General features: G+C 71.2%; 800 protein-coding genes, 9 tRNA genes, 6 rRNA genes, 1 other RNA gene, 19 pseudogenes, 1 CRISPR repeat array and 4 riboswitches (2 of these 840 only partly in view). Of the genes and pseudogenes, 367 read left to right on the forward strand and 468 right to left on the reverse strand.

Going from position 1 to position 913091, the window contains the following annotated elements; translation table 11 throughout:
• Positions 1-1426 carry the 3' portion of a glycosyltransferase family 2 protein gene (locus QOL88_RS14605; RefSeq protein ID WP_097216855.1) on the forward strand. It extends 575 nt beyond the left edge of the window, so only the last 1426 of its 2001 coding nucleotides appear in the window; its start codon lies beyond the left edge, outside the window; its stop codon occupies positions 1424-1426.
• Entirely contained in the window at positions 1423-3363 is a 1941-nt protein-coding gene (gene glxA / locus QOL88_RS14610; RefSeq protein WP_097216856.1) for a radical copper oxidase GlxA, read from the forward strand. The genes QOL88_RS14605 and glxA overlap by 4 nt, the downstream gene beginning before the upstream one ends.
• Before the next feature lie 92 nt (positions 3364-3455).
• On the opposite strand, the gene QOL88_RS14615 is transcribed toward glxA, so the two are convergent.
• The 6 genes from QOL88_RS14615 to QOL88_RS14640 all read right to left on the reverse strand — a co-directional run bounded on the left by QOL88_RS14615 (position 3456) and on the right by QOL88_RS14640 (position 10032).
• Positions 3456-4493 carry a glycoside hydrolase family 6 protein gene (locus tag QOL88_RS14615; RefSeq protein WP_097216857.1) on the reverse strand — a complete coding sequence of 346 codons (1038 nt, stop codon included), beginning with the start codon at positions 4491-4493 and terminating at the stop codon, positions 3456-3458.
• A 252-nt stretch (positions 4494-4745) separates the two neighbouring features.
• Positions 4746-5423: a class F sortase gene (locus tag QOL88_RS14620; RefSeq protein ID WP_097216858.1), complete on the reverse strand. Its 678-nt coding sequence runs from the start codon at positions 5421-5423 to the stop codon at positions 4746-4748.
• Positions 5424-5425: 2 nt separating this feature from the next.
• Positions 5426-6289 (reverse strand): hypothetical protein, encoded by an 864-nt coding sequence (locus QOL88_RS14625; RefSeq protein ID WP_097216859.1) that lies wholly within the window; start codon positions 6287-6289, stop codon positions 5426-5428.
• Positions 6290-6491: 202 nt separating this feature from the next.
• Complete coding sequence (locus QOL88_RS14630) at positions 6492-7271, reverse strand: HAD-IIA family hydrolase (protein ID WP_097216860.1); 780 nt, start codon at positions 7269-7271, stop codon at positions 6492-6494.
• A 108-nt stretch (positions 7272-7379) separates the two neighbouring features.
• A complete protein-coding gene (locus QOL88_RS14635; protein WP_097216861.1) occupies positions 7380-8243 on the reverse strand; it encodes an LPXTG cell wall anchor domain-containing protein in 864 nt (287 codons plus the stop codon).
• 328 nt (positions 8244-8571) lie between these two features.
• Complete coding sequence (locus QOL88_RS14640) at positions 8572-10032, reverse strand: ROK family transcriptional regulator (protein WP_257027773.1); 1461 nt, start codon at positions 10030-10032, stop codon at positions 8572-8574.
• A gap of 57 nt (positions 10033-10089) precedes the next feature.
• On the opposite strand from QOL88_RS14640, the gene QOL88_RS14645 reads away from it, so the two are divergent.
• The 3 genes from QOL88_RS14645 to QOL88_RS14655 all read left to right on the forward strand — a co-directional run bounded on the left by QOL88_RS14645 (position 10090) and on the right by QOL88_RS14655 (position 12658).
• Entirely contained in the window at positions 10090-11181 is a 1092-nt protein-coding gene (locus tag QOL88_RS14645; RefSeq protein WP_097216862.1) for a Gfo/Idh/MocA family oxidoreductase, read from the forward strand.
• Entirely contained in the window at positions 11178-11717 is a 540-nt protein-coding gene (locus tag QOL88_RS14650) for a heme-degrading domain-containing protein (RefSeq protein WP_097216863.1), read from the forward strand. The genes QOL88_RS14645 and QOL88_RS14650 overlap by 4 nt, the downstream gene beginning before the upstream one ends.
• A gap of 74 nt (positions 11718-11791) precedes the next feature.
• Entirely contained in the window at positions 11792-12658 is an 867-nt protein-coding gene (locus QOL88_RS14655; RefSeq protein ID WP_097216864.1) for an LLM class F420-dependent oxidoreductase, read from the forward strand.
• Between the two features lie 98 nt (positions 12659-12756).
• On the opposite strand, the gene QOL88_RS14660 is transcribed toward QOL88_RS14655, so the two are convergent.
• The 3 genes from QOL88_RS14660 to QOL88_RS14670 all read right to left on the reverse strand — a co-directional run bounded on the left by QOL88_RS14660 (position 12757) and on the right by QOL88_RS14670 (position 14892).
• Positions 12757-13614, reverse strand: coding sequence for a fumarylacetoacetate hydrolase family protein (locus QOL88_RS14660; RefSeq protein WP_097216865.1), 858 nt, complete (start codon positions 13612-13614; stop codon positions 12757-12759).
• A gap of 143 nt (positions 13615-13757) precedes the next feature.
• Positions 13758-14468 carry a YidC/Oxa1 family membrane protein insertase gene (locus QOL88_RS14665; RefSeq protein ID WP_097216866.1) on the reverse strand — a complete coding sequence of 237 codons (711 nt, stop codon included), beginning with the start codon at positions 14466-14468 and terminating at the stop codon, positions 13758-13760.
• 112 nt (positions 14469-14580) lie between these two features.
• Entirely contained in the window at positions 14581-14892 is a 312-nt protein-coding gene (locus tag QOL88_RS14670) for a DUF6412 domain-containing protein (RefSeq protein ID WP_097216867.1), read from the reverse strand.
• Between the two features lie 222 nt (positions 14893-15114).
• Between QOL88_RS14670 and QOL88_RS14675 the strand changes: the two genes are divergently transcribed.
• The 10 genes from QOL88_RS14675 to QOL88_RS14725 all read left to right on the forward strand — a co-directional run bounded on the left by QOL88_RS14675 (position 15115) and on the right by QOL88_RS14725 (position 29377).
• Complete coding sequence (locus QOL88_RS14675; RefSeq protein ID WP_097216868.1) at positions 15115-16590, forward strand: glycoside hydrolase; 1476 nt, start codon at positions 15115-15117, stop codon at positions 16588-16590.
• A gap of 108 nt (positions 16591-16698) precedes the next feature.
• The gene (locus tag QOL88_RS14680) at positions 16699-17715 is read left to right on the forward strand and encodes an SEC-C domain-containing protein (RefSeq protein ID WP_097216869.1); all 1017 of its coding nucleotides are present in this window, start codon (positions 16699-16701) and stop codon (positions 17713-17715) included.
• Between the two features lie 593 nt (positions 17716-18308).
• On the forward strand, positions 18309-18713 hold the full coding sequence (locus QOL88_RS14685; protein WP_097216870.1) for a very short patch repair endonuclease: 405 nt from the start codon (positions 18309-18311) through the stop codon (positions 18711-18713).
• A gap of 272 nt (positions 18714-18985) precedes the next feature.
• Positions 18986-21538, forward strand: a complete 2553-nt coding sequence (locus QOL88_RS14690; protein ID WP_097222995.1) for a Z1 domain-containing protein — start codon at positions 18986-18988, stop codon at positions 21536-21538.
• Positions 21535-22560: a PD-(D/E)XK motif protein gene (locus tag QOL88_RS14695; RefSeq protein ID WP_257027774.1), complete on the forward strand. Its 1026-nt coding sequence runs from the start codon at positions 21535-21537 to the stop codon at positions 22558-22560. Before QOL88_RS14690 ends, QOL88_RS14695 begins: the two co-directional genes overlap by 4 nt.
• Positions 22557-24530: a hypothetical protein gene (locus tag QOL88_RS14700; RefSeq protein ID WP_143668862.1), complete on the forward strand. Its 1974-nt coding sequence runs from the start codon at positions 22557-22559 to the stop codon at positions 24528-24530. The genes QOL88_RS14695 and QOL88_RS14700 overlap by 4 nt, the downstream gene beginning before the upstream one ends.
• A 269-nt stretch (positions 24531-24799) precedes the next feature.
• A complete protein-coding gene (locus QOL88_RS14705; protein ID WP_218892916.1) occupies positions 24800-25423 on the forward strand; it encodes a hypothetical protein in 624 nt (207 codons plus the stop codon).
• Positions 25423-27267 (forward strand): DNA cytosine methyltransferase, encoded by a 1845-nt coding sequence (locus QOL88_RS38605; protein WP_306456176.1) that lies wholly within the window; start codon positions 25423-25425, stop codon positions 27265-27267. Before QOL88_RS14705 ends, QOL88_RS38605 begins: the two co-directional genes overlap by 1 nt.
• Positions 27268-27276: 9 nt before the next feature.
• Positions 27277-28632, forward strand: a complete 1356-nt coding sequence (locus tag QOL88_RS14720; RefSeq protein WP_097216872.1) for a DNA cytosine methyltransferase — start codon at positions 27277-27279, stop codon at positions 28630-28632.
• An 82-nt stretch (positions 28633-28714) separates the two neighbouring features.
• Complete coding sequence (locus QOL88_RS14725; RefSeq protein WP_097216873.1) at positions 28715-29377, forward strand: HAD family hydrolase; 663 nt, start codon at positions 28715-28717, stop codon at positions 29375-29377.
• Here QOL88_RS14725 and QOL88_RS14730 read toward each other — a convergent pair.
• Positions 29358-30632 (reverse strand): NsdA family TPR-like regulatory protein, encoded by a 1275-nt coding sequence (locus tag QOL88_RS14730; protein ID WP_097216874.1) that lies wholly within the window; start codon positions 30630-30632, stop codon positions 29358-29360. The two genes, QOL88_RS14725 and QOL88_RS14730, sit on opposite strands and share 20 nt — an antisense overlap.
• A gap of 196 nt (positions 30633-30828) precedes the next feature.
• On the opposite strand from QOL88_RS14730, the gene QOL88_RS14735 reads away from it, so the two are divergent.
• From QOL88_RS14735 to tgmC, 3 genes are read left to right on the forward strand one after another with little or no spacing between them, the layout of a single operon-like run.
• Positions 30829-31608, forward strand: coding sequence for a putative ATP-grasp-modified RiPP (locus tag QOL88_RS14735; RefSeq protein ID WP_257027775.1), 780 nt, complete (start codon positions 30829-30831; stop codon positions 31606-31608).
• Between the two features lie 3 nt (positions 31609-31611).
• A complete protein-coding gene (gene tgmB, locus QOL88_RS14740) occupies positions 31612-32613 on the forward strand; it encodes an ATP-grasp ribosomal peptide maturase (protein WP_097216875.1) in 1002 nt (333 codons plus the stop codon).
• The gene (gene tgmC, locus QOL88_RS14745) at positions 32597-33805 is read left to right on the forward strand and encodes an ATP-grasp peptide maturase system methyltransferase (protein ID WP_097216876.1); all 1209 of its coding nucleotides are present in this window, start codon (positions 32597-32599) and stop codon (positions 33803-33805) included. Before tgmB ends, tgmC begins: the two co-directional genes overlap by 17 nt.
• On the opposite strand, the gene QOL88_RS14750 is transcribed toward tgmC, so the two are convergent.
• The 8 genes from QOL88_RS14750 to QOL88_RS14785 all read right to left on the reverse strand — a co-directional run bounded on the left by QOL88_RS14750 (position 33779) and on the right by QOL88_RS14785 (position 42211).
• Positions 33779-34147 (reverse strand): hypothetical protein, encoded by a 369-nt coding sequence (locus QOL88_RS14750; RefSeq protein WP_097216877.1) that lies wholly within the window; start codon positions 34145-34147, stop codon positions 33779-33781. The genes tgmC and QOL88_RS14750 overlap by 27 nt on opposite strands.
• A 41-nt stretch (positions 34148-34188) precedes the next feature.
• A complete protein-coding gene (locus tag QOL88_RS14755) occupies positions 34189-34590 on the reverse strand; it encodes a VOC family protein (protein ID WP_097216878.1) in 402 nt (133 codons plus the stop codon).
• Between the two features lie 48 nt (positions 34591-34638).
• On the reverse strand, positions 34639-35124 hold the full coding sequence (locus tag QOL88_RS14760) for a winged helix DNA-binding protein (RefSeq protein ID WP_097216879.1): 486 nt from the start codon (positions 35122-35124) through the stop codon (positions 34639-34641).
• A gap of 145 nt (positions 35125-35269) precedes the next feature.
• Positions 35270-37882, reverse strand: coding sequence for a beta-galactosidase (locus QOL88_RS14765; RefSeq protein WP_257027777.1), 2613 nt, complete (start codon positions 37880-37882; stop codon positions 35270-35272).
• Entirely contained in the window at positions 37879-38796 is a 918-nt protein-coding gene (locus QOL88_RS14770) for a carbohydrate ABC transporter permease (RefSeq protein ID WP_097216880.1), read from the reverse strand. Before QOL88_RS14770 ends, QOL88_RS14765 begins: the two co-directional genes overlap by 4 nt.
• Entirely contained in the window at positions 38796-39803 is a 1008-nt protein-coding gene (locus tag QOL88_RS14775) for a carbohydrate ABC transporter permease (RefSeq protein WP_097216881.1), read from the reverse strand. The genes QOL88_RS14770 and QOL88_RS14775 overlap by 1 nt, the downstream gene beginning before the upstream one ends.
• 6 nt (positions 39804-39809) lie before the next feature.
• Positions 39810-40976: an ABC transporter substrate-binding protein gene (locus QOL88_RS14780; protein ID WP_257028061.1), complete on the reverse strand. Its 1167-nt coding sequence runs from the start codon at positions 40974-40976 to the stop codon at positions 39810-39812.
• Between the two features lie 434 nt (positions 40977-41410).
• Complete coding sequence (locus QOL88_RS14785; RefSeq protein ID WP_097216883.1) at positions 41411-42211, reverse strand: alpha/beta fold hydrolase; 801 nt, start codon at positions 42209-42211, stop codon at positions 41411-41413.
• Positions 42212-42551: 340 nt separating this feature from the next.
• On the opposite strand from QOL88_RS14785, the gene QOL88_RS14790 reads away from it, so the two are divergent.
• Complete coding sequence (locus tag QOL88_RS14790) at positions 42552-43421, forward strand: helix-turn-helix domain-containing protein (protein ID WP_097216884.1); 870 nt, start codon at positions 42552-42554, stop codon at positions 43419-43421.
• A 42-nt stretch (positions 43422-43463) separates the two neighbouring features.
• Here the strand turns inward: QOL88_RS14790 and QOL88_RS14795 are convergent, their stop codons facing one another.
• Both QOL88_RS14795 and QOL88_RS14800 read right to left on the reverse strand, forming a co-directional pair.
• Positions 43464-43931: a DUF2267 domain-containing protein gene (locus QOL88_RS14795; RefSeq protein WP_097216885.1), complete on the reverse strand. Its 468-nt coding sequence runs from the start codon at positions 43929-43931 to the stop codon at positions 43464-43466.
• Between the two features lie 97 nt (positions 43932-44028).
• Positions 44029-44454, reverse strand: a complete 426-nt coding sequence (locus QOL88_RS14800; RefSeq protein ID WP_179878866.1) for an Hsp20/alpha crystallin family protein — start codon at positions 44452-44454, stop codon at positions 44029-44031.
• Between the two features lie 169 nt (positions 44455-44623).
• On the opposite strand from QOL88_RS14800, the gene QOL88_RS14805 reads away from it, so the two are divergent.
• Positions 44624-44926, forward strand: coding sequence for a hypothetical protein (locus QOL88_RS14805; RefSeq protein WP_097216887.1), 303 nt, complete (start codon positions 44624-44626; stop codon positions 44924-44926).
• Positions 44927-45140: 214 nt separating this feature from the next.
• Here the strand turns inward: QOL88_RS14805 and QOL88_RS14810 are convergent.
• The 3 genes from QOL88_RS14810 to QOL88_RS14820 form a co-directional block, all read right to left on the reverse strand.
• Positions 45141-45210 (reverse strand) — tRNA-Gly (locus tag QOL88_RS14810).
• 229 nt (positions 45211-45439) lie between these two features.
• Positions 45440-46921 carry an MFS transporter gene (locus tag QOL88_RS14815; RefSeq protein ID WP_097216888.1) on the reverse strand — a complete coding sequence of 494 codons (1482 nt, stop codon included), beginning with the start codon at positions 46919-46921 and terminating at the stop codon, positions 45440-45442.
• 114 nt (positions 46922-47035) lie between these two features.
• Complete coding sequence (locus QOL88_RS14820; protein WP_097216889.1) at positions 47036-48409, reverse strand: DUF445 domain-containing protein; 1374 nt, start codon at positions 48407-48409, stop codon at positions 47036-47038.
• A 164-nt stretch (positions 48410-48573) separates the two neighbouring features.
• Here QOL88_RS14820 and QOL88_RS14825 point away from each other — a divergent pair, with 164 nt between their 5' ends.
• A complete protein-coding gene (locus QOL88_RS14825) occupies positions 48574-49908 on the forward strand; it encodes an SGNH/GDSL hydrolase family protein (protein ID WP_097216890.1) in 1335 nt (444 codons plus the stop codon).
• A 251-nt stretch (positions 49909-50159) separates the two neighbouring features.
• On the opposite strand, the pseudogene QOL88_RS14830 reads toward QOL88_RS14825, so the two are convergent.
• The 4 genes and pseudogenes from QOL88_RS14830 to QOL88_RS14845 form a co-directional block, all read right to left on the reverse strand.
• A pseudogene (locus QOL88_RS14830) lies at positions 50160-50852 on the reverse strand (DUF1707 SHOCT-like domain-containing protein); the annotation flags it as partial.
• A 33-nt stretch (positions 50853-50885) separates the two neighbouring features.
• Positions 50886-51869: an ABC transporter ATP-binding protein gene (locus QOL88_RS14835; RefSeq protein ID WP_097223000.1), complete on the reverse strand. Its 984-nt coding sequence runs from the start codon at positions 51867-51869 to the stop codon at positions 50886-50888.
• Positions 51870-51924: 55 nt separating this feature from the next.
• Positions 51925-52689 carry an ABC transporter permease gene (locus QOL88_RS14840; RefSeq protein ID WP_373559342.1) on the reverse strand — a complete coding sequence of 255 codons (765 nt, stop codon included), beginning with the start codon at positions 52687-52689 and terminating at the stop codon, positions 51925-51927.
• Between the two features lie 49 nt (positions 52690-52738).
• Positions 52739-53539 (reverse strand): ABC transporter permease, encoded by an 801-nt coding sequence (locus QOL88_RS14845; protein ID WP_097216893.1) that lies wholly within the window; start codon positions 53537-53539, stop codon positions 52739-52741.
• A gap of 480 nt (positions 53540-54019) precedes the next feature.
• Between QOL88_RS14845 and QOL88_RS14850 the strand changes: the two genes are divergently transcribed.
• The gene (locus QOL88_RS14850) at positions 54020-56434 is read left to right on the forward strand and encodes a transglycosylase domain-containing protein (protein WP_097216894.1); all 2415 of its coding nucleotides are present in this window, start codon (positions 54020-54022) and stop codon (positions 56432-56434) included.
• 79 nt (positions 56435-56513) lie between these two features.
• Here the strand turns inward: QOL88_RS14850 and QOL88_RS14855 are convergent, their stop codons facing one another.
• The 3 genes from QOL88_RS14855 to QOL88_RS14865 form a co-directional block, all read right to left on the reverse strand.
• Entirely contained in the window at positions 56514-56834 is a 321-nt protein-coding gene (locus tag QOL88_RS14855; RefSeq protein WP_097216895.1) for a DMT family transporter, read from the reverse strand.
• A gap of 34 nt (positions 56835-56868) precedes the next feature.
• Positions 56869-56936: riboswitch (guanidine-III (ykkC-III) riboswitch) on the reverse strand.
• Positions 56937-57004: 68 nt separating this feature from the next.
• Entirely contained in the window at positions 57005-57361 is a 357-nt protein-coding gene (locus QOL88_RS14860) for a GroES family chaperonin (protein WP_097216896.1), read from the reverse strand.
• 44 nt (positions 57362-57405) lie between these two features.
• Positions 57406-57735, reverse strand: a complete 330-nt coding sequence (locus tag QOL88_RS14865) for a DUF3618 domain-containing protein (RefSeq protein ID WP_097216897.1) — start codon at positions 57733-57735, stop codon at positions 57406-57408.
• Between the two features lie 96 nt (positions 57736-57831).
• Between QOL88_RS14865 and bcp the strand changes: the two genes are divergently transcribed.
• The 4 genes from bcp to QOL88_RS14885 all read left to right on the forward strand — a co-directional run bounded on the left by bcp (position 57832) and on the right by QOL88_RS14885 (position 59684).
• Complete coding sequence (gene bcp, locus QOL88_RS14870) at positions 57832-58299, forward strand: thioredoxin-dependent thiol peroxidase (RefSeq protein ID WP_033308146.1); 468 nt, start codon at positions 57832-57834, stop codon at positions 58297-58299.
• Positions 58300-58442: 143 nt separating this feature from the next.
• Positions 58443-59084: an HNH endonuclease signature motif containing protein gene (locus QOL88_RS14875; RefSeq protein ID WP_097216898.1), complete on the forward strand. Its 642-nt coding sequence runs from the start codon at positions 58443-58445 to the stop codon at positions 59082-59084.
• Positions 59081-59581, forward strand: a complete 501-nt coding sequence (locus tag QOL88_RS14880; protein WP_179878867.1) for an HNH endonuclease signature motif containing protein — start codon at positions 59081-59083, stop codon at positions 59579-59581. The genes QOL88_RS14875 and QOL88_RS14880 overlap by 4 nt, the downstream gene beginning before the upstream one ends.
• A gap of 19 nt (positions 59582-59600) precedes the next feature.
• Positions 59601-59684 (forward strand) — tRNA-Leu (locus QOL88_RS14885).
• Positions 59685-59731: 47 nt separating this feature from the next.
• Here the strand turns inward: QOL88_RS14885 and rdgB are convergent.
• From rdgB to QOL88_RS14905, 4 genes are all read right to left on the reverse strand, one after another.
• Entirely contained in the window at positions 59732-60334 is a 603-nt protein-coding gene (gene rdgB, locus QOL88_RS14890; RefSeq protein ID WP_097216899.1) for an RdgB/HAM1 family non-canonical purine NTP pyrophosphatase, read from the reverse strand.
• Between the two features lie 70 nt (positions 60335-60404).
• Positions 60405-60803, reverse strand: coding sequence for a hypothetical protein (locus QOL88_RS14895; protein ID WP_097216900.1), 399 nt, complete (start codon positions 60801-60803; stop codon positions 60405-60407).
• 144 nt (positions 60804-60947) lie between these two features.
• Positions 60948-61709 (reverse strand): ribonuclease PH, encoded by a 762-nt coding sequence (gene rph / locus QOL88_RS14900; RefSeq protein WP_097216901.1) that lies wholly within the window; start codon positions 61707-61709, stop codon positions 60948-60950.
• Between the two features lie 114 nt (positions 61710-61823).
• Positions 61824-62057, reverse strand: coding sequence for a PTS sugar transporter subunit IIB (locus tag QOL88_RS14905; RefSeq protein ID WP_010039992.1), 234 nt, complete (start codon positions 62055-62057; stop codon positions 61824-61826).
• Positions 62058-62218: 161 nt separating this feature from the next.
• On the opposite strand from QOL88_RS14905, the gene QOL88_RS14910 reads away from it, so the two are divergent.
• Positions 62219-63532 carry a PTS transporter subunit EIIC gene (locus QOL88_RS14910; RefSeq protein ID WP_097216902.1) on the forward strand — a complete coding sequence of 438 codons (1314 nt, stop codon included), beginning with the start codon at positions 62219-62221 and terminating at the stop codon, positions 63530-63532.
• Positions 63533-63709: 177 nt separating this feature from the next.
• Positions 63710-64972: a PTS transporter subunit EIIC gene (locus QOL88_RS14915; protein WP_097216903.1), complete on the forward strand. Its 1263-nt coding sequence runs from the start codon at positions 63710-63712 to the stop codon at positions 64970-64972.
• 61 nt (positions 64973-65033) lie between these two features.
• Here QOL88_RS14915 and QOL88_RS14920 read toward each other — a convergent pair whose 3' ends face one another.
• A complete protein-coding gene (locus QOL88_RS14920) occupies positions 65034-65786 on the reverse strand; it encodes an MBL fold metallo-hydrolase (RefSeq protein ID WP_097216904.1) in 753 nt (250 codons plus the stop codon).
• Positions 65787-65997: 211 nt separating this feature from the next.
• Between QOL88_RS14920 and QOL88_RS14925 the strand changes: the two genes are divergently transcribed.
• Positions 65998-66447: a type II toxin-antitoxin system PemK/MazF family toxin gene (locus QOL88_RS14925; protein WP_097216905.1), complete on the forward strand. Its 450-nt coding sequence runs from the start codon at positions 65998-66000 to the stop codon at positions 66445-66447.
• A gap of 357 nt (positions 66448-66804) precedes the next feature.
• Here the strand turns inward: QOL88_RS14925 and QOL88_RS14930 are convergent, their stop codons facing one another.
• From QOL88_RS14930 to clpS, 7 genes are all read right to left on the reverse strand, one after another.
• Positions 66805-67755, reverse strand: coding sequence for a PLP-dependent cysteine synthase family protein (locus QOL88_RS14930; RefSeq protein WP_097216906.1), 951 nt, complete (start codon positions 67753-67755; stop codon positions 66805-66807).
• Positions 67756-67761: 6 nt separating this feature from the next.
• Positions 67762-68040, reverse strand: coding sequence for a MoaD/ThiS family protein (locus tag QOL88_RS14935; RefSeq protein ID WP_097216907.1), 279 nt, complete (start codon positions 68038-68040; stop codon positions 67762-67764).
• Positions 68041-68155: 115 nt separating this feature from the next.
• Positions 68156-68251, reverse strand: a complete 96-nt coding sequence (locus QOL88_RS38610; RefSeq protein WP_349362267.1) for a putative leader peptide — start codon at positions 68249-68251, stop codon at positions 68156-68158.
• A gap of 98 nt (positions 68252-68349) precedes the next feature.
• The gene (locus tag QOL88_RS14940) at positions 68350-68772 is read right to left on the reverse strand and encodes a M67 family metallopeptidase (protein ID WP_003990554.1); all 423 of its coding nucleotides are present in this window, start codon (positions 68770-68772) and stop codon (positions 68350-68352) included.
• A 179-nt stretch (positions 68773-68951) separates the two neighbouring features.
• The gene (locus tag QOL88_RS14945) at positions 68952-70379 is read right to left on the reverse strand and encodes an amino acid permease (protein ID WP_097216909.1); all 1428 of its coding nucleotides are present in this window, start codon (positions 70377-70379) and stop codon (positions 68952-68954) included.
• Positions 70380-70743: 364 nt separating this feature from the next.
• On the reverse strand, positions 70744-71352 hold the full coding sequence (locus QOL88_RS14950; protein ID WP_097216910.1) for a DUF2017 domain-containing protein: 609 nt from the start codon (positions 71350-71352) through the stop codon (positions 70744-70746).
• A 32-nt stretch (positions 71353-71384) separates the two neighbouring features.
• Positions 71385-71702 (reverse strand): ATP-dependent Clp protease adapter ClpS, encoded by a 318-nt coding sequence (gene clpS, locus QOL88_RS14955; RefSeq protein ID WP_031102986.1) that lies wholly within the window; start codon positions 71700-71702, stop codon positions 71385-71387.
• A gap of 185 nt (positions 71703-71887) precedes the next feature.
• On the opposite strand from clpS, the gene QOL88_RS14960 reads away from it, so the two are divergent.
• The gene (locus QOL88_RS14960; RefSeq protein WP_097216911.1) at positions 71888-73234 is read left to right on the forward strand and encodes a nicotinate phosphoribosyltransferase; all 1347 of its coding nucleotides are present in this window, start codon (positions 71888-71890) and stop codon (positions 73232-73234) included.
• Positions 73235-73514: 280 nt separating this feature from the next.
• On the forward strand, positions 73515-74105 hold the full coding sequence (locus tag QOL88_RS14965; RefSeq protein WP_097216912.1) for a nicotinamidase: 591 nt from the start codon (positions 73515-73517) through the stop codon (positions 74103-74105).
• A gap of 58 nt (positions 74106-74163) precedes the next feature.
• On the opposite strand, the gene QOL88_RS14970 is transcribed toward QOL88_RS14965, so the two are convergent.
• Positions 74164-74508 (reverse strand): hypothetical protein, encoded by a 345-nt coding sequence (locus QOL88_RS14970; protein ID WP_097216913.1) that lies wholly within the window; start codon positions 74506-74508, stop codon positions 74164-74166.
• Positions 74509-74630: 122 nt separating this feature from the next.
• Positions 74631-76979: an immune inhibitor A domain-containing protein gene (locus QOL88_RS14975; RefSeq protein ID WP_097216914.1), complete on the reverse strand. Its 2349-nt coding sequence runs from the start codon at positions 76977-76979 to the stop codon at positions 74631-74633.
• Between the two features lie 421 nt (positions 76980-77400).
• On the opposite strand from QOL88_RS14975, the gene QOL88_RS14980 reads away from it, so the two are divergent.
• Positions 77401-77685 (forward strand): hypothetical protein, encoded by a 285-nt coding sequence (locus QOL88_RS14980; RefSeq protein WP_143668863.1) that lies wholly within the window; start codon positions 77401-77403, stop codon positions 77683-77685.
• Positions 77686-77719: 34 nt separating this feature from the next.
• Here the strand turns inward: QOL88_RS14980 and QOL88_RS14985 are convergent, their stop codons facing one another.
• Both QOL88_RS14985 and QOL88_RS14990 read right to left on the reverse strand, forming a co-directional pair.
• Positions 77720-78418: an RDD family protein gene (locus tag QOL88_RS14985; protein WP_097216915.1), complete on the reverse strand. Its 699-nt coding sequence runs from the start codon at positions 78416-78418 to the stop codon at positions 77720-77722.
• A 114-nt stretch (positions 78419-78532) separates the two neighbouring features.
• Positions 78533-80314: an RDD family protein gene (locus tag QOL88_RS14990; RefSeq protein WP_097216916.1), complete on the reverse strand. Its 1782-nt coding sequence runs from the start codon at positions 80312-80314 to the stop codon at positions 78533-78535.
• Positions 80315-80559: 245 nt separating this feature from the next.
• On the opposite strand from QOL88_RS14990, the gene QOL88_RS14995 reads away from it, so the two are divergent.
• Positions 80560-80970, forward strand: coding sequence for an SsgA family sporulation/cell division regulator (locus QOL88_RS14995; protein WP_097216917.1), 411 nt, complete (start codon positions 80560-80562; stop codon positions 80968-80970).
• Between the two features lie 29 nt (positions 80971-80999).
• On the opposite strand, the gene QOL88_RS15000 is transcribed toward QOL88_RS14995, so the two are convergent.
• Positions 81000-82415 (reverse strand): FAD-binding oxidoreductase, encoded by a 1416-nt coding sequence (locus QOL88_RS15000; RefSeq protein WP_097216918.1) that lies wholly within the window; start codon positions 82413-82415, stop codon positions 81000-81002.
• 92 nt (positions 82416-82507) lie between these two features.
• Here QOL88_RS15000 and QOL88_RS15005 point away from each other — a divergent pair, with 92 nt between their 5' ends.
• The gene (locus tag QOL88_RS15005; RefSeq protein WP_097216919.1) at positions 82508-83944 is read left to right on the forward strand and encodes a tetratricopeptide repeat protein; all 1437 of its coding nucleotides are present in this window, start codon (positions 82508-82510) and stop codon (positions 83942-83944) included.
• Positions 83945-84260: 316 nt separating this feature from the next.
• On the opposite strand, the gene hppD is transcribed toward QOL88_RS15005, so the two are convergent.
• Positions 84261-85406 carry a 4-hydroxyphenylpyruvate dioxygenase gene (hppD, locus tag QOL88_RS15010; protein ID WP_097216920.1) on the reverse strand — a complete coding sequence of 382 codons (1146 nt, stop codon included), beginning with the start codon at positions 85404-85406 and terminating at the stop codon, positions 84261-84263.
• 123 nt (positions 85407-85529) lie between these two features.
• On the opposite strand from hppD, the gene QOL88_RS15015 reads away from it, so the two are divergent.
• From QOL88_RS15015 to QOL88_RS15045, 7 genes are read left to right on the forward strand one after another with little or no spacing between them, the layout of a single operon-like run.
• A complete protein-coding gene (locus QOL88_RS15015; protein ID WP_030837783.1) occupies positions 85530-86000 on the forward strand; it encodes an Lrp/AsnC family transcriptional regulator in 471 nt (156 codons plus the stop codon).
• 19 nt (positions 86001-86019) lie between these two features.
• The gene (locus QOL88_RS15020) at positions 86020-86667 is read left to right on the forward strand and encodes an ABC transporter permease (RefSeq protein ID WP_097216921.1); all 648 of its coding nucleotides are present in this window, start codon (positions 86020-86022) and stop codon (positions 86665-86667) included.
• The gene (locus QOL88_RS15025) at positions 86660-87919 is read left to right on the forward strand and encodes a betaine/proline/choline family ABC transporter ATP-binding protein (RefSeq protein ID WP_097216922.1); all 1260 of its coding nucleotides are present in this window, start codon (positions 86660-86662) and stop codon (positions 87917-87919) included. Before QOL88_RS15020 ends, QOL88_RS15025 begins: the two co-directional genes overlap by 8 nt.
• The gene (locus QOL88_RS15030) at positions 87916-88722 is read left to right on the forward strand and encodes an ABC transporter permease (protein WP_097216923.1); all 807 of its coding nucleotides are present in this window, start codon (positions 87916-87918) and stop codon (positions 88720-88722) included. The genes QOL88_RS15025 and QOL88_RS15030 overlap by 4 nt, the downstream gene beginning before the upstream one ends.
• A complete protein-coding gene (locus QOL88_RS15035; protein ID WP_097216924.1) occupies positions 88719-89678 on the forward strand; it encodes a glycine betaine ABC transporter substrate-binding protein in 960 nt (319 codons plus the stop codon). Before QOL88_RS15030 ends, QOL88_RS15035 begins: the two co-directional genes overlap by 4 nt.
• Before the next feature lie 47 nt (positions 89679-89725).
• Positions 89726-90313, forward strand: coding sequence for an ArsR/SmtB family transcription factor (locus tag QOL88_RS15040; protein WP_179878868.1), 588 nt, complete (start codon positions 89726-89728; stop codon positions 90311-90313).
• Positions 90314-90323: 10 nt separating this feature from the next.
• Complete coding sequence (locus QOL88_RS15045; protein ID WP_179878869.1) at positions 90324-90494, forward strand: hypothetical protein; 171 nt, start codon at positions 90324-90326, stop codon at positions 90492-90494.
• Between the two features lie 2 nt (positions 90495-90496).
• Here QOL88_RS15045 and QOL88_RS15050 read toward each other — a convergent pair whose 3' ends face one another.
• From QOL88_RS15050 to QOL88_RS15065, 4 genes are all read right to left on the reverse strand, one after another.
• On the reverse strand, positions 90497-91288 hold the full coding sequence (locus tag QOL88_RS15050) for a S16 family serine protease (protein ID WP_097216925.1): 792 nt from the start codon (positions 91286-91288) through the stop codon (positions 90497-90499).
• A 76-nt stretch (positions 91289-91364) separates the two neighbouring features.
• Positions 91365-92006: an IclR family transcriptional regulator gene (locus QOL88_RS15055; protein WP_097216926.1), complete on the reverse strand. Its 642-nt coding sequence runs from the start codon at positions 92004-92006 to the stop codon at positions 91365-91367.
• Positions 92007-92412: 406 nt separating this feature from the next.
• A complete protein-coding gene (locus tag QOL88_RS15060) occupies positions 92413-94212 on the reverse strand; it encodes a DEAD/DEAH box helicase (protein ID WP_097216927.1) in 1800 nt (599 codons plus the stop codon).
• Between the two features lie 310 nt (positions 94213-94522).
• Positions 94523-96157, reverse strand: coding sequence for an MFS transporter (locus tag QOL88_RS15065; RefSeq protein ID WP_097223004.1), 1635 nt, complete (start codon positions 96155-96157; stop codon positions 94523-94525).
• Between the two features lie 225 nt (positions 96158-96382).
• Between QOL88_RS15065 and QOL88_RS15070 the strand changes: the two genes are divergently transcribed.
• Together QOL88_RS15070 and QOL88_RS15075 are read left to right on the forward strand one after the other, a co-directional pair.
• Positions 96383-96457, forward strand: a tRNA-Cys gene (locus QOL88_RS15070).
• Positions 96458-96729: 272 nt separating this feature from the next.
• The gene (locus QOL88_RS15075) at positions 96730-97950 is read left to right on the forward strand and encodes an LPXTG cell wall anchor domain-containing protein (RefSeq protein ID WP_097216928.1); all 1221 of its coding nucleotides are present in this window, start codon (positions 96730-96732) and stop codon (positions 97948-97950) included.
• 11 nt (positions 97951-97961) lie between these two features.
• Here QOL88_RS15075 and QOL88_RS15080 read toward each other — a convergent pair whose 3' ends face one another.
• From QOL88_RS15080 to QOL88_RS15125, 10 genes are all read right to left on the reverse strand, one after another.
• Entirely contained in the window at positions 97962-99128 is a 1167-nt protein-coding gene (locus QOL88_RS15080; protein WP_097216929.1) for an SUKH-4 family immunity protein, read from the reverse strand.
• Positions 99129-99396: 268 nt separating this feature from the next.
• Positions 99397-101706, reverse strand: coding sequence for a xanthine dehydrogenase family protein molybdopterin-binding subunit (locus tag QOL88_RS15085; RefSeq protein ID WP_097216930.1), 2310 nt, complete (start codon positions 101704-101706; stop codon positions 99397-99399).
• Positions 101703-104018, reverse strand: coding sequence for a 2Fe-2S iron-sulfur cluster-binding protein (locus tag QOL88_RS15090; protein WP_097216931.1), 2316 nt, complete (start codon positions 104016-104018; stop codon positions 101703-101705). Before QOL88_RS15090 ends, QOL88_RS15085 begins: the two co-directional genes overlap by 4 nt.
• Positions 104015-104908: an FAD binding domain-containing protein gene (locus QOL88_RS15095; protein ID WP_097216932.1), complete on the reverse strand. Its 894-nt coding sequence runs from the start codon at positions 104906-104908 to the stop codon at positions 104015-104017. Before QOL88_RS15095 ends, QOL88_RS15090 begins: the two co-directional genes overlap by 4 nt.
• Positions 104909-105167: 259 nt before the next feature.
• A complete protein-coding gene (locus QOL88_RS15100; protein WP_097216933.1) occupies positions 105168-106790 on the reverse strand; it encodes a beta-N-acetylhexosaminidase in 1623 nt (540 codons plus the stop codon).
• Position 106791: 1 nt separating this feature from the next.
• Positions 106792-107637: a carbohydrate ABC transporter permease gene (locus QOL88_RS15105; protein ID WP_097216934.1), complete on the reverse strand. Its 846-nt coding sequence runs from the start codon at positions 107635-107637 to the stop codon at positions 106792-106794.
• Positions 107634-108632 (reverse strand): carbohydrate ABC transporter permease, encoded by a 999-nt coding sequence (locus QOL88_RS15110; protein WP_097223005.1) that lies wholly within the window; start codon positions 108630-108632, stop codon positions 107634-107636. Before QOL88_RS15110 ends, QOL88_RS15105 begins: the two co-directional genes overlap by 4 nt.
• 5 nt (positions 108633-108637) lie before the next feature.
• Positions 108638-109936: an extracellular solute-binding protein gene (locus tag QOL88_RS15115; protein WP_097216935.1), complete on the reverse strand. Its 1299-nt coding sequence runs from the start codon at positions 109934-109936 to the stop codon at positions 108638-108640.
• A gap of 211 nt (positions 109937-110147) precedes the next feature.
• On the reverse strand, positions 110148-110423 hold the full coding sequence (locus QOL88_RS15120) for a DUF3039 domain-containing protein (protein WP_033308193.1): 276 nt from the start codon (positions 110421-110423) through the stop codon (positions 110148-110150).
• A gap of 29 nt (positions 110424-110452) precedes the next feature.
• Positions 110453-111025, reverse strand: coding sequence for a YqgE/AlgH family protein (locus QOL88_RS15125; RefSeq protein ID WP_179879112.1), 573 nt, complete (start codon positions 111023-111025; stop codon positions 110453-110455).
• A gap of 252 nt (positions 111026-111277) precedes the next feature.
• Between QOL88_RS15125 and murA the strand changes: the two genes are divergently transcribed.
• On the forward strand, positions 111278-112618 hold the full coding sequence (gene murA, locus QOL88_RS15130) for a UDP-N-acetylglucosamine 1-carboxyvinyltransferase (protein WP_097216937.1): 1341 nt from the start codon (positions 111278-111280) through the stop codon (positions 112616-112618).
• A 146-nt stretch (positions 112619-112764) separates the two neighbouring features.
• Here the strand turns inward: murA and QOL88_RS15135 are convergent, their stop codons facing one another.
• From QOL88_RS15135 to QOL88_RS15205, 15 genes are all read right to left on the reverse strand, one after another.
• On the reverse strand, positions 112765-113046 hold the full coding sequence (locus tag QOL88_RS15135) for an HU family DNA-binding protein (RefSeq protein ID WP_003990598.1): 282 nt from the start codon (positions 113044-113046) through the stop codon (positions 112765-112767).
• Positions 113047-113387: 341 nt separating this feature from the next.
• Positions 113388-114821 (reverse strand): NAD-dependent malic enzyme, encoded by a 1434-nt coding sequence (locus tag QOL88_RS15140; protein ID WP_097216938.1) that lies wholly within the window; start codon positions 114819-114821, stop codon positions 113388-113390.
• 332 nt (positions 114822-115153) lie between these two features.
• Positions 115154-117451, reverse strand: coding sequence for a HelD family protein (locus tag QOL88_RS15145; protein ID WP_097216939.1), 2298 nt, complete (start codon positions 117449-117451; stop codon positions 115154-115156).
• A 126-nt stretch (positions 117452-117577) separates the two neighbouring features.
• Positions 117578-118408, reverse strand: coding sequence for an anti-sigma factor family protein (locus QOL88_RS15150; protein WP_097216940.1), 831 nt, complete (start codon positions 118406-118408; stop codon positions 117578-117580).
• Complete coding sequence (locus tag QOL88_RS15155) at positions 118408-118929, reverse strand: sigma-70 family RNA polymerase sigma factor (protein ID WP_010039908.1); 522 nt, start codon at positions 118927-118929, stop codon at positions 118408-118410. Before QOL88_RS15155 ends, QOL88_RS15150 begins: the two co-directional genes overlap by 1 nt.
• Before the next feature lie 351 nt (positions 118930-119280).
• A complete protein-coding gene (locus QOL88_RS15160) occupies positions 119281-119874 on the reverse strand; it encodes a CGNR zinc finger domain-containing protein (RefSeq protein WP_097216941.1) in 594 nt (197 codons plus the stop codon).
• 911 nt (positions 119875-120785) lie between these two features.
• A complete protein-coding gene (locus QOL88_RS15165) occupies positions 120786-121937 on the reverse strand; it encodes a uroporphyrinogen-III synthase (protein ID WP_097216942.1) in 1152 nt (383 codons plus the stop codon).
• Positions 121938-122054: 117 nt separating this feature from the next.
• The gene (locus QOL88_RS15170) at positions 122055-123440 is read right to left on the reverse strand and encodes a nitrate/nitrite transporter (protein WP_097216943.1); all 1386 of its coding nucleotides are present in this window, start codon (positions 123438-123440) and stop codon (positions 122055-122057) included.
• Positions 123441-123597: 157 nt separating this feature from the next.
• Positions 123598-124605 (reverse strand): hypothetical protein, encoded by a 1008-nt coding sequence (locus QOL88_RS15175; protein ID WP_097216944.1) that lies wholly within the window; start codon positions 124603-124605, stop codon positions 123598-123600.
• Positions 124606-124755: 150 nt separating this feature from the next.
• Positions 124756-125955, reverse strand: coding sequence for an acyltransferase family protein (locus QOL88_RS15180; RefSeq protein WP_097216945.1), 1200 nt, complete (start codon positions 125953-125955; stop codon positions 124756-124758).
• Complete coding sequence (locus tag QOL88_RS15185) at positions 125952-128144, reverse strand: bifunctional polysaccharide deacetylase/glycosyltransferase family 2 protein (RefSeq protein WP_097216946.1); 2193 nt, start codon at positions 128142-128144, stop codon at positions 125952-125954. Before QOL88_RS15185 ends, QOL88_RS15180 begins: the two co-directional genes overlap by 4 nt.
• Positions 128145-128817: 673 nt before the next feature.
• Positions 128818-129849, reverse strand: coding sequence for a hypothetical protein (locus QOL88_RS15190; protein ID WP_257027778.1), 1032 nt, complete (start codon positions 129847-129849; stop codon positions 128818-128820).
• 160 nt (positions 129850-130009) lie between these two features.
• The gene (locus QOL88_RS15195) at positions 130010-130975 is read right to left on the reverse strand and encodes a LysR family transcriptional regulator (protein WP_097216947.1); all 966 of its coding nucleotides are present in this window, start codon (positions 130973-130975) and stop codon (positions 130010-130012) included.
• A gap of 42 nt (positions 130976-131017) precedes the next feature.
• Entirely contained in the window at positions 131018-131848 is an 831-nt protein-coding gene (locus QOL88_RS15200) for a hypothetical protein (RefSeq protein ID WP_257027779.1), read from the reverse strand.
• Positions 131849-131860: 12 nt separating this feature from the next.
• Entirely contained in the window at positions 131861-132106 is a 246-nt protein-coding gene (locus tag QOL88_RS15205; protein WP_031111160.1) for a hypothetical protein, read from the reverse strand.
• 249 nt (positions 132107-132355) lie between these two features.
• Here QOL88_RS15205 and QOL88_RS15210 point away from each other — a divergent pair, with 249 nt between their 5' ends.
• The 3 genes from QOL88_RS15210 to QOL88_RS15220 all read left to right on the forward strand — a co-directional run bounded on the left by QOL88_RS15210 (position 132356) and on the right by QOL88_RS15220 (position 136915).
• Entirely contained in the window at positions 132356-133564 is a 1209-nt protein-coding gene (locus QOL88_RS15210; RefSeq protein WP_097216948.1) for an MFS transporter, read from the forward strand.
• Between the two features lie 94 nt (positions 133565-133658).
• The gene (yicI, locus tag QOL88_RS15215) at positions 133659-135908 is read left to right on the forward strand and encodes an alpha-xylosidase (RefSeq protein WP_097216949.1); all 2250 of its coding nucleotides are present in this window, start codon (positions 133659-133661) and stop codon (positions 135906-135908) included.
• Positions 135908-136915, forward strand: a complete 1008-nt coding sequence (locus tag QOL88_RS15220; RefSeq protein ID WP_179878870.1) for a LacI family DNA-binding transcriptional regulator — start codon at positions 135908-135910, stop codon at positions 136913-136915. Before yicI ends, QOL88_RS15220 begins: the two co-directional genes overlap by 1 nt.
• Before the next feature lie 48 nt (positions 136916-136963).
• On the opposite strand, the gene ssrA is transcribed toward QOL88_RS15220, so the two are convergent.
• The 5 genes from ssrA to ftsE form a co-directional block, all read right to left on the reverse strand.
• Positions 136964-137352: a transfer-messenger RNA gene (gene ssrA, locus QOL88_RS15225) on the reverse strand.
• A 98-nt stretch (positions 137353-137450) separates the two neighbouring features.
• Positions 137451-137933 (reverse strand): SsrA-binding protein SmpB, encoded by a 483-nt coding sequence (gene smpB / locus QOL88_RS15230; protein ID WP_097216950.1) that lies wholly within the window; start codon positions 137931-137933, stop codon positions 137451-137453.
• Positions 137934-137978: 45 nt separating this feature from the next.
• Positions 137979-139148, reverse strand: a complete 1170-nt coding sequence (locus QOL88_RS15235) for a S41 family peptidase (protein WP_179878871.1) — start codon at positions 139146-139148, stop codon at positions 137979-137981.
• Positions 139149-139216: 68 nt separating this feature from the next.
• Entirely contained in the window at positions 139217-140134 is a 918-nt protein-coding gene (gene ftsX / locus QOL88_RS15240) for a permease-like cell division protein FtsX (RefSeq protein ID WP_097216952.1), read from the reverse strand.
• Between the two features lie 40 nt (positions 140135-140174).
• On the reverse strand, positions 140175-140864 hold the full coding sequence (gene ftsE, locus QOL88_RS15245) for a cell division ATP-binding protein FtsE (RefSeq protein ID WP_003990615.1): 690 nt from the start codon (positions 140862-140864) through the stop codon (positions 140175-140177).
• Between the two features lie 257 nt (positions 140865-141121).
• On the opposite strand from ftsE, the gene QOL88_RS15250 reads away from it, so the two are divergent.
• On the forward strand, positions 141122-141313 hold the full coding sequence (locus QOL88_RS15250; RefSeq protein ID WP_097216953.1) for a hypothetical protein: 192 nt from the start codon (positions 141122-141124) through the stop codon (positions 141311-141313).
• Between the two features lie 118 nt (positions 141314-141431).
• Here the strand turns inward: QOL88_RS15250 and QOL88_RS15255 are convergent, their stop codons facing one another.
• The 4 genes from QOL88_RS15255 to QOL88_RS15270 form a co-directional block, all read right to left on the reverse strand.
• Entirely contained in the window at positions 141432-142052 is a 621-nt protein-coding gene (locus QOL88_RS15255; protein WP_097216954.1) for an LPXTG cell wall anchor domain-containing protein, read from the reverse strand.
• Positions 142053-142341: 289 nt separating this feature from the next.
• Entirely contained in the window at positions 142342-143445 is a 1104-nt protein-coding gene (gene prfB / locus QOL88_RS15260; RefSeq protein ID WP_097216955.1) for a peptide chain release factor 2, read from the reverse strand.
• A 58-nt stretch (positions 143446-143503) separates the two neighbouring features.
• Positions 143504-144748, reverse strand: a complete 1245-nt coding sequence (locus QOL88_RS15265) for a serine/threonine-protein kinase (RefSeq protein ID WP_097216956.1) — start codon at positions 144746-144748, stop codon at positions 143504-143506.
• Positions 144749-144870: 122 nt separating this feature from the next.
• Positions 144871-146565, reverse strand: coding sequence for a serine/threonine-protein kinase (locus QOL88_RS15270; RefSeq protein WP_097216957.1), 1695 nt, complete (start codon positions 146563-146565; stop codon positions 144871-144873).
• Between the two features lie 389 nt (positions 146566-146954).
• Between QOL88_RS15270 and QOL88_RS15275 the strand changes: the two genes are divergently transcribed.
• The 9 genes from QOL88_RS15275 to QOL88_RS15315 all read left to right on the forward strand — a co-directional run bounded on the left by QOL88_RS15275 (position 146955) and on the right by QOL88_RS15315 (position 165641).
• Positions 146955-151208, forward strand: a complete 4254-nt coding sequence (locus QOL88_RS15275; RefSeq protein ID WP_097223008.1) for an FHA domain-containing protein — start codon at positions 146955-146957, stop codon at positions 151206-151208.
• Between the two features lie 176 nt (positions 151209-151384).
• Positions 151385-152797, forward strand: coding sequence for an ABC transporter substrate-binding protein (locus QOL88_RS15280; RefSeq protein ID WP_097216958.1), 1413 nt, complete (start codon positions 151385-151387; stop codon positions 152795-152797).
• Between the two features lie 4 nt (positions 152798-152801).
• A complete protein-coding gene (locus tag QOL88_RS15285) occupies positions 152802-154148 on the forward strand; it encodes a carbohydrate ABC transporter permease (protein ID WP_257027780.1) in 1347 nt (448 codons plus the stop codon).
• Positions 154149-154263: 115 nt separating this feature from the next.
• Positions 154264-155124, forward strand: a complete 861-nt coding sequence (locus QOL88_RS15290) for a carbohydrate ABC transporter permease (protein WP_097216960.1) — start codon at positions 154264-154266, stop codon at positions 155122-155124.
• Between the two features lie 142 nt (positions 155125-155266).
• The gene (locus tag QOL88_RS15295; protein ID WP_097216961.1) at positions 155267-157528 is read left to right on the forward strand and encodes a bifunctional glycosyltransferase/CDP-glycerol:glycerophosphate glycerophosphotransferase; all 2262 of its coding nucleotides are present in this window, start codon (positions 155267-155269) and stop codon (positions 157526-157528) included.
• 199 nt (positions 157529-157727) lie between these two features.
• Positions 157728-159926, forward strand: a complete 2199-nt coding sequence (locus QOL88_RS15300) for a bifunctional glycosyltransferase/CDP-glycerol:glycerophosphate glycerophosphotransferase (protein WP_097216962.1) — start codon at positions 157728-157730, stop codon at positions 159924-159926.
• Positions 159927-159933: 7 nt separating this feature from the next.
• The gene (locus QOL88_RS15305) at positions 159934-162174 is read left to right on the forward strand and encodes a bifunctional glycosyltransferase/CDP-glycerol:glycerophosphate glycerophosphotransferase (protein ID WP_097216963.1); all 2241 of its coding nucleotides are present in this window, start codon (positions 159934-159936) and stop codon (positions 162172-162174) included.
• Positions 162171-164009, forward strand: a complete 1839-nt coding sequence (locus QOL88_RS15310; RefSeq protein ID WP_097216964.1) for an arabinofuranosyltransferase AftB family protein — start codon at positions 162171-162173, stop codon at positions 164007-164009. Before QOL88_RS15305 ends, QOL88_RS15310 begins: the two co-directional genes overlap by 4 nt.
• Positions 164010-164081: 72 nt before the next feature.
• Positions 164082-165641: a hypothetical protein gene (locus QOL88_RS15315; RefSeq protein ID WP_097216965.1), complete on the forward strand. Its 1560-nt coding sequence runs from the start codon at positions 164082-164084 to the stop codon at positions 165639-165641.
• A gap of 19 nt (positions 165642-165660) precedes the next feature.
• Here the strand turns inward: QOL88_RS15315 and QOL88_RS15320 are convergent, their stop codons facing one another.
• Entirely contained in the window at positions 165661-166074 is a 414-nt protein-coding gene (locus QOL88_RS15320; protein WP_033308229.1) for an organic hydroperoxide resistance protein, read from the reverse strand.
• A 94-nt stretch (positions 166075-166168) separates the two neighbouring features.
• Here QOL88_RS15320 and QOL88_RS15325 point away from each other — a divergent pair, with 94 nt between their 5' ends.
• A complete protein-coding gene (locus QOL88_RS15325) occupies positions 166169-166693 on the forward strand; it encodes a MarR family winged helix-turn-helix transcriptional regulator (RefSeq protein WP_097216966.1) in 525 nt (174 codons plus the stop codon).
• 12 nt (positions 166694-166705) lie between these two features.
• Here the strand turns inward: QOL88_RS15325 and QOL88_RS15330 are convergent, their stop codons facing one another.
• Positions 166706-168277: a glycosyltransferase family 39 protein gene (locus QOL88_RS15330; protein WP_179879113.1), complete on the reverse strand. Its 1572-nt coding sequence runs from the start codon at positions 168275-168277 to the stop codon at positions 166706-166708.
• A gap of 157 nt (positions 168278-168434) precedes the next feature.
• Here QOL88_RS15330 and QOL88_RS15335 point away from each other — a divergent pair, with 157 nt between their 5' ends.
• Together QOL88_RS15335 and galE (QOL88_RS15340) are read left to right on the forward strand one after the other, a co-directional pair.
• Positions 168435-170189 (forward strand): glycosyltransferase family 2 protein, encoded by a 1755-nt coding sequence (locus tag QOL88_RS15335; RefSeq protein ID WP_097216968.1) that lies wholly within the window; start codon positions 168435-168437, stop codon positions 170187-170189.
• 80 nt (positions 170190-170269) lie between these two features.
• On the forward strand, positions 170270-171250 hold the full coding sequence (gene galE, locus QOL88_RS15340; RefSeq protein ID WP_097216969.1) for a UDP-glucose 4-epimerase GalE: 981 nt from the start codon (positions 170270-170272) through the stop codon (positions 171248-171250).
• A 42-nt stretch (positions 171251-171292) separates the two neighbouring features.
• Here the strand turns inward: galE (QOL88_RS15340) and QOL88_RS15345 are convergent, their stop codons facing one another.
• A complete protein-coding gene (locus QOL88_RS15345) occupies positions 171293-171919 on the reverse strand; it encodes a TetR/AcrR family transcriptional regulator (protein WP_097216970.1) in 627 nt (208 codons plus the stop codon).
• 184 nt (positions 171920-172103) lie between these two features.
• Between QOL88_RS15345 and QOL88_RS15350 the strand changes: the two genes are divergently transcribed.
• The 4 genes from QOL88_RS15350 (at position 172104) to QOL88_RS15365 (ending at position 177830) form a co-directional block, all read left to right on the forward strand.
• On the forward strand, positions 172104-173024 hold the full coding sequence (locus QOL88_RS15350; RefSeq protein ID WP_097216971.1) for an ABC transporter permease: 921 nt from the start codon (positions 172104-172106) through the stop codon (positions 173022-173024).
• Positions 173017-173853 (forward strand): ABC transporter ATP-binding protein, encoded by an 837-nt coding sequence (locus QOL88_RS15355; RefSeq protein ID WP_097216972.1) that lies wholly within the window; start codon positions 173017-173019, stop codon positions 173851-173853. The genes QOL88_RS15350 and QOL88_RS15355 overlap by 8 nt, the downstream gene beginning before the upstream one ends.
• 138 nt (positions 173854-173991) lie before the next feature.
• A complete protein-coding gene (locus QOL88_RS15360; protein WP_097216973.1) occupies positions 173992-176187 on the forward strand; it encodes a CDP-glycerol glycerophosphotransferase family protein in 2196 nt (731 codons plus the stop codon).
• Positions 176184-177830 (forward strand): glycosyltransferase family 2 protein, encoded by a 1647-nt coding sequence (locus tag QOL88_RS15365; RefSeq protein WP_283445894.1) that lies wholly within the window; start codon positions 176184-176186, stop codon positions 177828-177830. The genes QOL88_RS15360 and QOL88_RS15365 overlap by 4 nt, the downstream gene beginning before the upstream one ends.
• 112 nt (positions 177831-177942) lie before the next feature.
• Here the strand turns inward: QOL88_RS15365 and QOL88_RS15370 are convergent, their stop codons facing one another.
• The 3 genes from QOL88_RS15370 to QOL88_RS15380 all read right to left on the reverse strand — a co-directional run bounded on the left by QOL88_RS15370 (position 177943) and on the right by QOL88_RS15380 (position 184592).
• A complete protein-coding gene (locus QOL88_RS15370; RefSeq protein WP_097216974.1) occupies positions 177943-182895 on the reverse strand; it encodes an NAD-glutamate dehydrogenase in 4953 nt (1650 codons plus the stop codon).
• 458 nt (positions 182896-183353) lie between these two features.
• Entirely contained in the window at positions 183354-184019 is a 666-nt protein-coding gene (locus QOL88_RS15375; protein ID WP_031107197.1) for an HAD family hydrolase, read from the reverse strand.
• Positions 184020-184088: 69 nt separating this feature from the next.
• Positions 184089-184592, reverse strand: coding sequence for a DUF6912 family protein (locus tag QOL88_RS15380; RefSeq protein ID WP_097216975.1), 504 nt, complete (start codon positions 184590-184592; stop codon positions 184089-184091).
• A gap of 1096 nt (positions 184593-185688) precedes the next feature.
• Here QOL88_RS15380 and QOL88_RS15385 point away from each other — a divergent pair.
• On the forward strand, positions 185689-186009 hold the full coding sequence (locus QOL88_RS15385; protein ID WP_355807340.1) for an Rv3235 family protein: 321 nt from the start codon (positions 185689-185691) through the stop codon (positions 186007-186009).
• 74 nt (positions 186010-186083) lie between these two features.
• Here QOL88_RS15385 and secA read toward each other — a convergent pair whose 3' ends face one another.
• Positions 186084-188930, reverse strand: coding sequence for a preprotein translocase subunit SecA (gene secA, locus QOL88_RS15390; protein WP_097216976.1), 2847 nt, complete (start codon positions 188928-188930; stop codon positions 186084-186086).
• A 280-nt stretch (positions 188931-189210) separates the two neighbouring features.
• Between secA and QOL88_RS15395 the strand changes: the two genes are divergently transcribed.
• Together QOL88_RS15395 and QOL88_RS15400 are read left to right on the forward strand one after the other, a co-directional pair.
• Positions 189211-189777 (forward strand): GNAT family N-acetyltransferase, encoded by a 567-nt coding sequence (locus QOL88_RS15395; protein WP_097216977.1) that lies wholly within the window; start codon positions 189211-189213, stop codon positions 189775-189777.
• A 65-nt stretch (positions 189778-189842) separates the two neighbouring features.
• Positions 189843-191015, forward strand: coding sequence for a winged helix-turn-helix domain-containing protein (locus QOL88_RS15400; protein ID WP_097216978.1), 1173 nt, complete (start codon positions 189843-189845; stop codon positions 191013-191015).
• Positions 191016-191078: 63 nt separating this feature from the next.
• Here QOL88_RS15400 and QOL88_RS15405 read toward each other — a convergent pair whose 3' ends face one another.
• The 7 genes from QOL88_RS15405 to mtnA form a co-directional block, all read right to left on the reverse strand.
• Complete coding sequence (locus QOL88_RS15405; RefSeq protein ID WP_097216979.1) at positions 191079-191825, reverse strand: response regulator; 747 nt, start codon at positions 191823-191825, stop codon at positions 191079-191081.
• A 205-nt stretch (positions 191826-192030) separates the two neighbouring features.
• Positions 192031-192726 (reverse strand): ribosome hibernation-promoting factor, HPF/YfiA family, encoded by a 696-nt coding sequence (gene hpf, locus QOL88_RS15410; RefSeq protein WP_030837593.1) that lies wholly within the window; start codon positions 192724-192726, stop codon positions 192031-192033.
• 312 nt (positions 192727-193038) lie between these two features.
• Positions 193039-193962, reverse strand: a complete 924-nt coding sequence (locus tag QOL88_RS15415) for a ComF family protein (protein ID WP_097223009.1) — start codon at positions 193960-193962, stop codon at positions 193039-193041.
• Positions 193963-194213: 251 nt separating this feature from the next.
• Complete coding sequence (locus QOL88_RS15420; RefSeq protein WP_097216980.1) at positions 194214-196043, reverse strand: LpqB family beta-propeller domain-containing protein; 1830 nt, start codon at positions 196041-196043, stop codon at positions 194214-194216.
• Positions 196033-198207, reverse strand: coding sequence for an MtrAB system histidine kinase MtrB (gene mtrB / locus QOL88_RS15425; RefSeq protein WP_097216981.1), 2175 nt, complete (start codon positions 198205-198207; stop codon positions 196033-196035). Before mtrB ends, QOL88_RS15420 begins: the two co-directional genes overlap by 11 nt.
• 1 nt (position 198208) lies before the next feature.
• Positions 198209-198898: a two-component system response regulator MtrA gene (gene mtrA, locus QOL88_RS15430; RefSeq protein WP_009188938.1), complete on the reverse strand. Its 690-nt coding sequence runs from the start codon at positions 198896-198898 to the stop codon at positions 198209-198211.
• A 310-nt stretch (positions 198899-199208) separates the two neighbouring features.
• Complete coding sequence (mtnA, locus tag QOL88_RS15435) at positions 199209-200357, reverse strand: S-methyl-5-thioribose-1-phosphate isomerase (protein ID WP_097216982.1); 1149 nt, start codon at positions 200355-200357, stop codon at positions 199209-199211.
• Positions 200358-200497: 140 nt separating this feature from the next.
• On the opposite strand from mtnA, the gene QOL88_RS15440 reads away from it, so the two are divergent.
• From QOL88_RS15440 to QOL88_RS15460, 5 genes are read left to right on the forward strand one after another with little or no spacing between them, the layout of a single operon-like run.
• A complete protein-coding gene (locus tag QOL88_RS15440) occupies positions 200498-201844 on the forward strand; it encodes a glycerophosphoryl diester phosphodiesterase membrane domain-containing protein (protein WP_283445895.1) in 1347 nt (448 codons plus the stop codon).
• Between the two features lie 4 nt (positions 201845-201848).
• The gene (locus QOL88_RS15445; protein ID WP_097216983.1) at positions 201849-202616 is read left to right on the forward strand and encodes a DUF4129 domain-containing protein; all 768 of its coding nucleotides are present in this window, start codon (positions 201849-201851) and stop codon (positions 202614-202616) included.
• Positions 202613-203809 carry a DUF4350 domain-containing protein gene (locus QOL88_RS15450; RefSeq protein WP_097216984.1) on the forward strand — a complete coding sequence of 399 codons (1197 nt, stop codon included), beginning with the start codon at positions 202613-202615 and terminating at the stop codon, positions 203807-203809. The genes QOL88_RS15445 and QOL88_RS15450 overlap by 4 nt, the downstream gene beginning before the upstream one ends.
• Positions 203809-204798, forward strand: coding sequence for an AAA family ATPase (locus QOL88_RS15455; protein ID WP_097216985.1), 990 nt, complete (start codon positions 203809-203811; stop codon positions 204796-204798). Before QOL88_RS15450 ends, QOL88_RS15455 begins: the two co-directional genes overlap by 1 nt.
• Positions 204798-206108: a DUF58 domain-containing protein gene (locus QOL88_RS15460; RefSeq protein WP_097216986.1), complete on the forward strand. Its 1311-nt coding sequence runs from the start codon at positions 204798-204800 to the stop codon at positions 206106-206108. Before QOL88_RS15455 ends, QOL88_RS15460 begins: the two co-directional genes overlap by 1 nt.
• 75 nt (positions 206109-206183) lie before the next feature.
• Here QOL88_RS15460 and rrf (QOL88_RS15465) read toward each other — a convergent pair.
• The 4 genes from rrf (QOL88_RS15465) to QOL88_RS15480 all read right to left on the reverse strand — a co-directional run bounded on the left by rrf (QOL88_RS15465) (position 206184) and on the right by QOL88_RS15480 (position 212937).
• Positions 206184-206300, reverse strand: a 5S ribosomal RNA gene (gene rrf, locus QOL88_RS15465).
• 96 nt (positions 206301-206396) lie between these two features.
• A 23S ribosomal RNA gene (locus QOL88_RS15470) occupies positions 206397-209517 on the reverse strand.
• A gap of 310 nt (positions 209518-209827) precedes the next feature.
• Positions 209828-211353, reverse strand: a 16S ribosomal RNA gene (locus QOL88_RS15475).
• The 16S, 23S and 5S rRNA genes sit together here, the layout of an rRNA operon.
• A gap of 576 nt (positions 211354-211929) precedes the next feature.
• Positions 211930-212937 (reverse strand): stage II sporulation protein M, encoded by a 1008-nt coding sequence (locus QOL88_RS15480; RefSeq protein ID WP_097216987.1) that lies wholly within the window; start codon positions 212935-212937, stop codon positions 211930-211932.
• A gap of 129 nt (positions 212938-213066) precedes the next feature.
• Between QOL88_RS15480 and QOL88_RS15485 the strand changes: the two genes are divergently transcribed.
• On the forward strand, positions 213067-214053 hold the full coding sequence (locus tag QOL88_RS15485) for an RDD family protein (RefSeq protein WP_097216988.1): 987 nt from the start codon (positions 213067-213069) through the stop codon (positions 214051-214053).
• Between the two features lie 38 nt (positions 214054-214091).
• Here QOL88_RS15485 and QOL88_RS15490 read toward each other — a convergent pair whose 3' ends face one another.
• The 9 genes from QOL88_RS15490 to QOL88_RS15530 all read right to left on the reverse strand — a co-directional run bounded on the left by QOL88_RS15490 (position 214092) and on the right by QOL88_RS15530 (position 224059).
• Positions 214092-214706: a hypothetical protein gene (locus QOL88_RS15490; protein WP_097216989.1), complete on the reverse strand. Its 615-nt coding sequence runs from the start codon at positions 214704-214706 to the stop codon at positions 214092-214094.
• A 133-nt stretch (positions 214707-214839) separates the two neighbouring features.
• Positions 214840-216297: an adenosylhomocysteinase gene (gene ahcY / locus QOL88_RS15495; RefSeq protein ID WP_097216990.1), complete on the reverse strand. Its 1458-nt coding sequence runs from the start codon at positions 216295-216297 to the stop codon at positions 214840-214842.
• A gap of 323 nt (positions 216298-216620) precedes the next feature.
• A complete protein-coding gene (locus QOL88_RS15500; protein ID WP_097216991.1) occupies positions 216621-217595 on the reverse strand; it encodes a cation diffusion facilitator family transporter in 975 nt (324 codons plus the stop codon).
• Between the two features lie 152 nt (positions 217596-217747).
• Positions 217748-218899: a mannose-6-phosphate isomerase, class I gene (gene manA, locus QOL88_RS15505; RefSeq protein WP_097216992.1), complete on the reverse strand. Its 1152-nt coding sequence runs from the start codon at positions 218897-218899 to the stop codon at positions 217748-217750.
• Positions 218900-218954: 55 nt separating this feature from the next.
• On the reverse strand, positions 218955-220082 hold the full coding sequence (locus QOL88_RS15510) for an SIS domain-containing protein (protein WP_097216993.1): 1128 nt from the start codon (positions 220080-220082) through the stop codon (positions 218955-218957).
• A 110-nt stretch (positions 220083-220192) separates the two neighbouring features.
• Positions 220193-220363 (reverse strand): Trm112 family protein, encoded by a 171-nt coding sequence (locus QOL88_RS15515; RefSeq protein WP_097216994.1) that lies wholly within the window; start codon positions 220361-220363, stop codon positions 220193-220195.
• A 69-nt stretch (positions 220364-220432) separates the two neighbouring features.
• Entirely contained in the window at positions 220433-221797 is a 1365-nt protein-coding gene (locus QOL88_RS15520; protein WP_097216995.1) for a phosphomannomutase/phosphoglucomutase, read from the reverse strand.
• 103 nt (positions 221798-221900) lie between these two features.
• On the reverse strand, positions 221901-223517 hold the full coding sequence (locus QOL88_RS15525; protein WP_097216996.1) for an L-lactate permease: 1617 nt from the start codon (positions 223515-223517) through the stop codon (positions 221901-221903).
• Positions 223518-223636: 119 nt separating this feature from the next.
• A complete protein-coding gene (locus QOL88_RS15530; RefSeq protein ID WP_097216997.1) occupies positions 223637-224059 on the reverse strand; it encodes a DUF3499 domain-containing protein in 423 nt (140 codons plus the stop codon).
• A gap of 294 nt (positions 224060-224353) precedes the next feature.
• Here QOL88_RS15530 and QOL88_RS15535 point away from each other — a divergent pair, with 294 nt between their 5' ends.
• Positions 224354-224809: a metallopeptidase family protein gene (locus QOL88_RS15535; protein WP_097216998.1), complete on the forward strand. Its 456-nt coding sequence runs from the start codon at positions 224354-224356 to the stop codon at positions 224807-224809.
• Between the two features lie 99 nt (positions 224810-224908).
• Here the strand turns inward: QOL88_RS15535 and QOL88_RS15540 are convergent, their stop codons facing one another.
• From QOL88_RS15540 to QOL88_RS15550, 3 genes are all read right to left on the reverse strand, one after another.
• Complete coding sequence (locus QOL88_RS15540; protein ID WP_097216999.1) at positions 224909-226471, reverse strand: DUF5719 family protein; 1563 nt, start codon at positions 226469-226471, stop codon at positions 224909-224911.
• A complete protein-coding gene (locus QOL88_RS15545; RefSeq protein WP_097217000.1) occupies positions 226468-230145 on the reverse strand; it encodes a glycosyltransferase family 2 protein in 3678 nt (1225 codons plus the stop codon). Before QOL88_RS15545 ends, QOL88_RS15540 begins: the two co-directional genes overlap by 4 nt.
• 163 nt (positions 230146-230308) lie before the next feature.
• The gene (locus tag QOL88_RS15550; RefSeq protein WP_010034659.1) at positions 230309-230572 is read right to left on the reverse strand and encodes a WhiB family transcriptional regulator; all 264 of its coding nucleotides are present in this window, start codon (positions 230570-230572) and stop codon (positions 230309-230311) included.
• A 656-nt stretch (positions 230573-231228) separates the two neighbouring features.
• On the opposite strand from QOL88_RS15550, the gene QOL88_RS15555 reads away from it, so the two are divergent.
• The 4 genes from QOL88_RS15555 to QOL88_RS15570 all read left to right on the forward strand — a co-directional run bounded on the left by QOL88_RS15555 (position 231229) and on the right by QOL88_RS15570 (position 235303).
• Complete coding sequence (locus QOL88_RS15555) at positions 231229-231735, forward strand: cysteine dioxygenase (protein WP_097217002.1); 507 nt, start codon at positions 231229-231231, stop codon at positions 231733-231735.
• Between the two features lie 192 nt (positions 231736-231927).
• On the forward strand, positions 231928-232887 hold the full coding sequence (cofD, locus tag QOL88_RS15560; protein WP_097217003.1) for a 2-phospho-L-lactate transferase: 960 nt from the start codon (positions 231928-231930) through the stop codon (positions 232885-232887).
• Between the two features lie 20 nt (positions 232888-232907).
• Complete coding sequence (locus QOL88_RS15565; RefSeq protein ID WP_097223010.1) at positions 232908-234239, forward strand: coenzyme F420-0:L-glutamate ligase; 1332 nt, start codon at positions 232908-232910, stop codon at positions 234237-234239.
• Positions 234240-234301: 62 nt separating this feature from the next.
• Positions 234302-235303 carry a DNA-3-methyladenine glycosylase family protein gene (locus tag QOL88_RS15570; protein ID WP_097217004.1) on the forward strand — a complete coding sequence of 334 codons (1002 nt, stop codon included), beginning with the start codon at positions 234302-234304 and terminating at the stop codon, positions 235301-235303.
• A gap of 249 nt (positions 235304-235552) precedes the next feature.
• On the opposite strand, the gene manB is transcribed toward QOL88_RS15570, so the two are convergent.
• Together manB and QOL88_RS15580 are read right to left on the reverse strand one after the other, a co-directional pair.
• Complete coding sequence (gene manB / locus QOL88_RS15575; RefSeq protein ID WP_097217005.1) at positions 235553-236635, reverse strand: mannose-1-phosphate guanylyltransferase; 1083 nt, start codon at positions 236633-236635, stop codon at positions 235553-235555.
• Positions 236636-236768: 133 nt separating this feature from the next.
• Positions 236769-238250: a peptidoglycan recognition protein family protein gene (locus tag QOL88_RS15580; RefSeq protein ID WP_097223011.1), complete on the reverse strand. Its 1482-nt coding sequence runs from the start codon at positions 238248-238250 to the stop codon at positions 236769-236771.
• 149 nt (positions 238251-238399) lie between these two features.
• Between QOL88_RS15580 and QOL88_RS15585 the strand changes: the two genes are divergently transcribed.
• The 5 genes from QOL88_RS15585 (at position 238400) to QOL88_RS15605 (ending at position 246614) form a co-directional block, all read left to right on the forward strand.
• Positions 238400-239170, forward strand: coding sequence for a TIGR03089 family protein (locus QOL88_RS15585; RefSeq protein WP_097217006.1), 771 nt, complete (start codon positions 238400-238402; stop codon positions 239168-239170).
• A 372-nt stretch (positions 239171-239542) separates the two neighbouring features.
• Positions 239543-240757: an LCP family protein gene (locus QOL88_RS15590; protein ID WP_257027782.1), complete on the forward strand. Its 1215-nt coding sequence runs from the start codon at positions 239543-239545 to the stop codon at positions 240755-240757.
• 241 nt (positions 240758-240998) lie between these two features.
• Complete coding sequence (locus QOL88_RS15595; RefSeq protein ID WP_097217008.1) at positions 240999-242741, forward strand: LCP family protein; 1743 nt, start codon at positions 240999-241001, stop codon at positions 242739-242741.
• Positions 242742-242974: 233 nt separating this feature from the next.
• On the forward strand, positions 242975-244729 hold the full coding sequence (locus QOL88_RS15600) for an LCP family protein (protein ID WP_097217009.1): 1755 nt from the start codon (positions 242975-242977) through the stop codon (positions 244727-244729).
• 226 nt (positions 244730-244955) lie between these two features.
• Entirely contained in the window at positions 244956-246614 is a 1659-nt protein-coding gene (locus QOL88_RS15605) for an LCP family protein (protein ID WP_097217010.1), read from the forward strand.
• Positions 246615-246687: 73 nt separating this feature from the next.
• Here the strand turns inward: QOL88_RS15605 and QOL88_RS15610 are convergent, their stop codons facing one another.
• From QOL88_RS15610 to QOL88_RS15620, 3 genes are read right to left on the reverse strand one after another with little or no spacing between them, the layout of a single operon-like run.
• Positions 246688-247974, reverse strand: a complete 1287-nt coding sequence (locus QOL88_RS15610) for an ABC transporter permease (protein WP_097217011.1) — start codon at positions 247972-247974, stop codon at positions 246688-246690.
• Complete coding sequence (locus QOL88_RS15615; protein WP_097217012.1) at positions 247974-248669, reverse strand: ABC transporter ATP-binding protein; 696 nt, start codon at positions 248667-248669, stop codon at positions 247974-247976. Before QOL88_RS15615 ends, QOL88_RS15610 begins: the two co-directional genes overlap by 1 nt.
• The gene (locus QOL88_RS15620) at positions 248666-250036 is read right to left on the reverse strand and encodes a peptidoglycan-binding protein (RefSeq protein ID WP_257027783.1); all 1371 of its coding nucleotides are present in this window, start codon (positions 250034-250036) and stop codon (positions 248666-248668) included. The genes QOL88_RS15615 and QOL88_RS15620 overlap by 4 nt, the downstream gene beginning before the upstream one ends.
• A gap of 277 nt (positions 250037-250313) precedes the next feature.
• Between QOL88_RS15620 and QOL88_RS15625 the strand changes: the two genes are divergently transcribed.
• Genes QOL88_RS15625 through QOL88_RS15640 form a run of 4 tightly spaced genes read left to right on the forward strand, consistent with a single transcriptional unit; the run spans position 250314 to position 253049 of the window.
• Positions 250314-250715 carry a hypothetical protein gene (locus tag QOL88_RS15625; RefSeq protein ID WP_031107102.1) on the forward strand — a complete coding sequence of 134 codons (402 nt, stop codon included), beginning with the start codon at positions 250314-250316 and terminating at the stop codon, positions 250713-250715.
• A 15-nt stretch (positions 250716-250730) separates the two neighbouring features.
• Positions 250731-251681: a hypothetical protein gene (locus tag QOL88_RS15630; RefSeq protein ID WP_097217013.1), complete on the forward strand. Its 951-nt coding sequence runs from the start codon at positions 250731-250733 to the stop codon at positions 251679-251681.
• Positions 251682-251698: 17 nt separating this feature from the next.
• On the forward strand, positions 251699-252577 hold the full coding sequence (locus QOL88_RS15635) for a hypothetical protein (protein WP_097217014.1): 879 nt from the start codon (positions 251699-251701) through the stop codon (positions 252575-252577).
• Positions 252578-252629: 52 nt separating this feature from the next.
• Entirely contained in the window at positions 252630-253049 is a 420-nt protein-coding gene (locus QOL88_RS15640; protein ID WP_031107106.1) for a hypothetical protein, read from the forward strand.
• 79 nt (positions 253050-253128) lie between these two features.
• Here the strand turns inward: QOL88_RS15640 and QOL88_RS15645 are convergent, their stop codons facing one another.
• Positions 253129-254166, reverse strand: a complete 1038-nt coding sequence (locus tag QOL88_RS15645; RefSeq protein WP_097217015.1) for a glycosyltransferase family 2 protein — start codon at positions 254164-254166, stop codon at positions 253129-253131.
• Between the two features lie 126 nt (positions 254167-254292).
• On the opposite strand from QOL88_RS15645, the gene QOL88_RS15650 reads away from it, so the two are divergent.
• Positions 254293-255774, forward strand: coding sequence for an LCP family protein (locus QOL88_RS15650; RefSeq protein WP_097217016.1), 1482 nt, complete (start codon positions 254293-254295; stop codon positions 255772-255774).
• Between the two features lie 193 nt (positions 255775-255967).
• Here QOL88_RS15650 and QOL88_RS15655 read toward each other — a convergent pair whose 3' ends face one another.
• Positions 255968-256552 carry an acyl-CoA thioesterase gene (locus tag QOL88_RS15655; protein WP_097217017.1) on the reverse strand — a complete coding sequence of 195 codons (585 nt, stop codon included), beginning with the start codon at positions 256550-256552 and terminating at the stop codon, positions 255968-255970.
• Positions 256553-256644: 92 nt separating this feature from the next.
• Between QOL88_RS15655 and QOL88_RS15660 the strand changes: the two genes are divergently transcribed.
• Positions 256645-257928: an LCP family protein gene (locus tag QOL88_RS15660; RefSeq protein ID WP_097217018.1), complete on the forward strand. Its 1284-nt coding sequence runs from the start codon at positions 256645-256647 to the stop codon at positions 257926-257928.
• 89 nt (positions 257929-258017) lie between these two features.
• On the opposite strand, the gene QOL88_RS15665 is transcribed toward QOL88_RS15660, so the two are convergent.
• Positions 258018-258383 (reverse strand): four-helix bundle copper-binding protein, encoded by a 366-nt coding sequence (locus QOL88_RS15665; protein ID WP_097223013.1) that lies wholly within the window; start codon positions 258381-258383, stop codon positions 258018-258020.
• Between the two features lie 243 nt (positions 258384-258626).
• Between QOL88_RS15665 and QOL88_RS15670 the strand changes: the two genes are divergently transcribed.
• Positions 258627-259832 carry a phospholipase D-like domain-containing protein gene (locus QOL88_RS15670; RefSeq protein ID WP_097217019.1) on the forward strand — a complete coding sequence of 402 codons (1206 nt, stop codon included), beginning with the start codon at positions 258627-258629 and terminating at the stop codon, positions 259830-259832.
• 54 nt (positions 259833-259886) lie between these two features.
• Here QOL88_RS15670 and QOL88_RS15675 read toward each other — a convergent pair whose 3' ends face one another.
• On the reverse strand, positions 259887-261044 hold the full coding sequence (locus QOL88_RS15675) for an acyl-CoA dehydrogenase (RefSeq protein WP_097217020.1): 1158 nt from the start codon (positions 261042-261044) through the stop codon (positions 259887-259889).
• Positions 261045-261232: 188 nt separating this feature from the next.
• On the opposite strand from QOL88_RS15675, the gene QOL88_RS15680 reads away from it, so the two are divergent.
• Positions 261233-262576, forward strand: coding sequence for a UDP-glucose dehydrogenase family protein (locus QOL88_RS15680; RefSeq protein WP_097217021.1), 1344 nt, complete (start codon positions 261233-261235; stop codon positions 262574-262576).
• A 159-nt stretch (positions 262577-262735) separates the two neighbouring features.
• On the opposite strand, the gene QOL88_RS15685 is transcribed toward QOL88_RS15680, so the two are convergent.
• Positions 262736-263242: a CGNR zinc finger domain-containing protein gene (locus QOL88_RS15685; protein ID WP_097217022.1), complete on the reverse strand. Its 507-nt coding sequence runs from the start codon at positions 263240-263242 to the stop codon at positions 262736-262738.
• 116 nt (positions 263243-263358) lie between these two features.
• On the opposite strand from QOL88_RS15685, the gene QOL88_RS15690 reads away from it, so the two are divergent.
• Together QOL88_RS15690 and QOL88_RS15695 are read left to right on the forward strand one after the other, a co-directional pair.
• A complete protein-coding gene (locus tag QOL88_RS15690) occupies positions 263359-263730 on the forward strand; it encodes a VOC family protein (protein WP_097217023.1) in 372 nt (123 codons plus the stop codon).
• 14 nt (positions 263731-263744) lie between these two features.
• Positions 263745-264137, forward strand: a complete 393-nt coding sequence (locus tag QOL88_RS15695) for a VOC family protein (RefSeq protein ID WP_097217024.1) — start codon at positions 263745-263747, stop codon at positions 264135-264137.
• A 213-nt stretch (positions 264138-264350) separates the two neighbouring features.
• On the opposite strand, the gene QOL88_RS15700 is transcribed toward QOL88_RS15695, so the two are convergent.
• Both QOL88_RS15700 and QOL88_RS15705 read right to left on the reverse strand, forming a co-directional pair.
• Entirely contained in the window at positions 264351-265487 is a 1137-nt protein-coding gene (locus tag QOL88_RS15700; protein ID WP_097217025.1) for a dipeptidase, read from the reverse strand.
• Between the two features lie 112 nt (positions 265488-265599).
• The gene (locus tag QOL88_RS15705; RefSeq protein WP_097217026.1) at positions 265600-265959 is read right to left on the reverse strand and encodes a MerR family transcriptional regulator; all 360 of its coding nucleotides are present in this window, start codon (positions 265957-265959) and stop codon (positions 265600-265602) included.
• A gap of 53 nt (positions 265960-266012) precedes the next feature.
• Here QOL88_RS15705 and QOL88_RS15710 point away from each other — a divergent pair, with 53 nt between their 5' ends.
• Entirely contained in the window at positions 266013-267155 is a 1143-nt protein-coding gene (locus QOL88_RS15710) for an alkene reductase (RefSeq protein ID WP_097217027.1), read from the forward strand.
• On the opposite strand, the gene QOL88_RS15715 is transcribed toward QOL88_RS15710, so the two are convergent.
• The 3 genes from QOL88_RS15715 to QOL88_RS15725 are packed head-to-tail and all read right to left on the reverse strand — an operon-like array spanning position 267095 to position 269951.
• Complete coding sequence (locus QOL88_RS15715) at positions 267095-268282, reverse strand: dipeptidase (protein WP_097217028.1); 1188 nt, start codon at positions 268280-268282, stop codon at positions 267095-267097. The two genes, QOL88_RS15710 and QOL88_RS15715, sit on opposite strands and share 61 nt — an antisense overlap.
• A 5-nt stretch (positions 268283-268287) precedes the next feature.
• Positions 268288-268815 carry a 5-(carboxyamino)imidazole ribonucleotide mutase gene (purE, locus tag QOL88_RS15720; RefSeq protein WP_078885255.1) on the reverse strand — a complete coding sequence of 176 codons (528 nt, stop codon included), beginning with the start codon at positions 268813-268815 and terminating at the stop codon, positions 268288-268290.
• On the reverse strand, positions 268812-269951 hold the full coding sequence (locus QOL88_RS15725; RefSeq protein WP_097217029.1) for a 5-(carboxyamino)imidazole ribonucleotide synthase: 1140 nt from the start codon (positions 269949-269951) through the stop codon (positions 268812-268814). Before QOL88_RS15725 ends, purE begins: the two co-directional genes overlap by 4 nt.
• Before the next feature lie 163 nt (positions 269952-270114).
• Between QOL88_RS15725 and QOL88_RS15730 the strand changes: the two genes are divergently transcribed.
• On the forward strand, positions 270115-270621 hold the full coding sequence (locus tag QOL88_RS15730) for a GtrA family protein (RefSeq protein WP_097217030.1): 507 nt from the start codon (positions 270115-270117) through the stop codon (positions 270619-270621).
• 34 nt (positions 270622-270655) lie between these two features.
• On the opposite strand, the gene QOL88_RS15735 is transcribed toward QOL88_RS15730, so the two are convergent.
• Positions 270656-271930, reverse strand: coding sequence for a sensor histidine kinase (locus QOL88_RS15735; RefSeq protein ID WP_097217031.1), 1275 nt, complete (start codon positions 271928-271930; stop codon positions 270656-270658).
• A 28-nt stretch (positions 271931-271958) separates the two neighbouring features.
• Entirely contained in the window at positions 271959-272636 is a 678-nt protein-coding gene (locus QOL88_RS15740; RefSeq protein WP_097217032.1) for a response regulator transcription factor, read from the reverse strand.
• Between the two features lie 515 nt (positions 272637-273151).
• Here QOL88_RS15740 and QOL88_RS15745 point away from each other — a divergent pair.
• A complete protein-coding gene (locus tag QOL88_RS15745) occupies positions 273152-274657 on the forward strand; it encodes a peptide MFS transporter (RefSeq protein ID WP_097217033.1) in 1506 nt (501 codons plus the stop codon).
• A gap of 58 nt (positions 274658-274715) precedes the next feature.
• Here QOL88_RS15745 and QOL88_RS15750 read toward each other — a convergent pair whose 3' ends face one another.
• The 4 genes from QOL88_RS15750 to QOL88_RS15765 all read right to left on the reverse strand — a co-directional run bounded on the left by QOL88_RS15750 (position 274716) and on the right by QOL88_RS15765 (position 278411).
• A complete protein-coding gene (locus QOL88_RS15750) occupies positions 274716-275705 on the reverse strand; it encodes a hypothetical protein (RefSeq protein WP_097217034.1) in 990 nt (329 codons plus the stop codon).
• A 501-nt stretch (positions 275706-276206) separates the two neighbouring features.
• The gene (locus QOL88_RS15755; RefSeq protein ID WP_097217035.1) at positions 276207-276908 is read right to left on the reverse strand and encodes an LPXTG cell wall anchor domain-containing protein; all 702 of its coding nucleotides are present in this window, start codon (positions 276906-276908) and stop codon (positions 276207-276209) included.
• Positions 276909-277235: 327 nt separating this feature from the next.
• Positions 277236-277790 carry an ATP-binding protein gene (locus tag QOL88_RS15760; RefSeq protein WP_097217036.1) on the reverse strand — a complete coding sequence of 185 codons (555 nt, stop codon included), beginning with the start codon at positions 277788-277790 and terminating at the stop codon, positions 277236-277238.
• 243 nt (positions 277791-278033) lie between these two features.
• Positions 278034-278411, reverse strand: coding sequence for an STAS domain-containing protein (locus tag QOL88_RS15765; protein WP_097217037.1), 378 nt, complete (start codon positions 278409-278411; stop codon positions 278034-278036).
• Positions 278412-278661: 250 nt separating this feature from the next.
• Here QOL88_RS15765 and QOL88_RS15770 point away from each other — a divergent pair, with 250 nt between their 5' ends.
• Positions 278662-279576, forward strand: a complete 915-nt coding sequence (locus QOL88_RS15770; RefSeq protein ID WP_097223014.1) for an RNA polymerase sigma factor SigF — start codon at positions 278662-278664, stop codon at positions 279574-279576.
• An 86-nt stretch (positions 279577-279662) separates the two neighbouring features.
• On the opposite strand, the gene QOL88_RS15775 is transcribed toward QOL88_RS15770, so the two are convergent.
• The 5 genes from QOL88_RS15775 to hutU all read right to left on the reverse strand — a co-directional run bounded on the left by QOL88_RS15775 (position 279663) and on the right by hutU (position 285596).
• Entirely contained in the window at positions 279663-279998 is a 336-nt protein-coding gene (locus tag QOL88_RS15775; protein WP_097217038.1) for a hypothetical protein, read from the reverse strand.
• Positions 279999-280064: 66 nt separating this feature from the next.
• A complete protein-coding gene (gene hutI, locus QOL88_RS15780) occupies positions 280065-281360 on the reverse strand; it encodes an imidazolonepropionase (RefSeq protein ID WP_097217039.1) in 1296 nt (431 codons plus the stop codon).
• A complete protein-coding gene (locus QOL88_RS15785) occupies positions 281357-282709 on the reverse strand; it encodes a formimidoylglutamate deiminase (RefSeq protein WP_097217040.1) in 1353 nt (450 codons plus the stop codon). Before QOL88_RS15785 ends, hutI begins: the two co-directional genes overlap by 4 nt.
• Positions 282700-283902, reverse strand: a complete 1203-nt coding sequence (locus QOL88_RS15790) for an allantoate amidohydrolase (protein WP_097223015.1) — start codon at positions 283900-283902, stop codon at positions 282700-282702. Before QOL88_RS15790 ends, QOL88_RS15785 begins: the two co-directional genes overlap by 10 nt.
• Positions 283903-283931: 29 nt before the next feature.
• Positions 283932-285596: a urocanate hydratase gene (hutU, locus tag QOL88_RS15795; RefSeq protein WP_097217041.1), complete on the reverse strand. Its 1665-nt coding sequence runs from the start codon at positions 285594-285596 to the stop codon at positions 283932-283934.
• Between the two features lie 135 nt (positions 285597-285731).
• Between hutU and QOL88_RS15800 the strand changes: the two genes are divergently transcribed.
• On the forward strand, positions 285732-287105 hold the full coding sequence (locus QOL88_RS15800) for a type III PLP-dependent enzyme domain-containing protein (RefSeq protein WP_097217042.1): 1374 nt from the start codon (positions 285732-285734) through the stop codon (positions 287103-287105).
• A gap of 319 nt (positions 287106-287424) precedes the next feature.
• Here the strand turns inward: QOL88_RS15800 and QOL88_RS15805 are convergent, their stop codons facing one another.
• Together QOL88_RS15805 and QOL88_RS15810 are read right to left on the reverse strand one after the other, a co-directional pair.
• A complete protein-coding gene (locus QOL88_RS15805; RefSeq protein ID WP_097217043.1) occupies positions 287425-288009 on the reverse strand; it encodes a hypothetical protein in 585 nt (194 codons plus the stop codon).
• Between the two features lie 89 nt (positions 288010-288098).
• Entirely contained in the window at positions 288099-288941 is an 843-nt protein-coding gene (locus QOL88_RS15810) for a MurR/RpiR family transcriptional regulator (RefSeq protein ID WP_097217044.1), read from the reverse strand.
• 172 nt (positions 288942-289113) lie between these two features.
• On the opposite strand from QOL88_RS15810, the gene QOL88_RS15815 reads away from it, so the two are divergent.
• Positions 289114-289539 carry a hypothetical protein gene (locus QOL88_RS15815; protein ID WP_179879114.1) on the forward strand — a complete coding sequence of 142 codons (426 nt, stop codon included), beginning with the start codon at positions 289114-289116 and terminating at the stop codon, positions 289537-289539.
• Positions 289540-289554: 15 nt separating this feature from the next.
• Here QOL88_RS15815 and QOL88_RS15820 read toward each other — a convergent pair whose 3' ends face one another.
• Entirely contained in the window at positions 289555-290316 is a 762-nt protein-coding gene (locus tag QOL88_RS15820) for an SDR family oxidoreductase (protein WP_097217046.1), read from the reverse strand.
• Positions 290317-290461: 145 nt separating this feature from the next.
• On the opposite strand from QOL88_RS15820, the gene QOL88_RS15825 reads away from it, so the two are divergent.
• Positions 290462-291313, forward strand: coding sequence for a helix-turn-helix transcriptional regulator (locus QOL88_RS15825; protein ID WP_097217047.1), 852 nt, complete (start codon positions 290462-290464; stop codon positions 291311-291313).
• A 340-nt stretch (positions 291314-291653) separates the two neighbouring features.
• Here the strand turns inward: QOL88_RS15825 and QOL88_RS15830 are convergent, their stop codons facing one another.
• Positions 291654-293042: a cystathionine beta-synthase gene (locus QOL88_RS15830; RefSeq protein ID WP_097217048.1), complete on the reverse strand. Its 1389-nt coding sequence runs from the start codon at positions 293040-293042 to the stop codon at positions 291654-291656.
• A gap of 156 nt (positions 293043-293198) precedes the next feature.
• Between QOL88_RS15830 and QOL88_RS15835 the strand changes: the two genes are divergently transcribed.
• The 3 genes from QOL88_RS15835 (at position 293199) to QOL88_RS15845 (ending at position 296687) form a co-directional block, all read left to right on the forward strand.
• Positions 293199-294224, forward strand: a complete 1026-nt coding sequence (locus tag QOL88_RS15835) for an SGNH/GDSL hydrolase family protein (protein WP_097217049.1) — start codon at positions 293199-293201, stop codon at positions 294222-294224.
• 186 nt (positions 294225-294410) lie between these two features.
• Positions 294411-295631: an acetyl-CoA C-acetyltransferase gene (locus QOL88_RS15840; protein ID WP_097217050.1), complete on the forward strand. Its 1221-nt coding sequence runs from the start codon at positions 294411-294413 to the stop codon at positions 295629-295631.
• Positions 295632-295904: 273 nt separating this feature from the next.
• Complete coding sequence (locus QOL88_RS15845) at positions 295905-296687, forward strand: hypothetical protein (RefSeq protein ID WP_097217051.1); 783 nt, start codon at positions 295905-295907, stop codon at positions 296685-296687.
• An 87-nt stretch (positions 296688-296774) separates the two neighbouring features.
• On the opposite strand, the gene QOL88_RS15850 is transcribed toward QOL88_RS15845, so the two are convergent.
• Entirely contained in the window at positions 296775-297080 is a 306-nt protein-coding gene (locus QOL88_RS15850) for a hypothetical protein (RefSeq protein ID WP_179878872.1), read from the reverse strand.
• Between the two features lie 101 nt (positions 297081-297181).
• Here QOL88_RS15850 and QOL88_RS15855 point away from each other — a divergent pair, with 101 nt between their 5' ends.
• Positions 297182-297412: a DUF4287 domain-containing protein gene (locus QOL88_RS15855; protein ID WP_031102797.1), complete on the forward strand. Its 231-nt coding sequence runs from the start codon at positions 297182-297184 to the stop codon at positions 297410-297412.
• 78 nt (positions 297413-297490) lie between these two features.
• Here the strand turns inward: QOL88_RS15855 and QOL88_RS15860 are convergent, their stop codons facing one another.
• From QOL88_RS15860 to QOL88_RS15870, 3 genes are all read right to left on the reverse strand, one after another.
• Entirely contained in the window at positions 297491-298399 is a 909-nt protein-coding gene (locus QOL88_RS15860) for a Bax inhibitor-1/YccA family protein (RefSeq protein ID WP_031102798.1), read from the reverse strand.
• 157 nt (positions 298400-298556) lie between these two features.
• The gene (locus QOL88_RS15865) at positions 298557-299780 is read right to left on the reverse strand and encodes a 4-hydroxybenzoate 3-monooxygenase (protein WP_097217052.1); all 1224 of its coding nucleotides are present in this window, start codon (positions 299778-299780) and stop codon (positions 298557-298559) included.
• A 132-nt stretch (positions 299781-299912) separates the two neighbouring features.
• Positions 299913-299996, reverse strand: a tRNA-Leu gene (locus tag QOL88_RS15870).
• 416 nt (positions 299997-300412) lie between these two features.
• Between QOL88_RS15870 and QOL88_RS15875 the strand changes: the two genes are divergently transcribed.
• Together QOL88_RS15875 and QOL88_RS15880 are read left to right on the forward strand one after the other, a co-directional pair.
• Positions 300413-301183, forward strand: a complete 771-nt coding sequence (locus tag QOL88_RS15875) for an ABC transporter ATP-binding protein (RefSeq protein WP_097217053.1) — start codon at positions 300413-300415, stop codon at positions 301181-301183.
• Between the two features lie 49 nt (positions 301184-301232).
• On the forward strand, positions 301233-303761 hold the full coding sequence (locus QOL88_RS15880) for an ABC transporter permease (protein ID WP_097217054.1): 2529 nt from the start codon (positions 301233-301235) through the stop codon (positions 303759-303761).
• A gap of 54 nt (positions 303762-303815) precedes the next feature.
• Here the strand turns inward: QOL88_RS15880 and QOL88_RS15885 are convergent, their stop codons facing one another.
• The 3 genes from QOL88_RS15885 to QOL88_RS15895 form a co-directional block, all read right to left on the reverse strand.
• On the reverse strand, positions 303816-305108 hold the full coding sequence (locus QOL88_RS15885) for a class I SAM-dependent methyltransferase (RefSeq protein ID WP_097217055.1): 1293 nt from the start codon (positions 305106-305108) through the stop codon (positions 303816-303818).
• A 260-nt stretch (positions 305109-305368) separates the two neighbouring features.
• On the reverse strand, positions 305369-306757 hold the full coding sequence (locus QOL88_RS15890; RefSeq protein ID WP_097217056.1) for an NAD(P)/FAD-dependent oxidoreductase: 1389 nt from the start codon (positions 306755-306757) through the stop codon (positions 305369-305371).
• Positions 306758-307270: 513 nt separating this feature from the next.
• A complete protein-coding gene (locus QOL88_RS15895; protein WP_097217057.1) occupies positions 307271-308206 on the reverse strand; it encodes a PRC and DUF2382 domain-containing protein in 936 nt (311 codons plus the stop codon).
• A 234-nt stretch (positions 308207-308440) separates the two neighbouring features.
• Between QOL88_RS15895 and QOL88_RS15900 the strand changes: the two genes are divergently transcribed.
• Positions 308441-308713, forward strand: a complete 273-nt coding sequence (locus QOL88_RS15900) for a type II toxin-antitoxin system Phd/YefM family antitoxin (protein WP_048457331.1) — start codon at positions 308441-308443, stop codon at positions 308711-308713.
• Positions 308710-308979, forward strand: a complete 270-nt coding sequence (locus QOL88_RS15905; RefSeq protein ID WP_097217058.1) for a type II toxin-antitoxin system RelE family toxin — start codon at positions 308710-308712, stop codon at positions 308977-308979. Before QOL88_RS15900 ends, QOL88_RS15905 begins: the two co-directional genes overlap by 4 nt.
• Before the next feature lie 19 nt (positions 308980-308998).
• Here QOL88_RS15905 and QOL88_RS15910 read toward each other — a convergent pair whose 3' ends face one another.
• The 14 genes from QOL88_RS15910 to QOL88_RS15975 form a co-directional block, all read right to left on the reverse strand.
• Positions 308999-309967, reverse strand: coding sequence for a Ppx/GppA phosphatase family protein (locus QOL88_RS15910; RefSeq protein ID WP_097217059.1), 969 nt, complete (start codon positions 309965-309967; stop codon positions 308999-309001).
• Positions 309964-310494, reverse strand: a complete 531-nt coding sequence (locus QOL88_RS15915) for a DUF501 domain-containing protein (protein WP_030899602.1) — start codon at positions 310492-310494, stop codon at positions 309964-309966. The genes QOL88_RS15910 and QOL88_RS15915 overlap by 4 nt, the downstream gene beginning before the upstream one ends.
• Before the next feature lie 53 nt (positions 310495-310547).
• Positions 310548-311024 (reverse strand): FtsB family cell division protein, encoded by a 477-nt coding sequence (locus QOL88_RS15920; RefSeq protein WP_185007760.1) that lies wholly within the window; start codon positions 311022-311024, stop codon positions 310548-310550.
• Between the two features lie 102 nt (positions 311025-311126).
• On the reverse strand, positions 311127-312407 hold the full coding sequence (gene eno / locus QOL88_RS15925) for a phosphopyruvate hydratase (protein WP_097223017.1): 1281 nt from the start codon (positions 312405-312407) through the stop codon (positions 311127-311129).
• A 285-nt stretch (positions 312408-312692) separates the two neighbouring features.
• Positions 312693-313385, reverse strand: a complete 693-nt coding sequence (locus tag QOL88_RS15930; protein ID WP_097217061.1) for a LysM peptidoglycan-binding domain-containing protein — start codon at positions 313383-313385, stop codon at positions 312693-312695.
• 3 nt (positions 313386-313388) lie between these two features.
• A riboswitch (cyclic di-AMP (ydaO/yuaA leader) is annotated at positions 313389-313555 on the reverse strand.
• Between the two features lie 228 nt (positions 313556-313783).
• Positions 313784-314773: a LysM peptidoglycan-binding domain-containing protein gene (locus tag QOL88_RS15935; protein ID WP_097217062.1), complete on the reverse strand. Its 990-nt coding sequence runs from the start codon at positions 314771-314773 to the stop codon at positions 313784-313786.
• 121 nt (positions 314774-314894) lie between these two features.
• On the reverse strand, positions 314895-316202 hold the full coding sequence (locus tag QOL88_RS15940; RefSeq protein WP_097223018.1) for a cytochrome P450 family protein: 1308 nt from the start codon (positions 316200-316202) through the stop codon (positions 314895-314897).
• Positions 316203-316457: 255 nt separating this feature from the next.
• Complete coding sequence (locus QOL88_RS15945) at positions 316458-317477, reverse strand: nucleoside triphosphate pyrophosphohydrolase (RefSeq protein ID WP_097217063.1); 1020 nt, start codon at positions 317475-317477, stop codon at positions 316458-316460.
• A 161-nt stretch (positions 317478-317638) separates the two neighbouring features.
• Positions 317639-318286, reverse strand: a complete 648-nt coding sequence (locus QOL88_RS15950; protein WP_097217064.1) for a SurA N-terminal domain-containing protein — start codon at positions 318284-318286, stop codon at positions 317639-317641.
• A 142-nt stretch (positions 318287-318428) separates the two neighbouring features.
• The gene (locus QOL88_RS15955; RefSeq protein ID WP_257028064.1) at positions 318429-319925 is read right to left on the reverse strand and encodes a serine/threonine-protein kinase; all 1497 of its coding nucleotides are present in this window, start codon (positions 319923-319925) and stop codon (positions 318429-318431) included.
• Between the two features lie 38 nt (positions 319926-319963).
• Entirely contained in the window at positions 319964-320593 is a 630-nt protein-coding gene (locus tag QOL88_RS15960; protein WP_097217066.1) for a hypothetical protein, read from the reverse strand.
• Positions 320594-320778: 185 nt separating this feature from the next.
• The gene (locus tag QOL88_RS15965; protein WP_097217067.1) at positions 320779-321522 is read right to left on the reverse strand and encodes a GNAT family N-acetyltransferase; all 744 of its coding nucleotides are present in this window, start codon (positions 321520-321522) and stop codon (positions 320779-320781) included.
• A gap of 40 nt (positions 321523-321562) precedes the next feature.
• The gene (locus QOL88_RS15970) at positions 321563-322786 is read right to left on the reverse strand and encodes an MFS transporter (protein WP_097217068.1); all 1224 of its coding nucleotides are present in this window, start codon (positions 322784-322786) and stop codon (positions 321563-321565) included.
• A 45-nt stretch (positions 322787-322831) separates the two neighbouring features.
• Complete coding sequence (locus QOL88_RS15975) at positions 322832-323608, reverse strand: HNH endonuclease family protein (protein WP_373559285.1); 777 nt, start codon at positions 323606-323608, stop codon at positions 322832-322834.
• A gap of 163 nt (positions 323609-323771) precedes the next feature.
• Between QOL88_RS15975 and QOL88_RS15980 the strand changes: the two genes are divergently transcribed.
• The gene (locus QOL88_RS15980) at positions 323772-323957 is read left to right on the forward strand and encodes an antitoxin (RefSeq protein ID WP_097217069.1); all 186 of its coding nucleotides are present in this window, start codon (positions 323772-323774) and stop codon (positions 323955-323957) included.
• Positions 323958-324144: 187 nt separating this feature from the next.
• Here QOL88_RS15980 and QOL88_RS15985 read toward each other — a convergent pair whose 3' ends face one another.
• Complete coding sequence (locus QOL88_RS15985; RefSeq protein WP_373559286.1) at positions 324145-325059, reverse strand: SCO6745 family protein; 915 nt, start codon at positions 325057-325059, stop codon at positions 324145-324147.
• 133 nt (positions 325060-325192) lie between these two features.
• Between QOL88_RS15985 and QOL88_RS15990 the strand changes: the two genes are divergently transcribed.
• Genes QOL88_RS15990 through QOL88_RS16000 form a run of 3 tightly spaced genes read left to right on the forward strand, consistent with a single transcriptional unit; the run spans position 325193 to position 327092 of the window.
• Complete coding sequence (locus QOL88_RS15990) at positions 325193-325795, forward strand: TetR/AcrR family transcriptional regulator (RefSeq protein ID WP_097217070.1); 603 nt, start codon at positions 325193-325195, stop codon at positions 325793-325795.
• A 60-nt stretch (positions 325796-325855) separates the two neighbouring features.
• The gene (locus QOL88_RS15995) at positions 325856-326650 is read left to right on the forward strand and encodes an SDR family NAD(P)-dependent oxidoreductase (RefSeq protein WP_097217071.1); all 795 of its coding nucleotides are present in this window, start codon (positions 325856-325858) and stop codon (positions 326648-326650) included.
• 25 nt (positions 326651-326675) lie between these two features.
• Positions 326676-327092, forward strand: coding sequence for a MerR family transcriptional regulator (locus QOL88_RS16000; RefSeq protein ID WP_097217072.1), 417 nt, complete (start codon positions 326676-326678; stop codon positions 327090-327092).
• Between the two features lie 50 nt (positions 327093-327142).
• Here QOL88_RS16000 and mfd read toward each other — a convergent pair whose 3' ends face one another.
• Positions 327143-330676: a transcription-repair coupling factor gene (gene mfd / locus QOL88_RS16005; protein WP_097217073.1), complete on the reverse strand. Its 3534-nt coding sequence runs from the start codon at positions 330674-330676 to the stop codon at positions 327143-327145.
• Positions 330677-331040: 364 nt separating this feature from the next.
• Between mfd and QOL88_RS16010 the strand changes: the two genes are divergently transcribed.
• Positions 331041-332480 (forward strand): DUF2079 domain-containing protein, encoded by a 1440-nt coding sequence (locus QOL88_RS16010; protein WP_097217074.1) that lies wholly within the window; start codon positions 331041-331043, stop codon positions 332478-332480.
• A gap of 195 nt (positions 332481-332675) precedes the next feature.
• On the opposite strand, the gene QOL88_RS16015 is transcribed toward QOL88_RS16010, so the two are convergent.
• Complete coding sequence (locus QOL88_RS16015) at positions 332676-335255, reverse strand: ABC transporter permease (protein WP_097217075.1); 2580 nt, start codon at positions 335253-335255, stop codon at positions 332676-332678.
• The gene (locus QOL88_RS16020) at positions 335252-336040 is read right to left on the reverse strand and encodes an ABC transporter ATP-binding protein (RefSeq protein WP_030844842.1); all 789 of its coding nucleotides are present in this window, start codon (positions 336038-336040) and stop codon (positions 335252-335254) included. The genes QOL88_RS16015 and QOL88_RS16020 overlap by 4 nt, the downstream gene beginning before the upstream one ends.
• A 470-nt stretch (positions 336041-336510) precedes the next feature.
• Here QOL88_RS16020 and QOL88_RS16025 point away from each other — a divergent pair, with 470 nt between their 5' ends.
• The 4 genes from QOL88_RS16025 (at position 336511) to QOL88_RS16040 (ending at position 341255) form a co-directional block, all read left to right on the forward strand.
• Complete coding sequence (locus QOL88_RS16025; RefSeq protein ID WP_097217076.1) at positions 336511-338004, forward strand: MFS transporter; 1494 nt, start codon at positions 336511-336513, stop codon at positions 338002-338004.
• 20 nt (positions 338005-338024) lie between these two features.
• Complete coding sequence (locus QOL88_RS16030; RefSeq protein WP_097217077.1) at positions 338025-338534, forward strand: GNAT family N-acetyltransferase; 510 nt, start codon at positions 338025-338027, stop codon at positions 338532-338534.
• Positions 338535-339195: 661 nt separating this feature from the next.
• Positions 339196-339645, forward strand: a complete 450-nt coding sequence (locus QOL88_RS16035) for a DUF485 domain-containing protein (protein WP_097217078.1) — start codon at positions 339196-339198, stop codon at positions 339643-339645.
• 29 nt (positions 339646-339674) lie between these two features.
• Entirely contained in the window at positions 339675-341255 is a 1581-nt protein-coding gene (locus QOL88_RS16040; protein WP_373559343.1) for a sodium/solute symporter, read from the forward strand.
• 267 nt (positions 341256-341522) lie between these two features.
• Here the strand turns inward: QOL88_RS16040 and QOL88_RS16045 are convergent, their stop codons facing one another.
• The 4 genes from QOL88_RS16045 to QOL88_RS16060 form a co-directional block, all read right to left on the reverse strand.
• Complete coding sequence (locus QOL88_RS16045) at positions 341523-342410, reverse strand: cellulose-binding protein (RefSeq protein ID WP_097217080.1); 888 nt, start codon at positions 342408-342410, stop codon at positions 341523-341525.
• 159 nt (positions 342411-342569) lie between these two features.
• A complete protein-coding gene (locus QOL88_RS16050) occupies positions 342570-343031 on the reverse strand; it encodes a carboxymuconolactone decarboxylase family protein (protein WP_097217081.1) in 462 nt (153 codons plus the stop codon).
• Positions 343032-343208: 177 nt separating this feature from the next.
• Positions 343209-346199: an SUKH-4 family immunity protein gene (locus tag QOL88_RS16055; RefSeq protein WP_097217082.1), complete on the reverse strand. Its 2991-nt coding sequence runs from the start codon at positions 346197-346199 to the stop codon at positions 343209-343211.
• A gap of 8 nt (positions 346200-346207) precedes the next feature.
• On the reverse strand, positions 346208-347212 hold the full coding sequence (locus QOL88_RS16060; RefSeq protein WP_097217083.1) for an SMI1/KNR4 family protein: 1005 nt from the start codon (positions 347210-347212) through the stop codon (positions 346208-346210).
• A 346-nt stretch (positions 347213-347558) separates the two neighbouring features.
• On the opposite strand from QOL88_RS16060, the gene QOL88_RS16065 reads away from it, so the two are divergent.
• Positions 347559-348161: a YwqJ-related putative deaminase gene (locus QOL88_RS16065; protein ID WP_097217084.1), complete on the forward strand. Its 603-nt coding sequence runs from the start codon at positions 347559-347561 to the stop codon at positions 348159-348161.
• A gap of 79 nt (positions 348162-348240) precedes the next feature.
• Entirely contained in the window at positions 348241-348735 is a 495-nt protein-coding gene (locus tag QOL88_RS16070; RefSeq protein WP_097217085.1) for an SUKH-3 domain-containing protein, read from the forward strand.
• Positions 348736-348753: 18 nt separating this feature from the next.
• Here QOL88_RS16070 and QOL88_RS16075 read toward each other — a convergent pair whose 3' ends face one another.
• On the reverse strand, positions 348754-350058 hold the full coding sequence (locus QOL88_RS16075) for a sensor histidine kinase (protein WP_097223021.1): 1305 nt from the start codon (positions 350056-350058) through the stop codon (positions 348754-348756).
• Positions 350059-350226: 168 nt separating this feature from the next.
• On the opposite strand from QOL88_RS16075, the gene QOL88_RS16080 reads away from it, so the two are divergent.
• The 7 genes from QOL88_RS16080 to QOL88_RS16110 all read left to right on the forward strand — a co-directional run bounded on the left by QOL88_RS16080 (position 350227) and on the right by QOL88_RS16110 (position 355874).
• Positions 350227-351087: a hypothetical protein gene (locus tag QOL88_RS16080; RefSeq protein WP_097217086.1), complete on the forward strand. Its 861-nt coding sequence runs from the start codon at positions 350227-350229 to the stop codon at positions 351085-351087.
• Positions 351088-351101: 14 nt separating this feature from the next.
• A tRNA-Gln gene (locus QOL88_RS16085) sits at positions 351102-351174 on the forward strand.
• 134 nt (positions 351175-351308) lie between these two features.
• The gene (gene glmU, locus QOL88_RS16090) at positions 351309-352757 is read left to right on the forward strand and encodes a bifunctional UDP-N-acetylglucosamine diphosphorylase/glucosamine-1-phosphate N-acetyltransferase GlmU (protein ID WP_097217087.1); all 1449 of its coding nucleotides are present in this window, start codon (positions 351309-351311) and stop codon (positions 352755-352757) included.
• A 135-nt stretch (positions 352758-352892) separates the two neighbouring features.
• On the forward strand, positions 352893-353873 hold the full coding sequence (locus QOL88_RS16095) for a ribose-phosphate diphosphokinase (protein WP_097217088.1): 981 nt from the start codon (positions 352893-352895) through the stop codon (positions 353871-353873).
• A 186-nt stretch (positions 353874-354059) separates the two neighbouring features.
• Positions 354060-354656, forward strand: coding sequence for a 50S ribosomal protein L25/general stress protein Ctc (locus tag QOL88_RS16100; protein WP_097217089.1), 597 nt, complete (start codon positions 354060-354062; stop codon positions 354654-354656).
• Positions 354657-354725: 69 nt separating this feature from the next.
• Positions 354726-355328 (forward strand): aminoacyl-tRNA hydrolase, encoded by a 603-nt coding sequence (gene pth / locus QOL88_RS16105; protein ID WP_097217090.1) that lies wholly within the window; start codon positions 354726-354728, stop codon positions 355326-355328.
• A 42-nt stretch (positions 355329-355370) separates the two neighbouring features.
• The gene (locus QOL88_RS16110; protein ID WP_097217091.1) at positions 355371-355874 is read left to right on the forward strand and encodes a hypothetical protein; all 504 of its coding nucleotides are present in this window, start codon (positions 355371-355373) and stop codon (positions 355872-355874) included.
• Between the two features lie 97 nt (positions 355875-355971).
• On the opposite strand, the gene ppc is transcribed toward QOL88_RS16110, so the two are convergent.
• Positions 355972-358692, reverse strand: coding sequence for a phosphoenolpyruvate carboxylase (gene ppc, locus QOL88_RS16115; RefSeq protein ID WP_097217092.1), 2721 nt, complete (start codon positions 358690-358692; stop codon positions 355972-355974).
• A 294-nt stretch (positions 358693-358986) separates the two neighbouring features.
• Between ppc and QOL88_RS16120 the strand changes: the two genes are divergently transcribed.
• Positions 358987-360000 carry an acyl-CoA desaturase gene (locus tag QOL88_RS16120; protein ID WP_097217093.1) on the forward strand — a complete coding sequence of 338 codons (1014 nt, stop codon included), beginning with the start codon at positions 358987-358989 and terminating at the stop codon, positions 359998-360000.
• Positions 359997-360674, forward strand: coding sequence for a TetR/AcrR family transcriptional regulator (locus QOL88_RS16125; RefSeq protein ID WP_097217094.1), 678 nt, complete (start codon positions 359997-359999; stop codon positions 360672-360674). Before QOL88_RS16120 ends, QOL88_RS16125 begins: the two co-directional genes overlap by 4 nt.
• An 11-nt stretch (positions 360675-360685) precedes the next feature.
• Here the strand turns inward: QOL88_RS16125 and QOL88_RS16130 are convergent, their stop codons facing one another.
• Positions 360686-361045 (reverse strand): VOC family protein, encoded by a 360-nt coding sequence (locus QOL88_RS16130; RefSeq protein WP_097217095.1) that lies wholly within the window; start codon positions 361043-361045, stop codon positions 360686-360688.
• Positions 361042-361875 (reverse strand): trans-aconitate 2-methyltransferase, encoded by an 834-nt coding sequence (locus QOL88_RS16135; RefSeq protein WP_097217096.1) that lies wholly within the window; start codon positions 361873-361875, stop codon positions 361042-361044. Before QOL88_RS16135 ends, QOL88_RS16130 begins: the two co-directional genes overlap by 4 nt.
• A 136-nt stretch (positions 361876-362011) precedes the next feature.
• Between QOL88_RS16135 and tamR the strand changes: the two genes are divergently transcribed.
• The gene (tamR, locus tag QOL88_RS16140; protein WP_097223022.1) at positions 362012-362509 is read left to right on the forward strand and encodes a MarR family transcriptional regulator TamR; all 498 of its coding nucleotides are present in this window, start codon (positions 362012-362014) and stop codon (positions 362507-362509) included.
• On the opposite strand, the gene QOL88_RS16145 is transcribed toward tamR, so the two are convergent.
• The gene (locus QOL88_RS16145; protein WP_097217097.1) at positions 362468-363235 is read right to left on the reverse strand and encodes a LuxR C-terminal-related transcriptional regulator; all 768 of its coding nucleotides are present in this window, start codon (positions 363233-363235) and stop codon (positions 362468-362470) included. The two genes, tamR and QOL88_RS16145, sit on opposite strands and share 42 nt — an antisense overlap.
• A 308-nt stretch (positions 363236-363543) precedes the next feature.
• On the opposite strand from QOL88_RS16145, the gene QOL88_RS16150 reads away from it, so the two are divergent.
• The 3 genes from QOL88_RS16150 to QOL88_RS16160 all read left to right on the forward strand — a co-directional run bounded on the left by QOL88_RS16150 (position 363544) and on the right by QOL88_RS16160 (position 365770).
• Complete coding sequence (locus tag QOL88_RS16150) at positions 363544-364002, forward strand: GNAT family N-acetyltransferase (protein WP_179878873.1); 459 nt, start codon at positions 363544-363546, stop codon at positions 364000-364002.
• A 305-nt stretch (positions 364003-364307) separates the two neighbouring features.
• Positions 364308-364760: a hypothetical protein gene (locus QOL88_RS16155; RefSeq protein ID WP_257027784.1), complete on the forward strand. Its 453-nt coding sequence runs from the start codon at positions 364308-364310 to the stop codon at positions 364758-364760.
• Positions 364748-365770 (forward strand): hypothetical protein, encoded by a 1023-nt coding sequence (locus tag QOL88_RS16160; RefSeq protein WP_097217100.1) that lies wholly within the window; start codon positions 364748-364750, stop codon positions 365768-365770. Before QOL88_RS16155 ends, QOL88_RS16160 begins: the two co-directional genes overlap by 13 nt.
• Before the next feature lie 55 nt (positions 365771-365825).
• On the opposite strand, the gene galK is transcribed toward QOL88_RS16160, so the two are convergent.
• From galK to galT, 3 genes are read right to left on the reverse strand one after another with little or no spacing between them, the layout of a single operon-like run.
• Positions 365826-366980, reverse strand: coding sequence for a galactokinase (gene galK, locus QOL88_RS16165; RefSeq protein ID WP_097217101.1), 1155 nt, complete (start codon positions 366978-366980; stop codon positions 365826-365828).
• Complete coding sequence (galE, locus tag QOL88_RS16170) at positions 366980-367948, reverse strand: UDP-glucose 4-epimerase GalE (protein ID WP_030844904.1); 969 nt, start codon at positions 367946-367948, stop codon at positions 366980-366982. The genes galK and galE (QOL88_RS16170) overlap by 1 nt, the downstream gene beginning before the upstream one ends.
• Positions 367945-369006, reverse strand: coding sequence for a galactose-1-phosphate uridylyltransferase (gene galT, locus QOL88_RS16175; protein WP_097223023.1), 1062 nt, complete (start codon positions 369004-369006; stop codon positions 367945-367947). The genes galE (QOL88_RS16170) and galT overlap by 4 nt, the downstream gene beginning before the upstream one ends.
• A gap of 164 nt (positions 369007-369170) precedes the next feature.
• Here galT and QOL88_RS16180 point away from each other — a divergent pair, with 164 nt between their 5' ends.
• Both QOL88_RS16180 and QOL88_RS16185 read left to right on the forward strand, forming a co-directional pair.
• Positions 369171-370850 (forward strand): sodium:solute symporter family protein, encoded by a 1680-nt coding sequence (locus QOL88_RS16180; RefSeq protein WP_097217102.1) that lies wholly within the window; start codon positions 369171-369173, stop codon positions 370848-370850.
• Between the two features lie 21 nt (positions 370851-370871).
• Positions 370872-371189 carry a hypothetical protein gene (locus QOL88_RS16185; protein WP_097217103.1) on the forward strand — a complete coding sequence of 106 codons (318 nt, stop codon included), beginning with the start codon at positions 370872-370874 and terminating at the stop codon, positions 371187-371189.
• 351 nt (positions 371190-371540) lie between these two features.
• Here the strand turns inward: QOL88_RS16185 and QOL88_RS16190 are convergent, their stop codons facing one another.
• The 11 genes from QOL88_RS16190 to rsmI all read right to left on the reverse strand — a co-directional run bounded on the left by QOL88_RS16190 (position 371541) and on the right by rsmI (position 385745).
• The gene (locus QOL88_RS16190; RefSeq protein WP_097217104.1) at positions 371541-372221 is read right to left on the reverse strand and encodes a helix-turn-helix transcriptional regulator; all 681 of its coding nucleotides are present in this window, start codon (positions 372219-372221) and stop codon (positions 371541-371543) included.
• Positions 372222-372510: 289 nt separating this feature from the next.
• Positions 372511-374427 carry an outer membrane protein assembly factor BamB family protein gene (locus QOL88_RS16195; RefSeq protein ID WP_097217105.1) on the reverse strand — a complete coding sequence of 639 codons (1917 nt, stop codon included), beginning with the start codon at positions 374425-374427 and terminating at the stop codon, positions 372511-372513.
• A gap of 61 nt (positions 374428-374488) precedes the next feature.
• Positions 374489-376291: an outer membrane protein assembly factor BamB family protein gene (locus QOL88_RS16200; RefSeq protein ID WP_097217106.1), complete on the reverse strand. Its 1803-nt coding sequence runs from the start codon at positions 376289-376291 to the stop codon at positions 374489-374491.
• Positions 376292-376482: 191 nt separating this feature from the next.
• A complete protein-coding gene (locus QOL88_RS16205; protein ID WP_097217107.1) occupies positions 376483-378291 on the reverse strand; it encodes an ABC-F family ATP-binding cassette domain-containing protein in 1809 nt (602 codons plus the stop codon).
• 70 nt (positions 378292-378361) lie between these two features.
• Positions 378362-379603 (reverse strand): HEAT repeat domain-containing protein, encoded by a 1242-nt coding sequence (locus tag QOL88_RS16210; protein WP_097217108.1) that lies wholly within the window; start codon positions 379601-379603, stop codon positions 378362-378364.
• A 66-nt stretch (positions 379604-379669) separates the two neighbouring features.
• Positions 379670-380572, reverse strand: a complete 903-nt coding sequence (locus tag QOL88_RS16215) for a 4-(cytidine 5'-diphospho)-2-C-methyl-D-erythritol kinase (protein ID WP_097217109.1) — start codon at positions 380570-380572, stop codon at positions 379670-379672.
• The gene (gene rsmA / locus QOL88_RS16220) at positions 380569-381459 is read right to left on the reverse strand and encodes a 16S rRNA (adenine(1518)-N(6)/adenine(1519)-N(6))-dimethyltransferase RsmA (protein WP_097217110.1); all 891 of its coding nucleotides are present in this window, start codon (positions 381457-381459) and stop codon (positions 380569-380571) included. Before rsmA ends, QOL88_RS16215 begins: the two co-directional genes overlap by 4 nt.
• Before the next feature lie 32 nt (positions 381460-381491).
• Positions 381492-383075: a resuscitation-promoting factor gene (locus QOL88_RS16225; RefSeq protein ID WP_257027785.1), complete on the reverse strand. Its 1584-nt coding sequence runs from the start codon at positions 383073-383075 to the stop codon at positions 381492-381494.
• Between the two features lie 124 nt (positions 383076-383199).
• Positions 383200-384090, reverse strand: coding sequence for a TatD family hydrolase (locus QOL88_RS16230; RefSeq protein ID WP_097217111.1), 891 nt, complete (start codon positions 384088-384090; stop codon positions 383200-383202).
• 92 nt (positions 384091-384182) lie between these two features.
• Positions 384183-384611 carry a hypothetical protein gene (locus QOL88_RS16235; protein WP_097217112.1) on the reverse strand — a complete coding sequence of 143 codons (429 nt, stop codon included), beginning with the start codon at positions 384609-384611 and terminating at the stop codon, positions 384183-384185.
• A 285-nt stretch (positions 384612-384896) separates the two neighbouring features.
• Positions 384897-385745 (reverse strand): 16S rRNA (cytidine(1402)-2'-O)-methyltransferase, encoded by an 849-nt coding sequence (rsmI, locus tag QOL88_RS16240; protein WP_097217113.1) that lies wholly within the window; start codon positions 385743-385745, stop codon positions 384897-384899.
• Between the two features lie 111 nt (positions 385746-385856).
• Here rsmI and QOL88_RS16245 point away from each other — a divergent pair, with 111 nt between their 5' ends.
• The 3 genes from QOL88_RS16245 to QOL88_RS16255 all read left to right on the forward strand — a co-directional run bounded on the left by QOL88_RS16245 (position 385857) and on the right by QOL88_RS16255 (position 391159).
• Positions 385857-387605 (forward strand): dolichyl-phosphate-mannose--protein mannosyltransferase, encoded by a 1749-nt coding sequence (locus tag QOL88_RS16245; protein WP_179878874.1) that lies wholly within the window; start codon positions 385857-385859, stop codon positions 387603-387605.
• Between the two features lie 151 nt (positions 387606-387756).
• Positions 387757-389388 (forward strand): penicillin-binding transpeptidase domain-containing protein, encoded by a 1632-nt coding sequence (locus tag QOL88_RS16250; RefSeq protein ID WP_097217115.1) that lies wholly within the window; start codon positions 387757-387759, stop codon positions 389386-389388.
• A gap of 103 nt (positions 389389-389491) precedes the next feature.
• Positions 389492-391159, forward strand: a complete 1668-nt coding sequence (locus QOL88_RS16255; RefSeq protein WP_097217116.1) for a penicillin-binding transpeptidase domain-containing protein — start codon at positions 389492-389494, stop codon at positions 391157-391159.
• A 33-nt stretch (positions 391160-391192) separates the two neighbouring features.
• Here the strand turns inward: QOL88_RS16255 and QOL88_RS16260 are convergent, their stop codons facing one another.
• Positions 391193-391558, reverse strand: a complete 366-nt coding sequence (locus tag QOL88_RS16260) for an SsgA family sporulation/cell division regulator (protein ID WP_097217117.1) — start codon at positions 391556-391558, stop codon at positions 391193-391195.
• Between the two features lie 169 nt (positions 391559-391727).
• Here QOL88_RS16260 and QOL88_RS16265 point away from each other — a divergent pair, with 169 nt between their 5' ends.
• The 6 genes from QOL88_RS16265 (at position 391728) to QOL88_RS16290 (ending at position 396534) form a co-directional block, all read left to right on the forward strand.
• Positions 391728-392786 (forward strand): energy-coupling factor ABC transporter permease, encoded by a 1059-nt coding sequence (locus QOL88_RS16265; protein WP_097217118.1) that lies wholly within the window; start codon positions 391728-391730, stop codon positions 392784-392786.
• A gap of 1 nt (position 392787) precedes the next feature.
• Positions 392788-393549, forward strand: a complete 762-nt coding sequence (cbiQ, locus tag QOL88_RS16270) for a cobalt ECF transporter T component CbiQ (RefSeq protein ID WP_097217119.1) — start codon at positions 392788-392790, stop codon at positions 393547-393549.
• Positions 393537-394304, forward strand: coding sequence for an energy-coupling factor ABC transporter ATP-binding protein (locus tag QOL88_RS16275; RefSeq protein WP_097217120.1), 768 nt, complete (start codon positions 393537-393539; stop codon positions 394302-394304). The genes cbiQ and QOL88_RS16275 overlap by 13 nt, the downstream gene beginning before the upstream one ends.
• 10 nt (positions 394305-394314) lie before the next feature.
• Complete coding sequence (locus QOL88_RS16280; RefSeq protein ID WP_097217121.1) at positions 394315-394776, forward strand: MarR family winged helix-turn-helix transcriptional regulator; 462 nt, start codon at positions 394315-394317, stop codon at positions 394774-394776.
• 104 nt (positions 394777-394880) lie between these two features.
• Positions 394881-395327, forward strand: a complete 447-nt coding sequence (locus tag QOL88_RS16285) for an organic hydroperoxide resistance protein (RefSeq protein WP_097223025.1) — start codon at positions 394881-394883, stop codon at positions 395325-395327.
• 43 nt (positions 395328-395370) lie between these two features.
• Positions 395371-396534 carry a serine hydrolase domain-containing protein gene (locus tag QOL88_RS16290; RefSeq protein ID WP_097217122.1) on the forward strand — a complete coding sequence of 388 codons (1164 nt, stop codon included), beginning with the start codon at positions 395371-395373 and terminating at the stop codon, positions 396532-396534.
• Positions 396535-396565: 31 nt separating this feature from the next.
• On the opposite strand, the gene QOL88_RS16295 is transcribed toward QOL88_RS16290, so the two are convergent.
• The 5 genes from QOL88_RS16295 to QOL88_RS16315 all read right to left on the reverse strand — a co-directional run bounded on the left by QOL88_RS16295 (position 396566) and on the right by QOL88_RS16315 (position 401321).
• Positions 396566-396841, reverse strand: coding sequence for a DUF1876 domain-containing protein (locus QOL88_RS16295; RefSeq protein ID WP_097223026.1), 276 nt, complete (start codon positions 396839-396841; stop codon positions 396566-396568).
• A gap of 72 nt (positions 396842-396913) precedes the next feature.
• A complete protein-coding gene (locus tag QOL88_RS16300; RefSeq protein WP_097217123.1) occupies positions 396914-397759 on the reverse strand; it encodes an EamA family transporter in 846 nt (281 codons plus the stop codon).
• Entirely contained in the window at positions 397756-398271 is a 516-nt protein-coding gene (locus QOL88_RS16305; RefSeq protein ID WP_097223027.1) for a YbaK/EbsC family protein, read from the reverse strand. Before QOL88_RS16305 ends, QOL88_RS16300 begins: the two co-directional genes overlap by 4 nt.
• Before the next feature lie 124 nt (positions 398272-398395).
• Positions 398396-400621, reverse strand: a complete 2226-nt coding sequence (locus QOL88_RS16310) for an MMPL family transporter (RefSeq protein WP_097217124.1) — start codon at positions 400619-400621, stop codon at positions 398396-398398.
• Between the two features lie 94 nt (positions 400622-400715).
• Positions 400716-401321, reverse strand: coding sequence for a TetR/AcrR family transcriptional regulator (locus QOL88_RS16315; RefSeq protein ID WP_097217125.1), 606 nt, complete (start codon positions 401319-401321; stop codon positions 400716-400718).
• 155 nt (positions 401322-401476) lie between these two features.
• Between QOL88_RS16315 and QOL88_RS16320 the strand changes: the two genes are divergently transcribed.
• A complete protein-coding gene (locus tag QOL88_RS16320) occupies positions 401477-404767 on the forward strand; it encodes a S41 family peptidase (RefSeq protein WP_097217126.1) in 3291 nt (1096 codons plus the stop codon).
• 68 nt (positions 404768-404835) lie between these two features.
• Here QOL88_RS16320 and QOL88_RS16325 read toward each other — a convergent pair whose 3' ends face one another.
• From QOL88_RS16325 to QOL88_RS16340, 4 genes are all read right to left on the reverse strand, one after another.
• Entirely contained in the window at positions 404836-405060 is a 225-nt protein-coding gene (locus tag QOL88_RS16325) for a hypothetical protein (protein ID WP_097217127.1), read from the reverse strand.
• Positions 405061-405136: 76 nt separating this feature from the next.
• The gene (locus tag QOL88_RS16330) at positions 405137-406021 is read right to left on the reverse strand and encodes an SDR family oxidoreductase (protein ID WP_097217128.1); all 885 of its coding nucleotides are present in this window, start codon (positions 406019-406021) and stop codon (positions 405137-405139) included.
• Positions 406018-406941, reverse strand: a complete 924-nt coding sequence (locus tag QOL88_RS16335; RefSeq protein ID WP_097217129.1) for an alpha/beta fold hydrolase — start codon at positions 406939-406941, stop codon at positions 406018-406020. The genes QOL88_RS16330 and QOL88_RS16335 overlap by 4 nt, the downstream gene beginning before the upstream one ends.
• Positions 406938-408461, reverse strand: coding sequence for a flavin-containing monooxygenase (locus QOL88_RS16340; RefSeq protein WP_097217130.1), 1524 nt, complete (start codon positions 408459-408461; stop codon positions 406938-406940). The genes QOL88_RS16335 and QOL88_RS16340 overlap by 4 nt, the downstream gene beginning before the upstream one ends.
• Before the next feature lie 155 nt (positions 408462-408616).
• Between QOL88_RS16340 and QOL88_RS16345 the strand changes: the two genes are divergently transcribed.
• The gene (locus tag QOL88_RS16345; protein ID WP_097223028.1) at positions 408617-409234 is read left to right on the forward strand and encodes a MerR family transcriptional regulator; all 618 of its coding nucleotides are present in this window, start codon (positions 408617-408619) and stop codon (positions 409232-409234) included.
• 12 nt (positions 409235-409246) lie between these two features.
• On the opposite strand, the gene xth is transcribed toward QOL88_RS16345, so the two are convergent.
• A complete protein-coding gene (gene xth / locus QOL88_RS16350) occupies positions 409247-410050 on the reverse strand; it encodes an exodeoxyribonuclease III (RefSeq protein ID WP_097217131.1) in 804 nt (267 codons plus the stop codon).
• A 60-nt stretch (positions 410051-410110) separates the two neighbouring features.
• Here xth and QOL88_RS16355 point away from each other — a divergent pair, with 60 nt between their 5' ends.
• Positions 410111-410587 (forward strand): GNAT family N-acetyltransferase, encoded by a 477-nt coding sequence (locus QOL88_RS16355; protein ID WP_097217132.1) that lies wholly within the window; start codon positions 410111-410113, stop codon positions 410585-410587.
• A gap of 65 nt (positions 410588-410652) precedes the next feature.
• Here QOL88_RS16355 and QOL88_RS16360 read toward each other — a convergent pair.
• The 7 genes from QOL88_RS16360 to galU all read right to left on the reverse strand — a co-directional run bounded on the left by QOL88_RS16360 (position 410653) and on the right by galU (position 416170).
• A tRNA-Ala gene (locus QOL88_RS16360) sits at positions 410653-410726 on the reverse strand.
• A gap of 83 nt (positions 410727-410809) precedes the next feature.
• Positions 410810-412024 (reverse strand): divisome protein SepX/GlpR, encoded by a 1215-nt coding sequence (sepX, locus tag QOL88_RS16365; protein WP_097217133.1) that lies wholly within the window; start codon positions 412022-412024, stop codon positions 410810-410812.
• A 171-nt stretch (positions 412025-412195) separates the two neighbouring features.
• The gene (locus QOL88_RS16370) at positions 412196-412816 is read right to left on the reverse strand and encodes a GNAT family N-acetyltransferase (protein WP_097223029.1); all 621 of its coding nucleotides are present in this window, start codon (positions 412814-412816) and stop codon (positions 412196-412198) included.
• 23 nt (positions 412817-412839) lie between these two features.
• On the reverse strand, positions 412840-413340 hold the full coding sequence (locus QOL88_RS16375) for a MogA/MoaB family molybdenum cofactor biosynthesis protein (protein ID WP_097217134.1): 501 nt from the start codon (positions 413338-413340) through the stop codon (positions 412840-412842).
• On the reverse strand, positions 413337-413846 hold the full coding sequence (moaC, locus tag QOL88_RS16380; RefSeq protein WP_097217135.1) for a cyclic pyranopterin monophosphate synthase MoaC: 510 nt from the start codon (positions 413844-413846) through the stop codon (positions 413337-413339). The genes QOL88_RS16375 and moaC overlap by 4 nt, the downstream gene beginning before the upstream one ends.
• Before the next feature lie 82 nt (positions 413847-413928).
• Positions 413929-415266 carry a molybdotransferase-like divisome protein Glp gene (gene glp / locus QOL88_RS16385; protein WP_097217136.1) on the reverse strand — a complete coding sequence of 446 codons (1338 nt, stop codon included), beginning with the start codon at positions 415264-415266 and terminating at the stop codon, positions 413929-413931.
• Between the two features lie 4 nt (positions 415267-415270).
• Entirely contained in the window at positions 415271-416170 is a 900-nt protein-coding gene (gene galU / locus QOL88_RS16390) for a UTP--glucose-1-phosphate uridylyltransferase GalU (protein ID WP_097223030.1), read from the reverse strand.
• A 168-nt stretch (positions 416171-416338) separates the two neighbouring features.
• Here galU and QOL88_RS16395 point away from each other — a divergent pair, with 168 nt between their 5' ends.
• Positions 416339-416887, forward strand: a complete 549-nt coding sequence (locus QOL88_RS16395) for a 5-formyltetrahydrofolate cyclo-ligase (protein WP_373559287.1) — start codon at positions 416339-416341, stop codon at positions 416885-416887.
• A gap of 58 nt (positions 416888-416945) precedes the next feature.
• Here the strand turns inward: QOL88_RS16395 and QOL88_RS16400 are convergent, their stop codons facing one another.
• Positions 416946-419789: a penicillin acylase family protein gene (locus tag QOL88_RS16400; RefSeq protein ID WP_097217138.1), complete on the reverse strand. Its 2844-nt coding sequence runs from the start codon at positions 419787-419789 to the stop codon at positions 416946-416948.
• Between the two features lie 238 nt (positions 419790-420027).
• On the opposite strand from QOL88_RS16400, the gene QOL88_RS16405 reads away from it, so the two are divergent.
• The 6 genes from QOL88_RS16405 (at position 420028) to mscL (ending at position 425817) form a co-directional block, all read left to right on the forward strand.
• A complete protein-coding gene (locus QOL88_RS16405) occupies positions 420028-421557 on the forward strand; it encodes a potassium/proton antiporter (protein ID WP_097217139.1) in 1530 nt (509 codons plus the stop codon).
• A gap of 266 nt (positions 421558-421823) precedes the next feature.
• Positions 421824-423116: an MFS transporter gene (locus tag QOL88_RS16410; RefSeq protein WP_097217140.1), complete on the forward strand. Its 1293-nt coding sequence runs from the start codon at positions 421824-421826 to the stop codon at positions 423114-423116.
• Positions 423117-423183: 67 nt separating this feature from the next.
• Positions 423184-423507: an FmdB family zinc ribbon protein gene (locus QOL88_RS16415; protein ID WP_097217141.1), complete on the forward strand. Its 324-nt coding sequence runs from the start codon at positions 423184-423186 to the stop codon at positions 423505-423507.
• Positions 423508-423584: 77 nt separating this feature from the next.
• Positions 423585-424445 (forward strand): S-methyl-5'-thioadenosine phosphorylase, encoded by an 861-nt coding sequence (locus QOL88_RS16420; protein WP_097217142.1) that lies wholly within the window; start codon positions 423585-423587, stop codon positions 424443-424445.
• Positions 424446-424719: 274 nt separating this feature from the next.
• Positions 424720-425235 (forward strand): RcpC/CpaB family pilus assembly protein, encoded by a 516-nt coding sequence (locus QOL88_RS16425; protein ID WP_097223031.1) that lies wholly within the window; start codon positions 424720-424722, stop codon positions 425233-425235.
• 123 nt (positions 425236-425358) lie between these two features.
• The gene (mscL, locus tag QOL88_RS16430; RefSeq protein WP_097217143.1) at positions 425359-425817 is read left to right on the forward strand and encodes a large conductance mechanosensitive channel protein MscL; all 459 of its coding nucleotides are present in this window, start codon (positions 425359-425361) and stop codon (positions 425815-425817) included.
• A 79-nt stretch (positions 425818-425896) separates the two neighbouring features.
• Here the strand turns inward: mscL and QOL88_RS16435 are convergent, their stop codons facing one another.
• A complete protein-coding gene (locus QOL88_RS16435) occupies positions 425897-426076 on the reverse strand; it encodes a hypothetical protein (protein WP_030845027.1) in 180 nt (59 codons plus the stop codon).
• Positions 426077-426132: 56 nt separating this feature from the next.
• Here QOL88_RS16435 and QOL88_RS16440 point away from each other — a divergent pair, with 56 nt between their 5' ends.
• From QOL88_RS16440 to QOL88_RS16455, 4 genes are all read left to right on the forward strand, one after another.
• A complete protein-coding gene (locus QOL88_RS16440; protein ID WP_179878875.1) occupies positions 426133-427368 on the forward strand; it encodes a low temperature requirement protein A in 1236 nt (411 codons plus the stop codon).
• A gap of 192 nt (positions 427369-427560) precedes the next feature.
• Complete coding sequence (locus QOL88_RS16445) at positions 427561-428589, forward strand: P1 family peptidase (RefSeq protein WP_097217145.1); 1029 nt, start codon at positions 427561-427563, stop codon at positions 428587-428589.
• A 165-nt stretch (positions 428590-428754) separates the two neighbouring features.
• Entirely contained in the window at positions 428755-429972 is a 1218-nt protein-coding gene (locus QOL88_RS16450) for a L,D-transpeptidase (RefSeq protein WP_097217146.1), read from the forward strand.
• Positions 429973-430152: 180 nt separating this feature from the next.
• Positions 430153-430899 (forward strand): DUF6227 family protein, encoded by a 747-nt coding sequence (locus QOL88_RS16455; RefSeq protein ID WP_097217147.1) that lies wholly within the window; start codon positions 430153-430155, stop codon positions 430897-430899.
• 33 nt (positions 430900-430932) lie between these two features.
• Here QOL88_RS16455 and QOL88_RS16460 read toward each other — a convergent pair whose 3' ends face one another.
• From QOL88_RS16460 to QOL88_RS16480, 5 genes are all read right to left on the reverse strand, one after another.
• Positions 430933-431091, reverse strand: coding sequence for a hypothetical protein (locus tag QOL88_RS16460; protein WP_283445931.1), 159 nt, complete (start codon positions 431089-431091; stop codon positions 430933-430935).
• A gap of 117 nt (positions 431092-431208) precedes the next feature.
• Entirely contained in the window at positions 431209-433266 is a 2058-nt protein-coding gene (locus tag QOL88_RS16465) for a PTS fructose transporter subunit IIABC (protein ID WP_097217148.1), read from the reverse strand.
• 156 nt (positions 433267-433422) lie between these two features.
• Positions 433423-434370: a 1-phosphofructokinase gene (pfkB, locus tag QOL88_RS16470; protein WP_097217149.1), complete on the reverse strand. Its 948-nt coding sequence runs from the start codon at positions 434368-434370 to the stop codon at positions 433423-433425.
• The gene (locus QOL88_RS16475) at positions 434367-435128 is read right to left on the reverse strand and encodes a DeoR/GlpR family DNA-binding transcription regulator (RefSeq protein WP_097217150.1); all 762 of its coding nucleotides are present in this window, start codon (positions 435126-435128) and stop codon (positions 434367-434369) included. The genes pfkB and QOL88_RS16475 overlap by 4 nt, the downstream gene beginning before the upstream one ends.
• Before the next feature lie 179 nt (positions 435129-435307).
• Positions 435308-436816 carry an MFS transporter gene (locus QOL88_RS16480; RefSeq protein WP_097217151.1) on the reverse strand — a complete coding sequence of 503 codons (1509 nt, stop codon included), beginning with the start codon at positions 436814-436816 and terminating at the stop codon, positions 435308-435310.
• Between the two features lie 62 nt (positions 436817-436878).
• Here QOL88_RS16480 and QOL88_RS16485 point away from each other — a divergent pair, with 62 nt between their 5' ends.
• Positions 436879-437877, forward strand: a complete 999-nt coding sequence (locus tag QOL88_RS16485; RefSeq protein ID WP_097223032.1) for a helix-turn-helix transcriptional regulator — start codon at positions 436879-436881, stop codon at positions 437875-437877.
• A 51-nt stretch (positions 437878-437928) separates the two neighbouring features.
• Here QOL88_RS16485 and QOL88_RS16490 read toward each other — a convergent pair whose 3' ends face one another.
• Positions 437929-438738, reverse strand: coding sequence for a TetR/AcrR family transcriptional regulator (locus QOL88_RS16490; RefSeq protein ID WP_441349301.1), 810 nt, complete (start codon positions 438736-438738; stop codon positions 437929-437931).
• Between the two features lie 564 nt (positions 438739-439302).
• Positions 439303-440301, reverse strand: a complete 999-nt coding sequence (locus tag QOL88_RS16495; protein ID WP_097217153.1) for a sigma-70 family RNA polymerase sigma factor — start codon at positions 440299-440301, stop codon at positions 439303-439305.
• A gap of 194 nt (positions 440302-440495) precedes the next feature.
• On the opposite strand from QOL88_RS16495, the gene QOL88_RS16500 reads away from it, so the two are divergent.
• Positions 440496-441014 (forward strand): GNAT family N-acetyltransferase, encoded by a 519-nt coding sequence (locus QOL88_RS16500; RefSeq protein WP_097217154.1) that lies wholly within the window; start codon positions 440496-440498, stop codon positions 441012-441014.
• 22 nt (positions 441015-441036) lie between these two features.
• Here QOL88_RS16500 and QOL88_RS16505 read toward each other — a convergent pair whose 3' ends face one another.
• Positions 441037-441822: a dioxygenase family protein gene (locus QOL88_RS16505; RefSeq protein WP_179878876.1), complete on the reverse strand. Its 786-nt coding sequence runs from the start codon at positions 441820-441822 to the stop codon at positions 441037-441039.
• An 89-nt stretch (positions 441823-441911) separates the two neighbouring features.
• On the opposite strand from QOL88_RS16505, the gene QOL88_RS16510 reads away from it, so the two are divergent.
• Entirely contained in the window at positions 441912-442445 is a 534-nt protein-coding gene (locus tag QOL88_RS16510; protein WP_097217155.1) for a MarR family winged helix-turn-helix transcriptional regulator, read from the forward strand.
• A gap of 322 nt (positions 442446-442767) precedes the next feature.
• Here the strand turns inward: QOL88_RS16510 and QOL88_RS16515 are convergent, their stop codons facing one another.
• Both QOL88_RS16515 and QOL88_RS16520 read right to left on the reverse strand, forming a co-directional pair.
• Positions 442768-444309: an MFS transporter gene (locus tag QOL88_RS16515; protein ID WP_097217156.1), complete on the reverse strand. Its 1542-nt coding sequence runs from the start codon at positions 444307-444309 to the stop codon at positions 442768-442770.
• Between the two features lie 199 nt (positions 444310-444508).
• Positions 444509-445153 (reverse strand): TetR/AcrR family transcriptional regulator, encoded by a 645-nt coding sequence (locus tag QOL88_RS16520; RefSeq protein WP_097217157.1) that lies wholly within the window; start codon positions 445151-445153, stop codon positions 444509-444511.
• A 308-nt stretch (positions 445154-445461) separates the two neighbouring features.
• On the opposite strand from QOL88_RS16520, the gene QOL88_RS16525 reads away from it, so the two are divergent.
• From QOL88_RS16525 to QOL88_RS16535, 3 genes and pseudogenes are all read left to right on the forward strand, one after another.
• Positions 445462-446799 (forward strand): M6 family metalloprotease domain-containing protein, encoded by a 1338-nt coding sequence (locus tag QOL88_RS16525; RefSeq protein WP_373559344.1) that lies wholly within the window; start codon positions 445462-445464, stop codon positions 446797-446799.
• Between the two features lie 431 nt (positions 446800-447230).
• A pseudogene (locus QOL88_RS16530) lies at positions 447231-448900 on the forward strand (IclR family transcriptional regulator domain-containing protein).
• A 90-nt stretch (positions 448901-448990) separates the two neighbouring features.
• Positions 448991-449066 (forward strand) — tRNA-Arg (locus tag QOL88_RS16535).
• A 76-nt stretch (positions 449067-449142) separates the two neighbouring features.
• Here QOL88_RS16535 and QOL88_RS16540 read toward each other — a convergent pair.
• The 11 genes and pseudogenes from QOL88_RS16540 to QOL88_RS16590 form a co-directional block, all read right to left on the reverse strand.
• The gene (locus QOL88_RS16540; protein WP_097217159.1) at positions 449143-450294 is read right to left on the reverse strand and encodes a tyrosine-type recombinase/integrase; all 1152 of its coding nucleotides are present in this window, start codon (positions 450292-450294) and stop codon (positions 449143-449145) included.
• Positions 450294-450474 (reverse strand): annotated as a pseudogene (locus tag QOL88_RS16545) (helix-turn-helix domain-containing protein). Before QOL88_RS16545 ends, QOL88_RS16540 begins: the two are co-directional and overlap by 1 nt.
• A complete protein-coding gene (locus tag QOL88_RS16550) occupies positions 450467-451768 on the reverse strand; it encodes a replication initiator (protein WP_097223035.1) in 1302 nt (433 codons plus the stop codon). The pseudogene QOL88_RS16545 and the gene QOL88_RS16550 overlap by 8 nt, the downstream one beginning before the upstream one ends.
• Before the next feature lie 137 nt (positions 451769-451905).
• Positions 451906-452154: a SpdD protein gene (locus QOL88_RS16555; RefSeq protein ID WP_097217160.1), complete on the reverse strand. Its 249-nt coding sequence runs from the start codon at positions 452152-452154 to the stop codon at positions 451906-451908.
• A 24-nt stretch (positions 452155-452178) separates the two neighbouring features.
• Positions 452179-452373 (reverse strand): hypothetical protein, encoded by a 195-nt coding sequence (locus QOL88_RS16560; RefSeq protein ID WP_097217161.1) that lies wholly within the window; start codon positions 452371-452373, stop codon positions 452179-452181.
• A gap of 15 nt (positions 452374-452388) precedes the next feature.
• Positions 452389-452580 (reverse strand): mobile element transfer protein, encoded by a 192-nt coding sequence (locus QOL88_RS16565; protein WP_097217162.1) that lies wholly within the window; start codon positions 452578-452580, stop codon positions 452389-452391.
• A gap of 2 nt (positions 452581-452582) precedes the next feature.
• On the reverse strand, positions 452583-452768 hold the full coding sequence (locus QOL88_RS16570; protein WP_097217163.1) for a hypothetical protein: 186 nt from the start codon (positions 452766-452768) through the stop codon (positions 452583-452585).
• Positions 452769-452784: 16 nt separating this feature from the next.
• Entirely contained in the window at positions 452785-453447 is a 663-nt protein-coding gene (locus QOL88_RS16575; RefSeq protein WP_097217164.1) for a DUF2637 domain-containing protein, read from the reverse strand.
• 88 nt (positions 453448-453535) lie between these two features.
• On the reverse strand, positions 453536-454912 hold the full coding sequence (locus tag QOL88_RS16580) for an FtsK/SpoIIIE domain-containing protein (protein WP_097217165.1): 1377 nt from the start codon (positions 454910-454912) through the stop codon (positions 453536-453538).
• Positions 454912-455268 (reverse strand): SCO3933 family regulatory protein, encoded by a 357-nt coding sequence (locus QOL88_RS16585; protein WP_097217166.1) that lies wholly within the window; start codon positions 455266-455268, stop codon positions 454912-454914. The genes QOL88_RS16580 and QOL88_RS16585 overlap by 1 nt, the downstream gene beginning before the upstream one ends.
• 166 nt (positions 455269-455434) lie before the next feature.
• Positions 455435-456223: a GntR family transcriptional regulator gene (locus QOL88_RS16590; RefSeq protein ID WP_030851883.1), complete on the reverse strand. Its 789-nt coding sequence runs from the start codon at positions 456221-456223 to the stop codon at positions 455435-455437.
• Between the two features lie 107 nt (positions 456224-456330).
• Here QOL88_RS16590 and QOL88_RS16595 point away from each other — a divergent pair, with 107 nt between their 5' ends.
• From QOL88_RS16595 to QOL88_RS16630, 8 genes are all read left to right on the forward strand, one after another.
• Complete coding sequence (locus QOL88_RS16595) at positions 456331-456738, forward strand: NUDIX hydrolase (protein ID WP_030250141.1); 408 nt, start codon at positions 456331-456333, stop codon at positions 456736-456738.
• A gap of 46 nt (positions 456739-456784) precedes the next feature.
• On the forward strand, positions 456785-457210 hold the full coding sequence (locus tag QOL88_RS16600) for an ATP-binding protein (RefSeq protein ID WP_030851878.1): 426 nt from the start codon (positions 456785-456787) through the stop codon (positions 457208-457210).
• The gene (locus QOL88_RS16605; RefSeq protein WP_257027787.1) at positions 457210-457602 is read left to right on the forward strand and encodes a hypothetical protein; all 393 of its coding nucleotides are present in this window, start codon (positions 457210-457212) and stop codon (positions 457600-457602) included. The genes QOL88_RS16600 and QOL88_RS16605 overlap by 1 nt, the downstream gene beginning before the upstream one ends.
• 300 nt (positions 457603-457902) lie before the next feature.
• Positions 457903-458316, forward strand: coding sequence for a hypothetical protein (locus tag QOL88_RS16610; protein ID WP_143668864.1), 414 nt, complete (start codon positions 457903-457905; stop codon positions 458314-458316).
• A gap of 12 nt (positions 458317-458328) precedes the next feature.
• A complete protein-coding gene (locus tag QOL88_RS16615; protein WP_097217169.1) occupies positions 458329-460122 on the forward strand; it encodes a caspase family protein in 1794 nt (597 codons plus the stop codon).
• A gap of 613 nt (positions 460123-460735) precedes the next feature.
• Positions 460736-461326, forward strand: coding sequence for a DUF4145 domain-containing protein (locus QOL88_RS16620; RefSeq protein ID WP_179878878.1), 591 nt, complete (start codon positions 460736-460738; stop codon positions 461324-461326).
• An 826-nt stretch (positions 461327-462152) separates the two neighbouring features.
• Positions 462153-462851, forward strand: coding sequence for a hypothetical protein (locus QOL88_RS16625; protein ID WP_143668865.1), 699 nt, complete (start codon positions 462153-462155; stop codon positions 462849-462851).
• Positions 462852-463056: 205 nt separating this feature from the next.
• Complete coding sequence (locus QOL88_RS16630; protein ID WP_097217173.1) at positions 463057-463515, forward strand: hypothetical protein; 459 nt, start codon at positions 463057-463059, stop codon at positions 463513-463515.
• Between the two features lie 587 nt (positions 463516-464102).
• On the opposite strand, the gene QOL88_RS16635 is transcribed toward QOL88_RS16630, so the two are convergent.
• On the reverse strand, positions 464103-465110 hold the full coding sequence (locus tag QOL88_RS16635) for an SNIPE associated domain-containing protein (protein WP_257027788.1): 1008 nt from the start codon (positions 465108-465110) through the stop codon (positions 464103-464105).
• Between QOL88_RS16635 and QOL88_RS16640 the strand changes: the two genes are divergently transcribed.
• On the forward strand, positions 465102-465404 hold the full coding sequence (locus QOL88_RS16640; RefSeq protein ID WP_257027789.1) for a hypothetical protein: 303 nt from the start codon (positions 465102-465104) through the stop codon (positions 465402-465404). The two genes, QOL88_RS16635 and QOL88_RS16640, sit on opposite strands and share 9 nt — an antisense overlap.
• A gap of 984 nt (positions 465405-466388) precedes the next feature.
• Here the strand turns inward: QOL88_RS16640 and QOL88_RS16645 are convergent.
• The 3 genes and pseudogenes from QOL88_RS16645 to QOL88_RS16655 form a co-directional block, all read right to left on the reverse strand.
• Positions 466389-466703 carry a hypothetical protein gene (locus QOL88_RS16645; protein ID WP_097217175.1) on the reverse strand — a complete coding sequence of 105 codons (315 nt, stop codon included), beginning with the start codon at positions 466701-466703 and terminating at the stop codon, positions 466389-466391.
• A 254-nt stretch (positions 466704-466957) separates the two neighbouring features.
• A pseudogene (locus QOL88_RS16650) lies at positions 466958-467327 on the reverse strand (helix-turn-helix domain-containing protein).
• A pseudogene (locus QOL88_RS16655) lies at positions 467327-467663 on the reverse strand (type II toxin-antitoxin system RelE/ParE family toxin). Before QOL88_RS16655 ends, QOL88_RS16650 begins: the two co-directional pseudogenes overlap by 1 nt.
• Before the next feature lie 118 nt (positions 467664-467781).
• On the opposite strand from QOL88_RS16655, the gene QOL88_RS16660 reads away from it, so the two are divergent.
• Positions 467782-468123 (forward strand): hypothetical protein, encoded by a 342-nt coding sequence (locus tag QOL88_RS16660; RefSeq protein WP_097217176.1) that lies wholly within the window; start codon positions 467782-467784, stop codon positions 468121-468123.
• A 246-nt stretch (positions 468124-468369) separates the two neighbouring features.
• Here QOL88_RS16660 and QOL88_RS16665 read toward each other — a convergent pair whose 3' ends face one another.
• Positions 468370-468774 (reverse strand): putative type II toxin-antitoxin system PemK/MazF family toxin, encoded by a 405-nt coding sequence (locus QOL88_RS16665; protein ID WP_097217177.1) that lies wholly within the window; start codon positions 468772-468774, stop codon positions 468370-468372.
• Between the two features lie 168 nt (positions 468775-468942).
• Between QOL88_RS16665 and QOL88_RS16670 the strand changes: the two are divergent.
• Positions 468943-469200: pseudogene (locus QOL88_RS16670) on the forward strand (transposase); the annotation flags it as partial.
• A 7-nt stretch (positions 469201-469207) separates the two neighbouring features.
• Here the strand turns inward: QOL88_RS16670 and galE (QOL88_RS16675) are convergent.
• The 11 genes from galE (QOL88_RS16675) to QOL88_RS16725 form a co-directional block, all read right to left on the reverse strand.
• Complete coding sequence (gene galE / locus QOL88_RS16675; protein WP_097217178.1) at positions 469208-470179, reverse strand: UDP-glucose 4-epimerase GalE; 972 nt, start codon at positions 470177-470179, stop codon at positions 469208-469210.
• Between the two features lie 18 nt (positions 470180-470197).
• The gene (locus QOL88_RS16680) at positions 470198-471523 is read right to left on the reverse strand and encodes an MFS transporter (RefSeq protein ID WP_179878879.1); all 1326 of its coding nucleotides are present in this window, start codon (positions 471521-471523) and stop codon (positions 470198-470200) included.
• A complete protein-coding gene (locus QOL88_RS16685; protein ID WP_097217180.1) occupies positions 471516-472700 on the reverse strand; it encodes an ATP-grasp domain-containing protein in 1185 nt (394 codons plus the stop codon). Before QOL88_RS16685 ends, QOL88_RS16680 begins: the two co-directional genes overlap by 8 nt.
• Positions 472700-473920: an ATP-grasp domain-containing protein gene (locus QOL88_RS16690; protein WP_097217181.1), complete on the reverse strand. Its 1221-nt coding sequence runs from the start codon at positions 473918-473920 to the stop codon at positions 472700-472702. The genes QOL88_RS16685 and QOL88_RS16690 overlap by 1 nt, the downstream gene beginning before the upstream one ends.
• A 51-nt stretch (positions 473921-473971) precedes the next feature.
• Positions 473972-475198 (reverse strand): ATP-grasp domain-containing protein, encoded by a 1227-nt coding sequence (locus QOL88_RS16695; RefSeq protein WP_097217182.1) that lies wholly within the window; start codon positions 475196-475198, stop codon positions 473972-473974.
• Positions 475199-475245: 47 nt separating this feature from the next.
• Positions 475246-476037, reverse strand: a complete 792-nt coding sequence (locus tag QOL88_RS16700; protein ID WP_097217183.1) for an SDR family NAD(P)-dependent oxidoreductase — start codon at positions 476035-476037, stop codon at positions 475246-475248.
• A gap of 65 nt (positions 476038-476102) precedes the next feature.
• Positions 476103-477095, reverse strand: a complete 993-nt coding sequence (locus QOL88_RS16705) for an aldo/keto reductase (protein ID WP_097217184.1) — start codon at positions 477093-477095, stop codon at positions 476103-476105.
• The gene (locus tag QOL88_RS16710; RefSeq protein WP_097217185.1) at positions 477077-478369 is read right to left on the reverse strand and encodes an FAD-binding protein; all 1293 of its coding nucleotides are present in this window, start codon (positions 478367-478369) and stop codon (positions 477077-477079) included. Before QOL88_RS16710 ends, QOL88_RS16705 begins: the two co-directional genes overlap by 19 nt.
• Positions 478366-479415: a polysaccharide deacetylase family protein gene (locus tag QOL88_RS16715; RefSeq protein ID WP_097217186.1), complete on the reverse strand. Its 1050-nt coding sequence runs from the start codon at positions 479413-479415 to the stop codon at positions 478366-478368. Before QOL88_RS16715 ends, QOL88_RS16710 begins: the two co-directional genes overlap by 4 nt.
• An 11-nt stretch (positions 479416-479426) precedes the next feature.
• Positions 479427-480236 (reverse strand): phytanoyl-CoA dioxygenase family protein, encoded by an 810-nt coding sequence (locus tag QOL88_RS16720; RefSeq protein WP_257027790.1) that lies wholly within the window; start codon positions 480234-480236, stop codon positions 479427-479429.
• Between the two features lie 264 nt (positions 480237-480500).
• Positions 480501-480656: a hypothetical protein gene (locus tag QOL88_RS16725; RefSeq protein WP_179878880.1), complete on the reverse strand. Its 156-nt coding sequence runs from the start codon at positions 480654-480656 to the stop codon at positions 480501-480503.
• A gap of 305 nt (positions 480657-480961) precedes the next feature.
• Between QOL88_RS16725 and QOL88_RS16730 the strand changes: the two genes are divergently transcribed.
• Positions 480962-482194, forward strand: coding sequence for a helix-turn-helix domain-containing protein (locus tag QOL88_RS16730; protein WP_097217187.1), 1233 nt, complete (start codon positions 480962-480964; stop codon positions 482192-482194).
• A gap of 180 nt (positions 482195-482374) precedes the next feature.
• Here the strand turns inward: QOL88_RS16730 and QOL88_RS16735 are convergent, their stop codons facing one another.
• Together QOL88_RS16735 and QOL88_RS16740 are read right to left on the reverse strand one after the other, a co-directional pair.
• Positions 482375-483568, reverse strand: coding sequence for a cytochrome P450 (locus tag QOL88_RS16735; RefSeq protein ID WP_097217188.1), 1194 nt, complete (start codon positions 483566-483568; stop codon positions 482375-482377).
• Positions 483543-486701, reverse strand: a complete 3159-nt coding sequence (locus tag QOL88_RS16740) for a non-ribosomal peptide synthetase (protein ID WP_283445896.1) — start codon at positions 486699-486701, stop codon at positions 483543-483545. Before QOL88_RS16740 ends, QOL88_RS16735 begins: the two co-directional genes overlap by 26 nt.
• Positions 486702-486963: 262 nt before the next feature.
• On the opposite strand from QOL88_RS16740, the gene QOL88_RS16745 reads away from it, so the two are divergent.
• A complete protein-coding gene (locus tag QOL88_RS16745) occupies positions 486964-488157 on the forward strand; it encodes an MFS transporter (RefSeq protein WP_257027791.1) in 1194 nt (397 codons plus the stop codon).
• 85 nt (positions 488158-488242) lie between these two features.
• On the opposite strand, the gene QOL88_RS16750 is transcribed toward QOL88_RS16745, so the two are convergent.
• Positions 488243-489481 carry a helix-turn-helix domain-containing protein gene (locus QOL88_RS16750; RefSeq protein WP_257027792.1) on the reverse strand — a complete coding sequence of 413 codons (1239 nt, stop codon included), beginning with the start codon at positions 489479-489481 and terminating at the stop codon, positions 488243-488245.
• A gap of 438 nt (positions 489482-489919) precedes the next feature.
• Here QOL88_RS16750 and QOL88_RS16755 point away from each other — a divergent pair, with 438 nt between their 5' ends.
• From QOL88_RS16755 to QOL88_RS16785, 7 genes are all read left to right on the forward strand, one after another.
• The gene (locus QOL88_RS16755) at positions 489920-492703 is read left to right on the forward strand and encodes a non-ribosomal peptide synthetase (protein ID WP_179878881.1); all 2784 of its coding nucleotides are present in this window, start codon (positions 489920-489922) and stop codon (positions 492701-492703) included.
• On the forward strand, positions 492700-495672 hold the full coding sequence (locus tag QOL88_RS16760) for a type I polyketide synthase (RefSeq protein ID WP_257027793.1): 2973 nt from the start codon (positions 492700-492702) through the stop codon (positions 495670-495672). The genes QOL88_RS16755 and QOL88_RS16760 overlap by 4 nt, the downstream gene beginning before the upstream one ends.
• The gene (locus tag QOL88_RS16765) at positions 495669-496406 is read left to right on the forward strand and encodes a thioesterase II family protein (RefSeq protein ID WP_097217193.1); all 738 of its coding nucleotides are present in this window, start codon (positions 495669-495671) and stop codon (positions 496404-496406) included. The genes QOL88_RS16760 and QOL88_RS16765 overlap by 4 nt, the downstream gene beginning before the upstream one ends.
• Positions 496403-497164 (forward strand): class I SAM-dependent methyltransferase, encoded by a 762-nt coding sequence (locus QOL88_RS16770; protein WP_097217194.1) that lies wholly within the window; start codon positions 496403-496405, stop codon positions 497162-497164. Before QOL88_RS16765 ends, QOL88_RS16770 begins: the two co-directional genes overlap by 4 nt.
• A gap of 86 nt (positions 497165-497250) precedes the next feature.
• Positions 497251-497655, forward strand: coding sequence for an outer membrane protein assembly factor BamB family protein (locus QOL88_RS16775; protein ID WP_257027794.1), 405 nt, complete (start codon positions 497251-497253; stop codon positions 497653-497655).
• 53 nt (positions 497656-497708) lie between these two features.
• Positions 497709-497969 (forward strand): DUF7683 domain-containing protein, encoded by a 261-nt coding sequence (locus QOL88_RS16780; RefSeq protein WP_097217196.1) that lies wholly within the window; start codon positions 497709-497711, stop codon positions 497967-497969.
• A gap of 290 nt (positions 497970-498259) precedes the next feature.
• Complete coding sequence (locus QOL88_RS16785) at positions 498260-498598, forward strand: hypothetical protein (RefSeq protein WP_097217197.1); 339 nt, start codon at positions 498260-498262, stop codon at positions 498596-498598.
• Positions 498599-498683: 85 nt separating this feature from the next.
• On the opposite strand, the gene QOL88_RS16790 is transcribed toward QOL88_RS16785, so the two are convergent.
• Positions 498684-499670, reverse strand: a complete 987-nt coding sequence (locus QOL88_RS16790; RefSeq protein WP_097217198.1) for a helix-turn-helix domain-containing protein — start codon at positions 499668-499670, stop codon at positions 498684-498686.
• A gap of 161 nt (positions 499671-499831) precedes the next feature.
• On the opposite strand from QOL88_RS16790, the gene QOL88_RS16795 reads away from it, so the two are divergent.
• Both QOL88_RS16795 and QOL88_RS16800 read left to right on the forward strand, forming a co-directional pair.
• Positions 499832-500350, forward strand: coding sequence for a hypothetical protein (locus tag QOL88_RS16795; RefSeq protein WP_257027795.1), 519 nt, complete (start codon positions 499832-499834; stop codon positions 500348-500350).
• Between the two features lie 62 nt (positions 500351-500412).
• Entirely contained in the window at positions 500413-501018 is a 606-nt protein-coding gene (locus QOL88_RS16800) for a response regulator transcription factor (RefSeq protein ID WP_097217200.1), read from the forward strand.
• A 401-nt stretch (positions 501019-501419) separates the two neighbouring features.
• Here QOL88_RS16800 and QOL88_RS16805 read toward each other — a convergent pair whose 3' ends face one another.
• The 4 genes from QOL88_RS16805 to QOL88_RS16820 all read right to left on the reverse strand — a co-directional run bounded on the left by QOL88_RS16805 (position 501420) and on the right by QOL88_RS16820 (position 506762).
• Positions 501420-502535 (reverse strand): 3-dehydroquinate synthase II, encoded by a 1116-nt coding sequence (locus QOL88_RS16805; RefSeq protein WP_031104993.1) that lies wholly within the window; start codon positions 502533-502535, stop codon positions 501420-501422.
• Positions 502507-503487, reverse strand: a complete 981-nt coding sequence (locus tag QOL88_RS16810; protein ID WP_097217201.1) for a 2-amino-3,7-dideoxy-D-threo-hept-6-ulosonate synthase — start codon at positions 503485-503487, stop codon at positions 502507-502509. The genes QOL88_RS16805 and QOL88_RS16810 overlap by 29 nt, the downstream gene beginning before the upstream one ends.
• Complete coding sequence (locus tag QOL88_RS16815; protein ID WP_097217202.1) at positions 503484-505169, reverse strand: class I adenylate-forming enzyme family protein; 1686 nt, start codon at positions 505167-505169, stop codon at positions 503484-503486. Before QOL88_RS16815 ends, QOL88_RS16810 begins: the two co-directional genes overlap by 4 nt.
• 75 nt (positions 505170-505244) lie before the next feature.
• Positions 505245-506762, reverse strand: a complete 1518-nt coding sequence (locus tag QOL88_RS16820) for a multicopper oxidase family protein (protein WP_097223037.1) — start codon at positions 506760-506762, stop codon at positions 505245-505247.
• 242 nt (positions 506763-507004) lie between these two features.
• Between QOL88_RS16820 and QOL88_RS16825 the strand changes: the two genes are divergently transcribed.
• The 3 genes from QOL88_RS16825 (at position 507005) to QOL88_RS16835 (ending at position 509158) form a co-directional block, all read left to right on the forward strand.
• Positions 507005-508582 carry a SagB/ThcOx family dehydrogenase gene (locus QOL88_RS16825; RefSeq protein WP_097217203.1) on the forward strand — a complete coding sequence of 526 codons (1578 nt, stop codon included), beginning with the start codon at positions 507005-507007 and terminating at the stop codon, positions 508580-508582.
• Between the two features lie 163 nt (positions 508583-508745).
• A complete protein-coding gene (locus QOL88_RS16830) occupies positions 508746-508919 on the forward strand; it encodes a thiazolylpeptide-type bacteriocin (protein WP_078615318.1) in 174 nt (57 codons plus the stop codon).
• Positions 508920-508984: 65 nt separating this feature from the next.
• A complete protein-coding gene (locus QOL88_RS16835; RefSeq protein ID WP_078615318.1) occupies positions 508985-509158 on the forward strand; it encodes a thiazolylpeptide-type bacteriocin in 174 nt (57 codons plus the stop codon).
• Between the two features lie 102 nt (positions 509159-509260).
• On the opposite strand, the gene QOL88_RS16840 is transcribed toward QOL88_RS16835, so the two are convergent.
• The gene (locus QOL88_RS16840) at positions 509261-509857 is read right to left on the reverse strand and encodes a hypothetical protein (protein WP_257027796.1); all 597 of its coding nucleotides are present in this window, start codon (positions 509855-509857) and stop codon (positions 509261-509263) included.
• 330 nt (positions 509858-510187) lie between these two features.
• On the opposite strand from QOL88_RS16840, the gene QOL88_RS16845 reads away from it, so the two are divergent.
• The 6 genes from QOL88_RS16845 (at position 510188) to QOL88_RS16870 (ending at position 520465) form a co-directional block, all read left to right on the forward strand.
• Positions 510188-511264 (forward strand): hypothetical protein, encoded by a 1077-nt coding sequence (locus QOL88_RS16845; protein WP_179878882.1) that lies wholly within the window; start codon positions 510188-510190, stop codon positions 511262-511264.
• Complete coding sequence (locus QOL88_RS16850; protein ID WP_097217204.1) at positions 511261-513873, forward strand: lantibiotic dehydratase; 2613 nt, start codon at positions 511261-511263, stop codon at positions 513871-513873. The genes QOL88_RS16845 and QOL88_RS16850 overlap by 4 nt, the downstream gene beginning before the upstream one ends.
• A 620-nt stretch (positions 513874-514493) precedes the next feature.
• Positions 514494-514790: direct repeats of the CRISPR family, unit length 24 nt; unit sequence ACTCCCGTCGGCGACCCGGCGGTG.
• A 9-nt stretch (positions 514791-514799) separates the two neighbouring features.
• Entirely contained in the window at positions 514800-515960 is a 1161-nt protein-coding gene (locus tag QOL88_RS38850) for a hypothetical protein (protein ID WP_441349294.1), read from the forward strand.
• Positions 515947-517890, forward strand: a complete 1944-nt coding sequence (locus QOL88_RS16860) for a TOMM precursor leader peptide-binding protein (RefSeq protein ID WP_097217206.1) — start codon at positions 515947-515949, stop codon at positions 517888-517890. Before QOL88_RS38850 ends, QOL88_RS16860 begins: the two co-directional genes overlap by 14 nt.
• The gene (locus tag QOL88_RS16865; RefSeq protein ID WP_097217207.1) at positions 517887-519422 is read left to right on the forward strand and encodes a nitroreductase family protein; all 1536 of its coding nucleotides are present in this window, start codon (positions 517887-517889) and stop codon (positions 519420-519422) included. Before QOL88_RS16860 ends, QOL88_RS16865 begins: the two co-directional genes overlap by 4 nt.
• A gap of 38 nt (positions 519423-519460) precedes the next feature.
• Positions 519461-520465, forward strand: a complete 1005-nt coding sequence (locus tag QOL88_RS16870; RefSeq protein ID WP_283445897.1) for a thiopeptide-type bacteriocin biosynthesis protein — start codon at positions 519461-519463, stop codon at positions 520463-520465.
• A gap of 85 nt (positions 520466-520550) precedes the next feature.
• On the opposite strand, the gene QOL88_RS16875 is transcribed toward QOL88_RS16870, so the two are convergent.
• From QOL88_RS16875 to QOL88_RS16885, 3 genes are all read right to left on the reverse strand, one after another.
• Complete coding sequence (locus QOL88_RS16875; protein ID WP_097217209.1) at positions 520551-521069, reverse strand: YceI family protein; 519 nt, start codon at positions 521067-521069, stop codon at positions 520551-520553.
• 91 nt (positions 521070-521160) lie between these two features.
• Complete coding sequence (locus tag QOL88_RS16880) at positions 521161-521994, reverse strand: ABC transporter permease (protein ID WP_097217210.1); 834 nt, start codon at positions 521992-521994, stop codon at positions 521161-521163.
• Positions 521991-522989, reverse strand: a complete 999-nt coding sequence (locus QOL88_RS16885) for an ABC transporter ATP-binding protein (protein WP_097217211.1) — start codon at positions 522987-522989, stop codon at positions 521991-521993. Before QOL88_RS16885 ends, QOL88_RS16880 begins: the two co-directional genes overlap by 4 nt.
• A gap of 290 nt (positions 522990-523279) precedes the next feature.
• On the opposite strand from QOL88_RS16885, the gene QOL88_RS16890 reads away from it, so the two are divergent.
• The 7 genes from QOL88_RS16890 (at position 523280) to QOL88_RS16920 (ending at position 529154) form a co-directional block, all read left to right on the forward strand.
• Complete coding sequence (locus QOL88_RS16890) at positions 523280-524533, forward strand: FAD-dependent monooxygenase (protein ID WP_097217212.1); 1254 nt, start codon at positions 523280-523282, stop codon at positions 524531-524533.
• 266 nt (positions 524534-524799) lie between these two features.
• The gene (xynA, locus tag QOL88_RS16895) at positions 524800-525477 is read left to right on the forward strand and encodes an endo-1,4-beta-xylanase XynA (RefSeq protein WP_097217213.1); all 678 of its coding nucleotides are present in this window, start codon (positions 524800-524802) and stop codon (positions 525475-525477) included.
• On the forward strand, positions 525474-526154 hold the full coding sequence (locus tag QOL88_RS16900; RefSeq protein ID WP_097217214.1) for a polysaccharide deacetylase family protein: 681 nt from the start codon (positions 525474-525476) through the stop codon (positions 526152-526154). The genes xynA and QOL88_RS16900 overlap by 4 nt, the downstream gene beginning before the upstream one ends.
• Positions 526155-526307: 153 nt before the next feature.
• A complete protein-coding gene (locus QOL88_RS16905) occupies positions 526308-526793 on the forward strand; it encodes a hypothetical protein (RefSeq protein WP_143668866.1) in 486 nt (161 codons plus the stop codon).
• Between the two features lie 128 nt (positions 526794-526921).
• On the forward strand, positions 526922-527725 hold the full coding sequence (locus tag QOL88_RS16910) for an SAM-dependent methyltransferase (protein WP_097217216.1): 804 nt from the start codon (positions 526922-526924) through the stop codon (positions 527723-527725).
• 213 nt (positions 527726-527938) lie between these two features.
• Positions 527939-528622, forward strand: a complete 684-nt coding sequence (locus tag QOL88_RS16915) for a nucleotidyl transferase AbiEii/AbiGii toxin family protein (protein ID WP_097217217.1) — start codon at positions 527939-527941, stop codon at positions 528620-528622.
• A gap of 46 nt (positions 528623-528668) precedes the next feature.
• Positions 528669-529154 (forward strand): MarR family winged helix-turn-helix transcriptional regulator, encoded by a 486-nt coding sequence (locus QOL88_RS16920; protein WP_097217218.1) that lies wholly within the window; start codon positions 528669-528671, stop codon positions 529152-529154.
• On the opposite strand, the gene QOL88_RS16925 is transcribed toward QOL88_RS16920, so the two are convergent.
• The gene (locus tag QOL88_RS16925; protein WP_097217219.1) at positions 529143-530339 is read right to left on the reverse strand and encodes an MFS transporter; all 1197 of its coding nucleotides are present in this window, start codon (positions 530337-530339) and stop codon (positions 529143-529145) included. The two genes, QOL88_RS16920 and QOL88_RS16925, sit on opposite strands and share 12 nt — an antisense overlap.
• A gap of 76 nt (positions 530340-530415) precedes the next feature.
• On the opposite strand from QOL88_RS16925, the gene QOL88_RS16930 reads away from it, so the two are divergent.
• The 3 genes and pseudogenes from QOL88_RS16930 to QOL88_RS16940 form a co-directional block, all read left to right on the forward strand.
• Positions 530416-531408, forward strand: coding sequence for an ArsR/SmtB family transcription factor (locus QOL88_RS16930; RefSeq protein WP_097217220.1), 993 nt, complete (start codon positions 530416-530418; stop codon positions 531406-531408).
• A 9-nt stretch (positions 531409-531417) separates the two neighbouring features.
• A complete protein-coding gene (locus QOL88_RS16935; RefSeq protein WP_097217221.1) occupies positions 531418-531921 on the forward strand; it encodes a glutathione peroxidase in 504 nt (167 codons plus the stop codon).
• 70 nt (positions 531922-531991) lie between these two features.
• Positions 531992-532249: pseudogene (locus tag QOL88_RS16940) on the forward strand (MerR family transcriptional regulator); the annotation flags it as partial.
• A gap of 184 nt (positions 532250-532433) precedes the next feature.
• On the opposite strand, the gene QOL88_RS16945 reads toward QOL88_RS16940, so the two are convergent.
• The 3 genes from QOL88_RS16945 to QOL88_RS16955 all read right to left on the reverse strand — a co-directional run bounded on the left by QOL88_RS16945 (position 532434) and on the right by QOL88_RS16955 (position 534687).
• On the reverse strand, positions 532434-532625 hold the full coding sequence (locus tag QOL88_RS16945; RefSeq protein WP_097217222.1) for a DUF397 domain-containing protein: 192 nt from the start codon (positions 532623-532625) through the stop codon (positions 532434-532436).
• A 197-nt stretch (positions 532626-532822) separates the two neighbouring features.
• On the reverse strand, positions 532823-533680 hold the full coding sequence (locus QOL88_RS16950) for a helix-turn-helix domain-containing protein (protein ID WP_097217223.1): 858 nt from the start codon (positions 533678-533680) through the stop codon (positions 532823-532825).
• A gap of 251 nt (positions 533681-533931) precedes the next feature.
• A complete protein-coding gene (locus QOL88_RS16955) occupies positions 533932-534687 on the reverse strand; it encodes a GOLPH3/VPS74 family protein (RefSeq protein WP_097217224.1) in 756 nt (251 codons plus the stop codon).
• 236 nt (positions 534688-534923) lie between these two features.
• Here QOL88_RS16955 and QOL88_RS16960 point away from each other — a divergent pair.
• The 3 genes and pseudogenes from QOL88_RS16960 to QOL88_RS16970 all read left to right on the forward strand — a co-directional run bounded on the left by QOL88_RS16960 (position 534924) and on the right by QOL88_RS16970 (position 540978).
• A pseudogene (locus QOL88_RS16960) lies at positions 534924-537730 on the forward strand (D-alanyl-D-alanine carboxypeptidase).
• A 159-nt stretch (positions 537731-537889) separates the two neighbouring features.
• Complete coding sequence (locus tag QOL88_RS16965) at positions 537890-539770, forward strand: DUF8823 domain-containing protein (protein WP_097217226.1); 1881 nt, start codon at positions 537890-537892, stop codon at positions 539768-539770.
• 92 nt (positions 539771-539862) lie between these two features.
• Complete coding sequence (locus QOL88_RS16970; protein WP_097217227.1) at positions 539863-540978, forward strand: ADP-ribosylglycohydrolase family protein; 1116 nt, start codon at positions 539863-539865, stop codon at positions 540976-540978.
• Between the two features lie 437 nt (positions 540979-541415).
• Here the strand turns inward: QOL88_RS16970 and QOL88_RS16975 are convergent, their stop codons facing one another.
• On the reverse strand, positions 541416-542984 hold the full coding sequence (locus tag QOL88_RS16975; protein ID WP_097217228.1) for a sodium:solute symporter family protein: 1569 nt from the start codon (positions 542982-542984) through the stop codon (positions 541416-541418).
• 139 nt (positions 542985-543123) lie between these two features.
• Positions 543124-543909, reverse strand: a complete 786-nt coding sequence (locus tag QOL88_RS16980; RefSeq protein WP_097217229.1) for an SDR family oxidoreductase — start codon at positions 543907-543909, stop codon at positions 543124-543126.
• Positions 543910-543993: 84 nt separating this feature from the next.
• On the opposite strand from QOL88_RS16980, the gene QOL88_RS16985 reads away from it, so the two are divergent.
• Together QOL88_RS16985 and QOL88_RS16990 are read left to right on the forward strand one after the other, a co-directional pair.
• Positions 543994-544833: a hypothetical protein gene (locus QOL88_RS16985; protein WP_097217230.1), complete on the forward strand. Its 840-nt coding sequence runs from the start codon at positions 543994-543996 to the stop codon at positions 544831-544833.
• A 36-nt stretch (positions 544834-544869) separates the two neighbouring features.
• Positions 544870-545301 carry a glutaredoxin domain-containing protein gene (locus QOL88_RS16990; RefSeq protein WP_097217231.1) on the forward strand — a complete coding sequence of 144 codons (432 nt, stop codon included), beginning with the start codon at positions 544870-544872 and terminating at the stop codon, positions 545299-545301.
• Here QOL88_RS16990 and QOL88_RS16995 read toward each other — a convergent pair.
• The 3 genes from QOL88_RS16995 to QOL88_RS17005 are packed head-to-tail and all read right to left on the reverse strand — an operon-like array spanning position 545291 to position 547269.
• Complete coding sequence (locus QOL88_RS16995) at positions 545291-546187, reverse strand: amidohydrolase family protein (RefSeq protein WP_097223040.1); 897 nt, start codon at positions 546185-546187, stop codon at positions 545291-545293. The genes QOL88_RS16990 and QOL88_RS16995 overlap by 11 nt on opposite strands.
• 11 nt (positions 546188-546198) lie before the next feature.
• The gene (locus QOL88_RS17000) at positions 546199-546810 is read right to left on the reverse strand and encodes a hypothetical protein (RefSeq protein ID WP_257027799.1); all 612 of its coding nucleotides are present in this window, start codon (positions 546808-546810) and stop codon (positions 546199-546201) included.
• Between the two features lie 9 nt (positions 546811-546819).
• Positions 546820-547269: an ATP-binding protein gene (locus QOL88_RS17005; protein WP_097217232.1), complete on the reverse strand. Its 450-nt coding sequence runs from the start codon at positions 547267-547269 to the stop codon at positions 546820-546822.
• Between the two features lie 112 nt (positions 547270-547381).
• Between QOL88_RS17005 and QOL88_RS17010 the strand changes: the two genes are divergently transcribed.
• Both QOL88_RS17010 and QOL88_RS17015 read left to right on the forward strand, forming a co-directional pair.
• A complete protein-coding gene (locus QOL88_RS17010) occupies positions 547382-548194 on the forward strand; it encodes a helix-turn-helix domain-containing protein (protein ID WP_097217233.1) in 813 nt (270 codons plus the stop codon).
• Positions 548191-548382 carry a DUF397 domain-containing protein gene (locus QOL88_RS17015; protein WP_097217234.1) on the forward strand — a complete coding sequence of 64 codons (192 nt, stop codon included), beginning with the start codon at positions 548191-548193 and terminating at the stop codon, positions 548380-548382. Before QOL88_RS17010 ends, QOL88_RS17015 begins: the two co-directional genes overlap by 4 nt.
• Here the strand turns inward: QOL88_RS17015 and QOL88_RS17020 are convergent.
• Entirely contained in the window at positions 548366-550840 is a 2475-nt protein-coding gene (locus QOL88_RS17020) for a tetratricopeptide repeat protein (RefSeq protein WP_097217235.1), read from the reverse strand. The two genes, QOL88_RS17015 and QOL88_RS17020, sit on opposite strands and share 17 nt — an antisense overlap.
• A gap of 100 nt (positions 550841-550940) precedes the next feature.
• Here QOL88_RS17020 and QOL88_RS17025 point away from each other — a divergent pair, with 100 nt between their 5' ends.
• The gene (locus QOL88_RS17025; RefSeq protein ID WP_097223041.1) at positions 550941-551453 is read left to right on the forward strand and encodes a DUF2165 domain-containing protein; all 513 of its coding nucleotides are present in this window, start codon (positions 550941-550943) and stop codon (positions 551451-551453) included.
• 3 nt (positions 551454-551456) lie between these two features.
• On the opposite strand, the gene QOL88_RS17030 is transcribed toward QOL88_RS17025, so the two are convergent.
• Positions 551457-552017: a hypothetical protein gene (locus QOL88_RS17030; RefSeq protein ID WP_097217236.1), complete on the reverse strand. Its 561-nt coding sequence runs from the start codon at positions 552015-552017 to the stop codon at positions 551457-551459.
• A 100-nt stretch (positions 552018-552117) separates the two neighbouring features.
• A complete protein-coding gene (locus tag QOL88_RS17035) occupies positions 552118-553116 on the reverse strand; it encodes a glycosyltransferase family 2 protein (RefSeq protein ID WP_097217237.1) in 999 nt (332 codons plus the stop codon).
• Between the two features lie 123 nt (positions 553117-553239).
• Between QOL88_RS17035 and QOL88_RS17040 the strand changes: the two genes are divergently transcribed.
• Both QOL88_RS17040 and QOL88_RS17045 read left to right on the forward strand, forming a co-directional pair.
• Positions 553240-553710: a GtrA family protein gene (locus tag QOL88_RS17040; protein WP_097217238.1), complete on the forward strand. Its 471-nt coding sequence runs from the start codon at positions 553240-553242 to the stop codon at positions 553708-553710.
• A gap of 18 nt (positions 553711-553728) precedes the next feature.
• Positions 553729-555138: a hypothetical protein gene (locus QOL88_RS17045; RefSeq protein ID WP_097217239.1), complete on the forward strand. Its 1410-nt coding sequence runs from the start codon at positions 553729-553731 to the stop codon at positions 555136-555138.
• A 79-nt stretch (positions 555139-555217) separates the two neighbouring features.
• On the opposite strand, the gene QOL88_RS17050 is transcribed toward QOL88_RS17045, so the two are convergent.
• The gene (locus QOL88_RS17050; RefSeq protein WP_097217240.1) at positions 555218-557803 is read right to left on the reverse strand and encodes a bifunctional FO biosynthesis protein CofGH; all 2586 of its coding nucleotides are present in this window, start codon (positions 557801-557803) and stop codon (positions 555218-555220) included.
• Between the two features lie 230 nt (positions 557804-558033).
• Entirely contained in the window at positions 558034-558882 is an 849-nt protein-coding gene (locus QOL88_RS17055) for an LLM class F420-dependent oxidoreductase (RefSeq protein WP_097217241.1), read from the reverse strand.
• 235 nt (positions 558883-559117) lie between these two features.
• Between QOL88_RS17055 and QOL88_RS17060 the strand changes: the two genes are divergently transcribed.
• Positions 559118-560692 (forward strand): CehA/McbA family metallohydrolase, encoded by a 1575-nt coding sequence (locus QOL88_RS17060; protein WP_257027801.1) that lies wholly within the window; start codon positions 559118-559120, stop codon positions 560690-560692.
• Here the strand turns inward: QOL88_RS17060 and QOL88_RS17065 are convergent.
• Positions 560620-562242 carry a helix-turn-helix domain-containing protein gene (locus tag QOL88_RS17065; protein ID WP_143668867.1) on the reverse strand — a complete coding sequence of 541 codons (1623 nt, stop codon included), beginning with the start codon at positions 562240-562242 and terminating at the stop codon, positions 560620-560622. The two genes, QOL88_RS17060 and QOL88_RS17065, sit on opposite strands and share 73 nt — an antisense overlap.
• 181 nt (positions 562243-562423) lie before the next feature.
• Here QOL88_RS17065 and QOL88_RS17070 point away from each other — a divergent pair, with 181 nt between their 5' ends.
• The 4 genes from QOL88_RS17070 to QOL88_RS17085 all read left to right on the forward strand — a co-directional run bounded on the left by QOL88_RS17070 (position 562424) and on the right by QOL88_RS17085 (position 565882).
• On the forward strand, positions 562424-562639 hold the full coding sequence (locus QOL88_RS17070) for a hypothetical protein (protein WP_097217243.1): 216 nt from the start codon (positions 562424-562426) through the stop codon (positions 562637-562639).
• 55 nt (positions 562640-562694) lie between these two features.
• On the forward strand, positions 562695-563099 hold the full coding sequence (locus QOL88_RS17075; protein WP_097217244.1) for a nitroreductase/quinone reductase family protein: 405 nt from the start codon (positions 562695-562697) through the stop codon (positions 563097-563099).
• An 88-nt stretch (positions 563100-563187) separates the two neighbouring features.
• The gene (locus QOL88_RS17080) at positions 563188-563565 is read left to right on the forward strand and encodes an effector-associated constant component EACC1 (RefSeq protein WP_097217245.1); all 378 of its coding nucleotides are present in this window, start codon (positions 563188-563190) and stop codon (positions 563563-563565) included.
• Positions 563549-565882, forward strand: a complete 2334-nt coding sequence (locus QOL88_RS17085; RefSeq protein WP_097217246.1) for a caspase family protein — start codon at positions 563549-563551, stop codon at positions 565880-565882. The genes QOL88_RS17080 and QOL88_RS17085 overlap by 17 nt, the downstream gene beginning before the upstream one ends.
• 19 nt (positions 565883-565901) lie before the next feature.
• Here QOL88_RS17085 and QOL88_RS17090 read toward each other — a convergent pair whose 3' ends face one another.
• The 6 genes from QOL88_RS17090 to QOL88_RS17115 all read right to left on the reverse strand — a co-directional run bounded on the left by QOL88_RS17090 (position 565902) and on the right by QOL88_RS17115 (position 573352).
• The gene (locus QOL88_RS17090) at positions 565902-567353 is read right to left on the reverse strand and encodes an aldehyde dehydrogenase family protein (protein WP_097217247.1); all 1452 of its coding nucleotides are present in this window, start codon (positions 567351-567353) and stop codon (positions 565902-565904) included.
• Entirely contained in the window at positions 567350-569080 is a 1731-nt protein-coding gene (locus QOL88_RS17095) for an N-acyl-D-amino-acid deacylase family protein (protein ID WP_097217248.1), read from the reverse strand. The genes QOL88_RS17090 and QOL88_RS17095 overlap by 4 nt, the downstream gene beginning before the upstream one ends.
• Before the next feature lie 95 nt (positions 569081-569175).
• Positions 569176-570294 (reverse strand): LLM class flavin-dependent oxidoreductase, encoded by a 1119-nt coding sequence (locus QOL88_RS17100; protein ID WP_097217249.1) that lies wholly within the window; start codon positions 570292-570294, stop codon positions 569176-569178.
• A 113-nt stretch (positions 570295-570407) separates the two neighbouring features.
• Positions 570408-571178 carry an SDR family NAD(P)-dependent oxidoreductase gene (locus QOL88_RS17105; protein WP_097217250.1) on the reverse strand — a complete coding sequence of 257 codons (771 nt, stop codon included), beginning with the start codon at positions 571176-571178 and terminating at the stop codon, positions 570408-570410.
• 9 nt (positions 571179-571187) lie between these two features.
• Entirely contained in the window at positions 571188-572090 is a 903-nt protein-coding gene (locus tag QOL88_RS17110; RefSeq protein ID WP_097223042.1) for a TIGR03619 family F420-dependent LLM class oxidoreductase, read from the reverse strand.
• A gap of 14 nt (positions 572091-572104) precedes the next feature.
• A complete protein-coding gene (locus QOL88_RS17115; protein WP_097217251.1) occupies positions 572105-573352 on the reverse strand; it encodes an amidohydrolase family protein in 1248 nt (415 codons plus the stop codon).
• A 227-nt stretch (positions 573353-573579) separates the two neighbouring features.
• Between QOL88_RS17115 and afsR the strand changes: the two genes are divergently transcribed.
• Positions 573580-576636, forward strand: coding sequence for an SARP-family global regulator AfsR (gene afsR, locus QOL88_RS17120; RefSeq protein WP_283445898.1), 3057 nt, complete (start codon positions 573580-573582; stop codon positions 576634-576636).
• A gap of 218 nt (positions 576637-576854) precedes the next feature.
• On the forward strand, positions 576855-577031 hold the full coding sequence (locus tag QOL88_RS17125; RefSeq protein WP_179878883.1) for a hypothetical protein: 177 nt from the start codon (positions 576855-576857) through the stop codon (positions 577029-577031).
• Positions 577032-577116: 85 nt separating this feature from the next.
• On the opposite strand, the gene QOL88_RS17130 is transcribed toward QOL88_RS17125, so the two are convergent.
• Both QOL88_RS17130 and QOL88_RS17135 read right to left on the reverse strand, forming a co-directional pair.
• Positions 577117-577446 carry a hypothetical protein gene (locus QOL88_RS17130; protein ID WP_373559345.1) on the reverse strand — a complete coding sequence of 110 codons (330 nt, stop codon included), beginning with the start codon at positions 577444-577446 and terminating at the stop codon, positions 577117-577119.
• 65 nt (positions 577447-577511) lie between these two features.
• Positions 577512-577790 carry a hypothetical protein gene (locus QOL88_RS17135; protein ID WP_097217253.1) on the reverse strand — a complete coding sequence of 93 codons (279 nt, stop codon included), beginning with the start codon at positions 577788-577790 and terminating at the stop codon, positions 577512-577514.
• A gap of 116 nt (positions 577791-577906) precedes the next feature.
• Here QOL88_RS17135 and QOL88_RS17140 point away from each other — a divergent pair, with 116 nt between their 5' ends.
• Positions 577907-578833 (forward strand): SMP-30/gluconolactonase/LRE family protein, encoded by a 927-nt coding sequence (locus QOL88_RS17140; RefSeq protein ID WP_097217254.1) that lies wholly within the window; start codon positions 577907-577909, stop codon positions 578831-578833.
• On the opposite strand, the gene QOL88_RS17145 is transcribed toward QOL88_RS17140, so the two are convergent.
• Positions 578823-580430, reverse strand: coding sequence for a FadD3 family acyl-CoA ligase (locus QOL88_RS17145; protein ID WP_097217255.1), 1608 nt, complete (start codon positions 580428-580430; stop codon positions 578823-578825). The two genes, QOL88_RS17140 and QOL88_RS17145, sit on opposite strands and share 11 nt — an antisense overlap.
• A 97-nt stretch (positions 580431-580527) precedes the next feature.
• Between QOL88_RS17145 and QOL88_RS17150 the strand changes: the two genes are divergently transcribed.
• From QOL88_RS17150 to QOL88_RS17165, 4 genes are read left to right on the forward strand one after another with little or no spacing between them, the layout of a single operon-like run.
• Positions 580528-581688 carry a lipid-transfer protein gene (locus tag QOL88_RS17150; protein ID WP_097217256.1) on the forward strand — a complete coding sequence of 387 codons (1161 nt, stop codon included), beginning with the start codon at positions 580528-580530 and terminating at the stop codon, positions 581686-581688.
• A 10-nt stretch (positions 581689-581698) separates the two neighbouring features.
• Positions 581699-582112: a Zn-ribbon domain-containing OB-fold protein gene (locus QOL88_RS17155; protein WP_097217257.1), complete on the forward strand. Its 414-nt coding sequence runs from the start codon at positions 581699-581701 to the stop codon at positions 582110-582112.
• Positions 582109-582885 carry an enoyl-CoA hydratase/isomerase family protein gene (locus QOL88_RS17160; protein ID WP_097217258.1) on the forward strand — a complete coding sequence of 259 codons (777 nt, stop codon included), beginning with the start codon at positions 582109-582111 and terminating at the stop codon, positions 582883-582885. Before QOL88_RS17155 ends, QOL88_RS17160 begins: the two co-directional genes overlap by 4 nt.
• A 49-nt stretch (positions 582886-582934) precedes the next feature.
• Complete coding sequence (locus QOL88_RS17165; protein ID WP_097217259.1) at positions 582935-583885, forward strand: alpha/beta fold hydrolase; 951 nt, start codon at positions 582935-582937, stop codon at positions 583883-583885.
• A gap of 12 nt (positions 583886-583897) precedes the next feature.
• Here QOL88_RS17165 and QOL88_RS17170 read toward each other — a convergent pair whose 3' ends face one another.
• From QOL88_RS17170 to kbpA, 3 genes are all read right to left on the reverse strand, one after another.
• Positions 583898-584521 (reverse strand): hypothetical protein, encoded by a 624-nt coding sequence (locus tag QOL88_RS17170; protein ID WP_097217260.1) that lies wholly within the window; start codon positions 584519-584521, stop codon positions 583898-583900.
• Between the two features lie 168 nt (positions 584522-584689).
• Positions 584690-587074, reverse strand: a complete 2385-nt coding sequence (gene afsK / locus QOL88_RS17175) for a protein serine/threonine kinase AfsK (protein ID WP_097217261.1) — start codon at positions 587072-587074, stop codon at positions 584690-584692.
• Positions 587075-587267: 193 nt separating this feature from the next.
• Positions 587268-587993: an AfsK-binding protein KbpA gene (gene kbpA / locus QOL88_RS17180; protein ID WP_179878884.1), complete on the reverse strand. Its 726-nt coding sequence runs from the start codon at positions 587991-587993 to the stop codon at positions 587268-587270.
• Positions 587994-588115: 122 nt separating this feature from the next.
• Here kbpA and QOL88_RS17185 point away from each other — a divergent pair, with 122 nt between their 5' ends.
• Positions 588116-588763, forward strand: a complete 648-nt coding sequence (locus QOL88_RS17185) for a TetR family transcriptional regulator (RefSeq protein WP_167345935.1) — start codon at positions 588116-588118, stop codon at positions 588761-588763.
• Between the two features lie 94 nt (positions 588764-588857).
• Here QOL88_RS17185 and QOL88_RS17190 read toward each other — a convergent pair whose 3' ends face one another.
• The gene (locus QOL88_RS17190; protein ID WP_097217263.1) at positions 588858-589328 is read right to left on the reverse strand and encodes a nitroreductase family deazaflavin-dependent oxidoreductase; all 471 of its coding nucleotides are present in this window, start codon (positions 589326-589328) and stop codon (positions 588858-588860) included.
• A complete protein-coding gene (locus QOL88_RS17195; protein ID WP_097217264.1) occupies positions 589325-590626 on the reverse strand; it encodes an acyl-CoA dehydrogenase family protein in 1302 nt (433 codons plus the stop codon). The genes QOL88_RS17190 and QOL88_RS17195 overlap by 4 nt, the downstream gene beginning before the upstream one ends.
• A gap of 104 nt (positions 590627-590730) precedes the next feature.
• Between QOL88_RS17195 and QOL88_RS17200 the strand changes: the two genes are divergently transcribed.
• Both QOL88_RS17200 and QOL88_RS17205 read left to right on the forward strand, forming a co-directional pair.
• The gene (locus QOL88_RS17200; protein WP_097217265.1) at positions 590731-591900 is read left to right on the forward strand and encodes a thiolase C-terminal domain-containing protein; all 1170 of its coding nucleotides are present in this window, start codon (positions 590731-590733) and stop codon (positions 591898-591900) included.
• Positions 591901-592118: 218 nt separating this feature from the next.
• On the forward strand, positions 592119-592796 hold the full coding sequence (locus tag QOL88_RS17205) for a pyridoxine/pyridoxamine 5'-phosphate oxidase (RefSeq protein ID WP_097217266.1): 678 nt from the start codon (positions 592119-592121) through the stop codon (positions 592794-592796).
• A gap of 88 nt (positions 592797-592884) precedes the next feature.
• Here QOL88_RS17205 and QOL88_RS17210 read toward each other — a convergent pair whose 3' ends face one another.
• From QOL88_RS17210 to QOL88_RS17230, 5 genes are all read right to left on the reverse strand, one after another.
• Positions 592885-593838, reverse strand: coding sequence for a GNAT family N-acetyltransferase (locus tag QOL88_RS17210; RefSeq protein WP_097217267.1), 954 nt, complete (start codon positions 593836-593838; stop codon positions 592885-592887).
• 85 nt (positions 593839-593923) lie between these two features.
• On the reverse strand, positions 593924-594148 hold the full coding sequence (locus QOL88_RS17215; protein WP_097217268.1) for a DUF4287 domain-containing protein: 225 nt from the start codon (positions 594146-594148) through the stop codon (positions 593924-593926).
• A gap of 107 nt (positions 594149-594255) precedes the next feature.
• Positions 594256-594882 carry a GNAT family N-acetyltransferase gene (locus QOL88_RS17220; protein WP_097217269.1) on the reverse strand — a complete coding sequence of 209 codons (627 nt, stop codon included), beginning with the start codon at positions 594880-594882 and terminating at the stop codon, positions 594256-594258.
• A gap of 72 nt (positions 594883-594954) precedes the next feature.
• Positions 594955-595452: a Zn-ribbon domain-containing OB-fold protein gene (locus tag QOL88_RS17225; protein WP_097217270.1), complete on the reverse strand. Its 498-nt coding sequence runs from the start codon at positions 595450-595452 to the stop codon at positions 594955-594957.
• Positions 595416-595868 carry a DoxX family membrane protein gene (locus QOL88_RS17230; RefSeq protein WP_097217271.1) on the reverse strand — a complete coding sequence of 151 codons (453 nt, stop codon included), beginning with the start codon at positions 595866-595868 and terminating at the stop codon, positions 595416-595418. The genes QOL88_RS17225 and QOL88_RS17230 overlap by 37 nt, the downstream gene beginning before the upstream one ends.
• Positions 595869-596045: 177 nt before the next feature.
• On the opposite strand from QOL88_RS17230, the gene QOL88_RS17235 reads away from it, so the two are divergent.
• The 5 genes from QOL88_RS17235 to QOL88_RS17255 all read left to right on the forward strand — a co-directional run bounded on the left by QOL88_RS17235 (position 596046) and on the right by QOL88_RS17255 (position 603036).
• Positions 596046-597674: a subtype B tannase gene (locus tag QOL88_RS17235; RefSeq protein ID WP_097217272.1), complete on the forward strand. Its 1629-nt coding sequence runs from the start codon at positions 596046-596048 to the stop codon at positions 597672-597674.
• Between the two features lie 331 nt (positions 597675-598005).
• On the forward strand, positions 598006-599235 hold the full coding sequence (locus QOL88_RS17240; protein WP_097217273.1) for a flavin-containing monooxygenase: 1230 nt from the start codon (positions 598006-598008) through the stop codon (positions 599233-599235).
• Positions 599236-599363: 128 nt separating this feature from the next.
• A complete protein-coding gene (locus QOL88_RS17245; RefSeq protein WP_097217274.1) occupies positions 599364-601589 on the forward strand; it encodes an acetate--CoA ligase family protein in 2226 nt (741 codons plus the stop codon).
• Positions 601589-602380, forward strand: a complete 792-nt coding sequence (locus QOL88_RS17250; protein ID WP_097223043.1) for an enoyl-CoA hydratase/isomerase family protein — start codon at positions 601589-601591, stop codon at positions 602378-602380. Before QOL88_RS17245 ends, QOL88_RS17250 begins: the two co-directional genes overlap by 1 nt.
• A 41-nt stretch (positions 602381-602421) precedes the next feature.
• Positions 602422-603036: a flavin reductase family protein gene (locus QOL88_RS17255; protein ID WP_257027804.1), complete on the forward strand. Its 615-nt coding sequence runs from the start codon at positions 602422-602424 to the stop codon at positions 603034-603036.
• Between the two features lie 3 nt (positions 603037-603039).
• On the opposite strand, the gene QOL88_RS17260 is transcribed toward QOL88_RS17255, so the two are convergent.
• Positions 603040-604161, reverse strand: a complete 1122-nt coding sequence (locus QOL88_RS17260; RefSeq protein ID WP_097217276.1) for a methyltransferase — start codon at positions 604159-604161, stop codon at positions 603040-603042.
• 247 nt (positions 604162-604408) lie between these two features.
• Between QOL88_RS17260 and QOL88_RS17265 the strand changes: the two genes are divergently transcribed.
• Both QOL88_RS17265 and QOL88_RS17270 read left to right on the forward strand, forming a co-directional pair.
• Positions 604409-605053: a CatB-related O-acetyltransferase gene (locus tag QOL88_RS17265; protein ID WP_097217277.1), complete on the forward strand. Its 645-nt coding sequence runs from the start codon at positions 604409-604411 to the stop codon at positions 605051-605053.
• A 2-nt stretch (positions 605054-605055) separates the two neighbouring features.
• The gene (locus QOL88_RS17270) at positions 605056-605514 is read left to right on the forward strand and encodes a hypothetical protein (protein ID WP_097217278.1); all 459 of its coding nucleotides are present in this window, start codon (positions 605056-605058) and stop codon (positions 605512-605514) included.
• 67 nt (positions 605515-605581) lie between these two features.
• Here QOL88_RS17270 and QOL88_RS17275 read toward each other — a convergent pair whose 3' ends face one another.
• The gene (locus QOL88_RS17275; protein WP_097223044.1) at positions 605582-606883 is read right to left on the reverse strand and encodes an MFS transporter; all 1302 of its coding nucleotides are present in this window, start codon (positions 606881-606883) and stop codon (positions 605582-605584) included.
• 71 nt (positions 606884-606954) lie between these two features.
• Between QOL88_RS17275 and QOL88_RS17280 the strand changes: the two genes are divergently transcribed.
• On the forward strand, positions 606955-607968 hold the full coding sequence (locus QOL88_RS17280) for a GlxA family transcriptional regulator (RefSeq protein WP_097217279.1): 1014 nt from the start codon (positions 606955-606957) through the stop codon (positions 607966-607968).
• Here the strand turns inward: QOL88_RS17280 and QOL88_RS17285 are convergent.
• From QOL88_RS17285 to QOL88_RS17295, 3 genes are all read right to left on the reverse strand, one after another.
• Positions 607958-609007 (reverse strand): alcohol dehydrogenase catalytic domain-containing protein, encoded by a 1050-nt coding sequence (locus QOL88_RS17285; RefSeq protein ID WP_097217280.1) that lies wholly within the window; start codon positions 609005-609007, stop codon positions 607958-607960. The genes QOL88_RS17280 and QOL88_RS17285 overlap by 11 nt on opposite strands.
• Entirely contained in the window at positions 609007-610155 is a 1149-nt protein-coding gene (locus QOL88_RS17290) for an acyl-CoA dehydrogenase family protein (RefSeq protein WP_097223045.1), read from the reverse strand. The genes QOL88_RS17285 and QOL88_RS17290 overlap by 1 nt, the downstream gene beginning before the upstream one ends.
• Before the next feature lie 124 nt (positions 610156-610279).
• Complete coding sequence (locus QOL88_RS17295) at positions 610280-611194, reverse strand: SDR family oxidoreductase (protein ID WP_097217281.1); 915 nt, start codon at positions 611192-611194, stop codon at positions 610280-610282.
• Between the two features lie 104 nt (positions 611195-611298).
• Here QOL88_RS17295 and QOL88_RS17300 point away from each other — a divergent pair, with 104 nt between their 5' ends.
• On the forward strand, positions 611299-612225 hold the full coding sequence (locus QOL88_RS17300) for a cyclase family protein (RefSeq protein WP_097217282.1): 927 nt from the start codon (positions 611299-611301) through the stop codon (positions 612223-612225).
• Positions 612226-612673: 448 nt separating this feature from the next.
• Here the strand turns inward: QOL88_RS17300 and QOL88_RS17305 are convergent, their stop codons facing one another.
• The 4 genes from QOL88_RS17305 to QOL88_RS17320 all read right to left on the reverse strand — a co-directional run bounded on the left by QOL88_RS17305 (position 612674) and on the right by QOL88_RS17320 (position 617112).
• Positions 612674-613153: an ATP-binding protein gene (locus QOL88_RS17305; RefSeq protein WP_179879120.1), complete on the reverse strand. Its 480-nt coding sequence runs from the start codon at positions 613151-613153 to the stop codon at positions 612674-612676.
• A gap of 443 nt (positions 613154-613596) precedes the next feature.
• Positions 613597-614454 carry an acyl-CoA dehydrogenase family protein gene (locus tag QOL88_RS17310; protein WP_097223046.1) on the reverse strand — a complete coding sequence of 286 codons (858 nt, stop codon included), beginning with the start codon at positions 614452-614454 and terminating at the stop codon, positions 613597-613599.
• A 315-nt stretch (positions 614455-614769) separates the two neighbouring features.
• Positions 614770-615900 carry an acyl-CoA dehydrogenase family protein gene (locus QOL88_RS17315; RefSeq protein ID WP_097217284.1) on the reverse strand — a complete coding sequence of 377 codons (1131 nt, stop codon included), beginning with the start codon at positions 615898-615900 and terminating at the stop codon, positions 614770-614772.
• Between the two features lie 9 nt (positions 615901-615909).
• Positions 615910-617112, reverse strand: coding sequence for an amidohydrolase family protein (locus QOL88_RS17320; RefSeq protein ID WP_097217285.1), 1203 nt, complete (start codon positions 617110-617112; stop codon positions 615910-615912).
• A 101-nt stretch (positions 617113-617213) separates the two neighbouring features.
• On the opposite strand from QOL88_RS17320, the gene QOL88_RS17325 reads away from it, so the two are divergent.
• Positions 617214-618716, forward strand: coding sequence for a class I adenylate-forming enzyme family protein (locus tag QOL88_RS17325; protein WP_097217286.1), 1503 nt, complete (start codon positions 617214-617216; stop codon positions 618714-618716).
• A 129-nt stretch (positions 618717-618845) separates the two neighbouring features.
• Here QOL88_RS17325 and QOL88_RS17330 read toward each other — a convergent pair whose 3' ends face one another.
• Together QOL88_RS17330 and QOL88_RS17335 are read right to left on the reverse strand one after the other, a co-directional pair.
• Positions 618846-619358, reverse strand: a complete 513-nt coding sequence (locus QOL88_RS17330; protein WP_097217287.1) for an EF-hand domain-containing protein — start codon at positions 619356-619358, stop codon at positions 618846-618848.
• A 168-nt stretch (positions 619359-619526) separates the two neighbouring features.
• Positions 619527-619907, reverse strand: a complete 381-nt coding sequence (locus QOL88_RS17335; RefSeq protein WP_030849533.1) for an STAS domain-containing protein — start codon at positions 619905-619907, stop codon at positions 619527-619529.
• Positions 619908-620257: 350 nt separating this feature from the next.
• Between QOL88_RS17335 and QOL88_RS17340 the strand changes: the two genes are divergently transcribed.
• Both QOL88_RS17340 and QOL88_RS17345 read left to right on the forward strand, forming a co-directional pair.
• Positions 620258-620839: a sigma-70 family RNA polymerase sigma factor gene (locus tag QOL88_RS17340; RefSeq protein ID WP_097217288.1), complete on the forward strand. Its 582-nt coding sequence runs from the start codon at positions 620258-620260 to the stop codon at positions 620837-620839.
• Positions 620836-622266 (forward strand): zf-HC2 domain-containing protein, encoded by a 1431-nt coding sequence (locus QOL88_RS17345; protein ID WP_097217289.1) that lies wholly within the window; start codon positions 620836-620838, stop codon positions 622264-622266. Before QOL88_RS17340 ends, QOL88_RS17345 begins: the two co-directional genes overlap by 4 nt.
• 121 nt (positions 622267-622387) lie before the next feature.
• Here the strand turns inward: QOL88_RS17345 and purU are convergent, their stop codons facing one another.
• Positions 622388-623269, reverse strand: a complete 882-nt coding sequence (gene purU, locus QOL88_RS17350; RefSeq protein WP_097217290.1) for a formyltetrahydrofolate deformylase — start codon at positions 623267-623269, stop codon at positions 622388-622390.
• Between the two features lie 71 nt (positions 623270-623340).
• Positions 623341-623841 carry an SCO4402 family protein gene (locus QOL88_RS17355; RefSeq protein ID WP_097217291.1) on the reverse strand — a complete coding sequence of 167 codons (501 nt, stop codon included), beginning with the start codon at positions 623839-623841 and terminating at the stop codon, positions 623341-623343.
• Between the two features lie 117 nt (positions 623842-623958).
• Between QOL88_RS17355 and QOL88_RS17360 the strand changes: the two genes are divergently transcribed.
• Positions 623959-625269 carry an ABC transporter substrate-binding protein gene (locus tag QOL88_RS17360; RefSeq protein ID WP_097217292.1) on the forward strand — a complete coding sequence of 437 codons (1311 nt, stop codon included), beginning with the start codon at positions 623959-623961 and terminating at the stop codon, positions 625267-625269.
• A gap of 61 nt (positions 625270-625330) precedes the next feature.
• Here QOL88_RS17360 and QOL88_RS17365 read toward each other — a convergent pair whose 3' ends face one another.
• Positions 625331-627112, reverse strand: a complete 1782-nt coding sequence (locus QOL88_RS17365; RefSeq protein WP_257028066.1) for a hypothetical protein — start codon at positions 627110-627112, stop codon at positions 625331-625333.
• 648 nt (positions 627113-627760) lie between these two features.
• Positions 627761-629146, reverse strand: a complete 1386-nt coding sequence (locus QOL88_RS17370; RefSeq protein ID WP_097217293.1) for an NsdA family TPR-like regulatory protein — start codon at positions 629144-629146, stop codon at positions 627761-627763.
• Positions 629147-629452: 306 nt separating this feature from the next.
• Here QOL88_RS17370 and QOL88_RS17375 point away from each other — a divergent pair, with 306 nt between their 5' ends.
• From QOL88_RS17375 to QOL88_RS17385, 3 genes are all read left to right on the forward strand, one after another.
• On the forward strand, positions 629453-630115 hold the full coding sequence (locus tag QOL88_RS17375) for a bifunctional DNA primase/polymerase (protein ID WP_097217294.1): 663 nt from the start codon (positions 629453-629455) through the stop codon (positions 630113-630115).
• 109 nt (positions 630116-630224) lie between these two features.
• The gene (locus QOL88_RS17380; RefSeq protein WP_097217295.1) at positions 630225-631016 is read left to right on the forward strand and encodes an ABC transporter ATP-binding protein; all 792 of its coding nucleotides are present in this window, start codon (positions 630225-630227) and stop codon (positions 631014-631016) included.
• Complete coding sequence (locus QOL88_RS17385; RefSeq protein WP_097217296.1) at positions 631013-632605, forward strand: transporter; 1593 nt, start codon at positions 631013-631015, stop codon at positions 632603-632605. Before QOL88_RS17380 ends, QOL88_RS17385 begins: the two co-directional genes overlap by 4 nt.
• Before the next feature lie 132 nt (positions 632606-632737).
• On the opposite strand, the gene QOL88_RS17390 is transcribed toward QOL88_RS17385, so the two are convergent.
• Positions 632738-633637, reverse strand: coding sequence for an alpha/beta fold hydrolase (locus tag QOL88_RS17390; protein WP_097217297.1), 900 nt, complete (start codon positions 633635-633637; stop codon positions 632738-632740).
• Positions 633638-634237: 600 nt separating this feature from the next.
• Positions 634238-634930, reverse strand: a complete 693-nt coding sequence (locus QOL88_RS17395; RefSeq protein ID WP_010035781.1) for an iron-dependent transcriptional repressor DtxR — start codon at positions 634928-634930, stop codon at positions 634238-634240.
• Between the two features lie 271 nt (positions 634931-635201).
• On the opposite strand from QOL88_RS17395, the gene QOL88_RS17400 reads away from it, so the two are divergent.
• Positions 635202-635957 carry an SIS domain-containing protein gene (locus QOL88_RS17400; RefSeq protein ID WP_097217298.1) on the forward strand — a complete coding sequence of 252 codons (756 nt, stop codon included), beginning with the start codon at positions 635202-635204 and terminating at the stop codon, positions 635955-635957.
• 331 nt (positions 635958-636288) lie between these two features.
• On the opposite strand, the gene QOL88_RS17405 is transcribed toward QOL88_RS17400, so the two are convergent.
• Positions 636289-637743, reverse strand: coding sequence for a PAS domain-containing protein (locus QOL88_RS17405; RefSeq protein ID WP_097217299.1), 1455 nt, complete (start codon positions 637741-637743; stop codon positions 636289-636291).
• Between the two features lie 131 nt (positions 637744-637874).
• Positions 637875-638288, reverse strand: coding sequence for a RidA family protein (locus QOL88_RS17410; protein WP_097217300.1), 414 nt, complete (start codon positions 638286-638288; stop codon positions 637875-637877).
• Between the two features lie 299 nt (positions 638289-638587).
• Here QOL88_RS17410 and QOL88_RS17415 point away from each other — a divergent pair, with 299 nt between their 5' ends.
• The gene (locus QOL88_RS17415; RefSeq protein ID WP_097217301.1) at positions 638588-639064 is read left to right on the forward strand and encodes an HIT family protein; all 477 of its coding nucleotides are present in this window, start codon (positions 638588-638590) and stop codon (positions 639062-639064) included.
• A gap of 52 nt (positions 639065-639116) precedes the next feature.
• Here QOL88_RS17415 and QOL88_RS17420 read toward each other — a convergent pair whose 3' ends face one another.
• Positions 639117-640217, reverse strand: coding sequence for a citrate synthase 2 (locus QOL88_RS17420; protein ID WP_097217302.1), 1101 nt, complete (start codon positions 640215-640217; stop codon positions 639117-639119).
• 284 nt (positions 640218-640501) lie between these two features.
• On the opposite strand from QOL88_RS17420, the gene pdxH reads away from it, so the two are divergent.
• Positions 640502-641170 (forward strand): pyridoxamine 5'-phosphate oxidase, encoded by a 669-nt coding sequence (pdxH, locus tag QOL88_RS17425; RefSeq protein WP_097217303.1) that lies wholly within the window; start codon positions 640502-640504, stop codon positions 641168-641170.
• A gap of 3 nt (positions 641171-641173) precedes the next feature.
• On the opposite strand, the gene QOL88_RS17430 is transcribed toward pdxH, so the two are convergent.
• Genes QOL88_RS17430 through QOL88_RS17475 form a run of 10 tightly spaced genes read right to left on the reverse strand, consistent with a single transcriptional unit; the run spans position 641174 to position 651899 of the window.
• Positions 641174-641575 carry a DNA-binding protein gene (locus QOL88_RS17430; RefSeq protein ID WP_097217304.1) on the reverse strand — a complete coding sequence of 134 codons (402 nt, stop codon included), beginning with the start codon at positions 641573-641575 and terminating at the stop codon, positions 641174-641176.
• A complete protein-coding gene (locus QOL88_RS17435) occupies positions 641572-641820 on the reverse strand; it encodes a type II toxin-antitoxin system CcdA family antitoxin (protein ID WP_031106279.1) in 249 nt (82 codons plus the stop codon). Before QOL88_RS17435 ends, QOL88_RS17430 begins: the two co-directional genes overlap by 4 nt.
• A 53-nt stretch (positions 641821-641873) precedes the next feature.
• Positions 641874-642485, reverse strand: coding sequence for a TetR/AcrR family transcriptional regulator (locus QOL88_RS17440; RefSeq protein ID WP_097217305.1), 612 nt, complete (start codon positions 642483-642485; stop codon positions 641874-641876).
• Positions 642473-643207: an enoyl-CoA hydratase family protein gene (locus tag QOL88_RS17445; protein ID WP_097217306.1), complete on the reverse strand. Its 735-nt coding sequence runs from the start codon at positions 643205-643207 to the stop codon at positions 642473-642475. Before QOL88_RS17445 ends, QOL88_RS17440 begins: the two co-directional genes overlap by 13 nt.
• Complete coding sequence (locus QOL88_RS17450; protein ID WP_097217307.1) at positions 643204-644772, reverse strand: 4-coumarate--CoA ligase family protein; 1569 nt, start codon at positions 644770-644772, stop codon at positions 643204-643206. Before QOL88_RS17450 ends, QOL88_RS17445 begins: the two co-directional genes overlap by 4 nt.
• A gap of 30 nt (positions 644773-644802) precedes the next feature.
• Complete coding sequence (locus QOL88_RS17455; RefSeq protein WP_097217308.1) at positions 644803-645930, reverse strand: acyl-CoA dehydrogenase family protein; 1128 nt, start codon at positions 645928-645930, stop codon at positions 644803-644805.
• Between the two features lie 56 nt (positions 645931-645986).
• Positions 645987-647831, reverse strand: coding sequence for an acetyl/propionyl/methylcrotonyl-CoA carboxylase subunit alpha (locus tag QOL88_RS17460; protein WP_097217309.1), 1845 nt, complete (start codon positions 647829-647831; stop codon positions 645987-645989).
• A 5-nt stretch (positions 647832-647836) separates the two neighbouring features.
• Positions 647837-649435, reverse strand: coding sequence for an acyl-CoA carboxylase subunit beta (locus QOL88_RS17465; RefSeq protein WP_097217310.1), 1599 nt, complete (start codon positions 649433-649435; stop codon positions 647837-647839).
• Complete coding sequence (locus tag QOL88_RS17470) at positions 649432-651108, reverse strand: acyclic terpene utilization AtuA family protein (RefSeq protein ID WP_097217311.1); 1677 nt, start codon at positions 651106-651108, stop codon at positions 649432-649434. Before QOL88_RS17470 ends, QOL88_RS17465 begins: the two co-directional genes overlap by 4 nt.
• Entirely contained in the window at positions 651105-651899 is a 795-nt protein-coding gene (locus QOL88_RS17475; protein WP_179878886.1) for a TIGR03084 family metal-binding protein, read from the reverse strand. The genes QOL88_RS17470 and QOL88_RS17475 overlap by 4 nt, the downstream gene beginning before the upstream one ends.
• Positions 651900-652125: 226 nt before the next feature.
• On the opposite strand from QOL88_RS17475, the gene QOL88_RS17480 reads away from it, so the two are divergent.
• Positions 652126-653106, forward strand: a complete 981-nt coding sequence (locus QOL88_RS17480; protein ID WP_257027805.1) for a hypothetical protein — start codon at positions 652126-652128, stop codon at positions 653104-653106.
• 64 nt (positions 653107-653170) lie between these two features.
• Here QOL88_RS17480 and QOL88_RS17485 read toward each other — a convergent pair whose 3' ends face one another.
• From QOL88_RS17485 to QOL88_RS17510, 6 genes are all read right to left on the reverse strand, one after another.
• Complete coding sequence (locus tag QOL88_RS17485) at positions 653171-653773, reverse strand: DinB family protein (RefSeq protein ID WP_097217312.1); 603 nt, start codon at positions 653771-653773, stop codon at positions 653171-653173.
• A 127-nt stretch (positions 653774-653900) separates the two neighbouring features.
• Complete coding sequence (locus tag QOL88_RS17490) at positions 653901-654857, reverse strand: EamA family transporter (protein ID WP_179878887.1); 957 nt, start codon at positions 654855-654857, stop codon at positions 653901-653903.
• A gap of 161 nt (positions 654858-655018) precedes the next feature.
• A complete protein-coding gene (locus QOL88_RS17495; protein WP_097217313.1) occupies positions 655019-656869 on the reverse strand; it encodes an ABC transporter ATP-binding protein in 1851 nt (616 codons plus the stop codon).
• Positions 656870-656978: 109 nt separating this feature from the next.
• Positions 656979-657107, reverse strand: coding sequence for a hypothetical protein (locus QOL88_RS17500; RefSeq protein ID WP_257027806.1), 129 nt, complete (start codon positions 657105-657107; stop codon positions 656979-656981).
• Positions 657108-657256: 149 nt separating this feature from the next.
• Positions 657257-658393: a lipid II:glycine glycyltransferase FemX gene (locus QOL88_RS17505; RefSeq protein WP_097217314.1), complete on the reverse strand. Its 1137-nt coding sequence runs from the start codon at positions 658391-658393 to the stop codon at positions 657257-657259.
• Between the two features lie 121 nt (positions 658394-658514).
• Positions 658515-661478 (reverse strand): FAD-binding and (Fe-S)-binding domain-containing protein, encoded by a 2964-nt coding sequence (locus QOL88_RS17510; RefSeq protein WP_097223050.1) that lies wholly within the window; start codon positions 661476-661478, stop codon positions 658515-658517.
• Positions 661479-661670: 192 nt separating this feature from the next.
• Here QOL88_RS17510 and serC point away from each other — a divergent pair, with 192 nt between their 5' ends.
• On the forward strand, positions 661671-662789 hold the full coding sequence (serC, locus tag QOL88_RS17515; protein WP_097217315.1) for a phosphoserine transaminase: 1119 nt from the start codon (positions 661671-661673) through the stop codon (positions 662787-662789).
• Between the two features lie 63 nt (positions 662790-662852).
• Here the strand turns inward: serC and QOL88_RS17520 are convergent, their stop codons facing one another.
• The 3 genes from QOL88_RS17520 to QOL88_RS17530 form a co-directional block, all read right to left on the reverse strand.
• Positions 662853-663503 (reverse strand): formylglycine-generating enzyme family protein, encoded by a 651-nt coding sequence (locus QOL88_RS17520; protein ID WP_097223051.1) that lies wholly within the window; start codon positions 663501-663503, stop codon positions 662853-662855.
• A 107-nt stretch (positions 663504-663610) separates the two neighbouring features.
• The gene (locus QOL88_RS17525; RefSeq protein WP_097217316.1) at positions 663611-665218 is read right to left on the reverse strand and encodes an alpha/beta hydrolase; all 1608 of its coding nucleotides are present in this window, start codon (positions 665216-665218) and stop codon (positions 663611-663613) included.
• 307 nt (positions 665219-665525) lie between these two features.
• Complete coding sequence (locus QOL88_RS17530; RefSeq protein ID WP_097217317.1) at positions 665526-667040, reverse strand: cellulase family glycosylhydrolase; 1515 nt, start codon at positions 667038-667040, stop codon at positions 665526-665528.
• A gap of 209 nt (positions 667041-667249) precedes the next feature.
• On the opposite strand from QOL88_RS17530, the pseudogene QOL88_RS17535 reads away from it, so the two are divergent.
• A pseudogene (locus QOL88_RS17535) lies at positions 667250-667447 on the forward strand (TetR/AcrR family transcriptional regulator C-terminal domain-containing protein); the annotation flags it as partial.
• Between the two features lie 24 nt (positions 667448-667471).
• On the opposite strand, the gene QOL88_RS17540 reads toward QOL88_RS17535, so the two are convergent.
• Entirely contained in the window at positions 667472-668446 is a 975-nt protein-coding gene (locus tag QOL88_RS17540) for a hypothetical protein (RefSeq protein ID WP_097217318.1), read from the reverse strand.
• 122 nt (positions 668447-668568) lie between these two features.
• On the opposite strand from QOL88_RS17540, the gene QOL88_RS17545 reads away from it, so the two are divergent.
• Positions 668569-669243: a GDSL-type esterase/lipase family protein gene (locus tag QOL88_RS17545; protein ID WP_097217319.1), complete on the forward strand. Its 675-nt coding sequence runs from the start codon at positions 668569-668571 to the stop codon at positions 669241-669243.
• Between the two features lie 102 nt (positions 669244-669345).
• On the opposite strand, the gene QOL88_RS17550 is transcribed toward QOL88_RS17545, so the two are convergent.
• A complete protein-coding gene (locus QOL88_RS17550; RefSeq protein WP_097223052.1) occupies positions 669346-670968 on the reverse strand; it encodes an amidase in 1623 nt (540 codons plus the stop codon).
• A 176-nt stretch (positions 670969-671144) separates the two neighbouring features.
• On the opposite strand from QOL88_RS17550, the gene QOL88_RS17555 reads away from it, so the two are divergent.
• Complete coding sequence (locus tag QOL88_RS17555; protein WP_097217320.1) at positions 671145-672137, forward strand: aldo/keto reductase; 993 nt, start codon at positions 671145-671147, stop codon at positions 672135-672137.
• A 185-nt stretch (positions 672138-672322) separates the two neighbouring features.
• Here the strand turns inward: QOL88_RS17555 and thpR are convergent, their stop codons facing one another.
• Positions 672323-672895, reverse strand: coding sequence for an RNA 2',3'-cyclic phosphodiesterase (thpR, locus tag QOL88_RS17560; RefSeq protein WP_097217321.1), 573 nt, complete (start codon positions 672893-672895; stop codon positions 672323-672325).
• A gap of 26 nt (positions 672896-672921) precedes the next feature.
• Here thpR and QOL88_RS17565 point away from each other — a divergent pair, with 26 nt between their 5' ends.
• Together QOL88_RS17565 and QOL88_RS17570 are read left to right on the forward strand one after the other, a co-directional pair.
• A complete protein-coding gene (locus tag QOL88_RS17565; RefSeq protein WP_097217322.1) occupies positions 672922-673443 on the forward strand; it encodes a GNAT family N-acetyltransferase in 522 nt (173 codons plus the stop codon).
• Between the two features lie 96 nt (positions 673444-673539).
• Positions 673540-674127 (forward strand): Uma2 family endonuclease, encoded by a 588-nt coding sequence (locus tag QOL88_RS17570; RefSeq protein WP_097217323.1) that lies wholly within the window; start codon positions 673540-673542, stop codon positions 674125-674127.
• A 7-nt stretch (positions 674128-674134) separates the two neighbouring features.
• On the opposite strand, the gene QOL88_RS17575 is transcribed toward QOL88_RS17570, so the two are convergent.
• The gene (locus tag QOL88_RS17575; RefSeq protein ID WP_097217324.1) at positions 674135-675511 is read right to left on the reverse strand and encodes an MFS transporter; all 1377 of its coding nucleotides are present in this window, start codon (positions 675509-675511) and stop codon (positions 674135-674137) included.
• Between the two features lie 27 nt (positions 675512-675538).
• Entirely contained in the window at positions 675539-675976 is a 438-nt protein-coding gene (locus QOL88_RS17580; protein WP_030849396.1) for a MarR family winged helix-turn-helix transcriptional regulator, read from the reverse strand.
• A 155-nt stretch (positions 675977-676131) separates the two neighbouring features.
• Here QOL88_RS17580 and QOL88_RS17585 point away from each other — a divergent pair, with 155 nt between their 5' ends.
• Complete coding sequence (locus QOL88_RS17585) at positions 676132-676365, forward strand: CopG family antitoxin (protein WP_179878888.1); 234 nt, start codon at positions 676132-676134, stop codon at positions 676363-676365.
• On the opposite strand, the gene QOL88_RS17590 is transcribed toward QOL88_RS17585, so the two are convergent.
• A complete protein-coding gene (locus QOL88_RS17590) occupies positions 676335-677786 on the reverse strand; it encodes an NCS2 family permease (RefSeq protein WP_097217326.1) in 1452 nt (483 codons plus the stop codon). The genes QOL88_RS17585 and QOL88_RS17590 overlap by 31 nt on opposite strands.
• Positions 677787-677903: 117 nt before the next feature.
• Between QOL88_RS17590 and QOL88_RS17595 the strand changes: the two genes are divergently transcribed.
• The 3 genes from QOL88_RS17595 (at position 677904) to QOL88_RS17605 (ending at position 681858) form a co-directional block, all read left to right on the forward strand.
• Complete coding sequence (locus QOL88_RS17595) at positions 677904-678179, forward strand: DUF2530 domain-containing protein (RefSeq protein WP_097217327.1); 276 nt, start codon at positions 677904-677906, stop codon at positions 678177-678179.
• A 306-nt stretch (positions 678180-678485) separates the two neighbouring features.
• The gene (locus tag QOL88_RS17600) at positions 678486-679331 is read left to right on the forward strand and encodes a class I SAM-dependent methyltransferase (protein WP_097217328.1); all 846 of its coding nucleotides are present in this window, start codon (positions 678486-678488) and stop codon (positions 679329-679331) included.
• Between the two features lie 133 nt (positions 679332-679464).
• Positions 679465-681858 (forward strand): HAD-IC family P-type ATPase, encoded by a 2394-nt coding sequence (locus tag QOL88_RS17605; RefSeq protein ID WP_097217329.1) that lies wholly within the window; start codon positions 679465-679467, stop codon positions 681856-681858.
• 12 nt (positions 681859-681870) lie between these two features.
• Here the strand turns inward: QOL88_RS17605 and QOL88_RS17610 are convergent, their stop codons facing one another.
• The 3 genes from QOL88_RS17610 to QOL88_RS17620 form a co-directional block, all read right to left on the reverse strand.
• Positions 681871-682779 (reverse strand): hypothetical protein, encoded by a 909-nt coding sequence (locus QOL88_RS17610; RefSeq protein ID WP_097217330.1) that lies wholly within the window; start codon positions 682777-682779, stop codon positions 681871-681873.
• Between the two features lie 193 nt (positions 682780-682972).
• A complete protein-coding gene (locus tag QOL88_RS17615) occupies positions 682973-686125 on the reverse strand; it encodes a sacsin N-terminal ATP-binding-like domain-containing protein (protein WP_097217331.1) in 3153 nt (1050 codons plus the stop codon).
• A gap of 182 nt (positions 686126-686307) precedes the next feature.
• Positions 686308-687234: a DUF3027 domain-containing protein gene (locus QOL88_RS17620; protein WP_097217332.1), complete on the reverse strand. Its 927-nt coding sequence runs from the start codon at positions 687232-687234 to the stop codon at positions 686308-686310.
• Positions 687235-687505: 271 nt separating this feature from the next.
• Between QOL88_RS17620 and QOL88_RS17625 the strand changes: the two genes are divergently transcribed.
• The 4 genes from QOL88_RS17625 (at position 687506) to QOL88_RS17640 (ending at position 691094) form a co-directional block, all read left to right on the forward strand.
• Positions 687506-688939 (forward strand): MFS transporter, encoded by a 1434-nt coding sequence (locus QOL88_RS17625; protein WP_097217333.1) that lies wholly within the window; start codon positions 687506-687508, stop codon positions 688937-688939.
• 76 nt (positions 688940-689015) lie between these two features.
• Entirely contained in the window at positions 689016-689489 is a 474-nt protein-coding gene (locus tag QOL88_RS17630; protein ID WP_179878889.1) for a DUF2771 domain-containing protein, read from the forward strand.
• Positions 689459-690259 (forward strand): futalosine hydrolase, encoded by an 801-nt coding sequence (locus tag QOL88_RS17635; protein ID WP_283445925.1) that lies wholly within the window; start codon positions 689459-689461, stop codon positions 690257-690259. The genes QOL88_RS17630 and QOL88_RS17635 overlap by 31 nt, the downstream gene beginning before the upstream one ends.
• Positions 690249-691094 carry a 1,4-dihydroxy-6-naphtoate synthase gene (locus QOL88_RS17640; protein ID WP_097217336.1) on the forward strand — a complete coding sequence of 282 codons (846 nt, stop codon included), beginning with the start codon at positions 690249-690251 and terminating at the stop codon, positions 691092-691094. Before QOL88_RS17635 ends, QOL88_RS17640 begins: the two co-directional genes overlap by 11 nt.
• Before the next feature lie 17 nt (positions 691095-691111).
• Here QOL88_RS17640 and QOL88_RS17645 read toward each other — a convergent pair whose 3' ends face one another.
• Complete coding sequence (locus QOL88_RS17645) at positions 691112-691495, reverse strand: cold-shock protein (protein ID WP_003991106.1); 384 nt, start codon at positions 691493-691495, stop codon at positions 691112-691114.
• A gap of 163 nt (positions 691496-691658) precedes the next feature.
• Between QOL88_RS17645 and QOL88_RS17650 the strand changes: the two genes are divergently transcribed.
• Complete coding sequence (locus QOL88_RS17650; protein WP_039932946.1) at positions 691659-691907, forward strand: hypothetical protein; 249 nt, start codon at positions 691659-691661, stop codon at positions 691905-691907.
• Here QOL88_RS17650 and QOL88_RS17655 read toward each other — a convergent pair.
• Positions 691886-692518 carry an HAD family hydrolase gene (locus QOL88_RS17655; RefSeq protein ID WP_097223053.1) on the reverse strand — a complete coding sequence of 211 codons (633 nt, stop codon included), beginning with the start codon at positions 692516-692518 and terminating at the stop codon, positions 691886-691888. The two genes, QOL88_RS17650 and QOL88_RS17655, sit on opposite strands and share 22 nt — an antisense overlap.
• Before the next feature lie 81 nt (positions 692519-692599).
• Complete coding sequence (locus QOL88_RS17660) at positions 692600-693589, reverse strand: hypothetical protein (protein ID WP_097217337.1); 990 nt, start codon at positions 693587-693589, stop codon at positions 692600-692602.
• 164 nt (positions 693590-693753) lie between these two features.
• Here QOL88_RS17660 and QOL88_RS17665 point away from each other — a divergent pair, with 164 nt between their 5' ends.
• The 3 genes from QOL88_RS17665 to QOL88_RS17675 all read left to right on the forward strand — a co-directional run bounded on the left by QOL88_RS17665 (position 693754) and on the right by QOL88_RS17675 (position 696902).
• Complete coding sequence (locus QOL88_RS17665) at positions 693754-696294, forward strand: helicase C-terminal domain-containing protein (protein WP_097217338.1); 2541 nt, start codon at positions 693754-693756, stop codon at positions 696292-696294.
• A 178-nt stretch (positions 696295-696472) separates the two neighbouring features.
• Entirely contained in the window at positions 696473-696604 is a 132-nt protein-coding gene (locus QOL88_RS17670) for a hypothetical protein (RefSeq protein WP_257027809.1), read from the forward strand.
• Positions 696605-696713: 109 nt separating this feature from the next.
• Entirely contained in the window at positions 696714-696902 is a 189-nt protein-coding gene (locus QOL88_RS17675) for a hypothetical protein (protein WP_030849343.1), read from the forward strand.
• Here the strand turns inward: QOL88_RS17675 and istB are convergent.
• A complete protein-coding gene (gene istB / locus QOL88_RS17680) occupies positions 696880-698127 on the reverse strand; it encodes an IS21-like element helper ATPase IstB (RefSeq protein WP_097217339.1) in 1248 nt (415 codons plus the stop codon). The genes QOL88_RS17675 and istB overlap by 23 nt on opposite strands.
• Positions 698128-698308: 181 nt before the next feature.
• Here istB and QOL88_RS17685 point away from each other — a divergent pair, with 181 nt between their 5' ends.
• Complete coding sequence (locus tag QOL88_RS17685) at positions 698309-699952, forward strand: DNA repair helicase XPB (RefSeq protein WP_097217340.1); 1644 nt, start codon at positions 698309-698311, stop codon at positions 699950-699952.
• Between the two features lie 161 nt (positions 699953-700113).
• On the opposite strand, the gene QOL88_RS17690 is transcribed toward QOL88_RS17685, so the two are convergent.
• On the reverse strand, positions 700114-700302 hold the full coding sequence (locus tag QOL88_RS17690) for a hypothetical protein (protein WP_097217341.1): 189 nt from the start codon (positions 700300-700302) through the stop codon (positions 700114-700116).
• A 279-nt stretch (positions 700303-700581) separates the two neighbouring features.
• Here QOL88_RS17690 and QOL88_RS17695 point away from each other — a divergent pair, with 279 nt between their 5' ends.
• On the forward strand, positions 700582-702660 hold the full coding sequence (locus QOL88_RS17695; protein WP_097217342.1) for a HelD family protein: 2079 nt from the start codon (positions 700582-700584) through the stop codon (positions 702658-702660).
• Positions 702661-702747: 87 nt separating this feature from the next.
• Here the strand turns inward: QOL88_RS17695 and QOL88_RS17700 are convergent, their stop codons facing one another.
• From QOL88_RS17700 to QOL88_RS17715, 4 genes are all read right to left on the reverse strand, one after another.
• Positions 702748-703488, reverse strand: a complete 741-nt coding sequence (locus QOL88_RS17700) for an SDR family NAD(P)-dependent oxidoreductase (RefSeq protein WP_097217343.1) — start codon at positions 703486-703488, stop codon at positions 702748-702750.
• Positions 703489-703572: 84 nt separating this feature from the next.
• The gene (locus QOL88_RS17705; RefSeq protein WP_179878890.1) at positions 703573-705090 is read right to left on the reverse strand and encodes an AfsR/SARP family transcriptional regulator; all 1518 of its coding nucleotides are present in this window, start codon (positions 705088-705090) and stop codon (positions 703573-703575) included.
• A 137-nt stretch (positions 705091-705227) separates the two neighbouring features.
• Positions 705228-705920, reverse strand: a complete 693-nt coding sequence (locus tag QOL88_RS17710; RefSeq protein WP_097217345.1) for a copper homeostasis protein CutC — start codon at positions 705918-705920, stop codon at positions 705228-705230.
• A 100-nt stretch (positions 705921-706020) separates the two neighbouring features.
• On the reverse strand, positions 706021-706701 hold the full coding sequence (locus QOL88_RS17715; RefSeq protein ID WP_097217346.1) for a maleylpyruvate isomerase family mycothiol-dependent enzyme: 681 nt from the start codon (positions 706699-706701) through the stop codon (positions 706021-706023).
• 46 nt (positions 706702-706747) lie between these two features.
• Between QOL88_RS17715 and QOL88_RS17720 the strand changes: the two genes are divergently transcribed.
• Entirely contained in the window at positions 706748-707410 is a 663-nt protein-coding gene (locus QOL88_RS17720) for an HD domain-containing protein (protein ID WP_097217347.1), read from the forward strand.
• A gap of 10 nt (positions 707411-707420) precedes the next feature.
• Positions 707421-708500 (forward strand): GNAT family N-acetyltransferase, encoded by a 1080-nt coding sequence (locus tag QOL88_RS17725; RefSeq protein WP_373559288.1) that lies wholly within the window; start codon positions 707421-707423, stop codon positions 708498-708500.
• Here the strand turns inward: QOL88_RS17725 and QOL88_RS17730 are convergent.
• Together QOL88_RS17730 and QOL88_RS17735 are read right to left on the reverse strand one after the other, a co-directional pair.
• Positions 708470-708757 carry a DUF4031 domain-containing protein gene (locus QOL88_RS17730; RefSeq protein ID WP_097217349.1) on the reverse strand — a complete coding sequence of 96 codons (288 nt, stop codon included), beginning with the start codon at positions 708755-708757 and terminating at the stop codon, positions 708470-708472. The genes QOL88_RS17725 and QOL88_RS17730 overlap by 31 nt on opposite strands.
• A gap of 7 nt (positions 708758-708764) precedes the next feature.
• Positions 708765-709148: a DUF8819 family protein gene (locus QOL88_RS17735; protein WP_097217350.1), complete on the reverse strand. Its 384-nt coding sequence runs from the start codon at positions 709146-709148 to the stop codon at positions 708765-708767.
• Positions 709149-709203: 55 nt separating this feature from the next.
• Between QOL88_RS17735 and QOL88_RS17740 the strand changes: the two genes are divergently transcribed.
• Entirely contained in the window at positions 709204-710139 is a 936-nt protein-coding gene (locus tag QOL88_RS17740) for a MurR/RpiR family transcriptional regulator (protein WP_097217351.1), read from the forward strand.
• A 46-nt stretch (positions 710140-710185) separates the two neighbouring features.
• Positions 710186-711118 carry an N-acetylmuramic acid 6-phosphate etherase gene (gene murQ / locus QOL88_RS17745; RefSeq protein WP_097217352.1) on the forward strand — a complete coding sequence of 311 codons (933 nt, stop codon included), beginning with the start codon at positions 710186-710188 and terminating at the stop codon, positions 711116-711118.
• Between the two features lie 45 nt (positions 711119-711163).
• Here the strand turns inward: murQ and QOL88_RS17750 are convergent, their stop codons facing one another.
• From QOL88_RS17750 to QOL88_RS17765, 4 genes and pseudogenes are all read right to left on the reverse strand, one after another.
• The gene (locus QOL88_RS17750) at positions 711164-711808 is read right to left on the reverse strand and encodes a hypothetical protein (protein WP_257027810.1); all 645 of its coding nucleotides are present in this window, start codon (positions 711806-711808) and stop codon (positions 711164-711166) included.
• A gap of 71 nt (positions 711809-711879) precedes the next feature.
• Positions 711880-712389, reverse strand: a complete 510-nt coding sequence (locus QOL88_RS17755; protein ID WP_097217353.1) for a DUF6624 domain-containing protein — start codon at positions 712387-712389, stop codon at positions 711880-711882.
• A gap of 123 nt (positions 712390-712512) precedes the next feature.
• The gene (locus QOL88_RS17760; protein ID WP_097217354.1) at positions 712513-714543 is read right to left on the reverse strand and encodes a hypothetical protein; all 2031 of its coding nucleotides are present in this window, start codon (positions 714541-714543) and stop codon (positions 712513-712515) included.
• A 189-nt stretch (positions 714544-714732) separates the two neighbouring features.
• Positions 714733-714924 (reverse strand): annotated as a pseudogene (locus QOL88_RS17765) (hypothetical protein); the annotation flags it as partial.
• 113 nt (positions 714925-715037) lie between these two features.
• Between QOL88_RS17765 and QOL88_RS17770 the strand changes: the two are divergent.
• From QOL88_RS17770 to QOL88_RS17785, 4 genes are all read left to right on the forward strand, one after another.
• Positions 715038-715877: a helix-turn-helix domain-containing protein gene (locus tag QOL88_RS17770; protein ID WP_097217356.1), complete on the forward strand. Its 840-nt coding sequence runs from the start codon at positions 715038-715040 to the stop codon at positions 715875-715877.
• The gene (locus QOL88_RS17775; protein ID WP_097217357.1) at positions 715861-716052 is read left to right on the forward strand and encodes a DUF397 domain-containing protein; all 192 of its coding nucleotides are present in this window, start codon (positions 715861-715863) and stop codon (positions 716050-716052) included. The genes QOL88_RS17770 and QOL88_RS17775 overlap by 17 nt, the downstream gene beginning before the upstream one ends.
• Positions 716053-716305: 253 nt before the next feature.
• Entirely contained in the window at positions 716306-717115 is an 810-nt protein-coding gene (locus QOL88_RS17780) for a hypothetical protein (RefSeq protein WP_097217358.1), read from the forward strand.
• A 13-nt stretch (positions 717116-717128) separates the two neighbouring features.
• Positions 717129-717698: a hypothetical protein gene (locus QOL88_RS17785; protein WP_097217359.1), complete on the forward strand. Its 570-nt coding sequence runs from the start codon at positions 717129-717131 to the stop codon at positions 717696-717698.
• Between the two features lie 2 nt (positions 717699-717700).
• On the opposite strand, the pseudogene QOL88_RS38855 reads toward QOL88_RS17785, so the two are convergent.
• From QOL88_RS38855 to thrC, 10 genes and pseudogenes are all read right to left on the reverse strand, one after another.
• A pseudogene (locus QOL88_RS38855) lies at positions 717701-717795 on the reverse strand (IS5/IS1182 family transposase); the annotation flags it as partial.
• A 35-nt stretch (positions 717796-717830) separates the two neighbouring features.
• Positions 717831-718472 carry a response regulator gene (locus QOL88_RS17795; RefSeq protein WP_097217360.1) on the reverse strand — a complete coding sequence of 214 codons (642 nt, stop codon included), beginning with the start codon at positions 718470-718472 and terminating at the stop codon, positions 717831-717833.
• On the reverse strand, positions 718469-719596 hold the full coding sequence (locus tag QOL88_RS17800; RefSeq protein ID WP_218892917.1) for a sensor histidine kinase: 1128 nt from the start codon (positions 719594-719596) through the stop codon (positions 718469-718471). The genes QOL88_RS17795 and QOL88_RS17800 overlap by 4 nt, the downstream gene beginning before the upstream one ends.
• 30 nt (positions 719597-719626) lie before the next feature.
• The gene (locus QOL88_RS17805; protein WP_097223056.1) at positions 719627-720439 is read right to left on the reverse strand and encodes a hypothetical protein; all 813 of its coding nucleotides are present in this window, start codon (positions 720437-720439) and stop codon (positions 719627-719629) included.
• 261 nt (positions 720440-720700) lie between these two features.
• Positions 720701-722251 (reverse strand): carboxylesterase/lipase family protein, encoded by a 1551-nt coding sequence (locus tag QOL88_RS17815; RefSeq protein ID WP_097217361.1) that lies wholly within the window; start codon positions 722249-722251, stop codon positions 720701-720703.
• A gap of 87 nt (positions 722252-722338) precedes the next feature.
• A complete protein-coding gene (locus QOL88_RS17820; protein WP_097217362.1) occupies positions 722339-723463 on the reverse strand; it encodes an NADH:flavin oxidoreductase in 1125 nt (374 codons plus the stop codon).
• A 281-nt stretch (positions 723464-723744) separates the two neighbouring features.
• Entirely contained in the window at positions 723745-725367 is a 1623-nt protein-coding gene (gene groL, locus QOL88_RS17825; protein WP_031103577.1) for a chaperonin GroEL, read from the reverse strand.
• Positions 725368-725759: 392 nt separating this feature from the next.
• Positions 725760-725963 carry a cold-shock protein gene (locus QOL88_RS17830; protein WP_003949956.1) on the reverse strand — a complete coding sequence of 68 codons (204 nt, stop codon included), beginning with the start codon at positions 725961-725963 and terminating at the stop codon, positions 725760-725762.
• A gap of 446 nt (positions 725964-726409) precedes the next feature.
• Complete coding sequence (locus QOL88_RS17835) at positions 726410-726685, reverse strand: MoaD/ThiS family protein (RefSeq protein ID WP_031135858.1); 276 nt, start codon at positions 726683-726685, stop codon at positions 726410-726412.
• Between the two features lie 126 nt (positions 726686-726811).
• Positions 726812-728098 (reverse strand): threonine synthase, encoded by a 1287-nt coding sequence (thrC, locus tag QOL88_RS17840; RefSeq protein WP_097217363.1) that lies wholly within the window; start codon positions 728096-728098, stop codon positions 726812-726814.
• Positions 728099-728116: 18 nt separating this feature from the next.
• Positions 728117-728273, reverse strand: a riboswitch (SAM riboswitch).
• Between the two features lie 180 nt (positions 728274-728453).
• Here thrC and QOL88_RS17845 point away from each other — a divergent pair.
• The 3 genes from QOL88_RS17845 (at position 728454) to otsB (ending at position 731689) form a co-directional block, all read left to right on the forward strand.
• Positions 728454-729398, forward strand: a complete 945-nt coding sequence (locus QOL88_RS17845; protein WP_097217364.1) for a glucosyl-3-phosphoglycerate synthase — start codon at positions 728454-728456, stop codon at positions 729396-729398.
• A 73-nt stretch (positions 729399-729471) separates the two neighbouring features.
• A complete protein-coding gene (locus QOL88_RS17850; RefSeq protein WP_097217365.1) occupies positions 729472-730860 on the forward strand; it encodes an alpha,alpha-trehalose-phosphate synthase (UDP-forming) in 1389 nt (462 codons plus the stop codon).
• A 7-nt stretch (positions 730861-730867) separates the two neighbouring features.
• Positions 730868-731689: a trehalose-phosphatase gene (gene otsB / locus QOL88_RS17855; RefSeq protein WP_097217366.1), complete on the forward strand. Its 822-nt coding sequence runs from the start codon at positions 730868-730870 to the stop codon at positions 731687-731689.
• A gap of 109 nt (positions 731690-731798) precedes the next feature.
• Here otsB and QOL88_RS17860 read toward each other — a convergent pair whose 3' ends face one another.
• Positions 731799-732044 carry a DUF3263 domain-containing protein gene (locus QOL88_RS17860; protein WP_097217367.1) on the reverse strand — a complete coding sequence of 82 codons (246 nt, stop codon included), beginning with the start codon at positions 732042-732044 and terminating at the stop codon, positions 731799-731801.
• Positions 732045-732079: 35 nt separating this feature from the next.
• Entirely contained in the window at positions 732080-733333 is a 1254-nt protein-coding gene (locus QOL88_RS17865) for an extracellular solute-binding protein (RefSeq protein ID WP_097217368.1), read from the reverse strand.
• A gap of 133 nt (positions 733334-733466) precedes the next feature.
• Here QOL88_RS17865 and QOL88_RS17870 point away from each other — a divergent pair, with 133 nt between their 5' ends.
• The 5 genes from QOL88_RS17870 to QOL88_RS17890 all read left to right on the forward strand — a co-directional run bounded on the left by QOL88_RS17870 (position 733467) and on the right by QOL88_RS17890 (position 737679).
• Positions 733467-734408, forward strand: coding sequence for an ROK family protein (locus QOL88_RS17870; protein ID WP_097217369.1), 942 nt, complete (start codon positions 733467-733469; stop codon positions 734406-734408).
• The gene (gene nagA, locus QOL88_RS17875) at positions 734408-735643 is read left to right on the forward strand and encodes an N-acetylglucosamine-6-phosphate deacetylase (RefSeq protein ID WP_257027811.1); all 1236 of its coding nucleotides are present in this window, start codon (positions 734408-734410) and stop codon (positions 735641-735643) included. Before QOL88_RS17870 ends, nagA begins: the two co-directional genes overlap by 1 nt.
• Before the next feature lie 79 nt (positions 735644-735722).
• A complete protein-coding gene (locus QOL88_RS17880) occupies positions 735723-736154 on the forward strand; it encodes a hypothetical protein (protein ID WP_143668868.1) in 432 nt (143 codons plus the stop codon).
• A gap of 102 nt (positions 736155-736256) precedes the next feature.
• A complete protein-coding gene (locus QOL88_RS17885) occupies positions 736257-737186 on the forward strand; it encodes a 1-phosphofructokinase family hexose kinase (protein ID WP_097217370.1) in 930 nt (309 codons plus the stop codon).
• Between the two features lie 136 nt (positions 737187-737322).
• Positions 737323-737679, forward strand: coding sequence for a peptidase inhibitor family I36 protein (locus tag QOL88_RS17890; RefSeq protein WP_179878891.1), 357 nt, complete (start codon positions 737323-737325; stop codon positions 737677-737679).
• A gap of 71 nt (positions 737680-737750) precedes the next feature.
• Here the strand turns inward: QOL88_RS17890 and QOL88_RS17895 are convergent, their stop codons facing one another.
• Both QOL88_RS17895 and cdgB read right to left on the reverse strand, forming a co-directional pair.
• The gene (locus QOL88_RS17895; RefSeq protein ID WP_097217372.1) at positions 737751-738683 is read right to left on the reverse strand and encodes a carbohydrate-binding protein; all 933 of its coding nucleotides are present in this window, start codon (positions 738681-738683) and stop codon (positions 737751-737753) included.
• 117 nt (positions 738684-738800) lie between these two features.
• Positions 738801-740459, reverse strand: a complete 1659-nt coding sequence (gene cdgB / locus QOL88_RS17900) for a diguanylate cyclase CdgB (protein WP_097217373.1) — start codon at positions 740457-740459, stop codon at positions 738801-738803.
• A 421-nt stretch (positions 740460-740880) separates the two neighbouring features.
• Between cdgB and QOL88_RS17905 the strand changes: the two genes are divergently transcribed.
• Both QOL88_RS17905 and QOL88_RS17910 read left to right on the forward strand, forming a co-directional pair.
• Positions 740881-741465 carry a flavin reductase family protein gene (locus QOL88_RS17905; protein ID WP_097217374.1) on the forward strand — a complete coding sequence of 195 codons (585 nt, stop codon included), beginning with the start codon at positions 740881-740883 and terminating at the stop codon, positions 741463-741465.
• Positions 741466-741556: 91 nt separating this feature from the next.
• A complete protein-coding gene (locus QOL88_RS17910) occupies positions 741557-742033 on the forward strand; it encodes a GNAT family N-acetyltransferase (RefSeq protein WP_097217375.1) in 477 nt (158 codons plus the stop codon).
• Positions 742034-742048: 15 nt separating this feature from the next.
• Here QOL88_RS17910 and arfB read toward each other — a convergent pair whose 3' ends face one another.
• Positions 742049-742486, reverse strand: coding sequence for an alternative ribosome rescue aminoacyl-tRNA hydrolase ArfB (gene arfB, locus QOL88_RS17915; RefSeq protein WP_097217376.1), 438 nt, complete (start codon positions 742484-742486; stop codon positions 742049-742051).
• 160 nt (positions 742487-742646) lie between these two features.
• Between arfB and QOL88_RS17920 the strand changes: the two genes are divergently transcribed.
• The gene (locus tag QOL88_RS17920; RefSeq protein WP_033312269.1) at positions 742647-743222 is read left to right on the forward strand and encodes a TerD family protein; all 576 of its coding nucleotides are present in this window, start codon (positions 742647-742649) and stop codon (positions 743220-743222) included.
• Between the two features lie 294 nt (positions 743223-743516).
• On the forward strand, positions 743517-744029 hold the full coding sequence (locus QOL88_RS17925) for a GNAT family N-acetyltransferase (protein WP_257027812.1): 513 nt from the start codon (positions 743517-743519) through the stop codon (positions 744027-744029).
• A gap of 4 nt (positions 744030-744033) precedes the next feature.
• On the opposite strand, the gene QOL88_RS17930 is transcribed toward QOL88_RS17925, so the two are convergent.
• Positions 744034-745449, reverse strand: coding sequence for a M1 family metallopeptidase (locus QOL88_RS17930; RefSeq protein ID WP_373559289.1), 1416 nt, complete (start codon positions 745447-745449; stop codon positions 744034-744036).
• A gap of 37 nt (positions 745450-745486) precedes the next feature.
• Between QOL88_RS17930 and QOL88_RS17935 the strand changes: the two genes are divergently transcribed.
• A complete protein-coding gene (locus QOL88_RS17935) occupies positions 745487-745987 on the forward strand; it encodes a hypothetical protein (protein WP_097223059.1) in 501 nt (166 codons plus the stop codon).
• Positions 745988-746264: 277 nt separating this feature from the next.
• On the opposite strand, the gene QOL88_RS17940 is transcribed toward QOL88_RS17935, so the two are convergent.
• On the reverse strand, positions 746265-746942 hold the full coding sequence (locus tag QOL88_RS17940) for a pentapeptide repeat-containing protein (RefSeq protein WP_097217378.1): 678 nt from the start codon (positions 746940-746942) through the stop codon (positions 746265-746267).
• A 130-nt stretch (positions 746943-747072) separates the two neighbouring features.
• Here QOL88_RS17940 and QOL88_RS17945 point away from each other — a divergent pair, with 130 nt between their 5' ends.
• The 4 genes from QOL88_RS17945 (at position 747073) to QOL88_RS17960 (ending at position 751886) form a co-directional block, all read left to right on the forward strand.
• Complete coding sequence (locus tag QOL88_RS17945) at positions 747073-748233, forward strand: FAD-dependent oxidoreductase (RefSeq protein ID WP_097217379.1); 1161 nt, start codon at positions 747073-747075, stop codon at positions 748231-748233.
• A 60-nt stretch (positions 748234-748293) separates the two neighbouring features.
• Positions 748294-749277 (forward strand): zinc-binding dehydrogenase, encoded by a 984-nt coding sequence (locus QOL88_RS17950; RefSeq protein WP_097217380.1) that lies wholly within the window; start codon positions 748294-748296, stop codon positions 749275-749277.
• Positions 749278-749345: 68 nt separating this feature from the next.
• Complete coding sequence (locus QOL88_RS17955; protein ID WP_097217381.1) at positions 749346-750848, forward strand: MFS transporter; 1503 nt, start codon at positions 749346-749348, stop codon at positions 750846-750848.
• 147 nt (positions 750849-750995) lie between these two features.
• Positions 750996-751886 (forward strand): aminoglycoside phosphotransferase family protein, encoded by an 891-nt coding sequence (locus tag QOL88_RS17960; RefSeq protein WP_097217382.1) that lies wholly within the window; start codon positions 750996-750998, stop codon positions 751884-751886.
• A 97-nt stretch (positions 751887-751983) separates the two neighbouring features.
• On the opposite strand, the gene QOL88_RS17965 is transcribed toward QOL88_RS17960, so the two are convergent.
• A tRNA-Thr gene (locus QOL88_RS17965) sits at positions 751984-752057 on the reverse strand.
• Positions 752058-752366: 309 nt separating this feature from the next.
• On the opposite strand from QOL88_RS17965, the gene QOL88_RS17970 reads away from it, so the two are divergent.
• From QOL88_RS17970 to QOL88_RS17980, 3 genes are all read left to right on the forward strand, one after another.
• Positions 752367-753449, forward strand: a complete 1083-nt coding sequence (locus QOL88_RS17970; RefSeq protein ID WP_097217383.1) for an ABC transporter ATP-binding protein — start codon at positions 752367-752369, stop codon at positions 753447-753449.
• Positions 753450-753667: 218 nt separating this feature from the next.
• Positions 753668-754117, forward strand: coding sequence for a hypothetical protein (locus tag QOL88_RS17975; protein ID WP_030849191.1), 450 nt, complete (start codon positions 753668-753670; stop codon positions 754115-754117).
• Between the two features lie 99 nt (positions 754118-754216).
• Positions 754217-754948 carry a nucleotidyltransferase family protein gene (locus tag QOL88_RS17980; RefSeq protein WP_097217384.1) on the forward strand — a complete coding sequence of 244 codons (732 nt, stop codon included), beginning with the start codon at positions 754217-754219 and terminating at the stop codon, positions 754946-754948.
• 258 nt (positions 754949-755206) lie between these two features.
• On the opposite strand, the gene QOL88_RS17985 is transcribed toward QOL88_RS17980, so the two are convergent.
• The 6 genes from QOL88_RS17985 to QOL88_RS18010 form a co-directional block, all read right to left on the reverse strand.
• Positions 755207-756910, reverse strand: coding sequence for a DoxX family protein (locus QOL88_RS17985; RefSeq protein WP_097217385.1), 1704 nt, complete (start codon positions 756908-756910; stop codon positions 755207-755209).
• A 128-nt stretch (positions 756911-757038) separates the two neighbouring features.
• Positions 757039-757980: a 23S rRNA (guanosine(2251)-2'-O)-methyltransferase RlmB gene (gene rlmB / locus QOL88_RS17990; RefSeq protein ID WP_031105474.1), complete on the reverse strand. Its 942-nt coding sequence runs from the start codon at positions 757978-757980 to the stop codon at positions 757039-757041.
• Positions 757981-758111: 131 nt separating this feature from the next.
• The gene (cysS, locus tag QOL88_RS17995) at positions 758112-759509 is read right to left on the reverse strand and encodes a cysteine--tRNA ligase (protein WP_097217386.1); all 1398 of its coding nucleotides are present in this window, start codon (positions 759507-759509) and stop codon (positions 758112-758114) included.
• A 99-nt stretch (positions 759510-759608) separates the two neighbouring features.
• A complete protein-coding gene (ispF, locus tag QOL88_RS18000) occupies positions 759609-760103 on the reverse strand; it encodes a 2-C-methyl-D-erythritol 2,4-cyclodiphosphate synthase (RefSeq protein ID WP_097217387.1) in 495 nt (164 codons plus the stop codon).
• Positions 760093-760857: a 2-C-methyl-D-erythritol 4-phosphate cytidylyltransferase gene (gene ispD, locus QOL88_RS18005; protein ID WP_097217388.1), complete on the reverse strand. Its 765-nt coding sequence runs from the start codon at positions 760855-760857 to the stop codon at positions 760093-760095. The genes ispF and ispD overlap by 11 nt, the downstream gene beginning before the upstream one ends.
• Before the next feature lie 325 nt (positions 760858-761182).
• Positions 761183-761665, reverse strand: a complete 483-nt coding sequence (locus QOL88_RS18010; RefSeq protein ID WP_003953493.1) for a CarD family transcriptional regulator — start codon at positions 761663-761665, stop codon at positions 761183-761185.
• 582 nt (positions 761666-762247) lie between these two features.
• Between QOL88_RS18010 and QOL88_RS18015 the strand changes: the two genes are divergently transcribed.
• Entirely contained in the window at positions 762248-762931 is a 684-nt protein-coding gene (locus QOL88_RS18015) for a copper chaperone PCu(A)C domain-containing protein (protein ID WP_097217390.1), read from the forward strand.
• Positions 762932-763018: 87 nt separating this feature from the next.
• Here the strand turns inward: QOL88_RS18015 and phoP are convergent, their stop codons facing one another.
• Both phoP and phoR read right to left on the reverse strand, forming a co-directional pair.
• Positions 763019-763690, reverse strand: a complete 672-nt coding sequence (gene phoP / locus QOL88_RS18020) for a two-component system response regulator PhoP (RefSeq protein WP_020271862.1) — start codon at positions 763688-763690, stop codon at positions 763019-763021.
• 5 nt (positions 763691-763695) lie between these two features.
• Positions 763696-764988: a two-component system sensor histidine kinase PhoR gene (phoR, locus tag QOL88_RS18025; protein WP_097217391.1), complete on the reverse strand. Its 1293-nt coding sequence runs from the start codon at positions 764986-764988 to the stop codon at positions 763696-763698.
• Between the two features lie 265 nt (positions 764989-765253).
• Here phoR and phoU point away from each other — a divergent pair, with 265 nt between their 5' ends.
• From phoU to QOL88_RS18040, 3 genes are all read left to right on the forward strand, one after another.
• Positions 765254-765955, forward strand: a complete 702-nt coding sequence (gene phoU, locus QOL88_RS18030) for a phosphate signaling complex protein PhoU (RefSeq protein ID WP_097217392.1) — start codon at positions 765254-765256, stop codon at positions 765953-765955.
• 309 nt (positions 765956-766264) lie between these two features.
• A complete protein-coding gene (locus QOL88_RS18035) occupies positions 766265-766420 on the forward strand; it encodes a hypothetical protein (protein ID WP_167345925.1) in 156 nt (51 codons plus the stop codon).
• 150 nt (positions 766421-766570) lie between these two features.
• Entirely contained in the window at positions 766571-766822 is a 252-nt protein-coding gene (locus tag QOL88_RS18040) for an SCO4226 family nickel-binding protein (protein ID WP_097217393.1), read from the forward strand.
• Positions 766823-766840: 18 nt separating this feature from the next.
• On the opposite strand, the gene QOL88_RS18045 is transcribed toward QOL88_RS18040, so the two are convergent.
• The 3 genes from QOL88_RS18045 to QOL88_RS18055 form a co-directional block, all read right to left on the reverse strand.
• Positions 766841-767986, reverse strand: coding sequence for an RNA polymerase sigma factor (locus tag QOL88_RS18045; protein WP_097217394.1), 1146 nt, complete (start codon positions 767984-767986; stop codon positions 766841-766843).
• Positions 767979-768401 carry a YciI family protein gene (locus QOL88_RS18050; RefSeq protein ID WP_097223060.1) on the reverse strand — a complete coding sequence of 141 codons (423 nt, stop codon included), beginning with the start codon at positions 768399-768401 and terminating at the stop codon, positions 767979-767981. The genes QOL88_RS18045 and QOL88_RS18050 overlap by 8 nt, the downstream gene beginning before the upstream one ends.
• A gap of 126 nt (positions 768402-768527) precedes the next feature.
• Positions 768528-769124, reverse strand: a complete 597-nt coding sequence (locus QOL88_RS18055; RefSeq protein WP_257027813.1) for a DinB family protein — start codon at positions 769122-769124, stop codon at positions 768528-768530.
• A gap of 592 nt (positions 769125-769716) precedes the next feature.
• Between QOL88_RS18055 and QOL88_RS18060 the strand changes: the two genes are divergently transcribed.
• Both QOL88_RS18060 and QOL88_RS18065 read left to right on the forward strand, forming a co-directional pair.
• Positions 769717-770307, forward strand: coding sequence for an alpha/beta fold hydrolase (locus QOL88_RS18060; protein ID WP_097217395.1), 591 nt, complete (start codon positions 769717-769719; stop codon positions 770305-770307).
• 435 nt (positions 770308-770742) lie between these two features.
• Positions 770743-771030, forward strand: coding sequence for a hypothetical protein (locus QOL88_RS18065; protein ID WP_179878892.1), 288 nt, complete (start codon positions 770743-770745; stop codon positions 771028-771030).
• A 192-nt stretch (positions 771031-771222) separates the two neighbouring features.
• Here QOL88_RS18065 and QOL88_RS18070 read toward each other — a convergent pair.
• A pseudogene (locus QOL88_RS18070) lies at positions 771223-771407 on the reverse strand (transposase); the annotation flags it as partial.
• 9 nt (positions 771408-771416) lie between these two features.
• Here QOL88_RS18070 and QOL88_RS18075 point away from each other — a divergent pair.
• Positions 771417-771896 carry a hypothetical protein gene (locus tag QOL88_RS18075; protein ID WP_179878714.1) on the forward strand — a complete coding sequence of 160 codons (480 nt, stop codon included), beginning with the start codon at positions 771417-771419 and terminating at the stop codon, positions 771894-771896.
• 737 nt (positions 771897-772633) lie between these two features.
• Here the strand turns inward: QOL88_RS18075 and QOL88_RS18080 are convergent.
• Positions 772634-773395 carry a phosphoglyceromutase gene (locus tag QOL88_RS18080; RefSeq protein ID WP_097217398.1) on the reverse strand — a complete coding sequence of 254 codons (762 nt, stop codon included), beginning with the start codon at positions 773393-773395 and terminating at the stop codon, positions 772634-772636.
• 194 nt (positions 773396-773589) lie between these two features.
• On the opposite strand from QOL88_RS18080, the gene QOL88_RS18085 reads away from it, so the two are divergent.
• The gene (locus tag QOL88_RS18085; RefSeq protein ID WP_097217399.1) at positions 773590-774900 is read left to right on the forward strand and encodes an MDR family MFS transporter; all 1311 of its coding nucleotides are present in this window, start codon (positions 773590-773592) and stop codon (positions 774898-774900) included.
• 10 nt (positions 774901-774910) lie between these two features.
• Here the strand turns inward: QOL88_RS18085 and QOL88_RS18090 are convergent, their stop codons facing one another.
• Positions 774911-775447, reverse strand: coding sequence for a GNAT family N-acetyltransferase (locus tag QOL88_RS18090; RefSeq protein WP_097217400.1), 537 nt, complete (start codon positions 775445-775447; stop codon positions 774911-774913).
• A 282-nt stretch (positions 775448-775729) separates the two neighbouring features.
• Positions 775730-776065 carry a DUF6233 domain-containing protein gene (locus QOL88_RS18095; protein WP_097217401.1) on the reverse strand — a complete coding sequence of 112 codons (336 nt, stop codon included), beginning with the start codon at positions 776063-776065 and terminating at the stop codon, positions 775730-775732.
• Between the two features lie 207 nt (positions 776066-776272).
• Between QOL88_RS18095 and QOL88_RS18100 the strand changes: the two genes are divergently transcribed.
• Positions 776273-776692 (forward strand): nuclear transport factor 2 family protein, encoded by a 420-nt coding sequence (locus QOL88_RS18100; protein WP_097217402.1) that lies wholly within the window; start codon positions 776273-776275, stop codon positions 776690-776692.
• A gap of 119 nt (positions 776693-776811) precedes the next feature.
• On the opposite strand, the gene QOL88_RS18105 is transcribed toward QOL88_RS18100, so the two are convergent.
• Together QOL88_RS18105 and QOL88_RS18110 are read right to left on the reverse strand one after the other, a co-directional pair.
• The gene (locus QOL88_RS18105; RefSeq protein ID WP_257027814.1) at positions 776812-777519 is read right to left on the reverse strand and encodes a YqeB family protein; all 708 of its coding nucleotides are present in this window, start codon (positions 777517-777519) and stop codon (positions 776812-776814) included.
• A gap of 120 nt (positions 777520-777639) precedes the next feature.
• Positions 777640-778077: a DUF2000 domain-containing protein gene (locus tag QOL88_RS18110; RefSeq protein WP_097217404.1), complete on the reverse strand. Its 438-nt coding sequence runs from the start codon at positions 778075-778077 to the stop codon at positions 777640-777642.
• A 49-nt stretch (positions 778078-778126) separates the two neighbouring features.
• Between QOL88_RS18110 and QOL88_RS18115 the strand changes: the two genes are divergently transcribed.
• Entirely contained in the window at positions 778127-778945 is an 819-nt protein-coding gene (locus QOL88_RS18115; RefSeq protein WP_097217405.1) for a helix-turn-helix transcriptional regulator, read from the forward strand.
• Here the strand turns inward: QOL88_RS18115 and QOL88_RS18120 are convergent.
• Both QOL88_RS18120 and mshA read right to left on the reverse strand, forming a co-directional pair.
• Positions 778942-779451 carry a type III secretion system chaperone family protein gene (locus QOL88_RS18120; RefSeq protein ID WP_097217406.1) on the reverse strand — a complete coding sequence of 170 codons (510 nt, stop codon included), beginning with the start codon at positions 779449-779451 and terminating at the stop codon, positions 778942-778944. The genes QOL88_RS18115 and QOL88_RS18120 overlap by 4 nt on opposite strands.
• Entirely contained in the window at positions 779444-780781 is a 1338-nt protein-coding gene (gene mshA / locus QOL88_RS18125) for a D-inositol-3-phosphate glycosyltransferase (RefSeq protein ID WP_179878893.1), read from the reverse strand. The genes QOL88_RS18120 and mshA overlap by 8 nt, the downstream gene beginning before the upstream one ends.
• A 231-nt stretch (positions 780782-781012) precedes the next feature.
• Here mshA and QOL88_RS18130 point away from each other — a divergent pair, with 231 nt between their 5' ends.
• The 4 genes from QOL88_RS18130 (at position 781013) to QOL88_RS18145 (ending at position 785361) form a co-directional block, all read left to right on the forward strand.
• The gene (locus tag QOL88_RS18130) at positions 781013-781429 is read left to right on the forward strand and encodes a CPCC family cysteine-rich protein (protein ID WP_097217408.1); all 417 of its coding nucleotides are present in this window, start codon (positions 781013-781015) and stop codon (positions 781427-781429) included.
• A gap of 30 nt (positions 781430-781459) precedes the next feature.
• Entirely contained in the window at positions 781460-782278 is an 819-nt protein-coding gene (locus tag QOL88_RS18135; protein ID WP_097217409.1) for an SAM-dependent methyltransferase, read from the forward strand.
• Between the two features lie 196 nt (positions 782279-782474).
• Positions 782475-783575, forward strand: coding sequence for a C40 family peptidase (locus tag QOL88_RS18140; protein ID WP_097217410.1), 1101 nt, complete (start codon positions 782475-782477; stop codon positions 783573-783575).
• Positions 783576-784014: 439 nt separating this feature from the next.
• Entirely contained in the window at positions 784015-785361 is a 1347-nt protein-coding gene (locus QOL88_RS18145) for a PP2C family protein-serine/threonine phosphatase (protein WP_097217411.1), read from the forward strand.
• A 268-nt stretch (positions 785362-785629) separates the two neighbouring features.
• Here the strand turns inward: QOL88_RS18145 and QOL88_RS18150 are convergent, their stop codons facing one another.
• From QOL88_RS18150 to QOL88_RS18165, 4 genes and pseudogenes are all read right to left on the reverse strand, one after another.
• Positions 785630-785962 (reverse strand): DUF2516 family protein, encoded by a 333-nt coding sequence (locus tag QOL88_RS18150; protein WP_179879122.1) that lies wholly within the window; start codon positions 785960-785962, stop codon positions 785630-785632.
• A 107-nt stretch (positions 785963-786069) separates the two neighbouring features.
• Positions 786070-786738, reverse strand: coding sequence for a hypothetical protein (locus tag QOL88_RS18155; RefSeq protein ID WP_097217412.1), 669 nt, complete (start codon positions 786736-786738; stop codon positions 786070-786072).
• Positions 786739-786826: 88 nt separating this feature from the next.
• On the reverse strand, positions 786827-787495 hold the full coding sequence (locus QOL88_RS18160; protein ID WP_097217413.1) for a helix-turn-helix domain-containing protein: 669 nt from the start codon (positions 787493-787495) through the stop codon (positions 786827-786829).
• A gap of 259 nt (positions 787496-787754) precedes the next feature.
• Positions 787755-788125 (reverse strand): annotated as a pseudogene (locus QOL88_RS18165) (VOC family protein).
• A 334-nt stretch (positions 788126-788459) separates the two neighbouring features.
• Between QOL88_RS18165 and QOL88_RS18170 the strand changes: the two are divergent.
• Both QOL88_RS18170 and QOL88_RS38860 read left to right on the forward strand, forming a co-directional pair.
• Positions 788460-789185 (forward strand): class I SAM-dependent methyltransferase, encoded by a 726-nt coding sequence (locus QOL88_RS18170; protein ID WP_097217414.1) that lies wholly within the window; start codon positions 788460-788462, stop codon positions 789183-789185.
• A 20-nt stretch (positions 789186-789205) separates the two neighbouring features.
• A pseudogene (locus QOL88_RS38860) lies at positions 789206-789301 on the forward strand (IS982 family transposase); the annotation flags it as partial.
• Between the two features lie 355 nt (positions 789302-789656).
• Here the strand turns inward: QOL88_RS38860 and QOL88_RS18175 are convergent.
• On the reverse strand, positions 789657-790526 hold the full coding sequence (locus QOL88_RS18175) for an alpha/beta fold hydrolase (RefSeq protein ID WP_257027815.1): 870 nt from the start codon (positions 790524-790526) through the stop codon (positions 789657-789659).
• Positions 790527-790628: 102 nt separating this feature from the next.
• Between QOL88_RS18175 and QOL88_RS18180 the strand changes: the two genes are divergently transcribed.
• Positions 790629-791237: a TetR/AcrR family transcriptional regulator gene (locus tag QOL88_RS18180; RefSeq protein ID WP_097217415.1), complete on the forward strand. Its 609-nt coding sequence runs from the start codon at positions 790629-790631 to the stop codon at positions 791235-791237.
• Positions 791238-791628: 391 nt separating this feature from the next.
• Positions 791629-791832: pseudogene (locus QOL88_RS18185) on the forward strand (zinc-binding dehydrogenase); the annotation flags it as partial.
• An 81-nt stretch (positions 791833-791913) separates the two neighbouring features.
• On the opposite strand, the gene QOL88_RS18190 reads toward QOL88_RS18185, so the two are convergent.
• The 3 genes and pseudogenes from QOL88_RS18190 to QOL88_RS18200 form a co-directional block, all read right to left on the reverse strand.
• A complete protein-coding gene (locus QOL88_RS18190; RefSeq protein ID WP_097217416.1) occupies positions 791914-792480 on the reverse strand; it encodes a hypothetical protein in 567 nt (188 codons plus the stop codon).
• Positions 792481-792656: 176 nt separating this feature from the next.
• A pseudogene (locus tag QOL88_RS18195) lies at positions 792657-793631 on the reverse strand (transposase); the annotation flags it as partial.
• 5 nt (positions 793632-793636) lie between these two features.
• Complete coding sequence (locus QOL88_RS18200) at positions 793637-794260, reverse strand: TetR/AcrR family transcriptional regulator (RefSeq protein ID WP_097217417.1); 624 nt, start codon at positions 794258-794260, stop codon at positions 793637-793639.
• Positions 794261-794328: 68 nt separating this feature from the next.
• Between QOL88_RS18200 and QOL88_RS18205 the strand changes: the two are divergent.
• Positions 794329-794709, forward strand: a pseudogene (locus QOL88_RS18205) (hypothetical protein); the annotation flags it as partial.
• A gap of 94 nt (positions 794710-794803) precedes the next feature.
• Positions 794804-795512 (forward strand): annotated as a pseudogene (locus QOL88_RS18210) (alpha/beta fold hydrolase).
• A gap of 185 nt (positions 795513-795697) precedes the next feature.
• On the opposite strand, the gene QOL88_RS18215 reads toward QOL88_RS18210, so the two are convergent.
• Entirely contained in the window at positions 795698-796279 is a 582-nt protein-coding gene (locus QOL88_RS18215) for a TetR/AcrR family transcriptional regulator (protein WP_097217418.1), read from the reverse strand.
• 151 nt (positions 796280-796430) lie between these two features.
• Between QOL88_RS18215 and QOL88_RS18220 the strand changes: the two genes are divergently transcribed.
• Positions 796431-797900: an MFS transporter gene (locus QOL88_RS18220; RefSeq protein WP_097223064.1), complete on the forward strand. Its 1470-nt coding sequence runs from the start codon at positions 796431-796433 to the stop codon at positions 797898-797900.
• A gap of 122 nt (positions 797901-798022) precedes the next feature.
• Here the strand turns inward: QOL88_RS18220 and QOL88_RS18225 are convergent, their stop codons facing one another.
• The 3 genes from QOL88_RS18225 to QOL88_RS18235 form a co-directional block, all read right to left on the reverse strand.
• Positions 798023-799009 carry an alpha/beta fold hydrolase gene (locus QOL88_RS18225; RefSeq protein ID WP_097223065.1) on the reverse strand — a complete coding sequence of 329 codons (987 nt, stop codon included), beginning with the start codon at positions 799007-799009 and terminating at the stop codon, positions 798023-798025.
• 219 nt (positions 799010-799228) lie between these two features.
• The gene (locus QOL88_RS18230) at positions 799229-799618 is read right to left on the reverse strand and encodes a VOC family protein (RefSeq protein WP_097217419.1); all 390 of its coding nucleotides are present in this window, start codon (positions 799616-799618) and stop codon (positions 799229-799231) included.
• Complete coding sequence (locus tag QOL88_RS18235) at positions 799615-800163, reverse strand: DUF6817 domain-containing protein (protein ID WP_097217420.1); 549 nt, start codon at positions 800161-800163, stop codon at positions 799615-799617. Before QOL88_RS18235 ends, QOL88_RS18230 begins: the two co-directional genes overlap by 4 nt.
• Positions 800164-800249: 86 nt before the next feature.
• On the opposite strand from QOL88_RS18235, the gene QOL88_RS18240 reads away from it, so the two are divergent.
• Positions 800250-800972: a hypothetical protein gene (locus QOL88_RS18240; RefSeq protein WP_097217421.1), complete on the forward strand. Its 723-nt coding sequence runs from the start codon at positions 800250-800252 to the stop codon at positions 800970-800972.
• Between the two features lie 5 nt (positions 800973-800977).
• Here QOL88_RS18240 and QOL88_RS18245 read toward each other — a convergent pair whose 3' ends face one another.
• Together QOL88_RS18245 and QOL88_RS18250 are read right to left on the reverse strand one after the other, a co-directional pair.
• Positions 800978-801301: a hypothetical protein gene (locus QOL88_RS18245; protein ID WP_097217422.1), complete on the reverse strand. Its 324-nt coding sequence runs from the start codon at positions 801299-801301 to the stop codon at positions 800978-800980.
• Positions 801301-801651 (reverse strand): hypothetical protein, encoded by a 351-nt coding sequence (locus tag QOL88_RS18250; protein WP_097217423.1) that lies wholly within the window; start codon positions 801649-801651, stop codon positions 801301-801303. The genes QOL88_RS18245 and QOL88_RS18250 overlap by 1 nt, the downstream gene beginning before the upstream one ends.
• 159 nt (positions 801652-801810) lie before the next feature.
• Here QOL88_RS18250 and QOL88_RS18255 point away from each other — a divergent pair, with 159 nt between their 5' ends.
• A complete protein-coding gene (locus QOL88_RS18255) occupies positions 801811-802107 on the forward strand; it encodes a GntR family transcriptional regulator (RefSeq protein WP_257027816.1) in 297 nt (98 codons plus the stop codon).
• A 27-nt stretch (positions 802108-802134) separates the two neighbouring features.
• Here the strand turns inward: QOL88_RS18255 and QOL88_RS18260 are convergent, their stop codons facing one another.
• Positions 802135-802782, reverse strand: a complete 648-nt coding sequence (locus tag QOL88_RS18260) for a class I SAM-dependent methyltransferase (RefSeq protein WP_097217425.1) — start codon at positions 802780-802782, stop codon at positions 802135-802137.
• Between the two features lie 110 nt (positions 802783-802892).
• Here QOL88_RS18260 and QOL88_RS18265 point away from each other — a divergent pair, with 110 nt between their 5' ends.
• The 3 genes from QOL88_RS18265 to QOL88_RS18275 are packed head-to-tail and all read left to right on the forward strand — an operon-like array spanning position 802893 to position 805225.
• Positions 802893-803405, forward strand: a complete 513-nt coding sequence (locus QOL88_RS18265) for a DUF2269 family protein (RefSeq protein WP_097217426.1) — start codon at positions 802893-802895, stop codon at positions 803403-803405.
• 48 nt (positions 803406-803453) lie between these two features.
• Positions 803454-804041 carry a TetR/AcrR family transcriptional regulator gene (locus QOL88_RS18270; RefSeq protein WP_097217427.1) on the forward strand — a complete coding sequence of 196 codons (588 nt, stop codon included), beginning with the start codon at positions 803454-803456 and terminating at the stop codon, positions 804039-804041.
• 5 nt (positions 804042-804046) lie between these two features.
• The gene (locus QOL88_RS18275) at positions 804047-805225 is read left to right on the forward strand and encodes an SGNH/GDSL hydrolase family protein (protein WP_097217428.1); all 1179 of its coding nucleotides are present in this window, start codon (positions 804047-804049) and stop codon (positions 805223-805225) included.
• 35 nt (positions 805226-805260) lie between these two features.
• Here the strand turns inward: QOL88_RS18275 and QOL88_RS18280 are convergent, their stop codons facing one another.
• From QOL88_RS18280 to QOL88_RS18305, 6 genes are all read right to left on the reverse strand, one after another.
• A complete protein-coding gene (locus tag QOL88_RS18280; protein WP_097217429.1) occupies positions 805261-805899 on the reverse strand; it encodes an RraA family protein in 639 nt (212 codons plus the stop codon).
• A gap of 43 nt (positions 805900-805942) precedes the next feature.
• Positions 805943-807961 carry a HelD family protein gene (locus tag QOL88_RS18285; protein ID WP_097217430.1) on the reverse strand — a complete coding sequence of 673 codons (2019 nt, stop codon included), beginning with the start codon at positions 807959-807961 and terminating at the stop codon, positions 805943-805945.
• 40 nt (positions 807962-808001) lie between these two features.
• Positions 808002-808625 (reverse strand): TetR family transcriptional regulator, encoded by a 624-nt coding sequence (locus QOL88_RS18290; RefSeq protein ID WP_179878894.1) that lies wholly within the window; start codon positions 808623-808625, stop codon positions 808002-808004.
• 109 nt (positions 808626-808734) lie between these two features.
• Positions 808735-809844, reverse strand: a complete 1110-nt coding sequence (locus QOL88_RS18295) for a phosphotransferase (protein WP_179878895.1) — start codon at positions 809842-809844, stop codon at positions 808735-808737.
• Positions 809845-810060: 216 nt separating this feature from the next.
• Positions 810061-810804, reverse strand: a complete 744-nt coding sequence (locus QOL88_RS18300; RefSeq protein WP_373559290.1) for an HAD family hydrolase — start codon at positions 810802-810804, stop codon at positions 810061-810063.
• Positions 810804-811694: a FadR/GntR family transcriptional regulator gene (locus QOL88_RS18305; protein WP_097217433.1), complete on the reverse strand. Its 891-nt coding sequence runs from the start codon at positions 811692-811694 to the stop codon at positions 810804-810806. The genes QOL88_RS18300 and QOL88_RS18305 overlap by 1 nt, the downstream gene beginning before the upstream one ends.
• A gap of 148 nt (positions 811695-811842) precedes the next feature.
• Between QOL88_RS18305 and QOL88_RS18310 the strand changes: the two genes are divergently transcribed.
• On the forward strand, positions 811843-812031 hold the full coding sequence (locus tag QOL88_RS18310) for a hypothetical protein (protein ID WP_030849031.1): 189 nt from the start codon (positions 811843-811845) through the stop codon (positions 812029-812031).
• Positions 812032-812067: 36 nt separating this feature from the next.
• Here the strand turns inward: QOL88_RS18310 and QOL88_RS18315 are convergent, their stop codons facing one another.
• From QOL88_RS18315 to QOL88_RS18325, 3 genes are all read right to left on the reverse strand, one after another.
• Positions 812068-812985, reverse strand: a complete 918-nt coding sequence (locus QOL88_RS18315) for a FadR/GntR family transcriptional regulator (protein ID WP_179878896.1) — start codon at positions 812983-812985, stop codon at positions 812068-812070.
• A 247-nt stretch (positions 812986-813232) separates the two neighbouring features.
• Complete coding sequence (locus tag QOL88_RS18320) at positions 813233-814495, reverse strand: GNAT family N-acetyltransferase (protein ID WP_097217435.1); 1263 nt, start codon at positions 814493-814495, stop codon at positions 813233-813235.
• 88 nt (positions 814496-814583) lie between these two features.
• On the reverse strand, positions 814584-815213 hold the full coding sequence (locus QOL88_RS18325) for an RsiG family protein (protein WP_097217436.1): 630 nt from the start codon (positions 815211-815213) through the stop codon (positions 814584-814586).
• A gap of 211 nt (positions 815214-815424) precedes the next feature.
• Between QOL88_RS18325 and dtd the strand changes: the two genes are divergently transcribed.
• Complete coding sequence (gene dtd / locus QOL88_RS18330; protein WP_030242984.1) at positions 815425-815850, forward strand: D-aminoacyl-tRNA deacylase; 426 nt, start codon at positions 815425-815427, stop codon at positions 815848-815850.
• Positions 815851-815896: 46 nt separating this feature from the next.
• Here the strand turns inward: dtd and ygfZ are convergent, their stop codons facing one another.
• The 6 genes from ygfZ to QOL88_RS18360 all read right to left on the reverse strand — a co-directional run bounded on the left by ygfZ (position 815897) and on the right by QOL88_RS18360 (position 821305).
• Positions 815897-816862 (reverse strand): CAF17-like 4Fe-4S cluster assembly/insertion protein YgfZ, encoded by a 966-nt coding sequence (gene ygfZ, locus QOL88_RS18335; protein WP_097217437.1) that lies wholly within the window; start codon positions 816860-816862, stop codon positions 815897-815899.
• Between the two features lie 10 nt (positions 816863-816872).
• Positions 816873-817310: a Fur family transcriptional regulator gene (locus QOL88_RS18340; RefSeq protein WP_097217438.1), complete on the reverse strand. Its 438-nt coding sequence runs from the start codon at positions 817308-817310 to the stop codon at positions 816873-816875.
• Between the two features lie 28 nt (positions 817311-817338).
• A complete protein-coding gene (locus tag QOL88_RS18345) occupies positions 817339-817971 on the reverse strand; it encodes a restriction endonuclease subunit S (RefSeq protein ID WP_097217439.1) in 633 nt (210 codons plus the stop codon).
• Positions 817968-819665, reverse strand: a complete 1698-nt coding sequence (locus tag QOL88_RS18350; RefSeq protein WP_097217440.1) for an N-6 DNA methylase — start codon at positions 819663-819665, stop codon at positions 817968-817970. Before QOL88_RS18350 ends, QOL88_RS18345 begins: the two co-directional genes overlap by 4 nt.
• A gap of 17 nt (positions 819666-819682) precedes the next feature.
• On the reverse strand, positions 819683-820351 hold the full coding sequence (locus tag QOL88_RS18355; RefSeq protein WP_097217441.1) for a hypothetical protein: 669 nt from the start codon (positions 820349-820351) through the stop codon (positions 819683-819685).
• Between the two features lie 378 nt (positions 820352-820729).
• Positions 820730-821305, reverse strand: coding sequence for a heme-binding beta-barrel domain-containing protein (locus QOL88_RS18360; protein ID WP_097217442.1), 576 nt, complete (start codon positions 821303-821305; stop codon positions 820730-820732).
• A gap of 218 nt (positions 821306-821523) precedes the next feature.
• On the opposite strand from QOL88_RS18360, the gene QOL88_RS18365 reads away from it, so the two are divergent.
• Positions 821524-821886 carry a DsrE family protein gene (locus QOL88_RS18365; RefSeq protein WP_097217443.1) on the forward strand — a complete coding sequence of 121 codons (363 nt, stop codon included), beginning with the start codon at positions 821524-821526 and terminating at the stop codon, positions 821884-821886.
• On the opposite strand, the gene QOL88_RS18370 is transcribed toward QOL88_RS18365, so the two are convergent.
• The 9 genes from QOL88_RS18370 to QOL88_RS18405 all read right to left on the reverse strand — a co-directional run bounded on the left by QOL88_RS18370 (position 821880) and on the right by QOL88_RS18405 (position 827389).
• Positions 821880-822254 carry a VOC family protein gene (locus QOL88_RS18370; RefSeq protein ID WP_097217444.1) on the reverse strand — a complete coding sequence of 125 codons (375 nt, stop codon included), beginning with the start codon at positions 822252-822254 and terminating at the stop codon, positions 821880-821882. The genes QOL88_RS18365 and QOL88_RS18370 overlap by 7 nt on opposite strands.
• 68 nt (positions 822255-822322) lie before the next feature.
• Positions 822323-822583: a DUF3099 domain-containing protein gene (locus tag QOL88_RS18375; RefSeq protein ID WP_097217445.1), complete on the reverse strand. Its 261-nt coding sequence runs from the start codon at positions 822581-822583 to the stop codon at positions 822323-822325.
• 86 nt (positions 822584-822669) lie between these two features.
• Positions 822670-822957, reverse strand: a complete 288-nt coding sequence (locus QOL88_RS18380) for a DUF1416 domain-containing protein (protein WP_003991226.1) — start codon at positions 822955-822957, stop codon at positions 822670-822672.
• A gap of 39 nt (positions 822958-822996) precedes the next feature.
• A complete protein-coding gene (locus tag QOL88_RS18385) occupies positions 822997-823842 on the reverse strand; it encodes a sulfurtransferase (protein WP_097217446.1) in 846 nt (281 codons plus the stop codon).
• A gap of 137 nt (positions 823843-823979) precedes the next feature.
• Positions 823980-824060, reverse strand: coding sequence for a putative leader peptide (locus QOL88_RS38865; RefSeq protein ID WP_350310325.1), 81 nt, complete (start codon positions 824058-824060; stop codon positions 823980-823982).
• 203 nt (positions 824061-824263) lie between these two features.
• Positions 824264-825001: an LmeA family phospholipid-binding protein gene (locus QOL88_RS18390; RefSeq protein ID WP_097217447.1), complete on the reverse strand. Its 738-nt coding sequence runs from the start codon at positions 824999-825001 to the stop codon at positions 824264-824266.
• A 151-nt stretch (positions 825002-825152) separates the two neighbouring features.
• Positions 825153-826241 (reverse strand): hypothetical protein, encoded by a 1089-nt coding sequence (locus QOL88_RS18395; RefSeq protein WP_097217448.1) that lies wholly within the window; start codon positions 826239-826241, stop codon positions 825153-825155.
• A 3-nt stretch (positions 826242-826244) separates the two neighbouring features.
• Complete coding sequence (locus QOL88_RS18400) at positions 826245-826499, reverse strand: MoaD/ThiS family protein (protein WP_059418772.1); 255 nt, start codon at positions 826497-826499, stop codon at positions 826245-826247.
• Positions 826500-826537: 38 nt separating this feature from the next.
• On the reverse strand, positions 826538-827389 hold the full coding sequence (locus QOL88_RS18405) for an alpha/beta hydrolase (protein WP_179878897.1): 852 nt from the start codon (positions 827387-827389) through the stop codon (positions 826538-826540).
• A gap of 176 nt (positions 827390-827565) precedes the next feature.
• On the opposite strand from QOL88_RS18405, the gene QOL88_RS18410 reads away from it, so the two are divergent.
• From QOL88_RS18410 to QOL88_RS18435, 6 genes are all read left to right on the forward strand, one after another.
• Positions 827566-828354, forward strand: coding sequence for a winged helix-turn-helix transcriptional regulator (locus QOL88_RS18410; protein WP_097217454.1), 789 nt, complete (start codon positions 827566-827568; stop codon positions 828352-828354).
• A 127-nt stretch (positions 828355-828481) separates the two neighbouring features.
• Positions 828482-829504, forward strand: coding sequence for a LacI family DNA-binding transcriptional regulator (locus QOL88_RS18415; RefSeq protein ID WP_097217457.1), 1023 nt, complete (start codon positions 828482-828484; stop codon positions 829502-829504).
• A gap of 110 nt (positions 829505-829614) precedes the next feature.
• The gene (locus tag QOL88_RS18420) at positions 829615-830646 is read left to right on the forward strand and encodes a S1C family serine protease (RefSeq protein ID WP_097217459.1); all 1032 of its coding nucleotides are present in this window, start codon (positions 829615-829617) and stop codon (positions 830644-830646) included.
• A gap of 31 nt (positions 830647-830677) precedes the next feature.
• Positions 830678-830857 (forward strand): hypothetical protein, encoded by a 180-nt coding sequence (locus tag QOL88_RS18425; protein WP_097217461.1) that lies wholly within the window; start codon positions 830678-830680, stop codon positions 830855-830857.
• 86 nt (positions 830858-830943) lie between these two features.
• Entirely contained in the window at positions 830944-831681 is a 738-nt protein-coding gene (locus tag QOL88_RS18430) for a response regulator transcription factor (protein ID WP_097217463.1), read from the forward strand.
• An 8-nt stretch (positions 831682-831689) separates the two neighbouring features.
• Entirely contained in the window at positions 831690-833156 is a 1467-nt protein-coding gene (locus QOL88_RS18435; RefSeq protein WP_097223067.1) for a sensor histidine kinase, read from the forward strand.
• Between the two features lie 25 nt (positions 833157-833181).
• Here QOL88_RS18435 and QOL88_RS18440 read toward each other — a convergent pair whose 3' ends face one another.
• Genes QOL88_RS18440 through QOL88_RS18455 form a run of 4 tightly spaced genes read right to left on the reverse strand, consistent with a single transcriptional unit; the run spans position 833182 to position 835045 of the window.
• Positions 833182-833580, reverse strand: a complete 399-nt coding sequence (locus tag QOL88_RS18440; RefSeq protein ID WP_097217465.1) for a PIN domain-containing protein — start codon at positions 833578-833580, stop codon at positions 833182-833184.
• Entirely contained in the window at positions 833577-833864 is a 288-nt protein-coding gene (locus QOL88_RS18445; RefSeq protein WP_097217467.1) for a hypothetical protein, read from the reverse strand. Before QOL88_RS18445 ends, QOL88_RS18440 begins: the two co-directional genes overlap by 4 nt.
• A 51-nt stretch (positions 833865-833915) precedes the next feature.
• Positions 833916-834137, reverse strand: coding sequence for a DUF397 domain-containing protein (locus QOL88_RS18450; protein ID WP_097217470.1), 222 nt, complete (start codon positions 834135-834137; stop codon positions 833916-833918).
• On the reverse strand, positions 834134-835045 hold the full coding sequence (locus tag QOL88_RS18455; RefSeq protein WP_257027818.1) for a helix-turn-helix domain-containing protein: 912 nt from the start codon (positions 835043-835045) through the stop codon (positions 834134-834136). Before QOL88_RS18455 ends, QOL88_RS18450 begins: the two co-directional genes overlap by 4 nt.
• A gap of 38 nt (positions 835046-835083) precedes the next feature.
• Here QOL88_RS18455 and QOL88_RS18460 point away from each other — a divergent pair, with 38 nt between their 5' ends.
• The 4 genes from QOL88_RS18460 (at position 835084) to QOL88_RS18475 (ending at position 838666) form a co-directional block, all read left to right on the forward strand.
• Positions 835084-835290, forward strand: a complete 207-nt coding sequence (locus tag QOL88_RS18460) for a hypothetical protein (RefSeq protein WP_143668869.1) — start codon at positions 835084-835086, stop codon at positions 835288-835290.
• Entirely contained in the window at positions 835287-835550 is a 264-nt protein-coding gene (locus QOL88_RS18465; RefSeq protein WP_097217472.1) for a hypothetical protein, read from the forward strand. Before QOL88_RS18460 ends, QOL88_RS18465 begins: the two co-directional genes overlap by 4 nt.
• A 125-nt stretch (positions 835551-835675) precedes the next feature.
• Positions 835676-836524, forward strand: coding sequence for a hypothetical protein (locus QOL88_RS18470; RefSeq protein ID WP_097217474.1), 849 nt, complete (start codon positions 835676-835678; stop codon positions 836522-836524).
• 78 nt (positions 836525-836602) lie between these two features.
• Entirely contained in the window at positions 836603-838666 is a 2064-nt protein-coding gene (locus tag QOL88_RS18475; RefSeq protein ID WP_097217475.1) for a pectinesterase family protein, read from the forward strand.
• Positions 838667-838752: 86 nt separating this feature from the next.
• On the opposite strand, the gene QOL88_RS18480 is transcribed toward QOL88_RS18475, so the two are convergent.
• The 4 genes from QOL88_RS18480 to QOL88_RS18495 all read right to left on the reverse strand — a co-directional run bounded on the left by QOL88_RS18480 (position 838753) and on the right by QOL88_RS18495 (position 844047).
• A complete protein-coding gene (locus tag QOL88_RS18480) occupies positions 838753-839787 on the reverse strand; it encodes a glycoside hydrolase family 5 protein (RefSeq protein WP_097217478.1) in 1035 nt (344 codons plus the stop codon).
• A 140-nt stretch (positions 839788-839927) separates the two neighbouring features.
• Positions 839928-840743, reverse strand: a complete 816-nt coding sequence (locus QOL88_RS18485; protein WP_143668870.1) for a hypothetical protein — start codon at positions 840741-840743, stop codon at positions 839928-839930.
• Positions 840744-840953: 210 nt separating this feature from the next.
• Entirely contained in the window at positions 840954-842165 is a 1212-nt protein-coding gene (locus QOL88_RS18490; RefSeq protein WP_097217482.1) for an LmeA family phospholipid-binding protein, read from the reverse strand.
• Between the two features lie 58 nt (positions 842166-842223).
• Positions 842224-844047, reverse strand: a complete 1824-nt coding sequence (locus tag QOL88_RS18495; RefSeq protein ID WP_097217484.1) for a bifunctional metallophosphatase/5'-nucleotidase — start codon at positions 844045-844047, stop codon at positions 842224-842226.
• Positions 844048-844204: 157 nt separating this feature from the next.
• Here QOL88_RS18495 and mshD point away from each other — a divergent pair, with 157 nt between their 5' ends.
• Positions 844205-845131: a mycothiol synthase gene (gene mshD, locus QOL88_RS18500; RefSeq protein WP_097217486.1), complete on the forward strand. Its 927-nt coding sequence runs from the start codon at positions 844205-844207 to the stop codon at positions 845129-845131.
• Between the two features lie 37 nt (positions 845132-845168).
• Here the strand turns inward: mshD and QOL88_RS18505 are convergent, their stop codons facing one another.
• Together QOL88_RS18505 and QOL88_RS18510 are read right to left on the reverse strand one after the other, a co-directional pair.
• On the reverse strand, positions 845169-845924 hold the full coding sequence (locus QOL88_RS18505; protein WP_097223069.1) for an SDR family NAD(P)-dependent oxidoreductase: 756 nt from the start codon (positions 845922-845924) through the stop codon (positions 845169-845171).
• Positions 845925-846005: 81 nt separating this feature from the next.
• Complete coding sequence (locus QOL88_RS18510) at positions 846006-846776, reverse strand: SDR family NAD(P)-dependent oxidoreductase (protein ID WP_097217488.1); 771 nt, start codon at positions 846774-846776, stop codon at positions 846006-846008.
• A gap of 157 nt (positions 846777-846933) precedes the next feature.
• On the opposite strand from QOL88_RS18510, the gene QOL88_RS18515 reads away from it, so the two are divergent.
• A complete protein-coding gene (locus tag QOL88_RS18515; protein ID WP_097217490.1) occupies positions 846934-847788 on the forward strand; it encodes a helix-turn-helix transcriptional regulator in 855 nt (284 codons plus the stop codon).
• A 7-nt stretch (positions 847789-847795) separates the two neighbouring features.
• Here the strand turns inward: QOL88_RS18515 and QOL88_RS18520 are convergent, their stop codons facing one another.
• Positions 847796-848737, reverse strand: coding sequence for a LysR family transcriptional regulator (locus QOL88_RS18520; RefSeq protein WP_097217492.1), 942 nt, complete (start codon positions 848735-848737; stop codon positions 847796-847798).
• Between the two features lie 165 nt (positions 848738-848902).
• On the opposite strand from QOL88_RS18520, the gene dnaE reads away from it, so the two are divergent.
• The 9 genes from dnaE to pstB all read left to right on the forward strand — a co-directional run bounded on the left by dnaE (position 848903) and on the right by pstB (position 861776).
• Positions 848903-852505 (forward strand): DNA polymerase III subunit alpha, encoded by a 3603-nt coding sequence (dnaE, locus tag QOL88_RS18525; RefSeq protein WP_097217494.1) that lies wholly within the window; start codon positions 848903-848905, stop codon positions 852503-852505.
• Entirely contained in the window at positions 852505-852807 is a 303-nt protein-coding gene (locus QOL88_RS18530; RefSeq protein ID WP_097217496.1) for a DUF6300 family protein, read from the forward strand. Before dnaE ends, QOL88_RS18530 begins: the two co-directional genes overlap by 1 nt.
• A 578-nt stretch (positions 852808-853385) precedes the next feature.
• On the forward strand, positions 853386-855752 hold the full coding sequence (locus QOL88_RS18535) for an RNA degradosome polyphosphate kinase (RefSeq protein WP_097217498.1): 2367 nt from the start codon (positions 853386-853388) through the stop codon (positions 855750-855752).
• A complete protein-coding gene (locus QOL88_RS18540; protein ID WP_097217500.1) occupies positions 855733-856908 on the forward strand; it encodes a CHAD domain-containing protein in 1176 nt (391 codons plus the stop codon). Before QOL88_RS18535 ends, QOL88_RS18540 begins: the two co-directional genes overlap by 20 nt.
• A 50-nt stretch (positions 856909-856958) precedes the next feature.
• Complete coding sequence (locus QOL88_RS18545; protein ID WP_097217501.1) at positions 856959-857393, forward strand: NUDIX hydrolase; 435 nt, start codon at positions 856959-856961, stop codon at positions 857391-857393.
• Positions 857394-857639: 246 nt separating this feature from the next.
• Complete coding sequence (pstS, locus tag QOL88_RS18550; RefSeq protein WP_179878898.1) at positions 857640-858767, forward strand: phosphate ABC transporter substrate-binding protein PstS; 1128 nt, start codon at positions 857640-857642, stop codon at positions 858765-858767.
• 103 nt (positions 858768-858870) lie between these two features.
• On the forward strand, positions 858871-859872 hold the full coding sequence (gene pstC, locus QOL88_RS18555; protein WP_097217504.1) for a phosphate ABC transporter permease subunit PstC: 1002 nt from the start codon (positions 858871-858873) through the stop codon (positions 859870-859872).
• Positions 859869-860930, forward strand: coding sequence for a phosphate ABC transporter permease PstA (gene pstA, locus QOL88_RS18560; RefSeq protein WP_097217506.1), 1062 nt, complete (start codon positions 859869-859871; stop codon positions 860928-860930). Before pstC ends, pstA begins: the two co-directional genes overlap by 4 nt.
• 69 nt (positions 860931-860999) lie before the next feature.
• Entirely contained in the window at positions 861000-861776 is a 777-nt protein-coding gene (gene pstB, locus QOL88_RS18565) for a phosphate ABC transporter ATP-binding protein PstB (RefSeq protein ID WP_097217508.1), read from the forward strand.
• Positions 861777-861993: 217 nt separating this feature from the next.
• Here pstB and QOL88_RS18570 read toward each other — a convergent pair whose 3' ends face one another.
• Both QOL88_RS18570 and QOL88_RS18575 read right to left on the reverse strand, forming a co-directional pair.
• Complete coding sequence (locus tag QOL88_RS18570; RefSeq protein ID WP_097217510.1) at positions 861994-862992, reverse strand: inorganic phosphate transporter; 999 nt, start codon at positions 862990-862992, stop codon at positions 861994-861996.
• 7 nt (positions 862993-862999) lie between these two features.
• Entirely contained in the window at positions 863000-863620 is a 621-nt protein-coding gene (locus QOL88_RS18575) for a DUF47 domain-containing protein (RefSeq protein WP_097217512.1), read from the reverse strand.
• A gap of 204 nt (positions 863621-863824) precedes the next feature.
• On the opposite strand from QOL88_RS18575, the gene QOL88_RS18580 reads away from it, so the two are divergent.
• A complete protein-coding gene (locus QOL88_RS18580) occupies positions 863825-864202 on the forward strand; it encodes a metal-sensitive transcriptional regulator (RefSeq protein ID WP_097217514.1) in 378 nt (125 codons plus the stop codon).
• Positions 864203-864223: 21 nt separating this feature from the next.
• On the opposite strand, the gene QOL88_RS18585 is transcribed toward QOL88_RS18580, so the two are convergent.
• Both QOL88_RS18585 and QOL88_RS18590 read right to left on the reverse strand, forming a co-directional pair.
• Positions 864224-864391, reverse strand: coding sequence for a hypothetical protein (locus QOL88_RS18585; protein ID WP_179878715.1), 168 nt, complete (start codon positions 864389-864391; stop codon positions 864224-864226).
• 91 nt (positions 864392-864482) lie between these two features.
• Positions 864483-865334, reverse strand: a complete 852-nt coding sequence (locus QOL88_RS18590) for an SCO4651 family lipoprotein (RefSeq protein ID WP_097217516.1) — start codon at positions 865332-865334, stop codon at positions 864483-864485.
• Between the two features lie 138 nt (positions 865335-865472).
• Between QOL88_RS18590 and QOL88_RS18595 the strand changes: the two genes are divergently transcribed.
• Both QOL88_RS18595 and QOL88_RS18600 read left to right on the forward strand, forming a co-directional pair.
• Complete coding sequence (locus QOL88_RS18595; RefSeq protein WP_179878716.1) at positions 865473-865643, forward strand: hypothetical protein; 171 nt, start codon at positions 865473-865475, stop codon at positions 865641-865643.
• Between the two features lie 94 nt (positions 865644-865737).
• Entirely contained in the window at positions 865738-867288 is a 1551-nt protein-coding gene (locus tag QOL88_RS18600; RefSeq protein WP_097217518.1) for an FAD-binding oxidoreductase, read from the forward strand.
• Between the two features lie 67 nt (positions 867289-867355).
• Here QOL88_RS18600 and QOL88_RS18605 read toward each other — a convergent pair whose 3' ends face one another.
• From QOL88_RS18605 to QOL88_RS18620, 4 genes are all read right to left on the reverse strand, one after another.
• Entirely contained in the window at positions 867356-868054 is a 699-nt protein-coding gene (locus tag QOL88_RS18605; protein WP_097217519.1) for a phosphatase PAP2 family protein, read from the reverse strand.
• 246 nt (positions 868055-868300) lie between these two features.
• Positions 868301-869308 (reverse strand): C40 family peptidase, encoded by a 1008-nt coding sequence (locus tag QOL88_RS18610; RefSeq protein ID WP_257028068.1) that lies wholly within the window; start codon positions 869306-869308, stop codon positions 868301-868303.
• Positions 869309-869473: 165 nt separating this feature from the next.
• Complete coding sequence (locus tag QOL88_RS18615) at positions 869474-870184, reverse strand: trypsin-like serine peptidase (RefSeq protein ID WP_502961615.1); 711 nt, start codon at positions 870182-870184, stop codon at positions 869474-869476.
• A gap of 273 nt (positions 870185-870457) precedes the next feature.
• Positions 870458-871390 carry an oxidoreductase gene (locus QOL88_RS18620; protein ID WP_097217521.1) on the reverse strand — a complete coding sequence of 311 codons (933 nt, stop codon included), beginning with the start codon at positions 871388-871390 and terminating at the stop codon, positions 870458-870460.
• 71 nt (positions 871391-871461) lie between these two features.
• Between QOL88_RS18620 and QOL88_RS18625 the strand changes: the two genes are divergently transcribed.
• The 8 genes and pseudogenes from QOL88_RS18625 to QOL88_RS18660 all read left to right on the forward strand — a co-directional run bounded on the left by QOL88_RS18625 (position 871462) and on the right by QOL88_RS18660 (position 880396).
• Positions 871462-872082, forward strand: a complete 621-nt coding sequence (locus tag QOL88_RS18625) for a TetR/AcrR family transcriptional regulator (protein ID WP_097217523.1) — start codon at positions 871462-871464, stop codon at positions 872080-872082.
• Positions 872083-872133: 51 nt separating this feature from the next.
• Positions 872134-872621: pseudogene (locus QOL88_RS18630) on the forward strand (peptidase S8); the annotation flags it as partial.
• Positions 872622-873100: 479 nt separating this feature from the next.
• Positions 873101-873409 (forward strand): DUF8827 family protein, encoded by a 309-nt coding sequence (locus tag QOL88_RS18635; RefSeq protein ID WP_003991275.1) that lies wholly within the window; start codon positions 873101-873103, stop codon positions 873407-873409.
• A gap of 209 nt (positions 873410-873618) precedes the next feature.
• Positions 873619-874446, forward strand: a complete 828-nt coding sequence (locus QOL88_RS18640; RefSeq protein WP_097217525.1) for a DUF8175 domain-containg protein — start codon at positions 873619-873621, stop codon at positions 874444-874446.
• Positions 874436-875767 (forward strand): hypothetical protein, encoded by a 1332-nt coding sequence (locus QOL88_RS18645; protein WP_097217526.1) that lies wholly within the window; start codon positions 874436-874438, stop codon positions 875765-875767. The genes QOL88_RS18640 and QOL88_RS18645 overlap by 11 nt, the downstream gene beginning before the upstream one ends.
• On the forward strand, positions 875764-877320 hold the full coding sequence (locus tag QOL88_RS18650) for an SCO6880 family protein (RefSeq protein ID WP_097217528.1): 1557 nt from the start codon (positions 875764-875766) through the stop codon (positions 877318-877320). Before QOL88_RS18645 ends, QOL88_RS18650 begins: the two co-directional genes overlap by 4 nt.
• Before the next feature lie 6 nt (positions 877321-877326).
• Positions 877327-878733, forward strand: coding sequence for an ATP-binding protein (locus tag QOL88_RS18655; RefSeq protein ID WP_097217530.1), 1407 nt, complete (start codon positions 877327-877329; stop codon positions 878731-878733).
• 16 nt (positions 878734-878749) lie between these two features.
• Positions 878750-880396 (forward strand): type IV secretory system conjugative DNA transfer family protein, encoded by a 1647-nt coding sequence (locus QOL88_RS18660; protein ID WP_097217532.1) that lies wholly within the window; start codon positions 878750-878752, stop codon positions 880394-880396.
• 32 nt (positions 880397-880428) lie between these two features.
• Here the strand turns inward: QOL88_RS18660 and QOL88_RS18665 are convergent, their stop codons facing one another.
• A complete protein-coding gene (locus QOL88_RS18665) occupies positions 880429-880971 on the reverse strand; it encodes a GNAT family N-acetyltransferase (RefSeq protein ID WP_097217533.1) in 543 nt (180 codons plus the stop codon).
• A 190-nt stretch (positions 880972-881161) separates the two neighbouring features.
• Here QOL88_RS18665 and QOL88_RS18670 point away from each other — a divergent pair, with 190 nt between their 5' ends.
• Together QOL88_RS18670 and QOL88_RS18675 are read left to right on the forward strand one after the other, a co-directional pair.
• Entirely contained in the window at positions 881162-882406 is a 1245-nt protein-coding gene (locus QOL88_RS18670; RefSeq protein ID WP_097223072.1) for a sensor histidine kinase, read from the forward strand.
• Entirely contained in the window at positions 882403-883074 is a 672-nt protein-coding gene (locus tag QOL88_RS18675) for a response regulator (protein WP_097217535.1), read from the forward strand. Before QOL88_RS18670 ends, QOL88_RS18675 begins: the two co-directional genes overlap by 4 nt.
• A 57-nt stretch (positions 883075-883131) precedes the next feature.
• Here the strand turns inward: QOL88_RS18675 and rrf (QOL88_RS18680) are convergent.
• The 4 genes from rrf (QOL88_RS18680) to QOL88_RS18695 all read right to left on the reverse strand — a co-directional run bounded on the left by rrf (QOL88_RS18680) (position 883132) and on the right by QOL88_RS18695 (position 889508).
• Positions 883132-883248: ribosomal RNA gene (rrf, locus tag QOL88_RS18680) — 5S ribosomal RNA — on the reverse strand.
• Between the two features lie 96 nt (positions 883249-883344).
• Positions 883345-886464, reverse strand: a 23S ribosomal RNA gene (locus QOL88_RS18685).
• A 307-nt stretch (positions 886465-886771) separates the two neighbouring features.
• Positions 886772-888297: ribosomal RNA gene (locus QOL88_RS18690) — 16S ribosomal RNA — on the reverse strand.
• Between the two features lie 662 nt (positions 888298-888959).
• Positions 888960-889508, reverse strand: a complete 549-nt coding sequence (locus QOL88_RS18695) for a MarR family winged helix-turn-helix transcriptional regulator (RefSeq protein WP_031109794.1) — start codon at positions 889506-889508, stop codon at positions 888960-888962.
• A gap of 122 nt (positions 889509-889630) precedes the next feature.
• Here QOL88_RS18695 and QOL88_RS18700 point away from each other — a divergent pair, with 122 nt between their 5' ends.
• Positions 889631-890896, forward strand: coding sequence for an MFS transporter (locus QOL88_RS18700; protein WP_097217537.1), 1266 nt, complete (start codon positions 889631-889633; stop codon positions 890894-890896).
• A 38-nt stretch (positions 890897-890934) separates the two neighbouring features.
• Here QOL88_RS18700 and QOL88_RS18705 read toward each other — a convergent pair whose 3' ends face one another.
• Both QOL88_RS18705 and QOL88_RS18710 read right to left on the reverse strand, forming a co-directional pair.
• Positions 890935-892602, reverse strand: coding sequence for an ATP-binding SpoIIE family protein phosphatase (locus tag QOL88_RS18705; RefSeq protein WP_097217539.1), 1668 nt, complete (start codon positions 892600-892602; stop codon positions 890935-890937).
• Between the two features lie 174 nt (positions 892603-892776).
• Positions 892777-894156 (reverse strand): NAD(P)/FAD-dependent oxidoreductase, encoded by a 1380-nt coding sequence (locus QOL88_RS18710; RefSeq protein ID WP_097217541.1) that lies wholly within the window; start codon positions 894154-894156, stop codon positions 892777-892779.
• 375 nt (positions 894157-894531) lie between these two features.
• On the opposite strand from QOL88_RS18710, the gene QOL88_RS18715 reads away from it, so the two are divergent.
• The gene (locus QOL88_RS18715; RefSeq protein WP_097217543.1) at positions 894532-895296 is read left to right on the forward strand and encodes a TetR/AcrR family transcriptional regulator; all 765 of its coding nucleotides are present in this window, start codon (positions 894532-894534) and stop codon (positions 895294-895296) included.
• A 374-nt stretch (positions 895297-895670) separates the two neighbouring features.
• Positions 895671-897641: a sigma-70 family RNA polymerase sigma factor gene (locus QOL88_RS18720; protein ID WP_097217544.1), complete on the forward strand. Its 1971-nt coding sequence runs from the start codon at positions 895671-895673 to the stop codon at positions 897639-897641.
• A gap of 21 nt (positions 897642-897662) precedes the next feature.
• On the opposite strand, the gene QOL88_RS18725 is transcribed toward QOL88_RS18720, so the two are convergent.
• Positions 897663-900929 carry an AfsR/SARP family transcriptional regulator gene (locus QOL88_RS18725; protein WP_097217546.1) on the reverse strand — a complete coding sequence of 1089 codons (3267 nt, stop codon included), beginning with the start codon at positions 900927-900929 and terminating at the stop codon, positions 897663-897665.
• Between the two features lie 585 nt (positions 900930-901514).
• The gene (locus QOL88_RS18730) at positions 901515-903632 is read right to left on the reverse strand and encodes an asparagine synthase-related protein (protein WP_097217548.1); all 2118 of its coding nucleotides are present in this window, start codon (positions 903630-903632) and stop codon (positions 901515-901517) included.
• A 948-nt stretch (positions 903633-904580) separates the two neighbouring features.
• Here QOL88_RS18730 and QOL88_RS18735 point away from each other — a divergent pair.
• The 4 genes from QOL88_RS18735 (at position 904581) to QOL88_RS18750 (ending at position 910174) form a co-directional block, all read left to right on the forward strand.
• Positions 904581-906005 (forward strand): NsdA family TPR-like regulatory protein, encoded by a 1425-nt coding sequence (locus QOL88_RS18735; protein ID WP_097217550.1) that lies wholly within the window; start codon positions 904581-904583, stop codon positions 906003-906005.
• Between the two features lie 75 nt (positions 906006-906080).
• Complete coding sequence (gene lhgD / locus QOL88_RS18740) at positions 906081-907283, forward strand: L-2-hydroxyglutarate dehydrogenase (protein ID WP_179878900.1); 1203 nt, start codon at positions 906081-906083, stop codon at positions 907281-907283.
• 522 nt (positions 907284-907805) lie between these two features.
• Positions 907806-908723 carry a tRNA (guanosine(46)-N7)-methyltransferase TrmB gene (gene trmB / locus QOL88_RS18745; protein WP_097217554.1) on the forward strand — a complete coding sequence of 306 codons (918 nt, stop codon included), beginning with the start codon at positions 907806-907808 and terminating at the stop codon, positions 908721-908723.
• 59 nt (positions 908724-908782) lie between these two features.
• Positions 908783-910174: a PrsW family intramembrane metalloprotease gene (locus QOL88_RS18750; protein WP_097217556.1), complete on the forward strand. Its 1392-nt coding sequence runs from the start codon at positions 908783-908785 to the stop codon at positions 910172-910174.
• A gap of 63 nt (positions 910175-910237) precedes the next feature.
• On the opposite strand, the gene QOL88_RS18755 is transcribed toward QOL88_RS18750, so the two are convergent.
• From QOL88_RS18755 to QOL88_RS18770, 4 genes are all read right to left on the reverse strand, one after another.
• Positions 910238-911182 (reverse strand): aldo/keto reductase, encoded by a 945-nt coding sequence (locus QOL88_RS18755; protein WP_097217557.1) that lies wholly within the window; start codon positions 911180-911182, stop codon positions 910238-910240.
• 226 nt (positions 911183-911408) lie between these two features.
• Positions 911409-912449, reverse strand: coding sequence for a M23 family metallopeptidase (locus QOL88_RS18760; RefSeq protein ID WP_097217559.1), 1041 nt, complete (start codon positions 912447-912449; stop codon positions 911409-911411).
• Between the two features lie 11 nt (positions 912450-912460).
• Positions 912461-912617: riboswitch (cyclic di-AMP (ydaO/yuaA leader) on the reverse strand.
• Between the two features lie 288 nt (positions 912618-912905).
• A tRNA-Met gene (locus tag QOL88_RS18765) sits at positions 912906-912979 on the reverse strand.
• Positions 912980-913044: 65 nt separating this feature from the next.
• Positions 913045-913091 carry the 3' end of a dihydrofolate reductase family protein gene (locus tag QOL88_RS18770; RefSeq protein WP_097217561.1) on the reverse strand. 1084 nt of this gene lie beyond the right edge of the window, so the window shows 47 of its 1131 coding nt (coding positions 1085-1131); the start codon falls outside the window, past its right edge — the gene reads right to left on this strand; it ends in the stop codon at positions 913045-913047.

The following is a 913091-nucleotide window of genomic DNA, read 5'->3' on the forward strand; positions in this document are numbered from 1 at the left end:
CCTGATGCATGTGTGGCTGCTCGACGAGGGCGACGACCCCGACGTGAAGGCGGTCTGCGAGCGCCTCGGCGTGCACCACTTCTCCCGCAAGGGCGTCGCGAAGTGGAACCAGGCCAAGGGCCCGCACCGCGCCAAGACCAAGCACGGCAACTACAACGCCTGGCTCGAGGCGCACGGTGACACCTACGACTTCTTCGCCTCGGTCGACACCGACCACGTGCCGCTGCCCAACTACCTGGAGCGGATGCTCGGCTTCTTCCGCGACCCGGACGTCGGCTTCGTCATCGGCCCGCAGGTCTACGGCAACTACGACAACCCCATCACCAAGGCCGCCGAGTCGCAGCAGTTCCTCTTCCACGCGCTGATCCAGCGCGCCGGTAACCGCTACGGCTCCCCGATGTTCGTCGGCACCTCCAACGCCGTGCGCATCAAGGCACTGAAGCAGATCGGCGGTCTGTACGACTCGATCACCGAGGACATGGCGACCGGCTTCGAGATGCACCGCCACAAGAACCCGGCGACGGGCAGGAAGTGGCGCTCGGTGTACACGCCGGACGTGCTCGCGGTCGGTGAGGGCCCGAGCGCCTGGACGGACTTCTTCACCCAGCAGATGCGCTGGTCGCGAGGCACGTACGAGACGATCATCGGGCAGTACTGGAAGGGCTGGTACTCGCTGCCGCCGAGCAAGCTCTTCAACTACACGATGATGATCATCTTCTACCCGATGTCGGCCCTCAACTGGATCCTGGCCGCGCTGAGCTGCTGCCTGTTCCTGGGCCTGGGTGCCTCGGGTGTGAACATCGACCCGGCGGTCTGGCTGATGCTCTACGGCAACGCCTCCGCCCTGCAGATCGGCCTGTACGTCTGGAACCGCCGGCACAACGTCTCGCCGCACGAGCCGGAGGGCTCCGGCGGTGTGGCCGGCATGGTGATGTCCGCGCTGTCGGCGCCGCTGTACGCCAAGGCGCTGTTCGACGCCGTGCTGCGGCGCAAGAGCAAGTTCGTGGTGACGCCCAAGGGCGACTCGGCGAGCCCGGACCGCTGGTTCGGCACGTTCCGCTACCACTGGTACTTCGTCGCGATCTTCGGCGGGTCGATCGCGGCCGGCTTCGCCTTCGGCCACTCCCACCCCGCGATGATCATCTGGGCGACGTTCGCGCTGCTGATCACCGCCTCGCCGGTGTTCGCCTGGCGCTGGCAGCTGCGGCAGGACGCGAAGAAGCCCGCCGCCTCTGCCGAGGACCGGCCGCAGGACCCTGCGGGAGCTCCCCGGACCCAGCCGCTGCCCATCCCGCAGCAGCCGACCGGGCACACCCCGCAGCAGAAGCCCACTTGGGCCGCGACCCCGGGCGCACACGGGGAGGTCGGGGGATCCGACCAGACCATGCAGATCGCCCTTGGTGGACTTGGGGGACGTAAGGAATGAACGACCGTGCAGGCCGCCGCCGGGCCCGTCGACTCGCGATCGGCACGGCGGTGGTACTCGCGCTGGCCGGGATGAACGGGCCGTGGCTCTACCGCTTCAGCACCGAGAAATACCACCAGTACAAGATCAACAAGCCGGAGTACAAGGCCGCCAACGGCAAGTGGGAGATCGTCGATTTCCCCGAGGAGTACCGGCAGAACACCATCCACGCGGCGCTGCTGCGCACCGGCAAGGTGCTGCTCGTCGCGGGGTCGGGCAACAACCAGGACAACTTCGACGCGAAGAAGTTCGACACCCGGATCTGGGACCCGCTCAAGGGCACCATCAAGAAGGTCCCCACACCGGCCGACCTGTTCTGCACCGGCCACACCCAGCTCGCCAACGGCAATCTGCTGATCGCGGGCGGCACCAAGCGCTACGAGAAGCTCCAGGGTGACGTCAAGAAGGCCGGCGGCCTGATGATCGTCCACAACGAGAACCCGGACGCGCCGATCACCCTGCCCGCGGGCACCACGTTCACCGGCAAGAAGAACGGCAAGACCTTCGTCTCCAAGGACCCGGTGCTCGTGCCGCGCGCCAAGAAGGTCTTCGACAAGGCGACCGGCAGGTTCCTGCGCAACGACCCCGGTCTCGGCCGGATCTACGTCGAGGCGCAGAAGCGGGGCAAGAGGTACGAGACGGGCACGCAGGACAACTACCGCGTGCACGGCCTGAAGGGTGCCGCTGCCAAGAACACCTACGGCATCGCGCAGAAGCTCGCCCTCGACAAGAAGGACTTCCAGGGCATCCGGGACGCCTTCGAGTTCGACCCGATAGCCGAGAAGTACATCAAGGTCGACCCGATGAAGGAGGCCCGCTGGTACCCGACGCTCACCACCCTGAGCGACGGGAAGATCCTCAGCGTCTCCGGCCTCGACGACATCGGCCAGTTGGTCCCCGGCAAGAACGAGGTGTTCGACCCGAAGACCAAGAAGTGGGCCTACACCGGCAAGGTCCGGCAGTTCCCGACCTACCCGGCGCTGTTCCTCATGCAGAACGGCAAGATCTTCTACTCGGGGTCCAACGCGGGCTACGGGCCGGACAACGTGGGCCGTGAGCCGGGCGTGTGGGACGTCGACACCAACAAGTTCTCGAAGATACCGGGCCTGAGCGACCCCACACTGATGGAGACGTCCGGCACGGTGCTGCTGCCTCCGGCGCAGGACGAGAAGTACATGGTGGTCGGCGGCGGCGGTGTCGGCGAGTCCGAGAAGTCCAGCGAGAAGACCCGGATCGTCGACCTGAAGAAGGCGGACCCGCGCTTCGTGGACGGCCCGTCCCTGGACAAGGGGACGCGCTACCCGAGCGCCTCGGTCCTGCCCGACGACAACGTGCTGATCTCGGGCGGTTCGGAGGACTACCGCGGCCGCGGCGACTCCAACATCCTCGAGGCGCGGCTCTACGACACGGAGAAGAACGAGCTCAAGCGCGTCGCCGACCCGCTCGTGGGCCGCAACTACCACTCCGGTTCGATCCTGCTGCCCGACGGCCGCGTGATGTTCTTCGGCTCCGACTCGCTCTACGCCGACAAGGCCAACACCAAGCCGGGCGAGTTCGAGCAGCGCATCGAGATCTACACGCCGCCCTACCTCTACGGCGACGGGGACCGGCCCTCACTGTCGGGCGGGCCGCAGACCATCGAGCGCGGCGGCACGGGGACGTTCACCTCCTCGGACGCCTCCCGGGTCAAGAAGGTCCGGCTGATCAGGCCGAGCGCCGCCACGCATGTCACGGACGTGGACCAGCGGTCGATCGCCCTGGACTTCAAGGCCTCGGGCGACAAGCTGACGGTGACCGTGCCGGAGAACCGGAACCTGGTCCAGGCGGGCTGGTACATGATGTTCGTGACGGACGCCGACGGGACCCCGAGCAAGGCGCAGTGGGTCAAGGTGCCGTAGAAGCAGGCGTGCCGTAGAAGCAGGCACGTAAGAAGACGACCAGGGGCGCTCTCCGTGAGGTGAGCGCCCCTTTCGTATGTGCCGCCGGTCCGTCAGCCGGTGGCCTTCGCCAGCTTCAGGGCGTAGTCCCCCCACCACTGGCCCGCCTTCGGTCCGCCCTTGCACTCGCCGTCCGACTCGCCCGGGCGCTTCACCCACAGATAGGCGTCGACCAGCGGGTCCGCCGTCTTCGTCGTCGGGGTCTCGCCCAGGGAGCGGCCGGGCGGGTTGCACCAGCGCTCGTCGGGGTCACCGGCGCCGTAGGGGCCCTTGCCGTTGCGGCTGGTGTCGATGACGAAGTGCTTGCCGCCGACCTTGGCGGAGAGCTGCTTGCCGTAGGCGATGGAGTCCTTGGTGGAGTAGAAGTTGGAGACGTTCACCGAGAAGCCGTCGGCCTGTGCGATGCCCGCGCGGTTCAGGGACTCGAAGATCTGGTCGGGGTGCTGCCAGCCGGCGTTGCCCGCGTCCAGGTAGACCTTCGTGTTCTTCAGGGACGTCAGCTTGGCGACGGCGCCCTTGAGGAGGTCGTAGCGCTCCTCGTGGAACTGCTCCGGGGTGCAGCCGTCGACCAGGTGCAGCAGGGCGTCCGGCTCCAGGACGACCGTGGCGGCCCGGTCACCGATGCCCGCGGCGACGCCGTCGAGCCACTCGCGGTAGGCGTTGCCGTCGGCGGCTCCGCCCTGCGAGTACTGGCCGCAGTCGCGGTGCGGGATGTTGTAGAGGACGAACAGGGCCGTACGGCCGGCCTTGTCGGCGGCCTCGGTGAAGCCCTGTGTCTGCTCCTGCGGATTGTCCGGGCCGACCCATTCGGCGACCGGCTGCTCGGCGATCTTGCGGATCTGCTCGGCGTCCCGCTTCTTGCCGGACTTCTCCAGGGCTGCGACCTGTCGCGCCGCGGTCCCGTCCGGATTGACCCAGAACGGGGCCTTTTCCTTGGGCTGTTGGGTGATCCCGGCGCCCGCGTCGGCGCCCTTGTCCGATCCGTCTCCTCCGTCGGAGGAGGAACACCCCGTCACCAGCAGTGCCGCCCCCAGCACCACTGCGGACATCCGCCTCCCGGCGAACACCCCCGCCCCCCTGCTGCCGTACATCCAACTCCCCCTTGGGTGCAGCGTTCCAAGTCTCAATCCTGACATACGTCCCGCGACGCCATACGGCGAATCCCACCTGCGCGGATGACGCAGCGCCACCGTACCGGGACTTGGCGTCATCCAACCTCTGGGCGGGGGTGGCCTTTGGTTCTAGGTCTTCTCAGCACCTGCCCGGCCTTCGGCCGGAGAATCACCCACCGTGACTTTCGTGGGGGGTTGGGCGGCGGCGCCGGGCCGCACCACCCTCGGGTCTCAGAGGCCGGTTCCCGTCAGGTACGCCGAGACGACCACGTTCGCCGTGTAGCTGCGGGTCGTGCGGTCGAAGCTGCCGCCGCAGGTGACCAGCCGCAGTTCGGCCCGCCCCGACTCGCGGGGCCCGTACGCCTGCTGGGCGTCGAAGCGGTCGCGGGTGAGGACCTGCACGGACTCGACGGTGAACTCGGCGACCTTGGCGTCGTTCCGGATCACCCGGATCGTCTGGCCCGGCCGCATGGCGCTGACCTTGTAGAACACGGCGGGCCGGGTGTCGGTGTCGACATGACCGACCATCAGCGCGGTCCCGGGCGCGCCGGGCGCGACCCCGCCGGAGTACCAGCCGACCACGTCCGGCTGGTCGTACGGCGGCGGGTCGGGCGCCCCGCGTGCGTCGAGCCCGCGTGCCACCACCGGGGCCTGGACGCCGAGCCCGGGGATGTCGACGCGCTGCGGCAGCGCGTCGCCCAGCGGTCGGTGCTCGGGCGGCAGCTTGATGTCCGGGGGCCGTCCGGCCGCCGCCATGTCGCCCGTGGCGGGGGCCGCGATGCCGTGCCGCATCTCGGTGACCTCGCGGCCCCACAGCCACAGTCCGAGCAGCAGCACGACCCAGGCCATGCCGGTCAGCAGCCGGCCGGTGCCCGAGAAGCGTCTCTGTACGTGATCGTGATCGTGCATGGTCAGTCCGTTCCACGGCCCCGGCGCAGACCGCGCGACGCGACGACCACCGCGGCCACGCCGGCGAGCAGCAGCCCCGTCACCCCCTGCGCCGTACCGGGACCGGCGCCACGCTCCTCGGCGGCGACGAGCTCGGCGGCACCGCCACCGCCCGCCTGGACGGGGGCGACGGGTGAGGCCGGGGCGCCGGGCCGGTGCGAGAGGGAGGCGTCGTCGTCGGCGCCGGGAGCGGACGGTTCCCCGTCGACCCCGGGCGCGGACGGCTGACCGCCGCCGTCGGGTGCGGACAGCTGACCGCCGCCGTCGGGTGCGGGCAGTCGGCCGCTTTCGCCGGCGGCGCCGGGTGCTGGCAGTCGCCCGGACTGCGGCTGTGGGGCCGCACCGGGTGCGGGCAGGTGGCCGTCCGTCCCCTGGGCGGGTGGCTGACCACCGGCCCCGGGAACCGGCAGCGGTGCGGCCTCGTGCACGGGAAGCGGTACGGCCTCATGCGCGGACGGCTGCCCGGACTCGGGCCCTCGCGCCGTGCCGTCCCGGACGGTGAGCGTGCCGGTCTGTCGCGTGGCACCGCAGGTGACCCGCACGGCGTACGAACCCGCCTCGGCCGTGGAGCGGACGCGGCTCTCGCCGGTGAGTTCGCCTGCGCCGGTGACGGTGAGCCGGGCGTCCGCGACGAACGCCGTCGAGGCGGCGACGGCCGTCCGCTGCGCGCAGCCGGTGACGCGGAGTGTGATGTCACTGCCGGGGGCGGGGGCCGCCGGGGTCGCCGAGACGCTCCCCGCGTCCGCCGCGTCCGCCGCGTACGCCGCCGGGGCGAGGGCGACGGCAGCCAGGACGCCGGTACAGACAGTGACTCTCAGGGAACCCATCGTGAACCTCCAGATACCTGGAGCCTCTCCCGCGCGGTGGGCCGCCGCATCCTCAGGGAAACGGCGGCTGCTCCGGACGGGTGACGACGGGTTTGGCGGGCGGTTCGGCGGGGGGCGGCGGCGAGGGACGACGGGTTCGGCGGGGCGTCGGCGGCGGGGGGCGACGGCGGGCCCTGGCCCTCGCCTGCCGCCCGCCCGGGGTTCAGACCCGGTCGACGAGGTCCGCGATCGAGTCCACGATCTGTGACGGCCGGTACGGGAAGTCCTCGACCTGTTCGGGCCGGGTCAGGCCGGTGAGCACCAGGAACGTCTGCATCCCGGCCTCCATGCCGGCCAGCACGTCGGTGTCCATGCGGTCGCCGATCATCGCGCTGGTCTCGGAGTGCGCCCCGATGGCGTTCAGCCCGGTCCGCATCATCAGCGGGTTCGGCTTGCCCGCGAAGTACGGCTTCTTGCCGGTCGCCTGGGTGATCAGCGCGGCCACCGCGCCGGTCGCGGGCAGCGGGCCCTCGGTGGAGGGGCCCGTCTCGTCGGGGTTGGTGCAGATGAACCGGGCGCCGCCGAGGATGAGCCGCACCGCCTTCGTCATGGCCTCGAAGGAGTACGTGCGGGTCTCGCCGAGGACGACGTAGTCCGGCTCGTGGTCGGTCAGGATGTAGCCGATGTCGTGCAGCGCGGTGGTCAGCCCGGCCTCGCCGATGACGTACGCCGAGCCGCCCGGCCGCTGGTCGTCCAGGAACTGGGCGGTGGCCAGGGCCGAGGTCCAGATGGACTCGATCGGCACCTCCAGGCCCATGCGGCGCAGCCGGGCGTGCAGGTCGCGCGGGGTGTACATCGAGTTGTTGGTGAGGACCAGGAAGGGCTTCCCGGACTCGCGCAGCTTCTTCAGGAAGGCGTCGGCGCCGGGGATCGGCACGCCCTCGTGGATGAGCACACCGTCCATGTCGGTGAGCCACGACTCGATGGGCTTGCGGTCTGCCATGTGCGGGATCTCCTGCCGTACGCGGTCCTGCGTGCGACCCAGCCTAGACAGTGGCGGGATCTTGCGGAATGGCCCGTGTGCGGCGTCCCGACTGGCGGGACGTCCTGCTCAGCGGCGGCGGCGCGCGACGAGCAGCACCCCACCGCCGGTGAGCAGCAGGGCCGCGGCCGCCACGGCGACCTGGGTGCCGGTGCCGGTGCGGGCCAGTTCCTCCGCGAAGGGGAACCGGTCCTCGCGGGGCGGGACGGAGGCGCTGGAGTCGGGGCGGGGTTCCGTCCCCGTGTCGGTGCCGGTGTCCGTGCCGGTATCGGTGTCGGTGTCGGTGTCCGTACCGGTGTCAGGGTCCGTGTCGGTGTCCGTACCGGTGTCAGGGTCCGTGCCGGTGTCGGTGTCCGCCTCACCGGCGTGGATCCCGAACCGGTAGTCGTTCGACTGCCCGACCCAGTCGCCGTCGTCGTCGTGCCGCTGCACCACCGCGGCGTTGGCCGTGACGTCGTTGGGCACGGCGTCCGAGGTGAGCGCGAGCCGCACCTTCACGGTGACGGTCTTGCCCGGCTCGACGGTGAACCCGGCGAACCGGTCCTCCTCGTCGGCGAACGCCCCGACGAGTTCGTCCTCGCCGGTCTTCTCGAACCGCACGGGGTGGGCCCGCTCGCCCTCGAAGAACTCGAGGCGCGGCTGGGAGGGTTCCAGGGCCCGCTTGTCGTCGATGAGCACGACGACGGGGTGGATCTCGGTGCAGGTCCGGTCGGTGGTGTTGGTCAGGTCGACGTACCAGGTCCCGAACCCGCCCCCGGCCGTGTAGGTGTCCGGCCCGCCGTGGATGCGGGTGGTGAGCGGGAAGGTGTGGTCGTCGGGCGCGGCACAGGAGGGCGCGGGAGCGTCCGCGTGCGCCGGGACAGCACCGGGGAGCAGGGCGGCGGCCGCCGCTGCCGCCGCCAGGCAGAGATGAGCGGGCGTACAGAGTCGCATGATGATGTGACATTCCGGGTGGCAGGCGTCGCGAGACGCTTCCGACGCGAACGGGCCCCGAACGGCGGCGGGGATCCGCCCGGTCGGCGGACGGGGCCCGGCAGCGGCCCAGCCGTCAGCGGCACCCCAGGGCCTTCGCGCGTGTATGGGCCCAGCCCGCGAGGACGAGACCGGCCACGGTGAGGACGCGTGGGACACCGGCAGCGGAACGAGACCACCGGGCAGCCCGCCGCCCGAGCACGAGCAGAGCGGCTTCTACCGCCCCGCCCCGCCCCGATGCGGCCATCACCCCCCACACACCACCCGATCCGCCCCACCGCCCCGCACCTCACCCACCCCCACGCCCGAACACCGGCCCGAGCACCAGCTGCGCCGCACCCACCGCCACGGCCCCGTCCCCGCCGGGCGCTACGCGCACCGGCACCGCGTCCTGGCCCGTTCGCCGGGACCGGGCCTCCAGTACCGCGCCGACCCCGGCCGTGAAGGCCTCCGGTGCCGCGGCCACCGTGCGGCCGCCGAGCAGGACGACGTCGATGTCGAGCAGGTCCACGAGGTTCGCCGCCCCGGCTCCCAGCACCCGGGCCGCTTCGGCCAGGTCGCCGCGTGCCACCGCGGCGAGACACAGGGCCTCGACGCAGCCCCGGTTCCCGCAGGTGCAGGGCGGGCCGTCGAGCTGGATGACCTGGTGGCCGAACTCCCCGGCCCCGTTCCTGGCCCCGCGGTGCACGCTGCCGCCGATGACCAGCCCGGCCCCCAGTCCCGTACCGAGGTGCAGATACGCGAAGGAGCCGCTCTCGCCCCCGGCGGCGAGTCCCAGGGCCGCCGCGTTGGTGTCCTTGTCGACGACGACCGGCACGCCGAGCCGCTCCGCCAGTGCCTTGCGCAGCGGGAAGCCGTCCCACTCGGGGAACCCGGTCACCCGGTGCAGCACGCCCCGGGCGTGGTCGAGCGGTCCGGGCAGCGCGACGCCGACCCCGAGCAGGGATGGATCGAGCCCGGCCAGTCCCGGTCGCGAGCCCTCGGCAAGTCCGGCAACTCCCACCCGGGAGCCCCCGTCACACCCGGCCGATCCCAGCCGTGAGTCCCTGTCGAGCCCGGCCGACCCCGACCGCGCACTCCCATCGAGCTCGGCCTGCCCAGGCCGCAAGCCCCCCTCAAGCCCAGCGGACCCCGGCCGCCCGCCCCCATCGAGTCCGGCCGACCCCGACCGCAAGCCCTCACCAAGCCCACCCGGCAACACCCCCGCCACCGTCTCCCCCACCGCTCCCAGCACGGCCTCCGCCCCCGCCCCCAGATCCAGCGCGGCCCGGCGCTCCCCCACCAGGGTCCCCCGCAGATCGACGAGCACGACCCGTACCTCGTCCCGGTCCAGATGGACCCCGACCGCGTGCCCGGCCTCCGGCACCAGCCGCAGCACCGTGCGCGGCTTGCCCCCGGTGGACGCCCTGCGCCCGGCCTCCGCCACGAGCCCGTCCTCCCGCAAACGGGCCGTGATCTTGCTGACGGCCTGCGGCGTGAGCCCGGTCCGCTCGGCGAGTTCGAGGCGGCTGATGCCCTCGTCCCCGGCCGTCCGCAGCAGGTCGAGCACCAGCGCGGCGTTGTGGCTGCGCAGGGCGAGCAGATTGACCCCGCCGCCCCCGACCCCGAGCCCTGCCCCGGCCGCCCCGGCAGTCCCGGCCGTCCCGGCTGTCCCTGTGGTCCCAGTCGTCCCGGCCGTCCCGGTCGCCCCCGCGCTCCCCGTCCCGCGCATGTCGCCCACTCCGCCCGTACGGTCGTCCGCCCTCTTCACACCCCCCATTGTCCCCGGCGCTTGCACTTTGGCAACAGCGTTGCGAAAGTGGGTGGCATGACTGGCACACCCCTCGGCACAGCCTCCGGCTCGCCCCTCCGCGTCGGCCTCGTCGGCTACGGCCTCGCCGGCTCCGTCTTCCACGCCCCGCTGATCGCCGCCACGGAGGGCCTCGCCCTCGACACGGTGGTCACCTCGAACCCGGAACGGCAGCAGCAGGCCCGTGCCGAGTTCCCGGACGTCCGACTCGCCGCCACACCGGACGAGCTGTTCGAGCGGGCCGCCGAGCTGGACCTGATCGTCGTGGCGTCCCCGAACAAGACGCACGTGCCGCTCGCGAGGACCGCGCTGGAGGCCGGCCTGCCGGTCGTCGTCGACAAGCCCGTCGCGGGCACGGCGGCCGAGGCCCGCGAGCTCGCCGCCCTCGCCGAGGAGCGCGAACTGCTCCTCTCCGTCTTCCAGAACCGCCGCTGGGACAACGACTTCCTCACCCTGCGCAAGCTGCTGAACGAGGGCGAGTTGGGCGACGTGTGGCGGTTCGAGTCCCGCTTCGAGCGGTGGCGTCCGAAGCCGAAGGGCGGCTGGCGGGAGTCCGGCGACCCCGCAGAGATCGGAGGTCTGCTCTACGACCTCGGCAGCCATGTCGTCGACCAGGCCCTGGTCCTGTTCGGCCCGGCGGCCTCCGTGTACGCGGAGACGGACATCCGCCGCCCGGGCGCCGAGACGGACGACGACACGTTCATCGCGATCACGCACACCGGCGGCGTCCGCTCCCACCTCTACGTCTCCGCGACGACCGCCCAGCTCGGCCCCCGCTTCCGGGTCCTGGGCTCGACCGCCGGTTACGTCAAGTACGGCCTCGACCCGCAGGAGGCGGCGCTCCGGGACGGCCTGCGCCCCGGCCCCGACTGGGGTGCGGAGCCCGAGTCGCTGTGGGGCCGCGTGGGCTCCGGCGAGTCCCCGGTGACCGGCGGCGGACGAGCCGAACCCACCCTCCCCGGCGACTACCCCGCTTACTATGCGGCCGTGGCGAAGGCCCTGCTGGAGGGCGCCCCGAACCCGGTGACCGCACGGGAGGCGGCCGCCGCCCTGGACGTACTGGAGGCCGCCCGTCGTTCGGCCCGCGAGAAGGTGACGGTGACCCTGTGACCCACAAGAGCAACCCCTCGCACAGCCAGGGGCTCACCCCGAAGTTCCACCCGGAGCTCACCCCGAGCCTGGAGGAGCTGGAGAAGCAGGAACGCCTGCTGGTGTTCCGGCAGTTCACGTACGACGACGCCTGGGCCCTCGGCTCGCTCCTGGTCGAGCTGGCCCGGGAGCGGCAGGCCCCGGTCGCCATCGACATCCACCGCACCGGCCAGCAGCTCTTCCACGCGGCGCTGCCCGGCTCCACCCCGGACAACGACGCCTGGATCGCCCGCAAGCGCCGGGTGGTCGAGCGCTACGGCTCCGCCTCCTACCTGGTCGGCGCCCGTTTCCGCGCCAAGGGCAGCACCTTCGAGGAGTCCTCGCGCCTCGACCCCGACACCTACGCGGCCCACGGCGGCTCCTTCCCGATCACCGTCGAGGGCGTGGGCGTGATCGGCGCGGTGACGGTGTCGGGGCTGCCGCAGCTCCAGGACCACCGGCTCGTGGTCGAGGCGCTGGAGCGCTTCCAGGACCTCCAGGTCCCGCACCCGGAATGACCGGAGGCTCCCTCCGGTTGGCACCTGCGTACGCGTGATCAAGCACGGCGCCCCAACCGGAGGGATCCCCACCGATGACCACCCCCCTGAAGGAGACCGTCGGCCGGTACGGCATCTGGAGCGTAGGCCTGCGCTCGGAGGACCCGGACCGGCGCGGCGAACTCACCGAGGCCGCCGCCGAACTGGAGGAACTCGGCTACGGCGCCGTCTGGCTGGGCGGCAACAGCTCCGCCGCCAACGCCGCCCCGCTGATCGAGGCGACCTCGAAGCTCACGGTCGGCACCAGCATCCAGAGCATCTGGCAGCACGAACCGGACGCCGCCGCCACGGCCTTCGCGGAGCTGGAGTCGGCCCACCCCGGCCGGTTCCTGCTGGGCCTCGGGGTGAGCCACGCCAAGCGGGTGGAGCAGTACGCCCGCCCCTACTCGGCCCTGGTCGAGCACCTCGACGGACTGGACGCCGCCGGAGTGCCGGCCGACCGGCGCCTCCTGGCCGCCCTGGGCCCGAAGTCGCTCCGGCTGGCCAGCGACCGGGCGGCGGGCTCGATCCCCTACCTGGTCACCCCGGAGCACACGGCGCACGCCCGCGAGATCCTGGGCGAGGCCCCGCTGCTCGCCCCGGAGCTGGGCGTCGTCCCGGAGACGGACCCCGGCCGCGCCCGCGCCCTCGCCCGCGAGTTCCTGGGGATCTACCTCCCCTTGCCGAACTACACCAACAATTTCCTCCGGCACGGCTTCACCGAGGACGACCTGTCGGACGGCGGCAGCGACCGCCTGGTCGACGCCCTGTTCGCCTGGGGCGACGACGCGGCGATCCGCACGAAGATCGACGCGTTCTTCGAGGCGGGCGCGGACCACGTGGCCCTCCAGGTCCTGACCGGCGAGCCCCGCGACGCCCTCCCGAGGAAGGCGTGGCGCGACCTGGCTTCCGCACTGGCGTGAGGTGAGCGCCTTAAGGGGCGCGGGGAACTGCGCGACCGGCCACGGACTGCCCGCAGCCGGAAACTGACCGCAGTTCCCCGGCCCTCCCAGCGGAGCGCCTACGCGTCCTTGAACTCCTGCCGCTGCCGCCCGAGCCCCTCGATCTCCAGCTCCACGACATCCCCGCTCCGCAGGAACGGCTTCGGCTCGGGCGCTCCCAGTGCCACGCCCGCCGGCGTACCGGTGTTGATCACATCGCCCGGGTACAGCGTCATGAACTGGCTGAGGTACCGCACGACCTCACCCACCGAGAAGATCTGCTCGGCCGTCGTCCCGTCCTGTTTCAGCTCCCCGTTGACCCAGAGCTTCAGGGACAGGTCCTGCGGGTCGGGTATCTCGTCCGCCGTCACGAGCCACGGGCCCAGCGGGTTGAACGTCTCGCAGTTCTTGCCCTTGTCCCAGGTCCCGCCCCGCTCGATCTGGAACTCCCGCTCGGACACGTCGTGCGCCACCGCGTACCCGGCGACATGCGCGAGCCCCTCCTCCACGGACCCGAGGTACCGGGCCGTACGCCCGATGACGACGGCCAGCTCGACCTCCCAGTCGGTCTTGAGGGCCCGCCGCGGGACGAGGACCGTGTCGTTGGGCCCGACCACGGTGTCCGGGGCCTTCATGAAGACGACCGGCTCGGCCGGCGGCTCGGCGCCGGTCTCGCGCGCGTGGTCGTGGTAGTTCAGCCCGATGCAGACGATCTTGCCGATCCGCGCCAGCGGCGGCCCGACCCGCAGCCCGGTGGCGTCCAGGACGGGCAGGTCACCGGCGTCGGCGGCGGCCCGGACCCGGCCCAGCGCCTCCTCGTCGGCGAGCAGCGCGCCGTCGATGTCCGCGACGACACCCGACAGGTCCCGCAGGGTCCCTTCGGCGTCGAGCAGCGCGGGCCGCTCCGCCCCCGCCGTACCGACTCGCAGCAGCTTCATGATCAGTCTCCCTCGATCGCGGGCGCCCGGCCGATGCGCGCGACCCGGATGCGGCGGGGCAGCCATCGGAGGACTGGTCGATCCTCCAAGCTCGGAGTGCACTCCGCAATACCCCGTTCACGTACTGGACCCCGGCCGCCCGGTCACCTGTACAGCACGGCCCGCTCGACGACACTCCACGTCGTGCTGGTCACGACGTACAGCGCGGCGGCCAGCGGCACGACGGCCACGGTGACGAGCGTGAAGAACGACATGAACGGCATCATCTTCGTCACCGTCCCCAGCCCTGGCAGCTGCTCCCCGCCGCCGGCCTGGGCGGCCGGGTTCGCGGCCGCCATGCGCTTGCTGAGCCGGTAGCTGAACGCGGCGACGCATCCGACGACCACGAACAGCCCGGCGTAGACGAGTCCCGCACCACCGAGGACACCGCCCTGGAGCGCGTCCGTCCACCGCTCCCCGAGCGGCGCCGCCAACAGCTGATGGCCGAGCAGCCCGTTGGCCTCGCCGCCGATCGTGTCGCTGGAGAACAGGTGGTAGAGCAGGAAGAACGCGGGAATCTGGAGCATCCCGGGCAGGCAGCCGGCCAGCGGCGACACCTTCTCCTCGGCGTGCAGCTCCAGCACGGCCTTCTGGAGTTTCTCGGGGTTCTTGCCGTGCTTCTCGCGCAGCTCGGCGATCTTCGGCTGGAGCGCGGTGCGGGCCTTCTGGCCGCGCGCGGCGGCCCGGGACAGGGGGTGGACGAGGAGTCGTACGAGCGCGGTGAACAGGACGATCGCCGCGGCGGCGGCCGAGGCGCCGAACAGCGGCTGGAGCAGGCCGGCAAGGTGCTCGACCAGCGTGGCGAAGACGGACATGAGTGAGCCCTCCGGGGGTCTCGTCGTGCCGGAACAGGTCATGGCGGCATGACGACCCGCGCGGGGTCACTTCAGGTGTGGTTACGCCCGCACCCTGGGTGTGGTTACGCCCCTACGCGACGGTCGCCCGGAGGGCGTGACCGGGTGCCCGGGGCCGGGTGCGCCCCCGGGCGTCGGGATCGCGCTGCGGCAGGAAGGCCGTACGTCGGTCCCGGTCGCGGATGGCCGTACGCACGCGGGTGCGCGGCACGGTGGGCGCGCAGCGGGAGGCGATGACGGCGCAGAGCGCGAGGGCGGACGAGGCGGCGGCGGTCGCGGCGAGCGCGACGGTGGCGGTGAGGCTGCCGGTGTCGAGCAGCGCCACCTCGACGAGCAGGAAGAGCAGCGCGAGGGCGGGACGCAGAGTGGCCCAGCTCCGGTGCACGGCTGCCCCTCCCCTCGTACGCGCGTATGCCCTGTCGTCCGTTATACAGGACCGCCCTTCCACCCGGGCCCGCGACTTCGTACACGGGTTTGAGAAAGGTTCGTCACAACTCTCGACAACCCACCCGTCACACCCGATGCTTCTCGTCACCAATCACGGGGGCACCCCTGTGCGCCGGGCCAGGGACCGGGCGCCCGCCCCCATCTCCCTTACGGAGGAGCCGTGATCCGACGCAGAAGTCTGCTGGCCGCAGCAGGCGGAACGTTCCTCGGCAGCGCCCTTGCGACGGGCACCGCGCACGCGGACGCCACGATCGCCGTCAACCCGTCGACGACGTACGGCACCTGGGAGGGCTGGGGCACCTCCCTTGCCTGGTGGGCCAACGTCTTCGGCGCCCGGGACGACTTCGCCGACCTGTTCTTCACCACCAAGTCCGTCACGTACAACGGCCGCTCCCTGCCCGGCCTGGGCCTCAACATCGCCCGCTACAACCTCGGCGCGTGCAGTTCCAACAGCGTCGGCGGCGCGACGATGGTGAAGTCGCCCAACATCCCCGCCTTCAAGCAGATCGAGGGCTTCTGGCAGGACTGGAACAACGAGGACCCCACGTCCTCGGCGTGGAAGTGGACGGCGGACGCCAACCAGCGCGCGATGCTGGTGAAGGCCACGCAGCGCGGCGCGATCACCGAACTGTTCGCCAACTCCCCGATGTGGTGGATGTGCTCCAACCACAACCCCTCGGGCGCGTCGGGCGGCGGCAACAACCTCCAGACCTGGAACTACCGCCAGCACGCGAGCCACTTGGCGGCGACGGCCCTGTACGCCAAGAACAACTGGGGCGTGAACTTCGCGACGGTCGACCCCTTCAACGAGCCGGCCTCCACCTGGTGGACGGCGACCGGCACCCAGGAGGGCTGCCACATGGACCCGGCGGTCCAGGCGGCCGTACTCCCCTACATGCGCAGCGAGTTGGACAAGCGCGGCCTCACGGGCCTGCGCATCGCGGCCTCGGACGAGACGAACTACGACACGGCCCGCTCCACCTGGTCGTCCTTCAACTCCACCGCCAAGGGCCTGGTCTCCCAGGTCAACGTGCACGGCTACCAGGGCTCGGGCGGCCGCCGCGACCTCCTCTACACGGACGTGGTCACCACCTCCCGCAAGAAGCTGTGGAATTCCGAGACGGGCGACAGCGACGGCACGGGCCTGACGATGGCCTCGAACCTCTGCCTCGACTTCCGCTGGCTGCACCCGACGGCCTGGTGCTACTGGCAGGTCATGGACCCGTCGAGCGGCTGGGCGATGATCGCCTACGACGCCAACACCCTCCAGCCCACCACCGTCCAGACCAAGCACTACGTGATGGCCCAGTTCAGCCGCCACATCCGCCCCGGCATGACGATCCTGGACACAGGCGTCGGTTACGCGGTGGCGGCCTACGACGCCACGGCCCGTCGCCTGGTGATCGTCGCGGTCAACACGTCCACGTCCGCCCAGACCCTCACCTTCGACCTCTCCCGCTTCTCGACGGTGACGGGCGGCTCGGGCGGCCTGGTCCCCCGCTGGAACACGGTGACGACGGGCGGCGGCGACCTCTACACGGCCCGCTCGGACATCCGCCTGTCCGGCAAGTCGGTAGCCGTCCCATTCGCGGCAAAATCAGTCCAAACCCTCCAGATAGACGGCGTGACGCTTTAGATGTGCGCGGAGCGTGAGAGAAACCCGCGAGCCCCTGGGCGCCCTCGATATCGGGTCTGGCCTGCACATCTCTCACGCTCGTCACCTCCCGGCAGTACGGTGTCCCCCATGCGCCCCGACACGCCTGCCGAAAACGTCGACCACACCGCCGAGGCGGCACGCCTGGAGCGGACCGCCGGCCTGTATCCCGAGGACGCCGAGGCCCTGCTGCTGCGGGCAGCGGCCCACCTGGAACTCTCCGGCGACCGCCCCACCGCGACCACGCTCTACGACCGCCTGCTGTCCTCCCCGGACGGCCTGGAGAACCCCCACCTGGTACGGGCGCTCAAGGCCTCGAACCTCTGGGAGTACGGCCACGAGGCCGAGGCCCGCGCGATCATCGAGGGCGTCCGGGTGGCGTCCCCGAAGGACCCGGCCCCCTGGGTGATCGTCGCGGAGTCCCTGGAATCCCACGACGAACTGGAAGCGGCCCACGACACCTTCACCGAGGCCGTACGCCACCTCCTGACGGACGTCCCGGAGCCCCCCTACGCCACCCACCCCCTCCTCTTCGGCCGCCACCGCGTACGGCGCATGCTGGGCAAGTCCCACGACGAGTGGGACGCCTTGGCGGACTCGGTCCACTCCCTCCCGATCACCCTGGACGAACTCCACGACCCCAAGCGCGTCTGGTCCCTGGGCTCGGAGAACCCCGCGGAACTGGAGGCGGAGATCCTCCGCCTCCGAGCGGAACTGGGCGCATACCGGGAGGCCCTCTCCCGCCCCTTCCCGGTGGCGATCCTGCACTGGCCGGCGGACGAGCTCACGGAACTCCTGGAGGCGTACCCGGCCCTCGCATCGGAGTACCCGACCCACGAGGAACACCTCGCGACCATAGAGACGGCCCTCCGCGAACTCTCCGCCTCCGGCACCCCGAACCTGGGCATCGTCACCGGCACGGTCCCGTCCTACGAGGCCTTCGCGGCCTCGGAACTCTCGCCCCCGACCGACCCGACCCTCCTCCCCCAGTACGCGACGACACTGGCGGCGCGGGGACGGGCGGTGGCGTGGCCGCCGCAGCAGGGGGCGGCTTGTTGGTGTGGGTCGGGCCGGCCTTACGGCCAGTGCCACGGCAGCAGTGTCTGAGACCGGCACGGGCGCGATGCCGATCCGGTCTCAGGCCCGCGCCGCGTGCCGCAACGCAGCTGACAAGGGACACCAAGAACACCGGCGGATCGCCGCTGAGCCCATCCGGCGTGCGCGGAACCGCTGACGCGCCCGGCACGCCGGGCACAGCGCAGCGCACGGCGGCGCTCCCCACCCTGGCTCCCGCTTCCCCGGGCCGCCCGCTCGCTTCTCTCCCGTGCTGGAGCGGCCCGGGTCAAGGGTGGCCCGCAGGGCCATCGGCGCCAGCCGACGCGGAACGCAGCGCAGCGGAGTGGGAGCGCCCTTGATGCGGGGCGCGGAGGGCCATCGGCGCCAGCCGACGCGGAACGCAGCGCAGCGGAGTGGGAGCGCCCTTGATGCGGGGCGCGGAGGCACGACACTGACAAGGAAGCGGGTGGCCACCAGCTGACTGCGAGGCAGCATCACAACGCCCGGCCCATCGGCCCCTCCGGCCACCTCGCGCGCTCTTGTTCACCCGGAGCCTCCACCCACTCCTCTCACCGCGTCCGGAGCACTGGCAGAATGCTTTTGTGACCGGTGCTGTCCCATCCTCCCCCGGTGTCTCCGCCCGAATGAGCCGCCAAAGCTCTCGTGACACGGCTCCTGAGGTGGCGGTTCGACGGCTGCTGCACGCCTCCGGCTTTCGCTACCGCGTGAACGTGCCCGTGCCGGGGCTGCCTCGTCGCACGATCGACATCGTCTTTCCCAAGACAAAGATCGCAGTGTTCCTCGACGGTTGCTTCTGGCATGGATGCCCTCAGCACGCAACGCATCCGAAGGCGAACGCGGAGTGGTGGCGCGCGAAGCTCGAGAAGAACATGAGTCGCGACGTCGAAACGACGGAGCATCTCGCCGCTCAGGGCTGGACGGTCCTGCGCTTCTGGGAACACGAGCCAGTGAGTGGCGTCGCCCAACGCATCGCTATGACGGTGGAGTCAAAACGCCAGGGGCCCAACCGCCCCTCCACGGCCCTGTGACGGGAAGCTCAACACGAAGACGGTATGCCCAATTTTGCCACAGATCACACCAGAATCATCGATGCGATCATGGCAAAAATCCGCCTATCCCGGCGAACCTTGGCGTTGATTCACTGAGTGATGAGACCTTCAACCAATAGTGTGTAGGGGTTGTGAAGGCGGGGCGCTGATTGGCGTCTCAGAGTCCCCATTGGCAGGTCGGTTCACCATGCGACCGTGAGGGGATGCTGAGGGGCAGTCAGCTGATCGATGAGAGCGGGGGCGGTCAACTCATGACCGACGATTTCGATGCCATGTACGAGACCTTCCAGGCGCTCCTGGAGACGTTTCCCCCCTCGGAAGCGGTCAAGCGGCTGGAACTATTGGGTGTCGAACCAGATGTGGTCGAACGAATCCGTGACCGGCACGAGCAGCAGACGATCCGCATCAAGGAACTCGAAGAACCTCACGCGGTGGTCCTGGGTAACCGGGACACGTGGTACACGGGCCCGCAGGCAAAGGACAAGTGCTGGCCCGCGATCGTGAAGCTGCTGCGCAAGGACGGTTGGCCGGAGGAGCCTGCGATTCGAGATCTCGACGACTCCTCCACCCGCGTCGTCTCACTCCTGAACCACCCGAAGGAGAAGTCGTTCTCCACGCGAGGTCTTGTGGTGGGGTACGTACAGTCCGGCAAGACCACCAACTTCACATCAGTGATGGCGAAAGCCGCGGATCGCGGCTACAAGCTGTTCATCGTGCTTGCCGGCATCCACAACGGGCTCCGACGCCAGACCCAGGCCCGTCTGGTACAACAACTCGTTGAGCCGAACCCTTCGATGTGGTCACAACTCACCGGTCTGGACAAGGACTTCACCCCGCAAGAGAACCCGGCCGGTTACTTCGGCAAGAGCAACAAGACACATGTCTTGTGCGTCGTGAAGAAGAACGCAACCGTCCTCCGAAAGCTTGCTCGCTGGTTGGACAAGGCTTCGGACTACCTCAAGGACTGCCCCGCACTGATCATCGACGATGAGGCCGACCAAGCCACCGTGGCCACGAAGTCCATCAACCCGCTGATCCTCAGCATCATGAAGAGCCTGCCGCGGTCCGCGTACGTCGGGTACACGGCATCGCCGTTCGCCAATCTGCTGATCGATCCGAGCGCCGAGGACCTGTACCCGAGCGACTTCATCGTCAACCTGCCCAAGCCCAAAGGTCACTTTGGCACCGAAGTCCTCTTCGGGCGGTACGCGCTGGACGGCGAGGACGAAGACGATGTCGATGACGGCCACGACATGATCCGCTCGGTTCCCATCGATGACATACCTTGTGTTCGTCCCGAGTCCAAGGCGGACGTCGAGGGATTCGAGCCGGTCGTCACGGACACCTTGCGCAGTGCGATTGAGTACTTCTGGTTGGCCACGGCCGCGCGACGCGTTCGTGGGACAGGCAACCCTCACAGCACGATGCTGATTCACACCAGCGTTAACACCTCCGTTCACAACAGCTTTAAGCGGCCGCTGGAGCATCTGCGGGAGAGGACGGCCAAGACTCTCACCGACGAACCCGTCATCGACCGCTTGCGTACCCTCTGGGACAAGGAAACGGCTCGTGTTGCCGCAGAGGATTTCGGTGAGACGAAGGTGCCGTTCGACTCGTTGCTGGCTGAACTACCCGGAGTGCTGGGTAACTGTCGCATCATCATGGACAACTCGAGCAGCGAGGACCGCCTCGACTATGAAAACGGCCCAGTGGTCGCCATTGCTGTGGGCGGCAACACCCTTTCACGAGGTCTGACACTCGAGGGCTTGTCGGTCAGCTACTTCGTCCGCGCTGTGTCGGCGTACGACACACTGCTTCAGATGGGGCGCTGGTTCGGATTCCGGAATGGTTATGCGGATCTGCCCAGGATATGGATGACGGACGAGTTGGCGGAGTGGTTCCGGCATCTGGCAACGGTCGAGACTGAGATGCGTCGCGACATCGACATCTACATGACCGAGGACGAGACGCCTCTCACGTTCGCCGTTCGACTGCGCACTCATCCAGCCTTGCGTGTCACGGCTGCCGCCAAGATGCGCTCAGCCGTCACAGCTGCCTCCTCGTACGGTGGCAGGGGGGTACAGACGCACTACTTCCACACGAACGCCGATTGGCTTCGCGGGAACATCGCAGCGGCCCGAGATCTCGTCAGCGACGCGGTCACGCACGCCGTCCGTGTGGAGGACCGATCCGCTGAGGGCCGCTTCATATTCCGTGACGTGCCGTACGACGTCATCACCGAGTTCCTGGGTTCGTACAAGTTCCACGAGAAGTCGACGGAGAACGATCCCGATCTCATTAGCGCCTACATCCGGAAGCGCGTGTCATCCGCCGGCTCACTGCGTCGCTGGAACGTCGCCGTCATGGGCACTCCTCAAGGAGAGCCCTTCACTTTCGCACCCAACGTGACTGTGGGACGCGTTACGCGTACTCGTCTCGCACTTCCCAATCCCGATCCTGATTACGCCGACATCAAGTCGCTGCTGGGTCCGCGGGACGCAGCCGTGGACCTCGTCGGCGTCAAGACGAAGTTGACCGAGCAGGCTCTCAAGGACGCACGCAGTACTCAACTGCCGAACACCGGTCTTCTGCTGCTGTACCCGATCGACAAGACATCGGAGCCCGAACCCGGGAAAACGCTCCGTGCTCCCTTGCACGCCGAGGAACACGTGATCGGCGTCGGACTCGTCTTTCCCGATCCTCGCCACGGTGACAGCACCGTGGAGAAGTACATCTCTGCCGATCTGTCCGGTGTACGCATTGAGGACGAGGACTTCAGCCTGCTCGAAGGTGAAGACGCGTGAACAAGGAGGATCTTCGGAGACTCGCCGAAGAGCACTGGACTGCACTCATGTCACAGCCGACCACCGGCGAACGCCGTCTGCGCGTTTCTCAACTTCCGATCATGACGGACCAAGGCCCGGTCGCCGCGGCAGTGGACCACGAGGGTCACAGGCACCTGTTGGTACCCATAGACAGCCACAGAAAGATCCGCTCCGAACTCACAGGGCCGGTACTGCAACTGCGGAAGCGGCCGTTGGAGGACGAAGACACATATCAGACATTCGCCGACCTGGCCTGCCTACGCAAAGACCTCAACGACTTGTTTACCAGGCTCTGCGTGGACGTCCTGAGTACGGTCGAGACACTTCCCGATAACCCGGTAAAGGCCCTCTACCGTGTCCTCGATCGTTGGAAGTCGCTGTTTCAAACGCAAGCACCGACATTGGGCCCCGAGCAGTTGCTCGGACTCTTCGCCGAACTGTTGGTTCTCAGTGAACTCCTCCGTCGGGATCCCAGCGCTCATCGGCTTTGGCTCGGACCGAGTGGCCATCGTCACGACTTCTCGACCGGTGCCGTCGCCATTGAAGTGAAGGCAGGCGCCGACGGCAAGACACGAAAGCCTCGGATACACGGACTGACTCAGCTTGAGGTTCCCGCGGGTGGACGCCTCGATCTTGCATGGTTCAGCCTGAACCGCCTCACGACACCAGATGCGGGCACAGGTTTCGTCGATCTGGTCGAACAGGTACTTCACTTGTGCGACGACGAAGGTGCAGTAATCGGGCTGCTCGGCGAGGCCGGCTACAGCCCGCTCGAAGACGACCGCTACCGCGACGTTCGCTTTGCAGTCACAGAAGAGAAGTGGTACCAGGTCGGTCCTGGTTTCCCCGGGCTTACCAGCAGCGCACTGGCCGCAGCCGGTTTGCCCGTCTCGGTTGAGGATGTCGAATACACCGTGGACCTCTCGGGTGACTCACCCTTCGCCCTTGAACAGGACGATGTACCTAACGTGCTTGATCGCATCATTCGGGAGTCAGCGTGAGGGAACCTCGCTGGTACTCCCAGCCCTACCCCCCGGAGGGGGCCAGCGCCGCCGAGGGCATTCGTAACCAACTGGGGCGCCCTGAACTCGACCTCCTCACCATTCTGGTTCGAGAATCAGCCCAAAACAGTTGGGATGCCCGAATCCTGGGTTCCTCAGAGCCCGTCGACTTCCGCATAGACATGTGGACAGTCGGGCCGGCACACACCGGCCCATGGCGCACGCTCCTCCAAGCTGGGGCGCCCTCCAACGCCCAGCACTTCCCGCTCCACAACTCCCTCAGGCAAGGCTCCATTCGTCTTCTGGCCGTTTCCGACCGCGGAACCCGTGGGCTCGGCGGGCCGACTCGGGCCAACGACGCCGTCGGCCCGGATCGGGACTTCGTTTCGTTCATCCGCAACATCGGCGAACCCCGGGATACCGCTCTCGGTGGTGGAACCTACGGTTTCGGCAAGGGCATTTTCTACTTGTTGTCGAAGTCCGGGACAGTGCTCGTGCATTCTCGCTGCCGCACGCCTCAGGGCAGGTACGAGACCCGCCTCATCGGTTGCACACTGTGGAAGAGCTACGTGACAACCGAGGCCGAAGGGAAACGTCGCTACACGGGAAGGCACTGGTGGGGCGACCCATCCGGTGACGTCGTGGAACCATTGCTGGATCAAGAGGCCGAGGTGGTGGCCCAGCGATTGGGGCTGCGGTCATTCGCCCCCGAGGAGACAGGGACGACCGTAGTCGTCGTTGATCCACATCTCGACGAGATGGAGCCTGCGGGTGCGGCAGACTACTTGGCCGACACAATCGCCTGGCATCTCTGGCCCAAGGCGATTTCAACCGACGGCCGGCCTCCCGCGATGCGCTTTTCGGTCACCTGTGATGGCGTTCAACACCCCGTGCCGAACCCTCGCGTTACCCGTCCCCTGAACATGTTTGTTGCGGCTTACGAGACAATGGTGAGCCAGGATGGCCGAGACTTGGAGTGCCTGAAGCCCAAGAAGCATCTCGGTCGATTCGGCCTGGTGAAGCGCATCATGCCGCCGCTGGAACCGACCCGCGCGCAGCGCATGCTGAACATTGAGGACTTGATCCATCACGTGTGCTTGATGCGCCCAGCCGAACTCGTCGTCACCTACCGCCCGGGGCCCAAGCCGCCGAGTGCGAATCAGGGCTACGCAGGGGTCTTTCGAGCCGCCGAGGCCATGGATGACGTCTACGCCAAGGCGGAACCGCCCACACACGATGCTTGGAACCCTCACTCGCTCGACCGGCCGGAGAGCACCTACATCCACACAACGTTTCGCCGTATAGACGAAGCCCTCAACGGACTTCTGTCCCTCAATGGAGGTGTGCGACCCGGAACCAGCAACGTCGCCCTCGGTGCGGCCAGCTCGCTGTTCTCGGGACTGGTCGGAGGAACATGGGGGATCGGCGGAGCAACCGACTACTCGAAGCCCGGCAGCACAGCCACGCGCCGATCACAGGTCGAGGATGCGGAAGCACCCGTTCAACGAACGGCACAGGGCGGTCGTGCTTCAGCGCGGCCCTCCGTTGATGTGCCGGCTGCAGGAGGCGCCAGCGGTGACGGACGTCTGCCCAACGGCACAACGAGCGAGGACAGCAATGTCACCTCCCGCCGGCGACCGCGGGTGCAGTACGTCGGCGACCCGTACTACGACGACCGCGGCAACGACTCACTGTTGGTCCAAGAGTTCCGCTTGCCAGTCCCAGGCCCGCAGCAAGTACGCATCGATCTTGCCGTCACGCTCCCTGGCACTGGAGGGCGCGAGACTGACCCTCCGATCGGGGCCAGCATGCCGGTACTGGTCGGTTGGGAGGACCAGACGGGCCGGCTTCACAGCGATGACCCCTGTGTCATCGAGGGCGGTGACTCGATCTGGCGAGCCCTGGTCCGACCTGCCCCCGACACCATGACCGAGATCGGCATCAGGGTCGAGGCGGTGAGACCTACGTGAATAGGCGCGTTCTCCCATACCGCGCTCCGGCGGACGATGTCGTCTCGGCCGGGCCTTGGCAGCTGATCGTCGAGGACGGCGAGGTTGCTCTGCCCGTAGCCCTGCCGGACTGGGACTATCAAATGGATTTGCGTATACGCAGGGCCGTGCATGTCGATCTCGATCGGACACGTCGGGAATCGGGGCTGCCGGCCGACACGGCGCTCATGTTGTCTGCGGTCTGGACAGCGACGGGATCCAATCTGAGTGGTCCCGCTCAGCATGTCAGGATGACCGAAGCAGGAACCATCACGGTTCAGTTGGATTTCACTCTGCGCGGCGCGGACCTCGGGGGGCTGCTCCTCCTGGACACGGCTCTGCTGCTCGCCGATCAAAGGGACCGCTCTCGCCCCTCCTCGCCCCGGCGCGCGGGCTCTGTGCTGTGGAGCGATCGGACAGCCGTACGTCTGCAGGGTGACGCTCCACAGTTCCCCATGGCTGTGATCGACTTCGCCCGTACGTCGTTTCCCGACAGCGCAGCTTGGCACCTGCAGATCAGCGGAAGCCTCGAAAGCGCAACCATGGGCTCCCTGTTGCTTCTCGTCAACGAACAGAACGTGGTCACCGCGACTGCCTTTCAGAACGCGTCACGACCGCGCCCGGTGGATCGGGTTGTCCTCTCCGCTGTCTATGCGGACTCAGCCCGCGTCATGGTCGAACACGCCCTGGGACATGATGACTTCACCGAGGAGTCCGACTTTCCAGAGGGATCACTTGGCGCCACCCTGCAGAGCTTGTTCGACCAGCTCTTCCCCGGACAGTCCATCACTGATATCCGGCTGCGGCAGAGGAAGTCACCTGCCCTCTTCGCGTCAGACCTTCAAGCGGCAGTCAAGATCTTCGAGGTGTCGTGATGAGCTTCCTCTACCCTCGCTTGCTCTCCGAGCAGGCCAAGCCGCTCTACGACGAGTATCAGCACCTGACGGTGGGCGAGCTGACCCGACACGTGAACCTCACGCACGAATCTGCGGTTTACGTCGCCACAGGTGGAGATCGAGTTTCGCCCTCTCGTCTCCAGGAGCTGCGAGAGGGCGTACTCGATCTAGCTAAGCAGAGCGGCTTCCCCGAGGAATCGGACCGGGCGCGTAACGCCGAATTCGATCTGCGCTTGGCAGCCCTACTGCACACCGAGATGGGCATGGTGCCCGCTGAGGCAGCCTCTCGAGACGCGTGGGCGTTTCTTGCTCTGGTTCTGCTTCCGGATGTCGCCTTCTGGCGCTACCCCCAGCCACCCAAGGATCGCATCCTCGGCACAGACCTCACACGCCACGTCTTCGGGCGCCTGTGGTGGCGTGCGCAACTGGTTCGGTCCCCTGATACTCCGGATCCTTACCATGCACTGCGAATTCTCGGAGAGGCTGCCTTCGACCAGATCTACGCTCGACGCGCCGCGCTCGGTGGCAGCCCGCATCTGGTACGCGCCATCCTGCGCGTATGGAACGACCTTGATCTGACGGGAATCAACGAGCGCGACACTCTTCGCGATTTCCTCAAGCGGCTGCTGCGACTCGCTCCCTTCGTGCTCTTCGACGGGATTGAGGAACATGCTCTGGACGACGAGCTGCGCGCGGTCGCCACAGAGGCGGTCGATGCGCAGCGTGGCGAGTCCTCCTCAGCGGCCCGCCCTCCACAGGAGGCTGCGGCCGCAACAGCGAGAACGGACGAGCGTAAAGCCGACCTTCACCCTCGCCCGCATGTTGTCACCGAGGTGGCAACTGGCGTCGTTCCGCCGGACGCCACTACGCCGCACCGACTCACGTTCATCGAAGTGTGTGCGGGCGCGGGGGGCCAGGCCCTCGGCTTGGAGACTGCCGGATTCGATCCAGTCTTCTTGATCGACAGCAAAGCGGACGCCTGCTTCACTATCGATCGCAACAGGCCTGAATGGGACGTCATCTGTATGGACCTCGGGCACTTCGACCCGAGCATGCGCCCCGACGCCCTGGGAGTTGATCTACTCAGTGGCGGGTTGCCTCGCGTGAAGTCCTCAGCAACAGTCGGCGGAACGGAGGATGCAGATGAGCTCCGGGTACTACGGACAGCTATCAACTTGGTATGCAAGATCAAACCCAGGTCTGTCTTCTTCGAGAACGTTCCCGATCTCGTCGAGAGCCTTCAGTTCGAGGCCGATCGCGCTTGGATCGACGAAGAGTTGCGCGAAGCCGGCTACCGCACCAGCTGGAGGGTTCTGAACGCCGCGGACTTCGGCGTGCCGCAGAATCGGAACAGCGGCTTTCTGGTCGCTCTGCAGGCTCCATACTTCCCGGCCTTCGCATGGCCCCGGCCGAGCGAGTTGCCACCACCCACCGTGGGCCAGGTCCTCGGGCCTTCCATGGCATCCGGCGGCTGGCCCGGGGCAGAACGGTGGATCAGGAACGCCGACCGCATCGCACCGGCACTTGTTGGAGGTTCGGACCGTCGCGGGGGCGCCGATCTGGGCCCGACCGGCAGCAAAAGGGCCTGGGCCGCGCTCGGCGTGAACGGCAACAGTCTGGGGGACGAGCCGCCGGGCACCGACTTCGGGGTCGGTGATCACCCCAAGCTCACCGTTGAGCAAGCCGCCATGATCCAGGCCTTTCCCCACGACTGGGTGTTCGCCGGCGGCAAGACATCCAGGTACCGTCAGGTGGGCCACGCGATGCCACCGCCGCTCGCTACTGCGGTCGGTCAGTCGATCGCATCCGCGCTACGCGGATAGGATCGCTGCATGCGTACGCCCCGACAGCCTGCCTCCGATCCCATCACGGTCGTTGACCTTTTCAGCGGCTGCGGGGGCTTCACCCAGGGGTTTCATGAGTTCCGCCCTGCGAACGCAGCCGGCACCGGCCCCATCTTTCGCAGCATCGCCGCAGTGGAACACAACGCCGCTGCGGCGGCCACATATGCAGCCAACTTCGGGAGCCTACGCCTCGACGAGCGGGTGCCGGCAGCCCGAGTCCACGTCGGAGACATCGAGGAATGGCAGCCCACCACCGAGGCGCTCAATGCGGACGTCGTGGTCGGGGGACCACCCTGTCAAGGTTTCTCCGCCCTGAACCGCAAGAAGAAGGGCAGCGAACGTAATCGCCTCTGGGAAGAATACGTTCGGATTGTCGCCGCCGTTCGCCCCAAGGTCTTCGTCATTGAAAACGTCGACCGCTTCCTGAAGTCCGACGAGTTCAAGAATCTACTGAGCGAGGTTGAGGAGGGCGGGCTTCTTGCAGACTACCGCCTTGTTGATCCGCCCGGGTCGGACCCAAGCGACACCCAAGAAGAGCGGACCAGGCGCTATCTTCTGAATTCAGCGGACTTCGGCGCGAGTCAGGCCCGTCGTAGGGCCATCGTTATCGGCGTTCGCCGTGACATCAACAACGGTCGGACGATGTCGTACCCGGCGAGGACGCACACCCGACGGCCGAGGGTGAGCGCCACAGCTGCCTCCCTCCCACTGGACGGAGTGGATGGCACCGTTTCGTACTGGAAGGCAGTCAAGGGCATCTTCGACGAGTCGTCTCAGCGAGAGCTGCACGGCACCGAGCTCCCTGACAGCAAGGAGTTCATTCCGGAGATAAACGCTGTCCTGCCGGGGGTCTTCACCACCAGCGACCTACACTTCCGCCGTAGCCCTGAGCCTCTGTCAAGGGCTCGATACAGCGCGATTCCGCCAGGTGGAAACCGTAAGGACCTGCGCGACAAGTGGTTCACACTCGATGAGCTCGGGGAGGTGCACGTCTTCCGAGAGCCCAACCCTCCCGGAGTCAGGACTCCCGTTTACCCCCTGTCGACCGAGAGTTGGGACCGTCACAACACCGGCACGGGTGACGTCATGGGTCGGCTCCGCCTCAGTGAGCCGTCAGTAACCATTCGAACCGAGTTCTATAAGCCGGAGAAGGGTCGCTACCTCCACCCCACGGAGAATCGGCCGATCACTCACTTCGAGGCCGCTCGGATCCAAGGGTTCCCTCTTGATTTCCGCTGGTGCGGCACAAAGACGGAAATTGCGACCCAGATCGGGAACGCTGTACCCATCCCTCTTGGGACCGCGATTGCCTCCGCGATCCATTACTACCTGCGAGGCCGGTAAAGCATTTCAGGTGTCGCCTGCGTCGGGCACACTAAGGCGAATCGCCTCAAGCACGACTCGGGGCTTCGCTACGCTGGCCCCCATGATTCGCGCAGTGGTCTTCGACGTCGGTGAGTGCCTCGTGGACGAGACCCGGGAGTACGGGACCTGGGCCGACTGGCTGGGCGTGCCGAGGCACACCTTTCATGCGATGTTCGGGGCCGTCATCGCCCAGGGTCGTGACTACCGGGAGACGTTCCAGGAGTTCCGGCCCGGGTTCGATCTGTACGCGGAGCGGGAGAAGCGTGCTGCGGCCGGGAAGCCGGAGTGGTTCGGCGAGGACGACCTGTACGCAGACGTCCGGCCCGCCCTCCGGCAGCTCCGGGCCGACGGGCTGTGGCTCGGGATCGCCGGCAACCAGACCGTACGGGCCGGCGGAATCCTGCGGGAGCTGTTCTCCAACGACGTGGATCTGATCGGCACCTCCGACGACTGGGGCGCCAGCAAGCCCGACCCCGAGTTCTTCAAGCGCGTGGCCGCGGCCGTGCCCTTCGGGGCCGACGAGATTCTGTACGTCGGTGATCGGTGCGACAACGACATCAAGCCTGCCGGGCAGGCCGGCATGCACACCGCGCTGGTGCGTCGCGGTCCTTGGGCCAGCATTCAATGGGACAGCGCGGAAGCCAGGGAGCTGCCGACCTTCCGTGTCGAGAGCCTGGACGAACTCTCACCAAACGTCGCCGAGTTCAACGCCTCAACGCGCTGAGGGTCGTCGACCAGTCGTACAGCCGGTCGTCGAGGTCGCGAACGCAGCTCTCGTGCTGGTGCGGAGTAAGCGCACGTCGGACTTCGCGTACGCGGTCCATGCCGGTGGCGTACCAGGTGAGAGCCAGCTGATCGAGTGCCTTGCCCGCGTACTCGCAGGCCGCTTCCGGCTTGCCCGAGGCCGCTTCGACGGCTGCCAAGTCGCCGTACACAACGGTTCGTTGCTTCTCCTCGCCCGGGGTCATGGCTTCGAGGGCCTGGAGGAGCGCGGCCCGGGCTTGTGGGAGGTGGCCGGCGAGCAGTTGGGTGTTTCCCTTGAAGGCCGCCAGCCGCGCCGGGGAGAACCAGTCCATCCAGGGCGGCGACGGATGCTCGTTGCCGTCCTCCAGGACGTCCTCGGCGTGGGTGATCAGGTTCAGCGCGGTTCGCGAATCGCCGCACCTGGTCTCGCACTCCGCTTCGACGGCGTCCAGCCAGGCGAGGAACTCGGCGGAGGCAGGGGCACGGCGGGCGTAGGTCCGGGCCGCGATCATTCGCTCCTGTGCTCCCTCCTGATCGCCCGCCCAGCCGGGGATGAATGCCATGTGCGCGATGATCGCCGATCCGAGCAATGCGTCGTCGGCCTCGCCCGCTGCCTGTAGGGCGAGGAGAAGCGTGTCGTGCGCGGTGGTCGGCTCGGAGAGATCGAAGAATTCGATCCGGCCCGCCAAGAGGTATGTCTCGGCCAGCGCGGCGGCGATCGTGCGGCGGGTGGAGTCGGACGTCTCCGGAAGCAGGACGCAGCCCAGCGTCGCGTGTGACACCACGGCCGGGTGCAGTGTGGTCGGTGCGACGGACCAGTAGAGCCTGCGGTGGGAACGAGTGACGGCCTCGAAATCCGCCCCGGCGGTCGGCGGATGGGCGGCGGCTACGGCACGGCCCGATCCCATCGCCAGGCCCAGTGTTGCCACCCCGCCGGCGACCAGCCTGCGTCGGATCGGATCCGGTGCCACTCCCTCCGCGCCCCACGGCGGCGTGAAGCCGAGCGCGTCCAGGTTCTGGCCGAGCAAGTGCACCAGCACGCGCTGACAGTCCGGTTGCGGCCACGGTGGGTTGTCCGACTCCCAGCGTCGGACCTGACGCACCCCGATGGACAGGCCCCGCATGCCCATGCTCTTCGCGTGCTCGGTGAGCGCGTCCGCCAGATCCTGCTGCGAGTTGAAGCCGGCTGCCACCCGAGCGGCTTTGAGTCGAACGTTGCCTGTTGGCCTTGGCACGAGCCACCTCCTCCTGCTGACTGCCCGCTCCAAACTCTCCCATGTGAGTCCGCTACAGGACACCCGGTCCACCCCAGGGAGGTACTCAGGCCCTTTTAATGTCCGCTCAACGGCCTCTCAGAGTCCTCGAATGTGCAGACCGGTCAGTGGACTCTGTTCTCCCGTACGCACGGCCGGACAGCGAGGGAGCACGTTGTTGTACACACACGAGGGTTTGGGCGGAGGGGTCGCGGAGTGGCTGGCACGGACCCACCCGGTACCCGAGCGCGTATGGACGGAGTGGGCTGCGCAAGGCGTCGCGCTGCTGCCGCTCGGCGAGCGATTCGCCGCGGTGCGTATGGCGTCCGAGATCGTGCACGCCGCCGTCCGGTCCGAGGACCAGGAGGTCGTTGCGACTGAGCTCGGGGGCTTACTGGAAGGAGGGATCATCTTCGACCGCCGAGTGGCGGGTGGCACCTACTACGCATTGGTCGACGTGCATGCCGGCCTCACGTTGGCTGATGACGACGTCGTCACGTGCCTCGGTCGCGGCACGTACCTGGGAGTGCCGCGCATCGATAGACGGCAACCACCGGGGACGTACTGGGTGGTTCCGCCTCGGCACGAGGGTGACTTGTGTCCCTCACTTTCAGTTCTCGGTCTGCTCGAAGCGGGTCAAGCTCGACAAGCCGCCGAGCGGGAGATCCGTTCGCACGACGGGGGTGAACTCATGGATGCCGTGGTTGTTCAGGGCCCGTGGGCCATGCAGCTGGTAACGGACCGGCTGCCCGTACGCCCGCCGTCCTTCGCGAGCGTCGTGTTGGACGGGCCTACCCAGACGGCTCGGTATATGGATACCGACGGCCGGGTGGTTGAGATGGGCAAGCACGGCACGTCGAGGACGACGGGCACCGCATCGGTATCCGGAGGCGGCGACGGGCAGAATCCGCAGCCGCAGACTCAGGACGACCACACCACCGACTACGAGTCGGACTGACCCATGGCGTCCACGGTATTGGTCATCACCGCGCTGGAGGACTTCACCGCGGACCGCGTCATCCGTGCGCTCAATGAGCGCGAGGTACCGGTCGTACGCATCGATCCCGCCGATCTCGGGCCCGACCTGACCTTCGGATTCCGCCTCGGCGAGGACGAGCCCGCGTGGGCCGGACGGCTGAGCACCTCGAGCCGAGAAGTGGACGTGCGAGACGTGACGGCGGTCTACTACCGTCGCCCCACCCCGTACGCCGTCCGCTTCGAGCATCTTCTCCGACAACAGGCGCAGTTCGGCGCCGCAGAGGCGCGGCACGGGCTTGGTGGTGTGCTGAACGCCCTGCGCGCGGCGATGTACGTGAATCATCCGCACGCGGTCACCCGCGCGGACTACAAGCCGGCCCAGTTGCAGAGATTCGCCGAGCTGGGCCTGCGCGTCCCACCCACGCTGATCACCAATGAAGCGGAGCATGCCAGGAGGTTCGCGGCCGATCACGGGCGGATCGTCTGTAAGTCCTTCCGCGGTCTTCCACGTGGAGAAGACGGCCACGCCGGAGCGATCTGGACCCAACGGGTGCAGCCCGACAGTTTCGACGAGACACTCGCGATGACGGCGCACTTGTTCCAGGCAGAGGTCCCCAAGTGCTCGGACGTACGGGTCACGGTGGTCGGCCCTCAGGTCTTCGCCCAGCGGATCGTCGCTCCGGACGGAGCCTTGGACTGGCGTCGCGGTGACTGGGACGAACTGTCGCACTCTCCCGCCACCGTGCCTGCCACGGTCACGGCCGCCCTTCACAGCTACCTGAGGTCCTTCGACCTGGTCTTCGGCTGCTTCGACTTCGCGCTCACCGGGGGCGGAGACGAGCCCGAAGACTGGTGGGCCATCGAGTGCAATCCGAACGGGCAATGGGGCTGGCTTCCGGACGCGGCGGACATCGCCGAGGCATTCGCCGACATCCTGAACACGCAAGAGCGGAAGGAAACGGTAGGTCATGGCGATGCCCGCTGATCCCGAGAACGACGCGGTCCCCCTGCGCGCGGCCATGGTGAACGCCCTCGCTCGGAACGATGTCCCGCTGGACCCGGCCTGGCTGGCGGCGGTGGAAGCGGTCCCGCGGCATCGCTTCGTGCCCGGGTTCTACCTGCCCGTGGGTCGGCGCGACACGAAGGGTCTGACGGCCTGGGAACCGGTCACCGCCGAGCTCGACTACGGACGGTGGCTGGCGGCCGCGTACTCGGACACGACTCTGATCACCCAGTTCGACGGCGAAGAGCCCGACTGGCAGGCTCCAGTCGTACGGCCTGGTGGTGCTCCCACCTCGTCGTCCACGCTTCCGTCCCTGGTAGTGCGAATGTGGTCCGACGCCGAAGTGGCCGAAGGTCACACCGTGCTGGAAATCGGGACCGGCACGGGCTATTCGACGGCGCTGGCATGCGAGCGCCTCGACTCCGGAGACGTCACCAGCATCGAGGTCGACCCACGTCGGCTGGAGGCTGCCGCTGACGCGCTGTACGGCTGCGGCTACACCCCGGCCCTGGCCGTGGCGGACGGACTGTACGGGTACTGGCCCGAGGCCCGCTTCGATCGAGTCGTCGCCGCCTGCTCCTTCCGTGCGGTCCCGCCTGCCCTGCTCGCGCAGACCCGGCCTGGCGGAAAGGTTCTGCTCACTCTGTCGGGGTGGCTCTACGGCTATGCGCGCGTGTTGCTCACCGTCGCCGGAGACGGCACGGCGGAGGGTGCGTTGCTGCCCGGCACGGTCTCCTTCATGGCTGCGCGGACACATTCCGCGCCGGCTTTCGGAAATCCCGCGCACTGGGCCGCCGGGCTTCCGGACAAGCCCAGAACGGCCCGACACGGTCCGGAGCGCCTCGCGGCAACGACCGAGGAGGCGTTCCATCTGCGGTTCCTTGCCCAATGCGCCGTGCCGAACGCCCAGATGGTCACTGTCGACGAGGTCGTTCATCTGGTCGACGTCGTGAGCGGCTCCACGGCCACACTGACGCCTTTGGACGGTGACTGGCATGTGCGAGAAGGCGGGCCGGTGAAAATGTGGGAGCGCGTCGAGAGCGTTCTGGACGCCTTCGACGCCGCAGGCAGTCCAGGGCCGGAGGCTTTCGCGCTGCGGGTGTGCGATGAGGGACAGCGCCTGTGGCATCCGAACATGCCTGGTCTTCTACTGCCCTCGGCCGTACCGACCTGAGCCCAGCCCCCTCTCGAACCGATACTGCTCGACCAGTTCCTCCCACTCCCCCGCATCACCCTCACTCACAGCAACGGACCGCGCCTCTCCCACGAGCACCCGCACCCGGTCCGCCACCTGCGCGGCCCGACCCCTGGACGTATACACACCCAGGACAAGAGCGGTGGAGGCGCCGTCGTCCCCGCCGGCGAGGGTGAAGCTCCAGGGGACCTCGCACGGCGGGGCGTGGTCGGGGTCCGGGCACAGGAGGAGTTTGATCGGGGCCTGGAGGGCGAGAGCCTCCTTCGAGCTCGGGCAGCCAAGGACGCGGATCTCGTACACCCTTGGTTCGTCCTCGACCATGGGCGCTCGCCCTTCCTGGTTCGAACTCTGCCGCGCTTCCATCAGCCCCGTTCCCCCCGCTCGATGCAGAACTCGTTGCCCTCCGGGTCCGCCATCACGACCCAGCCCCGGCCGTTCGGGAGGGTGCGGTCCGTGAGGACGTGGGCGCCCAGGGATACCGCGCGTTCGACTTCCTCGGAGCGGGTGCGGCCGGTGGGGCCCAGGTCGAAGTGGATGCGGTTCTTGGTCGCCTTGGCCTCCTCGACCCTGACGAAGAGGAGACCGGGCGCGCCGTCCGGAAGTTCGACCAGGACCTCGTCATCCCCGGGCTTGTCGATGCCGGAGATGGGGTGACCGAGGAACGCCGCCCAGAAGCCCGCCAGTTCGTAGGGCTCGCCTGCGCAGTCGAAGGTGATGTGTCGGATGGTGGGGTTCAACGGGGTCAACGGCCCTTTTCCTGACATGAGTTGAGTTCCCTCGCAGGATGGGAGGGGAGGCCGCGCCGTGTCCAGCTATTTTGGGTCGTCGGGCAGGTTTCCGTTGCCGCCCAGGTTGGCGACCATGCGCCGCAGGACGTTGATCGTGGTGATGAAGTCGGCCTGGGAAATGCCCTCGTGGGTGCGGTGGTGGACGTGGAGGTTGCGTTCGCGGGCGCGGATGCGGGCCGCCTCACCGGCCTCCGTGAGGGACATGCCGCCTGTCGCGTCCTCCGTGAGCCAGCCCCGGGCGGTCAGGTCGTCGTAGACCTGGTCGAAGTCGGTGGCCTGGTCGTCGTAGGGGGTGAGGCGGGCGGTCAGGGTGGGGCGGGTCCACCTGCCGGGGGCGCCGGACGCGTGGTTGAGGGTCCACCAGTGAGGCTGGGTGAGCTTCTCGACCGCGAGTTGGGCTCTTATGGACCCCACGACCCTGCGGTAGGCCTGGCCGGTCCAGGCGCCGATCGGCTGGGTGGCCAGTTCTTCCTGGGAGTACTCCTTGAGGTTCTCGGTCTGCGTGTTCATACGGTCAACGTAGGACCTCAAGCAAAGTTGAGGTCAAGGGTCACCCCCACCTGGTGCGCGGGGGTGACCCATCAGTCGGAGGACTCCAGCCGCAGCACACGAAGCTCCGGGGCTGCCGGTCCGGCGGAGCCGCGCACCAGCAGGGTCAGCCCGGACCAACCCGGCGGATCCAGAGGACGTTCGCGTCACCACCCGAGAAGTCCGGCCGGTCTCCGGCCCAGACCCGGCCCACGCACTCCCCGCCGGCCCATCCGGTCACTCGGATCTGGGTGCCGTCCGGGCGCAGGAGGAGGCCGTCGTGGGATGGCGGCAGGTCGACGTCGAGCCATGCCTCCTCCCCCGGGGCCAAAGCCAGCGGCAGCTGGACCTCCTGCCCGGGGGCGGCATCGGTGGCGAAGCCGGTCAGCAGGTCGTCGTCCTGGGCGGAGCACATCCAGTCCGTCACCGGGTCCAGGGCGAGCAGTTCGGCACGGAGGCCGCCGCCGCTGGGGTGGTGCGGCAGCGTGACCGAGATGCGGTGGGTGCCCGCGGGCAACAGGACCCACGGGTCCTCGGCGTGCACGGTGTACGCCTCGTGGTCGGTGTGCTGCTCGGCGTCCGCCACCGTGACCCGTACCGGCTCGATCACCCCCTTGAAGTGCAGAGCCGCCGCGGTGTCCGACCGGACCTCGCGGGTGTAGGTGACGGGGAGGCCGACGCGGGTGCTGCTCCAGCCGCCGAGCTCGCGCAGGGGTGCCGGGCGGCCCGCCCAGTGGCCATGGACCTCCCACAGGGCCGACATGTCCGTCGTCTGCCTGACCGTCCAGAGCGTGCCGAGCCCGCGCAGCGCGCCGAGGCGGAGGGCCGGAAGGCGCGCGTCGTCGAAGTTCGCGTGGCCCCAGATCTCCACGACGGCCTCGACGTCGACGGAACCGGTCGCTTCCCGGACGTCGATCCGCCGGGTGGCGCCGAACCCGGCGATCGTCGGGCGCGCCCGGCCGGCCACCGACAGGTCGACGATGTCCGCAGCCCCGACGAGCAGCAGCTCGTCGACGTCCGTGAGGTCGGTCGTGGTCCGGTAGGTGCCGCGTCCCCGGTACACGCCGAGGGACTCCAGTGTCGGCGGCAGTTCGTGGCGGCCCGCCGCGCGACCGGGAGCGGTGTCCGCTCGTCGCCGCGCGCGGTGCACCGCGACGGGCGCCGATTCGGACCGCGCGGGCGCCGGCTCGTCGAGATGCACCGTGCCGTCGCGGTCCGTGGCGCGCAGGCGTACGGCATCCGCCGGGGTCAGCGCCACAAGGGTCAGCCCCTCGGCCGTCGCCCGCCCCGGCGCTCCGGCCGCCGGTGCCGGTATCTCGACACGGGTGTCCCCGACCACGACGGTGACCGGCACCTCGGAGGAGAACACCAGCAGGCCCTCCCCCGCCGCCACCAGATCCGCCGACGCCAGAGTGAGGGTCCCTTCGTGGCCCCACGGCCTCAGGGGCACGCCCATCAGCATCAACGGGCACGAGTCCGCCGCGACGGCGACCGGCATCCCGTTCACGACCGCTGTTCCCACCCCGGCCCCCGCTCCGGCCCCCGTCCCGAGATGCGGTACGGCGAGGAGCAGGCCGCCTCCGTCGAGTCGCAGGGCCGACGGTGACGAGCTGGTCGGGAAGTCGGTGGTGACCGGCGTGGGTGGGGCGGTGGGGGTGGCGAGCGCCAGGCGTGGTCCCAGGGTGTCGATGACGCGGGCGAGGATCTGGGCCTCGGCGTACTCGGGGCGTTCGGTGCCGGTGGAGGAGACGTAGCCGCCGAAGTCGTAGCCGTGGCTCATGAGGTTGCCGGGCCTGCCCCAGTTTCCCGCGGACGGGGTGTATCCGAAGTTCCAGCCGGAGGACTGGAGGTAGGGGGCGATCAGCGAGGCGCCGCTGGCCAGGAGGCGGCGCAGGGTGCGGTGGCGGCGGTTGGTCTCGGTGATCAGCAGGGGCAGGTCGCGCTGCGCCAGCAGCTCGGCGTAGCGCCGCACTTCGGGTTCGATGTGCGGGGAGTCGTCGTCCGGGTAGAAGTTGCACGCCGGTACGACACCGGGGACGTCTCCGGTGGCGCCTGCGAGGTCGCCCTGTCCGGAGCAGGCGATGAGCGGCACGGTGATGCCGTGCCGGACGGCCTGGTCGCGCAGGGCGGTGAGGTAGCCGGTCCGGTCCTGGCAGTCGAAGAAGTCCAGTTCGTTCTCCAACTGCACCATGATCACGGGGCCGTTCGCCGGGTACTGGCGCTCGGCGAGGAGCGGCAGCGCCTGGTCGAACCAGGCGGTGACCCGGTCGAGGAAGCGCGGCTCGTGCTGGCGGACCCGCAGCTGGGGGTCCAGGCCCAGCCAGGCGGGCAGTGCGCCGCCGTCCCACTCGGAGCAGATGTAGGGGCCGGGCCGCGCGATGACGTACAGCCCCTCCTCCTGGGCGAGGTCGAGGAAGGCGGCGACGTCCCGCCGGCCCTCGAAGGACCAGCGGCCGGGGGCCGTCTCGTGGAAGTTCCACGGGAGGTAGACGTCCACGCAGGTGTAGCCGGAGGCACGGACCTGGGCGAGCCGGGCGCGCCACTGTTCCCGGGGCAGGCGGAAGTAGAACAGGGACGCACACAGCAGGAGCTGCGGACCGCCCTCGAAGCGGATGCCACGGGCGTCGAGCGCGATGCCCTGGTCGAGCGCGATGCCCTGGTCGAGTGTGGTGGTGGGGCCGGGTGTGGTGGTGGGGCCGGGTGTGGTGTCCTGGCCGAAAGTGGTGGTGGGGTGGCTCACTTGACTCCCGCGCTTCCGCCGCTGATGTCCATTTCGTACAGGTACTTCTGGCCGAGGTAGTAGACGAGGATCATCGGCAGGGCGAGCAGGATCGAGCCGACCATCACCAGGTTCCAGGGCGGCGCCTGGCCCGCCTGCGAGGTGGCGGTGATGTACTGCACGCCCAGGGCGAGCGGCATCTTCGACTCGTCGTTGAGGTAGATCAGGGGGCCCATGAAGTCGCCCCAGGTGTGGGTGAGCGTGAAGATGCCGATGGCGATCAGGACGGGCCTGAGCATCGGGAACATGATCCGCCGGTAGACGCCGAAGAAGCCCAGGCCGTCCATCATGGCGGCCTCGTCGAGCTCGCTGGGCAGGCGGGAGACGAACTGCCGTACCAGGAAGACGTTGAAGGCGTTGGAGAAGAAGTTCGGCACGATCAGCGGCAGGAAGGTGTTCACCCAGCCCAGGTCCCGGAACAGGATGAACTGGGGGATCATCGTGATCTGGGTCGGGATCATCATCGTGGCGATGACGACGAGGAACATCGTGTTCTTGCCCGGCGCGCGCAGCCGGGCGAAGGCGTAGCCGACCAGGCCGCTGGAGAGGACCTGGCCCACCACCGAGAACAGCGAGATGAGCACCGAGTTGAGCAGGAAGGTGCCCACCGGCAGTTCGGTGCCGAACACCCGGGAGAAATTGTCCCAGTTGAACTCGCGCGGGATGATCGTGAACGCGCCGTTGTTCACGGTGGCGTCGCTGGACAGGGCGATCGAACCGACGAAGACCAGCGGGGTGGTCAGGATCGCCGCGACGATCAGCAGGGTGCCGTAGGTGAACGGGGTCGCGCGGAACGCCCTTACGGCGGGGGCCTGTTCCTTCGCGGGCCGGTCCTCGTGCCCCCGCTTGCGGACAGGGGTCGCCAGGGTCGCCATCACTTCACCTCGGTCTCGTAGAACACCCAGCGCCGGGTGGTGCGGAAGGCGATCACCGTGAACACCAGGATCACCAGAAACAGCAGCCAGGAGATCGCCGAGGCGTAGCCCATGCGGTAGTAGCTGAACGCCTGGTCGAACAGGAGCGGCACCATGGTCTGGGCCGCGTCGTAGCCCGCGGGGTTCTTGCCCTTGGGGATGAGGATGTAGACCTGCGAGAAGATCTGGAACGCGTTGATCAGGCCCATGATCAGGTTGAAGAAGATGATGGGCGTCAGGTGCGGCAGCGTGATGCTCCAGAACTGCCGCGTCGCGCTCGCGCCGTCGACCTCGGCCGCCTCGTACAGCTCACGCGGGATGCCCTTCATCGCGGCGAGCAGCAGCACGGTCGCGGCGCCCGCGCCCCACGCCGACATCAGGATCAGGGCGGGTTTGACCCACGGGCCGTCGAGCAGCCAGTTGGGGCCCGAGAGTCCGAACAGGCCGAGGAAGTCGTTGATCGGGCCGTTCGGCGCGAGCACCATCCGGAAGATCATCGCCGTGGCGACCAGCGGGATCAGCGTCGGCAGGTAGATCAGGGTGCGGAACAACTTGCGGGCCCTGACCTGCTTGTTGAGCAGGTTCGCCAGCCACAGCCCGAGCACCAGGCCCAGCGGGACCGAGATCGCCGCGTAGTAGAAGGTGTTCCACAGGGCCTTCCAGAAGACCGGGTCGTCGGTGAGGGCCGTGACGTAGTTCTGGAAGCCGACCCACTTCGGCGGGTTGAAGGAGTCCCAGTCGGTCAGGGAGTAGTAGACCGACGCGATCATCGGCCCGAGCAGGAAGACCAGGAAGCCGATCACCCATGGGGAGATGAACAGGTAGAAGGAGAGCGCCTCACGGCGCCGGCGCTTGGAGAGCTTGGGCTTCCCGAGTGAGGGGGGCTTCTCCGCGGCCGTGGGGGCGGCCTCCGGGGCGGCCTTCGAGGCGGCTTTCGAGGCGGCTTTCGAGGCGGTCGAGGGTGCCACAGCCGGTCATGCCCCGGACTTGATGAGGGACTCGAGGTCCTTCTGCACGGCCGTCAGCGCCTTCTTGGCGCTGCGCTCCTTGCCGAGCCAGAAGTCGGCGAGGCCGTTGGAGATCGTGTCGATCATCTGGTTCCACTCGGGGATGAACGGCGCCCGGAAGACGAACGCGCTGGACTCGGCGAACACACCCATGTCGACGTCCGTCTTCATCCACGACGGCTTGAGGAAGGCCTGGCTCTTCTGCACCTCCAGGTTGGCCGGCACGTCCTGGCCGGAGGCGATGATCACCTTCTGCGCCTCGGCGGAGGTGAGGAAGTCGATCGCCTTGAAGGCGTTGTCGCGCTGCTTGGAGGTGCGGGAGATCGCCAGTCCGCTGCCGAACGCCGAGACGGCCTGCTTCTTGCCGCGCCACATGGGCGCGATGTCCCAGCCGAACTTCACCTTCGTCAGGCCGGACATGACCCAGAAGCCGTTGGCGTGGGTGGCGACCTTCTGGTTGGGGAACGCCTGGTCGCCGCCGATGTCGGGGCCCATGTCGGCGTAGTCCGCCTTGCTCGGCACCACCTTGTGCTTGAACACCAGGTCGCCGGCCCACTGGAGCGCCTCGACGACCTCGTCGCTGTCGACCGCGGGCCGGCCCTGGGCGTCGATGATGGTGCCGCCGTTCTGGTAGGCGAGGCTCCACCACTGCGGGAACCACTCGGCGCCGCTGTATCCCCATACCTTCCCGGGGACCGTCAGCTCCTTGAAGGCGTCGAGGGCGTCGTCCCAGGTCCAGTCCGCGGTGGGAGCCTCGATGCCCTTCTTGTCGAACATGTCCTTGTTGTAGAACACGGTGACCGCGCCGGAGCGGTCCGGGATCGCATACAGCTTGTCCTGGTACGTGTAGAGCGAGCCGACCGGACCGAAGCGCTGCCCGGTGTCGAGGTTCGCCTTCTTGGCGAGGTCGTCCAGGGGCAGCAGCTGGTTCTTGCTGGAGTACGTGTTGACGCTCTCGGCGACCTGCATGATGTCCGGGCCGGTGCCGCCGGCGATCATCGTCTGCACCTTCTGCGGGTACGCGTCGCCCGGGATGAGCTGCAGCTTGACCTTCAGGTCCGGGTGCTTCTTGACCAGCAGGTCGATGCGGGCCTGATACGTCTTGCGGTCGGGGTCGCCGCCCCACACCGTCATCACCAGCGGAGCGTCAGTCGCACCGGCGCCGGAGCCGCACGCCGTCAGCGTGATGACCCCCGCCGCGACTCCGAGCCCCAGAAAACCCCGACGAGAAAACCGCGCGCTGTCAAGCGTCATGGCACTGCCCTTCCTTGAGACATGCACACGCCTTGAGGTCGCCCGGATGATCAGGCCGGACTTCGAATGGCGGTTAAAATAACCATCGTTTTAAGCCAGCGACAAGACCTTGTTTCGTGTGGGTTTCAGTTGTGACCCGGGGCTCACGGCGGCGCAAAAGCGGGCATCTACGGGGTTGTTGCAGGTCGGCTGGCGGGGAGTCGCGGCTGGTTCCTCCGCTGGCGGGATATCGACCGCGGCGGTGGGCGCGCCCTACAGCCGGCCAGGGGCGGTGGGCGCGCCCTTCAGCCGGCCAGGGGCGGTGGGCGCGCCCTTCAGCCGGACAGGAAGGCGGCGATCGCCTCGTGGAGGCGGGTCGGCCGGTCCAGGTGGACGTCGTGGGCCGCGCCGGGGATGCGCACCGTCACCGTGTCCGGGCGGTGGGCGAGCATCGCGGCCGGTTCCTCGGGGCGCATCGTGCCGTGTTCGCCCTGGATGAGGAGCGTGGGGCAGGTGATGCGGGACCACTCCTCCCAGTAGGCAGTGGTGGCCAGTTCGGCGACCGAGGCGATGATCGTGTCGCGGTCCCAGGTCGGGTGCCAGCCGTCTTCGCGCTGGACCAGGGTCCTCGTCCATGCCTCGTGGCCCAGGAAGGCTTCCGCTTCCTCCAGGGACCCGAACGGGGTCGGCCAGCCGTCCAGCCAGGCCGCGATCCGTGCCGGGAGGTCGGGGGCCGGGCCCGCCGGGCCCGCTTCGATCAGGATCAGGGACCTCACCAAGCGAGGGTGGGACGCGGCCAGCAGCATGGCGGTGTGGCCGCCCAGGGACTGGCCGAGCAGGGTCACGGGGGCCAGGCCCAGTTCCTCGATCAGGGTGAGGGCGTCCTGGACGTGGGTCGCGCGGGTCGTCGTCTGCGGAGTGCGGCTGCTGGCGCCGTGGCCTCGGGCGTCGTACGTCACCACGCGGTGGCCGTCGGCCGACAGCCGCGCGGCGAGGGTGTCCCACTCGCCCTGGTGGCCGGCCAGGCCGTGCAGGAGGAGGAACGTGGTCGTGGGCGTGGCTGCGGGGTGGTGGTCCCTGTGGGCGATGTGGGTGCCGTCGGGGGTGGTGAGGGTTCCGGACGTCGTGTGAGTCAAGGAGCCCCCTCGTGTCGTCCACGTGGCCGGCTGCCCGGTCCGGCGGCCCTCTCGTGCCCACCGCGCGCTTGGCTCCACCGAGACACCCGCCGTATGGCCACCCCCCGGCCGTCAACGAGTGGCCGTCGTAGGCGGTTCAGGAGCCTACTGTGCCGGATCGGTGCCTGACTTCGATCCCACCCGGCAGAACGCCTGACGGTTCCTGCCGTGGGGCACATTACAGCGGCAGATTCCGTTTCGGCTGCCTCACGACACGACGGCACGGCAGACGATCAACGGGTCATGTCCCATGGCAATCTGCGGGCCTGCACGATGACTTGGAGCCGGAGGTACACCGCTCGTGGCCGCGAACAGCAACCCCACCGTCAGGAGGCGTCGCCTCGGAGCCGAGCTCCGTCGGCTCCGCGAGGCCAGGGGACTGAAGAGCACAGAAGTGGCCGAGCAACTCATGGTCTCCCAGCCGAAGATCAGTCACCTGGAGAACGGCAACCGCGCCATCAGCCCCCGCGACGTGCGCGACCTGTGCGCGCTCTACGACGTGACGGACCAGCAGGTCATCGACGCTCTGATGCAGATGGCCCGGGAATCCGGACAGCAGGGCTGGTGGCACGCCTACGGCGACATCCCCCAGAGCGTCTACATCGCCCTGGAGACGGACGCCGCCTCCCTCCACACCTACGAGCCCATGGTGATCCCCGGGCTGCTCCAGACCCCCGCCTACGCCCACGCGGTCATCGAGGAAACGATTCCCCGGCTCACGGTCGAACAGGCCGCCGCGCGCCTCAGGGTACGGCTGCGCCGCCAGCACCGGATCTACGACCCGGCCTCCCCGCTGCGCCTGTGGGTCGTCCTGGACGAATCGGTACTGCGCCGTGTCGTCGGCAGTCCCGACATCATGCGCGAACAGCTGGAACACCTGATCGCGCTCAGCGCCGAGCCGCACATCACCGTGCAGATCCTCCCCTACACCGTGGGGGCCAACCCGGGCCTGCCAGGACAGTTCTCCATCCTGAGATCCGCCGACACCCTCGACGCGGTGGTGTACCTGGAGCGGTTCACCAGCGACCTCTACCTGGAGAAACACTCCGACGTACGGCACTACAGCGTGATGTACGACCACCTCCAGGCCCAGGCTCTCGACCCCGCCGACACCCTCGGCTTCATCACCGACGCCACCAAGGCCTACGTCGACGGGGCGGGCCGTCCCTGAGCGCGGTTCGCGAAACTCCGGGGAGCCGTTTCCCCGGGTTGCTCAAGACCGGGATCGAGAGCGGGCACTCAGATCCGCTCGGCCGAACAGCAGAGCGTAGCCCGGGGGGAGTTGGGCCAGGAGACGGTTGACCAGGTCGTCGCCGACCAGGGGTGGCAGCGCACCGAGGACCGAGCTGACGTCCCAGCGGGCTGTGGCGGATGTGGCTCCCGGGGTACGGGACGCGACCGAGTCGACGAACTCGGCTGCCGTCAGCCGGTGCGTGACCGGGATCTGGGAGGCGATCAGCCGGGCGGCCTCCCCGGGCAGGGCGCGGGCGACGTCGACCCGTTCGTCGCCGGTGACGTGGGTGCCGAGGGCGGCCAGGACGGTACGGGTGACCTGCTCGGCCTCCGGCCGGGTGGCGTATCGGCCCGACTGCCTGACGGCTTCGATCAGTTGGATCCAGGTGACGTCGTCGACCTGGGGGTGGGGCTTCGTGGTCACACGTGGCACTGTCGCCGTGCTCATGTGCGGGGTTTCCTCCTGACGCGTGCGATGCGGTGCCGGGCCGCGCCGCCGGGAGCTCGTACCGGCGGCGCGACACGGGGTGGGCGGTGTGGTGAGGTCAGCCGCTGAGCTGCCTGCGCCGGTCGCCGCCCGTGATCTGGATCCGCCGGGGCTTGGCCTGCTCGGCCACCGGGATGCGCAGGGTCAGGACGCCGGACTCGTAGGAGGCGTCGATGCGCTCCGTGTCCAGCGTGTCGCCGAGGAACAGCTGGCGGGTGAAGGTGCCGGTGGGGCGCTCGGCGACGAGGGGTTCCGCGCCCTCGGGGGCGGCGGACCTGCGCTCGGCTCGGACGTTCAGGACGTTGCGCTCCACGTCCAGCTCGATCGTCTCCGGGTCGATGCCGGGGAGGTCGAAGTGGACGAAGAAGTCGTCCCCGGAACGGTAGGCGTCCATCGCCATCGCCGACGGGCGGGTGGTGGTGGGGCCGAACACCTGCTGGGTCAGTCGGTCGAGCTCACGGAAGGGGTCCGTGCGCATGAGCATCACTGGTCACTCCTCTCTTCGGACGCAGTCGGTGCGATGCCCTACGGTCTGCGTCTTCTTATATAGCTCGGAGGAGGAAAGTTGACAAGCCAGGGCTCAGGTTCGGGTTCCGGAAGTCCGAGGGCTAGCCTCAAGATCCCGATCAGGGCGTAGGACGCAGGAGGCAGACATGGCGAAGGTTCCCAGCGCGGTGGTCGCCGCGAGCGGGCTCGTGGGCGGGTACGGCGTGGCCCGCTGGACCAGGCAGCGGCCGCTCGGCGGGGTCGTGCTCGCCGTGGCCGGGGTGGCGGCCGCGCGGCAGTGGCGGGAGCAGGCCGGCGGGGTGGCCGCGGGGGCGTTGTCGGCCGCGTACGTCGCAGCCTTCGCCGGGTCGCATCCGCTGGCGAAGAAGGTGGGTGCCTGGCCCGCCGTGTTCGGGGTGGCGGGCGCCGTGGGCCTTGCCTCGTGGGCGGTCGCGGACCGGTGCGGCTGATCGGCGGATCGACTGATCTCGGTGAGTCGGCGCAGCTGACCGGCTGGTCTCGGTGAGTCGGCGCGGCTGACCGGCTGGTCTCGGTGAGTCGGCGCAGCTGACCGGCTTGCCTCGGTGAGTCGGCGCGGCCGGTCGGCTCACCTCGGCCGGCACAGCGAAGAAGCCGATACAGCAAAGGACCCGGCCCTAAATTCCAGGGCCGGGTTCTTGTCGGAGCGCCGGGCAGGCCTTGCACCTGCATCTCCCCACAGGAAGTGGGGCGTCTTTCCTTGGACCACCAACGCACTGTCCACCGACCGGAGTTCCGGCGACTGGACGCAGATCAACTATAGCGCAGTTTCTGTTTCCCCTTCACCAGCAGGCCGTCTCCTCGCGGGTAGCGGCTGATCCGCGACCTCTCACCCGTCGGCGGACGGCAACAGCGGCGTGCGAGCGCGGAAACTGAACCCGCACTCGCACGTGCCTCAGGCGGATGGGTTTCGCCGCCCCCCTGTCACTCGGCCACCTCGGCCCTCAGGCCTTGACCTCTCCGCCGTCACCGCTGCCCGCCGCCGTCAGCGGCTTGGCGATGTCCTCCAGGGAGCGGCGTTCCGCCTTGACCGCCAGGAGTGCCGCGACCAGGCCCGCCAGGCACATCAGCGTCGCGCCGATCGAGAAGGCGAGGACCGTGTCGCCGACGACGCCGGTTTCCGTGAGCTTGGCGAACAGCAGCGGGCCGCTGATACCGCCGGCCGCCGTGCCGAGGGCGTAGAAGAACGCGATGGACATGGCCCTGGTCTCCATCGGGAAGACCTCGGAGACGGTCAGGTAGGCGCTGGACGCACCGGCCGAGGCGAAGAAGAGGACCGCGCACCAGCAGGCCGTCATCGTGGTCGCGCTCAGGGAGCCCTGGTCGAAGAGCCAGGCCGTGCCGAAGAGCAGCAGGCCGGACAGGATGTACGTGCCGGAGATCATGATGCGGCGGCCGACCGTGTCGAAGAGCTTGCCGAGGAGCAGCGGGCCGAAGAAGTTGCCGACGGCGATGACGGCGAAGTAGTAGCCGGTGTGGCCGCTCGGGACGTCGAAGAATTTGGTCAGGATCGCGCCGAAGCCGAAGGTGATCGCGTTGTACAGGAACGCCTGGCCGATGAAGAGGGAGAAGCCGAGGATGGCGCGCCTGCGGTAGTCGGAGAAGACGGTGCGGCCGATCTCCAGGAAGGAGACGCTGCGGCGCTGGTGGATGGTGATCTCGCCCTCGGCGCGCGGCAGCGGGTCGTCCCGCCCCTCCTCGATCTTGCGTTCGATGGAGGAGACGATGCGTTCCGCTTCGTCGTCGCGGCCGTGGATCAGCAGCCAGCGTGGGCTTTCGGGGACGTGCCGGCGGACGAGGAGGATCACCAGGGCGAGGACCGCGCCGAGCGCGAAGGTGAGGCGCCAGCCGACGTTCGCCGCGAAGATGTCCGTGTCCAGGGCGACGATCGACAGCAGTGAGCCGAAGACCGCGCCCAGCCAGAAGCTGCCGTTGATCATCAGGTCGGTGCGGCCGCGGTACTCCTTGGGGATCAGCTCGTCGATCGCGGAGTTGATGGCCGCGTACTCGCCGCCGATGCCGAAGCCGGTGAGGAAGCGGAAGAGGAAGAACCACCAGGTGTCGAAGGAGATCGCGGTGAGGGCGGTGGCCGCGAGGTACACGGCCAGCGTGATCATGAAGAGTTTTTTGCGCCCCCACTTGTCGGTCAGGCGGCCCCAGAAGAGGGCGCCCAGGCAGGCGCCCGCCACGTACAGGGCGGCCGCCATGCCGGTGACCTCACCGGACGTGATGGGCAGGCCGCTGTCGGGCTCCGACAGGCGGCTGGCGATGTTGCCGACGACGGTGACTTCGAGACCGTCGAGGATCCACACGGTGCCGAGGCCGATGACGATCGTCCAGTGCCAGCGCGACCACGGGAGGCGGTCGAGGCGGGCGGGGATGTCGGTGGTGATGGTTCGGCCGGTCCCGGCCTGCGCGGTTCTCATGGGCTCCCTCCACGTCGAGCGAACCCGGATCGGGTGCCCTGAGCGGTTTCTCTTACGCCCTGAGATACCCCTCTCGTGCCCCGAGCCGCCTCGCCTCGCCCCGAACGGCCTCTCTCACGCCCCGAGCGCGTGCGACACCGTGTAGATCAGCAGACCGGCCAGGGAGCCGACGACCGTGCCGTTGATGCGGATGAACTGCAGGTCGCGGCCGATGTTGGCCTCGATCTTCCGCGTGGTGTGCTCGGCGTCCCAGCTCGCGACCGTGTCGGTGATCAGGGAGGTGATCTCCTTGCGGTAGGTGGTGACGACGTAGACGGCCGCGTCCTCCACCCACTGGTCGACCTTGTCCTGCACCTTGCGCTCGGCCGCCATCCGCGAGCCCAGCGACAGCAGGGACGCCCGCACGCGCAGCCGCAGCTCGCTGCGCTCGTCCTCCGCCGCCGCGACGATCATGGATCGTACGGCCGTCCAGGCGCTGGCGATGAGGTCCTGGACCTCGTCGCGGCCCAGCACCTCGCCCTTGAGCCGCTCGATCCGGGCGCGGGTGTCGGTGTCGGACTGGAGGTCGGAGGCGAAGTCGGTGAGGAACCGGTCGAGGGCGCCGCGCGCGGGATGGCCGGGCATGTCGCGCATCTCGGTGACGAAGCGCAGCAGTTCCTTGTAGACGCGCTCGCCGACCTTCTTGTCGACGAACTTCGGGGTCCAGCCGGGGGCGCCGCCCTGCACGGCGTCCATCACGGAGTCGCCGTGCAGCACGAGCCAGTCGTGGGCGCGGGTGACGACGAGGTCGACGACGCGTTTGTGGCCGCCGTCGGCGACGACCTTCTCCAGCATCTTGCCGATGCCGGGCCCGATCTCCTGGGCGTTCGCGCGGCGGGTGATGGCCTCGCCGACCACGGCCTGGACATCGGAGTCGCGCAGGACCGTCAGGGCGCCGCGCAGGGCGGTGGACAGCTCGGCGGTGACCCGGTCGGCGTGTTCGGGGACCGCGAGCCAGGCGCCGAGGCGGCTGCCGATGCCGACGGCGCGCAGCCGCTGCCGTACGACGTCCTCGGAGAGGAAGTTCTCCCCGACGAACTCGCCCAGGGAGACGCCCAGCTGGTCCTTCTTGGTGGGGATGATCGCGGTGTGCGGGATGGGGATGCCGAGGGGGTGCCGGAAGAGGGCGGTGACAGCGAACCAGTCCGCGAGCGCGCCGACCATGCCCGCCTCGGAGGCGGCCGCGACGTAGGCCGCCCAGGACCCGGCACCGGAGTTGTGCGCCCAGGTGGACAGGACGTAGACCAGCGCCACGAACACCAGAAGTCCGGTGGCGGTGAGCTTCATCCGGCGTACGCCGCGCTGTTTCTCCTCGTCCGCCGGGCTGAACGTCGTCATCGCGCGGTTCACGGCGCCGCCGGGGCGGGCATGCTGCCCTCCGACATCGGCGCCCTTTTCTGCTGCTTTCGTCCGTTCCATCCGCTCCACCCGCTCGGTGATCCCGCACACATTGTCCCTTCCTGACCGACTCCTGGAACGGAACAGGAGTTCCCGGCGTCTGTCGGGAGGGGGGTAATGCCAGGGGTCCTGTGAACTTCCCCCGGCCCATGACGCATCATGGGCACATCAGATCGGAGCCTTGGGCTCCCATCGCCCGAGGAGAACAACACAGCATGACCCGAGGACGTGGTTACGCCCTCCTGGCCGTGGTCGTCGCAGCGATCGTGGCCCTTTCCACCGCCATATACGTCGGAGTGGGGTCCGACGACGGCCTGCGCAACCGGAACGCCCTCGGCGACGGTCGCGCCCCTCACAACTCCGCCGCACCCGCCTCCACCGGCACCTGGGTCGGCACCTGGTCCGCGTCTCCCTCCGCCGCCGAACCCGGCACCGAGGCCACGGGCATGGCGAACCGTTCGGTCCGCAACGTCGTCCACACCAGTGTCGGCGGTACGAGTGCCCGCGTGACGCTGTCCAATCTCTACGGCCAGTCGCCGCTGAGCATCACGCGGGCGACGATCGCCGTCTCCGCGGGCAGCGGCACCGCGGCGGCACTGGCGGACACCATGCGGCAGCTGACCTTCAGCGGCGGCCCCACGGTCGTCATCCCGCCCGGCCGGCAGGTGATGAGCGACGCCGTACGGGTCGTCGTCCCGCACGACTCCGACGTCCTGATCACCACCTACACGCCGAGCAGCTCCGGCCCGGTCACCTACCACCGCCACGCCCGGCAGACCTCCTACGTCGCCCAGGGCGACCAGGCGCAGGACAGCACGGGCACGCCGTACACCGAGCGGATCGGGTCCTGGCGGTACCTGACCGCGCTGGACCTGCTGAGCAACGAGTCCGATGGCACGGTCGTCGTCCTCGGCGACTCGCTGACGGACGGCATCACCTCCACGCCGGACACCAACAGCCGCTGGACCGACGTGCTCTCGGACCGGCTGCGCGCGGAGATCGCGGCCGGCCGGGACCTGCCCCGCTACAGCGTCGTCAACCAGGGCATCAGCGGCAACCAGGCCCTCGCCGACGGGCTCGGCCGCCCCGCGGACAACCCCAGCGGGCTGAACCGCTTCGGGCGGGACGTGCTGGAGCGGACGAACGTCAAGGTCGTCGTCATCGACCTCGGCGTCAACGACATCCTGCGCAACCCGCGGCTCGCCGACCCGAACGCGATCATCGCCGGTCTGCGCACGATGGTGGGCCAGGCCCACGCGCGCGGCGTGAAGGTGGTCGGAGCGACGCTGATGCCGTTCTACGGGCACCGGGGGTACACCGAGGCGCGTGAGGCGGTACGCCAGACGATCAACGCGCAGATCCGCGCCGGGCGGGTGTACGACGCCGTGGCCGACTTCGACCAGGCGCTGCGCGACCCGTACGACCCGCGACGGCTGCGGTCCGACTACGACTCGGGCGACCATCTGCACCCCAGCGACAAGGGGTACGCGCGGATGGCCGAGTCCTTCGACCTGGAGACGCTGAAGGGGTCGGCGCCGGCGGAGCTGTAGTCCCGTCTCGCGCCGTCCCGTCTCGTCCCGTGCCCGTCGCCTGTCCGCAGGCGGCGGGCACACGGCTGCCGGGCTGGGCGTCGCCCGTATTGCCGGGCTCGGTGCCACCCGCGCTGCCGGGACCCGACCGCCGCAGCGCCAAGGCTCGGTGCCACTCGCGCTGCCGGGGCCCGGCCGCCGCAGCGCCAAGGCTCGGTGCGCCACCCGCGCTGCCGGGGCCGTACCGCCCGCAGTGCAGGGGCTCAGCGCTCCCCGTCCAGCTCCCGCCGTCCCGCCCCGCGCTCCAGCTTCTCCTGGCGGCGCTCCTCGCGGATGCGCAGCTTCTCCGCCCGGGTCAGCTTCCGCTGGACCCCGACGCCGCCCCACAGCGCGAACCCCGTCACGATCACCCGCGGCGCGCCCGGCTCCCCGGGCACGCCCTCCTCGCGGTGGTCGAAGCCGCCCATGATGCCGATGCCGCGGACGACGACCTCGACCCCGGGCGGCACGATCACATCCACCCCGCCCATGATCGCGACGGCGTTGATCTCGACCTCGCGGTCCGCGAAGTTCGCCTCGCGCAGGTCGATCTCCCCACCGCCACAGAAGGCGAAGCAGGTGAACCGCCGGGGCATCGTCCAGTGCCCCTTGCGCTGGAAGCCGGACATCACGGCGACGGCCCACGAGGAGGACCCCTCGCCACCGGTGATCCGCCCGGACCAGTCCGGGCCGGCCGCCGGGTCCTTCGTCAGGGACACCGCCGGGACCGTCACGCCCGCGGCCGGCAGATCCCGGGTGATCGGCGCCAGCTCCCCGTACGTCCGGGCCTTGTACGTCGCGTCGAGCCGCTCCTCGAACTCCTCCATGTCGAGGCGCCCCTCGGCCAGGGCGTCCCGCAGGATGCCGGCGACCTGTTCACGGTCGGCGTCGGAGGCGCGGAGGTCCGGGACGGCGTCGTCGGTCATACACAGCAGCCTACGAGTTCACCCCGCCGGGGGCTACGAGATCGCCCGCTCGGCCTGTTCCCCGTACATCGTGGCGATGACCGCCTCGATGTCCGGCTCCCGCACCGACAGGTCCACCAGCGGGTACTCGGCCGCGATCCGCGCCACGAGCGGCGCCGCCGACTCCCCCGCCGGAAACGCCAGCCACTGACGCGGGCCCTCCACGCGGACGACCCGCGCGGGCGCCGGAGCGTCGATCGGCGGCAGTTCCCGCTCCAGGTCCACGACCAGGGTCCGCTCGCTCTCCCCGACCTCGTGCAGCCCGGCGAGCGGACCGTCGTACATCAGACGCCCGTGGTCGATGACCATCACCCGCTTGCACAACTGCTCGATGTCCTGGAGGTCGTGCGTGGTCAGCAGCACCGTGGTGCCGCGCTCGGTGTTCAACTCCCGCAGGAAATCCCGCACCTTGGACTTGGAGATCACGTCGAGACCGATGGTCGGCTCGTCCAGGTACAGGACCTCCGGGTCGTGCAGCAGCGCCGCCACGATGTCGCCGCGCATCCGCTGACCGAGGGAGAGTTGCCGTACCGGCACGTCCAGCAGGTCGCCCAGGTCGAGGAGTTCGACCAGACGGCCGAGGTTCTCCCGGTAACGGGCGTCCGGGATCCGGTACATGCGGTGCATCAGCCGGTAGGAGTCCAGCAGCGGCAGGTCCCACCAGAGCGTCGTGCGCTGCCCGAACACCACGCCGATGCGGTGCGCGAGCCGTGTCCGCTCCCGGGAGGGGTCGATGCCCGCCACCCGCAGCCGGCCCGCGCTGGGGGTGAGGATCCCGGTCAGCATCTTGATCGTGGTGGACTTCCCGGCGCCGTTGGGGCCGATGTAGCCCACCATCTCGCCGCGTTCCACCCGGAAGGAGATCGAGTCGACGGCCCGCACCTGCCGCCGCTCCCGCTTCATGAAACCGGTCTTCTTGCGCACCTCGAAGACCTTCTGAACACCGTCGAGTTCGATGAACCCGCCTTCCGATCCGATGAACCCGCCTTCCGATCCGCCTTCCTGGCTGGACCCGCTCTCCGACCCGGTCAACTCAACTCCCTGTACTCCGGTACGAACGAAGCCCCGTCCGCCACGCCAGCCCGGCCAGGACACAACACGCCACCGCGACCATCGGCGACGCGAAGGCCGCCCACCCCGGCAGCCCGACCGGGTACGGCCGCCCCAGCACGTAGGCGGCGGGCACCCAGTTGACGAAGGCCAGCGGCAGCATGAAGGTCACGCCCCGCACCAGGTCCTTGCCGAACACCGACGGCGGATACTGCAACAGCGTCGTCCCGCCGTAGGTGAAGGCGTTCTGCACCTCGGCCGCGTCCTGCGCGTAGATCTGGAAGGCCGCGCCCGCCACGAACACCGCCGAGAAGATCGCCGCGCCGCTGACCACCATCACCGGCACCAGCAGCACCTTCGCCGCGCTCCAGTCGACGTCCACCGACACCAGCGCCCAGCCCAGCACCACCGCGCCCTGGGTGATCCGCCCCAGCCGCCGCAGCGCGAACCGGTCCGCCCCGACCTGCGCGAGCACCGGCGCCGGACGCACCAGCAGCGTGTCGAAGGAGCCGTCGCGCATCCGGGCGCCCAGGACGTCCATCGAGCCCAGTGCCAGATCGGCGATCCCGAACGACGTCACCGACAGCCCGTACAGGAAGGCGACCTCGGGCAGCGACCAGCCGCCCAGCGAGTCCACCTGCGAGAACATCAGCAGGATTCCCACGAAGTCCAGGCCCGTCACCGTCAGGTTCCCGAACACCGTGACCACGAACGAGGCGCGGTAGGTCATGCTGGAGCGCACCCACATCCCGGCGATCAGCCGGTAGGCCCGCAGCCCCTCGGCCACAGCACCGCGCTCACCCACCCTGCACCACCACCCGCCGCGTCGCGGCCGACTGCATCAGCCGCCCCGCAGCCAGCAGGGCCACAGCCCACGCCGCCTGGAAGGCGAACGCCCGCAGCGGATCCGTCTCCCCCATCAGCACGTCCGCCGGCATCTGGATCTGCGCCGCCCACGGCAGCACCCGCACGATCTCCCCGAAGACCCCCGGGAAGGCGTTCAGCGGCAGCACCATGCCCGAGAAGAAGATCCCCGTGACCACCAGCACCTGGTTGACGCCCGTGCCGTCCATCAGCCAGAACACGCTCAGGGCCGCCAGGTAGCGGATCGCGAAACTCACGACCGTCGCCAGCAGCAGCGTGACCACGAAAGCCGCCCACGGGGCGGCCTGCGTCGGCAGCGCCATCGGGAAGAAGACCGCGCCGAACAGGAACGGGATCACGCCCCGCCCCAGCATCTGGAACAACGCCCGCCCCACATCCCCCGCCAGCCACCACAGTTGAAGATCGGCCGGCCGGTACAGGTCCACGGCGATCTCACCGGTGCGGATGCGCTCCATCAGATCCTTCTCGGCGCCGCCGCCCTGGATCGCCAGCGTGGCGTAGAGGCACTGCCCCAGCCACACATAGGTCACCGCCTGCGCCTGGTCGTACCCCCCGAGATGCGGCTTCTCGTCCCACAGCGCCAGATACGTGTAGACGAGGATGACGCCGAAGACCGTATTGGTGAACACCCCGGCCACCGTGGCCGACCGATACGTCGCGTACCGCCGGAAACCACCCGCCGCGACGGCCGCGTACAACCGCCCCGAGCCCACATCCACCACCCTCCTCGCCGCCAGGCACCGAAGCGCAGGAGCCTAGTGGCCCGGCGAACGGGCGTGCCACGCAATTTCGGAGAGCGGCAAGGGCGCCGCGGGGCGGGCGCGGACCGGCCCAGACGGTACGATCCGTTGCGTCCGCGCGGGCCGGAGGCGACCGTGGCCAGGGCGAGCAGCGTGGCGGCGGTGCCGGCCGGGCGGAGCGTACGAGCCGTCACGAACCACGGCCGTGTCCCCCTTCGGGCGAATGTCGCGCAGGCGAGATCACGATTCGGGCAGACGTACGCAACAGCGCGTTTGACCCCGTGCCCGCCCGCGCACCCACTCGCATGCGGCCCGCCTCACCACACGGCTCACGACCCGGCCCTCGATCAGGGAACTGATCAACGGATGGGACAGTCTTCATCACAGGGGCGCAAGAGCGAGCAGAGACGTACGGGAACGACGTACGACGCGAAACAGGAGTCCGTGCACGACATGAGTGACGAGCCTCAGCCGCAGCAGCCGAACCCGGGCTGGGCATCGAGAGAGCCGCAGGCGCACGCCGACGGCGCCCCGGGCACGCCCGGGACCAAGGCGGCCGGGAAACCGAAGCGGACCGGCTGGCGCCGGATCATCCCGACCTGGCGCATGACGCTCGGCGCCTTCGTCATCGTCGTCCTGCTGCTGGCCGGCGGCTTCTTCCTGGGCTACTCGCTGGTGCAGATCCCCCCGGCCAACGCGCTCGCCACCAAGCAGGCCAACGTCTACCTCTACGCGGACGGCTCCGTGATCGCCCGCGACGGCGAGGTCAACCGCGAGAACGTCACACTCCCGCAGATCTCCAAGGACGCCCAGCACGCCATCCTGGCCGCCGAGGACCGCGACTTCTACACCGAGTCCGCCGTCGACCCCAAGGCCATGGTCCGCGCCGCCTGGAACACCGCGCTCGGCAAGGGCAAGCAGTCCGGCTCCACGATCACCCAGCAGTACGTGAAGAACTACTACCTGCGCCAGGAACAGACCGTCACGCGCAAGGCCAAGGAGTTCTTCATCGCGATCAAGCTGGACCGCGAGGTCAGCAAGGACCACATCCTCGAGGGCTACCTCAACACCAGCTACTTCGGCCGCAACGCCTACGGCATCCAGGCCGCCGCCCAGGCCTACTACGGCAAGGACGCCAAGGACCTCGACCCGGGCCGCGCCGCCTACCTCGCCGCGCTCGTCAACGCGCCCAGCCAGTACGACGTCGTCGCCCACCCCGAGAACCGGGGGGCCGCCGAGTCCCGCTGGAACTACGTCCTGGACGGCATGGTCACGAAGGGCTGGCTCAGCAAGTCCGAGCGCACCGGCATGAAGTTCCCCATGCCGAAGGAGTCCACCCTCTCCACCGGCATGTCCGGGCAGCGCGGCTACATCGTCCGGATCGTCAAGGACTACCTCGTCCAGAACAAGATCGTCGACGAGAGGCAGCTCGACGCCGGCGGCTACCGCATCACGACGACCCTGCAGAAGGGCAAGCAGGACGCGTTCGTGAAGGCCGTCGACGACAAGCTGATGTCCAAGCTCGACAAGAAGAACAACAAGGTCGACACCTACGTCCGGGCCGGCGGCGCCTCCGTCGATCCCAAGACCGGCAAGGTCGTCGCGATGTACAACGGCGTCGACTACGTCAAGCAGTACACCCCGAACGCCACGCGCAGGGACTTCCAGGTCGGCTCCACCTTCAAGCCGTTCGTGTTCACCTCGGCCGTCGAGAACCACTCGGAGACCCAGGACGGCCGCGTCATCACCCCCAACACGATCTACGACGGCACCAACAAGCGTTCCGTGCAGGGCTGGACCGGCGACCCCTACGCCCCCGAGAACGAGGACCAGCGCTCCTACGGCGACATCACCGTCACCGAGGCCACCGACAGCTCCGTGAACTCGGTGTACGCGCAGATGGCCGCCGACGTCGGCCCCGCGGAGGTCAAGCAGACCGCGATCGACCTCGGCGTCCCCGAGACGACCCCCGACCTCGCCGACGGCCCCGCCATCGCGCTCGGCACCGCCACGGCCAGCGTCCTCGACATGGCGGAGGCCTACGCCACCCTCGCCAACCACGGCCGGCACGGCACGTACACGATCGTCGAGAAGGTCACCAAGGGGGGCATGCCGATCGACCTGCCCGAGCGGCGCACCCGGCAGGCCGTGAGCCGCGAGGCCGCCGACACCACCACATCGATGCTGCAGAGCGTCGTCCAGAACGGCACGGCCTCCGCCGCGCAGGCCGCGGGACGCCCCGTCGCGGGCAAGACCGGCACCGCCGAGGAGGACACGGCGGCCTGGTTCGCGGGCTACACCCCCGACCTCGCCACCGTCGTCTCCGTCATGGGCCAGGACCCGGTCACCGCCGCCCACAAGTCGCTGTACGGCGCCATGGGCCTGGACCGGATCAACGGCGGCGGCGCGCCCGCCGAGATCTGGACGCAGTTCACCGAGGACGCCCTCAAGAACAAGCCCGCCAAGGAGTTCGACCTCAGGCTCCAGCCCGGCGCCGACGTCTCTGAGGCCCCCAGCAGCGAGGCCCCGGCCGACCCGACCACCGGCGGCACCACCGACGGCGGCACGACCACCGGCGGCGAGGACACCGGCACCGAGACGCCCGGCCAGAGCCCCAGCGCCCCCGAGGGCCAGACCGAGGGCCAGACCGACGGCGGCACCACCGACGGCACCACCGGCGGCGAGTCCCCCACCGGCGGCGGCACCGCGGACGGCGGCACCACCGACGGCGGCACGACCGACGGCGGCACCACGGACGGCGGCACCACGGACGGCGGTGGCGGCGGCGACACGAGCGACGGCGGCCAGACGGGCGGCCCGACCGGCCCCGGCTGGGGCGTGGTCCCACAGGGCGCCCGCCGCGAGTAGCCCGTAGCCCGGGCCGGGCCGGGCCGGTCAGTGGCCGCTGGCCGCTGGTCGCTGGTCGCCTTCAGCGCGCCATGACGGCTCAATGGCCGCTGGTCGCCTTCAGCCCCACCACGGCGACCAGCAGCAGGCACACGAAGAAGATCCGGGCGGCGGTCACCGGCTCACCCAGCACCGCCATGCCGAACACCGCCGCCCCGGCCGCACCGATCCCCACCCACACGCCGTAGGCGGTACCGATGGGCAGGGTCTTGGCGGCCTGCGACAGCAGCAGCATGCTGGCGACGATGCCGACGCCCGTGAGCACACTGGGCAGGGGGCGGGTGAAACCGTCGGTGTACTTCATGCCGACGGACCACCCGACCTCGAGCAGACCGGCGACGACGAGCAGAACCCAGGCCATGACGGGCACCTCCGGGAAACGGGCTGACGGTGTCGGTGCGTCGTCTTTGCCTTGGTCCCGGTACGGCGCGTCTCGTCGGGGGTGTCTCCAACGTAGCAAAGCCCGCACGACACGGCGAAGGGGCCGGTGACCAGGGTCACCAGCCCCTTTCCGTACGACTGCCGCCGGCCCTACAGGTACAGGCCGGTCGAGTCCTCGGCACCCTCGAACCGGTCCGCGGCGACGGCGTGCAGATCACGCTCGCGCATCAGCACGTACGCGACCCCCCGCACCTCGACCTCGGCACGGTCCTCCGGGTCGTACAGCACCCGGTCGCCCGTCTCCACGGTCCGCACGTTCTGCCCCACCGCGACGACCTCGGCCCACGCCAGGCGCCGGCCGACCGCGGCCGTGGCGGGAATCAGGATGCCGCCGCCGGAACGCCGCTCGCCCTCGCTGGTGTCCTGCCGCACGAGTACGCGGTCGTGCAGCATCCGGATGGGCAGCTTGTCCGGATGGGTACTGTGCTCGTTTCTCTTGGCGCTCACGCCCTGAAACCTACCTGTCTTCCCCGCAAACGGACGCAGTCGGGTCAACCCTTGCGGCGCCGCGTGCTGACCGCGAGCAGCCCGACCACGCCCACGACGACGAGCGCGACGGGCACCACCCGCTCCAGCCGGGGTGCGCCGTTCTCGTCCACGAACCGGGCGCGCACGTCGGTGACGGCCCGGTTGACCCCCACATAGGCCCGTCCGAGGGTGTGGTCGATGTTGGAAGCGACCTTGGCCTTGGCATCCCCGACGATCGTCTTCGGGTGCACCCGCACCCCGATCTCGTCGAGGGTCTCGGCCAGGGTCGCGCGGCGGCGCCTGATGTCCGCCTCGATCTGCGCCGGGGTCCTGGTGTCCGCCGTGTCCGCCACCGTGTCGCCTTTCGAAGTCGGTGTGAAGCCTGTGCCGGACAGTCTGTCAGCTCCACGGCTCATCGCACTGCCTCGACCCCCGGTTACCCTGGCCTGATGAGCGAGCGACTCCAGCCGGGGGACGTGGCCCCCGCCTTCACCCTGCCCGACGCCGACGGCACGGAGGTGTCCCTGTCGGACCACAAGGGCCGCAAGGTCATCGTGTACTTCTACCCGGCCGCCCTCACACCCGGCTGCACGAAGCAGGCCTGCGACTTCACGGACAACCTGGAGCTGCTGGCGGGCGCGGGCTACGACGTCATCGGCATCTCCCCCGACAAGCCGGAGAAGCTGGCCAAGTTCCGCGACAAGGAGTCCCTGAAGGTCACGCTGCTCGCCGACCCGGACAAGCAGGTCCTGGAGTCCTACGGCGCCTTCGGCGAGAAGAAGCTCTACGGCAAGACGGTGGTCGGCGTCATCCGCTCCACGATCGTCGTGGACGAGGAGGGCAAGGTCGAACGCGCCCTGTACAACGTCAAGGCGACCGGGCATGTCGCCAAGATCATCAAGGACCTGGGGGTCTGAGACCCCGCTGTTTCCTCCGCGAGCGGCTCGTACCGGTGAGGTCCGGTACGAGCCGCTCCGTTTTTCGTGCGTGACCGTCCGATAAACGGTTCGTTACTCCGTGCGAGACCACGAACGGGTGGTCGGGGACGGAGGGGTGTTTCGTGGGGGCCAGTGCATACACCAGAGAGCGGCTGGAGGAGGCGGCTCGGGGGGCTCGGTCGTTGTCGGAGGCGTTGCTGTCGATGGGGGTGGATCCGCAGAGTTCGACGCGGCGGTACGTGTCCCAGCGGATGAGGAAGCTCGGCGTGGACGTGGCGCACTTCGAGCGAGAGGGGGTGCGGTGGACGAGGGACGTCCTTGAGCGAGCGGTGGCGGCGTCGACGAACATGTGTGAGGTGCTGCGGCATCTCGGACTCGAGGTGGTGGGCGGACATCACACACACATCAGCCGCCGGGTCAGGGCCTACGGCATCGACACATCGCACTTCAGGGTGCCGACTCGGCGTGGGAAACCCTGGCGCCCGCGAACCCCGGAGGCCTTCCTGGTCGAGCAACCGGCGGATCGCGCCCGGCGCATTCCGAGCGACCGCCTCAAGTGGGCGATGACGTCCTTGGGAATGGCGGAGCGGTGCGCCCTGTGCGGCACGGGGGCGGCTTGGCGGGGGCGCCCGCTCCCTCTGGAGGTCGATCACATCGACGGCAACTGGAGGGACAACCGCATCGAGAACCTTCGGCTCCTCTGCCCCAACTGCCATTCGACGACGGACAGTTACCGGGGGCGAGGCAAGAGGCGTGCCTCATGAGCAGCCGACAGGCACGGCCCTCGCCTGAGGAACTGCGCGGCGCGGTCGCCGAGTCCCGCTCCGTCGCGGAGGTGCTGCGCCGCCTGGGGCTCCCGGAGAGCGGTACTCGGCGCAAGCATCTGCGCCGGTGGATCGCCGAGGACAAGCTCACCACAGAGCACTTTCTGGGCCAGGCCCACCAGCGGGGGAAGCGCCGCCCGACCTCGGCCAGACGCCCTGAGGACATCTTGGTCAAGCAGGACGGCGGGCGCAGGACTCGGACCATTGTCCTACGTCGGGCGCTCCATGAGGTGGGCGTACCAGAGGAATGCGCCGACTGCGGGGTCGGCCCCGAGTGGCTCGGCAGACCCATGACGCTGGAGGTGGATCACATCAACGGGGACTGGAGCGACGACCGGTTGCAGAACCTGCGGTTGTTGTGCCCCAACTGCCATGCGGTGACGAGCACCTGGTGCAGAGGCGGCGGCAGGCGTTCCCCACAGACCCGCCCCGCATGACCGGTACCATGACCTGGATGCGGCCGTGGCGGAATTGGCCTACGCGCAACACTTAGGATGTTGTGGGAGAAATCCCTTGAGGGTTCGAGTCCCTCCGGCCGCACGCCTTTGAATCGATGGCCCACCCGGTGTACCGGGTGGGCCTCGTCGTCAGCCCAACAGCTCCCCCACCACCGGCACCAGTGCCCGAAACGCCTTCCCCCGGTGGCTGATCGCGTTCTTCTCCTGGGGGGTCAACTCCGCGCAGGTGCGGGACTCGCCCTCCGGCTGGAGGATTGGGTCGTAGCCGAAGCCGCCGGAGCCCGTGGGCTCGTGGCGCAGAGTTCCCCGCAGCTGTCCCTCCACCACCCGCTCCGTGCCGTCGGGCAGGGCGAGTGCCGCCGCGCAGGCGAAGTGGGCGCCCCGGTGTTCGTCGGCGATGTCGGAGAGCTGGGCGAGGAGGAGGTCCAGGTTGGCCTTGTCGTCGCCGTGGCGGCCGGACCAGCGGGCGGAGAAGATGCCGGGGGCGCCGCCCAGGACGTCGACGCAGAGGCCGGAGTCGTCGGCGACGGCCGGGAGGCCGGTGGCCTGGGCCAGGGCGTGGGCCTTGAGAAGCGCGTTCTCCGCGAACGTCACGCCCGTTTCCTTGACGTCGGGGATGTCCGGGTAGGCGTCGGCTCCGACGAGTTCGTGGGGCAGCCCGGCTTCGGCGAGGATCGCGCGAAGTTCGGTGATCTTCCCGGCGTTGCGGGTGGCGAGGATCAGGCGACTCATGGCCCCTAGGGTATGGGTCCCCGTCAGGGGCGCGGGGAACTGCGCGAGCGAGCACGACGGGCCCGCAGGGCTACGGGGTGCAGACCTTCGTCAGTTCGCCCGCCGCGTCCGTGACGGGGCTGATGTCGGGCGTCTCGTCGCCGTTCTTGATCGAGGTGCGGACGTTGTCGACGGCCTTGTTCAGGTCGTCGACGGCCTTGCTGACATCGGCGTTGTCGGTTTTGTCGCCGATCTCGCCGAGGTTGTGGTCGATGGAGTCGAGGGACTCGTCGAGCTGGGTCGGGTCGTTGGCCGCGCTGTCGACCGCCTGCTGAAGGTCGGTGACGCTGTCGGCGATGGCGTCGGCGGTCTGGACGCAGTCCAGCGCCTTGTCGACGGCGGCGCAGCCGGTGGTGAGTCCGGCGGTCAGCGCGACGGCCGCCAGGGTGGCGGCGACGGCTGCGGTGCGGCGTCGGCGGCTCGCGGCCATGGAGCGGTCCCTCTCGTTCGGTCGGGCCGGTCGGGCCCGCGCGGCTGGCCGGGCGCACAGGGATGAGCCGTGCGCCCGTACTCCTTCAGACGCGAGTGTGCTCGGCGCGGTTGCCCGGGCCGAGCACCTCTCTTGGTGTGCCTTTTACTTTTCGGGTTGCTTGTCGGGCTGCTTCCCGAGGACGGCGTCGAGCGCGGCGCGCTGGTGGGCGGCGAGTTCGTCGCAGCCGGCGACGGCGAGGTCGAGGAGGGCGCCCAGTTCGTCGCGGGCGAAGGGCTCGGCTTCGGCGGTGCCCTGGACCTCGACGAAGCGGCCGTCGCCGGTGCAGACGACGTTCATGTCGGTGTCGGCTTTGACGTCTTCCTCGTAGCAGAGGTCGAGGAGGGGGACGCCGGCGACGATGCCGACGGAGACGGCGGAGACGGTGCCGGTGAGGGGCTTGCGGCCGGCCTTGATGAGTTTCCTGCCCTGGGCCCAGGCGATGGCGTCGGCGAGTGCGACGTAGGCGCCGGTGATGGCCGCGGTGCGGGTGCCGCCGTCGGCCTGGAGGACGTCGCAGTCGAGGACGATGGTGTTCTCGCCGAGGGCTTTGTAGTCGATGACGGCGCGCAGGGAGCGGCCGATGAGGCGGCTGATCTCGTGGGTGCGGCCGCCGATGCGGCCCTTGACGGACTCGCGGTCGCCGCGGGTGTTGGTGGCGCGGGGCAGCATGGAGTATTCGGCGGTGACCCAGCCTTCGCCGCTGCCCTTGCGCCAGCGCGGGACGCCTTCGTTGACGGAGGCGGTGCAGAAGACCTTGGTGTCGCCGAAGGAGACGAGGACGGAGCCTTCGGCGTGCTTGCTCCAGCCGCGCTCGATGGTGATGGGGCGGAGCTGCTGGGGGGTGCGGCCGTCGATTCGAGACATGCGGCTGAGCCTATCCGTACGTGCGCGGGGGCCCCTTCCCGGTGGGGAGGGGCCCGTGCGCACGCCGGCGTCAGGGGTCTGTCAGGGGGTGAAGCCCGGGACGATCCCCGCTCTTCACATCATGTCTTCGATCTCCGCGGCGATGGGGTCGGCGTCGGTGCCGATGACGACCTGGATCGCGCTGCCCATCTTGACGACGCCGTGGGCGCCGGCGGCCTTCAGGGCGGTTTCGTCGACCTTGGCGGGGTCTACGACCTCGGTGCGCAGGCGGGTGATGCAGCCTTCGACCTCTTCGATGTTGTCGATGCCGCCGAGCCCGGCAACGATTTTCTCAGCCTTGGTGGCCATGTTCGTTCTCCCTGATCCGAACCGCTTTGTCGCAGTAACCCACAGTTGGCCCATGTTGGCGAGCGGTCCTGTGGCGTGTGACGAAGGATGGCGTCACACCAGCGCGACCGTCGAACGACTGGTCTACACCACGAGTAGGCCTCCCGACAAAGGGGACCGGGATGAGTGCCGACAGCCCCGCCGGCGCCGCGCCGGCCGTGAGCCCCGCGCGGGCTCGCTGGAACCTGCTGTTCCAGGGGTTGCAGAAGATGGGCCGGAGTCTTCAGTTGCCGATCGCGGTGCTGCCGGCGGCGGGGATCCTCAACCGGCTGGGGCAGCCGGACGTGTTCGGGGACGACGGGCTGGGCTGGACGAACGTCTCGAAGGTGATGGTGGGGGCGGGCGGCGCGCTGCTGGACGGTTCGCTGGGGCTGCCGCTGCTGTTCTGCGTGGGCGTTGCGATCGGAATGGCGAAGAAGGCGGACGGGTCGACGGCGTTGGCGGCGGTGGCCGGGTTCCTCGTCTACTTCACTGTGTTGCGGCAGTTTCCGGAGGGCTGTCCGGAGGGGTCGGTGGCGGTGCCGAACGTGGGGTGCCAGGTGACCGACGGGGACATGACGGTCACGGCGTTCACGTTCCAGAACCCGGGGGTGTTCGGTGGCATCGTGATCGGGCTGCTGACGGCGTTCTTCTGGGCCCGGTTCCATCGCACGCGGCTGGTGGACTGGCTGGGGTTCTTCAACGGGCGGCGGCTGGTGCCGATCATCATGGCCTTCGTGGCGATCCTGTTCGCCGCGCTGTGTCTGTGGGTGTGGCCGCCGGTGGGTGATGCGCTGGAGAGCTTCAGCGACTGGATGGACGGTCTGGAGGCGTGGGGTGCGGGTGTGTTCGGGGTGGCGAACCGGGCGTTGCTGGTGGTGGGGCTGCACCAGTTCCTGAACGTGCCCATCTGGTTCCAGTTCGGCTCGTTCACGAAGCCGGACGGGACGGTGGTGCATGGTGACATCAACATGTTCCTGGCGGGGGATCCGGATGCCGGCCAGTTCACCTCGGGGTTCTTCCCGATCATGATGTTCGCGCTGCCGGCGGCGGCGCTGGCGATCACGCACTGTGCGCGGCCGGAGAGGCGCAAGGAGGTCGGCGGTCTGATGTTGTCGGTGGCGCTGACGTCGTTCGTCACCGGCATCACGGAGCCGATCGAGTACTCGTTCCTGTTCGTCGCGCCGGTGCTGTACGGGGTGCACGCGGTGCTGACGGGGGTGTCGATGGCGGTGACGTGGGGGCTGGGGGTGCACGACGGGTTCAGCTTCTCGGCGGGGTTGATCGACTACGTCATCAACTGGAATCTGGCGACGAGGCCGTGGCTGATGATCCCGATCGGTCTGGGGTTCGCGCTCGTCTACTACGTGATCTTCCGGTTCGCGATCACGAAGTTCGATCTGGGCACTCCGGGGCGTGAGCCGGCCGAGGACGTCGAGGACAGCGCCAAGGCGTGATCGTCTCCGTGGGGCGGAATTGGCGGGTTCCACTCGTTCGGCCTACCGTGCTACAACTGGTCTACACCACTCACTGGTGGAGGTCGCGCGGTGACGTCCGCGTTCCCCTTTCTTTGAGACGCCGCCGTCCCCCGCTGCATTCTCCCTGGGCGGCGCCGTGCCCCCTGGAGGAAGTTCATGTCCACAGCCACAGCCGCGCCCGCGAGCCCTAAGAAGGGGTCGGCCGTGATGGCCGTCATGCAGCGCATCGGCCGCAGCCTGATGCTGCCCGTCGCCGTGCTGCCCGCCGCCGCCCTGTTGGTGCGTCTCGGCAACACCGACATGCTCGGTCGCGAGTCGTTCCCCGCGTTCGTCACCAAGATCGCGGGCTTCATGGCGGCCGGCGGCAACGCGATCCTCGACAACATGGCGCTGCTGTTCGCGGTGGGCATCGCGATCGGCTTCGCCAAGAAGTCGGACGGCTCCACGGCGCTGGCGGCCGTGGTCGGTTACCTGGTCTTCAAGAACGTGCTGGCCACGTTCACCGACAAGAACCTGCCGAAGGTGGCCACGGCCGTCGACGGCAAGGTCGTCATGGTCGACGCTCCCGTGGACGCCAAGGTCCTCGGCGGCGTGGTCATGGGCATAGTCGTGGCCCTGCTCTACCAGAAGTTCTACCGGACCAAGCTGCCGGACTGGGCGGGCTTCTTCGGCGGCCGCCGCATGGTTCCGATCCTGTCCGCCTTCGCGGGTCTGGTCATCGGCATCGTCTTCGGTTACATCTGGCCGGTCCTCGGCACGGCGCTGCACAACTTCGGCGAGTGGCTGGTCGGCTCCGGGGCGGTCGGCGCGGGCATCTTCGGTGTCGCCAACCGTGCGCTGATCCCGATCGGCATGCACCACCTGCTGAACTCCTTCCCCTGGTTCCAGGCCGGCACCTACGAGGGCAAGAGCGGCGACATCGCCCGGTTCCTGGCCGGTGACCCGAGCGCCGGGCAGTTCATGACCGGCTTCTTCCCGATCATGATGTTCGCCCTGCCGGCCGCCTGCCTCGCGATCGTGCACTGCGCCCGGCCCGAGCGCCGCAAGGTCGTCGGCGGCATGATGTTCTCCCTCGCGCTGACCTCGTTCGTCACGGGCGTCACCGAGCCCATCGAGTTCACCTTCATGTTCATCGCCCCGGTGCTGTACGCGATCCACGCGGTGCTGACCGGTGTCTCGATGGCGCTGACCTGGGCGCTGGGGATGAAGGACGGCTTCGGCTTCTCGGCCGGCGCGGTGGACTTCTTCCTGAACCTGGGCATCGCGACCAACCCGTGGGGTCTGGCCCTGACCGGTCTGTGCTTCGCGGCGGTCTACTACGTGGTGTTCCGCTTCGCGATCACCAAGTTCAACCTGCCGACGCCGGGGCGGGAGTCCGACGAGGAACTCGCCGAGTTGCAGAAGGCGGAGGCGAAGTAGGCCGCTGCCGCCGAAGGCCCCGGAACCGCTCGGTTCCGGGGCCTTCGCGTGTGCCGGGCGCTCAGATCTCGTACGTCTGCCGGGGTGCGGCGAGGTCCACCGGACCGCCGTACGCCTCGCGGGCGTCGACGAGGTTGACCTGCGGGTCCGTCCACGGCGGGACGTGGGTGAGGACCAGGCGGCGGGCACCGGCCCGGGCCGCCGTCTCACCCGCCTCGCGGCCGTTGAGGTGCAGGTCGGGGATGTTCTCCTTGCCGTGCGTGAACGCGGCCTCGCACAGGAACAGGTCGGCGTCCCGGGCGAGTTCGTCCAGCGCGGGGCTCACTCCGGTGTCGCCGGAGTACGTCAGGACCTTGCCGCCGTGCTCGATGCGGATGCCGTAGGCCTCCACGGGGTGGGCCACCCGCTCGGTGTGCACCGTGAACGGGCCGATCTCGAACGTGGACGGCTTGACCGTGTGGAAGTCGAAGACCTCGCTCATGGAGGAGGCGGAGGGGGTGTCCGCGTAGGCGGTGGTCAGCCGGTGTTCCGTGCCTTCGGGGCCGAAGACGGGGAGTGGATCGCAGCGGCCGCCGTCGTGGCGGTAGTAGCGCGCGACGAAGTACGCGCACATGTCGATGCAGTGGTCGGCGTGCAGATGGCTGAGGAAGATCGCGTCGAGGTCGTAGAGACCGCAGTGGCGCTGCAACTCGCCCAGGGCACCGTTGCCCATGTCGAGAAGCAGCCGGAAGCCGTCGGCCTCGACGAGGTAGCTCGAGCAGGCCGATTCCGCGGAAGGGAACGACCCCGAGCAGCCGACGACGGTGAGCTTCATGAAGCAGAAACCTCCGCTGGCGGGAATGTCTGAGAGGGGCGTCGGGGGTCGTGCGGTCCGTCGAGCGTAAGGCGCAAAACCTCCGGTAGCTCCTCCGCCAAGGCCTGTTGTGGGCGAACTCACCTGTGGTGTCACCGGTTCGGCTGGCAGGGCCGGGGGTGATCCTCGTGAGGGGGGCGCGTGGCGAGGGCCGCGCCGGTAACGTCTCAGTATGGACACGTCCTGGTGGCTGGCGCTCGCCGCGGTGGTGCTGCTCGCGCTCATCGCCACGCTCGTCGACGGCTGGGGCCGGGGACGCCGGCCGTCGGCCCGGCGGGTCCGGCCCGCGGCACCGGCCGCGACGCTGGAGGGCCGGCCGCAGCCGGCGGAGATCTGGTGGGCGGACGTGCCCTACGAGGACGAGGCCCGCACGAAGGACCGTCCCTGTCTGGTGCTGGCGGTACACGGGGAGCGGGCGACGGTCGCGAAGATCACCACGCGGTTCCGCGACGAGCGGTCCGGGGTGATCCCGCTGCCCCCGGGCTCGGTCGGTGACGCCCAGGGCCGCGCGAGTTTCCTGGAGACGGACGAACTGCGGGAGGTCCCGGTGTGGGGCTTCCGGCGGCGGGTCGGCGTGGTGGATCCGGCGCTGTGGGACCGGGTGCGGTACTTGGCGGGCTGAGCAGGCGCGGGGGACGGGAACGTCCCGACGGCGGAGCGGGCGCGAAGGGCGGAGTCGTCCGGCGAGCTGAGCACGCACGAAGAGCCGGGTCCGTCCGGCGGGCCGAGCACGCATGAAGAGCCGGGGTCGGCCGGCGAGCGGCCGAGCACGCATGAAGAGCCGGAGCCGTCCCCCGCGGGCCGAGCGCGGCGTAGGACCGAACTCGTGACTCCGCACGAGGGACCGAAGCCGTGACTCCGCACGAAGACCGACGTCGTGACTCCGCATGAGGGGCCGACGTCGTGACGTCGTGACTGCGTACGAAGGGCCGGAGTCGTCGTGACTCCGGCCCTTCGTGGTGTCGGTGTCCGGCGTCGGCTACGCCCAGAGCTGGCCCTGGAGCGTGTCGATGGCCTCCTCCGTGGTGGCCGCCGTGTAGACGCCCGTCGAGAGGTACTTCCATCCGCCGTCGGCGACGACGAAGACGATGTCGGCGGACTCCCCGGCCTTGACGGCCTTCTTGCCGACGCCGATCGCGGCGTGCAGCGCGGCGCCCGTGGAGACCCCGGCGAAGATGCCCTCCTGCTGGAGCAGCTCGCGGGTGCGGGTGACCGCGTCCGCCGAGCCGACCGAGAAGCGGGTGGTGAGGACGGACGCGTCGTACAGCTCGGGGACGAAGCCCTCGTCGAGGTTGCGCAGGCCGTAGACCAGGTCGTCGTAGCGGGGCTCGGCCGCGACGATCTGGACGTCCGGCTTGTGCTCGCGCAGGAAGCGGCCCACGCCCATGAGGGTGCCGGTGGTGCCGAGGCCGGCCACGAAGTGCGTGACCGACGGCAGGTCGGCGAGGATCTCGGGGCCGGTGGTGGCGTAGTGGGCGCCCGCGTTGTCCGGGTTGCCGTACTGGTAGAGCATCACCCAGTCGGGGTGCTCGGCCGAGAGCTCCTTGGCGACGCGCACGGCGGTGTTGGAGCCGCCCGCCGCCGGGGAGGAGACGATCTCCGCACCCCACATGCCCAGCAGGTCCCGGCGTTCCTGCGAGGTGTTCTCGGGCATCACGCAGACGATGCGGTAGCCCTTGAGCTTCGCCGCCATCGCCAGGGAGATGCCGGTGTTGCCCGACGTCGGCTCGAGGATGGTGCAGCCCGGGGTCAGCCGGCCGTCCTTCTCCGCCTGCTCGATCATGTGCAGGGCCGGACGGTCCTTGACCGATCCCGTCGGGTTGCGGTCCTCCAGCTTCGCCCAGATTCGGACGTCGGCGGACGGCGACAGCCGCGGCAGGCGCACCAGGGGGGTGTTGCCGACCGCGGCCAGGGGGGAGTCGTAGCGCATGGGTGATCAGACCATGCCGCCGGCCACGGCCGGCAGGATCGTGACGCTGTCGCCGTCCGAGAGCTTGGTGTTGATGCCGTCGAGGAAGCGGACGTCCTCGTCGTTCAGGTAGACGTTGACGAAGCGGCGCAGGCTGTCGCCGTCCACGATGCGGGCCTGGATGCCGGCGTGCCGGGTCTCGAGGTCGGTGAAGAGCTCGGCGAGGGTGTCTCCCTTGCCCTCCACTGCCTTCTGACCGTCGGTGTAGGTGCGGAGGATGGTCGGGATGCGGACCTCGATGGCCATGGCTTCAGGGCTCCTGTCGGGAGTAGTCAGTCGGGGCGCGCGGCAGCGCAGGAACAGCAGGTGGTGCGTGTGTGCAGCGCCGCGGCTCACGGCCGTACGGCGGCAGGGACCGGCGTCAACAGATGGCGCTGGCGAGCCTGCACAGGTCGACGTGCAGCCGCGCCACGAGCAGATCGCCCGGCGTCTTTTCGCTCACGTCATGCAAAACCATGGGCTCATCGTATCGATTCCCGGTCCGGGTCCTGGAATGTGATCCCACATGGCGGACGTTTTCGGGCCGGGGAGTGAGACCGCCCTGTTCAGACGTCCTCAGTAGGCCTCGACTACCTGGACTTCCTCCTCCGTGACCGCGCCCTCGACGATACGGAAGGAGCGGAACTGGAACTCGCCGGCGCCGTCGGTGTCGGCGGTGGAGACGAGGACGTAGTGCGCGCCCGGCTCGTTGGCATAGGAGATGTCGGTGCGCGAGGGGTAGGCCTCGGTCGCGGTGTGGGAGTGGTAGATGACCACCGGCTCCTCGTCGCGGTCGTCCATCTCGCGGTAGAGCTTGAGCAGGTCGCCGGAGTCGAACTCGTAGAACGTGGGCGACATGGCCGCGTTGAGCATGGGGATGAAGCGCTCGGGGCGGTCCGAGCCCGCCGGGCCGGCGACGACGCCGCATGCCTCGTCGGGGTGGTCCTTGCGTGCGTGGGCGACGATCTGGTCGACGAGGGCCTGGGTGATGGTCAGCATGCCGGCAAGGATAAGCAGAAGGGCCGTTCCGTACCGAGGGTTGGTACGGAACGGCCCATATGCCGGACGCCCTGAGCGGCAGCGGCGGGGAGTGCCACGAGTACTCCCCGCCGCTGGGCGTCCTGGGAGAGGCTGCTCGGCAGCGCCGCCAGGGGCGCGGGGCCCTTCCGGCGAAGCGCCTAGCCGACCTTCTCGAACTCCGCGTCGCCGCGGCGCTCGGCGATCTGCGGGTTGCGGCTCTTGAGGACCTGCCAGCCGATGCCGAGGGCGACCGCCCAGCCGGCCGCGACGTACAGGCAGACCCGCGCGTCCTTGTCGTACGCGATCATGCAGGTCACGCCGATGAGGAAGAGGAGCGCGACCCAGCTGAAGAGCGCGCCGCCGGGAGCGGGGAAGGACGAGGCGCGCAGCCGGCCCGCGTCGACCGCGGCGCGGTAGCGGATGTGGCTGACGAGGATCATCATCCAGGTCCAGATGCCGGCCGCGGTGGCGACGGAGGTGACGTAGAGGAACGCCTTCTCCGGGACGACGTAGTTCAGGACGACGCCGATGCCCATGAGCGCGACGGAGACCGTGATGCCGACGGCGGGCGTCTTGCGGGCGTTGAGCTTGCCGAACGCCTGCGGGGCCTCGCTGTTGGCGGCCAGGTCGCGCAGCATGCGGCCGGTGGAGTACATGCCCGAGTTACAGGACGACAGGGCCGCGGTGAGCACCACGAAGTTGACGATTCCCGCGGCGAGCGGGATGCCGATCTCGCCGAACGCGTGGACGAACGGGCTCTCGCCCTCGGAGAACTCGGTCCACTTCACGACGGAGAGGATCACCAGCAGCGCGCCGACGTAGAAGACGATGATGCGCCAGGGCAGGGTGTTGATGGCCTTGGGCAGGGTCTTCTCGGGGTTCTCGGACTCGCCAGCGGTGACGCCGACGAGCTCGACGGCGAGGTAGGCGAACATGACGCCCTGGAGCGTCATCAGGCTGGAGCCGATGCCGTTCGGGAAGAAGCCGTCGTGCGACCAGAGGTTGGAGACTGCGGCGGTGTCACCGGCGTCGGAGAAGCCGAGGGTGAGCACGCCGAGACCGATGACGATCATGCCGATGATGGCCGTGACCTTGATCATCGAGAACCAGAACTCGACCTCGCCGAAGATCTTGACGGAGATCAGGTTGACGCCGAAGAGCACCACCAGGAAGACCAGGGCGCTGACCCATTGCGGGATCTCCGGGAACCAGAAGTGGATGTAGATCGCGGCGGCGGTGAGCTCGGCCATGCCGGTCACCACCCACATGAGCCAATACGTCCAGCCCGTGACGAACCCGAAGAACGGGCCGAGGAACTCGCGGGCGTACTCGGCGAAGGAGCCGGAGACGGGCCGGTAGAGGAGCAGCTCGCCCAGGGCCCGCATGATGAAGAAGATCACGACGCCGGCGAGGGCGTACATGAGGATGATGCTGGGGCCGGCCTTGGCGATGTTCGCACCGGCGCCCATGAACAGGCCGACGCCGATGGCGCCGCCGATCGCGATCATCTGGACCTGGCGGCTGCCGAGTCCGCGCTCGTACCCCTCTTCGGAGACGTTTTCCGATTCGACCTGCGCAGAGGTCATGTGTGGTGCGCCTTTCTCCATGCCGATCCGGGCCCTCGTCAGCCTCGGATCGGGTTTCGATCCCCCCGGAATGATGGAGCTGAGCGGGCCCGCGAGCCCGCTCGTGCCTGGCCGGCGGTTGCCGACTCGGTGGCGCACCCGGCCGAACATTCGGGTGGTGTTCTGCCGGGCGGTCGTGAAGATTTATCACGGCCGCAACACTGATCACAGGGGTGGGGTGTGGCACACGGCACAGGGAAAAGCGGACGAAACGCTTTCGAGGGGGCCATAGAGGGCGGGTGCGGTGACGCGATCGTTATCCGGATTTGAGTGTCCTCTGAGCGAACACCGATCGATCACTCGCCGGTCACGAAACCTGCACCGATCAGGCCATAAGGGTTCCGACCAGCGTCTCCTGGAGTCCACCGAGCCAGAGGTAGGCCATCACCATCGGCTTGCGGGGGTCGTCGTCCGGGAGGCGGTAGAGGAGGTCGGTGTCCTCGTCCTCGGTGATCTCCAGCCGCGAGCCGATCGCGAGCCGCAGGTCGTTCAGCGCGCCGAGCCACTGCTGTGACTCCGCCTGCGACAGTTTCAGCACCGCGCCGCCCTCGCCGGCCGCGGCCGAGGAGAGCGCGTCGAGGGAGCGGATCACCGTGAGGGCGCTGTCCCGCTTGCCGGCCCGCAGGTCGTTCTCGGTGTAGCGGCGGAACTCCGCGGAGTGCGCCCGCTGCTCCTCGGCGTCCCGGGGCGAGGCGGGCTGCTCGGGGTCGCTGTAGGCGTCCGGGAAGAGGCGCCGCAGCACCGGGTCGCTGGGCGGCTCGCTCGGGCCCTCCGCGAACAGCTCGGCGAGCGGGTCGTCGGGGGTGTCCTCGGCGGGGCCGGGGCCGATGAGCTCCAGGAGCTGGACCGCCAGCGACCGGATGATGGAGATCTCGACGTCGTCGAGGGCGACGGCCGCGCCGCCGCCGGGGAGCGGTTCGAAGGTTCCGGGCATGAACGCCTTTTCGCTGCTGGGCGGGGAGCTGGCTACTTGCGGTCCTGCTGGAGGGTGGCCCACAGGCCGTAGCCGTGCATGGCCTGCACGTCGCGTTCCATCTCCTCGCGACTGCCGCTGGAGACGACCGCCCGGCCCTTGTGGTGGACGTCGAGCATGAGCTTGGTGGCCTTGTCCTTGGAGTAGCCGAAGTACGACTGGAAGACGTACGTCACGTAGCTCATGAGGTTGACCGGGTCGTTGTGGACGATGGTGACCCACGGGACGTCCGGCTCGGGTACGGCGAAGACCTCCTCCGCCGACTCGGTGCGTTCGATCTCCAGGGGCGCGGGTGACGTCACACTGCCCATGCTGCCACCCGAGGGGGGTAGTCGCACAAACGGGCCTGGCCGCAAGGCGATCGCGTCTCCCGGGACCGCAATCGTCAGATTGACGAAATGGGGGTACGCTCCTCACCATGCCGCGGACACCGGGGGACGGCCCCCGGGCCCCCGGCCGACACACCACACGGCGAGAAATGGCGAGGAGAGCTGACGTGGACGTAGCGGACCTTGGGCTGCCGGTGGACGTTCCCTCGACGGCGCTCTTCACGGACCAGTACGAGCTGACGATGCTGCGGGCCGCCCTCGCGGCGGGCACGGCCGAGCGGCGGAGCGTGTTCGAGGTCTTCACCCGGCGGCTGCCGAACGGGCGCCGCTACGGCGTCGTGGGCGGCACCGGACGGGTGCTGGACGCGGTGGAGAACTTCCGCTTCGACACGGCCGTGCTGACCTTCCTGCGCGAGCGGGAGATCGTCGACGAGGAGACCCTGGACTGGCTGGCGGGCTACCGGTTCCGCGGCGACATCTGGGGCTACCCCGAGGGCGAGGTGTACTTCCCGGGCTCGCCGATCATGCGGGTCGAGGGCACCTTCGCCGAGTGCGTGCTGCTGGAGACCGTGATCCTTTCGATCCTCAACCACGACTCGGCGATCGCCGCCGCCGCCTCGCGGATGTCGGCGGCCGCCGGTGCCCGGCCGCTGATCGAGATGGGCGCCCGGCGCACGCACGAGCTGGCGGCGGTGGCGGCCTCCCGGGCCGCCTACGTCGGCGGATTCGCGACCACCTCCGACCTCGCGGCGGGCTTCCGCTACGGCATCCCGACCGTCGGCACCTCCGCGCACGCCTTCACCCTGCTGCACGACAGCGAGCGGGACGCCTTCCAGGCCCAGGTGAACACGCTGGGCTCGGGCACCACGCTGCTGGTGGACACCTACGACGTCGCCGAGGCGGTCCGCACGGCCGTCGAGGTCGCCGGGACCGGGCTGGGCGCGGTGCGGATCGACTCCGGCGACCTGCTGCTGGTGGCGCACCGGGTGCGCCAGCAGCTCGACGAGCTGGGCGCGAGGGACACGAAGATCGTCGTGACCTCGGACCTGGACGAGTACGCGATCGCCTCGCTGGCCGCGGCGCCGGTGGACGCGTACGGCGTCGGCACGCAGCTGGTGACCGGCTCCGGCCACCCGACCTCCTCGATGGTCTACAAGCTGGTCGCGCGGGCCGAGTCCGCCGACCCGAAGGCGCCGCTGGTGCCGGTGGCGAAGAAGTCCACCGGCGGCAAGACGTCGGTCGGCGGACGCAAGTGGGCCGCGCGGCGGCTGGACTCCTACGGGGTCGCCGAGGCCGAGGTGCTCGGCACCGGGCCGGTGCCGGCCGCGCTCGCGGACCGGCAGCTGCTGGTGGAGCTGGTCAAGGGGGGCGAGGTGGTGGCGCGCGAGCCCCTGGACGCGGCGCGCGAGCGGCACACGAGGGCGCGCGCGGGTCTCCCGATGTCGGCCACGCAGCTCTCACGCGGGGAGCCCGTCCTTCCCACGGAGTACCTGCACGCGAGCTCGGGTAGCTAGGGGGTGTTCGGAACGGGCAGTGTGGTGCCCGCGGTGTTCGGTGCGTGCCCTCGGCGTGCCGGACGAAGGCCCTCGTAGCGGAGCTACTCGGGTTTTCGGCCGGTGCGGCGAGGGGGCGTGCCGGGCGCCGTGGGTGCTGTGCTGCACGTTCCGAACACCCCCTGGTTGCGGTGTGCCGAGATGCGCCGACCCGAGCCCCCTCCCGCCCGCTCCCCTCTGTCAATAGGCTCGGTGGTTCACCGGCCGGGCTTGCCGACCTCATAGCCGAAGGACACCGACCATGCGCCGCGCCTTGATCGTCGTCGATGTGCAGAACGACTTCTGTGAGGGGGGCAGCCTCGCGGTGTCCGGCGGTGCCGATGTGGCCGCCGCCGTCACCGAGCTGATCGGGCAGGCGGCCGGGTCCGGCTACCAGCACGTCGTGGCGACCCGCGACCACCACATCGCCCCCGGTGGCCACTTCTCCACGAACCCGGACTACGCCCGCTCCTGGCCCGCGCACTGCGTGGCCGGCACCGAGGGCGTCGGCTTCCACCCGAACTTCGCCCCCGCCGTCGCCTCCGGCTCGATCGACGCGGTGTTCGACAAGGGGGCGTACTCGGCGGCGTACAGCGGTTTCGAGGGCGCCGACGAGAACGGCACGCCGCTGGCCGACTGGCTGCGCTCCCGCGACGTCACCGAGGTCGACGTGGTCGGCATCGCCACGGACCACTGCGTACGCGCCACGGCGCTGGACGCCGCCCGGGAGGGCTTCCGTACGCAGGTCCTGCTGGATCTGACGGCCGGAGTGACCCAGGAGAGCACCGAGCGGGCCCTGGAGGAGCTGCGCGAGGCGGGCGTGGAGCTGTCGGGCAAGCCGGTCGTGCCGTAGCCGAGCGGCTCCCGGCGGGCACCGCCGTAGCCGAGCGGCTCCCGGCGGGCACCTCGGGTCAGGTCTGGGCCGTCGGGCGCCTGAGGAGGGCCCGGATCGGGCGCCACAGCTCCTGGACCAGCTCCGGGCTGGACGGGACACCGTTGTCGGGGGCCGTGCGCCATATCAGGCCGTCGGGGTGGTGCAGGACCGCGGTGATCTCGTCGGGGGTCGGCGGGGCCGCGTTGCCGCGCAGGTAGACCGACCGCAGACCCAGATTGCGGAGCCTGGTCAGGGCCCGGGCGCGGTTCACGGAGTGGACGAGGACGCGGACGGCGCCGGGGCCGTCGACGGCGGGGCTGGGCAGGTTCAGTGCCACCACCACCGTGCCGTTCGGCAGCTTGCAGAAGCCTCCTGCGGCCATGCGCTCAGTCCCCCGTGTCGGTCGGTGTCAATAAGAGAGCCACAGGACGCACCTAAACACGGATCGGCGGTGACCCGCTAGTGGGTCACCGCCGATCACGCTCTGACCTGCAAGGATGCGGATTACCTACCCGCGGCGCCGACCTCCAGCTCGATCGTCGAGCCGTCCTTGGCTTCCTTGAGGATCTTGATCTTCGTGTTGGTGTCAGTGATCTTGACACCCGCGGTCGGGTTCGACTCGTCGTAGTAGTCGTTCTTCCGGTCGTTGAAGACCGAGACGCCCTTCGAGCCCGGGATGTACTTCGCGACGTCCGCGTTGTGCAGCGTCATGCCGTCGGTGCGGTAGAGGCTGAACGGCGAGTCGTAGGCCTGGACGCGGTTGCGCATCAGGGTGCCGTCGGCCCACTTCAGCGCGTCCGGGTGCGAGTCGATCGGCAGGACCAGACCGGTGCCCTTGTGCTGGCTGGTGTTGTTGTCCACCTGGGAGGTGTCCCACTTCCAGATCAACAGGCCGTTCTGGTACGCGTAGTGCTCCACCCAGTCCGGGCGCGCCGTGAAGCCGAAGTTGTACGGGCCGGTCTTCAGCGTCTTGTCGTACGACACGTACTGCCGGTTCTCGGCGATGTAGTACTGCGCGTAGTCCTTGGTGAAGGACGCGCCGATGCGGGAGAAGCCGGTGGCCTTCCACGCGCCGTCCGCGGTCTCGGCGTTGTCGGAGAAGACGGGCGCACCGTCGGCCGTCACCGTGATCGCGTCGGCCGCGAAGCCCTTCTGGGCCACGCCGCCGTCGGTCTGGTAGCGGAAGCGGAGCTCGATCTTCTTGCCGGCGTAGGCGTCGAGCGGGAAGGCGAGCTTCTTGTAGCCGTCGACCGTGCCGGTCAGGACCGGCTTGTCGCTGGCGTCGCGCTGGATCGGCTGGCCGTCCACCGTGCCGTCGACAGCGGTCCAGTTGGCGCCGCCGTCGGTCGAGACCTCGGTGTAGAGGAAGTCGTAGTTGGCCTCGATGTCGTACCAGCCGTCGAGGGTCAGCTGCGCCTTCGACTTGCCGGTCAGGTCGACGGCACGCGTCAGGGTGTTCTTGAGGTCGTCACCGCTGCCGCTCCACCACTGGGTCTTGCCCTCGGCGGGGGTGACGACCTCGGTGGTGACCGCCTTCTTGGGGAGGTCGACGACCAGGGCCTGCTTGTGCTTGGTGTTGTACTCGGCGAGGCCCAGCTTGTGCCAGGAGCTGACGCCGGCCTTGGCCTTGTCGAAGTTCAGCCAGCCCAGCTGCATCTTGTCCCAGGCGGTCATGTCGCCGGGCAGGTCGCCGATCTCGTTCCTGCCGGTGCCGAGCCAGGAACCGGACGACATCAGCGTCCAGAAGCCGGTGGAGTTCTCGCCGCCCGAGGTGTCGTAGTGGTCCGGCAGACCGAGGTCGTGGCCGTACTCGTGGGCGTAGACGCCGAGTCCGCCGTTCTCGGGCTGGACGGTGTAGTCGCCGACCCAGATGCCGGTGGAGCCGATCTGCGCGCCGCCGAGCTTGTTCTGCTCGGGGCCGCTGGCGCCGGCGTCGGTACCGAAGGCGTACCAGCGGTGGGCCCAGATCGCGTCGGTGCCCTGGGCGCCGCCGCCGGCGGACTCGTCCTCGCCGGCGTGCACGATCTGGAAGTGGTCGATGTAGCCGTCGGGCTCGTTGAAGTCGCCGTCGCCGTCGAAGTCGTAGCGGTCCCACTCGTCGAACCGGGCGACGTCGGCCTTGATCTGCGCGTCGGTGCGGCCGGCCGCCTTCTGCCGGTCGACCCAGGCGTTCAGACCGTCGCTGACGACGTTCCACACGCTCGAGCAGTTGGTGTCACCGCAGGCGTTGTTGCCGTAACGGGCCTCGTTGTAGGGGACCTTGACCCAGTCGGAGACCTCGCCGTCGACCGAGTAGCGGCCCGAGGACTGCTTCTCGTAGTAGGTCTTGACCGAGTCGACGCCCTTGCCGTGACCGAAGTACAGGTCCTGGAAGTACTCCTGGTCGTAGTCGGCCCTCCACGCCGTGGAGTTGTCCTTCTTGCGGTCCGGCTTGGCTATGGTGTTGTGCAGCGGGCCGGGGGTGCCGCCGTAGCGGCTGTCGACCTTGTCGCCGAACTCGACCAGGATCGTGAAGATCTTGTCGGTCTTCTCGCGGCCGAGCTCGACGTACTTGGCGTCGCCCTTCTTGCTCTTGAGCTGGACGACCTTCGAGCCCTCGCGGTTCTTGGCCTTGCTCTTGCCCGATATGACCTGCTTGAGGGCTTCCTGGCGCTGAGCGTCCTGCGTCTTGCTCAGCGGGCCTTCGAGGTCGTGCTCGTCGTGGTGACGATCCGCCGGGTCATGCCGGTCCACGGTGGTGGACCGGGGGGCCGGGGCGTCGTCGGCCACCGCGTACGTCGAGGCGGTGGCGGTGGCCGCCGCGAGCGCCACGCTTATGGCGGCCGCTCGGAACGTCCAGGGTCTACTGGTCACTTGAGATCCTCCCCCGCGTTCGGGCGCGCGGCAGGCAGGGTCCCGGTCGTGGAATCCGCGCGCACGTGATCAACGCGTGTAGTCAAGTGACGACATTTGACTAGAGGTTTAGAAGAAAAGACAGACCTTGACTTGGACAGGTCAAGTGCACTATGCGGAGGCAACGTTCGTTTTACGGACAACCAAACGGTTGTCCCCTGGCCCTCCCCACCGGCCGTGCGGGCGCGTGCATATGTCCACTAGGTGGACGTCATGACTCCGTGCGCCCCCTGTGCACCGCCCTTGTTGATTAGGTCACGCTTACCGCCGGTTCCGGTCGGGCACCCTGCCGGTGAGAATGTCGGTTGGCGGAACGCCCGGAAGCCGGCGTAAAGCCAGGCCGACACCACCGTGGACCCCCACTTTCGAGGACATGATGGCCATGCCCCGTCCGACTGCCGCACAGCTCGCCTACGGTTCCTGCACCGTGATCTTCTCGACCCTCGCCATGCTGCTGCTGTCTCAGACGAGTTCGGGTGCGGGGATCGCGGTCATCTGCGTCGCGGCGCTCGCCCTCGGACTGCTGGTCGCCATGACGGTGCCGCTGCCCGGGAAGCGCCCGGCCGCGGTGGAACAGCCCGCGCCCCAGGAGCCGCTCCGGGCCTCGGTCCCGGCGCCGGCCCCGGAGCCGGCCCGGGAGCCGGTACGCGAACGGGCGGCCTCCTGACCGCCCGTCGCGCTCCAGTCGATTCTCCTGTGCCTCACTTCGTGCTGACCACGACCGTCTTGGCCGCCTTGTCGTGCAGGCCCTGCTTGTAGGGCCGGTCGAAGTAGCTCCAGCCGCCGCAGATCGCGGTCCAGACACAGGCGCAGCAGAAGGCGAACGGGATCCACAGCACCGCGGCGCGCGCCAGCGCGATCTGCGTGGAGGGCGTCGCCCCGTTGTCCAGGTTGGCCACCCGCATGTGCAGCAGCTTCTTGCCGAGGGTCTGGCCGGTCCGCGCGGTCAGGAGGGTGTCGTAGGCGATGTAGAGGACGGCGGCGACCGCCGACTGCCAGAACGACTTGCCGATCTCGATGCGGTCGCTGTCCACGTTGTACTCGTTGACACCGAAGCCCCAGGTGAGCAGCCAGACGACGACACCCACCAGGATCATGTCGATGATGCGCGCGAGCGTGCGCTTGCCGCTGTCGGCGAGCGGGGGCATGCCGGCGAGGGGGTCGGCGGGGTGGGGGCCGCCGCCGTACGGGTCACCGCCGTAGGGGCCGCCGCCGTAGGGGCCGCCGCCGGGACCGCCCGGGCCGTTCGGCCCGCCCGGGCCACCGCCCGCGTACGGCGGGGGCTCGCCGCCAGGGGGCGAGCCCGTGCCCCCACCGGGCGGCTCGTCCGGGGGGCGCTTCCGGAACGGGTCGTCGTCCGGGGGCTGCTGGCCGGAGCCGGGGGGCGGTTCACTGCTCATGGCCCGAGTCGACCGCGAACCCCCGTGCTCCGCATCCGGCGGACGGCCGTCCGAGGGAGCCCAGCACGCTCAGCCCGCTCAACCGGCTCAGCCCGCTCAGCCCGCTCAGCCCGCTCAGCCCGCCACGAAGGTGCGGGCCGCCTTGTCGTGCCAGCACTGGCGCCAGGGCCGGTCGAAGAGGCACCAGGCGACGCCGACGATCCCGACGACGAGGAGTCCGGGCACGCTGTAGACCAGCCAGCGGCGCAGGGCCGCGCCGAACTCCGGTGAGTCGTGGGCCTCGATGTCCCGCACTTCGAGGCCCATCAGCTTCTTGCCGAGAGTGCGGCCCCACTTGGCGGTGGGCAGCACCTCGCACAGGATCCCGGCGAGCAGCAGGACAGCCAGGATGATGCCGAGATAGATCGAGGTCGTGCCGTCGAGCAGCCAGACCGTGACGGTCTCGCCGGAGAGCTTGGCCGCGTCGATCTTCTCGTTGACGTGGTCGACCGCCTTGGTGCCGAGCGGCACGGCGGCCGCGGCGGTGAGGGCGGCGAGGACGACGGTGTCCAGCAGCCGGGCGGCCAGCCGCTTGCCCAGTCCCGCGGGGCGGGCCTCGGCCTGGCGCCGGGCGGCCGCCTGGAACACGTCCTCGACCGGCGGCTTCCAGGGTGCGACGGGCTGCTCGTCACCTCCACCGGCCCCGGCGAGCCGGTGCACCTGCTGCGCCCAGGAGGACTGACCGCCGCCCGGGCCCGCGCTGAGGGGAGTACCGGAGGAGGCGGCGGCACCGGGCTGGGCGCTGCCGGGTCCGGCGGACTGCGGAGGGACGGTGGGAGCCGCCTGGGGGCCGGACAGCGCGCTCGGGGCGGCGCCGGAGGCCTGTGCGGCCGCGCTCCCCGCTCCCGCCTGCGCGGCGGAGGCCCGGGCGGCGGCCGCCTTCCCGGCGCCGAAGCCGGGCCCCGCGGAGCCGCTCCCGGAACCGGTCGGCCCGGCCTGGGGGCCGAAGGCGGGTCCTGACGCGGCCGGGCCGAAGGCGGACGCCGCCGAGTCACCGCCCGAGCCGGCCGGCCCGAAGCCGGAACCGGCCGCGCCGCCTTGACCGCCTTGCACGCCCTGCATCCCCTGCGCGCCTTGCACCCCCTGCGCGCCTTGCGCGCCGAAACCGGGGGCCGCCGGGCCGCTGCCCGAGCCGCCCGAGCCCGCCGGCCCGAAGCCGGAACCACCGGAGTTGCCGCCGGCGTTTCCGCCGGAACCACCGGAGTTGCCGGCCGGCCCCGTGCGCGGGGGCACCGCGCGGAACGTCATCGTGCCGTCGTCGGGAGTGTCGGCGGCGGCCCCTCCCCCGGCCTGCCCCGTCGGACGGCGGAACACGAACGTGCCGCCCCCCGCCGCGGCGTTCGCCTCCTGGCCGGAGGGCGCGCTGTTCGTCGCGCCGTCCGTACGGGCGGACTCACCCTCGGACCGCTGGTCGGCGCGCGCCACCCTCGGGTCACCGCTCTGCGCGCCCTGCGGTGCCGCGCCCTGTGCCCCCTGCGGCGCGCCCCACGAGACCCGGCGGTCCTGGTCGCCGCCGAAGCCGGACTGTCGCGAGCGGTCGGCGCCCCAGGCGGAGGCCGGTGCGGGACGGCTGCCGTGCTGCACGTCGGAGGCGGACGGCGGCTCGGAGGGCTCCTCGACCGGGTCTTCGTCGAAGAAGTGCGGCCCGGTCTCCTCGACCGAGGCGGCGGCGCCGGACTGCCCCGCCCCCGCTCCGGGCGGCGGTGCGAGCGACTCGCCGTTCTTGGGCGCCGGACGGCTGGTGCCCGGCACCCAGGAGGCGCCGTTCCAGTACCGGACATATCCAGGAATGGACGGGTCCGGGTAATACCCTTCGCGGGGCCTGTCGTCACCGGGGGCCGGGGTTGGGGCGCTCATGTCCGTCGTCCCGTATCTGCTCGGGGGTCAAATGGGGGCCTCCACATCTATCAGACGAGCGCAAGCCCCACCGCCGCTCCCACCGGACCCACCCCTTTCGAGCACCGATGTGCTACGCGCCGCGCCGCTCCGGTGGATCCCCCTGCGAAAAAACTTCCGGCAAGCCGCGTAATGCCGCGGCCGCGGCCCGCTCTCTCCTTCCGACCGGCCCTCGCGGGCAGCCGTCTGGAGAAGGGAACACCGCCATGCACACCGTGGTGGAGCGGGAACTGGAGCTGAAACTCGTCCTGTCGCCGGAGCGCAGGATCCCGGTGCCGGCCCGGCTCGGGTACCTCACCGACGACCCCTACGCCGTCCACGTCACCTTCCACATCGACACCGAGCACCCCGTGTACTGGACGTTCGCCCGGGACCTGCTGGTGGAGGGCGTGTTCCGGCCGTGCGGGCAGGGGGACGTGCGGGTGTGGCCGACGAAGACCGAGGGGCGCAGCGTGGTGCTGATGGCGCTGAGTTCACCCGACGGGGACGCCCTGCTGGAGGCCCCGGCGGCGGCGGTGTCGGCCTGGCTGGAGCGGACGCTGAGGGTGGTGCCGCCGGGGACGGAGGGCGAACAGCTGGGCCTCGACGACGAACTGGCCCAGTTGCTCGCCCAGTGAGGGCAGTGAGGGCAGTAAGGGCCCGGGGCTCAGAAGAGCTTGCCCGGGTTCAGGATGTTCAGCGGGTCGAAGGCCTGCTTGACGGCCCGCTGCATCTCCATGCCCACGGGGCCGATCTCGCGCGCCAGCCACTCCTTCTTCAGGACGCCGACGCCGTGCTCGCCGGTGATGGTGCCGCCGAGTTCCAGACCGAGGGCCATGATCTCGTCGAAGGACTCGCGGGCGCGCCGGGACTCGTCGGGGTCCGCCGGGTCGAAACAGACCGTCGGGTGGGTGTTGCCGTCACCCGCGTGGGCGACGACACCGATGGTGAGCTGGTACTTCTCGGCGATCCGGTCGACCCCTTCGAGCATCTCGGCGAGCCGGGAGCGGGGCACGCACACGTCGTCGATCATCGTCACACCCTTGACCGCCTCCAGCGCGGTGAGCGACAACCGCCGCGCCTGGAGGAGCAGTTCGGATTCCGCCACGTCGTCGGCGGGGACGACCTGGGTGGCCCCGGACGCCTCGCACAGGGCGCCGACGGCGGCGAGGTCGGCGGCGGGGGCGGTGGTGTCGAACGCGGCCAGGAGCAGCGCCTCGGTGCTCTCGGGGAGGCCCATCTGCGCCATGTCGTTGACGGCCTTGACCGTCGTACGGTCCATGAGTTCGAGGAGTGACGGCACATGGCCGCCCTCCATGATCCGGCACACGGCGTCGCAGGCCGCGGCGGCGGAGGCGAACTCCGCGGCCAGCACCAGCTGCTCGGGCGGCTTGGGGCGCAGCCCGAGGACGGCCCGTACGACGATGCCGAGCGAGCCTTCGGAGCCGACGAACAGCCGGGTCAGGTCGTAGCCGGCGACGCCCTTGGCGGTGCGGCGGCCGGTGGACATGAGCCGCCCGTCGGCGAGCACCACGTCCAGTCCGAGAACGTACTCGGCGGTGACCCCGTACTTCACACAGCACAGGCCGCCGGAGGCCGTGCCGATGTTGCCGCCGATGGTGCACATCTCCCAGCTGGAGGGGTCCGGCGGGTAGTACAGGCCGTGCTCGCCGACGGCCCGGGACAGGGCGGCGTTGATCACGCCGGGTTCGCAGACGGCGATGCGGTCGACCGGGTTGATCTCCAGGATCCGGTCCATCTTCGTCAGGGACAGCACGACGCAGCCCTCGGAGGCGTTGGCGGCGCCGGACAGTCCGGTGCGGGCGCCCTGCGGGACGACGGGGACGCGCAGGGCCGTGGCGGTGCGCATCACGTGCTGGACCTGTTCGGTCGTGCGGGGCAGCACGACCACGGCGGGGGTGCCGGCCGGGCAGAAGCTCGCCATGTCGTTGGCGTAGGAGGCCGTGACGTCGGGGTCGGTGAGGACCGCTTCGGCCGGGAGGCCGCTGAGCAGCAGGTCCACGAGGTCGCCGGTCGCTGCGGTGTCCTCGGAGCTGGGCGCTTCGATACGGCTCATGATCACAGGTTCGCACCCGGGGCCATCGGTGTGAACCCCGTCGGCGGCACCCTTCGCCTGCCCGGGTGGGGTCGTCGTACTGACGCACAGTGAGCGCCATGGAGAACCAGCAGGAGGGTCCGGTGCGGCGGCAGAGCGGTTCGAAGCGCCGGGTGCGCGTCCGGCCGGTGCTGATCGCCTCCGTCGCGGGGTGTGCCGTGCTGGGCGGGGTGCTGGTGCTGCTGCCGCGGGAGCGGTCCGCCGAGCCCGCTCGGCCGTCGCCGGGAGCGCTGGCCATGGCGGCGGTCGGCAGTGGGGTGCCGGCCGCGCTGCCCGGCCTGGCGGAGCTGATCGAGGAGCGGCGGGAGGCCGTGCGGACGCGCCCGCAGGACGCGACGTCCTGGGCGGTGCTCGGGGCGGCCTACGTGGAGCGGGGGCGGCGCCTGGCGGACCCGGCGGACTACCCGCGGGCGGAGAAGGCGCTGCGGGCGTCGTTGTCGGTGCGGCCGCAGCGCAACACCCGGGCACTGGCGGGGCTTGCCGCGCTGTCGAACGCCCGCCGGGACTTCCCCGCGGCGCGCCGGTGGGGTGAGGCGGCGCTGAAGCTGGAGCCGCGGCGGTGGACGACGTATCCGCTGCTCATCGACGCCTACACCGGGCTCGGTGAGTACAAGGCGGCCAAGCGGACGCTGGACCGGCTGACCGGGCTGCGCTCCGGGCCCGCCGTGCTGGCGCGGGCCGCGGCCGTGTACCGGGACCGGGGCTGGCGGGAGGACGCGGCGGCCTCGCTGGCGGACGCGGCGGCGGGCGCGCGGGCCCCCGCCGAGCGGGCCGCCTATCTGGAGCGGGCCGGGCAGCTGGCCTTCGAACGCGGGGACTTGGACGTCGCGCTGCGGCATTTCCGGGAGGCGGTCCGTCTCGACCCCGACCAGTGGGCCGCGCGGGCCGGGCAGGGGCGGACCCTGGCGGCCCTCGGCCGGACGACGCAGGCCCTGAACGCCTACCGGGCGGCCCTCGCCGGGCAGCCGTGTCCGCGGTACGCCCTGGAGCTGGGCGAGTTGTACGAGTCGCTGGGCATGCCGGAAGCAGCCCGGGTGCGGTACGGCCTGCTGCGGGAGCGGGTACGGCGCGCTGCCGCGGGCGGGGCCGACGAGGAGCTGGTACTGGGCCGGTTCGAGGCCGACCACGGCGATCCGAAGGCTGCGGTGCGGCGGTTGCGGGCGGAGTGGAAACGCCAGCCGGGGACGGAGGTCGCCGACGCGCTGGGCTGGGCCCTGTACCGGGCCGGGGAGCCCGAGGAGGCCCTGCGGTTCGCGCTGACGGCGACGGGCACCGAGCCCGGGGGCGGGGTGCTCGACGCGGCGTCCATGTACCACCGGGGCATGATCGAGCAAGAGCTGAACCGCCACGGCGCGGCCCGCCGACACCTCACGGAGGCCCTGCGGATCAACCCCCGCTTCTCCCCACTGCACGCGCCTGCGGCACGGGCGGCGACCGAGGCGCTGGGCGAGCCGCCGGACGAAGGGGTGCCGGAGATGGACGGCGGGGCGGGGTAGTTGGGTACGGCCGGGGTGCACCGCCGCGACTCCGCCGCCGGCCCGGCGAGACACGGGCCCGCGCTACGCCGACGGGCCCCGCGTGGCGGCGGCCAGGGGGGCGGGCGCGTCCGTGGCCGCGCGGCGATGCGGCGAGCGTGACGGCTGCGGCCCGGCAGGGCACGAGTTCCCTCTACGGCAACGCCCCCCGCCGAACGGGGGGCGGCGCCCCCCCGGGGGACGTCTCCGTCACCGCGCGGCAGGGCGGCGGGCTCGCGCAGCGGTGGCTGGGCGTGCGGGTGCCCCGTGACACCCGCACGCCCGCTATCGCCGGCGGCTACAGGTTGCCGCGGCGCTCCTGCTCGCGTTCGATCGCCTCGAACAGGGCCTTGAAGTTGCCCTTGCCGAAGCCCATCGAGCCGTGGCGCTCGATGATCTCGAAGAAGACGGTCGGACGGTCCTGGACCGGCTTGGTGAAGATCTGCAGCAGGTAGCCGTCCTCGTCGCGGTCGGCGAGGATCTTCAGTTCGCGCAGGGTGTCGATCGGGACGCGGGTCTCGCCGACCCACTCCCCCAGCGTGTCGTAGTAGGAGTCGGGCGTGTTGAGGAACTCGACGCCGGCCGCGCGCATCGTGCGGACCGTCTCGACGATGTCGCCCGTGTTGAGGGCGATGTGCTGCACGCCCGCGCCGCCGTAGAACTCCAGGTACTCGTCGATCTGGGACTTCTTCTTGGCGATGGCCGGCTCGTTGATCGGGAACTTGACCTTGAGCGTGCCGTCGGCGACGACCTTGGACATCAGCGCGCTGTACTCGGTGGCGATGTCGTCGCCCACGAACTCCTTCATGTTCGTGAAGCCCATGACCTTGTTGTAGAAGCCGACCCACTCGTTCATCTTGCCGAGCTCGACGTTGCCGACGCAGTGGTCGATCGCCTGGAAGGTGCGCTGCGCGGGCGGCTCGACCATCGGCTTGGCCGCGACGAAGCCGGGCAGGTACGGGCCGTCGTAGCCGGAGCGCTCGACGAGGGTGTGGCGGGTCTCGCCGTACGTGGCGATGGCGGCCAGCACGACCGTGCCGTGCTCGTCCTTCTGCTCGTACGGCTCGGCCACCGAGCGGGCGCCGTGCTCCAGGGCGTAGGCGTAGGCGGCGCGGGCGTCCGGGACCTCGATGGCGAGGTCGACGACACCGTCGCCGTGCTCGGCCACGTGCTTCGCGAGGAAGTGGCCCCAGTCGGTGGTGGGCTTGATGACCGAGGTGAGGACGAAGCGGGCGGAGCCGTTCTCCAGGACGTACGCGGCGGTCTCGCGGCTGCCGTTCTCCGGTCCGGAGTACGCGACGAGCTTCATGCCGAAGGCGGTGGAGTAATAGTGCGCCGCCTGCTTGGCGTTGCCCACGGCGAAGACGACCGCGTCCATTCCCTTGACCGGGAAGGGGTCGGCCTGCCGGGCGGTGTCGGGAGTGTGGTGTGTGGTCTGCGTCATAGCCGCAGGGTCTCCCCGCTCGGCAAGGTGCGCAATAGTTTGCGTTTCAGCTGGGCAATCTGTTCAGCAATACGGCCGTATCGTCGGCCTTTCTGTACAGGATGACCATGCCGGGAGGCTGCTGTGGCGATCGATCATCTGGACGGCCGGATCATCCTGCTGCTCGCCCGGGAGCCGCGGATCGGGGTGCTGGAGATGTCCCGGCGGCTGGGGGTGGCCCGGGGCACCGCGCAGGCACGGCTGGACCGGCTTCAGTCGAACGGAGTCATCCGCGGATTTGGTCCCGAGGTCGATCCGGCCGCGCTCGGCTACCCCGTCACGGCGTTCGCCACGCTGCAGATCCGGCAGGGCCAAGGACCCGACGTACGGGCGCACTTGGCGACCGTGCCGGAGGTGCTGGAGCTGCACACCACCACCGGCACCGGAGACATGATGTGCCGGCTCGTGGCCCGCTCCAACGCCGATCTCCAGCGTGTGATCGACCGGGTCGTCGGTTTTGATGGCATCGTCCGGGCCTCGACGGCGATCGTCATGGAGAACCCCGTTCCGCTGCGGATCATCCCGCTCGTGGAGCAGGCCGCGGAGGAGACCTGACGGGTAGGGGTGAGCGCGTGTGAACTTCTGGGAGTACCTGGTCAACCGGCACCAGCAGCTGCTCACGGACGCCTACCAGCACGCGAGCGCCGTCTTCCAGTGCATGGTCGTGGCGACCGTGCTCGGGGTGCTGATCGCCGTCGTCAGCTATCGCAGCGAGTGGGCCGCGAACCTCGCGACCACCACCACCGCCACGATCCTGACCGTGCCGGCGCTCGCCCTGATCGGTCTGCTCATCCCCATCGTGGGCCTCGGTGTGCCGCCCACGGTGGTCGCGCTGACGCTGTACGGGCTGCTGCCGGTGGTGCGCAACGCGATCGTCGGGCTGCGCGGGGTCGATCCGACGCTGGTGGACGCGGCCACGGGCATCGGGATGTCCCGGCCGGCCCGGCTGCTGCGGGTCGAGCTGCCGCTGGCCTGGCCGCCGATCCTCACCGGGATCCGGGTCTCCACCCAGATGCTGATGGGCATCGCGGCCATCGCGGCGTACGCCTCCGGCCCCGGGCTCGGCAACGTCATCTTCCGCGGCCTCGCCTCGCTGGGCAGCGCCAACGCGCTCAACCAGGTCCTCGCGGGCACGCTCGGCATCATCGTCCTGGCCCTGCTGTTCGACGCCGCGTACGTCCTGATCGGACGGCTGACCATTCCCAGGGGGATCCGTGCCTGAGACCGGTGACCACGGCGCCTCCATCGAGCTGGAGAGCCTGACCAAGCACTACCCCGGCAGTCCGCAGCCGGCCGTGGACAACGTGAGCATGGAGATCAAGGCGGGCGAGGTCGTCGTACTCGTCGGCCCGTCGGGTTGCGGCAAGTCGACCACGCTCAAGATGATCAACCGGCTGATCGAGCCGACCGGCGGCCGCATCCGCATCGGCGGCGAGGACGTCACCGACATGGACCCGGTCAAGCTGCGCCGCAAGGTCGGCTACGCCATTCAGTCCGCCGGGCTCTTCCCGCACATGACGGTCGCGCAGAACATCGGGATCGTCCCGAAGATGATCGGCTGGTCGAAGCCGCGGATCCGGGAGCGCACCGAGGAGCTCCTCGACCTGGTCGGCCTGGACGCCGCGGAGTTCCGCGGCCGCTACCCGCGCCAGCTCTCCGGCGGGCAGCAGCAGCGCGTGGGCGTGGCCCGGGCCCTGGCCGCCGATCCGCCGGTCCTGCTGATGGACGAGCCGTTCGGGGCGGTGGACCCGATCACCCGGGACCACCTCCAGGACGAGCTGATCCGCCTCCAGCACGAGCTGCACAAGACGATCGTCTTCGTCACCCACGACTTCGACGAGGCGATCAAGATCGGCGACCGGATCGCCGTGCTGCGCGAGCGGTCGCACATCGCGCAGTTCGACACCCCCGAGGCGATCCTCACCAACCCGGCCGACGAATTCGTGTCCGGCTTCGTCGGCGCCGGCGCGGCACTGAAGCGGCTGAACCTGACCCGCGTGCGGGACGTCGAGATCACCGAGTATCCGACGGTCACGGTCGACGACCCGCTCCAGCAGATCTTCAACCTGCTGCGGACCAGCGGCAGCAACGAGATCCTGCTGCTCGACCGGCGCCGCCGCCCCTACAAGTGGCTGCGGCGCGGCGATCTGATGCGGGCCCGGGGCTCGCTGGCCCGCGCCGGGACCCTGGTGAGCGACACGGTCACCCGGGACGCGACCCTGCGGGACGCGCTGGAGGCGGTCCTCACCGACAACGCGGGGCGGGTGGTGGTGACCGGGCGGCGCGGGGAGTACACGGGCGTCGTCGACATGGAGACCCTCATGAACTCCGTGCACGAGATGCTGGAGGCCGACCGGCTCGACGCGATGGAGCACCAGCACGAACTGGAGTCGCTGCGGGCCTCGCAGACGCATGCGGAGCAGGAGGGGGCTCAGGGCCCGGCGGGTGTGGGCGGTCCGGGAGGGGAGCGGTGACGGCCACGGGGGTCGGCGAGACCTCCGAGCCTCTGGAGGAGGCTGAGGCGCCCCCACCCGAGCGCCGGCCGTCCCGCCTCACCTGGCAGAAGCTGACGTTCCTGCCGGTGGCGCTGATCGTCGTGCTGCTCGCCACCTGGCTCTGGTTCCAGCAGGCCGACCTGGACGCGCTCACCCGCAACGCCCTGTCGGGCGGCCAGGTCACCAAGGCGCTGTGGCAGCACATCCAATTGACCGTGATCTCCACGTTCTTCGTGCTGATCATCGCGATCCCGCTGGGCATCCTGCTGACCCGCGGGGCGATGCGCCGGGCCACCCCGGTGGCGATGGCGTTCGCCAACATGGGTCAGGCGACCCCGGCGATCGGCCTGCTCGCCCTCCTGGTGATCTGGCTGGGCATCGGCCGCAGGGCCGCCCTGATCGGCATCATCGTCTACGCCATCCTGCCGGTGCTCTCCAACACGATCACGGGCCTGAAGGCGAACGACCCGACCCTGCTGGAGGCGGCCCGCGGCATCGGCATGTCCCCGTCGGGGGTGCTGACCCGGGTCGAACTCCCCCTCGCGGTCCCGCTGATCCTGGCGGGCGTGCGCACGGCCCTCGTCCTGAACGTCGGTACGGCGACCCTGGCGGTCTTCGGCGGGGGCGGCGGCCTCGGCGTGCTGATCACGACCGGCATCACCAACCAGCGGATGCCGGTGCTGGTGCTGGGGTCGATCCTCACGGTGGTGCTGGCGCTGCTGGTGGACTGGCTGGCGTCGCTCGCCGAACTGCTGCTGCGGCCGCGGGGGTTGCAGCCATGAGGCGGCGTGCGTACCTGGCGGCGGGCCTGTTGCTGGCGGCGGCCGGCTGCGGCCTGACCAGCGGCTCCCCGCTGACCGACGACGTGGAGCCGGGGTCGATCGGCCGGGGTGAGCCGCTGAAGGGCGCGCATCTGACGGTGACGTCGAAGTCGTTCACCGAGCAGCTGATCCTCGGCTCGATCATGGGCATCGCGTTCGAGGCGGCCGGGGCGGACGTGATCGACCGCACCGGCATCCAGGGTTCCATCGGCAGCCGCGAGGCGGTCCGCAAGGGCGACGCGGACGCCGGGTACGAGTACACGGGCACGGCCTGGATCACGTACCTCGGGCACAGCAAGCCGATCACCGACCCCCAGGAGCAATGGGAGGCGGTGAAGAAGGAGGACGCGGGCAACGGGCTGGTCTGGCTGCCGCCGTCGAAGCTCGACAACACGTACGCGCTGGCCATGAACCAGGAGAACGCGAAGAAGTACGGCACGAAGACGATGTCGGACGTGGCGAAGCTGGCGAAGTCCGACCCGGGGGCCGTGAAGCTGTGCGTGGAGGTCGAGTTCGCGAACCGGGCGGACGGACTGCCGGGCATGCAGAAGGCCTACGGCATGAACGTGCCGTCGCGGAACGTCACGCAGATGGACACCGGGATCATCTACACGCAGACCGCGAAGGGCAACTGCACGTACGGGGAGGTGTTCACCACCGACGGGCGGATCAAGTCCATGAACCTGGTGGTGATGGACGACGACAAGAAGTTCTTCCCCAACTACAACGTCGCGCCGATGATCAACGCGAAGTCCATGAAGGAGTGGCCGGCGATCGCGGAGGTCCTGAACCCGGTGACGGCGAAGCTGAACAACTCCGTCGCGCAGACCCTGAACGCGAAGGTGGACGTCGACGGGGAGGATCCCCACCAGGTGGCGCTGGACTGGCTGGTGCAGGAGGGGTTCGTCAAGGAGTGAGTTACAAAGAAGGCGTTGCAAAGGAGGCTTTGCAACGCTACCTTTGCATGGTGAGTGAGCCCGAGAACACACCGGTACGGCAACTCGACGCCCGATCCCTGCGGGGACTGGCGCACCCCCTGCGCATTCAGCTGCTGGACGCACTGCGTTTCGGCGGCCCGGCGACGGCCTCGCAACTGGCCCAGAAGCTGGGCGAGTCCAGCGGTGCCACCAGCTACCACCTGCGTCAACTGGCGGAGTACGGCTTCGTCGAGGACGCTCCGGAGCACGGCAAGGGCCGCGAACGCTGGTGGAAGGCGACCCACCACGGCATTCGCTTCGACGACTCCCTGCTCACCGACTCGGACCCGGTCGTCCGCGGAGCGGCGGACCTGTATCTGCACGAGGTCGCCACCACGCAGACCCGGGCCCTGTCGACCTGGCTGGGCAACCGCGAATCGTGGCCGGAGGAGTGGACCCGCTCCTGGGACATGAGCAGCGCGACCCTGAGCCTCACTCCCGAACTGACGCGGGAGCTCGTCGAGAAGATGCACGCGCTTGTCGAGACCTACCGCGACCGTGCTGCTGCCGAGGACACACCTGGTGTGGAGCAGGTCCGTATCCAGACACATGCCTTCCCGATCCGAACCGACTGAAAGGTTCGCCATGCACCCGGACATCCACCTCGCCCTGCACCACGCCCGCGCCGCCGAACTCCGCGCCGAGACCGAACCCCGTCCCGCACCCCGGCAGGACCTCCGTGCGCGGCTGGGCTGGACCCTCATAGAAGTCGGGCTGAAGCTCGCCACCCGGCCCGGGCCGGTCCCCGCACACTAGGCCTAGCAGCTGGGGACGGAGCCCTTCCCCGTCTCCAGGGCCACCAGTGAACTCACCGTGCTCTTCAGCGTGGTCACCGGAATCAGCCGCAGGCCCTTCGGCAGCTCGGCGCGGGCGTCGCCGCACTCCGCCTTGGGGACCAGGAACACCGTCGCCCCGTCACGCTTGGCGGCCTGGGTCTTGAGGGCGACGCCCCCCACCGCGCCGACCCGGCCGGCCGCGTCGATCGTGCCCGTACCGGCGATGACCCGGCCGCCGGTGAGGTCCCCGCCGGTGCCGTCGCCGTCCAGCTTGTCGATGATCCCCAGGGAGAAGAGCAGCCCCGCACTGGGCCCGCCCACGTCCGCGAGCTTCAGACTGACCTCGATGTCCTTGTCGTCGAGGTCGAGGTACCCCAGCGCGGCCTGCGTCGCCGCGTCCTGGGACTCCTTCATCTGCTTCTCGTTGTGCCGCTCGATCTCCTTGACGTTGTCCCCGCTCGGGTAGACGGAGTCGCGCGGCATGACCGCCTGGTCGGTGCGGAACCAGCTGTCGATGACGTCGGGCAGCGAGACCCGGGTGTCCGGGGAGGTCGCCTCGATGGTGGTCATCCGCAGCTGACCCCGGGTGTCCCGGACCGGCGCACCCGAGATGGTGATCACCTGCGTGCCCTTGTTCTCGCCCAGCACGTTCGCCGTCAGCCCGGGCTGCGCCACCGAGAACGGCAACGGCGCCAGCACCGCCGTCGCGAGCAGGGCCACGACGGGCAGGGCGCAGACGGCGATGGCCTGGGGGCGCGTGAGGCGAGAGAACACGGGATCAATCTAACGCGGGAGGAGGGCACGGCCGGGACCAGGGCGTCCGGGGCCCGCGCGGGGAGCCCGCCGGCCCTCAGCGCAGCGCCTCCGCGACCTCCCGGGCCGCGTCGACGACCCGTGGCCCCACCCGTTCCGGTACCGCCTCCGCCAGCATCACCACACCCACGCTGCCCTCGACGCCCGTCACGCCCAGCAGCGGCGCCGCCGCTCCCCAGGCGCCCGCCTCCAGCTCCCCGTGCGTCAGCATGTAGCCGGGGTCGGCCATCGGGTGCTGCCGGGCCGCGAGGATCGCCTTGCCGGCGGCGCCCCGGTCCAGGGGATGCCGGAACCCGGCCCGGTAGGCGACGTGATAGTCCGTCCAGGTCGGCTCCACGACGGCCACGGCCAGCGCGTCCGCCCCGTCGACCAGGGTCAGGTGCGCCGTCGCGCCGATGTCCTCGGCCAGTGACCGCAGCGCAGGCATCGCGGCCTCCCGTACGAGCGGGTGGACCTGCCGTCCCAGCCGCAGCACACCGAGCCCGACCCGGGCACGTCCGCCGAGGTCACGGCGTATGAGGGCGTGCTGCTCCAGCGTGGCGAGCAACCGGTACACGACGGTCCGGTTCACGCCCAGCCGGTGGGAGAGTTCGGTCACGGTCAGCCCGTGGTCCGTCTCGGCGAGCAGCTTGAGGACACGCAGTCCCCGGTCGAGCGTCTGGGAGGTCTCCGCGGTCACGACGCCCACTCCTTAGTGGTGAGGTCGGCGGCCCCCCGGTCGGCGGATGCGTCACCGAGTCCCGTCGGCAACGCGCTTCAGAGGCCGCCGATCGGCCGGCGGCCCGGCCTGTCCGGGCCGCGTCGCTTCACGGCTGCGCTCCGCGGCGGCGCTGCCACGGGGCGTGTGCGTAGCCGGACAGTAGCGAAGCAGGTTCGCTGAGCGGAAGGCTCCGTCCAGAATCCGGGCACGGCAGGGGGCGTACTGCTCGAATTTGCGGCGATATGCGCGCCCCGGCCGGGGCGCCGCGGGGCTGGGTCGACGTGCGGCTCCGCCGCGTGGGCGTGCCGACGCGCAGCCGGGAGCCCGCGCGGGGGTCGAGAGCGCGATCGACGACCTGCACCTCACCGACGATTCACCACGGACGTCACTTCATCCGCGTAGCCCACTCCTGCACCTTGGTGATCCGCTGCCGCAACTGCCCCGCCGTCGCCTCCGCCGCCGGAGGCCCTCCGCACACCCGCCGCAGCTCCGTGTGGATCACCCCGTGCGGCTTGCCGCTCTGGTGGACGTACGCGCCGACCATCGTGTTGAGCTGCCGCCGCAGCTCCATCATCTCCTTGTGCGAGACCACCGGCCGCCGCTCGGCGGGCATTTCGAGCAGGTCGGCCTCCTCGTCCGGCTTCTTGCGGCTGTGCGCGATCTGCCGGGCCTGCCGCTTCTGCAACAGCAGCTGCACCTGGTCGGGCTCGAGCAGTCCCGGGATGCCGAGGTAGTCCTGCTCCTCCTCGCTGCCCGGGTGGGCCTGCATGCCGAACTCGGCGCCGTTGTACATGACCCGGTCGAAGACGGCCTCGGACTCCAGCGCCTCGAAGGCGAACTGCTCCTGCTCGCCGGTGTCCTCGTCCTGCTCCCGGTTCGCCTCGTCCATCTCCTTCTCGGACTCGGCGTACGGGTCCTCCTCGCCCTGCTTCTTGGGCTTGTCGAGGACGTGGTCGCGCTCGCGCTCCATCTCGTTGGCGAAGGAGAGCAGGTCGGGCACGGTCGGCAGGAACACGGAGGCGGTCTCGCCGCGCCGCCGGGACCGCACGAAACGCCCGACGGCCTGCGCGAAGAAGAGGGGCGTCGAGATGGTGGTGGCGTACACCCCGACGGCCAGCCGCGGCACGTCGACACCCTCGGACACCATCCGCACCGCGACCATCCAGCGGTCGTTGTTGCCGCTGAACTCGTCGATGTTCTTGGACGCGCCGGCGTCGTCGGACAGCACGAGGGTGGCTTTGCTGCCGGTGATCTCGCGGATCAGCTTGGCGTAGGCGCGGGCGGAGTCCTGGTCCGCGGCGATGACGAGCGCACCGGCGTCCGGGATGGCCTTGCGCACCTCGGTCAGCCGCTGGTCGGCGGCCCGCAGCACGGACGGCATCCACTCGCCGCGCGGGTCCAGCGCGGTCCGCCAGGCCTGGCTGATGGCGTCCTTGGTCATGGGCTCGCCGAGCCGGGCGGCGATCTCGTCACCGGCCTTGGTGCGCCAGCGCATGTTGCCGCTGTAGGAGAGGAAGATGACGGGCCGCACGACGTTGTCCGCGAGGGCGTTGCCGTAGCCGTAGGTGTAGTCGGCGGCGGACCGCCGGATCCCGTCGTTCCCCTCCTCGTACGTCACGAAGGGGATGGGGTTGGTGTCGGACCGGAAGGGCGTACCGGTCAGGGCGAGCCGCCGGGTCGCGGGCTCGAAGGCCTCGAGGCAGGCCTCGCCCCAGGACTTGCTGTCACCGGCGTGGTGGATCTCGTCGAGGATGACAAGCGTCTTGCGCTGCTCCACGCGGTTGCGGTGCAGCATCGGCCGGACGCCGACACCGGCGTACGTCACGGCGACGCCCTGGTACTCCCGGCTGAGCGGCCCGGCGCTGTACTCCGGGTCGAGCTTGATCCCTATCCGCGCCGCGGCCTCGGCCCACTGCTTCTTCAGGTGCTCGGTCGGGGCGACGACGGTCACCTGCTGCACGACGTGGTGGTGCAGCATCCAGGAGGCCAGCGTCAGCGCGAAGGTCGTCTTGCCGGCGCCGGGGGTGGCGACCGCGAGGAAGTCCCGCGGCTGCTCCTGGATGTACTTCTCCATCGCGCCCTGCTGCCAGGCTCGCAGCTTGCTGGCGGTACCCCAGGGGGCGCGGCCGGGGAACGCCGGGGACAGGTGGTGCGAGGCAGAACTGGTGCCGGCGGTGGTAGTCACGGTCTCCGTTGGGGGTCGGGCGGCTCGTGCGAGGGAGCCTGACGGCTCGGCTACGTATGACAACCGGGCCACCCTACCGGCGCCCCGAGCCGGTCCACGCGCGGACCGGGCCGGGTCACCGGCGGGTGGGACCGACGTCACAGCCTCCGGGGCGCGACGGCGGGCTGCTCCACGGGGCTGCGGCGGCGGCTCTACCGGTCTACGACGGCGGCTCCGCCGGTCTACGACGGCTGCTCCACCGGTCTGCGGCGGCTGCTCCACCGGTCTACGACGGGCTGCTCTGCCGGTCTGCGGCGGCTGCTCTGCCGCTCTACGGCCGGTGTTCCCGCAGCCGGGTCGACACCCAGGCACCGACGAGGGCCACCGCCGCCATCGGCAGGAACACCGCGGTGAAGGCGGCCGGGTGGGAGCCGGAGGTGTGGGTGGCCGTGTGGGACACCGCGCCGCCGCCCAGCGCGGCGAAGGCGGCGCCGCCGGCGGAGAGCAGGACGACGTTGGAGAGGCCGTCGGAGATCTGGAGGGCGGCGGAGTTGGTGCCGGCCTCCTCGGGGGCGGAGAGCTTGAGCAGGAGCAGGCTCGTGGAGGAGATCACGAGCCCCATGCCGAAGCAGCCGAAGGCCCAGGCGACGGCCAGGGTCCAGACGGGCACGGACTCGATCAGCACGCTCGGCGCGGCGGCGACGGCCGCCGCCACCAGCAGCATCCCGACCGTGGTCAGCCGCTCCCGGTACGGCTCCACCCGCGACCGCGACTGCACCCAGGAGCCCAGCGCCCACGTACCCCCGCCCGCGGCGAGCGAGAACCCGGCCAGCGTCGGACTGAGCCCGCGCTGCGTGACGAGCATCAGCGGCACGAACGACTCCGCGGCGATGAAGGACCCGGCGGCGACGCCGCGCAGCAGCACGACGGACGGCAGCCCGCGCGCGGCCCGGTACGTGCCGCGCGGGAGCAGCCCGAGCACGGCCGGCACCAGCAGAGCCACGCCGACGGCGCCGGGCAGCAGCGAGAGCGGGCGCAGGTCCTGGGCGGCGTACTGGAGCAGCCCGGCACCGAGGGAGATGCCCAGGGCGAGCCGGATGCGCCGACGGTCGAAGGTGGCGGGCGGGTCGGCCGGTGGGGCAGACGGGTCGGCCGGTGGGGCGGGCCGGTCGGTCGTCCCCGCAGGGTCCGGCGTGACGGGCCGGTCGGTCGTCCCCGCAGGGTCCGGCATGACGGGCCGGTCGGCGACGGCGGTCCGTTCCGCGGGGACGGGGAGGTCGGCACCCCGCGCCGCGGCGGACTCGGCAGCGGTGTGCTGCGCCGGCCCGGACGCCCGGCGCCGTATCTGCGGCAGCGCGAGCGCGAGCGGGAAGACGACGAGCACGGGTATCCCCACGAACACCCACCGCCACCCCAACTGTTCGGTCACCGTGCCGGCGGCGAGCGGACCGACGATCGACGGGAGCACCCAGCTCGCGGCGAACGCGGCCATGATGGCGGGCCGCAACCGCTCCGGATAGACCCGCCCGACGACGACGTACAGCGCGACGATCACCAGCCCCCCGCCGAACCCCTGAACGGCCCGGCCCAGGATGAACACCCACATCGTCTGGGCGGTCCCCGACAGCAGCAGCCCGGCCCCGAAGGAAACGATGCCCGTCGTCAACGGGCCGAGGGGGCCGCGCCGGTCCGACCACTGACCGGAGAGCACCATCCCGAACAGACTGGTCGTGAAGTACCCGGAGAACGCGAACGCGTACAGGGAGACCCCGTCCAGTTCGCGTGCGGCGACGGGCATCGCCGTCCCCACGGCGGTCGCCTCGAAGGCGATGAGCAGCACGACGGAGACGATCCCGACGCTCAACGCCCGGTACGCCGCCCCCAGCACGCCCGCGTCCCGCTCGGCGACGGAGGGCAGGTCAGCGGCCTCCACGACATGGGCATCACGCGGCTTCGGGACGGTCATGCCCGCCAGCGTAAGGTCCACGCCCCACTTTGACCCCTGTCCGAAGACGGTCCTCCTCTAGGACCTTGGTCGTACACCCCTCTTCCCGGCCACCCCCTTCATGAACGGCACATGGCAGTCACGTTGCAGCCCACGCGATCCCCTTGAGCCCCACCCCACCCCCGGCCTACGGTCACTACACCGAGTTCGAACACGGCCGTGCGCCGACTGCTTCGTACTCGACCCGGCCGTGTGCCCGAGTGGTTCAGGGGCTCGCCTGCAAAGCGAGTTACGTGGGTTCGAATCCCGCCACGGCCTCCAGCATCAGCCCGCCGAGCAGAGACCGTCGTTCGGGCAGGACATGACCCGTGTCGACCCCTGTGACCAGCCTATTGCCCCTCTCGGCGATCTGCTCTGGGAGCGCGGCGCGGCCGGGCGCCGTCACCTCACGTCGGCCGGGCCCTCGCGGCGTGTTCGGAAACTCGTGCACAACCCCGAGCCCCTCTCAGCTGTCCAGGACATGACCGGTAGCCCACGCTCCGGTCGTCGTGCCTTTCGGGAACGACGAGGAAACCCCGACGAGGAGAAACACCGTGCGCCTCCGCCCCTCGGCAGCCGTCCTGGCCGCTGCCGTGATCGCCGTTGCCGGTCCCGCTGTCGCCGCGCCCGTCGCGCAGGCCGAGGAGGGTGGGCCCGAGTTGGTCGTGTCGGCGCTGCCGTCCGCGGCTCCCAAGCCGGGCGAGGTGTACGACAAGTCCGTCACCCTCACCAACAAGGGCACGGCCGCCGTGGACGGGATCACCTTCCGGGTGCGTCTGACGCGGGGGCTGGACTTCCCCGAGCAGGTGAAGGGCTGCACCTACTCGACCGTCAAGGACCAGGTCAGGCAGGCGGTGTGTGAGCTCGACACGGTCGTCGAGCCCGGTGCCTCGGTCACCACGCCCGTGCGGTTCAAGGCGCTGGACAAGGCCCTGATGGAAGCCGTCGAGTACGGCACGAGCGCGACCGGGGACGCCCCGGGCGAGGGCTTCGACGACAGTTACCGGCGGCTCACCCTGACCGCGGACAACACCGCCGATCTCGTCGCCGTCGGTCAGGAGATGGAGGCACTGGCCGGCGGAGAGCAGTCGGTCACGGCGACTCTGCGCAACGACGGCCCCGGCTGGGTGCAGAACCAGGAGAGCGACGACCTCCCCGCCCTGCTGGTGCAGATCCCGCCGGGCACCGTGGCGATCGGCGTGCCGAAGGACTGCGCGCCGTTCGGGATCGACGGGCCGAGCGGGCCGCAGGGGACGACGGGCAAGCCCAAGTACGTGTGCTGGCCGCAGGACGGGATCCTCGACGCCGGGCAGTCGGTGGAGTACACCATCACGCTGAAGATCAAGAAGTCCACGCAGGACACCGAGGGTGAGATCAAGGCGTCGTCCGTCTACGACATCGCGCCCAAGTACGACACGAACCGCGCCAACAACACGGCCACGATCGGCATCGACGTGCCGAGCGACTACGAGCCCGAGCCGAGCCCCTCGGACGGCGCCGACGGTGGCTCCGGCAACGGCGGGAACGGCAACGACCCCGAGGGCCAGGCCGCGGGCGGCACGGGCGCCACGGCTTCCCCGTCGGCCTCGGTTTCTACCGACACGACGACCGGCGGCTCCACCGGCACCACGACCGGCAGCACCACCGGCGGCAACCTCGCCACCACCGGCTCCGACGGCACCCCGCTCCTCGCCGGTGCCGCGGCCGCCGCCGCGGTGCTCGGTGGCGGTCTGGTCTTCGCCGTACGCCGCCGCAACGCCTCCAAGTCCGCCTGACGGCAGCCCTGTCAGAGCACCCCGCCGGCCTCGTCCTGGAACGCGTCCGTCCAGTAGTGGCGGACCGTTCTCCCGGCGCTCACGCCCGTCGGGTCCACCGTCGACAGGACCTGAAGCATCGTCATGGCCAACTGGTCGTAGGTGTCGGTCGTCAGTTCGTGGGACGACTGGGCGTCTATCGCGCGCTCGCGGTGCAGGAGCCAGAGGGTGAAGGCGAGGGTCGACACGTCCGTGTTGAGCGGGTACAGCGTCGCCTCGGGTTCGCTCCAGTTCAGGACCGCGCCCGTCGCGCCGTCGATGACCAGGCTGTTGTCCTCGACCAGGTGGCCGAGGCGGATCAGTCGATGGGCCCCCGCGGGGAGCACGGCCGGGGTGTCGGTGTCGGCGTGGTACTCGGCGAGCGTCGCCAGGGGCACGTCCGTGTCCAGGCAGAAGACATGGGCGTCCTCCGGCAGGCCCACCTCCCGCAGGAAGCGGCGGGTCGGTTCGTGCGTGAGGGTCGCGGGGAAGTCGACGTCCTCGAAGCGGACCGTCCTGCCGGGGCCGAACTCCTGGTCCAGGAGGCGGTGCGGGAGGTCCAGGGAGAGGCCGGACGCGCCGCCGCGGCCCGCCACCAGGGACAGGGGGCGGATCAGCGCCGCCATCTTCCAGAACGGGGCCGGTTCACCGTCCGCGCCGTCGCGGAACACCGCCAGCAGATGCTGGGACGCCTGCGCCACCGCCTTGGGGCCGTAGCGGCCGGCGTAGGAGGCGAACTGGCCGCGCAGACCGGCCAGTTCGTCCGTGGCCTCCGCGAAGCGGACCAGCGTCCGCAGGGACGGGGCCAGGGGGCGGCGGTCCATCAGGTCGGGGCGGTCGTGCAGGACATACGTCGTCGAGATCTCGCCCGTCGCGCCGTCCAGCAGGACCGACTCCGTCTCCAGGCCACCAGGGCCCAGCAGTCCGCCTATCACGAGCTGTTCGCGCAGTTCCCCGGAGAGACGGTCGTCCGGGTCGCCGGTCGAGTCGGCGACCGTGCGCAGGCCTTCGCGGCTGAGCTCGGCGAAGCTCAGCACGCCGCTGTCGCAGGGCAGTCCGGGGCCGGTCAGCCAGTGCCGCGTGGACGCGTGCGTCACCCACGGGTCCAGCTCGGACTCGGTCAGGGTGATCACCGCGGAACCGGTATCGGTCGTACTCATGGGCTCCCCCGCATGTGCTTGCTCACCGTCCCCTGGCGGAGCACGGCGGACCGCCCGGCGAAGCCCGGCAGCCGTTCCCCACTGCCCAGAACAGTACGCGCCACCACTGACAACGCCCCGGACCGGCGACGCGCGCCCGGCGACCGCGCCGCGTCACCTCACAAGACGCTCGGAGCACCCCCGCGCGTTCCCTTTCCCCGGAATCGCATCGACTTCCGCCGAAGCGGACCGAGTTCCGCCGAATCACATCGGCTTCCGGGGAATCGCCTCAGCCCCGTTCCGTCACCACCGCTGCCTGGGGGCGGATCGGGAGGCGGTTCACGGGACGGCCCGTCGCGGCGCGGACGGCGGACGCGACGGCCGCCGGGGACGCTACGACCGGCACCGCGCTGACCGCCTTGGCCCCGAAGGGGGCGACCACGTCGCGCTCCTCGACCAGCCGGACGATGCGGATGTCGGGCGCGTCGAGGGCGGTCGGGAGGGCGTAACCGGTCAGGTCGGGGTGGCGGACGATGCCGCGCGGCGTGCGGAGGTTCTCCGTGAGGGCGATGCCGACGCCCTGCGTCACGCCCCCCTCGATCCGGGCGGCGAGCTGGGTGGGGTTCAGGACGCGGCCCACGTCCTGGGCGACGGCCAGTTCCACGACCCGTACGGAACCGATCTCGATGTCCACGTCCACCACCGCGCGGATGGCGCAGAAGGCCATGCCCACGAACGCGTCGCCCTGGCCGGTCTCGTTCAGCGGCTCGGTCGGGTGCGGGCGGCACTGGGCGGTGGCCCACAGTTCCTTGCCGTCCAGCGCCTCGGTGACGGTCGTGGAGAGGACCCCGTCGTACGACGTGATCTTGCCGTCGGTGATCTGGAGCAGCTCCGTCGACATGCCGAACTTGTGGGCGAGCGGCTGGAGGAGCTGCGTGCGGACCATCTTCGCCGCGCGCTCCACCGCCCCGCCCGAGACCCAGGTGTGGCGGCCGCGGCAGCCCGCGCCGGCCGGGGGCTGGTCGGTGTCGACCGGCGCCACGTGCACCTCGTCGATGCCGAGCGTCTCCTGGACGATCTGCCGGGCCAGCGTCGTGAAGCCCTGGCCGGTCTCGACGGCCGCGCACAAGACCGTCGCGACACCGTCGTGGACCTTCACGGTCGCCGTGGAGACCTCGTCCGCGCCCTCCGCGCCGAGCATGTGCACCATGCCCACGCCGTAGCCCACGCCCCGGCGCACGGCGCCCGGTTCGCCCGCGCCCTCGGGTCCGCCGGGCAGCAGCCACTCGTCCTCGGACGTGTCCTTGGGCAGCGGCGGCAGCGCGAAGTCCCGGACTGCCTGGAGGAGTTCGGCGACCGGAGCCGGGCAGGTCACGGTCTGGCCGGTCGGCAGCACGTCGCCGGTCGCCAGCGCGTTGCGCAGCCGCACTTCCGCCGGGTCGATGCCGAGCTTCTTGGCGATCTTGTCCATCTGCGCCTCGTAGGCGGCGCAGACCTGCATGGCGCCTTCGCCGCGTACGTGGCCGGAGGGGGGGTTGTTGGTGCGTACGGCCCAGCCCTCGATGAAGGCGTTCGGGACGACGTAGGGGCCGCAGGCGAAGGCGACGGCGGCGGCCAGGGCCTCGGAGGAGGTGTCGGCGTAGGCGCCCGCGTCGAGCAGGATCTGCGCCTCGACCTTGACGAGTCTGCCCTCGCCGTCGGCGTGGTGGCGGTAGCGCAGCAGGGTCGGGTGCCGGTGGACGTGGCCGAGGAAGGACTCCTCGCGCGTGGCGGTGAGCTTCACCGGGCAGCCGGTGCGCAGCGCGAGCAGGCCGAGCGGGAGCTGGAAGCCCTGGTCCTCGCGGTCGGCGGTGGCGCCGGGGACGCCGGTCACCACGACCTTGACGCGCTCGGGTTCCAGGCCGAACGCGGCGGCGGCCGCGTCGCGGTCGGCGTGCGGGTCGGTGGAGGCGAGGTACAGCTCCACCCCGCCGTCCGGGCGCGGCACGGCCAGGCCGGCCTCGGCGCCGATGGGCGCGGGGTCCTGCCGCCCGATGCGGTACAGGCCCTCGACGACGATCTCGCCGGCCGCCTCCGGGTCGCCGTGGCGCAGCGGGATGTGCCGGATCAGGTTGCCGTCGGGGTGCAGCGGCTCCGCCTCGAAGGCCTGCTCCGGGTCGGTGACCGGGTCCAGCACCTCGTACTCGACGATGACGGCGGCGGCCGCCATGCGCGCGGTGTCGGGGTGGTCGGCGGCGACGGCGGCGATGGGCTCGCCGTGGTGGCGCACGACCTCGGAGGCGAAGACGGGGCGGTCGGCCGTGCCGCGGCCGTGCAACGGGCGGCCGGGGATGTCCTCGTGGGTGACGACGGCGCGGACGCCGGGCATCTCGCGCGCGTGGGTGGTGTCGACGGACAGGATGCGCGCGTGCGGGTGCGGTGAGCGCAGCACGGCCGCCCACAGCAGGCCCTCGGCCCACAGGTCGGCGGCGTACGGGAAGGTGCCCTCCGTCTTGGCGCGGGCGTCGGCGGGCGGGAGCGACGCGCCGATGCCGTGCGGAAGCGGTTCGGGGGCGGGCGCGGCCTCCGCGGCCTGGGCGGTGGCTGCTTCGTTGCTCACGCGGGGCCTCCGTCCTGGCCGTAGGGCTGGTCGTGCGCTTCTGGGGAGTGCGGTTCGGGGGTGCGCGGTTGCGGGGGCGCTCCGAAGGCCGACGCGTTCACGCCACCGGCGCCCGGGCCCGCCTGGTGCGGGATGCGGGGTTCGCCGGAGTCGCCGTCGGCGGGCGCGGAGTGTGCCTCGCGTTCGGCGACGACGTCCTTGACGGCGTCCACCACGCCCCGGTAGCCGGAGCAGCGGCACAGGTTGCCGCACAGTGCCTGGCGGGTCTCCAGCTCGGTGGGCGCCGGGTTGCCCTCCAGCAGGTCGTGCACGGTCATCGCCATGCCGGGGACGCAGAAGCCGCACTGGACGGCGCCGCAGCGCGCGAGCGCCCGCTGCACGTCCGACGGCTGTCCGTCCTCGGCCAGGCCCTCGACGGTACGGACCTCACTGCCGGCGGCGGTCACGGCCGGGACGAGGCAGGACGCCACGAGCCGCCCGTCGACCTGGACGTTGCACGCGCCGCACTCGCCCTGCGAGCAGCCGTCCTTGGCGCCCGCGAGGCCGAGCCGCTCGCGCAGCACGTACAGCAGGGACTCGCCGATCCACGCGTCGCCGACGGGTCGGTCGGTGCCGTTGACGCGCAGGACGTAGGAGGCGAGGGGGTGTTCCTCCTGGGGGGCCGCGGGGGGTGCGTCGTGGGGGGCGGCCGCGGACGGGGTGGTCGCGGCGGTCGCCGGGTCCTGGTCCGGGTCCTCGGCCGGGGGCTCCCCGTCGACGGTCTCCGGGCCGGTGCCGGTGTCGGTCTCCGCGTCCGCGTCCGCGAGGTCCGGGAGGGGCCCGGCAGCGGGCTCGGAGGGGCCGTCGGCGGCCTCTGGGGCCCCTGGAGTGTCCTCGGGGGACTCGGAGGGCTCACCGGCCTCACCGAGGCCGGGAGCGGCCTGTGAGGCGTCCTGGGCGTCCTGGGCGTCCTGCGGAGGCGCGTCGGAATCCGGGTGCGCCTCGGGCACGGGCTCCCCGGAGAACCCGTCCTGGGCCTCCCTGTACGGCTGTCCGGGCGCGTGACCGGCGGGACCGGCCCCCTCCGGCCCGTGGTCGGCGAAGTCCGGCTGCTCGGGCCCGTGCTCGGCGAAGTGGGACGGCTCGGCCCCGTGGTCGGCGAAACGGGACGGATCCTCCGGGTGACCGGCCTCCCCGGGCTCCCCCGGCGCGTACGCGGCGCTCGACGGCGGCTGCGGCGCGTGGCCGTCGCCCGGTGTCTCCGGCCCATGGTCGGCGTTTCCGAGGGACTCCGGCCCGTGGCCGAACTCCCCGGGCTGATGCGCGTGACCGTGACCGGTGTCCTCGTGGGCGCCCGGCGCGTGAACGTCCTGCGGGTGGCGCCCGGGCCCGGCCTCCGGGCCCGCCTCCTGCGGCAGCGGCCCGGCGGCCTGCTGCTCCGGCGCGTATCCGGACTCCGGGGCGTATCCGGACTCCGGCGCGTATCCGGACTCCGGGGCGTAACCGGTAACGGAGGCGGCGTCGCCCTGCTCGTGACCGTGCTCGTGGGGGAAGCCCGGCCCGGCCTCCTCCTGCCCCGCCGTGTCCTGCGGGTCCTGCGGGTCCTGCCCCCACGGCCGGCCGGTGGCCTGCGTCGCCCAGGGCGCGGGCGCGCCGCCGGGCAGCGTGGCCGGCGGGGTGCCGCCCCACTGCTCGACCAGTGAGGAGGTGGTGAACTCGCCCGACTCGTCCGGAAGGTCGCCCCCGGCGACGGGGATGGACCACTGCCCGGTCACGTCATGGCCGGGCGCGCCTTCGGCGGCCGCGGTCTCCTCGAAGGTCCACTGCCCGGTCGCCCCGGGGTTGTACGTGAACCGGTCGTCGCCGCCGTGCGACGGTGCCGTCGCGTCGGGGCCGTAGGGCGTGCCGGGGGCGTAGGGCGTGCCCGGGGCGTAGGGCGTGCCGGCGTCGTAGGGCGCGTCGGTGCCGCCGTAGGACTGCTCGGGCACGTCGTGGCCCTGCTGGTGGTGCGCGCCGTGCTCATGGCCGTGCTGCCGGTGCCCGGCGTTCGGGTCGTGCCACTGCGCCCCGTCGACCGGCGCGCCCGGCACCGGCCACGCGCCCGTGGCGGCCGGGTCGGTTCCGGCGGTCGTCGCGGGGTTGACCGTTATCTGCGGCGGTACGTACCCGTGTCCGGGCGCGGCCAGGGGGCTGTCGGCGGCCAGCAGGGCGTCGACGCCTCCCTCGGGGAGTTCGACGAAGGCGGTGGCGCCGTCGTCGTACTCGCCCTGGGGCAGCGGGTCCCAGCGGCTGCCGCCCCGGGGCGTGCCCTCTCCGTACTGGTCGTCGCTCACGACAGCGCCCTCCCCAGTGCTCGTCGGGCCAGCGCGGCGACGGTGCGCCGCAGGTGCAGTACGGCGGGCGGAAGCTGTGCGACCGAGCCGTCCTCGGCCGGCGCCGCGTCGGGGATGCAGGCCGCGGCGACGTACTCGCCGAAGGCGCTCAGCGCCTCGGGGACGAGCGCGCGGTTGTTGTCCCAGTCGATGAGGCCGGCGACCCACTGCTCGGCGTCCAGGGGCCGCAGCGGCATCGGCGCTATGGCGCCCACCGCGCAGCGCACGCCCCGGCGCGCGGGGTCCAGGACCAGGGCCACGGACGCCACGGCGCGCCCCGGGCCGGTCCGGCCGGTCGCCTTGAGGAAGACCTGCGGGGCGTGCAGCAGCGGCACGCGCACGAAGCCGATGAGTTCGCCGGCGCGGAGCATGTCCATCCCGGCCAGCAGGTGCGACACGGGGATCTCCCGGCGGGCTCCGCCCGGGCCCGCGACGATCAGTGTCGCCTCCAGGGCGGCCAGCACCGGCAGCGCGTCCCCGGTGGGGGCGGCCGAGGCGATGTTGCCGCCCAGGGTGCCCGCGTTGCGGATGTGCGGCGGGCCGGCCGCGCGGGCGGCGGCGGCGAGCGCCGGGATCAGGGCCGCGAAGTCGGGGCGGCCCATGCGCGCGTGCGTGAGGCCCGCGCCGAGCAGCGCGTGACCGTCCAGGTACTGCCAGCCCCGGATCTCGCTGATCCGGCCGAGCCCCACCAGGGCGGCGGGCCTGAGCTGCCCGGAGTTGACGGCGGCCATCAGGTCGGTGCCGCCCGCGACGGGTACGGCGGCGGGCACGGCGGTGAGCGCCGCGACGGCCTCGTCCAGCGTCGTGGGCAGCGTGACGGCCTGCGCCGCCTGCGGTGCGTGCGTGGTCAAACCGGCTGCCCCTTCCCGCTGCCCCACCTGGTCCCACCTGTGCTGCCGTACGGTACGTGCTGACAGGGCGGACGTGGCAACTCTGGCACATCTTGGCGAGAGCCGAAGACACGGGTCCGCTAGGAGGCATTCGCCCACCTCACCGGCGAGATGGTCCGTTTTCTCACTGGTTCACCAGTGCATGCCGATTGGCACTTTCGGTGACCCTTGTGCGCTTTTTCCGTGGCCTGTTCGAGCTGTTCGGTCATGACGGGTACCGCTACCGGTGGGGCGGCGGCCCGTCGGCCGGGCGGCCCAGCACCCCGGGGCGCCGCTGCCAGGGCAGGGGGCCGGTGGGGGGCCGGTAGGCCACGCCCAGGGCGTCGAGCCGCCCGTAGTGCGCGGCCATACGGCGTTGGAAACCGGCGAAGTCCCGTTCCGCCGGGGCGGGCAGGGCGCTCCAGGCGACCTCCGCGAAGGCCGCGAGGCGGGGGAAGGCCTGATAGTCCACGCGCGCGTGGTCCTCCATCACCTCGGTCCACAGGTTGGCCTGGGTACCCAGCACGTGCCGGGCCTCCTCGGGTGTCAACTCCGGTGGAACGGGCTCGAACCGGTAGACGTCCTCCAGGGTGCGCACCCACCCGATCGGTACCGGCTCCTCGGGGCCCGGGTCCTGACGGTGGTCCAGGTACACCTGCTGCTCCGGGCACATGACGACGTCGTGGCCGGCCCGGGCGGCGGCGACGCCTCCCGCGTAGCCGCGCCAGGAGGAGACGGCGGCGCCCTCGGCGAGCCCGCCCTCCAGGATCTCGTCCCAGCCGATCAGCCGGCGCCCGCGCGCGGAGAGCCACGCGTCGAAGTGCTTGATGAACCAGGACTGGAGCTCGTCCTCGTCCGCGAGCCCGAGTTCCCTGATCCGCGCCTGGGCCGTCTCCGACTGCCGCCACTGGTCCTTGGGGCATTCGTCGCCGCCGATGTGGACGAACTCCGAGGGGAACAGCTCGAGCACTTCCTCGAAGACGCCCTCGTAGAAGCGCAGGGTGTTGTCAGTGGGGGCGAGTACGTTCGGGTTGATTCCCCAGGTATCCCAGACGGAGAGGGCTGTGGTGTCGATGACGTCGGTGTTGCCGAGTTCCGGGTACGCGGCGATGGCGGCCTGCGAGTGGCCCGGCACGTCGATTTCGGGGACGACGGTGATATGCCGCTCGGCGGCGTAGGCGACGATCTCGCGGATGTCGTCCCGGGTGTAGTAGCCGCCGTGCGGCTTGTCCTCCCACAACGGCGAGGCGCGGTGGCCGGTTTTCGTACGGGCGCGCCAGGAGCCGATCTCGGTCAGCCGGGGATGCCGCTCGATCTCGATGCGCCAGCCCTGGTCGTCCGTCAGATGGAAATGAAAGACGTTGAGTTTGTGCGCCGCCATCAGATCGAGGTAGCGCAGCACTCCTTCCTTGGGCATGAAGTGCCGCGCGACGTCGAGCATGAGGCCGCGCCAGCGGAATCGGGGAGCGTCCTCGATCGTCAGATGCGGCACGGTCCAGGCCCGGTCGCGATCGAGCGGGGCCCTGCGGTACGCGTCGGGGCCGAGGAGTTGCCGCAGGGTCTGGGCGCCCCAGAAGACACCGGCCGCGCAACCGCCCTCGACGAGGACGCCGGAGCCGTCGCTGACGAGGCGGTACTCCTCGGGGCCGAGGCCGGGGTCGAGGCGCAGCCCGATGCCGCCCTCGGCGTCGTCGAGTTCCCGCCCCTCGCGCAGCGGCAGCCCGGTGGCCTGCCGCAGGGCGGCGCCCAGCCAGTGGGCGACGCCCTGCGTCGCGGTGTCGGCGCAGAGCCGGGAGTGGTGCGTCAGCCGCACCTCGCCGGATCCGGCGGTGGCGCCGCGGGGCGCCGGGATCAGTTCGGTCACGTCAGTCCTTCACCGCTCCGCCCAGTCCGGAGACCAGGCGCCGCTGTACGAGTACGAAGAAGACCAGGACCGGGATCGTCATGACCGTGGAGGCGGCCATGACTCCGCCCCAGTCCGGGTCGTCGGGCTTGTAGAAGACGAGGAGGGCCATCGGCAGCGTCGACTGCGCGGTGTCGCTGATGATGAACGACTTGGCGAACAGGAAGTCGTTCCAGGCGGAGATGAACGAAAACACGCTGGTGGCCAAGAGCCCCGGCAGGACGAGGGGGAAGAGGATCTGCCAGAGGAATCGCGCGCGGCTCGCCCCGTCGATGTACGCGGCCTCCTCCAGCGCCTCCGGGACGGCTTTCACGAACCCCCGCAGCATCCAGATCGCGAAGGGCAGCGAGAAGGCGATGTGGGGCAGGATCAGCGAGCTCAGCGCGTTCAGCAGGCCGGCGTCCCGCATGAGGAAGAACAAGGGGATCGTGAGGGCCTCCACGGGCACCATCTGGGCCACCAGAAACATGATCAGAAGGGTGGTCCGCAGGCGGAACCGGAATCGCGTGACGGCGGTCGCGGCGAGAAACGCGATCAGCCCGGAGGCGATCACGACGCAGCCCGCGACGACGAGGCTGTTGAGGAAGTAGCGGCCGAATTCCTGCTGCCCGAAGACGCGCCGGAAGGAATCCAGGGAGGGCGCGAGCGTCCACGGCCTGGGTTCGCCGGACTCGATCTCCCCGGCCGGTTTGAAGGCGCTGAGCACCATCCAGTACAGGGGGAAGGCCACGACGATCGCGATCAGCAGGGCGGAGGCCTCGGCGGCCAGCCGGCCCGGGCGGCGCACTCGAGCGCGTGGAAGGTTCACAGTTCCTCCCCCTGACGGCGCAGCAGCCGCAGGTAGACCAGCGTGACGGCGAGCAGGATCAGCAGCGTCACGATGCCGATCGCGGAGCCCAGGCCGTACTGCGAGGACGCGAAGGCCTGCTGGTAGGCGTAGACGTTCAGCACGAGGTTCTGGCCGGCGATCCCGCCGCCGCCCGTCATGACGTAGATCTGCGTGAAGACCTTGAAGTCCCAGATGACCGACTGGATGGTGACGACGACCAGGATCGGCCGGAGCATCGGGGCGAGTACGGAACGCCAGATGCGCCACTGCGAGGCGCCGTCGAGAGAGGCGGCCTCCAGCACTTCGCCGGGTACGGCGCGGATCCCCGCGTACACGGTCACCATCACGAACGGGAAGGAGCACCACACCACTTCGAGCAGCACCAGGAAGAAGGCGCTGAGACGGCCGTAGGTCCACGAGTGGTCGCCGAGGCCCAGCATGCGGTTGACCGGGCCGAAGTCGGGGTCGAAGAGGAACAGCCACACCGTGGAGCCGGTCACGGCCGGGGTCGCCCACGCGCCCAGGGCGGCCAGCATCAACGCGAGCCGCGGTACGGCCCGGACACGGGTGAGGAGGACGGCCAGGGCGCAGCCGACCGCGAGCGTGGAGACGACACAGGCCGCCGCGAACAGCACGGTGGCGAGCAGCACCTGCCAGAACTGCGGGTCCCCGAACAGTGCGGCGTAGTTCCCGAAACCCTCGAAGGTGGCCGGTTCCCCGCCGCTGACCTGTGCCTGCGTGTACTGGAAGAGGGAGATCAGCCCGAGCTGGTAGATCGGGTAGACGAGCAGCCCGCCCAGCACGACGAGCGCGGGCGCGAGATACAGCCAGGGCGTCCAGCCGCCGGTGCGGCGGGCGGCCCCGCGTGCGGTGCGGCGGCCCGGTGCGTCGGCGGCCTCACGCGGGGGCCGGGGGGCCGGCACGGCCGGCGCCGCGGCGGCCACCGGGGTTTTCACGAAGCCGCGGTCGTTCATCGGCTTCACCCGGCGGAGCCGAACGCGTCGTTCATCTTCTGCGCGGCGTCGTCAGAGGCCTTCGCGACGTCCTTCTTGCCGCTGATGACCTCCTGGAACATCGTCGGCAGGACGAGGGAGGAGTCGATCTGGGCCCAGGCGGGCGACGCGGGGACGAACCTGGTGCCGGCGGACAGGGTCCGCACGAAGGGCTTCACGAACGGCTCCTGCCGCGCGACCTGCTGGCGGACGTCGGTGAAGGTCGGCAGGAAGCCCATCGCGTCGAAGAGTTCGCCCTGCGTCTTCTTCGAGGCGAGCTGCTCCATCAGCCGCACGGCGAGCGTGCGATGGGACGTGCTCTTCAGGACACCGATGTTGTTGCCGCCCGCGAAGGCCGGGGCGATCGAGCCGGACGTCACACCCGGCAGCGGGACGACGGCGTAGTCGCCCTTGACCTTGCCGGCCTCGACGGCGGTGTGGCTGAAGTCGCCGCCGATCGCCATGCCCGCCTTGCCCGCGGCGAACGCGGAGATCGTGTCGTTGCCGCCCATGCCCGCGCACTTGGCGGCCGGGCAGTTGTCGTCGCCGAAGAGGGACGTGTACGCCTTGATGCCCTTGCGGGCCTGAGGGCTGTCGATGCCGGACGCGTACGAGCCGCTCTTGCCGCTCGCGAGTTCACCGCCGTTGGCCCAGACGAACGGCATCGCGCCGTAGATGTAGGCTCCGCCGACCACCAGCCCGTACAGCTCGGGCTTGGCGGCGCGTATCGCGCGGGCGGTGGAGGCGAGTTCGTCCATCGTCCTCGGGACGGACAGGCCGAGCTCCTTGAAGACGTCCGTGCGGTAGTACAGGGCGCGGACGCCGACGTAGAAGGGGGCGCCGTAGAGCCTGCCGTCCACCGTCACCGACTGCTTCGCCGTCGGGTCGGTGTCCTTCGCCTCGGCCCAGTCGCCGAACTCCTTCGTGACGTCGAGGAGTCCGCCGTCCTTCACATAGCCGGCCGTGTCGGTGTTGCCGTACTCCATCACGTCGGGCGCGGAGGCGGGGTCGTTGAAGGCGGCCTTGACGCGCTGGGCGCGGGTGTCGATCGGGATGTACTCGACGTCGACCTTCGTGCCCTTGTGGTCCTTCTCGAAGCCGGCGACGACGGAGTCGACGACCTTCTGCTTGGGGGCGTTGCCGACCTCCTGGAAGAGCCACACGCGCAGCGTGCCGGTCTTCTCGTCCTTGTCGGAGGAGGAGTTCGAGGAGGTCTGGGGCGCGCAGGCGGTGGCCAGGAGAGCGGCGAGCGCGGTGAGCCCGGCACAACGGACGGACAGCTTCATGGAGTGCTCCTCCGAGGGAGTGTTGCAACATACGCAATGAAGGTTTCGCTGTGCACAACACTTCGGAGGCTAGGGACTTCATGAACACGCCCACAAGAGGTCTCAACCACTCTGTGACCGGCAGACGCACCCTGCGCAACGCCCGGACAGCACAAAAGCCTCCAGGGCGCGCAAAACGCGCCCTGGAGGCCTCACGCCCCGCGGGTCGGGCTTACTTGTCGCCCTTGTCGTCGTCGCCGGAGCTCATGGACTCGTAGATCTCCTTGCACATGGGACACACGGGGTACTTCTTCGGGTCGCGGCCCGGCACCCACACCTTGCCGCACAGCGCCACGACGGGGGTGCCGTCGAGGGCGCTCGCCATGATCTTGTCCTTCTGGACGTAATGGGCGAAGCGCTCGTGGTCACCGTCACCATGCGAGGTCTGCGGCGTCGGCTCAACGAGGGTCCCCGTACCAGTCCCGCGCTCGGGCTCGAGAGTGCTCATAGGGCCAAGGGTACTGAAGCTCACAGGCATCAGTTGAGCGAAGGGTCCTCCGGGTACGTCGCCACCATCGCCAGCTCGCCGCGCTGGCGGCGCAGCACCTCGCGCCAGAGCCGCTCGGGGGACGGGGACGAGACGTCGCCGGGCTCCGACTCGACGACGTACCACGCGCCGTCCACCAGCTCGTCCTCCAGCTGGCCCGGGCCCCAGCCGGCGTACCCGGCGAAGATGCGCAGGGAGCCGAGGGCGGAGGCCAGCAGCTCCGGCGGGGCCTCCAGATCGACCAGACCGATCGCGCCGTGCACCCGGCGCCAGCCCAGCGGGGCGGCCTCACCCGTCGCGCCGCCGGGGACGACCGCGACCCCGAGGGCGGAGTCCAGCGACACCGGGCCGCCCTGGAACACGACACCCGGTTCCACGGCGAGATCCCCCCAGCCCTCCAGGATGTCGCCCACGTCCACCGGGGTCGGGCGGTTGAGGACGACGCCGAGGGAGCCCTCCTCGTCGTGGTCGAGGAGCAGCACCACCGCGCGGTCGAAGTTCGGGTCCGCCAGGGCGGGGGTGGCCACGAGCAACCGCCCTGTGAGCGAGGACACCTCGGTCATGGCAGACATGATCCCGCATTCTCCCTCCGCGTGGGGAGGCAATGCGGGACAGGCAGGGAACGCAGCTCAGGGCGCACTGATGCGCCCCACGCGCACGAAACCGGCCGTGACCCCATGTGCCCGGCACGGAACCGTTCGTGTTGTGACAGAGCTATGACGTGGCTGGGTCTCACTCAGGCTTACAGAAGGGGGGTGGTGGGCGATTACCCTTTCCCTCCTGGCCCCTGCCCGACTCCATGGAACGCGAGATTCATGACCGTCAACGACGATGTCCTGCTTGTCCACGGCGGAACCCCGCTGGAGGGCGAGATCCGTGTCCGCGGTGCGAAGAACCTCGTACCGAAGGCCATGGTCGCAGCGCTGCTGGGCAGCGCTCCGAGCCGGCTGCGCAATGTTCCGGACATCCGCGACGTTCGAGTCGTACGGGGTCTGCTGCAGCTGCACGGCGTGACGGTCCGTCCGGGTGACGAGCCCGGCGAACTGGTGATGGATCCGACGCGCGTGGAGAGCGCCAACGTCGCTGACATCGATGCCCACGCGGGTTCGAGCCGTATCCCGATCCTGTTCTGCGGCCCGCTGCTGCACCGCCTCGGCCACGCGTTCATCCCCGGCCTCGGCGGCTGCGACATCGGCGGCCGGCCCATCGACTTCCACTTCGAGGTGCTGCGGCAGTTCGGCGCGAAGATCGAGAAGCGGGAGGACGGCCAGTACCTGGAGGCGCCCCGGCGGCTGCGCGGTACGAAGATCGCGCTGCCGTACCCGTCCGTCGGCGCCACCGAGCAGGTGCTGCTGACGGCCGTCCTCGCGGAGGGCGTCACGGAGCTGTCCAACGCGGCCGTCGAGCCGGAGATCGAGGACCTCATCTGCGTGCTGCAGAAGATGGGCGCGATCATCGCGATGGACACCGACCGGACGATCCGCATCACCGGTGTGGACCAGCTCGGCGGCTACAACCACCGCGCCCTCCCGGACCGCCTGGAGGCCGCGTCCTGGGCGTCGGCGGCGCTGGCGACCGAGGGCGACATCGTCGTCCGCGGCGCGCAGCAGCGCTCGATGATGACGTTCCTGAACACCTACCGGAAGGTGGGCGGTGCCTTCGAGATCGACGACGAGGGCATCCGCTTCTGGCACCCCGGCGGCCAGCTGAAGTCCATCGCGCTGGAGACGGACGTGCACCCCGGCTTCCAGACGGACTGGCAGCAGCCGCTGGTCGTGGCCCTGACCCAGGCCACGGGCCTGTCCATCATCCACGAGACGGTCTACGAGTCCCGCCTCGGCTTCACGTCCGCGCTGAACCAGATGGGCGCGCACATCCAGCTCTACCGCGAGTGCCTGGGCGGCTCGAACTGCCGCTTCGGCCAGCGCAACTTCCTGCACTCGGCCGTCGTCTCGGGCCCGACGAAGCTCCAGGGCGCGGACCTGGTCATCCCCGACCTCCGCGGCGGCTTCTCGTACCTGATCGCGGCCCTGGCGGCCCAGGGCACGTCCCGCGTCCACGGCATCGGTCTGATCAACCGCGGCTACGAGAACTTCATGGAGAAACTCATGGAGCTCGGCGCGAAGGTGGAGCTGCCGGGCAAGGCGCTCGGCTAGACCGGGCGCGAAGGTCGAGCTGCCGGGCAAGGCACTCGGCCAGTCGCGCTCGCAATGACGCCAAAGGGGCGGCCACCCGGTTCGGGTGGCCGCCCCTTTGATGTCACTCACTGGGTTCGTACACCGTCGGCGTACGAACGGCAGGGTTACTTACCCTTGGCCGCTTCCTTGAGCTTCGAGCCCGCGGAGACCTTCACGCTGTAGCCGGCGGGGATCTGGATGGGCTCGCCGGTCTGCGGGTTGCGGGCGGTGCGAGCGGCACGGTGCGTGCGCTCGAAGGTCAGGAAGCCGGGGATGGTGACCTTCTCGTCGCCCTTGGAGACGATGTCGCCGACCACGTCGGCGAAAGCGGCCAGCACGGCGTCGGCGTCCTTGCGAGTCACCTCGGCGCGGTCGGCCAGCGCGGCCACCAGCTCACTGCGGTTCATGTTGTTACTCCCGTGTTCATCTTGCCGTTGAGGCGTCAGATCGAAGCCGATGCTGCCAGGGTCCTCGATGAGTCCCCGGACCCGGGTCCGTCGTCAGACCCTCGCGCCCAGAGACGCATCCTGCCCCTACCTGCGGCGGGAAAGCCAATCCGGCACCCGCTGGAGTCGTGAGAACACCCTTGGGGAGTCACACGAATAGAGGGCTTGAGCCTTGCGCCACGATAGCTCCGCTGCTGACAGGGTTCTTGCGACGCGCCGGGTTCCAGGCTGCCGTGGGGTTACTCACAGTCCGGGAAGACTGCGCCGTCCGGGCCCCCGCAGCGGCCCGGACGGCCTCGGCCTCAGACGCCGGACGGGCTGCCCGCCGACGCACCGACCGCCTTGGCGGCCTCCCGCACGGCGCCGGCGACCGCGCCCGCGACCTTGTCGTTGAAGACGCTCGGGATGATGTAGTTCGGGTTCAGCTCGTCCTCGGTCACCACGTCCGCGAGGGCCGTCGCGGCGGCCAGCATCATCTCGGTGTTGACCGTCCGGGACTGCGCGTCCAGCAGACCGCGGAAGACACCCGGGAAGACCAGCACGTTGTTGATCTGGTTCGGGAAGTCCGAGCGGCCGGTCGCGACAACGGCCGCGGTCTGGCGGGCGATCGCCGGGTCGACCTCCGGGTCGGGGTTCGCAAGCGCGAACACGATGGCGCCGTCGGCCATGGCGGCCACGTCGTCGCCGTCGAGGACGTTCGGGGCGGAGACGCCGATGAAGACGTCGGCGCCGCGCACGGCCTCCTTGAGGGTGCCCGTGAGGCCCTCGGGGTTGGTGTTGTCGGCGATCCAGCGCAGCGCCGAGTCCGGGGCGGCGTCCACCAGGTCCTCGCGGCCGGCGTGCACGACACCGTGGATGTCGGCGACGACGGCGTTCTTGACGCCCGCGGCGAGCAGCAGCTTCAGGATGGCCGTACCGGCCGCGCCGGCGCCGGACATGACGACGCGGATGTTCTCGATCGCCTTGCCGGTGACGCGAAGCGCGTTCGTCAGGGCGGCGAGGACGACGATCGCGGTGCCGTGCTGGTCGTCGTGGAAGACGGGGATGTCGAGGGCCTCGCGCAGCCGGGCCTCGATCTCGAAACAGCGCGGGGCGGAGATGTCCTCGAGGTTGATGCCCGCGAAGCCCGGGGCGATCGCCTTGACGATCTCGACGATCGCGTCGGTGTCCTGGGTGTCGAGGCAGATCGGCCAGGCGTCGATGCCGGCGAACCGCTTGAAGAGGGCCGCCTTGCCCTCCATGACGGGCAGCGCGGCCTTGGGGCCGATGTTGCCCAGGCCCAGCACGGCGGAGCCGTCCGTCACGACCGCAACGGAGTTGCGCTTGATGGTGAGGCGGCGGGCGTCCTCGGGGTTCTCGGCGATCGCCATGCACACGCGGGCGACGCCCGGCGTGTAGACCATGGACAGGTCGTCACGGTTGCGGATGGGGTGCTTGGACGCCATCTCGATCTTGCCGCCGAGGTGCATGAGGAAGGTCCGGTCCGAGACCTTGCCCAGCGTGACGCCCTCGATGCCGCGGAGTTCCTCCACGATCTCGTCGGCGTGCGCGGTCGACGTGGCCGCGATGGTGACGTCGATACGGAGCTTCTCGTGACCGGATGCGGTGACGTCGAGGCCGGTCACCGAGCCTCCGGAGGACTCCACGGCGGTGGTGAGCTGCGAGACGGCGGTTCCGCTCGCGGGCACCTCCAGCCGGACCGTCATCGAGTAGGAGACGCTGGGCGCCGTTGCCATGGCCGACTTCCTCTGCTTTCACCTGAGCCTGAGTTGTGCCGTCCGATCGTCGCACCTACCGCTGAGTAGCAGGTAGCCGCCCTCGATTGCGAACGTTTTGTTCGCGGAATGGGGCAGCAAAAAGAGACCCACGTCACGTGGACGTGGGTTTCTTCTCCGGTTAGGTGGCACCGGCCCGCCATGCTCGCCTCGCGGCAAGTGGTCGCTCGTAGCGACGAAGGTTGGGCCCGGGGGCTTGGATCGAGCCGGTGCCACAACCAGGCTAACAAACAGATCCCGTAAGGCCATTCCCGTACCGGTAGTTCATTTCGCCGGTAAGTGGGTATCGGGCCTCAATCTCTGAGCAGGTCCGGAACTCCCGCCGCGTCGGGCTCGTCCCGGTCGGCCGAGACGACCGTGAGCTGCTGGGTGGCCCGGGTCAGCGCGACGTAGAGGACGCGCAGGCCGGCCGGGGACTCGTCGGCGATCTCCGCCGGGGAGACCACCACCGTCGCGTCGTACTCCAGGCCCTTGGCCTCCAGGCTGCCGAGGGCCACGACCCGGTCGCCGAGACCGGCGAGCCAGCGGCGCGCCTCCTCGCGGCGCTGCATGGCGACGACCACGCCGACCGTGCCGTCGACGCGCTCCAGCAGCCGGGCCGCCTCGTCGCGGACGGTGGCGCCCAGGCTGTCCTCCACGACGGTGAAGCGGGGTTCGACGCCGGTGGAGCGGACCGCCTTCGGCGACACGGAACCGGGCATGGCGAGGGAGAGGACCTTCGAGGCCAGCTCGGCGATCTCGGCCGGGTTGCGGTAGTTCACCGTGAGCTCGAAGCGGCGGCGGGGGCGGGTGCCGAGTGCCTCGTCGCGGGCCTCGGCGGCCTCGTCCGGGTCGGACCAGGAGGACTGGGCCGGGTCGCCGACGACCGTCCAGGTGGCGTGCCGGCCGCGGCGGCCGACCATGCGCCACTGCATCGGGGTGAGGTCCTGGGCCTCGTCGACGATGACGTGGGCGTACTCGACGCGTTCCTGCGCGAGTCGTTCGGCGCGCTCGCGCTGCGACTCCTCGCGCACCGGCATCAGCTCCTCCAGGCCGGTGAGCTGGTCGAGCGGGTCGAGTTCGCGCTTGCGGCGGGGGCGGGCCGGGGCGCCGAGGACGGCTTGCAGCTCGTCGAGCAGGGCGATGTCGTGCACCGTGCGGCCCTCGCGCCTGAGCGAGCGGGCGACCTTGCGGACCTCGCCGGGGTTGAGGATCCGCCGGGCCCAGCGGCCGAGGCGCCGTTCGTCGGCCATGGCGTCCAGGACGGCCGCCGGGGTCAGCTCCGGCCACCAGGCGTCGAGGAAGGCGATGAAGGCGTCCTCGGAGGTGATGTCCTCGTCGAAGGAGGAGCGCAGCTCGGCCGCGAGTTCGGGGTCGGAGTGCCGGCCGGCCGCGCCGGACTGCTCCCACAGGGCGTCCAGGAGGAGCTTGCGGGCGCGCGGGCGCAGCAGGTTCACGGGGGCGGTGCCGCCGAGGGCGGAGCGGCGGATGCCGTCCAGCTCCCGCGCCTCCAGCTCCAGGCGGCGTCCGAAGGCGACCACGCGCAGCCGGGCCGGCGGATCGTTCAGCTCCAGGGCCCCGCGCGCGGCCTTCCGCAGCACCTTGAGCATGCGGGAGGAGCCCTTGGCGCGGGCCACGGACGGGGAGTCGTAGAGCGTGGCCTCGCTGCCCTCGACCAGGGAGCCGATGGCGCGGATGGCGACCTGGCCCTCCTCGCCGAGGGAGGGCAGCACGCCCTCGGTGTAGGCGACGAGCAGCGGGGTGGGCGAGACGATCAGGATGCCGCCCGCGTAGCGGCGCCGGTCCTGGTAGAGGAGGTAGGCGGCGCGGTGCAGGGCGACGGCGGTCTTGCCCGTGCCCGGGCCGCCCTCGACGTAGGTCACGGAGGCGGCGGGGGCGCGGATGACCAGGTCCTGCTCGGCCTGGATGGAGGCGACGATGTCGCGCATGGTGTGGCTGCGGGCCTGGCCGAGCGCGGCCATCAGGGCGCCGTCGCCGATGACCGGCAGCTCGCCGCCGTCGAGGTACGCCGTGAGCTCGGGGCGCATCAGGTCGTCCTCGACGCCCAGCACCTGGCGGCCCTTGGAGCGGATGACGCGGCGCCGGACGACCCGGCCGGGGTCGACCGGGGTGGAGCGGTAGAAGGGGGCGGCGGCCGGGGCCCGCCAGTCGATGACCAGCGGCGTGTAGTCCTGGTCGAGGACGCCGATGCGGCCGATGTGCAGGGTCTCGGCGATGTCGGCGGTGTTGTCGGGGCGTACGGCCCCCTCCGCCGGCTCGACGGCGGTGTACGCCCCGTCGGGGCCCTTCTTGCCGTCCTTGCCGGTCAGCAGGTCGATGCGGCCGAAGAGGAAGTCCTCGAACTCGTTGTTGAGGCGGTTCAGGTGAATGCCCGCGCGGAAGACCTGGGCGTCCCGTTCGGCGAGTGCGCCGGGGGTGCCGACCTGGCCGCGCCGGGCCGCGTCCTGCATGAGGAACTCCGCCTCGTGGATCTTCTCCTCGAGGCGCCGGTACACCCGGTCCAGGTGTTCCTGTTCGACGCCGATCTCCCGGTCACGAACCGAATCGTGCACCGAACCGACCGCGTCTTGTCTTTGAGCCTGAACGGCCACCGGGCCCCCTTCTGACGTGCTGGGCAGCCGTCAACCGTACGCGAAGGGGACCCCTGGAAGCTACGGGCCGGCGGGCAGGCGCGGGACCTGTTGCCCCAATGGCGCCTGCCGTACGGCCGAACAGTCCTACGCGTCGACCTCGACCAGTCGCTTGCCGTCGAAGGTGACGACCTCGAAGTGGTCGATCTCGTTCGGCTCGAAGGCGGCGCCGCCCTGGACGTACAGGGGCTCCTTGGCCTTGTCGGACTTGGCGTCCGGGAGGCCGTAGCCCCACTCCGGGACGGACCAGGAGGACAGGGTCTCGCGCTCGCCGTTCTTGCCGACCGCGACAAGGGCGCACTTGAGCGGGCCCTTGACGTTCTTCAGCTCCAGGACCATGCCCGTGCCCCAGTCCTTCTTCTGGAGGGCGACGGTGGCGGAGACCTTGGTGTTCGGGTCGGTGGCGGTGATCTTGTCGGAGATGCCCTCGAAGGCCGCCTTGGCGGGGCTCGCCGCGAGCGGGCGGTTCTCCGCGCCGCTGCCGCCGTCGCCGCCGTTCGTCGCGACCGCGACGAAGGGGCCGCCGATGATCAGCGCACCGGCCGCGGCCACCATGTAGAAGCTGCGGCGGCGCTTCTGGGCGCGGCGGTCGGCGACCTCGTCGACCAGCTTCTCCACCAGGCGCGGCCGGGGCTTCGCGGACAGCGACTCGCCGATCGCGGGGGTGCTGCCGGAGCCGGGCAGATCGGCGAGGGCGGCGAGCATCGGCTCCATGCCGGCCAGTTCGTCGAGCTGCTGGGCGCACCATTCGCAGGTCGCGAGGTGGGCTTCGAAAGCGGTTGCCTCGGCGTCGTCGAGGATGCCGAGGGCGTAGGCGCCGACGGTCTCGTGCTCATTCGGCACCGGGGACTCCTGCATGGGTCCAGACATACCCACGCCTCCCGTACCGAATCCCTGGTTACCCCCGTAAACACTCATCACGCCGTCACCCCCCGCTCCTCCAGTGCCAGCTTCATCGAACGCAGGGCGTAGAACACCCTGGAGCGGACGGTTCCGCTGGGTATGCCCAGGGTTTCGGCCGCCTCATTGACGGTACGCCCCTTGAAGTACGTCTCGACGAGCACCTCCCGGTGGGCAGGGGTCAGGTCGTCGAGTGCGTCCGAGAGAGTCATCAGCCACAGCGCCTTGTCGATCTCGTCCTCCGCGGGGATGACCTCCAGCGGCGACGGGTCGACCTCCTGCGGCCGGGCCTGCCGGCTGCGGTGGCCGTCGATGACGATGCGCCGGGCGACCGTCACCAGCCAGGGGCGTACCGATCCGGTCGCTCGATTGAGCTGACCGGCGTTCTTCCAGGCACGGATGAGCGTCTCCTGCACGACGTCCTCGGCGCGCTGCCGGTCTCCGGCGACCAGGCGCAGGACATACGCAAGCAGGGGTCCGGCGTGTTCGCGATAGAGCGCACGCATCAGCTCCTCGTCGGGTTCCGAGGGCTGGGACATGCGATGTCGGGCCCTCGGTGCTCGTTCATTGGCCACGACGGAATCCTTGCGCACGCCCACCTCCGATGTCCGGGGGTTCCCCCAGTCGGTCGCTCCACATGCCGTACGGACGTGAGCGGTTGGGCGTTCAAAGAGACCCGACAGATTTCTTCGGGATGACGTGACGAGCTGGACATGGGGCTACATTCCCACCCCGCGTTCTTTACATTTCCGCCACATCGGCAAGATCGAGCCAGGGCTTCCCTACGGTGGCGTAGGTAAACGGCATGTAATCGAAATCACTTCGACGCCGGGGTCGCAGAAGTAGCATTTAGGACAGGGAAATTGAGTGCACGGACCACCCAATTCCGTTTACGCGCGGGCGAGTGCCGCGCGACGGCGGTGCCGGGCGACGCGTTCGCGGTTCCCGCAGACCTCACTGGAGCACCAGCGCCTCCTGCGTCCCCGGGACGTGTCGAGGTACACGATGGGGCAGTTGTCCCCCTCGCACTGGCGCAGGGCCGCGCGGGCGACGGGGTCGGTCAGCAGGTCCACGGCGTCCCGGGCGACGGCCGCGAGCAGGGTGGCGCAGCCGGGCGGTCCGTCCAACCGCCGCAGCAGTTGGCCGTCTTCGCCGCGGACCGCGCGCGGGGCCGGGGGCGCGGTGCGGGCCAGGTCGTTGACGCGGGCGAGGGCGAGGTCGTACGTCGCGGCTCCGGGTCTCGGCCGGCGGCGCACCAACCGGTCGATCTGGGTGCGCAGTTCACGGAAGGCCGGCAACCAGCCGGTGTCGGCGTGGGTCAGGGCGGTGTCCGCGGGGACGAGCCCGGAGCCGGTGATCCAGACGCGCAGCACGTCCACGGAGTCGAGCCGTTCCTCCGGGTGCGTGGTGGAGAGCAGGTCCAGGCAGATCCGCCCGGCGTCGAACCGCAGCTCGTAGGGGGCCGTGGCCGTACCCAGTGCCATGTGCCTGTCACCGCCTAGGGTTCACCCCGGTCGCGAGGGCTTCGGTGAGACGCGTCGCGTGGGACACCGCCGAGAGGGCCGGTGAGCCGCTCCCTCTTACAGTGCCTGCCCGCCCCGACGCCGAAAACCCCTCGCGCACACCTGACCGCGCCGGACACCGGCACGGGATGCCCGTTCCGGCCACACGTGGAGCGGAGCGGGGGCCCGGACGGGGGTCCACGCAGGGCGTCCCTCCCGGGCCGGGGGGCCGCGCAGGGCGTCCCGCCCAGGCCGGGGGGCCGCGTGCGCCGTCCCTCCCGGGCCGGGGGGCCGCGTGCGCCGTCCCTCCCGGGCCTGGGGGCCCGCGCGGGCCGTCCCGCCCAGGCCGGGGGGCCGCGCGGGGCGTCCCGCCCAGGCCGGGGGGCCGCGAGGGCCGCCCCGCGTCGGCCGCCGGAGCCAGGGTCGAACGGCCGGTTCGGCCCGACAGACGTCCCACGAGGTCACGCGCCGGTGGGATCCCCGGGGCGCCCCACTCGGGCGGCGACCGCAACGGCGGCCGGACTCTCGTCGGACATCACCCGGCCGAGCCGCCCCCGGCGGCCGGACCCGCACGGCGCGCCCCGCTCAGGACACGAGCTCCACACCGGCTGCCAGGCCCGCCGCGCCGACCCGCGAGGTCACGCAGCCGTCGATACCCGTACAGGACCCCACTCGCGTCGGCACGCCCGACGCCCGGACTCTCGTCGGACGTCACCCCCGCGAGACCATCCCTGCGGCCGGACCTCCACCGGACACCCCTCCCACCCGGCACCGCATCCCCGTGGGACCTCCAGGCACCGCGCGCCCTGCCTTCCCCACCGACGTCCGGAAGCGGGTCCCCGGCCGACGGCGGAGCAGAAGATGTCGCAATTCGGCTCAACCCCCGGACGGGATCACGCGTCTGCGTACTTCGTTTCCGCGCTCGGGTCCAGGGCCAGGCGGTAGCCGCGTTTGACCACCGTCTGGATCAGCTTCGGCGTGCCGAGGGCCGTGCGGAGGCGGGCCATGGCCGTCTCCACCGCGTGTTCGTCGCGGCCGGAGCCCGGCAGGGCGCGCAGGAGGTCCGCGCGGGCGACGACCCAGCCGGGGCGGTGGGAGAGGGCGCGCAGGAGGGACATGCCGGCGGGCGGGACGGGTCTGAGATCGCCGTCGACCAGGACGGCGTGGCCCCGGATCTCCACGCGGTGCCCGGCGACGGGGAAGGAGCGCGCCCGCGCGGGGAGTTCCTGGCACAGGAGCTGGACGAGAGGCCCGAGCCGGAAGCGCTCGGGCTGGATCGTGTCAATGCCGCGGGACTGCAGGGGCAGGGCGGTGACCGGGCCGACGCAGGCCGGCAGGACGTCGTGGCTCAGCGCCGCCAGCACCTCGTCGAGCAGTCCGCGTTCCTCCGCCCGGGAGAGGAGGGAGGCCGCGGCCGGGGCACTGGTGAAGGTGACCGCGTCCAGGGACCGGGCGACCGTCGCGTCCAGCAGACGGTCGACCGGCGTGATGTCCTCCGGCGGCATCCAGCGGTAGACGGGCACCCCGAGCACCTCGGCCCCGGCCGCCCGCAGCGCCTCCACGAACCCGGGCAGCGGCTCACCGTGCAGCTGGATCGCGATCCGCAGACCGTCGACACCCTCCTCCAGCAGCCGGTCCAGCACCTCCGCCATGGACTCCGACGACGGCGACCACTCCTCCGTCAGCCCGGCGGCCCGCACCGCGCCCTTGACCTTCGGCCCGCGCGCCATGATCCGTACGCCGCCCAGCCGGGACAGCAGCTCTTCCCCGAGGCCCCAGCCGTCCGCGGCCTCGACCCAGCCCCGGAAGCCGATCGCGGTCGTGGCCACGACGATGTCCGGCACCTGCTCGATGATCTCCTTCGTCGCGGCCAGCAGCTCGCTGTCGTCGGCGAGCGGCACGATCCGCAGGGCAGGGGCGTGCAGGACGGCGGCACCGCGTCGCTGCAGCAACGCCCCGAGCTCATCGGCCCGGCGCGCGGCCGTCACACCCACGGTGAAACCCGCCAGGGGCCCGTGGTCCGGTCGCTGTTCTTCCTCGTACATGGCTCTCGTCCCGCACTCGAGTCGTCGTACTTCGTGGGTACGGCGTACCTACATGCCGATCGAGCCTGTCAACGGCTCGTGACAGGCCCGGATCGGCGTGATGTCGCTGGTGTTACGTCACACCTCGGCGTAGCTGAGCTGCGGCTTCGCCTCGGAGGTCGCCGTGGTGACGGGTACCCGGGGAGCCGTACGACGAAGGTATACGGCCCAGGTGACCCCGAAGCAGACCGCGTAGAAGGCGAGGAAGGCGACGAACGCCCCGGTGCCCGAGCCGTAGGAGAGGAAGGACTGGCGGAAGGCGAGGTTGATGCCGACACCGCCGAGCGCGCCCACCGCGCCGATCAGGCCCATGGAGGCCCCGGAGAGCCGCCGCCCGTACGCCGCCGCCTGCTCACCCTCCAGCCCCTTGGCCAGGGCCTTGGTCTGGAAGATGCCCGGGATCATCTTGAACGTCGAGCCGTTGCCGAGGCCGCTGAGCACGAACAGCACCACGAACGCCCCGGTGAACAGCGCCAGCGACTTCTCCATGGAGGCACCGATCAGGACCGCCGTCGCGACGCCCATACCGACGTAGTTCCACAGGCTGATCTTCGCGCCGCCGTACCGGTCGGCGAGCCAGCCGCCGACGGGCCGGATGAGGGAGCCGAGCAGCGGGCCGAGGAAGGTGACGTACGCGGCCTGCAGGGGCGTGCGGCCGAACTGGTTCTGCAGGACCTGGCCGAAGGCGAAGCTGTAGCCGATGAAGGAGCCGAAGGTACCGATGTAGAGGATCGACATGATCCACGTGTGGGCGTCCCGCGCGGCGTCCTTGGCGGCACCGGTGTCGTTCTTGACGTTCTCCAGGTTGTCCATGAACAGCGCGGCCATGACGGCGGCCACGACGATCAGCGGGATGTAGATCCCGAGCAGCACGCGCGGCCCACCGCCGGCGCCGATGATCGCGAGCGCGGCCAGCTGGATCACCGGCACGCCGATGTTGCCGCCGCCCGCGTTCAGGCCGAGGGCCCAGCCCTTCTTGCGCAGCGGGAAGAAGGCGTTGATGTTGGTCATCGAGGAGGCGAAGTTGCCGCCGCCGACACCGGCCAGCAGACCGACGAGCAGGAACGTGGAGAAGGAGGTCCCGGGCTTCATCACGGCGAACGCGGCGATGGTCGGGATCAGCAGGAGGCTCGCGGAGATGATCGTCCAGTTCCGCCCGCCGAAGATCGCAACGGCGAACGTGTAGGGGACGCGGACGACGGCGCCGACCAGCGTGACCATCGAGGTCAGCATGAACTTGTCGGCGGGGGTCAGCCCGTACTCCGGGCCCATGAACAGCACCAGCACGGACCACAGGGTCCAGATCGAGAAGCCGATGTGTTCGGACAGCACGGAGAAGAAGAGGTTCCGGCGGGCGACCTTCTCCCCGGTCTCGTTCCAGAACGTCTCGTTCTCCGGATCCCAGTGCCGGATCCAGCGTCGGCCCCTGCTCGGGGGTGCGGGTGCCGTGCCAGGGCCTGTCATGACGCCTCCACTGTGCTCCGGGACTCGGTCGTACTTCCGGTGACTGATCCGAAGGTAGGGAGGGCGCGTTTCCTGCCTGTGGCAGCGGGTGACCGCGAGGGAACTTTGCTCTCACCCCGCGCTCGGGCGGGATGAGAGGTTCCGGGAGGTTTCCGCGTCAGTGCTGCGGGGGCTGCCAGTGGGGATTCTGCTGGGGGTGGGGCTGGGGCTGCGGCGGCTGGGGCTGGTGGTACGGCTGGCCGTACGGACCCGGGGGCTGCGCCGCATAGGGGCCGGGCGCGGGCTGACCCGGGTACGGGGCCTGCGCGGGCTGACCGCCGTAGGGAGACGGGGCGGGCTGACCCGGGTACGGGGCCTGCGCGGGCTGACCGCCGTAGGGAGGCGGGGCGGGCTGACCCGGGTACGGGGCCTGCGCGGGCTGTCCTGGATACGGCCCGGGCGCGGGCTGGGCGTACGGCCCGGGCGGCTGCTGCCCGTAGGCCGGCTGCGGCGTTCCCGTCGCCGGACCCGGCCGACCCGGCACGGCCCCGCCGTACGGCCCGCCCGCGAACGGATTGCCCTGCCCGGGCGGCTGTGCCCCCGGCGGCAGATACCGCAACCGCCCGGTCTCGTCCTGCACCGGTGTGAAGCCCGCCGCCTGAAGCCGGGCCGCGAACTTGGCGTTGCGCTTGCGCGTCACCAGCAGGCCGATGCCGAAGACCGCCATGAGCAGCAGCCACACCACACCGGCCGCGACGAAGTCGGTGGACCGCCCCCCGAAGCGGAAGGCGAGGATCACACAGCCGACGGTGACGCCCAGGGCCCCGTAGCCCATGCGCTTCTCGGCGTTCTTGCCGGTGAGGTCGAAGTTGATGCGGGCCTTGAGCAGTTCGAAGGCGTCGGGCACGAGCGGCGGCAGGGAGACACCGTCGGCCGCGTTGGGGTACTGCGCCCAGTTCTGCCCGGCCCGGGCCCGGGCCTGGGGGCTCGGGTCGGGCAGGATCAGCATGGTGAGCGCGCCGTTGCGGCCGCTGCTCTGGCGGACGTCGGCGTACTCGTAGCCGAACTGCTGGGCGACGAAGGCCAGCCGGGCGAGCTTCTTCACGGACGCCATCGGGCTGGTGAGCTCGACCGGTTCCCCACTCGCCATCAGCCGCAGCATCTTCTGCATCTGCCGCTTACTCATCCCACCGCTCCCCCGGGTCACTTCGTTCACAAGCGCAACCCAGGCAGTTTTCCACACCGGGAGAGCCCCGAGGAACGGGGTCCCGTCAAGCGGAACGGGGCCCCATCCCGTCAGGCGGAACGGGGGCCCCTCAGGCGAACCGGGGTCCGGTCAGGCGCGCCTCCGGCCCCCACGCGCTTTCGCCCGGGACTCCCCCGTCGGCCACAACCGCGGCCTCTGCTTGGCCGCCAGGTCCTCCGCCCAGCCGAAGGCCACGATGCAGCAGCCGATGAGGATCCAGACCAGGACCAGCACCGGCCAGATGCTCTCCAGCAGCCCAGGCACGTTCTGTTCCAGCAGGGGGAAGCCCCACAGCTGGTCCCAGAGGGTGGCGGCGATCAGGATGCAGGTGTTGTGCCACAGGTAGATGGTCACGGCCCGGGAGTTGAGCAGCGTGATCGTCCCCGCGAAGGCGCGCAGCCGGCGCGGCCACTCCGTCCAGGACGGGCTGAGGTGCAGCAGCAGGATCACCGTGCCGAAGGACCACAGGGCCTGGGCGAGCGGCATGCTGTCGAGGTCGTTGCCGGTGCCGAAGTCGTGGTGCAGGGCGTACCAGAGGCCGGCCAGGGCGATGACGGGTGCGACGGACGGCACGACGTAGCGCGGCAGCCGCCGCAGGATGCCCTCCTGGTGGGCCATGCCGAGGATCCAGCAGGCGCCGAAGGTGGAGAAGTCCGTGAGCGCCGAGGGGATCCGCTCGCCGGGCAGCGTGATCCAGCCCTGCTCGAAGGCGACGGCCAGGGCGATCGGCATGAGGATCGTGAGGACCGGCAGGGCGCGCAGGGCCTTCAGCAGCACCGGGGAGAGCAGGACGTACCAGAGGTAGGCGCGGATGTACCAGAGCGGGCCCGCCAGGTCCGCGGCCCAGTTCTCGCCGATGAAGCCGTGGATGCCGGGCAGCCCCTCCGCGTAGGGCGGGTCGCTGAGCGGGACGATCCAGAAGGTGAGGTGGAGCAGCCACCAGCCGGGGTGCCCGTCCTCGTCCGGGCCCCAGCCCTGGAGGACCATGCCGGTGACGCCGACGACGCCGAGCAGCCACAGCGGCGGCAGCAGCCGGCGCATCCGGCCGCGGATCACCTGCACGGCCGGGCGCTTCAGCGAGCGGGCCATGAGGTTCCCGGCGAGCGCGAACATCACGCCCATGGACGGGAACACCAGCGGCAGCCAGGCCCAGCCCGTCAGGTGGTACAGCACGACACGGAACAGGGCGAGGGCGCGCAGCAGGTCGAAGTACCGGTCGCGGCCGGGCTTCTTGGCGGCGGCCGGCTCCTGCGGGGCGGCCTCGGTGACGGGAGTCGCGTGCGTGGTCATCCGACCGGCCTCCCGTCCATCTGCGGCCGGGACGCGGGGGACCCGCCCCCGGGCAGGCCCACCGCGCCGGTGCGCCGCAGCTTCTGCCAGCGCAGCCGGCCGCCGGTGAGGGCGGTGATCCAGGACTGGAGCAGCACGACGTACATGAGCTGGCGGTAGAGGATCTGCTGGAGCGGGAGTGAGATCAGGTGGGTCATACGTTCCTTGTCCAGGTGGAACGCGTAGGCCGCGCACACCCCTTGTACCGCGAGGACGCCCAGCCAGGCGCCGATGGTCTTCTCCGTGGGGCCGAACACCAGCCCGTACAGCAGGAACACGTCGATCAGCGGGGCCAGCAGCGGCGCCACGACCATGAACATCGAGACCAGCGGCATGCCCACCCGGCCGAAGCGGCCCGAGGGGCCCCGCTCGACGATGGACCGGCGGTGCTTCCAGACGGCCTGCATGGTGCCGTACGACCAGCGGTAGCGCTGGGACCACAGCTGCTGGACGGACTCCGGGGCCTCGGTCCAGGCGACGGCCTTCTCGGCGTACACCACGTGCCAGCCGTCCCGGTGCATGGCCATGGTGATGTCGGTGTCCTCGGCGAGCGTGTCGTCGCTCATGCCGCCGACGCGTTCCAGTGCGCTGCGCCGGAACGCCCCGACCGCGCCGGGGATGGTGGGCATGCAGCGCAGCACGTCGTACATGCGGCGGTCGAGGTTGAAGCCCATCACGTACTCGATGTGCTGCCACGCGCCGATGAGCGAGTCGCGGTTGCCGACCTTGGCGTTGCCCGCGACGGCGCCGACGCGCGGGTCGCCGAAGGGCTGGACGAGTTCGCGGACGGTGGTCGGTTCGAAGACGGTGTCGCCGTCCATCATCACGATCAGGTCGTACGTGGCGTTGGCGATGCCCCGGTTGAGGGCGGCGGGCTTGCCCGCGTTGAGCTGGCGGACGACCCGTACGCCGGGCAGGCCGAGGTTCTCGACGATGCGGGCGGTGCCGTCGCTGGAGCCGTCGTCGATGACCAGCACCTCGACGGGGTGGTCGCTGGCGACGAGGGAACGGACCGTCTGCTCGATGCACTTGGCCTCGTTGTAGGCGGGCACGAGGACGGAGACCGGTTCCGTGATGGGGTCGCCCCAGCGGAAGCCGCGGCGCCGCACCCGGCGGGCGTGCGCCACGGAGAGGATCAGCATCAGCCCGAGACGCCCGAAGACCAGCACGCCGACGACGGCGAGACCGGCGACGAGCACCCCGGTCACGTTCTCGGAGGCCTGCACCAGGAACACCCACGCCTCCCCCTTCAGCGACTCCAGCCCGGCGACCGGGGTGTGCGCGCTGGGGGCGTCGAGTGCGCCGGTGAGGGTGTGGAAGCGGTAGCCCTTGGCCTGCAGCCCGGAGACGTACCGGTCGAGGGCGGCCACGGTCTGGGAGCGGTCACCACCGGAGTCGTGCATCAGCACGATGGCGCCGTGACCGTTCTTCGGCGTGGCGTTGCGGATGATCTGCCCGGCCCCGGGCCTGCGCCAGTCCTCGCTGTCGGTGTCGTTGACGATGGTGATGTAGCCCTTGCTGCCGATGTACTCGGTGACCGGCCAGGAGTTGTTGTCCATGTTCTGGGCGAACGACGAGTAGGGCGGGCGGAACAGCGAGGTGCGGATTCCGGCGGCGCCGGCGAGGGCGAGCTGGTTCTGTGACAGTTCCCAGTCGACCCGGCTCTTGCTCTGCAGGGACAGGTCGGGGTGGTTGAAGGTGTGCAGCCCGATCTCGTGGCCCTCGTCGACCATGCGCTGGACGAGGTCCGGGTAGCGGGAGGCCATGGTGCCGGTGATGAAGAAGACGGCGCGGGCGTCGTGCTTCTTCAGCACGTCGAGGACCTTGGGCGTCCACATCGGGTCGGGACCGTCGTCGAAGGTCAGCACCAGCTCGTGGTCGGGGAGGTCCAGGCTGGTCGCCTTCCCGCCGCGGGTGTCGATGACCGGGCCGCCCTTGAGGATGTCCTTCGGGACGCGGTCGTTCGCGGTGGGCGGTCCGACGCGGTGGTCGGCGAGGACCTCGCTGTGCACGTAGCCGCGCAGCATGAGCATCGCCCCCAGCGCGACGAGCACGAGCAGGGGCAGCAACAGACGCATGGGCAGGCGCCGGCGCCTGGAGCCGCCAGGGGCTCGGGACGCGCGCCCGGAACGGCGAGTACGGGATGCCATGGGTGGTGGTACTCCGGGTGGTGCGGGATGGGGTGGTACGGGGACGGGCGGACGGGGCGGGCGGACGGTGTGGTGGGAACGGGCCCGGCCGGCGGGGACGTCGCGGTTGCGCGTCCGTCGCACCGGCGGACCGGTCGGTCGGAGCGGCCGGCCTCGATCGAGAGGCGGCCCTGCCGGCCCGAAGAGCCGGACTCCCAGGGCCGGCCGGGGCGGCCGGGGCCGGTGGGAAGCACTTGGCCGTGGCCGGATGGGCGGTGGTGCGGGTGCCTGGCCGGATGGGCGGATGGTGCGGGTGTCTGGCCGGACGGGCGATGGTGCGGTGCCCGGTCGAACAGACGGTGGTTGCGGTGCCGGATGGGCGGTGGTGCGGTGCCCGGCCGGATGGGCGGTGGTGCGGTGCCCGGCCGGATGGGCGGTGGTGCGGTGCCCGGCCGGACGGGCGGGTGGAGCGGGTGCCTGGCCGGATGAGCGATGGTGCTCCGACCAGCCGAACGGGCGGGTGGTGCGGTGCCCGGTCGAACAGACGGTGATGCTGCGCCCGACCGAACAGGCGATCCTGCGATGCCCGGACGGAAGGACTTGTGCGGCGCCCGGAGCGGCGGGCGCCGCTTCGCGGCGCGGTCCGGGCAGCGTCGCGGTTCAGGCGACGACGCGGTCCGGACGGCGACGCGGTCTAGGCCGCGGCGGGCGTCTCGGCGACGGGCTGCGGCTCGGCCGGGCCCTCCGCGACGGTGCCGCCGTCGCCGCCGGTGCCCGTCGTCTCCGTGGGCGCGGCCGTGGGCTCGCCCGTCGGTGTCGGGTCGGTGGGCGGCGTGCTCGGCGGGTCCGCCGGTTTGGTCGGGGCCGGGTCGGTGGCCTTGCCGCCCGGCGCCGGGGTGGTCCGGGTCGCGGTCGGCGAGGGCTTGGCGGACGTGCCGGGACGGTCGGGGCCGGCCGTGGCACCGGGTGCGGCGGCGCTGGGGCCGGGCGCCGGTGCCGTGGCCCCGCCGGTCGCCGGTGCGCTGCCCGGCGCGGTGACGCCGGTGCCCCCGGCCTCTCCGGCCTCTTCGGTCGGAGCCGACTCGGCGGTCAGCGGCGGGCTGTCGACCTGCCCGGCCGGCGGGTTGTCGTCCTTGGTCGGCACGGGCAGCCAGGGGGCGTTGGAGTTGCCTGACAGCAGCGTGGCGACGATGACGACGGCGTAGACCCCGCAGGCCAGGGCGACGGCCATGCCGATGCGGCGGTAGCGGCGGCTGCGGCGGCCGGACTCGTCGACGAAGACGGGCCGGTCGGCGGCGGCCTCGGCGCCCGGGCCCTCCTTCACCTGCCTCAGGAAGCCCTCCCCGAGCTGCACGGCGTCGAGCTGGACCGTGACCTCGTGCGGATCGTGGGCTTGCCCGTCCGCCTCGGGGGCGTGCCCCTCCGCCTCGGGGGCGTGCCCGGACGGGCTTGCCTCCTCCCGCTCCTGCCAGGGGTCGCGGACCGCGGTCCGGCTCCCCGGTTCCGGGGCGCGCGAATCGGCCTCGCCGTCACTCTGGCGGGGGATGCCGCGCAGTATCTCCGTCCCGGTGGGCAGCCCGTGGCCGGTCGCCCGGACATCACGGCCGGGGAAGACCTGCGTCGCTCTTCTGTCCCGGGCTCTGCCGTCCGGCCGGAGCTCTCCGGTTGCCGTAGCGGCCTCGGGCCACTCGGGTTGGGCGTCTTCTCGCCACTCTTTCACGCGCACGCACTTCCCCCCACGGGATGGTTCAGGTGCGCTTGACGACCTGAGCACCCGCCGTCGGACCGGGCCCCCACCCGTCCGAACGCCCCCTCGTACCACACCGTGCTCAGGCGTCGAATGTAGCGCACGCGCAGGTTCTGTGTGGGCGCCGTGACGAATCGTGTCAGCCGTGAGACGCCATGAGGACATCGTCTCCGGCCGGTGTCCAGCTGCCCGCGGGCCTGCGCAGCCACCCCATTTCCGCCGCCAGGCGGGCTGCGGCCCGGCGCAGCGCGTCGAGCGCGGGGTGGGTCAGGCCTCTGCGCCACACCAGCGAAACGGGGGACAGAGGGACGGGGTCGACCAGGGGCCGCACCACCGTCGACGCAGGCGCCGGGAACCCCACGACGGCCAGGATCGGGTTGCGCGTTCTGGCCATGATCCGCTGGAACTCCTCCTCTCCTATGGCCAGCGGGGCGGGTGGCGCGATTTCGATGCCGCGCCCTTCGAAGAGCAGCCGCGCGAGGCCGGTCCACTCCGGCGTACGCGGGTTGCCGGCGCCCGCGTAGACGCTCTCGCCGGCCAGCTCGGCGAGCGGCACGGACTCCCACGCGGCCAGCCGGTGGTCCTCGGGCAGGACGACCGCCATCGGCTCGAACCGCACGGGCTGGTGGTCGAGCCCGGCCCGCAGTGCCGGGTCCAGCCCGGCGAACCGTCCGAACGACGCGTCCAGCCGGCCGGCCAGCAGTTCACCGGCGGCGCCGGTCAGGCCGCTCTCGTAGCGGGCCATCAGCTCCTGGTGAGGGGCGAGTTCACGTGCCTCGTGCAGCACCCGGCGGGGTGTGGCCAGGCCCGGGGAGTTGAGGTCGACCAGCAGCGGCCGGGCCTGGTGGAAGGCGGCGAGCAGCTCGTCCTGCGCGTGGAGCACCCGGCGGGCGTGCGGCAGCAGCCGTTCCCCGTCCGGGGTGAGCGTCACCTGCCGGGTGGTCCGCACGAACAGCTCGGTCCCCAGCTCCCGTTCCAGCCGCCGCACGTCCCGGCTGAGCGCCTGCTGAGCCACGTGCAACCGCATCGCCGCCCGTGTGAAGTGCAGTTCCTCGGCCACGGTGACGAAGCCACGCAGCAGTCGGGGGTCGAGGTGGGCGGTCATGCGGTGAACCTACAGCGGCGGGGACCGCCGGGGATCAGAGGATCAAGAGCCGGGCTTCTTCCCGGGCGTCTCTCCCTCGCCGGCCCGGACCTCCGCGTGGTTCACGCCCTCCGCCCCCTTCCGGCCGTCCGCCGACGGAGCCTGCCCCACCCGGTGCCGAGGTGCCGACCGCATCGGCGGCCTGGTCAGCGTGATCTGGCGGATGACCTGCTGGAAGCACGCCAGGGCGGCGAGGCCGGGCAGGGCGGCCGCCGCGGTGCCGAGGACCGTCCGGGGTGCCTGGACGACGCACAGCAGGACGGCGATGGAGGAGAAGACCAGGACCACGCACCAGGAGTGCACGGCACGGCGCTGGTGCAGCGCGGCCCGCAGGACGGACAGGGAACCCACCAGCCAGGGCCCGTACACCAGCAGGGGCCACCAGGTGCGCAGGCCCCTCGCCGCGGGGGACACGGCGACCAGGCGCAGGGGGTCGTAGGCGACCATGCCGCTCAGGAGGCTCACCGCCAGACCGATGACGGCCGCGAGGGCGGCGACGAGGAAGCTGGTGGTGCGGAGCACGCCCGGGGCCTTGCGGGTCCGGACCTTGCGGTGCCGCCGGGGGACCTCCCGCACGGGTGGCAGTTCCTCGGTGATGTCCTGGAGCCGCCGCATGTGGGTGCCCTGGGCGGGCGCGGGTGCGGGGTCCGGGTCCGGGGCCCGGTCCTCGTCGCGGGGGGCGGGGATCCTCGCCGCCTGCTCCCCGAGGGCCTCCTCGAGGATGAACGCCAGTTCCTCGGCGGGGTCCCAGGTCGGGTCCGGCGGGGTCAGTGGAGTGATGAAATCCCGGGCCGGAGCCCGATGCCGGCCGGTGCCCTCTACTTTGTCGTACACGGCGCGCCCCGACTATTCCGCGAGCGCGAAAGCAGGCCAATCCGTCGCACTGATCCACCGTCGTGCGAGATCCTTTTCCAGCGTGCTCATGGCGTCGATGAAATCCCGCAGAAGCGACTCCGTCACCTGCAACGTGACCGGGCAACCCCCTCTGGTGAGCGTCCCGTTGACGGTCGCCGACGAGTGCGCTGGAGCGGGAATGTAGGTGTACGGGCCGAGCGTTACCGCCCACCCGTCTTTCCTGGTCGCCTCGGTCATGTACCGACTAACCGTCGCCCCACTTCGGCGGATGCGCGGCAAACGAGTGAAGGATTTTCCCGAATGAGCATCTTTTCCACGCGCCATGAGGAGTATTAGGAATCTCCATATCCCTGTATGAAGAACAGCGAGCGAACCTTTTTCGCCATGACCTTTTCGGCCGCACCCGCGCGATTCACAACCCAGGTGCGTGACTGCGCACGGAACAGGTGTTGGACCGCCCGATCACCCCCGGGCGACGGTTGACGCATGCCGCAACTCTCCCCGTACCGCCGCCTGTTCCGCCTCCCCGGCGCCCGTGCCTTCACGGCCGGGAACCTGCTCGCCCGCCTGCCGATGGGCATGTTCAGCGTCAGCGCGGTCATGATGATCGCCGGGACCCGGGGCTCCTACGCCCTCGCCGGTGCCGTCACGGCGACGGGACTCGCGGCGACCGCCCTGGTCGCACCGTGGACCGCCCGGCTCGTCGACCGGCACGGCCAGGCCCGTGTGGCCCTGCCCGCCACGGTGATCGCCGTCCTCGGCTCCCTCTCCCTGCTGCTGTGCGTGCGCCACGACGCCCCCGACTGGACCCTGTTCGCCTCCTACGCCGCCACCGCCACGACCCCCAACACCGGCGGCATGTCCCGGGCCCGCTGGGCACATCTGCTGGCCGGCGACGCGAAGGCACTGCACACCGCCAACTCCTTCGAGCAGGCGGCGGACGAACTGTGTTTCATGCTGGGCCCGGCGCTCGCGGCCTTCCTGTGCGGGACGTTCTTTCCCGAGGCGGGCACCCTCGTGGGCGCGGCGCTGCTGCTGGCCGGCATGGTTCTGTTCACGACCCGGCGCGCGACGGAGCCCCCGGTCCGCGCGCACCCACCCGGAAGGGCGCCCCTGCGCGCCCCCGGCATCCCCCCGCTGCTCGCGGTCTGCCTGGCGATGGGCGGCGTCTTCGGCGCGACGGAGGTCGTCACGCTCGCCTTCGCCGACGCGCAGGGGCGGCAGTCGGCGGCCGGAATCGTGCTCGCGCTCCAGGCGGCGGGCTCCTGCGTGGCGGGCCTGCTGTACGGCGCCGTGAAGCCCGCCGGTCCGGCCGCGGCCCGGCTGCCCTGGTGCGTGGCGGCGATGGCGGCACTGTTGACCCTGCCGCTGCTGGCCGCGTCCCTCACCGGTTCGCTCCTGCTGCTGGCAGCCGCGCTGCTGGTCGCCGGGATGGCGACGGCCCCGACGATGGTGACGACCATGACGCTGGTCCAGGAGCGCACTCCCGAGGGCAGGCTGAACGAGGGCATGACCCTCGCCGTGACCGGCCTGCTCGGCGGCATCGCCTGCGGCAGCGCGATCGGCGGCTGGACGGTCGAGCGCCTCTCTCCGACGGCGGGTTACGTGGTCCCGGTGGTGGCGGCGGGCATGGCCCTGACGTTGTCCCTGCGCAGACCTTCGAATCGCTTCACCGAGTGCCTCGCACCCCATTGACGCCCTCACGTCCCCCCGCATACGTTCGATCGTCGAAGCGCTTCGACTTCGTGCGCCGGGAGAGTGTCGTGCGCCGGGAGAGTAGGGACCCCACATGAAGTTCACCGACGGCTACTGGCTCCTGCGCGAGGGCGTCACCGCGGCCCATCCGGCCCAGGCCCTCGACGTCACCGAGTCGGACGGCGCCCTGGAGATCCACGCCCCGACCCGGCCCGTCCGCTCCCGTGGCGACCTGATGACCGGCCCGGTCCTCACGGTCCGGGCACACACCCCCATGCCCGGCGTCATCGGCCTGACCCTGACGCACTTCACCGGTGGCGAGCCCCGCGGCCCCGAGTTCGAGCTCACGGCGTCGGACACCTCCGCGGAGATCTCGTACGACGACGAGCACGCGACCCTGACCTCCGGCGACCTGTCGGTCCGGCTGGCCCGGGGCGGCCCCTGGCACGTCGAGTTCCGCGCGCACGGCCGCACGCTCACCAGCAGCGGCCACAAGAACACGGGCATCATGACGGACGCCTCCGGCGCGCACCACCTGCGCGAACAGCTGGTCCTCAACGTCGGCACGTCCGTCTACGGCCTCGGTGAGCGCTTCGGCCCGCTGGTGAAGAACGGGCAGGTCGTCGACATCTGGCAGTCCGACGGCGGCACATGCAGCGAACAGGCCTACAAGAACGTGCCCTTCTACCTCACGGACGCGGGCTACGGCGTCTTCGTCGACCACCCGGGCCGGGTGTCCTTCGAGGTCGCCTCGGAGGTGGTCTCCCGGGTGCAGTTCAGCGCGGAGACCCAGGAGCTGACGTACTACGTCATCCACGGCCCGACCCCGAAGGACATCCTGCGCAGGTACACGGCCCTGACCGGCCGCCCGGCCCTGCCGCCCGCCTGGTCGTTCGGCCTGTGGCTGTCGACGTCGTTCACCACCTCGTACGACGAGGAGACGGTGACCTCCTTCATCGACGGCATGCGGGAGCGTGAACTGCCGCTGTCCGTCTTCCACTTCGACTGCTTCTGGATGCGCGAGCACAACTGGTGCGACTTCCGGTGGGATTCCCGCGTCTTCCCCGACCCGGAGGGCATGCTGGCCCGGCTGAAGGCCCGTGACCTGCACGTCTCCGTCTGGATCAATCCGTACATCGCCCAGCGCTCGCCGCTGTTCGCCGAGGGCAAGGCGCTCGGGCATCTGCTGAAGCGCCCGGACGGCTCGGTCTGGCAGTGGGACATGTGGCAGCCCGGAATGGCCCTGGTCGACTTCACGTCACCGGCCGCCCGCGACTGGTACGCCGCCAAGCTGGAAACGCTGCTCGCGCAGGGCGTCGACTGCTTCAAGACCGACTTCGGTGAACGGGTGCCCCTCGACGTCGTCTGGTCCGACGGCTCGGACCCGGAGGGGATGCACAACTACTACACGTACCTGTACAACCGCACGGTCTTCGAGGTGCTGCGCAAGCACCGCGGTGAGCGGGAGGCCGTGCTCTTCGCCCGTTCCGCGACCGCGGGGAGCCAGCAGTTCCCCGTGCACTGGGGCGGCGACTGCGAGGCGACCTACGAGTCGATGGCGGAGTCGCTGCGCGGCGGCCTGTCCCTCGGCCTGTCGGGATTCGGCTTCTGGAGCCATGACATCGGCGGCTTCGAGGGCACCCCCACCCCCGCCCTGTTCAAGCGCTGGCTGGCCTTCGGACTGCTCTCCTCGCACAGCCGCCTGCACGGCAGCAGCTCCTACCGGGTGCCCTGGCAGTTCGACGAGGAGTCGGTCGACGTGGCCCGCCACTTCACCCGGCTGAAGCTCCGCCTCATGCCCTACCTGTACGAGACGGCCCGCACGGCTCACACCGAGGGCCTGCCCATGATGCGTGCGATGGTGCTGGAGTTCCCGGACGACCCGGGGTGCGCGCACCTGGAACGGCAGTACATGCTCGGCCCGGACCTGCTGGTCGCCCCGGTGTTCAGCGACGAGGGCGACGTCACGTACTACGTCCCCGAGGGCACCTGGACACACTTCCCGACCGGCGGCACGGTGACCGGCCCGCGCTGGGTGCGGGAGCACCACGGCTTCCTGAGCGCGCCGCTGCTGGTCCGGCCCGGCGCGGTGATCCCGGTCGGCGCGCGGGACGACCGCCCGGACTACGACCACGCCGACGGGGTGACGCTGCGGGCGTACGGTCTGCGGCCCGGCGACGAGGTGACGGTGCCGGTCGGGGGCGTGACCTTCACGGTCGTTCGCCAGGGGAACACCCTGCGGGCGACGTGCGACGCCCCGGCGGCCGCCTGGAGCCTGGCCGCGGGCGACCGCGAGGTCCAGGCCGCGCCCGGCACGGGCCTCCTCGCGCTGGATCTCGGCTGATGGTCAAGATCACGGACGTGGCTCGGCGGGCCGGGGTCTCCCCCAGCACCGTCTCCTACGCGCTGAGCGGCAAGCGCCCGATCTCCGACGAGACCCGGCGACGCGTCGAGGCGGCCGCCCGCGACCTGGGCTACCGCCCTCACGCGGCCGCCAGGGCCCTGGCCGACGGCGTACCGAACGTCCTGGCCCTGGCGGCTCCGCTCCGCGCCGGTGTGCACGTCCCGGTGGTGATGAGGCTGGTGGTGTCGGTGGTGACGACGGCCCGGGCGCACGACCACGACGTCCTGCTCCTCACCCAGGAGGAGGCCGAGGAGGGCCTGAGCCGCGCCGTGCACACGGCTTCGGTGGGCGGGCTGCTGCTGACGGACGTGGAACTCCACGACCCCCGCCTCCCTCGGCTCCGCTCCCTGGACCGCCCGTCGGTCCTGATCGGTGTCCCGGCGCACGCATACGGCCTGACCTGCGTCGACCTCGACTTCCGGGCGGCGGGCGAGGCATGCGTGGAGCATCTGGCGGAGCTGGGCCACCGCACGGTCGCCCTGGTGGGCTCGCCCCCGGAGGTCTACCTCCGCAAGACGGCCTACGCCCACCACCTCATGCACGGCTTCACCACGGCCGCCACCCGTCACGGCCTGGCCTCGTCCGTCCACCCGGGCGACCCCGACCCCGCCACGGCCCCGGGGCTCGCCGAGCGGCTGCTCCACGAGCACCCCGCCCTCACCGCCGTAATCGTCCACAACGAACCTCTCCTGGCCCCCTTGATCGCCGCCTTCGAGCATCTCGGCCTGCGCATCCCCGCCGACCTCTCCGTCATGGCCGTCTGCGCCGACGACCTGGCGACGACGCCCCGTGTCCCGGTCACGTCGGTGTCCCTGCCGGCCGACGAGCTGGGCGCCCACGCGGTGGACCTCCTGATACGGAAGCTGCACGGCACCCCCGTACGGGAGACGACGCTTCTTGCGCCCCGGCTGACGGAACGGGCGAGCACGGCACGCCGGACGGCATGACAAAGGCCCCGCCGCAGATAAGCGACGGGGCCTTTGCCCACATGGGATGAGTGGAGATGGCGGGAATCGAACCCGCGTCCAACGGTGCGGAATCAGGGCTTCTCCGTGTGCAGTTCGCTGTGATTTTCTCGGCCCCGGCGATCACGCGAACAAGTCGCCGACGGGCCCAGTCACTGTTTGATTTCCCATCGAGCCCCGTGACCGGGCTCGATGGTTTAGTTCCCTAGATTATGCCAGGATCCGGGTCGGGAACGCTCCCGGGCTGACACCCATTAAGGGTCCTTCACTCACTGCTTATTAGGCAGCGAGGGCGAAGGACTGGGAATCGCGCTTGGTAGTGGCGATTATTTTTTGCGACATATGGTTTACGAGATCATTGCCGCTTCCTCGACACGCTTCCCCTGCTTCGACAGCCGCTGTCGAAACCGATCATCCCCATGTTGTGTTGACAATCCCTCCGGAGAGGGGCGCGCACCCGCTGTGGGGTGCAGTGACCATCGTACGTGACCAACGCGGGTCGGTGCCAGCGTATTCCCTACGCCCCGCGCTGCTTGCGCCGCACCGACGCGATCGCGCGGTCGGTCTCCCTGCGGTCCTGCTTCTCACGGAGCGTCTGGCGCTTGTCGTACTCCTTCTTGCCCTTCGCCAGCGCGATCTCGACCTTGGCCCGGCCGTCCTTGAAGTACAGCGCGAGGGGCACGATGGTGTGGCCCGTCTCGCCCGACTTCGACTCCAGCTTGTCGATCTCGGCGCGGTGCAGCAGCAGCTTCCGCTTGCGCCGGGCGCTGTGGTTGGTCCACGTGCCCTGGCTGTACTCCGGCACGTGGACGTTGTGCAGCCACGCCTCGTTCCCGTCCAGCTGCACGAAGCCGTCCACCAGCGACGCCCGTCCCTGGCGCAGGGACTTCACCTCCGTCCCGGTGAGGACCAGGCCGGCCTCGTAGGTGTCGATGATGAGGTAGTCGTGCCGCGCCTTCTTGTTCTGCGCGATCAGCTTGCGCCCTTTTTCCTTAGCCATAGTGCCGCCATTTTCGCACTACGGAGGGGTCCTGCGGAAAGTCGATTACGAGGGGCTCGCGAGGCCCCGCAGTACGGCCTGGGCCCGCTGGAGGGCATCTTCGCCGGTCTCCAGGTCGGGCGTGATGCCCCGGCCGTCGACCCCGCGGCCGGAGGGGGTGCGGTAGTGCCCGACGGTGAGCTCCGCGACGGAGCCGTCGGGCAGCCGGCTCGGCATCTGGACCGAGCCCTTGCCGAAGGTGCGGGAGCCCACGACGAGCGCCCGCCCACGGTCCTGCACGGCACCGGTGAGCAGCTCGGCCGCGCTCATCGTCCCGCCGTCGACCAGCGCGACCAGGGGCCTCGTGGTGTCCCCGCCGGACTCGGCGTGCAGGGCGCGCTGCTCGCCCTCGACGTCGTAGGTGGCGACCAGGCCGCCGTCGAGGAAGGCGGAGGCGGCGGTCACGGCCTCGGTGACCAGGCCACCGGAGTTGCCGCGCAGGTCCAGCACGATCCCGGCGCCGGGCGGGGACTGCCGGACGGCTTCACGGACCTGGCGGCCGGAGCCCTTGGTGAAGGTGGCGACCTTGATGACGGTGACCCGGCCGGCGAGCTCGCGCACGGTGACGGAGTCCGTGGACAGCTGGGCCCGGCGCAGGGTCTCGGTCCACGCGCGGTTGCCGCGCTCCAGGCCGAGGCGGACGGCGGTGCCCGCGGGGGCGTCCTTGGCGTCCCCGCGCAGTAAGGAGACGACCTCCGTGACGGGACGGCCGTCGGTCTTCTCGCCGTCGACGCTGCGCAGCAGGTCTCCGGGGCGGATCCCGGCGGTCGCGGCGGGCGAGCCGGCGCGCACCTTCGTCACCTCGATACGGCCGTCCCGTTCGCTGCGGGCCCACAGGCCGACGCCGGTGTACTGGCCGTCGAGGGACTCCTCGAACTCCTCGTACTCACCCCGGGAGTAGACGGCGCCCCAGCGGTCACCGCTGCGGCTGACGGCGCGCTTGGCGGCCTGGATCGGGGACTTGCCGTCGGCCATGGCCTCCTCGGCCGCCCTGGCGACGTCCGCGTGGCGCCCGGCCGGTCCGGCCGAACGAGCCTCGTCCCGGGCGGACTTACCCTCGCCCTGCGGCAACGCCCCGGTGGCCGCACCGGCGACGAGCACGCTCGCGAACACCAACGTCAGGGCGGCCCCGCGACGGATGCGACGGGGCTGACAGAACGGGTCACGACCTGACATGCCGGTGAGTCTAGGACAAGCGGAAGGGCCGTACGGCCGGTTGACCGCACGGCCCCTCTTGGCATGCGTCACACCTTCAAGTACTTGCGCAACGCGAAGAACGCGGCCAACGCGGGCATCAGAAGGCTCGTCGCGAGGATGAGCGGCAGATACTTCAGCACCGCGCCCCAGCCGATGAAGTTGATCAGTGTCAGCTGGTCGGCCAGGGCCAGTCCGTGGTCGATGAGGAAGTACCGGGCGATCAGCAGGAAGCCGCACGCGAGGGTGCCGCCGATGAGTCCGGCGACCGCGGCCTCCATGATGAACGGCGCCTGGATGTAGAAGCCGGAGGCGCCGACCAGCCGCATGATGCCGGTCTCACGCCGGCGGCTGAACGCCGAGACGCGCACGGTGTTGACGATCAGCATCAGCGCGACGACCAGCATCAGCGCCATCACCGCGCGGGCGGCCCAGTTCATGCCGTTCAGCAGCTTGAAGAGGTTGTCCAGGATGCCCTTCTGGTCCTGCACGGACTGCACGCCGTCCCGGCCGTTGAAGGCGGTGGCGATGACCTGGTACTTCTCCGGGTCCTTCAGCTTGATGCGGTACGACTCCTGCATCTGGTCCGGCGTGAGGGAGCTGGCGAGCGGGGAGTCGCCGAACTGCTCCTTGTAGTGCTTGTACGCCTGGTCCTGCGACTCGTACGTGACCGCCTGGACGACGTCCATCTTGCCGAGGTCGGCCTTGATCTGCGACTTCTGGTCGTCGGTCACCGCGCCCTTGGCGCAGTTGGGGTCCGACTCGGCGTCGCTCTTGTTGCAGAGGAAGATCGAGACGTTGACCTTGTCGTACCAGTAGCCCTTCATGGTGTTGACCTGGTCGCTCATCAGGAGCGACCCGCCGAACAGGGCGAGCGACAGGGCGACGGAGACGATGACGGCGAAGGTCATCGTCAGGTTGCGGCGGAGACCGACACCGATCTCCGACAGGACGAACTGGGCGCGCATGGCGACTGGTTATGCCTTTCCGTGGATCTCGGGTGCGGTATCAGTGCTGGTAGCCGTAGACACCGCGGGCCTGGTCGCGGACGAGGCGGCCCTTCTCCAGTTCGATGACGCGCTTGCGCATCTGGTCCACGATGTTCTGGTCGTGCGTGGCCATCACCACGGTCGTGCCCGTCCGGTTGATGCGGTCGAGCAGCTTCATGATGCCGACGGAGGTCTGCGGGTCGAGGTTGCCGGTGGGCTCGTCGGCGATGAGCAGCTTGGGCCGGTTGACGAAGGCCCGCGCGATGGCGACGCGCTGCTGCTCACCACCGGACAGCTCGCCGGGCATCCGGTCCTCCTTGCCGCCGAGCCCGACGAGGTCGAGCACCTGCGGCACGGACTTGCGGATCTCGCCGCGGGACTTGCCGATGACCTCCTGCGCGAAGGCGACGTTCTCGCCGACCGTCTTGTTCGGCAGCAGGCGGAAGTCCTGGAAGACCGTCCCCAGCTGGCGCCGCATCTGCGGGACCTTCCAGTTGGAGAGGCGGGCGAGGTCCTTGCCCAGAACGTGCACCTGACCGTGACTGCACCGCTCCTCGCGGAGTATCAGCCGCAGGAAGGTGGACTTTCCGGAGCCGGAGGACCCCACGAGGAAGACGAACTCGCCCTTCTCGACCTCCAGGGAGACATCCCTGAGGGCGGGGCGGGTCTGCTTGGGGTAGACCTTGGAGACATTGTCGAATCGGATCACGGATGCACCACGGGTCGCCGGGGGTAGATGAGCGTGACCATACGCGACCCGGGTGGGGCATCGCAGTCACCGACAGTGGTTGCGCCACGGATGTGCCGTTTTATACCGAGCCCCGAGAGGCGCGGGGGGACTGTGCGTACAACCACAGAAAATGCGCAGCCGCGCGACGGCCGTCGGAACCTGGCAAAGTGGAGGGGGGAACATTCCCACCCCCACGGACGTTGGACGGGTGGAACCGGCGCAAGGAGGGCAAGCGCATGACGTACGACCGGCTGGTGTGCGCGAACTGCGCGTCCCCCGTGAACGAGGGCCGCTGCCCGGTGTGCCGCGCGAACCGCGAGCGGATGCAGCAGGAGAACTTCCTCGCCGGCCTGAACCCGATGACCCTGATCGCACTGCTGACGGTGCTGATCGCGGCGGTGGCCCTGCTGGCGCACCAGACCGCGTAGCGGCGTAGGCAGCCGCCCCCGGACACGGCCGAGGGCCCGGAGCGAATCGCTCCGGGCCCTCGGTGTTGCGCTGTGCTCACGGTCCGTGTGTCCACGGTCCGTGCGGACGCGGCTACCGTCAGGCGGCAGCCCCGCCGCGGCCGCCCACGAGGCGCGGCAGCAGACGGAAGCCGACACCGCCGGCGATCATCGTGGCGGCGCCGATCACCAGGAAGGTGGTCTGCGCGGCACCCGTCTCGGCGAGCTCCTCGCCGTTGCCCTGGGCCTGGGCCTGCGGGGCCGGGGTGGAGTCCGAGCCGATCTCGGTGAGGGAGGAGGAGCCCTCCTCCTGCGGCGAGGTGCCGCCGTCGGGGTCGGTGTTGTTGCCACCGTTGCCGTTGCCGCCGCCGGTGCCGTTCCCGTTGCCCGGGTCGGTCGGAGCGGTCGTCGGGTCCTCGGTCGGCTCGGTGGGCTCGTCCGTCGGCTCGGTCGGCTCGTCGGTGGGCTCCTCGGTCGACGGCGGGTCCGTCGGGAGGTCCGTGGGCGGGTCCGTCGGGAGGTCCGTGGGCGGGTCCGTCGGGAGCTCGGTCGGCGGGTCGGTCGGCGTCGGGGACGGCGACTCGTCGGCGCACAGGATGCCGAGCAGGCAGTCGTCGGCCTCCGTGGCGGATGCGGCGCCGGCGGCGGTCAGCGAGGCACCGGCGGCGATCACGGCGCCGGCGGCTATCCGCGCGACACGGATCCGCGTCTTCTTCGTCATATGGTTGCTACCCCCAGTAGCTCATCGTCATTAGGCAGCGCTCGGGGCTGTGCTCGACGGGGACGGCTGCGTTGAAGGGCCCCCGGTTCACATGCGCCCCAGAGACACGCATGCCGCGCTTCACCCTTCCCATTTTTCAAGAACACGTCAAGGCCGTTTACGGCTGCCATGTCCAACTACGAGAGATATGCCGGGAGTTTAAGCGTGTGAGTGTGATGTAAAACCCGGACATCCGAGCACAGAAAAGGCAACTACCGCCCCGGGGGCGGCAGTTGCCTTGTCGACAAACTTACTTCTCCTGCTGCTTGCGCCAGCGAATTCCGGCCTCGAGGAACCCGTCGATCTCGCCGTTGAAAACGGCCTCGGGGTTGCCCACCTCGAACTCGGTGCGCAGGTCCTTCACCATCTGGTACGGGTGCAGGACGTAAGAACGCATCTGGTTGCCCCAGGAGCTCCCGCCGTCCTTGAGGGCGTCCATCTTGGCCCGCTCCTCCTGGCGCTGCCGCTCCAGCAGCTTCGCCTGGAGAACGTTCATGGCGGTCGCCTTGTTCTGGATCTGCGACCGCTCGTTCTGGCAGGAGACGACGATGCCGGTGGGGAGGTGGGTGAGGCGCACCGCGGAGTCGGTGGTGTTGACGCCCTGGCCGCCGGGGCCGGACGAGCGGTACACGTCCACCCGCAGCTCGGACTCGTCGATCTCGATGTGGTCGGTCTGCTCGACCACGGGGAGGATCTCGACGCCCGCGAAGGAGGTCTGGCGGCGCCCCTGGTTGTCGAAGGGCGAGATGCGCACGAGGCGGTGCGTGCCCTGCTCGACGGAGAGGGTGCCGTAGGCGTAGGGGACCTGCACGGCGAAGGTGGTCGACTTGATGCCGGCCTCTTCCGCGTAGGAGGTCTCGTAGATCTCGGTCTTGTAGCCGCGCTGCTCGGCCCAGCGCAGGTACATGCGCTGGAGCTTCTCCGCGAAGTCGGCGGCGTCGACGCCACCGGCCTCGGCGCGGATGTTCACCAGCGCCTCCCGGGAGTCGTACTCACCGGAGAGGAGGGTGCGGACCTCCATCTCGTCCAGCGCCTTCTTCACGGCGGTGAGCTCGGACTCGGCCTCGGCGCGGGTGTCCGGGTCGTCCTCCTCCTCGGCCATCTCGAAGAGAACGCCCAGGTCGTCGATGCGACCGCGCAGGGCCTCGGCCTTGCGCACCTCGGCCTGGAGGTGGGACAGCTTGCTGGTGATCTTCTGCGCCTCATCGGGGTTGTCCCAGAGGGACGGCGCGGCCGCCTGCTCCTCGAGCACGGCGATGTCTGCCCTCATCTTGTCGAGGTCCAGAACGGCCTCGATCGACTCCATGGTCGAGGAGAGGGACTTGAGCTCTTCGGATACGTCGACGACTGCCACGCCCTCCAGCGTAACGGCTCCGCCCGGCGGCCATCGCCGGGCGGCCGGTGCGGGCGGCTCAGGGGGTCTGCGGGGCGGAGTTCTTCGTGTCCTGGGGAGGTGCGCCGCCGTCGTCGTCCGACGTGGACAGCCAGGCGCCGACGCCGATCGCCGCCGTGAGGGCGATCGCGCCCGCTCCCAGGGCCACCCGGCGGCGCCGGGCCGCGGCGCGGTTACGGGCCGAGCCGGGGCGGGGAGTGCCCGCGGTGCGCGGGGCCCGGGCCGTGCCGTGGGCGCCGCCGGCCAGCTCGTCGGGGGCGGGGACGCGCATCGAGGTGTGGGTGTCGCGGTTGGAGTCGGCCGGCTTGGCGCCCGGCACCAGGGGGACCGCGCCCCGCCGCCGGACGCGCTCCCCGGTCGGCTCCGGTGCGGGCTGCTCCTCGCGGTCGGCCTCCTCCGCGGACTCGGTGTCCGGCTCGTCGACCTCCAGCGGGGGCATGCCCGCGAGCATCGGCAGCAGCTCCCGCAGCCGGACGCCGAGCTCCGAGGCTCGCAGCCGCGACGCCGGGGCCTTGGCCAGGCACTGCACCAGCAGCTGCCACAGCTCGTCCGGGATGCCGGGCAGCGGGACGACCGTCTCCGTGACATGACGGCGCAGGACCGCGCCCGGGTGGCCGCCGCCGAAGGGCGTGAAGCCCGCCAGCAGCTCGTAGAGGACGGTGGCGAGCGCGTAGATGTCGACGGACGCGCGCGGGGGCAGGCCCTCGACGATCTCCGGGGCGAGGTAGTCCGGAGTGCCGATGATCTTCGTGGCCTTGGTCCGGCGCGGGGTGTCGATGAGTTTGGCCACGCCGAAGTCGGTCAGCAGGGCACGGTGGGAGCCGCCGGGGCCGAGGGGGCCCTGCATGTCCAGGAGCACGTTCTCCGGCTTGACGTCCCGGTGCACGACGCCCGCGGCGTGCGCGGCGGCCAGTCCGTCGGCGATGTCGGCCGCGATCGCGACGGCCGCCTCGGGGGCCAGGCGCCGGTCCCGGTCCAGCCGGGTGCGCAGGTCCGTGCCGCGGACGAGGTCCATGACGAGCGCCAGGTCGTTGCCGTCGACGACCAGGTCCCGCACCGACACCACGTGCGGGTGCTCCAGGCCGAGCAGGGCCGTGCGCTCCTGGACGAAGCGGCCGACGAGTTCCTGGTCGGACGCGAGGTCCTCGCGCAGCAACTTGATGGCGACGGGACCTTCGGGGCCCTCGCCCAGCCACACCGTGCCGGCGCTGCCCCGCCCGAGGATCTGGTGGGCGGTGTACCGGCTGCCGATCTTCCGTGCCAAGGCTGCTCCTACCGACGCGTGTTGTCGCTAAAACTACGCGTCCGGAGACCCAACCTTCACCGTCGAGGCGGAAATCACCCGCCGGGTGTCGACAAATCACCAACCCCGCGGGGCGGTTCCGGTCAGTTCGTGCCGGAACTGCTCCCGCCGAGCTTCTCGAACCAGCCGGTCACGGTGTTGAACCAGTCGGTGAGCTGGTCCCAGTAGCCCTTGGTGGTGCCGATCCACTCCTGGAGCGGGCTCAGCTCCCAGATCAGCCAGCCGGCGACGAACAGGATGACGATCGTGAAGAGGCAGCCCTTCAGACAGCCCAGCCCGGGGATCCGCATCGGGTTGGCGCTGCGCTGCCGCGGCTGCCGGGGCTCGCGCTGCGGCGGCTGCGGCTGCTGGGGCGGCGGCGCGGGCGGGGCGTAGCGCTGCGGCGGCTGGGGGCGCTGGGGCTGCGGCGCGTACTGCTGGGGCTGCTGCTGTTGCGGGTAGCCGTAGCCGGGTCCGGGCGGGGGCGCCTGGCGGCGCGGGGGCTGCTGCTGGGGCCGGGCCACCTGGCGCTGGGGGCGGCGGCGCAGCGGGTCCTCGTTCGGGTCGAGGTAGTTCTGGACCTGCGTCTGCTCGTTGCGGTCACGGGCCGCCCGCAACTGGTTCTGCCAGGGGTGCGGGTCCTCGGGTCCGCCCTGCTGGTTCTGCCCGCCAGGGTGGCCGGGCGAGCCCGGCGGGACCGGCGGCATGACGGCGGTCGGGTCGCCCGCGCCCCGGTGGTTCATGACGGCGGTGGGGTCGGCGGCGCCGGCCGGGCCGCCGGTGTGCGGCATGACGCTGGTCGCGGCGTTCGGGTCGTACGAGCCCGCGCCCTGCGGGAGGACCTGGGTGGGGTCGGCCGCTCCGGGGGTGTCCGGCACCGGCGCGGGGGCCGGGTCGGGCACGAGGAGCATGCCGACGCCCTCGGCGGCGGCGATCTGCGCGGAGTTCGCGTGCACGCCGATGCCCTCGGCGACGACGCGCAGGCCGCGGGCGAGGTTCTCGGCGCTGGGCCGCTCGTCCGGGTTCTTGCGCAGGCAGCGCTCGATGATGGTCCACAGCGGGTCGGGGACCGTCGAGGGGCGGCGCGGCTCGGCGCTCAGGTGCTGGTGCAGCACCTCCAGGGCGGAGCCGCCGGAGAACGGCGGGCGGCCGGTGACCAGTTCGTACAGCAGGATGCCGGCGCCGTAGATGTCGACGGCGGAGGTCTGCGGGCGGCCCTCGGCGGACTCGGGCGCGACGTACGCGGGCGTGCCGACGAACTCCTGGGTGCGGGTCAGTCCCGGGGAGTCGGCGAGGCGGGCGATGCCGAAGTCGGTCAGCAGCGGGTGCATCTGCCCGTCGTACTGCTGGAGCAGGACGTTGGCCGGCTTGAGGTCGCGGTGGACGACGCCGTCGGCGTGGCTGGCGGCGAGCGCGTCGGCGATCTGGGCGGTGAGCAGGGCGGCGGCGACCGGGGTGAACGGCCCGTTCTCGCGCAGGTAGCGGTGCAGGTCGGGGCCCTCGACGAGGTCCATGACCAGCGCCAGCAGCTCGCCCTCGACGACCAGGTCACGCACCCGGACGATGTTCGGGTGGGTCAGCCGCAGCAGGACGGAGCGCTCGCGCAGGAACCGCATGACGATGTCCGGATCGCCGGCCAGTTCCTCTTTGAGGACCTTGATCGCGACGGTCTCGCCGGGCTGACCCGGCACGGCCGCCTCGGCGCCCGCGGTCTCGCGCTGGCGGGCACGCCAGACGGTGCCCGTGGCGCCGCGTCCGAGCGGCTCCTCGAGGAGGTACTTGCTGCCTACCGGCCGCACGTCATGCGCTCCCTGGTGCTTGCCTTGCCTGCTGGCCTGTCCGACCCACTGTAGTGCCGGGGGGCCGGGGACCGGTGTGTCGTCTTCTGTGGGTCTCGCGTCGCCGGTCTCACGCAGTGGGTCTTACGTAACGGCCCTCACAGCCGTTCGAAGGAAAGACGCTCACCTCGGTCTTGTGGTTGCCGGGAGTGAGCGTGACTGATCTCAAGCGGTCGCCTGTGGGTCATCTCTCAGGCACTTTTGCGGGCAGAGCCGACCAATCAAGATCACCTTTTCCCGAGCGAGGGGCGCGCTGTCAGTGGCAGGTGCGAGGATGCTGCCAGTACTGGCCGACGTGCTGGGGCGGGGTGGGGGACTCCGCGCCCGGGCAGAAGGGACCGCTGACGGCGATGCAGATCCGGCTGACCGTCGTAGATCCGCTGGGCCCGTCGGCGCCGGCGCGGGACCGCGCCCCGCGCAGCGACGTGCTGGTCACGGCGCCCGCCGGTACGGCGCTCGCCGCGGTGGCGTCCGCGCTCGCCCAGGTGGTCTCCGGTGGTGACGGTTCGGGCACGCCCGTGCTGTACGCCGGGGAGCAGCGGCTCGACGCCCAGCGCTGCACGCTCGGCGAGCCCCCGCTGACCGACGGTGCCGTGCTGTCCGTGGGCGCGCCGGGCGAGCCCGAGCCGCATCCCGAGCTGGACGACGCCCCGGCCCAGCTCCAGGTGGTGGCCGGCCCCGACGCCGGCGGTGTCCATCTTCTGCACGGCGGCGAGATCCGCGTCGGCCGCTCCGCCGACGCCGACGTACCGCTCGACGACCCGGACGTCTCCCGGCTGCACTGCACGGTCACGGTGAGCGCGGACGGCCGCGTCGCGGTCGCCGACCTCGACTCCACGAACGGCACGACGGTGAATGGCGCGCGGGTGGACGGCCGGGCGGTCCCCTTCGCGCCGGGTGCGCTGCTGCGGATCGGTGAGTCGGCCCTGCGGCTGGCTCCCGCCGGGGGGCCGGGGGGCCGGGTCGAGACGACGCCGGACGGGGAGGGGCACGTGCGCGTGGCCGGGCCCGCCGGGGACGCGGCCGCGTCGCACGCGCGCGTGGCCGACCCGGGACCGGCCGGGCCCGCCGGTGCCACGTACCACGCCTACGGCTCGGCGGCCTGGGGCACGCCCGGTGCCTCCGGGCGCGGCCCGGCTGATCCGGCCGTGGTGCCCGGGCAGGGCGGGGCACCACGGATCGAGAGCGAGGGCCCGGGCGCGGGCGCGGCGCCCGAACGGCCGGAGGCGCGAGGAGACGGCGGCGGGGGCCGCGCTGCGGGCAGCGGCGGCGAGACCCGCGCCGAGGGCTCTCGGAGCGAGGCGCCGACCGGGGGTGCGGCCCACACAGGGGACAGTTGGAGTCGAACGTCCGCCCAGGGCACCGGGGGCGCGGCCCACGCCGGAGACGGCCGGAGCGAGGCAACGGCCCAGGGGGCCGGCCGGAGCCAGGCGCCCTCTCCGGGCACAGCGCGTGCGGCCCACACAGGGGACAGCCGGGGTCAGGCGCCTGTCCAAGGCGCCGGTCGCGGAGCACGCGCCGGAGACGGCCGGAGCGAGGTGACGGCCCAGGGGGCCGGCCGGAGCCAGGCGCCCTCTCCGGGCACAGCGCGTGCGGCCCACACAGGGGACAGTTGGAGTCGAGCGTCCGCCCAGGGCACCGGGGGCGCGGCCCACGCCGGGGACGGCTGGAGCGAAGTGCCGCCCCGGGGCGGCACTGGTGTCGGGGCCCGTTGGAGTCAGGCGCCCGCCGAGGGCGCCGCGGGTGCGGTCCGCCCGGGAGACAGCCGGGGCGAGGTGCCGCCCCAGGGCGCCCGGCGCGCTGGGAACGGCGCGAGTCAGGCGCCCGACCCGGGCACCGAGGACGCGGCACGTTCGCGGGCCGGCGCCACACGGCCTGCCTCCGAGACGCACGGGACGCACGGGACGTCCACCCGGCGGCCCGAAGCCGCTCAGGGGCCCTCCCCCGTGACTCCTCCCGGCACCCCGGCCCGGCCGGTGAGCGGCGCCGGGGACACGCACGCGGGTCGACCCGGGCTCGGGGCGTTCGGCGTCGCGGACGGAACCGGTCCTCACCCCCGGGAGACGGACGGGCCGGCCGCTCCCGACGACCCGGCCCTCGCGGACCAGCGCTCCGGCCGTGGGCGCAAGGGCACCCCCCTGCGCGGCACCGACGTACCCCCGGGGACCCGCAGGCGCGGGGGGATCGGGGCATGGGCCCGGCGGCTGACCGGAGGGCGGGGCGAGCAGGCGGCGGAACCGGGCGAGGCGTACGAGGACGAGCCCGCCGCCGGGGTCGCGGCGGAGCAGCACCCGGTCGTCGCACCGGCCGCCCCGGAGACCTGGCCGGACCCGGCCACGCTGCTGCTCACGGCCCTCGGGCCCGGGCCGCGGCTGTGGGAGCGCGGCCCCGGTCACCCGGAGGCGCTGGCCGTGCGCCTCGGTACGGCCGACCGGGCGGCACCGGACGGCTCGGGCCTGCTGCCCGCCGTACCCGTGACGGCCGGGCTGCGCGAGGTCGGCGCCCTGGGACTGGCCGGGCCGCGGGCACGGCTGGCCGGGCTGACCCGTGCGGTCCTGGCCCAGCTCACCGCGCTGCACTCCCCCGACTCGCTGGAGATCGTCCTGATCGCCGCGGACCGCTCACGCTCGTTGGAGGAGCGCACCGCCGAGTGGTCCTGGCTGGGCTGGCTGCCGCACGTCCGCCCGGGGCACGGGCAGGACTGCCGGCTTCTCCTGGCCCACGACCGCGAACAGGCGGCGGCCCGCGCCGACGAGCTCACCCGCCGTCTGGAGGACCAGCTGGCGGACGCGGCCCAGGGCTCCGGCCCGGCAGGGAGCGTCGGTGTGCCGACGAGTACCTCGGTGACCGGCGGCCCGCAGCCCACCGGCACCGCCCCGTCCCCGGAACCGGACCACTCCGTCCCCGCCCCCCGCCGCCCCTCCTGGGCCCGGGACGACGACTCCGGTGCCGACGCGGCGGCCGGTTTCCCCGGCCCGTACACCGTCGTGGTCGTCGACGGCGACCCCGGCGGCGCCGACCTGCGCGAAGCCGTCGCGCGGCTGGCACTGGAGGGCCCCCGGGCCGGGATACACGTCGTCTGCCTGGCCGAGACGGCCGCCGCCTCCCCGGCCTCGCCGGTGACGGAGACGTACGAGGCGGCCTGCGCGGTGGCACCGACCTTCCGGCAGTGCGGCGCGGTCGCGCTGCTCAGCGGGGACGTGGCGACGGCCCTGCGGCTGATGCGCGTGGCCCGGGCCGGCGGTGACGGCTCACCGGCCGGGCCGGTCGGGCACGGCACCGTCGCCACCGTCGACGCCGTCTCCGCGGCCTGGGCCGAGCGGTTCGCGCGGGCGCTGGCCCCGCTGCGGACGGACGGCCCGGCGAGCGAGCGCCAGCCGCGCGTCTCCGCACCGCTGCCGCAGGCGGCCCGCCTGCTGGACGAGCTGGGCCTGGCCCGGGCCACCCCGGCGTCGCTGATGGCGCGCTGGGCGGACGCGGCCGACGACGCCGAGGCGCTGGGCGGTCGTGTGCGCGCGGTGCTGGGAGCCGGGCCGCGCGGCCCGGTCTGCGCCGACCTCGCCGCCCAGGGGCCGCACCTGCTGATCGAGGGACCGCCGGGCAGCGGGCGTACGGAGCTGCTGCGGGCGGTCGTCGCGTCCTTGGCCGCCGCCGAGCGGCCGGACCGCCTCGGCATCGTGCTGGTCGACGGCCGGGGCGGCCCGGGCGCGGGCGGCGGGCACGGCGAGGGACTGCGGGTGTGTACGGACGTACCGCATGTCACCACGCTGCTCATGGCCCACGACCCGGTCCGGATGCGGGAGTTCGCGCAGTCCCTGAGCGCCGAGCTGAAGCGGCGCTCCGAGCTGCTCGGGCGGTCCGACTTCGCCGAGTGGCACACCGGGCGCGAGCTGTCGGGCCGTATGGTCGCCCAGCGCACGGCGACGGCGCGGGGCGGTGAGCCTGCCGGGGCCACGCTCCAGGGAGGGGCCGGGGATCTCGACTCCCCGTCCAGTTCGACCATGCGGCTGCGGCCGGGAGCGGCCCGGCGGCAGACAGAGGCGGCCGCGCCGCCGCTCCCCCGGCTCGTCGTGGTCGTCGACGACCTGGACGCCCTGGTCTCCCCGGCGCTCGGCTCGACCGGGCGGCCGGCGGCCGGATCGGTGATGCGCGCGTTGGAGGCCGTGGCCCGGGAGGGCGAGCGGCTCGGCGTTCACCTGGTGGCGGCGACCGGCCCGTGCGCCCGCACGGCGGAGACGGAGCCGGCGCGCCGGGCCACCCTGCGCGTCACACTCGACGCGCCCGCCCCGGGGCGTGGGGGCACCTCCCTGGTCGAGCGAAGCCAAGAGCTTGGAGGAGAGCCCGCGCCCGGCCGGGGGAGGCTGACCGGTCCGGACGGGCGGGTCACCCCGTTCCAGGGCGGCCGGGTCACCGGCCGGATCCCCCGGACGGCGACGCTGCGCCCCACGGTCGTGCCCCTGGAATGGCACCGCATGGGTGACCCTCCGGCCCGCCGTCCGGTGCGGGAGCTCGGAAACGGCCCCACCGACCTGGCACTGTTGGCCAGCGCGCTGGAAAGGGCGGCACGGGAGGTCGCGGCGGCGAAGGTGCCGTCGCTCCTGTGACCGAGGACGGCCGTCGGCCCCACCCGGCGTCATGGGGCCGCGTCCCTGGTCACGAGGGAGTCACGATCCCCCGCTTGACAGCCGACGCCATCTTGCCGCCCCCGCACACCCGGGCGTAGACCAGATCGCACGGGAGCGCGCTCGACGTTCGACGAGGAACGAAGAACGGGGCAGTCATGCGCATGACGAGCAGCACCATCCGGACACGCTGGTCGCCCAAGCCGGACACGGCGACCCCCCAGCACCGCAGAGCCGCCAAGGCAGCGGCCGCCGTCGCCGCGGGAGCCCTCGCGCTCTCGCTGTCCGCCTGCGGAAGCAGCGACGAAGGCAGCGGTGGGAGCACGGGCGACACCGACGACACCACCAGCAACGTCACCCTTCCGAAGCTGGACGGGGTGAGCCTCGAGGTCGCCGCCGTGTGGAGCGGCACCGAACAGGCCAACTTCAAGAAGGTTCTGTCAGAGTTCGAGAAGCGCACGGGCGCCAAGGTCACGTTCGTGCCCGCACAGGACCCGATCATCAACTTCATCGGCTCGAAGGTGGCCGGCGGACAGCCGCCGGACATCGCGATGCTGCCGCAGCCCGGCGCCATCAAGCAGGCCGTCGACAAGGGCTGGGCCAAGCCGCTGGGGTCCGAAGCCGTCAAGGAGCTCGGCGAGAACTACTCGCAGGGCTGGCAGGACATCGGCAAGGTGAGCGGCAAGCCGTACGGCGTCTACTACAAGGCCGCCAACAAGTCCCTGATCTGGTACAACAACCAGGTCTTCGAGAACGCCGGGGCGAGTGAGCCCGAGACCTGGCCGGATCTGCTCAACACCGCGCAGACGGTCTTCGACTCCGGCGTCACCCCGTTCTCCATCGGCGGCTCCGAGGGCTGGACGCTGACCGACTGGTTCGAGAACGTGTACCTCTCCCAGGCCGGGCCGGAGAAGTACGACCAGCTGGCCAAGCACGAGATCAAGTGGACGGACCCGTCCGTGAAGGACGCGCTGACCACGCTCGCGCAGGTCTGGGGCAAGCCGGACTGGATCGCGGGCGGGGCGAACGGGGCGTTGCAGACCGACTTCCCGGCGTCCGTCACCCAGGTCTTCACCGGCGGGGACCAGCCCAAGGCCGCCATGGTGGCCGCGGGCGACTTCGCGCAGGTCAACGTTCCGAAGAGCATGAAGATCGGCACGGACGCGAAGGTGTTCCCGTTCCCGGCGGTCGGTGACAACGGACCGGTGGTCTCGGGCGGCGACGCGGCCGTGATCCTCCAGGACTCGAAGGGGTCGCAGGCCCTGGCCACCTGGCTCGCCTCCCCGGACGCGGCGTCGATCCAGGCCAAGCTGGGCGGCTACCTCTCGCCGAACAAGAACGTGCCGAACTCCGACTATCCGAACGCGGTGCAGCAGAAGATCGCCAAGGCGCTCATCGACGCCGGTGACGACTTCCGCTTCGACATGTCCGACCAGGCCCCGCAGGCCTTCGGCGGAACGCCCGGCAAGGGCGAGTGGAAGATCCTCCAGGACTTCCTGAAGAACCCGAAGGACATCGCGGGGACGCAGGCGAAGCTGGAGACCGAAGCGGCCGCGGCGTACGGGAACTGACGTCATGACGTCGGTTTCGGCGGCAGGGGGCCACAAGCCCCCTGCCGCTCCCAAGTCGCGCAAGAGTGTGACCGGCACCCGCAGGACCGTCGCGGCGCTGTTCCTGCTACCCGCGTTCGTCCTGCTCGGCGCGCTCGTGGTGTACCCGATCGGGTACTCGGTCGTGCGCAGTTTCTACGACCAGTCCGGTGACGGCTTCGCCGGAATCGACAACTACAAGGCCCTCTTCACCGACGAGGGCATCCGCACCGCGCTGAAGAACAACATCATCTGGGTGGTGTTCGCGCCGACGATCGCGACGGCGCTCGGCCTGATCTTCGCGGTGCTGACCGAACGGGTGCGTTGGGGTACGGCGTTCAAACTGGTCGTCTTCATGCCGATGGCGATCTCGATGCTGGCGGCGGGCATCATCTTCCGCCTGGTGTACGACCAGGACCCGGACAAGGGCATCGCGAACGCGGTGTGGGTGGGCGTGCACGACACGTTCTCCCAGGCGTCGGCGTTCCCGAAGGCCCACCCGGGCCGGGAATCGCCGCTGAAACCGGCCGGCGGGGGCGCGTTCATCACCACCTCGCCCGTCCGCACGGGCGAGGTGGTCTCGCTGCCGCTGGTGGGTGTGGCGCCCGATCTGATGCCCGACGGGGCGAAGGCCGCGGTGGCGCCCAAGCCCGAGCCGGACAAGGTCACGGGCACGACCTGGCAGGACTTCACCCGCGGCAAGGGCGTCGGCAAGCTCAACAGCGTCGACCCGGCCGAACTCGGCTATGCCGGGATGAAGGTCGAGGCCGTGAAGGACGGGAAGGTGGTGGCGTCGGCGACGGCCGCCGACGACGGCACCTTCACGCTGCCCGCCGCGGCCGACGGGGCCCGACTCCGGCTCCCGGCAAGCAACTTCAAGGAACCGTACAACGGCCTGGACTGGCTCGGCCCGTCCCTGGTCACCCCGGCCATCATCGGCTCGTACATCTGGATGTGGGCCGGCTTCGCGATGGTGCTGATCGCGGCCGGGCTCGCGAGCGTGCCCCGGGAGCTGATGGAGGCGGCCCGGGTCGACGGCGCGAGCGAGTGGCAGGTGTTCAGACGCATCACGGTGCCGATGCTGGCGCCGGTCCTCGCGGTCGTCGCCGTCACCCTGATGATCAACGTGCTGAAGATCTTCGACCTGGTCTTCATCATCGCTCCGGGCTCCTCCCAGGACGACGCGAACGTCCTCGCCCTGGAGCTGTACCGCAAGGGCTTCTCCGAGGACCAGCCGGGCGTCGCCAGCGCCATCTCGGTGTTCCTGCTGCTGCTCGTGATCCCGGTGATGTGGTTCAACGTGCGTCGGCTGCGACGGGAGGTCAGGCGATGAAGGCGGCCCGGCCTTCCCCCGGCCGGGGGCCCGGGGGCCCGGGGCTCAAGCCCCTGATGTTCGCGTCCCCGGGAAGGCGCAGCAACGTACGCAGGCTCAGGCGGGAGGTGCGGCGGTGAAGGCCAAACAGTCGCTGGGTTCGCGGCTCGCCGAGGGGGTCAGCGGCGGGCTGCTGCGGGTGTTCCTCATCGTCGTCGGACTGTTCTGGCTGGTGCCGACGATCGGGCTGCTGCTGTCCAGCCTCCGCGCGCCGGAGGACATCGCGGCGAGCGGCTGGTGGAACGTGTTCACCGAGCCCTCCCAGATCACCTTCGACAGCTACCGGAAGCTGCTGGAGAACGAGGACATCACCAGCAGCCTGCTGAACACGGTGTGGATCACGGTCCCGGCGACCCTGCTGGTGGTGATCATCGGCTCGCTGGCCGGCTACGCCTTCGCCTGGATGGAGTTCCCGGGCCGGGACTGGTGGTTCCTGGGCGTGGTCGGCCTGTTGGTCGTGCCCGTGCAGGTGGCGCTGATCCCGATCGCCGAACTCTTCGGCAAGATCGGCGTCTTCGGCTCGGTGCTCGGCGTGGTGCTCTTCCACGTCGGTTTCGGACTGCCGTTCGCGGTGTTCCTGCTGCGGAACTTCTTCGCGGAGATCCCGCGCGAGCTGCTGGAGGCGGCGCGCCTGGACGGGGCGGGTGAACTGCGCCTGTTCTTCCGTGTCGTGATGCCGCTCGGCGCCCCGGCGATCGCGGCCCTCGGCATCTTCCAGTTCCTGTGGGTGTGGAACGACCTGCTCGTCGCGCTGATCTTCTCGGACTCCGGGAGTCAGCCGATCACGGTCGCACTCCAGACGCAGGTACGGCAGTTCGGCAACAACATCGACGTGCTGGCACCCGGCGCGTTCATCTCGATGGTGGTCCCGCTGGCCGTCTTCTTCGCGTTCCAGCGGCAGTTCGTGTCCGGCGTCATGGCGGGCGCGGTCAAATAGCGTCTACAGCAAGGCGGTTGGAGGGGCGGGCCGGGGGCGGTCCGCCCCTTCCGCGTTCCCCCGGATGCCGTAGCCACCGTAACCAAGTCGGCCTACCGGCCGTTCCCGGGCCGAACGCCCGCGCCGACCGATGGATGGCCTCTTGCCCAGGTTCAGTGTCATTGTCCCCGCGTACCAGGTTCAGGCGTACCTGCACGAGTGCCTCGAATCGGTGCTCTCCCAGTCCTGTCCCGATCTGGAACTGATCGTCGTCGACGACTGCTCGCCGGACGCGTGCGGCGCGATCATCGACGAGTTCGCCGCCCGCGACCCGCGCGTCCGCCCCGTCCATCTGCCGGAGAACGTCGGCCTGGGCCGCGCGAGAAACGCCGGCGTGGCGCACGCGAGCGGCGACTATCTGCTGTTCCTCGACAGCGACGACACCCTGACGCCCGACGCGCTGCGCTCGATCGCCGACCGGCTGAAGGAGACCGGCGAGCCGGACGTGCTGGTGTTCGACTACGCGCGCACGTACTGGACGGGTGAGGCGATCCGCAACCAGGCGGCCCTGCAGCTGACCGAGCAGGGCCCGGCGCCGTTCCGGCTGGAGGACCGGCCGGGGCTGCTGCGGCTGCTGATGGTCGCCTGGAACAAGGCCTACCGGCGGGAGTTCGTCGAGCGGGAGGGGTTCGCCTTCCCGCCCGGCGTCTACGAGGACACGCCGTGGACGTACCCGGTGCTGATGACCGCCGACTCGATCGCGACCCTCGACCGGGTCTGCGTGCACTACCGACAGCGGCGGCAGGGCAGCATCCTGCGCACCACCAGCGAGCGGCACTTCGACGTCTTCGAGCAGTACGAGCGGGTCTTCGCGTTCGTCGACGAGCGCCCCGGACTGGCCCAGTGGCGGCCGGTGTTGTTCCGCCGCATGGTGCACCATCTGGCGATCGTGTACTCCCGGCGGGACCGGCTGCCGCGGGGCTCGCGCGCCGACTTCCTGCGCCGGGCCCGCGCCCACTACCGCCGTTACCGCACCCCCGGCGTGCCCGTCCCCCTGCGCTGCCGGATCCACCACGTCCTGATCCGCTTCGGCCTGCACCGCACCTACCGCACCCTGCAGCTGGCCTCGGCCCTGCACCGCGCCGCCGCCCGGACCGGCGGGAGGCTGCTGCGGGGCCTGCGGTCGGCCGCCCTCAGGACCCACTACCGCGTCCAGCGCTGCCTGCCGCTGCGCGCCGACCGCGCCGCCTTCGCCGCCTACGACGGCCGTGGCCACGGCTGCAACCCCGGCGCGCTGGAGGCGGCGTTCCGCGACCTCGCGCCGCACATCCGCACGGCGTGGATCGCCCGCCGCGAGCACCACCACACGATCCCGCCCGGCCCGCGCCGCCTCGTCCCCGGGACGGCCGCCTACTGGACGGCCCTCGCCCGCTCCCGCTACCTGGTCAGCAACACCGGCTTCGACGACCGCCTGGCCAAGCGCCGGGGCCAGGTCCTGATCCAGACCGGGCACGGCACCCCGCTCGGCCACCTCGGCCTCGACCTCCAGGAGCGCCCCGCGGCGGCCCGCGGCCGGGACTTCGCGCGGCTGCTGAAGGACGTCGACCGGTGGGACTACGTGCTGTCGGCCAACCGCCACACCACACTGACCCACGAGCGCGTCCACCCCGGCCGCTACACCACGCTGGAGTACGGCTACCCCCGCAACGACGTCTTCCGGACGGCGACCCCGGCGGACGTGGCCCGGTTGCGGGCCTCGCTCGGCATCCCGCGGGGCGCGGTGGCGATCCTGTACGCGCCGACCCACCGCGACTACCGCCGCTCCCAGCGCCACACCCTCGACCTCCAGCGGATCGTGCGCCGCCTCGGCCCGCGCTTCGTCGTCCTGGCCCGCGCCCACCCCGTCTACGACGGCCCGCTGACCAGCACCTGCGGCCGGGTCGTAGACGTCTCCGGGCACCCCAGCGTGGAGTCGCTCTGCCTGGCGTCGGACGCCCTGGTCACGGACTACTCGTCGCTGATGTTCGACTACGCCAACCTGGACCGGCCGATCGTGGTCCACGCCGACGACTGGGAGGCGTACGACGCGGCCCGCGGCACCTACTTCGACCTGCGCGATTTCCCGCCGGGCGCGATCGCTCGCGGGGAGGACGAGCTGATCGACATCTTCGCCACCGGCCACTGGCGCGGTTCCCGCTCGGCCCAGTTGCGGACGGCGTTCCGCGAGCGGTTCTGCGCCTACGACGACGGCCGGGCCGCCGAGCGGGTCGTGCGCCGGGTCGTCCTCGGGGAGTCGGAGCTGCCGCCCCTCGTGCCGCTCGGCGAGCGCCGCCCCGTTCCGTCGGCAGCGGCGTCGCTGACGCGCGAGCCGCTCACCACGGTGCCGCTGCCGGCCTCCCCGCACGCCGTCACCGACAGCCTCTGACCACGGTTCTCACCCCGGGGAGTCCGCATGCCCTCCAGCCCGTCGCGGCCGACACCCTCCCGGCCGCCCTCCTGCCGCCCGTCCGGGCGGCCGGGACGCCCGCGCGCCGTGGGAACCGGCGTGCCGGACGGACCGCGCTCCGTGTGAGACGGCCCGCCAACACCACCTTGCGACGACCGCCCTCGACAGAAAGAGCAGAATGCCCCGCTTCAGCATCGTCGTCCCGTCCCATGGGGTCGCGGGTCGGCTGTCCCAGGCGCTGGACTCCGTCCTCGCCCAGTCGTTCGGCGACTTCGAGCTGATCCCGGTGTGCGACGCACCCGACGCACCGGCGGCGGACGTCGTCGCCGGGTACGCCGAGCGGGACTCCCGGGTGACGCCGGTGCACTCGCCGCCGTCGGCCGGTCTGGCCGGGGCGCGCAACACCGGGCTGAAGGCGGCGGTCGGCGGCCATGTACTGTTCCTCGACGGCGACGACGTGCTGGTTCCGGGGGCGTTGGCGGCCCTGGACGCGCGGATGAGCGCGGTGGGCGACGTCGACGTCCTGTACTTCGAGCACGAGCGCACCCCCTGGTGGGAGGGCGAGCCGACCAACCCGGCGGCGCCCCTGCTCGCGCGGACACCGAAGGGGGCCTTCTCCCCCGGCCGGGCCCCGCAGCTCACGGGCGTGGCGCTCCCGGCGTGGAGCGCGGTCTACCGCCGGGCGTTTCTCACCGAGCGGGATCTCGCCTTCCCCGGCGGCCACTTCACCGACGTCGGCTTCGGCGGACTGGTCGCCCTGCGGGCGGAGCGGGTCGCGGCCCTGCGCGCGGTCGTCGTCCGGCACCTGCTGCGCAGGCAGGGCAACCGGCTGGGCCTGCCCGGCGAGCACCACGCCGAGCTGCTGGACCAGACCGAGCTGGTGCTGACGCGGGCCGCGGAACAGGACCTGCCGGCGGACCGGCTGAAGCCGCTGTTCGAGCAGCTCTTCGCCGCCGTGCTGAAGACGGCCGCCCACCCGCGGCGGCTGACGTCCGAACGCCGCGCCTTCTTCCGGCGGGCGAGCGCGCTCTACCGGCGGCACCGCCCCACCGGATACCGGGCGCCCGGCGGCAGCGTCGGCGTCCAGCACCGGCTGCTGGCCTCGGGGTCGTACACGGCGTTCCGAACCCTGCGCGCCGCCCACCGGACGGCGTCGCGGGCCGCCGCGCTGCTCCCCCGCCCGCGGGGACTGCGCACCCGGCTGCGCTACGCGGCCGCCCTGCGCCTCCCGCTCGACCGGAACCTCGTCGTGTACTGCGCGTACTGGGGCCGCGGCTACGCCTGCAACCCGGCCGCGATCCACGCCAAGGCCCGCCTGCTCGCCCCGCAGCTGCGCTCGGTCTTCCTGGTGGAGCCGGAGGCGGTGGGCAGCGTGCCGCCGGGCGTGGAGCACGCGGTGATCGGCAGCCGGAAGTACTGGCAGGTGCTGGCCCGTGCGAAGTACCTGGTCAACAACGCCAACTTCGCGGACGCCGTGGTCAAGCGCCCCGGCAGCGTGCACCTCCAGACCCAGCACGGCACCCCGCTGAAGACGATGGGCGCCGACCAGGCGACGTACCCCGTGGTGGCCGCGGCGACCGGCAGCTTCGCCAAGCTGCTGGCCCGGGTGGACCGCTGGGACTACAACCTGACCTCCAACCGGCACTCCACCGAGATGTGGGAGCGGGCGTTCCCCAGCACGCACGAGACGCTCGAGTACGGCTATCCGCGCAACGACGTCTACTGCACGGCGTCCGCCGAGGACGTCGCCCGCGTCCGCAAGGCACTGGGCGTCCCCGACGGCAAGAAGGCCCTGCTCTACGCACCCACGCACCGCGACTACGCCACCGGCTTCGAGACGGGCCTGGACCTGGCGGAGTTCTGCGAGGCGATCGGCGACGACTACGTGGTGCTGCTGCGCGCCCACTACTTCTACGACCAGGGGCCCGGCAGGGGCGGCGGGCGGATCATCGACGTCACCGGGCACCGCTCGTCGGAGGACGTCTGCCTGGCCGCCGACGCGCTGATCACGGACTACTCGTCGATCATGTTCGACTACGCCAACCTCGACCGGCCGATCGTCGCCTACGCCGACGACTGGGACGTCTACCGGGAGACCCGGGGCGTCTACTTCGACCTCATGGAGCTCCCGCCGGGCCGGGTCGCCCGCACGCCCGAGGAGCTGGCGGCCGTCTTCCGTGACGGCTCCTACGCGGACGAGACCGCCACGTCCCTGCGGGCCGCGTTCCGGGAGCGCTTCTGCCAGTTCGACGACGGGCGGGCCGCCGAGCGCGTCGTGCGCCGGGTGCTGCTCGGGGAGCCGCCCGAGTCGATCCCGCCCGTGATCCCGCTCGCGGAACGCGTCCCGGCCCCCGCCGCCACCCTCGTAAGGAGCTGACGAAGAAGTGCCCCGCTTCAGCATCATCGTCCCCGTCTACAAGGTGCAGGGTTTCCTGCGCGAGTGTCTCGACTCGGTGCTCGGCCAGTCCCACGGCGACTTCGAGGTGATCGCCGTGGACGACCGCTCGCCCGACGGCAGCGGCGCGATCCTCGACGAGTACGCCGCCCGCGACGACCGGGTGCGGGTGCTGCACCTGCCGGAGAACGTGGGCCTCGGCCGGGCCCGCAACGCCGGACTCGCGCGGGCGGCCGGCGACTACGTCCTGTTCCTGGACAGCGACGACCACTACACGCCGGGCCTGCTGGCCGCCGTCGCCGCGCGCCTTTCGGCGACCGGCGACCCGGACATCCTGGTCTTCGACCATGTGCGCACCCACTGGTGGGGCCGCGGCGGGCGCAGCGAGGCGGCGGACCTGCTGGCCGCGGCGGGCCTGGAGACGTTCGGCATCCGGGAGAGCCCGCAGTATCTGAAGCTGTTCCTGGTCGCCTGGAACAAGGCCTACCGGCGGTCGTTCCTCCAGGAGCACGACCTGCGGTACGCGCCGGGGCTGTACGAGGACGCGCCGGTCACCTACCGCTCGATGGTGCTGGCCGACCGCATCGCCTGCCTGGACCGGATCGGCGTGGAGTACCGGCAGCGCAGGCAGGGCGCGATCACCAAGACGCCCGGGCGCCGGCACTTCGACATCTTCGCGCAGTACGAGGGGCTGTTCACGTTCCTGGAGCAGCGCCCCGATCTCGACTGGGCGCGGCCGCTGCTGCTGGAGCGGGCGCTGGACCACATGCTGTTCGTGCTGGCCCGCGAGGACCGGGTCCGGCCCGCCGACCGGGGCGACTTCTACCGTGAGATCCGCTCCTTCCACCGCCGTCACCTCCCCGAGGGCGGCTTCCCGCTGCCGGACGGCTGGCGCGGCGTCGAGATGCGGCTGCTCGCCTCGGCGCCCTACGCGTCGTACGCGGCGGCGCGCGGGCTACGGGACCTGCGCGCCGCCACCCTGGGCGGGCAGCGGCGAGTCACGAAGAGGGCGTCGGAGAAGGCTTTGCGCGGCTGGTACGCGGCCCAGTCGAAGCGCCCCCTCGATCCGCACCTCGCCGTCTACTCGGCGACCCACCATCGGGGGGTGAGCGGTGATCCGGCCGCGATCCACGACAAGGCGCGCGAGCTCGCCCCGCACATCCGGGGCGTGTGGGTGGTCCGGGAGGACGCGGTGGACGCGCTGCCGCCCGGCGTCGACCATGTGACGCCGGGCTCGCGGCGCTACCACGAGGTCATGGCGCGGGCCACGTACTGGGTGAACAACGTCAACTGGCCCGGCACCCTGGCCAAGCGGCCGGGCAGCGTCCACATCCACACCCACCAGGGCACCCCGCTGAAGTACATGGGCGCCGACCTGCTGACCAAGCCGGGGGCCCGGCACGGGTTCGACGTGCCGCAGATGCTGCGCCGCGCCGACCGCTGGGACTACAGCCTGGTCGCGGGGCGGCACGCGGAACGGGCGTGGGAGCGGGCGTACCCGTGCCACTTCACCTCGCTGCGGACCGGCAGCCCGCGCAACGACGTGCTGGTCGGCGCCGGTCCGGAGCGGGGCCGGGAGGTGCGCGAGCGGCTCGGCGTCCCCGCCGGCCACACGGTCGTGCTGTACGCGCCGACCCGGCGCGACTACCGGCGGGGCGGCCACGTCGACCGGTTCGACCTGGCCCGGTTCGCCGCGGACCTGGGCCCCGGGCACACGCTGGTCGTCCGTCTGCACCCGTCGCTGGCGGGGGGCGTCGCGCGGGGTCTCGGCCTGTCCGACCTGCACCGGCGGGGCGTGCTGGTGGACGCGACCGACGAGCCGCACGTCGAGGACGTGATGCTCGCCTCCGACGTGCTGGTCACCGACTACTCCGCCCTGATGTTCGACTACGCCCTGCTGGACCGGCCGATCGTCGTCCACGCCGACGACTGGGGGGCGTTCGCGGCGAGCCGGGGCGCCTACTTCGACATCACGGCCGACGCGCCGGGTCATGTGTCGCGCTCGTACCGGGAGCTGGCCTGGCTGTTCGCGTCCGGCACCTGGCAGGACGCCGAGGCGGCGCGGCTGCGGGCGGTCTTCCGGGAACGGTACTGCGAGTTCGAGGACGGGCGGGCCGCCGAGCGGGTCGTCCGGCTGCTGATGCTGGGCGAGCGGGGCGGGGCGCTGCTGCCCGCGGCCCGCAGGACCGAGGGCGCCCGCACCCGTTCCGAGGCGCTGATCGAGAGATGAGAACTCCCGCAACCCCCGAGGCCGTCCCCTCCCTGCCCGGTCAGCGGGCCGCCACGGCCCGGCCGCCGGCGGTCGCCGAGTCGCCGCCGCCGGTGCACCGGTGGCACGCCGCCCTGGTCGCCGTGCCCACCGCGGCCCTGTTCGTGCTGGGCTACCGGCGCCGCTGGATCTGCGACGACGGGCTCATCTACCTGCGCCCGGTCCGGCAGATCCTGGCGGGCAACGGGCCCGTGTTCAACGTCGGGGAAAGGGCGGAGAGTTCGACCGGCACCCTGTGGCAGTGGCTGCTCGCGCTCACCACCTGGGTCACCGGCGAGGATCCGGCGTTCCTCGCGGTCGGACTGGGCCTGCTGCTGAGCACCGCCGGGTTCGCGTTCGCCCTGCTCGCCACGTGCCGGCTGCACCGGGGCGCCGGGCTGCTGCTGCCTGCCGGTGTGTTGGTGTTGCTGGCGGTGCCGCCGTTCTGGTCGTACATGACGTCGGGTCTGGAGAGCGGTCTCGGCGCCTTCTGGACCGGCCTGTCGTGGTGGCTGCTGACCCGGACCCGGCGCGGCCAGGCGGGCGGGCAGACCCGCACGGCCGCCTTGGTGTTCGGGCTGGGCCCGCTGGTCCGGCCCGACCTGGCGGTGGTCACGGCGTGCTTCCTGGCGGCCCAGTGGTGGGTGCTGCGTCCCTCCCGGCGGGGCACGGCGGCGATGCTCGCCTCGGCGGGAGCGGTGCCGCTGGCGTACGAGGTGTTCCGGGCCGGGTACTACGGGATCCTGGTGCCGCTGCCCGCCATCGCCAAGGAGGCGAGCGCCAGCGACTGGAGCCGGGGCGCCGGGTACGTGCAGGAGACGCTCGGGCCGTACTGGCTGTGGCCGGTCGTGCCGGTGCTCGCGGCGCTGGCCGTGCTGCTGGTGCGGCGCACCCGCCGGGAGCAGCGGGACCGCGTCCCGGGGCGGGCTTCGCTCGCGGTGCTGCTGGCGCCGCTCGCGGCCGGTCTGCTGCTGGCCGGGTACGTCGTGCGCGTCGGTGGCGACTACATGCACGCCCGCATGATCCTGCCGGCGCTTCTGCTGCTGCTCCTGCCGGTTCTGGTCGTGCCCGCGACCCGGGTCACGGGTGTGGCGGGTGCGCTGCTGGTGGTGTGGCTGTGCGCGGCGGTCAGTCCGCTGCGGGCGCCGTTCGACGTGCGCAGCACGCCCGGTTCGTTCAACGTGCGCAGCTCCGACGTGGAGGGCCTCGGCGACCACAACCCGGTGCGCACCGGCACCTGGGTGGCCAATTGGCCCGCCCTTCCGGAGGGGCGCGCCATGCTGGCCCGGGCCGAGCGCGCGCCCGGGCCGACGCTGCTCTACTTCGACGCCGAGCGGCGGCTGCACGCGGCGCCGATGCGGGCGGACTCCCCGTACCGGGTGGTGATCGTGGGGCGTCACCTCGGAGTGACGGGGGCGGCGGCGCCGCTGGACGTCTACGTCAACGACGCCTGGGGGCTGGCCAGCCCGATCGGCGCGCATCTGGCGCTGGAGCGGTGGAGCTGGCCGGGGCACGAGAAGTTCCTGCGCAACTACTGGGTCTTCGCCGAGTGGGCGGCGAAGCACCCGCCGCAGCGCGACCTGCTGCGCGCCGGTGCCTCGCGGGAGACGGTCGAGGCGGCCCGGGCCGCACTGGGCTGCGGCGAGCTCGCCGAGCTGAGGGAGTCGGTGCGCGCCCCGCTCACCGCGGAGCGGTTCTGGCGGAACCTCACCGGGGCGGCCGAGCGGACGCGGTTCCGGTTCGCGCGCTGGCCGGCGGCGGCGCAGCAGGCGCTGTGCGACCGACCGGCAGGTGGCGGTAGCGGCCTCACCCGATGAAGTGATCCGGGGTCAGGGCATGCGTAGGGGCGGGAACATTCGCCGCATGCCCCAGACCCCTTCCACCCTCCTGTGAGCGCCCCGGTCCTGGTCCGGCGGGCCGTGCGCGGCGCGACGGCACTGCGCGGCGGCCGTGTCGGCAGGCTCACCCCGTACCAGTTCTACGGCGCCCTGTTCTGGCTGGTGATGACGCTGGCCTACTGGCGGGTCCCGCTGTGCTGCGACGCCGGGCAGCACGCGGCGGTCATCGAGCGGCTCAAGGCCGACCTGCTCCACCCGGCCCACTCCATGGCGGACCTGCCGGGCGAGGGCAGCCCGTACTACGGCCCGTACGCCGTCGCCCAGGGCATGCTGGCGCGGCTGACGGGGCTGACCGGCTGGGAGGTCGTGAAGCTCGCCGGGCCGGTGCATCTGCTGGTGCTGCTGGCGGGGCTCGGCCGGTTCGTCAGGACCCTCACCCCGCGCCCCTGGGCGCCGGTGTGGGCCCTGCTGTTCATGACGCTGCTGTGGGGCACCGCGCGGATCCTGTGGAGCGGCTACCTCGGGCTGATGTCGATGACGACGAACCTGGGCTACCCGTCCGCGCTCGCCATCGGGCTGACGTTCTGGGCGTGGGCCTGGACGGGCACGCGCGCCCGGGACGACGCCCCCGCCGTGCGGTTCGTCGGCCCGAGCGGGCTCGGCGGCTGGTGGGGGTACGCCGGGATCGGCGTGCTGTACGGGCTGATCCTGCTCACCCACCCCGTCACGGCGGCCTCGGCGCTCACCGGGGCGCTGGCGATCGTGGCGTCCCGGCAGCGCGGCTGGCGCCGGCCGGTGGCGGCGCGTTGGGCGCTCGCCGGGGCGGCCTGCGCGGCGGTGGCCCTGAGCTGGCCGTACTACGACGTCCTGACGCTGGTGAACGACACCGGCATGGACGCGATGCACCGGCAGCTGTACGAGAGGATGCTCGCCAACTCCTGGCTGGCCCTGCTCGGCCTGCCCGCGCTCTGGGCGCGGGCCCGCAGGTCGGCGCGTGATCCGCTGGTGTGGATGTTCCTGCTGGAGTGCCTGCTCGTGGCGTACGGCTGGACGAGCGGGCATTACACGTACGCCCGGGCCCTGTGGGCCGTGCTGGTGCCGCCGCAGTTCGCCCTGGCGGTGGAGCTGGCGGCGCCCCGGCCCTGGCGACGGGCCCGGCGGGTGCTGGGCGGGGCGGCGGCGGCCGGGGTGTGCGTCGGGTTCGTCACCGTGCACGCCGGGGCGGTCGTGCCGCGCTCGGTCGACCCGGTGGGGTTCGCCCAGCCGACGCGCTGGCCGTCGTACGACTGGGCCGCGCGGCACATCGGGCCCGGCGAGGTGGTGATCACCGACGGATACCTCGCCAGTCACGCGATCGCCGGGTACGGGCCGAACCTCGCCGCGCCCATCTGGCCCGACCCCGCCCTGGACGAGCGGCGGCGGGAGCGCCGGGCGGCGGACGTCCGGGCCTATCTCGCCCCGGACTCGACCCGCGCCGAGCGGTCCGCCGTCGTCCGCCGCTACCACGTGCGCTGGCTGCTGCTGACGCGCTGGCACCCGGTGCCCGAGGAGGCCGTGGTGGTGGCGTGGAGCGGACGGACGGGGGAGGTGCTGGCGCGGGTCGGGGGGTGAGCCTCGTCGGCTCTCGGGGCTACTCGATGACGAGGTCGACCTCGATGTTGCCGCGGGTGGCGTTGGAGTACGGGCAGACCTGGTGGGCCTGCTCGACGAGCTTGCGGCCGGTCGCCTCGTCCACGCTGTCGGGGAGCTCCACGCGGAGGGTGACGGCGAGCCCGAAGCCCTCGCCCTGCTTGCCTATGGAGACCTCGGCGGTCACGGCGGCGTCGCTGACGTCGACCTTGGCCGCACGGCCGACCAGGCCGAGGGCGCTGCCGAAGCAGGCGGCGTAGCCGGCGGCGAAGAGCTGCTCGGGGTTGGTGCCCTGGCCGTTGCCGCCCATCGCCTGGGGCACGCCCAGGGCGAGGTCCAGCACGCCGTCGGAGCTGACGGCGCGGCCGTCGCGGCCGTGGGTGGCGGTGGCGACAGCGGTGTAGAGCGCGTCCATGGAAAACCTTCCCTCTCACGTCAACGTTCGACGGTCCGTTCCGGGCCGCCTGACACCCAGAATTAGAGCACACAATTCAGTTGTGCGCAATTGAATGACGGGCACGAGCTATCCTGGACGCATGAACACGCCCGACGACGACTGGCTCCGCCTGGACCAGCAGATCTGCTTCTCCCTGCACGCGGCCTCCCGCGCCTTCAACGGCGTCTACCGCGGGATCCTCAAGGACCTCGGGCTCACCTATCCGCAGTACCTGGTGATGCTGGTGCTGTGGGAGCACGACGAGCTGCCCGTGAAGAAGCTCGGCGAGCACCTGCGTCTCGACTCGGGCACGCTGTCGCCGCTGCTCAAGCGGCTGGAGGCGGCCGGTCTGGTACGCCGCGAGCGCAGCGCCCGCGACGAGCGGTCGGTGGAGGTGCGGCTGACCGAGGAAGGCGTCGCGCTGCGCGGGCGGGCGCTTCAGGTGCCGCGCCGGATCGCGTCCTCGACCGGCTTCGGCCCCGAGGAGGTCCGCGCGTTGCGCGCCCGCCTCGACGAACTCACCACCGCGCTGGACGCGGCCGCGGCACTCGCGGAGCCACCCGGCGGCCCGTCCACCGCCGCCGCCGAGCGGCCGTAGCGGCAGCGGGCGCTACGGCACCGGGCGGGGCCTGGCGCCGAGGGCGGGGGTGCCGGCGGACACGCCGGGCGGCAGGCCGTCGGCCGGCCGGCGAGGCGGCTCTTCCCCGGCCGGGGTGTCTCCGGGCCCGCGCCGGACGTAGAGGCGCAGGAGCACGTCGTCGCGGACGCGTTCCCGCCGGACGTGCTCCTCACGGACGCGGAACTCCTCGCTCAGGACGGCGAGCTTGGTCCGCTCCACCGGGTCGGACGGGGGCCGGTGCGGGTCCAGCGCGTGCGCCTCGGCGACGACCCAGACGCGGTCCACCGAGGCGAGCCGCCGCCGCAGCTCCCCGGGGTTCGCCTCCAGCCCCCACAGCGTCCCGGAGCGGGGCGCGGACTCCCGCAGCGCGATGTCCCGGGCTCGCTGGAACCCCTTCGGGTAGGCCAGCGCGGCGAGCCTGCCGACCGACGGCACGAACAGCACCGGGTCGCCGGGGCGCATCTGGCGGACGGCGAGCGCGGACACCACGGCGAGGTTGTCCGGGCGGTGGGCGGCGGAACGGTCCTGGCGGTGCACCGGGAGCTGGTTCAGGAAGGTGACGATGAGGGCGAGCACGCCGGTGACGCCCAGCAGGGCCCGCACCCGCCTGCCACCGACCCGCATCCGCCGCCCGTCGAACCGCACCCGCCCCAGCGCCCGGGCGACCCGCCCCGCCCCGGCCGCGACCAGCAGGGACGCGCCCGCCAGCGCGTAGAGCACATATCGGTCGTGGTAGAGCGGCCGGACCTGCGACACGGTCATCAGGATCCCCGGCGGCACCAGCAGCAGCGGCAGCGCGACCGCGGCCGTGCGCCGCTCCCGGAGCCCCACGGCCATCAGCAGCACCGCCCCCCAGAACACCGGTCCCGCCGAGCCGGGAGCGAAGTTCCGGGCCAGCCTCCCGACCCGGTCCCACCCCGGCGGCACGAGCCACGCCACCTGCCCGGCCTGCCCCTGCGACACCCACACCAGCGGCAGTACGAGCAGTGCCGCAGCGCCCGCCGCACGCCCCCAGCCGGACCACACCCTCCTCGGCACCCGCAGCAGGGCCAGCGTCACCGCGTGCGCGCCCAGCACCGGCACCGCCAGCTCGTGCAGCACACAGGTCAGGGCGACGACCGTCCCGTACGGCCACCAGGCCCGGGCACCCCCCGCGTCCACGGCCCGCAGGAGCAGCAGCGTCGCCCCCGCCACCCCCGCCGCGACGAGCGCGTACGACCGCCCCTCCTGGGCGTAGTGGCCGGTCATCGGCGTGATCGCGTAGAGGACACCGGCCCCGAGGCCGACCCGGGGCCCGGCCAGCCGGACGCCCAGGGCCGCGACCAGGCCGGCGGTCGCCGTCGCCGCGCACACCGACGGCAGGCGCAGCACGACCTCGCTCGGGTGGACCGTCAGGACGGCGTGCATGAACAGGTAGTACAGGCCGTGCACGGCGTCCACGTCGTGCAGCAGCCGCCAGATCTGCGGGGCCGTGCGCTGCGCGACCTGGAAGGTGACACTCTCGTCGCCCCACATCCCGCCGCGGTCCAGCCCCCACAGCCCGAGCGTGAGCATCACCGCCATGGGCACCGCCACGGGCGACACCCGCGTGCCGAAACGGCCGCTCCCCCTCGACTGTCCGCTCTTCACGGCCCGATTCTGTGCCGAATAAGGTGCTACACAGGGGTTTGATGGTGTGTTAGCACTTTCATGTCATTCGCCCGGCTTACGATCCGCCGTGATGAATGCCGAGAGTGAGACCGCCAGGGATACCGAGGGGCAGGCCGACGGGCAGGGCGAGAGGCCGCCCGCCGAGGTCGCCGTCGTGGTGATCGGTTACGACGACGCCGCGCACGTGACGGACGCCGTGCGCTCGGCGCTCGCCCAGGGGCCGGCCGTGCGCGAGGTGGTGGCCGTCGACGACTGCTCGAGGGACGGCAGCGTCGGCCTGCTGGAACGGCTGTCCGCCTCGGAGTCACGCCTGAAGGTGATCCGCCGCCGCGCCAACAGCGGCGGCTGCGGCACCCCGCGCAACACCGGGCTCGACGCGGTGACCTCGCCGTACGTGATGTTCCTGGACAGCGACGACGTCCTGCCGCCCGGCGCGGTCGACGCGCTGCTGGCGGCGGCCGAGGGCGCGCACGCCGAGGTCGCGGGCGGTCTGTGCGTACGCCGGGAACTGCCGTCGGGGCGCGAAGTCCCCTGGCAGCCGCGCCTCTACGCGCTGCACGCCGTGGTGCCGCGCCCCGCGCAGCGAACGCGCCTGGTCCACGACACGCTCTGCGTCAACAAGCTCTACCGCACCGCCTTCCTGCGCGCGCACGGCATCCGCTTCCCCGAGGGCCGCTTCCCGTACGAGGACGTCGTCTTCACCGCGCGCCTCCTGGCCGCGGCGCCGCGCATCGCCCTGATCCCGGACCGGGTGTACGTCTGGCACGTACGCCGGTCGCAGACGCGGCTGTCGATCTCCCTGGACCGGTCCGGCGTCGAGAACTGGCGGGCCCGGACGGAGGCGTGCCGCCAGGCGTACGAGGTGCTGCTGGGCGCCGGGCAGAAGGAACTCGCGCGGACGGCGCGCGCCAAGTTCCTCGACCACGATCTGCGGATGTACGTGCGCGAACTGGGGTTGCGCGACGCCGCCTACCGGCGCGCGTGGTGGGAGCTCACGCGGGCGCATCTCGCGGAGTACGACGCCGACGACTGGGCGCGCAACCCGGCCGCTCCCGGCCGCCTGATCGGGCGGGTCGTCCTGGCCTCCCCGGAGCCCCGCGATCTCCCCCGGCTGCGGGAGCTCGCGGCCCGCCCGGCCCGCCTGTACCCGCCGTACGCCCGCGCCGCGGACGGCACGCCCGTATGGTCGGACGCCGTCCCGCAGGTCTCCCTGGAGCCGTTGCGGGCCCGGCCGGTGCGGGCGCTGCCCCTCGCCGTCGACGCGGAACTGCGGCCGGGCGCGCGGGGCACCCGGTTGCGGCTGCGCCTGCACGAGCTGTACGGGCGGGTGGCGCAGGCGGGGCCGGAGACGGTGGACGTGGAGTGGCGGCACCGGGACGACGGGGACGTGGTGGTCCGCGGCGCGAGCCTGCCGCTCGCGCCGTGCGGGGGGAGGCCCGGAGCCGACGAAACCGCCGGTTCAGCCGGTGCCGGTGGTTCAGCCGGTCATGGAGATCCAGCCGGTCATGGCGGATCCGCCGACTCCTCCGGCCCCTGGTCGGCCGAGACTGCCGTCGATCTCCTCGCGCTGGCCGCGTCCGGCGTCGGGACCTGGGATCTGCGCCTTCGTATCCGCTTCCGTGACGGCGCGAGCCGCGACGTCACGGCGCACGCCCTCACGGGCGCCGGTCTGCTGCGCCGCCGCGCCGTCCCGAGCGCCCGGCACTGCGTGGTACTCGTACAGCCGTACACCACCCACTCCGGCGCGCTGGCGCTGCGGGTGGCCCCGGGCGTACGCGGGGTGCTGTCGGTCGTACGCGCACGACTGCGCCGCCTGCTTCACTGAGAGCACGCGAGGACGACGACCACGACGGACCGGCGCACAGCACCACCACCACGGGCGAACTGACGAGGGGACGGCCGCACATGACCTGGTTGATCACCGGCGGCGCCGGCTACATCGGCGCGCACGTCGTACGGGCGATGACCGCGGCGGGCGAACAGGCGGTGGTGTACGACGACCTGTCCACCGGGATCGCCGAGCGCGTGCCCGACGGGGTGGAGCTGGTGGTGGGCTCGACCCTGGACGCCGAGCGCGTCGCCCGTACCCTCGCGGACCACGAGGTCACCGGCGTCGTCCACCTCGCGGCGAAGAAGCAGGTGGGCGAGTCCGTCGAACTGCCCCTGCACTACTACCGGGAGAACGTCGAGGGCCTGCGGATCCTGCTGGACGCCGTCACGGCGGCGAAGGTGGCGTCCTTCGTCTTCTCCTCCTCGGCGGCGGTGTACGGCATGCCGGACGTGGACCTGGTCACGGAGGAGACGCCGTGCCTGCCCATGTCGCCCTACGGCGAGACCAAGCTGGCCGGTGAGTGGCTGGTCCGCGCGACGGGCCGGGCCACGGGGCTGTCGACGGCGTCCCTGCGCTACTTCAACGTGGCGGGGGCGGCGGCTCCGGAGCTCGCGGACGCCGGTGTCTTCAACCTCGTGCCCATGGTCTTCGAGAAGCTCACGCAGGACGCGTCGCCGCGCGTCTTCGGCGACGACTACCCGACCCCGGACGGCACCTGCGTGCGGGACTACATCCACGTGGTCGACCTGGCCGAGGCCCATGTCGCGGCGGCCCGGGCCCTGCGCTCCTCCCCCGGCCGCGACCTCACGCTGAACATCGGCCGGGGCGAGGGCGTCTCCGTGCGCGAGATGATCGACCGCATCAACGCGGTGACCGGCTACGACCGTCCGCCCGCGGTCACCCCCCGCCGCCCGGGCGACCCGGCCCGCGTCGTCGCCTCCGCCGACCGCGCGGCGGCGGAGCTGGGGTGGAAGGCCCGGCTCGACGTGCGGGACATGATCGCGTCCGCGTGGGAAGGGTGGCTGCGGCTGCACCCGGAGGCGGGACGGGGCTGACCCCGCCTGCCGCCGGACCGCTCTCCCTGACGGCGGAGCCCCTCAGAGCGCCCGCAACGCCTCCGCCGTGGCCCGGGCCAGGGAACCCAGGTACCCCTTCGGCAGCTTCGGGTTGCGGATCACCACGGAGCGCCAGTACAGCGGGCCGGAGATCAGGTCGAGCGCGAGGTCGCGGTCGAGGCCCTCGCGGAGCTCCCCGCGGCGTTCCGCCGCCGTCACGATGCCGGTGGCCACGCCGTCCTGCCCTTCGCGCAGGGCCTTCTGCATGGCCTCGGCGATCTCGGGGTTGCGGGCCGCCTCGGCCTGGAGATCGGGGATGATCTGCGAGGCGACGGGGTGGCGCAGGGCCCGGGACGTCACCTCGTAGAGGAGCCGCAGGTCGCCCTCGAGGGAGCCGGTGTCCGGCGCGGGCAGGCCCTGCACGGCGAGTGCCGAGACGATGTCGAGCACCAGGTGCAGCTTCGAGCGCCAGCGGCGGTACACCGCCGTCTTCCCGACCCCCGCCCGGCGCGCGATCCCCTCGATGGACATCCGCGCGTACCCGACGGCCGCGAGCTCCTCGAAGACGGCCGCCCGGATCGCTTCCGTCACGTCCTCCCGCAGCACGGCCGCCCCCGCGGGGGCCCGGCGGCGCGGGGGCTGCTGGGGCTCGTCGGGCTTCGTCGTCATGCCGACAGCATAGGGCGTCACGACGGAACGGTTGCGTTCCGACGTCCGCCCGACGTACGCTCCCGTTACGACGATACGGCCCCGTCCCGACGTAAGAATTCGTGAAGAGTCCGGTAAAAGCCACCCCTCAGCCCTTGCTCTTCGCGGCTCCTGGTCCCACAGCCCCCGAGCGAAAGCAGCGGATGTGAGTACGGTCCTCCACACACCGCCCCAGCCTCCAGCCCCGGCCCCGGTCTACGACGACCTCACGGCCCTCGCCGCCCGCCACGGCCTCTCGGTCAGCGGCGCCCGGCCTTCCCTGCCCGAGTACGTCCGCCGGCTGTGGGCCCGCCGCCACTTCATCACCGCGTTCGCCACCGCCAAGCTCACCGCCCAGTACAGCCAGGCGAAGCTCGGCCAGGTCTGGCAGGTGATGACCCCGCTGCTGAACGCGGCGGTCTACTACTTCATCTTCGGCGTGCTGCTCGGCACCAAGCACGGCGTGCCGGACTACATCCCGTTCCTGGTCACGGGCGTGTTCATCTGGACGTTCACGCAGAGCTCGATCATGGCGGGCACCCGCGCCATCTCCGGCAACCTCGGCCTGGTGCGCGCCCTGCACTTCCCGCGCGCCGCGCTGCCGATCTCCTTCTGCCTCCAGCAGCTCCAGCAGCTGCTGTTCTCGATGGGCGCGCTGGTCGTCATCCTGCTCTGCTTCGGCGTGCCGGTCGGCGTGTCCTGGCTGCTGGCGCTCCCGGCCCTGTTCCTGCAGTTCACGTTCAACGCGGGCGTCTCCATGGTCATGGCCCGGATGGGTGCCAAGACCCCCGACATCGCGCAGCTGATGCCGTTCGTGCTGCGCACCTGGATGTACGTCTCGGGTGTCATGTGGAGCATCGACAAGCTGGCGCAGAAGGACAGCCTGCCCCACGTGGTGACCATCGCGCTGGCGGCCAACCCGGCCGCCGTCTACATCGACCTGATGCGCTTCGCCCTGATCGACAGCTTCCACGCGAGCCAGCTCCCCGCCCACGTGTGGGCGATCGCCACCGCCTGGGCGCTGATCGCCGGGGTCGGCGGCTTCATCTACTTCTGGAAGGCTGAGGAGACGTACGGCCGTGGCTGAGCACCCGAACGAGAAGGTTCCCACCGTCGTCGCCGACGGCGTCGACATCGTCTACCGCGTCAACGGCACCGGCGCCGGACGCGGTTCCGCGACCGCCGCCCTCAACCGCATCGTGCGTCGCAAGCAGACCGAGAAGGCATCGGGCGTGCGCCGGGTGCACGCGGTGAAGAACGTGTCCTTCGTCGCCTACCGGGGCGAGGCGATCGGCCTGATCGGCACCAACGGCTCCGGCAAGTCGACCCTGCTGAAGGCCGTCGCCGGGCTCCTCCCCGTGGAGAACGGCCATATCTACACCGACGGCCAGCCCTCCCTCCTCGGCGTCAACGCCGCCCTGATGAACGACCTGACCGGCGAGCGCAACGTGCACCTCGGCGGCCTGGCCATGGGCATGTCCCGCGAACAGATCAAGGACCGCTACCAGGAGATCGTCGACTTCTCGGGCATCAACGAGAAGGGCGACTTCATCACCCTGCCGATGCGGACGTACTCCTCCGGCATGGCGGCCCGCCTCCGGTTCTCCATCGCCGCCGCCAAGGACCACGACGTCCTGCTGATCGACGAGGCGCTGGCCACCGGCGACCGCTCCTTCCAGAAGCGCTCCGAGGAGCGCATCCGCGAGCTGCGTAAGCACGCGGGCACGGTGTTCCTGGTCAGCCACAACAACAAGTCGATCCGTGACACCTGCGACCGGGTGCTGTGGCTGGAGCGCGGCGAGCTGCGCATGGACGGGCCGACGGAGGACGTCCTCAAGGAGTACGAGGCGTTCACCGGCGACAAGGCGGACAAGCCGAAGCCGAAAGCCAAGCCGAAGGTCACCGTTCCCTCGTGAAGGCCGCCGCCCCCTGGTGAAAGCCGCCGTTCCCTCGTGAAAGCCGCCGTTCCCTCGTGAGGCCCACCCGGTCGGCCCTTTTGTCTCATTGATGGCAGCATGACCGCATACGGTGCAGCTGTGAGAGGGGTCCCTGTGATGGCCGAGCTCAGTATCGTCGTCCACGGGCCGAACGTTCAGGACCATCTGACGGAACTCCTCGACTCCCTCGCCGCCCACACCCTCCCGGACGCCGAGGTGATCGTGGCGGCGGTCGGCGACTGGGCCCGGGAGACGGCCGAGCGGCACGCCCCCGACGTGCAGGTCGTGCCGTTGCCGGACGGCACGGGCGACGCGGCGGCCCGGGCGGCGGGCGCGGCCCGGGCCGCCGGCCGCTGGCTGCACTTCGTCCACGCCAAGGACGGCCTGCCCGCCGGCACCCCGCGCACGGTCGCCGAACGGGTCGCCGAACTCCCGGGCGAGGTCGACGTCCTCCTCCTGGACCACGTCCGCAGCACCTGGCACACCTCCGGCATGCCCTCCCCGGACGGCGCGATCCTCGCCCGGGCGGGCCGCGCCGACGTCGCCCTCGACGACTGCGCCCCGCTGCTGCGGCTGACCCCGCTGCTCGGCACCCGGGTCCTGCGCGCGGACTTCTGGCGGGCGCACGAGTCGCGGCTGAGCACCGACGACGAGCCGTACGCCGCCCTGGCCGCCCTGCTGCTCGCCGACCGCGTCGCCTGCCTGCCGCACGTCGCCTACGAGGACCGCCGGCTGCGCCCCGCGAGCCTGCCGCCGGTCACGCCCGAGCAGCGCTACGGCCTCGTCGAGCGCTACGAGTCCCTTCTCGACCTCACCCGCGACCGGCGGGCCGCGCACACCGTGCTCTACGACCTCATGGTCCGCGACTGCCTGCGCACCTTCGCGCGCGGCGGCATGCCGGAGGAGGTCGCGCGGGAGTTCTTCCGCCGGGCGTCCCTGGCCGCCCTGCGCCGCCGCCCCGAGAAGCACCGCCGTCCGGCCGGGCTCGAAGGCGTCCGCCGCTCCCTGCTGGAGGAGGGCGCCTACGCGAAGTACCGCGCCTTCCAGGCCGTCAACCGCACCCGCCGCACCGCCAAGTCGGCCCTGCGGACCCGCAAGCGCCAGGCCGGCGCCAAGCTCCGCGACCACCAGTACCGCAAGGCGCTCGGCCGCCCCGTCAATCCGCATCTCGCGGTGTTCTCGGCGTACTGGAACCGCGGCGTCGCCTGCAACCCCGCCGCGATCGCCGCCAAGCTCGCCGAACTGGCCCCGCAGATCCACGCGGTGTGGGTGGTCACCGAGGAGAACGCGGCCCTCCTGCCGCCCGGCACCGACCACGTGGTGCCCGGAAGCCGCCGCTACTGGGAGGCGCTGGCGACCGCCAAGTACCTCGTCAACAACGTCAACTTCCCGAACGCGGTGGTCAAACGCCCGGACGCGATCCACGTCCAGACCCACCACGGCACGCCCCTGAAGCGCATGGGCATCGACCAGATGGCGTTCCCGGCCGCCGCGCAGGGCCTGGACTTCAAGGCGCTGCTGGAGCGCATCGACAAGTGGGACTTCAGCATCTCCGCCAACAGCCACACCACCCGCATGTGGGAGCGTGCGTACCCGTCGCGCTACATCTCCCTGGACCACGGCTATCCGCGCAACGACGTGTACTACACGGCCGGCGCCGGCGACATCCGCAGGGTCCGCGACCGCCTCGGCATCGCCCCGGGCCGCCGCGCCGTCCTCTACGCGCCCACCCACCGCGACTACGAGGCAGGCTGGACGCCGCGCCTGGACCTCGCCGCCCTCTCCGACCGTCTGGGCGAGGACACGGTCCTGCTCGTGCGCGGCCACTACTTCTACGGCGGCGCCGCCTCCCCGCTCACGAACCTGCGCCGCACCGGCCGGATCATCGACGTCTCCTCCTACGACCCGGTCGAGGAACTGTGCCTGGCGGCGGACGTCCTGGTCACGGACTACTCCTCGATCATGTTCGACTACGCCAACCTCGACCGGCCGATCGTGATCCATGCCGACGACTGGGAGACGTACCGCACGACCCGCGGCGTCTACTTCGACCTGATGGACCAGGCCCCGGGCCCGGTCGCCCGCACTCAGCAGGAACTGACGGAGATCCTCACCACCGAGGCCTGGCGCGACGAGGGCGCGGCGAAGACCCGGACCGTCTTCCGGCGCCGGTTCTGCGAGTACGACGACGGACGCGCCGCCGAACGCGTCGTCCGCCGGGTCTTCCTCGGCCAAGACGGACGGGACCTGCCGCCCGTGCTGCCGATCGAGGAACGCACTCCGGCCCCGACCCCGCAGGAGGCGACCGCATGAGCACCCCTGACGTCACCGTGACGGTCATCGTCTACAACGACGCCGAACGGCTCACCCGCGCGGTCGAATCGGTCCGCCGCCAGACCCACGCCAACCTCGAGATCGTCATCAGCGACGACCACTCCACGGACGCGACTCCGGCGGTGGCACAGCGGCTCGCGGCCCAGGACCCCCGCATCCGCCATCTGCGCCTGGAGCGGAACAGCGGCGGCTGCAGCGCCCCGCGCAACCGCGCCCTGCAGATCGCGCGGGCGCCGTTCCTGATGTTCCTCGACAGTGACGACGAACTCCCCGACAACGCCGTGGAACTGCTGCTCGCCGCCCACCGCGAACGCGAGATCGACTTCGCGATGGGCGCGGTGCAACGGGTCCGCGTGGACAACGGCCGCCGCTCGACGTGGATGCCGCACCTGGTCGCCGAGCGCCGCACCCTCGACGGCATCGAGGCCGACCCGCGGCTGTTCTTCGAGCACCTGTCCACCAGCAAGATGTACGCCCGCGCCTTCCTCGACCGGCACGACCTGCGCTTCCCCGAGGGCATCCACTACGAGGACCAGCTGTTCTCGGCGCAGGCGTACTGCCTGGCCAAGACCTTCACGATCATTCCGCAGCCGGTCTACCGCTGGTACGTGGCGCCCTTCGCGGCCTCCGAGACGGCCTCGATATCCAACCAGCGGCACAAGCTGGCCAACGTCCGGGACCGCGTCCACGTCCAGCACCTCATCGACGCGTTCCTGTCCGAGAGCGGGCACGAGTCGCTGCGCGAGGACAAGGACCACAAGTTCCTCAAGCACGACTTCCGGATGTACGCCGGTGACCTGCCCTACCGGGACGACGCCTGGCTGACGTCCTTCGCGGACATCGTCACCCCCTACCTCGACACGCTCACGCCGGGTGCGTTCGCGCGTCTCCCGCGCGCCGAACGCGTCGTCGTCCAGCTGATCCGCGACCGCCGCCTGCCGGAGGCCCGCCTGGCCGCCCGGGGCCTCGGCCACGGAGTGGGCCCGAGGCGCGTGACCGCCGACGCGGAGGGCCGCACCTATTGGGGGGACCGAGTCCCCGAGTCGGAATGGGCACGCCGGGAACTGGACATCTCCGACCTGGAGTTGGAGACCCGCCCCTTCCCGAGCGCCCAGTTCCGCCACGAGATCACGGAGATCACCCGGGGCCCTGGCGCCTCGATCGACCTCACGATCCGCACCTACGACCCGGCGCTGCGCCTCCCCGTGGGCCCGCAACGGGCGACGCTCCTCATCGCCCCGGGCGGCCGCCGCCTGCGCGTCCACTTCCGCCTCTCCCCCGTGCGTCCCGGCCTCTTCGAGGGCCACGCCCACCTGGACCTCGGGGCGGCCTCGCTCCCCCTCCACGGGTTCGCGGGCATCCGCCACCCCCTGCTCCGCCTCCAGCACCAAGGCCTCTCTCACACGGGCCTGCTCCTGGCCCCCCTAGCCTTCCCGACCCTGACGACCCGCGTCCCCTCCCACCACCTGACGGTGGAACCGGAGGGCCACGCCCCGGGCCGTCTCCAGGTCCGCTGGGAACCGGTGGGGGTCACGGCGAAGCTGATCCGCCCGACGGCCCGCAGACTGGCCCGCCCGAGGGTGAAGCGGGCCGTGCGGCTGGTGGCGAGCGCGCTCAAGTAACCCCATCTCCCGGCCTCGGGGCCCCCGGCTCCTCGTGCGGCGTCGGATTCGAACGGCAGGCGCCCCGGGCCGATTCCGGCCCGGGGCGCCTGTCACGCCGTACGTCCCGCGGCTACGAGTGCGTGCGCAGCAGCGTCCTCATCGTGCGCATCGCCACCGACAGGTTGGCGAGGTCGAACGACTCGGAGCTCTGAATCTCCTCCAGCGTGGCGCGGGCCCGGCCGAGGATCGCCGCGTTCTTCTGCTCCCACGCCTTGAAGCGCTGCTCCGGCGTCGAAGTGCCGTCGCCCACGGCCAGGACGTCGGCGGTCACCGCCGCGTGCGCCGCGTACAGGTCCTCGCGGATCGCCGCACGGGCCATGGACTGCCAGCGGTCGGTGCGGGGCAGCTCGGAGATGCGGTCCATGAGCTGGGTGATGCGCAGCCGGTCGGCGAGGTCGTAGTAGACCTCGGCGACGTCCAGCGGTTCCCGGTCCATGCGGTCGGCGATCGAGACGATGTCGAGCGTCGGGAAGGCCGAGGAGAAGCCCGCCACCCGGGTGGCGAGTTCGTCCGGGACGCCGACACCCGTCAGTTCGTCGTAGATCTTCCCGTACCACTCCTGGTCGGCGCCGCGCAGCAGCTTGGGCAGCTGCGACCAGACCTGCTCGACGCGGTCGGCGAAGAAGTCGACGGTCTCGGCCAGCTGCAGCGGCTGCGGCCGGTTGTTGAGCAGCCAGCGCGTGCCGCGCTCCACCAGGCGGCGGGCGTGCAGCCGGATGCGGGTCTGGACCTCGGCCTCGACCTTGTTGTCGAGTGCCTCGACCCCGTCCCACACCGGGGACTGGCGGAAGATCGCCCGGGCCGCGGTCTGCGCCCGCACGATCTCCTCCAGCGACGCGCCGGTCTCCTCGCGCAGCCGGTGCAGATATGTCGTACCGCCCGTGTTCACCGTGTCGTTGACCAGCACGGTCGTGGTGATCTCACGGCGCAGCGGGTGGCAGACGAGGTGGTCGGGGAACTGCTCGCGCAGCTCGGTCGGGAAGTACGCGTGCAGCAGGGTGCTCAGGTACGGGTCGTCCGGCAGCGAGGTGTGCAGCAGCTCCTCGGCGACGGTGATCTTCGTGTACGCCAGCAGCACGGCCGTCTCCGGGCCGGTCAGGCCCTGCCCCTGGGCGAGCCGCTCGCGGATCTGCCGGTCGGTGGGCAGGAACTCCAGCGCCCGGTCGAGATGACCCTCCCTGACCAGGTGCTTCATGAAGCGCTGCTGGGCGTGGAGCATGGCGCCGGACTGGGCGAGGGCGTTCGCGATCGCCGTGTTCTGCGCGTAGTTGTTGCGCAGCACCAGGTGGCCGACCTCGTCGGTCATGTCGGCGAGCAGCTTGTTGCGCTGCTTGACGGTCATGTCGCCGTCCCGGACCAGGCCGTTGAGCAGGATCTTGATGTTCACCTCGTGGTCGGAGGTGTCCACGCCCGCGCTGTTGTCGATGGCGTCGGTGTTGATCCGGCCGCCCTGCAGCGCGAACTCGATCCGGCCGAGCTGGGTCAGGCCGAGGTTGCCGCCCTCGCCGACGACCTTGACGCGCAGGTCCGTGCCGTCGACGCGGATGGCGTCGTTGGCCTTGTCCCCGACGTCCGCGTTGGACTCGGTGGAGGACTTGACGTATGTGCCGATGCCGCCGTTCCACAGCAGGTCCACCGGCGCGTGGAGGATCGCCTTCATCAGGTCGGCCGGGGTCAGCTTGGTGACCTTGGCCTCGATGCCGAGCGCCTCGCGGATGTGGGCGTTGACCGGGATCGCCTTGGCCGTGCGCGGGAAGATGCCGCCGCCGGCCGACAGCAGCTCCGTGTTGTAGTCCTCCCAGCTGGAGCGGGGCAGCTCGAACAGGCGGCGGCGCTCGGCGTAGGAGGTGGCGGCGTCCGGGTTCGGGTCGATGAAGATGTGCCGGTGGTCGAAGGCGGCCACCAGGCGGATGTGCTCGGAGAGCAGCATGCCGTTGCCGAACACGTCACCGGACATGTCGCCGATGCCGACGACCGTGAAGTCCTCGGTCTGGGTGTCCACGCCCAGCTCCCGGAAGTGCCGCTTGACGGACTCCCAGGCGCCGCGGGCGGTGATGCCCATGCCCTTGTGGTCGTAACCGGCGGAGCCACCGGAGGCGAAGGCGTCACCGAGCCAGAAGTTGTAGTTCTCGGCGACCCCGTTGGCGATGTCGGAGAAGGTCGCGGTGCCCTTGTCGGCGGCGACGACGAGGTAGGTGTCGTCCTCGTCGTGCCGGACAACGTCGGCCGGGGGCACGACCTCGCCCGCGACCATGTTGTCGGTGATGTCGAGCAGCGCCGAGATGAACGTCTTGTAGCTGGCGATGCCCTCCGCCATCCACGCGTCCCGGTCCACGGAGGGGTCCGGCAGCTGCTTGGCGACGAAGCCGCCCTTGGCGCCGACCGGCACGATGACGGTGTTCTTGACCATCTGCGCCTTGACCAGGCCGAGGATCTCGGTGCGGAAGTCCTCACGCCGGTCGGACCAGCGCAGGCCACCGCGCGCGACCTTGCCGAAGCGCAGGTGGACGCCCTCGACGCGCGGCGAGTACACCCAGATCTCGAACGCCGGGCGGGGTGCCGGCAGGTCGGGGATCGCCTGCGGGTCGAACTTCATGGAGACGTAGTCGTGCGGCTTGCCGCCCGCGGCCTCCTGGAAGAAGTTGGTCCGCAGCGTCGCCTTGATGACCGTCAGGAAGGACCTGAGGATCCGGTCCTCGTCGAGCGAGGCCACCTGGTCGAGGGCCGCGTCGACCTCCTCCAGCAGCGCGTCCACGATCTCGTGCCCCGCGCGCTGCCGGTCGGGCGACATCCGCGCCTCGAACAGGGAGACGAGCAGGCGGGTGGTGTGGACGTTGTTGCGGAGGGTGTCCTCCATGTAGTCCTGGCTGAACGTCGACGCGGCCTGGCGCAGGTACTTGGCGTACGCCCGCAGGACCACCGCCTGGCGCCAGGTCAGCCCGGCGCTCAGCACGAGGGCGTTGAAGCCGTCGTTCTCCGCCTTGCCGGTCCAGGTGGCGGAGAAGGCGTCCTGGAAGCGCTCGCGGGCGTCGTCGCCGAAGTGGTCCCCGGCGCCGTTGGCGCGGGGCATGCGCAGACCGAAGTCGTAGATCCAGGCCACGCTGCGGTCCGAGCAGCGCAGCTCGTACGGCCGCTCGTCGACGACCTCGACACCGAGCCGGTTGAGGACCGGCAGGACGGCCGAGAGGGAGATCGCGTCGCCCGTGCGGTAGATCTTGAAGCGGCGCTCCTCGGGGGCGGCGCCCACCGGCTCGTAGAGGCTGAGCGCGAAGTCCTGGTCCGCCTCGCTGTTCAGCTGCTCGAGGTGGACGAGGTCGGCGACCGCGGCGCGGGGGTTGTGGTCGGCCTTGTAGCCCTCGGGGAAGGCGTGCGCGTACCGGCGCATCGCCTCGGCCGCGTGCTCCTCGCCGAGCTCGGCGTTGAGCGCCTCGGCGAAGGCGTCCTCCCAGGAGCGGGCGGCCTCCACCAGCCGGGCCTCGATGCGCTCCTTGTCGGAGTCGGACAGCTCCGGCAGTTCGGTGCCCTGCGGGACCCGGACCACGAAGTGCAGCCGGGACAGGATCGACTCGGTGTTCCAGGCGGTGAAGTCGACGCTGATGCCGCCGAGCTCCTCCTTGAGGATCTCGATGATCCGCAGGCGGACGGCCGTGGTGTAGCGGTCGCGCGGGAGGTAGACGAGGGCGGAGTAGTAGCGCCCGTATTCGTCCTGGCGCAGGTAGAGCCGCAGGCGCCTGCGCTCCTGGAGGTAGAGCACGGAGGTGACGATGGCCCGCAGCTCGTCGGCCGGGGTCTGGAAGAGCTCGTCGCGCGGGTACGTCTCCAGGATCTGCGTCAGGTCGCGGCCGTCGTGGCTGTTGGGTGAGAACCCGGCACGCTCCAGGACCTCCTCGACCTTGCGCCGGATGACCGGGACCCGGCGCACGGACTCGGTGTAGGCGGCGGAGGAGAACAGCCCGAGGAACCGGCGCTCGCCGATGACGTTGCCGTCGGCGTCGAACTTCTTGACGCCGATGTAGTCCAGGTACGACGGCCGGTGCACGGTCGCCCGGCTGTTCGCCTTGGTCAGCACGAGCAGCTTGTGCTCGCGCGCCTTGGCCCGGGCGTCGGCGGGCAGCCGCTCGAACGACGGGCTGACCGGGTGGCTCTCCTCCCCGGCGTGCTGCGGGTCCGCGCGCAGTATGCCGAGCCCGGTGCCGGGCACGGCGGCCAGCGAATCGTCTTCGCGGAGCTGGTACTCGCGGTAGCCGAGGAAGGTGAAGTGGTCGTCGGCGAGCCAGCGCAGCAGTTCGCGGGCCTCCTCGACCTGGGGCCCGGGCAGGTCGTCGGGGATGGACTCGTCCGGCAGCCCCTCCGCCAGCCGGATCGCCGCCTCGCGCATCTTGCCCCAGTCCTCGACGGCCTCACGGGCGTCGGACAGCACGCGCAGCAGGTCGGCGGTGATCTGCTTCAGATCGGCCCGGTCGGTCTCACGGTCGATCTCGACGTGGATCCAGGACTCGACGTGCACGTCGTGCGGAAGGTCGCCGGTGGGCGGGGTCGACAGGACCTCGATGAGCTTGCCGGTGACATCGCGCCGCACCACGAACTGGGGGTGGATGACGACGTGGATCCCGCGCCCCTGACGCGTCAGCTCATTGGTGACGGAGTCGACGAGGAAGGGCATGTCGTCGGTGACGACCTCGACCACGGAGTGGCTGCAGGTCCACCCGTTCTCTTCGACCGTGGGGGTGTGCACCCGCACGTTCGCCGTGCCCTGGGGGCGGTTCTCGGCCAGCCGGTAGTGCGATACGGCCGCTCCGAAGACGTCGACCGGGTCGCGGTCGGTGAGGTCCTCCGGGGCCGTGTGCAGGTAGTAACGCTGGAGGAACGTCAGGAGGGTCTCGCGGTCCGGGGCCTTCTGGGCGTCTGGGGTCTCCTCGCCCGTCGACCCGGTCGGTAGGTGCCCCCCGACCGGGCTGTTCTCAGCTACCCGGGCGGCCCTCTCGAGCAACTCGGCCTTGGCTTCGTCCAGCTTGGTCTGCATTGTCCTCTGGCTCCTGTCGCGCGCCGTTGCGTGACGTAGAAGGAAGTACGGCCTCTGCGCTTACGACCTCACGTCGTGACACGGGGTATCCGGTCTGTTCCGACGCTATGCCGCAAGGTGAGATGAGCGGGGGTGTCTGAGCCATTCTTGAGCTGCCGCACCGGTGTGACGCTGCTCTCTGCGACGCCCGAATCCAGGTGATGCTCGGGGTCCCGGGAGTCCTCGATGTCACGTCCCGCCCGCGAAGACCAGCGACCGCCGCCCGGTCACGGATGTCGTCCGTGCTCTCCGGGCGCAGGGCAGGGACGACGACGTCCCCGCGAACTATCGCGCTGATCACGCCACCAAGGCTATCGCTCCTTACAGGGGCTCCGTCATGAGCCGTATGTGTACAAAACCAGCCCTGGAAGTTTGACGTTCTGCACAGTGTCGCTGCCGGTTCCGGTCAGGTGCGCCCGTCAGGCCGCGAGCCGCTCAGCCTCGGCTACCGCTTCCTCAAGCGTGTCCACGACAGGAACGCCGACGGTTTCCAGACTCACCCGACTGTGCGACCCGCCGGTGTACAGCACGGCCCGGGCTCCCACGTGCAGCGCGGCCACCGCGTCGTCCGCCGCGTCCCCGATCACCACGGTCCGCTCCGGCGCCACACCGCTCAGCGACGCGAGGTGCCGCACCATGTGCTCGGCCTTGCTGCCCCCTGACGGCCCGGTCCGCCCGTCCACCCGTATGAAGTGCGGCTCGATGCCGAACCCGCGCACCAGCGGAACCAGCTCCTCGTGCACGTACATGCTCAGGATCGACTGGCTGCGCCCCGCCGAACGCCACCCGGCCAGCAGCTCCACGGCCCCCACCGTCAGCCCGCACGCCGTCCGGTGCTCGGCGTAGTACCGGTGGAAGATGTCGTCCATGGCCTCCCACTCGGCCTCGGTCGGCAGCCGCCCCATCAGCCGCTCATAGAACTTCGGCACCGGTACGCAGTACAGCTCCCGGTACTTCTCCAGCGTCAGCGGCTCCAGCCCCAGCTCGGCGAAGGCCGCGTTCGTCGCCCCGATGATCGCGTCGATGTCGTGGAACAGCGTCCCGTTCCAGTCCCAGACAATGTGCGCGCCCGTCTTCATCCCCATGCCCAAAAACGTACCCGCCCGCACTGACAATCAAGAGAACGGCACCTCAACGCGCCCCCCGCGGCCGGTTCAGCCTCCGTGGCCCACCAGGTTCGCGATCTCCTGCGTGGCGAACCACAGCAGCTCGTGGTCCTCGGCGCCGTCCACGACGGACTGCGCGTCGTCGTCCCCGCGGTCCGCCGCCGGCAGCGCCTCGGCGGCCGCCGTCACCCCGGCCTGCGCGTCCGCCGCGTCGACGTGCACGGACGCGGCCTTGCCCAACGGCACCGGCCCCGCGACCCGCACCTCCCCCGGCTCCGCCGGGTCGTGATCCGCGCTCGCGGCCCGGTCGGGCACGTCCACGGCGATCACGATCCGGCGCCGCGGGGCCTCTGGCTCGGCCGCCAGCAGGCGCAGCGAGGCCAGCGCGGCCCGGCCGAGCGCCGCGTACTCCAGTTCCTCGATGTCGTCGGAGGCGTACCAGTCGCGCAGCCCTGGCGTCACGGCGTAGGCGACGAACGCGCCGGCTCCCAGCTCACCCGTCTTGTACGCCTCGGCGAGACCGGGGAGGGTCAGGGGCACGTAGACACGCATGGCTGGCCGCTTTCGTGGTCGTGGTCATGGTCGTGGTCAGAGGGGTCAGGAGAGCTCGGGAGAGCTCGGGAGAGCTCCCGGAGGGCCTTCAGGATACGTGCGGGGCGTCCCCTTTCGAGTCCCGGCCCGGGGCGCCGGACGCGTCCACCCCAGGCCCGGAATTCACCCGGCGCATCCCCGCGATCTCGGGCTCCACGCCCCCGACATCACCCGGATAGGTGAACATTCCGGCGCCCGCGAGCCGGGTCCCGCTTCCTTGCCCCGGCCCCCGTCGGCCCCGTACAAGATCACCAACCCGAAGTTACTCCCCGGTATCAACCGGGCCCACGAAACGGGGACCCCCATGCACAAGGTCATGACCAGGACCCAACACCGCCCGACGCCCCACTCCCCGAGGTCCGCCTCCCGCGACAGCACAGCACCCGGCACCCCCTCGCCTGCCTCCGGCAGCGCAACGCCCCGCCGATCTGCGAGCACCACACCCCGCGTGCCCGCCGACACCGCCGGCCCGCGACCTCCGGCGAATCCCACACCCCGCACCCCCGGCAGCGCAGCGCCCCACGGATCTGCGAGCACCGCACCCAGCACCACCACCGCCGACCCGGGATCCGCCACACCCGGCACCTCCACGCACACCACACCCGCCGCTGTCGGCAGCACCGCACCCGACGCCCCGGCACACACCGCCCCGTGCCCTCCCGCGAACCCCACACCCCGCACCCCCGGCAGCGCAGCGCCCCGCCGATCCCCAAGCACCTCACCCCGCACCCCCGTCGGCCCCGGATCCGCCCCGCCCGTCCCCGCCGCTGCCGCGCCCCCGCGATCCCCCGGCAGTGGGCGCTCCCGGCCTTCGGCTGCGGGCGGTCGTCCACCCGCCTCCGCTCGCGCCAGGGCCTCCCGCACCCGCCCGGCGGACACTCGCCCGCCGACCCTCGCCCCGACCCGCACAACCCCCCGTAGGGCCCCGGAGGCAGCCGCCACCCGGGCGCCGGGCACGGACCTCGCCGTCCCGGGCTCCACCTCCACCGAAGCCGCCCCGCGCGTCCCGGCTCAAGGGTCCCGGCACGCGGCGATCCCCCAGCCTCTGCCCACCGACGTGTTCGCCGACCTCCTCGTCGCCGTCCTGAGCGGCCACCGCCCCGTCCACTCGATGCTCCGCCACACCCGCGGCCGCGCCTACGACGAACTGGCCTGGCTGGCCGAACGCGGCCCCCTGCGCACCCGCGGCGCCCGCCCCGTCGTACGCGACATCGGCTACTTCGAACCGCGCCCGGGCGCCATCGAGGCCTTCGCACGCGTCGGCGCCGGCGACCGGCTGCGCGCCATGGCCTTCCGCCTGGAACTCGGCCAGGACCTGCGCTGGCGCTGCACGGCGGTGGAACTCGGCCCCCGCCCGCCCCGCCCGGAGTCCGACTGAGGCGCAAAAAAACCGAGGGGCCGGACACCCTCAGGTGTCCGGCCCCTCAAGCCGCTACGGCGCCTCGGCAACCGTCACTTCTTGCGACGACCCCGGCTCCGCGACTGCTTGCGCCGCTCCGCACGCGTCAGGCCGTCGGCCTCGGAGCGCACCGGCTCGCCGTCCTCGGTGAAGTCACCCTCGATGGTGCCGCCCTCACCGTCGACCGTCGGCGCGGAGAAGTGCAGGTTGCGCCGCTGCGGGACGTCGAGCCCCTTGGCGCGGATCTCCGGCCGGGAGCCCGCCTGCGCCGGCACCGCGTCCTGCTTCTCGAGGTCGGCCACCGGCTTGGTGTCCTCGACCGGGACCTCCTCGACCTGCTGCTCGACCTGGACCTCCAGGTTGAACAGGTAGCCGACGGACTCCTCCTTGATGCCCTCCATCATGGCGGTGAACATGTCGAAGCCCTCGCGCTGGTACTCGACCAGCGGGTCCTTCTGCGCCATGGCGCGCAGGCCGATGCCCTCCTGGAGGTAGTCCATCTCGTAGAGGTGCTCGCGCCACTTGCGGTCCAGGACCGACAGCACGACCCGGCGCTCCAGCTCGCGCATGATCTCGGAGCCGAGCTGCGCCTCACGCGCCGCGTACTGGTCGTGGATGTCGTCCTTGATGGAGTCGCCGATGAACTCGGCGGTCAGTCCGGCGCGGTCGCCGGCCGCCTCCTCCAGCTCCTCGACGGTGACGTTGCACGGGTAGAGCTGCTTGAAGGCGCCCCACAGCCGGTCGAGGTCCCAGTCCTCCGGGAAGCCCTCGGCGGTCTCGGCCTGGACGTAGGCGTCGATGGTGTCGTCCATGAAGTGCTGCACCTGCTCGTGCAGGTCCTCGCCCTCCAGGACGCGGCGGCGCTCGCCGTAGATGACCTCGCGCTGGCGGTTGAGGACCTCGTCGTACTTCAGGACGTTCTTACGGGTCTCGAAGTTCTGCTGCTCGACCTGCGACTGGGCGGAGGCGATCGCGCGCGTGACCATCTTGTTCTCGATCGGCACGTCGTCCGGGACGTTCGCCATCGACATCACGCGCTCGACCATCTGGGCCTTGAACAGGCGCATCAGGTCATCGCCGAGGGAGAGGTAGAAGCGGGACTCACCCGGGTCACCCTGTCGGCCGGAACGACCGCGCAGCTGGTTGTCGATGCGCCGCGACTCGTGCCGCTCGGTGCCCAGCACGTAGAGCCCGCCGAGCTTCTCGACCTCGTCCTTCTCGTTCTTGACGGCCTTCTCGGCCCGCTCGAGCGCCTCGGGCAGGGCGTGCGCCCACTCCTCGATGTGCTCCTCGGGGTCGAGGCCGCGCTGGCGCAGCTCCGCTTCGGCGAGGTCCTCCGGGCTGCCGCCGAGCTTGATGTCCGTACCACGGCCGGCCATGTTGGTGGCCACGGTGACGGCGCCCTTGCGGCCGGCCTGGGCGACGATCGTCGCCTCCCGGTCGTGCTGCTTGGCGTTGAGCACCTCGTGCTGGATGCCGCGCTTGCTGAGCTGCTGCGAGAGGTACTCGGACTTCTCGACGGAGGTCGTGCCGACGAGGATCGGCTGGCCCTTGCGGTGCTTCTCCTCGATGTCGTCGACGACCGCCTCGAACTTGGCGACCTCGGTCCGGTAGATCAGGTCCGACTGGTCCTTGCGGACCATCGGCCGGTTCGTCGGGATGGGCACCACGCCGAGCTTGTAGATCTGGTGGAACTCGGCGGCCTCGGTCATGGCCGTACCGGTCATGCCGCAGAGGCCGGGCTGTTCCTTCTCGTTGTGGTCGTGGCGCTTGTAGAGGCGGAAGAAGTTCTGGAGGGTGATCGTGGCGAGCGTCTGGTTCTCGTCCTTGATCGGCACCGCTTCCTTGGCCTCGATCGCCTGGTGCATGCCCTCGTTGTAGCGGCGGCCCGCGAGGATACGTCCGGTGTGCTCGTCGACGATCATGACCTCGTCGTCGATGATGACGTAGTCCTTGTCCTTCTTGAAGAGCTCCTTGGCCTTGATGGCGTTGTTCAGGTAGCCCACCAGAGGGGTGTTCACCGACTCGTAGAGGTTGTCGATGCCCAGCCAGTCCTCGACCTTGGCGACGCCGGACTCGTGGATGGCGACCGTGCGCTTCTTCTCGTCGACGTCGTAGTCCCCGGTCTCCTCGAGACCCTTGAGCGGCTGGCCGGCCTCGCCGCGCTTGAGGCGCTTGACCAGCTTGGCGAAGTCCCCGTACCACTTGGTGGCCTGGTCGGCCGGGCCGGAGATGATCAGCGGCGTACGGGCCTCGTCGATGAGGATGGAGTCGACCTCGTCGACGATGGCGAAGTTGTGGCCGCGCTGGACGAGCTCGTCCTGGGACCACGCCATGTTGTCGCGCAGGTAGTCGAAGCCGAACTCGTTGTTCGTGCCGTACGTGATGTCGCAGGCGTACTGCTCACGGCGCTGAGCCGGCGTCATGTTGGCGAGGATGCAGCCGACCTCGAGGCCCAGGAACCGGTGGACGCGGCCCATCATCTCGGAGTCGCGCTCGGCCAGGTAGTCGTTGACCGTGATGATGTGGACGCCCTTGCCGGACAGGGCGTTCAGGTACGCCGGCAGGGTGCCGACGAGGGTCTTGCCCTCACCGGTCTTCATCTCGGCCACGTAACCCATGTGCAGGGCCGCGCCACCCATCATCTGCACGTCGTAGTGACGCTGGCCGAGGACGCGCTTGGCGGCCTCGCGGACGGTGGCGAACGCTTCGGGCAGCAGGTCGTCCAGGGTCTCGCCGTCCGCGTAGCGCTGCTTGTACTCATCGGTGAGGGCGCGCAGCTCGGCGTCGGAGAGGTCGACGAAGTCCTCTTCGATGGAGTTGACCTGGTCCGCGATGCGGTGCAGCTTGCGCAGGATCTTGCCTTCGCCTGCACGCATGATCTTCGAGAGGACGGACACGGGGGTTGGTCTCCTTGCCGGTCGGGCCTGGGACGGTCGGTTACCACTTGACTTACTGAGCAACGGCCATCGTATGCGAGGACCCCACCGCGCCGGGAGGGCCTGCTGTGACGGCGACCGTCCGCTGCTTCAATTCTGATTCACGTCTGCTTCAAAGGGGACAACGTGCGGCCCCCTCGGATAGTGCCGCACCTCTCCACCGAATTGCACAACGCGTGACCACCCCTTCACTGACGGCGAAGACATGGCGTCGTGACCGGCTTCCCAGCAGAATCAGTCGATGGACCCCGTCACCCTCACCACGGACCGTCTCCTGCTGCGCACGGTCGGCTCCCAGGAGACCGACGCGGTGTACGACGCCTGCCAGGACCCCGACATCCAGCGTTGGACCACGATCCCCTCGCCCTACCTGCGCGAGCACGCCCGGAGCTTCACGGAACAACTGGTCCCCGACGGCTGGGCGGACGGCTCCATGTTCACCTTCGGCGTCTTCCCGCACTCCGGAGGGCTGGCGGGCATGCTCGGCATCACCCTGCGCGCCCTGGGCATGGGCGAGATCGGCTTCTGGGCCACGAAGGAGCACCGCGCCAACGGCTACGTCACCGAGGCCGCCCTCGCCGCCTGCCGCTGGTCCTTCACCCATGCCGCTCTCGACCGCGTCGAATGGCGTGCGGAGGTGGGGAACCGGGCGTCCCGCGCGGTGGCGGAACGAGCGGGCTTCACGATCGAGGGCACGCTGCGCTCCGCGATGAACAACAAGGGAGTACGCCGGGACATCTGGGTGGGTTCCCTGCTCCCCTCGGACATGGGCCTCCCGTCGACGGCGCCCTACCTGCCGGCGCGCTGACCGGCCCTCCCGGGCAGACCCGCAGGTCACACCCCGTTGTCAGTCCCACCGCCTACTCTGCGGCCATGACCACCCCGCGCCCCATCGCAGACCTCTCCGCCGACGAGGCCCGCAGAATCGCGCTCCGCGCCCAGGGCTTCCTCGGCGCGCCCGACCGCCGCTCCGGCGTCCGTGGCATCCTCCGCCACCTGGGCGCGATACAGCTCGACACGATCTCGGTCCTGGCCCGCTCCCACGAACTCGTGCCGTACGCCCGCCTGGGCGCGGTGGGCCGCAAGACGGTCGAGGACGCCTATTGGCAGGACACGCACTCCTTCGAGTACTGGTCCCATGCCGCCTGCGTCCTCCCCATCGAGGAGTGGCCCCACTTCGCCTTCCGCCGCCGCGCCTACCGCAACCGCCCGCACTGGAACCACGAGCTCCCCGCCGGCGCCTACGACCAGGTCGTCAAGCAGCTGCGTTCCGAAGGCCCCCTCACCGCGACGGAGTTGGGCGGCGCGAAGAGGACGAGCGACTGGTGGGACTGGTCCGGCTCCAAGGTCGCCGTCGAACGCGCCCTGATGTACGGCGAGGTGGTCTGCGTGGAGCGCCGAGGCTGGAAGCGCCTCTACGACCTCGCCGAGCGCGCCGTCCCGCAGGAGCTGCTGCACGACGAGCTGGATGACACCGAGTGCCTGCGCCGCCTGGTCCGCCTGGCGGGCCGTTCCCTAGGGGTCGGCACCCGAGCGGACATCGCCGACTACCACCGGCTCAAGGGCGAGCAGGTCGACGCGGTGATCGCGGAATCGGGCCTGGTCCCGGTCTCGGTCGAGGGCTGGGGCAAGCCGGCCTGGGCCGACCCCGCGGCCCTTCAGACGCCCCCGCGCGGTCGCCACCGCACCACGCTCCTGTCCCCCTTCGACTCCCTGATCTGGGAGCGGGCGCGCACGGAGCGGATCTTCGGCTTCACCCACCGCCTGGAGGCCTACGTCCCCAAACAGAAGCGTGTGTACGGCTACTTCGCGATGCCGGTGCTGGCCGGCGGGCGTCTCGTCGGCCGCGTGGACCCGGCCCGCGAGGGCCGCACGCTGGTGGCCAAGCAGGTCACGCTGGACGGCCCGAAGGCCGTGCCGGCGGTCGCCCAGGCCCTGGCGGAGGCGGCGACCTGGGTGGACTGCACGACCGTCCGCGTGGAGCGGGTCGACGCACCTGACCTGCGCGAGCCCCTGACGAAGGAACTCGCCCGCCTCGTCGGCTGAGACCGGGGGCTCTGGCCGAGCCCGGTACCTGGGCAAGCCCGGGTCCCGGGCGAGACCCGGTCCCTAACGGATCTCGAGGATCTTCTCCCGCATCGCGTACACCACCGCTTCCATCCTGGAGTGCAGCTGCAGCTTCTCCAGGATGTTGCGGACATGGTTCTTCACGGTGTTCTCGGAGATGAACAACTCCTTGGCGATGTCACGGTTGTTCATTCCCGTGGCGACCAGCTTCAGGACTTCCAGTTCGCGGTCGGTCAGGCGCGGCGCGGGCACCAGCCGGCGCTCGTCCGTGCGCTGGATCATCGATTTGAACTCGGTGAGGAGTTTCGACGCCATGGACGGGCTGATCTGCGACTGCCCGTCGGCCACCGCGCGAATGGCGGTGGCCACCTCGTCCGTGGAGATCTCTTTGAGGAGATAGCCGGTCGCACCCGCCTTGATGGCGTCGTAGAGATCGGCTTCCTCGTCGCTGATCGTCAACATGATGATCTTGGCGCTGGGTGCCACCTCCTTGATGGAGGTGCACGCCTCGATCCCGCCGCGCTTGGGCATCCGTACGTCCATCAGGACGATGTCGGGCAGCAGGTCGGCGGCCTTCTCGACGGCCTCGGCGCCGTCGCCCGCTTCCCCGATGACCTGGATGTCCTCCTCGGCCGCGAGCACGATCTCCAGGCCACGGCGGAACAGGGCGTGGTCGTCCACCACAAGGACTCTGATCGGTTCCTTGCGTGGAGTCCCCGAGTCCGGGCCCATGCCGACGACGCCGCCGTCGGCATCCTCGTCACGCATCGGTCCGAAGCTGTCCGCCATCGTTCCTCCCCCTGAAGGCTGTGGCCTGAGGTCCTGAGCCATCGCCAACCCAGAGCAACGACCCACCGGTTGGGCCGTGGCCACCATGATTTCATGCCCGGACGGCACCAGGGTGCCGGAGCGGGGCGCGAAGTGGTCGCACGGGGGTGCCCCTGGGGGCGCACACGCGCTCCAGGGGCACCTGTTCCGCTGTCACCCGGCATGGTCAGCCGCCGAGCGCACCGCCCGCGTCCGGGGAGTGCGCCTGGGTGACCATCGTGTCCGTGCTGAGGTGGATCACGCCGTAGTCGTAGGCGTGCCGTCGGTAGACGACACTCGGTTCCTTGGTCTCGGAGTCGACGAACAGGTAGAAGTCGTGCCCGACCAGCTCCATCTCGTAGAGAGCCTGGTCGAGGGTCATGGGTGCTGCGACGTGGGTCTTCTCGCGGACGACGATGGGGCCGTCACCCTGCACTTCCAGCGAGCCGATCTTCTTCGTGGGTACGGCCTCGGGCTCCTCCTCGGGAGCCGGCACGAGTCCGTTTCCGTTGAGCGTCGCCACGCCCGGGACGTGGTCGGCGACCTCGGCGGCCGGGATCCGGCGCGCACCGCGGCGCGAGTAGCGCTTGTCGTGCTGCCTGCGCAGCCGGGCTTCCAGCTTTTCCGCCGCCAGGTCGAGCGCCGCGTACGGATCGCTCGCCGCTGCCTCCGCCCGGATCACCGGACCGCGGGAGCGGAGCGTGATCTCCACTCGGTCGCAACGGTCGGCCTGCCGGGGGTTGGGCTCCTTGGACACCTCGACGTCGAGGCTGATCACCTTGCCATCGAGCTTCTGGATCTTCTCCAGCTTCAGCTTCTCGGCCACGTGCTTCCGGAACCGCTCGGGCACCTCGGTCTTGCGGCCCTTGACGACGATGTCCACGCAGAACTCCGTTCCCGGATCGCTCCGCTTCGGTGCGGAGCGTCTCCCTTTTGCACCAGGCTCCGGTGAGTCCCGGAACCTCGGACTCGGTGACTTCCACCTCCTCCCCCGTGAGCGAGATCTCCACTCCACCGTCGCGAGTGATGAAGAAAAAACCCGCAACACGGCATTCGGTTTTGAGAGGTGTGGCCTGCGGCTTTCCCTCTCAACCGAACATATCTCGCCCGGACGGATGTCGTCACCCTCTACTGCGGCGTACCTCCGTTCAGGTGAATAGGCCCTCTCGTTACCTGCAACGACACAAGATCTCAGTCAGTTCCGGTTTATTTCGAAAGAGTCCGGTGATGCCGCGACCACTGCCGCGCACACCACGTCAACGACTCCGCCGGCGTCAACCGCGCCCGCGTTCACCTGCCGGGCGGGCCGCCGACCCGTCCTCTCTCGCCTTGATCCGACGTTCTGTTCTTCTCTGCTTTCCCAGGTCTCTCCCCCGTACACGGCCGAAGTCCACGCAGCGTCCGGAATCGGCCCCGGCGCCCCGGACGGGACCCCGGGCGCGGACGAGGCCGCCCGTACGGCTCGCGCGGCCTCCGCCAGGGAGGCGCCCGTGGTCATCACGTCGTCGACGAGGACGACCGGCCCCCCACAGAGCAGCCGCACCCCTGCGGGAGCCACCGCCAGAGCGCCCGCGAGATTGTCCAGCCGCTGCCGGGAGTTGAGCCCCGACTGGTCGGCCACGGCCCGCCGCTGCCGCAGCACGCCGACCACCCGCGCCGGACATCCCGTCCGCCGCAACTCACCCGCCGCCGCGAGCGCGATCCGCCGCGCCGGATCATGCCCTCGGGCCCGCACGGAGCGCCGCCCGGACGGCACCGGCACGAGCAGCACAGGAGCCCTGCCGCCCCGCGACCACACCGCCCCGGCCCCCGCCGAGGCCGAGGCACGCCAAAGCCCCACCCGCACGGCTCCCGCCAGTGCCACGCCGAGCGGTCCGGCGAGCGCCAGGGCACCGCGCTCCTTGTGGGCCAGCAGCGTCGCCCGGACCTCGTCCGCGTACCGGGCGGCCGCGTGCACCACGGGCAGCCCGGGCGGCTCCGGCACCGGCCGCACCCGGTGCGCCTCGGCTCCGCTCAGCACCGCACGGCACCGCGCGCACAGCACCGTACGAGGCACTCCGCAGCCTTCGCACTCGCCCGGCAGCACCAGGTCGGTGAGGTCCTGCCACCACCCCCGCATGACGTCCACTGTGCCGACACGGACCCGACCCTGCCACCCCTGTGGACAACAGCCTGTGGACAACCCAGCGCTCCGGCACCAGCGCGTCCCCCACACGAGCGACCCCGTAGGGCGACCCCGCAGGAGACACGATCAACGACCCCCTTGGCGCCCCCGGGAACACCAAGGGCCGCCCCTCCCGAGTCGATCTCGGCAGGAGCGGCCACCCACCCCAGCACCCCGGCCACATCTGCCACCGGGGCGCTCACACCTCACCCCGGATAGACCGGCGCCGTCCCCTCCGTCACCTTCTTCCACTGCTCGCCCGACGGCAGGCGGACGATGCCGTCCACGGAGTACGCCACCAGCGGCAACTGGTCGTCCTCGGCGGCCGTGACCTCCTTGACGCCCGAAAGGGCCGCGGGCGCCGGCACGTCCGGCGTGGAGCCGTCGACCTGGACGTACCGCATTTGCTCGACGCCCCCGTGCTCGCGCCCGACCACCACGAGCCGGCTGTCCCCGGCCCACGACATGGTGGTGACCTGCTCCAACTCCGGCGTCGCGGAGCGCAGTTCGACCACGCTGACGGCCGGCTTCCCACCCGGCCCGCCGTCTCGCTCGATCAGCCCGATGAGCAGGGTCTTCTTGCCGCCCTTCTCCACGACGAGCGCGATGCGCACCCCGTCGGCGGCCACCCGTACGGACTGGATCCGTCCGTCCAGGTGCGGCATCCGCACCTCCACCGGATCGCCCTTGCCCTCCTCGAAGAGGAGCAGCCGGGGATGCTCGGGGTCCCGGTCGGCCACCCACAGGCCGTCGTCCGCGTCCCAGCTGGGGGTCGTCAGCCGGTCCTTCTCGGCCCGGCCCTGGCTGCGCAGCAGCGGCTCACCGAGCGAACCGCCCGAGACCAGCGACCCCACGTAGAGCGACCTGCCGTCGAGGCTGACGCCTGCCGCGGTGTGCTCGTCACGCGAGACCGCCGCCGACCGCAGCGCCGTGTCGCCCTCGCCGAGCGCCCCCGGCGCCGCGTCCGGGTCGGTGCCGCTGTTGCCCGTGGGGATCCGTACGAGCCGGTGCTTGCCGTCCACGAAGTACAGGTAGTCGGGGTGACGCGCCGAGCTCCGGGAGGCCGCCGCGTCAGCTGCCCCGCGCGTGAGCGAGCACAGCTCCGATCCGCCGGCCCGCAGCCCGACCTCGTCCACGGCCGGGCTGAGGTTGCGCAGCGTGAACAGGATCTGGGCGGCCATCTCCTGGCACCGGTTGGTGCCGACGCCCGCCGCCTTGTGGTTGAGCGGGATCGTCAGTTTGTTCCGGTCGTCGGGCGTCAGCGCGCCGGCGTCCTTCGCCAGCGCCGTACCGGTGGGGAAGCTCGACCTGACCACGGGCCCGAGCCATCGCGTGGGCCCGTTGAGCAGGGAGTTCACCATCTGTGTCATGGGATCCACGCGCCGGCGCACGTAGACGGGATCGGCGACCGCCGTGGGCTGGGACCTCGACCCGGCCGCGTCGGTGTTCGAGGCGAAGTAGTACTTGCTGACGGACATGTAGTTGCGCAGGAAGTCCGACTCGCCGATGACGACACCCTGCGGCAGCGCGTCGATCCGCCACTGCCGCTTGCTGTCCTGCGTCAGGTGCACGCTCCTGCCGTACGCACCGGTCGCCGGCGCGTAGGCCAGCTGCGCGTCGACGGTGGCGACCTTGGTGCCGGTCAGCATGTACGAGATCTCGCCGGTGTCCTCCCCGCCGCCGCCCGCCTCGGGTTTGGCGCCGGGTCCGTCGGTCAGCACCGTGGCGGACGCCTCGGGCCGCCACTCCTTCGCGGCTACGCCGGTCAGGTACTGGCGCGCCGTCTTGTAGTGCGGGTCGTCGCTGGTGAGCGCCTCCAGGAAGCCCTGCACGATCTCCGAGGGCGGCGCGTCCTCCCCCGGCGGCACGGCGAAGACCCGCACCTGGGTCTCCTGGCGCGGGGTGGACTCCACGCCCCGCAGATCCCCGCTGTCCGGCATCGAGGCGCACCCCGCCAGCACCAGGACGCCACCGGCGGCGTACGCCATCACGCGGGCGGGCCTGCGCCGGCCGCGCCCCTCGCGGTCAGCGCCCACGAGATGCCTCCCCTTGCCTGTCCACGTCCCCCGGCTCGCTCTCCCGGCGGCTGTCCTCGTCCCGCGGCCCGTTCACCACCGGATCCCGTCCGGCTCGGCCACCGTCACCCTCGTCGCGCCCGGGCCTCTCCTGGCCCCTCGCAGCCCCGCGGGTATCCGACTGCTCGTCCGCCGGTGACGTGTCCTGCCGTCGCGTGTCCGAGGCGGGCCTGGGCACCACACGCGAACCGTTGCCGGGCAGTGCCGTGGGGTCCGCGGTGGGGGCGACACGCGGCGGTATCGGGTCCCGCTTCGCCCCCTGCGGCACCGACCCGCTCACCGGCTGCGCCGGCACGGTCGCCCGCTTCTCGCCGTCCCCGCCGCCACAGGGCAGCCCGGCGTCGTCAAGGCCCCGGTTCCGCCGTGAGTCCTTGGGCTCCAGCGGTATCGGGGAGCCCCGCAGCGGCTCGTCGGCGGTCCTGGGCAGCGTCAGCCGGAACTGGGAGCCACCGCCCGGCTCGCCCCACGCCTGCAGCCAGCCGCCGTGCAGCCGCGCGTCCTCCAGGGCGATGGACAGCCCCAGGCCCGTGCCACCCGTGGTACGCGCGCGTGCCGGGTCGGCCCGCCAGAAGCGGCTGAAGACACGGGTCGCCTCGCCCGGCTTGAGCCCGACCCCGTAGTCCCGCACCGCCACGGCGACCGCACCGCCCGCCGCGGCGAGCTTGACGACGACGTCCTTGCCCTCTCCGTGCTCGACGGCGTTGACGACGAGGTTGCGCAACACACGCTCCACGCGCCGGGCGTCGGCCTCGGCGACCACGGGCTGCTGGTCGCCCAGGATCCGGATCTGCGTGCCCTTGCGCTCCGCGAGCGGCTCGGCCCCGCTGACCACCCGCCGTACGACGTTCCTGAGGTCTATCGGCTCCGCCTCCAGCGCAGCGGCACCGGCGTCGAACCGGCTGATCTCCAGCAGGTCCGCGAGCAGCGACTCGAACCGGTCCAACTGGTCGGCGAGCAGCTCCGCCGACCGCGCGGTCACCGGGTCGAAGTCCACCCGCGCCTCGTGGATGACGTCCGCGGCCATCCGTACGGTCGTCAGCGGCGTGCGCAGCTCGTGCGACACGTCCGACACGAACCGGCGCTGCATCCGCGACAGGTCCTCCAGCTGGCTGATCTTCAGCTGAAGGTTCTGCGCCATCTTGTTGAAGGCCTCACCGAGCCGCGCGATGTCGTCCTCACCGGTGACCTTCATACGTTCCTGAAGCCGCCCGGCCGACAGCCGCTCCGCGATTCCCGCCGCCATCCGCACCGGCGTGACGACCTGCCGCACGACGAGCCAGGCGATGGCCCCGAGCAGGACGACGACGAACAGCCCGGCCGTCGCCAGCGTGCCCTTGACCAGGCTCAGCGACTTCTCCTCCTGGGTGAGCGGGAAGAGGTAGTACAGCTGGTACGGGTCGCCGTTGGGGTCGTCGACCTGCATACCGATGACCAGGCCCGGCTGGGAGTCCTTGGTGGGGTTGTTGTACGTGATCCGGGTGTAGCTCTGCGCGGCCGTCGTACTGCTGCCGATCCGCTCACGCAGGTCGGCGGGGACACTCCTGCTCCAGTCCACCTCGCCGGAGGCACGCTGCCCGCGGCCGCCCGCGCTTCCCGCGTCGGACGCCGGGAGCGTCACCACTTCGAAGGCGCCCTGGCCGCCGCTGGACAGCGAGGAGACGAGGTCGCTCATCCACGGGGAGACGTTCTGCGCGGGACGCCCGTCAACCGTGGCAGCGTCGTCGCCGGTGCCGCTCGGCGCCTCCTCGGCCCGCTGCTTGGCCACCGCGAAACCGCCCGTGGCCTGGCTCTGGGACGCCTTCACCTTGGCGTCGAGCAGGCCGTTGCGCACCTGCCCGATGACGACGAAGCCCAGCAACAGCACCACGCCCAGCGACATCAGCAACGTCGTGACGACGACCTTGAGCTGGATGTTGCGCCGCCACAGCCGCATGACGGGCAGCAACGGCCGGCGCACCCACCGCATGAACAGGCGGATGACCGGGCTGCCCTGGACTCCGCCCTGGAGCAGCAGCCCACTCTCCAGAAACCGTCCCCAGCGGGAGCCGGACTTCTTCCGCCCGACAGGCCGCTCCGGGCGGGCCCCGGACCGGCCGGGCGCCGAAGCGGCACTGTCGCCGGACATGTCAGCTCGGCCCTGCCTTGTACCCGACACCACGGACGGTCACCACGATCTCCGGCTTCTCCGGGTCCTTCTCGACCTTGGAGCGCAGCCGCTGCACATGGACGTTGACCAGCCGCGTGTCCGCCGCGTGCCGATAACCCCAGACCTGCTCCAGCAGCACCTCGCGCGTGAACACCTGCCACGGCTTGCGCGCGAGCGCGACCAGCAGGTCGAACTCCAGCGGCGTCAGCGCGATCGACTGCCCGTCCCGCTTCACGGAGTGCCCCGCCACGTCGATGACCAGGTCACCGATGGCGAGCTGCTCCGGAGCGGGCTCCTCCGACCTGCGGAGCCGCGCCCTGATCCGGGCCACCAGCTCCTTCGGCTTGAACGGCTTCACGATGTAGTCGTCAGCGCCCGACTCCAGGCCCACGACCACGTCGACCGTGTCGCTCTTCGCGGTCAGCATCACGATCGGCACGCCCGACTCCGCCCTGATCAGACGGCACACCTCGATGCCGTCCCGGCCGGGCAGCATCAGGTCCAGCAGCACCAGATCGGGCTTGGCCTCACGGAACGCGGCCAGCGCCTTGTCACCGTCGGCCACGAACGACGGCTCGAAACCCTCACCACGCAGCACGATGCCGAGCATCTCGGCCAGTGCGGTGTCGTCGTCGACGACAAGGACTCGTCCCTTCATAAACGACATCATCCCATTCTCATAACAGTGGCGAAGGCAGTGGTGAGGTAGGTCACCGGCCAGTGACCATAGTCGCAGCAAGCGCTACTGTCTGCCCTCGCCCGCCCGCCGATGATCTCGACGCGGGCACCGGCGGCCCGGTTCCCGGGCCCGGGACGGCGGCGAAGGGGCCCAGGACCGATCGCAGCCGAGGAGAGCAGGCGACGAGGGTGCCGGAACCTGCTCCGGCCCCGCCCACCCTCCACAGCGGTCGGCTCGACCCGCCGTGACCCGCACCCTGTGCAGGCCCCACACACCCGCCACAGGCCCTACAGTGCCCGGCTCAGCCCGCCGTCACCCGGCGCGACCGCGCACACACCTCGGCGAGTGCCTCAGCGGTCACCGGCGAAACGACGCCCTCCTCCGTGACGATCGCCGTCACCAGCTCGGCCGGAGTCACGTCGAACGCGGGGTTGTACGCCTGCGTCCCCAGCGGCGCCACCGGAATCCCGCCGCCCGCCTCCGTACCGACCACCGGCACCTGCGGCGCCGTCACCTCGGTCACCTCGTGCCCGGGCCGCTGCTCCACCTCGACGGAGGCCCCGTCCGCCGTGTCCAGATCCACCGTCGTCACCGGCGCCACCACGATGAACGGCACATGGTGATAGCGCGCCAGCACCGCCAGCGGATAGCTCCCGACCTTGTTCGCCACCGAACCGTCCGCCGTGATGCGGTCCGCCCCGATCAGCACCGCGTCCACCTCACCGGCGGCGAACAGCGACCCCGCAGCGTTGTCGGTGAGCAGCGTGTACGCCATCCCGCGCCGGGCCGCCTCGTACGCCGTGAGGCGGGCACCCTGCAGCAACGGCCGCGTCTCGTCCACCCACAACCGCCGCAGCCGCCCCGTCCGGTGCGCCGCGAGCGCCACCGCGAACGCCGTGCCCTCGCCGCCCGACACCAGCGAACCGGTGTTGCAGTGGGTGAGGACCCGGTGCCCGCCACCGGGCAGCAGCTCGTCCAGCAGTGCCAGCCCGTGCTCGGCCATCCGCCCACTGGCCTCGGCGTCCTCCCGGTGCAGCTGCCGTGCCGCGGCAAGCGCCGCCGCAGCCGCCTGCCGGACGTCGCCGCCCTCGGCGAGCGCCGCCTCGTGCGCCGAGTGCGCCCTGCGCACGCCCACAGCCAGGTTCACCGCGGTCGGCCGGGCACCCGCCAGCGCGGCCGCCGCCTCGTCCACGTCGAAGCCCCGCAGGGCGGCGAGCGCGACGCCGTACGCCCCCGCGATGCCGAGCAGCGGTGCCCCGCGCACGGCCAGCGAGCGGATCGCCTCCACGAGTGCGGACGCGTCCGTACAGACCAGTTCGACCTCCTCGGCAGGCAGCCTCGTCTGGTCCAGCAGGACCAGAACGGGGCCTTCCGGTGGCTCTTCCCAGCGGATCGCCGGGATCTCGCTCGGCCGCTTGTCATCGCCGCTGTGCGCGTACTGATCAGCCATGCCGTCAGTCTGCCCCCAATCGAGCGGACAATTGAAGGTACGCAGCCCATACCGCGGCCGGTCACTCCAAGACCACCCCATGGCACGATGGCTGCCAACCTGCCGCCGCGCCCGCGGACGGGCACCGTGAAGGAGCGACGATGAACGACACTCCGGGCTGGGCCTCGCCCGGATCCGCCCCGTCCGACGGCCAGAAGCCGGACCAGTCCGGCCCCGCCGAGCCCACCGATCGCCCCGCACAGCCCGCGGACCAGCCGGCCCAGGCCGGCCAGGCACCGCAGGGACCCGGCCCGCAGTGGTCCAAGGACCAGCCGCCACCGGCCCAGTGGTCGGCCCCCAGCGGCCCCTCCGTCCCCGGCCAGGCACCCCCGCCCCCTCCCCCCGGCCCGGGCTGGGGCAACCAGCCCCCCGGCGGACATGGCCCCGCAGGCCACGGCGGATACGGCGCCCCCGGTCGCCCCGGCGGCTGGGGAGGCGGCTGGGGCGGTCCCCCGCCCGCCGCCAAGCCCGGCGTGATCCCGCTCCGCCCGCTCGGCGTGGGCGAGATCCTCGACGGCGCCGTCTCCACCATGCGCACGTACTGGCGCACGGTCCTCGGCATCTCGCTGACCGTCGCCGTCCTCACCGAGGTCATCGTCGTCCTGTTCCAGGGCCTCGTCCTGGACGACTCCAGCACCGACGCCCTCAACGACCCCAGCGCCACCCTCAGCGAGCTGAGCCGCGCCATGGGCGACGCCCTGCTCAACTCCTCCGTCGTCTTCGTGATCTCCCTGGTCGGCACCGTCATCGCGACCGCTCTGCTCACGACCGTCACCAGCCGCGCCGTGCTCGGCAAGTCGGTGACCATCGGCGAGGCCTGGCGGGACGCCCGCCCTCAGATCCTCAAACTGTTCGGCCTCATCTGCGTGTTGCTGCTCATCACCGTCGGCGTCGTCACCGTGGGAGCCCTGCCCGGCCTCCTCGTGACCGTCGCCGGGAGCAGCGCCGCGGGCGTAGCCCTCACCGTCCTCGGCATCATCGGCGCCGGCATCGTCGCCCTGTGGCTGGCGATCCGCTTCTCCCTCGCCTCTCCCGCCCTCATGCTGGAGAAGCAGGGCATCAAGAAGGCCATGAGCCGCTCCGCGAAGCTCGTCCAGGGCACCTGGTGGCGGATCTTCGGCATCCAACTGCTCGCCACACTCATCGCGAACATCGTCGCCTCGATCATCGTCATCCCCTTCACCCTCCTCGCCGCGGCCCTCAGCGGCGACGGCCTCACCGGCTGGCTCAACACCGGTGTCGGCAGCCTCGGCTGGTCGTTCCTCATCATCAGCGGCATCGGCTCGGTGATCGGCTCCATGATCACGTTCCCGATCACGGCCGGCGTCACCGTGCTCCTCTACATCGACCAGCGCATCCGCCGCGAGGCCCTCGACCTCGAACTGGCCCGCGCCGCCGGTGTCCAGGACTACGGCTCCACCGCCCCCGGCGCCACCCCGGGGAGCTGATGCGGTGAGCCCGACGGGGGAACTTCTCACAACGGCGCTGCCACGCGCCGGCATACGGACGCTGCTGAGCGTCGGCGACACCTCCCTGCTGTCGTCGGCCCGCTCCGCCGACGACCCGCCCCTCACCATCCCGCGCGACCCCGCGCGGGAGGCGGCCCGGCGCGAACTGTCCAAGCGGATGTACCACGAGAACGACCCCAGCCTGCTCCAGCGCGCCCTCGACGCCATCTGGGAATGGCTCGGCAAACTCTTCAACGCCACCTCGACCGCCACCCCCGGCGGCACACTCGGCCTGATCGTCATCATCCTGGCCGTCATCGCGGTCCTGGCCGCCCTGTGGTGGCGCCTGGGCACCCCCCGCCGCCAACCCACCACGTCCGCAACCCTGTTCGACGACCGCCCCCGCAGCGCCGCCGAGCACCGCGCCGCCGCCGAGGCACACGCCGCCCAGGGCCACTGGAACCAGGCCGTCCAGGAACGCATGCGCGCCCTCGTCCGCGCCCTGGAGGAACGCGCCCTCCTCGACGTCCGACCCGGCCGCACCGCGGACGAGGCCGCAGCCGAAGCCGGCCGGGCCCTGCCCGCCCACACCGACCGACTGCGCACCGCCGCCCGCGACTTCGACGACGTGACGTACGGCGGCCGCTCGGCGACCGAAGAGTCGTACCACCGCATCGCCGAACTCGACCGCGACCTGGAACGCACCAAGCCCCAGCTCGCGACGAGCAGCGCCGCCACGGCCCCCACCACCCGCCAGGGAGCCGCCGAATGACCACCGAGGCCACCCTCACATCCAGCTCGGCCTCGCCCACCGCCCGCCAGGTGTGGACCCGCGCTCGCGGCATCGCGCTCGCCCTCGTGGTGCTCCTCGCGGGAGCCGTCGCCATCGCCGTCGTCCGCTCCGACGCCCGCCACGGCGAACTCGACCCGCGCTCCGCCGACCCGGGAGGCAGCCGCGCCGTCGCCGAACTCCTCGCCGACCGGGGCGTGGACACCCGCGTGGTCACCACCCTGGACGAGGCAGCCACCGCAGCCGGCCCGGACACGACCCTCCTGGTCGCCGCCCCCGACCTGCTGACCCCCGCTCAGCAGACCCGCCTGCACCACGCGTTCGCCGACTCCGGCGGCCGCACCGTCCTGGTCGCCTCCGGCAGCGCCTCCGTCGAACGGCTCGCCCCCGGCGTCACCGCAGACCCCGCCACCAGCCTCGACTCGGCGCTCGCCCCCGACTGCGCCCTGCCCGCCGCCCGACGCGCAGGCACCGCCGACACCGGCGGCGTCCGCTACACCACCACCCACCTCGGCGCCGACGCGTGCTACCCCAGCGAACGCCTGGCCACCCTGCTCCGCCTCCCGGACGAGAAGGGCAACGGCGACACCATCGCCCTCGGCGCGCCCGACATCCTCCTCAACGACCGCCTCGACGAGCAGGGCAACGCCTCGCTCGCCCTCCAACTCCTCGGCTCCCGCCCCCATCTGGTCTGGTACCTCCCCTCGCTCTCCGACACGTCGGCCACCGGCACCGACGACGAACGCAGCTTCTTGGACCTGCTCCCCTCGGGCTGGCTCTGGGGCACCCTGCAGCTCTTCGTCGCCGCAGCCCTGGCCGCCCTCTGGAGGGCACGCCGACTGGGCCCCCTCGTGCCCGAAAAACTCCCCGTCGCGATCCGCGCCTCCGAAACCGCCGAAGGCCGCGCCCGCCTCTACCGCAAGACCGACGCCCGCGACCGCGCGGCCGACGCTCTTCGCTCCACCACCCGCACCCGCCTCGCCCCCCTCGTAGGCGTCCCCGTCACCCAGGCGCACACGCCCGAGGCCCTGCTCCCCGCCCTGTCCGCCCACCTCCACGGCGTCGGCCAGGACCAGCACGCCCTCCTCTTCGGACCACCGCCCAGCGACGACGCAGCACTCATCGCACTCGCCGACCGACTCGACGCCCTCGAAAGAGAGGTACGCCGTCCATGATGGACCCGACCACTGACAACGCCGGGCCGAGCGGGGACCCGGGCACCGCCCGCGACGCCCTGGAGGCCCTGCGCGCCGAGATCGCCAAGGCCGTGGTCGGCCAGGACCCCGCCGTCACCGGCCTCGTCGTCGCCCTGCTCTGCCGCGGCCACGTCCTCCTCGAAGGCGTCCCCGGCGTCGCCAAGACCCTCCTGGTCCGCGCCCTCGCCTCGGCCCTCGAACTCGACACCAAGCGCGTCCAGTTCACCCCCGACCTCATGCCGAGCGACGTGACCGGCTCCCTGGTCTACGACACCCGCAGCGCCGAGTTCTCCTTCCAGCCCGGCCCGGTCTTCACCAACCTCCTCCTCGCCGACGAGATCAACCGCACGCCCCCCAAGACCCAGTCCTCCCTCCTGGAAGCCATGGAGGAACGCCAGGTCACCGTCGACGGCACCCCCCGCCCCCTCCCCGACCCGTTCCTGGTCGCAGCGACCCAGAACCCGGTCGAGTACGAGGGCACCTACCCCCTCCCGGAAGCCCAACTGGACCGCTTCCTCCTCAAACTCACCATCCCCCTCCCCTCCCGCCAGGACGAGATCGACGTCCTCACCCGCCACGCCGAGGGCTTCAACCCGCGCGACCTCCACGCCGCCGGCGTACGCCCCGTAGCGGGCCCGGCCGACCTGGAAGCAGCCCGCGCAGCGGTCGCCAAGACGACCATCTCCCCGGAGATCACCGCCTACGTCGTCGACATCTGCCGCGCCACCCGCGAATCGCCGTCCCTCACCCTCGGCGTCTCCCCCCGAGGCGCCACGGCGCTCCTGGCCACCGCCCGCGCCTGGGCCTGGCTGACCGGCCGCGACTACGTCATCCCCGACGACGTGAAAGCCCTGGCCCTCCCGACCCTCCGCCACCGCGTGCAACTGCGCCCGGAGGCGGAAATGGAAGGCGTGACGGCCGACTCCGTCATCAACGCGATCCTCGCCCACGTCCCCGTCCCCCGCTGATGGCACTCACCGGACGCGCCGCCCTGCTCGCGGCCCTGGGCTCCCTCCCCGTCGGCATCTGGGAGCCCAGCTGGACGGGCATCCTGGCGGTCAACGCCCCCTTGGCCGTGGCCTGCGCCTGCGACTTCGCGCTGGCCGCCCCTGTGCGCCGTCTGGGCCTGACCCGTTCCGGCGACACCTCCGTACGCCTCGGCGACACGGCGGACGTCATCCTCACCCTGACCAATCCGTCCCGCCGCCCCCTGCGCGCCCGGCTCCGTGACGCCTGGCCCCCCAGCAGCTGGCAGCCCGGCACGGAAACGACTGCCTCCCGCCACCGCCTCACGGTCCCCCCGGGCGAACGCCGCCGCATCACGACCCGGCTACGCCCCACCCGACGAGGGGACCGCCAGACCGACCGCGTCACGATCCGCTCGTACGGCCCCCTCGGCCTGTTCGCCCGCCAGGGCACCCACAAGGCCCCCTGGACGGTTCGCGTCCTGCCCCCGTTCACCAGCCGAAAGCACCTGCCTTCGAAGCTGGCCCGCCTCCGCGAACTGGACGGCCGCACCAGCGTCCTCACCCGAGGCGAGGGCACGGAGTTCGACAGCCTGCGCGAATACGTTCCCGGCGACGACACTCGTTCCATCGACTGGCGCGCCACAGCCCGGCAGACCACGGTCGCCGTACGCACCTGGCGCCCTGAGCGCGACCGCCACATCCTCCTGGTCCTCGACACCGGCCGCACCTCGGCCGGCCGCGTGGGCGACGCACCGCGCCTCGACGCCTCGATGGACGCGGCACTCCTCCTCGCAGCCCTCGCCTCCCGCGCCGGCGATCGCGTAGACCTCCTCGCCTACGACCGTAAAGTCCGCGCCCTGGTCCAAGGCCGCACCGCGGGTGACCTTCTTCCCGCACTGGTCAACGCCATGGCCGCGCTCGAGCCGGAACTCGTCGAAACGGACGCGCGAGGCCTCGCAGCCACCGCTCTCCGTGCTTCCCCCCGCCGCTCCCTGATCATCCTGCTCACCACCTTGGACGCGGCTCCCATCGAAGAGGGCCTGCTCCCGGTCCTGGCTCAGCTCACCCAGCGCCACACGGTATTGCTGGCGTCGGTGGCCGACCCGCACATCACCGACATGGCCAAGGCCCGTGGCGATGTCGACGCCGTCTACGAAGCTGCCGCAGCCGCCCAGGCCCAGTCGGAACGCCACCGAACCGCGGAACAATTGCGTCGCCACGGCGTCAAGGTCGTCGACGCCACACCGGACGACCTCGCGCCGGCACTCGCGGACGCGTATTTGGCACTGAAATCGGCGGGGCGCCTGTAACGAATAAGGGCCCCGAAAGGGGGCCCAACGCAGAAAACCCCCGCATCCGAAGATGCGGGGGTTTTCCCAAAGATTGTTCGGCGGCGTCCTACTCTCCCACAGGGTCCCCCCTGCAGTACCATCGGCGCTGTAAGGCTTAGCTTCCGGGTTCGGAATGTAACCGGGCGTTTCCCCTACGCTATAACCACCGAAACACTATGAAACTGTCGAACAATGCCGCACCACACCATCAACGATGGCATGGGGCCGTTCGTGGTTTCAGAACCAACACAGTGGACGCGAGCAACTGAGGACAAGCCCTCGGCCTATTAGTACCGGTCAACTCCACACGTTACCGTGCTTCCATATCCGGCCTATCAACCCAGTCGTCTACTGGGAGCCTTACCCTCTCAAGGAGGTGGGAATACTCATCTCGAAGCAGGCTTCCCGCTTAGATGCTTTCAGCGGTTATCCCTCCCGAACGTAGCCAACCAGCCATGCCCTTGGCAGAACAACTGGCACACCAGAGGTTCGTCCGTCCCGGTCCTCTCGTACTAGGGACAGCCCTTCTCAATATTCCTACGCGCACAGCGGATAGGGACCGAACTGTCTCACGACGTTCTAAACCCAGCTCGCGTACCGCTTTAATGGGCGAACAGCCCAACCCTTGGGACCGACTCCAGCCCCAGGATGCGACGAGCCGACATCGAGGTGCCAAACCATCCCGTCGATATGGACTCTTGGGGAAGATCAGCCTGTTATCCCCGGGGTACCTTTTATCCGTTGAGCGACGGCGCTTCCACAAGCCACCGCCGGATCACTAGTCCCGACTTTCGTCCCTGCTCGACCCGTCGGTCTCACAGTCAAGCTCCCTTGTGCACTTACACTCAACACCTGATTGCCAACCAGGCTGAGGGAACCTTTGGGCGCCTCCGTTACTCTTTAGGAGGCAACCGCCCCAGTTAAACTACCCATCAGACACTGTCCCTGATCCGGATCACGGACCCAGGTTAGACATCCAGCACGACCAGACTGGTATTTCAACGACGACTCCCCCTGAACTGGCGTCCAGAGTTCACAGTCTCCCAGCTATCCTACACAAGCCGAACCGAACACCAATATCAAACTGTAGTAAAGGTCCCGGGGTCTTTCCGTCCTGCTGCGCGAAACGAGCATCTTTACTCGTAGTGCAATTTCACCGGGCCTATGGTTGAGACAGTCGAGAAGTCGTTACGCCATTCGTGCAGGTCGGAACTTACCCGACAAGGAATTTCGCTACCTTAGGATGGTTATAGTTACCACCGCCGTTTACTGGCGCTTAAGTTCTCAGCTTCGCCCCACCGAAATGGAGCTAACCGGTCCCCTTAACGTTCCAGCACCGGGCAGGCGTCAGTCCGTATACATCGCCTTACGGCTTCGCACGGACCTGTGTTTTTAGTAAACAGTCGCTTCTCGCTGGTCTCTGCGGCCACCCCCAGCTCGAACAGCAAGTGTTCTCACCAGGTGTGGCCCCCCTTCTCCCGAAGTTACGGGGGCATTTTGCCGAGTTCCTTAACCATAGTTCACCCGAACGCCTCGGTATTCTCTACCTGACCACCTGAGTCGGTTTAGGGTACGGGCCGCCATGAAACTCGCTAGAGGCTTTTCTCGACAGCATAGGATCATCCACTTCACCACAATCGGCTCGGCATCAGGTCTCAGCCTTATGTGATCCGGATTTGCCTGGATCACGGCCTACACCCTTACCCCGGGACAACCACCGCCCGGGATGGACTACCTTCCTGCGTCACCCCATCACTCACCTACTAACCGCTTGGTCCGGCGGCTCCACCACTTTCCTTTCCCCGAAGGGTCCGGAACGGCTTCACGGCCTTAGCATCACGATGCTCGATGTTTGACGCTTCACAGCGGGTACCGGAATATCAACCGGTTATCCATCGACTACGCCTGTCGGCCTCGCCTTAGGTCCCGACTTACCCTGGGCAGATCAGCTTGACCCAGGAACCCTTAGTCAATCGGCGCACACGTTTCTCACGTGTGTATCGCTACTCATGCCTGCATTCTCACTCGTGAACCGTCCACAACTCGCTTCCGCGGCTGCTTCACCCGGCACACGACGCTCCCCTACCCATCACGATCCCCGTTGGGGGTATATATCGCAATGACACGACTTCGGCGGTACGCTTGAGCCCCGCTACATTGTCGGCGCGGAATCACTAGACCAGTGAGCTATTACGCACTCTTTCAAGGGTGGCTGCTTCTAAGCCAACCTCCTGGTTGTCTCTGCGACTCCACATCCTTTCCCACTTAGCGTACGCTTAGGGGCCTTAGTCGATGCTCTGGGCTGTTTCCCTCTCGACCATGGAGCTTATCCCCCACAGTCTCACTGCCGCGCTCTCACTTACCGGCATTCGGAGTTTGGCTAAGGTCAGTAACCCGGTAGGGCCCATCGCCTATCCAGTGCTCTACCTCCGGCAAGAAACACACGACGCTGCACCTAAATGCATTTCGGGGAGAACCAGCTATCACGGAGTTTGATTGGCCTTTCACCCCTAACCACAGGTCATCCCCCAGGTTTTCAACCCTGGTGGGTTCGGTCCTCCACGAAGTCTTACCTCCGCTTCAACCTGCCCATGGCTAGATCACTCCGCTTCGGGTCTTGAGCGTGCTACTGAAACGCCCTATTCGGACTCGCTTTCGCTACGGCTTCCCCACACGGGTTAACCTCGCAACACACCGCAAACTCGCAGGCTCATTCTTCAAAAGGCACGCAGTCACGAGAATGAAGCAAGCTTCATTCCGACGCTCCCACGGCTTGTAGGCACACGGTTTCAGGTACTATTTCACTCCGCTCCCGCGGTACTTTTCACCATTCCCTCACGGTACTATCCGCTATCGGTCACCAGGGAATATTTAGGCTTAGCGGGTGGTCCCGCCAGATTCACACGGGATTTCTCGGGCCCCGTGCTACTTGGGTGTCTCTCAAACGAGCCGCTGATGTTTCGACTACGGGGGTCTTACCCTCTACGCCGGACCTTTCGCATGTCCTTCGCCTACATCAACGGTTTCTGACTCGTCCTGTCGCCGGCAGACGACAGAAGAGAGATCCCACAACCCCGCATACGCAACCCCTGCCGGGTCTCACACGTATACGGTTTAGCCTCATCCGGTTTCGCTCGCCACTACTCCCGGAATCACGGTTGTTTTCTCTTCCTGCGGGTACTGAGATGTTTCACTTCCCCGCGTTCCCTCCACACTGCCTATGTGTTCAGCAGCGGGTGACAGCCCATGACGACTGCCGGGTTTCCCCATTCGGAAACCCCCGGATCAAAGCCTGGTTGACGACTCCCCGGGGACTATCGTGGCCTCCCACGTCCTTCATCGGTTCCTGGTGCCAAGGCATCCACCGTGCGCCCTTAAAAACTTGGCCACAGATGCTCGCGTCCACTGTGCAGTTCTCAAACAACGACCAGCCACCCATCACCCCGCCCTCAACAGGCGAGTTCACTGGGGCCGGCGACTGAGGAAATTTCGTTCCCTCAGACACCCAACAGCGTGCCCGGCCAAATCCCGTCCGGAGATCATGCGTTCCACACTCTTACGAGCAGTACTAGCAGCCTCCGACCCGAGGTCCTGGCCGAATAGTCAACGTTCCACCCATGAGCAACCAGCATCAGACATTCGCTGATGTACTGGCCTCTGACCTCGCCCCGAAGGACTCGGTAAGAAGTGCTCCTTAGAAAGGAGGTGATCCAGCCGCACCTTCCGGTACGGCTACCTTGTTACGACTTCGTCCCAATCGCCAGTCCCACCTTCGACAGCTCCCTCCCACAAGGGGTTGGGCCACCGGCTTCGGGTGTTACCGACTTTCGTGACGTGACGGGCGGTGTGTACAAGGCCCGGGAACGTATTCACCGCAGCAATGCTGATCTGCGATTACTAGCGACTCCGACTTCATGGGGTCGAGTTGCAGACCCCAATCCGAACTGAGACCGGCTTTTTGAGATTCGCTCCACCTCGCGGTATCGCAGCTCATTGTACCGGCCATTGTAGCACGTGTGCAGCCCAAGACATAAGGGGCATGATGACTTGACGTCGTCCCCACCTTCCTCCGAGTTGACCCCGGCGGTCTCCCGTGAGTCCCCAGCACCACAAGGGCCTGCTGGCAACACGGGACAAGGGTTGCGCTCGTTGCGGGACTTAACCCAACATCTCACGACACGAGCTGACGACAGCCATGCACCACCTGTACACCGACCACAAGGGGGCGCCTGTCTCCAGACGTTTCCGGTGTATGTCAAGCCTTGGTAAGGTTCTTCGCGTTGCGTCGAATTAAGCCACATGCTCCGCCGCTTGTGCGGGCCCCCGTCAATTCCTTTGAGTTTTAGCCTTGCGGCCGTACTCCCCAGGCGGGGCACTTAATGCGTTAGCTGCGGCACGGACAACGTGGAATGTTGCCCACACCTAGTGCCCACCGTTTACGGCGTGGACTACCAGGGTATCTAATCCTGTTCGCTCCCCACGCTTTCGCTCCTCAGCGTCAGTATCGGCCCAGAGATCCGCCTTCGCCACCGGTGTTCCTCCTGATATCTGCGCATTTCACCGCTACACCAGGAATTCCGATCTCCCCTACCGAACTCTAGCCTGCCCGTATCGACTGCAGACCCGGGGTTAAGCCCCGGGCTTTCACAACCGACGTGACAAGCCGCCTACGAGCTCTTTACGCCCAATAATTCCGGACAACGCTCGCGCCCTACGTATTACCGCGGCTGCTGGCACGTAGTTAGCCGGCGCTTCTTCTGCAGGTACCGTCACTTTCGCTTCTTCCCTGCTGAAAGAGGTTTACAACCCGAAGGCCGTCATCCCTCACGCGGCGTCGCTGCATCAGGCTTTCGCCCATTGTGCAATATTCCCCACTGCTGCCTCCCGTAGGAGTCTGGGCCGTGTCTCAGTCCCAGTGTGGCCGGTCGCCCTCTCAGGCCGGCTACCCGTCGTCGCCTTGGTGAGCCACTACCTCACCAACAAGCTGATAGGCCGCGGGCTCATCCTGCACCGCCGGAGCTTTCGACCACCATGGATGCCCAAGGTGGTCAGTATCCGGTATTAGACCCCGTTTCCAGGGCTTGTCCCAGAGTGCAGGGCAGATTGCCCACGTGTTACTCACCCGTTCGCCACTAATCCCCACCGAAGTGGTTCATCGTTCGACTTGCATGTGTTAAGCACGCCGCCAGCGTTCGTCCTGAGCCAGGATCAAACTCTCCGTGAATGTTTTCCCGTAATCGGGATGACACGCACGAGAGCGGAACAGTCAGGCGGAATAAGCCCGACCGTTCACAGCGTCCTCGCTGTGTTTTCTTCAAAGGAACCTCGACCATCGGTTATCCGATGGACGGGGTATCAACATATCTGGCGTTGACTTTTGGCACGCTGTTGAGTTCTCAAGGAACGGTCGCTTCCTTTGTACTCACCCTCTCGGGCTTTCCTCCGGGCTTCCCTTCGTTCTTGCGTTTCCGACTCTATCAGATCTTTCCGATCCGATTTCCTCGGTGCTTTCCAGGTTCCCGCTTCCGCGTTTCCCTTTCCGGCGGTTCCGACTTTATCAGAAGTTTCGGGCCGGATTGACCGGCCATTCGTTTCCGAATCATCGGGAGAGGCTTCAATGAAATCAGCATTCCAAGAAGCAGATAGATGTTCACTCTCGCTGGTCTGGGACTAGAGCCCATCTCCAGACAACTGTTCAAATCTACCTCCCCTCACTTGCCGTGTCAACGGCTCCTGTGGGGCGAAGAGGACACTAGCAGCTGAACGGCGGTGGTTGCACATCCGGCGGTCGGGCGAACGATCAGGCGGCTGTGGGGACGGTCGCGCTGCGTTCCGCTGCCGCGACGTCGCCGGTCTCTCCCGCGCGGGCGGCACGGCCGCCCAGGACGTAGACGTAGGCCAAGAAGGCCACTTCGGCGGCGATCCCGATGGTGATGCGGGCCCAGGTGGGGAGGCCGGACGGGGTGACGAAGCCTTCGATGGCGCCGGAGACGAAGAGGACCAGGGCGAGACCTATGGCCATGCCTAGGGCGGCTCGGCCCTCTTCCGCGAGAGCCGTACGCCGCGTTCGGGGGCCGGGGTCGATCAGCGTCCAGCCCAGGCGCACACCGGTGCCCGCCGCGACGAAGACGGCGGTCAGTTCGAGGAGGCCGTGCGGGAGGACCAGGCCCAGGAACGTGTCGAGGCGGCCGACGGAGGACATCAGGCCGACGCCGACTCCGAGGTTGAGCATGTTCTGGAAGAGGATCCAGAGGACCGGCAGTCCGAGGAAGACCCCCAGGATGAGGCACAGGGCGGCGGCCCAGGCGTTGTTCGTCCAGACCTGGGCGGCGAAGCTGGCAGCCGGGTGGCTGGAGTAGTACGTCTCGTACTGGCCGCCTGGACGGGTGAGCTCGCGCAGTTCGCCGGGGGCGGCGATGGATGCCTGGACTTCGGGGTGCGTGCCGATCCACCAGCCGAGGAGGGCGGCGACGGCCGTCGACAGGAGCGCCGTGGGCACCCACCAGTGGCGTGCCTTGTAGACGGCCGCGGGGAAGCCGTGGGTCAGGAAGCTGGTGACGTCTCGCCAGGAGGCGCGTCGGGTGCCTGTCACGGCACTACGCGCGCGTGCCACGAGTTGGCTCAGCCGTCCGGTCAGCTGTGGGTCCGGGGCGCTGGACTGGATCAGGGAGAGGTGCGTCGCGGTGCGCTGGTAGAGGGTGACGAGTTCGTCGGCCTCGGCGCCGTTGAGGCGACGCTGGCGGCGGAGGAGGGCTTCGAGGCGGTCCCACTCCGCTCGGTGGGCGGAGACGAAGACGTCGAGGTCCATCGGTGTGCCTGCTCCTCGGCTGGGTCGTCGGAGGCTCGTCGTGGATCAGCTTGTCGTACTGCGGTGCGATGCGCCCTCAGCTTGGCAGACTGGCCCTGTCGGGGGCAGGGCAGGGGAAGGGCGGCGGGCGTGAGTGAGCTGGTGACGGGCGAGGCTGTGGCGTTGGAGCTGCGCCCCGCGAGGCTGCCCAGCAGGGCGCTGGCCGTGCTGCTCGATCTGGTGGCGGCGATCGCGGTCTACGTCGCGGTGACCATCGTGCTGGTGACGTCCACGGCCTCGCTCGACGAGGCGGCTCAGACGGCGCTGTCGATCGGGACGTTCGTTCTCGTGCTGGTGGGCGGGCCGATCGCGGTGGAGACGCTCAGTCACGGACGGTCGCTGGGGAAGATGGCGTGCGGGCTGCGTGTCGTGCGGGACGACGGGGGGCCGATCCGCTTCCGGCATGCGCTGGTGAGGGGTTTGATCGGGGTGATCGAGATCCTCATGACCTTCGGGGTCGTCGCCTGCATCGCCTCGTTCGTGTCGGCGCGTGGGCGGCGGCTGGGGGATGTGTTCGCGGGGACGCTCGTGGTGCGGGAGCGGATTCCGGTCACGCGGACCGGTTTCGTGCCGCCTCCTCCGCCATGGCTGGCGGGGCGGTTCTCGGGGCTCGATCTGTCGGCGGTGCCCGACGGGCTGTGGCTCGCCGTCCGGCAGTACCTGACGCGCATGCGGCAGCTGGATCCGCAGGTGGGCTGGTCGATGGCGGAGCGGCTGGCGTCGGATCTGGCGGAGCGTACGGGGGCTCCGGTGCCGCAGGGTGTGCCGCCGGCGGCGTATCTGGCGGCCGTCGTACAGGAACGGCAGGCGCGGGAGGCCCGGCGGGCCTTCGGACGCGATACGGCCCGGGCGGCCACGCCCGCCGCCGTCCCGGCGACGAACGGTCCAGCGGCCTCGCCTGAGGCTCGTCGCGGGACTCCCGCTGTCTACGGACCGCCGGTCGGAACGCCTGAGGTGGTCTCCGAGCCGTCCGCTGTGGAGCGGCCGTCGGAATCACCGACGGTGGAGCGGCCCTCGGAGTCACCGACGGGCTCGGCGGGAGATCGACCCGGTACCGGGTTCGTGCCGCCGGCCTAGTGGAGCCCGGGGCCCGCCGATCCGGCGTGGCTGTCTGTTCAGGGGAACACCGACGGCGGTGATTCCAGGTCTTCGAGCTCGATACCGGGGGCCGCGAGGACCACGTCCCCGGCGATGTGCACGGTGTGCTGCTCGCCCGTGTCCAGCGCTGTGACCTGGTATTCGTCCACGGCCAGGGGGCCGTTGTCAGTGGCGTGTGTTTCGCTCTTCACCAAGGCCCAGGACTGGTCCACGGTGCGTGGGGCGAGGACCGGATCCGTGAAGGCGACGAGGCGTACGCGGGTGGCGGCTGCGGAGGGGGTGAGGCGCAGGAGTCGGGCGGTGGCGACGAGGAATGCCGGGGAGGCGCCGGTGAAGGCGTGGGCGCGCACATTGCCTTCGGTGGCGTCGGTGCCGGTGGGGTCGGTGCGGACCCAGGTGACTCCGTCGAGGGCGGCGCCGCGGACCTGCCAAGCCGCGGCGTGGAGTTCGAGACGGATGGGGCGGCCCAGTTCGTCGAGGGTGAGGTCGACGGAGCCGTGGTGATCGCCTGCGGGGGTGGTCAGCTGGGAGACGTAGCGCCAGCCGGAGGGGCCGGGGGCGCATTGGAAGTGTTCTTCTGCGAGGGGGGTGTGATCGTGCGGATCGTGGAGCGAATAGCGGCCGCGGGGCATGGGGGTCCTGGGTCTTGACGGGCTGGGCCGGTCGTCGCCGGCCCGTCGAACGGGGCAGGCCCCCGGCACGGGGGTGCGGGGGCCTGCCTCGGAGATCCGACCGGCTGCGAACGCGGCAGCGGTGCTGCTCTGCTCAGTAGCGGTAGTGGTCCGGCTTGAACGGGCCCTCGACCTGCACGCCGATGTACTCGGCCTGCTCGGGGCGCAGCGTCGTCAGCTTCACGCCGAGCGCGTCCAGGTGGAGGCGGGCGACCTTCTCGTCGAGGTGCTTGGGGAGCACGTAGACGCCGGTCGGGTACTCGTCGGGCTTGGTGAACAGCTCGATCTGGGCCAGGGTCTGGTCCGCGAAGGAGTTGGACATCACGAACGACGGGTGGCCGGTGGCGTTGCCCAGGTTCAGCAGGCGGCCCTCGGACAGGACGATGATCACCTTGCCGTCGGGGAAGGTCCAGGTGTGGACCTGCGGCTTGACCTCGTCCTTGACGATGCCGGGGATCTTGGCGAGGCCGGCCATGTCGATCTCGTTGTCGAAGTGGCCGATGTTCCCGACGATGGCCTGGTGCTTCATCTTGGCCATGTCCGAGGCCATGATGATGTCCTTGTTGCCGGTCGTGGTGATGAAGATGTCGGCCGTCTCGACGACGTCTTCGAGGGTCGCGACCTGGTAGCCGTCCATCGCGGCCTGGAGGGCGCAGATCGGGTCGATCTCGGTGACGATCACGCGGGCGCCCTGTCCGCGCAGGGACTCCGCGCAACCCTTGCCGACGTCGCCGTAGCCGAAGACGACCGCGGTCTTGCCGCCGATGAGGACGTCGGTGGCGCGGTTGATGCCGTCGATGAGCGAGTGGCGGCAGCCGTACTTGTTGTCGAACTTCGACTTGGTGACGGCGTCGTTGACGTTGATCGCCGGGAACAGGAGGACGCCGTCGCGCTGCATCTCGTACAGGCGGTGGACGCCGGTCGTGGTCTCCTCGGTGACGCCGCGGATCTCCGAGGACAGCTGGGTCCACTTCTGGGGGTTCTCGCCCAGGGTGCGGGTCAGCAGCTCGAGGATGACGCGGTGCTCGTCGGACTCGGCGGTGTCGGGCGAGGGGACCTTGCCGTCCTTCTCGTACTCGACGCCCTTGTGGACGAGGAGGGTGGCGTCGCCGCCGTCGTCGAGGATCATGTTGGGGCCGCCGGTGGGGCTGTCCGTCCAGGTCAGCGCCTGCTCGGTGCACCACCAGTACTCGTCCAGGGTCTCGCCCTTCCAGGCGAAGACCGGGACGCCCTGGGGGTTGTCCACGGTGCCGTTCGGGCCGACGGCGATGGCGGCGGCCGCGTGGTCCTGGGTGGAGAAGATGTTGCAGGAGGCCCAGCGGACCTGCGCGCCGAGGGCGACCAGGGTCTCGATGAGCACGGCGGTCTGCACGGTCATGTGCAGGGAGCCGGTGACACGTGCGCCGGCCAGGGGCTGTGCCTCGGCGTACTCCTTGCGGATCGCCATCAGGCCCGGCATCTCGTGCTCGGCGAGGGTGATCTCCTTGCGGCCGAACGCGGCCAGGGAGAGGTCGGCGACCTTGAAGTCCTGTCGGTTCTCGACAGTCGTCATTGCGAGCTGCTCCTCGGGGTTGGGGCGAGATGGGTACGGCTGGTCTGCGCGGCGGCGGACACAGGGGTGCCCGAAAGAGGACACAGGCATGCCCGCGTACGCGCAGCGCAGTCCGTCGGAGGCCCTCTCTCCCTCGGCCGGTCCGCGGAGGGACCGCCCGACCGCCATCAGCAGCGACGTCTGGCTCCGTCCCAAGCTACACCGGGGGCGGGTGCGAACCCCAGCCCGCACCGGAATCCCTCCAGTGATCGTCCAGTCGGCCGGGGGACGGCGACGGGGCCCGCCGGATGGTCCGGCGGGCCCCGTGGGCGCTGGTGGAGGGGTCAGTGGTCCGAGGGGGCCGGGCCGCCCGGGGTGGCCTCGGGGTCGGGGCCCTTGGCGGCTTCGCGCTCGCTGTAGATGTCCGGCTCGAGGTAGATCACGCGGGCGATCGGGACGGCGTCGCGGATGCGGGCCTCGGCGGCGTCGATGGCGGCGGCGATCTCGGTGGCCGTGTCGTCGTGCTGGACGGCGATCTTGGCGGCGACGAGGAGTTCCTCGGGGCCGAGGTGGAGGGTGCGCATGTGGATGATGCGGGTGACGGTGTCGCCGTCGACGACGGCGGCCTCGATCTTCCGGGTCTCCTCGAGGCCGGCGGACTCGCCGAGCAGGAGGGACTTGGTCTCGGCGGCGAGGACCAGGGCGATCAGGATGAGCAGGACGCCGATGCAGAGGGTGCCGATGCCGTCCCAGACGCTGTCGCCGGTGAGGAGGGCGAGGCCGACGCCGCCGAGCGCGAGGATGAGGCCGACGAGGGCGCCGAGGTCCTCCAGGAGGACGACGGGGAGCTCGGGGGCCTTGGCGTGGCGGATGAAGTCCTTCCAGGAGCGGCTGCCGCGCAGGGGGTTGGACTCCTTGATGGCCGTCCGGAAGGAGAAGCCCTCGGCGATGATCGCGAAGATCAGGACGCCGACGGGCCAGTACCAGTGCGTGAGCTCGTGCGGGTGCTTGATCTTCTCGTAGCCCTCGTAGAGGGCGAACATGCCGCCGAGCGAGAAGAGCACGATGGAGACGAGGAAGGCGTAGATGTAGCGCTCGCGGCCGTAGCCGAAGGGGTGTTGCGGGGTGGCCTCGCGCTTGGCCTTCTTGCCTCCGACCAGGAGCAGCGCCTGGTTGCCGGAGTCGGCGACGGAGTGCACGGACTCGGCGAGCATCGACGACGAGCCGCTGAAGAGGAACGCCACGAACTTCGCCACCGCGATCGCGAGGTTGGCGCCCAATGCCGCCACGATCGCCTTGGTACCGCCTGACGCGCTCATATGTCCGCGTTGTCCCTTCGTACGCCGTTCCAGGGCCCGGGCGACCGCCTTGGTGCGCGCCCGTGGCTTTGCCCGTGCTTGACGGTGGGCCATTGTTGCAGCCCTCCGCGACAGCGGTGAGTCAGGTCACCGGGACGGGGCGGTCGAAACGGTCAGGCGATGACGGTGGCCCGGAAAAGCGTTCCCGTTCCGGACACTTCGGCCTTTTCTCCGGCCGGGACGAAGACGGACTCACCGGGGGTCAGGTCGTGTTCGCCGGCCCGGACGGTGCCGGCCGTGCAGAGCAGGATCTGCGGGGTCGGGCGGGTGAGGTCGTGGGCGGCACCCGCCTCGGGGAGGACGTAGCGCGAGAGGCGGAATTCGTCGATGGGGGTCTCGTAGACCTCCTCGCCGTCCGGGGAGGCCTCGGGGCGCAGGACGCCGGGGTCGCTGGGGAGGAAGCGGACGATGCGCAGGAGTTCGGGGACGTCGACGTGCTTGGGGGTCAGGCCGCAGCGCAGGACGTTGTCGGAGTTGGCCATGATCTCGACGCCGAGACCGTCGAGGTAGGCGTGCGGCACGCCGGCGCCCAGGTAGAGGGCCTCGCCGGGCTGGAGCCGGACGTGGTTGAGCAGCATCGCGGCGATGACGCCGGGGTCGCCCGGGTAGTGGTGGGCGATGTCGGCGTAGGGGGCGTAGGCGCCGCCGAGGCGGTCGCAGGCGACGGCCGCTTCCGCGACGGTGCGGGACATCTCGTCCGGGTCGGCGGAGAGGATCGCCGTGAGGACCTCGCGCAGGGCGGCGTCCTCGGGGTGGGCGTGCAGGAGGTCGACGTAGGGCTTGAGGGAGTCGACGCCGAGGTCGTCGAGGAGGGCCGCGGCCTCCAGCGGGTCGCGGAAGCCGCACAGGCCGTCGAACTCGGTGAGGGCACAGATCAGTTCGGGCTTGTGGTTGGCGTCCTTGTAGTTGCGGTGCGGGGCGTCCACGGGGATGCCGCGCCGCTCCTCGTCCGCGTAGCCCTGCTTGGCCTGCGCGAGGTCGGGGTGGACCTGGAGGGACAGCGGGGCACCCGCGGCGAGGATCTTGAGGAGGAAGGGCAGCCGGGGGCCGAACCTGGCGACGGCGGCGGGCCCGAGTTCCTTCTCGGGGTCGGCGTCGACGACCTCGACGAGCGTGCCCCGGTCGGTGCGCGAGGGGGCGCCGGGGTGGGCGCCCATCCACATCTCCGCCTGCGGCTCGCCGGTCGGCTCGACGCCGAGCAGCTGCGGGATGGCGGTCGGGGAACCCCAGGCGTAGGGGCGGACGGTGTTGTCGAGGCGGTCCATGGCGTTCTCTCTGGGTGTGCGGGGGTGCGGGCGCGTCAGGCTGTCCCGGGCAAGATCAGGCCCTCGAAGCAAGCGCCAGGTAAACCGCGGCGAAATCCGTGATGGCGATCAGTTCCGCGAGGGTCTCCAGTTCGCCGCCGGCCTCCGGTTCGAGCTCGCTGATCGGTGTGTCGTGGCTGAGGGCGAGTTCGCGGGCGCCGGGGGCGGCGGTGAGGCCGCCGATGGGGCGGTCGCGGAGCAGGACCACGCGCGCGTGCAGGGCGGGCGCTTCCTCGACGCGGTCGCGGAAGAAGTCGTCGGGGTCGGCGCTGGCGGCCAGCGGGCCGGCGAGCAGGGCGCCGTGGGCGGCGAGCGCCTCGGGGAGTTCGGCGACGACGGCGGGCGTGCCGGACAGTTCGGCGAGGGCCGCGGCGAAGCGGCGGCCGGCCGGGCCTGCCGAGACGCCCTCGGTCCAGACGACCGGGAGCGCGTCGGACAGTTCGGCGGCCAGGGTCTTGGCGGCGTTGCTGTACGTGGCGATGGCCGGGCCGCAGCGTTCGGCGACGAGGTCGAGGCGGTCGGCGACCTTGCCGAGGGCGTCCGGCGGAGCGTCGAGTACGCCCGTGCGGTCCAGGAGCGCGAGGAGCGGGGTGAGCAGGGCCCACAGGACACCGGGGGCGGACGCGGCGAGGGGCTCCTCCTGGTCGTACGGGGCGGTCGCCACGGGGACGAACAGGCCGTGCACACCGGCGAGGGCGTCGGCGAGCGGGGTACGGGCGGGAGCCACGGCCGCGACGGTGCAGCCCCGGCGGTAGGCCTGCTCGGCGAGCAGGGACAGGCCGGGTTCGGTGCCGTCCGGGGTGGTGATCAGCAGGAGGTCCACGGAGCCGGCCCAGCCGGGCAGTTCCCACCGCAGGGCGCCCGCGCCGGGGGCGACACCGGTGGGGGCGAGGCGGATGACCGGGCTGCCGGCACCGGCGAGCGTGCCGATGAGGTCGGCGGCGTGGGTGGCGGCGGCACCGGGGCCGGCGATGAGCACCGCGCGGGGGCGGCCGTCCGGCTTGAGGTCGTTGACGCCCGCCTCGGCAGCGTGGCGGGCCGCGGTCCGGACGCGGGCGCCGGCTTCTGCGGCGCCGCGGAGCAGTCCGCGGTGGTCGGCCTCGGCGAGGCCCTCCGGGGAGTCGAGCAGCGATTCGTCGAGCATGGGCGGCAGCTTCCCATCGCCGGGGTCCGTTATGAGGGTGTCCTGGATCGTGCCCGCTGTGCCGGGGGCTATGTGCACCGTGTGTCGCGGGGTGCGTGCGCCCCCGTCGGTCAGGCGGGGCGGCGGGCCTCGTCGACGAGCAGGACGGGGATGCCGTCGCGGACGGGGTAGGCCAGGCCGCAGCTGCTGTCGGTGCAGATCAGTTCGGTGTCCTGCTCCGTGAGGGAGGAGTGGCAGGCCGGGCAGGCGAGGATCTCGAGGAGGCCGGATTCGAGGGGCATAGGGGTTCCTTCGAGGTGCGGGCGCTTGGGGTCGTGCCTGGTCAGGTTACCGCCGGTGGCGGCGGGGCCTCAGCCCCTGATGATCCCCAGCACCTCATCGCGCACCCGGGCCATCGTCTCGGCGTCGCGCGCCTCCGCGTTCAGGCGGAGCAGCGGCTCCGTGTTGGACGGGCGGACGTTGAACCACCAGTCGGCGGAGGAGACCGTGAGGCCGTCGAGCTCGTCGAGGGTGATGCCCTCGCGGGCCCCGTACACGGCGCGGATCGCGGCGAGGCTGGCCTGCTGGTCGGCGACCGTGGAGTTGATCTCCCCGGAGCCGGCGTAGCGGTCGTACTGGGCGACGAGGGAGGAGAGGGGGCCGTCCTGGCCGCCGAGGGCCGCGAGGACGTGGAGGGCGGCCAGCATGCCCGTGTCGGCGTTCCAGAAGTCGCGGAAGTAGTAGTGCGCGGAGTGCTCGCCGCCGAAGATCGCGCCGGTGCGGGCCATCTCGGCCTTGATGAAGGAGTGGCCCACGCGGGTGCGGACCGGGCTGCCGCCGTTCTCCTCGACCACCTCGGGGACCGACCAGGAGGTGATCAGGTTGTGGATGATCGTGCCCTTGCCGCCGTGCCGGGCCAGTTCGCGGGAGGCGACCAGGGCGGTGATCGCCGACGGGGAGACCGGCTCGCCGCGCTCGTCGACGACGAAGCAGCGGTCGGCGTCGCCGTCGAAGGCGAGGCCCAGGTCGGCGCCCTCCTCGCGGACCCGCTTCTGCAGGTCGACGAGGTTGGCGGGGTCGAGGGGGTTGGCCTCGTGGTTGGGGAAGGTGCCGTCGAGCTCGAAGTACATCGGCACCAGGGTCAGGGGCAGGCCGGCGAAGACCTCGGGGACGGTGTGCCCGCCCATGCCGTTGCCGGCGTCGACGACGACCTTCAGGGGGCGGATGACGGTCAGGTCGACCAGGGAGCGCAGGTGGGCCGCGTAGTCCGACAACGTGTCGCGGCCGGTGATGGTGCCCGCCTTCGCGGCCGGCTCCGGTGCGCCCGACTCGCTCCAGCCCTCCACCAGTTCCCGGATCTCCGCCAGGCCGGTGTCCTGGCCGACCGGGGCGGCGCCCGAGCGGCACATCTTGATGCCGTTGTACTGCGCCGGGTTGTGGGAGGCGGTGAACATGGCGCCCGGGAGGTCCAGCGCGCCCGAGGCGTAGTACAGCTGGTCCGTCGAGCAGAGGCCGATCTCCGTCACGTCGGCGCCCAGGGCGGCCGCCCCGCGCGCGAAGGCACGCGACAGGCCCGGCGAGGAGGGCCGCATGTCGTGCCCCGTCGTGATGGCGCTCGCGCCGGTGACCCGCACGAAGGCGGCCCCGAAGAGCTCGGCCAGGGACTCGTCCCACTGGTCGGGGACGACCCCGCGTACGTCGTACGCCTTCACGACCTGCGACAGATCAGCAGCCACGGCCAACCTTCCTGAAAAAGTACTGTCGGTCCGCCCAAACTACCCTCGCCCACCGACAACGCGCCGGGCGGACGCCCGGAAGACCCCCAGCCGTAACCTCAGGTCAGGGCAGCATCCAGCCCAGGACCGGGGTGCTCTGGCCGACCACGATCAGGCACATCACCAGCAGCAGACCCAGGCTCCACGGCAGCACCTTGCGCAGCAAGTCGCCCTCGCGGCCCGCGAGTCCCACGGCGGCGCAGGCGATCGTGAGGTTCTGCGGGGAGATCATCTTGCCGAGGACGCCGCCGGAGCTGTTGGCGGCGGCCAGCAGCTCCGGCGAAAGTCCGGACTCTCGGGCGGCAGTCACCTGGAGGGCGCCGAAGAGGGCGTTGGCGGAGGTGTCCGAGCCGGACACGGCGACGCCGAACCAGCCGAGGACGGGCGACAGGAACGCGAGCCCGGCTCCGGCCGCCGCCACGAAGTGGCCGATGGTCGCCGCCTGCCCGGAGAGATTCATGACGTAGGCGAGGGCCAGGACGGACGTCACGGTGAGGATCGCGAAGCGCAGGTCGTGGACGGTCGCGAGCCACTCTCTGACCGCCACGCGCGCGTGGACCCCGATGACGGCGGCCGTGAGGATCCCGGCGAGCAGGACGAGGGTGCCGCCGGTCGACACGACGGGCCAGCTGAAGACGTTGCCGCCGACCGGTTCGCCGTCGGGGCCGGCGACGTCCAGGAAGGGCCAGTCGAAGGTCTGGGTGGTCCGGGCCAGCCAGTCCTTGACGGGCGGGATCTGCGCGACGGAGAAGATCACGACGATCAGCGCGTAGGGGGCGTGGGCGCGCAGGACCTCGCGGTGCGGGTCCTTCTCGTCGAGTTCCTCGCTGCGGGCGCCGGTCAGCACGGAGGCGCGCACGGACTCGGCGGCGGGCACACGCGCGCGTGGTACGGCGACCAGGGCGCCCGCACCGGCCAGGGCGGCACCGATGTCGGCGAGTTGGGCGGAGACGTAGTTGGACGCGGCGAACTGGGCGACGGCGAAGGCGACTCCGCATGCCAGGGCGGGTACCCAGGTCTCGCGCAGGCCGCGCCGGCCGTCCACGAGCCAGACCAGCACCAGGGGCACGACGAGTGCCAGCAGCGGTGTCTGACGGCCCACCACGGACGCCACGGAGTCCAGGGGCAGTCCGGTCACCTGGGCGAGCGTGACGACCGGCGTGCCCATCGCGCCGAAGGCCACGGGCGCGGTGTTGGCGACCAGGGCTACGACGGCGGCACGCACCGGTTCGAAGCCGAGGGCGACCAGCATCACCGCGCTGATCGCGACGGGCGCCCCGAAGCCGGCGAGCGCCTCCAGCAGCGCCCCGAAGCAGAAGGCGATGACGAGGGCCTGGATGCGCGGGTCGTCGGAGAGCCGCCCGAAGGACCGGCGCAGAATGTCGAAGTGCCGGGTGCGGACGGTCATCCGGTACACCCACAGGGCGTTGACGACGATCCACAGGATGGGGAAAAGACCGAAGACGGCGCCCTGGACGCCGCTGGAGAGGGTCTGGCCGATCGGCATGCCGTAGGCGAGCCGGGCGACGAGGACGGCGGCGAGGAGGCCGGTCAGGCCCGCCAGGTGCGCCTTCATACGGACGCCGCCGAGCAGGACCAGGACGGTCACCAGGGGAAGGCCCGCCACCAGGGCGGACAGGCCGAGTGAGCCAGCGACGGGTTCCAGTTCCTGGACGTACACGGGCCCCTCCCCGGTTTCCGTCATGCGAAAGCGATTTCTCGCAGCCTCACAACGGAATGGTCATGTCCGCGCCAAGCTCGCGTCAACGGGTGGGCGCGTGGAGAAACCGAGAGGGGCGGTCAGTTGTCGGGCGAACGCAGGACGCGCAGATGCCCGCGCCGCGCGACTTCCCGCGGGTCGGCCCCACGGCCCCCGCCGCCCGCCTCGGCCGCCCGCTCCTGGGGGCGGGCCGCCTCACGTACGGCGTTCGCAAGCGCTTCCAGGTCGTCCCCGCTGGGGCGGGCCGGGGCCGAGCCGTCGAGGAGCCGGACGACCTCCCAGCCGCGCGGGGCGGTGAGGCGCTCGGAGTGCTCGGCGCACAGGTCGTAGCAGTGGGGTTCGGCGTAGGTGGCGAGCGGGCCGAGGACCGCGGTCGAGTCGGCGTAGACGTACGTCAGCGTCGCGACGGCGGGACGGCCGCAAGCGGTGCGCGAACAGCGACGTACAGGGCTCACGACGTTGGACGGTACCGCACTCTTGAGCGGGCCGCGACGACCCTCCACCAGGTCACTCCCCCGTGTCGTGCTGTGAAACACCCCACACACCCTTGGGAGCGCACCTTTCTGACCTGGCAGGACATCACCGTCCGAGGTGTCGAAGGGTCCGTCAAGCGATCAACAGTCGTCACAAAACCCTCAATTGCCGTGAGGGTTCCGGTCTCGGCGGGATACGGATTTGAGCCCAACCTTGGCTTGAATGGTCATGTAACGACATGCCGAGTGGCGCGGCCGGAAGCCGTCCGTGCCGCCGTACGGTTCCGGGCACGGGGGCGCCGCGGGGACTACCCTTCACCAGTGATGGACAAGCCCGTAACGCCCCGTGCCGCCGCCCCCGGGCCCCGCCGTCGTGATCGCCACGGACGGGGCATGCGCGGCCCGATCGCACCGCCGCAGGTGCCGCTCGCCGCGAGCCGCGCGGAGGCGTTCGCCGATCTGGTGCAGGACTCCGTGGAGCGCCTGGAGCGGCGGTGGCCGCAACTCGCCGACATCGATTTCCTGGTGCTGGAGGTGCCGCGGCTCGACGGGCCCGGACAGGCGTGGAACGACGAGGCGGTCCCCCTCGGCGGCACGATCAGCGCGTGTGAGGGCCGCCCCGCGCGCGTGGTCGTCTACCGGCGGCCGGTCGAGATCCGCACCAAGGGGCGCGACGAGCGGGCGGCACTGGTGCACGAGGTCGTCGTGGAGCAGGTCGCCGAGCTGCTCGGGCTGACGCCGGAGACGGTGGATCCGCGGTACGGCGAGGACCAGGGCTAGGAGGACCGGGGCCGGACGGACACCGTCCGGCGGACCCGCTCCGGCGGACCCGCTCCGGCCGACGGGCCCTCCGGCCGACGGGCCCTCCGGCCGGCGGCCCTACCGCTGGAGAACCGACAGGTCCTCGTCCGCCTCCGGCACCGCCACGGTGCCCCGGTCGTCCGGCAGTGTCTGCACGGTGAAGGCGGGGACGCCGTCCTCGCTCGCCGTCAGGGTGCGGGCTCCGTAGGCCGGGCCTCCGGACACCGTCTCGACCGTGAGCGCGTAGGTGCCCTTCAGGGCGCCGGGGGCCGGGGGCTCGATGTCCTGGGTCGTGCCGGCCTTGATCGTGTACGTCTTCGAGACCGGAGTGCCGCCCTCGCTGCCGGCCGAGGCCGTGACCTTGACCGTGGCGGCGGCGCCGGGGGCCGTCAGGGACAGGGTGCTGCCCTTGCCGCTGTTGTCGGCGGACGTCGCGCGCGTGCCGACGGGGCGGGTGGCCGGGATGAACGCCGTCTCCTGCTTGTCGCCCTTGCCGCGTACGACCCGCAGGGCCGCCACGACCGGCACGGACCGGTCCGTCGGGGTCAGCACCAGGGAGCCGGCCTCGCCTCGGGTGACGTCGCCCAGGTCGACGGCGGTGGTCATGCCGCCCTTGACGTGCACCGTCTCGTGCCCGGCCGGGGTGATCAGCCCGGAGGGGGAGGCCAGGCGCACCTTCAGGTCCGCGTCGGCGTCGCCGGGGGTGAGGGCGACCAGGCGCACGGAGGTGGCGTCCTTGGGGATGCCGGGCAGGACCAGGCTGCCCGACGGGTCCGTGGACGCGGCCAGCCAGTCGCCGCCGAGCTTGTCGTCCAGGGCCTGCACGGCGGCGCCGACGCGTCCGCTGCGGACGTTGACGTGCACCGTGAGGTTGGTCTGCCGCTCGCCGGTGAGGGTGGACAGCAGCACCGGCTCGCTGGAGTGCGGCGGGACCGTGATGCCCTCCCCCACCGCGGACTTCAGGGCGCCGTCCTTGCCGTAGAGCTCGATGTCGACCACGGCGGCCGAGTCGTCGGGGTTCGTCAGGTGGACGTAGTCGGTGCGGTCGGCGTCCGTGCTGGCGCCGGGGAACCAGAAGTCGGTGTCCGGGGCGGTGCAGTTGACGCCCTGGAGGCCGCGTCCGGTCCCCGCGGCGACCTCGGTCGTCTCCTGGACGGTCCAGCCGGGCGCGAACCTGCCGTCCGCCGTGCCGATCAGGGCGGGTGCGTCGCCGCCGGAGCTGTCGCCGGTGACCGGCTTGCCGGGCTCCTTGGGAGTCAGCACGGGCTTCGCGAGCTTGCCCTCGCCGGACTTCCCGCCGTCCTTGCCCTTGCCGTTGCCCTTGTCCTTGCCGTTGCCCTTGTCCTCGCCGTCGCCGTCGGCCGGGGCGTCGGCCGACTCCTCGTCGGCCTCCCGGAGTTCGGCCTTGCCGCCGCTCCCGGTGCCCTTCGTGACGGGCGTGAAGGAGGTGTAGGACGTCTCGGCGAGATCGGACGTACTGGGCGCCGGGCACAGCAGGCTCGTGCGCTCCACGGGCAGTTGGGCGGCCGCCTTGGCGGCGGTGCCCGTGCCCGGGGCGTCCGGAGCGGACAGCGCGGCGAAGCCGGTGACGGCGGCGAGCGCGGTCGCGCCGGCGATCAGGGACAGGGTGGTGCGGTTCACTGCTGGCTCCCGTCGGGACGCTCACTGCCCGTGCCGTGGGGGTGGTGCTGCTGCGCCGGGTCGTACGGCGTGCCGTAGCCCTGCTGGTAGGTCTGGTCGTAACCCTGCTGGTCGTACTGCGGGTTCTGGCCCTGCCCCCCGTACGCGTACGGGTCGTACTGACCGCCCTGGTAGGGGTCCGCCTGGTACTGCTGCCCGTAGGCGTCCGCCGGGTACTGGGCGTTCTGGTGCTGGTCGCCGTAGCCCGGGTACGCGCCGGCCTGGTAGCCGGCGTTGTCCCACTCCCCGTAGTTCTGCTGCTGGGGCAGCGCCGCCGGCGGCTGCTCCGGGGGCGGGGGCGGGAACTCCTCGGGGCTCGGAGTCTCTTCGGCGTCGGCCTCCGCCTGGGCACGCAGGCGGCGGGCGCGGCGGCCCTCGCCTGCGACGGCCTGGGCCGGGACGGCCGGCTCCTCGGGGAGGTCGTCGTCGATGTCGCGGCGCCGGCCGGGCAGGGCGAGCACGACCAGGACGACGGCGAGGAGGCCCTGGGCCCACAGCCAGGCCGTGTGGCCGATCGGGTCGTCGTAGGTGACGTCCAGCCGGCCGCCGGTGGCGGGGAGTTCGAAGCCCTGGGCCCAGCCGTCGACCGTGGTGCGGGTCAGCGGCTTGCCGTCGAGCGTGGCGGACCAGCCGTCGGAGGCCGCGTCGGCGAGGCGCAGCACGCGTCCGCCCGCGCCGGTCGGGATCGTGGTGTGGATGTCGACGGGTCCGGCGGCGACGGGCTGCGGGGTGCCGGAGGCGGGGACGATCAGGGCGCGTGCGACCTCCCGGTTGACGCGCCACAGCGCGCCGCCCGCCTGCTGGCTGAGCCGGGTCAGACCGGGCGTGGCGTCCAGGACGCGGGTGACCTCGCGGGGCGCGCCCTGGTGGACGAGGACGTAGCGCACGGCGAACCCGCCGAGCTGGTCGGCCTGGTCGGCGCCGGAGCCCGCGACCAGGTTGGCGACGACCTTGTCGAGCCTGCCGTTCTCGCCGTCGGCCGCGGCGATCTCGCCGTCGCCGAGGCGTGCGCCGGAACCGCGGACGAGCATGTAGCCGACGTGGGCGCCGGAGTCGCTGTCGAGGACGAGGGTGCGGGCCTGGTCGCGGGTGCCGCTCTCCTCGGCGACGAACGCGGGGACCTGGATCGGGTCGCGCCGCTCCAGGGGGCCGTCGGCACCGCGGATCATCCAGCCCGCGGCGATGAGCAGCGGACCGGCGGCCGAGGCGAAGGCGATCAGCACGGCGACCGGCTGGCGCCAGCCGAAGCTCTGCTCGGCCACCCGCGCGCGTGCACCGTCGGCGCCCAGCGCGGCGGCCGCCAGGAGGGCGAGGCCGTAGACGAGGGTCGCCGGGCCGGCCCAGGTGGAGTTGTTGGACAGGACCGCGAAGACGAAGCCGATCAGCGCGACCGCCCAGGCCGTCCAGATGCCCGACTGGCGCTCCGAGCGGACCAGGGCGGCGAGGGCGGCGAGCACGATGCCGATGAGCATGAGGCCGCTGACGGTGCCGGGGCCGCCCGGGCTGGCGCCGAGCAGGTCGACGGCGGAGGCCGCCGAGGGGCCGTACGCGAGGCCCGCTTCCTTGAGGAAGCCGAACGGGAGCAGCGTGAGCGACCAGGGTGCGAGGAGAAGCAGGGGGGTGCCGAGCTGGGCGAGGAAGCGCAGCCCGTAGGCCGTGATGTCGCCCCGGCGCAGCACCAGCAGTCCGACGCCGAGGAGCAGCGCGATGGGCCAGACGATCGGTGTGAAGGCCGTGGTGATGGTCAGCAGCAGCGCGTAGGCCCAGGTGGCGCGCCAGCTGCCGCGGGAGCCGGAGGAGTTCGTCAGGCCGCCGGCCGCGATGCCCGCGCGGGCGATGAGCGGCAGCAGCGCGGCCAGGACGGCGGTGCCGATGCGTCCGCCGGCGAGGGCGCCGGTGGCGGCGGGCAGGAAGGCGTAGACGACGGCCGCCCAGGCGCGCAGCAGCCGGGACTCGACGAGCGGGCGGGAGGCGAAGTAGGCGGCGACGCCGGCCAGCGGCACCGAGCAGACGAGCAGGACCGTGACGGCCAGGCCGGTCGAGCCGAACAGCAGAGACGCCAGCATCGCCACGAGCGCGACGTACGGCGGCGCCGATGAGGTGCCGCCGGCGCCGACCGGGTGCCAGGCGTCCAGGTAGCGCGACCACAGCTCGCCGGAGTCGGCGGGGGCGGGCAGCAGGGCGCCGCCCGCGAGCGCGCCGCCGCCGAGGAGCTGGCGGCAGGCGACCAGGGAGACGAGCAGCAGCACCAGGAAGAGGACGGGGCCGGGCTTGCGCGCGATGCGCTTGAGCCGGGCGAACTGCTCGATCTCCAGGAAGTCGGCGTCGTCGCCGCCGGGGCCCGACTCGACGGCGCTGCCGTGCCGTCCGGCGCCGGCCGCGGCCTCCGGGTCGGAGCGGCCGACGAGGCTGCTCGCGACCTGCTCGACGGTGACGCGGACGGTCGCGCCGGGCGGCGGGAACAGCGCCCGCAGCTCGCCCTTGTCGATCCGGGGTGCTCCTCTGCCGCGCCGGCCGGCGAGGATCCGCTCGGGCCGGAGCAGGGTGCCCATCAGGCCGCGGATCTCGTCGACGGCCTGTCCGGGGACCTTGCCGACGAGGTAGGCCACGGTGCGCAGCAGGGTGCCGAGCACGATCCGCAGCATCACCCAGGGGAGGACGGCCGTGCGCGAGTTGACGAGCAGGGTGTAGACGGCGCCGGCCTTGTCGACCTTGTGCGGGGAGGCCGCGGTCCGGCCCATGCAGTCGACCGTGCGGCGCTCGCGGCTGGACGCCTCGGCGTGCCGGACGACCGCTTCGGGGGCGACCAGGACGCGGTAGCCGGCGGCGTGGGCGCGCCAGCACAGGTCGACGTCGTCGCGCATGAGGGGCAGGTGGCGGTCGAATCCGCCGAGCTGCTCGAAGACGTCGCGGCGCACGAGCATGCCGGCGGTGGACACGGACAGCACGGGCCGGACGTGGTCGTGCTGGCCCTGGTCCTGTTCGCGGCGGTCCAGGCCGGTCCAGCGGCGGCCGGAGTTGGCGATGGAGACGCCGACCTCCAGCAGCTGCCGCCGGTCGTACCAGCCGCGGAGCTTGGGGCCCACGACGGCCACGTCCTCGCGGCCCAGCTCGTACTCGTTCTCCACGACCCGCAGCAGCTGGGCCAGGGCGTCCGGGTCCGGGGCGCAGTCGTCGTGCAGCAGCCACAGCCATTGCACCGGCTCGCCGTGCGGCAGCTCGGGCAGGTCGTAGGCGTCGTCGCGCCACGAGCGGGTGACCGGGTCCCAGCCGCTGGGGCGCTTCAGGTACGGCAGCTCGTCCGGGGTGAGGGCCGGGGCGACACGGCCGCACTCCTCGACGGCCTGGCCGAAGCCGGTACGGCGGGCGAGGTGCAGCACGCGGTCGGCCCCGAGGGCGTCGGTGACCAGCTGGGCGGAGGCGTCCGCGCTGCCGGTGTCGGCCCCCATCGCGTACTGGACGGGCCGCTCCTGGCCGAGCAGCCCGGCGAGCGCGTCGGGCAGCCAGCGGGCGCCGTCGTGGGAGACGAGGACCGCGGTCACCACGTGACGCGGGAACTCGGGCGGGCGGGCCGGGTCAAACACGGCTGTGGCAGCGGTGTCGTGATGAGCTGCCGAGTGGCTGTGCACGGACATCGAGGTACGGGCCCCGGTTCGGTGGACTGCGGTGGACGCCTGCGCCCGGTGGGGGCGGCGGGGCGTCTCGGACGAGCGACCACACTATCGGCTGCACGGAAGGCGGCCCGCCGCCTGTGGATTACCCACGGGCGACGGGCCGTTCACGAAGAGGGGTGGGAGGTCAGACGGCGGCCTTCTTCAGCCGGCGGCGCTCCCGCTCGGACAGGCCGCCCCAGATGCCGAATCTCTCGTCGTTGGCGAGGGCGTACTCGAGGCACTCGGAGCGGACCTCGCAGGCGAGGCAGACCTTCTTGGCCTCCCTGGTCGAGCCGCCCTTCTCGGGGAAGAAGGACTCGGGGTCGGTCTGGGCGCACAGCGCGCGCTCCTGCCAGCCGAGTTCCTCGTCCGCGTCGTCGACCAGCAGTTGCTGCACCGTCTCGGTCATGTGCGCCCCTCGTCTGTCTTCGCGTCCCCGTGATCTAGCCGTTACCGATTCCGGCTGAACGACACGAGTGAAATTACAAGTGTGCTGCTCCGGGCGAGTCAAGCCGAGATCTGCTATTGAGCCCCTTATTCACTCTGCGGAACCAAGCCCATGCGGAAAGTGTTCAAATCACCATAAATCCTGACACACAGATGGAGCCCCTGAGGGCTCACACCTTCCGACGGACCCCTTGCAGACCTGTACGGGGAAGGACGCCCAGGAGTTCGATCTCGTTCCGACACGCACGTCGAAGCGAAACGGATCACAGTCGGATCACGAGTACGCAACGGGGTTTGTGCGCCCGGTTGGACGCCATGTGTCCCGGGAGGGCCATGAGCAAACCTTTCATCTGAGCGATCGACCTGATGAGGTGAACCACATCCCACATACCGGGTGTCGAGTTGACAGTGAAGGTGTGAACCGGTGTCCTTGTGGGCATGCTCGCGAACTTGGCGCTCACCTCGACCCGCACCGCCGGGTCCCACGGTGCTGCCCGCGCTCGCTGTAGCTGTTTCTGTTCCAGCTGTTGAGCCACACCTGCTCCAGCTGAAGGCCGAGCCACCCGCATCTCGGCTCCCGTTCCCTCTGACCTTCTTCACTGAGGAACCACGCACCCCATGAACAGCGACAACGACCTCCAGATCGCCGGCGACATCCTCGAAGTCACCCACCTCCTCCAGACCCCGCGCGAGCACCCGGCCACCGTCGCCGAGTTCGTCGGTCTGGCCCGCTCGATCGCCGAGGACCGCTCCCAGTGGGAGCACCTCGTCCGCTACGACGCGGCCAGCCGCTGGTACCACCGGCTGCGCACCGGTCCCGGCTACGAGGTGTGGCTGCTGTCCTGGGTGCCCGGACAGGGCAGCGGGCTGCACGACCACGGCCGCTCCTCCGGGGTGCTGACCGTCCTGGACGGCACGCTGACCGAGCGCACGGAGCGGGGCACGCGCGCGTTGCGGGCGGGCGCGCAGCGCGTGTTCGCGCCGGGGTACGTGCACGAAGTCGTCAACGACGCGCTGGAGCCGGCGGTGAGCCTGCACGTCTACTACCCGGGCCTCACCGACATGCCGATGCACACGGCCCCGCACTGCGAGGCCCGCACGGTGCCGGGTGCGCTGACCGCCTGACCGGTCCGTGGGCGCCGGGCGGTCGCCGGGACCGCCGACTGTTGCCGAAGCCGCCGACGGGTTGTCGAAGGCCGTCGGCCGGTTGCCGTAGGCGCCAGCCGGTTGCCGTAGGCGCCGACCGGTTGCCGTAGGCGCCGACCGGTTGTCGAAGCCGCCGACCGGTTGTCGTAGGCGCCTGCAAGACTGGCTCCCATGCGCATTGTGGTTCTGGCAGGCGGCATCGGCGGTGCCCGGTTCCTGCGTGGTCTGAAGCAGGCCGTCCCGGACGCGGACATCACGGTCATCGGTAACACCGGGGACGACATCCATCTCTTCGGGCTGAAGGTCTGCCCGGACCTCGACACGGTGATGTACACGCTCGGCGGCGGCATCAACGAGGAGCAGGGCTGGGGTCGCGCCGACGAGACCTTCCACCTCAAGGAGGAGCTCGCGGCGTACGGCGTCGGGCCCGAGTGGTTCGGCCTCGGCGACCGGGACTTCGCCACGCACATCGTGCGGACGCAGATGATCGGCGCCGGATACCCGCTGAGCGCGGTGACGGAGGCCCTGTGCGACCGCTGGAAGCCGGGCGTGCGGCTGATCCCCATGTCCGACGACCGCGTCGAGACCCATGTGGCCGTCGAGATGGACGGCGAGACCAAGGCGATCCACTTCCAGGAGTACTGGGTGCGGCTGCGCGCCTCGGTGCCCGCCCGGGCCGTCGTGCCGGTGGGCGCCGACCAGGCGAAGCCCGCGCCGGGCGTCCTGGAGGCCATCGCCGAGGCGGACGTGATCCTCTTCCCGCCGTCCAACCCGGTCGTGTCGATCGGCACGATCCTCGCCGTGCCCGGCATCCGGGAGGCGATCGCCGACGCCGGGGTGCCGGTCGTCGGCCTCTCCCCCATCGTCGGTGACGCGCCCGTGCGGGGCATGGCCGACAAGGTACTCGCCGCCGTGGGCGTCGAGTCGACCGCGACGGCGGTGGCCGAGCACTACGGCTCGGGCCTGCTGGACGGCTGGCTCGTCGACTCGGTGGACGCGGGCGCGGTGGAGCAGGTCGAGGCGGCCGGGATCCGCTGCCGGGCCGTGCCGCTGATGATGAGCGACACGGACGCGACCGCGCGGATGGCCCAGGAGGCGCTGGCGCTGGCCGAGGAGGTGCGGGGGGCGTGAGCGCTGATTCCTCCCCCGACGTGTCTGCCGGGGTCATCGACGAGGAGCGGGGCGCCGGCGGGTACCGGGTGTGGGCCGTGGGCGGCATACCGGAGGTCGCGGCCGGGGACGACCTGGCCAAGCTGATCGCGGCCGCCGAGCCCGGCCTGGCCGACGGGGACGTGCTGCTCGTCACCTCGAAGATCGTGTCCAAGGCGGAGGGCCGGATCGTCCGGGCCGCCGACCGGGAGGCCGCGATCGACGCGGAGACGGTCCGGGTGGTGGCCCGGCGCGGCGCCCTGCGGATCGTCGAGAACCGGCAGGGCCTGATCATGGCCGCGGCCGGGGTGGACGCGTCCAACACCCCTTCCGGCACGGTGCTGTTGCTGCCCGAGGACCCCGACGCCTCCGCCCGCGCCGTCCGGGACGGACTGCGGGACGCCCTCGGGGTGGACGTCGGCGTCGTCGTCACCGACACGTTCGGGCGGCCCTGGCGGGCCGGGCTCACGGACGTGGCGATCGGCGCCGCCGGAGTGCGCGTGCTCGACGATCTGCGCGGCGGCACGGACGCGTACGGCAATCCGCTCAGCGCCACCGTCGTCGCCACGGCCGACGAACTCGCCGCGGCCGGCGACCTGGTCAAGGGCAAGGCCGCGGGACTGCCCGTCGCCGTGGTGCGCGGGCTCCCGCACCTGGTGGCGGAGGGCGACCCCGGCGAGGGCGCCCGGGCCATGGTCCGCGGCGCGCGCGACGACATGTTCCGCCTCGGCACCTCCGAGGCGGTACGACTGGCCGTGACCCAGCGGCGTACGGTCCGGTCCTTCACCGACGAGCCCGTCGACGCGGATGCCGTACGGCGGGCCGTGGCCGCGGCCGTGACGGCACCGGCCCCGCACCACACGACCCCCTGGCGGTTCGTCCTGCTGGAGTCGGAGGAATCGCGGACACGGCTGCTCGACGCCATGAAGGACGCCTGGATCGCCGATCTGCGCCGGGACGGCAAGAGCGAGGAGTCCATCGCCAAGCGGGTCCGGCGCGGGGACGTCCTGCGCAACGCGCCGTATCTCGTCGTCCCCTGCCTGGTCATGGACGGCTCACACACCTACGGCGACCCGCGGCGGGACGGCGCCGAGCGGGAGATGTTCGTGGTCGCCACGGGTGCCGGCGTGCAGAACCTCCTGGTCGCGCTGGCCGGGGAGCGGCTGGGGTCGGCCTGGGTGTCGTCGACGATGTTCTGCCGGGACGTGGTGCGCGAGGTGCTGGAGCTGCCCGCGGACTGGGACCCCATGGGGGCGGTGGCGGTCGGGCATCCGGCGGAGGAACCGCGGCCCCGTCCCGGGCGGGACGCCGAGGCGTTCATCGAGGTGCGGTGACAGGTGCCGGACGGCGCCTACGCTCGTAGGGCTGCTCCTCACGGATCCCAGGGACGTCATTCATGGCAGGACGGTTCGCTCAGCGGCCCACGCGTACGACCCTGCGCGGTGGGCATGTCGGCGTGCCCGCGGGTGTGCCCCGGCAGGCGGCGGGGCCGGGCCGGGTGCGGGAGTGGGTGCCGGACGGGCCGCTGGATCTCGGTCTGGTGCTCGGGCCGTTGCGGCGCGGGCCCGGCGACCCGACCTTCCGGGCGACGCCGGACGGGTCCGTGTGGCGGACCAGCCTCACTCCGGCCGGCCCGGGGACACTCCGGGTGCGCGCGTACGGCGACGGGGTGCGCGGGGAGGCCTGGGGGCCCGGGGCGGAGTGGCTGCTGGAGGGGTTGCCGGAGCTGCTCGGGGCCGCGGACGATCCGTCGGCGTTCGTGCCGCGGCACCGGCTGCTGGCGGCGGCCCGGCATCGGCGGCCGGGGTTGCGGCTGACGCGGAGCGGGCTCGTGCTGGAGTCGCTGATCCCGTCGATCCTGGAGCAGAAGGTCACGACCGACGAGGCGTACCGGGCGTGGCGGCTGCTGGTGCGGAAGTTCGGGGAGCCGGCGCCGGGGCCCGCGCCCGCGCGGATGTATGTGATGCCGGCGCCGCGGACGTGGGCGTTGATTCCGTCGTGGGAGTGGCACCAGGCCGGGGTCGACGACAAGCGGGCGTCGACGATCCTGCGTGCCGTGCGGGTCGCCGCGCGGCTGGAGCAGGCGGTGGGGATGGAGCCCGGGGCGGCTCGGGCGCGGCTGGAGCTTGTGCCGGGCGTCGGGCCGTGGACGTCCGCGGAGACGGTGCAGCGCAGTCATGGGGCGGCGGACGAGGTGACGGTGGGGGATCTGCATCTGCCCGGGATCGTGGGGTGGGCGCTGGCCGGGGACCGGGATGCCGATGACGCGGTGATGCTGGAGCTGCTGGAGCCGTACGCGGGGCAGCGGCATCGGGCGGCTCGGTTGATTCTGCTGAGCGGAAGGGTGCCGGCGCGGCGGACGCCGAAGATGCCTCGGTGGGATATCGGGCGGTTGTGAGCGGGCGGTTGTCGACGAGTGGTCGTGAGCTGTCGGGCTCTGTTCCTGGGCGTTTGTGCTGGGGGCGGGTGGGTCCGCGGCCCGGCGGAGCGGGGTGCCTCCCCCAAGCTCTCGGCTTCGCTCGAGCAGGGGGGACCCCCACGCCCACCCGTGCCGCCCTTAGCGGCACGCATGCCCGCAGCGGGGCGGCACGTATGCCGCCCGCCGCGGGGGCGGCACGCATGGCCGCGGCGGCGGCCCCGTCCCTGCCTACTGGTCCGATGAGAAGCGGACCGCTCCTGCCGGGATGCGGGCGTCGCACCATATGCGGGCGCCCTCCAGGAGTTCGTTGTCGGGGCCGATCACCGCGCCGTCGCCTATGACCGTGCCCGTGAGGACCGAGCGTTGGCCGACGCGGGCCCGGGTGCCGATCAGGGAGTCGGTGATGACCGCGCCCGGTTCGATGACCGCGCCGGGCAGGATCGTGCTGCCGAAGATCCGCGCGCCCTCCGCGACGAAGGCGCCCTCGCCCACCACCGTGCCGCCCGACAGCTTCGCGTCGGACGCGACCCGCGCCGTGGGCAGGACCAGGCGGTCGCCGCAGCGGCCGGGGACGGCGGGCGACGGGGCCCGGCCGAGGACCAGGTCCGCCGAGCCGCGGACGAAGGCCGCCGGGGTGCCGAGGTCCAGCCAGTACGTCGAGTCGACCATGCCCTGGAGGTGCGCCCCGGCGGAGAGGAGGCCGGGGAAGGTCTCCCGTTCCACCGAGACCGGCCTGCCCAGCGGGATGGAGTCGATGACCGAGCGGCGGAAGACGTACGCTCCCGCGTTGATCTGGTCGGTGACGATCTCCTCGGGGGTCTGCGGCTTCTCCAGGAAGGCCTGGACCCTGCCCGTGTCGTCCGTGGGGACCAGGCCGTAGGCGCGCGGGTCCGTGACCTTGGTGAGGTGCAGGGAGACGTCCGCGCCCGTCGTCTCGTGGGTGTCGACCAGGGCCCGGATGTCCAGGCCCGTCAGGATGTCACCGTTGAAGATCAGGACCGGGTCGTCGGGGCCGGAGTGCAGCCGGGAGGCCACGTTGCGGATGGCGCCGCCCGTGCCGAGCGGCTCCTCCTCCGTGACGTACTCGATGTGCAGTCCGAGCGCGGCGCCGTCACCGAAGTACGGCTCGAAGACCTCGGCCAGGTAGGACGTGGCCAGGACGATGTGCTCGACACCCGCGGCTCTCGCTCTCGCCAGCTGGTGCGTGAGGAAGGGCACGCCGGCCGCCCGGACCATGGGCTTGGGCGTGTGCACCGTGAGCGGGCGCAGCCGGGTGCCCTTGCCGCCGACCAGGAGGATCGCTTCAGTCACGTGTCGTCTCTGCTTCCTGCCGGGACCGGCCGAACTGTCTTTCGGCCGGTCAGTGTATGCAGACCGTTCCGTGGCGCCTTCGTTGGCCGTGCGGCATGCCGCCCCCTGCCCCCCGTAGGCGGTGAACGTGTGCTCAGCGGCCCTGGTAGTGGGCCGCCTTGGAGCGGGCCGAGCCGAGCTTTCCGTAGAGCTTGCGTCCCGGGCACTCGGTCTTGAAGCCGTCCCGGTGCCCCGAGATCACGTTCAGTCGTACCTTTTTACCTTTTCGGTAGAGATTGCTGCCGGCCGACGTCAGGTAGGTCTTCCCCTTCGGATTCACCCGGTACAGCCCCAGCTTCCACGCGGTCAGCCGGGCGACGGCCTTGACCGCGGACTTCGACGGCTTGGTGGCGCCGTACGACCCGAGGACGGCGATCCCCATGCTGTTGCTGTTGAAACCCAGGGTGTGCGCGCCGAGGACCGGTTTCGCCACGCCCCCGGCGCGGCCCTCGTAGATCTTTCCGCACTTGTCGATGAGGAAGTTGTAGCCGATGTCCCGCCAGCCCATGCTCTTGACGTGGTAGCGGTAGATACTGCGGATGAGTGACGGGGCCTGCGAGCAGCGGTAGTTGTTGCCGCTGGCCGTGTGGTGCACGAAGGCCGCCTTGACCTTCTTCGTGTAGCGGAAGCCGCTCTCCCGCAACCCCTCGTTCGCGCCCCAGCCGCGCCGCGTGACGATACCCGGGCGCGGACCGACGTACGGCTTGGCCTGCAGCTGCCGCTCCGTCAGCTCGCCGGCGTTGAGAGCGAGGTACTCCTGCTCGGTCTCGGTACGGCTCAGGGCCGCGATCTCGGTGGCGCCGAAGGGGGCGAGGTCGGCGTTGACGGCGGAGGCCTCGGCGACGGCGGAGGTCTCGGTGAGGGCCGAGGTCTCGGCGTTCGCGCCGCCGGCGGCGCGGGGCTCCTCCTCGTCGCCGGAGGATGTGCCGTCGTCCTCGCCGGGGTCGACGAGTTCGAGTCGCAGGCCCGAGGGCAGCGGCGGCGCGGCGGGGAGGTTGCGGGTGCCCGAGGTGTCTCCGGCGGAGTCGGCCACCGAGTCGTCGGACTCGGAGCGGACCCGCAGTTCCACGCCGTCGGAGTCCCCGACCCACAGCGGGGCGGTGGCACCGCGGACGCGGCCCGAGGCCCTCTCGGGGGTGCCCGGGTCGGCGGCGTGGTCGGCGTTGTGGGTCTCCACGTCCTGCCAGCCCGACCAGGTGCCGGTTCCGGCGGTGCGGGTGCGGACCTGGACGCGGCCGTGCAGTTCGGCGTCCGGGTCGTCCCAGACGACGCCGACGAGGGAGAAGTGGCGTACGTCCCGGCGGGGCAGGCCCTGTTCGGTGGCGGGGGCGGAGGGGGTGGCGCGGTCGCGGGTGAGTGGTTCGAGGGGGAGGGACTGGGTGCTGCCGGCGGCGGACGGCTCCGCGGCGCGCCGGTCGGACGGGGTCGTGGCCGGGGTCCCCGCACGGGGCGCGGGTCTCGCGGCTTCCGCGGCCGGCACCGGTCTCGCCGTCGCCGCGAGGGCGGGAGGGGTGAGGGGGAGGGCCAGAGCGGCCGCACAGGTGACACCGATCGAGGAAGCAAGGAATCCACGCATGCCCCTGATCTTGGACATAGTCGTACAAGTCTGTCTATTTGGGAGTTGACGGGCCGTCGGTCGGGGTTCCGCCGAACCGGTGGCGGATTCGGGGCGCCGCGGCGGGCGGGCCGTTGGGCGGGGGCCCGTGCGTTGCGTACGCTTGCGCGGTGAACGCCACCGATCGCACCCCTGCCGACCTGCTGGGTTCCGCGCTCGCCGCGGATCCGGGACGCCCCCTGGTGACCTTCTACGACGACGCCACGGGCGAACGCGTCGAACTGTCCGTGGCCACCTTCGCCAATTGGGTGGCCAAGACCGCGAATCTCCTCCAGGACGAGCTGTCCGTCGAGCCCGGGGACCGGGTGGCACTGCTGCTGCCCGCGCACTGGCAGACGGCGGTGTGGCTGCTGGCGTGTGCGTCGGTGGGAGTCGTCGCGGACGTGTCCGGGGACGCCCGGGGAGCCGACGTCGTGGTGAGCGGGCCGGACCGGCTGGAGGAGGCCCGGGCGTGCTCCGGCGCGCGGATCGCGATGGCGCTGCGGCCTCTGGGAGGGCGGTTCCCGCAGGCACCCGAGGGCTTCGTCGACTACGCGGTGGAGGTGCCGGGGCAGGGCGACCGTTTCGTGCCGTACGCACCCGTGGATCCGGAGGGGCCCGCGCTGATCGTGGCCGGGCGGGAGTTCAGCGGGGCCGAGGTGGTCGAGCGGGCCCGGGCGGAGTCGACGGCGCTGGGGCTGACCGGGCCCGGGTCGCGGATCCTCTCCGGGCTGCCGTACGACACGTGGGACGGGCTGCACGCGGGTCTGTACGGGCCGCTGGCCACCGGGGGTTCCGTGGTGCTGTGCCGGCATCTGGACCAGGCCGGGGACGGGGTGCTGGACAAGCGGGTGGAGAGCGAGCGGGTCACGACGATCGCCCGCGGCGCAACGGGCCGGTAGGCGAGCGAGCGGGTCAACGGGCCGGTAGGCGAGCGAGCGGGTCACGACGATCGCCCGCGGCGCGGCAGGCCGCGGGGTGAGCCGGAGCCCCTCGTTCGCCCGCGGCGCAACGGGCCACCAGAGGAGCGAGCCGGCACCACGACCACCCTCACCCGCGACGCAGCCAGCACCGCACGATCCGCCACACACCAGGCGCCGGACGACTCGCCACACAGCAGGCGGCACGAGCCGCCACGCAGCAGGCACCGCACAAGCCGGGCGTCCACTCCCCCGTTCGGCCCATCCCCACCCACCCCCCGCCCTCCATCCGCGCCATGGTCGTAGGAGCAGTGCGCGCGGGGCGTTCCTACGTCAGGAGGGGTGGTTGCTGCCGTGGGCTACAGGGTCGGTCCTGGCAGGGGTGCGTCCGCCAGCGGGCGGGGGCTGGTGCGGCGGCGCCGGCGGCGGTGGGTGCGGATCACGGCGTTCGGGGCCACGACCCTGCTGGTGGCGGCCGGCGGGGTCGGCTGGGCCGTCTACGCCAAGCTCAGCGGGAACATCACCCCCGACGAGGCCGCCGCCGCCGAGCTCGCGAAGTACGACAAGGAGCGGCCCACCTCCCTGGTCAAGGACGCGCGGAACATCCTGCTGATCGGGTCGGACTCGCGCGAGGGGCGCGACAACGCCCGCTACGGGCGGGACTCCGGCACCGAGCGGTCCGACACCACGATCCTGCTGCACCTGTCCGCGGGCCGGGGCAGCGCCACCGCCGTCTCCCTGCCCCGGGACCTGATGGTGAACCTGCCGGGCTGCCGCCGCCCGGACGGCTCCCGCAGCGCGCCCCGGTTCGCCATGTTCAACCAGGCCTTCCAGCTGGGCGGTTCGGCCTGCACCATCCGAACCGTGGAGAAGCTGACCGACATCCGCGTCGACCATCACGTCGTCGTCGACTTCCACGGCTTCAAGGAGATGGTCGACGCGGTCGACGGTGTGGAGGTGTGCCTGCGGGAGCCGATCGACGACCGGGCCGCCAAGCTGCGGCTGCCCGCCGGGCGCGTGACGCTGAACGGCGAGCAGGCCCTCGGTTACGTCCGCGCCCGCAAGACCCTCGGCGACGGCAGTGACACCGAGCGGATGGAACGGCAGCAGCGATTCCTCGGGGCGCTCGTCAACAAGGTGCGCAGCAATGACGTCCTGCTGAATCCGGTGAAGCTGTATCCCGTACTGGATGCCGCGACGTCGTCTCTCACCACCGACCCGAAACTGGCCAGCTTGCGTGGTTTGTACGAACTCGTGCGCGGCCTGCGCGACATCCCCATGGAACAAGTGCAATTCCTGACCGTCCCCCGGGAGTCGTATGCGTACGACGCCAATCGCGACCAACTCGTGGAGCCCGCGGCGGAGAGGCTCTTCGAGCGGCTGCGGACGGACACTCCGGTGGTCGTCGAGGGGGGCGGCCTGCGACGTCACGCCCCGCTGAGGCTTCCCGACACGCGTGACGGGTCGTACGGGGATTCGTTTCCGGGTCCTTATCGCGGGCCCGCCGTCACCGTTTCTCCTCCACCGACGTTTCGGGGGAACACGGCAGCCGAGGACACCTGCGAGTAAAGCGGGCACCAAGGCCACTCCAAGGCAATGCGCTCCTCACCCGGGAAATGGGCGAATTGCCCAGGTGTAGGGACGTGGAATGTGTCACCGTCGTGGCTCGGCGCGGAATGGGGCGGTTAGTGTGAGCGATCCGGTGCGCCCGGCTCTGAGGGACGGTCCTGAGGTCGCGCACTGTGTGACCGAGACCCGAGCGCCTTGGAGGGGAAGGCGCCGCGTGCCCCGACGGAGGAATCAGGCAACCGTGGACGCGCAAGGCCGTGGGCGGGCGGACGACGTCGATCCCGCAGATCAGTGGGTGCTCAACCCGGACACCGGCGACTACGAACTGCGACTGGGGCCTTCCGCACCGCAGTCGGGCGTCCCCGGGCCTCGCAGGCGGCGTTCCTCCGAGGCGGCCCCGCCGGCGCGCGGCCGCAGGGAGGCGCCCGGCCGGTCACGGCCCGAGACGCCCGGCCGTGCGGTGCCGCCGCCCCGCCGGCGCCGCGGAGCACCGGAGGAGCCGCTGCCGGGACGGCGTGGACGGCGCCCGGCGAAGAAGGCCTCGAAGAGCAAGAAGGTCCTGCTGTGGACCGGCGGCACGATGGCGTTCGTGCTGGTCGCCGGTGCGGGCGCCGCGTACTTCTACATCGAGCACCTCAACGACAACATCGCGTCCGTCTCCGACGACGGCGCGAGCACCGGTGGCTTCCAGAAGGACAAGGCCATCAACATCCTGCTGATCGGCACCGACAAGCGCACCGGCAAGGGCAACGGCAGCTACGGCGACGCGGGCAGTGTCGGGCACGCCGACACCACGATCCTGCTGCACGTCTCCAAGGACCGTTCGAACGCGACCGCGCTGAGCATCCCGCGTGACCTGATCACCGACGTGCCGGACTGCCCGACCACCCAGGAGGACGGCACGCAGAAGGTCATCCCGGGCACGCAGCAGGTCCGCTTCAACACGAGCCTCGGCCAGGACGGCCGTACGCCCAGCTGCACCATGCGGACCGTGACCGAGCTGACCGGAGTCAAGCCGGACAACTTCATGGTCGCTGACTTCAACGCGGTCAAGACGCTGACCAGCGCGGTCGGCGGGGTCGAGGTCTGTGTCGGCAAGGACCTCGACGACCCGGACTCGCACCTGAAGCTGTCCAAGGGCACCCACACCATCGAAGGCGAGCAGGCCCTGGCCTTCGTCCGCACCCGGCACGCCGTCGGCTTCGGCGGCGACCTGAGCCGGATCGGGCTGCAGCAGCAGTTCCTGAGCGCGCTGATGCGCAAGCTGAAGTCCAACGACACCCTCACCAGCCCGTCGAAGATGCTCGACCTGGCCGAGGCGGGCACCAAGGCGCTGACCGTGGACTCGCAGCTGGACAGCATCGGCAAGCTGAAGGACCTCGGCCTGGAGCTGGGCAAGCTCAACACCAAGAACCTGACGTTCACCACCGTTCCGGTCATCGACAACCCGACCGAGAAGGTGAAGGCCACGGTCGTGCTGAACGAGTCGACGGCCCCGCAGGTCTTCGACATGATCAAGAACGACGTCTCCTTCACCGCCGTCAAGGAGCAGAAGAAGAAGGAGGCCGCCGCGGTCGCCGCCCGGCTGAAGGGCACCAAGGCCCCTGCCTCCGAGGTGCGGGTGCGGATCCTCAACGGCGGTGCCGTCGCCGGCAGCGCGCAGGAGACGCTGAGCTGGCTGCAGAACGAGGAGGGCGTGACCAAGTCGGAGAACGCCGGCAACGCGCCCGCCTCGCTGGCGAAGACCACCCTCGAGTACGCGCCGGACCAGGCCGACCAGGCTCGCCGGCTCGCCGACCTCATGGGCCTGCCCGGGTCCGCGATGAAGCCGGGCGAGAGCGTGACCAACGACCAGGGGCTGCCCGCGATGACGCTCACCCTCGGCAAGGACTTCGAGGGGGCGGGGGTCTCCCTCACCACACCTTCAAAGGCACCGGAGGGCGTGCAGAAGTCCACCGCCGACAAGGTGGAGTGCGCCAAGTGACGTGAATTTCCTTCGCGTTCGCCGAACTTCCTTCAAACAAATGGGCGGGATTGCCCAGTTGTGAGAACGTGCAATTTCTCACCCACGTCGCTTGACACCGAAGTGTGCGGATAGTGTGTGCGATCCAGTGCTCTCACCCATGAGCTCCGTCCTGGGGGCGTGCACTGCTTGACCAGCACCGTGCGTCTTCCGGGGGAGGGCGCCGCGTGGCCCGACGGAGGAATCAGGCAACCGTGGACGCGCAAGGCCGTGGGCGGGCGGACGACATCGACCCCGCAGACCAGTGGGTACTCAACCCGAACACCGGCGAATACGAGCTGCGACTGGCCCCTTCCGCAGCGCAGTCGTCCGTTCCCGGCCCCCGTGGTTCCGGTGGCCGCGGCCCGGCCGGAAGAGCCGGCGCGGCCCGTACCGGCCGGACCGCCCCCGCCCGCCGTTCCGGTGCGGCGGCACCCGACGACCATGCCCCTTCCCCGCGCAGGCGCACCGGTGCACCGGCCGAGGCGGCCGCGGGGCGCCGCGGGCGCCGTCCGGCGCCGAAGAAGGGGAAGGGCAAGAAGGTCCTGATCTGGACCGGCGGCTCCCTGGCCTTCGTGCTCGTCGGGACGAGCGCGGCCGCGTACCTCTACTACGAGCACCTCAACAACAACATCACGTCCGTGTCCGACGACGGCGCCGGCACCGGCGGGTTCAGCAAGGACCGCGCCATCAACATCCTGCTGATCGGCACGGACAAGCGCACCGGCAAGGGCAACGAGGGCTACGGCGACAAGAACAGCGCCGGGCACGCGGACACCACGCTCGTCCTGCACGTGTCCAAGGACCGGTCGAACGCCACGGTGCTGAGCATCCCGCGCGACCTCATCACCGACATCCCGGACTGTCCGACGACGCAGGAGGACGGCTCGGAGAAGGTCATCCCGGGCAAGCAGCGCACCCGCTTCAACAACAGCCTCGGGCAGGAGGACCGGACGCCGAGCTGCACCATGCGCACGATCACCGAGCTGACCGGGCTGAAGATGGACCACTTCATGGTGGCCGACTTCAACGCGGTCAAGACGCTGACCAGCGCGGTGGGCGGAGTCGACGTCTGCCTGGCCAAGGACATCAAGGACCCCGACTCCAAACTCGACCTGCCCAAGGGCGAGCACACGATCGAGGGCGAGGAGGCCCTGGCCTTCGTCCGCACGCGGCACTCCGTGGGCTTCGGCGGCGACCTGAGCCGGATCGAGCTGCAACAGCAGTTCCTGGGCTCGATGATGCGCAAGCTCAAGTCCAACGACACCCTCACCAGCCCGCCGAAGATGATCAAGCTGGCGGAGGCGGGCACCAAGGCGCTGACCGTCGACTCGCAGATCAGCACGATCAAGAAGCTGGCCGATCTCGGGGCGGAGCTGGGCAAGTTCGACACGAAGAACCTCACGTTCGCCACCGTCCCCGTCGTCGACAACCCGGCGGAGAAGATCAAGGCCACGGTGGTTCTGAAGGAGCCTCAGGCCCAGCAACTGTTCGCGATGGTCCGGGAGGACGTGTCGCTGACCGAGGTGAAGCAGGAGAAGAAGAAGGAGAAGGCCGCCGAGGCCGCCCGGCTGAAGGGCACCAAGGCCCCTGCCTCCGAGGTGCGGGTGCGCATCCTCAACGGCGGTGCCGTCGCCGGCAGCGCCCAGGAGACCCTCAGCTGGCTGCAGGTCCAAAAAGGCGTGACCAAGTCCGAGAACGCGGGCAACGCCGAGCAGCCGCTGGCGAAGACCACGCTGGAGTACGCGCCCGACCAGGCGGACCAGGCACGCCGGCTCGCCGACATCATGGGCCTGTCCGGGGCCGCGCTCAAGCCGGGCGAGAGCGTGACCAACTCCCAGGGCGTCCCCGCGATGACGCTGACCCTGGGCAAGGACTTCGAGGGTGCGGGCGTGCCGCTCACGACTCCGGAGAAGGTGCCGGAGGACGTGCAGAAGGCCACGGCCGACAAGGTCGAGTGCGCGAAGTGACCTGAGCGTCCCGTTCTGCGTCTAACAGGTGGACGGAACATGCCCGGACGAATGGGCCGGGCGTACATCCGACCGGGCATGTCAGTGGTCCAACCAGGAGCGGGGACGACCGTACTCCGGCGGAGCGGCGGGGGAACCCGTGGTCCGGACGGACACGGGTCACCCGTGATCCGAACACGACGCGGGGCGGTCCCGGCGGTCGGCCGTAGGGGTGGGAGGCAGGGGTATGGCGCAGAGTGACGTGCGCGGCGGCAGCACACGGCGCGATTCAGGCGGCCTGGCCCAGGACGAGCGTCCGGGGACGGCGGCGCCCGCCGGGGGCGGGAGCGAGGGGGGCGGGGGCGGACCCGGCCGGCGGCATGGCCGGCGGCGCGGCGGTGGCCGCCGGATATTGCGCTGGTCCGCCATCGTGCTGTCGGTCCTGATACTCGGGACGGCCGGCGCCGGATACCTCTACTACCGCCATCTCAACGGCAACATCGACAAGGGCAAGCGCAACGCCGGCGAGTCCGACGTCAAGAAGACCGGGCCCAACGCGGACGGCCAGACCCCGCTCAACATCCTGCTGATCGGTTCCGACAGCCGGAACTCCGCGGAGAACGTCAAGCTCGGCGGCGGCAGGGACAACGTCGGCAGCAAGCCCCTGGCGGACGTGCAGATGCTCCTGCACGTCTCGGCGGACCGCGAGAGCGCGTCCGTGGTGAGCATCCCGCGGGACACCCGGGTGGACATCCCGAAGTGCGTCGACCCCGACACCGGCGACACCTACCCGGCCAAGAACACGATCATCAACGAGACGCTCCAGCGCGGCGGCCCGGGCTGCACCCTGGCCACCTGGCAGAACCTGACCGGCGTGTACATCGACCACTGGATGATGGTCGACTTCGCCGGAGTGGTGGACATGGCCGACGCCATCGGCGGCGTCCCGGTCTGCGTCAACCAGAACGTGTGGGACCGGCCGCTGCCCGGCCAGCGCGGCGGCTCGGGGCTGAAGATGAAGGCCGGCACGCACAAGGTGCAGGGCAAGCAGGCGTTGCAGTGGCTGCGCACCCGTCATGCCTGGGGCAGTGACCCGCTGCGCGCCAAGGCGCAGCACATGTACATGAACGCGATGATCCGGACGCTCAAGCAGCAGAACGTCTTCACCGACACCGGCCGTCTGATGGGCCTGGCCGAGTCGGGCACCAAGGCGCTGAAGGTGTCCGAGGAGATCGGCACGGTCAAGGAGCTGTACGACGTCGGCATGCAGCTGAAGTCCGTCCCGACCAACCGCATCACGATGACGACGATGCCGTGGATCGAGGACCCCCTGGACCGCAACCACCTCGTGCCCAAGCCCGAGGACGCCGACACGATGTGGGCGATGCTCCGCGACGACGTCTCCTTCGACAAGGCCGGGAAGGCACGCGCGGCCGCGGCCTCGGGTCCGTCCCCGGCGTCGGTGAAGGCCACGGGACCCGCCGCCGCGCCGGCCGCGGGGCTGTCGGTCTCCGTCGTCAACGGGACGGCCAGTGACGAGCAGGCCGCCGTTCCGCAGCGGGCCGCCGCGATCGTGGCCGCGCTGCAGCAGGAGGGCTTCACCCGGGCCGTCGCCTCCGGACAGCAGGACCCGCACGCCCGGACCCAGGTGACCTACCCGAAGAGCACCGGGGAGCAGGGCCGGGCCAACGCGCTGTCGGTGGCGAAGGCGGTCGGTATCCCGAGCGGCCAGGTGCGGGCCACGGACGACGTGACCACCACGCTGACCATCGGCAGCGACTGGCGGGAGGGCACGACCTACCCGAAGCAGAAGGCTCCCGAGGCGGGCGACCTGCCCGACTCCGCGGACGCGCTGAGCGCGGACAAGAAGGAGTGCATGGACGTGTACGGGCCCTACCGGTGGTGACGACGTCCGCTGCATGAAGCGGGGCCCGCCGTCCTCCCGGACGGCGGGCCCCTTCTTCTTGTCCGCGGGCGGGTCAGCGGCGCAGTGCCTCCGCCGGCTGGATGCGGCTGGCGCGCCAGGCCGGGTAGAGGCCGGCGAGCACACCGGTGGCGAGGCCGATCAGGGGTGCGGTCACCACCGTCGCCGGATGGATGACCGGTGTCCACTCGCGGTGGACGGCCATGGCGACGACGGTCACCGTGCCGAGGCTCGTGCCGACCAGGCCGCCGAGCGCGCCGAGCGCCCCCGACTCGGCCAGGAACTGGACGGTGATGTGCCGGCCCCGGGCGCCGAGCGCGCGGCGCAGGCCGATCTCCCCGGTGCGCTCCAGCACGGCGACGAGCGTGGTGTTGGCGATGCCGACCGCGCCGATGACGAGGCAGATCCCGGCCAGCAGCATGAAGAGCTGGTCGAGGTCGGACGTGACGCTGCCGCGCAGGGTCTTCGGGTCGGGCGGGGGCACGACCTTGAAGTGGTCGGGGTGGGCGGGGTCGAGGGCGAGGGCCGCCTCGGAGGCGATCTGCCGGGCGGCACCGAGGTCGGTGGAGATGAGCATCTTGGCCCGCTCGCCGCTCTGGGGCCCGCCCCAGATCTCCTCGGCGGTGGTGCGCGGCACCACGACCGACAGCAGCAGGTCGGCCTTGCGCTGCACGTCGTCGACGATGCCGATGACCGTGAAGGCCCGGTCCCCGACGAAGACGGCCGGGGCGGTCTCCAGGGTGGAGATGCCCAGCCGGGAGGCGAGACCCGAGCCGATCACGGCGACGCTCTCCCCGTGCCGGTCGTGGTAGGAGTCGAAGGTCCGGCCCTGCGCCAGGCTCGGCTCGGCCGCCGCGAGGACTCCGGGTGAGGCGGCGACGACCTGCGCCTCCTCCCCCGTCGCGCCGGAGGCCGGGGGCACGGCGCCGACGGTGGTGCCGGGCGCCAGCCGCACGGGCCAGTACACCCCGGCCTCGCGGACACCGCCCAGCGCTCCGATGCGGCGGTCCGCGTCCGCCGGGAAGGCGTTGGCGAGGAACTCGGGCTGCTCGCCGCCGGTGTCCTCCACGGTCACCTCGGTGGCGGTCAGTTCGTTGAAGCGGGAGTCGATCTGCGACGACGTGGTCGCCGTCAGTCCGAGGACCGCGACGAACGTGCCGACGCCGAGCACCGTGCCGAGCGCCGTCAGCGCGGAGCGGGCGGGCCGCTGAAGGATGCCGGCGACGGACTCCGCCAGCAGGTCCCGCGGGCTGAACCGGGAGCGCTCGCCCCGGGGGACGCGCCGCGCGGCCGGCGTACGGCCCGGCCGGGTGAGGGTGCCGAGCTTCTTGAGGACCGGCATCAGACTCCCACCTGCTCCGTCAGCACCCCGTCCCGGATGGCGACGGTGCGCCGGCCGCGCGCGGCGACGTCCGGGGCGTGCGTGATCACGACGAGGGTGATGCCGTCCGTGTGCAGTTCGTCGAGGAGGGCCAGGACCGACTCCGCCGTCTGTGTGTCGAGGTTGCCGGTCGGTTCGTCGCACAGCAGCAGCGACGGGCGGGCGACCAGGGCCCGGGCGATGGCGACGCGCTGGCGCTCACCGCCGGACAGCCGGGTGGGCAGCGCGTCGGTGCGGTGGCCGAGGCCCACCCGGTGCAGGGCCTCGCGGGCGCGTTCCCTGCGGCCGCGGCGGGCGCCGCCGTTGTAGACCATGGCCAGTTCGACGTTCTCCAGCGCGGAGCGGTGCGGCAGCAGATGGAAGCTCTGGAACACGAACCCGATGCGCCGCCCGCGCAGTCCGGTGCGTTCGCCGTCGGCGAGGGGCCCGGTGTCGATGCCGTCGAGGAGGTACCGGCCCTCGGTGGGCGCGTCCAGCAGTCCCGCGATGTTGAGGAACGTCGACTTGCCGGATCCGGAGGGGCCCACGACCGTGACGTAGTCGCCCTGCCGCACCGTCAGGTCGCAGGGCCGCAGGGCCGGTACGGGCGGTGGCCCGGGGTACGTCAGCCCCACCCCGCGGAACTCGATGACCGGCGGCGCGCCGGCCGTGCTCACTTGGCGGTCCCGTCGCCCGCCGCGGGCCGGACCCCCACGACGACCTTGTCGCCGGCGTCGAGCCGGGCGCCGCCCACCGGGGTCACCGCGGTGTAGCCGTCGCCGGAGGTGCCGGGCCGTACCTCCACGCGCCGCCGCTCGCCGGAGGCGTCCAGCACGGTGACGGTGGTGCGCGCGTCGGCGCCGGCGGACAGCGCGGAGACCGGGACGACGAGCACCTCGCCGTCGGAGGAGCCGGCTTCGACGGTGAGCCGTACGTCCTGGCCGGCCAGGCGGGCCGGCAGGGCGGAGTCGGGCTTGACGGTGACCGCGTAGCCCTGCCCGGCGGGTGCCGCCGCGGCGGCGGTGTCGTCGCCGTCGGCCTCGGGGACGGTGGGGGTGTCGGCGACCGTGCCGACGGTGCCGGTGAGTTCCTGGCCGTAGACCTCGGAGAGCACCTTGACCTTCTGGCCGGGGCGGACGAGGTCCTTCTCCTGGGCGCCGAGGAAGCCGGTGACGACCAGCCGGCCGGCGGAGACGGTGGCGAGCTTCTCGCCCGCGGCCGTGCCGACCTTGGCGGTCATGCTGTCGACGCGGGCGGGGAAGCCGGAGAGGAAGACGACCTCGGAGGCGGGCACCATCGGGCCCGACACGGCCTCGGCCTCGGCCAGTGCGGCCTTCGCCTCGGTGAGGTCCTCGCGGGCGTAGCGGACCTCGTCGGCGTCGGCCTTGTCGCCGAGCAGGCCGTCGAGGGCGCGCTGGGCGCTCTTCACCTCGGCGCGGGCGCCCTTCAGCGGGTCGGCGCCGTCCTTGCCGCCGCCGGCGGCGACGGGTTCGTAGCCGATGGCGGCGTACAGCGCGGCGACGGCCTGCTTGGTGCCGGGGCCGTAGGTGCCGGTGGTGTCGGCGCCGGTGCCGTGGCCGAGATCGCGCAGTGCCTTCTGGAGCTGGCGGACGTCGTCGCCGCGGGAGCCGGGCTTGAGGTCGCGGTAGACGGGCAGTTCGCCGCGCAGGGCGAAGACCGGGCGGCCGGAGACCTCGACGAGGACGCGACCGCCGCGGAAGGTCTGGCCGGAGCGCACCATGATCTTGGTGACGACGGGCCGGGCGACGTCCTCGGCGGCGGTGCCGGCGGGGGCGATGTCCACCGTCTGGGAGGAGGAGACCGTGCCCCGGGTGACGACCGTGTCGGCGAGGACGCGGCGCTCGACGGGCGCGGTGAGGACGTCGGGAGCGGGTGGCCGGGCCTCGGCCGCGGCCTGCGCCGGCGACTTCACGTATGCCGACGTCCACAGTGCGGCGCCCACGAGCACGACCGAACCCACGGCCAGCGCGGTCAGCGACCGCCTGCGCCGGGTCAGGCCGGAGCTCTCCCCCTGCTTCGACAACTGACACTCCCCCAACAGCGGACGACATGGGGCGGATTGGCGCCTTCACGCCGTCCGACCAGCACCTTCACATCGTCATGGTCACGCCGAGATGACCATTTTCGTTCGGTCAAAGTCAAGTTATCTGTTCTCAAAGTCACTTGACGACCATTTATTTCTGGCCAGGGTGATCGTTTTTAAGTCACAACCGTCACTCGTCTTGCACGTCAGTGCACAACTCGTGCAAGGATCCTGCGCCGTTGGTCACAACACCCTCACAGGAAACGGGGAGACACTGATGAGAGGTCGTTCCTTTTTCGCCGCGGCGGCGCTCGCGCTCGGCACGCTCGCACTGAGCTCGGCACCGGCCCAGGCCGGTTACAACGACGGCCGCTGCGACAGCGGTGAGCTGTGCATGTACTACCACTCGACCCAGTACGGCGCGTCGTCCTACGTCGACTACTACGACGAGGAGCCGAGCCACCACGACGACGTGTTCCGCTCCAGCGGCGCCGGCAAGGGCCTGGTCGTGGGCAACAACGCGTCGTCCGCGAAGTGCGAGGGCACCCGCTACAACTACGCGATCTTCTTCAACTCCAACTTCAACGGGCAGCGGCACAACCACACCTGCGACGGTGTGCGCCGCAACACGCCGGGCTGGCTGCAGAACAACAACGCCTCCAGCTACGAGCCCTTCTAGGACGCGGACGATCCCATGCCGCGCAGTACCACCGCACGACGGCTCGGGGCGGCGCTGGTGTGCGCCGCCCTCGGGCTGACCGCCTGCTCCTCGGGCTCCGATGACGACACGCCGGGCTCCCGCTCCAGCGCGGCCCCGCCCGTCGACTTCAAGAACCCTCCGAAGGTCAGCGCCACGCCCAGCATGGCCGCCTCGGTCAATCTCGAACTGCCGCTGGAGGCGTACGCCTGGACCGACGACGAGCTGCGCACCCGACGGCAGGGCGAGGACCTGCTCGCCGCCGCGTGCATGGGCGACTACGGGTTCGATCTGGAGCCCCGGCCGTCGTACCGGGGCGACAAGGCCCTGCGTGACGCCAACCGGTACGGGGTGTCCGACCCGGACAAGGCCTCCCGCTTCGGCTACCACCCGGACCCCGCCGCGCGTGGGCCCAAGCCGCCGAAGGAGAACTACTCCAGCGCCGAGTCGCTCGTGCTGTTCGGCCCGCGCGAGGGTGAGTCCGCCAAGGCGGAGCAGAACGGCAAGGCCATCCCCAAGGGGGGTTGCTGGGGCAAATCTCTGCGCGACCTCGCGTCCAAGGGGCCCAAGGTCCACCCGGACCAGGAGGAGTTCGCCGACCAGCTCGCCGGCTTCACCTACCAGGAGTCCCAGAAGGACTCCCGGGTGAAGAAGGCGTTCAGTGCCTGGTCCGCCTGCATGAAGAAGCAGGGCTACACCTACTCCTCCCCCATGGCGGCCGTCGAGGACAAGCGGTTCACCAAGGCCGCCACCGCCTCGGCCGAGGAGATCCGCGTCGCCACCGCCGATGTCACCTGCAAACGCGAGAACAACGTGATCGGTGTCTGGTACGCCGTCGAGGTCGCGTACCAGGAACGGGCCGTCGAGAAGAACGAGCAGCTGCTGAACACGCTCAAGGAACGCAAGAGCTCCATCCTCAAGGCCGCGGCCGCCGCCGGGGCCCGCTGACCCGACGGGACCCACACATGCGGCTCGCCCGCGCCGGTCTGGTCCTCCTTCTCGCCGCCGTCGTCACGTCGTGCGCGTCCCCGGAACCCTCCGGGCACGCCCGCCCGACGGGCGCGGCGGCGAGCGGGGACGCCACCGCCGGCCCGCCCCGGATCACCCTTCCGCTCGACCCCTACCAGGTGTCCGACGAGGACTTCGGCACCGTCTCGCGCGCCCTCACGGAGCTCACCGACCGGTGCATGCGACGCCAGGGCCTCACCTACGAGGCACCGGCACCGCAGGACACCACCCCGACGAGCCCCACCGGACACGAACGCCGCTACGGCATCACCGTGCTGGAGACGGCCCGCACCCACGGCTACCACCTGGTCGGCGCACCCGAGCGGGAGCCGAAGCAGCCCAAGCGCTCCAAGGCCTACGAACGTGCCCTGACCGGCACGGGCAGACCGCTGGACGACGGCGAGTTCGACGACGGCTGCACCGGCGAGGCGCACCGCGAGCTGGAGTCCGGGATCGACATGGAGGCCGTCGACCTCCCCCAGTGGTACAAGCGCGACTCCTTCCAGCGCTCCCTGGAGGATCCACGGGTGAAGGCCGCCTTCGCCGCCTGGTCGCGCTGCATGGCCGAGGCGGGCCACCGCTACGCCACCCCGCTGGACCCGCCCGCCGACCCCGGCGTCATGGGCCGCACGGTGACGGACCACGAGCGGTCGGTGGCCGTGGCCGACATCACCTGCAAGCGGCGTACGGGACTGGTGGACGCCTGGCAGCGGGTGGAGAGCACGCTCCAGCGGAGCACCGTCACCACCCGGGCCGCACAGCTGAAGAAGGCGGGCGCGGAGGCCGAGAGGCTCATCGCGCGCGCCGGCAAGATCCTCGCGGCCGACGGCGGCTGACCGCCGTACGGGCCGCGCGTACACATCCACCAAAACAACGAGGGGACCTCACATGAACCGCTGGGCCACGCTCGCCGCCGCCGGTGCCGCGGCGCTCACTTCCGTCTTCGCCTTCTCGGGCACCGCCTCCGCCGCCAACGGCGTGTGCTCCGTGCAGGAGACGTGCTTCTACTTCAACTCGAACACCTCGGGCTCGATGATCGACTACGAGGGCGACCAGTACACCCACCACGACGACTACTTCATCACCTCGGGCAGCGGCCAGAACCAGGTCGTCGGCAACAACGCCGCCTCCCTCTTCTGCAACATGGGGCCGCTGTTCACCTGCAAGACCTACTTCAACTCCGGCTACTCCGGCGACTCGTTCAAGACCCTCGGCGGCAAGCGGGTCAACCTGCCGTCCTGGCTGAAGAACAACAACGCCTCCAGCGAGTCCTACTACTCCGGCGGCTGCAGCGGCCCCGGCTGCTGATCACCGCGCGGCCGCGGCCACACGCACCGTGGGCCCCCTTCCCGGTCGGGAAGGGGGCCCACGGCCACGTCACGTCGGGTCAGCTCGCGGCGGCGTCCGCCCGCACCGCGGGGCGCCGGGAGGCGATGACCTTCCGCGCCAGCGTCCGCGGGCTGGTCAGGAAGCCCCAGCCCCACGACATGTGCATCGTGGCCAGCGCCACGGGGATCTGCAGCCGCGCCTTCAGCGGCAGGCCCTTGCCCGCCGGAAGCGAGCCGAGCAGGATCGCCGCGAGATAACCGCCGGGCACGACGAAGCCCCACGGCGTCAGCAGGGCGCCCACCAGGATCCCGGCCCCGATCGCGCACACGGCGGTCGGCGGGGCGAGGTAGCGCAGGTTGATCGAGCCCTCGTGGAAGCGGGCGACCACGTGCCGCCAGCGGCCGTAGTCCTTGTACTGCTTGGCCAGCGCCTTCATGCTCGGCCGCGGCCGGTACGACACCTTCAGCTCGGGCGAGAACCAGATCAGGCCGCCGGCCTCACGGATGCGGAAGTTCAGCTCCCAGTCCTGGGCGCGGATGAACTCCACGTTGTAGCCGCCCTGCTGCTCCAGCGCCTCGCGCCGGAACACCCCGAGATAGACGGTCTCGGCCGGGCCGGCCTGACCGCCGGTGTGGAAGGCGGCGTTGCCGACCCCGATCTTCGAGGTCATCGCGGCGGCGACCGCGTGCTCCCAGTCGTTCTCACCCTCGGCGTGCATGATGCCGCCGACGTTCTGCGCGCCGGTCTCCTCCAGGAGCCGTACGGCGGTCGCGATGTAGTTCGGCGAGAGCATGCCGTGCCCGTCGACGCGGACGACGATCGGGTGCCGGGAGGCATTGATCGCCGCGTTCAGCGCCGCGGGCGTACGGCCGGTCGGGTTGGGGACGGTGTGGATACGCGCGTCTTCGGCCACGAGCTCGGCGGCGATCTCGTCCGTGCGGTCCGTGGACGGACCGAGGGCGATCACGACCTCCATCTCGCCGGCGTACTCCTGCGCGAGGATCGCTTGGACTGCTCCCCGCAGATGCCGCTCCTCGTTGAGGACGGGCATGATCACGGAAACGGCGGGGTGCCGCACGTCGGGATTGGCGTTCATAGGGGCCTCACGTTACCGCGAACGGGGGACAGCGGTGCGCGCCGCCGGGGCGGTGGCGCGGGCCGCAGATCGTATCGGCCTACGGTTTCACGGATCCCACATACGGCCGTCGTCCGGAGGTGCCCCATGCCCACGCCGCCGCGGTCCCCTCGGTCCACCGCCGCTCCCCGCCGCCGCCCGCAACCCCCCGCCCCCCGCCGTGCTCCGCGCAGGCCCGCACCGCCCGCGCGGCGGCCGCGCTGGGCCATGCGGGCGGTCACCACGCTGTCCGTGGTGGTCCTCGCCTCCGCCGGCATCGGGCACGCGGTCATGACCAGCCTGGACGCGGACATCGCCCGGGTCGACCCCTTCAAGGACATGAAGAACCGCCCGCAGGCCGGCCACGGCATGAACGTCCTGCTGGTCGGCACCGACGGCCGCGAGAAGATCAGCAAGGAGGAGCGCCGCAAGTACCGGCTGGGCGGCGCGCCCTGCCACTGCACCGACACGGTCATGATCGTGCACATCTCCGAGGACCGGGAACGGGCCAGCGTGGTGAGCCTGCCGCGCGACTCGTACGCCGTGACGCCTCCGCATGTCGACCGGGTGTCGGGCAAGCGGCACCACGGGCACCCCGTCAAGCTGAACGCCGCGTACGCCGAGGGCGGGCCGCAGCTGACCGTGCGCACCGTCGAGAGCATGACGAAGGTGAAGATCGACCACTATCTGGAGGTCGACTTCACCAGCTTCATGAAGACGGTGGACGTGGTCGGGGGCGTGCGGATCTGCACGGCCGACCCCCTCAAGGACAGCTACACCGGCCTGGACCTGCCGGCCGGGCGGCACACCCTGGCGGGCGGGCAGGCGCTTCAGTTCGTCCGCGCCCGCCACGTCGACGGGGCGTCCGACCTGGGCCGGATGAAGCGGCAGCAGCGCTTCATGGCGGCCCTCGTGGAACGGCTCACCTCGTCCGGGATCCTCCTCAACCCGATGAAGTTCCGGGACGTGACCCGGGCGGTGCTCGGCTCGGTACGGGCCGACAAGGGCTTCGGCACGGGCGAGATGCTGGACCTGGGCCGCGCCATGCGGAACTTCTCCCCCTCCTCCTCCGAGTTCACGACCGTCCCGATCGGGCGGATGGGGTTCGTCGTGAAGGGCGTCGGCTCGACGCTGAAGTGGGACCCGGTGAAGTCGGAGCGGCTCTTCCAGGCCCTGCGCAAGGACCAGCCGCTGTCCGTGCACCGGCCGCGCGGCGCGGCCCGGGTCGTCCCGGTCGCCCCGCAGCAGATCCGCGTCCAGGTGGAGAACGGCACCGGCACGCCCGGCCTCGGACGCCGCGTGGACGCGGCCCTGGCCTCGACGGGCTTCCGCACGACCCACGCCCCCGTGAACGCCGCCACCCGTGACGTGAAACGCACGGTCGTCGCCTACGACCCCCGCTGGGACCGCTCGGCACGGTCCCTGGCGACCGCCCTGCCGGGCAGCGAACTGCGGGTGGTCAAGGGCCTGGGCGCGACCCTGAAGGTGATCGCGGGCCCGGACTTCGAACGCGTCCGCAAGGTACGGGCCGAGGACCCGGGGCAGGGCGAGTTCGGGGTGGTGCGGGGGGACGAGGTGGCGTGCGGCTAGGAGGCCGGACGGCGCGGGTCGGTCCGGGCCGGGGCGGGTCAGTCCGGGGGAGGACGTGGCGTCCGGCCGGGAGACCGTGCCGCGCGAGTGGTCCAGCGAAGCCAGGCGGCACGCGGCCGGAAGACCAGACCGCACGGGTAGCCCGGCCCGGCCGGGTGAGGCGGCACGCGGCCCGGAGGCCGGGCCGCGCCGGTCAGTCCTCGAAGCCCTCTGCCGCTCGCTTCTCGCGGAGGTCCATGATCGCGCGGCGGCGGGCCAGGCGGTGGGTGCGGCGGATCTGGGCCTCCTGGTAGCGGCGATTGTCGCGCTCGGTCTCCGGGAGGACCGGCGGGACCCGGCGGGGCTTGCCGTCGGCGTCGACCGCGGCGAAGACGAGGTAGGCGGAGCCGACCTGCGTGGCCGGGGCGGACTCGTTCCAGCGTTCGGCCAGGACCCGGACGCCGACCTCCATGGACGTCCGGCCGGTCCAGTTGACCTGGGCCTTGACGTGCACCAGGTCACCGACGCGGACCGGCTCCAGGAACGCCATCTCGTCCATGGACGCGGTGACCGCCGGCCCGCCGGAGTGCCGCCCCGCCACGGCCCCCGCCGCGTCGTCGACCAGCTTCATGATCACCCCACCGTGCACGGTCCCCAGAAGGTTCGTGTCGTTGTGGGTCATGATGTGGCTGAGGGTGGTGCGGGACGCCGAAGTCGGCTTGCCCGGGATATCCGTACTGCCGGAATCCGCAGCTGGGGCCAGGTCTGTCATGGCCCCTACCTTATGCCGAGGCGGCATGAGGGGGATTTGTGTCAGCTTCGCCACAGCCGTGCTCTGATTTTCCGACGACTCTTGTATGGGTCACTACGGAGACCTGCACACTGGGGCGCATGAATGACTGGCCCGAGGGATACACCGGCGACAACCGCGGCAGCCGCTACGGACGCGGCAGCTCGAGCGCACAGCCCGAGAGCGCCCGCGTCATGCGGCAGGTCCGCCGCGGTCCGGCGGCATCGCCCGGGCAGGCGGGATATGGCGGCGGAGTACCTCCGCAGCCCTCGTACGTCGACGGCGGCGGCCACGGCCCCGGCGACGGCTACGACAGCGGCTACAACACCGGCCAGGTCTACGGCTCCCCCGGGGGCAGAGGCCCCGGCGGCCCGGGCGACGGCATGTACGAGCCGCGCCCCGCCCCCAACTGGCGCCGCCGGATCAAGGTGACGGCCATCACCCTGGTGACACTGCTGGTCGTCACGAGCGTCGGCACGTACTTCTGGGCGGACTCCAAGCTCAACCGCGACGTCGACCTGTCGAAGGTCATCGACCGTCCGGAGACGGGCGAGGGCACGAACTACCTGATCGTCGGCTCCGACAGCCGCAAGGGCATGTCGGCCGAGGAGAAGAAGAAGCTGCACACCGGGTCCGCCGAGGGCAAGCGCACGGACTCGATGATGATCCTGCACACCGGCGGCGGAGCCCCGACGCTGATCTCGCTGCCGCGTGACTCGAACGTCACGATCCCGTCGTTCAAGGGGTCCGACTCCGGCAAGCTCTACCCGAACACCGGCCGCCAGACGAAGCTGAACGCGGCCTACGCCGAGGACGGCCCGGAGCTGCTGGTGCGCACGGTGGAGGCCAACACGGGTCTGCACATCGACCACTACGTGGAGATCGGCTTCGCCGGCTTCGCGAACATCGTGGACGCGGTCGGCGGCGTCGAGATGGACATCCCGCAGGACATCAAGGACACCAAGTCCGGCGCGGACCTCAAGAAGGGCAAGCAGACGCTGAACGGCGAGCAGGCCCTCGCCTTCGTCCGCACCCGCTACGCGCTCGCCGGCTCCGACCTGGACCGTACGAAGAACCAGCAGAAGTTCCTGTCGGCCCTGGCCAACCAGGTCGCCACCCCGAGCACGGTCCTCAACCCGTTCAGGCTGTACCCGACCATGAGCGCCGGTCTGGACACCCTCGTGGTCGACAAGGACATGGGCCTGTTCGACCTGGCGTCCATGTTCTGGGCGATGAAGGGCGTCAGCGGCGGCGAGGGGAAGTCGATGAACATGCCGATCGCGGGCAACACCGCCAATGGCAATCTCCAGTGGGACACGGCGAAGGTGAAGACGCTGGTGAACCAGCTGAAGAACGACGAGCAGGTCACCGTCTCGGGCAACTGAGCGGACACCGTCCCGGGCGACCGGGCGGGCGGACAGCGGAAGGGGGGCACCCGGGCCGGGTGCCCCCCTTCCGCTGTCTGCGGCGGTTCTCACATCGACGCGGCCGACATCGAGCGGCACATCTCGGCGCAGCGGCGACACGCCTCGGCGCAGCGCATCATCTGCGCGTCGTCCGGCATGGACATACACGCCTCGGCGCACATGTCACAGGCCCGGGCGCACATCGCGCACATCTCGGCCATGAGGGGCGAGCGGCGCATCATCATGTCGGCGCACATGCGCGTCATCTCGGCGCAGTCCATGACCATGCGCATGATCTGCATCTGGGCCGGGCCGCCCATCTGCAGGCAGGAGCTCATGGTCTCCTCGCACACGCTGTGGCAGGTCATGCACGCCTGGACGCAGTCCTGCATCTCCTTGGTCAGCGGGGTGGTGGTGGTGGGCTGCTGGGTCATGACGTCCTCCAGGGGGTGGCGGGAGCCGCGGATCGACACCCGCACCTCTCGTCCTACGCCTGTGGCCCCATGAGCACCACAGGGCGGACCCGCCCGTGTGCGGTGCTCTTCCGGTTGTGAGGCACGACGCACCGGGTGCTGCGTGAAACCGCCCGCAGCGGCAAAACGGGGTGCAGGCGCGCCGGGGGCCCGGCGTCGCGAGGGCGGGGCAGCGAGAAACACGTGCAGGGGGGAAACCCGGACATGACACAGCAGACGTACGACGAGACACGGACTACGGAGCCGAGAGGTCCCGAGGAGCAGAAACAGCGGCTGCGCAGACGGCTGGAGCGGCTGCTCGGCATCGCGGCGACCGAGGGCAACGAGCTGGTGCCGTTGCGCAACGGCGACGAGATCTTCCCGGCGATGCTGGCGGCCATCCGGGCCGCGGAGCACACCGTCGACATGATGACGTTCGTGTACTGGCGCGGCGAGGTCGCCCACGAGTTCGCCGCGGCCCTGGCCGAGCGGGCCCGCGCGGGTGTCCGGGTGCGGCTGCTGCTGGACGGCTTCGGGGCGAAGGAGATAGAGCGGGACCTGCTGGACGCCATGGACGAGGCCGGCGTCCACGTGGCCTGGTTCCGCAGACCCACGCGCCTGTCGCCGATGCGGCAGAACCACCGCTGCCACCGCAAGGTGCTGGTCACCGACGAGCACACCGCCTTCACCGGTGGCGTGGGCATCGCGGAGGAGTGGTGCGGCGACGCGCGGAACCCGGACGAGTGGCGCGACACCCACGTCCAGGTCCGCGGCCCCGCCGTGGACGGCATCGCCGCGGCCTTCGCCCAGAACTGGGCCGAGTGCCACGACGACCTCTACGACGACCACGACCGCTTCACCGCCCAGGAGCAGCCGGGCCGGGCCACGGTCCAGGTCGTGCGGGGCTCGGCCGCCTTCGGCTGGCAGGACATGCAGACGGTCCTGCGGGTCCTGATCACCTCGGCGCAGGAACGCCTGCGGCTGGCGACGGCCTACTTCGCCCCCGACTCCTACTTCATCGACCTGCTGGCCGCGGCGGCCCGCCGCGGGGTCCAGGTCGAGATCCTGCTGCCCGGCCCGCACACCGACCAGCGGGCGTGCCTGCTGGCCGGGCGGCAGTACTACCAGACGCTCGTCGACGCCGGTGTGGACGTGCGGGAGTACCAGCCGACCATGCTCCACACGAAGATCATCACGGTGGACGGGGTCTGCTCCCTCATCGGCTCCACCAACTTCAACCGCCGCTCCACGGAGCACGACGAGGAGGTCGTCCTGGCCGTCCTCGACGAGGACTTCACCGCGCGGCTCGACGCCGACTTCGAGGCCGACCGCAAGCACAGCGACCCGATCGACCCGGCCCTCTGGAAGCGCCGCCCGCTGTCCGAGCGCCTGGCCGAGGCGGCGGTGACCCCGATCCGCCGTTTCCTGTGAGACACGTCGGCCCCCAGCACGAGCCGGGGGCCGAGGAGCGTCCACGGGGACGGGTCACGGCAGGTTGCGCGCCATGACGATGCGCTGGACCTGGTTCGTGCCCTCGTAAATCTGGGTGATCTTGGCGTCGCGCATCATGCGCTCCACCGGGTAGTCGCGCGTGTAGCCGTAGCCGCCGAGGAGCTGGACCGCGTCGGTGGTGACCTCCATCGCCACGTCCGAGGCGAAGCACTTGGCGGCGGCACCGAGGTAGGTGAGGTCGGCGTCGAGGCGCTGGGAGGCGGCGGCGGCCTGGTAGGTCAGGGCGCGGGCGGCCGAGATCTTCATGGCCATGTCGGCGAGCATGAACTGGATGCCCTGGAAGTCGGCGATCGGCTTGCCGAACTGCTTGCGCTCCTGGACGTAGCCCTTGGCGTAGTCGAGGGCGCCCTGGGCGATGCCGAGGGCCTGGGCGGCGATGGTGATGCGGGTGTGGTCGAGGGTCTTCATCGCCGTGGCGAAGCCGGTGCCCTCCTCGCCGATCATGCGGTCGGCGGGGATGCGGACGTTGTCGAGGTAGACCTCACGGGTCGGGGAGCCCTTGATGCCGAGCTTCTTCTCGGGGGCACCGAAGGAGACGCCCTCGTCGGACTTCTCGACGACGAAGGCGGAGATGCCCTTGGAGCGCTTGGTGGGGTCGGTGACGGCCATCACCGTGTAGTACTCGGACTCGCCGGCGTTGGTGATCCAGCGCTTCACGCCGTTGAGGATCCAGTGGTCGCCGTCGCGGACGGCCTTGGTCTTCATGCCGGCGGCGTCGGAGCCGGCGTCCGGCTCGGAGAGGCAGTAGGAGAACATGCCCTCGCCCTTGGCGAGCGGGGTCATGTACCGCTTCTTGAGGTCCTCGGAGCCGGAGAGGATCACCGGCAGGGAGCCCAGCTTGTTCACGGCAGGGATGAGGGAGGAGGAGGCGCAGACCCGGGCGACCTCCTCGATCACTATGACGGTGGCCAGCGCGTCCGCGCCGGAGCCGCCGTACTCCTCGGGTACGTGCACGGCGTGCAGGTCGTTCGCGACCAGGGCCTGGAGGGCCTCGCGCGGGAAGCGGGCCTCCTCGTCCACCGCGGCGGCGTGCGGCGCGATCTTCGCCTCGGCCAGGGAACGGACGGCGTCACGGAGCATGTCGTGCTCCTCGGACGGGCGGTACAGGTCGAAGTCAGCCGATCCGGCCAAGGTCTCTCACGCTCCAAAACACTGCGATGCTGACGCTAACTACCGTTAAGTAATCAAAAGTTTATGGGGTCGCCCACGCGAGTGATACGTGAGCTAGGCGACAGCGGAGAAGTTGCCCGGTGAAGCGCGCCGCCATGCCCCGGCTATGCTCGGGCGCGCACCGCATGCCGTAGACCCCTGGAGTACCCATGGCCCTGAAGATCACCGTGATCGGCACCGGTTATCTCGGCGCGACACATGCGGCGGCCATGGCCGAGCTGGGCTTCGAGGTGCTCGCCCTCGACGTGGTGCGCGAGAAGATCGAGAAGCTGGAGCGCGCCGAGGCCCCGATGTACGAGCCGGGGCTGGATGAGCTGCTGCGCAAGCACGTGGCCGGCATCGAGGGGTCCAGCGGACGGTTGCGCTTCACCCAGGACTGGGCGGAGATCGGCGCGTTCGGCGATGTGCACTTCGTCTGCGTGAACACCCCGCAGCGACACGGCGAGTACGCCTGCGACATGAGTTACGTCGACGCCGCGATCGCCTCGCTCGCGCCGCATCTGCACGGTCCGGCGCTGGTCGTCGGCAAGTCGACCGTGCCGGTCGGCTCCGCGGACCGCCTCGCGGCCTACCTGGCCGCGCACGCGCCCGCCGGACAGGACGCCGAACTGGCGTGGAACCCGGAGTTCCTGCGTGAGGGGTTCGCCGTCGACGACACGCTGCACCCCGACCGTCTCGTGGTGGGCGTGCGCAGCGAGCGGGCCGAGAAGCTGCTGCGGCAGGTGTACGCGACGCCGATCGCCGAGGGCTCGCCGTTCGTGGTGACCGACTTCCCGACCTCGGAGCTGGTGAAGACCTCCGCCAACTCCTTCCTCGCCACGAAGATCTCGTTCATCAACGCGATGGCGGAGGTGTGCGAGGCCGCGGGCGGTGACGTCGCCAAGCTGGCCGAGGCCATCGGCTACGACGACCGGATCGGAAGGAAGTTCCTCCGGGCCGGGATCGGTTTCGGCGGCGGGTGTCTGCCGAAGGACATCCGGGCGTTCATGGCGCGCGCCGGTGAGCTGGGCGCGGACCAGGCGCTGACGTTCCTGCGGGAGATCGACTCGATCAACATGCGCCAGCGCGGGCAGATGGTGGAGCTGGCCCGGCAGGCGCTGGGCGGTGGGCCGTTCCTGGGCAAGCGGGTGGCGGTGCTGGGTGCGACCTTCAAGCCCGACTCCGACGACGTGCGGGACTCGCCCGCGCTGAACGTGGCCGGGCAGATCCACCTCCAGGGCGGCCAGGTCACGGTCTACGACCCGAAGGGTATGGACAACGCCCGCGGTGTGTTCCCGACGCTCGGCTACGCCGACTCGGCGCTGGACGCCGTGCGCGGGGCCGACATCGTGCTGCATCTGACGGAGTGGCGGGAGTTCCGCGAGCTGGACGCCGAGGCCCTCGGCGAGGTCGCGGCGGCGCGGGTCATCCTGGACGGCCGCAACGCCCTGGACCCGGAGCTCTGGCGCAAGGCCGGCTGGACGTACCGGGCGATGGGGCGTCCCAGGGCCTGAGCGGGCGCGTCACACAGGCGACGCCGGTTCGGCCGAGGCTCAGTCGGCCGAACCGGCGTCTTCGTGCATTCTGCACCACCGGGCCGTGCGGCGGGGCGGCCAACGGCCTTCTGAGGGAGCTCCGGGGGGCGCGCCGCCGCGGAGATCCGCCGGAAGCCCCTACACCTCCTTGGCCCGGTAGCGGCGCATCTTCGCGCGGGCCCCGCAGACCTGCATGGAGCACCAGCGGCCGCGGCCGGCCGGGCTGCGGTCGTAGTAGGCCCAGTGGCAGTCGGCGGCCGCGCAGGCCTTGAGGCGGGCCCAGGTGCCGGCGACCAGGGCCTCGGCGACGGCGGCGGCCACGCGCGCGTGCAGGGAGCGGTCGTCGGCGGGGGTCAGGGCGGCCGAGCCGTCCGCCGCGTCGACGGTGACGAGGAGCGGGGCCTCGGCCAGGAGCACGCCGAGCGGGGTGACCTCGCGGTGCGGCGGGTGGCCGGCGTGGGCGAGCAGGGTCGCGCGCAGGGATTCGCGCAGGGTGCGGGCCCGGTCCGTCTCCTCCGCGGTGATGCCGAGGCGCTCCCGGACCTCGGGTGTGTCCAGCGCGTCGGCGCCGGACTCGATGTCCAGCGTGTTCACCAGGGCCTCGACCAGGGTCAGGCCGCCGGGCGCGGGTGATCTCTCCGTCATGGCTGGACCGTACCTCTCGCGATTCCCCTTGCGAGGTTACCGCCAATGCGGGAGTATGCGGTAACGGTTACTGGTTGCCCGCCTCTGCGGGTAACGGCGACTTCGAGGAGGAAGTCATGGCTCTCGCCAAGCTGGGTGTCGTCGTCCTGGACTGTCCCGACCCGCGCGCACTGGCCGGTTTCTACGCCGAGGTGCTCGGCGGCACGCCGACGGTGGAGACCGACGGGCAGGACGAGTGGGTCGACCTCAAGGTGCCGGGCGGCACACCACTGGCCTTCCAGGCCTCGCCCGGGTACGTACCGCCGCAGTGGCCGTCTCCCGACGGGGCGCAGCAGTTCCACCTCGACCTGGTGGTGGACGACCTGGACGCGGCCGAGAAGGGAGTGCTGGCGCTCGGCGCGAAGCCGCTGGACGCGGAGGACCGGGAGCGGACCTTCCGGGTTTACGCCGACCCGGCCGGGCACCCGTTCTGCCTCTGCGCCTGCTGACACCGGGAGGCCCCATGTCCGCCGTGGCACGTTTCCGTTCCGTGGTCGTCGACTGCCCCGAACCCCGCGAGCTGGCCCGCTTCTACGCCCGGGTCGGCGGCGGCACACCGGAGGACGGCGACCCCGACTGGGTGGTGCTGCGTCTTCCCGACGGGCCCCGGCTCGCCTTCCAGCGCTCCCCCGGCTACACGGCGCCGGAGTGGCCGCGGGCCGACCGCAACGCCCAGCAGTTCCACCTCGACTTCGACGCCGGGTCGACCTGGGACGAGATCGACGCGGCGGAGGAGCGGGTACTGGCGCTGGGCGCTCGGGTGCTGGACAAGGAGGACGACGAGAAGAAGGACTTCCGCGTCTACGCCGATCCGGTGGGGCACCCGTTCTGCCTGTGCCGGATCGAGCACGACTGACCCGGGGCGATCGGCTCGGGCACGATCGACCTGACGGGCCCTCTCCGGCGGCAGGCCCGTTTGACGGCGGACGACGTGGGTCGCCGCCCCGCCGGGGAGGGTGTGGCGCTGGTGTCGGATGTGACGCGGATGCCGGAACGGGCGCGCGGTACGCGGACCGACCGACGACCGAGGTTGGCCCGTCCGGCGGCAGGCCCGGCCGACGGCGGGTCGCTACCCGTCCAGCTCCGAGATCGTCGCCGTGGACGGCTCGCGGCGCTGCTGGACGGCGCGGGCCGTGAAGTCGGCGCCGCGCAGGACACGCTGGACGTTGCCCCAGGTCAGCAGCGCCACGTCCGCCTCCTCCCAGCCGCGCCTCAGCAGCTCGGCGATCAGCCGCGGATAGCAGGAGGTGTCGCCGAGCTCCTGCGGGTGCGCGGCTCCGGAGTCATACGTGCCGGACAGTCCGACGCAGTGCGCTCCGGCCACGGCGCGGACGTGGTCGAGGTGGTCGGCGACATCGCGGACGGTCGGGCCGGTCTGCTCGGCGGTCAGCGGCACCAGGCACAGCCCCTTGGCCGCGCCGAGCTCCGCCAGGAGGTCGTCGGGGAGGTTGGCCGGGTGGGGGCGCAGGCTCCGGGCCGCGGAGCGGCTGCACAGCACGGGCGCCCGGGACAGGCTCAGGACGCGGCGCAGGGTCTGGGCGGAGGCGCCGGAGAGGTCCGCGATCACACCGAGGCGGTTCATCTCGCGTACCACCTCCTCGCCGAACCGGGTCAGGCCCGCCTCGCTCGCCCAGGACACGCCGGTCAGCGTGAGGACGCGCAGGCCGAGCAGGTGCAGCTGGCGCAGGATGCCGAGCGAGTCGCCCAGGGACGGGGCGCCGGCGGGGCCGAGGAGCACGGCGACGCGGCCGCAGTTGCGGGCGTCCGCGACCTGCCCGGCCGTGCAGGCCGGCCGCAGCCCCTCCTCACAGGTCCGGACGACGGTCTTCGCCAGGTCCAGCTGCTCCAGGGTGGCGCCGACGGCCCGGTCGCCGTCCAGGCCCTCGGGCAGGTGCAACGACCAGAACAGCGCGCCCACATGGCCGCTGCGCAGCCGGGGCACGTCCGTGTCGACGGTGCTCTCGCCGTCCTCCAGGTCGTACCAGGACAGGCGCTTGAGCGCCCAGGGCAGTCCGTTGTAGCCGTCGGCGACGGGGTGCGCGGCCAGGATGGCGCGGGCCCGGGTCATGGGCGCGTCGTCCGGGTCGGAGACGGGCTCGTAGGACTCCGCCGTGACGATGCCCTCGTCGGGGTACGGCTCGGCCAGTTCGTCGAGCTCGCCGGCGGCCGCGGCGGTGGTGCGCAGGTCGTCCTGGAGGTCTGCCATGGCGGCTCCGTACGGTCGTTCGTGAGGTACGGTCACCGTCGCACGGAGCGGGGAGTGGTTCCTGGTGGGCGGGGCGTTCGGAGTACGGCGCGGGCCTGGCGGGCGGGTGCCCTCAGGACAGCCGGGCCGCGTCGATCACCTCGTCCAGGGTGTCCCGGGAGCGGACCAGGTCGGCGATCATCCGGTCGATGCGGGCGCGCTCGGCGGTGAGGTCGGCGACCAGCTTCGGCGTGGCGACGACGGAGGGGCCGCCGTCGGTGTCCCGCATGCAGGGCAGCAGCTGGACGATCTTCTCGCTGCACAGTCCCGCCGCGAACAGCTCCTGGATCCGGATGACCCGGTCCACGGCAGCCTCCGGGTACTCCCGGTGCCCGCCGGGGGTCCGCTCGGCGGACAGCATGCCCTGCTTCTCGTAGTAGCGCAGCGACCGCTCGCTGACGTTGGTTCGCCGGGCCAGTTCACCGATCCGCATGTGCCACCCCCGGACTTGATTGTGACATTGGTGTCAGGTTCTAGCGTACGGGTATGACGCAGCACACGACAGCACTCTTCGAACCGGCTCGTCTGCCCGGGCTGGACCTGCCCAGCCGTCTGGTGATGGCACCGCTGACCCGCAACCGGGCCGAGGCCGACGGCACCCCGACCCCGCTCATGGCCGAGTACTACGCCCAGCGCGCCTCGGCCGGCCTGATCATCGCCGAGGCCTCGACACCGAACGCGGTCGGTCAGACGTACCCCGACATCGCCGCCATCCACAGTCCGGCCCACGTGGCCGGCTGGCGGCAGGTCACGGACGCCGTACGGGACGCGGGCGGGCGGATGTTCCTCCAGCTCCAGCACGGCGGCCGGGTCGGCCACCCCGCGACCAGCGGGCTCACGCCGCTGGCGCCCTCGCCCGTCCCCCTGCCCGAGACGATCCACACGCCGCAGGGGCGCCTGCCGGCCGTCGTCCCCCTGGAGATGACCACCGAGGACATCCGCAGCACCGTCGCCGACTTCGCGAAGGCCGCCCGGAACGCGATCGACGCCGGGTTCGAGGGCGTCGAGGTGCACTCCGCCAACGGCCATCTGCTGCACCAGTTCCTGGCCCGCAACACCAATCTCCGCACCGACGGCTACGGCGGTTCCGTCGCCGCCCGGATCCGGTTCACGGCCGAGGTGACCGAGGCCGTGGCCGCCGAGATCGGGGCCGGGCGGACGGGGCTGCGGGTCTCCCCCGGCAACACGGTCAACGGCATCGCGGAGGGCGAGACGGAGGAGCTCTACCCGGCGCTCGCCGAGCGGCTGGGCGGGCTGGGGCTCGCGTATCTGCACCTGGTGCGCTCCGACCCCGACACGGAGGTGTTCCGTTCGGTGCGCGCCGCCTGGCCGGGCCTGCTCATCGGCAACCCGGTGCTGAGCGAGTTCACCACGCGGGAGGTGCGCCGGGCGTCCGAGGCGCTGCTGGCCGCCGGTGCCGACCTGATCGCGCTCGGCCGGCCCTTCCTCGCCAACCCCGACCTGGTGGCGCGGCTGCGGCTCGGGGCGCCGCTCAACGCGATGCGCGACCGGTACTTCATGTACGTGGGCGGGGCGACCGGCTACACCGACTACCCCGCCCTCGACGATCAGCCGGCGGACGCGTCCAGCGACTCGATCGTGGCGTTGGACGGCGACCGCGTCGCCTGAAGCCCCCGGGCCACGTCCTCCGCCGCGTCCAGCACCCGGACCGCGTTCTTCCAGGTCAGCTTGGCCAGATCGGCCTTGGACCAGCCGCGGTCGAGCAGTTCGGCGAGGAGGTTCGGGTAGCCGGAGACGTCGGCGAGGCCGTCGGGCGTGAAGGCCGTGCCGTCGTAGTCGCCGCCGATGCCGAGGTGGTCGATGCCGGCCGCCTCGCGCATGTGGTCCAGGTGGTCGGCGACCGTCGACACCGTCGCGACCGGCCGCGGGTGCCGCTCCTCGAAGGCGCGGTGGACCTTCATGGCCTCCGCGGTGGTGTCGAGGTGGTGGAAGCCGTGGGCGCGCATGTTCTCGTCGGCCGCGGCCGTCCAGTCCACGGCCGCCTGGAGCACGAACTTCGGCACGAACGTCACCATCGCCATGCCGCCGTTGGCGGGCAGCCGCTCCAGGACGTCGTCGGGGACATTGCGCGGGTGGTCGCACACGGCCCGGGCGGAGGAGTGGGAGAAGATCACCGGGGCGGAGCTCGCGTCGAGCGCGTCCCGCATGGTCGTCGCCGCCACGTGGGAGAGGTCGACGAGCATGCCGAGCCGGTTCATCTCCCGGACGACCTCACGGCCGAACGCGGTCAGACCACCGGCTTTCGGCTCGTCGGTCGCGGAGTCCGCCCAGTCCACGTTGTCGTTGTGGGTGAGGGTCATGTACCGCACACCGAGGCCGTACAGGCCGCGCAGGGTGCCCAGGGAGTTGGCGATGGAGTGGCCGCCCTCCGCTCCCATGAGGGAGGCGACACGCCCCTCCCCGCGCGCGGCCTCCATGTCGGCGGCGGTGAGCGCGGGGCGCAGGTCCTCGGGGTGGCGGGTCAGCAACTGCCGTACACAGTCGATCTGTTCGAGCGTGGCGGCGACCGGGTCGGGCGAGTCCGTGCGGACGTACACCGACCAGTACTGGGCGCCGACCCCGCCCGCGCGCAGCCGGGGGATGTCGGTGTGCAGATGGGCGCTCTGGTCGGCGGCGATGTCGCGGGCGTCGAGGTCGTAGCGGACCTGCTCGCGCAGCGCCCAGGGCAGGTCGTTGTGGCCGTCGACGACCGGGAACTCGCGCAGGAGCTCCCGGGCTGCCTCCTGGGAGGTCATCGTCGTCACTTCCCCGCGCCGAAGCCGAATCCGCCCGAGCCCTCGACCTTGGAGCGCAGGCGCTTGCCCTTCTCGGTGGCCTGGTCGTTCAGCTCCTGCTGGAAGTCGCGCATCCGGCCGCGCAGTTCCTCGTCGTGCGCGGCGAGGATGCGGGCCGCCAGCAGACCGGCGTTGCGGGCACCGGCGACGGAGACCGTGGCGACGGGGACACCGGCCGGCATCTGCACGATGGACAGGAGGCTGTCCATGCCGTCGAGGTACTTCAGCGGCACGGGCACGCCGATGACGGGCAGCGGGGTCACGGAGGCGAGCATGCCGGGCAGGTGGGCGGCGCCGCCCGCCCCGGCGATGATCACCTTGAGCCCGCGGCCGTCGGCCTGCTCGCCGTAGGCGACCATCTCGCGCGGCATGCGGTGCGCGGAGACGACGTCGACCTCGTAGGCGATCTCGAACTCGTCGAGGGCCTTGGCGGCGGCCTCCATGACGGGCCAGTCGGAGTCCGACCCCATGACGATGCCAACAACAGGGCTCATTCGGTGATGGTGCCTCTCAGGTAGCCGGCTGCGTGACGGGCGCGCTCCAGCACGTCGTCGAGGTCGTCGCCGTAGGTGTTGACGTGACCGACCTTGCGGCCGGGCTTCACGTCCTTGCCGTACATGTGGATCTTGAGCTGGGGGTCGCGGGCCATGCAGTGCAGGTACGCGGAGTACATGTCGGGGTAGTCGCCGCCGAGGACGTTGACCATGACCGTCCACGCGGCGCGCGGGCGCGGGTCGCCGAGGGGCAGGTCCAGGACCGCACGGACGTGGTTGGCGAACTGGCTGGTGACGGCGCCGTCCATCGACCAGTGGCCGGAGTTGTGCGGGCGCATCGCGAGCTCGTTGACGAGGATGCGACCGTCGCGGGTCTGGAACAGCTCGACCGCGAGGTGGCCGACGACGCCGAGCTCCTTGGCGATGTTCAGCGCCATCTCGGAGGCCTCCAGGGCGAGGGCCTCGTCGAGGTCGGGCGCCGGGGCGACGACCGTGTCGCAGACGCCGTTGACCTGGCGGGACTCCACGACCGGGTAGGCCACGGCCTGGCCGTGCGGGGAGCGGACCACGTTGGCGGCGAGCTCGCGCAGGAAGTCGACCTTCTCCTCGGCGAGCACGGGGACACCGGCCTTGAACGGGTCGGCGGCCTCCTCGACGGAGTCGACGACCCATACGCCCTTGCCGTCGTAGCCGCCGCGGACGGTCTTGAGGACGACCGGGAATCCGTCGCCCTCCGCCGCGAAGGCGGCCACGTCCTGCGGATCGGAGACGATCCTGTGTCTGGGGCAGGGGACGCCGATCGCGTCGAGCTTCGCGCGCATCACCCCCTTGTCCTGGGCGTGCACGAGCGCGTCGGGGCCGGGGCGCACGGGGATGCCGTCCGCCTCCAGGGCCCGGAGGTGCTCGGTGGGTACGTGTTCGTGATCGAAGGTGATCACATCGCACCCCCGGGCGAACTCGCGCAGCGTGTCGAGGTCGCGATAGTCGCCGACGACGACATCGCTCACGACCTGCGCAGCGGAGTCCTGCGGGGTGTCACTGAGGAGCTTGAACCTGATGCCCAGCGGGATGCCCGCCTCGTGTGTCATACGAGCGAGCTGGCCACCGCCGACCATGCCGACTACGGGGAACGTCACTCCCTCAGGGTATCGGCCGCGCCAGGGTGGCCGGTTTCCCGTCCCTCCCCGGGGCCGCCCGGACCATCTCCGGCGCTCCACCGGCATCCGCAGGAAGATCGCGCGGGAGGGTGGTTAGCATGGCTGGGTTGACGCCGACGACCGGACGGGGGCCTGCACGACCATGGGACATGGTGCATCTCGGCTCCGACGGATCGTCCGCGAAGTCGCCAAGTTCGGTGCGGTGGGCGGTGCCGGGGTGCTGGTCAACCTCGCCGTCTTCAACCTGGTGCGGCACACCACCGACCTCCAGGTGGTGCGCGCGAGCGTGATCGCGACCGTCGTCGCGATCGTCTTCAACTACGTCGGCTTCCGCTACTTCACGTACCGCGACCGGGACAAGAGCCGCCGCACGCGTGAGATGACTCTCTTCCTGCTGTTCAGCGCGATCGGCCTGGTCATCGAGAACGGCGTGCTGTACGCGGCCACGTACGGCTTCGGCTGGAACACCCCGCTGCAGAACAACGTCTTCAAGTTCCTCGGCATCGGCATCGCGACCCTGTTCCGCTTCTGGTCCTACCGCTCCTGGGTCTTCCAGGCGCTCCCCGCCCACGAGACGCCGGCTCCCCCGGCCACCGTCCTCCGGAACGGGCAGACCGTCCCCCCGAAGACGAAGCAGCAGGTGCCGTAGCCCTCCGGGCCGGGGCCGCTCCGGGGCGATACACCTAGCGGACCGTCGGTTCCTCGTCCTCATCGGGCTTGTGCAGGGGGGTGCGGGACAGGAACAGGCCGAAGATCGGGGGCTTGGTCTGGAGCATTTCCAGGCGGCCGCCGTCGGCCTCCGCCAGGTCGCGGGCCACGGCCAGGCCGATGCCCGTGGAGTTGCGGCCGCTGATCGCCCGCTCGAAGATCCGGGCGCCGAGGTCGGCGGGGATGCCGGGGCCCTCGTCCGTGACCTCGATGACCGCCTGGTTGCCGGTGACGCGGGTGCGCAGGGCCACCGTGCCGCCGCCGTGCATGAGGGAGTTCTCGATCAGCGCGGCCAGGACCTGCGCGACCGCGCCGGGCGTGCCCACCGCGCGCAGATGCCGTTTGCCGGAGCTGACGATCGCCCGGCCCGCGCTGCGGTACGCCGGGCGCCACTCCGCGAGCTGCTGCTGGATGACCTCGTCGAGGTCGAAGGAGACGGCGGAGCCGGTGCGCGGATCGCGGGAGTTCGTCAGCAGCCGCTCCACGACGTCCGTGAGCCGCTCGACCTGCGTCAGCGCGATCGTCGCCTCCTCCTTCACCGTGTCCGGGTCGTCGGTGAGGGTGATCTCCTCCAGCCGCATCGACAGCGCCGTCAGCGGCGTGCGCAGCTGGTGGGAGGCGTCCGCGGCCAGTCGGCGTTCGGCGGTCAGCATGCGGGCGATGCGCTCGGCGGAGCCGTCCAGCACGTCCGCCACCCGGTCCAGCTCGGGCACCCCGTACCGCTTGTGCCGGGGCCGTGGATCGCCCGAGCCGAGCCGCTCGGCCGTCTCCGCGAGGTCGGTCAGCGGCGACGCCAGCCGGTTCGCCTGGCGGACGGCAAGCAGGACCGCGGCCACCACCGCCAGCAGCGCGACCAGCGCGATGATCAGCAGGGTCCGGCCGACCTCACGGGTCACCGAGGAGCGCGGCTCCTGGACGGTGACGGTCTCGCCCTCCTCGCCGGGCGCGGTCGCGCTGATGACGTCCCCGGCGGGCTTCGTGCCCACCTCGATGGGCGACTCCCCGGGGATGCGGATCACCGCGTAGTAGCGGTTCTGCGTGACCTGGTCGCGCAGCACCTCCGCGTCGACCTGCTGCGCCCCGAAGAGCCGGCTGTCGACGATGCTGGCGAGCCGTACGGCCTCGGACTCCACCCGTTCCTGGGCACTGTTGCTGATCGTCCGGGTCTCGACGATGACGAGGGAGACGCCGAAGACGGCGATCACGACGAGCACCACGGCGAGCGTGGACTGGATCAGTCGGCGACGCATGTCCTGTTACCCGAGCCCGCCTCGCGGCTCAGCTCTTCTCGAAACGGAAACCCACACCGCGCACGGTGGCGATGTAGCGGGGGTTGGCCGCGTCGTCGCCGAGCTTCTTGCGCAGCCAGGAGATGTGCATGTCGAGGGTCTTGGTCGACGACCACCACGTCGTGTCCCAGACCTCCCGCATCAGCTGGTCGCGGGTGACGACCCGGCCCGCGTCGCGCACCAGCACCCGCAGCAGGTCGAACTCCTTGGCGGTGAGCTGGAGCTCCTCCTCGCCCATCCAGGCGCGGTGCGACTCGACGTCGATGCGCACGCCGTGCGTGGCGGGCGGCTGCTGCGTCTCGGAGGCGCCGCGCCGGAGCAGGGCCCGCACGCGCGCGAGCAGTTCGGCGAGCCGGAACGGCTTGGTGACGTAGTCGTCGGCGCCCGCGTCGAGCCCGACGACGGTGTCCACCTCGTCGGCGCGCGCGGTCAGGATGAGGATCGGGATGGCGTGGCCTTCGCCCCGCAGGCGGCGGGCCACCTCCAGGCCGTCCATGCCGGGCAGACCGAGGTCGAGCACGACCAGGTCGACTCCGCCCTGCAGTCCGGCGTCGAGAGCGGTGGGTCCGTCCTCGCGGACCTCGACCTCGTAGCCCTCCCGGCGCAGAGCGCGGGCCAGCGGCTCCGAGATGGACGCATCGTCCTCGGCGAGCAGTACACGGGTCATGAGGTGATGGTAGACCTGCGACGCCCTGAGCTGGGGTGTGACCGGAATCCTTGATTCTTACCGCTGGCATACCCGGTTCTTACGCACCGGAGGTAGGTGCACGAACCTCTGCCTGTGGGGTGCGATCCTGGTAAGGACCTTGGAAACCGAGCGCACGGTTCCGTCGTCACCTGTGATCCGTGTCTCAAGCCCTTCCATATGCGGCGGTGTCCTGCCGTATGGTGATTCAACGCCTGTAACACCACGGCGACCTTCGGAGGCCGTTTGCCCTGAGGGTCTCTTTTGTGTGCGGGCCGGTTCCCGCCGGCCCCCAACGTGAAACGACCTGTGGCCGGGCCTCGTAGTGCGGCGACGCGCGTAGAGGCGTGGATCCCGGTGGCGACCGCCCACTGCTCCGTGACCCGGAGCGGACCCCCGTAGGCGTCGGGCGGACGGCCGTACCCACCGGTGCCGGCAGCCCCCACCGGGCGCACCACCGCTGCCGCGGGGCGCGTCCCGAGCAGCAAGGAACGACCATGGCGTCCAGCCTGACGAAGGACTCGGCCCGACCGGGCACCCCCGGTTCCGAGAAGACCTTCTTCGGCCACCCCCGCGGACTGGCCACTCTGTTCATGACCGAGATGTGGGAGCGATTCTCCTACTACGGCATGAGGGCCCTGCTCCCGCTGTACCTGGTGGCCCCGGGTGGCCTGCATCTGCCGGCGGGCACGGCGACGGCGATCTACGCCGTGTACCTGTCGCTGGTGTACCTGCTCACCCTGCCCGGCGGCTGGTTCGCCGACCGTGTGCTCGGCCCCCGCAAGACGGTCGCCGTCGCGGGCGTGGTCATCATGCTCGGCCACCTGTGCCTCGCGCTGCCCGCCGCCGCGAGCTTCTACGTCGGCCTGGGCCTGGTCGCCATCGGTTCCGGTCTGCTGAAGGCCAACATCTCCACGATGGTCGGCCACCTCTACGACGGCCCCGAGGACCCGCGCCGCGACGGTGGCTTCACGGTCTTCTACATCGGCATCAACCTCGGCGCCTTCATCGCGCCTCTGGTCATCGGCACCGTCGGTGAGAACGTCGACTGGCACCTGGGCTTCGCCCTGGCCGCGCTCGGCATGGCGCTGGGCCTCGTCCAGTTCCTGCTCGGCAGCCGCCACCTGGACGCGAAGAGCAGCGTGGTCCCGACCCCGCTGACGCCCGCCGAGAAGGCCTCCACCCTGCGCAAGGGCCTGATCTGGCTGGCCATCGCGGTGGTCTTCTACGGCCTCGTCGGCGGCACGGGCCACTTCACCCTGAACTGGGCGCTGATCCCGCTCACGCTCCTCGGCCTGATCGTGCCGATCCTGGTCATCTCCCGCATCATGCGCGACAAGGACCTGGACTCCGGCGAGCGCTCCAAGGTCTCGGCGTACATCTGGTTCTTCGTCGCCGCCGCCGTGTTCTGGATGATCTACGACCAGGGCGGCTCGACCCTGTCGCTGTTCGCCGAGAAGAGCGCCGACAACACGATCTTCGGCTGGGAGTTCCCGGTCTCCTGGTACCAGTCGGTCAACCCGGTCCTGATCATGGCGCTGGCGCCCGTCTTCGCCTGGCTGTGGCTGTGGCTGAACCGGCGCGGCAAGGAGCCCAGCACCATCGTGAAGTTCGCCTCCGGTCTGGTGCTGGTGGGTGCGTCCTTCTTCCTCTTCCTCGCCCCGCTGGCGGTCGCCGAGGGCGGTCACAAGGCCGCGGCGATGTGGCTGGTCGCGATCTACTTCGTGCAGACCGTCGGTGAGCTGACGCTGTCCCCGGTGGGTCTGTCCGTGACGACGAAGATGGCTCCGGCGAAGTACGCCTCGCAGATGATGGGCGTCTGGTTCCTCGCGGTCACCGCGGGCGACTCCGTCACCGCGCTGCTGTCCAACCCGGCCGTCGGCGGGGTCAACCTCGACAAGACGGGCTTCGTGGCGCTGGAGGCGGCGCTCGCCGTGGTCGCCGGCTTCGCGGTGTACATGTACCGCAGGAAGGTCAAGGCCATGATGGGCGACGTCCGCTGATCACCGCCGCCTGACTCCTCGAGAAGGGCCGTCGCACCCCGGGTGCGGCGGCCCTTCCTCATGTCCCGGTCGAGCGCGGAGGGTCCGCGTCCGGGGCGAACCAGGGCTCGGCGGAGGCCCGGCGGGCCACGGGCGGCCACACCCGGCGAGGCGGGCGGGCCGCGTGGCCGGGGCGGCGCGGCCGCAGGTGGTCGATCACGGCCAGGCCCGCGCGGAACAGCGTCACCGGCACGACCAGCAGGACGAGGCCCCAGAACAGGGTGACGCCCCAGGGCCGTCCCACGCCCCAGGGGTGCTCGGCGAGCACCTTGCCGCCGTACTTCAGCGACACGGTGTAGTCGCCGTGCGCCCCGGCCCCGAGTTCCACGGGCAGCTCGATGCGGGCCCTGCCGCCCGGGCGGATCGTGCCGCGCCATCGCTGGTCCTGCCACTGCGGGGCGAACACGCCGTGCGAGGTGCCGACCTGGAAGACCGGGTTCTTCACGGGGGACGTGCCGACGTTGCCCACGGTGACCACGAGGGTCCGGGCGGGCGGGGAGCCGAACCAGGTCAGTACACCGCCGGAGCCCCGCAGCCGGGTGTCCGCGAGCAGGGACAGCCGGCCGCCGGCCGCTTCCGCGGGCAGCGGCTCGACGGCGTGCCCGGCGACCTGGAGGGCCGCGTCGGCCTCGGCCCCGCGTCCGGCCACCGTGGCCACGTGGACCACGCAGGGGCACGGCACGGGCGGCTCCACCACGGGCAGTTCGCGGCGGAAGCGCCCGTCGGCGCCGGTCGTGACGGCCCGGCCGTCGGAGTTGGCGCAGGAGTCGGTGCCGCCGGTCACCCCCCGCTTCGGCTCGGCCTGCCCGCACACGAGCAGCGTCAGCAGGGCACGGGGCCGCCAGCCGCTGCCGCTGACGGTGATCGAACCGCCCGTCCCCGCCTGGGACTTGGACAGCTCGACGGCGGGCCGGTCCGCCGCCCCGACGGACCCGGCTCCCGCCAGGACCAGCAGCAGCGCGAGCAGAACCGGCAGGGACACATACGGAAGACGGACGACGAACGGCATCGGCGGCTCCAGCGGTCGTGCGGTGCGGGCAGGCGGCCGGACCTGGGCGGGGGCGGTGCTGCGGCGTGCGGTGCGGTGCGGAGCGGTGTGCGTGTGCGGCAGGTCCGGTGGCAGCGGTGCTGCGGTGCGGTGTGCGTGTGCGGCAGGTCCGGTGGCTGCGGTGCTGCGGAGCGGTGTGCGTGTGCGCCGGACCGGCGGCAGCGGTCGTGCGGTGGTGGGGTGCGCGTGTGCGCCGCACCGGCGGCTCCGGCCGTCGTGCGGTGGTGCGGTGCGCGTGTGCGGTCGCACCGGCGGCTCCGGCCGTCGTGCGGTGCTGCTTTGCGGGCTGACGGTCAGACGACGGCGTGCAGTGCTGCGGAGCTGGCGTACCACCAGACCAGCGGCGTGCAGTGCTGTCGTGCGGGCGTACGGCCAGACCTGCGGCGTGCGGGCGGGCGCGGTCAGACCGACCGCGCGCGTCCTGCGCTCAGCGGCGCATCCGCCAGGAGAGGCGCCAGGCGGTCAACGGCCCGCCCCAGCCCCCTGATGACGCCGCGTCAGCCACAGGGCACCCGCCGCGCCGGCGAGCAGGACCGTGCCGCCGAGGGTGCCTAGGGCGACGGCCGAGTCCTCGGGCCCGGTCTGCGGAAGTCCGGCACCGGTGTCCGCGCCGGAGCCGCCGCCCTGGGCGGAACCGCCGGCGCCGCCCCCGCTCCCGGCGCTGACGTCCAGCGTGAGGGACGGGCCCGGGTCGTTCGTCGGGGTGCACGTGGTCGTCGTGCCGAGCGCCTTGATGGTCAGCACACCGGCCGTGAAGGTGACTTCGCCGCTCTTCTTCGGCGTGTACGTGCCGCTCAGATCGCTGATCTTGATGGGCGTGTTGGCGGGGATCGCGGCGTCGTTGGCGGGGCCGGACACCGCCAGGGTGCCGCTGTCGGCGCCGCCCAGGGCGATGGTGGCGCTCGGCGTCATCGCGCCCTTGCCCAGTTCGACCGGGCTGGAGGAGACGCCCTTCTGCCAGGACATCGTGATCCGGTAGCCGCTGCCGCTCTTGACGCCCTTGATATCGATGGGCGAGACGGCACTTTTGTCGCCGATCGGCGTCTTGCACTGGTAGTTGACGTCGACGACCTCGGCCCGGGCGACGGGGGCGGCCATCCACACCGCCGAGCCGGCCAGGGCCGCGGCGGACGCGAGTGCGGCGGTTCGTTTCCGGTACGACACGATGCCGCTCCCCTTCCTGTTCCTGACGACGTATCAGATCGGGCCGTCAAGGTACGCCCGGGGCCGCGAGGAAGGAAGACGCAGTGCGCGCCGGATCCGTGGGGATCCGGCGCGGTGTGAGTGACGTATGAGGGGATGTGCGGCGAGGATCCGGTGCACGGGGTCACCCGTTCGGACGCACCCCAGGGCGCCCGCCGGAGCCGAAGTCAGCACGTACGCCCGAGATCAGCACGTACGCCCGAGATCGGACAGGAATGCCCATGAGCGGACAGGCGCACGGCGAGGCCGGTCGGTTGCGCGCCGGGACCGGACGCGCACTCTCCGCGATCAGGCGGGTGCGCCCAGTTCCGCCCAGACCGTCTTGCCGGAGACCCCCGGCGTACGGACGACGCCCCAGTCCAGGCACAGGCGCTGGACGATGAACATGCCGTGACCGCCCGGGCGCCCCGCGCGGTGCGGGGTGCGGGGTGCGGGCTGACCGGTGCCCCGGTCGGCGACTTCCACACGGATCACCTTGTTGTCGCAGGTGATCCGCAACTGGTCCGGCCCCTCGGCATGCAGGCAGGCGTTGGTGACCAGCTCGGAGACGACCAGCAGCACGTCCTCGGCGGCGGCCCGCTGGTCGGCGGAGGCGGCGGGCAGCCAGCCCCACGCGTACAACGCCTGACGGGTGAAGTCGCGGGCCAGCGGAACCACGCCGCTCTCGTCCTCGAAGCTCAGCCGCCGCACCTGCCGACCGCCCGGCGGCGCTGCGGCTCCGGACGGCGCGTCCACGCCCTCGCCGGCCGCACCGGCCGCCGCTACGCCACCCTCGGACGCCCCGGAAGCGCCGCTGGGCTCCGGCCCGCGGTCGCCCGGCGGGTAAGGCCGGGTGGTGCTCATCAGCGCTTCACCTCACCGATTCACCAGTTCACGATTCAAAAACTTCACTACACAGTCGGTCCCACAGTGCGCGGCACGTCGGTTTCGCGGCGCCCCCGCCACCCTGGCGACCGACAGGTTCAGGATGTCTCCTGCCCTGGCGCGCCGACTGAACACCCATGTATTCGACACGAATGACGTGACGGGGCTGGGACGCCGGTCACAGAGGGATGGCCGAGGCACCGCGCGCCGACGCACCGCCGGTCAGCCCGACTCGTCGGCCAGGGCCGCCTCGAGCGAGTCGTGGACGCTGAAGACCGCATCCGCGCCCGTGATCTCGAACACGCGCGCCACCACCGGCTGCATGCCGGCGAGCGAGACGCCGCCACCGGCGGCCTCCGCCTTCAGCCGCGCCCCGAGGAGCACGTTGAGTCCCGTGGAGTCACAGAACTCCAGGCGTGCGCAATCGATGACCAGGCGCTTGAATCCTTTGGCGAGGCAGTCCTCGAGTGGCTCACGCAACAAATCGGCGGTGTGGTGATCCAACTCACCCGCCGGGGTCACGATTGCGCTTGAGCCCTCTTCTCGCACCTCCACCAGAAGCCGGCCAGACTGTGCGCTGCCGACCGTCCCGCGGTCCATGCCGTCTCTCTCTCCCGACGTCGAGGTGGTTGCTGACGCCCTCGAACACTACGCCTTCCCTGCACGGTCCGACACCCGAACAACTACACACAAACGGACATATGCCCACAGAACGCACTTGCGGTGGGCTCAGGAAAGCGGGTAGGCCTAGTAAGGACACGTACCCGACACGGCCGGCTTTGGAGGCGCCGCACACCGCAGTGCACCGAACGGCTCCGGCAGCCATATGCCGAGAACGATGGAGGACATCATGTCACCCCGGCTCGACGGGTCGCCTACCCACAAAGCGACGTCGACACCCCCTCCGGAACATCTGGATCCCATCGAGCAGGTCGAGATGCTCGTCACACAGGACGGCTTCCTCGCCGGACTTCCGGACATCCCCCCGTACGAGGAAGTCGACGCGGTCGACGCGCGGGCGCTGTCCAAGACCCTCTTCGGGCGTCTGGAGACGCTGGAGGAAGGCACCCACGAGTACTCGTACGTCCGCAACACGCTCGTCGAACTGAACCTCGCGCTGGTCAAGTTCGCCGCCTCCCGGTTCCGCTCCCGCAGCGAGCCGATGGAGGACATCATCCAGGTCGGCACCATTGGCCTGATCAAGGCGATCGACCGCTTCGAGCTGTCCCGCGGTGTGGAGTTCCCCACGTTCGCGATGCCGACCATCATCGGCGAGATCAAGCGCTTCTTCCGTGACACCTCGTGGTCCGTGCGCGTTCCGCGCCGGCTCCAGGAGCTGCGGCTCGACCTGGCCAAGGCCGGGGACGAGCTGTCCCAGAAGCTCGACCGCGCCCCCACGGTGGCCGAGCTGGCGGAGCGTCTCGGAATCTCCAACGACGAGGTCGTCGAGGGCATGGCGGCGTCGAACGCCTACACCGCCTCCTCGCTGGACGCCCAGCCGGAGGAGGACGACTCCGAGGGCGCGCTCGCGGACCGCATCGGCTACGAGGACCACGGGCTCGAAGGCATCGAGTACGTCGAGTCGTTGAAGCCGCTGATCGCGGAACTCCCGCAGCGCGACCGGAAGATCCTGTCCCTGCGGTTCGTCGCGGGCATGACCCAGTCGGAGATCGGCGAGGAGCTCGGCATCTCGCAGATGCACGTCTCGCGTCTGCTCTCGCGGACGCTGGTACGGCTGCGCAAGGGGCTGACCGTCGAGGAGTGATCCTCGACCCTGGTGTACGTGTCCCTCGGGGGCGGGCCTGACGGCCCGCCCCCGGGCGCGTGCCACCGGTGGTCGGCGGCGGTCCTTCAGGAGTTGAGGAACAGCACCGCCGTCGGCAGCAGCGGGGCCGTCAGGCTCAGCAGCCAGTAGGTGTGCGGGGCGAGTGCCGTCCGGCGCCGGAGCGGCCTGTTGGCGAGCCACCAGATCAGGCCGTAGAGCGTGACGACGGGGACGACGATCACGAGCCAGAGGGCCATGCCGTCGTTCTCGGTGGGTTCCCGCACCGTCCAGCCGGCCTCGGCGAGCGGCCAGTTCGCCGCGAGGTACCAGAGCAGCCAGAACGGCACCACGCCCGGGATGCCGAGCAGTACGTTCACCACGAGTGGTGCCGACCAGTGCTTCGCCAACCGTCCCCGCCCCATGGGTCCCCGCCCTCCGCCGATGCCGGTCGTCGTCCGACGCGGCATCGCATTATCGCGGGCGGGTGATCACACCACGCGCATTCCGCGCCGCCACACCCCGCTGACCAGCGGGACGCCGGGGCGGTAGGCCAGGTGGACGTGGCTCGGGGCGTCGAGGAGCGTCAGGTCCGCGTACGCGCCGGGGGTGAGGCGGCCGACGTCGTCGCGCCGCAGGGCCGCCGCGCCGCCCGCGGTCGCCGACCACACGGCCTCGTCCGGGGTCATCCCCATGTCCCGTACGGCCAGGGCGATGCAGAACGGGACGGACGAGGTGAAGGACGAGCCGGGGTTGCAGTCCGTGGACAGCGCGACCGTGACACCCGCGTCCAGCAGCCGCCGCGCGTCCGGCCAAGCGGCGCGCGTGGAGAATTCGGCGCCGGGCAGCAGGGTGGCGACCGTTCGGCCGCCGGCCAGGGCGTCCACGTCCGCGTCCGTGAGGTGGGTGCAGTGGTCGGCGCTGGCCGCGTCGAGCTCGACGGCGAGCTGCACACCGGGACCGTAGGAGAGCTGGTTGGCGTGGATGCGGGGGTGCAGGCCCTTCGCCTTGCCGGCGGTGAGGATCGCGCGGGCCTGGTCGCCGTCGAAGGCGCCCTTCTCGCAGAAGACGTCGATCCAGCGGGCGTGCGGGGCACAGGCGTCCAGCATCTCGCCGGTGACCAGGGCGACATAGCCGGCCGGGTCCTCGGCGTGGTCCGGCGGGACGATGTGGGCGCCGAGGTAGGTGACCTCGTCGGTGTGGGCGGCGGCGATGCGCAGGGCGCGGGCCTCGTCCTCGACGGTCAGGCCGTAGCCGGACTTGGTCTCGAACGTGGTGGTGCCCTGGCGGAGGGCTTCGGCGAGGTAACGGGTGACGTTGCCCTCGAGTTCCTCGTCGCTCGCAGCCCGCGTCGCCGCGACGGTGGTGCGGATGCCGCCGGCGCTGTACGGCCGCCCGGACATGCGGGCGTTGAACTCCTGCGTCCGGTCGCCCGCGAAGACGAGGTGGGAGTGGGAGTCCACGAAGCCGGGCAGGACCGCCCGGCCGCCCGCGTCGATCCGGTTGTCAGTGGCGGGTGCTTTGCTTTGATCACCGGTCCACACGACGCGGTCGCCTTCGATGACGACGGCCGCGTCCTGGACCAGTCCGAGGGGGGATTTGTCACCGAGGGAGGGGTCGTTGGTGACCAGGCTGGCGATGTTCGTGATGAGCGTGCTTGCGGTGCTCGCGGAGTGGGCGGGGCTGACGGTCGTCGCGTTGCTCATGGCGTCCTTGGTGGCCTGGTCGGCGGTGGGGTCGGGTTCGGGGGCGGAGCCGGGCCGCGCGGGCGGGCGGCCCGGGGTCATCCGCGCAGGGCTTCGACGGCGTCCGCGAGGGCTCGCGGCACGTCCGGTACGAGGGAGTGGACCCCGTCCCGTACGACGTGCCGACCACCCACGACCGTATGCGACACGTCTGCTGCCGACGCAGCGAATACGGCCGTCTCGGCCCCGAGCCGCGGAAGCGGCCCTGCCGTCCTGACCGAGTCGAGCGCGATGGTGGTGAAGTCGGCGAGCGCGCCGGGCTCCAGGGCGCCCGCGTCCTCCCAGCCGAGGGCCGCGTGGCCGTCGGCCGAGGCCGCCCGCAGCAGGGCCGCCGCCGTCCAGTGACCCCGGGTGCGGGTGCGCAGCCGCTCGTTCAGCTCCAGGGCCCGCGCCTCTTCGAGGAGGTCGATGACGGCGTGGCTGTCGGAGCCGAGGGAGAGCGGGGAGCCCTCGTTCTGCAGGGCGACGGCCGGTCCGATGCCGTCCGCGAGGTCCCGTTCGGTGGTCGGGCACATGCAGGTGCCGGTGCCGCTGCCGCCGATGAGAGAGACGTCCTCGGCGGTGAGGTGGGTGTTGTGGACGCCGGTGGTGCGCGGTCCGAGGACGCCGTGCAGGGCGAGGAGCTGGGTCGGGGTGCAGCCGTGGACCTCCCGGCACGCCTCGTTCTCGGCGGTCTGCTCGGACAGGTGCACATGGAGCGGGGCCCGCCGCTCCTCGGCCCACCGTGCGACGGTCTCCAACTGGTCGGCGGGCACGGCCCGTACGGAGTGGATCGCCGCTCCGATCCGTGCGTGATCCCGTTCCTTGAGAAGTGAACAGCGTGCGGCCCAGGCCTCGGCGTCGCCGTCGGAGAAGCGGAGCTGGTGGGCGGTGGGGGGCTGTCCGAAGCCGGAGGAGAGGTAGGCGGTGTCGAGGAGGGTGATGCGGATGCCGGCCTCGACGGCGGCCGCGACGAGGGCCTCGCCCATGGCGTTGGGGTCGGCGTAGGGGGTGCCGCCGGGGGCGTGGTGGACGTAATGGAACTCGCCGACGGCCGTGATGCCGGCCAGCGCCATCTCGGCGTACACGGCGCGGGCGAGCGCGTGGTAGCTGTCCGGGGTGAGCCGGCCGGCCGTCGCGTACATGACCTCGCGCCAGGTCCAGAAGGTGCCGGAGCCGACCTGGACGGTGCCGCGCAGGGCGCGGTGGAAGGCGTGGCTGTGGGCGTTGGCCAGGCCGGGCAGGGTGAGTCCGCGCAGGACCTCGGCACCGGGAGGCGGGGCGGGGGTGCCGGCGCGGACGGCGGCGATGCGGCCGTCCGTGACGTCGAGGGCGACGCCCGGCTCGACATTCGTGCCGAGCCAGGCGTGCTCCAGCCAGTACGTCCGCGGGGCTGCTGTCGTCACCTGCACGCCAGTCCTTCCAGTACGTCGGCGAGTGCGAGAACCCCGGCCACGCAGTCGTCCTCGCTCGCGGACTCGGCCGGGGAGTGGGAGACGCCGGTGGGGTTGCGCACGAACAGCATGGCGGTCGGGATGCTCCCGGACAGGATCCCGGCGTCGTGTCCCGCGCCGGTGCCGAGGACGGGGACCGTGAGGTCGGTGTCGGTGCCGAGGATTCGGGCGAGTTCGTCGCGCAGGGCGTGGTCGAACTCGACGACGGGGGTGAAGGACTCGCGGACGATGTCGAGGTCGATGCCGTGGGCGTCCGCGTAACTCCGGGCCGCCTTCTCGATGCCGCCGACCACGGTGTCGAGGCTCACCTGGTCCTCGGCCCGGGAGTCGAGCCAGCCGCGCACGAGAGAGGGGATGGCGTTGACGCCGTTGGGTTCGACAGCGATCTTGCCGAAGGTGGCGACGGCCCCGGCGAGTTCGGCCTCGCGCCGGGCGGCGAGGACGGTCTCGGCGTAGGAGAGCATGGGGTCGTGGCGGTCGGCGAGCCGGGTGGTGCCGGCGTGGTTGGCCTCGCCGCGGAAGTCGAACCGCCAGCGGCCGTGCGGCCAGATCGCGCTGGCGAGGCCGACCCGGTCGCCGGACAGGTCCAGGGCCCGGCCCTGTTCGACGTGCAGTTCGACGAAGGCGCCGATGCGGGCGAGCCGTTCGGGGTCCGGCCCGATGGCGTCCGGGTCGTATCCGGCCGCCTCCATGGCCCGGGGCAGCGTCACGCCGTCGCCGTCGGTGAGGCGGTGCGCCTGCTCGCGGGTGAGCTGCCCGGCCGTGAGCCGGGACCCGACGCAGGCGAGCCCGAACCGGGCGCCCTCCTCGTCGCCGAAGTTCACGATGGCGAGGGGCCGGGTGAGGCGGGCCTCCCTGCGGCGCAGCTCGTCCAGCGCGGCGAAGGCGGACACGACCCCCAGGGGACCGTCGAAGGCGCCGCCGTCCGGCACGGAGTCGAGGTGCGAGCCGGTGACGACGGCGTCGCCCTCGGCGGGGTCACCGAGCCAGGCCCACTGGTTGCCGTTCCGGTCGACCTCGTGACGCAGCCCGCGGGCCGTGGCCTGCCCTTCGAACCAGGCCCGGCATTCACCGTCGGTCGCGGTCCAGGCGAACCGCCGGTAGCCGCCGGAGACGGGGTGCCGCCCGAGGGGGAGCAGCTCGCGCCACATGTGGTGGAAGGAGCTGCCGCTGTTCCGGGTCACGCCGGGTCACCTTCGCGCATCGGGACGCGGACGCCCCGCTCCCCCGCCACGGACTCCGCGATGTCGTACCCGGCGTCGACGTGCCGGATGACGCCCATGCCGGGGTCGTTGGTGAGCACCCGGCGGATCTTCTCGCCCGCGAGCGCCGTGCCGTCGGCCACCGTGACCTGCCCGGCGTGGATGGAGCGGCCCATCCCGACGCCGCCGCCGTGGTGGATCGACACCCAGGACGCCCCGGAGGCGACGTTCACCATGGCGTTCAGCAGCGGCCAGTCGGCGATCGCGTCGGACCCGTCGAGCATGGCCTCGGTCTCGCGGTAGGGGGACGCGACCGAACCGCAGTCGAGGTGGTCACGGCCGATGACGACCGGCGCGGCCAGCTCCCCGCTCGCGACCATGTCGTTGAACCGCTCGCCGGCCTTGTCCCGCTCGCCGTAGCCGAGCCAGCAGATCCGGGCGGGCAGGCCCTGGAAGTGGACGCGTTCGCCGGCCATCTTGATCCAGCGGGCGAGGGACTCGTTCTCCGGGAAGAGGTCGAGGATCGCCTTGTCGGTCTTGGCGATGTCGGAGGCCTCGCCGGACAGGGCGGCCCAGCGGAAGGGGCCCTTGCCCTCGCAGAACAGCGGGCGGATGTAGGCGGGGACGAAGCCGGGGAAGGCGAAGGCGCGGTCGTATCCGGCGAGTTGGGCCTCGCCACGGATGGAGTTGCCGTAGTCGAAGACCTCGGCGCCGGCGTCCATGAAGCCGACCATGGCCTCGACGTGCCGGGCCATGGACTCGCGGGCCCGGGTGGTGAAGCCGGCCGGGTCCTTGGCGGCGGCGTCGGCCATGTCCTCGAAGGCGATGCCGACCGGCAGGTAGGCCAGGGGGTCGTGGGCCGAGGTCTGGTCGGTGACGATGTCGATCGGGGCGCCCTCGGCGAGCATCCGCGGGAGCAGCTCGGCGGCGTTGCCCAGGAGGCCGATGGACAGCGGCTTGCGCTGGTCGCGGGCCTCGGTGGCCAGCTGGAGCGCGTGGGCGAGGCTGTCGGCCTTCACGTCCAGGTAGCGGTGCTCGATACGCCGGTCGATGGCGCGCGGGTCGCAGTCGACGCAGATCGCCACGCCGTCGTTCATCGTCACGGCGAGCGGCTGGGCGCCGCCCATGCCGCCGAGACCGGCGGTCAGGGTGATGGTGCCGGCCAGCGTCCCGCCGAACTTCTTCGCGGCGACGGCGGCGAAGGTCTCGTAGGTGCCCTGGAGGATGCCCTGGGTGCCGATGTAGATCCAGGAACCGGCGGTCATCTGCCCGTACATGGTCAGGCCGAGGTGTTCGAGGCGGCGGAACTCCTCCCAGTTGGCCCAGTCGCCGACGAGGTTGGAGTTGGCGATGAGGACGCGCGGGGCCCACTCGTGGGTCTGCATGACGCCGACGGGCCGGCCGGACTGGACCAGCATGGTCTCGTCCTGCTTCAGCCCCTTCAGCGTGCGCACCATCGCGTCGAAGGAGCGCCAGTCGCGGGCGGCCTTGCCGGTGCCGCCGTAGACGACGAGCTTGTCGGGGTGCTCGGCGACCTCGGGATCGAGGTTGTTCTGCAGCATCCGCAGGGCGGCTTCCTGCTGCCATCCCAGGGCGCTCGGTTCCGTGCCGCGCGGCGCTCGGACGGGGCGGGGTCCTGACATGGTCTGCCTCCTGGTGGGTGCGTGGTGCTCCCGGCGGTTTGTTGCTGTGGCTATTCACATCCTGGCCGTCTGAATAGAGCTAGTCAATACGCTGGGGCGTCGGCGCGGCGCCGCCGTGGATGTTTGGCTGGATGCATGTGCGCACACATCGAGGCGGAAGAGGCGGACGACACCGGGGCCCGGCGGGCCGCGCGGCGGGACGAGGCGGTGCGGGCCGCCGTGGAGCAAGGGCTGCTCGGGCCCGACAGCCCCATCGTCGGGCTGCTGGACATCACCGGCATCCGGGAATCGGCGGCGGAGCTGCGGGCCGCGTTCGAGGCGGTGGTGGCGCCGGGCACGCCGGTGCTGCACGCCTTCGCGGTGAAGGCGACCCCGCTGGTGCCGGTCCTGCGGCTGCTGCGCGAGGAGGGCGTCGGCGCGGAGGTCGCGAGCCCGGGTGAGCTGGCCCTGGCCCGGGCGGCGGGCATGCCGCCGGAGGCGACGGTGCTCGACTCGCCCGCGAAGACGCCGGCCGAGCTGCGCGAGGCCCTGTCCCTGGGCATCGCCGTCAACGCGGACAATCCGCAGGAGCTGACCCGGATCGACGCCCTGATGCGCTCCTCGACCAGCCGCTCCCCGCTGGGGATCCGGGTGAATCCGCAGGTCGGCGGTGGTTCCATCGAGGCGCTGTCCACGGCGACGGCCACCTCGAAGTTCGGGGTGGCGCTGCGTGACGAGGGCGCCCGGGAGTGGGTCGTCCAGGCCTGTCTGGACCGGCCGTGGCTGACCCGGCTGCACGCGCACACCGGGTCCCAGGGCATCCCGCTGGCCCTGATGGCACGGGGCGTGGCGGAGACCTATGCGCTGGCGGAGGAGATCAACCGGCGGGCCGGGCGGCGGCAGGTCGACACACTCGACATCGGCGGCGGCCTGCCGGTGAACTTCGGGTCGGAGGCGACGGCACCGACCTACGCGCAGTACGCGCGGCTGCTGGCCGAGGAGGTGCCGGGGCTGCTCGACGGGCGCTACGGGCTGGTCACCGAGTTCGGGCGGTCACTGCTGGCCAAGCACGGGACGGTGGTGGCGCGGGTCGAGTACGCGAAGGTCTCCGGCGGGCGGGCGGTGGCGGTGACGCACGCCGGGGTGCAGGTGGCCGCACGGACGGTGTACGCGCCGGGGAGCTGGCCGTTGCGGATCTCCGCGTACGACGCGAAGGGGCAGCCGAAGGAGGGGCCGGTGGTGGTGCAGGACGTCGCGGGCCCGGCCTGTTTCGCGGGGGACCTGCTGGCGGAGGGGCGGTCCATGCCGTTGCTGGAGCAGGGGGACTACGCGGCCGCGCTGGACACCGGGGCGTACTACTTCGCCCATCACTACGGGTACAACTCGCTGGTGCGGCCCGGCGTGTACGGGTTCGGGCCGGGCGGGCGCTTCGCGGTGGTGCGGCGGGCGCAGACCGTGGACGAGGTCGTCGCGGAGTCGGGTGGGGCGCAGGTGGACGCGTTGACGCGAGGGCGGTGGGAGGTTCCGTAGGGTTTCGGCCTCGGGCGCAGCGCCGCGGGAGGTTCGGTGGGTTTCCGGCCGCGGGTGCGCCGTGGCTTGTCGCGCAGTTCCCCGCGCCCCCGGGGGAGTTGCGCCACCGCCGGATGACGACAGCGCCAAGCACCGTTCCGAAGGATCCCGGCCGCGGGTGTGCCGTGGCTTGTCGCGCAGTTCCCCGCGCCCCCGGGGGAGTTGCACCGCCGCCGGATGACCGCAGCGCCAAGCACCGTTCCGAAGGACCCCGGCCGCGGGTGCGCCGTGGCTTGTCGCGCAGTTCCCCGCGCCCCCGGGGCGTTGCGCCGCTGTCGGGTCAGGCCAGTGCCGGTGATTTCCTTCGTGCGCCTCCCGGTGCGGCGTCTCCCGCCGCGATGCCCGTGCTGCGGTACGCCCTCACGCGCTTGCCGGCCGGGTGGGCCGCTCCCCCGCGCAGCCAGTCCACGCGGACCCACAGCAGTGCCTCCTCGGCCTGCTCGCGGCGGCCCAGCCAGGCCGACTTCAGCCACAGGCCCGCGCCGCAGCCGGCCAGGAGCATGCCCCCGGCCGCCGGGGCGGCGAAGGCGCTGCCCAGGGCGGCCAGGAAGGCGATGAGGAGCCACCAGCGGTGGCCCCGGCGCCAGTTGCGCACCGTGACCGCGCGGTCCTGGAGTACGTCGTGCTTGCCGGCCCGGGTCGCGGCCGCGGCCAGGGCCGCGTAGCGCTTGCGGCGTACGCACGCGACCACCGCCGTTGCCAGGACGAACAGCGCCGCTCCGGCCAGGACGCCGATGCGGCGTCCGGTCAGGCCCGGTGTGAGCAGGCCGATGCCCGTCGCGAGCACGCCCAGCCACCACAGCGGGGCAGCCCCCGCCCGTACGACGACGGCCACTCGGGCCAGTCCCTGTCCTCCGCGCATCACGTCCAGCCTCCGTCCGGTCTCCGAAGCCTTGGGGAGCCGTACGGTAGCGACGCAACGTGAGACGAGTCTTAAGAAGCCCGCCCGTGCCGTCAGTCGACGAACAGGCCCCGCGCCGCCGCCTTCGTGTCGAACTCCTCCAGGCGGGACTGGGCCTGGGGCAGGTCGTCGCACATGGCCTCCAGCAGCACCCGGCCGAGCAGCATCGGCGCGCAGGCCGTGTCGAAGGCGAGTCCGGTGCCGACGGCGGCGGGCAGCAGCAGGTCGGACACCTTGGCGACGGGTGCGAAGGCGGAGTCGGCGACCGTGACGACGGTCAGCCCTGCCTCCTTGGCGTAGGCGAGGGTGTCGACGACCTCACGGGGGTGCCGGGGCAGCGCGAAACAGAGCAGTGCGCTCGCGCCGGCCCGGACGGCGGCGTCGACGCGGTCCTGGAGCATCGTGCCGCCCTCGCCGAGCAGCCGAACGTCGGGATGCACCTTGGCGGCGAAGTAGGCGAAACCGTGTGCCTGGGCGGCAGCCGCCCGCAGGCCGAGGACGAGCAGCGGCCGGGAGCCCGCGAGGAGGCGGCCCGCGCGCTGGACGGGGCCGGGATCGGCCAGCACCTCCGCCAGGTGCCGCAGGTTCTCGATCTCGGCCTCGACGGCCTGCTGGTACTCGTTGCGGGACCCGGCCTCCGCGGCGGGCTCGGCGGGGGCGACCTCGCGCAGGTGGCGGCGCAGGGCGGGGTAGCCGTCGAAGCCGAGGGCGACGGCGAACCGGGTCACGGACGGCTGGCTGACCCCGGCCAGCTCGGCGAGCTCCACGCTCGACAGGAACGGCACGTCGGCGGCGCGCCGCACCATGCTGTGCGCGATGCGCCGCTGGGTCGGCGTCAGCCGGTGGCCCTCGAAGAGCGCCTGCAGCCGCGCGGCAGGGCTGTCGGTCACGCTCATGACGTGCTCCCCCTCGCCTATTCAGTAGCTGAGGATTCTGCATGAGCATATGCAGAGCGGCAAGCCGGACCGCAGGGCGGCGGCGGCAGGACCGGGAACCCCCGGCGGAACAGGGGGGCTAACCCCAGTGCGGCCGGCGGCGGCGGTTTCTACCGTGGACGGCATGACGGGAATGGACGCGCGGGACACCGACCTCAAGAAGGAACTCGACGCCACCCTGCACGCACGCAGGGATCTGGGCGAGGAGTACGAGCCGGCGCTGGTCGACTCGTTCCTGGAGAAGGTCGACCAGCGGATCGACGGCGCGGTGGAGCGCCGGGTGCGCCGGCAGCTCGCGGAGCAGCAGATGCAGGCGGCCCGGGACTCCCGGTCGCCGAGGGTCACGGACTCCTGGGGCGAGCGGTTCGGCTTCGGGATCGTCTCCCTGGTCCTCGCGGTGCCGCTGTCCGTGATCAGCGGGGGCGTGGCCCGTCTGCCCGGGCTGCTCGTCACCTGGGCGGGCATCATCGGCGTCAACGTCGTCCAGGCGCTCCGCTCCAACCCGAACCTCTTCGGCCGCCGCCGCAGGTCCTCCCAGGACGGTGGCTGGGAGGACTGAGCGCGCGCACGCCGTTCAGACCTGCCGCGTCGGCAGCGCGATGATCTGCCGCAGGTTGACGCGGCGCGGCCGGCTCGTCGCGTAGGCCACCAGGTCGGCCAGCTCCTCCGCGGACAGGGCGCCCACCTCGTCGAGCATGCCCTCGACCTGCCGGGACAGGTCCGCGTCCGAGATGTGGGTACGCAGCTCGCTCTCCACGAACCCGGGCTCGATGTTGGTGACCCGGACGTCCCGGGGCCCGAACTCCCCGCGCAGGGCTTCCGACAGGTAGGTGACGGCGGCCTTGGTCGCTCCGTAGACCGCGTAGTTCGGGAAGCTGACATGCGCGGCGATGGACGAGATGTTCACGATGTCGGCCGTACGTCCGTCGGCGGCGGCGCTCACCAGGTCGTCGGTGAAGGCGCTGATCATCCGCAGCACCCCGGAGACGTTGGTGTCGAGCATCCGCTGCCACTCGTCGGCGCGCCGGGCGTCGACGGGGTGGGGCAGCATGACGCCGGCGCAGTTCACGACCAGGTCGACGGTTCCGTACTCCGCGTGGATGCCCGCCGCGGCGTCCGCGACGGACACCTCGTCCGTGACGTCCGCGGCGACGGCCAGGGCCTGCCCGCCATCGGCCCGGATCTTCGCCGCGATCCCGGTCAACCGTTCCGCACGCCGGGCCACCAGCGCGACCCGGGCACCCCGGGCGGCCAGCAGCACGGCGACGGCCTCGCCGATCCCGCTCGCGGCTCCGGTGACGACGGCGGTACGGCCGGCCAGGTTGTCGTACGACATGGGGTTTCCCTTCGGTGCCGGCCGGGGCGTCTCCCCGGCCTCGGACACCACCCTCGGCCGCCTCGGCCGCCCTACCCAGGGCTGCGCTCTTCCTGGGTCCGGCAGTACCAGGTTCGGCGGGCCCGGGCGGCCTAGGCTCGGACCCATGGACGGAGAACTGGGAGACTTCCTGCGCTCGCGCCGCGCCCGGATCCAGCCGGAGGAGGTGGGGCTGCCGTCGTACGGCCGCCGCCGCGTCCCGGGGCTGCGCCGCGAGGAGGTGGCGCAGCTGGCCGGGGTGAGCGTCGACTACTACGTCCGCCTCGAACAGGGCAGGGGGCCCGGGGCCCCCTCCCGGACCAGGTCCGGGGGTGTCTCGGACGCCGTGCTGGACGCGATCGCCCGGGTGCTGCGACTGGACGACGCCGAACACGAGTATCTGCGGGCGGTGGCCCGGCCGCGCCGGCAGGACGGGCACGGGCAGGCCGCGCCCCGGGTGCGCCCGGGTGTCCAGTTGCTCCTGGACGGCATGGACCGCAATCCCGCCTATGTCCTGGACCACCGCATGGACGTCCTGGCCTGGAACCCCCTCGCCGACGCCGTGCTCGGCTTCAGCGGCGCGAGCGACCTCAGCCTGCCGCGCCGTCTCTTCCTCGACCCCGACTCGCGCGAGCTCTACCCGGACCGGGCCGAGGTCACCGCCCAGACGGTCGCGCATCTACGCCTGCAGGCGGGCCACCATCCCGGCGACCCGGCCACGGGGGAGCTCGTCGCCGAACTCGCCCAAGCCAGCGAGGAGTTCCGCCGGCTGTGGGTGGACCACCTGGTCAAGCCCTGCGACCACGGAGTGAAGCTCCTGCGGCACCCGGTCGCGGGCCTGCTGACCCTCCCCTACGAGACCCTCACCATCCCGGCGGCGCCGGACCAGACGATCGTGGTGTACGCGCCCGAGCCGGGCTCGGAGACGGCGGAGCGCCTGGCACTGCTGGGGAGCTGGGCGACCAGCCGGACGGGCTGACGCCGTGTGAGAGGAATGCGCGGGGACCGCCGCACCCCCGTGAACGGGGGGCGGGACGACGGCGGTCCCCGCGAAGGACGCGGTCCCGGTCAGGCCGGGCGGGCGCGTCCATGGCGTCCGTGGAGGTCCGGGAGCCGCTCCGGAGGTCCGTCGACGCCGTTCGGCGCCGGTTCGGGCGGGGAGCCGCTCCCGCCCTTGCCGACATCCACCAATGTGCAGGACGCGTGTTAAGCGGGTGCTGCGTGAACGTGACACCCGCGTACCGGTTCCGCGAAGTCCGCGAAGATCACGGACGCCGCAAGTTCACCCGGTTCACGGGCAGTTCACCGGGTGTTGACCGTCACTTCCCCGCGCGGGCGAGGAAGGACAGCAGGTCCTGGCGGCTGACCACACCGGTCGGCTTGCCCTCGACGAGGACGATCGCCGCGTCCGCCTTGCCCAGCACGGCCATCAGGTCGGCGACCGGCTCGCCGGAACCCACCTGGGGCAGCGGGTCGGACATGTGCTTCTCCAGCGGGTCCTCGAGCGAGGCGCTCTTGCTGAACAGCGCGTCCAGCAGCTCGCGCTCCACGACCGAGCCGACGACCTCGGCCGCCATCACGTCGGGGTGGCCGGCGCCCGGCTTGACGACCGGCATCTGCGAGACGCCGTACTCGCGCAGCACGTCGATGGCCTGACCGACCGTCTCCTCCGGGTGCATGTGGACGAGGGAGGGCATGCGGTCGCCCTCCTTGTCGTTCAGGACGTCGGCGACGCGGGCGCTCGGGCCCGCGTCCTCCAGGAAGCCGTAGTCGGCCATCCACTCGTCGTTGAAGATCTTGCTGAGGTAGCCGCGGCCGCTGTCCGGCAGCAGGACCACCACGACATCGTCCGGTCCGAGCCGCTCGGCGACCTCCAGCGCGGCCACGACGGCCATGCCGCAGGAGCCACCGACGAGCAGGCCCTCCTCCTTGGCGAGGCGGCGGGTCATCTGAAAGGAGTCCTTGTCGGACACGGCGACGATCTCGTCCGCGACGGTCCGGTCGTAGGCGGTCGGCCAGAAGTCCTCACCGACGCCCTCGACGAGGTAGGGCCGGCCGGAGCCGCCGGAGTAGACGGAGCCTTCGGGGTCCGCGCCGACGACCTTCACCGCGCCGTCGCTGATCTCCTTCAGGTAGCGGCCGGTTCCGGAGATGGTGCCGCCGGTGCCCACGCCCGCCACGAAGTGGGTGAGCTTCCCCTCCGTCTGCTCCCACAGCTCGGGGCCGGTCGAGTGGTAGTGGGAGAGCGGGTTGTTCGGGTTGGAGTACTGGTCGGGCTTCCAGGCCCCCGGCGTCTCCCGGACCAGCCGGTCGGAGACGTTGTAGTACGAGTCCGGGTGCTCGGGGTCCACGGCGGTCGGGCACACCACGACCTCGGCGCCGTACGCGCGCAGCACGTTGATCTTGTCGGTGCTCACCTTGTCGGGGCACACGAAGATGCACTTGTACCCCTTCTGCTGCGCCACGATGGCGAGCCCGACGCCGGTGTTGCCGCTGGTCGGCTCGACGATCGTGCCGCCGGGCTTGAGAGCGCCGCTCTCCTCCGCCGCCTCGATCATGCGCAGGGCGATGCGGTCCTTCACGGAACCGCCGGGGTTGAAGTACTCCACCTTGGCCAGGACGGTCGCCCTGATGCCCTTGGTCACGCTGTTGAGCTTCACCAGCGGGGTGTTGCCGACGAGGCTGATCATCGAGTCGTGGAACTGCACCGTTGTCTCCGGATGCCGCAGAAGTGGTCTGAGTGGTGCCGCCAGCCTATGACCTTGTCGTGGTCCGTGACGGTCGTTCACTCCCTGTTGAGATTGGACGACGGGCTGTACGGGGCAAGCACTGGGTGTACGGGTTCGAGGAGGTGGCAGCGACGCATGACGAGCATGTCGAGGGCGAGGGTGGCCCGGCGGATCGCCGCCGGCGCGGCGTACGGCGGCGGCGGGGTCGGTCTGGCCGGGGCGGCGGCGGTCGGGCTGGTACTGGCCGAGGTGCAGCTGGCGCGGCGCCGGGTGGGCAACGGCACGTCTCCTCATGTGCCGCACGCGGACGGGCTGTACGGCCGTACGTACGCCGGTCCGGCCGAGGCACCGCTGAGGCTGACGATGCTGGGCGACTCCACGGCCGCGGGCCAGGGCGTGCACCGGGGCGGGCAGACACCGGGAGCGCTGCTCGCGTCGGGGCTCGCGGCGCTGGCCGAGCGGCCGGTGGAGCTGCGCACGGCGGCGACTCCCGGGGCCCGTTCGGACGACCTGGACCGCCAGGTGGCCCTGGTGCTGGCCGATCCCGGCCCGGTGCCCGACATCTGCGTGATCATGGTCGGGGCGAACGACGTCACCCACCGCATGCCCCCGACCCGCTCGGTCCGCCATCTCGCCTCGGCGGTCCGGCGGCTGCGCACGGCCGGCGCGGAGGTGGTGGTCGGCACCTGCCCCGACCTCGGCACGATCGAGCCGGTGCGGCAGCCCTTGCGCTGGCTGGCCCGGCGGGCCTCCCGCCAGCTGGCGGCCGCCCAGACGATCGGAGTCGTCGAACAGGGCGGCCGCACCGTGTCCCTGGGCGACCTGCTGGGCCCCGAGTTCGCCGAGAACCCGCGCGAGCTGTTCGGCCCGGACAGCTACCACCCCTCCGCCGAGGGCTACGCGACGGCGGCGATGGCGGTCCTGCCGACCGTCTGCGCCTCCCTGGGCCTGTGGCCCGCCGAGGAGGAGCGCCCGGACGCCTCCCGCCGCGAGGGCTTCCTGCCGGTGGCGCGGGCGGCCGCGGAGGCCGCCTCGGAGGCGGGCACGGAGGTCGCGGCGGCGATGCCGAGCGGACCGCGCGGACCGTGGGCCCTGCTGAAGCGCCGGCGGCGTCGGCGGGTCCCCGAGCAGGAACCGGCCCCCGCGAGCCCTTCGAACTGAGGAGCAGAGGAAACGCACCGGGCGCAGAAAGGAAGAGCAGCCGGGAGAGCAGAAAGGAAGAGCAAAAAAGCAAGCGCTTGGAAACTGCGGTCAGGGTCACACCGTGACACCCGTGACCCAGGCCATACGTACGGGTAACTTCCCAGTCAGCCCTGCCAGACCACCCGGTACGTCAATGGAGCCGTGATGCCCGAAGCCGTGATCGTCTCAGCCGCCCGCTCCCCCATCGGCCGCGCCTTCAAGGGCTCCCTGAAGGACGTGCGACCGGACGACCTGACCGCCACGATCATCCAGGCCGCACTGGCCAAGGTCCCCGAGCTGGACCCGAGGGACATCGACGACCTGATGCTCGGCTGCGGCCTGCCCGGCGGCGAGCAGGGCCACAACCTCGGCCGCGTCGTCGCCGTGCAGATGGGCATGGACCACCTGCCGGGCTGCACCGTCACCCGGTACTGCTCCTCCTCCCTGCAGACCTCCCGGATGGCCCTGCACGCCATCAAGGCCGGTGAGGGCGACGTCTTCATCTCGGCCGGCGTCGAGACGGTCTCCCGTTTCGCCAAGGGCAACTCCGACAGCCTTCCGGACACGCACAACCCGCTGTTCGCCGATGCCGAGGCCCGCACCGCCGAGGTCGCCGCGTCCGAGGGCTCGACCTGGCACGACCCGCGCGAGGACGGCCTGCTGCCCGACCCGTACATCGCGATGGGCCAGACCGCCGAGAACCTGGCCCGCACCAAGGGCGTCACCCGCCAGGACATGGACGAGTTCGGTGTCCGCTCGCAGAACCTCGCCGAGGAAGCCATCAAGAACGGCTTCTGGGAGCGCGAGATCACCCCGGTCACCCTCCCCGACGGCACGGTCGTCTCCAAGGACGACGGCCCCCGCGCCGGCGTCACGCTGGAGGGCGTGCAGGGCCTCAAGCCGGTCTTCCGTCCCGACGGCATGGTCACGGCCGCCAACTGCTGTCCGCTGAACGACGGCGCCGCGGCCCTCGTGATCATGTCCGACACCAAGGCCCGCGAGCTGGGCCTCACCCCGCTCGCCCGCATCGTGTCGACCGGCGTCTCCGGCCTCTCCCCCGAGATCATGGGCCTCGGCCCGGTCGAGGCGAGCAACCAGGCGCTGAAGCGCGCCGGGCTGGGCATCGGCGACATCGACCTGGTCGAGATCAACGAGGCGTTCGCCGCCCAGGTGATCCCCTCCTACCGCGACCTGGGCATCCCGCTGGAGAAGCTGAACGTCAACGGCGGCGCGATCGCCGTCGGCCACCCCTTCGGCATGACCGGCGCCCGCATCACGACCACGCTGATCAACTCCCTCCAGTTCCACGACAAGCAGTTCGGCCTGGAGACGATGTGCGTCGGCGGCGGCCAGGGCATGGCCATGGTCATCGAGCGCCTCAGCTGAGCGGCGCACCGTAGCCGCCATAGCACCCGCTGTGAGCTTTGAGCCCAGAACCCTGGAAACTTCAGGGTTCTGGGCTGTTTTGTGATCCAATCTCCCCCAGGATGTGACCTATCTCCCTCCGCCAGGGGAGAACCGCAGGTCACAACAGCCACACCCCCTCCCCCGACACCGAAGCCCTGTCCGTTTCGTGACGTTACGCACTGACAGCTGGTTAGTCCGCCCTTCAAGCTGATGTAGGAAGTCGGGGGTCGACTTTGAACCGGGAGTACGTCAGTGAGCGCCATGCCGATCGCGTTGCTGGTCACCACGGCCGCCACGGGAGCCGTGGGCGTCGCCGTCCTGCGCACCGTCCTGCAGCTGCGCCGACAGGTCGCGGCCCTGCACACCGCGCTGGCCGAGAGCCGCGCCGCCACCACCCGTGCGCTGCTGCCCGCCGCTCGTACCGCTGCCGACACCGATGAGATACGTGCCGCCGTGGCGGCGGCACTCGCCGAGGAACGGGAGCGGGAGCTCGCCGAGGCGCGGGCGTTCTGGGCCGCCCAGGAGGCCCGTGACGCCTCCGACGCGCCCTCCCTGCTGGGCCTGCCCGAGGTCGATCTGTTCCTGCCCCGCCAGGCCGATTTCGCGGGTCTGGAGCCGGTGTCCGAGCCCGGCGCCGACACCGAGGAACCCGCCGCCGAGTCCCCGGAGCTGGCCGCGGCCCGCCGCCGCCACCCCTCGCACCCGGACTTCGTGCCGGCACAGTCGCCGGTCGTGAACGACCACGAGCGCACCGTCGCCACCCTGGAGGAGCTGGCCTCCTCCCGCGTCGAGCTGACGGACGTCCGCCCCGGCCCGCTGGGCACCCTGGACGTCTACGTCTTCGCCGACGGCACGACCCTGTGCATGACCCCGGGTCACCGCGAGACGGCGGAGCACCTCTCCGCGGCCCTGCGCGCCGGCCGGACCCCGGTCCTGCTGGGCGGCTCCGGCATCTCGGGCGCCTACACCCTCACGTTCGAATGCGGCGAGGAGAACGTCTACATCCTGGCGGACCGGGTCATCGCGTCCCTGTAGGGAAGCGCCCCCGAAGGGGCGCGGGGCTGCATCAATGTGCGGCTCCAGCGCGGGCGCGATCAGCCACAGGCCACCCGCGGCACGGCGCTACACCCCCGCCCGCTTCTGCGCCTCCTCCACCAACGTCACGGCTTCGTCGACGTCGGCTTCGTCGGGGACCACGACCGCCAGATCGTTCCCGGCCACGGTGATCTGATCTGCCGCTGCAAACATCCCCGCGTCCGGCATCTCCCGGGGCTCCACGCCCTCGAGGACTTGCGCCCTGCGGGCCAACTCCCGGGCCAGCCCGAGAGCCTCAGCGGCAGCTCCTCGCTGCAACCGGCTCTGGGGCGCGGCCCTCAATCGATCGGCGAAGTGCTCCACCGCACGGGTCAGAGGCGTCGTATCAACCACGCCGCGAGCGTACGCGTCCCAGCGGGACTGTTGCCAACGGGCGAACACTCAGGCACGGTGACCTGAAGGACCGGCTTACATCCCAGCGTCCGGAGGCGCCGATGTCCCAAGTCTTCTCCGAAGAGACCCACCGCAACATGCTCGCCCGCATCCCCCACTGCACCGGTCGTGAGATCTCCGACTGGTTGCGCACCGTCGAAGATGGCCCGGCGCTCTTCCGCTTCGAGGAAAAGGTCAGCTGGCTCCGGCACGAACACAACCTCGCGTACGGCCACGCCAAGGCGATCATCCACGAGTACGACCTGAGGAGGGCCGCGCGCAAACTGCTCTAGGCGCGCACTCCACACCGTCCTCCCGACGACGAAGGGCCCCGGACGAAGCCGGGGCCCTTCGCGCTACGACTGCCTGAACTAGTCGCTGCTGTTGAGGATCGAGATGAGCCTCAGGAACTCCATGTAGATCCACACCAGCGTCAGCGTGAGGCCGAAGGCCGCGAGCCAGGCCTCCTCGCGCGGGGCGCCGTAGGCGATGCCGTCCTCGACCTGCTTGAAGTCCAGGGCGAGGAAGCAGGCACCGAGGATGATGCCGATGACGCCGAAGACGATGCCGAGGGGACCGCTGCGGAAGCCGAGGCCGTCACCGCCGCCGAACACCGCGAACAGCAGGTTCACGGTCATCAGCAGGATGAAGCCGAGCGCGGCCGCCATCACGAAGCCGTAGAAGCGTCGGTTGACGCGGATCCAGCCGGCCTTGTAGGCGATCAGCACACCGGTGAAGACCGCCATCGTGCCGATCACGGCCTGCATGGCCGCACCGTCGGCGATGCGGTTGTCGACGATGTTGGAGACGACGCCGAGGAACACACCCTCGAACGCGGCGTACGTCAGGATCAGCGCGGGCGAGGCCTTGCGCTTGAAGGACTGCACGAACGCCAGGACCATGCCGATCAGCGCGGCGCCGATACCGATGCCGTAGCTACGGCTGATGTTGGCGTCGTCGATCGGCAGCAGGGCCCACGAGAGCGCCGCGGTGAGGATGAGCACACCGAGCGTGCTCGCCGTGCGCAGGACGACGTCGTCGATGGTCATCCGGCCGGTGGTGGCCGGTGCCTGCGGCGGCGCGCCGTACTGCAGGTCCTGCTGGGCGTAAGGGTTCTGCGCGTACGGGTTCTGCGCGTACTGGTCGCCCGTCGGCTGCGCGTACGGGTTGCCCTGCGTGGCGACAGCGGGACCCCCGGCCTGCGGCGCGGTGTTGAAGCCCGCGTAGCCGTTGTCGCGGCTGAACCCCCGTCGCGAGAAGACCGGGTTTCTGCTCCTCATTTCACTCCTCCATGGCCACACGTCGTGGCCTTGGCTCAAGAGTAATAGGTAGGCAAAGGAATGACCCTACTGCTTGGGGAGGATCTTTCCCTCGTCGTGCTGCGCAACACGCTACGCGGCTTGGTGATTCCCCTCACCGGAGGGGGTCACTCCCGGCTCAGCCGAACGGGAAGCCCGTGTAGGCCTCCGCCAGGTCCGTCTCGGCCGCGCGGGACGAGGCGATCCGCTCCAGCCGGGCGAGCTGGAGCCGGTCCTCGAAGGCCGTCGCGCCGGGGGCGCGGTGCAGAAGGGTCGTCAGGTCGTAGGAGAACCGCTCGGCCTGCCATACGCGGCGCAGGCAGGTCGCGGAGTAGGCGTCGAGCAGCTCCGGCGAGCCGGTCTCCTGTTGGTGCGTCAGGGCCCGTGCGAAGGTCACGACGTCGCCGACTGCGAGGTTCAGGCCCTTGGCCCCTGTCGGGGGGACGATGTGTGCCGCGTCGCCGGCGAGGAAGAGGCGGCCGTGGCGCATGGGCTCGTGGACGTAGGAGCGCATGGGCGTGACCGACTTCTGGGTGATCGGGCCGCGCTCCAGGCGCCAGTCGTCGTCGGTCTCGAACCGGCGCTCCAGCTCGTCCCAGATCTCCTCGTCGCTCCACGTCCCGGCATCGGTGCCGTCGCGCACCTGGAGGTAGAGGCGGGAGACGAAGGATTCGATGGGGGGCGACGCGACTTCCTCGGAAGGGTTGCGGGTGACGGGCGGGCGCATGGAGAGCAGGGCGAAGCCGCGGTCGTGGCGGGCGTAGACGAGCTCGTCGTGCGAGGGCGGCACGTCGGCGAGGATGCCCAGCCAGCCGAAGGGGTACGTCCGTTCGAAGACTTGGGCGAGTCCGGCCGGGATCGCCTTGCGGGCCACGCCCCAGAAACCGTCGCAGCCGACGACGTAGGAGCACTCCAGGACGTCCTCGCGGCCCTCGTGCCGGAAGCGGATCCGCGGGGCGTCGGTGCCGGCGTCCTCCACGGCCAGCGCCTCCGCCTCGAAGAGCAGGGGGCCGCCGTCCCGGAGCTGGAGGGCGATGAGGTCCTTGCACACCTCGGTCTGGGCGTAGACCGTCACGGACCGGCCGCCGGTGAGCGCGCGGAAGTCCACGCGGTGGCGCCTGCGGTCGAAGCGCAGCTCGATGCCGTCGTGGCGCAGCCCCTCGCGGTCCATGCGCTCCCCGGCGCCGGCCGCGCGCAGTACGTCCGTCGTGCCCTGCTCCAGGATCCCGGCGCGCTGCCGCCGTTCGACGTAGGAGCGGTCGCGGCTCTCCAGGACGACCGCGTCGATGCCCGCGTTGTGGAGCAGCCGGGCGAGGAGGAGGCCGGCGGGGCCCGCTCCGATGATGCCGACGGTGGTGCGCATCGGACGACCTCTTCTCATCCGTTCGTCAGGTGAAATTTCTTTCACCATGTGCATGTGAGTCTCCGACGGCATGCGGCCGCTGTCAACGGGCGCGCCGTGAACTCTTCAATGGACCACGCAGGGATCGGAAGGTGCCCGGAGCCGGACTCGAACCGGCACGCCCGCGAAGGGGCAGCGAGGTTTAAGCTCGCCGTGTCTGCATTCCACCATCCGGGCAGGCCGTGGGCTCCGCATCGAGGTTCCGAGACTATCCGGAGAGGTCCCCCGAACAGCGGAAGCGTGGACCGATGTTGTCTTATTTTATTGACGTCTGAGGGTGCATCAGCACACGGAACACGCCATCCGCACTTGCCAATAGCCTTCCCTGCGCCGGTCGGCCGCGCATGCGGAATGACGGAATTTCACCGCCCGAACGAGGGCACTCCACCTGTTCTCGACACCCGGACGCGTCGGTTCCCGACACGGGGGCCCCTCAGGGGTGTTCGTCATCCCCAGGTATGACACCGCTCCGCGCGGTCAGACCCGAGTCGGCCTTCGGAACCAGAACTACGGGTGACTACACGCCGCCGTGGGACCCGGACGATGGAACACGTCCTTCCCCCTGCACAGCCGTTCGACAGGAGAGCCATCCCGTGACCACCGCTTCCCTCACCGACCGGGCCACCACCGCGGCCGCGCGCGCCACGGATCTCTCGAAGATCTACGGGCAGGGTGAGACCCAGGTGGTCGCCCTGGACCGCGTCTCCGTGGACTTCCGGCAGGCCGAGTTCACCGCGATCATGGGCCCCTCCGGCTCCGGCAAGTCCACCCTGATGCACTGCGTGGCCGGCCTCGACTCCTTCTCCTCCGGGTCGGTGCGCATCGGTGACACCGAGCTCGGCTCCCTGAAGGACAAGCAGCTGACCAAGCTGCGCCGGGACAAGATCGGCTTCATCTTCCAGGCGTTCAACCTGCTGCCCACGCTGACCGCCCTGGAGAACATCACCCTTCCGATGGACATCGCGGGCCGCAAGCCGGACAAGCAGTGGCTGGATTCCGTCATCCGGATGGTCGGCCTGGCGGACCGGCTCGGCCACCGGCCGTCCCAGCTGTCCGGCGGTCAGCAGCAACGCGTCGCCGTGGCCCGGGCGCTGGCCTCCCGGCCGGAGATCATCTTCGGGGACGAGCCCACCGGAAACCTCGACTCGCGCTCCGGCGCCGAGGTGCTGGGCTTCCTGCGCAACTCCGTGCGGGAGCTGGGCCAGACGGTGGTGATGGTGACGCACGACCCGGTGGCCGCGGCCTACGCGGACCGGGTGATCTTCCTGGCGGACGGCCGGATCGTCGACGAGGTGTACGGGCCGACGGCCGACTCCGTGCTCGACCGCATGAAGGCGTTCGACGCCAAGGGCCGTACGAGCTGACGCCCCCTCACCGACGCCCCGGCCCGAACCGACTGGACTGAGAAAACCCATGTTCCGTACCGCCTTGCGCAACGTGCTCGCGCACAAGGCCCGGCTCCTGATGACCGTACTCGCCGTGATGCTCGGCGTGGCCTTCGTGTCGGGGACCCTGGTCTTCACCAACACCATCTCCGACGCCTACCAGAAGAGCTCCGCCAAGGGCTTCGACCAGGTCGACGTCGCCATGACCTCGGACTACCAGGACGCCGAGGGCGACAAGGTCGGAAAGCTCCACGAGCTGACCCGGGCCACCCTCGACAAGAGCGAGCGGGTGCCCGGAGCCGCGTCCGCGATCGGCGTGGTGCAGAACTTCACCGCCATCGCCGACAAGGACGGCAAGCTGATCGGCGAGGGCTTCCAGTCGCAGGGCGGCAACTACTGGGGCACCAAGGACCCCCGTTACCCGCTCGTCAGCGGGCACGCTCCCAAGGGCGAGCACCAGATCCTCATCGACTCCGCGACGGCGAAGCGCGCCGGCTACGAGGTCGGCGACACCGTGCGGATGTCCGTCGACGGGCCGGTCCTGACGCCGAAGATCACCGGCATCTTCACCACCGACGACGGCAACGTCGCGGCCGGCGGCAGCCTCACCCTGTTCGACACGGCGACCGCCCAGAAGCTGCTGGGCAAGCCGGGCGTGTACGACGAGATCGACGTCAAGGCCAAGCCGGGCGTCTCCCAGGCCGCGCTGAAGGCGGAGCTGGACAAGGCACTGCCCGAGGGCACCGTCTCCACCACCACCGGAAAGCAGCTCGCCGACGACCAGGCGGAGATGATCTCCCGGTCGATGAGCGGCATGCAGACGGCCCTGCTGGTCTTCGCCGGCATCGCCCTGTTCGTCGGCACGTTCATCATCGCCAACACCTTCACCATGCTGGTCGCCCAGCGCACCAAGGAGCTGGCGCTGATGCGTGCGGTCGGTGCCTCACGCCGGCAGGTGACGCGCTCGGTGCTCATCGAGGCGTTCGTGGTCGGCCTGGTCGCCGCCGTGACCGGTCTGGTCGCGGGCATCGGCATCGGGGCCGGACTGCGCTCCCTGATGGGCACGTTCGACGCGGCCGTGCCCGACGGTCCGCTGGTCATCACGCCCGGCACGATCGGCGCCGCGCTCGCGGTCGGCGTTCTGGTCACCATGCTGGCGGCGTGGCTGCCCGGCCGCCGGGCCGCGAAGATCCCGCCGGTGGCGGCCATGAGCAGCGTGCACGCCAAGGCCACGACCAAGTCGCTGGTGCTGCGCAACACGCTGGGCGCGCTGGTCTCGGCCGCGGGCATCGCGGTGGTCCTCGTCGCCACGACCATGGACGGCTCGGACGGCCAGATGCCGATGGGCTTCGGCGCGGTGCTGCTGATCATCGGCGTGTTCATCCTGACCCCGCTGCTGTCCCGCCCGCTGATCGCCGCCGCCGCGCCGCTGCTGCGCGCCTTCGGCATCTCCGGCAAGCTGGCCCGGCAGAACTCGGTGCGCAACCCGCGCCGTACGGCCGCCACCGCCTCCGCGCTGATGATCGGCCTGACCCTGATCACCGGCATGACGGTGATGGCGGGCAGTCTCCAGCAGGCGATCGAGAAGATGGCGTCGGCGTCGATCAAGGCCGACTACGTGGTGTCCATGGCGAACGGCAACCCGCTGTCGCCGGACGTCGAGAAGAAGCTGAAGCAGGCCGACGGCGTCACCGCCACCAGCCCGATGCTCAACGCCGAAACCCGGATCGGCGGCCAGAGCGAGTACGTGACCGGCGTGAACGGCGCGGCGATCCGCGACCTGGTCGGCCCGGAGGTCGACGAGGGGTCCTTCGAGGTCGGCGGGTCTCAGGTCGCCGTGGACAGCGAGACCGCCAAGTCCTACGGCTGGAAGACCGGTTCCGCCTTCACCGTCGCCTTCGCGGACGGCAAGAAGCAGAAGCTCACGGTGGCCGGGACCTACGAGAGCAACGACTTCCTGGGCGGCATCCTGCTCGACGAGAAGACCCTCGCCCCGCACGAGTCGGACCCGTACAACATGAAGGTCATGGTGAAGACCTCCGACGGCACGTCCGGCGCGGTGCAGGACAAGCTGGAGAAGGCCCTCGGCACCAACCCGGCCGTCAAGGTCCAGTCCAAGGACGACATCTCCAACGAGATCGCGCAGATGTTCACGCTGATGCTGAACATGGTCTACGGCCTGCTCGCGATGGCGGTGATCGTGGCGGTCCTCGGCGTCATCAACACCCTGGCCATGTCCGTCTTCGAGCGCTCGCAGGAGATCGGCATGCTCCGCGCGATCGGCCTGGACCGCAAGGGGATCAAGCGGATGGTCCGCATCGAGTCCCTGGTGATCTCCCTGTTCGGCGCGGTGCTGGGCATCGGCCTGGGCGTGTTCTTCGGCTGGGCGGCCGGTGAACTGCTGGCCTCGAGGATGGCGACCTACGAGCTGGTCCTGCCGTGGGCGCGGATGGGTGTCTTCCTGCTGCTGGCCGCGACGGTGGGCGTCCTCGCGGCGCTGTGGCCGGCCCGGCGTGCGGCGCGGCTGAACATGCTGGAGGCCATCAAGGCGGAGTAGCGGGACGCGCGAAGGGCCCCTTTCCCACGGGTGGGAGAGGGGCCCTTCGCGTTGTCAGTTCCAGGTGCGGGCGCGCAGCGGCATGTCCGACGTCCCGGACTCTCGAGTGCGCACGGCGAGGACCTGGTTGACGCCGATGCGGTTGCGTTCGAAGGCCAGGGCGGAGGCGGCCATGTACAGGCGCCAGACGCGGGCGCGGCCGGGGCCGGCCAGCCGGGCCGCGCGCTGCCAGTCGGCCTCCAGGCGCTCGACCCAGCGGCGCAGCGTGAGGGCGTAGTGCTCGCGGATCGCCTCGACGTCGCGCACCTCGAACCCGGCGCGCTCCAGTTGGGCCACCGTGGCGCCGATCGGCTGGAGCTCGCCGTCGGGGAAGACGTAGGAGTCGATGAAGGGGTCGACGCTGTACGTCGTCTCGTCCCCCTGCGGGCGGCGGGCGATCTGGTGGTTCAGGAGCCTCCCGCCGGGCTTGAGCAGGTCGTACAGGTCGGCGGCGTACTCTAGGTACCGGTCGGCGCCGACGTGTTCGGCCATGCCGATGGAGGAGATCGCGTCGTAGGGCCCGTCGCGGACGTCGCGGTAGTCCTGGACGCGGATCTCGACCTTGTCGGTGAGGCCCTCGTCGGCGACGCGCTTGCGGGCGTAGGCGGCCTGCTCCTGGGAGAGCGTGACGCCGACGACGCGCACGCCGTGCTCGCGGGCCGCGTGGATGGCCATCGAGCCCCAGCCGCAGCCGACGTCGAGCAGCCGCAGGCCGGGGCTCAGGCCGAGCTTGCGGCAGACGAGTTCGAGCTTGTCCCGCTGGGCCTGTTCGAGGGTGCTGTCCGGGGCGGGCCAGTAGGCGCAGGAGTACACCATGGACGGGCCGAGGACGATCTCGTAGAAGTCGTTGCCGACGTCGTAGTGGTGGCTGATGGCGCGTCGGTCGGTGCGCTTGGTGTGCAGGTGGCGGCGGGGGCTGCGGGCTTCCTCGCGGGGCGGGGCGGGTGGCAGCGGGAGTCCGGCGAGCTTGACCAGGCCGCGGACGGCGGCGCGGACCTCGGGGTCGCGCAGGGCCTGGGCGAGGGTGCGGGCGTCCTCACCGCGCTCCCAGATGAGACCGGCCATCAGGTCGAGGGTCGCGTAGAGGTCACCTTCGATGTCGAGGTCGCCCGCCACCCAGGCGCGGGCCAGGCCCAGTTCGCCCGGCTTCCACAGCAGGCGACGCAGCGCGCGTCGGTTGCGTACGACCAGGGTCGGCGCGCCCGGCGGACCGGACTGCGAACCGTCCCAGGCGCGGATGCGCACCGGGAGCGGTGCTCCCAGCAACTGTGTGAAGAGGCCCTGCAGCCGCGGCGCGGCGTCTGCCATGGTGTACACCTCCGTGACGGGAATCCCGGAATGTCCGACACCACGTAAACACCTGCGGGGCTCCGGCGCAGTCCCCGGCACGCGTCATGACTGGGCAAAACCGCCGCTTCGGCCGCCCGGACGCGGCTCCCTGACGGGCCGGCGGACCTGGACGCGCCACTCAGTGGACTCGGACCCGCTGAAGGGCCCGGGCGCGCCGAAGGGCCTCCCGCACCACGGATGGCGGGAGGCCCTTCGTCAGGCAGATGACCGACCGGAGGTCAGGAGGCCTTGGCCTTCTCCTCGGTCTTCTCCTTCGGCGCGGCGGCGACCGGGGCCGGCTTGGCGGCCTCGTAGAACTCCTCGCGCGGCGTCTCGATGGCGCCGAGCGAGACGACCTCGCGCTTGAGGAACATGCCGAGGGTCCAGTCGGCGAAGACGCGGATCTTGCGGTTCCAGGTCGGCATCGCCATGCCGTGGTAGCCACGGTGCATGTACCAGGCGAGGCGGCCCTTGAGCTTGATCTTCACCTTGCCCATGACGATCATCGCGACGCCCTTGTGGAGGCCGAGACCGGCCACCGCGCCCTTGTTGGCGTGCGCGTAGTCCTTCTGCGGGAAGCCCCGCATGCCGGACACCACGTTGTCGCCGAGGACCCGGGCCTGGCGCAGCGCGTGCTGGGCGTTCGGCGGGCACCAGGCGTTCTCGTTGCCCGCCTTGCGGCCGACGAGGTCCGGGACCTGGGCGTTGTCGCCGGCGGCCCAGATGTAGTCGGTGCCCTTGACCTGGAGGGTCGGCTCGCAGTCGACGTGACCGCGGGGGCCCAGCGGCAGGCCGTAGCGGGCCAGGGCCGGGTTGGGCTTGACGCCGGCGGTCCAGACGATGGTGCTGGAGTCGACCTCGAGGCCGTTCTTCAGCACCACGTGGCCGTCGACGCAGGAGTCCATGGAGGTGGACAGGTAGACCTCGACGCCGCGGCCCTCGAGGTGCTCCTTGCCGTACTTGCCGAGCTTGGGACCGACCTCGGGGAGGATCTTGTCGGCGGCGTCGACCAGGATGAAGCGCATGTCCTCACGGGACACGTTCTTGTAGTACTTCGAGGCGTCCCGGGCCATGTCCTCGACCTCGCCGATGGTCTCCGCACCGGCGAAACCGCCGCCCACGAAGACGAAGGTGAGCGCCTTGCGGCGGATCTCCTCGTCGGTGGTGGAGTCGGCCTTGTCGAGCTGCTCGAGGACGTGGTTGCGCAGGCCGATGGCCTCCTCGACGCCCTTCATGCCGATGCCCTGCTCCGCGAGGCCGGGGATCGGGAAGGTGCGGGAGACCGCGCCGAGCGCGATCACCAGGTAGTCGAAGGGCAGCTCGTAGGCCTCGCCGACCAGCGGGGAGACCGTGGCGACCTTGCGGTCCTGGTCGATGGTGGTGACCCGGCCGGTGAGAACCTCCGCCTTGGGCAGCACGCGTCGCAGCGGGACGACGACATGGCGCGGGGAGATGTTGCCGGCGGCGGCTTCGGGGAGGAAGGGCTGGTAGGTCATGTACGACCGGGGGTCGACGACCGTGACGGTCGCCTCGCCGTAGCGCATCTTCTTCTGGATGCGCCGAGCTGCGTACAGGCCTACGTACCCACCGCCTACTACGAGGATCCTGGGACGCTCCGTGGTGCTCATGCCATCGAGTATCCACCCGTCTCAGGGGGGTAGCTCGTGCGCCCCTTCACAAGCTCGGGTGGGGTGTGTGTTATCCTCCGCCGGCCCGCGTGATCCACGTCATGGTGACAACCGGGCTCCTTTATGCACCCCGGAGCGTTGTCAATGCCGCGTGAGCTGCCTCTCTGTGCTGCGGGAGCCTTCGTGAGGCATTCCCCGAGCGCCACTTCGAGCAGCTTCCCGACCCCCTCCATACCATGCTTCTGAACATGTTCAAAGGACTGTTCAGCCCCCGGACGGGCCAACGGGGCCCCTCTCATCGCCCGGGAGGACCGAATTCCTTGTGAAGAACTTCACGAACTTTCCCGAGCCCAGGTCGCCCAAGGCCCTGCCCTGACCGCTCACTCGTGGCTCCCGGCGCTCAACGGAGGCCGTGACCAGCACGATTCACGGCGAGGTGATCCACCCGGCGCTCCGGCGGGTGCCGGCGAAGGTCCCCTGTCGGCACCCGCAGAGCCCCGTGGCGCGGCGCCCCTACCGGCGGCGGTCCGGGCCCATGCCGTCCGGGTCGTCGTCGATCTCCTCGGCGCTGCCCTCGATGCGCTCCTTGCGCACCTTCCCGCGGACGGTCTCCTGCTCGGTGTGCTCCTCCGCGGTCAGACGCACCCGCTCCACCGGCACGGTCTCGGTCTCGGTCACCGGCCGCTCCTCGTGGAGCACCACCTCGTGCTCCGCCTCGCCGATCTCCTGCCCGGACATCGCGGCGTCCCGGTTGGCATCCGTGATGGGCTCCCTCTCGACGCGCACCTCTTCGTGCCGCAGCGGGACCGTGGTCTCCACTTCCTCGGTGACGACGTACTTGCGCAGCCGGGCGCGGCCCGTCTCGCGACGCTCGACACCGACGTGCATCCGCTCCTCGGAACGCGTCATCGCGTCGTCGTCCGCATCCCTGCGCGCATCGGCGGCCGTACCGGACGTACCCGCCGAGCCCGTGGCTCCGGGGGCTCCGGGGGCTCCGGGGGCTCCGGCAGTTCCGGCAGCACCGGCAGTTCCGGCGGCACCCGCAGCTCCGGCGGCACCTGCCGCACCGGTCCCGCCCTGGTGGGCCCAGCCGCCCTCACCGGGCTGATTGGCACGGGACCAGGACTCGTCCCAGTCCATGCCGTAGTGCTCGTAGAGCCGGTGCTCCTCTTCCTCCGAGAGGTGGCCACCGCTGTCGACGTCGACGCGCGGTGCGTCCTTGACCATGCTCTTGGAGTACGGCACCTCCGTGTGATCCTCGACCACCGTCGCGTCACGGATGGGCACGAACGACTCGCTGCTGCCGAACAGCCCCGTCTTCACCGACACCCACTCCGGGCGCCCCGTCGCGTCGTCGAGGAAGACATGCTTGGCCTCGCCGATCTTCTTGCCGCCCTCGTCGAGGACCGTGTGGTCCAGCACGGTCGCTATCTGCTCTCTGGTGATCATGGTTGGTCTCACCCTTCTCGTGGAGATGCTCTCCGCTCGGGTGCACCATCACAAAAAGGGTGAAACGGACCATAGGCAACAAAGAGCGCATACTTTTCGTAAGTTGCTTACGCCACTTCAGTGCACTGCCGTCACGCCACCGACCACGCGATGCCGTCGAGGATCGCGCACGAACGAACGCGCTTCCCCTACGGACGGATGCGCCGTGTACACGCCGATGCGTACACTTACTTCATGACTGAAAACACCGTGACTGTACGGGAAGCCCGCGCACACCTCGCCGATCACATCAACCGGGCCGAGGAAGGTGTCCCGACCGTCATCACGCGCAACGGCGCACCGGTGGCGGCCGTGGTCCCGATCTCGGACTTCGAAGCGTTGGAGGAAGCCGCCGACGTGATGTTGGCGCGCGAGGCCGAAGCTGTGCTGGCCGAGGGCGGCACCACCGTGACGATGGCGGAACTGCTGGCGGATCTGTTCACCGAGCAGGACGGCGAGGCGGCGTGAAGTACGCCTTCCGGTTCACCACCGCGGCACAGCGTCAGCTTCGGGCCATCAGCCGACCCGACGCCATGCGCATCCTGACCGCGTTGACCGCACTCGGTGACGATCCGTACGGGCAAGACGCCGACGTCAAGAGGCTCACCGGCCCGTCGGGCCTCTACCGACTCAGGGTCGGTAGCTACCGGGTCGCCTACCAGATCAACGATGGTGAACTCGTCGTCCTCGTGGTCAAGGTGGGCGACCGGCGGGACGTCTACCGCAACCTGTGACGCCCCGCCCGGCACCGTCTCAGCGCGCCTCGACGGCGCAACTCCAAGCGATGCCGTCGAGGATGTCGTGCTCGCTCACGACGACCTCCTGCGCGCCGATCCGCTCCATGATCGACAGGAGCACGAGGGCACCCGCCCCGATCACGTCGACCCGGCCCGGGTGCATGGACGGGACGGCCGCGCGCTCGGCGTGGGTGGAGCGCAGCAGCCACTCGGTGATCTCCCGGACCTTCTCGTGGGAGACGCGGGAGTGGTGGATGGCCTCGGAGTCGTACTCGGGCAGCTCCTGCGCGATCGCCGACACGGTCGTCACGGAGCCGGCCAGGCCGACCAGCGTGCGCGCCTCGCGCAGCGGCACCGTCTGCTCGGCGAGGTCGAGCGCGGCCTCGATGTCGGCCCGCATCGCCGCGATCTGCTCCTCGGAGGGCGGGTCGCTCACCACCCCGTCCCGGACCAGGTGCCGCTCGGTCATGCGGACGCAGCCGACGTCCACCGAGCGGGCCGCCCGGACCCGGTCGTCGCCCACGACGAACTCGGTCGAGCCGCCGCCGATGTCCACGACCAGGTAGGGCTTCGGAAGGTGGTCGCCCCCGGCGAGTTCCTTGGTGGCGCCGGTGAAGGAGAACGCGGCCTCCTGGTCCCCGGAGATCACCTCGGGCTCGACGCCCAGGATGTCCAGCACGCCGCGCACGAACTCGTCCCGGTTCTCGGCGTCCCGGGTGGCGGACGTCGCCACGAACCGCAGCCGCTCCGCCCCGTGCTCCTTGATGATCGCGGCGTACTCGCGGCACGCCGCGAAGGTCCGCTGGAGCGCCTCGGGGGCGAGCCGGCCGGTGCGGTCGACACCCTGCCCGAGCCGCACGATCGTCATCCGGCGGTCCAGGTCGACCAGCTCACCGGTGGCGCCCGCGCCGGAGGCGCCAGTGGCGTCAGCGACCAGGAGCCGGATGGAGTTCGTACCGCAGTCCACGGCGGCGACACGGGTCACTGGGCGTCCTCCTCGGCGGTCGTCACACAGGCGCCCTTGCGCCACCACTCGGGCAGCATGGCCAGAGCCTCGTCGCCCAGCGGGTTCACGCCCGGCCCCGCGGCCAGCGAGTGGGCCACCAGGACGTGCAGGCACTTCACCCGGTCCGGCATGCCGCCCGCGCTCGGGAAGTTCCTGAGCTCCTCGATCTCGTCACGCCGCCGGATGTAGTCCTCGTGCGCGGCCCGGTAGGCCGCCGCGAGCTCCGGGTCCGAGGCCAGCCGCTCGGTCATCTCCTTCATCACGCCGTTGGCCTCCAGCGTGCCGATGGCCGAGTTCGCCTTCGGGCACGTCAGGTAGTAGAGCGTGGGGAACGGCGTGCCGTCCGGCAGCCGCGGGGCCGTCTCGACGACGTCGGGCTGTCCGCACGGGCAGCGGTGCGCGATCGCGCGCAGACCGCGCGGGGGCCGACCGAGCTGCTGCTTGAAGGCCTCGACGTCGGCGTCGGTGGGCTCGGTGCGCGGGGTGGTCGGCGGGGGCGTTTCCATGACTGTCTTCAGGCTGTCTTTCTCTGGGTTCAGGTCACTGAGCGGGACTCGGGTCACCGGCCGGCGGCGTCGGCCTTGTCGACCCCGTCCCACACGTTCGAGTACCAGGGGCGGTCGGCCGCCCCGAGGTCGGTGCGCGACTGCTTCGCCGCGTGCGGGTCGACGACGATGAAGCCCGTCTCCCCCGGCATGACGTAGTGCAACCGCTGCCGGATCTGCTGCTCGGCGTACGCGTCGTCCTGCCAGCGCGCCTTCAGGTCGCGCAGCCGTTCGACGCGCTCGCGGGCCTGCTGCTGTTCACGCTGGAGGTCGTCGATCTCGGCGCGCTGCGAGACGTACTCCCGCATCGGGTAGGCCAGGGCCACGATCAGCGAGCACAGCACGAGGGCGAGCAGCGCGGCCCGGCCGGTCAGCCGCGAGCGGCGGGCCTGGCGCTTGGTCTGGGAACGGTAGACCCGGGCCGCGGTCTGCTCACCGAGCAGCCGGATCCTGGTCGCGGTGGAGAACCGGTCCCGGTCCTTCACGGCCATCTGTCCGCCTCCCGCTCCACCGTCATACGCGCGTACGTCCCCGGACACGGTACGGGACCGAGTACGGGGACGTACGTACGACGCTGCCTCTTGTGGCCGGGGTCAGCCCTTGAAGCGCGGGAAGGCGCTGCGGCCGGCGTAGACCGCGGCGTCGTCGAGGATCTCCTCGATGCGCAGCAGCTGGTTGTACTTGGCGACGCGCTCGGAGCGGGCCGGGGCGCCGGTCTTGATCTGGCCGCAGTTGGTGGCGACGGCCAGATCGGCGATGGTGACGTCCTCGGTCTCGCCGGAGCGGTGCGACATCATGCACTTGAAGCCGTTGCGCTGGGCCAGCTCGACGGCGTCCAGGGTCTCGGTGAGCGAGCCGATCTGGTTGACCTTGACCAGGAGCGCGTTGGCCGCGCCCTCCTCGATGCCGCGGGCGAGGCGCTCGGGGTTGGTGACGAACAGGTCGTCGCCGACGAGCTGGACCTTGTCACCGAGCTTGGCGGTGATGGTCTTCCAGCCCTCCCAGTCGTCCTCGAACAGCGGGTCCTCGATGGAGACGAGCGGGTACGCGTCGACGAGCTCCGCGTAGTACTCGGTCATCTCGGCCGCCGAGCGCTGCTTGCCCTCGAAGGTGTAGACGCCGTCCTTGTAGAACTCGGAGGCGGCCACGTCGAGCGCCAGGGCGATCTGCTCGCCGGGGGTGTAGCCGGCCTCGTTGATCGCCTCGAGGATGAGGTCGAGGGCCTCGCGGTTGGAGCCGAGGTTCGGGGCGAAGCCACCCTCGTCGCCGAGACCTGTGGCCAGGCCCTTGCTCTTCAGGACCTTCTTCAGCGTGTGGTAGACCTCGGCACCCCAGCGCAGGGCCTCGGAGAAGGACTCCGCGCCGATCGGGGCGATCATGAACTCCTGGATGTCCACGTTGGAGTCGGCGTGCGAGCCGCCGTTCAGGATGTTCATCATCGGCACCGGCAGCAGGTGCGCGTTGGGGCCGCCCAGGTAGCGGAACAGCGGCAGGTCGCTGGCCTCGGAGGCGGCGTGGGCGACGGCGAGCGAGACGCCGAGGATGGCGTTGGCGCCGAGGGAGCCCTTGTTGTCGGTGGCGTCCAGGTCGAACATCGCCTGGTCGATCAGGCGCTGCTCGGTGGCGTCATAGCCGACCAGCTCCGGGCCGATCTGCTCGATGACCGCGAGGACGGCTTTCTCCACACCCTTGCCGAGGTAGCGGTTCGAGTCGCCGTCGCGGAGCTCGATGGCCTCGAAGGCGCCCGTGGAGGCGCCGGACGGGACGGCGGCACGACCGGTGCTGCCGTCGTCGAGGCCGACCTCGACCTCGACCGTGGGGTTGCCTCGGGAGTCCAGGATTTCCCGGGCTACGACGACGTCGATGGACGGCACGAGCATCTCCTTCTTATGTGACGCGGTGACGCGGGTCGCGTGGACCCGGCGAGGTGCGGGCCCGGTGGCTCGCGACATGAGCCTAACCGGCTCGGGACGATCGGCCACCGGGTCGCCCACCCCATGGACAGAACCGAGAGTAAATTGTTTCCGAACGGAACAAAGCCGGTTGCCGAAAAACCCCGCCCCGGTGCGTACGGGGGATGACGCACCGGGACGGGGAGCCTGTGGACCCTGGGCGGGTCCGGGCGGGCCGGAACCCTGGCGGGTCCGGTGAGCCGCTGCTTACTTCAGGTGCAGCTGCTGGCCCGTGTAGATGAGGTCGGCATCGTCGATGATGTCCTTGTTCAGCTGGTAGAGCTTCTCCCAGCCGCCCTTGACCTTCTTGTCCTCGGCGATCGAGCTGAGGGTGTCACCCTTGACGACCTTGTACTCGCCGTCGCCCTTCTTGACCTTCTTGCCGGTCGGGGTGGTGACGGTCTTCTTGGCCTCCGGGCGCTCGTCGGAGCGGGAGGCCGGCTGCTGGGTCTCACGGGACTCGGTGCTCTGCTGCTGGCTCTGCGAGGAGCTGCCCGAGTCGTTCGTGGAGCCGCCGCCGGTGTAACCGGCGCTCGACAGGCCCTTGCCGCAGACCGGCCAGGCGCCCTTGCCCTGACCCGCGAGAACCTTCTCGCCGATCTCGATCTGCTGCTCCTTGGTGGCCTGGTCGGCGGTGGCGGCGTACTTGGTGCCGCCGTAGCCGGCCCAGGTGGAGGCGGAGAACTGCAGACCGCCGTAGTAGCCGTTGCCGGTGTTGATGGACCAGTTGCCGCCGGCCTCGCACTGGGCGACGGCGTCCCACTCGGAGGAGGTGGCGGCGGAGGCGTTGCCGGCCGCCATCAGCGGGGCGGCGACGGCGGCACCGGTGACACCGGCGATGGCGATGGCCCGAGAGGCCTTGGACGGACGGCGGTGCGTGCCCTTGCCGGAAAACAGCATGGTGGATCCCCTCACCGACGCCTGCGAGGTGAGCTGTCGGGTTCGGGCCGGTTGAGTTGCCCGGCCGCGCCCCTCCCGGGACACGGCTTCACCCCAAGCCCTTCCGGCACAACTGTCCGGTCGGGCACCTACCTTGGGTCCCCCGCTCCTGCCTACGGCGCTTGACGCGACGACTGTTCCCGTACGGCCGCTGGCAGGATTCGGCGTTGCGGCAGCCGGGGCTCGCGGTGACGAGCGGTCACGACCGTAGACACGCGATCCACGGAATCTCAAAGACGATCAAGGCTTCTGAGATCTATCTCTCACGGGCCCCAAACAGGACATTCGCCGCGAAATATGACGCGAACTCGCGCGGTTTCGGGGCGACTTCCGCCCCCGTTTCCGCACTGCCCGAACGGCTACTTCTCGTCCCCTTCGCCCTCCACCGTGAGCTTCTGACCGGGCTGGATGAGGTTCGGGTCGGTACCGACGGCCTTCTCGTTGCCCACGTAGAGCGCGTGCCATCCGCCGCTGACGTCAAGGGAGTCGGCGATGGACCAGAGGCTGTCGCCGACTCCCACGATGTAATCGCCCTGGACGGCGTCACCGGAGCCCTCTTCGGAGCCCTCGTCACCGCCCGAGGCGTGACGGCCCGTGGACTCGTCCGCACGGCCGCTGTCGGACGGGAGGGATTCGTCGGCACTGGGGCCGCGATGGCGGCCGGAGCCGGTGTCGGTCAGCGCCGAGGATTCGTCACCCTGCCGCGCGTTGCCGGCCTCGCCGCTCTCCGGAGTGGCCGACGGAGAACCACCGGACCCCTGGTCCCGCGACGCGGAGTCAGCGGATTCAGACGACTTGTCCGACTTAGTCTTTTCATCCTCCGTGTCCGACGACGTGTCCGACGGCGTGTCGGACGACGACGGGGACGAGGAAGGGCTCGCGGAGGGCGACGACCCGAGCGAGTCGAGCAGGCCGGGCGAGTCCGTCGGGCCGGACGAGTCGGATGAACCGGACGCGCCGGAGTCCGAGTCCTTGCCCTGCTCGAGCCCGGAGAGCAGTCCGCAGGTGCGCCACGCGCCGACCCCCTGGTCGGCGAGGATTCTCTCGGCCACGGCTATCTGCTGGGAGCGGCTGGCCAGGTCGGCGCTCGCGGCGTAGTCGAGGCCGCCGTGGTTCTCCCAGTCCTCCTGGGACAACTGCAGGCCACCGTAGTAGCCGTTGCCGCTGTTCTGGCTCCACGCGCCGCCGGTTTCGCAGTCCGCGACCCGGTCCCAGGTCGTGCCGTCGGCCGCACTGGCGCCGGAGGCCCCGAGGAGCGGGATCGCGATGGCGGAGCCGGTCACTCCGGCCGCCACGAGGAGAGCCGGAGCCTGGCGGGGGCGACGGTGCCGACCGTTCCCGGAGAGCATACGGAGACCTTTCGCGAGACAGCAGTGACCGACGCGGCGTGATTCCCCGCCGCGTTGATGGGTGAACGTATCGGCAGTCGATCACTTGTCACAAGTTCATGCCGCGCAGATCACGTGAAGATCACAGGTCTGATGTTTCGTCACGTCCAGCCGGTGCTACCGGTGCGAACTCCACCGGCAGCGTGCGCAGCCCCCGCATGATGAGGCCGCCGCGCCACCGCAGCTCGGCCGGATCCGCGGCGAGCCGGAGGTCCGGGAGGCGGGTGAGCAGGGTGGCGAGCGCGGTGTGGCCCTCCAGACGGGCGAGCGGGGCGCCGAGACAGTAGTGGATGCCGTGGCCGTAGCCGAGGTGCTGGTTGTCGCGGCGGGAGAGGTCCAGCACGTCCGGATCGGCGAACCGCTCCGGATCCCGGTCCGCGGCGGCCAGGACCACGAGGACGGGGTCGCCGGCCTCGATGCGCTGCCCGCCGAGGGTGAGGGACTGCGTGGCGAAACGCCAGGTGGCGAGTTCGACCGGGCCGTCGTAGCGGAGGAGTTCCTCGACGCCGGTCTCCAGGAGGCCGGTCTCCCCGGCGGCGAGGGACGCCTGGAGCCGTGTGCGCTGCCCGGGGTGGGTGAGCAGGGCGTAGGTGCCGTTGCCGATCAGGTTCACGGTCGTCTCGAAACCGGCGAACAGCAGGATGAAGGCCATGGCCGCCGCCTCGTTCTCGGTGAGGTGCTCACCGTGGTCGGACGCGCGGATGAGACCGGAGATGAGGTCCTCGCCGGGGGCGGCCTCGGCGGGCAACGCCTCCCGCTTGCGGTGGATGAGGTCGGCGAGGTAGCCGCGCATCTTCTTCACGGACCGCGCGACGCCGCCCCTGGGACCGCCCTGGTGACGGATCATCATGCCCGCCCAGTCGCGGAAGTCGTCCTGGTCCTCGCGCGGGACACCGAGCAGGTCGCAGATGGCGTAGATGGGGAGCGGGAACGCGAACTCGTGGATCAGGTCGGCTGACCCCTTCTCCGCGAACCCGTCGATGAGGGTGTCGGCGAGCTCCTGCACCCGCGGCGCGAACTCGGCGACCCGGCGGGGCGTGAACGCCTTGGACACGAGCCGCCGCAGCCGGGTGTGGTCCGGCGGGTCGATGTTGAGCAGATGCGTCATCAGCTCGGCCTTGCGCTCCCCGGGGATCCCGGTCTTGCCCTTGGCGTGCGCCGGTTCGTCGTGATGCGCGGGGTTCTTGGAGAGCCGGTGGTCGGCGAGCGTCTGCTTGGCGTCGGCGTACCGCGTGACCAGCCAGGCCTCCACACCGCTGGGGAGCCGCGTCTTGTGGACGGGGCTGTGCTCGCGGAGCCAGGCGTAGGCGGGGTAGGGGTCGCTCGCGAACTCCCAGGTGAAGAGGTCGGGAGTGGTCGCGGGTGTGCTGGGCTGGGGCTGGTCGGTCACGGCTCGACGGTATCCGGCTTCCGGGAGCGCTCTTGCCTCGGTCGCGGCTGGGCTGGGCTTTCCTGGGGCTGGCCGTCCGTCTTCCTGACTCCCGGCGCCCAGCGTTCGGCTCATGGCTCCTGGCTTCCGGCTCATGGCTTCTGGCTTCCGGCTTCCGGCTTCCGGCTCATGGCTCCTGGCTCCTGGCTCCTGGCTTCCGGCTCCCGGCTTCCGGCTTCCGGCTTCCGGGAGCCCAGGTCTCCGTCCCCGGGCCGCTCAGCCCTCGGCGTCTCTGATCGCGTCCCGGTACGCGCGGGCCGCCGCTCTCAAAGCCGCCTCCGGGTCGACGCCCTCCGACTCGGCGCGGACGGCCAGGGCCAGGAGGTCGTAGCCGATGCCCTCGACGGGTGGGAGGGGTATGTCCAGGTTCGCCGTGCGGACACGGGAGGCCAGTTTGGCGGCGAGGGCCAGGCCGGGCTGGCCGAGGGGGATGCCCTCGGTGATCGAGGTGCGCTGCTTCTCGACCGCCTTGGTGCGCAGCCAGTGCTCCTTGACCTCCTCGGGGGTGGTGGCCGTCGCGTCGCCGAAGACATGCGGATGGCGGTGAATCAGCTTGGCGACGATGCCGCCGGCCACGTCGTCGATGGAGAAGGGCTCCTCCCCGTCCTCCGGGCGGCCCTCCTCGGCGATGCGGGCGTGGAAGACGACCTGGAGGAGGACGTCACCGAGCTCCTCGCGCAGTTCGTCACGGTCGCCCTCCTCGATCGCCTCGACGAGTTCGTACGCCTCCTCGATGCCGTACTTGGCCAGACCCTCGTGGGTCTGCTGGGAAGACCACGGGCATTCGGCGCGGATGCGGTCCATGACCTGGACCAGATCGAGGAGCCGGGCGCCCGGCAGGTCGTAGGAGGCGGGCAGCAGCTCCAGCTCGGGCATGGCGATACGGCCGGTGCCGGCGAGGCGGGCCAGGCCGTCCGTGAGGACCGGTTCGCCCTCGCCGGTCGCGACCACGACCAGCGTGTGTCCGCCGGCGCAGGCGTCGACCAGCTCCTGGGCGGTCGGGGACGCCTCGGCGACGGGGATCCCCGCCTCGCGCAGGTACGGCAGCTGCGGGTGCGTGCCGTCCGCGCACAGCACCCGGTCGGCCGCGTGCAGTGCCTGCCAGGCGGGCCAGGAGAGCAGGCCGGGGGCGACGCGGTGGCTGGTGGTGAGCAGGACGATGCGGCCGGGGGCGGCTGCCGCGTCGGGGGCGGTCCGCTCGGGGCCCGGGGTGGCTTCGGGGCTGTTGGCGTTCACGGTTCGAAGCTATCCCACGCCGCCGACAGCGCCCGAAGTTGTCCACAGGGTCCGGAGGTCAGGTTGTCCACAGGGCCCCGGCGGCCAGGTTGTCCACAGGGCCCGGAGGTCAGGTTGGGTCCGGTGGTCGGGTTGTCCACAGGGCCCGGCGGTCGGGCGTCCTACATGCCCTGCTGCGTCTGTGCCGCCGTGACGTCCCGTACCCAGGGCGTCTTGGCGTCGGCGCGGCTGCTCTTCTGGACGTCCCAGGTGCCGTAGCGCGGGTTGAGGTCGACGTTCAGGTCCTTGGAAGCGTCGGAGAGTGCCTTCCAGAACTCGGGACGGTCGGTGTTCGTGCCGAGCTTTTCGGCGAGCTTCTGGGCCTCCAGCTGGAGGCGGAGGTTCTCGTCGAGGCGCTGCGGCGGGATGCCGTACTGCTGGAGCCAGGTCGTCTCCAGCGCTTTCGCGCCGCCGGCCTGCTGTTCCAGGCCGGACCGCATCGCCTGGATCTCCTTGCGGGAGACCCTCACTCCGGCGTTCTCGGCGGCGCGGTGCAGCACCCGGTCGAGGACCATGGTGTGCAGGGTGTCGCGGGTGAGGGTGCCGGTCCTGGCGATGGCCTGCTGGTACTGCGCCTCGTCCCGTACGGCCGCCCGCTGGGCCGCGCGAACCTCGCCGACCCTCTCGTCCAGCTGCGAGACGGTGATCCGCTGGCCGCCCACCACGGCTGCCGCGCCAGGATGCGCGTCGTTCCCGCAGGCGGTGAGAAGGGGCGCCGCGGCGGCGATCGCGGCGGTGAGGACGAGCGCGGTGCGACGGCGGCGGTGCAAGGAAACCTCCCGAGGAGATTGTGCGACGGTGCACAAGGTCTTGCGATGATCGATGGTAGGCAGTGGCCAAGCTCTGGCCAACCCATTCGACCAACGATTCACCGGGACTTCCGGCACCGCCGCGTCTAACTCCGGGCGGCCGTCAGCCGCGGACCTGCCCCAGCCAGTGCAGCGTCCTGCGGATCTCCACACCGAGCGGGTGCCCGGGGCCGTGGGTGCGCTCCACGTCGTGCAGCAGCCGGGCGAGGGTGTCGTGGGCGGCACCGCGGTCCCCGAGGGCGAGCTGGAGGTGCCCGATCCGGCGGCGGACGTCGTGCGCGAGCTCGGGTCCGCCGGCGGCGACGTACTGGTTCTCGTAGTACGGCAGGACCGCCCGGTACTCGGCGAGCGCCGCGGCCGGTTCGCCCAGCTGTTCGAGGCACTGGGCGGCCTCGTAGCGGTGGCGCAGGGCCTGTGGGTCGGCCTGGCCCGCCTCGGCGGCGCGTTCGTCGGCGAGGCGGCGAAGCTCAGGCAGGGCGCGCCGGTACTGGCCGTCGTCCAGGAGCGTCGCCGCGTACTGCTTGCGCAGGGTGCGCACGACCGGGGAGTGCGCCCCGTGCTGTTCGGCGGCCGCGGGCAGGATCGCCCCGAGGATGTCGACGGCCTGGGTGACCCGGCCCTCGCCGAGGAGCCGCTTGACCTCGTCGACGGCGCGGACGATGTCCGTCTGCCCCGGTGCCTCGGTGACGGGTGTGGCCGGCGTGGGCTGGGGCGCGGGGGTGCGCGCGCGGTCGGGCCAGGGGGCGTGCGGGCGCAGAAAGGGGCGGGTGGGGTCGAGGGCCGCTCCGGTGGGCGTCCCGCGCGCGGGCAGGAGCAGCTCCAGGTGCTCGTAGACCTCCTGCGCGGAGGCGGGCCGGTGCTGCGGGTCCTTGGCCAGGAGGCGCAGGACGAGGGCCTCCAGGGCCTCGGGGACTTCGGGCCGGATGCGGCGTACGGGCAGCGGGGGCTCGTACAGGTGCCGGTGCAGGACGCCGAGGGCCGTGGAGCCGGAGAAGGGCACGTCGCCGCTGAGCAGTTCGTGCAGGACCACACCGAGCGCGTACAGGTCGGTGTAGGGGCCGACGGCGCCGCCCATCGCCTGCTCCGGGGCCATGTAGGCGGGCGAGCCGATGGGCGTGCCGGTGTGGGTGAGGCGGGTGGTGTCCGCGTCCATGACGGAGGCGACGCCGAGGTCGAGGACGGTGACCGTGCCGTCCTGCTTCACCATCACGTTGCGCGGCTTGAGGTCGCGGTGGACGATCGGCACCGCGTGCACGGCGCTCAGTACTGCGCACAACTGCGCGGCGACCGCGACCGCCCACTGCCAGGGGTACGGGGTGTGCTCGGCAAGGTGGCCTGCGAGGTCGGCGCCGTCTATGTACTGCATGACGAGGAACAGCTCCTCGCCCTCACTGCCCGCGTCGTGCACGGTGACGAGGCCGGGGTGGTCGACCTGCGCGGTCACCCGGCACTCGCGCACGAAACGGCGCCGCAGTTCCTCCGCGTCCTGGCCGGCCACCTTGTCGGGGCGCAGCAGCTTCACCGCCACGCGCCGGTCGAGCCGCTGGTCGTACGCCGTCCAGACCTGGCCCATGCCGCCCTGCCCGAGGATGGCGGACAGTTCGTAGCGCCCGGCGACGACACGTCCTGCCGCCACGCTCACCGTCCGCCCTCGTGGTTGCCGTCCCGGTGGCCTTCTCCCTCGTGCCGGCGCAGGTAGTCGCTGAGTTCGTCGAGTTCGGCGCGGACCTGGTCGATGCGGGCCGGGGCGGGGCGCTGGGGCGAGGGGGGCGGCTGGATGGGGCCCGCGACCCGGGGCGTGTCGTGCGGGGCGGGGGTGTGGGGCCCCGGGGGCTGCGGGACGGGCGTGGGCGTCGGGGCGTACGGCGGCGCCTGGTGCGGGTAGCCGTACGGGGTCTGTGCGACGGTCGGCGCGTGGGGCGACGCGTAACCGGCGAACCTCCGCCGCTCGCCGTGGTGTCCGATGTCCGTGACGAGGAAGTAGATGGCGGAGGCCGCTCCGAGCAGCAGGATCAGGGCCAGCGCGAGGTCGGTCCGGTAGTCGTCCTCCGGCAGGGTGCCGATCACGACGAAGCACGCGATGGACAGCGGGAGACTCACCCAGGCCAGCACCCAGTCGAGGGCCCGTCCGCGCAGCACGGCCACCCGGAACAGCGGTACGCAGGCCAGCACGCCGCACGTGAGGAAGCCGGCTGCTGCGAACAGCACACGCAGGGAGATGACCGTTGCCGCGCTGCGGGGAGGCGGCGCCGCGCCGTGGCCGTACATGACTGCTCCTGGACCGGTGTGGCCGATGGGGACGGGCGTGCGAGTGACAGACCCTGTTGGGGAATCCGAGCGTATAGCCCGACACGGACAACCGGTCACGGGTTGTACCGAACCGTTGTCATGCTGATCACTTCGTGTGAACAGCCCGTCCCCGGCCCGTCGTAGGCCGAACCGTCCGTCACGCCCTACAGGGGATGCCGCATCCACACGTTGGGCTCGACGTACACCGCGTACCCGCGCTCCACCTCGCAGCGCACCGGCACCAGACCGCCCGGCACCTCGATGTCGCCGTCGGTGTCGAAGGGCAGGCCCGTCCAGCGACGCCAGTCCGCGAGCGAGGCGGCCACCGTCATGGACGCCGGGGCCACCGAGTCGATGGTGGCCCCGGCCCGGGCGTGGACGCGCAGCCACGGGTCCTGGGGCAGGCCGTCGGGGCGGACACGGCGGGCGTACTCCTCCATCGGCGTGTGCGGTTCGAGGTGCTTGGCGTTGGGGCGGACCGGGGCGACGACCTCGCGGAAGCCGCGGGCCCGGGCGTTGTCCCGCATGGCCGAGAGCATCACCCCGGACAGGCCGCGCCCCTGTGCTTGTGGGGCTATGGAGACCGAGATCGCGCTGACGGTGTCGGGCCGGACTCCGCGCCGCAGATCGGAGAAGGCCCACACCAGCACGGTGTCCCAGCCGTTGGCGGGCAGCCGGCCGCGGTGTTCGGCTCCGAGGGCGAACGGCACGCTGTAGGCGTTCGCCACGACCTCGCCCCGCTCGTCCTCGGCGAACAGGACGTACTCCGGCAGTTCGGCGGCGATCCGCGGGAAGTGGGCGGCGCCCACGAGGTCCTGGATCACGAACTCCGGCCAGCTGTCCGCCATCCCCACGACCCGCTCCAGCATGTCCGGGCGGTCGGCGAGGCTCGATATCTTCGGCTGCATGTGATCACGGTAGGCAGGGCGGCGGACGCACGGAACCGAATTACCGAGCGGGCACCCGGTCCGCCGCCTGGGACGACCTGGCCCGCTGCGCGGCAACCACCATGACGGCCACGGACATCAGAACGATCCCGGCCCCCACGTACAGCGGCGCCGTGTACCCGAGACCCGCGGAGATGGCCACGCCCCCGAGCCAGGCGCCCAGCGCATTGCCGACGTTGGACGCGGACACGTTGGCACTCGCCGCCAGGGCCGCCCCGTGGGCGAAGTCGGTGACCCGGGTGATCATGCCGGGCACACTGGCGAACCCGGTCACGCCCATGAGGAAGACGAGGACCACCGAGACGGTGCCGCTGTCCGCCAGCAGCCCGAACAAGGCCAGGGTGAGGGCGAGTCCGAGCAGGGCGAGGACCAGGGCCCGGTCCCGGTCCCGGTCGGCCGCGCGCCCTCCGACCAGGTTCCCCACGACCAGTCCGACGCCGTAGACCATCAGCAGCCAGGCGACGTCCTCGGAGGCGAAGCCGCTCACCTCGGTGAAGGTGTAGGCGATGTAGCTGAACGCGCCGAACATCCCGCCGTAGCTCAGGGCGGTGGCCACCAGCGTCAGCCAGACCTGCCAGGAGCGGAAGGCCCGGAGCTGCTGCGCCAGGCCGCTGGGCGATATTCGCTCCGCTCCGGTCCCCGTCGCCTGCCCGGCTTCTGCCGCCGGCTGCACCCGGCCCGCCCGGGAGGGGACCAGCGCGGCGATTCCCGCCAGCGCGAGCAGGCCGATCGCCGTGACCGCCCAGAAGGCCGCTCGCCAGCCCCACCGCTCACCGACCAGTGCGCCGAAGGGCACACCCAGCACGTTCGCGACCGTCAGCCCGGCGAACATGACCGCCACCGCCTGGGACTTCTTCTCCGGTGCGACCAGACTGCGCGCGACCAGGGACCCGATCCCGAAGAACGAGCCGTGGCACAACGCCGCCACGATCCGCCCGAGCAACATCACCTGATAGTTCGGTGCGACCGCGGACAGCAGGTTGCCGATGACGAACAGCGCCACCAGGCCGACCAGGATGTGCTTTCGGGGCAGCCGTGCCGTCGCCGCGGTCAGGGCGATCGCGCCGACCGCGACACTCAACGCGTAGCCCGAGATCAGCCAGCCGGCGGCCGCCTCGGACACCGCGAAACTCGACGCCACCTGCGGCAGCAGCCCGGCGATCAGGAACTCGGTCAGACCGATACCGAATCCGCCGAGTGCCAGCGCGATGAGTCCGCTCGGCATCCGTTCACCCTCCGATCGACGTCAACTGCCCACCGGGCAGGGTCCCTACCCGCCGCACTGCTTCAGCATCATCTCCTTGTCGGCCGACGTCACGGGAAGTTCGTACTTCAGGGACACCTGGGCGAAGCGCACCGAGTAGGAGCAGCGAATCTGCTTGTTCGGGGGCAGCCAGGACGCCGGGCCGGAGTCCCCCTTCGAGCCGTTCGTCGGCCCGTCCACCGGGACGAGGTTGAGTGGGTCGTTGGCGATGGACTCCCGCTTGTCCTTCGTCCAGCGCGAAGCGCCCATCTGCCAGTCGTACGACAACGGCATGACGTGGTCTATCTGGACTTTGATCGCATGGGACTTGGTCCACTCGATGACCTTCCCGGTGTAGGGGTCGTGCAGCGTCAGCGAGGTGACGACGCAGTCCGACCCCGCGCGGTAACGCAGGTCCTCCCCGTCTCGCTTCAGGAGGTCGTTCCGCGAGTCGCAGCCGTTGTGGGAGTAGGGGACGTCACGTGGCGCCGAGTCCATCCAGGCGTAGCCGAACTTGTCCCGTTCGTAGCCCGTCCTGGGGCCGCGGCCTTTCGTCGCCACCTTCTCGATCAGGGCGCGTGCCCTCTCCTTGTCCGCGCCGGAGGTGACCGCCGCCAGTCCCGGCTTGGTGCCGTCCGGGTTGTCCAGCGGGTTCGCGGCGCGTCCGTCGCCGGCGGCCGGGGCGCCGGAGGCGGAGGATCCACCGCCATCCGCGGGCGGAGTCAAACCCTCGCAGCCGGCCAGTGCCGAACCGGTGAACACCATCGCGACAGCCAGTGCCGCCCCGCCCCTCAGACGCGTCACCCTGCGCCCCTCCTCTGTCTGTCTGTTCCGCTCCGTTACGGGCCGGCCCGCGCCCGGTCCCACGGTAGCGAGGAAGAGGTTCAGACCACATCGGGCCTCAATGCGCATTCTTCGCATCACGCGCGTATCGTCGGTTCTGAGTCACCTCCGGAGGGAGCTTTGCATGGGCATCTTCGACAAGTTCAAGAGCCAGGCGCGGAACAAGGGCAAGCAGGGCTCTGACGCCGCGGAAGAGCGGATCAACGAGAGGACCGGCGGCAAGTACGAAGACCAGGTCGACTCCGGCCAGCAGCGCGTCGAGGGCTCGCTGGGCATGGACCGCGACCGGGAACGGCCTGACCAGCAGTAAGGCCTTCGACTCCGAGGCCGTCCGCGGAGACCCATGGATCTGTCCTGCGGGCGGCTTCATGTGTGTCTGCTGCGGGCGGCTTCGTGCGTCTGCCACGGACGGCTTCACGCGTGTCTGTTGCGGGCGGCTTTAACTCTTGCGTCCGAGGCAATCTCCTCCGGTCGGAACTCGTCCGTGCACCCGGCGCTCAGACCTTGCCTATGCCCAACGTCGTTTCCGAAGGCAGCAGGCCCGACGCCAGAACCGCGACCCAGAAGTCACCCAGCAGCCCGGCGAGACGGTCGGTGCCGGCAGGGCCGAGGGAGTGCCATGGGCCGGCGGCCAGTTGGTCGGTGCGCTGCTCCACGCTCCGGCGCAGGGCCCGGCCCGCCTCCGTGGCCGCGCCGTCCACGCCGACCAGTCCTCTGGCGGTCAGGCGGCCACGCGCGGCCGTCCACTCCTGCGGGCTCCAACCGCGGCTCTCGAAGCGCTCCACCGACGCGGCGCCTATCGCTGCGAAGGAGACGAGCGACTCCACGGGATCCAGGCCCGCCGTGAGCAGGGCCGCGAGGTGGCCGTCGCCGCGGTGCTCGCGCAGGATCGTCGCCGCGTGCCAGAGCTGCAGGTGCGGGGCCTGCGGCCAGTCGAGCGCGGCATTGGCGGCGGCCAGTGGACGCGCGGCCGTGTCCGCGGCTTCTGCCGCACGCCGAACGAGCGCGGCGGCCTCCGCCAGCTCGGGGCCGGTCACCCGGTCGCCGAACAGGGCGCGGTAGGCCCTGTCGACCGCCCGCGTCCTCGCCTCGATCACCGCGGCGGGGCTCGCGATCCGCCACGCCGGTTCGACGTGCTCGGCGACCATGCGTGGACTGAAGCTGTAGAAGGCCGACGCCACCTGCTCCGGCCCGACCTCGCCCAACGGGGCGGCACGGTAGGGGAAGTAGCTGGGCCAGCGCTCGTCCGTGCCGTACCCGAGGGCGGACGCCTCCTCGAATGCCTCCGGCGCGTAGTACAGCACGGCATGCAAGGGCTCCAGCAGGTGCCACATCTGCCGAACGCGGGCCGGCTCCACACCGCCTTCCCGCACCCCGGCGCCCTCGTCGATCTCAGTGACCTGTTCCGGCATGGCGTATCTCCACTCGTGCCCGATCCCGCAGGCGGGACCCCATCGCTTCCGGTCCCGTACAACTTGACACTGACAAGATTGCCCGAACCCGCCTCAACTTGTCAACGACAAGATTCGGCGTACGCTCCTGACCATGAGCTCCAGCAAGACACCGGCGGGCGAAAAGAAGCCTGCCGACCGCCCGTACCACCACGGTGATCTGCGCCGCGCCATCCTCGGCGCCGCCCTCGACGTGATCGCGGCGGACGGTCCGTCCGCGCTGAGTCTGCGCGACCTCGCCCGCCGCGCCGGTGTCTCGCACGCCGCGCCCGCCCACCACTTCAAGGACCGCGCGGGGCTCCTCACGGCGATCGCCGCCGAGGGCTTCGGGCTCCTCGCGACCACGCTCAGGGAGGCGGCGGACCTACAGGAGGCGGGCGTGCACTACGTGCGTTTCGCGCGGGAGCATCCGGCCCACTTCCAGGTGATGTTCGCGCCCGGACTGCTGCGCGACGGCGACCTGGAACTGGCCACCGCGCGTGCCCTCGCCGGTGACGCCCTGCGCGACGCCGTCACGGCCATGCCGCCAGAGGGCCGCGGCACCGATGCCCGGCTCGCCGGTGTCGCCGCCTGGTCCCTGGCCCACGGCTTCGCCACGCTGCTGCTCAGCCACAACCTCGACGGCCCGGTGGACGACCAGGACCCCGAGGAGGTGTTCCGCGAGCTGGCGACGATGCTGTTCCGCGCCGGCGAATAACAGCCCGGGTGCCGCACCCGCTTGACCTTGACACTGACGTCAGGGTCGGACGATCACCGCATGGCAACCCCGTATCCGAAGACCAGGCAGCAGAACGGGCCGAACGCGCGGACGGCCTCGCGGACCGTGCTCGTCACCGGCGCCGGTAGCGGCATAGGCCGTGCCACCGCGCACGCCTTCGCCGACGAGGGCGCACACGTCGTGGCGGTGGGCCGACGCGAGGCGCCCCTCGTCGAGACCGCCGGGCATGACCCGTCCCGCATCAGCCCGCTCGTCGCCGACATCACGGCCGTCGACGGCCCGGAGACCGTCGTCCGTACGACACTCGACCGGCACGGCCGTCTCGACGTCCTGGTGAACAACGCCGGCATCGTCAACGCCCGGTCGCTGCGCACCTACACGCGCGCCACCGTCGACCCTCTCCTCGCGACGAACCTCCTCGCCCCGGTCCTGCTCACCCAGGCAGCGCTGCCGGCGCTGGAGGACAGCCGAGGTGTCATCGTGAACGTCACGACATCGGTGGGGCAGCGCGGCTGGCCCGGCAATTCCCTGTACGCGGCCGGGAAGGCGGCCCTGGAGGTGCTCACCCGCAGTTGGGCGGTGGAGCTCGCGCCGCTCGGGATCCGGGTCGCCGCCGTGGCGCCGGGCGCGATCGACACCCCCATCGGCGACCACGCCGGTCACACCCCCGAGCAGAAGGCCGCGATCCGCGCGTGGCAGCTCGACCACACGCCGCTCGGCCGGATCGGCCGCCCCGAGGAGGTGGCGTGGGCGATCGCCCGACTGGCGTCGCCACGGGCCTCGTTCATCACCGGCGTGATCCTTCCGGTGGACGGCGGCGCAGTCGTCACATGACACTGAGCCCATGGCAGCCCCTCGTATGCGGATCGGCGAACTCGCCGACGCGACCGGCACGTCAGCACGCGCCCTGCGTCACTACGAGCAGGCGGGCCTCATCTCCTCCGAACGAGCCGCGAACGGCTATCGCCTGTACGACGCCAGTACGGCCGTGCGCGTCCGCAACATCCGGCAGCTGCTCGACGTGGGGCTGACGCTCGACGACGCACGGGTGTTCCTGCCCTGCCTGGACGGTGACGTCGCGGCCGGGCCCGCCTCCGAGAAGGGGCTGCGGGTGGCCGCCGACCGGCTCGCAGTGCTGGAGGCCCGTATCGCCGCGCAGGTCGCCGTGCGCGACCGGCTTGCGACGGCACTGCGTCGGGCCGGCGTCAGCGCCCACGCCTCGGCAGCGGCCCCGCGCAACCGACCAACCAGTGCTCGGGCACGGACGGTGGCCTGACCAACCCTCGGCGGAACCGGGGCGTCAGCGACGCCCCGGCCACCGACACATCAGGACCCCAGCACCGACGTCAGGAACTCCCCGACCCACGCCAGCAGTTCCCGACCGACCAGCGGCTTGCCGCCCACCTTCGCGGTCTTCGGGCGCGGTACCAGCACCTGGTGCACGGCCGGCTTGATGACGACCCCGGGGTACAGCCGCTTGAGCCGCAGCTCCTGGGACTCGCGCAACTCCACCGGCGCGAACCGGATGTTGTTGCCCTGGAGCACGATCTCGCCGACGCCGCACGCCCGCGCGAACATGCGCAGGCCCGCGACGAGCAGCAGGTTCTCCACTGGTTCGGGCAGCTTGCCGTAGCGGTCGACGAGTTCCTCGCGGACCGACTTGATGTCCTCCTCCGAGTTGGCGGAGGCGATGGCGCGGTAGGCCTGGAGGCGGAGGCGCTCACCCGGCGCGTAGTCGTGCGGGACGTGCGCGTCGACGGGCAGCTCGATCTTGACCTCGAGCGGCGGCTCCTCCTCGATCTCGCCGGTCTCCAGCTGACGCCGGTAGTCCGCGACGGCCTCGCCGACCATCCGCACGTACAGGTCGAAGCCGACGCCCGCGATGTGACCGGACTGCTCGCCGCCGAGGAGGTTGCCCGCGCCGCGGATCTCCAGGTCCTTCATGGCCACGTACATACCGGCGCCCATCTCGGTGTGCTGGGCGATGGTCGCGAGCCGCTCGTGCGCGGTCTCGGTCAGCGGCTTCTCCGGCGGGTAGAGGAAGTAGGCGTAGCCGCGCTCGCGGCCTCGGCCCACCCGACCTCGGAGCTGGTGGAGCTGGCTGAGCCCGAAGTTGTCGCCGCGCTCCACGATCAGGGTGTTGGCGTTGGAGATGTCGATGCCGGACTCCACGATCGTCGTGGACACCAGCACGTCGAACTTCTTCTCCCAGAAGTCGACGACGACCTGCTCCAGGGTCGACTCCGACATCTGCCCGTGGGCGGTGGCGATGCGCGCCTCGGGGACGATCTCGCGCAGCCGGGCCGCCGCGCGGTCGATCGACTCGACGCGGTTGTGGATGTAGAAGACCTGGCCCTCGCGCAGCAGCTCACGGCGGATCGCGGCGCCGATCTGCTTCTCCTCGTAGGGGCCGACGAAGGTCAGGACCGGGTGGCGCTCCTCCGGCGGGGTGGTGATCGTCGACATCTCGCGGATGCCGGTGACCGCCATCTCCAGCGTCCTGGGGATCGGGGTCGCGGACATCGTCAGCACGTCGACGTTCGCGCGGAGCTTCTTCAGCTGCTCCTTGTGCTCGACGCCGAAACGCTGCTCCTCGTCGACGATGACCAGGCCCAGGTCCTTGAACTTCGTCTCGGACGAGAACAGCCGGTGGGTGCCGATGACGATGTCGACCGACCCCTCGCGCAGGCCCTCCAGGACCGCCTTGGCCTCGGTGTCGGTCTGGAAGCGGGACAGGGCCTTCACGCTCACCGGGAATTGCGCGTACCGCTCGCTGAACGTCCCGAAGTGCTGCTGCACCAGCAGCGTCGTGGGCACCAGGACGGCCACCTGCTTGCCGTCCTGGACGGCCTTGAAGGCGGCCCGGACCGCGATCTCCGTCTTGCCGTAGCCGACGTCGCCGCAGATCAGGCGGTCCATCGGGACCGTCTTTTCCATGTCCTCCTTGACCTCGGCGATGGTGGTGAGCTGGTCGGGCGTCTCCGCGTAGGGGAAGGCGTCCTCCAGTTCCCGCTGCCAGGGCGTGTCCGCGCCGAAGGCGTGCCCGGGGGCTGCCATGCGCGCGCTGTACAGCTTGATGAGGTCGGCCGCGATCTCCTTGACGGCCTTCTTCGCGCGGGCCTTCGTCTTCGTCCAGTCGGCGCCGCCGAGGCGGTGCAGGGTGGGGGCCTCGCCACCGACGTACTTGGTGATCTGCTCCAGCTGGTCGGTGGGGATGTAGAGGCGGTCGCCGGGCTGGCCGCGCTTGGCGGGGGCGTACTCGACGACCAGGTACTCGCGGGTGGCGCCCTGGACGGTGCGCTGGACCATCTCGATGTAGCGGCCCACGCCGTGCTGTTCGTGGACGATGTAGTCGCCCGGCTCCAGCGTGAGCGGGTCGATGGTCTTGCGGCGGCGGGCCGGCATGCGGGCGCCCTCGCGGCCGGACGCCTTCTGACCCGTCAGGTCGGTCTCGGTCAGGACGGCGAGTCCGAGGGCCGCGTCGACGAAGCCGTGGTCGATCGAGCCGCACGCCACGTGCACGACGGACGGGGAGATCTCGGTGAGGTCGGAGTCGAGGCGGGCCGCGACGCCCTCACCGCCCAGCACCTCGACCGTTCGGGCCGCCGGGCCGTGCCCCTCGGTGACGAACACCGTGCGCCAGCCGTCGGCGAGCCAGCCCTTGGTGTCGGCGAGGGCCTTGGCGGTGTCGCCGCGGTAGGTCTCGGGGGCGTGCATGCCGAGCTTGAGGGTGTCCCCGTCGAGCTCCTCGTCGGCGGCGAACGGCGACACCGACCACCACATCATGTCCAGCTCGCGGGCCCTGTCCCGGACGTCCGCGATGGACCACAGGGAGGCCGCGCCGACGTCGATGGGTGCCTCGCCGCCCCCGGCGGTGGCGGCCCAGGAGGCCTGGAGGAACTCCTGCGAGGTGGCCACGAGGTCCGACGCGCGCGTGCGGACCCGCTCCGGGTCGCACACGACGGCCATGGCGCCCTTGGGCAGCACGTCGAGCAGCAGCTCCATGTCATCGACGAGGACCGGCGCGAGGGACTCCATGCCCTCGACGGCGATGCCTTCGGCGATCTTGCCGAGCAGTTCGCCGAGCTCGGGGTGCTGTTCGGCGAGGGCAGCCGCTCGCGTGCGGACGTCCTCGGTGAGCAGCAGCTCGCGGCACGGAGGCGCCCACAGGCCATGCTCGGCGACTTCGAGGGAGCGCTGGTCGGCGACCTTGAAGTAGCGGATCTCCTCGACGTCGTCACCCCAGAACTCCACTCGCAGGGGGTGCTCCTCGGTGGGCGGGAACACATCAAGGATGCCGCCGCGCACGGCGAACTCGCCGCGCTTCTCGACGAGCTCCACGCGCGCGTAGGCGGCTGCGGCCAGGGCTTCGACGATCTCGTTGAGGTCGGTGGTCTGCCCGGTTCTCAGGGAGACCGGTTCCAGGTCGCCGAGGCCCTTGACCTGCGGCTGGAGCACGGACCGGACGGGTGCGACGACGACGGAGACCGGGCCGGTCTCGGGATCGTCGGGACGGGGGTGGGCCAGGCGGCGCAGGACGGCCAGGCGGCGGCCGACGGTGTCGCTGCGGGGGCTGAGCCGCTCATGCGGAAGCGTCTCCCAGGACGGGTACTCCACAACCCCCTCGGCCGGGAGCAGGGAGCGCAGGGCCGCGGCCAGGTCCTCCGCCTCACGGCCCGTCGCCGTGACCGCCAGCACCGGGCGGCCCGTCTCACGGGCCAGGGCGGCGACTGCGAAGGGCCGGGCCGCAGGGGGGCCGACCATGTCGACGTGCATGCGGTTGCCGTCTGCGGCCGCCCTGATCGCTTCCGCGAGGGCGGCGTCCTTGACTACGGCGTCGAGCAGACCGTGCAGGCTCATTCGGGGCTTTCCGTCCAGGGAGTGGGCAGGTCGACGGGCGGGGGGCGCATGTCGAGGGCAGGGGTGGGCAAGACGACGGGCCTGACGCGCGCCGCGGGCCGGGGGGTCTCCAGCGTACGACGATGCGCGTCCGCGCGGCGGGCCTGTGGATAACGCCCCGTTCCCCCGGAGCGAACACCCGTTCCCCTCGGGGCCGGCTCCTGGGAAGCGCCGTCGTCGAGGCACGCGGCTCCACGGCCCGCAGTCGGCCAAGTGGGGAATCACCCGCCCAACCTTCACGACATCACCCCCACCCGCTGTTTTCGCCCCGGCATGATCGGTCGGACGTCGCTCCCGGCCGTTCTCCGCACCCCTAAGGCACGGCATGTCAGCCCCCTCCCTCCAGGTCGCACGACCTCACATACCGGCGCCGGTCGCCCTCCCCCCGGGTGACCGGCGCCCCGGCCTCGCGCGAGCGGACCACTGGGGTCTCGCCGGAGCTCTCTTCGCCGCCTACACGGTCGTCTCCGTCGGCCGCCACCGGCACATGGCCGGCCTCTCCTGGGACCTGGGCATCTTCGAGCAGGTCGTGCGCGCCTACGCCCAGCTGCGGGCGCCGGTGGCCGACCTCAAGGGGCCGGGGTTCATCATCCTCGGGGACCACTTCAGCCCGGTGACCGCGCTGCTCGCACCGCTGTACCGGCTCTTCCCCTCTCCGGTCACGCTGCTGGTCGCGCAGGCCGCGCTCTTCGCGCTGTCAGCCGTGCCGGTCACGCGGGCCGCCGCCCGGCTCCTGGGCCGCCGCGGCGGGCTCGCACTCGGTCTCGCGTACGGGCTGTCCTGGGGCATCCAGCGCGCCGTCGACTTCGACTTCCACGAGATCTGCTTCGCCGTCCCGCTGATCGCCTTCTGTCTGGAGGCCCTCCTCGCGCAGCGCCCGCGCGCGGCCCTGTGGTGGGCGCTTCCCCTGGTGCTGGTGAAGGAGGACCTGGGACTGACGCTGGCCGCGATCGCGCTCGTCGTCGCCTGGCGGGCGCGCGGCTCGTCGGCGCGGACGGTTCGGTACGCGCTCGGCGTCGCGGTGTTCGGCGTGGCGGTGACGGTGCTCGTCCTGACGGTGATCGTCCCTTCGTTCAACACCGCGGGGGGCTACGACTACTGGACCAAGGTCAGCGATGCGGGCAGCCCCTTCGACGGCCTCGTCACCAAGCTCCGCACGCTCGCCTGGCTGCTCGTCCCCACCACGGGGCTGCTCGCCCTGCGCTCCCCGCTGGTGCTGGTCGCGCTGCCGACGCTCGGCTGGCGGTTCCTCTCCGGCGACGAGCACTACTGGGGCACCGACTGGCACTACAGCGCGGTCCTGATGCCGGTCGTCTTCCTCGCCCTCACCGACGCGCTCCCGGCCGTCCGCCACAGCACGCGCGCGTGGCTTCGCTCCTACGCCGTTCAACTACCGGCCGCGGTCGCCGCGGCGGCACTGGCGCTGACGACCTCCCTGCCGCTGGCGCAGCTCACCGGGGCTGAGGTCTTTCGCAAGCCCGCCGCGGTGTCCGGCGTGGAACAGCTGCTGGCACGGATCCCTGACAACTCCGCCGTCGAGGCCAACATCGGCCCGATCAGCCGCCTCACCTCGCGCTGCCGGGTCTTCTGGCTCGGCGACACCCAGGGCGTCACCCCGGAGTACATCGCCCTGGAGAACATCGGCGACAGGTACCGCGACCCCGTGGGGTACGCCCGGCAGCTGCATCCGCTCGCCGAGTACGACATCGCGGGCGAGACGGGCGGCTACGTGCTTCTCCAGCGGCGCACGGCGGCCGGGGGCTGAAAGCAAGGTGCTCGCCGGAGACTGAAAGCGAGGCGCTGGAGGCTGAAAGCGAGGCTCCGGAGGCTGAGAGCAAGGCTCCGGGGGCTGAAAGCGAGGCGCTGGAGGCTGAAAGCAAAGGCCGCCCCGGAGGCGATGCCTCCGGGGCGGACCATCCTCCGCAACCCCCGTGTGCGGTGGTTCTTGCGCGACGTTCGGCTACTCCGTCGCGATCGCGTTCAGGACATTCATCCGGCCCGCCCGGAACGCCGGGATCAGTGCCGCGAACAGACCCACGAACGCCGAGCTGATGAAGACGCCGATGATCGTCGGCCAGGGGATGTCCAGGACCCCAAGGCCCTCCAGGGCGAGCAGCTGCTGCGCCGTGGCGCCCCAGCCCATGCCCAGCCCGAGGCCCAGCAGGGCACCGAAGAGGGCGATGACGACCGACTCCATGCGGATCATGCGGCGCAGCTGGCGGCGCGAGAGGCCGATGGCCCGCATCAGACCGATCTCCCTGGTGCGCTCCACCACCGACAGGGCCAGCGTGTTCACCACACCCAGGATGGCGACGATGATCGCCAGGGCCAGCAGGCCGTAGATCATGTTGAGCAGCTGGCCGATCTGGTCCTTCAGGGCGTCCTTGTAGTCGGTCTGGTCGCGCACTACGTACTGCGGGTAGTCGTGCAGCGCCGACTTCAGGGACGTGTAGGCGGCGTCCTGCTGCCCGTCCTTGGCGCTGGCGAAGACCAGCGAGTCGAGCGGCATCTTGTCGGCCGGGACGTACTTGGCCATCGTCGAGATGGAGGTGTACATCGCGCCCGCGTCGATCACGACGTCGCTGCTGGTGATCGCCCGGACCGTCAGGTCGGCCGCGGAGCCGTCCTTGAAGGCCACCTTGATCGTGGAGCCGAGGTGGATGCCGTGGTCCTTGGCGAACTTCTCGTGGACCGACATCGAGTCGGGCTTGTAGGCGTCGGGGAGCTTGCCGGCGACCGTCTCGGTGCGCAGGTCGGTCGCGTACGACGGGTCGGCCGCCGTGATCGCCGTGTCCTTGAGCGTCTTGCCGTCAGGGGTGGTGAAGTCGGCCTTGCTCCACTTGTACTCGGTGACCCGCTCGACGTCCGACGCCGACTTGGCGGCCTTGACGGCCTGCGGGGTGATCAGCTGGCCGCTGTCGGACTGGATGATGAAGTCGGTGCCGACGGTCTTGTCGAGCTGGTCGGTGGCGGACGCCACCATGGAGGAGCCGACGACGGACAGGCACGCCACCAGGGCGAGGCCGATCATCAGCGCGGCTCCGGTCGCGCCGGTGCGGCGCGGGTTGCGCAGGGCGTTGCGCTCGGCCATGCGGCCGACGGGGCCGAACATGCGCAGCAGCACGGCGCCCAGGACGCGGACCACGGCGCCGGCGAGCAGCGGGCCGATGACGACGAACCCGATCAGCGACAGCACCACGCCGAGGCCGAGCCACATCGAGCCGTCCTTGGCCTTGTCGGCCTCCGACGCGAGGTAGAGGGCGAAGCCGCCGGTGCCGGTGAGGACCGTGCCGATCGCGGCGCGGATCCAGCCGGCCTTGGCGTCGGCGGGGGCTCCCGCGTCGCGCAGGGCGGCCATCGGGGAGATCTTGCCGGCGCGCCGGGCGGGCAGGTAGGCGGCCAGGACGGTGACGATCACGCCGAGGACGAGGCCGACCAGCGGGGTCGTCCAGGCCACCGTGAGGTCGTCGGTGGACAGTTCCATGCCCATCTGGCCCATGAGCTTCATCAGGCCGACGGCGAGGCCGACGCCCGCGCCGACGCCGAGCACCGAGCCGACGACACCGAGCAGCAGCGCCTCGGCCAGCACGGAGCGGTTGACCTGCTTGCGGGAGGAGCCGATGGCCCGCATCAGGCCGATCTCCCGGGTGCGCTGGGCGACCAGCATGGAGAAGGTGTTGATGATCAGGAAGATGCCGACGAGGAAGGCGATCCCGGCGAAGCCGAGCATCGCGTACTTCATGACGTTCATGAAGCCCTCGACGTCCTTCTGGTTGGCGTCGGCGGTCTCCTTGGCCGTCTTCACCTGGAAGTCGCCGCCGAGTTCGGCCGTGACGTTCTTCTTCAGCTGCGCGTCGCTGACGCCGGTGGCCGCGGTGACGTTGACGTTGGTGTAAACGTCGCTCTCGCCGACCAGGGTCTGCTGGGCGGTCTTGGTGTCGAGGTAGAAGATCGCGGCGCCGGGGTTGGTGACGGTGAAGTCGGCGATGCCGGAGACCTTCGCGGTGTGGGTGCCGACGGCGGTGATCACGCCGATCTCGTCACCGAGCTTCAGGCCGTGCTTGTCGGCGGTGTCGGCGTCGACCATGATCTGGTCGCCGCCCTTGGGCGCCGCACCGGAGGTGATCTTCATGGTGCGGGCGTCGTTGGCGTTCCAGCTGCCCACGATGGTCGGGGCGCCGCTGGAGGGCGACAGGTTGTCCTTGTCGCCGTCGACGACCGTCACCGAGGTGGAGAACACCGTTCCCTCGGCGGACTTCACGCCCTGCGCCTTGCGGACCTCACCCAGCACGGAGGCCGGCATGACCGGCGGCTTGCCGTTGTCGGCGGTCGTCTCACCGGTGTCGGAGGCGCCCTTGGCACCCACCGTCACGTCGGAGGAGGTGGCCGCGAAGAGCTTGTCGAACGTGGTCGACATGGTGTCCGTGAAGACGAGCGTGCCGCAGACGAAGGCGACCGACAGCAGGACGGCGATCGCGGAGAGCGCCATCCGCCCCTTGTGCGCGAAGAAGTTGCGCATCGAGGTCTTCATGACGGTCATGACGTGCGCCCCCGGGCGTCGAAGTCCTTCATGCGGTCGAGGACGGCCTCCGCGGTCGGCTTGTACATCTCGTCGACGATGCGGCCGTCGGCGAGGTACAGCACCCGGTCCGCGTAACTGGCGGCCACCGGGTCGTGGGTGACCATCACGATGGTCTGGCCCAGCTCGTCGACGGACCGGCGCAGGAAGCCGAGGACCTCGGCGCCGGCGCGGGAGTCGAGGTTTCCGGTCGGCTCGTCCCCGAAGATGATCTCCGGCCGGGCGGCGAGGGCCCGCGCCACGGCGACGCGCTGCTGCTGGCCGCCGGACAGCTGGGTGGGGCGGTGCTTGAGGCGGTCGGCGAGCCCGACGGTCTCCACGACCCGCGTCAGCCACTCCTTGTCCGGCTTGCGGCCCGCGATGTCCATGGGCAGCGTGATGTTCTCGATCGCGTTGAGCGTCGGCAGCAGGTTGAACGCCTGGAAGATGAACCCGATCCGGTCCCGGCGCAGCCGTGTGAGCTTCTTGTCCTTCAGACCGGTGATCTCGGTCTCGTCGAGGTAGATCTGGCCGTCCGTCACGGTGTCGAGTCCGGCGAGGCAGTGCATGAGCGTGGACTTGCCGGACCCCGAGGGGCCCATGATCGCGGTGAACTGGCCGCGTGCGATGTCCACGTCGACGTGGTCGAGGGCGACGACACGGGTCTCACCGGATCCGTACGCCTTCACGACCTGCCGCGCTCGCGCGGCTACGGCCGTACGCCCTCCAGTACCCCCGTGCCTGGGAATGGTCACAGCCGAAGTCACGGTATGTCTCCTATATCGGTCAGCAGATGGTGAAGGTGGTCCCCTGGTCGACAGCCGCTGTGCGCGGTGCCGGACCAGGAGTCCGTTCGTCGCGTTGTCAGTCTCGCGGCGGGGAGGGGTCCCGCGCCCTGGTGTTCAGCGCAGTCTTTCGCTGTGGAAAACCCCACCCCCGCCGGTGTGCCAACCGCCCCCCGGCGGCGTAAAGCCAGGTTAAGGACGAGCGCCCGCCCGTCTCGTCCTCCGCCGGTACGAACCCTCCCCAGGTCGTAGTACGGAGGTACCCCTAGGGGCAGTCCACCGCAGGGTGGAGGCGGTCTCAGGGTTTGCTCCACCCTGCGGCCCGGTCAGGCTCCACCCTCCCGCTGCGTAAGGGTCAAGTGGGAAGCTGTCCGCGGCAGGTAGGTGCAAGGGGCAGGCATACGACGGGACCCGTGGCGCGGGCGCGGCCGGGGCGAGGGGGAGGCACCAGGGTGGGCAGCACCAGTTCGGCGGCACGCGAGGCCGCACGTCCCGCCACGACCGGCCGGCGCGGAGCCGTCGTCGCGGCGCTGATGCTCTCGATGGCGCTGGCGGCGCTCGACGCGACCATCGTCTCGACGGCCGTCCCGCAGATCGTCGGGGACCTCGGCGGTTTCTCCGTCTTCTCCTGGCTGTTCTCCGGCTATCTGCTGGCCGTGACCGTCACCCTTCCCGTGTACGGCAAGCTCTCCGACACCTTCGGCCGCAAACCGGTCCTCATAGCGGGGTCGGTGGTCTTCCTGCTCGGGTCCCTGCTGTGCGCGGTGGCCTGGAACATGGAGGCGCTCATCGCCTTCCGCATCGTGCAGGGCCTGGGCGGCGGCGCGCTCCAGGGCACGGTGCAGACCCTCGCCGCCGACCTGTATCCGCTGAAGGACCGCCCCAAGATCCAGTCGAAGCTGTCGACGGTGTGGGCGGTGTCCGCGGTCGCCGGCCCGGGCCTCGGCGGGGTGCTCGCCGCGTACGCGGACTGGCGCTGGATCTTCCTGATCAACCTTCCGATCGGCGCGGTAGCGCTGTGGCTGATCGTCCGTCACCTCCACGAGCCGGAGCCGGAGGCCACCGCGCGCGCACGCGTGGACTGGGCGGGTGCGCTGGCGGTGTTCGCCTGCGGCGGCGTTCTGCTCACGGCTCTGGTGCAGGGCGGAGTGGCGTGGCCGTGGCTGTCGGTGCCCTCACTGACGTTGTTCGGTGCGGGACTCGCCCTGGTCGCGGTCGTGGTGCTGGTGGAGCGCCGGGCGGCGGAGCCGATCATCCCGGGCTGGGTGTGGCGGCGCCGTACGATCGCCGCGGTCAATCTGGCCCTGGGCGCGCTGGGCCTGCTGATGGTCGCGCCGTCGGTCTTCCTGCCCACCTACGCCCAGTCGGTGCTGGGCCTCGCCCCCGTGGCCGCCGGATTCGTGCTGTCCGTCTGGACGTTGAGCTGGCCCGTGTCGGCGGCACTGAGCCAGCACGTGTACCGCAGGATCGGCTTCCGCAACACGGCGATGCTGGGCATCGGCACGGCCGCGCTGATCCTGTTCGCGTTCCCCTTCCTGCCCTGTCCCGGGCAGGCGTGGCAGCCGACGCTGCTGATGCTGCTGCTGGGCGCCGCGCTGGGCCTGTTCCAGCTGCCGCTCATCGTCGGTGTGCAGTCGACCGTGGGATGGGCGGAGCGCGGCACGACGACCGCGTCCGTGTTGTTCTGCCGCCAGACCGGCCAGACGATCGGCGCCGCGGTGTTCGGGGCGGTCGCCAACGGGGTGCTGGCCGCCAGGCTCGGCGGTGCGGGCGACCTGGACTCGGTGACGCGGGCGCTCGATTCGGGCACGGCGCCGGAGGCGACCCGGCGCGCGATCGCCGACGCGGTGCACGCGGTCTACCTCGGCGCGGCGGGGGCGGCGGCCCTGGCGTTCCTGGTGCTGCTGTTCCTCGCGCCCCGGAAATTCCCGGTGCTCAAGGACTGAGCGTCCGTATCCTCACGCCCATGGTGACCTTGGAACCCCTGCGGGCGGATCACGCGGACGCGCTGCTGGCGTTCGAGCGGGAGAACCGGGCGTACTTCGCGCGTACGGTGCCGGACCGCGGGGACGTCTTCTTCACGCCGGCAGGGTTCGCCGCCCGCCTCCGGGCGCTCCTCGAGGAGCAGCACGCGCGTGTGTGCCGCTTCCATGTGGTCCTCGGGGAGGACGGCGAGCTGATCGGCCGGGTGAACCTGATGGATCTGGCGGACGGCAGCGCCGAACTCGGTTACCGCGTCGGCGAACAGGCCGCGGGCCGGGGCGTGGCGACGGCGGCCGTCGCGCAGGTGTGCCGGCTGGCGGCGACCGACTACGGCCTGACGTCCCTCACCGCGCGCACGACCCTCGACAACCCGGCTTCCATGAGGGTCCTGGCCCGCAACGGCTTCACGTGGGTGGAGAACACGACGGTGGGTGGACAACCGGGGGTCCGCTACGTGCGCCGGTCCCTCGACAGTTCCCCTGACAGCCCTTAGGGCACCCCTAGGGCGCGACCCCGACCCGCTTCCGGGTCCGCACACTCTTTCGGGTGACGCGGAGTGACGGGCCGTGCGTGTCCGCTGGTGGCATGGACTTCAACAGGCGCACAGCGATGGCGGCGGGGCTCGGGGCGATGCCGGCAGCAAGCGGCGGCACCGCCCGGGCGACCGCGCCCGGGACAGTGGCGGTGCAGGGCGAGTCCGCGGTGCGGACGAACATTGGGGTGGCGAGGGGCCGCCGGCCCCCCGGCCGGCACTCGTACGCGTGTCTCCCGCTCCGCCCGCGCGGTCCACCCGCCACCAACCGGCCGTGCGGCGACGGTCACCCGGCGCGGTCGGCGTCAACTTCACACCCCTCGCAAGCAGTTCAGTCCCGCGTCGGACCCACCGGCGGCCGGCCTTCCGGGCGGCGCTCGACGACCGCTCCGAAGTACCGGCGCCCGTGGCGCTGATCCACCTCAGGTGACACGCCGGGACCTGCGAAGAATCCGAGTTAACGCGGGTAACACCCGAGGTCGGAAAGGTAAGCGCGTACCGACCGATCAGTTTGCCAAAACCCTCGCGCTGGACCCCTACCCCGCAGTAGCGTGCGTGGCTCCCGCCCCCCACCTCCCTGCGGCCCGCCGCACCGGATCAAACCCTCGCAAGGAGAACCGGGATGTCCTACGACCCGTCCCCGTCCTACCCGTACCGACCACCCGATCCGCCCCCGTCCTACGACCCGTACACGTACGACACCTACCCCTGGGCACCGCAGGAGGCGCCCGAACCGGCCGGACGGCGTCCCCAACGCCACACCGCGCTCGGGCACCACAGCGACCTCCGTGTCCTGCGCAGCGCCTACCGCTGGCAGCGACGCGTGGCCACGCTCACGGCGCTCGGCTACTTCGTCCTGTTCCTGATCCTGTCCGCGTTCGCACCGTCGTTCATGACGAGCACCGTCACCGACGGCCTGCCCGCCGGCCTGCTGCTCGCGCTCATCCAGGTCCCCGTGACCTGGCTGGCGATCGCCCTGTACGAGCAGACGGCCCGACGCCGCGTCGACCCGATCGCGGACCGGATACGCAAGCACGCCGAGCTGGACGCGAAGCGGGAGGGGACACGGTGAACACCGACTTCAGCGGCAACGCCCAGGCCATGTCCCTGGTCGGCTTCTCCGCCGTCGCCACGATCACGCTGCTGCTGTGCGTGATGACGGGCCCGGACCGGGACGACCTGGACGAGTTCTACACCGGTTACAGCTCCTTGTCCCCCATGCGCAACGGCCTGGCCATCGCGGGCGACTACATCTCCGCCGCGACCGTCCTCGGCACCGGCGGCGTCATCGCGCTGTTCGGCTACGACGGGATCGTCCTGGCTCTGAGTACGGCCCTGTCGCTGATGCTCCTTATGTTCCTGCTGGCCGAACCGCTGCGGAACGCGGGCCGGTTCACCATGGGCGACGCGCTGACCCGCCGGATGCCGGGACGCGGTGTCCGCATCGCGGCCTGCGCGGTGACCCTTGCGGCGTTGCTGCCGCTGATGCTGGTCCAGTTGGCGGGGACCGGGCAGCTGATGGCGTTCATCCTCGGCTTCTCCGGCGAATCGCTGCAGACCGGCTGCATCATCGGCGTGGGCGCGCTGATGATCAGCTACGCGGCGATCGGCGGCATGAAGGGCACCGCCCTCATCCAGATCCTGAAGATCGTGATGCTGCTCGGCTCCGGCATGGTGGTCGCGGTGCTGATCCTCAACCGGTTCGACTGGGACCCGGGCGCCCTGTTCGCCGCGGCCGCCCAGAACAGCGGCGTGGGCTCGTCGTTCCTCTCCTCGGGCCTGCAGTTCTCCGGCGGCCCCAGCCCCGACCTGGACATGATCACCGCGCAGCTGACGGTGGTCCTCGGCGGTGGCGTCCTGCCGCACGTCACCATGCGTATGTACACGGCCTCCAGTGCCCGGCAGGTGCGGCGCTCGATGTCCTGGGCGGTGTCGGGCGTGGCCCTGTTCGTGCTCGTCATGACGGTCGTCGGCTTCGGCGCGACCGCGCTGGTCGGGCGGGAACTGATCGCGCAGGTCGACCCGCAGGGCAACACGGCGTATCTGCTCGGATCGCAGGCGGCGTTCGGCGCGGACGTGTCGTCGGCGGAGACGTTCCTGTTCACGACCGTCACCACGGCAGTCTTCCTCACGCTGCTCGCTTCCGTCGCCGGCATGATCCTGGCCTGCGCCAACTCCCTCGCGCACGACGTGTTCGCGGCGCGGGTGCAGGAGATGTCGCCGCGGCGGGAGATGACCGTGGCGCGGCTGTCGGCACTGGCCGTGGGCGTCCCCGCGATCCTCCTGGCCACCCAGGTCCAGCACCGCAGCCTGCAATGGCTGGTGACGCTGTCCTTCTGCCTGGGAGCCTCGGCCATCGCGCCCGCGCTGGTCTACAGCCTGTTCTGGCGCCGCTACACGCGAACGGGCCTGCTCAGCACGCTCATCGGCGGCTCTCTCGCGGTCCTGCTGCTGATGCCGGGCACCAACCTGGTCTCCGGCTCACCCGTCTCGGCCTTCCCCGAGGCCGACTTCAACTGGTTCCCGTTCACCACCACAGGCCTGGTCTCCATACCCCTGGGCTTCGCCTGCGGCTGGCTGGGCACGATGGCCTCCGGCCACCGGAAGTCGGAGGAACAGCGTCACCAGTACGAGGCGGTGGAGGGCTGGATCCTGGCGGGCGCGGCCCGCAGGGACCAGTGACCCCGGCGGCACGGCGCATTGCTCGCGGCTCAGCTCGATTCCCCGAGGCTGACCGCCGGGGACGGCTCGCCGTGCCGCGGGGCGGACGGAGAGCCCGACCGGCACACCGGGCCGGGCTCGTCAGCGGCTGGCGGTTGGCGGTTGGCTGGCTTTATGGCGACTGGCGGTTGGCAGTTGGTGGGTGGTTGTCCACATAGGGCCGGACTACGGAGTCACCACTCCCTGCAGCCTGGGCGGCGGCTGCGCCACAGGCGGCCGCCGTCGGCCTCACTCCGCCGCCACCCGCCCCGCCCAAGCCGTCAGGCTGGAGTGGACGCGGTCGATGTGGGACCGGGCGGCGTCTCGTTGCTCGGCGTGTTCGCCGAGGAGCCGGTCCGTCTCCTCCGCCACGTTCTCGGCGTGCTCACGGGCCTGGGCGACCAGCTCCGCCGCATGGGCGTGGGCCTCCTCCTCCAGGTCGCGGGCGGAGTCCTCCGCGTCGGCGAAGGCGTTCTCGGCGTCGGACAGTGCTTCCTCGGCGCGCGACACGGCCTCCTCGTCGTGCGCGTCCAACGCAGCCTCGCGGGCGGCATCCTCGCGCTCCGCCTGCGCCCACCGTTCGGCGTGCTCCTTGGCCTGCTCGGCCAGCATCCCGGAAGTGCGCCGGCACATCTCCCGCAGGGCGGCCACCGCCTCGCCTCGTTCTTCCTCCGCCTCACGCCCTGCCACGCCCCGGATCTCGTCGGCCTCGGCGTCGGCGGCGAGCAGCCGCTGGCGGGCGCGTTCGTCGCCGTCGGCGCGTACGGCATCGGCGTACGCCTGGGCGGACTCGCGCACGCCGGCCGCGGTCGACCGGGCCGCGTCCACGCGTTGCCGCGCTTCCCGCAGCGCTTCCTCCCGCACGGCAGCGGCCTCCTGCTCGCCGAGTTCGAAGAGTTGCCGTGCACGCTGCCCGAGCGTCTCGTAGGTCTGCGGGGCCACCCGGGCCACGGCCTCGCGCAGCCGCTCCAGTTCCTCGCCCATCCGCCGGGCGAGCACCGTCAGGCGGGCTGCCCTCTCCCAGGCCGCATCCCGGTCCGCGGAGAGGGCCTCGGCGTACGCGTCGACCTGCTCGGGACGGTAGCCGCGCCCCCGCACGGCCGTGAAACCGTGCGGTGACGCCGTCGCGCTGCTCATCCGGGCCCCTCTCCACCACACCGATGCGCGGGCAAGCGCATCGATGCGAAGTCGCGCTAGAAATGGGATGATTTCGCGCACATCTTGGTGGATCAGACGGAAGTGTTCATAACGCGACACTCCGCACAGAGGTCACGGGCCCACGGCCGGTACGGGCCGTCAGCCCCAGGTGGTGCCCGCGGGCTCCTGGATGGTCGTGTTGATGCGGTTGAACATGTTGGTGACCGAGACGGTGAGGATCAGGGCGGAGAGCTCCTTCTCGTCGAAGTGGTCGGCCACCTCGTCCCACAGCGCGTCCGGCACCGACTCCCCCGAGAGGTCGGAAAGCCGCGTCATCGCCTCCGTCAGCTTCAGCGCGGCGCGCTCGGCGTCCGAGAAGAAGGGCGCGTGCCGCCAGGCGGCGACGGCCGCGATGCGCTCCTCGCTCGCCCCGGCCTTGCGGAGGTTGGCCACGTGTCCGTGCACGCAGGCCCCGCAGCCGTTGATCTGGCTGGCGCGCAGCCCGACGATCTCCGCCACGTCCGGTGCCAGGCCGCCCTCCCCGATCGCCTGGAAGAGGGTGCCGATGCCCTTCATCGCGCCGGAAAGGACGTACGCCGGGTTCGTCATCCGTGCCTGCATGATCTCTGCCTCCTGGGTCGGCGGTGCGTCGTGCGTCGCTGTCACTGCACTGACGGAACGGCGGAGACAGATGTGACAGCCCGGCGCGAAGAATCCTCGGCACGGGCATGAAAAGAGCCGGGCCCGGTCGTACGAGCGACCGAGCCCGGCTCCTTGTGGCACGTCAGCGGCGAGGCGTCACAGCAGTCCGTCCCACATCTGCTCCAGCAGCACCGACCACCAGCTCTCCGGCGACCCCAATGCCGCCGGGTCGAGCGCGGCCAACTGGGCCTGGAAGTCGACGGTCCAGCGGCCCGCCTGCTCCTGGTTCAGCCCGAACCGCAGCCGCCACATCCGCCCGAGCAGCGCCAGACAGCGCGCGAACTCCGGCAGCCCGGTGTTCACGAACTGCGGCGGCACGGGCGCTCCACCCGGCCCCGCCTCCACCGGCACGGCGACGATGTTCGCCGTGCCGTACTGCACGCAGATCGCCTTGCCGAAGTCGCTGCCCATCACCAGGTAGGAACCGGCGTCCGAGGCCGGCTGCACCCCGCGCTCGGCCGCCAGCTCCGCCAGTGTCGGAACGGGCCGGCCGGGCTGCGCCTGCGCCCAGAAGAACGGGCCCATGTCCATCGGCAGTCCGGCCGCCACCAGCGTGTGCGCCACCACCGGCGGCACCCCCTGCCGCGACACGGCGGCCTGCTCGAACCGGAACACCCCCGGCCCGAACGCGGCCCCCAGCTCCTGCCCGATGGCCTCCGGCGGGATCGGCGGCACCATCTGCACCGGCGGCAGCGGAGCGCGCACCGGCGCGGGGCGCGCCGGGCCGTCCGCCACCTGGTGCAACTCGCCCTGGTGGGCCAGCAGCTGCTGCATGCCCTGCTGCCGGCTCGCGTGGTCCGTGCCGTACGGCGCGATGCTCGCGATGCGCGCCTGCGGCCACTGCTCCCGGATCATCCGCGCGCAGTACGCACCCGGCAGCTCGCACGACTCCAGCTCGGTGTGCAGCTCCAGCACCTGGTCCGGGGGCACGTTCATGGCCCGCAACTCGTGGAAGATCTGCCACTCCGGGTGCGGCGTACCCGGCGCGGAACGCCGGATCAGCTGCTGCTCGGAACCGTCCTGCGCGCGGTAGCGCAGCACGGCCTGATAGCCGGGCCCGACCGTCGGCTGCCCGGTCGGCTGCTGCGGATAGCCGTACGCCGGCGGCTGCCCGGGGACGGGCTGGCCGGGCGGCGACATCGTACCCGGGGGCATCGCGCCGGGCGGCATACCGGGCGGCACCGCACCCGGCATCCCCGGCGGCATCGGCTGCGCACCGGGCGTGCCAGGGGCGGCGGGTGGTGCGCCGGGAGCCTGCGGCGGCGGAGGCACGCCGGGACCGCCCGCCGGGGGCGCGGCCAGCATGGTCTCCGCATGGTGCACGGGACCCGGACCACCGGGAGCACCAGGGGCACCCGGAGGCTGCGGCGCACCGGGAGGACCGGGTGGGTGGGGAGCACCCGGCGGGTTCGGCATCCCCGGGGGCTGGGGGGCACCCGGAGCACCCGGCGCTCCAGGGGGAGCCGGAGGCTGCGGCGCACCCGGGCCCATCCGGCCCGGGTCGGCAAGCATCGTGGCAGCGTGGTGGACACCGCCGGGCGGCGTACCGCCCGGAGCGCCCGGAGGCTGCGGCGCGCCCGGAGGACCGGGCGGGTTCGGCGCACCGGGAGGACCGGGCGGGTTCGGCGCACCCGGAGCACCAGGAACCCCCGGCGGCGGCAGCGGCGTGCCCGTTCCCGAAGAGTCCCCGGATCCGGATCCGGATCCGGATCCACCCGGCCCGTCAGGCCCGAGCGCCGACACCATCTGTGTGGGCACGTAGCCGCCCGCGGGAGTGCCCGGCGCCCCGGGCCCAGACGGCGAAGGCGTGCTGCCCGGCTGAGCACCGGGCGTCCCCGGGGCACCCGGAGGAGGCGGAGTGGACGGACGCGCCCCCCGCCGCCCGGGCGGCGGAGCGGCCTTGCTGGTCGCGGCGTCGGCGATGTCCCCGGCGTTCGGAGCGGCCCCCGGCCCGGCGGCCGGCGGAGGTGTACTCCCCTGCGGGGCCTGCGGATACCCGTACGGCTGCCCGCCGGGCACGGGCGGAGGCGTACTGCCCCGCGGCACACCACCGGGCGGCGTCCCCGGCATACCGCCGGACGGCATCCCCGGCGCACCACCAGGCGGCGTCCCCGGCCCACCCGGAGCACCCCCCGGACCTGCCGGACCTGCCGGATAGCCGTACCCGGGACCACCAGGCGCGGGTGCGGGCGCCGCTCCCGGCCCCTGGGCGTTCGGGTCGTCGACCGCCGGCGACAGCGCCGTAGACGGCAGCTGACTGCCACCCGACATCAGAGTCGTCTTGGCCTCGGGCGTGGCCGAGGGCGGCGCGGTGTCGCTGTCGGCCCCGCTCAGCGGCGGCGCGAAAACCGTCGCCGGCAGCGGCACGGAACGGTCGTCACCGGCGTCCGCGTTGGTGTCCGTGCCGGCCCAGGGCGTCGCCCCCGCAGGCACCGACGGCGCCGCCGGAGCCCCGGAAGGACCCGCGTCGGCGTCGGCGTCACCGCCCCCGGCCGCCGGCCACGAGGCACCACTGCCCGGCGCGGCCGGCGCACCCTGCGCGGGAGTCGCCGAACCGGAAACAGGACCGGAACCAGAACCGGAAGCAGGACCGGAAACAGCACCGGCACCAGAGCCGGAACCAGGCCCGGAACCAGAGCCGGAATCCGACCCCCCAGCGGCAGTAGCCGCCTGCTCCCCGGCTCCAGCCCCCACACCCCGACGATCCGGAATCCCCAGCTTGTCCGCCGCATCCTGCAACCACTCCGGCGGAGTCAGCAGGAACGACGTCTGATTCAGATCCACCCGCGCGGCAGACGCCGCCGGTGCCGGCTCGTCCACCGTGTCCGGACGGCCGTACTCCTCCTCGTACCGGCGGATCACCTCACCCACCGGCAGCCCGGGCCACAACGTCGCCTCGCCACTGTCCCGCGCGATCACCAGCCGCTGCGCACCACCGTCCGACCGCGGCCCGTCCGCCCGGTCCTCGGCCCACACCACGAACCCGAGATCGAACTCCCGCACCCGCACCTCACGATGCTGGTACGACGCCAGATCCCCGTTGATCCACTCTTCCGCACGCTCCTGCGCCTGCGCGAAGGTCACCATCGCCGACCTCACTCCCCCACGGCCGGGGACGACACCGCACCCACCGGCACCACACGCGCGAACCCGCCGTCCACCATCAGGTTCGCCACCGTCTCCAACTCCGGCGGATTGCCCGCCAGCCGCGACAGGAAGACATCGAAGTCGTCCCCGCACGACAGCAGCAACCGCTCCACGCGCTCCGCCGGCGGCACCGAGGGATCCACGTCCCGCGCGTCGTCGTACGCGCAGAACCACACCGAACCGATGCGCTCGCCCTTGACCTTCACGGCCAGCAGGCCGCCCTGGACGAACGCGATCCCCAGATAGTCCTTGGTCAGATGGTCACGCAGACACTTGTTGACGTACACCAGGTCATTGACCGCCGCCTCGTCGCGCACCGTGAAGAACGGCTGGTCCACCAGCAGCCCCAGCTCCGCGTCCAGCGCGGCACCCACCGGCGCACAGCCACCCGCCGCCTTCAGGAACGACCGGTACGCACCCGGCAACCGGTAGCCGAGGTCCTCCTCGACGCCCTGCACCTGCGACTCCGTCACCGCGACACCCGACTTCGGCAGCCCGAAATGCGCCGGACGCGTCTCCTGGAGCGGCCGCGTGCCCCGCTTGGAATGGTCGACACCCGACGTCGTCACACCCCCGTGATGCCTCAGCAGCGCCTTCACCTCGACCGGAACCAGCTCCAGCCGCCGCGTGCCCACCACGTGGTGCCACGTCCAGCCGTGCGGCGTCGCCACCGCCGGCACCGTGTCCCACAACTCGTGCCCGGACGCCGACAGCGCCGTGTTCGCCGACACATAGTCCGTCAGCCGCAACTCGTCGACACCGAAACCCTCCGGCGGCTCCGCGATCTCCGCGGCCGCGCGCGCGTAAGCCGAGAAGTCGGGGTAACCGTGCTCGTCGACCCGTACCCCTCTCGGGTGACGCGCCGCCCGGACCGGATCCGGGAAGTGCACGACCTGCCCGGCGTAGGCCGCGTTCGGCGGCGCGGCTTGCTGCCCGAGCCGACCTGTCGTCATGGCGGTTGCCCCCTGCGGCACTCTGTACGACCCGTATTGACCACCCTTGGCGCACTACGACCCGTATCGACTGTCACTGCACGCGTCCGACCGCGGATCACCCTCCGGTTCACTGCATCGAGCCCCGAACGGATCACCGCATCACCCGCGGTGCCGACAGCCTATGCGGTACGACGACACCGGTCACCGGCACCGGTCAGCACCCCCTCCGCTTCCGTGACCAGGCGTCACCCCACCGTGACGGCACACCCCGCTATGGGCGTGTCGCCGCGCCCCAGCTTCCGCACCAGCCACGGCATTTGGCAGTCTGTGACCCCCGGGGGGATGCACGGAGGGGAAGACGATCATGAATGCCACGCAGACGGGACCACACACCGGCAGGTCCGCCGACCCACGAAACGGCGACCCCCGAGGCGGCAGCCACGGCACCGGCCCCCAGGCAGGCGGCCCACGAGCCACCGACCCGCTGGGCGGCGACCCCCGCATCGGCTGGAGCGCCACCGAGGCAGCCCACGCCCCCGCCCTCCGGCACCGCCGCGACGGCATCCTCCCCACCGTCGCCGCCGCCCTCTCCGTCCGCGGCGCCACCCTCACCGGCACCGCAGCCCGCGGCGACACACCCCCCGCCCTGCACCCCCTCGTCCAGGACTTCCTCGACACCCTCACCAGCGCCCAACGCGACCGCTACACCGGCCGCTGCGCCGAAACCATCCTCATCTCCCGCCACATCGCCGCCGCCGACACCGCCCGCAGCAAACGCGCCGCACGCAAACCCATGACCAACGGCGAGGCACGCAAAGCCCTCAAGCAGGCCAAACTCACCGCCCGACGCATCCGCGAGGACGGCGACCCCCTCCACGGCAGCTTCGCCACCCCCTGCCGCGCCTGCACCGCGCTCAGCGCCCACTTCGGCGTGCGCATAGTCGACCCCGCGTCCCAGAACGGCTGACGCACCCCACCCCCACAGCACCAGACACCCCGGCGCGCCCTCTCGCGCCACCCCATGACCTCGACGAGACGAAGGGCGCATGCACGCCGACCGCACCTCCACCACCCGCTTCGCCGTACCCGTCGACGCCGCCCTGCGCGCCGCCGGCTGGCAACCCGGACGCTGGGACATCAAACAAGCCGAGATCTGGGCCGACGCCCTGCGCGACCACGCCTCCCCCGCCGGCCACCGCCACACCGTCTTCCCCGCCGCCGTCGAGGCCTGGGCCGAATTCGGCGGACTCCACATCACCCCCACCGGCCCCGGCCGCCAGGTCGCCCCCGCCCACCTCCACCTCGACCCACTGCACGGCCTCCACATGGCCCGCACCCTCGGCGACCTCGGCCGCGCCCTCGGCACCGACGTCTGCCCCCTCGGCGCCGAAACCGACAGCCAGGCCCTCCTCGCCATCGACACCGACGGCCGCGTCTACACCCTCGACCACACCGGCGACTGGTACCTCGGCCCCGACATCGACCAGGCCCTCGCCACCCTCATCGCCGGCACCGCACCCGCCCGCCTCACCACGAACTGAGCACCCAGCCGCGTCACGTCACGACGCCGGAATCACCGCCGACACCCGGAAACCCCCCGCATCCGTCGGCCCCGACACGAACACACCACCCAGCGCCGAAACCCGCTCCCTCATCCCCACCAGACCGTTCCCACCCGACGGCAACCGCGCCGACGACGCCGCCTCCTCAGGCGGCTCGTTCTCCACCTGCATCGCGATCTCCGACACCCGATGCGCCAACCGCACATACGTCTTCGCCCCGGCCGCGTGCTTGTGGACGTTCGTCAACGCCTCCTGCACCACCCGATACGCCGTCCGCTCCACCTGAGGCGCATACGACCGGACATCCCCCTCCACCGACAACGCCACCACCATCCCCGCCGCAGCCGACTGCCCCACCAACTCCTCCAGCTCCGCCAGACACGGACCCTCGTCATCCGCCGCCCGCGAAGCCGCCGCAGCCGCCGCCGCGGCCACCCCCACCGCAGCCAACGGCACCGACGACGCCGGCTCCCGCCGCTCACCCCCACCGCTGCGCAGCACCCCGAGCATCTCCCGCAGCTCCGTCAGCGCCTGCCGCCCCATGTCCCCCACCAGCGCGGCGTTCTTCACGGCCTTCTCGGGATCCTTCCGCGCCACCGCCTGCAGCGCCGCCGCATGCACCACCATCAGACTCACCCGATGCGCCACGACATCGTGCATCTCCCGCGCGATCCGCGTCCGCTCCTCGTTACGGGCCCACTCCGCCCGCTCCTCAGCCCGCTCCGCGAGCAACTGAAGCTCCCGCTCCAGACTGTCCGCCCGCTCCCGCAGGCTCTCCATCAGCCGCCGCCGCGCCCCCACATACAGACCCAGCAGCACCGGAGGCGCCGTGAAGCCCAGCGACATCGTGATCGCCGCGAACGGCACGAACCAGTCCCCTACGTCCAGGTCCCCCCGCGACATGTCCTGCCGCGTCTTCACGAACGTCACGATCAACGTCCCCACCAGCGACATCCCCGCCAGCGAGGCGATGATCCGCCGGGGCAGCTCGGCCGCGGCCAGCGTGTACAGGCCGACGATGCCCATGACCAAGCCCATCTCGGCGGGCGTGATCGCGATCGAGACCAGCACCACGGCGATCGGCCACCGGCGCCTCACCAGCAGCACGGAACCGGCCAACACCCCGAAGACGACCCCCGCCGCCACCGGGATCCCCGCGTCCCGCGCGAACGGGATCCCCTCCAACGCGCACTCCAGCGCGGACACCACGGCCAGGCTCGCATCGAACACGGCGCTACGCCGCCTGGCCCACCACCACGGCCCTCCCCGGGCCGTCACATGGTCTTCCCCCGTCGCGGTCATGCCTCCCAGCCTAAAGGCGCCCCCCGCCCGCTTTCCGGTGAGTTTCCGGGACTGGCCCACACCACACTCCGTGACCGTTCGGCTGCGATACCACCCGATATCCCTCGAACTGCTGAATCGCTCACCGTTCGACCCCGGAAGCGATCATTCCGCCCGGACGGTATGCGTATGACACATGCATCCGGCAAGTACGCCGACTTCGAAGGGCTGCGGGAGAAGGCGGTGGCACTCCGCCGCCAGGGCCTCAGCCTCCGCCAGATCCGCGACGAGCTGAAGATCTACAACAACGACGTCCTCAACCAACTGGTGAAGGGCGAACCGCCCCCGGCCTGGACGAAACGCCCCCGGGCGAAGGACGACCTGCGGGAGAGGGCGAGGGAACTCCGCCTCCAGGGCTGGACGTACGACCAGATCGAGGTGGAGCTGGGGTGCTCGAGGAGTTCGGTGTCGCTTTGGGTGCGGGATCTGCCGAAGCCGGAGCCCCGCTACACGCCGGAGGAGCAACGCGCGCTGATGCAGGCGGGCCTCGCACGCCTCCGCGCCACACAGGACGAGGAGCGCCGACGAACCAGGGAGAACGCACGGCAGGAAGCAGGCACGCTCACGGACCGGGAACTGTTTCTGACAGGAGTCGCGCTGTACTGGGCCGAGGGTTCCAAGAGCAAGTCCTACGACAGGCGTGAGCGAGCCATCTTCGTCAACAGTGATCCCGGCGTGATCCGGGTCTACCTGGCCTGGCTGGACCTGCTCGGGGTGAGCCGGGAGCGCCTGCGCTTCCGGGTACTCATCCACGAGTCGGCGGATGTGGACGCAGCCCATCGCCATTGGGCCGGCATCGCGGGCGTCGAAGCGTCGACCTTCGCCAAGCCGACCCTCAAGAAGCACAACCCCAAGACCGTCCGCAAGAACACCGGTGACGACTACCACGGCTGCCTGGTCGTCACCGTGGCCCGAAGTGCCGAGCTGTACAACCGCATCGAGGGCTGGTGGAGCGGCATCGTTGCCCACGCCGAAGCACGTCTCCGGTAAGGTCTGAGGCGCTGTCCCCCGTGGTGTAACTGGCAGCACACTGGTTTTTGGTACCAGCAGGACAAGGTTCGAATCCTTGCGGGGGAGCCCTCAGAACACACCTTCTCGGTTCGGGTCCTGGCCGACCGCCCCTCGGTCAGGACCCGCACCCATGCCCCCCACAAAACCCCCCGGTATCCTGCGGATGTCACCCCACCCCATCCACAGCCGAAGGGCATCCCGTGAGCGCCAACCGCCCGGCAGCCGTCGTCGTTCTCGCAGCGGGTGAGGGCACCCGTATGAAGTCGGCCACACCCAAGGTCCTGCACGAGCTCTGCGGCCGCAGCCTCGTGGGCCATGTGCTCGCCGCCGCGGGCGAGCTGACCCCCGAGCACCTGGTCGTCGTGGTCGGCCACGCCCGCGAGAAGGTCACCGCCCATCTCGGGGACATCGCCCCCGAGGTCCGCACCGCCGTGCAGGCGGAGCAGAACGGCACGGGGCACGCCGTGCGGATGGGTCTGGAGGAGCTGGGCGGAGCCGTCGACGGGACGGTCGTCGTCGTGTGCGGTGATACGCCCCTGCTGACGGGCGCGACCCTGCAGGCCCTGGCCGCCACGCACTCCGCCGACGGCAACGCGGTCACGGTGCTGACCGCCGAGGTGCCGGACGCGACGGGATACGGGCGGATCGTCCGCGACGACGCCACCGGGGCCGTCACCGCCATCGTCGAACACAAGGACGCCACCGATGCCCAGCGGTCGATCCGTGAGATCAACTCGGGTGTGTTCGCGTTCGACGGGCAGTTGCTGGCGGACGCGCTGAAGAAGGTGCGGACGGACAACAGCCAGGGCGAGGAGTACCTGACGGACGTGCTCGGGATCCTGCGTGAGGCGGGGCACCGGGTCGGGGCGTCGGTGGCCGGTGACCACCGTGAGATCGCCGGGATCAACAACCGTGTGCAGTTGTCGGAGGCCCGCCGGATCCTGAACGACCGGCTGCTGACCGAGGCCATGCTCGCCGGTGTGACCGTCATCGACCCGGCGACCACCTGGATCGACGTCACGGTCACCTTCGAGCAGGACGCCGTCGTGCACCCGGGCACGCAGCTGCACGGCACGACGCATCTGGCCGAGGGCGCGGAGGTGGGGCCCAACTCGCGGCTGACCGACACCCGGGTGGGTGCGGGTGCGCGGGTCGACAACACCGTGGCCGCGGGTGCCGAGGTCGGTGCGGACGCGACGGTGGGTCCGTACGCGTATCTGCGTCCGGGGACGCGGCTGGGCGCGAAGGGCAAGATCGGGACGTACGTGGAGACGAAGAACGCGTCGATCGGTGACGGGACGAAGGTGCCTCATCTGTCGTACGTGGGTGACGCGACGATCGGTGAGCAGACGAACATCGGTGCCGCGAGCGTGTTCGTGAACTATGACGGCCAGGAGAAGCACCACACGACCATCGGTTCGCACTGCCGGACGGGCTCGGACAACATGTTTGTGGCGCCTGTCACGGTGGGGGACGGTGCGTACACCGCTGCCGGGTCTGTGATCACGAAGGATGTGCCGGCGGGTTCGCTGGCCGTGGCCCGTGGTCAGCAGCGGAATATCGAGGGTTGGGTGGCTCGGAAGCGTCCGGGGAGCGCGGCGGCGAAGGCGGCCGAGGCGGCTTCCCGGGAGTCGGCCGGCGAGGGCTGACCGGAAACCGACGCCTGAAACACGGCGTACGGTGATAGGTGCACACCCGCACCCCCACCAGCTGAGACGGCCTCCGGCAAGCCGGCTGCGAGGTTTCTCGACACCTAGCTGCGACACCTCTGAGGAGACAGTGCTGTGACCGGGATCAAGACGACCGGCGAGAAGAAGTTGATGTTCTTCTCCGGCCGCGCCCACCCCGAGCTTGCCGAGGAGGTCGCCCAGCAGTTGGGTGTCGGGGTTGTCCCGACGAAGGCCTTCGACTTCGCGAACGGTGAGATCTATGTGCGTTATCAGGAGTCGGCGCGTGGCGCGGACTGCTTCCTGATCCAGAGCCACACGGCTCCGATCAACAAGTGGATCATGGAGCAGTTGATCATGATCGACGCGCTGAAGCGTGCGTCGGCCCGCTCCATCACGGTCATCGTGCCGTTCTACGGTTACGCGCGGCAGGACAAGAAGCACCGTGGACGTGAACCGATTTCGGCGCGTCTGATCGCGGACATGATGAAGACCGCGGGTGCGGACCGGATCCTGACCGTGGATCTGCACACGGACCAGATCCAGGGCTTCTTCGACGGTCCGGTGGACCACCTGTTCGCGCTGCCGCTGCTGGCGGACTACGTGGGCCGGAAGGTGGACCGGGAGAAGCTGACGGTCGTGTCGCCGGACGCCGGCCGGGTGCGGGTCGCGGACCGCTGGTGCGACCGGCTGGGTGCGCCGCTGGCGATCGTGCACAAGCGGCGTGACAAGGACGTCGCGAACCAGGTCACCGTCCACGAGGTCGTGGGTGAGGTGAAGGGTCGCGTGTGTGTCCTGGTGGACGACATGATCGACACCGGTGGGACGATCTGTGCCGCTGCGGACGCGCTGTTCGCGCACGGTGCGGAGGACGTGATCGTGACGGCGACGCACGGTGTGCTGTCGGGCCCCGCGAGCGACCGCCTGAAGAACTCGCGGGTGAGTGAGTTCGTGTTCACGGACACGCTGCCGACGCCGGGTGAGCTGGGCCGGGATCTGGAGAAGATCTCGGTGCTGTCGATCGCTCCGACGATCGCGAGTGCGGTGCGTGAGGTGTTCGAGGACGGTTCGGTGACGAGCCTGTTCGACGAGCAGTAGGAGCCTGTGGTCGGGCTTCTGTAGATCCTTTTGGGTGCGGCCTCCCTCTCCGAGTAGACTGCTGAAGTTGCTCGGCGAGGGAGGCCGTTCCCGTTTCGGGACGCGGTTGTCCGTTATCGACGCGCTCTTCGTAGCAGGCCGTTCGTGGCCGGGTGACCACGTCCGTTCTGATTTCGAGGAGTGACTATGTCCGAGGTGAAGATCTCCGCCGCGACGCGCAGCGAGTTCGGCAAGGGTGCCGCGCGCCGTATCCGTCGTGAAGACAAGGTTCCGGGTGTCCTGTACGGGCACGGTTCGGACCCGCTGCACCTGACCCTGCCGGGTCACGACCTGCTGATGGCGCTGCGTACGCCGAACGTGCTGATCGCGCTGGACATCGACGGCAAGACGAACGAGCTGGCGATCCCGAAGTCGGTGCAGCGTGACCCGCTGAAGGGCTTCCTGGAGCACGTGGACCTGCTGCTGGTGAAGCGCGGCGAGCAGGTCACGGTCGAGATCCCGGTGCACACCGAGGGCGAGCTGGCCCCGGGTGGCTTCCTGCTGGAGCACGTGCTGAACGCGCTGCCGGTCGAGGCCGAGGCGACCCACATCCCCGAGTCCGTGACCGTCTCCGTCGAGGGTCTGGCGGCGGGTGACTCCATCCTCGCCAAGGACATCAAGCTGCCGAAGGGCACGACGCTGACCGTCGAGGACGACACCGTCGTTCTGCAGGTCCTGGCCGCGCAGGCCGAGGAGGCCCCGGAGGGCGAGGAGACCGTCGAGGAAGAGGCCGCCGAGGCCTGATCCTCTTCGTCGTCGTTTCGTCGGCCGCTGTTCCCGTGCGGGGCAGCGGCCGACGCGTATGAAGGAGACATGGACGTGACGACCGATGCCGCCGCTCCCTGGCTGATCGTGGGGCTGGGCAATCCGGGGCCGGAGTACGCGGCGAACCGGCACAACGTGGGTTTCATGGTGGCGGATCTGCTGGCGGGCCGGATCGGGGGGCGGTTCAAGCGGGCCGGCCGGGCGCAGGCGCAGGTCGTGGAGGGCCGGATCGGGCCTCCTGGGCCGTTGAACCGGCGGGTGGTGCTGGCGAAGCCGATGTCGTACATGAACCTGTCGGGTGGGCCGGTGAATGCGCTGCGGGATTTCTACAAGGTGCCGGTGGGTCATGTGGTGGCGGTGCATGACGAGTTGGACATCGACTACGGGGTGCTGCGGCTGAAGCTGGGTGGCGGGGACAACGGGCACAACGGGTTGAAGTCGATGACGAAGGCGTTCGGTGCGGACTATCACCGGGTGCGGTTCGGGATCGGGCGGCCGCCGGGGCGGATGCCGGTGGCGGATTTCGTGCTGAAGGATTTCTCGTCGGCGGAGCGCAAGGAGCTGGACTACTTCGTGGACCGGGCGGCGGACGCGGTGGAGGCTCTGGTGATCGAGGGGCTGGAGCGGGCGCAAAGCACGTACAACTCCTGACTTGTCACCCGTCGAGGTTGACGGGTCGTTCAGGCATGGCCAATGATCCCGGCCATGCCTGCCATTGCCCCCTCGTCGTCCCAGGGTTCGGCCGCTGTGCTGCGGTTCGGGAGGTTCGCGGCGATGGGGACGGTCGCGGTGCTGATCCTGATCGCGGGTGTGTGGGCGTCGTGGGGTACGGCGCAGCATGTGATGCTCACGAAGGGCCGGGAGCGGGGCACGGTCGATGTGGCGCGGTGCGGGGCGGATACGTGCTGGGGTCGGTACACGCCGTTGTCGGAGGGTTCGCAGCCGCGGGCGCGGGTGGTGCTGGAGAAGTCGGTCGCGGTGGAGCGGGGCCGGACGTACACGGTGGTCCTGAAGGCCGGTGGTGATGACGCGGTGCGTTCGGGTCCGGCGGGGGTGCTGTACGCGTGGATTCCGCTGGGTGGTGCGTTGTTGCTGGCGTCGGTGGTGGTGGCGGGTGGTCTGCTGCGGACGCGGGTGGCGTGGGTGATGGCGTTGTCGGGGGTGGCGTTGCTGACGGCGGCGTTCGTGACCGTCTGAGGGGTTCGGCGTCGGCGGGCCGGCCGCGGCTGACGTAGGACATGAGCGTGCCCCCGGGCCTGTGCGGGCTCGGGGGCACGGTCGTGTCCGGGGTGGTTCAGCCGGTGTTGCGCAGGCCGGCTGCCACGCCGTTGACGGTGAGGAGGAGGGCGCGGGCGAGGAGCGGGTCGGGCTGCTCGGCGTCGCGCTGCCGCTTGAGCAGGGCCACCTGGAGGTAGGAGATGGGGTCGAGGTAGGCGTCGCGGATGGCGAAGGTCTGCTTCAGGACGGGTGTGGCGTCGAGGAGTTCGGCTTCGCCGGTGACGCGCAGCACCTCACGCACGGTGAGTTCGTGTTCGGCCTTGATGGTGTCGAAGACGTGCTTGAGCTCGTCGGGGACGAGGGTGTCGACGTAGTGCTGGGCGATCCGCAGGTCGGTCTTGGCCAGGGTCATCTCGACGTTGGAGATGAAGTTGCGGAAGAAGTGCCACTGCTGGTGCATCTCGTCGAGGACGGTGTCGAGGCCCGCTTCGCGCAGGGCCTTGAGGCCGGAGCCGACACCGAACCAGCCGGGGACGATCTGCCGGGACTGGGTCCAGCCGAACACCCAGGGGATGGCGCGCAGGCCGTCGAGCGAGACGCCGGAGCCGGGGCGGCGGGAGGGCCGGGAGCCCAGGTGCAGGTCGGCGAGCTGGTCCACCGGGGTCGACGCGAGGAAGTACGTCGGCAGGTCGGGGTCCTCGACCAGGCGGCGGTAGGCGGCGTGGGCGGCGTCGGAGACGACGTCCATCGCGGCGTCCCAGCGGGCGAGGGCCTCGTCGGACTGGCGGGGTGCGGTGTGCAGGGCGGACGCCTGGAGGGTGGCCGCCACGGTGAGTTCGAGGTTCTCCCGGGCCAGGGACGGGATGAGGTACTTGTCGGAGATGACCTCGCCCTGCTCGGTCACCTTGATCTCGCCCTCCAGGGTGCCCCAGGGCTGGGCGAGGATGGCGTCGTGGGTGGGGCCGCCGCCGCGGCCGACGGTGCCGCCGCGGCCGTGGAAGAGGCGCAGGCGTACGCCGTAGCGGTGGGCTACGTCGCGCAGGCGGCGCTGGGCGCGGTGGATCTCCCACTGGCTGGTGGTGATGCCGCCGAACTTGGAGGAGTCGGAGTAGCCGAGCATGACCTCCTGGACGTCCCCGCGCAGGGCGACGAGGCGCCGGTAGGAGGGGTCGGAGAGCATGTCCTCGAGGATGGTGTCGGCGGCCTTGAGCTCGTCGGTGGTCTCGAGGAGCGGCACGATGCCGATCTTGGCCCAGCCGGCGTGCAGGTCGATGAGTCCGGCTTCGCGGGCGAGGACGGCGGCGGCGAAGACGTCGTCGGCGCCCTGGCACATGGAGATGATGTAGGACTCGATGACCTCGGGTCCGAAGACTTCCAGGGCGCGCTTGACGGTGCCGAAGACGCCGAAGGTCTTCTCGCCGGGAGCGTCGACGGGGGCCGGGGTGGGGGCGAGCGGCCTGCGGGACCTGAGCTCCTTGGCGAGGAGCTTGGCGCGGTAGTCGCGGGGCATGTCGGCGTAGCGCCAGGATTCCTCGCCGAGCCGGTCGAAGAGCTGGCCGAGGGCGTGGTGATGGGCGTCGGCGTGTTCGCGGACGTCCATGGTGGCGAGCTGGAGGCCGAAGGCGGCGAGGGTGCGGATGGTGCGGGCGAGGCGGCCGTCGGCGAAGAGTCCGCCGCGGTGCTCGCGCAGGGAGCGCTGGATGATCCGCAGGTCGTCGAGGAGTTCGCTGGTGCCGAGGTAGTCGCGGCCGTCGCGGTGGGCGGTGCCCTTGGCGAGGCGCTTCTTGGTGTTCTCCAGCTTCTGGCGGATGCAGGTGGCCTTGAGCCGGTAGGGCTCTTCGGCGTTGAGGCGCTTGTAGCGGGGGCTGATCTCGGGGAGGTTCTCCAGGTCGGCCTGGAGGGAGGTCAGCAGTTCCTCGGTGGCGCCGGCGTAGCGGATGGAGTTGGACAGGAAGCCGCGGAGCTCGTCGATGGTCTCCAGGGCGTCGTTGATGCCGTGCTCGTGCTGGAGGATCAGGACGTCCCAGGTGACCTGGGGGGTGACGTTGGGGTTGCCGTCGCGGTCGCCGCCGATCCAGGTGCCGAAGGTGAGGGGGCGGGTGTCGTCGGGGAGCTTGACCCCGGCGCGCTCCAGCTCGGCGGTGAGGTCCTCCAGGACGTCGCCGACTGCGTTGGCGTGCAGCTCGTCGAGGTAGTAGATGGCGTTGCGGGCCTCGTCGGCGGGCTCGGGGCGCACCACGCGCAGTTCGTCGGTCTGCCAGACGAGGTCGATGTTCTCGGCCAGACGGGTGTCCAGGCGGCGCCGGTCGGATTCGATGACCGGGGTCTCCAGGAGCGCGGCGATGCGCCGGAGCTTGTTGAGGACCGAGCGGCGTGCGGCCTCGGTGGGGTGGGCCGTGAAGACGGGGCGCACGTTGAGGTTCGCCACCGTCTGGCGCAGGTGCTCGGGGTCGGCGTCCTTGAGCCGGTCGGCCGTACGGGCGAGGAGTCCGCCTTCGGCGGCGCGGCGGGCGCGCAGCTCGCGGCCGCGGTGGACCTGCTCGGTGACGTTGGCCAGGTGGAAGTACGTGGAGAAGGCGCGGACCAGCTTGGCCGCGGTGTCGAGTTCGGTGCCGCGCAGCAGCTCGGCGGCGGCCTCGCCGTCCTCGCGGGTGAGGCGGCGGACCTTTTCGACGAGTTCCAGCAGCTCGGGGCCCTCCTGGCGGACGAGGGTCTCACCGAGCAGGTCACCCAGCCGGCGGATGTCGGCACGCAGCTCGCTGCTCGTCGTCGTGGTCTGGTCGTCGGCACTGCTCACAGGTGCGGCTCCTTGCAGTGTTGAAGCTCGTCTGGGAGGGGAACCCGGACGGCGTCTCGCGCGGCGGGGCGCCGCATACGGTCCGGACATCCGGGAAGAAATCAGAGCGGACCGCGCTGTCCGACCGACTCAAGGATAGGTGTCGGCAAGGACGCGCAGGCTCGCGGGCTCTTGCCGCCGGGCGACGCACTGCCATACTTACGATGCCGTAGGTTACGGAACCGTAGGAAGCACATCACGGTTGACGTGCCCCGGCTACCCCCTCTCCCTCCACATACCCCCCAGGGGACGCGTATGACCAGTAGTTCCGACGTGATCGAGGACGCCCCGAAGGCACCCGGTCAGGCCACCGATGCCGCTTCCGCCACGCTGGGCGGCGAGAAGAAGCGGTCCATCGAGCAGATCGCCCTGCTCCTCTTCATCACCGTCCCGTTCGTGGCGCTGCTGGCGGCTGTGCCGCTGGCGTGGGGCTGGGGGGTGAGCTGGCTGGACCTCGGTCTGCTGGTCTTCTTCTACTACCTGGGGTGCCACGGCATCACGATCGGCTTCCACCGTCACTTCACGCATGGTTCCTTCAAGGCCAAGCGGCCGTTGAAGATCGCTCTGGCGATCGCGGGGTCGATGGCGGTCGAGGGTCCGCTGGTGCGCTGGGTGGCCGATCACCGCAAGCATCACAAGTTCTCCGACGCGGAGGGTGACCCGCATTCGCCGTGGCGTTTCGGTGAGACCCTTCCGGCCCTGATGAAGGGCCTGTGGTGGGCGCACATCGGATGGATGTTCGACGAGGAGCAGACGTCGCAGGAGAAGTACGCCCCGGACCTGATCAAGGACAAGACGCTCCGTGCCATCTCCCGCCAGTTCGTCTGGTGGACGGTGCTGTCGCTGGCATTGCCGCCGGCGATCGGCGGGCTGGTCACGATGTCCTGGTGGGGCGCGTTCACCGGCTTCTTCTGGGGTTCGCTCGTGCGGGTCGCCCTGCTGCACCACGTGACCTGGTCGATCAACTCGATCTGCCACGCGGTCGGCAAGCGTCCCTTCAAGTCGCGTGACCGCTCGGGCAACGTGTGGTGGCTGGCGGTGCTGTCCTGCGGTGAGTCCTGGCACAACCTGCACCACGCCGACCCGACGTCGGCCCGGCACGGTGTGATGCGCGGGCAGCTGGATTCGTCCGCCCGGCTGATCCGCTGGTTCGAGATGGCGGGCTGGGCGTACGACGTGCGGTGGCCGTCACGCTCCCGTATCGATTCGCGCCGTGATACCGGGGAAGGCGGCTCCCCGCGCGGGAAGGAGCCCGTCGAGGCGGCATGATGGGCGCTGTGGCGACCGACTCGAGCAGCACCCCCAGCAATGACAAGCCGCGGCGAGCGCGTCGCACCCGGATGACCGGTGCCGAGCGCCGCCAGCAGCTGCTGGAGATCGGTCGCACGCTCTTCGCGGCGAAGGGTTTCGAGGGCACGTCGGTGGAGGAGATCGCGGCGAAGGCCGGGGTCTCCAAGCCGGTGGTGTACGAGCACTTCGGCGGCAAGGAAGGGCTGTACGCGGTCGTGGTGGACCGTGAGATGCGGCGCCTGCTGGACATGGTGACCAGCTCCCTCACCGCCGGTCACCCCCGCGAACTGTGCGAACAGGCGGCGTTCGCCCTGCTGGACTACATCGAGGAGTACACGGACGGTTTCCGCATCCTGGTCCGTGACTCCCCCATCCCCCAGTCGACGGGCACCTTCGCCTCGCTGATCTCGGACATCGCCACCCAGGTGGAGGACATCCTGGGCCGCGAGTTCAAGAGCCGCGGCTTCGACCCCAAGCTGGCCCCGCTGTACGCGCAGGCGCTGGTCGGGATGGTCGCCCTGACCGGCCAGTGGTGGCTGGACGTGCGCCGGCCGAAGAAGGCCGAGGTGGCCGCGCACCTGGTGAACCTGGCGTGGCACGGCCTGGACGGGATAGAGGCCAAGCCGCACCTGATAGGGCGCCGCAAGGCCTGACCAGGCCCGATCTAGAGGGGTTCGAGGAACTCCAGGCGGTTGCCGACCGGGTCCTGCGCGTAGAACCGCCTGTGCCCGGGCAGGGCGGAGTCCCAGACGACGGACGCCCCGCCGGACTCCAGCCGGGCGGCGTAGGCGTCGATGCCCGTCACCCGCAGTCCGGGGTGGGCCTTGCGCGCCGCCCGGAAGTCCTCCTCGACCCCCAGGTGCAACTGCACCGCCCCGGCCCGGAACCAGCACCCGCCCCGCCGGGCGAGCTCGGGCGGTTTCGGCACCTCGGTCATGCCGAGGACGTCGACGTAGTACGCCCGCAGCCGCTCCTCGCTGCCGGGCGGGGCGGCGAGCTGGACGTGGTCGAGGGCGGTGATCATCGGCTCTCCTTCCGGGCGACGGCGAACACCCGGCGGAAGGGGAACGGCGTGCCGTGCGGGCCGGCCGGATAGGCCTCGCGCAGCGCCGCCCGGTACTCGGCGACGAACGTCTCCCGCTCCTCGGGGTCGTCGGCGAGCGCGGTCAGCACGGGCCGCAGGCCGGTCCCCTTCACCCAGTCGAGCACCGGGTCCTCGCCCTGGAGCAGGTGGAGGTACGTCGTCTCCCACACGTCGGCCGCGCAGCCGAGGGACGTCAGCCGCTCCAGGTAGGCCTCGGGGGCGTGGACGGCGTCGGCGTGGCGCAGGGTGTCGGCGAGCCGGCCGCGCCAGCGCGCCGAACCGGCGAGTTCGCGCATGAGCCGGTGGCTGGGGGCGTCGAAGTTGCCGGGCACCTGGAAGGCGAGGGTGCCGCCGGGTTTCAGTCCCGCCACCCAGTCGGGGAAGCGCTCGGCGTGGCCGGGCACCCACTGGAGCGTGGCGTTGCTGATGATCAGGTCGTGGGGCTCGTCCGGCGTCCACGTCCGTACGTCGGCGTGGCCGAAGTCGAGACGCCCGCCACCCGAGGTCGGCCCCTCGTGGTCGACGTGGGCCTTGTCGAGCATCTCGGGCGAGTTGTCGTAGCCGGTGATCCGGGCGGTGGGCCAGCGGGCGGCGAGCAGCGTGGTGACGTTGCCGGGCCCGCAGCCGAGGTCGGCGATGCGCGGGCGGTCCGCGGACGGTCTCGCGGGCAGGTCGGGGACGCGGGCGAGGAGGTCGGTGAAGGGGCGGGCGCGGTGATCGGCGTGACGCAGGTACTGGGCGGGGTCCCAGGTGGGGGTGGCTGCGGGCATGGGTTCCTCCTGGTGTCCTGTGTGTCCTGGTGGTGACCGTGCGGGACGCACACCCAGCGTGATCTTCAAGTATCTCGATGTCAAGAAACTGGACGTCAAGAGACTCTACGTCGACACAACCACTACACTGATCGTCATGGAGGACGAGGTCGATCGGCTGGTCGCAGCGTGGCGCCGGGAGCGCCCTGACCTCGACGTGGAACCGCTCGAGGTGCTCAGCCGCGTCAGCAGACTGGCCCGGCATCTGGACCGGGCGCGGCGGCTGGCCTTCTCGGAGCACCACCTGGAGCCGTGGGAGTTCGACGTCCTGACGGCCTTGCGCCGCGCGGGCACGCCGTACCAGCTCTCGCCGGGTCAGCTCCTCACCCAGACGCTCGTCACCTCGGGCACGATGACGAACCGCATCGATCGCCTGGCCAAGAAGGGCCTGGTGGAACGGCTCCCCGACCCCAGCGACCGCCGAGGCGTCCTGGTCCGGCTGACGGACGAGGGCCGGGACCGCGCGGACCAGGCCCTGGCGGGTCTGCTGGACCAGGAGCGCGCGATCCTCGCGGAGCTCTCCCGGGCCCAGCGCGGCGAACTGGCGGGGCTGCTACGCCAGCTGACCGCCCCGTTCGACAACATCCCCGGCTAGGTCCGCGGGCCCGACCCCGGCACGCCGCGCGAGGGCGACGGCGGCGAGGGTGGAGTGCACGCCGAGCTTGCCGAGCACGTTCTGCATATGGGTCCGCACGGTGTGCGGCGACAGATACAGGCGCTCGGCCACGGCCTTGCGCCCCAGCCCCGCGACCATGCACCGCAACACTTCCCGCTCACGCGGAGTGAGGGACTCGACGAGCCGCTCGCTCTCGGTGCGGTGCTTGCGGGCGGCGGTGAGCTCCCGCAGCACGCCCGTCAGCAGCGCGGGCGGCAGATGCGTCTCGTCCCGCAGCACGCCCCGGATGACCGTGAGCAGCCGGGACAGGGAGCAGTCCTTCGCCACCCACCCGCAGGCGCCGGCCTGCAGGGCGAGCGCCGCCCGCCGCGGGTCGTCCTTCTCGGCGAGGACGACGATCCGTACGTGCGGCTGGGCGGAGCGCACGCCCGTGACGAGGGAGATCCCGTCGACGAGCCCGTCCTCGTTGCCCTCCCGCACGGGTACGGCCGGGCGGGCGCCCGGCACCTTGCCGCCCAGGTCGGCGTCCACGAGCAGCACGTCGAAGCGCCGCCCCTCGGCGACCGCCCGCTCCAGGCAGCGCAGCGCGGCCGGACCACTGCCGGCCGCGGAGACGTCGACGTCCGGCTCGGCCGCCAGGGCCGCCGCGAGTGACTCCGCGAAGATGCGATGGTCGTCGACGACCAGGACTCGGATGCGAACCACGAAACCCCCTTCCCCGAGCTCCCGAAGAGCAGGGGCTACCCCATCGTCGGAGGAGGACACCGCGCGGGTACGACGCCGGAGTGTCCGGATCTGCCGCGGTCCGACCGTCGGTCCTCGCCGCAGCAGCCTGTTGGGGTCGCCGCAACCCCACGGCCGCCGCCGTGCGGTACCGCTACCCCCACCCCGGGCGTCGTACCCGGCTGTCTCGCCCCCTGAGCGGCACCGGCCCCCACCGGTGCTGTTCATCAGGGTACGGACGGGGGCTCGGAGCGGAAGGTTATTTGCAGAACTGACTGTCCGACGCGTTTATGGTGTGCCGCATGTTCCGTCTTGAGACAGAAGTCGACAAGGCCCGACGTGATCTGCTCCGCACACGCCTGCGGGACACGAACACGGCCGCCTCCCCGATCTTGCGCGCCCTGCGCGGAACACCGGACGAAAGGGACGCGCCCTTGCATGTGTGGGCTGTGAACGACCGGGACGACGCCCTCGCCGGCGGCCTGGTCGGCCACACCTGGGCGACCTGGCTCCACGTCACCTACCTCTGGGTCGACGAACGCCACCGCGGCAGGGGCCTGGGCGCGCGATTGCTCGCCCAGGCGGAACACATCGCGACAACCTCCCGCGGCTGCCACGCGTCCCGCCTGGAGACCTGGGACTTCCAGGCGCCTCGGTTCTACGAGAAGCAGGGGTACGAGGTGGTGTGCGTGGTGCCGGACTATCCCCCGGGCATCACGGAGTACATGCTGACGAAGAGGCTGCGCTGAGCTGCGGGGACGAAACCCTCGATGCCGCCCCGCCTTCACCCACCGATAGCGTTGGTTCGCTTGAGTTATCCCCCCACACATGATCAACGGGAGACACAGTGAACCGCCCCGCTCGGCTCGTGACAGCCGCGCTCACCGCATCCGCGGCCCTGCTGCTGACCGCCTGTGGCTCGGGGGGAGGTGACAGTTCGTCATCGTCCGACAAGATCGCCGGAGCGGACTCGGGCGACAAGGGATCGGCTTCGCCTTCGGCCTCCGCCTCTGCGAACGGGATCGATCGGCCGGAGATCAAGCTTCCCGGAGACATGAAGCTGACCTTCGAGGGCCAGCAGACGGGCGACTCCGTCAAGGACGCGATCCTGGCGGACAACGAACGAACCGTCAGCACCGTGTGGCAGGCCATGGCGTACGGCGATCTGAAGAAGTCGGGCATGGCCTTCTACTACACGGACAACGCGCTGGTCGGCGTCTACCAGTATGCGAAGGGTGCCATCGACAAAAAGACCAGCTGGGCCGGCACCCTTCGTTACTACGACCGCAAGGTGACGCTGTTCGACAAGAAGTCGGCGGCTCTGACGTACTGCGTCGACGAGAGCAAGGCAGACCTCAAGAACCGCGAGACGAACAAGCTGCAGGGCACCAAGACCACGCCCAACAGCTACGTCTTCTACAACCTCGGCCTGAAGAAGAACGAGGACGGCGTCTGGCAGACCTGGGATCTCACCGAGGACCGGGGGTCGCAGAAGTGTCAGCCCTGACGCGATGCCTGGGACTGGCGGCCCTGACCGTGGCGCTGACCGGACTCGGGACGTCTCCGGCTTTGGCTGGAGGGTTCGACCCTGTCGGTTCCCAGCAGAAGAAGACATCCGGGGATTCCTCCGGCCCGGCCCTGGAATCCCGGGTCAGCATCACGGTCAAGGGCACCAAGGCGAAGGGCAGTGGTCCGATCACGTCCACAGCCGTGGACTGGGAGCCACCGGCCTGCTGGTACGAGCCGTACTGGAAGGCCAAGGACTTCAAGACGTTCAACGAGGCCAAGTGGTCGATGTACGAGTCCGCCGGTGGCGAGCCGGAGGGCATCGCGGACGTCCAAGCGCACTACAAGAAGGGCCATCCCTACAAGGACTTCAACGTCGCCAAGAACGATGAGGGCATGTGGTGGGTGGCCGTGAAGAACCCGGAGATGAAGGACGACCCGGCGGCCAAGGCCTGCACACGCGACCCCTTCTGGGTCGACAACGGCAAGAACCCCGGTGTCCCCCAGGCCATCGACACCAAGACCCTCGCCGGGCTCGCGCACCAGCGCACCGTCGTGCCGCCGACCAAGGTCTCCCTCGCGCCGGACGCCAGGTCGACGGTGAACGCGCCCACTTGGGTCTGGCTGGACAAGGGCGCCTTCAAGCCCGTGTCCGTCACTGCGAGTCTGCCCGGCACCGGGCTGTGGGCGACCACGACCGCCAAGCCGGTGAGCCTGCACATCGAACCGGGGACGCAGGACGCGGAGAGCCTGCCGGCGTCCGGCGAGTGCGGGATCAATGACGACGGTTCGATCGGCGAGCCGTACGCCAGGGGCAAGGGGGAGCTGACGCCTCCGTGCGGCGTGCGGTATCTGCGCTCGTCGGGAGACGGCACCTACGGCCTGGAGGCGACTCTCACCTGGGAGATCAGCTGGGAAGGCGCGGGCGGCACGGGCGGCGACCTGCCCAACGGCACGTTCGCCACCACCTCCCAGGTGCCGGTCCAGGAGATCCAGTCCGTCAACCGCTGACCATGGCGAGAGCGGCGCCCCGTCAGAGGAAGGGTGCCGCTCTCGTCGGGCCGGGTCAGTGCAGGCGGTGGGCTCCCGCCGAAGGGACCGCTTCGAAGACGCGGGGGGTCGTGAAGCCCGCCGTCGCGAAGGCCTCTGTCACCGCCTTGGTGATGGCGTCGACGTCCGGCTCCTCCGCGAGGACGATCGCCGAGCCGCCGAAGCCGCCGCCCGTCATGCGGGCGCCCAGCGCGCCGGAGGCCAGTGCCGTGTCGACGACCAGGTCCAGCTCCGGGCAGGAGATGCGGAAGTCGTCGCGGAGCGAGGCGTGGCCCTCGACCAGGACGGGGCCGATCGCGCGGGTCTCGCCCGACTCCAGGAGGGAGACCACCCGTTCGACACGCTCGTTCTCCGTGACGATGTGGCGGACCAGGCGGCGGACCTCCTCCTCGTCGCCCAGGCGGGCCAGGGCCGCGTCCAGGTCGGCATAGGGGACGTCCCGCAGCGCGTCGACGCCCAGCAGGTCCGCGCCCTTCTCGCAGCCGGCGCGGCGCTTGCCGTACTCGCCCTCGCTGTGGGAGTGCTTGACCTGCGTGTCGACGACCAGGAGCCGCATGCCCTCGGCGGCCAGGTCGAAGGGGATCTGGCGCTGGGAGAGGTCACGCGTGTCGAGGAACAGGGCGTGGCCGGACTCGCAGCAGGCCGACGCCGTCTGGTCCATGATGCCGACCGGGGCACCGACGTAGACGTTCTCCGCGCGCTGGCACAGGCGGGCCAGCTGCCAGCCCCGCAGGCCGAGGGAGAACAGGTCGTTCAGGGCGAGCGCGACGACGATCTCCAGCGCCGCCGACGACGACAGACCGGCGCCGGAGGGGACCGTGGAGGTCAGGTGGATGTCCGCGCCCGTGACCGCGTGGCCGGCCTCGCGCAGGGCCCAGACCACGCCCGACGGGTACGCCGTCCAGTTCCGGTCCGCCAACGGCGTCAGCTCGTCGACGCGCAGCTCGACGACGCCGCCCTCGACGTCCGCCGAGTGCAGCCGCAGCACGCCGTCCGTGCGCGGGGAGACGGCGGCCACGGCGGTGTGCGGCAGCGCGAAGGGCATCACGAAGCCGTCGTTGTAGTCGGTGTGCTCACCGATGAGGTTGACGCGGCCCGGGGCCGCCCAGACACCCTCGGGGGCGGCTCCGTAGAGCTCCTCGAAACCGTCCCGCACCTGCTGTGCGCCCACTACTGCTCCCTTGAGATGTTCTGCGCGAAGTCCCACGCGTCCGCGACGATCCCCGCGAGGTCCGCGCGGGACGGGTTCCAGCCCAGCTTCTCGCGGGCCGTGGCGGCCGACGCCACCAGGACCGCCGGGTCGCCGCCCCGGCGCGGGGCGACCACTTCCGGGATCGCGTGGCCCGTCACCGTGCGGACCGTCTCGATGACCTCGCGGACCGAGAAGCCGTTGCCGTTGCCGAGGTTGCAGATCAGGTGCTCGCCGGAGGTGGCGGCCGTCAGGGCCAGCAGGTGGGCCTCGGCCAGGTCCGCGACGTGGATGTAGTCGCGGACACAGGTGCCGTCCGGCGTCGGGTAGTCGTCGCCGAAGACCGAGATCGCCTCGCGCCTGCCCTGCGCGACCTGGAGGACCAGCGGGATCAGATGGGACTCGGGGTCGTGGCGCTCGCCGTACGCGCCGTACGCGCCCGCCACGTTGAAGTAGCGCAGGGAGACCGCGCCGAGGCCGTGTGCCGCCGCCTCGCCCGTGATCATGTGGTCGACGGCGAGCTTCGAGGCGCCGTACGGGTTGGTCGGGGACGTGGGCGCCGACTCGACGATCGGGACCTGCTCCGGCTCGCCGTACGTCGCCGCCGTCGAGGAGAAGACCAGCGTGCGGACGCCCGCCTCGCGCATCGCGGCCAGCAGCGCCATGGTGCCGCCGACGTTGTTGTCCCAGTACTTCTCCGGCTTCACGACCGACTCGCCGACCTGCGAGAACGCGGCGAAGTGCAGCACGCCGTCGAAGGAGGGGTCCAGCCACTTGGCGGCATCGCGGATGTCGCCCTCGACGAACGTCGCGCCCGCGGGGACGCCCTCGCGAAAGCCCGTGGAGAGGTTGTCGAGGACGACGACCTCGTGACCGGCCTCCAGCAGGTGCTGCGCGACCACGCTGCCGACGTATCCCGCGCCGCCCGTCACCAGGTACTTCCCGCTCATGAACTCGCTACCTCTCGCAGTCGCTCGGCCGCGCGCTCCGGCGGCACGTCGTTGATGAACACGTTCATGCCGGACTCGGAACCCGCGAGAAACTTCAGCTTGCCGGAAGTGCGGCGGATGGTGAAAAGCTCGAGGTGCAGCGCGAAGTCCTCCCGCACGACCCCGTCGAACTCCTCCAGCGCGCCGAACGGCGCCTGGTGCCAGGCCGCGATGTACGGCGTCGGAGCCTCACCCTCGCCGAAGATCCGGTCGAAGCGCCTCAAGAGTTCCAGATAAACCTTGGGGAACTCTGTGCGCGCGCCCTCGTCCAGGCCGAGCAGATCGGGCACGCGGCGCTTGGGGTACAGGTGGACCTCGTACGGCCAGTGCGCGGCGTACGGCACGAAGGCGACCCAGTGTTCACCCTCCAGGACGACCCGCTCACCGGCGAGTTCACGCTCCAGGACGGCGTCGAAGAGGTTCTCCCCGCCGGTCATCTCCTTGTGCGTCGCGACCGAGCGGAGCATCAGGGCGGTGCGGGGCGTGGTGAAGGGGTAGGCGTAGATCTGCCCGTGGGAGTGCTGGAGGGTCACGCCGATCTCGGCGCCCCGGTTCTCGAAGCAGAACACCTGCTCGACGGAGGGGAGATGCGACAGCTCCGACGTGCGGTCCGTCCAGGCCTCCAGTACCAGACCCGCCTGCTCCTCGGTGAGTTCGCCGAAGGACGCGTTGTGGTCGGAGGTGAAGCAGACGACCTCGCAGCGGCCCGAGTCGCCGGCGAGCGAGGGGAAGCGGTTCTCGAAGACGACGACGTCGTACGAAGAGTCCGGGATCTCGCTCAGGCGATCGCCCGCCGACGGGCACAGGGGGCATTCGTCGGCCGGGGGGTGGTAGGTGCGGCCCTGGCGGTGCGAGGCGATGGCGACGGAGTCGCCGAGCAGGGGGTCGCGGCGGATCTCGGACGTGGTGACGGTGCGGTCCAGCGGGCGGCGGTCGGTGGCGTCCCGCACGCTGTCGTCACGCAGGTCGTAGTAGATGAGCTCGCGACCGTCGGCCAGTCGGGTCGAGGTCTTCTTCACGCCGGACTCCTTGTCCTTCAAACAGAACCCAACATACCTAAACACGACTCACCCCAATCGTCAACATCACAATCAAACAAAGAGCGTCATCGGACGTGTTCAATCGCTGAAGGCGGAGAAGTAGATTCCGCGAGGTATCGGTTCACGCAACGAAGCGAGGGCTCATGCAGACCCCCACGTATCTGTCAGCCGAGCTGCGACTCCCCACGAACTGGCTCGACTACACGATCCTCGGCATCTACTTCGTCGTCGTCCTCGGCATCGGCTTCGCCGCCCGCCGCTCGGTGAAGACCAGTCTCGACTTCTTCCTCTCCGGCCGTTCGCTGCCCGCCTGGGTGACCGGACTCGCGTTCATCGCGGCCAACCTGGGCGCCACCGAGATCCTCGGCATGGCCGCCAACAGCGCCCAGTACGGCGTCTACACCACCCACTGGTACTGGATCGGCGCCATCCCGGCCATGGTCTTCCTCGGCCTGGTGATGATGCCCTTCTACTACGGCTCCAAGGTCCGCTCGGTGCCGGAGTTCCTGCTGCTGCGCTTCGACAAGGCGGCGCACCTGCTCAGCTCGGTCCTCTTCGCCTTCGCCGCGATCCTCATCGCCGGCGTCAACCTCTACGCCCTGGCCATCGTCGTCGAGGCGCTGCTGGGCTGGCCGGAGTGGGTGGCGATCGTCGTCGCCGGCTTCTTCGTGCTGGCGTACATCACCCTCGGCGGTCTGTCCTCGGCGATCTACAACGAGGTCCTCCAGTTCTTCGTGATCCTGGCTGCGCTCATCCCCATCACCTTCCTCGGGCTGAAGAAGGTCGGCGGCTGGGACGGACTGTCCGACTCCCTGACGAAGAGCCACGGCGCCGACTTCATGACCTCCTGGGGCGGCACGGGCATCGGCAGCGACAACCCGCTCGGCGCGAACTGGCTGACCATCGTCCTGGGCCTCGGTTTCGTGCTCTCCTTCGGCTACTGGACGACGAACTTCGCCGAGGTGCAGCGCGCGCTGTCCGCGAAGAACCTCTCGGCGGCCCAGCGCACCCCGCTGATCGCCGCGTTCCCGAAGATCTTCATCGTGTTCCTGGTCATGATCCCGGGCCTGGTCGCCGCGGTCCTGGTGCCCAAGATCGGCACGTCCGGATCCGGCCTCCAGTACAACGACGCCATTCCGTACCTGATGGAACAGCTGCTGCCCAACGGCGTGCTGGGCATCGCCGTGACCGGCCTGCTCGCGGCGTTCATGGCGGGCATGGCGGCGAACGTGTCGTCGTTCAACACGGTGTTCACGACGGACATCTGGGCGAAGTACGTCGTCCGGGACCGTGAGGACGAGTACTACGTGCGCTTCGGCCGCCTCATCACCGCGGTCGGCGTCCTGGCCTCCATCGGCACGGCGTTCCTCGCGCGGTCCTTCTCCAACATCATGGCCTACCTCCAGACGCTGTTCTCCTTCTTCAACGTGCCGATGTTCGTCGTCTTCATCATCGGCATGTTCTGGAAGCGGGCTTCGATGAAGTCGGGCTTCTGGGGGCTGCTCGCGGGCACCACCGCGGCGATGGTCAACTACTTCGTCCTCTACAAGCAGGACATCATCGGCATCCCCTCCGACCAGGGAGCCAACTTCGTGTCGGCGATCGCGGGCTTCGTCGCGGGCGCGGTCGTCATGGTGGCGGTGTCGCTGTTCACCGCGCCGAAGCCCGCGGAGGACCTCCAGGGACTGGTCTACGGCACGACCTCGCCCGGTATGGCGGAGCCGCCGGCGCCGGGGGACGAGGCCTGGTACCGCAGGCCGGCGCTGCTGGGCTGGGGCGCGATCGTCCTGGCCGCGGCCTGCTACATCCCGTTCTCGTTCTGACCGACGGAGGATTGATCGCACATGTCCGAGTCCCACTCCGAGAAGGACCTGCAGCGGGAAATCACCGAGCTGCAGGGCAAGTCGGCGACCGCCGCGCGGCTGTTCGACATCCGGCGGATCATCGGCGGGCTGTTCGTGGTCTACGGCGTCATCGTCACGCTCGCGGGGCTGACGGCGTCCGACGCGGACATCGACAAGGCGGCGGGCGTCAACATCAACCTCTGGACCGGGTTGGGGATGCTCCTGCTGGGCCTGTTCTTCCTGGCCTGGCTCAAGCTGAGGCCGGCGGCCCCGGCCCCGCCCGGGGTTGAGCCGGAGGACGACGAGCGGGCGGAGTAGTCCCCCCGCGTCCAGCCGGGGCCGGGTGGGTCCGCAGCCCGGCGGAACGGGGTACCGCTGCGCCCACCCGTGCCGCCCCTAGCGGCACGCATGCCCGCAGCTGGGGGCGGCCGCGCCTACCCGCAGCGGGGGCGGCCCGCACCCGCGTACGGCGAGAAGGGGCCGTGTCGGGGGGTGTCCGCCCGCAGCGGTTGGCGCGTCAACGGACAGTCAGTCGGTACGCAACCCCATCGCGCCGTTCCGAGGACGGACACCCCCCGGCGCGGCCCCGACCCACACCCACCGCGAAGGCGAAACGCACGCGCACCCCCACCCGCCGCCAGGCGAAACGAACACGCACCCCCACTCACCTCACCGCTCTCGCCGCACCGCACCCGCCCGGTCCAGCAACCCCGTCCGCGCCGCCAGCGCCGCCGCCTCCAACCGGGAACCCACGCCCAGTTTCATCAGCACCCGCTGGACGTGCGTACGCGCCGTCGACGGTGCGATGCCCATGCCCGCCGCGATCAGGCGGGTGTCCTCGCCGTCGGCGACGCGGACCAGGACCTCCACCTCCCGCGGCGTGAGCATCTGGAGCAACCGCTGGCCCTCGTCGTCCGGTTGGGCCGCCGGGTTGAGCAACTCGCTGAACGCCCCCTGCAGCAACTGCGGCGCCACCGCCGCCTCCCCGGACCGCGCCTTCATGATCGCCCGCTCGACACCCTCTATGCGCTCATCGTGCCGGACGTACCCCGACGCCCCCGCCGCGAACGCCGCCGCGATGCCCCGGGGGCTCGGCACCGGCCCCAGCACCAGCACCGCCACCTGCGGCCGCTCCCGCTTGATCTTCACCACCGGGTCGAAGATCCCCGGCTCCGCCGGCGTCGCCGTCCCCAGCAGGCACACCTCCGGCGCCCGCGTGATCACCAGCTCCGCCGCCCCCGCGGCCGGCGCCGCCGCGGCCAGCACCCGGTGCCCCCGTAGCTTCAACGCCGAAGCCAACGCCTCGGCCAGCAATCGGTGGTCGTCGACCACCATGAGCCGTACTCCCATCGAGCAACCCCCCAGTCACCCCAGCCCCCCATGGAAGCCCCCCGGCTCCCCCGCCTTCATGCCCCCGGAAGCTACACGCTTGTTCGACGTTGCGCTCCCCCTACCGGCGAGAATCGCCCCGGATCGCCGAAGTCCTCTCGTTCCAGGTTGACCGCGCCGAACAGCTGTGGCCCCGCCCCTGAACAGGGACGGGGCCACATCAGCCACCAGTCGATCAAGAACCGGTCAGTACCAGAGCAGAGCCCGGTCAGCGCCAGATCAGAGCCCGGTCAGAGCTCGGCCAGACCGGTCAGCCCGTACCGAAGCCGACCGCCAGATACTCCTTCTCCCGCACCGTCGACCGCTTGCTCGCGTACACCTTGGACATGTACAGGTGCCCCTCGGCGTACAGGAACTCGGAGTACTCCGGCGACATGCTGGTCTCCACGTCACGGACCGACTCCGTCGCGGGATTCTGCAGCAGCATCGTCTCCTTGAAGCTGCCCCCGGCGATGCTCACGACCTGTCCGCCCTTGTCGTAGGGCGGACGCTTGTACGCGATCAGGTTGCCGCCGTCCATGCGCAGCGGCGAGATCGTGTAGCCGTCGCCCGCGTCGGCCCGCTGCCCGGTCTGCTTGCCGGTGGCGAGGTCGAAGGCGACGATCTCGTTGGTCTGGCTGTACTTGCCGGTGCCGTCGTGCTCCTCGGTCGGCAGGTACAGCCGGTCGTTGCCGACGGCCAGCAGGTTGCAGGCCTCCACGCGGGTGATGCCCTCGCAGCGGGCCGCGAACTGCTCGCCCGGCGCGGAGATCCGCGTGCGCAGCTTGCCGGTCTTGCTGTCGATGGAGAAGAAGTCGGAGATGCCGCTGCCGTCGCCCGCGGAGTCGCCGACGTCGGCGGCCACGACCAGCGGGTTGGTCGACACGATGCTGGCGTACTCGATGCCCTCGGTCATCTTGTACTCCGAGATCACCTTCCCGGACTTCGGGTCGATGGTCTGGATGTGCAGCTGCCGCTGGTCGTACGAGCCGCACTTGCGCACCGCGACCAGCTTCTCGCCGCCGCCGTACCCGGCGTCGTAGCAGGAGTCGGTCGGCTTCGGGCTCCACAGGAGCTTGCCGGAGACGTCGAAGGCGGCGCCGCCACTGGTGCTGCCGACGGCGACGGTCTTCCCGCTGAGCGTGATGTTGTCGAAGTTGATCAGCTGGTCACCGGTCTTGACGGTCTTCGTCCACAGCTTCTTGCCGGCGTCGAGGTCGATGAGCGCGATCTCGCTGCACCCGTGCGACGGGTCGGCCTTGGTGGGCATCGCCGGCTGGTAGAGGATCGCCGTCAGGTTGTCGTCGGTGACGTGGCGGCTGGCCTGGCAGACCGGGCCGGCCAGCGGAAGCTTCCACAGCTCGCTGCCCTTGTCGCGGTCGTAGCCGACGATCTGGGCGATGCCGCTTTTGACGTACGCCTTGTCGGTGAGCCACGAGCCGGAGACGACGACCGTGCTGTCGTTCTTCACCTCGGGTGCCGGGACCTGGAAGAGGACCTTGGCGCTGGGGTCGGACGGCGCCTTCTCCTTGCCGGAGGTGGTGCCGCCGTTGTCGTCGTCCGTGCCGCCGGTGCCGCCGCTCACACCGGCGGTGTCGTTCTGCCTGCCCTCGTCCTTGCCGGACGAGGCGTACCAGACGCCGCCGCCGATGATCAGGGCGATCGCCACGACCGCAGCGACGATGATCAGCATTTGCACGCTGAGCTTCTTGCCGCCGGGCTGACCGCCCTGCGGCTGGTGCGGCACGGCCTGCTGCGGATAGCCGTAACCGGGCTGCTGCCCGTAGCCCGGCTGCCCGTAGCCCGGTTGCTGTCCGTAACCCGGCTGCCCGTAGCCCGGCTGCTGCCCGTAAGGCGCCTGCTGCGGCTGCCCGTACGGCCCCGGCTGCTGACCGGGGTAGCCGTAGCCGGGCGGGCCCTGCGGGGCCTGCGGAGGCTGGGGCGCCGGAGCCCCCTGCGGATACCCGTACCCCTGCGGAGGCGTGGGCGGGGTCTGCGGCGCGGCCGGCGGAGGCGTCTGCGGCGCCTGGGGGTAGCCGTACCCCGGCTCAGGGGCCTTGCCGAGGTTCGGCCCGGCCGCGGGCGGCGGGGTCTGCGGCGGCTGGTCCTGCGGCGGCTGGTCCTGGGGCGGCCCGAAGCCGCCCCCCTGCGGGGGCTGCTGTGGCGGCGGGGGCGGCGGCTGGGTCATGGCGTGGGTACCTCGGGGAAGGGAACGGACGACGGGGCGGGTTCGCAAGGATGAGGAAGAATCACTTGCCGTAGGCGAGCATCAACTTCTCCTTCGAGTCGTCGTTCCCGCTCAGCCGGGTCGTCGAGATGTAGAAGCGCCCGTCGACCCAGTCGATCTCCTTGGAGAAGAAGCCGTTCTCGATGTCCGCGGCACCCTCGGGGTTCTGCAGCAGCTTGGACGGCTTGTGGCTGCTACCGCCGGTGGGGATGGACACGATCTGCCCGCCCGCGTCGTACGACGGCTCCACATAGGCGATGAGCTTGCCGCCCTCGGTCTTCACCGGCAGCATCGACTCGTCGCCGGGTGACTTCACGCGCCACTTCTCCTTGCCGTTCGCGAGGTCGATCGCGACGACCTCGTTGGCCCCGGTGGTGGCCTTGGTCGGCAGGTACAGCGTGCTGTCGTCGGCGGCCACGCCCTGGCAGCCCGTGAGGTCGCGCTCCAGGATGGCCCAGCCGCACTCGGGGGCGAAGTCCTCGTCGAAGCCGACCTGCGAGCGGAACTTGCCGCCGGAGGTGAAGGTGGAGATGTTCCAGGCCTTCTTGTCCTCGTTGGTGCTGTACACGACCAGCGGGCTCACCGAGTAGGTGCGCGCGACCCGCCAGCCCTTGTCGAACGGCTGGGTCCACCTGGCCTTGCCGGTCTTCGGGTCGAGCTCCTGGACCTCGTCGTGCTCCTTGTCGGAGCCCGCGCCGCAGGAGGAGACGGCGATCAGCTTCTCGCCGCCGGCGAACGCGGCGGGGAAGCAGGCGTTGCCGTACTTCTTCTTGTCGAAGAGCTTGTCGCCGTTGGTGACGTCGTACGCCGTGCCGGACTGGGAGCGGCCCACCATCAGCGTCTTGCCGGTGATGGACAGTTCGACGGAGAGCGTGGAGTCGAACAGGGCGCCGTCGGCGACCTGCTCCTTCCAGCCCTTCTCGCCGGTGACGAGGTCGATCTCCTGGAGCTGGTTGCACTTGGCGCGGTCGCTGCTGCCGCTCATGTACGCGACGACGATCTTGTCGTCGGACGTCTTCTGCGGAGTGGTCGCGCAGATCTTCTGCGGGAAGGTGATCGCGTCCCAGGACGGCTTGCCGTCCCCGACGTTGTACGCGGACAGCTGCTTGTAGGCGGCCTTCACCGCGGTCTTGCCGGTGATCCACATGCCGTCGGCGTCGGCGCCGGAGCCGGGGGCGTCGGGCGCCTCCTTGTACCAGAGGACCTTGGCCTCGCCGGCCTGGCGGCCCGCGTTGAGGTCCTCCGGGTCCTCGCCGCCGTCACCGCCGCCGTCACCGGGGTCGACCGGGGCGGAGGAGCCGGGCTTGGCGTCGTCGGTCTTCTGGGCGACAGGCTTCTTCTCGCCCTTGCCGTCGTCGCCGCCGGTGACGGCCCACACGGTGCCGCCGACCACGAGCAGCGCGGCGACCGCGGCACCGATGATCATGGCGGGCTTGCCCTTGAAGGGGTTGTTCGAGCCGCCTCCGGGCGGGGTGCCGGGCGCGCCGGGGTACTGCGGCTGCTGCGGGTATCCGTAACCGGGCTGGCCGTACGGCCCCGGCTGCTGCGGCTGGCCGTAGGGGCCGGGGTTGTAGGGCCCCGGCTGTCCCGGCTGCCCGTACGGCCCCGGCTGCCCTGGCTGCCCGTACGGCCCCGGCTGCTGCGGGTATCCGTACCCCGGCTGCGGCGGGCCGGGCTGCGGCGGGCCCTGCGGGGGCGGCGGCGTCTGGGGCGGGCCCTGGGGCGGCGGCGGGGTCTGCGGTGCCCCGTAACCACCGCCCTGCGGCGGCTGGTTCTGCGGTGCTCCGAAGCCACCGTGCGGCGGCTGACTGGGCGGCTGAGTCATCAGCGGCTCCCCCGTTCGATCACTGATTTTTAGCCACGCCCTGAGATACGAGATGGGCTCAGAGTCGCTTCATAAAGTTCTAAGACGACTCTTTGTATCACCAGGTTCCGACAGCGACCGGGCCGTATCACCCCCTGTTCCCAAGGGAGGACCGGCCCGTGATGCCGTCGTTATGCGTCTTCACGCACCCTTCACGCGTCCTCGGCGAGTTCCAGCCAGCGCATCTCGAGCTCCTCGCGCTGACCGGCCAACTCCCGCAGCTCGGTGTCCAGTTCAGCCACCTTCGCGAAGTCCGTGGCGTTTTCGGCGATTTGGGCGTGGAGCTTGGTCTCCCTCTCGGAGACCTTGTCGAGCTGCCGCTCGATCTTCTGGAATTCCTTCTTGGCGGCGCGCTGGTCTGCGGCGCTCTTCTCCGGGGCGGCGTTCTGCGACACGGCGGCGGGGGCCGAGGCGGCCGCGGCCTGCTCCATGCGCTGTCGCCGCTCCAGGTACTCGTCGATGCCGCGCGGCAGCATCCTCAGGGCGCCGTCGCCGAGCAGGGCGAAGACCCGGTCGGTGGTGCGCTCGATGAAGAACCGGTCGTGGGAGATGACGATCATGGAGCCGGGCCAGCCGTCGAGCACGTCCTCCAGCTGGTTCAGCGTCTCGATGTCGAGGTCGTTGGTGGGCTCGTCGAGGAAGAGGACGTTGGGCTCGTCCATGAGCAGGCGCAGCAGCTGGAGCCGGCGGCGCTCACCGCCGGACAGGTCGCCGACGGGCGTCCACTGCTTCTCCTTGGTGAAGCCGAACGTCTCGCACAGCTGCCCGGCGGTCATCTCGCGCCCCTTGCCGAGGTCGACCCGCTCGCGCACCTGCTGCACGGCCTCCAGCACGCGCGTGGCCGGGTCGAGTTCGGCGACCTCCTGGGAGAGGTAGGCCAGCTTCACCGTCTTGCCGACGCGGACGCGCCCGCCGACGGGCTGGGTCTCGCCCTCGGACCTCGCGGCCTCGGCCATGGCCCGCAGCAGGGACGTCTTGCCGGCGCCGTTGACACCGACGAGGCCGATCCGGTCGCCGGGTCCGAGCTGCCAGGTGACGTGCTTGAGGAGAACCTTGGGGCCCGCCTGGACCGTGATGTCCTCCAGATCGAACACGGTCTTGCCCAGCCGGGTCGACGCGAACTTCATCAGCTCGCTGCTGTCCCGGGGCGGCGGCACATCCGCGATGAGTTCGTTGGCGGCCTCGACGCGGAAACGCGGCTTGGACGTACGGGCGGGCGCCCCGCGGCGCAGCCAGGCCAGCTCCTTGCGGACCAGGTTCTGCCGCTTGGCCTCCTCGGTGGCGGCGATGCGCTCGCGCTCGGCCCGGGCGAAGACGTAGTCGGAGTAGCCGCCCTCGTACTCGAAGACGTCGCCGCGCTGGATGTCCCACATGCGCGTGCACACCTGGTCGAGGAACCACCGGTCGTGGGTCACGCACACCAGTGCCGACCTGCGGGTCTGCAGATGCTTGGCCAGCCAGGCGATGCCCTCGACGTCGAGGTGGTTGGTGGGCTCGTCCAGGACGAGCAGGTCCTGCTCCTCGATGAGCAGCTTGGCCAGCGCGATCCGGCGCCGCTCACCGCCGGAGAGCGGGCCGATGACGGTGTCCAGCCCCTTGGGGAACCCCGGCAGGTCGAGTCCGCCGAACAGGCCGGTCAGCACGTCCCTGACCTTGGCGTCGCCGGCCCACTCGTGGTCGGCCATGTCGCCGATGACCTCGTGGCGGACGGTCGCCTCGGGGTCGAGGGAGTCGTGCTGGGTGAGTACGCCCAGGCGCAGCCCGCCGGAGTGGGTGACGCGGCCCGTGTCGGCGCTCTCCTGCCGGGCGAGCATGCGGATGAGCGTGGTCTTGCCGTCGCCGTTGCGGCCGACGACACCGATGCGGTCCCCTTCGGAGACGCCGAGGGAGACGCCGTCGAGCAGGGCGCGGGTGCCGTACACCTTGCTGACGTTCTCGACATTGACCAGGTTGACGGCCATTACTCTCCTGCCAAGGGGGATGGATCGACCCCCAGGGTAGTCGCGCGCGGGGGTGCTCCGGCCGGGGCGTTCAGGAGCCCTCGGCGTCCTCCCGGCGGCGCTGGTAGCGCCACACGTCCATCAGCCGCTCGTCGAACGGCTGATCCGGGTCGCGGGGGCCGATCCGGTGCTCGGCCTCCACGCAGCGCGGATCGTCCCGGTGGGCCAGGCCGGACACGGCGTCGATGCGGATCTCCTGACGCTCGTCACGGGTGAGGGCGACCAGGGCGTCCCCCACCTCGGGCTCGCTCCCCCGGTAGTGCCCCAGCCAGCGGCACGCGGCCTCGCGCACGCCGGAGTCCTCGTCACCGGCCAGCGTGAGCACCGTGGCGAGGGCTCTCGGGCGGACCTGGGAGCGGCCGTCCTCGGAGCGCTCCAGGGTGTCCGGCACCTGGGCCCGCACCCTCGGGTCCGGGTGGGTGAGGTGCAGCAGCCCTACGGCCTCGATCTCGGGTGCGCTGTCGTGGGTCATCGCGTTCAGGAGGGCGGTCAGTACCTGCGGGTCCTCCTCCTGTTCGGCCCAGGGCACCAGCTCCCTGCCCCGCTCCCAGAACGGATCACATCCCTTGAGGGGGTCGCCGAGGATCAGGAACAGCAGGATCTCCGCCGCGAGCAGGCGGTGCAGCCGGTCGGGGTGGTTGAGGAGGTCCCGGGTCCACTGCCAGGTCTCCTCGTCCAGCCGGCGGCCGAGGGTGAACACCACGTCCGACCAGACGACGTGGCCACGGTCCGGATGGGCGAGGGCCCGGTCCACCAGTTCGTCGAAGGGCGTACGGATCCCGTAGCGCTGTTCCATGGAGGTGAGGATCGCCCCGTGCTCGTCGCGCACGGTCGTTCCGCCGAGCGTGAGCTGCTCGCACCACCAGCCGATCTCGTCGTCCACGACCCTGATCCGCTCGATGGGCCCGGTGCGGCCGGTGATGCGGCGCAGTTCGGCCTCCGCACCCGCCTCGGTCCACCGTCGGGCGCGGGCCAGCATGTCCGCGCGCGCCGGTGCCGAGAGCGGGATCCGGCTGGTGGCGAGGGCATGGGTCAGGAGGTGTGCCCCGCCGTCCACGGCCCGCGTCAGCGGGGTGCTCCCGTCCGGCAGCCGGCGCAGGGGGTCGGCACCGCCGTCGAGCAGCGCCTCGGCGACCGGTGTGTCGTACGCCGCCACGGCCAGGCAGAGGACCGGCAGACCGTCCACGAGGGTGTCGGGGTCGGCCCCGCCCTCCAGCAGGGCCCGGACCTCGTCCGCGTCTGAGCGCCGCACGGCCTCGACCAGTCGCTCCACGTCTGTGCTCCCCCTCGTCGACGACCCGGGGGAGCCTAGACACCCGGCGGCTGGCGGGGCACGTGATTAACCGGCGGCCGCCACCGTGGCACCGGGCGCCGGGCCCGACGCCGTGCGGACCGTCCGGCACGTCCCGGACGCCACCAGCGCCTGCGCCACCGCGGCAGCCGACTCCGGGTCGCGGACCAGGAAGGCCGTGGTCGGGCCGGAGCCGGAGACGAGTGCGGTCAGGGCGCCCGCGTCCCGGCCCGCGGCCAGGGTGCCGGCGAGTTCCGGGAAGAGGGAGAGGGCGGCGGGCTGGAGGTCGTTGGAGACGGCCGCGGCGAGCGCGTCCGGGTCGCCCTTGGCGAGGGCGGCGAGGAGCTCCCCGGAGGCGACGGGTTCGGGGATGTCCGTGCCCTCGCCGAGCCGGTCGAACTCGCGGAAGACCGCCGGGGTGGACAGGCCGCGCCCGGCCATCGCGAACACCCAGTGGAAGGTGCCGCCGACTTCCAGGGGCGTCAGCTGCTCGCCCCGCCCGATGCCGAGGGCGGCGCCGCCGACCAGGCTGAACGGCACGTCGCTGCCCAGCTCGGCGCAGATCTCCAGGAGTTCGTCGCGGGAGGCGCCGGTCCCCCAGAGCGCGTCGCAGGCCACCAGGGCGCCGGCGCCGTCCGCGCTGCCGCCCGCCATGCCGCCGGCGACGGGGATGTCCTTGGCGATGTGGAGGTGTACGTCGGGGCTGCGGCCGTAGCGTTCGGCGAGGGCTTCGGCGGCCCGCGCGGCCAGGTTCGTACGGTCCAGGGGGACCTGGTCGGCGTCCGGGCCCTCGCAGGTGACGCGGAGCTCGTCGGCGGGGGTGACGGTGATCTCGTCGTAGAGGCCGACCGCGAGGAAGACGTTGGCGAGGTCGTGGAAGCCGTCGGGGCGGGCGGCGCCGACGGCCAGCTGGACGTTGACCTTGGCCGGGACGCGGACCGTGACGCTCACGCGGTCTCCTTCTCCTGGTGCCGGTTCGCCTTGTGCTCGGCGATACGCGCGAACTCTTCCACGGTCAGCGACTCGCCCCGGGCCTGCGGCGAGACCCCGGCGGCGACGAGGGCCTCCTCGGCCGCCGCGGCGGACCCGGCCCAGCCGGAGAGGGCGGCCCGCAGCGTCTTGCGGCGCTGGGCGAACGCCGCGTCGACGACGGCGAACACCTCGCGCTTGGCGGCCGTCGTCTTCAGCGGCTCGGCCCGGCGGACCAGGGAGACCAGGCCGCTGTCGACGTTGGGCGCCGGCCAGAACACGTTCCGCCCGATGGCACCGGCGCGCTTGACCTCGGCGTACCAGTTGGCCTTGACCGAGGGGACGCCGTACACCTTCGAGCCGGGCGGCGCGGCGAGCCGGTCGGCGACCTCAGCCTGGACCATCACCAGGGTGCGCTCGATGGTCGGGAAGGTGTCGAGCATGTGCAGCAGCACCGGCACGGCCACGTTGTAGGGCAGGTTGGCGACCAGCGCGGTCGGGGCGGGGCCCGGCAGCTCGGTGACGTGCATGGCGTCCGAGTGGACCAGGGCGAACCGATCGGCGCGCTCGGGCATCCGGGCCGTGACGGTCGCGGGCAGCGCGCCGGCCAGCACGTCGTCGATCTCCACCGCCGTGACCCGGTCGGCGGCCTCCAGCAGCGCGAGGGTGAGCGAGCCGAGGCCCGGGCCGACCTCGACGACCACGTCGTCGGGGCGGACCTGTGCGGTGCGGACGATACGGCGGACGGTGTTCGCGTCGATCACGAAGTTCTGTCCGCGTTGCTTGGTCGGGCGCACACCGAGGGCTGCCGCGAGCTCGCGGATGTCGGCGGGGCCCAGGAGGGCGTCGGGGGTGGGGCTGCTGGTCACGGGGACAAGGGTACGGGGGGCCGCGTCGAGGCCTAGCCGCGCAGCCGTCCCCCGCAGTGCGGCCACGGGCTGGCCCCGCGCCGCACGTACAGCTTCTTCGCCCGGTACGTCTGCTCCGCCGCGGGTGCGTCCTGGGGGCGTCCGCTGCCGCCGAGGGCCTGCCAGGTCCGGGTGTCGAACTGGTAGAGGCCGCCGTAGGTGCCCGAGGAGTCGACCGCGTCGGGCCGGCCGCCGGATTCGCAGGCGGCGAGGCCCTGCCAGTCGAGGTGGTCGGCGCCCTGCACCGAGGCCGGGCGCTGCCTGGTGCCGACCTTCACCACCTGGGGGCGCGGTTCGCGCACCACCTCGGACCTGATCCGGCGCGGCTTCTGCCGGACGCCGTTGACCGTGCGCAGGGCGAAGGTGTCCCGGCGCAGGCCGGGTTCGCCCGCCCGTTCCACGACCTCCGTGCCCCGGAACAGCGTCGGGTCCTCCGTCCGCCGCACCTGGAAGGGGATCGGCTCCTCGCGGACCTCCTTGCCGCCGGTGATCCGCAGCACGGTCACGGTCTGCCCGTCGCGCGGGAAGCTGCCCTGCGGGACCGAGGTGGCGTCCTGGCCGTGCAGGGTGATCCCGGCCTCCTCGACGGCCTCCCGTACGGTCGCCGCGTTGGTGCGTACGGTGCGGGCGCGGCCGTCCGCCATGATCGTGACCGTGCGCTCGGTCCGCACGTCCAGCGCGAGCCCCTCGCGCCCGATGCGCCGGGAGCGCGAGGTGGAGATGTACGCGCCCTCCTGCCGTACGCCGAGCTGCCGCAGCGCCCCCTCCACCGTGTGGGCGGTCGTCCACACCTCACGGCGGTGTCCGTCGAGGGTGAGCCGCACCGGCCGGGCGTAGTGCACGGCGACCTCGTCGCCGCTGCTGATCTCCGTGCCGGGCCCGGGCGCCACCACGTCGTGGGCGCCGATCTCGACGCCCTCCTCCGTCAGCAGCTCGGTGACGTCGTCGGCGAAGGTGTGCAGCGTGCGGGTCTCGCCGTCGACGTTCAGCTCGATCGCCTTGTCCTCGGCGACGAACGCCGTGGTGCCGCCCGCGAGGAAGGCGACGACCAGGGCCTGCGGGAGCAGCCGTCGCATGGGGCTGTCGGGGCGCTCGGCGTAGCGCGCCTTGCGCCGGCGCGCGGACCTGCGGTGCGAGCCGTTGCGCGCCGCGGCACGCGACCCGGCGTGCGCACCCGTGCCCGGGTCGGGGTACCCCGCGAACCCGGACCCGGACTCGTCGCCCGGAGCGCCCTGCCGGGGCAGGCCGGGCAGGGTCGGCACCTCGTAGTCGGGCAGGGTCGGTGCCTCGTAGGAGGGCCGGGTCGGTGTCTCGTAGGCGAGCCGGGTCGGTACCTCGTAGGCGAGCCGGGTCGGTACCTCGTAGGCGAGCCGGGTCGGTGCCTCGTAGGCAGGCCGGGTCGGTACCTCGTAGGAGGGCCGGTAGGTGTCCTCGTAGGCACCGGGGGCCCCGGGTGTCCCGTGGGCGAGCGTCTCTGCGCTGTGCAGGTCGGCCGGTGGCGCGCCGAAGCCGCCGTACACGGGGTCGGCGTAGGCCGGGCCATACGTCTCGTACGTCTCGTACCGCGCGTTGCTCACGCCGCTCCAGGGGCCGGAGGGGTCCAGAGGGGTCCGGATCGGGCCCCCAGAACCTAGCGGAGCGGTCGTCACTCTCCAAAGCGACGCGACTACGCACAGTCGTGCGGTGAGGCCGGCGGCAGGGTCAGTACCCGAACGCGCGTGCCGTGTTGGCGCCGAGGGCCGTGGCCAGCGTGTCCTCGTCGACGCCGCGTACCTCGGCCATGGCCCGCACGGTGATCGGCACGAGGTACGGGGCGTTGGGCCGGCCGCGGTAGGGCGCCGGGGTGAGGAAGGGCGCGTCCGTCTCCACGAGGAGGAGCTCCGGTGGGGCCACCGCCACCGCGTCCCGCAGGTTCTGGGCGTTCTTGAAGGTGACGTTGCCGGCGAAGGACATGAAGTAGCCCGCGCTCGCGCAGATCCGCGCCATCTCGGCGTCGCCGGAGTAGCAGTGGAAGACGGTCCGCTCGGGGGCGCCCTCCTCCTTCAGCACGCGCAGGACGTCGGCGTGGGCCGCGCGGTCGTGGATGACCAGGGCCTTGCCGTGCCGCTTGGCGATCTCGATGTGGGCGCGGAACGACAGCTCCTGCGCGTCCTTGCCCTCGGGCCCGGTGCGGAAGTAGTCGAGGCCCGTCTCACCGACGCCCTTGACCTGGGGCAACGCGGCGAGCCGGTCGATCTCGGCGAGCGCGTCGTCCAGGGCCGCCGGGCCGCCGGGCTCGCGGGCGCCCTGCCGCGACCAGCCGTCGGGGTCGCCGTGCACGATCCGGGGAGCCTCGTTCGGGTGCAGGGCGACCGTGGCGTGGACGGCGTCGTGCGCGGCGGCCGTCTCCGCGGCCCACCGCGACCCCTTGATGTCGCAGCCGACCTGCACGACCGTCGTCACTCCGACCGACGCCGCCTTCGCCAGTGCCTCCTCGACCGTGCCGGACTGCATGTCCAGGTGGGTGTGGGAGTCGGCGACCGGCACCCGGAGGGGCTCCGGGAGGGGCGGGGCCGCGTTCTTGTCCTGGCGGCCGGAGTCGTTCGAAGGCATGCCCCGATCCTACGAAAGGGGTCTGCGAGAGGGGCACGCCCTCCCCGGCGGGGAGGACCGGGGAGGGCGTCGGACAAGGGAAGCCGGACGGGTCAGCTCGCCTTGCGCTGGAAGGGGTGCAGCAGGTCGGACAGGTGCCAGTGGTGGTGCTCGCGCTGCTCCTGGTCGGCCGTCGCCCCGGGCTCGGCGTCCGCGGTGGGCGCCTCCACGGGCCCGCCGGGCGGTGGCACGCGGGAGGGCCGGTGCGCCGCGTCACGCGCCGAGGCGACCCGGCCGGGCCGCATGATCCGCACGACGTGACTGTCGCAGTTGTGGCACTCGGGCTTGCTCAGCGGGGAGGGCACGACCTTGCCGTCCACGACGTAGAGGACGAACTCGTGACCCGCGCCGTCCGTGTGGTGCTCTATCTCGTACGACTGCTCCCAGCCGTGCCCGCACCTCATGCAGGCGAAGGAGTAGGACTCGTTGACGACTGCGGTCGCACCGGCGCGGAGCCCGGTCTGCCCTGCGATCTCACTCATGCCAGCTCCTGTTGGTCCGCTTGGCGTGAGGACGATTCCGTCCCCGCACCCCAGTGGACTCCTCGGCCGGACCGATGGCAGCAGACCTGTCGACTATTGGCCCCGATTTGGGCGTCCCTTGCCCCTGCGCCCCTTGCGCTTTGCCCACGCATGGGGCGCACGCTCATCCGACATGCGCCCTGCTCAGAGGGTGTTCAACGCCCCCTTGGCGGCGCGAGGAACTGCGCGATCAACCCCACGCAACCCGCGCCCCGCGAAGCACCCCGAGCCCCACCCCGAACCCGGTCACCCCGCCGCGTTCTTCGCGGCGACCACCGCATCGAAAACAACCCTCTTCGGCACCCCGGCCTCCACCGCCACCGCGGCGATCGCCTCCTTGCGCCGCTCCCCCGCTTCCTCCCGCACCCGCACCCGCCGCACCAGCTCCTGCGGCCCGACCTCCTCGGGCCCCTTCTCCGGCGCGCCCTCCACGACGACCGTGATCTCCCCGCGCACCCCCTCCGCGGCCCACGCGGCCAGGTCACCCAGCCCGCCCCGCCGTACTTCCTCATACGTCTTGGTCAGCTCCCGGCACACCGCGGCCCGCCGCTCCGCCCCGAACACCTCGGCCATCGCCGACAGCGTGTCGTCGAGCCGGTGGGGCGCCTCGAAGTAGACGAGCGTGCGCCGCTCGTCGGCGACCTCCCGCAGCCGTCCCAGCCGCTCCCCCGCCTTGCGCGGCAGGAACCCCTCGAAGCAGAACCGGTCGACGGGCAGGCCGGACAGCGCGAGCGCGGTGAGCACCGCGGACGGGCCCGGCACGGCGGTGACCCGCACGTCCCGCTCGACCGCGGCGGCGACCAGCCGGTACCCCGGGTCGGACACCGACGGCATCCCCGCGTCGGTCACCAGCAGCACCCGCGCGCCGCCGACCAGCTCGTCGACCAGCTCAGGCGTCCGGGCGGACTCGTTGCCCTCGAAGTACGACACCACCCGGCCCTTGGGCGTGACGCCGAGCGCCTGGGTCAGCCGGCGCAGCCGCCGCGTGTCCTCGGCGGCGATCACATCGGCTCCGGCCAGTTCCTCGGCGAGCCGGGGCGGGGCGTCCGCGATGTCGCCGATGGGGGTGCCTGCGAGTACGAGGGTTCCGATCACGCTCCCATCCTCCCAGGGGCGGGGGGTGCGGACTCCTCCCAGGGGCGGAGGATGCGGACGCATACCGGCCATGCACGGGACTCACACAGAACGGTTCCCTACGATGGCGCGGTGACCAGTACCGCGTCCTCCACGGACACCCGGCAGGGCCAGGCGCCGCTCGACCAGCGGCCGTCCTGGCAGCAGCGGCTGCGCCGCTTCGGCTACCAGGGGCAGCCCAGAAGCGACGCCGGCGACGTCCGTGACCGCCTGGTGCCGCCGTACACCGAGCCCTCCCCGCGCCTGTGGGCGGCGCTCGGCGTCCCGCACCCGCTCGCGCTGCGGCTGGTGCGCTGGTCGGGCTGGATCGGCCCGCTGCTGGTCACACTGCTGGCGGGGGTGCTGCGGTTCTGGAACCTGGGCAGCCCCAGGGCGGTGATATTCGACGAGACGTATTACGCCAAGGACGCGTGGGCGCTGGTCCACCGCGGGTTCGAGCTCAACTGGGACAAGAACGCCAACGACCTGGTCCTGTCCTCGGGCGGGCACGTCACGCTTCCGACGGACGCGGCGTACGTGGTGCACCCGCCGGTCGGCAAGTACGTCATCGGGCTCGGCGAGCTGATGTTCGGGTTCGACCCCTTCGGCTGGCGGTTCATGACGGCGCTGCTCGGCACGCTGTCGGTGCTGCTGCTGTGCCGGATCGGCCGCCGCCTGTTCCGCTCCACCTTCCTGGGGTGTCTCGCGGGCGCGCTGATGGCGGTGGACGGACTGCACTTCGTGATGAGCCGCACGGCGCTGCTCGACGGCGTGCTGATGTTCTTCGTGCTGGCCGCGTTCGGCTGTCTGCTGGTCGACCGGGACAGGGCCCGGGCGAAACTCGCCGCCGCGCTGCCGTTGGACGAGGACGGCCGGGCCCGGCCCGACCGGCACACGGCTCAGACGGCCCGCCTGGGATGGCGCCCCTGGCGCTGGGCGGCGGGCCTGATGCTGGGCCTGGCCATCGGCACGAAGTGGAACGGCCTCTACGTCCTGGCCGCGTTCTGCCTGATGGCGGTGTTGTGGGACGTCGGTTCGCGCCGGGTCGCCGGCGCCCGTCACCCGTACACGGCGGTCCTCAAGCGCGACACGGGCCTCGCGTTCCTCGCCACGGTCCCGGTCGCCCTGCTCACCTACGTCCTGACCTGGACCGGCTGGATCCTGTCCGCGACGAACGGCTCCGGCGGCTATTTCCGCAACTGGGCCGCGACCAGCGGCAAGGGCGGCAGCTGGACGTTCCTGCCCGACTGGCTGCGCAGCCTGTGGCACTACGAGCACCAGGTGTACGAGTTCCACGTCGGGCTGTCCTCGCCGCACACGTACCAGTCCAACCCGTGGAGCTGGCTCGTCCTCGGCCGTCCCGTCTCGTACTTCTACGAGTCCCCGGCCCCCGGCAAGGACGGCTGCCCCGCCGACGCGGGGGAGAAGTGCGCCCGCGAGGTCCTCGCCCTCGGCACGCCGGTGCTGTGGTGGGTCGCCTGCTTCGCGGTCCTCTACGTCCTGTGGCGCTGGTTCTTCCGCCGCGACTGGCGCGCGGGCGCCATCGCCTGCGGCATCGCGGCCGGCTACCTCCCCTGGTTCATGTACCAGGAGCGCACGATCTTCTTCTTCTACGCCGTCGTCTTCCTGCCGTTCCTGTGCCTGGCGGTGGCGATGCTCCTCGGCGCGATCATCGGCCCGCCCCGCTCCACGGACACCCGCCGCGTCGCAGGCGCCACCGCCGCGGGCGTCCTGGTCCTCCTGATCACCTGGAACTTCATCTACTTCTGGCCGCTGTACACGGGCCAGGCCATCCCGATCGACGACTGGCGGTCGCGGATGTGGCTGGACACGTGGGTCTAGCGGGCTCTCCGCCGGGCCTGATCCCTGTTCGGTCAAAAACCAAAACGCCTGTCCCGTTAGTAACCGCTTACGCATAGAGTGCTCCCGGGATTCGAGCTTTCTGAACGCGTTCAACGGGACGCGGAAGGCTCAACGGGGAGGGGACCACCCTATGAGCAAGGGGGTCAAAGCCGCCGTCATAGGCGGGGTGTTCGCGGTGATGGTGGGTGGGGCCGGCTACGGGGCCTACAACATCATCAGCGCGCTGAACGGCGACGGCGGCACGAGCGGGGTGGCCGCGGAGAAGAAGACGGGCCCGCCCGGCGAGGACGAGGTCGAGGAGACCACGGCCAAGTTCTTCGCGGCCTGGCAGGAGGGCACGGTCGCGACAGCGGCGTCGTTGACCAACAACGACGCGGCCGCGGATCAGCTGCTGACCGCCTTCGCCACCGACGCGCACATCACCGACGTCAAGATCACACCGGGCCCCGCGAAGGGCACCACCGTGCCGTACACGGTGAAGGCGAAGGTGTCCTACGACGGGAAGTCCAAGCCGCTCAGCTACCAGAGCAAGCTGACGGTCGTGCGCGGTCTCACCACCGGCCGGGCCCTGGTCGACTGGCAGCCGTCCGTCGTCCATCCGGAGCTGAGGAAGGACGACACCCTCGTCACCGAGCAGTCGGCCACCCCGCCCATCGAGGCCGTGGGCCGCGACGGCACCGAGCTGACGAAGGAGAAGTACCCCTCCCTCGGCCCGGTCCTGGACGCCCTGCGCGACAAGTACGGCGAGAAGGCCGGCGGCAGCCCGGGCATCGAGCTGGTCATCCGGCACGAGGGCGACGGCGCTCCCGACACCCCGCTGCTCACCCTCGCCAAGGGCAAGCCGGGCAAGCTCACCACCACCATCAGCCCGAGCGCGCAGGCGGCGGCCGAGAAGGCGGTCAAGCGGTTCGCCCAGTCGTCGGTGGTGGCCGTCAAGCCCAGCACCGGCGAGGTGCTGGCCGTGGCCAACAACCGTACGGACGGCTTCAACGCGGCCTTCGAGGGTCAGGCCGCACCCGGCTCCACCATGAAGATCATCACCGCCGCGATGCTCATCGACAACGGCGTGACCTCGATGAACGGCCCGGCCCCCTGCCCCGACACGGCCGTGTGGCAGAGCCAGACCTTCAAGAACCTCACGAACATGAAGCCCGACGAGAACGCCACGCTCGCGAACAGCTTCATGCGGTCCTGCAACACCGCCTTCATCAAGCTCATCGACGAGAAGCCGCTCACGGACGCCTCGCTGACCCAGGAGGCCGAGGAGCGCTTCGGTCTGGGGCGGGACAACTGGAAGACCGGCGTCGTGTCCTTCGACGGCAGCGTCCCCACGGTCGACGGGCCGGACCGGGCGGCGGGCGCCATCGGGCAGGGCCAGGTCCAGATGAGCCCGCTGAACATGGCCTCGGTCACCGCGACCGCGATCACCGGCGCCTTCCGCCAGCCCTACCTGGTCTCGCCGCAGCTGGACGGCCGGCAGCTGGCCCAGGCCCGCGGTCTGCGGTCGAGCACCGCCGCCCAGCTCAGGCAGATGATGCGGCTCACCGCCACGCAGGGCACCGCCGCCCAGGCCATGGCCGACCTCGGCGGTGACATCGGCGCGAAGACCGGGTCCGCCGAGGTCGACGGCAACGCCAAGTCCAACAGCTGGTTCACCGGCTTCCGGGGCGACATCGCGGCGGCGGCCATGACCGAGGAGGGCGGCCACGGCGGCGACGCGGCCGGGCCGATTGTCGCAGCCGTGCTACGAACAGGTGGCTGATCTCACCTTCGAGGGACGGGACTCTAGGGTGGTGGCCGTCGTTGGGACTTGGGACAGCTGAGGGCAACGGGGACCCTGGGGATTCGCGGAGGAACGAACAGCAGTGGGCAACAGAAGGCGCGTCGCCGAGCGACGGAAGACGAGACCCGCCGTGATCGGCGGGATGATCGCCGTGGTCGTCGTGGGTGCCGGGGCCGGGGGCTACGCGCTGTACGGCGGCGGCGCCGCTGCCGACGACGGAACGCGGGCGTCGGACGGGAAGGCCAAGGTGAAGACCGGCCCGCTGTCGCGGGCCGAGGTCACCACCACCGCCCGCGCCTTCCTCACCGCCTGGCAGTCCGGAAAGGTCCCCCAAGCCGCCGCGGTCACCGACGACCCCGCCGCGGCCCGGCCGCTGCTCACCGGCTACACCAAGGACGCCCACATCAAGGACGTCGCCCTCACCCCGGGCAGTCCCACGGGCGACAAGGTGCCGTTCTCCGTCAAGGGCACGGTGTCCTACAAGGGCACCGACAAGCCGCTGGCCTACGACAGCGCACTGACCGTCACGCGCCGCACCTCTGACGGAAAGCCCCTGGTCGACTGGCACTCCGCGGTCGTCCACCCGAACCTGAAGGACGGCGACGAGCTGGTCACCGGCGAGGCGGGCACGCCCCCGGTCAAGGCCCTGGACCGGGACGGCGGCGAGCTGACCAAGGCCACGTACGCCTCGATCGGTCCGATCCTGGACGGACTGCGCGAGAAGTACGGCAAGAAGGCGGGCGGCAAGGCCGGCATCGAGCTCCGGGTCGTGCGCGGCAAGGCCGCCAAGGCCAAGGACCTGTCCGACAAGACCCTGCTGGAGCTGAGCGAGGGCACGCCCGGCACGGTGAAGACCACGCTGGACCCGGCCCTGCAGGCGGCGGCCGAGCAGAGGGTCGCGAAGAAGGCCAGGTCGTCGGTGGTACTGCTGCGGGTGTCGACCGGCGAGATCCTGGCCGCCGCCAACGCCTCCCCCGGCTTCAACACCGCCTTCCAGGGCTCCCTGGCCCCCGGCTCCACGATGAAGGTCATCACCTCGTCGCTGCTGCTGGAGAAGGGCCTGGCCGCCGCGGACAAGAAGCACCCGTGCCCGAAGTACTTCACGTACGGCCACTGGAAGTTCCAGAACGACGACAAGTTCGAGATCAAGAACGGCACCTTCAAGGCGAGCTTCGCCCGCTCCTGCAACACGGCCTTCATCAGTCAGGCGCCGAAGCTGAAGGACGACGACCTGACCAAGGAGGCCCAGCAGGTCTTCGGTCTGGGGATGAACAACTGGGCCATCGGTGTGCCGACCTTCGACGGCGCGGTGCCGGTGCAGTCGGCGGCCCAGATGGGCGCCTCGCTGATCGGGCAGGGCGGGGTCCGCATGAACCCGCTGAACATGGCGTCGGTGTCGGCGACCGTCAAGTCCGGCACCTTCCACCAGCCCTACCTGGTCTCCCCGGACGTGGACGGACGCAAGCTGGCCAAGGCCTCGCGCACGATGCCGGCGAGCACCCTGTCCCAGCTGCGTGAGCTGATGTCGTACACGGCCGCGTACGGCACGGCGGCGGAGGCGATGGCGGGGGTCGGCGGCGATATCGGCGCGAAGACCGGGTCCGCCGAGGTCGACGGGCAGAAGAAGCCGAACGGCTGGTTCACGGCCTACCGGGGCGACCTGGCCGCCGCGGGCGTCGTCCAGCAGGGCGGGCACGGCGGCTCGACGGCGGGCCCGATCGTGGCGGCGCTGCTGAAGATGGGCGGCTGAACACCTCGGCAGAGGTCGAGGCAGGGCGCGGGTTCAGTGCGTCACGGGTTCCGCGGCGGCCATGTAGGTCCGCCGCAGGAACCGCAGCAGCGCCTGCCGCTCGAACTGCACCACCGACACACCCCGCGCGGAGTGGAACTCGACGACGACCTGCACCCTGCCGCACGGCCACACCCGCACCTCGCCGCTCCCGGTGGGGGCCCGCAGCCCCTCCTCCAGCAGATCGCGGCGGAAGTTCCACTCATGTCCCCCGCTCCCGGGCAGGGTCATCCGTACCGAACGGGGATTGTGGTCGGGGTCGTACCGCAGGGTGACCGGAACCGCCTCCAGCTCGTCGACGAGCGGCACGGCCGCGTCGGAGACGATGTGGGCTCGTGCGTACTGCTCGACTACGGACATCGGACGGCCCCTTCACCGTGCGCAATCCGAGTGGAAACTCTCCGTCCCACTCCTCCTCCAATGTCGCATATTCTCCGTATCGCGCCCTTTGGGATGCATATATCGCGGGTGAGATAAAACGAGCATCACGCTCTTGCAAACCGTTCGCATCAAGCCACATCATCGAACGGTGCATGTACCTGACGGATTCATCAACGCGCCCACCTCAGCCGCCACCGGCGTGATCGCCGCGGGCGCCGTCGCCGTGAGCCTGCGCGGCGCCCGCCGCGAACTCGACGAGCGCACGGCGCCGCTGGCCGGACTGGTCGCGGCGTTCATCTTCGCCGTGCAGATGCTGAACTTCCCCGTCGCGGCGGGCACCAGCGGCCATCTGCTCGGCGGCGCGCTGGCGGCGATACTCGTGGGCCCCTGCACCGGGGTCCTGTGCGTCTCCGTCGTCCTGCTGATGCAGGGCATCCTGTTCGCGGACGGCGGTCTGACCGCGCTAGGCGTCAACATCACCAACATGGCGATCGTCACGACGGTCGTCGCCTACGCCCTCTTCCGCGGCCTGGTGAAGGTGCTGCCCCGCACCCGCCGCTCGGTGACCGTGGCCTCCTTCGTCGCGGCCCTGGTCTCCGTCCCGGCCGCCGCGCTGGCCTTCACGCTGATGTACGCGATCGGCGGCACCACCGACGTCTCCATCGGCAAGGTCGCCACCGCCATGATCGGCGTGCACGTCCTCATCGGCATCGGCGAGGCGGTGATCACCGCCCTCACCGTCGGCGCGGTCATCGCCGTACGCCCGGACCTGGTGTACGGGGCGCGCGGACTGACGCAGAAGCTCAAGCTGCGGGTCAACGGCGAACTGGTCGACGCCCCCGGCGCCGAGCCCGCGCCCGTGGCCGCCCGGACCTCGCACCGCAGGGTGTGGGCCGCCGGCCTGGTCACCTCCCTGCTCCTGGCCGGATTCGTCAGCTTCTACGCCTCCGCCGACCCCGACGGCCTGGAGAAGGTCGCCGGCGACCACGGCATCGACAAGAAGGCCGAGGAACACGCGGTCGCCGACTCCCCGCTCGCCGACTACGGCGTCAAGGACGTCGACGACGCCCGCCTGTCCGGGGGGCTCGCGGGCGTCATCGGCGTGGGTGTCACGGTCGTCGCGGGCACCGGCGTGTTCTGGGCCGTGCGCCGCCGCCGTACGGACGACGCCTCCCCTTCGGACACGACCAGCGTGACGAGCGTCTGACATGGGGGCCGGGCACGCGCACAAGCTGTACCGGCACGGGCACTCGCCCGTGCACGGCCTGCCGCCGCACACCAAGCTCGCGGCCGTGTTCGCCTTCGTGGTGGTCGTGGTGTCGACGCCGCGCGAGGCGATGTGGGCGTTCGGGCTGTACGCCGTGCTGCTCGGGGCCGTCGCGTACGTCGCGCGCGTGCCCGCCGCCTTCCTGCTCCGGCGGCTGCTGATCGAGGTGCCGTTCGTCGCGTTCGCGGTGCTCATGCCGTTCGTGGCGGAGGGCGAGCGGGTCGACGTCCTCGGCCTGTCCCTGAGCGTGAACGGCCTGTGGGGCGCCTGGAACGTGCTCGCCAAGGGCACGCTCGGCGTCGCTGCCTCGGTGCTGCTGGCCGCCACGACCGAGCTGCGCGAACTGCTCCTCGGCCTCCAGCGCCTGAAGCTCCCGCCGCTCCTGGTGCAGATCGCGTCCTTCATGATCCGCTACGGCGACGTCATCACGGACGAGATGCGGCGCATGCGGATCGCGCGGGAGTCGCGCGGCTTCGAGGCGAAGGGCGTCAGGCACTGGGGCGTGCTCGCCAAGTCGGCCGGTGCGCTGTTCATCCGCTCCTACGAGCGCGGCGAGCGGGTGCACCTGGCCATGGTCAGCCGCGGATACGCCGGTTCCATGCCGGTCATCGACGAGGTGACCGCGTCCCGGGCGCAGTGGTCGTACGCCCTCGCCCTCCCCTGCGCCGCTCTGCTCGTCTGTCTGCTGGGATGGTCCCTGTGACTGCTTCTCTGGAGGTCTTTGGCCTCGCCTTCGCCTACCCCGACGGACACCAGGCCCTCTTCGGCGTCGACTTCTCGGTCGCGCGCGGTGAGCGGGTCGCGCTGCTCGGGCCGAACGGCGCCGGCAAGACGACCCTCGTGCTGCACCTCAACGGCATCCTGACCGGCGGCGCCGGCACGGTGCGGGTCGCCGGGCTGCCCGTGGACAAGCGGAACATGGCCGAGGTCCGGCGCCGGGTCGGCATCGTGTTCCAGGACCCGGACGACCAGCTGTTCATGCCGACGGTCCGGGAGGACGTGGCGTTCGGGCCCGCGGCGGCCGGGCTGAAGGGGCCCGAGCTGGAGGAGCGCGTGGACCGGGCACTGGAGCGGGTCGGCATGGCGGAGTTCAAGGACCGCCCGCCGCACCACCTGTCCTTCGGGCAGCGCCGCCGGGTGGCCGTCGCGACGGTGCTGGCGATGGAGCCGGAGATCCTCGTCCTGGACGAGCCCTCCTCCAACCTCGACCCCGCCTCCCGCCGCGAACTGGCCGACATCCTGCGGTCCCTGGACGTGACCGTGCTGATGGTCACGCACGACCTGCCCTACGCGCTGGAGCTGTGCCCGCGCTCCCTGATCCTCAGCGACGGGGTGATCGCGGCCGACGGGCCGACCGGCGAGCTGCTCTCCGACGAGGAGCTGATGCGGGCCCACCGCCTGGAGCTGCCGTTCGGTTTCGATCCGCGTTCCGTCCCGGCGGCCGCGGCCCGTCCGTGACAATGGGCGCGTGACGAACGAGGAGAGCGACGGATCGCCGCTGCTGGACGAGCAGCTGTGCTTCGCGCTGTACGCCGCCCAGCGCGCGGTGACGGCGGCGTACCGCCCGCTCCTCGACGAGCTGGGCCTCACCTACCCCCAGTACCTCGTCCTGCTGGTCCTCTGGGAGCGCGGCGAGACCACCGTCAAGCAGCTGACCGCGGCCCTGCGTCTCGACTACGGCACGGTCTCGCCGCTGCTGAAGCGGCTGGAGGCGGCCGGTCTGGTCCGGCGTGAGCGGTCGGCGCGGGACGAGCGGTCGGTGCTCGTGGCCGTGACGGGGCGCGGGGAGGACCTCCGGGAGCGCGCGGGGCGGGTGCCCGGCGCGCTGCTCACGGCGACCGGCTTCGACGCGACGGAGGCCGGGCGGCTGCGGGCGGAGCTGTGGCGGCTGGCCGAGCGGGCGGAGTCGGCGGCGGAGCGGGCCCGCTGAGGGTTACCCCCGGTTGCCCACCCCCTGGTCACCACCCATGAGTTACCGGCCAGTACCTTGTGCACGATGTGTTTGTGCACACCTGGTTCCCGGGGGAGGACAGCATGACTGACGGCCCCGCCGTCGACACCCGCCCGACGAAGATCATGTACGTGGCGGAGGCCACCGCCCACGGCGGTCGCGAGGGCTACGTCACCAGCCAGGACGGTCAGCTCGACCTCAAGGTCGCGATGCCCCAGCCGCTCGGCGGCGACGGCAACGGCACCAACCCGGAACAGCTCTTCGCGGCCGGTTACAGCTCCTGCTTCCACAACGCCCTGATCCTCGTGGGCAACCGCGAGGGCTACGACCTGGCCGGATCCACGGTCGCCGCGAAGGTCGGCATCGGCCCCAACCGGCAGCGCGGCTACGGACTCGCGGTCGCCCTCAGCGTCTCCCTGCCGGTCGTCGACCCCGACCTCGCGACCAGGCTGGTGGACGCGGCCCACGAGATCTGCCCGTACTCGAACGCGACCCGCGGGAACATCGACGTGACCATCCTGCTTGGCTAGGGAGGAGCACGACGAGCACAGCGGCGAGACAAGGAGTACGGGCGTGGACGTGAACGGCGCGGTCGCCGAGGGCTTCGAGCCGGTCAGGGAAGCGTTCGTACGGAACTTCGAGACGCTCGGGGACCGGGGCGCGGCGGTCGCCGTCTACCGGGACGGGCAGAAGGTCGTCGACCTGTGGGGCGGCACCAGGGACGTCGACGGCACGGCTCCCTGGGAGCGCGGCACCGCCCAGGTCGTGCGCTCGGCGACGAAGGGTGTCGCGGCGGCCGTCCTCCTGCTGCTGCACCAGCGCGGGCAGTTGGACCTGGACGCGCCGGTGGGGCACTACTGGCCGGAGTTCAAGGCGCAAGGCAAGGAGCGGGTGCTGGTCCGGCACGTGCTGAACCACCGGGCCGGGCTGCCGGTCCTCGACCGGCCGCTCACCCCGCAGGAGGCCCTCGACCCGCTGCGGGGACCGGCGGCGGTCGCGGCGCAGGCCCCGGCCTGGGAGCCCGGCACCGACCACGGCTACCACGCGCTCACCTACGGCTGGCTGCTCGACGAACTGGTGCGGCGCGTCACCGGGCAGGGCGCCGGGGAGTGGCTCGCGTCGCAGGTCACCGGCCCGCTGAGGCTGGACCTCTGGCTCGGTCTGCCGGAGTCGGAGGCCGGCCGGGTCGGGCGCGTGGGCCGCGTCGAGGGCGACGAGCCGACCGGGGGTCTGCGGGCCCGCCCGAAGCGCTCGGTCACCGAGGCCTACGAGGACCCTGCCTCCCTGACCCGCCGGGCGTTCGCCGCGATCTCCCCGTTCCCGGACCAGAACGACCCCGCCTACCGGGCAGCCGCCCTCCCGGCGACCAACGCCATCGCGACGGCGGACGGACTGGCCCGCTTCTACGCGACCCTGATCGGCGACACGGCCGGCGCCGCGCGCCTCTTCACTCCGGAGACGGTGGACATGGCCCGGGCGGAGGAGTCGGCGGGCCCCGACCGGGTCCTGGTGGTCGGCACCCGCTTCGGCCTCGGTTACATGCTGCACGGCAGCGCCTCGCCGCTCCTCACCCCGGGTTCCTTCGGCCACCCGGGCCGCGGCGGCGCCCTCGGTTTCGCCGACCCGGAGACGGGGATCGCCTTCGGCTACGTCACCAACGGCTTCCGCAAGACGGTCACGGCGGACCCGCGGGCGCAGGGGCTGGTGCGGGCGGTGCGGGGAGTGCTGGGGCTGTAGAGGGTCGCTGTGACTCCGCCCCTGTAGGCCGCTAGACGTGGATGGGGTGGGAGGTCCGGCCGGACGCCTGGTCGATCTCCTCGTGGGCCTTGGTCAGGAGTGCCATGGCGAGTTCGTTCAGTGCCCGGGCCCCGGCGATCTCCTCCCCGACCCGGGGCTGATTCGCGTCGGTCTGATGCCGGCTGGCGTGCCCGTGCGCCCGTACCTCGCTGCCGTCGGGGAGGCGGACCATCGCGGCCGCCTTCGTGTGCTGGTCGTCCTCCGAGAACTCCATCTCGACGTGCCACCCCACGGTGGTGTGCATCATGACGATCACCTCCGGAACGCTTAGTTCCAGGGTGCTCCTCGCACGGACCGGACGCACCCGCCTGACGGCCCCCTATCCGGCGTGCAGCATCAGCCCGATCCCGACGACCAGCAGCCCGGCCGCCGCGATCCTCGGCGCCCCGAACCGTTCCTTGAAGAACACGGCCCCGATCGCCGCGCCGACGATGATCGACGACTCGCGCAGGGCCGCGATGGGGGCGAGTTCGGCCTTGGTCTGCGCCCACAGGACGAGGGCGTAGGCGGCGACGGACAGCGCGGCGCCGATCAGTCCGACCCCGGCGAACGGCCGCAACAGGGCGACGGTCCTCCCGCGCCAGTGCCACGCGGCGTAGGCCGGGATGACGACCCCCTGGACCGCCATCAGCCAGGCGATGTACCCGAGGGAGGACCCGGAGGCCCGCACGCCCAGCCCGTCCACGACGGTGTACACGGCTATGGTCAGCCCGGTCGCCAGGGCCGCGCCGATCGCCGCCCAGTCGGGCCGCCGTCCGCGCAGTCCCCACAGGGCGACGCCGGTCAGCCCCGCGCACGACAGGGCGATCCCGGCGGCGGCCCACCCGTCGGGCACCTCGTGCGCGAAGAGGGCGGCGAGCACGGTCACGACGAGGGGCGCGGTGCCCCGGGCGATGGGGTAGGCCTGCCCGAAGTCGCCCAGCCGGAAGGACTTCATCAGCAGGGCGTAGTAGGCCACGTGGACGGCGGCGGAGGCGAGCAGATACGGCCATGCCGCGGCCGCCGGGAACGCCACGAAGGGCGCGAGGGCCAGCCCGATCAAAACGCCGCCGCCCGAGATCAGCGCGAACCCGGCCAGCTTGTCGGTGATCTTGTGGGCGATGGCGTTCCAGCTGGCGTGGGTGACGGCGGCAAGCAGAACGGCGGCGGTGACCAGAGGGGTCACGAGGTGCGCTCGCGCACGTCCACCAGGGTGCCGCCGGCGTGGGCGACGAGGTCCTCGGGGGCGATGGGGAACACGGCGTACGGCGTCCCGGCCGCGGCCCAGACGACGTCGTGCTCCAGCAGGGAGCGGTCGGCGAGCACGCGGGTCCTGGTCTTGTGCCCGAAGGGGGGCACGCCGCCGATGGCGTACCCGGTGGTCTCCCGGACGACGTCCACCTTGGCCCGGGTGACCTTGTCGGCGCCCAGTTCCTCGCGGACGAGTTCCAGGTCGACCCGGGAGGCCCCGTCCATGAGCACGAGCACCGGAACACCGTCCGCGGCGAAGATCAGCGACTTGCAGATCTGGCTCAGCTCGCACCCGACCGCGGCAGCGGCCTCGGTGGCGGTACGGGTGGCGTCCGGGAACCGGCGGACCTGCTCCACGAGATGTCCGAGCCCCAGCTCCCGCAGGGCTTCGGCGAATCGGGGATGGGCTCCGGAGCTTCCGGCGTCAGTGGCGGCTGTCGTCGTCATGAGGGCACCGTAGCGGTGGGTGTATCGGGCACGCGAGTGGGTTCCGCCGGGGCCGGGGAACGGAAGGCCGGTGAGGGTCCCCGTCCCCACGGAGCCCTCACCGGCCGGTTCTCGCAGCGGCCCGTCAGGCGCGGACCAGCTCCCTGTCCTCGTCGCCGCGGTCGGTGCGGGTGCGCAGGCCCTCGCCCTCCACGTCGACGTTGGGCAGCGCGCGGTCGAGCCACTTCGGGAGCCACCAGGCCTTGCGGCCGAGGAGGGCCAGGACGGCCGGGACGATGGCCATGCGGACGATGAACGCGTCGAAGAAGACCGCGATCGCGAGGCCGAAGCCGATCATCTTGACCATCGACTCGGACGAGCCGATGAAGCCGGCGAAGACGGCCATCATGATGACCGCGGCGGCCGTGACGACCCGCGCGCCGTGCCGGAACCCGGTGACCACGGCCTGTGCGGGCTTCTCACCGTGGACGTAGGCCTCCCGCATCCGGGTCACGAGGAACACCTCGTAGTCCATCGCCAGGCCGAAGACCACGCCGACCATGAAGATCGGCATCATCGACATGACCGGCCCGGTCTGCTCCACGCCCATCAGGCCGGACAGCCAGCCCCACTGGAAGACCGCGACGACCGCGCCGAGGGCCGCCATCACCGACAGCAGGAACCCGAGGGCCGCCTTCAGCGGGACCAGGATCGAGCGGAAGACCACGATCAGCAGCAGGAAGGCCAGGCCGACGACCAGCACCAGATACGGCACGAGCGCGTCGTTGAGCTTCTGGCTGACGTCGATGTTCATCGCCGTGCTGCCGGTGACCAGGACGTTCGCGTCCGTGTCGGCCTTGATGTCCGCGCCCGCGTCCCGGATGCCGTGCACCAGGTTCTCCGTCGTCACGGAGGACGGCTTGGAGCCGGGGATGACGGTGATGGTGGCGGTGTCGCCGGCCTTGTTGGGCTGCGCCGGCGTGACCGTGACGACGTCCTTCAGGCCCTTGATCTCGTCGCCGGTCTCGGTGAAGACCGCCTTCGGGTCGTCGCTGTTCTTCGCGTCGACGACGACCATCAGCGGGCCGTTGAAGCCCGGCCCGAAGCCCTCGGACAGCAGGTCGTAGGCGCGGCGCTGGGTGGTGGAGGTGGGCTGGGAGCCGTCGTCGGGCAGGCCCAGTTCGAGGGAGGCCGCCGGGACGGCCGCCGCGCCGAGGCCGATGACGCCGAGCAGCAGGACCGCGAGCGGGCGGCGGACGACGAAGCTCGCCCAGCGGGTGCCCAGGTTCGGCTTGGCGGGCCTGACCGGCTCGGCCGCCTTGTCCTGCGGCTTCGACCGGCCGAAGAGCTTGCCCTTCTCCCCCATCGGCTTCACCTTGCGGCCCGCGTATCCGAGCAGGGCCGGGATCATCGTCAGGGCGATCAGCACCGCGATGGCCACCGTGCCCGCCGCCGCGATGCCCATCTTCGTGAGCATCGGGATGTTGACGACGGACAGGCCCACCAGGGCGATCACGACGGTCAGACCCGCGAAGACCACCGCGGAGCCCGCTGTGCCGACGGCCCGGCCCGCCGCTTCCTCGCGCTCGCGGCCCTCGGCCAGTTCGGCGCGGTAGCGGGAGACGATGAACAGCGCGTAGTCGATGCCGACGGCCAGGCCGATCATCATCGCGAGGGTGGAGGTGGTCGTGCCCAGGTCCAGCGCACTGGCCAGGCCCGTGATCGCGGAGACGCCGATGCCCACGCCGATGAGCGCCGTCAGCAGCGGCAGACCGGCCGCGACCAGCGAGCCGAAGGTGATGACCAGGACGACCGCGGCGACCGCGATGCCGATGACCTCGCTGGAGCCGGTGTGCGGCACGGCCTGGAGGGCGTCGCCGCCGATCTCGACGGTCAGCCCGGCCTTCCGCGCGTCCTGCGCGCTGTCCTTGAGGGAGTCCTTCGCGGCGTCGTCCAGCTCCATGCCGGAGACCTTGTACGACACCTGCGCGTACGCGATCGTGCCGTCCTTGCTGACGGCCTTCGCCTGGTACGGGTCGGTGACGCGGACGACCTCGGAGCCGTCGGACAGCTCCTTCACCGTGTCCTGGACCGTCGCCTTGTTGCCGGGGTCGGTCATCTTCTCGCCGCTCGGCGCCTTGAAGACGACGCGTGCGGTGGCCCCGTCGGCGCTGGTGCCCGGGAAGCGCTGCTCCAGCAGGTCGAAGGCCTTCTGGGCCTCGGTGCCGGGGATGGAGAACGAGCTGTTGCCCGCGGCGGGCGCACTGGCCGCGCCGACACCGGCGAGGGTCAGCAGAGCCACCCATATCAGGGCGACGACGTGCCGCCGCCGGAACGAGAGCCGGCCGAGTTTGTAGAGGAATGTGGCCACAAGGGCCCTCCCGGTCAGTCGTGGGGTGTTCAGGGCAGGGGTGATCAGCCCGACGACGTGAGCGGATACGTCAGGTAGGGGCTAGCTGAGGGGACTAGTCGGTGGTGGGTACGCCGAGGGCGGGGAGGACCACGGCGTCGATGTACGAGGTGAGGAAGGCCGCCGTCGGCGGCCGGTCGTCGAGAACCGCGCAGGTGACGAACGCGCCGAGCATCATGTGCACCACGAACTCGAGCGCGGGGCAGTCCGCACGGACCTCGCCCCGGTCGACGGCGCGCTGGAGCACGCGGCGCGAGTCCGCGATCTCCGGCTCGATGATCTGGCTCCGGAACTCGCTGTGCAGATCCGGATTCGCGTGCATCGCCGTGGCCAGGCCGCGCATCAGCGCGCCGTTCTGCTCCATCTCGGCGTCGTCCGCACGCGCCATGAGGGCGTGGAAGTCGCCGCGCAGCGAGCCGGTGTCGATCTCGTCGAAGTTCTTGACCGGCTTGTTGTGGCGCAGTGCCTTGACGACCAGCTGGGCCTTGCCGCCCCACTGGCGGTAGAGCGTGGCCTTGCTGGAGCGGGTGCGGGCTGCCACGGCGTCCATGGTGAGGGCGTCGTAGCCGACTTCCCGGAGCAGGTCGAGCACGGCCGCGTAGAGCTCGGCCTCACGCTCGGGGGTGATCCGACTGCGACGCGCGGCGGCGACCTCAGCCATCTCTCTCACCTTCCTGCTCCGAACGACACGGTTTCGTACGCCCTCAAGGTAGCGCACCCCCTCATAGAAACGAAACCGTTTCGTACGTGTGCTGGGTCACGGCCATGGATTTGCCTTGACTTGCCCAGGTCCGTCCCCCGGCAAAGCATGAGGACGTGACCTATCTGCGCCTGCCTCACCTCCATGACGACCTGCTGTGCTTCGTGGCCGAGGACGACCTCTGGCTCGCCCCGCTCGACACCCCCGGCCGCGCCTGGCGGCTCACCGTCGACCGCACCAAACTGGGCCACCCGCGCTTCTCGCCCGACGGCCGCCACCTCGCGTACACGAGCTGGCGCAGCCTGGTGCCCGAGGTCCATGTCGTCCCGGTGGACGGCGGCCCGGCCCGCCAGGTGAGCCACTGGGGCAGCGCCGACACCCGGGTCTGCGGCTGGACCCCGGACGGCGAGATCCTGGCCGTGGCCTCGCACGGCGAGCCGTTCTCCTACTTCACCTGGGCCTACAAGGTCGCCCCGGCCGGCGACCCGGGCCGCAAACTGCCCTGGGGGCCGGTCTCCGACATCCAGGTCGCCGACGTGGGCGGGGAGCGCAGATCCCTCCTCCTCACCGGCACCCCGCCGCACGAACCGGCCTCCTGGAAGCGCTACCGCGGCGGCGCCACGGGCAGGCTCTGGCTGCACGGCGAACGGCTGCTGGAGGGCCTCGGCGGCCATCTGCACTCCCCCATGTTCGTCGGCGGCCGGATCGCGTTCCTCTCCGACCACGAGGGCGTCGGCAACCTCTACTCCTGCGCCTACGACGGCTCCGGCCTGCGCCGGCACACCGACCACGACGCCTTCTACGCCCGGCACGCCGCGAGCGACGGCACCCGGGTCGTCTACCAGTGCGCGGGCGACCTGTGGATCGTCGACGACCTGTCCCCGGACTCCGTGCCGCGCCGGCTGGACGTACGGCTCAGCGGGCCGCGGGCGGGGCGGCGCCCCTACCAGGTGGCCGCGTCCCGGCACGTCGACGGGCTCTCGGTCGACGAGACGGGCCGGGCCAGCGCCGTCGTCGTGCGCGGCAGCCTGTACTGGCTGACCCACCGCGACGGCCCGGCCCGCACCCTCACCGACACCCCGGGCGTCCGGGTCCGGATGCCGGAGATGCTCGGCGGGAGCGGGCGGGTGGCGTACGTGACGGACGCCGAGGGCGAGGACGCCGTCGAGATCGCCTCCCTGCCCAGGGCGAGCGGCGCCCGTGAACCCAGACGGCTGGCCGCCGGTGAGCTGGGCCGGGTACGCGAGCTGGTCTCGGACCCCGACGGCGAGCGGCTGGCGGTCGCCTCGCACGACGGCCGGCTCCTCCTCGTCGACGTCACCGAGGATTCCGGCGGCGAGGTCACCGAGCTGATCCGGTCGATCAACGGTCCCGTGCGCGACCTGGCCTTCTCCCCGGACGGGGCGTGGCTCACCTGGTCGCACCCGGGCATCGGACGGAGCCTGCGGCAGATCAAGATGGCCCGGCTCACCGACCGGCTCGTCGTCGACGTCACCAACGGCCGCTTCGAGGACGAGAACCCGGTCTTCACCCGCGACGGCCGCTACCTCGCCTTCCTGTCCTGGCGCGGCTTCGACCCCGTCTACGACGTGCACACCGGCGACCTGTCCTTCCCGCTGGGCTGCCGCCCGTACCTCGTACCGCTGTCCTCCGCTACGCCCTCCCCGTTCGCGGTGAACCCCGAGGGCCGCCCGGCCGCCGGGGGCCTGGACCCGGTCGAGGACGACGACAACGGGGATCACGGGGCCGTGACCGTCGAGGTCGAGGGGCTGGAGAGCCGCGTCACGCCGTTCCCGGTGGCCGCCTCCAAGTACTCGGCCCTGCACCCGGTCGCCGGCGGCGGGCTGGTGTGGCTGCGCTGGCCGATCTCGGGCGCCCTCGGCGAGACCTTCGCCAACCCGGACGACACCAGCGGCCGCCCCACCCTGGAGCACTTCGGCATCACCAAGGCCAGGAAGTCCGAACTCGCCCAGCACCTCGACTGGTTCGCGGTCAGCGGCGACGGCAGCCGGCTGGTGATCGTCGACGAGGGTGAACTGCGCGCGGTGCCGGCCAACGAGCAGGGCGACAGCGACTCCACCGTGTGGATCGACGCGCGCCGCATCCTCCATGTGGTCGACCCGGCGGCGGAGTGGCGGCAGTCGTACGAGGAGGCCGGGCGGCTGATCCGGGCCTACTTCTGGGAGCCGGACATGTGCGGCATCGACTGGGACGGGGTGCTCGACCAGTATCGCCCGCTGGTCGAACGGGTCGCCTCCCCCGACGAGTTCGCCGACCTGCTCCGCGAGGTCCTCGGCGAGCTGGGCACGTCCCACGCCTACGTCACCGCCGCCCGGCGCAACGAGGGCCCGCCGCACTACCAGCGCCGGCAGGGTCTGCTGGGCGCCAACTTCGTACGCAGGGAAGGCGGCTGGGCGGTCAAGCGGATCCTGCTCGGCGACTCCTCCGACTCCAAGGCCCGCTCCCCGCTGGCCGGTACGGGCATCCGGGAGGGGGCGGTCCTCACCCATGTCGACGGCCGCCCGGTGGACCCGGACGCGGGCCCGTATCCGCTGCTGGCAGGGGCGGGCGGCACGACGGTGGAGCTGACCTTCGACCCGGCGGAGAGCTCGGCGAACAGCTCGGTGGCCGGGTCGGCGGAAGACTCGGCGGCAAGCCCGGTCAAGGGCGGGGGCCCGCCCCGGCGGGTCGCCGTCGTCCCGCTCGTCGATGAGCGGCCACTGCGCTACCAGGACTGGGTGGCCAAACGCCGTGCCGTGGTGCGCGAGTTGAGCGGCGGGCGCTGCGGCTACCTGCACATCCCGGACATGGGCGGTTCGGGCTGGGCCCAGTTCAACCGCGATCTGCGCATGGAGGTGTCCCGCCCGGCGCTGATCGTGGACGTGCGCGGCAACGCCGGCGGCCACATCAGCGAACTGGTCATCGAGACGCTGAGCCGGACGATCCTGGGCTGGGACCTGACCCGCGACGCCCAGCCGGTGTCCTACACCTCGAACGCGCCGCGCGGCCCGGTCGTGGCCCTGGCGGACGAGGCGACCTCCTCCGACGGCGACATGATCACAGCCGCGTTCAAGCTGCTGAAGCTCGGCCCGGTCGTGGGACAGCGCACCTGGGGCGGCGTGGTCGGCATGACCGGCCGCCACGAACTGGGCGACGGCACGGTGATCACGGTGCCGATGAACGCGGCCTGGTTCGACGCGTACGGCTGGTCTGTGGAGAACAAAGGCGTCGCCCCCGACATCGACGTCCTGCGCACCCCGCTGGACTGGGCCGAGGGGCGGCACGCCCAGCTGACCGACGCGGTGGAGCTGGCGCTCGGGCTGCTGGAGACCAACCCGCCCGCGACACCGCCGACCTACAGCGACGTACCGGACCGCTCCCGTCCGAAGCTGCCGCCCAGGACGTGAACGCCCGGGCGGCGCAAGGGGAAAGGGACTCCCCGCTCAGGGGAGCCCCTTCCCTTCGGCACGCAACGTCAGGCGTCGAAGTCCTGGTCGAAGCGGTCCTCCTGGTCACGCTCACGCTCACGGTCGCGCTGCGGCTCGGAGCGCTCACGGTCGCGCTGCGGCTGCGAGGGGTCCATGTCCTCGTCGCGCCGGCGACCGCGGCCCTGCACCTGCTCGCGAGCCTGGTCCGCCTTCTGGCGAGCCTGGTTCTGCCACTGCTCGGACTTCTCCTGGAACTGGTCCTTCATACCCATGTGGGTTCACTCCCGTTGGGGGTGAGGGGATCTGGCTCGATCAGATTCACACGGGCCGTGACGCTGCGCATGTCGATCACTTACGCAGCGTAGTCCGGTGCTGCTCGTCGGCCGCCCCGCCGGCCCCGACCAGGCCCGTGCGCATGCCCGTCAGGCGGTCCGCGAACCGCCGCATCTCGCGCCCGCCGACCGTCCCGATGATCCCGGGCAGAGAACCGCGCACGCCCTGCATGCCGCGCAGCCACCACTGCCCGTACACATGGCTCGACCGGCGCTCGATCCCCTCCACCAGCCGGTCCACGGCCGGCCCCAGCGGATACGTCTTGTTGGACGGCCAGGGCAGCCGCTGCCTCAACTCCCGCATGACGTCCTCCTGATCGGCCCCGCGCACCATGTCGGTGTCGGTCCACGACAGGTACCCGACGCCCACCTTCACGCCCCGGTGCCCGACCTCGGCCCGCAGGCTGTGCGCGTACGCCTCCACGCCCGACTTGGACGCGCAGTACGCCGTCATCATCGGCGCCGGGGTGATCGCGGCGAGGGACGCGATCTGCAGCAGATAGCCCCGGCTCTCCGTCAGCAGCGGCAGGAAGGCGCGGCCGGTCACCGCCGAGCCGATCAGGTTGACCTCGATCACCCGCCGCCAGGACTCCGGGTCGGAGTCGGCGAACGGACCGCCGGTGGCGACACCGGCGTTGGCGACGACGATGTCGACCCGGCCGAAGCGCTCCTTGACCTCGCCCGCGACGCGGACCATCGCCTCGTGGTCGGTGACGTCGGCGTGCCAGTGGTCGCTCTCGCTGTGCAGCCGCGCGGAGACCTGCTTGAGCGCGTCCGGCTCCAGGCCGACCAGCGCCACCTTCACGCCCCGCGCGGAGAGCTTGCGGGCCAGCAACTCCCCGACGCCGCGTGCCGCCCCGGTCACCACGGCGACCTTGCCTTCGAGGCTCACCCTGCTCATGCGCTCTCCTCGGATACGACCTGGATGTGTGCGTGGACGAGCTCCCGGATGGTGCCGGTGACCAGTTCGGGCGTCTCGATGGGCGTCATGTGGCCGATGCCCGGCAGTTCGACGATCCCGGTGCACCGCGGCAGCGCCGCGGCCAGGGCCCGGGCCTGCACCGGCGGGGTCAGCCGGTCCGCCGTACCGACGATCACGGCCGTGGGCACGTCCAGCTCCCGCACCCCGTGGTCCAGGTCGAGCAGATCCAGCACCTGCGACCAGGAGTAGCGGACCTTGCGGGGGCAGGCGTGCACGATCCGGGCGCAGGCCTCGATCATGTGCGGGGCCGAACCGGGGCCCATCGTGCCGTACTTGAGGATCCGGCGGGCCAGTGGCGTGACCGGCCCGAGCGGGGCACGGGAGCCGAGGATCCGCCGGGTCAGCCAGGTCCGTACCCGCCCCGCCCGCATGGGCACGACGGTGGAGGCGGCGACCAGCTGCGAACTGCCCGTGCTGCACAGCAGGACGGCGGCGGCGTGCGTCCGGAAGGCGGCTCTCCCGGAAGCCGCCATCACGGTCATCCCGCCCATCGAGTGCCCGGCGATCACGGCCTGTTCGCCGGGCGCGAGGGTGGCCTCGAGGACGGCTTCCAGATCGTCGGCGAGCGCGTCGGAGCTGCACGCCGGGCTCGCGGGGCTGCGTCCGTGGCCGCGCTGGTCGTAGGCGATGACCCGGTGGCCGGCCGCCAGGTCGCGGATCTGCGCCGCCCAGAAGGCGGTGGAGCAGGTCCAGCCGTGGACGAGGACGACGGCGGGCGCGCCCTCGGGCCCGTGCACCTCCACGTGCAGCCGGGCTCCGTCGGCGGAGACGGCGGTCAGTTCACGCGCCGGGACTGGCGGGGCGTAGGGCCCGGAGTCGACGTGCAGGAGGCGGCTCACGCGTCCACCCCCGCCTTCTGCGCAGCGGTGGCCTTCTTCGCCGCGGGCGCCCGCAGGACGTCGTACTCCGCGAGGTCCACCCGCCGTGTCGCCCGCCGGAACTCGGCGGTCGTACCGGGCCAGATGGTGGTGTTGCGGCCGCTGGCGTCGAGGTACCAGCTGGTGCAGCCGCCGGTGTTCCACACGGTGCGCTTCATGCGCTCCTGCACCCGGTGGTTCCAGGCGCGCACGGCGTCCGGGCGGGCGTCGAGGGCGACCCGGCCGCCGAGGACGTCGAGCTGACGGACGTAGTCGGCGAGGTAGTTCAGCTGGGACTCGATCATGAGGATCATCGAGGAGTTCCCGAGGCCGGTGTTGGGCCCGATAACCGTCATCCAGTTGGGGAAGCCGGCCGCCGAGGCGCCGCGCAGGGCCTCCATGCCGCCCTTCCAGGTCTCGGCGAGGGTCCGCCCGTCGGCGCCCACCACCCGGTCGGCGATGGGCATGTCGGTGACGTGGAACCCGGTGCCGAAGACGATCGCGTCCACCTCGGCCTCGCTGCCGTCGGCGGCGACCAGGGTCGAGCCGCGCACCTCGGCGAGGCCGCTGGCGACGACATCCACGTTGGGCCGCGCGATCGCCGGGTAGTACGCGCTGGACAGCAGGATCCGCTTGCAGCCGATGCGGTAGTCCGGGGTGAGCTTCGCCCGCAGGGCCGGATCCTTGATGGAGCGGGCCATGTTGCGCCGGGCGAGGTCCTCGACCAGCCCGAGCTGCTTGGGATGCTTGGTGAACGCCTGGACCTGCAACTCGCGGATGCCCCAGAGCAGTCCGCGCCGGAGCTGCGAGGTGAAGGGCAACCGCCGGTGCACCCACTGCTCGGCCTCGCTGATGGCCCGGTCCATGCGGGGCATCACCCAGGGCGCCGTGCGCTGGAACAGGGTGAGCCGGGAGACGTCGGGCTGGATCGCCGGCACGATCTGGGCGGCCGAGGCACCGGTCCCCACCATCGCGACGCGCTTGCCGCGCAGGTCGTAGTCGTGGTCCCAGCGGGCGGAGTGGAACACCTTGCCCGGGAAGGACTCCAGGCCGGGGATGTCCGGCACCTTCGGGTCGGACAGCGGCCCGGTCGCCGACACGACGAAGTCCGCCGAGAGGCTCCCGCTGCTGGTCTCGATGTCCCAGCACAGCCGCTCGCCGTCCCAGGCCATCCGCTTCACCTCCGAGTCGAAGCGGATGTGCGGCCGCAGCCGGAACACGTCCGTCACGTGCTCCAGATAGGCGCGGATGTGCTCCTGCCCCGAGAAGGTGCGCGGCCAGTCGGGGTTGGGCGCGAAGGAGAACGAGTACAGATGGGACGGCACGTCACACGCACACCCCGGGTAGCTGTTGTCCCGCCAGGTGCCGCCGACACTGCTCGCCCGCTCCAGGACGACGAAGTCGGTGACACCCTCCCGGCGCAGCCGCACGGCGGCCCCCAGCCCGCCGAACCCGGACCCGACCACCGCGACCCGCACATGTTCGTGTTCGCGCTCGCCCATGCCGACACCTCCACACACCACGAGAACCGTGCCAGTGAACACTGGCGCAATGGGAGCGTAGGGCAGCGGCGTACTGATGGGTAGGGGGCGGGGCCAGGAAAGTTACCCCTGGTACGCCTTAAGGTGCCCAGGTGGCCGAGAAGCGTGAATACCGCATGGAAGAGCTGGCCCGCCTCGCCGGGATCACGGTGCGCACCCTGCGCTTCTACCGCGAACGCAAACTGATCCCGCCACCCCGCCGCGAGGGCCGCATCGCCTGGTACGACGACCACCACCTGGCCCGGCTGCGCACGATCACGGCCCTGCTGGAGCGCGGCCACACCCTCAGCGGCATCGCGGAACTGGCCGAGGCCTTCGACCACGGCCGCGACGTCGGCGACCTGCTCGGCGTCGGCGGCCCCACCGAGGAGGAGCCGGTCCACCTCACCCCCGAGGAACTCGCCGACCACTTCGCGGGCGAGGCCACCCCGGAGAACCTCGCCGCCGCGATGGACCTCGGCTACCTCGGCACCGACGGCGAGGAAATCGTCCACGTCAGCCGCCGCCTCCTCGACGTCTCCTCGGCCCTGGTCCACGAGGGCATCCCCCTCGCCGCGGTCCTCGCCGCGGCCAAACAGGTCCGCACCCACGCCGACGCCCTGGCCGAACTCTTCACCGACCTGGTCCTCGACCACGCCACCCCCGAAGACCTCCCCCGCCTGCGCCCCCTGGCCCGCAGCGTGGTGGAGGCGGAACTGTCGCTGGCGTTGGACCGCAGGATGCGCAGGCCGTAGCGGGCGGCGGTCCTAGCGGTCGTAGACGACGGTCACGGGCGCGTGGTCGGACCACCGCTCGGCATGCGTGGCGGCTCGCTCCACGAACCCCTTCACCGCGCGCTCGGCGAGCCCCGGGGTGGCCACGTGGAGGTCGATCCTCCACCCTGTGCCGTTATCGAAGGCCCGCCCCCGATACGACCACCAGGAGTACGGCCCCTCGGTGTCCGGGTGGAGCGCACGGACGACATCGACGAACCCGCCGTCCGCGGGCTCGAAGACCCGGGTCAGCCACTCCCGCTCCTCCGGCAGGAACCCGGAGTTCTTCTGGTTCCCGCGCCAGTTTTTCAGGTCGGCCTGCTGGTGGGCGATGTTCCAGTCGCCGCAGACGAGCACCTCGCGCCCCTCGGCGGCGGAACGCTCCCGCAGCTCCTTGAGGTAGGCGAGGAACTCGCCCATGAAGCGTTCCTTCTCGTCCTGCCGCTCGGTGCCGACCTCGCCGGAGGGCAGATAGAGGGAGGCGACGGTGACCCCCGGCAGGTCGATCTCCACGTACCGCCCACTGCCGTCGAACTCTTCCGACCCGAAACCGATCCGCACCCGGTCGGGCTCGCGGCGGCTGTACAGGGACACCCCGGCCCGTCCCTTGGCCGCGGCCGGCGCGTGCACCACATGCCACCCCTCGGGCGCACGGACGTGCTCCGGCAGCTGCTCCGGCTCGGCCCGCACCTCCTGGAGGCACAGCACATCGGCTTCGGTCTCGGCGAGCCACTCCACGAAGCCCTTCTTCGCGGCGGCACGCAGCCCGTTCACATTCACAGAGGTCACAGTGAGCACCCCGGCACGATACCGGCACCCTGGACGAGGTCCATTTCCGGATCGAATACGGTAGCGGCCATGCACATACGCCGGGTCTCCTTCGACCACCCCGACGCCTTGAAGCTGAACGACCAGGTCCAGGCCGAGTACGCCGTCCGCTACGGCGACGACGGCGACGCCACGCCCATGGCCGCCGCGGACTTCGACCCGCCGAACGGCACCTACCTGATCGCGTACGACGAGGACGGCACGCCCGTGGCGTCGGGTGGCTGGCGTGCTCAGGACGCCAACGACGAGGGCAACGCCGACGGCGACGCCGAGCTCAAGCGCATGTATGTGATCGACGGCATGCGCGGCCGGGGTCTCGCCCGCCGCATCCTGGCCGCCCTGGAGGAGGACGCCCGCACGGCGGGTCGCGTCCGCATGGTCCTGGAGACCGGCACCAAGCAGCCCGAGGCCATCGCCCTGTACACGTCCAGCGGCTACGAGCCGTGCGCCAAGTTCGGCTACTACCGCTTCCACGACGCGAGCCGCTGCTTCGCGAAGAGCCTCTGACCCACGGGGTGCTGAACACACGTCAGAGCCCCGGTCGGGATTCCCGACCGGGGCTCTGAGCTGCGTGGACCTGAGGGGATTTGAACCCCTGGCCCCCTCGATGCGAACGAGGTGCGCTACCGGACTGCGCCACAGGCCCTTGCAACGAGTGAAACTTTAGCACCCCGATCGGCCTGCTTGGAAATCCGTTCCCGAGGGGCGGTCACCTGCGGCTTCGCGGGGCTACTCGTTGGCGGCCCGGGGGCGATCCCCGTCCTCGTACTGGTCGAAAAGCGGGGTGCGGCCGCGCTCGCGGGCCCGTCGGGCGGAGGCCGCCCGGCGCGCGTCGGAGCGCCCGTCGCCGTCGTCCGTGTCCGGGGTGGAGGGGTCCGGCTCGCCCGGGTGGTGATCCACGGCGGGCTCGTTCTCCGCGTTCGGGGCGACCGTGCTCGACCGGGCCGAGCTCCAGGTGTCGGGGGCGCTGAGGTCCACGTCGCTGGTGGCCCGCGGGGCGACCGGGGCCGTCACGTAGGTCGGCAGGGGCACCGGCACCGGCTCCCAGCTGTCGCCGCCCTGCCCGGGGCGCCGCTGCCGCTCGCGCTGCTGGTCGACCCACTCCGCGTGGTCGGTCTGCTCGACGAGGGCGCGCCGGTCCGCCGCGAGGGCCGACAGGCCGGGGTCGGTCACCGGCTCGGGTCCCTCCTCCGGTTCGTCGTTCTCGTCGGCGGCCAGGGGGCGTCGGCGGGGCTGACGCTGGCGCTCCCGCAGGCGCTGGGCCGCGGCCTCGGCCTGGCGGCGGTCCATCTGGTAGGCGAAGCGGCGGCGCTCCTGGGAGCGCAGGTACGCGATGTAGACGCTGAGCATGACCGCGGGCACGCCGGGGGCCCACAGGAACGCGAGCCCGCCGACCGCCGCGACGATCGCGCCGACGGTGAAGGCGAGGAACAGCATGGTGGTGGTGCGCCGGCGGCGCGCGAGCACCTTCGTGCGCCGGGCTCGTGCCGCGGCCGCCTCGTTCGCCTGCGCCGAGGCGTTGCGCCGGGCGGCCGGTACCCGTTCCCGGGGGCGGCCGGAAGCGGCCGCGTTCGGTGCGGGCGACTGCCGGACGGGGGGTTCGGGGGCCGCGGGCCGGGCCTGGGGCTCGGGGGCGGGCGACGGGACGGGCGCCTGGGTCTGCCGACGGGTCTTGGACACGGCGAAGGCCCGGACGTCCACCGAGTCGGTGACGGCGTCCAGGTTGTCGGCGTCCTGCTCCCCCTCGTCGGTGGAGCGCGCCCGCAGGTCCTTGGCGTACCGGCGCTCCATTCCCGCCCGTCCGGACAGCAGCCGGATGGCGGTGCTGAAGCGTTCCGTCGGACGGGCCTCGTTCAGCTCGTCCTGCCTACGGAGCCACATCGGCACCAAGTAGGCGGCCCAGGCCCCGACAATGACTGCGTAGATGAGGCCGCTGCTGCTCACGCTCACACCGTAGAGGGGTTTGCGTGAGGCCATCTGCCAATTGAGCCGGTGTGTCGCACGATCTGGCTGATATTTCGAACTTTTCTTGTGACCGATGCGATCAGCAGACCGCCCAGGCCGGGAATTCATTGCCCTGAGACGATCACCAGGCGATCAATTTCGAACACTTATTCAATTTCCGGGGTGGTGCCGCATTCCCGGATTACGCTGCGATCGTGCCCGGTGCCAGCGCCTGAGCAACCCGTCCGGGACCTCTTCCGCGGTGAGGGCGAAGACGAGATGGTCGCGCCAGGCCCCGTCGATGTGGAGATAACGCGGACGCAGCCCCTCCTCGCGGAATCCGAGTTTTTCCACGACCCGGCGGCTGGGCGCGTTCTCCGGGCGAATGCAGACCTCGATGCGGTGCAGTCCGACGGTGCGGAAACAGTGGTCCGTGACCAGAGCCACCGCCGTCGGCATGACGCCGCGTCCCGCCACCGACTCGTCCACCCAGTAACCGACGTGACCCGAGCACATCGAGCCCCAGGTGATGCCGGCGACCGTCAACTGCCCGACCAGCCGCCCCTGGTACTCGATGACGAAGGGCAGCATCCGGCCCGCGTTCGCCTCCGACCTCAGGTGGCGGACCATCTGGCGGAAGGTCGGGCGGTGCGTCATCGGCCCGCCGGGCGTGGGCGGCGGGATCGTCGCCTCCCAGGGGCGCAGCCAGTCGCGGTTGCGCCGGTTGACCTCGCGCCATGCCCGCTGGTCGCGCAGCTTTATCGGCCGAAGGACGATGTCGCCGTCCACCAGCTCCACGGGCCAGGATGGGCTGTTCAGCTCGCACCCCCGCTGCCGGGTCTGGGGTGGTCGCCGCCCCGGATCTGCTCCACGGCGTGGATCAGCAGCGGCTGAAGGACGGCGAGGCCGTCCTTCACTCCGCCGCTGGAGCCGGGCAGATTGACGATCAGCGTGCCGCCGGCCACTCCGGCCAGGCCCCGGGAGAGCGCCGCGGTCGGCACCTTCTCCCGGCCGAACGCCCGGATGGCCTCGGCGATGCCCGGCACCTCGTGGTCGATCACGCGGCGGGTCGCCTCGGGGGTGCGGTCGGTGGGCGAGATGCCGGTGCCGCCGGTGGTGACGATGACGTCGTAGCCGGCGTCGACACCTGCGCGCAGGGCCGCCTCGACGGGGTCGCCGTCGGGGACGACCTGGGGGCCGTCGACCTCGAAGCCGAAGCTCTTCAGGCCGTGGGAGACCATCGGGCCGCCCTTGTCCTCGTAGATCCCGGCGGCGGCCCGGTTCGAGGCCGTGACGACGAGAGCGCGGTAGGTCATGACCGGCTCCAGTGGCCCGACTTGCCGCCCGTCTTCTCCTCCACCCGTACGTCCGTGATGACCGCTCCCTTGTCGACCGCCTTGACCATGTCGATCACGGTGAGCGCGGCGACGGAGACCGCGGTGAGGGCCTCCATCTCGACACCCGTGCGGTCCGTCGTCTTCACGGTGGCCAGGATCTCCACGGCGTCGTCCGCGACCGACAGGTCCAGTTTCACACCGGACACCGACAACGGGTGACAGAGCGGGATCAGATCGGGGGTTCGTTTGGCGCCCATGATCCCCGCGATCCGCGCGGTCGCGAGGGCGTCGCCCTTGGGGACACCCTCACCGCGCAGCAGCTCGATCACGCGGGGCGAGACGAGGACGCGTCCGCTGGCGCGTGCGGTGCGCGCGGTCACGTCCTTCTCCGACACGTCGACCATACGGGCGGCGCCCGCCTCGTCGATGTGCGTCAGCCGGTCCGGCGTACGGTCGTCCGGCGGGGGTGGGTCCTGCGTGCTCATGCTGTGTCGCGCTCCCGGTCCGGGCCCGTCGCGGTGCGGCGCACGGGCCTGTTGTGCGCGACACGGTACCCCCAACCAGCGGCTATCGGCCGAGCAGGACCACCTCGACCTCGGTGCCGGGCTCGACGGAGACGGTGTCCTCGGGGACGGCGATCAGGGCGTCCGCGTGGGCGAGGGCGGCGACCAGGTGGGATCCGGCGCCGCCGACCGGGGTGACCTTGCCGTCGGCGTAGGTGCCGCGCAGGAACTGACGGCGGCCCTTGGGGGAGGTCAGCGCCTTGTCGGCGGTCAGCCTCGCCCGGGTCGTGGGGCGGTGGACGTCCCGCAGACCCATGAGGGTGCGGATCGCGGGGCGGACGAACAGCTCGAAGGAGACGTACGACGACACCGGGTTGCCGGGCAGGGCCAGCAGCGGGGTGTGGTCGGGGCCGATGGAGCCGAAGCCCTGGGGCTTGCCGGGCTGCATGGCGAGCTTGCGGAAGTCGATGCCGCTGCCGGGCTCGTCCTCGTCGCCGACGTGCGACAGCGCCTCCTTGACCACGTCGTACGCGCCGACGCTCACGCCTCCGGTGGTGACCACCAGGTCGGCGCGGACCAGCTGGTCCTCGATGGTGGAGCGCAGGGTCTCGGCGTCGTCGGCGACGGCACCCACCCGGTAGGCGATGGCGCCGGCGTCACGGGCGGCGGCGGTGAGGGCGAAGCTGTTGGAGTCGTAGATCTGACCGGTGCCCAGTTCCGTGTCGGGCTGGACGAGTTCGCTGCCGGTGGAGAGCACCACCACGCGCGGGCGCGGGCGGACCCGGACGGTGCCGCGGCCGATCGCGGCGAGCAGGGAGATCTGCGGCGGGCCGAGGACGGTGCCGGCCTCCAGGGCGCGGTCGCCGGCCTTCACGTCGCTGCCCTTGGCGCGCACGTGGGCGCGTGCCTCGGCCGGGCGGTACACCTGCACGTGCCCGGTGGCGCCCTCGGGGCCGAGGCTGCGGGCGAGCATGCCGCGCACCGGGCCCTCGCCGAGCCCGCCGTCGGTCCACTCGACGGGCACGACCGTCTCGGCGCCGGGCGGCAGGGGGGCGCCGGTCATGATGCGGGCGGCCTGGCCGGGGCCCACGGGGAGCAGTTCGGCCTGGCCGGCTGCGACGTCCCCGACGACCTCCAGGGCCGCCGGGAACTCCTCGCTCGCGCCCGCGACGTCCGCGACCCGTACCGCGTATCCGTCCATCGAGCTGTTGTCGAAGGGCGGCAGGGACACCGGCACCGTGATGTCCTCGACGAGGACGCAGCCCTGGGCGTCGAGCAGGTGCAGCTCGATGGGTTCCAGGGGCCGGACGGTGGCGAGGATGTCCTCCAGGTGCTCGTCCACCGACCAGAGGTGGTCGGGGCCGAAGTCCTGGCCGGTGACGTGGGGCGCGGCGCTGCTCAACGTGCTACATCTCCTCGGCTACGTAACTGCGAAGCCAGGTCCGGAACTCCGGGCCCAGGTCTTCACGTTCGCATGCGAGTCGGACAATGGCACGCAGGTAGTCGCCGCGGTCGCCGGTGTCATAACGGCGGCCCTTGAAGACGACGCCGTGCACGGGGCCGCCGATGGTCTCGTCCTCGGCGAGCTGCTGGAGGGCGTCGGTGAGCTGGATCTCGCCGCCCCGGCCGGGCTCGGTCTTGCGCAGTATGTCGAAGATGTGCGGGTCGAGGACGTAGCGGCCGATGATGGCGTAGTTGGAGGGCGCGTCGGCCGGGTCGGGCTTCTCGATGAGGCCGCTGACCTGGACGACGTCACTGTCCTCGGTGGTCTCCACGGCCGCGCAGCCGTAGAGGTGGATCTGCTCGGGGGCGACCTCCATGAGCGCGATGACGCTGCCGCCGCGCTGCTCCTGCACCTCGACCATGCGCTGCAGCAGCGGGTCGCGGGGGTCGATGAGGTCGTCGCCGAGGAGGACCGCGAAGGGCTCCTCGCCCACGTGCGGGGCGGCGCACAGGACGGCGTGGCCGAGGCCCTTGGGGTCGCCCTGGCGGACGTAGTGCATCGTCGCGAGGTCGCTGGACTCCTGCACCTTGGCGAGACGGCCGGCGTCGCCCTTCTTCTGCAGGGCCGACTCGAGCTCGTAGTTGCGGTCGAAGTGGTCCTCGAGGGGGCGCTTGTTGCGGCCCGTCACCATGAGGACGTCGTCGAGACCCGCGGCGACCGCCTCCTCGACCACGTACTGGATCGCGGGCTTGTCCACGACCGGCAGCATCTCCTTGGGAGTGGCTTTGGTGGCCGGCAGGAACCGGGTGCCGAGGCCTGCTGCGGGAATGACAGCCTTGCTGATCCGAGGGTGCTGAGTCATGTCCGCCACCCTATCCGGTGCCTTTGCATGGAATCTGCGGCTCCGGTTCATAGGCGCTCATATGAGCGTATTGCCATAGTACGGGAGCAACCATTGAGGTCTATCGCACGTCCGGGCGAGCCTGACAAGCGGAGTTTGCGGCGCGGGATCCTCGCGGTGAGGAGCAGGTTGACGGCGGATGACCTGCGGGAAACGTCGACCGCGCTGGCCGGGCGGGCGCTGGAGCTGCCCGAGTTGGGGCAGGCCGGGACGGTGGCGGCGTACGTCTCGGTGGGGAGCGAGCCGGGCACCCGCGCGCTCCTGGACGCACTGCACGCCAGGGGCGTGCGCGTGCTGCTGCCGGCCCTGCTGCCCGACAACGACCTGGACTGGGGACCGTACGAAGGCGAGGGCTCCCTGGCGCGTGTGCAACACGGCGGCAGGATGGCCCTCTTCGAACCCTCGGGCGAGCGCCTCGGGCCGGACGCCGTGACCACCGCCGACGCGGTGCTGCTGCCGGGGCTCGCGGTGGACGCGCGCGGGATGCGGCTCGGGCGAGGCGGCGGCTCGTACGACCGGGTCCTGGCACGGCTGGAGCGGGCGGGCGCCCATCCCGCCCTGGTGGTGCTGCTGTACGACTCCGAGGTCGTCGGGCACGTCCCGGAGGAGCCGCACGACCGGCCGGTGCACGCGGTGGTGACACCGTCGGGCGTACGGCGGTTCATCCGGGAGCCGTGACGCGAAACGGCCCTCCACGCGTGCGTGGAGGGCCGTTCGTCCTACGGGTGTCAATGGCTCACGGTTTGAGCACCAGCTTGTCGCTCGTGCTCTTCTCGACCGCCTGGTCCGAGAAGGCCCACGGCAGGAGTTCACCGTCGGCCCACTTGTCGGTCTGGTCGACGTAGTGGGCGCTGTAGGCGTGCCCGGAGGCGCCGGTGAGGTTGATCCACTTCGACTTGTCGAGGTCGCCGAGGTTCACCACCATCCGCATGGACGGCACCCACACCACCCCGTAGCCGCCGGCCGCGTTCCAGCCGGTCGCGTTGACCGTGGCCTCGCCGCCGCCGAGCTCCCAGGGGCCGCGGTTGAGGGCGTACTGGATGAAACCGGGGCCCGCTGTGCCGAGGGTCTGGTTCTTCAGGAACAGGCGGTGCAGCCGGCCCCAGCTCCAGGAGTCGATGTCCTTGCCGAGCTTGGCGGTCAGCTCCCAGCGGGCGTCGATCATGGCCCGCTTGAACAGCTGGTCGCGGTTGTGGGCGGCGGGGCGGGTGCCCACCTTGGGGGTGCTCCACCATTCGCTGTCCGGCTGCTCCATCAGCTTGCGGACCACCTCGAACCACCGGTCGCCGCCGTCCGGCTGCGCCTGGTCGGGGTCGCGCTGGCCGCACTCGCGGACCTTCTCGGCCTCGTCGGCGGGGCCGGTGGTGTTGACCGGCTCGACCCACAGGCACTGGCCCTTGGGACGCAGCTCCTTGGGCAGCTTGTTGCCGAAGGCGAGCTTGAGGACGTTGCGCCAGACCGCGTTGAAGTAGGCCGCCGCCGCGGAGTCGGCGTCCTGGGTGTAGTCCCAGCCCTCCAGGAGCTTCTGCGCCTCGCGGACGTCCTTGTTCTCGGGGTCGATCTTCAGCAGCGTGGGCACCAGCAGCCGGGCGATCTCGCTGCTGTTGTCCAGCTGCATCTGGCGCATGTCGTCCGTGGAGATCTTGCCGCCGTCCTTGATCTTCGACTGGATCAGGTCGGTGATCCGCTGGCTGCGCGCGCCGTAGCCCCAGTCCGCGGTGAGCGTGTACGGGTACTTGTCCGGGTCGATCACGGCCTGGTTGGCGGTGACGATGTAGCCCCGCTCCGGGTCGTACTCGTAGGGCAGCGCGTCCTGCGGGATGTAGTCGGTCCAGCGGTATTCGGGGTCCCAGCCGGGCGCCGGGATGGAGCCGTTGTCGCTCTCCTTGCGCAGGGGGATCTTCCCCGGCAGCGTGTAGCCGATGTGGTTCTCGTTGTCGGCGTAGATCAGGTTCTGCGACGGCACCTCGAACTGCGAGGCGGCCTTGCGGAAGTCGGTCCAGTTCTTCGCCTTGTCCATGGCGAAGACGGCGTCCATGGTGGTGCCGGGCTGTAGGGCGGTCCAGCGCAGCGCGACGCCGTAGCCGTCGCCTCTGTCGGGGGCGGCGGTGTCGACGGCGGCCTTCTTGCCGACCTTCACGAGCTCCTCGTCGCGGTCGGACAGCAGGGGCCCGTTGTTGGTCTCCCGGACGACGATCTTCTTGGGCGGGCCCCCGGCGACCTTGATGGTCTCCTCGCGCGTCTCGAAGGGCTTGACCTTGCCGTCGTACAGGTAGCCGTTGCCGGTGATCTTCTCCAGATAGAGGTCCGTGACGTCGACGCCGGAGTTGGTCATGCCCCAGGCGATGTCCTGGTTGTGACCGATTATCACGCCCGGCATGCCGGCGAAGGTGTAGCCGCTGACGTCGTACTGGCACGTGCTGGAGACGCTGCGGCAGTGCAGGCCCATCTGGTACCAGACGGACGGCAGGGACGGCGACAGGTGCGGGTCGTTGGCCAGCAGCGGCTTGCCGCTGATGGTGTGCTCCCCGCCGACGACCCAGGAGTTGGAGCCGATGCCGTCGCCGTTCACGCCGACGGCCGGCGGCAGGTCGTCCAGGACCCGGGTCAGGCCGCCGAGCTGGCTGTCCAGGCCCGCGGTGCCCGAGGCGCCGGAGGCGGTGCCGCTCGTGCCGGACGTGCCGGAGGCGGTGCCGCTCGTGCCGGAGCCGCCGGACGCCGTGCCGGTGGAGGTGCCGCCGGTGCCGTTCGTCCCGGAGGTGCCGTTCGTGCCGGACGAGCCGCTCGTGCCGCCCTGCTGGAACGCCCCCGCCAGTTCGCTGAACTGGCCCTCCTGGACGATCGCCTTGTTCCGGCTGTACGGGTACCGCGGGTACAGGTCGGCGATCTGCTTCGGGCCGAGGCGGCTGGTGAGCAGGGCGCGGTCGATCTCGTCCTGCATGTTGCCGCGCAGGTCCCAGGCCATCGCCTTCAGCCAGGAGATCGAGTCGACCGGGGTCCACGCCTGCGGCTTGTAGTCGTTGGTGAAGCCCAGCGCCGCGTACTCCAGGGAGATGTCCTCGCCGTCCTTGCCATGGAGGTAGGAGTTGACTCCCTCGGCGTAGGCCTGGAGGTACTTCTTCGTGGTGGCCGACAGCTTGGAGTCGTACTCCTGCTTCGCGACCCGGTCCCAGCCGAGGGTGCGCAGGAACTCGTCGTTGTCGACCTGGCTCTTGCCGAACATCTCCGACAGCCGCCCGGAGGCCATGTGGCGGCGGACGTCCATCTCGTAGAACCGGTCCTGCGCCTGGACGTAGCCCTGCGCCATGAACAGGTCGGCGTCGGAGGAGGCATAGATCTGCGGGATGCCGTAGTTGTCGCGTTTGACCTCGACGGGACCCGACAGGCCCTTCAGCGTGAGGGTGCCCTTGGTCTGCGGGAAGGAGGCCCGGACGGTACTGATGGACCAGTACGACCCGTAGGCCACTCCTCCGATGAGGGCCAGCACCAGGACGAGCACGATTAGGCGGGCTTTGCGCCCCTTTCTCCTGCCGGACTTGCCGGGCTGCTGACCCGTGGAGGCGGTGGTGTTGGGGGGCATCGCTGTCCTTGCTGTCCTAACGCGAGCGGCAGGTTCGGCTGTGCTTTTAACTGAGCGCTGGAGCAACGATAGGCGCAGGGCCTTGCGCCCCTTGACGCGGAGTCGGGAACCAGCGCGCACGGACGTTCGATCTTGCCCCCGAGAGTGTCAAGAAATCGTCAAGAGTTAGGTAAGGTAACGAAGTAGTTGGCGCGGTGCGCCACAGCTTCATGTGCGATGTACGTGAGCCCACGCGCGCGTGCGTGCGGGCCAGGGAAGGATTCGGCCGCTGACTGTTCATCACCTCAACCAGCTCCTGCTCGTCTGCTCGCTCGTCCTGCTCGTCGCCGTCGCAGCGGTACGGATCTCCTCGCGCAGCGGGCTCCCCAGCCTGCTCGTGTACCTGGGGATAGGCGTCGCCATGGGCCAGGACGGCGTGGGCGACATCCACTTCGACAACGCCGAACTGACCCAGGTCATCGGATACGCCGCCCTGGTCGTGATCCTGGCCGAGGGCGGTCTGGGCACGAAGTGGAAGGAGATCAAGCCGGCCCTGCCCGCCGCCACGGCACTGGCGCTGGCCGGTGTCGCGGTGAGCGTCGGGGTGACGGCGTCGGCCGCGCACTATCTGATCGGGCTGGAATGGCGGCAGGCGCTCATCATCGGGGCGGTCGTCTCCTCGACCGACGCGGCGGCCGTGTTCTCCGTGCTGCGCAAGATCCCCCTGCCCTCGCGCGTGACGGGCACGCTGGAGGCGGAGTCCGGCTTCAACGACGCCCCGGTGGTCATCCTCGTGGTCTCCCTGTCCACGGCAGGGCCGGTCGAGCACTGGTACTCGCTGCTGGGCGTGATCCTGCTGGAGCTGGCCATCGGCGCGGCCATCGGTCTCGCGGTGGGCTGGCTGGGCTCCTGGGGGCTGCGGCACGTGGCGCTGCCCGCGTCCGGCCTCTACCCGATCGCCGTCATGGCGATCGCCGTGGTGGCGTACGCGGCGGGCGCACTGGCCCACGGCAGCGGCTTCCTCGCGGTGTACCTCGCCGCGATGGTGATGGGCAACGCGCGACTGCCGCACTGGCCGGCCACGCGCGGGTTCGCCGACGGGCTCGGCTGGATGGCCCAGATCGGCATGTTCGTCCTGCTCGGCCTGCTGGTCACGCCGCACGAACTGGGCGACGACATCGTGCCCGCGCTGGTGATCGGGCTGGTGCTGACCATGGTGGCGCGACCGCTCAGCGTGGTGCTGTGCCTGTCGCCGTTCCGCGTGCCCTGGCAGGAGCAGGCCCTGATGTCGTGGGCGGGACTGCGCGGGGCCGTGCCCATCATCCTGGCGACCATCCCCATGGTGCAGGGCGTCGACGCCAGCCGCCGGATCTTCAACATCGTCTTCGTGCTGGTGGTCGTCTACACCCTGGTCCAGGGCCCGACGCTGCCCTGGCTGGGCCGCAAACTGCGCCTCGGCGACGGTTCGGAGGCCGCCGACCTCGGCATCGAGTCGGCACCGCTGGAGCGGCTGCGCGGGCACCTGCTGTCCGTGGCGATCCCCGACGGATCGAAGATGCACGGCGTGGAGGTGGCCGAGCTGCGGCTGCCGCACGGCGCGGCCGTGACGCTCATCGTGCGCGGGGGCGAATCGTTCGTCCCGCTGCCGACGACGATCCTGCAACGAGGGGACGAGCTCCTGGTGGTCGCCACGGATCCCGTCCGTGACGCGACCGAGAGCCGGCTGCGGGCCGTCGGGCACGGCGGCAAACTGGCCGGCTGGCTGGGGACGGACGGAGCGGACCGGTAAGAGGGGTTTTGCCTGCTATGCGATTTGCAAGGCGGACCGGCCCGTGGTGCTCACTTTCACAGGCACGCACCCCTTGATCCCTGTACGATGAAGGCGTTACCCAGATCGAACCAACTCTGCCTGACGCAGAGCTGGCGCGGCCGTATGGCGGTCGGGACACCCCTCCTCACCGGGCCCCGGCATCTACCGCAGTTCCGCGCAAGAGGACAGCTCTCGGCGCCGCCCGCTACGGGGCCGCGCTACCAGGCGGCAGAAAGGCACGGGCCGTGGTGTCCACGGTCACCTCGAAGGCGTCGGAGAACCCGACGGCTTCCGCCCGCCCGGGATACGGCCGGCTGCTGCGCACCCGCGGCGCCTGGACGTTCCTGCTCCCCGGCTTCGCGGCACGTCAGCCGTTCGCGATGCTGACCATCTCCATCGTGCTGCTGGTGCAGCACACCACCGGCTCGTACGGAGCGGCGGGCGCCGCCGCGGCCGTCACCGGTGTCTCCATGGCCCTGTTCGCTCCCTACAGCGGCCGCCTCGCCGATCGCTACGGGCAGCGCGCCGTGCTGATCCCCGGCGTGCTGCTGCACGCGCTGTCCGGGCTGACGCTCACCGCGCTCGCACTGCTGGACGCGCCCCTGTGGGCGGTGTTCGTGGCGGCCGTCCCGACCGGTGCCTCGGTGCCGCAGGTCGGCCCGATGGTGCGGGCCCGCTGGGGCGTGAAGCTCAAGGACTCGCCGCTGATGACCACCGCGGCGGCCTTCGAGTCCGTCACGGACGAGCTGACCTTCGTGGTCGGACCGCTGCTGGCCACCGCCCTGTGCACGGCCGTCGACCCGGCCGCCGGACTGGTCACGGAGGCCTCGCTGACCCTGATCGGCGGCCTGCTGTTCGCCGCGCAGAAGAGCACGCAGCCCTCCGTCGCCGCCGACGGGCACGCGCGCGTGGAGCACGCTTCGGCCCTGCGCGTCCCCGGGGTGCGCGTGCTGATCGTGACCTTCCTGGGCATCGGCACCGTCTTCGGCGGCATGCAGGTCTCGCTGGCCGCGTTCACCGAGTCGATCGGCGAACCGGGCCTGAACGGCGTCCTCTACGGCGTCTTCGCCGCGGGCAACATGCTCTCCGGCGTGGTCTGCGGCGCGATCGCCTGGAAGGCGGCCCCGCAGCGGCGCCTGGTCGTCGGCTACACGGCACTCGCCCTGACCGCGTCGGGCCTGTGGGCCGCCCACTCGGTGCCGGTCCTCGCCGGCCTCGGCCTGCTGGTCGGCATGTGCATCGCGCCCGCCCTGATCACCGGCTACACCCTGGTCGACAGCCTGGTCCCGGCCGGTGCCCGCACCGAGGCCTTCACCTGGCTGACCGGAGCGGTGGCGCTCGGCCAGGCCGCAGCCGTCACCGTCGCCGGACAGCTGGAGGACCGCCTCTGGGGAGGCGCCGGTTTCCTGGTGCCGATGGGCGGCACCGTCCTGGCCCTGGCGACCCTCCTGGCCCTGCGCTCCCGGCTGGTGGCGCGGGGCAACGGCCGGACGGTCGCACGTGGCGTGGGTCACCGCGTGCCGGTGGCAGTGGACTGAACGGCCGGAATACGTCACTATGGATCGTCGTTAGCACTCATCGAGTGAGAGTGCCAGGAGGAAGACAGTGCCGACCTACCAGTACCAGTGCACCGAGTGCGGCGAAGGCCTCGAGGCGGTGCAGAAGTTCACCGACGACGCCCTCACCGAGTGCCCCAACTGCGCGGGCCGCCTGAAGAAGGTGTTCTCGGCGGTCGGCATCGTCTTCAAGGGCTCCGGCTTCTACCGGAACGACAGCCGCGGCTCCTCGTCGAGCAGCTCCCCGGCCGCGAAGTCGTCGAGCACCTCGGGCTCGGGCTCGTCGTCCTCCGACTCCGGCTCGTCGAGCTCCGGCTCGAGCTCGTCGTCGAGCACCAGCAGCTCCTCCAGCAGCAGCACCACCGCCGCGTAAGGCCTGATTCTTACCGGACCCTGTCACCTTCGGGCGACGGGGTCCTCGGCGTTTGTGCCTGCGGTTAGGGTGCGGGCATGGCGAACAAGGCGAACGTGACGGACCAGGCAGGCGCCGGGATCGGCGTCATCGGCGGCTCGGGGTTCTACTCCTTCCTCGACGACGTGACCGAGATCCAGGTCGACACCCCGTACGGGCCGCCGAGCGACTCCCTCTTCCTCGGTGAGGTCGCCGGCCGGCGGGTCGCCTTCCTGCCGCGGCACGGACGGGGCCACCACCTGCCGCCCCACCGGATCAACTACCGGGCCAACCTGTGGGCGCTGCGCTCGGTCGGCGTGCGCCAGGTCCTCGCCCCCTGCGCCGTGGGCGGTCTGCGCCCCGAGTACGGGCCGGGCACCCTGCTCGTGCCGGACCAGCTGGTCGACCGCACGAAGTCCCGCGCCGGCAGCTACTTCGACGGGCAGCCGCTGCCGGACGGCTCCGTGCCGAACGTGGTGCACGTGTCGCTGGCCGACCCCTATTGCCCGTCCGGGCGGGCCGTCGCGCTGAAGGCGGCGCGGGGCCGGGACTGGGAGCCGGTGGACGGCGGCACGCTGGTCGTCGTCGAGGGCCCGCGCTTCTCGACCCGTGCCGAATCGCTGTGGCACCAGGCGCAGGGCTGGTCGGTGGTGGGCATGACCGGCCACCCCGAGGCGGCGCTCGCCCGTGAGCTGGAGCTCTGCTACACGTCCCTGACCCTGGTCACCGACCTCGACGCGGGTGCCGAGACGGGCGAGGGAGTCTCGCACGACGAGGTGCTGCGGGTGTTCGCGGCGAACGTGGACCGGCTGCGGGGGGTGCTGTTCGACGCGGTGGCCGGGTTGCCCGGGGAGGGTGAGCGGGGCTGTCTGTGCGCGAGTGCGCTGGGTGGGATGGACCCGGGGTTCGTGCTGCCGTAGCCGGCAGCCCCCGGCCTCTGGCGGAGGGCGGAACGTGCCGTTCGGGCGAGGGAGTTGTCCACAGGCCGGCGGTGGGTCCACAGGCCTGAGCGGGCGGCGGCGGGAAGCCTCATCGTGGGGAGCGCAAGCCGGTCCCTCGTCGCAGGTGGTGGTCTCCGTGTCCCTCGCTCGTACCTCGGTCGTCCCTTCGTCGCCCTCCGTGTCCCTCGCTCGTACCTCGGTCGTCCCTTCGTCGCCCTCCTGGTCGCTCGCCTCGTGCCCGCCCGGCGCCGAGGTGCCCGCGACGCGTGAGGTGCCGCGGTTCGAGCCGGTGCGGGTTCGCGGCGGTCACCGGTCCGCCCGGCTCGTGCGGCACCGGCGGCGGGCCGTGGCCGTCGGACTCGCCGTCACCGCGACGGCACTCGTGGCGGCGGGCCCGCGCGATTCCGACGGGGCCCGTGGCCATCCCCGGGCCCGGCCTCCCGCGCACACGGCCTCCCTCTCCGGGGAGCAGCCCGCCTACCCGCGCCGCGCCGCCGGGTCGGTGACGGCCCCGGTCCGCATCTCCGACGCGGCCACGGTGCGGCTGCTGCGGCCCGGGGACCGGGTCGACGTGATCGCCGCGGAGGGGACGGTGCCGGGCGGCGACGCCCGGGTGGTCGCGCGCGGGGCCAGGGTGACGAAGGTGCCCGAGCCGGTGGAGGACGGGGGCGACAGCGGAGCTCTGGTCGTGCTGTCGGTGCCGCGGGCCACCGCCGCGCGACTGGCCGGCGCGAGTGCCACGGGGCGGCTGGCGGTGACGCTGTGGTGATGCAGTGCGTGATCCGGTCAGGGCCCTCGTTCGAGGGACCCGAGTACTCGGTTCGGCCCAGGTGTGACGTAGGTTGCGGAGCGTTTTGTTCCACAAGCTGCTCGTACGAGGAGAGGCCCCGAGGTGAGCGAGAAGAAGGAACCGAGCGTCTGGCAGGGCTTCAAGGCCTTCCTGATGCGCGGGAACGTCATCGACCTGGCGGTGGCGGTGGTGATCGGTGCCGCCTTCACCAACATCGTCAACGCCGTGGTGAAGGGCATCATCAACCCGGTCGTCGGAGCCATCGGGACCAAGAACCTCGACCACTACAGCTCGTGCCTGAGCTCGAAATGCCAGGGCGAGCAGGGCATCCAGATCCTGTGGGGTTCCGTTCTCGGCGCCGCCCTGAGCTTCGTGATCACCGCGGCGGTCGTCTACTTCCTGATGGTCCTGCCCATGGCGAAGTACCTGGCCCGGCAGGAGGCGCGCCGGAAGGCGAAGGAGGGCGCGCAGGAGGTCATGGAGGTGACCGAGCTGGAGGTGCTGAAGGAGATCCGGGACGCGCTGATCGCCCAGCGCGGTTCGGGGCACGACCGGCAGTAGCGGCGTCACGGGCGGTGGCCCGGACACTTCGCACGGCGTCGGCGGCGCCCGCGCGGGCGGTTCAGAGGTGGTGGGCGGTTCAGAGGTGGTGGGGCGGCTTCTCGTCCAGGAAGCGCTTGAGGTCCGCCGCGCTGCCGCCGGAGTCGGTGCGCTCGCCCCAGCCGCGGTCGGTGTCGTCGGAGGACTGCTGGTCGAGCGGGTCGTCGAAGACCAGCGCGGGCTTCGGCTCGCGCGGCTCGGGGCCGGGGACGGTACTCATGCGACAAGGGTACGGTCGCGGAGAAATTCCCCGCGCCTTCTGGTGTGCTGGGACCTATGACGTCCAGCTCCGCTCCCCCGCCCGTCCCCTCCGGCGAGCCCGGCATCCGGCAACCCCTGCGCAGGCTCCGGGCCCGTGGCCGCGACGAGGCGCACCGAACTGCCTCGCCGCTGGAGCTCTTCTTCGACCTGTGCTTCGTCGTGGCCGTCGCCCAGGCGGGCATCGAGCTGGTGCACTCCGTCGCCGAGGGGCACGCGGGCCAGGGGATCCTCGACTACGCGATGGTGTTCTTCGCCCTGTGGTGGGCGTGGATGAACTTCACCTGGTTCGCCTCGGCGTACGACAACGACGACGTCCTCTACCGGGTCGTGACGCTGGTGCAGATCGCCGGTGTGCTGATTCTCGCGGCGGGGGTCTCGCGGGCGTTCGAGGAGCACGACTACCTCGTGGTCTGGCTGGGCTACGCGGTCATGCGGGTGGCCATGGCGGCGCAGTGGCTGCGGGCGGCCCGCGCCGCCGAGGGCCCGGAGCGGGCGACGGCCCTGCGCTACGCCGGCGGCGTGCTGACGTGCCAGGTCGGCTGGCTGGGGCTGCTGTTCCTGCCCGAAGGGGCCCGGCCCTGGTGGTTCCTGGTGATGGCGCTGCTGGAGATGTGCGTGCCGCCCTTCGCGGAGAGGGGGCACACCACGTCCTGGCATCCCCGCCACATCGCGGAGCGGTACGGGTTGTTCACCATCATCGTGCTCGGCGAGACGATCGCGGCGGCCACGGTCGCGGTGAAGACCGGCATCGACGAGAACGACGCGCTGGGCGAGCTCCTCCCCATCGCGGCGGGCGGGCTGCTGATCATCTTCGCCGCGTGGTGGATCTACTTCGTGGTGCCCATCCACGGCCATCTGCGGTCCAACCGGCAGGCGTTCCTCTGGGGCTACGGCCACTACCTGGTGTTCGCGTCGGCGGCGGCGATCGGGGCCGGGCTGGAGGTGGCGGTGGAGGAGACGGTCGGCAAGGCGCACATCTCCACGCTGGCTGCGTCGGCGGCCGTGACCCTGCCGACGGCCCTGTACCTGCTCACGGTGTGGGCCCTGCACTCACGCCACTTCAAGCGGGGCATCACCCAGCAGTTGGTGCTGCCGACGACGGCCCTGCTGGTGATCTGCTGCACGTTCCTCGGGCACTGGGCGGTGTTCGCGGCGGGTGTGGTCTGCGCGCTGTCGGTGGTCGCCGGAGAGACGCTGGCGGCCACGCGCCCCGCTGCCCGGCAGAGCGGGCCGGCCACGCACACCGGGTGAGAGCGCCCGCGCTCCGTGCTTCACGACCGTCGCCGGGCTGATCTCCCCTCCCCCGGCAGGTCGGCGGACCGAGGACGGCGCCACCGGCTCGCCCGCTCTCCTCGGCACACCCACCGCCTCGCCCGCGCTCCTCGGCACACCCACCGGCTCGGCACGCCTGCCGGGGCCGGTAGCTCGACGAGACTGTGTGTCATGACAGTTGACGCACTGACGGATGTCTCCGGCCTGCGGGTGGGGCACGCGACACGCACCGGCGACGGTTGGCTCACCGGCACCACCGTCGTCCTCGCTCCGGAGGGCGGGGCCGTGGCCGCCGTGGACGTGCGGGGCGGCGGGCCCGGCACCAAGGAGACGGACGCGCTGGATCCGCGCAATGTGGTGCGGTCGGTGGAGGCGGTCGTGCTGACCGGTGGCAGCGCCTACGGGCTCGACGCGGCGTCGGGGGTGATGGCCTGGCTGGAGGAACGGGGGCGCGGCATCCGGGTCGGGGCGGACCCGGCGCATGTCGTGCCGGTGGTGCCCGCGGCCTGTGTCTTCGACCTGGGGCGGGGTGGCGACTTCCGGGCCCGGCCGGACGCGGCGACCGGTCGGGCCGCGGTCGAGGCCGCCGCGGCGAGCGAGCTCGGCGCGCCTGTGCCCCAGGGGTGCGTGGGCGCGGGCACCGGAGCGGTGACCGGGGTGGTGAAGGGCGGTGTCGGCAGCGCGAGCACGGTGCTCGGTTCGGGGATCACGGTGGCCGCGCTGGTGGTGGCCAACGCGGCGGGGTCGACGGTGGATCCGGAAACGGGGGTGCTGTACGGGGAGTTGTTCGAGGGACGGGTGGAGTACCCGGGGGCGGAGGTCCACGCGGCAGCGCAGCGGCGTCTGGCGGAGACGGCCGCGAGGAGCACGCCGCCGCCGCTCAACACCACACTCGCGGTGGTCGCCACGGACGCGGATCTGTCGAAGGCACAGGCGCAGAAGCTGGCCGGCACGGCGCACGACGGCATCGCCCGGGCGGTGCGTCCGGTCCATCTCCTCAACGACGGGGACACGGTGTTCGCGCTGGCGACGGGTGACCGCGCGCTGGACGCCGCGAACCCGCTCGCCCTGAACGAGATCCTGGCGGCGGGCGCGGACATGGTGACGCGGGCGATCGTCCGGGCCGTACGGGCCGCGGAGACGGTGGACGGTCCGGGCGGGGCGTGGCCGTCGTACGGGGAGTTGTACGCGGGCCTCTGAACAGGCCCGCGCGCACAGCGGATCCACAGCCGGCCCGGAATTTGTCGCGGTTCTGTCACGTGACGGCCTTCATCGGAAACGGACGGAACCCGACCGGCTCCCCCATCCCTCTTCTCCCACGTACTGGAGCGGATCACGCAACATCACACGAACTGGGAGCAGCCCGTGACAACGCCGAACATTTCAGCGCGGCGCACTCTGGGGGCCTGTGCCGCCCTGATGGTCGGCGCCCTGACGCTCACCGCCTGCGGTGGCAGCGCCAACGCCAAGGACGACGAGAAGGACGGCAAGGGCGGCGCCAAGACGTCCGTCGCGAAGATCGCCATCTCGGCCAAGGACGGTTCGACCGGCGCGTCCATCAACTCGACCGGCGTGAAGGTCAGCGACGGGAAGCTGACCGACGTGAAGATGACGGTGTCGGGCAGCGGGCAGACCGTCGCGGGCTCGGTCTCCGGTGACGGCAAGGTGTGGAAGCCGAAGGAGCAGCTGGAGCGCGGGACCAAGTACCAGATATCGGCGACCGCCAAGGACGCGGACGGCCGGACGGCCGCGGCCAACTCCATCTTCACGACGGTGACGACGTCCAACAGCTTCATCGGGACGTACACGCCGGACAACGGCACGACGGTCGGTGTGGGCATGCCGGTGTCGTTCACCTTCGACAAGGCCATCACCGCGCGCAAGGACGTGCAGTCGCACATCACGGTGACCTCCAGCAGCGGGCAGAAGGTCGTCGGGCACTGGTTCAACGGGCAGCGGCTCGACTTCCGGCCGGAGGAGTACTGGAAGGCCGGCTCCAAGGTCACGATGAACATCGACCTGGACGGGGTCGAGGGCGCCGACGGCGTCTACGGGGTGCAGAAGAAGAGGGTCACCTTCACGGTGGGCCGTTCGCAGGTCTCCACGGTCGACGTCAACACCCAGACCATGACGGTCGTGCGGGACGGCAAGACCCTCAAGTCGATCCCGATCTCGGCGGGCAGCCCGGAGCACACCACGTACAACGGGCAGATGGTGATCTCCGAGAAGTTCGTGCAGACCCGGATGAACAGCCGGACGGTCGGTCTCGGCGGCGAGTACGACATCCCGGACGTGCCGCACGCGATGCGTCTGACGACGTCGGGCACCTTCATCCACGGCAACTACTGGTACAACAAGGGCAACCCGCCCTTCGGCCGCCAGGGCACCAGCCACGGCTGTGTGGGTCTCGCCGACGTCCAGGGCGCGGGGGGCAGCACGCCCTCGAAGTGGTTCTACGACAACTCCCTCATCGGGGACGTGGTGATCGTGAAGAACTCCCCCGACAAGACGGTGGCGCCGGACAACGGGCTCAACGGCTGGAACATGCCGTGGAGCCAGTGGGTCTCGGGCGGCACTGCCTGACCTGCCGAAAGTCCGTCCCTTCAGGGGCTTTTGACTGAACCGACCGGGCCGCGCGGGAACCATTCGCGCGGCCCGCGCGTTTTCCCGGACGGACGTTTTCTCGGTTCCCGGACATGATGCCGGACCGAGGGGCTACGGTATGCACCCACAAGGTGACATGCAGCAACGCCGGGAGAAACCTTGAGCGTTCCGTACGAGACGGCAGCGTACGAACCCCACGACTCGCCCGAGTCTCCGGAGGAGCACCTCGCGCGACTCCTCGGCCGCGCCCTGAACTCCTTCGAGCTACCGGACGAGGCGATAAGGCGCCTGGACTGCGCGCTGGCGCACGACGGTTCGCTGCATTCCGCGCACCACAGCGCGGGCCTGCACCGGGAGACGTATCGGCACACGTGGCTGCTCGCCGACGGTTCGGCGCTCACGCTCTGGGAGCTCGTCCACAACACCGCGCCCGGCAGCGAGCCGCAGCACGAGGTGTACGTCGACGAGGAGGAGCTGCGCGCCGCCACCGCGCGACTGCTGCTGCCGCCGGACACCCCGGACTTCGAACTGCCGGTGACGGTGCAGCTCTCCCCTGTCCCGGCGCCCCGGCACGCGTACGCCGCGGAGAACTCGGCGGACCACGCGCGCAGGTTACTGCGCCGGGCGGAGAACACGGACCGGCCGGGCGCCGACACCGCGGACCTGCTGGCCACGGCGTCCGGGCACCAGATCACCCAGGCCTTCGGCCGGCCGTGCCGCGCGGGCCGGGCGGGGCTGGGCTTCTCGCTCTACGAGCACGCGTTCCTGCTGCGCGACGGCGCGGAGGTCTCCCTCTGGGAGGTCGAGCACACGGCGACGCCGGACGGGCGGCACATGTGTGAGGTGTACGTCAGCGAGGACGCGGCGCGCGAGGCGATGGAGCGGCGGGCGGCGCAGCTCTCCTGAGACGAGCCGTGGGCCTGTCGTGCGGTGCGGGTCCTAGACGCCTCTGTCGCCGAGGTGACGCACCAGTTCGGCGAAGGCGTTTCTCTCCTCGGGGGTCAGTTCCACGGACTCCGACCGGGGGCCCGTCTGCCGCTGTTGCGGGAGGGCGGGGAGAGGGTGGCCTTCGGGCCATCGGGAGACGTGCTCGGGCATGCGCCCCAGTAGACACCACGGCCCGGGACAACGGTCCCGGGCCGTGATTTTCGTGATCTATCTCGCAGGTGGCATGAACGGTTCACACGCCCCGAAAGGGGCGAACCTCCAGCCGTTTCAGGCCGCGACGGGCTGCTTCTCCTCCGCCGCCCGGACCGCGCCGCCCTCGCCGGAGGCCGGTGCGGCGCCCGGGGCCGGCTTGCGCATGCCCTTCAGGACGACGACCAGGGCCGTCGTGACACAGACGCCCGCGGCGATGGCGACCAGGTAGAGGAACGGGTTGCCGATCAGCGGGACCACGAAGATGCCGCCGTGCGGGGCGCGCAGCGTGGCGCCGAAGGCCATCGACAGCGCTCCGGTGACCGCGCCGCCCGCCATGGAGGCCGGGATGACGCGCAGCGGGTCGGCGGCGGCGAAGGGGATCGCGCCCTCGGAGATGAAGGAGGCGCCGAGCACCCAGGCGGCCTTGCCGTTCTCGCGCTCGGTCTGGGTGAAGAGCTTGCCGCGTACGGTCGTGGCCAGGGCCATCGCCAGCGGCGGGACCATACCGGCCGCCATCACCGCGGCCATGATCTTCATGGCCGAGTCGCTGGGGCTGGCGACCGCGATGCCTGCCGTGGCGAAGGTGTAGGCGACCTTGTTGACGGGGCCGCCGAGGTCGAAGCACATCATCAGGCCGAGGAGCGTGCCGAGCAGGATCGCGTTGCTGCCGGACAGACCGTTCAGCCAGTCGGTCATGCCCTTCTGGGCCTCGGCGATGGGCTTGCCGATGACGACGAACATCAGGAACCCGACGATCGCCGAGGAGATCAGCGGGATCACCACCACGGGCATGATGCCGCGCAGCGCCGCCGGGACGTTCACCTTCTGGATCGCCATCACCACGCCACCGGCGATCAGACCGGCCGCCAGACCGCCGAGGAAGCCGGCGTTGATGTTGAACGCGATCATGCCGCCGACGAAGCCGGGGACGATGCCGGGCCGGTCGGCCATGCCGTAGGCGATGTAGCCGGCCAGGACCGGGACGAGGAAGCCGAAGGCGACACCGCCGATCTGGAAGAACAGGGCCGCCCAGCTGTCGGCCTGCATCCACATGAAGTGGTCCATCACCGACGGGGCCTTGTTGATCTTGTAGCCGCCGATCGCGAACCCGAGGGCGATGAGCAGACCGCCCGCGGCGACGAACGGCACCATGTAACTGACGCCGGACATCAGCCACTTGCGCAGTTTGGTGCCGTAGCCCTCGCCGGATTCACCCGCGCGCTCCACCGGGGTGGCAGGGGCGGATCCGGAGGTGACCTCGCCGCGCGCCGCCTTCTCGCGGACCTCGGCGATGAGTTCGGCGGGGCGGTTGATGCCCGCCTTCACTCCGACGTCGACGGTGGGCTTGCCCGCGAAGCGCTCCTTCTCCCGTACGGGGACGTCGTGGGCGAAGATCACGGCGTCCGCCGCCGCGATGACCTCCGGGGCTACCCGGGTGAAACCGGCCGACCCCTGGGGCTCGACGGTGAGTTCGACGCCCGCTTCCCGGCCGGCGTTCTCCAGCGACTCGGCCGCCATGTAGGTGTGGGCGATGCCCGTGGGGCAGGAGGTGACGGCGACGATGCGGAACGGGCGCTCCGGGGAGGGCTCTTCGGCGACGGTGTCCTCGTCGGTGACCGTGGCGGCGGCGGGAGAGGCCGCTCCCGCCGACGCCACGGTGTTCTCGGAACCCGCCGGGGCGGGTGCGTCCGGCTCGTCGCCGCGGATCAGGGCCGCGGCGGCGGAGGCGTCGCCCACCGCGCGCAGGGCGTCGGTGAACTCGCTGTTCATCAGCTGCCGGGCCAGCGACGACAGGATCGTCAGATGGGCGTCGTCCGCACCGGCCGGCGCGGCGATCAGGAAGATCAGGTCGGCGGGACCGTCCGCCGCGCCGAAGTCGATGCCGTCGGCGCTGCGTCCGAAGGCGAGGGTCGGCTCGGTGACGTGCTCGCTGCGGCAGTGCGGGATGCCGATGCCGCCGTCGAGGCCGGTCGGCATCTGGGCCTCGCGGGCGGCCACGTCGGCGAGGAAGCCGTCCAGGTCGGTCACCCGGCCCAGGGCCACCATGCGCTCCGCGAGGGCACGCGCCGCCGCTTCCTTGGTGTCGGCGGACAGGTCGAGGTCGACCAGGTCCGCCGTGATCATGTCGCTCATCGCGGGCTCCTTAGCACGCGTATCGCCCGGTGGGCGAGGAGGGGGACGGGGGTGACGGGGAGGGAGGCGGGGCCGGTGAGTAACGAGGAGGGGGCCCGCCGTTCGCGCGTCGGTCCGCGCTGCTCGTCATGGGTCATGAGGCCGGCTCCTTGCAGGTCATGAGGCCGGCTCCTTCAGCACACGGTCCGCCGGGACCTCGGCCGTGACCGTCACCGCCGCCGGGTCCAGGTCACCTGGCGTCGGCATCACGCTGCCGGGCAGCTGGACGGCCGCGGCGCCGTGCGCGACGGCGGAGGCCAGGGCCTCGGGGCCGTTGCCGCCGGCGATCAGGAACCCGGCGAGGGAGGAGTCGCCGGCGCCCACGTTGCTGCGGACGGCGGCCACGCGGGCGCTGCCGAACCAGGCGCCCTCGGCGGAGACGAGCAGCTGCCCGTCGGCGCCGAGGCTCGCGAGGACGGCCCGGGCACCCATCTCACGCAGTTCCTCGGCGGCCTTGACGGCGTCGCCGACGGTGGCGAGGGGGCGGCCCACGGCGCCGGCGAGCTCCTCGGCGTTGGGCTTGACCACGTCGGGCCGCTCACGCAGGGCGGCGAGCAGCGCGGGCCCGGAGGTGTCCAGGGCGATCCGTGCCCCGGCGGCGTGCGCGCGGGCGACGAGGTCGGCGTACCAGGAGGGGGCGAGTCCGCGCGGGAGGCTGCCGCAGCAGGCGATCCAGGAGGCGTCGCGGGACTGCTGTCGCACGGTCTCCAGGAGCAGTTCGCGTTCGGCGTCGGAGAGTTCGGGGCCGGGGGCGTTGATCTTCGTCAGGACGCCGTCGGACTCGGCGAGGGCGATGTTGGAGCGGGTGGCCCCGGCGACCGGGACGGGCGCGACCTCGATGCCCTGCTGGTGGAGCAGGTCGGCGACGAGTGCGCCCGGGGCGCCGCCCAGGGGGAGGACCGCCACGGTGCGCTGCCCGGCCGCGGCGACGGCGCGCGAGACGTTGACGCCCTTGCCGCCCGGGTCCATCCGCTCGCCGGTGGCGCGGATGACCTCGCCGCGGTCGAGGGACGGCACCTCGTAGGTGCGGTCCAGGGACGGGTTCGGGGTGACGGTGAGGATCATGCGCGCACTACTTCCGTGCCGCCGCGCTCGATCGCGACGGCGTCTTCTGGGCTCAGCCCGCTGTCGGTGATCAGCAGGTCCACATCGCTCAGGTCACCGAATCGGGCGAAGTGCTCCTGGCCGTGCTTGGAGGAGTCGGCGAGCAGCACCACCCGGCGGGCGGCGGCCACGGCCGCGCGCTTCACGGCGGCCTCGGCGAGGTCGGGGGTGGTCAGGCCGTGTTCGGCGGAGAAGCCGTTGGCGGCCACGAACAGCACGTCGGCGCGGATCTCGCCGTACGCCCGGAGCGCCCAGGCGTCCACGGCGGCGCGCGTACGGTGCCGTACGCGCCCCCCGATGAGGTGGAGCTGGATGCCGGGGTGGTCGGCGAGGCGGGCCGCGATGGGGAGGCTGTGCGTGACGACGGTGAGGGAGGCCTCCAGTGGGAGGGCGGCGGCCATCTTGGCCACCGTCGTCCCGGCGTCGAGGATCATCGTGCCTTCGCCGGGCAGCTCGGCGAGGGCCGCCTTGGCGATGCTGTCCTTCTCGTCGGCGGCGGTCGTCTCGCGCTCGGCGAGGTCCGGCTCGAAGTCGAGGCGCCCGGCCGGGATGGCCCCGCCGTGCACCCGGCGGACGAGTCCGGCGCGGTCGAGGGCCGTCAGGTCCCGGCGGATCGTCTCCGCCGTCACCTGGAACTGCTCGGCCAGCGACACGACATCCACCCGGCCGCCGTCACGGGCGAGCCGGAGGATCTCCTGCTGCCGCTCCGGTGCGTACATGTCCGTTCGCCTCCGCCTCATGCCCGAACGTGTGGTTTCAGCGGGAGGCTACGCCGAGATTTCCGCAAAGTAAACAGGTTCGGACCCAATCGGGCACAGCCAGAAACGCGGGCGGGCCCGGCACCCGAAGGTGCCGAGCCCGATGTGACCCCAGCCGACAGCCCTGAGGGCACCGGTCCCTAGGAGACCAGCGCCGGTTCCTTCCCCTCCACCGGCGCCTGCTCCCCCTCCACGTGCTGTGCGGGCCGCTTCGGCAGCGCGAACATCAGCAGGAAGATGGCGCCCATCACCGCGGCGACCCAGCCGAGCGCGTTCTGGAAGGCGTCCACGAAGGCCGGACCCATCTGCTCCGGCCGCAGGTGGTCGGAGATCGAGCCGAAGAACACCACCGACACCAGAGCGAGCCCCAGCGCGTTGCCCATCTGCTGCACGGTGTTGATCAGCCCCGACGCCGAACCGGCATGCTCGCGTGGCACCTCCGAGAGGATCGCGTCGGTCAGCGGCGCGACGATCAGGCCCATGCCGACGCCCATCACGACGAGCGGGAGCGCCATCTGCCAGGGGGCGATGGCGAGGCCGTAGTGCCCGGACTCCCAGATGTAGAGGAGCACTCCGGCCGCCATCACCAGCGCGCCCGCCTGGAGCACCTTGCGGCCGAAGCGCGGGACGAGCATCTGCACGGACATCCCGGCGGCCGCCGACACGGCGATGGAGAACGGCACCCCGGTCAGGCCCGCCTTCAGCGGCCTCCAGTTCAGCCCGATCTGCATGTACAGCGTCCACACGAGGAAGAACACGCCCAGCGCGACCCCGAAGACGGTCTGCACGGCGATCCCGGCCGCGAAGCTCTTGACCCTGAACAGCGACAGCTCGACCAGCGGGGAACCGTCCCGTGCGGCCTTGCGCCTCTCGTACGCGACCAGCACCGCGAGGACGACGAGCGAGCCGGCCATCGAGACGTATCCCCACACCGGCCAGTCCAGCTCGCGGCCGCGGATGAGCGGGTAGAGCAGCATCAGCAGGCCCAGCGTCACGAGCGCGACGCCCACCAGGTCCAGCTTCAGGGCGCGCGGCGCCTTGGACTCGGTGATGAAGCGGCTGCCCAGGATCAGTCCGGCGACGCCCACGGGCAGGTTGATCAGGAAGATCGACCGCCACTCCCAGCCGAACAGGTTCCACTCGGTGAGCAGCGCGCCGAGCAGCGGACCGGACACGGCCCCGAGCCCGACGACCGCGCCGAACAGCCCGAACACCTTGCCCCGCTCGTGCGCCGGGAAGGTGGCGTGCACGATCGACAGCACCTGCGGCACCATCAGCGCCGCCATGCCGCCCTGGAGGAAGCGCGAGGCGACCAGCATCTCCGGGTTCACCGCGAGGCCGCACAGCGCGGAGGCGGCCGTGAATCCGCCGATGCCGACGAGGAAGATCCGCCTACGCCCGTGGATGTCGCCGAGCCGCCCGCCGGTGATCAGGCCCGCGGCGAAGGCGAGGGCGTAACCGGCGGTGATCCACTGGATCTGGCTGAAGGAGGCGCCGGACTCCCGCCGGATCGACGGTATGGCGATGTTGACGATCGTCACGTCGACGAGGTCCATGAAGGCCGCGGTCATCACGATCGCGAGGGCGAACCAGCGCCGGCGGTCGGTCCCGCCGCCCGCCGTGCCGAGAGTGGTGTCGGTCGAGTTCATGCCTCGAAGGTAGACCCCCATTAGGTCAGATCGTGTCCTACTGGTGCGGCATCCTCATCGGTATGACGACGGACACTCCGGCTCGGCTGCTGACCCTCCTCTCCCTCCTCCAGACGCCCCGCGAATGGCCTGGCGGCGAGCTCTCCGAGCGGCTCGGGGTGTCCCGCCGCACGGTGCGGCGGGACATCGACCGACTGCGGGAGCTCGGCTACCCCGTCCAGGCGACCAAGGGCGCCGACGGCGGCTACCGGCTGGTCGCCGGCAAGGCCATGCCGCCGCTCGTGCTCGACGACGAGGAGGCCGTGGCCATCGCGGTCGGGCTGCGCGCCGGGGCGGGGCACGCGGTGGAAGGCCTGGACGAGGCGTCGGTGCGGGCGCTGGCCAAGCTGGAGCAGGTCCTGCCGGGCCGGCTGCGCCACCGCGTGGCCACCCTCCAGGCCGCGACCACGCCATGGACCAGCGGTGACGGGCCGAGCATCGCGCCCGAGACCCTGACCGTCATGGCCTCGACGGTGGCCGGGCACGAGCGGCTGCGGTTCGCCTACCGGGCGGCGGACGGCACTCAGACGCGGCGCCTGACGGAGCCGTACCGACTGGTGTCGACGGGCCGCCGCTGGTACCTGGTGGCGTACGACATCGACCGGGACGACTGGCGCACGTTCCGCGTCGACCGGGTCGGCGAGCCGTTCGCCACCGGCGCGCGCTTCGTGCCGCGCGAGCTGCCGACGGGAAACGCGGCGGAGTACCTGCGGCACTCGATGCAACGGCAGCAGCAGGTCTACGACTTCGAGGTCACGTTCGCCGCCCCGGCCGACTTCGTCGCGGCCCGGGTGCCCCACTGGCTGGGCACGCCCGAGCCGTTGGACGACGGCAGCTGCCGGCTGCGGGGATCCGTCGGGGACGCGGTGCAGTGGGTGGCGTTCCGGCTGGCCATGCTGGAGTGCGACTTCGTGGTGCACGAGCCGGAGCAACTCGTCACGGCGGTGAGGCAGTTGGGGGCGCGGTTGAGCAAGGCGGCGGGCGGTGGGGACGCGGGCGGGGGTGTGAGGGGCGCGGTGTGAGCCCTCGCCTCGCATCCACCGCGGCAAGCCCCGCATCCATCGCGCGCAATCTCACGGCCCCCACGGGAAGTCCCGGAGCGCCGTGAGGTTGCGCAGGGCGAGTTCCGCGGGCCCGTCCGGACCGTCGACGGGGCCGTCCCCCGCGGCCCACGCCTCCAGCGCGGCACGTACGGCGGCGCTGGCCACGGCGGCGGCGAAGCGCAGCTCGGGGGTGGCGATGGGGGGCGGGTGAGGGGTCGCGGTGGGGGGCGGGTGAGGGGTTGCGGTGGGGGGCGGGTGAGGGGTCGCGGTGGGGGGCGGGTGAGGGGTCCCGGTGGAGGGCGGGTGAGGCGTCGCGGTAGGGGCTGGTTCAGGCTCGGCGGCAACGTTGTCGAGGCCCTCCGCGGAGACCTCGGAATCCCCGGCCGTCCCAGGGGCCCCGGCCGCCCCAGGCACCCCGTCTGTCCCAGGGACCCCGACACGTGTCACCCGTTCTGCCAGCACCTCCGCCAGCAGCCGCTCGGACGCCTGGCAGACCTCCGCCCACACCCTGCGCAGGGACGGGGTCGCCTCGGCCAGCCGCAGCAGCGTGCGGACCCACTCCCAGGAAGACGCCGAGACGCCGACGCCCGGGGTGAGGGTGTGGCGGACCCCCTGTTCCAGGGCGTGGAGCACGCCTGCGTCGGCGGGGGCGGCGCGCACCGCCTCCACCCAGCGCTGGGCGCCGGCCGCGTAGAGCGGGGCGACGGCTTCTTCCTTGGTGGCGAAGTACCGGTAGAAGGTGCGCGGTGCGATACCGGCGGCCTGGGCGATGTCCTCCGCGCGGGTGGCGCGCAGGCCGTGCCGCACGAAGAGGCCGGCCGCGGCCCGGGCGATCTCCATGCGTGTTTCGGACTTCCGTCGCTCGGTCAGCGAGGACGGAGGCGGGGTCGGGGTGGTGCTGCTCACGCCCGGCAGGCTATGCCCATGTGACACAATCTGCCATCTGGCGGGCCACCCCGTGGTTCAGGTACGGGGTGGCCCGCCCTCCACCATCCGGGTCGGCGCCCGGCACGAAGAGAGCCGGGCTCCGACGTCCGGGGGGAAGGACGCCGAAGCCCGGCCTCGGGGAAAGTCCCGGCGCCGGGGGGAGTGCGACGGGACTTGGCTGTTGGGGGTCAGGGGTGTGACCCCGGGCCCGAACTGGTGGACCCAGAAGTCTTGTTCCCTGAGTCCGCGAATTGAAGCGGCGTTACATCGCCATGTTTGCGCGGTCTTTCGCCACCCGGCGTACGCGGTGCCCTCCGGGCGCACACGATCCGTCACCCACTGGCCGTGGGGACGGGCCGTACGCCCGGACGCTCACCGTCTCGCCGATGTCCGGCCGCCGCGCGAACGCGATCTCGCCGCCGCGCGAACGGGATCTCGCTACCACGCGAACACGGTCACGCTTCCGCGCGAACAGGGTCACGCCGCCGCGTCGAACCCCGTGCTGCGGGCGAGCTTCTTCAGCTCCAGCAGCGCGTGCTTCTCGATCTGCCGGATGCGCTCGCGGGTCAGGCCGTGCTCCTTGCCGACCTCGGTCAGCGTGCGCTCCCGGCCGTCCTCGATGCCGTAGCGCATCTTGATGATGGACGCCGTGCGCTGGTCGAGCCGGCCGATCAGGTCGTCGAGCTCCTCGCTGCGCAGCAGCGTGAGCACCGACTGCTCGGGCGACACCGCCGAGGTGTCCTCCAGGAGGTCGCCGAACTGGGTCTCGCCCTCGTCGTCCACCGACATGTTCAGCGAGACCGGGTCGCGGGCCCAGTCGAGCACGTCGGTGACGCGCTCCGGCGTCGAGCCGAGCTCGGCGGCGATCTCCGCGGGCTCCGGGTCCCGGCCGTGCTCGCGGTTGAACTCGCGCTGCACACGGCGGATCCGGCCGAGCTCCTCCACGAGGTGGACGGGCAGGCGGATCGTACGGGACTGGTCCGCTATGGAACGGGTGATGGCCTGGCGGATCCACCACGTCGCGTACGTGGAGAACTTGAAGCCCTTGCGGTAGTCGAACTTCTCGACCGCGCGCACCAGGCCGGCGTTGCCCTCCTGGATCAGGTCCAGCAGCGGCAGGCCGCTGCGGGGGTAGCGGCGGGCGACCGCGACGACCAGGCGCAGGTTGGAGCGGATGAAGACGTCCTTGGCCCGCTCGCTCGCGTCGACCAAGGCCCGAAGCTCCTCGGGCGAGGCCCCGGCCTTGTTCTCCTCGAGGCCGTCGAGGATCTGCTGTGCGAACACACCCGCTTCGATGATCTGGGACAGCTCGACCTCCTTGGCGGCGTCGAGCAGTGGTGTGCGCGCGATCTCGTCGAGGTACATGCCGACCAGGTCGCGGTCGGCGATCTCGCCGCCATGGGCGCGAACACTGCTTGCCGCGTCGGCCGTCTCGCCGGTGGCGGACTGACGACGGGCGACGGCACGGGTTGCCATGCGAGCTCCCTTGCGATGGTGAGGTCAGCGGGTGGTCCTTCGGACGCTGGACTCCGTCTTCCGGGACTCTCCGGACTCTCCTCGGGTGCCCTGCATCCGATGGAAACAACGACTGGAATCAGGACAGAATTCCCAACCCGGCCTCCGATTTTTCTGATCATGCAGTACCCTGTCCGGCCACACAGGGAGGCACGATGCCGTCGCAACGTACAGAGGTGCAGGTCAGGCCGGGAGTCGAGGGTGACCTCGAGGCCCTCACGGCCCTCTACAACCACTATGTACGTGAGACGGCGATCACATTCGATACCGCGATCTTCACTCCGGAGGAGCGCCGCCCTTGGCTGCTCTCCCACCCTGAAGACGGACCGCACCGCCTGATGGTTGCCACGACGGCGAACCCACAGGAGATTCTGGGCTACTCCACATCAAGCCCTTTCCGAACGAAGCCGGCCTATGCCACCTCCGTGGAAACGACCGTGTACGTCGCCCCGGAGGCCGGCCGGCGCGGCGTCGGCACGCTCCTCTACACGGCCCTCTTCGAGGCCCTGTCCGGCGAGGATCTGCACCGCGCGTACGCGGGTATCGCGTTGCCGAACGAGGCGTCGACCCGGCTGCACGAGCGCCTCGGTTTCCGGTACGTCGGCACCTACCGGGAGGTCGGCCGCAAATTCGGCCGCTACTGGGACGTGGCCTGGTACGAGAAGCCGCTGTAGGCGCCCGTTCCCCGGGTCCTTCTCAGCCGAACTGCACCGACCGCTTCGCCAGCCCCATCCAGAACCCGTCGATCACGGACTTCTGCACTTCCAGCTCACCGGCCGCGTCGGCGGCGCCCATGGTCACGAACAGCGGGGCGAAGTGCTCGGTGCGCGGGTGGGCCAGCTGCCCCGCGGGCGACTTGCGGGTGAAGTCGAGCAGGGCGTCCACGTCACGCGCCTCCAGCGCCCGCCGGCCCCAGTCGTCGAACTCGGACGACCAGGCGGGGATGCCGCCCTGCCGGAGCGCGGCCAGGTTGTGGGTGAAGAAGCCGGAGCCGACGATCAGCACACCCTCGTCCCGCAGGGGGGCGAGCTTTCGGCCGATCTCCAGGAGCCGGACCGGGTCCAGCGTCGGCATGGACACCTGGAGGACCGGGATGTCGGCCTCCGGGTACATCTCGACCAGCGGCACATACGCGCCGTGATCGAGGCCGCGGTCGGGGACGTCCTGGACGGGCACGCCGGGGGCGCGCAGCAGCTTGCGTACGGACTCGGCGAGCTCCGGTGCGCCGGGGGCGTCGTACGTCACCCGGTAGTAGTGCTCCGGGAAGCCCCAGAAGTCGTAGACGAGCGGGACGGTCTCGGTGGCGCCGAGGGCGAGCGGGGCCTCCTCCCAGTGGGCGGAGACGATCAGGATGGACTTGGGGCGCGGCAGTCCGGCGGACCAGGCGGCCAGCTCACCCGGCCAGACCGGGTCGTCCGCCAGGGGCGGCGCGCCGTGACTGAGGTACAGAGCGGGCATGCGCTCCTGGGTGGCGGCGGACATGCTGCGGCTCCTTCCAAAACATGGTTCCCTACAAAACTGTACGGGCCATTTGTTTAAAGTTCAAGGAGGGTCCACGTAGAGTGGAACACATGAAGGCACCCGCATCCGCACCGGCACAGGGCTCCGCCGCGGAGCCCCAGGAACCGCGCTGGCTCACCGACGAGGAGCAGCGCGTCTGGCGCTCGTTCATGGAGGGCGTCACCCTCCTCGACGACCATCTCGACCGGCAGCTGCAGCGCGACGCGGGCATGCCGCACGTCTACTACGGCCTGCTGGTCAAGCTCGCCGAGGCACCGCGGCGGCGGCTGCGGATGACCGAGCTCGCGATGCTGGCGAAGATCACCCGGTCCCGTCTCTCGCACGCCGTCGCCCGTCTGGAGAAGAACGGCTGGGTACACCGGGAGGACTGCCCCGACGACAAGCGGGGCCAGTTCGCCGTCCTCACGGACGAGGGCCTGGAGGTGCTGCGGCAGACCGCGCCGGGCCATGTGGAGGCCGTACGCCAGGCGGTCTTCGACCGGCTCTCCCCGGAACAGCAGAAGTCCCTCGGCGAGATCATGCGGATCGTCGCAGAGGGACTTCAGCCGACCGAAGCGGGTGCGGACCTGCCTTGGCTCCGCTGACACGGGAGCGGAAGCCGGTGGTGTGCCCTGGCTCCGCTGACACGGGAGCGGAAGCCGGTGGTGCGCCCTGGCTCCGCTGACACGGGAGCGGACGCGGACCTGCCCCGGCTGCGCTGACGCCGAAGCGGGAGCGGATATGCCCTGACTCCCCGACGCGGGAGCCACGGACGCGGACCTGCCCTGGCTCCGCCGGCGCCGAGGCGGACGGGGACCTGCCCTGCTCCCATGACGCGGGAGCAGGGCAGGTCCTGGATTCCGTAGGTGCGGGGCGTCCCCTTCCCCGTGCCTACGACAGGGCCCGAAGGGGTGCGGTGCGCGGCCGTCAGTGGGCGACGACCGGGATCTTCACCTCGTCCGCCACGTCCTCGCCGGAGGACGCCACCGTCGTACCGCCCGGGCGGCCGGCGTTGACGAACGTCAGGGCGATCGCGGCGGCCACCACGAGGATGCCGACGGCGAACCAGATGGCGCTGGTGTAGCCCTGGACCATGGCCTCCAGCTGGACCAGCTGCTGCTGGGACCGGCTGGTCGCCCCGGCGATGTGGTCGGCGACGTACGCCGTGGTCGCCGAGGCGGCGATGGTGTTCAGCAGGGCCGTGCCGATCGCGCCGCCCACCTGCTGCGAAGTGTTGACCATCGCGGAGGCGACACCGGCGTCCCGCGGCTCGACGCCCTGAGTGGCCAGCGACATGGCCGGCATGAACGCCGTACCCATGCCCAGGCCGAGCAGCAGCATCGCAGGCAGCAGCAGGGCGGCGTACGAGGAGCCGATCTCCAGCTGGGTCAACAGCAGCATGCCGAGCGCGGCGACCAGGAAGCCGGGGCCCATCAGCAGGCGCGGGGCGACCCGGGTCATCAGGCGGGTGCCGATCTGGGTGGAGCCGGTGATCATGCCCGCGATCATCGGCAGGAAGGCGAACCCGGTCTTGACCGGCGAGTAGCCCTTCACGATCTGCAGGTAGTAGGTCAGGAAGAGGAACAGGCCGAACATCGCGATGATCGCGAGACCGAGGGAGAGGTAGATCCCGCCGCGGTTGCGCTCGGTGATCACGCGCAGCGGCAGCAGCGGGGCCTTGACCTTCGACTCGACGAGCACGAAGGACGCCAGCAGCACGGCCGAGGCGACGAACATGCCGACGGTGACAGAGTCGCTCCAGCCGTTGGACTCGGCGCGGGTGAAGCCGTAGACGAGGGCGACCAGGCCGAGGGTGGACAGGATGACGCCGGGGATGTCGAGCGCGGAGCGGTTGCGGCCGCCCTCGGGCTCACGGATGACGAAGTAGGCGCCGGCCGCGGCGACGATGGCGAACGGGATGTTCACGAAGAACGTCCAGCGCCAGTCCAGGTACTCGGTGAGGAAGCCGCCCAGGATCAGGCCGACGGCACCGCCACCACCGGCGATCGCGCCGTAGATGCCGAACGCCTTGGCGCGCTCCTTGGCGTCGGTGAACATCACCGCGAGCAGGGAGAGCGCGGCGGGCGCGAGCAGGGCACCGAAGACGCCCTGGAGGGCACGGGCGCCGAACATCATCGCCTCGTTGGTGGCCGCGCCGCCGAGCGCGGAGGCCGCGGCGAAGCCGCCCAGACCGACGACGAAGGCCTTCTTGCGGCCCCACAGGTCGGCTATCCGGCCGCCGAACAGGAGCAGACCGCCGAAGGCGAGGGCGTAGGCCGTGACGACCCACTGCCGGTTGCCGTCGGAGATACCGAGGTCCTGCTGGGCGGAGGGCAGGGCGATGTTCACGATGGTGGCGTCCAGGACGACCATCAGCTGGGCGAGCGCGATGAAGACGAGCGCTTTCCAGCGCCCGGCATCCGGTTCCGCGGCCGGAGCGCGGAGAGCCTTTGAGGCTGTTTCAGACATGGGGATACCCACTTCGGGACTTCGTGACGGAAAAACGGGACGTCGTAACGGAAAAAGGGCGACGAAAGCAGACGGCTCGTCTGCGGGGAACGGCCGTACTGACTGACTGCCGGTCAGGCGATCAGGCGGTCAAGCAGTCGGGCGGTCAGGCGGTCAGGCGGTCAGGGTTCAGACGGGTGGGGCGGCCTGAACTCATCGGTCAGGGTCGGCGCAGGTCCTCCAGAGTCACCGGCGTGCCCGGGAGGGTGGAGCGAGCCGGAGCGCGCAGCCCGTCCAGGAACAGCTGGAGATGGCGGTGGACGAAGCGGTCGGCGCGGAAGCAGTCCGTACCGGCCGGGGGTCGGCTGAGCTGGGCCACGGCGATCATGACGTCCCCGACGTCCACGTCGGACCGGAGCTGCCCGGCCGACCTGGCGCGGTCCATGACCTCCGCGACCAGCCGTTCGACCCGTTCGCGCGCGGCCTCCAGGTCCGGGTGGTGCTGGTCGAACGTGCTGGAGACCATCGGGCACAGCGCGCTGATCCGCTCGTCGGCCGCGGCGTGCACGAAGCGCTCCAGCGCCTCGAACGCGTCGCCGGTCTCGGTGAGCGCGGCCTCGGCGGCGGCGGCCGTACGGTCCATGACGGAGCAGACGACCTCGCGGACGAGCGCGTCGCGGTCCGGGAAGTTGCGGTACACCGTGGCATTGCCGACGCCGGCCCGGCGGGCGATGTCGTCGAGCGGCACCTCGGGGCCGTGCTCGACGAACATCTCCCGGGCGGCGGTGACGATCCGCTCCCGGTTGCGCAGGGCGTCGGCGCGGGGCCGGGGCACCTTGCGCGTCACGGGGCTGGCGGTCTGCACGGCGTACTCCTGATGTCAGTGGAGAAGTGTGTGGAGCTTGAAGATGTCTCGTGGTCCGATCCGGGGAGCAGGTCCCCGTTTCGTTCCGACACACGGCTAAACGGGGAGTGGGTCCCCGGTATTTCCCGCTCCCGTGGAAATTGCTTGTGACCTGGCTCACAAACTCGTCGGGGCGCTACTGACGGGAAACCCACGATCGGTCTCTTCCAACGCGCGTCCCCCCACCCCGCGACGCAGGGTGATCGCAAGGGTGCAGTCGGAAACCGGGAGGCTGCCGTGGCGCGGGAGGTCCCTTGCAGGTCCCTTGCATACAGCCACGGCCCCGGCGCCCGCGCCCGGACGGCACGGGCCCGCCCGGCGGCCGGATACCCAGGCGCCGGCTGGCCGCACTGGCCTGCGTGACCGCCCTGACCTTCACGGTCAGCACCTCGGCCGGCACGGGCCGTCTCACCCCGGGCACCAATACGGCGGGAGCGGGCCCGATCACCCTGTCCCACACCGCCGAGCACGGCCCCTGCATGATCCGCGGCGCCGAGAAGGTCCAGATGTCCGAGGGCATCCCCACCTCCACCGGCTACACCCGCTCCACCGGCACCGTCCGCGCCCTCACCCTGATGGTCGACTTCTCCGACGCCCCCGGCCAGGGCGACGCCCAGGACCGCTACCACGAGTTCTTCCCGCAGACCCGCGAGTGGTTCCGCACCAGCTCCTACGGCCGTCTCGACTACCGCCCCGAGACCCCGATCCCGGGGTGGCTGCGGATGCCGAAGTCCTTCCGCGAGTACGGCATAGAGCGCGGGGCCCCGTTCGACCCCGGCTACCGCGCGATGGTCCAGGACCTCGTGGCCGCCGCCGACCCGAAGGTGGACTTCCGCGCGTACGACCTGCTGAACGTCCTGGTGAGCCCCAACGCCGGCCCCTCCGCCCTGGACACCGTCCTGTCCGTCACCTTCGCCGGCAACCCGGAGGCACCCACGGCCGACGGCATACCCGTGGCCAACGCCTCCTTCGTCTACTCCCGCCAGGACGACGGCTCGGGCTCCTACGACCGCACCGGCTACCGCGTCCTCCCCCACGAGAACGGCCACGTCTTCGGCCTGCCCGACCTGTACACCGCGGAGGGCGGGGGCGCGGTCGGCCACTGGGACATCATGAGCGAGGACTGGGGCGCCAACAACGACTTCCTCGGCTGGCACAAGTGGAAGCTGGGCTGGCTCGACGCCGCCCAGGTCCACTGCGCGGCGTCCTCCGGCACCACGGAGTACACCCTGACGCCCCTGGCCCTGGCCGGCGGCTCCAAGCTGGTCTTCGTCCCCCTCGACACCAGAACCGGATACGCCGTCGAACTGCGTACCCGTGCCGGAAACGACGAGTCGGTGTGCCGCCCCGGCGTCCTGATCTACAAGGTCGACGCGGAGGTGGACACGGGCATGGGCCCGGTCACCGTCCAGGACGCCCGCCGTGACAGCGGCGGCTGCACACGCGCGCCGAACGTCCACGCGGAGCTGTCGGACGCGCCGTTCACACCCGGGGAGACGTTCCGCAACGCGGCGAGGGGGATCACGATCGAGGTCGCGGGCGTGGGGCCAGGAGCGGCGGGGGCGGGGGTGGAGGGGGGTTACCGGGTGAGGGTGACGAGAGAGTGACGAGGGAGTAGGGGGTGGAGGTGGGAACCCCTCCCGGCCTTCGGGCCGCCGATTCCGGATTACGGTGGGCCTGCCGCGACCGTCGTGAGCGCCGTACCGGAGAGCCGATGCCAGCGAAGCGCACGCCCGAGACCCCGGAGGGGTCCGCCCCACCGGCCGCCGAGAAGGCGGCGCCACCGATCGGGGAAACGACCGCGTCGGCCACGCTGAGGGGCGACATGGCCACTGAGGCGGCCGGATCGGGCGCAGGGACGGCCGGATCGACCGCAGGGGCGGCCGGATCGGCCGCTGGGGCAGCCGGATCGGGCGCAGGGACGGCCGGCTCGACTGCAGGGGCAGCCGGATCGGCCGCAGGGGCTGTCGGCTCGAGCGCAGGGACGGCCGGATCGCGCGCAGGGACGGCCGGATCGACGACCGCAGGGAGGGCCAGATTGACGGCCGGATCGGCTGCGGAGGGAGAGGCCCCCGCCGAGGCGGTCACTCCCCTGGTCCGCGGCATCGCGGTGCTGCGGGAACTGACGGAGGCGGGCGGCACGCTGAGCCTGAGCGGCCTGGAACGCGCGAGCGGCCTGGCCCGCTCCACGGTCGACCGCATCACGGCCACGCTCGCCCGCATGGGCTACGTCCGTTTCGACGGCCGGGACGTCCACGTGTCCCCCGCCTGATGGAACTGGGCAACGCCTACATGTCGGCCCTGCGCCTGCCCGCCCTGCTCGCCCCGCACGCGGACGCCCTGGCCGACGAACTGGACGAGTCGGTCTCCCTGGCGGTCGCCGACCGCGACGGCATCCGCTTCATCCACCAGGCCACCCGCCGCCGCGCGATGTCCCTCAGCTTCCGCATCGGCGACCTGCTCCCCGCCGAACGCACGGCCCCCGGCCCGCTGTTCGCGACCCGGTGGACGTCAGCGGACTGGCAACGCTGGCGTGAGCGCAGGGCGGCGGACCCGAGGGACCTGTCCTTCACGGCCGTACCGCCCCGCACGTACGAAGGGGACGCGGAGGACGACGAGACGTTCGTACACCGCACGCGAGAGGCGTCGACGCACGGCTGGTCCCTGGACGACCAGCTCATCGAGCCGGGCCTGGTGGCGATCTCGGTACCGGTCCGCTCCCCCGGCCCGGGCGGCCGGATCGCGAGCGTGGCGAGCGTGGTCAGCCACACGAGCCGCCACACCGCGCGCAACCTGCGGACGACGCTGCTGCCGCGGCTGCGGTCCGCGGTGCGGGCGATGGAACACGAACTCCACGCCGCCCCGCCTCCCGAGCCCGGCCCGCCCCCGTCGGACCTGGCCCTGTGGACCGGCGCGTCCAAGCAGCAGTTGGGCCGCGAGTTCATCGAATCCCTGGCCCGGGGTCTGACGGTCCTCACGGCCTTCGGCGAGGGCAGGCCGGAGCTGACCCTCACGGAGGTGTCCCGGGCGACGGGCCTGGCCCGGGCGACGGCCCGCCGGGCCCTGATCACCTACGAACACCTGGGCCTGGTGGCCGCGGCGGGCCGCACCTTCACGCTGACCCCCCGGGTCCTCTCCCTCGGCTTCCCTCCCCTGTCCCGCACGTCCCTCCCCGAGATCGCCCAACCCCACCTGGCCGACCTGACGTCCCGCATCCACGAGTCGACGTCACTGGCGGTGCTGTCGGACTCCGGCGAGGAGATCCAGTACACGGCCCGGGTGGCGACGGCCCGGGTGATGAGCGTGAACATCACGGTCGGCACGCGGCTGCCGGCGTACGCGACGGCACTGGGCAGGGTGCTGCTGGCGGACGCGTCAGGGGACACCCTCCCCTCCGAGTCCCTGCGGGCCTTCACCCCACACACGATCACGGACGAGCAGACACTGGCGGAGGCCCTGACCTCGGTCCGCACGCAGGGCTACGCCCTGGTGGACGAGGAGCTGGAAGAGGGCCTCCGCTCGATCGCGGTCCCGATCCGTGACCGTTCGGGCCGGGTGGTGGCGGCCCTGAACACGGCGATGCACGCGAGCCGCCGCACCCCGAGGGAGTGCGTGACGGACCTGGTCCCGGAACTGACGGCAACGGCGGCCTGCATCCAGACAGACCTCCACACAGCGGCCCGCTTCACCCACGTCCCCCTGACCTGACCCCCACACCCGCCCGACCCACATCCGGTACGCTGACGCCTGTGGTCCTCCCAGACCACAGGCACGACGCTTCTCGCGTCCACTGCCACTGCCTTCGTAGCTCAGGGGATAGAGCACCGCTCTCCTAAAGCGGGTGTCGCAGGTTCGAATCCTGCCGGGGGCACCAGCTCAGAAGGGGCCCACCTCCGAAATGTCGGAGGTGGGGCCCTTCTGACATCCACATCTGACATCAACGCGGGCGGTCACGCGCGGATGGGGCGTCTCCTGAGCAGGCGATCCATGTGGCTCATGGCTTCGCGCTGCGTGTCCTGGACGACGTGGGTGTAGACGTCCATGGTGATGCTGATCTGAGAGTGCCCGAGGATCTCCATCACAACGCGGGGCGCGACTCCGGCCGCCGTGAGGAGGGTGGCCGTGCCGTGCCGGGCATCGTGCAGCCGGATGACGCGAAGGCCGGCGGACTGGGCGACGCGCGTGAACGAGCGGTAGACGTTGCGCGGCTCGACCGGACGGCCGGTCCGGGTGGTGAAGACGTAGGCCGACTCCTGCCACCTCTCCCCCGCCTTGGCTCGGGCAGCGGCCTGCCGCATCCGGTGCCAGCGGAGGGGCGCTATGCAGAGGGCGGGCAGAGATACGGCACGACGGCGGCGGCTCTTGGGGTCGTCGTCATACAGGACCCCACGACGCCGCTGTGTCTGCTGACGCACGTAGAGGACGCGGTTGTCGAGGTCGACGTCCGACCACCGGAGACCGACGATCTCTCCCCGTCGGAGGCCCATGGCGATGGCGAGGACGAAGGCCGCGTAGAGCGGGTCCTTCCGTGAGGCGGCGAGGAAGTCGAGCGTCTCGTCGAGGGTCCATGGCGTCAGCTCGCGGTTGTCCGTGCGAGGCGGCTCGACGAGCTTGGCGACGTTCCGTGTGATCAGCTCCTCGCGGCAGGCCGAGGACAGCGCCGAGCGCAGAACTCGGTGCGATTCCTTGGCCGTTGCGGCAGTGGTCTCCTTCTCCAGCCGGACGAGGAAGCGGCGAACGTCGGTGACGCCGAGGGATTCGAGCCGCTTGGCGCCGAGCAGGGGCACCAGGTAGAGACGGACGTGCGCCTCGTACTTGTCGAAGGTGCTGAGCTTCCGCCGGGGCTTGATGACGTTGTCCAGCCAGTACGGCAGCCATTCGGCGAGCTTGGCGGACTTGGTGGGTACAGGCACGCCCTGGTCGACCTTGGCGAGCAGCTCGCGGCGCTTGGTGTCGCACTCGGCCCAGGTCTTGCCGTAGGCGAACTTGCGGGCGCGGGTGCCGTCCGGCTGGAGGACGTAGACCGCGCACTGGTAGCGGCCGTCCTTGCGCTTGGTGGTGGTGCCGGCGCCGTTGGGGTTCCGCTTGCGTTGCTGGGCCATCAGGCGGCCGCCTCCAGTTCGTGGGTGATGTACTCGCGGACAGCCCGCGCCGGAATGCGACGGCACCGGCCGATGGTGATCGAGCAGACGACGGGAGCGGATGAGGTCGTAGACCGTGGAGCGGCCGAGCTTGAGCCGCTCCATCACGTCAGGCACCGTCAGCAGTTCGTCGTCACGCATGGGTGGGCTCTCCTTCCGTTCCGGGGGCGGGTTCAAGGGATGCGGCAAGCCAGGCTTCGGTGTCCGAGAGGCCGGTTCCGGCGAAGACCCAGTGCGCGAGGACGTACGTCGTCTCGGGCTCTGGGCCGTTGGCTGCTGCGGCTTGGGCTCGGCGCCATTCGGCGCGAGCGTCGCGGAGGGCACCGAGGGTGGTGGAGTAGCGGCGGGACTTGGTGGAGAAGTGGCCGCGGAAGCCGAGCATGTGAGCCCAGGCGCGCAGGCGGAGGTGTTCGAGGTCCTTGCGGGCGCCGAGGAACCATGCGGTACGGATCATGCGTCGGGCGTGGTCGCTGATGTCGAACTGGGCGAGTTCGGCGGCGAACATGAGCGGCCGGTCCAGAGCTCCCGTCGCGGTCTCCGCCCCCTTTGTGGCGTACTTGGCGATGTAGGCGGCGACGGCCCGTTCGGTCAGTTCCTGGCCGTCGTTGAAGTCGGCCGAGCGGATAGTGCGGACGTCGAGTTGGCGGCCGAAGGTGAAGGTGTGGGTGCGGCCGTCGATGACCGGGCCTTCCACGCGAACCTTGGCAGCGGCAGCCCGGATGGCGTCCGTGAGCAGCTCGGCGGTTGCCCATACCGGGGGCGAGGTGTCGCCGCCGCTGGGGCCGTCGATGCGGATGACAGCGTGGAAGTGGACCGCGCCGCGTTTCTGGTACTCGGCGACCTTGGCGAAGGACACGCGGGCGTGCTCGCGGAAGCGCCGCTGGGACAGGCCGGCGCGCTTGGCGACCTCTCGGCGCAGGTAGGTGGAGAAGCGCCGCCAGAGCGGCCCGGCGTGGGCGTTCCAGAGCACGGCGGCTTCGTAGTCGTAGGTGTCCGGGTCGAGCGGGGAGCCGAGTGCGTCGTCGTCCTGGTCGTGGTGGGTGCCGCAGCGGCAGGGGCGTCCGCTGGATGGGCGGTTGTGGACCGGGCCGAAGCTCGGCGCGGTGAAGGTGGCGAACACGCGCGGGTGAGCGGCGACGCGTTCGGGGACGCCCTTGCCACCGCGCAGGCCGGAGGTGATCAGGTGGAAGGTGTCCCGGCGGTAGACCTCCGCACAGGCAGCGCAGCGGGTCGTACGGCGGTTGTTGCAGCGGACGAGAAGCTGCCCGGCCGGGAGGCTGGACGAGTCGAGGCGATGAAGGACGTTACCGATCTCGCCGGTCCGGGTGTCTACGTCGTACTCGGTGCGGTGGCCGTCGAGGCGGACCGGGTTGGTGCAGCCGCCGAGTCCGGAGAGCTGGCGGAGGATACCCGGCAGCGTGCCCTGCGAGGCCAGGTTCACGAGTTCCGGAAGTGGGGCCGGAGTGGTGCGGGTGAGGATGGCGATTCCCTTCTGACTGGCTCGGTTGGGAGGAAGGCGCCGGGGCGGCGAAATGCTTGGTCGTGTGCCGCCGCCCCGGAGGCCGACGCAGTTCAGCGGCGGTGGTGGTCGCGGAGCATGGAGCGCAGGACGACAGCGGCCACGGCAACGGAGATCGCCGTGACGGCGACGGCGGCCAGGAGCGCGGTGAGGACGACCCCGCCGACGACCAAGGCGACGACGGTCTTCTGATCGACGGAGACCGACGGGAGCGAGCGCCGTACAGGCGCCGGCGAGTCAGCCGGGGTGTGGGTGTGCGCGGGCGGCGGGGTCGGGCTGTCGGGGTACTTCGGGAGGAACACGGGCCGATCTCCTTATCTACTCGTCTAGGTGTGTGAGCCGTTTATGACGCTCACGCCAGAGCGCGTGCCGGACTCGATGGCGGGTGCGAGGAAGGTTCGGGAGAGCCAGAAGCCGAAGAGGGCGACCAGGACGACGATCCAGACGCGGACGCCGAGGAACCGGACTGCTCCCCAGGCGAAGAAGCCGAGGACGACGACAAGCGGCAGGCTGACGGTCACGAGGTGCAGGTCCTTTCAGCGAACGGGGCAGCGGTGGGTGCGGGCGGCCAGCTCGGCGGCGGCGCGGCTGTCGTAGTCGGTGGAGAAGCCGCAGCGCGGGGCGGTGCAGGCGGCGGTGTGCTTCTCCCGGCCCCGGCCGTCGTAAGAGGTGCCGACCTGGACGGGGCCGATGCGGCTGACGTGGCGGAAGCGCTTCGGTGCGGGCATGGTCAGTCCTCCTGTCGCGGGGTGGGGCGGGGGAAGTCGCGCAGGATCCGGGCGGCTTCTTCCGGATCGGGCGTGCGGTCGGCGGCTTCCTCGGCGAGGAGCCGGGCGAGTGCCGACCGGCCACTGACGGCCATCTCGCGGGCCGCTGAGAGGTAGTCGGCGGCCGTGTTGAAGCAGAAGAGCGGCATGGTCTCCCTTTGCTGGTTAGGTGAGTTGGGCGGCGATGGCTTCGGCCATGGGTGGCGGGACGCCGAGGCGTGCGCGCAGGGTCGGGGTGTCGATGGCCGTTCCAGTGCGGGTGCGGTGGTCGGCGGCGACTTTGCGGGCGTGCTCGACCAGGGCGGCCGGAACAGCGACCGGAGGCGGGGCCAACGGTGGGGCCGGTGCCGGATCGGCCGCCGGTGGCGTCGGGGGGTCTGGCGCCGGATCGGGCGCGTTCTCCTGCTCCTCGATGTCGTCAGGATCCTGTTGGTCCACGGCGTCACTGGTCGCGTCGTGCGCTGTCGGCGGCGAGTGGACCAGAAGCGTTCCGCCGAGGAAGGCGACCGCGGGCCAGCCCGCCACGAGGATGCGCAGCCACGCCGGTACGTGATCCAGGTCAAGCAGGCCGGCGGTGGCGACGTTCGCACCCAGGGACGCGGCGAGTGCGATCAGGAACCAGCACCACCCGGCCGCTTTCGCCTCTCCGGAGCGCAGTCGGCGCCAGGCGGCGACGAGCAACAGGTCAACGCTGATCGGGTAGGCCCACGCCTTCCACCCGTCCTGCCCGGCCGCCGAGGCGACATCGTGCAGGTGGGCGAAGGACAGCGCGGCGGCGATGACCGCCTGAACGAGCACCGCATCGACGCGGGCCAGGTGGGCGCGCATGCTGCGGCTCCTTCCGAATTCGGGCATGGGAGGGGTAGGGACGTGGCGTGAGGCGGTCACGCCGACCGGGGTTGAGTGGGGACGCGGGTCAGTCGGCCACTGGCCGGGGCCGCACAGCCAGTCCCGGTGCCTCGACGGGTCGTACGGGCACGTCGGGCCGGAAAGGCTTGAGCGCGGGCAGGTCGGGGACCAAGTGGGCCGACTCGCGGCAGGTCTCGGCAGCGTCGCCCAGCGACAGGTACGGCGTGCGGATGCGAGACCAACCGCCGGAGGTATCACCGGCCACGGCGAGGCCGGGCCGTTCGGGGGCAATGGCGCAGGCGGCCGTGACCGCTTCGGGTGCGATGTCGCCGAGCGCCATCTTCGCGGAGGCTTCGTCGTTGACTCGGTGGCAGACGCGGCCGGTCAACTGCGCCCGCAGCATGGTCGCGCCCTTGCCCAGCTCGGCACCGAAACGCTGGCCGCAGACCTCCAAGTAGATGCCGGCCGCGCGGCCGAGCTGGGCGAGGCGAATGAGCTGGGTGACCATCTCGTCCCGCCGTTCCTCGTCCTTCCTGGTGGCAACGAGGAAGAGTTCAGCCACCTCGTCCACGAACAGCACGATCGGGACCGGACGTTCGGACTCGGGCAGTCCCCAGACGTCCGAGGTGATTTCCTCGGCCGGAGTGTTCGGAGCGATGCCTTGCCGGGCCTTGATCAGGTCGTAGCGGTCCTCCATTTCCTTCACGAGCACGGGCAGCAGCTCGGCGGCCTGCTCCGGATCGGTCGCCAGCGCGGAGAGCCGGGAAGCGAACGGCGCCAGCTCCACACCGCGCTTGCAGTCGATGCCCACCAGGGCGACCGGCTGAGGGGCAAGGCCGGTGATCAGGTGCCGCAGGTACATGGACTTGCCTGACAGCGTTGCGCCGAGGGTGAGCTGGTGGGGAACGGTCCGGTAGTCGCGTATGAACGGCATGGCGTCCTCTCGCAGGGCCACGGGCACCTGAAGGAACTTGGCGTCCGCCTTGCGGGGCATCCGCACTTGCCGCAGCACATCGAAGCCGACCAGCCGCAGCTCAACTACACCGGGCTTGATCGTGGTCACGTACACGGCGTGGACGCCCCAGGCGTGCCGCAGCCGTTCGGCCGAGGCGGCGCAGTCGGCTGGTTCCTGCCCCGGAGCGAGCCGGAGACGGAGCCGCAGCCCGGTCGAGGTGGGCCGGATGATGCCCCGACGCGGCGGTACGGGACGGACCTCTCGGTGGGTGGTGGCCTTGACCGCCAGCATCCGCAGCCGGGAGGGGGCCACGGTCAGGCCGCAGGCTTCCATGACCGAGCCGTAGGAGCTGAGGAGCCGGGCCGTGGATATCGGCAGGCCGACCGTGGACCAGTACACCCCGGGATGGTTGGCCCGGGCGTAGGCGGCCCCACCGCCCAGCGCGGCGATAGGACCACCCACCTCCAGGAGCGTCGTCAGATCGGTCATCAGGCAGCGGCCCCGGTGGCGGCCGGGAACGCGGCCGGTGTCACGGCGGCGGCGCGGTAGGCGATGCCGTGGCGCTGTTGCCCGTTGAAGACGCTCTCCCACGGCCGGGCCACCAGACCCGGCAGCGAGACCGGTGCCCCGAGCGTCAGCCCCTCGGCCACTCCGCTCTCCGGAACGGTGACCTTGATCAGCGACGACTCACCGTCTTCCAGGTAGACGACTCCGAGCGTCATCAGGACCTCTCCGCTGGCGGCGTCCTTGGCGATCTCGCCCGTCTGCCGGTCGCGGACCTTGGGCTCGGGCGCCTCGGTCAGCAGGATCGTCGCGGCCGAGGTCTCTACACGGATGGTGCGCAAGACTTCTTCCCATCTACTCGTCTATACAAGATGCGGCGTTCGAACCCGATCTCTCGGGGACGGCAACCACCTTGCCACACAACTTGCCCACTCGTCTATACGAGTGAGCCTGTTGGGGTGTACGAGTTCAGAGAAGCCTCCCCGCGCACCACCACCGGTCAGGCGCTCACGTCGCCGGGAGCTGGTACGACAGGACATACGCATCGGCCGCCATGACCGTGTCGCAGACCTCCACGGCCCGCCCCTCACCGTCGAACGCGGTCCGGATCAGGTGAATGACCGGCACGCCGGAGGCCAGCCGCAGTGTCCGGACCTCATCAGGCGAGGGCATCCGGGCACGGATCTCTTCCTCGAAGTGGTCGAGGCGGTGGCCCAGCTCCTCAAGCCGGGCGTAGATGCCACCGGGCCCGGGGTTGGGCTCGGCGATCGGTGTGCCCCGCGCGATGTCGAGCGGCAGATACGAGGTGGCGAACTCCACCGGCCGCCCGTCCAGCAGATACCGGCGACGCCGGGCCAGCACCCGCCGCACGGACCCGAGCCGGGTGGAGACGTCCTGACTGGCCTTCTCCTCCTTGACCTCCAGGCTGTCCACCTGCGGGTGACTGCCGGCGGCGTCGGCCTCGACGATGAACGCGGACTTCCCCTGCTCGCGGTGGCGCCGGGCGAACCGGTCGGAGGCGAGCCGCCGTACAGGCGGTCGTGGTCGCACGAAGACGCCCTTGCCGTGCTCGGCGTGCACCAGGCCCTCGCCCTGGAGGACGGAGAAGGAGTTTCGAACCGTCATACGGGAAACCCCGTAATGCTCGACGAGTTCGGCCTCGGAGGGCAGCTTTTCGCCCTCCTTGAATCGCCCACGGTCGATGGCCTCGCGCAGCTGGTCGGCGATCTGCCGAAAGACCGCACGATCGCTCGTGGGGTCGAGATCGCCGAGGAGGCCGGAGGAAAGAGACGGCACGTGTACTCCTTTAGGTATCTAGACGAGTGGGCGAGCTTTGTTGCTACGGTGGAGAGCCTAGCCATCCGAGAGGGCAGAGGAACGTGAGCACCGACCGCCCGCACTCCGTGAGCGTCGCCGGAGTCATCGTCGACGACCAGGGCCGCGCCCTCTTGATCAAGCGCCGCGACAACGGCCACTGGGAACCCCCGGGCGGCGTCCTCGAACGCGAGGAAACCATCCCCGAGGCCCTCCAGCGCGAAGTCCTCGAAGAAACCGGCATCAAGATCGCGCTTCCCGCGACCCTGACCGGCATCTACAAGAACATGAAGGGCTTGATCGTCTCCATGGTCTTCCGCTGTGAGGCCGCCGACGGCACGCCCACCACCGGGGACGAGACCCGCGCACTGCGCTGGGCCACCCGCGAAGAAGTCATCGAACTCGCCGACGAGGCATACGCGATCCGCGTCCTGGACGCATTGGACGCGGTATCCCCGCCGGCCATCCGCGCCCACGACGGCGTGAAACTCGTCTAGCCCGAACCCGCTGCACATGGCGGCCTACCAGCACGAAGGAACTTGTATGCACGAGTATACGAGCACCGCCCGGGTCTGGGGACTCACTTGCCCAGGATTTCCGGAAGAGGTCAGCCGGGCTCGCCGCTGGACGCGGGACATCCTGCGCGGATCTCCCTTGGCCGATGACGCCGAACTGATCGTGAGCGAGCTGAGCGCGAACGCGATCCTCCACACGGCGAGCGGCGGGCTGGGCAGCTTCCACCTGGCCCTCGCGGTCTCCCCCAAGGTGGTCGCCCTGTCGGTCACCGACGAGGGAGGAACGGGCACCGCCCCGAAGGTCGAGCAGCCGAGCGAGGACGCGGTACACGGCCGCGGCTTGGGCATGGTCAGCGTCATCGCACATCGGGTCGTCGTCCACGGCAGCCACAGCGGCTACACCGTCACCGCCGAACTCTTCACGGACACCCAGCCCGGAGGACACCCGTGCTGATGGACAAGCCCCAGCGGGGCTTCTGGTGCGAGTGCTGGACGCAAGACGTCAACGACGAGACGGGGTGGCCGGCACTCCGGGCATCCTTCGACGCGTACTCGGCACCACAGGCAGACAGATGGGTAGCAGTCGCCCTGCGCACGATCTCACCAGCACTAGACCCGGAAGCCTCCGACGAAGCCTGGGCCTGGCTCTACGACGGCCGCATCGACACGCGACGAGCCCTCTTACGCATGGAACCCTGCACGGTCTCTCTGACCCACGCCAGCACCCGCATCACATGGACGATCCGACCAGTGGTCTTCCTACCGCTGGCCCACCGCCAAGGTGTCGAACTCCCAGCCTGCGCATACGACTTCACGCCCCGCGCCACGGTGTCTAGTCCCAGGTGATGTTTGACGTTCTGGTCCCAGCTGATGCTCGACGGTGGGCCTAGACACGCCCACGCCACGGACTGAGTTACAACTTTCTCTACTGGTTCAAGGGCGGCTCGCTCCGCTCACCGCGCGCGGCCCGGCCCCCGGCCGGGCCTGCGCTCCTGTCTCCGCCCCGCTCCAGCCCGGCCGGCGCCCGTGCCGCGCGCACAGCAATCAGCCGCTTGCCGCCATGAGGGGCACGTCGCGGCTGGGGCGGTCGGCTGCAACAAGTGCAATCGGGCACATACGGTTGCTGCGACCTGCCATGATTGCTCCATGAGTGACAGGACGTCAGATTTGCGTCTCACCGTGACCATCGGTCCGGGAGCTATCACCGACGAAACAGCCATCAGCAGCCTTCGCAATGAACTACTTGAAGTTCGTGGTCTTCTCGGGGTGCACCCCGCAAACGCCACGGCTGAGCACTCCGGTCCGGGAACGCCAAAGTCGCCCATGACTCTCGGCCTTGTCGGCCTGACGCTCACCGCTGCCCCTTTCGCCCTTAGGCAGGCTACAACCGTCATCACGGCGTGGCTGGAGAGGCAAAAGGCAAGGACAATCATTCTCGAAGTCGACGGAGAACGTCTTGAAGTGACCGCACCCACGAGCAAGGATCAAGAGGCCGCTCTGGAGTTCTTCATTCAACGTCATAGCACCTCCGCCTCGAACTCCACGCAGGGAAACGAGTAGCCTGGGGCATAAATGAAGAAAAAGGCGCTCCTCATATCATGCGGCACATACAACGATTCGAACCTTCATCCCCTTCCGTCATCCGTACCCGACAGCGCCAGGTTTGCCGATCTCCTGGAAAGGCCGAATCTGGGCGGGTTTGACGTACGCATCGTCAATGATGGCACTCTAGTAACAGTCCAACGAGAGATTCATGAACTTCTACACCTAGCCGCAACTGATGACTTGGTCCTGATTTATCTCTCAAGTCATGGCTTGAAGGATATGTTCGGCCGCTTCTATTTGGCCTTGCCGGATACCGACCTTTCAGCTCTACCAGCAACCTCGCTGTCTGGAAGATACATACGAGAGCAGATCAATGATACGCAAGCAAGAAAACTCGTGATTATCCTAGACAGCTGCTTTTCGGGCGCCTTTGGCCGTGAACTCATGGCCAAGTCGATTTCGCTCTCCGAGGGCACTCCAGATGAGTTCAAAGATGAGTTCATGGAGGGCACCGGGCACGCTATATTGGCTGCGAGTTCCCCCATTCAATACGCTTTGGAGGATGGCAGTAACAATAGTCCCACTTCTGTCTTCACACGAGCAATATGCGACGGCATTGCGACTGGCGCTGCAGACGTGGATGCAGACGGCTGGATTTCCCTCAGCGACCTATTTGAGTACTCGTCAAAAGAAGTAAGCGCACGATATCCGCTACAAACGCCACAGATGAGCTGTTTCGGTATAGATCGAGACCTAAAGCTCATGCGCGCCCCCTCTCAGCCGACAACGTACGCAGATTTTGATGCAGACATCGAGGAAGCATCCAAGAGCATTCATCCGGAGCTTCGGATTGCTGCTGCTACCGTCCTCGGAAAGATCACCCACAGTCAAAATCGAGAACGCGCCTCATCCGCCCTTAGAAAGTTGAGAAAACTAAGAAATGACTTCCATCCAGACGTCAGAGAGGCAATTGAGCTACATATAGCTGTTGCACCGAAGAGGCCGAGACGCAGGCTCCCAATACAAACTCCAGAGAACAAACAAGTCCACAGCTCTGCGTGGGTGGAGGTGTCCGCTCAAGGTCTCTCAAAGGCATCACAGGTGGTTCCCTATTTCATCGATACATCTGACGTTCACCCGATACTCGCCTACGTTCATTTTCAATCAGACGATCAATGTTTGAGAATGTGGGCATCAGACCGGTACAGGGTAGACCTTTGGCGCCTTCCGATCGCATCTAAAGGTGAAGACTTCGAAATATCCATCCTAGGTTCGGACGTTTACTCTCTCAAAGCTTTCACCGGGACCGACAAGGTGCGCATGGAAGTTGGGGAAGTATTCTCAGAATTTGAGTGCCGAGAAAAAATGCTGGCAATGAATTCGACTAGACCCAAGGAGCTCCCTGCCTACTTGGGTCTGATACCAAGCAATTCGTCTGGCGTCGCCCACTTCGCCCGCGCACCGTTCTTGGACGCAGTAGAAAAGGCCACCACTGCAACTAAGACACGCAATACACCCGTGACTTTGAACCTCGGGAAATCGCCAGGAGGAAGCGTCGAGATCGGCTTCTCCGGCGACGATGCAGTCTTGGAATCTGTCCCCATGGAACTGGTTGGCGATCCAATCAAAATCGCCTTCGCTCCGCGTTTTCTGATAGCCGCCCTTGGTTCATTTGCAACTAAGACAGTGAAAATGGCCGTGACGCACCCGAATAAGCCGGCGATTTTTACTGCGGATGATGAGCCAGAGCACATGCATCTACTAATGCCCGTGCGACTTGATAGGGGAACAGGAAATCAGGGTGAAAGCGGCTCAGCCTGAGAGACGGCGACCGGGGCGTTACGCCAGGTAATTGCCCGAGCAGGCCTCGAATGGTCGCAACTTCCCAGGCTGAGGGCTCAGGCATGTCAGCACGTGCCAGCCGTCGTGGCTTGCTCTCGTTGACGGCACTTTCAACGTGGTGAAGGCCGGTGGGGGTGCAACGAGGCATACGCGCGCCTAGTCGGTCGACGCACCCACCATCGTGGCTGACTGTCGTCGGCTGAGCCTCGTGCCACAACCGTGCCAGACGCAGGGGTCAGTAACGGTCAACACCGGTGCCCCACAGTCGCGTAGGCGCCACCTTCCTCGGCCGATAAAGCCGCAGCTCAAGCCCCAACTCACCCAGCCTCTCTCCTTAAAGAGGGCGTCGCAGCTTCGACGCGCCGACAACCGACACCCTCACGCGGTTGAGGGAGCGGGACCAGGCCTTGCTGGTTCCTGCTCTTCGCCGTTGATGGGCACCGACCGCGATAGGCCTGCAACCCAGTGTGGTCGATCACCCCCCACGGTGCTCAGGACACAGCTAGCGTGCGGTCATATGAGCGACGCGAGCCGAGTTGGCACCACATTTCCGCTGGTATGCCCCCATTGTGAGAAGCCCACGCTGGCCAAGGTGACCAGCGAGGCTCGAGGGGGCGGTGAACACGAACCGCCGTACCTTCTAGAGCTGGCCGAGTGTGGCAACTGCTTCGACCCCTTCCTGATGATGGAAGAGGACTACGGCCAGGGCTGGGATGGAGACCCTCTGGCCGTTTGGCCTAGGCAGCAGAGGCCCTTGAGCCTGAACGTGCCCGCGGCTATGCGGCGCGAACATGAAGAGGCACGACAGTGCTTCTCAGCCAAGGCGTACACGGCTACGGCGGTCATGGTCCGCCGGACCCTTGAGGGCGTGTGTCTGGACCAAGGCATGTCTGGCGCGGTGGGCCGGCCGAAGCCGCTGTTCAAGATGCTTGAGCAGATGAGGGACGAGGGGAAGATCGACGGGCAGCTCTTCGAATGGGCTCAAGAACTGCGAGTTCTTGGCAACCAGGGTGCTCACTTCACCGGGACCTCAGTGAGTCGTGAGGACGCAGCCGACGGCCTGGCACTCGCCGAGGCCCTACTCGACTACCTATATGTCTTTTCAGCCCAATTTGAAGCATTCAAGGCACGGCGGGCCGAAGCCAAGGCCAAGGCCAAGGAAGGCGAGTCCTCACCTGCCTAAGCCCGCCGTAAGCGACACGGTTGGACTCCTAGGGGCGGGCTCACCCTTGACTGGTGCCACCGGCTCCTTGCTTCTCGTCCAAGCGCCGCCCAGAAGACGGCAGCAGTGAGTGTCTAACTGCGTGACAACGCATACGAACAACTGCGGACGAGCACGGACGTCCAGAGACCATCAACCCAGGTAAGGAGCGTACAAGCCCAGGGCAACAACGCTACCCAAGTTGCTTCGGGACGAAGAAGTCAGAGGAGCGGTGCTGTAGCGGGTAGGTTGCCCGTGCTGGTTCAGGACGCTGCGGGACGCGGGGGCAAGCACGTGGACGAAGACGAGATCAGGCGCGCGGTGGCACGGGGCATGCGTGACTACGAGAGGTCTCGACCGAAGCCCAAGGGAATCATCGCTGAGACGGAGAGTGCGGTAGGCGGCTGCGTGGCGATGTTCCTGATCGCCCTTGTGATTCTGGGTGTCGTTGCCGCCTGCAATAGGTGACGTCCGGGTGAGGCCTGCGCCGGCGTATCCGGCGGCAGTGACGGCAACGCTGACGGCAACGGCTGCGGACGGCTGCAGCGCTCGGCGACCCGACATGGCAGAGGCACGGGAAGGCCAGGCCGTCCCACCACGGCGTGCGCGCATCTTCTAAGCGCTTGGCCACAGGTTCGAGTCCTGCCGGGGGCGCAAGTCTCCGCCCTCCCGTTCGGGAGGGCTTTTTGCCAGTCAGGGTCCATGCAACGACATGGTGAAGCCCCGGACGCCCTCCTGATCTTGTCGAGCCCCCGCGGTACTGGCGAGATCCGGATCTGGCGGCCCGGATCTGATCTATGTTGACAACATGACAAGGAGTCACCTTCCCCTCGTTGCAACGCTTCTGGCTTGCCTCACGCTATCCGCTTGCTCCGCAGACAAGGCGCCGCCGGCCCCCGCTGGGGTGCCGTCAGCGAGCGGAACCGGCAAAGCAAGGCCGTCCAAGGACAACACCTACCTGCCGCTGACCAAGCAGCTCAGCCGGGGGGAACTCACACAGGCGATTCCCGACGCTGAGGACCTGGTCCCCGGCTACCTTCCCGGCAGTCTGCACAAGCGCATGCCGGGCGAGCCCGACGACTGTGCTCCGCTGGACACCCCAGCGCCGGCCGGTTGGCAGCGAGCGGGTAGCGGCGATTACGACTATCAGGGATCGACCGTCTCGCGAGGCATTGATCTGGACGTCTGCCAGTTCGACAATGTCGCGCACGCGAAGGCGGCGTACGACCAGTGGCCGGACACGGATGAAACGGCCCCCATCGCGACCGGTCGAGTCGGAGAGGAGTCGGTCTTCCTGGCGCACAGCGGATCGAGTGGCACGGTCTACGGCTACAGCAGGTCCGGCACCGTCATCGCCCGAGTCACAGTGGAGGACGCGGGCGCGGATCCCACAGACGCCCATGACGTGCTGGCTGCCACTATCAAACGACTCCAGCAGGTCCAGGCAGGCCAGCGGGCCACAGCGACGGCGCCCGAGATAGCCGCAATGGAACAAAGCCAGCGCTAGTGGCCCCTTGGTACTGTGATCAACACGTAGCGTTGATCACTGGGGGCCAGCCGTAATGCGAACGGTCGCAATCACTGCCTGTTTACTCACGGTGCTTTTCAGCACGTCGGCGTGCTCGGCAAGTAGAAGTGAGTCAGGGCCAGCGTCTAGCGCCTCGCCCAGCGGTACCACCGCTACCAAGAACGTGGATCCTACCGGGCGTACAGTGGGAGATACCGTCACCCTCAGTGACGCAGACGGTAAGTCCCTCCAGGTCACGCTCACCGGAGTTGCCTACCGGGACGCTCTTGCCAAGGACAAGACTGCCAGCGTGCAGGGCAAGTATGCCGTCGCTCTCGCTTTCACGATGAAGTCGGCATCCGGTGGCACACTCGGTGAACAGACCGGCAACATGATCAAGTGGCAGGGTGACGGGGCCCAGGTCGAGGAGTGGGATTACACAAACGCTCCATGGCAAGGGTGTATTGACGACTACTTCATTTATGCCGACCTAGAGCCGGGCAAGGCGTACAAGGCGATCACGGATATCAATCCACCCTCCAAGGGCGGCACTGTGATCATCACTGACGAGTGGGGCGGAGTTGCCCGCTGGAACCTTCCCGAGGCGGACACCGGGAAGGGCACAGAACCGGCTACGAAGTTCACCACTCAGGATTGTCGCTGAGCTCGTCTGTGAGCAGGGTGCAATCGAGGTCGCCAGATGGTTGCTGGCTTCTGGGAAGGCGTCGTTGGCGGGGCTTGTTTCGCCTTGATGACGGGTGCAGCAGTGCCGGGCTGAGTCCGGCGTTCGCGTGGCGGGCTGACATCCACCACTGACATCAACAGTGGCGGATGTCAGCGGTCCTGCGTAGCTGCCCGGAGACGATGTAACCGCCTGGCTTCGGGTGTGAGCCGCGGATGGATCGAACTCCTAAAGCGGGTGTCGCAGGTTCGAATCCTGCCGGGGGCACAGGAAAAGGGCCAGCTCAGGAGGGTTTTCTCCCAGGCTGGCCCTTCTTCGTTTCCCGCCCCGTGCCACAGGCGTGCCACATCATCCGGCAGAGGGCTCGCCGCCGGGCAACCACTTCAGGGCGACCACCACATCCGTCCCAAATCCGCCACAGGTCACTCTGCGTCCACCGGCTGCTCCGAGATTGCGCGACGCCATCGATAGGCCTTCTGCCGGCAGTACCTCCAAGGTCACCTGGATCAGTCCGGATGGCGCCACCTGCCGTCTGGACACACCCGACGAGGTTGACTGAGTCGAGCCCGTCACCGCCCGGCAGCGGTCTGGCTGGCCCTCCATTCAGGAGCCTCGGGCGTGTCCTGGAACTCCAGGAGGTGCTGTCCGGCGAGCCGCTGCAGGGCGGCGCGTACGTCTGCCGGTGTGACGTAGAAGAACTCCCGGCGTAGGTTCACCCGGTTGACGCGGCGGGACTCGAACTCCTGGTGCAGGCGGCGTTCCAGGCCGACGGCGTCCTCACTGAAGATCAGGGCGTGTACGTCGAACCGGAAGGGGACGGACGCGTCCCCGAGTTCGATGACGCGGTCCATGGGATCGAGGCGCCGGGTCATACCGATCTTGACCATGCGTTCGCCGAACGCTCCGACGTTGGAGATGACGTAGACGTATCCGGCCCGGATGTTGGCCTCGCGGGCCTCGACCGCCTCCAGTTCGGCGACCAACTCGACAAGTTTCCCTTCGAGTTCGGCGATGGCGGCCTCATCGCCGGTGCCGGAGCGCAGGCGGCGCAGGGCGCCCTCGTAGTGGCTGCGCTCCTTCTCCAGCCGCTGCCGCTCGCGCTCGATCTCGCGCTGCATGCGCTCCTCCTCGCGCTGCTGGGCTCGAAGCTCTCGCTGCTCCTCCCGCTCGGTCTCCTTCCTCACCAGGTAGTCCGCCGTCAGTTCCAACTCCTGGACCCGCAACTGGTGGTAGTCATCGCCGATGCGGATCTGCATGGTGGCGCCGAGCCGGGCGATCGACTCCCGCGTCTTGCCGAGCCGGTCGATCAACGAGTCGAGCCGGTGCGGCTTCATGCCGCGCACTGCGTTGTCCGCCTCGGCGTTGTACGCGCGCAGCATCAGCTTGGAGAAGTCACGGACCATCTTGCGGCCCTTGGCAGCTGAGCCGTCCACCATCCAGTACTGGTTGCCGAGCACTGCCCGATCGTCCCTCGCCAACTGCTTGTAGCGGGCCTTGAGACTGTCGAGCCGGTCCTTGTAGGCGAGCGCGTCGGCGAGCGGATGGCGGTACTCGTAAATGCCGGCCTCTTGCAGCATCCGCGTCTCATCAGTGAGCACCAGATCTCGGCGCGCGGCCGTGAGGCGCTGTTCGGCCTCCGCCGTCTGGCGAGCCATGTCGTCGGCTTGGCGGCGCACGTCAACCAGGGACTGCGCGGCGCTCTCGGCGGCGTGCTCTATCTTCTCGTCGAGGAGAGCGTCGATCCGTCCGATCTCTTGGAGCTTCTCCTCATGCGCGCGGCGCAGTCGCTGCTGCTCGGCGGCTATCTGAGCGCTGTCGGCTCCGATGAGACGACTCAATTGCTCCGTCAGGTGACGGTTGTCTTCCTGTAGTCCGCGTACCTGTGTTTCCATCAGCGCCAGCTCGCCCGCCAGACGCGCCGCCTCGGACTCCGCTTGCTTACGGCGCCGGCCGAACAGACCCCCACCTGTGGCCGGGACCGTCGCCTGGGGACTGTGGGGGGACTGCTGAGGAACGGGTGCGCTCGGCTGCGGTGCGGCCCCTTCCGGGATCCAGATCTGCCAGCCTGGGGGTGTGGGCCATGCGGGATCCGGTTCCCAGCCCGGTGGCGGGCTCCACCCCTCCGGCGGGGCGGGCCAGGTGGGCGGCGGGTTGAACCGGTAGGTCATGGGGCAACGACTCCTGTCGCGAGGGCGAGAGACGGCCGGCGTAACCCCGATGCCGTCCGGCAGCCAGCGGGCCGAGTCGAACGTACTCGGCCTTGTGGACCTTCGTCCTGCCATCTCCTGTTTTTGGCCCTCCTGGCAGCAGATCCGACGAGGTGAGTAAGCCGCAGGGAGCCGTTAGACTCCGGTCGCTGTCAGGACGGCCCTCCGCCGGCAGCGAAGTGCCCTTCGTCTCGAGGGACCGGTCCGGCGCCCCCGGGCACGGCCGACCGCCCCTGACGCACCGGGTGAAGGTGGGGCGAAGGTGCCCACCCCTCTGTCCGCGGACAAGTTCCTGTCCGTTCTCAAGAACGCACAGGCGTTGTCGAACACGGATCCTGGCGCACCCACAACCGCGACCAGCACGACAACTGGGGCCCGTGAACGGGGTGATGATCCACCACCCGGGCGCGTGCTCCTCCGCGTCTTGTGCCTCCCCCTGGCCACGCCGCGCGCGCCCGCGACCTGTGACACGAGGTCGACCCCCTGCAGTCGGCCCGGAACGGATTCAGCACACATGAGGCCGGGAAACCCTGGGAACCTGCAAGAACCACCGAGACATGTTTCTCCAGGTCAAACGCGGCCATGGCGGAGTTTCCCCAGGTCACGACCTTGATCAGAGAAAACTCCTAAAGCGGGTGTCCGGCGCGCTTACCGACCCCACACCTGCTGGAACTCATCGACTGTGATGGCTTCCAGCGGGTCTTCCTCAGGATCGATCGCTTGGTCTGTCAGGCCACCGTGCGCGTCCTCAAGGTGCTCCCAGCTGTACCGGTGGAGTTGGCCGGCCGAAGTGAGCTCGGCTTGCTTGATGACGATCAACTCGCCGCGGTCGGCTACGGCCTCGATGTACCAGAGGCCGCCTTCCTCGTCAGCGTGTCGAAAGTGGTGTCGCAGGGTGGCGCCTTCGTCGAGTGCTCGGTAGTACGCCGTGGTCTCTGCCGCGATGCGCTCCAGGTCAGCCACGAGACCATCGTGCCAGAGCGCCCATACGGTTGCCCCGTTCTGACGTCCACGAGTGACATCAACGGCGCCGGACGCCATGCAGTCCTAGGCGGTCTGACATGGCCAGCGTGGCTGGGTGGTGCCTCGGCAATGCCGAGGAGCGATCGAACTCCTAAAGCGGGTTTCGCAGGTTCGAATCCTGTCGGGGGCACAGCCATATCGGACTCTCGTAGGTGCCCCTCGATTTCATGGCCGACGGCCCGCCTGACAGCGGCTCAGGCAGCGTGCGGGGTGAAGGTGACATGCGAGTCGTCTTCGTCGGTGATCAGGTTCGGCGTGCCCTCCAGGGCCTTAGCCAAGCGCCCCGGCAACGGCAGAGTAGGCACGGTGTCGACGCAGCTGGAGACCAGCGGCTACCGACTGCTGACCGGCGAGGAACTGAGTGTCCATCCGGCACACCTGAGGCTGCGTCATCCCAGCCCGCTCTGCCAGGTCCGCCTGGGACAGGCCGAGCTCGGTCCGACGGTTGTGGACCGCCTGCCCGAGATCGCCGGCCAGCCGCGCGTCGACGTACTGCTGGTCGTACTCCACCGCCTCACCCGCAAGCTGCCGGGCCCGGCGCGTCCTCCACGTGCTGTGATTCATCAGCTCTCCTTGCGCCGCTCGTACGTGTGCTGGGCATGGCCATGCTCGGCCTCGCAGACCTTCTGGGCCTGATGCGCCCGCTCGACTTCCGCCGCTTCACGCATCCTCGTCTTACGGAAGACCGTCAGCAGCACGACCCGTTGTCCTGGCGCAAGCCAGTACGGGATGCGTACGGCTTCGCCGTCCAACTCAAAGCGGAGCTCACGTAGCTCGCCACGCAGGTGCCAGCGAGTACGGCTCGCCGAGGGGCGTCGACTCGTCCAGCAGTCGGTCCGTCTTGTCCTCGACCCGCCGGTAGAGGCGGAGCGGAAAGGCCGCCTTGGCCCGCGACGTCACATGCGAGGGCTCCGATGGTCCGGGCCAAGGACCTGCAAGCTCCGATCAGATGGCCGCAGGTCTCGGCAGCCGGTGATCAGTCGTGGCTGTGCAGCAGCGCAGCGCGTCATCATGAAACATGGGGATTGATCTGGAGCTGCACGCGTCACGGCCGGCACGCAACAACTGGCGCAAGTCCCGCGCAACGCTGCTGCGGAGCTCCTACGGGCACGGCGACGCGCTGGCCGATGCACTCGGCTCGCTCCAGCTCCTCGGAGTACCCGGAAGGCTCACCGCCGTCGATCCGTACGGGGACACGTTGATGAACGAGCAAGAGGCCGCGACCGCCCTCCAGGAGATCCACGGCCTGAGGGGAAGTTGCGCTGATGAGCGTCAACTCGCTGCGCTGGACGATCTCACAGCGATGCTGGAACAGTGCGCGGCTACCCCAGGCAGCTACTTGTGGTTCGCAGGCGACTGAGGCTCCGACCAACTTGCCGTGTGAGTGTCTAACTGCGTGACAACGCCGACGAACAGCGGCGGACAACCGCGCACACCCCCTGCGGACCATCGCAGCAGGCGTGAGCCGCACGGCCCTGAGGTCTAGGGCCCACCCAAGTTGGCCTCGGGACGAAGTCGCAGGTTCGAATTCTGCCGAGGCCACAGAAGGAAGGGGTAGCACTCCAGCCGTAGATCGTGATCTCGATGGTGAGTGGCGCCTCTCCGCCTACCCGATTTCACGGAGACGGAGGGCGGCCCTTATCTCGTTGAGCTTCGCGGTTGTCGCCGGGGTCCGTGCCCTCGCCTGTTCACCGAGACGGAGGGCGTCCTCAATCTCGTTGAGCTTCGCGGAGGACAGGACGCCCGCCCGCTCGATCAGGTCGTCCTGGGACACGGTGGTCAGCCACGTGCAGGGGGTAAAGCCCGGGCGCGGGAACGCGAAGCGCAGCACGCCTTCAAAGGGCAGTCCTTCCATGGCACCTACTTGCACTTCGACGCCCAGACCGCTGATGTCGACGCCCGCAGGAGTGACGACCTGCATCGCCCGGATCCTGGACACGTCGTCTGCCGCCAGCAGTACGACCAGCCGCCGCTCGTCGAACTCCACCCACCAGACTTCGCCACGTTGCACATGTCCTCCTGACTCAGGACGGCAGGCGGAACTGCGCGACCCTGACGCGTTGTGGAGACGGGTGCGGCCGCCACCGTTGATCATCGTGAGTTGTGGACTGACGAAGAGACGGTGGCCCCAGGTCACAGCATAGAACCCGCCCGTTGGCGGGACGCGTTCGAGGACCTGATGGGCCGGATCGCGGGGTGCTTCGCCCGGGTCGAACCCGGGCGCAGGGCGGCGCGGTTGGTGCTCGGTCTATTGGCCGACCCGCAGCGCGCGATCTGCTGGACCATCGCCGAGTGGGTTGGCGAGGCCACTCCGGACGGCATGCAGCACCTGTTGGGCTGGGCCAAGTGGAATGCCGATCAGGTCCGCGACGACGTGTGCGGCTATGTGGTGGAGCACCTGCACGACGACCGGGCGGTGCTGGTCGTCGACGAGACCGACCTCCTCATGTGGGCAAGAAGCAGGGCTGCCAACCCGCCCAGGCCGACGAGATCATCTCCCGCACCCCGAACCGCGCGCTCCAGCCCAGTTCGCGCAGGACGGAGTCGACCGAGGCCACCACCCGCGCCGGGTCGCCGGCACGGCGCTCCAGGACCGTGGGCTCGACCGGGCGCCCGGTCACCTCACCGATCAGCGTGATGATCTCCCGCACCGACACCCCGAGGCCGCGCCCGACGTTGAGGGTCAGCCGCGCGCCGGCGTCCGCGGTCAGCCGCCTCGCCGCCGCCACGTGAGCGGCGGCGAGGTCGGACACGTGGATGAAGTCCCGTACGCAGGTCCCGTCCGGAGTCGGGTAGTCCGCCCCGAACACTTCCGGCCGCCTGCCGAGCGCGAGCTGTTCGAACACCATCGGGATGAGGTTGGTCGCCTGCCGGTCGGCGAGCTCGGGGGTGCCCGCCCCGGCCACGTTGAAGTAGCGCAGGCTGACGTAGCCCGCCCCGGTCGCGTGCGCCACCGACCGCACCAGCCACTCCCCCGCCAGCTTCGTCTCGCCGTACGGGTTCACCGGGTGGCAGGGGGTCTCCTCGGTGATGTACTCGGTGGGCGGGCTGCCGTACACCGCGGCGCTGGACGAGAAGACGAACCGCTTCACGTCCGCCCTGCTCGCGGCGTCGAGGAGAACGCGCAGGCCCTCCACGTTCTCCCGGTAGTAGAACAGCGGATCACCGACCGACTCGGCGACCTGCTTCTTCGCGGCGAGGTGGATGACTCCGTCGACCCGGTGGTCGCGCAGCACCCCCTCCACGAGGTGGCCGTCGAGCACCGACCCGACCACGCAGGGCACGTCCGCCGGAAGCCGGTCCGCGAAGCCCGACGACAGGTCGTCGAGCACCACCGCGCCCATACCGGCTTCCCGCAGCGCCGCGACCACGTGCGCCCCTATGTACCCCGCACCGCCTGTGACCAGCCAGGTCATTTTCCGTACCTTCCCGAACTACGCCGTCGGTGTCTTCTCGGCCGCCGCGGCGGGCAGCCTCCAGCAGGCCGAGGCGAACAGCGACCAGCCTGCGACCGAGGCGATCGCGAAGACGAGGATCGAGTTCCACAGGCCGAACCGCTCGCCCATCAGGCCCCCGAGGAACGCGCCCAGCGGGAACGGCCCGTAGGTGAGCATCCGGTACGCCGCCGTCGCCCGGCCCAGGACCTCGGACGGGATCACCGACTGCCGGAACGCGACGACGTGGACGTTGTAGATGGTCAGACCGAACCCATAGACCGCGAAGGTCAGCGTCGCCGACACGAAGTTCCAGGGCGTGCTCCCGCCGGTCGGCAGCAGCAGCGTCGGCGCCACCGACGCGAAGCCCATGGCCAGGATCAGGACCCTGGGGAACCCGAAGCGGTTTCCGGCCCGCTTGGCCACCACCGCCCCGGCGAGCGAGGCGACGCTGCCGAGGGCGAGGACGAAGCCGACCCCGCCCGCGTCCATCCCCAGTTCCTTGACCGAGTAGACCAGGAACAACGTCAGGATGGCCTGCTCGCACAGGTTGAACCAGCCCGCCTGAAAGGTCAGCACCCGCAGGATCCGATGGCGCCACAGCAGTCCGAAGCTGGTGAGGATGTCGGCCAGACGGGGTCTGGCGGTCTCGTCCGCCGGCGTGCGCGGCGGCTCCCGGTGGCGGATCAGGAACATGGTCACGAACGCCGCCAGATAGGCCACGACGTTCGCCAGGATCGCGAACCACGCGCCGAGCGCCCTGATCAGCAGGCCGCCGACGCCGGGACCGCCGATCTGGGCCACGGAGTAGGAGCCCTGGAGCTTGCTGTTGGCGTCCACGAGGTGCTGCCGCGGCACCAGCGCCGGGAGATAGGCCAGGTAGGCGACGTCGAACACCGCGGTGCCCGAACCGACCAGGAACGCGATCACGCACAGTGCCGGGACGGACAGGGCCTCGACGAGGTGGAGCACCGGCACCATGGCGAGCGCCGTGACGCGCACGAGATTCGCCACCAGCAGGATGAGCCGGCGGTCGAACATGTCGATCAGCAGGCCGGCGAACGGCGTCACGCACAGCGCGGGCAGGTACTGCATCGCCGAGACGACACCGACCTGCGTCGCGCTCGCGCCCAGGCCCAGCACCAGCAGCGGGAGCGCCAGTTGGGTCACCTGGGCGCCGAACGCGGCGACCGTCTCCCCCGACCACAGCTTGAGGAAGTCGCGGTTGTGCCACAGGCTCCGGCCCGGTGTGGGGGGCTCGCTCGACGGCTGCGTCCGGTCTTCGGGTCCGCTCGTACCGCGCGGCTCGACGTGGGTGCTAGTCACCGCGGTAGACCTCCGCGCCCTGGTCGAGCTCGGCCAGGGCCGCGAGGACCTCGGCGCGGGTGCCCGCGAACAGCGCGTAGCCCACCCGGTCCTCCGGGCCGCGCGGCACCCGCGGCACCGTGCCCTCAGCCGCGAAGTAGCGCAGTTCGCGCAGGGTTCCCAGCAGCGGCGGCCTGCTCGCGCCGTCCAGCGTCACCCGGTGGCGGAACGGTGTCTCGCCGTTGCCGACGAAGAACCGGATGGCCGAGCACTGCGCGGGCGGCGTCCCCGGCGCTGTGCGCTCGCCCACCACAGCCGCGAGTTCCGCGGTGTTCAGGTTCCACCCGGTGGCCAGCTCCACCAACCGGGGGATCTGGTCGCCGGCGGGGCGTCCGGCGACCTCCATGAGGATCGGGCCCGTGTCGCTCATGCGGAACTCGGCATGGCACACGCCCGCCTCCATGCCGAGGGCCTCCAGCGCGCGGACCGTCGCGGCCGACAGCAGCTCGCGGTCCGCGTCCGGCACCGTCGCCGGCGACACATGGCCGACCTCGACGCAGTACGGCGGCCTGGTCAGGTGCTTCTCGGTGATCGCGATGATCTGCGTGTCCCCGGGCGCCCAGGTCACGGCCTCGACGCTGTACTCCGTGCCGACGACGTAGCGGTCCACCGCCACTCGCCCGCTCGCCGACAGCGCGGCGGCGGCCCGGAAGGCGTCGGCGAAGTCCCGCGGTTCGTCGACCACCTTGACGCCGCCGCTGCCGCCGTAGTCCGTCGGCTTGACCACGACCGGGAACCGGCCCTCGGCCAGCCGCTCGCCCTCCTCGACGGCACGGGCCACGCCGAGCTGGGGCGAGGGAACGCCCTGCTCACGCAGACGGTCGTGCATGAGGCCCTTGTCGCGGAAGACACCCGCCGGCATCCGGGTCGCCGCGACGCCGAGTTTGCGGGCGACCTCCCGGGCGACGTCGGTGGACAGCTCCTCCCAGCACAGGATCGCGTCCCACTCGAAGTCGGCCGAGCTCGCCGCCTCGAGCATCGAGTCGACCGAGAACCGGTCGCCCGCGCGCCACCAGTCGCACTGGTTGATCGGGACGCGGTGCGGCAGGTCGATGACACCGACGAAGTGCCCGGCGTCCCGCAGCGACTTGAGGCCGAACTCCTTGTTCTCGCCCAGACCGGCGATCAGCACCCTCATCACGACCCCGCCTTTCCGTCGAAGATCTCGAAACCCTGCTCCAGCTGCCGGTATGCCGATTCCGTCGAGCAGCGCAACAGGCCCGCGGCGTCGAGCTCCTTGACCCAGCGCCGGCCCGCCTCCAGGTCGCCGATCGTGGTGACCAGCTGCATGCGGTCGGTGTTGATGAAGCACCGGTTGGTCGGCTTGCGCGCGGTCACCCGCATGACGTCGGCGCCCTCGGGGTGCGCGGGCACCTCGACGCCGGGGATCTCGGTCGACGGCAGTTCTATCGCCACCGCGCGCGTGCGGACCTCGGGCAGCGGCTCGCCGAGCGCGGTCCCGGTGAACACCGCGTGCGGGTCGGTGCCGGTGCCGGTGAGCCCCAGGTCGGACAGGCCGCCCAGACGCGGGTTGATCTCCAGGACGACGATGTCGTCCCCGACCACGGCGAAGTCGATCTGCCACGGTCCGTACGGGGCGAAGTTCTCCTGGATGTCGGTCAGGAACGCCTCCAGCCGCGCGGTGGCGCCCTCCGGGAGGGTGTACGGAGCGACGCGCGCCCGCAGTGATGGGTCGAGGCCGGCGTCCAGGGGGCCCATGGACACCACCGGCCAGCGCATGAGCTCACCGCCCGCGCTGATCAGCTCGATGCCGGTCTCGACGCCCTGCTTGAAGCTCTGCACGATCGTGGGGAACGCCAGGCCCGCCGCGAGCACCGCCTCGAGTTCCTCGGCCGACGCCGCGTAGAACCGGCCGTCGCCCGCCTGTGCCTGGGCCTCCTTGATCACGAGCGGGAAGCCCAGCTCCCGGGCGGCGTCGGCGACCGCGCCGGCGTCCGCGCAGACCGCGCCCGCCGGGACGGGCCAGCCGCGCTCCACGCCGGTTTCGTGCAGCTTGACCTTGTCGCAGGCCACCTCGGCGAACGCGGCTGAGTGCGCGACGAACCGGCCGTCCCAGCGGGCGGCGGCCTGTCCGTAGACGATGGGGAGCTGCTCCTGGCCGTGGGCGTACGGGTTGGCGATGGCGACGTCGGGCCGCTCGGCCTCCAGCACCCGGACCACGTCGTCCGCGGTCCAGTCCAGGCTCAGCAGCTTGACCTCCACCCCTTCGTCGTCGAACTCGAGGGCCGAGTCGAACTCGATGGCCGAGTAGACGACGAAGTCCGTGTAGCCGCGGTCGCGCAGGACGGGCAGGAAGCGGGCGATCTTGTACTCGCCGAAGATCAGGGCCTTCTTCACGTTTCTCTCCATTCGTGGTGCAAGGGGGTGGTGGATGGTGGTGGTTGAGGCTCAGACGCCCAGGGGTTCGCCGACGACGGTGGTGCTGTCGGCCAGCGCCAGCAGCCGCGCGTCGATCTCGGCGATGTCGGCGCCGGTGGCGATGACGTAGCCGGCCCGGCCGAGGAACTGCCGGGGCGGCAGCCGGAGTTCGGTCCCCGGCTCGCTTACCCGCCGCACCTCGTGCACCCAGGGCTCGTCGGCGAGCGCGGCCGGCACCTCGATGTCGTCGAACGTCAGGTCGGCACCCGGGTACAGGAAGCGGATGCCGACCAGGCGGTCCGGCTCCGGGATCGGGTCCGGTTCGCGGCCGGTGGCGACCGCGCCGAGGACGCCGCCGATGGACAGCCCTGGAATCGCGATCTCGGCCAGGCGCGGGATGAGGTCGCCGCCGAGCCTGCCGTTGACCTCAACCACCTTGGGCCCGTCGGCGGTGAGCATCAGTTCGGTGTGGGTGACCGCGCGGTCGACACCGAGGGCCCGGTTCGCGGCGACCACCACGTCGCGGACCGCGGCCTCGGTCCCGCTGTCGAGGACCTTGCCGACGACGTGCGCCACCTCTTCGAAGAACGGCGGGTAGTCGGTGCGTTTCGCCGAGATCGAGAAGGGCTCGACCCGGCCGTCGAGCACCCAGCTGTCCACCGCGATCTCCGGGCCGGACAGGAACTCCTCGATCAGGACGAGTCCGTCGCCGATGGACGGGCTCTCCGCGCCGCGGACGACCTCGAAGGTCTCGCGCAGCTCGGCCTCGCTGTGAACGATCGTGACGGCGATGCTCGCGGCCTGGCCACGGGGTTTCACCACCACGGGATAGCCGATCTCGTCGGCGGCGGCGACCGCTTCGGCCACGGAGGCCGCCAGGTGGAACCGCGCCGACGGGACGCCCTCCTCCTGGAACCGCGCGCGCTGCATCGCCTTGTCGCGGCACGACCGCGCCGCCCCGGTCGGCATGGACCGCACGCCCAGCCGCGCGCCGATCTCGGCGGCCTGCGCCACGAGCCACTCGTCCCAGGTGACGACGCCCACGATCCGGTTACGCGCCGCCAGGTCCTCGGCCGCGGCGAGGACCGCGGCCTCGTCCTGGAGGTCCGCCTCGCGGTACTCGGCCACGTACGGCAGCTCCCACTCCAGCGGGGATCGCGCGACGAGGACGACGCGGTACCGCTGCGCCAGCCCGCGCAGCGCGTACTCCCTGAAGTGCTGGAACCCCGTGCCGATGACGAGAACGCTTTCCTTCATGTGCCTGCTCCTTGTGGGGGTGGGGTTCGGCCGTCGGACACCGGGGCTCACCGGTAGGCCCGTTGCGCGTCGACGATCCGCCGGGCGGTGTCGTCCGGGGCGCCCTGCCGCTGGATCCAGGCCGCGGCGGCGGGGAACTGCACCGCGAGGGCGCAGAGCAGCCGGAGCTTGACCGGCGCGATGTTGATCTCGCCTCGGTCGCGTTCGACGGCCCGGATCACCGCCGCCGCGACCTGGTCCGGGGTGACGGTGCGCGCGCCGCGCGGCAGGGGCGCCCCGGTCCTGGCGAACATGCCGGCCTCACCGACGAAGCCCGGCTGGATCAGCGAGACCCCGACGCCCGCCTCGCGCAGGTCCAGCCGCAGGGCGTGGGCGAAGCCGCGCAGACCGAACTTCGACGCGGTGTACAGCGAGGAGTACGGGGTGGCGGCCTTCCCCGACATGGAGCCGACGAAGGCGAGGTGCCCCCGTCCCGCGCCGACCATCGCCGGGGCGATTAGCCGGGCCAGTACGGCCACCGAGCCCAGGTTCACCGCCAGGGCCCGGTCGACCTGCTCGGGCGTGTACTCGAGCAGGTCACCGCTGGCGGGCAGCGCCGCGTTCGCCACCAGAATGCTGGTGCCGGCGCAGCGTTCGGCGAGGTCGGTCACCTCGCGCGGGTCGGCGAGGTCGGCGGGCACCCATCGGGCACCGACCGCGGTGGCGAGCTCGCGCAGCGCGTCGGCGTCGCGGGCGGTCACGATCAGGTCGGCGCCCGCCTCGGTCAGGCGCTCGGCGAGCACCCGGCCGATGCCGCCGGTCGCACCGGTGAGGAGAACGGTCTCTCCGGCGATGTTCATCCTGTGGCTCCTGGGTGGGGAGGGTCGGCCCGCGGTCAGGGTGTGGCCCCGGCCGCGGCCTGCGGTTACCAGAGGTGGTGCACCTGGGCCCGGATCCGGCGGTCGTACAGCTCGCGCAGCCGGTCGAGGGTCTCCTCGGGCAGCGGTGCCATGGAGCCGACCGCCGCGTTGGCCCGTGCCTGGGCGAGAGAGGTGGCGCCCGGGATCACCGTGGTGACGCCGTCCTGCTGGGTGACCCAGCGCAGGGCGAGCTGCGCGGCCGTGAGGCCGTCGGGCACCAGGCCGGCGAACTCGGCCGCGGCTTCCAGGCCGGTCTCGTAGTCGACGCCGGAGAAGGTCTCGCCCACGTCGAACTGCTCGCCGTGCCGGTTGTAGGCACGGTGGTCGGTCGCGGCGAAGACCGTGTCCCGCCGGAACTTCGCGGACAGCAGGCCGGACGCCAGCGGGACCCGGGCGATGACGCCCACGCCGGCGGCCCGGGCGGCGGGCAGGACGCGCTCCAGCGGCTTGCGCCGGAACACGTTCAGGATGATCTGCACCGACGCGACGTTGGGCCGGGCGAGGGCGGACATGGCCTGGTCGCAGGTCTCCACACTGACGCCGTACGCCGCGATCCGGCCCTCGTCGACCAGCACGTCGAGCGCGTCGTACACCGCGTCGGACGCGAACACGGCGTCCGGCGGGGTGTGCAGCTGCACCAGGTCGAGCGTGTCGACACCGAGGTTGGCCCGCGAACGGTCGATCCACTCGCGAAAGTTGCCGAGGGTGAACGCCCCGAGTTCCTGCGGGCCGCGCCGCCCGATCTTGGTCGCCACGGTGGGCCGCTCGCCCGGCGACGTACGGAACTCCCTCAGGAACCGCCCGATCAGCCGCTCGCTGCGGCCGTCGCCGTAGACGTCGGCCGTGTCGATGAAGTCGACACCGGAGGTGACGGCCGTGTCGAGGATGGCGCGGACGTCACGCTCGGCCACCTCGTTCCATCCGTCGCCGAACTGCCAGGTGCCGAGACCGACGACGGAGACCTTCCGCTCGGTCCTGCTCAGAGGTCGCTTTTCCACGCGCGCGTCTCCCGGGTCGGCTGGGGGCAAGGGGTTTCGATGGGGGAGGAGAACAGTTCGTCGACGAAGTCGTTGCCGAACTTGCCGTCCGGGTCGAACTTCCGCGTCAGCTCCTGGAAGTCGGGCGCGCGACGGTAACCGGACCGGATCTCGGCCCCGGTCATCGCCGTCAGCTTCGCCCAGTGCGTACGCGCTCCCAGCGGCACCAGTGCCTTCTCCACTGCGGCGATCACCGGCGGCACGCGGGCGATGTCCTTGATCCAGGTGAAGTGGAACGTCACCGAGTCCCGTTCGTACGCCGGGCTCAGCCACAGGTCGTCGCCGCGCACGGTCCGTACCTCGGCAACGTGGAGGACCGGGCCGAGGAGAGCGCCGAGTTCGCGCAGCGCGGCGAAAGCGGCCGGGGCGGCGGAGCGCGGCAGGAAGTACTCCGACTGCAGTTCGTCGCCGAGCCGGGGGGCGGTGCCGGTACGGATGTGCGGCAGCCGCTCGTGCCACGGGCCGGGCACACCCCGCTGGACCGTGCACGGCGCCGGGTCGGCCCCTGGCACCGGGTTCAGCGGACCCTCGGCCGGCGTTCCGAGGTCCAGGTCCGCCACGGGCCGGTCGGTGCGCCGCTTGAGCCACACGGTCGCGTCGTCGGCCCACTGGGTGAACACGCTGACGCTGTAAGCGGCGCCGAACACCTCGTCGAAGCGGCCCTGGACCTCTGCGAGCGGCACCGCCACGCGCACCGACTGGGCCACCTCGAAGGACGGCTCGATCTCCAAGGTCATCCGGGTGGCGACGCCCAGGGCCCCGAGGGAGACCACGGATCCGGCGAAGGTGTCGTGGTCGACGTCGCGTCGCAGAGCGACCAGATCGCCCTCCGGGCCGACCATCTCCAGCCCGGTCGCCGCGGCCGCCAGAGCACGCTGGGTGTCGCCGGACCCGTGGGTGCCGGTGGCGCACGCCCCGGCGACCGTGATGTCCGGGAGCGACGCCAGGTTCGCCAGCGCGTAACCCGCCCGGTGCAGTTCGGCGGCCACGTCGGCGTACCGCATGCCCGCGGTCACCGTGGCCGTACCGGCCTCCGCGTCGATGTCGACGGCCGGCGGCAACCCGTCGAGCCGTACGAAGCTGCCCGTCGTCGCCAGGATCCCGCTGAAGGAGTGCCCGGCGCCGAGCGCCCGGACCCGTTCGCTGCCCGCGACGATCCGGCGCAGCTCGTCGACCGACTCGGGCCGCGACACCCGCGCCGTCCCGAAGGTGATGTTGCCCGCCCAGTTCCTCATGCGGCACCCGCAAGGCCGGACCCGGTGTGCGCGAGCATGTCGTCGACGCGGACGAACTCGTACCCGCGCTCGAGCAGTCCCTCGATGATCAGCGGGAGTGACTCCACGGTGGGCGTGCGGTCGCCGCCGCCGTCGTGCAGCAGGATGACGGAGCCGGGCCTGACGTCGGCCAGCACGTCGCGCGCGATGGTCTCGGCCCGCCGCAGCGCCCAGTCGTCCGGCGCCACGTCCCACAGCACCGTGGTGGCGTCGAACTCCGAGAGCCAGCCCATCACCTGAGGCGTCCGCGACCCGTACGGCGGCCGGAACAGCCCGGGTGCCCCGCCCCCGCTCGCCTCGGCGATCGCCTCGGCGGTGCGGTTGATCTGCTCGGCCAGCTGGGGCCGCGACAGCTCGGGGAGGAACGGATGCGACCAGGTGTGGTTGCCGATGGCGTGCCCCTGCTCGCGCATCCGCGTCAGGTCCTCGGCGAATCCGCCGGCGTTGATCCCGACGCAGAAGAACGTCGCCGGGATCCCGTAGCGCTCCAGGATGTCGAGGATCCGGCCGGTGTACGGCGGCAGTGGCCCGTCGTCGAAGGTGAGCGCGACCTGGCGTCGGTCGCGGCTGCCGTGGCTGAAGAAGCGGCCGACGGCGGTGAGTTCACGCTCGGCCGCCGCCGACGACTCGATCCAGGCGGCCAGTTCACCCTCGCGGCCGGTCTGGGTGCCCCGGTGGGCCTCCAGGGGCACCAGGCCGGTCGCCCGGCGCAGGCTCGCGCGGGCCAGTTCCTCCACCGGGACGGAGCCGAGCAGCGGCCGGTCGGGCAGCATCCAGGGGTCGGCGCGGTGGACGCGCAGACCCGCCGCCATCATGCGGCCGTCCAGGGTGCCGTTGGTGCTCTCCACCACGACGGTGAGCTCCTCGCCCAGCTTCCCCAGTTCCGCTATCAGTTCACCCGCGCGGTGTGACGGGTATGCGTCGGGCACGGGGACGCGCCGGCCGTCCTGGCCGATCACCGCGAGCTGGTAGCCGCCCGCGTGCCATGAAACTCCCGCGTACAGCATGTGGCCGCCCCCTACTCGGGCTTCGCGTAGTCGCTGAAGTGGCGTTCGGCGAACAGGTCCGGCCAGTCGGCGCCCGCGAGCCCGAGCTCGCGCGCCCGGCTCAGCATTTCCCGCCAGTACGGCTTCACCGGCGGCCACAGCGTCCCGGCCTGGCAGTAGGAGGCGTCGACGAAGTAGCGCGGGCGGCCCGGGTACTCCGGCTTCGCCCGGCGGGCGTGGAACAGGGCGGAGTGCAGCAGCACGGTCGATCCGGGGCGCAGGTCCTCGATGAACAGCTCGCCGGGCAGCACCTCGGTGCCCAGGTGGACGCGGGCGGTCTTCTCGGCCACCTCGCGGTGCGAGCCGGGGAGGACGGCGAGGCCGGCCATCTGCGGGTCTATGCCGTCGAGGTAGTGCAGCGCGTGCACCATGGCGTGGGTGCGGTGCGACTGGATTCGCTGCTCGTAGTCGTGGTGCCAGGCCTTCCCGGGGAGGTCGGGGGCGTGGCGGTCGCTGTGCATGTGATGGAACACGAACCGCGGACCCAGCAGCTGTCCGATCACCCGCAGCAGCGGCTCGTGGGTGAGGAGTTCGCCGTGGGCGGGCATGTCGAGTTCCATGACCGCCGGAGTGCCGTTGTTCTCGGGGTCCACCACGGCCGCGATGGCCTGGGCGCGCAGGCCGTGGTCGACCCAGCGGTCGACTTCCGGCTTGACCCGGGCGACCAGGTCGTCGGGGAGGAACCCGGGCAGCACGAGGAAACCGGACCGCTCGAACTGCGCGATCTGTTCCTCGGTCAGTTCGGGCGCTTGCGTGGGGGCGTAGATCGTCTGCACGGACACTGGTTAGAGCTCCGTTCTTCGTCGATGAGGTGGGCGAAGGCCCTGATGGGGTGGGCGAAGGCCCGGGTGGGGTGGGCGAAGGCCCGGAGAAGTCGGGCGAAGCCCGGGATGGTTCGGGCGAAGGGCCCGAGGGGTTGGGCGAAGGCCCGGATGGGTTGGGCCTGATCGAGCGACTCGGCCTGAAGCGATCATGACACTGTTTGCCAACCGGCTTGAGCTTGCTTGGCAAGGAGCCTTGTCAATTTTGGCAACCACGCGCCGACGTCACGGCCAGTCGATGTCGCCACCCCCGACCTCGACGTGGGCGACGGTGGATTCACCGCCCGCCGGCCAGTCGATACCGGACCCGCCACCGACCAGGAGGGCCGCGGCAAGGGAGAGCAGGAGCGCCGCAGAGGTGGCGAGGACGCGTGCACGCATGAACGTCTCCAGACAGAAGATCCCCGGCAAGGGATGCAGAGAGGGATGGAACTCGCTGTACAGGCGCTTGGTGCGGCTGGACGTGCATCAACCTAGGGCGTCCCACGATCACTTGGCAAGACTTTCTTGCCAAGGGTTGCCAATCTTCTTCGCGGATTTAGGCAACTGGCGGGTGAGCCTTGCCCCACCGGCTGTCATTGCCTCGGCAACTGGTTTGTCAGCTTGTGCCGGACACGGCTAGGATGCGGACAGTGCATTTGGGGGGTCGACCATGGCCGTACGCGAGAGTTGATTGCGGGACCCACATGACAGAAGAGTCGTCCTTCGGAGCACGCCTCAAGGCCTTGCGGCTGCAGCGCGGACTTTCCCAGGCCGCACTGGCCGGCGAAGGAATCTCGACGGGGTACTTGTCACGCCTGGAGTCAGGTGCCCGGCAACCCACTGACCGAGTGATCACCTACCTTGCCAAGCGACTGGAAGTGGATCGCTCGGCCTTCGACGCCCTCCCCGGCGGCAGCTCGCTCGCGCAGGGACTGAGCATCGCCACCTCCTCGGACACCGACGAGGCCGTCGAGGACCTGATCGACGTGCTCGCCACGGCCCAGGACGAGGATCCGCTGCTGCGCTGGCAGGCCCTGTGGCTGATCGCCCGGTACTGGCAGCGGCGCGGTGAGCGCACCGAGGAACAGGCGTGCCTCGAGGAGCTGGCCAAGGTGGCGGACGAGCTCGAGCTCCCGGCACTGCAGTGCAGGTCCAGGACTCAGCTCGCCCGGTGCCTGCGGTCGACGGGCCAGGTCGCCCGGGCGCTCGAACTCGCCGTGCAGGCCTACCACGAGGCACAGGAAGCCGAGCTGTCCACCTCCGACTCCGGGACCGCCCTGCTGGTGCTCGTCTCGGTCGAGGCGGAGGCCGGCCGGCTGCCGGACGCCCAGGCGCACGCGCAGGAGCTGGTCGAACTCGTGGCGGACAGGACCGACACGCTGCGTGTCGAGGCCCTGTGGTCGGCGGCCACGGTCAGCTCGCGCTACGGGGACGACGAGTCGGCTCACGCGTACCTGATGCAGGCGATGCAGGCGCTGGAAAGCCGCGTCGATCCCGTCCTGTGGGCGCGGCTGCGCCTCGCGGCGGCCTCCCTGTTTCTGCAGTCCAGGCCCGCCCTCACCGAGCAGGCCCGGACGTGCCTGGCGGAGGCGGAGACAGCGCTGGCCCTCGTCGGTACGCCCGTCCAGCAGCAGGAGTTGCTGGTGCTCCAGGCGCACCTCGCGTTCGAGGAGGGCCGGTACGAGGACGCCAGGGCGGCCCATGACGGGCTGGACCTCGACAAACTCGTCCTGACCTACCGGGACCGGATCCGGCTGCAGACCCTCGACAGCCTGCTCATGATCGTCGAGGGGCATCAGGCCCAGGGGCTCGCCCAGCTCAAGCAGTTGGGCGACGAGGCCCGTCGCACGTCGTACCTCGATCTGGCCGCCGAGATCTGGCGGGTGCTGGCGGAGACCCTGGAGAACACCGGCCGGTCGAAGTTCCCCACCGGCTGACCGCCCGGCCGGCCCCGGTGGCCGGTGGGGAGCGTCGGCTCATGACGGCCGCCGGTCCTCCGCCGTCCTCCCGGTCCGCCACGGCGTCACTCCGGCTACGACGACCGGCCCGGCGCCCTGGACGGTGCGCCGGGCCCCGCGAACGGGTCGTACGAGAGCCGAAGGTCCCGCCCCCGGCAGTCAGCGCGGCACGATCCGCACCGGCAGGCTCTCCAGCCCGTTGACCACGATCGAGCGCACGGGCACCGCGGGCCCCGTCTGTTCCACCCGTACGGCCATGTCGAGCAGTTCGCGGAACAGCACCCGCATCTCCGTCCGGGCCAGCAGCGAGCCGAGGCAGAAGTGCTCGCCCGCGCCGAGCGCGAGGTGGCGGTTGGGCCGGCGGGCCGGGTCGAAGCGGTCGGGGTCCGTGAAGACCCGCTCGTCGCGGTTGGCCGAGGGAATCCACAGCATGAGCCGGTCTCCCGCCTCGATCCGCCGTCCCTCGATCACCGTGGGCGCGGTGGCCACCCGCATGACGACGTTCGCGCTGGACGTCCAGCGCAGGATCTCCTCGACCGCCGTCGGCAGGAGTCCCGGGTCGGCCGCCAGGCGCTGCCACTGCTCGGGACGCTCCAGCAGTGCGAGCATGCCGCCCGAGGTCGCGAGCCGGACGTTCTCGGTGCCGCCGACCAGCAGGTTGTCGCAGTTGAGGAGGATGTCGTCCTCGGGCAGGAGCTCACCGTCGACCGGGCTGTTCGCCAGAGCGCTCACCAGGTCGTCGGCGGGCTCCTCCATCCGTTGGTACATGAGCTCGACGAAGTACTGCATGATCTCCTGGTGGGCCGCGCTCTGGGCGACGGGGTCGGCGGTCCCGAACGCCACGCTCGCCAGCTGGAACAGCTTTTCGCGGTCCTCCTCGGGGACCCCCATGAGGTGGCAGATCACGTAGAGCGGCAGCCGGGCTGCGACGTCGGTGACGAAGTCGCAGCCGCCCGCCTCGACGGCTCTCGCGATCACCGAACGGACCACCCCGCGCATCGAGTCCTCCAGGGAGCGGACCGACCGGGTGGTGAACCAGTCAGCGACCACGGCGCGCAGTTGCCGGTGGCGCGGCGGGTCCGTCAGCGCAAGCGTCCGGCCGCCGCCGGGGTCCTTTCCATGGCTCTCGGGCCGCAGCACGATGCCCTGTTCGGAACTGAACGTCCCGGGGTCCCGGCAGACGGCCCGTACGTCGTCGTAACGGGTGACCGACCAGAAGCCGGGCAGGGCGCCGGGGTCGTGCCAGTACACCGGCTGATGGGCCCGCATCCAGCGCCAGAGGGCGTGCGGGTCTCCGGTGGCGTGCAGTTCGGGGTCGATCAGCACTTCAGGGGCGGGGACTGCCAAGGTCATCGTGGTCTCCTCGGTTCGCGGTGCGCAGACGGTCGGCGAAGCGCTTGAGCAGTTCGTGCGCGGTCCGGTCGCCGAGCGCGTCCGGCCGGGACGAGAGCACGAGACGGGCTCCGCCGTCGGGAAGGGGCCAGACCTCCGTGTGTGCCTCCAGCGGCAGGTCCAGGTAGGGCGGGCGCACGAAACGGGTGCGCAGGCCGTCGAGCCGGAGGTCGGCGGAGGCGTTGTCCTGGAGGACGAAGAGCGTCTGGAAGAGGGGCGGCCGGGCGCTCCTGCGCGGCCGGACGATCTCCAGAACCTCAGGCAGCGACAGATCCTGGGCGGAGAAGGCCCGCTCGACGGACCGGCGGACAGCCGGGAGGGAGTTGTCGCCGGTGAAAACGGAGCCACGCAGTCTCACGCACACGGTCTCCACGTGGCAGCCGATGGCCCGGTCGAGACCGTCGTCCGCGCGCTGGGCCACCGGGACGCCCACCGCGAAGTCCCGCTGCCCGGTGATGCCGGCGAGCGTCTGCGCGTAGGCGGCGAGCAGCACCACGAAACGGGTGACGCCGGCGTCGGCGGCCCGGGCATCGACCGCGGCCAACTCGGCCGGGCTGAGCAGGACTTCGGCGATCCGCGGCGTACGGGGCCCGCCCGCCTCCCCGGGGGCGGGCCAGCGCAGCTCGGGAGTGTGCGCCAACTCCTCTGCCACAAAGGCGCGTTGGGACGTCAGATCGGCCCGCTCGCGCCGCGCGGTCCGGCGGTGCCAGGCCTCGGCGAGGGACGGGGGAGGCGGGGCGGTGTGCTCACCGCTTCCCGGCACCGCGTTGTAGGCAGCCGCCAGTTCCCGCGCGAGGACCGACTCCGACCAGCCGTCGAATGCGATGTGGTGCACCACGCACCCGAACACCGCCGTGTCCGCAGTGTCCGCCGCGTCGACGGGCACGACAGCGGCACGCCAGACCTCCCCCTCGGAGATCTCCAGCAGGTCGGACAGCTCGGTTCGCAGCGTCTCGACCGCCTCCTCGACCGAGGGCCGGGCGGGCAGCGTCTCCAGCTCCGGCGCCTCGATGTCCGTGACCAGGGCGGTGGGCCGGGGGGCGATGACGTAGGCGCTGCGCAGCGGCTCATGACGGCGGTGGACCCGTGCGACGGCCGCGGCCAGCGCGGCGCGGTCCAGCGGTCCGGTGACCGTCCAGAACACCATGCAGTACGCGGTCCGGTCGGTGGGATCGAGCAGGTGACGGGTGAGATGAACCGTCTGCATGGGCGTCAGCGGCACCTCCGGGAAGCTGTCCACGGCCGCGGCCTGCGGGGGCGTACCGGAGATCGCCGAATCGGAGAGCGACGTGCCGGACGGCGACGTGCCGGACAGCGACGTGCCGGGCCGGGCGGGAGCGGCGTCCGTCGCCCGGCGTTGCCCGGCGAGCCATGCGGCCACTCCGGTCACGGTCGGGTCCCGGAAGAAGCGCGACAGCGGCAGCGGGGATCCCAGACGGGCCGCGAGCCGGGCGCACACCCGTCCGGCGGCGAGAGAGGTACCGCCGAGTTCGGCGAACGGCACGTCCGGCGGTACGTCGTCGGTGTCCAGGACCGCGGCGAACGCCTCGCGGACCAGCCGGACCGTCTCGTCCCCGCCGTCCTCCCCCGGCCTGCTTCGGGACGGGGCCGCAGGCCGGGTGCCACCGGGGCGGGGAGCACCGGCCAGCAGGCGGCGCTCGTCGAGCTTGCCCGTCGGAGTGAGCGGAAACGCGTCGACACTGATCACCAGCTCCGGCCGCTGGTACGGCACAAGGGCGGAGCGCAGCGCGGCCGACGCCCCCGCCAGGGGATCACCGGGGGCGGCCGGCACGCAGAACGCCAGCAGTCCCTGAGCCGCACCCGTGGCGTCACGGCGTGCCACCACCCGGCAGGCCCGGACGGAGGGCAGCAACTCCTCTATCTGCCGCTCGATCTCGGCGGGCTCGACGCGGTGCCCCCTGACCTTCAGCTGACGGTCGGCCCGGCCCCGGTAGTGCAGCACTCCCCGCTCGTCCCAGTACCCCAGGTCGCCGGTGCGGTAGACCCGTTCGGTCCTTCCGCCGAGGATCAGGGACGGGAAGGCGGTCCCGCTCGGCTCGCCGTGCTCCAGATACCCCAGGGCCAGTCCCTCGCCGGTGACGCAGATCTCGCCGGTCTCGCCCACGGCGCAGGGCCGCTCCTCCTGGAGGACGTGGATGCCGGTCCCGGGCACCGGTCGGCCGACCGGAACGCCGTCGGGCAGTTCGCAGTCGGCCGGTGCGAGGTCATGGGTGGCGACGAAGACGGTGCTCTCCACGGGGCCGTACCCGTTGACCAGGCGTACGCCCGGGTGCCGGCGCAGGAAGGCGCGCACATGGGAGGCGGACAGCCGTTCCCCACCGGTGATCACGGTCCGCAGACCGCCGAAGGCCCCCGGGTCCTCGTCGACGATCATGTTGAGGAGACTGCTGGTGAGCCACACCGTCTGCACCCCGTGCCGGGAGATGCCGTCCCGCAGGGACTGGGCCGACAGGTACGGCTCGTCGACGATCACGGAGGTGCCGCCGTTGAGCAGCGCCGCCCATAGCTCCAGGGAGAAGGCGTCCCAGGGCAGCGCGGCGGCCAGCGGCATCACCGTGTCGGGGCCGAACGGGAGAAAGCCTTCCGGGTGGAAGAGCCGCGTGGTGGCCCGGTGCGGCGACAGCACGCCCTTGGGCCGGCCGGTGGTGCCGGAAGTGAAGAACACGCAGGCCGGGTCGGTGCCGGTGACGGTCGCGGCACGGAAGCCGTCCGGGGTCCTCTCGCCCCCTCGCGGGGGGAGCCAGGTGGCGAGAGAGGTCCGCCCGGCCCCGTCCGGGTCCGTCACCAGCACGCGTGCGCCGAGCTGGCCGGCCACTTCCTCCAGCCGCCGGTCCGGCCAGGCGGGGTCGCAGAGCGCGTACGCCGCGCCGAGCTTCAGCACGGCCAGGATCGAGGTGACGAGTTCGATGCCGCGCGGCATCAGGATCGGCACCAGCTGGCCCCGCGCGACCCCGGCCCCGGCCAGCCGGGCGGCCCACGCGTCGGCCGCCGCGTCCAGCTGCTGGTAGGTCCTGGTGCGGTCGCCCTGGACGAGGGCGACGGCCATGGGGCGCAGCCGTGCGATGCCGGCCACCACCTCATGGATGCCCGAGGCCGGCCGGCGCGACGGACACGCCGGGGCCTCGCCTGGTTCCATCTGCACGGACAGTCCCTTCTGCGGAGGGTGTTCCTGGCTTGGCAAACACCTTGCCTCAAAGATGCCATCGGTGGCAACATCGTTTGACCGCATGGATCGCGTGGACCGCGTGGACGGTGCGGAACCCCAGCCACCGGCTGCGGAAACCCCGGCCGACGGCCGGGGGACGACGCGCGAAGGAGAAGAGACTTTGACCTGCGTGGCCATACCCGCCGCCCCCGGCCTCGGCGTCCGGCGCGGCGTCGTGGTGGTCCTGGCAGTCGCCGGGAGCATCACCGTCTCCAACATCTACTTCCCGCAGCCCCTGCTGGAAGCCGTGGCGCGCGGGATGAGCGTCTCCGAGCCGACCGCCGGTCTCATCGCCACGGCGGGGCAGGTCGGTTACGCCCTGGGCATCTCCCTGCTGGTGCCGCTGGCCGACGGCCGCAACCTGCGCCGGCTCACCACGGTCCTCCTGGCACTGACCGCCGGCGCGCTGCTGGCCGGGGCCCTGGCCCCCAGCCTCGTGGTGCTGACCATCGCCACCGCGGCGGCCTCCACGACCACCGTGCTGCCCCAGATCATCCTGCCCGCCGCCGCCTCCATGGCGGGCCCGGCCGGGCGGGGCCGCGTGGTCGCCTCCGTCGGCATCGGCCTGACCCTCGGCTCGACCTTGTCCCGGACCCTGTCCGGTGCCGTCGCGGACCTCAGCGGAAGCTGGCGCGGCGCCTACGCCCTCGCCGCGGCGCTGACCGCGGCACTGATCCTCGTACTGCCACGGCACATGCCCACGGCGGACGGCCGGACCACGATCGGCTACCGCAAGCTCATCGCGTCGATGCCCGGACTGCTGCGGGCCCACCGCGAGCTACGGCTGTCGGCCCTCCTCGGCGCCGCGACCTACGCGGTCTTCGCGGCCTTCTGGGCCACCCTCCCCTTCCACCTCGCGCACCCGCCGTTCGACAAGGGGGCCGGCTGGGCCGGTCTGTTCGGCCTGCTGAGCCTGCCCGCGGCGATCCTGTCCTACTCGGCCGGCAAGCTCAGCGACGCCTTCGGCGCGACTCGCGTCAACGCCCTGGCCGTGGCCTGTATGGGCCTCGCCCTCGCCATGTTCGCGACCCTGGGCACGACCTCCCTCGTCGCGCTCGTGGTGGGCACCAACCTCATTGTCTACGGCACGAGTTGTGCCCAGATCGCCAACCAGGCGAGGATCTTCCGGCTCGACGAGACGGTGCGGGCCCGGCTCAACACGCTCTACATGCTCTTCGCCTTCAGCGGCGGAGCAGCCGGCTCACTGGCCGGCGTCCGGTTGTACAACGCGGGCGGCTGGACCTGGACCGTTCTGGGCTGCGCCGCCTTCCTCGCAGTGGCCGGCGCCCGCCTCGCGGTCCACTCCGCGGCCGCCAGGCACTGACACGGGGACGGGGACGGCCGTGCCGCCCGGTGGGTTCACCGAGCGGCACGGCCTTCAACTGCACTGCGGTAGCTGTCACTTGACCTCAGGGACGGGTCTCGGCGTCGTCTCCGCGCGCCGCCGCGAGGGTCTCCGCCAGGACCCGCCAGATCTCGGCGGCCAGATCGATGTTCGACGTCCGCTGCACCTGCTCGCCGAGTTGCCGCAACTGCCGGATGCCGAGCTGATCCTGGTTCTCAAGGATCAGCAGCCGGTTGTGCAGGATGTCGAGCCGGATGCGATCGCGGTAGGTGAGCCCCAGCTCGTCGACCACGAGTTCGTCGTGTGCCGCCCGGGCTTCCGCGTACCGGCCCTCCGCGAAGGCAAGGTGCACCCGCAACGTCAGCATCTCCTGGCGCAGCACCGGAGTGCCGACCAGGCCGAGAGCCGGCTCGGCCTCGTCCAGGCGCCGGCGGCACTCTGTCAGCCACGGGGGTGAGAGCTGGAGGTGGAGCGAGGCCGCGGCCAGGCGCAGTCTCATCCACAGCACCAGGTCGACATGGCTGTCCAACTCCTTCAGGGCCTGTTCGAGCAGCAGGCGAGCGGCATCCGGGTCGCCCTGCCGGAAGCTCACCGTCGCGGCCGCCCACAGGGCTTCGGCCCGCAGCGTGTCGGCACGCCCCTCCGCGAGATCCACGAGTTCGTCGGCGTGTGCCCTGGCGGAGGCGAGCCGGCTGGCCTCCGCTTCCACCGACACCAGCACCAGCAGCGCCAGGCCCGTGTCCCGGACCGACAACCGGTGGTCGCGGGCCAGCCGATAGGCCTCCTGCGCGGCCTCCAGGGCCCTGGGTATCTCACCGAGCGAGCGCAGGCTACGAGCGAGCCGTGTGCGGGCCCGGCTCCGGAGCTCGGGGAGCATCAACTCCTCGGCCGTCGAATCCAGTTGCTCCAGGAGCATGACCTCCTCCGCTCGCGCGCCACGCCGGGCGGCGGCACCGGAGAGAAGCCACAGCGCCTGCCAACGGAGCGCCGGATCGACCGAGGGCGACCGCTCGAGCGCGGCGGCCACCTCCTGTAGGGCCTCGTCGTTGTCGGTCGAGATGGCCAGCGTCAGCGCCTGGGCCACGGGTCCGTCGGTCGGTTCGTCGAACTCGGACGGGTCCACCCGCAGGCGTTCGGCGAGGTAGGCGACGGCTCGTGCCGTCGGTTGGCGCGCTCCCGACTCCAGCCGGGACAGATAGCCGGTCGACATGCCGTCACCGGCGACGGAGACCTGTGACAGGCCCCGTTCCTTACGCAGCTTTTTCAGGCGGCGCCCGAAAGCAGGCTGTTCCACCATGCTCATTCCACCAGTTGTATAAGGATGGCCGCACCCACAAGGACACACTCCACCCCTTGTCGGATGAGTGGTGCGTGCCCCCCGTTGCTGTCTGACGGATGTACCCGGACAGGCGGCGAGGCTCGTGCAGCCCGCACAGGTAGCGGGCTTGTGTGCCCGCACAGGTGGCGAGGCTCAGCGACACGGTAGTCACTGGCGACAACGCTAGCCGTCGGCGATCACCCGGGCAAGTCGCTTGCCAGCAACCGCTCGGAATCCTGACAAGATTTACATGGAGGACCAGTCTCCTCTTGTCAAATTCTGGAAACTTTGTTGCCAAGGGATGTGCCTGATGGCTAGCGTTCCGCACGGCGGACCACATCGGCCCTGCCGCCCGACCGGCCGCAGCCCCACGCCAGGAGCCTTCTCTCCCTGCCCGCCACCGACCGCATCCAAGGAGTTCCCATGGCATGGCCTTCCCCGGCGTCCGAAGGGCGCACGTCCCCGGCCGACGCGAGCATCTCCCCGACCGGCCCGAGCGGGTCACCGACCACGGCGCCCCAGGAGGAGACGCACGACCGGTGGGCGGACCAGGTACGTACCGCCTGCGCCCGGCATCCGCTCGGTCTCCTCGACGCCGGTCCCTCGGCTCCGCACGACGCGGGTACGGTGCGCTCGACGACACTGCCGCTCGAGGCGAGCCTGACCGACGCCGTGCGCGACACCGCCCGCCGGCACGCCACCACGCCGCACACGGTGGGACTCGCGGCGCTCGCCGTGGTCCTGGCCCGCCGCGACGGCACCGCCCCGGCCGTGATCGACACCTTCACCGAGGACTGCGCCGAGGCCCTGCCGGTGTTGGCGCGGATACCGGCCGGAGCCACCCGCTCCGCCCTGCTCACCGAGATCCGGCGCTCCTGCGAGGAGAGCGTGGCGCGGCTCTCCGGGCTAGGGGACCTGCCTGCCCGGCGCGTGCTCTTCCGCCACACGGCCGCCGGCTCGACCCCGGCGCCCGTCCCTCCCGGCACCGGACACGAGCTGACGACCGGGCTCAGGGAGTACGACGACGCCGCCGAGCTCACGGCCGAGTACGACGGCGTCCGATACGCCGAGGCGGACATCCGGCGCTTCCTCACCGAGGTGCGTACGGTGCTGAGCGCGCTGACCGGCGCCGAGGACCGTCTGCTGGACGACATCCCCCTGGTCGTCGGCGCCGAGCGGGAAGAGCTGCTCGCCCTGGGCCGCGGCGCCCTTCTCACCGAAGCGGAGCCGGTGTACGTGTCGGTGCGGCGGCTCGCCGCCGAGATCCCGGGAGACGTGGCGGTCGCGTCCGGCACGGGCCGGATCGACTACGCCGGGCTCGACGCGTGGGCGGGGGCCGTGAGCGGACGGCTCCAGGACCTCGGAGTCGTCCCGGGCGACCGGGTCGGCGTACTCGCGGAGCCCTCGGTCGCGATGGTCGCGGGTGTGCTGGGCATCCTGCGCACGGGCGCCGCCTACGTGCCGGTGGATCCCTCCCATCCCGACGAGCGGGTGGCGGCGGTGTTCTCCGACGCCTCAGTGGCCGCCGTGGTCACCACCGGCGGGCTTCAGCCGCGCGCCGCGACCCTCGGCCTGCGGACCGTCGACGCCGAGGACGCGGAGGACGCGGAGGCGAGCACGGCGCACCCGGCACGACCCCGGCCCGTACCCGCCGAGGCCTGCACGGCGGGCCCCCTGCCCATACTGGCCGGGCCCGCCACGCCGGCGCCCCCGCCCATTGCCCGCGCGGCACACGACGCGGCCTACCTGATCTACACCTCCGGCACCACGGGCGAGCCGAAGGGCGTGGTCGTCGAACACGGTCAGCTGGCTGCCTCGACCCTGGCCAGGCGCACCGTCTACCCGGGCAGGCCGGTGTTCCTGCTGGTGTCCCCGCTCGCCTTCGACTCCTCCGTGGCGGGGCTGTGGGGCACGCTCACAGCGGGTGGCCGGCTGGTGGTCGCGCGGCCCGACGAGGTACGCGACCCGGAACGGCTGGTGGCCCTCGTGGAGGAGCATGGCGTGACCCACCTGCTGTGCGTCCCCTCGCTGCACAGTGTGCTGCTGGACGCGGCCGAACGCCTGGGCGCCCATCGGCTGCGCTCGCTGACCAGCGTGACCGTGGCGGGTGAGCCACTGCCGGAGAGCCTGCCGGGACGGCACTTCGACGTGCTCGGCGACGAGGTCTCGCTCGTCAACGAGTACGGGCCGACCGAGACGACGGTCTGGGCCAGCTACCGGTACGTCAGCCGCACCGCGCGCCCGGACATCGGAGGACCGGTGCCGGGAGCCGCGCTCTACGTCCTGGACGACCGGCAGCGCCTGCTGCCCCGGGGAGTGACCGGCGAACTCGTCATCGGCGGCGCCGGAGTCGCCCGCGGCTACTTCGGCAGACCCGACGCCACAGAACGCGCCTTCGTCCCCGACACCTTCACCGGCACCGGGGCGCGCATGTACCGCACGGGCGACCTCGTCCGCTGGAGCGCCGAGGGCACGCTGGAGTTCCTGGGCCGACGGGACCACCAGGTCAAGATCCGCGGACACCGGGTCGAACTCGGCGCGCTGGAGGCGGCGTTGGGCCGCGTCCCCGAGGTCCGCGAAGCCGTCGTCGTCCCGGACGGCACGCTCACCTCGCTCGTCGCCTTCGTCCTCGCGCCGCCCGGCACCGAGCCGGAGCGTCTCCGCGCGGCGCTGGCGGGGACGCTGCCGCCCGCCCTGCTCCCCTCGCGGTTCCGGATCCTCGATTCCTTCCCGCGCACCGTCAACGGCAAGGCCGACCGGGCGGCACTCGCCGCCACGGCCGCGCAGCCGCCAACCGTCACCGCCACCACCACGACGGCGACCGCCACCACCACTGCGCAGTCGCCCACCGCCGCGGTCACCGCCGCCCCCACCCCCGCCGCCGCGGACCTGTCGGCGCGCGTCGCCGCCGCGTGGGCCGAGGTGCTGGGGATTGCGGAGGTGCCCTCGGCGGTCAACTTCTTCGATCTCGGCGGGCATTCGCTGCTGATGTTCAGGCTCCAGGACGCCCTGGAGGCGCATACGGGCGTACGGCCCTCCCCCGTAGACCTGTTCCGGCACACCACGGTCACCGCCCAGGCCGGCCTGGTCCGTGACAGCGGCGGCACCGGCGGCTCCGTCGTCCCGCAGCCGCGTGGCCGGGACCGGCGCAGCCTGGCCCTCGAGGCCCGCAGGAAGCGCGCGTCCCGTCTGGAGGAGGCCAGGTGACCGCAGCACATCGGACCATGACACGCGACCGCTCGCTGGACATCGCCGTCACCGGGATGTCGGGGCGGTTCCCCGGGGCGCCCGACATCGCGTCCCTGTGGGTTTCCGTCCTGGGCGGCGAGGTGCTGACCACCCGGTTCGGCGCCGAGGAGCTGGCGGCGGCAGGCGTGCCGCACGACCTTCTCGACGCCCCCGGCTACGTGCCCGTCCACGGGGCGCTCGCCGACCCCTACCGTTTCGAGCACGAGCTGTTCGGCATCAGCCCGCGGGAAGCCGAGCTGATGGACCCACAGCACAGGCTGATGCTGGAGGCCGCCTGGGCCGCGCTGGAGGACGCCGGCTGTGCGCCGAACGCCCCCGGCCCGACCACGGGCGTGTACGCCTCCGCGAGCAGCAGCGGCTACCTGCGCGCCATGCTCACCTCCGGCACGCTGGACCACGCCGGTGTCGAGCAGGCGCTGCGCGCCAACGAGCCGGACTACATGGCGACCCGCATCGCCTACCGGCTCGGCCTGACCGGCCCCGCGCTCAGCGTGCTGACGGCCTGTTCGTCGTCCCTGGTGGCGGTGCACCTGGCGGTGCAGTCGCTGCTCCAGGGCGAGTGCGACCAGGCCGTCGTGGTCGCCTCCGCGGTAGGCCACCCGCAGGCCGGCTACCTCCACGTGCCCGGCGGCATCCTCTCGCCCCACGGCGTCTGCCGGCCGTTCGACGCGGAAGCCGACGGCACACTGGGCGGCTCGGGCGTCGCCGCCGTCGTACTGCGCCGCTACGAGGATGCGCTCAAGGACGGCGCACCGCTGCACGGCGTCATTCTCGGCTCCGCGGTGAACAACGACGGTGCGGCCAAGGCGGGGTACCACGCACCGTCCGCCGAGGGCCAGGAAGCGGTGATCCGGGCGGCGATGTCCGCCGCGGACGTGCCGGGCGACTCGGTGGGCTACCTGGAGGCGCACGCCACCGGGACCCGGATCGGCGACCCCATCGAGTGGTCGGCCGCGACCGCCGCCTACCGCGGGATCGGCGCCGGTTCGGGGCAGATCGCGGTGGGCGCGGTCAAGGCCAACATCGGGCACCTGGACGCCGCTTCCGGACTGGTTTCCCTGGTCAAGGCGCTGCTCGTCCTCAGAGAGGGCAAGGTGCCACCGGTGGCCGGCTTCCACAGCCGTAACCCGCTGTTGGACGACGGGTCACCGCTGACCGTGCCGACGGCCGCCCGCGACTGGGACGGCCCCGAGCCGCGCCGCGCCGGGGTCAGCTCCTTCGGCATCGGCGGCACGAACGCCCACGTGGTCCTCGAACAGCCCCCGGCGCGTCCGGCACCCCAGGGGCCGACCCCTCCGGCCGACCGTCTGCTGGTGCTGTCCGCCGCGAACCCCCGCGCCCTGCGGGACTCGGCCCGCCGTCTGGCCGCCGCGCTCACCCGGGGCGGGGACTGCGCGTCGGTCGTCGACACCGCCCATACCCTCGCGGCCGGGCGGGCGACGCTCCCGCACCGGCTCGCGGTCACCGGCCGCGAGCCGGCGGAGGTGGCCCGGCGGCTGACGGAGGCGGCCGATCGCGTGCCCGACAAGGCGGCGCCGTCCGGCCGACGGGCTTCGGGGCCGGTTCCGGTCGTCTTCCTGCTGCCCGGCCAGGGCAGCCAGTACCCGGGCATGGCCCGTCCGTTCGCCCAGGTGCTTCCGGGCTTCGCCGACGTACTGGAGGAATGCCTGCAGGCGTTCGGCCCGGACCTGGAGCGACGGCTCAGGCCGGCGCTCCACGACCCGGATCACCCGGCGGCCGGGACGACACGGACCGAACTCGCCCAGCCCATGCTGTTCGCGGTCGAGTACGCGGCGGCACAAGCCCTGCGGGAACTGGGCGTCGAACCCGTGGCACTGGCGGGTCACAGCCTCGGCGAGATCACCGCCGCATGCCTGGCCGGTGCCCTGGACCTGCCCTCCGCAGCCACCTTCGTCGCGGCCCGCGGGCGTGCGATGCAGAGCTGCCCGCCGGGCGCCATGCTCAGCGTGGCGGTGAGCGAACGGCAGGCCGAGGCCCTGCTGGCGCAGGCCGCACCGCACATCGGGGGCGAGCTGGAGATCGCGGCGGTCAACACACCCGACAGCTGCGTCGTCGCGGGCCCGACGGCCTGGGTCGAGGCGTTCCGCACCTGGCTCGCCGACCGCGTCCCGACGCGCCGCCTGCACACCAGCCACGCCTTCCACACCTCCCTGCTCGCCCCCGCGGCGGACGAGGTCAGCCGGGCGGCCGGGAACCTGCGCACGGGCCCCACCCGGATTCCGTACGTCTCCAACGTCACGGGACAGCTCATCATGGCCGGAAGCCGCATCGATCCCGCGTCACTGGTGACGCAGATGCGCGCCAGGGTGCTGTTCGGCCCCGGCCTGGACGAGCTGGCCGAACGCTTCCCCCAGGCGATCGCTCTCGAGGTCGGTCCCGGACGGGCCCTGTCGCCTGCCGCCGAGGCGGCTGGACTGACGGCCGTACCGCTGTCGCCGGGACGCGGACAGCACCCGGTCGAGGAGATGCTGGGAGCCCTCGGTGACCTGTGGTCGGCCGGAACGGCGGTCGACGTGACACCGCTGTGCGCGTCCGGTCGGCTGACGCGGCTGCCGTCCTACCCGTTCCACGGTCCGGCCCTGATCGCACCGGAGGCGTCGGCCACCGCCGGGACGACCACGGCGGCCCCCGCGCAGCCGTCCGTCCCGCCGGCCCCCCACCTCCTCGTGGCCGCCCTCTGGCAGGAGTACCTGGGCCACCCGGACCTCCCCGTGGACGCCGACTTCTTCGACTGGGGCGGTGACTCGCTGCTGATCACGCGGCTGGCCCGCCGCATCGTGCAGGATCTCGGCGTCCAGGTCTTCCCTCGCGACCTGATGGCGGCCCGCACCCTGGCAGGGCAGACCCAGCTGGTCGCGGACCTCGTGCGGGCCGCGGGCCCAGCCCGCCAGGAGGAGCCCCGATGACCTGGCTGCACTGCCCGCGCCCGCGCCCGTACGCCCGGCAGCGCCTGGTCTGCTTCCCGCACGCCGGCGGCTCCGCCTCCTTCTTCCGCGACTGGGGGCCCGCGCTGCCCTCGGTGGAGGTCCATACGGTCTGCTACCCGGGACGCGCCGCGCGCATCGGCGATCCGCCGCCGACCGACCTGACGGCGCTGGCCGAGGAGATCGCCGCAGCGGTCGAGCCGCTGACGGGCGACGATCTGCCGGTGGCGCTCTTCGGCCACAGCATGGGGTCGGTCGTCGCGTTCGAGACCGCGCGGCTGCTCCAGGCACGGGGAGCCGGCCTGTCGCACCTGTACGCCTCCGGCTCCCGTGGCCCGCGCCTGAGCCGCGTGCGGCCGGAAGGCTCAGCCGACGTGTACGACGACCCGGACGCGGTCACCGCAGAGCTGCTGGCCCTCGGCGGCACGGATGCCGAACTCCTGGCCGACCCGGGCTTCCGGGACCTCGTCCTGCCGTACGTCCTGGGCGACTTCCGCATGTTCGACGCCTACGAGTACCGCCCGGAGCCGCGGCTGACCTGCCCCGTCACCGCGATCGTGGGAGACGCCGACCCGCAGGTGAGCACCGTCCAGTCCGAGGCCTGGCGCGAGGTGACGGACGGTCCGTTCCGGCACCTGACCGTGCCGGGCGACCACTTCTACCTCGCGCACGAGCCGCCCTTCACCCTGCTCACCGGAACGGGAGTCCCGACATGACCCAAGCCACCGACACCCTCGCAGCAGAGACCCGCTACCGGCCCGTCCTGGAGCACCAGTCCAAGAGTCCCACGCTGAGGGACATCTACCAGCAGGCCTACGGCGCCGACTACCCGCAGGACATCGACCCCTTCGGCTTCCTGACCCGAACCGAACTCCATTACATCGCCGATGAGTTGGAGCTGGCACCCGGGGGCAGGCTCGTCGACCTGGGCTGCGGACGCGGCGGTCCGGGCATGTGGCTGGCCCGGGAGGCGGGAGCCGAACTGGTCGGCATCGACATCGCTCCCGAGGGTGTGGCCGAGGCCCGCTCCCGGGTGGCCGAGTTCGGCCTGCGGAGCCGGGCCCGCTTCACTGCGGCGAGCCTCACCGGGACCGGCGAGGCCGACAACACGTTCGACGCCGCCGTCAGCATCGACGTCCTGTGGATGGTCACGGACAAGGTGGCCGCGTTCCGCGAGATCGCCCGCGTTCTGCGCCCCGGCGGCCGGCTCGTCTTCAGCACCTGGCAGCCGGAGTACCTGGACTACGGCTGGTTCCTGGAAGCCGCCGGCCTTACCGAGGTGAACCGGCTGCATGTGGACGGCTGGCGGGAGCGGCAGATCGCCGTCTACGAGGAAATCCTGCGGCGACGTGACGTTCTGGCCGAGGAACTCGGCGATGCGGCCGCGGCCGTTCTGTTCGACGAGGCCACGGAGACGCCTGCCCTGCTGTCCACCACACAACGCATCGTGGTGACCGCGACACTCACCGGGTGACGGGAGGAGGAACCGTAGCCGCCACGGGGGGTGGAGGGACATCGAAGGGGCCGCCGGACATTCTGCCCGCGGCCCCTTCGACCTTCGTGGACAACCGGGAATCCGCAGCGTGTCGCATCCCTGCCGAGGTCATCGGTGACCGTCTGATCTCCGTGTCCTGGCAGGGCAAGGCCTCCGCCTACTCGCTGACCACGGGCAAGACCGTGTGGACCCGCCCGGTGGGCGTCAAGCTGCCCAGCCGGGAATCGATGCCGAGCCTCCCGTCGCCCGTGGTGTCGGCGGGGCAGGGGGTCGTGTACTTCTTCAGCCCGACCGGGGACCTCTCCGGCCTCGATCTGCGCACGGGTGAGCAGGTCTGGCGCGATCACGTCGACATGGGCAAGGCACGGCCCGCGTTCGGCGGCTCGCCCCAACTCCTGCTCTACGAGGACGCGCTCGTCGCCCGGAACGGCAGCACGGTCGTCTCGCTGCTGCCGCGGGTCGGCGACTGACCCAGGCGACCGCTCAGGCGACCGACCCAGGCGATCAGCCCAAGGATCCCGGCATGTCTGCGGAAGAGCCGGATGTCGTCTGGGTCCTGGAGGGGTTCAGCAAGGCGGACGACACCTTGCGCGTGGAGCACCCCATCAGCCGTGAGCAGTTCCTCCGGCTGCGGGAAGTGATCACGCCGGCTGCCGACGATCCCTGGATGCTCTACTGCTATCCCGTCCCCGTCGAGCTGTGGCCCGCGGTGGACGCGATTCTCGGGTACGGGCCGCCCCGATCGGATCTGGACTATCTGACGGGCGCGTACGCAGCCAGTTAGCCGGTCGCATCAACTGGCCCTCGACATAGTCGAGTTCGCCTGCGCGCGTTGACGATCTCGCTGGTGCCGCAGCTTGCGGACAGGCCCGTGCCGGGGCCCGGAGTGCAACTCCCTGCCAGGCAGCTTCCTGGCGTGGCCGGATGCGGACAGGGGGGTCGGCGGGATGGTTCTCTCTTCTCAGCGGCCGGGAAGCGCGGGGAACGCGGAACGGTCCGGGGGAGCTGAAGCACCACTGGCTCCATGCGCATCGTCGCAAAGGTCCTGACTCACGCAGGGAACGGAGACCAGAAATGATCCGCATCACCAAGCGTTGTTCCGCCGCCGCCGCCGTCGTCGTCGGTTCGGCCGTGCTCGCCACGCTCGCCTGGGCGGCGCCGGCTCAGGCCGCCGACCAGCAGGGGTCCGGCTCGGCCGTCGCCGCGCACGCCGGGATCCCGGGCGACATCGTGCTGCCGCACCTGCCGGGCACGCCCGACGACTTCACCTGGACGCCGCTGCCCCTGGGCGGCGACGACTTCACCTGGACGCCGGGTCCGCTGCACAACCGTGACGACTTCACCTGGCACCAGTCGCCGGCCGACGGCCCCGACGACTTCACCTGGCAGCCCGGTCCGGTGGGCGAGCGGTGACCTCCACGACCGCATTCGCATCGGCATCCGCATCCGCATCCGCGTCCGCTACGGCTGAGGCGACCGGGGCAGCGAGCAGCCGCCGTCAGATCCACTGGCGGCGGGCCGCCTGGACCCCCGCCTCGAAGCGGCTGGAGGCCCCCAGGCGCTCCATCAGTTCGGCCATGATGCGGCGTTCGGTGCGGACGCCGATGCCGAGGGCCCGGGCGACCGCCTCGTCGGTGAGGCCGGTGGCGAGGAGTTGCAGGAGTTTGCGCTCCTGCGGGGTGAGGCCCTGCGGGTCGTCGTCGGGTGAGGGGTGCTGATGGAACGGCGTCGCGTGTTCCCAGTAGGCCTCGAACAGGGCCCGCATGGCGAGCACCACCGGCCGGCTGTGGAACATCAGTGCCGCGGGGCCCGTCTGGCCGGGCAGGTTGGCCACGATGGCCGCGGTCGTGTCGATGATCAGCAGTCGCATCGGCAGGGTCGGCGACGTGCGGATCTCGCTGTTGTGCTCCGCCATCCACTGCGCGTGGGACCTCGTCACCCGGTCGTTGACGGCACTGTCGAGGTAGATCGAACGGAACCGTACGCCCCGGGCGAGCGCCCGTTCGTTCAGCGGCCGGGACGCCTCGATGGCCTCCTTGGTCAGCCCGCCCACGGGGTGGAAGACGAGGGACTCCTGCTGGCACGACTCGGCGAGGGCCTCCAGCCGGATGCGGATCTCGTCGACGTTGTCGAGCTGCTCGGTGCCGTCCGAGCCGGACCCGCCCGACGCCGTGTACTCGGCGGCGAGCGCGGCGAGTGCCGCCCGGTTCTGCTCGATGCGCTGCTGGCGCCAGGCCAGTTCGTCCTGTTCCCGCTGGAGCAGGACCTTCAGACCGAGCGAGGGGTTCACCGCGCGCAGTGTGCCGGGTGAGTCGCCCGAGGGAGCGAGGAGCGACAGGTCCGACAGGCGCATGAGCGCCGCGTGCACATCGTCGGGACCGATGTCGAGGAGCTCGGCGAGCTTGTCCGGATCATGCTGCTTGTGGAACAGGATCGCGCGGTACACCGCGAGGGTCTGCTGATCGAGCGGCGATACGTCGTCCACGTGGCGTCTCCCCCTTGAACCACATGTGAACCGCATGTCTGGACCGGACGGCCGCGCCGGCTCGAGAGCGAAGGCGCGGCACGGGGGAGCCGTCGCAAGTCGGGCGAAGATCCCCCGTAGATCGTTCACATATTGGCCACGTTACCCGCTCAGGAGTTCCGGTGTCGCACACAGTCGCACATGTACCACTGCCGTTGCATGGCTGTGTCGTCCTCGTCGTGGACGCCACCACCGGCGTCGGTCGGCGGGTCACCAGTCAGCTGTGCGCGCTGGGCGCCGCGGTCGCCGTGGTCGGCGCCGGGCACCCGGGGCGCGGCGACGACGCCGCCACCAACGCCGCGTTCCTGTGCAAGGAACTGGCCGGAATCGGGCTGGTCGCACTGCCCTATCAGGCCGATGTGGAACGGCCGGAGAGCTTCGGCGCGCTGACCGGCCAGATCGCCGCCGACCTCGGCCCGGTCACCGCCAGTGTCGTGGTCGTGCCGTCCGCAAGCGGAGGCGAGGAACTGGGCCCGGCGTTCCGCGTGTTGTCGGGTGTCGTCGCGGCCTCCCTGCCGGCCGGCGCCGAGCACATCGAGGTCGACGTGGGCCACGAGGGCTTCGGCCTGGAGGAGGCGGCCCAGGCGGTGGTGGAGCGGCTGGTGCGACTGCACGAGCAGTGGCGCACCCCCTCCGGCTGACGGACACCACCTGTCATGTTTTTCAGACTCTTTGCCTTAGTCCTGCCGTACGGGGGTCGAGCATGTCGATACGCATAGTCCTCGCTGGTGATCACCAACTCGTGCTGGAGGCCTTCGCCGAGACGCTCAACGGCGTCGACGGGCTGGAGGTCGTCGGCCTGGCCACGTCGTACGACTCCGTGCAGCCGGCCGTGGAGCGGCACCGGCCCACGGTGTTGCTGCTCGGCGAGTCCACGATGGGTGGGAAGGCGCTGCGCGTCGCCACCGACGTGCGCAGCCGGCATCCCCGGTGCGGGGTGGCGCTGATGGTCGGGACGGCGACGTCGTCGGTGGTGGACCGGGCCGTGGCGGCCGGCGCGCTGGGCGTCGTGCCGAAGAACGCCCGGCTCCCCCAGCTGGTCACGACGCTGATGGGCGTCGCGGGCGGCTGCCTGACCGTCGATCCGTCGCTGCTGCGGCCGGTCTCGGTCGGTGAACTGTCGCTGAGCACGCGGGAGATGGATGTGCTGCGGCTGACGGCCGGCGGGGCGACGGTGAAGGAGATCGCGGGCGAGCTGTATCTGGCGGCGGGCACGGTACGGAATCTGACGTCCGCCGCGATCAAGAAGCTCGGCGGTCGCAACCGGTTCGACGCGGCGCGGATCGCCGGGGAACACGGGTTGCTGTGAGGGCGGTGTGGGCGCCGCAGGCGATACGGGCGGTGCCGGTGATGCGGGCGGGGTCGGTGGTGCGGGGTGGTGCCGGCGGGGTCGGTGGTGCGGGTGGGGCCAGCGGTGTCGGGAGTGCCGGCGGTGTCGGGAGTGCCGGCGGTGTCGGGAGTGCGGGCCGTACCGGTGGCGTCCGTACGGGCGGCACCGGTGGTGCGGGCCGTGCGGGCGGTATCGGGAGTGCCGACCGGCGGGCTGAGCAGGTGATGCCCGCGGCGCCCGGAGTGCGCGCCGCGCGGACCGTGGGCGAACGCGCGCCGGCCCCGGCACAAGGGGTGCCGGGGCGGGGCGTTGGTGCCGTGCGAGCGCTGGTCGGGCTGGGGCGGTCGCTGCGGCGACGGTTGTGCGGGGAGGTGCCGGGGTCACTTCTCCAGGCAGAACTCGTCGATCGGGTAGCCGACGTGGCGGTCGGCCGTGGGCAGGTGCCCGAGGATGGTGTCGCCGGGCTTCAGCTCCGTGGAGTTGAGGACGGCGGCGTTCGGGCCGAGGACACGTACGTGCCAGTCGTCCTGGAGGATCAGGTTGACCGTCTGCCCGCTCGGGGCGACCGCGTCGATGGAGATCAGCGGACGGGTCTCGATCTTGACGCGGCCGACGCTGACGGGCCGGGTGCGGCCCTTGACGTCGACGGCCAGCACCTTGCTGCCGGCGTGGAGTTCGCTGAGGTAGTGGGTGCGGCCGGCCTGCGAGACGGTGTACGAGTGCAGGGCGCCGGCGTTGACCCGGAAGGGCCGGGTCGGCATGTACGGCAGCGGGTGGGTCTCGCTGACGCACAGCACCATGCCCTTGGAGTGCGAGCCGACGAGGATGCCCTCGTCCTTGCGGAAGTGGGTCGTGGTGTCGACGCAGGCCCGCTCCCCCATGCCGATGTGCGTGGTCCGGGTGACGGTGAGTTCGACCAGGTCGATCTCGCCGCCCCGGGCGCTGGCGGCGGTGCGCAGGGCGGTGGCGTCGCCGACGGTGTTGGCCCGCATCAGGACGCCGTCCGAGCCCAGTTCCAGGACGCCGTAGATGATCTCGGCCTCCTCGGTGTTGGACGCGGTGGTGATGATGGATCCGGGGGCGCCGGTGGCGGCGGCGATCACGATCTCCAGCGGGATCTTGGTGGGGTCGCGGAAGTCGAGCACGCTCCACGGCTCCAGGCGGGCCGCGAGGCAGGCGTCCTCCAGGGTGTCGGCGTCGACGATCTCCACGTAGCGGCCGAACTCCACGTCCGGGTGGGCCTCCTGGAGCGCGGCCCGCTCCTCGCGGGGGCCCGGGACGACGACCAGGTCGGCGGCGCCGAGGTCGGCGGGGACGGCGTCGAGCCCGTCCTCGAAGAGCAGGACCTTGCGGACGGTGGGCGGCAGACCGGCGAAGGCGGCCGGGTCGGCGGCGACGATGCCGTCGATGCGCTGGTGCAGGGCCTCTTCGAGGACGGCCTGGGTGGCGGTGCCGGCTCCGCGAATGTCAAGCCAGCACAGTTTTGCGTCCGTCATGATGCGGACCTCCTGTCGGGTGTGAGGAGTACGAAGGGTCGGAGAGGTGGTGCGTGTCGTGGTCGAGCGGGGAGCCGGGCGCGCCGAGGTGGGCCGGGGCGTCCAGGTGATCGGGGGTCAGCCGCTCGGCCCGGTGCGCGTCGGCCGGGAAGGCGAGCGGGGCGAAGTGCTGCTCCGGGAAGTGGTGGATCAGCCGGGCGACCTTGGCCGCGAGCTGCCGCGGGTCGGAGGCCTGGAAGATGTTGCGGCCCATCGCCACCCCGCCCGCGCCGCCGGCCAGGGCGTCCCGGACGTAGGCCAGCACGTCCTCCTCGGTGGGCATCGCGGGACCGCCCGCGACGAGGACGGGCACCGGGCAGGCCGCGGTCAGGTCGAGCATCTCCGCGGTCGAGCCGAGGAAGACGGTCTTGACCAGGTCCGCGCCCAGGTCGGAGGCGACGGTGACTGCGTGCGCCACCAGGTCCGGGTCGCGCGGGTCGGTGACCCGGGGGCCGCGCGGATACACCATGGCGAGCAGCGGCAGGTTCCACCGGTCGCAGGCGTCTGCGATCCGTCCGAGGTCGCCGATCTGCTGCCGTTCGTCGTCCGAGCCGACGTTGACGTGGACGCTCACCGCGTCCGCGCCGAGCCGGAGGGCCTCCTCCACCTGCGTCACCACGTACTTGGCGTCGGGGTCGAGCGCCTGGCTGGTGGACGCGTTGAGGTGGATGATCAGCGACATCGCGGCGAACCGCTCCGGGCTGATGTGCCGGACGCTGCCCTTGTGCACGACGACCGCGTCCGCGCCGCCGGCGGCGAGCTGCCCGGCGAGGTGGTCGAGGCTCGTGCCCTTGGGAGCGACGGGTCCGTCGCTGATCGAGTGGTCGAGAGGGGTGATCATCAGGCCTGCCGTGCTGTGGCGGTAGAGCCGCCGCAGCCTCAGCGACCTGGCGAAGTGGCCGAATGCGGTCATGGGATGCCCTTTCTGTTGCGCGGATCGGTACGCGTACGCCGGTCGGTGGCCCGGCGGGCGTCTGGTCCGGCGGAGCCGCCGGGGTCGGGCGGACCGGTGCCGCGCGGCTCGGCGGGCGGCCCCGCCCCCCTCGACCGGGTCCGCACCGGCGCGGTGACCTCCCGCAATCTGGCCCGGTCCGGTTTGCCGGACGGTGTCAGCGGGAGCTCGGGCCAGACCGAGACGCCGACCGGGGCGTGTTCCGGGGTGAGCGTCGCGGCGACGTAGCCGCGCAGGTCGCAGGAGGTGTGGCCGGCCCCGGAGTGGAGCTCGACGGCGGCGTGGACCTGCTCCACCAGGTCCTCGTCGCGTACGCCGAACACCGCCGCCTGCCGCACCTGCGGGTGCTGGAGCAGTGCCGCCTCGATGGCGGCCGGGTCGAGCTTGAGGCCGCCGTGCTTGATGACGTCGCCGACCCTGCCGTCGAGCCGGAGGTAGCCGTAGCGGTCCCAGTGCCCGAGGTCGCCGGTGCGCAGCCAGCCGTCCCGGTAGGTCGCCCGGGTCAGCTCCGCGTCGTCGAGGTAACCGGCTGACACCGTGGGCGAGTTGATCCAGATCTCACCGGTCCGGCCGCGGCCCAGAGGGGCGCCGGAATCCGCTGCCCGGATCTCGACGCGCACCCAGGGGAAGGGCCGGCCCGCCGAGCCCAGCAGTTCGGGTTCTCGGTGGTCGAGCGGCGTGAGACTGCTGATGCCGCCCGCCTCCGTCGTGCCGTACACCTGGATGAGGACGTCGCCGAAGACCTGGACCGCCTGCCGGACCCGCTCGGGGGCGGCCGGGGTGCCGCTGTAGGTGATGCGGCGCAGCGAGGACAGGTCGAACGAGGTGACCAGCGGGTGGTCGAGCAGGCGGTACAGGTGGGGCACCGCCAAGTAGACGTCGGTGACGCCCAGTTCGGCGATCGCCGTCAGGGTCGCGTCGGCGTCGAACTCGTCGTGCAGGACGACCGTGCCGCCTGAGCACAGCACGGCGTCGGCCATGGGTGCCGTCGTGTGGCTGACGGGTGTGACCGACAGCAGCGTCGCCGGGCCCCGGGGGTCGAGGCCGGAGGCCAGCCGGTCGACGAGGTGTTCGCGGGTGCCGTAGCGCTGGGCGACCATCTTGGGCCGGCCGGTGCTGCCGCTGGTGAAGTCGACGACGGCCAGGTCGTCGGGGCGCGGCGGTGGGGCCGGTGGCACGGTGTCGTGCCCGTTCGCCGTGCGCGGGATCGCCCGCACGGTCAGGCCGGGCCTGCGCCGCGCCAGCCATCGGCCGCGGGCCGTGCTCTCCTCGTCCGTGTCGTCCACCAGCAGCAGTGACACCCCGAGGTCACGCAGGAGCCCGGTCTGGGTGGCGACCGAGAAGGTCTCGGTGTCCGTGCGCGGGTTCATCGAGCGGACGTAGACGGAGGTGGCGCCGAGCAGATGGACGGCGTAGCGGGCGCTGAGCATCAGCGGGTGGTTGGGGCCGGTCAGGACGGCGACGGTGGTGCCGGGGCGGACGCCGTGGGAGTGCAGGAGCGCTGCGCTGCCCAGGACGGACGCGCGCAACTCGCCTGCCGTCACCGTCCGTTCCGGCCGGTGCAGGACGATGCGGGTCGGGTCCCTGCCCAGCGCCGCGAGGACGCGGCGCGCAGAGGAGCGGGGAATGGCTTCGGTGGTCATGGTCCTCCTCTCCAGAAATCAGGAGATGTATTCCGGGAATCGCGAAACGCCTTTGGGAAGAGGCGTTTCCGGGAATCAGGCGATTTTCATCTGCGCCATCATTCCCATGGCGCTGTGGTCGATCATGTGGCAGTGGTACGGATAGACGCCGCGGTGCGAATCGAAGGTGAGCTGGAGTTTCGCCGTCTGGCCGGGGAAGAGCAGCACGGTGTCCTTCCAGCCGGTCTCCGCCGGATAGGGCGGCTGCCCGTCTCGTTCGAGAATGCGGAACCGCACCAGGTGCGTATGGAAGTTGTGCGGGACGGTCGCGCTCCTGTTGGTGACCGTCCACACCTCGGTGCTGCCCCACTGGATGTGGGTGTCGATGCGGTCCGGGTCGAAGGTCTTGCCGTTGATGTAGGCCTGGTGGCCACCGGAGCCGGGCTCGTCCATGGAGAGCTCGAAGTCGCGCTCCACGGTCGGCTCGGGCAGGGCCGGCAGCGTGGCGAGGGTGTCCGGCACCCTGCTGGTGTCGGCGGTGCGCTCGCCGATGTCGAACCGCATGACCTGGCCGACGAGTTCCGTCGGGCCGGGGCCCAGCATGTTGGCGAGGGTGAGCTTGGTGCCGGGCGCGTACTTCGAGAAGTCGACGACGAAGTCGATGCGCTCCCCCGGCGACAGGACCAGCACGGGCGTCTCGGCGGGCGCGGCGAGCAGTCCGCCGTCGGTGCCGATCTGCCGCACGGGGTGCTGGGTGGCCGAGCCGTCGGACAGCGCGAGGATGAAGATGCGCAGGTTGCAGGAGTTGACCAGCCGGAAGCGGTACTTGCGCGCCTCGACCTTGAGGTAGGGCCAGGGGCGGCCGTTGACCAGGATGGTCGTGCGGTTCTCCGCGTCGTCCATCGTGTAGACCATCTGCGCGCCCGCGTCGAAGTGCGCGTCGCGCAGCACCAGCGGGATGTCGTACTTCCCGGACGGCAGGCCCAGCTTGTCCTCGGCGGGGTCGCGCAGCAGGTAGAGGCCCGACAGGCCCCGGTAGACGTGCTCGGACTCCATGTGGTGCGCGTGGTCGTGGGTCCACAGGGTGGCGCCGGGCTGCTTGTTCTCGTAGACGTAGGTCCGCTTGCGGCCGGGGGCGATGGTGTCCATCATCCCGCCGTCGTGCGCCACCGGGTTGTTGCCGCCGTGCAGGTGCACCGAGGTCGGCATGTCCAGCGCGTTGACCTGCTGGACGACGGTGGTGCGTCCGGTGCGGGCGCGGATGGTGGGGCCCGTGAACGAGCCGTTGTAGGTCAGGGCGTCGGTGCGGGTGCCCGGCAGGATCTCCACGCCGGCGCGGCGCATCGTGATCCGGTAGAAGTCGGCGGTCTTGGTGCGGCGGTAGGGGGCCAGGACCGGCGGGGTCGTCAGGGGCAGCGAGAAGGGTTCGACCGGGGCGGCCGCGGCGCCGGCCGGTGCTGTCTTCCCGGCCGCCGCGCCGGCGACCGGCTGTACGGCGGCGGCCGCGGCCGGCTGTCCGGCGGTGAGCGTCCGGAAGACCCCGCCCGCCGCGCCGACCGCGCCGACGGCGCCGGTGGTGAGACCGAGACGTATCGCATGCCGACGACTGAACACGAGGTTTTCCTTCACTGTCGGTGAGTTGCGGAGAGAATTCCTGTCCCGAGCATGCGCTTCGGGTGCCGAATGTCCGAGCGATCGAAGTCCGCCCCTGTCATCTGTCATGCATTCCATGACCCCGGTCACGAGCGGGAATGGCGACTGTCATTCGGTGCGGCCGGTGCGGGGGGAGCCGGTGTAGCGGGCCGCAGAGTGGATTTCGACAGGTCCGCCCACGCGAGTCGAGCACCGGAGGCCCGATGAATCCCGCAGGCACGAAAGCGATCACCGAGAAACCCCCCGGGTCCGCCGCCCGGGCACTGCGCACCGATGTGCGGGTGACGTTCGACGACGGCACGCACACCGCGCTGCTGAGGGGGCCCGTCACCTCCCTCGTCCTGCGCCCGGTGCGCGGCCCGCTGCGTACGGTCCTGCTCCGGCTGGCCGAAGGGCCGCTGCCGCGGGCGGAGTTGTACGAGGGTCTCGACGCGGCCGGCCGGGAGCGGGCCGACGCCCTGCTGGAGCGGGCCGGGCAGCTGCTGGCGTACAGCGTGCTGACGCATGACGAACCGCCGCTGCGGCGGGAGTTGCTGCGGCTGGAGCCGACCGCGCGGGATGCCGGGCACCGCGTCGCGGACGTGGCCGCCGGGGACCGCGTCCGCCTCTCCCGGTTCGCGTTCTGCCGTTCCCGCGAGGGCGTGCTGGTCCTGGAGTCACCGCTGGTGAAGTTCCGCGCGGTGCTGGTCGACCGGGCTGCGCGTGAACTCGCCGCCGCCCTGGGGCAGCCGGGCCGGGCGGGGAGCGCCGGGGAGGTCACCGGGCTGAGCGAGGCGGAGACTCTCGACGTCCTGTCGCACCTGGTCGGCCTTGGTTTCGCCGAGGTCGCCGGCCCGGACGGCACATTCGCCTCCGACTGCGAACCGGTGCTGCGGCAGTGGGACTTCCACGATCTGCTGTTCCACTCGCGCGTGCGCTCCGGGCGCTACGACGGCGTCTTCGGCGCCGTCTACCCCTATCAGGGCGAGATCGACCCGCTGCCCGCCGTGAAGCCCGCGCCGCCCGGCCCGGTGACCGAGCTGTACCGCCCGCGCCGCGCCGAGCTCGACGCCGCCGACCCGTCACTGACCGCCGCCATCGAGTCCCGGCGCTCCCACCGCGCCTTCGGGGAGCGGGCGTTGACGGCCCGCGAGCTGGGCGCGTTCCTGTACCGGGTGCAGCGCGTGCGAGTCCACCGCACCCCGGGCCCGGGCTCGCCCGGCGAGGACGAGGTCGTCTCACGGCCGTACCCGAGCGGCGGCTCGCTGTACGAACTGGAGTTGTACGTCACGGTGCTGCGCTGCGACGGGCTGGAGCCGGGCGTCTACCACTACGACTCCTACGCGCACCGCCTGGTCCTGGTCAGCGCCGAGGAGGCGGACCGGCGGGCGCTGCTGGGCGTCGCGTCCCGCTCGGTGGGCTTCGACGTCCACCCCGACGTGCTCTTCACGGTGACCTCGCGCTTCCAGCGGATGGCGTGGAAGTACCGGGCGATGGCCTACGCCACCACGCTGCGGCACACCGGGGTGCTCTACCAGACCATGTACCTGGTGGCCACGGCGATGGGCCTGGCGCCCTGCGGGCTGGGCAACGGCGACGCCGACCTGTCGGCGAGGGTGCTGGGCCTGGACTACCTCCAGGAGTCCTCGGTGGGCGACTTCCTCCTGGGTACGCCGGCCGGCGGCACCGAGCCGCCCGCGGACCCGGGCGAGGAATGGCACATGGTGAACAGCCCTGACTGGGCAATTCCGCTCGACGAGCCCGGAAATCCCGGCGGCGGCGAAAAGTCATCCACCCCGTGATAAATGTCAGCCGGCGGCCTCGGACCCTGGCGCCGGGGTGATTGCCCGAGCAATATGGATGTCAGAGCCGGACGGGAAGGAAACAAATCCCGGAAGGCGACCAGGAATTCACGGCCGAGATATCCGGTGACGGAATCGACGGCCTCGACGAAAGGAATGCGACATGACCGCCAAGGACATCAAGAACCAGGACGCGGACAAGGCGTTCGAGGGCTTCGACGCGGACGAGCTGGAGACCCTCGAGGTCACCGACGGCGTCGCCCTGCCGGAGATGGGCGCCTCCAGCGGCTCGATCGGCACCTCCTCCTCGTCCTCCAGCACCTGCTCGGCCTGCTGAAGCCTCACCCAGCACCTGCTCGGCCTGCTGAACCACTCACCCAGGATCTTCGGAAGGATTTCGACATGACCGCCAAGGACATCAAGAACCAGGACGCGGACAAGGCGTTCGAGGGCTTCGACGCGGACGAGCTGGAGACCCTCGAGGTCACCGACGGCGTCGCCCTGCCGGAGATGGGCGCCTCCAGCGGCTCGATCGGCACCTCGTCCTCCTCGTCCAGCACCTGCTCGGCCTGCTGAACCAGCGTCAGGGCACAAGCACCACAGCCTGAACGCGTCAAGGATGCGCCTGTCCGGCCTCGGCCGGTCGGGCACATCCTTGCGTTCGGATCCCTCAGAAGGTCAGCCGCGCAGGGCCAGGTGGTACGACGAGGCCCACAGCACCACCGCGCTGCCCAGGCCCACCGCGATCCGCACGGTCTCGCTCGCGAGGCCGGCCGCGACGAGCCCGAACCCGGCCACCGCGACGACCGTCAGCAGCGACGCCGTCCACCGGTACTGCCACTGGTCGTACAGGCGGGCGAGCGGGAAGAAGTGCAGGCCCACGACGAGGGCGATGCCCGCGGGGATGACCTCGGGCCGGCCCGCGGCGTTGGACGCGGCGATGACGGCGAAGATGGCCGCCAGCTCAATGGTGTTGACGATGCCCACGCCGCGCGCCCAGTTGGCCGGAAGGTCCACCGTCCGGGGCGAGGGCGCGGCGTCCTTGCGGTACCCCAGGTAGATCGCCGCCGCGGTGATCAGCAGCGCCGCCACCTCGATGGCGAGCGGCGCGACATCCGTCGCCGAACCGGTCCCGGAGGCCGCCGCCACGGCCCACATCAGGCCGAACACGGAGAGCACGGCCACGCCTCGGCGGCGCAGGTTGCGGGTGAGGGCGAGGCACTCGGCGTCCGTGGCGGACGGGGTGGGGGGCGTTGTGGGGGACGTAGATGTCACTCGCGGAGAATACACCGGCCGACCTGCCTTCTTGGCGGTTTCCGGCCAGTTCACCGGCACCCTCGAACCAGCCCACCGGCGCCCTCGAAGCGGAATGCAACATTCCGTCATCCTGGCCCGTGGCCGGGCGTCACGGAAACGATGACGTATGTAAGCGCCGGACCTTTTTCCCTTCCGGCTCGAATTACCGGCGCCAATCATGGGATTCAGGTTCACGAATTCATTGTGGCTCTTCTCGGAAGGTGAAAGGACATGGGGGTTCACGCTCCGGAGCGCATTGCCGTGAGGCCGGATTCCGCCGGCCTGACGGGGGTGCGACTCCATACCCGGATGCCGGTGACACCGGCCTGGCTGGCCCGGCACGTCGTCCCGGTCGCCCGCGCACTGGGCGAGCGGGGCGTGCCCGGCGTGCAGGTGCGGCGCGGCTGGCTGCACGGACCGCACGTCGACGTGCTCGCCCCGGCCGGCGCGGTGCCGCCCGGCGGCGCCGTCGACTGGGCGCAGATCGAGGCCGCGCTGGACGCCGGCCCCCTCGACCCGGCCCGGGCGCTGACCGAGGAGGTGTATCTGGACCAGGCCCGCGAGTTCGGCCGCCTCGAAGCGGTGGAGCCGCCGTACCTGCCGCTGCGCGAGCACGGCGCGGTGCTGCGCGTCGCACCCGGCGATCCCGCGCTGCGCTCCCGGGAGCCGCGCCTCGACGCCCTGCGCACGGTCGTGTACGGCGCCCTCGCGACGCCGGTACTGACGATGATCGAGGGGATGGCCGAGGAGCCGGGCAGCGGCACGGTCCGCCTCGCGGAGGCGTTCACCGCCCTCGTCGACACCCACGCCCTGGGGCCTGCCTACGGGGTGTTCTCGCCCCGCTCGCACGTGGAGGCCTTCCTCGCCTGGGCGGCCCCGCGCAAGGACATGCGCCCGGTCTTCCGGGAGCGCCTCGCCAAGGAGGGCCCCCGCATCCGGGAGGTCGTCGAACAGCGCCTGAACGGCGCGGTGTCCCCGGCGGCGGCCCAGTGGCGCACGGCGTTCGCCTACGGCGCCGGGGTCCTGGACCACGCGGTCGCCACGGGCGCCCTCACCCCGGACCTGCTCGACTCCGTCACCGACGGCGTCGACCGCAGCCGGATGGGGCCGCCCGGAGCGGAGACGGTGGTGCCGCGCGGCGAGCAGCCGGACACCGACTTCCACCGGACCGTGCACGGCTCGGGGGCGATCAGCACCCCGTCCCCGTTCTTCGCGGCCTACCGCCTGCTGACGAACCTCTTCTACCAGCAGCTGCCCCTGCTCACGGTCTCGCCGATGCAGCGCTACTACATGTGCTTCGCGCTCGCCGAGACCGTCGACGAGGTGCTCGGCAGCAGCTGGCGGGAGCGCCTCACCGCCACGGAAGAGAGGGGAGCCCCGCGATGACCAGCCCCGAACCCCAGTGGTTCCTGCGCGTCAACCCGCTGCGCAGGGCCCGCCTCGCCGACCCGGAGCAGCGCCGCCTGCTCGGTGAACTCGCTACGGCGGAAGCAGAGTTGGCGGAGGCCGCCGAGGTCTGCTCGCAGGAGCTGTACGAGCGGATCGGCGCGGCCGCCTCGGACGCCGAGCGGCGCGAGCTCATCGCGCTGCGCCGCGCCATCCACAACGGCCGCGCCCCCAAGAAGACGCCCGAGAGCCTCGAAGCGACCCCGTCGGTGGCCCGCTGGCTGGCCGCCTGGACCGGGCGGGAGCGGCTGCGCACCACGATCACGCGGGGCTACCCGGCCGCGGCCGACCGCGAACGCGCCGTGCTGGCCGCCCTGCTGGGCGACGGCGACCTGCTGCGCTCCCTCGCCCTCATCGCCCCCGAGGTGCACCAGGAGGCCGAGCGCTACCGGGCCGCGGTCGAGGGCCCGGGCAAGGTGTCCGCCCGTACCCGCAAGTCGGAGCGCGGCCTGATCCAGTACGTGACCCGGGCGATGGTGCGCACCAGCCCGCTCTCCCGGTTCACCGCGGTGGGCATCGCCGAACCGGCCCCGGCCGGCGACCCGGAGGCCGTCCGCCCCGGCGACGTGCCCTTCACCGGCGCGCGGGCCGTGCCGGGCCTGGACCGGGTCATGCTCCACTACGTCCTCGGCGGCCTGCCCACCGACGACACCGACCCGACCGCGCTGTGGGTGGGGATGCCGCCCACCTCGGCCCCCGACCCGGAGACGGGCAAGCTGTTCTTCCTGAAGTTCTCCGAGCAGGGCATGCACCGTCTCGCGGTCCCGCTCGACGGGCCCGTGGGCGATCTGCTCGACGCGCTGTCGATGGGGCCGCGCAGGTTCCCGGCGGTCGTCGCGCACGTCGCCGCCCGGGCCGGCTGCCCCGCGGAGGAGGCCGAGCGGCGCGTGCGGCAGGCCCTGCACCAGGGCGTGCTGTGCACGTTCAGCAGGCCCGAGGAGGAGTCCGCCGCGGGCGACTACGACGACCTGCTGACGCTTGCCGACGCCGAGCAGCCGCCCGGAGCGAGGGAGTTGGCGAAGCGGGTGCGTGCCGGGCTGCCCCGGGTGACCGAGGCCCCGGCCGCCGAGCGGGGCGCGCTGCTGGCCGGACTGCGCGGCGACCTCGGCCGGTTCAGCCAGGCGGCGGGCCGCCCGGCGCACATCACGGTCGAGGAGGACTACGTCATGCCGCCGCTCAAGGTGACGGCCTCCGACTGGCACGCCCCGCTGGGCGACCTCGGCCCCGCGGTGGAGCTCTTGACCGTCTTCGACTGGCTGCACGACGTACGGGTCCTGATGACCGCCGCGTTCGTGGAACGGTTCGGGGCCGGGGCGAACGTGCCGCTCGCCGAGCACGCGGCGTTCATCGTCGGGGAGGTCTCCCGGCGGGCCGCCGCGATGGCCGCCGTGTACGGGCCCGAGGGCACCGGCCAGGCCGCCGCGCTGTCCGGGATCGGACCGGCGGACGGCTGCCTGGAGCGCATGTACCTGCTGCGCCGCGAGCTGTCCGAGGAGGTGCACGCCCTCCTCACCAAGACGGCCCAGGCCGGTGAGGACACCCTGCGGCTCACCGCGGCGGACGTCGCCGAGCTGACCCGGGCGCTGCCCGACCGCTTCCGCAGCGACCCGCTGATCTACGGCGTGCTGCTCCAGCAGGCCGGCGACCACCTCGTCCTCAATGACGGACTGCCGGGCCACGGCATGCTGTACGCGCGTTTCCTGGAGGCCGACCGCCGCCAGGGCGGCCGGGCCCTGCCCCGCCTGGCCGACCATCTGACCCGTTTCTACGGCCACGACGGCACCCGCGTCACCGAGGACCTGGGCCTGCACCGCCTCAACGTCAACGCGCACACGCCGGTGCTGCCGGGCGGCCTCTCGGCCGAGGACTGGTTCACGCTGCGCCTTGCGCACGACCCGGAGACCGACACGCTGCGGGTCGAGGACATCGACGGCGCCCCGCTGCGGGTGCTGCCGCTGGGCACCGGCCACCCGGGCCTGTTCCCGCCGCCGCTGTCGGTCGCCTCCGGCCTGGTGATCAGCGGCCGGCTCTTCAACAGTCTGCCCAACTCCTGGCACGCGGCGACCCCGTGGGATGCCAAGCACACCCGTGTCGCTCCGCGCATGGCGGTCGGCGACGTCCTCATCGGGCGCCGCCGCTGGTACGGCGGTGCCGAACTGGACACGGCGGTGGCCGCCGGGCCCGACGAACACGAGCGGCTCCTCGGACTGACCGCCTGGCGCTCCCGCCACGGCGTCCCCGAGGAGGTCGTCATCAAGTCGGCGCCGGAGGACGAGGGCCCGCTCTCGGTGGGCGCCCCCGACGTCCAGTCCAAACGCCTGGCGCAGAAGCCGCAGTACGTCGACCTGTCCAGCGCGCTCGCGGTGCGGGTCCTGCCGCGGATGCTGGAGCGCCGCGGCGCCGGCACGAGCTATCTGGAGGAGGCCCTGCCCGGCGTGACCGACGGCACACATGCCACGGAGTGGGTGCTCGAGGTGGGGCGGCGGGCCGGTGGCCGCTTCGTGTACGACCCGGCGAACAACGGGGCAGCGGAAGGAGTCCGGCCATGACCGTGACCGATGTGGAGAGGAGCGCGGTCGAGTCGCCCCCGACCGCCGCGCCGCTCAGGGCCCGGCCCGGGCTGCACTACGCGCCCGTGCCGGGGGGCGTCTACTTCAGCGGGACGCGCGGGCAGTTCGTGCTGCGCGGCTCGGAGCTGCTGTACGCGGTGGCGGACGGTTGCGTGCCGCTGCTGCGGGCGGGGACGACGGAGGACGCGCTGGTCGCCGAGTTCGGCACCGAGCGGGCCCGGCCCGCCGTACGGCACCTTCTGGGCAAGCTCCGGGAGAACGGCCTGCTGCTCGACCCGGCCACGCTCACCGAGCCGGAACCGCCGGCCGAACTGGCCGCCCGGCACGCCGACACGCTGGCCCGCCTCACCGCCCGCCTCGACGACCCGTACGCGGCGTTCGCCCGTCTGCGCCGGGCCCGGGTGCGGCTGCACGGCCCGACGACGGCGACGGCTCCGGCCCTGCGCGGGCTGCGCCGGGCGGGCGTGGCCGACGTGACGGCGACGGCCGTCCCGGTGACGCCGCCGACGCCCCTGGTCCCGGTCTGCGACCCCGCGATGTACGCGGACCCCGCCCTGCTGTCCGGCAGGAGCGGATCGGCAGGCGGCTCCCGCGCCCTGATCCCCGCCGGCGCCCCGGCGGTGCGCCCTGTTCCGACTCCCGCCGGCGACCCGGCGGTGCAGCACCCTCTGACTCCCGTCGGCGACCCGGCGGTGCAGCACCCTCTGACTCCCGCCGGCGACCCGGCGGTGGATGCCGGTACACGAACTCCCGTCGGCGACCCGGCGGTGACAGAACCCGGTACGCGAACTCCCGTCGGCGACCCGGCGGTGACAGAACCCGGTACGCGAACTCCCGTCGGCGGCCCGGCGGTGAACGGACACGGTGCCACAACTCCCGTCGGCGGCCCGGCGGTGACGGCATCTGTGACGGCCGAGGGCGTGCCCAGGGTCGTCGTCGAGTTCCTCGACGGTGACCGGACGTGGATCGAGGAGGACGGCACGCTGCACGTGCCCGTGCTGCTCGGGCCCGGGCCGGTGCTGGTCGGGCCCGTCGGAGTCGCGCCCGGCGTCTGGCAGGTCTTCCGGGACCGGGCCAGGGCCTGGGCGGACGCCGAGGGCGTCGAACCGGCGACCGGGCCGATCGCCCACTCCCTCGCGGGAGCCCTCGCCGCACAGCTCCTGACCGACACCCTCACGAGTGTCGCGGAGCCCGGCGAGGCCCACGTCGTGCACGGCCACGATCTGACGGCCGACCGCGTCACCGTCACGGGCGCCCCCGTGAGCGAAGCGGTCGCCGTCCGTCTCGCCGACGCCCCCGCCGAACCCCTCCCCGCCCCCGAGGACGCGCTCGACGCCGCCGGCGTGCTCACCGCCCGCTGGACCGGCCTCTTCGCCTCCGCCCAGGGCGAGGACCTGCCGCAGATGCCCGTCGCCCTGCGCGCGGCGGAGCACCGGGCGGACCGCACGGGCACGGTCACCGCATGGGCCGCCCACCAGGAGACGGCGACCATCGCCGCCGCCCTGGCCGCCCTGCGCGACCGCGCCACCGACGCGACCGGGACCCCCGCTGCGGGCCTCACCCGCGAGCACTGGCTGCTGGACGGCGCCCTGCGCCGACTCGCCCGGACGGACGGCGACGTCCTCGACACGGACGCCCCGCTGCACGCCGAAGGCCACCGCATCGCCGCCGAGTTGCGGGCGCTGCTCGGCGAGGCCGAACCGGTCCTCGCCGTCTCCCGGTACGCCGGGGTCGGCTGGCCGCTGGCCGAGGTCACCGTCGACGGGCGTCCGCTCGGCGCCGGCTGGGGCCCGACCGCCGCGGAGGCGACGTACGCCGCGCTGTGCACGGCACTGGCCGTGGCGCAGACCGGCGGCACGGCCGGCCGGCTCTCCACCGACGCCCTGCTGACCGCGGACGGCACGACGCGGGCGGCGCTGCGCGAGCAGCTCACGGCCCGCGCCGTCCACGAGGGGCAGCCCCGCCGCACCGACCCGGTGCTCGGCGAACTCCCCTTCTGGCATGGCCCGGTGACCGCCCACGCCGTCCCCACGACCGCCGAGGAGGCCACCGATGCCGGCCACTGAACCGTTGGCCACCGAGCCGTCGACCACTGAGCCGTCGACCGCCGTGCAGGCCGGTCCCGCCCTGCCGGTGACGGCGTACGACGACTGGTTGCCCGCCCTCGCGCCCCTGGCCCGCGCCACCGGGGCCACCGTCTGCGTCAACCTCGGCTGGGACCTGGACTGGGAGCGCGACCGCGTCACCCGGGCGACGGGCCCGCACCTGTCCGTGCGGGTCTACGACGACGAGGTCATGGTGGGCCCCCTGTGGGCGCCCGGCACCACGTCCGGCTGCGCCGCCTGCGCCGAGGTGCGCGAACGCACCGTCCTCGACCACCCGCTCGTGGGCGACCTCACCCAGGCCACCCGCGTCCCGGCAGCGCCCGCGCCCCTCCTGCCCGAGCTCCTGCGCACCGGCCTGGACCACCTGGCCTCCCACCCCCTCGCGCCGGGCGAGGCCTACTCGGTGACGGTCCGCGGCACCCGCCGGCACCGCATCGCCCGCAGCTTCCACTGCCCGGCCTGCGGCCCCTCCCCCGAGGACCTGGTGGCGACCGAGTCCCCGGCACCCCGCCCCCTGCGCTCCCGGCCCGCCGTCCCCGGGGACGCCACCCGTACCGCGGCGAGCCGTCTCGTCGAGCCCGGCTTCCTGCGGGACCGGCTCGTCGACGACCGGTTCGGGCCGGTCCGCGCGATCCTGCGCGAGTCGCACGCCCCGTTCGCGATGAGCATGGCCGTCGTCGCCGACGCCCCGGCCATGGGGCACGGCAGGGCTCGTACGTTCACGGAGACCGAACCGGTCGCCGTCCTGGAGGCGTACGAGCGACTCGGCGGCTACCCCTACGACATCCCCCTGCTGACCGGCCGCTCCTACCGCGAGGTCGCCGAACGGGCCGTCGACCCGGGCAGCCTCGGCCGCTACACCGCCGAGCAGCTCGCCCACCCGACCAGCAGGGCCACCCCGTTCACCGCCGACACCCCGATGGACTGGGCCTGGGGCCACGACGTGGCCGACGGCACTCCCCTGCTGGTCCCGGCCGACCACGCCTTCTACCAGTACGAGTACGCGTTCCGCCGGGACCGGCGCGCGGCGCGCGTGGCCGGGGCCGCGAACCGCCGGCACTACTTCTTCGACTGCTCCAGCGGCTGCGCGGTCGGCGCCAACTACGAAGAGGCCGCGCTGCACTCCCTCTTCGAACTGGCGGAACGAGACGCCTTCCTGACCTCCTGGTACCGGGCCGAGCCGCTCCCCCACATCCCGGTCGGCACGCTCACCGACCCCACCAGCCGGGCCATGGTCGAGCTGATCAGGGCCCGTGGCTACGACGTCCATCTCCTGGTCGCCACCCGGGACATCGGACTGCCGGTGGTGTGGGTGATCGCCGTGAACGAGAAGGACCCCTTCCCGGCGACCTTCTCCTCCGCCGGCTCGGGCGCCGAGCCCGAGTCCGCGATCCGCGGCGCGCTGCGCGAGGTCGCCCAGCTCGTCACCAACCCGGTCGACTGGACGCGCGAGCAGGTGGAACGGATGGTCGAGGACCCCTGGCTGGTGGAGGAGCTGGAGGACCACGTCCGCTTCTCCTCCATCCCCGAGACCCGCGACCGCGCCCTGGCGGGACTCGGCGGCCCGGCCGTCACCCTGGAGGAGGCGTTCCCGGACTGGCCGGGACGGCTGGAGCGCGCGGCCGGCGGTGACGTGCGCGGCACCCTCCGGTACGTGGCCTCCCTCTTCGCCGACGCGGGACTGGACCGGATCGTCATCGTCGACCAGACCAGCCGGGAGCACGCCGACGCCGGTATCGCGGTCGCCCGTGCCGTCGTCCCCGGCATCGTGCCGATGTGCTTCGGCCACGCCCAGCAGCGCCTGGACGGACTGCCCCGGCTGCGCGCCGCCCTGCGCGGCACGGGCCAGGAGCACCGGGCGATCCCCTACGACCCGCACCCGTTCCCGTGACGGCCCCCGCCGAGCCCTGGACGCGGCGTGCCCCGGTCGACCTGCCGGGCCCCGAGGGCGACAACAGCATCGCCCGCGAGCCCCTCTGGTACGCCTACGGCACCGGCGACGACGCCCCGGAACCACCGCCGTGGACCTGGGCGGCCACCCCGCCGCCCGACTCCCACGTGCCGCCCCCGCCCCCACGCCCGGCGGGCCCGGCGACCCCGCTGCCACCGGGCACGACGGACCGCCTGTCGGCGCTCCCGTACCCGCACGTCCCGGCCCCGGGCGGTCCGGCCTCACCGGACGCCCTGGCCCACGCCCTGACCACCACGTTCGCTCCCCTGCGCCGCGAACCGGAGAACCCGTACAACGAACACCGCCCCTACGCCTCACCGCGCTGCCTGTTCCCGGTCCACGCCTTCGTGGGGGACGGCGGTGACTGGCGCCTGCTGGAACCGACCCACCACACCCTCACGGGCCCCGGCACCGGCACCCCCACCCGCATCGCCCTGACCGGCCGCTACACCGCGATCCCCCTGGCGTACCAGTGGTTCCGGGGCTCGCTGGTGGCCATCGAGACGGGCATGGTGCTGCGCGCGCTGAGCCTGGGCCTGGAGCTCTTCGGGGTACCGGCGACGCTGACCCCGCCGACGGCGGACGGCCCGGAGCTGCTGCGCGAGCTGGGCGTGGAGCAGACCTGGGAGTGGTCCCTGCCGTGGCTGGTCGACGTAGACCAACCACACCCCTCCGCACGCCGACCGACTGAAACGGAGCCGCCGGCCCCTGAGTGGGATCCGTCGCTCAGGAATGTGATCGACGTCAACAGAGGTGCCCTCAGGGGCGCGGGGAACTGCGCGCTCAGCCACAACGAACCCGCACCCATGACCACCGCCGTACCCCCCACCCTGCCCCCTGCACCACACGCCCCCACCTGGTCCGAACTCCTCTGGAACCGCCACTCCGGTCGCATGCCCAGAGCCCTCCACGGCATGGACTCGGCCAAGTGCCTCACCCCCCTCCCCACCAGAACCCTCACCACGGCCCTGGCGTGGCTCGGCGTCCCCCCACCGCACCCGGCCCTCGCCGCCGCCTTCGACGAAGTCACCGTCACCGCCGTCGTCCAGCACATCGGCGGCCACACCCCCGGGATCCACCGCATCTCCGACGGCACCTCACACCTGCTCCGCCGGGACCCCACCGCCCCCGCCGGCCTGGAGGCCAACTACGGCTACGGCCTGACCCCCGTCAACGGCTGCGGCATCGCCAACGCCCCCCTCACCGTCTTCTTCTCCATCCGCCCCCGCGAACTCTTCGCCCGTTTCGGCCCGGCCGGCTGGAGCGCCGCCCAGCACGCCTGCGGCTGGGCGGTCCACGGACTGTGCCTGGCCGCCGCCGCGGAGGGCCTCTTCGCCCGGCCGGTCCGGGCGTTCAAGGAGATCCAGACCAAGGAGGTCATCGGTCTGGGCGAGGACGAGACGATCGTCCTGTCGGCGGTGGTCGGCGTACCACGCGAGACCGGGGGTGCCGTGCTGGACCTGCGTACCTAAGGCCCTGGATCAGCCCACCGACCGGACAAGGAACACCCATGACCACCACACCGCAGCGCTGGAGCGCCTGGCACCTGCACCTCGGCACCACGGCCCGTGGCGCCCACGACCGCGTCCTGACGGACGTCATCGGCCCCACGGTCGCCGAACTCCCGCCCGGAACCCCCTGGTTCTTCATCCGCTACTGGCAGTCCGGGCCCCACCTGCGGCTGCGCGTCGCGGACCTGCCCGAGGGCACGGACGCGCACGCGCGCGTGGAGCGAGCCCTGCGGGACCGGCTCGCGGAGGCGGGCCGGCTCGCACCCGGCGAGGAGCCGCTCGCGGAGGAGACGTACCAGCAGGGCGCGTCGCGGCTCGCCGCGGCCGGGGAGACCGGGGTCAACACCTCCGTCCACGCGCTGCTGCCGCCCGGCGTGCACCGCGCCGACTACGACCCCGAGTACGAGCGCTACGGCGGCCCGGCCCTCATGCCGGCCGCCGAGTCCCTCTTCCACCGCTCCAGCGAACTCGTCCTCCGCCTGGCCCCGCTCGTCACCTCCGAGGCCCGCCGCGCCCGGCTCGCCCTGCGCGGCACCCTGTCCGCCGCCGTCGCCCTCGGCGGCCCGGACGAGCGGGCCCACTACTTCGCGCGCGGCCGGGACGCCTGGCAGGCCTGGGCGCGTGACGCCGGGCATCCCGACGAGCTGCTGGACCGGATCACCACCGTCGATCAGGACCCCGCCTCGGCAGGCGTCTCTCCGGACGCCCACGGCCCGTTCACCGACTGGTACGAGACCCTGACCGCCCACGCCGACGAGATCCGGCGCCACTCGCCGGTCCACCCGGGCATGATCCTCTTCTCGCACGCGCACATGCTCCACAACCGCCTCGGCCTGAGCCTGCTGGAGGAACTGCGCACCTACGCCTGGCTGTCCCACGTCTTCCCCGCCCCGGCAACGGCGCCGAAGCCGACGCTCGCACCGACACCGACACCGACACCGACACCCACACCCACACCCACACCCACACCCACACCCACACCCGACCTGGCACCCACGGGGTGATCCCCCGCGCCCGTGGGCGCCCACGCGGAGGCCCGGCCGGGTTCCCCTTCACCGGCCGGGCCTCTTCGGCATGTAGGGCGGCGGCTCATCCCTCCCGCACGAACACGGCCCGCACCCGCACGAGCAGATCCGCTCCGACCAGCCCGCGCATGCCGCCGACCCCGCACGCGTGCCGGTCGACCCGGGCGGTGGCCCGTACGACGACCCGCTCGCCCTGCTCGGTGAGCTCGTCGACCGTGAAGGTCACCGGGATCGCACGGCCCTTGACCTCCAGCCGCGCCGTGAGGCTCAGGTCGTCCGCCAGGCCTTCGCCGGTCAGGCGCAGTTCGGGATGGCGCTCGGCGTCCAGGAAGCGCGGGCCGCGCACCGCCGTGTCCCGCTGCGGGTTGCCGGTCTCGAAGCCCGCGGCGGCCACGGCGGCGTCGAGGCGGACCAGGGTGCCGTCCGGGGCCAGCTCGACGTGGCCCGAGCGCACCGGGAACGAGCCGCGCACGGGCAGGAGGAAGAAGTGCCGACCGGTGAACTCCACCGTGGAGTCGGCCGGTTCGAGGCGCCAGGCCCCGGTCGGGGCGGTGAGCGGGCGGGTGGTGTGGTCGAGGGACATGGCGGGGGTTCCTTCCGGGAGCACTGATGTGGGGGGGGCAAGCGCCGAGGGGGCCTCCAGGAGGCCCCCTCGATGGGTCGGGACGGTCGCTCTACTCGGGGCGCGGGTCCCAGCGGAAGCTGCGCACGGCGATCAGGGCGCCGACGACGCCCCAGGCCGCCAGCACGGCCAGTTCCTTCCACTGGAAGCCGCCCTGGTGCGCGAACGGCGCGAGCATGGCGTCGTTGAACGGCTTCACCGGCAGCAGCCCGGCGATGTTGTTCATGACGTCCGAGTGGATCGGGAAGTAGCTGCCGGAGATGAACACCAGCGGGAACTGGATGAACTGCACGACCGCGGGCGCCGCCTCGGAGTTGCGGATCAGCGAGGCCACGCCGACGCCGAGGGCGCAGAAGCTGGCCGCGCCGAGCACCAGGGTGAGCGCGAGGGCCGGCCAGTCGGCGGGCCACGGCACCCCGTACAGGCGCCCGATGCCGATGACCAGCGCCACGTCGACGACGCTGACGACGACGCAGTGCACGAGCAGGCCCGCGAAGTACACCCAGGCGGGCAACGGGGTGGCGTGCAGCCGCTTGAGGACACCGGTCTGCCGGCGCATGGCGAGGACGATCGCGAGCTGGCCGTAGCAGGCGCCCAGGACGGAGACGGCCGCGATGGTCGGCGTGTAGTACTCCAGGCCGCTCAGGCCGAAGAAGAAGTCCTCGCCCTGACTGCCGGAGAACACGGCGCCGAAGACCGAGATGATCACGATGGGCAGGACGAAGGTGAACACCATCGACTGCGGGTTGCGCCAGAACGACAGCTGCTCGTAGCGGATCTGGTGGGCGAGGAGGGCGAGGGGGCCCCGTTCGTCGGGCCGCTCACGCCCGGCGCGGTCGGCCCGCCGGGTGGTCCCGGTGGTCGTGGGGGGCAGGGTGCTGGTCATCGTCGGCTCCGTCCGGGTCGGCGCCCCCGGCGCGCACGCGCCGCCGAGGACGGTGTGCTGCCCCGCTCGGTGGACGGGGACGAGGCGTCCTGCTGTGCGTACGAACTGGTCAGCCCCAGGTAGACGTCCTCCAGGGTGGGCTGCTCGACGGTCAGCCGCTCCAGCGGCGTGCCCCGGTCCAGGGCCCAGGAGGTGAGCCGGTGCAGGGCGGCGGTCGGCTCCTCGGCCTCGGCGGTGACGAGGCCGTCCTCGGCGTCGCTGACCGGGATGGGCACGTCGTCGATGGCGGCACCGGCCGGCAGGGCGAACCGGATCCGGGCGAGGGCGCTGTCGCGTCCGCCGATGGTGTCGGGCGTGCCCGCGGCGACGATCCGGCCGGCGGCGATGACGGCGACGGAGTCCGCCAGGGCCTGCGCCTCGTCCATGTAGTGGGTGGTCAGCAGGATGGTCGTGCCGGCGTCGCGCAGGCTCCGCACGACCTCCCAGGCGCCGCGGCGGGCGCCCGGGTCGAAGCCGGTGGTCGGCTCGTCGAGGAACAGCAGCTTCGGGTCGCCGATCACGCCGAGGGCGAGGTCGAGCCGCCGCTTCTGCCCGCCGGACAGGTCCTTGACCTTCGCGTCCCGCTTCTCCTCCAGGCCGACGAGGCCGATGACCTCGTCGACGTCGCGCGGGGCCGGGTAGTAGCCGGCGTTGCGGGCGATGGTCTCCCGCACCGACAGGTAGGGCTCCACGGCGATGTCCTGGAGCACGAGCCCGATCTGCCCGCGCAGCCAGCGCCCGTCGGCCTTGTCGCCGGGGTCGCGGCCGAGGACGCGGACGTCGCCGCCGTCGCGGTGGCGGAAGCCCTCCAGGATCTCCATGGTGGTGGTCTTGCCGGCGCCGTTCGGTCCGAGCAGGGCGAAGATCTCGCCCTCCTCGACGGCGAAGTCGACGCCGCGCACGGCCTCGTGGTCCCCGTACTTCTTGAGCAGGCCCTCGACGGCCACCGCGGTCACCGCGGTCGCTCCACTTCTCGTTCGCGTGTCACCGCGTGCCTCCAGGTGTCGTAACCGGTCTTCTCCTTCCGGAAGTTAGGGCCGGACGGGGGTGCGGCAGCAGGCGTGACGGGCTTTCGATGACGTCCGTCACGCAAGCGGCGACAGTTGTCAGCACGGCGGGGCGTGACGTTGCCGCCCGGTGGCGGGCGCCACATGCTCGGGGACACGACCGATGACAGTGCGTCCACGTCGCCCGCGGTACGGCGGAGCGCGGACGGGGCGCGAAGACCCGGAAGGCGGTCCCTGAGGTGCTGGTGGGCGAAGACACAGGAGGGCGGCGGCTGCCCGGGAACACCGCGGAGCCGGCCGGCGGGCAGCGGCCGACGGTCGCCATCGTCGGCGCGGGCATCGGCGGGCTGACCCTGGCCGGCGCGCTGAGCGCGAGCGGCACGCCGTACGTGATCCATGAACAGACCCGTGAACTGGCCGAGGTGGGCGCCGGCGTCCAGCTCTCCCCCAACGCGATCCGCCCGCTGCTGCGCCTCGGCCTGGGCCCGGCGCTGGAGGAGCACGCGGTGCGGATCGACGCGATGGAGGTACGCGGCTGGAACGGGCGGCCCATCGCGCGCACGCCGCTCGGCGCGGACTGCGAGCGCATGTTCGCGGCGCCGTATCTGACGATCCACCGGGCGCATCTGCACGACGCGCTGCTGTCCCTGGTCGACCGGGACCGGCTGGGCCTCGGCCAGAAGCTGAGCGCGGCGCGCGAACTCCCCGGCGAGGCGGGCGTGCGCCTCTCCTTCGAGGACGGCTCGGTGCGCGAGGCGGACGTGGTGGTCGGCGCGGACGGCATCCACTCCACGGTCCGCGAGACGCTGCGCCGCGACGAGCCGGTCTACTCGGGCCTGGGCATCTACCGGGGCCTGGTTCCCGTGGAGGCGTTGCCCGCCGAGGCCCGCGAGCGCCTGGTGCGGCTGTGGCTCGGGCCGGGCGGGCACTTCGTCGCCTACCCGGTCGCGTCCGGCAGGTACCTCAGCTACGCCGCGACCGTGCCGCTGCCCTCCGACGCGCCGCCCCGCGAGTCCTGGTCCCGGCCCGGTGACCCCGACGAACTGCGGGCGGTCTTCGGCTCGTGGACGGGCCTGGTCGCCGACATCGTCGCGGCCGTGGAGACGACCCACCAGTGGGCGCTGCACGACCGGCCGCCGCTGCGGACCTGGTCCACCGACCACATCACGCTGCTCGGCGACGCGGCCCACCCCATGCTCCCGTTCATGGCGCAGGGCGCCAACCAGGCGATCGAGGACGCGATGGACCTGGCCGCCTGCCTGGCCGGCGTGCCGACCGGGGCGGTCCCCGAGCGTCTGGCCCAGTACGAGGCGCTGCGCATCCCGCGCACCGCCGAGGTCCAGCGCGGCTCCCGCGGCAACGCGGGCATCCTGCACCTCCCGGACGGCCCGGCTCAGCGCCGCCGTGACGCCCAGATGGCGGTCCACGCGGCCCTGCACGACCGTGCGGCGCTCTACGCCCACGAGACGGGCCGCAGCGTGGTGCCGGCTTGATCCATCCGGAAACTCGTCGAAACATTCGAGGAACGGAACCCTGCCATCCGCACGAGAAGGGCAGGAGAGTGAGAGGAACTTGAACCAGCGGAGACTATAACCGCCCATTGACCAGCGGGAATCCACTACAACCGACTTCGGCCCGGTCCCGATCATTTCGTAACGACCGCCGAAACTCTTGACAGTTGACAGGGCCCGGCCAACACTCCCGGATGACAGAGCTCCCCCATCGACCCACCCCACGAGGACGAGGAGGAAGCACCCCCATGAAGAAGTCATCCGGCCGTTTCCGGCTGCTCATCAGCAGCACCTGCACCATGCTGCTGGTCGCGGCGGCGGCCCTCACCATGCCGGGCACCGCCCACGCCGACACCGTCGTCACCACGAACCAGACGGGCACGAACAACGGCTACTACTACTCGTTCTGGACGGACGCGCCGGGCACGGTTTCCATGACCCTGTCCTCCGGCGGCAGTTACAGCACGTCCTGGCGGAACACCGGGAACTTCGTCGCCGGCAAGGGCTGGAGCACCGGCGCGCGCCGCACCGTGACGTACTCGGGCTCGTTCAACCCGTCCGGCAACGCCTATCTGACCCTCTACGGCTGGACGGCGAACCCGCTCGTCGAGTACTACATCGTCGACAACTGGGGCACCTACCGGCCCACGGGCACGTACAAGGGCACGGTCACCAGCGACGGCGGCACGTACGACATCTACAAGACGACGCGGTACAACGCCCCGTCCGTCGAGGGCACGAAGACCTTCGACCAGTACTGGAGCGTGCGGCAGTCGAAGCGGACGGGCGGCACCATCACGGCCGGCAACCACTTCGACGCGTGGGCCCGGGCCGGGATGCCCCTGGGCAACTTCAAGTACTACATGATCATGGCGACCGAGGGTTACCGGAGCAGCGGCAGCTCCAGCATCAGGGTGGGGCCGTGACGGCGCGACGCGTGCAGGCCGCCCTCGCGGCGACGGCTGCCGCGGCCCTCACGGTCACGGCCACCACGACCTCGACCGCCGCCCCGGTCCGGGCCGCCGCCTGCGGGGCCGGCTACGTCGGACTCACCTTCGACGACGGGCCGTCCGGCACCACGACGAAACTGCTCGGCGTGCTCCGGCAGAACGGCCTGCGGGCCACCATGTTCAACCAGGGCCAGTACGCGGCCGCCAACCCGTCCCTGGTCCGGGCCCAGGTGACGGCCGGCATGTGGGTCGCCAACCACAGCTACACCCATCCGCACCTGACCCAACTGAGCCAGGCGCAGATCGACTCCGAGATCTCACGGACCCAGCAGGCCATCGCGGGCGCGGGGGGCGGCACGCCGAAACTGTTCCGCCCGCCGTACGGCGAGACGAACGCGACGGTGAAGTCGGTCGCGGCCCGGTACGGCCTGACCGAGATCATCTGGCACGTCGACTCCCAGGACTGGAACGGCGCGAGCGCCGACGCGATCGTCCAGTCCGTCGCCCGCCTCACCAACGGCCAGATCATCCTCATGCACGACTGGCCGGCCAACACCCTGGCGGCCGTCCCCCGCATCGCCCAGACCCTGGCAACCCGAGGCCTGTGCGCGGGAGCGATCTCCCCGCAGACGGGCCGCGCGGTGGCTCCCTGACCCCCCGTGGCGCGACGGCGACCACCGCCGTCGCGCCATGGGTGGCTCTGGAGGGACGACCCGGGGCAGGCGACGTGCGGGCACGTGAGCGCATGGCGTACTTGAGTACGCGTGCTCATGACGCCCCCCGCACCGCGCCCCGATCCTGGTCGTATGACGAATCGGGGAATCGTGGCGGCCGGGGCCGCGCTCGTCGGCGGGGTGCCTGTGGCCGCCTGGGGGCTGATGGGGCAGCAGAACTACGCCGGGCTGCCGGCCAGTGAGCTGGACTACGCGTTCCAGCCGTGGGACATCGGGGACGGCGTGGCCGCGGCCGCCGGGGGACTCGCGCTGGTGCTGGCGGTGGCCGGTGCGGTGGTGCTCGTGCGGCGGTCCCTGCGCGGGGCGGTGGACCAGCGTTGGTGGGGGGTGCTCGGGCCGCTGGTGGCGCTCGGGCTCATGGCCGGAGTGGGGTGGCGGATCCTGACCGCGGGGGGCGTCGGAGCCAACATCGGAGCCGGGCTGCTGATCATCTTCGGTACGCCGATCGCCGCCGGGCTGCTGCTGTGGTCCCTGGCGTGGGCGTTCTGGCTGGTCACCCAGGGCCGCGGGCACGAGGGCGGCGGCGAGTTGGGCGGTGTCGCCTCCGGCCGGGTGTAGCGCCGTCCTGCCGTGGCCGAAACTCCACGGCAGCGCGGCGGCGGGAGGGGCAACACCGCTCCCTCACCTGGAAGTTCGCCTAGGTTGGTGAGCCGGTCCCCCTTCCCCGCCCCCCAGGAGGCCACGCCGTGTCCGACGACCGCCTGCGCGACCGCATCGACACCTCCAAGCCGCACTCGGCCCGCTTCTGGAACTACTTCGTCGGCGGCAAGGACAACTACGAGGTCGACCGCGAGATCGGCGACCAGATCAAGTCGATCTTCCCGGGCCTCGTCGACGTGGCGGTCACGAGCCGCCGGTTCCTGGGGCGGGCCGTCGCGTACCTCGCCGGTGAGCAGGGTGTACGCCAGTTCCTGGACGTCGGCACCGGGCTGCCCACCGCCGACAACACGCACGAGGTCGCCCAGCGCGTCGCACCCGACGCCCGGATCGTCTACGTCGACAACGACCCCATCGTGCTGGCCCACGCCAACGCGCTGCTCACCAGCACCCGCGAGGGCAGGACCGCGTACCTGGACGCCGACCTGTACGACCCCGAGGCCGTCCTGAAGGCCGCCGCCGGCACGCTCGACCTGTCCCGGCCGGTCGGCCTGATGATCCTCAACACCCTCGGCCACGTCGCCGACTACGAGCGGGCGCGCGAGCTGGTGCGGCGGCTCATGGCCGGGCTGCCGTCCGGCAGTCACCTGGTGATCAGCGACAGCACCGCGACCAGTGAGGGCATGATCGCCGCGTCGGAGGCGTACAACGCGAGCGGGGCGGTGCCGTACTACGTCCGGCCGGTTGCCGAGATCGCCGGGTTCTTCGACGGGCTGGAGCTGGTGGAGCCGGGGGTGGTGAGGGTTCCCGAGTGGCGACCGGAGGCTGTTGGTGACGCCGGTTTCGGTGACGGCGCCGTGGATGCGTACTGCGGGGTGGGGCGGAAGGCGTAGGCGCGTGGGTGCCTGGGCGCCTGGGCGCGTAGTCCGGTGCGGCGGGGTGGGGGCTGGTCGCGCAGTTCCCCGCGCCCCCAAGCAGGTGCCTCGCCACGCGGGCCCGTCGCGTAGTACTCCGCGCCGCCAAGCACGGCACCGCCGGACCATCCCCTGTCACCCGTCCGGGCCGGTCATCCCGGCTGTCCAGCACCCCCACGCGATAATCAGGGCATGCCCGCCCTCCTCCCCGTCCCCGAGCCCACCGGTCGGCTTCTCGGTGATCTGCTGGCGGTGGGTGAGGCCTACTCCCTCGTCCTCGCGGGCGGGTACGCGGCGCTGGCGCACGGGCTGGTGGAGCGGACCGGGCCGGACGTGGACCTGGCCACCGGGCACCCGGCCGCGCTGGAGGCCGTCGCGGACACGGTCCGCAGCGGGCTGGTGGGGCGCGGCTGGCTGGTGCAGACCCTGGAGGCCGGGCCGCTGTCCGCCCAGTTCCTCGTGACGGACGCGCCGAGCGGCGTGGAGTGCCAGGTCGCCCTCCACAAGGAGGTGCTGTGGCGCCCGGCCGTGGAGACGGAGCTCGGTCCGGCGCTCTCCCTCGACGACCTCGTCGGCACCCGGGTGCGGGACCTGGCCGACCGCGGTCTCGCACGCGACCTGGTCGACGTCCGGGCCGCCTCGGCCCGCTGGAGCCACCCCGAGCTCGAGGAGCTCGGCCGCCGTCACGCCCCCGACACCTTCGACCTCACGGACCTCCAGGCCCGGCTGACCGGCACGGACTGGCTCGACGACAGGGCGTTCACCGTGCAGGGCCTCGACGGGCCGTCCGTCGCCGGGCTGCGCCGCTGGGCCCAGGAGTGGGCCGACGACATCGCGGAACGCCTCATCGAGGGCGAGGCCCCCGACGAGGAGTGACCCGCGCGACCCCGCATGTGGACCTACCGGTCGGTACCCTGACCCGATGGGGAACGGGGCAGCCGGGCAGGTGGGGGTCGTCGCCGCGCTGGTGCGCGCGGCGTTCCTGGTCGACGGTGTGTACGCGGAGGCCGGCCGGGCGTACGGACTGACGCCGCAGCAGGGGCAGTTGCTGTGCGTGCTGATGCCCCAGCCGTACGGGATGAGCGAACTGGGCGAGACGCTCGGGCTGGCGAAGTCGAGCCTGACCGGGCTGGTGGACCGGACCGTGCGGCGCGGACTGGTACGGCGGGAGGCCGACCCGCGCGACGGACGGGCCGTGCGGGTGGGGCTGACGGACGAAGGGGCCGCGCTCGCCCGGAAGTTCCACGCCGAGACCTGCCGTCGTGTGGAGGCACTGCCCTCCGGGCTGAGCGGCGCCGAGCGGGACCGTCTGGCCGTCCTGCTGTCACGGGTGGTGGCGGACAACGAGGTTCCCGAGGTGTTCATGGAGGGTGGGACGGCCGCGGTCTCCAGCGGCTCACCCTCCTGAGCCGGTCTCACAGCCCACCGTCCTGAGTTCCTCCCGCCTCGCCGCCCCCATCAACAGCAGTGTCACTCCCGCCGACCCCACGGCCATCATGGTCATCGCCTGGGCGGGAGAGGTGAGTTGGGCCAGTGATCCCGCCAGTGCCGCCGCGACCCCCTGCGTCGTGAGCATCCCCGCCGAGTGCAGCCCCAGGGCATGCCCCGACAGCTCGTCAGGGGTGAGGGCCACGAGTCGCTCCTGCTGCACGAGGCTCGCGCCGAACCCCACGGAGGCCAGTGTCACCGCGGCCGCCGCGAGCGGAAGCTCCGGGTTCAGGAGGAACAGCACGTACGGGACGGCCAGGAGCAGCAGAAGCGGAAAGCCCAGGCGGCGGCGCAGGCGGGGCGGCAGCACGCGGCCGACCAGCACGTCCCCGGCGAGCATGCCCAGCGCCGCGCAGGCGAACAGGGTTCCGGCGGAGTCGGGGGCGTAGGAGACGTAGAGGGATTCGCAGCCGACGACCAGGCCGTTGGGGATCCACAGGGCCAGATAGACCTGGCGGCGGGGCGGCGAGGACCAGAGCAGGGCGTTGGCGCGCCAGGTCGCCGACGCCGAGGGGCGGCCCGTCGCACGGGGCGGGCGGGGGGTCAGGCCGAGGCGGACGACGACGGCGGCCAGGACGTACAGAGCCGCGGCCGTCAGCAGGGACAGCCGCGGGGACATCAAGGCCACGAGCGCGCCGCCGGTCGCGTAACCGGTGATCTGCATCAGCCCGCTCATCATGTTGAACACCGAACGGCCGAGCAGATAACCGTCCTTGGAGAGGATCTCGTTGAGCAGGCCCCAGCGCACTCCCCCGCCCACGGACTCCGCCAGCCCCTTGGCGAGGAGGATCGCGAAGAGCCCCCAGACCGGCAGGCCGGGCAGGGCGAGGGCGGCGGTGGCCGCCGCGAAGAGCAGGGGCAGCACCGTCAGGGCCGCGCGCGGGGGCAGCCGGTCGGCGGCGGAGAGCAGGAAGGTCGCGCCGAGCACCTGCACCAGCGACGAGCCGAACATGCTCACGGCGGACAGCAGCGGCGACCCGGTCGCCCGGTAGACCAGGGTGCCCAGGGCCAGTCCGCCCATGGTCTGGGCGACCGTCTGCGCGGAGGCGGACAGGAAGAACGGCGTGAACTCGGGCGTGCGGAACAGATCGCGGTAACTGCGCATGGCCGGAGTCTTCGACGCTCCTGTCCCCGTGGTTATTGTTTCGCGCACATGCGAAACCTCGGGGAGGGTGTGGGGCATGGGCTGGTGGCAGATCAACGCCGACACCCTGGCCGGGAGCCGGTTCCTGATCTCGCCGTTCGCGGAGGCCTTCGCGAGTCTGCGGCTGCTGCACGGGGCCCGGGCGGCGCATCCCGGCGAGCGGCGGTGGCTGGACGCGCATCTGCCGGCCTACCGGCGGCGGCTGGCACGGGACCCGGTGACCGCGCAGCTGATCCGCGCCGGGATCGGGCGGGAGTGGACGGCCGACTTCCTCTCCCCCACTCCGCGCGACGGGGAGACCTTCGAGCAGGGGGTCGAGCGTGTGCGGGCGGCCGACCCGGAGGCGGCCCGCGCCGACCTCACCGTCTCCCTGCGCGGCCCGGTTCCGGCCCCGCTGCACCGGGGCGACCTCCCGGAGCGCGCCGCGGACCTGCTGACGTACGTCTGGACCACGGCCGTGCAGCCGTACTGGCCCCAGCGCCGGCGCATCCTGGAAGCCGATGTGGTGGCGCGGACCGCGCAGGTCAGCCGGGGCGGCTGGGCGAGCGCGCTGGACACGCTGCGGCCGGGCACGCAGTGGCTCGGGGAGAACCGGCTCCAGGTCAACGCGCACGAGTACCCGCCGCGCGAGCTGTCCGGCGCGGAGCTGGTGTTCGTGCCCATCACGACGCAGCGCATCGGCTGGGTGGCGTGGGAGGGGACGGACCGGTACGCGCTGGTCTACCCGTGCGCCGGGGCGCTCGCCGACCCCGGGGGCAGTCCCGTGCCCGCGAGCCTCGGCGCGCTGCTCGGCCCGGCCCGCGCGGGGGTGCTGGTCCGGCTCGGCTCGCCGCTGAGCACCAGCCAGCTGGTCGCCGTGACCGGGCAGGGGCTCGGCTCGGTCGGGCGGCATCTGCGGGTGTTGCTGGACGCCGGTCTGGTGGAGCGGCGGCGGGCGGGCAGATCGGTGCTGTACTCGCGGACGGCGGCGGGGCAGGTACTGGTGGAGGCCACCGAGGCCCGCGGCCGGCCCGGCACCCGGCGGAGCTAGGGTCGGCTCATGACGACTATCAACGGTTCCTCTCCCCTCGACGTCGAGATCGGTGCGCTGCAGGGCGGCCCGGCCGACCTGTCCCAGTACGCGGGCAAGGCGGTGCTCGTGGTGAACGTCGCCTCCAAGTGCGGCCTGACCCCGCAGTACACGGGCCTGGAGAAGCTCCACGAGCAGTACGCCGGGCGCGGCTTCAGCGTCCTCGGCGTGCCCTGCAACCAGTTCCTCGGGCAGGAGCCCGGCAGCGCCGACGAGATCGCCGAGTTCTGCTCGGCCACGTACGGCGTGACGTTCCCGATGACCGAGAAGGTCGAGGTGAACGGCGAGGGCCGGCACCCGCTGTACGACCGCCTGACCGGTTTCGCGGACGCCGAGGGGCACAGCGGCGACATCCGCTGGAACTTCGAGAAGTTCCTCATCGGCCGCGACGGGCAGGTCGTCGCCCGCTTCTCGCCGCAGACCGAGCCGGACGCGGCGGAGGTCGTGGCGGCGATCGAGGCCCAGCTGGCCTGACGGCGCGCTGCTTGACCTTGCCCCTGGGTCAGGCCCGAGCGTCCTCGTCATCGGGCGGAAGAGCCGCCCGATGACGGAGGATGCCGTGGTGGACGGACCGGAACCGAACCTGGAGCTGCTCACCATCGGGGCGTTCGCCGCGCGTGCCCGCCTGTCGCCGAAGGCCCTGCGGCTGTACGACCGGCTGGGCCTGCTGGCGCCGGCGCACGTCGACGAGGTGACCGGCTACCGCTACTACCGCGCCGGCCAGGCCGAACGGGCCCGGCTCGTGGCGATGCTGCGGCAGCTGGACATGCCGCTCGCCCGGATCGCCGAGGTGGTCGAGGCGGGGAGCTCTACTTCGCGGACTGGGCGGCTACGGGGCCCGAGGACCCGGCGTGTGACGTGGCGTTCCCGGTGAGCTGAGCCCTCTCAGGGGCCCCGCGGGCACAAGCGGAGCCCTCTCGGCAAGGACGGCGATGCTGGTCGAGAGGGCTCTGTCGGTGGTGCTTGTGGTGCTGTCGATCGTGAGGTCAGGCCGTGACCGAGGCCACGAAGGCGTTCCACGCGTCGGCGGGAAACGCCAGCTTGGGGCCCTCGGGGATCTTGGTGTCCCCGAGCTCCAGGGCCTCGGCGACGGTCGACCTGACCATCACGCACGCGCCGTTGTTGTTGGTGTAGGAGGACGTCGTCCACGTTTCCGTGGCGCCCAGACGAATTGCCATGTTCGCTCCGTTGCCAGTTGCGTTTACGCCAACCCGTGCTGGTGGGTGGCGTGATCGACGCTACTCGCCAACATCCTCGATCGGAGCAGCCATTCACTCGACTGGATGGCATATTCCAGAGGACACTTCCAGTCAGGCGTGTCCGGGGTGTAACATCCCGCGCTTCGCCCGACGGAAGATCATCCTCCGGCTACGGCTCAGCGTGCGTACTCCTTCGCCACGTTCTCGATGAGCTGCCGGGACTGGTCCACGTTCAGCGACTGGGCGCGCAGGTGCTCGTACATCACCGTGTACTTCTGCACGTCGAGCGGCTTCTCCAGGTACAGGTCGCTGGTGACGCCCTCGATGTAGACCACGCTCGAGTCGGCCGCGTCGGCGAACTCCAGGATCGAGTACTGGCCGTTGATGCCCGCGTGCGCGCCCACCTCGAACGGCAGGACCTGCACGGTGATGTGGGGCAGCTGCGACATCTCGATGAGGTGCTCCAGCTGCTCGCGCATCACCGGCCGGCTGCCGACGATCCGGTGCAGGGACGCCTCGTCCAGGACCACCCACAGCCGCAGCGGTTCGGTGTCGGCGGTGATCCGGCCCTGCCGGCGCAGCCGGACCTCGACGCGCTTGTCGTGGTCCGCGTCCGACGCCTCGGGCGAACCGCCGCGGATGATGGCCTCGGCGTACGCACGGGTCTGCAACAGGCCGGTGATGATCTGGGGTTCGTAGACCCGCAGCGACTCGGCGTCCGTCTCCAGGCCGATGTAGACGCTGTAGGGGATGTCCCCGAAGGCGTGCCACCAGCCCTGCTGCCGGGAGTCCTTGGCCATCTGCATCAGTGAGTCGACGATGCGCTGGTCCTCGACCTCGTAGACCCCGCACAGGTCGCGGACGTCGCGCTGGCTGATGCTGCGCCGCCCGTTCTCCAGCCGGCTGATCTTCGACTGCGACACCAGCAGCCGCTCGGCCACCTCTTCGGCCGTCATGCCCTTGAGCTCACGGAGCCTGCGGAGCTCCTGGCCCAGCCGGCGCCGCCTGACGGTGGGATTGACATTGGACGCCACGGGACGTGCACCTCCGGCTGCGTGCCTCTACTTTGCGTATCTGCTGTTGAGCAGACTGCCACCAAGGTGCTTACTACCGCTGGGAAACGGTGGATATGCGACGGGTACACGCCAGTTCGGGGCACGGCACGCCGAGCGGGGCGAAGAGAGTGTGTGCTCTCTTCGCCCCGCTCGGACAGCGGCTCCCGTGACCGGGTTCGTGGGTCCCGTGGTGCGTGTACCGGTCGTAGGTCGTGCCGGCGCGGCGCGGCTCAGTGGGCCGCGACGCGCACCATGCTTCCGTGGCGCGGTTGCATCGGAACCCCCCGAGCGGGCTCCGCTGCGGGCCTGGTGCCACCGGCGGCCTGACGGCCGGACGGTGCCGGGTTGCGGCGCGGCTGGGCCGCGACGCCGTTCTGGACGTCCATCACCGCGTGCGCGACGAGACCGCCCATGGGGTCGTGCCTGATCAGGTCCCTGAGCCGGGAGCGAGAGGAGCGTCCCTCGTTGCCCGGGTACAGGTGCTTGCCGAGGCCGACCGCGTGGGCGAGGGCCGCGAGTGCCGCGGTCCGCGGGTCCGGCGGTACGCCGGTGCGGATCGCGGAGTCCAGCCGGGCTCTGATCTCCCGGCTGATCTCGGTGTCCGTCGCCTGGTAGCGAGTCGTCGGCAACACCCCGCACATCTGGCCCGCCACGGCATGCACCATGCCGCACCGCTCCAGATGCGAGAGGTAGGTCTGGCGCAGCCCGAGACGCGGCCCGCCAATCCAGTGGACGGCTCGCACGGGAGCGCCACGCCTTCGCAGCAACTCCAGTGCGCAGTCCAGTGTTGGATCTCCAGTCGGCCGTGGCGCCACCACGGCGATACGATCCCCGTCTGGGGCTATCCGTCCGGCCAGCGCCAGCTCTACTAGCTGTGCTCCGGCCAGACCGAGGTCGAGCGACTGCGGCTGTGCGGTGGTGCCCGTGGTCGGGTCCAACGCCAGCAGCAGAAGCTCCTCCGGAAGTGTTCTGCGGCTCCTGCCCATCCATGCCTCCCCGCGTGGATGAAAGACAGGGTGACCCCTCTCACATTGGTCTGTCGAGGGTGCGTGACCGGTTCGTAGTGGAACCAGTAGGTATGTCGTTCTCGTCTACCGGATGGGTTTGGCCCGCACACAGGACACTGGTACATGGTTCGGACAGCGCCGGAGCGGTGTCACGGGCGGCGGTTCACGGTTCGGTACGCGCACGCGGGCAGCAGCGGCGCGAGGAGGAGGCATCGGTGGCGGGCGAGTCCCCCGACAGGTCGAAGCAGCGCGAGTCGTCGGCACGGAAGACGTCGGGGAGCGCGAGTCCGGTTCCGGAAGCCAGGAGCGAAGCCGCCGACCCGCGGCTCGCGGTGGCCCGGGACGCGGAGAAGTCCTCGGCACGAGGCGGTGCCGACACGGCGACGCGCGTGCTGTCCACACGCACGGCCGAGCCCCCGAAGAACACCGGGCGCGCCGCGGGCGGCTCGGAGCCGGAGGACGACGCGACCCGGGGCGCCGCGTCCGCTGCGAACCCCGAGGAGGCCGGGAGCGACTCGGACACGGAGAACGCCGCGAGTGACGCCGGGCGGGCCGCGGACGCCTCGGACACCGAGAGGGCCGAGAGCGACTCGGGTACCGAGGACGCAGCGGACGGCGCCGCGGGTGACGCCGGGAGGTCCGGGAGCGACTCGGACGCCGAGGGCGCGGACGAGTCCGTCGAGCGCGGTGCGAGCGACCCGGACGCCGAGGGGGACGTGAGCGACCCGGACGCCGAGGACGCCACCGCTGACGCCGGGGAGGGCGCTTCCAGCTCCTCCGACGAGTCCGAGGCGTCCGGGGCCCGCAAGGAGGCCTCCGACGCCGAGGGCGGCGACGGGCGGCTGCGGGATGCCGTCGCCGCGTGGGTCGCCTCGGCGGACGGTGGCGAGAAGTCTGCCGCCGCCAAGGGTGACGCCGAGAACGACGAGGACGCCGAGAACGCCCGAGAGGCCACCGAGGGCGCGGACGAGCCCGCCGAGGCCGACACGGGCGCCCAGGAGGCCGGGAAGGCCGCAGGGGCGTCGCAGACCCCGTCGGACGCCGAGGACGCCAGGAGCGCCGTGGACGCCGACAACGGCGCGGACGGCGCCGACCGCCGTGAGGCCGGGCGCGAAGCCAGGCGCGACGAGGCGACCCAGGACGCCGCAGACGATGCCGCCGGGCCCGAGGCGGACCGTTCCGCCACGGGCGGCGGCACCGGCACTCCCGAGGCCGACGAGGAGACCGACGAGGCGTCCAAGCCCGCGGACCCGCGGGTCTCCGGCGACGCCGAGGCCGAGTCGAAAGCCCCCGCCGCCAAGCCCGCCCCCAAGGCCCCCGCCCCAAGACCGCACCCAAGACGACCGACGACGCCGACGACGCCGACGCCTCCAAGGACGACGCCGCCGACGCCAAGGCCCCGACCGAAGGCCCCAAGTCGGACAAGTCAGGCAAGGCTGACGGCTCGACCGACGACGACGCCCCCGCCGAACCCCCCGTCGACCAGCCCACCGCCGTCTTCAAGGCCCCCCGGCCCCAGGTCGATCAGCCCACCACCATGCTGAAGATCGGGGGCGGGACCAAGGGCGCTCCGGAGAAGCCGAAGAAGGACGTCCCGGAGAAGGACGCCGAGCGGACCAGCAAGTTCGTCGCGCTCAAGCCCCTGGACGACCCGGCGACGAAGAAGCCCGTCGCCCCGGCCGAGGCCACCGCGCCCGTCCCCACCGTCGGCCCCGAGCGGACCACGCAGCAGCCGCTGCCGCCCAAGCCGCCGCTGGATCTGCTGGCCGAGCTGACGAACACCCCGCCGCCCCCGGAGACCCCGCTGCGGACGGCGGCCCGGCGGGTGAAGATCTGGACGCCGCTGGTGCTGCTGCTGGTCGTCGTCTTCGCGGTCGTGCAGAGCGTGCGCCCGCTCCCCTCGCCCACCCTCGAACTGACCGCCAAGGACAGCTACACCTTCGAGGGCGGCAAGGTCGACATCCCCTGGCCCGCCGACGGCCAGGCCGCGTTGGACGTCCAGGGCATCGGCACGTTCGGATCCTCCGGCGAACAGAAGCCCGTCCCGATCGCGAGCGTCGCCAAGGTCATGACCGCCTACGTCATCCTGCGCGACCACCCGCTCAAGAGCGGCGAGGACGGCCCGAAGATCCTGATCGACCAGGCCGCGCAGGACCAGTCCGACGCCGGCCAGGAGTCCACCGTCGACGTCACCAAGGGCGACAGGATCACCGAGCGGGAGGCCCTGGAGAGCATCCTGATCGCGTCCGCGAACAACGTGGCGCGGCTGCTCGCCCGCTGGGACGCGGGGTCCGAGAAGGCGTTCGTGCAGAAGATGAACGACGCCGCCAAGGACCTCGGCATGAAGAACACGACGTACACCGACCCGTCGGGCCTGAACAACACGACCGTCTCCACGGCCGTGGACCAGGTGAAGCTCGCCAAGGCCGCCATGCTGCAGCCGGCGTTCCGCGAGGTCGCGACGATGATGTCCTACGTCGACTACAAGCAGAAGAAGCACGACAACTGGAACCGCCTGGTCGGCTACAACGACGTCACCGGCATCAAGACCGGCACCACCACCTCGGCGCTCGGCAACCTCGTCTTCGCGGCCAGGAAGGACGTGAACGGCGAGGTCCACCGGATCATCGGCGCGGTCGTGCGCCAGCCCGCCGGAGGCCCGGACAACACGATCCTGGGCGCGGCTCTCCACGAGGGCGACAAGCTGATCCGGGCCGCGCAGGGCGCGCTGGAGTCGGCGACGATCCTGAAGAAGGGCGATGTCGTCGGGTACGCGGACGACGGTCTCGGCGGCCGTACGCCGGTCGCCGTCACCGAGGACGTCACGGCCGTCGGCTGGGCGGGCCTGTCCGTCAAGCTGACGTTCGCCGGTGACGACCTGCCGCACACGGCCAAGGCCGGCACCAAGGTGGGCACGCTCACCGTCGGTGACGGAACGACCAGCGCCGTGAAGGTCCCGGTCGCACTCCAGAAGGACCTGAAGGAGCCGGGCTTCGCGGCCAAGCTCACGCGCCTCGCCTGAGCCGGGGCGGCCGCACCACCGCACTCCGCCGGTAACGGCCCGTCCGGGCGCTGCCCGGCGGGGTGCGTGCTAGCGTCCCGAATCGGGACAGGTCGCCGCTCGCGGCGGCTCGGCAGCGGAAGCCGAGAACAGAAGACGGGACACGGGGAGTGCCTTCGAGTGGCCACTGCGGAGCCGACACGCGCAGACGACGCCGAACCGGGCTCGGTATCAGGCCCGCGAATACGCCTGCCCGAAGCACCGGAAGACGGCGCGCCCGGGAGCAGCGCGCCTGAGGGCGGCGCGCCTGAGGACGGCGGCTCGCGGTTCGAGTGGCCCGCCCCCGTCCTGGCGCTGCGCGAGCGCATGCTGCGGCACCCGGTGCTGTCCGTCACGGGCCTGGCCGCGGCGCTGCACATCCTCTGGTTCTTCACGTTCGCGAACAGCGGTGGCGATCTGGCCGCGCAGGACGCGTGGGCCGAGTTCGTCGGCCGGCACCCGGACTCGGCGTACAACCTCGCCTGGTACGGCGGCATGCACCCGGTGTCGTACAGCGTGGTGTCGCCGTATCTGATGTCGGTGCTCGGCGTGCGGACGACGATGATGATCGCGGGGACGGTCTCCGCCGGGCTGCTGACCCTGCTCCTGCTGCGCAGCCGCTCCGTGCTCAACCCCCTGTGGGCGTCGCTGGCGGGCGTGTTCGGGCTGTTCTGCAACGCGGTGTCCGGGCGGGTGACGTTCGGTCTCGGCATGATGTTCGCGCTCGGCGCGGTCGCCGTCGTGTTCTGCTGGCCCTACCGGTGGCGGTACAAGCGCTGGGCGAAGGCCCTGAGCGCGGCGCCGCTGGCCGCGCTGGCCACCATGGCGTCGCCGGTCGCGGGCCTGTTCGTGGGCCTGGTGGCGGTGGCGCTGTTCCTGCAGAAGCGGCGGCCGGGCGCGTGGGCGCTGGGTCTGGCGCCGAGCGCGGTGGTGGCGGTGTCGGCGTGGCTGTTCCCGTTCTCGGGCACGCAGCCGATGATGATCGGCTCGGTGCTGCTGCCGCTCGCGTTCTCGGTCCTCGCCTATGTGCTGGTGCCGCAGGACTGGAAGACGGTCCGGCTCACGGCCGCGGTGTACGGCCTGGGGGTCGTGCTGGTGTGGCTGATCAGCTCCCAGATCGGTTCGAACATCACGCGGCTGGCGATGCTGTTCGCCGGGGTCGCGCTGGTCGCCGCGCTGCCGTTCACGGTGCCGCGCAGCCGCAGGTGGTACGCGGCCGTCGTGGCGCTCTGCGGTTTCGGCGTGTGGATCGGCTTCAAGACGGTCGACGACATCGTGCACACGGCGCCCGCGGCGTCCTGGTCGCGCGAGCTCGCACCGCTCGTCAACGAGTTGCAGGAGGTCGGCGCCGAGAAGGGCCGGGTCGAGGTCGTCCCCGCCCGCTCCCACCGCGAGGCCTCCGCGCTCGCCCCGTACGTCAACCTGGCCCGCGGCTGGAACCGCCAGGCCGACATGGAGCGCAACCCCCTCTTCTACGACGACACGCTCAACTCGGCGAACTACCACGAGTGGCTGAAGCGCTGGGCCGTGCACTACGTCGTGCTGCCGAAGGGCGAGCCGGACGGTGACGGGGGTCAGCGGGAGCGGGCGCTGGTGCGGCGCGGGCTGCCGTATCTGACCCAGATCTGGGGCAATGACACCTGGCAGCTGTTCAGGGTGACCGCCCCGACCTCGCTGGCCGAGCCGAACGCCGTGGTCGACCGGGCCGAGCAGGGCGAGATGGTCCTCCAGGTGAGGAAGGCGGGCCGGGTCCTGGTCCGTATCCCCTACTCGCCCTGGCTGAGCATCGTCGACGCGGAGGGCAAGAGCCTGAAGCCGCCGCAGGAGACGGAGGAGTCCAGGAACCGTCCCGAGGGTGAGCCGAAGACGTATGTGAACGTCAACGGCTGCCTGGCGGAGACGGAGGAGGACGCCCAGGGCGACAAGTGGACGGAGCTGCTGGCCCCGAAGGCCGGGACCTACCGTCTGGCGGCGCCGTACCAGTTCCCCCGGGGCACGCCGTGCCCGGAGGAACTGCGCTGAGCCGGTCCTCCGCACCCCTCCGAACCCCTCGTTCCCGTTCGATTACAGTGCTGAGCTGTCGTACGTATGGACGGTGCCCCGGGGAGGTCTAGGTGGGTGCGACTGCCGGCGCCGTCTGGGGCCGTACAGAGCAGCAGGACTTCCGCAGCCGGGTGCGCGGGACCCTGCTCGGCGTGGCCGTGGGAGACGCCCTGGGCACGCCGGTCGACGGGCTGACCATCGACGCCGTCCGGGAGGCGCACGGGGCGGAGGGCCTGGTGGACCTGGCCCCCGCCTACGGCAGACGCGGCGCGGTCACGCACCTCACCCAGCTCACCCTGTTCTCCGTCGACGGGCTGATCCGGGCCCAGGTCAGACGGGACACCGGTGCCTGGCATCCGCCGACCGATCTGCACCGGGCGTATCTGCGCTGGGCCGCCACGCAGCGCGACTGGGGGCCCGACGAGCGCCGCAAGGAAGACGGGTGGCTGGCGCGGGAGGAGTGGCTGTACGCGCGGCGGGACCCCAGTCGCGCCCTGCTGCTGGGGCTCGGCGACGAGACCATGGGGACCCCGGAGGCGCCCAAGAACCCCGGGGAGGCCGGGGCCGAGGCCGCCGCCCGGTCGGCCCCGTTCGGGCTGCTCGTGGGCTGGGAGCCGCAGCTGGTCATACAGCTCGCCGTGGAGTGCGCCGCGCAGACCCACGGTCACCCCACCGCTTCCCTCGCGGCGGGTGCGTACGCCGTGATCGTGCATGCGCTGGCGCTGGGCGAGAGTCTCGACGCAGCCGTGCAGCGGGCCTTCGGACTGCTGGCCGCCCGGCCGGGGCACCAGCCGGTGTCGGAGGCGCTGCAGCACGCGCTGGGCGCCGTGCGGCAGGGCATGCCGGGCCCGGAGCGCGTGGCAGAGCTGAGCGGGGCGGGTACGGCGGAGGGGCTCGTGGCCGCCGCCGTGTACTGCGCGCTGGTCGCGGCGGACGTCCGGCACGGGCTGTGCCTCGCGGTGAACCACGACGGCCCGTCCGCCACCACCGGCGCGCTGACCGGCGGCCTGCTCGGCGCGATGCACGGGGAGACGGCCCTGCCGCCGGGCTGGCTGGCCGAGCTGGAGGGCCGCGCCACCATCCTGGAACTCGCCGACGACTTCGCCATGGAGATGACCCAGGGCCCGGCCCTGCACGGCCCGGCCGGCTCCTCCCCCGGCTGGCTCGCCCGCTACCCGAGGGCCTGAACCGGCCCCCACTCATCGCTGCCGGGCGGTCCACCACCCGGCATGTGGGCGGCAACGCCGCTGCTGCTTCCACAGATCACCCCGCCACGAGTGCCGTCGCGGTGGCCCGGATTCCTGCACGCCGGACAGAGCAGCAGGGGCTGGATCGCGGCCGGACCGGCGCCGCGCACGGCCGGCCGAGGGCGAGGTCGGGCGGCGGCGGGGGCTCACCTGCTCTGCAGTGACGACGCGCGGCCCACCCACGAGCCGGTGGCGGGCTCGCGCTCCTCCACCCGGCGTTCGATATCGGCACATCCCCGGGCGAAGCACACGCCCCCTCCTCCGCCGGGAGACCCCAGGGCCTGCCCGCCCGGGCCGCCGCCGTGTCGCCCGCGGCGCGGGTACGACATGCCGCCGGGCGGCCACTCTGCCGAGGGGGTGGTCGCCCGGTGGTGGGTTCAGTCCTTGCCGAGGCGCACCACGTCGTCCGCCGGGCCGGCCGGGGCCGGGATCGTGGCCGCCGCCGTGCCGTCGTCGTCGGTGTTGATGCGTTCGATGATCGCCAGCCGCTCCGGTGTGTCCTCCGGGCGGATGTAACCGACGAGGATGTACAGGACCAGCGACACGGCCAGCGGGATCGACACCTGGTACTGGAGCGGCACGCCGCCCTCGACGTTCCAGTTGATCGGGTAGTTCACCAGCCAGAACGCGAGCAGGCCCATCGACCAGCTGACCAGGGCCGCCGTGGGGCCGGAGCGGCGGAACGCGCGCAGCAGGCCCAGCATCATCGGGATCGCCATCGGGCCCATCAGTCCGGCCACCCACTTGATGACCACCGTGATGATGTCCTTGAAGGCGGGCGAGTTGACCTGGGTCGCCGCCGCCATGGACAGGCCGAGGAAGACGACCGTGGCGATGCGGGCGACCCGCAGGCCCTGGCTCTGGTTCCAGGTCCGGGCCCGCGCCCAGATCACCGGCGCGCAGTCCCGGGTGAAGACGGCCGCGATGGCGTTGGCGTCGGAGGAGCACATGGCCATGGTGTGCGAGAAGAAGCCGACGATGACCAGGCCCAGCAGGCCGTGCGGCAGGAGTTGTTCGGTCATCAGGGCGTAGGAGTCCGAGCCGTCCGGCTTCTGCGACTCGACCAGCAGGGGTGACATCCACATGGGGAAGAACAGGACGAGGGGCCAGACCAGCCAGAGGATCGCCGAGAGCCGGGCGGAGCGCTCGGCCTCCTTGGCGTTCGGGGTGGCCATGTAGCGCTGGGCCTGGTTGAGCATGCCGCCGTTGTACTCGAAGAGCTTGATGAAGAGGAAGGCGAGCAGGAACACCGTGCCGTACGGCCCGATGAGCGGTTTCTCGTGGCCCTGGAGCTCGGGCGAGTCCCAGACGCCGAAGAAGCCGCCGTGGTCGTCGAGGCGTACGAACACCGCCACGAACATCGCGACGCCGGCCAGCAACTGGATGATGAACTGGCCGAGTTCGGTCAGCGCGTCCGCCCAGAGTCCGCCGATCGTGCAGTAGATCGCGGTGATGGCGCCCGTGATGAGGATGCCCTGGTTGAGGGAGATCCCCGTGAAGACGGACAGCAGGGTGGCGATGGCGGCCCACTTGGCGCCCACGTCCACGATCTTCAGCAGCATCCCGGACCAGGCCAGCGCCTGCTGTGTCTTCAGGTCGTAGCGGTTCTTCAGGTACTCCAGCGGGGAGGCCACGTGGAGCCGGGAGCGCAGCCGGTTGATGCGCGGCGCGAACAGCTTCGACCCGATGGCGATGCCGAGGGCGATGGGGAAGGACCAGGTGACGAAGGACGTGACGCCGTAGGTGTAGGCGATGCCCGCGTACCCGGTGAACATCACCGCGCTGTAGCCCGACATGTGGTGCGAGATGCCGGACAGCCACCAGGGCATCTTGCCGCCGGCGGTGAAGAAGTCGCTGACGTTGTCGACGCGTTTGTGCGACCAGACGCCGATCGCGACCATCACGGCGAAGTAGCCGATGAGCACGGCCCAGTCGAGACCGTTCATGTGCGCCCTCCCAGGGATCAGCCCGGCGCTCATCGTGGGCGCTGCCGCGTGGACACGACAAGTAACCGTATAGTCAAGGGGAGGTAAATTCGTTCGGCGTGATGACCTCGGTTCATCTACATGAACACACTCCATCAGCTCATCGCATCAGCTCCCCCGCGTTGACCAGCAACGACTGTCCGGTGATCGCCCGCGCCCGGTCCGACGCCAGGAACACGGCCGCATCGGCCACGTCCGCGTCCGTGGCCAGCTCGGGCAGCGCCACCCGCCCGGTCAGCCGCTCCAGGACGGTCGCCTCGTCCACGTCCTCCGTCTGCGCCGTGAACCGGACGTACGCCCGCACCGGCGGCCCCCACATCCAGCCGGGCAGCACGGTGTTGACCCGGATCCGGTGCGGCCCGAGCTCCCGCGCCAGCGAGTACATCGCGCTCGTCAGCGCGCCCTTCGACGCCGCGTACGCCGCCTGCCGCACCTGCGAGGGGGCGGCCACCGCCGACTGCGTCCCGATGAACACGACGGATCCGCCGGCCTCCTTGAGCGACGGCAGACAGGCCCGGGTCATCCGCAGCGTGCCCAGCAGGTTCACGTCGAGGACCGACCGCCAGGACTCGAAGTCGGCGTCCTCGAGACCGCCGAAGTAGCCGTCCAGCGCGGCCACATGGACGACGGCGTCGATCCCGCCGAACCGCTCCCGCGCCGCACCGGCGAGCGCCTCGCACTGCGCCTCGTCACGGATGTCCGTGGCGCGGTACGCGGTACACGCCCCACCGGGGTCGATCTCGGCGGCCGTCTTCGCCAGGCTCGCCTCCGTGCGGGCCCCGAGCACGGCACACCCGCCGTCCCGTACGACGGCCGCCGCCACCTGCCGCCCGAGCCCGGCCCCGACCCCCGACACGACGACCGTCTTTCCCGCGAGCAGTGACATGACAGGACCTCCCCGGACCGGACCCTGGCGTTCTATCTGACGGAGCGTCAGAGTATGGGTCAGCCACCGACGAAGGGGAAGGCCATGAGCGAGGACACCCGCAGCGAGCTGTACGCCGAACTGGCCGCCGTCGGCCCCTACGGCACCCACCCCGGGCACGCCCTCATCACCATGGTCGAGCCGCATCCCGGCCACGAGTACGCGTACAACCGCTGGTACGAGGACGACCACTACTACGCCGGTGCGATGGCCATGCCCTGGATGTACGCGGGCCGCCGCTGGGTGGCGACCCGGGACCTGCAACTCCTGCGCTACCCCGAGAAGTCGGCCGTCGCCCAGCCGGTCACCGCGGGCTGCTACCTCTCCACGTACTGGATCACCGCAGGCCGCAACGACGATCACATGCGCTGGACGGTCGCCATCAACAAGCGCCTCAACCGGGACGCCCGCGTCCACCACGACCGCACCCACGTCCTCACGGCGTTCCAGAACCACGAGGCGACGGTGTACCGCGACGGCGCGGCCGGGCCCCGGGACGTCCACGCCCTCGACCACCCCTACGCGGGCCTGGTCCTCCAGGTCGTCGAGGTCGACACCCCCGAGCAGCGCGCCCCGCTCCTGGAGTGGCTGCGCACCCGCCACCTCCCCGAGCGCCTGACGGGCTCCCCGGCCGCGCTGGTGACGGTCTTCAGCCCGACCCCCCTCCCCGGCGACCGCATGACGTACGTGAAGCAGGTCGAGGGCGTCGACACCCGGCTGACGCTGCTGTGGTTCCTCCAGACGGACCCGAGGGAGTGCTGGGACCCCTGGTTCACGGACCTCGACGCGGCGGTGGCGGAGTCGGGCCTGGGCAGGGTGGAGCTGGTGGCCCCGTTCATCCCCACGGTGCCGGGCACGGACACCTACGTGGACCTGCTGCGCTGAGGCCGGCGCACGGCACGGCGGCTACCCTTCGCTCTCATGAAGCGCGCCTGGACCCTGCCGATCCTGCTGGTGCTCTGCGGCGCGGCCGGTGCGGCGGGGCTGATCCTCGGCGGGAGCACCGCCACGGCCGTGATCCTGCTCGTGCTGTTTCTCCTCCTCGCGGGCGTGCACTCACCGCTGGTCTTCCCCCGGCCCGTCGGGGCGCTGGAGGCGGAGCGGCGCAGCGCGGCCGACGGCCGGCCGGTCGTCTACTGGCGACCGGGCTGCCAGTACTGCCTGCGGCTGCGCGTCCGCCTGGGCCGGGACGCCGACCGGGTGCACTGGGTCGACATCTGGCGGGACCCGGCCGGGGCCGCGGTGGTGCGGGCGGCCAACCAGGGCGACGAGACCGTGCCGACCGTCGTCGTGGCGGGCCGGGCGCACACCAACCCCGACCCGGCGTGGGTGCGCGAGCAGCTCACCGGGTGAAGAGAGCGGCCGCGTTGTCGTGGCACACGGCCCGCAGCCACTCCTCGCCGAGGCCGAGGCGTTCCAGGGCCTGGAGCTGGTGCAGGTACGGGTAGGGGATGTTGGGGAAGTCGGAGCCGAACAGGATGCGGTCGCCGAGCGCGGCGAACCGGGGCAGGGCCTCGCGCGGGTACGGCATGAAGGCCTCGGTGAAGTCCGTGAACGCCATCGTCGTGTCCAGCCGCACCTCGTCGTACCGCTCGGCGAGGTCGAGGAACTCGTCGTACTCGGGCATGCCCATGTGCGCGACGATCAGCCGCAGCCTCGGGTGCCGCGCCAGCACCCGCGCGACGGGCTCGGGGCCGGTGTGCTTGCCGGGCGCGGGCCCGGAGCCGCAGTGCATCACCACGGGTATCCCGGCCTCGGCCAGCACTCCCCACGCCGGGTCGAGACACGCGTCGGCCGGGTCGTACGCGCCCACCTGCACATGCGCCTTGAACACGCGCGCCCCCGCCTCCACGGCCTCGCGGACGTACGTCTCCACCTCCGGCTCGGGGTAGAGGGTGGCGGTGTGCAGGCAGTCGGGGGTACGGCGGGCGAAGTCGGCGGCCCACCCGTTCAGCCATGCGGCCATGCCGGGCTTGTGCGGGTAGAGCATCGAGTTGAAGGCCCGCACGCCGAAGTCCCGCAGCAGCGCCGCCCGTTCTTCCTCGGCCTTCCGGTACGTGATCGGCCACTCCAGCCCGCCGACCAGCGGCCCGTTGGTGTCGAAGTAGTCCCACACCTTGTGCAGCACGCGCTCTGGCATGAAATGGGTGTGCACGTCGATCAGTCCGGGAAGACCGAGCCGGTTCCAGAACCGGCGGACCTCACCGGCCTCCTCGGACACCTTGCGCTGCTCACTCATGCCGATCTCCGTCACGGGGTGCGGTCCGGCTCCCCGAAGTCGCGGAGCAGGGCGGTGGAGTCACCGTAGTAGGAGGGCATCTCCACGGCGTGATCGGCAGCGGAGTCCTCCGTCACACCCAGGTCCCGGCGCATCGCCTCGCGCATGGCTGCGATCAGCGGCCAGACGCCGTACTGCGCCTCGGCGGCCGACCGCAGGGTCTCGCCCGGCCGGGGCTTCCCCTGCTCCAGGCGCTTGACCTGGCCGTAGACCCGGTTCAGGGCGCCGTTGACGTCCCGGGCCGGGACGACCACCCCGTCCGGCGCGATCATCAGCGCCTCGGACCAGCGGTCACGGTAGGTGTCCTTCGCGGACTCCAGCGCCTGAACGTCCTCGTCGCCGGGGGCGCGGTCACGCAGGACGTACAGATGCCTGCTGAGCGCCGTGCAGAACTGTCGCGCGTCGCGGTGCAGCTCCGTATAGCAGCCGCGCCGCAACTCCCGGCTCTCGCGCGCCTCCTGGAGGTCCTGCGCCATCTCCAGCTCACGCCGCTTGGCCCTCTCGGCGCCGCGCTGGGTGAGCAGGGCACCCCCGAGCGTCCCCGCCACACCGGCCACGGCGATCAAGACCGCTCCCACGTCCATCGGCTCACCCTAGACCGCGCGTCTCAGCAAGTGCCGTCCGCCCAGGCGCAGTTCGGCCCACACCGTCTTACCGTGGGCCGGTGTCTCCACCACGCCCCAGCGGTGCGCGTACGCCGAGACGATCGCCAGTCCGCGCCCGCCCTCCGCGTCGTCCGCGACCGGACCGGGAAGCAGCGGGATCCGGTCGCCCCGGGCGTCGGTGACCTCGATGCGGAGCGTGCGGTCGGCGTGGAGCGTCAGCGCCAGCCGGAAGTCCCTGCCCTGGACCCGTCCGTGGAGCACCGCGTTCGACGCCAGCTCCGCCACCACCTGCGCGGCGGCCTCACAGGGCTCGCCCCACTCGTCGAGCTGGCGTTCGGCGAGCAGGCGGGCCAGTCGAGCACCTCTTCGAGTGGCGGACAGCTGGAGCGTGAAGTGACGTACGGGGGCGTTGATTCCGGCGAGGGATTTCTGGCTCATGTCACCCAGCGTGGTCGTTCGTCCCTACTCTGAACAGCGACGACCTCGGTACGGAGCGTGACTGTCCGGACGCGTCACGGGGTCGTACGGCTCGTACGCAGGAGGGGAAGGCATGGAGGACGAGGAAGCGGCGGCCGTGCTCAGGACGGTCGGACGGCAGATCAAGATGTGGCGCGAGGCCGCGGGCCTGAAACAGGCGGAACTGGGCTCGGCCATCGGCTACGGCGAGGAGATGGTGTCGTCCGTCGAACGGGCGCGGCGCATCCCCAAACCGGACTTCCTCGACAAGGCTGATGAGGTCTTGGGGGCGGGCGGCAAGATCTCCGCGATGAGGGAGGACGTGGAGAGGGCTCGGTATCCGAAGACCGTCCGGGATCTGACCAAGCTGGAGGACGAGGCCCTTGAACTCGGGGCTTACGACACCCACCAGATCAACGGGATGCTCCAGACGCCGGAGTACGCCCAGGCGTTGTACGCCATGCGCAGTCCTGCCTACACGGAGGACGAGATCGAGCGGCATGTCGCGGCGCGCATGGCGCGGAAGGCCGTCTTCGACCGGCTACCGCGACCGCTCATCACCTTTGTCCAGGAAGAGACGACGCTGCGCCGACCGGTCGGGGGCAGAATGGTGCTGCGCCACCAGCTCGAACACCTGCTGGAAGTGGCCATGTTGCGACATGTGTCGATCCAGATCATGCCGACCGACCGTGAGGACCACGCGGGCATGGCAGGTCCGTTTCGGCTTCTGAAATTCCAGGACGGCAAGGTGTTGGGGCACTTCGAAGCCCAGCTGCACAACCGCGTGATCAGCGAGCCCCGGGACGCCCAGATCCTCGACATGCGCTATGGAATGATCCGGGCGCAGGCCCTCTCACCCCGAGAGTCCCTGGCCTTCATTGAGAAAGTTCTGGGAGACGAGACGTGACCACTGAACTCGCCTGGTTCAAGAGCAGCTACAGCAGCAACGACGGGCCCGATTGCGTCGAAGTCGCCATATCCCCCGCTCACGCCCCCACCATCCACATCCGCGACTCCAAGAACAAGGGCGGTGCCCGGCTGTCGTTCACCGGCGGTGCCTGGTCGGAGTTCCTGGAGTTCACGGCAGCTCGCTGACCAGCGACGACACCGCCTCGGGGTCGAGTTCCCGTACGCGTTCCACATCGGCGCGGGCCTCTTCCGGCCGTCCCAGGGCCGCGTGCAGCAGGGCCCGGCGGCACAGCGCCCAGACGTACCCCGGCCGCATCTCCACCGCCCGGTTCAGGTCGGCCAGGGCCTCGGCGTGGCGGCCCAGCCGGGCCAGAGACTCCCCCCGGCTCGCGTACGCCGACGTGTACGCGGGATCCAGGGCCAGGGCGACGTCCAGGTCGGCGACCGCCTCCTCGTCGCGGCCGGCGGCGCGCAGTGCGTCACCGCGTTCGCAGCGGGTCCAGGGCCAGTCGGGGTTCAGCGCGAGAGCCCGGTCGAGGTCGGCCAGTTGGCGGCGGGGATCGCCCAGCGCGCGCCACACGCGGGCGCGGCGGGCGTACGCCCAGGCGTAGTCCGGGTCCAGGTCCAGTGCCCGTCCCAGGTCGGCGAGGGCCGCGTCGAGATCCCCGGCGCGCGCGTGCGTGGCACCCCGGGAGGCCCAGGCGAACCCGAGGGCCGGATCGAGGCGGACGGCCTCCGTCAGGTCCCGGACCGCCTCGGCGTCGCGTCCCGCGATCCGGTGGTGTTCACCGCGCAGGGCGACGTACCAGGCGTTGTCCGGCTCCAGCGCGACGGCTCGGTCCAGGTCGGCGACCGCCCCGTCGTGGTCGCCCAGGTCTCCCCGGATCCCGGACCGGTGCCGGTAGGCGACGGCCAGGTCCGGATCGAGCGCGACGGCCTGGTCGTACTCGGTGCGGGCCTGTGCGTACGCGCCCTCGCCACGTAGCTCGTCGCCCCGTACGAGGCGGGCCCGGGCCTGAGTCGGGGTGTCGAGTACCGCACGCCGCAGGAGCAGCCCCAGCGCTGCGGTGATGCCCTCCGTGTCGAGTGCCGCCGTCAGTTCGGTGCCCCACTCGGCCACGGCCCGGACGTCCGCGTCGTGCCCGGCGTCCACCAGCACGCGTGCCCAGCGGACGGCCATGACCTGACCGGCGCCGCAGGCATGGACGAAGTCCCGCAACGCCTGTGGCAGCGCCTCTCGCGCCCCGGCGCACAGGAGGTGGTACGCCTCGGCCTGACGCAGGTCGCGCCAGGTGTCGTCGGCCCAGGGATCGGCCACGTCCCGTCCGGCCTCTTCCCGCCACGCCTGGAACGTTCGCGCCAGGCCGCGCTGCCGCTCGGCCCATCCGCGGGGCGACCTGCGGCGTTCCGCGCGCAGCATCGGCGCCCGTACGACGTCGTGGTAGCGCAGCCGCCCCCCGCCGTCCTCGCTCACGAACGGCATCCCCCGCAACCACGCATAGAGGGGCTCCAGTTCCTCGCGCGGGCAGTCGACCGCCGCCCGGAACACATCCCCGTCCAGCCACCTCGGCAGCGCACCGGTCAGGGCGGCGGCCCGGCGGGCCGGGTTCTCCTCCCACTTCAGGAAGCGGTCCACGGCCGTCGCGCTCGGGTCGCCCACGTCGTCCGGGTCGGCGGGGCGGGACTCGGCGAGGGTGGAGACCAGGACGGGGAGGCCGCCCGTGAGGCGCAGCACCTCCTCGACGACCGGTTCGGCCGTCACGCCCCTGGCGGCCAGCAGGCCGCGTGTCTCGGTCTCCGTGAAGGGGGCCAGCGGGAGGTCCGTCACGAAGTCCGCGAGACCGCCCCAGCGTGCCGGGTTCGCCGGGGTGCGGCCCGCCGTGGCCACCACCGTCGTGGCGGGCACGTCGCCGTGCCGGTCGGTCGTCATCGTCTCGTGCAGCCAGGGGTCCAGATACGGGCCCGTCCGCTCGTACGTGTCCAGGAAGAGGGCGATCCAGGGGGCGTCCGTGTCCGTCAGCTCGCGCAGCAGGACCGGTGTGAGCACCTCCTCGGGGGCGAGGACCAGCCGGAGGTCCTCGTGGTTGCGGAAGCGGGCGATGAGGCTCGCGCGCAACCGGTCGGTGACGTGGGCGAGTTGCTCAGCGTCCAGCATCCCCGCGAGCGGGCCCACCACCGGGACCATCCCGGCGGCGACCACCCCGGCCCGTGCCACGACCCTGCCGCCCGCGGACGGGCCGGTCTCCTCCGGCTGCGTGTCCAGGACGGCCAGGGCTGCCAGTTCGGCCTCGTGCCGGCGTTCGCGGTGGGCCGCGAGGAGCCGGTCCAGGTCCTTCAACCGCCTGCCCTGGGCGGCGAACTGGCGGCTGATCTCCGCCATCGCCTCCGGCACGCTGCCCGCGCTGTCGTCGACGTACGCCGTCAGCGCTCCCCGTTCGCGGGCGATCTGCTCCAACTCCCGCAGCAGGAAGGTCTTTCCGACGCCCGCGTTGCCATGCACATGGAAGCGGAAGCGGTGGCGTTCGTCATGGGGTGCGGTGTCGAAGTTGGCGCGGAACGCGGCCCGTTCGCCGCCCCGGCCGACGAACCCGGCCCTGCTGCGCTGCCTGATCAGCTCCTGCATGGACGGTCTCGCCTGCGCCATCCGTACGTTCCCCTCGACTCGCCCGGCCGGCCATCACCCTCATTCTCGCGCAACGCCCGCGGGGTACACCGGACGGCCGTGCCCGGGGAGAATGATCGCCATGGCCACCTCCTCCACATCACGCGGCACGCTGTCGCTCGCCGCCACTCTGCTCACCGCGACCATCGCCCTCTACATGGCGCTCGTCGCCTTCGGGAACATCACCGACTTCGGGACCAACCAGCAGTTCGTCCGGCACGTGCTGGCCATGGACACCACGTTCAAGGACGAGGATCTGATGTGGCGGGCCGTCACGAGCCAGGGGCTCCAGGACGCCGCCTACGTCGGGATCATCGTCTGGGAGACGATCGCCGCGCTGGTCCTCATATACGGGAGCTGGCTGTGGGCCAGACGCGATGACCTGCGCGCCCGGCGGATGTCCACGTACGGGCTGCTGATGGTCATGCTGCTGTTCGGGGCCGGGTTCATCGCGATCGGCGGTGAGTGGTTCTCGATGTGGCAGTCGAAGAGCTGGAACGGGCTGGACGCCGCGACCCGGATCTTCCTGTTCAGCGGCGTCGTGCTGCTGGTCAACCAGCTGTCGGGCCCACGCGGGCAAACCCCCGCCGCCTGACCCCTACTTGACCACGGTCACCGTCGTGCCGACCGTGCCGAACGACCACAGTGCCGTGCCGTCCGCCTTCCGCATCCTGACTCCGCCCGTCTGGGTGCCGGAGGCGGCGGGCGGCGGCGAGGCCCCGTCGACGGCGTTGGAGAAGGCGACCGAGATCCCGGACTTCGCGGCGAAGTACACGATGTGCTCGATCTGGACGCCGTCCGAGCCGGTCGTGGCCGCGTTGCGCGAGGACACCGTGTAGCTGCCCGGGTCGGGGCTGACCGAGCCCGGCCAGACGGTGAACGTGCGGCGGGTCGCCTCGCTCGCGTCGACCAGCCAGACGCGCTTCTCAGCGAGGGAGTAGACGACGCGACGGCCGGTGCCGGAGCCGTCGGGCACCTTCGCCGGGGCCGACGGCGTGGGGGTGGGCTGCGCCGAGGCCGTGCTGCTCGGCTTGGCCGAGGTGGCGGTGGGGTGCGAGCCCCGGTCCGCCTGCACACCCAGGACCGTCACCGCGGCTATCGCTCCCACGGTCAGCCCGGTCACCCAGGCCCACGAAGGAAGTCGGGCAGGCACCGGCACGCATCTCCTCAGTCACGGGACCCCACACCGACGGGGGTTCCGATCATCGTACTGCGCACCCGCCGGCTCACTGCCCCGCTGCCCCTGTGCCCTCCGCCCCTCAGGGGCCGTCGGCGGTCTTGCGGACCGGGACCGGGCCCGTGCCGGCACCGCGGGCGGTGTAGCGCGGCGTGCGCACCGGGGCCGGGTAGGAGAGGTGCACCAGCCGGGTCTGCTCCTGGCGCATGTGCATGAGCGACTCGAGGATGTAGCCCACGAGCAGCACGAGCGCCGCGATGGTCATGATCGCGGCGGCGAGGATCGCCGTGGGGACCCGGGGGACGGTGCCCGTCTCGACGAAGTCGGCGATGACGGGAATGCCGAGGACGACCGAGACCAGGGCGAGCACGCCCGCGAGCACGGTGTGGACCAGCGAGGGGCGCTCGCGCCGCGCCAGGTCGAGGATGACCCGCAGGATGCGCCAGCCGTCCCGGTAGGTGCGCAGCTTGCTCTCGCCCCCGGCGGCCCGGACCCGGTAGTCCGTGAGGATCTCCGCGGTGGGCAGCCGCAGGTGCAGCGCGTGGATCGTCATCTCGGTCTCGGTCTCGAACTCGCGGGCCAGCGCCGGGAAGGACTTCACGAAGCGCCGCGAGAAGACCCGGTAGCCGCTGAGCATGTCGGTCACGTCGTTGCCGAACAGGGATCTGACCGCCCCGGTGAGCACCTTGTTGCCGACCGCGTGCCCGGCCCGGTAGGCCCCGTCGTCGGTCACCCGGCGGGCTCCCACGACCTGGTCGTACGGCCCCTCGAAGAGCAGGTCCACCAGGTCGCGGGCGCGGGAGGCGTCGTAGGTGTCGTCGCCGTCGATGATGAGCAGCGCGTCGGCGTCGACGTCGGCGAAGGCGCGGCGGATGACGTTGCCCTTGCCCTTGCGGGTCTCCTCCCGGACGATCGCGCCCGCGGCCCGGGCGACCTCCACGGTCCGGTCGGTGGAGGCGTTGTCGTACACGTAGACGACGGCCTCGGGCAGGGCGGCGCGCAGGTCGCGGACCACCTTGCCGACGGCCGCCTCCTCGTTGTGGCAGGGCACGACACACGCGATCGTCGGTTCCACGACCACTCCTCACTCGACCGGTTCCACACACCGTCAGCACCTCATACATCAGCACCTCATACAGTCGGACATAGTGCGATATGAGCGCGCCTGACCGGATGGCGGGCGCCGGGTCGTTAGGCTCGCCGCGTGCCGGTCCTCGACTCTGTGACGCTGCGTGCGCGTGACGCCATCAAGGGCATCTGGCGCGAGGCCGCCAAGTTCGGCGTCGTCGGGGCCCTGGCCTTCGTCGTCGACAACGGCGGCTACACCCTGCTCGTCTTCGGTCTGCCCGGCGGCGCGGAGGGCGGGGTGATGCGGACCGCTCCCGTGCAGGCGTCCGCTATCGCGACGACCGCGGCCGCGCTCTTCAGCTGGGTGGGCAACCGCTACTGGACCTACCGTGGCCGGCACCGCGAGAAGGTGTCCCGCGAGCTGCTGCTGTTCCTCGTCGCGAACGGGGTCGGGCTCGCCATCACCGCGGGCACGGTCTACGCCTCGCGGCATCTGCTCGGGCTGGACTCGGCGCTCAGCGACAACACCGCCCGCATCTTCGGCTGGGTGCTCGCGACGCTGTTCCGCTTCTACGCCTACCGGCGCTACGTCTTCGTCGCATCCTGAGCGGCTACCATCCGACATATGGGACAAAAGCCATCGGTGGCGCGTGCGCAGCGCTGGGTCTGGGTTCTGGCCGCCGCCGCCGCGCTCTGCTGCCTGGCCACGGTCCTCGTCTTCGCCCCCGGGTTCCTGAGCCCCGACAGTCTCGACCAGCTCCGGCAAGCCCAGGGCAAGGCTCCCCTGACCGACTGGCATCCGCCGGTGCTGAGCCTGGTGTGGCGGGCGCTGATCTCCATGACCGGGTCGATCACGTCGATGCTCGTCCTCCAGGCCGCCGTCCTCTGGGGCGCGCTGTGGGTGCTGGCCCGGTGTGTGTGGGAGCTGACCCGCAGCCGCGGCGGGTCACTCGCCGTGCTCGGCGTGGGGCTCGCGCCCTTCGTGCTGAACTTCGCCGGGGTGGTGTGGAAGGACGTGCACGCGGCGTTCGCGCTGCTCGCCGCCTGCGCTGTCGCCTTCACCGGGCTGCGGCTGCGCGACAGGGACCCGCGTCCGGCCGTGCGCTGGGCGCTGCTCGGGCTGGGGGCGCTGTTCCTGGCCTACGCCATGCTGGTGCGCAAGAACGCCTTCGTCGCCGCGATCCCGGTGTTCGTCATGCTCGTCCTCGCCCTGTGGCGCGCCCCGGGCCGCCGTACGTGGCTGACGTGCACGGCGGCGCTCGTCGCGGCCCTGGTGGTGCCCGCCGTCGCGATCTCCCTGTTCGCGAAGCCCCTCCAGACGAAACAGGGCGCGCAGATCATGCTCGACGACCTCGTTCACGTACTGACGGTGGACGAACTGCGCTCCGCGGACGTGCCGCCCGGACTGCGGGACCGGCTGGTGGCCTCGGCACGGGAGTGCGACCGGGTCGGGGCCCTGTCGGACGCCTACTGGGCCTGCTACCAGCGCCCGGCGGACGGGCTGCGCGGGGACTCCGGCGAGATCACCTCGCTGTGGCTGCGCGAGATGAGCGGGCACGTTCCGGGCTATCTCCAGTACCGGCTGCGGCTCTTCGCGACGCTGCTGTTCGAGACCGACTACGTGTACAAGGCGGGCATCACCCGCAACGACCTCGGCATCGGCGTGGCACACCCCCAGCTGGCGGCCATGCTCGGCACGTACGTCGAGGGCATGGCCGCGGACCTGCGGTGGCTGTTCCGCGGCTGGTTCTGGCTCACTGTCGCGCTGGTGCTGGCCGTCCGCCCCGGCCGGGGCCTGTTCGCCATGCCCGTGCGGGCGCTGGGCATCAGTTCGGCCGCCTACGTCCTCGGCTATCTGCCGATCATGCCCGCGACGGACTTCCGCTACGTGTACTGGCCCGCGCTCGCCTGCGCCCTCGGCCTGCTGCTGCTATGGCTGGGCCGCGGCAGGGCCGCGCCGCCCCCCGCTGCTCCCGGCGCCACGGCCGGCCGTGCCCTGCCGGCGCACCAGCCGGCGGACGCCGGAAGCCAGTAGGGCGCCGGAGGCCGGCAGGGCATCGGACGCCGGTGGGGCGCCGGGAGCCTAAGGCGCCGGAAGCCAGTAGGACGCCCGGTCAGTCGAGCACCGGCAGCAGCTCGGGCAGATGCCCGTCCGAGGCCGCCGCCGCCCGCTGCCGCTCCTGCGGGACGTCCCCGTAGAGGGTGGTGCGGGGCCTGGCGGGACGTCCGGCCGCGTCCGCCACCGCGATGAGGTCCTTCACCGACTTGTACGAGCCGTACGACGAGCCCGCCATGCGGGAGATGGTCTCCTCCATGAGCGTCCCGCCCAGGTCGTTGGCGCCCGAGCGGAGCATCTCGGCGGCGCCCTCCGTGCCCAGCTTCACCCAGCTGGTCTGGATGTTGGGGATGTGCGGGTGCAGCAGCAGCCGGGCCATGGCCGTGACCGCGCGGTTGTCCCGCATGGTCGGGCCCGGGCGGGCGATGCCCGCGAGGTAGACCGGCGCGTTGGTGTGCACGAACGGCAGCGTCACGAACTCGGTGAAGCCGCCCGTGCGCTGCTGGATGCCGGCGAGGGTGCGCAGGTGCCCGAGCCAGTGCCGGGGCTGGTCGACATGGCCGTACATCATCGTCGAGGACGAGCGGATGCCCAGCTCGTGGGCGGTGCTGACGACCTCGATCCAGTCGGCCGCGGGCAGCTTGCCCTTGGTGAGGATCCAGCGGACCTCGTCGTCGAGGATCTCGGCGGCCGTGCCCGGGATGGTGTCCAGGCCCGCCTCCTTGGCGGCGGTCAGCCACTCGCGGATGGACATGCCGGTGCGGGTCGCGCCGTTGACGACCTCCATCGGCGAGAAGGCGTGCACGTGCATGCCCGGGACGCGTTCCTTCACGGCCCGCGCGATGTCGAAGTACGCCGTGCCCGGCAGGTCCGGGTGGATGCCGCCCTGCATGCACACCTCCACCGCGCCCACGTCCCAGGCCTGCTGGGCCCGGTCGGCGACCTGGTCCAGGGAGAGGGTGTAGGCGTCGGCGTCCGTGCGGCGCTGGGCGAAGGCGCAGAAGCGGCAGCCGGTGTAGCAGACGTTGGTGAAGTTGATGTTGCGCGTGACGATGTAGGTGACGTCGTCGCCCACGGCCGACTTGCGCACGTCGTCGGCGATCCGGGCCAGGGCGTCCAGCGCCGGGCCGTCCGCGTGCAGCAGGGCCAGCGCCTCGTCGTCGGTGAGCCGCGTGGGGTCGTCGGCCGCCGTGCGCAGGGCCTCGCGCACGTCGGTGTCGATGCGCTCGGGGGCCATGCCCGGGGCGGCGGCCTCGCGCAGGGCGCCCCAGTCGCCGTACACCTCGTCGAAGTCGTCCCGGCGGTCCGAGGTACGGCCCTCGGTGTCGATGGAGCTGTGCAGGTCGGTACGGCCGGACGCCGTGAACACCTCCTCCGGCTCCTGCCACGGCAGGCCCTGCGGGAGGGCCTCGGGCCGGGCCAGGCCGGTCTCCGGGTCGGCCAGCGCGGCCACGTGCGGACGCAGCCGCGGGTCCAGCCAGGGCTCGCCCCGCCGCACGAACTCCGGGTACACGCAAAGCCGTTCGCGCAGTTCGAAACCGGCAGCGCGGGACTTCTCGGCGAGCTGCTCGATCTGCGGCCAGGGGCGCTCGGGGTTGACGTGGTCGATGGTGAGCGGGGAGACGCCGCCCCAGTCGTCGATGCCGGCGCCGATCAGCCGCTCGTACTCGTCGTCGACGAGGTTGGGCGGGGCCTGGATGTTGCCGCTCGGGCCCATGAGGAGCCGGGCGACGGCCACCGTGGCGACCAGTTCGTCCAGTTCCGCGTCGGGCATGCCGCGCATCGCGGTGTCCGGCTTGGCGCGGAAGTTCTGGATGATCAGCTCCTGGATGCCGTGGTAGGCCCGCGACACCTTCCGCAGCGCGAACAGCGACTCGGCGCGCTCCTCGTAGGTCTCACCGATGCCTATGAGGACGCCCGAGGTGAAGGGCACGGAGGACCGCCCGGCGTCCTCCAGCACCCGCAGACGCACGGCGGGCTCCTTGTCCGGGGAGCCGTGGTGGGGGCCGCCCGGCTCCGACCAGAGGCGGGTCGCGGTGGTCTCCAGCATCATGCCCATGCTGGGCGCCACCGGCTTCAGACGCTGGAAGTCGGTCCAGCTCATCACGCCCGGGTTCAGGTGCGGCAGCAGGCCCGTCTCCTCCAGGATGCGGATGGAGATGGCCCGGACGTAGGCGAGGGTGTCGTCGTAGCCGTGCGCGTCGAGCCACTCGCGCGCCTCGGGCCAGCGGTCCTCGGGCTTGTCGCCGAGGGTGATGAGGGCTTCCTTGCAGCCGAGGGCCGCGCCCTTGCGGGCGATGTCCAGCACCTCGTCCGGCGACATGAACATCCCGTGGCCCTCGCGGCGCAGCTTGCCCGGGACGGTGACGAAGGTGCAGTAGTGGCACTTGTCCCGGCACAGCCGGGTCAGCGGGATGAAGACGGACTTGGAGTACGTGATGACGCCGGGCCGCCCGGCCGCCGCCAGGCCCGCGTCCCGCACCCGGGCTGCGGAGGCCGACAGGTCCTCCAGCCGCTCGCCCCTGGCCTGGAGCAGCACCGCCGCCTCGGCGACGTCGAGCGAGACACCGTCCCTGGCCCGTTTCAGGGCGCGACGCATGGAGTTGTCGGTGGGGCCGGTTCCGGGGGTCGCGGAGGTCGTCATCCTTCGAGCATACGAGTGCGCTGATCAGCCGTGACAGCGGTGAGTCGCAGTGCGCGTCTCAGCTCGGGCGTGCTGGTTCGTCGGCGCGTGCGGGCAGTGCGTGGTTTCTCGCGCGGTTCCCCGCGCCCCTGAAGGCCTGCGGCCCCTTCAGGGGGCGCGGGGAACTGCGCGACCGGCCACGACGAACCCGCGGCCGGCCACCCACCCGGCGTCGGCGGACGAGACCCCGACTACCCGACGAACGCCCCGTACTGGTCCAGCGCCTTCAGCACCTCCGCCTCCCCTGCCGGAGGCAACTGCGCCACGACCTCCTCGATACCGAGGTCGGCGTAGTGGGCGAGCTTGCCCGGGCTGGGGTGGACGGCGTAGGGGACGACCTGGAGGGCCTCGGGGTCGCGCCCGGCGTCGGCCCAGACGGTGCGCAGGACCGGCAGCGCCTCGCCGAGCCCCCGGCCGCCGATCGGCAGCCAGCCGTCGGCGTACTCGCTGATGTGGGTGAACAGCTTGGGTCCGGCGGCCCCGCCGACGAGCGTGCGCGGGCCGACGACCGGGCCGCGCGGCTTCCGCACGGGCTTCGGATACGCGTGGCTGGCCCGGACGCCGCCGAACTCCCCCTCGTAGGCGACCGGTCGCTCCGACCACAGGGCGCGCATCAGCGCCATCCGGTCCCGGACCAGCTCGCGCCGGGTGCTCCACCGCACGCCGTGGTCGGCGGCCTCCTCGACGTTCCAGCCGAAGCCGAGCCCAAGTGTGAACCGGCCGCCGGAGAGGTGGTCGAGGGTGGCGATCTGCTTGGCCAGGGCGATCGGGTCGTGCTGGGCGACGAGCGTGATGCCCGTGCCGAGCCCGAGCCGCTCGGTGACGGCGGCGGCCTGGCCGAGGGCCACGAACGGGTCGAGGGTGCGGCCGTACTCGGGCGGCAGGTCACCGCCCGCCGGGTACGGGGTGGTCCGCTCGACGGGGATGTGGGTGTGCTCGGGAAGGTACAGCCCCGCGAAACCGCGGTCCTCCAGCTCCCGGGCGAGCCGGGTCGGGGTGATCGTCTCGTCGGTGAGGAAGATCGTCACGGCGATGCGCATGACGTATCTCTACCGGAGGGCGGCCCGACTGTCGATACCGACCAGTCGGATTTCCAGATGAGCCCAGCGACGGCGGCGACCACGACACGCTCCCGGCAGCGCACGGCTGTTTCCCCGTTCACCGCCGTCCGATTCCCGTCCCTTGCACACCGGTTCACGGCTGACTACAAGGGTGCACACGCACCACCCCGCACCACCCAAGCCACGTCACCGACGACACCTGGGGAGCAGCAGCATGTGCGAGGACAGCCACGGCGGGCTCGGCCGGCGCGCTCTGTTCGTGACGGGAGCGGCGGCCGCGCTTACCTTGGGAAGCGTGAGCTTCGCTTCAGCGGCCGACGGGGGCCGGGAGAGCAGAACCGTGCGCGGCACGCTGCCGCCCGGCTCCCCGGACTTCGTGTACGTGCCCGTCGAGGTCCCGGCCGGTGTCCGCGAGCTCAAGGTCGCCTACACCTACGACCGGCCGTCCGTCCCGGCCGGCACCATGGGCAACGCCCTCGACATCGGCGTCTTCGACGACCGCGGCACCGAGCTCGGCGGCCGGGGCTTCCGGGGCTGGTCGGGCGGGGCGCGCACCGAGTTCTTCATCCGCGCGGACGACGCGACGCCCGGCTACCTCCCCGGCCCGGTGCGCGAGGGCACCTGGCACATCGCGCTCGGCCCGTACACCGTCGCCCCTCAGGGCCTGTCGTACGAGATCACGATCACGCTGACGCACGGGGAGCCGGGCGAGGCCGCCGAGCCGGTGTATCCGCCGGAGCGGGCCAAGGGCCGGGGGCGGGCCTGGTACCGGGGCGACTGCCATCTGCACTCCTGGCACTCCGACGGCCGCCGCACCCCCGCCGAGATCGGGGAGCTGGCCCGGGCGGCCGGCCTGGACTTCATCAACTCCTCCGAGCACAACACGCACTCCGCGCACGCCCACTGGGCCGACGTGGCCGGCGACGACCTGCTCGTCATGCTGGGCGAGGAGATCACCACCCGCAACGGGCACGTCGTCGCGCTCGGCACCGACCCGGGCACCTTCGTCGACTGGCGCTACCGGGCCCGCGACAACCGCTTCGGCCGGTTCGCCCGGCAGATCCGGCGCGCCGGCGGCCTGGTCGTCCCGGCCCACCCGCACGCCACCTGCGTCGGCTGCAACTGGAAGTTCGGCTTCGCCGAGGCGGACGCGGTCGAGGTGTGGAACGGCCCCTACACGCCCGACGACGAGGTGGCGCTGGCCGACTGGGACAGCATGCTCGTGGCGTCCGTACGCGACGGGCGCGGCTGGCTCCCGGCGATGGGCAGCAGCGACGCCCACCGCTCCCCGGACGCGGTGGGCAGCCCCCAGACGGTCGTCCTGGCCGACGATCTGACCCGGGAGGCGATCCAGGAGGGCATCCGGGCGGGACGGTCCTACGTCGCCGAGTCCGCGCGGGTCGCGCTGTCGCTGCGAGTGTCCGGCGGACGCGGCGAGCACGCGGGCATCGGCGAGCGTCTCACCGTCGGCCGCGACACCCCGGTCACGGTCCGCCTGGAGGTCACCGGCGCCCCGCGCTGCACGGCCCGCCTCGTCACCGACCAGGGCGTCCTGCACACCAGCGACCCGCTGCCGGTCTCCGGCTCGGGCGTGGTCGAGTGGCGGACGACACCGTCGTACGCGGCGTACGTACGGGCCGAGTTGCGGCACGAGGCGGCGGCGGGGCCGCTCCCCGGGCCGCTGGCGGCGTTCACCAATCCGATCTTCCTGGGGCGTCAGGGGGAGGTGGGCGGGGAGGCGTCCCGGCCGGGCGCGGGCTCAGCGCCCGCACCGCCCGGCCACCAGTAGTTCACGACGTACTCGAAGAGGTCCGGGCTCCAGCGGTCCATCATCGACGCGAGCACGTTGTCGGTTCTGGGGCGCAGCTCGTCCAGCAGCCGGTCGAACAGGGAGAGGTCGCCGCCCGCTCCGTGGTACATCATCACGGCGACCGCTCCCGCCAGCCTCTCGTCCGCGCACTCGGCGAGGAATGCGAACAGGCTGTGCAGAGCGGGCTCCGCGAGTTCCCGAAGGCCCAGGTCGAACCGCTCGGCCACGGGGGCCGAGGGCTTCACCTTCGGGCTCCCCTGGCGGCTCACCCGGGCGATGACGAGCCGGGCCGTCTCGCGCATGCCGGCGTCGAGCAGCCCCACCGCCACATGGAAGGGGAAGCCCGCGTCGACTGCGACGCGATGCGGCGCCACCACCGCACTGGTCGTCAGGGGGAGGTTGGCGGATTCCCCGCCGGTCATGGCCCCGGTGAGCAGTCCCAGGGCTTCGGACGGTGTGGTCGCGCGTCGCACGGCGGCAGCCAGCATCCGGTCGCTCAGCGTGCCGCCGGGTCCCTCCAGGGCCAGCACCCTTCGGTAGTAGTCGGCGACGTTGCTCTCCGTGATACGTGACGCCACCGCCGCCACCCAGGCGTCCTGGACCGCGGTGTCGCTCAGCACCGCTCCGTGCCGGCCTCCGGAACCGGTCACCAACTCCGCGGCGACCCGCAGCACTTCCCCGGCCGGACGCAGGCGGCCTGCATCGGACACGAGGGCGCTCACCTGCTCCCGGTCCCTGCGCCCCGACAGCCACGCCATCAGGTCCAGCACCTCGTCCAGCGGCCGCGACCACGCCGCCTCCGTCAGATCCCGCGACGCCTCGGGGAAGTTCTCTTCCTCCCACATCCGCAGCAACTGGCTCTTGAACACCTCCAGCGGGATTCCGCCCACCGCCCCCCGCTCGGCCAGCTCCGCCTCCAGGAGCAGGACGCGCTCCCGCAGCTCGCCGCTGTGCGCCTCCGCCTCGGAACGAAGCCGCTCGGCCTCCCGGAGGTCCTTCTTCAGCTGTTCGATCTCGCGCAGCAGCGCCTCACGGGAGGCGGAAAGGGTCTCCTGTTCCCTGCGCAGCTCGATTCGTCCACCGGCGGCCTCGGCCCGCTCCGCGCTCCAGTCCAGCCGGAGCTGGGCCAGGTCCGCGGCGGCGTCGTGCACCTGTGCCTCGCGTTGCTGCAACAGCAGATGAAGTGCCTCGACATTGCGGTTGGCCCGCTCGGTGTCCCGTCGGGACCTCGCCAACTCACCGCGCAGGCTCTCCAGCTGGAACTCGGCGGGGTCGGTCTCCTTCAGTGCCATGAGCCACTTGACGCGGATCGCGTCCCTGGCCTCCGGCGTGACAAAACCGCCGCGCTCGCTCTCGACTTCGGAGATCAGCTGCTCGATGAAGTGCTTGGTGGGCATCCGCTGTCCGCCGAAGGCACGCGACACCACCGACGGATGGACACTGATCCGCTTCGCGTACTGCCGCTGACTGATGCCCAGCGTGTTGAACAGGTCCCGCAACATGGTGCCGAGCTCGGCAAGTTCGGGCACCTCACCGCGTTCGATCTCCGAAGAGTTCCCGGAACCACGGGCCACTGCGGTCAAGGCGTCCCCCGAAGTGTTGACTCGGCACCGGCACCATGGTGCGCCTTTCGCAACGTACCCGACCGGACGGAGGGTTTCTTCATCGATCGCTCGCCGGCTCATCGCCGCGATCCGAAAGGAACCCAGTATGCCCACCCGCTGGACCGGTCTCCTCGTCGGCGCCCGCTGGGCGCAGCGCGTCCTGCTCGTTCTCTTCGCGCTCGTGCCCGTGCTGGTCGTGACCCTGGCGTTCGTGCCCGCCCTGCTCGTCCTGCCCTTCCTCCGGTCGCGAACGGCGCACGCGCTCACCATGGTCGGTCGGCTCGCCACCTGGACCCGTGCGCTGCTGGTGGCCAGCCGGTAGCGGTGGTCAGATGGACACCCTGCCCGCAGCCTCGTGCGAAGGAGTCCCTCCGACCATGTCCCGCCTCGCCGATGTCAGGTTCCGTGCCGCCACCGCCTTCCAGCGCCGCGTCAACCCGCTGCTGCGCCGTCTCCCGCTCCAGACCGTCATCGAGACGAAGGGCCGTGTCTCCGGCCTGCCCCGGCAGACACCGGTGGGCGGGCGCCGCGTCGGCGACGCCTTCTGGCTGGTGTCGGAGTTCGGCGAGAAGTCGCAGTACGTGCGCAACATCAAGGCGGATCCGCGGGTGCGGGTGCGGATCCGCGGGCGGTGGCACGAGGGGACCGCCCATCTGATGCCGCAGGACGACCCGGTGGCCCGGCTGCGGGGGCTGCCCCGGCTCAACGGCCTGGGCGTGCGGGCGTTGGGGACCGATCTGCTGACGGTGCGAGTGGATCTACGGAGCGGCGACGGGTCTTGACACTCCGTCATGAGATCACTGCAATGGTCGTCCCGCACCGTGAAACGTGCGTCACGGCCGGCGCCGGCCGGACGAGGAGGGGGCGTGCGTGTCCATTCGCATCGACATCGCGGGAGACGACACCGCGCTGCCGGACCTGCGGGAGTGGCTGAGCAACGAGCGTGACCTGCGAGGCCGCCTCAGGCAGCGGACCAAGCCCGCCCAGCCCGGCACCATGGGGTCCGGTACGGAGCTCGTCATTCAGCTGACCGACCTCGGCCTCGCCGGTGTGAACACCGTGATCGCGGCGATCACCGCATGGCTGGCCTACCGTCAGAGGCAGCCGCGCGCGGCCCGCACGACCGTCACCGTCACCGCGCCCGACGGCACCCCGTACGACATCAGCGGCGCGGACCCGGCCGCACTGGCGCACGTGGCCGTGGAGATCGCCGAACGGCCCCGGGGCGACGATGATCCGGCTGCCTGATCCGGAACGTTCCCGTGCGTTCCTGTTCGGCGCCGCGACCTACCGGTACGACGACTTCCCCGACCTCCCGGCTGTCGCTGACAACCTCAGGGATCTGCGTGCCGCGCTGACTCCTCCGCTGGGCGGCTTCGCCGCTGAGCACAGCACGGTGCTCCTCGATCCGCAGGCGCCCCTGGCCGTCTACGAGCGGCTCTCCCACCACGCGCACGGGGCCACGGACACCCTGCTGGTCTACTTCGCGGGCCATGGCTTCCGGAAACTGAACGGCGACCTCCAACTCGCCGTGACCGACACTCAGTACGACAGCTCGCGGTTCAGCGCCTTCGACTACGACACGCTGCACGAGATCGTGGACGGGTCCGACGCGGCCAACAAGATCGTGATCCTGGACTGCTGCTTCAGCGGACGGGCGGTCCGGGGGATGAGCACGGCAGCCGCCGCGCTGGAACAGCGGACAGAGATAGACGGCGCCTGCGTCCTGGTTTCCACCACCGGCAACGCAGAGGCCCTGGCACCGCCCGGAGCGACGCACACGACCTACACGGGCGAACTGCTGCACCTGCTGCGGCACGGCGTGCCGGGAGCCGGCGACCTGCTGTCACTGGGCACCCTCGCCGAGCGCCTGCGCCACAGCCCCCGGCTGCGCGGGCTCCAGACGCCGGGGCACCGGTTCGTCAACAGCACCCGTCATCTGGCACTCGCCCGCAACCCCGCGGCGCCCGGCTCCAAGGCGGCCCGGCGAGCGATACCGGCACCGCCCCCGCCCCGGATCACCGCCGAGCAGGCCTACGTGGCCCGCCCGCTCGTCTTCGCCGGTGCTCGGCACGCGACGAAGAAGGACCTCGCGGCGACGGTCCGTTCCCACTGGAATACGGCCGCCGACCGGTTCTTCCGGAACATGGGCTCCGAAGCGCAGCCCTCTGAGGGCTGGAGTGAACTTCGGTCCTGGCTCCGGCAGTTCGACGACGCCGGGACCGACGATGTCGAGGGCCGGATCGTCCTCATCGACCGCCACCTGACCGATCGGAACCTCCCCGCGGACCGCAAGCTCCTGCACCTGCTGCGCTGGCTGGATCCCGACGGCCCGGTGGTGTACCGGGGCAGCCCCGTCACCTACGAATCCCTCGTACACGTCTGTCTGGACCGGTGCCTCGGCGGCGGCGACCGCGACACGCGGTTCTTCGAGGAGCTGTACGAGCAGCCGCTACTCGACATCCTGGCCCGGTTCGGCGGTCTCCGCGACCTGCGCGGGGTGCGGCGGAAGTGGATCGCGGCGGTGAAGGAGTGGAAGGGGGAGGCCGGGGCCGCCCGCGTGCCCTCCGATGTGCACCTCTGGGCGATCACCGCCGGGCCGGGGGCGCTGCTGGCCGCCCAGCTCCCGCCGAGGCACCTGGCCGTGGTCCGCGACCGGCTCCCGGCCAGGGCCCGGCCGCCGGATCCGGCGGCGGACTGGTACACCCGTCTGCTGCCGGCCACCGGCGGCAGACAGACCCTGCTCGGCCGGCTGTTCGAGGCGCGGTGGTCGGAACGGGCCCGGACGGACGGGCTGGCGGAGGCCCAGGAGCGCGAGCGGAAACGCCGGGTGACGCAGGCGACCGAGGAACAACGCCGGGCGAATGCGCGCAGACGGGAGGAGGAGCGGCAGCGTGCCGCGCAGGAGCAACGCGAGCGGCAGCTCAAGGAACGGCAGGAGGCGGAGCAGCGGCGGCTTTGGGAGAGGGAGCGGCGGATCGCCCGGGAGGCCCAGCAGCGTCCCGCCGCCGTAGCGCTCGGCCTGCTGCGCGCGTGCGCGCTCGTCTCGGTCTGGTTCCTCGTCCCGGCCCTCGCGGTCTGGCTCACCTGGTGGTACGGGTCCTACGAGTTCGACGGCGCACGGATCCTGACCTTCATGGCAGCCGTCGTGAGCTGCTCGGCCCTGTTCCGCCTGGCCCCGTGCGCCTATCGGCTGGGGGGTGCCTTCCGGCCGAGGCTGCGCGAGCCCTGGTCCTGGCTGCCGCCCGGCCGCACGGCGTTCGCCGCCGGTGCGCTGCTGCTGGGCTACGGCCTGATCGGCGGCGACACGTCCCTGCGGTCGGGTGACGTCAAAGCCGACTCCGACCTCCTGCGCGCCGTCGGCGTCGGCAACTTCCTGAACCACGTGGGCCGCAACGGCTACTCGACCTCCGGTTGGGCGACCCTGCTCTCCGTGCTCCTGCTGCCGCTCTGCGCCGGCTGCGTCCTGGCCGGAGCACACGCCGGCCGTGCCATGGCCCGGCGGTGGGAGCAGCACGGGGAACGGACCGGGCGGGCGGCCGACGGACAGACGCACCTCGGATGAGCCGGGCTCCGGCGCGCTCTCACCCCGGCCAGACGATCGCCTGCACCTCGCTGTAGGCGTGCAGCGCGTACGAGCCCACATCCCGGCCCACCCCGCTCTTCTTGAAGCCGCCGAACGGCGCCTCCATGTTCCGCCCGACCGTGTTGACCCCGACGCCTCCGGCCCGCAGCCGCCGCGCCACCCGGAAGGCCCGGGCCACGTCGCCCGACCAGACGTAGTCGATGAGCCCGTAGTCGGTGTCGTTGGCGAGCGCGATGCCCTCCTCCTCGTCGTCGAAGGGGACGACGGCCACCACCGGCCCGAAGATCTCCTCGCGGACCACGCGCATGTCATGGGTGCAGTCCGCCAGGAGGGTCGGGGCGACGTAGAAGCCGCTGGGAAAATCTGGGCGTTCGCCGCCCACCATCACCACCGCGCCTTCCTTGCGCCCCAGTTCGACGTACGACTCCACCCGGTCCCGGTGCGCCGCCGAGATCACCGGTCCGACCACGGTGTCCCGCTCGCCCGGGTCTCCGACCTTCAACCTCCTGGCGTAGGCGGCCAGTTGCTCCGCCAGTCGGTCGTACACCCCGCGCTGCGCCAGCACCCTCGTCGGTGCCGTGCAGATCTGGCCGCTGTAGAAGGAGAAGGTGGTGCCGATCCCGGCGACGGCCGAGCCCAGGTCGGCGTCGTCGAAGACGATCGCGGCGCCCTTCCCGCCCAGCTCCATCAGCTGCCGTTTCATGCCGCGCCCGCACACCTCGGCGATGCGCTGCCCGACCGCCGTGGAGCCGGTGAAGCTCACCATGTCGACGTCCGGCGACGCCACGGCCGCCTCGCCGACCTCCGTACGGGATCCGCTGACGACGTTCACCACGCCCGGCGGCACGCCCGCCGCCTCCAGGGCCTGCGCCATCCGGTACACCGACAGCGGGTCCTGCGGGGCGGGTTTCACCACGACCGTGTTGCCCATCGCCAGAGCGGGGGCGATCTTACCGGCCGGGTTGGCCCAGGGGTTGTTGTACGAGGTGACGCAGGTGACGACCCCGACGGGCTGACGGACGGCCAGGGCGCCGATCACAGCGGCCTTCCCCATCGGCCCGGCCTCGTTGATCTGGGGCGGGATCGCCCACTCGGCGGGCTCCACGCGCGCGTAGCGCCGGAAGCGGGCGGCGGCGACGCCGACCTGCATGCCGCGTGCGGTGCCGAGCGTCGCACCGGTCTCGGCCCGGGCCAGTTCGGCGTACTCCGTCAGCCGGCCGGCGATGATCCCCGCCGCCCGGCCGAGCACCGCGGCCCGCTCCTCCGGTGAGGTGCGCGACCACGGCCCGAAGGCCTCGCGGGCCGCGGCACAGGCCGCGAGCACCTGATCCCGCGAGGCCTCCGGCGCCCACCCGACGGTCTGTTCGCCCGCCGGGTCGATCACCTCGTAGTGCCCGCCGTCCGGCTCCACCCAGGAGCCGCCGACGAACAGCGACTGCCGTGCCGTCACCGCGTGCTCACCGTCTCCGTGTCCCGCCCGGAGCGCAGCACCCGGCCCGGTACGGCCCCGGTCACCACGTCGTCCCGGATCGCCTCGACCCCGTTGACCCAGACGGCCCGTACGCCGAGCGCCCGCGAGTCCAGCCGGGGGCTGCCGCCCGGCAGGTCGTGCACCAGGGTGGCCGGGCCCGCGTCGATCCGCTCCGGGTCGAGCAGGACCAGGTCGGCGTGCCAGCCCTCCCGCACCTGCCCGCGCTCCCGCAGCCCGAAGAGCCGGGCCGGGTCGTCGGTCAGCATCTTCACGGCCTGCTCCAGACCGACCAGCTTCCGCCCCCGCAGGCAGTCCCCGAGGAACCGGGTGGTGTACGGCGCCCCGCACATCCGGTCCAGATGGGCGCCCGCGTCGGACCCGCCCAGCAGCACGTCCTCGTGGCTCCAGGTCTGAGCCCGCAGCGTCCAGGACGCCGGGTCGTTGTCGGTCGGCATCGGCCACAGCACCGTGCGCAGTCCGTCGTTGACGCAGATCTCCACCAGACAGGCGAAGGGCTCCTGACCGCGCTCCTCGGCGATGTCGTTCACCACGCGCCCGGTGAGCCCGGCGTTCGCCTCGCTGTAGGTGTCGCCGATGACGTACCGCCCGAAGTTCGACAGCCGCCGGAAGACACCCGCCTCCTTGGACCGGGCCCGCCGCAGCAGCTCGGCCCGCACCTCGGGATCCCGCAGCTTCTCGATCCGCTCGGGCACGGGCAGCCCGAGCACCGGCCCCCACCCGGGGATGAGGTTCAGCGCGCAGAACGTCCCCAGCGACATGTTCATGGGCGTGAGGATCGGCATGGTCAGCGCCACGACCCTGCCGCCCGCCTTCCTCGCCTGCTCGCTCGCGAGCAGCTGCCGGGGCACGCGCTCGGGAACGGCCGCGTCGATGGTCAGCACGTTCCAGTTCAGGGGCCGCCCCGCCACCGCGCTCATCTCCACGAACAGATCGATCTCCGCGTCACTGAACTGATCCAGACAGCCCGCGACGATCGCCTCGATCTGTGTGCCCTCGCACTCCCCGACGGCGCGCGACAGCGCCAGCAGTTCGGCCGGCTGGGCGTGCCGCGAGGCGACGGGCTGCCCGTCGCCGTCGGAGTGGCTGGTCGACTGGGTGGTGGACAGCCCCCACGCCCCGGCGTCCATGGCCTCCCGCAGCAGCCGCACCATCGCGGCGAGCTGCTCCTGAGTCGGCTGCCCGCCCACCGCCTCCGGCCCCATCACGTACCGCCGCAGCGCACAGTGCCCCACCATGAACCCGGCGTTGACGGCGATCCGCCCTTCCAGGGCGTCCAGGTACTCCCCGAAGGAATGCCAGTTCCAGGGCGCGCCCTCCTCCAGCGCCACCAGCGCCATGCCCTCGACCCGGGACATCATCCGCCGCGTGTAGTCGGCGTCCCCGGGCCGGTCGGGGTGCAGCGGCGCCAGAGTGAACCCGCAGTTCCCACCAGCGACGGTGGTGACCCCGTGGTTGAGCGAGGGCGTGGCGTACGGGTCCCAGAAGAGCTGGGCGTCGTAGTGGGTGTGGGGGTCGACGAAGCCGGGGGTGAGGACGAGACCGGTGGCGTCCTCGACCGACCGTGCCCCCTCGGTGACCGTCCCTACGACGGCGATCCGACCGTCTCGTATGCCGACGTCGGCGGTGTATGCCGAGGCACCCGTCCCGTCCACGACGGTCGCGCCCTGGATGACGTGATCGAGCATGGGGGCTTCCTCTCAGCTCCGGTGCGATGTCCTACCTCAGGGGCGCGGGGAACTGCGCGATCAGCCACGGCCTGCCCGCACCCGCCCGACGACGCTCAAACCCCTCGACGGAACCGCGAAGTCCGATGCACAGGATCCGTATCGATCTTGGGAATCACGTACTCCCCGACCAGCCGGATCGTCTGCAGCGTCTCCTCCTTCGGCACCCCCACCGGCAACCCGAAACTCAACTGGTCCGCCCCGGCCCGCTCCCACCGCTCGCACTGCCGCAGCACCTCGTCCGGGTCCCCGCAGATCAGCAACTCCTCCTCGATGAGCACCTCCACGAACTCCTCGGTGTACTCCGGCAGCGTCTCGGGCCACACGGGAAACCCCTCGGGCCTCGGGAACGTGTCGTGGTACCGGAACACCAGCGAGGGCAGATAGTGCAGCCCCCCGCTCGCCGCGATCCGCACGGCCTCCGCATGGGTCGGCGCGCAGATCGCCGTGGTCGTCACCATCACGTTGTCGTTCACGAAGGCCCCGACCGGCTCCGCGTCCACGATCGCCGTCTTGTACTGCTCCAGCACCCACTCCATGTCGGAGACCTTCTGCACGCTGAAGCCGAGCACGCCGAGCCCCTTCTTCGCGGCCATGGCGTACGACGGCGGCGACCCGGCGGCGTACCACATCGCCGGGTGCGCCCCGCCGTACGGCTTCGGCAGGACCTTCCGCGGCGGCAGCGACCAGTGCTTGCCCTGGAAGCCCTGGTACTCGTCCTGGAGCCACATCTTGGGGAACTCGGCGATGGTCTCCTCCCAGAGTTCCTTGGTGTGGTTCATGTCGGTCACCCCCGGCATGAACCCGAGGATCTCGTGGGATCCGGCGCCCCGCCCGCTGCCGAACTCGAAGCGGTTGCCGCTGAGATGGTCGAGCATCGCGACCTTCTCGGCGACCTTCACCGGGTGGTTGACCGGGGCCAGCGGGTTGAAGATGCCGGAGCCCAGGTGGATCCGCTCGGTCGCGTGGGCCAGGTAGCCGAGGAAGACGTCGTTGGCGGACAGGTGCGAGTACTCGTCCAGGAAGTGGTGCTCGGAGGCCCAGGCGTACTTGAAGCCGGACTTGTCCGCCTGGATGACGTACTCGGTCTCCTCCATCAGCGCCTTGTGCTCGGCGAGCGGGTCGGTCTCGGCCCGTTTGCCGACGTATCCCTGAACGAAGATGCCGAATTCCAAGGAGGTTCACCGCCCCACGATCGGTTCATCATTTCTGACGGAGCGTCAGATTCATGGTCCGACTGTTCCACCGCCCTCCGGGAGCGTCAATAGCTGACGGTGCGTCAGGTAGGTCAGATGACGCTGACCCCGGCCAGCCACCCGCCGTCGATCACGAACGGCTGCCCCGTGATGTACGAGGAGTCCTGCGAGGTCAGGAACAACGCGAGCCTGGCCACCTCCTCGGGCCGCCCGACCCTGCCCAGCGGCACCAGCTTGCGGTACAGCCGGTCGAGGCCCTTCGCCGTCTCCACAAGGTCGGCGCCCGGGTCCAGCCGGGCCGGGTTGGACATCGCCGTGTCGATGGCCCCGGGGCACACGGCGTTGACGCGTATCCCGCGCCCGGCCAGCTCCAGGGCGGCGACCCGGGTCAGCCCGACGACGGCGTGCTTGGACGCCGCGTAGGCGCCCACCGCGGCCATCCCGGTCAGGCCCGTGCAGGACGCGGTGTTGACGATCGTGCCCCCGTCGGCCATCTCCGGGGCGACCGTCCTGACGCCGAGGAAGCAGCCCACCTGGTTGACCCTCACGACCTGCATGAACTCGTCGAGAGGGGTGTCGAGGAGGGAGTTGAAGCGCAGGACGCCGGCGTTGTTGACGAGCCCGTCGACTTGGCCGTAAGCGTCCTTGGTGGCCGTGACGGCGGCCTGCCAGTCGTCCTCGCTGCCGACGTCGAGATGGACGTACCGCGCGCCGATCTCCTTCGCGAGGGCCTCGCCCTGGTCGTCGAGGACGTCCGCGACGACCACCCGGGCCCCCTCGGCCGCGAACAGCCGTGCCTCCTGCTCGCCCTGGCCGCGTGCGGCGCCGGTGACGATGACGACCCGTCCGTCGAGCTTGCCCATGGGGTCTCCTCACAGCTCGGGGGCGACCTCGGCGCCGAACGCCGCGATCTGGTCGGTGAGTTCACTGCGGCTCCGGCTGCGGAACCGCACCTGGATCTGGTGCACGCCCATCGCCCGGTACGCCCGCAGCGACTCGGCGAGCTCCTGCGGCCCCCCGGTGAGGGTCCGGCGCCCCACCTCCCACCGGGGCGTGCCCACGTAGAGCGGTTCGGCGATGGCGCCCACGGTGAACGGCCCCTGGGCACGGGCCCCTTCGCGCAGCTCCCTGATACGTGCGACCTGCGCGGGCAGCCGGTCCCTCGGATCCCCCTGCGGCAGCCAGCCGTCGCCCTTGAGCGCGGCCCGTCGTACGGCGGCCGGTGAGGAACCGCCGACCCAGACGGGGATCCGGTCCTGCACCGGCCGGGGCCGCTGCCCGAGCCCCTCGAAGTCGTACAGCTTGCCGTGGTGTTCGGGGAACTCGTCGGGCCCGAGAGCGGCACGCAGGGCGTCGAGACACTCGTCGAGCACGGGCCCGCGCTGCCGGAAGTCCACCCCCAGGGCCTCGAACTCCTCCTGGACGTGCCCGGCACCGACCCCGAGGATCAGGCGACCGCCCGAGAGGTGGTCGAGGGTGGCGTACTGCTTGGCGGTGAGCAGGGGGTGCCGCAGCCCGACGATCGCGACATGGCTGAGCAGCCGGACGCGTGCGGTGGCTGCGGCGAGGAACGCGAGGGTGGCGACGGGGTCGTACCAGACGGTGCTCATGGCGGCGGCGAGGCGACGCGGGATGCCGACGTGATCGCAGCCGGCCAGGTAGTCGAACCCGGCCCGGTCGGCGGCGCGGGCGATCTCCAGCAGGTCGTCCGGCCCGGCCTCCGCCTCCCACCCCTCGGCGTAGAGGGTGCTCTGCGACTGGACGGGCAGCTGCATTCCGTACCGCAGGTTCACCGCGCGTCACCGGCGCCGCCCGGCCACAGCCCCTCGGCCGTCAGCCCGAGCAGCTCGATGGCGTTCCCGCGGACGATCCGCTCGACCACGTCGGGCTCCAGGTGCCCCATCTGCGCCTCGCCGACCTCGCGGGACTTGGGCCAGGTGGAGTCGGAGTGGGGGTAGTCGGTCTCGTAGAGGACGTTGCCGACGCCGATGGAGTCGAGGTTGCGCAGTCCGAAGGCGTCGTCGAAGAAGCAGCCGTAGACGTGCTCGGCGAAGAGCTCGGACGGCGGCCGGTGCACCTTGTCGGCGACGCCGCCCCAGCCGCGGTTCTCCTCCCACACCACGTCGGCCCGCTCCAGGATGTAGGGGATCCAGCCGATCTGCCCCTCGGCGTACATGACCTTGAGGTTCGGGAACTGCTCGAACTTGCCGCTCATCAGCCAGTCGACCATGGAGAAGCAGCAGTTGGCGTACGTGATGGTGGAGCCGACGGCGGGCGGGGCGTCGGCGGAGGTGGACGGCATGCGGCTGCTGGAGCCGATGTGCATGGCGACGACGGTCCCGGTCTCGTCGCACGCCCGGAGGAACGGGTCCCAGCCGTCGGTGTGGATCGAGGGCAGCCCGAGGAACGGCGGTATCTCGGAGAAGGCGACGGCACGGACCCCGCGGGCGGCGTTGCGCCGGACCTCGGCCGCCGCCAGCTCGGCGTCCCAGAGGGGGATGAGGGGCAGGGGTATGAGCCGCCCGTGCGCGTCCGGGCCGCACCACTCCTCCACCATCCAGTCGTTGTAGGCGCGCACGCAGAGCAGGCCCAGTTCGTGGTCCTTGGCCTCGGTGAAGGTCTGGCCGCAGAAGCGCGGGAAGGTGGGGAAGCACAGGGCGGACTGGACGTGGTTGACGTCCATGTCGGCGAGGCGGGAGGTGACGTCGTAGGACCCGGGCCGCATCTGCTCGTACGTGATGACCTCGAGCTTGATCTCGTCCCTGTCGTACCCCACGGCGGTGTCGAGCCGCGTCAGGGGCCGCCGCAGCTCCTCGTAGACCCACCAGTCCCCGACCGGCCCGTCGTCCCCGGGCTGCCCCATGACCGGCTTGAAGCGGCCTCCCAGGAACGTCATTTCCTTCACGGGGGCCCGGACGATACGCGGTCCGACCTCCCGGTACTTCCCCGGAAGCCGGTCCTGCCAGACGCTCGCGGGCTCGACGGTGTGGTCGTCCACGGAGATGATCAGCGGAAACGTGCTGTCGTGGGTGTCCATGGCGCTCACGGTAGCGCTGATCTGACGGTGCGTCAGCTATGCCTGCGGAGGTCGGTCTCCGGCCGTGATGGCGTGGTTCACCCGACTCGGCCGGGTGGGTGCGGAGAGAGTGTGCAGACCTGGTGGACTCCCGTGTGCCGCCCTGTGATCGGTGTCTCCCACGGCTGACGTATCCGCCGTCAACAAGGCAAACTGGCGTGGTTGCTCAGGATGTCTAGGGGGACTGCATGGACGGTGTACCGGACGGTGTGCCGCGCGTACCGGAGCAGCGGCGTCCCGACTCCACGCCGACGCCGTCGGAGCCGTCGACGACGCCGGTGGCGGAGCGGCCGGCCGAGTCCGCCGCTCTGCGCTTCAGCGTGCTCGGGCCCGTGCGCGCCTGGCGCGGTGACGAGCCGGTCACCACCGGGTCCCCCCAGCAACGCGCCCTGCTGGCCGCCCTGCTGCTGCGCGAGGGCCGCACCGCCACGGCCGCGGAGCTGATCGACGCCCTGTGGGGCGAGGAACCGCCCTCGCAGGCGCTGGCGGCGGTACGCACGTACGCCTCCCGCCTGCGCAAGGTGCTGGACCCCGGCGGCGAGGCCCGCCGGCCGGGCGGCACCGCTGCCACCGCCTCCGCGGTCCTGGTCAGCGAGTCCGGCGGCTACGCGGTCCGCGACCTCGCCGAGGACGCCCTGGACCTCACCGTCGCCCAGGACCTGGCGACCGAGGCGGAGAAGGCCCGCTCCGCGGGCGACCTCTGCCACGCCCGCGAAACCCTGCGCCGCGCCCTCGCCCTGTGGGACGGGGAGACCCTGGCCGGAGTGCCGGGCCCGTACGCGCAGACCCAGCGCGTCCGGCTGGAGGAGTGGCGGCTCCAACTCGTCGAATCGCGCCTGGACATGGACCTGGAGCAGGGCTGCCACGCCGAGGCCGTCTCGGAGCTCACGGCCCTCACCGCGGCCCATCCGCTCCGGGAGCGGCTCCGCGAGCTCCTGATGCTGGCGCTCTACCGCAGCGGCCGCCAGGCCGAGGCACTGGCCGTCTACGCCGACACCCGCCGCCTGCTCGCCGACGAACTGGGCGTGGACCCGCGCCCCGGCCTGAGCGAGCTCCAGCAGCGGATCCTCCAGGCCGACCCCGGACTGGCGGAGCCCTCCTCCCCCGCGCCCGAGCCGGCCACCGTCCCGGTCCGCCCGGCACAACTGCCCGCGACGGTCCCGGACTTCACCGGCCGCTCCGGTTTCGTGCGGGAGCTCGGCGACATCCTGGCCTCCGCCGAGGGCCGGGTCATGGCGGTCTCGGCCCTGGCCGGCATCGGCGGCGTCGGCAAGACGACCCTGGCGGTGCACGTGGCGCACCGGGCGCGCGCGGCGTTCCCGGACGGACAGCTCTACGTCGACCTCCAGGGCGCGGGTGCCCGGGTGGCGGAGCCGGAGACGGTGCTGGGCTCCTTCCTGCGCGCCCTCGGCACGGCCGACTCGGCGATCCCCGACTCCCTGGAGGAACGCGCGGCCCTCTACCGCTCGGTCCTCGCCGGGCGCCGGGTGCTGGTCCTGCTGGACAACGCCCGGGACGCCGCCCAGGTGCGCCCCCTGCTGCCCGGCACGGACGGCTGCGCCGCGCTGGTCACCTCCCGGGTGCGGATGCTGGACCTGGCGGGCGCCCACCTGATCGACCTCGACGTGATGTCCCCGGACGAGGCGCTGGCGCTGTTCACGAAGATCGTGGGCGAGGAACGGGTGGCGTCCGAGCGGAAGGCCGCGCTCGACGTCGTCGCGGCCTGCGGTTTCCTGCCGCTGGCCATCCGTATCGCGGCGTCCCGCCTGGCGGCCCGCCGTACCTGGACGGTGTCGGTCCTCGCGGCGAAGCTCGCCGACGAGCGCCGCCGCCTGGACGAGCTCCAGGCCGGCGACCTGGCCGTCAAGGCGACCTTCGAGCTCGGCTACGGCCAGCTGGAACCCGCCCAGGCCCGCGCGTTCCGCCTGCTGGGCCTCGCGGACGGCCCCGACATCTCCCTGGCCGCCGCGGCGGCGGTCCTGGACCTGCCGGCGGAGGACACGGAGGACCTGCTGGAGTCCCTCGTGGACACCTCGCTCCTCGAATCGGCGGCCCCCGGCCGCTACCGCTTCCACGACCTGGTGCGGCTCTACGCGCGTGCCTGCGCGGAACGGGACGAACTCCCCCCGAGCGAACGCGGCTCGGCGCTGTCCCGGTTGCTGGACTTCTACCTGGCGTCCGCGGCCGGGGTGTACGCGATCGAGCGGCCGGGGGACCGGCTGGTGGATCACCTGGAGCCCACGTCGTACCCGGGGCTGCGGTTCGACAACCGGCACGCGGCGCAGGACTGGCTGTACGCGGAGGCCATCTGCCTCCTCGCCTGCGTACGGCAGGCCGCGGGGCGGCCCGAGACCCTCCCGCGGGCGATCGACATGCTGTGGGCGGCGCACGACCTCTCCGAGTCGGGGGCCAACTCCAAGGAGTACGAGGCGACCGCCCAGGCGCTCGTCGGCGCGGCCCGGTCGCAGGGCCTCGGCCGGGCGGAGGCCCGGGCGCTGATGACGCTCGTCAACGTCCATCACGTGAGCGGCCGCTTCGAACGGGCCGAGGAGGAGGCGGAACGGGCCATCCGCCTCGCGCGGGAGTCCGACGACCTGCTCCCCGTCTGCTGGGCGCGCAACGCGCGCGGCATCATCGCGCTCTACCAGAACCGTCACGCGGACGGCGAGGAGCACCTCTCCCGGGCCATCGAGCACTTCCGGGCCCTGGGCGACCGCCCCGGGGTGGCCGCCGCGCTCTGCAACCTCTCCCGGATCCATCTCGCGACCGGGCGCACCCAGAGCGCGGTCGCGCTGGCCCAGGAGGGCATCGACATCTACGACGCCATGGGCAACTCCCTGCGCGGGGCGAACGCCCGCTACGCCCTCGGGCTCGCCCTCACCCAGAGCGGGGAGCTGCACAGCGCCGCCGAGCGGCTCCAGGAGGCGCTGGAGGTGTTCCGGGACAGCAGGCAGCGCCTCTGGGAGGGCATGAGTCTGTTCCGGCTGGCCGAGGTGGATCTCGCCGCCCGGCGTGCGGCGCGGGCCGCCGCCAACGCCGAGATGGCCCTCACGGTCCTCCGCGGGATCGGCGGGGAGTGGCGGCGGGGCAACGTCCTCACGGTCCTCGGACGCGCGCTGAGCGGCATCGGCCAGACCGGACGGGCCCAGGTCTGCTGGCAGGAAGCGGCCGGAATCTACGACGAGTTGGGCTCGCCCGAGGCCGCCGAGGTGCGTGCGTTGCTGTCCCCGGTGCAGGCGGCCTGAAGCGACGAGCCGGGGCGTTCATCATTCGTTTATCCCCCGACGCCATGATGGACGCAGTCGATCCGTCGCGTCGGGGGGCAGACGGGTCACCGCACGGGCCTCGCTCCGGTCGTTCGGGGCGAGCGGCCCGGGCGGGACCGCCCGGCCATCCTCGGGGGAGTGACCGGGCGGTCCCGCCGACCGCACTGCTTGATCCATGCCAAGGGGAGTTGACGATCATGGGCGACCAGCTCAAGCCGCAGGACCTGCACGCCACGGACGAGCCGCCGGCGACGCAGGACCTGCACGCCACGGACGAGGGCGCCGTCAAGAAGCAGGACCTGCACGCCACGGACGAGCCGCTGGAGACGAAGGACCTGCACGCCACGTCGGAGCCTTTCAAGCCGACGAAGTAAGCCACCGTTACACGGGGTTCGGCCGCGGCGGCGCGGAGGGGGAGCCGTCGCGGCCGAGGTGTGTCCGTGGGCAGGTGCCGTCATGTCACAGCGGAACGACCCGCACGCCCGGCCCGCACAGCTTTCCCATGTCGTCCTCGTCGGACGTGAAGAGCACCACACCTGCGGGCTGCCGGCCCGCGATCACGGCCAGGGCCGCGTCGATCGCGTGCTTGTGGCCGTGCAGACCCGTTTCCTGGAGCAGGGTGACAGCGGCGTCGGCGACCTCGCGTGTCACGGGTTCCACCACGACACGCGACATCGCCCACGCCCAGGCCGCGCGCCTCACCCGGCCGTGGTAGGCCTCGATCAGCGTCATCGAGCTGGTCACGACGCGGATCCCGGAGCGGTGTGCGTCCTTGAGCCGCGCGAGCATCACCCGCTCGCCGAGAACGGCCCGGGACAGCGCCTCGCAGTCCAGCACGTAGCAGGACGGCACCACTAGCTCGCCCTCCGGTCCCGCTCCCCGGTCCCCGTTCCCTGCTCGGTGAAGTGGCGCTCGAATTCCCTGCGCTCGGCCTCGGCCGACGCGAGTTCGGCCTCGGTGACGGAGCCGTGCTCGTGCTCCAGCCAGGTCACCAGCTCACCCAACCGGTCCTGCTCCCGCTGGCGCTCTATGGCCCGCGTCACATAGGCGCTGAAGCCGCCGGACCCGACCTCCTGCCGGATCTCCTCGGCGAGCTCCTCCGGCAGCGTCACGGTGTACTTCTTCGTTGCCATACCACTTACCATACCGGCCCGGAGCGCCGTCGGCTCGGCGTGGTGCGCCGCCGGCCGCGGCGCGCGATAGTGGGTTCGCGCAGATCACCAGTCGGCCCACTCATGAAGGCGGCCCCATGCCCGGCGAGCAGCCCCATCTCTACGAGACCCTCGACGAGCGGTTCCGGACGGGGCGCTGTCAGGCGGGGGACTCGCGGCTGGAGGCCCTTTACGAGGGGTGCCGGTGGGCCGAGGGGCCCGTGTACATGCCCGCCGGGCGGTACCTCGTGTGGAGCGACATCCCCAACGACCGGCTGCTGCGGTGGGACGAGACCACCGGGGCCGTCGGGGTGTTCCGCTCCCCCGCCGGGTACCCGAACGGCAGCACCCTGGACGTCCAGGGGCGTCTCGTCACCTGCGAGCAGGGCAATCGGCGGGTGACCAGGACCGAGCACGACGGCTCGGTCACCGTGATCGCCGAGCGGTTCCGGGGCAAGCGGCTCAACAGCCCGAACGACGCCGTGGTGAGGTCGGACGGGTCGGTGTGGTTCTCCGACCCCGAGTTCGGGATCGCCACCGACTACGAGGGACATCGCGCCGAGAGTGAGATCGGTGCCCGGAACGTCTACCGGGTCGACCCGGCGAGCGGCGAGGTGCGGCTGGTCGCCGACGGGTTCCAGGGGCCCAACGGGCTGGTCTTCTCGCCGGACGAGCGGCGGTTGTTCGTGTCCGACAGCGTCGCCAACCACATCCGCGTCTTCGACGTGAGCGAGGACGGGATCTCGCTCTCCGGGGGTGAGGTGTTCACCGCGTGCGCGCAGGGCAACTTCGACAACATCCGGTTCGACGACGAGGGGCGGCTCTGGGCCGCCGCCATGGACGGGGGCGTGCACTGCTACGACCCCGACGGCACGCTCCTGGGCCGCATCCTGGTGCCCGGCACCGTCGCCAACGTGCGGTTCGGCGGCGCCCGGCGCAACCGGCTGTTCATCGCAGCCGACACCACCCTGTACTCGCTCATGATGTCGGTCACCGGCACTCCGGCCCTGCCGCTCAGCCGGTGACCGAGTCCCGCAGGGCGCCCTTCACGACCTTCCCGCTCGCGTTGCGCGGCAGCTCGGCGACGAACTCCACCGTTCTCGGGACCTTGTAGTTCGCCATCTCCCTGCGGGACCAGGCGATCAGGTCGTCGGCGGTCAGCAGGGCGCCGGGGCATCGCACGACGTAGGCCCGGCCGACCTCGCCGAGCCGGGCGTCCGGTACGCCGATCACCGCCACGTCGGCCACGTCCGGGTGCAGGCCCAGCAGCTGCTCTATCTCGGCGGGGTAGGCGTTGAAGCCTCCGACGATGAACATGTCCTTGAGGCGGTCGGTGATGCGCAGGTTTCCCGCCGCGTCCAGGACGCCGATGTCGCCGGTGCGCAGCCAGCCGTCGGGGGTCAGCACCTCGGCGGTGGCCTGCTCGTCCTCGTAGTAGCCGGACATGACGTTGAAGCCGCGCACCAGGACCTCGCCGGGCAGGCCGGGTTCCAGGGGCCGGTTCTCGGGATCCACGACCCGGATCCGCGTGCCGGGGACGGCGCGGCCCGACGTGGACGCGATGACCGTCGGGTCGTCGCCGCGCCGGCACATCGTGACGATGCCGCTCGCCTCGGAGAGGCCGTAGGCCGTGAGGACCGTGCCGATGCCGAGTTCGGTGCGCAGGCGTTCCACCAGGCGCAGCGGCACGACCGCCGCTCCCGTCACCACGAGGCGGAGGGCCGAGAGGTCGTGGGCGTCGCGTGCGGGGTGGTCCAGGAGCGACTGGAGGAGGGTCGGGGGGCCGGGGAGTACGGAGACCCGTTCGGCGGCGATGTTGGCCAGGACCGTGTTCACGCTGAACACCGGCTGGGGGATCATCGTCGCGCCCCGCATGAGACAGGCGATCACCCCGGCCTTGTAGCCGAAGGTGTGGAAGAAGGGGTTGACGATCAGATAGCGGTCGCCCCGGGTGAGACCCGCGAGGTCGCCCCAGATGTCGTAGGCGCGCAGGGTCTGGTCGTGAGTGATGACCGCGCCCTTGGGGCGGCCGGTGGTGCCCGAGGTGAAGATGATGTCCGAGGGCCAGGTCCCCCGCACGGCCGCCGACCTGTCGCGTACGTACGCCGTTCCCACCCCCTCCCCGCCGACCAGGAAGTCCTTCCAGGTCAGGAAGCCGGCCGGGGCGTCCTTCGAGAGGACGACCGCGTGCTTCAGGGCGGGCAGACGGGGCAGGGGGCCGGTGCCCGGGCCGTCTCCGGCGGCCCTGCGCAGGGACGCCACGTACGACGTTCCGAGGAACGTGCCCGTCACGAACAGCAGTCGGGCGCCGCTGCGGCGCAGCACGTCCGCGGCTTCGGCGCCCTTGAACCGGGTGTTCAGCGGCACGAGGACCGCGCCCGCCGTCACCGCGCCCAGGGCCGCCACGATCCAGTCGAGGGAGTTGGGGGCCCAGATGGCGACCCGGTCGCCCGGTTCGACGCCGGTGGCCAGGCAGGCCGCCGCGGCGCGCTCCACGCGTGCGCCGAGTTCCGCGTAGGTGACGCGGCTGCGGCCCTCGACGACCGCCTCGACGTCCGCGTAGCGCTCGGCCGCCGCCCTGACCAGGTCCGGAACGCTTTCCCATGCCGTATCCGCTCGCACAGCACGCCTCCCCACGCGATAGGAGCTGACCACCCGTCAGATTATCTGTAATCTGACGACCTGTCAGTGACCGTTCGGCCCCGGAGGTGCGCGCAGCATGGCAGCAGGATCGGGAGGCCTCAAGGACGCCACCGCTCTCGTCGGCATAGGCCAGACGCCCTTCGCCAAACGGCTCCCGGAGGACGAACGCACCCTGGCCTGCCGGGCCGTCCTGGCCGCTCTCGACGACGCCGGGATCGCGCCCGGCGAGGTCGACGCCCTCGCCTCCTACACCATGGAGGAGACGGACGAGGTGGAGCTGGCGAAGGCCTGCGGCTTCGGCGACCTCACCTTCTTCAGCAAGGTCGGCTTCGGCGGCGGCGGTTCGTGTGCCACCGTCGCCCATCTCGCCGCCGCCATCACGGCCGGGCAGGCGAGCGTCGGGGTCGCCTGGCGGTCCCGCAAACGGGGCAGCGGACCACGGCCCTGGACCAACACCACCGTCCAGCTCCCGACCCCGGCCCAGTGGACCCGCCCCTACGGGCTGCTGAGGCCCGCCGACGAGATCGCGATGCTCACCCGCCGTTACCTGCACGAGTACGGCGCCACCCGCGATCACCTGTTCAACGTCGCCCTGGCCTGCCGCAACCGGGCCAACCAGAACCCCGCCGCGATCATGTACGACCGCCCCCTGACCCGCGAGATGTACATGACCTCCCGCTGGATCAGCGAGCCGCTGTGCCTGTTCGACAACTGCCTGGAGACGGACGGGGCGCTGGCGTGCGTCGTGGTCTCCGCCGAGCGCGCCCGCGACTGCCGGCGCAGGCCCGTCTACGTCCATTCCGTCGCCCAGTCGCTCCCCGCCCAGCACCACGGCATGGTCAACTACTGGAACGACGACCCCCTCACCGGCCCCGCCTGGAGCGCCGCCCGGCATCTGTGGAAACACTCCGACCTGGCCCCCGAGGACGTCGACGTCGCCCAGATCTACGACGCCTTCACGCCCCTGGTCCTGCTCTCCCTGGAGGGCTACGGCTTCTGCGGGCGCGGCGAGGGCGGGGCGTTCACCGAGGGCGGGGCGCTGGAGACCGGCGGGCTGCTGCCGGTGAACACCGCCGGGGGCGGTCTGTCCGAGGCCTATGTGCATGGATTCAACCTCATCAACGAGGGGGTCAGGCAGCTGCGCGGGACCAGTACCGCGCAGGTGCCGGGAGCCTCCGCCTGTCTGGTCACCGCCGGGGAAGGGGTCCCGACCTCCGCCCTGCTGCTGAGGAGTTGAGGAGCCGTTCATGCTGCGTCCCGTCCCCGACACCGACGGCGCCCCCTTCTGGGAGTACGCCGCGCGGGGTGAACTCCGCGTCCAGGCCTGCGGCGGCTGCGGGGAACTCCGCTTCCCGCCCCGGCCCTGCTGCCCGCACTGCCAGTCCTTCGAGAGCGAGTGGCGTGCGGTGTCAGGGCGGGGCCGGGTCTGGTCGTACGTCGTCGCCCATCCGCCGCTGCTGCCCGACTACGCGGCGCGGGCGCCGTACAACGTGGTCGTCGTCGAGCTGGACGAGGCGCCTCGCGTCCGGCTGGTGGGCAACCTGGTCGCGGGGGCCGGGCAGCCGCTCGGCGCCTTCCCGCCGGAGAACGTGCGCATCGGCGCCCGGGTGCGGGCGGTCTTCCACGACGGCCTTCCCCAGTGGGTTCCGGAGCGGCCATGAGCAGCGTGCTCGTGCGGGCCGACCGGGACAGCGGGGTCGCCGTGGTGACGCTGAACCGGCCCGAGCGGCTCAACGCCGTCGACCTCGCCATGGCCGACGAACTGGCCTCCACCTGGCACGACTTGCGGTTCGACGACGCCGTGCGCGCGATCGTCCTCACCGGGGCCGGAGAACGCGCCTTCTGCACCGGCATCGACCGGGATGCCGTCGTCCCGCAGCCGAACTCGCCCTACGCGCAGGACGATCCGCTGCTCGTCATCGGCCCCAAGGCGAACGACCTGTGGAAACCGGTCGTCGCCGCGGTGCGCGGCATGGCCTGCGGGGGCGCCTTCTACCTGCTGGGCGAGGCCGAGTTCCTCGTCGCGGACACCACCGCCACCTTCTTCGACCCGCACACCACCTACGGCATGGTCAGCGCCTACGAGTCCGTCCTGATGGCACAGCGCATGCCGTACGGGGAGGTCGCGCGGATGGCGTTGATGGGGACGGCGGAACGGATCTCGGCCCGGCGGGCGTACGAGGTCGGGCTGGTGTCGGAGCTCGTGGCGGAGGGCGAGGCCCTGGGCGCGGCGACCTCGTGCGCCGAGGTTCTCGCCGGCTATCCGACCGAGGCCGTCCAGGGAACCGTGCGGGCGCTGTGGGCCGCGAGCGAGGCGGGGCGCTCGCAGGGGGTCGCGCAGGCGCCGCACCTCATCGCACTCGGGAACGCGGCGGGCGAGCGGCAGGCCCGGTTGTTCGGCGAGCGGTCGCGGGAGTACCGGTTGCGCCGGTAAAAGTCGTTTCCTCATACATGCGTATGCTCGGGGTGTGGTTGAGCATCGGATGATCGACGTCAATGGCATACAGCTGCACATCGCGGAGCAGGGCGAGGGCCCGCTCGTGGTGCTGCTGCACGGGTTCCCGGAGTCCTGGCACTCCTGGCGGCACCAGTTCGGTCCGCTGGCCGAGGCCGGTTTCCGGGTGGTCGCGCCCGACCAGCGCGGATACGGCGGCAGCGACCGCCCCGAGGACGTGTCCGCCTACAGCATCCTTCACCTGGTGGGAGACGTGGTCGGGCTGATCCACGCGCTGGGCGAGGAGCGGGCGTTCGTCGTCGGCCACGACTGGGGCGCGCCGGTGGCCTGGCACACCGCGCTGCTGCGGCCGGACGTGGTGCGCGGGGTGGCGGGGCTGAGCGTGCCGCCGCCGTTCCGCGGCAGCCGCCCCCCGCTTCAGACCATGCAGGAGCGGTTCGAGGGCCGCTTCTACTGGAACTACTTCAACCGGCCCGGCGCCGCGGACGCCGAGTTCGCCGCCGACACCCGCACGACCCTGCGCAAGCTGCTGTACTCCGCCTCCGGTGACGCGCCGGACGCCGGGCGCCCCGAGCAGGCCCTGGTCGACCTGGAGCGCGGCTGGCTCACGGACGCGCCGAACCCCGAGGTGCTGCCGGAGTGGCTGACCGAGGACGACCTCGACGTGCTCACCGAGAGCTTCGAGCCGGGCTTCACCGGCGCGCTCAACTGGTACCGCAACCTGGACCGCAACTGGGAGCTGACCGCCCCCTGGCAGGGCGCGGTCGTCTCCCCGCCCTCGCTGTACGTGTACGGCGACCGGGACCTGGTCCCGGCCTTCCCGGGCACGCCCGAACTGATCGACCGGCTGCCGGAGTTGATGCCGAACCTGCGCCGCAAGCCGCTCGTGCTGCCGGGCTGCGGCCACTGGACGCAGCAGGAGCGGCCCGCCGAGGTGAACGAGGCGCTGATCGACTTCCTGACGGAGCTGCGGGGCTGAGCCCCGGTTTGGTCAGTCGTCGACGAGGGCCTGGCGGTCGACCTCGCAGTGGTCGACCGAGTCCACCAGGCCCGTGCCGCCGCCCACCCGGACGTCGACGGTGGCCCTGCCGTTCGCGGGAACCGTGACATCCCCGTACCGGCTGACGACGGTGATGCCCTGGGCGTCCTCGAAGGTGACCGAGACGGAGAAGTCGGCCTTGCGGCCGTTGGGGTTGCTCACCTCGACGGTCGCGTACGGCCGGGCGGAGGTCGCGCAGCTCACCAGCCGCGCCGTGCCGTCCTTCAGCGCCTTGCGGCTGCCGGAGCCGGAGGAGGACGTCGGCGTGGAGCCGTAGCCCGGCCTGCGGGTGTAGGAGCTGCCACCGCTGCTGCCGCTGCTGCTGCCGTAGTAGTCATCGTCGTCGTCGGAGCCGTAGGAGCCGCCGCTCGAACTGCTGGAGCCGTACGAGCCGCCGCTCGACGTCGACGACCTCGAACTGTCGTGGTCCTGGCTGGAGCTGCTGCACCCGCCGCCGCCTCCGCTGCGGTGACCGTGGCTGCCGCCGCGGCCCCGGCCGGAGGAGAATCCGGTCAGTGCCAGCACCACCAGGACCAGCACCGCTGTGAACCTGAGCCCGCGCCCCCGTGTCTGCATGGCGGAGAGCCTAGCGATCCCCTGTCACGGCCATGTCACTGCCTGGCGACCGGCACGTACCCGGCGTAGCGTCGTGGGTGGAAGCGGTGAACGGGCCGCTTCCCGACGAGCGACGGCCGCCGTCTGGAACCCCTTCCGCAGGCCGGTACGACGGCCGTCCCGGGCCGGTCAGGCGGTGCGCGCCGTGCCCGTGCCCTTCTCCGCGTCCAGTGCGTACACACAGCGGTCCTTGCTGCACGCGTACACCACCCCGTCCCGGACGACCGGGGAGCCGGTGATCTCGCCGCCGGTGGCGAGTTTCCAGCGCAGCCGTCCGTCGTCGGCCTTCAGGGTGTAGAGCAGGTGGTCGGTGGAGCCGAAGTGGATCCGGCCCTCGGCCACCGAGGGGGCGCCCACGATGTCGCCGCCCGCCTGGAAGCGCCACTTGGGCGTGCCGGTGACCGCGTCGAGGGTGTAGAGGCCCTTGCCGCTGCCCACGTGGACATGGCCGGCGGCGACCAGCACGGGGTCGACGGAGGCACGGGACTCGGTGGCGATGCGCCAGCGGTCGCGGCCGTCGGTGGCGTCGAGGGCGTAGACCGTGCCGAGGTAGTCGGCGAGGTAGATGCCGCCGCCGGTGACGGCCGGGCCGGGGACGAAGGTGGGCGGGCAGAGGAACACGGCCGGGGCCTCGAAGTGCCACTTCACGTGCCCGGCGGCTACGTCCAGGGCGAGGACGCGGGTGCCGGCGCAGACGTAGACGTAGCCGTCGGTGGCCTGGGTGAGCCGGATCGGCACACCGCCACAGGAGGCCGCGTCGCCGATCGGGTACGACCAGCGCTCCTCGCCGGTGCGGGCGTCCAGGGCACGCAGCCGGGCGTCCTGCCACACGTAGACCGTGCCGTCGTGCAGGGCGGGCCCGGCCTCGGGGGACTCGAAGTCGGACTGGCAGCCGGTGATCTCCCAGAGCTTCTGGCCGCCGGAGGCCTCCCAGCCCTGGACGCCGCCGCCGCGGGTGCCGGTGACGACGGTGCCGCGGCCGGCCTGGAGCGTGTAGACCCAGGCGTCCGTCTGCAACCGCCACAGGTCGGCGCCCTCACGGGCGTCCAGGGCGAACAGCGTGGGCCCGTCGGAGGCGTGGATACGGCCGTCCGCGACCGCCATGGACCAGGCGACGTCCCGGGTCTTGAAGCGGCGGCGGCCGGTGGCGACGTCCAGGGCGTGCACCTCGAAGGAGGTGACGTAGACCAGGTCGTCGGCGACCGAGGGCGTGCCCCAGACGTCGTTGGACATGCGGAACCGCCAGGGCCGCCAGCCCCCGGCCTGCTCCGGCGGCGCGGCCGGGGCGGGAGGCGTGGTGACGGCGGGGCCGACGGCGGGGTCCGTGCCGTTGACGCCGGGGCGGGGCTTGGACCAGGAGGCGGCGAGGGCGGCCTCCGGCCGGGGCGCCATGACGGCGGCGGCGCGCACGTCGGCGACGCGCGGGCCCGGGCCGATGGGCACCGGGGCACCGGCGAGACGGACCGGGCCGGTGTCGGGGCTGCCGGCGGGCGCGGGCACGGGCACGGGCACCGGGACGACGGGGTCGTGCGAGGGCGGGGGCGGGATGGGCGCGGGGCCGGGAGCGGGGCGTCCGCCGCCGCTGCGGCCCGCGCCGGGGGCGGGCTTGCCGGCCGGGCGGCCGTTGCGGCGGGACTCGATCAGGCTCACCGCCCGCTCGGGCAGCCACGCGGAGGCCGTGCCGCTGTCGTCGGAGCCGGAGCCGAAGAGGTGGGGGGCCAGCTGGGACTGGAGGTCGGCCGGGTTGGGGCGGGCCGTCGCGTCCATCTGCATACAGGACTCGATGAGCGGACGCAGTTCGTCCGGGAGGCCTTCCAGGTCCGGGCCCTCGCGCAGCAGCATGAAGACCGTCTCGACCGGGTTGGCGCCGTGGAAGGGCGGGTGTCCGGTGGCGGCGAAGACCAGCATCGAGCCGAGGGAGAAGACGTCGCTGGCGCCGGTGACGCTGCGGGAGTCCTTGGCCTGCTCGGGCGACATGTAGGCGGGGGTGCCGACGGCGACGTTCGTCATCGTCAAACGTGTGTTCGACACGCCGGACGCGATACCGAAGTCGATCACCCGGGGGCCGTCCTCGACGACGAGGACGTTGGACGGCTTGAGGTCCCGGTGCACCAGGCCCGCGCCGTGGATGGACTGGAGCGCCTCGGCCACGCCCGCCGCCAGCCAGCGCACCGCCTGGGCCGGCATCGGGCCGCAGTCGTTCACTATCTCCTCGAGGGAGGGGGCGGGGACGTACGCGGTGGCCAGCCACGGCACGGCGGCGCGCGGGTCGGCGTCCACGACCGCGGCCGTGTAGAAGCCGGAGACGGCCCGGGCCGCCTCCACCTCACGCGTGAAGCGGACCCGGAACAGCTGGTCCTCGGCCAGCTCCGTGCGGACGGTCTTGATCGCCACGCGCCGGCCGGACGCCGAACGCGCGAGATAGACCAGCCCCATGCCGCCGGCACCCAGCCGTCCCAGCACCTCGAACGGCCCGATCCGCCGCGGATCGTGCTGCGTCAGCTGATCCACCACTCTGCCTGCCACCTCCCCGTACGAGCCGCGCCAAGCCACATGTTCCACGCGACCTTCGTGCAGCGTCTCACCACCGCACCGCCATGGCGGCACGCACCCTGATTCTTCCTGGCCGGAGCCCCGGTTGCGAACCCGGTGACAATTGGGATGTCTCGGCACAGAAGAGATCAAACGCTGTCCAAATCCTGCCTGGTCAGCGGTGCAGCAGCGCGAAGGACGCCCCCTGATTGTCCGTGACGACGGCGACCTCTCCGTACGACGTCTCGAAGGGCGGGACCTGGACCCGGCCGCCGAGCCGCGTCACGTCCTCCAGCGTGGCCGCCACGTCCTCGACGGCGAAGTGCACGAGGAAGTGGGGCGGCATCTCGGCCGGGTACACGTCGGAGACGGGGGCGCGGCCGAAATCGGGCTCGGCGTCCGGCCCGAACAGGGCCTCCCGGAAGAGGTCGCCGTAGAAGGTGTTGGCCGCCTCGGTGTCCCGGGCGTACAGCTCGGCCCAGGCGAAGGTGCCCGGCTCGTGCCGCTTGCCGAAGCCGGGGTGCTCCTCCGGCTGCCACAGGGCGAAGACGGCGCCCTCGGGGTCGGTGACGAGCGCGGTGACGCCCAGGTCCCCGGCCGGCACCGGCGCCGAGACGATCTGCCCGCCCGCGTCCCGGATGCGCCGGGCCAGCGCCGGGGCGTCCGGGGTCGCGAAGTACACCGTCCAGACGGTGGGCAGCCGCCCGTCCACCTTGCGGACCAGGGCGGCCACCGGTTCGCCGTCCTTCAGCGCCTCGGTGAAGGAGCCGAACCACGCGTCCTCGAAGGTCCACCCGAAAAGTTCACCGTAGAACCGCTTGCCCGCCTCGACGTCGCGCAGCTGCGCGTCCACCCAGCAGGGGACGCCCTCTCCGTACACCGATGCCCTGTTTTCGGCCATGCCGCCAACGTAACCGTGACTGCCGCACCCCGCAGACCAGGCACACCAGCCCCGGCACTCTCCTGCACCCCATTTGCAGTCGGCCGAATCGCGCCCCGATCCCGCCTCGGTAAGCTGACGGCATGACAGGACAAGTGCGTACCGTCGACGGCCGCGTGGCCGGCCGACGTGGGCAGGCGACCCGGCAGAAGCTGCTCGACTGCCTCAGCGAGATGCTCAGCTCCTCCCCGTACCGGGACGTCAAAGTCATCGATGTCGCCCGGAAAGCGGGCACTTCGCCCGCGACCTTCTACCAGTACTTCCCGGACGTCGAGGGCGCCGTCCTGGAGATCGCCGAGCAAATGGCCACCGAGGGCGCCGCGTTGACGGAGCTCCTGGAGGGCCGTTCCTGGGCCGGCAAGGCCGGATGGCAGACGGCCCAGGAACTCGTCGACGGCTTCCTGGAGTTCTGGCGCAAGAACGACGCCATCCTCCGGGTCGTCGATCTCGGTGCCGCCGAGGGCGACAAGCGCTTCTACAAACTCCGGATGAAGATCCTCAACTCGGTGAACAACTCCCTGGCGGACGCCGTCGCCGAGCTCCAGGCCAAGGGCAGGGTCGACAAGGACGTGAACCCGGCGGCCGTCGCCGGTTCGCTGGTCGCGATGCTCGCGGCCGTCGCCTCCCACCAGAAGGGCTTCTCCTCCTGGGGCGTGAAGCAGGCCGAACTGAAGCCGAACCTCGCCCTGTTGGTGCACCTGGGCGTCACCGGCCGGAAGCCGACGAAATAGCGCGGCGCGACAGCCTCTTACCTACCCACGTCCTGTCTGGCAGGCGGTGGTCCACCCGGGTGGACCACCGCCTGTCGCGCTCTCCGCGTCGGCGCTACCGCCGTACGAGACGGAACACCCGGATCTCCCGCTCCACCCGCGCCTGGTACGCCGCGTACGGCGGCCAGAACCGCAGCAGCGCCTGCCAGGCCGCCGCTCGTTCCTCCCCGGCCAGCAGCCGGGCCGTGACCGGGACGTCCCGGCCCTTCCAGCTGATCTCCGCGTCGGGATGTGCGAGCAGGTTGTGACTCCAGGCGGGGTGCCCGGGCCGCCCGAAGTTGGACCCGACGAGGATCCAGCCGCGCCCGTCGCCCTCGGGCATGCAGGCCAGGGGGGTACGGCGGGGCAGCCCGCTCCGCGCCCCGGTCGAGGTCAGCACCACCCCGGGGAGCAGTTGCGCGCTGAGCAGCACCTTTCCCCTGGTGAGCCGGTGGACGGCGCGGTCGAGGACGGGCACCACGTGCGGCGCCACGCGGGCGAAACCCCTGGTCGACGACACCTTCTGCACCACACGCGCACCCCTCATGTGCCGGCCTCCTCGAAGACGTGTGCCGCGTCGGCCGCGTGCGCCCGCAGCCGGTGCACCGGCCCGAACAGCAGCTCGTCGCCCGCGGCACGCTTGAAGTACAGATGAGCCTCGTGCTCCCAGGTGAAGCCGATGCCGCCGTGCAACTGGATCCCCTCGGCGGCGGCGCGACGCAGCGCCTCGAGCGCCTGGGCGAGGGCGAGACCGCCGGCAGTCTCCTCGCGGACGGTGGCGGTGGTGGTGGCGGTGGCGCCTGTGGGTGCGGTGGTGGTGGCGCCTGTGGGTGCGGTGGCGGTGGCGGCTGTGGGTGCGGTGGTGGCACGTGTGGTTGCGGTGGCTTCCGCGGCGGACGCCCAGGCCGCGTAGTACGCCGCCGAGCGGGCCGCCTGGACCTGGACGTACGCGTCGGCCAGCCGGTGCTTGACCGCCTGGAAGGAGCCGACCGGCCGCCCGAACTGCTCGCGCTGCCCGACGTACTCGACAGTCCGTTCCAGCACCCGGCCGGCCGCTCCCACGGCCTCGGTGGCGAGGCAGGCGGCGGCGGTGTGGCCGAGCCGCGCGAGGGCGGGGAGGGCGTCGGCGGTTTCGTCGCCCAGCAACTCGGCGGGTACGTGGCGCAGTTGGATCCGGCCCTGCGGGCGGGTGGCGTCCAGCGCGGTCTGCCGTACGCGGGTGAGCCCGGTGGCGTCACCGCGCACCAGGAAGAGCAGGACGCGGGAGCGGGCGAACCCCCCGGTGTGCGCCGCGACCACGAGCAACCGGGCGCTGTGCCCGTCGAGGACCTGGTCGACCTGCCCGTACAGCTGCCAGCCGCCCTCGGCCCGCCGGGCCTGGACGCCCCCGGCCCGTCCCCCGCCGACCCACGCCCCGTGCCGGTCGTGGCCGGTGAGCGCGAGGACGGTGGCGAGAGCGGGCCCCGGTACGGCGAGGGCGGCGGTGAGTCCGCCGGAGGCGACGCGGGGCAGGAGTTCGGCGCGCTGGGCGTCGGTGCCGAGGGCGAGCAGCAGCGGGGCGACGAGGACTGCGGTGGCGAGCAGCGGGGTGGGGGCGAGGGTGCGGCCCGTCTCCTCGCAGGCCAGGGCCAGTTCGGTCACCGTGCAGCCGACGCCGCCGTAGGTCTCGGGGAGGGCCAGTCCGGGCAGGCCGAGTTGCTCGGCGAGGGTGGTCCACAGGGCGGGGTCGTGTCCCGCCGGGGTGTCGACGGCGGCCCGCAGCTCTTCCGGACCGCACCGCTTGCCGAGCAGCTCGCGCAGGGTGCGGCGGATCTCGTCCTGTTCGTCGGTGAAGCGGGCGTCCATGAGGTACCTCTCTCCGCATCTGACGGTGCGTCATATTAGGGCGACGGAACAGGGAAGCCCAGAGCCCTGCCGCGCCCACGGCAATCTGATGTACCGTCAGATTCATGGTGGCGCGGAGGAAAGTGGCCGTCGTCGGCGTGGCCCTCTCGGACTGCGGCCGGGTGGACGACGCGACCCCGTACGCACTGCACGCCCAGGCGGCCCGCCGCGCCCTGGCGGACGCGGGCCTGGACCGGTCGCTGGTCGACGGCTTCGCCTCGGCGGGCCTCGGCACACTCGCGCCCGTCGAGGTCGCCGAGTACCTCGGCCTGCGCCCCACCTGGGTCGACTCCACCTCCGTGGGCGGCTCCACGTGGGAGGTCATGGCGGCGCACGCGGCGGACGCGATCACGGCCGGGCACGCCCGCGCGGTGCTGCTCGTCTACGGCTCGACGGCCCGGGCGGACGTCAGAGCCGGCCGCCGCACCGGAACACTGTCCTTCGGCACCCGGGGCCCCATGCAGTTCGAGGTCCCGTACGGCCACACCCTGATCGCCAAGTACGCCATGGCGGCCCGCCGCCACATGATCGAGTACGGCACGACGATCGAGCAGCTGGCGGAGGTGGCGGTGCAGGCCCGGGCCAACGCGGCCCTGAACCCGGAGGCGATGTTCCGCACGCCGGTCACGGTCGACGAGGTGCTGTCCGGGCCGATGGTCGCGGACCCCTTCACCAAGCTGCACTGCTGCGTCCGTTCCGACGGCGGGGCGGCGGTGCTGCTGGCGGCCGAGGAGTACATACGGGACTGCCGTACGTCGCCGGTGTGGGTGCTGGGGAGCGGGGAGTCCCTGTCACACGCGGCGATGTCCGAGTGGCCGGACTTCACGGTCTCGCCGGCGGCGGTGAGCGGGCGGCTGGCGTTCGAGCGTGCGGGGGTGCGGCCGTCGGAGATCGAGGTCGCCGAGATCTACGACGCGTTCACCTACATGACGCTGGTGACGCTGGAGGACCTCGGCTTCTGCGGCAAGGGCGAGGGCGGGGCGTTCGTGGAGAAGGGGCGGCTGCGGGTCGAGGGCGGTGAGCTGCCGGTGAACACCGACGGGGGCGGGCTGTCGGCCCAGCACCCCGGGATGCGGGGGCTGTTCCTGCTGGTGGAGGCGGTCCGGCAGCTGCGCGGCGAGTGCGGGGAACGCCAGGTGCGGCGGGGCGACGGCTCGCCGCCGCGACTGGCGGTGGCGTCGGGGACGGGGGGCTGGTTCTGCTCGTCGGGGACGGTGGTGCTGGGGGCGGGGTGAGGGGGCGCGGTGAGGGTGCGGGGGAGAGGATCCGGGGCGGGGCCGCGGAGGTCGGCGCGGGCGGGGGCGAGGCGGGGAAGCCCGGGGAGGACAGGCCGGGGAAACCCGAGGAAGACGGGCCGGGAATGCCCGGGGAAGACCGGCCGGAATGCCCAGGGAAGACGGGCCGGGGAGGCCCGCGCTCCCCGTCGCCGGGTGGAACCGGACACAATCGAGGCATGGCAACCGATCTTCACGAGCTGCTGAGGTCACTGCGGGTCTGGGACCCGAAGGTCACGGACCTGCCCTCCTTCGAGCCGGCCACCGCACCGGCCGCTCCCCTGCCCCTGTTCGCCGAGTGGTTCGCGGCGGCGGTGGCGGCCGGCCAGACCGAGCCGCACACCATGTCGCTGGCGACCTCGGACGAGTCGGGCCTGCCCGACGTGCGGATCGTGATGCTGCACGGCGCGGACGCCGACGGCTGGTCCTTCGCGTCCCACGCCGGCAGCCGCAAGGGGCGGCACCTCGCCGGCCGCCCGTATGCCGCGCTCGGCTTCTACTGGCCGGTGCTGGGCCGCCAGGTCCGGGTGCGCGGCCCGGTGACGGCGGCGCCGTCCGAGGACGCCCAGGGCGACCTGCACGCCCGCTCGACGGGCGCGCTGGCGGCGGCGCTGACCGGGCGGCAGAGCGAGGTCCTGCCGTCCCTGGACGACCTGGCCCGGTCCTCGGAGTCGGCGTGGGAACGGGCGTCGCGGGAACCGGAGGCGCCGGTGCCGTCCTGGACGCTGTACCGGCTGCGGGCCGAGGAGGTGGAGTTCTTCCAGGGGGACGAGCGACGGCGACACGTCCGGCTCCGCTACCGACGGGACGGACAGCGGGACGGCGAGGAGTGGTCGCGGGAGCTGCTGTGGCCGTGAGACTCACCCCACCTCCTTCTCCGTGAGGTCGTGCACGTCTGCTACGTGAGGTCGTGCACGTCTGCTACGTGAGGTCGTGCACGTTCTGCTACGTGAAGTCGTGCACGTCGAAGTCCGCCACCGGCCGGTAGCCGATGCGCTGGTAGAGGCCGTTGCTGGTCGGGTTGCCCAGGTCGGTGAAGAGGAGGACCTCGTCCACGCCGGAGGCCAGGGCGGCGCGGCTGACCTCGGCCGTCGCGGCGCCCGCGTAGCCGCGGCTGCGGAAGTGGGGTGGGGTGTAGACCGGGGCGACGCGGACCTGGCCGGCGACTCGGGGGCCGGTGCCGGCCATGGCGACCGGCGTGCCGTCGGGGGTTTCCCACAAGGTGATGCCGCCGCCGTCGATGCGGGCGTCCGCCCACTCGGCGGAGTCGCGGACGGTGCCCAGGCCGACGGACACGCTGAACTCGTCGTGCCAGCGCCGGAGAAGCCCACGGTCGGCCTCGACGGCGATCCGGGGGCCGCCGGGCGGGAGGGGCCCCGGCTCGGTCAGGGTGCCGAGCCGGTAGAGCCGCTGGCGCTGGCGGAGGACGGCCCGAGCGCCCGTGTGCCGCTGCCAGGCCTCGGCGAAGGCGGCCGCGGTGTCGCACTCCGCGTTCACCCCGGGCAGGCGTCGGCCGAGGGCGGCCAGGCCGGCGGCGAGGGAGTCGGCGTCCTCGGGGGTGACGGCGGTGAGGTTCAGCCAGTGCGGCGGGGTGCGGAAGAAGGCCGCCCGGACCTCTCCCGCCCGTTCCAGCACGCCGAACTCCGGTGCCCCGTCGCCGTATACGCACCGGCCGCGGGTCCGCAGGGTCTCCGTGACCGTCAGCGGCACGGTGTGCAGCGCCGGCCGGGAGCGGAGGAAGGCTCCCGCGCGGGTCAGGAAGTCGTCGAGGTCATGGGTGAGGGTCCAGCTGCCCGGACCGGGATGGGGTTCGGTGTCGGGAGCGGTATCGGTATCGGTATCGGTATCGGTATCGAGAGTGGTATCGGTGTCGGGCTCAACTCCGGTTCCGGTGTCCATGGTTCATGGTGCCGTGTGCCACCGCCCGGACACCCCCGATTTTTCGGCGGCACCCGTCAGCCGATGTCACGGCGCCCCCGTCCGCTCACGTGCCGCTGCCGCTGCCGCTGTCCTCGGCGAGCGTGTGCGCCACCAGGGCGTTGGCGTGGCCGTGACCCAGACCGTGTTCGGTCTTGAGCCAGTTGACGAGCTCCATGTGCCGGGTCAGCGGCGAGGTGCGGATGAGCTCCTGCCAGTCGGCGATCGGTCGGCCGTACTTCTTCTCGATGGAGGGGAAGTAGGCGGCGGGGCCCTTCACGGGTGCGGTCATCTCGGCCGGTCCCTTCACTTCTCGACGGTGCAGCCGCGGTCGCGCTGCGGTTGCCGGTATGACCGGCGGGGCCGGGCGGACTGATCGCCCAGCCGACGTGACTCGCGTCACACCGACCTGTCGCGCCCTCCTCGCGGACCCGCCGGCTCCGGGTCCGTGGCCAGGCGGGCGTGCAGATGGGCGTCCCGGAACGCGTCGTGCCGCTCTTCCTGGAAGATCGCACCGCGCAGGGTGCCCTCGTACGAGAACCCGCATCTCTCGGCGATCCGGCACGACGCGTCGTGACCGACCGCGTGGTCCAGCTCCAGCCGGTGCATCCCGAGTTCCGTCAGCGCCCAGCGGGCGGTGAGCAGCAGGGCCCGGGTGGCGACGCCCTGGCCGCGGGCCTCGGGCAGGACCCAGTAGCCGACCCGGGCGACCTTCAGGTGGTACTTGATCTCGTTGACCCCGATGTGCCCCAGCGGCGCGTCGGTGCGGGCGTCCGCGACCCGGAACGACACCGACGTCCCCTCCAGGGCACTCTGCGCCCGCGCCAGCAGCGACTCCCGCGCGCTCGCCCGGTCCGTGACCAGCCGCAGCGGGGTGTTCCAGCGCCGGAACTCCGGATCGTGCAGCCCCCGCAGCCATGTGTCGACGTCGGCACCGGATCCGGCGTCCCAGGGGCGCAGGCGGAGGCCGTGGCCGTGGAGATCCGGGTGGGGGCCGGTCAGGGACTGGTCACGTATGGGGGCCATGGGTCCCATTCAATCCCGTGGTTCCCGGAAACCGGCCACCCGTGCGCCAAGGACAGGGCAAGAAGCGGGTGGTTACACCGGCGCCCCCGGGAACTCCTGCCTCCCCGGGAACTCCGGCGCCCTCGTGAACACCGGCACCCCCTCCCGGAACGCCACCACCAGCTCCGCCCCATCCGACAGGCCCGCATCCCCGCTCGCGAGCGTCGCCGACGACGACTCCCCGGCATCCACGATCTCCGTCATCATCCGCGGCCCCTCGGCGAGTTCGACCACGGCGGCGACATAGGGGACGCGGTCCGGGAACGGCGGAAGGTCGTTGCGGTGGACGACGGACCAGGTGTAGAGGGTGGCGCGGCCGCTCGCCGTCTCCCACGTGACGTTCTCGCTCCAGCAGTGGGGGCAGAACTCGCGCGGGTAGTGGTGGGCCCGGCCGCAGTCCCCGCAGCGGCGGATCAGCAGCCGGCCCTCGGCGGCGGCGTCCCAGTACGTCCGTGTGAACGCGTCGGGCTCGGGCCGGTCGAAGCGGTGGCCGGTCACAGGAACAGCCCGAACGCGCTGTCCAGCGACCATGCCTGCCAGGACATCCCGAACAGCCCCACCACCGACATCAGCGCCATCATCGAGTTCTGCCCCTGCTCGGCGACGTCGTGCACCATGAGCGTGAAGTACAGCGCGTTGAGGAGGAACCCGCCGACCAGGGCGATCGGGGTGAGGAAGCCGGTGATCAGGCCCAGTCCGAGCGCCAGTTCCGCGTAGACGACGACGTACGCCATCACGCGCGGGTGCGGCGCGACGACCGTCTCGAAGCCCGAACGGACGGCGTTCCAGCGATGCTCGGCGGCTATGGAGGCCGCCCACGTGATGCCGGTGCCCCGCTCGAACCAGGCCGTGCGGTCCTTGTGCCGCCAGCTCTCCAGCCACCACAGCCCGAGCCCGATCCGCAGCACGGCCAGCCATTCCGCCCCGGTGAGCCAGATCGCGTCCATGCAATCTGACGGTACGTCAGATCGACGAATGCGCAAGGCCCGGCGAGCGCCCGACCCTGTGCGCCCCCGATGAAACTATGTGTTGGCAATGAGTCGGACAGAATTGTTGGCAATTTTGTCAGCCGATGGCTACGTTCGCTGACGCAGGCCCGGATCGAGTCCACGGAGGGCGTCAACGTGAAGCACAGGGCAGTCAGGCGCAGGAGCGTCGTGTGGGGGATCGGAGCGGGTGCCGGGGCCGTCGCGGTCGGCGGGTTCGCCCTGACCGCGCAGGCCTCCGTCGGGACGAGCACCCCGGCGTCCGGCGCGGGCGACCTCGCCTTCGACCCGGACGGCTACACCACCCTGACCACGACCATCACCGATGCGAACGGTGACGACCACGAGGTGACGTACCGTTTCTGGAAGGCCGCCACCTACGTCGCCCGGCCGGTCGACGAGACGTACCAGAGCCTCAACGTCAGCGTGCCGGTGAAGATCGACGGCAAGACCGTCGACGCGAGCCGCGCGCCCATCCTCTTCGCCAACGCCGTCGGCGGCTACATGCCCTCGTCCGTGGCGGACGCCACCGGCGTGGGCGGCGGGGCGACCGGCATGCCGGGAGGTGGGGGAGGCCCTTCACCGAGTGCCTCCGCGAGCGGTTCGGGCGAGGCCTCGTCCGGCGGCAGCGGCACGCCGGCCACCCGAGCCGCCATGGTGAGTCTGCCGAAGCTGGCCCTGGCCGCCGGATACGTGGTCGTGGAGCCGGGCGCCCGCGGCCGGACCCTGAAGAACTCCGCCGGCGAGTACTACGGCACCGCCCCGGCCGCCATCGTCGACCTCAAGGCCGCCGTCCGCTACGTCCGCGCCAACCAGGGCCGCATACCCGGCGACACCGACCGGATCGTCTCCTGTGGGACCAGCGCGGGCGGCGCCCTGTCCGCGCTGCTCGGCGCCACCGGCGACAGCCCGCTCTACGACACGTACCTGAAGGAACTCGGCGCCGCCGACGCCTCCGACGCCGTTTTCGCCACCGGCGCCTGGTGCCCGATCACCGACCTGGAGCACGCGGACGGCGCCTACGAGTGGAACTGGGGCGGCAGCGTGGCCCAGGGCACGGGCAAGGTGGTCGACCAGACGGTGTCGAAGGAACTCGTCTCCCAGTTCGCCGAGTACCAGGCCTCCTTGAGGCTGCGTGGCCTGAACGGCTTCGGCACGCTGAGTGCCCGCACCTACGACACGTACCTGCTCCGGCAGTACATGCAGCCCTCGGCCACCGCGCACCTCAAGGCCCTGTCCGAGTCCGACCGCGCCTCCTACCTCGCCGAGAACACCTTCATCACCTGGAGGAACGGCAGGGCGACCTTCACCTGGTCCGGCTTCCTCGACCACGTCGGGGCCCGCAAGAAGACCACCCCGGCCTTCGACGCGTTCGACCTGTCCACCGGCGAGAACAACCTCTTCGGCACGGGCACGACGGAGAAGCGCCACTTCACCGCGTACGGCCTGAAGCACGACTCCACCGGCGGCACCGCCACCCGGCTGGACGGCGACATCCCCGCGAAGCTGCGGCTGATGAACCCGATGCCGTTCCTCACCGGGGGCAAGCCCAACCCGCACCGCGCGAAGCACTGGTGGATCCGGCTGGGCACCAAGGACTCCGACACCTCGCACACCGTCTCCGCCAACCTCGCCGCCGCGGCGGCCGCCCTCGGCGACGAGGTGAACCACCTCTACTACTGGGACGAGGGGCACGGCGCGAACACCGACCCGGGTGACTTCATCCAGTGGATCGCCACGATCACCGGTCACCGGCGCGGCAGGTAAGGCCGACCCGCGTACGGCACGGCCTCCGGTCTCCCCCTCGGCACCGGAGGCCGTGCGCGTCGCCCGTCACCCGCCGCCCGTAACCCATCGCCCGTCACCCGCCGCCCGTCCCCCATCGCCCGCCCGTCGCCCGCCACCCGCCACCCGCCACCCGCCACCCGCCACCCGCCACCCGCCACCCGCCACCCGCCAGGAATGATCACCGCCCCGCCACAACCGGGCCCGCTACGCCACGAGCCGCACTCGCTCCCCCTACAGGCGTGATCAATCCGAAACCAATTCCGGTCTTGACCGAGACCCATCAACCGGTCCCGTGATTACGCTCGCGCTCATGGCCGACTCCACACCCCCCACACACGCCTCCGCACAGCCCCCACCCGACCGCCCCGTCTACGTCATCGGCGGCGGCCCCGGCGGGCTCGCCGTGGCGTACGCGCTGCGCGCCCGGGGCATACGGGCCGTCGTCCTGGAGAAGTCCGACCGGGTCGGGGCGTCCTGGCGCCGCCACTACGACCGGCTGCACCTGCACACCACCCGCCGCCTCTCGGCCCTGCCCGGGCTGCCGATGCCGCGCCGGTTCGGGCGGTGGGTGTCCCGGGACGACGTGGTGCGGTACCTGGAGAAGTACGCCGAGCACCACCGCCTGGAGATCGTCACCGGCGTCGAGGTGTCCCGCGTCGAGCGCACCCCCGACGGAACGGGCTGGTTGCTGCACGCCACCGGCGGCCGGGAGCTGACCGGCGCGGCGGTGGTCGTCGCCACCGGCTACAACCACACCCCGCGCCTGCCGGACTGGCCCGGCCGCGCCGGCTTCACCGGCGAGCTGCTGCACGCCGGCGAGTACCGCAGCGGCAAGCCCTACGCCGGCCGGGACGTCCTCGTGGTCGGTGTCGGCAACACCGGCGCCGAGATCGCCGTCGACCTGGTGGAGAGCGGCGCCTCGCGGGTCCGGCTCGCCGTGCGCACCGTCCCCCACATCGTGCGTCGTTCGACCGCCGGCTGGGCCGCCCAGTACAGCGGTGTCCTGGTCCGCCGGCTGCCGGTCGGCCTCGTCGACCGGATCTCCCGGGTGCAGGCCAAGGTGGCCGTGCCCGACCTGTCGGCGCACGGGCTGCCGCGCCCCGACACCGGGCTGTACACGCGGGTGAAGCAGGGGGCCATCCCGGTGCAGGACGTCGGCCTGATCGACGCGGTGCGCAAGGGCAGGGTGGAGGTCGTGGCGGCCGTGGAGGGCTTCGAGGACGGCGGCAAGATCGCCCTCGCCGACGGCACCCGGATCTCCCCGGACGTGGTGATCGCCGCCACGGGGTATGTCCGCGCCCTGGAGGACCTGGTGGGTCACCTCGACGTCCTCGACGACCGCGGCAGGCCCGTCACCCACGGCCCCCGCACCCCGAAGACCGCTCCCGGCCTGTACTTCACCGGCTTCACCAACCCGATCAGCGGCAATCTCCGCGAGATGGCGCTCGACGCGGTGAAGATCGCGAAGGCCGTCGCACGGAGCGGCGCGCGGAGCGGCTCGGGGAGCGGCTCGGGGAGCGTGTCCCGCCTGCCGGGCTGAGAGGCCGGAGTCTTCGCGTCGACGGCTCCGCCAACTTTGCCCGCCCGCACCGTTTCCTGACGTCGCATCAGTTCAGTAATCTGACAGGGCGTCAGTTAGCGGCTGTCTCACAGGAGCGGGCGGAAACGATGCTTGGATCGACCCACGGCACCCTCACCACCGACTCCCGCCGGACCCGGGCCATCGCCTGTGGCGAGCGGTCCGGGCCTGCTGTCCACGGCAGGCCCGCCCAGGCGGGCGACCTGGACGTCAGCGGACGGCCGCTGCACTCCGGCGTACCCGATCTGGACCGCTTCTTCCGCCCCCGCTCCGTCGCCGTGATCGGCGCCTCGGACGCCGAGGGCCGCCCGAACACCGGCATCACACGGCAACTGGCCGACTGGGCCGAGCGTGTCGGCGCCACGCTGTACCCGGTCCATCCCAGCAGGCCGTCCGTGTTCGGCATCCCCTGCTCCCCTTCCGTCGCCGGCCTGCCCGAGCAGGTCGACCTGGCCGTGGTGCTGGTCGGCGACCCCCTGCCGGTGATCGAGGAACTGGCCGAGGCCAAGGCCCGGTTCGCGGTCGTCTTCGCCTCCGGGTTCGCCGAGACCGGGCCGGAGGGCGAGGCCGCCCAGCGGCGACTGGCCGCAGCCGTGGAGCAGTCCGGGCTGCGGCTGCTGGGGCCCAACACCAACCTCAACGCCTTCGAGCGGTTCCGCGACGACCTCCAGGGTCCGGCGATCGCGCTGATCACCCAGTCCGGCCACCAGGGCCGCCCCGTCTTCGCGCTGCAGGAACTCGGCATCCGCCTCTCCCACTGGGCGCCCACCGGCAACGAGGCCGACCTGGAGAGCGCCGACTTCCTCTCCTACTTCGCCGAGCAGCCCGAGGTCGGCGCCATCGCCTGCTACCTCGAAGGGCTGAAGGACGGCCGCTCCTTCCTGCTCGCCGCCGACCGGGCCGCCCGGCGCGGTGTGCCGGTCGTCGCCGTCAAGGTGGGCCGCACCGAGACCGGCGCCCGCACGGCCGCCTCCCACACCGGCAAACTGACCGGCGCGGACGCCGTGGTGGACGCGGCGCTGCGCCAGTACGGCGTGATCCGGGTCGACGGGCTCGACGAACTCCAGGACACGGCGGCCCTGTTGGCCCGGGCCCGCCCGCCGCGCGCCGACGGGGTCGTCGTCTACTCGATCTCCGGCGGCACGGGCGCACACGCCGCCGACCTGGCGACCGGGATGGGCCTGAGTCTGCCGGTCCTGTCCGAGGCCAAGCAGGCCGAGCTGCACCAGTGGATACCCGAGTACCTGAGCGTCGCCAACCCGGTCGACAACGGCGGGCATCCGGTCGGGGACGAGCGCGGCCGGAAGATCATCGACGCGATCCTCGACGACCCGGAGGTGGGCGTGCTGATCTGCCCGGTCACCGGGCCGTTCCCCCCGCTCAGCGACCGGCTCGTGCGGGACCTGGTGGACGCGGCCGAGCAGACCGACAAGCTGGTCTGCGTGGTGTGGGGTTCGCCGGTCGGCACCGAACCCGCCTACCGCGAGGTCCTGCTCGGCTCCTCCCGCGTGGCCACCTTCCGCACGGTCGGCAACTGCCTCACCGCCGTCCGCGCCCACCTCGCCCACCACCGCTTCGCGGCCGCCTACCGCTCCCCCTTCGACGAGGCGCCGCGCACCCCCTCGCCGTCCTACCGCAAGGCGCAGGCCCTGATGCAGCCCGGGCGGCAGCTGAGCGAGCACGCGGCGAAGCAGCTGCTGCGGGCGTACGGCATCCGCGTGCCGCGCGAGCAGTTGGTGACCAGTGCGGCGGCGGCCGTCCGCGCGGCCGGGCTCGTGGGCTACCCGGTGGTGATGAAGGCCTCCGGCGCCCGGATCGCCCACAAGACCGAGCTGGGCCTGGTGAAGATCGGCCTGACCTCGGCCAGCCAGGTCCGCGACGCCTACCGCGAGCTGACCGACATCGCCCGCTACGAGGGCGTCGCCCTGGACGGCGTCCTGGTCTGCCAGATGGTGGAGCAGGGCGTGGAGATGGTCGTCGGGGTCGCCCACGACGACCTGTTCGGCCCGACCGTGACCGTCGGGCTCGGCGGCGTGCTCGTCGAGGTGCTGCGCGACACGGCCGTAGGGGTGCCGCCCTTCGGGGAGGAGCAGGCGCGGGACATGCTCGCCGGGCTGCGGGGGCGGGCCCTGCTCGACGGGGTCAGGGGGCGGCCCGCGGCGGATCTGGACGCGCTGGTGGAGGTCGTGCTGCGGGTGCAGCGCATGGCCCTGGAACTCGGGGACCAGCTCGCGGAGCTGGACGTCAACCCGCTGATGGTGCTGCCGCAGGGGCAGGGCGCCGTGGCGCTGGACGCGCTGGCGGTGTGCCGCTGATGACCGGGGCCGCGGTTCTGCACACGACCGGCGACCACGTCCTCTCCATCACGCTCAACCGGCCCGAGAGCCTCAACGCCCTCACGCCCGGGCAGCGCGAGGACATCATCGGGCTGCTCTCGGAGGCCTCGGCGGCTGCGGAGGTGCGTGCCGTGCTGCTCACGGGGACGGGCCACGGCTTCTGCGCCGGGGCGGACCTGCGGGCGACCGGCACTCCCGGCGAACGCCTCGCGGGCGACGTGGCCCGCACTCTGCGCACCGGCGCCCAGCGGCTGGTCGCCGCCGTGCTCGACTGCGAGAAGCCGGTGATCGCGGCGGTGAACGGCACGGCGGCCGGCCTCGGCGCGCACCTGGCGTTCGCCTGCGATCTGGTCCTCGCGGCCGAATCGGCCCGGTTCATCGAGGTGTTCGTACGGCGCGGGCTGGTCCCCGACGGAGGCGGCGCCTACCTCCTCCCGCGGCTCGTGGGCCCGCAGCGCGCGAAGGAGCTGATGTTCTTCGGCGACGCGCTCAGCGCGGCGGACGCCGAACGCCTGGGGCTGGTCAACCGGGTCGTACCCGACGAGGAGCTCCAGAAGACGGCGCGCGCCTGGGCCGAGCGTCTCGCCTCCGGCCCGACCCGTGCCCTCGCCCTGACCAAGCAGCTCGTCAACGCCTCCCTCGACACCGACCGCACCGCCGCCTTCGCCGCCGAGGCCGCCGCACAGGAGATCAACATGACGACGGCGGACGCGCGGGACGGCGTACGCAGCTTCGTGGAACGGCGCAGCGCGGAGTTCAAAGGACGCTGACCCTTCCTATCTGACGGTACGTCAGCTTCAATGACGGTGTGATGGGACAAGCAGGGATGGCGGAAGCCGCCGTCCGCTACCTCAGGTCGGTCCGCGCCACCGCCCCGGAGCCCGTCGACGCCCTGCCGCGCCCAGCACTGCGGTGCGTCGGCGCCGACGAGCGCGCCCCCCTCGACCCCCGGGAGTTCCGCCGGGTCCTGGGAAACTTCGCGACGGGCGTGGCCGTCGTCACGGCACCCGCCGCCACGGCCGGAGAACCTCCCGCCGGCTTCGCCTGCCAGTCCTTCAGCTCCCTCTCCCTCGACCCGCCCCTGGTCGCCTTCATGGTCGGCCGGACCTCGACGACCTGGCCTCGGATCGCCCGCGCCGGGGTGTTCTGTGTGAACGTCCTGGGCTCCGGCCAGGGCGAGTTGTGCCGCGCCTTCGCGGTGAGCGGCGCGGACAAGTTCGCGGGCGTGGCGTACGACGCGGCGCCGGTGTCGGGCTCGCCGCGGCTGACGGGCGCCGTGGCGTGGATCGACTGCGCGATCCACGCCGTGCACACCGGCGGCGACCACCTCATCGTGGTGGGCCGGGTGAACGCCCTCGGCACGCAGGACGCCGACAGCCCGCTCCTCTTCCACCGAGGGCGCTTCGCCCGGCTGGCGGCGCCGTAGGGCTCACACCGCCGTCAGCCGCCACAGTGACGTGACCTCGGCGGACCGCGCGGCATGGAGCGGATCGCCGGTGTCCCGTACGCGGGAGTGGCGCGGGCGGGTGTCGAGCCGGTCGGCGACGCGCAGGCCCGCCGCGGCGATGGCGGCCGGCAACGCGCCCCGGTCGCGCAGCCCGAGCCGTTCGGCGAGGTCGGACAGCACGAGCCAGCCCTCGCCGCCGGGTTCCAGCCGGCCGGCGAGCCCGCTCAGGAAGCCCTGGAGCATCGCTCCGCCCGCGTCGTAGACGCCGAGGTCGAGGTCGGAGGCGGGCCGGGCGGGGAGCCAGGGCGGGTTGCAGACGACGAGGCCGGCGCGGCCGTCGGGGTACAGGCCGGGCCCGGTGACACGGACGGTGCCCACGAGCCCCAGCCGCCGTACGTTCGCCCGGGCGCACTCCCGTGCCCGGGCGCCGACGTCGGTGGCGACCACCTGCCCGACCCCGCGCCGGGCCAGCACGGCGGCGAGCACTCCGGTGCCCGTGCCCAGGTCGAACGCCGTACGCACCGTCCCGCCGCCCGGCAGGGGCGCCCGTGCGACGAGGTCGACGTACTCGCTCCTGGTCGGCGCGAACACCCCGTAGTGCGGGTGGATCCGCGCCCCCAGCGCCGGTACGTGCACGCCCCTCTCCCGCCACTCCCGGGCGCCGATCACCCCCAGCAGCTCGGTGAGAGCGACGGCGACAGGACCGCCGGACGGGGGCCCGTAGGCCTCGTCGCACGCCCGGCGTACATCCGGCGCTCGGCGCAGCGCCAGGGTGTGGTCGGCCTCCAGCAGGACGAGCAACTTGCCGAGCACGCGCGCACGGTGGGCGCGGTACCGGCGATGTGCGTGAAACGCCTCGGCCGGGCGCCCCGGCACTTCGGGCGCGCTGCGGCCGACGCGGCGGTCCATGGCACGCAGCAGCTGACGGGCGTTGTGGAAATCCCCGCGCCACAGCAACGCGGTGCCCTCACAGGCGAGTCGGTGGGCGACGGCGGCCGGCATCAGGTCGTCGGCGACGACGACCCGGCGGGGCAGGGGCAGCCCGGACTCAGAGTGCCAGCGGGCGGAACGGGGTTGAGCCTCGACCCAGTGGATCGTGGACACGGCAGACTCCTCGGAAGGTCGAACGTGAGCGAACGCGCGAAGTCACGACGACCACGTCACCGAGGACCATGCCGAGTGTCATCAACGGACCTTTCCGATCAGGAGAGTCGGGCAGGAGCGAGCTCCCGCCGTCAGGATAGGCCTTGCGCCGACCCGGCCGCCGACGCCGTGAAATCGAGTGCCCCGGCGGCTCGATGTGACGATCATGGGCGGGACACAGCCACCGACCGATGAGGAATCCCTCCCCATGCCCGTGCCGGCCGACCCGACGATCCTGCACCCGATGCCCGAACAGCCCAGGGTGGTGCTGCTCAAGCCGCTGGTGAAGTCCCCGCTGATCGAGGTCGGGGAGTACTCCTACTACGACGACCCGGACGACCCGACGGCGTTCGAAACCCGCAACGTCCTCTACCACTACGGTCCGGAGAAGCTGATCATCGGCCGGTTCTGTGCGCTGGGCACGGGCGTCCGGTTCATCATGAACGGCGCCAATCACCGGATGGACGGCCCCTCGACCTTCCCCTTCCCCACCATGGGCGGCTCCTGGGCGGAGCACTTCGACCTGCTCACCGGCCTGCCGAACCGAGGGGACACCGTCGTCGGCAACGACGTCTGGTTCGGTCACGGCACGACGGTGATGCCGGGTGTGCGGATCGGGCACGGCGCGATCATCGCCACCGGTGCCGTCGTCACCGCCGACGTGCCCGACTACGGCATCGTCGGCGGGAACCCGGCCCGCCTGGTCCGCACCCGCTACGACGACCGGGACATCGCCCGGCTGCTGGACGTGGCCTGGTGGGACTGGCCCGCGGAGCACATCACCGCCCACGTGCGGACCATCATGTCGGGCAGCGTCGACGACTTGGAAGCGGCCGCCGCGGACAGGCCGTAGGTGTGGACGCCGAAGCCGGTCCGGCCGAGCACGCCCGCTTCGCCGCCCACCTGGTGGAGCTGGAGCAGGTCGCCGACGCGGACGAGGCCGGGCTGGTCGCCGGCGTCCTGGCCGATCCGGACCGTGTGATGGCCGGGGCGGCCGTGGTGCGGCACCTCGACCGCCGGGCCGCCGAGCTCTTTGCCACGCCCCTCTGGGAGGAGTGGGCCGAGGCCATCGCCCGGGTGATGACCGGCCATGCCTTCCCGGTGCGGCGCCTTCAGGAGTGGTCCCTGTTGCGGGCGGTCGTGCTCGGGCTGCCCTGGCACCGGGACGACCTGCTCGGGGCGTCCGACTGGCTCCAGCTGAAGGCCGCTGCCGGGAGGAACCCCGAGGCTCTCCAGGTCCTCGCCGAGAGTGGCCGGACCAAGCGGATCCGCAACGCCGCCCGGACGGGCCTCGGGCGGCGGGGCACGGGCTGAACTCCGGTGACCGGGCCGGTTTCGAGCCGGATGACAGGCCCGCTCGAGCCAGGTGACAGGCCCGGTCTCAGGCCACCGCCACCGCGGCTTCCGTCCTCCGCCGGATCACCAGCGCCATCAGCGCCGCCGCCGCGCACAGCGCCCCGGAGGCGTACCAGACCACGTCGTACGACCCGAAGGTGTCGCGCGCGACACCGCCGAGGAAGGCGACGACGGCCGCCCCGACCTGGTGGGAGGCGAGGACCCAGCCGAAGACGATCGCGCTGTCCTCGCCGTACTGCTCGCGGCACAGGGCAAGGGTGGGCGGGACGGTGGCGACCCAGTCGAGGCCGTAGAAGACGATGAAGAAGATCATCGGGGGGTGGACCGCGGGGGCGAGCAGGAGCGGCAGGAACATCAGGGACACGCCCCGCAGCGCGTAGTACACCGCCAGCAGGCGGCGCGGCTCGAAGCGGTCCGTGAACCAGCCGGAGGCGATCGTGCCGACGACGTCGAAGACGCCGATGACGGCGAGCAGGGACGCGGCGGCCTGGACGGGCATGTGGTGGTCGTGGGCCGCGGGGATGAAGTGGGTCTGGATCAGGCCGTTGGTGGAGGCGCCGCAGATCGCGAAGGTGCCGGCGAGCAGCCAGAACGGGCCGGTGCGCACGGCGGACAGCAGCACGGTCACGGCCCGGCGGGCGGCTCCGGGTACAGGCGGCGGCTTCGGCACGAACTCGGCGGCGCCGTACGGCTTGTGGCCCACGTCGGCCGGGTGGTCGTGCAGCAGGAGCCACACGAACGGGACGACCGCGAGCGCGGCGAGCGCGACCGTCACGGCCGCCGGGCGCCAGTCGTAGCGGTCGATGATCCAGGACAGCAGGGGCAGGAAGATCAGCTGGCCGGAGGCCGAGGCGGCGGTGAGGATGCCGCTGACCAGGCCGCGCCGTGCGGTGAACCACCGGTTGGTGACGGTCGCCGCGAAGGCCAGCGCCATGGAGCCGGAGCCGAGCCCGACCAGCAGGCCCCAGCACAGCATCAGCTGCCAGGCGGCGGTCATCCACACGGTGAGCCAGGAACCGGCGGCGATCACGGTCAGGGCGACCGCGACGACCCGGCGGATGCCGAAGCGGTCCATCAGGGCCGCCGCGAACGGGGCCGTCAGACCGTACAGCGCCAGATTCACCGAGACCGCCGCGCCGATCGTGCCGCGCGACCAGTCGAACTCGGCGTGCAACGGATCGATGAGCAGGCCCGGCACGGACCGGAAGGCGGCGGCGCCGATGATCGTCACGAAGGTGACGGCGGCGACGAACCAGGCGCGGTGCACCCGCACACGGGTCGGCTTCGGCGGCTGCCGCACAGCCGCTGCTTCGGTTGTCTGGGTCACGACATAGAGCTTCCGGCCTGCGGTGAAGGTCATCGAGTGGCCCGAAGGACAGGGTTCGTTAGGATCGGGCCATGAGCCGTGAGCCGGAGTTCCGCCCGCACCGGGTCGTCGTCCTCGCCCTCGACGGCCTGCTGCCCTTCGAGCTGGGCATCCCGCACCGCATCTTCGGCCGCCCCCGGGACACCCGAAGGCGCCGGCTGTACGAGGTCGTCACGTGCTCGATCCGCCCGCCGGGGCCGGTACAGACCGACGCCGACTTCGCCATCCAGGTCGAACACGGCCCCGAGACCCTGGCCACCGCCGACACCGTGATCGTCCCGGCGTCGTACGAACTCGGCCCGGTCTTCGAGCAGGGGGTGCTCACCGGCGAACTGGCCGCCGCCCTCGCCCACATCCGCCCGGGGACCCGGCTCGCCTCGATCTGCACCGGCGTCTACGTCCTCGCCGCCGCCGGTCTCCTCGACGGCCGGCCCGCCACCACCCACTGGGCCGACGCCGACCGGTTCCAGCGGCTCTTCCCACGGATCGAGGTCGACCCGGGCGTCCTGTTCATCGACGACGGCGACATCCTGACCTCCGCGGGTGTCGCGGCCGGCATCGACCTGTGCCTGCACATGGTGCGTCGCGACCACGGCACGGCCGTCGCCAACGACGTGGCCCGCCGCATGGTCGTACCGCCGCACCGCGACGGCGGTCAGGCGCAGTACATCCACCGGCCGGTGCCCGACCCGCAGCAGGCGACGACGACCTCGGCCCGCGCCTGGGCCCTGGGCCGCCTCCACGAGCCGATCCAGCTGCGCGACATGGCCGCTCAGGAGTCCATGTCGGTGCGCACCTTCACCCGCCGCTTCCGCGAGGAGACCGGCGTCAGCCCCGGCCAGTGGCTCACCCAGCAGCGCGTGGAGCGGGCCCGCCACCTCCTGGAGTCCACCGACCGCTCCGTCGACCAGGTGGCCCGGGACGCGGGATTCGGCACGGCCCAGTCGATGCGCCAGCACCTCCAGTCGGCCCTCGGTGTCACTCCCACCGCCTACCGGCGCACGTTCCGGGCGGAGAACGACGGGGCCGCCGCTCTCAGAAGGTGAGCACCGCCCGCGCCACCCGGCCCGCCTCCGCGTCCGCCGCCGCCTCCTCGAAGTCCTCGACCGGGTAGGTCCGGGTGACCAGTTCGTCGAGCAGGAGGCGCCCCTGGCGGTACAGCCCGGCGTACAGGGCGATGTCCCGCTGGGGGCGGGAGGAGCCGTAGCGGCAGCCCAGGATGGACTTGTCGAGGTACATCGAGGAGACGCGGAAGGACGCCTCGGCGGTGGCGGGCGGGACCCCGAGCAGGATCGCCTGGCCGTGCCGGTCCAGGGCGTCGACGGCCTGGCGGATCAGCTCCACGCGGCCGACGCACTCGAAGGCGTGGTCCACGCCCGTGGGCAGCAGGTCGCGCACACCCCCCGCCGAGGTGAGAAAGTCGGTCGCACCGAACCGGCGCGCCATCTCCTCCTTCGCCGGGTTGGCGTCGACGGCCACGATCCGCCCGGCGCCCGCGAGCCGCGCCCCCTGGAGCACGTTCAGGCCGATGCCGCCCGCCCCGATGACCAGGACGTCGTCGCCCCGGTCCACCCGCGCCCGGTTCAGTACGGCGCCCACCCCGGTCAGCACCCCGCACCCGATGAGCGCCGCCGAGGCCATCGGGATGTCGTCGGGGATCCGGACCGCCTGGACGGCCTTGACGACCGTGCGCTCCGCGAACGCCGAGTTGGACGCGAACTGGTGCACCGGCGAGCCCTCGTGGCCGAACGGCCGGCCCGGGCGCCCTATGGCCTGCCGGCACATGGTCGGCCGACCCCGGTCGCACTCCGCGCACGTGCCGCAGTTCGCCAGGGTGGACAGTGCCACATGGTCACCGGGCGCGACATGGGTGACGCCCCCACCCACCGACTCCACGACCCCGGCCCCCTCATGGCCCAGCACCACAGGCACGGGGAAGGGGATGGTCCCGTCCACCACCGACAGATCGCTGTGGCACAGCCCGGCCGCCGAGATCGCCACCCGCACCTCGCCCGGCCCGGGCTCGCGCACCTCCAGGTCCGTCACGACCCGGACCTGCTTCCCGTCGAAGATCACGCCTCGCATCACACGGCCCCCTTGGGTTCCCTGGGCAGGCCGAGCACCCGCTCGGCGATGATCGTGCGCTGGATCTGGTCCGAGCCGCCGTAGATCGTGTCGGCCCGCGAGAAGAGGAACAGGTGCTGCGCGGCGTCCAGTTCGTACGGCGCCGACGCCGACCAGTCGACGGGGCCCACCCCGGCCGCCGCGCCCCGCACCAGCACCGCCAGTTCTCCGAGCCGCTGATGCCAGCCGGCCCACAGCAACTTGGCCACGCTCGGGGCACCGACGTCACCGGAACCCCCCAGTGTGCGCAGGGCGTTCCAGCGCATCGTCCGCAGCTCGGCCCACTGCCGCACGAGCCGCTCCCGTACGACCGGGTCGTGCACCGCGCCCGACTCCACGGCCGCCCGCACCACAGCGCCCAGTTCCTCGGCGAACCCGATCTGCTGGGCCAGCGTGGACACCCCGCGTTCGAAGCCGAGCAGGCTCATGGCGACGCGCCAGCCGTCGCCCTCGCCGCCGACGACGTGCTCCGCGCGGGCGCCGTCGAAGAAGACCTCGTTGAAGTCGCTGGTGCCGGTCATCTGGCGGATGGGGCGGACCTCGATCCGGCCGGGCTGGTCCATGGGGACGAGCAGGAAGGTCAGGCCGTGGTGCCGCACCGAGCCGGGCTGGGTCCTGGCCAGTACAAAACACCAGTCCGCCTCGCGGGCGAGCGACGTCCAGATCTTCTGCCCGGTCACCCGGTACGTACGGCCGCCCGGCTCGGGCACGGCCGCGGTCCGGATCCCGGCCAGGTCCGATCCGGCGCCGGGTTCGCTGTACCCCTGGCACCAGAGTTCCGCACCGGCGGCGATCGGCGGCAGGAACCGCGACTTCTGCGCGTCGGTGCCGTGGGCGAGGAGCGTGGGCGCGAGCAGGTTCTCCCCGATGTGCCCGGACCGCGCGGGCGCCCCCGAGCGCGCGTACTCCTCGGCCCAGACGACCTGCTGGGTGAGGGTGGCCCTGCGATTCCCGTAACCGTCCTCGCCCCATCCGAGCCCGATCCACCCGGCTGCGCCGAGCGTGCGCTCCCACATGCGGCGGTCTCGAGCACCTTTGGCGCGCTCCGCCAGCCATGCGCGGGCGTCGGTACGGAAGTCCTCGTCGTCTTGCGTGAACCCGAAATCCACGGTCACCGCCTCAGGTCGGCCAGGACACTGCATGTTCGCGGTGGGGCATGCACCTCAGGGGCGCGGGGAACCGCGCGAACGGCCACACCCCACCCGCACCCGCCGATCCACCCCACCCCCCGAGCTACTGGGCGTTCGGCCGCTCCCCCCGAGCCGCAGCCCTCTCCATCCCCGCCACCCGCTCCAGCAACGGCATCGGATCCACCCCCACCGACCCGGGCAGACACTCCGCGATCCGTTCCACCGTCCACCCGCCGGAGGCATACGCCGCACGCAGCTCGCGCGGCTGCGCCCACACCGCGATCTTCTCCCCGGCCACCGTGTACACCTGCCCGGTGATCCCCTCCCGTGAGGCCGCGTCGGACAGCAGGTACACCACCAGCGCGGCCACGTCCTCCGGCTCCCCGATCTCCGCCAGTTCCATCGGCACCCCCGCCGACATCCGGGTCCGCGCGACCGGCGCCACCGCGTTCGCGGTCACCCCGTACTTGTGCAGCCCGAGCGCCGCGCTGCGCACCAGCGAGATGATCCCGCCCTTCGCCGCGCTGTAGTTGGCCTGGGACACCGACCCCTGGTGGTTGCCGCTGGTGAAGCCGATCAGCGTCCCGGCCCGCTGCCCGCGCATCACCGCGGAGGCCGCCCGGAACACCGTGAACGTGCCCTTCAGATGCGTCGCGACGACCGGGTCCCACTCCTCCTCGGTCATGTTGAACAGCATCCGCTCGCGCAGGATCCCGGCCACGCAGACGACCCCGTCCAACCGTCCGTACGACTCCAGCGCCACTTCCACGACCCGCTGCCCACCCGCCATCGTGGAGATGTCGTCGGCGACGGCCACCGCTTCCCCGCCCGCCGCCTCGATCTCCTTGACGACGGCCTGGGCGATCTCGCTCGTCGGTGAGGCGCCGTCGACCGCGACGCCGTAGTCGTTGACCACCACCTTCGCGCCCTCGGCCGCCGCCGCGAGCGCGACCGCCCGGCCGATGCCCCGCCCTGCCCCCGTGACGGCGACGACCTTGCCTGCCAAGAAGTTCCCCACGCCCGGCCCCTTCCCGTCCCACGGTTTCTGACGGACCGTTAGATTCTCGATTCCCGAATTCTACGACCCGTCAGATACGGGAACACAAGCCCCGGGGAGGACTCATGTCGCTGCCGGCCGCGTTCCACGACATCGCCAAGCGCGTGAACAACTGGGGGCGTTGGGGAGCCGACGACGAGGTCGGCACCCTGAATCTGATCACCGACGAGGCCGTCAGGCAGGCCGCGGCAACCGTCCGCACCGGGCGGCGCGTCCCGCTGGCACTGCCTCTCCAGCAGGACGGCGTGCAGACCGGCGTGATCCCCGGCCGGGTCAATCCCCTGCACGCCATGGTGCAGATCAACCAGGAGATCTTCGGCCCGGGCACGGTCGCGTGCAGCGACGACGTCGTGACCATGGGGCTCCAGGCGGCCACCCACTGGGACGCCCTGCCCCATGTCTCGCACTCGGGCCGGCTCTACAACGGCCGCCCCGCGCACACCGTCACCCCGCACGGCGGCGCCGGGTTCAGCGGCATCGGCACGGTCCGGCACGTCGTCTCGCGCGGGGTGCTGCTGGACGTCGCCCGGGCCCGGGGCGCGGACCGGCTCGACGGTGGGTACGCCGTCACGCCCGAGGACCTGGACGCCGCCGAGGAACTGGCCGGTACACGGGTGCGGGCCGGTGACATCGTGCTCGTACGGACCGGACAGATCCAGGCCTTTCTGGCCGGGGACCGGCACGGCTACGCCTATCCGTCACCGGGGCTGTCGATCCGCACGCCGGAGTGGTTCCACGCGCGCGATGTGGCGGCGGTCGCCAACGACACCCTGACCTTCGAGGTGTTCCCGCCGGAGGTGGAGGATCTCTGGCTGCCCGTGCACGCCCTCCACCTCGTGGAGATGGGCATGCCACAGGGGCAGAACTGGAATCTCGAAAAGTTGTCCACAGCCTGTGGAGAAGTGGGCCGGTATGCGTTCCTGCTGACGGCGACCCCCGAGCCGTTCACCGGGGCGACCGGCTCTCCGGTGGCGCCCGTCGCCGTCCTGTAGACCGGGCCGGGCCGCCACCCGCTGAAGCTGGATGGCGGCGCCGCGCTGCTCGCCCCGAGCACGACAGCGCGCGCCGCCACCCGACTTCGGCGCTCCCGCCCCGACTCCCTGGCCCTGAAGGGAGCCGACGCCGAATCACGACTCACACTCGACGAGGGCTGCCGTCCACCGAAGCCCTCGTCGTCCCCTCACGGCGAATCGCTGAGCACAAGCGTGAGCAACCGGTCACGACGCGTCAACACCCGTTCGGAGATATGTCGCCCATGCGGCTTTTGCCGTGGGCGCGCACGGAAGCACGTCCCGGCGCATCGCCGCATCCCCCGAGGGAACCCGCCGACCCGCCGTGCATCCGTGCCCCGGCTCCGCCGCACACACCCGCGGCATGTGCCGTCGTCCTCCAGCCCGGGCAGGCGCGGCTCGCGGTCGGCGGCCTCGGCGGTCGGCGGCACTACACCGCCTCGTACGCCAGCCCCTCGAAAGCCGCCCCGCCGCCGTAGGCCGCCACGCCACCCCCGCACGACGCCGTGAGGTCGCGGGACTTCGCGCACCGGTCCAGTTCGCACCAGATGCGCTTGCCGGTGGCCTCGACGCTCCAGCCCCAGCGGTCGGCGAGCCCGTCGACGAGCGCCAGCCCCCGGCCGCCGGTCGCCTCGTCACCGGCGCACCGGGGCACGGGGGCCCGGCCGCTGCGGTCCGCGACCTCGAGACGGACCGTGGCCTCCTCCGTCACCACGTGCGGCAGTGACAGCAGCAGGAGCGCGGGACGGCCGGTGTGCACCACGGCGTTGGTGACGAGCTCGGAGACGAGCAGGATCAGCGTCTCGGCGAGGGGTTCGTCGGCCTGTATGCCGGACCCGGCCAGGCGGGAGCGGGCCCACCGCCGGGCACGCCCCACTTCTGCGGGGTCGGGCCGGATCTCCAGCTGCACTTGAAGCACCTGCACCGCTCACACCATCCGAACCGGCGGACACTTAGGCTCGCGCCTCACGAGGGCCACGATCGTAGCCATTTTCTGCATGGCCAGAACAACGGCCGGGACAAGGATCACGGAACGTGAATCCCTTGTGGGACAGCATGGTTGACGTACAGTCACGCCAACAAGCGCTTCGGGCATATTCCAGCGCGAAGGAGTACCCGTGCGGCATACTGTGCGACGCTCGCCGCGGGCAGTCGAACAGGCGGCGCCACGGGGTCGCACTGCGCTCGGAGCCACTCGCATCTGACACAAGGTACCGGAGCGGGCAATCGACTCCAGGCCGTAACGAGTCACACTGAGGACACGAGCCGGTATCAACGCTCCGTGATCCCGGTATGCCACGATCCGTGACATCTCCGGGAGCGTGTACGGCGACAGCGCAGCCAGACGGCCCGTCAGGCCGATTCGGCCGACAGAGCCGCCGCGAGAGCTTCCTCACTCTCCGTGACACCGCCCGCACGCTGGGTTCGAACCCATGCGCGTTTCAGATGCAGATGGACCTCGGACTCCCAGGTGAAGCCCATGCCGCCGTGGACCTGGAGACAGTCGCGGGCGCCGCGCACGGCGGCCTCGTCGGCGAGGATCCGGGCCGCCGCGATATCGGCCGGGTCGGCCGTGACGGCGGCCGCGTACACCGCGGCGCGGGCCGTCTCCGCCCGGACCAAGATCCCCGCGCACAGGTGCGCAACCGCCTGGAAGGCCCCGACGGGTCGACCGAACTGTTCGCGCGCCCGGGCGTGTTGCGCCGCGAGCTCGCAGACGCGGCCGGCTGTGCCGAGTTGCTCGGCGGCGGTGAGGAGGACGGCGACGGGGTCGGGGGCGGCCCGCCCGGCAGGCACCCGGTGCAGGGGCGTCAGCGGGTCGAGCGAACGCAGCGGCACGGCCCCGGTGGTGTCCCCTCGTACGACGTCCGCCTCGCCCAGCCACTCCACGAGCCCGCCGTCCACGGCCGCCACCACCGTCTCCCCGGTGGCCGCCCCCGGTACGGCACCGGCCGCGAGGTGGGTGGCGATGAGCGGCCCGGGCAGCAGCGCCCGCCCCGCCTCCTCGAACAGCAACACCGCCTCCGGCAGCCCGAGTCCGACCCCACCGTCCGCCTCCGGCGTCCGCAGCGCGAAGAACCCGAGGTCGCCGAGGGCCCGCCACAACGCCCGGTCGAGCCGCGGCGACCCGGCCGTTCGACGGGCCCCCGCGGCGCCCCCGGCCGCCTCGGCACCGCGTACTGGCCGGCCACCGGCCCCGGCACGGCCCATCCGTTCGCCACCGACCCCGGACCCACCCGCCCGCTCCCGGGCCGGCGCGGAACCACCCGCCCGCTCCCCGGCCTGCGCGGAACCACTCACCCCGCCTCCGCCCTTCCCGGAACGGAGCGTTCCGTCACCGCCGTCTTCGGAAGAGCCGGCCCCCACCCCACGACGGCCCATCCCCTCACCCTCCGTACCGCCCGCCACCCCGGCAGCGCGAACGGCCGCCCGCAGCGCGTCCGCGTCGAAGCGCCGGGCCAGCGCCTCGCGCAACCCGTCCCGCAGGGCCCGCTGGTCGTCCGTCAGGCGGAACCGCACGGCGCCTCACCGTCCCTTCGGCAGGCCGAGGATGCGCTCGGCGATGATGCTGTGCTGCACCTGCGAGGTGCCGGCCGCGATGGTGTACGACAGGGAGCTCAGTCGTTCGAGGGCCCAGGGCCGGTCCAGGTCCAGGCAGTCGGGGCCCAGCACCTGCGCGGCGGCGTCGTAGAGCTCCTGGCGGGCGTGCGAGTAACGGAGCTTGAAGACCGAACCACCGGCGCCCGGTACCCCGCCCGCCGCCTCCGCCGCGCTGACGTTCCACTGGGTGAGCCGCCACAGCGCCCGGAACTCGGCGTCGAGTCTGCCCAGCCGGCGCCTGAGGGCCGGGTCGTCCCACCGGCCGTTCTCGCGGGCCTCGACGGCCAGTTCGCCCAGCACGCGCCGGCAGGCGACGACCTCGCCGGCGAAGGCCGTGCCCCGCTCGAAGGACAGCGTCACCATGGTCACGCGCCAGCCGTCGTTCTCGTCCCCGACCCGGTTCGCCACCGGCACCCGCACCTCGTCGAGGAACACCTCGGCGAACTCGGCCGACCCGGCGAGCGTGCGCAGCGGCCGTACGGTGACGCCGGGCGCGTCCATGGGCAGGGCGAGCCAGGTGATGCCCCGGTGCTTGGGCGCCTGGGGGTCGGTGCGGACCAACAGCTCGCACCAGTCGGCGACTTCCGCGTGGGAGGTCCAGATCTTGGAGCCGGTCACCACGTAGGCGTCGCCGTCGCGCCGTGCGCGCGTGCGCAGGGCCGCGAGGTCGGATCCGGCGCCCGGTTCGCTGAAGCCCTGGCACCAGACCTCCTCGCCGCGCAGGATCGGCGGCAGCCAGCGTGCCCGCTGGTCCGCCGTGCCCTCGGCGGCGATGGTCGGGCCGGCGTGCAGCAGGCCCACGAAGTTGGCACCCACGTAGGGCGCGCCCGCCCTCTCGGTCTCCTCCAGGAAGATCAGCCGCAGGGTCGGGGAGGCGTCCCAGACGTCGGCGTATCCGGCGTCATGGAGCCGGCGCTGCCAGCCGAGGTCGTAGGCCCGCCGCCCCGGCCAGTCGTCGGGCGACGGCTTGGGCGGGAGGGCGGGGAGCACCCTCGCGAGCCACTCCCGCAGCCGGGCCCGGAAGTCCTCCTCCTCGGGCGTGTACGACAGGTCCATCGGCGGGCCTCAGCGGTCCCGGTCCAGGTCGAGGTCGAGCATCCGGATGGCGTTGCCCCGCATCAGCTTGTACACCGTCTCGTCGTCGAGGCCCTTGACGTGGTCGAGGGCGACCTCCTTGGTGTGCGGGAAGGTCGAGTCGACGTGCGGGTAGTCGGTCTCGAAGGTGGCGTTGTCCCGGCCGACCACGTCCAGCGAGGCCACCCCGTGCTTGTCGCGGAAGAAGCAGCAGAACATCTGCCGGTAGTAGTACGTCGACGGCGGCTCGGGGATCGTCTCGCGCACCCCGCCCCAGGCACGGTGCTCCTCCCACACGTCGTCGGCGCGCTCCAGGGCGTACGGGACCCAGCCCATCTGCCCTTCGGAGTAGGCAAGTTTGAGGCGCGGGAAGCGCACCAGGACCCCGCTGAAGAGGAAGTCCATCATCGAGGCCATGGCGTTGTTGAAGCTGAGGGAGGCCTGGACGGCGGGCGGGGCGTCCGGTGAGGCGGCGGGCATCTGGGAGCTGCTGCCGATGTGCATGTTGACGACCGTCCCGGTCTCCTGGCAGACCGCGAAGAACGGGTCCCAGTAGCCGGAGTGGATGGACGGCAGCCCGAGGTGGGTGGGGATCTCGGAGAAGGTCACGGCCTTCACCCCGCGGGCGGCGTTGCGGCGGATCTCCTCGACGGCCAGGCCGACGTCCCACAGCGGGATCAGGCACAGCGGGATGAGCCGCCCGCCGCTGTCGCCGCACCACTCCTCGACCATCCAGTCGTTGTAGGCGCGCACACAGGCGAGGGCGACCTCCTTGTCGTGCGCCTCGGCGAAGGTCTGCCCGCAGAAGCGGGGGAAGGACGGGAAGCAGAGGGACGCCTCGACATGGTTGAGGTCCATGTCCTCCAGACGGGCCTTCGGGTCCCAGCAGCCGCGTCGCATCTCCTCGCGGGTGATGCCCTCCAGGGTCATCTGGTCGCGGTCGAAGCCGACGGCGGCGATGTTGCGCTTGTACGGGAACTTCAGGTCCTCGTAGATCCACCAGTCGGTGGGCTGGCCGTCCGGGTCCATGGTGATCCGGTACTTGCCTCCGATGTAGGCGAGTTCACCGATCCCGGCGGTCAGCGCCCTGGGACCGCGCTCGCGGTACCTGGCCGGCAGCCAGGTGTCGAAGAGGTGGGCGGGCTCGATCACGTGGTCGTCGACGCTGATGATGCGGGGCAGTTCGGTCGCCATGGGTCCCCTCCGCCGGACGGTACTTATCTGATGCAGCGTCAGATAGCATCCCACCTGACGACCCGTCAGCCAAGCAGCGCGCCATGGAGCAGGGGGCAGCCGTGAACGACACCCCGCACGCCCTGAGTTCGTCCCGCACCCTGTGGGAGCTGGTCGCCCGTCGTGCCGCCCGCACGCCCGACCGGCCGCTCTTCCTCCAGGACGACCGGACGCTGACCTTCGGGGCTCTGCACACCCGTGCCGAGCGGGTCGCGGCCGGGCTGTACGGCATGGGCGTACGCCCCGGCACGGTGGTCGCCTGGCAGCTGCCCACCCGCGTCGAGACGGCCGTGCTGTCCTTCGCCCTGGCCCGGCTCGGCGCCGTGCAGACCCCGGTGATCCCCTTCCACCGGGACCGCGAGGTCGGCTTCGTGCTGCGCGAGTCGAGGGCCGAGTTCTTCGCGGTGCCGGGCACCTGGCGCGGCTTCGACCACACGGAGATGGCCCGGCGGCTCGGCGCCAAGGGCGTCTTCCAGGCCTACGACGACCTGCCCGACGGTGATCCGTCCGTGCTGCCGCCCCCGCCCTCCGACGGCACCGCCGTCCGCTGGATCTACTGGACGTCCGGCACGACCTCCGACCCCAAGGGCGTGCTGCACACGGACCGTTCCCTGCTCGCGGGCGGCTCCTGCCTGGCGCACGCACTGCGCCCCTCGGCGCGGGACGTGGGTTCGATCGCCTTCCCCTACGCCCACATCGGCGGGCCCGACTACACGGTGATGCTGCTGCTCTACGGCTTCCCGGCGGTGCTGTTCGAGCAGTTCGCGCTGCCGGAGGCGCTGGCGGCGTACCGCGCGCACGGGGTGACCATGGCGGGCGGGTCGACGGCGTTCTACTCGATGTTCCTGGCGGAGCAGCGCAAGCGGCCGGATGAGCCCGTGGTGCCGTCGCTGCGGCTGCTGGCGGGCGGCGGGGCGCCCAAGCCGCCGGAGCTGTACCACGCCGTCGTGCGCGAGATGGGGGTGCAACTCACCCACGGGTACGGCATGACCGAGGTGCCGATGATCACCATGGGGACTCCCGACGACGGCCCCGAGCTGCTGGCGACGACGGAGGGGCGTCCGCCGCGGGGCATGGAGATCCGGATCGTGGACGGGGAGGTGCGGTTGCGCGGGGAGGCGGTGTGCCGCGGGTACCTGGATCCGGGGCAGACGGCGGAGGCCTTCGACGAGGACGGGTTCCTGCGCACCGGTGACCTCGGGCGGCTCACGGAGACCGGGCACCTGGTCCTCACCGGCCGGTTGAAGGACGTGATCATCCGCAAGGGCGAGAACATCTCGGCCCAGGAGATCGAGGACCTGCTGCACCGGCATCCGGCGGTCGGGGACGTGGCGGTGATCGGCCTGCCGGACGCGGCGCGCGGCGAGTTGGTGTGCGCGGTGGTGGAACAGCCGCCGGGGGCCGAGGCCTTGGCGCTCGCGGACGTCACCGCCTTCCTGCGCACCGAGGGACTGTCGGTGCACAAGCTGCCGGAGCGGCTGGAGGTGGTGGACGCCCTTCCGCGGGGCGAGACCCTGCGGAAGGTGCTGAAGTACAAGCTCCGCGAGCGCTACTCGGGTACGTGACCCGCTGCGGGCAGGCTCTTCGGGGGCGCGGGGACCTGCGCGAGCGACCACGGACGGCCCGCAGACGGCCGTCCGTGAACGCCCCCTGCGGCGAAGGGCGCCGACATCCCACGGCGCGGACGCGTGTCCCTACTCGGGCACGGTGAAGTAGCGGGCGAAGGCCGGGACGACCTCGGACTCGCCGACCTTGCCGTCGCCGTCCTCGTCGAGCGCCGCGGCGGCCGGGCCAGCGAGGTCCTCGGGGACGCCGAGGCACTTCAGGACGCGGCCGGCCTCCTCGGTCGTCGCGGCGCCGTCACCGTCGGTGTCGGCGACGTCCAGGGCCGCGTGCAGGAAGGGGCGGGCGATCTCGGCGAACCGGTCGGGGTTGTCACGCAGGCGCTTGACCGCGCCGTTGACGAACTCCTGGCGCGTGATGCGCTGGTCGCCGTCGCGGTCCGCCATCCCGGCCATGCCCTGCCAGAAGGCCTCGGCGCCGCTGTACAGGGCCTGCCCCTTGTCGGAGCGGGCCGTCACGGCGAACTCCGTGAGCAGCGCCTTGACCGCGCCGTAGAAGTCCTCGCGGTCGATGTAGCCGTTGCCGTCCTGGTCGAAGGTGGCGAACCGGGCGGCGATCCTGCGCTCGTACTCGCTGCTGACCATGTCTTCTTCAGGCCGCCTTACGTCTGGTGGGGTGCGTCTCGTTCGGAGCGTACGACGGAGGGCGCCGTTCGGGCGCGGGAAAACGTCACTTGTGCCAAGACCGGGGGAATTCCGGGACAACGGCGTGTCGGAACGGCAACACTCGGTCTACCGTGCGTCGTCGGAGCGTCACGCGGACAGGGGTTCGCCCTCGTCGCCGAGGGCCGCGTCCACGTCGCCGTACACGTCGAACAGCCTGCGCACGCCCAGCGCGCCGAGGACCCGGTTGACATGGGAGCCGTCCGCCGCGCCGCGGGCGGGCAGCACGAGGCGCAGCCGGCCCTGGCAGGAGCGGATCAGCCGGCGGGCCGCGATGAGCACGCCGACGCCGCTGGAGTCGCAGAAGAACACCTCGGACAGATCCAGGACGAGACAGTGGTGTCCCTCGGCCACCACGTCGTGCACGCGCTGACGCAGCACCGGTGACGTCACCAGATCCAGTTCGCCGGACACCTGGAGCACGGCCCATTCGCCCTGCTCACCGCCGGTCACTTTGAAGGTCACCACCACGCCCTTCGATCGCCAAACCGGAAGCAGACCCTACGCTTCCTTGCAGCGCGGCTGCCCAGCGGCCGTTCCCTGAAACACAACCCGAAAAACGGATCCCCCGCGGAAGAGGCTTGTTTTAGTCGGCTTCGATCCTGTTCGATCCTCTTCAGTCAGGTCTGATCCTAGGGTCGTGGGGTAGGCGCGAGTCCAAAGGCAACCGGTGGCCCTCTACCACCTACGGCCGGTCAGGGGGCGCACATTGCCACAAAGGGGCGTGCGTCACCGGACGTGCCGACTACATTCGAGGAGACGTCGGGCACAGGCTGGACAGAGCACGGGCGCGGGACACGAGCGGGGGGTGAGGGGGCCGCATGGCGAAAAAGGACGTACCGCCTCGCTGGGACCGCAAGATGCAGCAGCGGCTCGCCCGCGGGGAGGCCGCCGCCCTCGGTGAGCTCTACGACCGGTTCGCCTCCCTCGTGCACGGCCTCGCCCACCGCGTCCTCGGCGACGAGCGCGCCGCCGACGGCATCACCCGCGAGGTCTTCGTCCACGTCTGGGAACACCCCGACTCCTACGACCCCCGGCAGGGCCCGCTGCGCACCTGGGTCGCCACGCTGACGCACCGGCTCGCCGTGCAGCGGCTGCGCGCCACCGAGACCGCCGCCCTCGCCCGCGAAGGCTCCGGCACCACCGAGGAACTGGAGCACAAGGTGCGCCGCGCCTCGGTCGCCGCCCGCGCCGACTACATCGTGCAGTCCATGCCCGTCCCGCTGCGCTCGGCCCTGGAGCGGGCCTACTTCCAGCGCCGCGACTACCGCCAGACCGCCGCCGACCTCGGCATCACCGAGGACGAGGCCCGCCGCCGCCTGCGTCTGGGCCTGCAACTGCTCTCCACCGCCCACGACACCGAGGCGCCGGGCGCACCGCCCGGGTACGGGGGTGCGGTGTGAACGGGCCGGACCGGTTCGAGGCGTACGACGGCGACGACGGGGAGAACGACCACGAGGGGAACGGCAACACCCGGGACGAAAGCGGCATTCGGGATGAAGGCGGCGAGAGCGGGCACGGTACCGGCACCCCCTCGGGCCCTGGCAGGTCAGACCGGCCGGAGGGACCGGGCGGGGCGGACGGGTCCGGGTCCGGTGACGCCCCGGAGCGCGGGCGCCCGCCGCGAATCCCCCTCCCCCGGGCCTCCGTCGAGGACAGCGGGCTGCCGCTGCCCGCGCCGGCGGACCCCGGCGACACGGCACCGTTGCCCGCCCCGCCCGTCTTCGAGCACCCCGTGCTGAAGGCGCTGCTCGGCGCCTGGGCGCTGGCCGCGTGCTCGGCCGAGGAGGCCACGGCCGTCGAGGAGCACCTCGGCGAGTGCGGCTCCTGCGCCGACGAGGCCCGGCGGCTGCGCGAGGCGGTCGGGTTGCTGCAACGCCCCGAGAGCCTCGACCTGGACCCGGGGCTGCGCACCCGCGTCCTGGGCACCTGCCTGGAGCGGCGCCCGCCGCGCATCCCGGTACCGGACTGGGCCGCCGCCTACGACGCCGAGACCGCGCGCCTGGACGCCCTGCTGCAGGACTTCGGCGACGCCGAGTGGCACGCGCCGGTACGGCTGCGCTGGTTCCGGTCCGACGAGCCGACGAGCCGCCGCACCACCGTCGCCGGGGTCATCGCGCACCTGCTCGGCGTCGACGGCCTGGTGGCGGTGGCGCTCGGCCTGGACGACCCGCTGGGCGACGTCCCGTCCCGGCAGCCGACGCCGGCGGCCCGCACCGAGGCCCTCTGGCGCGCCTCCCACTTCCCGCCGACCCGGTTCGTCCGCGCCCCCTGGCGCGAGCAGAGCCACAACCTCGTGCGCACGGTGTCCTTCACGGGCGGCGGCGCCGGGAAGATGCCGGTGTCGTACGGCGACTTCGAGCTGCCCCTGCACGACGCGATGCTCGACCGCGCCTTCGAGTGCTGGGTGCACGCGGAGGACATCGCCGACGCGGTCGACTACCCCTACGACCCGCCCTCACCGCGCCACCTGCACCGCATGATCGACCTCGCGGCCCGGATGCTGCCGACGGCCCTGGCACACCGCCGCCGGGTCGGCCTCGCGCCCCCCGCCCACCACCGGCATCTGGTCGCGGCGGGCGAACCGGGCCGCAGCCTCCGGCTGGAGATCGAGGGCTCGGGCGGCGGCGAGTGGCTGATCCCGCTGGACTCCCCCGCGGCGAAGGGCTCCGCCGAGCACGAGGTGGCCCACGTGGCCCTGGACGGCGTCGAGTTCTGCCGCCTGGCCGCCGGCCACGTCCCTCCGCAGGAGGCGGCGGCAGGCCAGGTGGGAGACAGAGAGGCGATCAGAGACGTCCTGTTCGCGGCCGCCTCACTGAGCAGGATGTAGACCCGACCTCAGGGGCGCGCCCCCAGGGGCGCGGGGCTCTGTCTGATCTGCGGCTCCGCCGCGTGGGCGCGAACGACCACTCACAACCCGCACCCGCCGCCGAACCGAACGACCCGAGCTCCTAGGCGAAGATCACAGTCCGCCGCCCATTGAGCAGAATCCTCCGCTCGGCATGCCACTTCACGCCCCGCGCCAGCGCCTGGCACTCCACATCACGCCCGATCGCGACAAGCCCCTCGGGCGTCACGTCGTGCCCGACCCGCTCGACCTCCTGCTCGATGATCGGCCCCTCGTCGAGATCAGCCGTCACATAGTGCGCGGTGGCCCCGATCAGCTTCACACCCCGCGCATGAGCCTGGTGATACGGCTTCGCGCCCTTGAAGCTCGGCAGGAACGAGTGGTGGATGTTGATGATCCGCCCGGACAGCGCCTTGCAGAGGTCGTCCGACAGCACCTGCATGTACCGGGCGAGCACGACCAGTTCGACATCCTCCTCGCGCACGATGTCGAGCAGCCGCCCCTCCGCCTCGGACTTCGTGTCCTTCGTGACCGGAATGTGGTGGAAGGGGATGTTGTACGACTTCACCAGCTCGGCGAAGTCCGTGTGGTTCGACACCACTCCGGCGATCTCCACCGGCAGTGCCCCGGTCCGCGCCCGGAACAGCAGGTCGTTCAGGCAGTGCCCGAACTTGCTGACCATGAGCAGGATGCGCATCTTCTGGTCGGCCCGGTTGATCTGCCAGTCCATCTGGAAGGAGTCACCGATCGCCGCGAAGCTGGCCCGCAGCTTCTCCACGGTCACCGGGGCGTCCGCGGAGAAGTGGACCCGCATGAAGAACAGTCCCGTGTCGTGGTCACCGAACTGCTGGCTGTCCTCGATGTTGCAACCGGTCATGAACAGATAGCTCGACACGGCGTGCACGATGCCTTTCCTGTCCGGGCAGGAAAGGGTGAGGACGTACTGGTCGGCCGGGACCGCGGCGCTGGAGGACTGCTCGTTCATGCAGGACAGGTTCCCACAAGGAACGACACCCCCGGCAATCGTCCCGCAGGGCGGACCGCACCGCGAAGGCGCTAGGCGGACCTGGTCATGATCCGCAGCACTTCCAGGCTGCGCGGCGCCGCGTCCGGTTCCTCGCCGTCACTCGTCGCGAGCTGCACATGCGCGTCCCGGGCCGCCTGGACCGCCTCCGGCCACGCCTCGTGCTCGAGGTACGCGGCGACCGGCGCGTCCGGCCCGACCTGGTGCATGATCCGCAGCACCCGCAGCACGGCGCTGTCGACCAGGGCGGCCTCCTGCGCGTCGCGGAAGATCGTGCCGACGTACTTCTCGGCGGACCAGTGGTCCAGCCAGGTGTCCTCGACCAGCCGGTACACCGCGTCGGTCACGTCGCCGAAGCCGTCCGCACCGGCCAGCCAGACGTCCCGCTGGAACCCGGGATCGGAGAGCATGTGCAGCGCCGAGCGCACGTTGCTGCGCCAGCGCCACCACGGCATGTCGTTGACAGGCATGCCGCCCATGGTGGATGAGCGACGGCCACGACGGGAAGAGTTCTCCGAAGCTTGCACGGTCATCGATCGTACGTTCCCCTCCACATCGGTTACATCAGCCCCCGTAATTCACCGGCGCGTCACCAAGTGTTGACCCGAGATCACTCACGGGTTAGCCGTGTGACGGAATCGTGCGGACCCATGACCGGCAGGCGACGCACCCGCAGCACATTCCTCCCCGGCCACCTCACCCGCCACGCCAGAACCGGCGTCCTCTCCGCGGGCGCGGCGGTCGCGTGCGCGTCCCTCCTCGCCGGATGCGGGGTCGTCCCCGGCACCACGGGGGATGTCGGGGACGACACCATCACCGTGATGACCTGGGCCCCGCAGGACACCAAGGCCACGAACAAGCCCGGCATGCCCGCCTTCGCCCAGGCCTACGCCCGTTGGATCAACGCCGCGGGCGGGATCAACGGCCGCAAGCTCAACGTACTGACCTGCAACGACCACAACGACAGCGTGGACGCCGCGAAGTGCGCCCGGCGGGCCGCCAAGGAGAACGCGGTCGCGGTCGTCGGATCCTACAGCCAGTACGCGGACTCCTTCTTCCCGTCGCTGGAGGGGGCCGGCATCCCCTACATCGGCGGCTACGGCATCACCAACGCCGAGTTCACCAGCCCGCTGTCCTACCCCGTCAACGGCGGCCAGCCCGCGCTGCTCGCCGGTCTCGGCAGCGCACTCGCCGGTTGCGGGCCCGTCGCGCTGATCCGGCCCGACACCATCGCGGGCGACCAGCTGCCCCCGCTGCTCGACTCCGGGCTGAAGGCCGGCGGGCACCGCGCCTCGACCGACCAGCGGGCGGCGGAGGACGCCACCGAGTACGACGGCCAGGCCGAGCGGGCGCTGAGCACGACGACCCGCGGCGCGGTGGACGACGGGTGCGTGGTGCCCGCGCTGGGGGACCGCAACGGCACCTTCATGGACTCCTTCCGGCGGGCCCGCGAGGACTACCCCGAGGTGCGGACGGCCACCGTGCTGGGCAGCGTCGACCAGACGGTGATCGACGCGACCGGCGGCGCGTCGGGGCCCTACGAGGGCTCGTACATCACCGGCTGGTACCCGGTGGCGAGCGATCCGCGCTGGGACGGCATGAAGCGGGTGATCCGGGAGCAGGCCTTCGGCGACAACCGCATCGACCCCGCGGACGCCGGAGTGCAGACCACGTGGATCGCCTACACCGTGTTCCGGCAGATCGTCGAGTCGCTCGGGGACGGCGAGGTGAGCGCCGACACGGTGGCGGAGGCCCTGGACGACGGCCTGGAGGTCGGCACGGGCGGGCTCACGCCGACGCTGCGCTGGCGGTTCCAGGACAAGCTCGCCGCCGTGGGCTTCCCGCGCCTGGTCAACGCGAACGTGACCCTTCAGGTGGTGCGGGACGGGCGGCTGGTGTCGGCGCGCAAGGGCTTCGTCGACACGACGAAGACGCTGCAGGACGCCGACGTGAACTACTGAGCGTCCGCGCCCGTCGGTTCATCCCGCCCGTGTGAGTCCACGGCCCGGCCGGGCCGTCCCGTCACAGCTGGGTCGGCTGGCGCTCGGTCAGGCCGTACTTCTTCGCGATCCCGTTCCACAGCCCGGCCGCCTTGGCCTTCTCGGTGCTGGCGACGCCGCTGGCCCGGTTGCCGGCCTGGGTCTGGTTCGTGGCGCGGGCCTGGCCCTTCTTGCAGCCCTTCTTGCCGGCGGTCTGGTCGGCCCAGGCCGCGTAGTGGTTGTCGGCCGAGGCGGAGGCCTGCCAGGCCTTGGTGAGGGCGGTGGTCAGCGCGGCGTGGTCGGGCAGCTGGTCGACCTCGAGGCCGGAGAGCCGGGTGACCAGCTGGTTGCGCTGCTTGGCCGCGTCGCGCAGGTCCTTGGCGGCCTTGGGGAGGTTGTCGCAGCCCTTGACGTCGGCGACCGCGTTGATCACGGTGCTGCGGCTGTTGCCGCTGTCGGCGAGCAGCTTGTCCAGCTCGACCGCCTGGGCCCGGGCGGGGTCGGCGGACGGGGAGGCGGAGCCGTCCGTCGCGGGTGCGGAGGCGGCCACGGTCTTCTTGTCGCCGCTGTCGTCGTCACCGCCGCCTCCGCCGGCGGCGAGCAGCGCGCCCGCGCCGACGCCGAGCACGGCGATGCCGATGCCGACGGCGGCGATGACGGGCACGCGCGAGCCGGTACCGCCGCGGCGCGACCGGCCGCCGCCGGCGGGCGGGGCGTGGGAGGGCTGGGGAGCGCCGTACGAGCCCTGGGGCTGCGGCTGGGGCTGCTCGACCCGGGGCATCTGCTGGGTGGCCCCGGCCGGGCTCTCGGCGCCCTGGTCGCTGCGGAAGAGGTTGTCGAACTCGGCGGGCGGCTGCTTGTCCCCGCCGGGTACCGGCGGTATGTACTGCGTCGCCTCGGCGTCCGGGTGCGCGGCGCGCGGCAGCGGTCCGGCTCCCGCCCCGGTGCGGGGCCCGGTCCCGAGGAACCGCGTCGCCTCGGGGTCCTCCCCCGCGGGCCTCTCGGGCGGCAGGGCCCCCGGGGTCACCGGGGGTATGTACTGGGTCGCGCCCTCGTCGCCGGTCGGCGCGACGGGCGGCAGATACTGCGTGGCCGCGGCGGCCGCGTCCCCCGTGACGGGCGGTATGTACTGAGTGGCCCCCTCGTCGGCGGCCGGGGGCAAGGGGGCACCTCCGGCGGGCCCGTAACCGGCCGAGGCCGGCGGCAGCCCACCGCCGTACGCACCGGAAGCCGGCGGCAGGCCGCGCCCGTACGCATCGGCACCCGGCTGCTGCTGGGCGCTCCCGGCTGCGGCGCCGTAGCCACCGGCGGCCGGACCCTGGGGGTACCCGTATCCGGAGCCTCCCTGCGGCTGGCCGCCCCCGGCGTCACCGGACCCGGGCGCGCCGGACCCCGGCTGCTGCTGGGCACGCCCGGCTGCGGCGCCGTAGCCACCGGCGGCCGGACCCTGGGGGTACCCGTATCCGGAGCCTCCCTGCGGCTGGCCGCCCCCGGCGTCACCGGACCCGGGCGCGCCGGACCCCGGCTGCTGCTGAGCACTCCCGGCTGCGGCACCGTAGGCACCGGCGGCCGGACCCTGCGGATACCCATACCCGGAACCACCCTGCGAGGGCTGGCCGCCGGCGTCACTCGACCCGTACGCATCGGCACCTGGTTGCTGCGGGGCGCTCCCGGCTGCGGCGCCATAGGCACCGGCGGCCGGACCCTGGGGGTACCCGTATCCGGAGCCTCCCTGCGGCTGGCCGCCCCCGGCGTGGGGTCCGTACCCGGCGGCGGAGTGCTGCGGCTGCCCGGCCGCGGGGAGGCCGGAACCCTCCGGAGGCAGCGGGGCCGCACCGGGGTTGCCGTACGGGTCGTACCCGGTGGCGCCCGCGGGCGGGCGGCCCGTGCCGTACGGGTCGGGGTGCGCGGGTGTGCCGGCGTAGGGGCCCGGGGGCTGGGTGCCCTCCGGGGGGAGCGCTCCCGAGGGCGGTGCGTCCCACGCGGGCTGCTCCGGCGTGCTCCACTGCTCGGGCTGCGACTGCCAGGTCTGGCCCGGCGCGGGCGGGTTCTGCTGCCGGTCGGGGCCCCACGGCTGGCCCCAGGTCTGGCCCTCCGCGGGGGCCGAGGCCTGCGGCCCGGCCGACGACGGCGGGGCGGGCCGGCGGCCGGGGGCGTCAGCGGGTCCGCCCGTCATGCCCGGCAGCAGGGGTTCGCCACCGTCCGAGGGCAGCACGATGCCTTCGCGCGCGGGGCGCGCCGAGGGCTCCTCGCCCTGTCCACTCTGCGTCACCGGGACTCCTACTAATGGGGGACCTTGTGAATCGTCGGGTCACGCTACCGGGTCCCCAGAGCCCCGTGCCACGCAGCACAGGGCGCGACCTCATGCCCTGTGAGCGCGGTAACACCACCGGTTCACGGCGCGCTGTTCATGTCACCTCCCGCGCGCCGAGCCGCCGTTTCCCGCACGTTCACGCATCCGCAGACCTCGTGTTCACGCCGCCGCCTGCAGGTCGAGCCGCGCCCCGAACTCCCTTACCACCGCCTCGTCCCGGTACGGCTCCAGCCGCTGCTGGAAGTCCTCCAGGTACTCGGCGCCCCGGCCGGAGCGCAGTCCCTCCAGCAGCTCCACGGCCTTCATGCCTGTGGCGCACGCCTCTTCGATCTCGCGCTGCTGCACCTGCGCCGTGGCCAAGAGCACATATCCGATGGCCCGGCGGCGCGCCCGCGTCTCGGGATGCCCGGCCAGCGACTCCTGCGCGCACCGGGCCGCCGCCTCGGCCTGCCCGAGGTCCCGGTGGCAGTGCGCCAACTCGTCGGCCAGATACGCCTCGTCGAAGTGCGCGATCCACACCGGGTCGTCCCCGGCGGCCGGGTCGGCCGCCTCCAGGGCGCTCACCGCGCGCCCTGCCGAGGACTGGGCGGCGCGCACGTCGCCCATGAGGGCGTGCCCGCGCGCCTCCGCCGCCAGGAACATCGACTCCGCCCGCGGCGACACGCGCCCCCGCGCCCCCTCCTGCGCCGCCCGCGCCAACTGCGCGATCTCCCGCGGGTTTCCGAGCTGCGCGGCGAGATGGCTCATGGAAGCGGCGAGGACGTATCCGCCGTAGCCCCGGTCCCCGGCGGCCTGCGCCAGGCGCAGCGCCTGGATGTAGTAGCGCTGGGCCAGGCCGGGTTGCCCCGTGTCGACGGCCATGTACCCGGCGAGCTCCGTCAGCCGGGCCACCGCGGCGAACAGGTCCCGCCCGACCGCCTCCCGGTAGGACCCGGCCAGCAGCCCCGAGACCACGCTGTTGAGGTAGTGCACGACGACCGGCCGCACATGCCCGCTGCCGTACTGGTGGTCGAGGTCCACCAGCGCCTGCGTCATGGCCTGGACCGCCTGCACGTCGGACTGCCCCACCCGCGGCCCCGCCGAGCGCGACACCTGTGCGTCGGGCGAGGAGATCAGCCAGTCGCGGCTGGGCTCGACCAGCGCGGACGCGGCGACGGAGGAGCCGGACAGGAAGTCCCGCCGCCCCACGTCGCTGCGCCACAGCTCGCAGACCTGCTCGATGGCCCCCAGTACCGTCGGCGAGAACTGCAGGCCCACGCCCGAGGCGAGGTTCTTGCCGTTGGCCATGCCGATCTCGTCGATCGTGACCGTACGGCCGAGCTTGCGGCCCAGGGCCTCGGCGATGATCGCCGGTGCCCGGCCCCGTGGCTGCTGTCCGCGCAGCCAGCGCGCCACCGACGTCTTGTCGTAGCGCAGGTCGAGGCCGTGCTCGGCACCGCACATGTTGACCCGGCGGGCCAGGCCGGCGTTGGAGCATCCGGCTTCCTGGATGAGCGCCTGGAGCCGTTCGTTCGGCTGCCTGGCGACGAGCGGCCTTGCGGCCATGGCGTACCCCCTGTGGCTGCGGTGCCTGCCCACGCACCGAGTTGACGTGTCTTCCGCGGCCGAACCCCTCACGTCCCAGCGACAAGATCCGGCCGTGAAGATCAATGCCCCGCCGACCAAGCGAAAATGCGAGGCATGTGAGGAATGCCGGGGTAACGGCTGTTGCCGGCCCCACTCGTGGCTACCCAGCTCCGGCCACGGTTCCTCCTGCGCGCCCCCGCACATGCACCCATGCGCCCCGGGAACAGGGGCGATGCTCTCCCCCGCGCACGCGGGCGGGCGTAACCCCTGGTGACGACCAGAGTTGTGTTCATCGTGGAAGAGACGATCGCCGGCACCGAAGCCGCTCAGATCCCGAAGCAGCGCGGGGAATCGCTGCTGGAGACCGCTGTTCGCTACGCCGAGGAGCGCCACTGGGACGTGTTCCCCGGCACCTGGCTGGAAGCCGTCGACGGGAGTCAGCGCTGCTCCTGCGGTGACGCGGCGTGTCCGGCGCCGGGGTCGCACCCGGCGCGTCCGGACTGGGCGACGCAGGCGACGGGCAGTGCGACGGTCGCGCGGCGGATGTGGCAGAAGCAGCCGACCGCGTCGATCCTGCTGCCGACGGGGCGGACGTTCGACGCGATCTCCGTGCCGGAGACGGCGGGGTTCCTCGCGCTGGCGCGGATGGAGCGGATGGAGCTGACGCTCGGGCCGGTGACGCTCACGCCGGATCGGCGGATGGAGTTCTTCGTGCTGCCGGGGGCCGGGGTGAAGGTGCCCGACCTGGTGCGGAAGCTGGGGTGGTCGGTGTCGTCGCTTGATCTGACGGTGCTGGGTGAGGGGGCGTACGTGGCTGCGCCGCCCACGCGGTTCGGATCCCGTGGGGCTGTGCAGTGGGCCTGCCGGCCGACTCCGGCCAATCGGTGGCTGCCGGATGCGGAGGAGTTGATCTCGCCGTTGGCCTATGCGTGCGGCAGGGATCGGTGAGCGCCTGATCGTCTGCGTGGTTGCCCTTTCGCGGCGAGTGCGGGTCGCCCGTGGCTGTTCGCGCAGTTCCCCGCGCCCCTGAGCGCGATCCCCCACCGTAGGGTGCAAGGTGACGGAGGGAGGCGCGGTGGGATCCAGCGCTGTGCGTGTGCGGGGGCTCTGGAAGCGGTTCGGGCAGCAGATCGCTGTTGCCGGGATCGATCTCGAGCTGCCCGCGGGCAAGTTCATCGGGCTCGTCGGGCCCAACGGGGCCGGGAAGACCACCACGTTGTCGATGGTGACCGGGTTGCTCCGGCCCGACCACGGGACCGTCGAGGTGGTCGGGCACGACGTGTGGCGGGACCCCGTCGAGGTGAAGGCCCGGATCGGGGTGCTGCCGGAGGGGCTGCGGCTGTTCGAGCGGCTGTCGGGGCGGGAACTGCTGGCGTACATGGGCCGGTTGCGCGGGCTGCCCGGCGCCGAGGTCGACAAGCGGGCCACGCAACTCCTCGACGTCCTCGACCTCGCCGGCGCCCAGCACAAGCTGGTCGTCGACTACTCGACGGGCATGCGCAAGAAGATCGGACTCGCCGCCGCCCTCCTCCACAATCCCGAAGTGCTGTTCCTGGACGAGCCGTTCGAGGGCGTCGACCCCGTCTCCGCGCAGACCATCCGGGGCGTCCTGGAGCGGTACACCGCCTCGGGCGCCACGGTCGTGTTCTCTTCCCACGTCATGGAGCTCGTCGAGTCGCTGTGCGACTGGGTCGCCGTCATGGCCGCCGGGCGGATCCGTGCCACCGGCACGCTCGCCGAGGTGCGCGGGGACGCACCGTCGCTCCAGCGGGCGTTCCTCGAACTCGTCGGCGCGCAGAGCCGTGACGCCGGGTCCGACCTGGACTGGCTGGGCGGCGGGTCGCGGTGAGCGCCCCCGCGATCACCCCGGTCTTCGTACGGCTGAAGCTGTCGCTGCTGCGCAACGGGCTGCGGCAGTCCGGCGGGCGGAAGGCCGCCTACATCACCTCGGCCGTCTTCGCCCTGCTCTTCGCCGCGCTCCAGCTGATCGGCCTGATCGCGCTGCGCGGGCACGCGCACGCCGAGTCGGTGGTCGTGCTGGCGGTGGCGGTGCTGGGGCTCGGCTGGGCGGTGATGCCGCTGTTCTTCCCCAGCGGTGACGAGACCCTCGACCCGACCCGGCTGGTGATGCTGCCGCTGCGGCCCCGGCCGCTGGTGCGGGCGCTGCTCACAGCCTCGCTGGTGGGCATCGGGCCGCTGTTCACGCTGTGCCTGCTGGTCGGGTCCGTGGTCGCGGTGGCCCGGGGCGGCGCGGCGTTCGCCGTCGGTGCCGTCGCCTTCGTCCTCGCGCTGCTGGTGTGCGTGGCCCTCGCGCGGGCCGTCGCCGCCGCCAACGTACGGCTGCTGACCAGCCGCAAGGGGCGGGACCTCGCGGTGCTCAGCGGGCTCGTCATCGCCATCGGGGCGCAGATCGTCAACTTCGGCGCGCAGCGGCTCGGGGCGTCCGGGCTGGGCGAGCTCGACCCGGCGGCCGAGGTGCTCCAGTGGGTGCCGCCCGCGTCGGCGATCGGGGCCGTGCACGCGGTGAGCGAGGGCTCGTACGGCACGGCCGTCGCGCAACTGGCGCTGAGCGCGGGTGCGCTGGTGGCGCTGCTCGCGCTCTGGTCGCGGCATCTGACGCGGCTGATGACCTCGCCCGACGGCTCCACCCTGCCGAGCGCCGAGTCGGCCGCGAAAGAGCGCTCGTCGACCGGGCTCGCGCGGCTGCTGCCCGCCGGCCGTACGGGCACGGTCATGGACCGCAGCCTGCGGTACGTGTGGCGCGATCCGAAGACCAAGGCCGCCTGGGTGACGTCGCTGGCCATCGGGCTGATCGTGCCGGTGTTCAACGCCTGGCAGGGCACCGGGTCGGTGTACTTCGCGTGCTTCGCCGCGGGGATGCTCGGCATCCAGATGTACAACCAGTTCGGGCAGGACACCTCGGCGTTCTGGATGGTCGCGATGACGATCTCCTCGGCGCGTGACGCCTACGTCGAACTGCGCGCCCGGGCGTACGCCCTGCTGCTGATCACCCTGCCGTACGCCACGCTCGTGACGGTTGTGACGACGGCCATGCTGGGCGACTGGCGGCGGCTGCCCGAGGCGCTGGGGCTGTCCTTCGCACTGCTCGGCGCGATGCTCGCGACCGGGGCGTGGACGTCCGCCCGCTTCCCCTACTCCATCCCGCAGGAGGGCTACAAGAACGTCGCCCCCGGGCAGACCGGGCTCGCCTGGATCTCCATCTTCGGCGGGATGATGGCGGCAGCCCTGCTCTGCGCGCCCGTCATCGCGCTCACGATCTGGCTGAACGTGAGCGCCGACGGCGACGACTGGGCGTGGCTGCTGCTGCCGGCGGGCACGGCCTACGGGGCGGTGCTCACGGCGGCGGGGCTGAAACTGGCCGCTCCGCGGACGGCCCGGCGGCTGCCGGAGATCCTGGCGGCGGTCAGCAAGGGGTGACACCGGAGCGCCGGGCACGCCCTTGGGCGCCGGGGCGGGCCGGTCGGTCCGACGGAGGCCGGAGGCGGTGAGCAAGGGCTGACACCGGCCCCGGGCGCGGGAGCCGGTGCCAGCCGCGACAGCTGTCAGCTGTCAGCTGTCGCCCAGCGAGTCCAGGAACGGTTCGATGGCGGCGCGCCAGGCCTCCGGCTGGTCGTAGTGCACCAGGTGGCCGGCGTCGGCGACCTCCGCGTACTGGCCGCGGGGCAGGACCCGGACCATCTCCTGGGCCTCGGCGCGGCCCAGCTCGCCGTCCAGGCCGCGCAGGACCAGGGCGGGGCAGCGGACCTGGGTCAGCTCCTCCCAGTGCGCGTCGTAGACCCATGTCTCGCGGGAGCGGAGCATCTGCTCCGGTTCGAAGACGGGGCGCCAGCCGTCCGGGGACTCGGCCATCACCTCGGCGTAGAACTCGCCACGGGCCGGATTGGGCCGCTCCACCCAGGGGTCGTCCTCGCCGAACCACTTGCGGACGTCGGCGAGGGTGGCGAAGGGCAGCGGCCAGGACTCGAACCACTGGCCCCACTCGCGCTGGGAGGCGGCGCCGAGCGCGGACGCCCGCATGTCGCAGATGATCAGCCCGCGCACCAGGTCGGGACGCTTGGCGGCGAGCTGCCAGGCGGTCAGCGCGCCCATGGCGTGGCCGATGAGGACGACCGGGGCGAGGCCCAGCTGCTCCAGGGCGGCCTCGGCGTCGTCGACGTAGGCGTCCCGCGTGAAGGAGCCCTGCGGGGGTTTGTCGCTGCGGCCGTGGCCGCGCTGGTCGAGGGCGACCGCGCGGTAGCGCGCGGAGAGCCAGCGGGCGGTGGACGCCCAGTGCGAGGCACGGCCCATGAGGCCGTGCAGTAACAGCACACCCGGGGAGCCCTCCGGTGCGGTGTGCCCGGCGTGCGCCCCCTGGCCGTCCTTCGCCGGATCGGTCTTGGGCGGGTCGCCGAACTCCCAGGCCGCCAGGCGTACGCCGTCCGTCCCGGTCACGTCGATGCGTCGCGCCATGTCCTGGCACCCCCCAAGCTTCGCGCGGACCACGGCTCCCTCGAGCCGTCCGGTCCTGTGAACCGTGTTCTGCCTGCTGTTCCTTCTGCCGTGCTGTGCGCCGTGTCCGTCAGTGCAAGTGTGCCGTGTGCCGCCCGCAGACTATCGAATGCACATTCGAGAATCGGGTTTCCGCGAGCAACACCCCTCGTTCGAGTGACCACTCCCGGGGATTGATCGCCGCTGCCGCGGGGAGATCTTCAGCGGGGGGCGGACCGCTCGGGGAAACCGGTCCGCAGGGAATGACCCTGAGAGCTCGGGGCTCCGGGTCAGCACAGGGGAGGACAGGCCCCGGCGCCACAGGGCGCCGGGGCCCTCCACATCTCCGCGGCACATCCTCCCGCCCCCTCCCCGGCCGGCGACATCGCTGTCGAGCCGCGGCCCAGAGCCCCTCAGGTCATATGCCTCACGCGACAGCGTCGCACGGGAAGCGTACGGACGCTGCCATTCGGCGGACTGAATCCCGGATTCGGTCCGGATCACGCCAAGAGACCACCGACGCGACAACAGCCGCACGCACAGCTGGAGTTGGCGCATGTCCCGGCGAGACAGGCGGTCGGGTCAGGGCTTGGCGACGAACACGTGGGAGGCGACGTCCGACTCCAGCTCGGCCGCCTCGCCGCCGCTGCCCACCAGCACCCCGCCCGCCGACTCGGTCACGCTCACCACCGAGCCGGGCTGCACGCCCGCCCGCCGCAGCGTGTACATCAGCTGCGCGTCCGTCTGGATCGGCTCGCCGATCCGGCGCACCACGACCGTCTTGCCCTCGGCACCCGGGTCGAGGCTGGCCAGCGACACCATGCCCTCGTCCAGGAACGGGTCCGCGCCGTCCTTCTCGCCGAGCTCCTCGAGACCCGGGATCGGGTTGCCGTACGGAGACTCCGTCGGATGCCGCAGCAGCTCCAGGACGCGGCGCTCCACGGCCTCGCTCATCACGTGCTCCCAGCGGCACGCCTCCGCGTGGACCTGCTCCCACTCCAGACCGATCACGTCGACGAGCAGACACTCGGCGAGGCGGTGCTTGCGCATCACGCGCGTGGCCAGCCGGCGGCCCTCGTCGGTCAGCTCCAGATGCCGGTCGCTGGCGACGGACACCAGGCCGTCACGCTCCATCCGCGCCACGGTCTGGCTGACGGTCGGCCCGCTCTGGTCCAGCCGCTCGGCGATACGGGCGCGCATGGGGACCACACCCTCTTCCTCCAGCTCGAGGATGGTGCGGAGATACATCTCCGTGGTGTCGATCAGTCCGGACATACGTGCCCCTCGAATGAGATCTGCCGGAGGCTGGACGGCTCACCGGCGTGTGCGCTGGCCCTGCACCCAATTCTGCCGGATACCACCGACAACCGGGCCTCGGGAGGGAAAGCCGGGGATTACCCGGCCGGGCGCAAGGGTACGGACTTTCCTTTCGGCGACTTCCCCGGGCTCGGCGCGCGGCACCCACGGCCGTATTGACACCGCACTGGTCCAGACCGCACCGTGATGCGCGACACAAGCCGCCCAGGCCAGCCCGAAGGGACCCCGTATGAGCGACCGCGCGCCGGCCGGCCAGTTCCTCGACGCCGCGATCGGCCTGCTGGAGCGGCTCCGCGACGAGGAGGCCGACAGCATCGCCGCGGCCGGCACGCTCCTCGCCGACACCGTCGCGGACGGGGGCCGCCTCTTCGCCTTCGGCGCCGGGCACTCCTCCCTCGCCGCGCAGGACCTCGTCTACCGCGCCGGCGGTCTCGCGCTGATGAACCTCCTCGTGGTGCCCGGCGTCGTCGGCGTGGACGTCATGCCCGCGCCGCTCGGCTCCGCCCTGGAACGCGTCGACGGCCTCGCGAGCGCCGTCCTCGACAGCTCCCCGCTCCGCGAGGGCGACGCCCTGCTGATCATCTCCCTGTCGGGGCGCAACGCCCTGCCCGTGGAGATGGCCATGAGCGCCCGCGCCCTGGGCGTGAAGGTCATCGGCGTGACCTCGGTGGCCTACGCCTCGCAGACCACGTCCCGGCACGCCTCCGGCACGTATCTGAAGGACCACTGCGACCTCGTCCTCGACTCGAGGATCGCGGTCGGCGACGCGGAACTCACCCACGACGACATCCCGGCCCCCTTCGCCCCCGCCTCGACGGTCGTCACCTCGGCCCTCCTCCAGGCCGTCATGGCGACGACGGCCACCACCCTCGCCGACCGCGGCGTCGAACCGCCGCTGCTGCGCTCCGGAAACGTCGACGGCGGCCACGACTGGAACACCCGGGTGATGGAGCAGTACCGCGACCGGATCTTCTACCGGCACTGAGCGGGCTGGGCGGCCGCCTCTCATTCCGGCCGACCACCCCGTCCGGTTCCCGGGCCGCAGCCGCCGCCGTCGCCGCTCGGCCGCCGGCAGGGCCCGGCCCAGCCCGGCAAACGGACAACGGCCCGCACCCCGGCTCCGGATCGACCACCCCAGCCCGGCACACAGGGGCCACGACCGGCCACCTACACCGCCCGACCGACAGCCCAGCCCGGCAAGTCGGCCCGCACCCCGGCTCCGGATCGACCACCCCAGCCCGGCACACAGGGGCCACGACCGGCCAGCTACACCGCCCGTCCGACAGCCCAGCCCGGCGGACGCGGTCCGACGCGCCTCACTCCCCGTCCGACAGCCTCGCCAGATCCAGCGACGCCGCGATCCGTACCGCCACGTCCTCCGCGTACATCGCGTCGGACCGCTCGAACGCGCTGCGGCCCGCGCCCCGCAGGAACGTCACGACCCCCAGGGTCCGGCCCCGGCTGCGCAGCACCGCGCACAGGGCGTGCACCGCGTCCGGGGGCCACTGGCGGGCCAGGGCCCACTCGCGGGCCGCCTCGGGCGGGGCCCCGCCCGCGCTTGCGCGCAGGGCTCCCACGCGCTCCACGCACTGCAGGGCCGGATGCCCCTCGGCGTAGCGGACGGGCAGGCCCGCCAGGTCGGCCAGCTTGCTCGGGCCCGGCGCGCCGGACGGCGTGGCGGCCACGCGGACCAGCCGCACGGGCCCCTCGGCCTGTGTGTCGGTGAGCGCGCCGCCGGCGACCCGGTCGATCACCGCGTGGTCCGCGAAACCGGCCAGGGCGAAGTCCAGGTGAACCGTGGCCGCCTCCGCCGGGTCCTCGCACTCGGCCGCGGCCCGCGACGCACGGTGCAGCTGCTGCATACGGAACCGCAGCAGGGACGCCTCCTGCTCGGCCTGCTTGGCCTCCGTCACGTCCTGGAACAGCCAGCCCACACCGAGCGGAACCGGTTCTTCCGCGAGCGGTGAGGCCAGCCGCAGGAAGCCGCTGCGCCAGCACCGCCGCTTCTCGCCCTCCGTCGCGCGCACGGTCACCCACACCTCGGCGGGCGCGGGCGGCGCACCCTGCGCCAGCACATGCTGCAGCGCGCTCTCCAGCTCCTCCACGCCCTGTGACAGCAGCTCACCGAGCGGCCGCCCCAGCACCGACGTACGGCCCGTGCCCAGCGCCCGGGCCGCGTGCGCGTTCACCACGGCCGGCCGCAGGTCCACGTCCACCAGCACGACACCCCAGCTGGCGTCCTCGAACAGCGCCTCGCTCAGCGCGATCGAGCGCTCCAGGTCGATCTGCGTGTGCACCTCGCTGAACGCGCAGTACACCCCCGCCGGTTTTCCGTCCGGCCCACGCACCGCGGCGGACTGCGTCCGCACGAGCACCCGCCCGCCGTCCTTGGTCAGCAGGGCGAACTCGTGCACCTGCCGCCCGGGCGCGTGCATGACGGACAGCAGCCGCCCCTCGACCTCCTCGGCGTCCGCGGTGCGCACGGCCCACCCGGCCAGACCGCGCCGGCCCACGGCCTCGTCCGCGCTCCACCCGAGGATCCGCTCGGCCTCGCGGTTCCAGTGCGTCACGACTCCGTCGGCGTCGAACGCGCACAGCGCCGCGTCCATCCCGTCCAGCAAAGCGGCAAGCAGATCCGAACCATCCGAGTTCTCCCGCTCGGGCTCGTCCGGCCCCAGCTCGTCGGTGGTCCCACTACGCCGGGAAGCACTCACCTGGACCCCCTGCAGGCTGCGTCCGCACGTCCGGCACGTCGGTTCGCTCCTTGCCATCATTCAACTGGAACGTGACCCAGCGCACACCGAGTTCCCACAACATTGAGGGAATCGTTGTACGGCGGCAATCCCCACGTCAACGCCACGGAGGCCGCCCGGCCGGACAGATCATCAGCCGATCGTCGACGTCAGTCGATCAACGGCAGGGACCCGGCGCCGCTCCCCCGCCGCGCGTACACCTCGATCTCGATCTTCATACGGGGGTCCGCCAGCCCGCACACCAACATCGTCGCGGCCGGCCGCACCTCCCCGAAGCACGCGCGCAGCACCGGCCAGCACGGCTCGAAGTCCTCCCGCTCCGGCAGCAGGTACCGCACCCGCACGACATCCGCGAAGGAACACCCGGCCTCCTTCAGCGCGGCCCCGATGTTCCGCAGACACTGCTCGGCCTGCTCCACCACGTCCTCGGAGATCGTCATGTGCGCGTAATCGAACCCGGTCGTCCCCGACACGTGTACCCAGTCCCCGTCCACGACGGCCCGGGCGTACCCGATCCGCTCCTCGAACACCGAACCGCTGAGAATCGCCTTCCGCTGCGTCATGGAGTCAAGCTCTCAAAAAAACAGTTGATCCGAGGCCGAACGGTTTTCTAGGCTCCAGGTACACGAGAGAGGAGGTGGTTCGGCAGATGTATGAGAACCGGACGCGTGAGGTGGCTGCGGGCTAGCGGCCCGTCACCACACACAGTGCGGTGCCGGACCAGCGCGTGAGCGAGCGCGCAGCCGGCCCAATCTCCAGCAGTCACCCGACCCGCGAGTCGCCGGTACGTCCGGCCGGCTCCTCCCCAGGAGGAACCAGACTCGCGGGTCGTCTGCGTTTTTCCGCGGCTTTCCGGAGGGCGATGACGGTGGACTCGTGGCGTGACGACCGGATCGGGAGTGCCCTGCGGGGTGAGAACCCGGCCGTGATGCGGCGGCTGGGCTCGGGGTTCGCGGTGATCGGGGACGTGCAGTTCCTGCCCGGCTACTCGGTGCTGCTGACCGATGATCCCGCGGTGCAGCGATTGTCCGAGCTGCCGCGGAGCGGGCGGCTGGCGTTCCTGGCCGACATGGACCGGCTGGGGGAAGCCGTCGAGCGGGCCTGCCGGCGGATGGATCCGGGATTCCGGAGGGTGAATCTGGAGATCCTCGGGAACGCCGACGGGTTCCTGCACGCGCATGTGTGGCCACGCTACGACTGGGAGCCCGAGGAGCTCGTGCGGCTGCCCGTGTGGCTCTATCCGCGACAGCGGTGGAGCGAGGAGCGGGACGCGCTCGGGCCCCGGCACGACCGGCTGCGGGAGGTCATCGGGGAGGAACTGGACCGGCTCGCGGGGTGAGCATGCGGACGGCCTCACCCGGAGGTGGGTGAGGCCGGGTGGGGTGGGTCGGTCAGTGGGCGATGTCCTCGTAACCCTCGATCTCCCGGGGGTTGCGGGTGCCCGGGCCGACGTAGCGGGCCGAGGGGCGGACCAGGCGGCCCGTGCGCTTCTGCTCCAGGATGTGGGCGGACCAGCCGGCGGTGCGGGCGCAGGTGAACATGGACGTGAACATGTGGGCCGGGACCTCGGCGAAGTCCAGGACGATGGCCGCCCAGAACTCGACGTTCGTGGCGAGGACGCGGTCGGGGCGGCGGGCGTGGAGTTCCGCGAGGGCCGCCTTCTCCAGGGCCTCGGCGACCTCGAAGCGGGGGGCTCCCAGCTCGCGGGCCGTGCGGCGCAGGACCCTCGCCCTCGGGTCCTCGGCGCGGTAGACACGGTGGCCGAAGCCCATGAGGCGTTCGCCCTTGTCGAGGGCGTTCCTGACGTAGGCCTCCGCGTCGCCCGTGCGCTCGATCTCCTCGATCATGCCGAGGACGCGCGAGGGGGCGCCGCCGTGCAGCGGGCCGGACATCGCACCCACGGCGCCGGAGAGCGCCGCCGCCACGTCCGCGCCGGTCGAGGCGATGACCCGCGCCGTGAACGTGGACGCGTTCATGCCGTGCTCCGCGGCGCTCGTCCAGTAGGCGTCCACCGCCGCGACGTGCTTGGGGTCCGGCTCGCCGCGCCAGCGGATCATGAAGCGCTCCACGACGGACTGCGCCCTGTCGATCTCCCGCTGCGGAACCATGGGCAAGCCCTGGCCGCGGGCGGACTGGGCGACGTAGGAGAGCGCCATGACGGCCGCCCGGGCCAGGTCCGCGCGGGCCTGCTCGGCGTCGATGTCGAGGAGGGGCTTGAGGCCCCAGACGGGCGCGAGCATGGCCAGGGCGGACTGGACGTCCACGCGGATGTCGCCGGAGTGCACGGGGATGGGGAACGGCTCGGCGGGCGGCAGCCCGGGGTTGAATGCGCCGTCGACGAGCAGACCCCAGACGTTGCCGAAGGAGACGTGGCCGACCAGGTCCTCGATGTCGACGCCCCGGTACCGGAGTGCGCCGCCCTCCTTGTCCGGTTCGGCGATCTCCGTCTCGAACGCGACGACTCCCTCGAGCCCGGGTACGAAGTCGGACATCAGGCGGCTCCTCGTGATGGAAGTGACAGATGGTGTGATGTGGGGTGGGGCGAACGAACCATGTGTCAGTCAGCTTGCGAAGCGGGCGGCCGTCCGGAGGATCCACGGTCGTCTGCGCGACTCGCGGTCCTGGCCGGTCTCCCCTGTGATGCCCCGAACGGCCGGCGGTCACCCAACCGATACGGCACCGAAACGATATCCCCGAGTGCCACGTTTGGGGAGGGTTCACGGCACTCAGTGCCACGCAGTGACGAAGGACACCGTCCGTACGGCAAGATGACCGGGTGACCGACCGCGACGACGTCTCATTCGACCTGGCCTCGATGCGCAAGCAGTACCGGGCCGAGGGGCTCTCCGAGACCGAGCTGGCCGCCTCGCCCGTCGAGCAGTTCGCGCGCTGGTTCAAGCAGGCCGCCACGGACGGCGGGCTGTTCGAGCCGAACGCCATGATCGTCTCGACGGCGGACGCCGAGGGGCGGACGAGCGCCCGTACGGTGCTGCTGAAGCACTTCGACGAGCAGGGCTTCGTCTTCTACACGAACTACGACTCCCGCAAGGCCCGTGACCTGGCGGAGAACCCGTACGTCTCGCTGCTGTTCCCCTGGCACCCGATGGCCCGGCAGGTCATCGTGACCGGGGTCGCCCGGCGCACGGGCCGGGACGAGACGGCCGCGTACTTCCGGACCCGGCCGCACGGCTCACAGCTGGGGGCATGGGCCAGTGCCCAGTCGTCGGTGATCTCCACCCGGGCCGACATCGACGCGGCGTACGCGGAGCTGGCGGCCCGCTACCCGGAGGGCGAGCAGGTGCCGGTGCCGCCGCACTGGGGTGGTTTCCGGGTGGCCCCGCAGACGGTGGAGTTCTGGCAGGGCCGCGAGAACCGGCTGCACGACCGGTTGCGGTACGTGGAGCAGGCCGACGGCAGCTGGCGGGTGGAGCGGCTCAGTCCGTGAGGCTCAGATGCCGATGAGCCGGACTCGGTCGCCGCACAGCCGCGCCATGTCGTCGACGTCGGACGTCAGCACGGCCACTGGGCCCGGCTGCCGCAGTGCCACCTCGGCGACGGTCGCGTCGATCGCGTACTTGTGGCCGCGCAGCCCGGCGGCCTTCAGCAGTTCCGCGGACGCTTTCGCGGCGCCCTCGGTCACCGGCTCGACCTTGACGCGGGAGAGCGCCCACTGCAGACGGGGCATGTTCACGCGCGCATGACTGACTTCCACGATGGTGTTGGCGCCGATGACGAAATCGGCGCCCATGGCGTGGAGAACCTGGAACATCGCCAGGATCTTGCGATCCTGGGCGATCCAGGCGGAGAGCCCCTGAGAGTCCAGGACAACCGTCTCGACGTGCTCCATCACGCCGCGCTCGCCGATCCGCCGGCATCCGCAGTGCCGAAGATCCTGGAGCGGGCCTCGGCCAGCTCCTCCTCGGTGAACGCCCCGTGCTCCTCCTGGTGACGCATCAGGTCGGCGCCGAGCAACTGATGCCGCAGCTGGCGTGCCACCGCCTCGGCGACGTAGCCGGAGACGTTGTCGGTGAGCTTCCTGAGTTCGGCGACCTGGTCTGTCGGCAGTGTCACCGTGATGCGCGTCGTGTCCGCCATGCTTCGAGCATACCGCGGTATGCACACTCCGCGTCCGTGCTGCCGCCAGCCCCTCAGCCCAGCGTCTCCTCCAGCAGTCCCGCCCACTGCGCGACCACCCGTTCCCGGCGGGCCGCGTCGTCCGTGAGGAGGTTGGCGAGGCCCAGGCCGCGGGCCATGTCGAGGAGGCCCTGGACGGTTTCGCGGACGCCGGGGACGGATTCGTCGGCGGACAGCAGGTCGACGGCTATGCGGTGGGTCTCGCGGCCGACGCGGGATTCGAGTTCGGTGACGCGGGGCCGGAGCTGCTCCTCGTTGGAGGCGGCGACCCAGAGGTGGAGGGCGGCGCGGAACAGGGGCCCGGTGTAGAGGTCGACCAGGGCGGCGACGACGGCGTGGCGGTCGCCGGCCGCGCCGTCGGGGAACAGGGCGCGCAGGGCCGTGGAGCGTTCCTCGGCGACGTACTCGACGGCCGCCGTGAAGAGGTCCTCGCGGGTCGGGAAGTGGTGCTGGGCGGCGCCGCGGGAGACGCCGGCGCGTTCGGCGACCACGGAGACGGTGGACCCCGCCCAGCCGTGTTCGGCGAGGCAGGACACGGCGGCTTCGAGGAGCCGCTGCCGGGTGGCCCGGCTGCGGTCCTGCTTGGGGACTCTCTCCGCACGGTCGACCGTGCTCACACCACCCATGCCGGATCCCGTCGTTCGAGGAAGGCCGTCATCCCCTCGCGGGCCTGCGGGGAGGAGAACAGCCGGGCCGAGAGCGCGGTCAGGTCGGCGGCGTCCCGGTCGAAGGCTTCCAGCACCCTAGCCGTGAGCAGCCGTTTCGTCTCGGCCAGGGCGTCGGGGGCGGATCTGCGCAGGCCTTCGAGGATGGGGTCGAGGGCCTTGTCGACATCGTCCGCACAGGTGGTGAGCAGGCCCGTTGCCACGGCCTCGGAGCCTGCGAAGCGTTCGCCGGTGAGGTAGTAGCGGGCGAGGGGGCGGGGGTCGGTGCGGGGCAGGATCGGCAGGGAGATCACGGCCGGGGCGACGCCGATGCGGACCTCCGTGAAGGCGAAGGTGGCGTCCGTGGCGGCCGCCGCGATGTCGCAGGCGGCCAGGAGGCCGAGGCCGCCCGCGCGGACGTGGCCGGTGACCCGGGCGACGACCGGCTTGGGGAGTTCGATGATCTGCCGCACCAGGGCCACCAGAGCCTCGGGCCGGGGAGGGTCCTTGAGGTCGGCGCCGGCGCTGAACGTGTTGCCGGTGTGGGTGAGGACGATCGCCCGGACGCCGGTGTCCTTGCCGGCGTCGGTGAGCGCGTCGGAAAGTTCGCCTACGAGGGCCGCCGACAAGGCGTTGCGGTTGTGCGGCGAGTCGAGGGACAGGGTCTCCACGGCACGCGCGCGGGTACGGGCGATCAGCGTCATGCGCTCTCCCTGAGCTGTCGGCGGAGGATCTTGCCGGAGGCCGCTCGGGGGACGCCGACGATGAAGGTGACGTGGCGGATCCGCTTGTAGGGGGCCACGCGCTCGGCGACGTACATCATGATCTCCGCCTCGGTGAGCTCCCCGGCGGACGGCTGGCGGACCACGTAGGCGTGCGGGACCTCGTTGCCGTCGGCGTCGTACCTGCCGATGACGGCGGCGTCGGCGACGCCCGGGTGGGTGAGGAGCAGGGCCTCCAGCTCGGCGGGCGCCACCTGGAAGCCCTTGTACTTGATGAGTTCCTTGACGCGGTCGACGACGAACAGCCAGCCGTCGTCGTCCACATGACCCACGTCGCCGGTGTGCAGCCAGCCCTCGGGGTCGATCATCGCGGTGGTGGCGTCGGGGCGGCCGAGATAGCCCTTCATGATCTGGGGGCCTCGGATGAGGATCTCGCCGGATGCGCCGGACGGGAGGTCCTTGCCGGGGTCGTCGAGGGAGACGACGCGCATCTCGGTGCCGGCGATGAGCTTGCCGACGGTGCCGGGCGGGGCGTCGTTCATGGCGTCCAGGGGGACGACGTGCGTGCCGGGTGACAGTTCGGTCATGCCGTAGGCCTGGCCGACGGGCGGCAGGCCGAGACGCTGGGAGCAGGCGGCCGCGAGGCGGGCGTCCAGGGGTGCGGCGGCGCTGATGATGTACCGCAGGGACGACAGGTCGTACTGGGCGACGGCCGGGTGCTTGGCGAGGGCCAGGACGATCGGCGGGGCCACGTACAGGGCCGTGATGCGGTGGTTCTGGATGGCTGCGAGGAACTGCTCCAGGTCGAAGCGGGGCAGGACGACGACGGTGGCGCCCTGCCGCAGGGGCGCGTTCATCAGGGCGGTGAGGCCGTAGATGTGGAAGAAGGGCAGGACCGCCAGGACGCGGTCTCCCGGGCCGGCCGGGACCGCCGGGTGGAGCTGGGCGAGGTTGGTGGCGATCTGCCGGTGCGTGAGCATCACGCCCTTGGGGATGCCGGTGGTCCCGGAGGAGTACGGCAGCGCCGCGACGTCCTCGGCCGGGTCGATGGCGATCTGCGGCTCGGGGGCCGCGGAGGCGAGCATGTCGATCAGGGAACGGTGGCCGCTCGCGCTGTCGCACACGAATATCTCGCCTATGCCGCCCGCGAGTTCGGCGGCCCGGCGGGCGACGTCCAGCAGCGGTGACACGGTGACGATCCAGCGGGCTCCCGAGTCGCGCAGTTGCTTGGCGAACTCGTCGGCGGTGGCGAGCGGGTGCACGGTGGTGACGGTGGCACCCGCGCGCGTGGCCGCGTAGAAGGCGGTCGGAAAGGCGATGGTGTTGGGGCTGTGCAGGGCGAGCACGTCGCCCTTGCGGACACCGGCCTCGGCGAGGGCGGCGGCGACGCGCCGGTGGAACCGGTCCACCTGCTCGTACGAGAGGGTGGTGCCGTCGGTGCCGTCGATCAGGGCAGGGGTGTCGCCGAACTCGGCGGCCCGGGCCAGGACCGCGTCGTGGATGGGCAGGTCGACGGGCGGGACGTCTGCGTACTCGCTGCGGAACATGGCGGGTTCCTCCTCGCGGCGCGGGCCGTCTCAGTACGACTTGGGCAGGCCCAGGGTCTGGTGGGAGACGTAGTTGAGAATCATCTCCCGGCTCACCGGGGCGATACGAGCCACGCGCGCGGCCGTTATGAGCCGGGCCAGGCCGTACTCGCGGGTGAGGCCGTTGCCGCCGAGGGTGTGCACGGCCTGGTCGACCGCCTTCACACAGGCCTCCCCGGCCGCGTACTTGGCCATGTTGGCGGCCTCTCCGGCGCCCATGTCGTCGCCCGCGTCGTAGAGGGCGGCGGCCTTCTGCATCATCAGGCGGGCGAGTTCGAGGTCGATGTGCGCCTGGGCCAGAGGGTGGGCGATGGCCTGGTGGGCGCCGATGGGGGTGTTCCAGACGGTGCGGTCGCGGGCGTACTCGATGGCCTTGGCGAGGGCGTGGCGGCCCATGCCGATCGCGAAGGCGGCGGTCATGACGCGTTCGGGGTTGAGGCCGGCGAAGAGCTGGAGGAGTCCCGCGTCCTCGTCGCCGACCAGGGCGTCGGCGGGCAGCCGCACGTCGTCCAGGACCAGTTCGAACTGCTTCTCCGCGGCGTTCAGTTCCATGTCGATGGGGCGGCGGGTGAAGCCGGGGGTGTCGCGCGGGACGATGAACAGGCAGGGCTTGAGGCGGCCGGTGCGGGCGTCTTCGGTGCGGCCGACGATGAGGGTCGCGTCGGCGATGTCCACGCCGGAGACGAAGACCTTGCGGCCGGTGAGGAGCCAGTCGCCGGTGTCCTGGTCGCGGCGGGCCGTGGTGGTGATGCGGTGGCTGTTGGAGCCGGCGTCGGGTTCGGTGATGCCGAAGGCCATGAGGCGGGTGCCGTCGGCCAGGGCGGGCAGCCAGTGTTGCTTCTGGCCTTCCGTGCCGAAGCGGGCGATCACCGTGCCGCAGATGGCCGGGGAGACGATCATCATCAGCAGGGGGCAGCCCGCGGCGCCGAGTTCTTCGAGGACGAGGGAGAGTTCGGTGATGCCGCCGCCTCCACCGCCGTAGGCCTCCGGCAGGTTGACGCTGATGTAGCCCAGTTCGGCGGCCTCGGACCAGAGGTCAGGGGTGCTGAAGTCACGGCCGTGGCGTTTGCCCAGGGCGGAGACTGCTTCTCGAAGGGCCTTGTGGTCTTCGGTGTCCATGGGTCGTCCTTTCGGGTGCGGGAGCGTTGTGGCTTGTCGCGCAGTTCCCCGCGCCCCTAAGGGGTCTCTTTCACCACCGCCAGGAGCGTGCCCGGGTCCACCTGTTGGCCGGATACAGCGTGCAGCTCGCTCAGCGTTCCCGTCACCGGGGCGGTGATCTTGTGCTGCATCTTCATCGCCTCCAGCCAGAGGAGGGGGTCTCCCTCCTTCACGGCCGTCCCTACGGCGAGGCCGTCCGCCACTCGGACGACGGTGCCCGGCATGGGGGCCAGGAGGGAGCCTGGGGCGTGCTGGGTGGTGGGGTCGGGGAAGCGGGGCAGGGCGGTCAGGGCCGTGGTGTTGACGTAGACCTGGTCGCCGTAGCGGGAGACCTCGAAGCGGCGCTCCACCCCGTCCACGTCGAGGATCACGAGAGCCGCGTCGGCGTGCACCACCCGCACCCCGTCCGCCTCCTGGCCTTCCCTGCCGTGCCGGTAGCGGGCCTCGTACTCCTCGCCCGCCATCAGGTACCGCTTGGTCTGCGGCTGGGAGGGGACGTTGCGCCAGCCGCCGAAGCGGGAGCGGCCGTGGGCGTCGGCGAGGGCGGCGGCGAGCGGGGCGTGCGGGTCGGGGGCCGGTTCGGTCAGTTGGGGCAGGTGGCGGTCGTAGAAGCCGGTGTCCATGCGGGCCGCGGTGAACTCGGGGTGGCGCAGGGAGCGGACCAGGAGGTCGCGGTTGGTGACGGGGCCGTGGATCACCGCGCGGTCGAGGGCGGCGGCCAGTTTGCGGATCGCCTCGGCGCGGGTGGGGGCGTGGGCGACGACCTTGGCGAGCAGGGGGTCGTAGTGGACGCCGATGTCGTCGCCGTCCGCGTAACCGGTGTCCAGGCGCACGGCGTCGGGGACGGCGAGGCGGTGCAGTCGACCGGTCTGCGGTGCCCAGCCCCTGGCCGGGTCCTCGGCGTAGAGGCGGGCCTCGACGGCGTGTCCTCGCGCGCGTGGGGGGTCGTCCGCGAGGGCGTGGCCCTCGGCGACACGGATCTGCTCGGCGACGAGATCGACCCCGAACACCGCCTCCGTCACGGGGTGTTCCACCTGGAGGCGGGTGTTCATCTCCAGGAAGTGCGCCCGCTCGCCCGCGACGAGGAACTCCACGGTTCCGGCGCCGACGTACCCCACCGCGCGGGCGGCCCGTACGGCGAGGGCGCGGACCTCCCCGTCGAGTGCGGCGGACAGTCCGGGCGCCGGGGCCTCCTCGATCACCTTCTGGTGACGGCGCTGGAGGGAGCAGTCGCGGGTGCCGAGCGCCCACACCGTGCCGTGCGTGTCGGCGAGCACCTGCACCTCGACGTGCCGGCCGCCCTCCACGTACGGCTCGACGAACACCTCGCCGTCGCCGAAGGCACTCTCGGCCTCGGCGCGGGCAGCGGCCAACTCGGCGTCCAGGTCCGCCAGGTGCCGCACGACGCGCATGCCGCGGCCGCCGCCGCCCGCCGCCGCCTTCACCAGCACCGGCAGATCGGCCTCGGTGACCTCCCGCAGGGGCTCGATGCCCAGCAGCTCCTTGGCGCGCGTCTTGGACGCCATCGCCTCGATCGCCTCCGGGGGCGGCCCGATCCACACCAGGCCGGCATCCCGGACGGCCCGCGCGAAGCCGGCGTTCTCGGAGAGGAAGCCGTAACCGGGGTGCACGGCGTCCGCGCCGGCGGCGACGGCGGCCTTCATGATCAGGTCGCCGCGCAGATAGGTGTCGGCGGGCGCCGACCCCGGCAGCCGTACGGCGGTGTCGGCCACGCGCGCGTGGAGGGCGTGCGCGTCGGCGTCCGAGTGCACGGCGACCGTCCGGATTCCCGCCTCCCGGCAGGTGCGGACGACGCGGCAGGCGATCTCGCCCCGGTTCGCGACAAGTACTGAAGTGATCATGGGCCTCACATCCGGAAGACGCCGAAGCCGCCGCGGGCGCCCTCGTAGGGGGCGGTGTGGATCGCGGACAGGCACAGGCCGAGGACGGTGCGGGTGTCGCGCGGGTCGATGACGCCGTCGTCGTAGAGCCGCCCGGACAGGAACATCGGCAGCGACTCGGACTCGATCTGCTGCTCGACCATGGCGCGCAGCGCGGCGTCCGCATCGTCGTCGTAGGGCTGCCCCTTCGCGGCGGCCGACTGGCGGGCGACGATCGACAGCACTCCGGCGAGCTGCTGCGGGCCCATGACGGCGGACTTGGCGCTGGGCCAGGCGAAGAGGAAGCGGGGGTCGTAGGCGCGGCCGCACATGCCGTAGTGGCCGGCGCCGTAGGAGGCGCCCATGAGGACGGAGAGATGGGGCACGCGGCTGTTGCTGACCGCGTTGATCATCATCGCGCCGTGTTTGATGATGCCGCCCTGCTCGTACTCCTTGCCGACCATGTAGCCGGTGGTGTTGTGCAGGAAGAGCAGGGGGATGTCGCGCTGGTTGGCGAGCTGGATGAACTGGGCGGCCTTCTGGGACTCCTCGCTGAACAGCACCCCCCGGGCGTTGGCGAGGATGCCGACCGGGTAGCCGTGCAGGGCGGCCCAGCCGGTGGTCAGGCTCGTCCCGTACAGCGGTTTGAACTCGTCGAAGTCGGAGGCGTCGACGATCCGGGCGATGATTTCGCGCGGGTCGAAGGGGCTCTTGAGGTCGCCGGGGACGATGCCCAGCAGCTCCTCCGGGTCGTACTCGGGCGCTTCCGCGGGCCCCGGATCCTCGTACGCCTTGCGGTGGTTGAGGCGGGCGACCACGCGGCGGGTCTGCCGGAGCGCGTCCGGCTCGTCGACGGCGAAGTAGTCGGCGAGGCCCGAGGTGCGGGCGTGCATCTCGGCGCCGCCCAGGGACTCGTCGTCGCTCTCCTCCCCGGTCGCCATCTTCACCAGCGGCGGGCCGCCGAGGAACACCTTCGCCCGCTCCTTGACCATGATCACGTGGTCGGACATGCCAGGGATGTAGGCGCCGCCCGCGGTGGAGTTGCCGAAGACGACCGCGACGGTCGGGATCCCGGCGGCGGACAGCCGGGTGAGGTCGCGGAAGATGGCGCCGCCGGGGATGAAGATCTCCTTCTGGGACGGCAGGTCGGCGCCGCCGGACTCCACCAGGCTGATGCAGGGCAGCCGGTTGGCGAGCGCGATGTCGTTGGCGCGCAGGGCCTTCTTCAGCGACCAGGGGTTGCTCGCTCCGCCGCGCACGGTCGGGTCGTTGGCGGTGATCAGGCACTCCACGCCCTCCACCACCCCGATCCCGGTGACGAGGGACGCGCCGACGGTGTGGTCGCTGCCCCAAGCGGCCAGGGGGGACAGCTCCAGGAAGGGCGTGTCGGGGTCGAGGAGCAGCTCGATGCGCTCACGGGCGAGGAGCTTGCCGCGCTTCCGATGCCGCGCGACGTACTTCTCGCCGCCGCCCGCGAGGGCCTTGGCGTGCTCGGCGTCGAGTGCGGCGAGCTTGGCGAGCATCTCCTCGCGGTTGGCCCGGTGCTCGGCGCCGGTGGGGTCGAGCGCGGAGGTCAGGACGGTCAAAGCAGGGCCTCCGGTATCTCCAGGTGGCGGGAGCGCAGCCATTCGCCGAGGGCCTTGGCCTGCGGATCGAAGCGGTGTTGCGCGGCGACGCCGGCGCCGAGGATCCCCTCGACGACGAAGTTGAGGGCGCGCAGGTTCGGCAGCACGTGCCGTACGACGGTCAGTTCGCGGCTTTCGGGGATCAGCTCCCGGAACCGGTCGACGGTCAGCTCGTGCGCGAGCCACCGCCAGGCGTCGTCCGTGCGCGCCCACACTCCGACGTTGGCGTTGCCGCCCTTGTCCCCGCTGCGGGCTCCCGCGACGAGCCCGAGAGGGGCGCGCCGGGTGGGCCCGGGCTCCGGCGGCTCCGGCAGGGGCGGCTGCGGCACCGCGTCGAGTACGGCCGTGTCCTGGGCCGGTGGCACGGGGATCCGGCGCCCGTCGTGGAGGACGGCCACATGGTCGACAGAACCATGGGGGACGTACACATCCTCGAAGACCCCATAGGGCGAGCCTTTTCCGGGTGGGGCCAGCACATGGAAGCCGGGGTAACTGGCCAGCGCCAGCTCCACGGCCGCCCCGCTCAGCGCCCGCCCCACGGCCCCCTGGTCGGGGTCCCGTACGACGAGCCGCAGCAACGCGCTCGCCGTCTCCTCGGTCGGGGCGTCGGCGCGGTCGGTGCGGGCCAGCTCCCAGCGCGCGTCGGCGACCTTGCCGAGGGCCGGTTCCAGCTGGTCCCGCACCAGGGCGGCCTTGGCCTCGATGTCGAGGCCGGTGAGCACGAAGACGACCTCGTTGCGGAAGCCGCCGAGCCGGTTGAGCCCGACCTTGAGGGTGGGCGGCGGCGCCTCCCCGCGCACGCCCTCGATCCGCACCCGGTCGGGCCCGTCCTGGCTCAGCCGTACGGTGTCCAGCCGGGCGGTGACGTCGGGCCCCGCGTACCGGGCACCGGCCGTCTCGTACAGCAGCTGCGCGGTGACCGTGCCGACGTCGACGAAGCCGCCGGTGCCGGGGTGCTTGGTGATGACGCAGCCGCCGTCCTCGTGCAGTTCGGCGAGCGGGAAGCCGGGGCGGCGGGCGTCGCCGTCCCGGAAGAAGGCGTAGTTGCCGCCGGTGGCCTGCGCCCCGCACTCCAGGACGTGCCCGGCGACCACGGCTCCCGCGAGCCGGTCGTACTCCGTTTCGCTCCACCCGAAGTGGGCGGCGGCGGGCCCGGTGACCAGGGCCGCGTCCGTCACCCGCCCGGTGACGACGACGTCGGCGCCCGCCCGCAGGCACCGCGTGATGCCGAAGCCGCCGAGGTAGGCGTGGGCGGCGAGGGAGCCCGGGTGGGCGGCGGTGAGGTCGTCGCCCGCCACCTGGGCGACGCGTACGGGGATGCCCATCCGGTCGGCCAACCGGCGTACGGCGTCCGCGAGTCCGGCCGGGTTGAGCCCGCCCGCGTTGGTGACGATCCGGACGCCCCGCTCGTGCGCGAGCCCGAGGCACTCCTCCAACTGCCGCAGGAAGGTGCGGGCGTACCCGGCGGCGGGGTCCTTCAGGCGATCCCGGCCGAGGATCAGCATGGTCAGTTCGGCGAGGTAGTCGCCGGTGAGGACGTCGAGTTCGCCGCCGGTGAGCATTTCGCGCATCGCGTCGAAGCGGTCGCCGTAGAAGCCGGAGGCGTTGCCTATGCGGAGGGTGCGGAGGGTCACGAGGCGGACTCCTTCGGCGGGCGTCCGCCGCCCGGCGGCCCGGCGAAGGCCTGCGCGATGTCCAGCCAGCGGTCGGCGTCGGGTCCCTCGGCGCGCAGCGCGAGGTCGGTGCGATGGGCACGCTGGGTGACCAGCAGGCAGAAGTCGAGGGCGGCCCCCGTGAGGCGCTGCGCGGCGTCCTCGGGGCCGTACGTCCACAGGTCACCGGAGGGGGCGCGCAGTTCGACGCGGAAGGGGTCGGCGGGCGGGGTGAGGCCGTGCACGCCGAAGGCGAAGTCACGGGTCCGTACCCCGAGCCAGGCCACATGCCGCAGCCGGTCGGTGGGTGGGCTGACCACACCCAGGGTGTCGGCCACGTCCTGCCCGTGGGCCCAGGTCTCCATCAGCCGGGCCGTCGCCATGGAGGGGGCCGACATGGGCGGGCCGTACCAGGGGAAGCGCGCCCCGGGCTGCGCGGCCCGCAGGGCCTCCTCCAGTGCCGCGCGGCCGCCGCGCCACCGGGCGAGCAGCTCGCCGGGCGGGAGGTGCGCGCCTTCCTCGGCGCCCTCGTCGACGAAGGAGCCGGGCGCGGCGAGGGCCTTCTCGACCAGGGCGTGGAAGCCGTCGGGGTCCGTGACGGCGAGCAGGGCCGAGCGGTCCGTCCAGGCGAGATGGGCGATCTGGTGGGCCACGGTCCAGCCGGGCGCGGGGGTCGCGAGCGACCAGCGCCGCGGGGGCAACCCGGCCACGAGGCGGTCGAGTTCCTCGCTCTCCTCGCGCAGATCGTCGATCACGGACGTCGGATCGGACACGGGGCTCTCCCCTCGGGGCACGGCGGTGTGCGGGGTGTGGCGTGTGCGGGGTGTGGCGTGTGCGGGGTGGTGCGGCGTGCTGAGGAGCATGGCAGCGGCACCGGAAACAATCAAGCGTGCTTGCATGAAACTGTCGCGGTGGCCGGAAGCGTGCTCTTCGGCGGCGGGATCAATACACTCTGGCTCGCGCTCGTTCCATCGGTCACGCGTCGGGGGAGACACAAGAATGAGCACCTGGAACCCGGGCGGGCAGCCGCCGCACGGTCCGAACGGTCCGAACGGTCCGCAGCCGTATCCGCCGCAGCCGGGGCCCTATCCGCCCTCGCCCGGTCCGTACGCGCCGCCGGGAGGCGGGTATCCGCCCGGTGGGTATCCGCCCCAGGTGCCGCCGCCCGGGAGTGGCCATCCGCCCCATGTGCCCCACCCCTACATGCCCCACCCGGTGCCCCCGCCGCCGCCCGGCCCCGTAGCGCGGCTGCGGCGGCGGATCGGGCCCGTCAACACCGCGCGCCGGGTGTTCAGGCCGTCCCGGCCGGACCTCGTCGAGGACGCGTTCGTCGCCCGCATGCAGAAGATCCGCACGCTGGTGGGACTGGCGGCGGTGGTGTGGGTGTCGGTGAGCTACAAGGTCAGCAGCTCCCTGCGGGACGTCGCCGACGACCGTCTCGACCAGTCGTGGAACAGCGTGCTGGTGCTGTCGGTGACGTTCCCGGTGGTCGTGGGTGTCCTGTTGGCGCTGACCGCCCCGTCGGCCCGGCGGGACCTGCTGCGCCGGGCCGCGAAGCCGTTCGGTGCGATGGTGGCCCTGATCGCCGCGGTCTTCGTGTTCCCGCTGATGGTCCTCACCGGCTTCGTCGAGGGGCGGTTCGCCACCAGCCCGGCGATGACGGTGGTCACCTGGGTGGTCGTCGTGCTCGTCCTGGTGTGGGTGCTGCCGTTCATCGTCTGGGGCGTCGGCCTGGCGCTGCTGCACGTGTTCCGCACGGCCGACATCCACCAGACCATGCCGCCGCTGCTCGCCATGACGCTGGTGTGGGAGATGACGCTGATCGACCTGTTCACCGGGGCGTACGAGGGTGTGCCGGGGCCGGTGCGGGCGGTGTTCATGCTGGGGGCGCCGCTGTCGGTGACCGCGGTGGGGCTGTGGGAGCTGCGGCGGCTGCGGGCGCACTACGGCGTCAGCGTGCGCGGGATGCTGGTGCGCTAGCGCCTCCCCTGCGGACGGGCACCGGCTTCCGCCGTTGCCGCGGGCCCGGACCGCCGCGGCGGGTTCAGACGGCCTTGTCCGCCTCTCGCGCCGCCTCCTCCAGCCGCCGGCGATGGGTCGCCCACATGGCCCGGTCGCCCGGGGGCATGTTGTCCCTGCCCTGCGTCAGGCCCACCGACCCGTCGATGAGTTCGCGCACGATGTCGGCGTGGCCCGCGTGCCGGCTGGTGTCGGCGATCACGCGCACCAGGATGTGGTGCAACGTGGTCTCCCGGCGCTCCTCGGGCCACCAGGGCACGCGACCTGTCGCGTCGAGCGGCAGCGCCGCGATCGTGCCGTTCGCGTGCTCCCACGCCCGGCGGTAGAGCCCGGCGATGTCCTCGCGCGACTCGTCGGGGGTGGCCCACATGTCGGCGTTGGCGTCGGCGTCCCGCGTGTACCACCAGGGCGGTGGGTTCTCGTCGAAGAACGGCCGGCCGAAGGTGTCGCCGAAGTATCCGAGCTCCACCCCCGCGGTGTGCTTGACCAGCCCCAGCAGATTGGTGCCGGTCGGTGTCAGGGGGCGCCGGATGTCGTACTCCGAGAGCCCTTCGAGCTTCCACAGCAGGGCGTCGCGAGCGTCCTGGAGGTAGCGCAGGAGGTCGGCCTTGGGGTCCGATGCGGTCATGCGGGCAGTCTGGCACCCGGCACTGACAGCGAGGCCGGGCCGAACAAGGACCGCTTCCCGCGCCGGGCAGGACAGCGGCCGCTCCCCTCGCCGGGCAGGACAGCGGTCGCTTCCCGCGTCCGGCTGCTCAGCCCTCCAGGCCCGTGCTCTCCAGCGCCGCCCGCTTCTTGCGGCCGCGGCCCACCTGGGTGCGCACCGCGCCCATGCTCGCCGCGACGACGAGGGCGATCGCGGCGGCCTCGGCGGCGCTGAGGGCCTGGTCGAGGATGAGGAAGCCGGCCGTCGCGGCGATGGCCGGTTCGAGGCTCATCAGGATCGCGAAGGTGGGGGCGGGCAGGCGGCGCAGGGCGAGGAGTTCGAGGGTGTAGGGCAGCACGGAGGAGAGCAGCGCGACCGCCGCGCCCAGGCCCAGCGTCACCGGGTCGAGCAGCTTCGTCCCCGACTCGGCGATGCCGAGGGGCAGGAACAGCACCGCCCCGACGGCCATGGCCAGGGCCAGCCCGTCCGCCTGAGGGAACCGGCGGCCCGTACGGGCGCTGAAGACGATGTAGGCAGCCCACATGGCGCCGGCGCCCAGGGCGAAGGCCGCTCCTGTGGGGTCGAGCCCGCTGAAGCCTCCGCCGCCGAGGAGGAACACACCGGCGAGGGCGAGCGTCGCCCAGACGACGTTGATCGCGCGGCGGGAGGCGACGACCGAGAGGGCGAGCGGGCCGAGCACCTCGAGCGTGACCGCGGGGCCCAGCGGGATGCGCGCGACGGCCTGGTAGAAGAGGCCGTTCATCGCGGCCATGGTGATGCCGAAGACGACGACCGTGCCCCAGTCGGTGCGCGAGTGGCCGCGCAGGCGCGGGCGGCAGACCAGGAGCAGCACGACGGCCGCGACCAGCAGGCGCAGGGCCACCACCCCGAGGGCGCCCGCCCTGGGCATCAGCGTCACGGCCAGGGCGGCACCGAACTGCACGGAGATCCCGCCCGCCAGCACCAGGCCCACGGGCCCGAGGGAGCCGAGCCGGCCCGGCGCGGTGCCGTCGGGGGCCGCGGCGGTCGTGGGCTGGGGCGTGGTGACGCTGTCGGGGGTGGTCACGGGCGGTCCTGTGCTCGTCGGCGCTGGGTCGGGGCGTGTGCGTACATCGCGTACATCCGCATGCACTCCACGTACACCCCGATGTACTCGCCAGTCCAGAGTAATAGACTCGGTCAGGTGCGTAAACACCTTTCACCTCTGTCCCGGTGAGTGAGACGCGGTCAGTAGGACGCCGGATGCGCCGGGTACTCCGTGAACAGCGGCATGCGCAGTTCGCCCGTGTCCATCACCGTGCCGTTCTGCGAGCGGTGCAGCCTCGCGTACGCCCCTCCCCTGGCCAGCAGCTCGTCGTGGCGGCCGGTCTCCACGACGTGGCCGCGGTCGACCACGAGGATGCGGTCGGCGTCGGGGGCGAGGTTGAGGTCGTGGGTGATCATGAGGGTGGTGCGGCCGGCCATCAGGCGCCGCAGCGGCTTCACGATCCGGCGGGCGGCCATCGCGTCCAGCCCGGTCGTCGGCTCGTCGAGGACCAGCACCGGGGAGTCACGGAGGATCGCCCGGGCGATCGCCAGACGCTGGAGCTGCCCGCCGGACAGCCGGGCGGAGGCCGGGTCGATCCTCGTGTCGTACCCGTCGGGCAGCCGCACGATGAAGTCGTGCGCGTCGGCCGCCCGGGCCGCCTCCACCAGGGCCTGTTCGCTCGCACCGGGACGGCCGCAGGCGATGTTGGCGCGGACGGTGTCGTGCAGGACGAGGGTCTCCTGCGGCAGCAGCGTGACGTACTCGCGCAGCCGGGCGAGCGGGAAGTCGCGCAGCGGTACGCCGTCCAGCAGGACGTCTCCCGCGTCGGGGTCGTAGAAGCGGAGCAGCAGCTTCGACACCGTCGACTTGCCCGCGCCGCTGGGGCCGGTGACGATCACCAGCTCGCCGGGATGGACCGCGAGGGACACGCCCGCCAGGGCGGCCCGGTCGGCGCCCGGGTAGCGGAAGGAGACGTCCCGCATCTCGAGGTGGCCGTCGGGGCGGCCGGCGCGGGTGGGGTGGTGGGGGTCGGTGACCGACGGGCGCGCGTCCAGGATCTCGATCAGCCGCTCGGCGCCCGCGGTCGCCGCGGTGACGGTCAGACCCAGCTGCGCCAGGCCCCGCACGGGCGGATAGAGGTAGCCGAGGAAGGCCGCGAAGGCGAGCAGCTGACCCAGCGTCATCCGGCCGGTGGAGATCTCCCAGGCGCCGATGCCGATCACCGCGAGCACGCACACCGTCTCGATGACCTGCACCAGTTGCTCGTACGCCTCGTTCAGCCGGGTCGAGCGCACGGAGGCCCGGAACCAGGCGTTCGCCTCCTCCCGCAGCCGCCGCCGCTCGGCGTCCCGGCGGTCGTAGGCCTGGGTGAGGACGACGGTGCCGAGCGACTCCTCGACGACGGAGGTGATCGCCCCGTCGGCGACCCGGCCCTCGCGCGCGACGGACTTGATGGAGCCGGAGAAGCGGCGGGCGGCCAGCCAGAACAGGGGCGCGAGGACGAAGGTGGCGGCGGCGAGGTCCCAGCGCAGCCAGAGGGCGGCGGCCGCGTAGAACAGCGCGCTGAAGACCGCCGAGGCCGCTCCCACCAGGCCGGACACGACCATGGTCTCGATCGCCTCGACGTCGCCGGTCAGCCGGGACAGCAGATCGCCCTGGCGGTGCCGCTGGAAGAAGTGCGGCGGCAACTGCTGGACGTGGTCGAAGACGTGCTCGCGCAGCCGCATCACGAAGCGCTCGGTGATCCAGGCGGCCAGGGAGTTCCCGGCGTATCCGACGGCCGCCCCCGCCACCGCGACCGCCAGCCACTGCGCGGCCGGGCCCCAGAACGCGGACAGCGACCCCTCGCGCAGCGCGTGGTCGGTGAGGTCACCGAACAGGAGGATGGCCGCGGTCTCCGCTACCGCGGCCAGGACCGTGCACAGCCAGACGATCAGCAGGGGCCGGCGCAGCCCCCGGGTCAGGGGCCAGAAGCGGCGGAACGCGATGCGGGCGGGCAGCGTGGGGGTCTCGTATTCGAGCTCTTCGGATTCACAGGCTTTCTCAGTCATTTCACATTCCCCTCGGCCACCCAATGGAATCGGCAATGGAAATCGGCAATGGACCGGCAAGAGAAAAGGGACCGATGGTGCACCATCGGTCCCTTTTCTCAGCGCCGCGTCAGTTGCCGTGGCCGCGCCCGGGAATCGGCTTCGGGGCGTGGTGCTTCTTCGGCCTGGGCTTCGGCGGCGGCGGGAGCTGCTTCGACTTGGGCTTCGGGGGCAGCGGGGCAAGCTTCTTGAAGCTCATTCCAACTCCTTGGGTCATTTCCGTTCATGTGTTCCGGGAAGCGGTTCGCGTTTTCCCGACACCAATGAACGTACACGTCCCGGACCAAGGGAAGCACTAGAGAAGGCAAAGCCGCGCTGTGAACTCCCTGGGAAAAGCTGGGAGTTTCCTCAGCGGCGCGAAAGGTAAAGGTCGAACGCCTTGTAGAGGAGCCGGTTGAGCGGGTAGTCCCACTCGCCGAGGTACTCCACGGCCTCGCCGCCGGTGCCCACCTTGAAGCGGAGCAGGCCCAGCAGGTGGCTGGACTCCTCCAGGGTGTCGGTGATGCCGCGCAGGTCGTAGACGGCGGCGCCGAGTTCGTGCGCGTCGGTCATCATGCGCCACTGCACGGCGCTGCTCGGCTGGACCTCGCGGCGGCGGGCGGTGGAGGCGCCGTAGGAGTACCAGACGTGGTCGCCGACGGTCAGCATGGTGGCCGCGGCGAGCACCTCGCCGTCGTGGTAGGCGAGGTAGAGCCGCATCCGGTCGGGGTGTTCGGTGGTGAGCGCTCTCCACATGCGCTGGAAGTACGGCAGCGGGCGGGGGACGAACCGGTCCCGTTCGGCGGTCTCGCTGTACAGCTCGTGGAAGGCCGGCAGGTCCTCCAGGTCGCCGCGCACGACCTTCACCCCGGCCTTCTCCGCCTTCTTGATGTTGCGGCGCCACTGCTGGTTCAGGCCGTTGTGGATGTCCTCCAGCGACCGGCCCGCGAACGGCACCTGGAAGACGTACCGGGGCTGCCCCGCGGCGAAGCCGTCCTCGCCGGAGGCCTCGGACTGCCGCCAGCCCATGCGGCGCAGACCGTCCGCGACCTGGCCGGCGCGCGGTTCGTACGACGTCGCCTTCACGTCGCGCAGTCGCCGGGCGGCCGGGTCGGCGATCGCCGCCTTGACCGCGTCGGCGCTCCAGCGGCGCACCACGACCGGCGGGCCCATCCGCACGGCGAAGGCGCCGCGTCGTCTCAGGTGCGCGAGCATCGGCTCCAGCAGGCGGTCGAGGCCGGGCTCGTGCCAGTCGAGGAGCGGGCCCTCGGGCAGGTACGCGAGGTAGCGCGGCAGCCCGGCCACCCGCGGCCCGGGCAGGGGGCGCAGCAGCACCAGTCCCGCGCCGACGAGCTGCCCGCCGTCGTCGAACCAGCCGAGACTCTCCGCCTGCCAGTCGGGCTTCACCTCGCCCCAGGAGGGGACCTGGGTGTGGCTGGCGGAGGGGCGGGCCGTGACGAACGCGAGGTGCTCGTCACGGGTGATCGGCTGGACGCGGACGCTCATGCGCGGGCTCCTTCGAGCAGCGGCCCTCGGCGGGCGGTGACTGGTCCCGCGAGCCTAGGAGCGGCTCCGTCCCTCCCCCTGCTCAGACACTCGGGTGCGCCCGTCCCGTGGCCCGAACGCCTCACGTCCCGTCGTGCCCGGGGTCCCCGTCCAGTGCCTCGGCCAGCACCTCCGCCAGGTGCCTGCCCCGCACGCCCGCCAGCTGCTCCAGCTGGGTGCGGCAGGAGTAGCCGTCCGCCAGGACCACCGTGCCCTTCGGGGCGTCCCGTACGGACGGCAGGAGCTGCTCCTCCGCGCAGGCGGTGGACACCTCCCAGTGGCCCTTCTCGAAGCCGAAGTTGCCCGCGAGGCCGCAGCAGCCGCCGCTCAGTTCGCCGGTGAGCCGGGCCGCGTCCCGCAGCCGGCGGTCGGCGGCGTCGCCGAGCACCGCGTGCTGGTGACAGTGGGTCTGCCCGGCCACCGGCAGGTCGACGCGCGGCGGCGTCCAGCCGGGTGCGTGGCGCTCCAGCGTCTCCGCGAAGGTGAGGACCTTCGCGGCGAGCCGGGCCGCGCGCGGGTCGTCGTGCAGCAGCTCGGGGACGTCCGTGCGCAGGGCCGCGGCGCAGCTCGGCTCCAGGACGACGACCGGGGCGTCGGTCTCCAGGACCGGTTCCATCAGGTCGAGCGTGCGGCGCATGACGGCCCGGGCCCCGTCCAGCTGCCCCGTCGACACGTACGTCAGCCCGCAGCAGACCCGGCCCCGGCCGCGCAGCAGGGACAGCGGGTCGAGGGCGACCGTCCTGCCGTCGCCCACCGGTGGCTTCTCCAGGCGCAGCGTCGGCGGCAACGCCACCCGCAGCCCGGCCGCCTCCAGCACCCGCACGGCGGCCCGCCCCACGCCCGGCGAGAGATGCTCGGTGAAGGTGTCGGGCCACAGGACGACGAGCGGCCCCTGCCCGACACCGCCCGAGCCCCCACCGGCGGGCCCGCCGCCACCACTGACCTCACCCCCCACACCGGCGCCGCCGCCCCCGGCCGCACTCGGCTCGGCCCTGCGCCGCTCCCACCACCCGCTGAACGTCCGCGTCGCCAGCCGTGGGATCTTCCGCTCGGGCGCGAGACCGCCCAGCCGTTTCGCCGCCCAGGCCAGGGGCGGTACCGCGGACAGCGCGTTGACCAGCCGTGCCGTGTGCGTGCGGGACACCAGCCGCAGCCACACCGGCAACCGCCCCAGGGCGTGGTGCGCGGCGGGCCGGCGCCGGCCGGCGTAGTGCTGGTGCAGGAACTCCGCCTTGTACGTGGCCATGTCGACCCCGACCGGGCAGTCCGACCGGCAGCCCTTGCAGGACAGGCACAGGTCCAGCGCGTCCCGGACCTCCTCCGAGCGCCAGCCGTCCGTCACCACCTCACCGGCGAGCATCTCGTGCAGCAGCCGGGCACGACCGCGCGTGGAGTGCTCCTCCGCGCCCGTCGCCCGGAAGGACGGGCACATGACGCCCGAGCCGGACACCGAGGTCGTACGGCACTTGGCGACACCCACGCAGCGCCGCACCGCCGCCGAGAAGTCGCCGCCGTCCGAGGGGTAGCCGAAGGCCACGTCGACCGGCTCGCGGGGCAGGACGGAGAAGCGCAGGCCGCTGTCCAGGGGCGCGGGGCGGACGAGCATCCCGGGGTTGAGCAGGTCGTCCGGGTCCCACACGCCCTTGACCCGCTCGAACAGGCCCACCATCGCGGCGCCGTACATCCTCGGCAGCAGCTCCGCCCGCGCCTGCCCGTCCCCGTGCTCCCCGGACAGCGACCCGCCGTGGGCCACCACCAGCTCCGCGAGCTCCTCCGAGAAGCGGCGGAAGCGGGCGACGCCGGGCGCCGTCAGCAGGTCGAAGTCGATCCGGACGTGGATACAGCCGTCCCCGAAGTGCCCGTACGGCGTGCCGCGCAGCCCGTGCGCCGCCATCAGCGCCCGGAAGTCCCGCAGGTACGCCCCGAGCCGGGCGGGCGGCACCGCGCAGTCCTCCCAGCCCGGCCACGCCTCGGTCCCGTCCGGCATGCGCGTCGCCGTACCGCTCGCGTCCTCCCGGATCCGCCACAGCGCGCGCTGTCCCGCCGGGTCGGTGACCACGAGCGCGTCCAGGACGTCGGCCGCTCGCACGATCGCCTCCGCACGCGCGCGTGCCTCCCCCGCCGACCCCCCGCCGGTCTCGACGAACAGCCAGGCCCCGCCGCGCGGCAGTTCGGCCGTGGACGGCACCAGGTCCGCCGCCATGCCCTCCACCGTGAGCGGCCCGAAGGGCAGCAGCCCGGCCGCCGCCTCGGCCGCCGCGCTCTCGTCGGCGTACGCCAGCACGGCCAGCGCACACGCGCGTGGCGCCTCGACGAGACGTACGACGGCCTTTGTCAGGACGCCGAGCGTGCCCTCGGAGCCGCAGAAGGAGCGGGCCACGTCGGCGCCGTTCTCCGGCAGCAGGGCGTCCAGCGCGTAACCGGAGATGCGGCGGGGCAGCTCCGGGAAGCCGGTGCGCAGCCGGGCGAGTTCCCCCTCGGCCAGTTCTCGCAGCCCGTCCGGTGCCCCGGCCCAGTCCCGCCCGAGCCGCAGCCGCCCGCCCCGCGCGGTGACGACGTCCAGTTCCCGCACGCTGTCCGCGGTCGTCCCCCACGCCACCGAGTGCGAACCGCACGAGTTGTTGCCGATCATGCCGCCGAGCGTGCAGCGGCTGTGCGTGGACGGGTCGGGCCCGAAGCGCAGCCCGTGCGGGGCGGCGGCCTCCTGGAGCCGGTCCAGCACCAGCCCCGGCTGCACCACGGCCGTCCGCGCCTCGGGGTCCAGGGCGACCAGCCGGTTCATGTGCCGGGTGAAGTCCAGGACGACACCGGTGCCGGTGGCCTGCCCGGCGATAGAGGTGCCACCGCCGCGGGCGACAACGGGCACCTCCCGCTCCCGGCACACCGCGAGTACCGCCGCGACGTCGTCGGCGTCACGCGGAGCGACCACACCCGCCGGGACCCGCCGGTAGTTGGACGCGTCCATGGTCGTCAGCGCCCGGGACGTGATGTCGAACCCCACCTCGCCCCGGACGACGGCACGCAGCTGCGCTTCGAGATCCGTCATGCGTCCAGGATGCATCCGGCCACTGACAGTGACGGCCGGCTCAGCCCCGCCGCCGTGCGCCCCCTCCGGCTGCCGGACCCGCACCGCGACGACCGCCTCGGCCGTCCGGCCCGGCACTGCCCCGTCCACATCCCGTCTCACCCGACGGACGACGTTTCGCCCACGTTTCTGGAAACGGCTACGCTCCCCTGCGTGGCTGAGATCCAGATTCCTGCTGACATCAAGCCCGCCGACGGTCGATTCGGCGCGGGCCCCTCCAAGGTGCGGGTGGAGGCGCTGGACGCCCTCGCCGCGACCGGCACCTCTCTCATGGGCACCTCCCACCGCCAGGCTCCCGTCAAAAACCTGGTCGGCCAGGTGCGCGAGGGCATCCGTGAGCTGTTCCAGCTCCCCGACGGCTACGAGGTGATCCTCGGCAACGGCGGCTCGACCGCGTTCTGGGACGTCGCGACGCACGGCCTGATCGAGAACAAGTCGCAGCACCTGAACTTCGGCGAGTTCTCCTCGAAGTTCGCCAAGGCCGCCAAGCTGGCGCCCTGGCTGGCCGAGCCGGACGTCATCGCCTCGGACCCGGGCACCCACCCCGAGGCGGTCGCTCAGGCGGGCGTGGACGTCTACGCGTTCACCCACAACGAGACCTCGACCGGTGTCGCCATGCCGATCAAGCGCGTGGCCGGTGCCGACGAGGGTGCCCTGGTGCTCGTGGACGCCACCTCCGGCGCCGGCGGCCTGCCCGTCGACGTCAGCGAGACCGACGTCTACTACTTCGCCCCGCAGAAGTCCTTCGCCTCCGACGGCGGCCTGTGGATCGGCGTCTTCTCCCCGGCCGCGATCGAGCGCGCCGAGCGGATCCACGCGTCGGGCCGCCACGTCCCGGAGTTCTTCTCCCTGCCGACGGCGATCGACAACTCCCGCAAGAACCAGACGTACAACACCCCGGCACTGGCCACCCTCTTCCTGCTGAACCAGCAGCTGGAGTGGATCAACGGCCAGGGCGGCCTGGACTGGTCGGTCCGGCGCACCGCCACCTCCGCCCGCACGCTCTACGGCTGGGCCGAGGACATCAAGTACGCCAACCCGTTCGTCACCGACCCGGCCAAGCGCTCGCAGGTCATCGGCACGATCGACTTCACGGACGAGGTCGACGCCGCCGCCGTCGCCAAGGTGCTGCGCGCCAACGGCATCGTCGACACCGAGCCCTACCGCAAGCTCGGCCGCAACCAGCTGCGCGTCGCGATGTTCCCGGCGATCGACCCGGCGGACGTCGAGGCGCTCACGAAGTGCGTCGACTACGTGATCGAGAAGCTCTGACCTTCTCGCACCACGACTGAGTGTCGAGGGCGTCCCGCTCGTGCGGGGCGCCCTCGTCCGCGCTCAGGCCGGCGTCGAGCGTGCCACCCGGAACCCCACGTCGTCGATCCGGAACGTCGGATGGCTCCGGCGGCGCACCGAGGCGCGGCAACTCCAGTGCTCGTCGGACCAGCCGCCGCCCCGCAGCACCCGGTACGTGCCGTAGACCTCGGCGTCGTAGAGGTCCCAGCACCAGTCCCAGACGTTGCCCAGCATGTCGTACAGGCCCCAGGCGTTGGGCTGCTTGCCGCCCACGGGGTGGACGCTGTCGTCCGCGTTGCCGCGGTACCAGGCGATCTCGTCGAGCGGGCCGTAGCGGGGGCCGGTGCCGCCGGCGCGGCAGGCGTGCTCCCACTCGGCCTCGGTGGGCAGCCGGTAGCCGTCGGCGGAGGTGTCCCAGTCGGCGCTCCCGGTGCCGGGCCGCTCCTCGTACGCGGGGGTCAGGCCCTCGCGCCGGGACAGGGCGTTGCAGAACCGGATCGCGTCCCACCAGGACACGCCCTCGACGGGCAGCCGGCCGCCCCGGGCCGTGCTCGGGCGCTCGCCGGTGACCTGGGCGTACCACTCCTGCGTGACCGGGAACGCCGACATCCGGAACGACGCGACCTCCACCGCCCAACTGCGCTGCGTCCGCCGGTCGGACAGCGTGACGCGCCCCGCCGGGACGGCCACCATGTCGTTGTCCACCACACCTTCCCCCATGACCGGACACTTTAAGGGGCGCCCGGCGAATATCACCGGACGCCCCCTGTCGTCCCGTCAGGCCCGGGTCACCGAGACGCTCAGCGCCCGAACCCCAGGATCCCGCGCAGGCTGTCACCGACCGCCGCGACGGCCGGCTGCGGCGCGCTCGCCGCCTTCTGCGCCGCCGGCTGCGGCTTGGGGTCGGGGTTCTTCTTGCACACCGCGTCCGCCACACCGTTGCCGTGCGGGACCTTGCCGTTGGTGAGGTACGTCGCGAGGTGCTTGTCGAGGCAGGCGTTGCCGCTGAGCGTGATGCCGTGGTTGCCGCCGCCCTGCTCCACCACCAGGCTGGAGCCCTTCAGCAGCCGGTGCATGGTGACGCCGCCCTGGTAGGGCGTGGCCGCGTCGTCCGTCGCCTGGAACAGCAGCACCGGCGGGAGCTTGCTGTTGGCGACGTTCACCGGCTTCAGCGTCTTCGTCGGCCAGAACGCGCACGGCGCGTTGTACCAGGCGTTGTTCCACGCCATGAACGGAGCCTTCTCGTACACCGCCCAGTTGTCCTTGCGCCACTGCTTCCAGTCGCGCGGCCAGGACGCGTCACGGCACTGCACCGCGGTGTAGACGCTGTAGCCGTTGTCGCCGGAGGCGTCGATCGCCGCGATGTCGTCGTACGCCTTGACCAGCGCCGCGGTGTCGTGGTTGTTGACGTACGCCGCGAACGTCCGGGCGAGCGTGGGCCAGTAGGCGTTGTTGTAGCCGCCCGGTATGAAGATGTCCTCCAGCTCGGAGGCGCCCACCTTGCCGCCGGCCGGCTTCTTGGCCAGGGCCGCCCGCATGGCGTACCACTTGGCCTCGATCTTCTTCGGGTTCGTGCCGAGCTTGTACGTGGAGTCGTACTTGGCGATCCACGCCATGAGGGCCTTGTGGCGCTTGTCGAAGGCGTAGTCCTGCTGGATGTTGTCGTCGTACCAGACACCGGCCGGGTCGACGATCGAGTCCAGCACCAGGCGCCGCACCCGCTCGGGGAACAGCTTGGCGTAGACGGCGCCGAGGTAGGTGCCGTACGAGTAGCCGAAGTAGTTGATCTTCGATGCGCCGAGGGCCTTGCGGATCGAGTCCATGTCCTTCACGGCACTGACCGTGTCGATGTACGGCAGGACGTCCGCGTACTTGGTGCCGCAGGCCTTGGCGAAGGCCTTCGCGCGCGCCAGGTTGGCCTTCTCCAGCGCCGGGGTGCTCGGCACGGAGTCGGGGCGCACGGGGTCGAAGTGGCCCGGCTTGCAGTCCAGGGCGGGCTGGCTCTGGCCCACTCCGCGCGGGTCGAAGCCGATGACGTCGTACTGGGCGGCGACCGCCTTGGGCAGGGAGGACGCGACGAACTCGGCCAGCGACAGGCCGCTGCCGCCGGGGCCGCCGGGGTTGACCAGCAGCGGGCCCTGGGACTTCGACGCGGTGTGCGGCACGCGGGACAGCGCCAGCGTGATCTGCTTCCCTCGCGGCTTCGCGTAGTCGAGCGGCACCTTGACCGTTCCGCACTGGAGCGTCGGGGTGTCGTCCGTCCCGCACTTCTTCCAGGTGACCTTCGCCGCGGCGGTCGTCCGGGCGGTGTTCGCGGAGTGTGACGCGCTGGCGTTGGCGGGGGCGGCGGTGAGCGTCCCGGCCAGGACGACCGTGGCGCCGCACAGTACGGCTGCGCTTCTTCTCATGGAGTTCTCTCGCAACGGTGAGGGGGGTCAGGGCCCGCGAGTGACGCGGGCCGTGCCGCATCGTTTCGGAAGAGAGCACCGCGCATGTACGAATTCGAGCAAGACTTGACCAAATCGAGTCACAGCCAGCTCTCAGGAAATGCTCGGAAACGGGGTGTTCCGGCAATTCCGGACACACGGCCCGGCCGCGCGGGCCGGACAGTCGGTCAGGCCGGCCGGACAGTCGGTCAGGCTTGGCCGGACAGCCGCTCAGGCAGGCCGGACAGCGGGCGCCCGGCGAGCACCGGGCGCCCACCTCATGCCGCGCTCACGCAGCCGTGCAACTGACGCTCGGCACAGCCCCGCCCCCGGGCGCGCCGCCCAGGCCGAAGCTCGCCGAACCGCCCACCGGCACGCTCCCGTTGTGGGCCGCGTTCACCGCCGTGACGGTCGCCCCGCTCTGGGTGTGCGAGGCGTTCCACATGTTCGTGACCTTCTGGGATCCGCTCCAGGTCCAGGTCACCTTCCAGGACTTCAGTGGCACGCTCCCCGCGTTGGTCACCTTCACCTCGGCGTTGAAGCCGCCGCCCCAGTCGCTGCCGACGGTGTAGGCGGCGGTGCAGGTCGCGTTCCCGCCTCCCGGGTCACCGGGGCCGCCCGGGCCGGGGCCGCCGGCGTCGAAGCCCGGGGCCTTGACGGACGCCAGGTACCCGTCCTTCGCCGTATCGACCGTCTGCCAGTCGTCCTTCAGGATGCCACCCGTGTCACCGGAGTTGGGGTTCCAGGACCAGAACGTCCAGTGGAAGCTGTCGGCACCGTACGCCGACGTCGAGCGCAGGTATCTCACCAGCTCGGCCAGCCACTTCTGGTCCACCGACGGCTGGAGCGTCGTACCGAACTCGCCGAGCCACACCGGGGCGATGTTCTGCTTGAAGATGTAGCCCCAGTACTTGTCCCAGATCCCCGGCATGTTGGCGGGGAAGGACGGGTCCGAGAACCAGGACTGCTGCGCCACCGAGGTCGCGTAGTCGTGCGCCGAGTACACCAGCCGGTCGGGGACGTCCAGCTGGACCGGGTACTGGGCCACGCCCATGAGGTTGCCGCCCCACCAGCCGCTCACGCCGTTGTGCGACTGCACGCCCTCGACCATGATCAGCAGCTCGGGGTTGGCGGACAGCACGGCGTTGCCCGCGCGCTGGGCGGCCAGGCGCCAGTCGCGGGAGGCGTCGCCGCAGCCCCAGCAGGCCGGGTCGTGGGGCTCGTTGTGCAGGTCGATGCCGACCACGGTGGAGTTGCCCTTGTAACGCGTCGCCAGGGCCTTGAGGTTGGTGATCCACGTCGACTCGGGCACCGACGCCGTGTACCAGAGGGCCGACTGGCCCGCCGCGTCCGGGCGGTGCCGGTCCAGGACGATCTTGAGGCCGGACTGACCGGCGTAAGCGACGATTTTGTCCAGGACCTGGAGGGACGTCAGCCCGCGCAGGTCCGTGTTCTTGCCGTCGGTGTTGATGCTGTCCGGCATGGTGCCGGGCTTGAGGATGTCGTCGCTGTAGGGCATGCGGAGGGTGTTGTAGCCCAGCGACTTCATCTGGTCGATCATGCTCTTGTAGTCGCGGGCCCACAGGCCGTGGACGACGTGGTTGGCGGTCTCGAAGCCGAACCAGTTGATGCCGGCGATACGGACGGGCTGTCCGGCCGCGTCCAGGATCTGCCGGCCGCTGGTGTGCCAGTAGCCGCCGCCGGCGGACTCGGCGGCGACATCGGCCCGTGCCGACTGCACGCTCGCCAGTGGTAGCAGGAGCGCCGCGGCGACACACAGCGCTCTGCGCAGAGTGCGGAACATGGGCTGCTTCCTCTCGGGTTCCTCGTGGGTTCCTCGTGGGTCCTCTCGGGGAGGGGGAAGCACGGCACCCGGAATCGAATGGGAGCGCTCCCATCATGCCGCGCACCTCCCAGAGAACTGACGCCGCATGAGCACGTCAAGACTCTGGAAGGTGTCGCCGCCGTCGCGACCCCTATCGGCTCAGCTTCTGGAACCGCCGTACGGCCACGGAGCGCCGGACGGCCCTGACGGACGCCGAGTTCTGGCAGGCGCAGGTGCCGGCCCTGGAGAGGGCCATGGCCTCGGGCCGCTACCCGGTGATGGCGTCCCTCGCCGAGGACACCTTCGGCTCGGAGTTCGACCACTTCGAGTTCGGATTGCAGCGCATCCTGGACGGGTTGGAGGTGCTGGTGGCCCGCAGGGCCTAGAAGCACCCACCCCGCCGCGGGGCGCTAGCCCCGGCGCCTCATCCCCCGCGCCCCCAGGACGACCAGCAGCAGAACCCCCGCGGCGATCGCGCCCGTCTTGAGATTCCCCGTCAGACCGTTTCCCCCGCTCCCGGTCGCCGCCGAACTCCCGCTGCCGGAGGAGGAGTCGGAGTCCGAGCTCCCGGGGGCGTCCTGGGGCTCGACCGGGCTGTCGGCGCCCTCGGCGCCGTACATCAGCTTCTTGCCGTCCGCGGTGTACGTGACGGACTCGCCCTGCCCGAGGAACGGCACCCCGAGGCGTTCCTTCTTCTTGATCCTGCCGCCGTTCCAGTCGTACGCGATCGCGCCGAAGTAGCTGCGTACGACGAGGTGTTCGCCGTCCGGGGAGAGCGTGGCGTCGGTGGCCTCCAGGTCGGGGACCGCGGCGACCGGGCGGAAGACGTTGGAACCGGACGGGGAGAGCTCCGCCGGGCCCTCGAAGAGGTGGCCGCCCTTCTCGTCCTTGTCGACGATGTAGACGCGGCCGGTCTTCGGGTGCACGACCAGGGACTCGGCGTCCCGCGCGCCGTCGGAGTACTTCACGACGTACTGCGTGGCCTTGATCGTCTGGTCGCGCAGGTTCTTCGGCTCGGGCAGCCGGTAGATCCAGACGTACGGCCAGGTGCCGCCGAGGTTGTCGCCGATGTCGCCGACGTAGATCTGGTTGTCCGGCCCGATGGAGACGGCCTCGACGTCGCGCGGGCTGCCGACGCCGGACATGGTGATCGTGGCGACCGTCTCGCCCGTCGAGCTGTCGACGGCGTAGAGGTACGCCCCGTCGTCGCTGTCGTTGTGCGTCCAGTAGATGCCGGGGTGCTGCCGCGAGGCCGCCAGGCCGCTGGACTCGGTGATGCGCGGGTCCTTGATCGTGAACTTCTCGTCGCCGTCGGCGGCGGAGGCGGGCACGGCGAGGGCACCCGTGAGGAGGGCCGCGGCGAGAAGGGCGAACGGTCTGCGCATGCCCCAAGCCTGCCATCCGGCTCGGCGGTTCACCGGCGTAACGGATCACAGGGCCGACGGCAGGACGGGGGCGTGTCCCGGCTCACACCCCGTCGGCCGTCGAGATCGTTCATCATGAGCGGATGCTCAGGTTCATGCCCGTCGGTGACTCCATGACGATCGGGAGCACGGGCGAACACACATGGCGCTACCGGCTGTGGCAGCACCTGTGCCGTTCCTACGCCGGTCCCTGCACGCTCGTCGGCCCGCGCGAGACGCTCTACGACAAGCTCGCCGCCGCCCCGGTGTCGTACGCCTACGCCGAACCGGACTTCCCCCGGGCCCACCTGGCCGGCTGGGGCGAGGGCTGGCAGCACATGGCGCCGCTGATCGGCGACGCGGTGCGGTCCTGCCGCGCGGACGTGCTGCTGGTCTCCCTGGGCCTGATCGACCTGGGCTTCTACACGAACGCCGAGCAGACCGCCGAGAACGTCCGGGCTTTCACGGCCGAGGCCCGGGCGGCGAACCGCCGGGTGCGGATGGTGTGGCTGCCGGTCACCCCGAACGTGCGCGCCCAGTCGGACGCTGCCTTCGCCGGCGAGGTCACCCGCTTCAACGAACTCCTCGCCAAGACGGCGGCCGACCTCGACGAACCCGGCTCCCCCGTCCTCCTGGCCTCACCCCCGCCCTCGTACGACGTCGCCATCGACACCTACGACGGCACCCACCCCAACGCGAGCGGCGAGCACAAGATCGCGGCGGCCTTCGCGGCGGCGATGCACCAGGGCTGGGACCTGGCCGGGCCTTACGAGACGTAGCTCTCCTCGGTCACCGGGACAGGCGCGCCGCACGGGCCCGGAACGTCGAGCCTCGCCGTCCGGGCCGGCGCCGAGTCACACCGCGACCGACACCGCCGCCCCTCAGAACCCCACGTCGGCCGCACGAAAGCCCGGCGCCCTGCGCACTCCGCTCGCCTGCTCGTACGCATACGCGAGACGCAGCAGGGTCGGCTCGCTCCATGCCGTCCCCATGAAGGTCAGACCGACCGGCAGGCCGAAGGCGAAACCCGCGGGGACGCTGATCGCCGGGTAGCCCGCGAGAGCCGCCGGGGTGGAGGAGCCGCCGCCGTGGGCGTCGCCGCGGATCAGGTCGATCTTGGCCGGGGGGCCCGTCGTCGGCATCACCAGGGCGTCCAGGCGGTGCTCGCGCAGCACGGCGTCGATGCCCTCGGCGCGGGACAGCCGGTGGTTGGTGGCCAGGGCCTCGCGGTACTCGCGTTCGGTGAAGTCCAGCTTCTCCACGATCTCCAGGCCGTCCTGCCGTACGTAGCGCAGCTCCCGGTCGGCGTGTTCGCGGTTGAAGCCGATCAACTCGGCCAGGCTGCGCGGGTGATGACCCGGCGCGGCCGCCAGGTACCCGTTCAGCGCCCTCTTGATCTCGTACGCCTGCACCACCATCGAGCCGGGCAGGTCCTCCAGTTGCCCGGCCGTGGGGATGTCCGCCGGGTCGACGACGGTCGCTCCCGCCTTGCTCAGCACGGTGATCGCGCGCTCGGCGATCTCGTCGGCGTGCTGGTCGTAGCCGAAGTACACGGTGCGCGGCACGCCGATACGGGCGCCGCGCAGACCGTCGGGGTCCAGAAAGCGGGTGTAGTCGCGGTGCTGATGGCCGCGGCCCGCCCGGGTCGCCGGGTCCCGTTCGTCGGGGCCCACGAGCACGCCCAGCATGATCGCCGCGTCGCGGACCGTCCGCGCCATCGGGCCCACGCTGTCCTGGCTCGGCACGCCGGGGATCACCCCGCCCCGCCCGACCAGCCCCACCGTGGGTTTCACCCCGACCAGGCAGTTCGCCGAGGACGGGTCGACGATCGAGCCGTTGGTCTCGGTGCCGATGCCCGCGACACACAGATTGGCCGCGACGGCGGCGCCCGTACCGGAGCTGGACTCGTTCGGGGAACGGTCGAGCTTGTACGGGTTGCGGGTCTGGCCGCCCCGGGCGCTCCAGCCGGCGTGGTGGGTGAGGGACATGCCGCCCGCCCACTCGCTGAGGTTGGTCTTGCCGAGGATGACGGCACCGGCGTCGCGCAGCCGGGCCGCGACCGTGGCGTCCGCCGCCGGCCGCAGGCCCTCCAGGGCGAGCGAACCGGCCGTGGTGTGCATCCGGTCCGCGGTCTCCACCAGGTCCTTCAGCAGTACGGGCATGCCGTGCAGCGGCCCGCGGGCCCGCCGTCCGGCGTCGAGGCGCCGGGCCTCGCGCAGGGCGTCGGGGTTGATCTCGATCACCGAGTGGAGGAGCGGATCGAGGCGCCTGACGCGGTCGAGGTAGTAGCGGGTGAGGCGCTCGGCGTCGAGCCGCCCGTCGGACATCCGGCGACGTAACTCCGCGATGCCCAGTTCGTCCAGCTCGCCGGGGGCGGTGCCGGCCCCGGCGGACGACGCGGCGGAGGCCGAGGCCGGATCCGTGCCCAGCCAGGGCGTGGTCGCCGCGGCCGTGCCCAGTGCGAGCACGCTGCGGCGCGTGGTGGATGACGCGGGAATCCTCATGACCAGCACGGTAGGGGCCTGAGCCACGCGATTTCGCTGAGGCGGCCCACCGATCCGGGCATGCGGCGAGCCCCCGGCCGGGCCGGGGGCGGGCCCGAACTCACACACGTGGAGGAAGAGGGCTCACCCGGGTCCGTGCTTGCCTGGAGCGCACTTCAAGACGTTGGCTGGGAACCATGAAGTACACGCAGCTCGGACGCACGGGACTCAAGGTCAGCCGGCTCGTCCTCGGCACCATGAACTTCGGCCCGCAGACCGACGAGGCCGACAGCCACGCCATCATGGACGCGGCGCTGGACGCGGGCATCAACTTCTTCGACACGGCCAACGTCTACGGCTGGGGCGAGAACAAGGGCCGTACCGAAAGCATCATCGGCAACTGGTTCGCCAAGGGCGAGGGACGGCGCGACAAGGTCGTCCTCGCCACGAAGGTGTACGGCAACATGGGCGCCGACGGCCCGGCCTGGCCCAACCACGACAAGCTCTCCGCCCTCAACATCCGGCGAGCCGTGGACGCCAGCCTCAAGCGGCTCCAGACCGACCACATCGACGTCTACCAGTTCCACCACGTCGACCGGGACACCCCCTTCGACGAGATCTGGCAGGCGATCGACGTCCTGGTCCAGCAGGGCAAGATCCTCTACGTCGGATCGTCGAACTTCCCCGGCTACAAGATCGCCCAGGCCAACGAGATCGCCGCCCGGCGCGGCGGGACCATCGGCCTGGTCAGCGAGCAGTGCCTGTACAACCTCGCCGAGCGGCGCGCGGAGATGGAGGTCGTCCCGGCCGCGCGGGAGTACGGGCTGGGCGTCATCCCGTGGTCGCCGCTGCACGGCGGTCTGCTGGGCGGTGTCCTCAAGAAGGAGGTCGAGGGCGGCCGACGCGCCTCCGGCCGCGCGGCCGACGCCCTCAACGACCCCGCCACCCGCGCGCAGATCCAGTCCTACGAGGACCTGCTCGACAAGCACGGCATCGAGCCCGGCGAGACCGCCCTGGCCTGGCTGCTCACCCGCCCCGGCGTGACCGGCCCGATCGTCGGCCCGCGCACCGCCGAGCAGCTCGCCTCCGCGGTCCGCGCCTCGGAGCTGGAGCTGTCCGAGGAGCTGCTGACCGGCCTGGACGAGATCTTCCCGGGCCCGGGCCCGAGCCCGGAGGCGTTCGCCTGGTAGGTACGCCCTTCAGGGGCGCGGGGAACTGCGCGACGAGCCCCCACCGGCCCGCGGCCGGAGAACGGCCGTCCGCGGTTCCCCGCCGCCTACCTCCCCAGCACGGAAGCCAGGGCCACGACGAGGAACATCAGCACAAGCACACCGGCCATGATCCGGTTGCGGGTTTTCGGGTCCACGCACCGAGCCTAACCGGCGCCCCCGAGTGCCCAGCGCCCGACCGCCTCGTACCGGGGCTGCTCCCCCGGTACCCCCGAGGTCGGCAGACTGCTCCGCACCAGCGCCAGCTCGTCCACGGTCCAGGTCCGGCCCCTGAAGCCCGCGAGGGTGTCCAGGAAGGCCCGCACGTCCCCCGCCGCCCGGCTCCGCGCCACAGTCAGATGGGCCTTGTACCGCCGGTGCTCCCCCATCGGCACCCCCGCCTTGCGCGCCGCCGCCTCGGCCCGCTCGGCCAGCAGCCGGAGGGTCGCCAGATCTCCCTCGGCCCCGGCCCACAGCGCCTTCCCGTGCCCGAACTGCCCGCCGCCCCGTACGGCCAGCGGGAACGGCTCGGTGCGGCGCGCGGCCCGCTCCAGCCGCTCCGAGAGCGCGGGGACGAGCCCGTCGTCGACCTCGCCGTAGAAGGCGAGCGTGAAGTGCCAGCCGGGCCGGCCGGTCCAGCGCATGCCGTCGGCGCCGGGCTGCCTGCGCAACTCGTCGACCACGGCACCGAGTTCACGGCACACTTCGTCCGGGGGCAGCAGGGCCGCGAAGAGTCTCATGGGGGCCAGCCTGGCACCATGGGGCGATGCGGATCACCATCCGGGACGGCGGGCCCGACGACATTCCCGCGATACTCGGCATGCTCGACAGCTGCGTGGAGTGGCTGGTCTCCCAAGGGCGCACGGGGCAGTGGGGGACGAAGCCGCTGTCGCAGAGCCCGAAGACGGTGGAGTCGGTCGGCCGGTACATGGCGGAAGGCAGCGTGTTCATGGCCGACGTCGACGGCGTCCCGGCCGGCACCCTCACCCTCACCGGCTCGTCGGGCGCCTACCTGGCCCACCTCCCGCAGCCCGGCGAGCCCGAGCGCTACATCCACTGGCTGGCCTCCGACCGCCGCTTCAAGGGCCACGGCGTGGGCAGCGCCCTGCTCGCGCACGCCGCCGAGGAGACCCGCCGCGCCGGGATCTCCCTCCTGCGCGTCGACTGCTACGCCGGGGACGACGGCAAGCTCGTCCGCTACTACGAGGCCAACGGCTTCACCCGCACCGAGGCCTTCACGGTCGGCGAGAACGACTGGCCGGGGCAGTTGCTGGCCCGGCGGGTGTAGGCGGCCTCCGGGTCCGGGCGTGTCCAGGTCACCGTGCGTATCGTTGTACCGCGCGGCCGGCTCCATCCGCGGGTGCGGCCGGGGAGGAGCGCCACGATGACCGTCCTTGACGACAGGATCGAGATGGCCGACAGCAGCGGTGAACTCACCCTCGACACGATGTTCGAGTGGGTGGAGACGATGCCGGTCCCCGAGGGCTACAAGGTCGAGATCGTCGGGGGGAACATCTTCATGGCGCCTCAGCGGGACACCCACTGGGACATCATCGCGGACATCTACGACCAGCTGCGCGGCACGTACCCGCGCAAGCGCGTGAAGTCCGACGTCCGTGTCGACTACCCGGGCCACCTCAACGGCTTCGCCTCCGACATCACCGTGATGGCGGAGGGATCGGTGAAGAACGACAAGGGCCTGTGGCGCTACCAGGACGTCGAGTTCGTCGCCGAGGTCATCTCCAGGAAGACCTCCGCCAATGACTACGGCCCCAAGAAGGACGCGTACGCCGCCGCCGGCGTGCCGGTGTACCTGATCGTCGATCCGTACACCGGCCGGTGGCATCTGCACACCAAGCCCAAGGACGGCGAGTACCGGGGCGAGCTGAGCCTGGACTTCGGGGACGAGATCGACCTGACCGGAACCGTGGTCGGGCTCGTCCTGAAGACCGGCGAGTTCCCCCGGGACTGACGCCGCCCTACGCCGCCGGAGCCAGCGCCTCCTGCTGCTCCCGGGGCACGAACCGCACCCGGGGATGCCCGCCGTGCCAGCCCACCGACAGGCGCAGGTTGCCGACCCGGGCCAGGATCAGGCCGATGACGGCCGCGGCGAGTGCCGCCACCGCGCCGCCGGCCGCGAGGCCGACCCGGGCGCCGTAGGTGTCGGTGACCCAGCCGACGATCGGGGCGCCGACCGGGGAGCCGCCGAGGAAGATCATCATGTAGAGGGCCATGACCCGGCCGCGCATGGCGGGGTCCGTGGACATCTGGATGCTGGTGTTCGTGGTGACGTTGACCGTCATGCCGAACAGCCCCAGCGGGACCATGAGCAGGGCGAACATCCACAGCGTGGGGGTCGTCGCCGCCACGATCTCCAGCGCGCCGAAGGCCATGGCCGCCACGATCAGCAGCCGCAGCCGGGCCGTGCCCCGCCGCGCCGCGAGCAGCGCGCCCGCGACCGAGCCGACCGCCATCAGCGTGTTGAACATGCTGTACGCGCCCGCCCCCGCGTGGAACACGTCGTCCGCGAACGCCGAGAGGTACACGGGGAAGTTGAAGGCGAACGTGCCGACGAAACCGACCAGGACGATCGGCCAGATCAGCTCCGGGCGGCCGGTGACGTACCGCACGCCCTCGCGCAGCTGCCCCTTGCCGCGCGGGGCGCGCTCCACGACGTGCAGCTCACGGGCGCGCATCAGCAGCAGTCCGGTGAGCGGCGCGATGAAGGACAGGCCGTTGAAGAGGAACGCGTAGCCGGTGCCGACGCCGGTGATGAGCAGGCCCGCGACGGCGGGGCCGACCAGGCGGGCGGACTGGAAGTTCGCCGAGTTCAGGCTGACGGCGTTCTGCAGCTGCCCCGGGCCGACCAGCTCGGAGACGAAGGACTGCCGGGCCGGGTTGTCCACGACGGTGGCGAGACCGACCGCGAACGCGGCGACGTACACGTGCCACACCTGGACGTGCCCGGTGAGGGTGAGGACGGCCAGGGCGATCGCCGTGAGCGCCATCGAGGACTGCGTCACGAGCAGCGCGGGCCGCTTGCGCAGCCGGTCGACGAGGACACCGCCGTAGAGGCCGAAGAGCAGCATCGGCAGGAACTGCAGGGCGGTGGTGATGCCGACGGCGGCGGAGGAGCCGGTGAGGCTGAGCACCAGCCAGTCCTGAGCGATGCGCTGCATCCAGGTGCCGATGTTGGAGACGACCTGCCCCATGAAGAACAGGCGGTAGTTCCGCACCGTGAGGGAGGAGAACATCGAGGACTTGCGGGCGGGCCGGGCGGCGGGTGCGTCGGAGGTGGGCGGGGAATCGTGGGGATCAGGTGCGGGGGCGGAAGCTGCTCCGGGTCCCGAACTCAAATGTGTCGCCTCCTTGCAACGGCCTTCTTACAGATGCGCGAGCTTCTCCAGCACGGGGGCGGCGGCGCGCAGTTTCGCCCACTCGTCCTCGTCGAGGTTCTCCACCAGCGTCGCCAGGAACGCGTTCCGCTTGGCGCGGCTCTCCTCGAGCATGGCCTCGGCCTGCTCGGTGCGTGTGACGACCTTCTGGCGCCGGTCCTCGGGGTGCGGCTCCAGCCGGACCAGTCCCTTGGCCTCCAGCAGCGCCACGATGCGGGTCATCGACGGCGGCTGGACGTGCTCCTTACGGGCGAGCTCGCCCGGCGTGGCCCTGCCGCACAGCGACAGGGTGCCCAGCACCGACATCTCGGTGGGGCTGAGCGATTCGTCGACCCGCTGGTGCTTGAGCCGACGGGACAGCCGCATCACTGCGGATCGGAGGGAGTTCACGGCGGCTACGTCGTCGCCATGGCTGAGGTCCGGCATGTTCTTTAGCGTAACTCATTACTCTCGCTAAAGACCAGCGGGGACGCGCAGGAACGGCCGTGACGCCCGCCACTGAACCATGACATCACTCATATGGGTGACGTCACGGCGGAACCCCGCCCACCGCACCGAAGGCTGCCGCGACCCTCGTGCTCATGGGGACCAGTGTGCTCAGCCTGCGAATAGACCACGACCTGCTCGAACGGCTCAGGCACCAGGCCGCGAAAAGGGGAATGAGCGTCCAGGACTATGTCGTCCGGACGCTCATTCGAGATGACTTCGACCAGCGGTTCCAGGCCGCCGTCGAGGAGACGGAGAGGTTCTACGGGTCACCCGACTCCGGCGACGAGGATCCGGATCAGGTCAGACCCAGCGCCGGCATCAGGTAGTAGAACGCGAACACCGCCGACACCACGTACATCGCCACCGGCACCTCCCGGCCCCGCCCGGCCGCCAGCCGCAGCACCACGAAGGTGATGAAGCCCATGCCGATGCCGTTGGTGATCGAGTAGGTGAACGGCATCATCAGCATCGTCACGAAGGCCGGGACGGCGATCGTGTAGTCCGCCCAGTCGATCTCCCTGACCGATCCGGCCATGATCAGGAAACCGACCGCGAGCAGCGCGGGGGTGGCCGCCTGGGACGGGACCATCGTGGCGACCGGCGTCAGGAAGAGGGCGACGGCGAAGAGGCCGCCGGTGACGACGTTCGCCAGGCCGGTCCGGGCACCCTCGCCGACACCCGCCGTGGACTCGACGAAGGCGGTCGTCGCGGAGGAGGAGCTGGCGCCGCCGGCGGCGACCGCGAGGCCGTCCACGAACAGCACCCGGTTGATGCCGGGCATCTGCCCCTCGCCGTCGGTCAGCTTCGCCTCGTCGGAGACGCCCATGATCGTGCCCATCGCGTCGAAGAAGCACGACAGCAGCACGGTGAAGACGAAGAGCACGCCGGTCAGCATGCCGACCTTGCCGAAGCCGCCGAACAGGCTGACCTGCCCGATCAGCCCGAAGTCGGGGCTCGCGACCGGGTTGCCGGGCCACTTGGGCGTGGTCAGGCCCCAGCTCGGCACCTTGGCCACCGCGTTGATGATCACCGCGAGGACCGTCATGGCGACGATCGAGATCAGGATCGCGCCGGAGACCTTGCGCACGATCAGCGCCAGGGTCAGCAGGACACCCAGGACGAAGACGAGGACCGGCCAGCCGTTGAGGTGACCGTCGCCGCCCAGCTGGAGCGGGACGGTGGTCTGGGCGGCGTCCGGGATCCGGGAGACGAAGCCCGCGTCCACGAGCCCGATCAGCATGATGAACAGGCCGATACCGATGGAGATGGCCTTGCGCAGCCCGTAGGGCACGGCGTTCATGACGCGCTCGCGCAGTCCGGTGGCGACCAGCAGCATGACCACGAACCCGGCGAGGACCACCATGCCCATCGCGTCCGGCCAGGACATGCGCGGGGCGAGCTGGAGGGCGACGACGGAGTTCACGCCGAGGCCGGCGGCCAGCGCGATCGGGACGTTGCCGATGACGCCCATGAGGAGGGTGGTCAGCGCGGCGGTGAGGGCCGTCGCGGTGACCAGCTGCCCGTTGTCGAGCTGGTGACCGTACATGTCCTTGGCGCTGCCGAGGATGATCGGGTTCAGCACGATGATGTAGGCCATCGCGAAGAAGGTGGCGAGACCGCCGCGGATCTCACGGGGCAGGGTGCTGCCCCGCTCGGAGATCCGGAAGAAGCGGTCGAGTGCGCCGAACGCGGGCCCGGCTCCCGGCTGCTGAGGGGCGGGGGCCTTGGCAGGAGCCGAGGAGGACATGTGTTTGGTGTTTCCTACGAAGAGAAGTGGTCAGACACAAACCGTTTCAGTATGAACATATAAGGCCCCGGTCGGCCATCTCCGCGCGTAGACCTGATCGCCTCGTAAGCTGTCCCCATGGCGAAGTGGACCCCCCGACACGAGGCGCCGGAGCCCCTGGAGGGCCCCGTGATCGCCACCATCACCGGCGGCACCATCCTGTGGTTCGTCCTCTTCCTGGTCCAGCTGCCCTTCTACGGCTGGTTCGACGACCACGGCCACACCTGGTGGGTGTGGACGTGCCTGGCCGGCGGCGGGCTGGGACTGATCGGCATCTGGTACGTCCGCAAGCGCGACGCCGCGATCAAGCGCGCGGCGGCACAGGACCCGAAGGCGACTCCCACGGCCCAGTAGGCCGCCCCGGGCCGAGACGCTCCCGCACCCGCGTACGGCGAGAAGGGGCCGTGTCGGGGGGTGTCCGCCCGCAGCGGTTGGCGCGTCAACGGACAGTCAGTCGGCATGAAGGCCCATCGCGCCGTTCCGAGGACGGACACCCCCCGGCGCGGCCCCGACCCCCACCCACCGCGAGGGCGAAACACACGCGCACCCGCACTCTCCGACGAGACACCCGCCCGCCCCCTCCCTACGCTCAGGAGAGGGCGGCGCAACGCTCGAAACCGTCGGCGCGAAACCGCCGTCCGACCGGTGAGGAGCGCAGCGATGACGATGCGGAACAGCGTGACCGAGGCCGACCGCGCCCTGAAGACCAAGCACCGGGCGATGTGGGCCCAGGGCAACTACCCCTCCCTGGCCGCCGAGGTCATCCCCGAGCTGGGAGCGGTCCTGGTGGAGGCGTGCGGGGTGCGCTCCGGCGGGCGCGTGCTGGACGTGGCCGCCGGCTCCGGGAACGCCGCGATCCCGGCGGCCCTGGCCGGCGCGGACGTGGTGGCCTCCGACCTGACGCCGGAGCTGTTCGAGGCTGGCCGGGCGGTGGCCGAGAAGCAGGGTGCGCACCTCACCTGGCAGGAGGCCGACGCCGAGGCCCTGCCGTTCGGCGACGCCGAGTTCGACACCGTGCTGTCCTGCGTCGGCGCCATGTTCGCCCCGCACCACCAGCAGACCGCCGATGAACTCGTCCGGGTCTGCCGTCCCGGCGGCACCATCGGGCTGCTGAACTGGACGCCCCAGGGCTTCATCGGCCGGATGTTCGCCGTGATGAAGCCGTACGCGCCCCCGCCCCCGCCCGGAGCGCAGCCGCCCCCGCTGTGGGGGGACGAGGACCATGTGCGCGCCCTTCTCGGCGACCGGGTCACGGACGTCCGCGCCGAGCGCCGCACGGTCCGCGTCGACCGCTTCGAGACGCCCGAGGCGTTCCGCGACTACTTCAAGGAGCGCTACGGCCCGACGATCACCGTCTACAAGCTGATCGCCGACGACCCCGAGCGCACCGCCGCCCTGGACGCCGCCCTGGTCGACCTCGCCCGCGACGGCGACCTGGGCACGGGCTCGGGCGGAACGGCCCTGGAGTGGGAGTACCTGCTGCTCACCGCCCGCCGGGCGGGCTGACATCGGGGCGTGGCACCGGGGTCCGACGGCGTACAACTGCCGTACGACCACGGCACGAAGTCCGTCCTTCCCAGGTCGGATCTTCGCCGCATTCAGCGGGTGAAGCGGCAAATCCGCACGTACCGTCGAATGCATGACGCATCTCGACGCGGGTGCCCGGCCCGACTCCGCGCGGCCGGCGACGGTCACCTCCCGCGAGACCGGCCTGACCGGTGCTCAGGTCGCCGAACGGGTGGAGCGCGGCCAGGTCAACGACGTGCCGGTGCGCAGCAGCCGGTCCACCGCCGAGATCGTCCGTGCGAACGTCTTCACCCGCTTCAACGCGATCATCGGCGTGCTGTGGCTGATCATGCTGGTGGTCGCGCCGATCCAGGACAGCCTGTTCGGGTTCGTGATCCTCGCCAACACCGGCATCGGCATCGTCCAGGAGTGGCGGGCCAAGAAGACGCTGGACTCGCTCGCGCTGATCGGCGAGGTGCGGCCCACCGTACGGCGCGACGGGAGCGCCGCACCGGTCAGCACGTCCGAGATCGTGCTGGACGACCTGATCGAGATCGGGCCCGGGGACAAGGTCGTCGTCGACGGTGTCTGCGTCGAGGCGGACGGGCTGGAGATCGACGAATCGCTGCTCACCGGCGAGGCCGACCCGGTCGTCAAGCACCCCGGCGACCACGTCATGTCGGGCAGCTTCGTGGTGGCGGGCGGCGGGGCCTTCCAGGCGACGAAGGTCGGCCGTGAGGCCTACGCCGCCCAGCTCGCCGAGGAGGCCTCGCGCTTCACCCTCGTCCAGTCCGAGCTGCGGTCGGGCATCTCCACCATCCTCAAGTACGTCACCTGGATGATGGTCCCGACCGCGATCGGGCTGGTCGTCAGCCAGCTGGTCGTGAAGGAGAACGGCTTCGACGACTCCGTCGCCCGCACCGTCGGCGGCATCGTCCCGATGGTCCCCGAGGGGCTGGTCCTGCTCACCTCGGTCGCCTTCGCCATCGGCGTGATCCGCCTGGGCCGCAAGCAGTGCCTGGTGCAGGAGCTGCCCGCGATCGAGGGACTCGCCCGCGTCGACACGGTCTGCCTCGACAAGACCGGCACCCTCACCGAGGGCGGCATGGACGTCACCGAGCTGCGCCCGCTCCAGGGCGCCGACGAGACCTACGTACGGAAGGTGCTCGGCGCGCTCGGCGAGTCGGACCCGCGGCCGAACGCCTCCCTGAAGGCGATCATCGACACCTACCCCGCCGTCGACGGCTGGCGCTGCACCGAGGCCCTGCCGTTCTCCTCCGCCCGCAAGTACAGCGGCGCCGTCTTCAGCGAGGGCGACGGGCAGACCGGCCGGTGGCTGCTGGGCGCACCCGACGTGCTGCTCGCGGACGACGATCCCGCCCTGGCCGAGACCGGGCGGCTGAACGAGCAGGGCCTCCGGGTGCTGCTGCTCGTCCGGGTCGCGCGGGACCTGGACGACCCCGACGTGACGCGGGGAGCGCAGCCCACCGCGCTGGTCGTGCTGGAGCAGCGGCTGCGGCCGGACGCCGCGGACACACTGCGCTACTTCGCCGACCAGAACGTCCGGGCCAAGGTCATCTCCGGCGACAACGCGGTGTCGGTCGGGGCGGTCGCCGCCAAGCTCGGGCTGTCCGGCACCACCGTGGACGCGCGCCGGCTGCCCGCCGAGCAGGACGGCATGGCCGACGCGCTCGACGACGGCACGGTGTTCGGGCGGGTCACCCCGCAGCAGAAGCGGAACATGGTGGGCGCGCTACAGGCCCGCGGGCACACCGTCGCCATGACGGGCGACGGAGTGAATGACGTCCTCGCCCTGAAGGACGCCGACATCGGCGTGGCGATGGGCTCCGGCTCGGAGGCGACCCGGGCGGTCGCGCAGATCGTGCTGCTGAACAACAGCTTCGCGACGCTGCCTTCGGTGGTGGCCGAGGGGCGCCGGGTCATCGGCAACATCACGCGGGTGGCGACGCTGTTCCTCGTCAAGACGGTCTACTCGGTGCTGCTGGCCGTCCTGGTGGTCTGCTCGCAGGTGGAGTACCCGTTCCTGCCGCGCCATCTGACCCTGCTGTCGACACTGACCATCGGCATCCCGGCCTTCTTCCTCGCGCTCGCGCCCAACAAGGAGCGCGCGAAGCCCCATTTCGTACGGCGGGTCATGCGGTACGCGATCCCCGGCGGGGTCGTGGCGGCGGGGGCGACCTTCGCGACGTATCTGCTCGCCCGGGAGCACTACACGGGGGCGGGGGCGCTGGACGCGGAGACCAGCGCGGCGACGCTCACGCTGTTCCTGATCTCGATGTGGGTGCTGGCGATCATCGCCCGGCCCTACACGTGGTGGCGCGTCGCGCTCGTCGCGGCCATGGCCGGGGCGTTCCTGCTGGTGCTGGTCGTGCCGTGGTTGCAGCACTTCTTCGCGCTGAAGCTGGTGGGGGTGACGATGCCGTGGACCGCCGTCGGCATCGCGGCGGTGGCGGCGGCCGCCCTGGAACTCCTGTGGAGGTGGATCGACCGCCGCGTGCCCGCTTAGGGGGCCTCGGTCCTACCGGACGTCGACGAAGTCACCCGTGGCGTTGACCGCCGGGGTGGTCGTGGTGCCCGCGAAGGAGTAGCGGAAGTAGCCGTCCGCCGAGGCCGTGACGGTGGTCTTCAGCTCGCCCGTGGAGTTGGACTTGATGGTCTTCACGGTGGTGTAGGTGCTGGAGCTCTTCTTGCGGTACTGCAGCTTCACCGACTGGTTGGTGTAGCCGTGGTACTTGTTGTCGTCCCAGTTGGCGCGGGACAGCTTGCCGGTGACCGTGATGGTCTTGCCCTTCTTCACCGGCTCGGGCGCGGCGTTGACCGTCAGCTTCGAGTAGCGCTGGAGCTTGAAGGAGTTCGTCGGGTCCTTCACCGCGACACCGACGTTGTCCAGGTTCGGGTCCTCGGGGTCCTCGCCGTTGAACGCGACCGCGAACGCGGCCGCCTTCCAGGAGCCGGCGTCCTCGTTCAGCAGCGCGAACGGGTCGATCTCGACGGTGGCCTTGCAGCTCGCGACGGTCGCGGACGAGTCCGTGCAGGTCGCGTCGTTGCTGTCGAAGAAGAAGTCCGAGTCGTCGAACGAGGCACCGCGGTACAGCTCGACGCCCGCGAAGAAGTCCGCGGCGTGGATGTTCACTTCCTTGCCGTGGGTCAGCGTGAAGGACACGGGGACCTTGACCACGTTGGTGGTGCCCACGGCGATGTTCTTGCCGTTGTTGACCTTGACCGAGGAGAAGGTCGCGTTCAGGGCGATCGGCGCGCCGTCCACGGCACCGACGAAGGCCGAACGGCCGGAGTCGGCGTGGACGACCTCGCTGGCGGCGGCGATGTCGGCGGGAACCTTCGGCTCCGCGGCCTGCGCGGCCGGCACGGCGAGGGCGGAAAGGGCCAGGGCGCCGCTGACGGCGGCCACGGTGGCTCGGATACGCATGCGTTCTCCAGGTGGAGAGGGGCCCCGGTGCTCGTCGTCGGCTCTCGGGGCCCAAGTGATCGTGGAGTCTGTTGACTCAAGTGATCAGATTCCTCAACCAGGCGCATGGTTGTACGACGAGTGAAAAATGTGTGCGGAATTTTTCACGAGCGGTCGCGCGTCGTCGCCGACTCAGTCGCACGTCACCGCCGGCTCAGTCGAACCACCGGTCCCGCGCCAGTTCCTCGGTCCGGGACGGGTCCTCCAGCAGCGCCGCCACCTCGAACCGCCGCGGCCACTGCCCCGCCGCCCAGGCGAGCCCTGCGGCGACGCCCTCCAGGGTGGCGGCGTGCAGGACGCCGTCGTCGGTGAGCCGCCAGTCGATCTCCACGCCGTCGACGACGAGTTCCTCGTGCTCGACGTAGAAGGACGGGGTGTTCCGGCCGAGCAGGACCCGCACCGGCTCGGGCACGTGGTGCTCGGCGCCCTCGGAGGTGACCTCCCCGGTGACGGACTCGCTCAGCCGCCGCACCTGGAACAGTTCGGCCAGATCGGCGGCGCGGGACGGCCGTACGGGAAGCAGCGGGACGCCCTCGGTGAACGGCAGCAGGTCGGGCGAGTCGCACACCACGGCGTCGGCCGCGTCCACGACCTCCACCCGGCCGTCGGTGACGGCCCGCAGGTCGTCCGGCAGGGTCACCTGCTCGGGGTCCAGCTCGGCCAACGACCCGTACAGGGCGTGCAGCTGAGCGCCCGACACCTCACGCTCGGGGTCGGCGAGCCGCTCCAGCAGCTCGGCGGCGCCGCCGGGCTCGTCCAGCAGCGCGGCGACGGACGTCCGCACGCCCAGCGCCCGCAGCACCTGCTCGTCCTCGAACCCGGTCGCGTCGGCCTCGTCGTAGAGCCCGCGCAGCAGCGGGTCGCCGCCGGCGGCCCGCAGTCCGGCCGGGCGGCGGCCGTCGAGCACCGGGTTCCCGCGCAGCCACCAGGCGGTGTACGGCCGGACGACCTCGTGCGTCCCGTCCGGCAGCAGGATCCGCACGGGCTGCACGATGGCGTCCCGGAGCGGCGGCCGGGACAGCAGCGCCAGCGCCTGCGCCCACTTGTCCTCGTCGACGAGGTCCAGATCCCGTACGGCGACGATCTCGGTGGCGACCGGCGGCACCGGGCTGTCCGGGAAACGGTCGAGGATGTCCTCGCACCACACGTCGACGGCGTCCAGCAGACCCGCGTCGTCGGGCTCGGCGAAGTCGCCCTCGCGGGGCTCCAGTTCGTCCGGGTCGAGGACGATGTCGGTGGCGCGGACGATCGCGAAGTTCACCAGGACACCGCAGGCGGCCAGCGGCTGTTCGCCCCACTTGCCCGCCAGCTCGGCGTCCACGGCGGCGAGTTCGCCCTCGCGCATGACCTGCGCGAAGGGGCTGCCGGGGTAGACGAGTTCGCAGGCCGGGGCCGGTTCGCCGTCCTCGTCGGGCAGGGCGAGCGCGCCGAGCCAGGGCTCGTCACCGGGCTCCAGGCCGGCGTCCCGCACGAGCGCGAGCACGGTGTCGGCCAGTTCGTCGGCGTCGAGGACGTCCTCCTCCCAGTTCACACCGCCCTCGTCGTCCAGGGACGCGGCGACGGCGGCCCGGACCTGCGGGGTGGTGAGGACGGCCCGGGGTGTCGCGGGCAGCGCGCCGAGCTTCTCCAGGATCGGGTGGGCGGCGTCCGGGTGGGCGACCTTCAGTCCGAGCCGGGCCAGCACCTCGGGGTCGATCCGGGCGGTCTCCGCGCCGGGCAGCAGGATCTGCCGGGGCCCGATGGCCGTCCGGCCGTCGGCGAGCGGGACCGGGAGCCCCGACAAGCGGTCCGGGTCGATCCCGGCCAGGCTGTCGTAGAGCCGCCGCCACCAGCCGGGTTCCTTCTCCAGCCCGGCGAGGCGGTCGATCGCGTCGGTCAGCGGGACGCGGGCGACGCCCAGGGTCCGCAGCTCGGCGCGGCGCTCAAGACCGGCGGGCAGCAGCGTGGGCAGCACCTCGGCGAGCACCCGCACGGTGTCCGCGCCCGCGCCCTCGACGATCTCGGCGTCCCGGGGCCGCAGGGCCTCGGGCAGGTCGTCGCCCTCGTGGGGAGGGAGGGCGGGCGGCACGACGGCCGGGTGGGCGGGCGGGAGGAACTCGGTGCGCGGCAGCCGGTCCAGGATCGCCTGGCGCAGGGCGCCGTCCAGCTCGCCCTTGCCGAGCGGGCCGGGCACCAGGCCGATGATCCCGGAGGTCACCGGCCGCCAGTCGCCGAGGAGTTCGGCGTAGGCGTCGGCGGCGCGCTGGACGAGGAAGTCGGTCAGCGGGCCGGGGGCGGCGTGCCGGCGGGTGGCGTCCAGCGGGAACGAGGCGATGAGCAGCGCGGGAACGCCGAGGGGTTCGTCGCTCGGGGTGGGGGCGTGCACGACCGCGCTGGTGCGGGGCCGGGCGGGGCTGCCGTCGCTGTCCACGGGGACGGCCCAGGTGACGGACCAGTGGGGCCGCAGCCGCTCCTCGACGGGCCGGTCGGTGAGGAGGTCGGGGGTGAGGGGGCCGTGGGCCGCCGCGGTGCGCCAGTGGGTGACGCCGTGGACCGAGTCGTCGACGACGGTGAAGGCACCGTCGGTGCGGCGGGTGAGGGTCCGCGGGCTCTCCCCGTTGATCTCGACGACGAGCTCTTCGAGTCCGGGGAGGGTGAGCAGCAGGGCGTCGTCGACGGCCCGCAGCAGCCGCTCGGCGAGGTCGGCGGCGGCCGCGTCCCGCAGCGGCAGGATGACGGCGGTGTCATACGGGGCGGGTGCGGTGCCCTCGGCGGCGTACGGGAGGCGCAACAGCGGTACGTGTCCGTCCCGGCGCCGGACCTCGTCCCCGAGGCCGGGGCTGTGCCGGGCGGTCTCGGCGGCCAGTGCCCTGGCCTCGGCGAGCGACCACCGCACACCGCCGTGCCGGCCGACGACGGCGGGCTCGTCGGTGACGGAGAGGACGGCGGCGAAGCCGACACCGAACCGTCCCACGGAGGACGTGTCGCGCGGGTCCCTCTTGGCCGAGGCGCGCAGCGTGGACAGGGACTCCACTCCGGCGGCGTCCAGCGGGGCGCCGGTGTTGGCGGCGACGAGCACCCCGTCGCGCAGGGTGAGCCGCAGCCGTCCCGGCACTGCGGCCCGGGCCGCCGCGTCGGCGGCGTTCTGGGCGAGCTCCACGACGAGCCGGTCCCGGTAGCCGCCGAGGACCAGGTCCTCTTCGGCGTTGGCGTCCTCGCGGAACCGGGCGGGGCTGGTGGCCCAGGCGTCGAGGACACCGCGCCGCAGGCGGGCGGTACCGAACGGATCGGCCCCCTCGGCGGCGGGCCGCACGAACTTGCTGCTCACGTTCCGTTCCTTCTCCTCGTGGACGTGAGGACGAAGGTACCGCCTGAGCAGCATCCACCGTGCGCCCGCCCGGCGCGGGCGGGCGGGGTGCGGGGACCTCGCCGGGCGCGGCCACCGGAGCCGGGCGGCGCGCCGACGACGCGATCGCGCGCCGCGCCCCGGGCCGGGCAGGCCGGCCCTGGCTACGAGTGGCCCAGATCCTCCGTGTCCGCGTCCGCCGTCGGGGTCACCGAGCCGGAGTCCGAGGACGGGCGCAGGGGGAACGGGTCGACCCGGGTCTCGTCGATGACCGGGGCGGCCGGCTGGGGCGGGCGGGGCATGACCGCGGCCTCGGAGTGGCCGCCGCAGCCGTAGGCGAGGGAGACCAGGCGGCCGTCGGCCGGGGAGAACTCGTTGGCGCAGGCGCCGAAGGCCTGGCCGAGGGAGCCGCCGATGGGGACGAGGAAGCCGCAGCTGACGCAGGCGGCGGGGGCCGACTGGGCCATGGGCGTCTTGGGGCCGAACGCCTCCTCCCAGCGGTCGGCCGCGGTGTGCAGGCCGTAGCGGGACAGGACGCGGGCCCGGCGCATGCCCAGTTCCTCGGCGATCGACGGGATCGAACCGCGCAGGGGGGCGACCGTGAAGCCGGACGAGGGGGCCGTGGTGAGGTCCGCGTCCTCCGCCTCCACCAGGTCGGCCATCTCGTGCGACACGGGCACGTTCGGCGCGGGCTCGTCCTCACCCGAGTAGCCCGGCTCCAGCCGCAGGTCCTCGGCGTCGGTGGGCAGCAGGTCGCCCGGCCCCATGTCGCCGGGCCGCAGCCGCTCGCTCCACGGCACCCACTCGGGCGCCAGCACCGCGTCCGGGCCGGGCAGCAGCGCGGCCTCGTCCACCGTGACGATCTTCGCCCGGGACGCCCGGGCCACCGTCACGGCCCAGCGCCAGCCCCGGTACCCGAGCTCCAGGCACTGGAAGAAGTGCGTGACGACGCGGTCTCCCTCGGAGACCAGCCCCACGTGCTCGCCGACGATGCCCGGCGCGGCGGCCTCCTCGGCTGCGGCGCGGGCGAGGTCGACGGCCTCGGCGCACAGACGGTCAGGGGTGCGGCTTCGCGTTGTCGCTGCGCTCACAGGTATCGCTTCTCTCCATACGCCGTCTCACGAGTGCGCCACTCCCAGCGCGGGGGCGGACGGAGCGGACCGGGGGACCGCGTCGACATCCTTCATCCATTTTGCGGGATGGCTGAGATACGCACGCTACCCTTCCGCCCCACTTCGCGTACACCGACGGTCCTGTTGCACCGCCCACCCGCCCCGGACCGCCGCCCCGGACAGTCACCCCACAGGCCCTATACAAGCGGTAATGGCACTACCCACGGCCTTATCGGGGCACTATGACGTCGTGGCAGCCGCGAAGACACCCCCGGGCGCCACCGGGACCGGTGGGTCGAAAGGGGTCAAGGGAAGCAGCCGACTGAACGGACCGGGCCGTCTGGGCGGCTCCTTCCGTGCGGTCGGCCGTGCCCTGCACTTCCCCGTGACCGGCACGGCCCGCGGCATCCGCAAGGCCACCCACGCGCACGGCGCCGGCGAGTCCGGCCTCGGCAAGCTGATCGAACTGCACGGCGTGAACGGCGCCGGCGACGTCATGATCACCGTCGCCCTGGCCTCCACGGTCTTCTTCTCCGTGCCCACCGACGAGGCCCGCGGCCGCGTCGCCCTGTACCTCGCCATCACCATGGCGCCCTTCACCCTCCTCGCGCCCGTCATCGGCCCGCTCCTGGACCGCCTCCCGCACGGCCGCCGTGCCGCGATGGCCGGCGCGATGCTGGCCCGGGCGCTGCTCGCGATCGTCCTGTCCGGCGCGGTCGTCAGCGGCGGCCTGGAGCTGTACCCGGCCGCGCTCGGCGTCCTCGTCTCGTCGAAGGCGTACGGCGTGGTCAGAAGCGCCGTCGTGCCCCGGCTGCTGCCACCGCGCTTCTCCCTGGTGAAGGCCAACTCGCGCGTCACCCTCGGCGGCCTCCTCGCCACCGGCATCGCCGCGCCCATCGGCGCCGGGCTCCAGCAGATCGGGCCGCGCTGGCCGCTCTTCGGTGCCTTCGCGCTGTTCGTCGCGGGGACGATCCTGTCGTTCACGCTGCCGCCGAAGGTCGACTCCGCCAAGGGCGAGGACCGCGCCCTGCTGGCGGCGGACGAGCAGCACCTGCACGGGCCGCACCGGCAGCCCGTCAAACGCCCCGGGCTGCGCACGGTCGGCCCGGCCGTCACCCACGCCCTGGCCGCCAACGCCGTCATCCGCTGTCTGACCGGGTTCCTGATCTTCTTCCTGGCGTTCCTGCTGCGCGAGCACCCGGTCTCCGGTCAGAGCGCCGCCGTCTCCCTGGGGATAGTGGGCGTGTCGGCGGGGGTGGGCAACGCGCTCGGTACGGCCGTCGGGGCGTGGCTGCGGTCCCGGGCGCCGGAGATCATCATCGTGACGGTCGTGGCGTGCGTGGCGGGCGCGGCGATCACCGCGGCGGTGTTCTTCGGCGCGGTGCTGGTGGCCGGTCTGGCCGCGATCGCCGGGTTCGCGCAGGCCCTGGCGAAGCTGTCGCTGGACGCGCTGATCCAGCGGGATGTGCCCGAGAGCGTCCGTACGTCGGCCTTCGCCCGCTCCGAGACGCTGCTTCAGATGTCCTGGGTGCTGGGCGGGGCGGTCGGCATCGCGATGCCGCTCAACGGCACGGCCGGGCTGGCGGTGGGCGCCGCGATCGTCGGCGTCGGGTGGCTGACGACCGTGCGGGGGCTGATCGACTCGGCCCGGCGCGGAGGGCCGGGGCGGGCGCGTGTCGCGTAGGGCCCTTCTGATGGATCTCCGGGGGAGCCGTACCCCGCGTGGGCGGTGCGACCCGCGCGCCCTATAGCCTTCGCCCATGAACACGTTGCAATCCGTTGTGCGACGCCGCCGCGCCGTCGCCGTCGCCGGCGTCGTATCCGCCGGACTGCTCGTCCTGTCGGCCTGTGACAAGCCGACGCCGATCGCCACGGTCACCGTGGGGAGCGACTCGGTGAACTCCGAGGCCACCTGCGGCGGCGAGGGCGGCGCTCTGAAGCCGTCCGACCTCGCCGGGTGCCTGAAGGACAAGGGCATCAAGAGCATCTCCGTCGACCCCGACGAGACGGTGCGCTTCGGTGTCGACCCCGATATCGCCGACAACGGCTGGACGATCCTGATGAACGGTCAGCCGCTGACCGACTCCAGCACGAAGACCTACCGCACGATTCCGGGCAGCGTGTTCTTCAACGCCCAGTACGGCGCGCAGGGCAACTCGACGCTGGTCTCCATCAAGGAAGGCGACAAGGACACCTCCGGGCTCTGGAACTTCAAGCTCAAGAAGGACGCCTGATCGCTGCCGCTGGGCTTGGCCGGGTTCTGGTGGCCACGGCTGTTCCCGTGGAGAGGGACGCTGTGGCCGCGGGCCTGGGCGTGCCCCTGGGGTCCGATGAAGCGATACTCGGCGCTGTCGGCCGTGCCGACCCGTTCCGCCCCAGCGGAACGACTGCCCACGGCGGCGCCGCCGGGTGTTCGTTCGATGTGATCGCCGGCGGCGTGGGGCCCGCGCTCGCCGCCGCCTCCACCGCCTCCGCGCTCACCGCCGCCGCCCTGAAGGGCACGCCCTACGGCCTGGTCGTGTCGGCCGGGATCGGGGGCGGGTTCCAGCCCGGGGCGCCCGTGGGGTCGCTCGTGGTCGCCGACGAGATCGTCGCGGCCGATCTGGGGGCCGAGACCGAGGACGGGTTCCTTCCGGTGACCGAGCTCGGGTTCGGGACCGTCAGGCACGAGCCGCCGGCGGATCTCGTCCGGCGGGTCGCCGAGAGCGCCGGGGCGAGGACCGGGGCCGTGCTCACGGTGTCTACCGTGACCGGGACGGCCGCCCGGGCCGTCGCGCTGCGGGAGCGGCACCCCACCGCCCTCGCCGAGGCCATGGAGGGCTTCGGCGTCGCCGAGGCCGCCGCCGCGCAAGGGGTGCCCGTGCTGGAGATCCGGGCGGTCTCCAACCCCGTCGGGCCGCGTGACCGCGCCGCATGGCGGATCGGCGACGCTCTGGCAGCCTTGACCGAGGGGTTCGGGAAGCTCGCGCCCGTACTGGAGAGTTGGAACCGGCATGACAGTTGAGCTGCAGATCGCGTACTCGCCCTGCCCGAACGACACGTTCGTCTTCGACGCCCTCGCCCACGACCGCGTCCCCGGCGCCCCCGCCCTCGACGTGACCTTCGCCGACATCGACATCACCAACGGCATGGCCGAGCGCGGCGAGTTCGACGTGCTGAAGGTGTCGTACGCCGTGCTGCCCTACGTCCTCGACGACTACGCGCTGCTGCCCTGCGGGGGCGCGCTGGGGCGGGGTTGCGGGCCGCTGGTGCTGACGCGGGAGGCCGATGTCGACCTGAGCGGGCGGACCGTCGCGGTGCCCAGTGAGAAGTCCACGGCCTATCTGCTGTTCCGGCTGTGGGCCGCGGACACCGTGGCGGACGGGGTCGGCGAGATCGTCGTCATGCCGTTCCACGAGATCATGCCGGCCGTGCGGGACGGCAAGGTCGACGCGGGGCTCGTGATCCACGAGGCGCGCTTCACGTACCGGAACTACGGGCTGCACAAGCTCGCCGACATGGGCGAGCACTGGGAGAACACCACGGGGCTGCCGATCCCGCTGGGCGCGATCATCGCCAAGCGGTCGCTGGGCGAGCAGAAGCTGCGGCTGCTGGCCGACTCGATCCGCACGTCCGTGCGCGCCGCCTGGGACGATCCCGAGGCGTCCCGGCCGTACGTCATGGAACACGCCCAGGAGATGGACCCGGCCGTCGCCGACCAGCACATCGGGCTGTACGTCAACGAGTTCACCGCGGACCTCGGCGAGGACGGCTACGCGGCCGTGCGCGGGCTGCTGACACGTGCGGCGGCCGAGGGACTCGTACCGCCCCTCGGCCCGGACGCGCTGCGCTTTCCCTGAGTCCCCTTCCTCGGGCCTCAGACGTCCAGCTGGTCGGCGACCGCGCGCAGCAGGCCGGCGATCTTCTTTCCGGCGGTCTTCTCGGGGTAGCGGCCGCGCTCCAGCATCGGCGTGATGTTCTCCAGGAGGGTCGTCAGGTCCTGGACGATGGAGGCCAGCTCGTCCGGCTTCTTGCGGGTCGCGGCGGCGACGGACGGGGTCGGGTCCAGAATCGCCAGGGACAGCGCCTGGTCGCCGCGCTGCCCGGCGACGACGCCGAACTCCACGCGCTGGCCCGGCTTGAGCGTCTCGACTCCGGCGGGGAGGACCGAGGAATGGACGAAGACGTCGCCGCCGTCGTCGCGGGAGAGAAAGCCGAAGCCCTTCTCGCTGTTGAACCACTTGACCTTGCCGGTAGGCACGTCTGTCCTCGTCCTCGTACTCGTCGGAAAACTGCTTCTGGAAACGGCTCTTGATAGCACTCGGGCGGGTCGTACGACCCGCCGGTACCCAGGCTAATGCTCTTGCAGCCGGTGACAAGACGTCACCCGGTTGTTCCTTCGCGCTGGGAACTACCCTGGTCGGGTGCGTGACAAAACCCAAACGAATTCCGCCGCTCCCGGTGACCGCCTGGTCCGTGCCGGAGCCGTCGTCTTCTTCATCGGCGCCGTGGCCACACTGGTCACGGTGGCCCCGTTGTTCCTAGGGACGACTCCCTTTCCGACGTACATGTTCGGATTGAGCATGCTCATGGCCGTCGGATTCCTGATGGCCGGTGCGGGAGTGCTGCGTTCCGTTGCGGCGGGCCGCCGTCAGGCGCGCGCGGGACGGTAGTCCGAAAGCCACCGCGGGAATTCGGTCAGATCGGTGAGGACGACGTCCGCGCCCGCCGCGCGCAGTTCCGCTTCGGGGCAGGGGCCGGTGGCCACGGCGACCGAGAGCGCCCCGGCGGTCCGGGCGCCGCGGACGTCCCCGACGTGGTCGCCGACGTAGACGCCCGCGTCGTGCTCGCGCAGGGCCTCCGCCTTCTGCTCGGCCCACAGGTCGCCGATGACGGCGTCGGGCTCGATGCCGAGGTGGGCGAGGTGCAGCTTGGCGTTGGGCTCGTACTTGGCGGTGACGACTATCGCGCGTCCGCCGGCCTCCCGGACGGCCGCGATGGCCTCCGGGGCGCCGGTCATCGCCGGGCTCGCGGTGATGGCGATGGTCGGGTACATCGCGCGGTACAGGTCCGCCATGGCCGGGATCTCCTCGGCCGGGAACCAGTTGATCAGCTCCTCGGCCAGCGGCGGCCCGAGCCTCGTGACCGCCAGGTCGGCGTCGATGTACGCCCCCGTCCGCTCGGACAGCGCCTGGTAGCAGGCGCGGATGCCGGGCCGGGAGTCGATGAGGGTCATGTCGAGGTCGAAGCCGACGGTGAGCGCGGGCGGGGTCATGAAGGCCATATGGGCCATTGTGCCCAGAGGGTGTGAACGGCAGGCGTCCGGCTGTGGTGGCCCTGCGTGTATTGCCCCGGAGCGTTGTTCCTAGCGCGAGCGCTGTGAGCGCCACACCAGGAACAGGGCCGACGCCACCGCCGCGCCCCTGACCACCCACGGCCAGGTCTCCGCCACCGCGGCGTTCATGTGGCCGTCGGCGATCGGGTCGCCCCAGCGGCCGTTCATCCGGCCCCACAGCCAGACCAGGCCCCCCACCACGGAGAGGCTCGGCAGGATGACGACCGCCCACTTCGTCTCGGCCTGGGTGAGGCGGCGGGAGGCGTAGGCGATGAGCCAGCCGAGCAGGAGGACGAACCAGTTGCCGAGCACGGCACCGGCGACGAGGAGGCCCGCGGCGATCAGGAGGAGCGGGTTGCTCCAGTTCGTGCTGGGCAGGCGCGGGAGCCGGCGGCGGCTGCCCTTCTCGGTCACCCCGGCCGTCTCGACGACCGGGGCGGTGGCCTCGGCGTCCGGCTTCTCCTTCTCCGGCTTGCGCGGTGCCGGCGGCTTCAGCAGGTCCGGCACCTCCACGCCGCCCACGAACCCCGGCACCTCGTCGCCGACGCCGAAGGGGCTGCTGTCCACCCGCCACCAGTCCGGCTGGAGCGCGCTGTCGCCGAGCTCGTGCCTCGCGGCCAGGTGCGGCGGGGCCGGGCCGTCGGAGGGGGCGGGGTGCGGCTCCTCAGCGGACCGGGCCGGCCGGGGGCGCGGTACGACGCGCCGCATGACGCCCTTCGCCCGCTCCTCCGGCTCGGCCTCGCGCTGCACGGGGACGGAGGCGGTGGCGGCGCCGTGCGGCTCACCGCCCGTACCGTCCGCCGCCGCGGTCACGACGTCGTCGGGGCTGCCCAGGCGGGTCAGGATGCGGCGGACGGCGGCCGGCGAGTCGACGGTGGCCTTGGCGCGGCGCTTGTCGATCTCGTTGCGCAGGTCCGCGACCAGACGCATACGGGTGGCCGACGACAACTGCCGCTGCTGGGCCACGTCGCCGACGCGGCTCAGATACTCGTAAACGACCTGGTCGCTCTCAATCCCCACGAAGTCCCCTCCGGGGCGGGTGCGTTGCGTGACGCCGTCGCACGACGGTACCGCGAGTGCCCACGAAGCGGCCAAAACCCCGTCCCGCGTTCGGGGAGGTAGCCCCGGCCGCGGCCCCGCACAGTCGGCCCGGCCGCCGGGGCCGACCCGCTACCGTGGACCGGATGAGCACCGAGGACAGGCCCCCGGCCCCCCGCTCCCTCGCGGAAGCGCTCCGCGCGCGGGGCGACGCTTCGCTGGGCGCGCTCCTGCGCAGCCGCCCGGATCTCATCACGCCCGTCCCCACCGACCTCACCCAGCTCGCGACCCGGGCCGGCACCCGCGCCTCGGTCGTGCGGGCGCTGGAGCGGCTGGATCGGTTCACGCTCCAGACGGCGGAGGCGCTGGCCGTGGCGGCGGACCCGGCGGCGTACGGCGAACTGCTCGGGCTCATGGCCGGGGACGACGCGGACCCGGCCGTCGTAGCCGCGCTGCCGCACGCACTGGACCTGCTGCGCGAGCAGGCCCTGGTGTGGGGCGACGACGACCGGCTGCGGCTGGTGCGCACGGCGCGTGAGCTGCTGGCGCCCTCGCCGCAGCACCCCTCGCCGACCGGGCTCGGCCCGACGGTCCAGGAGGCCACCGCCGGGATGTCCCCGGGCCGGATCCAGGACATCGTCACGACCGCCGGGCTCGCCTCGACGCACGACTCGGTCTCCGCGGTGACCGCCCTGGCCGGCCTGTTCACGGACCGGGCCCGGATGGCCGCGCTGCTCGCCGACGCCCCGGCCGACTCCCTCGACGTGCTGGAACGCCTGGTGTGGGGGCCGCCGTACGGGCAGGTCACGGCCGATCCGGCGCCTCGGCTGCGCTGGCTGCTGGACCGCGGACTGCTGCTGCCGACGGCCCCCGGGACGGTCGTCCTGCCGCGGGAGGTCGCCCTGCATCTGCGGCGGGGTCTGGCGCATCGGGCGCCCGAGCCCGTTCCGCCGGTCGTGGAGACGGCGACCGTTCACCGTCCACAGGTTGTGGACAGCGCGGCGGCCGGACAGGCGTACACCACGCTCGCGACCGTCGAGGAGCTGCTGAAGGACTGGGACGAGGGCGGGCCCGCGGTGCTGCGGGCCGGTGGGCTCAGCGTGCGTGATCTGAAGCGGACCGCCGTCGCGCTCGACGTGCCCGAGCCGGTCGCCGCGTTCTGGGTGGAACTGGCGTACGCGGCGGGCCTGATCGCCTCGGACGGCGAGGCCGACGAGCGGTACGCGGCGACCCCGGCGTACGACGAGTGGCTGGAACTGCCCGCCGCCGAGCGCTGGTCGCGGCTGGTCACGGCCTGGCTCACGGCGACCCGCACGGCCGGTCTGGTGGGCGGGCGGGACGGGAAGGACCGTACGTTGTCGGCGCTCGGGCCGGGCCTGGACCGCTCGGCCGCGCCGGAGGTACGGCACCGGGTGCTGGCGCTGCTGGCCGGGCTGCCGGAGGGCACCGCGCCGACCGCCGGGTCGGTGCTGGCCCGGCTGCGCTGGGAGCGGCCCCTGCGCGGCGACCGGCGCGAGGACGATCTGCGCGGCCGGCTCGCCGAGTGGGCGCTGTCCGAGGCGGAGCTGCTGGGCGTCACGGGCCGGGGCGCGCTGTCGGCGCAGGGCCGGGCCCTGCTGGGCGCGCCCGCGGCTCCCGCGCCCGGCCCGGAAGCGGAACCCTCCGGGCCGGGGGACAAGCTGCCCGTCCACCACCATCACCGCACCACCCCGCTCACCGCCCTCTCCCCCGCCGAACAGGCCGTGGCCTCCGCCGCCGCGGCCCGGCTGCTCGCGCCGCTGCTGCCCGAGCCGCTGGACCACGTGCTGCTCCAGGCCGACCTGACGGCGGTGGCGCCCGGCCCTCTGCAACGGCCGCTCGCGGACATGCTGGGCGTGCTGGCGGACGTCGAGTCCAAGGGCGGGGCGACGGTCTACCGGTTCACGCCCGGCTCGGTGCGGCGGGCGCTGGACGCCGGGCAGGCCGCCTCCGACCTGCACGCCTTCCTCGCCGCGCACTCCCGCACCCCGGTGCCGCAGCCGCTCGCGTACCTGATCGACGACGTGGCCCGCCGGCACGGCCACCTCCGGGTCGGCGCGGCCTCGGCGTACGTGCGCTGCGACGACGACGCGGTGCTCAGCGAGATCCTCGCCGACAAGCGGGCCGCCGGGCTGGGGCTGCGCCGGCTCGCCCCGACCGTGCTGGCCGCGCAGGCCGATCCGGCCGGGCTTCTGGAAGGCCTGCGGGCGATGGGGTTCGCGCCGGCCGCCGAGTCCGCCGAGGGCGATGTGCTGATCACCCGCGCCCTGGCCCACCGCACCCCGCCGCGCACCGCGCCCGAGCCGGTCCCGGACGGCCCGCCGGTCCCCGACGACACCCTCCTCGCGGCCGCGCTGCGCGCCATCCGGGCCGGCGACCTCGCCTCCACCACCCCCCGCAAGCCGGGCTCCGCCCCGGCGGCCAACGGCGAACTGCCCCGCACCGGTGCCGCCGAGACCCTCGCCACCATGCAGGCCGCCGTCCTCACCGGCGAGGCCCTGTGGATCGGCTACGTCAACGCCGAGGGCGCCGCCAGCCAGCGGGTCGTCGCCCCGATCCGCGTCGAGGGCGGCTTCGTCACGGCGTACGACCACACCGCGGACGAGGTCCGCACGTATCCGCTGCACCGGATCACCGGGGTGGCGGAGCTCGCCGACGACGCGGGCTGACGACCGCGCTGACGAAGACGTGGGGGCCGTCACCCGTTCGGGTGCGGACGGGCGTTCATGCACGCCACGCCGGGGATTTCCCACGCTCGGGCGACCTTCCCGGGCGTGCCGCATCACGCCCTGCGCGCGGGGGCAGCCACCGGGTGTCCTGTGAGCTCCGCCGAAAGGAAGTCCGCGCATGCGCGCTGTCCGCCGAGTCGCCGCCGTCCTCGTCACCGCCGCCCTGATGACGTTCGGGGGGCTCGCCACCCCGGCCTCCGCGGTGAGCATCGACGTCGCCGGTCTCGTCCTCGAGACACCGCAGATCTGATCGCTTCCGCGCGCTCCGCGTGCCGGTCCGGGCGTCCCCCCGGGCCGGCACGCGGCGGTGCGGTGTCGCCGTCCCCCGATGTCAGTCTCCGAAAGGCCCTGCCGTTCCCATGCGTGAGAACCTGCCCGCCGCCGCTCTCTGTGCCGTCGCGCTCGTGGGGGCGCTCGCACCCTCCGCCGCCGCGGCCCCCGCGCTGCCGCTGCCCCTGCCGGTCGCCGCCCTGGAGCCGCTGGTCACCGAAGGGGTCACCGTCGAAGGCCCGCTGGTCCAGAACGTCAGTCTGCCCACGCTGAAGTAGCGCGGCGGGTCCGGTAGCTGTCGCCGTCCAGCCGCACGAGGTCGGCGTGATGGGCGAGCCGGTCCGTCAGCGCCGGGGCGGACGGGCCGAAGACCTCGTCCCAGCGGCCGAGCGGCCGGTCGCTGGTCACGATCAGCGAGGCCCGCTCGTAGCGGTGGGCGATGAGCTGGAAGAACAGGCCCGCCGTCGCCGGGTCGAGGGGCGTGTAGCCGACCTCGTCGACGATCAGGAGGGGGTGATCGTCGAGCGCGGTCAGCTCGGCGTCGAGCCGGCCGGCGGCCCGGGCGTCCGCGAGCCGGGCGGCCCACTCGGCGGCGGTCGCGAACAGCACCCGGTGCCCGGCCTGGCAGGCGCGGACGCCCAGGGCGACGGCCAGGTGGGTCTTGCCGGTGCCGGGCGGGCCGACGAAGACGACGTTGCGCCGGGCGGTGACGAAATCCGCCTTGCCGAGCCGCGCCACGGCCTCCCGGTCGAAGCCCCGGGGGTGCTGCTCGTCGAAGTCCTCCAGCAGCTTGCGCGCGGGGAACCCGGCGGCGCGGATCCGGGCGTCGGCGTCGGCGTCCGCGTCGGTCTGCCGTGGGAGGGAGGGCGTGGTGGCCGGAGTCTCGGGGTCCGGCTTCTCCTGCCGCCGCTCCCCGCGCTCGTGTTCCTGTGGGCGGGCGGCCGGGGCCGGTGTGGCCGGTGAACGGTCGGCGTGGGCGCGGTCCGTGTGGGCGACCATCGGGCCCGACATGTAGGCGAGGATCGCCGCCGAGGCGATGAACGCCATGTGGATCACCGTCCCCCACAGCAGGGCGTGGTGGGAGGTGTGGTGGACGTCCACGAACATCTGGAGCAGGTGCACGGAGGAGATGCCCACGATCGCCGTGGCGAGCTTGACCTTCAGTACGTTGGAATTGACGTGTGAGAGCCATTCGGGCTGGTCACGGTGGCCCTGGAGGCCGATGCGCGAGACGAACGTCTCGTAGCCGCCGACGATCACCATGATCAGCAGGTTGGCGATCATGACGACGTCGACCAGCTTGAGCACCGCGAGCATCACGTACGTCTCGGTGGCGTGCCCGCTGACGCACATCAGGATCAAGGTCCACAGCTCCTTGAAGAACTTGTAGACGTAGACGCCCTGGGCGGCCACCAGCCCGAAGTACAGCGGGGCCTGGAGCCAGCGGGTGGCGAACAGGGCGTATCCGAACGTGGTGGTCGTCGGGTTCTGCACCTGCGCCATTCTTCGGGGCCGCGATGGAAAAACTGAATTCACACCACACGTTGGGATGAATAGGCATTCAGTACGACCGGACGCGCAGATCACACCACCCGCCCCGGTCGATCAGGCACACTGGACGTTTGGCCGAGGCGTCGCGCTGTCGAGCCGTCCGAGTCCTTTGGCCACAGAAAGGGTGCCGCGCGTGAATGGTCCGCTGATCGTCCAGTCCGACAAGACCCTGCTCCTGGAAGTCGACCACGAGCAGGCCGACGACTGCCGCCGGTCCATCGCCCCGTTCGCGGAGCTGGAGCGGGCGCCGGAGCACATCCACACCTACCGCGTGACCCCGCTGGGCCTGTGGAACGCCCGCGCGGCGGGTCATGACGCCGAGCAGGTCGTGGACGCGCTCGTGCAGTACAGCCGCTACCCCGTGCCGCACGCGCTGCTCGTCGACATCGCCGAGACGATGGACCGCTACGGCCGTCTCACGCTGTCCAAGCACCCGGCGCACGGCCTGGTGCTGACCACCACCGACCGCCCGGTGCTGGAGGAGATCCTCCGGTCGAAGCGGATCACGCCCCTGGTGGGCGCCCGCATCGACCCGGACACGGTCGTGGTGCACCCCTCCGAGCGCGGGCAGATCAAGCAGACGCTGCTGAAGCTGGGCTGGCCGGCCGAGGACCTCGCCGGGTACGTCGACGGCGAGGCGCACGAGATCGAGCTGGCCGAGGACGGCTGGGCGCTCCGGCCGTACCAGAAGCAGGCCGTGGAGAACTTCTGGCACGGCGGGTCGGGTGTCGTCGTCCTGCCCTGCGGCGCCGGGAAGACGCTGGTCGGGGCCGGGTCGATGGCCCAGGCGAAGTCGACCACGCTCATCCTCGTCACGAACACCGTCTCGGCGCGGCAGTGGAAGCACGAGCTGGTGAAGCGGACCTCGCTCACCGAGGAGGAGATCGGCGAGTACAGCGGGACCCGCAAGGAGATCCGGCCGGTCACCATCGCGACCTACCAGGTGCTGACGACCCGGCGGAAGGGCGTCTACCCGCACCTGGAGCTGTTCGACTCGCGGGACTGGGGGCTGATCGTCTACGACGAGGTGCACCTGCTGCCCGCGCCGGTCTTCAAGTTCACCGCCGACCTCCAGGCGCGGCGGCGGCTCGGCCTGACCGCCACCCTGGTGCGCGAGGACGGCCGGGAGTCGGACGTGTTCTCCCTGATCGGTCCCAAGCGGTTCGACGCGCCGTGGAAGGAGATCGAGGCGCAGGGCTACATCGCGCCCGCCGACTGCGTCGAGGTCCGGGTCAATCTGACGGACGCCGAGCGGCTCGCGTACGCCACGGCCGAGGCGGAGGAGAAGTACCGCTTCTGCGCGACGACGGCGACCAAGCGGAAGGTCACGGAGGCCATCGTCCGCCGCTTCGCCGGGCAGCAGATCCTCGTCATCGGTCAGTACATCGACCAGCTCGACGAGCTGGGTGAGCACCTCGGGGCGCCCGTGATCAAGGGCGAGACGTCGAACGCGCAGCGGGAGAAGCTCTTCGACGCCTTCCGCGAGGGCGAGATCAGCGTGCTCGTCGTGTCCAAGGTCGCGAACTTCTCGATCGACCTGCCGGAGGCGACGGTCGCCATCCAGGTCTCGGGCACCTTCGGCTCCCGGCAGGAGGAGGCCCAGCGCCTCGGCCGGGTCCTGCGCCCCAAGTCCGACGGCCACCAGGCGCACTTCTACTCGGTGGTCGCCCGGGACACGATCGACCAGGACTTCGCCGCCCACCGCCAGCGGTTCCTGGCGGAGCAGGGGTACGCGTACCGGATCATGGACGCGGACGAGCTGCTGGCGGAGAGCTGACGGTGGGGCCCGGTCCGCCCGCTCGCGGCGGACCAGGCCTCCTCACATGGGCGGGCCATGCCTCCTCGCGTGCGGCGGGCCATGCCTCCTCGCGTGCGGCGGGCCATGCCTCCTCGCGTGCGGCGGACCAGGCCTCCTCGCATGCGGCGGACCACGTCTTCTCACTTGTGGCGGACCACGCCGACTTCCTCTCCGTACTGACCGAGCACGACCACGTCGAAGGCGGCGCCCACGAAGACCTTGACGGCGCGCAGGGCATCGCCGAGGCGGTGGCTGTGACTGCCGGCCACGGCGGTGGCGCCGGGCGGGCGGCCCGGTGCCGGGGCGGGGTGGATGGTTGCTGCGCTCATGTCTCCATGGTGCGTTTCCGACCGTAAAGTCCGCGTCCGTCTCGGGGCGGAATCTGCCGAGGACCCGTGTACGCCGCTGGGCCGATCCGCTGCCCGCACGGGTGAGGGCCCTCCCCGGGCCCATCCCCTAGGGGACGGGAAAACCGTTGGCGGCCGCAGCCCCCGCTCCTCTAAGATCTCCGCTCTTGCCCGCCTCCCTCTCGGAGCGCCGCCGACCGGACGGAAACCGGCCGGCATCTCACCGCCCACTCTTCAGCAGGTCCCTCCGGAGGCACCCCCTTGTCCACGCCCGTCGACGACCCGCTCGCGCGTGAGCGCTCCCACCTCTCCTCGTCCCGGTCCGCCCTGCGCGCCATGCGCGAGGACGTCGAGGCCCTCGACATCACCGACGTCACCGCGAACTGGGTCAACGCCGAGGTGCTGGCCCGGCAGATCGAGGAGCGCGTCAAGGCCCTGGCCGACCTCAGCGACACCCCGCTGTTCTTCGGCCGGCTCGACTACCTGCACGCCCCCGGCGCCGAGGCGGCGGAGGGCGCGGAAGGCGAGCGCTTCTACATCGGGCGACGGCATGTGCACGACCATGACGGCGACCCCATGGTCATCGACTGGCGCGCGCCGGTCTCGCAGCCGTTCTACCGGGCCTCCAAGAAGGACCCGATGGACGTCGCGCTGCGCCGCCGCTTCGGCTACACCCGAGGCGACATCACGGCGTACGAGGACGAACATCTGTCGGACCCCGCCGCTGTGACACTGTCCGGCTCCGCCGGGGGCTCCCGGACCAGCAAACTGCTCCAGCAGGAGATCGAACGGCCGCGCGTCGGCCCGATGCGGGACATCGTCGCGACGATCCAGCCCGAGCAGGACGAGATCGTCCGGTCCGGCCTCTCCGGCACGGTGTGCGTGCAAGGCGGCCCCGGCACCGGGAAGACCGCCGTCGGCCTGCACCGGGTCGCCTACCTCCTCTACGCCCACCGCGAGCGGCTCGCCCGCACCGGCACGCTGGTCATCGGGCCGAACCGGTCCTTCCTGCACTACATCGAGCAAGTCCTGCCCGCACTGGGCGAGTTGACGGTGCACCAGGCGACCGTCGACGACCTCGTCGCGCATGTCGAGATCAAGGGCACGGACGACGCGACGGCCGCCGTCGTCAAGGGCGACGCCCGGCTGGCGCGGGTGCTGCGCCGGGCCCTCTACGCGCACGTCACGATGCCGACCGAGCCGGTCGTGGTCGTACGCGGCTCCCGCCGCTGGCGGATCCCGGCGTACGAACTGGAGGAGCTCGTCCGCGAGTTGCTCGACCGGGACATCCGCTACGGCGCCGCCCGCGAGGCCCTGCCGCAGCGCATCGCGCACGCCGTACTGGTGCAGATGGAACGCTCGGGTGAGGCGCCGGACGACCGGGTGCAGGACGCGGTGGCCCGCAACAGCGCGGTCAAGGCGGCGGTGAAGGCGGTCTGGCCGGCGGTCGACCCGGCGAAGCTGGTGCTGCGGCTGCTGTCGGACGCGGAGTTCCTCGCCGTCCACGCCGAGGGGATCCTCGACGAGGACGAGCAGAAGGCGATCCTCTGGGCGAAGCCGGCGCGCAGCGTGAAGTCGGCCTCGTGGTCGGCGGCGGACGCCGTGCTGATCGACGAGGCCACGGATCTGATCCAGCGCACGCACTCCCTCGGGCACGTCGTCCTCGACGAGGCGCAGGACCTCTCCCCCATGCAGTACCGGGCCGTCGGCCGCCGCTGCACCACCGGCAGCGCGACGGTCCTCGGCGACCTGGCGCAGGGCACGACGCCGTGGGCGACCCGGAGCTGGCAGGAGGCGCTGACGCACCTCGGCAAGCAGGACGCCCTGGTGGAGGAGCTGACGGCCGGTTTCCGTGTCCCGACGGACGTCATCACCTACGCCTCCCGGCTGCTCCCGCACATCGCCCCGGGCCTCACCCCGGTGATGTCGATCCGCGAGAACCCGGGCCACTTCGAGGTCCGGGCGGTCGCCGGCCCGAAGGACGTGGTCGAGGCGTGCCGCGAGCTGCTGCGCCACGAGGGCTCGACGGGCCTGATCGCGGCGGACGCCCGCGTCCCGGAGCTGGCCGGGGCCCTCGAGCAGGCCGGGATCCCGTACCTCGGCCCCGGCGAGGAGACGACCCAGGACACCCGCCTGACCCTGGTCCCGGCGTCCCTCGCGAAGGGCCTGGAGTACGACTACGTGGTCCTGGACGAACCCCGGGCGGTGGTCGACGGCGAACCGGACGAACGGACAGGCCTCCGGCGTCTGTATGTGGCGCTGACGCGAGCTGTGTCGGGCCTGATCGTCACGCACGCGGCCGGGCTGCCGCCGCAGTTGGCGTCGACCACCCTTCGCTGAAGCGTCAGCGTCGGGCCTGTATGCGGGCATCACCGGCGGTGATGCCCGCAGGCGTCGCCCCTCAGCGCCCAGCAGCCGCTCCCGCGCTCAGGTCGCGACCAAGCCGCCGTCGGCGGTGAGCACCGCGCCGGTGATGTAGCTGGCCTTGTCGGAGGCCAGGAACACCACGGCTTCGGCGATCTCCTCAGGCTCGCCGGCGCGGGCGAGCGGTGTGGTCTGGCTGAACTCCTCGAACATCTCGCCCACCGTGTCGACGGCCGTGTCGGTCCGGATCGGGCCGGGCGCCACGGAGTTGACGCGAACGCCCGCCGCGCCGAACTCGACGGCCCACGACCGGGTCAGAGCGTCCATCGCGGCCTTGGAGGCGTTGTAGACGGAGCCGACCGGGGTGCCGATCTGCGCGGCGACCGACGACACGTTGACGATCGCACCCTTCTTCTTGGCCACCATGGCCGGCGCGAGCGCGGCCGTCAGGAAGTAGGACGCGCGAACGTTGATGTCGAACACCTGCTCGTAGCTGTCGAGCGACTGCTCAGGGGTCGTCGAGAACGGGAAGATGCCCGCGTTGTTCACCAGCACGTCCACCTCGCCGACCTCCTCGGCGAGCCTGCGGACGTCGTCGATGTTCGCGACGTCCGCGACGACGAAGTGGCCCGTCCCGCCCGCCTGTTCGATCAGCTCGACGGTCTCCTTGCCGAGCTCGGCCCTGCGCCCCGTCACGTAGACGGTGGCACCCGCCTCCGCGAGCTTGACCGCGATCGCGCGGCCGATACCCGACGTGGCGCCGGTGACGAGTGCCTTCTTGTCCCGAAGTTCGTTGGTTGTCATGTCTGCAAACGTGGCGGCGCCAGATCGTCGGAGCATAATTTCCGGATATACGGCCTGGTCAGGTAGCGCGGACATCGACATGAATCAGGTGGTCAGGGCCGCTGTGCGCCGGCCGAAGTAGAGGCGCACGAAGTGCGGCAGCCGGTAGCGGCCGAGTACGAGCGGCTCGATCAGGTGCACGCCCGTGAGCGACTCCAGCACCAGCTCGATCTCGCCGGGGTCGGCCCCGGACATGTCCGCCGCATGGTGGCTGTCGATCACCTCGGCGTCCTGGCGCGCGAAGCACATGAGCATGTGCCGTTCCGGGTCGCTCAGCTGCTCCTCGGCCGCGATCAACGGGGCGAACATCGCGGCGCAGTCGGAGGGGATCACGCCGTCGAGCTTGCTCTCCCGCTCCATTTGCAGCAGGACCATCCCGATCGTCCAGTGCGGACGCGAGCTGAGTTTGCCGCCGATCACCCTGATCGGGCCCGGCAGGCGCGAGAGGCGTTCCAGCAGCACCTCGGCCTGCCCGGGTTCCGCGTCCGCGCGCACCGGGCCGAGGACCTTGCGGAAGAAGTCCCGTGCCTCCCTCTCGGCCAGCCCGGCGGTCCTCAGCCAGGTCACCCCCGGCAGCTCGTTCAACCGGCGGACGCTCGTGAGAATCATCGCGGAGCCGGGCGTGGCGAGATCGCGTACGGCCGCCGCGTCCTGCACGTCGTCGACCACGACGAGGAAACGCTTGCCCCGCGCCTTCTCCCGCCACAGTGCGGCTTTGTCGCCGACGGGGCTCTCCACGCCGACCGCGCGCAACAGCCCGCCGGCGACGTCCCCGCCCCTGACGAAGATCTGCCCGTCCGGGAAGCGGCCCTTGACGAGGTGGCCGATCCGGGTGGCCAGCGCGGTCTTGCCGCTGCCCCGCATACCGGTGATGCCCACGGTGCCCGGCAACGTCCGGAGAGCCTGCGCGATCTCCTCGGCACGGCCGGTGAAGTCGATCAGATCCGGCAGCAGTTGCTCCGGCCTGCGCGGCGGGGTGAGGTCGCCCTTGAGGATCCGCGCGTGGACCTGGCGCAGCTCCGGCCCCGGTTCGAGGCCGAGCTCCTCGTTGAGGAGTGCGCGCGCCCGGTGGAAGTGGTCGAGTGCTTCGCCCTGCCTGCCCTCCAGGTAGAGCGCCCGCATCAGGAGAGCGCGCGGTCGTTCCCTGAGCGGGAAGGCGGCCACGTGCTTCTGCAGCTCCAGCACGTCGGGTTCACGTTCGAGGCAGTCCTCCCGCGCCTTGAGCCGGTAGTCGCCGAGCCGCACCCGTTGCGCGTCGAAGTAGGCACTCCGGAGGCCTTCCAAGGGCTCTCCGCGGCAATCGTCGACGATCTCCGCGCGGACCGTGTACCCCCCGTCCCTGGACGTCAGGTTCAGCTCCGGGAGGGTCTTTCGGATCTTGTACACGTGCGTCCGCAAGGCCATCACCGCGCTCGGCGTCGGGTCGTCCCAGACCATGCCGATCAACTGGTCGTTGCTCAGCCGGATGCCGTTGTTCAGCAGCAACGCCGCCAGCACTGCCCGCTGCTGGCGCGGCCCCAGGTCGATCTCCTCTTCGTCGTGCCAGGCTCGTACCGGACCCATCAGTGAGAAGCGCAGGCTCATGCAACGGCCCAACGCACGGGCACGCCCCCTGCTTCCCCGTAGGGAGTCCACGACTCGGTGGTGCGGACACACCGCACGCGGGGTCACCGTCGCCCAGGGGTGCGGGCCGGGGACGTTCAGACGGCGTCCAGGGCGGCCCGCCACCGTGCGACGGCATCCGCCGACACCGGTGCCTCCCAGCCCTCCGGCCGAGCCGCCCCGCCGATGTGGAAGCCGCCGACCCCGGCCGTCAGCAGCGTCGGCACGTGGTCGAGCCGGAGCCCGCCACCCACCAGGAGACGCTGCTCGTAACCCGGCTGTCCCTGCCGGGCCGCTTCCGCGAGCAGCACGGGCAGCCCCTCGTCGACCCCACCGGAAGCCCCGGCCGTCAGATACGTGTCCAGCCCCGGCATCCCGTCCAGCTGCTTGCGCAGGGCGTCCCGGTCCGCGGCCCGGTCGATGGCCCGGTGGAAGGTCCAGGGGCAGCCGTCCAGGACGGCGACCACCCGCTCCACGGCCGCCAGATCGACCACACCCCCGGCGTCGAGGAACCCCAGCACGAACTCCTCCGCCCCGGCCTCCCGCAACTCACCGGCCACCCGCACGAGCCGGTCGACATCCCCGGCCGCGAACCCGTCCGCCAGACGGATCATCACCCGCAGCGAGATGTCGACCGCACGCCGGATCCCGGCGACGGTGGCGGCCGACGGGGTGAGCCCGTCGGCCGCCATGTCGGTGACCAGCTCGAGGCGGTCCGCGCCTCCCGCCTGGGCGGCGACCGCGTCCTCGACTCCGAGGGCGATCACCTCCAGGACTGCACGCTTGCTCATGGGGCCCCTTCGTCGGCATGCGTCGGCGTTCGATGACAGGTCTAGTCCAATCAAGACTACGCTGCCCATCCGCGCCGCCTCCGACGCCCCGGGGGCGGGCTCAGCCGAAGATGTTCAGCTCCTTCGCTTCCGCCCCGGCCAGCTCGAACGCCGGCACCCCGTCGACCGGCCGCCCCGCGTACAGCCGTACGAGCGTCGGCCCGTCCCCGATGAAGCGGCCCGGGGGCCGCTCCCCGCCGCTCTCCCCCAGCCGCAGCGGCTCGTCCAGGTCGTCGAGGTCGGCGTGCAGCGCCACGTGCCCCCGCTCGCGGGTGAGCCGCGCGAGCAGCGCGAGCGCGTCCGGCAGTCCGGCCCCGCCGTACGCCCCCGGCTCCCCGAGGGCCTCGCGCACGTCACTGGCGTGCACCCACTCCCCGAGCGCGAGACCGTCCAGCTTCCCGCCGGCCCCGGCGATCACGGGCCCGGCCGCGCCCAGCCCCCGCTCCAGCTCGTCGACGACCTGCGCGTCGCTCCAGCCGGCCCGCTCGGCGATGTCCCGGTCGTTGGACTCGGGCGAGAACACGCCCTCCTCGAACCTGCCCTCCACCGCCCGTGTCAGCGCGGCCGAGCAGTGCGCCAGCACGTCCCGCACCGTCCAGCCCGGACACGCGGCGACGGGCCGCGCGAAGTCCTCCCCGGCCCGGCCCCGCAACAGCGGGATCAGCGCCTCACGCTCGATCGTCAGCAGCCGCCCGGGCTGCTCGGGGTCCCGTACGTCAGGAACATCAGCAGGAGTCGTCATGCCCCCACGCTAGGTCCCCGACCCCGCCCAGCGGGAGAATGCCCCCATGTCCGACCTCGACTCCCTGCGCACCCGCTTCGCCCGCACCCTGGAAGCGGCCCGGGGCCCGGCCGGCGGCCCGGCCCCGGCGCCGTACGCCGACGCCCTGCTCACCCGCTGGCAGGAGCCGCAGCGCCGCTACCACACGGTCGAGCACCTCGCGGCGGTCCTGGACCGTGTCGACGAACTGGAGCGGTACGCCCGCGACCCGGACGTGGTGCGGCTGGCCGCCTGGTTCCACGACGCGGTCTACCTGCCCGACCGCTCCGAGAACGAGGAGCGCTCGGCCCGCCTCGCCGAACGCGCCCTCGCGGAAGCCGGCGTCCCGGACGCGAAGACCGCCGAGGTGGCCCGCCTGGTCCGCCTCACCGTCACCCACGACCCGGCCGACGACGACCCCGACGGCCAGGTCCTGTGCGACGCCGACCTCGCGATCCTCGCCTCACCCCCGTCGGCGTACGCCGCCTACACCACGGCCGTCCGCGAGGAGTACCACTTCGTCCCCAGCCACGCCTTCCGCGAGGGCCGCGCCGCGATCCTGCGCCAACTCCTGGACCTCCCACGCCTGTTCCGCACCCCGCACGGCGCCTCCGAATGGGAGGCCACGGCCCGCTACAACCTCACCGCCGAGCTGGAAATGCTGTCGCTCCCACCCCACGACGCCTCGTAGCCTGCCCACCATGTGGACAACGGGAGCGGATCAGGTGGAGCAGGCCGTCGCCGAGTGCGTGGGGCTGCTGGGGGCGGTCGCCGAGCGGGACTGGGAAGGGGTGCGGGCCGGGCGGCTGGAGTGGGACTGCCGGCGGACGGCGGTGCACATCGCCGAGGATCTCATCGCGTACGCGGGGCAGCTGGCGGGGCGGGAGCAGGACCGGTACTCGCCGTTCCTGCTCTCGATGGAGGAAGACACCGGCAACGCGGACGTGCTGCGGGTGATCGGCACGATGGGCGCCCTGCTCGCGGCCGCGATCCGTACCGCCCCGCGGCACGTACGGGCCTTCCATCCGTATCCGTTCCGCAGCGCGAGCCGTGAGGGGTTCGCCGCGATGGGCGTGGCCGAGGTGCTGCTGCACACGCACGATGTCGCCGAGGGGCTGGGCGTGCCGTACGAACCGGCGCCCGAGCTGTGCGACTTCGTGCTCGGCCGGATCTTCCCGCACGTCCAGCCCGGGCCCACCCCGTGGCCGACCCTGCTGTGGGCCACCGGCCGCGGGGAGCTGCCCGGCCGCGCCCCGCTCACCGAGTGGCGCTGGAACAACAACCTGGTGATCGGCACCGAGCGGCTCACCCTCCAGGGCGTCACCCCGGCCGCGGCCACCGATCTGTCCACGGTCGGCGACGGCGGTTTCGAGTGGATCGAGGGCGGCCCGATGGAGGGCACCCGGGTCGGCGCCGGGCTGGTGTACAAGCAGTACGAGGACGGGGTCCACCGGCCGGAGTGGGGCATGTACGTGCTGGTCCGGCGCGAGGACGAGCGCGCGATCGGCGCCATGGGCTTCCACAGCGTCCCGGACGAGGCGGGCCGGGTCGAGGTCGGCTACGACCTGGTCGACGGCGCCCGCGGCCACGGCTACGCCACCGAGGCGCTGCGCGCGCTGTCGTCCTGGGCGCTGGGCCGGCCGGAGGTGCGGACCGTGGTCGCGAACGTCGAGCCGGACAACCTGCTCTCCCAGAACGTGCTCGCGCGGGCCGGTTTCACCCAGGTCGCCGAGGACCCCGAGCACCTGACCTACGAGCTGCGCGAACCCGGCGAGGGATAGCGCCCCTTGGGCCGCCGCAGCCCCGCCGCGTGCAGCAGCCGCACCACCTCGCGGCTGCTGACCTCCACGGCCCCGGCCCGCACCGCGTCGGCGTACCGGCGGTCGGGGATGTCGTAGTGGTCGCGTTCGAAGGCCCGGCGGGGGACGCCGAGGCCGGCGGCGAAGGTGTGCAGTTCCTCGTAGGAGACGTCGCTGACGAGGTGGGACCACAGGCGGCCGTGGCCGGGCCAGGTCGGCGGGTCGATGTAGATCGTCACGCGGGCCTCACGAGGACGCCGGTCCGCCGATGGCCTCGCCCAGCGATCCCACGGCGGCGACCTTCACACCCGCGTCGCCGCACACCCAGTGCGGGTCGGGCCCCAACTCCGGCTCCACGTCGAGGGCGTGCGGCTCGCCCGCGCCGCACACCGGACACAGCGGCCAGCGGCCGTACCGCTCCAGCAGGGCGTCCTGGACGTCCTGCGCGACCAGGCCGGCCACATACCGGGCGCCCTCGGGCCACTGCTCGACCCACCATCGGCGCTGCTTGACGGACTCCTCGACCAGGGAGACGACATCCGCGTCGGCGACGCGTCCCGCGACGAGGTCGGCCAGCACGAGGGCGCGCGCGGCGTGCAGCGCCTGCTCCAGGGGGCTGATGGGATCCATGCACCCATTGTGCGCACTCTTGACCCCACTGCCGCCCCGAAAATATCTTTCAATCGTGACCCGAGACGTGAAGGAAATTTTCGCCCGCGAGCGTGGCGGCCCCTCGGGCGCGAGCGGCGCCCCGCCCGCCCCGGCCGCCCTCGCGGCCAAGGTCCGCACCCTGGGCCCGTCGATGACGCGGTCCATGCAGCGCGTCGCCGAAGCCGTCGCGGGCGACCCGGCCGGCTGCGCGGCCCTCACGGTCACCGGCCTCGCCGAACTCACCGGCACCAGCGAGGCGACCGTCGTACGCACCGCCCGCCTGCTGGGCTATCCGGGTTACCGGGACCTGCGCCTGGCCCTCGCCGGCCTCGCCGCGCAGCAGCAGTCGGGCCGCGCCCCCGCCATCACCACGGACATCGCGGTGGACGACCCGATCGCCGACGTGGTCGCCAAGCTCGCCTACGACGAGCAGCAGACCCTCGCCGACACCGCCGCCGGCCTCGACACCGTCCAACTGGGCGCGGCCGTCACGGCCCTGACCGCGGCCCGCCGCACCGATGTGTACGGCGTCGGGGCGTCCGGCCTGGTCGCCCAGGACCTCACGCAGAAGCTGCTGCGCATAGGGATGCTCGCGCACGCCCACAGCGACCCGCACCTCGCCGTCACCAACGCCGTGCAGCTGCGCGCGGGCGACGTCGCGATCGCCATCACGCACTCCGGGTCGACCGGGGACGTCATCGAGCCCCTGCGGGTCGCCTTCGAGCGCGGGGCGACGACGGTGGCGATCACCGGCCGCCCGAACGGTCCGGTCACGCAGTACGCCGATCACATCCTCACCACTTCCACCGCACGCGAGAGCGAGCTGCGTCCGGCGGCCATGTCGTCCCGGACCGGTCAGCTCCTCGTGGTGGACTGCCTGTTCGTGGGGGTGGCGCAGCGGACGTACGAGAAGGCTGCGCCCGCGCTGTCGGCGTCGTACGAGGCGCTGGCCCACCGGCACCGTTCCTGAGGCCGCCGCCCCGCCCAGCACCGGAAAGACACGGAAAGAGCCGTTCATGACCTCCACCTCCGACCCCCGTGATCTCAGGACCGAGTTGGAGTCCCTGACCACCGAGGCCTTCCGGCCGGAGCTCGCGGACATCGACCGGCTGCCCACCCTGGACATCGCCCGGCTGATGAACGGCGAGGACGCCGCCGTGGCCGGTGCGGTCGCGGCCCGGCTGCCGCAGATCGCCGCCGCGATCGACGCCGTCGCCGAGCGGATGGCCCGGGGCGGGCGGCTGGTCTACGCGGGCGCGGGCACGGCGGGGCGGCTGGGCATCCTGGACGCCTCGGAGTGCCCGCCCACGTTCAACACCGACCCCTCCCAGGTCGTCGGCCTGATCGCGGGCGGCCCGGACGCCGTGGTCACCTCGGTCGAGGGCGCGGAGGACTCCCGGGACCTGGCGAAGGCCGACCTGGACGCCCTCGCCCCGACCCCCGACGACACGGTGGTCGGCATCTCCGCGTCCGGCCGCACGCCGTACGCCATCGGCGCGGTCGAGCACGCCCGCACCCGCGGCTGCCTCACCATCGGCCTCGCCTGCAACCCCGGCAGCCCGCTCGCGGCCGCCGCCGACCACGGCATCGAGATCGTCGTTGGCCCCGAGCTGCTCACCGGCTCCACCCGTCTGAAGTCCGGCACGGCGCAGAAGCTCGTCCTCAACATGCTCTCGACGATCACGATGATCCGGCTGGGCAAGACCTACGGGAACCTGATGGTCGACGTCCGCGCCTCGAACGACAAGCTCCGCGCCCGCTCCCACCGCATCGTCGCGCTCGCCACCGGCGCCGCCGACGAGGACGTCGAACGGGCCCTGACCGCCACGGACGGCGAGGTCAAGAACGCCATCCTGACGATCCTGGCCGACGTGGACGGCCCGACGGCGGCCAGACTCCTGGCGGAGTCCGACGGCCACCTGCGGGCGGCCCTGGCCTCGGTTCGCTGACTCACCGGCCCGACCGCGCCGCTCACCGTTCCCTACGCCGCCGACTCACCGGTCCCTACGGCGCTGCCCGCCGTAGAAGGTGCCGCCGGCGAGGAGCAGGGTCATTCCGGCGGTGACGGCGAGGGTGATCTCCGTGGTGTTCCGCTGGTCGGGACTGTCGGGCAGCCGGGGGTCGAGCAGCCCGAGGGGGTCCTTGCGGATCTCGACGCGGTCGCCGGGCCTGGCCTGCCCGAAGCAGTTCTCCTGCTGGGACACCTCGTACGTCTCGCGGCCCCCGCCCAGCTCCCGGACCGTGCAGAACAGGTCCGGACCGCGCCGCTGGTCCCGGTCGGCCACCCGCGTCACCACGGCGTCGACGGGCTCTCCCACCGTCGTCATGTACACCTCGTACACGGCGGGCCCGGCGAACAGCATCAGCGCGAACCCGCCGAAGGAGACGAGCGTCGCCGCCCCGGCCCGGTGCCAGACTCCGCCGATGACCCAGGCGGCGACCGCGATGACCGCCATGACGACGACCACCCCGAGCCAGGTCACCCACTGCCCGATCGCGGAACCGAGCAGCAGCAGCGCGGGCACGAGCACGGCCCACAGCACGGAACCGGCCGTCCGGCGCCCGCCGGACAGGCCGGCCCGCGAGGTATCCGTCCCACCACTGCCGCCGGCCGCCACGGCCGTCCCGGACGCGCCCATGTCCGCGATCTCCTGCCAGTCGCCCGTTCGATTGCGCCCGTCACGATATACAACGGGCGCGAGGCCTCAACTCACCGGAACCGAGCGACGTACTCGGCGAACGGCTCGATGCCCACGCCTGCGCGCAGCTCGTCCACACGGCCGGGCTCGGCACAGGGCCAGGGGATCGGGCTGCCGTCTTCCCTCACTCCGGCGACCTGGGTGCCGTAGATCTGCTCCCGCCCCTCGTTGACGAGCGTGCGGTCCCGTAGGAACGCCAGCTCACGAGCGCCGGCCGCGTCCGCCTCCACGGCCTGTTCCAGCAGCCGCAGGGCCCGTCGCTGCACGTCCAGCTGCCGGTCGGCGTGCTGGGCGACGAGCCAGGCGGCGCGGGCGGCGTCCTCTCCGACGAGGGCGGCGGTGGGCCAGCCGACCTCGTCCATGATCTCGCCGAGCCGGTCTCCGTGCCGTGCGGTGAGCCGCCGCCAGGCGAGCTGCTCGGCCGGGTCGTCACTGTGGGCGGCTCCGGAGACTGCCATCTCATGGTCGGCGGCGGCCATGGCGGTCAGTTCGCCGCCGAGCGCCGCAAGATCGCGGGTCACAGTCAACTCCTCTGCTGCTCCAGCTGGTTGACAGAACCCTAAAGTCACCTGAGACCCGAAAAGATCATTCCGGAGTACGGTGACACGAGGCCGTCGCAGCCGGGATACTGGATCTACACCCACTCAGGCGGTGAGTTCGGCGATCATCCGCTGCCCCTCGCCGAGGCGCTCGGCCTGTTCTTCCGTCGCCTTGTCCGCCAGGGCATTGACCGCCGCGTTGAAGCGCTCCATCGAGGTGGGGCGGTCGGGACCCAGGACGTACTCCTTGAGGATGCGGCGCTCGGCTGCCATCGGGTCGCGGCCCGGCGCGCGCACCGAGTCGAGGATCTCCGGCAGCCGGGTGCAGGCGCGGTCCAGCAGATAGGCGCCCCCGGCCGTGGTGTAGGCCGCCCGGAAGTCCGCGTCGGGCAGGTCGTTCGCGTTGGTCAGGACGTACGGCTTGAGGCTCGCCACGAAGTCCGCGACCACGGAGGAGACGTCGCTGACGAGGATGTCGGCCTGGTCGAAGCACGCGTACAGCGTGGGCAGTTGCTTGACGATCACCTGGTGACCGAGCGGGCCCCGGCTCTCCCAGAACAGCCGGTGCCACTCGGCGCGCAGCTCGTGCCACTCGGCCTCCCCGTCGAGGCCGGGCGGGCGGGCCTCGCGGGTCTGCTGGGCGTCGTCGCCGGCGAGCCGCCCGGACAGTGCCCCGAGCCGCTCCTGGATCTCCGCGAGCCGCGGACGGACGGCGGCGATCGCCGCCTCGGTCTCCTGGGCGCCGCGCCGCTCGTTGTCGGCGCGCAGCAGCTCCCGGATGGTCCGGTCCGCCTCGGCCGCCGCGGGGGAGCGCTTGCCGGTGAGGGGATGCGGTTTGTAGAGGACCCGTACGTTCTCCGCGAGCAGCTTCTCGACCAGCGGCACGCCCATCGGGATCAGGGACGTGTGGCAGTCGTCGTCGCTCCAGCCCTCCCAGGTCGGCGCGTACAGCACGGTCGGCAGCGGCCCCGGCACATGGTCGGCGTGCAGCCGGATCGGCGACAGCTGCGGGCGGCCCACCTCGACGATCGCCGAGTCGCTGATCGCGTGCCGCACCCGCTGGTAGCGGTCGCGCCCGGCCCGCCCGGCCACCCAGATCTCGTCGTACACCTTGCTCACCCGGTTGCTGCTGGCGAGCTTGTCGCTGTCGCCGTGCCCGATGAAGACGTGCTTGGCCTCGGCGACGCGCAGCATGTGCACGTTCTTGCCCGCGTTGCCCGGGTAGAGCACGACCCGCAGCTCGGGCAGCTCCAGCTGCGCCACGTCGTCGGCCTTCGGCACGCACAGGACCGGGATCGACGTACGGCTCAGGAAGCGGAACGAGGCCCGCTCCCGGAGGATGATCAACGGCCGCCGGTCGAGCTGCTCCAGCGTCTCGATCCACATGTTGACCTGATACATGAAGTCCCGGGACACGGCCGCGAAACTGAAGTACAGCGCCACCTCCGGCCGGTATCCGGCCAGTTGCCGGTTGACCTCGGCGATCACCTCGTCCCCCGACGGCATCCGGCGGGCCCGGCGAAGCTGCCCGAGCAGCGCCACCACGGCCGCGACCGCGAGCCCGGTGGTGACCGCGAAGCCGATGCCCGCGGGCTGCCACGACCCGGCCGCCAGCGCGGCGAGCAGGCCCGCGTGGGCGGGCAGGTCCAGGTGCAGCAGCTTGCGCAGAAAACGCCGGTAGAGGAGAGCGGGGGGCGACTGCGCGATGCCCGCCCCGCTCATGTCGAGGTTGCGCACCACCACCGGCAGCGTGCGCCGCCGCCGGATGGCGTGGTGCACCGCCGTGTACAGGATCACCAGGGTGAAGTGGGCGGCGAACACGGCCAGCGCGGCCACCAGCACCGCGCCCGGCGCGTCCGTCCGGTCGGCCAGCGCGAGCAGCATCACCGTCCGTACGGCGAACCGCATCGTGCGGGTCAGCTGCAACGCGGCCAGCCGCCTCACGAAGGCGGGAGAACGCGTGTGCAGCACCTCGTCCACGGCGTACGTCACGGCCGAGGCCGCGGCGAAGCCCCACAGCGAGGGGAGCAGCGCGAACACGGGCAGGGCGGCGAAGCCTGCGGCGAACAGGAACACGAGGAAAAGGTCGGTCTTCCCGCGCACGCGCAGGACACCGCACAGCCAACGGAACGTCATAAGACAGGATTCCTCTAGGGAAAGGATGTGATTTCCGGAGTGGCGTGCGGTGGGGCGAACGCCGGCGTATGCGCGATACGCCTGTTCGACGGTGGTGAGGGGCGAATGGTTGTACATCCACCGTTGGCTATTACTTCACCGTGACTTCAGCTCCCGGTTGACCTGTCGCACGCGCGCCCGCAGCGTCTCCCCCACAGGCAGCGAGCGCAGCACGTCGGTGAGGTGCTCCGCCGTCCGTACGTTGCAGCGCCCCAGATCGACCAGCGCGAACGGCTCGTCGCTCGCGCCGGTCACCGGGTCGACGCCCAGCGACGGCAGCACGACCCCGACTCCGGCGAGGGCCTCCCGCAGCGATTGCACGATCTCTTCGGTCGAACGCACCGTTTCTACCTCCACGCTGAGTTTGCGATTCACCACACAGCGTGTCCGACACGTCTCTAACCTGGCCAGATACGGCGGTCCAACAACCCGATCCGTACGACAGGGAGTTGCCCATGCCCGGTTCCAGGGACCTCGACCCGTCCTCCTCCCCTCGGGCCCTCCTGGGCGCCGAACTCCGCCACGCCCGCGAGAAGGCCGGCCTCAGCCAGGAGGATTTGGGTGGGCGGCTATTCGTGAGCGGCTCGTTCATCGGGCAGTTGGAGGCGGGGACGCGGAGGTTGCAGCGGGAGTATGCGCGATTGTTGGACGAGGTGTTGGGGACGGAGGATTTCTTCCAGCGGAACTGTGCGGCGGCGGCGAAGTCGAAGTATCCGGAGCACTTCGCGGAGGCGGCGGAGGCGGAGGGCCGGGCTGTGGCCATCAGGGAGTTCGCATCGATGCTGATTCCCGGGCTGCTCCAGACGCCCGCCTACGCCCGGGCGGTGTGCCGCGCATATCAACCGACCGCACCGGATGAGGAAATCGAGAAGAGGGTGGCCGCCCGCATGGAGCGGACCCGCCTCCTCGACGATCCAACAAAGCCCTTGTTGTGGGCCGTGATTGACGAGTCTGCCCTGCGGCGGGTGACAGGCGGGGCGGAGGTCATGGCCGAGGCCCTGCGACACATCAGCGACATGGCCCGCCGCAGCCGGTCCATCGTGCAGGTGCTGCCCTTCGACGCGGGGGCGCACCCGGCCATGCAGGGGTGCGTCAAGCTCATGGACTTCGACGACGCACCTCCGTTGGCCTACCTCGAAGGCGTCGGCACAGGGCGGCTGGATGACGACCCCGCCACCGTGGCCGAGTACCGCTTCTACTACGAGTTCCTGGCGGCCTCCGCACTCTCGCCTGAGAAGTCCCTAGCCCTGCTTGAAGCAATGACGCAGGATTACGACCATGAGGAACATGCCTGAGTGGTACAAGTCCAGCTACAGCGGCGGGAGCGGCGACAACTGCCTGGAAGTCACCCGGGCATTCCCCGATGTCATCCCCGTCCGCGACTCCAAGACCCCCCACGGCCCGAAGCTCGTGTTCCGGGCCACCGCCTGGTCCGCTTTCGTCGAGAACCTCAAGGACGAGACGGCCTGAGCTTCGGGACCCGGGCTTCGAGCCCTCTTTTCAAGGAACGGGTGGAGGGCCTCAACCCACCCTCCCACCCCGCGTGTTGACGTGACGCGTTCGGCTTGCCACGGACAGTGACAGCCCTCTAACGTTCGTGCACAAGCAACAGCCCCCGCCCGGTGCGCCAACACCTGCGGGGGCTTGACCACTTAGATCGAAGGACAAGTTCGATCCCATGGCTGACGCCAACTTTAGTGCCGCCTCTCCGTCCTCGCACCCCATGGCGGGGCCGGGCTACGGCAAACGCACGACCCCCGGCCAACCTCCGCGCGCAAACCACGACTTCGCCCACCTCCCACCCCGCGAAGCCGCCATCGCCGCCTACCTGGACCGGCTCCCCGACGGCGCCGACATCTCGGTAAAGACGCTGGCCAAGCAACTGCCCTACGGACAGTGCGCCCTGGGCACCGCCCTCAACTGCATCCAGCAGGCAGGACACCTGCGCCGAGGCCGGGAGTGCATCACAGCCGACGACGGCAGCTCCCGATGGATCACCCGTTCGTGGTGGTCCCGCACCGCCCGGGATGACGACTGGTGGGCCGCCTTCACCCGCGGCGACGCACCCCGGCCGCAGGCGGCACGCCCCACCCGCTCCCGCGCCCACATCCTCCTGGCCGCCCTCGGCCGCACGGCACCTGTCCTGTCCCTCTCCGAGGCAGACTGCGCGACCCTCGCCCCACTCGTGACGGAGTGGTTCGCACGGGGCGCCTCGGAGGACGACGTACTGCGTGCCCTCACGGCCGGCCTGCCGACGCCCGTACATCACGCCGCGGCCCTCGTCCGAAACCGCCTGACCAGCAAACTTCCACCACCTCCACCCGCTCCACGCCCACCCGTGCGGATCCTGGAGTGCGCGAACTGCGGCGCCCCGGGACGTCCGGAAACCCTGCCAGGGGGGCGTTGCAGTGCCTGCCGGGGCGAACGCGCCCCCGCGCAACCCGCCGCACCCCTTTCCGCCCCCACGGTCCACGCTCACGCGGCCGGGATCCGCGCGGCGATGTCCCGGCGACGCCACGACTACGCCGACTGAGGACAATGGACTCATGAACCACGCCCAGCTGACCGCTCTCGGCCGCGCCCTCCGGCTCCTCGGGGAGCACGGGGAGGCCCTGTCCGCCGACACCCCGGACGCCAAGCTGCACGAGGTCAAGGCCGACCTGAAGCGCGCCCTGGACCTGCTGGACGAGAGTGTCACGGGCGCCGCGCCCACCACCCGCTGCCCCGAGCACCCGAACGGCCCCGTCGACGAGGCCGCCCCCGACCTGTGCCTGCTGTGCGAGACCCGGCGCAGGGCGGCCCGCCGGGCGGAGTTCAACGGGCCCGCCCCCCAGCACCAGCCCGTCGAGCCCGCACCGTCCCGCTACGGCGTGCGCGGCGACCGTCCCCAGCCCCAGCAGCGCTGGCTGGCGGAGCTGTGGAACGGCCAGGCCTGGCAGCTGTGCGGCACCCCGCGCCGGGACCGGCGCGAGGCCGAACTCTTCATCAACGCCCAGCGCAAGGCTCCCCGGGCCGCCATGGCGTACCGGCTGGTCCACGAGTTCACCGACTACGAGGTGCTGCGGGTGTGGGGGACGCCGGTGCGGGTCGACATCGAGCCGATGGGCAACCTCTAGAGCCCGCCGCGGGGCCGTCCGAGGGCATCGCCGGCCGGGGCCCCTTTTGACGGGCTCCGGCGGCGTGCTGGTGGGCTCGGACGACGGTGGAGTCGACCGCGACGACCAGGTGAGGTCGCCTTCGGCGTCGGCCTAACCTGCGTCACGGACGAGGAGTGCGATCTGCACCCGATTGGTCAACCTCAGTTTGGCGAGCGAGCGGCTGACATGGGCCTTCACTGTGGTCTCGCTCATGCTGAGCTCTCGGGCGATATCAGCGTTGGCCAGCCCGCGGGCCACCGCGCGAACGACATCCTGTTCGCGAGCGGTGAGGACAGCCAGCCGTTCCTGCGCGGCCCGGGCATCTGGGGGCTGCCGGTCGGCGAAAGCCTCGATCACCCGCTTGGTGACCGTGGGCGACAGCACGGCGCTGCCGTCTGCCGCCGTACGGACGGCGGCGATCAGATCGCGCGGCGCGGTGTCCTTCAACAGAAACCCGACAGCCCTGGAACGCAAGGCTCTGTAGACGTACTCATCGCGGTCGAAGGTAGTGAGCATGAGCACCTTCGGCGGACTCGGCGACTGGTGGATCTCCCTGAGCGCGGACACTCCGTCCATACCCGGCATCTGCACGTCCATCAGCACGATGTGCGGTCGGTGGCGGGCGACGGCAGTGACGGCCTCCGCCCCGTTCTCCGCCTCGGCGACCACCTCGATGTCGTCCGGGACCTCCAGGATCATGCGAAGCCCGGTCCGTACCAACGCCTCGTCGTCGACAATGAGTACCCTGATCATGCCGGAAGCCTTGCAGACACGGTGAATCCGCCGTCTTCGTCTGGCCGGGCAGTGAACTCGCCGCCCAACAACTCGACACGTTCGCGCAGCGAGATCAGGCCGAGGCCACTACCGGACATCTCCGACACGCAGTGGTGCGGTACGACGTTATTGACTGTTACCTCCAGTGCAGAGGGCAGGCGTCGTAACACCACCTGCGTGGGGACAAGACCCGCGTGCTTGTGGATATTGGTGAGGGCCTCCTGGACGACGCGGTAGGCGGTGTGCTCCACCACGGCATGCAGCTCACTCACAGGCCCCTCATCACGCCTTTCTATGGGAACGCCGATCGATCTCGACTGATCGAGCAGTGCGTCGATATCGGCCAGGGTCGGCTGTGGCTGGAACGTCTCTGGCTCTCCGCCTCCGTGACGAAGGATCCCGAGAACGGCTCTGAGCTGGGTGAGAGCCTCCTTGCCCGTAGTGCGGATGAGCTCCGCTTCCGCTGCAGTCTGCTCGTCCGGCGCATTGATCTCCAGCGCCCCCGCGCGCAGGACCATGAGCGACACCTGGTGGGCGACCACATCGTGCATGTCCCTCGCAATGCGGGCACGCTCCTCCACACGCGCCCGCTCGGCGAACACGGCCTGCTCCCGCTCCAGCCGATCGGCCCGCTCGCGCAGCCCGGCCACCACCTTCCTGCGCGCGCTGATCCACATCCCTGTCACCAGCGGAAGCCAGACGAAAAGGGGTGCTCCACCGAGCGAGGAGACGATGTCGACGCCGGATCGTGGCACTACCGCCAGTAGGCTCGCGGCCGCTGAGAAGACGGTCAGGGGGAGGGGGCGCCGGATGGTGGTCGCCGCTACATAGGTTGCGACGGAAAGCACCAGCCCAGGGGAGCGTGCCACCGAGTCCACGGCTGCGATCGCGAACAGGGGCCAGCATCGTTTCGGCGCCATCCACACGCCCGCCGCCGCCAGCAGCCCGACCACCGCGGCCTGGATGGATGCGGGCACCGGGGCCAGCCCGAACGAGGAGTGCGGCGTCACACCGGGCAGGGCCGCCGGTACGAAGGCTCCGCAGAAGGCGGTGGCGGGAAGCGCGAAGGAGACCAGACGGTCACGCAGTGGCTGTGCACTCACCGGATCACCGTAGACAGCATCCGGAACATGTCACCAACTCAGCCATCGCAAGGGCCTGCTGTGCTGGACGGAGCAACTCTCGATACGCAGCTCGGGGACATTGTCCCGTAGCACCTGGATGCCGAGCGGCACGAATACCAGGCACAAGACCCCGTTCGAGACGACGCCGTCGAACAGCTGGCTTTCTTTGAGTACGCCTCCCCAGAGGGTCCCCGACCAGAGGAACAACAGGCAGCGCCCCGAACCGAACGTCCCGGACCGGAATGCTCCGATGGTCAGCAGCGCCATCCCGGCGTACTGGCAGGCGGACGCGCTCACGGGGATCCTCCATGGCCCGTAGGAGATGTCCACGTACGTGGTTGCCACGATCTTGATCGCCTCGTCGAGGCCGCGTGTTTCAGCCAGTTGGAAAGCTGCCTGGTCGACACCGGCGAAGTACAGGCGCGCGAACAGTCCGAGGATGACGAGAGTGCCACCCCACACGGCGAGCCCCGGGCACCGCGCCGCGATGATCCTCGCGAGTGTGGCGAAGGCGGGCCATAACAGCAGGGCTCCCGCGGCGAAGCACGCGTAGCCGGCCGTGACCAGCCCGGGGTTGTGTACATAGGCAGCCAACTGCGACGGAGCGGCGAACTCCTTGCCGAACTCACCCGCTTGGCCAGGCGCGAGAACCACCGAGTCGCGGGTCAGGTACCGCAGAAGCAGCCCTGCTGACCACACCACAGGGCCGAGGACGAGAGCCGCTCCGCCTATGATCCGGCCGGGGAACCATGCATGGTGACGTATCGGAGGAATCGTCTTCCAACTACCGCCTGCTGGGGCGGCCGTCTCTGTTTGCATCATGGCCAGCACTCTGGATCACGGGCGGCCCGACGGCATCCTTCGATCGATGCGATCGACGTCTCTTTAGTAGTGCTCCTCATCGGCGCCCCCTGCGGGTGGCCGACGGCGCCTGAGGAGCGCGGCGAACACCATGCCCTTGTCGTGACGGACGCCCAGTGGGCGAGGATCGAGCCGTTGCTGCCGGATCGGACTCCGAAGCGGGGTGGGCGGTGGTGTGATCACCGGCGGGTGATCGACGTGATCGCGTTCAAGTACCGCGCCTCACAGCAGCGGCAGCGGCAGGAACTCGTGCCCCTCCCACAGCCGCCGCGACCGCTCCTCCGGGTACGCTCGCACTTCCGGCTCCGCGTCCAGCACCTGCACCAGCCGCTCGGCGTCGTCGTACGCCGGCCAGCCCGGGTCGCCCGTCCTCGCGAAGGACGTCCAGGACGCGCGGAAGCGGGACGACAGCGCGAGGGCCTCGGCGGAGGGCTCCGCGCCGGCGAACAGCAGAAGCCCCAGGTCCGCCCCGTAGGTGCCGAACAGCAGCGGGATGTCCAGGGCGTGGCAGGCGCCGAGCGCGCCGCCGTTGCCGGGGGCCGGCCAGGTCAGTTCGTAGACGTGCGCCTTGCCGCCGCCCGCGTGCTGCGCCTCGGCCAGGTGCAGGGAGGGCATGTTGAACAGCCAGTCCGTCTGGACGCGTTCGTAGAGCTCGCTCGGGGAGGCGTCGGGGAAGGCGTCGCGGTACGCCTGTTCACCGCCGGGGGCGAAGAGGCTCAGGGCCGAGGCCGCCCGCTCGTCGGATATCTGGCCGAGCTGGCCGGCCATGGCGATGAAGAGGCGGTATTCGTCGCGGTTGTGGCCGACGAGGAGGTCGACGTCCTTCGCCGATCCCGACCTCAGGGCCTGCCACGGGCTCGTCGGCAGGACCTCGCCGTCGACCACCGGGGAGAAGGGCGTGACTGTGGGCGCCGCCTGGCCCCAGCGGTCGATGCGCTGGAGCATCTTGGCGCTCAGCGTCTCACCCGCCGACGTGAGCCGGTGCGGGGCGATCGCCGAGAGGTCGGCGACGGTGGGGCGCAGGCCCAGCTCTGCGGCGAGGGCGGTGCCGATGTCCCGGGCCAGCTCGTCGGAGAAGAACGTCCCCGGCACGCTCTGGGCGATCGCCCGCCGGAACAGCCCGGCCGCGCGCGGCATGGAGAGCAGCGAGGCGATCGAACCCGCGCCCGCGGACTCCCCGAAGACCGTGACCTGGTCGGGGTCGCCGCCGAACGCCTCGACGTTGTCCCGCACCCACTCCAGCGCGGCCACCTGGTCGAGCAGTGCGCGGTTGGCGGGAGCGCCTTCGATGAACGCGAAACCCTCCATGCCCAGGCGGTAGTTGAGCGACACGACCACCACGTCGCCGTCGGCGGCGATGTGCCGGGCGTCGTAGCCGGGGCTGCCGGAGTGGCCGAGCTTGTAGGCGCCGCCGTAGATCCACACCATCACCGGACGGCGGGCCGCCGGGTCGGGTTCGGGCGTCCAGACGTTGACCGTGAGCCACTCGTCGCCCTCGGGAAGATCGAGCAGGCCCGGACCGCCGAGGCTGCCGAGGTCCTGCGGGGGCGGCGGGCCGAAGGCGTGGGCGTCGCGCACGCCGTCCCAGGGCTGGGCGGGGCGGGGCGCCTGGAAGCGGGCCTCGCCCACCGGTGGCGCGGCGAAGGGGATGCCGCGGAAGACGGCGAGTCCCTCCTCCCTTCCGCCCCGCACCGCACCGGCGGTGGTGCGCACCACCGGTCCGGACTGCCCCGCAGAACCGTCGTGCGGCGGGCGGGACTCGGTCGTCGTCATCTGGATCTCCTCACGATGCCGGTGAACAGGCGCTCAGTCAGTGTCCTTGACTGACGCAAGCAGATCCAGAGCCTCAGACGACGGCGATCAGCTGAGGGTCTTCAGCGCCGCCGGGTTGTAGGGCGCCAGCTCCTCCAGGCGGCCGTCGAGCACCTTCCGGGCCCACTCGGGGTCCTGGAGCAGCGCGCGGCCGACGGCGACCATGTCGAACTCGTCGCGCTCGAAACGGTCCAGGAGGTTGTCGAGGTCGCCGACCTCGGCGCCCTGGCCCTGGAAGGCCTTGATGAAGTCGCCGTTCAGGCCGACCGAGCCGACGGTGATGGTGGGCTTGCCGGTCAGCTTCTTGGTCCAGCCGGCCAGGTTGAGGTCCGAGTCGTCGAACTCGGGCAGCCAGTAACGGCGGGTGGAGGCGTGGAAGGCGTCGACACCGGCCGCCGCGAGCGGGGCCAGGATGGCCTCCAGCTCCTCGGGCGTCTCGGCGAGGCGGGCGTCGTAGGCCTCCTGCTTCCACTGGGAGTAGCGGAAGATGACGGGGAAGTCGGCGGAGACGGTCTCGCGGACGGCCGCGACGATCTCCTCGGAGAGCTTGGCGCGGGCGACCCGGTCGCCGCCGTAGGCGTCGGTGCGGCGGTTGGTGCCCTCCCAGAGGAACTGGTCGAGCAGGTAGCCGTGGGCGCCGTGGATCTCGACGCCGTCGAAGCCGATGCGCTCGGCCGCCGCGGCGGCTTCGGCGAACGCGCCGATGACGGCGTCGATGTCGGCCTGGGTCATGGCCTTGCCGGTGGGCTCCGTCGCGCCGATGCGCAGGCCGGAGGGGCCGACGGCGGGGGCGTCGGCGAACGGGGGCTCGCCCTGGTTGCGGACCATGCCGATGTGCCACAGCTGGGGCACGATGGTGCCGCCCGCGGCGTGCACCGCCTCGGCGACCTTCGCCCAGCCCGCGAGCTGCTCCTCACCGTGGAAGCGCGGCACGCGGTCGCTCTGCCCCGCCGAGTCGTGGCCGACGTAGGTGCCCTCGGTGACGATCAGGCCGACTCCGGCGGCGGCGCGGCGCGCGTAGTACGACACGACGTCCTCACCGGGCACGCCGCCCGGGGAGAACATGCGGGTCATCGGCGCCATCGCGATCCGGTTCGGAACGGTCAAGCCGCCCAGCGATACGGGCCGGGACAGGATTTCGGCGGCGCGGGATGCGGAGGCGGCGACAGTCACGTGGGGGCTCCCTTGGGGGTACCGGATGGTATGTGCATACGCATGGGACCTCACCTTCAACCATCCGGCACCGCCCGGACCATCCCACCCCCGCTGTGATCCCGGACACGCGAGGTGTGTGCCCCCCGGGCAGGGGGAGGGCGGGGGCACACCTCGGGCCCGCCCGACGGCGCCCCCGGACACGCCCGACGGCACACCCCCGGACACGCCCGAGGGCGGCACCCCCTGTCGGAACAGGAAGTGCCGCCCTCGGTAAGACCGTTGATCAACCCTGGGGTCGATCAGAAGTCCATGTCACCGCCCGGCATGCCGCCGCCGGCCGGCGCGGCGGCCTTCTCCGGCTTGTCGGCGATGACGGCCTCGGTGGTGAGGAACAGCGCGGCGATGGAGGCGGCGTTCTGCAGGGCAGAGCGGGTCACCTTCGCCGGGTCGATGATGCCCTCGGCGATCATGTCGACGTACTCACCGGTCGCGGCGTTCAGGCCGTGGCCGACGGGCAGGTTGCGCACCTTCTCGACGATGACGCCACCCTCGAGGCCACCGTTGACGGCGATCTGCTTGAGCGGGGCCTCCAGGGCCAGCTTCACGGCGTTGGCGCCGGTCTGCTCGTCACCCTCCAGGTCCAGCTTCTCGAAGACCGAGGAGGCCTGGAGCAGGGCCACGCCACCACCGGCGACGATGCCCTCCTCGACGGCCGCCTTGGCGTTGCGCACGGCGTCCTCGATGCGGTGCTTGCGCTCCTTGAGCTCCACCTCGGTGGCGGCACCGGCCTTGATGACCGCGACACCGCCGGCGAGCTTCGCCAGGCGCTCCTGGAGCTTCTCGCGGTCGTAGTCCGAGTCGCTGTTCTCGATCTCGGCGCGGATCTGGTTGACCCGGCCGGCGACCTGGTCGGCGGAGCCGGCACCGTCGACGATGGTGGTCTCGTCCTTGGTGATGACGACCTTGCGGGCCTTGCCCAGCAGGTCGATCGTGGCGTTCTCCAGCTTGAGGCCGACCTCCTCGGAGATCACCTCGCCGCCGGTGAGGATGCCGATGTCCTGCAGCATCGCCTTGCGGCGGTCGCCGAAGCCCGGGGCCTTGACGGCGACGGACTTGAAGGTGCCGCGGATCTTGTTGACGACCAGGGTCGACAGGGCCTCGCCCTCGACGTCCTCGGCGATGATCAGCAGCGGCTTGCCGGACTGCATGACCTTCTCGAGGAGCGGCAGCAGGTCCTTGACGTTGCTGATCTTCGAGTTCGCGATCAGGATGTACGGGTCGTCGAGGACGGCCTCCATACGCTCCATGTCGGTGGCGAAGTACGCCGAGATGTAGCCCTTGTCGAAGCGCATACCCTCGGTGAGCTCCAGCTCCAGACCGAAGGTCTGGGACTCCTCGACGGTGATGACGCCTTCCTTGCCGACCTTGTCCATGGCCTCGGCGATGAGCTCGCCGATCTGGGTGTCGGCGGCGGAGATGGAGGCCGTGGAAGCGATCTGCTCCTTGGTCTCGACATCCTTCGCCTGCTCCAGCAGGGCGGCGGAGACGGCCTCGACGGCGCGCTCGATACCGCGCTTGAGGGCCATCGGGTTGGCGCCGGCGGCTACGTTGCGCAGACCCTCCTTGACCAGGGCCTGGGCGAGAACGGTCGCGGTGGTCGTACCGTCACCGGCGACGTCGTCCGTCTTCTTGGCGACTTCCTTGACCAGCTCGGCGCCGATCTTCTCGTACGGGTCCTCGAGCTCGATCTCCTTGGCGATGGAGACACCATCGTTGGTGATCGTGGGCGCGCCCCACTTCTTCTCGAGGACGACGTTGCGGCCCTTGGGGCCGAGCGTCACCTTGACGGCGTCCGCGAGCTGGTTCATGCCGCGCTCGAGGCCGCGCCGCGCCTCCTCGTCGAACGCGATGATCTTGGCCATGTGAAGTGGTCCCTCCAGGACTGGGGGTGATTACTTCGGACCGCGCCCGCGCCCGCGACGGACGGCTCGCCAGCCTTGTGGTTCCTTCCCACCCGGCCTGCGGGCCTCACCGACCCGGTCCTTACGTTGTCACTCTCACCTTCAGAGTGCTAACGCAATGATTAGCACTCGACCCCCGAGAGTGCAAGGCGCGCTCGCGTAGCGAGTGCTCGTTGAGGGGTGGTGGTCGGGTGACGGGCGGGCGCAAGCGCCTCCCGGGGATCGGGCAGGGTCGTCAGCCGCCCGCGAGCACCGCCCGGCAGGCCGTTCGAACAGGCCGAAGGGCCCGCACCCCGGGGGGTACGGGCCCTTCTGAGAAGACCGGTCGCGTGAGCGTTGGTCGTGGTGCGCGTTCAGGCAGCGACGCGAACCATGTCGGCCTGCGGTCCCTTCTGGCCCTGCGAGATCTCGAACTCGACCCGCTGGCCCTCTTCAAGGGTGCGGTAGCCGTCCATCTGAATCGCGCTGTAGTGGACGAAAACATCCGCACCACCGTCGACCGCGATGAAGCCGTACCCCTTCTCCGCGTTGAACCACTTGACGGTGCCCTGAGCCATGCCTAACTCCCCTATTACTGGCCCTTGCACAGATCCACACTTCGTGAACCCGGGTCAGACCTCACCCCCCACGGTTGGGGGCGTGCGCCGGAACGCGTCGACCGCGGCTGAATGTATCTGTCCAACTGCCGTCTGCAACAGGTCAATCGGACGAGAATTCTGGACGCGCCGGATCCGGAATGTGGGGAGAATTCGTCCGAATTCAGGGCAAGTCGGGCCACACAAAGGGAACAAAAGCCGCAAAAGATGCGCACACTTTGGCTACATCTTGTCGGGCTCGCAGCGGGAATTTCAGGGTGCCGATCAGCGGATCGGGACCGCGTTCCCCAACTGTACCGCGCTCAATCACACAGAATTGCCCCCTCCGCTTCTCTCACGGAGGGGGCAATTCGATGAACTCTCAGTGACTGCCGTTACCGAAGGTAATAACGGGCCGCCCGACCGGTTCAGCCGCCGGCGACGGCGGGAATGATCGACACGCCGGCACCGTCCGGCGTGGCCGTCTCCAGACCCTGCTCGAACCGCACGTCGTCGTCGTTGACGTACACGTTGACGAACCGGCGCAGCTTGCCCTGGTCGTCCAGCACCCGGGCGGCGATCCCGGTGTGGTTCTTCTCCAGGTCGGCGATGACCTCGCCGAGGGTCCCGCCATCGGCGGACACCTCTGCCTGACCGCCGGTGTAGGTGCGCAGGATGGTGGGGATGCGAACGGTGACGCTCATCGGGGATGTCCTCCGGTTCTTCTTGGGCTACGGCTGGGGCGCGCCCTCAGGGGCGCGGGGCTGTATCAACGTGCGGCTCCGCCGCGTGGGCGCGACCAGCCCTCACCGGCCCGCAGCGAACAACGATCAGACCAGCCCGGCCTCACGGAACGAGTCCAGGTTGGGCCGGATGGTCGCGGTCAGCCCGGTCCCGGCCACCGCGTCCAGCGTCTTGAGGCCGTCTCCGGTGTTGAGCACGACGGTGGTCTTGGTGGGGTCGAGGGCCCCGCTCTCGATCAGCTTCTTCGTCACGCCCACCGTCACACCACCGGCGGTCTCCGCGAAGATCCCCTCGGTCCGAGCAAGGATCTTGATCGCGTCGACGACCTGCTCGTCGTTCACGTCCTCCACCGCACCGCCGGTCCGCCGCGCGATGTCCAGCACGTAGGGCCCGTCCGCCGGGTTGCCGATGGCGAGGGACTTGGCGATGGTGTTCGGCTTCTGCGGGCGGACGACGTCGTGCCCGGCCTTGTAGGCGACGGACACCGGCGAGCAGCCCTCGGCCTGCGCGCCGAAGATCTTGTACGGCTTGTCCTCGACCAGCCCGAGCTTGATCAGCTCCTGGAGGCCCTTGTCGATCTTCGTCAGCTGCGAGCCGGAGGCGATCGGCACCACCAGCTGGTCCGGCAGCTGCCAGCCGAGCTGCTCGCAGATCTCGTACGCGAGGGTCTTGGAACCCTCCGCGTAGTACGGCCGGAGGTTGACGTTGACGAAGCCCCAGCCCTCGCCGGCCGGGTCGCCGATCAGCTCGGAGCAGAAGCGGTTCACGTCGTCGTAGTTGCCCTCGATGCCGACGAGCTCGCCGCCGTAGACCGCGGCCATGACGACCTTGCCCTGCTCCAGGTCGTGCGGGATGAACACGCAGGAGCGGAAGCCGGCGCGGGCCGCGGCGGCGCCCACCGCACCGGCGAGGTTGCCGGTGGAGGAGCAGGAGAGCGTGGTGAAGCCGAAGGCGCGGGCGGCCTCCAGGGCCTGGGCGACGACGCGGTCCTTGAAGGAGTGCGTCGGGTTGCCGGAGTCGTCCTTCACGAACAGCTTGCCGGCGTCGACGCCCAGCTCACGCGCGAGGTTGTCGGCCTTGACGAGCTTGGTCCAGCCGGGGTTGATGTTCGGCTTGTCCGCGACGTCGGCCGGGACCGGCAGCAGCGGGGCGTAGCGCCAGATGTTCGCGGGTCCCGCTTCGATGCGCTTGCGGAGCTCTTCGGTGTCGTAGGCCGAGAAGTCGTAGGCGATCTCCAGCGGGCCGAAACACTCCTGGCACGCGAAGACCGGGCCGAGGGGGACGCGGTGGCCGCACTCGCGGCAGCTGAGCGCTGCGGCGGGGCCGAGGTCTACGGTGGATTCAGTGGTGCTTGCAACAGTCTGCGCAGCCATGTGAGGCGAGGCCCTTTCTCCTCATCTTCCTCACGACGCATCTCGCCGTGAGACGGATTTGGCACCTTCCCGAGCCGGGAGCCTCGCGCATGGGGTCGACAGTGACCTACGAGTACCGACTGGAGGGTTGCCGGGGCTTCATCGGGCCGTTTCCCTCTGCCCCTCTGGATGAGCTGTATGTGGTTGTAGGCGGCGGGTGACCCCGGACATGCGATGGTCATCCGCCTTGTTCAAGACTGTAACCGACGACCAGGACAGTTGAGATAGTCGTCCGAACCGCGAGATGACTGTACCTGTCAGCCGCTACCGCGGCGGGCAGTCCGTCCCGCCGAGAGTACGCAGAGGAGCCGCCACGGTGCTGGAAGAAGTCGAGCGCTGGCTGAGCACCCGTTCCTGGTCAGCGAACGAACGCCCCCTCCACCAGATTCTCGCCGCGAAGCAGCGCACCGGCCAGACGGTCAGCGTGGTGCTGCCCGCGCTCAACGAGGAGGCGACGGTCGGCGACATCGCCTCCGTCATCCGCCACGACCTGATGCGGCAGGTGCCGCTCGTCGACGAGCTGGTCGTCGTCGACTCGGGCTCGACCGACCGCACGTCCGAGGTGGCCGCCGCCGCGGGCGCGCGGGTGGTGCACCGGGACGAGATACTCCCGCATCTGCCCGCCGTGCCCGGCAAGGGCGAGGTGCTGTGGCGCTCTCTCCTCGTCACCCGCGGGGACATCGTCTGCTTCGTCGACGCCGACCTCAGGGACTTCTCGTCCGACTTCGTCTCCGGGATCGTCGGCCCGCTGCTCACGGAGCCGGACGTGGACCTGGTGAAGGCCATGTACGACCGTCCCCTCGCCGGCGCCGCGGGGCAGGGCGGCCGGGTCACCGAGCTGATGGCACGCCCGCTGCTCAACATGCACTGGCCGCAGCTGGCCGGCTTCGTGCAGCCGCTCGGCGGCGAGTACGCGGCCCGCCGCTCCCTGCTGGAGCAGCTGCCGTTCCCCGTCGGGTACGGCGTGGAGCTGGGGATGCTGGTCGACGCCCTGCACCTGGCGGGCCTGGACGCCCTCGCCCAGGTGGACGTGGGGGTGCGCAAGCACCGGCACCAGGACGGGCAGGCGCTGGGCCGGATGGCCGCCGCGATCTACCGCACGGCCCAGCTGCGGCTGGCCCGCGGGCATCTGATCCGGCCGGCCCTGACGCAGTTCGAGCGGGGGGCGGACGGCTTCGAGCCGCGGACGTACTCCGTGGACACCGAGGAGCGTCCGCCGATGGTGGACATCGCCGAGTACCAGGCGCGGAGAGCGGCCTGACCGGGGCGGTTTTCGGCCGGGCGCCGCAGATCCGCACGTTTGAGCGTTCGGGGGCCGGGCTAGGTTGAGGCTTATGGCTTCGACGAACGGTGCTGCACAGGTGCTGGTGGCCTCCAACCGGGGTCCCGTCTCGTACACGGTGGGCGAGGACGGCTCGCTGGAGGCCAAACGGGGCGGCGGCGGGCTGGTCTCCGGGCTCTCCGCGATCGGCTCCGACGCGGACGCGCTGTGGGTGTGCTCGGCGCTGTCCGACGGCGACCGGGAGGCGGTCCGGCGAGGGGTCGGCGAGGACGGCGTGCGGATGCTGGACATCCCGGCCGACGTGCACGCCGACGCGTACAACGGCATCGCCAACTCGGTCCTGTGGTTCGTGCACCACATGCTCTACCAGACGCCGCTGGAACCGGTCTTCGACGCGGAGTTCCGGCGGCAGTGGGCGTCCTACGAGGCGTACAACCGGGCGTTCGCTCAGGCGCTGGCCGAGGAGGCGGCGCGGGGCGCGGCGGTCGTGGTGCAGGACTACCACCTGACGCTGGTGCCGGGCATGCTCCGCGAGCTGCGGCCGGACCTGCGCATCGGGCACTTCTCGCACACGCCGTGGGCGCCGCCCGAGTACTTCCGGATGCTGCCGGACGACGTGGCCGGGCAGGTGCTGCGCGGCATGCTCGGCGCGGACCGCCTCGGCTTCCTCACCGAGCGCTGGGCGGAGGCGTTCACCGCCTGCGCCGAGCGGTTCGCGGGCGGGCTCGGCGGCACGCGGGTCGGGGTGCACGGGCTGGGCGCCGACGCGGACTTCCTGCGCAAGCGGGCGCACGAGCCGGACGTCGAGGAGCGGATGGCCGCGCTCCGGCAGGAGATCGGCGAGGGCCGCCGCACCATCGTCCGGGTCGACCGCACCGAGCTGTCCAAGAACATCGTGCGCGGCCTGCTGGCCTACCGCCGGCTGCTGGAGGCGCACGCCGAGTGGCGCGAGCGGGTGGTGCACGTCGCCTTCGCGTACCCGTCGCGGCAGGACCTCGCGGTGTACCGGGACTACACGGCCGAGGTGCGGCGGCTCGCGGACGAGATCAACGCCGAGTACGGGACGCCCGGGTGGACCCCGGTCCTGCTCAACCTCAAGGACGACTTCGCCCGCTCGCTGGCCGCCTACCGGCTGGCCGACGTGGCCCTGGTCAACCCCATCCGCGACGGCATGAACCTCGTCGCCAAGGAGGTCCCGGTGGTCTCCGACGCGGGCTGCGCGCTGGTGCTGTCGCGGGAGGCCGGGGCGCACGAGGAGCTGGGCGAGGACGCGATCACGGTGAACCCCTACGACGTCACGGGCACGGCGGCGGCCCTGCACGAGGCTCTGTCGATGCGCCCGGAGGAACGCGCCGAACGCGGCAAGCGCCTGGCCGCGGCGGCGACGGCACTGCCACCGGCGCAGTGGTTCGTCGACCAGCTCGACGCGTTGAGGGGCTGAGGGCCCGATGAGCAGCCTTCCCACCCCCGCGACGAAGGCCGGGCAGGACGGCCTCGACGCCCTCCTCGCGCAGCCCGGCAAGGCACTGATCGGGCTCGACTTCGACGGGACGCTCGCGCCGATCGTGGCCGATCCGGAGCTGGCCCGGGCCCATCCCCGGGCGCTGTCCGCGCTGGCCGCCCTCACGCCGAAGGTGGCCGCCGTGGCGGTGATCACCGGCCGGCCGGCCGAGGTCGCGGTGCGCAACGGCGGCTTCGCGGACGTCCCGGGTCTGGAGCACCTCGTCGTCCTCGGGCACTACGGCGCCGAGCGGTGGGACGCCCGCAGCGGCAAGGTCACCGCGCCCGAGCCGCACCCCGGCGTCGCGGCCGTACGCGCCGAGCTGCCCGGGCTGCTCGACGGGAGCGGGACCTGGGTCGAGGAGAAGGGCCGGGCGGTGGCCGTGCACACCCGCCGGGCCGCCGACCCACAGGCCGCCTTCGACGCCCTGCGCGAGCCGCTGACCGACCTCGCGACCCGGCACGGCCTGATCGTCGAGCCCGGCCGCATGGTCCTCGAACTGCGCCCGCCCGGCATGGACAAGGGCGTCGCGCTGAGCGAGTTCGCCCGCGAGATCGACGCCGGATCGGTGCTCTACGCCGGCGACGACCTGGGCGACCTGCCCGCCTACTCGGCCGTCGACACCCTCCGCACGACCGGCACCCCGGGCCTGCTGGTGTGCAGCGGCAGCGACGAGGTGACCGAACTGAGGGAGCGGGCGGACGTGGTCGTGGACGGCCCGGAGGGGGTCGTTGAGTTGCTGGCCGCGCTGGCGCATCGGATCGGCTAGAGGGGCGCTCCCTCAGGGGGGCGGGGCAGCATCGATATGCGGCTCCGCCGCGGGGCGCGAACCACCACGACGCACCCGCACCCCGCGACGGCGAGAAGCCCCCCGCCCCTCACCGCTCGGACCGACGCCGCTCCCGAACACGTCGCAGCCGATTCACCGTCACCGGATCATGCGCCAACGCCCGAGCGTCATCCAGCAGGGCGTTGAGAAGCTGGTAGTAGCGAACGGGAGCGAGATCCAGCTCCTCACGTATGGCCCGTTCCTTCGCGCCGGGACCGGAGAAGCCCCGGCGTTCGAGCGCGAGGATGTCCCGCTCCCTGCGCCCGAGCCCCTGCTCACCCGTGTCCTCGTCCATGCACGGCACCGTAACGCCTGCCACCGACAGCGGAGCTACTCCGCGCTCTCCGCCCGGACCGCCGCCGCCTGGAGGTGCCCGAGTACGCCCGAGGGGCTGCCGCCGGGCGCGACGGCCTTGCCGATCTGCTGCTTGACCTGGGCACTGACGTCGGCCCAGGACGTCTTGCCGACCGGGTAGAGCTCGGAGGCCAGCAGCTCCTCCAGGAACGGCCTGAGGTGCCGGTCCTCGTCGGAGGCGGCCATCGTGCCGGACGCGGAGGAGGTGACCGGCAGCAGGTCGTACTCGCGGGAGAAGGCCAGCACGTTCTTCTCGCTGTAGACGAAGTCGAGGAAGTCGCCCACCTGGTCGCGGTGGCCGTTCTTGCGGAACGCCGTCATCCAGTCGGTGACGCCGAGCGTGGACCTGCTCGGGCCCTCCTTGCCCGGCGTGGGCACCATCCCGTACTTGACGCCGTTCTTCGCGGCGATCTTCATCAGCGAGGGGTGGCCGTTGAGCATCCCGACCTGGCCCTTGGCGAAGGCGGCGAACGCCGCGGCCCGGTTCAGATTCCCCGGTGCGACCGGCCCGGTCAGGTCCTTGCCGACCAGGTCCTCCTTCAGCCAGGAGAAGGTGTCGATGTTCTCCGGGGAGTCGAGGCCGTAGCCGTCGACGCCGTCGGTGTAGCCGCCCCCGCCGCTGAGCATCCACTGCATGGTCTCGGCCTGCGCCTCCTCGGGGCCGAGGGGCAGCGCGTAGGGGTACTTCACGCCCTTCGCCTTGAGCGCCTCGGCGTCCGCGGCCAGGTCGTCCCAGGACTCGGGCGCGCTGACGCCGGCCTTGGCGAAGAGGGTCTTGTTGTAGAAGAGCACGCGGGTGGAGGCGGCGAACGGCAGCCCGTACTGCACGCCCTTCACCTGGCCCGCGGAGGCCAACTGCCCCACGAAGTCGGCCTGCGTGCGTATGGAGAGCAGGTCGTCGGCCTTGTAGAGCTGGTCCTGGGCGGCGTAGTCGGCGTACGCGCCGATCTGCGCCATGTCCGGCGGGTCACCGGCGGCGACCATCTCCCTGACCTTGCGGTCGACGTCGTTCCAGGAGTAGACGCTGACGTCGACCTTGACGTCGGGGTGGTCGGCCTCGTACTCCTCGACGAGCTTGTCCCAGTACTTCTTCGAGCTGTTGGCCGCGCTGTCGCCGTAGTCGGCGGCGACCAGCTTCAGGGTCACGTCGGCCGATCCGCCCGTGACGCCGCAGCCGCCGAGGACCGCCGTCATGCCCAGTGCGGACACCACCGCGATCGTTCCTGCCATCCGCCGCCGCTGCACCGCTGCTCTTCCCCAACCCCGGCGTCACCGCCGCCGAAACATTTCGATATCCGGAACAAGGTCTACACCACGTGAGTGGACTAGACCTCTTGCGGGTCCCCGGGTCACACTGTTCCCCGTGAGACATGTCATCGCCCTCGACGTGGGCGGCACCGGAATGAAGGCCGCGCTGGCCGGGCCGGGGGGCGAGGTACTGCACCGGGCCCGCCGGGCCACCGGACGCGCCCAGGGACCGGACGCCGTCGTCGCGGGCATCCTCGACTTCGCCGCCGAGCTGCGCGCGTACGGCGCCGAGCGCTTCGGCACGCCCGCGTCCGCCGCCGGGGTCGCCGTCCCCGGCATCGTCGACGAGGCGCACGGCGTCGCCGTCTACGCGGCCAACCTCGGCTGGCGCGACGTCCCGCTGCGCGACCTGCTGACGGAGCGGCTCGGTGTCCCGGTCGCCCTCGGCCACGACGTGCGCACCGGCGGCCTCGCCGAGGGGCGGGTCGGCGCGGGCCGGGGCGCGGACCGGTTCCTGTTCGTGGCGCTGGGCACCGGCATCGCGGGCGCCATCGGCATCGATGGCCGGGTCGAGGCGGGCGCGCACGGCTTCGCGGGCGAGATCGGCCACATCGTCGTACGCCCCGGCGGGGCCCCTTGCCCCTGCGGGCAGCACGGCTGCCTGGAGCGCTTCGCCTCGGCGGCGGCCGTGAGCGAGGCCTGGGCCGCGACCTCCGGCGACCCGGACGCGGACGCGGCGGACTGCGCGAAGGCGGTGGACTCCGGCGACCCGAAGGCCGAGGCGGTCTGGCAGGAGGCCGTGTCCGCCCTGGCCGACGGCCTGGTCACGGCCCTGACGTTGCTGGATCCCCGCACTTTGATCATCGGTGGTGGTCTGGCAGAGGCGGGGGAAACCCTCTTCACGCCCCTGCGGGAAGCCATCCGCGCTCGCATCACTTTCCAGAAGCAGCCGACGATCGTCCCCGCCGCGCTGGGCGACGGCGCCGGTTGTCTGGGGGCGGGCCTGCTGGCATGGGATCTCCTCGACCACACCGACCGCATGGAGGTAACCCCCTGATGACCGACGCCTCAGGGGCGCGGGACAGCGCCGATATGCGGCTCCGCCGCGGAGCGCGACAAGCCCCCACGCACCCGCACCCCGCAACGGCCGGGCACCCCACGGTCCTGACCGGCGCGACGGTGGTCCTCCCGACCGAAACCGTTCACAACGGCCAAGTAGCCGTCGACGGCACCCGCATCACCCGGTCGGCCCCGGAAAACGCCCAGGTCATCAACGCATCCGGCCACTACGTCATCCCCGGCTTCGTCGACCTGCACAACCACGGCGGCGGCGGAGCCTCCTTCACCTCCGGCTCGGTCGACGACATCCTCAAGGGCATCCACACCCACCGCCTGCACGGCACGACCACCCTGGTCGCCTCCACCGTCACCGGCGACATGGACTCCCTCACCCACCGCGCGGGACTGCTGAGCGAACTCGCCGAGCAGGGCGAGATCGCCGGCGTCCACTTCGAGGGCCCGTTCATCTCCCCCTGCCGCAAGGGCGCCCACTCCGAGGCCCTCCTGCGCGACCCCCACCCCGCGGAGGTCCGCAAGCTGGTCGACGCGGCCCGGGGCCAGGCCAGGATGCTCACGCTGGCCACGGAACTCCCCGGCGGCCTGGACTCCGTGCGCCTCCTCGCCGACCACGGCGTGATCGCGGCGATCGGCCACACGGACGCCACCTACGAGCAGACGGTGGATGCCATCGACGCGGGCGCCACGGTCGCCACGCACCTCTTCAACGCGATGCCGCCGCTCGGCCACCGCTCCCCCGGCCCGATCACCGCGCTGCTGGAGGACGAGCGGATCACGGTCGAGCTGATCAACGACGGCACACATCTGCACCCCGCCGCGTTGCAACTGGCGTTCCATCACGCGGGCGCCGGCCGGGTCGCGTTCATCACGGACGCGATGGACGCGGCCGGTTTCGGCGACGGGCGCTACTGGCTGGGCCCACTGGAGGTGGAGGTCACGGACGGCGTGGCCCGCCTGGTGGAGGACGGCACGATCGCCGGCTCGACCCTCACCCAGGACCGCGCGTTCAAGCGGGCGGTCACGGTCGACGGCCTCTCCGTCGAGGACGCGGTGACGGCCCTGTCCGCCAACCCGGCCCGCCTGCTCGGCATGGCCGACACGATCGGCTCACTGGAGCCCGGGAAGTACGCCGACCTGCTGCTCCTGGACTCCGCGTACGAGCTGAAGGGCGTCATGCGCCGGGGCGAATGGGTGGTCCCTCCCCAACTGGGCTGATCTATAGGATGGGTTGGACAAATCAGCCGGCCGCAAGAGCTCGTAGAGCTTACCCGCCTCACCATATATAGTCATGCCCATGACCAAGTACGTGAAACTTCTAACACGGGGGACCGGGGTCGGGGCGGCGGCATTCCTGCTGGCTGTCGCCATTCCTGGCAGTGCGCAAGCGGCAGCAGATCCCGTATACGCAGGATGTAACACAACCGGCGCGAGCGGCCTCCTGAGGGACACTCAGCTGACTGAAAGCCCCGGCGGCACGCACGCGGTCCACTTCGAGATCTCGGACACCGCGGCTGATCGGCACCACGCACGGGTTCGGTACCTCACGAAAATGGGCAACGGGAAGACGAAGTCCTGGAAGTGGAACCCGAATTACGAGGGCGTGGGAACCATAGTGGTTAACACCTCGGCCAAAGATCAGGACAACGGTATCTTCCGGGTCGGTATTGAAGTAGCCAGGGCAGAAGGGTCTTCGATCCTCAACTCCTGCATCGCCTGGGAGCCGTAGCAGTGAGCAAGCCAAGGGTGCGAGGGCTGTGAAGGCTCTCGCACCCTTGGCATGATCTGCGCATAACCGCACGTCCTGCAATGCTCTCGGAGGGCCGCGTAGGTGATCCTCACAGTGACTTTGAACACCGCTCTCGACATCACCTATCGCGTACGGTCCCTCAGGCCGCACGCCTCCAACCGCGTCTCCGAGGTGACGGAACGCCCCGGCGGCAAGGGCGTCAACGTGGCCCGGGTCCTCGCGGCCCTCGGGCACGAGGTGACGGTGACGGGTTTCACGGGCGGGGCGACGGGCCGGGTCGTGCGGGAGAAACTCGCGGCGGTGCCGGGGGTGGTGGACGCGCTTGTACCGGTCTCGGGCGCGACCCGCCGCACGGTCGCCGTGGCCGACGGGCTCACCGGCGACACGACGCAGCTGAACGAACCGGGCCCGACGATCACGCCGTCCGAATGGTCGTCCTTCCAGGAGGCCTACGAGGACCTGCTCCCCGGTGCGTCGGCGGTGGCCCTGTGCGGCAGCCTGCCGCCGGGCGTCCCCGTGGGCGCGTACGCGGGCCTGATCCGCACGGCCCGCTCCTTCGCGGTCCCGGTCCTCCTGGACACCAGCGGCGAACCCCTGCGCCGGGGCGTCGCGGCCCGCCCCGACATCATCAAGCCGAACGCCGACGAACTGGCGGATCTGACGGGCTCCCACGACCCGCTCCGCGCTACCCAGGACGCCCGCCGCCGAGGCGCGGGCGCGGTGGTCGCCTCCCTGGGCCCGGAAGGCCTCCTGGCCCTCACCCGAGACGGCCGCTGGCGAGCCACCCCACCCGCCCGCACCCGCGGCAACCCCACCGGCGCCGGTGACGCGGCGGTGGCGGGCCTGCTGTCAGGCCTGGTGGACCGCCTCCCCTGGCCCGTCCGCCTGACTCGAGCCACCGCACTGTCCGCGGCGACGGTCCTGGCACCAGCGGCAGGCGAGTTCGACCGGGCGACGTACGAGGAGTTGCTGGGAAGGGTGTCGGTGACCAGCGCAGCGCCGGCGGCGTAAGCGCTGTGCACCCTCGCTGGGTACGCCTGCCATGCCGTTTGGCCGAGAAATGCCCCCTCCCCCCATCTCGGAGGCATGATTATGTGATCATTTGTTCGGTGCATGACCGGCACCGAAGATGCAAGGGGAGCCTCAGATGAGCATGATCAAGAAAAGTCTGATGACGGGGGCCGTCGTCGGTGCACTGCTGTCCGGCGCTTTCGCCACACCGGCTGCGGCGGCTGATCCCAAGACCTGCCCGCAAGGGAAGGTCTGCGGATGGTCGGGGAAGAACAGGACTGGGACCAGGACCGTCCTGTCTGTGACACCCGGCTGCGATACCTTCAAGACTGCCCGGTCCGTCTCGAACCAGACGTCTTACAGCATCGAGTTCTGGCACATCACCCCCGGCACCGGCTGCGGAGTCGGCACCAAGCTGCTCACTCTGAGGCCGCACACCTACTCGGACGACACCCATGGCACCGTCACCGGGATTGCAGTCTACGGAAGTTAGTGTCGCGTAGCCCGAGCCTCACAGGGACGGTCCGCCGATGTGTACCGGCGGACCGTTCAGCTGTCCGAGTCCTACTGCACCCAGAGTTGGTCGAGAACTGCGTCACACTGATTGCCCTCGTTGCAAGCGAGCTCGATCGTGTTGGTGCCCTTGGTCAGGGTGATCGGGGCCCAGGAGGTCTGCCACCCCTTGTCCCAGTCGCCCTTCGGTGAGCCGATGAAGTTCTTCAGGCCCATGGGCTGGGTGTTCGCCTTGCCATTCACCATCAGCGTCGCATTGGCGTCGACTCCCGGAACGCTGTAGCGGGCGTAGAGCCGGTAGTCGCCGGCCTCCTCGATGCCGTTGACCGTCCAGGTCACCTTGGCTCCGACATGGTTGAAGCCCGTCACATAGACGCCGCCGTCGGCCTTCGAGCCCTTGAAGTCCGACGCGGTCGAAACGCCCGGCCCGAGCCGCAACGCCTTCGCGTCGGTCTCCGGCAGGTCGACCTTGCTCCCACCGCCCTTGCTCTTCGAAGGGCTCGGCTTCGACTCCTGGGACTGGGTCGGCTCGGTGCCGACCTCGTCGGACGCGCCGTCCTTGTCCTTGTCGCCGCCCAGCATGGCCACGCCGATGCCGACGACGACCGCGGCGACCACCGCGATCGCGCCGATCAGCAGGCCCTTGTGGTTCGGGCCGCGGCCACCCCGGCCGCCGACGCCGCCGCTGGGCATCTGCTGCTGCGCGGTGGTCGCACCACCGGGCAGCGTCTCCGGCGCGGCGTAGTGCGCGTTCGGCTGGCTGTAGGCGCCCTGCTGCGGGACCTGGCCGTACGGCGCCGTCTGGGCGTGCTGCGGCTGCTGGCCGTACTGGCGCGTGCCGACCGCTCGCACCCGGTTGACCGAGTTCGGGTAGCCGTAGCCCCCGGACGGCGGCTGGGCTCCGTTGGCCTGCCCGTCGGCGTAGAGATAGCCGAACGGGTCGTCGTCCTCGGGCGTGCTCGCGCCGTTGTTGCCGGGCGTCATCCCTTGGTCTCCTCAGTCAGGTGCGGTGCATGCGGTACACGGGTGAGTAAGCGAGCCTACCCGCTCCCAGAGACCCAAACGGGTGACTCAGACCGCATCAACTCACTGACCTGGGCTTCACCCGGCGCGTCTGTGTTGTTTGGGACGAGATCGTTTCTCGACGTACATCCGCTCGTCAGCGGATTTCAACACTTCGTCCGCCGTCATTCCACAGTGTGCCCATCCGATGCCGAAACTGGCGCCCACCCGGACGGCCCGCCCCTCGGCACGGATGGGCTGGATGATCTCGTTGCGGAGCCGGACCGCGAGGTCCTGCGCGTCGGCCCGGCCGAGCCCGTCGGCCAGGATGACGAATTCGTCACCCCCGAGCCGGGCGACCGTGTCACCGTCGCGGACGCCGTTGCTCAGCCGCCGGGCCACCTCGATGAGAACCGCGTCACCCGCGTTGTGCCCGAACCGGTCGTTGATCGACTTGAAGCCGTCGAGGTCGCAGAAGAGCACGGCGAGGCCCTTGGTGCCGTCGTCGTGGTTCCCGTCCGGGGCGACGGTGTGCACATGGTGGTCGTAGGCGTCGTACGGTTCGGCGCTCTGCCGGAAGTCGAAGCCGGGCCCGACCACGTCGAAGGCGGCATGGCCGTAGGCCGCGTCGACGGATTCCACGGCGGCGTGCGGGGACGACGCGCGTTGACAGAGCCGGGAGGACAGGCGAGAGCGCAGCTCCGCGGAGTTCGGCAGGCCGGTGAGCGAGTCGTGCGAGGCGCGGTGGGCGAGCTGGAGCTCGCGGCGCTTGCGCTCCTCGATGTCCTCGACGTGGGTGAGCAGGAAGCGCGGCCCGTCCGCGGCGTCCGCGACGACGCTGTTGCGCAGCGACACCCACACGTACGTGCCGTCGCGGCGACCGAGGCGGAGCTCCGCGCGCCCGCCCTCCGCCGAGGTGCGCAGCAGGGTGCCGATGTCCTCGGGGTGGACCAGGTCGGAGAACGAGTAGCGGCGCATCGCGGACGCGGGGCGGCCGAGCAGCCGGCACAGCGCGTCGTTCGTGCGCAGGATCCGTCCGTGCTGGTCGCCGCCCATCTCGGCGATGGCCATCCCGGACGGGGCGTACTCGAAGGCCTGCCTGAAGCTTTCCTCACTGGCCCGCAGCGCCTGCTGCTCGCGCTCCAGCCGGACGAGGGCGCGCTGCATGTTGGCGCGCAGCCGGGCGTTGCTGATCGCGATGGCGGCCTGGAAGGCGTACATCTGGAGCGCCTCGCGGCCCCACGCTCCGGGCCGGCGGCCGTTGCGGGGCCGGTCCACCGAGAGGACGCCGACCAGTTCGCCGCTGTTCCCGCTGCCCTGCGGGCCCGGCGCGTACATGGGGGCGAAGAGCCGGTCGGCCGGGTGCCACTCGTCCTCGAAGCGGGGGGCGGGGCCGTCGGTGTACCACTGCGGGACGTCGTCGTCGTCGAGGACCCAGCCCTCGGTGTGCGGTATGAACACCAGGTCGCCCCAGTGCTCGCCCATGCCGAGGCGGCGTTCCCAGGACTCGCGCGAGCCGACCCGGCCGGTGATGAGGGCCTCGGCGGCGGCGTTCCCGGCGAAGGCGGCGACGACCAGGTCGCCGTCCGGCCGTACGAGGTTCACGCACGCCAGCTCGTACCCGAGGGCCGCGACGACGCCTTCCGCGACGGTCTGCAGTGTGTCCGCCAGGCTCCGGGCCGTGTTCATGTCGGCCATGACCTGGTGCAGTTGTCGCAGGGACGCAAGACGGACGTAGGGCTCCGACTCGGTCTCCATGCTCGCCCTCCCCCCGAGTACTCGCAGCGATTCAAGGGTTCTCGTCGGCGTATCGTCCTGGCAGCTTCCCCGCCACTGAATCACAGCGCGCTGCTCACTCGGTACACAGGGTCAACAATTCCTGCCCCTTGTGACTCAAGTCACAGGCAAACCTGAACAATTGAGAGGAGTTTCTGCGTTCTTCACATGCTCTACCGAACGCAAACTTTGTCGGGTTGCGCACATGTATTTCCCTGGTGACCGCCGGGAGACCGCGGATGTCCGTCGCGTTGTCGGTCGTGAGGTCCGTCGCGATGTCCGTCGCGATGTCGATCGTGAGGTCCGTAGCGATGTCCGTCGCGATGTCCGTCGCGAGTCCTAGGACCGTGATCGGGCGAGAGGCCGATGCGGGGCGCGCGGGACGGAGATTAGCGTCTCGGGTGTGCCGAACACTCCCGCTGCCACGTCCCCGATCATTCCGTCGCCCGCCTCCGGGCATGCTGAGGGGGTGAGCAACGACGAGTTCCGCGCCGCCATGTCCCGGCTGGCCTCGGGCGTGGTCCTGGTGACCGCGCAGGAGCCGCCGCTCGACCCGGACGACGCCACGGCGCCGGGCGGCGAGGACGTGGGCATGACGGCCACGGCCTTCATGTCGGTGTCCCTGGACCCGCCCCTGGTGCTGGTGAGCCTGCGCGAGGGCTCCCGCATGGACGACCTGCTGGAGGAGCAGGACCTGTGGGCGGTCTCGGTCCTCTCCGAGAGCCAGCGGCACATCGCGGGCCGTTTCGCGATGAAGGGCCGCGTCAGCGACCGGCTGCTGTTCGCGGACATCCCGTACACGCGCGGCGAGTACACCGGCTCCCCGCTGGTCGGTGGCGCCCTGGCCGTCCTGGAGTGCCGCACCGAGCAGCGGGTGGCCGCCGGTGACCACACCCTGGTCATCGGCCGGGTCCTGACCGCCTCCGTCCCCAGCGCCGAGGGCGGCCCGCTGACGCACTTCCGCGGCAGGTACCGGCAGTTGGGCTGAGGAAACCGCTGGCCGGGCGCCGAGCCGCCCGCCTAGTGTGCGCCCATGACGACGCCCAGAGTGCGCCCATGACCACGCCCCGAGTGCGCCCATGACGTCGACCGGCCTGCGGCTCGAGGAGATCACCCCCCGGAACCTCGACGCCGCCCTCGGCATCCGCGTCCGCCCCGACCAGGAACACGCCGTCGCCCCCGTGGTGAAGTCGCTCGCCGAGGCCTACGTCCATCCCGGCGCCGCCTGGCCCCGCCTGATCGTCGACGGCGACCGCCCGGTCGGCTTCCTCATGGCCTGCCTCGACATCGACTGGTACGAGGACGGCAGCGTCCGCCGCTCGGGCTTGTGGCGGCTGAACATCGCGGCCGATGAGCAGGGCAAGGGGTACGGCCGCTTCGCCGTCGAGGCCGTGGCGGCCGAACTGCGCCGGCGCGGCAGCAAAGAGCTCTACGTCACCTGGCACCCGGGGCCCGACGGCCCGGAGCGGTTCTACCTGGGACTGGGCTTCCGCCCGAACGGGGAGGCCTCCGGAGGCCAGACCGTGGGCGTACTGAAGCTGGACCAGCGACGCTGAGCCGCCAGAAGGCCTCTAGCCCCAGTTCCGCGCGGAGCGCCCCTGCTTCGTCTCCGAGCGCTGCTTCTTCTGCCGCAGCCGGCGCTCGTTGATGCCCCGGGGAATCCGGGTGGGCTTGCGGGGCTTGGGCGGGGGCGCGGTGGCCTCGGCCAGGAGCGCGGTGAGGCGTACGGCGGCGGCCTCGCGGTTGCGCCACTGGGAGCGGTGCTCGGAGGAGCGGACGGTGACGACCCCGTCGACCAGCCGCCCGGCCAGCCGCTCCAGGGCCCGCTGCTTCCACACCGGCGGCAGCGCCTCGGTCTTCGCCAGGTCGAAGCTCAGCTCGACCTTCGAGTCGCTGGTGTTGACGTGCTGCCCACCCGGCCCCGACGACCGCGAGAAACGCCACATGAGCTCGGCCTCGGGCAGGGAGACGGAGCCGCGGATGACGTGGGAACCGGACATGCCGTCCATGTTCCCGCTTCTGTCCCGTCCACGTCACCCGAATAATCGCGAGTAAAGAAAGTAAAGGAGCTGGAACCTCGCGTACCCCTCTCCACGTTCATGGGGGTAGCTGTAGCTTCGGTGCCGCAGCTTCTTTGCCGCACGTAAACGAGGGAAGGGACTCCCAACAATGGCTGTAAGCCTGTCCAAGGGTGGCAACGTCTCGCTCACCAAGGAGGCTCCGGGCCTGACCGACGTCACCGTGGGCCTCGGCTGGGACGTCCGCACCACCACCGGCACGGACTTCGACCTCGACGCCTCCGCGATCGCGGTCAACACGCAGGGCAAGGTCTACTCGGACGCCCACTTCGTCTTCTTCAACAACAAGCAGACGCCGGACAACACCATCGTCCACACCGGCGACAACCGCACGGGCGAGGGCGCCGGCGACGACGAGGCGATCAACGTCAACCTCGCCGCCCTCCCGGCCGACATCGACAAGATCGTCTTCCCGGTCTCGATCTACGACGCGGAGAACCGCTCGCAGAACTTCGGCCAGGTCCGCAACGCCTACATCCGCATCGTCAACCAGGCCGGCGGCGCGGAGATCGCCCGCTACGACCTGTCGGAGGACGCGGCGACGGAGACGGCCATGGTCTTCGGCGAGCTCTACCGCAACGGCGCGGAGTGGAAGTTCCGCGCGGTCGGCCAGGGCTACGCCTCGGGCCTGGTCGGCATCGCCCAGGACTTCGGCGTCAACGTCTGACGGACGCCTGAGCGTTTCGCGGGAAGCCCCCCGGGCCGGACGACCGGCCCGGGGGCTTCGCCTCACCGGGCGCGAGGAACTGCGACGCCCGGGGACTCCGCCCTCAGGTGACGCGAGGAACTGCGACGCCCGGGGACTCCGCCCTCAGGTGACGCGAGGAACTGCGACGCCCGGGGGCTCCGCCCTCAGGTGACGCGAGGAACTGCGCGACAAGCCACACCCCACCCGCACCGGACAAAACCCCGAGCCCCTACGGCGCATCGCAGCCCTCTCCACCAGGGATACGTCTCCCCCGTGATCCTCGACCCCCTGCCCATGGCCCCCCTGGGCGATTCCCTCCTCGCGGAGCTGACCGCCCTCTACGCCTCCAACTCCGCGTTCCACCGCCTCACCGGTGACTTCCCCGACCCGGAGGACGTGCGCCCCGAGCAGGTCGCGGCCGCCCTGGCGCAGGAGTGGGAACTACCCGGCACCGAGATCCTGCTCGCCCGCAGCCTCGGCCGCCTGACCGGCATCGCCGTCACCCTCGCCCACCACCCCGACCCCGCCGACCCGGACCCCTGGATCGGCCTGCTGATGGTGGACGCGAGCCTGCACGGCCAGGGCCACGGCAGCCGCCTGGCCGCACTGGTGGAGGACCGCTTCCGCGCGGCCGGTCGCACGGCCGTCCGCCTGGCCGTCCTGGCGAACAACCCGAAGGCCCTGGCCTTCTGGACCGCCCTCGGCTACGAGGTCGTCGACCATCGTGAGGACATGCAACTGGGGCGCCCCTGCGCGGTCCTGCGCAAGGAACTGACCGGGCCGTGAGGCCTCAGGGCTGCTCCGGCTTCCCCTCCCCGTACAGCCAGTCGTCCCAGATCCCCTCCAGGTCCGTCCCGGGCGCCCGCTTCTCCACGTAGGCCGTGAAGTCGGCGGTGTCGGCGTTGCCGTGCCGGTACCTGGCCGCCCACCCCCGCAGGATCGAGAAGAACCGGTCGTCCCCGACGGCCTGCCGCACCTTCTGCAGCACCATGGCCCCCCGCCAGTACACGGGCGGGTCGGAGATCTGCCCGGCGCTCGGCGGGTCCGCCGGCGGGAACTCCCAGATCTCCTCCCCGGCCTCCTCCGTGTCGAAGTGGGACCCGGAGTACACCGCGTCGAACGTCTCCTGCGCGCTGTCCCCGCCGTGGTCCTCCTCCCACAGCCACTCCGCGTAGGTCGCGAACCCCTCGTTGAGCCACATGTCCCGCCAGCTCTCGGGCGTGACGGAGTCGCCGTACCACTGGTGGGCGAGCTCATGGACGAGCAGCGTGATGTCGGGGGCGCCGGGGAAGACCGGCCGGGTCTGGGTCTCCAGGGCGTAGCCGACGGAGGCCGCGCTGTCGACGATCGCGCCGGTGGAGGAGAAGGGGTACGGCCCGAACCTCCGCTCCGACCACCGCAGCACCTCCGGGATCCGCCCGAGCACGGGCCGGCTCGCCGCCGCCTCGGCCGGGTCGACGGCCGTGTACAGGGGCAGGTCCCCGGCTCGGGAGCGGCTGATGTCGAAGCGGCCGATCGCGAGGGTGGCGAGGTAGCTCGCCATCGGCTCCCCGCTGTGCCACACGAACGTCGTACGGCCCCGCGCGGTCCGCTCGCCGCGCAACTCCCCGTTGGAGACGGCCTGCAACCCCTTGGGCACGGTCACCGCGAGGTCGTAGGCCGCCTTGTCGGAGGGGTGGTGGTCGCCGGGGAACCACGCCATCGACCCCGTCGGCTCACCGAGCGCCAGCACCCCGTCCGTGGTGCGCAGCCAGCCCTCCCGGGAGCCGTCCGGGTCGGTGACGGTCTCGGGCGTTCCGGAGTAGCGGACGGTCACGCGGAACGTCTCGTCCCGGTCGATGTCGCCGTGCGGCCGGACGGTGAGCTCCTGCCCGGCGCGGTTCCAGCGGGCGGTCTCGCCGCCGACGGTGACCTTCTCGACCTCCATGCCGAGCAGGTCGAGGTTGAACGCGGACAGGTCCTTCTCCGCGCGGGCGGTGAGGGTGGCCGTGCCGGTGAGGTGGTGGGCGTCGGGGTCGTAGGCGAGGCGCAGGCCGTAGTGGGTGACGTCGTAGCCGCCGTTGCCGGCCTTCGGGAAGTACGGGTCGCGGACGCCGGAGCCGCCCGGGGTGCCGTGCACGCCGCCGCCGCACGCGCTGAGGACGAGCGCGCAGGCGAGCAGGGAGGCTGCGGGCAGCGTGGGGACAAGACGTACAGATCGGGCCACGCTCGTGATCCTACGATCGCGTGACACCATCACCTCCGTGCTCGACATCGGCTACGCCCTCTCCAACCGCTTCCCCGACCCGCCGCAGACCGACTACCGCCGCGCGGACGTCCGGGCGCTGCGGCACGACCTGTTCTGCGGGGACGTCTATCTGGCCGACACCAAGACGGATCACGAGGTGTCCACAGCCTGGGGATGGGTGCCGGTGCTCGACTTCGCGTGGGCGCTGTGCGACATCGTGGAGCGCATCGACCGGGACCCGGCGGGCTCGCGGGCGTCCCGGCCGCAGCGGGCGGAACTGGACTTCACCGAGTCGACGGACCGGATGCTGTTCGAGCGGCGCTTCGGCTGGGTGGACATCGAGGCGGACTGGATGCGCGCGGAGGAGCCCGCGCTCACCGTCTCCCACACCGAACTGCGCCGCGAGTCACGGGACTTCCTGCACGACCTGATCGCCGACCTCACCGACCTGCACGACGACCTCGCGGAGAACCCGGCGATCTGGACCCTCCAGGCCCGCTTTCCCCGGGTCTCCTGACGCGTTCGGCAGGGCACGTCCGCCCGGCTCAGCCGCGACCTCGACAGTCCGGCTCCGCTCGCTCCGGGCCTTCCATCTGCGTGTCCACCCCCTCATAGCGCCGCACCGGTCTTACGACCCGGCGGAGGAAGCCGGCTCGCTGGGCTGGTACAAAACCTGAGCCCTCCGCCCGAGCCGGCATCAAGCTCCTGGACGGCGGGCCCGGCGCGGACCCCGGCACAGAAGTCCGCGCCGCCGCGCGCCCGCAGCTCACCGAAGCCGCATGACAGGCGACGCGTCAGCCCTCCACGCGGATCCCCCACTGCGCGGCCAGCGCCGGGGCCAGGTCCAGGAGTTGCGCCGTGCTGATCACCGCCCCCGACAGCCGGTCCAGCCCACGGCTGATCTCCAGGGACGCGGCGCCGCGCAGGTCGACGTCCGTGAGGGTCGCCGCGTGCAGGTCGGCGCCCTTCAGGGCGCAGTCGACGAACTCCACGCGCTCCAGGCGGGCGCCGCCGAAATCCGGCTCGACCAGGACGCAGCCCTCGAAGACGACGTCCCTGAGCCGGGCCGTGCGCAGGTTCAGGTAGTCGATCTTGCCGCCGCGGATCAGCACCCTCTCCAGCACCGCCCCGTGCAACTGCGGCCCGCCGAGCCGGGCATCGGTCAGCTCCACGTCGCGCAGGGTCGCCTCGGCGAGGTCGGTCCCGACGCCGCGGACGCCGGTGAGGGTGGAGTCCAGGAAGCGGGCATGCCGCAGCCGGGTCTCGTCCAGCGCGCAGCCCGTCAGGGCGCAGTCCATGAAACGGGCGCCCGACCCGTCCTGCCCGGAGAGGTCGGCCTCCCGGAAGTCCAGCCCGTCGTAGTCCCCGTCCGGCTCCAGCCCGTCGCCCTCGTACGGCTCCAGCACCGGCAGCCGCACCTCCGGTCGCCTCGCGCCCTTCACACCCGTACCGCCCGCCGCTCTCCTCGCCATGCCCCCCATGCTGCACCCCGCCTCTGACAATCGCCGCTGACCTGCACGGACACCGGTGATGTCACATTCCGGGGCCGTCCTCCGGTCGTACTCGCAGAAGGCGATTCCGACCCGAGGGAGATCCCCAGTCATGCACCGCATCACCGTCATCGGCGGCGGCCTCGCCGGACTGACCGCGGCCATCACCGCCGCCGAGGCGGGCGCCAAGGTCACCGTCCACGAGGCCCATCACACCCTCGGCGGCCGGGCGCGCACCGTCGACGGCCCCTACCGCACCAACGAGGGCCCGCACGCCCTCTACAACGGCGGCCCGCACTGGGCCTGGCTCAAGCAGCGCGACCTCATCGGCCCGCTCGCCCCGCTCCCGCCCCTGGAGGCCGCCCGGCTCCGGCTGCGGCACCAGGGCGTCCTGCGCCGCACCCCGCCCTTCGCGATGCTGAAGCTGCTGCGCCGGACGGGCCGTCAGGCACCCGTGGACGCCGACTTCCTGACCTGGGCGACGGACATCGCGGGCGAGGAGGGGGCCCGGGCCGCCGCCCACTACTCGGCGGTCGCCCTGTTCCACCACGACCCCGGGTCGCTGTCGGCCGCGTTCGTGCAGGAGCGGCTGCGCCGCGCCACCAAGCTGCCGCCCGAGGCGCACTACCCGCGCGGCGGCTGGGCGAGCCTCGTCGACCGGATGGCCGCCCGCGCCTGGAACCTGGGCGTCCGGATGGAGACGATGTCCCGGGTCGACACGCTCCCCACGGACACGCCCGTCGTCGTCGCCACCTCCCTGGACGCAGCCCGCCGCCTGCTCGGCGACGACTCCCTGACCTGGCCGAGCGGCCGTACCGCCCTCGTCGACCTGGCCGTACGCACCCGGCGCGGGGACGCCTTCGTCGTCTCCGACCTGGACGCGCCCGGCTGGCTGGAGCGGTTCACCGCCCAGGACCGCGGCCTCGCCCCGGCCGGCGAGCAGCTGATCCAGGGTCAGATCCCCCTCGCCCCGCACGAGTCCAAGGCCGACGGCACCGCTCGTGCCGAGCAGCTGCTCGACCTGGGCTTCCCCGGCTGGCGCGAGCGCGTCACCTGGCGGCGCGAGTCGGTGGCGAACGGCCGTACGGGCGCGGTCGATCCACCCGGCACCAGCTGGCGCGACCGGCCGGCCGTGGACCGGGGCGACGGGGTCTACCTCGCCGGCGACCAGGTCGCGGCACCCGGTGTGCTGTCGGAGGTGTCCTTCACCAGCGCCCTGACGGCCGTCTCCCTGGCCCTCGGACGACGCGAGCTTGACCTCAAGCAAGCTTGAGGTTGAAGGCTGGTCGCATCGCACGCCCGACCAGACACCGCCCGAACCAGAGGAGTCGCCATGCACGCCATCCGGCTGCACGTCTTCGGCCCGCCGGAGAACCTCACCCACGAGCGGGTCGAGGACCCCCGGCCGGGCCCCGGCCAGGTCCGCATCGCCGTACGGGCGGCGGGCGTCCACCTCCTGGACGCCGCCCTGCGCGAGGGCATGCGGGGCGGCCCGGCGGCCGAGCCGACGCCGCTGCCCACCATCCCCGGCCGCGAGGTCGCCGGGGTCGTCGAGTCCCTGGGCGAGGGCGTCACCGGCGACTGGCTCGGCAAGAGGGTCGTCGCCCACCTCGGCTTCGTCCCCGGCGGGTACGCCGAACTGGCCGTCACCGAGGCCGTGCGCCTGCACGAGATCCCCGGCAACCTGGACTTCGCCGAGGCCGTCGCCATGATCGGCACGGGCCGTACGGCGATGGGCATCCTCCAGTTCGCCGAGCTCGGCCCCGACTCGGTGGTGATCGTCCCGGCCGCGGCCGGAGGCATCGGCACGCTTCTCGTGCAGTACGCCGAGAACGCCGGCGCGACCGTCGTGGGCCTCGCGGGCGGGCCGGAGAAGACCGCGCGTGTACAGGCGGGCGGCGCCGATCTCGCCGTCGACTACAAGGACCCCGCCTGGCCCGCGAAGGTGCGTGCGCATCTCGGCGGCCGGACCGCGACCGTCGTCTTCGACGGTGTCGGCGGCGACATCGCCCGCGAGGCCGTCGGCCTCCTCGGCCCCGGCGGCCGGCACATCGTCTTCGGCTGGTCCGGCGAGGGCATCCGGGACGGCGGGCCCTACCTCGTCGACGGCCTCTCCGAGCAGGTCCTCGGCCCGGTCATGCTGGGGAAGGCCGGCGGGCCCGACCCCGTCCGCACCCTCGAACTGCGCGCCCTCGCCGAGGCCGCCGCCGGCCGGCTCACCCCGGCCGTGCAGCGCTTCCCGCTCGCCGAGGCCGCGGCCGCGCACCGCGCGCTGGAGACCCGCGGCACGGTCGGAAAGGTGGTTCTGGAGCCATGACCCGACGCCCCACCAGCGACGACGAATCCGCGGATGCAGACCGCCTGGATCCATGGTCTTCTGACGAGATGAGTGTCACCCGGACAGGCGAACAGGGCCATCCCGTGGACACCGACCCGCGCCGCTGGTGGGGCCTGGTCGTCATCGCCCTGGCCCAGCTCATGGTCGTGCTCGACGCGACCATCGTGAACATCGCCCTCCCCTCCGCACAGCACGACCTCGGCATGTCCGACGGCAACCGGCAGTGGGTCATCACCGCCTACACCCTCGCCTTCGGCGGCCTGCTCCTGCTGGGCGGCCGGATCGCCGACCTGGTGGGCCGCAAACGGACCTTCGTCATCGGGCTGATCGGCTTCGCCGCCGCCTCCGCGCTCGGCGGCGCCGCCACCAACGCGGGCATGCTCTTCGGCGCCCGCGCGCTCCAGGGCGCCTTCGCCGCCGTCCTGGCCCCCTCCGCGCTGTCCCTGCTGACCACGACGTTCACCGACCCCAAGGAGCGCGGCAAGGCCTTCGGCATCTACGGCGCCCTGGCCGGCAGCGGCGCCGCGATCGGCTTCATGGTCGGCGGACTGCTCACCGAGTACCTGAACTGGCGCTGGTGCCTCTACGTCAACGTGCCCATCGCGATCGTCGCCGTGCTCGGCGCCCTCGCCCTGCTGCACGACCGCCCCGGCCACGCCGGTGCCCGCCTCGACGTCCCCGGCGTCCTGCTCGGCTGCGGCGGGCTCGTCGCGATCGTCTACGGCTTCAGCGAGGCCGAGTCCCGGGGCTGGACCGACGCGCTGGTGCTGGCGCTGTTCGCCGCGGGCGTCGTCCTGCTCGCGGTGTTCGTGTGGTGGCAGTCCCGGGCGCCCATGCCGCTGCTGCCGCTGCACATCATCCGGGACCGCAACCGCGCCGGCTGCTTCCTGACCATGGCCCTGGCCGTGATCGGCATGTTCGGCCTGTTCCTGTTCATGACCTACTACCTCCAGGCCGTCCTCGCGTACTCCCCCGTCAAGACGGGCCTGGCCTTCCTGCCCCTCACGGGCGCGATCATCATCGGCTCCACGCAGATCTCCGCCCGGCTCCTCCAGCGCGTGCCGCCCCGCATGCTGATGGTCCCCGGCATGGTCCTGGCCGCGACCGGCATGGTGCTCCTCACCCAGATCACGACGCACTCCTCCTACGCCTCCGAGATCCTGCCCGCGCTGCTGCTGCTCGGCCTCGGCATGGGCCTGACGTTCATGCCGGTCTTCGCCACCGCCACCGCGGGCGTCGCCCCGCAGGACTCGGGCGTGACGTCCGCGACGGTCAACACCTCGCAGCAGGTCGGCGGCTCCATCGGCACGGCCCTCCTCAACACCATCGCGACGACCAGCACCGCCACGTACGTCACCGCGCACCTCACCGACCCGTCCGACCGCACCCGGGTGATGCGGGAGGGCGTCGTCCACGGCTACACCGTCGCCATCTGGTGGGCCGCCGGCATCATGCTGCTGGCCGGGCTCATCGCGGGCCTGATGGTGACGAAGAAGGCCCCGAAACACGGCACCCCGACGGCCACGCCGATGCCGGAACCGGTGGCCTGAGGGACGGGGAGTCGGGAGTCGGAGTCGGCGAGTCGAGGAGTCGTCGAGTCGTCGGTCGGCGAGTCGGGGAGTCGGCGAGTCGGGGAGTCGGGGAGTCGGGGCGAAATTCGCATGCCCCGCCCTGCGCGCCCCACTACCGTGCCGTGAGTGATCGACATTCCCCGGGAACTGGCGGCATCACAGGCGAAGTTCAACGGCGAGGCGGGCCGCGCCTTCATCGCCGCGCTGCCCGAGCGGACGGCCCGTTTCCTCGACCACTGGGACCTGAAGCCCGACGGCCCCCCGATGCACGGCGTCTCCGCCCTGGTCGTCCCGGTCGTCCGGAGGTCCGACGGGACCCCGGCGGTCCTCAAGCTCCAGATCCTCGACGAGGAGAGCGAGGGCGAACCGGTCGCGCTGCGCGTCTGGAACGGCGACGGAGCCGTCCGCCTCCTCGACCTCGACGAGCCCACCGGCACCATGCTGCTGGAGCGTCTCGACGAGACCCGCATGCTGTCCCACCTGCCGGACCCCCACCAGGCCGTGATCACCATCGCCGAGCTCCTGGCCCACCTCACGTCCTTCCCGGCCCCGCCCGGCATGCGCAGCCTCGGCGACATCGCGCAGGGCATGCTCGACCGGACCCCCGAGGCCCTCAGCCGCATCCCCGACCCCGAGGCCCGCCGTCTGGTCGCCGACTGCGCGGCCGCCGTGCGCGAGGTCGTGGACGACCCGGGCGACCGCCTCCTCCACTGGGACCTCCACGACGAAAACGTCCTGGCCAGCACCCGCGCCCCCTGGCTGGCGATCGACCCCAAGCCCCTCGCCGGCGACCCCGGCTTCGAGCTGTGGCCAGCCCTCGACAACCGCTACGACCCCGACGACATCCTCTGGCGCTTCGACGCCATGACCGACATCCTCACCCTGGACCGCGACCGCGCCCGGGCCTGGACCCTCGCCCGCCTCCTCCAGAACACCCTGTGGGACATCGAGGACGGCCGCCCCGTCGACGACGACCAGCTGGAGATCGCCCGCCGGCTCCGCGGCCACGGGCGTTGAACGGTGCCGCCGCCCCTCCGACGCGCCCGGCATCGCCACCACGCGAACTGAACGACAAAACCCCAGGTCAGAGCACATCCGACCTGGGGTTCACCAGAGCCCCCTGTCGGATTCGAACCGACGACCTACGCATTACAAGTGCGTTGCTCTGGCCAGCTGAGCTAAGGAGGCGGGTGCCGTGTGCCGCGTTGCCGCGCGCGAGGGCGGCTCCACTGTACACAGAGCCCGTTACGCCGAGCCACGAAGTTCCGTTGCCGTAGGCCACGGCCTGTCCACCGTGCCATGCGGCCGTGACATGCCGCTTCGAAAATTTCCGCGAAGTTCACAGGCCCGGAACTACTGACAGACGTGTGAACGCCAGGTACCGTCCTGAGCCAGTTCACACGTGTGGACTACACCACAACGGAACACCCGTCGTGGCACCGCCTTCCTACTCGGATCGTCCGGCACGTTCCTGCCGGTAGAAGGGGTTCATTCACCATGGCCACTGTCTCGTTCGACAAGGCGACCCGGATCTACCCGGGTTCCACCAAGCCCGCCGTCGACGCGCTGGAGATCGACATCGAGGACGGCGAGTTCCTCGTCCTCGTCGGCCCCTCCGGCTGCGGAAAGTCCACCTCGCTCCGCATGCTCGCGGGGCTCGAGGACGTCAACGGCGGCGCCATCCGCATCGGTGACCGCGACGTCACGCACCTGCCGCCCAAGGACCGGGACATCGCCATGGTGTTCCAGAACTACGCGCTCTACCCGCACATGACCGTCGCCGACAACATGGGCTTCGCGCTCAAGATCGCCGGCGTCAACAAGGCGGAGATCCGGCAGAAGGTCGAGGAGGCCGCGAAGATCCTCGACCTCACCGACTACCTGGACCGCAAGCCGAAGGCGCTCTCCGGCGGTCAGCGCCAGCGTGTGGCCATGGGCCGCGCCATCGTGCGTGAGCCCCAGGTGTTCCTCATGGACGAGCCGCTGTCCAACCTGGACGCCAAGCTCCGTGTGTCCACGCGTACGCAGATCGCCTCGCTCCAGCGCCGCCTGGGCATCACCACCGTCTACGTCACCCACGACCAGGTCGAGGCCATGACGATGGGCGACCGCGTGGCGGTTCTCAAGGACGGTCTGCTCCAGCAGATCGACACCCCGCGCAACATGTACGACAAGCCCGCCAACCTCTTCGTGGCCGGCTTCATCGGCTCCCCGGCGATGAACCTCGTCGAGGTGCCGATCACCGACGGCGGCGTGAAGTTCGGCAAGTCGGTCGTGCCGGTGCAGCGCGACGCGATCGCCGCCGCCACCGACAAGACCGTCACCGTCGGCGTCCGCCCCGAGCACTTCGAGGTGTCGGACGCCGAGCAGGGCCTCGCGGTCACCGTGAACGTCGTCGAGGAGCTCGGCGCCGACGCCTACGTCTACGGCACCGCCAAGACCGGCGACGAATCCATGGACCTCGTCGTCCGCGTCAGCGGCCGTGACGTCCCGGAGAAGGGCAGCCAGCTGCACATCGTGCCCCGCTCCGGCGAGACCCACGTCTTCTCGACGTCGACCGGTGCGCGCCTGTCCGACTGATCACCCAGCGAACACACAACCCCGGGTAATTCACCCAGGTTGACCACGAGGGCCCCGCAGCGTGCTGCGGGGCCCTCGTCGTTGTCGACAAATACCCCGGCAGACCGGACGTTTCGAGCGTTGTGCGTCAACGCCTTACCCAGAAAGTGGCACTCTCTCATCCCCCGAACCGGTGACTAAATGTCTACAAACCACTACCGGGCGCTACCCTCACACGCGTGAAGCACTCCATGAACCAACAGACGCGACGCGGCCGGGGCCCCGCCCGCCGGATCGGCCGCACCCTCGCATTCGTCCTGCCCGTCGTCCTGGTGCTCTCCGGGACCCTCGCGGTCACCCGAGTCAACTGGTCGGGGAACTCCACCGACCCGGTGCTCACCGCCGCGGACACCTCCGTGGGCTCCCCACGGGTCGCCAAGCGCGCCCCCCAGGACGTCCTGCGCGACAAGCTGCTGACCGAACTGCAGGAGGAGGACCCGGGCGTCGCCCTCACCCACCTCCAGCAGGCCGTCAACGGCCGCCCGTCGCTGGCGAAGCACTGCGCGTCCATCGCCCGCGCCCTCGGCCAGGCCGCCGTCCGCGTCTACGGCCCCACCCGGGCCCAGTCCTACGCGCGCCCGGTCTGCGACACCGCCTTCGCCACCGGCGTCGCCGCCGCGCACAGCTGAGCGCACCGCCCTGCCGACGGGTGGGAAGTCCATTACGGCCGACGTGAGATCCATCGTCGGCCGCTGTCCCGGGCGGGACGCCACGTACAGTTCGTGTCCATGAGCGATCCGAGCGCCGCGTCCCGCCCCGTTCAAGCCGTCGTTCTGGCCGGTGGCCAGGGTTCCCGGCTGCGTCCCTACACCGACGACCGGCCCAAGCCGATGGTCGAGATCCCCGGGACGGGGACGCCGATCATCGGCCATCAGCTGTCCTGGCTCGCCGACGAGGGCGTGACGGACGTCGTGGTCTCCTGCGGCCATCTCGCCGAGGTGCTGCAGAAGTGGCTGGAGGCGGCCGAGTTGCCCGTCTCCGTCACGACGGTCGTCGAGCCCGAGCCGCTCGGACGCGGCGGCGGCCTCAAGTACGCCGCGGCGCATCTCCCTCACCCCGACCAGCCCTGGTACGCGACCAACGGGGACATCTGGACGCGCTTCTCGCTGCGGGACATGGCCGATTTCCATGCCGAGCGCGATGCCCTCGCGACGCTGGCGCTGGCGCGGCCCAGGCTGCCGTGGGGGGCGGTGCAGACCGACGGGTTCGGGCGTATCACCGACTTCATCGAGGCGCCGCCGTCGACGTTCGAGATCAACGCCGGTGTGTACGTCTTCTCCCCCGAGTTCGCCGGGTTGTTGCCGCACCGGGGTGACCATGAGCGGACGACGTTTCCCCATCTGGCCCGTGAGCGGCGGCTGGCCGGGTTCACGATTCCCCAGGGGTCGTACTGGCGGGCCATCGACACGGCGAAGGATCTGACGGAGGCGGCGAAGGAACTGGCGGCGCTGGGGCGCTGAGGGCTCCGCCGGTTGGGCCGGGTGGCGAGGGGCCTGCCTCCCCGTCGCCGTCAAGGAGCTGGGGCAATCAGGCTCTGCGACTCGGCCGGTTGCTTCCCGTCAGCGGCTGACCGCTCGTCGTGGCTTGTCGCGCAGTTCCCCGCGCCCCTTGAGGCCCCTGCCCCCGAGCCCGTTCGCCCCCGTGAAGAGCCTTGTCTCCTACGCGCGAGAAGGCCCCGCATCTGCGTGATGCGGGGCCTTCCGGCGTTCTGGGCGGGGCTAGCCCAGGAGGCCGCCCACCAAGCCCGGGCGGCCGGTGGAGGACGAGCCTCCGGTGCCCGAGCCGCCCGTCGAGCCCGAGCCGCCCGTCGCCGTGCCGCCGGAGGTGGGGCCGGTCGTGGTGCTCGGGGCCTGGTTCTCCGGGGTGGGCTGCTGGGGCGGGGCCTGACCCGCGGTGCCCTGGGTCTGGCTCGGGGAGCCACCCGTGACCGTGCCGGTGTCGCGCGTGGCGCCCGGCCTGGTCGTGGTGCCCGCGCTGGGGCTCGCCGAGCCGGCCGTGGCGCCCTGGGTGGGCGAGGAGGAGGCCGACGGGGTCCGCTTGTCCTGTCGCTTACCGGGCTCGCCCGGGAGGGGGGAGCCGGGGAGCTCGTTGCGCGGGGCCTCGCCGGGGCCCGGGACGACGACCCGGTCGGCGTCGCGGACGGCGCCGCCGAGCAGCGAGCCGACGAGCAGGGTGATGCCGGTGGCGATGGCGGTGACGAGGGCGCCGCGGCGCAGCACGTAGCGGCGCAGGTCCCAGATGTCGGCGCGGGGGCCGAGCCGGCGCCAGGCGCTGCCGGCGAGGCGGCCGTCGACGGAGTAGACGGGGGCGCCGGCGATGATCAGCGGCGACCAGGCGGCGAGATAGATGATGTCGGGGGTCTCGTAGACGGGGACGCTCTTCCAGCTGACCGTGACCAGCAGCGCGGCCGACAGCAGGGCGCCCAGGCAGGCGGCGACGCGCTGCCAGCAGCCCAGCACCGTCAGGACGCCGACGATGACCTGCGCGAAGGCGATGACCAGACCGGCGCCGACCGGGTGCTCGAGGGCGAACTGGCGCAGCGGCTCGGCGACTTCCCACGGGTGCAGCGTGTTGAGCCACTTGACCATGGAGCCGCGCTTGCCGCCTTCGAAGTAGACGGGGTCGCACAGCTTGCCCATGCCGGCGTAGATCGAGATGAAGCCGAGGAAGACGCGCAACGGCAGCAGGACGACGCCGAGGTTCATCCGGCGGCCCGGGTAGTAGGCGTGCCGGGCCGGGTCGTCGCCGTGCCGGCCGTGCCGCTTGGTCCGGCCGATGTCGTCCGCGTCGGTGGCGGACTCCTCGAACTCGTCGTCCGCGTAGGCCGGCTCGTCGTAGGCACTGCCGACGGTACGCATGGGCGGCAGCAGCCGGGTGCCGTCGGCGGGCTCGTGGGTGCGCTGGGGGCCGACGACCGGGGTCTCGACGGTCTGAGCGAGGTCGTGCCCGTAGCCGTCGCCGCCGTAACCGTCGCCGCCGTAGCCCGCGCCCTGGTAGCCCGGGCTGTCGTAGCCCGGTCCCACGCGGGAGATGACCTGGGTGGCTCCGGTGTCGGAGGCGGACTCGTCGGCGTGGCGGACGCTCTCGTGCCGCACGGCCTGCAGGAGCCGGTGCGCCCCGGTGTCGTCGGGGGCGGATCTGCCGCTCCAGACGACGGGCCGGCGGCGGGCGGTGGCCCCGTCCGCATCGCCCCCCACCTGGGGGATGCGGGCGGTGTCCTCGGTGGCGGTCAGATGCCGTGCGACCCGGGGGGACTGGACGCGACGCGTCGATACGCCCAACTGCACGCGGAAACTCGCGTGATTGACGATGACCTGCGCCGGGTCGCTCGGCACCTTCACCATGCTCAGCGCGGGAGCGTCGTCGAGTCCCGACGAGCGGTCCCCCGTGGGTGTGCGGGGTGTTCTGGTGTCCACACTCATCTAACCGAGTGACGTCACGTTAGGACACTGCTTTGACCCGCCGGATCTGTCCGGACCCCGTCAAGCTTGTCCTCGTCGCGCCAATGACACCGGAATTACCCCGTACGGGTGAAGTTCCGGACGCCTGTTCAGCTGCGTCGGCGGGCCGCCTCGTACAGCACGATCCCCGCCGCCACACCGGCGTTGAGCGACTCGGCGCCACCCGGCATGGGGATCCGCACCCGGTGGTCGCAGGTTTCCCCGACCAGCCGGGACAGTCCCTTGCCCTCGCTGCCCACGACGATGACGACGGGGCCGTCCAGCGCCGGAAGCTCACCGATCTCGGACTCCCCGTCGGCGGCCAGGCCGACGACCGTGATGCCGGCCTTCTTGTACGCCTCGAGCGCCCGGGTGAGGTTCGTGGCACGGGCGACCGGGGTGCGGGCCGCCGTACCGGCGGACGTCTTCCAGGCACCGGCCGTCATGCCGGCCGCGCGGCGCTCGGGGACGACCACGCCGTGCCCGCCGAAGGCGGAGACGGAGCGGACGACCGCGCCGAGGTTGCGCGGGTCGGTGACGCCGTCGAGGGCGACGATCAGCGGGTCCACCCCGTCGTCGTAGGCGGCGGACGCCAGGTCCTCGGGGTGGGCGTACTCGTACGGCGGGACCTGGAGCACCATGCCCTGGTGGTTGAGACCGTTGGTCATCCGGTCCAGCTCGGGACGCGGGGCCTCCATGAGGTTGATGCCGCCGCGCTCGGCGGCGACCTGGAGGGCCTCGCGCACCCGCTCGTCGTTGTCGATGAACTGCTGGACGTAGAGGGTGGAGGCCGGGACGCCCTCGCGCAGCGCCTCCAGGACCGGGTTGCGCCCGACGACCAGCTCGGACGTGCCCTTGCCGCCCCGGCCGCGCACGGTGGGCCGGCGGACGGCCTGCTTCGCCTTGGCGTTGGCGACGCGGTTCTTCTTGTGTCCCTTGCGCATCTCGGCGGGCGGGGTCGGGCCCTTGCCTTCGAGGCCCCGGCGTCGCTGGCCGCCACTGCCGACCTGCGCGCCCTTCTTGCCGGACATGCGGCGGTTGTTCGCGGCCATTGAGCTACTCGTCTCCGTGAGGTGATGCGTACGCACGACTGCGTCCGTACGACTGTGTATGTCTGTTCCGTCTATGCAGTGTGCCGCCCGGAGGCCCGGGCGGCACAGTCGATCAGCCCGTGGGGCTCGTCTCAGCGGGGGCCGAGGCTCCAGCGCGGTCCCTGCGGGCCGTCCTCGATGACCAGGCCGGACTGGCCGAGCTGGTCGCGGATGGCGTCCGCGGTGGGCCAGTCCTTGCGGGCCCGGGCGGCCTCGCGCTGGTCGAGGACCATGCGGACGAGCGTGTCGACCACGCCGTGCAGGTCCTCGCCGCGGTCGCCCTCCCCGGCCCACTGGGGGTCCAGCGGGTCGAGGCCGAGCACGCCGAGCATCGCGCGGACCTCGGCGAGCCGGGCCACGGCGGCTTCCTTGTCGTCGGCGGCCAGCGCGCTGTTGCCCTGCCGGACGGTGGTGTGCACCACGGCGAGCGCCTGCGGCACGCCCAGGTCGTCGTCCATGGCCTCGGCGAAGGCGAGCGGCACCTCGGGGGCTGGCTCGACGACGCCGGCCTTCTCCACCACGCGCTGCACGAAGCCCTCGATCCGCGCGAACGCCGACTCGGCCTCGCGCAGTGCCTCCTCGCTGTACTCGATCATCGACCGGTAGTGCGGGGTGCCGAGGTAGTAGCGCAGCACGATGGGACGCCAGCGCTTGACCATCTCGCTGACCAGGACCGAGTTGCCGAGCGACTTGGACATCTTCTCGCCGCTCATGGTGACCCAGGCGTTGTGCACCCAGTACCGGGCGAACTCGTCGCCGTAGGCCTTGGCCTGCGCGATCTCGTTCTCGTGGTGCGGGAAGACCAGGTCGAGGCCGCCACCGTGGATGTCGAAGGCGGTCCCGAGGTACTTGTGGGCCATCGCCGAGCACTCCAGGTGCCAGCCCGGGCGACCGCGCCCGAACGGCGTCTCCCAGCTCGGCTCCCCGGGCTTCGCCGCCTTCCACATGGCGAAGTCACGCGGGTCGCGCTTGCCGGTGATGCCCTCCTCGGCGGGCTGCCGCATCTCGTCGAGGTCCTGCCGGGACAGCTCCAGGTAGGAGGGCCAGGAGCGGACGTCGAAGTAGACGCTGCCGTCGGCCTCGTAGGCGTGCCCGCGCTCGATGAGGCCGCGCATCATCTCGACCATCTCGGTGATGTGGCCGGTGGCGCGCGGCTCGTAGCTGGGCGGCAGGCAACCGAGCACGGTGTAGCCGTCGTTGAAGGCCCGCTCGTTCTCGTAGCCGATGGCCCACCAGGGGCGGCCCTGCTCGCCGGCCTTCCAGATGATCTTGTCGTCGATGTCCGTCACGTTCCGCACGAACGTGACGTCGTAGCCGCGGTACTCGAACCAGCGGCGCATGATGTCGAAGTTCAGCCCGGAACGGATGTGCCCGATGTGCGGGGCGGCCTGCACGGTGGCACCGCACAGGTAGATCGAGACGCAACCCGGCTGGAGCGGGGAGAAGTCACGGATCTGCCGGGCGCTGGTGTCGTACAGGCGAATAGTCACCACTCCAGGGTAGTGGGCCCCGGGGTGTGCATCAGGACCTTCACCCCGGGGCGCACATATTCGTGACATTGGCAAGGGGAACGCCCCGGGCCCTTGTCTTCAGCCGGTGCGCACGACCAGCGCGGTGGCCACCGCCATCAGCCCTTCCTCCCGGCCGGGGAAGCCCAGGCCGTCCGTCGTCGCGCCCGACACCGACACCGGGGCCCCGGCCGCCTCCGACAGGAGCTTCTGGGCCTCGTCCCGACGCTTGCCGATCTTCGGACGGGGGCCCACCACCTGTACGGCGATGTTGCCGATCCGGAAGCCCGCCTCGCGCACGATGCGCGCGGCCTCGGTAAGGAGGGTGACTCCGGAGGCGCCCGACCACTCGGGACGGCCCGTGCCGAAGTGCTGCCCGAGGTCGCCGAGACCCGCGGCGGAGAAGAGGGCGTTGCAGGCGGCGTGGGCGACGACGTCCGCGTCGGAGTGGCCGGCCAGGCCCGGGCCCGCGTCCTCCCACTTCAGGCCGGCGCACCACAGCTCGCGGCCCTCCTCGAAGGCGTGGATGTCGGTGCCGATGCCGACCTGGGGCAGAACAGGCTGGTCAGAAGCCATCGTTGAGCCTCCTGCGGGCCAGGACCGCCTCCGCGAGGACCAGGTCCAGGGGGCGGGTGACCTTGAAGGCCTCCTCGTGACCGGGGACGGCCACGACGGTGAGGCCGAGCTGCTCGACCATGCCGGCGTCGTCGGTGACCTCGCCGGTCACCGTCTCGTGCGCCCGCACCAGCGTGGCCCGGTCGAAGCCCTGCGGGGTCTGCACCGCCCGCAGCAGCGAGCGCTCCGGCGTGGCGACGACCGGCTCCGGCTCGCCGGGGGTGCCGGCGGGCTCGACCTGCTTGACGGTGTCGGCCAGCGGCAGCGCCGGGACCACGGCCGGTGCGCCGTCCCGTACGGCCTCGATCACGGCGTCGACCGTGTCCACCGGCACCAGCGGCCGGGCCGCGTCGTGGACCAGCACGATGTCGTGGCCGGGCGGCAGCGCGTCGAGGCCGAGCTTCACGGACTCCTGGCGGCTGCTCCCGCCCGGGACGACCAGGAAGTCCGTCCGCTCGGGCAGCGCGTGCGCGTCGAGCAGCGACTTGACCTCGGCGGCGCCGTCGGGCGGGGCCACGACGACGACCAGGGAGACGGCGCGGGAGGCGGCCATCGCCCGGACCGCGTGGATCAGCATGGGGGTGCCGCCCAGCGCGCGGAGTGCCTTGGGGGCGCCCGGGCCGAGCCGGACACCCCGGCCGGCGGCCGGGATCACGGCCGCCGTACGGGCCGTGGAGGGGCCTGCGGGCGGCGAGGGACGCGAATCGTCAGACATCGGTTCCTGTCAGGTTTGTGTGCTGGCCTGGCGTGGGTATGGCCTGGAGGAGTGCCGGGCGCGACGCGCTCGACCGGACCCTTCCGTGACGCCGGTCGAGCCGGCTGCCCGGGCCCGGCACGCCAGACGAACAACCGGGGCGTGAGTGATAACACATCCCGGGGTGGCGGTGCATCGGCATCAGGGTATGAACATGCCGCAGCGCCCGGCGACAAGGAATTCGTCATCGGGCACCGCGGCATTTCGATGTGCAGGCGCGCGCTTGATCAGCAGTCTTGATCAGCGGCAGCCTTCATCAGCACAGCGCTGAGCGACCGGCTTCGCCTCAGGAGGCGAGAACCTCGTCGAGCAGAGCTTCGGCCTTGTCCTCGTTGGTGTTCTCCGCGAGGGCCAGCTCGCTCACCAGGATCTGGCGGGCCTTGGCGAGCATGCGCTTCTCACCGGCGGAGAGTCCACGCTCACGCTCACGACGCCACAGGTCACGCACCACTTCCGCGACCTTGATGACATCGCCCGAGGCGAGCTTCTCCAGGTTTGCCTTGTATCGACGGGACCAGTTCGTGGGCTCCTCGGCGTACGGCGCGCGCAGCACCTCGAAGACCCGGTCCAGCCCGTCCTGACCGACCACATCACGCACGCCGACGAACTCCGCATTGTCCGCTGGCACACGTACCGTCAGGTCGCCCTGGGCGACCTTCAGCACCAAGTAGGTCTTGTCCACGCCTTTGATCTGGCGAGTTTCGATAGCCTCGATCAGCGCGGCCCCGTGATGGGGATAGACCACGGTGTCGCCAACCTTGAACGTCATGTGACAGGTACCCCTTCCGTGGCTATCCAGAGTAACACGGAAACTGCGGGTTCTGAATGGCGTTTTCGCAGGTCAGGGCATATCTCGGGGCTTGACAACTCCAACAGGAACGTGCTTCGGACAGGGAGTGGAAGAAGGTATTCGCAGGTGGGAGCGGCTCTCCGGGGTGAGCGAAACGCGTACGTTACACGCATCCGGAGCATCCTCCAGAAGGCCGAACATCCCCATATGTCCGGTTCCGCATGATCGACTTCCGCTACTCCGTTCGGAGGCCCGAGCCGGGTTCCGGTCGAATCCGGAATTGATCACCAGCCACCCCGGCGGGTCGCCGATGATCAATTCCGAGGTGCTCCGCGCATTCCTTCACGGAACATTTGCGGTACTCCCCGGGACTCTTATGTGAATGCCGGACGAGCACCGCGTCAATGTGACCCGGGAGTCATGGGTGACTCAGGTGGGATCGCCGGTGACGGGGGGTCGGGTGCGGCCGGACGAGGACGGCTCGGTAACCTAAGGCCCGCTGACAGACACTTAGGGCGGCTTTTCCGGCCGCTCCGCTCGAGTCAAGGAGTTGCCGCCGCCGTGAGCAGCAGCCTTCGACGCGGTGCCCTCGCCGCCGTCGTCACCGCGTTCTCGATCGCCTCGCTCGCCGCGTGCGGCGCCGGCCACAACGCCCAGACCCTGGAGATCAAGCCGGACAACGCGGCCACGCACGTAGGCGACATCAAGGTCCAGAACGCGATCGTCATCACGCAGCCCGACCTCGAGTCGACGGGCCCGGCCGCGGTCTCCGCGACCCTGTTCAACTCCGGCAAGAGCGCCGAGACGCTGGAGTCCATCACCCTCCCCGGCACCGGCAAGACCGCCGAGCTCAAGCCCGCCAAGGGCGGCAGCCTCAGCATCCCGCCCGGCGGCTCGCTGATCCTGGGCGGCAAGGACAACGCCACGGCGATGCTGCCGAGCAGCCGTGAGGCCGTGCAGGACGGCAACGCCCAGAAGGTCACCTTCACCCTCAGCAAGACGGGTGCCGTGAGCCTGCGCGCGTTCGTCGTCCCCGCCGAGCACTACTTCAAGGAGTGGGGCCCGTCCGAGGTCCCGGCCGCGCCGGGCGCCTCGTCGTCCCCGTCCGGGTCGCCGACCGGCTCCCCGGCCGAGGGTGCCTCGGGCGCGCCGGAGAGCCCCGCGGGCGGTGAGACGCCGGGTGGCCACGAGGCGTCCGGCACGCCGACCGACGCGGCCTCGGCGAGCGCGGGTGCCGGGCACTGAGCCGGTCCTCGAACGAGTAACACGAAGGGCGGGACCTCCCCGAGGGGAGGTCCCGCCCTTCGTTCTCCACCGACGTGCGCGGCCGGTCTACGGCTCGAACTTGTAGCCGAGACCGCGGACCGTCACCAGGTAGCGCGGGGCACCCGGGTCCGGCTCGATCTTGGCGCGCAGCCGCTTGACGTGGACGTCGAGGGTCTTGGTGTCACCGACGTAGTCGGCACCCCAGACGCGGTCGATGAGCTGCATGCGGGTCAGGACGCGGCCGGCGTTGCGCAGCAGCATCTCCAGCAGGTCGAACTCCTTCAGCGGCAGGTCGATCTTGGTGCCGCCGACGGTGACCACGTGCCGGTCGACGTCCATGCGGACCGGACCGGCCTCCAGGGCCGCCGGGGTGACCTCCTCGGGCTCACCGCGGCGGCGCAGCACCGCACGGATGCGCGCGACCAGCTCGCGCGAGGAGAACGGCTTGGTGACGTAGTCGTCGGCTCCTATCTCCAGCCCGACGACCTTGTCGATCTCACTGTCCTTGGCGGTCACCATGATGACGGGGACGTTGGAACGGCCGCGCAGCTGGCGGCACACCTCGGTGCCCGGCAGGCCGGGCAGCATCAGGTCGAGAAGGACGAGGTCGGCGCCGTTGCGCTCGAACTCGTCGAGTCCGTCGGGCCCGGTGGTCGCGACGGCGACCTCGAAGCCCTCCTTGCGGAGCATGTACGACAGGGCGTCGGAGAAGGACTCCTCGTCCTCGACGACGAGCACTCGGGTCACGGAAGGACCTCCGGGGCGGGAAGCGTTTCGTACGCGGTTGATTCGGGGGATGTGGGGGTGGACCGCCCGGCCTCCTCGTCGAGGCCCACGCCTCCTGCGCGCTCGTGTCGGGCGGTCTGCTGATGTGCGCGGTCGCGGGCCGCACCGGCCTCCGGCAGCCGCAGGGTGAAGGTGGAGCCCTGGCCTTCGGCGCTCCACACCGCGACCTCCCCGCCGTGCGAGGCGGCCACGTGCTTCACGATCGCCAGTCCCAGTCCCGTACCACCGGTGGCACGGGAGCGGGCCGGGTCGACGCGGTAGAAGCGCTCGAAGATGCGCTCCTTGTCCTTGTCGGAGATGCCGATGCCCTGATCGGTGACGGCGATCTCGATGTGGTCCCCGCCGGGCGCGTTCACACTGCGGGCCGCTATGCCGACACGGGTGCGGGCGGGCGAGTAGTTGACCGCGTTCTCGACGAGGTTGCCGAGGGCGGCGGCGAGCTGGCCGCGGTTTCCCCAGACGCGCAGGTCGGCGGCGCCTCCCGCGGCCATGGTGATCTGTTTGGCGCCGGCCTGGTGCCGGCAGCGGTCGACGGCCTCGGCGACGAGCTCGTCGACGCGGACCGGCTCGGCGTCCTCCAGCGGGTCGTCGTTCTGCACCCGTGAGAGGTCGATGAGCTCCTGCACCAGGCTGGTCAGCCGGGTGGCCTCGATCTGCATGCGCCCGGCGAACCGCTCGACGGCCTCGGGGTCGTCGGACGCGTCCATCACGGCCTCGGAGAGCAGCGAGAGGGCGCCCACCGGCGTCTTCAGCTCGTGGCTCACATTGGCGACGAAGTCGCGCCGGACCGCCTCGATGCGGCGGGCCTCGGTCAGGTCCTCCACGAGCAGCAGCACCAGCCGGGAGCCGAGCGGCGCGACCCGCGCGGAGACGGCCAGGGCCTCTCCGCGTCCGGTGCCGCGCCGTGGCAGGTCGAGCTCGACCTGGCGTATCTCGCCGTCCCGGCGGGTGTCCCGGGCCATCTGCAGCATCGGCTCGACGGCGAGCTTGCCGCCGCGGACCAGGCCGAGGGCGTACGCCGCCGAGCTGGCCTTGACCACGGCGTCCGCCTCGTCGAGGACGACGGCGGACGACCTGAGGACCGACAGGACGGTGTCCACGCCCGGCGGGAGCACCGCGTCGGTGTGCAGGGAGCTACGGGTGGGGCGCTTCTGCTCGCGCTCACTCCATCGGAACGCCAGCACGGCGATGACGCCGGTGAGCACCCCGGCGATCGCTGCCACTGCGGCAACCGCCGCGTTCACGTCCATGCACCCAGGTTAGGCATGGCTCGGGCTCCCTCCACAGCCGTCGGGGTGCGAGCTCGAACACTCGTCGCCCAGAGTTCACCTTGGAGCCAGTGTTGGTTCATTTGGGATGACGGAAACGGACGCGTACGGGGCGGAACGTGGGAGCGTGGGGTTCGGACCGTTGGTCATACGACGGTCGTACCGCCGGTTGTTCGGTGGGCCCCGGCTTTTCGGCGGGCCCCGGCCCGATGAACCCCCGACACAGACGCACGAGAGGGAAAGCCTGATGCGGGACGCGTACCACGAGGAACTGGACTCGATAGGCGACAGCCTGGTGGAGATGGCCCGGCTGGTCGGGTCGGCGATCGGGCGCGCCACGACCGCCATGCTCGACTCCGATCTGAAGCTGGCCGAGGCCGTCATCGAGGCCGACCAGAAGGTCGACGAGCTCCAGCACGACCTGGAGGCCCGGGCCATAGCCCTGCTGGCGCGGCAGCAGCCGGTGGCGACGGACCTGCGCATCGTCGTCACGTCGCTGCGGATGTCGGCCGACCTGGAGCGCTCGGGCGACCTCGCCCAGCACGTGGCGAAGCTCGCGCGCCTGCGCTACCCGGACCGCGCGGTCCCGAGCGACCTGCACGCCACCATCCTGGAGATGGGCCAGCTCGCCCAGCGTCTGATGGCGAAGGCCGCCGAGGTGATCATCACGAAGGACGTCGACCTGGCGCTCCAGCTGGAGCAGGACGACGACGAGATGGATCTGCTGCACCGCACCCTCTTCCAGCACCTGATGGACGACCGCTGGAAGCACGGCATCGAGACGGCCGTGGACGTCACGCTGCTCGGCCGCTACTACGAGCGGTTCGCCGACCACGCGGTGTCGGTCGCCAAGCGCGTGGTGTACCTGGTGACGGGTGAGCACGCGGACGCCCTCCAGAGCGACGCGCAGCCGGAGATCCAGGCGGCTTCGGAGGCCGAGAGCGCCTGACGGGGCGAGTGCCGGGCGCCGACCGGGGCGGGAGCAGCGGGGCGCCGACCGAGGCCGGTGCAGAGCGCCGACCGAGGCGAGTGCCGGGCACCGACCGGGGCGAGTGCCGGGCACCGACCGGGGCGAGTGCCGGGCGCCGACCGGGGCGAGTGCCGGGCGCCGACCGGGGCGAGTGCCGGGCGCCGACCGGGGCGGGTGCCGGGGGCGGACGGGGGTCGGCTGGGGCGCGTGGGCGCCTCAATGCGCCGTTGATGCGCCCAGCGGAACGGGCATCCAATGGGCACAGGCACCAGCCTCGAGGAGGGACCCATGGCCGAATCCCCCAGTACGACGCCCGACCCCGCCCGGCAGCGCGAGACCGAGCAGCCCGCCGAGATCAGGAGCCTTCCCCTGATCGCCGCGTGCGGCTGTGGCTCGGGCTGCGGCTGCGGGTGCCAGTCGGGCAGCCCCTGTCAGTGCGGCTGACGCCGACGCGTTGTCGTTCGTACGACCTGTAGGGCCCGGCGGTCTCGCCGGGCCCTACGGCGTGGGGTCGCCCCATTGGCCGTGCGGGCGGAGCATGGGAGGAGGCAAGGCGGCGCTGGCCGGCGCCGTGCCGGGAAGGAGACGCGCGGCATGCCAAAGTTCATGGATGTCCATCGCGGCATGAAAGGCATCACGGCGGAACAGCTCCGTGAGGCCCACAACGCGGACCTCGCCATAGAGAAGGACGAGCAGGTCCACTTCGAGATGGCCTGGGCGGACCCGGAGTCCGGCCACGTCTACTGCCTCTCCGAGGCGCCCTCGGCCGAAGCGGTCCAGCGCATTCACGAGCGGGCCGGGCACATGGCGGACGAGGTGCACCCTGTTCCTTTGACCGTCAAGTGACCTGCCGCGTGCGGCCCGTCAACGGCGCCGGTCGGCGTTGAGGCGGGCCGCCTGGCGGGTCAGGTAGTCGCGTTCGGCGAGGTTGGGAGCCTTGCGGGCCGCCTCGGAGTACAGACGGGCGGCCGTCTCCGGGTCGCCGTCGCGCTCGTGGAGGTACGCCGCCACGGCGGTGTGGCGGGGCAGCGAGTCGTCCAGTGCCGCGAGCTCCGCCAGTCCCGCGCGCGGTCCGTCGGCCTCGCCCACGGCCACCGCGCGGTTGAGCCGGACGACCGGGTTGTCCGTCAGGCGCAGCAGTTCGTCGTACCACTCCACGATCTGCACCCAGTCGGTCTCCTCGGCGGTGAACGCGTCGGCGTGGAGCGCCGCGATGGCGGCCTGGGCCTGGAACTCGCCCAGTCGGTCGCGGACGAGTGCCGCTTGCAGGATCCCGATGCCCTCGGCGATCGCCGCGGTGTCCCACCGGCTGCGGTCCTGCTCGGCGAGCGGCACCAGGCTGCCGTCGGGCGCGGTACGGCCGGCGCGGCGGGCGTGGTGGAGCAGCATGAGCGCCAGCAGCCCCGCCACCTCGGGGTGGTCGATCGTGCCCGCGAGCTGCCGGGTGAGCCGGATGGCCTCGGCGGAGAGGTCGACGTCGCCGGAGTAGCCCTCGTTGAAGACCAGGTAGAGGACGCGCAGCACGGTCGCGACATCGCCGGGCTGGTCGAACCGCACGCCGGAGACGGTGCGCTTGGCACGGCTGATGCGCTGCGCCATGGTCGCCTCGGGCACCAGGTAGGCCTCAGCGATCTGCCGCGTGGTGAGCCCGCCGACGGCGCGCAGCGTGAGCGCGACCGCCGACGAGGGCGTCAGTGAGGGGTGGGCGCACAGGAAGTAGAGCTGGAGCGTGTCGTCCGCGTCGGGCGTGGGCCCGGGCGCCGGCTCCTCGTCGACCAGGTCCTCACGCCGGCGGCGGGCGCTGTCCGCCCGCGCCTGGTCGAGGAACTTGCGCCAGGCCGCGGTGACCAGCCAGCCCTTCGCGTCCCGGGGAGGGTCGGCCGGCCACACGCGGAGCGCCTCGATCAACGCGTCCTGCACGGCGTCCTCGGCCGCCGCGAAGTCGGCTCCGCGGCGGACGAGGATCGTGAGCACGCTCGGGGTGAGGCGGCGGAGCAGTGCCTCATCCATGGACGGTGCACTCCGGGATGGTGGGCGGCGCGGTCAGGAACGGACGCACCTCCAGCCACTCGTGGATCGGCTTCCCGCCCGCGCCGGGGGCGGCGGACAGCTCCCCCGCGAGCTCGACGGCCCGCTCGTAGCTGTCGACGTCGATGATCATCCAGCCGGCGATGAGGTCCTTGGTCTCGGCGAACGGGCCGTCGGTGGCCGGCGGGCGCCCCTCACCGTCGTAGCGGACCCACGCGCCCTCGGGGGCGAGCGCCTGACCGTCGACGAACTCGCCGGTCTTCTCCAGCCGGGCCGCGAAGTCGTTCATGTACTGGATGTGCGCCGAGATCTCCTCCGGCGTCCACTGGTCCATGGGCACGTCGTTGACCGCTGCCGGGGCGCCGCGGTAGTGCTTCAGAAGCAGGTACTTGGCCATCGTGTTCTCCTCGGTGTTCGTGCGACCCATCCTGGCCGCCTTCACCCCGGGGACGGAGCCGGACGCGGGTTCTCGACATCGCCGCCGAAGTTTTTTCTCAGCGGTTTTCGTCACTGCCGTTTTCGTTCACTGCCCGACGCGGCCGTCGATGCGTTCGCGCAGGAGGTCGGCGTGGCCGCAGTGCCGTGCGTACTCGGCGATCTGCGCGACCAGGAGGTCGCGGAGCTGGAGTTGCCCGCCGGGTTCGGGGCCGAAGTCGCAGTGGCCGGCGTTACGGGTGGCGAGGTCGGTGACGCCGGCCAGGTAGCGGTCGGTGCGCTCGACCTCGGTACGCCATTGCCGCCAGGCCGCGTCCACGACCGCCGGGTCGGCGATCGCGCCGTTGAAGTCACCGTCCCGGTCCTCCGCCGTGCGGTACAGCTTCGGCGCGTCCTCTCCGGCCATCACCCGGCGGACGTGCCGCTCCTCCTCGGTCAGGTGCCGCACCAGCCCGAGCAGGGACATCGTCGACGGCGGGACGGACCGCCTGGCCATCTGCTCGGCGTCCAGGCCCGCGCACTTCATCTCCAGGGTGAGACGGTAGCTGCGCAGGTTGTCGAGGAGGATGCCGCGTTCGTCGACCGGCTGGGCATCGGTCTCGCGGGGGTCGTCATCGGGGTCGACCCACATGTCGGGGTGGACGGTCGCCCGCGTCCACCGAGTCGTATCCGAGGCTTCTGACATCGCTGCTTCACCGGTGTGCTCACCCGAGACCATGCGGGCATGGTGGGCCGGGGGGAGCGGGGGCGCCACCGAATATCGGGGTCGCGGGTCACACCTCGCGTGAACCTGGGCGGCGGGCGCCTGCCGGGGTCTGCTCCGCGAAAGCGACCGGTTTCCGAGGTGGACGCAACTCCCGAGGACGCAACTCCCGAGGACGCAACTCCTCGTCCAGGACGCTCGGCCGGCCCCCATACTCCAGCCCGCCGGCCATGAGGAGATCACGCCAGTCCGTGCGCGCCAGGCGGACCGCCGAGCGGAACCGGCCCACGCCCCCGTCCGCGATCACCACAGCCGCCGTCAGGAGCCGCTCCGCGCACTGTCGTGGCCCCGAGCTCCACCACCGGCTTCCGCGGGGCCCCCTCCCTCTCCCACTGGCGGCTATCCCTTTGGCGGCGCCGGGGTCCGGGAACTCCCGCCGGATGCGGACTCGCAGTCGATCACTGATCGGTTCCTCAGCCATGCCTTCCCCCTCCGCCATCACCTCGCCCCATGTCCCGAACAACGATCCGACAGGACGCCGGTCACATGATCAGCCGGCTAGTAGCCTGCGGCCATGCCCGACCCCTCCCCCTTCGCCATGCCGACCCGCTTCGATGGTGCCCCTGACCGTGTCGCAGTCGTCGTTCCAGGCGTCGGTTACTCGCCCGCCAGGCCACTGCTGCACTTCGCTCGCGGCGTGCTCCTCCAGCACGGCTGGACGGTCCAGGAGTTGTGGTGGCAGATCCCGGACGACTTCTCGCAGTTCACCGTGGACGGCCGGATCGCGTGGGTGGAGCGGCAAGTCACCCAGGCCATCGACGCCGAGGCAGGGGCCTGTCGCCTCCTTGTCGGCAAGTCATTGGGCTCACTCGCCTGCGGCATCGCAGCCGAGCGAAACATCGCAGCGGCCTGGCTCACTCCTGTCCTGACCATCGACCATGTGGCCCGTGCTCTCCAGCGAGCCCAAGCGCCGACCCTCCTCATCGGTGGAAGCGCCGACAAGCTGTGGGACTCACGGATCGCCGAGTCCCTACGACATGACGTCCTGGAAGTTCCCTCAGCGGATCACGCGCTGGAGCTCGCGGACGACGCCACGGGATCCGTCGACGTATTGCGGCAAGTCGTCTCACGGCTGGACCGCTTCATCGGCTCTCTCGGCCATTAGTAACCACCAGACAAGATCGCCCGGACAGCAGCTCGCCAGCGCGCCGCCCGGCGCGGCCAGCCGGGGCGAAGACAGAGGCGGGCCTTTGCCCCACATGGCAGCGAGCCGCCGCCGGAGACTGGGCCGCCTAAGGCTTGTCCCGCAAATGATCTCCGGGACCGGTCCCGGAACTCATGACTACCGTGCAGCAGTCCAGCCAGGCTTCAAGGAGCATGGAGGAAGCATGCGGATCAACCCCAGAGCCGACATTCCACATATCGAGTCATGACAGCAAAATATCCCCCATGTCATTACTGTAGCGGCCAGAGGGCGGGATATAATGATTGCCGCGTGGGGCTGGCGTGCTGGGGATGGTCGGGATATGTTGACATTCCAAGATGCGGAAAGTGCAAGCGCAAGCACCACACGGCCACCGCGATTCACTCATTCGAGCACATGGCAGGTTACACGATTTTCGCCGCGTGGGTATGGGAAGTATTTACCGGCTCTCTGAAGGCTGGAATTCCACTAGGGGTGGGCCTGATCGGGTGGATCGTCTACACAAGCCTCTCGCCGTCGAATTTTGCCAGACGCAGAAAGATCAAGACGGATAAAGAGTATCCTCCACTTAAGGAGGTCCTGGAGAAAGGCTTCATTATGACCGGCAGCAATTGGGGAATTGTAGACATACGGAGTGAGAGTTTCCAGCACGGCGATTGGGAGCGCTACAGGGGTCTGGATTGATACCGGTCTTCAAGTGGCTCCCTGCCCGGTTCTCATCAACGCACTCATCAACGCAAGAGACTGAAGGCGGGGTTCGGTGTTCTTCATCTGGAGGTCGACGCCCTACGAGCCTTGGACGGCGCCCCGCATGGTCAAGGGTTGCCCCGCAAATGATCTCCGGCATCCTGAATATCCTTCCTGTTTCCCGTCATCCGGGATGACCAGGCTGGTGCCCCGGTAGCCGCCATCTGCGATCACGGTCCTCCTGCCGACAGCGTCTTTCGCGCCGGACAGTTCCCACGCCTTGCAGTCGTTGCGGTTACCGGGCAGCGGCCGGCCGACGGCGACCACGAACCGCTGTCGGCATCGATGACGACCTGGTGATTGGTGGAGTACCGGAGAACCGCGTGTCCCAAGAAGACAAAGCCCGGCGTCGCCTCGGTGAAGATCTTCAACCTGGCGAGGAGGTCAGGCACGCTGTTTTGGCCTTTCGTATCGGGGGCGCTCTGCAGGACATCGTTGCTGGCGGAGGGGCCATTTCCGGTCTGGGGGGTCAAATCTTGGGAGCCGCGGTCAGCCCTGCCTCTCACGCCGCGGAACTGCCGATGCCACACCGCTGTTTCATTGTGTTGACGACTCGCCGGCTGCTGGTCGTGTCGCTCGGTGGATTTTTCATCGCGGGACCCAAGAACGTCATCCACGCCGTGCCCTTCGACCGAATCGCATGGCTGGCCGAACCCGGCATCGACGGGAACCTCGCAGGGACACTGCGTGTCACCGTCGGGTTGACGAACCGGGCCCTACTGCGATGGGAATTTCCACACTTGCAGATCAGCAGGGGCAGCGCCTTGATCAACGAGCTTCGACAGCACATGCCCAACAACTGAGAACGCGTCAGAAGAACAGCATGTGGGCAGCACATTCCGTCACAACGACACCTGGGCCAACCAAGGCCAACCAACGCGTCGTGCAATGGCGACGAGGGCATTCCGAAGGTTCCAATACCCGACTCCACCATTACGGGTGACGGAGAAGCGCACCCGCCGAACGGTCGACCGCTCGGTCAGCCTCCAGTTCGACCGGCACGGAGAACGGCTGTGGGACCAGGCCAAGGCCCTGCTGGACCACGGGGCACGCCCGCATGCGGATCGGGCAGGTGGCCGTCCCCCTCGGGATCTGCGCCGAACCCAGCAACGTCAAGGCCGCAAGTCCCGCACGGTCCAGCTGGGACTGCCCACCCTTCGCCCCGCACCGAGCGACGTCCGGCTCGGGCGGGAACCTGTCGGGGCCCGGACCGCTCACGCGCGACGCCTCGCCCGTTCCGTCCGCACACTCTGCGACCACTACGCGAGCGAGAACCACCAGTGTCCTGACGCCCCCGAGCGAGCCGCATACGTCCGCATGCTGCTGCACTGCTCCGGGTGCCGGGACCGCCGGTCGTGAATGACAACGGCGAGGCCGTCGGCGACTGCGTGACCGGCGACCGGCTCTACGAGGAGTACCGGCAGGCCAAGCGCGGTCCTGTCCCCGGGAACGGCCTCTGACGGACCAGAGACGGCCCGGCCCCACCAAAAAGCCCCCACCCCGCGAAGAAACCGCAGGCCGGGGGCTTACTGGCATCGGGCTACTTCTTCTTGCCCTGGTTCTTGACCGCCTCGATGGCCGCTGCCGCCGCCTCGGGGTCCAGGTACGTGCCGCCCGGGTTCAGGGGCTTGAAGTCGGCGTCGAGCTCGTAGGAGAGCGGGATGCCCGTGGGGATGTTGAGGCCCGCGATGTCCGCGTCGGAGATGCCGTCCAGGTGCTTGACCAGGGCGCGGAGCGAGTTGCCGTGGGCCGCGACCAGGACCGTGCGGCCGGTCAGCAGGTCGGGGACGATCGCGTCGAACCAGTACGGGAGCATGCGGACGACGACGTCCTTCAGGCACTCCGTGCGCGGGCGCAGCTCCGGCGGGAGGGTCGCGTAGCGCGGGTCGGCGAACTGGGAGTACTCGGCGTCGATGTCGAGCGCCGGGGGCGGGGTGTCGTAGGACCGGCGCCACAGCATGAACTGCTCCTCGCCGAACTCGGCGAGCGTCTGGGCCTTGTCCTTGCCCTGGAGGGCGCCGTAGTGGCGCTCGTTGAGGCGCCAGCTGCGGTGGACGGGGATCCAGTGGCGGTCCGCGGCCTCCAAGGCCAGCTGCGCCGTGCGGATCGCGCGCTTCTGGAGGGACGTGTGGACCACGTCGGGCAGGAGATCGGCGTCCTTCAGGAGCTCGCCACCGCGGACTGCCTCCTTCTCGCCCTTCTCGTTGAGATTGACGTCCACCCAGCCGGTGAACAGGTTCTTCGCGTTCCACTCGCTCTCGCCGTGGCGGAGGAGGATCAGCTTGTACGGTGCGTCGGCCATGCCTCAGAGCGTAATCCACGCTTTCGCCCGTTCGCGTGGCTGCCCGGCAGGCGGACGTTTGACCGGATCTGTTAATCGAGTGGCCTTCGACAACCGGCGGCTTGTAATTTGCGCATGCGGTCGGCGCTGCTTACAGGCGCCGCGAGCGCTGCTCAGTCGGCGCCGCCGACGCCTTGTTGCCTCCGGGGGGATCCATGCCGTACGCCCTGCGTGCCCGACGCGCCGTCCGGGAGACGGTCTCCGGTCTCCCCCGTGAGTTCTGGTGGCTGTGGACCAGCACGCTGGTCAACCGGCTCGGCGCCTTCGTCGCCACGTTCATGGCGCTGTACCTGACCCTCGACCGCGGCTACTCCGCCACGTACGCCGGTCTCGTCGCCGCGCTGCACGGGCTCGGCGGCGTGGTCTCCTCGCTGGGCGGCGGGGTGATGACCGACCGGCTGGGCCGGCGGCCGACCCTGCTGATCGCGCAGTCCTCGACCGCCGCGTCCGTGGCGCTGCTGGGGTTCGTGCGCGACCCGGTGGCGATCGCCGGCGTCGCCTTCCTCGTCGGCATGGCGAGCAACGCCTCGCGGCCCGCCGTGCAGGCGATGATGGCCGACATCGTCCGGCCCGAGGACCGTATCCGCGCCTTCTCCCTCAACTACTGGGCCATCAACCTCGGCTTCGCCGTCTCCTCCATGGCCGCCGGGTTCATCGCCGAGGTCAGCTACCGCGCCGGGTTCCTGATCGAGGCGGGGATGACGATGGTCTGCGCGGTCCTCGTCTTCCTGCGGTTGCCGGAGTCCAAGCCCACCGCGACCGTGACGGAGACGGCGCCCCGGGACGACTCCGTGAGCCTGCGCACCGTCCTGCGCGACGGGCCGTTCATGAGCGTCGTCGGGCTGTCCTTCCTCGTCGCGCTGATCTTCCAGCAGGGGGCGGTGGGGCTGCCGGTGGCGATGGGCGGGGCCGGTTTCACTCCGGCCGAGTACGGCATGGCCATCGCCGTCAACGGCGTGCTGATCGTCGTCCTCCAGATCCCGGTCACCCGCTTCATCGAGCACCGGGATCCCCGCCGGCTGCTGGTCGTCTCGTCCGTCCTCGCGGGGTACGGCTTCGCGCTCACCGCCTTCGCGGGGTCGTTGGGGGTCATCGCGCTCACGGTGTGCGTGTGGACGCTGGCGGAGATCGTCAACGCGCCGACGCAGACGAGTCTCGTCGTACGGCTGTCCCCGGTGCACGGGCGCGGGCGCTACCAGGGCATGTACACGATGTCCTGGTCCGTGGCTGCCCTCGTCGCTCCGCTGCTGTCCGGGTTCGTCATCGACCGGTTCGGGGCGGAGTGGCTGTGGGGGTTGTGCGCCGTGGTCGGGACGGTGGCCGGCGTGGGGTACGCCGTGCTGATGCGGCGGGTGTCCGCGGCGGGAGAGACGGAGCAGGGGGCCGAGAAGGCTGGCGAGGTCCGGGCGTTGGCTGCCGGGGAGAGGGAGGCCCGTAGCAGCGGGACGCTGGGACCGACCGCATGAGCCCGGCTCGTCACATCGGCAGGGAGTGCAGCCGTACCCGCCCCGTGGGCAGGCGCGCGGTGGCGTGCAAAGGCGTCACCATCGTGCGCAACGGCATGGTCACCAGAGCGGAGCCGGGCTGCTCGACGAGCACCTCCGTGTCGAGCGGGTGCCAACCGAGGCGCTGGTAGAGCGGCACGAGGGGCGGCCGGCAGAACAGGAGCGCGTGCGCGGGGCCCCGCGTCCGCGCGTGGTCGAGGGCCGCCGCGAGCACGAGCCGTGCCAGGCCCCGCCCCCGTACGTCGGGCGCCACGGCCACTCCGCCCACCCCCATGACCTCCGTCTCCACGTCCCCGATCGAGACCGGCAGCCGCAACAGCCCGGCGTGCGCCACCAGCCGGCCGTCGAGCCGGACACCGAAGTGGTCCTCCTTGGGGAGCCAGGTCAGACCGGTCCCGGCAACGCCGAAGGGGTCGTCGCCGGTACCGAGGATCTCCTCCAGGTCGGCCTTCGTGTAGCGGGCGAGCCGCGTGACGGTCGGGGCCGCGGAGGGCTGGTTCGCAGACATACCGGAATGATGATCCGGCCCACCGAAACCATGCTCGTCGGGTGCGCGGCCGGCGCTGGCAGGTCACCTCTTGGCCATCGACGAAGCCCGACCGTCGGTTGGGTCCCGGACGACTTCTCCGGACCGCCCCCGGACAGGACGGGGATGCAAAACCATTCCCTGCGGAGCTGGAACCCCCGGAAGCCGGCCGCGCGAGAAGGACCATAGCGCCGGGCACTGACAACCGGGCGGCACCGGGCGTCGGCGTCGCTGCCCCACCCCCACCTCCACCCCTGGGCACCCCTACCCGTCCACGAAGCCGAGCTCCGTGTCCGGACGGCACTGCGGGCAGGCCTTGACCCCGTCGGCGAGGGCGCGCCGGGCGTGGTCGCGGTCGACGCCCTTGCCGCGCCGGCCCGCGTTCCAGCAGCCACCGACATGGACGTACACCGCTTCCTGGCCGGTCAGGCCGCGCTCGATCACCCAGTCCGGTGCGGGCGGCCGGGCGAGGAGGCCGCGGTGGTGTTCGGCCTGGCGGCGTTCCTCGTCCGCTATCCATCGGCGAGTGCGTGCCAGGTCGCGCTCCTGCACGCGCTCCAGGAAGCGGAGCAGCGCGAGCCGCGACTCTGGGTCGTTCATGCGTTCGATTCTAGGTTCAGGTTCGCCGTACTCCCACCCCGGAGCCCGTCGGACCCGGCCCTCGGCTCGCCGGTTCCCCGCTTGGGCCCCCAGGTCCCCAGGCCCCCAGGCCCGTCGCGTGCCGCGCACCACGTTGGCGCCTGCGGGCGCGCGGGGGCTACCTCCGAGGTAATCGACGCTCCTCGGGCTCCCCGGCAGCCTGGTCCCATGACGCCTACCGACACCGCCGAAGCCACCCGCTCCACCGTCCGCAGGTTCCTCGAACTCCGCCTCGCCGGTGACGCCGAGGGGCTCACGGCCCTGTTCGCCGACACCGTCGACTGGATGCTCGCCGAGAACCCCGTCGTGCCCTGGATCCGGCCCCGGTCCACTGCCGCCGAGTGCGCGGCGCAGGCCGGTGACCTGGCCCGCTACACCGTCCCCGAGGACGCCCGCGCGTCCGTGGACACGATCCTCGTCGACGGGAAGGACGCCGTGCTGATGGGGGAGGTCTCCGGGACCGTCCGGGCGACGGGCAAGTCCTTCTCGGGGCCCTTCGCGTTGCGGCTCACCGTCGAGGACGGGCGCATCACCCGCCACCACCTGTACGAGAACAGCGTGTCGATCGCTGCGGCCTGCACGCCCTGACGTCCGGCGCGTGGCTCAGCGTCGCCGTGGCGAGAAGGGGGCGCGCAACCGACACGAGAAGGGGGCGCGCACCCCGACACCCCCACACACCCGCGCCCCCACGCCCCCAGTCTCCGAAGTCACCCGCTGACGTCACCGGCCACGACCCGGACGTACTGCCGCCCGTCCTCGTCCCGTACGACCACGCCCAGCCGCAGCAGTTCCCCGCGCAACTCCCGGGCCTCCTCGGCGTGGTCCTCGTCCTTGCGGGCCTGGGCGCGGGCCCGCAGCAGGGCGTTCGCGCCCGGGGGCAGGCCGCGGGTGCCGGGGACCCAGCGGCGGAACTCGGCGCGGTGCGGGTCCTGCTCGGCCCATGTGTAGCCGTGTGCGGTGAGGGCGTCCGCGAGGCGCTGCCAGTTCAGGCCGCAGTGTTCCCGGGCCAGTTCGAGACCGTCCGGGCCGAGCAGCACGAGCTGCTTGCCGTCGCGGAAGAACACGGCGATCTCCTCGCGGCCGAACTCCTGGGTGCTGTCTCGGACCGTCAGGGTCACGTGGGTGCCTGTGACGCGGACGGACAGCGACTCGTGGACCGCCGTGAAGCCGAGCAGCAGGCCGCCGAGGACGCCCACCGTGATCGTGCCGAGGGTGCGGACGGGCTCCGGGACCGAGGTCAGCAGTTCGGCCGGGCCTTCGAGCGGCGCCCAGGGCAAGGCCAGGAGCAGACGGGCGAGGAGCGGGAGCAGGGCCCCGGACCCGGCACCGCAGGCGACGCAGAAGAGCATCATGACCCGGGCCGATTCGGCGAGTTCGGTGGCTCCGCCCGCCCGCGGCCGGGGGGTCTTGCGCATGGGAACGTTCCTGGCTTCCTCCATGGCACGAGTCTCGTCGGGAGCCGCCCGCCCTGTGGTCGGCCGTTGGTCTACGGACCCGCGACTTTGGTCGCCCTCCCGCTCCGGCGACCGCCCCGCTCACGGATGCATCCGCGCCCCCTTCACCACCTTGTCCACCGCGTTCTTCGGGCCGTACACGGCGAGCCCCACGAGGTCCAGATCCGCGGTCGGCACGGCCCGTACGGCGGCGCGGTTGTCGCGGTCGTTGCCGGTGGCGAAGAGGTCGGAGGTGAAGACCGCGCGGGGCAGGGCGCGGGAGAGGGCGCGGGTGTGCGCGGTGGTCAGGGTTTCCTTGGTGGCCTCGAAGACCATGACCGGCTGGCGGAACATGGGGAGGTAGGGCACGCCGTCCGCGTCCTCGTACGGTTCGCCGATCACCTCGGGAAGCTGCGTTCCCAGGCCGCTGACCAGGAACGATGCGACGTTGAGGCGCTGCCAGGGCTCAAGGTCCGTGCGCAGCAGTACGGCGATCTTCGTGTCGAAGCGGATCGGCTCCGGGGAGGCTTCGGTGTCCATGGTCCGAGCGTGCCCGGCAGCCCCCGCCGGGGTCTTGTACGTTCTTTGCATGGCCTCCGAGTCCTCCCGGAACGTCGCCTCCGAGTCCTCCCGGATCGTCTCCGCCTGGCGGCCCGCCGTCCCGGGTGTCGTCGAGGTCTTCCACGCGCGGTTCACCGAGTACGCGTATCCGATGCACGTCCACGACGCCTGGACGCTGCTGATCGTCGACACCGGCGCCGTACGGTACGACCTCGACCGGCACGAGCACGGCACCCCGCACGACACCGTGTCGCTGCTGCCGCCGCACGTGCCGCACAACGGCTCCCCCGTCACCCCGGAGGGCTTTCGCAAGCGGGTGCTGTACCTGGACGGCACGCATCTCGGGGACGAGTTCATCGGGGCGGCCGTCGACGGGCCCGACCTGCGCGACCCGCTGCTGCGGCGCCGGGTGGGGCAGTTGCACGGCGCGCTGGGGCGGCCCGGTGAGGAACTGGAGGCCGAGAGCAGGCTGTTGTTCGTCGGGGAGCGGCTGCGCGGGCACCTGCGCGGCGACCCCGCTTCCCCGCGGCCGGCCGATCCCGTCCTCGCGCGGCGGTTGCGCGAGTTGCTGGACGAGCGGATCGTCGAGGGCGTCGCCCTGCGGGAGGCCGCCGGGCTGCTCGGCGCCCATCCCGCCCATCTCGTACGGGCGTTCAGCGCGGCCTACGGCATCGCCCCGCACCAGTACCTGACGTCCCTGCGGGTGGGACGCGCCCGGCGGCTGCTCCTGGAGGGGCGCTCACCGGGCGATACGGCGGTGGCGGCCGGGTTCTACGACCAGTCGCACCTCACCCGGCACTTCCGCAGGCTGGTGGGGGTGCCCCCGGGGCGCTACAAGGCGCTTTAGCGCTCGGGGCGCTGGGTGAGGTGGGCGAACGCGTCCAGGTTGCGGGTCGACTCCCCCCGCGACACCCGCCACGCGTACTCCTTGCGGATCGCCGAGGCGAAGCCCAGCTCCAGCAGGGTGTTGAAGGCGCCGTCGGACGCCTCCAGGACCTGGCCGAGCAGCCGGTCGAGCTCGTCGGGGGTGACGGAGGGCAGGGAGAGGCGGCCGGTGACGTAGACGTCGCCGTGCTGGTCGACGGCGTAACTCACGCCGTAGAGCTTGAGGTTGCGTTCCAGCAGCCAGCGGTGGACGCCCTGCTCGTTCTCGTCGGGGTGGCGGATGACGAAGGCGTTCAGCGACAGGGAGTGGCGGCCGATGATCAGGGAGACGGTCGTCTTGAGCTTGCGGGTGCCGGGGAGCTGCGCGACGTAGGTGCCGGGCTGGGGGCTCTCCCACTCCAGGTCGGCGTCCTTCAGCGCGCCCTCGACGACCTGTGCCGCGCGCTGTTCCTGATCGGTTTCACCCATGCAGCGAGCGTACGCGACGGCGGTGCGCCTGCATCGCGGCCGTGTAGACGTCCGCCGTGGCGGCGGCCGCCGTGTCCCAGCCGAAGGACTGGGCGTGCCGGGCTGCCTGCCCGCCGAGCCGGGCCGTCAGGTGCGGGTCGTCGGCGAAGTCGCCCAGCACGCGCGCGTAGTCGGCCGGATCGTGCCCGCGGACGAGGAAGCCGGTGTGCCCGTCGCGCACGGCGACCGGCAGGCCGCCGACCGACGCCGCGAGCACCGGGGTGCCGGCCGCCTGCGCCTCTATGGCGACCAGGCCGAAGGACTCGCTGTAGGAGGGCATGACCAGCACGGAGGCGGCGCGGAACCAGTCCGCGAGCTGCTCCTGGCCGACCGGCGGGCGGAACCGTACGACGTCCGCGACGCCGAGGCGCGCGGCCAGCTTCTGCAGGCCCTCGGGCTTGGTGAGGCCGCTGCCGGAGGGGCCGCCGACGACGGGCACGAGGATGCGTGAGCGCAGTTCGGGGCGTTCGTCGAGGAGGACGGCGACGGAGCGCAGCAGCACGTCGGGGGCCTTCAGGGGCTGGATGCGGCCCGCGAAGAGCGGGATCAGCGCGTCCTGGGGCAGACCGAGGCGGGCCCGGGCGGCGGCGCGGCCGTCGGCGGGCGAGAAGCGGCTGAGGTTCACGCCGGGGTGGACCACGGCGACCTTGTCGGTCTCGGCCGCGTAGTGCCGTACGAGTTCGTCGGCCTCTTCGGTGGTGTTGGCGATGAGGCGGTCGGCGGCGGAGACGATCTGGGTCTCACCGATGACCCGGGCGGCCGGTTCGGGGCTGTCGCCGTCGGCCAGGTTGGCGTTCTTGACCTTGGCCATGGTGTGCATGGCGTGCACCAGGGGCACGCCCCAGCGCTGCGCGGCGAGCCAGCCGACGTGGCCGGAGAGCCAGTAGTGGGAGTGGACCAGGTCGTAGTGGCCGGGGCGGTGGTGGGCCCAGGCCTGCATCACGCCGTGGGTGAAGGCGCACAGCTGGGCGGGGAGGTCCTCCTTGTTGAGGCCCTCGTAGGGGCCGGCGTCGACGTGCCGGACGAGGACGCCCGGAGCCAGCTCGACGGTCGGCGGGAGGGCGGCCGCGGTCGCGCGCGTGAAGATCTCGACCTCGATGCCGTGCGCGGCGAGACGCTGGGCGAGCTCCACGATGTAGACGTTCATGCCGCCGGCGTCGCCGGTGCCCGGCTGGTGGAGCGGGGAGGTGTGCACGGAGAGCATGGCGACGCGGCGGGGCCTGCGGTGCAGCCGCAGGCGCGCGGACGACGACGCGGAGCGCCGACCGAGCCTGCCGATGTACTGGCTCACGTGGCGTTCCTCCTCGCCTCGGGCATGCCTCTCGCAGGGCGCACGATGCCCTCCGACGGGGTGCAACACCGGAGGGAGGCGCTCCATTTCCGGATTCGGGAGTTTTACCGAATCATTACCGCTTGTCGCTCAACCGTTCGACGACGGAGAGGGGTCGGGTTCGGCACGTACGGGGCGTGGCACAGCGGCCGGGACCGACGACGCGCTCCCTGAATCCCTAACCTCACGGACATGACAGACACACGGCACCACCCCGCCCCGCCGCCCCCGCCCGAGGAGCTCCTCCCCTGCCCGTGCTGCGGCCACCAGACCCTCGGCGAGCTGTGGGCCTACGAGATCTGCCCGGTCTGTTACTGGGAGGAGGACCCCTCCCAGCTCCGCCACCCCACGGCCGGCTTCGGCCCCAACCACGGGCTGAGCCTGATCGAGGCGCAGGCCAACTACCGGCGGATCGGTGCCGTGACCGAGGAGATGCGGCGCCACGTACGGCCGCCGCGGGACGACGAGCCGCTGGACCCGGGCTTCCGGCCCGCCGACCCGGACCGGGACCCGTTCGAGCGGGGTCCGTCCCACGCCCCGATGCCCGGCGACCTCACCACCCTCTACTACTGGCGCCCCGCCTACTGGCGGCGGCACCTCGCGCCCTGACGGCGCGGGCGGCCGCTTAACCTCGTACGCATGACACCCCGCGCCGCCACCCGCCCCCTCGGCACGGTGACGCGCGGGACGACCAACCCCAACCGGCTGCGCCGCATGGACCGCTGGATCGCGGCCACGCACGGCGCCGAGCTGCGCCGCGCCGCCGACCCGGTGGCGGTGGACCTCGGCTACGGGGCCGCCCCCTGGACGGCTGTGGAGCTGCTCCAGCGCCTGCGCACCGTCGCGCCACGCACGCGGGTCGTGGGCGTCGAGATCGAACCGGCCCGGGTCGCGGCGGCCCTGCCCTACGCGCGGGCGGGGCTCGTCTTCCGGCACGGCGGCTTCGAGATCCCGATCCCCCAGCGGCCCCTGCTCGTCCGCGCGGCGAACGTGCTGCGGCAGTACGACGAGGGCGAGGTCGCGGCCGTGTGGGAGCGGCTGTGCGCGCGGCTCGCACCGGCCGACCCGGCGACCGGGGCGCGCGGCGGGCTGCTGGTCGAGGGGACCTGCGACGAGATCGGACGCCGCCACGTGTGGGTCGCGCTCGGCTCGGAGGGACCGCGCACGGTCACCTTCGCGACCCGTCTGGGCTCCTTGGAACGCCCCTCGGACCTGGCCGAACGCCTGCCGAAGGCACTCATCCACCGCAACGTCCCGGGCGAGCCGGTGCACGCCTTCCTGCGCGACTTCGACCGCGCCTGGGCGGCCGCCGCGCCCTACGCCTCCTACGGCGTCCGGCAGCGCTGGATCCGGGCGGTGCGGGACCTGACCGCCGACTGGCCGGTGGCGGACGGACCGGCGCGATGGCGGCAGGGCGAAGTGACGGTGCGCTGGGACGCTTTGGCCCCGGGCACCTGATTGTTCCCGTCCTGACGGGGCCCGCTGGAACGATCTCTTTGAGTCGTTCGTCACACTGGCGGGGAGATCGTCATGCCGGGGCATACCGCCGCCGGGGTGGCGGGAAGTACTAGCCCTGTCGCTTTCCGGGCCGACATGGCAGCATCCCCAGGCGAACCGCAAGTTACTGACCGTTAATCAGTTTGGGGGCTGAGGTATGGGAACGGGCAAGCGTGGCCTGATGGCGACGGCGGTGGCCGTGGTCTGCGCGGTCACAGTGCTGGCCGCACCGGGCACGGCGTTCGCGAACCCCGCCCCCTCACCCACCCCGAGCACGGGCCCGGCCCTCGCGCCCGCCAAGGACCTCGAGGCCGTCCGCAAGAAGCTCGACAAGCTGTACCGCGCCGCGGGTCGCGCCACCGACGAGTACAACGCCGCCGACGAGAAGGCGGACAAACAGTCCACCCAAGTCGTCGAACTGGCAAAGAAGATCGTCAAGGGCCAGGAGAAGCTCAGGAAGCTGAAGGACCGCGCGGGCGCCGCGGCCGCCGCCCAGTACCGCGGGGGCGGACTGCCCCCCGAGGCCCACCTGGTGCTGAGCGACGACCCGCAGGACTTCCTCGACGGCGCGGGCCGGGTCCGCGAGGGCCACCACGCGACCAAGGGCCTGCTCGGCGAACTGACCCGCACGCAGGAGGACTTGGAGCAGTACGCCAAGGACGCCTCCGCGCAGCTGAAGAAGCTGGAGGCGGGCCGCAAGGCCAAGGCCGCCGCACAGAAGAAGATCGAGAAGCAGATCGCGCAGGCGGAGAAGCTCGAGTCTGCGCTGCAGAAGGAGGAGCAGGACCGCCTCGCCGAGCTGGAGAAGGAGGCCGCGAACAAGGCGCAGACCGCCTGGCTCGACTCCGGCATCCTGAACGAGATCAACGGAAAGGCCTCGGAGCAGGGCAAGAAGGCCGTGAAGTACGCCACGGCCCAGATCGGCAAGCCCTACCAATGGGGCGCCGAGGGCCCGAGGACCTACGACTGCTCGGGGCTGACGTCACAAGCCTGGATCTCCGCCGGTCGCGGCATCCCGCGCACCTCGCAGGAGCAGTGGAAGCAGCTGCGGCACATCGACGTCCAGGACATGCGGCCCGGCGACCTCATCATCTACTTCGGCGACGCCAGCCATGTCGCGATGTACATCGGCGACGGGGCCATCGTGCACGCCCCGCGCCCCGGCCGGACCGTGACGATCGCGGGGGCGGGGTCCATGCCCATCCTCGGGGTGGTGCGCCCGGACCCCGGCACCGGCACCGGCACCGGCGCCAACTGAGCGCGGACGGCGCCCGGACGGCACTCGGGACGGCGACCGCACGGCAGTCGGGGCGGCGACCGGACGGCACCCGGAACGATGAGCGCTCGGCACCCGGGGCGACGACCGGACGGCACCCGGGGCGGCGATCGGACGGCACCCGGGGCGGCGATCGGACGGCGGCACGCCGAATATCGGACACCCGCGGTGACCTGGCCCACGTGACTCACTGCACGCTCCACCCACCGCAAAACGTGCGCTGACGTGACGTTCGTCATCCCCGCAGCATCTCCGAGCTGTCCAACTGCGGGGCATATCGCGGCATATGACACTGGCCGGTGGCGCAGCGGCTTGGCTCACACCATTCCAATGCGGCGCCGACACCCGCTATGGTCCCGCTCGGTGGGTCGAGGTCCCTCGCCCCACCATGCCCTCGGGGGGAGGGAAGGAACCCAAGACGATGCCCGTACCCATACCGCGGCAGAGAGCGATCCCGGCCGTGGAGAGTGGTCAGGCGCAGGCCGCGTCCCCGCGCGGCGGCTCGGCCGAGGAGTCCGTGAAGGACGCCTCGCCCGTGGGCCGCACGCCGGACACCGCCGGGAACACCACGAACAAGGTGGAGAACAACACCGCCCACACCAACCTGACGCTGCTGCTGATCGAGGACGACCCGGCCGGTTCGCCGATCGTGCCGGACATGCTCGACCAGGCAGGCAAGCCGATCCGCGTCCGCACGGCCCGCAACCTGACGGAGGCCGGGCGGCTGCTGACCGATGACGTCCACTGCATCCTGCTGGACCTGGCGCTGCCCGCGCCGGGCCACGCGGACCCCGAGGACGAGCTCGCCGTGCTCAAGCACGTGCTGGAGCTCGCGCCCCGGCACGCCGTCCTGGCGCTGACCGCGTCCGGCGACGCCGAGCGCGGCGCCGAGGCGGTGCGGGTGGGCGCCCAGGACTACCTCTTCCGCGACGAGCTGGACGGCAGGCTGCTGAGCCGCGCGATCCGCTACGCGGTGGAGCGCAAGCGCTCCGAGTCGGCCGAGCGCCGCCTCGCCGAGGGCCGGCTGCGCGCGCAGGAGAACCGCCGCCTGGAGCGCGGCCTGCTGCCGACGCCGCTGCTGGAAGGCTCCCCGCTGCGGTTCGCCGCCCGCTACCGCCCCGGCCGCTCGCGCGCGCTGCTCGGCGGCGACTTCTACGACGTCGTCCGCACGCCGGACGGCACCGTGCACGCCATGATCGGCGACGTCTGCGGCCACGGCCCGGACGAGGCCGCCCTCGGAGTGGAGCTGCGGATCGCGTGGCGCGCGCTGACCCTGGCGGGCCTGTGCGGCGACCAGCTGCTGGGCACGCTGCAGCAGGTGCTGGAGCACGAGCGGGCCGACGACGAGATCTTCGCGACCCTCTGCACGGTGGACATCGCGCCGGACGGCCGCCGCGCCGGGCTCTGTCTGGCGGGCCACCCGTCGCCGCTGCTGGCCCGCCCCGGCAAACCGGCGCGCCTGCTGCCGTACGACAACAACGGACCGGCCCTCGGGCTGCTGCCCGGCGCCCGCTGGCCGCGGATGCAGGTGGAGCTGGGGGCCGAGTGGAGCCTGATGCTCTACACCGACGGCCTGATCGAGGGCCACATCGGCCAGGGCCGGGAGCGGCTCGGCCAGGACGGCATGACGGAGATGGTCCGCCGCCAGTTCGCCGAGGGCCTGCGGGGCGAGCAGCTGCTGCGGGCGGCGGTGAACGAGGTGCGCGACCTCAACGGTGGCGAGCTGACGGACGACGTGGCGGTACTGCTGCTGGACCGGGTGCCGTAGGCCGGGCTGAAGCCGACCCCGGGGGGCGAAGGCCCGGGCGAGGACCAAGGGCCGGACAAGGTCGAAGGCCGGGCGAGGACAAGGGGCCGGGCAAGGGTCGAAGGCCGGCCGAAGCTCGAAGGCCGGGCGAGGGCCAAGGGCCCGGCGAACCAGCTCCGGGGGCCCTCAAGCCGAAGGCCCCGGACGAGAGCCGGGGCCGTGGGGCTGAAAGCGGTGATCGAGGACCGGAGGCAAAGGCGCGGGGGCCTGGCGCCGGGTGCCAGGGCGCTTACCGGCCGCCGTTCCACGGGCCGTACGGGCCGTCACTGCTGGAGCCGCGGTTGCTGCGGCCGCCGCCCGGGAGCGCGCGGATCGCGGGCCGTACGTCGACCATGTACACGATCGTCGCGATGAGGCCGATGATCGGCAGGAACGACAGGATCGGGAAGAGCAGGTTCACCACGAAGGCGATCCCGAGGATGATCAGCCAGAAGGGCTTGGTCTTCTTGTCGGCCGCGCGGTAGGCGTCCTCCCGGCGCACCGCCGCGTCGAACAACGCGAAGCCGCTGAAAACGATCAGGGCCATGCTCAGAAGCCACATAAACCCTGCGAAGCCCTGCATCAGCACAACGTCCACCACCTGACTCGGCTCGTCCTACGCGGTCACCGTACCCGTACAACGGGCCGGACACCCCCAGGGTGCCCGGCCCGTGTGATCGCTCCGCCGTCCTACTTGGCGGGCGGGGTGGTCTTCTTCGCGGTGGTGGTCTTGCGCGCCGGGGCCTTCTTGGCCGCGGGGGCCTTCTTCGCGGTGGTGGCGGCGGCCGGCTTGGCCGGCTCCTCCTTGACCTCGACCGGCTGCGGCTTCGGCTTCGGCTCGACGGCGACGGCCAGCTCCTCGACGCCCTCGGCGACGTCCTCGATGCTGTCGGCGGCCTCGCCGCGCCAGGTGCGCACGGCCTGCTCACCGTGCTCGGCGACCTTCTCGTAGGTCTCGCGGGCCTTGACGGCGTACTCGGCGGCCACGCCGACGCCGCGCAGCGCGAAGTCCTGGGCGTTCTCGCCGAACTTCTTCAGGTCCGCGTCGAGGTTGCTGCCGAGCTTCTTGAAGTCGGAGTCGAGGGAGCCGATGAACGCGGTGACCTTGGTCTGAAGGGTCTCCTGCGTCTCCTTGACGCGGGTGGAGGCCTCCTTGGCCCGGGCGGACGCCTTCTCCTGGACCGCCTTGGTGTCGGTGTTGCGCACGGCTTCGATCCGCGCGGGGGCCTCGGAGCGCAGCTGCTCCACCAGGGCCGGCACCTTCTTGGCCTGCTGAAGGGCGAGGTCGGCGGTGCCTGCGGCGAAGTAGAGCGGCGTCGGGTCGCTGAAGGTCTTGCGCAGGTCGTCGGTGATGGCCATGGTGATGGTCCTCCCGGATTCTGTCTCGCTTGAGGGTTCGGCTGAGGGTTGTGTGATCCGCGGCGGGCGGCCCATGCCCTGGTCCGGCTCAGCCGGCCGTCTGCTGCGGATCGGTGTCGCTGCCGCCGGTGCTCTTGCGGGTCCGGCGGGTGGCGGTCGTACCACCGTCGTTCGTGCTGTCGTTCCTGCTGTCGCTCTTGCCGGCGCCCTTGCCGGCGGTCTTACGGCTACGGCGCCGGGCTGGCTGACCGCCGTCGGCCGACCCGGTCGGCGATATCTCGATACCGACGTCGGCGCCGGGAGCATCCCCGTCCACGCTCACCGCACCGTCACCGGTGACGACACCGACGACGCCCGCGCCGCGGGGGCCGCCCTCGGCACCCGGGGCATCGATGCCGTCGCCGATCCCGAACCCGTTCTCCTTGCGGAAGGACTCGTAGATCTGCAGCAGCACCTGCTTCTGCCGCTCGTGCAGCGTCGGGTCGGCGAGGATGACGGCCCGCGTCTCCACCTCGTCCCGGTCCCGCTCGGCGTCGAGGATGCCGGCCCGGACGTACAACGTCTCGGCGGAGATCCGCAGCGCCTTGGCGACCTGCTGCAACACCTCCGCGCTCGGCTTGCGCAGCCCGCGCTCGATCTGGCTCAGATACGGGTTGGACACCCCGGCGGCATCGGCGAGCTGCCGCAACGACAGCTGCGCAGTGCGCCGCTGCTCGCGCAGATAGTCACCGAGATTGCCGACGTTGAGCGATGCCATGCCTCCACAGTGCAACACCCCGCTAACTATTGCAAGCACCTGCTTGCAATAGTGCGCCACACCACGCGGCCGGTCACGTGTGACTTCCAGCTGTAGGTGTCACCTTCCAGCGCTTGTTGTCACTGCCGCCGTCCTGTCTCTGCGATATGTAGGCAGTCCCGCCGTTCTGTAGGCATGTACGACTGGGTCCCGGTCATGTGTAGACACGTTCTGGAGAGCTTCGGCGCCAGACAAGTCGAGGGCCACGCAAATGCGGCAGTCAGCGCAAACTGATGCAGAAGGGATGCCCAGCCGGATCGGTGAGAACCCGCGCCTTGTCGCCATGCGGCTGGTGATCCGGCTTGCCCGCACCCAGCTCCAGCAGTCGGGTCTCAGCCACAGTCAAATCCTCATCGACCTTGAAGCAGATGTGAAGCTGCTGGGGAACGACTTGGCCGGGCCAGCTCGGAGCCCGGTAGTCGTCGACCCGCTGAAAGCCGATGAAGAGTCCGTGCTCACGTTAAGGCCCGCGAAGTCGGCGTCCGACTTCGGGTGCGGTTCAAGACCGGTGGCCTGCTGATAGAACGCCGCCAAAGCCAGCGGATCAGGGCAGTCGAGCGTTATCGCAACCAACGACATCTGCAGGGACATGGCGCCTCCGGGCCGACCAGTGGACCTTCGTGATGAGCACCCTAGAGGCGGCTGCCTACGGTTGAACGGGAATCCGACCGCCAGCCGGTCTCAGTCGATCGTGGGCACCGCAGGTCAGAGCCCCGCCCTGCCCACAGTTACCGGGGACAGGACAGCCGCGAGGGCGGCATGGGGATGGCTTCGTAGGTGACGGTTGGACTCCACCTGGCGGTCCTGCTGCGGCGGGTTGACCGTGCTGCCTGGGCGCTGGTGGCTAGATGTCGATTCCAAGGGGGTTGTCGGCAGATAACTCCGTGGTCCGTGTGGGGGGTTGTCGAGTAGCGTCTGGCTTTTGATGACTGAAACTTGGGACACGATCGCCGTCTGGTACGCCGAGCAACTGCGGGCGGGCTCTGCTATGCATGAGTTCAGCCGTGACATCCTTCTCGACTGTTTGCCTAAGACTCTGGCCGGTCAGCAGGTTCTCGATCTTGGATGCGGTGAGGGAATCATCACCCGCGCCCTGGCTGCCCGCGGCGCGCGGGCCCTGGGCATCGATCCGTTCCCGCGCATGATCGAGCAGGCGCAGGCCGCTACGAAGAACGGACCGCCCGGTGCCCGCTACGCGGTCGACGACGGGTGCACCCTGGCCACGGTGGCCACTGGCTCTGTCGACTGGGTGACCGCCGGGCTGTCCTTGAACAACGTGCCGGAACTTTCCGCCGCACTCACGGCCGTACGACGTGTCCTGGTGCCAGGGGGGCGCCTGGTCTTCACCATCCCGCACCCCTGCTTCGATGCACCGCATGCGACCTGGACGGCTGCTGCACAAGGACGTCCCCGCCGTGTAGTAGGCGACTACCACGTCGAGGGATTCTGGCGTTCGGACAACTCTCAAGGCGTACGCCGGGCGGGCAACCAGCACCGAATGCTGTCCACCTACCTCACCACCCTGGTCGGACACGGCTTCTTGATCGAAGCAACCGCAGAGCCAACTCCCAGCGCCCAGGTCGCGGCCGAACAACCGCAACGGGCCGGGTTGCCACCGTTCTTCCTCGTTCGGGCGAGCAGCAAGAAGTAACGCTCACGCGGAATCGATCACGCGTCCTGCAGCGAATCGTCGCACTCACCACCGCCATCTGGCACGACGACCCCACCGGCCAGCCGACCATGCGCGCACTGGCTGCCTACGACTACGACCCCAGTGGTGGGACGCGTGGCTTCCCCGATGCCTTCAACGGCTCTCCGGCCAGAAGGACGCCGACGCGCTCGACCTTGTAGGACGGTGCCGTCTTCGTCAGCCTGCGGCGACCGCGGCGGAAGCTGCTTGCGCGGCACCGGCCACACCGACTCCAGCGCCAGCGTCCTGCGGCCCACGACCGCCGGGCGACAGCGCACCCCGCCTGGACACACAGGATGCGTCCATCTCGGTCGGCCGCTCCGGCAGGCCCGGGTCCGACCGGCGGATTTCTCGCGCGGCTGATCAAGCAGGTGAAATCGGCGACGATCCGTCGGCAGGAGTGTCTTCCGCCGCACCGAAACCCTGCAGGTGTTACTCGTCGAGGAACTGAAGGGCGTGCTTCAGGAACCGCTCGGGGTACTGGAACTGCGCTCCATGCCCGGCATCGGGGTAGATCAGCAGTTGAGCGTTGGGGATGTTCTGGGCGAGGTGCCAGGAGTTGATCGAGGCGATCATCACGTCGTTCTCGCCGTTGAGGACCAGCGTCGGCTGGGTGATCGCATTCAGGTGGGTGTAGGGATTCTCGCCCGGCAGCGGTTCCGCATAGGCGATCACCGCTTCGACCTGCGCCTGCGCGACTGCGGGCGAGGCCGGCGTGTCCTGGTCGGCCCGCTGGTGACGCCGCTCCCAGAAGGCCCGGCCGGCTTCGATCGCGGCTTCCGAGCGGCCGAAGAACAGGAAGAGGAAGTTCTCCAGGACGTGGACCGGATTCAGCGCGTGGTCAGGCACCTGGGGGTCACTCGTCGGGTCCCCGCCTCGGAGGCCGGTGCCGAGCAGGAGGAGCTTGCGCACCAGCTGAGGGTGGCGCAGCGTGACCTCCTGTACCTGGAAACCGCCGATCGAGAAGCCGAGCAGATCGACCTGCTCCAGCCCCAGCGCCCGGATGACCGCGGCGATATCGTCGGCCATGTCCTCGATCCGGTTACGCGGCGTGCCGGATGACGAGGCGATGCCGCGCCCGTTGAACAGGATGACCTCGCGGCCTTCGGCCAGGCCGTCGGTGAGCAGGGGGTCCCAGTGGTCCATCCCTCCGCGGAAGTGCTGGACCAGGAAGATCGGGACGCCGGAGGGCTTGCCCCAGCGTCGGTAGGCGAATCGGTCGCCGTCGACCTCGATGTACTGAGTCGGTGCAGTCAGGTGTGTGTCACTCATGGCCTGGCCCTTTCTGTGGCGGGTGAGCAATACGATTACGGTCATAATCTAAAAAGTCAACCACCTTGATGTCGATCGACATCTATGTATGGTGGACTGCCGCGCGTCGACCGGAGAAGGGGGTGGCTGGACATGCGGGTCACCAAGGCACAGGCAGAGCGCAACCGTGCGCACATCGTCGCGACAGCCGCCAGGCTGTTCCGCGAGCGCGGCTACGACGGTGTCGGCGTGGCAGAACTGATGGCAGCCGCCGGGTTCACCCATGGCGGGTTCTACAAGCACTTCCGCTCCAAGGCCGACCTCATGACCGAAGCGTCCGCATCCGGGCTCTCACAGACCGCGGCACGGACAGAAGGTCTGAACCCCGCCGAGTTCGTCAAGAACTACGTCTCCCGGGAGCATCGCGACAGGCGCGATGACGGCTGCACCATCGCGGCCCTCAGCGGCGACGCCGCACGTCAGCCGGCGAACCTCAGAACAGAGTTCGCAGCCGGGATCGAGAACCTGCTGACGGCCCTTCAGTCCCAAAGCGCTACGCCGGGGGATGCGGACCAGCGCGCGGCCCGCACCACGGTGATCGACATGCTCGCCCATTCGATCGGCGCGATCGTGTTGTCGCGGGCATGCCCGGACGGTTCTCCGTTGGCGGACGAGATCCTCGATGTCTGCCGCAAGGAAATTCTCGCGTCACTGGCACACGGCAACAGCGACCAGCCGGAGGCACGGGGCCCGGGAGCCTGATCGCAGCCGACCGACGCACGCCCACGACAGGTGGCGTCGCCAGATGGCGGACCATGGCCGCGAGCTCATGGATGAGGCGCTTTCCAAGGCCCGCCGTGATGAGCGGGCATCGAGTACATCGAGAGCCTGCACGTCAACGACCGCAATGACTTCTGCGGCGAGGCACGCGCCTTCGACATGGACCCCTCCCGATCTTCAGCGACCTGAGCGGGGTCACATTCAAACGGTGACGACGCCGCCGACTGCGTCGACACCACCGCATTAACCTGCACACTTCCGAACACCGACGCATCAACGCGCAGCTCACCCACGCCGATGACGAGACGATGACGGCGCGCCTTCTCGATGGCCTGCGCGCGATCGGGCACCGCACGCAGCGCGCCACGGGCCTTCCCGACGCCGTCAGGTGACGTACTCGTTCCTGTTCATGAAGGCCAGCGGGGACCAGTTGCGCGAGCTCACCCCGCTCATCGACGCCGGCACGATCCACCCCGTCGTCGACACCGCCTTCCCGTTCGAGTCGACCCGAGATGCGCTGGAGCAGGCCGAGAAGGGGCACGCGAAGGCCGGCGAGGTCGTCGTCAAGATTGCGTGAGGGAGCAGTCCTTTCCGGACCACATCTCTCAGGCACACCGGCAAAAGGGAGAAGCACCCTCATGAGTACCTATCTGTGGAGTCAAAACTCGGTTCTGGCACAGATCTTGGGGATGAGCCCGGGGTGTTTGCGGAGGAGTCCTTCCCTCCTCTTCTTCCAGAGGTCGTGTCTGTGGTGGTTGAGCGTGAGCCGTAGCGGCGGTGACGCGTGGTGGGGCTTTTGCAGGTGGGTCATGGTGGGTTCGGTGCTTCGGGCCCGGCTGATGAGCGGGTTGAAGATCGCGAACGTGGCGTCGTAGTCGGTGGCAAGGAGCTGTTCGGCGATCCCGAAGCCAGCCGCGGCGGCCAGAGGATCGATGGGCGGATCGGTGTAGGCGACGGAGGGGTGCCGTTTGCCGGGACGGTCCCGTTGGCCTTGGGCGGCGATCCGGGCGTTCTCCGCGGTGAGGGCGATGGCGTCGGCGAGAGCGGGGGTCGGCGCGTAGCGCCGGGTTTCGGGCCAGGACAGGATGATCAGCCAGGTCACGGCTCGGAGGTCCAGGAAGCACTGGGCGGCGGTCTGCTGCCAGCCGACGCTGCTGATGGCGGTGGGCCCGTCAGGGCTGTGGAGGGTCAGGAGCCGGGCCTGGAGCGCAAGCACGGTGCTCATAGTGTCGGCGTCGATTTCGTGGCTGGCCGTGACGGCGAGGTCGGCTTTACAGGATGGCGAGTGCGGGGTCGGGCCGTAGCGGTCGCCTGCCGGTGCTCGGCAGAGGGTGGGGTGAATGGGCTCTGCTGCCGCTCGGGGCAGGAAGTTCGTGGCGTCGGTGAGCGCCGCTTTCCCGCACGGCGGTCTCTCGGGTCCCGGCGGATGACCCACTGGCCCTTGTGCTGTCCTCCGCGGGTCGAGCGCCGGCCCCGGTAGGGGCCCAGGACCGGCGCGCCGTACCAAAGCCCGCGGATCTTCACTCCGAGCCGGGCATCGATCTTGCGGACGTGGTGGACAGGTAGCAGTTCGTAGAACAGTTCCGCCGAGGGGATCTCCATGGCGAAGCCGGCCTGGGCGAACGAGGCGGCGAACAGCGAGTTGGGACTGTGGTCGCCGCCGGGGTCCCAGCTGGGCGCGTACTGGCCGAGCCGGCGCCGTTGCCAGACGGCGACGATCCAGGTGGCGATCACGTGCTCCATCTCGTCGATGGTCAGCACCGCGTCGCCTTCCGGGTCGGCGCCGCGGTCGGCGGGGTCGATGCCGGTGTAGCCGGGCAGTTGCTCCAACAGCAGCGACCTGATCGCGCCGAAGGCCCGCTCGCAGGCGGACTTGTCCGTGGGCCGCAGAACGCGGCTGGGAAGGATGTTGCAGCCGAGCACCCGCTGGACGTCGACCAGGTGGTGGTTGCGATAGACGGACCTGTGGTCGGTGGTCACGGTCTCCGGCGCGAAGAACGGCAGGCCGGCGACCTTGTGCCCGGCGAACTCCGCGACCACTGCGGCGGGCAGGCCGGGGTAGGGCCACTCCAGTTCCTCGCCCCAGTCGGCCCGCATCGGCAGGGGCAGCATCACGTCCCGCAGCAGCATCGCGACGTCCACCGACTGGTCGGAGACCAGGGTGAGGCGGAAGGCGCAGAGGGAGTGCGTGTGCACGTCCATTGCGAGCGTGAGATGGCATTTCACCGGATCGCCGAACACGCTCTCGCGGACCATCACGGGCAGCACGGTCGTGTCAAGCGCGACCACCTGGCCCGGCCGGTGGATGAGCACGTGCCCGTTCTTCGACGGCAGTTCCGCAGAGCGCGCGTAACGCTGGCGGGAGCCGCCCGGCCCGACCGTCACGAAGGATCCGCGTCGTGATCGATGAGGGACACCCCGGATGCCAGAGCTCGGGCAACGTCGGCGAAGTACTGCTCGTCGGCACCAGGGGCAAGACCGAGAGGGACGCCCTGGCCGAGGCCGACAAACAGCGCCCTGAGCGCTGTGGTCAGGCGTTGTGCCTGTTGCGACGTCACGACGCTTCCGTTGTGCGACCTCCCGGTGAACAGCGCGACCAGATGGTCCTCCTGCGACCGGATGGACGCGGCGAGCTGAGACCCCAGCTCTCGGTCATGCAGAGCCATGTCCAGCAAGGTGATCTGGAGCGACAGGCGAGACAGCGCGTCCGGGGCGTCACAACTGCGCCGGTAGTACCGGGCAAAGGCGTCGACCGCCTCCAGCAGATCAAGCCCAGCGGGAACCGCCTGCTCGATCTCCTCGTAGTACGGCCGCAGGTAGTCGGCGACCAGGGCGACCACCAGGCCGTTCTTGCTCCCGAACAGTGAGTAGATGGCGCCGGTGGTCAGGTCGGCGCGTTCGGCGATCTCCTCAAGCCTGGCCCGGTATCCGTCCCGGGAAACGACCTGGAACGCGGCGTCCAGCAAGGCGCGGCGGTTGCGTTCCTTGGCCTCCGCTCTCGTCATTCTCATAGTTTGATTATTGCCGTAATCTCGTTACGGAACCAGTCGGGACGAGCTTGAGGAGGACGCTCATGGCCCAGGCCGTGGCACCGCGGGTGACCCGCCAGACGGTGGGCGCCATCGCCGACGGCGCCTTCAAGGTGTTGCTCGCCGCTGTCTACATCGCCGGCGCCGCCCCGCTCGGCCGGTTACTCGGCACGCCGACCTGGCTGATGGTCGTCTCAGGCATGGCCCTGCTGATCGGCGGCGGCATCGAGATCAGATACACGCGCAGCCGGTCGATGCGCACCTACACGCAGCTCATGATTGCCTACGACAGTGGCTGGGTGTTGGCGGCCTTGATCGGCCTTCTGATGGCGCGACAGGGCAGCAGCGCCGGGGGTGAAGTCTGGATGGGGTACCAGACAGCAGCCCCCATCGTGTTCGCCGCACTGCTGGTCGCCGCTGCCCCCATGCAGGCAGGCCACACGGATCTCGGCACCCGGGCCATATCTCTCACTGGAACGATCTATCCAAGAAAAGTGCGACCGAGCCGGAGGCAGCGCCCTGCCCGAGATCGAGTTGAGCGCAGGGACCATCGACTACGAGGACACGGGCGGTGACGGCCCCGTCGTGGTCCTGGCTCACGGCCTCGGCTTCGACGAGTCGGTGTGGAGCGAGGTCGTCTCCGACCTCCGGCCCGACTTCCGTGTGCTGGTCCCCGTACTCCCGATCGGCAGCCACCGGCGACCATCGCATCGCCCGGCTCGTCCTCACCTCCTGCGAGGCCCTGGACAACTACCCACCGGGCATTCAGGGCAGAACACTCCACCGGGCCAGCAAGATTCCCGGCGGCCTCTTCCTCCTCCTCCAGTCCTTCCGCTTCCCGGCCCTGGCTCGCATGCAGACGTCACTCGGCGGGATGGCGAAGAAGCGGCTCCCGAAGGAGCTGATCGCCCGCTGGTACGGCCCACTGCTGAGCAGCCGCGACATCCGGCGCGACTTCGCCAAGTTCTGCCGCAGCGCGGACCCGGACTGCTACCTGAAGGCCGCCGCGAGCCTGCCTTCTTTCACTCGCCCAGCACTGGTCGCCTGGGGCGCCGAGGACCGCATGATGCCGCCCGCCACGGGGCGTCGTCTCGCGGAGCTGCTGCCGAACGCCCGCTACGTGGAGATACCCGACGCCCGCACCCTCGTCCAGTTCGACAACCCGGTCGGCCTCACCGCGGAGCTCCGCCACTTCGTCAAGGAACACCCGCTGCCCGGGGAGAGCTGAGCGGGGGCGTCGAGGCCGAGCCAGCCACATGCCATCCAGCGCGGGGACCTGAGATGAGCAAGTCTGGAGGAACACGGCGAGCGCGGGTGGGAATTTCAGAGAGCGCCAACAGGATGGAGCGAGCCAGCCAATCCGCCCCCGTCTCGCTCAAACTGAGGCCCTCCAGGTCAGACACTCACGCTGCCTCATCTTGAGCGAGACCGGACAAGTCGGTCGACCAGCCCGTCGATGTAGTCCGGGGTGAGCGGGACCATGCCGAACAAGACGCGGATATACATCGGGGCCAGGATGTGGTCCAGCACCTCGGACGCGTCGAGTGCGCGCTCGCCGCGGTCGCGGGCGCGATCGAGCATGGACTGCAGTTGCCGGGTGCGTTCGGCGCGGAGGTCGGCGCCGGCTTGCAGCCCCTGCTGGCCGCTGCTCGACAGGGCGACGGCCAGGTGCAGCACCGCCGGGCCGTCGGGTCCGGTGATCTCGCGGGCCACTTGGGCCGCGTAGGTGCGCAGGTCACCGGCGAGGCTCCCGGTGTCGGGCATCGGCGACTGCGCGTTGAGGCGAGTGAGCGCCACGTCGGTGAGCAGGGTTTCCAGGTCGCCCCACCTGCGGTAGATGCTGCTGTCGGCTACGCCCGCGCGGGCTGCGACGTCGCCGACGGTGAAGTTGCCGTAGCCGCGCTCACCGATCAGGCCGGTGACGGCCTGGTGCACCTGCGCGCCGACGCGGGCGCTGCGCCCGCCGGGCCGCCGGGCCCGCTGTCGCTCGTTCATGCCACCACCTTAACGCAGTCGGTACTTGCGTTTGCGAGGCGATCCTCCCTATAGTCACCCTAACGCAGTCGCCGACTGCTTTAGAGCGCTCAGGTGTATCACCACCCGCGTCGACCGCGACCGGGCGCAACCAACGATTGAGGGGCATCCCATAGCTGCATCGCATGCGACCGCAGGCAGTCGATCGAACCGGACCGTGCTGCTCACGGTGTCCTGCCTAGGCCAATTCATGGTCCTGCTCGACAACACGATCGTCGGAGCGGCACTGCCCGATATGCAGCACCGGCTGCACACTCAGCTGACCGGACTGCAATGGATCGTCGACGCGTACGTACTGCTGGTCGCCATGCTGCTGCTGTCCGGCGGAGTCTTCGCCGACCGATTCGGCCGCAAGCGGGTGTACCTGACCGGCGTGGCGGTGTTCACCGCCGCGTCGCTGCTGTGCGGCCTCGCGCCCTCGCTCGGCTGGCTGGTCGCCGGCCGGGTGCTGCAAGGCATCGGGGCCGCGGCGCTGAGCCCTGCCTCGCTCGCCCTGCTCGCCGCCGCCCATCCCGTGCCGCAGGAACGAATCAAGGCGATCGGGCTGTGGGCCGGACTCAGCGGAATCGGTCTGGCCGCAGGCCCCGTGGCCGGCGGCGTGCTCACACAAGCCTTCGGCTGGCCCGCCATCTTCCTGGTCAATCTGCCCATCGGCGTGGTCCTGCTGCTGGCCGGCCTGCGCTACCTCGGCGAGTCCCGCAACCCGAGCGCAGCGGCGATCGACATCCCGGGCACGGTGCTGTCCGTTCTGGCGGTGGGGGTACTGACCTATGGGTTGATCGAGGGGGGTACCCGCGGCTGGACCTCACCGATGATCCTGGGCAGCTTCGCCGCCGCGGGGATCCTCCTCGCCGCCTTCGTCGCCGTCGAAGCCCGTCGTTCCGCCCCGATGCTGCCGCTGCGGCTGTTCGGGCAGCGCCTGTTCACCGTGTCCAACACCGCCATGGTCGTGGTGGGGTTCGCGCTCATGGGCTCGTCGTTCTTCTTCTCCCAGTTCTTCGTGTACGTCCAGGGCAGCTCAATCCTGCGCGCCGGCCTGCAGACCCTGCCGGTATCCCTCGCCATGGTGATCGTCAGCCCGTACGCGGGCCGACTCGCCGCCCGGTACGGCTTCCGAATCGTGGTCACCACCGGCCTGGCCCTGGCCGGCCTGGGACTGCTGGCGCTCGGCATGGTGCACGCCGACACCGGCTACGGGAACGTGTGGTGGCGGCTGGGGCTCGTCGGCATCGGCTTCGCACTGGCCATGTCCCCACTGACAGGCGCGGCCATCCAAGCGGTCAGCCCGCAGGAAAGCGGCCTCGCCTCAGGCATCAGCAGCACCACCCGGCAGATCGGTGCGGTGCTCGGCGTGGCGGTGCTCGGGGGCATCGTCCGCACCCGGCAATCCGGCGGCGCCTCCTTCGAGACCGGCCTCAACAGCGCCTTTCTCGCTGCCGGCGCCATCAGTGTGGCCGCCGCCGTGGTCACCGGCCTGTGGCTGACGAGGTCCAAGCCCGCGGAAGGCTCCGCGGCGCCGCGACGTTCCACTGATCCAGGCGTGGTCACTGCCTCGAACGAGGCATCCGTGAACAGCCGTTGACAAGAACGACCGCCTCGGCCGGGCGGAGCGGCTGCGCGACCCAGGCCCACAGTCAGCTGGGACAGGACACACGGCGTCCCGCTCGAAGCGCGTGACCGGGCTGCCCGGTTGACCCGCCTGGTTCAGCCCTGGAGGGTGGCGAGCCAGTCGGTCAGCAGGCTGTTGACCTCCTCGGGGCGTTCCTGCTGGATCCAGTGGCCGCAGCCGTCCAGGAGGTGGGAGGCGGACAGGGCGGGGAGGGTGGTGGGGTAGGCGTCGATGGCGTCGGCCATCCAGGTCGTGGAGGCGTCCAGTGTGCCGCCGATGAACAGGGAGGGCTGTGTGATCGGGGCTCCGCGGTAGGGAGCGAGGTCTTCCCAGTCGCGGTCCATGCTGCGGTAGCGGTTGAGGGCGCCGGTCAGACCGGTGCGCTCGAACTCCCCGGCGTAGACGTCGAGGTCCTCCTCGCTCAACCAGGCCGGGAGCGGCCCGGCGGGAAAGCGGTCGCGCATCTGACCGCCCGGGGCGAGGAAGTGCGGGTCGGGCTCGCCCTCGGCCGGCATGGTGCCGGCGGACAGGGCCGCGTAGAAGCCCGCGAGCCAGCCCCGGACATCGGGTTCGATCTCCGCCTCGGCGCGGCCGGGCTGCTGGAAGTAGGAGACGTAGAACTCCTGCTCGGGTCCGCCGATCCGGCCGAAGACGTCGGAGGGACGCGGGCCGCCGGGCGGCGCGTACGGGACGCTCAGCAAGCCGACCGCGCGGAAGACTTCGGGGTGGAGCAGGGCGGAGGCGGCGGCGATGTTGGAGCCCCAGTCGTGGCCGACGACCACCGCGCTTTCCTCGCCGAGAGCGCGCACGGCGGCGACGTTGTCCTCCACCAGGTCGAGCATGCGATAGGCATCGGTCGCGGCGGGCTTGGAGGAGCGGCCGTAGCCGCGTACGTCCATCGCCACCGCCCGGTACCCGGCCGCGGCGAGGGCCGGGAGCTGACGGCGCCAGGAGTACCAGGACTCGGGGAAGCCGTGCACGAGCAGGATCAACGGCCCGCGGCCCTGCTCGACCAGGTGCAGGCGCCCGGCCGGGGCCTCGACGATGCGGTGGCGGAGTGCGGCGGTCGACTCGGATCGCATGGGCGGCTTCTCCTCGGTTCGCGGGCGGTCGTCGCGGGCGGTCGGCAGGTACCCATGGATCATGCGGCGCGGCGGCCACCGGCGCGATCGACGTTGCCGATCCGGCAACTCACAGGCCAGGTCGGGGTGCTCGGCGGTAAGCCTGCTGAAGGAGCAGTTGTGACAGGCGGTGACTCGTTCGATGACGACGATGCTGCTTCGTTCGGTCTCCTCGCCCCGTCACCCGGCCAGGAACGAGTGGAGGTCGGCCACGAGCCCCCCGACGATGCAGAAGGGATGCCCGGCCGGGTCCGTGAGGACGCGCCACCTTCCCGCGTTCGGCTGATGCTCCGGTTTGCCGGCGCCCAGCCTCAGCAGTCGCCGCTCCGTCTCGTCCAGATCCGCGACCCGGAAACAGCAGTGCAGCTGCTGGGGAACGGCGGGGTCGGGCCAGCTGGGAGGGCGGTGGCCGTCGATCCGCTGGAAGGCGAGGGAGAGGCCGTTCTCATCCTCCAGCGCGGCGAAGTCGGCGTCCGACTTCGGGTGCAGCTCCAGGCCGGTGGCCTGCTGGTAGAACGCCGCCAGGGCGAGCGGATCGGCACAGTCCAGGGTGATCGCGCTCAACTTCATCCGGCGAGCACCTCCTGGCAGTCCGACCAGGCGGGTCGGCTCAGCAGGGAACGGACGCGGGTGAAGAGGCTGAGGAGGTCGGGGCCCCACCGGTCACGGAAGGCGGGGTCGAGGCGAGCGAGGTCGATCTCGTTGGCGGCGGACAACTCGGCGAAGTCCCGCCGCGCCTGCGGCTCGGGGGTATGGCGCAAGCCGGTGAACCGGTCGTGGAAGGGTCCATCGGCCTCCGCGAGCGTCGGATAGGTGGCCCCGCGATCGCACGAGGCGTACAGATACACCAGGGCCTCGGCCTCGGCGCCGACCGCCGACGCGAGTTCGTCACGGCGGTCCAGGGGCAGCAGGGCGTCCGGAAAGCCGTCGGTGCCGTAGAACGCGTGGCACAGACCCGCCAGTTGGAGGGCCGGGCGGGCTCCCCACTCGGCGAGTTGCCTCTGCACCCGCGTGAGGTGGGCGAGGAGGGTGCCGCCCGGATGGGCGATGTCCGCCGCGCCGAGCCCGCTCAGGAGGGCGACGGCCGGTCCGGACTCGGCAAGGGAAGCAGGCACGGGGGTGGGGTCCTTCCGGCAGAGGTCGGGGGCGGCACCATCAAATCGGTGGACGGACCGGTCCGGCCATCGGTTTCATCCCTGTCATGACGACTTCGCGGCAAGTCCTGGTCCGGGCCGCCGCCCGGAACAACGCCGAGTGGTGCGCGGCGATGTGCCGGGCGCACGGGGTGACGGGCGAGTTCGGGGCCGACGCCTGGGCCGCGCCGGTGCGGACGCCGCTCTACTACCCCGACGCGGTGACGCTGGAGCCGGAGACCGGCCGGGACGCCCTCGTGACGCGGATCGACACGGCCTCGCCCGGCGCCTCGGTCAAGGACAGCTTCGCCGACCTGGAGTTGACGGCAGCCGGGTTCCAAGCGCTGTTCGAGGCACAGTGGGTCCACCGGCCGGCCGGGGCGCCCACCCCGTCATCCGATCTCGCGTGGGACGTGGTGGGCGACTCGGACACCCTGCGTGCCTGGGCCCTGGCCTGGGATGACGGGGCCGGGGACGCGGACCTGTTCCGACCCGGGCTGCTCGCCGACCCGGAGACCTTCGTGATCCTGGCGCGGCCCGCCCGTGGCTCCGAAGACCGAGTGGTCGCCGGAGCGGTGGCGACCCGCAGTGAGCATGTGGTCGGCGTCTCCAACGTCTTCGGGCGGGAGGACGGACCCGAAGCGGCCTGGCCGGTCGTTCTGCACGCGCTCGACCACCTCTTTCCCACCCTGCCCGTCGTCGGCTACGAGCAGGGTGAGGATCTGAGGGTCGCCCTCCGGCACGGCTTCGAGCCGATCGGCCCGTTGCGGGTGTGGACACACCGCGGGTAGCCCTCTCAGGCGTCCTCGGTGTCCGGTACGGGCAGGCGCATCCCCCGGGACTCGGCGACCCGCAGGGCGTCGCTCAGGCACTCGGCGAGACGAAGGCCGGCGAAACGCACCTCCCTGTACGGCGAGGCCGGGTCGTCCAGCACCTTGCGGGCGAGTCCGAGCACGTCGGCGCCGGTGGCGAGCTGGACGGCTTCCAGGTCGTCGGCGAGACGGGAGAGGTAGCTGCCGCCGTCGTCGGTCACCAGGTAGCAGGGGTTGCCATCGGGCGACGGCCAGGGCAGGAGCCGGGGTGGCGGCGGGACGTGTGTCGGGCCAGTGGGGCGTTCCATCAGGCGGCCACCGTCCGCGCGCCGATCAGGTGCTGGTCGAGATCGATCCCGAAGTCGGCGGCGAGCACGAGGGCCAGGCGACGGCGTTCCTGGAGAACGGCTTCCTGTTCGTGGGCGGCGAGGTAGGGGCGGACGAGGGAGGAAGCGGCCCCGTCGAGAGGACTGTGCAGGCCGTGCGGGGAACGGTGGCGGGGGAGCTGCGGGGGCTGGGGGGCGGTTGGGCAGCTGACGAGGGTGAGGTGCACGTGGGGGAAGAGGTGACGGCGGGGGTGGCACCGCCGCCGTTTCCCGGTGCCGGGGGCGAAGAGGAGGCGCAGCCAGTGGAGGGCGCGGGGGATAAGGTCGTGCATGTCGACGCTCCTTGATCAGCGTTGGCCGTGCCCCGGGAGGTCTAGCCACCTCGCCGGGGTCTTTCTGTCTTCGACGCTACACCTGGATACAGCCCTCTACATACAAGTACAGAGGGATCCACACGATCGGGCAGATCGCTACCGCTCTACGTTGGACGTATGAGCGATACCGAAGCGTCGAAGCCCACTCTGGACCCGATGAGCGCGAGGCCGCTCTACGTGCAGTTGGCCGACGTCATCGCCGGGAAGATCGCATCCGGTGAGCTGGCACCGGACAGGCCCATCCCTTCCGAGAACCACCTCGCCGACGAGTACGGCGTGGCACGACTGACCGCGCGACGGGCCGCACAGGAACTCCGCGAGCGCGGCCTGATCATCACCGTGCGAGGCAAGGGTTCCTTCGTCGTCGAACGACCGGTCGGCGACGCGCCCGGAGAAGCCGAACAGGACGACTGAGGACCCCACCCCACCAGGCCCGTTCCGCTACTCCGGCTTGTACGCCAGGAACGTACCCGACTGCCGCCTCGCTCCTCCCTCCGGTTCCTGCACCACACGCGTCGTGACCACCAGCCCCGCCCGGTGCAGCAGTTCCGCGATCCGGTCCGGCGGCAGCAGGTGGGACTCGTAGGACACCGGATGGTCGCCGTACGCGCGCGTCGGGCGCAGGTGCTCGCCGTTGCCCACATGGCCCGCCAGCATCAGCCGGCCGCCGGCCGCGAGGGTGCGGTGGAACTCGGCGAAGACGGTCGGCAGCCACTGCGGCGGAGTGTGGTGGGTGGTGTAGTACGCGAGGATGCCGCCGAGTTCGCCGTCGGCGATGTCCAGCGCGGTCATCGAGCCGACGGTGAAGCGGAGTTCCGGATACATCGTCCGGGCCAGCTCGATCATCCTCGGCGACACGTCCACGCCGGACACCGGTACGCCCAGAGCGGCCAGGTGCGCCGTCACCTTGCCCGGACCGCAGCCCAGGTCGGCGACCGGCCCGAGGGGCGCCGCGAGTTCGGCGAAGGCGGCCAGCATCGCGCGGGACACCGGGTCCAACTCGGCCGGTTCCTTGACGCGTCGGACGTAGTCGGCGGCGACGGTGTCGTAGGACTCCCGGACCGCGGCGAGGTAGGAGGGCTCGGTCATGCCGCGAAGGTAGGTGACGGCACTGACACGCCTCGTACTCCGACGCCAGTACGCCGGCTTACTCCCGCTGCAAGACGCCCGCACCACCCCTCCCCCGGCACGGTGACAGCGTGAAGCCGAAGCCGAAACTCAACCGCCGATCCCGTCGCGCCGCTCTCGTCGTGCACGTCACCGTCTCCGCCTGTTGGCTCGGGCTGACGCTCGGACTGCTCGCGCTCGGGATCACCGCGGCCACCACCGGATCCCCCGCGACCGTGGAGGCCTCCGTCCGGGCCATGAAGCTCTTCGCCGACTGGCTCCTGCTCCCCGTCGCGTTCCTCACGCTCCTCAGCGGCCTGCTGCTGTCGCTGGGCACGAAGTGGGGCCTGGCCAGGTACCGGTGGGTGTACACGAAGTTCTGGCTGTCGCTCGCCACCGCCACCGCCACGGTCTTCGCCCTGCGCCCCGGCGTGAACTCCGCGGTCACGGCCGTCGCCGCGGGCGGACCGCTGCCGGACGCCGGTGACGTGCTGTTCGGGCCGGTCGTGTCGCTGTCCGCCTACGTCTTCATGACGGTGATCTCCGTCCTCAAGCCCTGGGGGAAGACCCGCCGCGGCCGCACCACGTCACAGCCATTTGCCTAAAAGCTTTAGGCAGAGGCACACTCTCTTCAGGTAGAAGGGAGAGCCGTCATGGCACGCGTAGGACTGACGCCCGAGCGTCTGACCGAGGCCGGCGCCGAGCTCGCCGACGAGGTCGGCTTCGAGCAGGTCACCGTCTCGGCACTCGCCCGGCGGTTCGACGTCAAGGTCGCGAGCCTGTACTCGCATGTGCGGAACTCCCACGACCTGAAGACGAGGATCGCCCTGCTCGCCCTCGCGGAACTCGCCGACCGGGCCGCCGAGGCCCTGGCCGGACGGGCCGGCAAGGACGCCCTGTCCGCCCTTGCGAACGTGTACCGCGACTACGCCCGGGAACACCCGGGCCGCTACGCCGCGGCCCAACTGCGGCTCGACCCGCAGACGGCGGCCGCGAGCGCCGGTGTCCGGCACGCGCGGATGACCCGGGCGCTGCTGCGCGGCTACGACCTGACGGAACCGGACCAGACCCACGCGGTCCGGCTGCTCGGCAGCGTCTTCCACGGCTACGTCAGCCTGGAGCTCGGCGGCGGTTTCAGCCACAGCGCCCCGGACACCGAGGAGACCTGGGCCCGGATCCTCGACGCCCTCGACACGCTGCTGCGGAACTGGCCCGCGGCCCCTACCGATCCCCGAGGCTGACACCCATGCACACCGAGCACGACTGGATCACCACACCCGTCACGGCGGACCTGCTGCGCGGCGCCCTCGACCTGGAGCGCACCGAGCACGGCCTGCTCCCCCACCGGCTGCCCGCCCGGGCCCGCGCGCAGAACACCAGCCCGCAGCTGTCGATGGCCGAGTCCCAGCCCTCGGGCGTGCGCCTGGCGCTGCGCACCGCCGCGACCGCCATCGAGCTGGACACCCTGCGCACCAAGCGCGACTACACCGGCTTCCCGTCACGCCCGGACGGGCTGTACGACCTCCTCGTCGACGGCGTCCCGGCCGGCCAGGCCGCCGGGACCGACGGCAACGTCCTCACGGTCGACCTCGCCACCTGGGAGGGCGAGGTCACGCCCGGCCCGGTCGGGACGGTCCGTTTCACGGGCCTGCCCGCGCGGGACAAGGACGTCGAGATCTGGCTGCCGCACAACGAGACCACCGAGTTGGTCGCCCTGCGCACGGACGCCCCCGTCGCGCCCGCCCCCGACCGGGGCCGCAGGGTGTGGCTGCACCACGGCAGCTCGATCAGCCACGGCTCGGACGCCGCGAGCCCCACGGCCATCTGGCCCGCGATCGCCGCGCTGCGGGGCGGGGCGGAGCTGGTCAACCTCGGCTTCGGCGGCAGCGCGATGCTCGACCCGTTCACCGCGCGCGCCATGCGGGACACCCCGGCCGACCTGATCAGCGTCAAGACGGGCATCAACCTCGTCAACCAGGACGCGATGCACCTGCGCACCTTCGGCCCCGCCGTGCACGGCTTCCTCGACACGATCCGCGACGGGCACCCGGACACCCCGCTGCTGCTCGTCTCCCCCATCCACTGCGCCATCCACGAGGACACGCCCGGGCCCACCGCCCCCGACCGGGACGAGATGAGCAAGGGCCGGATGGTCTTCGCCGCCATGGGCGACCCGGCGCAGACGGCCGCCGGCAAGCTCACGCTCACCGTCATCCGCGAGGAACTGGCCCGCATCGTCGAGCAGCGCGCCGCCGACGACCCGAACCTGCACTACCTCGACGGCCTCGACCTCTACGGCCCGAAGGACGCCGCCGCCCACCCGCTGCCCGACAACATCCACCCGGACGCGGCCACCCACCGCCACATCGGCGACCGCTTCCACGAACTGGCCTTCACGAACGGAGGGCCCTTCGCCGCGGCGTAGCGACCGACCCGGACCGGCCGGCCCGGACCGGTCGGTCAGTCCTCAAAACCCCGGTCCGCGTATCCCTGGTCCGCGAGGATCCCGGCGATGCGGGTGCGGTGGGCCGACTCCCAGTCGTCCAGGGACTGAGCGGCCTCCTTCGCCAGTTTGCCCCGGGCCGCCGCCAGCACTTCCTCGCGGCGGCCCCCGGGCACGACCACGACGCCCTCCTCGTCGGCGACGACCGTGTCGCCCGCGTCGACCGCGACCCCGCCGCAGCGCACCCGCTCGTTCAGCGGTGTGGCGGCCGACTTGGCGCCCGGGATGGGGATGACGCCGCGTGCGAACACCGGGAAGCGCATGTCCCGGACCTCGGCGAGGTCGCGGATCAGCCCGTCGGCGACGAACGCGGTGATGCCCCGGCGCCGGGCGACGGCGCAGACGTTGCCGCCGGCCAGGGCGTAGTCCAGGTCGCCCGACTCCACGACGACGACCGAGCCGGGGCCGGCCCGGTGGATCGCGGCGTGCAGCATCAGGTTGTCGCCGGGCGGGCACCGCACGGTGAAGGCCGGTCCGGCCACCCGGGGCACCGGCTCCCACAGCGGCCGGATCCCGATGTCCATGACCTGCTCGCGACCCAGCAGATCGGCCAGCGTGGTCGTGGGTATGTCCGTGAACGCGTCGACGTCAGCCATGACATGGGACCCTAACCGTCGAAGCCGTCCGGAGAAGGGGTCCCTAGAACGGCAGTTCCCTCCCCCCCACCACCTCCAGCCGCGACACCGCCCGGGTCAGCACCACGTACAGCCGGTGCAGCCCCCGTGCCTCCGCCTCGGCGATCGCCGCCGGCTCGACGGCCACGACATGGTCGTACTCCAGGCCCTTGACCACGCTCGCCGGCACCAGGGCGACCCGCGCGCCGAGTTCGTCCGGGCCCGCCGCCGAGATGCCGGCCGCGTCCAGGGCCGCCCGCACCCGGGGCACGTCCGCGTCCGCCGCGACGATCCCTACCGAACCCTCCCGCCCCAGCGCGTCCCGTACGGCCGCCACGACCGCCCGGGGCACGCCGTCGACGGTCGTCTCCCGCATCAGCAACTCCCCGTCCCCGCGCAGCGAACGGGCCGCCGGCACGTCCACGTCGAGACGCTCCAGCAGCCGGTTGGCGAGCCCGACGACGGCCTGCGGCACCCGGAACCCGGTGGTCAGGGCGACCTCGGCCGCGTCCGGTTTCCCCAGGTGCGCGAGGACCGTACGCCAGGACCGCGCCGCCCACGGCGTCGTCCCCTGCGCCAGATCGCCCAGCACCGTCAGCGAACCGAAGCGGGCCCGGCGGGCGATGGCCCGGCACTCCATCGGGGAGAGGTCCTGCGCCTCGTCGACGACGACGTGCCCGTACCCCTCCGGATGCCCGATGAGCCCGGCCACCTCGTCGAGCAGCACCAGATCGGCGGCCGACCAGCGCGCCGACTTCCACGACCGGGGCGGCCGCTCCCACAGCAGCGCCCGCTGCTCACCGGCGTCGAGCAGCCCCTCGGCGGCCGCCGCCAACACCTCCTCGTCGCCGAGCAGTTCGGCGACGACCTCCTCCGGCCGCACCCGCGGCCACACGGCATCGACGTACGCCGACACCGGCCGCGCCCGCTCGACCCGCCGCACCCAGGCGTTCGGCGGCGGCCCGGCCCGCCGCTCGACCTGTTCACGCAGAGACCGCACGATCCGCGCCCGCACCCGCTCCCGCCCGACCCCGTAGGGCGGTTCCTCCTCCCGCACCTCGGCCACGATCCGCGCGAGCTCCCTCGCCGGCACCCGCCACCGGTAGGCCCCGTCCGGCAGGGCGATCTCCGCGCCGCTCCCCTCGGCGCGCACGCGCGCGTACAGCGCCCGCCGCAGCACCTCGGCCATCCGGGCGTCGTGCTTCACGACGGCGGCCGGCTCGTCGTCGACGCCGCGGACCGGGCAGCGCGCGATCTCCTCCCCCAGGGTCGACTGCCGCACCCCGGTCTCGCCGAGGGCCGGCAGCACCTCGGCGATGTACGACAGGAAGGTGCGGTTGGGTCCGAGGATCAGCAGGCCGCCGCGCCGGATGCGCTGCGGGTGCGTGTAGAGCAGATACGCGGCCCGGTGCAGCCCGACGGCGGTCTTGCCGGTGCCCGGGGCGCCCTGCACGCACACCGACAGCGTCAGGTCCCCCCGGACGAGGTCGTCCTGCTCGGGCTGGATCGTCGCGGCGATGTCCCGCATGGGCCCGACCCGGGGCCGCTCGATCTCCCGGGCGACGATCTCGCTGTCGCGCGTCTCCCCCTCCTCCAGGTGCTCGTCCTCCAGGCCGGTGAGATCCCCGGAGTCGCCCCGGCTGCCGGGCGCCCACCCGAACCGCCTGCGCACCGCCACGCCCTGCGGGTCCCGGGCCGACGCCTGGTAGAAGGCGCGTGAGACGGGCGCACGCCAGTCGACGACCAGGGGCGGTTCGGCCGGGTGCTCGGAGATCCGCAGCCGCCCGATGTGCAGCGTGCCGTCCCCGCCCTCCAGCGCCCCGAAGAACAACGGCCCCTCGGGCAGCTCCCGCAGCGCCTTCGCCCGGCTGCGCAGCTGGTACCCGAGGACTTCGGCATCGGCCCCGGACGCGGACACGTCCTCCCCGATGACGACCTGTTCACCGGCGCCCTCGACCATCGCGGCGAGGGCGGTCCGGCAGCGCTCGTGGTGGGCGCGTTCCCGGTCGAGGACGTACTGGAGGGCAGGCTCGGTCGAGGTCATTCCACCGAGCGTACGCGAAGACGTAACCGAGTTAAATAAATTACCGAGTCTCGCCCCGGAGGCGCGGCGGCAGCCCGGACGCGAGCCACCCGAACGCCCGCTGCGCCGCCGCGACCGCGTCCGGCCGCACGTCCGCCACCCGCTCCCCCGCCGCGATCCGCCGCCAGTTCTCCAGCGCGAGCACCCGCAGCACGGCCATGATCTGCCCGGCCGCGAGCCGCGCGTCCAGATCACCCCCGAGCACCTCGGCCAGCGCGGCCTCCGACCGTTCCTGGTGGGTGTGCGCCCGGGCGACCAGGGAGGGCGTCCCGTAGAGCAGGGCGTGAAAGGCGAGCACGTCGGGATGGTCGCTGAGCCCGGTCACCGGGTCCCCCCGCTCCAGCCCGGCCACGAAATGCCGCCGCAGCGCCTCCACGGCCGCCCCCTCGGCCCCCGCCACCACCCGGGCGGCCTCCCCCTCGTGATCGGCGATCCGGTACAGCACCAGATCCTCCTTGGCCGGGAAGTACCGGAACAACGTCGGCTTCGAGATCTCGGCCGCCGCCGCCACCTCCGCGACGGACACCGCGTCGAACCCCTTCTCCATGAAGAGCCGCACGGCGATGTCCGACACGGTCTCGTACATCCGCCGCTTCTTACGCTCACGCAGGCCGGGGTCGCTCATGAGGGCGAGCCTACGCAGGGGCGGGGTCGGCCCGGGGCGCGGTACGGGGCGAGATGCGGCAGGCCGGGGCGGCCGCCGGGCGGGAACGGGCTGGTGCGGCGGCCCCGGGTCAGTAGACGTCCGACGCGGTGGGCATGGGCTGTTCGTCGCGTGAGGCCTCGCGTTCCCCGTGCCAGCGGACGAGCGCGGCCATGATCTGGGCTCGGCTCGGCACCTGCGCCAGACCGAGCGGCCCTGCGGCGGCGGCCAGGATCTTCTGCAGCCGGCCCGCGGCGACGGGAACGGCCAGCCAGTTGAAGCCCCACTCCTCACGCAGGGACAGCGCCACCCGGATGACGTCGGTGAAGACCGACTGCGCCCTCTTGAAGTCGAGGATCATCGGCAGGTCCCGCTCCCAGCCGGACGAGCCGCCGGGCCGGATCCCCTCGACGACCCGGCACCATTCGCGCACCATGCGGTTCTCCTGGTCGGCCGGATAGCGCATCAGGTACAGATGGGTGGCCAGGTCGTAGAGCGGGTCCCCCAGCATCGCCAGCTCCCAGTCGATGACCCACAGCCGCTGCCGGGGGTCGAGGACGAAGTTCTCCCGGTGCAGGTCCGCGTGCAGCAGGCAGAAGGGGCGCTCCTGAAGCCCCAGCACGTGCTTCCTGAGCAGGGTGAACGATTCCTCCGAGATGCCGAGCGCGTGGAAGAGCCCGGCGAAGGTCCGGTGGTTCTTCTCGTAGACCTGTTCCTCGACGAAGACGATCAGGCGCTCCAGGAAGCCGTCGCTGTCACCGTCCTCGGCACGGTCGCGGTCCTCGCAGCGCCGCTCCACGCTGAGCATGTCCGGCGTGACCCGCACCATCTCGCGGAAGACGTCGACGATCTGACCGAACGTGGCGTCGTACACGCGCCGTCCCGGCCGGTGCTGCTCACCGAGCGTCCGCCCCTCGATGAAGCCCTGCAGCGCCATGCCGCCGACGTCGACGATGTGCGGGATACGGCTGAGGTGTGGCTGGAGGGCCCTGAGCAGCTCCTCCTCCGACCCGAAGCACCTCCGGTCGAACCACAGGATCTCGGCCCGCGGCTCACGAACCTTGACGGCTCCCGCCCGCCCCGGCAGTGCGAGGACGTACGTCTCGTGGTGATACCCCTTGAGCGGCCCCTTGACCAGACTCGGATCGCCGCTCATCTCCTCGGCTCGCTCGCGAGCACCGGAGACCAAGGGGGGTGTCATTCGATGGTTCAGCCTGTTCCGGTGGTGCCGAATGGTGTAAGGGGAGACGCACGTTACTCCACGGAACTCGGCCACCGGAGGAAAACCCGGCCATCCGGGAACGGGTCCCCTCCCAGGGGTGACCGACGCGCACCCGGACGACGGCACCGGCGTGCTCGCCCGGCCCCACCCGGGTGGTGCTGTTCGAGGCGGGGCGCCCTCGCGCCGCTCGAACGCTCACCCGCGCAGCAGTCGCAGCAGCGTCTCCAGGGACCCCACGACCGTCTCCGCCCCGGCCTCCAGCAGGAGCTTCGCGTTCCTGTCGTTGCGCGCGTAGCCCAGGAAGGGCACTCCGGCCCGCGCGGCCGCCTCGTGGTCCGTGGGGGCGTCGCCGATCATCAACGCCTCGTCCGGCGCCGCCCCCATCGCCCGCAGCGCCCGGTTCAGGCAGTGCGGGTCCGGCTTCAGGTGCCGGAGTTCCTGGGTGCGGCCGTAGACGTGGGGGGCGAAGCAGTCGGCGAGGCCGCGTCCCGCGAGGTACGTGCGGACCACCCGTGGCGAGTTGTTCGTGGTGATCGCCAGGCGGGATCCCACCGCGGTCCAGGTGCGGATCAGCGGATCGGCGTACGGGGTCGGCATCGCCGAGGTCGCGGCCCGCAGCTCCTCCTGGGTGAGGCGTTCCTCCAGCTCGGCGACGAGGTCGCTGCCGGGATGCCGGCGGTCCACGGCGCGCAGGACCACGTGCGGGTCGAGGGACTCGCGCTCGGTCTCCGTGAGCAGGCCGTGCAGACCACGGCCCTCCAGCCAGGACACCAGGTCGCCCGCCACCCGCTCCGCCGAGTGCCCGGCGAACAGGCGGCAGATGGGCCCGTCGAAGTCCCACAGCACGACACGGGCACGTCCGATCCGATCGCGGAGTCGGTTCGGATCGTTCTCGGTCGTGATGTGCACCGCACCAGTCTGCTTCGTATCAGAAGTCACTAGGAGAGTGTCAGGTCCGACGTGATGGTTTCCCAGAGGGCGTTGAACCACTTCTGGGATTCCTTCACGAACGCCGCGTCCCGGCGGCCCGTCCGCTTCACGAAGGAGAAGAGGAGCGACTGGGAGCCGAGGACGTCGTACATGTCCAGGGTCTGGCTGCCCCACTCCTCCGCACGCCTGGTCAGCATGTAGTAGCCGATCAGGGCCTCCTCCTCGTTGAGGAGGTACAGCTTCACCGGCGGGGTGAACGGCAGCGCGCGGAACGTGACGTGGACGTCGATGCCGTGCGTCGAGCGCAACGCCTTCAGGTTGTGCTGGAGGACCTGCCCCTGGGCGTTGCGCATCGCCAGCCAGCGCTGGTGCACCGGGTTGTCGTCGCCGTGGGCCTCGACCGGGACCGGGAAGGCCAGCTCGATGTCCCGGGAGGGGACCAGGATGCGGACGTCGATCGACTCGGGTTGGATGCGGCCCTCGTGGATCAGGCGCAGCGGTTCGCCGATGGCGACCATCAGGGTCTCCGCGGTGTGGCAGACCACGTCGACGCGCACGTGCGGCGTCGAGAAGGCCTCCGTCAGACGCGGGGCCAGCCCCACCATCGTCGGCTGCGGCTCCCCCCGGACCGGCTCCGGGGCCGCGATCCGCGGTGGGCTGCCCTTGCTGACGTTGGTGAGGAGGCCGTCCTCCTGGAGGACGCGCAGGGCCTGGCGGACGGCGCCGCGCTCCACGCCGAACTCCTCCGCCAGTTCGGCCTGGGTGGGCAGGCGGTCCCCCGGCTTGAGTTCACCGGCTCGGATGCGTTGCCGCAGGATGTCGGCGATCTCCTGGGGCGAGGACCTTCTGCTGCCGTTCACTGCCACGTTCTCCGCCACGCTCTCCTGGGTCACGACCAAACGCTACAACTCTGATCCAATTGGCGGGAGTTGTTTGAAAGTTGTTTATGACTAGGGGCCAAGTGGGGACAACTTAATCAGAGTTGGTTACCAACTTCTCGGAGTTGGTGGAAGTTTTGCTTCCGGACTTCCGAAGGGGGAAACACCGATGCCCGCCCTCGCTCTCCTCTCCGCCGCCTTCGTCGTCGCCTTCGAACAGCTCGTCCAGTGGAAGTACGGTCCGGCCGGCCTCGTCGGTCTGATCCTTCTCACCGTGGGCGTCAAGGCCAAGAGCCCGGCCGTCAGCTCCGCGGGAGCGGTCGTGCTCGCGCTGCTGATGACGGGGCCCGCCCGATGAACCACCGCACCGCCCCGGAACGACCCGTGGGAGACGTCAGCTCGTGAGCACCAGCTCCGAACTGATCGTCTCCCACAGTGCGTTGAACCACAGGTGCGACTGCTCCACGAACGTCGTGTCGCGCAGCCCGGCGCCCTGCTCGAAGGAGAACAGCATGGATTGGGTGCCCTGGGCGTCGTACAACGCCGGCTGTTCGCGATCGGCCTCGGCCTCCCGGCGCGTCAGCGTGTAGTACGCGAACAGCGCCTCCGTGCCGTTGAGCAGGTACAGCTTCACCGGCGGGGTGAAGGGCAGCGCCCGGAACGTGACGCGCACGTCGATGCCGTGGGTGGCGCGCAGGGCCAGCAGGTTGTGCTGGAGGACCTGCCCCTGGGCGTTGCGCATCGCCAGCCAGCGCTCGTGCACCCAGTCGTCGCCGCCCCCCTCGACCGGCACCGGGAAGGCCAGGTCGATGTCCCGGCTCGGCAGCAGCACCCGGACGTCGACCTTGGCCGGTTTCAGCCGTCCGGCGTGGATCTGCCGCAGCGGCTCACCGATGGCGAGCGTGAGGGAGATGGACGTCAGGCACACGGCGTCGATCTCGACGTGCTCCGCGCCGAACGCCGCCGCTATCCGGGGTGCGAGGGCCACCGTCGTGGGCAGCGGAGGAGCCTCCGGGCCGGTCAGCGGCCCGACGGGGTCGGGGGCGACGGTCGCCGGACTGCCCTTGGACACGTTGGTGAGCAGCCGCTCGGACTGCAGGATGCGCAGCGCCTGCCGCACCGCCCCGCGCTCGACACCGAACTCGTGGGCCAGCTGGGCCTGGGTGGGCATGCGCGCACCCGGCCGCAGCGCCCCTGACCTGATCCGGGCGCGCAGCTCGTCGGCCACCTCGTGATGTGACCTCTGTGGCCGTTGCGACCTCTTCCGCCCAGTGACGGAGTCGTGTTCCGGGTCCACTCCTGCACAGTACAACTTCCCGCCATCTTTGGGCAGTTCAGGCAAAGGTGGTTATGAGCCGCTTCCAGGCGGAGATAAGTACAGTGAAGTTGGTCACCAACTTCGCGCACATGGTCAGACCTTCAGGAGGTTGGCCACCCGCCAGGGACTCCCTTCCGGAGGGGAGCCGGGAGTCCCGCCCGGCCGACACGGCCGCACGACAACCACAACTGAACAGCTCGCTACGGATGCGGGTCCCAGCACACCGGCAGGAGGGAGTGGCTCAGAACACGTCCGGGCACCAAGGCCGCCTGGACGTACGCAGCAGGGCGTCGGCCTTCCGGGCGGCGCCCGCTCGTTCCTCGCGCACCCGTCCCAGCGCCGCCAGCCGCACCGCCGACTCGTCCCCCAGCCACAGCGCCCCCAACTCCCCGAGGCCCAGTTCGAGTTCCGCGCTCTCGGTGGTCGGCGTGCAGGACGCCCCCTCGGGCGAGGCCTCCAGCCGGTAGCGCCCGCCGGTCAGCCCGTCCACACCGGCGACCTCCAGCACCAGCGCCCCCGTGCCCTCGTACGTCCGCGCCTTCAGCGCCCGTTCGACGTCCAGGACGCGCACCCACAGCCAGTCCGCCAGCGAGGTGATCCTCGCCGCCCGCGGGTCGGGCAGGAAGTGCGGGAGCAGGTCGTCGGGCGCCCGCCAGCCGCTCTTCACCGTCACGACCCAGTCGACGGAGCAGACGTACTCCCACAGCGCGCGTTCCGCGGCCGGTGTCACTCCGGTGAGCCACCGAACGGTCGCCGTGTTCAACGGCTGCTTGGCGTCACCCCAGTTGTCGTCCACCTCGTACACGGCCATGCCCTCGACCTCGCCGGACGCCGAGCGGTACACGGCGTAGAAGGGCGGCTTCCACGACGGGTCGAGCCGCAGGGCGCCGGTGGTCACCTTCCACCAGGTCTCGTCGCGGTCGATGACGCCCGCTCGGCCGCGGCGCATCCGTTCGTGCAGCTCGGGGCCGAGCTTGCGGACGTCCTCGCCCTCCACCAGATCGATCCGCCCGCCGTCCGCCGGGCCCGCCCAGCGGGCGTCGAGGCCGGCGCGCGGCACGTCGACCGTCCACTCCGCCGTCCAGGTCGCCGGCCCGAAGCCGTAGCGGCCGTAGATCGGGTACTCGGCGGCGATCAGCGTCGCGGCCACGTCCCCGCGCTCCTTCGCGGCCGCCAGGTCCCGCGCCATCATGCGGCTGAGCAGCCCGCGACGGCGGTGGGTGGCGGTGACGGTGACCCCCGAGATCGCGTCGGCCGGGACGCTCGCGCCGCCCACGGCCGTGAGCTCCTGGTCGAAGGACCGGAACGTCGCCACGCACCTGCCGCGGTCGAAGGCTCCGAGGTAGCGGCCCGCCACGAACCGCTCGCGCCGGCCCTCGACCTCCTCGTCGGTCAGAGGGGTCGCCCGCAGGAAGCCGGTGTTCACGGCACGCAGCCAGTCGGCGAACTCGGATGCGGCGATGGGGCGTACGTCGATGCCGTCGGCACGGGGTATGGGGGGCATGAACTCACGCTAGGCGGAGGGCCGGTCGGTGTCGCGTCAATATCCGCCCGCCGGCCCTCCCCACAGCTGGTCCCGGCTCCGGGACGGCTCAGACCAGCAGGTCGTCGACTTGCGCCTCCCCTTCGCGGTACCGGCGCGCGATCTCCGCGCCGCACTCGTCGGCCGTGCGCTGGAGCCGCTGGCGGCGCCGGGAGACCTGCTGCTCGTGGCGCTCGAGCCGCCCCATCGCCGCTTCCAGCTCCAGGTCCGTGCGCGCGCCCAGGTCGGACAGCTCCACCTCGGCGAGCATCTCGGCGGCCAGCCGCCGGTACTCCTCGCCCTGCGGGGTGCCCAGGGTGACATGGCGGGCGGAGGAGCGGTGCCGTGCCGGGGCGTCCCGCAGGATCTCCGCCAGCCGCTCCACCACCGAGGTCTCCTCGGACACCGCGGCGGAGCCCTCGCCCGCCGGCGTACGCCGGTCCACCTCCGCGCGCAGAATGTCGATCCGCCCCTGGAGCAGCCGCCGCAGATAGCTGAGGTCGGTCTCGTCGCGCTGGGCCTCGCGGCGCAGCGTGCGCAGTTCGGGCAGGCTCAGCGCGGGCATCTCCGGTCCGGCGTCCGAGGGCAGCCGCGGGCTGTCCGTGCGCTGTGTGGGCGGCCGGTGGTATTCCGACGCGCCCATCCCCGTGTACGTCGACCAGACAGCCGCCTGCTGCTGTCCGGTGCTTGATGTGCTCATGTGCCTCAACCGTCCCCTCGACCGGTGTGTGCAAGCATCGTGCCACCCCAAGTGGCCGCTATGGGAACGAGTGCCCCCGATAGACCCCAGATGGGCGGTATAGCAGCAAAATACGTCCGTGCAGGGGCTGTTGGCGCCCGCGCAAACCACCCTTTCGGTGCATCCGCCGACCACCCGCGGCGCCGATGTCACCGCCCTGCATGATGGACGTATGCGAGCAGTGGTGCAGAGGGTGGACGGCGCGAGCGTCGTCGTGGACGGCGAGACCGTGGGCGCGATCGAGGGCGAGGGACTGTGCGTCCTCGTCGGCGTCACCCACGAGGACACCAAGGAGAAGGCGGCCCAGCTGGCCCGCAAGCTCTGGTCGATCCGCATGCTGCACGACGAGAAGTCGTGCAGCGACATCGACGCCCCGCTCCTGGTGATCAGCCAGTTCACCCTCTACGGCGACGCCCGCAAGGGCCGCCGCCCCACCTGGAACGCCGCCGCCCCCGGCGATGTCGCCGAGCCGCTGGTCGACGAGGTCGTCGCCCAGCTGCGCTCCCTCGGCGCGACGGTGGCCACGGGCCGCTTCGGGGCGGCGATGCGCGTATCACTGACGAACGACGGCCCGTTCACCGTGCAGATCGAAATCTGACCCGAAAGATCTACAAGCCTCCTGGCCGAAGATCCACCAGGAGGGTCTACGGCTCGACGACGACTTCCTGCGCCGCCGCCGTGTCGCCGGCCATCAGCGGGGCGTCCACCGCCACGTTCCGCTTCACCAGGGCGAGGGCGACCGGGCCCAGCTCGTGGTGACGGGCGGACGTCGTGATGAAGCCGACCTTGCGGCCGTCGGGGCCGTCGTCCGCGAGCCGGAGCTCCGTACCGGCCACGGGCAGATGGACCTCGCTGCCGTCGAGGTGCAGGAAGACCAGCCGGCGCGGCGGCTTGCCCAGGTTCTGCACCCGGGCGACCGTCTCCTGCCCCCGGTAGCAGCCCTTCTGCAGATGCACCGCCGAGCCGATCCAGCCCAGCTCGTGCGGGATGGTGCGGTGGTCGGTCTCGAAACCGAGCCGGGGCCGGTACTGCTCCACGCGCAGCGCCTCGTAGGCGAGGATCCCGGCGGGCGGCCCGGCCTGCGCCGCGTACGCCTCCAGGTCGGCGCGCGGCAGGAACAGGTCCCGGCCGTGCGGCGTCTCCCGTACGACGACGTCCTCGGGGACCGGGGCGATGGAGCCGGCCGGGAGGTGCACGACCGCGGTGTCGGCCGTGCGGTCGGCGACCTCGACCCGGTAGAAGAACTTCATCGACTCCAGGTAGGCGATCAGCGCCTCCTCGGTGCCCGGCTCCACATGGGCCCAGACCGTCGAGCCGTCGTCGACGAGGTACAGGGCGTGCTCGATGTGGCCGTTCGCGGAGAGGATCAGCGCCTCGGTCGCCCGGCCCGCCGGGAGGTCGCTGACGTGCTGGGTGAGCAGCAGGTGCAGCCAGGCGAGCCGGTCCTCGCCGGTGACGGCGACGACCCCCCGGTGCGAGAGGTCCACGAATCCGGTGCCGTCGGCGAGGGCGCGCTGCTCACGGAACAGATCGCCGTAGTGGGCGGCGACACCTTCGTCCACGCCCTCGGCGGGGACGGCGCCGGGCAGGGTCAGCAGGGGGCTCTTCATATCCGTAAGCCTACGACTCGGTAGTTGAAGCCTTGAGCGTGCAGTCCTCGCACCGGCCGAAGATCGCGAAATGCTTCATGTCGGTGTCGAACCCGAAGGTCTGCCGCAGCTTGTCGGTGAACTCCGCGGCCACCGAGACGTCCGCCTCGATCACGTTCTGGCAGTCCCGGCAGACCAGGTGGATGTGGTGGTGCCGGTCCGCGAGGTGGTACGTCGGCGCCCCGTGCCCCAGATGCGCGTGGCTGACCAGACCGAGCTCCTCCAGGAGCTCCAGCGTCCGGTACACCGTCGAAATGTTGACCCCCGACGCCGTCTTCCTCACTTCCACGAGGATGTCGTCGGGGGTCGCGTGCTCAAGGGTGTCCACGGCTTCGAGCACGAGTTGCCGCTGCGGGGTCAGCCGGTAGCCGCGCTGCCGCAGATCGCTCTTCCAGTCGGTGCTCACCACAGCACCCAGTGTAGAAGCGTCGGCCCCATCACGGGCGCGGTGGTAGGCGATCGGACATGAGGAGGTCCGAGAGGGTGTCGCGCAGGGCAGCGGTCGTCCTGACGATGTCCTCATGGGCCCGGATCTTCTCGTCGACCGAGGACAAGGCGGCCCCGATGTCCCGCTGCTGTTCCACCGGAGGGAGCAGGACCGGCAGATCCGACAGAGTGCGTACGGTGATCGACCTCATGCCGGTCGTTCCCACCGCCCGGCTCTCCAGCCAGTCGCCTGTCGCCCGGCGGGCGACATATGCGACGAGGTACAGCGTCTGCGCCGGATCGTGCGGTCGCACACGCAACAGGTGGCTGTTGTATAGCCACTCCTGCTCGTCCGCGGTGACAAGTGCCACCCGGCCGACCGTCCCGGTGCGGCTCACCAGCATGTCGTCGGCGACAAGCCGGTGTCTGGAGAGGTCACGTGCCCGCTCGAGGGGCACCCGTGGCATGCCCGGCTCCGGCGAGATGCGCCGGTGCCGGAGGTCGGCCGGACGGACGAGAGGAACACCGTCGGGAACGTCCTCGCTCCGGCGCAGGGCCGGGCCGCCCGCCTGGATGTCGCAGAGGTCGCCGAGGGGAGCTGTCCGCCACCCCTCCGGGACGCCTTGGCGACGGTCCGCGTTCACGGTTCGTACCTCCTCAGCAGCTCGTCGACTGCGGCGTCCGCGGCGCGCGCCCGACTGTGCGCTTTGGCCAGGCGCTCGCCCAGGACGCTCAGGTCGCGCGGGTCCGCGCTTCCCGCGTCCGTCGGTACGTCGCTCGACAGGTAGACGGAAGGGCTGAGCGTGTGGTCCCGCGCCCTGATCTCGGTGACGGGTACGGCCCTGCTCACTCCCGGGGTGCCGGGGTAGGGACGTCCAGCCGCCCTGGCGGCCTGCCAGGACTCGTACTGCCGGAAAATGCTCTGCGTCTCCTCCGGAGTGAGCGCCCGCTGTGTCCGGGAGACCATCGAACCGAACCGCCTCGCATCGACGAAAAGGACTTCGCCATCGCTCCTGTCACCGCTTGGCTCCGCAGATCGCAGCAGCCAGATCGTGACGGAGATGCTGGTCGTGGTGAACAACTGGGAGGGCAGGGCGATCAGGGCCTCCACCACCCCGTCTTCCACCATGGCGGACCGGATCCGTCGTTCGGAGGGGTTGGAGGAGAAGGCCGCGATGTCGGGCATCAGCACGGCCGCGCGCCCACCCTGGGCGAGCGAGGCCACGATGTACTGAAGCCAGTCGAAGTTGGCGTTGTGCCGGGGCGGCTGACCGTAGCGCCAGTGCGCGGGGTCGACGGGGTGCTTCGGAAGCCTGGAGTTGAACGGTGGGTTCGTGACGACACGGTCGAACACGCGGTGCCCGGGTCGGGGCCCTGCGGAGGGGGCCGTGTGCCCGGGCCGCAACTCGGCGTCGGGCAGGCCGTGCAGCGCAAGGTTCATGCCGGCCAGGGCCAGCGGGTGCTCCCCGACTCCCGCCCCGCTGACCTCAGGTGGAGGCGCCCCCGCCCGCTCATCCGCCATACCGTCGAGTGCGGCGGCCAGCAGCTCACCGGCGCGCACGAAGGGGTCGTGCACGCTCCGCACGCCTTGAGCGCCGTCGGCCACGAACTTCGACACCAGGTCGGCCGCGGCACGCGGAGTGAAGAAGTCACCAGCAGTCCTGCCCGCGAGTTCGCTGTACCGGGCCAGGAGCCATTCGAAGGCCTGCGCGTACTCCGTCCACTCCATCGGCTCCGTACCGTCGAGCAACTGCACGGTGTCGGCCACCCGAAAGTCGCCGAGCCTCTTGGAAAGGGCGAGGAGCAGTTGGCCGTGGCCTGGCCCGAGCCCCTCTTCGACGGCCCGTGCGAGGAAGCGGACGAGCAGCTCACCTGAGTGCGTGAACTGGTCCCTGTTCACCTCAGCCGTTACTCTCTCCCATTCGCCGGGCAGACAGCCCCGCACGTAGACAAGGGAGAGCAGCACGGTGAGGTAGTCCGCGACGGAAAGCTCTCCGCGGAAGCGTTCCGCCTCCGGACCGCTCAGGCGCTGCACGACCTGGAGCAGCGCCCCGGCCCGCGCCCGTCCCAGGCCGGCGCGGAAGCGGTCCCCGTACGTCGTCCCGGCCGGTTCCTCGGGCCGCCGGGCGTTCGCCGGAACCGTGCGCCGCTCCAGCCATGCCAGGATCTCGGCGGCTCGGAAGACCTCGATCTCGCCCGACCCGTCGGCCCGGTCCACGACGGCCGGACCGGGAAAGTCTTGATGCCTGCGCTCCCAGTTCGTCACGGCCGGTCGCTGCACGAGCGCGAGCCGCGCGATATCGGCGCGCGAGACGAGTACGTCGTCGATGTCACTCACAGTGCCTGCCCGAAGAGTCAGAAGCGGGGCGGCCGGGAACCGCTCAGCACGTCGCCGCGGCTCGCGAGAACCACCGGGAACCGGTCCAGGGCCTGCGCCTCCTTGGCGATCTGCGGGTCAAGGTAGCCCAGCATGCGGTAGATCTTGGCATGGTCCGCCGCGAGGTCCCGATGGTGGATCGGCTCGTGGTGCATGATCCGGTTGCGCAGCAGGACCAGCGACCACAGTCCGTCGTAGAGTGCGTCACGGCGACCGGAGTAATGCGCGAACGCCTTGTGCACGGTGGGCACCCAGAAGAGGCGGTCGTAGCGCGATCCACCGCTCACCAGAGAGGCCCAGAAACCGAAGGACAGCTCGGCCACGATGTCGTCTGCCGGCGCGGGAACAAGCCCTCGGCGCTCGCACTTGCTGCGCGCCTTGACCACGAGTCGCTGTCCGTTGGGATTGAGCGGTGCCACGGCCCACCAGTCATCTCTGCCGTAGGCGAGGGAAAGCTGGTGGTGCAGAGCGTTGCGCAGGGCGAGCTCCAGACAGTGCAGCGAGCCGTACAACGCGGCCGAAGCCTCGATGTTCCACCAGTACAGCCGCGCAGCCACTGCCGCGTTGCCGCGCGCTGAGGCCACATAGCGCGCCAGCCGCAACCTGGAAAACGCGCGCAACATCCACTCCGGCAGCTGATCAGTCACAGTGGTCCCCCCTCTTTGGGCATGGCTTCGCCCGACCCGGTCCAAGTACGGATATGCCCACAAGGTGTTACGGTGGGACGCGAACGCCCCGGGTTCGCCTCTGCTCAGCACGCCACCCGGGGCACGGCTTTCCGACCCCCGGACGCACTCCAAGTGCGACCGGGGGTTTTGCGTTTCACACACCGCGCGAGACCACGCCACTCGGCGCTGCGGTCTCCACCGTAGCCACAAAGCCCCCACCCTGCAAGCGCAGCGCACTGCTGAAGGTGTTTGTTAACCCCCTCTGGGCGGGAACTGTTTCAGGACCAGCTCTGGCACGCGCAAAACGGCTCCGACCGGTGCCGGTCGGAGCCGCTGAGGAGCTGAGGGGCTGAAGGACTACTTGAAGAAGGCGATGCCGTCGTCCGGCATGTCGTCGGGCAGGGCCTTGGCCCAGCGCTCGACCTCCTCCGGGGTGACGACCTTCTTCAGGTGGGCCGACATGTAGGGGCGCAGCTCGACCTCGGGGGTCTGCTTCTCGCCCACCCACATCAGGTCGCTCTTGACGTAGCCGTACAGCCGCTTGCCGCCGGTGTAGGGCTGGGAGGCGGCCGTGCGGGCCACCGCGTCCGTCACGAGGTCGATCTGCGGCTTCTTGTCGGCCAGCTCGCCGTACCAGATCTCGATGACGCCGTCGTCGCGGGTCATCGTCACCTCGACCTTGCGGGCGCCGTCGATCCGCCAGTAGCCGTGCTCGGACTCCAGCGGGCGGACCTTGTTGCCGTCCTTGTCCAGGACCCAGCTGTGGGACTGGTACTCCAGGAAGTCCCGGCCGTCGTGGGTGAAGGTGACCTCCTGCCCGAAGTTGCACTTCTCGGAGCCGGGGAAGTCGTGCACGCCCGCGCCCGCCCAGTTGCCGAGCAGGAAGGCGAGCGGGACGAGGTCCTTGTGAAGGTCGGACGGGATCTCGATCATGGGAACTTCCTAGACGTGGGTCAGCGCTGGCCCTGGTACAGCTTCTTCACGGTCAGTCCGGCGAAGGCGAGGACGCCGACGGCGACCAGGACCAACAGGATTTCGAAGAAGATCTCCACGGGGTGCTCCTTGAGCGGGGGTGCGAATGGGTGCACAGGGCCGGGGGCCAGCTTACGCGGGCCCCTTCGGCACTTCGATTCCGGACTACTCTTCCGGCTATGGCGAAGAAGCTGGTGATCAAGGTGACGGCGGGGGCCGACGCCCCCGAGCGGTGCTCCCAGGCGTTCACGGTGGCGGCGGTGGCCGTCGCCAGCGGTGTCGATGTCTCCCTGTGGCTGACCGGCGAGTCCGCCTGGTTCGCCCTGCCCGGCCGGGCCGCCGAGTTCGAGCTGCCGCACGCCGCTCCCCTGCCCGACCTGCTGGACTCCCTCCTCACGGCCGGCCGCGTCACCCTGTGCACGCAGTGCGCGGCGCGCCGCGAGATCACGGAGCAGGACGTCCTGAAGGGCGTCCGCATCGCCGGCGCGCAGGTGTTCGTCCAGGAGGCGATGGCGGACGAGACGCAGGCGCTCGTCTACTGAGACTCCGTGTACAGGCAGAACGGGTGCCCTGCCGGATCCAGCAGCACCCGGACGTCGTCCTGCGGCTGGTACCCGGCGAGCCGCGCCCCGGCGGCGACGGCCCGCGCGGTCTCCCGCTCCAGGTCGTCGACCTCGATGTCGAGGTGCGTCATCATCCGCGGCCGGTCCGGCTCGCTCGGCCAGACCGGCGGCCGGTAGTCGGGTTCCGTCTGGAAGGACAGCCCCGTGCCGCCGCCGGGCGGCCGGATGTGGACCCAGTCGGGGCCGTCCTCGTCCCGCCAGACGCCCCAGCCGGGCAGCAGCCGCAGATAGAAGAGCGCGAGCTCCCGGGCGTGCGGGGCGTCCAGAACCGCCGCTGTCAGTCTCATGGGGGCACGGATACCCCGGGCGGGCGGGGCGGACGCCGGTCAGCGCGGGCGGGCGGGGCGGACGGCGGTCAGTGCGGGCGCTTCTTGCCGTCCAGCTCGTCCCACCACTCGTCGGACTTGGGATCGCCGGACGGGTCGTCCCACCACCGGTCCTCCGGCCCGCGCCGGTTCGCGACCATGGCCGCGACGGGCGGGATGACCATGGCGACGACGCACATCCCGACGGCGACGGGTATGGACCACAGCCGCACGACACCCCACGCCAGCACGAAGAGGCCGATGCAGAGGCCCATCATCGCGAAGTACGTATGACGCCGGCGTGCGTACATACGTCCAGGGTAGGTCCGGGCAGGCCGAAGGGCCGCACCCCAGGTGTCCAACCCGGGGGGTGCGGCCCCTACTGGCACTCTCGCCGTCAGACGGCGATCGCGACCTCCGCCAGGCCGCCCTGCTGGGCGACGACCGTGCGGTCGGCGGTGGCGCCGGGCACGAGGGCACGGACGGTCCAGGTGCCCTCAGCCGCGTAGAAGCGGAACTGTCCGGTCGCCGAGGTCGGCACCTCGGCCGTGAACTCGCCGGTCGAGTCCAGCAGACGGACGTAACCCACCACGGGCTCGCCGTCCTTGGTCACCTGACCCTGGATGGTGGTCTCACCGGGCTTGATCGTCGAGGCGTCGGGGCCGCCGGCCTTCGCACCGCACATGTCGTACTCCTGAAGTCTGGAAAGGTCGGTCGGGGTTGCTTACTTGTTGGCGCCGAGCTCGATCGGCACGCCCACGAGGGAGCCGTACTCGGTCCAGGAGCCGTCGTAGTTCTTGACGTTCTCCACACCGAGGAGCTCGTGCAGCACGAACCAGGTCAGCGCGGAGCGCTCACCGATGCGGCAGTAGGCGATGGTGTCCTTGGCCAGGTCGACGCTCTCCGCGGCGTAGAGCTCCTTGAGCTCGTCGTCCGACTTGAAGGTGCCGTCGTCGTTGGCGTTCTTGGACCACGGGATGTTGCGGGCGGACGGGACGTGGCCCGGGCGCTGGGACTGCTCCTGCGGCAGGTGGGCCGGGGCGAGCAGCTTGCCGGAGAACTCGTCGGGCGAACGCACGTCGACGAGGTTCTGCGAGCCGATCGCGGCCACGACGTCGTCGCGGAAGGCGCGGATGGACGTGTCCTGGGCCTTGGCCTTGTAGTCCGTCTTCGGACGCTCCGGCACCTCGTCGCCGGCGACGAGCTCGCGGGCGTCGAGCTCCCACTTCTTGCGGCCGCCGTCGAGCAGCTTGACGCTGTCGTGGCCGTACAGCTTGAAGTACCAGTAGGCGTAGGAGGCGAACCAGTTGTTGTTGCCGCCGTAGAGGACCACCGTGTGGTCGTTGCCGATGCCCTTGTCGGACAGGAGCTTCTCGAAGCCCTCCTGGTCGACGAAGTCACGGCGGACCGGGTCCTGGAGGTCCTGCGTCCAGTCGATCCGGATGGCGTTGCGGATGTGGTTCTTCTCGTAGGCGGACGTGTCCTCGTCCACCTCGACGATGGCGATGGTCGGGTCGTCCAGGTGCTCCTGGAGCCAGTCGGCGTCAACCAGGACGTCGTTGCGGCTCATGCTTCTTCTCCTCCGGGGCAGTTACGGCGGGGCGTGCGAGGTCTGCAGGGCGCGCCCTTGAGGCAGGGCGGCGCACGGGTGCCCGTGATGCGGGGCTGCGGGGATGCGCGCGCCGGCGCGACTGCCGACGCGATCGCTCAGAAGGTGCGACAGAGCATGGCGGCGACGCGGCACAGGTCTACTGCCCGCCGCTTCGTGAGATCCGCCTGTCGCTTCATACCGTCGATCGTAGGGACGGTCGGGCGGGCGTGTCACCGGTGTGTCGCATGCTGAGACGAGACAATCCGCCATATGGGATCGAGAGGCCGCCGGGGCGCTCGCCGCACGGCGTCCGGCCGACCGTATCCCCCGTCACATCTGCGCTGCGGACATCGCCGTCTCGCCCACCGGACAGCGCAGGTCGGACCCGCCGAGCGACTGACTACCCGGCCAGGCGGACGTCGGAACCCTTCACCGTGATCTCGACGCCGTCCGGGGCGGCCTGGACGGTGTCGAGCTTGATGCCGCCGGGCAGGCCGTCGATCTTCTGCTGGAAGTCGGTGATCGCCCGGACGCGGTTCTCGGCGATGTCGACACCGCCGAACGTGGGCAGGCCGTCGGCGTGCACGCGGACGGTGCCGTTGTCCACCTTCACCGAGCTGAGCACGGAGACCGGCTCCGGGAGCTTGGTGCCGAGGACCGTGGCCTCGACGGTGACCTTGATCTTGCCGTTGCCGCCGTCGGAGAGGCCGATGACGTTGGCGGTGACGCCCGGGGCGACCTGGGTGGGCTCGGACTTCGCGGTCTTCAGCAGCTCGCCGTAGGCGATGGTCGCGGTGCCGGTGGCGGTGGAGGCGGTGGCGGAGCTGTAGTCGCCGGAGAACTCGACGCCCTTCATGTCGGCCTGGAGGTCGTCGATACGGATCTTCTGGCCGCCGTTGCCCGCGGCGGCCTCGTAGTCCTTGATGCCTACCTCGATGTCGTCCAGGGAACCGCCGGCGACCTGGGTGAGGAACGGGAAGCCCTTGATCGACACATCGGGTGTCGCCGCCAGGTTCTCCGTCGTCTTCAGCCGGTCGGCGGCCTCGTCCTCGGCGAAGTTGACCGCGACGCGGTCGGCGATCACGAAGAGCCCGCCCAGGATCACGACGAAGATCAGCAGTATTCGCAGTGCGCGCATGCGGTGTGTCCCCCACCCAGTCGGTTGGACGCGGTGCCTGACGACCGGGTGGCCGTCCCCTGCGTGAGAGTAACCCCGTGGGGAAGGGGGGCCGGAGGATTGTTGATCATCTGTGACAGGGCGGGCGGCGCGGCGTCCCGCCCTGTCTGATCTACGCCAGCGCCCTGCCCAGGACGTACACCGCCGGGGCCGCGGCGGCCAGCGGCAGGGCCACGCCCGCCGTGAAGTGGACGAAGCGGGACGGGTAGTCGTAGCTCGCGACCCGGTGGCCGATCAGGGCGCAGACGGCGGCGCCCGCGCCGAGGAGGGCGCCCGACGTGCCGAGGTCCGTGACCGACCCGACCGCGATGCCCGCACCCGCAGCGGCGAGCAGGGACACCACCACCGAGGCCGGGGTCGGCAGCGGCAGCGCGCGGGCCAGGACGGCGACCGCGACGGCCACCGCGCCGACCGTCACCGCGTCCGCCGCGGCCGCGAGATACCCGCCCGCCACGATCGCCAGCGCCGAGGCCGCGACCGTCGCCATCAGGCCGTACATCCGCTCGTCCGGGTCGGCGTGCGACCGCAGTTGCAGGACCAGAGCGAGCAGCACCCACACCCCGATCGTGCCGAGGATCGCCGACGGCGAGCGGCCCGAGACGAGCAGCGCCGCGTCGGCGGCCAGCGCGCCCGCGAAGCCCAGCGCGATGCCCTGCCGGGCCGGCCACATGCCGTTCAGCCGGAACCAGCCCGCCGCGGTGACGGCCTGGAGGATCACCAGCGGCACGAGCAACGCGTACGTCCCGGCCGCCGCGGCACCGGCCAGCAGCAGCCCGAGCAGCGCCGTCAACGCGGCCGGCTGCATGCCGGGCTCGATGATCGGGGAGCGCCCCTCCGCGCGGGCCCGCTGCGCGTCGGTGACGCGCGCGTTCCCGCCGACGGTGGCGGGGCCGTAGCCGGTGGCGGAGGCGTCAGCGTCGGTTGCGGCCGGGGCGGCAGGTCCCTGCGGCGCCCGGGGACTCTGGGACGCCTGGGGCGGCCGGGGCGACTGCGGTGTGAGGATCGCCGTCTCCGGATCCGGCGCCTGCGCGGACACCGCCCGATGGTTCTGCGTCTCCCAGGTCTGCCCCTGCCACTGCTGCGTGTACTGCTGAGCGGCGTGCGGGTCCTCGTACCCCTGGTACCCCTGCCCGGGCCACGCCTGCGGCTGCTGCCCGTAGGGGTCGTAGTGCTGGTTCGGCTGGTTCGGCTGGTTGGTCATCGCTCATCCTCCTGCGAACGGCGGGAGCACCTCGACCGTGCCGCCGTCGGCCAGCCGTACCGTCTCATGTCCGCGGGTGCCCACGGGGTCGCCGTCCACCAGGAACGAGCACCGGCGCAGGACGCGCTCGAGCTCGCCGGGGTGCCGTTCACGCACTCCGGCGAGCGCCTCGGCGAGGGTGGCCGCCTCGTACGGCTCCTCGGCCACCCCGGCCGCGGCCTTGGCGGCGGCCCAGTAGCGCACCGTGACCTTTGGCATCTGCTTCCTCAATGAATTCGGCGGTGAACCCCGTCAGGCTAGCCCGCCCGGCCCGCGACCCACTCCCCGATCCGGGCCAGCAACGCGTCTCCGGCCGCGTGCTCGGCGTGCCCCATCCCCGGCTCCAGCCACAGTTCCCCCTGGTCACCGGCGGCAGCGGCCAGCATCCGCGGGTGGTCGACGGGGAAGTAGCCGTCGGCCTCGCCGTGCACGATCAGCAGCGGGGTGGGGGCGATCCTCGGCACCGCCTCCACCGGGGAGAGCGGGACCGGGTCCCAGTCCCGGTGGTGGATGCGCGTCCCGAAGCCGTACCGGCCGACGATCCGCCCCTCCGGCCGCGTCACCATCCAGTGCAGCCGCCGCATCGGGGCGGTCCCCCGGTAGTACCAGCGGGCCGGGGCGCTGACCGAGACCACCGCGTCGGTCTCACGGGGGTGCAGCGCCGCGTGCCGCAGCACCACCGAGCCGCCCATCGAGAACCCGACCGTCCCCACGCGCGCGTGCCCGAGCTCCCGCGCCCACCGCACCGCCGCCGCCAGGTCGAGCACCTCCCGGTCCCCGACCGTGGACCGCCCGCCGGAGGCACCGTGGCCCCGGAAGGAGAACGTGACGACCGCCCCGTAACGGGCGAAGGCCTGCGCCACCCTTCGTACATGCGGCCGGTCCACGGCACCGGTGAAGCCGTGGGCGACGACGAACACGGGGTGAGGGGAAGGCGTCCGCGAGGCGTCGTATACAGCGGTACCGGGGTCGTACAGGGCGTCGATCGTCACCCCGTCGACCGTGCGCAGAAACGTCCTCGAAGGCCTCCGCGCAGGCGTTCCCGCGGGCGTCTCGGAGTGTGGACGATCGGTGGAACGCGCCACATGACCTGCCGGACGAGAGCTCATGTGGGCTATTCTGCTGGGCAGAGGACTCGGGCAGCGTAGCCCCCGGGTCCTTTTGTGCTTTCGGAAGCGTTGTATACGAAGCGGGAAACCGCAGGTGTACGGGGCCTTCGGGATCGCAGACAGAGCGGTGCTGTACCAACAAGCGTCCTCGCAGGGACCGAGGAGGAACCAGACGTATGAGTTCTCTGCTGCTCCTGACCAATGCCCTCCAGCCGTCGACGGAGGTGCTCCCCGCCCTCGGCCTGCTCCTGCACAACGTGCGTGTGGCCCCCGCGGAGGGCCCCGCCCTCGTCGACACCCCCGGCGCCGACGTCATCCTCATCGACGGCCGGCGCGATCTGCCGCAGGTCCGCAGCCTCTGCCAGCTGCTGCGCTCCACCGGGCCGGGCTGTCCGCTCGTCCTCGTCGTCACCGAGGGCGGCCTCGCCGCCGTCACCGCCGACTGGGGCATCGACGACGTCCTGCTCGACACCGCCGGCCCGGCCGAGGTCGAGGCGCGACTGCGACTGGCCATGGGCCGGCAGCAGATCGTCAGCGACGACTCCCCCATGGAGATCCGCAACGGCGACCTGTCGGTCGACGAGGCGACGTACTCGGCCAAGCTCAAGGGCCGCGTCCTCGACCTCACCTTCAAGGAGTTCGAGCTCCTGAAGTACCTCGCACAGCACCCCGGCCGCGTCTTCACCCGCGCCCAGCTGCTCCAGGAGGTCTGGGGCTATGACTACTTCGGCGGTACGCGCACGGTCGACGTGCACGTACGGCGGCTGCGCGCCAAGCTCGGCCCCGAGCACGAGTCGCTGATCGGCACCGTCCGGAACGTCGGTTATCGATTCGTTACGCCGGAGAAGCCGGAGAAGATGGAGCGCGCCGCCGAGGAGGCGAAGGCCAAGGCGGCCAAGGAAAAGCCGGACACCGCGGACAAGTCGGCCGCCCTGGACGGGGTCGAGGCCCGCGCGAAGGCGTAACGAGGCGTATTGCGCCGCCGACCTGGGCATCGCTTCCCTCAGGGGTGCCCCGGACGGCGGTCGGCATATCGTACGGAACCTCCTTTACGCCCTGCCCGGAGCCGGTATATCCGCGTAGACTCCGCGCGTGGCCAAGGTGACTCGGGATGATGTGGCGCGGCTGGCAGGGACTTCCACTGCCGTGGTCAGCTATGTCATCAACAACGGACCCCGGCCGGTCGCCCCGGCCACGCGCGAGCGTGTCCTCGCCGCGATCAAGGAACTGGGGTACCGGCCCGACCGGGTGGCCCAGGCGATGGCGTCCCGGCGTACGGACCTCATAGGCCTGATCATCCCGGACGCCCGCCAGCCCTTCTTCGGGGAGATGGCGCACGCGGTCGAGCAGGCCGCCTCCGAGCGCGGAAAGATGGTCCTCGTCGGCAACACCGACTACGTCGGCGAACGCGAGGTCCACTACCTGCGCGCCTTCCTGGGGATGCGGGTCTCCGGACTCATCCTCGTCAGCCACGCGCTCAACGACCTCGCCGCCGCCGAGATCGACGCCTGGGACGCCCGGGTCGTGCTGCTGCACGAGCGGCCCGAGGCCATCGACGACGTCGCCGTCACCACGGACGACCTGGGTGGCGCCGAGCTCGCCGTCCGGCACCTGCTGGAGCACGGCCACGAGTACGTCGCCTGTATGGGCGGCATAGCCGAGACGCCCGCGGTCGGCGACCCGGTCTCCGACCACGTCGAGGGCTGGCGCCGCGCGATGGCCGACGCCGGGATCTCCACGGAGGGCCGCCTCTTCGAAGCCCTCTACAACCGCTACGACGCCTACCAGGCCGCCCTGAAGATCCTTTCCGGCCCCGAGCGCCCGCCGGCGATCTTCTGCTCCACCGACGACCAGGCGATCGGCCTGCTGCGCGCGGCGCGCGAACTGCGCATCGACGTCCCCGGCGAGCTGGCGGTGGCCGGCTTCGACGACATCAAGGAAGCGGGGCTCACCGACCCGCCCCTCACGACGATCGCGTCCGACCGCCCGGCGATGGCCCGGGCGGCGGTGGACCTCGTCCTCGACGACGGGCTGCGGGTCGCGGGGGCCCGTCGGGAGCGGCTGAAGGTGTTCCCGTCGCGCCTGGTGACCCGGCAGTCCTGCGGCTGCGCGTAGCCGCCGGGGGTTGAGGCGGCGGGCCTCTTTATATCGGGCATACGAGGTTCTGTCGGGCTTCTCAGGGAGCACTCAGGAAGCTCTCATGGTCGGGCGACAAGCTCTGTTCCATGACCGAGAGCTTCCACCGCAGTGGCGAGTACGAGAACCCTTACGAGGGTCAGCAGCAGGCCCCGGTGAACCCCGAGTGGCCGCCCCCGCCGGCGTACGCCCCGGCGCATGCTCCGCATCCGAAGAAGCGCGGCCGTGGCCCCCTCGCCCTGATCGCCGCCGTGGCGATCGTGGCGGCGGCGATAGGCGGCGGCACCGCCTACGGCATCCAGGAGCTGACCGGCAACGACACCGTCGCCTCCAGCTCCACCAGCACCAACGTGGTCCCCTCCAGCCAGAAGGGCACCGTGGCCGGCGTCGCGAAGGCCGTCAGCCCGAGCATCGTCGAGATCAGCGCCACCTCCAACGCCGGGTCCTCCACCGGCTCCGGCGTGATCATCACCAGCGGCGGCGAGATCGTCACCAACAACCACGTCGTCGCCGGCGCCTCCCAGATCAAGGCGACGACCAGCGACGGCAAGTCGTACACCGCGAAGGTCGTCGGCACCGACAGCAAGAAGGACCTGGCGCTGATCAAGCTGGAGAACGCCTCCGGTCTGAAGGCCGCCACGCTCGGCGACTCGGCCGGGATCCAGGTCGGCGACCAGGTCGTGGCCATCGGCTCCCCCGAGGGCCTGTCCGGCACCGTCACCAGCGGCATCGTCTCGGCCCTCGACCGCGACGTCACGGTCCCGACCGAGGAGGGCCAGGACCAGGGTCAGCAGCAGTGGGGGCAAGGTCAGGGACAGGGGCAGGGGCAGGGCGACCAGTGGCCGTTCGAGTTCGGCGGACGCCAGTTCAACGGTGACACCGGGTCCAGCACGACGACGTACAAGGCGCTCCAGACCGACGCGTCCCTCAACCCGGGCAACTCCGGCGGCGCACTGATCGACATGAACGGCAACATCATCGGGATCAACTCCGCGATGTACTCGCCGACCAGCCAGGCCTCCTCGTCCTCCGGCGCGGGCAGCATCGGCCTGGGCTTCGCCATCCCGATCAACACCGTCAAGGCCGACCTCGCGAAGCTGCGGGCGGGGTCGACCGACTGAGTCCGGGCACGAGACAGCGAGGAGTACGGCGATGATCGAGCAGGTTGTGCACACCGAGCCGGGCGGGGACCCGGCGACGATCGGCCTGGCCCTGACGGTGGCGTCCGCCCTGCACCCGCCGACGGGCCGGGCGGCGGAGATGGCACCGGCCACGGCGAGCCGCAGAACGAGCCGCGCCGGGAAGGCCCGGCGCCGGGCGCTGCGGGGCTGACGTTCCCGCCGGCTCGCGCCCGCGACGTGCGACGCTGAGAGCGTCAGAGCACCCCCGTCCCCCTTCACCCCCGAGGACCCCGACCCATGAGCCCCGCAGACGGCGACCGTGACCCGCAGCGCATCCTGATCGTCGACGACGAGCCGGCCGTACGCGAGGCGCTCCAGCGCAGTCTCGCGTTCGAGGGGTACGGGACCGAGGTCGCCGTCGACGGCGCCGACGCGCTCGACAAGGCGGCGGCCTACCGGCCCGACCTGGTCGTCCTCGACATCCAGATGCCGCGCATGGACGGTCTGACGGCGGCGCGCCGCATCCGCGCCACGGGCGACACCACGCCGATCCTGATGCTCACGGCCCGTGACACGGTCGGCGACCGCGTCACCGGGCTCGACGCGGGCGCCGACGACTACCTGGTCAAGCCCTTCGAACTCGACGAACTCTTCGCCCGCATCCGCGCGCTGCTGCGCCGCAGCTCCTACGCGGCGGCCGTGGGCGCGTCCGACCCGGCCGACGAGGACGCGCTCACCTTCGCCGACCTGCGCATGGACCTCGCGACGCGGGAGGTCACGCGGGGCGGGCGCCAGGTGGAGCTGACCCGCACGGAGTTCACGCTCCTGGAGATGTTCCTGGCACACCCGCGCCAGGTCCTCACCCGCGAGCAGATCCTCAAGGCCGTCTGGGGCTTCGACTTCGAGCCGTCGTCGAACTCCCTCGACGTGTACGTGATGTACCTGCGCCGCAAGACCGAGGCGGGCGGCGAGCCGCGCCTCGTGCACACGGTGCGGGGTGTCGGCTATGTGCTGCGGCAGGGCGGCGCGGAGTGAGTTCCTGGCTGCGCGGGGCCGTACGGCGCTTCCGCTCCCTGCCGATCCGCTCCCGACTGGCGCTGCTGGTGGCGGCGGCGGTGGCGTTCGCGGTGGCGGCGGTGTCGGTGACGTGCTGGTTCATCGTGCAGGGGAAGTTGTACGACGAGATCGACAACGACCTGAAGTCCTCGGTCGGGCCCCTGCGTTCGGGAGAGTTCCAAGAACTCACGGGCAGTTGCCGTCAGACGCCTTCCGACTCGCTGGGCATGGGGGCGCGGCCCAAGACCTACGGGCAGCTGGTCCACGCCGACGGCAAGGTGTGTCTCTTCCCGACGTCGACGACCCAGGTGCAGGTCACCGGCGACGACAAGGCCGTCGCCAAGAACCCCGACCCGAACCAGGGCCACATCCGCGACGGCACGGACGACGAGGGCAACAAGCTGCGCGTCCTGACGACGGCGGTCCTCATCAAGGACGGGCCTCTGACCCAGGGCGTGGCCGCCGACTACTCCCTCGTCATCGCCCTGCCGCTCAAGGGAACCCAGTCCACGCTCAACGAGCTGGCCCTGATCCTCCTCCTGGTCTCCGGCGTCGGAGTGCTCGGCGCCGGAGCCGCCGGCCTGGCCGTCGCCCGGGCCGGGCTGCGCCCCGTGGACAAGCTGACCGACGCCGTCGAGCACGTGGCGCGCACCGAGGATCTGAACATCCGCATCCCCGTGGAGGACGACAGCGAGGACGAGATCGCCCGCCTGTCCCGCTCCTTCAACGCCATGACCTCCGCCCTGGCCAGCTCCAGGGAGCTGCAGCAACAGCTCATCGCCGACGCCGGCCACGAGCTCCGCACCCCTCTCACCTCCCTTCGCACCAACATCGAACTCCTCACCCGCAGCGAGGAGACGGGCCGCCCCATCCCCGAAGCGGACCGCAAGGCGCTCCTGGCCTCGGTGAAGGCGCAGATGACGGAACTGGCCGCGCTCATCGGCGACCTCCAGGAACTGTCCCGCCCGGACACGGGCCAGCACGCGGGCCGGACACAGATCGTCGCCTGGCAGGACACGGTCGAGTCGGCGCTGCGGCGGGCCCGGCTGCGGGGCCCGGAGCTCACGATCACGGCGGATGTCCAGCCGTGGTTCGTCCGTGCGGAACCCTCCGCCCTGGAACGGGCGGTGGTCAACATCCTGGACAACGCTGTGAAGTTCAGTCCGGAGGGCGGCACGGTCGAGGTCCGCCTGCTCGACGGTGTCCTCACGGTCCGCGACCACGGCCCGGGCATCCCCGCCGACGAACTCCCCTACGTCTTCGACCGCTTCTGGCGCTCCCCGAGCGCACGGGCGCTGCCCGGCTCGGGCCTGGGCCTGTCGATCGTGGCGCGTACGGTGCAGCAGGCCGGGGGCGAGGTCTCCTTGTCCCGGGCGGAGGGCGGCGGCACGGTGGCGACGGTACGACTGCCGGGGGCGGCTGTGCCGCCGCCCGAGGATCTGCCCTCGGCCTGATGGAGAGCGCGGGCCCCAACCGGGCTCAGTGGAAGCCGAGCATGCCTGGTGAGTCGATGTCGACGGTGACCACGCCGGGTGGATACTGCCGTTCGCGGTCCGTGAGCAGGATCGACATCCCTGTGAATTCAGCGCGCGGCAGGGCGCAGTACAGAGCGTGGCAGTTGTCCGGGCCACCGTAGCCGTCCCGGATCATGGTGCCGACGGTGACGGAGGCGGCCGTGTTGAGGCTGTCGACCACGACCGACGAGAAGCCGAGGACCCGCTGCGCGGCTCCCTCGTCCTGCGACTCCGCCTGCATGAGGCACAGGGCGGGGATCCGCAGAAGGTCGCCGGGGGTGCGTGCCATGTTCCCGGCGAGGAGGTTCAGGGTCTTGTGCCCCTGTGCAAGAGCCAGGGTGGCGCCGGTGTCCAGAATGATCACGCGGGGGCACCCCGCGCCGCACGGACCTTCTCCGCAGCGATGCGGTAGATGTTGCCGAGGATGTCAGGCGCCTCGTCGAACTCGACATCGCTGATGTCCACGCCGATCGTCTCCCGCACAACGCGGCGGTCCGCGGCGATCCGCTCGGCGACCTGCTCGGCTGTGGGCTGCTCAAGGGCGAGCTGCTCAACGAGCTGCCCCAGGGTCACCCCACGTTCCTTCGCGACCTGAGCGAGATGGTCGCGGGCCTGCCGTGACACCTGGATCGTCGTATTCTCTGCCATAGTCTCACCATAGCTGCGCCACAACCCTAGGGGGCCGGCCTGCTCCCGTTTTCACCCGCGAGTGCGGGTCGACCCCTCAGTCCTGACGCCGGCCAGGAACGCCCCCCAGCAACCTGCGGCGAACACGAGTACCGGGCCGTCGGGCCGCTTGCTGTCGCGGACCGGGACTATGCCGGGGTGGCCGTCGGCGACCTCCAGGCAGTTGTTGGCCCCGCCGTCGCTGTAGGTCGACTTGCGCCAGACGGCAGTGGTGAGATCGAGGGTGGGCATCATGATCCGTGCTCCTCCAGTACGTCCCTGATGAACGCCAGCGAGTCCGACGGGGACAACGCCAGATCCCTCAACCGATCGTAGGACAAGCAGTGGTCCAGGACTTCCTCCGGATCGTCCATCAACAGGCCAAAGCTATGACCCTCCGCGTAGGCCACTGCGCTGCTGTCCTTCTGCCACAGCAGCGTCAGAGACCCCTTGCCCATGAGGTGGTGGACTCCGGCAGAGAAAGGGAGCACCTGGATGTTGATGTTCGGCTGCTGCGCGACGGCTTCGATGCGTAGCAGCTGCCCCTTCCAGGTATCCGGGCTTGCCGAGGGGCGACGCAATGCCGACTCGTCGATGATGAACCGGGCGTCGGGTGCCGGATCCTTACTCAGCAGAAGCTGCCGCCCCATACGCGCGGCCACCTGTTCCTCGACTTCCTCGTTCCTGCCAGGTGTTGCCTGAGGGCCAGACAACACCTCCCGGGCGAACTCCTCCGTCTGCAGCAGTCCAGGCACGTTCGGCGTGTACACCCGCAGGAGACGCGCTGTCGCCTCCAGCGCCATGTACCGCTTGTACTTGTCCTTGAAGGCGTCGTACCGGGCGATCTTCCAGTGGCGGACCAGCAGGTCACCGCACCCGTAGTAGCTGTCAAGGTCCTCCATGACGGCCAGCTTGGACAGTCGCTCGCCCGACTCCAGGCGACTCAAGTAGCTCTTGTCGTAGCCGGTGTCCTCGGCCAACTGCCCCAGTGACTTGCCCTCCTTCTCCCGCAGGAACCTCAGCGTCCGCCCCAGAACGGCCCGCCCTCCGTCAACCACTTCGCTCACGTCACCCCTCACCGTTGCCTGGAGCGCCAGGCAACACCTGACCCCTTCCGCAGCGTACGCGCACCCCGTAACCATGAAGGCACGAACGGTGATCACCGCACGTCAACCCCCTGCCTGCCCCCGAAGGGACACCCATGCGCCTGCGCCTGCTCGCCGCCGGACTCTGCGAGTCACTCCTGCTCACCCTCGTGCGACTCCTGCTGCCCGCCCGAGGGCGGCATCGAGCAGCCGCGCCGCCGACCCTGCGGCCACTTCCCCCACGCCCCCTCCTCGTGGAGCCCCTCGTCATGGACACCCCCCTGGTCCGCCCCTACCTCCACCCCCTGGAGGTCCACGCATGAGGCTGCTCCCCTGGACCGGCGTCGACGGCAAACCCTGTTACCTCTCCACCGACGACCCCGGCAGCCTGCTCTCCCGGCTCGCCGACGACGTCGAGGCCGCTCAGCTCGCATCCGCCGAGACCGTACTCGTCGGCGCCAGAGCCGTACTGCACGACCCCAAGGCCGGTGAACGCGCCGTGCGTTTCGCGCTGACGAGGGCCGTGGAGTCCCTGGGAGACGTGCTGCGGATCGCGGTCAGCCGCAGGGGTGACACCCGATAAAGAGGGACATGCCACCCACCCAGCTGTCGATGTCCTGTCATACCCATCAGTAGCGCACACTCCTGCCTCTGTTCTGACATCTTCATCGCCGTCACAGAACGACAAGCAGGAGTGAGCCAACCCCCATGCGTCTCATTCGCAAGTCAACTGTCAGGAAATGCGGCGCTGTTGCCGCAACCACCGCCCTCGCCGTCACCGGTCTGCTCTCCGCCGCGGGGACCGCCGCCGCCGGGCCCGCCGGGGCCACCAACATCCGGGGTGTGGATCCCGGGGACACCGACCTGATGATCGAGCGGCTCTGCGGTCAGGAGACGAGCCTGACGGGCGTGTACGGCGCCCTCAACGTCGACACCGGTGAGTTCAAGACCCGGGACGAGTATCTGCGGGACGTCTTCGGGCTGTGGAAGCCCGCCGGGCCGTGGGAGCTGTTCCGCGGCTGGTGCGGCTACGCCGAGGCCTCGACCTGGTCGATCAAGGGCGACACCGTCCGCACGTCCCGGTGGATAGGCAACAAGGGATCCGCCGACGACAAGGAGACCTTCGTCAGCAGCTACAGCACCAAGACGTTCGCGAAGAAGAGCGTCGGCGGCTCCATCAGCCTCTCCCTCGCCAAGAGCATCTTCAGCGGAACCGTGGGCGGCAGCGCCGGCTACGAGTGGGGCTGGGAGAAGGAGTCCAGGTTCGAGACCCGGAGCGAGAAGACCATTCCGCCCTGTCGGCAGGTGGCTGTCACCTGGACGCCGTACCAGCGCGTGGTGCGCGTCAACCCGATCTTCCACGTCGAGGACTACCAGTGGGACAAGGGGGACGGGGAGCGGACCGTGCACAGCTGGCGGGACCGGGGCTACCAGACCGTCTACTCCCACGGGTACTACATCGACGGGATCTCCGACAAGCTCCTGCCGAGCGGCCAGCCGGACGGCCGTGAGGACAAGATCGAGGAGAAGCTCGATCCCAAGTCCTGCGCGCAGTAGGGCAGATACCCCGGCAACCTTTCCGTGTGGGGCGACGACTGATCGGCGGTCATTCCCCCACACGGAACGGATCGCCGCATGAGTGAGCCGCGCAGCACAGCCCAGCACCGCCGTCGCAGAAGCCGTACCGCCCTGGCGGTCGGGGTCCCCCTGGCCCTGACCGCCGCCGGCACCTTCGCCTACGGCACCGACCTCGGCGTCCTCGGCAGCAGTGTCCAGCAGGCCTCCGCCGCCGCCCCCGCCTGGGCAGCCGACACCGCCGACGGGTTCGCCTCCGTCAACTCCCTCGGGCAGAACGGGACGTACGGCGGGCGGGGCGGGGAGACCGTCACCGTCAAAACGCTCGCCGATCTGGAGAAGTACGCGACCGCGGCAGAGCCCTACGTCATCGTCGTCGCCGGAACCATCACGATGAATCCGGTCGGCAAAGAGATCAAGGTCAAGTCCGACAAGACCATCGTGGGGCAGGGAACCGCCGGGCACATCGTCGGCGGCGGGTTCTTCCTCGGCCAGGGCGTGCACAACGTGATCATCCGGAACCTGACCATCCGGGACGCGTACCAGGGCATCTGGAACGACAAAGATCATGATTTCGACGCGGTCCAGATGGACGGCGCCCACCACGTGTGGATCGATCACAACGATCTGCGGCACATGGCCGACGGGCTCATCGACGTCCGCAAGGACTCGACGAACGTCACCGTCTCCTGGAACAAGCTGAGCGACAACAACAAGACCTTCGGCATCGGCTGGACCGAGAACGTCAAGACCGACATCACGATCCACCACAACTGGATCCGCGAGACCGAGCAGCGCAACCCTTCCACGGACAACGCCGCGCACGCGCACCTCTACAACAACTTCCTGGAGGACGCCCCCAACACGAGCATCGGCTCGTCGTACGGGAACTACTCGCGCGGCTCGACCAGGATGGTGCTGGAGAACTCCTACTTCCAGGGCATCAAGAACCCGGTGATCAAGGACAGCGGCGCCACGATCGTGCAGCGCGGCAACGTCTTCTCCGGCACCAGCGGACGCAACGAGAGCGGCGGGAGCGCCTTCGACCCGAAGGCATACTACTCCTACAGCCTCGACAAGGCCGCCGATCTGCCGTCCCTCCTGAAGTCCGGTGTCGGGCCGCGTGGTTCGATCGGCACCGCCGCCGTCTCCACCAGGGCCGCGGCCGCCACCACCCTCACCGTCGCCCAGGACGGCAGCGGCCAGTACCGCACCGTGCAGGCCGCGGTGAACGCCGTACCGGCGAACAACCCCTCGCGCGTCGTGATCGCCGTGAAGCCGGGGACGTACCGGGAACTGGTGAAGGTGCCCTCCAACAAGCCGCACGTCACCATCCAGGGCACCGGCGGCAGCCGCAAGGACACGACGATCGTCTACAACAACGCGGCCGGTACGCCGAAGCCCGGGGGCGGCACGTACGGCACGGGCGGCAGCGCCACCGTCGCCGTCGAGGCCGACGACTTCCAGGCGCGCAACCTGACCATCTCCAACGACTTCGACGAGAAGGCCAACCAGTCGCTCGACGGGCACCAGGCCGTCGCCCTGCGGACCGCCGCCGACAAGGTGTTCCTGGACGGGATCATCGCCAGCGGGGACCAGGACACGCTGCTGCTCGACACCGCCGCCAAGGACAAGCTCGGGCGGGTCTACGTCAGCAATTCCTACGTCATCGGCAACGTCGACTTCATCTTCGGCCGGGCCACAGCCGTCGTCGACAAGTCCGTCATCACGCTGAAGAAGCGCTGGAACGGCACGTCGGCCGGATACATCGCCGCGCCCAGCACCGCGGCGAACCGCAAGGGCTTCCTGATCGCCAACTCCACGGTGAACGGCGATGTGTCGGCCGGGAGCTTCTACCTCGGCCGGCCCTGGCACGCCGGCGGGGACGCGTCCCTCGACCCGCAGACCACCGTCCGCAACACCGGTCTCAGCAACGCGATCAAGTCTGCCCCGTGGACCGACATGAGCGGGTTCTCCTGGAAGGACGACCGGTTCGCGGAGTACAAGAACTCCGGCGCGGGCGCGGGGTCGGCGAGCTCGGAGCGGCCGCATCTGACCGACGCGCAGGCCGCGAACCAGGAGGTCGCGGACTGGCTCGCGGGCTGGACGCCTTCGGCGTCCTGAAGGGCTCCCTTCCGGGTCCGGCTGACGAGCGGCGCCGGACCCGGAAGGGTCACCATCGTGATCCCGTGGGGGACTCTTACCGGTTCCTACTGCTTCCAGGCGTGGTGCAGCCGGTCCAGGCCGCTCTGGTTGTTCACCGTCAGGCTGAGGTTCGTGCCCGTGCCCTGGAGCGTGGTGAGCGAGTAGGTGTCACCGTTGCGCAGGCCGGGCCAGTAGACCGAGCCCAGGCCCAGTTCCCGGATCGTGTCGGTCGCGGCCTGGATGTACGCGATCTCGTTGGAGGTGCCCGCCGGGCCGTTGTAGTCCAGGCCGGTGGTCATGGAGGCGCCGAACTCGTCGAGGATCGTGCGTGAGGCGCAGTCGCCTATGCGGCTCTTGAAGTCGGCCTTCCACTGGTCGGGGCTGGTCCAGTCGGTGTGCCAGAAGCCGTAGTTGTGCAGGGCCAGGCGCGTGCCCTTCAGGCGCGGGTCGGCGCAGACCGGCTTGACGTCCTCGCTGTACTTGTAGCCGCCGATCAGGATCCGGTCGCGCGGCACGTCGCGGTGGGTGCTCACCCACTTCGCGGCGATGTCCGTCCACTCCTGGGCGGTGTAGCCGAACGGCTCGTTCATCGGCTCGAAGTACACCTTGGAGTCGCGGGCGTAGGCGGAGGTGATCCGCGCCCACATCCGGTTCCAGGAGGCCTGGTTGTCGATCTTGCCGTCCTTGGCGTTGTCGGCCTCCCAGTAGCCCAGGATGACCTTGAAGCCCTTGGCGGTGGCGGCGTCGATCGCGCCCCGGTACGACTTCCAGAACGGGCCGTTCACGGAGGTCGGGTTGACCGGGAGGCGGACGGTGTTGGCGCCCAGCTTGGAGAATCCGCCGATGATCGCCTTGGACTTGGCGTAGGTGGTGGCGTAGCTGTCGGCGGTGGACAGGCCCGAGGGCACGACCGCGTCATGGGCGTAGTTGTCGCGCGGGTCGGCCCAGTTGACGCCCTTGAAGTCGCTGACGGGCGGCGGGGTGGCGGGACGGTGGGCGGGAGAGGCGGCCGCGGGGGAGGCGAGCGCTCCACCGAATGCCGTGACGCAGGCCAGCAGCGCCCCCACGCAAGCTGTCCCGCGATGGTTCCTTTGAGACACGACATCCCCTTCTGAGCATGTGCGAAGGTGAGCGGCCCGCAGTCGGACCGCCCAGTGGAGCACGAAACTAGAAGGAGACTCGAACAGAGGTCAACACATCTGCACACAAAGTTTCAGCCACGAGGGGGCCGTCGAGGCGTTCAGGAAGACTTCTCCCCGTCCGAGGACGACGACGACATGTCCTCCAGGTTCTTGCGGGCCTTGTCCGAGAGCTGCTTCTTCCCGGCCAGCACCTCGCGGTAGTACTGCGCCCCTCCGACCTGGCCCATCGGGAAGTCCTGCTCGAACTCCTCCGCCTCGTGGTAAGGGTCGCCCTGCTTGGTCAGCGCACTGCGCATGGCCTTGCCGGCCCCCGGGAACCTGCGCTCCTCGGACTGGGTCATGATCCCGTAGAGCATGGTGGCGGCGCGCCGCTGCGTCGCGTCCATGCTGGCGAGGATCTCCTCGTCCAGTTCCGTGCCGCTGCGCGCGGCCTGCGCCACCAGCGGCAGGTGCTCGGCGTCGAGGGCCCTGACCAGTTCGTCGTAGGTGGTTCCGAGGCTCTCGCTCCCCGGGTGCTGGTGCTTCACGTTCGACGTGATGTACGGGCCGGCGCCTCGCCCCTTGTTCACCGTGTAGGCGCCGAAGGGGCTGTCGGCCTGACCGAGGGCGGGCGCCGCCTGCCCCCGCTTCTCCGCACGCTCGTTCGCCCTGCGCAACCGGCTCAGCCCGTCCATGGGCTTCTCCTCGGCCGGGCCCTCGCCGTTGTCGCCGCCCCGGGGCATGCGCTGCACGGCCACGAAGGCGGCGTTGCCGGCGCTGCCCTGGAGGGACCGGGCCGCGTCCGGGGTCATCCGCCCTCCGGCCGCCAGCCGGGCCGCCCGCGGGTCGGCCTCGTGCGGCCGCAGCGGGGGCCGGTGCGCGTGCCCGTCCCGCGCGTCCGCCTCCGATTCCTGGGACCGGCCCTGCCTACGCATCCGCATCACCCTCATCTCGGTCCGGTACGCCGCCATTGTCCGGGCGCCCCGGATCCCGGACAGCGGCCGCGAGGACAGACTTTCGGGCAAACCCGGCCGCTCGGGAGGCAGGGGCATGACTGAGCAGCTTGCGGGCGGGGGCGGTCTGAGCCGTTGCGGGCAGGGGGCGGCCCGAGCACCTCGCGGGTCGGACCCGGCCCCCTCGGGGAGTCACCGCCCGACCGTCAGCCCCGACCCCGACACCCGCACCCGGATGCCGTCCTTCTCCACCCGAACGTCCCGCAACCGCACGTTGCCCTGGTCCGGCTCGGGCAGTTCGAACGCCAGGGACAGCCGGTCGGCCAGGACCGGGCGGGTCAGGCCCGACAGGGAGTCGAGCAGGTTGGGGTCCAGGCCCAGACGGCGCATGACGTCGGGGTTCTCCAGGGCCAGGTCGATGAGGTTGAGGCCGGCGGCCTGGCGGGCGAAACGCGGGGAGCCGGTCAGCTCGGCGAGCTTGCCGTCGTCGGCCAGCGCCCCGCGCACGGTCGCCTCGGGCACGCCCATTCGCTGCACGATGGCCGGCACCGACAGCAGCGCCTTGGCCTTGCGAGTCTCCCGGGCGAGGTCGGCGGTGCCCTTGGGCGTCAGGTGCAGGCCCTCCGAGGGGCGGGTGCCGGGCCGGTAGGTGGCCAGATCGCCGATGTCCAAGCGCATCTTGCCGATCTCGGTGGCGATCCCCCGCTCGCCCTGCCGCTGGATCCGGGCCTCGGCGCGCAGCCGCAGGTTGTGCCCGGCGACCGGCAGGGTGCCGTTCGCCCGGACCCGGTCGCGGCCCTCGCCGGTGAACGTCACCTGGGAGGCGCCGAGTTCGCGGTTGAGGTCGGCGAAGGTGAGCTGGACGTCCCCGTCGAAGCGGGGGACGTGGGCGCCGCGCACGGAGGTGAGACCGTCGGCGTTCAGCGTCACGTCGTGGGCCGTGGCCGACACCTTGGCCAGGGAGACCCGGTCGGCGGCGACGTCCGGGACGGTCACCTTCACCGAGTCCAGCCGCTTGTCGGCGAGTTGGGTGAGGAAGGGGAAACCGCCGATCTCCACCTCGGGCGCCGCCGCCAGGTCGAGGCGGTCCTTGAGGGTGTCGGCGGCCCGGTGCTCGGCGTACAGCACGGCCCAGCGGTCGCCGAGCCCGGCGAACGAGGTGAGGACGACCAGGCCGACCACCGCCTTCACCGCGAGCGGCAAGCCAGCGAATCGATTCTTCCTGCGCCGCTTGCCGCCGCGGCGGTGGTCCGGCGGGGCCCAGGCGTCCTCGGCGCCCGCATCGCGTTCCTCCGTGAGGAACTCATCCAGAGGGGTCTCCTCCAGAGGCCCGTCATCGAGGGCGGCGAGCTCCTCGTACGGGTTCGGACGGGGATGCGCATCTAGGTGGTGGGGGGTACGCATCGATCCATCCGATCATGCGTACCTCCCCCACCCGCAACCTGAACCCCGGGTATGCGACCTACTTCACGATGGTGATGCGGTCCGCCTTCGGCGGGGCGATCGGGTTCGACGCCGAGGAGTTGGCCGTCAGGTACTGCTCCAGAGCGGTCAGGTCGTCGCTGCCGACCACGTCGTTCGTGCCCTGGCCGAGGGTCGGGAAGCCGTCGCCGCCGCCCGCGAGGAAGCTGTTCGTCGCGACGCGGTAGGTGGCCGCCGGGTCGATGGCCGCGCCGTTCAGCCTGATGCTGTCCGTGACCACCCGGTCGGCGCCGGACTTGGTGAGGTCCAGCGTGTAGGTCAGGCCGGACGAGACCTGGAGGACCTTCGGGGCCGCCGCGTTCGGGCCGGACACCTGCTCCTTGAGCGCCTGGATGACCTGCGCGCCCGTGAAGTCCTGGAGGTTCACCGTGTTCGCGAACGGCTGGACCGTGAAGCCCTCGGCGTAGGTGACGACGCCGTCGCCCTCACCGGCCTTGGCCGCGTAGGTCAGCGGGGCGCGGATACCGCCCGGGTTCATCAGCGCCAGGTCGGTCTCCGGGTCGAGCTGCTTGCCGTGGGCGAGCTGCGCGTCGGCGATGAGGTCGCCGAGCGGGGACTCGCTGCCGGTGTTGCCGATGTCGCCGGAGATGTAGCCGATCGGCTTGTTGCCGATGGGCGCGGCCAGGGTGTTCCACTTGCTGATCAGCTCGGTCATGTCGGGCGCCTTGGGGACGTCCCGGGTGACCACGCGGTTCGCGGACTTGACCGCCGTACGGGCGATGTCGCCGGTCCTGCGGTCGTAGGTCAGCGTGGTGTCGGTGTAGAGACGGCCGAAGGACGCGGCCGAGGTGACCATGCGGGGCTTGCCCGCCGGGTCGGCGATGCTGCACACGTACGCGTTGTGGGTGTGGCCGGTGACAAGCGCGTCCACCTGCGGCGTGACGTTCTTGGCGATGTCGACGATCGGGCCGGAGATGCCGTCGCCCGCGCCCGGGGAGTCACAGTCGTAGTTGTACGACGTCGACGCCGGGAAGCCGCCCTCGTGGAGAAGCGCGACGATCGACTTCACGCCCTGCTTCTGCAGCACCTTGGCGTACTTGTTGATCGTCTCGACCTCGTCCTTGAAGGACAGGCCCTTGACGCCCTCGGCGGAGACGATGTCCGGGGTGCCCTCCAGAGTCACGCCGATGAAACCGACCTTGACGCCGTTCTTCTTCCACACCCAGTAGGGCTTGAGGATCGGCTTCTTCGTCTTCTCGTCGAGGACGTTGGCGGCCAGGTAGGGGAAGTCGGCGCCCTTGAACTTCTTGTCCGCGTAGCAGCCGTCCTTCGGGTGGCAGCCGCCGTTCTGCAGACGGGCCAGCTCCTTGGCGCCCTCGTCGAACTCGTGGTTGCCGACGGAGGTGACGTCGAGGTCGAGCTTGTTCAGCGCCTCGATGGTCGGCTCGTCGTGGAACAGCCCCGAGATCAGCGGGGAGGCGCCGACCATGTCGCCGCCGGCCGCCGTGATGGAGTACTTCTCGCCCTTGCGGGCCTGCCGCAGATGCGTGGCGAGGTACTCGACACCACCGGCGTCGATGGTCTTCGTCGTGCCGTCGGGCTGCGTCTCGGTGACCCGGCCGGAGGAACCGGCGGGCGGCTCCAGGTTGCCGTGCAGGTCGTTGAACGACAGCAGTTGCACGTCCTGGTAGCGGCCGTGCCCGTGCCCGCCCTTGCGGTGCTCCTCGCCGGCGCTGGCCGAACCGGGCAGCGCCGCGGCGGCCAGCGCGCCGACGGTGACGACACCGGCGGTGAGAGCGACGAAACGGTTCGTACGACGTCTGCGGCGCTCCTGGTGCGCCGAAGCCGGTGAAGTGGCTGGCATACGCCCCCCTGTGGGTCTGCTGTCGGTTCTGTTCGGACGGTGTTGCCGTCCGGCGCAGCCTAGAGTCAACGCGCGTAGCGCGACAGGTGTTTCGTGGTTACATCCTGGTTGCTTCTTTGCCGCCGATTTGCCGGTGGCGCCCCGTACCCTCGTACGCATGACCAGCGACGACACCGTACGGCCCGGACGCCCCCGCTCGATCGAGACCCTTGCCGCGCTCTCCGCCGAGCAGACCGAGGCCGTACTCGGACTGCTCGACGAGGCGGCCGGGACCGACGGGCAGCAGGCGGTGTCCGAACAGGGCCGGTTGCAGTTGCGCGGCGGGGAGCGGGAGGGCGTGTCCCATCTGCTGCTGACCGCCGGCGGGGAACTTGTCGGTTATGCCCAGCTGGAGGACACGGACCTGGTGGAGCCGCCGGCCGCCGAGCTGGTCGTGCACCCCGGGCACCGCGGGCACGGGCACGGGCGGGCGCTCGGCTCGGCGCTGCTGGCGGCCTCAGGCAAGCGGCTGCGGGTGTGGGCGCACGGCGGGCACTCCGCCGCCCGGCATCTCGCACAGGTCCTCGGCCTGACCCTCTTCCGTGAACTGCGCCAGATGCGGCGGTCGTTGACCGACTTCGACGCACCCGAGCCGGTGCTCCCCGAGGGCGTCACGGTCCGCGCCTTCGTCCCCGGCAAGGACGACGCGGCCTGGCTCGCGGTGAACGCCGCCGCCTTCGCCCACCACCCCGAGCAGGGTTCCCTCACCCAGCGCGACCTCGACGACCGCAAGGCCGAGCCGTGGTTCGACCCCGAGGGGTTCTTCCTCGCCTTCCGCGGCGACGAACTCGTGGGCTTCCACTGGACGAAGGTGCACGCCGAGGAGGGCCTGGGCGAGGTCTACGTCCTCGGCGTCGGCCCCGGCGCGCAGGGCGGCGGCCTCGGCAAGTCCCTGACCACGATCGGGCTGCGGCACCTCGCGGGACGCGGGCTGCCCACGGCGATGCTGTACGTCGACGCCGACAACAAGGCGGCGGTGTCGGTGTACGAGCGGCTGGGGTTCGTCACGCACGAGGTGGATCTGATGTACCGGACGGAGACCTGACGGCTCCGGGCGAGGCCGGGACCGGTCAGCCGGCGGATCAGTGCGCGGTGAGTCCGCCGTCGACGACGAACTCCGCCCCGGTGACGAACGAGGACTCGTCGCCGGCCAGGAACAGCATCGTGGGTGCGATCTCCTCGGGGCGGCCGGCCCGCCGCATCGGGGTCCGCGCGATATCGGGCTGCTGATCCCCCTCCGCGTCGAGGATCTCCTGGATCATCGGGGTTGCGATGACGCCCGGGTGCACGGAGTTCACGCGGACACCCCGAGTCGCGTACTCCACTGCGGCGGTCTTGGTGAGCAGGCGTACCGCGCCCTTGGACGCCTGGTACGCGGCGGCGGCCCCGCTGCCGATCAGCCCCAGGACGGACGAGGTATTGATCACCGAGCCGTTGCCGCCGGCGCGCAGCAACGGCATGGCCGCCTTCATGCCCAGCCAGGTCCCTGTCTGGTTGACCGCGATCACCCGGTCCCACGCCTGACGATCGGTGCCTTCGACACCGGGCCAGTCCACGACGCCCGCGATGTTCACCAGTACGTCCAGCCGCCCGAAGTGCTGCTCGACCTGGGCGATGGCCTCGCCCCACTGCTGTTGCGAGGACACGTCCAGACCGATGCCCACGGCCTCGGCGCCGCCGCTGCGCAGCCGTGCCGCGAGGTCCGCCGCGGCCTCGGCGGCAACGTCGGTGACCAGGAGCCGCGCTCCTTCGCGGGCGAACAACTCCGCGGTGGCCCGGCCGATGCCCCCTGTCGCGCCGGTGATCAGCGCTGTCCTTCCTGCCAGTCGTCCCGTCATGGCGGTGCTCATCTCGCTCATCTCGCGTCCCTGTCTCGTGTGCTGGTGTGTCGCGCGTACTGGGGTGTGTCGTCTGCTGGTTCAGAGCGCGGTGAAGCCGCCGTCCGCGGCGACCACGGCTCCCGTGACGAAGCTCGAGCGCGGTGACGCGAGGAAGCACAGGACCTCGGCGATCTCCGCGGGTTGTGCCACCCGTCCCAAGGGCTGCGCGCCGGCGAAGGAAGCCAGGTACGCCCGGCTGTCGGAGCGGAACGTGTCCAGGAAATCGGTCTCGACGACGCCCGCGGCGACGAGGTTGGCGCGGATGCCCAGCGGCCCGCCCTCGACGGCGAGCACCTTGGTCAGCTGGGCCAGAGCGCCCTTGGACGCGCTGTAGGCGGCGCCTTCGGGCAAGGCGACCGTGCACGTGTAGGAGCCGGTGCCGACGATGGCTCCGCCGCCCCGGACCTTCATGGCCCGGAAGGCTTCGCGGGCGAAGAAGAAGGACCCGCGGGCGTTGACCGCCATCACCGCGTCCCAGTCCTCGGCGGTGGTGTCGGTGACGGGCTTGTTCAGGGTGATCCCGGCGTTGTTCACGAGGATGTCCAGCCCGCCGAAGGCGTCCACGGCGGTCCGCACGGCCTGGACGGCGGTCTCCTCACGCGTCACGTCGCCGGTCACCGCCAGGACACCGGGAAACGCTTCCGGCAGGCTCTCGGTCTCGGGACGCACGTCGACGGCGACGACATGGGCGCCGCGCTCGTGCAGCAGCGCCACCGTCTCCCTGCCCACGCCCCGTGCGCTCCCGGTGACGAGAGCGACCTTCCCGGCGAATTCGGCGGTCTGGCCGTCGCCGTCGGCGGTCCCGGTCATGGCGGGCTCCTCTCCTCGGTTCCTTCGATCAGCGCGCTTCTTCGCGTCTGTCGTTCTCCACCGAGACTGGGCGGGTCAAGGGCCATCGCCCAGGCCGCACGCTGCCTGGGTGCGGCACACCCAGGCAGCGCCAGGACCTCACCCCTAGCCTGGACGCATGGCTGACAACCACCTGGGCGACTTCCTCCGCGCACGCCGCGCCGATCAGCGGCCGGAGGACGTCGGCATGGCGAGCTACGGGACTCGCAGGGTCGCCGGACTGCGCCGTGAGGAGGTCGCCGTCCTGGCCGGAGTGAACGCCGACTACTACACGCGCCTGGAGCAGGGTCGCGAGCGCAACCCCTCACCCCAGGTGCTCGACGCCCTCAGCCGCGCGCTGCGGCTCGACGCGGATGCCCGCGCGCACCTGTACCGGCTCGCCGGAGCCGCTCCGGGCGATCAGGTCGCCGTACACACCGCCGACTCGGTCAACCCCGCGCTGCGCCAGCTGATGGACGGCTACCCGCACACCCCCGCCTTCGTCCTCGACCGGGCCCTCGACATCCTCGCCACCAACGCCCTGGCCGACGCCCTCTACGCGCCGTTCGACCCGGCGGACAACCTGGCGCGTATGACGTTCCTCGACCCCGCGGGCCGGCACTTCTACACGGACTGGGACCGGGCAGCCCAGGCCGCCGTCGCCAACCTGCGCCACGCGGCGGGCTTCGACCCGGACGACCCCCGGCTCCGGGCATCGGTCCGCACCCTCACCGAGCACAGCACGGAATTCACCCGCCTGTGGAACGCCCACACCGTGCGCGGCAAGACCCGGGACGCCAAGCACCTCCTCCACCCGGACGTAGGCGCCCTCACCCTTACCTACCAGGCGTTCGATGTACGGGACGCGCCCGGCCAGCAGCTCGTCATCTATCACGCCGAGCCGGGCAGCCCCAGCGCCCAGGCCCTGGGCCTCCTCGGCTCCCTCCACGCCACCCGGCGCCCGTCCCGGCCCCGCACCCAGGGGCGGGGCTGACCTCCGCTCACCCGCCAGGCTCGGCCCACGACGGACGCCAGGTCTCGCCCTCGGACAACCGCGGACGGGTGGCCAGGAGGTGGTCGCGGAGGGCGGCGAGGCCGGGATGTGGGTTGTCCGTGCGCCAGAGGAGGGAGTGCGGGTAGACCGGGGTCGGGTGACGCAGCGGGATGAGACGCAGGTCGTGGTCGGTCGGCCAGACGAGTGGGGTTCGCTCGCTGAGGAAGGTCGCCAGGGACGGAGAGCTCGCGATGGTGTCGAGGAGGGCTTCGATGCCGAAGTTGGGGCCGATGGTGTCGATGGTCGGGCCGAAGGTCGCGGCGAGTTCGTCGTAGTACGCGGCCCACTCCGTGCCGGGGGCGTTGCCGGGCATCCAGATCCGGTGCCCGGCCAGTTGCGCGGGTGTCACCGAGGCGGCGCGGGCGAACTCGTGGCCCGGGCCGACGCACAGGCGCATCGGCTCGTCCAGGACCGGGACGGCCTCGATACCGTCGGGGAGCCGGTGCCCGGGCATGGTGACGGCACGGAACGTGGCGTCGACGGCCCCGTCCCGCACGGCGGCCACCGCCTTGTCGGCGGCGCCGAACAGCGTGACGACGTCCAGGGCGATCTCCGGATGCGCCCGGTGGAAGTCCCGTACCAGTCCGGCCGTGGCGACCCGGCGCCCCACGACGTCCACGCGTAGCGCACGGTCCCCTGGACGCACGGCGGCCACCGCCCGCTCCTCGGCCTGGAGCAGGGCCCGGGCGTGCGGCAGGAGCGCCTGCCCGTCGATGGTCAGCTCCGCTCCCCGTGCCGTACGGACGAGCAGCCGCACCCCGAGGTCCTTCTCCAGCGCGGCGATCCGCTTGGAGACGGCCTGCTGAGTGACGGCCAGATCCACGGCGGCCTTCTGAAACTGCCCGGAGCCGGCGATCGCGACGAATGCCCGTACGGCTTTGAGGTCCACGTCGACAGCCTAGTCACACAACAAGAGGTTGTTCAGCGTACGCGTGTCGGTTGTTTGATCCCGGGGTGACGGGTTCGTTTTGATGAGTAGCCGCCTTCCGGGAAAGCGGCACCTACAACTATCAGTTGTATCAGAGTTGGCCCCGTCCTCGGAGGTGCGCGCCATATGCCGGACTCTTTCGTCCACCTGCACAACCACACCGAGTACTCGATGCTCGACGGTGCGCAGAAGCTGAGGCCGTTGTTCGCCGAGGTGGCCCGGCAGGGTATGCCCGCGATCGCGATGAGCGACCACGGAAACATGTTCGGGGCCTACGAGTTCGCGCAGACCGCCAAGGGCTTCGAGACGGTGAAGCCCGTCATCGGTATCGAGGCGTACGTGGCGCCCTCCTCCCGGTTCGCCCGCAGGCAGGAGTTCTGGAAGCCGGGCGGCCGCCGGGCCGTCGGGGAGGACGGCGAGGGCTCGAAGGACGTGTCGGGCGGCGGCCGTTTCACGCACATGACCATGTGGGCGTACGACGCCCGGGGGCTGCGGAACCTGTTCCGGCTCAGCACACAGGCCAGTTACGAGGGCCAGTTCCCGGCCGGGAAGCCGCGTATGGACCGTGAGCTGATCGCCGAGCGGCCGGACGGCATCATCGCCACCACCGGCTGCCCCTCCGGCGAGGTCCAGACCCGGCTGCGGCTCGGGCAGTACGCCGAGGCCAGGGCCGCCGCCGGCGCCTTCCAGGAGATCTTCGGCCGGGAGAACTACTTCCTGGAACTGATGGACCACGGCCTGGCCATCGAACGCGACGTCAGGGACGGACTCCTGCGCCTGGCCAAGGACCTGGACCTGCCCCTCCTCGCCACCAACGACGCCCACTACGTCACCGAGGACCAGGCCGACGCCCACGACAACCTGCTGTGCATCGGCGTCGGCAAGAACAAGGACGACCCGCGCCGCTTCCGCTTCAGCGGATCCGGCTACTACCTGAAACCGGCCGCCGAGATGCGCGCCCTGTTCGCCGACCTGCCCGAGGCCTGCGACAACACGCTGCTGGTCGCCGAGCGCGTCGAGTCGTACGACGAGGTCTTCGACCATGTCGACGAGATGCCGCGCTTCCCGGACGTGCCCGAGGGCGAGACGCAGGAGTCATGGCTGCGGAAGGAGGTCCTCAGGGGCCTGGCCCTGCGCTACGGGGATCCGGTGCCGCCGCGTGTCCTGGAGCGGTTCGAGACCGAGATGTCGGTCATCGGGCCGATGGGCTTCAGCTCGTACTTCCTGGTCGTGGCGGACATCTGCCGGTACGCCCGCGCGAACGGCGTCCCGCTCGGCCCGGGCCGCGGCTCGGCCACCGGGTCCCTCGTCGCCTACGCCACCCGCATCACCGAACTGTGCCCGCTGGCGCACGGGCTGCTCTTCGAACGGTTCCTGAACCCCGAGCGCATCAACCCGCCCGACGTCGACCTCGACTTCGACGACCGGCAGCGCGACCGGATGGTCCGCTACGTCATCGACAAGTACGGCGACGAGTACACGGCCCTCGTGAACACCTTCGGCCGGATCAAGGCGAAGAACGCCATCAAGGACTCGGCGCGCATCCTGGGCTATCCCTTCGCCCACGGCGAGCGGATCACCAAGGCGCTCCCGCCCGACCAGAACGGCGCGTCCGCCCCGCTGGACGCGATCTTCGACACCTCCCACCCGCGCTACCCGGAAACCGGTGAGATCCGGCGGCTGTACGACGGCGAGCCGGATGTGCGGCGGGTGATCGACACGGCCCGTGGGGTGGAGGGCCTGACGCGCGGCACCGGTGTGCACGCCGCCGCGGTGATCCTCTCCAAGACCCGGCTCACCGACCGGATCCCGCTGCACCTGCGGGCCTCCGACGGTGCGCGCATCACCGGTTTCGACTACCCGTCGTGCGAGGCGATGGGCCTGGTGAAGATGGACTTCCTGGGGCTGCGGAACCTGGGCGTCATCGACCAGGCCATCGGACACGTCCGGGAGAACCGGGGCATCCGGCTGGCCACCGTCGATCCCGGGGACGGCGACCCGGGCACCGTCGTCATCCCCCTGGACGACGCCCGGACCTACCGGCTGCTGGCCGAGGCCAACACCCTCGGCGTCTTCCAGCTCGACAGCGGCGGCATGCGCGCCCTGCTCAAGCTGATGGCGCCCACCCGCTTCGAGGACATCGCCGCGGCCAACGCCCTGTACCGGCCCGGCCCGATGGCCGCCAACGCGCACACCAACTACGCCCTGCGCCAGAACGGCAAACAGGCCCCGGCCCCGATCCACCCGGAGCTCAAGGAGGCCCTCGACCCGATCCTCGGCTCCACCCACCACCTCCTCGTCTACCAGGAGCAGATCATGGCCATCGCCCGGCAACTCGCCGGCTACACCCTGGGCGGCGCGGACATGCTGCGCCGGGCGATGGGCAAGAAGAAGCCGGAGGTGCTCGCCGCCGAGTGGGAGAAGTTCCACGGCGGCATGCGGGCGAACGGCTACTCCGACGAGGCGGTCCAGGCCCTCTGGGACGTGATGCTGCCGTTCTCCGGCTACGCCTTCAACAAGTCCCACACCGCCGGGTACGGCCTCGTCTCCTACTGGACCGCCTACCTCAAGGCCAACCACCCCGCCGAGTACATGGCCGCTCTGCTCACCTCGGTCGGCGACGACAAGGACAAGGCCGCCCTCTACCTCGCCGACGCACGTGCCAACGGCGTCCGTGTGCTGCCGCCCGACGTGAACGAGTCGGTCGCCGAGTTCGCCGCGGTCGGGGACGACGTACGGTTCGGCCTGCGGTCCGTGCGCAACGTCGGCGACGGCGTCATCGAGGCCGTCATCGACGCCCGCCGCGGCAACGGGCGGTTCACGTCCTTCTCCGACTTCCTGCACAAGGCCGGCCTTCCCGCGCTGAACAAGCGGGCCGTGGAGTCCCTGGTCAAGGCGGGCGCCTTCGACTCGCTCGGGCACTCCCGCAAGGGGCTGGCCGCCGTGCACGAGGCCGCCGTCGACGCGGTGATCCCGGTGAAGAAGGCGGCGAGTTTCGGCCAGGACGACCTGTTCACCTCAATGGACGGAGCCGGGACGGACGGCGACGGCCCGGCCTTCGGGCTGGACTTCCCCGTCGACGAGGAGGAGTGGCCACGCCGCCAACTGCTGGCGATCGAACGGGAGATGCTGGGCCTCTACGTCTCCGCACACCCCCTCGACGGAGCCGAGCGGATCCTCGCCTCCGCCCGGGACTGCTCCATCGCCGAGCTCCTCGCCTCCGGCCGCACCTCCGGGGAGGTACGGCTGTCGGGGCTGATCACCGGGGTCCAGCGCAAGGTGACCAAGCAGGGCAACGCCTGGGCCGTCGTCCACCTCACGGACCGGGACGCCGGTATCGAGGTGCTGTTCTTCCCCGCGGCCTATCAGTTGGTCCAGCACGCGCTCACCGAGGACGACGTCGTCTCCGTACGCGGCAGGATCGAGGACCGCGACGGCACCCTGAGCCTCTTCGGCCGGGAACTCGCCGTCCTGGACGTGTCCCCGGCCGAGCACGGCGGCAGGCCCCCGGTCCATCTCGCCCTGCCCGCGCACCGGGTCACCCGGCAGGCCGTGGGCGAACTGAAACGGATCCTCACCGACCACCCGGGCGAAACCCCGGTCCGCCTCCGGATCCTCGGCACCCGCAAGACGACCGTCTACGCGCTCCAGACCACGGTGAACCCCACCACCGTCGCCTCGGACGTGAAGGGCACGTTCGGGGCGGACGCCTGGGTGGGCCTCGCGTGATGCCCCTGGTCTGCGCCCGCTGCGCGGCCCCGGCTCTGCTGGCCGCCCGCTACCCGCACACCTGGCACAACGGCTCCGGCGAACGGGTCGAGGGCCTCAAGGAGTCGGTACTGTGCGGGACCTGCGACACGGACGACCCAGCGGCGGCCGCGCTGCTGACCCTGCTCACCGAGGACGGCCCGCAGCCCCCGACCCGCCTCACGGACGCCGTCGACGACTGGCTGGCCACCGTCAGCCACCGCACCCCCGACCCCGCCGCCCTCGACGCCGAGGAGTCCCGCTGGCGGTCCGGCGACCTGTAGGCCCGCCCCAGCCCGGCGGGCACCGTGCCGCCAGGAACCGCACCCACCCCGAAGAGAACAACACCCCGCCGGCTTGCCCAGCTGCGGGCAGTCGTGCCGCCAAGGGCGGCACGGGTGGGCGCAGGCGGCACCCGGCCATGCCGGGCCGCGCACCCACCCCGCCCCGGCACCGACGCGCCGGGCCGGTCACCCGCAGGGCCCGTCACCGCCCCGGCACCACCCGCCCCGACCACCGCCGCGCAACGGCTCCACCGCCGCCCGCACGCCCCCAACCACCGCGCCGGCCAACACCACCGCCACCGATCATGCGCCGCCGCCCACGGCGAGACGTGTGCGAACGGCATCTGAACATCCGGGCGTGCCCTCCCACCCCCCGGGGGCAGGTGGACGCGCGGCCCGCCCTATGAGGACGCTCCGGGGCGTACGGCGTCACCGGGAACCGTCCACCCACCCGTCCACAGCCTGTGGGCAGCCGCCCCCCTCAGCCGGCCCTGTGGACGCCCGCGAGCCGCCCCCCGCTATCCCGCACGTCATGTCTCCGTAACCAGTGATTCAGACGAGCTTGCGAAGCTCGGCCAATGAATCCCGCCGTGCCAGAGCCTTCCCCGCCCCGTGAGGGTCCCGAGGGAAACGGGAGCACTCATGTGACACCCCCGCTCCCGCCCGCGCTGTCCGACGCGCCCGTGATGCTCGCGGCGCGGAAGAATGGGTCCATGAGCCAGCCGAACACCCAGGCACAGGTCCAGCACGCGCAGCCCTCCGTGGGCTCCATCGCCGCGCACCGCCCGCACACGGTGGCGGCAGCCGTCTCCGATCTGGAACCGGACATCGACGCCGACCTCGACGCCTACGAGGAGTCGCCGTACGACGGGCCGCAACTGCCGCAGGGCCGTTTCCTCGACCGGGAGCGCAGTTGGCTCGCGTTCAACGAGCGTGTGCTGGAACTCGCCGAGGACCCGAACACGCCCCTGCTGGAGCGGGCCAACTTCCTCGCGATCTTCGCCAGCAACCTGGACGAGTTCTTCATGGTCAGGGTGGCCGGTCTGAAGCGCCGTATCGCCACCGGCGTGGCCACCCGCTCCGCCTCCGGCCTCCAGCCCCGCGAGGTGCTGGAGATGATCTGGGCCCGCTCGCGCGAGCTCATGGCCCGGCACGCCGCCTGCTACCACGAGGACGTCGCCCCCGCACTCGCGGAGGAGGGCATCCACCTGGTCCGCTGGAGCGAGCTCCAGGAGAAGGAGCAGGCCCGCCTGTTCACCCTGTTCCGGCACCAGATCTTCCCCGTGCTGACCCCGCTGGCGGTCGACCCGGCGCACCCCTTCCCGTACATCTCCGGCCTGTCCCTGAACCTGGCCGTCGTCGTACGGAACCCGGTCACGGGCCACAAGCACTTCGCCCGGGTGAAGGTGCCGCCACTGCTGACCCGCTTCCTGGAGAGCTCCCCGGGCCGCTACGTCCCCATCGAGGACGTCATCGCCGCCCACCTGGAGGAGCTCTTCCCGGGCATGGAGGTCCTGGAGCACCACGCCTTCCGCCTCACCCGCAACGAGGACCTGGAGGTCGAGGAGGACGACGCGGAGAACCTTCTCCAGGCCCTGGAGAAGGAGCTCATGCGGCGCCGCTTCGGGCCGCCGGTGCGCCTGGAGGTCGAGGAGTCCATCGACCGCGAGGTCCTGGACCTGCTGGTGCGCGAGCTGAAGATCAGCGAGGCCGAGGTGTATCCGCTGCCCGGCCCCCTGGACCTCACGGGTCTGTTCCGCATCGCGTCCCTGGACCGGCCGGAGCTGAAGTACCGCAAGTTCGTCGCCGGCACCCACCGCGACCTCGCCGAGGTCGAGTCGGCGTCCGCGCCGGACATCTTCGCCGCGCTGCGCGAGCGGGACGTGCTGCTGCACCACCCGTACGACTCGTTCTCCACCTCCGTCCAGGCCTTCCTGGAGCAGGCGGCGGGCGACCCGGACGTCCTCGCGATCAAGCAGACCCTGTACCGGACCTCCGGCGACTCCCCGATAGTCGACGCGCTCATCGAGGCCGCCGAGTCCGGCAAGCAGGTCCTGGTCCTGGTCGAGATCAAGGCCCGCTTCGACGAGCACGCCAACATCAAGTGGGCGCGCAAGCTGGAGGAGGCCGGCTGCCACGTGGTCTACGGCCTGGTCGGCCTGAAGACCCACTGCAAGCTGTCGCTGGTGGTCCGCCAGGAGGGCGAGACGCTCCGCCGTTACAGCCACGTCGGCACCGGCAACTACCACCCGAAGACGGCCCGCCTCTACGAGGACCTCGGCCTGCTCACGGCCGACCCGCAGGTCGGCGCCGACCTCTCGGACCTCTTCAACCGCCTCTCCGGCTACTCGCGCCGGGAGACCTACCGCCGTCTCCTGGTCGCCCCCAAGTCGCTGCGCGACGGCCTGGTCTCGCGGATCGCCAAGGAGGTCCAGCACCACCGTGCCGGGCGCCCCGCGCACGTCCGCATCAAGGTCAACTCGATGGTCGACGAGGCCCTCATCGACGCCTGCTACCGCGCGTCCCAGGCGGGCGTGCCGGTGGACATCTGGGTGCGCGGCATCTGCGCGGTGCGCCCGGGCGTGGCCGGCCTCTCGGAGAACATCCGGGTCCGCTCGATCCTCGGCCGCTTCCTGGAGCACTCCCGGGTGTTCGGCTTCGGCAACGGCGGCGAGCCCGAGGTGTGGATCGGCAGCGCCGACATGATGCACCGCAACCTCGACCGCCGGATAGAGGCCCTGGTCCGGGTCACCGACCCGGCCCACCGGGCAGCCCTGAACCGGCTGCTGGAGACCGGCATGTCCGACTCCACCGCCTCCTGGCACCTCGGCCCGGACGGCGACTGGACCCGGCATGCGACCGACGCGGACGGACAGCCCCTGCGCAACGTCCAGGAGATGCTCATAGACGCCCGGAGGCGCCGGCGTGGCACAGCAACACCTTGACCCGACGGATCCCCGATCCAGGCCCGCCGGGGCCGTCCCCACCGGTGACGCCCTCGCGGGCTATCTGCGGGCCCAGGCCACGGAGTTCCTCCGAGCGCTGCGCCTGCACCGGGAGACGGGGTCGGGGGCGAACAGCTCGGAGGGGTCCGCCGAGGCGGCCCGCGCCCTGCGCCGCTCGGCCCGGCGCATCAGCGCCGGCCTGCACACGTTCCAGTCCCTCCTCGACTCGGACTGGTGCGAGGCGATGCGCCCCGAACTGGCCTGGGTGTCGGGGACGTTGGCGATGGAGCACGCGTACACGGCCCGTCTGGAGCGCCTGCTGACGGCGCTGCACCGGCTGTCGGGGTCGACGGCGCTGCCGGGGCAGACGGCCGGCGCCGGCGCCGCCGGCCGCGCGGACGCTCCGGCGGGCACGCGCGCCGACTCGGCCGCGGGTGGTCGTGCCGCCCCGGCCGCATCCGTCCCGCCGCGAGCGGCATCCCGCGACGCCGGGCTGCGCAATCCGGCGGCCGCGGCACCGGAGCGCGGCAACCTCACGGTCGGAGCGGCGAAGGCGGGCGCCCTGCTGGACCGCCAGCTGACCCTCGCCCGTACCCGGGCCCACTCCACGGCCTTGCAGGCCCTGGGCAGCAGCCGTTTCCACGCCGTCGCGGACAAGGTCGCCGTTCTGGCCAGCGAGGTCCCGCTCACCAGGGCCGCCGGCAGCGCCGACCTGCGCCCTCTCGCCGCCGCAGCCCAGGACCGGCTGGCCGACGCCGTGACCGCCCTCCCCCTCGTCACCGCGGGAAGCCCGTACAACGCCGCGGCCCTCGTCCACGGCCTGTCCCCGGACACGGTCCCGCACCCGCAGGACGCCCCGTGGCACCAGGTCCGCCTGCTGCTGCGCCTGCACCGCTACGCGCGCGAGGCCGTCAGCGGCCCCAAGGGCAACGCCGTGGTCGACCTGCGCCTGCTCTCCGCGGGCCGGGCCCTGAACCGGCACCGGGACGCCTCGGAGGCGGCGGCAGCGGCGGCCCAGGCGGCCCGCACCCCGCGCATCACCCCGGCCACGGCGTACGCCCTCGGCGTGCTCCACGCCGACCAGCGGCACGAGGTGGAGGCGGCGCGCTTCGCGTTCCAGCAGTGCTGGCAGAAGGAGACCGTCCGCACGTCATGACCGGCCGGCCGGGCAGGTCCGGCCACGGCACCAGGAGGCGGTGAAACCCGGTGAGCACCCCCAAGGACACCACCGTTCAGGCGGCGGGCTGCGTCCTGTGGCGCCACTCCCCCACCACCGGCGAGCCCGAGCTCTGCCTCGTGCACCGGCCGAAATACGACGACTGGTCGTGGCCGAAGGGGAAACTGAAGCGCGGCGAGGCGGCACTCGACGGAGCGCTGCGCGAGGTGGCGGAGGAGACGGGCTGCCGGGCCGAGCCCGGGCCCGAGCTGTCGACCCTGCGCTATGCGGCGGGCGGCCGCCCGAAGCAGGTCCGCTACTGGGCGGCCGAGGCCGTGTCCTGCGCGTTCTCCCCGACGGACGAGGTGGACCGGGTCCTGTGGCTGACTCCCGCCGCCGCCCGCGACCGTCTCACCCAGCCCCACGACCGGCCGCTGGTCGACGAGCTGCTCGCCGTTCTGCACCTCCCGCGGACGGCCCGCTGACCGGACGGTCCCCATTCGTCCGCAAAAGCGGAATGCCGAGATGCTCTCCCCGTGAGCATTCCGTGACCTCACCAGGCCTTAGGCAGGGGTTCACCCCTCGTTCATGTGCGGCCATCGGCGCCTTCACCTGTTCTGCCTAATTTCAGCCTTACCGACGCGAGCCGCGCCTGCCGAGTGCGACCGCGTCCGCGTCACTCAGACTTCGCACGCCGCCGATCAGGACGGCGGCTCCTGGAAGGAACTCAAGTGAAGCTTCAGCGCATGAACCGGCGGGCCCTCGCTCTCGGTGCTCTCGCCGTCTCCGGCGCCCTGGCCCTCACGGCGTGCGGCTCCGACGACACCGGCAACAGCAACGGCGGCGGCTCGTCCAACGCCGCCGCGCCGAGCAACGTCAAGTGCGACGACGCCAAGGGCCAGCTGCTGGCGGACGGGTCGTCCGCGCAGAAGAACGCGATCGACGCCTGGGTGAAGCAGTTCACCTCCGCCTGCCAGGGCCTCCAGATCAACTACAAGGGCGGCGGCTCCGGCGCCGGTGTCACCGCGTTCACCCAGGGCCAGGTCGCCTTCGCCGGCTCCGACTCCGCGCTGAAGCCCGACGAGGTCACCGCCTCCAAGAAGGTCTGCACCGGCGGCCAGGGCATCGACCTGCCGATGGTCGGCGGCCCGATCGCGGTCGGCTACAACGTCAACGGCGTGGACAACCTCGTCCTCGACGCCCCGACCCTGGCGAAGATCTTCAACGGCAAGATCACCAACTGGAACGACGCGGCGATCAAGAAGCTGAACCCCGACGCGAAGCTTCCGGACCTCAAGATCCAGGCGTTCCACCGCTCGGACGACTCCGGCACCACGGACAACTTCACCAAGTACCTGATCGCCACCGCCAAGAGCGACTGGCCCTACGACGGCGGCAAGACCTGGCAGGCCAAGGGCGGCCAGTCGGCCTCCGGCTCCTCCGGCGTCGCCCAGCAGGTGAAGCAGACCAACGGCGCCATCGGCTACTTCGAGCTGTCGTACGCCAAGGACGGCCTGAAGACGGTCGACCTCGACACGGGCGCCGCCCAGCCGGTCAAGGCCACCGTCGAGAACGCCACCAAGGCGATCTCCGAGGCCAAGGTCGTCGGCACGGGCAAGGACCTCTCCCTGGAGCTGAACTACGGCACCAAGGCCGAGGGCGCCTACCCGATGGTCCTCGTCACCTACGAGATCGTCTGCGACAAGGGCAACAAGTCCGACACCCTGCCCGGCACCAAGGCGTTCCTGCGCTTCATCGCCTCCGAGGACGGCCAGAAGATCCTCTCGGAGAACGACTACGCGCCGATCCCCGCCGACATCATCTCCCAGGTCCGCACCACCATCGAGGGCCTGAGCTGACCCGAGTGCGGCCCGGCCCCCTCCCCGGGACCGGGCCGCACCGTCCGGTGCACCGCCGCCAGTGGCCGTACCCCGCGTACGGCTCCGCAGACCGGAGAACCCGATGGGCACACCCACACAGATAACCGACGCGCCTCCGCCCGCTCAGCAGCCGACCGTCGACAAGCGCGCCGCGCGCGGGGCCACCCGGCCCGGAGACCGGATCTTCCTCGGTCTCTCCCGCGGGTCGGGCATCCTGCTGCTGGTGATCATGGCCGCGATCGCGGTCTTCCTCACCTACCGCGCCTCCCTCGCCATCAGCAAGGACCAGGGCAACTTCCTCACGACCTTCCAGTGGGACACCAACCTCGTCCCGCCGAACTTCGGCATCGCCGTCCTGGCCTTCGGCACGGTCGTCTCCTCGATCGTCGCCATGGTCATCGCGGTCCCGGTCGCCGTCGCCATCGCGCTGTTCCTCACGCACTACGCCCCGCGCCGGCTGCGCGGCCCCATCGCGTACGTGATCGACCTGCTCGCCGCCGTGCCGTCCATCGTCTACGGCCTGTGGGGCGCCCTCGTCCTCGTGCCGCACATGAACGGCCTCTTCGGCTGGCTGAACGACTACCTGGGCTGGACCGGCATCTTCTCCTGGGAGGGCGGCGCCCCCCGCTCGATGCTGACCGTCGGGATCCTGCTCGCGATCATGATCCTGCCGATCATCACCAACGTGAGCCGCGAGGTCTTCCGCCAGGTCCCGCAGATGCACGAGGAGGCGGCCCTGGCGCTCGGCGCCACCCGCTGGGAGGTGATCCGCATGGCGGTCATCCCCTTCGGCCGCTCCGGCGTCATCTCCGCGTCGATGCTCGGCCTCGGCCGCGCCCTCGGCGAGACCATGGCCGTCGCGACCGTGCTCTCCCCGACCTTCGACATCCAGGCCAGCCTGCTCGACCCGGGCGGCGGCACGTTCGCCCAGAACATCGCCAGCAAGTTCGGTGAGGCCACCGAGTTCGGCCGCGACGCGCTGATCGCCTCCGGCCTGGTCCTGTTCGTCATCACCCTGCTGGTCAACGGCGCGGCCCGCGCGATCATCGCCCGCCGCAAGGAGTACTCGGGGGCCAACGCATGAGCACCGCAACCCTGACCCCCAAGGGCCCCAGCACCCTGCGCGGCGCCCGCCTGCCCAAGTGGTCCCCGTTCGCCATCGCCGGCGGCTCGATCGCACTCGCGGTCGGCATCGGCCTGGCCGGCGGCCTGCACAGCCGCGTCCAGTGGGGCCTGATCGCCGCGCTGCTCTACCTCGCCGGCACGTACGCCATCGCCACCGCCGTGGAGGGCAAGCGCCAGGCCAAGGACCGCATCGCGACCTCCTTCGTCTGGGTCGCCTTCCTGCTCGCCGTCGTCCCGCTCGCCTCGCTGCTCTGGTCGACCGTCGTGCGCGGCGTGAAGGTCCTCGACGTCTACTTCCTGACGCACTCCATGGGCGTCGTCGCCGACACCGAGCCCGGCGGCGGCATCTACCACGCCATCCTCGGCACCCTGGAGCAGGTCGGACTCGCCACGGTGATCGCCGCGCCGATCGGCGTGCTCACCGCGATCTACCTCGTCGAGTACGGCCGGGGCAACCTCTCCAAGGCCATCACGTTCTTCGTCGACGTCATGACCGGCATCCCGTCGATCGTCGCGGGTCTGTTCATCCTCAGCCTCATGCTGATGTTCGACATGGAGCCCTTCGGCTTCGCCGGCTCGCTGGCCCTGGCCATCCTGATGATGCCGGTCGTCGTCCGCTCCACGGAGGAGATGCTCAAGCTCGTCCCGAACGAGCTGCGCGAGGCCTCCCTGGCGCTCGGCGTCCCCAAGTGGCGCACCATCCTGAAGGTGGTCCTGCCGACCTCCATCGGCGGCATCACCACGGGCATCATGCTCTCGATCGCCCGCATCACCGGCGAGACCGCCCCGGTCCTGCTGCTGGTGTGGGGCAACGCGTTCATCAACGCCAACCCCTTCGAGGGGGCGCAGGCCTCGCTGCCGCTGTACATCTACCAGCAGTACGCGAACAGCGCGGGCTCCGGTGCGGCGTACGACCGCGCCTGGGCGGCCTCGCTCACCCTGATCGCCTTCGTGATGCTCCTGAACCTGGTGGCCCGCGGGATCGCCCGCTGGAAGGCCCCGAAGACCGGTCGCTGACGCGACAACCTGCGGCTACCGCCGCGCGGGGCCACAGCGACCCCCCAGACTTTTGGAAGTGAAGTAGTCATGGCCAAGCGAATCGACGTAAGCGGACTGACCGCCTACTACGGCTCCCACAAGGCGATCGAGGACATCTCGATGACCGTCGAGCCGCGCTCGGTGACGGCGTTCATCGGCCCGTCCGGCTGCGGCAAGTCGACGTTCCTGCGCACCCTGAACCGCATGCACGAGGTCACCTCGGGCGGCCGGGTCGAGGGCAAGGTGCTCCTGGACGACGAGGACCTCTACGGCACGGGCATCGACCCGGTGTCGGTCCGCCGTGAGGTCGGCATGGTGTTCCAGCGTCCGAACCCGTTCCCGACGATGTCGATCTTCGACAACGTCGCGGCGGGCCTGCGGCTGAACGGCAACTACAAGAAGAGCGAGCTCGCGGACATCGTCGAGCGCTCCCTCAAGGGCGCGAACCTCTGGAACGAGGTGAAGGACCGCCTGAACAAGCCGGGTTCCGGCCTCTCCGGCGGTCAGCAGCAGCGGCTGTGCATCGCCCGGGCGATCGCGGTCGAGCCGAACGTCCTGCTGATGGACGAGCCCTGCTCCGCCCTGGACCCGATCTCCACCCTCGCCATCGAGGACCTCATCGGGGAGCTCAAGGAGCGCTTCACGATCGTCATCGTGACGCACAACATGCAGCAGGCGGCGCGCGTCTCGGACCGCACGGCGTTCTTCAACCTCGCGGCCGTCGGCCAGCCCGGCAAGCTCATCGAGATCGACGAGACGGAGCGCATCTTCTCCAATCCGTCGGTCCAGGCCACGGAGGACTACATCTCCGGCCGCTTCGGCTGATCCGGCCTGCCGAGTCTCCTCGCGGTGCTGCATGGCGGTGCCACCGCGAGGCCGAAAAAGGGCCCGCCCCTCTCCCAGGGGCGGGCCTTTTCGCGTACCACTTCGCTTCGAGCGGGCGGCAGCCGCCCGGCTACGGGCGGGCCCGCGTTCCGGCTCGGTCTGTACCGCATGCCGTCGGACGAGCGCAGCCGATCTACAGAAACGCCAGACTCACGACCTACAGAAACGCCAGATTCACGATCCCGAAGGACGCCGCAGCCACGATCGCCGCAGCCGGCATCGTGATGAACCACCCCAGGATGATGTTCTTGGCGACACCCCACCGCACGGCGTTGACCCGCTTCGTCGCGCCCACACCCATGATCGCGGAGGTGATGACATGCGTCGTGGAGATCGGCGCCTTGAACAGGAACGCCGAGGTGAACATGATCGACGCGCCCGTCGCCTCCGCCGCGAAACCCTGCGGCGGGTCCAGCTCGATGATCTTCCGCCCCAGCGTCCGCATGATCCGCCATCCACCGGCGTACGTCCCCAGCGACAGCATCACCGCGCAGGCGATCTTGACCCACACCGGGATCGGATCGCCGTAGTCCTCGACATCGGCGATGACGAGCGCCATCACCACGATGCCCATGGTCTTCTGCGCGTCCTGCAGACCGTGTCCCAGCGCCATGCCGGCCGCCGAGACGGTCTGCGCTATGCGGAAGCCCCTCTTGGCCTTGTGCGGGTTGGCCTTCCGGAAGATCCACATGATCGCGGTCATCACCAGATAGCCGGCCACCAGGCCGACCACCGGCGAGACGAACATGGGGATGACGACCTTGTCCAGCACTCCGTGCCAGTAGACCGTCGTCCCGCCGGCCAGCGCCGCGCCGACCATCCCGCCGAACAGCGCGTGCGAGGAGGAGGACGGCAGCCCGAAGTACCAGGTGATGAGGTTCCAGACGATCGCGCCCACCAGCGCGGCGAAGAGGATGCCCATCCCCTTCGACCCGGTCGGTGTCTGGATCAGCCCCTCACTGACGGTCTTGGCGACCCCGGAGCCCATGAACGCACCGGCGAGGTTCATCACCGCGGCCATGGCCAGCGCGGCCCTCGGCGTCAGCGCCCGCGTGGAGACCGACGTGGCGATCGCGTTCGCCGAGTCGTGGAAACCGTTGGTGTACGTGAAGAAGAGCGCGACGCCGATGGTCGCGACCAGAGCGAAGGTGTCCATGAAGGGCTCAGGACTCCTTGACGGCGATGGTCTCCACCGTGTTCGCCACGTGCTCGAACGCGTCCGCCGCTTCCTCCAGCACATCCACGATCTGCTTGAGCTTGAGCACGTCCATGGCGTCGTACTTGCCGTTGAAGAGGTGCGCCAGCAGCTTGCGGTGGATCTGGTCGGCCTGGTTCTCCAGCCGGTTGACCTCGATCCAGTACTCGGTGAGGTTCTCCATGGTGCGCAGGTGCGGCATCGCCTCGGCCGTCAGCTCGGCCGCGCGCGCCAGCACCTCGATCTGCTGGTCGACGCCCTTGGGCAGTTCCTCGACGTTGTAGAGGACGACCAGGTCGACGGCCTCCTCCATGAAGTCCATGATGTCGTCGAGGGACGACGCGAGGGAGTAGATGTCCTCGCGGTCGAACGGCGTGATGAAGGAGGAGTTCAGCTGGTGGAAGATCGCGTGCGTGGCGTCGTCACCTGCGTGTTCCGCTGCCCGCATACGCTCTGCGATCTCGGCCCGGGCGGGTGAGTCCGCCCCGAGCAGTTCCATGAGGAGCTTCGAGCCCGTGACGATGTTGTCCGCGGAGGCGGCGAACATGTCGTAGAAGCTCGTCTCCCTGGGGGTCAGACGAAAGCGCACGTGGGGTCCTCGGGGTGCTTCGGTTTCGGTCAGGCTGATGCTAGGCGCAACATCCGGCCACGGCTATCGGGCCGCCCACCAGTGTCACCCATCGGGCACGGTGATGAGCACGGGGGCGGTTTCCAGGGCCGTATACCCGGCAAAGTTCGGTACCATATACCCACCAGGGGTATATGTCGGCCCACTGCCCACCAGGAGGAAGCGATGACGGACGTGACCGACGCAACAGATGTCGCACATGTCACCACCGGCACCGCCGACACCACCGGTGCGGACGGGACGGCCGATCACGACCACGGCGTGCACGGTTACCACAAGCAGAAGGACGAACACCTCAAGCGGCTGCGCCGTATCGAGGGCCAGATCCGCGGCCTGCAGCGCATGGTCGACGAGGACGTCTACTGCATCGACATACTCACGCAGGTCTCCGCCTCCACCAAGGCCCTCCAGTCCTTCGCCCTGAAGCTGCTCGAGGAGCACCTGCGGCACTGCGTGGCTGACGCGGCCCTCAAGGGGGGCGACGAGATCGACGCGAAGGTGAAGGAGGCGACCCAGGCGATCGCCCGCATGCTGCGGACGTGAGCCGGGTGTCGCGGCCCGTGGTCAGCGTCCGGAGGGGCCCCGCTCCTCGGCCACTTTCAGCACCTCGTCGATGCTCTCCAGGCTGAGCCGTTCCTGGGCGGCCGAAGCCGCGATGATCAGCTCTCCGCACAGCTCGATCTCGGCGAGGGCCACGTGGTCCTGAACTGCCGTACCGCCGACCGGAGCCACGTGCATCACCTCATCTCTGCCGTTACCGACTTCCTAGAGTAGGGAGCGGCGTACACACCGCGCATGGCACGGACGGGCTAGTTCACGCCGGTCACTCCTCGGCGATCTTGCCCGCGTAGATGTCCTCGGTTCGGGGCAACCGTACGCGCACCGAGGCCCCGAAATCGTAGAGCAGCGTGGTCGAGGCGACGGCGACAGGGCTCTTCTGCCGGCCGTTCAGGAAGCTGAAGCGGTGTCTGACCTTGCGGATGCGTCCCTCGTCGTCGAGGTAGGCGTCGAACGGCACCTCGGCGGTGGCGAACCCCCCGGCCGCCGCCTTCAGGGGGCCCTTGTTCCCGTCGCTGGCCCGCCGGGCCGCGTCACCCAGGTGCGCCGTCCCCCGGTAGTGCCGCACCTGGGTGCCCGCCACCTCCGTCCTGCCCACGTACGTCGCCGTCCGCGTCCCGAGCAGCACCTCGGCCGCCGTGAACGGATCGGTGGCCCCGCCGGTGACGAGGTTCCCGTCGGACAGGGTCCGCGTGTCCACCCGCACCCACTTGTCGGCCGGTACACCGGCGCCCCGGTTCTTCATGAACAGCGCACCCGGCGCGAGCAGTTCGGTGATCGGCCGGCGCTCGGCGACCCCGGCGGGATCCTGCGGCAGCAGCACCTTCAGCTGCCCCATCCGCTTGCGGTAGTCGTACACCCCGGCACCCCGGATGGTCACCCGGGTCCCGCCGGCGGCCATCTCCATCGACGTACGGGCCCTCGAACTCCCCGCGCCGATCAGCCGGTCGGCCGCCTTCCGCAACGTGACGACCGGGTCCCCGCCGCGGGAGTCGCCGGCGACCGCGTCACCCCCGGAGCACCCCGCGGCACCCAGCCCCGCCCCCGCCAGGAGCCCGGCCGCGACCACCGCCGCGCCCGCCCGCCTGTGCCGCCGTTCCCGCTGCCGCCCAGTCATCGCCTGCCTACCCCCAGCCGGTACGTCCGTCACGGGCCCCCTCGTTGTTCCGGTTAACGACGGGTTTGTGCCCCCGTCACGCGAGCCCGTGCCGACCGGCATACGAACCCTTTACCTGCGCTGGGTAACGTTGTCGGCGTGGCGCAGCAGGACGGGCTGGAAACTCCCCCCAACCTCCCGGAACACCGCACGACGACCATGGAGAAGGGCCGTTTCTGCATGGCCCACTGCATCTGCGGCTGGCGCGGCCCGGCCCGAAGAGCGCGAAGCCAGGCGCGCACGGACGCGGAGAAGCACGCGATGGGCTGACACCCGTGACGGACGCCGATCGGTCGCCGCCGGTCCGGTGGAACCCCCACCCCCCGTCGCCCCGTCTCCCAGGGCGGAACCACCGGGAGGCCCCATGGAACGGCGCACGATCCTCACAGCCGGCACGGCGGCGGTCGCCGCGGCCGCGACCCCCTTCGCCACCGCCTGCACACAGTCGCGCACCCGCTCCGGGGCCGCGGCCACCAACGCCGCGCACACCACCACGTCGAGAGCCGCCGCCGCCGACTGGTCCGCCCTGGCCCGCGACCTCGACGGCCCCCTGATACGCCCGGGCGACGCCAACTGGCCCGCGGCCCGGCAGCTCTACAACACCCGCTTCGACAACCTGAAGCCCGCCGCGGTCGCGTACGTGTCCCACCCGGACGACATCCGCACCACCCTGGCCTACGCCCGCGCCCACGCCCTGCGCGTGGCGATCCGCAACGGCGGCCACTCCTACGCCGGCTGGTCCTCGGGCGACGGCCGTCTGATCGTCGACGTCTCGAAGCTCAACCGCGTCCGGGCCTCCGGCACCACCGCGGTGGTCGGCGCCGGCGCCAAACTCATCGACGTCTACCGCGCCCTCGCCGCGAAGGGCGTCACGATCCCCGCCGGTTCCTGTCCGACGGTCGGCGTCTCGGGCCTCACCCTCGGCGGCGGCCACGGCGTGGTCTCCCGGGCGTACGGCCTGACCTGCGACAGCCTCACCCGGGCCACGCTGATCACCGCGGACGGCAAACAGCTCACCGCCGACGCCCGCGAGAACAAGGACCTCTTCTGGGCCCTGCGCGGCGCGGGCAACGGCAACTTCGGCGTGGTCACGGAGCTGCACTTCAAGACCCACCCGGCCCCGCAGGGCGTCTCGGCGTACCTGTCCTGGCCCTGGTCGAAGGCGGCCGCGGTGGTGAAGGCCTGGCAGGAATGGGGCCCGTCACAGCCCGACGAGATCTGGTCGTCCCTGCACCTGGCGAGCGCGGCGGGCGGCACTCCGACGGTCTCGGTCGCGGCGTTCTCCCTCGGCACCTACGGCGAACTCAAGAACGCCGTCGACCGCCTGGCCGACCGCGTCGGCGCCCCGGCCCGCAGCGTCTCCCTGAAGCGCCGCTCGTACGAGGAGTCGATGGAGGTGTACGCGGGCTGCTCCTCGTTCCCGACGGACGCGCAGTGCCATCTGCCCGGCGCGACCCCGGGACGCTCCACGAAGGGCGCGCTGGGCCGTGAGACGTACGCGGCGGCGTCGGACTTCTTCGACCGGTCCCTCTCCACGGCCGGCATCCGCACGCTGCTGTCCCAGCTGGCTTCGGTGCGCGGCGGCTCGGGCAGCATCGCGCTGACCGCCCTCGGCGGAGCGGTCAACCGCGTCTCCCCCACGGCCACGGCGTTCGTCCACCGGCGTTCGCGGATGCTGGCCCAGTACATCGGGGCGTGGCGGGCCGACACGAGCGGTGCGACGTCCCGCGACTGGCTGGCCTCGGCCCACAAGGCCATGCGCCCGTACGCCTCGGGGGCGGCCTACCAGAACTACACGGACCCGACGCTGACCGACTGGCGCAAGGCGTACTACGGAGACGCGGCGACCCGCCTGGCCAAGCTGAAGAAGCAGTACGACCCCAACCGCTTCTTCACGTATCCCCAGGCGCTGTAGGCGGGTTGCCCCCGGGCGCGGCAGGGCGCTGCATGCGGCTTGCGCCGTCGCGCCCGGCGGCGTCGCGCTAGGCGGCGAGGTCCCTCTCGGAGGTCCGCTCGCTGCGGGCCTCGGGGATCACCGTGTCGTCCCGTTCCGCCCGCCCTCTGCCGCGCACGAGCCATCCCACCCGGGGCGAGCGCTCGACGGCCTTCACCACGGGCGTCAGCAGGGCCATGGCGAGCGGCGACAGCAGCAGCGCCACGGCCGTGCCCAGCGCGAACCCGCCCACGACGTCGGTCGGGTAGTGCACGCCCATGTAGACGCGGATGAACCCGCCGAACAACGCCAGCACGAGCGCGACGAGCCCGAACCTGCGGTGTGCGACGAACAGGCCGACGGCCATCGCCATGACGATCGTCGCGTGGTCGCTGACGAACGAGTAGTCGGTCTTGCCCTGGACGAGCACCTCGAGCCCCTGGTGGTCCAGGAACGGCCGGGGCCGCTCCACGAAACCCCGTATGGGCACGTTCACCAGCACGGCGATCCCGGCGGCCAACGGCGCCCAGACCAACGCCGCGACGGTGGACGCCGCGTCCTCGTCGCCCCGGCGCCGCACGGACCACCAGCACCACACCACGAGCAGGACGATGGCGAGCAGCAGCCCGTACTCACCGACGTACTCCATGACGCGGTCGAACCAGCCCGGCGCGTCCTTGGCCAGGCCATTGATGTCGTACAGCAGGTCGACGTCGGGGTTCGACCCGGAATCGGCGAGTCCAGCCATGGTGCTGCGGCCCCTTCGTCGTCTCTCCCGGCGCACCTGTGCGTGCGCCGCTCCTGCCACCCCCGTGGTTGTAGATCCGCTTCCGCCGCACGCGTGCATGACACGTGCCGAATGAACGTCTGCTCGGCTACGTCAACAGGAACGCATGCTCCCCGTCGTTACGTTCCACACTCCACCGAATGATCACGCAGACGTTATCGAAGAGAGATACGTCTTCGCAGCTCAGGGGGTGGGTTCACACACGGTTCACACCGTCGTGGGCAGTGCTTTCGCGCCATCTTCGGTGACGCGGGTGGCTCCGAAGTAGTCGGGGGTGTCGATCGGGTCGAATCGGATGACGGCACCGGTCCGGGGCGCGTCGATCATGTACCCGCCTCCGACATAAATGCCGACATGCCGGATGGCGCGGGAATTGGTCAGGTCGTCCGAGAAGAACACCAGGTCGCCGGGGAGCAGTTCGTCCCGCGAGGGGTGCGGACCGGCGTTGTACTGGTCGTTGGCGACACGCGGGAGCTTGATGCCCACGGTCTCGTAGGCGGCCTGGGTCAGTCCCGAGCAGTCGAAGCGTCCGCCCTGCTCAGCGGTGCCGGTGCCGCCCCAGAGGTAGGGCGTGCCCAGCTTCTTCTGCGCGTACTCGATGGCGGCGGCGGCCTGCTCGGAGGGGTCGACCCGCCCGACCGGCGCCGCGAAGCTCTCCGAGAGCGTCGTGATCCGCTTCACGTAGGTGCGGGTCTCGCTGTACGGCGGCACGCCCCCGTGCTTGATCACCGCGTACGCCCCCGCGTTGTAGGCGGCCAGCATGTTCTCGGTCGCATTCCCGCCAACCTTCTTCACGTACGACGCGAGTTCGCAGTCGTACGAGGCGGCCGAGGGAATCGCGTCCTTCGGGTCCCACACGTCACGGTCGCCGTCGCCGTCGCCGTCGATGCCGTGACTGGCCCAGGTGCCGGGGATGAATTGCGCTATCCCCTGCGCGGCGGCCTGGCTCTGCGCCCTGGGGTTGAAGCCGCTCTCCTGGTAGAGCTGGGCGGCGAGCAGGGCCGGGCTGATGGCGGGGCAGAGGTTGCCCCACTTCGCCACGAGGGACGCGTACGCGGCGGGCACCGATCCCTTGGCCAGCGATTTCGCCCCACCGCCCACGCCGTTGACCAGGTTCCCCGCGACGAGGTAGACCCCGACGACGAGCAGCATCACGAAGGCCAGGGCGGAGCTGATGGCGACACCCGCCACGATCCATGCCTTACGCACCGTCAACCGCCCCTCACCGCCCAGGAGTCCGTTGGTCAGTGTAGAGGCGGCCGGCACGCCCGGGAATGATCACGGGGAGGAGAGTCGGGGGCGGACGGGGGGAACGGCGCACGGCACGGGCGGCACGGCGAGAGCACGACGGCTCCGGCCGGCGCACGGGGTCGCGGCGCGTCACGGGTGCCCCGCCGCCCGCCGGTACAGCCGCCGGGCCTGCGCACCGAGGACCACGCTGTAGGAGACCCCGGGGGTCGTCCCGCCCTGGTCGTGCCCGCCGAGGACCCCGACGACCTCCCCGTCCCCGTTCACCCAGGGGCTGCCGCTCGTACCCCCGCTGAAGCCGGGGCACGCGACGCGCTGCTGGGTGCGGCCGAGCGCGGCCGGCTTGTCGGTGCAGCTGACGGGCGTCTCACGGGTGTCGGGGTACCCGGTGACGGTCACTCCGGTGACCCCCGTCGCCGTACCGGTCACGAACCGGTTCCCGCCGACGACGTCCTGGACCTCCGTGCCCCCGCGCGGCGCGAGCACGGCGAACCCCACGTCACTGTCCTCGTGCCGCCCCTCGACCCACCCGCGGGGCAGGAACCGCCGCTGCACCCTCCACTCCCCGTAGGGCGCACGCCCGTCCCGGTAACCCGGCACGAACACCAGCCCTCCGTCGCCGCCGAGACAGTGCGCCGCGGTGACGATCAGATCCCGGTGCGGCGCGTCCACGACGGACGCCGTGCAGAAGTGCCCTCCCCCCGCGGCCCGCAGGAGCACCCCGACCCGGGCGTCGCGCACGCTGACGGTCACACCGAAGGGACCGGCCCCGTCGTCGGCGGTATCGACGGACACGGTGAGGAGGGCGACGAGCATCACGACGACGGCCAGGACGCGCTTCACCGGGGCGACTGTGCCGGACGAAGGTGAGAGGAACGTCAGACAGCGGTCTGTTCGTCGGACACCGCCTGTCCGGCAGGCGCCCGCCTGTCCGTCAGGCTCCCGGCTCCTCGTCAAGCACCCGCCTGTCCGCCAGGCACCCGCCTCCCGCCAGCCGCTCGCCACCCGTCAGGCACCCGCGTGTCCGCCAGCCACCCGTCTCCTCGTCAGCCGCCGACGTCAGCCGCCGACCTCCTCATCAGGCGCCCGACTCCCCGTCAGGCGTCACCCTCCTCGTCAGCCGCGCGCCTCTTCTTCCCGAGACAGCGGGAAGTGCGTTCCCGTCAGCTCCTCCGAGACCCGCCACAGCCGACGGGCCGTCAGCGGGTCCCCGGCCGCGCGGGAGCGGCCCACCAGGGTCGGCTTGCCGCGCATCTCACCCAGGCCGTCGGGGCCCACGTAGCTCGCCCCGGGGAGGTCCTCGGTGGCGGCGTAGAGGGTGGGGAGGGCGCCCGCGCGGTCGTCCTGCGCGAAGAACCGGTTGCCGAGGCGCATGAAGGCGCGCAGCACCGGGTTGGCCGCGTGGCTCTGGAGGTTGGTGGCCGCGTAGCCGGGGTGGGCGGCCAGGGCGCGGACCGCGGAGCCCGACTCCGTGAGCCGGCGTTGGAGTTCCAGGGTGAACAGGAGGTTGGCCAGCTTGGACTGGGCGTAGGCGCGCTGCGGGGTGTAGTTCGCCGCCATGTCCAGGTCGTCGAAGCCGATCCTCGCGCCGCCCCAGCGGTGGGCGCCCGAGGAGACCGTGACGACGCGGCCGGTGATGTGCGGCAGCAGCAGGTTCGTCAGGACGAAGTGCCCGAGATGGTTCGTGCCGAACTGCATCTCGAAGCCGTCCTTGGTGCGCTGCCTCGGGAGCATCATGACGCCGGCGTTGTTGACGAGAAGGTGCAGCGGCCCCTGCCAGGCGTCGGCGAACGCCCGCACGGAGGCCAGGTCCGCCAGGTCCAGCGGGCGCACCTCGGTGCTGCCCGGCACGGTCGCCGCCGCGGCCCGCCCGCGCTCGGTGTCCCGTACGGCGAGGACGACATGCGCCCCCGCCCGGGCCAGCGCGTGGGTCGCCGTGAGGCCGATGCCGCTGTTGGCGCCGGTGACGACGACGGTCCGCCCGTCGAGGCCCGGGAGGCGGTCCGCGCTCCACGTCTCGCTGCTCTGGGTCTTCGTCTTCTCTGCCATGCCCCGAATGTAGGCGGTGCCTACAATGCTGTCAATGACAACAATGATGGCATCGCCAACATCGGGATACGATGGTCCGCATGCCAGCAAGCCGCCCCACCCCGGAGAGCCGCCCCTACCATCACGGGGACCTGCGCTCCACCCTGCTCGCCGGTGCGGAGCGCACCCTGCGGGAGAAGGGGACGGGCGCGCTCTCGCTGCGCGAACTGGCCCGGGAGGCAGGGGTGAGCCACGCCGCACCCGGCCGCCACTTCAAGGACAAGCAGGCCCTGCTCAACGCCCTGGCACTCGTCGGCTACGACCGGCTGGGCCAGGCCCTGGAGGGCGCCGACGACCCCGCTCTCCCGCTGGAGAAGCGGCTCACCGCGCTGGCCCGGGCCTATCTCGCCTTCTCGATCGACAACGCCGAGCTGCTGGAGCTCATGTACGCCCGCAAGCACGAGCCCGACGCCTCCGAGCAGCTGGCCGCGGCCGTCGACCGGACGGTCGGCTCCCTGGAGCGGGTCATCGCCGACGCCCAGGAGCGCGGCGAGATCATCGCGGGCGACCCGCAGCACCTCACCCTGGTGACCGGCGCCACCCTCCAGGGCATCGCCTCCTTCGCGGCGGGTGGCATGCTCGCCCCCGAGGCGGCCCTCGACGGCACCGAGGAGTTCGTCCACCTCCTCCTGCACGGCCTCAAGCCCCGCTGATTCCAGACCCCTCGGTCAAGCCGCCCCCATCACCCGGCCATCGAGCCGTCGGTGAGCCAGACCGGCTCCACCACCGCCCTGCCCACCGCCGACAGCGGCTGGGCCGGCGAGATATCCCTCGACCTCGACATGGCGAGCGCCATCTGCCCGAACTGCCACATCACCCTCGTCGAGGCGAAGTCGTCGTCCATGGCCATCCTCGGCACCGCCGTCAACAGGGCCGTCTCCTGGGCGCCAGGTACGTCTCCAACAGCTACGGCGGCGGCGAGTCCTCCTCCGACGCCACGTACGACTCCACCTACTTCAACCACCCGGGCGTCGCCATCACCGTCAGCGCGAGCGTCTACGCCCTCGCCGGCACCCCGTCCACGGGCTCCTACCCGTCCGCGTTCCCCTACGCGAACACCTCCGCCCTGAACGACGTCACCACCGGCGGCAACGGCAGCTGCACCACCGGCTACTTCCGCACCGCCCGGACGGGCTACGACGGCCCGACCGGCCTGGGCACCCCGGAGGGACCCGGCGCCTTCACCGGCTGACGCCTCCCACCCGGTGACAGACCGTCACCAGGGAACGCCGTCCGGGGCCGTGGGGGCCCGGAGACAACCGGAGAACACCGGGGCCGCGGCAACCGAGCCGCGGCCCCTCCGCCGTGCCGGGTAGCCTTCACCCGGGGAACACCGGCGCGACCACTCACCCGACCAGCCGTCAGAAACAGCCCCCAAGGGTGAGAAAGGCCGCAAGAGGGCACAACGACGGAACCGCATCCCAGGTTCCGCTCAGGCCTCATTGCCCGGCGTTACCCGCCGTGATACACAGAGTGACCATACGATCCTTCGTACACCGCCCGTCGCCACCCCTAGGGGCCGGAGCGGAACGGTGGCAAGGTATTCGTACGAAACCCGCCAATCAATGACGCCAAGTCGACATACGACAGCATCATTGTCGGCGAGAATGAGGCCTGACCTCTGCACGACCGCAGAGGGCGCGGAACTACCCAACAGGGGCGGTGACTTACATGCTCTTTGCGGCCGACAAGGGAGACATCAACACCATCATCGGTGGGATCGCTCCGGACTGGGGCCCCTTCGGCAGCCTGGGCAACGAGGCGAAGGTGATGATCGAGGTCGTGATGGCGGTGGCCATTCTGCTCTGCCTCGGCATCGCCATCTGGGGGGCCGCCAAGCAGCGCATCGGCGCCACCGCACTGCGCGACACCTTCAGCGCGGAGCAGGGCAAGGGCCTCATCATCGCGGGCCTGACGGGCGTCTTCATCATCGGCTCACTCGGGACGCTGTTCACCATCGTGTACGGCATGGCCGTGTAGCCCGGGCACCATCCGCCCGGCCGGGCACGCCCGGCTCCCCCTCCATCCCACCCGCCCGTCGTGCCCACCGGCTGAGGTTGCGTTTCCCTGATGTCGAGTCACCACACCGCGCCCGCGCGGGAGCCAGCACGGCTACCGTCGTACGAGGAGTATGAGAAGTACGACCGGTACGAAGTGTTTCCGCACGACGTCGAGGGGGCGTACGCGGCATGAGTCTCGGTGACGACCACGAGTCCTCCGGTGGCTACGGCGGCACGGGCCAGACCCGCACCCGCCTGCCCGACTCCGGCGACGCCTTCGGCACCCCCCGCCGCCGCTCCTCGTCCCGCAGCCTGGTCACCGTGGTCGGCGTGGTGGTCCTGCTGATCGCGGCGATCGCCTTCGCCAACCGGGGGGACGGCGACAGTTCCTCTTCGACGGACGGCTCCTCCGGCAAACCCGACTCAGCGGCGACCGCTCCCTCCGGCCAACGCCCCGTCAAGTCCAAGTCCGCCGCCGGCATCCCGTCGGGCTTCGCCCAGGACCAGGAGGGAGCGGAGAGTGCCGCAGCGAACTACGCCGTCGCACTGGTCTCCGCCGACATCCTCAAGCCGGCGCGGCGGCCCGAGATCGTCCGTCAGGTGTTCGACGCCGACAAAGCCTCCGAGCTGGAGAGAAACCTCGACCGGGTCTACAGCAAGGCGTTCCTGGAGAAGGTCGGCCTCGACGCGAACGGCGACGCGCCCAAGGGCAGTACCTACGTCTCCCGCACAATGCCGGTCGGCACCAAGGTCACCGACTTCTCGGGCAGCACCGCCGCCGTCGAGGTCTGGTGCACGGGCGTGTTCGGGATGACGGGGGAGAGCTCGCAGAACCCCGTCACCAACGACTGGTTCACCATGACCCTCCAGCTGCGCTGGACCGACGGCGACTGGAAGGTCGACAGCTTCTCCCAGAAAGAAGGCCCCGCGCCGGTCAACGGCGACAACAGGGTGTCGACGTCGGACGCCATCTCGAAGGCCGTCGAGGAGTTCGGAGGGTTCACGTATGCCCGGTAGCCCGCGCCGCGCAGTCAAGGTCGCCGCAACCCTCACCGCCGCACAGACCGCCCTGGTCCTGTTCGCCACCCGGGCGACAGCGGCTCCCACGCCCTCGCCCAGCCCCAGCAGCGACAACTGCTCCCTGCTCTCCGGCCGGGCCCTGGAGATCTGCGAAGGCGACACCGGCAGCGCCGGAGGCGGAGGCGGAACCTCCCGGCTCAACCCCACCTCCACCCTCGACCCCCTCTCCTCCCTCGCCAAGGGCTGCGCCGACGCCGCCTCCTGGACCGTCGACAAGCTCAGCGAAGCCGTGAAGGAAACCGCGAACGTCGACTTCACCAACCCCAAGTTCCTCCAGCAGTACGCCGTCGTCTTCGCCGCCTCGACGATCCTCACGCTCCTGCTCTGGCTCCTGGCCGTCGCCAAGCGAGCCGTCCGCGGCGTCCCCATGACCACCGCCCTGTCCGAAGCCATCGGCTTCCTCTGGCTGACCGTCCTGGCCTCCGCGTTCACCCCCCTGATCCTCTACACCGTCGTCTCCGCCACCGACGGCGTCACCGAGGTCCTCGCCAAAGCCACCGGCGACCAGACCGACGCGTTCTTCGGCACCTTCTCCGAGGCCCTCAAGAAGGGCGAGGACATCGGCGGCGGCCCGATCATGCTGATCGTCGTCTCCCTGGTCAGCATCCTCGCCGCCGGCGTCCTCTGGCTGGAGCTCGTCATCAGGGCCGCGCTGCTCTACGTCGGCGCCCTCCTCGGCACCGTCGTCTACGCCGGCCTCGTCGACAAGAACCTGTGGGGCCACGTCCGCCGCTGGGCCGGCATCATGATCGCGGTCATCCTCATCAAACCGGTGATCGTCATCGTCCTCGGCCTCGCCGGCGCACTCTCCGCGGACGACGGCCCGAACGCCTTCTCCGCCGTCGTCTCCGGCCTCGCCATCATCCTGCTCGCCATCTTCGCCAGCGCGATGATCTACCGCTTCGTCCCCGGCTTCGGCGACGAGATCGCCGGCTCCCGCAACAACCGCCTCATGCAGGGCGCCGAGAGCAAGGCCGCGGCCGTCATCAGCTCCCCGGCGTCCCTCGTCGCGCAGGGCATCAAGACCCACAGCACCCGCGCCGACAACAACGGCGGAGGCAGCCAGTCCTCCGCCCCCCGCCCCAGCAACCCCGCCTCCGGCGGAGTCGCCGCGCACAGCGCGCGCCCCTCGAACGGCGGCGGCGGATCTGTCCCCTCCGCCGCACCCGCCCCCCGTTCGAGCAGCCCCGTCAACACTCCCCACGCCAGCAACACCCGTAACAGCAGTACCAACCGCACGGGAGGTGAAGGGCGTTGACGACCGAGTCCCACGTGTCCCATCCGGTCACGCCCCGCCGGACGTATCTGATCGGCCGCGCCCGGCCGAACGCGATCATCGGCCGCAACCGCGAGACCGGCGAGATCGCCCTGATCGTCGTGGGCGCGTTCCTCGGCATGATGTGCGGGCTCCTCGTCCCGGTGCTGAGCTTGCGCATCGTGCTGCTCGCCGGCTTCCCGATGCTCGCGCTGTCCGCCGTCTACGTGCCGTACAAGCACCGCACGTTCTACAAGTGGTTCGAGATCAACCGCAGCTACAAGCGGACCCTCAAACAGGGCACCGCCTACCGCTCCGCCGTCATCGAGGCCGGCACCCGGCTCGACGGCCGCGAGGTCGAGATCGGCCCGCCCCCCGGCATCGGCCGCATCACCTGGCTGGCCGCCCCCTTCGGCCCCGACGAGATCGCCGTGCTCCTGCACGCCGACCGCAAGACCGTCACCGCCGCCATCGAGATCGAGGGCCCCGGCGTCGGCCTGCGCGACAGCGAGGACCAGGAAGCCCTCGTCGACCGCTTCGGCACCCTGCTCAAGCACGTCGCCAACGGCGACGGCTTCGTCACCCGCATCCAGATGCTGGCCCGCACCCTCCCGGCCGACCCGGACGCCCACGCCAAGGACGTCGCCGTCCGCGGCGACGAAAAGGCCCTGCCCTGGCTCCAGGAGTCCTACGACCAGCTCCAGTCGATGGTGTCCACCAGCAGCGAGCAGCACCGCGCCTACCTCGTCGCCTGCATGCACTACACGCGCGACCTCGCCGCCGAGGCGAGCGCCATGGCCCGCGCCGCCCGCGCCCACGGCGGCAAGGTCGACCGGGACGCCGGACTCGCCGTCGTCATGGCCCGCGAGCTCACCGACATCTGCTCGCGCCTCCAGGAAGCCGACATCCGCGTACGGCAGCCGCTCGGTCAGGGACGGCTGGCCTCGCTGATCCACTCCATGTACGACCCGGACCACCCGATCGACCACATCCAGGCGATGACCAAGCGCAACGCCTGGCCGGCCGAACTGGACGCCATGGAGCCCACCTACCTCCAGGCCAAGACCCGCGAATCCTCCACCCGCGCCCCCTGGTGCCACGCCACGGCCTGGGTGAAGGAGTGGCCGATGACCCCCGTCGGCGTCAACTTCCTCGCCCCGCTGCTCGTCCACACCCCGGACGTCATCCGCACGGTCGCCGTCACCATGGACCTCGAACCCACCGAGGTCGCCATCGAGCGCATGCTCACCGAGAAGACCAACGACGAGGCCGAGGCGTCCCGCGCCGCCAAGATGAACCGCACCGTCGACCCCCGCGACATCGCCGCGCACTCCCGCCTCGACCAGCGCGGCGAGGACCTCGCCAGCGGCGCCGCCGGCGTCAACCTCGTCGGCTACATCACCGTCTCCTCCCGCAACCCCGACGCACTCGCCCGCGACAAGCGCACGATCAGAGCCTCCGCGGGCAAGTCGTACCTCAAGCTGGAATGGTGCGACCGCGAGCACCACCGCGCCTTCGTGAACACCCTTCCCTTCGCCACCGGCATTCGGAGGTAGGACCTGATGCGGGACCCGCTGTCCGTCCTCACCGACGCCTTCACCTCCTTCCTCTTCGGGAAGGTCGAGACGACCAGGCTCCCGGTGCGCACGTCCACGGGCCAGGCCCAGGCGGTCTACCTCCCGACCGCCGCCCCCGGCCTCGGCGACTCCGGCGTCATCATCGGCCGCGAGGTGTACTCCGGAAAGGGCTACATCTACGACCCCTTCCAGCTCTACGGCCAGCAGCTCCCCGCCCCCCACTGGCTGGTCCTCGGCGAGTCCGGCAACGGCAAGTCGGCGCTGGAGAAGACGTACGTCCTGCGCCAGCTCCGCTTCCGCGACCGCCAGGTCGTCGTCCTGGACGCCCAGGGCGAGGACGGCGTCGGCGAGTGGAACCTCATCGCGCAGGAGCTGGGCATAACTCCCATCCGCCTGGACCCGACAGCGGCCCTGGACATGGGAATCCGCCTCAACCCGCTCGACCCCGCGATCACCACCACGGGCCAGCTCGCCCTGCTCCGGACGATCATCGAGGTCGCGATGGGGCACGGCCTCGACGAACGCTCCGGCTTCGCCCTCAAGGTCGCCCACGCCTACGTCAACGAGACCATCGTCGACCGCCAGCCGGTCCTGACCGACATCGTCGAGCAGCTGCGCCACCCCGAACCCGAGTCCGCCGAGGCGATGAACGTCGCCATAGACGACGTACGGGCCTGGGGCCTCGACGTCGCCCTGGTCCTGGACCGCCTCGTCGACGGTGACCTGCGCGGCATGTTCGACGGCCCCACCACGGTCGGCATCGACCTCGACGCCCCGCTCATCGTCTTCGACCTGTCCCACATCGACCGCAACTCCATCGCCATGCCCATCCTCATGGCGATCGTCGGCGTGTGGCTGGAGCACACCTGGATCCGCCCCGACCGGAAGAAGCGCATCTTCCTGGTCGAGGAGGCCTGGCACATCATCAACAGCCCCTTCGTCGCCCAGCTGTTCCAGCGCCTGCTGAAGTTCGGCCGACGCCTGGGCCTGTCCTTCGTGGCGGTGGTCCACCACCTGTCGGACGTCGTGGACGGCGCGGCCGCGAAGGAAGCGGCCGCGATCCTGAAGATGGCGTCGACGAGAACGATCTACGCCCAGAAGGCGGACGAAGCACGGGCCACCGGACGCGTCCTGGGTCTCCCCCGCTGGGCGGTGGAGATCATCCCGACGCTCACCCCCGGCATCGCCGTCTGGGACGTCAACGGCAACGTCCAGGTCGTCAAACACCTGATCACGGAGACCGAACGCCCGCTGGTCTTCACCGACCGCGCGATGACAGAGTCCTCCGCCGACCTCGCGGACGACGCCCTGCACGCCGCCGAACGCGAGGCGGAGGCACGGGCCGCGGCCTTCGTGGAGCACCACCTGGGCGACGAATCGACGGTGGCGTAGGCACAGGGGAGGACGCGTGAGACCGGACGACCGTCACGACCGGCGGGCCGGCCAGGGAGGCATCCCCGACGGCCTGCTGGTCGGCGTACTGGCGTTCCTCCTCGGCATGACCGTGCTGGCGTGGACGGCCACGGGCCTGGCCGCCCTGTTCGCCCACGGCTCCTGGCCCTCCGGCGTCACCTTCGCCCGGACGCCGCTCGCCATGCGCGGCCTCATCGCCCAGCCCCACGACATCCCCGGCGCCTGGCCCGACACACCCCCCGGCGAACTCTCCGGCTACGGCCTGTTCTGGGGCCTGTTCATCGGCCAGCTGATGATCCTGGTCGTCCTCACGGTGTTCGTCATGGGCACCCTCGCCCGGTGGCGGGCCGTCCGCGCCAGGAACCGGGAGCGCAGGGCGACGGCGGCGGCGGAGCCGACGATGTCCGGCACCCCGGCCCGGGGAGCCACCGCGTACGAGGCACACGCACCCGTGCAGCACGAGGTCCCGGCCCCGGCGCAGCACCACGGATCCCCCTCGACGCCACACGAGGTCGCGCCCTCGGCGCAGAGCCACGGCTCCGCCGCGACGCAGCACGAGGTCCCGACCCCTCGCCGCTCACCCACCGACCCCGCGAGCCCCCTGGACTCCGCGACGATCCCCCTGGACTCCACCGCGAGCCCGGCCGGCTCCCCCCATCCGGCGATCATCCCCGCGACCCCGGCACCGCTGTTCGGGCGGGAACGGGTGAGCGGGTGGGAGAAAGTCCTCGTAGCCCCGAGGGAAACCCGCCAAGCCACCGCCACCCGGGCCGTACGCGACGCGGAAGGCCCGGCCCTCATCGTCACGTCGAACCCCCTCCTCTGGCAGGACACCAAGGACGCCAGAGCCAAGCTGGGCCCCACCCACCTCTACGACCCCACCCACCTCTGCGACACCCCGTCCCGCCTCCACTGGTCCCCCACCACCGGCTGCGAGGACAAGGACACGGCATCCCGACGGGCCACAGCCCTCCTCACCCCCGTACGCCCCACCGCCAAACTCGACCAGGCTCTCACCGACACGGCCACCACACTCCTGCGCAGCTATCTGCACGCCGCGGCGATCGACGGCCGCACCATCCGCCACGTCCACCGCTGGTCCCAGGGCACCCAGATCCAGGACGCCGTACGCATCCTCCGCACCAACCCCAAGGCCGCCCCCGGCTCCGCGGGTGAACTCGAAGGCGCCCTCACGGCCCACCCCGAACGCCGCGACATGGCCCAGCAGTTGACCACCCGCGCCCTCACGGCCCTCTCCACGGTCAATATCCGCGAGGCCTGCACTCCCAACCGAACTGATGCCCTCGCCTTGGATTCCTTCGTCCACGAAGCGGGCACGCTTTACGTGGTGGGGGAATCCATCGAGGACCCCAGGACGAACCCGGGCGCCATGCCCCTCCTGACGGCCCTCGTCTCGAGCGTGGTCGAGCGCGGCCGGCACATGGCCGAACGGTCATCGGCCGGTCGCCTCGACCCACCAATGACGCTCGTCCTGGACGACGTCGCGGCCGTGGCCCCGCTTCCCCAACTCCCGGAGCTGCTGGCCACCGGAGCGGACCGGGGCATGCCGACCCTGGCCCTGCTCCGGTCCCGCGAACAGGGCCGCGCCCGCTGGCCGCACGACGAACTGCCGGTCCAGTAACCGACCTACCGAAGCACCGGGACCCGGAAGCCTCACTCCCGCTCGAGGACGAACTCCAACTCCCGCTCCCCCGCGTCCCCCAGCGGCACGGTCACACCACTCGGCAGGAACCCCACCCGCCGGTAGAACCGCTGCGCCCGCCCGTTCTCCTCGTGCACGATGAGTCGCACCCGCTCCAGACCCTGCGCCCACGACCACTCCAGGGCAGCGTCGAACAGCACCTCGGTCAGCCCGCTCCCGCGGTCCTCGGGCCGTACGAACACACCGACCACATGCCCCTGCTTCCGCTCCACCGGAAACCCGGCCCAGTCGGTCGTCCCGGGCTCCTCCACGAGCACGGTCAGCGTCCCCACCCACCGCCCGTCCGGCCCCTCGGCGATGATCTGCTGCGCCTTGTCCGCCCCTTCGGCGGCCCCCGCGGTCCGCTCCCGCCAGAAGGCATCCGGTCTGGCGGCGGCCTCCTCGTACGTCTCCAGGAAGGCCAGGTGCGCCACCGGGTCCCGCAGCGCCGCGAGCCGCAGCTCCTTCGCCGCGACCCACTCACCAGCACGGACGGACCGGATCACATAGCTCATACGGCCACGGTAGTACCCGGGTACGACACCCTTCACCCCGATTACCCCGCCGGTCCGACGCCCGCCGCCCCCGCGCACGCGAACATCGAAGCATGCCGACGGCACCCGAACCGACCCAGCGCCACGACGACGTGGACCACGCGGCCCGCCACCGCGAAGACGCGTGCCGCCCGGCACCGGATCCCGCACGATGGACCCCGTGACGGACAACCGGGCGCCGGAGCCCCTCACCGAGTACGCCCAGCGCCTCACCCACCGGGTGCGCGCCTTCGACCGACGCCGCCCCCTCCTGTGGGACCTGCCCTTCACCGGCTTCTGGGTGGCAGCCGCCCTGATCGACTACACGGGCGGCGGCTGGCGCCACAACGCCCACCAGCTCGACGTCCCCGGCTGGCTGCTCCTCACGCTGAGCCTCGGCCTCTCGGTCCCGCTCCTCTGGCGCCGCACCCACCCCGCAACGGCCCTGGCCGCCATGACTCCCTTCGCCCTCGCCAACTCCTGGACCGGCGCCGCCCTCCAGGCAGCCCTGCTCCAGCTGGTCCTCGTCTACCACCTCGCCCTGCGCCGCCCCCTGCGCGACCTGTGGTGGGTGACGGCCCTGGTGATCGGCCCGGTCCTCCTCTCGGCCATACGTCACGGAGAGGGCACCTGGGACCAGCAGATCGGCTCACACCTGATGTCCGTCACCGTGGCCGTCCTCATCGGTGCCACGGTCCGCACCCGCCGCGACTACACCGAGGCCCTGGAGGACCGCGCCCGCCGCCTGGAGACCGAACGCGACCAGCAGGCCCAAATCGCGACGGCGGCCGAACGCGCCCGCATCGCCCGCGAGATGCACGACATCATCGGCCACAACCTCTCCGTCATCACGGGCCTGGCCGACGGCGGCCGCTACGCCGCCGCCAAGTCCCCCGAACGCGCCGCCCAGGCCCTCGACGCCATCGCCACCACCAGCCGCCAGGCCCTCACCGAACTCCGCCGCCTCCTCGACGTCCTGCGCGAGGACGAGAGGCAACAAGCCGACCTCACCCCCCAGCCCGGCCTCTCCGACCTCGACCCGCTCCTCGACGGCGTACGCTCCGCAGGCCTCCCCGTCAGCACCACCACCCACGGCAGCCCGAGCCTCCCCCCGGGCCGCCAACTCACCGTCTACCGCGTCATCCAGGAAGCCCTCACCAACACCCTCAAGCACGCCGGCCCCGACGCCACCGCACGGATAGAGCTCTCCTACGAGGAGAAGGCCGCGGTCACCGTCACGATCACGGACACCGGCACCGGAAGCGCCACCGACGGGACCTCCCGGGGTGGCCGCGGGCTACCCGGAATGCGCGAGCGAACCGCCCTGTACGGCGGCACACTTGAGGCCGGCCCCCGCCCCCGCCCGGAGCAGGGCTGGCGCGTCCGCCTACGTCTCCCGGAGGAATCCCCGCAGTGACCACGGTCCTCATAGCCGACGACCAGCCCCTTCAGCGCTTCGGCTCCCGCATGCTGCTGGAGAGCCAGGACGACATGACGGTCGTCGGCGAGGCGGCGAACGGCAGCGAAGCGGTCCGCTTGGCCGCCGAACTCCATCCCGATGTCGTCCTCATGGACATCCGCATGCCCGGCCTCGACGGCATCGAGGCGACCCGCCGCATCACCGCCGCCGGCGACCGCACCCGCATCCTGATCGTCACCACCTTCGACCTGGACGAGTACGCCTACGCCGGCCTCCGCGCGGGCGCCTCCGGATTCCTGGTCAAGGACGCCCAGCCCGAGGAACTCCTGGCCGGCATCCGCGCCGTCGCCACGGGCGACGCGGTCGTCGCCCCCAGCCTGACCCGACGCCTCCTGGACGCCTACGTCCACCACCTCCCGGCCGACCCCACAGCACAGGACGGGACGTCAGAGGACACCCGCCTCAAGTCCCTCACCGACCGGGAACGCGAGATCCTCACGGTCATCGGCCAGGGCTGGACGAACACGGAGATAGCCACGCGCCTCCACCTGGCCGAGTCGACGGTGAAGACCCACGTGGGCCGCATTCTGGCGAAGACCGGTTCCCGGGACCGCATTCAGGCGGTCATTCTGGCGTACGACACGAAGCTGGTGCAGCCGTCGTAAAAGCCCTGAACGCAGAAAACCCCCGCATCCGAAGATGCGGGGGTTTTCCCAAAAATTGTTCGGCGGCGTCCTACTCTCCCACAGGGTCCCCCCTGCAGTACCATCGGCGCTGTAAGGCTTAGCTTCCGGGTTCGGAATGTAACCGGGCGTTTCCCCTACGCTATAACCACCGAAACACTATGAAACTGTCGAACAATGCCGCACCACACCATCAACGATGGCATGGGGCCGTTCGTGGTTTCAGAACCAACACAGTGGACGCGAGCAACTGAGGACAAGCCCTCGGCCTATTAGTACCGGTCAACTCCACACGTTACCGTGCTTCCATATCCGGCCTATCAACCCAGTCGTCTACTGGGAGCCTTACCCTCTCAAGGAGGTGGGAATACTCATCTCGAAGCAGGCTTCCCGCTTAGATGCTTTCAGCGGTTATCCCTCCCGAACGTAGCCAACCAGCCATGCCCTTGGCAGAACAACTGGCACACCAGAGGTTCGTCCGTCCCGGTCCTCTCGTACTAGGGACAGCCCTTCTCAATATTCCTACGCGCACAGCGGATAGGGACCGAACTGTCTCACGACGTTCTAAACCCAGCTCGCGTACCGCTTTAATGGGCGAACAGCCCAACCCTTGGGACCGACTCCAGCCCCAGGATGCGACGAGCCGACATCGAGGTGCCAAACCATCCCGTCGATATGGACTCTTGGGGAAGATCAGCCTGTTATCCCCGGGGTACCTTTTATCCGTTGAGCGACGGCGCTTCCACAAGCCACCGCCGGATCACTAGTCCCGACTTTCGTCCCTGCTCGACCCGTCGGTCTCACAGTCAAGCTCCCTTGTGCACTTACACTCAACACCTGATTGCCAACCAGGCTGAGGGAACCTTTGGGCGCCTCCGTTACTCTTTAGGAGGCAACCGCCCCAGTTAAACTACCCATCAGACACTGTCCCTGATCCGGATCACGGACCCAGGTTAGACATCCAGCACGACCAGACTGGTATTTCAACGACGACTCCCCCTGAACTGGCGTCCAGAGTTCACAGTCTCCCAGCTATCCTACACAAGCCGAACCGAACACCAATATCAAACTGTAGTAAAGGTCCCGGGGTCTTTCCGTCCTGCTGCGCGAAACGAGCATCTTTACTCGTAGTGCAATTTCACCGGGCCTATGGTTGAGACAGTCGAGAAGTCGTTACGCCATTCGTGCAGGTCGGAACTTACCCGACAAGGAATTTCGCTACCTTAGGATGGTTATAGTTACCACCGCCGTTTACTGGCGCTTAAGTTCTCAGCTTCGCCCCACCGAAATGGAGCTAACCGGTCCCCTTAACGTTCCAGCACCGGGCAGGCGTCAGTCCGTATACATCGCCTTACGGCTTCGCACGGACCTGTGTTTTTAGTAAACAGTCGCTTCTCGCTGGTCTCTGCGGCCACCCCCAGCTCAAACAGCAAGTGTTCTCACCAGGTGTGGCCCCCCTTCTCCCGAAGTTACGGGGGCATTTTGCCGAGTTCCTTAACCATAGTTCACCCGAACGCCTCGGTATTCTCTACCTGACCACCTGAGTCGGTTTAGGGTACGGGCCGCCATGAAACTCGCTAGAGGCTTTTCTCGACAGCATAGGATCATCCACTTCACCACAATCGGCTCGGCATCAGGTCTCAGCCACAAGTGATCCGGATTTGCCTGGACCACGGCCTACACCCTTACCCCGGGACAACCACCGCCCGGGATGGACTACCTTCCTGCGTCACCCCATCACTCACCTACTAACCGCTTGGTCCGGCGGCTCCACCACTTTCCTTTCCCCGAAGGGTCCGGAACGGCTTCACGGCCTTAGCATCACGATGCTCGATGTTTGACGCTTCACAGCGGGTACCGGAATATCAACCGGTTATCCATCGACTACGCCTGTCGGCCTCGCCTTAGGTCCCGACTTACCCTGGGCAGATCAGCTTGACCCAGGAACCCTTAGTCAATCGGCGCACACGTTTCTCACGTGTGTATCGCTACTCATGCCTGCATTCTCACTCGTGAACCGTCCACAACTCGCTTCCGCGGCTGCTTCACCCGGCACACGACGCTCCCCTACCCATCCACACAGGCGTTGGCCCTATTGTGTGAATGACACGACTTCGGCGGTACGCTTGAGCCCCGCTACATTGTCGGCGCGGAATCACTAGACCAGTGAGCTATTACGCACTCTTTCAAGGGTGGCTGCTTCTAAGCCAACCTCCTGGTTGTCTCTGCGACTCCACATCCTTTCCCACTTAGCGTACGCTTAGGGGCCTTAGTCGATGCTCTGGGCTGTTTCCCTCTCGACCATGGAGCTTATCCCCCACAGTCTCACTGCCGCGCTCTCACTTACCGGCATTCGGAGTTTGGCTAAGGTCAGTAACCCGGTAGGGCCCATCGCCTATCCAGTGCTCTACCTCCGGCAAGAAACACACGACGCTGCACCTAAATGCATTTCGGGGAGAACCAGCTATCACGGAGTTTGATTGGCCTTTCACCCCTAACCACAGGTCATCCCCCAGGTTTTCAACCCTGGTGGGTTCGGTCCTCCACGAAGTCTTACCTCCGCTTCAACCTGCCCATGGCTAGATCACTCCGCTTCGGGTCTTGAGCGTGCTACTGAAACGCCCTATTCGGACTCGCTTTCGCTACGGCTTCCCCACACGGGTTAACCTCGCAACACACCGCAAACTCGCAGGCTCATTCTTCAAAAGGCACGCAGTCACGAGGCAAGCACAAGTGCTTGCCCGACGCTCCCACGGCTTGTAGGCACACGGTTTCAGGTACTATTTCACTCCCCTCCCGGGGTACTTTTCACCATTCCCTCACGGTACTATCCGCTATCGGTCACCAGGGAATATTTAGGCTTAGCGGGTGGTCCCGCCAGATTCACACGGGATTTCTCGGGCCCCGTGCTACTTGGGTGTCTCTCAAACGAGCCGCTGATGTTTCGACTACGGGGGTCTTACCCTCTACGCCGGACCTTTCGCATGTCCTTCGCCTACATCAACGGTTTCTGACTCGTCCTGTCGCCGGCAGACGACAGAAGAGAGATCCCACAACCCCGCATACGCAACCCCTGCCGGGTCTCACACGTATACGGTTTAGCCTCATCCGGTTTCGCTCGCCACTACTCCCGGAATCACGGTTGTTTTCTCTTCCTGCGGGTACTGAGATGTTTCACTTCCCCGCGTTCCCTCCACACTGCCTATGTGTTCAGCAGCGGGTGACAGCCCATGACGACTGCCGGGTTTCCCCATTCGGAAACCCCCGGATCAAAGCCTGGTTGACGACTCCCCGGGGACTATCGTGGCCTCCCACGTCCTTCATCGGTTCCTGGTGCCAAGGCATCCACCGTGCGCCCTTAAAAACTTGGCCACAGATGCTCGCGTCCACTGTGCAGTTCTCAAACAACGACCAGCCACCCATCACCCCGAACCATCCGATTCGAGTGCACTGGGGCCGGCGACTGAGGAAATTTCGTTCCCTCAGACACCCAACAGCGTGCCCGGCCAAATCCCGTCCGGAGATCATGCGTTCCACACTCTTACGAGCAGTACTAGCAGCCTCCGACCCGAGGTCCTGGCCGAATAGTCAACGTTCCACCCATGAGCAACCAGCATCAGACATTCGCTGATGTACTGGCCTCTGAACCAGGCAAGCCCGGCTTAGAAGTGCTCCTTAGAAAGGAGGTGATCCAGCCGCACCTTCCGGTACGGCTACCTTGTTACGACTTCGTCCCAATCGCCAGTCCCACCTTCGACAGCTCCCTCCCACAAGGGGTTGGGCCACCGGCTTCGGGTGTTACCGACTTTCGTGACGTGACGGGCGGTGTGTACAAGGCCCGGGAACGTATTCACCGCAGCAATGCTGATCTGCGATTACTAGCGACTCCGACTTCATGGGGTCGAGTTGCAGACCCCAATCCGAACTGAGACCGGCTTTTTGAGATTCGCTCCACCTCGCGGTATCGCAGCTCATTGTACCGGCCATTGTAGCACGTGTGCAGCCCAAGACATAAGGGGCATGATGACTTGACGTCGTCCCCACCTTCCTCCGAGTTGACCCCGGCGGTCTCCCGTGAGTCCCCAGCACCACAAGGGCCTGCTGGCAACACGGGACAAGGGTTGCGCTCGTTGCGGGACTTAACCCAACATCTCACGACACGAGCTGACGACAGCCATGCACCACCTGTACACCGACCACAAGGGGGCGCCTGTCTCCAGACGTTTCCGGTGTATGTCAAGCCTTGGTAAGGTTCTTCGCGTTGCGTCGAATTAAGCCACATGCTCCGCCGCTTGTGCGGGCCCCCGTCAATTCCTTTGAGTTTTAGCCTTGCGGCCGTACTCCCCAGGCGGGGCACTTAATGCGTTAGCTGCGGCACGGACAACGTGGAATGTTGCCCACACCTAGTGCCCACCGTTTACGGCGTGGACTACCAGGGTATCTAATCCTGTTCGCTCCCCACGCTTTCGCTCCTCAGCGTCAGTATCGGCCCAGAGATCCGCCTTCGCCACCGGTGTTCCTCCTGATATCTGCGCATTTCACCGCTACACCAGGAATTCCGATCTCCCCTACCGAACTCTAGCCTGCCCGTATCGACTGCAGACCCGGGGTTAAGCCCCGGGCTTTCACAACCGACGTGACAAGCCGCCTACGAGCTCTTTACGCCCAATAATTCCGGACAACGCTCGCGCCCTACGTATTACCGCGGCTGCTGGCACGTAGTTAGCCGGCGCTTCTTCTGCAGGTACCGTCACTTTCGCTTCTTCCCTGCTGAAAGAGGTTTACAACCCGAAGGCCGTCATCCCTCACGCGGCGTCGCTGCATCAGGCTTTCGCCCATTGTGCAATATTCCCCACTGCTGCCTCCCGTAGGAGTCTGGGCCGTGTCTCAGTCCCAGTGTGGCCGGTCGCCCTCTCAGGCCGGCTACCCGTCGTCGCCTTGGTGAGCCACTACCTCACCAACAAGCTGATAGGCCGCGGGCTCATCCTGCACCGCCGGAGCTTTCGACCACCATGGATGCCCAAGGTGGTCAGTATCCGGTATTAGACCCCGTTTCCAGGGCTTGTCCCAGAGTGCAGGGCAGATTGCCCACGTGTTACTCACCCGTTCGCCACTAATCCCCACCGAAGTGGTTCATCGTTCGACTTGCATGTGTTAAGCACGCCGCCAGCGTTCGTCCTGAGCCAGGATCAAACTCTCCGTGAATGTTTTCCCGTAATCGGGATGACACGCACGAGAGCGGAACAGTCAGGCGGAATAAGCCCGACCGTTCACAGCGTCCTCGCTGTGTTTTCTTCAAAGGAACCTCGACCATCGGGTATCCGATGGACGGGGTATCAACATATCTGGCGTTGACTTTTGGCACGCTGTTGAGTTCTCAAGGAACGGTCGCTTCCTTTGTACTCACCCTCTCGGGCTTTCCTCCGGGCTTCCCTTCGGTCTTGCGTTTCCGACTCTATCAGATCTTTCCGATCCGATTTCCTCGGTGCTTTCCAGGTTCCCGCTTCCGCGTTTCCCTTTCCGGCGGTTCCGACTCTATCAGATCCTTTCGGGCCTGATCCCCGGTCAGCGGGGTTTGTCTTCGCGGCTGTTGGGCCGTTCCGACGTCCCTAACCTTAGCGCGCCCTCTCGGCGATTCCCAAATCGAAGCCGGTGTGGAGTCGATCGGTCGTCGAGTCCCAATTCGAATTGAATTCGGGCGTGCCGAAATCAACCCGGTAGGGAGGTCGAGCTGGTGGTTTGGGTGCCGCTGCTGCGGCGGAAGTGCTGTCGAAGAACCGTTACGGCTCTGCGGCAACCCGAAGAACTTTACGGATCCGCCAGGGGGCTGTCAAGCGGCCCCTGTCAAGATCTTTTCGGCCCTGGCTTCAGTCCAGGTCGGTCAGGCGTCCGCCGGCGTCCGGCTGGGCGTCCTCGACCCGTCGGAGCAGACGCGTGAGCACTTCGCCCAGCGCCGTGCGCTCGTCGGGGGTCAGGTCCTGGAGCAGGTCCTCCTCGAAGACCGACGCCAGGCGCATCGCCTCCAGCCACTTCTCTCGCCCCTCGGATGTCAGCTCCACGATGACTCGTACGCGGTTGGACTCGTCTCGCTCACGGGTCACCAGAGATTCGGCGACCATGCGGTCGATCCGGTGGGTCATCGCGGCCGGGGTGAGACCGAGGCGCTTGGCGAGGTCGCTGGGGCCCAGTCGGTACGGAGCGCCGGAGAGGACGAGGGCCTTGAGGACCTCCCACTCCGTGTTGCTGATGCCGAGGGTCGAGGTCTGACGGCCGTAGGCGACGTTCATACGGCGGTTCAGGCGGGAGAGGGCCGAGACGATCTGCTCGACCTGGGGGTCGAGGTCCTGGAACTCGCGCTGGTACGCGGCGATCTGCTCTTCGAGGGTCGGCTCGCTGGGGCCGGGGGTGTCACCCATGTGCGCAGTATCGCACGGTCGTTCTTTGCCTTGAAGTCCTTGGGTATGTACTCTTTAGCTTCGAACTTTAGCTTCGAAGTCTTCACTCCTAACTTGTGAGAGAGGTGAACGTGACCAGGGCGATGGGCGCAGCGATGCGCCGCATTCACGTGGGTAACGCACTCAGCGCGTTCGGGCTCGGCTTCACGGTCCCGTACCTGTACGTCTATGTGGCGCAGGTGCGAGGGCTGGGGGCCATGACGGCGGGTCTCGTACTCGCCGTCTTCGCCGTGGCGGCGCTGATCGTGCTGCCGTTCGCCGGGCGGGCCATCGTCCGGCGGGGTCCGCTGCCTGTGTTGCTCGCCGCCCTGGTCACCGCCGCTGTGGGCGCGCTCAGTCTGGGGATCGCGAGCAGCGCGGCGGCCGTGCTGGTGTCGGCGTCCTTGCTGGGGGCCGGGCAGGCCGTGATGCAGCCGGCGCTCGCGACGATGATCGTCGACTGCTCGTCGGCGGACACGCGGTCGCGTGCCTTCGCCATGCAGTTCTTCCTGCAGAACCTGGGGCTCGGCGTCGGTGGCCTGATCGGCGGGCATCTGGTCGACACCTCCAGCGCCGCCTCCTTCACCCTGCTCTTCGCGATCGAGGCGGCGATGTTCCTGCTGCTGGTCGTGGTGATGGTGACCGTGCGGCTGCCGCACGCGCCGCGGATCGAGGGCGCTCCCAAGGCCTCGGGCCGGGGCAGCTGGAAGCAGCTGATGGGCAACCGGGCCATGGTGCAGCTGTGCGTGCTGGGCTTCGTGCTGTTCTTCGCCTGCTACGGGCAGTTCGAGTCGGGGCTCAGTGCGTACGGGGTCGAGGCCGCCGGGATCTCGACGTCCGCGCTGGGGACCGCGCTCGCGGCCAACACGCTGATGATCGTGGTCGCGCAGTTCGCCGTGCTGCGCTTCGTGGAGCGGCGGCGGCGGTCGCGGGTGATCGCCGTTGTCGGGCTGATCTGGGCCGTGGCGTGGGCCGTCGCCGGGTACGCGGGGCTCGGGCACGGAAGCCAGGAGATGGCGACGGCCGCGTTCGTCTCGACGTACGCGCTGTTCGGGCTCGGTGAGGCGATGCTGTCGCCGACCGTGGCCCCGCTGGTCGCGGATCTCGCGCCGGAGGGGATGGCGGGGCAGTACAACTCCGCGTTTGCCCTGGTCAAGCAGCTCGCGCTGGCCGTCGGGCCCGCGGTGGGCGGGCCCCTGGGTGCCTCGCTGCACGCGCCGTACATCGTGGCGTTCCTGGTGTTCTCGCTGGGGATCACCGTCCTGGCCGTGCGGCTGGGGCGGCAGCTGACCGATGTGCAGGATCAGCCGTGGATCGGCAAGAGCCGGGTCGTGGCGCGTGGTGGGGCGCCCGTTTCGGCGGACGTCTGATCCCGTTCCCGTCCAGGGCCTGTCGTTCGGATCAGCCCTTAGGTGGTCCGGGTGCGGGGCAGTGCGAACTCGCACCAGACCGCCTTGCCGCCGCCGGGTGTGCGGCGGCAGCCCCAGTTCGAGGCGATCGTGGCGACGATGGCGATGCCGCGGCCCGATTCGTCGCCCGGTTCCGCGCGGCGGCGTCTGGGCAGGTGGTCGTCGCCGTCGGTGACCTCGATGATCAGCCGTCTGTCCGTGCGGCGCAGGCGCAGTCTCATCGGCGGGGTGCCGTGCTGGAGCGAGTTGGCGACCAGTTCGCTGGTGGCCAGGACTCCCAGGTCGTGCAGGTCGGCGGGGAAGCGCCAGCTGGTCAGGACGCCGGAGGCGAAGGCACGCGCGCGGGGGGCCGCTTCCACGCCGCCCAGGAGTTCCAGGGCGGCGTTGCGGAAGAGCTCGCTGTCCGCTCCCGTGCGTGCGGGGTGTTGGAGGACCAGGACGGCCACGTCGTCGTCGTGGTCGGGGGTCACGCCCGCGGAGCGGATCAGGCGGTCGCAGACGACCTGGGGTGTGCCGGTGGCGCCGGCCAGGGCGCGCTCCAGGGCGGCGATGCCCTCGTCCAGGTCGGCGTCGCGGCGCTCCACCAGGCCGTCCGTGTAGAGGACGGCGGTGGAGCCGGGGGCGAGGGGGATCGAGCCCGAGGTGTGCAACCAGCCGCCGGTGCCGAGCGGGGGGCCGGTGGGTTCGTCGGCGCGCAGGACCGTGCCGTTCTCGTCGCGGACGAGGATCGGCAGGTGGCCGGCCGAGGAGTAGATCAGCTTGCCCTCGTTCGGGTCGTGGATGGCGTACGCGCACGTGGCGATCTGGTTGGCGTCGATCTCGGCGGCCAGGCCGTCCAGGAGCTGGAGGACCTCGTGCGGGGGGAGGTCGAGGCGGGCGTAGGCGCGGACCGCCGTGCGGAGCTGGCCCATGACCGCCGCGGCGCGCACGCCCCGGCCCATGACGTCGCCGATGACCAGGGCCGTGCGGCCGCCGCCCAGGGTGATGACGTCGTACCAGTCGCCACCGACCGCGGCTTCGGTGCCGCCGGGGTGGTAGGTGGCGGCGATGCGCAGGTCGTCCGGCTGTTCGAGCTCCTGGGGGAGCAGGGAGCGCTGGAGGGTGACCGCCGTTTCGCGCTGGCGGCGTTCGCTGGCGCGCAGGCGTTCGGCGGCTTCGGCGTGGTCGGTGACGTCGGTGGCGAAGACGAGGACGCCGCGGCCGTCGCTGCCGCCCTTGCCGTCGCCCTGGGCGACCGGGGTGCAGGTGAAGGTGTAGGAGCGGCCGTCGGGGGCCTTGCGGGACTTGACCGTGCGCGGTTTGCCGCTGCGCTGGACCTGGTCCAGGAGGGGAAACAGGCCGAGGGCGTCCAGTTCGGGGAGCGCCTCGTGGGCGCGTTCGCCCAGGGGGCGTACGCCGAAGGCGGTCGTGTAGGCGTCGTTGACGTAGGCGATGCGGTGGTCGGGGCCGTGGACCAGGGCGACGAGGGAGGGGACGCGGTCGAGGACCTCACGCACCCGCAGTTCGTCGACGGCGGGTACGGACGGCGACTCGTCGGTCAGTTGTTCGGCACGGGCGGCGGGTACGGAGCCTTCCCCCCGCCGGTCCGGGGAGGCCGTCTGCTCGGTCCGCGCTGCGGCGCGGCGCTGCGTTCCGGGGAGCCGGGCGCTCCAGCGCGTGAAGTTCACGAATCCTTGCCTCGTGTAGTGGTCGGCGGCCGGCACCGGAACCGGCCGGGGCCCCGGAGGGCCCGCAACGGGGCGAGTGGTGGCATGCCCGCGGTGGTGGACCAGTCTGGCAGGGCGCGGACCGGACCGACATCCGTCAGACGCCGGGCCGGCCGCTGGAGTTCCTGGGTCCGGTCAGGACGACCCCTTCGGGTTGTGCGGGGGGTCCAGAGAAGGCTTTCCACCGGCCGCGAGTTCGAACTCCGCCCGGGGGTGTTCGAGTGAACCCAGGGAGACGATCTCCCGTTTGAACAGGCCGGCCAGCGCCCATTCGGCGAGCACGCGCGCCTTGCGGTTGAAGGTGGGCACGCGGCTGAGGTGGTAGGCGCGGTGCATGAACCAGGCGGGGTAGCCCTTGAGCTTGCGCCCGTACACATGGGCGACGCCCTTGTGCAGGCCCAGGGAGGCGACCGAGCCGACGTAGGCGTGTTCGTACGTCTCGAGGGGTTCGCCGCGCAGGGAGTGCACGATGTTGTCGGCGAGGACCTTGGCCTGGCGGACGGCGTGCTGGGCGTTGGGGGCGCACTCGCGGCCCTGCTCCTCGGCGGTGACGTCGGGGACGGCGGCCGCGTCTCCCGCGGCCCACGCGTGCGTGGTGCCGTCGACCGACAGCTCCGGCGTGCAGGTCAGGCGTCCACGGCCGTTGCGGGGCAGGTCGGTGGCGGCGAGCACCGGGTGGGGTTTCACGCCTGCCGTCCAGACGACCGTACGGGTGGGGAAGCGGGCGCCGTCGCTGAGGACGGCGACCCGGTCGGCGCAGGATTCGAGGCGGGTCTCCAGGCGCACGTCGATGTTGCGGCGGCGCAGCTCGGTGACGGTGTAGCGGCCCATCTCCTCGCCGACCTCGGGCAGGATCCGGTCCGAGGCCTCGACGAGGATCCACTTCATGTCCTCGGGCTGGACGTTGTGGTAGTACCGCGCGGCGTAGCGGGCCATGTCCTCCAGTTCGCCGAGTGCCTCCACGCCCGCGAAGCCCCCACCGACGAAGACGAAGGTGAGGGCCGCGTCGCGGATCGCGGGGTCACGGGTGGAGGAGGCGATGTCCATCTGCTCGATGACGTGGTTGCGGAGGCCGATGGCCTCCTCGACGGTCTTGAAGCCGATGCCGTGGTCGGCGAGGCCGGGGACCGGCAGGGCGCGCGAGACGGAGCCGGGGGCGAGGACGAGCTGGTCGTAGGAGAGCCGCTGTCCGCCCGTGCCCTCCTCGTCGGTGGCGAGGGTGGTGACGGTGGCGGTGCGTTTGGCGTGGTCGACGGCGGTGACCTCGCCGATCAGGATCCGGCACCGGCCGAGGACGCGGCGCAGCGGTACGACGACGTGGCGCGGGGAGATCGCGCCGGCGGCGGCCTCGGGGAGGAACGGCTGATAGGTCATGTACGGGTCGGGGGTGACGACGGTGATCTCGGCCTCGCCCCGGTCCAGTTCCCGTTTCAGTCTGCGCTGCAGGCGCAGGGCCGTGTACATCCCGACGTAGCCGCCACCGACAACGAGAATGCGCGCACGTTCCTTCACCATCCCATGACGCACCCGTCGCTTGCGTTTGTCCACAGCCTCGACGAATTGTGTGACCGGAGCGGGAGGGCGCGCGGAGTTGGCCTGAATACCGACCTTGTGCACATGGATGCAGGTCAGGAGGGGTGGTGCGGGGGGCGTGCGGGGGCACATTCGGGACGTATGCGGCCCGTACTCCGATCGGTGGGCGCTCCGTGCGGAACCTGCCTCTTCTGAATTGACTCCCTCTCAACTATGTTCGTGTGTCGACGGGGTGTAGGGGGATGTGCTCATCGGGGTCCGCGACGGGCGGGCCACGGGACCGGGCCGTTCCCTCGCTCCGGTATCGAATGGCGGGGAGTGTCTCCGGGGGGAGACGTCATTACCGGGGGAATGCTTATGCATGTTCAGGACTCTCATTGGTCGCCCGCGTCCGCACTCGCGGCGGGTGGCATGACGATGAGCGCGGCGGGCAACGGACGCGACGTGTCGCGGACGACGCCGCTGCGCGTGGACGCACAGCGCAATCTGGAGCACGTGCTGCGTGCGGCGCGCGAGGTCTTCGGCGAGCTGGGGTACGGCGCGCCGATGGAGGACGTGGCGCGGCGTGCGCGCGTCGGTGTGGGCACGGTGTACCGGCGGTTCCCGAGCAAGGACGTCCTGGTGCGGCGGATAGCCGAGGAGGAGACCTCCCGGCTGACCGACCAGGCGCGTGCGGCGCTCGGGCAGGAGGACGAGCCGTGGTCGGCGCTGTCGCGCTTCCTGCGGACGTCGGTGGCCTCCGGCGCCGGGCGGCTGCTGCCGCCGCAGGTGCTGCGGGTCTCGGTCGAGGACGGTGCCTCAGGCCCGCGGGTGCCGCAGCAGCGGACCCAGCCGGGCACGACGGAGCTGCGGCTGGTGCCGGACCAGCCCGTGGCGGTCGCCTCGGTGCCGGCGGTCGGGGCCGAGGACGACGCCGGGACGTCGGCGCTGCTCGAGGTCGTGGGCCGGCTCGTGGACCGGGCGCGTGCGGCCGGTGAGCTGCGGGCGGACGTGTCGGTGTCGGACGTGCTGCTGGTGATCGCCACGGCTGCGCCCTCACTGCCGGACGCCGCTCAGCAGGCGGCCGCGTCGGCCCGGCTGCTGGACATCCTGCTGGAGGGGCTGCGCTCGCGACCGGCGTGAGCCACCGGGGCTCGGGGCCCGCGGCTCGGGGCGAACAGGCCCGGGCCGGTTGGGCCCCAGGGCTCGGGCGGGACGTCCGGGCCCCGCACGAGTAGGGGGCGAGCCTTCCCGCCCGCGGCGAGAGGGGAGCCTTCCCCGCCGCAGCGAGAACAGGGAGCCCTCGCCGCCCGGAGCCACCCCGAGCCGCGCGGAGCCGCCCGGAGGCGCGGAGCGAAAAGAGGAGCCTTCCCCGAATGAGTGACGGCCAGTACTGCCATGCGGCACATCCCCACGGATGAGTGATCGTCCGAACTACGGGGTTCTGACCAAATGCCAATATGGCACGCTGACCCGGTGGTCTGGACGGGTTGGGCGGCTGGCGGGGGCTTTCCGCGATGAGCGGTGACGGGCGGGACGAGTCGAGCGGCGGCGGGAGCGGCGACGCCACGGCCGACGGCCCGGTGCCGCCGAAGGTGCCGAGCCAGGGCGGACGCGCGAGCGTGCCGCCCGGCGGGCGCCCCGCCGACGGCTCGGTCCCGGCCCAGCGCGACCGGCACGAGGACAGCGTCCTGCCGCCGCCTCTCGAGACGCCGCCGTCCGACGCCGACCTCATCGACCGCATGCGCGCGGGCGACGACACGGCGTACGAGGAGCTGTACCGGCGCCATGCGCAGGCCGTACGCCGGTACGCCCGCACCTGCTGCCGGGACGCCCACACCGCGGAGGATCTGACCGCCGAGGTCTTCGCCCGCGTGCTCCAGGCGGTACGCGGCGGCGCGGGGCCCGCGCACGCGGTGCGCGCGTACCTGCTCACCTCCGTCCGGCGCGTCGCCGCCTCCTGGACGCGGTCGGCGCGGCGCGAGCAACTCGTCGACGATTTCGCCGTGTTCGCCGCCCAGTCCGCACGCGGATCCGACGTGTCCGACGACGACACGCTCGAACTCGGCGCGGACGTACGGGCGATGCACGAGGCCGAGCAGTCCATGGCCATGCGGGCGTTCCGGTCGCTGCCGGAGCGCTGGCAGGCCGTGTTGTGGCACACCGAGATCGAGGACGAGTCGCCCAGCGAGGTCGCCACGCTCTTCGGGCTCGACGCCAACGGCACACGCGTGCTCGCCAGCCGGGCCCGTGAGGGTCTCAAGCAGGCCTACCTCCAGGCCCACGTCAGCGCCACGCTCACCGCCGACGAGGAGTGCGCCCGCTACGCCGACCAGCTCGGCACGTATGCCCGCGGGCGGCTGCGCACCCGGGCCGAGCGGGGGCTGCGCAAGCACCTGGAGGAGTGCGCGAAGTGCCGGCTGGCCGCGCTGCAGATCGAAGAAGTGGCCGGTGGTATCCCGGCGGTCGTGCCGGTCGCGGTCATCGGCTGGTTCGGGGCCGCCGGGTATGCGAAGGCGGCCGGGCTCATCGCCGGGGGCGCGGGGGCGGCAGGGGCGGCAGCGGCGGCGGGAGGCACGACCGGTGGGGCGTCCGCGGCGGGCGGCGGATCGGCCGGAGGGGCCGGAGGCGGGGGCGGTGCGGCGGCCTCCGAGGGGCTCGGCGCGCCGGTGAAGGCCGGTATCGCGGCCGGTGTGGTCGCCGTCGGGGTGGTGGCCGCCGTGGTGATGGCCCTGGCCGGCAACGAGAAGCCGAAGGAGGAGGCCGGACCTGCTCCTTCCTCCCCCAAGCCGTCGTCGGTGGTGCGACCCGGTGAGCCCGCGCCCTCACCCTCACCCTCACGGCAGGACTCGGCCCCGGACCCGCCGGGAATCATGCCCGCGCGCGCCGAGACACCCGCGCCGACACCGAGCTCCAAGACCAGCCCGGCCCCGGACCAGGACCCGACCCCCACCCCGCCCCGAAAGCCCGCTCCCCCACCCGAACCCCCGAAGCCGACACCACCCCCCGCTCCCACACCGGTGCCCACTCCCCCGCCGCCCCCGCCTCCTGCCCCGGCTGTCTACCAGTGGAGCGAACTGTCGTACGACATCAGCGGCGACGGCACGAAGCCCGAGATGCGGATCGGTGCGAGCAGCTGGGTCTGGAAGCGGTCCGGCCTGTCGGTCGGCGACCAGCGGTACGCCCACGGCGTCACCGTGCACGGCCGCTCGTCCGTCACCATCGACCTCAACCGCTCCTGCTCGTCCTACGACGCGCTCGTGGGGGTGGACGACATGACGCTGAGGCTCGGCAAGGCGTACTTCTCCGTCTACGCCGACGGGGCCAGGCTGTGGCGGTCCCCGCTGGTCGAGGGCGGCGACCCGGCCCTGCCCGTCCATGTGAACCTCAGCGGGCGCGGCACGGTCCGGCTGGTGGTGGAACCCCGCAGCCCCCTCGACAACCTGATGCCGGTGGACTGGGCGGAGTCCAGGTTCACCTGCGGCTAGGCCTGTTCCGGGTATGACGGTTCACGTCACCCGGCTGCCGGCGTAAGCACCGCGCGCCTCGTCCAGCTCGCGCAGGACGTCGTCCGCGGCGAGGGCCGCGCCCCGGGCGTGCTCGGCCTCGCACCGGGCGTCTCCCAGAGCGGCGCGAGCAGCGGCCTCGGCCCGCTCCACCGGGGCACGCTCGGGCAGGGAGCGCGGGCGGCCTGCCCGCAAGTGCGCGGCGGTGCCGAGCAGCCGGGCCGCTCGCGGGAAGTCGCCGAGATCGGCCAGCAGCCCCGCCGCGCCGTCCACGACCGTGGCCAGGATCACGTCCGAGCACCGCTTCTCCACGGCTTCGCGCAGGGCGCCGGCCAGCTTGGGCAGGGCGGACCGGGGGCCGGACTCCCTCGCGGTGATCATGGCGTCGAGCAGGAGCAGCATCACCGCGAACTGGGGTGGCGGCGGGCCGGGTGCGGTGTTCGCGCGGGCCGCGTCGCACCACGCACGCGCCCGCTCGGTGTGCCCGTCCTCGAACGCCATCTGGGTGCGCATCAGCAGCACGTACGCCTTGGAGTCCCGTACGCCGTACCGTTCGGCGGCGGCCGCGGCCTCGTCCAGGGACGCCGTCGCGGCCGCCCGGTCTCCCGCGCGGTAGGCGATCTCGGCGAGCCGGGCGATGAGGAACGGCGACTCCGCGTAGGCGCCCACCTCGTAGGCGAGCCGCAGCGCCTCCTCGTACTCCCCCTTGGCGTCCTCGAAGCGGCTGCGCGCCATGGCGGCCTCGCCGACCGCGCTGCACACCTGGGCGCGCAGCCAGCGGTCGCCCGCGCGGCGGCTGAGGATCCGCAGCTCAGCGAGGTCGTCGTCGACGCCCTCAAGGCCACCGGGTCCGTCGACGACCGTGTGCGCTCGGAACATCAGCGCGACGGAGAGCTCCCAGTCACCCCCGTACGCGCGGCAGTTGGCGACGGCCGCGTCCAGGACGGCCAGGACCTCGCTCTGGTCGCCCAGGAAGGTGGAGAGGATCGGGCAGACGAGCCCCGGAATACGGGCCGCGTGCGGGCCGCCACCCCCGAAATGGGCCCACACCCGTTCCATGTACGGCCGTTGCTCGTCGACGAAGCTCTCCATGGACGCGGCCTCGGTCATGAAGAACAGATGCAGCATGCGGACATCCATCCGCAGGGCGTGCAGCGGATGGCCCGTCTCCCCGTCCGGCGCGGTGAGGAACTGCTCGATGTGGCCGGGCGCTTCCGGCCCACCGGCGTCCAGGGCCGCGCCCAGTCGCAGCGTCCGCTCGATCCACTCCATGCCCTCGTGGCGGTAGTTGCGCAGCCACCAGAACCAGCCCATGGCCACGGCGAGGGCGCCGGCGGCCTCCTCGTCCCCGGCGGTGAGGGCCCGGTCGAGGGCGGCGCGGATGTTGTCCAGCTCGGTCTCCAGACGGGAGATCCACGGCAGTTGCCCGGCGGAGCGCAGCAGCGGATCGGCCCGCTCGGCGAGCGCACGCGCCCACGCGCGGTGCCGGACCTCGGCCTCGGCGCGCAGCCGCGGGGCGTCGGCGGAGCGCTCGACGGCGTACTCGTGGATGGTCTCCAGCAGCCGGTAGCGCATACCCGAGTCGTCGGCGTCGGGGGCCGCCACGACGAGGGACTTGTCGACGAGGGCCCCGATCAGCTCGGCGGCGGGCCCGGAGCACACGGCCTCGGCCGCCGCCAGGTCCCAGCCGCCCGCGAACACCGACACCTCGCGCAGCATCGTCCGCTCGGCGTCGTCGAGCAGGTCCCACGACCAGTCGACGACGGCGCGCAGGGTCTGCTGGCGGGGCAGGACCGTACGACTCCCGGAGGTGAGGAGGCGGAAGCGGTCGTCGAGCCGGTCGGCGATCTGCCGGGAGGTGAGAAGCCGGAGCCGGGCCGCCGCCAGCTCGATGGCGAGCGGCAGCCCGTCCAGCCGCCGGCAGATCTCCGCCACCGCCCGCTCGTCGCGGAGCACGGCGTCCGCGTCGGGACGGACGGCCGCGGCCCGCTCGGCGAACAGCCGGCGGGCGTGGTCCGGGCGCAGGGGCTCGACCGGGCGCACCAACTCACCGGGAACGCCCAGAGGTTCACGGCTGGTGGCCAGGATCGTGAGCCCCGGGCAACGGGTCAGCAGGGTCTCCGCGAGGTGCGCGGCGGCGCCGATGACGTGCTCGCAGTTGTCAAGGATCAGAACGAGGCTGCGCGGCGCGCAGAACTCGACGAGCAGGCCGACCGGATCGTCCTGCACCGCGGTGTGCTCGCTGGTCAGCAGCACGGTCTCGCGCAGACCGAGCGCACTGACCACCGCTCCCGGCACCGCCTCCGGGCGGTCGAGCGGGGCGAGCTCGGCCAGCCGTGCCTGCGGGAGCCCGGCGGCGGCTTCCTCGGCGAGACGGGTCTTTCCGGAGCCGCCCGGTCCGGTGAGGGTGACGAGGCGGGCCCTGTGCATCTCGGAACGGATGGCGTCGATCTCGGGTTCCCGGCCGACGAAGGAGGTCAGACGGGGCCGAATGGTTCCGGGCTGTATGCGCTCGCGCTCCGGCGGAGCGGGCGGCGGCCCCTCCTCCGGCGGGGCGGGGTCGAGCAGTCCGGCGTGGAGGGCGCGCAGCTGGGGCCCGGGGTCGGTGCCGAGGCCTTCGGCCAGGGACCGGCGGACGGTTTCGTACGCGGCGAGGGCGTCGGCGTCCCGGCCGGTGTCGCGCAGGGCGCGGATGAGGAGCGCGTGCAGCGGCTCGTCGTACGGGTGTACGGCCGTCAGCTCACGCAGTTCCGGTACGACGTCCGGCCCGCGGCCGAGCCGTAGCCGGGCCTCTGCCCTGGCCCGGGTCGCCTCCAGGCGCATCGCCTCCGGGCGGGCGGCGGCGGAGCGGTCGGGGAGGTCGGCGAGGGCGGGCCCGTGCCAGAGGGCGAGGGCGGCGTCGAGGTGGTGCTCCGCCAGCGCGGGGTCGTTGCCGGTGAGGGCGTCGGTGCCCTGCTGGACGAGCCGTTCGAAGACGAAGAGATCGATGTCGTCCCGGCCCGCCGCGAGTCGGTAGCCGCCCGTCTCGGAGGTGACGGCGTCCTTGCCGAGGGCCCTGCGGAGGCGGCCGACGAGGGCCTGGAGCGCGGCGGGGGCGTCCTGGGGCGGCTCCTCCGGCCAGACCTCGTCGATCAGCGTCTGCGGGGTGGTGACGCGGGAGGGGCGCAGGGCGAGGGCGGTGAGCAGGGCACGGAGCCGTGGTCCGCCGACGGGTACGACTGAGCCGCTCTCGTCCTCTGCCGTGGTGACGCCCAGGATTCTGTACCGCACGGAGTCATTGTCGCCGGGGTCGGCGCGAGGGTCGGGGGGTTTTCCGTGCCGGGCGTTGCTCGGGGGCTCGTGTGCGGGGGTGTGGCTGCCTGGGGGGGGGTGGGTCCGCAGCCCGGCGTCGAAGGGTGCCGCTGCGTTTGTGCTGGGGGCGGGTGGATCCGCCACCCGGCGTCGGGGGGCCGCTGCGTCGGGTGCTGAGGCCGGGTGGGTCCGCAGCCCGGCGGAACGGGGTACCTCCCCCAAGCTCTCGGCTTCGCTCGAGCAGGGGGGACCCCCACGCCCACCCGTGCCGCCCCTAGCGGCACGCATGCCCGCAGCTAAGCGGCTGCGCATACCCGCAGCTGGGCGGCTGCACATTCCCGCAGCTGGGCGGCTGCACATTCCCGCAGCGGGGGCGGCCCGCACCCGCCGTCGTACGCAAGGGGCCGTGTCGGGGGGTGTCCGCCCGCAGCGGTTGGCGCGTCAACGCCAGTCAGTCGGTATGAAGGCCCATCGCGCCGTTCCGAGGACGGACACCCCCCGGCGCGGCCCCGACCCCCACCCAACGCGAAGGCGAAACACACGCGCACCCCCACCGATCCACCGCTACACCCGCCGCCCCCCACCGGCCCCCGCCCCCAACGCCCCCCGCTGCGGCGCGATCCCCGCCGGTACCGCTCGCTGCCTGGCCGGCGTGCCCGTCCAGCATGTGCCTCGGCGGGACAGCAGGCGGCGCAGCCACAGCTCCAGGGAGACCAGGTCCGCGAGGCCGTCCAGGGGCAGGGGTTCACCCGCCGCCGCGCCGCGCAGCGCCTTGCGGACCACGCGGGCCTCGACCAGACCGGCCTCCGCCAGCAACGGGGTGTCGAACAGGGAGACCAGGGAGTCCGCCGCCACACGCAACCCCGTACGCTCCGCGGCCGCAGCGGTCGCCTGGGTCGGGGCGCCCCAGCCGGGCGGCAACTCCCGGACGCCTGCCCCTTCCAGCACCGTACGCAGGATCGCCGCCCGCGCTCCCGGCCGTACCCGCAGCGCTTCGGGCAGCGCCCGGGCCGCCCGGACGACCTGGTTGTCGAGGAACGGCGCGTGCAGCCGCTGGAAGCGGACCTCCGCCGCCTGCTCCAGCACCCGCAGGTCCGCCGCGTGCCGCGCCAGCGCCGCTCGCGCACGGAAGTCACCCGGCCGCTGCCCGGGCCCCACCAGCTCCGACCGGTGTGTCGCCGCCTGAAGGCGAACCGATACTTCAGCGAGTGCCTCACCGGTCAGCCAGCGCGCGGCCGGCCCGGGTCTGCCCCAGGTCAGCGCGGCGAGCGAGGCGTCCAGCGCACCCCCGGGCGCGTCGAGGCCGTCGTCGGAGCGAGGGTCGAGGAGACGCTCGGCGAGGGACTCCAGCCCCGACCGGTACGGCGTACGGGAGAGCCGCCGCGCCGCCGCGTACACGCGCGCGGGCACCAGCACCGACCCGTCGGCCTTGGCCAGCGCGGCGACCGGCCGTACGAGATGCCGCCGCCGGCGGTCCATCAGCAGGTCGGCGAGCCGCGCGGGATGGGCGTCCAGCACCTGCCGCGCCCCGTACCCCGTGAAGTGGTCCGCGCTGCCCGCCGCCAGCCGGGCGCGATGCCGCGCCGCCGACACCAGGCACGGCCCGGGTTCGTCGGTCAGCGGCCCGTCCAGGTCGGCGTAGGGGAGGGTCTCCTCGCCGCCCGCCACGACGACGTGGTGCAGCCGCGGGTTCGCCGCCAGCGCGCCCGCCCGCTCCAGTTCGGCCTCCCGCCCTCCGACGGCGAGGTCGTTGAACGTGACGGCCAGCAGCCGCTCCCCCGCGCCCGTGCCGTGCCCCAGCACCGTGCCCGGCATCCCGGGGAGCCCAGCGGCCAGCAGCGCAAGCGCCCCGGAGGCCGGGCCGCCGGACAGGTCCGCGCCGATCCCCGGCACCGGCATCCCGCGTGCGGCCCGTCGCTCGGCGGGTCCCATGCCGGGCACGGGGCCCGGGTCTATGTCCATCCCCGGGACGTGCCGCGGAGCGGACAGCCGCGTCCGTACGGCTTCCACGAGCGCGTCGCGCACCGCGTCGACCGCACTGTCGGGATCGGCCGGGGGCGCCGCGACGGCCAGTGAGGCGACCGGCTCGTACCCGGCGATCTCGCGCGCCCCGGCGCGCAGGATGAGGGCATGCCCGGGCGGAACGCGCTTCACGCCGTCGTACGGCGTGGAGTCGTGCAGCGCGGCGGGCACGTCCGGCGCGGCCAGCAGCGCGGCGAGATGCCCGAAGTCGAGGTTGGCCTCGATGAGATCGGCCAGCGGCAGCGCGGCGGTCGCGTACGCCGTACCGCCGGCCCAGGGCGTGTGGAACACCGGTCGTGCGCCCGCGAGGTCGCCGCAGACGGTGAGCCGCCTGCCGACCTGGACGATCGCGGTGTAGCTGCCCGGCCAGGCGGTCAGATGCCGAAGTGCCCCACCGCGCGCGGCGAACAGCGCGACGCGCAGTTGCTCGTCGGTGGCGCCGCAGATGCCGAGGACGGCGATCCTGGTCCGGTCGTCGGCCTTCACGACCCGCACCTCGTCGGGGCGCCAGTCGCCGACCGCCCACAGCGGATCGGGATCACCCCACAGGAGTTGGGACCCCACCGGGTGCAGGGTTTCACCCTCGCTGCCGGTCGCCCCCGCCGAACCGGCAGCGACGGCTCCCGCGGCGGTGCTGCTCCATCCCACCAACCACCGCATCGCCGCCTCCACAGGCTGTGGACAACCAGTGCACCGTACGAACCGGTTCACCATGCTGCCATGAAGGAAGCGTTCCAGAGGGTGCCGACGCCGCTTGCGCTCCGCCGAATGCGCCCCGGCGGAGCCACCCACACCGCCCCGAACCCCCCGAACACCCGCACACCGCCCGCGAACACGGGCGGGCAAGACACCGGACGAAGGGACGAACGAAGGAACGGACGCAAGGACAGCCGAAGAGACAGACGCAAGGACGGCCGAGGCGGCAGACGCCGCCAGGACGGCCGAAGAGACGAACGAAACACCGCACGAGCCACCGCACGAGCCACAGAACGAGCCACCGAACAGGACGGCCGCGGAAGCAAGAAGAACCCCGGAGCAGCGAAGAGACGGCCAAGAATCAAGGCACGCCAGCGACATGTCCGCAGTACGACTGCGACGCGAATGCGCCCCCGGAACGCGCCCCAATCACACCCGACGCGCCCTCAAGTGCCGTGGTAGGAGCCTTGATACCCCGCGATCGACGGGGTCGATTTTCAGCCAAATCGGCGTAACACGCGCAGCTTCGAACACGCTCCGTACAGGCTCGGCACGCTGCCACCCGGTCGCGCAGTCCGGGAGACGGAGCACGCCTCCCGGACCGTTCCGCCGCCCGCGGGGATGTAGGCGGCGGTGTCCCCCAGCCCACTGGATCCAGTACAGCGGGCCGACCCACGCAACGACCATGGAACCGCTCCCGCGATGGCCGGAGAAGAGCGCACGGACAGGCGCACGGCCACACACTGGGAGCACGTCGCAACAGCCCGTATCTGAACCGCACTTCAGTACGGACCACAATCCCGCCAACCGGAACAATGCCCCTTAACGCTTGGGATGCGGCGAACTACGCTGGGTTTACGAATGCCGCGTGGTTATGCCAGTGCGGCAGCCGTCTGTGTCGAGGGGTGGCTCATGTCCAGGGAGCAACGCGGGCCGAACGAGAAACTCGGCGCCGTTCTCGCCCTCGCGGGAATCAGCAACGCAGGCCTCGCGCGGCGTGTCAACGACCTCGGCGCCCAGCGCGGTCTGACGCTTCGCTACGACAAGACGTCGGTGGCGCGCTGGGTGTCGAAGGGCATGGTGCCCCAGGGTGCCGCCCCGCACCTCATCGCCGCCGCCATCGGCCAGAAACTCGGCCGCCCGGTGCCGCTGCACGAGATCGGCCTGGCGGACGCGGACCCCGCACCCGAAGTCGGCCTCGCCTTCCCGCGGGACGTCGGCCAGGCGGTCAGGTCCGCGACCGACCTCTACCGCCTCGACCTCGCCGGCCGCCGGGCCGGTTCCGGAGGCATCTGGCAGTCGCTGGCCGGATCGTTCGCGGTGAGCGCATACGCAACGCCCGCCTCACGATGGCTGATAACCCCGGCCGACAGTTCGGTCGCGCGTGACGTGGGCCCCGGCGAGGGCTCCGGCGCACCGCTCAAAGTCGGCCACAGCGACGTGCAGAAGCTGCGAGAGGCCGCCGAGGACGCGCGGCGCTGGGACTCCAAGTACGGCGGTGGCGACTGGCGTTCGTCCATGGTCCCCGAATGCTTACGGGTGGAGGCCGCCCCGCTGCTGCTCGGCTCGTACTCCGACGAGGTCGGCCGGGCCCTCTTCGGCGCCTCCGCCGAACTCACGCGACTGGCGGGCTGGATGGCCTTCGACACGGGCCAGCAGGAAGCGGCCCAGCGCTACTACATCCAGGCCCTGCGCCTGGCCCGGGCGGCGGCTGACGTCCCCCTCGGGGGCTACGTGCTGGCCTCCATGTCCCTCCAGGCCACCTACCGCGGCTTCGGGGACGAGGGCGTGGACCTCGCCCAGGCCGCCCTGGAACGCAACCGCGGACTGGCGACGGCCCGCACCATGAGCTTCTTCCGCCTCGTCGAGGCACGCGCGCACGCTCGCGCGAACGACGCCGCGGCGGCCGGCGGCGCCCTGAAGGCCGCCGAGAGCTGGCTGGAGCGCGCCCGCCCCGGCGACAACGATCCGAGCTGGCTCGGCTTCTACTCTTACGACCGCTTCGCCGCCGACGCGGCCGAGTGCTACCGCGACCTCAAGGCGCCCCGCCAGGTCCGCCGCTTCACCGAGCAGGCCCTGTCGAAGCCGACCGAGGAGTTCGTCCGCTCGCACGGCCTGCGCCTGGTCGTCTCGGCGGTCGCGGAACTGGAGTCGGGGAACCTGGACGCGGCATGCGAGCAGGGGGTGCGGGCGGTGGAGGTCGCCGGGCGGATCTCCTCGGCCCGTACCACCGAGTACGTCAAGGACCTTTTGCACCGACTGGAGCCGTACGGCGACGAGCCGCGGGTGGTGGAGCTCCGTGAGCGTGCACGCCCGCTGCTGATGACTCCGGCGTAGCCGAACCAGGCATGCGGCCCGTCCCGCGTTTGAAGGCATTGTCAGTGGCGCAGTGCACTATCGAAGCGGGAGGTGGTGCGAGTGCGGATCACATACGACTGTGACGTGCTGGTGATCGGCGGCGGCATCGTCGGCCTGTCGACGGCGTACGCGATCACCCGCGCCGCACCGGGCACACGTGTCACCGTCCTGGAGAAGGAACCGGGCCCGGCCCGCCACCAGACCGGCCGCAACAGCGGCGTCATCCACAGCGGCATCTACTACCGCCCCGGCTCCCTCAAGGCGCGCTACGCGGTGCGGGGCGCGGCGGAGATGGTCAAGTTCTGCGCCGAGTACGGCATCCCGCACGCGGTCACCGGCAAGCTGATCGTCGCCACCGACCGCGCGGAGCTGCCCCGCCTGCACGCGCTCGTGCAGCGCGGCCGGGAGAACGGCATCCCGGTGCGGGAGCTGGGCGGCCCCCAGATCGCGGAGTACGAGCCGGAAGTGCGCGGGCTCGCCGCGATACACGTCGGCACGACGGGCATCTGCGACTTCGTCGCGGTCGCCCGCCAGCTGGCCCACGGCTCGGGCGCGGAGATCCGCTACGGCACGCGGGTCGTGCGCGTCGACCGGCGCCCCGAGCGTGGGGTCGCCGTGCTCACGGCCGCGGGCGACGTCGTACGCGGGCGGGTCCTGGTGAACTGCGCGGGTCTGCAGTGCGACGAGATCGCCCGGCTCACCGGGGACGACCCGGGCATGCGGATCGTGCCGTTCCGGGGCGAGTACTACGAGCTGGCCCGGCCGGAGCTGGTACGCGGCCTGGTCTACCCCGTGCCCGATCCGGCGTTCCCGTTCCTCGGAGTGCATCTCACGCGCGGCATCGACGGGGGTGTCCATGTCGGGCCCAACGCGGTGCCGGCCCTGGCCCGCGAGGGGTACGGGTGGGGCACGGTCCGGCTGCGCGAGCTGGGCTCGACCCTGGCCTGGCCCGGCTCCTGGCAGATAGCCCGCCGGCACTGGCGGTACGGGGCGGGTGAGCTGCGGCGGTCCCTGTCCAAGACGGCGTTCACGGACGCGGTGGGCCGGCTGCTGCCCGGGGTGTCCGAGGACGACCTGGTGCGGACGGCCGCGGGCGTGCGCGCACAGGCGGTTCTCCGTGACGGAACCCTGGTCGACGACTTCCTGATCCGCGAGGGCGCCAGAACAGTCCACGTCCTCAACGCACCGTCCCCTGCGGCCACGGCGTCCTTGCCGATCGGCCGGGAAGTGGCACGCAGAGCATTGAGCGCGCTGTGAGGCCTGCGGGGCTGCCCTGCCGGCGCCGGGTGGGTCCGCGACCCGGCGTCGAGAGGTGCCGCTGCGTTTGTGCTGGGGCGGGTGGATCCGCCACCCGGCGTCGGGGGGCCGCTGCGTCGGGTGCTGAGGCCGGGTGGGTCCGCAGCCCGGCGGAACGGGGTGCCGCTGTGTCGGTGCTGGGGCCGGGTGGGTCCGCAGCCCGGCGGAACGGGGTGCCTCCCCCAAGCTCTCGGCTTCGCTCGAGCAGGGGGGACCCCCACGCCCACCCGTGCCGCCCCTAGCGGCACGCATGCCCGCAGCTGGGGGCGGCCGCGCCTACCCGCAGCGGGGGCGGCCCGCACCCGCCGTCGTACGCAAGGGGCCGTGTCGGGGGGTGTCCGCCCGCAGCGGTTGGCGCGTCAACGGGGAGTCAGTCGGTATGAAGGTCCATCGCGCCGTTCCGAGGACGGACACCCCCCGGCGCGGCCCCGACCCACCACCCGGCGTAAGGCGAAGCACCTCAGCCGTAAAATCAGGGGCACTGTGTCTGACTCCGCCAACACCCCCGAAGCCCCGAACCCGGCCCCGAACCCGCACCCGGAGCCGCACTCGCACCCGGCCCCGCCCCCGGAGCCGCACCCGCACCCGCACCCGCACCCGCACCCGCACACCCCGGGTGTCCCCGTCCGGGGTACCCGGGCCAAGGGCGAGCCGCGTTTCCCCGACGGGCCGAAGGCCGACCCCGCCGGGTCGCACTTCGAGCGGCGCATCCGGAGTTTCCAGCCCCGCCGCAGCCGCGTCACCGCCGGTCAAGCGGACGCACTCCAGCGCCTGTGGCCCAAGTGGGGCCTCGACATCGACGGCAGCCGGACCCTCGACCTGCCCGAGCTGTTCGGCAACGACAACCCCGTCGTCCTGGAGATCGGCTTCGGCATGGGCGAGGCCACCGCCCAGATGGCCGCCGCCGCCCCCGCCACGAACATCCTCGCCGTCGACGTCCACACCCCCGGCCAGGGCAACCTGCTCAACCTCGCCGACCGCAACGGCCTGTCCAACATCCGCGTCGGCAACGGCGACGCGATCATCCTCCTGCGCGAGATGCTCGCCCCGGACTCCCTCGGCGGCCTCCGCGTCTACTTCCCGGACCCCTGGCCCAAGAAGCGGCACCACAAGCGCAGGATCATCCAGCCCGAATTCCTGACCCTGGCCGCCACCCGCATCAGACCCGGCGGGATCGTCCACTGCGCCACCGACTGGGAGCCGTACGCGGAGCAGATGCTCGACGTCCTCACGGCACACCCCGACTTCGAGAACACGCAGGCGGACGGTGGTTTCGCGCCGCGACCCGACTTCCGTCCCCTGACCCGTTTCGAGGGCCAGGGACTGGACAAGGGACATGTCGTGAACGACCTCCTCTTCCGCCGCGTACAGCACGTGGACCAGCCCCCCGCCGGCGCCTGACCACCCCTGGCACCTCTCCCGCCTGCGGACAGCGCCCATCCGTCGTTAGGGTCAATGCCGTGGCCACCAGTTCCCCACATCCGTCGTACCCCATCGGTCCCACCGACGGCGCACCCTTCGCCGGCTCGGGCACAGCCGGCTCCTCGCGGCACGCCCACTGGTGGCACCGCGCCTGGGTGCGCTACGGCGCTCTGAGCACGCTCCTCGCGATATCCGGCCTGGTCATCCTCGCCCTGGTCCGTGAGGAGACCGGCACGGAAGGGTTCCTGGTCGGGCTGGGGCTGGCCGTCCTCCCGGTGCCCCTGCTGATAGCCGCGTTCCGCTGGCTGGACCGGGTGGAGCCCGGCCCCTGGCGGAACCTGCTGTTCTGCTTCGCCTGGGGCGCCTGCGCGGCGGCGCTGATAGCGATCGTCGCCAACAGCTTCGCGACGAGATGGATAGCGACGGCGACGGCGGACCCGTCCAGCGCGGACACCCTCGGCGCGACGGTGATAGCGCCGGTGGTCGAGGAGTCGGCCAAGGCGGCGGCCGTCCTCCTGGTCTTCCTCTTCCGGCGCCGCGACTTCACCGGCATCGTCGACGGGGTCGTCATAGCCGGCGTGACGGCCACCGGCTTCGCGTTCACCGAGAACATCCTCTACCTCGGCACGGCCTTCGGCACCGACCAGCTCACCGGCGGCAGCGGCATCGCCTCGGTCACGGCGGCGACCTTCTTCGTGCGCGTCATCATGTCGCCGTTCGCGCACCCGCTGTTCACGGTCCTCACCGGCATCGGCTTCGGCATCGCCGCGCTCGCGGCGGACCGCCGGCCGCTGCGCCGTGTCGCCTTCCCGCTCGGCGGGCTGCTGCTCGCGATGGGGATGCACGCGATGTGGAACGGCTCGTCGGCCTTCGGCGAGTACGGATTCTTCGCCGTGTACGCGGCGTTCATGGTGCCCATCTTCGGGCTGCTGACGTGGCTGGTGATCTGGACGCGGCAGCGGGAGCTGAAGACCGTACGGGCGGAGCTGCCGGCCTACGCCGTGGCCGGCTGGCTGACCCCGGCCGAGCCGTACGCGCTCGGCTCGATGCGGGCCCGGCGGATCGCCCGGCAGTACGCCCGCCGGCACGCGGGCAGGGCGGCGGCCCGGGAGGTGGCCCGGTACGAGGCGTACGCGACGTCCCTGGCATTCCTGCGGCACCGGGCCCGGCGGGGCAGCCCCGGGGCGGACTTCGCCACACGGGAGCGGGAACTGCTCGGCGAACTGTGGCGGCGCCGGGAAGTGGCCCGCCCCGCGCTGGACCACGCGGGCCGGATCACCGCCCCTCCGGTCCCGGTGACGGCCCCGCCCTGGCCGGTCTACGGGGTGTACGGGTACGGCCACCAGCCGGCGAGGTACGTCCACCAGCCGGCGCCGTACCCCGCGTACAACCCCTACCGCTCCGCCACGTACAACCCCTACCGCCCCTAGGGCTCCGGGCCCCGCTCAGACCGAGCCCCGCTCAGGCCGGGCCCCGCTCAGGCCGGGCCCCGCTCAGGCCGAGGCCTCCGTGAGCCGTTCCACCTCGGCCGCCGAGAGCGTCAGCTCCCCGACGCCGAGCAGCGCGGGCAGCTGCTCCACCGTCCGCGCGGAGGCGATCGGCGCCGCCACGGTCGGCTGGGCGGCGAGCCAGGCGAGGGCCACGGTGGCGACGGGAACGTCACGCGCCCCGGCGACCTCGTCGAGGGCGTCGAGAACCCTCCGCCCCCGCTCGGTCTCCAGATGCTTGGCGGCGCCGCCCGCCCGCGCGCTCTCGACCTCCGTACCGGGCCGGTACTTGCCCGTGAGGAAGCCGGACGCGAGCGCGTAGTACGGAACGGCCGCGAGGCCGGCCCGCTCGGCGAGGTCCTGCAGCTCGCCCTCGTAGGTGTCACGGGAGACCAGGTTGTAGTGCGGCTGGAGGGCGACGTACCGGGCGAGGCCCTCGCGGTCGGAGAACTCCAGGGACGCCCGCAGCCGCTCGGCGGAGATGTTGGAGGCGGCGATGTGCCGCACCTTGCCCGCCTTCACGAGTTCGTCGAGCGCGCCGATGATCTCCTCGACGGGCACGTCGGGCTGGTCGAAGTGCGTGTAGTACAGGTCGATGTAGTCGGTGCGCAGGCGCCGCAGGGAGGCGTCGGCGGCGGCCTTGATGTTGGCGGCGGACAGGCCCTGGAAGTCGGGGTGCTGGCTGACCTTCGTGGCGACGACGACGTCGGAGCGGTTACCGCGTGCCTCGAGCCACGCGCCGAGGATGGTCTCGGACTCGCCGCCCTGGTTGCCGTCGACCCACGCCGAGTAGACGTCGGCGGTGTCGACGAAGTTGCCGCCGGCGGCGGTGTAGGCGTCGAGGACGGCGAACGAACGGTCCTGGTCGGCGGTCCAGCCGAAGACGTTGCCGCCGAGGGAGAGGGGGAAGACCTCGAGGTCGGAAGTACCGAGCTTGCGAAGAGACGTCATGCTCGGTGTCAACGACCGCGCAGGAACACCTCATTCCGCAACGGACGCAAAACTCCCGTAAACACCACGCCACACCACAGGACGCCACGCCACGCGACGCCACGCCACGCGACGCCACACCACTCCGCGCCACACGACACGACGCCACGCCACACAGCAAAGCCGGCGGCCCTGAAGTCGACAGGTCGTCGTCAGGGCCGCCGATGCTTCAACGAACACGCACTGCTTACGGAGTCAGTCCCTTGCCCCGCAGCCAGGCCATCGGGTCGATGCCACTGGCGGAGCCACCGGAGTGGACCTCGAGGTGCAGGTGCGCCCCGGTCACGTTGCCGGTGGCGCCCACGCGGCCGATGACGTCGCCGGTGCCGACCTTCTGGCCGACGCTGACGCCGATGGAGGACTGGTGCGCGTACCAGATCTCGGTGCCGTCATCGAGGGTGAGGACGGTCTTGTAGCCGTAGGAGCCGTTCCAGCCCGCCTCGGTGATCGTGCCGCTGTGCACAGCCTTGATCGGCGTGCCCGTGGGGGCGGCGAAGTCGAGACCGGTGTGGTGGCCGGAGGACCAGTAGGCGCCGGCCTCGCCGAACGTCGAGGTGAGGGTGTACGAGGAGGTCGGCAGCGTGTACTGCTTGGCGAGGGCGGCGAGCCGCTCGGCCTCGGCCTTCTTCTTCGCCTCTTCCTCGGCCTTCCGCTTGGCCTCGGCGGCCTTGGCCTTGGCTTCCTTCTCCGCCTTGGCGACCGCGTCCTTGGCCGCCTTCTCGGCGGCGGCCGCGGCGTCCTCGGCGGCCTTGGTCTCGATCTGCTCCTGCTGGTGCTCGACCTGGGCCATGATCCGGGCACGCAGCGCGTCACCGGCACCGGCGCGGGCGCCGGACGTGCCCTTCGCGGTGTCCGCGGTGGCGGTGCCGAGGCTGCTGAGCGGGGTGGCGGAACCTTCGGGGGTGTCGTCGTCCGAGATGAGGGAACCCACCGAGGGCAGGTCCGGCACGGAGATGGACACCGGGGGCTTGCCGGTCTGGGCACTGGCCATGCCGCCGGCACCCACGGCGGCTATGACGCCGACGCCCAGGACGGTGGAGCTGCGGGCGAGACCTCCGCCGCGCTGCTTGGTGACGCGATGCCGGCCACGGACGGGACGGATGGATTCCTCGGTGGGGTTCCACTCCTGGAACGGGCCCTCGTCGGTGCGCTGACCGTCGAAGCCGAAGGTGTCGTTCTCGCGCTTCGGCGCGTACGGGGCCGCGGGGGCAGGCCGGTTGGACGCCACGTGGGCGTGCTCCTTTCCTTCCTTCTCGCCTACCGGGTTAGCTGACGGGTTCGGAGCAGGAAGGTCTCCTACGCGCGTATACCTGCCGTGCTTCCACGGTGGTATCCGCCCGATTCACCCCAAGTGGTGGTTCCCCGGTTCCCTTTCGGGATTCGGCGCGTGCGCACGGAGCCGCCTTCTGTGACGGCTGGGACGACCGCGCTGCGTTATCGAACGTTAATGGAGGCGCGAGGGGTATTCCAGCGATTCCACTTGATCATTAACCTTTTTCGCGCGGACTTACCTGCCATGACCGGCTTAAATCGGGCGAGTTGGCCGCATCGTAAGTGACTGACGGGTTTTGACGGTGTGTCAGTTGTTATGCGGAACGGGGTGGTTCGCTCACCGAACGTGATCAGGTGTCGAGGAACGCACCGAGGGCCGGAACCCTTTCGGATTCCGGCCCTCGGCCTTCAGTAGCGGGGACAGGATTTGAACCTGCGACCTCTGGGTTATGAGCCCAGCGAGCTACCGAGCTGCTCCACCCCGCGTCGTTGTGTCACCAGTGTACGCCATCCGCGGGACCACTCGCACACACCCACCGACCGGGCCGTGCTCAGCCCGGCAGATGACGGTTCGGGGCCTTGGCCCGCTCCTCGTGTT

Source organism: Streptomyces sp. Ag82_O1-12 (genome assembly GCF_900182715.1).
GTDB classification, from domain to species: Bacteria; Actinomycetota; Actinomycetes; order Streptomycetales; family Streptomycetaceae; genus Streptomyces; species Streptomyces massasporeus.

Coding starts and splice junctions, on each gene's coding strand:
- glxA (WP_097216856.1), top strand. CDS start 1,423: ATGAACGACCGTGCAGGCCGCCGCCGGGCCCGTCGACTCGCGATCGGC.
- QOL88_RS14615 (WP_097216857.1), bottom strand. CDS start 4,493: ATGTACGGCAGCAGGGGGGCGGGGGTGTTCGCCGGGAGGCGGATGTCC.
- QOL88_RS14620 (WP_097216858.1), bottom strand. CDS start 5,423: ATGCACGATCACGATCACGTACAGAGACGCTTCTCGGGCACCGGCCGG.
- QOL88_RS14625 (WP_097216859.1), bottom strand. CDS start 6,289: ATGGGTTCCCTGAGAGTCACTGTCTGTACCGGCGTCCTGGCTGCCGTC.
- QOL88_RS14630 (WP_097216860.1), bottom strand. CDS start 7,271: ATGGCAGACCGCAAGCCCATCGAGTCGTGGCTCACCGACATGGACGGT.
- QOL88_RS14635 (WP_097216861.1), bottom strand. CDS start 8,243: ATGCGACTCTGTACGCCCGCTCATCTCTGCCTGGCGGCGGCAGCGGCG.
- QOL88_RS14645 (WP_097216862.1), top strand. CDS start 10,090: ATGACTGGCACACCCCTCGGCACAGCCTCCGGCTCGCCCCTCCGCGTC.
- QOL88_RS14655 (WP_097216864.1), top strand. CDS start 11,792: ATGACCACCCCCCTGAAGGAGACCGTCGGCCGGTACGGCATCTGGAGC.
- QOL88_RS14660 (WP_097216865.1), bottom strand. CDS start 13,614: ATGAAGCTGCTGCGAGTCGGTACGGCGGGGGCGGAGCGGCCCGCGCTG.
- QOL88_RS14665 (WP_097216866.1), bottom strand. CDS start 14,468: ATGTCCGTCTTCGCCACGCTGGTCGAGCACCTTGCCGGCCTGCTCCAG.
- QOL88_RS14680 (WP_097216869.1), top strand. CDS start 16,699: ATGCGCCCCGACACGCCTGCCGAAAACGTCGACCACACCGCCGAGGCG.
- QOL88_RS14685 (WP_097216870.1), top strand. CDS start 18,309: ATGAGCCGCCAAAGCTCTCGTGACACGGCTCCTGAGGTGGCGGTTCGA.
- QOL88_RS14690 (WP_097222995.1), top strand. CDS start 18,986: ATGACCGACGATTTCGATGCCATGTACGAGACCTTCCAGGCGCTCCTG.
- QOL88_RS14705 (WP_218892916.1), top strand. CDS start 24,800: ATGACCGAAGCAGGAACCATCACGGTTCAGTTGGATTTCACTCTGCGC.
- QOL88_RS38605 (WP_306456176.1), top strand. CDS start 25,423: ATGAGCTTCCTCTACCCTCGCTTGCTCTCCGAGCAGGCCAAGCCGCTC.
- QOL88_RS14720 (WP_097216872.1), top strand. CDS start 27,277: ATGCGTACGCCCCGACAGCCTGCCTCCGATCCCATCACGGTCGTTGAC.
- QOL88_RS14725 (WP_097216873.1), top strand. CDS start 28,715: ATGATTCGCGCAGTGGTCTTCGACGTCGGTGAGTGCCTCGTGGACGAG.
- tgmB (WP_097216875.1), top strand. CDS start 31,612: ATGGCGTCCACGGTATTGGTCATCACCGCGCTGGAGGACTTCACCGCG.
- tgmC (WP_097216876.1), top strand. CDS start 32,597: ATGGCGATGCCCGCTGATCCCGAGAACGACGCGGTCCCCCTGCGCGCG.
- QOL88_RS14750 (WP_097216877.1), bottom strand. CDS start 34,147: ATGGTCGAGGACGAACCAAGGGTGTACGAGATCCGCGTCCTTGGCTGC.
- QOL88_RS14755 (WP_097216878.1), bottom strand. CDS start 34,590: ATGTCAGGAAAAGGGCCGTTGACCCCGTTGAACCCCACCATCCGACAC.
- QOL88_RS14760 (WP_097216879.1), bottom strand. CDS start 35,124: ATGAACACGCAGACCGAGAACCTCAAGGAGTACTCCCAGGAAGAACTG.
- QOL88_RS14770 (WP_097216880.1), bottom strand. CDS start 38,796: ATGGCGACCCTGGCGACCCCTGTCCGCAAGCGGGGGCACGAGGACCGG.
- QOL88_RS14780 (WP_257028061.1), bottom strand. CDS start 40,976: ATGACGGTGTGGGGCGGCGACCCCGACCGCAAGACGTATCAGGCCCGC.
- QOL88_RS14795 (WP_097216885.1), bottom strand. CDS start 43,931: ATGAGCACGGCGACAGTGCCACGTGTGACCACGAAGCCCCACCCCCAG.
- QOL88_RS14800 (WP_179878866.1), bottom strand. CDS start 44,454: ATGCTCATGCGCACGGACCCCTTCCGTGAGCTCGACCGACTGACCCAG.
- QOL88_RS14805 (WP_097216887.1), top strand. CDS start 44,624: ATGGCGAAGGTTCCCAGCGCGGTGGTCGCCGCGAGCGGGCTCGTGGGC.
- QOL88_RS14815 (WP_097216888.1), bottom strand. CDS start 46,921: ATGAGAACCGCGCAGGCCGGGACCGGCCGAACCATCACCACCGACATC.
- QOL88_RS14825 (WP_097216890.1), top strand. CDS start 48,574: ATGACCCGAGGACGTGGTTACGCCCTCCTGGCCGTGGTCGTCGCAGCG.
- QOL88_RS14840 (WP_373559342.1), bottom strand. CDS start 52,689: ATGTGGGTGCGCTCCAGCATGACCTACCGCGCCTCGTTCGTGGTCACG.
- QOL88_RS14850 (WP_097216894.1), top strand. CDS start 54,020: ATGAGTGACGAGCCTCAGCCGCAGCAGCCGAACCCGGGCTGGGCATCG.
- QOL88_RS14855 (WP_097216895.1), bottom strand. CDS start 56,834: ATGGCCTGGGTTCTGCTCGTCGTCGCCGGTCTGCTCGAGGTCGGGTGG.
- bcp (WP_033308146.1), top strand. CDS start 57,832: ATGAGCGAGCGACTCCAGCCGGGGGACGTGGCCCCCGCCTTCACCCTG.
- QOL88_RS14880 (WP_179878867.1), top strand. CDS start 59,081: ATGAGCAGCCGACAGGCACGGCCCTCGCCTGAGGAACTGCGCGGCGCG.
- rdgB (WP_097216899.1), bottom strand. CDS start 60,334: ATGAGTCGCCTGATCCTCGCCACCCGCAACGCCGGGAAGATCACCGAA.
- QOL88_RS14895 (WP_097216900.1), bottom strand. CDS start 60,803: ATGGCCGCGAGCCGCCGACGCCGCACCGCAGCCGTCGCCGCCACCCTG.
- rph (WP_097216901.1), bottom strand. CDS start 61,709: ATGTCTCGAATCGACGGCCGCACCCCCCAGCAGCTCCGCCCCATCACC.
- QOL88_RS14905 (WP_010039992.1), bottom strand. CDS start 62,057: ATGGCCACCAAGGCTGAGAAAATCGTTGCCGGGCTCGGCGGCATCGAC.
- QOL88_RS14910 (WP_097216902.1), top strand. CDS start 62,219: ATGAGTGCCGACAGCCCCGCCGGCGCCGCGCCGGCCGTGAGCCCCGCG.
- QOL88_RS14915 (WP_097216903.1), top strand. CDS start 63,710: ATGTCCACAGCCACAGCCGCGCCCGCGAGCCCTAAGAAGGGGTCGGCC.
- QOL88_RS14920 (WP_097216904.1), bottom strand. CDS start 65,786: ATGAAGCTCACCGTCGTCGGCTGCTCGGGGTCGTTCCCTTCCGCGGAA.
- QOL88_RS14925 (WP_097216905.1), top strand. CDS start 65,998: ATGGACACGTCCTGGTGGCTGGCGCTCGCCGCGGTGGTGCTGCTCGCG.
- QOL88_RS14930 (WP_097216906.1), bottom strand. CDS start 67,755: ATGCGCTACGACTCCCCCCTGGCCGCGGTCGGCAACACCCCCCTGGTG.
- QOL88_RS14935 (WP_097216907.1), bottom strand. CDS start 68,040: ATGGCCATCGAGGTCCGCATCCCGACCATCCTCCGCACCTACACCGAC.
- QOL88_RS38610 (WP_349362267.1), bottom strand. CDS start 68,251: ATGGTTTTGCATGACGTGAGCGAAAAGACGCCGGGCGATCTGCTCGTG.
- QOL88_RS14940 (WP_003990554.1), bottom strand. CDS start 68,772: ATGCTGACCATCACCCAGGCCCTCGTCGACCAGATCGTCGCCCACGCA.
- QOL88_RS14945 (WP_097216909.1), bottom strand. CDS start 70,379: ATGACCTCTGCGCAGGTCGAATCGGAAAACGTCTCCGAAGAGGGGTAC.
- QOL88_RS14950 (WP_097216910.1), bottom strand. CDS start 71,352: ATGCCCGGAACCTTCGAACCGCTCCCCGGCGGCGGCGCGGCCGTCGCC.
- clpS (WP_031102986.1), bottom strand. CDS start 71,702: ATGGGCAGTGTGACGTCACCCGCGCCCCTGGAGATCGAACGCACCGAG.
- QOL88_RS14965 (WP_097216912.1), top strand. CDS start 73,515: ATGCGCCGCGCCTTGATCGTCGTCGATGTGCAGAACGACTTCTGTGAG.
- QOL88_RS14970 (WP_097216913.1), bottom strand. CDS start 74,508: ATGGCCGCAGGAGGCTTCTGCAAGCTGCCGAACGGCACGGTGGTGGTG.
- QOL88_RS14980 (WP_143668863.1), top strand. CDS start 77,401: ATGCCCCGTCCGACTGCCGCACAGCTCGCCTACGGTTCCTGCACCGTG.
- QOL88_RS14985 (WP_097216915.1), bottom strand. CDS start 78,418: ATGAGCAGTGAACCGCCCCCCGGCTCCGGCCAGCAGCCCCCGGACGAC.
- QOL88_RS14990 (WP_097216916.1), bottom strand. CDS start 80,314: ATGAGCGCCCCAACCCCGGCCCCCGGTGACGACAGGCCCCGCGAAGGG.
- QOL88_RS14995 (WP_097216917.1), top strand. CDS start 80,560: ATGCACACCGTGGTGGAGCGGGAACTGGAGCTGAAACTCGTCCTGTCG.
- QOL88_RS15005 (WP_097216919.1), top strand. CDS start 82,508: ATGGAGAACCAGCAGGAGGGTCCGGTGCGGCGGCAGAGCGGTTCGAAG.
- hppD (WP_097216920.1), bottom strand. CDS start 85,406: ATGACGCAGACCACACACCACACTCCCGACACCGCCCGGCAGGCCGAC.
- QOL88_RS15035 (WP_097216924.1), top strand. CDS start 88,719: ATGAGGCGGCGTGCGTACCTGGCGGCGGGCCTGTTGCTGGCGGCGGCC.
- QOL88_RS15040 (WP_179878868.1), top strand. CDS start 89,726: ATGGTGAGTGAGCCCGAGAACACACCGGTACGGCAACTCGACGCCCGA.
- QOL88_RS15045 (WP_179878869.1), top strand. CDS start 90,324: ATGCACCCGGACATCCACCTCGCCCTGCACCACGCCCGCGCCGCCGAA.
- QOL88_RS15065 (WP_097223004.1), bottom strand. CDS start 96,157: ATGACCGTCCCGAAGCCGCGTGATGCCCATGTCGTGGAGGCCGCTGAC.
- QOL88_RS15080 (WP_097216929.1), bottom strand. CDS start 99,128: ATGAGTACGACCGATACCGGTTCCGCGGTGATCACCCTGACCGAGTCC.
- QOL88_RS15110 (WP_097223005.1), bottom strand. CDS start 108,632: ATGAACGACCGCGGCTTCGTGAAAACCCCGGTGGCCGCCGCGGCGCCG.
- QOL88_RS15115 (WP_097216935.1), bottom strand. CDS start 109,936: ATGAAGCTGTCCGTCCGTTGTGCCGGGCTCACCGCGCTCGCCGCTCTC.
- QOL88_RS15120 (WP_033308193.1), bottom strand. CDS start 110,423: ATGAGCACTCTCGAGCCCGAGCGCGGGACTGGTACGGGGACCCTCGTT.
- QOL88_RS15125 (WP_179879112.1), bottom strand. CDS start 111,025: ATGACCGAGGTGTCCTCGCTCACAGGGCGGTTGCTCGTGGCCACCCCC.
- murA (WP_097216937.1), top strand. CDS start 111,278: ATGACCGTCAACGACGATGTCCTGCTTGTCCACGGCGGAACCCCGCTG.
- QOL88_RS15135 (WP_003990598.1), bottom strand. CDS start 113,046: ATGAACCGCAGTGAGCTGGTGGCCGCGCTGGCCGACCGCGCCGAGGTG.
- QOL88_RS15140 (WP_097216938.1), bottom strand. CDS start 114,821: ATGGCAACGGCGCCCAGCGTCTCCTACTCGATGACGGTCCGGCTGGAG.
- QOL88_RS15150 (WP_097216940.1), bottom strand. CDS start 118,408: ATGAGTGTTTACGGGGGTAACCAGGGATTCGGTACGGGAGGCGTGGGT.
- QOL88_RS15155 (WP_010039908.1), bottom strand. CDS start 118,929: ATGTCCCAGCCCTCGGAACCCGACGAGGAGCTGATGCGTGCGCTCTAT.
- QOL88_RS15160 (WP_097216941.1), bottom strand. CDS start 119,874: ATGGCACTGGGTACGGCCACGGCCCCCTACGAGCTGCGGTTCGACGCC.
- QOL88_RS15165 (WP_097216942.1), bottom strand. CDS start 121,937: ATGTACGAGGAAGAACAGCGACCGGACCACGGGCCCCTGGCGGGTTTC.
- QOL88_RS15170 (WP_097216943.1), bottom strand. CDS start 123,440: ATGACAGGCCCTGGCACGGCACCCGCACCCCCGAGCAGGGGCCGACGC.
- QOL88_RS15175 (WP_097216944.1), bottom strand. CDS start 124,605: ATGAGTAAGCGGCAGATGCAGAAGATGCTGCGGCTGATGGCGAGTGGG.
- QOL88_RS15180 (WP_097216945.1), bottom strand. CDS start 125,955: ATGACCACGCACGCGACTCCCGTCACCGAGGCCGCCCCGCAGGAGCCG.
- QOL88_RS15185 (WP_097216946.1), bottom strand. CDS start 128,144: ATGGCATCCCGTACTCGCCGTTCCGGGCGCGCGTCCCGAGCCCCTGGC.
- QOL88_RS15195 (WP_097216947.1), bottom strand. CDS start 130,975: ATGACCGCCCACCTCGACCCCCGACTGCTGCGTGGCTTCGTCACCGTG.
- QOL88_RS15205 (WP_031111160.1), bottom strand. CDS start 132,106: ATGACCGAGGCGACCAGGAAAGACGGGTGGGCGGTAACGCTCGGCCCG.
- QOL88_RS15210 (WP_097216948.1), top strand. CDS start 132,356: ATGCCGCAACTCTCCCCGTACCGCCGCCTGTTCCGCCTCCCCGGCGCC.
- yicI (WP_097216949.1), top strand. CDS start 133,659: ATGAAGTTCACCGACGGCTACTGGCTCCTGCGCGAGGGCGTCACCGCG.
- QOL88_RS15220 (WP_179878870.1), top strand. CDS start 135,908: ATGGTCAAGATCACGGACGTGGCTCGGCGGGCCGGGGTCTCCCCCAGC.
- smpB (WP_097216950.1), bottom strand. CDS start 137,933: ATGGCTAAGGAAAAAGGGCGCAAGCTGATCGCGCAGAACAAGAAGGCG.
- QOL88_RS15235 (WP_179878871.1), bottom strand. CDS start 139,148: ATGTCAGGTCGTGACCCGTTCTGTCAGCCCCGTCGCATCCGTCGCGGG.
- ftsX (WP_097216952.1), bottom strand. CDS start 140,134: ATGCGCGCCCAGTTCGTCCTGTCGGAGATCGGTGTCGGTCTCCGCCGC.
- QOL88_RS15250 (WP_097216953.1), top strand. CDS start 141,122: ATGACGTACGACCGGCTGGTGTGCGCGAACTGCGCGTCCCCCGTGAAC.
- QOL88_RS15255 (WP_097216954.1), bottom strand. CDS start 142,052: ATGACGAAGAAGACGCGGATCCGTGTCGCGCGGATAGCCGCCGGCGCC.
- QOL88_RS15275 (WP_097223008.1), top strand. CDS start 146,955: ATGCAGATCCGGCTGACCGTCGTAGATCCGCTGGGCCCGTCGGCGCCG.
- QOL88_RS15280 (WP_097216958.1), top strand. CDS start 151,385: ATGCGCATGACGAGCAGCACCATCCGGACACGCTGGTCGCCCAAGCCG.
- QOL88_RS15285 (WP_257027780.1), top strand. CDS start 152,802: ATGACGTCGGTTTCGGCGGCAGGGGGCCACAAGCCCCCTGCCGCTCCC.
- QOL88_RS15300 (WP_097216962.1), top strand. CDS start 157,728: ATGCCCCGCTTCAGCATCGTCGTCCCGTCCCATGGGGTCGCGGGTCGG.
- QOL88_RS15310 (WP_097216964.1), top strand. CDS start 162,171: ATGAGAACTCCCGCAACCCCCGAGGCCGTCCCCTCCCTGCCCGGTCAG.
- QOL88_RS15320 (WP_033308229.1), bottom strand. CDS start 166,074: ATGGACGCGCTCTACACCGCTGTCGCCACCGCCACCCACGGCCGCGAC.
- QOL88_RS15325 (WP_097216966.1), top strand. CDS start 166,169: ATGACGGGCACGAGCTATCCTGGACGCATGAACACGCCCGACGACGAC.
- QOL88_RS15330 (WP_179879113.1), bottom strand. CDS start 168,277: ATGGCGGTGATGCTCACGCTCGGGCTGTGGGGGCTGGACCGCGGCGGG.
- QOL88_RS15335 (WP_097216968.1), top strand. CDS start 168,435: ATGAATGCCGAGAGTGAGACCGCCAGGGATACCGAGGGGCAGGCCGAC.
- galE (WP_097216969.1), top strand. CDS start 170,270: ATGACCTGGTTGATCACCGGCGGCGCCGGCTACATCGGCGCGCACGTC.
- QOL88_RS15345 (WP_097216970.1), bottom strand. CDS start 171,919: ATGACGACGAAGCCCGACGAGCCCCAGCAGCCCCCGCGCCGCCGGGCC.
- QOL88_RS15360 (WP_097216973.1), top strand. CDS start 173,992: ATGGCCGAGCTCAGTATCGTCGTCCACGGGCCGAACGTTCAGGACCAT.
- QOL88_RS15365 (WP_283445894.1), top strand. CDS start 176,184: ATGAGCACCCCTGACGTCACCGTGACGGTCATCGTCTACAACGACGCC.
- QOL88_RS15370 (WP_097216974.1), bottom strand. CDS start 182,895: ATGCAGACCAAGCTGGACGAAGCCAAGGCCGAGTTGCTCGAGAGGGCC.
- QOL88_RS15375 (WP_031107197.1), bottom strand. CDS start 184,019: ATGGGGATGAAGACGGGCGCGCACATTGTCTGGGACTGGAACGGGACG.
- QOL88_RS15380 (WP_097216975.1), bottom strand. CDS start 184,592: ATGCGTGTCTACGTGCCCCTGACCCTCCCCGGTCTCGCCGAGGCGTAC.
- QOL88_RS15395 (WP_097216977.1), top strand. CDS start 189,211: ATGGACCCCGTCACCCTCACCACGGACCGTCTCCTGCTGCGCACGGTC.
- QOL88_RS15400 (WP_097216978.1), top strand. CDS start 189,843: ATGACCACCCCGCGCCCCATCGCAGACCTCTCCGCCGACGAGGCCCGC.
- QOL88_RS15405 (WP_097216979.1), bottom strand. CDS start 191,825: ATGGCGGACAGCTTCGGACCGATGCGTGACGAGGATGCCGACGGCGGC.
- QOL88_RS15415 (WP_097223009.1), bottom strand. CDS start 193,962: ATGCGGGGGTGGTGGCAGGACCTCACCGACCTGGTGCTGCCGGGCGAG.
- mtrB (WP_097216981.1), bottom strand. CDS start 198,207: ATGTCCGGCGACAGTGCCGCTTCGGCGCCCGGCCGGTCCGGGGCCCGC.
- mtrA (WP_009188938.1), bottom strand. CDS start 198,898: ATGATGTCGTTTATGAAGGGACGAGTCCTTGTCGTCGACGACGACACC.
- mtnA (WP_097216982.1), bottom strand. CDS start 200,357: ATGGCTGATCAGTACGCGCACAGCGGCGATGACAAGCGGCCGAGCGAG.
- QOL88_RS15440 (WP_283445895.1), top strand. CDS start 200,498: ATGAACGACACTCCGGGCTGGGCCTCGCCCGGATCCGCCCCGTCCGAC.
- QOL88_RS15450 (WP_097216984.1), top strand. CDS start 202,613: ATGACCACCGAGGCCACCCTCACATCCAGCTCGGCCTCGCCCACCGCC.
- QOL88_RS15455 (WP_097216985.1), top strand. CDS start 203,809: ATGGACCCGACCACTGACAACGCCGGGCCGAGCGGGGACCCGGGCACC.
- QOL88_RS15460 (WP_097216986.1), top strand. CDS start 204,798: ATGGCACTCACCGGACGCGCCGCCCTGCTCGCGGCCCTGGGCTCCCTC.
- QOL88_RS15480 (WP_097216987.1), bottom strand. CDS start 212,937: ATGGACCTCGACGTCTTCGTCTCCGCCCACCGAGCGGAGTGGGACCGC.
- QOL88_RS15490 (WP_097216989.1), bottom strand. CDS start 214,706: ATGCCCCGCGGCCGCTATTCGCTCCACGATCCGCACGATCACACCCCC.
- ahcY (WP_097216990.1), bottom strand. CDS start 216,297: ATGACGACTGTCGAGAACCGACAGGACTTCAAGGTCGCCGACCTCTCC.
- QOL88_RS15500 (WP_097216991.1), bottom strand. CDS start 217,595: ATGAGCGCGTCAGGCGGTACCAAGGCGATCGTGGCGGCATTGGGCGCC.
- manA (WP_097216992.1), bottom strand. CDS start 218,899: ATGGACCGCCTCGACAACACCGTCCGCCCCTACGCCTGGGGTTCCCCG.
- QOL88_RS15510 (WP_097216993.1), bottom strand. CDS start 220,082: ATGCTCGACGAATCGCTGCTCGACTCCCCGGAGGGCCTCGCCGAGGCC.
- QOL88_RS15515 (WP_097216994.1), bottom strand. CDS start 220,363: ATGCCCCTCGAATCCGGCCTCCTCGAGATCCTCGCCTGCCCGGCCTGC.
- QOL88_RS15535 (WP_097216998.1), top strand. CDS start 224,354: ATGGACAAGCCCGTAACGCCCCGTGCCGCCGCCCCCGGGCCCCGCCGT.
- QOL88_RS15545 (WP_097217000.1), bottom strand. CDS start 230,145: ATGTCCGTGCACAGCCACTCGGCAGCTCATCACGACACCGCTGCCACA.
- QOL88_RS15550 (WP_010034659.1), bottom strand. CDS start 230,572: ATGACCGAGACGGTGCAGCAACTGCTGGTCGACGACGCGGACGAGGAA.
- QOL88_RS15555 (WP_097217002.1), top strand. CDS start 231,229: ATGAACAGCGACAACGACCTCCAGATCGCCGGCGACATCCTCGAAGTC.
- cofD (WP_097217003.1), top strand. CDS start 231,928: ATGCGCATTGTGGTTCTGGCAGGCGGCATCGGCGGTGCCCGGTTCCTG.
- QOL88_RS15570 (WP_097217004.1), top strand. CDS start 234,302: ATGGCAGGACGGTTCGCTCAGCGGCCCACGCGTACGACCCTGCGCGGT.
- QOL88_RS15580 (WP_097223011.1), bottom strand. CDS start 238,250: ATGCGTGGATTCCTTGCTTCCTCGATCGGTGTCACCTGTGCGGCCGCT.
- QOL88_RS15605 (WP_097217010.1), top strand. CDS start 244,956: ATGGCGCAGAGTGACGTGCGCGGCGGCAGCACACGGCGCGATTCAGGC.
- QOL88_RS15610 (WP_097217011.1), bottom strand. CDS start 247,974: ATGCCGGTCCTCAAGAAGCTCGGCACCCTCACCCGGCCGGGCCGTACG.
- QOL88_RS15625 (WP_031107102.1), top strand. CDS start 250,314: ATGAGAGGTCGTTCCTTTTTCGCCGCGGCGGCGCTCGCGCTCGGCACG.
- QOL88_RS15630 (WP_097217013.1), top strand. CDS start 250,731: ATGCCGCGCAGTACCACCGCACGACGGCTCGGGGCGGCGCTGGTGTGC.
- QOL88_RS15635 (WP_097217014.1), top strand. CDS start 251,699: ATGCGGCTCGCCCGCGCCGGTCTGGTCCTCCTTCTCGCCGCCGTCGTC.
- QOL88_RS15640 (WP_031107106.1), top strand. CDS start 252,630: ATGAACCGCTGGGCCACGCTCGCCGCCGCCGGTGCCGCGGCGCTCACT.
- QOL88_RS15645 (WP_097217015.1), bottom strand. CDS start 254,166: ATGAACGCCAATCCCGACGTGCGGCACCCCGCCGTTTCCGTGATCATG.
- QOL88_RS15650 (WP_097217016.1), top strand. CDS start 254,293: ATGCCCACGCCGCCGCGGTCCCCTCGGTCCACCGCCGCTCCCCGCCGC.
- QOL88_RS15655 (WP_097217017.1), bottom strand. CDS start 256,552: ATGCCGCCTCGGCATAAGGTAGGGGCCATGACAGACCTGGCCCCAGCT.
- QOL88_RS15660 (WP_097217018.1), top strand. CDS start 256,645: ATGAATGACTGGCCCGAGGGATACACCGGCGACAACCGCGGCAGCCGC.
- QOL88_RS15665 (WP_097223013.1), bottom strand. CDS start 258,383: ATGACCCAGCAGCCCACCACCACCACCCCGCTGACCAAGGAGATGCAG.
- QOL88_RS15670 (WP_097217019.1), top strand. CDS start 258,627: ATGACACAGCAGACGTACGACGAGACACGGACTACGGAGCCGAGAGGT.
- QOL88_RS15680 (WP_097217021.1), top strand. CDS start 261,233: ATGGCCCTGAAGATCACCGTGATCGGCACCGGTTATCTCGGCGCGACA.
- QOL88_RS15685 (WP_097217022.1), bottom strand. CDS start 263,242: ATGACGGAGAGATCACCCGCGCCCGGCGGCCTGACCCTGGTCGAGGCC.
- QOL88_RS15690 (WP_097217023.1), top strand. CDS start 263,359: ATGGCTCTCGCCAAGCTGGGTGTCGTCGTCCTGGACTGTCCCGACCCG.
- QOL88_RS15695 (WP_097217024.1), top strand. CDS start 263,745: ATGTCCGCCGTGGCACGTTTCCGTTCCGTGGTCGTCGACTGCCCCGAA.
- QOL88_RS15700 (WP_097217025.1), bottom strand. CDS start 265,487: ATGGCAGACCTCCAGGACGACCTGCGCACCACCGCCGCGGCCGCCGGC.
- QOL88_RS15705 (WP_097217026.1), bottom strand. CDS start 265,959: ATGCGGATCGGTGAACTGGCCCGGCGAACCAACGTCAGCGAGCGGTCG.
- QOL88_RS15710 (WP_097217027.1), top strand. CDS start 266,013: ATGACGCAGCACACGACAGCACTCTTCGAACCGGCTCGTCTGCCCGGG.
- QOL88_RS15715 (WP_097217028.1), bottom strand. CDS start 268,282: ATGACCTCCCAGGAGGCAGCCCGGGAGCTCCTGCGCGAGTTCCCGGTC.
- purE (WP_078885255.1), bottom strand. CDS start 268,815: ATGAGCCCTGTTGTTGGCATCGTCATGGGGTCGGACTCCGACTGGCCC.
- QOL88_RS15730 (WP_097217030.1), top strand. CDS start 270,115: ATGGGACATGGTGCATCTCGGCTCCGACGGATCGTCCGCGAAGTCGCC.
- QOL88_RS15735 (WP_097217031.1), bottom strand. CDS start 271,930: ATGCGTCGCCGACTGATCCAGTCCACGCTCGCCGTGGTGCTCGTCGTG.
- QOL88_RS15740 (WP_097217032.1), bottom strand. CDS start 272,636: ATGACCCGTGTACTGCTCGCCGAGGACGATGCGTCCATCTCGGAGCCG.
- QOL88_RS15745 (WP_097217033.1), top strand. CDS start 273,152: ATGGCGTCCAGCCTGACGAAGGACTCGGCCCGACCGGGCACCCCCGGT.
- QOL88_RS15750 (WP_097217034.1), bottom strand. CDS start 275,705: ATGCCGTTCGTCGTCCGTCTTCCGTATGTGTCCCTGCCGGTTCTGCTC.
- QOL88_RS15760 (WP_097217036.1), bottom strand. CDS start 277,790: ATGAGCACCACCCGGCCTTACCCGCCGGGCGACCGCGGGCCGGAGCCC.
- QOL88_RS15765 (WP_097217037.1), bottom strand. CDS start 278,411: ATGGACCGCGGGACGGTCGGCAGCGCACAGTCTGGCCGGCTTCTGGTG.
- QOL88_RS15770 (WP_097223014.1), top strand. CDS start 278,662: ATGTCACCCCGGCTCGACGGGTCGCCTACCCACAAAGCGACGTCGACA.
- QOL88_RS15775 (WP_097217038.1), bottom strand. CDS start 279,998: ATGGGGCGGGGACGGTTGGCGAAGCACTGGTCGGCACCACTCGTGGTG.
- hutI (WP_097217039.1), bottom strand. CDS start 281,360: ATGACCCCGGGCCGCCCGCCCGCGCGGCCCGGCTCCGCCCCCGAACCC.
- QOL88_RS15790 (WP_097223015.1), bottom strand. CDS start 283,902: ATGTGGCGCGAGCTGCTCCCCCTCGGGCGGCACCCCGTCTCCGGCGGC.
- hutU (WP_097217041.1), bottom strand. CDS start 285,596: ATGTCAGGACCCCGCCCCGTCCGAGCGCCGCGCGGCACGGAACCGAGC.
- QOL88_RS15800 (WP_097217042.1), top strand. CDS start 285,732: ATGTGCGCACACATCGAGGCGGAAGAGGCGGACGACACCGGGGCCCGG.
- QOL88_RS15810 (WP_097217044.1), bottom strand. CDS start 288,941: ATGAGCGTGACCGACAGCCCTGCCGCGCGGCTGCAGGCGCTCTTCGAG.
- QOL88_RS15815 (WP_179879114.1), top strand. CDS start 289,114: ATGGACGCGCGGGACACCGACCTCAAGAAGGAACTCGACGCCACCCTG.
- QOL88_RS15820 (WP_097217046.1), bottom strand. CDS start 290,316: ATGTCGTACGACAACCTGGCCGGCCGTACCGCCGTCGTCACCGGAGCC.
- QOL88_RS15825 (WP_097217047.1), top strand. CDS start 290,462: ATGGACGGAGAACTGGGAGACTTCCTGCGCTCGCGCCGCGCCCGGATC.
- QOL88_RS15835 (WP_097217049.1), top strand. CDS start 293,199: ATGACGAGCATGTCGAGGGCGAGGGTGGCCCGGCGGATCGCCGCCGGC.
- QOL88_RS15840 (WP_097217050.1), top strand. CDS start 294,411: ATGCCCGAAGCCGTGATCGTCTCAGCCGCCCGCTCCCCCATCGGCCGC.
- QOL88_RS15855 (WP_031102797.1), top strand. CDS start 297,182: ATGTCCCAAGTCTTCTCCGAAGAGACCCACCGCAACATGCTCGCCCGC.
- QOL88_RS15860 (WP_031102798.1), bottom strand. CDS start 298,399: ATGAGGAGCAGAAACCCGGTCTTCTCGCGACGGGGGTTCAGCCGCGAC.
- QOL88_RS15865 (WP_097217052.1), bottom strand. CDS start 299,780: ATGCGCACCACCGTCGGCATCATCGGAGCGGGCCCCGCCGGCCTCCTC.
- QOL88_RS15880 (WP_097217054.1), top strand. CDS start 301,233: ATGTTCCGTACCGCCTTGCGCAACGTGCTCGCGCACAAGGCCCGGCTC.
- QOL88_RS15885 (WP_097217055.1), bottom strand. CDS start 305,108: ATGGCAGACGCCGCGCCGCGGCTGCAGGGCCTCTTCACACAGTTGCTG.
- QOL88_RS15890 (WP_097217056.1), bottom strand. CDS start 306,757: ATGAGCACCACGGAGCGTCCCAGGATCCTCGTAGTAGGCGGTGGGTAC.
- QOL88_RS15895 (WP_097217057.1), bottom strand. CDS start 308,206: ATGATCACCAGAGAGCAGATAGCGACCGTGCTGGACCACACGGTCCTC.
- QOL88_RS15900 (WP_048457331.1), top strand. CDS start 308,441: ATGACTGAAAACACCGTGACTGTACGGGAAGCCCGCGCACACCTCGCC.
- QOL88_RS15915 (WP_030899602.1), bottom strand. CDS start 310,494: ATGGAAACGCCCCCGCCGACCACCCCGCGCACCGAGCCCACCGACGCC.
- QOL88_RS15920 (WP_185007760.1), bottom strand. CDS start 311,024: ATGGCCGTGAAGGACCGGGACCGGTTCTCCACCGCGACCAGGATCCGG.
- QOL88_RS15930 (WP_097217061.1), bottom strand. CDS start 313,385: ATGCTGTTTTCCGGCAAGGGCACGCACCGCCGTCCGTCCAAGGCCTCT.
- QOL88_RS15935 (WP_097217062.1), bottom strand. CDS start 314,773: ATGCTCTCCGGGAACGGTCGGCACCGTCGCCCCCGCCAGGCTCCGGCT.
- QOL88_RS15960 (WP_097217066.1), bottom strand. CDS start 320,593: ATGTACGGCCACGGCGCGGCGCCGCCTCCCCGCAGCGCGGCAACGGTC.
- QOL88_RS15965 (WP_097217067.1), bottom strand. CDS start 321,522: ATGCAGCCGAAGATATCGAGCCTCGCCGACCGCCCGGACATGCTGGAG.
- QOL88_RS15970 (WP_097217068.1), bottom strand. CDS start 322,786: ATGCCGAGCGGACTCATCGCGCTGGCACTCGGCGGATTCGGTATCGGT.
- QOL88_RS15980 (WP_097217069.1), top strand. CDS start 323,772: ATGGGCATCTTCGACAAGTTCAAGAGCCAGGCGCGGAACAAGGGCAAG.
- QOL88_RS15985 (WP_373559286.1), bottom strand. CDS start 325,059: ATGCCGGAACAGGTCACTGAGATCGACGAGGGCGCCGGGGTGCGGGAA.
- QOL88_RS15990 (WP_097217070.1), top strand. CDS start 325,193: ATGAGCTCCAGCAAGACACCGGCGGGCGAAAAGAAGCCTGCCGACCGC.
- QOL88_RS15995 (WP_097217071.1), top strand. CDS start 325,856: ATGGCAACCCCGTATCCGAAGACCAGGCAGCAGAACGGGCCGAACGCG.
- QOL88_RS16000 (WP_097217072.1), top strand. CDS start 326,676: ATGCGGATCGGCGAACTCGCCGACGCGACCGGCACGTCAGCACGCGCC.
- mfd (WP_097217073.1), bottom strand. CDS start 330,676: ATGAGCCTGCACGGTCTGCTCGACGCCGTAGTCAAGGACGCCGCCCTC.
- QOL88_RS16010 (WP_097217074.1), top strand. CDS start 331,041: ATGTCAGCCCCCTCCCTCCAGGTCGCACGACCTCACATACCGGCGCCG.
- QOL88_RS16015 (WP_097217075.1), bottom strand. CDS start 335,255: ATGACCGTCATGAAGACCTCGATGCGCAACTTCTTCGCGCACAAGGGG.
- QOL88_RS16030 (WP_097217077.1), top strand. CDS start 338,025: ATGGTGACCTTGGAACCCCTGCGGGCGGATCACGCGGACGCGCTGCTG.
- QOL88_RS16035 (WP_097217078.1), top strand. CDS start 339,196: ATGTCCTACGACCCGTCCCCGTCCTACCCGTACCGACCACCCGATCCG.
- QOL88_RS16040 (WP_373559343.1), top strand. CDS start 339,675: ATGTCCCTGGTCGGCTTCTCCGCCGTCGCCACGATCACGCTGCTGCTG.
- QOL88_RS16045 (WP_097217080.1), bottom strand. CDS start 342,410: ATGAGCAGCGCGACGGCGTCACCGCACGGTTTCACGGCCGTGCGGGGG.
- QOL88_RS16050 (WP_097217081.1), bottom strand. CDS start 343,031: ATGCAGGCACGGATGACGAACCCGGCGTACGTCCTTTCCGGCGCGATG.
- QOL88_RS16055 (WP_097217082.1), bottom strand. CDS start 346,199: ATGGTGACCTTCGCGCAGGCGCAGGAGCGTGCGGAAGAGTGGATCAAC.
- QOL88_RS16060 (WP_097217083.1), bottom strand. CDS start 347,212: ATGACGACAGGTCGGCTCGGGCAGCAAGCCGCGCCGCCGAACGCGGCC.
- QOL88_RS16065 (WP_097217084.1), top strand. CDS start 347,559: ATGAATGCCACGCAGACGGGACCACACACCGGCAGGTCCGCCGACCCA.
- QOL88_RS16070 (WP_097217085.1), top strand. CDS start 348,241: ATGCACGCCGACCGCACCTCCACCACCCGCTTCGCCGTACCCGTCGAC.
- QOL88_RS16075 (WP_097223021.1), bottom strand. CDS start 350,058: ATGACCGCGACGGGGGAAGACCATGTGACGGCCCGGGGAGGGCCGTGG.
- QOL88_RS16080 (WP_097217086.1), top strand. CDS start 350,227: ATGACACATGCATCCGGCAAGTACGCCGACTTCGAAGGGCTGCGGGAG.
- QOL88_RS16100 (WP_097217089.1), top strand. CDS start 354,060: ATGTCCGAGGTGAAGATCTCCGCCGCGACGCGCAGCGAGTTCGGCAAG.
- pth (WP_097217090.1), top strand. CDS start 354,726: ATGGACGTGACGACCGATGCCGCCGCTCCCTGGCTGATCGTGGGGCTG.
- QOL88_RS16110 (WP_097217091.1), top strand. CDS start 355,371: ATGATCCCGGCCATGCCTGCCATTGCCCCCTCGTCGTCCCAGGGTTCG.
- QOL88_RS16120 (WP_097217093.1), top strand. CDS start 358,987: ATGACCAGTAGTTCCGACGTGATCGAGGACGCCCCGAAGGCACCCGGT.
- QOL88_RS16125 (WP_097217094.1), top strand. CDS start 359,997: ATGATGGGCGCTGTGGCGACCGACTCGAGCAGCACCCCCAGCAATGAC.
- QOL88_RS16130 (WP_097217095.1), bottom strand. CDS start 361,045: ATGATCACCGCCCTCGACCACGTCCAGCTCGCCGCCCCGCCCGGCAGC.
- QOL88_RS16135 (WP_097217096.1), bottom strand. CDS start 361,875: ATGCCCGCAGCCACCCCCACCTGGGACCCCGCCCAGTACCTGCGTCAC.
- tamR (WP_097223022.1), top strand. CDS start 362,012: ATGGAGGACGAGGTCGATCGGCTGGTCGCAGCGTGGCGCCGGGAGCGC.
- QOL88_RS16150 (WP_179878873.1), top strand. CDS start 363,544: ATGGTGTGCCGCATGTTCCGTCTTGAGACAGAAGTCGACAAGGCCCGA.
- QOL88_RS16155 (WP_257027784.1), top strand. CDS start 364,308: ATGAAGCTGACCTTCGAGGGCCAGCAGACGGGCGACTCCGTCAAGGAC.
- galE (WP_030844904.1), bottom strand. CDS start 367,948: ATGAGCGGGAAGTACCTGGTGACGGGCGGCGCGGGATACGTCGGCAGC.
- QOL88_RS16180 (WP_097217102.1), top strand. CDS start 369,171: ATGCAGACCCCCACGTATCTGTCAGCCGAGCTGCGACTCCCCACGAAC.
- QOL88_RS16185 (WP_097217103.1), top strand. CDS start 370,872: ATGTCCGAGTCCCACTCCGAGAAGGACCTGCAGCGGGAAATCACCGAG.
- QOL88_RS16190 (WP_097217104.1), bottom strand. CDS start 372,221: ATGGGAGTACGGCTCATGGTGGTCGACGACCACCGATTGCTGGCCGAG.
- QOL88_RS16195 (WP_097217105.1), bottom strand. CDS start 374,427: ATGACCCAGCCGCCGCCCCCGCCGCCACAGCAGCCCCCGCAGGGGGGC.
- QOL88_RS16200 (WP_097217106.1), bottom strand. CDS start 376,291: ATGACTCAGCCGCCCAGTCAGCCGCCGCACGGTGGCTTCGGAGCACCG.
- QOL88_RS16205 (WP_097217107.1), bottom strand. CDS start 378,291: ATGGCCGTCAACCTGGTCAATGTCGAGAACGTCAGCAAGGTGTACGGC.
- QOL88_RS16230 (WP_097217111.1), bottom strand. CDS start 384,090: ATGCCTTCGAACGACTCCGGCCGCCAGGACAAGAACGCGGCCCCGCCC.
- QOL88_RS16235 (WP_097217112.1), bottom strand. CDS start 384,611: ATGAGTGAGATCGCAGGGCAGACCGGGCTCCGCGCCGGTGCGACCGCA.
- QOL88_RS16250 (WP_097217115.1), top strand. CDS start 387,757: ATGAGCAAGGGGGTCAAAGCCGCCGTCATAGGCGGGGTGTTCGCGGTG.
- QOL88_RS16260 (WP_097217117.1), bottom strand. CDS start 391,558: ATGTCCGTAGTCGAGCAGTACGCACGAGCCCACATCGTCTCCGACGCG.
- cbiQ (WP_097217119.1), top strand. CDS start 392,788: ATGGGGGCCGGGCACGCGCACAAGCTGTACCGGCACGGGCACTCGCCC.
- QOL88_RS16275 (WP_097217120.1), top strand. CDS start 393,537: ATGGTCCCTGTGACTGCTTCTCTGGAGGTCTTTGGCCTCGCCTTCGCC.
- QOL88_RS16285 (WP_097223025.1), top strand. CDS start 394,881: ATGACTGACGGCCCCGCCGTCGACACCCGCCCGACGAAGATCATGTAC.
- QOL88_RS16295 (WP_097223026.1), bottom strand. CDS start 396,841: ATGATGCACACCACCGTGGGGTGGCACGTCGAGATGGAGTTCTCGGAG.
- QOL88_RS16305 (WP_097223027.1), bottom strand. CDS start 398,271: ATGACGACGACAGCCGCCACTGACGCCGGAAGCTCCGGAGCCCATCCC.
- QOL88_RS16315 (WP_097217125.1), bottom strand. CDS start 401,321: ATGGCTGAGGTCGCCGCCGCGCGTCGCAGTCGGATCACCCCCGAGCGT.
- QOL88_RS16325 (WP_097217127.1), bottom strand. CDS start 405,060: ATGGGTATGAAGGACCAGTTCCAGGAGAAGTCCGAGCAGTGGCAGAAC.
- QOL88_RS16330 (WP_097217128.1), bottom strand. CDS start 406,021: ATGAGCAGGGTGAGCCTCGAAGGCAAGGTCGCCGTGGTGACCGGGGCG.
- QOL88_RS16340 (WP_097217130.1), bottom strand. CDS start 408,461: ATGGGCGAGCGCGAACACGAACATGTGCGGGTCGCGGTGGTCGGGTCC.
- QOL88_RS16345 (WP_097223028.1), top strand. CDS start 408,617: ATGGAAGAGCTGGCCCGCCTCGCCGGGATCACGGTGCGCACCCTGCGC.
- QOL88_RS16355 (WP_097217132.1), top strand. CDS start 410,111: ATGCACATACGCCGGGTCTCCTTCGACCACCCCGACGCCTTGAAGCTG.
- QOL88_RS16375 (WP_097217134.1), bottom strand. CDS start 413,340: ATGACCTACCGCGCTCTCGTCGTCACGGCCTCGAACCGGGCCGCCGCC.
- moaC (WP_097217135.1), bottom strand. CDS start 413,846: ATGAGCACGCAGGACCCACCCCCGCCGGACGACCGTACGCCGGACCGG.
- galU (WP_097223030.1), bottom strand. CDS start 416,170: ATGACTCAGCACCCTCGGATCAGCAAGGCTGTCATTCCCGCAGCAGGC.
- QOL88_RS16400 (WP_097217138.1), bottom strand. CDS start 419,789: ATGCCCCCCAACACCACCGCCTCCACGGGTCAGCAGCCCGGCAAGTCC.
- QOL88_RS16420 (WP_097217142.1), top strand. CDS start 423,585: ATGGCGAACAAGGCGAACGTGACGGACCAGGCAGGCGCCGGGATCGGC.
- QOL88_RS16435 (WP_030845027.1), bottom strand. CDS start 426,076: ATGAGTACCGTCCCCGGCCCCGAGCCGCGCGAGCCGAAGCCCGCGCTG.
- QOL88_RS16440 (WP_179878875.1), top strand. CDS start 426,133: ATGACGTCCAGCTCCGCTCCCCCGCCCGTCCCCTCCGGCGAGCCCGGC.
- QOL88_RS16445 (WP_097217145.1), top strand. CDS start 427,561: ATGACAGTTGACGCACTGACGGATGTCTCCGGCCTGCGGGTGGGGCAC.
- QOL88_RS16460 (WP_283445931.1), bottom strand. CDS start 431,091: ATGCCCGAGCACGTCTCCCGATGGCCCGAAGGCCACCCTCTCCCCGCC.
- QOL88_RS16465 (WP_097217148.1), bottom strand. CDS start 433,266: ATGAGCGACATGATCACGGCGGACCTGGTCGACCTCGACCTGTCCGCC.
- pfkB (WP_097217149.1), bottom strand. CDS start 434,370: ATGATCCTCACCGTCACCCCGAACCCGTCCCTGGACCGCACCTACGAG.
- QOL88_RS16475 (WP_097217150.1), bottom strand. CDS start 435,128: ATGTACGCACCGGAGCGGCAGCAGGAGATCCTCCGGCTCGCCCGTGAC.
- QOL88_RS16480 (WP_097217151.1), bottom strand. CDS start 436,816: ATGAACTCGACCGACACCACTCTCGGCACGGCGGGCGGCGGGACCGAC.
- QOL88_RS16485 (WP_097223032.1), top strand. CDS start 436,879: ATGACGACGGACACTCCGGCTCGGCTGCTGACCCTCCTCTCCCTCCTC.
- QOL88_RS16490 (WP_441349301.1), bottom strand. CDS start 438,738: ATGGAGATCGCCCGGGCCGCGGCCGGCCTCTTCGTGCGGCACGGCCTG.
- QOL88_RS16495 (WP_097217153.1), bottom strand. CDS start 440,301: ATGGCAACCCGTGCCGTCGCCCGTCGTCAGTCCGCCACCGGCGAGACG.
- QOL88_RS16500 (WP_097217154.1), top strand. CDS start 440,496: ATGCCGTCGCAACGTACAGAGGTGCAGGTCAGGCCGGGAGTCGAGGGT.
- QOL88_RS16505 (WP_179878876.1), bottom strand. CDS start 441,822: ATGTCCGCCGCCACCCAGGAGCGCATGCCCGCTCTGTACCTCAGTCAC.
- QOL88_RS16510 (WP_097217155.1), top strand. CDS start 441,912: ATGAAGGCACCCGCATCCGCACCGGCACAGGGCTCCGCCGCGGAGCCC.
- QOL88_RS16515 (WP_097217156.1), bottom strand. CDS start 444,309: ATGTCTGAAACAGCCTCAAAGGCTCTCCGCGCTCCGGCCGCGGAACCG.
- QOL88_RS16540 (WP_097217159.1), bottom strand. CDS start 450,294: ATGGCCCAGCAACGCAAGCGGAACCCCAACGGCGCCGGCACCACCACC.
- QOL88_RS16565 (WP_097217162.1), bottom strand. CDS start 452,580: ATGCCCGCACCGAAGCGCTTCCGCCACGTCAGCCGCATCGGCCCCGTC.
- QOL88_RS16570 (WP_097217163.1), bottom strand. CDS start 452,768: ATGCCGCTCTTCTGCTTCAACACGGCCGCCGACTACCTCTCAGCGGCC.
- QOL88_RS16575 (WP_097217164.1), bottom strand. CDS start 453,447: ATGCGCGCCCACCTGGCCCGCGTCGATGCGGTGCTCGTTCAGGCGGTC.
- QOL88_RS16580 (WP_097217165.1), bottom strand. CDS start 454,912: ATGACCGATCTGACGACGCTCCTGGAGGTGGGTGGTCCTATCGCCGCG.
- QOL88_RS16600 (WP_030851878.1), top strand. CDS start 456,785: ATGCACGAGTATACGAGCACCGCCCGGGTCTGGGGACTCACTTGCCCA.
- QOL88_RS16605 (WP_257027787.1), top strand. CDS start 457,210: ATGGACAAGCCCCAGCGGGGCTTCTGGTGCGAGTGCTGGACGCAAGAC.
- QOL88_RS16610 (WP_143668864.1), top strand. CDS start 457,903: ATGAGTGACAGGACGTCAGATTTGCGTCTCACCGTGACCATCGGTCCG.
- QOL88_RS16615 (WP_097217169.1), top strand. CDS start 458,329: ATGAAGAAAAAGGCGCTCCTCATATCATGCGGCACATACAACGATTCG.
- QOL88_RS16625 (WP_143668865.1), top strand. CDS start 462,153: ATGACAAGGAGTCACCTTCCCCTCGTTGCAACGCTTCTGGCTTGCCTC.
- QOL88_RS16635 (WP_257027788.1), bottom strand. CDS start 465,110: ATGCTGCAAGAGGCCGGCATTTACGAGTACCGCCATCCGCTCGCCGAC.
- QOL88_RS16660 (WP_097217176.1), top strand. CDS start 467,782: ATGGGGATTGATCTGGAGCTGCACGCGTCACGGCCGGCACGCAACAAC.
- galE (WP_097217178.1), bottom strand. CDS start 470,179: ATGACCTGGCTGGTCACAGGCGGTGCGGGGTACATAGGGGCGCACGTG.
- QOL88_RS16685 (WP_097217180.1), bottom strand. CDS start 472,700: ATGAGGGTGCTGATCGCCGGTCTGGGCGAGAACAAGGAGTTCGGCCTC.
- QOL88_RS16695 (WP_097217182.1), bottom strand. CDS start 475,198: ATGAAGGAAAGCGTTCTCGTCATCGGCACGGGGTTCCAGCACTTCAGG.
- QOL88_RS16700 (WP_097217183.1), bottom strand. CDS start 476,037: ATGAACATCGCCGGAGAGACCGTTCTCCTCACCGGTGCGACCGGCGGC.
- QOL88_RS16710 (WP_097217185.1), bottom strand. CDS start 478,369: ATGAGGAACTGGGCGGGCAACATCACCTTCGGGACGGCGCGGGTGTCG.
- QOL88_RS16715 (WP_097217186.1), bottom strand. CDS start 479,415: ATGCTGTACGCGGGAGTTTCATGGCACGCGGGCGGCTACCAGCTCGCG.
- QOL88_RS16725 (WP_179878880.1), bottom strand. CDS start 480,656: ATGCGTGCACGCGTCCTCGCCACCTCTGCGGCGCTCCTGCTCTCCCTT.
- QOL88_RS16730 (WP_097217187.1), top strand. CDS start 480,962: ATGACAGAAGAGTCGTCCTTCGGAGCACGCCTCAAGGCCTTGCGGCTG.
- QOL88_RS16735 (WP_097217188.1), bottom strand. CDS start 483,568: ATGACCTTGGCAGTCCCCGCCCCTGAAGTGCTGATCGACCCCGAACTG.
- QOL88_RS16750 (WP_257027792.1), bottom strand. CDS start 489,481: ATGAGCATGGTGGAACAGCCTGCTTTCGGGCGCCGCCTGAAAAAGCTG.
- QOL88_RS16755 (WP_179878881.1), top strand. CDS start 489,920: ATGGCATGGCCTTCCCCGGCGTCCGAAGGGCGCACGTCCCCGGCCGAC.
- QOL88_RS16765 (WP_097217193.1), top strand. CDS start 495,669: ATGACCTGGCTGCACTGCCCGCGCCCGCGCCCGTACGCCCGGCAGCGC.
- QOL88_RS16770 (WP_097217194.1), top strand. CDS start 496,403: ATGACCCAAGCCACCGACACCCTCGCAGCAGAGACCCGCTACCGGCCC.
- QOL88_RS16780 (WP_097217196.1), top strand. CDS start 497,709: ATGTCTGCGGAAGAGCCGGATGTCGTCTGGGTCCTGGAGGGGTTCAGC.
- QOL88_RS16785 (WP_097217197.1), top strand. CDS start 498,260: ATGATCCGCATCACCAAGCGTTGTTCCGCCGCCGCCGCCGTCGTCGTC.
- QOL88_RS16800 (WP_097217200.1), top strand. CDS start 500,413: ATGTCGATACGCATAGTCCTCGCTGGTGATCACCAACTCGTGCTGGAG.
- QOL88_RS16805 (WP_031104993.1), bottom strand. CDS start 502,535: ATGACGGACGCAAAACTGTGCTGGCTTGACATTCGCGGAGCCGGCACC.
- QOL88_RS16810 (WP_097217201.1), bottom strand. CDS start 503,487: ATGACCGCATTCGGCCACTTCGCCAGGTCGCTGAGGCTGCGGCGGCTC.
- QOL88_RS16815 (WP_097217202.1), bottom strand. CDS start 505,169: ATGACCACCGAAGCCATTCCCCGCTCCTCTGCGCGCCGCGTCCTCGCG.
- QOL88_RS16825 (WP_097217203.1), top strand. CDS start 507,005: ATGAATCCCGCAGGCACGAAAGCGATCACCGAGAAACCCCCCGGGTCC.
- QOL88_RS16830 (WP_078615318.1), top strand. CDS start 508,746: ATGACCGCCAAGGACATCAAGAACCAGGACGCGGACAAGGCGTTCGAG.
- QOL88_RS16835 (WP_078615318.1), top strand. CDS start 508,985: ATGACCGCCAAGGACATCAAGAACCAGGACGCGGACAAGGCGTTCGAG.
- QOL88_RS16845 (WP_179878882.1), top strand. CDS start 510,188: ATGCCGGTGACACCGGCCTGGCTGGCCCGGCACGTCGTCCCGGTCGCC.
- QOL88_RS16850 (WP_097217204.1), top strand. CDS start 511,261: ATGACCAGCCCCGAACCCCAGTGGTTCCTGCGCGTCAACCCGCTGCGC.
- QOL88_RS16860 (WP_097217206.1), top strand. CDS start 515,947: ATGCCGGCCACTGAACCGTTGGCCACCGAGCCGTCGACCACTGAGCCG.
- QOL88_RS16870 (WP_283445897.1), top strand. CDS start 519,461: ATGACCACCACACCGCAGCGCTGGAGCGCCTGGCACCTGCACCTCGGC.
- QOL88_RS16875 (WP_097217209.1), bottom strand. CDS start 521,069: ATGTCCCTCGACCACACCACCCGCCCGCTCACCGCCCCGACCGGGGCC.
- QOL88_RS16880 (WP_097217210.1), bottom strand. CDS start 521,994: ATGACCAGCACCCTGCCCCCCACGACCACCGGGACCACCCGGCGGGCC.
- xynA (WP_097217213.1), top strand. CDS start 524,800: ATGAAGAAGTCATCCGGCCGTTTCCGGCTGCTCATCAGCAGCACCTGC.
- QOL88_RS16905 (WP_143668866.1), top strand. CDS start 526,308: ATGACGAATCGGGGAATCGTGGCGGCCGGGGCCGCGCTCGTCGGCGGG.
- QOL88_RS16915 (WP_097217217.1), top strand. CDS start 527,939: ATGCCCGCCCTCCTCCCCGTCCCCGAGCCCACCGGTCGGCTTCTCGGT.
- QOL88_RS16920 (WP_097217218.1), top strand. CDS start 528,669: ATGGGGAACGGGGCAGCCGGGCAGGTGGGGGTCGTCGCCGCGCTGGTG.
- QOL88_RS16925 (WP_097217219.1), bottom strand. CDS start 530,339: ATGCGCAGTTACCGCGATCTGTTCCGCACGCCCGAGTTCACGCCGTTC.
- QOL88_RS16930 (WP_097217220.1), top strand. CDS start 530,416: ATGGGCTGGTGGCAGATCAACGCCGACACCCTGGCCGGGAGCCGGTTC.
- QOL88_RS16935 (WP_097217221.1), top strand. CDS start 531,418: ATGACGACTATCAACGGTTCCTCTCCCCTCGACGTCGAGATCGGTGCG.
- QOL88_RS16945 (WP_097217222.1), bottom strand. CDS start 532,625: ATGGCAATTCGTCTGGGCGCCACGGAAACGTGGACGACGTCCTCCTAC.
- QOL88_RS16955 (WP_097217224.1), bottom strand. CDS start 534,687: ATGGGCAGGAGCCGCAGAACACTTCCGGAGGAGCTTCTGCTGCTGGCG.
- QOL88_RS16975 (WP_097217228.1), bottom strand. CDS start 542,984: ATGAACGGTCTCGACTGGGCCGTGCTCATCGGCTACTTCGCCGTGATG.
- QOL88_RS16980 (WP_097217229.1), bottom strand. CDS start 543,909: ATGTCACTGCTCGCGGGAAAGACGGTCGTCGTGTCGGGGGTCGGGGCC.
- QOL88_RS16985 (WP_097217230.1), top strand. CDS start 543,994: ATGAGCGAGGACACCCGCAGCGAGCTGTACGCCGAACTGGCCGCCGTC.
- QOL88_RS16990 (WP_097217231.1), top strand. CDS start 544,870: ATGAAGCGCGCCTGGACCCTGCCGATCCTGCTGGTGCTCTGCGGCGCG.
- QOL88_RS16995 (WP_097223040.1), bottom strand. CDS start 546,187: ATGAGTGAGCAGCGCAAGGTGTCCGAGGAGGCCGGTGAGGTCCGCCGG.
- QOL88_RS17000 (WP_257027799.1), bottom strand. CDS start 546,810: ATGGACGTGGGAGCGGTCTTGATCGCCGTGGCCGGTGTGGCGGGGACG.
- QOL88_RS17005 (WP_097217232.1), bottom strand. CDS start 547,269: ATGAGCCAGAAATCCCTCGCCGGAATCAACGCCCCCGTACGTCACTTC.
- QOL88_RS17010 (WP_097217233.1), top strand. CDS start 547,382: ATGGAGGACGAGGAAGCGGCGGCCGTGCTCAGGACGGTCGGACGGCAG.
- QOL88_RS17020 (WP_097217235.1), bottom strand. CDS start 550,840: ATGGCGCAGGCGAGACCGTCCATGCAGGAGCTGATCAGGCAGCGCAGC.
- QOL88_RS17025 (WP_097223041.1), top strand. CDS start 550,941: ATGGCCACCTCCTCCACATCACGCGGCACGCTGTCGCTCGCCGCCACT.
- QOL88_RS17045 (WP_097217239.1), top strand. CDS start 553,729: ATGGGACAAAAGCCATCGGTGGCGCGTGCGCAGCGCTGGGTCTGGGTT.
- QOL88_RS17050 (WP_097217240.1), bottom strand. CDS start 557,803: ATGACGACCTCCGCGACCCCCGGAACCGGCCCCACCGACAACTCCATG.
- QOL88_RS17055 (WP_097217241.1), bottom strand. CDS start 558,882: ATGCGCATCGCCGTGACGATCTTCCTCACCGACGAGACGATCACCCCG.
- QOL88_RS17060 (WP_257027801.1), top strand. CDS start 559,118: ATGTGCGAGGACAGCCACGGCGGGCTCGGCCGGCGCGCTCTGTTCGTG.
- QOL88_RS17070 (WP_097217243.1), top strand. CDS start 562,424: ATGCCCACCCGCTGGACCGGTCTCCTCGTCGGCGCCCGCTGGGCGCAG.
- QOL88_RS17075 (WP_097217244.1), top strand. CDS start 562,695: ATGTCCCGCCTCGCCGATGTCAGGTTCCGTGCCGCCACCGCCTTCCAG.
- QOL88_RS17085 (WP_097217246.1), top strand. CDS start 563,549: ATGATCCGGCTGCCTGATCCGGAACGTTCCCGTGCGTTCCTGTTCGGC.
- QOL88_RS17095 (WP_097217248.1), bottom strand. CDS start 569,080: ATGCTCGATCACGTCATCCAGGGCGCGACCGTCGTGGACGGGACGGGT.
- QOL88_RS17105 (WP_097217250.1), bottom strand. CDS start 571,178: ATGGGCAAGCTCGACGGACGGGTCGTCATCGTCACCGGCGCCGCACGC.
- QOL88_RS17110 (WP_097223042.1), bottom strand. CDS start 572,090: ATGCAGCTGCCCGTCCAGTCGCAGAGCACCCTCTACGCCGAGGGGTGG.
- QOL88_RS17115 (WP_097217251.1), bottom strand. CDS start 573,352: ATGGACACCCACGACAGCACGTTTCCGCTGATCATCTCCGTGGACGAC.
- afsR (WP_283445898.1), top strand. CDS start 573,580: ATGGACGGTGTACCGGACGGTGTGCCGCGCGTACCGGAGCAGCGGCGT.
- QOL88_RS17125 (WP_179878883.1), top strand. CDS start 576,855: ATGGGCGACCAGCTCAAGCCGCAGGACCTGCACGCCACGGACGAGCCG.
- QOL88_RS17130 (WP_373559345.1), bottom strand. CDS start 577,446: ATGCTCGCGCGGCTCAAGGACGCACACCGCTCCGGGATCCGCGTCGTG.
- QOL88_RS17135 (WP_097217253.1), bottom strand. CDS start 577,790: ATGGCAACGAAGAAGTACACCGTGACGCTGCCGGAGGAGCTCGCCGAG.
- QOL88_RS17140 (WP_097217254.1), top strand. CDS start 577,907: ATGCCCGGCGAGCAGCCCCATCTCTACGAGACCCTCGACGAGCGGTTC.
- QOL88_RS17150 (WP_097217256.1), top strand. CDS start 580,528: ATGGCAGCAGGATCGGGAGGCCTCAAGGACGCCACCGCTCTCGTCGGC.
- QOL88_RS17155 (WP_097217257.1), top strand. CDS start 581,699: ATGCTGCGTCCCGTCCCCGACACCGACGGCGCCCCCTTCTGGGAGTAC.
- QOL88_RS17160 (WP_097217258.1), top strand. CDS start 582,109: ATGAGCAGCGTGCTCGTGCGGGCCGACCGGGACAGCGGGGTCGCCGTG.
- QOL88_RS17165 (WP_097217259.1), top strand. CDS start 582,935: ATGATCGACGTCAATGGCATACAGCTGCACATCGCGGAGCAGGGCGAG.
- QOL88_RS17170 (WP_097217260.1), bottom strand. CDS start 584,521: ATGCAGACACGGGGGCGCGGGCTCAGGTTCACAGCGGTGCTGGTCCTG.
- kbpA (WP_179878884.1), bottom strand. CDS start 587,993: ATGGCCGAAAACAGGGCATCGGTGTACGGAGAGGGCGTCCCCTGCTGG.
- QOL88_RS17185 (WP_167345935.1), top strand. CDS start 588,116: ATGACAGGACAAGTGCGTACCGTCGACGGCCGCGTGGCCGGCCGACGT.
- QOL88_RS17190 (WP_097217263.1), bottom strand. CDS start 589,328: ATGAGGGGTGCGCGTGTGGTGCAGAAGGTGTCGTCGACCAGGGGTTTC.
- QOL88_RS17195 (WP_097217264.1), bottom strand. CDS start 590,626: ATGGACGCCCGCTTCACCGACGAACAGGACGAGATCCGCCGCACCCTG.
- QOL88_RS17200 (WP_097217265.1), top strand. CDS start 590,731: ATGGTGGCGCGGAGGAAAGTGGCCGTCGTCGGCGTGGCCCTCTCGGAC.
- QOL88_RS17205 (WP_097217266.1), top strand. CDS start 592,119: ATGGCAACCGATCTTCACGAGCTGCTGAGGTCACTGCGGGTCTGGGAC.
- QOL88_RS17210 (WP_097217267.1), bottom strand. CDS start 593,838: ATGGACACCGGAACCGGAGTTGAGCCCGACACCGATACCACTCTCGAT.
- QOL88_RS17215 (WP_097217268.1), bottom strand. CDS start 594,148: ATGACCGCACCCGTGAAGGGCCCCGCCGCCTACTTCCCCTCCATCGAG.
- QOL88_RS17220 (WP_097217269.1), bottom strand. CDS start 594,882: ATGGCCCCCATACGTGACCAGTCCCTGACCGGCCCCCACCCGGATCTC.
- QOL88_RS17225 (WP_097217270.1), bottom strand. CDS start 595,452: ATGGTCGCTGGACAGCGCGTTCGGGCTGTTCCTGTGACCGGCCACCGC.
- QOL88_RS17230 (WP_097217271.1), bottom strand. CDS start 595,868: ATGGACGCGATCTGGCTCACCGGGGCGGAATGGCTGGCCGTGCTGCGG.
- QOL88_RS17240 (WP_097217273.1), top strand. CDS start 598,006: ATGGCCGACTCCACACCCCCCACACACGCCTCCGCACAGCCCCCACCC.
- QOL88_RS17245 (WP_097217274.1), top strand. CDS start 599,364: ATGCTTGGATCGACCCACGGCACCCTCACCACCGACTCCCGCCGGACC.
- QOL88_RS17250 (WP_097223043.1), top strand. CDS start 601,589: ATGACCGGGGCCGCGGTTCTGCACACGACCGGCGACCACGTCCTCTCC.
- QOL88_RS17255 (WP_257027804.1), top strand. CDS start 602,422: ATGGGACAAGCAGGGATGGCGGAAGCCGCCGTCCGCTACCTCAGGTCG.
- QOL88_RS17265 (WP_097217277.1), top strand. CDS start 604,409: ATGCCCGTGCCGGCCGACCCGACGATCCTGCACCCGATGCCCGAACAG.
- QOL88_RS17280 (WP_097217279.1), top strand. CDS start 606,955: ATGAGCCGTGAGCCGGAGTTCCGCCCGCACCGGGTCGTCGTCCTCGCC.
- QOL88_RS17285 (WP_097217280.1), bottom strand. CDS start 609,007: ATGCGAGGCGTGATCTTCGACGGGAAGCAGGTCCGGGTCGTGACGGAC.
- QOL88_RS17300 (WP_097217282.1), top strand. CDS start 611,299: ATGTCGCTGCCGGCCGCGTTCCACGACATCGCCAAGCGCGTGAACAAC.
- QOL88_RS17310 (WP_097223046.1), bottom strand. CDS start 614,454: ATGGGCCGTGCCGGGGCCGGTGGCCGGCCAGTACGCGGTGCCGAGGCG.
- QOL88_RS17315 (WP_097217284.1), bottom strand. CDS start 615,900: ATGGACCTGTCGTACACGCCCGAGGAGGAGGACTTCCGGGCCCGGCTG.
- QOL88_RS17320 (WP_097217285.1), bottom strand. CDS start 617,112: ATGGCGACCGAACTGCCCCGCATCATCAGCGTCGACGACCACGTGATC.
- QOL88_RS17330 (WP_097217287.1), bottom strand. CDS start 619,358: ATGGTCAGCAGCGAGTACGAGCGCAGGATCGCCGCCCGGTTCGCCACC.
- QOL88_RS17340 (WP_097217288.1), top strand. CDS start 620,258: ATGGCGAAAAAGGACGTACCGCCTCGCTGGGACCGCAAGATGCAGCAG.
- purU (WP_097217290.1), bottom strand. CDS start 623,269: ATGAACGAGCAGTCCTCCAGCGCCGCGGTCCCGGCCGACCAGTACGTC.
- QOL88_RS17355 (WP_097217291.1), bottom strand. CDS start 623,841: ATGACCGTGCAAGCTTCGGAGAACTCTTCCCGTCGTGGCCGTCGCTCA.
- QOL88_RS17360 (WP_097217292.1), top strand. CDS start 623,959: ATGACCGGCAGGCGACGCACCCGCAGCACATTCCTCCCCGGCCACCTC.
- QOL88_RS17370 (WP_097217293.1), bottom strand. CDS start 629,146: ATGGCCGCAAGGCCGCTCGTCGCCAGGCAGCCGAACGAACGGCTCCAG.
- QOL88_RS17390 (WP_097217297.1), bottom strand. CDS start 633,637: ATGGCGCGACGCATCGACGTGACCGGGACGGACGGCGTACGCCTGGCG.
- QOL88_RS17395 (WP_010035781.1), bottom strand. CDS start 634,930: ATGTCCGGACTGATCGACACCACGGAGATGTATCTCCGCACCATCCTC.
- QOL88_RS17400 (WP_097217298.1), top strand. CDS start 635,202: ATGAGCGACCGCGCGCCGGCCGGCCAGTTCCTCGACGCCGCGATCGGC.
- QOL88_RS17405 (WP_097217299.1), bottom strand. CDS start 637,743: ATGGCAAGGAGCGAACCGACGTGCCGGACGTGCGGACGCAGCCTGCAG.
- QOL88_RS17410 (WP_097217300.1), bottom strand. CDS start 638,288: ATGACGCAGCGGAAGGCGATTCTCAGCGGTTCGGTGTTCGAGGAGCGG.
- QOL88_RS17415 (WP_097217301.1), top strand. CDS start 638,588: ATGACGGTGGACTCGTGGCGTGACGACCGGATCGGGAGTGCCCTGCGG.
- QOL88_RS17420 (WP_097217302.1), bottom strand. CDS start 640,217: ATGTCCGACTTCGTACCCGGGCTCGAGGGAGTCGTCGCGTTCGAGACG.
- QOL88_RS17435 (WP_031106279.1), bottom strand. CDS start 641,820: ATGGCGGACACGACGCGCATCACGGTGACACTGCCGACAGACCAGGTC.
- QOL88_RS17440 (WP_097217305.1), bottom strand. CDS start 642,485: ATGGGTGGTGTGAGCACGGTCGACCGTGCGGAGAGAGTCCCCAAGCAG.
- QOL88_RS17445 (WP_097217306.1), bottom strand. CDS start 643,207: ATGACGCTGATCGCCCGTACCCGCGCGCGTGCCGTGGAGACCCTGTCC.
- QOL88_RS17450 (WP_097217307.1), bottom strand. CDS start 644,772: ATGTTCCGCAGCGAGTACGCAGACGTCCCGCCCGTCGACCTGCCCATC.
- QOL88_RS17455 (WP_097217308.1), bottom strand. CDS start 645,930: ATGGACACCGAAGACCACAAGGCCCTTCGAGAAGCAGTCTCCGCCCTG.
- QOL88_RS17460 (WP_097217309.1), bottom strand. CDS start 647,831: ATGATCACTTCAGTACTTGTCGCGAACCGGGGCGAGATCGCCTGCCGC.
- QOL88_RS17480 (WP_257027805.1), top strand. CDS start 652,126: ATGAGCACCTGGAACCCGGGCGGGCAGCCGCCGCACGGTCCGAACGGT.
- QOL88_RS17485 (WP_097217312.1), bottom strand. CDS start 653,773: ATGACCGCATCGGACCCCAAGGCCGACCTCCTGCGCTACCTCCAGGAC.
- QOL88_RS17495 (WP_097217313.1), bottom strand. CDS start 656,869: ATGACTGAGAAAGCCTGTGAATCCGAAGAGCTCGAATACGAGACCCCC.
- QOL88_RS17500 (WP_257027806.1), bottom strand. CDS start 657,107: ATGAGCTTCAAGAAGCTTGCCCCGCTGCCCCCGAAGCCCAAGTCGAAG.
- QOL88_RS17505 (WP_097217314.1), bottom strand. CDS start 658,393: ATGAGCGTCCGCGTCCAGCCGATCACCCGTGACGAGCACCTCGCGTTC.
- QOL88_RS17510 (WP_097223050.1), bottom strand. CDS start 661,478: ATGACGGATCTCGAAGCGCAGCTGCGTGCCGTCGTCCGGGGCGAGGTG.
- QOL88_RS17520 (WP_097223051.1), bottom strand. CDS start 663,503: ATGGTGGCCGTCCCGGCGGGGCGCGTCACGCTGTCCGACCGGCGGACG.
- QOL88_RS17525 (WP_097217316.1), bottom strand. CDS start 665,218: ATGAGAAGAAGCGCAGCCGTACTGTGCGGCGCCACGGTCGTCCTGGCC.
- QOL88_RS17530 (WP_097217317.1), bottom strand. CDS start 667,040: ATGTTCCGCACTCTGCGCAGAGCGCTGTGTGTCGCCGCGGCGCTCCTG.
- QOL88_RS17540 (WP_097217318.1), bottom strand. CDS start 668,446: ATGCGCAGACCGTTCGCCCTTCTCGCCGCGGCCCTCCTCACGGGTGCC.
- QOL88_RS17545 (WP_097217319.1), top strand. CDS start 668,569: ATGCTCAGGTTCATGCCCGTCGGTGACTCCATGACGATCGGGAGCACG.
- QOL88_RS17550 (WP_097223052.1), bottom strand. CDS start 670,968: ATGAGGATTCCCGCGTCATCCACCACGCGCCGCAGCGTGCTCGCACTG.
- QOL88_RS17555 (WP_097217320.1), top strand. CDS start 671,145: ATGAAGTACACGCAGCTCGGACGCACGGGACTCAAGGTCAGCCGGCTC.
- thpR (WP_097217321.1), bottom strand. CDS start 672,895: ATGAGACTCTTCGCGGCCCTGCTGCCCCCGGACGAAGTGTGCCGTGAA.
- QOL88_RS17565 (WP_097217322.1), top strand. CDS start 672,922: ATGCGGATCACCATCCGGGACGGCGGGCCCGACGACATTCCCGCGATA.
- QOL88_RS17570 (WP_097217323.1), top strand. CDS start 673,540: ATGACCGTCCTTGACGACAGGATCGAGATGGCCGACAGCAGCGGTGAA.
- QOL88_RS17580 (WP_030849396.1), bottom strand. CDS start 675,976: ATGCCGGACCTCAGCCATGGCGACGACGTAGCCGCCGTGAACTCCCTC.
- QOL88_RS17585 (WP_179878888.1), top strand. CDS start 676,132: ATGGGGACCAGTGTGCTCAGCCTGCGAATAGACCACGACCTGCTCGAA.
- QOL88_RS17590 (WP_097217326.1), bottom strand. CDS start 677,786: ATGTCCTCCTCGGCTCCTGCCAAGGCCCCCGCCCCTCAGCAGCCGGGA.
- QOL88_RS17595 (WP_097217327.1), top strand. CDS start 677,904: ATGGCGAAGTGGACCCCCCGACACGAGGCGCCGGAGCCCCTGGAGGGC.
- QOL88_RS17600 (WP_097217328.1), top strand. CDS start 678,486: ATGACGATGCGGAACAGCGTGACCGAGGCCGACCGCGCCCTGAAGACC.
- QOL88_RS17605 (WP_097217329.1), top strand. CDS start 679,465: ATGACGCATCTCGACGCGGGTGCCCGGCCCGACTCCGCGCGGCCGGCG.
- QOL88_RS17610 (WP_097217330.1), bottom strand. CDS start 682,779: ATGCGTATCCGAGCCACCGTGGCCGCCGTCAGCGGCGCCCTGGCCCTT.
- QOL88_RS17630 (WP_179878889.1), top strand. CDS start 689,016: ATGAACACGTTGCAATCCGTTGTGCGACGCCGCCGCGCCGTCGCCGTC.
- QOL88_RS17640 (WP_097217336.1), top strand. CDS start 690,249: ATGACAGTTGAGCTGCAGATCGCGTACTCGCCCTGCCCGAACGACACG.
- QOL88_RS17655 (WP_097223053.1), bottom strand. CDS start 692,518: ATGGCCTTCATGACCCCGCCCGCGCTCACCGTCGGCTTCGACCTCGAC.
- QOL88_RS17665 (WP_097217338.1), top strand. CDS start 693,754: ATGAGCACCGAGGACAGGCCCCCGGCCCCCCGCTCCCTCGCGGAAGCG.
- QOL88_RS17670 (WP_257027809.1), top strand. CDS start 696,473: ATGCGCGCTGTCCGCCGAGTCGCCGCCGTCCTCGTCACCGCCGCCCTG.
- QOL88_RS17675 (WP_030849343.1), top strand. CDS start 696,714: ATGCGTGAGAACCTGCCCGCCGCCGCTCTCTGTGCCGTCGCGCTCGTG.
- istB (WP_097217339.1), bottom strand. CDS start 698,127: ATGGCGCAGGTGCAGAACCCGACGACCACCACGTTCGGATACGCCCTG.
- QOL88_RS17690 (WP_097217341.1), bottom strand. CDS start 700,302: ATGAGCGCAGCAACCATCCACCCCGCCCCGGCACCGGGCCGCCCGCCC.
- QOL88_RS17700 (WP_097217343.1), bottom strand. CDS start 703,488: ATGACAACCAACGAACTTCGGGACAAGAAGGCACTCGTCACCGGCGCC.
- QOL88_RS17705 (WP_179878890.1), bottom strand. CDS start 705,090: ATGGGTCCGGTACGAGCCTGGCACGACGAAGAGGAGATCGACCTGGGG.
- QOL88_RS17710 (WP_097217345.1), bottom strand. CDS start 705,920: ATGAGCAAGCGTGCAGTCCTGGAGGTGATCGCCCTCGGAGTCGAGGAC.
- QOL88_RS17715 (WP_097217346.1), bottom strand. CDS start 706,701: ATGACGACTCCTGCTGATGTTCCTGACGTACGGGACCCCGAGCAGCCC.
- QOL88_RS17720 (WP_097217347.1), top strand. CDS start 706,748: ATGTCCGACCTCGACTCCCTGCGCACCCGCTTCGCCCGCACCCTGGAA.
- QOL88_RS17725 (WP_373559288.1), top strand. CDS start 707,421: ATGTGGACAACGGGAGCGGATCAGGTGGAGCAGGCCGTCGCCGAGTGC.
- QOL88_RS17735 (WP_097217350.1), bottom strand. CDS start 709,148: ATGGATCCCATCAGCCCCCTGGAGCAGGCGCTGCACGCCGCGCGCGCC.
- murQ (WP_097217352.1), top strand. CDS start 710,186: ATGACCTCCACCTCCGACCCCCGTGATCTCAGGACCGAGTTGGAGTCC.
- QOL88_RS17750 (WP_257027810.1), bottom strand. CDS start 711,808: ATGGGCGCGTCCGGGACGGCCGTGGCGGCCGGCGGCAGTGGTGGGACG.
- QOL88_RS17760 (WP_097217354.1), bottom strand. CDS start 714,543: ATGACGTTCCGTTGGCTGTGCGGTGTCCTGCGCGTGCGCGGGAAGACC.
- QOL88_RS17770 (WP_097217356.1), top strand. CDS start 715,038: ATGCCCGGTTCCAGGGACCTCGACCCGTCCTCCTCCCCTCGGGCCCTC.
- QOL88_RS17775 (WP_097217357.1), top strand. CDS start 715,861: ATGAGGAACATGCCTGAGTGGTACAAGTCCAGCTACAGCGGCGGGAGC.
- QOL88_RS17780 (WP_097217358.1), top strand. CDS start 716,306: ATGGCGGGGCCGGGCTACGGCAAACGCACGACCCCCGGCCAACCTCCG.
- QOL88_RS17785 (WP_097217359.1), top strand. CDS start 717,129: ATGAACCACGCCCAGCTGACCGCTCTCGGCCGCGCCCTCCGGCTCCTC.
- QOL88_RS17795 (WP_097217360.1), bottom strand. CDS start 718,472: ATGATCAGGGTACTCATTGTCGACGACGAGGCGTTGGTACGGACCGGG.
- QOL88_RS17805 (WP_097223056.1), bottom strand. CDS start 720,439: ATGATGCAAACAGAGACGGCCGCCCCAGCAGGCGGTAGTTGGAAGACG.
- QOL88_RS17815 (WP_097217361.1), bottom strand. CDS start 722,251: ATGACGACGACCGAGTCCCGCCCGCCGCACGACGGTTCTGCGGGGCAG.
- groL (WP_031103577.1), bottom strand. CDS start 725,367: ATGGCCAAGATCATCGCGTTCGACGAGGAGGCGCGGCGCGGCCTCGAG.
- QOL88_RS17830 (WP_003949956.1), bottom strand. CDS start 725,963: ATGGCTCAGGGCACCGTCAAGTGGTTCAACGCGGAGAAGGGGTACGGC.
- QOL88_RS17835 (WP_031135858.1), bottom strand. CDS start 726,685: ATGAGCGTCACCGTTCGCATCCCCACCATCCTGCGCACCTACACCGGC.
- thrC (WP_097217363.1), bottom strand. CDS start 728,098: ATGGCTGCGCAGACTGTTGCAAGCACCACTGAATCCACCGTAGACCTC.
- QOL88_RS17850 (WP_097217365.1), top strand. CDS start 729,472: ATGGCTTCGACGAACGGTGCTGCACAGGTGCTGGTGGCCTCCAACCGG.
- otsB (WP_097217366.1), top strand. CDS start 730,868: ATGAGCAGCCTTCCCACCCCCGCGACGAAGGCCGGGCAGGACGGCCTC.
- QOL88_RS17860 (WP_097217367.1), bottom strand. CDS start 732,044: ATGGACGAGGACACGGGTGAGCAGGGGCTCGGGCGCAGGGAGCGGGAC.
- QOL88_RS17865 (WP_097217368.1), bottom strand. CDS start 733,333: ATGGCAGGAACGATCGCGGTGGTGTCCGCACTGGGCATGACGGCGGTC.
- nagA (WP_257027811.1), top strand. CDS start 734,408: ATGACCGACGCCTCAGGGGCGCGGGACAGCGCCGATATGCGGCTCCGC.
- QOL88_RS17880 (WP_143668868.1), top strand. CDS start 735,723: ATGACCAAGTACGTGAAACTTCTAACACGGGGGACCGGGGTCGGGGCG.
- QOL88_RS17890 (WP_179878891.1), top strand. CDS start 737,323: ATGAGCATGATCAAGAAAAGTCTGATGACGGGGGCCGTCGTCGGTGCA.
- QOL88_RS17895 (WP_097217372.1), bottom strand. CDS start 738,683: ATGACGCCCGGCAACAACGGCGCGAGCACGCCCGAGGACGACGACCCG.
- cdgB (WP_097217373.1), bottom strand. CDS start 740,459: ATGGAGACCGAGTCGGAGCCCTACGTCCGTCTTGCGTCCCTGCGACAA.
- QOL88_RS17910 (WP_097217375.1), top strand. CDS start 741,557: ATGACGTCGACCGGCCTGCGGCTCGAGGAGATCACCCCCCGGAACCTC.
- arfB (WP_097217376.1), bottom strand. CDS start 742,486: ATGGACGGCATGTCCGGTTCCCACGTCATCCGCGGCTCCGTCTCCCTG.
- QOL88_RS17920 (WP_033312269.1), top strand. CDS start 742,647: ATGGCTGTAAGCCTGTCCAAGGGTGGCAACGTCTCGCTCACCAAGGAG.
- QOL88_RS17940 (WP_097217378.1), bottom strand. CDS start 746,942: ATGGCGAGGAGAGCGGCGGGCGGTACGGGTGTGAAGGGCGCGAGGCGA.
- QOL88_RS17945 (WP_097217379.1), top strand. CDS start 747,073: ATGCACCGCATCACCGTCATCGGCGGCGGCCTCGCCGGACTGACCGCG.
- QOL88_RS17950 (WP_097217380.1), top strand. CDS start 748,294: ATGCACGCCATCCGGCTGCACGTCTTCGGCCCGCCGGAGAACCTCACC.
- QOL88_RS17955 (WP_097217381.1), top strand. CDS start 749,346: ATGAGTGTCACCCGGACAGGCGAACAGGGCCATCCCGTGGACACCGAC.
- QOL88_RS17970 (WP_097217383.1), top strand. CDS start 752,367: ATGGCCACTGTCTCGTTCGACAAGGCGACCCGGATCTACCCGGGTTCC.
- QOL88_RS17980 (WP_097217384.1), top strand. CDS start 754,217: ATGAGCGATCCGAGCGCCGCGTCCCGCCCCGTTCAAGCCGTCGTTCTG.
- QOL88_RS17985 (WP_097217385.1), bottom strand. CDS start 756,910: ATGAGTGTGGACACCAGAACACCCCGCACACCCACGGGGGACCGCTCG.
- rlmB (WP_031105474.1), bottom strand. CDS start 757,980: ATGGCCGCGAACAACCGCCGCATGTCCGGCAAGAAGGGCGCGCAGGTC.
- ispF (WP_097217387.1), bottom strand. CDS start 760,103: ATGGCTTCTGACCAGCCTGTTCTGCCCCAGGTCGGCATCGGCACCGAC.
- ispD (WP_097217388.1), bottom strand. CDS start 760,857: ATGTCTGACGATTCGCGTCCCTCGCCGCCCGCAGGCCCCTCCACGGCC.
- QOL88_RS18010 (WP_003953493.1), bottom strand. CDS start 761,665: ATGACGTTCAAGGTTGGCGACACCGTGGTCTATCCCCATCACGGGGCC.
- phoR (WP_097217391.1), bottom strand. CDS start 764,988: ATGGACGTGAACGCGGCGGTTGCCGCAGTGGCAGCGATCGCCGGGGTG.
- phoU (WP_097217392.1), top strand. CDS start 765,254: ATGCGGGACGCGTACCACGAGGAACTGGACTCGATAGGCGACAGCCTG.
- QOL88_RS18035 (WP_167345925.1), top strand. CDS start 766,265: ATGGCCGAATCCCCCAGTACGACGCCCGACCCCGCCCGGCAGCGCGAG.
- QOL88_RS18040 (WP_097217393.1), top strand. CDS start 766,571: ATGCCAAAGTTCATGGATGTCCATCGCGGCATGAAAGGCATCACGGCG.
- QOL88_RS18045 (WP_097217394.1), bottom strand. CDS start 767,986: ATGGATGAGGCACTGCTCCGCCGCCTCACCCCGAGCGTGCTCACGATC.
- QOL88_RS18050 (WP_097223060.1), bottom strand. CDS start 768,401: ATGGCCAAGTACCTGCTTCTGAAGCACTACCGCGGCGCCCCGGCAGCG.
- QOL88_RS18055 (WP_257027813.1), bottom strand. CDS start 769,124: ATGTCAGAAGCCTCGGATACGACTCGGTGGACGCGGGCGACCGTCCAC.
- QOL88_RS18060 (WP_097217395.1), top strand. CDS start 769,717: ATGCCCGACCCCTCCCCCTTCGCCATGCCGACCCGCTTCGATGGTGCC.
- QOL88_RS18065 (WP_179878892.1), top strand. CDS start 770,743: ATGGCAGGTTACACGATTTTCGCCGCGTGGGTATGGGAAGTATTTACC.
- QOL88_RS18080 (WP_097217398.1), bottom strand. CDS start 773,395: ATGGCCGACGCACCGTACAAGCTGATCCTCCTCCGCCACGGCGAGAGC.
- QOL88_RS18085 (WP_097217399.1), top strand. CDS start 773,590: ATGCCGTACGCCCTGCGTGCCCGACGCGCCGTCCGGGAGACGGTCTCC.
- QOL88_RS18090 (WP_097217400.1), bottom strand. CDS start 775,447: ATGTCTGCGAACCAGCCCTCCGCGGCCCCGACCGTCACGCGGCTCGCC.
- QOL88_RS18095 (WP_097217401.1), bottom strand. CDS start 776,065: ATGAACGACCCAGAGTCGCGGCTCGCGCTGCTCCGCTTCCTGGAGCGC.
- QOL88_RS18100 (WP_097217402.1), top strand. CDS start 776,273: ATGACGCCTACCGACACCGCCGAAGCCACCCGCTCCACCGTCCGCAGG.
- QOL88_RS18105 (WP_257027814.1), bottom strand. CDS start 777,519: ATGCGCAAGACCCCCCGGCCGCGGGCGGGCGGAGCCACCGAACTCGCC.
- QOL88_RS18110 (WP_097217404.1), bottom strand. CDS start 778,077: ATGGACACCGAAGCCTCCCCGGAGCCGATCCGCTTCGACACGAAGATC.
- QOL88_RS18115 (WP_097217405.1), top strand. CDS start 778,127: ATGGCCTCCGAGTCCTCCCGGAACGTCGCCTCCGAGTCCTCCCGGATC.
- QOL88_RS18120 (WP_097217406.1), bottom strand. CDS start 779,451: ATGGGTGAAACCGATCAGGAACAGCGCGCGGCACAGGTCGTCGAGGGC.
- QOL88_RS18130 (WP_097217408.1), top strand. CDS start 781,013: ATGACAGACACACGGCACCACCCCGCCCCGCCGCCCCCGCCCGAGGAG.
- QOL88_RS18135 (WP_097217409.1), top strand. CDS start 781,460: ATGACACCCCGCGCCGCCACCCGCCCCCTCGGCACGGTGACGCGCGGG.
- QOL88_RS18140 (WP_097217410.1), top strand. CDS start 782,475: ATGGGAACGGGCAAGCGTGGCCTGATGGCGACGGCGGTGGCCGTGGTC.
- QOL88_RS18145 (WP_097217411.1), top strand. CDS start 784,015: ATGCCCGTACCCATACCGCGGCAGAGAGCGATCCCGGCCGTGGAGAGT.
- QOL88_RS18150 (WP_179879122.1), bottom strand. CDS start 785,962: ATGCAGGGCTTCGCAGGGTTTATGTGGCTTCTGAGCATGGCCCTGATC.
- QOL88_RS18155 (WP_097217412.1), bottom strand. CDS start 786,738: ATGGCCATCACCGACGACCTGCGCAAGACCTTCAGCGACCCGACGCCG.
- QOL88_RS18160 (WP_097217413.1), bottom strand. CDS start 787,495: ATGGCATCGCTCAACGTCGGCAATCTCGGTGACTATCTGCGCGAGCAG.
- QOL88_RS18170 (WP_097217414.1), top strand. CDS start 788,460: ATGACTGAAACTTGGGACACGATCGCCGTCTGGTACGCCGAGCAACTG.
- QOL88_RS18180 (WP_097217415.1), top strand. CDS start 790,629: ATGCGGGTCACCAAGGCACAGGCAGAGCGCAACCGTGCGCACATCGTC.
- QOL88_RS18190 (WP_097217416.1), bottom strand. CDS start 792,480: ATGAGCACCGTGCTTGCGCTCCAGGCCCGGCTCCTGACCCTCCACAGC.
- QOL88_RS18200 (WP_097217417.1), bottom strand. CDS start 794,260: ATGACGAGAGCGGAGGCCAAGGAACGCAACCGCCGCGCCTTGCTGGAC.
- QOL88_RS18215 (WP_097217418.1), bottom strand. CDS start 796,279: ATGAACGAGCGACAGCGGGCCCGGCGGCCCGGCGGGCGCAGCGCCCGC.
- QOL88_RS18225 (WP_097223065.1), bottom strand. CDS start 799,009: ATGCGATCCGAGTCGACCGCCGCACTCCGCCACCGCATCGTCGAGGCC.
- QOL88_RS18230 (WP_097217419.1), bottom strand. CDS start 799,618: ATGAAGTTGAGCGCGATCACCCTGGACTGTGCCGATCCGCTCGCCCTG.
- QOL88_RS18240 (WP_097217421.1), top strand. CDS start 800,250: ATGACGACTTCGCGGCAAGTCCTGGTCCGGGCCGCCGCCCGGAACAAC.
- QOL88_RS18245 (WP_097217422.1), bottom strand. CDS start 801,301: ATGGAACGCCCCACTGGCCCGACACACGTCCCGCCGCCACCCCGGCTC.
- QOL88_RS18250 (WP_097217423.1), bottom strand. CDS start 801,651: ATGCACGACCTTATCCCCCGCGCCCTCCACTGGCTGCGCCTCCTCTTC.
- QOL88_RS18255 (WP_257027816.1), top strand. CDS start 801,811: ATGAGCGATACCGAAGCGTCGAAGCCCACTCTGGACCCGATGAGCGCG.
- QOL88_RS18260 (WP_097217425.1), bottom strand. CDS start 802,782: ATGACCGAGCCCTCCTACCTCGCCGCGGTCCGGGAGTCCTACGACACC.
- QOL88_RS18270 (WP_097217427.1), top strand. CDS start 803,454: ATGGCACGCGTAGGACTGACGCCCGAGCGTCTGACCGAGGCCGGCGCC.
- QOL88_RS18275 (WP_097217428.1), top strand. CDS start 804,047: ATGCACACCGAGCACGACTGGATCACCACACCCGTCACGGCGGACCTG.
- QOL88_RS18280 (WP_097217429.1), bottom strand. CDS start 805,899: ATGGCTGACGTCGACGCGTTCACGGACATACCCACGACCACGCTGGCC.
- QOL88_RS18285 (WP_097217430.1), bottom strand. CDS start 807,961: ATGACCTCGACCGAGCCTGCCCTCCAGTACGTCCTCGACCGGGAACGC.
- QOL88_RS18290 (WP_179878894.1), bottom strand. CDS start 808,625: ATGAGCGACCCCGGCCTGCGTGAGCGTAAGAAGCGGCGGATGTACGAG.
- QOL88_RS18295 (WP_179878895.1), bottom strand. CDS start 809,844: ATGACACCCCCCTTGGTCTCCGGTGCTCGCGAGCGAGCCGAGGAGATG.
- QOL88_RS18310 (WP_030849031.1), top strand. CDS start 811,843: ATGCCCGCCCTCGCTCTCCTCTCCGCCGCCTTCGTCGTCGCCTTCGAA.
- QOL88_RS18320 (WP_097217435.1), bottom strand. CDS start 814,495: ATGCCCCCCATACCCCGTGCCGACGGCATCGACGTACGCCCCATCGCC.
- QOL88_RS18325 (WP_097217436.1), bottom strand. CDS start 815,213: ATGAGCACATCAAGCACCGGACAGCAGCAGGCGGCTGTCTGGTCGACG.
- dtd (WP_030242984.1), top strand. CDS start 815,425: ATGCGAGCAGTGGTGCAGAGGGTGGACGGCGCGAGCGTCGTCGTGGAC.
- ygfZ (WP_097217437.1), bottom strand. CDS start 816,862: ATGAAGAGCCCCCTGCTGACCCTGCCCGGCGCCGTCCCCGCCGAGGGC.
- QOL88_RS18360 (WP_097217442.1), bottom strand. CDS start 821,305: ATGATCGAGATCCCGTCCGACCTTCACAAGGACCTCGTCCCGCTCGCC.
- QOL88_RS18365 (WP_097217443.1), top strand. CDS start 821,524: ATGGCGAAGAAGCTGGTGATCAAGGTGACGGCGGGGGCCGACGCCCCC.
- QOL88_RS18370 (WP_097217444.1), bottom strand. CDS start 822,254: ATGAGACTGACAGCGGCGGTTCTGGACGCCCCGCACGCCCGGGAGCTC.
- QOL88_RS18375 (WP_097217445.1), bottom strand. CDS start 822,583: ATGTACGCACGCCGGCGTCATACGTACTTCGCGATGATGGGCCTCTGC.
- QOL88_RS18380 (WP_003991226.1), bottom strand. CDS start 822,957: ATGTGCGGTGCGAAGGCCGGCGGCCCCGACGCCTCGACGATCAAGCCC.
- QOL88_RS18385 (WP_097217446.1), bottom strand. CDS start 823,842: ATGAGCCGCAACGACGTCCTGGTTGACGCCGACTGGCTCCAGGAGCAC.
- QOL88_RS38865 (WP_350310325.1), bottom strand. CDS start 824,060: ATGAAGCGACAGGCGGATCTCACGAAGCGGCGGGCAGTAGACCTGTGC.
- QOL88_RS18390 (WP_097217447.1), bottom strand. CDS start 825,001: ATGCGCGCACTGCGAATACTGCTGATCTTCGTCGTGATCCTGGGCGGG.
- QOL88_RS18395 (WP_097217448.1), bottom strand. CDS start 826,241: ATGACCAACCAGCCGAACCAGCCGAACCAGCACTACGACCCCTACGGG.
- QOL88_RS18400 (WP_059418772.1), bottom strand. CDS start 826,499: ATGCCAAAGGTCACGGTGCGCTACTGGGCCGCCGCCAAGGCCGCGGCC.
- QOL88_RS18405 (WP_179878897.1), bottom strand. CDS start 827,389: ATGAGCTCTCGTCCGGCAGGTCATGTGGCGCGTTCCACCGATCGTCCA.
- QOL88_RS18410 (WP_097217454.1), top strand. CDS start 827,566: ATGAGTTCTCTGCTGCTCCTGACCAATGCCCTCCAGCCGTCGACGGAG.
- QOL88_RS18420 (WP_097217459.1), top strand. CDS start 829,615: ATGACCGAGAGCTTCCACCGCAGTGGCGAGTACGAGAACCCTTACGAG.
- QOL88_RS18425 (WP_097217461.1), top strand. CDS start 830,678: ATGATCGAGCAGGTTGTGCACACCGAGCCGGGCGGGGACCCGGCGACG.
- QOL88_RS18430 (WP_097217463.1), top strand. CDS start 830,944: ATGAGCCCCGCAGACGGCGACCGTGACCCGCAGCGCATCCTGATCGTC.
- QOL88_RS18445 (WP_097217467.1), bottom strand. CDS start 833,864: ATGGCAGAGAATACGACGATCCAGGTGTCACGGCAGGCCCGCGACCAT.
- QOL88_RS18450 (WP_097217470.1), bottom strand. CDS start 834,137: ATGATGCCCACCCTCGATCTCACCACTGCCGTCTGGCGCAAGTCGACC.
- QOL88_RS18460 (WP_143668869.1), top strand. CDS start 835,084: ATGCGCCTGCGCCTGCTCGCCGCCGGACTCTGCGAGTCACTCCTGCTC.
- QOL88_RS18465 (WP_097217472.1), top strand. CDS start 835,287: ATGAGGCTGCTCCCCTGGACCGGCGTCGACGGCAAACCCTGTTACCTC.
- QOL88_RS18470 (WP_097217474.1), top strand. CDS start 835,676: ATGCGTCTCATTCGCAAGTCAACTGTCAGGAAATGCGGCGCTGTTGCC.
- QOL88_RS18475 (WP_097217475.1), top strand. CDS start 836,603: ATGAGTGAGCCGCGCAGCACAGCCCAGCACCGCCGTCGCAGAAGCCGT.
- QOL88_RS18485 (WP_143668870.1), bottom strand. CDS start 840,743: ATGCGTAGGCAGGGCCGGTCCCAGGAATCGGAGGCGGACGCGCGGGAC.
- QOL88_RS18490 (WP_097217482.1), bottom strand. CDS start 842,165: ATGCGTACCCCCCACCACCTAGATGCGCATCCCCGTCCGAACCCGTAC.
- QOL88_RS18495 (WP_097217484.1), bottom strand. CDS start 844,047: ATGCCAGCCACTTCACCGGCTTCGGCGCACCAGGAGCGCCGCAGACGT.
- mshD (WP_097217486.1), top strand. CDS start 844,205: ATGACCAGCGACGACACCGTACGGCCCGGACGCCCCCGCTCGATCGAG.
- QOL88_RS18505 (WP_097223069.1), bottom strand. CDS start 845,924: ATGACGGGACGACTGGCAGGAAGGACAGCGCTGATCACCGGCGCGACA.
- QOL88_RS18510 (WP_097217488.1), bottom strand. CDS start 846,776: ATGACCGGGACCGCCGACGGCGACGGCCAGACCGCCGAATTCGCCGGG.
- QOL88_RS18515 (WP_097217490.1), top strand. CDS start 846,934: ATGGCTGACAACCACCTGGGCGACTTCCTCCGCGCACGCCGCGCCGAT.
- dnaE (WP_097217494.1), top strand. CDS start 848,903: ATGCCGGACTCTTTCGTCCACCTGCACAACCACACCGAGTACTCGATG.
- QOL88_RS18530 (WP_097217496.1), top strand. CDS start 852,505: ATGCCCCTGGTCTGCGCCCGCTGCGCGGCCCCGGCTCTGCTGGCCGCC.
- QOL88_RS18535 (WP_097217498.1), top strand. CDS start 853,386: ATGAATCCCGCCGTGCCAGAGCCTTCCCCGCCCCGTGAGGGTCCCGAG.
- pstC (WP_097217504.1), top strand. CDS start 858,871: ATGGGCACACCCACACAGATAACCGACGCGCCTCCGCCCGCTCAGCAG.
- pstA (WP_097217506.1), top strand. CDS start 859,869: ATGAGCACCGCAACCCTGACCCCCAAGGGCCCCAGCACCCTGCGCGGC.
- pstB (WP_097217508.1), top strand. CDS start 861,000: ATGGCCAAGCGAATCGACGTAAGCGGACTGACCGCCTACTACGGCTCC.
- QOL88_RS18570 (WP_097217510.1), bottom strand. CDS start 862,992: ATGGACACCTTCGCTCTGGTCGCGACCATCGGCGTCGCGCTCTTCTTC.
- QOL88_RS18580 (WP_097217514.1), top strand. CDS start 863,825: ATGACGGACGTGACCGACGCAACAGATGTCGCACATGTCACCACCGGC.
- QOL88_RS18590 (WP_097217516.1), bottom strand. CDS start 865,334: ATGACTGGGCGGCAGCGGGAACGGCGGCACAGGCGGGCGGGCGCGGCG.
- QOL88_RS18600 (WP_097217518.1), top strand. CDS start 865,738: ATGGAACGGCGCACGATCCTCACAGCCGGCACGGCGGCGGTCGCCGCG.
- QOL88_RS18605 (WP_097217519.1), bottom strand. CDS start 868,054: ATGGCTGGACTCGCCGATTCCGGGTCGAACCCCGACGTCGACCTGCTG.
- QOL88_RS18620 (WP_097217521.1), bottom strand. CDS start 871,390: ATGGCAGAGAAGACGAAGACCCAGAGCAGCGAGACGTGGAGCGCGGAC.
- QOL88_RS18625 (WP_097217523.1), top strand. CDS start 871,462: ATGGTCCGCATGCCAGCAAGCCGCCCCACCCCGGAGAGCCGCCCCTAC.
- QOL88_RS18635 (WP_003991275.1), top strand. CDS start 873,101: ATGCTCTTTGCGGCCGACAAGGGAGACATCAACACCATCATCGGTGGG.
- QOL88_RS18640 (WP_097217525.1), top strand. CDS start 873,619: ATGAGTCTCGGTGACGACCACGAGTCCTCCGGTGGCTACGGCGGCACG.
- QOL88_RS18645 (WP_097217526.1), top strand. CDS start 874,436: ATGCCCGGTAGCCCGCGCCGCGCAGTCAAGGTCGCCGCAACCCTCACC.
- QOL88_RS18655 (WP_097217530.1), top strand. CDS start 877,327: ATGCGGGACCCGCTGTCCGTCCTCACCGACGCCTTCACCTCCTTCCTC.
- QOL88_RS18665 (WP_097217533.1), bottom strand. CDS start 880,971: ATGAGCTATGTGATCCGGTCCGTCCGTGCTGGTGAGTGGGTCGCGGCG.
- QOL88_RS18670 (WP_097223072.1), top strand. CDS start 881,162: ATGGACCCCGTGACGGACAACCGGGCGCCGGAGCCCCTCACCGAGTAC.
- QOL88_RS18695 (WP_031109794.1), bottom strand. CDS start 889,508: ATGGGTGACACCCCCGGCCCCAGCGAGCCGACCCTCGAAGAGCAGATC.
- QOL88_RS18700 (WP_097217537.1), top strand. CDS start 889,631: ATGGGCGCAGCGATGCGCCGCATTCACGTGGGTAACGCACTCAGCGCG.
- QOL88_RS18710 (WP_097217541.1), bottom strand. CDS start 894,156: ATGGTGAAGGAACGTGCGCGCATTCTCGTTGTCGGTGGCGGCTACGTC.
- QOL88_RS18715 (WP_097217543.1), top strand. CDS start 894,532: ATGCATGTTCAGGACTCTCATTGGTCGCCCGCGTCCGCACTCGCGGCG.
- QOL88_RS18720 (WP_097217544.1), top strand. CDS start 895,671: ATGAGCGGTGACGGGCGGGACGAGTCGAGCGGCGGCGGGAGCGGCGAC.
- QOL88_RS18730 (WP_097217548.1), bottom strand. CDS start 903,632: ATGCGGTGGTTGGTGGGATGGAGCAGCACCGCCGCGGGAGCCGTCGCT.
- QOL88_RS18735 (WP_097217550.1), top strand. CDS start 904,581: ATGTCCAGGGAGCAACGCGGGCCGAACGAGAAACTCGGCGCCGTTCTC.
- QOL88_RS18755 (WP_097217557.1), bottom strand. CDS start 911,182: ATGACGTCTCTTCGCAAGCTCGGTACTTCCGACCTCGAGGTCTTCCCC.